At 59.8% G+C, this 904,289-nt stretch carries 836 protein-coding genes, 18 tRNA genes, 3 rRNA genes, 13 pseudogenes and 1 riboswitch (2 of these 871 cut by a window edge); of the genes and pseudogenes, 529 read left to right on the top strand and 341 right to left on the bottom strand.

Features of this window, described 5'->3' with window-relative positions; genetic code table 11:
• Positions 1 to 9, bottom strand: the 5' portion of a protein-coding gene (locus tag NE357_RS22270) for a cold-shock protein (RefSeq protein WP_169431628.1). It extends 594 nt beyond the left edge of the window; only the first 9 of its 603 coding nucleotides appear in the window; the start codon lies at positions 7 to 9; its stop codon lies off the left edge, out of view.
• A gap of 308 nt (positions 10 to 317) precedes the next feature.
• On the opposite strand from NE357_RS22270, the gene NE357_RS22265 reads away from it, so the two are divergent.
• The 18 genes from NE357_RS22265 to NE357_RS22180 all read left to right on the top strand — a co-directional run bounded on the left by NE357_RS22265 (position 318) and on the right by NE357_RS22180 (position 14,081).
• The gene (locus NE357_RS22265; protein WP_065258530.1) at positions 318 to 788 is read left to right on the top strand and encodes a Dps family protein; all 471 of its coding nucleotides are present in this window, start codon (positions 318 to 320) and stop codon (positions 786 to 788) included.
• Positions 789 to 1,029: 241 nt separating this feature from the next.
• Positions 1,030 to 1,374: a ribbon-helix-helix domain-containing protein gene (locus NE357_RS22260; protein WP_169431627.1), complete on the top strand. Its 345-nt coding sequence runs from the start codon at positions 1,030 to 1,032 to the stop codon at positions 1,372 to 1,374.
• Between the two features lie 113 nt (positions 1,375 to 1,487).
• Positions 1,488 to 1,709 carry an FmdB family zinc ribbon protein gene (locus tag NE357_RS22255; protein WP_065258528.1) on the top strand — a complete coding sequence of 74 codons (222 nt, stop codon included), beginning with the start codon at positions 1,488 to 1,490 and terminating at the stop codon, positions 1,707 to 1,709.
• A gap of 100 nt (positions 1,710 to 1,809) precedes the next feature.
• Positions 1,810 to 3,585, top strand: a complete 1,776-nt coding sequence (aspS, locus tag NE357_RS22250) for an aspartate--tRNA ligase (RefSeq protein ID WP_085709621.1) — start codon at positions 1,810 to 1,812, stop codon at positions 3,583 to 3,585.
• A gap of 124 nt (positions 3,586 to 3,709) precedes the next feature.
• On the top strand, positions 3,710 to 4,456 hold the full coding sequence (locus NE357_RS22245) for a YebC/PmpR family DNA-binding transcriptional regulator (protein WP_003227527.1): 747 nt from the start codon (positions 3,710 to 3,712) through the stop codon (positions 4,454 to 4,456).
• Between the two features lie 140 nt (positions 4,457 to 4,596).
• Positions 4,597 to 5,121, top strand: a complete 525-nt coding sequence (gene ruvC, locus NE357_RS22240; RefSeq protein WP_169431626.1) for a crossover junction endodeoxyribonuclease RuvC — start codon at positions 4,597 to 4,599, stop codon at positions 5,119 to 5,121.
• A gap of 114 nt (positions 5,122 to 5,235) precedes the next feature.
• Complete coding sequence (gene ruvA, locus NE357_RS22235) at positions 5,236 to 5,844, top strand: Holliday junction branch migration protein RuvA (RefSeq protein WP_007951205.1); 609 nt, start codon at positions 5,236 to 5,238, stop codon at positions 5,842 to 5,844.
• The gene (gene ruvB, locus NE357_RS22230) at positions 5,845 to 6,906 is read left to right on the top strand and encodes a Holliday junction branch migration DNA helicase RuvB (RefSeq protein WP_085709623.1); all 1,062 of its coding nucleotides are present in this window, start codon (positions 5,845 to 5,847) and stop codon (positions 6,904 to 6,906) included.
• A gap of 127 nt (positions 6,907 to 7,033) precedes the next feature.
• Entirely contained in the window at positions 7,034 to 7,501 is a 468-nt protein-coding gene (gene ybgC, locus NE357_RS22225) for a tol-pal system-associated acyl-CoA thioesterase (protein WP_169431625.1), read from the top strand.
• Positions 7,491 to 8,186: a protein TolQ gene (gene tolQ, locus NE357_RS22220; RefSeq protein ID WP_007912733.1), complete on the top strand. Its 696-nt coding sequence runs from the start codon at positions 7,491 to 7,493 to the stop codon at positions 8,184 to 8,186. The genes ybgC and tolQ overlap by 11 nt, the downstream gene beginning before the upstream one ends.
• 23 nt (positions 8,187 to 8,209) lie before the next feature.
• On the top strand, positions 8,210 to 8,662 hold the full coding sequence (gene tolR / locus NE357_RS22215) for a protein TolR (protein WP_169432690.1): 453 nt from the start codon (positions 8,210 to 8,212) through the stop codon (positions 8,660 to 8,662).
• The gene (gene tolA, locus NE357_RS22210; protein WP_169431624.1) at positions 8,662 to 9,741 is read left to right on the top strand and encodes a cell envelope integrity protein TolA; all 1,080 of its coding nucleotides are present in this window, start codon (positions 8,662 to 8,664) and stop codon (positions 9,739 to 9,741) included. Before tolR ends, tolA begins: the two co-directional genes overlap by 1 nt.
• A gap of 17 nt (positions 9,742 to 9,758) precedes the next feature.
• Positions 9,759 to 11,039, top strand: a complete 1,281-nt coding sequence (tolB, locus tag NE357_RS22205; protein WP_166742344.1) for a Tol-Pal system beta propeller repeat protein TolB — start codon at positions 9,759 to 9,761, stop codon at positions 11,037 to 11,039.
• A gap of 52 nt (positions 11,040 to 11,091) precedes the next feature.
• Positions 11,092 to 11,589 (top strand): peptidoglycan-associated lipoprotein Pal, encoded by a 498-nt coding sequence (pal, locus tag NE357_RS22200; protein ID WP_003178634.1) that lies wholly within the window; start codon positions 11,092 to 11,094, stop codon positions 11,587 to 11,589.
• A 6-nt stretch (positions 11,590 to 11,595) separates the two neighbouring features.
• Positions 11,596 to 12,435, top strand: a complete 840-nt coding sequence (gene ybgF / locus NE357_RS22195; protein ID WP_169431623.1) for a tol-pal system protein YbgF — start codon at positions 11,596 to 11,598, stop codon at positions 12,433 to 12,435.
• Positions 12,436 to 12,600: 165 nt separating this feature from the next.
• Positions 12,601 to 13,248 carry a 7-carboxy-7-deazaguanine synthase QueE gene (queE, locus tag NE357_RS22190; RefSeq protein WP_169431622.1) on the top strand — a complete coding sequence of 216 codons (648 nt, stop codon included), beginning with the start codon at positions 12,601 to 12,603 and terminating at the stop codon, positions 13,246 to 13,248.
• Between the two features lies 1 nt (position 13,249).
• On the top strand, positions 13,250 to 13,942 hold the full coding sequence (queC, locus tag NE357_RS22185) for a 7-cyano-7-deazaguanine synthase QueC (protein WP_169431621.1): 693 nt from the start codon (positions 13,250 to 13,252) through the stop codon (positions 13,940 to 13,942).
• Between the two features lie 63 nt (positions 13,943 to 14,005).
• A tRNA-Lys gene (locus tag NE357_RS22180) sits at positions 14,006 to 14,081 on the top strand.
• An 11-nt stretch (positions 14,082 to 14,092) separates the two neighbouring features.
• On the opposite strand, the gene NE357_RS22175 is transcribed toward NE357_RS22180, so the two are convergent.
• Entirely contained in the window at positions 14,093 to 14,245 is a 153-nt protein-coding gene (locus NE357_RS22175; RefSeq protein ID WP_169431620.1) for a hypothetical protein, read from the bottom strand.
• Between the two features lie 107 nt (positions 14,246 to 14,352).
• Between NE357_RS22175 and nadA the strand changes: the two genes are divergently transcribed.
• Positions 14,353 to 15,411, top strand: coding sequence for a quinolinate synthase NadA (gene nadA, locus NE357_RS22170; protein WP_039766022.1), 1,059 nt, complete (start codon positions 14,353 to 14,355; stop codon positions 15,409 to 15,411).
• A gap of 58 nt (positions 15,412 to 15,469) precedes the next feature.
• On the opposite strand, the gene NE357_RS22165 is transcribed toward nadA, so the two are convergent.
• The 12 genes from NE357_RS22165 to arcD (NE357_RS22110) form a co-directional block, all read right to left on the bottom strand.
• A complete protein-coding gene (locus NE357_RS22165; RefSeq protein ID WP_102621276.1) occupies positions 15,470 to 15,958 on the bottom strand; it encodes an RDD family protein in 489 nt (162 codons plus the stop codon).
• 97 nt (positions 15,959 to 16,055) lie between these two features.
• Complete coding sequence (locus tag NE357_RS22160; protein WP_065258514.1) at positions 16,056 to 16,268, bottom strand: cold-shock protein; 213 nt, start codon at positions 16,266 to 16,268, stop codon at positions 16,056 to 16,058.
• 404 nt (positions 16,269 to 16,672) lie between these two features.
• Positions 16,673 to 17,797, bottom strand: coding sequence for a glycine cleavage system aminomethyltransferase GcvT (gene gcvT / locus NE357_RS22155; protein ID WP_169431619.1), 1,125 nt, complete (start codon positions 17,795 to 17,797; stop codon positions 16,673 to 16,675).
• A 51-nt stretch (positions 17,798 to 17,848) separates the two neighbouring features.
• Positions 17,849 to 19,225, bottom strand: a complete 1,377-nt coding sequence (locus tag NE357_RS22150) for an L-serine ammonia-lyase (RefSeq protein WP_169431618.1) — start codon at positions 19,223 to 19,225, stop codon at positions 17,849 to 17,851.
• Between the two features lie 128 nt (positions 19,226 to 19,353).
• Positions 19,354 to 22,206 carry an aminomethyl-transferring glycine dehydrogenase gene (gene gcvP / locus NE357_RS22145; RefSeq protein ID WP_169431617.1) on the bottom strand — a complete coding sequence of 951 codons (2,853 nt, stop codon included), beginning with the start codon at positions 22,204 to 22,206 and terminating at the stop codon, positions 19,354 to 19,356.
• Between the two features lie 10 nt (positions 22,207 to 22,216).
• On the bottom strand, positions 22,217 to 22,600 hold the full coding sequence (gcvH, locus tag NE357_RS22140) for a glycine cleavage system protein GcvH (RefSeq protein ID WP_085709634.1): 384 nt from the start codon (positions 22,598 to 22,600) through the stop codon (positions 22,217 to 22,219).
• A gap of 345 nt (positions 22,601 to 22,945) precedes the next feature.
• Complete coding sequence (locus NE357_RS22135; RefSeq protein WP_169431616.1) at positions 22,946 to 24,454, bottom strand: sigma-54-dependent transcriptional regulator; 1,509 nt, start codon at positions 24,452 to 24,454, stop codon at positions 22,946 to 22,948.
• Between the two features lie 250 nt (positions 24,455 to 24,704).
• Positions 24,705 to 25,067 carry a DUF5064 family protein gene (locus tag NE357_RS22130; RefSeq protein ID WP_169431615.1) on the bottom strand — a complete coding sequence of 121 codons (363 nt, stop codon included), beginning with the start codon at positions 25,065 to 25,067 and terminating at the stop codon, positions 24,705 to 24,707.
• A 62-nt stretch (positions 25,068 to 25,129) separates the two neighbouring features.
• On the bottom strand, positions 25,130 to 26,059 hold the full coding sequence (gene arcC, locus NE357_RS22125; RefSeq protein WP_169431614.1) for a carbamate kinase: 930 nt from the start codon (positions 26,057 to 26,059) through the stop codon (positions 25,130 to 25,132).
• A 180-nt stretch (positions 26,060 to 26,239) separates the two neighbouring features.
• On the bottom strand, positions 26,240 to 27,250 hold the full coding sequence (locus tag NE357_RS22120) for an ornithine carbamoyltransferase (RefSeq protein ID WP_169431613.1): 1,011 nt from the start codon (positions 27,248 to 27,250) through the stop codon (positions 26,240 to 26,242).
• Positions 27,251 to 27,319: 69 nt separating this feature from the next.
• A complete protein-coding gene (gene arcA / locus NE357_RS22115; protein ID WP_169431612.1) occupies positions 27,320 to 28,576 on the bottom strand; it encodes an arginine deiminase in 1,257 nt (418 codons plus the stop codon).
• Between the two features lie 34 nt (positions 28,577 to 28,610).
• Positions 28,611 to 30,038 carry an arginine-ornithine antiporter gene (gene arcD, locus NE357_RS22110; RefSeq protein WP_169431611.1) on the bottom strand — a complete coding sequence of 476 codons (1,428 nt, stop codon included), beginning with the start codon at positions 30,036 to 30,038 and terminating at the stop codon, positions 28,611 to 28,613.
• A 437-nt stretch (positions 30,039 to 30,475) separates the two neighbouring features.
• Between arcD (NE357_RS22110) and arcD (NE357_RS22105) the strand changes: the two genes are divergently transcribed.
• Entirely contained in the window at positions 30,476 to 31,903 is a 1,428-nt protein-coding gene (arcD, locus tag NE357_RS22105; RefSeq protein ID WP_169431610.1) for an arginine-ornithine antiporter, read from the top strand.
• Positions 31,904 to 31,997: 94 nt separating this feature from the next.
• On the opposite strand, the gene NE357_RS22100 is transcribed toward arcD (NE357_RS22105), so the two are convergent.
• The 9 genes and pseudogenes from NE357_RS22100 to gap form a co-directional block, all read right to left on the bottom strand.
• Positions 31,998 to 33,347, bottom strand: coding sequence for a CoA transferase (locus tag NE357_RS22100; protein WP_169431609.1), 1,350 nt, complete (start codon positions 33,345 to 33,347; stop codon positions 31,998 to 32,000).
• 197 nt (positions 33,348 to 33,544) lie between these two features.
• A pseudogene (locus tag NE357_RS22095) lies at positions 33,545 to 34,072 on the bottom strand (methyl-accepting chemotaxis protein); the annotation flags it as partial.
• A gap of 378 nt (positions 34,073 to 34,450) precedes the next feature.
• A pseudogene (locus NE357_RS22090) lies at positions 34,451 to 35,410 on the bottom strand (PDC sensor domain-containing protein); the annotation flags it as partial.
• Between the two features lie 453 nt (positions 35,411 to 35,863).
• Positions 35,864 to 36,259 carry a YbaN family protein gene (locus NE357_RS22085; RefSeq protein ID WP_169431607.1) on the bottom strand — a complete coding sequence of 132 codons (396 nt, stop codon included), beginning with the start codon at positions 36,257 to 36,259 and terminating at the stop codon, positions 35,864 to 35,866.
• A 169-nt stretch (positions 36,260 to 36,428) separates the two neighbouring features.
• The gene (locus NE357_RS22080; RefSeq protein WP_169431606.1) at positions 36,429 to 37,025 is read right to left on the bottom strand and encodes a biliverdin-producing heme oxygenase; all 597 of its coding nucleotides are present in this window, start codon (positions 37,023 to 37,025) and stop codon (positions 36,429 to 36,431) included.
• 110 nt (positions 37,026 to 37,135) lie between these two features.
• Positions 37,136 to 39,721, bottom strand: coding sequence for a TonB-dependent receptor (locus NE357_RS22075; protein WP_169431605.1), 2,586 nt, complete (start codon positions 39,719 to 39,721; stop codon positions 37,136 to 37,138).
• Positions 39,722 to 39,843: 122 nt separating this feature from the next.
• On the bottom strand, positions 39,844 to 40,809 hold the full coding sequence (locus NE357_RS22070) for a FecR family protein (RefSeq protein WP_169431604.1): 966 nt from the start codon (positions 40,807 to 40,809) through the stop codon (positions 39,844 to 39,846).
• Between the two features lie 121 nt (positions 40,810 to 40,930).
• Entirely contained in the window at positions 40,931 to 41,449 is a 519-nt protein-coding gene (locus tag NE357_RS22065; protein ID WP_169431603.1) for an RNA polymerase sigma factor, read from the bottom strand.
• 189 nt (positions 41,450 to 41,638) lie between these two features.
• Positions 41,639 to 42,640: a type I glyceraldehyde-3-phosphate dehydrogenase gene (gene gap, locus NE357_RS22060; RefSeq protein ID WP_007951174.1), complete on the bottom strand. Its 1,002-nt coding sequence runs from the start codon at positions 42,638 to 42,640 to the stop codon at positions 41,639 to 41,641.
• Positions 42,641 to 42,861: 221 nt separating this feature from the next.
• Between gap and edd the strand changes: the two genes are divergently transcribed.
• The 11 genes from edd to NE357_RS22005 all read left to right on the top strand — a co-directional run bounded on the left by edd (position 42,862) and on the right by NE357_RS22005 (position 56,194).
• Positions 42,862 to 44,688, top strand: coding sequence for a phosphogluconate dehydratase (gene edd / locus NE357_RS22055; protein WP_085606582.1), 1,827 nt, complete (start codon positions 42,862 to 42,864; stop codon positions 44,686 to 44,688).
• On the top strand, positions 44,685 to 45,635 hold the full coding sequence (locus tag NE357_RS22050; protein ID WP_169431602.1) for a glucokinase: 951 nt from the start codon (positions 44,685 to 44,687) through the stop codon (positions 45,633 to 45,635). The genes edd and NE357_RS22050 overlap by 4 nt, the downstream gene beginning before the upstream one ends.
• Positions 45,636 to 45,800: 165 nt before the next feature.
• The gene (locus NE357_RS22045) at positions 45,801 to 46,532 is read left to right on the top strand and encodes a response regulator (RefSeq protein WP_025112821.1); all 732 of its coding nucleotides are present in this window, start codon (positions 45,801 to 45,803) and stop codon (positions 46,530 to 46,532) included.
• Between the two features lie 31 nt (positions 46,533 to 46,563).
• Complete coding sequence (locus tag NE357_RS22040; RefSeq protein WP_169432689.1) at positions 46,564 to 47,991, top strand: ATP-binding protein; 1,428 nt, start codon at positions 46,564 to 46,566, stop codon at positions 47,989 to 47,991.
• Between the two features lie 104 nt (positions 47,992 to 48,095).
• Positions 48,096 to 49,355, top strand: coding sequence for a D-mannose isomerase (locus tag NE357_RS22035; protein WP_169431601.1), 1,260 nt, complete (start codon positions 48,096 to 48,098; stop codon positions 49,353 to 49,355).
• Between the two features lie 118 nt (positions 49,356 to 49,473).
• Positions 49,474 to 50,775 carry an ABC transporter substrate-binding protein gene (locus tag NE357_RS22030; protein ID WP_169431600.1) on the top strand — a complete coding sequence of 434 codons (1,302 nt, stop codon included), beginning with the start codon at positions 49,474 to 49,476 and terminating at the stop codon, positions 50,773 to 50,775.
• A 93-nt stretch (positions 50,776 to 50,868) separates the two neighbouring features.
• Positions 50,869 to 51,777, top strand: a complete 909-nt coding sequence (locus NE357_RS22025) for a carbohydrate ABC transporter permease (protein WP_085697145.1) — start codon at positions 50,869 to 50,871, stop codon at positions 51,775 to 51,777.
• The gene (locus NE357_RS22020) at positions 51,770 to 52,615 is read left to right on the top strand and encodes a carbohydrate ABC transporter permease (protein WP_169431599.1); all 846 of its coding nucleotides are present in this window, start codon (positions 51,770 to 51,772) and stop codon (positions 52,613 to 52,615) included. The genes NE357_RS22025 and NE357_RS22020 overlap by 8 nt, the downstream gene beginning before the upstream one ends.
• A gap of 2 nt (positions 52,616 to 52,617) precedes the next feature.
• Entirely contained in the window at positions 52,618 to 53,778 is a 1,161-nt protein-coding gene (locus NE357_RS22015) for an ABC transporter ATP-binding protein (RefSeq protein ID WP_085709655.1), read from the top strand.
• Between the two features lie 95 nt (positions 53,779 to 53,873).
• Entirely contained in the window at positions 53,874 to 55,223 is a 1,350-nt protein-coding gene (locus NE357_RS22010) for a carbohydrate porin (RefSeq protein WP_169431598.1), read from the top strand.
• Between the two features lie 116 nt (positions 55,224 to 55,339).
• Entirely contained in the window at positions 55,340 to 56,194 is an 855-nt protein-coding gene (locus tag NE357_RS22005; RefSeq protein WP_169431597.1) for a D-hexose-6-phosphate mutarotase, read from the top strand.
• A gap of 136 nt (positions 56,195 to 56,330) precedes the next feature.
• Here NE357_RS22005 and NE357_RS22000 read toward each other — a convergent pair whose 3' ends face one another.
• Positions 56,331 to 57,191: a MurR/RpiR family transcriptional regulator gene (locus NE357_RS22000; RefSeq protein WP_169432688.1), complete on the bottom strand. Its 861-nt coding sequence runs from the start codon at positions 57,189 to 57,191 to the stop codon at positions 56,331 to 56,333.
• Between the two features lie 227 nt (positions 57,192 to 57,418).
• Between NE357_RS22000 and zwf the strand changes: the two genes are divergently transcribed.
• From zwf to NE357_RS21980, 4 genes are all read left to right on the top strand, one after another.
• Positions 57,419 to 58,885: a glucose-6-phosphate dehydrogenase gene (gene zwf, locus NE357_RS21995; protein ID WP_169431596.1), complete on the top strand. Its 1,467-nt coding sequence runs from the start codon at positions 57,419 to 57,421 to the stop codon at positions 58,883 to 58,885.
• Entirely contained in the window at positions 58,872 to 59,585 is a 714-nt protein-coding gene (gene pgl, locus NE357_RS21990) for a 6-phosphogluconolactonase (RefSeq protein WP_169431595.1), read from the top strand. Before zwf ends, pgl begins: the two co-directional genes overlap by 14 nt.
• Positions 59,586 to 59,602: 17 nt before the next feature.
• Positions 59,603 to 60,268: a bifunctional 4-hydroxy-2-oxoglutarate aldolase/2-dehydro-3-deoxy-phosphogluconate aldolase gene (locus tag NE357_RS21985; RefSeq protein WP_011335602.1), complete on the top strand. Its 666-nt coding sequence runs from the start codon at positions 59,603 to 59,605 to the stop codon at positions 60,266 to 60,268.
• A gap of 183 nt (positions 60,269 to 60,451) precedes the next feature.
• Entirely contained in the window at positions 60,452 to 61,168 is a 717-nt protein-coding gene (locus NE357_RS21980; protein ID WP_169431594.1) for an intradiol ring-cleavage dioxygenase, read from the top strand.
• Here the strand turns inward: NE357_RS21980 and NE357_RS21975 are convergent.
• On the bottom strand, positions 61,165 to 62,346 hold the full coding sequence (locus tag NE357_RS21975) for an aminotransferase class V-fold PLP-dependent enzyme (protein WP_169431593.1): 1,182 nt from the start codon (positions 62,344 to 62,346) through the stop codon (positions 61,165 to 61,167). The genes NE357_RS21980 and NE357_RS21975 overlap by 4 nt on opposite strands.
• A gap of 30 nt (positions 62,347 to 62,376) precedes the next feature.
• Positions 62,377 to 62,613 carry a DUF3820 family protein gene (locus tag NE357_RS21970; protein WP_003213031.1) on the bottom strand — a complete coding sequence of 79 codons (237 nt, stop codon included), beginning with the start codon at positions 62,611 to 62,613 and terminating at the stop codon, positions 62,377 to 62,379.
• A 204-nt stretch (positions 62,614 to 62,817) separates the two neighbouring features.
• On the opposite strand from NE357_RS21970, the gene NE357_RS21965 reads away from it, so the two are divergent.
• Complete coding sequence (locus NE357_RS21965; RefSeq protein ID WP_025112834.1) at positions 62,818 to 63,285, top strand: ferritin-like domain-containing protein; 468 nt, start codon at positions 62,818 to 62,820, stop codon at positions 63,283 to 63,285.
• Between the two features lie 140 nt (positions 63,286 to 63,425).
• Here the strand turns inward: NE357_RS21965 and NE357_RS21960 are convergent, their stop codons facing one another.
• Together NE357_RS21960 and NE357_RS21955 are read right to left on the bottom strand one after the other, a co-directional pair.
• On the bottom strand, positions 63,426 to 63,896 hold the full coding sequence (locus NE357_RS21960; protein WP_003227420.1) for a MaoC family dehydratase: 471 nt from the start codon (positions 63,894 to 63,896) through the stop codon (positions 63,426 to 63,428).
• Positions 63,897 to 63,939: 43 nt separating this feature from the next.
• On the bottom strand, positions 63,940 to 64,884 hold the full coding sequence (locus NE357_RS21955) for an alpha/beta hydrolase (protein WP_169431592.1): 945 nt from the start codon (positions 64,882 to 64,884) through the stop codon (positions 63,940 to 63,942).
• A gap of 247 nt (positions 64,885 to 65,131) precedes the next feature.
• Between NE357_RS21955 and fadD2 the strand changes: the two genes are divergently transcribed.
• Together fadD2 and fadD1 are read left to right on the top strand one after the other, a co-directional pair.
• A complete protein-coding gene (gene fadD2, locus NE357_RS21950) occupies positions 65,132 to 66,820 on the top strand; it encodes a long-chain-fatty-acid--CoA ligase FadD2 (protein ID WP_169431591.1) in 1,689 nt (562 codons plus the stop codon).
• Between the two features lie 350 nt (positions 66,821 to 67,170).
• Positions 67,171 to 68,868: a long-chain-fatty-acid--CoA ligase FadD1 gene (gene fadD1, locus NE357_RS21945; protein ID WP_169431590.1), complete on the top strand. Its 1,698-nt coding sequence runs from the start codon at positions 67,171 to 67,173 to the stop codon at positions 68,866 to 68,868.
• Between the two features lie 165 nt (positions 68,869 to 69,033).
• On the opposite strand, the gene NE357_RS21940 is transcribed toward fadD1, so the two are convergent.
• Positions 69,034 to 69,411 carry a hypothetical protein gene (locus tag NE357_RS21940; RefSeq protein WP_007951149.1) on the bottom strand — a complete coding sequence of 126 codons (378 nt, stop codon included), beginning with the start codon at positions 69,409 to 69,411 and terminating at the stop codon, positions 69,034 to 69,036.
• Between the two features lie 198 nt (positions 69,412 to 69,609).
• On the opposite strand from NE357_RS21940, the gene NE357_RS21935 reads away from it, so the two are divergent.
• The 3 genes from NE357_RS21935 to def all read left to right on the top strand — a co-directional run bounded on the left by NE357_RS21935 (position 69,610) and on the right by def (position 71,468).
• Complete coding sequence (locus tag NE357_RS21935; protein WP_065259333.1) at positions 69,610 to 69,801, top strand: CsbD family protein; 192 nt, start codon at positions 69,610 to 69,612, stop codon at positions 69,799 to 69,801.
• Positions 69,802 to 69,975: 174 nt separating this feature from the next.
• Positions 69,976 to 70,926: a YihY/virulence factor BrkB family protein gene (locus tag NE357_RS21930; protein WP_169431589.1), complete on the top strand. Its 951-nt coding sequence runs from the start codon at positions 69,976 to 69,978 to the stop codon at positions 70,924 to 70,926.
• Between the two features lie 2 nt (positions 70,927 to 70,928).
• Positions 70,929 to 71,468, top strand: coding sequence for a peptide deformylase (gene def, locus NE357_RS21925; RefSeq protein WP_169431588.1), 540 nt, complete (start codon positions 70,929 to 70,931; stop codon positions 71,466 to 71,468).
• Here the strand turns inward: def and NE357_RS21920 are convergent, their stop codons facing one another.
• Entirely contained in the window at positions 71,469 to 71,888 is a 420-nt protein-coding gene (locus tag NE357_RS21920; RefSeq protein WP_169431587.1) for a GNAT family N-acetyltransferase, read from the bottom strand.
• Positions 71,889 to 72,225: 337 nt separating this feature from the next.
• Here NE357_RS21920 and NE357_RS21915 point away from each other — a divergent pair, with 337 nt between their 5' ends.
• The 6 genes and pseudogenes from NE357_RS21915 (at position 72,226) to NE357_RS21890 (ending at position 77,486) form a co-directional block, all read left to right on the top strand.
• Positions 72,226 to 73,167 (top strand): fatty acid desaturase, encoded by a 942-nt coding sequence (locus tag NE357_RS21915; RefSeq protein WP_169431586.1) that lies wholly within the window; start codon positions 72,226 to 72,228, stop codon positions 73,165 to 73,167.
• Positions 73,168 to 73,174: 7 nt separating this feature from the next.
• Entirely contained in the window at positions 73,175 to 73,966 is a 792-nt protein-coding gene (locus NE357_RS21910) for a phosphate/phosphite/phosphonate ABC transporter substrate-binding protein (protein ID WP_169431585.1), read from the top strand.
• A gap of 127 nt (positions 73,967 to 74,093) precedes the next feature.
• Positions 74,094 to 74,639, top strand: a complete 546-nt coding sequence (locus NE357_RS21905) for a sigma-70 family RNA polymerase sigma factor (RefSeq protein WP_169431584.1) — start codon at positions 74,094 to 74,096, stop codon at positions 74,637 to 74,639.
• On the top strand, positions 74,636 to 75,649 hold the full coding sequence (locus tag NE357_RS21900; RefSeq protein ID WP_169431583.1) for an ABC transporter substrate-binding protein: 1,014 nt from the start codon (positions 74,636 to 74,638) through the stop codon (positions 75,647 to 75,649). Before NE357_RS21905 ends, NE357_RS21900 begins: the two co-directional genes overlap by 4 nt.
• A gap of 517 nt (positions 75,650 to 76,166) precedes the next feature.
• Positions 76,167 to 76,889: pseudogene (locus NE357_RS21895) on the top strand (PAS domain-containing protein); the annotation flags it as partial.
• 57 nt (positions 76,890 to 76,946) lie between these two features.
• Positions 76,947 to 77,486 carry a methyl-accepting chemotaxis protein gene (locus NE357_RS21890; protein WP_371320920.1) on the top strand — a complete coding sequence of 180 codons (540 nt, stop codon included), beginning with the start codon at positions 76,947 to 76,949 and terminating at the stop codon, positions 77,484 to 77,486.
• A 74-nt stretch (positions 77,487 to 77,560) separates the two neighbouring features.
• On the opposite strand, the gene NE357_RS21885 is transcribed toward NE357_RS21890, so the two are convergent.
• The 3 genes from NE357_RS21885 to NE357_RS21875 all read right to left on the bottom strand — a co-directional run bounded on the left by NE357_RS21885 (position 77,561) and on the right by NE357_RS21875 (position 80,267).
• Positions 77,561 to 78,127 carry a hypothetical protein gene (locus NE357_RS21885; protein ID WP_169431581.1) on the bottom strand — a complete coding sequence of 189 codons (567 nt, stop codon included), beginning with the start codon at positions 78,125 to 78,127 and terminating at the stop codon, positions 77,561 to 77,563.
• 152 nt (positions 78,128 to 78,279) lie between these two features.
• Complete coding sequence (locus NE357_RS21880; protein WP_169431580.1) at positions 78,280 to 79,701, bottom strand: MFS transporter; 1,422 nt, start codon at positions 79,699 to 79,701, stop codon at positions 78,280 to 78,282.
• 125 nt (positions 79,702 to 79,826) lie between these two features.
• Positions 79,827 to 80,267, bottom strand: coding sequence for a PACE efflux transporter (locus NE357_RS21875; RefSeq protein WP_169431579.1), 441 nt, complete (start codon positions 80,265 to 80,267; stop codon positions 79,827 to 79,829).
• 121 nt (positions 80,268 to 80,388) lie between these two features.
• Here NE357_RS21875 and NE357_RS21870 point away from each other — a divergent pair, with 121 nt between their 5' ends.
• Positions 80,389 to 81,261 (top strand): LysR family transcriptional regulator, encoded by an 873-nt coding sequence (locus NE357_RS21870; RefSeq protein WP_169431578.1) that lies wholly within the window; start codon positions 80,389 to 80,391, stop codon positions 81,259 to 81,261.
• A 1-nt stretch (position 81,262) separates the two neighbouring features.
• Here NE357_RS21870 and NE357_RS21865 read toward each other — a convergent pair whose 3' ends face one another.
• A complete protein-coding gene (locus NE357_RS21865; protein ID WP_007951123.1) occupies positions 81,263 to 82,294 on the bottom strand; it encodes a LacI family DNA-binding transcriptional regulator in 1,032 nt (343 codons plus the stop codon).
• 216 nt (positions 82,295 to 82,510) lie between these two features.
• Here NE357_RS21865 and NE357_RS21860 point away from each other — a divergent pair, with 216 nt between their 5' ends.
• Together NE357_RS21860 and NE357_RS21855 are read left to right on the top strand one after the other, a co-directional pair.
• Positions 82,511 to 83,044, top strand: coding sequence for a gluconokinase (locus NE357_RS21860; protein ID WP_064598881.1), 534 nt, complete (start codon positions 82,511 to 82,513; stop codon positions 83,042 to 83,044).
• Positions 83,045 to 83,126: 82 nt separating this feature from the next.
• A complete protein-coding gene (locus tag NE357_RS21855) occupies positions 83,127 to 84,479 on the top strand; it encodes a GntP family permease (protein ID WP_169431577.1) in 1,353 nt (450 codons plus the stop codon).
• A 128-nt stretch (positions 84,480 to 84,607) separates the two neighbouring features.
• Here the strand turns inward: NE357_RS21855 and alaC are convergent, their stop codons facing one another.
• Positions 84,608 to 85,819 (bottom strand): alanine transaminase, encoded by a 1,212-nt coding sequence (gene alaC / locus NE357_RS21850; protein ID WP_102687281.1) that lies wholly within the window; start codon positions 85,817 to 85,819, stop codon positions 84,608 to 84,610.
• 139 nt (positions 85,820 to 85,958) lie between these two features.
• Between alaC and NE357_RS21845 the strand changes: the two genes are divergently transcribed.
• The 3 genes from NE357_RS21845 to NE357_RS21835 all read left to right on the top strand — a co-directional run bounded on the left by NE357_RS21845 (position 85,959) and on the right by NE357_RS21835 (position 87,990).
• Positions 85,959 to 86,621 carry a LysE family translocator gene (locus NE357_RS21845; protein WP_039766147.1) on the top strand — a complete coding sequence of 221 codons (663 nt, stop codon included), beginning with the start codon at positions 85,959 to 85,961 and terminating at the stop codon, positions 86,619 to 86,621.
• Between the two features lie 68 nt (positions 86,622 to 86,689).
• Positions 86,690 to 87,184, top strand: coding sequence for a GyrI-like domain-containing protein (locus NE357_RS21840; RefSeq protein WP_169431576.1), 495 nt, complete (start codon positions 86,690 to 86,692; stop codon positions 87,182 to 87,184).
• A 317-nt stretch (positions 87,185 to 87,501) separates the two neighbouring features.
• Positions 87,502 to 87,990 carry a GNAT family N-acetyltransferase gene (locus tag NE357_RS21835; protein ID WP_169431575.1) on the top strand — a complete coding sequence of 163 codons (489 nt, stop codon included), beginning with the start codon at positions 87,502 to 87,504 and terminating at the stop codon, positions 87,988 to 87,990.
• A 75-nt stretch (positions 87,991 to 88,065) separates the two neighbouring features.
• On the opposite strand, the gene NE357_RS21830 is transcribed toward NE357_RS21835, so the two are convergent.
• From NE357_RS21830 to NE357_RS21810, 5 genes are all read right to left on the bottom strand, one after another.
• Complete coding sequence (locus tag NE357_RS21830) at positions 88,066 to 88,752, bottom strand: dTMP kinase (RefSeq protein ID WP_169431574.1); 687 nt, start codon at positions 88,750 to 88,752, stop codon at positions 88,066 to 88,068.
• On the bottom strand, positions 88,749 to 89,885 hold the full coding sequence (locus NE357_RS21825; protein WP_169431573.1) for a radical SAM protein: 1,137 nt from the start codon (positions 89,883 to 89,885) through the stop codon (positions 88,749 to 88,751). The genes NE357_RS21830 and NE357_RS21825 overlap by 4 nt, the downstream gene beginning before the upstream one ends.
• Before the next feature lie 23 nt (positions 89,886 to 89,908).
• A complete protein-coding gene (locus NE357_RS21820) occupies positions 89,909 to 90,745 on the bottom strand; it encodes an inositol monophosphatase family protein (RefSeq protein WP_169431572.1) in 837 nt (278 codons plus the stop codon).
• Positions 90,742 to 91,593: a hypothetical protein gene (locus tag NE357_RS21815; RefSeq protein ID WP_243433417.1), complete on the bottom strand. Its 852-nt coding sequence runs from the start codon at positions 91,591 to 91,593 to the stop codon at positions 90,742 to 90,744. Before NE357_RS21815 ends, NE357_RS21820 begins: the two co-directional genes overlap by 4 nt.
• Positions 91,594 to 91,871: 278 nt before the next feature.
• Positions 91,872 to 92,492 carry an MATE family efflux transporter gene (locus NE357_RS21810; protein WP_249314449.1) on the bottom strand — a complete coding sequence of 207 codons (621 nt, stop codon included), beginning with the start codon at positions 92,490 to 92,492 and terminating at the stop codon, positions 91,872 to 91,874.
• A 337-nt stretch (positions 92,493 to 92,829) separates the two neighbouring features.
• On the opposite strand from NE357_RS21810, the gene NE357_RS21805 reads away from it, so the two are divergent.
• Positions 92,830 to 93,111 carry a hypothetical protein gene (locus tag NE357_RS21805; protein ID WP_445576633.1) on the top strand — a complete coding sequence of 94 codons (282 nt, stop codon included), beginning with the start codon at positions 92,830 to 92,832 and terminating at the stop codon, positions 93,109 to 93,111.
• 123 nt (positions 93,112 to 93,234) lie between these two features.
• Here NE357_RS21805 and NE357_RS21800 read toward each other — a convergent pair whose 3' ends face one another.
• From NE357_RS21800 to NE357_RS21790, 3 genes are all read right to left on the bottom strand, one after another.
• Positions 93,235 to 94,293 (bottom strand): hypothetical protein, encoded by a 1,059-nt coding sequence (locus tag NE357_RS21800; RefSeq protein WP_169431569.1) that lies wholly within the window; start codon positions 94,291 to 94,293, stop codon positions 93,235 to 93,237.
• Between the two features lie 223 nt (positions 94,294 to 94,516).
• Positions 94,517 to 95,122 carry a pyridoxamine 5'-phosphate oxidase family protein gene (locus NE357_RS21795; protein ID WP_169431568.1) on the bottom strand — a complete coding sequence of 202 codons (606 nt, stop codon included), beginning with the start codon at positions 95,120 to 95,122 and terminating at the stop codon, positions 94,517 to 94,519.
• A gap of 17 nt (positions 95,123 to 95,139) precedes the next feature.
• Entirely contained in the window at positions 95,140 to 95,625 is a 486-nt protein-coding gene (locus NE357_RS21790; RefSeq protein ID WP_169431567.1) for a GNAT family N-acetyltransferase, read from the bottom strand.
• Positions 95,626 to 95,766: 141 nt separating this feature from the next.
• On the opposite strand from NE357_RS21790, the gene NE357_RS21785 reads away from it, so the two are divergent.
• Genes NE357_RS21785 through NE357_RS21775 form a run of 3 tightly spaced genes read left to right on the top strand, consistent with a single transcriptional unit; the run spans position 95,767 to position 97,814 of the window.
• The gene (locus NE357_RS21785) at positions 95,767 to 96,192 is read left to right on the top strand and encodes a YybH family protein (protein WP_169431566.1); all 426 of its coding nucleotides are present in this window, start codon (positions 95,767 to 95,769) and stop codon (positions 96,190 to 96,192) included.
• Positions 96,193 to 96,232: 40 nt separating this feature from the next.
• Positions 96,233 to 96,577, top strand: a complete 345-nt coding sequence (locus NE357_RS21780) for a YciI family protein (RefSeq protein WP_007951101.1) — start codon at positions 96,233 to 96,235, stop codon at positions 96,575 to 96,577.
• Positions 96,570 to 97,814 (top strand): RNA polymerase sigma factor, encoded by a 1,245-nt coding sequence (locus tag NE357_RS21775; RefSeq protein WP_169431565.1) that lies wholly within the window; start codon positions 96,570 to 96,572, stop codon positions 97,812 to 97,814. Before NE357_RS21780 ends, NE357_RS21775 begins: the two co-directional genes overlap by 8 nt.
• A 188-nt stretch (positions 97,815 to 98,002) precedes the next feature.
• On the opposite strand, the gene NE357_RS21770 is transcribed toward NE357_RS21775, so the two are convergent.
• Positions 98,003 to 98,728 (bottom strand): SDR family oxidoreductase, encoded by a 726-nt coding sequence (locus NE357_RS21770; RefSeq protein WP_169431564.1) that lies wholly within the window; start codon positions 98,726 to 98,728, stop codon positions 98,003 to 98,005.
• Positions 98,729 to 98,839: 111 nt separating this feature from the next.
• On the opposite strand from NE357_RS21770, the gene NE357_RS21765 reads away from it, so the two are divergent.
• On the top strand, positions 98,840 to 99,676 hold the full coding sequence (locus NE357_RS21765) for a LysR family transcriptional regulator (RefSeq protein ID WP_169431563.1): 837 nt from the start codon (positions 98,840 to 98,842) through the stop codon (positions 99,674 to 99,676).
• 1 nt (position 99,677) lies between these two features.
• Here the strand turns inward: NE357_RS21765 and NE357_RS21760 are convergent, their stop codons facing one another.
• Positions 99,678 to 100,532, bottom strand: a complete 855-nt coding sequence (locus NE357_RS21760; RefSeq protein ID WP_169431562.1) for a LysR family transcriptional regulator — start codon at positions 100,530 to 100,532, stop codon at positions 99,678 to 99,680.
• Between the two features lie 88 nt (positions 100,533 to 100,620).
• On the opposite strand from NE357_RS21760, the gene NE357_RS21755 reads away from it, so the two are divergent.
• Positions 100,621 to 101,058 carry a multidrug/biocide efflux PACE transporter gene (locus NE357_RS21755; RefSeq protein ID WP_169431561.1) on the top strand — a complete coding sequence of 146 codons (438 nt, stop codon included), beginning with the start codon at positions 100,621 to 100,623 and terminating at the stop codon, positions 101,056 to 101,058.
• Positions 101,059 to 101,117: 59 nt separating this feature from the next.
• Here NE357_RS21755 and NE357_RS21750 read toward each other — a convergent pair whose 3' ends face one another.
• Complete coding sequence (locus NE357_RS21750) at positions 101,118 to 101,873, bottom strand: SDR family NAD(P)-dependent oxidoreductase (RefSeq protein WP_169431560.1); 756 nt, start codon at positions 101,871 to 101,873, stop codon at positions 101,118 to 101,120.
• Between the two features lie 120 nt (positions 101,874 to 101,993).
• Here NE357_RS21750 and NE357_RS21745 point away from each other — a divergent pair, with 120 nt between their 5' ends.
• The gene (locus NE357_RS21745; RefSeq protein WP_169431559.1) at positions 101,994 to 102,890 is read left to right on the top strand and encodes a LysR family transcriptional regulator; all 897 of its coding nucleotides are present in this window, start codon (positions 101,994 to 101,996) and stop codon (positions 102,888 to 102,890) included.
• Between the two features lie 136 nt (positions 102,891 to 103,026).
• Here NE357_RS21745 and NE357_RS21740 read toward each other — a convergent pair whose 3' ends face one another.
• Together NE357_RS21740 and NE357_RS21735 are read right to left on the bottom strand one after the other, a co-directional pair.
• On the bottom strand, positions 103,027 to 104,640 hold the full coding sequence (locus tag NE357_RS21740; protein ID WP_169431558.1) for an inorganic phosphate transporter: 1,614 nt from the start codon (positions 104,638 to 104,640) through the stop codon (positions 103,027 to 103,029).
• Between the two features lie 108 nt (positions 104,641 to 104,748).
• The gene (locus NE357_RS21735) at positions 104,749 to 105,771 is read right to left on the bottom strand and encodes a transporter (protein WP_074688253.1); all 1,023 of its coding nucleotides are present in this window, start codon (positions 105,769 to 105,771) and stop codon (positions 104,749 to 104,751) included.
• Between the two features lie 277 nt (positions 105,772 to 106,048).
• Between NE357_RS21735 and NE357_RS21730 the strand changes: the two genes are divergently transcribed.
• Positions 106,049 to 107,671 carry a methyl-accepting chemotaxis protein gene (locus tag NE357_RS21730; protein ID WP_169431557.1) on the top strand — a complete coding sequence of 541 codons (1,623 nt, stop codon included), beginning with the start codon at positions 106,049 to 106,051 and terminating at the stop codon, positions 107,669 to 107,671.
• A gap of 112 nt (positions 107,672 to 107,783) precedes the next feature.
• Positions 107,784 to 108,227 carry a hypothetical protein gene (locus tag NE357_RS21725; protein WP_169431556.1) on the top strand — a complete coding sequence of 148 codons (444 nt, stop codon included), beginning with the start codon at positions 107,784 to 107,786 and terminating at the stop codon, positions 108,225 to 108,227.
• Between the two features lie 265 nt (positions 108,228 to 108,492).
• Here the strand turns inward: NE357_RS21725 and NE357_RS21720 are convergent, their stop codons facing one another.
• Together NE357_RS21720 and NE357_RS21715 are read right to left on the bottom strand one after the other, a co-directional pair.
• The gene (locus NE357_RS21720; protein ID WP_085745150.1) at positions 108,493 to 108,798 is read right to left on the bottom strand and encodes a PepSY domain-containing protein; all 306 of its coding nucleotides are present in this window, start codon (positions 108,796 to 108,798) and stop codon (positions 108,493 to 108,495) included.
• Between the two features lie 137 nt (positions 108,799 to 108,935).
• Entirely contained in the window at positions 108,936 to 110,063 is a 1,128-nt protein-coding gene (locus NE357_RS21715; protein ID WP_169431555.1) for a glycerophosphodiester phosphodiesterase, read from the bottom strand.
• A gap of 217 nt (positions 110,064 to 110,280) precedes the next feature.
• Here NE357_RS21715 and NE357_RS21710 point away from each other — a divergent pair, with 217 nt between their 5' ends.
• The gene (locus tag NE357_RS21710; RefSeq protein WP_169431554.1) at positions 110,281 to 110,607 is read left to right on the top strand and encodes a DUF2025 family protein; all 327 of its coding nucleotides are present in this window, start codon (positions 110,281 to 110,283) and stop codon (positions 110,605 to 110,607) included.
• Between the two features lie 71 nt (positions 110,608 to 110,678).
• Here NE357_RS21710 and NE357_RS21705 read toward each other — a convergent pair whose 3' ends face one another.
• Both NE357_RS21705 and NE357_RS21700 read right to left on the bottom strand, forming a co-directional pair.
• On the bottom strand, positions 110,679 to 110,993 hold the full coding sequence (locus NE357_RS21705; RefSeq protein WP_169431553.1) for an antibiotic biosynthesis monooxygenase family protein: 315 nt from the start codon (positions 110,991 to 110,993) through the stop codon (positions 110,679 to 110,681).
• Positions 110,990 to 111,697, bottom strand: a complete 708-nt coding sequence (locus NE357_RS21700) for a CTP synthase C-terminal region-related (seleno)protein (protein WP_169431552.1) — start codon at positions 111,695 to 111,697, stop codon at positions 110,990 to 110,992. Before NE357_RS21700 ends, NE357_RS21705 begins: the two co-directional genes overlap by 4 nt.
• 15 nt (positions 111,698 to 111,712) lie before the next feature.
• On the opposite strand from NE357_RS21700, the gene NE357_RS21695 reads away from it, so the two are divergent.
• Positions 111,713 to 112,654 (top strand): LysR family transcriptional regulator, encoded by a 942-nt coding sequence (locus NE357_RS21695; protein ID WP_169431551.1) that lies wholly within the window; start codon positions 111,713 to 111,715, stop codon positions 112,652 to 112,654.
• On the opposite strand, the gene NE357_RS21690 is transcribed toward NE357_RS21695, so the two are convergent.
• From NE357_RS21690 to NE357_RS21670, 5 genes and pseudogenes are all read right to left on the bottom strand, one after another.
• A complete protein-coding gene (locus NE357_RS21690) occupies positions 112,655 to 113,185 on the bottom strand; it encodes a DUF1003 domain-containing protein (RefSeq protein ID WP_169431550.1) in 531 nt (176 codons plus the stop codon).
• Positions 113,186 to 113,245: 60 nt separating this feature from the next.
• Positions 113,246 to 113,683: pseudogene (locus NE357_RS21685) on the bottom strand (methyl-accepting chemotaxis protein); the annotation flags it as partial.
• A 156-nt stretch (positions 113,684 to 113,839) separates the two neighbouring features.
• A pseudogene (locus NE357_RS21680) lies at positions 113,840 to 114,475 on the bottom strand (PAS domain-containing protein); the annotation flags it as partial.
• Between the two features lie 274 nt (positions 114,476 to 114,749).
• A complete protein-coding gene (locus NE357_RS21675; RefSeq protein WP_169432687.1) occupies positions 114,750 to 115,802 on the bottom strand; it encodes a diguanylate cyclase in 1,053 nt (350 codons plus the stop codon).
• A gap of 145 nt (positions 115,803 to 115,947) precedes the next feature.
• Positions 115,948 to 116,556, bottom strand: a complete 609-nt coding sequence (locus NE357_RS21670) for a TetR/AcrR family transcriptional regulator (RefSeq protein WP_169431548.1) — start codon at positions 116,554 to 116,556, stop codon at positions 115,948 to 115,950.
• Between the two features lie 214 nt (positions 116,557 to 116,770).
• On the opposite strand from NE357_RS21670, the gene NE357_RS21665 reads away from it, so the two are divergent.
• Positions 116,771 to 117,823 (top strand): MBL fold metallo-hydrolase, encoded by a 1,053-nt coding sequence (locus NE357_RS21665; RefSeq protein ID WP_169431547.1) that lies wholly within the window; start codon positions 116,771 to 116,773, stop codon positions 117,821 to 117,823.
• Between the two features lie 38 nt (positions 117,824 to 117,861).
• Here NE357_RS21665 and NE357_RS21660 read toward each other — a convergent pair whose 3' ends face one another.
• Positions 117,862 to 118,173 carry an XRE family transcriptional regulator gene (locus tag NE357_RS21660; RefSeq protein ID WP_169431546.1) on the bottom strand — a complete coding sequence of 104 codons (312 nt, stop codon included), beginning with the start codon at positions 118,171 to 118,173 and terminating at the stop codon, positions 117,862 to 117,864.
• Positions 118,174 to 118,266: 93 nt separating this feature from the next.
• Positions 118,267 to 119,034, bottom strand: a complete 768-nt coding sequence (locus NE357_RS21655; RefSeq protein ID WP_169431545.1) for an AraC family transcriptional regulator — start codon at positions 119,032 to 119,034, stop codon at positions 118,267 to 118,269.
• A gap of 112 nt (positions 119,035 to 119,146) precedes the next feature.
• Here NE357_RS21655 and NE357_RS21650 point away from each other — a divergent pair, with 112 nt between their 5' ends.
• Positions 119,147 to 119,962, top strand: coding sequence for a sulfite exporter TauE/SafE family protein (locus NE357_RS21650; protein WP_169431544.1), 816 nt, complete (start codon positions 119,147 to 119,149; stop codon positions 119,960 to 119,962).
• Between the two features lie 63 nt (positions 119,963 to 120,025).
• The gene (locus NE357_RS21645) at positions 120,026 to 121,162 is read left to right on the top strand and encodes a hypothetical protein (protein ID WP_169431543.1); all 1,137 of its coding nucleotides are present in this window, start codon (positions 120,026 to 120,028) and stop codon (positions 121,160 to 121,162) included.
• Positions 121,163 to 121,165: 3 nt separating this feature from the next.
• Here NE357_RS21645 and NE357_RS21640 read toward each other — a convergent pair whose 3' ends face one another.
• The 5 genes from NE357_RS21640 to NE357_RS21620 form a co-directional block, all read right to left on the bottom strand.
• The gene (locus tag NE357_RS21640; RefSeq protein WP_169431542.1) at positions 121,166 to 122,152 is read right to left on the bottom strand and encodes a hypothetical protein; all 987 of its coding nucleotides are present in this window, start codon (positions 122,150 to 122,152) and stop codon (positions 121,166 to 121,168) included.
• 119 nt (positions 122,153 to 122,271) lie between these two features.
• Positions 122,272 to 122,985, bottom strand: coding sequence for an HNH endonuclease (locus NE357_RS21635; protein WP_169431541.1), 714 nt, complete (start codon positions 122,983 to 122,985; stop codon positions 122,272 to 122,274).
• A gap of 114 nt (positions 122,986 to 123,099) precedes the next feature.
• On the bottom strand, positions 123,100 to 123,630 hold the full coding sequence (locus NE357_RS21630; RefSeq protein WP_169432686.1) for a BRO-N domain-containing protein: 531 nt from the start codon (positions 123,628 to 123,630) through the stop codon (positions 123,100 to 123,102).
• 347 nt (positions 123,631 to 123,977) lie between these two features.
• Positions 123,978 to 125,228, bottom strand: a complete 1,251-nt coding sequence (locus NE357_RS21625; RefSeq protein ID WP_007951068.1) for a ribonucleotide-diphosphate reductase subunit beta — start codon at positions 125,226 to 125,228, stop codon at positions 123,978 to 123,980.
• A gap of 553 nt (positions 125,229 to 125,781) precedes the next feature.
• On the bottom strand, positions 125,782 to 126,042 hold the full coding sequence (locus tag NE357_RS21620) for a DUF2790 domain-containing protein (RefSeq protein WP_047599663.1): 261 nt from the start codon (positions 126,040 to 126,042) through the stop codon (positions 125,782 to 125,784).
• 452 nt (positions 126,043 to 126,494) lie between these two features.
• On the opposite strand from NE357_RS21620, the gene acs reads away from it, so the two are divergent.
• From acs to argR, 7 genes are all read left to right on the top strand, one after another.
• A complete protein-coding gene (gene acs / locus NE357_RS21615) occupies positions 126,495 to 128,450 on the top strand; it encodes an acetate--CoA ligase (RefSeq protein ID WP_169431540.1) in 1,956 nt (651 codons plus the stop codon).
• A 698-nt stretch (positions 128,451 to 129,148) separates the two neighbouring features.
• Positions 129,149 to 129,922 carry an ABC transporter substrate-binding protein gene (locus tag NE357_RS21610; protein WP_169431539.1) on the top strand — a complete coding sequence of 258 codons (774 nt, stop codon included), beginning with the start codon at positions 129,149 to 129,151 and terminating at the stop codon, positions 129,920 to 129,922.
• Between the two features lie 91 nt (positions 129,923 to 130,013).
• On the top strand, positions 130,014 to 130,703 hold the full coding sequence (locus tag NE357_RS21605; protein WP_007951063.1) for an ABC transporter permease: 690 nt from the start codon (positions 130,014 to 130,016) through the stop codon (positions 130,701 to 130,703).
• Positions 130,700 to 131,398 (top strand): ABC transporter permease, encoded by a 699-nt coding sequence (locus tag NE357_RS21600; RefSeq protein ID WP_011335540.1) that lies wholly within the window; start codon positions 130,700 to 130,702, stop codon positions 131,396 to 131,398. Before NE357_RS21605 ends, NE357_RS21600 begins: the two co-directional genes overlap by 4 nt.
• 1 nt (position 131,399) lies before the next feature.
• A complete protein-coding gene (locus NE357_RS21595) occupies positions 131,400 to 132,512 on the top strand; it encodes a succinylglutamate desuccinylase/aspartoacylase family protein (RefSeq protein ID WP_169431538.1) in 1,113 nt (370 codons plus the stop codon).
• 23 nt (positions 132,513 to 132,535) lie between these two features.
• Positions 132,536 to 133,300 (top strand): ABC transporter ATP-binding protein, encoded by a 765-nt coding sequence (locus NE357_RS21590; RefSeq protein ID WP_003227281.1) that lies wholly within the window; start codon positions 132,536 to 132,538, stop codon positions 133,298 to 133,300.
• Between the two features lie 111 nt (positions 133,301 to 133,411).
• Positions 133,412 to 134,392 (top strand): transcriptional regulator ArgR, encoded by a 981-nt coding sequence (gene argR / locus NE357_RS21585; RefSeq protein WP_085607460.1) that lies wholly within the window; start codon positions 133,412 to 133,414, stop codon positions 134,390 to 134,392.
• Between the two features lie 58 nt (positions 134,393 to 134,450).
• Here argR and NE357_RS21580 read toward each other — a convergent pair whose 3' ends face one another.
• Positions 134,451 to 142,181, bottom strand: a complete 7,731-nt coding sequence (locus NE357_RS21580) for a dermonecrotic toxin domain-containing protein (RefSeq protein ID WP_169431537.1) — start codon at positions 142,179 to 142,181, stop codon at positions 134,451 to 134,453.
• Positions 142,182 to 142,487: 306 nt separating this feature from the next.
• On the opposite strand from NE357_RS21580, the gene NE357_RS21575 reads away from it, so the two are divergent.
• From NE357_RS21575 to astE, 7 genes are all read left to right on the top strand, one after another.
• Positions 142,488 to 143,708: an aspartate aminotransferase family protein gene (locus NE357_RS21575; RefSeq protein WP_064598809.1), complete on the top strand. Its 1,221-nt coding sequence runs from the start codon at positions 142,488 to 142,490 to the stop codon at positions 143,706 to 143,708.
• Positions 143,709 to 143,931: 223 nt separating this feature from the next.
• Complete coding sequence (gene aruF, locus NE357_RS21570) at positions 143,932 to 144,951, top strand: arginine/ornithine succinyltransferase subunit alpha (RefSeq protein WP_064598807.1); 1,020 nt, start codon at positions 143,932 to 143,934, stop codon at positions 144,949 to 144,951.
• Positions 144,952 to 145,002: 51 nt separating this feature from the next.
• Entirely contained in the window at positions 145,003 to 146,031 is a 1,029-nt protein-coding gene (astA, locus tag NE357_RS21565) for an arginine N-succinyltransferase (RefSeq protein ID WP_169431536.1), read from the top strand.
• Positions 146,028 to 147,494, top strand: a complete 1,467-nt coding sequence (gene astD, locus NE357_RS21560) for a succinylglutamate-semialdehyde dehydrogenase (RefSeq protein ID WP_169431535.1) — start codon at positions 146,028 to 146,030, stop codon at positions 147,492 to 147,494. Before astA ends, astD begins: the two co-directional genes overlap by 4 nt.
• A gap of 137 nt (positions 147,495 to 147,631) precedes the next feature.
• Positions 147,632 to 148,978 (top strand): N-succinylarginine dihydrolase, encoded by a 1,347-nt coding sequence (astB, locus tag NE357_RS21555; RefSeq protein ID WP_169431534.1) that lies wholly within the window; start codon positions 147,632 to 147,634, stop codon positions 148,976 to 148,978.
• A 60-nt stretch (positions 148,979 to 149,038) separates the two neighbouring features.
• On the top strand, positions 149,039 to 149,329 hold the full coding sequence (locus tag NE357_RS21550) for a hypothetical protein (protein WP_011335531.1): 291 nt from the start codon (positions 149,039 to 149,041) through the stop codon (positions 149,327 to 149,329).
• A 12-nt stretch (positions 149,330 to 149,341) separates the two neighbouring features.
• Complete coding sequence (astE, locus tag NE357_RS21545) at positions 149,342 to 150,352, top strand: succinylglutamate desuccinylase (RefSeq protein WP_169431533.1); 1,011 nt, start codon at positions 149,342 to 149,344, stop codon at positions 150,350 to 150,352.
• Between the two features lie 160 nt (positions 150,353 to 150,512).
• On the opposite strand, the gene NE357_RS21540 is transcribed toward astE, so the two are convergent.
• Positions 150,513 to 151,022 (bottom strand): 6,7-dimethyl-8-ribityllumazine synthase, encoded by a 510-nt coding sequence (locus NE357_RS21540; RefSeq protein WP_169431532.1) that lies wholly within the window; start codon positions 151,020 to 151,022, stop codon positions 150,513 to 150,515.
• A 102-nt stretch (positions 151,023 to 151,124) separates the two neighbouring features.
• Positions 151,125 to 151,296: riboswitch (FMN riboswitch) on the bottom strand.
• A gap of 197 nt (positions 151,297 to 151,493) precedes the next feature.
• On the opposite strand from NE357_RS21540, the gene ltaE reads away from it, so the two are divergent.
• The 8 genes from ltaE (at position 151,494) to NE357_RS21500 (ending at position 157,613) form a co-directional block, all read left to right on the top strand.
• The gene (gene ltaE, locus NE357_RS21535; protein WP_169431531.1) at positions 151,494 to 152,498 is read left to right on the top strand and encodes a low-specificity L-threonine aldolase; all 1,005 of its coding nucleotides are present in this window, start codon (positions 151,494 to 151,496) and stop codon (positions 152,496 to 152,498) included.
• A 146-nt stretch (positions 152,499 to 152,644) separates the two neighbouring features.
• Positions 152,645 to 155,269 carry an alanine--tRNA ligase gene (gene alaS, locus NE357_RS21530; protein WP_169431530.1) on the top strand — a complete coding sequence of 875 codons (2,625 nt, stop codon included), beginning with the start codon at positions 152,645 to 152,647 and terminating at the stop codon, positions 155,267 to 155,269.
• A gap of 90 nt (positions 155,270 to 155,359) precedes the next feature.
• Positions 155,360 to 156,601, top strand: a complete 1,242-nt coding sequence (locus NE357_RS21525; RefSeq protein WP_169431529.1) for an aspartate kinase — start codon at positions 155,360 to 155,362, stop codon at positions 156,599 to 156,601.
• Positions 156,602 to 156,789: 188 nt separating this feature from the next.
• Positions 156,790 to 156,978, top strand: coding sequence for a carbon storage regulator CsrA (gene csrA, locus NE357_RS21520; protein WP_002554426.1), 189 nt, complete (start codon positions 156,790 to 156,792; stop codon positions 156,976 to 156,978).
• A gap of 62 nt (positions 156,979 to 157,040) precedes the next feature.
• A tRNA-Ser gene (locus NE357_RS21515) sits at positions 157,041 to 157,131 on the top strand.
• Positions 157,132 to 157,238: 107 nt separating this feature from the next.
• A tRNA-Arg gene (locus NE357_RS21510) sits at positions 157,239 to 157,315 on the top strand.
• Positions 157,316 to 157,387: 72 nt separating this feature from the next.
• A tRNA-Arg gene (locus tag NE357_RS21505) sits at positions 157,388 to 157,464 on the top strand.
• Positions 157,465 to 157,536: 72 nt separating this feature from the next.
• A tRNA-Arg gene (locus tag NE357_RS21500) sits at positions 157,537 to 157,613 on the top strand.
• 19 nt (positions 157,614 to 157,632) lie between these two features.
• On the opposite strand, the gene NE357_RS21495 is transcribed toward NE357_RS21500, so the two are convergent.
• Positions 157,633 to 158,151 carry a cell envelope protein SmpA gene (locus tag NE357_RS21495; RefSeq protein WP_169431528.1) on the bottom strand — a complete coding sequence of 173 codons (519 nt, stop codon included), beginning with the start codon at positions 158,149 to 158,151 and terminating at the stop codon, positions 157,633 to 157,635.
• A 320-nt stretch (positions 158,152 to 158,471) separates the two neighbouring features.
• On the opposite strand from NE357_RS21495, the gene mgtE reads away from it, so the two are divergent.
• Positions 158,472 to 159,914 carry a magnesium transporter gene (mgtE, locus tag NE357_RS21490; RefSeq protein WP_011335525.1) on the top strand — a complete coding sequence of 481 codons (1,443 nt, stop codon included), beginning with the start codon at positions 158,472 to 158,474 and terminating at the stop codon, positions 159,912 to 159,914.
• Positions 159,915 to 160,028: 114 nt separating this feature from the next.
• Here mgtE and NE357_RS21485 read toward each other — a convergent pair whose 3' ends face one another.
• Positions 160,029 to 160,355: an Arc family DNA-binding protein gene (locus NE357_RS21485; protein ID WP_003178899.1), complete on the bottom strand. Its 327-nt coding sequence runs from the start codon at positions 160,353 to 160,355 to the stop codon at positions 160,029 to 160,031.
• A 389-nt stretch (positions 160,356 to 160,744) separates the two neighbouring features.
• Between NE357_RS21485 and phnN the strand changes: the two genes are divergently transcribed.
• Entirely contained in the window at positions 160,745 to 161,314 is a 570-nt protein-coding gene (gene phnN, locus NE357_RS21480; protein WP_169431527.1) for a phosphonate metabolism protein/1,5-bisphosphokinase (PRPP-forming) PhnN, read from the top strand.
• Here the strand turns inward: phnN and NE357_RS21475 are convergent.
• Entirely contained in the window at positions 161,289 to 161,468 is a 180-nt protein-coding gene (locus tag NE357_RS21475; protein WP_169431526.1) for a PA3371 family protein, read from the bottom strand. The two genes, phnN and NE357_RS21475, sit on opposite strands and share 26 nt — an antisense overlap.
• A 20-nt stretch (positions 161,469 to 161,488) precedes the next feature.
• Positions 161,489 to 161,719, bottom strand: a complete 231-nt coding sequence (locus NE357_RS21470; RefSeq protein ID WP_169431525.1) for a hypothetical protein — start codon at positions 161,717 to 161,719, stop codon at positions 161,489 to 161,491.
• A gap of 283 nt (positions 161,720 to 162,002) precedes the next feature.
• Here NE357_RS21470 and NE357_RS21465 point away from each other — a divergent pair.
• A tRNA-Arg gene (locus NE357_RS21465) sits at positions 162,003 to 162,079 on the top strand.
• Positions 162,080 to 162,204: 125 nt separating this feature from the next.
• A complete protein-coding gene (locus tag NE357_RS21460) occupies positions 162,205 to 162,990 on the top strand; it encodes a hypothetical protein (RefSeq protein WP_169431524.1) in 786 nt (261 codons plus the stop codon).
• On the opposite strand, the gene NE357_RS21455 is transcribed toward NE357_RS21460, so the two are convergent.
• Positions 162,987 to 163,598, bottom strand: a complete 612-nt coding sequence (locus NE357_RS21455; RefSeq protein ID WP_169431523.1) for a recombinase family protein — start codon at positions 163,596 to 163,598, stop codon at positions 162,987 to 162,989. The two genes, NE357_RS21460 and NE357_RS21455, sit on opposite strands and share 4 nt — an antisense overlap.
• Positions 163,599 to 163,807: 209 nt before the next feature.
• Here NE357_RS21455 and NE357_RS21450 point away from each other — a divergent pair, with 209 nt between their 5' ends.
• Together NE357_RS21450 and NE357_RS21445 are read left to right on the top strand one after the other, a co-directional pair.
• Positions 163,808 to 164,599, top strand: coding sequence for a hypothetical protein (locus NE357_RS21450; RefSeq protein WP_212633394.1), 792 nt, complete (start codon positions 163,808 to 163,810; stop codon positions 164,597 to 164,599).
• Entirely contained in the window at positions 164,592 to 164,993 is a 402-nt protein-coding gene (locus tag NE357_RS21445) for a hypothetical protein (RefSeq protein WP_169431522.1), read from the top strand. The genes NE357_RS21450 and NE357_RS21445 overlap by 8 nt, the downstream gene beginning before the upstream one ends.
• Before the next feature lie 73 nt (positions 164,994 to 165,066).
• On the opposite strand, the gene NE357_RS21440 is transcribed toward NE357_RS21445, so the two are convergent.
• From NE357_RS21440 to NE357_RS21415, 6 genes are read right to left on the bottom strand one after another with little or no spacing between them, the layout of a single operon-like run.
• The gene (locus NE357_RS21440; protein WP_432760312.1) at positions 165,067 to 165,651 is read right to left on the bottom strand and encodes a tail assembly protein; all 585 of its coding nucleotides are present in this window, start codon (positions 165,649 to 165,651) and stop codon (positions 165,067 to 165,069) included.
• Between the two features lie 3 nt (positions 165,652 to 165,654).
• Positions 165,655 to 166,017 carry a hypothetical protein gene (locus NE357_RS21435; protein ID WP_169431521.1) on the bottom strand — a complete coding sequence of 121 codons (363 nt, stop codon included), beginning with the start codon at positions 166,015 to 166,017 and terminating at the stop codon, positions 165,655 to 165,657.
• 38 nt (positions 166,018 to 166,055) lie between these two features.
• On the bottom strand, positions 166,056 to 166,889 hold the full coding sequence (locus NE357_RS21430) for a hypothetical protein (protein ID WP_169431520.1): 834 nt from the start codon (positions 166,887 to 166,889) through the stop codon (positions 166,056 to 166,058).
• Positions 166,886 to 167,104 carry a hypothetical protein gene (locus tag NE357_RS21425; RefSeq protein ID WP_169431519.1) on the bottom strand — a complete coding sequence of 73 codons (219 nt, stop codon included), beginning with the start codon at positions 167,102 to 167,104 and terminating at the stop codon, positions 166,886 to 166,888. Before NE357_RS21425 ends, NE357_RS21430 begins: the two co-directional genes overlap by 4 nt.
• A complete protein-coding gene (locus tag NE357_RS21420) occupies positions 167,091 to 167,522 on the bottom strand; it encodes a hypothetical protein (RefSeq protein WP_169431518.1) in 432 nt (143 codons plus the stop codon). Before NE357_RS21420 ends, NE357_RS21425 begins: the two co-directional genes overlap by 14 nt.
• On the bottom strand, positions 167,519 to 167,935 hold the full coding sequence (locus NE357_RS21415; protein ID WP_085730375.1) for a DUF5681 domain-containing protein: 417 nt from the start codon (positions 167,933 to 167,935) through the stop codon (positions 167,519 to 167,521). Before NE357_RS21415 ends, NE357_RS21420 begins: the two co-directional genes overlap by 4 nt.
• A gap of 784 nt (positions 167,936 to 168,719) precedes the next feature.
• On the opposite strand from NE357_RS21415, the gene NE357_RS21410 reads away from it, so the two are divergent.
• A complete protein-coding gene (locus NE357_RS21410) occupies positions 168,720 to 169,481 on the top strand; it encodes a hypothetical protein (protein ID WP_169431517.1) in 762 nt (253 codons plus the stop codon).
• 288 nt (positions 169,482 to 169,769) lie between these two features.
• Positions 169,770 to 170,462 carry an AbiV family abortive infection protein gene (locus tag NE357_RS21405; protein WP_169431516.1) on the top strand — a complete coding sequence of 231 codons (693 nt, stop codon included), beginning with the start codon at positions 169,770 to 169,772 and terminating at the stop codon, positions 170,460 to 170,462.
• A gap of 94 nt (positions 170,463 to 170,556) precedes the next feature.
• Here NE357_RS21405 and NE357_RS21400 read toward each other — a convergent pair whose 3' ends face one another.
• The 3 genes from NE357_RS21400 to NE357_RS21390 all read right to left on the bottom strand — a co-directional run bounded on the left by NE357_RS21400 (position 170,557) and on the right by NE357_RS21390 (position 173,421).
• Positions 170,557 to 171,219 (bottom strand): DUF4145 domain-containing protein, encoded by a 663-nt coding sequence (locus NE357_RS21400; protein ID WP_169431515.1) that lies wholly within the window; start codon positions 171,217 to 171,219, stop codon positions 170,557 to 170,559.
• A 590-nt stretch (positions 171,220 to 171,809) separates the two neighbouring features.
• Entirely contained in the window at positions 171,810 to 172,646 is an 837-nt protein-coding gene (locus NE357_RS21395) for a GIY-YIG nuclease family protein (protein WP_169431514.1), read from the bottom strand.
• A gap of 64 nt (positions 172,647 to 172,710) precedes the next feature.
• The gene (locus NE357_RS21390; protein WP_169431513.1) at positions 172,711 to 173,421 is read right to left on the bottom strand and encodes a hypothetical protein; all 711 of its coding nucleotides are present in this window, start codon (positions 173,419 to 173,421) and stop codon (positions 172,711 to 172,713) included.
• A 76-nt stretch (positions 173,422 to 173,497) separates the two neighbouring features.
• Here NE357_RS21390 and NE357_RS21385 point away from each other — a divergent pair, with 76 nt between their 5' ends.
• The 4 genes from NE357_RS21385 to NE357_RS21370 all read left to right on the top strand — a co-directional run bounded on the left by NE357_RS21385 (position 173,498) and on the right by NE357_RS21370 (position 174,580).
• Positions 173,498 to 173,725, top strand: a complete 228-nt coding sequence (locus tag NE357_RS21385) for a hypothetical protein (protein WP_169431512.1) — start codon at positions 173,498 to 173,500, stop codon at positions 173,723 to 173,725.
• Positions 173,726 to 173,829: 104 nt separating this feature from the next.
• On the top strand, positions 173,830 to 174,015 hold the full coding sequence (locus NE357_RS21380) for a hypothetical protein (RefSeq protein ID WP_169431511.1): 186 nt from the start codon (positions 173,830 to 173,832) through the stop codon (positions 174,013 to 174,015).
• Complete coding sequence (locus tag NE357_RS21375; RefSeq protein ID WP_169431510.1) at positions 174,012 to 174,257, top strand: hypothetical protein; 246 nt, start codon at positions 174,012 to 174,014, stop codon at positions 174,255 to 174,257. Before NE357_RS21380 ends, NE357_RS21375 begins: the two co-directional genes overlap by 4 nt.
• A complete protein-coding gene (locus NE357_RS21370) occupies positions 174,254 to 174,580 on the top strand; it encodes a hypothetical protein (RefSeq protein WP_169431509.1) in 327 nt (108 codons plus the stop codon). Before NE357_RS21375 ends, NE357_RS21370 begins: the two co-directional genes overlap by 4 nt.
• Positions 174,581 to 174,678: 98 nt before the next feature.
• Here NE357_RS21370 and NE357_RS21365 read toward each other — a convergent pair whose 3' ends face one another.
• The 3 genes from NE357_RS21365 to NE357_RS21355 form a co-directional block, all read right to left on the bottom strand.
• The gene (locus NE357_RS21365; protein ID WP_169431508.1) at positions 174,679 to 175,479 is read right to left on the bottom strand and encodes a hypothetical protein; all 801 of its coding nucleotides are present in this window, start codon (positions 175,477 to 175,479) and stop codon (positions 174,679 to 174,681) included.
• Positions 175,480 to 175,579: 100 nt separating this feature from the next.
• A complete protein-coding gene (locus NE357_RS21360; RefSeq protein ID WP_231501131.1) occupies positions 175,580 to 175,777 on the bottom strand; it encodes a helix-turn-helix domain-containing protein in 198 nt (65 codons plus the stop codon).
• Between the two features lie 154 nt (positions 175,778 to 175,931).
• On the bottom strand, positions 175,932 to 176,132 hold the full coding sequence (locus NE357_RS21355) for a helix-turn-helix domain-containing protein (RefSeq protein ID WP_134023847.1): 201 nt from the start codon (positions 176,130 to 176,132) through the stop codon (positions 175,932 to 175,934).
• A gap of 179 nt (positions 176,133 to 176,311) precedes the next feature.
• Here NE357_RS21355 and NE357_RS21350 point away from each other — a divergent pair, with 179 nt between their 5' ends.
• Positions 176,312 to 176,806: a hypothetical protein gene (locus NE357_RS21350; RefSeq protein ID WP_169431507.1), complete on the top strand. Its 495-nt coding sequence runs from the start codon at positions 176,312 to 176,314 to the stop codon at positions 176,804 to 176,806.
• On the opposite strand, the gene NE357_RS21345 is transcribed toward NE357_RS21350, so the two are convergent.
• Together NE357_RS21345 and NE357_RS21340 are read right to left on the bottom strand one after the other, a co-directional pair.
• Positions 176,803 to 178,014, bottom strand: coding sequence for a site-specific integrase (locus tag NE357_RS21345; protein WP_169431506.1), 1,212 nt, complete (start codon positions 178,012 to 178,014; stop codon positions 176,803 to 176,805). The genes NE357_RS21350 and NE357_RS21345 overlap by 4 nt on opposite strands.
• A gap of 241 nt (positions 178,015 to 178,255) precedes the next feature.
• Complete coding sequence (locus tag NE357_RS21340) at positions 178,256 to 179,635, bottom strand: lysozyme inhibitor LprI family protein (protein WP_169431505.1); 1,380 nt, start codon at positions 179,633 to 179,635, stop codon at positions 178,256 to 178,258.
• 222 nt (positions 179,636 to 179,857) lie between these two features.
• Here NE357_RS21340 and NE357_RS21335 point away from each other — a divergent pair, with 222 nt between their 5' ends.
• The 4 genes from NE357_RS21335 (at position 179,858) to NE357_RS21320 (ending at position 185,051) form a co-directional block, all read left to right on the top strand.
• A complete protein-coding gene (locus NE357_RS21335; RefSeq protein ID WP_169431504.1) occupies positions 179,858 to 181,462 on the top strand; it encodes a tetratricopeptide repeat-containing response regulator in 1,605 nt (534 codons plus the stop codon).
• On the top strand, positions 181,459 to 182,151 hold the full coding sequence (locus NE357_RS21330) for a sensor histidine kinase (RefSeq protein WP_169431503.1): 693 nt from the start codon (positions 181,459 to 181,461) through the stop codon (positions 182,149 to 182,151). The genes NE357_RS21335 and NE357_RS21330 overlap by 4 nt, the downstream gene beginning before the upstream one ends.
• A 219-nt stretch (positions 182,152 to 182,370) precedes the next feature.
• Positions 182,371 to 183,612: a glutamine synthetase family protein gene (locus NE357_RS21325; RefSeq protein ID WP_169432684.1), complete on the top strand. Its 1,242-nt coding sequence runs from the start codon at positions 182,371 to 182,373 to the stop codon at positions 183,610 to 183,612.
• A 68-nt stretch (positions 183,613 to 183,680) separates the two neighbouring features.
• Entirely contained in the window at positions 183,681 to 185,051 is a 1,371-nt protein-coding gene (locus NE357_RS21320; protein WP_169431502.1) for an MFS transporter, read from the top strand.
• Between the two features lie 76 nt (positions 185,052 to 185,127).
• Here NE357_RS21320 and NE357_RS21315 read toward each other — a convergent pair whose 3' ends face one another.
• From NE357_RS21315 to flgA, 4 genes are all read right to left on the bottom strand, one after another.
• On the bottom strand, positions 185,128 to 185,862 hold the full coding sequence (locus tag NE357_RS21315) for a flagellar brake protein (protein ID WP_169431501.1): 735 nt from the start codon (positions 185,860 to 185,862) through the stop codon (positions 185,128 to 185,130).
• 95 nt (positions 185,863 to 185,957) lie between these two features.
• Positions 185,958 to 186,425 carry a flagella synthesis protein FlgN gene (locus tag NE357_RS21310; protein WP_169431500.1) on the bottom strand — a complete coding sequence of 156 codons (468 nt, stop codon included), beginning with the start codon at positions 186,423 to 186,425 and terminating at the stop codon, positions 185,958 to 185,960.
• Positions 186,426 to 186,473: 48 nt separating this feature from the next.
• Positions 186,474 to 186,800, bottom strand: coding sequence for a flagellar biosynthesis anti-sigma factor FlgM (flgM, locus tag NE357_RS21305; protein WP_085711005.1), 327 nt, complete (start codon positions 186,798 to 186,800; stop codon positions 186,474 to 186,476).
• Positions 186,801 to 186,960: 160 nt separating this feature from the next.
• Positions 186,961 to 187,722, bottom strand: coding sequence for a flagellar basal body P-ring formation chaperone FlgA (gene flgA / locus NE357_RS21300; RefSeq protein WP_169432683.1), 762 nt, complete (start codon positions 187,720 to 187,722; stop codon positions 186,961 to 186,963).
• An 82-nt stretch (positions 187,723 to 187,804) separates the two neighbouring features.
• On the opposite strand from flgA, the gene NE357_RS21295 reads away from it, so the two are divergent.
• The 6 genes from NE357_RS21295 (at position 187,805) to flgE (ending at position 192,816) form a co-directional block, all read left to right on the top strand.
• Entirely contained in the window at positions 187,805 to 188,737 is a 933-nt protein-coding gene (locus NE357_RS21295) for a chemotaxis protein CheV (protein WP_065258844.1), read from the top strand.
• 47 nt (positions 188,738 to 188,784) lie between these two features.
• Positions 188,785 to 189,612, top strand: a complete 828-nt coding sequence (gene cheR, locus NE357_RS21290) for a protein-glutamate O-methyltransferase CheR (RefSeq protein WP_007960327.1) — start codon at positions 188,785 to 188,787, stop codon at positions 189,610 to 189,612.
• A 240-nt stretch (positions 189,613 to 189,852) separates the two neighbouring features.
• Entirely contained in the window at positions 189,853 to 190,260 is a 408-nt protein-coding gene (flgB, locus tag NE357_RS21285; protein WP_169431499.1) for a flagellar basal body rod protein FlgB, read from the top strand.
• A gap of 3 nt (positions 190,261 to 190,263) precedes the next feature.
• Entirely contained in the window at positions 190,264 to 190,707 is a 444-nt protein-coding gene (gene flgC, locus NE357_RS21280) for a flagellar basal body rod protein FlgC (RefSeq protein ID WP_054593596.1), read from the top strand.
• 15 nt (positions 190,708 to 190,722) lie between these two features.
• A complete protein-coding gene (flgD, locus tag NE357_RS21275) occupies positions 190,723 to 191,451 on the top strand; it encodes a flagellar hook assembly protein FlgD (protein ID WP_169431498.1) in 729 nt (242 codons plus the stop codon).
• A gap of 30 nt (positions 191,452 to 191,481) precedes the next feature.
• Positions 191,482 to 192,816: a flagellar hook protein FlgE gene (flgE, locus tag NE357_RS21270; RefSeq protein ID WP_169431497.1), complete on the top strand. Its 1,335-nt coding sequence runs from the start codon at positions 191,482 to 191,484 to the stop codon at positions 192,814 to 192,816.
• A gap of 227 nt (positions 192,817 to 193,043) precedes the next feature.
• On the opposite strand, the gene NE357_RS21265 is transcribed toward flgE, so the two are convergent.
• Complete coding sequence (locus NE357_RS21265; protein ID WP_085730400.1) at positions 193,044 to 195,938, bottom strand: ribonucleoside-diphosphate reductase subunit alpha; 2,895 nt, start codon at positions 195,936 to 195,938, stop codon at positions 193,044 to 193,046.
• A gap of 734 nt (positions 195,939 to 196,672) precedes the next feature.
• Here NE357_RS21265 and NE357_RS21260 point away from each other — a divergent pair.
• Both NE357_RS21260 and NE357_RS21255 read left to right on the top strand, forming a co-directional pair.
• Positions 196,673 to 197,395, top strand: coding sequence for a response regulator (locus tag NE357_RS21260; RefSeq protein WP_169431496.1), 723 nt, complete (start codon positions 196,673 to 196,675; stop codon positions 197,393 to 197,395).
• The gene (locus tag NE357_RS21255) at positions 197,392 to 199,002 is read left to right on the top strand and encodes an ATP-binding protein (protein ID WP_169431495.1); all 1,611 of its coding nucleotides are present in this window, start codon (positions 197,392 to 197,394) and stop codon (positions 199,000 to 199,002) included. The genes NE357_RS21260 and NE357_RS21255 overlap by 4 nt, the downstream gene beginning before the upstream one ends.
• Positions 199,003 to 199,008: 6 nt before the next feature.
• Here NE357_RS21255 and NE357_RS21250 read toward each other — a convergent pair whose 3' ends face one another.
• Both NE357_RS21250 and NE357_RS21245 read right to left on the bottom strand, forming a co-directional pair.
• On the bottom strand, positions 199,009 to 199,734 hold the full coding sequence (locus NE357_RS21250) for a 4'-phosphopantetheinyl transferase family protein (protein WP_212633393.1): 726 nt from the start codon (positions 199,732 to 199,734) through the stop codon (positions 199,009 to 199,011).
• A gap of 84 nt (positions 199,735 to 199,818) precedes the next feature.
• The gene (locus NE357_RS21245) at positions 199,819 to 200,610 is read right to left on the bottom strand and encodes a dienelactone hydrolase family protein (RefSeq protein WP_169431493.1); all 792 of its coding nucleotides are present in this window, start codon (positions 200,608 to 200,610) and stop codon (positions 199,819 to 199,821) included.
• A gap of 206 nt (positions 200,611 to 200,816) precedes the next feature.
• On the opposite strand from NE357_RS21245, the gene NE357_RS21240 reads away from it, so the two are divergent.
• Together NE357_RS21240 and NE357_RS21235 are read left to right on the top strand one after the other, a co-directional pair.
• Complete coding sequence (locus NE357_RS21240; RefSeq protein WP_169431492.1) at positions 200,817 to 201,494, top strand: response regulator transcription factor; 678 nt, start codon at positions 200,817 to 200,819, stop codon at positions 201,492 to 201,494.
• On the top strand, positions 201,491 to 202,837 hold the full coding sequence (locus NE357_RS21235) for an ATP-binding protein (RefSeq protein ID WP_169431491.1): 1,347 nt from the start codon (positions 201,491 to 201,493) through the stop codon (positions 202,835 to 202,837). The genes NE357_RS21240 and NE357_RS21235 overlap by 4 nt, the downstream gene beginning before the upstream one ends.
• A 4-nt stretch (positions 202,838 to 202,841) precedes the next feature.
• Here the strand turns inward: NE357_RS21235 and NE357_RS21230 are convergent, their stop codons facing one another.
• Positions 202,842 to 203,840 carry an AraC family transcriptional regulator gene (locus NE357_RS21230; protein WP_169431490.1) on the bottom strand — a complete coding sequence of 333 codons (999 nt, stop codon included), beginning with the start codon at positions 203,838 to 203,840 and terminating at the stop codon, positions 202,842 to 202,844.
• Positions 203,841 to 204,194: 354 nt separating this feature from the next.
• On the opposite strand from NE357_RS21230, the gene NE357_RS21225 reads away from it, so the two are divergent.
• Positions 204,195 to 205,529 carry a dicarboxylate/amino acid:cation symporter gene (locus NE357_RS21225; RefSeq protein ID WP_169431489.1) on the top strand — a complete coding sequence of 445 codons (1,335 nt, stop codon included), beginning with the start codon at positions 204,195 to 204,197 and terminating at the stop codon, positions 205,527 to 205,529.
• A 145-nt stretch (positions 205,530 to 205,674) separates the two neighbouring features.
• Positions 205,675 to 206,856, top strand: a complete 1,182-nt coding sequence (locus NE357_RS21220; RefSeq protein WP_169431488.1) for a CaiB/BaiF CoA transferase family protein — start codon at positions 205,675 to 205,677, stop codon at positions 206,854 to 206,856.
• Positions 206,857 to 206,892: 36 nt separating this feature from the next.
• Here the strand turns inward: NE357_RS21220 and NE357_RS21215 are convergent, their stop codons facing one another.
• Together NE357_RS21215 and NE357_RS21210 are read right to left on the bottom strand one after the other, a co-directional pair.
• A complete protein-coding gene (locus NE357_RS21215; protein ID WP_169431487.1) occupies positions 206,893 to 207,387 on the bottom strand; it encodes a SprT family zinc-dependent metalloprotease in 495 nt (164 codons plus the stop codon).
• Between the two features lie 158 nt (positions 207,388 to 207,545).
• Positions 207,546 to 208,148 (bottom strand): Yip1 family protein, encoded by a 603-nt coding sequence (locus NE357_RS21210; RefSeq protein WP_007917515.1) that lies wholly within the window; start codon positions 208,146 to 208,148, stop codon positions 207,546 to 207,548.
• Positions 208,149 to 208,437: 289 nt separating this feature from the next.
• On the opposite strand from NE357_RS21210, the gene ttcA reads away from it, so the two are divergent.
• Both ttcA and NE357_RS21200 read left to right on the top strand, forming a co-directional pair.
• Positions 208,438 to 209,262, top strand: coding sequence for a tRNA 2-thiocytidine(32) synthetase TtcA (ttcA, locus tag NE357_RS21205; protein WP_169431486.1), 825 nt, complete (start codon positions 208,438 to 208,440; stop codon positions 209,260 to 209,262).
• A gap of 68 nt (positions 209,263 to 209,330) precedes the next feature.
• Positions 209,331 to 210,005 (top strand): DNA-3-methyladenine glycosylase I, encoded by a 675-nt coding sequence (locus NE357_RS21200; protein ID WP_085683575.1) that lies wholly within the window; start codon positions 209,331 to 209,333, stop codon positions 210,003 to 210,005.
• A 99-nt stretch (positions 210,006 to 210,104) separates the two neighbouring features.
• Here NE357_RS21200 and NE357_RS21195 read toward each other — a convergent pair whose 3' ends face one another.
• Genes NE357_RS21195 through arsC form a run of 3 tightly spaced genes read right to left on the bottom strand, consistent with a single transcriptional unit; the run spans position 210,105 to position 211,478 of the window.
• Complete coding sequence (locus NE357_RS21195) at positions 210,105 to 210,530, bottom strand: DUF2069 domain-containing protein (protein ID WP_011335491.1); 426 nt, start codon at positions 210,528 to 210,530, stop codon at positions 210,105 to 210,107.
• Between the two features lies 1 nt (position 210,531).
• Positions 210,532 to 211,128: an NAD(P)H:quinone oxidoreductase gene (wrbA, locus tag NE357_RS21190; protein ID WP_085683574.1), complete on the bottom strand. Its 597-nt coding sequence runs from the start codon at positions 211,126 to 211,128 to the stop codon at positions 210,532 to 210,534.
• Positions 211,125 to 211,478 (bottom strand): arsenate reductase (glutaredoxin), encoded by a 354-nt coding sequence (gene arsC / locus NE357_RS21185; protein ID WP_115078888.1) that lies wholly within the window; start codon positions 211,476 to 211,478, stop codon positions 211,125 to 211,127. The genes wrbA and arsC overlap by 4 nt, the downstream gene beginning before the upstream one ends.
• A 114-nt stretch (positions 211,479 to 211,592) precedes the next feature.
• Here arsC and NE357_RS21180 point away from each other — a divergent pair, with 114 nt between their 5' ends.
• A complete protein-coding gene (locus NE357_RS21180) occupies positions 211,593 to 212,060 on the top strand; it encodes a TlpA disulfide reductase family protein (RefSeq protein ID WP_102688139.1) in 468 nt (155 codons plus the stop codon).
• Between the two features lie 95 nt (positions 212,061 to 212,155).
• Here the strand turns inward: NE357_RS21180 and NE357_RS21175 are convergent, their stop codons facing one another.
• Both NE357_RS21175 and NE357_RS21170 read right to left on the bottom strand, forming a co-directional pair.
• Complete coding sequence (locus NE357_RS21175; RefSeq protein WP_169432682.1) at positions 212,156 to 212,560, bottom strand: META domain-containing protein; 405 nt, start codon at positions 212,558 to 212,560, stop codon at positions 212,156 to 212,158.
• Positions 212,560 to 212,994, bottom strand: a complete 435-nt coding sequence (locus tag NE357_RS21170) for a hypothetical protein (protein WP_169431485.1) — start codon at positions 212,992 to 212,994, stop codon at positions 212,560 to 212,562. The genes NE357_RS21175 and NE357_RS21170 overlap by 1 nt, the downstream gene beginning before the upstream one ends.
• 133 nt (positions 212,995 to 213,127) lie before the next feature.
• Here NE357_RS21170 and NE357_RS21165 point away from each other — a divergent pair, with 133 nt between their 5' ends.
• Positions 213,128 to 213,586: a hypothetical protein gene (locus NE357_RS21165; protein ID WP_169431484.1), complete on the top strand. Its 459-nt coding sequence runs from the start codon at positions 213,128 to 213,130 to the stop codon at positions 213,584 to 213,586.
• Between the two features lie 11 nt (positions 213,587 to 213,597).
• On the opposite strand, the gene NE357_RS21160 is transcribed toward NE357_RS21165, so the two are convergent.
• On the bottom strand, positions 213,598 to 214,587 hold the full coding sequence (locus tag NE357_RS21160) for a 2-hydroxyacid dehydrogenase (RefSeq protein ID WP_169431483.1): 990 nt from the start codon (positions 214,585 to 214,587) through the stop codon (positions 213,598 to 213,600).
• 83 nt (positions 214,588 to 214,670) lie between these two features.
• Entirely contained in the window at positions 214,671 to 217,424 is a 2,754-nt protein-coding gene (locus NE357_RS21155; protein WP_169431482.1) for a response regulator, read from the bottom strand.
• 217 nt (positions 217,425 to 217,641) lie between these two features.
• Between NE357_RS21155 and NE357_RS21150 the strand changes: the two genes are divergently transcribed.
• The 7 genes from NE357_RS21150 to NE357_RS21120 all read left to right on the top strand — a co-directional run bounded on the left by NE357_RS21150 (position 217,642) and on the right by NE357_RS21120 (position 225,945).
• Positions 217,642 to 218,364, top strand: a complete 723-nt coding sequence (locus NE357_RS21150) for a response regulator transcription factor (protein WP_169431481.1) — start codon at positions 217,642 to 217,644, stop codon at positions 218,362 to 218,364.
• A complete protein-coding gene (locus tag NE357_RS21145) occupies positions 218,351 to 219,775 on the top strand; it encodes a sensor histidine kinase (RefSeq protein WP_169431480.1) in 1,425 nt (474 codons plus the stop codon). Before NE357_RS21150 ends, NE357_RS21145 begins: the two co-directional genes overlap by 14 nt.
• Positions 219,776 to 219,914: 139 nt before the next feature.
• Positions 219,915 to 220,817, top strand: a complete 903-nt coding sequence (cysM, locus tag NE357_RS21140; RefSeq protein ID WP_169432681.1) for a cysteine synthase CysM — start codon at positions 219,915 to 219,917, stop codon at positions 220,815 to 220,817.
• Complete coding sequence (rlmD, locus tag NE357_RS21135; RefSeq protein WP_169431479.1) at positions 220,817 to 222,217, top strand: 23S rRNA (uracil(1939)-C(5))-methyltransferase RlmD; 1,401 nt, start codon at positions 220,817 to 220,819, stop codon at positions 222,215 to 222,217. The genes cysM and rlmD overlap by 1 nt, the downstream gene beginning before the upstream one ends.
• Before the next feature lie 76 nt (positions 222,218 to 222,293).
• Positions 222,294 to 224,537, top strand: coding sequence for a GTP diphosphokinase (gene relA / locus NE357_RS21130; RefSeq protein WP_169431478.1), 2,244 nt, complete (start codon positions 222,294 to 222,296; stop codon positions 224,535 to 224,537).
• Complete coding sequence (mazG, locus tag NE357_RS21125) at positions 224,534 to 225,376, top strand: nucleoside triphosphate pyrophosphohydrolase (protein WP_169431477.1); 843 nt, start codon at positions 224,534 to 224,536, stop codon at positions 225,374 to 225,376. Before relA ends, mazG begins: the two co-directional genes overlap by 4 nt.
• 26 nt (positions 225,377 to 225,402) lie before the next feature.
• Positions 225,403 to 225,945, top strand: coding sequence for a DUF2058 domain-containing protein (locus NE357_RS21120; protein ID WP_011335479.1), 543 nt, complete (start codon positions 225,403 to 225,405; stop codon positions 225,943 to 225,945).
• 96 nt (positions 225,946 to 226,041) lie between these two features.
• On the opposite strand, the gene NE357_RS21115 is transcribed toward NE357_RS21120, so the two are convergent.
• The 6 genes from NE357_RS21115 to NE357_RS21090 form a co-directional block, all read right to left on the bottom strand.
• The gene (locus NE357_RS21115; RefSeq protein ID WP_169431476.1) at positions 226,042 to 226,230 is read right to left on the bottom strand and encodes a hypothetical protein; all 189 of its coding nucleotides are present in this window, start codon (positions 226,228 to 226,230) and stop codon (positions 226,042 to 226,044) included.
• 390 nt (positions 226,231 to 226,620) lie between these two features.
• The gene (gene fabB, locus NE357_RS21110; RefSeq protein WP_169431475.1) at positions 226,621 to 227,841 is read right to left on the bottom strand and encodes a beta-ketoacyl-ACP synthase I; all 1,221 of its coding nucleotides are present in this window, start codon (positions 227,839 to 227,841) and stop codon (positions 226,621 to 226,623) included.
• 11 nt (positions 227,842 to 227,852) lie between these two features.
• Positions 227,853 to 228,368 carry a 3-hydroxyacyl-[acyl-carrier-protein] dehydratase FabA gene (gene fabA / locus NE357_RS21105; protein ID WP_003227150.1) on the bottom strand — a complete coding sequence of 172 codons (516 nt, stop codon included), beginning with the start codon at positions 228,366 to 228,368 and terminating at the stop codon, positions 227,853 to 227,855.
• Positions 228,369 to 228,615: 247 nt separating this feature from the next.
• On the bottom strand, positions 228,616 to 230,517 hold the full coding sequence (locus NE357_RS21100) for an ATP-binding protein (RefSeq protein WP_169431474.1): 1,902 nt from the start codon (positions 230,515 to 230,517) through the stop codon (positions 228,616 to 228,618).
• Complete coding sequence (locus NE357_RS21095) at positions 230,514 to 231,446, bottom strand: ABC transporter substrate-binding protein (RefSeq protein WP_169431473.1); 933 nt, start codon at positions 231,444 to 231,446, stop codon at positions 230,514 to 230,516. Before NE357_RS21095 ends, NE357_RS21100 begins: the two co-directional genes overlap by 4 nt.
• Positions 231,447 to 233,510 carry a TonB-dependent receptor plug domain-containing protein gene (locus NE357_RS21090; RefSeq protein WP_432760333.1) on the bottom strand — a complete coding sequence of 688 codons (2,064 nt, stop codon included), beginning with the start codon at positions 233,508 to 233,510 and terminating at the stop codon, positions 231,447 to 231,449. It lies immediately after the preceding gene.
• Between the two features lie 256 nt (positions 233,511 to 233,766).
• Here NE357_RS21090 and NE357_RS21085 point away from each other — a divergent pair, with 256 nt between their 5' ends.
• The 9 genes from NE357_RS21085 to NE357_RS21045 all read left to right on the top strand — a co-directional run bounded on the left by NE357_RS21085 (position 233,767) and on the right by NE357_RS21045 (position 241,650).
• On the top strand, positions 233,767 to 234,792 hold the full coding sequence (locus NE357_RS21085; RefSeq protein WP_169431471.1) for an NAD(P)H-dependent glycerol-3-phosphate dehydrogenase: 1,026 nt from the start codon (positions 233,767 to 233,769) through the stop codon (positions 234,790 to 234,792).
• A gap of 18 nt (positions 234,793 to 234,810) precedes the next feature.
• Entirely contained in the window at positions 234,811 to 235,158 is a 348-nt protein-coding gene (locus tag NE357_RS21080) for a DUF4389 domain-containing protein (protein ID WP_169431470.1), read from the top strand.
• Entirely contained in the window at positions 235,155 to 235,607 is a 453-nt protein-coding gene (gene sixA, locus NE357_RS21075; RefSeq protein ID WP_085710970.1) for a phosphohistidine phosphatase SixA, read from the top strand. The genes NE357_RS21080 and sixA overlap by 4 nt, the downstream gene beginning before the upstream one ends.
• An 82-nt stretch (positions 235,608 to 235,689) precedes the next feature.
• Positions 235,690 to 237,345, top strand: coding sequence for an AMP-binding protein (locus NE357_RS21070; protein WP_169431469.1), 1,656 nt, complete (start codon positions 235,690 to 235,692; stop codon positions 237,343 to 237,345).
• Positions 237,346 to 237,377: 32 nt separating this feature from the next.
• Positions 237,378 to 237,821, top strand: coding sequence for a hotdog fold thioesterase (locus NE357_RS21065; protein WP_169431468.1), 444 nt, complete (start codon positions 237,378 to 237,380; stop codon positions 237,819 to 237,821).
• A 115-nt stretch (positions 237,822 to 237,936) separates the two neighbouring features.
• Positions 237,937 to 238,743, top strand: coding sequence for an alpha/beta fold hydrolase (locus NE357_RS21060; protein WP_169431467.1), 807 nt, complete (start codon positions 237,937 to 237,939; stop codon positions 238,741 to 238,743).
• Positions 238,740 to 239,594: an alpha/beta hydrolase gene (locus NE357_RS21055; protein ID WP_169431466.1), complete on the top strand. Its 855-nt coding sequence runs from the start codon at positions 238,740 to 238,742 to the stop codon at positions 239,592 to 239,594. The genes NE357_RS21060 and NE357_RS21055 overlap by 4 nt, the downstream gene beginning before the upstream one ends.
• A gap of 127 nt (positions 239,595 to 239,721) precedes the next feature.
• Positions 239,722 to 240,528 carry a DUF4892 domain-containing protein gene (locus tag NE357_RS21050; RefSeq protein ID WP_169431465.1) on the top strand — a complete coding sequence of 269 codons (807 nt, stop codon included), beginning with the start codon at positions 239,722 to 239,724 and terminating at the stop codon, positions 240,526 to 240,528.
• Between the two features lie 69 nt (positions 240,529 to 240,597).
• Positions 240,598 to 241,650, top strand: coding sequence for an AI-2E family transporter (locus tag NE357_RS21045; RefSeq protein ID WP_169431464.1), 1,053 nt, complete (start codon positions 240,598 to 240,600; stop codon positions 241,648 to 241,650).
• Positions 241,651 to 242,269: 619 nt separating this feature from the next.
• Here NE357_RS21045 and xopAW read toward each other — a convergent pair.
• From xopAW to NE357_RS21030, 3 genes are all read right to left on the bottom strand, one after another.
• Positions 242,270 to 242,920 carry an EF-hand domain-containing protein gene (xopAW, locus tag NE357_RS21040; RefSeq protein WP_169431463.1) on the bottom strand — a complete coding sequence of 217 codons (651 nt, stop codon included), beginning with the start codon at positions 242,918 to 242,920 and terminating at the stop codon, positions 242,270 to 242,272.
• A 110-nt stretch (positions 242,921 to 243,030) separates the two neighbouring features.
• Complete coding sequence (locus tag NE357_RS21035; protein WP_169431462.1) at positions 243,031 to 244,080, bottom strand: sensor histidine kinase; 1,050 nt, start codon at positions 244,078 to 244,080, stop codon at positions 243,031 to 243,033.
• The gene (locus tag NE357_RS21030; protein WP_169431461.1) at positions 244,080 to 244,829 is read right to left on the bottom strand and encodes a response regulator; all 750 of its coding nucleotides are present in this window, start codon (positions 244,827 to 244,829) and stop codon (positions 244,080 to 244,082) included. Before NE357_RS21030 ends, NE357_RS21035 begins: the two co-directional genes overlap by 1 nt.
• Before the next feature lie 295 nt (positions 244,830 to 245,124).
• Here NE357_RS21030 and pyrF point away from each other — a divergent pair, with 295 nt between their 5' ends.
• A complete protein-coding gene (gene pyrF / locus NE357_RS21025) occupies positions 245,125 to 245,823 on the top strand; it encodes an orotidine-5'-phosphate decarboxylase (protein ID WP_065258867.1) in 699 nt (232 codons plus the stop codon).
• A 52-nt stretch (positions 245,824 to 245,875) separates the two neighbouring features.
• On the opposite strand, the gene NE357_RS21020 is transcribed toward pyrF, so the two are convergent.
• Positions 245,876 to 246,880 (bottom strand): NADP-dependent oxidoreductase, encoded by a 1,005-nt coding sequence (locus tag NE357_RS21020; protein ID WP_169431460.1) that lies wholly within the window; start codon positions 246,878 to 246,880, stop codon positions 245,876 to 245,878.
• 228 nt (positions 246,881 to 247,108) lie between these two features.
• Here NE357_RS21020 and NE357_RS21015 point away from each other — a divergent pair, with 228 nt between their 5' ends.
• The 4 genes and pseudogenes from NE357_RS21015 (at position 247,109) to NE357_RS21000 (ending at position 251,536) form a co-directional block, all read left to right on the top strand.
• Complete coding sequence (locus NE357_RS21015) at positions 247,109 to 247,870, top strand: SDR family oxidoreductase (protein WP_085710959.1); 762 nt, start codon at positions 247,109 to 247,111, stop codon at positions 247,868 to 247,870.
• 195 nt (positions 247,871 to 248,065) lie between these two features.
• On the top strand, positions 248,066 to 249,466 hold the full coding sequence (locus NE357_RS21010) for an aminotransferase-like domain-containing protein (protein ID WP_169431459.1): 1,401 nt from the start codon (positions 248,066 to 248,068) through the stop codon (positions 249,464 to 249,466).
• Between the two features lie 108 nt (positions 249,467 to 249,574).
• Positions 249,575 to 250,627, top strand: a pseudogene (locus NE357_RS21005) (methyl-accepting chemotaxis protein); the annotation flags it as partial.
• Between the two features lie 27 nt (positions 250,628 to 250,654).
• A complete protein-coding gene (locus NE357_RS21000; RefSeq protein ID WP_423815183.1) occupies positions 250,655 to 251,536 on the top strand; it encodes a methyl-accepting chemotaxis protein in 882 nt (293 codons plus the stop codon).
• Positions 251,537 to 252,118: 582 nt separating this feature from the next.
• Here the strand turns inward: NE357_RS21000 and NE357_RS20995 are convergent.
• Entirely contained in the window at positions 252,119 to 252,877 is a 759-nt protein-coding gene (locus tag NE357_RS20995) for a hypothetical protein (RefSeq protein WP_169431457.1), read from the bottom strand.
• 387 nt (positions 252,878 to 253,264) lie between these two features.
• On the opposite strand from NE357_RS20995, the gene NE357_RS20990 reads away from it, so the two are divergent.
• The 6 genes from NE357_RS20990 to NE357_RS20965 all read left to right on the top strand — a co-directional run bounded on the left by NE357_RS20990 (position 253,265) and on the right by NE357_RS20965 (position 253,889).
• A tRNA-Glu gene (locus tag NE357_RS20990) sits at positions 253,265 to 253,340 on the top strand.
• A gap of 2 nt (positions 253,341 to 253,342) precedes the next feature.
• Positions 253,343 to 253,418 (top strand) — tRNA-Gly (locus NE357_RS20985).
• 104 nt (positions 253,419 to 253,522) lie between these two features.
• A tRNA-Glu gene (locus NE357_RS20980) sits at positions 253,523 to 253,598 on the top strand.
• A 3-nt stretch (positions 253,599 to 253,601) separates the two neighbouring features.
• A tRNA-Gly gene (locus NE357_RS20975) sits at positions 253,602 to 253,677 on the top strand.
• A gap of 58 nt (positions 253,678 to 253,735) precedes the next feature.
• A tRNA-Glu gene (locus tag NE357_RS20970) sits at positions 253,736 to 253,811 on the top strand.
• A gap of 2 nt (positions 253,812 to 253,813) precedes the next feature.
• A tRNA-Gly gene (locus NE357_RS20965) sits at positions 253,814 to 253,889 on the top strand.
• A 126-nt stretch (positions 253,890 to 254,015) separates the two neighbouring features.
• On the opposite strand, the gene NE357_RS20960 is transcribed toward NE357_RS20965, so the two are convergent.
• The 4 genes from NE357_RS20960 to NE357_RS20945 form a co-directional block, all read right to left on the bottom strand.
• Positions 254,016 to 255,755 carry a dipeptidase gene (locus NE357_RS20960; RefSeq protein WP_169431456.1) on the bottom strand — a complete coding sequence of 580 codons (1,740 nt, stop codon included), beginning with the start codon at positions 255,753 to 255,755 and terminating at the stop codon, positions 254,016 to 254,018.
• A 195-nt stretch (positions 255,756 to 255,950) separates the two neighbouring features.
• Positions 255,951 to 256,589 (bottom strand): LysE family translocator, encoded by a 639-nt coding sequence (locus tag NE357_RS20955; RefSeq protein WP_169431455.1) that lies wholly within the window; start codon positions 256,587 to 256,589, stop codon positions 255,951 to 255,953.
• Position 256,590: 1 nt separating this feature from the next.
• Positions 256,591 to 257,361 carry a 2OG-Fe(II) oxygenase gene (locus NE357_RS20950; protein ID WP_169431454.1) on the bottom strand — a complete coding sequence of 257 codons (771 nt, stop codon included), beginning with the start codon at positions 257,359 to 257,361 and terminating at the stop codon, positions 256,591 to 256,593.
• Positions 257,362 to 257,451: 90 nt separating this feature from the next.
• Positions 257,452 to 258,078 carry an alanyl-tRNA editing protein gene (locus NE357_RS20945; protein ID WP_169431453.1) on the bottom strand — a complete coding sequence of 209 codons (627 nt, stop codon included), beginning with the start codon at positions 258,076 to 258,078 and terminating at the stop codon, positions 257,452 to 257,454.
• A gap of 90 nt (positions 258,079 to 258,168) precedes the next feature.
• Here NE357_RS20945 and NE357_RS20940 point away from each other — a divergent pair, with 90 nt between their 5' ends.
• Positions 258,169 to 259,164: a LysR family transcriptional regulator gene (locus NE357_RS20940; RefSeq protein WP_169431452.1), complete on the top strand. Its 996-nt coding sequence runs from the start codon at positions 258,169 to 258,171 to the stop codon at positions 259,162 to 259,164.
• Between the two features lie 57 nt (positions 259,165 to 259,221).
• On the opposite strand, the gene NE357_RS20935 is transcribed toward NE357_RS20940, so the two are convergent.
• Positions 259,222 to 259,629, bottom strand: a complete 408-nt coding sequence (locus tag NE357_RS20935) for a PA2817 family protein (RefSeq protein WP_169431451.1) — start codon at positions 259,627 to 259,629, stop codon at positions 259,222 to 259,224.
• Positions 259,630 to 259,703: 74 nt separating this feature from the next.
• Positions 259,704 to 262,151 carry an acyl-CoA dehydrogenase gene (locus NE357_RS20930; protein ID WP_169431450.1) on the bottom strand — a complete coding sequence of 816 codons (2,448 nt, stop codon included), beginning with the start codon at positions 262,149 to 262,151 and terminating at the stop codon, positions 259,704 to 259,706.
• A 247-nt stretch (positions 262,152 to 262,398) separates the two neighbouring features.
• Here NE357_RS20930 and NE357_RS20925 point away from each other — a divergent pair, with 247 nt between their 5' ends.
• The 4 genes from NE357_RS20925 to NE357_RS20910 all read left to right on the top strand — a co-directional run bounded on the left by NE357_RS20925 (position 262,399) and on the right by NE357_RS20910 (position 265,565).
• The gene (locus NE357_RS20925) at positions 262,399 to 263,058 is read left to right on the top strand and encodes a transglutaminase-like domain-containing protein (protein WP_169431449.1); all 660 of its coding nucleotides are present in this window, start codon (positions 262,399 to 262,401) and stop codon (positions 263,056 to 263,058) included.
• Between the two features lie 43 nt (positions 263,059 to 263,101).
• On the top strand, positions 263,102 to 263,725 hold the full coding sequence (locus tag NE357_RS20920) for a glutathione S-transferase family protein (protein WP_169431448.1): 624 nt from the start codon (positions 263,102 to 263,104) through the stop codon (positions 263,723 to 263,725).
• Positions 263,726 to 263,856: 131 nt separating this feature from the next.
• Complete coding sequence (locus NE357_RS20915) at positions 263,857 to 264,789, top strand: ABC transporter ATP-binding protein (RefSeq protein WP_169431447.1); 933 nt, start codon at positions 263,857 to 263,859, stop codon at positions 264,787 to 264,789.
• Positions 264,786 to 265,565, top strand: a complete 780-nt coding sequence (locus NE357_RS20910; RefSeq protein ID WP_085710947.1) for an ABC transporter permease — start codon at positions 264,786 to 264,788, stop codon at positions 265,563 to 265,565. The genes NE357_RS20915 and NE357_RS20910 overlap by 4 nt, the downstream gene beginning before the upstream one ends.
• Positions 265,566 to 265,617: 52 nt before the next feature.
• Here NE357_RS20910 and NE357_RS20905 read toward each other — a convergent pair whose 3' ends face one another.
• On the bottom strand, positions 265,618 to 266,136 hold the full coding sequence (locus NE357_RS20905; protein WP_169431446.1) for a DUF2062 domain-containing protein: 519 nt from the start codon (positions 266,134 to 266,136) through the stop codon (positions 265,618 to 265,620).
• Positions 266,137 to 266,272: 136 nt separating this feature from the next.
• Between NE357_RS20905 and NE357_RS20900 the strand changes: the two genes are divergently transcribed.
• The 12 genes from NE357_RS20900 (at position 266,273) to NE357_RS20845 (ending at position 277,734) form a co-directional block, all read left to right on the top strand.
• Complete coding sequence (locus NE357_RS20900; protein ID WP_169431445.1) at positions 266,273 to 268,516, top strand: DNA internalization-related competence protein ComEC/Rec2; 2,244 nt, start codon at positions 266,273 to 266,275, stop codon at positions 268,514 to 268,516.
• A gap of 89 nt (positions 268,517 to 268,605) precedes the next feature.
• A complete protein-coding gene (locus tag NE357_RS20895; protein WP_162803506.1) occupies positions 268,606 to 269,241 on the top strand; it encodes a MotA/TolQ/ExbB proton channel family protein in 636 nt (211 codons plus the stop codon).
• The gene (locus tag NE357_RS20890) at positions 269,238 to 269,666 is read left to right on the top strand and encodes an ExbD/TolR family protein (RefSeq protein WP_085745066.1); all 429 of its coding nucleotides are present in this window, start codon (positions 269,238 to 269,240) and stop codon (positions 269,664 to 269,666) included. The genes NE357_RS20895 and NE357_RS20890 overlap by 4 nt, the downstream gene beginning before the upstream one ends.
• Positions 269,666 to 270,676 (top strand): tetraacyldisaccharide 4'-kinase, encoded by a 1,011-nt coding sequence (lpxK, locus tag NE357_RS20885; RefSeq protein ID WP_169431444.1) that lies wholly within the window; start codon positions 269,666 to 269,668, stop codon positions 270,674 to 270,676. Before NE357_RS20890 ends, lpxK begins: the two co-directional genes overlap by 1 nt.
• A gap of 24 nt (positions 270,677 to 270,700) precedes the next feature.
• Positions 270,701 to 270,886, top strand: coding sequence for a Trm112 family protein (locus NE357_RS20880; protein ID WP_003174668.1), 186 nt, complete (start codon positions 270,701 to 270,703; stop codon positions 270,884 to 270,886).
• Positions 270,883 to 271,647 carry a 3-deoxy-manno-octulosonate cytidylyltransferase gene (gene kdsB, locus NE357_RS20875; protein WP_064383500.1) on the top strand — a complete coding sequence of 255 codons (765 nt, stop codon included), beginning with the start codon at positions 270,883 to 270,885 and terminating at the stop codon, positions 271,645 to 271,647. The genes NE357_RS20880 and kdsB overlap by 4 nt, the downstream gene beginning before the upstream one ends.
• Positions 271,647 to 272,111 carry a low molecular weight protein-tyrosine-phosphatase gene (locus NE357_RS20870; RefSeq protein WP_169431443.1) on the top strand — a complete coding sequence of 155 codons (465 nt, stop codon included), beginning with the start codon at positions 271,647 to 271,649 and terminating at the stop codon, positions 272,109 to 272,111. Before kdsB ends, NE357_RS20870 begins: the two co-directional genes overlap by 1 nt.
• Positions 272,108 to 273,127, top strand: coding sequence for a UDP-N-acetylmuramate dehydrogenase (gene murB, locus NE357_RS20865; protein ID WP_169431442.1), 1,020 nt, complete (start codon positions 272,108 to 272,110; stop codon positions 273,125 to 273,127). Before NE357_RS20870 ends, murB begins: the two co-directional genes overlap by 4 nt.
• Before the next feature lie 245 nt (positions 273,128 to 273,372).
• Positions 273,373 to 273,843: a (2Fe-2S)-binding protein gene (locus NE357_RS20860; RefSeq protein ID WP_039770687.1), complete on the top strand. Its 471-nt coding sequence runs from the start codon at positions 273,373 to 273,375 to the stop codon at positions 273,841 to 273,843.
• A complete protein-coding gene (locus NE357_RS20855) occupies positions 273,840 to 276,161 on the top strand; it encodes a xanthine dehydrogenase family protein molybdopterin-binding subunit (protein WP_169431441.1) in 2,322 nt (773 codons plus the stop codon). Before NE357_RS20860 ends, NE357_RS20855 begins: the two co-directional genes overlap by 4 nt.
• Positions 276,161 to 277,141, top strand: coding sequence for an XdhC family protein (locus NE357_RS20850; protein WP_169431440.1), 981 nt, complete (start codon positions 276,161 to 276,163; stop codon positions 277,139 to 277,141). Before NE357_RS20855 ends, NE357_RS20850 begins: the two co-directional genes overlap by 1 nt.
• Positions 277,138 to 277,734 carry a nucleotidyltransferase family protein gene (locus NE357_RS20845; RefSeq protein WP_169431439.1) on the top strand — a complete coding sequence of 199 codons (597 nt, stop codon included), beginning with the start codon at positions 277,138 to 277,140 and terminating at the stop codon, positions 277,732 to 277,734. The genes NE357_RS20850 and NE357_RS20845 overlap by 4 nt, the downstream gene beginning before the upstream one ends.
• A 66-nt stretch (positions 277,735 to 277,800) precedes the next feature.
• On the opposite strand, the gene rne is transcribed toward NE357_RS20845, so the two are convergent.
• On the bottom strand, positions 277,801 to 281,016 hold the full coding sequence (rne, locus tag NE357_RS20840; RefSeq protein WP_169431438.1) for a ribonuclease E: 3,216 nt from the start codon (positions 281,014 to 281,016) through the stop codon (positions 277,801 to 277,803).
• A gap of 697 nt (positions 281,017 to 281,713) precedes the next feature.
• On the opposite strand from rne, the gene rluC reads away from it, so the two are divergent.
• Genes rluC through sppA form a run of 3 tightly spaced genes read left to right on the top strand, consistent with a single transcriptional unit; the run spans position 281,714 to position 284,339 of the window.
• Positions 281,714 to 282,676 (top strand): 23S rRNA pseudouridine(955/2504/2580) synthase RluC, encoded by a 963-nt coding sequence (rluC, locus tag NE357_RS20835; RefSeq protein WP_169431437.1) that lies wholly within the window; start codon positions 281,714 to 281,716, stop codon positions 282,674 to 282,676.
• Positions 282,663 to 283,325, top strand: coding sequence for an HAD-IA family hydrolase (locus NE357_RS20830; RefSeq protein ID WP_169431436.1), 663 nt, complete (start codon positions 282,663 to 282,665; stop codon positions 283,323 to 283,325). The genes rluC and NE357_RS20830 overlap by 14 nt, the downstream gene beginning before the upstream one ends.
• Positions 283,326 to 283,349: 24 nt before the next feature.
• Positions 283,350 to 284,339, top strand: coding sequence for a signal peptide peptidase SppA (sppA, locus tag NE357_RS20825; protein WP_169431435.1), 990 nt, complete (start codon positions 283,350 to 283,352; stop codon positions 284,337 to 284,339).
• A 46-nt stretch (positions 284,340 to 284,385) separates the two neighbouring features.
• Here the strand turns inward: sppA and NE357_RS20820 are convergent, their stop codons facing one another.
• Entirely contained in the window at positions 284,386 to 284,964 is a 579-nt protein-coding gene (locus tag NE357_RS20820) for a Maf family protein (RefSeq protein ID WP_169431434.1), read from the bottom strand.
• Positions 284,965 to 285,070: 106 nt separating this feature from the next.
• Between NE357_RS20820 and NE357_RS20815 the strand changes: the two genes are divergently transcribed.
• From NE357_RS20815 to NE357_RS20685, 27 genes are all read left to right on the top strand, one after another.
• Positions 285,071 to 285,598, top strand: coding sequence for a YceD family protein (locus tag NE357_RS20815; RefSeq protein WP_085710932.1), 528 nt, complete (start codon positions 285,071 to 285,073; stop codon positions 285,596 to 285,598).
• 13 nt (positions 285,599 to 285,611) lie between these two features.
• Positions 285,612 to 285,794, top strand: a complete 183-nt coding sequence (gene rpmF, locus NE357_RS20810) for a 50S ribosomal protein L32 (RefSeq protein WP_003179396.1) — start codon at positions 285,612 to 285,614, stop codon at positions 285,792 to 285,794.
• Positions 285,795 to 285,798: 4 nt separating this feature from the next.
• A complete protein-coding gene (gene plsX / locus NE357_RS20805) occupies positions 285,799 to 286,809 on the top strand; it encodes a phosphate acyltransferase PlsX (protein WP_169431433.1) in 1,011 nt (336 codons plus the stop codon).
• Positions 286,810 to 286,934: 125 nt separating this feature from the next.
• Positions 286,935 to 287,873 carry an ACP S-malonyltransferase gene (gene fabD / locus NE357_RS20800; RefSeq protein WP_007950787.1) on the top strand — a complete coding sequence of 313 codons (939 nt, stop codon included), beginning with the start codon at positions 286,935 to 286,937 and terminating at the stop codon, positions 287,871 to 287,873.
• A gap of 16 nt (positions 287,874 to 287,889) precedes the next feature.
• Complete coding sequence (fabG, locus tag NE357_RS20795; protein WP_007950790.1) at positions 287,890 to 288,633, top strand: 3-oxoacyl-ACP reductase FabG; 744 nt, start codon at positions 287,890 to 287,892, stop codon at positions 288,631 to 288,633.
• A gap of 196 nt (positions 288,634 to 288,829) precedes the next feature.
• Positions 288,830 to 289,066 carry an acyl carrier protein gene (gene acpP / locus NE357_RS20790; RefSeq protein WP_003175607.1) on the top strand — a complete coding sequence of 79 codons (237 nt, stop codon included), beginning with the start codon at positions 288,830 to 288,832 and terminating at the stop codon, positions 289,064 to 289,066.
• A gap of 108 nt (positions 289,067 to 289,174) precedes the next feature.
• Positions 289,175 to 290,419, top strand: a complete 1,245-nt coding sequence (fabF, locus tag NE357_RS20785) for a beta-ketoacyl-ACP synthase II (protein ID WP_007908259.1) — start codon at positions 289,175 to 289,177, stop codon at positions 290,417 to 290,419.
• A complete protein-coding gene (gene pabC, locus NE357_RS20780; RefSeq protein WP_169431432.1) occupies positions 290,419 to 291,234 on the top strand; it encodes an aminodeoxychorismate lyase in 816 nt (271 codons plus the stop codon). The genes fabF (NE357_RS20785) and pabC overlap by 1 nt, the downstream gene beginning before the upstream one ends.
• Positions 291,235 to 291,237: 3 nt before the next feature.
• Complete coding sequence (gene mltG / locus NE357_RS20775) at positions 291,238 to 292,419, top strand: endolytic transglycosylase MltG (RefSeq protein ID WP_169431431.1); 1,182 nt, start codon at positions 291,238 to 291,240, stop codon at positions 292,417 to 292,419.
• A 19-nt stretch (positions 292,420 to 292,438) separates the two neighbouring features.
• On the top strand, positions 292,439 to 293,071 hold the full coding sequence (tmk, locus tag NE357_RS20770; RefSeq protein WP_169431430.1) for a dTMP kinase: 633 nt from the start codon (positions 292,439 to 292,441) through the stop codon (positions 293,069 to 293,071).
• Complete coding sequence (locus tag NE357_RS20765; protein ID WP_169431429.1) at positions 293,064 to 294,047, top strand: DNA polymerase III subunit delta'; 984 nt, start codon at positions 293,064 to 293,066, stop codon at positions 294,045 to 294,047. The genes tmk and NE357_RS20765 overlap by 8 nt, the downstream gene beginning before the upstream one ends.
• 42 nt (positions 294,048 to 294,089) lie before the next feature.
• Positions 294,090 to 294,446 carry a PilZ domain-containing protein gene (locus tag NE357_RS20760; RefSeq protein WP_085710925.1) on the top strand — a complete coding sequence of 119 codons (357 nt, stop codon included), beginning with the start codon at positions 294,090 to 294,092 and terminating at the stop codon, positions 294,444 to 294,446.
• Between the two features lie 15 nt (positions 294,447 to 294,461).
• On the top strand, positions 294,462 to 295,247 hold the full coding sequence (locus NE357_RS20755; protein ID WP_169431428.1) for a TatD family hydrolase: 786 nt from the start codon (positions 294,462 to 294,464) through the stop codon (positions 295,245 to 295,247).
• A gap of 341 nt (positions 295,248 to 295,588) precedes the next feature.
• Positions 295,589 to 296,227, top strand: a complete 639-nt coding sequence (locus tag NE357_RS20750; protein WP_007950805.1) for a TetR/AcrR family transcriptional regulator — start codon at positions 295,589 to 295,591, stop codon at positions 296,225 to 296,227.
• Between the two features lie 138 nt (positions 296,228 to 296,365).
• Positions 296,366 to 297,334 carry a GTP 3',8-cyclase MoaA gene (locus NE357_RS20745; RefSeq protein ID WP_096820964.1) on the top strand — a complete coding sequence of 323 codons (969 nt, stop codon included), beginning with the start codon at positions 296,366 to 296,368 and terminating at the stop codon, positions 297,332 to 297,334.
• A 120-nt stretch (positions 297,335 to 297,454) separates the two neighbouring features.
• Positions 297,455 to 298,060: a DUF4823 domain-containing protein gene (locus NE357_RS20740; protein WP_169431427.1), complete on the top strand. Its 606-nt coding sequence runs from the start codon at positions 297,455 to 297,457 to the stop codon at positions 298,058 to 298,060.
• Positions 298,061 to 298,075: 15 nt separating this feature from the next.
• Complete coding sequence (locus tag NE357_RS20735) at positions 298,076 to 298,636, top strand: DUF1285 domain-containing protein (RefSeq protein WP_169431426.1); 561 nt, start codon at positions 298,076 to 298,078, stop codon at positions 298,634 to 298,636.
• Positions 298,637 to 298,737: 101 nt separating this feature from the next.
• Positions 298,738 to 299,454, top strand: coding sequence for a FadR/GntR family transcriptional regulator (locus NE357_RS20730; protein WP_007950814.1), 717 nt, complete (start codon positions 298,738 to 298,740; stop codon positions 299,452 to 299,454).
• 25 nt (positions 299,455 to 299,479) lie between these two features.
• Positions 299,480 to 300,355 (top strand): SMP-30/gluconolactonase/LRE family protein, encoded by an 876-nt coding sequence (locus NE357_RS20725; protein ID WP_169431425.1) that lies wholly within the window; start codon positions 299,480 to 299,482, stop codon positions 300,353 to 300,355.
• Between the two features lie 270 nt (positions 300,356 to 300,625).
• Complete coding sequence (locus NE357_RS20720) at positions 300,626 to 301,444, top strand: SDR family oxidoreductase (protein WP_011335425.1); 819 nt, start codon at positions 300,626 to 300,628, stop codon at positions 301,442 to 301,444.
• A 144-nt stretch (positions 301,445 to 301,588) separates the two neighbouring features.
• Positions 301,589 to 302,593 carry a substrate-binding domain-containing protein gene (locus NE357_RS20715; protein ID WP_085647456.1) on the top strand — a complete coding sequence of 335 codons (1,005 nt, stop codon included), beginning with the start codon at positions 301,589 to 301,591 and terminating at the stop codon, positions 302,591 to 302,593.
• A 56-nt stretch (positions 302,594 to 302,649) separates the two neighbouring features.
• Positions 302,650 to 304,194, top strand: a complete 1,545-nt coding sequence (gene araG, locus NE357_RS20710; protein WP_169431424.1) for an L-arabinose ABC transporter ATP-binding protein AraG — start codon at positions 302,650 to 302,652, stop codon at positions 304,192 to 304,194.
• 12 nt (positions 304,195 to 304,206) lie between these two features.
• Positions 304,207 to 305,175 carry an L-arabinose ABC transporter permease AraH gene (gene araH, locus NE357_RS20705; protein WP_011335422.1) on the top strand — a complete coding sequence of 323 codons (969 nt, stop codon included), beginning with the start codon at positions 304,207 to 304,209 and terminating at the stop codon, positions 305,173 to 305,175.
• 282 nt (positions 305,176 to 305,457) lie between these two features.
• Positions 305,458 to 306,171 (top strand): GntR family transcriptional regulator, encoded by a 714-nt coding sequence (locus NE357_RS20700; RefSeq protein ID WP_169431423.1) that lies wholly within the window; start codon positions 305,458 to 305,460, stop codon positions 306,169 to 306,171.
• On the top strand, positions 306,168 to 307,166 hold the full coding sequence (locus tag NE357_RS20695; protein ID WP_169431422.1) for an ADP-ribosylglycohydrolase family protein: 999 nt from the start codon (positions 306,168 to 306,170) through the stop codon (positions 307,164 to 307,166). The genes NE357_RS20700 and NE357_RS20695 overlap by 4 nt, the downstream gene beginning before the upstream one ends.
• 148 nt (positions 307,167 to 307,314) lie before the next feature.
• On the top strand, positions 307,315 to 308,781 hold the full coding sequence (locus NE357_RS20690) for a purine-cytosine permease family protein (RefSeq protein ID WP_085683520.1): 1,467 nt from the start codon (positions 307,315 to 307,317) through the stop codon (positions 308,779 to 308,781).
• On the top strand, positions 308,774 to 309,703 hold the full coding sequence (locus tag NE357_RS20685) for a PfkB family carbohydrate kinase (protein WP_169431421.1): 930 nt from the start codon (positions 308,774 to 308,776) through the stop codon (positions 309,701 to 309,703). The genes NE357_RS20690 and NE357_RS20685 overlap by 8 nt, the downstream gene beginning before the upstream one ends.
• A 41-nt stretch (positions 309,704 to 309,744) precedes the next feature.
• Here the strand turns inward: NE357_RS20685 and NE357_RS20680 are convergent, their stop codons facing one another.
• The 4 genes and pseudogenes from NE357_RS20680 to NE357_RS20665 form a co-directional block, all read right to left on the bottom strand.
• Positions 309,745 to 310,125 carry a Rho termination factor N-terminal domain-containing protein gene (locus NE357_RS20680; protein WP_169431420.1) on the bottom strand — a complete coding sequence of 127 codons (381 nt, stop codon included), beginning with the start codon at positions 310,123 to 310,125 and terminating at the stop codon, positions 309,745 to 309,747.
• An 88-nt stretch (positions 310,126 to 310,213) separates the two neighbouring features.
• Positions 310,214 to 310,468 carry a hypothetical protein gene (locus tag NE357_RS20675; RefSeq protein WP_011335416.1) on the bottom strand — a complete coding sequence of 85 codons (255 nt, stop codon included), beginning with the start codon at positions 310,466 to 310,468 and terminating at the stop codon, positions 310,214 to 310,216.
• A 59-nt stretch (positions 310,469 to 310,527) separates the two neighbouring features.
• Positions 310,528 to 310,872 (bottom strand): hypothetical protein, encoded by a 345-nt coding sequence (locus NE357_RS20670; RefSeq protein ID WP_169431419.1) that lies wholly within the window; start codon positions 310,870 to 310,872, stop codon positions 310,528 to 310,530.
• An 82-nt stretch (positions 310,873 to 310,954) separates the two neighbouring features.
• Positions 310,955 to 311,098: pseudogene (locus tag NE357_RS20665) on the bottom strand (HD domain-containing protein); the annotation flags it as partial.
• Between the two features lie 71 nt (positions 311,099 to 311,169).
• Here NE357_RS20665 and NE357_RS20660 point away from each other — a divergent pair.
• The 6 genes from NE357_RS20660 to NE357_RS20635 all read left to right on the top strand — a co-directional run bounded on the left by NE357_RS20660 (position 311,170) and on the right by NE357_RS20635 (position 316,941).
• Positions 311,170 to 311,652, top strand: a complete 483-nt coding sequence (locus tag NE357_RS20660) for a GNAT family N-acetyltransferase (RefSeq protein WP_039770630.1) — start codon at positions 311,170 to 311,172, stop codon at positions 311,650 to 311,652.
• 192 nt (positions 311,653 to 311,844) lie between these two features.
• A complete protein-coding gene (locus tag NE357_RS20655; protein ID WP_169431418.1) occupies positions 311,845 to 312,834 on the top strand; it encodes a 2-dehydro-3-deoxygalactonokinase in 990 nt (329 codons plus the stop codon).
• 19 nt (positions 312,835 to 312,853) lie between these two features.
• The gene (locus tag NE357_RS20650) at positions 312,854 to 313,474 is read left to right on the top strand and encodes a 2-dehydro-3-deoxy-6-phosphogalactonate aldolase (protein WP_169431417.1); all 621 of its coding nucleotides are present in this window, start codon (positions 312,854 to 312,856) and stop codon (positions 313,472 to 313,474) included.
• A 47-nt stretch (positions 313,475 to 313,521) separates the two neighbouring features.
• Positions 313,522 to 314,670 (top strand): galactonate dehydratase, encoded by a 1,149-nt coding sequence (gene dgoD, locus NE357_RS20645; RefSeq protein WP_169431416.1) that lies wholly within the window; start codon positions 313,522 to 313,524, stop codon positions 314,668 to 314,670.
• Positions 314,671 to 314,766: 96 nt separating this feature from the next.
• Positions 314,767 to 316,077, top strand: coding sequence for an MFS transporter (locus NE357_RS20640; protein ID WP_169431415.1), 1,311 nt, complete (start codon positions 314,767 to 314,769; stop codon positions 316,075 to 316,077).
• Between the two features lie 60 nt (positions 316,078 to 316,137).
• Complete coding sequence (locus tag NE357_RS20635; protein WP_169431414.1) at positions 316,138 to 316,941, top strand: IclR family transcriptional regulator; 804 nt, start codon at positions 316,138 to 316,140, stop codon at positions 316,939 to 316,941.
• 4 nt (positions 316,942 to 316,945) lie between these two features.
• Here the strand turns inward: NE357_RS20635 and NE357_RS20630 are convergent, their stop codons facing one another.
• The gene (locus tag NE357_RS20630) at positions 316,946 to 317,998 is read right to left on the bottom strand and encodes an NAD(P)-dependent alcohol dehydrogenase (protein ID WP_169431413.1); all 1,053 of its coding nucleotides are present in this window, start codon (positions 317,996 to 317,998) and stop codon (positions 316,946 to 316,948) included.
• A gap of 191 nt (positions 317,999 to 318,189) precedes the next feature.
• Between NE357_RS20630 and NE357_RS20625 the strand changes: the two genes are divergently transcribed.
• Positions 318,190 to 319,080, top strand: a complete 891-nt coding sequence (locus tag NE357_RS20625) for an AraC family transcriptional regulator (RefSeq protein ID WP_011335404.1) — start codon at positions 318,190 to 318,192, stop codon at positions 319,078 to 319,080.
• Between the two features lie 182 nt (positions 319,081 to 319,262).
• Here the strand turns inward: NE357_RS20625 and NE357_RS20620 are convergent, their stop codons facing one another.
• Positions 319,263 to 320,927 carry an electron transfer flavoprotein-ubiquinone oxidoreductase gene (locus NE357_RS20620; RefSeq protein ID WP_169431412.1) on the bottom strand — a complete coding sequence of 555 codons (1,665 nt, stop codon included), beginning with the start codon at positions 320,925 to 320,927 and terminating at the stop codon, positions 319,263 to 319,265.
• A 525-nt stretch (positions 320,928 to 321,452) separates the two neighbouring features.
• Between NE357_RS20620 and NE357_RS20615 the strand changes: the two genes are divergently transcribed.
• The 10 genes from NE357_RS20615 to NE357_RS20570 all read left to right on the top strand — a co-directional run bounded on the left by NE357_RS20615 (position 321,453) and on the right by NE357_RS20570 (position 330,911).
• Positions 321,453 to 322,202, top strand: a complete 750-nt coding sequence (locus tag NE357_RS20615; RefSeq protein ID WP_007950859.1) for an electron transfer flavoprotein subunit beta/FixA family protein — start codon at positions 321,453 to 321,455, stop codon at positions 322,200 to 322,202.
• A 2-nt stretch (positions 322,203 to 322,204) separates the two neighbouring features.
• Positions 322,205 to 323,149, top strand: coding sequence for an electron transfer flavoprotein subunit alpha/FixB family protein (locus NE357_RS20610; protein ID WP_169431411.1), 945 nt, complete (start codon positions 322,205 to 322,207; stop codon positions 323,147 to 323,149).
• Between the two features lie 80 nt (positions 323,150 to 323,229).
• On the top strand, positions 323,230 to 324,066 hold the full coding sequence (locus tag NE357_RS20605; RefSeq protein ID WP_169431410.1) for a substrate-binding periplasmic protein: 837 nt from the start codon (positions 323,230 to 323,232) through the stop codon (positions 324,064 to 324,066).
• A gap of 9 nt (positions 324,067 to 324,075) precedes the next feature.
• The gene (locus tag NE357_RS20600; RefSeq protein ID WP_169431409.1) at positions 324,076 to 324,432 is read left to right on the top strand and encodes a DUF4398 domain-containing protein; all 357 of its coding nucleotides are present in this window, start codon (positions 324,076 to 324,078) and stop codon (positions 324,430 to 324,432) included.
• A 5-nt stretch (positions 324,433 to 324,437) separates the two neighbouring features.
• Entirely contained in the window at positions 324,438 to 325,241 is an 804-nt protein-coding gene (locus tag NE357_RS20595) for an OmpA family protein (RefSeq protein ID WP_423815196.1), read from the top strand.
• Between the two features lie 201 nt (positions 325,242 to 325,442).
• Complete coding sequence (locus tag NE357_RS20590) at positions 325,443 to 326,882, top strand: aminotransferase-like domain-containing protein (RefSeq protein WP_169431407.1); 1,440 nt, start codon at positions 325,443 to 325,445, stop codon at positions 326,880 to 326,882.
• A gap of 74 nt (positions 326,883 to 326,956) precedes the next feature.
• A complete protein-coding gene (locus NE357_RS20585) occupies positions 326,957 to 327,436 on the top strand; it encodes a translation initiation factor 2 (RefSeq protein ID WP_169431406.1) in 480 nt (159 codons plus the stop codon).
• A 166-nt stretch (positions 327,437 to 327,602) separates the two neighbouring features.
• Entirely contained in the window at positions 327,603 to 327,857 is a 255-nt protein-coding gene (locus tag NE357_RS20580) for a YkgJ family cysteine cluster protein (RefSeq protein WP_085710899.1), read from the top strand.
• Positions 327,858 to 327,898: 41 nt separating this feature from the next.
• Positions 327,899 to 328,504, top strand: coding sequence for an START domain-containing protein (locus NE357_RS20575; RefSeq protein WP_169431405.1), 606 nt, complete (start codon positions 327,899 to 327,901; stop codon positions 328,502 to 328,504).
• A 313-nt stretch (positions 328,505 to 328,817) separates the two neighbouring features.
• Positions 328,818 to 330,911 carry an LTA synthase family protein gene (locus NE357_RS20570; protein WP_169431404.1) on the top strand — a complete coding sequence of 698 codons (2,094 nt, stop codon included), beginning with the start codon at positions 328,818 to 328,820 and terminating at the stop codon, positions 330,909 to 330,911.
• Positions 330,912 to 330,971: 60 nt separating this feature from the next.
• Here the strand turns inward: NE357_RS20570 and NE357_RS20565 are convergent, their stop codons facing one another.
• On the bottom strand, positions 330,972 to 331,130 hold the full coding sequence (locus NE357_RS20565; RefSeq protein WP_169432680.1) for a DUF3309 family protein: 159 nt from the start codon (positions 331,128 to 331,130) through the stop codon (positions 330,972 to 330,974).
• Between the two features lie 256 nt (positions 331,131 to 331,386).
• On the opposite strand from NE357_RS20565, the gene NE357_RS20560 reads away from it, so the two are divergent.
• The 3 genes from NE357_RS20560 to csrA (NE357_RS20550) all read left to right on the top strand — a co-directional run bounded on the left by NE357_RS20560 (position 331,387) and on the right by csrA (NE357_RS20550) (position 332,921).
• Positions 331,387 to 332,202, top strand: coding sequence for an SDR family oxidoreductase (locus NE357_RS20560; protein ID WP_169431403.1), 816 nt, complete (start codon positions 331,387 to 331,389; stop codon positions 332,200 to 332,202).
• A gap of 64 nt (positions 332,203 to 332,266) precedes the next feature.
• On the top strand, positions 332,267 to 332,599 hold the full coding sequence (locus NE357_RS20555) for a YnfA family protein (protein WP_085710895.1): 333 nt from the start codon (positions 332,267 to 332,269) through the stop codon (positions 332,597 to 332,599).
• 136 nt (positions 332,600 to 332,735) lie between these two features.
• Positions 332,736 to 332,921 (top strand): carbon storage regulator CsrA, encoded by a 186-nt coding sequence (gene csrA, locus NE357_RS20550; RefSeq protein ID WP_169431402.1) that lies wholly within the window; start codon positions 332,736 to 332,738, stop codon positions 332,919 to 332,921.
• A gap of 5 nt (positions 332,922 to 332,926) precedes the next feature.
• On the opposite strand, the gene NE357_RS20545 is transcribed toward csrA (NE357_RS20550), so the two are convergent.
• From NE357_RS20545 to NE357_RS20530, 4 genes are all read right to left on the bottom strand, one after another.
• Complete coding sequence (locus tag NE357_RS20545) at positions 332,927 to 333,154, bottom strand: YheU family protein (protein WP_085710893.1); 228 nt, start codon at positions 333,152 to 333,154, stop codon at positions 332,927 to 332,929.
• Between the two features lie 59 nt (positions 333,155 to 333,213).
• Positions 333,214 to 334,404 (bottom strand): osmoprotectant NAGGN system M42 family peptidase, encoded by a 1,191-nt coding sequence (locus tag NE357_RS20540; protein ID WP_007950879.1) that lies wholly within the window; start codon positions 334,402 to 334,404, stop codon positions 333,214 to 333,216.
• A 61-nt stretch (positions 334,405 to 334,465) separates the two neighbouring features.
• Complete coding sequence (gene ngg / locus NE357_RS20535) at positions 334,466 to 336,211, bottom strand: N-acetylglutaminylglutamine synthetase (protein ID WP_169431401.1); 1,746 nt, start codon at positions 336,209 to 336,211, stop codon at positions 334,466 to 334,468.
• A gap of 3 nt (positions 336,212 to 336,214) precedes the next feature.
• The gene (locus tag NE357_RS20530; protein ID WP_169431400.1) at positions 336,215 to 337,987 is read right to left on the bottom strand and encodes an N-acetylglutaminylglutamine amidotransferase; all 1,773 of its coding nucleotides are present in this window, start codon (positions 337,985 to 337,987) and stop codon (positions 336,215 to 336,217) included.
• 296 nt (positions 337,988 to 338,283) lie between these two features.
• Between NE357_RS20530 and NE357_RS20525 the strand changes: the two genes are divergently transcribed.
• Entirely contained in the window at positions 338,284 to 343,119 is a 4,836-nt protein-coding gene (locus tag NE357_RS20525; protein ID WP_169431399.1) for an NEL-type E3 ubiquitin ligase domain-containing protein, read from the top strand.
• 6 nt (positions 343,120 to 343,125) lie between these two features.
• Here the strand turns inward: NE357_RS20525 and mnmC are convergent, their stop codons facing one another.
• Positions 343,126 to 345,105 carry a bifunctional tRNA (5-methylaminomethyl-2-thiouridine)(34)-methyltransferase MnmD/FAD-dependent 5-carboxymethylaminomethyl-2-thiouridine(34) oxidoreductase MnmC gene (mnmC, locus tag NE357_RS20520; RefSeq protein WP_169431398.1) on the bottom strand — a complete coding sequence of 660 codons (1,980 nt, stop codon included), beginning with the start codon at positions 345,103 to 345,105 and terminating at the stop codon, positions 343,126 to 343,128.
• Positions 345,106 to 345,278: 173 nt separating this feature from the next.
• Here mnmC and pap point away from each other — a divergent pair, with 173 nt between their 5' ends.
• Together pap and NE357_RS20510 are read left to right on the top strand one after the other, a co-directional pair.
• On the top strand, positions 345,279 to 346,793 hold the full coding sequence (pap, locus tag NE357_RS20515) for a polyphosphate:AMP phosphotransferase (protein ID WP_169431397.1): 1,515 nt from the start codon (positions 345,279 to 345,281) through the stop codon (positions 346,791 to 346,793).
• A 100-nt stretch (positions 346,794 to 346,893) separates the two neighbouring features.
• Positions 346,894 to 348,078, top strand: a complete 1,185-nt coding sequence (locus NE357_RS20510) for a thiolase family protein (protein WP_169431396.1) — start codon at positions 346,894 to 346,896, stop codon at positions 348,076 to 348,078.
• Here the strand turns inward: NE357_RS20510 and NE357_RS20505 are convergent.
• On the bottom strand, positions 348,075 to 348,275 hold the full coding sequence (locus NE357_RS20505) for a DUF6316 family protein (protein WP_169431395.1): 201 nt from the start codon (positions 348,273 to 348,275) through the stop codon (positions 348,075 to 348,077). The two genes, NE357_RS20510 and NE357_RS20505, sit on opposite strands and share 4 nt — an antisense overlap.
• 209 nt (positions 348,276 to 348,484) lie before the next feature.
• Here NE357_RS20505 and NE357_RS20500 point away from each other — a divergent pair, with 209 nt between their 5' ends.
• On the top strand, positions 348,485 to 349,444 hold the full coding sequence (locus NE357_RS20500; protein WP_169431394.1) for a DMT family transporter: 960 nt from the start codon (positions 348,485 to 348,487) through the stop codon (positions 349,442 to 349,444).
• 122 nt (positions 349,445 to 349,566) lie between these two features.
• Here the strand turns inward: NE357_RS20500 and NE357_RS20495 are convergent, their stop codons facing one another.
• Positions 349,567 to 350,961 carry a class II fumarate hydratase gene (locus tag NE357_RS20495; RefSeq protein WP_169431393.1) on the bottom strand — a complete coding sequence of 465 codons (1,395 nt, stop codon included), beginning with the start codon at positions 350,959 to 350,961 and terminating at the stop codon, positions 349,567 to 349,569.
• 193 nt (positions 350,962 to 351,154) lie between these two features.
• Here NE357_RS20495 and NE357_RS20490 point away from each other — a divergent pair, with 193 nt between their 5' ends.
• From NE357_RS20490 to NE357_RS20470, 5 genes are all read left to right on the top strand, one after another.
• Complete coding sequence (locus tag NE357_RS20490; RefSeq protein ID WP_169431392.1) at positions 351,155 to 351,673, top strand: DUF2059 domain-containing protein; 519 nt, start codon at positions 351,155 to 351,157, stop codon at positions 351,671 to 351,673.
• A 12-nt stretch (positions 351,674 to 351,685) separates the two neighbouring features.
• Positions 351,686 to 351,985, top strand: a complete 300-nt coding sequence (locus NE357_RS20485; RefSeq protein ID WP_169431391.1) for a BolA family protein — start codon at positions 351,686 to 351,688, stop codon at positions 351,983 to 351,985.
• 117 nt (positions 351,986 to 352,102) lie between these two features.
• Positions 352,103 to 353,044: an oxygen-dependent tRNA uridine(34) hydroxylase TrhO gene (gene trhO, locus NE357_RS20480; RefSeq protein ID WP_169431390.1), complete on the top strand. Its 942-nt coding sequence runs from the start codon at positions 352,103 to 352,105 to the stop codon at positions 353,042 to 353,044.
• 35 nt (positions 353,045 to 353,079) lie between these two features.
• Positions 353,080 to 353,682 carry a DsbA family protein gene (locus tag NE357_RS20475; protein WP_169432679.1) on the top strand — a complete coding sequence of 201 codons (603 nt, stop codon included), beginning with the start codon at positions 353,080 to 353,082 and terminating at the stop codon, positions 353,680 to 353,682.
• Entirely contained in the window at positions 353,675 to 355,492 is a 1,818-nt protein-coding gene (locus NE357_RS20470) for an ABC transporter ATP-binding protein (RefSeq protein ID WP_169431389.1), read from the top strand. The genes NE357_RS20475 and NE357_RS20470 overlap by 8 nt, the downstream gene beginning before the upstream one ends.
• 1 nt (position 355,493) lies before the next feature.
• Here the strand turns inward: NE357_RS20470 and NE357_RS20465 are convergent, their stop codons facing one another.
• Positions 355,494 to 359,657 (bottom strand): deaminase domain-containing protein, encoded by a 4,164-nt coding sequence (locus tag NE357_RS20465; protein WP_169431388.1) that lies wholly within the window; start codon positions 359,655 to 359,657, stop codon positions 355,494 to 355,496.
• Between the two features lie 211 nt (positions 359,658 to 359,868).
• On the opposite strand from NE357_RS20465, the gene NE357_RS20460 reads away from it, so the two are divergent.
• Positions 359,869 to 362,331 carry an EAL domain-containing protein gene (locus NE357_RS20460; protein ID WP_169431387.1) on the top strand — a complete coding sequence of 821 codons (2,463 nt, stop codon included), beginning with the start codon at positions 359,869 to 359,871 and terminating at the stop codon, positions 362,329 to 362,331.
• Positions 362,332 to 362,410: 79 nt separating this feature from the next.
• On the top strand, positions 362,411 to 363,172 hold the full coding sequence (locus NE357_RS20455) for a TenA family transcriptional regulator (protein WP_243433291.1): 762 nt from the start codon (positions 362,411 to 362,413) through the stop codon (positions 363,170 to 363,172).
• Positions 363,173 to 363,374: 202 nt separating this feature from the next.
• Here the strand turns inward: NE357_RS20455 and NE357_RS20450 are convergent, their stop codons facing one another.
• The 5 genes from NE357_RS20450 to NE357_RS20430 form a co-directional block, all read right to left on the bottom strand.
• Complete coding sequence (locus NE357_RS20450) at positions 363,375 to 364,301, bottom strand: GGDEF domain-containing protein (protein ID WP_169431385.1); 927 nt, start codon at positions 364,299 to 364,301, stop codon at positions 363,375 to 363,377.
• A gap of 362 nt (positions 364,302 to 364,663) precedes the next feature.
• A complete protein-coding gene (locus tag NE357_RS20445) occupies positions 364,664 to 365,404 on the bottom strand; it encodes a YciK family oxidoreductase (RefSeq protein WP_169431384.1) in 741 nt (246 codons plus the stop codon).
• 91 nt (positions 365,405 to 365,495) lie between these two features.
• The gene (gene mupP, locus NE357_RS20440) at positions 365,496 to 366,167 is read right to left on the bottom strand and encodes an N-acetylmuramic acid 6-phosphate phosphatase MupP (protein ID WP_169431383.1); all 672 of its coding nucleotides are present in this window, start codon (positions 366,165 to 366,167) and stop codon (positions 365,496 to 365,498) included.
• 4 nt (positions 366,168 to 366,171) lie between these two features.
• Positions 366,172 to 366,870: a bifunctional 2-polyprenyl-6-hydroxyphenol methylase/3-demethylubiquinol 3-O-methyltransferase UbiG gene (gene ubiG, locus NE357_RS20435; protein WP_007950906.1), complete on the bottom strand. Its 699-nt coding sequence runs from the start codon at positions 366,868 to 366,870 to the stop codon at positions 366,172 to 366,174.
• 58 nt (positions 366,871 to 366,928) lie between these two features.
• Positions 366,929 to 368,263 (bottom strand): TRZ/ATZ family hydrolase, encoded by a 1,335-nt coding sequence (locus NE357_RS20430; RefSeq protein WP_169431382.1) that lies wholly within the window; start codon positions 368,261 to 368,263, stop codon positions 366,929 to 366,931.
• Positions 368,264 to 368,371: 108 nt separating this feature from the next.
• Between NE357_RS20430 and mtnA the strand changes: the two genes are divergently transcribed.
• From mtnA to NE357_RS20280, 30 genes are all read left to right on the top strand, one after another.
• Positions 368,372 to 369,448, top strand: a complete 1,077-nt coding sequence (gene mtnA, locus NE357_RS20425; protein ID WP_114884665.1) for an S-methyl-5-thioribose-1-phosphate isomerase — start codon at positions 368,372 to 368,374, stop codon at positions 369,446 to 369,448.
• 424 nt (positions 369,449 to 369,872) lie between these two features.
• Positions 369,873 to 372,656, top strand: a complete 2,784-nt coding sequence (gene gyrA, locus NE357_RS20420; RefSeq protein ID WP_169431381.1) for a DNA gyrase subunit A — start codon at positions 369,873 to 369,875, stop codon at positions 372,654 to 372,656.
• A gap of 64 nt (positions 372,657 to 372,720) precedes the next feature.
• Complete coding sequence (gene serC, locus NE357_RS20415) at positions 372,721 to 373,806, top strand: 3-phosphoserine/phosphohydroxythreonine transaminase (protein ID WP_169431380.1); 1,086 nt, start codon at positions 372,721 to 372,723, stop codon at positions 373,804 to 373,806.
• Positions 373,806 to 374,900: a prephenate dehydratase gene (pheA, locus tag NE357_RS20410; protein ID WP_169431379.1), complete on the top strand. Its 1,095-nt coding sequence runs from the start codon at positions 373,806 to 373,808 to the stop codon at positions 374,898 to 374,900. Before serC ends, pheA begins: the two co-directional genes overlap by 1 nt.
• A gap of 13 nt (positions 374,901 to 374,913) precedes the next feature.
• Positions 374,914 to 376,026 (top strand): histidinol-phosphate transaminase, encoded by a 1,113-nt coding sequence (hisC, locus tag NE357_RS20405; protein WP_169431378.1) that lies wholly within the window; start codon positions 374,914 to 374,916, stop codon positions 376,024 to 376,026.
• Positions 376,027 to 376,054: 28 nt separating this feature from the next.
• Positions 376,055 to 378,262 (top strand): bifunctional prephenate dehydrogenase/3-phosphoshikimate 1-carboxyvinyltransferase, encoded by a 2,208-nt coding sequence (locus tag NE357_RS20400; protein WP_249314445.1) that lies wholly within the window; start codon positions 376,055 to 376,057, stop codon positions 378,260 to 378,262.
• Positions 378,259 to 378,948: a (d)CMP kinase gene (gene cmk / locus NE357_RS20395; protein ID WP_011335369.1), complete on the top strand. Its 690-nt coding sequence runs from the start codon at positions 378,259 to 378,261 to the stop codon at positions 378,946 to 378,948. Before NE357_RS20400 ends, cmk begins: the two co-directional genes overlap by 4 nt.
• Before the next feature lie 120 nt (positions 378,949 to 379,068).
• Positions 379,069 to 380,754: a 30S ribosomal protein S1 gene (gene rpsA, locus NE357_RS20390; RefSeq protein WP_007950918.1), complete on the top strand. Its 1,686-nt coding sequence runs from the start codon at positions 379,069 to 379,071 to the stop codon at positions 380,752 to 380,754.
• 204 nt (positions 380,755 to 380,958) lie between these two features.
• A complete protein-coding gene (locus tag NE357_RS20385; RefSeq protein ID WP_169431376.1) occupies positions 380,959 to 381,237 on the top strand; it encodes a hypothetical protein in 279 nt (92 codons plus the stop codon).
• A 154-nt stretch (positions 381,238 to 381,391) separates the two neighbouring features.
• A complete protein-coding gene (ihfB, locus tag NE357_RS20380; protein ID WP_169431375.1) occupies positions 381,392 to 381,688 on the top strand; it encodes an integration host factor subunit beta in 297 nt (98 codons plus the stop codon).
• 27 nt (positions 381,689 to 381,715) lie between these two features.
• The gene (locus NE357_RS20375) at positions 381,716 to 381,955 is read left to right on the top strand and encodes a lipopolysaccharide assembly protein LapA domain-containing protein (RefSeq protein ID WP_169431374.1); all 240 of its coding nucleotides are present in this window, start codon (positions 381,716 to 381,718) and stop codon (positions 381,953 to 381,955) included.
• Positions 381,956 to 382,180: 225 nt separating this feature from the next.
• Positions 382,181 to 383,257, top strand: coding sequence for a dTDP-glucose 4,6-dehydratase (gene rfbB, locus NE357_RS20370; RefSeq protein ID WP_169431373.1), 1,077 nt, complete (start codon positions 382,181 to 382,183; stop codon positions 383,255 to 383,257).
• Positions 383,254 to 384,147 (top strand): dTDP-4-dehydrorhamnose reductase, encoded by an 894-nt coding sequence (gene rfbD / locus NE357_RS20365; RefSeq protein ID WP_169431372.1) that lies wholly within the window; start codon positions 383,254 to 383,256, stop codon positions 384,145 to 384,147. Before rfbB ends, rfbD begins: the two co-directional genes overlap by 4 nt.
• Positions 384,144 to 385,034 (top strand): glucose-1-phosphate thymidylyltransferase RfbA, encoded by an 891-nt coding sequence (gene rfbA / locus NE357_RS20360; protein WP_169431371.1) that lies wholly within the window; start codon positions 384,144 to 384,146, stop codon positions 385,032 to 385,034. Before rfbD ends, rfbA begins: the two co-directional genes overlap by 4 nt.
• Before the next feature lie 55 nt (positions 385,035 to 385,089).
• A complete protein-coding gene (locus NE357_RS20355; RefSeq protein WP_169431370.1) occupies positions 385,090 to 386,010 on the top strand; it encodes a glycosyltransferase in 921 nt (306 codons plus the stop codon).
• Between the two features lie 176 nt (positions 386,011 to 386,186).
• A complete protein-coding gene (locus NE357_RS20350) occupies positions 386,187 to 387,176 on the top strand; it encodes a glycosyltransferase family 2 protein (RefSeq protein ID WP_169431369.1) in 990 nt (329 codons plus the stop codon).
• A 54-nt stretch (positions 387,177 to 387,230) separates the two neighbouring features.
• Complete coding sequence (locus NE357_RS20345; RefSeq protein WP_169431368.1) at positions 387,231 to 388,049, top strand: ABC transporter permease; 819 nt, start codon at positions 387,231 to 387,233, stop codon at positions 388,047 to 388,049.
• Entirely contained in the window at positions 388,039 to 389,364 is a 1,326-nt protein-coding gene (locus tag NE357_RS20340; protein WP_169431367.1) for an ABC transporter ATP-binding protein, read from the top strand. The genes NE357_RS20345 and NE357_RS20340 overlap by 11 nt, the downstream gene beginning before the upstream one ends.
• 160 nt (positions 389,365 to 389,524) lie before the next feature.
• Positions 389,525 to 391,219 carry a sulfotransferase family 2 domain-containing protein gene (locus NE357_RS20335; protein ID WP_169431366.1) on the top strand — a complete coding sequence of 565 codons (1,695 nt, stop codon included), beginning with the start codon at positions 389,525 to 389,527 and terminating at the stop codon, positions 391,217 to 391,219.
• Position 391,220: 1 nt separating this feature from the next.
• The gene (locus NE357_RS20330; protein WP_169431365.1) at positions 391,221 to 392,279 is read left to right on the top strand and encodes a glycosyltransferase; all 1,059 of its coding nucleotides are present in this window, start codon (positions 391,221 to 391,223) and stop codon (positions 392,277 to 392,279) included.
• Between the two features lie 107 nt (positions 392,280 to 392,386).
• Entirely contained in the window at positions 392,387 to 392,842 is a 456-nt protein-coding gene (locus NE357_RS20325; RefSeq protein WP_169431364.1) for a hypothetical protein, read from the top strand.
• A gap of 19 nt (positions 392,843 to 392,861) precedes the next feature.
• Positions 392,862 to 394,010 carry an acyltransferase family protein gene (locus NE357_RS20320; protein WP_169431363.1) on the top strand — a complete coding sequence of 383 codons (1,149 nt, stop codon included), beginning with the start codon at positions 392,862 to 392,864 and terminating at the stop codon, positions 394,008 to 394,010.
• A gap of 8 nt (positions 394,011 to 394,018) precedes the next feature.
• Complete coding sequence (locus NE357_RS20315) at positions 394,019 to 396,226, top strand: glycosyltransferase family 4 protein (protein ID WP_249314328.1); 2,208 nt, start codon at positions 394,019 to 394,021, stop codon at positions 396,224 to 396,226.
• Between the two features lie 94 nt (positions 396,227 to 396,320).
• Positions 396,321 to 397,253 carry an NAD-dependent epimerase/dehydratase family protein gene (locus tag NE357_RS20310; RefSeq protein ID WP_169431362.1) on the top strand — a complete coding sequence of 311 codons (933 nt, stop codon included), beginning with the start codon at positions 396,321 to 396,323 and terminating at the stop codon, positions 397,251 to 397,253.
• A gap of 54 nt (positions 397,254 to 397,307) precedes the next feature.
• Entirely contained in the window at positions 397,308 to 398,654 is a 1,347-nt protein-coding gene (locus NE357_RS20305; RefSeq protein ID WP_169431361.1) for a glycosyltransferase, read from the top strand.
• A gap of 169 nt (positions 398,655 to 398,823) precedes the next feature.
• Positions 398,824 to 399,417, top strand: coding sequence for an adenylyl-sulfate kinase (gene cysC, locus NE357_RS20300; RefSeq protein ID WP_169431360.1), 594 nt, complete (start codon positions 398,824 to 398,826; stop codon positions 399,415 to 399,417).
• Positions 399,414 to 400,793 carry an FAD/NAD(P)-binding protein gene (locus tag NE357_RS20295; protein WP_169431359.1) on the top strand — a complete coding sequence of 460 codons (1,380 nt, stop codon included), beginning with the start codon at positions 399,414 to 399,416 and terminating at the stop codon, positions 400,791 to 400,793. Before cysC ends, NE357_RS20295 begins: the two co-directional genes overlap by 4 nt.
• A 199-nt stretch (positions 400,794 to 400,992) precedes the next feature.
• The gene (locus NE357_RS20290) at positions 400,993 to 401,964 is read left to right on the top strand and encodes a UDP-glucose 4-epimerase family protein (protein WP_169431358.1); all 972 of its coding nucleotides are present in this window, start codon (positions 400,993 to 400,995) and stop codon (positions 401,962 to 401,964) included.
• Positions 401,961 to 402,977 (top strand): MraY family glycosyltransferase, encoded by a 1,017-nt coding sequence (locus NE357_RS20285; RefSeq protein WP_169431357.1) that lies wholly within the window; start codon positions 401,961 to 401,963, stop codon positions 402,975 to 402,977. The genes NE357_RS20290 and NE357_RS20285 overlap by 4 nt, the downstream gene beginning before the upstream one ends.
• A 396-nt stretch (positions 402,978 to 403,373) precedes the next feature.
• Positions 403,374 to 405,113 (top strand): glycosyltransferase, encoded by a 1,740-nt coding sequence (locus NE357_RS20280; protein ID WP_249314326.1) that lies wholly within the window; start codon positions 403,374 to 403,376, stop codon positions 405,111 to 405,113.
• Between the two features lie 8 nt (positions 405,114 to 405,121).
• Here NE357_RS20280 and NE357_RS20275 read toward each other — a convergent pair whose 3' ends face one another.
• A complete protein-coding gene (locus tag NE357_RS20275) occupies positions 405,122 to 405,886 on the bottom strand; it encodes an SGNH/GDSL hydrolase family protein (RefSeq protein WP_169431356.1) in 765 nt (254 codons plus the stop codon).
• Between the two features lie 394 nt (positions 405,887 to 406,280).
• Between NE357_RS20275 and NE357_RS20270 the strand changes: the two genes are divergently transcribed.
• The 4 genes from NE357_RS20270 (at position 406,281) to fabF (NE357_RS20255) (ending at position 411,045) form a co-directional block, all read left to right on the top strand.
• Positions 406,281 to 408,275 (top strand): polysaccharide biosynthesis protein, encoded by a 1,995-nt coding sequence (locus tag NE357_RS20270; protein WP_169431355.1) that lies wholly within the window; start codon positions 406,281 to 406,283, stop codon positions 408,273 to 408,275.
• 112 nt (positions 408,276 to 408,387) lie between these two features.
• Positions 408,388 to 408,726, top strand: a complete 339-nt coding sequence (locus tag NE357_RS20265) for a ComEA family DNA-binding protein (protein ID WP_169431354.1) — start codon at positions 408,388 to 408,390, stop codon at positions 408,724 to 408,726.
• 217 nt (positions 408,727 to 408,943) lie between these two features.
• Complete coding sequence (locus NE357_RS20260; protein WP_169431353.1) at positions 408,944 to 409,738, top strand: SDR family NAD(P)-dependent oxidoreductase; 795 nt, start codon at positions 408,944 to 408,946, stop codon at positions 409,736 to 409,738.
• 32 nt (positions 409,739 to 409,770) lie between these two features.
• Entirely contained in the window at positions 409,771 to 411,045 is a 1,275-nt protein-coding gene (gene fabF, locus NE357_RS20255) for a beta-ketoacyl-ACP synthase II (RefSeq protein ID WP_169431352.1), read from the top strand.
• On the opposite strand, the gene NE357_RS20250 is transcribed toward fabF (NE357_RS20255), so the two are convergent.
• Positions 411,042 to 411,599, bottom strand: a complete 558-nt coding sequence (locus tag NE357_RS20250; protein ID WP_169431351.1) for a TetR/AcrR family transcriptional regulator — start codon at positions 411,597 to 411,599, stop codon at positions 411,042 to 411,044. The two genes, fabF (NE357_RS20255) and NE357_RS20250, sit on opposite strands and share 4 nt — an antisense overlap.
• Before the next feature lie 175 nt (positions 411,600 to 411,774).
• Between NE357_RS20250 and NE357_RS20245 the strand changes: the two genes are divergently transcribed.
• Positions 411,775 to 412,626 (top strand): urea carboxylase-associated family protein, encoded by an 852-nt coding sequence (locus NE357_RS20245; RefSeq protein WP_169431350.1) that lies wholly within the window; start codon positions 411,775 to 411,777, stop codon positions 412,624 to 412,626.
• A gap of 45 nt (positions 412,627 to 412,671) precedes the next feature.
• On the opposite strand, the gene NE357_RS20240 is transcribed toward NE357_RS20245, so the two are convergent.
• Complete coding sequence (locus NE357_RS20240) at positions 412,672 to 412,839, bottom strand: DUF2897 family protein (protein WP_065257130.1); 168 nt, start codon at positions 412,837 to 412,839, stop codon at positions 412,672 to 412,674.
• Between the two features lie 118 nt (positions 412,840 to 412,957).
• The gene (gene eat, locus NE357_RS20235; protein ID WP_169431349.1) at positions 412,958 to 414,322 is read right to left on the bottom strand and encodes an ethanolamine permease; all 1,365 of its coding nucleotides are present in this window, start codon (positions 414,320 to 414,322) and stop codon (positions 412,958 to 412,960) included.
• A gap of 430 nt (positions 414,323 to 414,752) precedes the next feature.
• Between eat and kdpF the strand changes: the two genes are divergently transcribed.
• From kdpF to NE357_RS20205, 6 genes are all read left to right on the top strand, one after another.
• Positions 414,753 to 414,842 (top strand): K(+)-transporting ATPase subunit F, encoded by a 90-nt coding sequence (gene kdpF, locus NE357_RS20230; protein ID WP_007899818.1) that lies wholly within the window; start codon positions 414,753 to 414,755, stop codon positions 414,840 to 414,842.
• Between the two features lie 8 nt (positions 414,843 to 414,850).
• Entirely contained in the window at positions 414,851 to 416,545 is a 1,695-nt protein-coding gene (gene kdpA, locus NE357_RS20225; RefSeq protein ID WP_169431348.1) for a potassium-transporting ATPase subunit KdpA, read from the top strand.
• A gap of 10 nt (positions 416,546 to 416,555) precedes the next feature.
• Positions 416,556 to 418,613, top strand: coding sequence for a potassium-transporting ATPase subunit KdpB (kdpB, locus tag NE357_RS20220; RefSeq protein ID WP_169431347.1), 2,058 nt, complete (start codon positions 416,556 to 416,558; stop codon positions 418,611 to 418,613).
• A 234-nt stretch (positions 418,614 to 418,847) separates the two neighbouring features.
• Positions 418,848 to 419,393 (top strand): potassium-transporting ATPase subunit KdpC, encoded by a 546-nt coding sequence (gene kdpC / locus NE357_RS20215; RefSeq protein WP_169431346.1) that lies wholly within the window; start codon positions 418,848 to 418,850, stop codon positions 419,391 to 419,393.
• A gap of 28 nt (positions 419,394 to 419,421) precedes the next feature.
• Entirely contained in the window at positions 419,422 to 422,073 is a 2,652-nt protein-coding gene (locus NE357_RS20210; RefSeq protein ID WP_169431345.1) for a sensor histidine kinase, read from the top strand.
• A 48-nt stretch (positions 422,074 to 422,121) separates the two neighbouring features.
• A complete protein-coding gene (locus tag NE357_RS20205; protein ID WP_169431344.1) occupies positions 422,122 to 422,820 on the top strand; it encodes a response regulator in 699 nt (232 codons plus the stop codon).
• Here the strand turns inward: NE357_RS20205 and NE357_RS20200 are convergent.
• Positions 422,817 to 423,854, bottom strand: a complete 1,038-nt coding sequence (locus NE357_RS20200) for a patatin-like phospholipase family protein (RefSeq protein ID WP_169431343.1) — start codon at positions 423,852 to 423,854, stop codon at positions 422,817 to 422,819. The two genes, NE357_RS20205 and NE357_RS20200, sit on opposite strands and share 4 nt — an antisense overlap.
• A 219-nt stretch (positions 423,855 to 424,073) precedes the next feature.
• On the opposite strand from NE357_RS20200, the gene NE357_RS20195 reads away from it, so the two are divergent.
• The 3 genes from NE357_RS20195 to NE357_RS20185 all read left to right on the top strand — a co-directional run bounded on the left by NE357_RS20195 (position 424,074) and on the right by NE357_RS20185 (position 426,166).
• Positions 424,074 to 424,352 (top strand): hypothetical protein, encoded by a 279-nt coding sequence (locus NE357_RS20195; RefSeq protein WP_041069470.1) that lies wholly within the window; start codon positions 424,074 to 424,076, stop codon positions 424,350 to 424,352.
• Between the two features lie 77 nt (positions 424,353 to 424,429).
• The gene (locus NE357_RS20190) at positions 424,430 to 425,200 is read left to right on the top strand and encodes a CHAD domain-containing protein (protein WP_169431342.1); all 771 of its coding nucleotides are present in this window, start codon (positions 424,430 to 424,432) and stop codon (positions 425,198 to 425,200) included.
• 171 nt (positions 425,201 to 425,371) lie between these two features.
• Entirely contained in the window at positions 425,372 to 426,166 is a 795-nt protein-coding gene (locus tag NE357_RS20185) for an acyl-CoA thioesterase (protein WP_169431341.1), read from the top strand.
• Position 426,167: 1 nt separating this feature from the next.
• On the opposite strand, the gene NE357_RS20180 is transcribed toward NE357_RS20185, so the two are convergent.
• The 3 genes from NE357_RS20180 to NE357_RS20170 form a co-directional block, all read right to left on the bottom strand.
• A complete protein-coding gene (locus NE357_RS20180; protein ID WP_169431340.1) occupies positions 426,168 to 426,533 on the bottom strand; it encodes an Mpo1-like protein in 366 nt (121 codons plus the stop codon).
• 144 nt (positions 426,534 to 426,677) lie between these two features.
• A complete protein-coding gene (locus tag NE357_RS20175) occupies positions 426,678 to 428,159 on the bottom strand; it encodes a methyl-accepting chemotaxis protein (protein ID WP_169431339.1) in 1,482 nt (493 codons plus the stop codon).
• Between the two features lie 106 nt (positions 428,160 to 428,265).
• Positions 428,266 to 429,072, bottom strand: coding sequence for a TatD family hydrolase (locus NE357_RS20170; RefSeq protein WP_169431338.1), 807 nt, complete (start codon positions 429,070 to 429,072; stop codon positions 428,266 to 428,268).
• A 236-nt stretch (positions 429,073 to 429,308) separates the two neighbouring features.
• Here NE357_RS20170 and NE357_RS20165 point away from each other — a divergent pair, with 236 nt between their 5' ends.
• From NE357_RS20165 to NE357_RS20155, 3 genes are all read left to right on the top strand, one after another.
• Complete coding sequence (locus NE357_RS20165) at positions 429,309 to 430,730, top strand: MltF family protein (RefSeq protein WP_169431337.1); 1,422 nt, start codon at positions 429,309 to 429,311, stop codon at positions 430,728 to 430,730.
• A 107-nt stretch (positions 430,731 to 430,837) separates the two neighbouring features.
• Positions 430,838 to 431,272, top strand: a complete 435-nt coding sequence (locus NE357_RS20160) for a DoxX family protein (RefSeq protein WP_007950955.1) — start codon at positions 430,838 to 430,840, stop codon at positions 431,270 to 431,272.
• A gap of 250 nt (positions 431,273 to 431,522) precedes the next feature.
• A complete protein-coding gene (locus NE357_RS20155; RefSeq protein WP_169431336.1) occupies positions 431,523 to 431,831 on the top strand; it encodes a class I SAM-dependent methyltransferase in 309 nt (102 codons plus the stop codon).
• Between the two features lie 3 nt (positions 431,832 to 431,834).
• Here the strand turns inward: NE357_RS20155 and greB are convergent, their stop codons facing one another.
• The 3 genes from greB to NE357_RS20140 are packed head-to-tail and all read right to left on the bottom strand — an operon-like array spanning position 431,835 to position 435,554.
• Positions 431,835 to 432,332 carry a transcription elongation factor GreB gene (greB, locus tag NE357_RS20150; RefSeq protein ID WP_003226818.1) on the bottom strand — a complete coding sequence of 166 codons (498 nt, stop codon included), beginning with the start codon at positions 432,330 to 432,332 and terminating at the stop codon, positions 431,835 to 431,837.
• 34 nt (positions 432,333 to 432,366) lie between these two features.
• Positions 432,367 to 434,871, bottom strand: a complete 2,505-nt coding sequence (locus NE357_RS20145) for an ABC transporter permease (RefSeq protein ID WP_169431335.1) — start codon at positions 434,869 to 434,871, stop codon at positions 432,367 to 432,369.
• Positions 434,871 to 435,554 carry an ABC transporter ATP-binding protein gene (locus tag NE357_RS20140; protein ID WP_169431334.1) on the bottom strand — a complete coding sequence of 228 codons (684 nt, stop codon included), beginning with the start codon at positions 435,552 to 435,554 and terminating at the stop codon, positions 434,871 to 434,873. Before NE357_RS20140 ends, NE357_RS20145 begins: the two co-directional genes overlap by 1 nt.
• A 10-nt stretch (positions 435,555 to 435,564) precedes the next feature.
• Between NE357_RS20140 and NE357_RS20135 the strand changes: the two genes are divergently transcribed.
• The 3 genes from NE357_RS20135 (at position 435,565) to NE357_RS20125 (ending at position 437,628) form a co-directional block, all read left to right on the top strand.
• A complete protein-coding gene (locus tag NE357_RS20135) occupies positions 435,565 to 436,170 on the top strand; it encodes an arylesterase (RefSeq protein ID WP_169431333.1) in 606 nt (201 codons plus the stop codon).
• Between the two features lie 57 nt (positions 436,171 to 436,227).
• Positions 436,228 to 436,521, top strand: a complete 294-nt coding sequence (locus NE357_RS20130; RefSeq protein ID WP_007908575.1) for a hypothetical protein — start codon at positions 436,228 to 436,230, stop codon at positions 436,519 to 436,521.
• Between the two features lie 135 nt (positions 436,522 to 436,656).
• On the top strand, positions 436,657 to 437,628 hold the full coding sequence (locus NE357_RS20125; protein WP_169431332.1) for a L,D-transpeptidase family protein: 972 nt from the start codon (positions 436,657 to 436,659) through the stop codon (positions 437,626 to 437,628).
• Positions 437,629 to 437,750: 122 nt separating this feature from the next.
• Here the strand turns inward: NE357_RS20125 and oprI are convergent, their stop codons facing one another.
• On the bottom strand, positions 437,751 to 438,002 hold the full coding sequence (gene oprI / locus NE357_RS20120; RefSeq protein WP_003199355.1) for an outer membrane lipoprotei OprI: 252 nt from the start codon (positions 438,000 to 438,002) through the stop codon (positions 437,751 to 437,753).
• A 637-nt stretch (positions 438,003 to 438,639) separates the two neighbouring features.
• On the opposite strand from oprI, the gene NE357_RS20115 reads away from it, so the two are divergent.
• Positions 438,640 to 438,921: a GNAT family N-acetyltransferase gene (locus NE357_RS20115; RefSeq protein WP_007955658.1), complete on the top strand. Its 282-nt coding sequence runs from the start codon at positions 438,640 to 438,642 to the stop codon at positions 438,919 to 438,921.
• Positions 438,922 to 438,987: 66 nt separating this feature from the next.
• Here NE357_RS20115 and NE357_RS20110 read toward each other — a convergent pair whose 3' ends face one another.
• Positions 438,988 to 440,064: a 3-deoxy-7-phosphoheptulonate synthase gene (locus NE357_RS20110; protein ID WP_007908583.1), complete on the bottom strand. Its 1,077-nt coding sequence runs from the start codon at positions 440,062 to 440,064 to the stop codon at positions 438,988 to 438,990.
• 129 nt (positions 440,065 to 440,193) lie between these two features.
• Positions 440,194 to 440,637, bottom strand: coding sequence for a PilZ domain-containing protein (locus tag NE357_RS20105; protein ID WP_169431331.1), 444 nt, complete (start codon positions 440,635 to 440,637; stop codon positions 440,194 to 440,196).
• Here NE357_RS20105 and NE357_RS20100 point away from each other — a divergent pair.
• The 5 genes from NE357_RS20100 (at position 440,636) to cysB (ending at position 444,598) form a co-directional block, all read left to right on the top strand.
• Positions 440,636 to 441,022, top strand: a complete 387-nt coding sequence (locus NE357_RS20100; RefSeq protein ID WP_169431330.1) for a thioredoxin family protein — start codon at positions 440,636 to 440,638, stop codon at positions 441,020 to 441,022. The two genes, NE357_RS20105 and NE357_RS20100, sit on opposite strands and share 2 nt — an antisense overlap.
• Positions 441,022 to 441,978 carry a putative 2-dehydropantoate 2-reductase gene (locus tag NE357_RS20095; RefSeq protein ID WP_169431329.1) on the top strand — a complete coding sequence of 319 codons (957 nt, stop codon included), beginning with the start codon at positions 441,022 to 441,024 and terminating at the stop codon, positions 441,976 to 441,978. Before NE357_RS20100 ends, NE357_RS20095 begins: the two co-directional genes overlap by 1 nt.
• Positions 441,979 to 442,002: 24 nt before the next feature.
• On the top strand, positions 442,003 to 442,908 hold the full coding sequence (locus NE357_RS20090) for a 5'-nucleotidase (RefSeq protein ID WP_169431328.1): 906 nt from the start codon (positions 442,003 to 442,005) through the stop codon (positions 442,906 to 442,908).
• A 98-nt stretch (positions 442,909 to 443,006) separates the two neighbouring features.
• A complete protein-coding gene (locus NE357_RS20085) occupies positions 443,007 to 443,510 on the top strand; it encodes a universal stress protein (RefSeq protein ID WP_169431327.1) in 504 nt (167 codons plus the stop codon).
• Positions 443,511 to 443,623: 113 nt separating this feature from the next.
• Entirely contained in the window at positions 443,624 to 444,598 is a 975-nt protein-coding gene (gene cysB / locus NE357_RS20080; RefSeq protein ID WP_007955684.1) for an HTH-type transcriptional regulator CysB, read from the top strand.
• A gap of 8 nt (positions 444,599 to 444,606) precedes the next feature.
• Here the strand turns inward: cysB and NE357_RS20075 are convergent, their stop codons facing one another.
• Together NE357_RS20075 and NE357_RS20070 are read right to left on the bottom strand one after the other, a co-directional pair.
• Complete coding sequence (locus NE357_RS20075; protein ID WP_169431326.1) at positions 444,607 to 445,089, bottom strand: GreA/GreB family elongation factor; 483 nt, start codon at positions 445,087 to 445,089, stop codon at positions 444,607 to 444,609.
• A 2-nt stretch (positions 445,090 to 445,091) separates the two neighbouring features.
• Positions 445,092 to 445,499, bottom strand: coding sequence for a hypothetical protein (locus NE357_RS20070; protein WP_169431325.1), 408 nt, complete (start codon positions 445,497 to 445,499; stop codon positions 445,092 to 445,094).
• A gap of 124 nt (positions 445,500 to 445,623) precedes the next feature.
• Between NE357_RS20070 and earP the strand changes: the two genes are divergently transcribed.
• Together earP and NE357_RS20060 are read left to right on the top strand one after the other, a co-directional pair.
• Positions 445,624 to 446,766, top strand: coding sequence for an elongation factor P maturation arginine rhamnosyltransferase EarP (gene earP, locus NE357_RS20065; RefSeq protein WP_169431324.1), 1,143 nt, complete (start codon positions 445,624 to 445,626; stop codon positions 446,764 to 446,766).
• A 48-nt stretch (positions 446,767 to 446,814) separates the two neighbouring features.
• Positions 446,815 to 447,384, top strand: a complete 570-nt coding sequence (locus NE357_RS20060) for an elongation factor P (protein WP_003226785.1) — start codon at positions 446,815 to 446,817, stop codon at positions 447,382 to 447,384.
• A gap of 65 nt (positions 447,385 to 447,449) precedes the next feature.
• On the opposite strand, the gene NE357_RS20055 is transcribed toward NE357_RS20060, so the two are convergent.
• The 4 genes from NE357_RS20055 to NE357_RS20040 all read right to left on the bottom strand — a co-directional run bounded on the left by NE357_RS20055 (position 447,450) and on the right by NE357_RS20040 (position 450,693).
• Positions 447,450 to 448,463 (bottom strand): alpha/beta hydrolase, encoded by a 1,014-nt coding sequence (locus tag NE357_RS20055; protein ID WP_169431323.1) that lies wholly within the window; start codon positions 448,461 to 448,463, stop codon positions 447,450 to 447,452.
• Between the two features lie 33 nt (positions 448,464 to 448,496).
• On the bottom strand, positions 448,497 to 448,916 hold the full coding sequence (locus NE357_RS20050) for an organic hydroperoxide resistance protein (protein ID WP_034155242.1): 420 nt from the start codon (positions 448,914 to 448,916) through the stop codon (positions 448,497 to 448,499).
• 272 nt (positions 448,917 to 449,188) lie between these two features.
• Positions 449,189 to 449,653: a MarR family winged helix-turn-helix transcriptional regulator gene (locus NE357_RS20045; protein WP_064383306.1), complete on the bottom strand. Its 465-nt coding sequence runs from the start codon at positions 449,651 to 449,653 to the stop codon at positions 449,189 to 449,191.
• Between the two features lie 83 nt (positions 449,654 to 449,736).
• Complete coding sequence (locus NE357_RS20040; RefSeq protein ID WP_169431322.1) at positions 449,737 to 450,693, bottom strand: LysR family transcriptional regulator; 957 nt, start codon at positions 450,691 to 450,693, stop codon at positions 449,737 to 449,739.
• Between the two features lie 112 nt (positions 450,694 to 450,805).
• On the opposite strand from NE357_RS20040, the gene NE357_RS20035 reads away from it, so the two are divergent.
• The gene (locus NE357_RS20035; protein ID WP_169431321.1) at positions 450,806 to 451,555 is read left to right on the top strand and encodes a sulfite exporter TauE/SafE family protein; all 750 of its coding nucleotides are present in this window, start codon (positions 450,806 to 450,808) and stop codon (positions 451,553 to 451,555) included.
• On the opposite strand, the gene NE357_RS20030 is transcribed toward NE357_RS20035, so the two are convergent.
• Positions 451,545 to 452,399: a LysR substrate-binding domain-containing protein gene (locus tag NE357_RS20030; protein ID WP_007908606.1), complete on the bottom strand. Its 855-nt coding sequence runs from the start codon at positions 452,397 to 452,399 to the stop codon at positions 451,545 to 451,547. The genes NE357_RS20035 and NE357_RS20030 overlap by 11 nt on opposite strands.
• Positions 452,400 to 452,496: 97 nt before the next feature.
• Between NE357_RS20030 and NE357_RS20025 the strand changes: the two genes are divergently transcribed.
• Both NE357_RS20025 and NE357_RS20020 read left to right on the top strand, forming a co-directional pair.
• Positions 452,497 to 452,712 (top strand): DUF1127 domain-containing protein, encoded by a 216-nt coding sequence (locus NE357_RS20025; RefSeq protein ID WP_114884556.1) that lies wholly within the window; start codon positions 452,497 to 452,499, stop codon positions 452,710 to 452,712.
• A 64-nt stretch (positions 452,713 to 452,776) separates the two neighbouring features.
• A complete protein-coding gene (locus tag NE357_RS20020; RefSeq protein WP_169431320.1) occupies positions 452,777 to 454,003 on the top strand; it encodes a winged helix-turn-helix domain-containing protein in 1,227 nt (408 codons plus the stop codon).
• A 131-nt stretch (positions 454,004 to 454,134) separates the two neighbouring features.
• On the opposite strand, the gene NE357_RS20015 is transcribed toward NE357_RS20020, so the two are convergent.
• Positions 454,135 to 455,481, bottom strand: a complete 1,347-nt coding sequence (locus NE357_RS20015; protein ID WP_169431319.1) for a class II 3-deoxy-7-phosphoheptulonate synthase — start codon at positions 455,479 to 455,481, stop codon at positions 454,135 to 454,137.
• Positions 455,482 to 455,631: 150 nt separating this feature from the next.
• On the opposite strand from NE357_RS20015, the gene NE357_RS20010 reads away from it, so the two are divergent.
• Positions 455,632 to 456,387: a spermidine synthase gene (locus tag NE357_RS20010; RefSeq protein ID WP_169431318.1), complete on the top strand. Its 756-nt coding sequence runs from the start codon at positions 455,632 to 455,634 to the stop codon at positions 456,385 to 456,387.
• 3 nt (positions 456,388 to 456,390) lie between these two features.
• On the opposite strand, the gene NE357_RS20005 is transcribed toward NE357_RS20010, so the two are convergent.
• On the bottom strand, positions 456,391 to 457,182 hold the full coding sequence (locus NE357_RS20005; protein WP_169431317.1) for a crotonase/enoyl-CoA hydratase family protein: 792 nt from the start codon (positions 457,180 to 457,182) through the stop codon (positions 456,391 to 456,393).
• Between the two features lie 421 nt (positions 457,183 to 457,603).
• On the opposite strand from NE357_RS20005, the gene NE357_RS20000 reads away from it, so the two are divergent.
• Complete coding sequence (locus NE357_RS20000) at positions 457,604 to 459,277, top strand: DEAD/DEAH box helicase (protein WP_007955707.1); 1,674 nt, start codon at positions 457,604 to 457,606, stop codon at positions 459,275 to 459,277.
• A gap of 89 nt (positions 459,278 to 459,366) precedes the next feature.
• On the opposite strand, the gene NE357_RS19995 is transcribed toward NE357_RS20000, so the two are convergent.
• Positions 459,367 to 460,134: a DODA-type extradiol aromatic ring-opening family dioxygenase gene (locus tag NE357_RS19995; RefSeq protein ID WP_169431316.1), complete on the bottom strand. Its 768-nt coding sequence runs from the start codon at positions 460,132 to 460,134 to the stop codon at positions 459,367 to 459,369.
• 103 nt (positions 460,135 to 460,237) lie between these two features.
• Here NE357_RS19995 and NE357_RS19990 point away from each other — a divergent pair, with 103 nt between their 5' ends.
• Positions 460,238 to 460,894 (top strand): thiopurine S-methyltransferase, encoded by a 657-nt coding sequence (locus tag NE357_RS19990; protein WP_169431315.1) that lies wholly within the window; start codon positions 460,238 to 460,240, stop codon positions 460,892 to 460,894.
• A gap of 54 nt (positions 460,895 to 460,948) precedes the next feature.
• On the opposite strand, the gene htpX is transcribed toward NE357_RS19990, so the two are convergent.
• A complete protein-coding gene (htpX, locus tag NE357_RS19985; RefSeq protein ID WP_169431314.1) occupies positions 460,949 to 461,836 on the bottom strand; it encodes a protease HtpX in 888 nt (295 codons plus the stop codon).
• 304 nt (positions 461,837 to 462,140) lie between these two features.
• The gene (locus tag NE357_RS19980; protein ID WP_169431313.1) at positions 462,141 to 463,352 is read right to left on the bottom strand and encodes a pyridoxal phosphate-dependent aminotransferase; all 1,212 of its coding nucleotides are present in this window, start codon (positions 463,350 to 463,352) and stop codon (positions 462,141 to 462,143) included.
• A 225-nt stretch (positions 463,353 to 463,577) separates the two neighbouring features.
• Here NE357_RS19980 and msrB point away from each other — a divergent pair, with 225 nt between their 5' ends.
• From msrB to NE357_RS19965, 3 genes are all read left to right on the top strand, one after another.
• Positions 463,578 to 463,973 carry a peptide-methionine (R)-S-oxide reductase MsrB gene (gene msrB / locus NE357_RS19975; RefSeq protein WP_085730678.1) on the top strand — a complete coding sequence of 132 codons (396 nt, stop codon included), beginning with the start codon at positions 463,578 to 463,580 and terminating at the stop codon, positions 463,971 to 463,973.
• A 101-nt stretch (positions 463,974 to 464,074) separates the two neighbouring features.
• The gene (locus tag NE357_RS19970; protein WP_085730592.1) at positions 464,075 to 464,560 is read left to right on the top strand and encodes a glutathione peroxidase; all 486 of its coding nucleotides are present in this window, start codon (positions 464,075 to 464,077) and stop codon (positions 464,558 to 464,560) included.
• Complete coding sequence (locus tag NE357_RS19965; protein WP_169431312.1) at positions 464,557 to 465,018, top strand: MarR family winged helix-turn-helix transcriptional regulator; 462 nt, start codon at positions 464,557 to 464,559, stop codon at positions 465,016 to 465,018. Before NE357_RS19970 ends, NE357_RS19965 begins: the two co-directional genes overlap by 4 nt.
• Here NE357_RS19965 and NE357_RS19960 read toward each other — a convergent pair.
• Entirely contained in the window at positions 465,002 to 467,323 is a 2,322-nt protein-coding gene (locus tag NE357_RS19960; RefSeq protein ID WP_169431311.1) for a hybrid sensor histidine kinase/response regulator, read from the bottom strand. The genes NE357_RS19965 and NE357_RS19960 overlap by 17 nt on opposite strands.
• A gap of 166 nt (positions 467,324 to 467,489) precedes the next feature.
• On the opposite strand from NE357_RS19960, the gene NE357_RS19955 reads away from it, so the two are divergent.
• On the top strand, positions 467,490 to 468,380 hold the full coding sequence (locus NE357_RS19955) for an ATP-binding protein (RefSeq protein WP_085710747.1): 891 nt from the start codon (positions 467,490 to 467,492) through the stop codon (positions 468,378 to 468,380).
• A complete protein-coding gene (locus tag NE357_RS19950) occupies positions 468,377 to 468,859 on the top strand; it encodes a GAF domain-containing protein (protein ID WP_169431310.1) in 483 nt (160 codons plus the stop codon). Before NE357_RS19955 ends, NE357_RS19950 begins: the two co-directional genes overlap by 4 nt.
• Here the strand turns inward: NE357_RS19950 and NE357_RS19945 are convergent, their stop codons facing one another.
• From NE357_RS19945 to NE357_RS19910, 8 genes are all read right to left on the bottom strand, one after another.
• Entirely contained in the window at positions 468,860 to 471,805 is a 2,946-nt protein-coding gene (locus NE357_RS19945) for an HD domain-containing phosphohydrolase (protein WP_169431309.1), read from the bottom strand.
• A gap of 48 nt (positions 471,806 to 471,853) precedes the next feature.
• Entirely contained in the window at positions 471,854 to 475,510 is a 3,657-nt protein-coding gene (locus NE357_RS19940; RefSeq protein WP_169431308.1) for a transporter substrate-binding domain-containing protein, read from the bottom strand.
• Between the two features lie 8 nt (positions 475,511 to 475,518).
• A complete protein-coding gene (locus tag NE357_RS19935) occupies positions 475,519 to 476,145 on the bottom strand; it encodes a response regulator transcription factor (RefSeq protein ID WP_169431307.1) in 627 nt (208 codons plus the stop codon).
• 360 nt (positions 476,146 to 476,505) lie between these two features.
• A complete protein-coding gene (locus tag NE357_RS19930; RefSeq protein WP_169431306.1) occupies positions 476,506 to 477,834 on the bottom strand; it encodes a deoxyguanosinetriphosphate triphosphohydrolase in 1,329 nt (442 codons plus the stop codon).
• Between the two features lie 68 nt (positions 477,835 to 477,902).
• Entirely contained in the window at positions 477,903 to 479,066 is a 1,164-nt protein-coding gene (locus NE357_RS19925; protein WP_169431305.1) for an EAL domain-containing protein, read from the bottom strand.
• A gap of 124 nt (positions 479,067 to 479,190) precedes the next feature.
• The gene (locus tag NE357_RS19920) at positions 479,191 to 479,529 is read right to left on the bottom strand and encodes a hypothetical protein (protein ID WP_169431304.1); all 339 of its coding nucleotides are present in this window, start codon (positions 479,527 to 479,529) and stop codon (positions 479,191 to 479,193) included.
• Positions 479,526 to 479,912 carry a phage holin family protein gene (locus NE357_RS19915; protein WP_065257074.1) on the bottom strand — a complete coding sequence of 129 codons (387 nt, stop codon included), beginning with the start codon at positions 479,910 to 479,912 and terminating at the stop codon, positions 479,526 to 479,528. The genes NE357_RS19920 and NE357_RS19915 overlap by 4 nt, the downstream gene beginning before the upstream one ends.
• Positions 479,913 to 479,914: 2 nt before the next feature.
• Positions 479,915 to 480,229, bottom strand: coding sequence for a DUF883 family protein (locus NE357_RS19910; protein ID WP_169431303.1), 315 nt, complete (start codon positions 480,227 to 480,229; stop codon positions 479,915 to 479,917).
• A gap of 316 nt (positions 480,230 to 480,545) precedes the next feature.
• Between NE357_RS19910 and NE357_RS19905 the strand changes: the two genes are divergently transcribed.
• Positions 480,546 to 481,754: an ammonium transporter gene (locus NE357_RS19905; RefSeq protein WP_169431302.1), complete on the top strand. Its 1,209-nt coding sequence runs from the start codon at positions 480,546 to 480,548 to the stop codon at positions 481,752 to 481,754.
• Here the strand turns inward: NE357_RS19905 and NE357_RS19900 are convergent.
• The gene (locus NE357_RS19900; protein ID WP_169431301.1) at positions 481,751 to 483,463 is read right to left on the bottom strand and encodes a cation:proton antiporter; all 1,713 of its coding nucleotides are present in this window, start codon (positions 483,461 to 483,463) and stop codon (positions 481,751 to 481,753) included. The two genes, NE357_RS19905 and NE357_RS19900, sit on opposite strands and share 4 nt — an antisense overlap.
• Positions 483,464 to 483,665: 202 nt before the next feature.
• Here NE357_RS19900 and NE357_RS19895 point away from each other — a divergent pair, with 202 nt between their 5' ends.
• From NE357_RS19895 to NE357_RS19885, 3 genes are all read left to right on the top strand, one after another.
• Positions 483,666 to 483,902, top strand: a complete 237-nt coding sequence (locus tag NE357_RS19895) for a glutaredoxin family protein (protein WP_169431300.1) — start codon at positions 483,666 to 483,668, stop codon at positions 483,900 to 483,902.
• Between the two features lie 155 nt (positions 483,903 to 484,057).
• Entirely contained in the window at positions 484,058 to 484,375 is a 318-nt protein-coding gene (locus NE357_RS19890; RefSeq protein WP_085730606.1) for a transcriptional regulator, read from the top strand.
• Between the two features lie 67 nt (positions 484,376 to 484,442).
• On the top strand, positions 484,443 to 485,336 hold the full coding sequence (locus NE357_RS19885) for a pseudouridine synthase (protein ID WP_169431299.1): 894 nt from the start codon (positions 484,443 to 484,445) through the stop codon (positions 485,334 to 485,336).
• Between the two features lie 70 nt (positions 485,337 to 485,406).
• Here the strand turns inward: NE357_RS19885 and NE357_RS19880 are convergent, their stop codons facing one another.
• A complete protein-coding gene (locus tag NE357_RS19880) occupies positions 485,407 to 485,628 on the bottom strand; it encodes a YgdI/YgdR family lipoprotein (RefSeq protein ID WP_085710733.1) in 222 nt (73 codons plus the stop codon).
• A gap of 78 nt (positions 485,629 to 485,706) precedes the next feature.
• Positions 485,707 to 486,309 (bottom strand): molybdenum cofactor guanylyltransferase MobA, encoded by a 603-nt coding sequence (gene mobA, locus NE357_RS19875; RefSeq protein ID WP_169431298.1) that lies wholly within the window; start codon positions 486,307 to 486,309, stop codon positions 485,707 to 485,709.
• 81 nt (positions 486,310 to 486,390) lie between these two features.
• Between mobA and moaB the strand changes: the two genes are divergently transcribed.
• Both moaB and NE357_RS19865 read left to right on the top strand, forming a co-directional pair.
• Positions 486,391 to 486,930 carry a molybdenum cofactor biosynthesis protein B gene (moaB, locus tag NE357_RS19870; protein ID WP_169431297.1) on the top strand — a complete coding sequence of 180 codons (540 nt, stop codon included), beginning with the start codon at positions 486,391 to 486,393 and terminating at the stop codon, positions 486,928 to 486,930.
• Positions 486,914 to 488,140 carry a molybdopterin molybdotransferase MoeA gene (locus NE357_RS19865; protein ID WP_169431296.1) on the top strand — a complete coding sequence of 409 codons (1,227 nt, stop codon included), beginning with the start codon at positions 486,914 to 486,916 and terminating at the stop codon, positions 488,138 to 488,140. Before moaB ends, NE357_RS19865 begins: the two co-directional genes overlap by 17 nt.
• A gap of 42 nt (positions 488,141 to 488,182) precedes the next feature.
• On the opposite strand, the gene NE357_RS19860 is transcribed toward NE357_RS19865, so the two are convergent.
• Positions 488,183 to 488,491 (bottom strand): hypothetical protein, encoded by a 309-nt coding sequence (locus NE357_RS19860; protein WP_169431295.1) that lies wholly within the window; start codon positions 488,489 to 488,491, stop codon positions 488,183 to 488,185.
• 316 nt (positions 488,492 to 488,807) lie between these two features.
• Here NE357_RS19860 and yegS point away from each other — a divergent pair, with 316 nt between their 5' ends.
• The gene (yegS, locus tag NE357_RS19855; protein WP_169431294.1) at positions 488,808 to 489,725 is read left to right on the top strand and encodes a lipid kinase YegS; all 918 of its coding nucleotides are present in this window, start codon (positions 488,808 to 488,810) and stop codon (positions 489,723 to 489,725) included.
• On the opposite strand, the gene NE357_RS19850 is transcribed toward yegS, so the two are convergent.
• The 3 genes from NE357_RS19850 to NE357_RS19840 all read right to left on the bottom strand — a co-directional run bounded on the left by NE357_RS19850 (position 489,709) and on the right by NE357_RS19840 (position 492,221).
• Positions 489,709 to 490,368: a response regulator gene (locus NE357_RS19850; RefSeq protein WP_096821098.1), complete on the bottom strand. Its 660-nt coding sequence runs from the start codon at positions 490,366 to 490,368 to the stop codon at positions 489,709 to 489,711. The two genes, yegS and NE357_RS19850, sit on opposite strands and share 17 nt — an antisense overlap.
• Positions 490,365 to 491,258 carry a sensor histidine kinase gene (locus NE357_RS19845; RefSeq protein ID WP_169432676.1) on the bottom strand — a complete coding sequence of 298 codons (894 nt, stop codon included), beginning with the start codon at positions 491,256 to 491,258 and terminating at the stop codon, positions 490,365 to 490,367. The genes NE357_RS19850 and NE357_RS19845 overlap by 4 nt, the downstream gene beginning before the upstream one ends.
• A 492-nt stretch (positions 491,259 to 491,750) precedes the next feature.
• The gene (locus tag NE357_RS19840) at positions 491,751 to 492,221 is read right to left on the bottom strand and encodes a hypothetical protein (RefSeq protein WP_169431293.1); all 471 of its coding nucleotides are present in this window, start codon (positions 492,219 to 492,221) and stop codon (positions 491,751 to 491,753) included.
• 457 nt (positions 492,222 to 492,678) lie between these two features.
• Between NE357_RS19840 and NE357_RS19835 the strand changes: the two genes are divergently transcribed.
• Together NE357_RS19835 and NE357_RS19830 are read left to right on the top strand one after the other, a co-directional pair.
• Positions 492,679 to 493,614, top strand: a complete 936-nt coding sequence (locus NE357_RS19835; protein ID WP_085710725.1) for a chemotaxis protein CheV — start codon at positions 492,679 to 492,681, stop codon at positions 493,612 to 493,614.
• 90 nt (positions 493,615 to 493,704) lie between these two features.
• The gene (locus tag NE357_RS19830; protein ID WP_169431292.1) at positions 493,705 to 494,511 is read left to right on the top strand and encodes an MOSC domain-containing protein; all 807 of its coding nucleotides are present in this window, start codon (positions 493,705 to 493,707) and stop codon (positions 494,509 to 494,511) included.
• A gap of 71 nt (positions 494,512 to 494,582) precedes the next feature.
• Here the strand turns inward: NE357_RS19830 and ppnP are convergent, their stop codons facing one another.
• The 8 genes from ppnP to NE357_RS19790 form a co-directional block, all read right to left on the bottom strand.
• On the bottom strand, positions 494,583 to 494,867 hold the full coding sequence (gene ppnP / locus NE357_RS19825; RefSeq protein WP_007940055.1) for a pyrimidine/purine nucleoside phosphorylase: 285 nt from the start codon (positions 494,865 to 494,867) through the stop codon (positions 494,583 to 494,585).
• A gap of 81 nt (positions 494,868 to 494,948) precedes the next feature.
• Positions 494,949 to 495,491, bottom strand: a complete 543-nt coding sequence (locus tag NE357_RS19820) for an exonuclease domain-containing protein (protein WP_169431291.1) — start codon at positions 495,489 to 495,491, stop codon at positions 494,949 to 494,951.
• A 69-nt stretch (positions 495,492 to 495,560) separates the two neighbouring features.
• Positions 495,561 to 497,522 carry an acetyl/propionyl/methylcrotonyl-CoA carboxylase subunit alpha gene (locus NE357_RS19815; protein WP_169431290.1) on the bottom strand — a complete coding sequence of 654 codons (1,962 nt, stop codon included), beginning with the start codon at positions 497,520 to 497,522 and terminating at the stop codon, positions 495,561 to 495,563.
• Between the two features lie 68 nt (positions 497,523 to 497,590).
• Positions 497,591 to 498,388, bottom strand: coding sequence for an enoyl-CoA hydratase/isomerase family protein (locus NE357_RS19810; RefSeq protein WP_169431289.1), 798 nt, complete (start codon positions 498,386 to 498,388; stop codon positions 497,591 to 497,593).
• Positions 498,385 to 499,542: a citronellyl-CoA dehydrogenase gene (atuD, locus tag NE357_RS19805; RefSeq protein ID WP_169431288.1), complete on the bottom strand. Its 1,158-nt coding sequence runs from the start codon at positions 499,540 to 499,542 to the stop codon at positions 498,385 to 498,387. The genes NE357_RS19810 and atuD overlap by 4 nt, the downstream gene beginning before the upstream one ends.
• 28 nt (positions 499,543 to 499,570) lie before the next feature.
• Positions 499,571 to 501,187, bottom strand: a complete 1,617-nt coding sequence (gene atuC, locus NE357_RS19800; protein ID WP_169431287.1) for a geranyl-CoA carboxylase subunit beta — start codon at positions 501,185 to 501,187, stop codon at positions 499,571 to 499,573.
• Between the two features lie 3 nt (positions 501,188 to 501,190).
• The gene (locus NE357_RS19795) at positions 501,191 to 502,060 is read right to left on the bottom strand and encodes an SDR family oxidoreductase (RefSeq protein WP_169431286.1); all 870 of its coding nucleotides are present in this window, start codon (positions 502,058 to 502,060) and stop codon (positions 501,191 to 501,193) included.
• Between the two features lie 12 nt (positions 502,061 to 502,072).
• Positions 502,073 to 503,863, bottom strand: coding sequence for an acyclic terpene utilization AtuA family protein (locus NE357_RS19790; protein ID WP_169431285.1), 1,791 nt, complete (start codon positions 503,861 to 503,863; stop codon positions 502,073 to 502,075).
• A gap of 187 nt (positions 503,864 to 504,050) precedes the next feature.
• Between NE357_RS19790 and NE357_RS19785 the strand changes: the two genes are divergently transcribed.
• The 3 genes from NE357_RS19785 to NE357_RS19775 all read left to right on the top strand — a co-directional run bounded on the left by NE357_RS19785 (position 504,051) and on the right by NE357_RS19775 (position 506,664).
• Entirely contained in the window at positions 504,051 to 504,674 is a 624-nt protein-coding gene (locus NE357_RS19785) for a TetR/AcrR family transcriptional regulator (protein WP_212633392.1), read from the top strand.
• A 91-nt stretch (positions 504,675 to 504,765) separates the two neighbouring features.
• Positions 504,766 to 505,563, top strand: coding sequence for a substrate-binding periplasmic protein (locus NE357_RS19780; protein WP_169431284.1), 798 nt, complete (start codon positions 504,766 to 504,768; stop codon positions 505,561 to 505,563).
• 87 nt (positions 505,564 to 505,650) lie between these two features.
• Positions 505,651 to 506,664, top strand: coding sequence for a GNAT family N-acetyltransferase (locus tag NE357_RS19775; RefSeq protein WP_169431283.1), 1,014 nt, complete (start codon positions 505,651 to 505,653; stop codon positions 506,662 to 506,664).
• A gap of 71 nt (positions 506,665 to 506,735) precedes the next feature.
• On the opposite strand, the gene NE357_RS19770 is transcribed toward NE357_RS19775, so the two are convergent.
• Entirely contained in the window at positions 506,736 to 507,290 is a 555-nt protein-coding gene (locus NE357_RS19770; protein WP_169431282.1) for an RNA polymerase factor sigma-70, read from the bottom strand.
• Between the two features lie 379 nt (positions 507,291 to 507,669).
• Between NE357_RS19770 and NE357_RS19765 the strand changes: the two genes are divergently transcribed.
• The 3 genes from NE357_RS19765 to NE357_RS19755 all read left to right on the top strand — a co-directional run bounded on the left by NE357_RS19765 (position 507,670) and on the right by NE357_RS19755 (position 523,289).
• Positions 507,670 to 520,671, top strand: coding sequence for a non-ribosomal peptide synthetase (locus NE357_RS19765; RefSeq protein ID WP_169431281.1), 13,002 nt, complete (start codon positions 507,670 to 507,672; stop codon positions 520,669 to 520,671).
• 148 nt (positions 520,672 to 520,819) lie between these two features.
• A complete protein-coding gene (locus NE357_RS19760; protein WP_169431280.1) occupies positions 520,820 to 521,644 on the top strand; it encodes an alpha/beta fold hydrolase in 825 nt (274 codons plus the stop codon).
• Positions 521,645 to 521,765: 121 nt separating this feature from the next.
• Positions 521,766 to 523,289 carry a hypothetical protein gene (locus tag NE357_RS19755; protein ID WP_169431279.1) on the top strand — a complete coding sequence of 508 codons (1,524 nt, stop codon included), beginning with the start codon at positions 521,766 to 521,768 and terminating at the stop codon, positions 523,287 to 523,289.
• Between the two features lie 48 nt (positions 523,290 to 523,337).
• Here NE357_RS19755 and dsbG read toward each other — a convergent pair whose 3' ends face one another.
• The 3 genes from dsbG to dsbD are packed head-to-tail and all read right to left on the bottom strand — an operon-like array spanning position 523,338 to position 526,689.
• On the bottom strand, positions 523,338 to 524,108 hold the full coding sequence (gene dsbG / locus NE357_RS19750; protein ID WP_169431278.1) for a thiol:disulfide interchange protein DsbG: 771 nt from the start codon (positions 524,106 to 524,108) through the stop codon (positions 523,338 to 523,340).
• A complete protein-coding gene (locus NE357_RS19745; RefSeq protein ID WP_169431277.1) occupies positions 524,084 to 524,956 on the bottom strand; it encodes a TlpA disulfide reductase family protein in 873 nt (290 codons plus the stop codon). Before NE357_RS19745 ends, dsbG begins: the two co-directional genes overlap by 25 nt.
• Positions 524,956 to 526,689: a protein-disulfide reductase DsbD gene (gene dsbD, locus NE357_RS19740; RefSeq protein WP_169431276.1), complete on the bottom strand. Its 1,734-nt coding sequence runs from the start codon at positions 526,687 to 526,689 to the stop codon at positions 524,956 to 524,958. Before dsbD ends, NE357_RS19745 begins: the two co-directional genes overlap by 1 nt.
• Positions 526,690 to 526,842: 153 nt before the next feature.
• On the opposite strand from dsbD, the gene NE357_RS19735 reads away from it, so the two are divergent.
• From NE357_RS19735 to NE357_RS19715, 5 genes are all read left to right on the top strand, one after another.
• Positions 526,843 to 527,523 carry a response regulator gene (locus tag NE357_RS19735; RefSeq protein WP_114884486.1) on the top strand — a complete coding sequence of 227 codons (681 nt, stop codon included), beginning with the start codon at positions 526,843 to 526,845 and terminating at the stop codon, positions 527,521 to 527,523.
• On the top strand, positions 527,523 to 528,845 hold the full coding sequence (locus NE357_RS19730) for an ATP-binding protein (protein ID WP_169431275.1): 1,323 nt from the start codon (positions 527,523 to 527,525) through the stop codon (positions 528,843 to 528,845). Before NE357_RS19735 ends, NE357_RS19730 begins: the two co-directional genes overlap by 1 nt.
• Positions 528,846 to 528,944: 99 nt before the next feature.
• Complete coding sequence (locus NE357_RS19725) at positions 528,945 to 529,430, top strand: GNAT family N-acetyltransferase (protein WP_169431274.1); 486 nt, start codon at positions 528,945 to 528,947, stop codon at positions 529,428 to 529,430.
• Between the two features lie 143 nt (positions 529,431 to 529,573).
• Positions 529,574 to 530,986 carry an aspartate aminotransferase family protein gene (locus NE357_RS19720; protein ID WP_169431273.1) on the top strand — a complete coding sequence of 471 codons (1,413 nt, stop codon included), beginning with the start codon at positions 529,574 to 529,576 and terminating at the stop codon, positions 530,984 to 530,986.
• An 83-nt stretch (positions 530,987 to 531,069) separates the two neighbouring features.
• Positions 531,070 to 531,294, top strand: coding sequence for an MbtH family protein (locus tag NE357_RS19715; protein ID WP_169431272.1), 225 nt, complete (start codon positions 531,070 to 531,072; stop codon positions 531,292 to 531,294).
• Positions 531,295 to 531,364: 70 nt separating this feature from the next.
• On the opposite strand, the gene NE357_RS19710 is transcribed toward NE357_RS19715, so the two are convergent.
• The 10 genes from NE357_RS19710 to NE357_RS19665 all read right to left on the bottom strand — a co-directional run bounded on the left by NE357_RS19710 (position 531,365) and on the right by NE357_RS19665 (position 539,208).
• Positions 531,365 to 532,264 carry a metal ABC transporter substrate-binding protein gene (locus NE357_RS19710; protein WP_169431271.1) on the bottom strand — a complete coding sequence of 300 codons (900 nt, stop codon included), beginning with the start codon at positions 532,262 to 532,264 and terminating at the stop codon, positions 531,365 to 531,367.
• A complete protein-coding gene (locus NE357_RS19705) occupies positions 532,265 to 533,164 on the bottom strand; it encodes a metal ABC transporter permease (RefSeq protein WP_007906536.1) in 900 nt (299 codons plus the stop codon).
• Positions 533,164 to 533,907, bottom strand: a complete 744-nt coding sequence (locus tag NE357_RS19700) for a metal ABC transporter ATP-binding protein (RefSeq protein ID WP_169431270.1) — start codon at positions 533,905 to 533,907, stop codon at positions 533,164 to 533,166. Before NE357_RS19700 ends, NE357_RS19705 begins: the two co-directional genes overlap by 1 nt.
• A complete protein-coding gene (locus NE357_RS19695; RefSeq protein WP_169431269.1) occupies positions 533,904 to 534,833 on the bottom strand; it encodes a metal ABC transporter substrate-binding protein in 930 nt (309 codons plus the stop codon). Before NE357_RS19695 ends, NE357_RS19700 begins: the two co-directional genes overlap by 4 nt.
• A 35-nt stretch (positions 534,834 to 534,868) precedes the next feature.
• On the bottom strand, positions 534,869 to 535,444 hold the full coding sequence (locus NE357_RS19690; RefSeq protein ID WP_169431268.1) for a DUF6162 family protein: 576 nt from the start codon (positions 535,442 to 535,444) through the stop codon (positions 534,869 to 534,871).
• Complete coding sequence (locus NE357_RS19685) at positions 535,441 to 535,773, bottom strand: hypothetical protein (RefSeq protein WP_169431267.1); 333 nt, start codon at positions 535,771 to 535,773, stop codon at positions 535,441 to 535,443. The genes NE357_RS19690 and NE357_RS19685 overlap by 4 nt, the downstream gene beginning before the upstream one ends.
• Positions 535,770 to 536,270: a thiamine pyrophosphate-binding protein gene (locus NE357_RS19680; protein WP_432760332.1), complete on the bottom strand. Its 501-nt coding sequence runs from the start codon at positions 536,268 to 536,270 to the stop codon at positions 535,770 to 535,772. Before NE357_RS19680 ends, NE357_RS19685 begins: the two co-directional genes overlap by 4 nt.
• A 38-nt stretch (positions 536,271 to 536,308) precedes the next feature.
• The gene (locus NE357_RS19675) at positions 536,309 to 537,508 is read right to left on the bottom strand and encodes a PepSY-associated TM helix domain-containing protein (RefSeq protein WP_169431265.1); all 1,200 of its coding nucleotides are present in this window, start codon (positions 537,506 to 537,508) and stop codon (positions 536,309 to 536,311) included.
• Between the two features lie 223 nt (positions 537,509 to 537,731).
• Complete coding sequence (locus NE357_RS19670; RefSeq protein WP_169431264.1) at positions 537,732 to 538,607, bottom strand: alpha/beta fold hydrolase; 876 nt, start codon at positions 538,605 to 538,607, stop codon at positions 537,732 to 537,734.
• 142 nt (positions 538,608 to 538,749) lie between these two features.
• Positions 538,750 to 539,208, bottom strand: a complete 459-nt coding sequence (locus NE357_RS19665) for a VOC family protein (protein ID WP_169431263.1) — start codon at positions 539,206 to 539,208, stop codon at positions 538,750 to 538,752.
• Between the two features lie 172 nt (positions 539,209 to 539,380).
• Between NE357_RS19665 and NE357_RS19660 the strand changes: the two are divergent.
• Positions 539,381 to 539,461 (top strand): annotated as a pseudogene (locus NE357_RS19660) (MetQ/NlpA family ABC transporter substrate-binding protein); the annotation flags it as partial.
• A gap of 38 nt (positions 539,462 to 539,499) precedes the next feature.
• On the opposite strand, the gene soxR reads toward NE357_RS19660, so the two are convergent.
• Positions 539,500 to 539,961, bottom strand: coding sequence for a redox-sensitive transcriptional activator SoxR (gene soxR / locus NE357_RS19655; protein WP_169431262.1), 462 nt, complete (start codon positions 539,959 to 539,961; stop codon positions 539,500 to 539,502).
• A gap of 90 nt (positions 539,962 to 540,051) precedes the next feature.
• On the opposite strand from soxR, the gene NE357_RS19650 reads away from it, so the two are divergent.
• Positions 540,052 to 540,417, top strand: a complete 366-nt coding sequence (locus NE357_RS19650; RefSeq protein ID WP_169431261.1) for an antibiotic biosynthesis monooxygenase — start codon at positions 540,052 to 540,054, stop codon at positions 540,415 to 540,417.
• Here the strand turns inward: NE357_RS19650 and NE357_RS19645 are convergent.
• Genes NE357_RS19645 through msuE form a run of 4 tightly spaced genes read right to left on the bottom strand, consistent with a single transcriptional unit; the run spans position 540,414 to position 544,458 of the window.
• Positions 540,414 to 541,517, bottom strand: a complete 1,104-nt coding sequence (locus tag NE357_RS19645) for a sigma-54 interaction domain-containing protein (protein WP_085710689.1) — start codon at positions 541,515 to 541,517, stop codon at positions 540,414 to 540,416. The two genes, NE357_RS19650 and NE357_RS19645, sit on opposite strands and share 4 nt — an antisense overlap.
• A gap of 23 nt (positions 541,518 to 541,540) precedes the next feature.
• Positions 541,541 to 542,728, bottom strand: a complete 1,188-nt coding sequence (locus NE357_RS19640; protein ID WP_169431260.1) for an acyl-CoA dehydrogenase family protein — start codon at positions 542,726 to 542,728, stop codon at positions 541,541 to 541,543.
• Positions 542,729 to 542,738: 10 nt separating this feature from the next.
• Positions 542,739 to 543,884 carry an FMNH2-dependent alkanesulfonate monooxygenase gene (gene ssuD / locus NE357_RS19635; RefSeq protein WP_169431259.1) on the bottom strand — a complete coding sequence of 382 codons (1,146 nt, stop codon included), beginning with the start codon at positions 543,882 to 543,884 and terminating at the stop codon, positions 542,739 to 542,741.
• 10 nt (positions 543,885 to 543,894) lie between these two features.
• Positions 543,895 to 544,458, bottom strand: coding sequence for an FMN reductase (gene msuE, locus NE357_RS19630; RefSeq protein ID WP_169431258.1), 564 nt, complete (start codon positions 544,456 to 544,458; stop codon positions 543,895 to 543,897).
• A gap of 390 nt (positions 544,459 to 544,848) precedes the next feature.
• Here msuE and NE357_RS19625 point away from each other — a divergent pair, with 390 nt between their 5' ends.
• The 4 genes from NE357_RS19625 (at position 544,849) to NE357_RS19610 (ending at position 549,073) form a co-directional block, all read left to right on the top strand.
• Entirely contained in the window at positions 544,849 to 545,118 is a 270-nt protein-coding gene (locus NE357_RS19625; protein WP_169431257.1) for a hypothetical protein, read from the top strand.
• 101 nt (positions 545,119 to 545,219) lie between these two features.
• The gene (locus NE357_RS19620; RefSeq protein WP_169431256.1) at positions 545,220 to 545,834 is read left to right on the top strand and encodes a LysE family translocator; all 615 of its coding nucleotides are present in this window, start codon (positions 545,220 to 545,222) and stop codon (positions 545,832 to 545,834) included.
• Between the two features lie 206 nt (positions 545,835 to 546,040).
• The gene (locus NE357_RS19615) at positions 546,041 to 547,207 is read left to right on the top strand and encodes an aminotransferase class V-fold PLP-dependent enzyme (protein ID WP_169431255.1); all 1,167 of its coding nucleotides are present in this window, start codon (positions 546,041 to 546,043) and stop codon (positions 547,205 to 547,207) included.
• Positions 547,208 to 547,264: 57 nt separating this feature from the next.
• Positions 547,265 to 549,073 (top strand): aminopeptidase P family protein, encoded by a 1,809-nt coding sequence (locus NE357_RS19610; RefSeq protein WP_169431254.1) that lies wholly within the window; start codon positions 547,265 to 547,267, stop codon positions 549,071 to 549,073.
• Here NE357_RS19610 and NE357_RS19605 read toward each other — a convergent pair.
• On the bottom strand, positions 549,066 to 549,974 hold the full coding sequence (locus NE357_RS19605) for a LysR family transcriptional regulator (protein ID WP_169431253.1): 909 nt from the start codon (positions 549,972 to 549,974) through the stop codon (positions 549,066 to 549,068). The two genes, NE357_RS19610 and NE357_RS19605, sit on opposite strands and share 8 nt — an antisense overlap.
• Before the next feature lie 112 nt (positions 549,975 to 550,086).
• On the opposite strand from NE357_RS19605, the gene NE357_RS19600 reads away from it, so the two are divergent.
• On the top strand, positions 550,087 to 551,085 hold the full coding sequence (locus NE357_RS19600) for a zinc-dependent alcohol dehydrogenase family protein (protein WP_169431252.1): 999 nt from the start codon (positions 550,087 to 550,089) through the stop codon (positions 551,083 to 551,085).
• Here NE357_RS19600 and NE357_RS19595 read toward each other — a convergent pair.
• Both NE357_RS19595 and NE357_RS19590 read right to left on the bottom strand, forming a co-directional pair.
• Positions 551,082 to 551,672 carry a 2-hydroxychromene-2-carboxylate isomerase gene (locus NE357_RS19595; RefSeq protein WP_169431251.1) on the bottom strand — a complete coding sequence of 197 codons (591 nt, stop codon included), beginning with the start codon at positions 551,670 to 551,672 and terminating at the stop codon, positions 551,082 to 551,084. The genes NE357_RS19600 and NE357_RS19595 overlap by 4 nt on opposite strands.
• A gap of 33 nt (positions 551,673 to 551,705) precedes the next feature.
• The gene (locus NE357_RS19590) at positions 551,706 to 552,434 is read right to left on the bottom strand and encodes an SDR family oxidoreductase (protein WP_169431250.1); all 729 of its coding nucleotides are present in this window, start codon (positions 552,432 to 552,434) and stop codon (positions 551,706 to 551,708) included.
• A 93-nt stretch (positions 552,435 to 552,527) separates the two neighbouring features.
• Between NE357_RS19590 and NE357_RS19585 the strand changes: the two genes are divergently transcribed.
• Positions 552,528 to 553,097, top strand: a complete 570-nt coding sequence (locus tag NE357_RS19585; RefSeq protein ID WP_169431249.1) for a TetR/AcrR family transcriptional regulator — start codon at positions 552,528 to 552,530, stop codon at positions 553,095 to 553,097.
• Between the two features lie 12 nt (positions 553,098 to 553,109).
• On the opposite strand, the gene NE357_RS19580 is transcribed toward NE357_RS19585, so the two are convergent.
• Both NE357_RS19580 and rhtA read right to left on the bottom strand, forming a co-directional pair.
• Positions 553,110 to 553,391: a hypothetical protein gene (locus tag NE357_RS19580; RefSeq protein ID WP_041069802.1), complete on the bottom strand. Its 282-nt coding sequence runs from the start codon at positions 553,389 to 553,391 to the stop codon at positions 553,110 to 553,112.
• A gap of 169 nt (positions 553,392 to 553,560) precedes the next feature.
• On the bottom strand, positions 553,561 to 554,448 hold the full coding sequence (gene rhtA / locus NE357_RS19575) for a threonine/homoserine exporter RhtA (protein WP_169431248.1): 888 nt from the start codon (positions 554,446 to 554,448) through the stop codon (positions 553,561 to 553,563).
• A 674-nt stretch (positions 554,449 to 555,122) separates the two neighbouring features.
• On the opposite strand from rhtA, the gene NE357_RS19570 reads away from it, so the two are divergent.
• From NE357_RS19570 to mrdA, 6 genes are all read left to right on the top strand, one after another.
• Positions 555,123 to 556,659 (top strand): 16S ribosomal RNA (locus NE357_RS19570).
• An 81-nt stretch (positions 556,660 to 556,740) separates the two neighbouring features.
• A tRNA-Ile gene (locus tag NE357_RS19565) sits at positions 556,741 to 556,817 on the top strand.
• 30 nt (positions 556,818 to 556,847) lie between these two features.
• Positions 556,848 to 556,923: transfer RNA gene (locus NE357_RS19560), tRNA-Ala, on the top strand.
• 247 nt (positions 556,924 to 557,170) lie between these two features.
• Positions 557,171 to 560,064, top strand: a 23S ribosomal RNA gene (locus NE357_RS19555).
• A gap of 165 nt (positions 560,065 to 560,229) precedes the next feature.
• Positions 560,230 to 560,345 (top strand): 5S ribosomal RNA (gene rrf / locus NE357_RS19550).
• The 16S, 23S and 5S rRNA genes sit together here with 2 tRNA genes alongside, the layout of an rRNA operon.
• 215 nt (positions 560,346 to 560,560) lie before the next feature.
• A complete protein-coding gene (gene mrdA, locus NE357_RS19545; protein WP_169431247.1) occupies positions 560,561 to 562,453 on the top strand; it encodes a penicillin-binding protein 2 in 1,893 nt (630 codons plus the stop codon).
• A gap of 12 nt (positions 562,454 to 562,465) precedes the next feature.
• Here mrdA and NE357_RS19540 read toward each other — a convergent pair whose 3' ends face one another.
• Complete coding sequence (locus NE357_RS19540) at positions 562,466 to 563,425, bottom strand: LysR family transcriptional regulator (protein ID WP_169431246.1); 960 nt, start codon at positions 563,423 to 563,425, stop codon at positions 562,466 to 562,468.
• Between the two features lie 144 nt (positions 563,426 to 563,569).
• On the opposite strand from NE357_RS19540, the gene NE357_RS19535 reads away from it, so the two are divergent.
• Genes NE357_RS19535 through NE357_RS19525 form a run of 3 tightly spaced genes read left to right on the top strand, consistent with a single transcriptional unit; the run spans position 563,570 to position 566,549 of the window.
• Positions 563,570 to 564,871 (top strand): MFS transporter, encoded by a 1,302-nt coding sequence (locus NE357_RS19535; protein WP_169431245.1) that lies wholly within the window; start codon positions 563,570 to 563,572, stop codon positions 564,869 to 564,871.
• A complete protein-coding gene (locus NE357_RS19530) occupies positions 564,868 to 565,623 on the top strand; it encodes a class II aldolase/adducin family protein (RefSeq protein WP_169431244.1) in 756 nt (251 codons plus the stop codon). Before NE357_RS19535 ends, NE357_RS19530 begins: the two co-directional genes overlap by 4 nt.
• Positions 565,620 to 566,549, top strand: coding sequence for a 2-hydroxyacid dehydrogenase (locus tag NE357_RS19525; protein WP_169431243.1), 930 nt, complete (start codon positions 565,620 to 565,622; stop codon positions 566,547 to 566,549). Before NE357_RS19530 ends, NE357_RS19525 begins: the two co-directional genes overlap by 4 nt.
• Here NE357_RS19525 and NE357_RS19520 read toward each other — a convergent pair.
• On the bottom strand, positions 566,543 to 567,478 hold the full coding sequence (locus NE357_RS19520) for a LysR family transcriptional regulator (RefSeq protein ID WP_007953119.1): 936 nt from the start codon (positions 567,476 to 567,478) through the stop codon (positions 566,543 to 566,545). The two genes, NE357_RS19525 and NE357_RS19520, sit on opposite strands and share 7 nt — an antisense overlap.
• A 162-nt stretch (positions 567,479 to 567,640) precedes the next feature.
• Here NE357_RS19520 and NE357_RS19515 point away from each other — a divergent pair, with 162 nt between their 5' ends.
• From NE357_RS19515 to qhpG, 7 genes are all read left to right on the top strand, one after another.
• Positions 567,641 to 568,951: an MFS transporter gene (locus NE357_RS19515; protein WP_169431242.1), complete on the top strand. Its 1,311-nt coding sequence runs from the start codon at positions 567,641 to 567,643 to the stop codon at positions 568,949 to 568,951.
• Positions 568,952 to 568,973: 22 nt separating this feature from the next.
• Positions 568,974 to 570,212 (top strand): Zn-dependent hydrolase, encoded by a 1,239-nt coding sequence (locus tag NE357_RS19510; protein WP_169431241.1) that lies wholly within the window; start codon positions 568,974 to 568,976, stop codon positions 570,210 to 570,212.
• A gap of 3 nt (positions 570,213 to 570,215) precedes the next feature.
• Entirely contained in the window at positions 570,216 to 571,241 is a 1,026-nt protein-coding gene (locus NE357_RS19505; protein WP_169431240.1) for a histone deacetylase family protein, read from the top strand.
• 117 nt (positions 571,242 to 571,358) lie between these two features.
• Complete coding sequence (locus NE357_RS19500; protein ID WP_169431239.1) at positions 571,359 to 573,263, top strand: sigma-54-dependent Fis family transcriptional regulator; 1,905 nt, start codon at positions 571,359 to 571,361, stop codon at positions 573,261 to 573,263.
• Positions 573,263 to 574,981: an ABC transporter ATP-binding protein gene (locus tag NE357_RS19495; protein ID WP_169431238.1), complete on the top strand. Its 1,719-nt coding sequence runs from the start codon at positions 573,263 to 573,265 to the stop codon at positions 574,979 to 574,981. Before NE357_RS19500 ends, NE357_RS19495 begins: the two co-directional genes overlap by 1 nt.
• The gene (gene qhpE, locus NE357_RS19490; protein WP_169431237.1) at positions 574,971 to 575,648 is read left to right on the top strand and encodes a subtilisin-like serine protease QhpE; all 678 of its coding nucleotides are present in this window, start codon (positions 574,971 to 574,973) and stop codon (positions 575,646 to 575,648) included. Before NE357_RS19495 ends, qhpE begins: the two co-directional genes overlap by 11 nt.
• On the top strand, positions 575,645 to 576,940 hold the full coding sequence (gene qhpG / locus NE357_RS19485; protein WP_169431236.1) for a flavin-dependent monooxygenase QhpG: 1,296 nt from the start codon (positions 575,645 to 575,647) through the stop codon (positions 576,938 to 576,940). The genes qhpE and qhpG overlap by 4 nt, the downstream gene beginning before the upstream one ends.
• A 16-nt stretch (positions 576,941 to 576,956) precedes the next feature.
• Here qhpG and NE357_RS19480 read toward each other — a convergent pair whose 3' ends face one another.
• Positions 576,957 to 578,447: an aldehyde dehydrogenase family protein gene (locus NE357_RS19480; RefSeq protein WP_169431235.1), complete on the bottom strand. Its 1,491-nt coding sequence runs from the start codon at positions 578,445 to 578,447 to the stop codon at positions 576,957 to 576,959.
• 270 nt (positions 578,448 to 578,717) lie between these two features.
• Between NE357_RS19480 and NE357_RS19475 the strand changes: the two genes are divergently transcribed.
• Positions 578,718 to 578,960 carry a DUF1652 domain-containing protein gene (locus NE357_RS19475; RefSeq protein WP_169431234.1) on the top strand — a complete coding sequence of 81 codons (243 nt, stop codon included), beginning with the start codon at positions 578,718 to 578,720 and terminating at the stop codon, positions 578,958 to 578,960.
• 51 nt (positions 578,961 to 579,011) lie between these two features.
• Here the strand turns inward: NE357_RS19475 and NE357_RS19470 are convergent, their stop codons facing one another.
• Entirely contained in the window at positions 579,012 to 579,368 is a 357-nt protein-coding gene (locus NE357_RS19470) for a hypothetical protein (RefSeq protein ID WP_169431233.1), read from the bottom strand.
• Positions 579,369 to 579,731: 363 nt separating this feature from the next.
• Between NE357_RS19470 and peaA the strand changes: the two genes are divergently transcribed.
• From peaA to peaD, 4 genes are all read left to right on the top strand, one after another.
• Positions 579,732 to 581,312 (top strand): quinohemoprotein amine dehydrogenase subunit alpha, encoded by a 1,581-nt coding sequence (gene peaA / locus NE357_RS19465; RefSeq protein ID WP_169431232.1) that lies wholly within the window; start codon positions 579,732 to 579,734, stop codon positions 581,310 to 581,312.
• Between the two features lie 94 nt (positions 581,313 to 581,406).
• Positions 581,407 to 582,837, top strand: a complete 1,431-nt coding sequence (peaB, locus tag NE357_RS19460) for a quinohemoprotein amine dehydrogenase maturation protein (RefSeq protein WP_102621854.1) — start codon at positions 581,407 to 581,409, stop codon at positions 582,835 to 582,837.
• A gap of 1 nt (position 582,838) precedes the next feature.
• Entirely contained in the window at positions 582,839 to 583,162 is a 324-nt protein-coding gene (qhpC, locus tag NE357_RS19455) for a quinohemoprotein amine dehydrogenase subunit gamma (protein WP_007953094.1), read from the top strand.
• Between the two features lie 23 nt (positions 583,163 to 583,185).
• The gene (gene peaD, locus NE357_RS19450) at positions 583,186 to 584,304 is read left to right on the top strand and encodes a quinohemoprotein amine dehydrogenase subunit beta (RefSeq protein ID WP_169431231.1); all 1,119 of its coding nucleotides are present in this window, start codon (positions 583,186 to 583,188) and stop codon (positions 584,302 to 584,304) included.
• A gap of 123 nt (positions 584,305 to 584,427) precedes the next feature.
• On the opposite strand, the gene NE357_RS19445 is transcribed toward peaD, so the two are convergent.
• Together NE357_RS19445 and NE357_RS19440 are read right to left on the bottom strand one after the other, a co-directional pair.
• The gene (locus tag NE357_RS19445) at positions 584,428 to 584,832 is read right to left on the bottom strand and encodes a lysozyme inhibitor LprI family protein (RefSeq protein WP_169431230.1); all 405 of its coding nucleotides are present in this window, start codon (positions 584,830 to 584,832) and stop codon (positions 584,428 to 584,430) included.
• A gap of 55 nt (positions 584,833 to 584,887) precedes the next feature.
• Positions 584,888 to 585,808, bottom strand: coding sequence for an ADP-ribosylglycohydrolase family protein (locus NE357_RS19440; protein WP_169431229.1), 921 nt, complete (start codon positions 585,806 to 585,808; stop codon positions 584,888 to 584,890).
• Positions 585,809 to 586,004: 196 nt separating this feature from the next.
• Between NE357_RS19440 and NE357_RS19435 the strand changes: the two genes are divergently transcribed.
• Both NE357_RS19435 and NE357_RS19430 read left to right on the top strand, forming a co-directional pair.
• Positions 586,005 to 586,493 (top strand): SRPBCC family protein, encoded by a 489-nt coding sequence (locus tag NE357_RS19435; RefSeq protein ID WP_085713126.1) that lies wholly within the window; start codon positions 586,005 to 586,007, stop codon positions 586,491 to 586,493.
• A pseudogene (locus tag NE357_RS19430) lies at positions 586,486 to 586,739 on the top strand (aminoglycoside phosphotransferase family protein); the annotation flags it as partial. The gene NE357_RS19435 and the pseudogene NE357_RS19430, both read left to right, overlap by 8 nt.
• Positions 586,740 to 587,076: 337 nt before the next feature.
• Here the strand turns inward: NE357_RS19430 and acnA are convergent.
• Positions 587,077 to 589,818, bottom strand: a complete 2,742-nt coding sequence (gene acnA / locus NE357_RS19425; RefSeq protein ID WP_169431228.1) for an aconitate hydratase AcnA — start codon at positions 589,816 to 589,818, stop codon at positions 587,077 to 587,079.
• Positions 589,819 to 590,038: 220 nt separating this feature from the next.
• Here acnA and rlmM point away from each other — a divergent pair, with 220 nt between their 5' ends.
• Positions 590,039 to 591,112 carry a 23S rRNA (cytidine(2498)-2'-O)-methyltransferase RlmM gene (gene rlmM / locus NE357_RS19420; protein WP_169431227.1) on the top strand — a complete coding sequence of 358 codons (1,074 nt, stop codon included), beginning with the start codon at positions 590,039 to 590,041 and terminating at the stop codon, positions 591,110 to 591,112.
• A gap of 65 nt (positions 591,113 to 591,177) precedes the next feature.
• Positions 591,178 to 591,429: a sulfurtransferase TusA gene (gene tusA, locus NE357_RS19415; RefSeq protein WP_011335204.1), complete on the top strand. Its 252-nt coding sequence runs from the start codon at positions 591,178 to 591,180 to the stop codon at positions 591,427 to 591,429.
• 50 nt (positions 591,430 to 591,479) lie between these two features.
• On the opposite strand, the gene NE357_RS19410 is transcribed toward tusA, so the two are convergent.
• Positions 591,480 to 592,889 carry an MATE family efflux transporter gene (locus tag NE357_RS19410; RefSeq protein ID WP_169431226.1) on the bottom strand — a complete coding sequence of 470 codons (1,410 nt, stop codon included), beginning with the start codon at positions 592,887 to 592,889 and terminating at the stop codon, positions 591,480 to 591,482.
• 160 nt (positions 592,890 to 593,049) lie between these two features.
• Between NE357_RS19410 and pdxB the strand changes: the two genes are divergently transcribed.
• Complete coding sequence (gene pdxB, locus NE357_RS19405) at positions 593,050 to 594,192, top strand: 4-phosphoerythronate dehydrogenase PdxB (protein WP_169431225.1); 1,143 nt, start codon at positions 593,050 to 593,052, stop codon at positions 594,190 to 594,192.
• A 57-nt stretch (positions 594,193 to 594,249) separates the two neighbouring features.
• Here the strand turns inward: pdxB and NE357_RS19400 are convergent, their stop codons facing one another.
• Positions 594,250 to 594,429: a PA1571 family protein gene (locus tag NE357_RS19400; protein ID WP_065260694.1), complete on the bottom strand. Its 180-nt coding sequence runs from the start codon at positions 594,427 to 594,429 to the stop codon at positions 594,250 to 594,252.
• A 259-nt stretch (positions 594,430 to 594,688) separates the two neighbouring features.
• On the opposite strand from NE357_RS19400, the gene NE357_RS19395 reads away from it, so the two are divergent.
• Complete coding sequence (locus tag NE357_RS19395) at positions 594,689 to 596,482, top strand: ABC transporter transmembrane domain-containing protein (protein ID WP_169431224.1); 1,794 nt, start codon at positions 594,689 to 594,691, stop codon at positions 596,480 to 596,482.
• Positions 596,483 to 596,587: 105 nt separating this feature from the next.
• On the opposite strand, the gene NE357_RS19390 is transcribed toward NE357_RS19395, so the two are convergent.
• Positions 596,588 to 598,516, bottom strand: coding sequence for a transglycosylase SLT domain-containing protein (locus tag NE357_RS19390; RefSeq protein WP_169431223.1), 1,929 nt, complete (start codon positions 598,514 to 598,516; stop codon positions 596,588 to 596,590).
• A gap of 213 nt (positions 598,517 to 598,729) precedes the next feature.
• Between NE357_RS19390 and NE357_RS19385 the strand changes: the two genes are divergently transcribed.
• Positions 598,730 to 600,652, top strand: a complete 1,923-nt coding sequence (locus NE357_RS19385) for an ATP-binding cassette domain-containing protein (protein ID WP_169431222.1) — start codon at positions 598,730 to 598,732, stop codon at positions 600,650 to 600,652.
• 75 nt (positions 600,653 to 600,727) lie between these two features.
• Here NE357_RS19385 and NE357_RS19380 read toward each other — a convergent pair whose 3' ends face one another.
• Complete coding sequence (locus tag NE357_RS19380; RefSeq protein WP_011335197.1) at positions 600,728 to 601,165, bottom strand: universal stress protein; 438 nt, start codon at positions 601,163 to 601,165, stop codon at positions 600,728 to 600,730.
• Between the two features lie 118 nt (positions 601,166 to 601,283).
• Here NE357_RS19380 and NE357_RS19375 point away from each other — a divergent pair, with 118 nt between their 5' ends.
• The 7 genes from NE357_RS19375 to NE357_RS19345 all read left to right on the top strand — a co-directional run bounded on the left by NE357_RS19375 (position 601,284) and on the right by NE357_RS19345 (position 609,731).
• Complete coding sequence (locus NE357_RS19375) at positions 601,284 to 601,721, top strand: hypothetical protein (protein ID WP_169431221.1); 438 nt, start codon at positions 601,284 to 601,286, stop codon at positions 601,719 to 601,721.
• A 540-nt stretch (positions 601,722 to 602,261) separates the two neighbouring features.
• Positions 602,262 to 604,409 (top strand): fatty acid oxidation complex subunit alpha FadB, encoded by a 2,148-nt coding sequence (fadB, locus tag NE357_RS19370; RefSeq protein WP_074689251.1) that lies wholly within the window; start codon positions 602,262 to 602,264, stop codon positions 604,407 to 604,409.
• A gap of 29 nt (positions 604,410 to 604,438) precedes the next feature.
• On the top strand, positions 604,439 to 605,614 hold the full coding sequence (fadA, locus tag NE357_RS19365; protein ID WP_085613118.1) for an acetyl-CoA C-acyltransferase FadA: 1,176 nt from the start codon (positions 604,439 to 604,441) through the stop codon (positions 605,612 to 605,614).
• A 99-nt stretch (positions 605,615 to 605,713) separates the two neighbouring features.
• Positions 605,714 to 605,950: a DUF1653 domain-containing protein gene (locus tag NE357_RS19360; RefSeq protein WP_007953059.1), complete on the top strand. Its 237-nt coding sequence runs from the start codon at positions 605,714 to 605,716 to the stop codon at positions 605,948 to 605,950.
• A 114-nt stretch (positions 605,951 to 606,064) separates the two neighbouring features.
• Positions 606,065 to 608,695 (top strand): type I DNA topoisomerase, encoded by a 2,631-nt coding sequence (topA, locus tag NE357_RS19355; protein WP_169431220.1) that lies wholly within the window; start codon positions 606,065 to 606,067, stop codon positions 608,693 to 608,695.
• Positions 608,696 to 608,866: 171 nt separating this feature from the next.
• Positions 608,867 to 609,391, top strand: coding sequence for a DUF6586 family protein (locus NE357_RS19350; RefSeq protein WP_169431219.1), 525 nt, complete (start codon positions 608,867 to 608,869; stop codon positions 609,389 to 609,391).
• A 106-nt stretch (positions 609,392 to 609,497) separates the two neighbouring features.
• Positions 609,498 to 609,731, top strand: a complete 234-nt coding sequence (locus NE357_RS19345) for a hypothetical protein (protein ID WP_003226592.1) — start codon at positions 609,498 to 609,500, stop codon at positions 609,729 to 609,731.
• A 78-nt stretch (positions 609,732 to 609,809) separates the two neighbouring features.
• On the opposite strand, the gene sulA is transcribed toward NE357_RS19345, so the two are convergent.
• Positions 609,810 to 610,283, bottom strand: a complete 474-nt coding sequence (sulA, locus tag NE357_RS19340) for an SOS-induced cell division inhibitor SulA (protein ID WP_169431218.1) — start codon at positions 610,281 to 610,283, stop codon at positions 609,810 to 609,812.
• Positions 610,284 to 610,293: 10 nt separating this feature from the next.
• Entirely contained in the window at positions 610,294 to 610,902 is a 609-nt protein-coding gene (lexA, locus tag NE357_RS19335) for a transcriptional repressor LexA (RefSeq protein ID WP_007953044.1), read from the bottom strand.
• 230 nt (positions 610,903 to 611,132) lie between these two features.
• Here lexA and NE357_RS19330 point away from each other — a divergent pair, with 230 nt between their 5' ends.
• The 3 genes from NE357_RS19330 to NE357_RS19320 all read left to right on the top strand — a co-directional run bounded on the left by NE357_RS19330 (position 611,133) and on the right by NE357_RS19320 (position 613,759).
• Positions 611,133 to 611,840, top strand: a complete 708-nt coding sequence (locus NE357_RS19330) for a TetR/AcrR family transcriptional regulator (protein WP_007953037.1) — start codon at positions 611,133 to 611,135, stop codon at positions 611,838 to 611,840.
• A gap of 170 nt (positions 611,841 to 612,010) precedes the next feature.
• Positions 612,011 to 613,009 carry a beta-N-acetylhexosaminidase gene (gene nagZ, locus NE357_RS19325; protein ID WP_169432674.1) on the top strand — a complete coding sequence of 333 codons (999 nt, stop codon included), beginning with the start codon at positions 612,011 to 612,013 and terminating at the stop codon, positions 613,007 to 613,009.
• A 12-nt stretch (positions 613,010 to 613,021) separates the two neighbouring features.
• A complete protein-coding gene (locus NE357_RS19320; RefSeq protein WP_169431217.1) occupies positions 613,022 to 613,759 on the top strand; it encodes an S-methyl-5'-thioinosine phosphorylase in 738 nt (245 codons plus the stop codon).
• A gap of 42 nt (positions 613,760 to 613,801) precedes the next feature.
• On the opposite strand, the gene NE357_RS19315 is transcribed toward NE357_RS19320, so the two are convergent.
• The 3 genes from NE357_RS19315 to mfd are packed head-to-tail and all read right to left on the bottom strand — an operon-like array spanning position 613,802 to position 620,545.
• A complete protein-coding gene (locus tag NE357_RS19315; RefSeq protein WP_169431216.1) occupies positions 613,802 to 616,492 on the bottom strand; it encodes a DEAD/DEAH box helicase in 2,691 nt (896 codons plus the stop codon).
• 11 nt (positions 616,493 to 616,503) lie between these two features.
• Positions 616,504 to 617,085: a CsiV family protein gene (locus NE357_RS19310; protein WP_169431215.1), complete on the bottom strand. Its 582-nt coding sequence runs from the start codon at positions 617,083 to 617,085 to the stop codon at positions 616,504 to 616,506.
• A gap of 10 nt (positions 617,086 to 617,095) precedes the next feature.
• Entirely contained in the window at positions 617,096 to 620,545 is a 3,450-nt protein-coding gene (gene mfd / locus NE357_RS19305; protein WP_169431214.1) for a transcription-repair coupling factor, read from the bottom strand.
• Positions 620,546 to 620,899: 354 nt separating this feature from the next.
• Here mfd and NE357_RS19300 point away from each other — a divergent pair, with 354 nt between their 5' ends.
• On the top strand, positions 620,900 to 622,363 hold the full coding sequence (locus NE357_RS19300) for a glyceraldehyde-3-phosphate dehydrogenase (protein WP_169431213.1): 1,464 nt from the start codon (positions 620,900 to 620,902) through the stop codon (positions 622,361 to 622,363).
• 66 nt (positions 622,364 to 622,429) lie between these two features.
• On the opposite strand, the pseudogene NE357_RS19295 reads toward NE357_RS19300, so the two are convergent.
• Positions 622,430 to 623,721: pseudogene (locus NE357_RS19295) on the bottom strand (MFS transporter).
• A 75-nt stretch (positions 623,722 to 623,796) separates the two neighbouring features.
• Between NE357_RS19295 and NE357_RS19290 the strand changes: the two are divergent.
• Positions 623,797 to 624,846 (top strand): FAD:protein FMN transferase, encoded by a 1,050-nt coding sequence (locus tag NE357_RS19290; protein ID WP_169431212.1) that lies wholly within the window; start codon positions 623,797 to 623,799, stop codon positions 624,844 to 624,846.
• Between the two features lie 197 nt (positions 624,847 to 625,043).
• Complete coding sequence (gene sthA / locus NE357_RS19285) at positions 625,044 to 626,438, top strand: Si-specific NAD(P)(+) transhydrogenase (RefSeq protein ID WP_065260713.1); 1,395 nt, start codon at positions 625,044 to 625,046, stop codon at positions 626,436 to 626,438.
• Positions 626,439 to 626,480: 42 nt separating this feature from the next.
• Here the strand turns inward: sthA and NE357_RS19280 are convergent, their stop codons facing one another.
• Both NE357_RS19280 and NE357_RS19275 read right to left on the bottom strand, forming a co-directional pair.
• Positions 626,481 to 627,203 carry a glycerophosphodiester phosphodiesterase gene (locus tag NE357_RS19280; protein ID WP_169431211.1) on the bottom strand — a complete coding sequence of 241 codons (723 nt, stop codon included), beginning with the start codon at positions 627,201 to 627,203 and terminating at the stop codon, positions 626,481 to 626,483.
• Between the two features lie 13 nt (positions 627,204 to 627,216).
• Positions 627,217 to 627,798, bottom strand: coding sequence for a PilZ domain-containing protein (locus NE357_RS19275; protein WP_169431210.1), 582 nt, complete (start codon positions 627,796 to 627,798; stop codon positions 627,217 to 627,219).
• Between the two features lie 94 nt (positions 627,799 to 627,892).
• Here NE357_RS19275 and NE357_RS19270 point away from each other — a divergent pair, with 94 nt between their 5' ends.
• From NE357_RS19270 to NE357_RS19260, 3 genes are all read left to right on the top strand, one after another.
• Positions 627,893 to 629,143 carry a lipoprotein-releasing ABC transporter permease subunit gene (locus tag NE357_RS19270; protein ID WP_169431209.1) on the top strand — a complete coding sequence of 417 codons (1,251 nt, stop codon included), beginning with the start codon at positions 627,893 to 627,895 and terminating at the stop codon, positions 629,141 to 629,143.
• A 7-nt stretch (positions 629,144 to 629,150) separates the two neighbouring features.
• Positions 629,151 to 629,834, top strand: coding sequence for a lipoprotein-releasing ABC transporter ATP-binding protein LolD (gene lolD / locus NE357_RS19265; RefSeq protein ID WP_169431208.1), 684 nt, complete (start codon positions 629,151 to 629,153; stop codon positions 629,832 to 629,834).
• A 63-nt stretch (positions 629,835 to 629,897) separates the two neighbouring features.
• Positions 629,898 to 631,142: a lipoprotein-releasing ABC transporter permease subunit gene (locus tag NE357_RS19260; protein WP_169431207.1), complete on the top strand. Its 1,245-nt coding sequence runs from the start codon at positions 629,898 to 629,900 to the stop codon at positions 631,140 to 631,142.
• A gap of 30 nt (positions 631,143 to 631,172) precedes the next feature.
• On the opposite strand, the gene NE357_RS19255 is transcribed toward NE357_RS19260, so the two are convergent.
• Positions 631,173 to 632,513 carry a heavy metal sensor histidine kinase gene (locus NE357_RS19255; protein ID WP_169431206.1) on the bottom strand — a complete coding sequence of 447 codons (1,341 nt, stop codon included), beginning with the start codon at positions 632,511 to 632,513 and terminating at the stop codon, positions 631,173 to 631,175.
• The gene (locus tag NE357_RS19250; RefSeq protein ID WP_169431205.1) at positions 632,513 to 633,193 is read right to left on the bottom strand and encodes a heavy metal response regulator transcription factor; all 681 of its coding nucleotides are present in this window, start codon (positions 633,191 to 633,193) and stop codon (positions 632,513 to 632,515) included. The genes NE357_RS19255 and NE357_RS19250 overlap by 1 nt, the downstream gene beginning before the upstream one ends.
• Positions 633,194 to 633,348: 155 nt before the next feature.
• Here NE357_RS19250 and copI point away from each other — a divergent pair, with 155 nt between their 5' ends.
• Positions 633,349 to 633,882 (top strand): copper-resistant cuproprotein CopI, encoded by a 534-nt coding sequence (copI, locus tag NE357_RS19245; protein ID WP_169431204.1) that lies wholly within the window; start codon positions 633,349 to 633,351, stop codon positions 633,880 to 633,882.
• Positions 633,883 to 633,943: 61 nt separating this feature from the next.
• On the top strand, positions 633,944 to 634,774 hold the full coding sequence (gene queF, locus NE357_RS19240) for an NADPH-dependent 7-cyano-7-deazaguanine reductase QueF (RefSeq protein ID WP_169431203.1): 831 nt from the start codon (positions 633,944 to 633,946) through the stop codon (positions 634,772 to 634,774).
• Positions 634,775 to 634,837: 63 nt separating this feature from the next.
• On the opposite strand, the gene NE357_RS19235 is transcribed toward queF, so the two are convergent.
• Positions 634,838 to 635,101: a DUF4404 family protein gene (locus NE357_RS19235; RefSeq protein WP_085700493.1), complete on the bottom strand. Its 264-nt coding sequence runs from the start codon at positions 635,099 to 635,101 to the stop codon at positions 634,838 to 634,840.
• Positions 635,102 to 635,209: 108 nt separating this feature from the next.
• Complete coding sequence (locus tag NE357_RS19230) at positions 635,210 to 635,830, bottom strand: HAD family phosphatase (RefSeq protein WP_169431202.1); 621 nt, start codon at positions 635,828 to 635,830, stop codon at positions 635,210 to 635,212.
• 186 nt (positions 635,831 to 636,016) lie between these two features.
• Here NE357_RS19230 and NE357_RS19225 point away from each other — a divergent pair, with 186 nt between their 5' ends.
• The 3 genes from NE357_RS19225 to rssC all read left to right on the top strand — a co-directional run bounded on the left by NE357_RS19225 (position 636,017) and on the right by rssC (position 638,693).
• Positions 636,017 to 636,706 carry an MlaA family lipoprotein gene (locus NE357_RS19225; protein WP_169431201.1) on the top strand — a complete coding sequence of 230 codons (690 nt, stop codon included), beginning with the start codon at positions 636,017 to 636,019 and terminating at the stop codon, positions 636,704 to 636,706.
• A gap of 323 nt (positions 636,707 to 637,029) precedes the next feature.
• Positions 637,030 to 638,211: a two-component system response regulator RssB gene (rssB, locus tag NE357_RS19220; RefSeq protein ID WP_169431200.1), complete on the top strand. Its 1,182-nt coding sequence runs from the start codon at positions 637,030 to 637,032 to the stop codon at positions 638,209 to 638,211.
• Entirely contained in the window at positions 638,211 to 638,693 is a 483-nt protein-coding gene (gene rssC / locus NE357_RS19215) for an anti-sigma factor antagonist RssC (protein WP_042560140.1), read from the top strand. The genes rssB and rssC overlap by 1 nt, the downstream gene beginning before the upstream one ends.
• A 72-nt stretch (positions 638,694 to 638,765) precedes the next feature.
• Here rssC and tal read toward each other — a convergent pair whose 3' ends face one another.
• Positions 638,766 to 639,692, bottom strand: coding sequence for a transaldolase (tal, locus tag NE357_RS19210; RefSeq protein WP_169431199.1), 927 nt, complete (start codon positions 639,690 to 639,692; stop codon positions 638,766 to 638,768).
• 191 nt (positions 639,693 to 639,883) lie between these two features.
• Positions 639,884 to 640,828: a glycosyl hydrolase family 5 gene (locus tag NE357_RS19205; RefSeq protein ID WP_169431198.1), complete on the bottom strand. Its 945-nt coding sequence runs from the start codon at positions 640,826 to 640,828 to the stop codon at positions 639,884 to 639,886.
• Positions 640,829 to 641,119: 291 nt separating this feature from the next.
• On the opposite strand from NE357_RS19205, the gene NE357_RS19200 reads away from it, so the two are divergent.
• Genes NE357_RS19200 through NE357_RS19165 form a run of 8 tightly spaced genes read left to right on the top strand, consistent with a single transcriptional unit; the run spans position 641,120 to position 650,602 of the window.
• Entirely contained in the window at positions 641,120 to 641,560 is a 441-nt protein-coding gene (locus NE357_RS19200; protein WP_169431197.1) for a low molecular weight protein-tyrosine-phosphatase, read from the top strand.
• A 38-nt stretch (positions 641,561 to 641,598) separates the two neighbouring features.
• On the top strand, positions 641,599 to 643,821 hold the full coding sequence (locus NE357_RS19195) for a polysaccharide biosynthesis tyrosine autokinase (RefSeq protein ID WP_169431196.1): 2,223 nt from the start codon (positions 641,599 to 641,601) through the stop codon (positions 643,819 to 643,821).
• A gap of 41 nt (positions 643,822 to 643,862) precedes the next feature.
• Positions 643,863 to 644,939 (top strand): glycosyltransferase, encoded by a 1,077-nt coding sequence (locus tag NE357_RS19190; RefSeq protein WP_169431195.1) that lies wholly within the window; start codon positions 643,863 to 643,865, stop codon positions 644,937 to 644,939.
• Positions 644,940 to 644,953: 14 nt separating this feature from the next.
• A complete protein-coding gene (locus NE357_RS19185; protein ID WP_169431194.1) occupies positions 644,954 to 646,066 on the top strand; it encodes a polysaccharide pyruvyl transferase family protein in 1,113 nt (370 codons plus the stop codon).
• Positions 646,063 to 647,295: a phosphoribosylaminoimidazole carboxylase gene (locus NE357_RS19180; RefSeq protein WP_169431193.1), complete on the top strand. Its 1,233-nt coding sequence runs from the start codon at positions 646,063 to 646,065 to the stop codon at positions 647,293 to 647,295. Before NE357_RS19185 ends, NE357_RS19180 begins: the two co-directional genes overlap by 4 nt.
• The gene (locus NE357_RS19175; protein ID WP_169431192.1) at positions 647,286 to 648,389 is read left to right on the top strand and encodes a hypothetical protein; all 1,104 of its coding nucleotides are present in this window, start codon (positions 647,286 to 647,288) and stop codon (positions 648,387 to 648,389) included. The genes NE357_RS19180 and NE357_RS19175 overlap by 10 nt, the downstream gene beginning before the upstream one ends.
• Before the next feature lie 12 nt (positions 648,390 to 648,401).
• Positions 648,402 to 649,454 (top strand): acyltransferase family protein, encoded by a 1,053-nt coding sequence (locus NE357_RS19170; protein WP_169431191.1) that lies wholly within the window; start codon positions 648,402 to 648,404, stop codon positions 649,452 to 649,454.
• Entirely contained in the window at positions 649,454 to 650,602 is a 1,149-nt protein-coding gene (locus NE357_RS19165; RefSeq protein ID WP_169431190.1) for an SGNH/GDSL hydrolase family protein, read from the top strand. The genes NE357_RS19170 and NE357_RS19165 overlap by 1 nt, the downstream gene beginning before the upstream one ends.
• 3 nt (positions 650,603 to 650,605) lie before the next feature.
• Here NE357_RS19165 and NE357_RS19160 read toward each other — a convergent pair whose 3' ends face one another.
• A complete protein-coding gene (locus NE357_RS19160; protein WP_169431189.1) occupies positions 650,606 to 651,016 on the bottom strand; it encodes a mannose-1-phosphate guanylyltransferase in 411 nt (136 codons plus the stop codon).
• Positions 651,017 to 651,047: 31 nt separating this feature from the next.
• A complete protein-coding gene (galU, locus tag NE357_RS19155; protein WP_169431188.1) occupies positions 651,048 to 651,881 on the bottom strand; it encodes a UTP--glucose-1-phosphate uridylyltransferase GalU in 834 nt (277 codons plus the stop codon).
• Positions 651,882 to 652,260: 379 nt separating this feature from the next.
• Between galU and galE the strand changes: the two genes are divergently transcribed.
• The 6 genes from galE to NE357_RS19125 all read left to right on the top strand — a co-directional run bounded on the left by galE (position 652,261) and on the right by NE357_RS19125 (position 658,461).
• Positions 652,261 to 653,277, top strand: coding sequence for a UDP-glucose 4-epimerase GalE (galE, locus tag NE357_RS19150; protein WP_169431187.1), 1,017 nt, complete (start codon positions 652,261 to 652,263; stop codon positions 653,275 to 653,277).
• Between the two features lie 228 nt (positions 653,278 to 653,505).
• Positions 653,506 to 653,742 (top strand): hypothetical protein, encoded by a 237-nt coding sequence (locus NE357_RS19145; RefSeq protein ID WP_003226528.1) that lies wholly within the window; start codon positions 653,506 to 653,508, stop codon positions 653,740 to 653,742.
• A 143-nt stretch (positions 653,743 to 653,885) separates the two neighbouring features.
• The gene (locus NE357_RS19140; RefSeq protein WP_207866927.1) at positions 653,886 to 654,947 is read left to right on the top strand and encodes a polysaccharide biosynthesis/export family protein; all 1,062 of its coding nucleotides are present in this window, start codon (positions 653,886 to 653,888) and stop codon (positions 654,945 to 654,947) included.
• Between the two features lie 12 nt (positions 654,948 to 654,959).
• Positions 654,960 to 655,625 (top strand): YjbF family lipoprotein, encoded by a 666-nt coding sequence (locus NE357_RS19135; RefSeq protein WP_169431185.1) that lies wholly within the window; start codon positions 654,960 to 654,962, stop codon positions 655,623 to 655,625.
• Positions 655,622 to 656,386, top strand: a complete 765-nt coding sequence (locus NE357_RS19130; RefSeq protein WP_169431184.1) for a capsule biosynthesis GfcC family protein — start codon at positions 655,622 to 655,624, stop codon at positions 656,384 to 656,386. The genes NE357_RS19135 and NE357_RS19130 overlap by 4 nt, the downstream gene beginning before the upstream one ends.
• Positions 656,383 to 658,461: a YjbH domain-containing protein gene (locus NE357_RS19125; RefSeq protein ID WP_169431183.1), complete on the top strand. Its 2,079-nt coding sequence runs from the start codon at positions 656,383 to 656,385 to the stop codon at positions 658,459 to 658,461. Before NE357_RS19130 ends, NE357_RS19125 begins: the two co-directional genes overlap by 4 nt.
• A 178-nt stretch (positions 658,462 to 658,639) precedes the next feature.
• Here NE357_RS19125 and NE357_RS19120 read toward each other — a convergent pair whose 3' ends face one another.
• From NE357_RS19120 to NE357_RS19110, 3 genes are all read right to left on the bottom strand, one after another.
• Positions 658,640 to 660,034, bottom strand: coding sequence for an undecaprenyl-phosphate glucose phosphotransferase (locus NE357_RS19120; protein WP_169431182.1), 1,395 nt, complete (start codon positions 660,032 to 660,034; stop codon positions 658,640 to 658,642).
• 382 nt (positions 660,035 to 660,416) lie between these two features.
• On the bottom strand, positions 660,417 to 661,061 hold the full coding sequence (locus tag NE357_RS19115; protein WP_169431181.1) for a winged helix-turn-helix domain-containing protein: 645 nt from the start codon (positions 661,059 to 661,061) through the stop codon (positions 660,417 to 660,419).
• A gap of 290 nt (positions 661,062 to 661,351) precedes the next feature.
• Positions 661,352 to 662,092: a winged helix-turn-helix domain-containing protein gene (locus NE357_RS19110; RefSeq protein ID WP_169431180.1), complete on the bottom strand. Its 741-nt coding sequence runs from the start codon at positions 662,090 to 662,092 to the stop codon at positions 661,352 to 661,354.
• 507 nt (positions 662,093 to 662,599) lie between these two features.
• On the opposite strand from NE357_RS19110, the gene NE357_RS19105 reads away from it, so the two are divergent.
• Positions 662,600 to 663,430, top strand: a complete 831-nt coding sequence (locus NE357_RS19105; RefSeq protein WP_169431179.1) for an undecaprenyl-diphosphate phosphatase — start codon at positions 662,600 to 662,602, stop codon at positions 663,428 to 663,430.
• On the opposite strand, the gene NE357_RS19100 is transcribed toward NE357_RS19105, so the two are convergent.
• Positions 663,431 to 663,811 (bottom strand): DUF2388 domain-containing protein, encoded by a 381-nt coding sequence (locus NE357_RS19100; RefSeq protein WP_249314323.1) that lies wholly within the window; start codon positions 663,809 to 663,811, stop codon positions 663,431 to 663,433.
• 75 nt (positions 663,812 to 663,886) lie between these two features.
• Positions 663,887 to 664,906: a tRNA dihydrouridine(20/20a) synthase DusA gene (gene dusA / locus NE357_RS19095; RefSeq protein WP_169431177.1), complete on the bottom strand. Its 1,020-nt coding sequence runs from the start codon at positions 664,904 to 664,906 to the stop codon at positions 663,887 to 663,889.
• 102 nt (positions 664,907 to 665,008) lie between these two features.
• Here dusA and NE357_RS19090 point away from each other — a divergent pair, with 102 nt between their 5' ends.
• Both NE357_RS19090 and NE357_RS19085 read left to right on the top strand, forming a co-directional pair.
• Positions 665,009 to 666,103, top strand: coding sequence for a site-specific integrase (locus tag NE357_RS19090; RefSeq protein ID WP_169431176.1), 1,095 nt, complete (start codon positions 665,009 to 665,011; stop codon positions 666,101 to 666,103).
• Positions 666,104 to 666,117: 14 nt separating this feature from the next.
• Positions 666,118 to 666,531, top strand: coding sequence for a hypothetical protein (locus tag NE357_RS19085; protein ID WP_169431175.1), 414 nt, complete (start codon positions 666,118 to 666,120; stop codon positions 666,529 to 666,531).
• Positions 666,532 to 666,565: 34 nt separating this feature from the next.
• Here NE357_RS19085 and NE357_RS19080 read toward each other — a convergent pair whose 3' ends face one another.
• Genes NE357_RS19080 through NE357_RS19050 form a run of 7 tightly spaced genes read right to left on the bottom strand, consistent with a single transcriptional unit; the run spans position 666,566 to position 669,276 of the window.
• Positions 666,566 to 666,835 (bottom strand): pyocin activator PrtN family protein, encoded by a 270-nt coding sequence (locus NE357_RS19080; protein ID WP_169431174.1) that lies wholly within the window; start codon positions 666,833 to 666,835, stop codon positions 666,566 to 666,568.
• Positions 666,832 to 667,428, bottom strand: a complete 597-nt coding sequence (locus tag NE357_RS19075) for a hypothetical protein (protein WP_249314322.1) — start codon at positions 667,426 to 667,428, stop codon at positions 666,832 to 666,834. Before NE357_RS19075 ends, NE357_RS19080 begins: the two co-directional genes overlap by 4 nt.
• Entirely contained in the window at positions 667,425 to 667,856 is a 432-nt protein-coding gene (locus tag NE357_RS19070; RefSeq protein ID WP_169431173.1) for a hypothetical protein, read from the bottom strand. The genes NE357_RS19075 and NE357_RS19070 overlap by 4 nt, the downstream gene beginning before the upstream one ends.
• Positions 667,857 to 667,914: 58 nt before the next feature.
• Positions 667,915 to 668,232: a pyocin activator PrtN family protein gene (locus tag NE357_RS19065; protein WP_169431172.1), complete on the bottom strand. Its 318-nt coding sequence runs from the start codon at positions 668,230 to 668,232 to the stop codon at positions 667,915 to 667,917.
• Positions 668,225 to 668,365 (bottom strand): hypothetical protein, encoded by a 141-nt coding sequence (locus tag NE357_RS19060; protein WP_169431171.1) that lies wholly within the window; start codon positions 668,363 to 668,365, stop codon positions 668,225 to 668,227. Before NE357_RS19060 ends, NE357_RS19065 begins: the two co-directional genes overlap by 8 nt.
• 25 nt (positions 668,366 to 668,390) lie before the next feature.
• Complete coding sequence (locus NE357_RS19055; RefSeq protein ID WP_169431170.1) at positions 668,391 to 668,675, bottom strand: phage antirepressor KilAC domain-containing protein; 285 nt, start codon at positions 668,673 to 668,675, stop codon at positions 668,391 to 668,393.
• 10 nt (positions 668,676 to 668,685) lie between these two features.
• Positions 668,686 to 669,276, bottom strand: coding sequence for a hypothetical protein (locus tag NE357_RS19050; protein WP_103368808.1), 591 nt, complete (start codon positions 669,274 to 669,276; stop codon positions 668,686 to 668,688).
• Positions 669,277 to 669,676: 400 nt separating this feature from the next.
• On the opposite strand from NE357_RS19050, the gene NE357_RS19045 reads away from it, so the two are divergent.
• Together NE357_RS19045 and NE357_RS19040 are read left to right on the top strand one after the other, a co-directional pair.
• Positions 669,677 to 670,237, top strand: coding sequence for a hypothetical protein (locus NE357_RS19045; protein WP_169431169.1), 561 nt, complete (start codon positions 669,677 to 669,679; stop codon positions 670,235 to 670,237).
• Positions 670,203 to 670,895, top strand: a complete 693-nt coding sequence (locus NE357_RS19040) for an HIT domain-containing protein (RefSeq protein ID WP_432760311.1) — start codon at positions 670,203 to 670,205, stop codon at positions 670,893 to 670,895. The genes NE357_RS19045 and NE357_RS19040 overlap by 35 nt, the downstream gene beginning before the upstream one ends.
• Here NE357_RS19040 and NE357_RS19035 read toward each other — a convergent pair.
• Positions 670,882 to 671,613, bottom strand: a complete 732-nt coding sequence (locus tag NE357_RS19035) for a LexA family protein (protein WP_169431167.1) — start codon at positions 671,611 to 671,613, stop codon at positions 670,882 to 670,884. The two genes, NE357_RS19040 and NE357_RS19035, sit on opposite strands and share 14 nt — an antisense overlap.
• Before the next feature lie 79 nt (positions 671,614 to 671,692).
• Here NE357_RS19035 and NE357_RS19030 point away from each other — a divergent pair, with 79 nt between their 5' ends.
• The 5 genes from NE357_RS19030 (at position 671,693) to NE357_RS19010 (ending at position 675,581) form a co-directional block, all read left to right on the top strand.
• Positions 671,693 to 671,953 carry a hypothetical protein gene (locus NE357_RS19030; protein WP_169431166.1) on the top strand — a complete coding sequence of 87 codons (261 nt, stop codon included), beginning with the start codon at positions 671,693 to 671,695 and terminating at the stop codon, positions 671,951 to 671,953.
• A 331-nt stretch (positions 671,954 to 672,284) separates the two neighbouring features.
• A complete protein-coding gene (locus NE357_RS19025; RefSeq protein ID WP_169431165.1) occupies positions 672,285 to 672,803 on the top strand; it encodes a phage regulatory CII family protein in 519 nt (172 codons plus the stop codon).
• Entirely contained in the window at positions 672,796 to 673,023 is a 228-nt protein-coding gene (locus NE357_RS19020; protein ID WP_169431164.1) for a TraR/DksA family transcriptional regulator, read from the top strand. The genes NE357_RS19025 and NE357_RS19020 overlap by 8 nt, the downstream gene beginning before the upstream one ends.
• Positions 673,013 to 675,229 (top strand): VapE domain-containing protein, encoded by a 2,217-nt coding sequence (locus tag NE357_RS19015; protein WP_169431163.1) that lies wholly within the window; start codon positions 673,013 to 673,015, stop codon positions 675,227 to 675,229. Before NE357_RS19020 ends, NE357_RS19015 begins: the two co-directional genes overlap by 11 nt.
• A complete protein-coding gene (locus NE357_RS19010) occupies positions 675,222 to 675,581 on the top strand; it encodes a PA0613 family protein (RefSeq protein WP_103368800.1) in 360 nt (119 codons plus the stop codon). Before NE357_RS19015 ends, NE357_RS19010 begins: the two co-directional genes overlap by 8 nt.
• Before the next feature lie 461 nt (positions 675,582 to 676,042).
• On the opposite strand, the gene NE357_RS19005 is transcribed toward NE357_RS19010, so the two are convergent.
• On the bottom strand, positions 676,043 to 676,456 hold the full coding sequence (locus NE357_RS19005; RefSeq protein ID WP_169431162.1) for a hypothetical protein: 414 nt from the start codon (positions 676,454 to 676,456) through the stop codon (positions 676,043 to 676,045).
• A gap of 12 nt (positions 676,457 to 676,468) precedes the next feature.
• On the opposite strand from NE357_RS19005, the gene NE357_RS19000 reads away from it, so the two are divergent.
• From NE357_RS19000 to NE357_RS18865, 28 genes are all read left to right on the top strand, one after another.
• Positions 676,469 to 676,807, top strand: a complete 339-nt coding sequence (locus NE357_RS19000; protein WP_085701142.1) for a phage holin family protein — start codon at positions 676,469 to 676,471, stop codon at positions 676,805 to 676,807.
• A 132-nt stretch (positions 676,808 to 676,939) separates the two neighbouring features.
• Positions 676,940 to 677,464, top strand: coding sequence for a terminase small subunit (locus tag NE357_RS18995; RefSeq protein WP_169431161.1), 525 nt, complete (start codon positions 676,940 to 676,942; stop codon positions 677,462 to 677,464).
• Positions 677,465 to 677,507: 43 nt separating this feature from the next.
• Positions 677,508 to 679,397 (top strand): phage terminase large subunit family protein, encoded by a 1,890-nt coding sequence (locus NE357_RS18990; RefSeq protein WP_169431160.1) that lies wholly within the window; start codon positions 677,508 to 677,510, stop codon positions 679,395 to 679,397.
• A gap of 10 nt (positions 679,398 to 679,407) precedes the next feature.
• A complete protein-coding gene (locus NE357_RS18985) occupies positions 679,408 to 679,623 on the top strand; it encodes a hypothetical protein (protein ID WP_169431159.1) in 216 nt (71 codons plus the stop codon).
• A gap of 2 nt (positions 679,624 to 679,625) precedes the next feature.
• A complete protein-coding gene (locus NE357_RS18980; protein WP_169431158.1) occupies positions 679,626 to 681,233 on the top strand; it encodes a phage portal protein in 1,608 nt (535 codons plus the stop codon).
• A 3-nt stretch (positions 681,234 to 681,236) separates the two neighbouring features.
• Positions 681,237 to 682,469: a S49 family peptidase gene (locus tag NE357_RS18975; RefSeq protein ID WP_169431157.1), complete on the top strand. Its 1,233-nt coding sequence runs from the start codon at positions 681,237 to 681,239 to the stop codon at positions 682,467 to 682,469.
• Positions 682,470 to 682,481: 12 nt separating this feature from the next.
• Positions 682,482 to 682,832, top strand: coding sequence for a head decoration protein (locus NE357_RS18970; protein ID WP_169431156.1), 351 nt, complete (start codon positions 682,482 to 682,484; stop codon positions 682,830 to 682,832).
• 12 nt (positions 682,833 to 682,844) lie between these two features.
• Positions 682,845 to 683,879, top strand: a complete 1,035-nt coding sequence (locus NE357_RS18965) for a major capsid protein (protein WP_169431155.1) — start codon at positions 682,845 to 682,847, stop codon at positions 683,877 to 683,879.
• A 1-nt stretch (position 683,880) separates the two neighbouring features.
• Positions 683,881 to 684,084 (top strand): hypothetical protein, encoded by a 204-nt coding sequence (locus NE357_RS18960; RefSeq protein WP_169431154.1) that lies wholly within the window; start codon positions 683,881 to 683,883, stop codon positions 684,082 to 684,084.
• A gap of 2 nt (positions 684,085 to 684,086) precedes the next feature.
• A complete protein-coding gene (locus tag NE357_RS18955) occupies positions 684,087 to 684,401 on the top strand; it encodes a head-tail joining protein (protein ID WP_169432673.1) in 315 nt (104 codons plus the stop codon).
• Positions 684,398 to 685,054 (top strand): hypothetical protein, encoded by a 657-nt coding sequence (locus NE357_RS18950; protein ID WP_169431153.1) that lies wholly within the window; start codon positions 684,398 to 684,400, stop codon positions 685,052 to 685,054. Before NE357_RS18955 ends, NE357_RS18950 begins: the two co-directional genes overlap by 4 nt.
• Before the next feature lies 1 nt (position 685,055).
• Positions 685,056 to 685,595 (top strand): hypothetical protein, encoded by a 540-nt coding sequence (locus NE357_RS18945; protein ID WP_169431152.1) that lies wholly within the window; start codon positions 685,056 to 685,058, stop codon positions 685,593 to 685,595.
• Positions 685,592 to 686,161 (top strand): phage baseplate assembly protein V, encoded by a 570-nt coding sequence (locus NE357_RS18940; protein ID WP_249314320.1) that lies wholly within the window; start codon positions 685,592 to 685,594, stop codon positions 686,159 to 686,161. Before NE357_RS18945 ends, NE357_RS18940 begins: the two co-directional genes overlap by 4 nt.
• Before the next feature lie 55 nt (positions 686,162 to 686,216).
• Positions 686,217 to 686,450, top strand: coding sequence for a hypothetical protein (locus tag NE357_RS18935; protein ID WP_169428215.1), 234 nt, complete (start codon positions 686,217 to 686,219; stop codon positions 686,448 to 686,450).
• A gap of 5 nt (positions 686,451 to 686,455) precedes the next feature.
• Positions 686,456 to 686,782 carry a GPW/gp25 family protein gene (locus NE357_RS18930; RefSeq protein WP_169431151.1) on the top strand — a complete coding sequence of 109 codons (327 nt, stop codon included), beginning with the start codon at positions 686,456 to 686,458 and terminating at the stop codon, positions 686,780 to 686,782.
• Positions 686,779 to 687,663, top strand: a complete 885-nt coding sequence (locus tag NE357_RS18925; protein WP_169431150.1) for a baseplate assembly protein — start codon at positions 686,779 to 686,781, stop codon at positions 687,661 to 687,663. The genes NE357_RS18930 and NE357_RS18925 overlap by 4 nt, the downstream gene beginning before the upstream one ends.
• A gap of 1 nt (position 687,664) precedes the next feature.
• A complete protein-coding gene (locus tag NE357_RS18920; RefSeq protein WP_169431149.1) occupies positions 687,665 to 688,270 on the top strand; it encodes a phage tail protein I in 606 nt (201 codons plus the stop codon).
• Complete coding sequence (locus tag NE357_RS18915) at positions 688,267 to 690,225, top strand: phage tail protein (protein WP_169431148.1); 1,959 nt, start codon at positions 688,267 to 688,269, stop codon at positions 690,223 to 690,225. Before NE357_RS18920 ends, NE357_RS18915 begins: the two co-directional genes overlap by 4 nt.
• Before the next feature lie 2 nt (positions 690,226 to 690,227).
• A complete protein-coding gene (locus NE357_RS18910) occupies positions 690,228 to 690,671 on the top strand; it encodes a phage tail assembly chaperone (protein ID WP_169431147.1) in 444 nt (147 codons plus the stop codon).
• Between the two features lie 103 nt (positions 690,672 to 690,774).
• Complete coding sequence (locus NE357_RS18905) at positions 690,775 to 691,941, top strand: phage tail sheath subtilisin-like domain-containing protein (protein ID WP_169431146.1); 1,167 nt, start codon at positions 690,775 to 690,777, stop codon at positions 691,939 to 691,941.
• A gap of 12 nt (positions 691,942 to 691,953) precedes the next feature.
• Positions 691,954 to 692,457 carry a phage major tail tube protein gene (locus tag NE357_RS18900; protein ID WP_169431145.1) on the top strand — a complete coding sequence of 168 codons (504 nt, stop codon included), beginning with the start codon at positions 691,954 to 691,956 and terminating at the stop codon, positions 692,455 to 692,457.
• 12 nt (positions 692,458 to 692,469) lie between these two features.
• A complete protein-coding gene (locus tag NE357_RS18895; RefSeq protein WP_169431144.1) occupies positions 692,470 to 692,790 on the top strand; it encodes a phage tail assembly protein in 321 nt (106 codons plus the stop codon).
• A 148-nt stretch (positions 692,791 to 692,938) separates the two neighbouring features.
• Positions 692,939 to 695,563, top strand: coding sequence for a phage tail tape measure protein (locus NE357_RS18890; RefSeq protein ID WP_169431143.1), 2,625 nt, complete (start codon positions 692,939 to 692,941; stop codon positions 695,561 to 695,563).
• Between the two features lie 12 nt (positions 695,564 to 695,575).
• Positions 695,576 to 696,421 carry a phage tail protein gene (locus NE357_RS18885; protein WP_169431142.1) on the top strand — a complete coding sequence of 282 codons (846 nt, stop codon included), beginning with the start codon at positions 695,576 to 695,578 and terminating at the stop codon, positions 696,419 to 696,421.
• Positions 696,396 to 696,602, top strand: a complete 207-nt coding sequence (locus NE357_RS18880; RefSeq protein WP_169431141.1) for a tail protein X — start codon at positions 696,396 to 696,398, stop codon at positions 696,600 to 696,602. Before NE357_RS18885 ends, NE357_RS18880 begins: the two co-directional genes overlap by 26 nt.
• Positions 696,603 to 696,672: 70 nt before the next feature.
• Positions 696,673 to 697,722 (top strand): phage late control D family protein, encoded by a 1,050-nt coding sequence (locus NE357_RS18875; protein WP_169431140.1) that lies wholly within the window; start codon positions 696,673 to 696,675, stop codon positions 697,720 to 697,722.
• 30 nt (positions 697,723 to 697,752) lie between these two features.
• Positions 697,753 to 698,316 carry a glycoside hydrolase family 19 protein gene (locus NE357_RS18870; protein ID WP_169431139.1) on the top strand — a complete coding sequence of 188 codons (564 nt, stop codon included), beginning with the start codon at positions 697,753 to 697,755 and terminating at the stop codon, positions 698,314 to 698,316.
• Positions 698,298 to 698,846: a lysis system i-spanin subunit Rz gene (locus NE357_RS18865; RefSeq protein ID WP_169431138.1), complete on the top strand. Its 549-nt coding sequence runs from the start codon at positions 698,298 to 698,300 to the stop codon at positions 698,844 to 698,846. Before NE357_RS18870 ends, NE357_RS18865 begins: the two co-directional genes overlap by 19 nt.
• On the opposite strand, the gene NE357_RS18860 is transcribed toward NE357_RS18865, so the two are convergent.
• Positions 698,847 to 699,548 (bottom strand): hypothetical protein, encoded by a 702-nt coding sequence (locus tag NE357_RS18860; RefSeq protein ID WP_169431137.1) that lies wholly within the window; start codon positions 699,546 to 699,548, stop codon positions 698,847 to 698,849.
• A 21-nt stretch (positions 699,549 to 699,569) separates the two neighbouring features.
• Between NE357_RS18860 and NE357_RS18855 the strand changes: the two genes are divergently transcribed.
• From NE357_RS18855 to NE357_RS18840, 4 genes are all read left to right on the top strand, one after another.
• Positions 699,570 to 700,364 (top strand): DNA adenine methylase, encoded by a 795-nt coding sequence (locus NE357_RS18855; protein ID WP_169431136.1) that lies wholly within the window; start codon positions 699,570 to 699,572, stop codon positions 700,362 to 700,364.
• A 124-nt stretch (positions 700,365 to 700,488) separates the two neighbouring features.
• Positions 700,489 to 700,914: a LexA family protein gene (locus tag NE357_RS18850; protein WP_169431135.1), complete on the top strand. Its 426-nt coding sequence runs from the start codon at positions 700,489 to 700,491 to the stop codon at positions 700,912 to 700,914.
• Positions 700,907 to 702,184: a translesion error-prone DNA polymerase V subunit UmuC gene (umuC, locus tag NE357_RS18845; protein WP_169431134.1), complete on the top strand. Its 1,278-nt coding sequence runs from the start codon at positions 700,907 to 700,909 to the stop codon at positions 702,182 to 702,184. Before NE357_RS18850 ends, umuC begins: the two co-directional genes overlap by 8 nt.
• Before the next feature lie 288 nt (positions 702,185 to 702,472).
• Positions 702,473 to 703,093: a hypothetical protein gene (locus NE357_RS18840; RefSeq protein ID WP_169431133.1), complete on the top strand. Its 621-nt coding sequence runs from the start codon at positions 702,473 to 702,475 to the stop codon at positions 703,091 to 703,093.
• A 471-nt stretch (positions 703,094 to 703,564) separates the two neighbouring features.
• On the opposite strand, the gene NE357_RS18835 is transcribed toward NE357_RS18840, so the two are convergent.
• The 4 genes from NE357_RS18835 to NE357_RS18820 all read right to left on the bottom strand — a co-directional run bounded on the left by NE357_RS18835 (position 703,565) and on the right by NE357_RS18820 (position 708,719).
• On the bottom strand, positions 703,565 to 704,194 hold the full coding sequence (locus NE357_RS18835; RefSeq protein ID WP_169431132.1) for a hypothetical protein: 630 nt from the start codon (positions 704,192 to 704,194) through the stop codon (positions 703,565 to 703,567).
• 91 nt (positions 704,195 to 704,285) lie between these two features.
• Entirely contained in the window at positions 704,286 to 707,231 is a 2,946-nt protein-coding gene (locus NE357_RS18830) for an NACHT domain-containing protein (protein WP_169431131.1), read from the bottom strand.
• A gap of 396 nt (positions 707,232 to 707,627) precedes the next feature.
• The gene (locus NE357_RS18825) at positions 707,628 to 708,329 is read right to left on the bottom strand and encodes a hypothetical protein (RefSeq protein WP_169431130.1); all 702 of its coding nucleotides are present in this window, start codon (positions 708,327 to 708,329) and stop codon (positions 707,628 to 707,630) included.
• A 171-nt stretch (positions 708,330 to 708,500) separates the two neighbouring features.
• Complete coding sequence (locus NE357_RS18820; RefSeq protein ID WP_169431129.1) at positions 708,501 to 708,719, bottom strand: hypothetical protein; 219 nt, start codon at positions 708,717 to 708,719, stop codon at positions 708,501 to 708,503.
• 395 nt (positions 708,720 to 709,114) lie between these two features.
• On the opposite strand from NE357_RS18820, the gene NE357_RS18815 reads away from it, so the two are divergent.
• Together NE357_RS18815 and NE357_RS18810 are read left to right on the top strand one after the other, a co-directional pair.
• Positions 709,115 to 709,816: a hypothetical protein gene (locus NE357_RS18815; RefSeq protein ID WP_249314318.1), complete on the top strand. Its 702-nt coding sequence runs from the start codon at positions 709,115 to 709,117 to the stop codon at positions 709,814 to 709,816.
• 171 nt (positions 709,817 to 709,987) lie between these two features.
• Positions 709,988 to 710,566, top strand: coding sequence for a hypothetical protein (locus tag NE357_RS18810; RefSeq protein ID WP_169431128.1), 579 nt, complete (start codon positions 709,988 to 709,990; stop codon positions 710,564 to 710,566).
• Positions 710,567 to 710,676: 110 nt separating this feature from the next.
• Here NE357_RS18810 and NE357_RS18805 read toward each other — a convergent pair whose 3' ends face one another.
• From NE357_RS18805 to NE357_RS18795, 3 genes are all read right to left on the bottom strand, one after another.
• Positions 710,677 to 711,186 (bottom strand): GNAT family N-acetyltransferase, encoded by a 510-nt coding sequence (locus NE357_RS18805; protein ID WP_169431127.1) that lies wholly within the window; start codon positions 711,184 to 711,186, stop codon positions 710,677 to 710,679.
• Between the two features lie 10 nt (positions 711,187 to 711,196).
• Complete coding sequence (locus NE357_RS18800; protein WP_169431126.1) at positions 711,197 to 711,604, bottom strand: DUF2664 domain-containing protein; 408 nt, start codon at positions 711,602 to 711,604, stop codon at positions 711,197 to 711,199.
• A 571-nt stretch (positions 711,605 to 712,175) separates the two neighbouring features.
• Positions 712,176 to 712,898, bottom strand: coding sequence for a hypothetical protein (locus NE357_RS18795; protein WP_169431125.1), 723 nt, complete (start codon positions 712,896 to 712,898; stop codon positions 712,176 to 712,178).
• Positions 712,899 to 713,522: 624 nt separating this feature from the next.
• Between NE357_RS18795 and NE357_RS18790 the strand changes: the two genes are divergently transcribed.
• The 3 genes from NE357_RS18790 to NE357_RS18780 all read left to right on the top strand — a co-directional run bounded on the left by NE357_RS18790 (position 713,523) and on the right by NE357_RS18780 (position 715,019).
• Entirely contained in the window at positions 713,523 to 713,885 is a 363-nt protein-coding gene (locus tag NE357_RS18790; RefSeq protein ID WP_169431124.1) for a DUF6124 family protein, read from the top strand.
• A 108-nt stretch (positions 713,886 to 713,993) separates the two neighbouring features.
• Entirely contained in the window at positions 713,994 to 714,692 is a 699-nt protein-coding gene (locus tag NE357_RS18785; protein WP_169431123.1) for a hypothetical protein, read from the top strand.
• A gap of 111 nt (positions 714,693 to 714,803) precedes the next feature.
• Positions 714,804 to 715,019, top strand: a complete 216-nt coding sequence (locus NE357_RS18780; protein WP_096822039.1) for a hypothetical protein — start codon at positions 714,804 to 714,806, stop codon at positions 715,017 to 715,019.
• Positions 715,020 to 715,067: 48 nt separating this feature from the next.
• Here NE357_RS18780 and NE357_RS18775 read toward each other — a convergent pair whose 3' ends face one another.
• The 6 genes from NE357_RS18775 to NE357_RS18750 form a co-directional block, all read right to left on the bottom strand.
• Positions 715,068 to 715,853: a transporter substrate-binding domain-containing protein gene (locus tag NE357_RS18775; protein ID WP_169431122.1), complete on the bottom strand. Its 786-nt coding sequence runs from the start codon at positions 715,851 to 715,853 to the stop codon at positions 715,068 to 715,070.
• Between the two features lie 59 nt (positions 715,854 to 715,912).
• The gene (gene copD, locus NE357_RS18770) at positions 715,913 to 716,776 is read right to left on the bottom strand and encodes a copper homeostasis membrane protein CopD (protein ID WP_169431121.1); all 864 of its coding nucleotides are present in this window, start codon (positions 716,774 to 716,776) and stop codon (positions 715,913 to 715,915) included.
• Positions 716,777 to 716,779: 3 nt separating this feature from the next.
• Positions 716,780 to 717,154 carry a copper homeostasis periplasmic binding protein CopC gene (copC, locus tag NE357_RS18765; protein ID WP_169431120.1) on the bottom strand — a complete coding sequence of 125 codons (375 nt, stop codon included), beginning with the start codon at positions 717,152 to 717,154 and terminating at the stop codon, positions 716,780 to 716,782.
• Positions 717,155 to 717,185: 31 nt separating this feature from the next.
• Positions 717,186 to 718,043, bottom strand: coding sequence for a copper resistance protein B (locus NE357_RS18760; RefSeq protein WP_169431119.1), 858 nt, complete (start codon positions 718,041 to 718,043; stop codon positions 717,186 to 717,188).
• 11 nt (positions 718,044 to 718,054) lie between these two features.
• On the bottom strand, positions 718,055 to 719,758 hold the full coding sequence (locus NE357_RS18755) for a copper resistance system multicopper oxidase (protein WP_169431118.1): 1,704 nt from the start codon (positions 719,756 to 719,758) through the stop codon (positions 718,055 to 718,057).
• A 95-nt stretch (positions 719,759 to 719,853) separates the two neighbouring features.
• Positions 719,854 to 720,336 (bottom strand): hypothetical protein, encoded by a 483-nt coding sequence (locus NE357_RS18750; RefSeq protein ID WP_169431117.1) that lies wholly within the window; start codon positions 720,334 to 720,336, stop codon positions 719,854 to 719,856.
• Positions 720,337 to 720,501: 165 nt separating this feature from the next.
• Between NE357_RS18750 and NE357_RS18745 the strand changes: the two genes are divergently transcribed.
• Positions 720,502 to 721,167, top strand: coding sequence for a ribonuclease T2 (locus tag NE357_RS18745; protein WP_169431116.1), 666 nt, complete (start codon positions 720,502 to 720,504; stop codon positions 721,165 to 721,167).
• Positions 721,104 to 721,898 carry a hypothetical protein gene (locus NE357_RS18740; RefSeq protein WP_432760334.1) on the top strand — a complete coding sequence of 265 codons (795 nt, stop codon included), beginning with the start codon at positions 721,104 to 721,106 and terminating at the stop codon, positions 721,896 to 721,898. Before NE357_RS18745 ends, NE357_RS18740 begins: the two co-directional genes overlap by 64 nt.
• Before the next feature lie 21 nt (positions 721,899 to 721,919).
• Here NE357_RS18740 and NE357_RS18735 read toward each other — a convergent pair whose 3' ends face one another.
• Positions 721,920 to 722,777 carry a LysR substrate-binding domain-containing protein gene (locus NE357_RS18735; RefSeq protein WP_169431115.1) on the bottom strand — a complete coding sequence of 286 codons (858 nt, stop codon included), beginning with the start codon at positions 722,775 to 722,777 and terminating at the stop codon, positions 721,920 to 721,922.
• 110 nt (positions 722,778 to 722,887) lie between these two features.
• On the opposite strand from NE357_RS18735, the gene NE357_RS18730 reads away from it, so the two are divergent.
• The 3 genes from NE357_RS18730 to NE357_RS18720 all read left to right on the top strand — a co-directional run bounded on the left by NE357_RS18730 (position 722,888) and on the right by NE357_RS18720 (position 726,139).
• Positions 722,888 to 723,595 (top strand): haloacid dehalogenase type II, encoded by a 708-nt coding sequence (locus NE357_RS18730; RefSeq protein WP_169431114.1) that lies wholly within the window; start codon positions 722,888 to 722,890, stop codon positions 723,593 to 723,595.
• Positions 723,596 to 723,607: 12 nt separating this feature from the next.
• Positions 723,608 to 724,381 (top strand): aldolase, encoded by a 774-nt coding sequence (locus tag NE357_RS18725; protein WP_169431113.1) that lies wholly within the window; start codon positions 723,608 to 723,610, stop codon positions 724,379 to 724,381.
• A 186-nt stretch (positions 724,382 to 724,567) separates the two neighbouring features.
• The gene (locus tag NE357_RS18720) at positions 724,568 to 726,139 is read left to right on the top strand and encodes a sensor domain-containing diguanylate cyclase (protein WP_169431112.1); all 1,572 of its coding nucleotides are present in this window, start codon (positions 724,568 to 724,570) and stop codon (positions 726,137 to 726,139) included.
• Positions 726,140 to 726,237: 98 nt separating this feature from the next.
• Here the strand turns inward: NE357_RS18720 and NE357_RS18715 are convergent, their stop codons facing one another.
• The 3 genes from NE357_RS18715 to NE357_RS18705 all read right to left on the bottom strand — a co-directional run bounded on the left by NE357_RS18715 (position 726,238) and on the right by NE357_RS18705 (position 730,232).
• Positions 726,238 to 728,667, bottom strand: a complete 2,430-nt coding sequence (locus NE357_RS18715; RefSeq protein ID WP_169431111.1) for a TonB-dependent receptor — start codon at positions 728,665 to 728,667, stop codon at positions 726,238 to 726,240.
• 99 nt (positions 728,668 to 728,766) lie between these two features.
• Positions 728,767 to 729,726 carry a FecR domain-containing protein gene (locus NE357_RS18710; protein ID WP_169431110.1) on the bottom strand — a complete coding sequence of 320 codons (960 nt, stop codon included), beginning with the start codon at positions 729,724 to 729,726 and terminating at the stop codon, positions 728,767 to 728,769.
• Positions 729,726 to 730,232: a sigma-70 family RNA polymerase sigma factor gene (locus tag NE357_RS18705; RefSeq protein ID WP_169431109.1), complete on the bottom strand. Its 507-nt coding sequence runs from the start codon at positions 730,230 to 730,232 to the stop codon at positions 729,726 to 729,728. The genes NE357_RS18710 and NE357_RS18705 overlap by 1 nt, the downstream gene beginning before the upstream one ends.
• Positions 730,233 to 730,461: 229 nt before the next feature.
• On the opposite strand from NE357_RS18705, the gene NE357_RS18700 reads away from it, so the two are divergent.
• Positions 730,462 to 730,902, top strand: coding sequence for a carboxymuconolactone decarboxylase family protein (locus tag NE357_RS18700; protein WP_169431108.1), 441 nt, complete (start codon positions 730,462 to 730,464; stop codon positions 730,900 to 730,902).
• 4 nt (positions 730,903 to 730,906) lie between these two features.
• Here NE357_RS18700 and NE357_RS18695 read toward each other — a convergent pair whose 3' ends face one another.
• Entirely contained in the window at positions 730,907 to 732,499 is a 1,593-nt protein-coding gene (locus NE357_RS18695) for a DHA2 family efflux MFS transporter permease subunit (protein WP_169431107.1), read from the bottom strand.
• Positions 732,496 to 733,617, bottom strand: coding sequence for an HlyD family secretion protein (locus NE357_RS18690; protein WP_169431106.1), 1,122 nt, complete (start codon positions 733,615 to 733,617; stop codon positions 732,496 to 732,498). The genes NE357_RS18695 and NE357_RS18690 overlap by 4 nt, the downstream gene beginning before the upstream one ends.
• A 236-nt stretch (positions 733,618 to 733,853) precedes the next feature.
• On the opposite strand from NE357_RS18690, the gene NE357_RS18685 reads away from it, so the two are divergent.
• The 4 genes from NE357_RS18685 (at position 733,854) to NE357_RS18670 (ending at position 741,113) form a co-directional block, all read left to right on the top strand.
• Positions 733,854 to 735,581, top strand: a complete 1,728-nt coding sequence (locus NE357_RS18685; RefSeq protein ID WP_169431105.1) for a ShlB/FhaC/HecB family hemolysin secretion/activation protein — start codon at positions 733,854 to 733,856, stop codon at positions 735,579 to 735,581.
• A 94-nt stretch (positions 735,582 to 735,675) separates the two neighbouring features.
• The gene (locus NE357_RS18680; protein WP_169431104.1) at positions 735,676 to 740,145 is read left to right on the top strand and encodes a hemagglutinin repeat-containing protein; all 4,470 of its coding nucleotides are present in this window, start codon (positions 735,676 to 735,678) and stop codon (positions 740,143 to 740,145) included.
• A 127-nt stretch (positions 740,146 to 740,272) separates the two neighbouring features.
• Positions 740,273 to 740,467 carry a hypothetical protein gene (locus tag NE357_RS18675; RefSeq protein ID WP_249314317.1) on the top strand — a complete coding sequence of 65 codons (195 nt, stop codon included), beginning with the start codon at positions 740,273 to 740,275 and terminating at the stop codon, positions 740,465 to 740,467.
• Positions 740,468 to 740,732: 265 nt separating this feature from the next.
• Positions 740,733 to 741,113, top strand: coding sequence for a hypothetical protein (locus NE357_RS18670; RefSeq protein ID WP_169431103.1), 381 nt, complete (start codon positions 740,733 to 740,735; stop codon positions 741,111 to 741,113).
• Here the strand turns inward: NE357_RS18670 and NE357_RS18665 are convergent.
• Complete coding sequence (locus tag NE357_RS18665) at positions 741,075 to 741,380, bottom strand: hypothetical protein (protein ID WP_249314315.1); 306 nt, start codon at positions 741,378 to 741,380, stop codon at positions 741,075 to 741,077. The two genes, NE357_RS18670 and NE357_RS18665, sit on opposite strands and share 39 nt — an antisense overlap.
• 98 nt (positions 741,381 to 741,478) lie before the next feature.
• On the opposite strand from NE357_RS18665, the gene NE357_RS18660 reads away from it, so the two are divergent.
• The 4 genes from NE357_RS18660 (at position 741,479) to NE357_RS18645 (ending at position 746,348) form a co-directional block, all read left to right on the top strand.
• Positions 741,479 to 742,192 (top strand): class I SAM-dependent methyltransferase, encoded by a 714-nt coding sequence (locus NE357_RS18660; RefSeq protein ID WP_169431102.1) that lies wholly within the window; start codon positions 741,479 to 741,481, stop codon positions 742,190 to 742,192.
• A gap of 109 nt (positions 742,193 to 742,301) precedes the next feature.
• Positions 742,302 to 742,802: a sigma-70 family RNA polymerase sigma factor gene (locus NE357_RS18655; RefSeq protein ID WP_169431101.1), complete on the top strand. Its 501-nt coding sequence runs from the start codon at positions 742,302 to 742,304 to the stop codon at positions 742,800 to 742,802.
• Positions 742,803 to 742,842: 40 nt separating this feature from the next.
• Positions 742,843 to 743,826: a FecR family protein gene (locus tag NE357_RS18650; RefSeq protein ID WP_169431100.1), complete on the top strand. Its 984-nt coding sequence runs from the start codon at positions 742,843 to 742,845 to the stop codon at positions 743,824 to 743,826.
• 98 nt (positions 743,827 to 743,924) lie between these two features.
• Complete coding sequence (locus NE357_RS18645; RefSeq protein ID WP_169431099.1) at positions 743,925 to 746,348, top strand: TonB-dependent siderophore receptor; 2,424 nt, start codon at positions 743,925 to 743,927, stop codon at positions 746,346 to 746,348.
• 69 nt (positions 746,349 to 746,417) lie between these two features.
• Here NE357_RS18645 and NE357_RS18640 read toward each other — a convergent pair whose 3' ends face one another.
• Together NE357_RS18640 and NE357_RS18635 are read right to left on the bottom strand one after the other, a co-directional pair.
• Positions 746,418 to 747,941 (bottom strand): trypsin-like serine peptidase, encoded by a 1,524-nt coding sequence (locus NE357_RS18640; protein ID WP_169431098.1) that lies wholly within the window; start codon positions 747,939 to 747,941, stop codon positions 746,418 to 746,420.
• A gap of 101 nt (positions 747,942 to 748,042) precedes the next feature.
• A complete protein-coding gene (locus NE357_RS18635; protein WP_169431097.1) occupies positions 748,043 to 749,194 on the bottom strand; it encodes an MFS transporter in 1,152 nt (383 codons plus the stop codon).
• A 138-nt stretch (positions 749,195 to 749,332) separates the two neighbouring features.
• Between NE357_RS18635 and NE357_RS18630 the strand changes: the two genes are divergently transcribed.
• Positions 749,333 to 750,325, top strand: a complete 993-nt coding sequence (locus tag NE357_RS18630) for a diaminopimelate epimerase (RefSeq protein WP_169431096.1) — start codon at positions 749,333 to 749,335, stop codon at positions 750,323 to 750,325.
• A 148-nt stretch (positions 750,326 to 750,473) separates the two neighbouring features.
• Here the strand turns inward: NE357_RS18630 and NE357_RS18625 are convergent, their stop codons facing one another.
• The 6 genes from NE357_RS18625 to NE357_RS18600 form a co-directional block, all read right to left on the bottom strand.
• Entirely contained in the window at positions 750,474 to 751,130 is a 657-nt protein-coding gene (locus NE357_RS18625; protein WP_169431095.1) for a carboxymuconolactone decarboxylase family protein, read from the bottom strand.
• Between the two features lie 113 nt (positions 751,131 to 751,243).
• Positions 751,244 to 752,479: a cytosine deaminase gene (gene codA, locus NE357_RS18620; RefSeq protein ID WP_085612760.1), complete on the bottom strand. Its 1,236-nt coding sequence runs from the start codon at positions 752,477 to 752,479 to the stop codon at positions 751,244 to 751,246.
• A gap of 13 nt (positions 752,480 to 752,492) precedes the next feature.
• Positions 752,493 to 753,764: a cytosine permease gene (gene codB, locus NE357_RS18615; RefSeq protein ID WP_169431094.1), complete on the bottom strand. Its 1,272-nt coding sequence runs from the start codon at positions 753,762 to 753,764 to the stop codon at positions 752,493 to 752,495.
• Between the two features lie 242 nt (positions 753,765 to 754,006).
• Complete coding sequence (locus NE357_RS18610; RefSeq protein ID WP_169431093.1) at positions 754,007 to 754,819, bottom strand: alpha/beta fold hydrolase; 813 nt, start codon at positions 754,817 to 754,819, stop codon at positions 754,007 to 754,009.
• A gap of 84 nt (positions 754,820 to 754,903) precedes the next feature.
• Complete coding sequence (gene queD, locus NE357_RS18605; protein WP_007955941.1) at positions 754,904 to 755,260, bottom strand: 6-carboxytetrahydropterin synthase QueD; 357 nt, start codon at positions 755,258 to 755,260, stop codon at positions 754,904 to 754,906.
• Between the two features lie 86 nt (positions 755,261 to 755,346).
• Positions 755,347 to 756,426 carry a patatin-like phospholipase family protein gene (locus NE357_RS18600; protein ID WP_169431092.1) on the bottom strand — a complete coding sequence of 360 codons (1,080 nt, stop codon included), beginning with the start codon at positions 756,424 to 756,426 and terminating at the stop codon, positions 755,347 to 755,349.
• Between the two features lie 145 nt (positions 756,427 to 756,571).
• Between NE357_RS18600 and NE357_RS18595 the strand changes: the two genes are divergently transcribed.
• From NE357_RS18595 to NE357_RS18580, 4 genes are read left to right on the top strand one after another with little or no spacing between them, the layout of a single operon-like run.
• On the top strand, positions 756,572 to 756,880 hold the full coding sequence (locus NE357_RS18595) for a PepSY domain-containing protein (protein WP_169431091.1): 309 nt from the start codon (positions 756,572 to 756,574) through the stop codon (positions 756,878 to 756,880).
• Positions 756,880 to 757,191 carry a PepSY domain-containing protein gene (locus NE357_RS18590; RefSeq protein WP_169431090.1) on the top strand — a complete coding sequence of 104 codons (312 nt, stop codon included), beginning with the start codon at positions 756,880 to 756,882 and terminating at the stop codon, positions 757,189 to 757,191. Before NE357_RS18595 ends, NE357_RS18590 begins: the two co-directional genes overlap by 1 nt.
• A gap of 3 nt (positions 757,192 to 757,194) precedes the next feature.
• Positions 757,195 to 757,863 carry a response regulator transcription factor gene (locus tag NE357_RS18585; RefSeq protein WP_169431089.1) on the top strand — a complete coding sequence of 223 codons (669 nt, stop codon included), beginning with the start codon at positions 757,195 to 757,197 and terminating at the stop codon, positions 757,861 to 757,863.
• On the top strand, positions 757,860 to 759,173 hold the full coding sequence (locus NE357_RS18580; RefSeq protein ID WP_169431088.1) for an ATP-binding protein: 1,314 nt from the start codon (positions 757,860 to 757,862) through the stop codon (positions 759,171 to 759,173). The genes NE357_RS18585 and NE357_RS18580 overlap by 4 nt, the downstream gene beginning before the upstream one ends.
• Before the next feature lie 38 nt (positions 759,174 to 759,211).
• On the opposite strand, the gene NE357_RS18575 is transcribed toward NE357_RS18580, so the two are convergent.
• Together NE357_RS18575 and NE357_RS18570 are read right to left on the bottom strand one after the other, a co-directional pair.
• The gene (locus NE357_RS18575) at positions 759,212 to 759,916 is read right to left on the bottom strand and encodes a methyl-accepting chemotaxis protein (protein WP_432760331.1); all 705 of its coding nucleotides are present in this window, start codon (positions 759,914 to 759,916) and stop codon (positions 759,212 to 759,214) included.
• A gap of 201 nt (positions 759,917 to 760,117) precedes the next feature.
• A pseudogene (locus NE357_RS18570) lies at positions 760,118 to 760,174 on the bottom strand (hypothetical protein); the annotation flags it as partial.
• A 1,499-nt stretch (positions 760,175 to 761,673) separates the two neighbouring features.
• Between NE357_RS18570 and NE357_RS18565 the strand changes: the two are divergent.
• The 4 genes and pseudogenes from NE357_RS18565 to NE357_RS18550 all read left to right on the top strand — a co-directional run bounded on the left by NE357_RS18565 (position 761,674) and on the right by NE357_RS18550 (position 766,272).
• A complete protein-coding gene (locus NE357_RS18565) occupies positions 761,674 to 762,990 on the top strand; it encodes a Na+/H+ antiporter family protein (RefSeq protein ID WP_169431086.1) in 1,317 nt (438 codons plus the stop codon).
• A gap of 194 nt (positions 762,991 to 763,184) precedes the next feature.
• A pseudogene (locus NE357_RS18560) lies at positions 763,185 to 763,961 on the top strand (cache domain-containing protein); the annotation flags it as partial.
• An 84-nt stretch (positions 763,962 to 764,045) separates the two neighbouring features.
• A complete protein-coding gene (locus tag NE357_RS18555) occupies positions 764,046 to 764,867 on the top strand; it encodes a methyl-accepting chemotaxis protein (protein ID WP_423815209.1) in 822 nt (273 codons plus the stop codon).
• Between the two features lie 262 nt (positions 764,868 to 765,129).
• Entirely contained in the window at positions 765,130 to 766,272 is a 1,143-nt protein-coding gene (locus tag NE357_RS18550) for an IS481 family transposase (RefSeq protein WP_445576624.1), read from the top strand.
• 86 nt (positions 766,273 to 766,358) lie between these two features.
• Here NE357_RS18550 and NE357_RS18545 read toward each other — a convergent pair whose 3' ends face one another.
• The gene (locus NE357_RS18545; RefSeq protein ID WP_169431084.1) at positions 766,359 to 767,294 is read right to left on the bottom strand and encodes a LysR family transcriptional regulator; all 936 of its coding nucleotides are present in this window, start codon (positions 767,292 to 767,294) and stop codon (positions 766,359 to 766,361) included.
• 112 nt (positions 767,295 to 767,406) lie between these two features.
• Here NE357_RS18545 and NE357_RS18540 point away from each other — a divergent pair, with 112 nt between their 5' ends.
• The 3 genes from NE357_RS18540 to NE357_RS18530 all read left to right on the top strand — a co-directional run bounded on the left by NE357_RS18540 (position 767,407) and on the right by NE357_RS18530 (position 769,003).
• Positions 767,407 to 767,892 (top strand): DMT family transporter, encoded by a 486-nt coding sequence (locus NE357_RS18540; protein ID WP_169431083.1) that lies wholly within the window; start codon positions 767,407 to 767,409, stop codon positions 767,890 to 767,892.
• 4 nt (positions 767,893 to 767,896) lie between these two features.
• Positions 767,897 to 768,352, top strand: coding sequence for a DMT family transporter (locus NE357_RS18535; RefSeq protein WP_169431082.1), 456 nt, complete (start codon positions 767,897 to 767,899; stop codon positions 768,350 to 768,352).
• A gap of 483 nt (positions 768,353 to 768,835) precedes the next feature.
• Positions 768,836 to 769,003 (top strand): metallothionein, encoded by a 168-nt coding sequence (locus NE357_RS18530; RefSeq protein WP_085686659.1) that lies wholly within the window; start codon positions 768,836 to 768,838, stop codon positions 769,001 to 769,003.
• Between the two features lie 23 nt (positions 769,004 to 769,026).
• Here the strand turns inward: NE357_RS18530 and NE357_RS18525 are convergent, their stop codons facing one another.
• Both NE357_RS18525 and NE357_RS18520 read right to left on the bottom strand, forming a co-directional pair.
• Positions 769,027 to 769,299: a hypothetical protein gene (locus tag NE357_RS18525; RefSeq protein ID WP_169431081.1), complete on the bottom strand. Its 273-nt coding sequence runs from the start codon at positions 769,297 to 769,299 to the stop codon at positions 769,027 to 769,029.
• Between the two features lie 38 nt (positions 769,300 to 769,337).
• Positions 769,338 to 769,565 (bottom strand): DUF6555 family protein, encoded by a 228-nt coding sequence (locus NE357_RS18520; protein ID WP_064597962.1) that lies wholly within the window; start codon positions 769,563 to 769,565, stop codon positions 769,338 to 769,340.
• A gap of 146 nt (positions 769,566 to 769,711) precedes the next feature.
• Here NE357_RS18520 and NE357_RS18515 point away from each other — a divergent pair, with 146 nt between their 5' ends.
• From NE357_RS18515 to NE357_RS18505, 3 genes are all read left to right on the top strand, one after another.
• A complete protein-coding gene (locus NE357_RS18515; protein ID WP_169431080.1) occupies positions 769,712 to 770,491 on the top strand; it encodes an AraC family transcriptional regulator in 780 nt (259 codons plus the stop codon).
• 89 nt (positions 770,492 to 770,580) lie between these two features.
• Positions 770,581 to 770,754, top strand: coding sequence for a DUF1427 family protein (locus NE357_RS18510; protein WP_085712525.1), 174 nt, complete (start codon positions 770,581 to 770,583; stop codon positions 770,752 to 770,754).
• A 29-nt stretch (positions 770,755 to 770,783) separates the two neighbouring features.
• A complete protein-coding gene (locus NE357_RS18505; protein WP_169431079.1) occupies positions 770,784 to 771,740 on the top strand; it encodes a quinone oxidoreductase family protein in 957 nt (318 codons plus the stop codon).
• A 67-nt stretch (positions 771,741 to 771,807) separates the two neighbouring features.
• Here NE357_RS18505 and NE357_RS18500 read toward each other — a convergent pair whose 3' ends face one another.
• Positions 771,808 to 772,830, bottom strand: coding sequence for a purine-nucleoside phosphorylase (locus tag NE357_RS18500; protein ID WP_169431078.1), 1,023 nt, complete (start codon positions 772,828 to 772,830; stop codon positions 771,808 to 771,810).
• Positions 772,831 to 772,844: 14 nt separating this feature from the next.
• Entirely contained in the window at positions 772,845 to 773,804 is a 960-nt protein-coding gene (locus NE357_RS18495; RefSeq protein WP_169431077.1) for a nucleoside-specific channel-forming protein Tsx, read from the bottom strand.
• Positions 773,805 to 774,087: 283 nt separating this feature from the next.
• Between NE357_RS18495 and NE357_RS18490 the strand changes: the two genes are divergently transcribed.
• The 4 genes from NE357_RS18490 (at position 774,088) to mnmH (ending at position 792,486) form a co-directional block, all read left to right on the top strand.
• Positions 774,088 to 779,409 (top strand): autotransporter domain-containing protein, encoded by a 5,322-nt coding sequence (locus NE357_RS18490; protein WP_169431076.1) that lies wholly within the window; start codon positions 774,088 to 774,090, stop codon positions 779,407 to 779,409.
• 320 nt (positions 779,410 to 779,729) lie between these two features.
• Positions 779,730 to 790,250 (top strand): autotransporter-associated beta strand repeat-containing protein, encoded by a 10,521-nt coding sequence (locus NE357_RS18485; protein ID WP_169431075.1) that lies wholly within the window; start codon positions 779,730 to 779,732, stop codon positions 790,248 to 790,250.
• A 98-nt stretch (positions 790,251 to 790,348) separates the two neighbouring features.
• Positions 790,349 to 791,383, top strand: coding sequence for a selenide, water dikinase SelD (gene selD, locus NE357_RS18480; RefSeq protein ID WP_169431074.1), 1,035 nt, complete (start codon positions 790,349 to 790,351; stop codon positions 791,381 to 791,383).
• Positions 791,383 to 792,486 (top strand): tRNA 2-selenouridine(34) synthase MnmH, encoded by a 1,104-nt coding sequence (gene mnmH / locus NE357_RS18475; protein ID WP_169431073.1) that lies wholly within the window; start codon positions 791,383 to 791,385, stop codon positions 792,484 to 792,486. The genes selD and mnmH overlap by 1 nt, the downstream gene beginning before the upstream one ends.
• Positions 792,487 to 792,624: 138 nt before the next feature.
• Here mnmH and NE357_RS18470 read toward each other — a convergent pair whose 3' ends face one another.
• Positions 792,625 to 793,299 (bottom strand): histidine phosphatase family protein, encoded by a 675-nt coding sequence (locus NE357_RS18470; RefSeq protein ID WP_169431072.1) that lies wholly within the window; start codon positions 793,297 to 793,299, stop codon positions 792,625 to 792,627.
• Positions 793,300 to 793,593: 294 nt separating this feature from the next.
• Between NE357_RS18470 and NE357_RS18465 the strand changes: the two genes are divergently transcribed.
• Positions 793,594 to 794,292 carry a glutathione binding-like protein gene (locus tag NE357_RS18465; protein WP_169431071.1) on the top strand — a complete coding sequence of 233 codons (699 nt, stop codon included), beginning with the start codon at positions 793,594 to 793,596 and terminating at the stop codon, positions 794,290 to 794,292.
• Positions 794,293 to 794,436: 144 nt separating this feature from the next.
• The gene (hemB, locus tag NE357_RS18460; protein ID WP_169431070.1) at positions 794,437 to 795,411 is read left to right on the top strand and encodes a porphobilinogen synthase; all 975 of its coding nucleotides are present in this window, start codon (positions 794,437 to 794,439) and stop codon (positions 795,409 to 795,411) included.
• 48 nt (positions 795,412 to 795,459) lie between these two features.
• Here hemB and NE357_RS18455 read toward each other — a convergent pair whose 3' ends face one another.
• The 3 genes from NE357_RS18455 to NE357_RS18445 form a co-directional block, all read right to left on the bottom strand.
• Positions 795,460 to 795,966: a GNAT family N-acetyltransferase gene (locus tag NE357_RS18455; RefSeq protein ID WP_169431069.1), complete on the bottom strand. Its 507-nt coding sequence runs from the start codon at positions 795,964 to 795,966 to the stop codon at positions 795,460 to 795,462.
• Positions 795,956 to 796,738 carry a HesA/MoeB/ThiF family protein gene (locus tag NE357_RS18450; RefSeq protein WP_169431068.1) on the bottom strand — a complete coding sequence of 261 codons (783 nt, stop codon included), beginning with the start codon at positions 796,736 to 796,738 and terminating at the stop codon, positions 795,956 to 795,958. The genes NE357_RS18455 and NE357_RS18450 overlap by 11 nt, the downstream gene beginning before the upstream one ends.
• Positions 796,739 to 796,852: 114 nt before the next feature.
• Complete coding sequence (locus tag NE357_RS18445; RefSeq protein ID WP_164872156.1) at positions 796,853 to 797,029, bottom strand: hypothetical protein; 177 nt, start codon at positions 797,027 to 797,029, stop codon at positions 796,853 to 796,855.
• Positions 797,030 to 797,210: 181 nt separating this feature from the next.
• On the opposite strand from NE357_RS18445, the gene NE357_RS18440 reads away from it, so the two are divergent.
• A complete protein-coding gene (locus NE357_RS18440; protein WP_169431067.1) occupies positions 797,211 to 797,468 on the top strand; it encodes a hypothetical protein in 258 nt (85 codons plus the stop codon).
• A gap of 95 nt (positions 797,469 to 797,563) precedes the next feature.
• Entirely contained in the window at positions 797,564 to 799,603 is a 2,040-nt protein-coding gene (locus NE357_RS18435) for a peptidase domain-containing ABC transporter (protein ID WP_445576623.1), read from the top strand.
• Positions 799,604 to 799,606: 3 nt separating this feature from the next.
• On the opposite strand, the gene NE357_RS18430 is transcribed toward NE357_RS18435, so the two are convergent.
• Positions 799,607 to 801,148 carry an FAD-dependent oxidoreductase gene (locus NE357_RS18430; protein WP_169431066.1) on the bottom strand — a complete coding sequence of 514 codons (1,542 nt, stop codon included), beginning with the start codon at positions 801,146 to 801,148 and terminating at the stop codon, positions 799,607 to 799,609.
• A 184-nt stretch (positions 801,149 to 801,332) separates the two neighbouring features.
• On the opposite strand from NE357_RS18430, the gene NE357_RS18425 reads away from it, so the two are divergent.
• On the top strand, positions 801,333 to 802,421 hold the full coding sequence (locus NE357_RS18425) for a DUF1615 domain-containing protein (RefSeq protein ID WP_169431065.1): 1,089 nt from the start codon (positions 801,333 to 801,335) through the stop codon (positions 802,419 to 802,421).
• Positions 802,422 to 802,499: 78 nt separating this feature from the next.
• Here the strand turns inward: NE357_RS18425 and NE357_RS18420 are convergent, their stop codons facing one another.
• From NE357_RS18420 to NE357_RS18365, 12 genes are all read right to left on the bottom strand, one after another.
• Positions 802,500 to 802,862 (bottom strand): hypothetical protein, encoded by a 363-nt coding sequence (locus NE357_RS18420; protein ID WP_169431064.1) that lies wholly within the window; start codon positions 802,860 to 802,862, stop codon positions 802,500 to 802,502.
• Between the two features lie 113 nt (positions 802,863 to 802,975).
• The gene (locus NE357_RS18415) at positions 802,976 to 803,671 is read right to left on the bottom strand and encodes an anti-sigma factor (protein ID WP_169431063.1); all 696 of its coding nucleotides are present in this window, start codon (positions 803,669 to 803,671) and stop codon (positions 802,976 to 802,978) included.
• Positions 803,668 to 804,201 (bottom strand): sigma-70 family RNA polymerase sigma factor, encoded by a 534-nt coding sequence (locus NE357_RS18410; protein ID WP_169431062.1) that lies wholly within the window; start codon positions 804,199 to 804,201, stop codon positions 803,668 to 803,670. Before NE357_RS18410 ends, NE357_RS18415 begins: the two co-directional genes overlap by 4 nt.
• A 42-nt stretch (positions 804,202 to 804,243) precedes the next feature.
• On the bottom strand, positions 804,244 to 804,765 hold the full coding sequence (locus NE357_RS18405; protein WP_169431061.1) for a DUF3455 domain-containing protein: 522 nt from the start codon (positions 804,763 to 804,765) through the stop codon (positions 804,244 to 804,246).
• Between the two features lie 118 nt (positions 804,766 to 804,883).
• A complete protein-coding gene (locus tag NE357_RS18400) occupies positions 804,884 to 806,497 on the bottom strand; it encodes an ABC transporter ATP-binding protein (RefSeq protein ID WP_169431060.1) in 1,614 nt (537 codons plus the stop codon).
• Between the two features lie 14 nt (positions 806,498 to 806,511).
• Positions 806,512 to 807,534: an ABC transporter permease gene (locus tag NE357_RS18395; protein WP_169431059.1), complete on the bottom strand. Its 1,023-nt coding sequence runs from the start codon at positions 807,532 to 807,534 to the stop codon at positions 806,512 to 806,514.
• Positions 807,534 to 808,598 (bottom strand): microcin C ABC transporter permease YejB, encoded by a 1,065-nt coding sequence (locus NE357_RS18390; RefSeq protein WP_169431058.1) that lies wholly within the window; start codon positions 808,596 to 808,598, stop codon positions 807,534 to 807,536. Before NE357_RS18390 ends, NE357_RS18395 begins: the two co-directional genes overlap by 1 nt.
• Position 808,599: 1 nt before the next feature.
• Positions 808,600 to 810,471, bottom strand: a complete 1,872-nt coding sequence (locus NE357_RS18385; protein ID WP_169431057.1) for an extracellular solute-binding protein — start codon at positions 810,469 to 810,471, stop codon at positions 808,600 to 808,602.
• Positions 810,472 to 810,581: 110 nt separating this feature from the next.
• Positions 810,582 to 813,287 (bottom strand): TonB-dependent receptor, encoded by a 2,706-nt coding sequence (locus NE357_RS18380; RefSeq protein ID WP_169431056.1) that lies wholly within the window; start codon positions 813,285 to 813,287, stop codon positions 810,582 to 810,584.
• 208 nt (positions 813,288 to 813,495) lie between these two features.
• On the bottom strand, positions 813,496 to 813,897 hold the full coding sequence (locus tag NE357_RS18375) for an ExbD/TolR family protein (protein WP_011335072.1): 402 nt from the start codon (positions 813,895 to 813,897) through the stop codon (positions 813,496 to 813,498).
• On the bottom strand, positions 813,897 to 814,601 hold the full coding sequence (locus NE357_RS18370) for a MotA/TolQ/ExbB proton channel family protein (RefSeq protein ID WP_085608298.1): 705 nt from the start codon (positions 814,599 to 814,601) through the stop codon (positions 813,897 to 813,899). Before NE357_RS18370 ends, NE357_RS18375 begins: the two co-directional genes overlap by 1 nt.
• A gap of 49 nt (positions 814,602 to 814,650) precedes the next feature.
• Positions 814,651 to 815,469, bottom strand: a complete 819-nt coding sequence (locus NE357_RS18365; protein ID WP_169431055.1) for an energy transducer TonB — start codon at positions 815,467 to 815,469, stop codon at positions 814,651 to 814,653.
• A 1,091-nt stretch (positions 815,470 to 816,560) separates the two neighbouring features.
• Here NE357_RS18365 and NE357_RS18360 point away from each other — a divergent pair.
• The gene (locus tag NE357_RS18360) at positions 816,561 to 817,184 is read left to right on the top strand and encodes a glutathione S-transferase (protein WP_169431054.1); all 624 of its coding nucleotides are present in this window, start codon (positions 816,561 to 816,563) and stop codon (positions 817,182 to 817,184) included.
• Between the two features lie 124 nt (positions 817,185 to 817,308).
• Here the strand turns inward: NE357_RS18360 and NE357_RS18355 are convergent, their stop codons facing one another.
• The gene (locus NE357_RS18355) at positions 817,309 to 817,749 is read right to left on the bottom strand and encodes a CBS domain-containing protein (protein ID WP_085712511.1); all 441 of its coding nucleotides are present in this window, start codon (positions 817,747 to 817,749) and stop codon (positions 817,309 to 817,311) included.
• A 189-nt stretch (positions 817,750 to 817,938) separates the two neighbouring features.
• On the opposite strand from NE357_RS18355, the gene NE357_RS18350 reads away from it, so the two are divergent.
• Entirely contained in the window at positions 817,939 to 820,299 is a 2,361-nt protein-coding gene (locus tag NE357_RS18350; RefSeq protein ID WP_169431053.1) for a DNA polymerase II, read from the top strand.
• Here NE357_RS18350 and NE357_RS18345 read toward each other — a convergent pair.
• On the bottom strand, positions 820,264 to 820,734 hold the full coding sequence (locus tag NE357_RS18345) for a DUF1810 domain-containing protein (RefSeq protein WP_169431052.1): 471 nt from the start codon (positions 820,732 to 820,734) through the stop codon (positions 820,264 to 820,266). The two genes, NE357_RS18350 and NE357_RS18345, sit on opposite strands and share 36 nt — an antisense overlap.
• Before the next feature lie 29 nt (positions 820,735 to 820,763).
• Positions 820,764 to 821,585 (bottom strand): aldo/keto reductase, encoded by an 822-nt coding sequence (locus tag NE357_RS18340; RefSeq protein ID WP_169431051.1) that lies wholly within the window; start codon positions 821,583 to 821,585, stop codon positions 820,764 to 820,766.
• Positions 821,586 to 821,979: 394 nt separating this feature from the next.
• Between NE357_RS18340 and NE357_RS18335 the strand changes: the two genes are divergently transcribed.
• The 12 genes and pseudogenes from NE357_RS18335 to NE357_RS18280 all read left to right on the top strand — a co-directional run bounded on the left by NE357_RS18335 (position 821,980) and on the right by NE357_RS18280 (position 836,126).
• Complete coding sequence (locus NE357_RS18335; protein WP_169430015.1) at positions 821,980 to 822,495, top strand: Hcp family type VI secretion system effector; 516 nt, start codon at positions 821,980 to 821,982, stop codon at positions 822,493 to 822,495.
• 127 nt (positions 822,496 to 822,622) lie between these two features.
• Positions 822,623 to 825,529 carry a type VI secretion system Vgr family protein gene (locus tag NE357_RS18330; RefSeq protein ID WP_169431050.1) on the top strand — a complete coding sequence of 969 codons (2,907 nt, stop codon included), beginning with the start codon at positions 822,623 to 822,625 and terminating at the stop codon, positions 825,527 to 825,529.
• The gene (locus NE357_RS18325) at positions 825,526 to 830,274 is read left to right on the top strand and encodes an RHS repeat-associated core domain-containing protein (protein WP_249314313.1); all 4,749 of its coding nucleotides are present in this window, start codon (positions 825,526 to 825,528) and stop codon (positions 830,272 to 830,274) included. Before NE357_RS18330 ends, NE357_RS18325 begins: the two co-directional genes overlap by 4 nt.
• Positions 830,275 to 830,643, top strand: a complete 369-nt coding sequence (locus NE357_RS18320) for a hypothetical protein (RefSeq protein ID WP_169431049.1) — start codon at positions 830,275 to 830,277, stop codon at positions 830,641 to 830,643.
• A gap of 79 nt (positions 830,644 to 830,722) precedes the next feature.
• Entirely contained in the window at positions 830,723 to 830,986 is a 264-nt protein-coding gene (locus tag NE357_RS18315; RefSeq protein ID WP_169431048.1) for a PAAR domain-containing protein, read from the top strand.
• 308 nt (positions 830,987 to 831,294) lie between these two features.
• Positions 831,295 to 832,749 (top strand): annotated as a pseudogene (locus NE357_RS18310) (RHS repeat-associated core domain-containing protein); the annotation flags it as partial.
• 331 nt (positions 832,750 to 833,080) lie between these two features.
• On the top strand, positions 833,081 to 833,707 hold the full coding sequence (locus NE357_RS18305) for a hypothetical protein (protein ID WP_169431047.1): 627 nt from the start codon (positions 833,081 to 833,083) through the stop codon (positions 833,705 to 833,707).
• A 226-nt stretch (positions 833,708 to 833,933) separates the two neighbouring features.
• Entirely contained in the window at positions 833,934 to 834,335 is a 402-nt protein-coding gene (locus NE357_RS18300) for a hypothetical protein (RefSeq protein ID WP_323160107.1), read from the top strand.
• A gap of 215 nt (positions 834,336 to 834,550) precedes the next feature.
• Positions 834,551 to 835,090, top strand: coding sequence for a hypothetical protein (locus tag NE357_RS18295; protein ID WP_169431045.1), 540 nt, complete (start codon positions 834,551 to 834,553; stop codon positions 835,088 to 835,090).
• A 113-nt stretch (positions 835,091 to 835,203) separates the two neighbouring features.
• The gene (locus NE357_RS18290; RefSeq protein ID WP_169428214.1) at positions 835,204 to 835,458 is read left to right on the top strand and encodes an Imm32 family immunity protein; all 255 of its coding nucleotides are present in this window, start codon (positions 835,204 to 835,206) and stop codon (positions 835,456 to 835,458) included.
• A gap of 10 nt (positions 835,459 to 835,468) precedes the next feature.
• Positions 835,469 to 835,795, top strand: a complete 327-nt coding sequence (locus tag NE357_RS18285) for a hypothetical protein (RefSeq protein ID WP_169431044.1) — start codon at positions 835,469 to 835,471, stop codon at positions 835,793 to 835,795.
• Between the two features lie 67 nt (positions 835,796 to 835,862).
• On the top strand, positions 835,863 to 836,126 hold the full coding sequence (locus NE357_RS18280; RefSeq protein WP_169431043.1) for a PAAR domain-containing protein: 264 nt from the start codon (positions 835,863 to 835,865) through the stop codon (positions 836,124 to 836,126).
• A 161-nt stretch (positions 836,127 to 836,287) separates the two neighbouring features.
• On the opposite strand, the gene NE357_RS18275 is transcribed toward NE357_RS18280, so the two are convergent.
• Positions 836,288 to 837,436 carry an aldose epimerase family protein gene (locus NE357_RS18275; protein ID WP_103386218.1) on the bottom strand — a complete coding sequence of 383 codons (1,149 nt, stop codon included), beginning with the start codon at positions 837,434 to 837,436 and terminating at the stop codon, positions 836,288 to 836,290.
• Positions 837,437 to 837,682: 246 nt separating this feature from the next.
• Between NE357_RS18275 and NE357_RS18270 the strand changes: the two genes are divergently transcribed.
• The 3 genes from NE357_RS18270 (at position 837,683) to NE357_RS18260 (ending at position 839,653) form a co-directional block, all read left to right on the top strand.
• Positions 837,683 to 838,432, top strand: a complete 750-nt coding sequence (locus tag NE357_RS18270) for a hypothetical protein (RefSeq protein ID WP_169431042.1) — start codon at positions 837,683 to 837,685, stop codon at positions 838,430 to 838,432.
• 95 nt (positions 838,433 to 838,527) lie between these two features.
• Positions 838,528 to 839,313, top strand: coding sequence for a sulfite exporter TauE/SafE family protein (locus NE357_RS18265; protein ID WP_169431041.1), 786 nt, complete (start codon positions 838,528 to 838,530; stop codon positions 839,311 to 839,313).
• 13 nt (positions 839,314 to 839,326) lie between these two features.
• Positions 839,327 to 839,653 carry a hypothetical protein gene (locus NE357_RS18260; RefSeq protein WP_169431040.1) on the top strand — a complete coding sequence of 109 codons (327 nt, stop codon included), beginning with the start codon at positions 839,327 to 839,329 and terminating at the stop codon, positions 839,651 to 839,653.
• A gap of 4 nt (positions 839,654 to 839,657) precedes the next feature.
• On the opposite strand, the gene NE357_RS18255 is transcribed toward NE357_RS18260, so the two are convergent.
• Positions 839,658 to 840,122, bottom strand: a complete 465-nt coding sequence (locus NE357_RS18255; RefSeq protein WP_169431039.1) for a GNAT family N-acetyltransferase — start codon at positions 840,120 to 840,122, stop codon at positions 839,658 to 839,660.
• A 210-nt stretch (positions 840,123 to 840,332) separates the two neighbouring features.
• Between NE357_RS18255 and NE357_RS18250 the strand changes: the two genes are divergently transcribed.
• Positions 840,333 to 840,899, top strand: coding sequence for a DUF4174 domain-containing protein (locus NE357_RS18250; RefSeq protein ID WP_169431038.1), 567 nt, complete (start codon positions 840,333 to 840,335; stop codon positions 840,897 to 840,899).
• Positions 840,900 to 840,965: 66 nt separating this feature from the next.
• Here the strand turns inward: NE357_RS18250 and ampC are convergent, their stop codons facing one another.
• Positions 840,966 to 842,132, bottom strand: coding sequence for a class C beta-lactamase (ampC, locus tag NE357_RS18245; protein ID WP_169431037.1), 1,167 nt, complete (start codon positions 842,130 to 842,132; stop codon positions 840,966 to 840,968).
• 161 nt (positions 842,133 to 842,293) lie between these two features.
• Between ampC and NE357_RS18240 the strand changes: the two genes are divergently transcribed.
• Positions 842,294 to 843,169 carry a LysR family transcriptional regulator gene (locus tag NE357_RS18240; RefSeq protein ID WP_011335055.1) on the top strand — a complete coding sequence of 292 codons (876 nt, stop codon included), beginning with the start codon at positions 842,294 to 842,296 and terminating at the stop codon, positions 843,167 to 843,169.
• On the opposite strand, the gene gudD is transcribed toward NE357_RS18240, so the two are convergent.
• Positions 843,166 to 844,509: a glucarate dehydratase gene (gene gudD, locus NE357_RS18235; protein ID WP_169431036.1), complete on the bottom strand. Its 1,344-nt coding sequence runs from the start codon at positions 844,507 to 844,509 to the stop codon at positions 843,166 to 843,168. The genes NE357_RS18240 and gudD overlap by 4 nt on opposite strands.
• Before the next feature lie 24 nt (positions 844,510 to 844,533).
• On the bottom strand, positions 844,534 to 845,880 hold the full coding sequence (locus NE357_RS18230) for an MFS transporter (RefSeq protein ID WP_169431035.1): 1,347 nt from the start codon (positions 845,878 to 845,880) through the stop codon (positions 844,534 to 844,536).
• A gap of 365 nt (positions 845,881 to 846,245) precedes the next feature.
• On the opposite strand from NE357_RS18230, the gene NE357_RS18225 reads away from it, so the two are divergent.
• The gene (locus NE357_RS18225; RefSeq protein ID WP_169431034.1) at positions 846,246 to 846,962 is read left to right on the top strand and encodes a FadR/GntR family transcriptional regulator; all 717 of its coding nucleotides are present in this window, start codon (positions 846,246 to 846,248) and stop codon (positions 846,960 to 846,962) included.
• Positions 846,963 to 846,973: 11 nt separating this feature from the next.
• Here NE357_RS18225 and NE357_RS18220 read toward each other — a convergent pair whose 3' ends face one another.
• Positions 846,974 to 847,867, bottom strand: coding sequence for a DMT family transporter (locus NE357_RS18220; RefSeq protein WP_249314311.1), 894 nt, complete (start codon positions 847,865 to 847,867; stop codon positions 846,974 to 846,976).
• 101 nt (positions 847,868 to 847,968) lie between these two features.
• Here NE357_RS18220 and NE357_RS18215 point away from each other — a divergent pair, with 101 nt between their 5' ends.
• Positions 847,969 to 848,832 carry a LysR family transcriptional regulator gene (locus NE357_RS18215; RefSeq protein WP_169431032.1) on the top strand — a complete coding sequence of 288 codons (864 nt, stop codon included), beginning with the start codon at positions 847,969 to 847,971 and terminating at the stop codon, positions 848,830 to 848,832.
• Positions 848,833 to 848,838: 6 nt separating this feature from the next.
• Here NE357_RS18215 and trhP read toward each other — a convergent pair whose 3' ends face one another.
• Positions 848,839 to 850,167, bottom strand: coding sequence for a prephenate-dependent tRNA uridine(34) hydroxylase TrhP (trhP, locus tag NE357_RS18210; protein ID WP_169431031.1), 1,329 nt, complete (start codon positions 850,165 to 850,167; stop codon positions 848,839 to 848,841).
• A gap of 156 nt (positions 850,168 to 850,323) precedes the next feature.
• Between trhP and NE357_RS18205 the strand changes: the two genes are divergently transcribed.
• Complete coding sequence (locus NE357_RS18205) at positions 850,324 to 851,385, top strand: AI-2E family transporter (RefSeq protein WP_169431030.1); 1,062 nt, start codon at positions 850,324 to 850,326, stop codon at positions 851,383 to 851,385.
• Here the strand turns inward: NE357_RS18205 and NE357_RS18200 are convergent.
• From NE357_RS18200 to NE357_RS18190, 3 genes are all read right to left on the bottom strand, one after another.
• Positions 851,382 to 851,564 (bottom strand): hypothetical protein, encoded by a 183-nt coding sequence (locus tag NE357_RS18200; protein ID WP_169431029.1) that lies wholly within the window; start codon positions 851,562 to 851,564, stop codon positions 851,382 to 851,384. The two genes, NE357_RS18205 and NE357_RS18200, sit on opposite strands and share 4 nt — an antisense overlap.
• A 102-nt stretch (positions 851,565 to 851,666) precedes the next feature.
• On the bottom strand, positions 851,667 to 851,861 hold the full coding sequence (locus NE357_RS18195) for a hypothetical protein (protein WP_065259358.1): 195 nt from the start codon (positions 851,859 to 851,861) through the stop codon (positions 851,667 to 851,669).
• Between the two features lie 245 nt (positions 851,862 to 852,106).
• Positions 852,107 to 852,451: a hypothetical protein gene (locus NE357_RS18190; protein WP_025108898.1), complete on the bottom strand. Its 345-nt coding sequence runs from the start codon at positions 852,449 to 852,451 to the stop codon at positions 852,107 to 852,109.
• 254 nt (positions 852,452 to 852,705) lie between these two features.
• Here NE357_RS18190 and NE357_RS18185 point away from each other — a divergent pair, with 254 nt between their 5' ends.
• Together NE357_RS18185 and NE357_RS18180 are read left to right on the top strand one after the other, a co-directional pair.
• Positions 852,706 to 853,524, top strand: a complete 819-nt coding sequence (locus NE357_RS18185) for a shikimate 5-dehydrogenase (RefSeq protein ID WP_169431028.1) — start codon at positions 852,706 to 852,708, stop codon at positions 853,522 to 853,524.
• 185 nt (positions 853,525 to 853,709) lie between these two features.
• Positions 853,710 to 854,228 carry a cupin domain-containing protein gene (locus NE357_RS18180; protein WP_169431027.1) on the top strand — a complete coding sequence of 173 codons (519 nt, stop codon included), beginning with the start codon at positions 853,710 to 853,712 and terminating at the stop codon, positions 854,226 to 854,228.
• Positions 854,229 to 854,245: 17 nt separating this feature from the next.
• Here the strand turns inward: NE357_RS18180 and NE357_RS18175 are convergent, their stop codons facing one another.
• Positions 854,246 to 854,896, bottom strand: a complete 651-nt coding sequence (locus NE357_RS18175) for a YceH family protein (RefSeq protein ID WP_169431026.1) — start codon at positions 854,894 to 854,896, stop codon at positions 854,246 to 854,248.
• 125 nt (positions 854,897 to 855,021) lie between these two features.
• Here NE357_RS18175 and NE357_RS18170 point away from each other — a divergent pair, with 125 nt between their 5' ends.
• Positions 855,022 to 855,531, top strand: a complete 510-nt coding sequence (locus NE357_RS18170) for a DUF1993 domain-containing protein (RefSeq protein WP_169431025.1) — start codon at positions 855,022 to 855,024, stop codon at positions 855,529 to 855,531.
• A gap of 64 nt (positions 855,532 to 855,595) precedes the next feature.
• Here NE357_RS18170 and sstT read toward each other — a convergent pair whose 3' ends face one another.
• Positions 855,596 to 856,828 (bottom strand): serine/threonine transporter SstT, encoded by a 1,233-nt coding sequence (sstT, locus tag NE357_RS18165; protein WP_169431024.1) that lies wholly within the window; start codon positions 856,826 to 856,828, stop codon positions 855,596 to 855,598.
• A 337-nt stretch (positions 856,829 to 857,165) separates the two neighbouring features.
• On the opposite strand from sstT, the gene NE357_RS18160 reads away from it, so the two are divergent.
• Complete coding sequence (locus NE357_RS18160; protein ID WP_007951570.1) at positions 857,166 to 858,326, top strand: MFS transporter; 1,161 nt, start codon at positions 857,166 to 857,168, stop codon at positions 858,324 to 858,326.
• Here the strand turns inward: NE357_RS18160 and nhaR are convergent.
• Positions 858,323 to 859,222 (bottom strand): transcriptional activator NhaR, encoded by a 900-nt coding sequence (gene nhaR, locus NE357_RS18155; protein ID WP_007951569.1) that lies wholly within the window; start codon positions 859,220 to 859,222, stop codon positions 858,323 to 858,325. The two genes, NE357_RS18160 and nhaR, sit on opposite strands and share 4 nt — an antisense overlap.
• Before the next feature lie 144 nt (positions 859,223 to 859,366).
• On the opposite strand from nhaR, the gene NE357_RS18150 reads away from it, so the two are divergent.
• Both NE357_RS18150 and NE357_RS18145 read left to right on the top strand, forming a co-directional pair.
• Positions 859,367 to 859,609 carry a hypothetical protein gene (locus NE357_RS18150; RefSeq protein ID WP_169431023.1) on the top strand — a complete coding sequence of 81 codons (243 nt, stop codon included), beginning with the start codon at positions 859,367 to 859,369 and terminating at the stop codon, positions 859,607 to 859,609.
• Between the two features lie 28 nt (positions 859,610 to 859,637).
• Positions 859,638 to 860,387: a TerC family protein gene (locus tag NE357_RS18145; protein ID WP_169431022.1), complete on the top strand. Its 750-nt coding sequence runs from the start codon at positions 859,638 to 859,640 to the stop codon at positions 860,385 to 860,387.
• A gap of 73 nt (positions 860,388 to 860,460) precedes the next feature.
• On the opposite strand, the gene NE357_RS18140 is transcribed toward NE357_RS18145, so the two are convergent.
• A complete protein-coding gene (locus tag NE357_RS18140; protein ID WP_169431021.1) occupies positions 860,461 to 860,628 on the bottom strand; it encodes a hypothetical protein in 168 nt (55 codons plus the stop codon).
• A 231-nt stretch (positions 860,629 to 860,859) separates the two neighbouring features.
• On the opposite strand from NE357_RS18140, the gene NE357_RS18135 reads away from it, so the two are divergent.
• Together NE357_RS18135 and NE357_RS18130 are read left to right on the top strand one after the other, a co-directional pair.
• Complete coding sequence (locus NE357_RS18135) at positions 860,860 to 861,531, top strand: peptidase C39 family protein (protein WP_169431020.1); 672 nt, start codon at positions 860,860 to 860,862, stop codon at positions 861,529 to 861,531.
• 96 nt (positions 861,532 to 861,627) lie between these two features.
• Positions 861,628 to 861,834 (top strand): hypothetical protein, encoded by a 207-nt coding sequence (locus tag NE357_RS18130; protein ID WP_169431019.1) that lies wholly within the window; start codon positions 861,628 to 861,630, stop codon positions 861,832 to 861,834.
• A gap of 54 nt (positions 861,835 to 861,888) precedes the next feature.
• Here the strand turns inward: NE357_RS18130 and pbpG are convergent, their stop codons facing one another.
• Both pbpG and folD read right to left on the bottom strand, forming a co-directional pair.
• Positions 861,889 to 862,827: a D-alanyl-D-alanine endopeptidase gene (gene pbpG / locus NE357_RS18125; protein ID WP_119428003.1), complete on the bottom strand. Its 939-nt coding sequence runs from the start codon at positions 862,825 to 862,827 to the stop codon at positions 861,889 to 861,891.
• Between the two features lie 228 nt (positions 862,828 to 863,055).
• A complete protein-coding gene (gene folD, locus NE357_RS18120; RefSeq protein ID WP_085712473.1) occupies positions 863,056 to 863,910 on the bottom strand; it encodes a bifunctional methylenetetrahydrofolate dehydrogenase/methenyltetrahydrofolate cyclohydrolase FolD in 855 nt (284 codons plus the stop codon).
• A 274-nt stretch (positions 863,911 to 864,184) separates the two neighbouring features.
• Between folD and NE357_RS18115 the strand changes: the two genes are divergently transcribed.
• The 11 genes from NE357_RS18115 (at position 864,185) to NE357_RS18065 (ending at position 874,694) form a co-directional block, all read left to right on the top strand.
• Positions 864,185 to 864,261 (top strand) — tRNA-Arg (locus NE357_RS18115).
• Between the two features lie 32 nt (positions 864,262 to 864,293).
• A tRNA-His gene (locus NE357_RS18110) sits at positions 864,294 to 864,369 on the top strand.
• A 58-nt stretch (positions 864,370 to 864,427) separates the two neighbouring features.
• A tRNA-Leu gene (locus NE357_RS18105) sits at positions 864,428 to 864,512 on the top strand.
• Positions 864,513 to 864,588: 76 nt separating this feature from the next.
• Positions 864,589 to 864,664: transfer RNA gene (locus tag NE357_RS18100), tRNA-His, on the top strand.
• A 402-nt stretch (positions 864,665 to 865,066) separates the two neighbouring features.
• The gene (gene tig / locus NE357_RS18095; protein ID WP_169431018.1) at positions 865,067 to 866,377 is read left to right on the top strand and encodes a trigger factor; all 1,311 of its coding nucleotides are present in this window, start codon (positions 865,067 to 865,069) and stop codon (positions 866,375 to 866,377) included.
• 92 nt (positions 866,378 to 866,469) lie between these two features.
• On the top strand, positions 866,470 to 867,105 hold the full coding sequence (gene clpP, locus NE357_RS18090) for an ATP-dependent Clp endopeptidase proteolytic subunit ClpP (protein ID WP_053161532.1): 636 nt from the start codon (positions 866,470 to 866,472) through the stop codon (positions 867,103 to 867,105).
• Positions 867,106 to 867,217: 112 nt separating this feature from the next.
• On the top strand, positions 867,218 to 868,501 hold the full coding sequence (gene clpX, locus NE357_RS18085) for an ATP-dependent Clp protease ATP-binding subunit ClpX (protein ID WP_016775335.1): 1,284 nt from the start codon (positions 867,218 to 867,220) through the stop codon (positions 868,499 to 868,501).
• A 163-nt stretch (positions 868,502 to 868,664) separates the two neighbouring features.
• Complete coding sequence (gene lon, locus NE357_RS18080; RefSeq protein WP_169431017.1) at positions 868,665 to 871,061, top strand: endopeptidase La; 2,397 nt, start codon at positions 868,665 to 868,667, stop codon at positions 871,059 to 871,061.
• 148 nt (positions 871,062 to 871,209) lie between these two features.
• Positions 871,210 to 871,482, top strand: a complete 273-nt coding sequence (locus NE357_RS18075; protein ID WP_002552737.1) for an HU family DNA-binding protein — start codon at positions 871,210 to 871,212, stop codon at positions 871,480 to 871,482.
• Between the two features lie 232 nt (positions 871,483 to 871,714).
• Positions 871,715 to 873,586, top strand: coding sequence for a SurA N-terminal domain-containing protein (locus NE357_RS18070; protein ID WP_169431016.1), 1,872 nt, complete (start codon positions 871,715 to 871,717; stop codon positions 873,584 to 873,586).
• A gap of 226 nt (positions 873,587 to 873,812) precedes the next feature.
• Positions 873,813 to 874,694 carry a DUF2242 domain-containing protein gene (locus NE357_RS18065; RefSeq protein WP_169431015.1) on the top strand — a complete coding sequence of 294 codons (882 nt, stop codon included), beginning with the start codon at positions 873,813 to 873,815 and terminating at the stop codon, positions 874,692 to 874,694.
• A 288-nt stretch (positions 874,695 to 874,982) separates the two neighbouring features.
• On the opposite strand, the gene NE357_RS18060 is transcribed toward NE357_RS18065, so the two are convergent.
• Both NE357_RS18060 and NE357_RS18055 read right to left on the bottom strand, forming a co-directional pair.
• Positions 874,983 to 876,023, bottom strand: coding sequence for an AraC family transcriptional regulator (locus tag NE357_RS18060; protein ID WP_169431014.1), 1,041 nt, complete (start codon positions 876,021 to 876,023; stop codon positions 874,983 to 874,985).
• A gap of 3 nt (positions 876,024 to 876,026) precedes the next feature.
• On the bottom strand, positions 876,027 to 877,157 hold the full coding sequence (locus tag NE357_RS18055; protein ID WP_169431013.1) for a carbon-nitrogen hydrolase family protein: 1,131 nt from the start codon (positions 877,155 to 877,157) through the stop codon (positions 876,027 to 876,029).
• A gap of 205 nt (positions 877,158 to 877,362) precedes the next feature.
• Between NE357_RS18055 and NE357_RS18050 the strand changes: the two genes are divergently transcribed.
• Complete coding sequence (locus tag NE357_RS18050) at positions 877,363 to 879,399, top strand: NADPH-dependent 2,4-dienoyl-CoA reductase (RefSeq protein WP_169431012.1); 2,037 nt, start codon at positions 877,363 to 877,365, stop codon at positions 879,397 to 879,399.
• A gap of 41 nt (positions 879,400 to 879,440) precedes the next feature.
• Positions 879,441 to 880,349 carry a 1-aminocyclopropane-1-carboxylate deaminase/D-cysteine desulfhydrase gene (locus NE357_RS18045; protein WP_169431011.1) on the top strand — a complete coding sequence of 303 codons (909 nt, stop codon included), beginning with the start codon at positions 879,441 to 879,443 and terminating at the stop codon, positions 880,347 to 880,349.
• Here NE357_RS18045 and NE357_RS18040 read toward each other — a convergent pair.
• Positions 880,346 to 880,900: a cytochrome b gene (locus tag NE357_RS18040; protein ID WP_169431010.1), complete on the bottom strand. Its 555-nt coding sequence runs from the start codon at positions 880,898 to 880,900 to the stop codon at positions 880,346 to 880,348. The two genes, NE357_RS18045 and NE357_RS18040, sit on opposite strands and share 4 nt — an antisense overlap.
• Before the next feature lie 270 nt (positions 880,901 to 881,170).
• Entirely contained in the window at positions 881,171 to 881,593 is a 423-nt protein-coding gene (locus tag NE357_RS18035) for a hypothetical protein (protein WP_169431009.1), read from the bottom strand.
• Here NE357_RS18035 and NE357_RS18030 point away from each other — a divergent pair.
• Complete coding sequence (locus tag NE357_RS18030; RefSeq protein ID WP_169431008.1) at positions 881,586 to 881,912, top strand: hypothetical protein; 327 nt, start codon at positions 881,586 to 881,588, stop codon at positions 881,910 to 881,912. The two genes, NE357_RS18035 and NE357_RS18030, sit on opposite strands and share 8 nt — an antisense overlap.
• Positions 881,913 to 882,024: 112 nt before the next feature.
• Here NE357_RS18030 and phnX read toward each other — a convergent pair whose 3' ends face one another.
• Together phnX and NE357_RS18020 are read right to left on the bottom strand one after the other, a co-directional pair.
• Entirely contained in the window at positions 882,025 to 882,852 is an 828-nt protein-coding gene (gene phnX / locus NE357_RS18025) for a phosphonoacetaldehyde hydrolase (protein WP_169431007.1), read from the bottom strand.
• A gap of 152 nt (positions 882,853 to 883,004) precedes the next feature.
• Positions 883,005 to 884,114 carry a 2-aminoethylphosphonate--pyruvate transaminase gene (locus NE357_RS18020; RefSeq protein WP_169431006.1) on the bottom strand — a complete coding sequence of 370 codons (1,110 nt, stop codon included), beginning with the start codon at positions 884,112 to 884,114 and terminating at the stop codon, positions 883,005 to 883,007.
• Between the two features lie 113 nt (positions 884,115 to 884,227).
• Here NE357_RS18020 and NE357_RS18015 point away from each other — a divergent pair, with 113 nt between their 5' ends.
• A complete protein-coding gene (locus tag NE357_RS18015; RefSeq protein ID WP_169431005.1) occupies positions 884,228 to 885,088 on the top strand; it encodes a LysR substrate-binding domain-containing protein in 861 nt (286 codons plus the stop codon).
• On the opposite strand, the gene NE357_RS18010 is transcribed toward NE357_RS18015, so the two are convergent.
• Positions 885,058 to 885,957, bottom strand: coding sequence for a LysR family transcriptional regulator (locus NE357_RS18010; protein WP_007951543.1), 900 nt, complete (start codon positions 885,955 to 885,957; stop codon positions 885,058 to 885,060). The two genes, NE357_RS18015 and NE357_RS18010, sit on opposite strands and share 31 nt — an antisense overlap.
• A gap of 288 nt (positions 885,958 to 886,245) precedes the next feature.
• Between NE357_RS18010 and NE357_RS18005 the strand changes: the two genes are divergently transcribed.
• Positions 886,246 to 887,571: an MFS transporter gene (locus tag NE357_RS18005; protein WP_169431004.1), complete on the top strand. Its 1,326-nt coding sequence runs from the start codon at positions 886,246 to 886,248 to the stop codon at positions 887,569 to 887,571.
• A gap of 67 nt (positions 887,572 to 887,638) precedes the next feature.
• On the top strand, positions 887,639 to 889,036 hold the full coding sequence (locus NE357_RS18000; RefSeq protein WP_169431003.1) for an FAD-dependent oxidoreductase: 1,398 nt from the start codon (positions 887,639 to 887,641) through the stop codon (positions 889,034 to 889,036).
• Between the two features lie 3 nt (positions 889,037 to 889,039).
• On the opposite strand, the gene NE357_RS17995 is transcribed toward NE357_RS18000, so the two are convergent.
• Positions 889,040 to 890,446: a type VI secretion system Vgr family protein gene (locus tag NE357_RS17995; RefSeq protein WP_169431002.1), complete on the bottom strand. Its 1,407-nt coding sequence runs from the start codon at positions 890,444 to 890,446 to the stop codon at positions 889,040 to 889,042.
• A 219-nt stretch (positions 890,447 to 890,665) separates the two neighbouring features.
• Here NE357_RS17995 and NE357_RS17990 point away from each other — a divergent pair, with 219 nt between their 5' ends.
• Positions 890,666 to 891,370 (top strand): YebC/PmpR family DNA-binding transcriptional regulator, encoded by a 705-nt coding sequence (locus NE357_RS17990; protein ID WP_085712455.1) that lies wholly within the window; start codon positions 890,666 to 890,668, stop codon positions 891,368 to 891,370.
• Between the two features lie 65 nt (positions 891,371 to 891,435).
• Here the strand turns inward: NE357_RS17990 and NE357_RS17985 are convergent, their stop codons facing one another.
• Positions 891,436 to 892,749: a leucine-rich repeat-containing protein kinase family protein gene (locus tag NE357_RS17985; protein WP_169431001.1), complete on the bottom strand. Its 1,314-nt coding sequence runs from the start codon at positions 892,747 to 892,749 to the stop codon at positions 891,436 to 891,438.
• A 63-nt stretch (positions 892,750 to 892,812) separates the two neighbouring features.
• The gene (gene zapE, locus NE357_RS17980) at positions 892,813 to 893,943 is read right to left on the bottom strand and encodes a cell division protein ZapE (protein ID WP_169431000.1); all 1,131 of its coding nucleotides are present in this window, start codon (positions 893,941 to 893,943) and stop codon (positions 892,813 to 892,815) included.
• Between the two features lie 286 nt (positions 893,944 to 894,229).
• Between zapE and NE357_RS17975 the strand changes: the two genes are divergently transcribed.
• From NE357_RS17975 to NE357_RS17945, 7 genes are all read left to right on the top strand, one after another.
• Entirely contained in the window at positions 894,230 to 894,751 is a 522-nt protein-coding gene (locus NE357_RS17975; protein ID WP_169430999.1) for a Csu type fimbrial protein, read from the top strand.
• Positions 894,752 to 894,833: 82 nt separating this feature from the next.
• Positions 894,834 to 895,367, top strand: a complete 534-nt coding sequence (locus NE357_RS17970) for a Csu type fimbrial protein (protein WP_169430998.1) — start codon at positions 894,834 to 894,836, stop codon at positions 895,365 to 895,367.
• A gap of 19 nt (positions 895,368 to 895,386) precedes the next feature.
• Complete coding sequence (locus NE357_RS17965) at positions 895,387 to 895,923, top strand: Csu type fimbrial protein (protein ID WP_169430997.1); 537 nt, start codon at positions 895,387 to 895,389, stop codon at positions 895,921 to 895,923.
• Positions 895,924 to 895,927: 4 nt separating this feature from the next.
• On the top strand, positions 895,928 to 896,428 hold the full coding sequence (locus NE357_RS17960; protein ID WP_169430996.1) for a Csu type fimbrial protein: 501 nt from the start codon (positions 895,928 to 895,930) through the stop codon (positions 896,426 to 896,428).
• A gap of 23 nt (positions 896,429 to 896,451) precedes the next feature.
• On the top strand, positions 896,452 to 897,234 hold the full coding sequence (locus NE357_RS17955; protein WP_169430995.1) for a fimbrial biogenesis chaperone: 783 nt from the start codon (positions 896,452 to 896,454) through the stop codon (positions 897,232 to 897,234).
• Between the two features lie 108 nt (positions 897,235 to 897,342).
• Positions 897,343 to 899,700, top strand: coding sequence for a fimbria/pilus outer membrane usher protein (locus NE357_RS17950; RefSeq protein WP_169430994.1), 2,358 nt, complete (start codon positions 897,343 to 897,345; stop codon positions 899,698 to 899,700).
• Positions 899,697 to 900,668: a Csu type fimbrial protein gene (locus tag NE357_RS17945; RefSeq protein WP_169430993.1), complete on the top strand. Its 972-nt coding sequence runs from the start codon at positions 899,697 to 899,699 to the stop codon at positions 900,666 to 900,668. The genes NE357_RS17950 and NE357_RS17945 overlap by 4 nt, the downstream gene beginning before the upstream one ends.
• 5 nt (positions 900,669 to 900,673) lie before the next feature.
• Here NE357_RS17945 and NE357_RS17940 read toward each other — a convergent pair whose 3' ends face one another.
• Together NE357_RS17940 and NE357_RS17935 are read right to left on the bottom strand one after the other, a co-directional pair.
• The gene (locus tag NE357_RS17940) at positions 900,674 to 901,426 is read right to left on the bottom strand and encodes an anti-sigma factor family protein (protein WP_169430992.1); all 753 of its coding nucleotides are present in this window, start codon (positions 901,424 to 901,426) and stop codon (positions 900,674 to 900,676) included.
• Entirely contained in the window at positions 901,423 to 901,929 is a 507-nt protein-coding gene (locus tag NE357_RS17935) for an RNA polymerase sigma factor (protein ID WP_169430991.1), read from the bottom strand. The genes NE357_RS17940 and NE357_RS17935 overlap by 4 nt, the downstream gene beginning before the upstream one ends.
• Positions 901,930 to 902,183: 254 nt before the next feature.
• On the opposite strand from NE357_RS17935, the gene NE357_RS17930 reads away from it, so the two are divergent.
• Together NE357_RS17930 and NE357_RS17925 are read left to right on the top strand one after the other, a co-directional pair.
• Positions 902,184 to 903,761, top strand: coding sequence for an amino acid adenylation domain-containing protein (locus tag NE357_RS17930; protein ID WP_212633389.1), 1,578 nt, complete (start codon positions 902,184 to 902,186; stop codon positions 903,759 to 903,761).
• Positions 903,758 to 904,289: the 5' end (the start) of a hypothetical protein gene (locus tag NE357_RS17925; RefSeq protein ID WP_169430989.1), read on the top strand. Its footprint extends 803 nt past the window's final position; 532 of the gene's 1,335 nt are visible here — the first part of the coding sequence; its start codon is at positions 903,758 to 903,760; the stop codon falls past the right edge of the window. The genes NE357_RS17930 and NE357_RS17925 overlap by 4 nt, the downstream gene beginning before the upstream one ends.

Genomic DNA, 904,289 nt, shown 5'->3' with positions numbered 1-904,289 from the left:
TTTCAACATTTTTATTGACTCACGTTATGACGGCTCACAAGGAAGAGCTGAAGGCGCACGGTTCGCTTCGAAACTATAAGAGGCGTTGGACACGTACCCGGTATCAGCCTATGCGCAACACCCGGAAAACGGGGCGTAGCGACACGCTGTCTATTTAACAGCAAAGCCTGCAGCTACTCAAATCACGCCGGCCAGCGGCATGCGTGGGGCGATTTGTCGCCTCTATCGGGTCGATACGGGGGCTGTCAGGCGAGGGTGGCCTTGCTACAGTGCAGCGACACCTGCTGGATGAATTCAATCGCCGTTAGGGGGTAAACATGGCAATCGATATCGGTATCAGTGAAGAGGATCGCAAGTCCATCGTCGAAGGGTTGTCGCGTCTGCTGTCGGACACCTATGTGCTGTATCTGAAAACCCATAATTTCCACTGGAACGTCACCGGTCCGATGTTCCGCACCCTGCACCTGATGTTCGAAGAGCAATACAACGAACTGGCACTGGCGGTGGACTCGATCGCCGAGCGCATCCGGGCCTTGGGCTTTCCGGCACCGGGTGCCTATGCGACCTATGCGCGCCTTTCTTCCATCAAGGAAGAAGTGGGGGTGCCAAGTGCCGAAGACATGATCAGGCAATTGGTCGAAGGTCAGGAAGCGGTCACCCGTACCGCCCGCGGCATTTTCCCGTTGCTTGATAAAGTCAGTGACGAGCCGACCGCTGACCTTTTGACCCAGCGCATGCAAGTCCACGAGAAAACCGCGTGGATGCTCAGGGCGCTGCTCGAAGCCTGATTGCCGGAGGCGCACGGACACGAATTGTGGGGCGTGCGCCTGTTTTGGCCGGGAAAAGGCATTCGCTAATGTAGGAAATGAAGAGAGCGGCTCGCCGCTCCATGATCCTCCTTGCTGTGTTGGCTTATCCTACGCAGACGGACAAAAAGTCGTCTGGATATACCTTTGCCCCTGCGCTTTTAATGAGGTGACAGGATGTTGCCTTGACAAGAGGCAGCGATGGCAAAGGAGTGTCAACGATATGGAAGGTGGAGACAGGCGAGGTGACATCGCCATCGGCTCACGGCAGGACGGAGCCCTGGCGCCGTTTCTTGAAGAGTTCGACATGGCATTGATCCAGCCGCTGGCCCGTTCGGTGCGTTTGAACGGTTTTGCAACCTGCATGCGGCTGGAGCAGGTCTACTGGAATATTCTGGGTCGCATGGCCGAGAACAACAGTTGTTCGGTCGGTGCGCTGTTATCCCGTGTCGATCGCGAGGTGCATTTGCGCCACGGCGGGGTGAAGAACTTCAGCGGCCTTGTACGGGTGCTGTGTGTCGTACATGGCCTGCGTGATGCCCCGGTGTCGGCCGGGGGTTGCCAATGACGTGGCGGCCTGTGCAGTCTTGCGGCTGCACAGGCCGCATTTAATGGATATAATCCCGCCCTTTCGCCACACCGCCCTGCGGGCGCTGGCAATCTGATCGCCGAGACAACTCCATGCCGATGTACGATTACCAATGTGCTTCCTGTGGTCATCAGTTGGAAGCCATTCAAAAGATCAGTGACGCACCACTGGTCGATTGCCCTGCCTGTCAGGCTCCAGAGCTCAGGAAACAGCTGTCCATGCCGGGCTTTCGCCTCAGCGGCAGCGGTTGGTACGAAACCGATTTCAAGACCGGCGCGAAGAAGAATCTGGCCGGTGGCGACAAATCTGACTAGGGTTCAGGCCCAGGTCGAACGACATGCGTGAGTTTCCGGGGCGCTTGAGTGCGACGGGATCTCCACCGAATTTCGAATTACGAGAAGCGAAACCACTACCATGATGCGCAGCCATTATTGCGGCCAACTGAACGAAAGCCTGGAAGGCCAGGAAATTACCCTTTGCGGATGGGTTCACCGTCGCCGCGACCACGGCGGGGTGATTTTCCTCGATATCCGTGATCGTGACGGTCTGGCCCAGGTGGTATTCGATCCGGATCGCGCCGAGAGCTTCGCCGCCGCCGATCGCGTGCGCAGCGAATACGTCGTGAAGATCACCGGCAAGGTGCGTCTGCGTCCGGCCGGTGCCACCAACGCCAACATGGCGTCGGGCATGATCGAAGTCCTGGGCTACGAACTGGAAGTGCTGAACGAGTCGGAAACCCCGCCGTTCCCGCTGAACGAGTTCTCCGATGTCGGTGAAGAAACCCGCCTGCGCTATCGCTTCCTCGACCTGCGTCGCCCGGAAATGGCCGAGAAGCTGCGTCTGCGTTCGCGCATGACCACCAGCATCCGTCGCTACCTCGACGAAAACGGCTTCCTCGACGTGGAAACGCCGATCCTGACCCGTGCGACTCCGGAAGGCGCGCGCGACTACCTCGTACCGAGCCGTACCCACGCCGGTTCGTTCTTCGCGCTGCCGCAATCGCCACAGCTGTTCAAGCAACTGCTGATGGTTGCCGGTTTCGACCGCTACTACCAGATCGCCAAGTGCTTCCGCGACGAAGACCTGCGTGCCGACCGTCAGCCTGAGTTCACTCAGATCGACATCGAGACCAGCTTCCTCGACGAAAAAGACATCATGGGCCTGACCGAAGGCATGATCCGCAACCTGTTCAAGGAAGTGCTGGATCTTGAATTCGGCGAATTCCCGCACATGACCTTCGAAGAAGCCATGCGCCGCTACGGTTCCGACAAACCAGACCTGCGTAACCCGCTGGAACTGGTAGACGTGGCCGATCAGCTGAAAGAAGTGGATTTCAAAGTCTTCAGCGGCCCTGCCAACGATCCGAAATGCCGTATCGCCGCACTGCGCGTTCCAGGCGGGGCGAGCATGCCGCGCAAGCAGATCGACGATTACACCAAGTTCGTCGGTATCTACGGTGCCAAGGGCCTGGCGTACATCAAGGTCAACGAGCGCGCGGCCGGTGTTGAAGGTCTGCAGTCGCCGATCGTGAAAAACATTCCGGAAGCCAACCTGAACGTGATCCTCGATCGCGTCGGTGCAGTCGACGGCGATATCGTGTTCTTTGGCGCCGACAAGGCCAAGATCGTCAGCGAAGCCCTGGGCGCGCTGCGTATCAAGCTCGGTCACGACCTGAAGCTGCTGACCTGCGAGTGGGCACCGATGTGGGTCGTCGACTTCCCGATGTTCGAAGAGAACGACGACGGCAGCTTCTCTGCTCTGCACCACCCGTTCACCGCGCCGAAGTGCACCCCGGAAGAGCTCGAAGCCAACCCGGCTGGCGCGCTGTCCCGTGCCTACGACATGGTTCTGAACGGCACCGAACTGGGTGGCGGTTCGATCCGTATCCACCGTAAAGAGATGCAACAGGCGGTATTCCGTCTGCTGGGCATCAACGAAGCGGAACAGGAAGAGAAGTTCGGCTTCCTGCTCGACGCGTTGAAGTACGGTGCACCGCCGCACGGTGGCCTGGCCTTCGGTCTGGACCGTCTGGTGATGCTGATGACCGGCGCTCAGTCGATCCGTGAAGTGATCGCTTTCCCGAAAACCCAGAGTGCTGCCGACGTGATGACGCAGGCGCCGGGTGTCGTGGATGCCAAGGCACTGCGCGAACTGCACATTCGTTTGCGTGAAACACCAAAGGCTGAGTAAGACGGGCCTGAAGGCGCATCTTCGGATGCGCCTTTTTTCTTTCTGCAGTGATTGAAAACGAGATTTTTTTGCTGGCCGATGCACCTGCATGGCGGGCATTGTTCAAGAGAATTCGGAGCGAGTTATGGCAGGTCATTCCAAGTGGGCGAACATCAAGCACCGCAAAGAACGCCAGGATGCCAAGAGAGGCAAGATTTTCACCAAGTGGATCCGCGAGCTGACCGTGGCGGCCCGTCAGGGCGGCGGTGATCCGGGCTCCAACCCGCGTCTGCGTCTGGCACTGGACAAGGCGCTGGGCGCCAACATGAGCCGGGACATCATCGATCGTGCCGTGGCTCGTGGCGCCGGCGCTACCGAAGCCGACAACGTTGAAGAACTGACCTACGAAGGTTACGGCCCGGGTGGCGTGGCGGTGATGGTCGAATGCATGACCGATAACCGCAACCGAACCGCAGCAGCTGTTCGCCACGCGTTCAGCAAGTGTGGCGGCAACCTCGGTACCGACGGTTCGGTGGCCTATCTGTTCGAACGCAAGGGCCAGATCAGCTTTGCACCGGGTGTCGACGAAGATGCGCTGACGGAAGCGGCGCTGGAAGCCGATGCAGACGACGTGGTCAGCCACGAAGACGGCTCGATCGATGTGTTCACCTCGTTCACCAGTTTCTACGCGGTACGCAATGCGCTGGAAGCGGCCGGGTTCAAGGGCGATGACGCGGAAATCGTCATGCAGCCGACCACCAGTGCCGAACTGGATCTGGAGGGCGCCGAGAAGGTACTCAAGCTGATCGACATGCTCGAGGACCTGGATGACGTGCAAAACGTCTATTCCAACGCGGATATTCCGGAAGACGTGGCTGCTCAGCTCGGCTGATAACGGCTAGGCTTCAATGTGGGAGCTGGCTTGCCAGCGATGGCGTCGGCACATCAGGTAATGATGGCGCCTGACATTCCGTCATCGCTGGCAAGCCAGCTCCCACATTTGTTTTTGTGTTTTTTCGAACCTGCAGGCTTATGACTTTAATTCTTGGTATCGACCCCGGTTCGCGCATCACCGGATACGGCATTGTTCGCGATACGGGCCGTGGTTGTGTCTACGTGGCTTCCGGCTGCATTCGTACCGGTGCCGGCGAGCTGCATGAACGTCTGCAAATCGTCTATCGCGGTGTACGGGAAATCATCCAGACCTACGGTCCGGTGACCATGGGGATCGAAAAGGTGTTCATGGCGAAGAATGCCGATTCCGCGTTGAAACTGGGGCAGGCCAGGGGGGCCGCTATTGTTGCTGGCGCCGAGGAGAGCCTGGAGATCGCCGAGTACACGGCCACTCAAGTCAAGCAGGCGGTGGTCGGCACCGGCGCCGCGAATAAAGAGCAGGTTCAGATGATGGTCATGCACATGCTGAAACTGACCAGCAAGCCGCAAATCGACGCTTCTGACGCGTTGGCCATTGCCATTTGCCACGCGCACACTCGCTCCAGCCTGTTGCCTCACGGTCTGGGTACCGCACGCAGTCGTGGCGGGCGCCTGCGTCTCTGATAGCATCAGCAGTCAATTTCACGGAATGTGGATTTCGCGCCTGGGTCGTCGGCCGTAAATCCATGTTCTGTTGGTCGCCAGCCCACGGCTGGCCAACGCTCAAGGATCTGAAACGTGATTGGACGCTTGCGCGGCACTCTGGCTGAGAAACAGCCGCCGCACCTGATTCTGGATGTAAACGGCCTCGGGTATGAGTTGGAAGTGCCCATGACCACCTTGTATCGCCTGCCGTCGGTCGGTGAACCACTGACCTTGCACACCCATTTGGTCGTACGCGAAGACGCGCAGTTACTCTATGGTTTTGCCGGCAAGCGCGAGCGAGACTTTTTTCGCGAGTTGATCCGTCTCAATGGTGTGGGGCCGAAACTGGCCCTGGCCCTGATGTCGAGTCTGGAAGTCGATGAGCTGATCCGCTGCGTGCAATCCCAGGACACCTCGGCGCTGACCAAGGTGCCGGGCGTAGGCAAGAAAACCGCCGAGCGTCTGCTGGTGGAGCTCAAGGATCGCTTCAAGGCCTGGGAAACCTCGCCGGCCATGTTTGCACTGGTGCCTAACCAGCCGGACGGCCCGGCGCCGGTCAATACCGCCGAGAATGATGCGGTCAGCGCGCTGATTTCCCTGGGCTACAAGCCACAGGAAGCGAGCAAGGCGATTTCCGCGATCAAGGAGAAAGGCTTGAGCAGTGAAGACATGATCCGACGCGCCCTGAAGGGAATGATTTAAGTGATTGAAGCTGATCGTCTGATCGCCGCCACGCACAGTCCGCGTGAGCGCGAAGAAGTCCAGGATCGGGCTATACGTCCCGTCAGCCTGGCCGAATACATCGGCCAGCCGACCGTCCGCGAGCAGATGGAACTGTTTATCCAGGCCGCCCGTGGCCGTAGCGAATCCCTCGACCACACCCTGATTTTCGGCCCGCCCGGATTGGGCAAGACTACTCTGGCCAACATCATTGCCCAGGAAATGGGTGTGTCGATCAAGAGTACGTCGGGACCGGTGCTCGAGCGCCCCGGGGATCTGGCCGCGCTGTTGACCAACCTTGAGCCGCACGACGTGCTGTTCATCGATGAAATCCATCGTCTGTCGCCAATCGTCGAAGAAGTGCTGTACCCGGCGATGGAGGATTTTCAGCTCGACATCATGATCGGTGAAGGGCCGGCGGCGCGTTCGATCAAGCTTGATCTGCCGCCGTTCACCCTGGTCGGTGCAACGACGCGGGCAGGGATGCTGACCAACCCGCTGCGCGACCGTTTCGGTATCGTCCAGCGCCTGGAGTTCTACAGCACCGCCGATCTGGCGACGATCGTCAGTCGCTCGGCGAATATCCTTGGATTGCCGCTGGATCCGGAAGGCTCTTTCGAGATCGCCCGCCGTGCCCGTGGCACGCCGCGGATCGCCAATCGACTGCTGCGCAGGGTGCGGGATTTTGCCGAAGTCCGGGCCAAGGGGCATATCACCAAGTCCGTCGCTGATCTGGCATTGAACCTGCTGGATGTCGACGAACACGGCTTCGATCATCAGGACCGGCGATTGCTGCTGACCATGATCGAGAAGTTCGATGGCGGTCCGGTCGGCATCGACAGTCTCGCGGCCGCGATCAGCGAAGAGCGTCACACGATCGAAGATGTGCTGGAGCCGTATCTGATCCAGCAGGGCTACATCATGCGCACGCCGCGGGGCAGGGTGGTGACCCGGCATGCGTACCTGCATTTTGGTTTAAACATTCCGTCACGAATGGGCGAAATGCCCGTGGCAGACGAGTTTCTGGATGCTGTGGACGATTGATACACATTTATTGGCGATTTATTCAGCGTTTGTACTGTCTCAGGACGGTACTTTTGCGGTAAAGCCTTTGAACAATGAAAAACAGTTGCCTGGCCGGATTGGCAACCCGAGGAGTAAGCACTAGAGTATGCGCGCGCAAAACGGGCTTGAGCCGTTCACACATCGTTGTCGCGTTTATTACGAGGACACCGATGCGGGCGGCATCGTGTATTACGTTAATTACCTCAAGTTTATGGAACGGGCTCGAACCGAGCGGCTCCGGGAGCTGGGCTTTGCCCAGTCGGCGCTGGCAGGTGAGGACCTGTTGTTCGTCGTGCATTCCAGCGAAGCGCGTTATCACGCGCCGGCGCGACTGGACGACGAGCTGCTGGTAAGCGCTGATGTAATCGAATTGAACCGTGCCAGCCTGCGCTTTCGACAGCAGGTCAGGCGGGCAACGGATAATGTGCTGCTCTGCGAGGGGCAGTTTCTGGTGGCCTGTGTGCGCACTAACAGTTTGAAACCCCGGGCCCTTCCCGAAGACTTGCGTGCGGCTTTCGCCGACGCGGTCGGCACGGGTACACACTTGAAGCAGGAGATAAAGCGTGGAAGCTAACGTCGTCGACCATTCCTCCATGTGGAGCCTGGTCAGCAATGCCAGCATCGTGGTGCAGTTGGTAATGTTGACTCTGGTGGCCGCATCGGTGACCTCATGGATCATGATCTTTCAGCGCAGCAATCTGCTGCGCGCCGGTCGACGTGCCCTGGAGAGCTTCGAGGAGCGCTTCTGGTCGGGTATCGACCTGTCCAAACTATACCGCCAGGCCGGCAGCAACCCGGATCCGGATTCGGGCGTCGAGCAGATCTTCCGTGCCGGCTTCAAGGAATTCTCCCGTCTGCGCCAGCAGCCGGGCGTCGATCCTGAAGCGGTGATGGAAGGTGTGGCCCGTGCCATGCGCGTGGCCATCTCCCGCGAGGAAGAGAAGCTCGAGCAGAGCCTGCCGTTCCTGGCCACCGTCGGTTCGGTCAGCCCGTACATCGGTCTGTTCGGTACTGTCTGGGGGATCATGAACTCCTTCCGTGGTCTGGCCAGCGCCCAGCAGGCCACCCTGGCCACCGTGGCACCCGGCATCGCCGAGGCCTTGATCGCCACCGCGATCGGTCTGTTCGCCGCGATCCCGGCCGTTATCGCTTACAACCGTTTCTCTGCCCGCAGTGAAACCTTGCTGAGCCGCTACTACACCTTCGCCGATGAGTTCCAGGCGATCCTGCACCGCAAAGTGCACACCAGCGAAGAATAAGCAGGTATTTCCCGATGGCTTTAATCACTCGAGCCCGACACAAGCGCAAGCCGGTCGCCGAGATGAACGTAGTGCCTTACATCGACGTGATGCTGGTGCTGCTGGTCATCTTCATGGTGACTGCGCCGATGCTCAATCAGGGCGTGAAGGTGGATCTGCCCAAGGTTTCCAGCGAAGCCTTGCCGCAGGACAACAACACCCAGGTGCTGACCATTTCGATCAAGGCTGACAAGACCTACTACTGGAACCTTGGCAGCGAAGTCGACACCGAGAAGCAACAGGACCGGGCCATGACCCTGCCGCAGATGACCAGCGCGGTGACCAAGATCATCGCGGCCGGTAACGATAACGGCAAGCGTACCCAGGTCTTCATCCGTGGCGACAAGTCCGTCGATTATGGCTCCGTCATGGGTGCCATGGGCGGGTTGCAGAAAGCCGGGGTCGGTAATGTTGGCTTGATCACCGAGGCCCCCTGATGCAGCAACAGCGAGAGCCGTCCGCCTCGGAAAGCTACTTCTGGCCCAGTGTCTGGGCGATTGGCTTGCACGTGCTGGTGTTCGGCATGCTGTTCGTCAGTTTCGCCATGACACCGGAGCTGCCGCCGGCCAAACCGATCGTCCAGGCGACCCTTTACCAGCTGAAATCGAAAAGTCAGGCGACCACCCAGACCAATCAGAAGATTGCGGGTGAGGCGAAGAAATCCGCCGCGCGCCAGACCGAAGTCGAGCAGATGGAGCAGAAAAAGGTCGAGCAGGAAGCGGTGAAGGCTGCGGAACAAAAGAAAGAAGAAGCGGCTCAAAAGGCCGAGGAAGCCAAGAAGGCCGATGAGGCGAAAAAAGCGGACGAGGCGAAGAAGGCTGATGAAGCCAAGAAGGCCGACGACGCGAAGAAAGCCGCCGAAGCCAAGAAGGCAGAAGAGAAACAATTGGCTGATATAGCCAAGAAGAAAGCCGAAGAAGAAGCCAAGAAGGCTGCTGAAGAAGAGGCCAAGAAAGCGGCCGCTGAAGAAGCCAAGAAGAAGATCGTCGAAGACGCGAAGAAGAAAGCTGCCGAAGACGCCAAGAAAAAAGCCGAGGCTGAAGAGGCGAAGAAGAAAGTCGCCGACGAAGCCAAGAAGAAAGCTGCTGCCGATGCTGCGAAGAAGAAAGCGCAGGACGCGGCACGCAAATCGGTCGAGGACAAGAAGGCCCAGGCTCTGGCCGACCTGCTGTCCGACAAGACCGAGCGTCAACAGGCTTTGGCGGACGAACGTGGTGACGAAACCGCGGGCAGCTTCGATGACTTGATTCGTGCGCGGGCAGCGGAAGGTTGGGCTCGTCCTCCTTCGGCACGCAAGGGCATGACGGTTGTGCTGCAGATCGGCATGTTGCCGGACGGCACGGTGACCACGGTCAGCGTGGCCAAGTCCAGTGGCGACGGTCCTTTCGATGCGTCGGCAGTGGCGGCGGTCAAGAATATTGGACGTTTGACGGAAATGCAGGGAATGAAGCCGAGCGATTTCGCTCCGTATCGTTCATTCAAGATGACATTCACACCTGAGGATCTAGCCTTGTGAGAAACCTTCTTCGAGGAATGCTGGTCGTGATCTGCTGCATGGCAGGGATCGCGATGGCGGATGAAAAGAACATTCTGGTCACCAGCGGCAGCGATCGGGCTACCCCGATCGCCGTCGTACCGTTCGGTTTCCAGGGCGGTGCCGTCCTGCCGGACGACATGGCTGAAATCATTGGCAACGATCTGCGGAACTCTGGTTATTACTCGCCGATTCCGAAACAGAACATGATCAGCCAGCCAAGCCAGCCGAGCGAAATCATCTTCCGTGACTGGAAGGCGGTCGGTGCCCAGTACATGATGGTTGGCAGCATCGTTCCAGCGGGCGGTCGCCTGCAAGTGCAGTGGGCGTTGTTCAACGTCGCTACCGAGCAGAAGGTCGCGGACGGCAGTGTTTCCGGTACCACCGAACAGCTGCGTGACATGGCGCACTACATCTCCGACCAGTCGTTCGAGAAACTGACCGGTATCAAGGGTGCATTTTCGACTCGCCTGCTGTACGTGACGGCTGAACGCTTCTCCGAGAAGAACACTCGTTACACGCTGCAGCGTTCGGACTACGACGGTGCCCGTGCCGTGACCCTGTTGCAATCGCGCGAGCCTATCCTGTCGCCGCGTTTTGCACCGGATGGCAAGCGCATTGCCTATGTGTCGTTCGAGCAGAAGCGTCCACGGATCTTCATGCAGAACATCGACACCGGTCGCCGTGAGCAGATTACCAATTTCGAAGGCCTGAACGGCGCGCCAGCCTGGTCGCCGGATGGCAATCGCCTGGCGTTCGTGCTGTCGAAAGACGGTAACCCGGACATCTACGTCATGAACCTCGGTTCGCGTCAGATCACCCGAGTGACTGCAGGTCCGGGCATCAACACCGAACCGTACTGGGGCAAGGATGGCTCGACCATCTACTTCACCTCCGACCGTGGCGGCAAGCCGCAGATCTACAAGACCAGCGCCGGTGGCGGTGGTGCCGAGCGCGTGACGTTCGTGGGCAACTACAACGCCAACCCGAAGCTGTCGGCGGATGAAAAGACCCTGGTGATGATCCATCGTCAGGACGGTTTCACCAATTTCAAAGTAGCGGCTCAGGATTTGCAGCGCGGAAGTGTAAAAATCCTCACTGATAGCACTCTGGACGAGTCGCCTACTGTTGCGCCCAACGGCACCATGGTAATCTACGCCACCCGCCAGCAGGGCCGGGGAGTCTTGATGCTCGTGTCCATTAATGGACGCGTGAGGCTCCCGCTTCCTACCGCTCAAGGCGAAGTCAGAGAACCGTCCTGGTCCCCTTACCTGAACTGACGCGGCGCTTTACGTTTTACTTAACACACTGGGGTTCATTAGGAGTTTCACGATGGAAATGCTGAAGTTTGGTAAATTTGCTGCGCTGGCTCTGGCCATGGCTGTAGCTGTAGGTTGCTCGTCCAAAGGCGGCGACAACGCCGGTGAAGGCGCTGTTGATCCAAACGCTGGTTACGGCGCAAACACTGGTGCAGTTGACGGTTCCCTGAGCGAAGAAGCTGCTCTGCGCGCAATCACCACCTTCTACTTCGAATACGACAGCTCGGACCTGAAGCCAGAAGCCATGCGCGCTCTGGACGTTCACGCCAAAGACCTGAAAGCAAACGGCGCTCGCGTTGTTCTGGAAGGCAACACCGACGAACGTGGTACTCGTGAGTACAACATGGCACTGGGCGAGCGTCGTGCGAAAGCCGTTCAGCGTTACCTGGTACTGCAAGGTGTTTCCCCAGCTCAGCTGGAACTGGTTTCCTACGGCGAAGAGCGTCCAGTTGCTACCGGCAACGACGAGCAGTCCTGGGCTCAAAACCGTCGCGTCGAACTGCGTAAGTAATTCGATATGCGAACGTGCCGTCGTGCTGTAACTGTTCTGGCTCTCAGTCTCGCGCCGCTTGCGGCGTGGGCTGCGGTTCCTGTGGTCGATGACAACTCCGGTTATAACAATAGCGGGAGCAGTTATCCGCCTGCAGGTTACGGTACGAACGGCGCCTATGCCGGGGGAGCGGCTTCGGCCCCTGCCTCGGCACAAGGCATGCTGTTCAACCAACTGCAACAAATGCAGGATCAGATATCGCGCCAGCAAGGCGTGATCGAAGAACTGCAGAATCAGGTTGCGCGCATGAAGCAGGAATCCCTGGAGCGATACCAGGATCTTGATCGGCGCATAGGATCCGGTGCTGCACCTGCCGCGACTCCTGAGAATTCTTCTGCCGGTGGCGATGCAAGTGCTGCTGCCGGTGCTGCCGCTGGAGCCGGGGCCGCTGCTGCTGCCCAGGCACCTGCCGCGGGTGGTGAACCGGCTGACCCGGCCAAGGAAAAGCTGTATTACGATGCCGCCTTCGACTTGATCAAGGCCAAGGATTTCGACAAGGCCAGCCAGGCTTTTTCGGCATTCCTGCGTAAATACCCGAACAGTCAGTACGCGGGCAACGCCCAGTACTGGCTGGGCGAGGTGAACCTGGCCAAAGGTGACCTGCAAGGCGCGGGTCAGGCTTTCGCCAAGGTTTCGCAGCTGTATCCCAAGCACGCCAAGGTGCCGGACTCGCTGTACAAGCTGGCTGACGTAGAACGCCGTCTCGGCCACACCGACAAGGTCAAGGGCATTCTGCAGCAAGTGGTTTCCCAATACCCGGGGACCTCTGCTGCTCAGTTGGCCCAGCGCGATCTGCAGCGCATGTAAGTGTGTTTGACCCGTTTGGAAGAAACCCGCGCTTGTCGCGGGTTTTTTCGTTAGAATTCACGCCCTTTTATGAAACACGCTTCTGGTGATCTACGCGTTGGCGGGGTTGCCTGAAGTGCCTGACGGAGGCGGACAGCCTGTTTAGCTGTTACGCCCGTGGCGACTATGCAAGACACATTGAGAATCACCGAAGTTTTCTACTCGTTGCAGGGGGAAACGCGGACTGCCGGGCTGCCCACGGTTTTTGTGCGCCTGACCGGTTGCCCATTGCGTTGCCAATACTGCGACAGTGCCTATGCGTTCAGCGGCGGCACCATTCGTACGCTCGACGATATCCTCGAACAAGTGGCCGGGTATCGTCCGCGCTACGTCTGCGTCACTGGCGGGGAGCCGCTGGCTCAGCCCAATGCCATTCCCTTGCTCAAGCGGTTGTGTGATGCCGGTTACGAGGTCTCGCTGGAAACCAGTGGTGCCCTCGATATTTCGGCGGTCGATCCTCGGGTCAGCCGGGTTGTCGATTTGAAGACCCCTGACTCGAAGGAAGCCCATCGCAACCGTTACGAGAATATCGAACTGCTGACGCCCAACGATCAGGTGAAGTTTGTCATCTGTTCGCGGGAAGACTATGACTGGGCGGTCTCCAAACTGATCCAGTACGGTCTTGAGCGGCGGGCCGGCGAAGTGCTGTTTTCCCCGAGCCACCATGACCTGAATGCACGGGAACTGGCCGATTGGGTGGTAGCGGACAATTTGCCCGTACGCCTGCAATTGCAGCTGCACAAGTATCTGTGGAATGACGAGCCGGGGCGCTGAGATGACTGAGCAACTGAACACTACTGAAAAACGCGCGGTCATTTTGCTGTCCGGCGGCCTGGACTCGGCCACGGTCGTGGCCATGGCTCGGGCCGAAGGCTATCGCTGCTACACCATGAGCTTCGATTACGGCCAGCGCTCCCATGCCGAGTTGCATGCCGCGGCGCGCGTCGCACGCGATCTGGGAGTGGTCGAACACAAGGTGATCGGGCTGAACCTGAACGGCATGGGCGGTTCGGCCCTGACCGACAGCAGCATCGATATCCCGGAGTCGCTCGGTGACGGCATTCCGGTGACTTATGTTCCGGCGCGCAATACGGTATTCCTGTCGCTTGCCCTGGGCTGGGCTGAAGTACTCGGTGCCCGTGACATCTTCATTGGTGTCAACGCGGTGGATTACTCCGGTTACCCGGATTGTCGCCCGGAGTTCATCGAGTCGTTCGAGCGTATGGCCAATCTGGCGACCAAGGCCGGTGTCGAAGGCAATGGTTTCCGTATCCAGGCACCGTTGCAGAACCTGAGCAAGGCGCAGATTGTCCAGGCGGGTGTGAAGCTTGGGGTCGATTACGGGCTGACTGTTTCCTGCTATCAGGCGGACGATGAAGGCCGCGCCTGTGGCAAATGCGATAGCTGCCGACTGCGTGCAGAAGGCTTCGCAGCGGCCGGAATCAGCGACCCGACACGTTATTTTTGATTTTTTTCAAATTAGGTGTTGAATAGTCCTTAAAAATCAGTATTATACGCGCCACCACACAGCGGGTCGTTAGCTCAGTTGGTAGAGCAGTTGGCTTTTAACCAATTGGTCGTAGGTTCGAATCCCACACGACCCACCATTTTTGCTGTTTTAAAAGTCTGGAAGGCCCACGAAAGTGAGGATTTCCGGATTTTTTTTTGCCTGCGATTCGAGCATCCCTCCCTTCGTTTTTTTCCCGCCGTGACGCAGGTCAGAATCATCTTTTGTATCAACGGGATATTCTGTAGCCTTGCGCAGCTTCAACGCTGTCCGTGCCTGATAACACTCACTCTCCCGGCGGTACCCTCAAGCGGTCCGGAGCCGGGTGTATACTCGACTTTCGCGCGAATGCGCCTGCAGGTCTTGCGAACATGACGCAGATTTCCGAACGCCTTCTGGTACAAGCCCACCTCGACGCCAAACAGCCCAAACCGCTGACGGCCGAGGAAGAGGCTTATTACCGTTCCGCCATCGCCGCCGAGCTCAAGGCTCAGGACGCGGTGCTGGTTGCCCACTTTTATTGCGATCCGATCATCCAGGCCCTCGCCGAAGAAACCGGCGGTTGCGTGTCCGATTCTCTGGAAATGGCCCGCTTCGGCAACGCCCACCCGGCCAAGACCGTGGTGGTCGCCGGTGTGAAGTTCATGGGTGAAACCGCGAAGATTCTTAACCCGGAAAAACGTGTGCTGATGCCGACCCTGGAGGCTACCTGCTCGCTGGACCTGGGTTGCCCGGTGGATGAGTTCTCGGCGTTCTGCGATCAGCATCCGGAGCGCACGGTCGTGGTGTACGCCAACACGTCGGCGGCGGTCAAAGCCCGGGCCGACTGGGTGGTGACATCGAGCTGCGCGCTGGAGATCGTCGAAAGCCTGATGGACAACGGCGAAACCATTATCTGGGGCCCGGACAAGCACCTGGGTACCTACATCCAGCGTCAGACCGGCGCCGACATGCTGCTCTGGGATGGTGCCTGCATCGTCCACGAAGAGTTCAAGTCCAAACAGCTGGAAGACATGAAAGCGCTGTACCCGGACGCCGCCATTCTGGTGCATCCGGAATCGCCGACCTCGGTGATCGAACTGGCGGACGCCGTGGGTTCTACCAGTCAGCTGATTGCCGCCGCTCAATCGCTGCCGAACAAGACCCTGATCGTGGCCACCGACCGCGGCATCTTCTACAAGATGCAGCAGCTGTGCCCGGACAAGGTCTTCATCGAGGCGCCAACCGCCGGTAATGGCGCGGCGTGCCGCAGCTGCGCACATTGCCCGTGGATGGCCATGAACACCCTTGAGCGCACGCTCAAGTGCCTGAAGGAGGGCTCGAATGAGATCTTCGTCGACCCGGCCCTCATTCCTCAGGCGATCCGCCCGCTCAAGCGCATGCTCGATTTCACCCAGGCCGCGCGCATGAAGCTGGCAGGCAACGCCTGACCTTGAGTCGTAAACGAAAACGCCCCGATTTGATCGGGGCGTTTTTGCATCTGCAGGGTTACTTTGCTTTCTTCGGGATCCGCACCAGTTGTGTATCCGAGTAGATGTCATGCCAGGCGCGCTTGCGCTTGTCGAACAGCGACCAGAAGAACCCCACCCCCAGACAGAGCCACGACGCAATCGACACCATGAACCGCAGCAGCGCCTGCCACAGGCTGATGGCGGTACCATCGGCGTTCTGCACACGGATGCCCCATACCTGCATGCCCAGCGTCTGGCCGGCGTGGGTCCAGAACTTGGCAAAGAAGCCGAACAGCACCAGCAGCAGAACGGTTGAGTACAGCGGGTCGCCGTCCAGCTTGCCGGCGTCGGTCAGCACTCGCAGGCGCTCTTCGCCGATGATCGCGGCCTGAATCATCTTGTAGATGCCGCCGGTCACGATCAGCAGGGCGGTGCACAGGAGAAAGTCGTAGAACATCGCTGCCAGGCGGCGGCCAAGGCCGACGGCGGGGAAATCGCCCTGGGGAATGAGCAGGTGTTTCGACATGGCAGCCTCTGGACGGAAAGTGAAGCGCCATTTTACGGATTCACGCGCACAAAAAAGCCCCTGATATCAATATCAGGGGCTTTTTCGTTACAGAAGATCAGGCTTCGGCGATGACTTCATCAGCCTGCATGCCTTTCTGGCCTTGTACGGCAACGAAGGTCACTTTCTGGCCTTCTTTCAGGCTCTTGAAGCCGCTGCCCTGAATGGCGCGGAAATGCACGAACAGATCCGGACCGCTTTCTGGAGTGATAAAACCAAAACCTTTCTCGTCGTTAAACCACTTGACGGTACCGCTCTGACGTGTGGACATTTCTTATTTCCTTTGACGCAAAAATTGATGACAGTCTCTTCCTCATGAAAGAGTACTGGGGCTGGTTGCAGGAGAGTAAGAAGACGTCGAACGGGATGTAGCTAACTTGTAGGCTACTGCCCAGGTCACGATTCCAAGCTGACCCATGCAAACACAGTGGACAAACTCTACGCCAACTACGGGAGGAAAAACAAGCCCTGTGAAGGCCCCGGTTTTCCTGCGCTTGCTGGCACTTAGTCGGTCCACTAGTCCGGCTTATTCGATTGGCTTGTTCAATTGTTTTCGAACGTTATAAGCCAAGTTCATATTCGAATCGAATGTAAACGGAGTGCACTGTTTTATGGCGATTGCGTTACACATTAGTGCACGCATAACGCAATCGCGTTACTTATAGAAACAGTCAATCAACCGCGATAGTAGCGTTGTGGAACAAATGGCATTTTGCTTACAAGCATTTGCACCTTTTTCCCACGAACGATGGCCCAGACTGGCGTGTCCAGTGCGACATAGGCGCTGTCGAGGTAACCCATCGCCAATGGCCCGCCCAGGGTCGGACCGAAACCGCCGCTGCACACGCTGCCGATGATTTCGCCGGCTTCGTTGACGATCTCTGCTCCTTCACGGACCGGCGTGCGCTCCTGAGGCAGCAGGCCGACGCGTTTACGCGCGACGCCGTTCTGCTGCTGGCTGAAAATCTGTTCTGCCCCCGGGAAGCCGCCAGCCCGCGCACCATCGGCACGCCGTGGCTTGGATATTGCCCACAGCAGGCTGGCTTCGATCGGCGTGGTCTCGGAGTTCATGTCGTGGCCGTACAGGCACAGGCCGGCCTCCAGGCGCAGTGAATCCCGGGCGCCGAGGCCGATGGCCGCCACTTCGGGTTCGGCCAGCAGGGCGCGAGCGAGTTTTTCTGCATCGCCTGCCGGTACCGAGATTTCGAAACCGTCTTCACCGGTGTAGCCCGAGCGGCTGATGAAGCAATCCACACCCAGCAGAGTCACTCGGGCGAACTGCATGAAAGTCATCTTCGCCACTTCCGGCGCCAGGCGTGCCAGTACGGTTACGGCCGCCGGACCTTGCAGGGCGAGCAGGGCGCGGGCTTCGAACAGCTCCGTAATGGTGCACTGATCGCCGATGTGTTGTTGCAAATGCGCGAGATCCTGATCCTTGCACGCGGCGTTGACCACCAGGAACAGTTCGTCGTTGCCGAGGTTGGCGACCATCAGGTCATCGAGAATGCCGCCGGTTTTGTTGGTGAACATCGCGTAGCGCTGCATGCCCACCGGCAGGTCAATGATGTCCACCGGCACCAGGGTTTCCAGGGCTTTGGCGGCATTGGCGCCGGTCAGGCGGATCTGGCCCATGTGCGAGACATCGAACAGCCCTGCCTGCTCACGGGTGTGCTGGTGTTCTTTCATCACGCCCAGCGGGTATTGCACCGGCATGTCGTAGCCGGCGAACGGCACCATGCGGGCGCCGAGTTCGATGTGCAGAGCGTGCAGCGGGGTTTTCGACAATTGTTCGGTGGACATGCGGAACTCCTTGATTCACACCAACCCTCTCCCGCAGGGAGAGGGGGCTAATTAACACTCGATAATGTTGACCGCCAGACCGCCACGGGCGGTCTCCTTGTATTTGCTTTTCATGTCGGCGCCGGTCTGGCGCATGGTGCGGATGACCTTGTCGAGGGAGACGAAGTGCTGCCCGTCTCCGCGCATGGCCATGCGCACGGCGTTGATCGCCTTGACCGAGCCCATGGCGTTGCGCTCGATGCACGGCACCTGAACCAGCCCGCCGATCGGATCGCAGGTCAGGCCGAGGTTGTGTTCCATGCCGATTTCGGCGGCGTTTTCCACTTGCTGCACGCTGCCGCCGAGGACTTCGCACAACGCGCCGGCCGCCATCGAGCAGGCCACGCCAACCTCGCCCTGACAGCCGACTTCGGCGCCGGAGATCGAGGCGTTTTCCTTGTACAGAATGCCGATGGCCGCCGCGGTCAGCAGAAAACGCACCACGCCGTCATCGTTTGCGCCGGGAATAAAGCGCATGTAGTAATGCAGCACCGCAGGGATGATCCCCGCCGCGCCATTGGTCGGTGCCGTGACCACGCGCCCGCCGTTGGCGTTTTCTTCGTTGACGGCGAGGGCGTAGAGGTTGACCCAGTCCAGCACCGACAGCGGATCGCGCAGTGACGATTCCGGGTTCTTGCACAGTTGCCGGTGCAGTGCTGCCGCCCGCCGCTTGACCTTCAGGCCACCCGGCAGAATGCCTTCGTTACGACAGCCCGCAGCCACGCAGTCCTGCATCACTTGCCAGATTTTCAGCAGGCCGGCGCGGGTTTCCGCTTCCGGGCGCCAGGCGCTTTCGTTGGTCAGCATCACCTGGCTGATCGACAGACCATAGGTGGCGCAGTGACCGAGCAAGTCCTTGGCACTTTTGAACGGGAAGGTCAGCGGGGTGGCATCTTCGACGATGCGGTCGGCACCGGCCGCGTCTTCGTCGACCACAAAGCCTTCCCCGACCGAGTAGTACTCGCGGCTGCGGATCTGCAATCGCGCCGCATCGAAGGCACGGAAGATCATACCGTTGGGGTGATAGGCCAACGGCTTGCGGATCATTGCCAGGTGTTCTTTCTCATTGAACGCGATGCTGTGTTCGCCGAGCAGGTTCAAACGCCCGCTTCCGCGAATCTGCGTGAGACGTGCGGCGACGGTTTCGGTATCCACGGTGTCCGGGTGTTCACCTTCCAGGCCCAGCAGCACGGCTTTGTCGCTGCCGTGGCCCTTGCCGGTGGCGCCGAGGGATCCATACAACTCGACCCTGATACCGGTGGTGGCCGACAACAGGTTTTCCCGGCGCAGGCCTTCGACGAAGCGCGCAGCAGCACGCATCGGGCCGACGGTGTGGGAGCTGGAGGGGCCGATGCCAATCTTGAACAGGTCGAACACGCTTAACGACATGAGTGGTTCTCCGGTTTCTTGTTATAGGAATTGGCGGAATATCAGGCTTGGTGCATTTCCTTGTGGGAGCTAGCTAGCTCCCACAAGGAGTTCTGGAAGTCGGAGCGGATAAACCGCCCCTCATTCAATCAAGCGTAGCTTTCGATCGACGGGCAGGCGCAGACCAGGTTGCGGTCGCCGAACACGTTGTCGACGCGACCGACCGGCGGCCAGTACTTGCCTTCGATCAACGACGCCACCGGGTACACCGCTTGCTCGCGGCTGTACGGGTGAGTCCACTCGCCGACCAGCTCTGCGGCGGTGTGCGGAGCGTTCTTCAGCGGGTTGTCGTCCTTGTCCAGGGTGCCGTTCTCTACAGCGCGGATTTCTTCGCGGATGCGGATCATGGCGTCGCAGAAGCGGTCCAGCTCTTCCTTGGATTCGCTTTCGGTCGGCTCGATCATCAGTGTGCCGGCTACCGGGAACGACATGGTCGGGGCGTGGAAGCCGAAGTCGATCAGACGCTTGGCGACGTCATCGACGCTGATGCCGCTGCTGTCTTTCAGCGGGCGCAGATCGAGGATGCACTCGTGCGCCACCAGACCGTTGCTGCCGGTGTACAGCACCGGGTAGTGCTCTTCCAGGCGACGGGAAATGTAGTTGGCATTGAGGATCGCCAGTTGCGAAGCGCGCTTGAGACCTGCGCCACCCATCATGCGAATGTACATCCAGGTGATCGGCAGAATGCTCGCGCTGCCGAACGGTGCTGCGCAGACCGCGCCTTCCTTGCGTTCCATGTGGCCGTGGCCCGGCAGGAACGGCGTCAGGTGCGATTTCACGCCGATCGGGCCGACGCCCGGGCCGCCACCGCCATGCGGAATGCAGAAGGTCTTGTGCAGGTTCAGGTGCGAGACGTCGCCGCCGAACTTGCCCGGGGCGCAGAGGCCGACCATCGCGTTCATGTTGGCGCCGTCGATGTACACCTGGCCGCCGTTGTCATGAATGATGCCGCAGATTTCGCGGATGCCTTCTTCGAACACGCCGTGGGTCGACGGGTAGGTGATCATCAGTGCGGCGAGGTGTTCGCGGTGCTCGATGGCCTTGGCGCGCAGGTCTTCGATGTCCACGTTGCCACGGGCGTCGCACGCGGTCACGACCACGCGCATGCCGGCCATGTTGGCGGTCGCCGGGTTGGTGCCGTGGGCGGACGACGGGATCAGGCAGATGTCGCGACGGTCTTCGCCACGGCTCTGGTGGTAGGCGCGAATCGCCAGCAGACCTGCGTACTCACCCTGGGAACCAGCGTTCGGCTGCAGCGAGATCGCGTCGTAACCGGTGGCGGCGCAAAGCATCGCTTCCAGTTCGTCGGTCAGTTGCTGGTAACCGGCGCTTTGCTCGGCCGGGGCGAACGGGTGCAGCGCACCGAATTCGGCCCAGGTCACCGGGATCATTTCGCTGGCGGCGTTGAGCTTCATGGTGCACGAGCCCAGCGGGATCATGGTGCGATCCAGTGCCAGGTCCTTGTCCGCCAGTTTGCGCAGGTAGCGCATCAGCTCGGTTTCCGAGTGATAACGGTTGAACACCGGGTGGCTGAGGATCGGCGACTGACGCACCAGCGTAGCTGGAATGGTGCTTTGTGCGGCAGCGGCCAGCGCAGCGAAATCCGGCAGGCTCTTGCCATCGGCGAACAGGCTCCACAGGGTTTCGATGTCGGCCTGGGTGGTGGTTTCGTCCACCGACAGGCCTAGACGCTGGGCATCGATCACACGCAGGTTGATCTGTTGGGCGCGGGCCTTGTCATGCAGCGCAGCAGTTTGCGCGCCGGTGGCCAGGGTCAGGGTGTCGAAGAAGCTGGCTTGCTCGACGGTCACGCCCAGTGCGCTCAGGCCCTTGGCCAGGATCGCGGTCAGGTGATGCACGCGGTTGGCGATCTGGGTCAGGCCTTTCGGGCCGTGATACACGGCGTACATGCTGGCGATGTTGGCCAGCAGCACTTGTGCGGTGCAGATGTTCGACGTGGCTTTCTCGCGGCGGATGTGTTGCTCGCGGGTCTGCATCGCCAGACGCAGGGCCGGTTTGCCGAAACGGTCAACCGAAACACCGACCAGACGGCCGGGCATGTCGCGCTTGAACGCGTCTTTGGTGGAGAAGTAAGCCGCGTGCGGGCCACCGAAGCCCAGCGGCACGCCGAAGCGTTGCGCACTGCCGATGGCCACGTCGGCGCCGAATTCACCCGGCGGAGTCAGCAGGGTCAGGGCCAGCAGGTCGGCAGCCACGGCGACCAGTGCGTTGGCGGCGTGGAAGCGCTCGGTCATTTCGCGGTAGTCGAACACATCACCGTTGCTCGCCGGGTATTGCAGCAGTGCGCCGAAGAATGGCGTCACGTCGGTCAGTTCACGCTCGTCGCCGACCACCACTTCAATGCCCAGCGGCTCGGCCCGGGTGCGCAGCACGTCGAGGGTTTGCGGGTGGCTGTGGATCGAGGCGAAGAACTGGTGGCTGCCCTTGTTCTTGCTCAGGCGTTTGCAGAAGGTCATGGCTTCGGCAGCGGCGGTGGCTTCGTCGAGCAAGGAGGCGTTGGCGATCGGCAGGCCGGTAAGGTCGCTGATCAGGGTCTGGAAGTTCAGCAGCGCTTCGAGACGGCCCTGGGAAATTTCCGGCTGGTACGGGGTGTAGGCGGTGTACCAGGCCGGGTTTTCCAGCAGGTTGCGCAGGATCGGCGACGGCGTGTGGCAGTTGTAGTAGCCCTGGCCGATGTAGGTCTTGAACAGCTGGTTCTTGCCGGCGATGCCTTTGATCATTGCCAGGGCATCGGCTTCGCTCAGGCCGTCGTCGAGGCCGAGCACGCTGGTGCCCTTGATGCTTTCCGGGATGACGCTGGCACTCAGAGCTTCGAGCGAGTCGAAACCGAGGCTGTTGAGCATGGCTTGCTCGTCACCGGCGCGCGGGCCGATGTGACGGGCGATGAATTCGTTGGCGGTGCCGAGATTTACTTGGGTCATGTCAGGTTCCTCAGGCTTCGGCTTGGGCTTTGATCAGGCGGTCGTAGGCGTCCTGATCCAGCAGCTTGGCGACGGCGGAAGCGTCGGATGGCTTGAAGCGGAAGAACCAGCCTTCGCCCAGCGGATCTTCGTTGACCAGTTCAGGGGCATCTTCCAGCGCCGGGTTCACTGCCAGCACTTCACCGTCCAGTGGCATGTACACGCCGCTGGCGGCTTTCACCGATTCCACGGTGGCGGCTTCGGCGCCTTTCTCGTACGCCTGCAATTCAGGCAGTTGCACGAACACCACGTCGCCCAGGGCGTTCTGCGCGAAAGCGGTGATGCCAACGGTGACAGAACCATCGGCTTCGGCGCGCAGCCATTCGTGATCTTCAGTAAAACGCAACTCGCTCATGGAATCTCCTAGGGGCCAGACTCGTCTGGTGGACGCGGTGGAATGCTCGGGCGGCAATGCCCTGATTTTATGAACGGTTACTTAGCAAGAACGCGGCCAATGTAAAAATATCGTTATAAATCAATGGCTTGATTGATTGGTGGGCGAGCGCAATTACGTTGACTGTAGCGAAATCGCTACACCGTGAGGCGAAGAAAAAAGCTGAACCGGATCAAAGCCTTGCACAGCGGTGATTCGAGGAGGCTGTATCGATATCGTTCCGCTGTAGCGCTTTCAGTACAGATGGAGGTCGCTTTTGAACGGATTTCGAATCCGCCACATACCCTGTGGGAGCGGGGTCTCGCCTCAGGGCTTGTTGGGGATGCCGTATTTGCGCAGTCGATGCGCGATGGCGGTGTGCGAGGTCTGCAGGCGGCTGGCCAGTTGGCGGGTCGAGGGGTAGCTGACGTAGAGTTTTTCCAGCAGCGATTTCTCGAAGGCTTCCACGGCTTCTTCCAGACTGTCGACGTCGGTGTCGGCCTGGCGTGCCACCGAGGTGCCGGCGATGTCGAGATCGCCGATGTCCACCAGGCTGCTTTCGCAGATGGCGGCGGCGCGGAAGATCACGTTCTGCAATTGCCGCACGTTGCCCGGCCAGCGGTTGCCGAGCAGCGCCGGGTAAGTGCCCGGGGCGAGGCGGCAGACCGGGCGCTGGATCTGCGCGCAGGCCTGCTGCATGAAGTAGCGGGCCAGTAGCAGAATGTCCTGACCGCGTTCGCGTAACGGCGGCACTTCGACGTTGAGCACGTTGAGGCGGTAGAACAGGTCTTCGCGAAACAGGCCTTCGCTGACCATTTTTTCCAGATCGCGGTGGGTGGCGCTGAGGATCCGCACGTTGACCTTCACCTCACGATCGCCACCGACCCGACGGAAGCTGCCATCGTTGAGAAAGCGCAGCAGTTTGGCCTGCAAGTACGGCGACATCTCGCCGATCTCGTCGAGGAACACCGTGCCTTGGTTGGCCAACTCCATCAGCCCCGGTTTGCCGCCGCGTTGTGCGCCGGTGAAGGCGCCGGGGGCGTAGCCGAACAGCTCGCTTTCGGCGAGGTTCTCCGGCAGGGCCGCGCAGTTCAGTGCGAGGAATGGCGCACTGTGCCGGGCGCTGATGGCGTGGCAGGCGCGGGCCACCAGTTCCTTGCCCGTGCCGGTTTCGCCCTGGATCAGCAGCGGCGCGTCGAGGGCCGCGACGCGTTGGGCGCGAGCCTTGAGGGTGCGGATTGGCGGCGATTCACCGAGCAGCGCATCAAAGCCTTCGGCATGGTCGTGGTGCAACGCCGAGAGTTGTTCGCCGATGCGGTTCGGTTGATACAGCGTCAGCAGGGCACCGGCGTCGGTGATCGGCGTGGCGTCCAGCAACAGGGTCTGGCCGTTGACGGTGATTTCCCGCAGCGGCAGGCGGAAGCCCTGTTCGAGCAGGGTTTCGAGCAGGCCCGGATCGTTGAACAGTTCCGACACGCTTTCGCCCGCCGGCTCGCGACCGTACAAGGCGATCAGCGCCGGGTTGGCCAGCAGCACCTTGCCGGCGCTGTCGAGCGCCAGCACCGGGTCGGTCATCGCCGCGAGCAATGCATCGAGTTGCAAGTGCCGGCGCTGACCGGGGAGGATGTCGACCACGGTCACTGCTTCTACACCACGCACGCGAAACAGCGCATCCTTCAGTTCTTCGAGCACTTGCGGGCTCAAGGTCGGGGCGTCGATGTAGACGTTGGGTGGGATCATCTCCACCGCATCCAGATTGAGATTACGCCCGCCGAGGATAGCCAGGACTTCCTGGGTGATGCCGACGCGGTCGATGAAGCTGACGTGGATACGCATGGGGCGGTTCTGGGTTCTGGAGTGCGGAGGGGGGCAAGTATGCCTTGATGGGGGACTGGGGTGAAATCTTGAGAATGGCGTCGTGCTCGAAATCCACCCCTCACCCCAGCCCTCTCCCCAGAGGGGCGAGGGGGAAAGGGAGCAGATTGGGGGCTTTTCAAAACTTGAGTTCGGCTCGCTATTTCAGGTCGGTGTACCTTGAGCAAGCAACTCACCCCAGCCCTCTCCCTCCGGGAGGGGGCTTTTGGGGTTACTCGAAATGCTCGGGATTGACCGGATCCCCGGATTGCATATTCAACTGCTTGCGGATGTCTTCAAACATCAGGTCGTAATGTTTGTGCACCGAGCCGATCTGGCTGTGACTCTTGGGGATGCCGTACTTTTCGGCAATTTGCGTCACGTTGCGAGCGAAGTTGTAGGCTTCCTCCTTGGGCAGAAAGAACGGTTCTTTGACCTCTTTTCCCTGCATGCTGCCATGCAGGGTGAACTGTATCCCTTTGCCTTTCTGGGGATCGGTGAACACTTCATAGTCGAGGTGCACGTTGTAATTGACGTCGTCGTCAGTTAACGCGTGGCGCTCGATGTGCAAGCGGCCGGGTTCGAACTGGGCCATGGTTTTCTCCTTTCAAGGCATGGGAGAAGGGCAGACCTGAGATCTGCCCCCGGAGTTTCTTGTTATCGGTAGGTGATGCCTGGCGCTGCCGTGCTGACCCGTGTACCGGCGGTGCCCTGGACGATGGCTTCGATGTCCGAGAGCGAACCGATCACCGCGACCTTGCCAGTATGGCGCGCGAATTCGCAGGCTGCCTGAACCTTTGGTCCCATGGACCCCGCGGCAAAACCCAGTCGTTCGAGTTCATCCGGATGCGCCTCGGCGATGGCTTTCTGGGTTGGTTTTTTGAAGTCGATGTACGCCGCGTTGACGTCGGTGGCGATCACCAGCAAGTCCGCTTCCAGCTGTTCGGCCAGCAGCGCCGAGCACAGGTCCTTGTCGATCACCGCTTCGATGCCTTTGAGATTGCGGTTCTCGTCGTACATGGTCGGAATGCCGCCACCGCCGGCGCAGATCACGATGCTGCCCTTGTCCAGCAGCCACTTGATCGGGCGGATTTCAAAGATGCGTTTCGGCCGTGGGCTGGCCACCACGCGGCGGAACTTGTCGCCGTCCGGGGCAATCGCCCAGCCTTTTTCGGCGGCGAGTTTTTCCGCTTCGGCTTTCTCGTAGACCGGGCCGATGGGTTTACTCGGGTTCTGGAACGCCGGGTCCTTGGCATCGACTTCAACCTGGGTCAGCAGGGTTGCGAACGGCACCTCGAAGTCCAGCAGATTGCCCAGTTCCTGTTCGATGATGTAGCCGATCATGCCTTCGGTTTCGGCACCGAGCACGTCCAGCGGGTAAGGGGTGACGGAGGTGTAGGCCGCTGCCTGCAACGACAGCAGACCGACTTGCGGGCCATTGCCGTGGGCGATGACCAGTTGATTGCCGGGATGAATCTTGGCGATTTGCTCGGTGGCGATGCGGATGTTGGCGCGCTGGTTGTCAGCGGTCATCGGCTCGCCACGGCGGAGCAGGGCGTTACCGCCCAGAGCTACGACGATACGCATGGTGCTTGTCCTTCTTGTACAGAGGAATGGCAAACGACTCGTGTCCATGTTGAAACCAGGATCCCTTGTGGGAGCGGGCTTGCTCGCGAAGGCGTCAGATCAGTCGACATCACTGTTGAATGACACTCCGCTTTCGTGAGCAAGCCCGCTCCCACATGGGGAGGCGGTTCCCTCAGTGGGTTACAGATCAGCCAGGGTCGACACCAGAATCGCCTTGATGGTGTGCATGCGGTTTTCCGCTTGCTCGAAGGCGATGCAGGCAGGCGACTCGAACACGTCGTCGGTCACTTCGATGCCGTTGGCCAGGTGCGGATACTGTTCGGCGATCTGTTTGCCGACCTTGGTATCGCTGTTGTGGAACGCCGGCAGGCAGTGCATGAACTTGGTGCGCGGGTTGCCGGTGGCTTTCATCAGCTCGGCGTTGACCTGATACGGCAGCAGTTGCTGGATACGCTCGGCCCAGGCTTCCACCGGCTCGCCCATCGATACCCAGACGTCGGTGTGGATGAAATCGACGCCCTTGACGGCGGCTTTCGGGTCTTCGGTCAGGGTGATGCGGGCACCGCTTTCTTCCGCGTATTTCTTGCAGCGCTGCACCAGGTCATCGTGGGGCCACAGGGCTTTCGGTGCGCAGATGCGCACGTCCATGCCGAGTTTGGCGCCGACCAGCAGCAGCGAGTTGCCCATGTTGTTGCGCGCATCGCCCAGGTAGGCGTAGCTGATCTCGTGGATCGGCTTGTCGGCATGCTCACGCATGGTCAGCACGTCGGCGATCATCTGGGTCGGGTGATATTCATCGGTCAGGCCGTTGAACACCGGCACACCGGCAAACTTGGCCAGTTCTTCGACGATTTCCTGCTTGAAGCCACGGTACTCGATGGCGTCGTACATGCGACCCAGCACCCGGGCTGTGTCCTTCATGCTTTCCTTGTGGCCGATCTGCGAGGAATTCGGATCGATGTAGGTAACGTTGGCGCCCTGGTCATAAGCGGCGACTTCGAACGCGCAGCGGGTACGGGTCGAGGTTTTTTCGAAGATCAGGGCGATGTTGTTGCCCTTCAGGTGCTGTTGCTCGGTGCCGGTGTACTTGGCGCGTTTAAGGTCGCGGGACAGGTCGAGCAGGTAACGCAGCTCACGTGGGGTGTGGTGCTCCAGGCTGAGCAGGTTACGGTTGTGGATGTTGAACGCCATGATGATTCTCCTTGGATTCGGTAATCGGCCCGGCCGCTACGGGATAGGTGCGGCCGGGGAGATGGTCGTTTAGTAATCGATTGGGTCGCGGATGATCGGGCAGGTCATGCAGTGGCCGCCGCCACGGCCACGGCCCAGTTCGCCGGCGCTGATGGTGATGACCTCGACCCCGGCCTTGCGCAGCAGGGTGTTGGTGTAAGTGTTGCGGTCGTAGCCGATGACCACGCCAGGCTCCACGGCCACCACGTTGTTGCCGTCGTCCCATTGCTCGCGTTCGGCGGCGAAGCTGTTGCCGCCGGTTTCGACGACGCGCAGCTTCGGCAGGTTGAGGGCTTGGGCCACGACGTCGAGGAACGTGCCTTCTTCGCGACGGATGTCGATGCCGCCCTGTTTGCTTTCGTCAGGGCGCAGGGTGAAGGCGACGATCTGGTTGACCACTTCCGGGAAGATCGTGACGAGGTCGCGGTCGCAGAAGCTGAACACGGTATCCAGGTGCATCGCCGCGCGGGATTTTGGCAGGCCGGCGACGATGACTTTTTCCACAGCCTTGTTCTTGAACAGATTCAGCGCCAGTTGGCCGATGGCCTGACGCGACGAGCGCTCGCCCATACCGATCAGCACCACGCCGTTGCCGATCGGCATCACGTCGCCGCCTTCGAGGGTCGAGCTGCCGTGATCCTTGTCCGGGTCGCCGTACCAGATCTCGAAATCGGCGTTGGTGAATTGCGGATGGAATTTGTAGATGGCGGTGGTCAGCAGGGTTTCCTGACGACGGGCCGGCCAGTACATCGGGTTCAGTGTCACGCCACCGTAAATCCAGCAGGTGGTATCGCGGGTGAACTGGGTGTTCGGCAGCGGCGGCAGAATGAAGCTGGAGTGGCCGAGGAAGTCGCGGAACATCTGGATGGTCTTGCCACCGAAGCTGTCCGGCAGGTCATCGGCGGACACGCCGCCGATCAGGAATTCGGCGATGTGTCGCGGCTCCAGGCTTTTCAGCCAGGATTTGACTTCGTTGATCAGGCCCAGGCCCACCGAATCGGCGGTGACCTTGCGATCGAGGATCCAGTCCAGTGCTTCGGGGTTGCCGACGATATCGGTCAGCAGGTTGTGCATTTCCAGCACGTCGATCCCGCGCTCACGCATCTTGGTCACGAAGTCGAAGTGGTCGCGCTTGGCCTGAGCGACCCACAGCACGTCGTCGAACAGCAGTTCATCGCAGTTGTTCGGGGTCAGCCGCTGATGGGCCAGACCTGGGGAGCAGACCATGACTTTGCGCAGTTTGCCGGCTTCGGAATGGACGCCGTACTTAACTTTTTCCGTGGTCATTTCAGTGATCCTCCAGAGATAAAACGTTTGGCAATTACAGAGTCAGGAAGCCGTCGTAGAGACCGTAGGCCGCCACCAGGGCACCCACGATCACTGCGGCGAAAATCAGCTTCTCGACGTTGGTGAAAACCGGTTGTTTGAGTTCGAGCTTGGCCTTGGCGAACAGGATCGCGCCCGGGGCATAGAGCAGGGCCGACAGCAGCAGGTACTTCACGCCACCGGCGTAGAGCAGCCACACGGCGTAGATCAGGGCGATGGCGCCGATGATCAGGTCCTTGCGCCGTTCGGCTGCGAAGCCTTCATAGCTTTCGCCGCGCACCGCCAGCAGCAGGGCGTAGGCCGCCGACCACAGGTACGGCACCAGAATCATCGACGTGGCGAGGTAGATCAGCGACAGGTAAGTGCTGGCCGAGAACAGGGTGATGACCAGGAACAGCTGCACCATCGCGTTGGTCAGCCACAGGGCGTTGGCCGGTACGTGGTTGGCGTTCTCCTTGCGCAGGAACTCCGGCATGGTGTGGTCCTTGGCGGCGGCGAACATGATCTCCGCGCACAGCAGCACCCACGACAGCAGTGCCCCCAGCAGCGAGATGATCAGGCCGACGCTGATCAGCACCGCACCCCAGTGACCGACCACGTGTTCCAGCACGGCGGCCATCGACGGGTTCTGCAGTTTGGCCAGTTCCGGCTGGGTCATGATGCCCAGCGACAGCACGTTCACCAGCACCAGGAACAGCAGCACGGTGATGAAACCGATCACGGTGGCTTTACCGACGTCCGAACGTTTTTCCGCCCGGGCCGAGAAGATGCTCGCGCCTTCGATGCCGATGAACACCCACACGGTGACCAGCATCATGTTGCGCACCTGGTTCATCACGCTGCCCAGGTCCGGGTTTTTCAGGCCCCAGATGTCGGCGGTGAAGATGTCCAGTTTGAAGGCGAAGAGTGCGATCAGTACGAACAGCAACAGTGGCACGACCTTGGCGACGGTGGTCACCAGGTTGATGAACGCCGCTTCCTTGATCCCGCGCAACACCAGGAAGTGCACGCCCCACAGCAGGACCGAGGCGCCGATCACTGCAGCAACAGTGTTGCCTTCCCCAAAAACCGGAAAGAAATACCCGAGGGTGCTGAACAGCAGAACGAAGTACCCCACGTTGCCCAGCCAGGCACTGATCCAGTAGCCCCAGGCCGAAGAGAAACCCATGTAATCGCCGAAACCGGCCTTGGCATAGGCGTAGACACCGCCGTCCAGGTCAGGCTTGCGATTGGCGAGGGTTTGAAAGACGAAAGCGAGGGTGAGCATGCCGACTGCGGTGATGGCCCAGCCAATCAGTACCGCGCCGACGTCGGCACTGGCGGCCATGTTTTGTGGCAAAGAGAATATTCCACCACCGATCATTGAGCCGACTACCAATGCAACCAGTGCACCTAGTCGTAGTTTTCCGGGAGCTTCAGACATTGCATGACTCCATTGCAGGAGAGAAGAGTTCACAGCGTAGATCTGTTGGCTTTTCAAACAGCTGACTTAGATCAGTGCATGCTCACATTCCATTGTTAATGAATGACTTATGAAGCGAGTGAAGGCATAAAGCTATTGTCTGGAAGGCCCGTCATAGAAGCCTTTGGTCGATATTGTTGGGAATGGATCCTATTGCTTTCGAGTTATGACGCTAGTTGCTTTTCGGGTTTTGGCAAATTTTTCACATCTGTTTTCAATACAGAATCGATTTATCAGGATCAGCGCACGGAACTGTCTGAATGTGCTAGGCGTTAGCGTCATCGGCTATATATAAGTGAGCGTTTGTTGGCATTAACTGAAATACGTCAGCGAGTTTTAGCCAGTTAGTTAATAGTTGTCACAAATGAAACCTCGTCCCATCTTTCAAGGAGATTTGAATGTCGCAACCGACGCAAAAACTGCGCCTTGGCGCACTGATCGCCCTGGTGGTGGGGTCGATGATTGGCGGGGGAATTTTCTCTTTGCCGCAGAACATGGCGGCTCGTGCCGATGCCGGCGCAATCCTGATCGGTTGGGGAATCACCGCCATCGGAATGCTGACCCTGGCGTTCGTGTTCCAGACTCTGGCCAATCGCAAGCCGGAACTGGATTCCGGCGTCTACGCCTACGCCAAGGCCGGATTTGGCGACTACATGGGTTTCTCTTCCGCGTGGGGTTACTGGATCAGCGCCTGGCTGGGCAACGTCGGCTATTTCGTATTGCTGTTCAGCACCCTCGGTTACTTCTTTCCGGTGTTCGGCCAGGGCAACACACCGATTGCCATCGGCTGCGCCTCGGTGCTGCTGTGGGCCGTGCACTTTCTGGTGATGCGCGGGATCAAAGAGGCCGCGTTCATTAACCAGCTGACGACAGTGGCCAAGATCGTGCCGCTGATCATGTTCATCGTCATCGCCGCCGTGGCGTTCAAGGCCGACATCTTCACCCGCGACATCTGGGGCCACAGCAACCCGAATTTCGGCGGGGTGATGGATCAGGTGCGCAACATGATGCTGGTGACGGTGTTCGTGTTCATCGGCATCGAAGGCGCCAGCGTGTACTCGGCACGGGCCGAGAAACGGGCTGACGTCGGCCGGGCCACGGTGATCGGGTTCATCGGTGTGCTGGCATTGCTGGTGCTGGTCAATGTGCTGTCGCTGGGGATCATGAGTCAGCCGGAACTGGCGACCCTGCAGAACCCGTCGCTGGCGGCGGTGCTGGAACACATCGTCGGGCCGTGGGGTGCGCTGGCGATCAGCATCGGCCTGGCGATTTCGTTGCTCGGTGCATTGCTGTCGTGGGCGCTGCTGTGCGCCGAAATCCTGTTTGCCACGGCCAAGGACAAGACCATGCCGGCGTTCCTGAAAAAGGAAAACGCCAACCATGTGCCGGTCAATGCGCTGTGGCTGACCAACGTGATGATCCAGATTTTCCTGCTGATCACGCTGTTTTCCGCCGGCACCTACACCAGCCTGATTTACCTGGCCTCGTCGATGATCCTGGTGCCGTACCTGTGGTCGGCGGCCTATGCGGTTTTGCTCAGCGGGCGCGGTGAAACCTATGAACATGCCTCCGCCGAACGCACCAAGGATCTGCTGATCGGCGGCATCGCGCTGTGTTACGCGGTGTGGCTGTTGTATGCCGGCGGGGTGAAATACCTGTTGTTGTCGGCGCTGCTGTATGCGCCGGGGGTGATTCTGTTCGCCAAGGCCAAGCATGAGCAGGGTGAGCCGCTGTTCACCACGTTTGAGAAGGGGATTTTTACCTGCGTCATTGCCGGGGCCGGGCTCGCGGCCTACGGGTTGTACAGCGGCGTGTTGTCCCTGTGAGGTTGTCCTTCATCGGGCGACAGTTTTGGCGAGCGCTGATCTGGCGGCGCTGGGCGTTCCGATGAGGGCAGCGATCTCAAACCACGCACGAATCTCAGAGCCACTGCGGTTGATGCGACCCCAACTCAGTCGCCGGCAAAGCCCACTGCAACGGCGTTCCAGCAATACGCAGCGGCGCTTGTAGCCGATGCGCCGGCCCCCAGGGGGTCTGTTCCACCAGCGAGCTTTGATCCTGTGGATTTTCCGGACGCAACGCTTCGTCAGTCCCAGGCCCATGCTGAACCAACAACTTCGCCGTCCGCGCCAGCGATAACCGTGCCGATCCACCTCGACCACTGCGCAGCCGTTCAGCCAGCAACCGAATCACACTCGCCGCCATCAGATAACCCGTCGCATGGTCCAGCGCCTGCACCGGCAGCGGGGTCGGTTTGTCCGCCTGTCTCCAGCGCTGCCCGGCCTCGGCAATCCCGCTGCTCATCTGCACCAGACTGTCGAAGCCCCGGCGGTTCTGCCACGGGCCGCTCCAGCCGTAGGCGTTGAGGCAGACGTCGATCAGCCCCGGTGCCAGTTGTCGACGACGTTCGGCACCAAAACCGAGGTTTTCAAGCGCATCGGCGCGATAGCCGTGGAGCAGAATGTCGGCATCCTTGAGCAATCCTTCAAGCACCGCACGATCTGCCGGTTGATGCAGATCCAGTCGCGCACAGCGTTTGCCGAGGGTCACTTCCGGCACCACGCCGGGCTCGTTCCAGGTCGGCGGGTCGATGCGCAGGACGTTGGCGCCCAGCCCTGCAAGAAAACGGCTGGCGGTCGGGCCGGCAAGGACGCGGGTCAAATCGAGCACTTTGAGCCCGGCCAATGGCTGCGCCACAGAGCCTTGCCAGAGTTGACGACTTTCGTCTTTCTCATCACTGAAATGCACCAAGGGTTCGGCATTCACCGCCAATCCTTGGGGATGTTTTTGCCACTGTTCCCAACTGCGCATTTCAGCCGCGCAACCCTTGGCCTCGACCACCGCTTGCTCCAGATCGGCACTGGCCCATTGCGCGACTTTCGCCGCCATCGCCGCGCGGTCGGCACAGGCGCCGAGCACCCTTTCAGCGGCGGCGCGGTGATGCGGGGCGTTGGTGTGCAGGCGGATCCAGCCGTCTCGGGTTGCGTAATCGCCGGCGACCGGATCCCACAGCGGCGGCACTTCCCAGCCGATCGGCCGTAGCGAGGTGGCGAACCAGAACGAGGCGAGGCGGCGGTCGACTTCTACGCCGGGCAAGTGGCCGGTTTGCTGCTGAAGGAGTTCGGCGACTGCCTGCCCGGCAGCGGCAATGCTCGCGCAGGCAAGGTCAGTAACGGCAAACGCCGAGGGCAGGGCGCCCTCGGCGGTGAACGGAATCGGCGTGGGGGACAAGCCGAGCGCGGCTTGAATGGACGTGAGCAGATCAGTCATCGAAGGCCCTCCGGAACGAGAGGGCAGAATAGTGCAAAACGCTGTTGGCTTAGATGAAATCCCCGATTTACCGGACATCACCGGTCCCTGTGGGAGCTGGCTTGCCAGCGATTACGAAGTGCCAGTCAACAATGTATCGACTGATCTACCGCCATCGCTGGCAAGCCAGCTCCCACAGGGATTTAGGGCGACTGCGATCACACGCGGAACTGATCCATCAGTTTCATCTGCTGGCTGGCCAGAGCGTTGAGCTGGCTGCTGATCGCCGCCGATTCGGTGGCCTGTTCGGTCAGGGTCTCGGTGACGGTGCGGATCGCCGAGACGTTGCGATTGACCTCTTCGGCCACCGCGCTCTGCTGTTCGGCAGCGCTGGCGATCTGCAGGTTCATGTCGCTGATCACGGTGACCGCGTCGCTGATCTTGCCGAGGGCGTCCACGGCCTGGCGGATCTGCCCGGCGTTGTTGTGGGCCTGGGTCTGGCTCGAATGCATGGTCGCGACCACCCCACGGGTGCCGGTCTGGATGCGTTCGATGACCACGCGGATTTCTTCCACCGAATCCTGAGTGCGCTTGGCGAGGTTACGGACTTCGTCGGCCACCACCGCAAAACCACGACCGCTTTCACCGGCACGGGCCGCTTCGATCGCGGCGTTCAGCGCCAGCAGGTTGGTCTGTTCGGCGATGCTGCGGATCACTTCCAGTACCGAACCGATCTGCTCGCTGTTGACCGCCAGCTCTTCGACTTCGGTCACCGCTTTGCTGACTTCATCGGCCAGTTGATTGATGTCGCGGGTGCTGCGCTCGATGATCGACATCCCGTCCTTGGCCGACTGGTCGGCACCTTTCGCCGCGTTGGCCGCATTCGAGGCGCTGTTGGCGACGTCGTGGGCGGTGGCGCTCATTTCGTTGGAGGCGGTTGCAACCTGATCGATCTCGCGGAACTGCACCTGCATGCCTTCGCTGGTCTGGCGGGCAATTTCCGACGACTGATCGGCGGTGCCACGGGCCTCGGTGATGCTCTGTTTGATCTGGGCGATGGTCGGTTGCAGCTTGTCGAGGAAGCGGTTGAACCAGTTCACCAGTTCGCCCAGTTCATCCTTCTTGCTGTAATTCAGACGCTGGGTCAGGTCGCCTTCACCGCTGGCGATGTTCTTCAGCATTTCGGCGACGCTGTTGATCGGGCGGGTCACACCGGAGGCGGTGAGCCAGATCAGCACAAGACCGATCAGACCGGCGATCACGGCCACCGACAACGCGGTAATCATGCCGGTTTTCTGTGCATCGTCGAGCACCGCCTGCAGCTTGACCGAGTCGGCCAGCAGTACTTGTTTCGGCAGGTCGATGACCACGCCCCAGGCCCGGGAATTGCCGATGGGATCGACCGGGTACACGGCGCGGATCAGATCGCCCTGTTCGAGAATCTTCGGCGTGCCGGCGCTCAGCAGTTGCAGGATGTCCTTGCCTTCGGCACCGAGGGTTTCGGCGATGCCTTTGCCGACCTTGGTCGCGTCGGTGCTGTAGGCGCCGAGTACGCCGCTGCCGGAGACGATCAGCATGTGCCCGGCACCGTTGAACAGGTCACGCTGGGAACCCACGGCCGCCGCTTGCAGCGCATCGAGGGCAATGTCGATGCCGACCACGCCGATGGCCTTGCCGTCCACCAGCAGTGGCACGGAAATGGTGGTCATGAGCATTTCCTTGCCGCCCACGGTATCGGCGTAAGGGTCGAGCAGGCAGGTGCGCTTGTTGTCGCGAGGGCAGGTGTACCAGCTGTTGTAAGGCGTGCCGCTGAGGCTGAGGGTGGTCTTGTTCATGTCGTCTTCGACCATGATCGTGTTCAGCGCCGGACCCGCAGCACGGCTCCAGTAACTGGCGAAGCGTCCCGCCTCGTTGGACTGGCGCGCGGCATCGTTGGCGAATTCGCTGTCCTTGCCGTCCAGGCCGTTGGGTTCGAAGGCCAGCCAGATGCCGAGCACATTGCTGTTGCGCTCGAAGGCGGTTTTCAGGCTCTGGTTCAGTTCTTCACGCAAGGCCCCGGCGTCCAGCGAACGCTTGGCGGCCATGATGCGCATGTCCTTGATCTGGTCGGCCAGGGCGGTGATCACCAGCAGGCTCTCGCCGAAGGTTTTCTGTACCTGTACCGCCTGCTCGGCAGCCTTGGCCTGCAGCAGGTTCTGCACGCTGGCGGTGAGCATCTTGCTGCTCGAGTCGCTGACCAGTTTGTCGTTCTGGTTGGTCTGGTAGAGGTTGATGCCGACGATCAGCGCAACCACGCCGAGCAGGCACAGCCCGGACAGCAGGACGATTTTCAGGCGAATGGACAGGGAGTCGAACATGGGGTGTTCTCGCGAATGAATGAACGGTTGGCTACGGGGCAGGGAGGTGCCCGGTTTGCCAAATCCATTCAGCGCCATTCCATGCTCATCGGCGCGGGGCGAGGGCGCATGAGTCCTATGCCGACGAACGGTCAAGGCAAAACGTTTGCGCGGGCAAATGCCCTGAAAAGAAGGGAAAAATCAGGAAATCTTCGGCAAAGACTCCGGGCGTGACCAGATCCAGAGGTTGCCCATTGTCATGCCGGCGATCGCCAGATAGACCGGCCAGCCATGATCGAGCATCACCAGCATCAGGGTTGCGCACAGCAGCATGCTGACCGTGGCGCTGACCTTGGCCTTGCGGGCGATGATCTTGCCGTTGCGCCAGTTGCTCAGGATCGGCCCGAACAGCCGATGGTTTTCCAGCCAGGCGCTCAGGCGCGGCGAACTGCGGGTGGCCGCCCAGGCGGCGAGCAGGATGAACTCGGTGGTCGGCAGGCCGGGCACGACGATGGCGATCAGGCCGATGCCGAGGCTGACATAGGCGAGCAGGCCGAACAGCAGGCGGGCGAGTCGGGAGGAGGCGGGTTGGGGCATGGGCTCAGCGAGAGGCTTATGTGACAGGGTGGGAATCTTACAGACTTACGCAATTCCTTGTGGGAGCTGGCTTGCCAGCGATAGCGTCCGGTCAGTCGACAGGGATGTTGTCTGACACGCCGTCATCGCTGGCAAGCCAGCTCCCACAGGGTTTACGGTGTGGCTGGGATCAGGCCGGTTCGGCTTCGGTGGCGTAAGCATGTTCCAGCAGCACCGTGAAGCGGTTGAACGCATCGATCGCGCCTTGCTCCACTTCGGCTTCCTCTTCAGCGCTGAATTGCAGCGAATCGAGGGTACGCACAAAACGCTTCCAGCCTTCGGCACGACCGCCTTCAGGTTCGCCCAGGTGACGGGCGCCGAAGGTTTCGCTCAGGTCCAGCGCCACGGCGCGTTTGATCAGAAACGCGGCGCCGAGCTTGGAACCCTCCGACACGAAAATCCAGCCCAGGGCGCGGGCCTTGCTCGGGTTTTTCACCGCACCGGCGACGGGTGCAGGCACTTCGGTGTCCAGAACCGCGAGATCGGCCCTGGCCGCTTCGGCGCGGCAGCGGGCCGGCAGGTCAGGGACGATGGCGGTGAGTTCGGCATCGTTGTACAGCGACACCAGTTCCGACTGGAACAGGTACTGCGCGACCACGAAACGGGCGAAATTGGCACGGGTCTCGAACGGCGCGTGAGCCTTGACCAGCGCATCGAGCTTGCTGTGCGGCTCGTGGGTGATCTGGTTCAGACGTTGCGAACGCAGGGCTTTTTCCGGGGTGCTCATGAGATGTCCTTGAAAAGAAGAGGCGCTTGATAACGAGACGTACGGGCAAGCGCCGGACAGTAAAAAAACTCACGGCGCGGCAATGCACACGCGCCGTGAGGTCATCCGGATCAGATATCCCAGACCAGATTGATCGCGAAGTTGCGACCCGGCTGGGTCAGGCGATCGAGGTTCGCCGGTTGTGTCACCGAGGCTTCGCCGACGCTGTCGTAACCGCGCACGTCATCCCACAGCCAGTACTTCTTGTCGGTCAGGTTGTAGATGCCGCCGCTGACGGTGACGTCGTCGGTGACTTTGTAATAGCCGGTCAGATCGAGAATGCCGAAGCCCGGAGTCTTGAACTGGCTGCTGACGCCGTCCGGCGACTTGAAGTTGCTGTCGTCAACGCGATCCTTCTTCTTGACCACGGTCCAGCTCAGCAAGCCGCCGTAGTTGTCCTGGTCGTAACCGAGGCCGAATACGCCGGTCAGCGGGTTGACGCTGTTCAACGGCTCGCCGTTGTCGTTGTTGCGACCGTAGGCATAGGCAATCGAACCCTGGGTGTACAGGCCTTGCGGTGCGCCGAAGGAATCCAGGTTCAGGCGACCTTTGACTTCAGCACCCTTGATGGTGGCGTGCTTGATGTTGCTGGATTGGAACGTCAGCTCGCTATATCCCGGGGTGACGGCGTCTTCGTTGATGAAATCGCGGTACTGGTTATAGAACACCGCCACGTCGAACGAGCCTTGCTCGAAGTTGCCGCGCAGACCGGTTTCATAGCTTTTGCTTTTTTCCGGTTCCAAGTCCGGGTTCGGCGCCACGTTGTAGCCGGTGGTGCTGTTCTCGAAGCGGCCGTACAGCGCTTTTGCGGTCGGGGTGCGGAAGCCTTCGGCGTACTGGCCGTACCAGGTGTAGTTGTCGGTCAGGGCGTAGGTCAGGCCGAATTTCGGCGAGACTTTATGCCAGGTCTTGTTCTCATCGCTGACCGTACCGTTGCCGTCGGCGGCCACGGTGTTGAGGAACTCCTGGGTGATGTGCGGCTTGAGCTGGGTGTAGTCGTAGCGCAGGCCCGGCAGGAAGGTCCATTTGTTCCAGCTGATCTGATCCTGGGCGAACAGGCTGTAGGTATTGATGGTCGGGTCCGGGAAGTCGCTGGACTTCTTCAGCACGTCGGCCGCACTGGTAGCGCCGATGGCGGTGCAGCCGCGACCGATTGCCAGGCACTTGCCGTCGCCGCTGCGCGAGCCGGTGACCTTCTGCTGTTTGATCGTGGTGACGTAGGTCAGCACGTGATCGGTGTCACCGATGGCGAAGGCCTTGTCCAGTTGCGCATCGAACACCCACTGTTTTTCCTCGTAGATCGTGTCGCGGGTGCGCAGCACTTTACGGGTCATCGGGTAGTAGAACTCGTCGGTGCTCTGGTCAGTCTTGGCGGTCTGGTGGTTGAGGCTCCACTTCACGTTGTCCGCCAGCAGGCTGTTCAACTCGAAGCTGTGCTCCAGGCCGAAGCGCTCGCGGGTGATGGTGTCGTTGCCGGTGCGCCACTGGTACATGCCGCCGGGCAGCACGCTGTTCGGAATGGTCGGGGCACCGTTGAAGTACGGGCCGCCGTAAGCGCTTTTCTGATCGGTGTCGCGATCATCCTTGTACTTTTCGTAGGTCAGGCCCAGGCGCGAACCTTCGTTGTAGTTCCAGCCGAGCTTGGCCAGCACGTTGGTCGCTTTCACGTCCTCCGGGTTGGCGGCGGTGCGCTCCAGGCCCGTGCCGTTGTTGCTGCCGTAGGAGTCGGTTTCATGACCGTCGCGCTGGCTGTAATGCAGCAAACCGTCGAATTGCTCGGCGCGACCGGCGACGGTGGCGGATTTCAGCCAGCTCTCGTCGGCGGAGCTGTAGCCGGTTTTCAGGCGGGCGCCGACGTCTTTGCCGGGCTTGATGATGTCGTCCGGGTCGAGGGTGTAGTAGCTGACGGCGCCGCCGATGGCGTTGCTGCCGTACAGCACCGAGGCCGGGCCGCGAAGGATTTCGACACGTTTGACGATTTCAGGGTCAACGTAATTGCGCTGGGTCTTGGCGTACGGGCCGTTGAAGAAACCGTCCGGCACTTCGACGCCGTCGACCTGAGTCAGGATGCGATCACCGTCGATGCCGCGAATGTTGTAGCCGCTGATCCCGCCGCGCTGGCCGGCGCCGCCGACGGACACGCCCGGCTCGTAGCGCACCAGATCCTTGATGGTGTTGACGTTGTTGCGGTCGAGTTCTTCGCGGGTGTGCACGGTGACGGTGCTGGGCACGCTGTTCACCGACTGTTCCTGACGGGTGGCGCTGATGGTCACTTGATCGAGGTTAAGTGCGCCGCTGCTGGCGCGCTTTTCCAGCACGACGTTGCTGTTGCTCAGTTTGCGGAAGCTCAGGTTGGTCCCCACCAACAGGCGCTCCAGGGCTTTTTCCGGTGGCAGCGAACCGCGCACGCCCGGCGACGACACGTCTTGACCCAGTTCCGCCGGCAAACCGACCTGCCAGCCCGTGACAGCGGTGAACGCATTGAGCGCCGATACCAGCGGCTGCTGGCCGATGGCGAACGAGTAATCGCCCATGTTGCGCGCCGGTTGTTCGGGGGCGGCCATCAGCGGCGCGGTGCCGGCCATCAGGATGGCGGCGGTCAGCAGCGACAGCACGCGGGAAGGGGAAGAAGTCTGGCGGGTAAGGCGTGAGGACATCGATAGCGCTCCGTGTCGCACGAATCTTTATAGGTGCTGATTGATCTCGCGAGATGCGAATCAATTGCATTGGCTATAACGAGACGAACGAGCTTTGGCTATCGAGTAAAAATAATTCTCATTTAGTTCAGGATCACCAGCGCCGGGAATTCCCGAAGCTTGGCCGAGGTGATGTGAGCGAGCGAACGCACCACGTCCAGCGGCTGGTCAAGACGGTAATTGCCGGTGACGGCAACATCGGCCAACTGTTCGTTGGTGTTGATGATGAAGCCCGGATAGTAGCGGCGCAGTTCGGCCAGCACCTGATTCAGCGGGCAGTTCTCGAAGATCAGCCGACCTTGCACCCAGGCCAGATCGGTGGCGGCGTCGACCTTGGCCGGGCGGTCGAAACCGTTTGGACCGATGCGGATGCTTTCCCCGGCGGACAGCCGCACCCGTGCATCGTCACGGGTCGCCCGCAGATCGACATCGCCACGCTGCACCCGCACCTGCGCCACGCCGTCCAGATAACGTACGGCGAATGCGGTATCGCGCACGCTGGCTTTCACCGGGCCGGCGTCGATTTCCAGTGGCTGGTTGCGGCTGGCCGGAATCTCGAAAAACGCTTCGCCCTGATACAGGCGCGCAACCCGCTGCCGATCGTTGATCGTGCTGGAGAACGCGGAATTGGTGTTGAGCAGGACTTTCGAACCGTCCTCGAGCTGCAAGCGCTGACGCTCGCCGACCACGGTCAGGTGATCGGCCTGCAAACGCATCGGCAGGTTGCTGAAGTTGAACAGGCCGAGCAGCAGCACCGCGGCAGTGGCCAGTGGTTTCCAGTGCGGACGCAAACGAGTGAGGATGCTGACTTTCTTCGGTTTGGCCGCAAGGTTCTGCGCGCACTGGGCGATCTGCGGGCCGTCCCAGATTGCCTGGGCCTTGGCGAACGCCTCGGCGTTCAACGGATCGGCCGCCAGCCAGGCATGGAATTGCCGGGTCTGCTCCTCGTCCGGACTGCCGAGCACGATGAGCCAGTCCAGAGCCTGGTCCATTGCGCTGGCGGCGTCCTGCGCCGATGAAGGCGAAGGGGAGCGGTGGATGTCCGTCACGGTGTTTCCTCGGCAGTGTCTGTGCACGGCTGTTTTTTAGTGAAGCGTAAACGTCGGGCAAGGGTAACAAAGCCCGATGATCAGTGCAGTCGATCCTGGCCCTTACAAAAAACCTACAGCATCAGTCGCCATTCAAGCGTTCGGCGACACCGATGCAAATGGTCATGATCAGTTTGAGTTCTTTCTGCACCGTGCTGAGGGACACGCTCAGTTCTTCGGCGATTTCCTGATAACTGTGCCCGTGCAGGCGGCTGAGGATGAAGATTTGCTGTTGGCGGGGGCTGAGTTCAGCGAGGCTCACGTTCAGGCGCTCCAGCAATTGTTCGGCGTGGGCGGCGTCTTCGGCGCTGCTGGCGGGGGCGGCGACGCTGTGCACCACGTCCTGCGGCACGTCGTCGACCATGGTGCGTGAGTGAATCTTGCGCGCACGCAAATGGTCCAGCGCCAGGTTGCGCGCGGTCTGGAAGACAAAGGGTTCAAGGTGATCGATGGCCCGTTCGCTCAGCGCCCGGGTGACGCGCAGGTAGGTTTCCTGCAACAGGTCTTCGGCGGTGCTGGGGTTATTGACCATCCGTTCCAGGGTCCGCAGCAGCGACGTGCGCTGGGCGAGGAAGACGTGGTTGAAGTGTGATTGACTCACGGGAAGACCTGATCCATTTCGAGCGAATGATAATGCTTATCATCCGCTCGAGTGGTCAAGTGTTGATTTCAGATTGAAATCAACTCTGTGGGAGCGGGCTTGCTCGCGAAAGCGTCGTGTCAGGCAATAAATATGTCGACTGACCCACCGCATTCGCGAGCAAGCCCGCTCCCACAGGGGGTAGGCATTTTATTCCGCGTTGCACAGCGCCAGGCAGTTATCGAGCATGCGGTTGGAGAAGCCCCACTCGTTGTCGTACCAGGCCAGCACTTTCAGCAGTTTGCCGCTGGATTTGGTGTGGTTGGCATCGAAGATCGACGACAGCGGGTTGTGGTTGAAGTCGCTCGATACCAGCGGCAGGGTGTTGTAGCCGAGGATCTTCGAATGCTGGCTCGCCGCTTTCATCAGTGCATTGACTTCATCGGCCGAGGCTTCGCGCTTCAACTGCACGGTCAGGTCAACCAGCGACACATTGATCACCGGCACGCGCACGGCCATGCCGGTCAGCTTGCCCGCCAGTTCCGGCAGCACCAGGCCCACGGCTTCGGCGGCGCCGGTCTTGCTCGGGATCATGTTCTGGGTGGCGGAGCGGGCGCGGTACGGGTCGGTGTGATAGACGTCGGTCAGGTTCTGGTCGTTGGTGTAGGCGTGGATGGTGGTCATCAGACCGCTTTCGATGCCCAGTTCGCGGTGCAGCACCTGGGCCACCGGGGCCAGGCAGTTGGTGGTGCACGAGGCGTTGGAAATGATCTGGTGCGACTGGCGCAGAATGTCGTGGTTCACGCCATAAACGACGGTGGCATCGGCGCCTTTGGCCGGGGCCGAGATGATCACTTTGCGTGCGCCGGCGGTAATATGCGCGGCGGCTTTGGCCCGGTCGGTGAACAGACCGGTGCATTCGAACACCACATCGATCTTTTCCGCGGCCCATGGCAGGTCGGCCGGGTTGCGGATGGCGCTGACCGAAATGCGGTCGCCGTTGACGGTCAGGCTCTCGTTGTCATGGGCAACTTCGGCGTCGAACGTGCCATGAACGGTGTCGTACTTGAGCAGATGCGCATTGATCGCGCTGTCGCCCAGATCGTTGATGGCGACGATCTGCAAATCCTGACGATAGCCTTGGGTATACAGTGCGCGCAGGACATTACGGCCGATGCGGCCAAAACCATTGATTGCGATTCGAAGAGTCATTGAACAGCGCCGCCGTCGTTTTGTTGTTGGAATTACAAGATTATTCGCATAAAAATAGAAAACAAGCCTTTTTAGTGGCAATATTTTGTTTTATCTACAACGAGTGACCTGAATCAACTGGTCCGAATGGTCAAGGAAACCGCCCGTCATCCCACACGTGCGGGCGCTTTGGTCAGCATAGACAATCAGGTCGCCACATCCGTTAGCCTGGAGTTCTACACATGCATCCCCGCGTTCTTGAGGTCACCGAACGGCTTATCGCCCGCAGCCGCGCCACGCGTCAGGCTTACCTTGCGCTGATTCGCGGCGCTGCAACCGACGGGCCGATGCGCGGCAAGCTGCAATGCGCAAACTTCGCCCACGGTGTGGCCGGATGCGGCAGCGAAGACAAGCACAGCCTGCGGATGATGAACTCGGCGAACATCGCCATTGTTTCGTCATATAACGACATGCTCTCGGCGCACCAGCCGTACGAAGTCTTCCCTGAACAGATCAAGAACGCCCTGCGCGAAATCGGCTCGGTCGGCCAGTTCGCCGGCGGTACGCCTGCCATGTGCGACGGCGTGACCCAGGGCGAGCCGGGCATGGAGCTGAGCCTGCCGAGCCGCGAAGTGATCGCGATGTCGACGGCAGTGGCGCTGTCGCACAACATGTTCGACGGCGCGCTGATGCTCGGCATCTGCGACAAGATCGTGCCGGGCCTGATGATGGGGTCGCTGCGTTTCGGTCACCTGCCGACGATTTTCGTGCCGGGCGGGCCGATGGTCTCGGGGATTTCCAACAAGGAAAAAGCCGACGTGCGGCAGAAGTACGCCGAAGGCAAGGCGACCCGCGAAGAGCTGCTGGAGTCGGAAATGAAGTCCTACCACAGCCCGGGCACCTGCACGTTCTATGGCACCGCCAACACCAACCAGTTGCTGATGGAAGTCATGGGCCTGCACTTGCCGGGCGCCTCTTTCGTCAACCCGAACACGCCGCTGCGTGACGCCCTGACCCGCGAAGCCGCGCATCAGGTCACGCGCCTGACCAAGCAGAATGGCAACTTCATGCCGATTGGCGAAATCGTCGACGAGAAGGCGCTGGTCAACTCGATCGTCGCGCTGCATGCCACCGGCGGCTCGACCAACCACACCCTGCACATGCCGGCCATCGCCATGGCGGCGGGCATTCAACTGACCTGGCAGGACATGGCCGACCTCTCCGAAGTCGTGCCGACCCTGAGCCACGTTTATCCGAACGGCAAGGCTGACATCAACCACTTCCAGGCGGCGGGCGGCATGTCGTTCCTGATCCGCGAACTGCTCGAAGCCGGCCTGCTGCACGAAGACGTCAACACCGTGCTCGGCCACGGCTTGAGCCAGTACACCAAGGAACCTTTCCTGGATAACGGCAAACTGGTGTGGCGCGAAGGCCCGACCGACAGCCTCGACGAAAACATCCTGCGTCCGGTGGCTCGTGCGTTCTCGGCAGAGGGCGGATTGCGGGTGATGGAAGGCAACCTCGGTCGTGGCGTGATGAAGGTGTCCGCCGTGGCACTGGAAAACCAGATCGTCGAAGCACCGGCCATGGTGTTCCAGGATCAACAGGACCTGGCCGACGCCTTCAAGGCCGGTTTGCTGGAGAAGGATTTCGTTGCGGTGATGCGCTTCCAGGGCCCGCGCTCCAATGGCATGCCGGAACTGCACAAGATGACGCCGTTCCTCGGCGTGCTGCAGGACCGCGGCTTCAAAGTTGCACTGGTGACGGACGGGCGCATGTCCGGCGCCTCGGGGAAAATCCCGGCGGCCATTCATGTCAGCCCGGAAGCTTATGTGGGCGGTGCTTTGGCGCGCGTGCAAGAGGGCGATATCATCCGCGTCGATGGCGTCAAAGGCACTTTGGAACTCAAGGTCGACGCCGCCGAATTCGCAGCGCGCGAACCCGCCAAAGGCCTGTTGGGCAACAACATCGGCAGCGGGCGCGAACTGTTTGGCTTCATGCGTTTGGCCTTCAGCTCGGCGGAGCAGGGCGCCAGCGCCTTCACTTCTGCCCTGGAGACGCTTAATTGAAACTGGCTTTGGTCGGTGATATCGGAGGCACCAACGCGCGGTTCGCGTTGTGGAAAGATCAGCAGCTTGAATCGGTGCAGGTGCTGGCCACGGCCGACCATGCCAGCCCGGAAGAGGCGATCAGCCTCTACCTGAGCGGGCTCGGCCTGGCGCCGGGCGCCATCGGTTCGGTGTGCCTGTCGGTGGCAGGTCCTGTCAGTGGCGACGAATTCAAGTTCACCAACAACCACTGGCGCCTGAATCGCAAGGCGTTCTGCCAGGCGTTGCAGGTCGAGCAGTTGTTGTTGATCAACGACTTCTCCGCCATGGCGCTGGGCATGACCCGTTTGCAGCCCGGTGAATTCCGCGTGGTCTGTGAAGGGACGCCTGAGCCGTTGCGTCCGGCGGTGGTGATCGGCCCGGGCACAGGCCTGGGCGTCGGCACGTTGCTCGATCTGGGCGAAGGCCGGTTTGCTGCGTTGCCGGGGGAGGGGGGACATGTCGATCTGCCGCTGGGCAGTGTGCGTGAAACCCAATTGTGGCAGCACATCCACAACGAAATCGGCCACGTCAGTGCGGAAACCGCATTGAGCGGTGGTGGCTTGCCTCGGGTGTACCGAGCGATCTGCGCCGTGGATGGCCATGAACCCAAGCTGGATACGCCGGAAGCGATCACTGCGGCGGGCCTCGCAGGCGACCCGATTGCCCTGGAAGTGCTGGAGCAGTTTTGCTGCTGGCTCGGTCGCGTGGCCGGCAACAACGTGCTGACCACTGGCGGTCGCGGTGGGGTTTATATCGTTGGCGGCGTGATCCCGCGCTTTGCGGATTTCTTCCTCGAAAGCGGTTTCGCCCGCAGCTTTGCCGACAAGGGCTGCATGAGCGATTACTTCAAGGGGATTCCGGTGTGGCTGGTGACGGCGCCGTATTCCGGTCTCGTCGGTGCAGGCGTGGCGCTCGAACAGGCTTGAAACCGAGTCGCTTTCATCGCTGGCAAGCCAGCTCCCACAGGTTTTGTGAACGGCACATACCCTTGTGGGAGCTGGCTTGCCAGCGATGAGGCCAGAACAGACAACAAATCTCCAAGGTTCATCAGGCATAATCCGCCCAATTCCAACAACAAGGATGCCTTCGAAGTGAGTTCAGTCAACAAGTCGATTTTGTTGGTCGATGACGACCAGGAGATACGCGAGTTGCTGGAAACCTACCTGACCCGCGCGGGTTTTCAGGTACGGGCCACGGCCGACGGCGCCAGTTTCCGCCAGGCGCTGAACGAGGCGCCGAGCGATCTGGTGATTCTTGACGTGATGCTGCCCGATGAAGACGGCTTCAGCCTGTGCCGCTGGGTGCGTCAGCATCCGCGTCAGGCCCAGGTGCCGATCATCATGCTCACCGCCAGTTCCGACGAAGCTGACCGGGTCATCGGTCTGGAGCTCGGCGCCGACGACTACCTCGGCAAACCTTTCAGCCCCCGCGAACTGCAAGCCCGGATCAAGGCCCTGCTGCGCCGCGCCCAGTTCGGCCAGGAACGCAGCGGCAGCGAAGTGTTGGCGTTCGATGAATGGCGGCTGGACATGGTCAGCCATCGGCTGTTTCACACCGACGGCGAGGAAGTGATTCTGTCCGGCGCCGACTTCGCCCTGTTGAAGCTGTTCCTCGATCACCCTCAGGAAATCCTCGACCGCGACACCATCGGCAACGCCACCCGTGGCCGCGACCTGATGCCCCTTGATCGCATCGTTGACATGGCCGTCAGCCGCTTGCGTCAGCGTCTGCGCGACACCGAAAAACCGCCGCGACTGATCCGCACCGTGCGCGGCAGCGGCTACCAGCTGGCAGCCAATGTGGTTGCCGGCAATGGTCACTGAGTTCCTGCGCACCACCGCGCGCAAAGTGCCGATGCCGCGTTCGCTGCTCGGCCGGATGTTGCTGCTGACGTTGCTCGCGGTGTTGTTCGCCCAGACGCTGTCCAGCGTGATCTGGGTGTCCCAATTGCGTGCGACCCAGCTCGAAGGCCTGGTCACCAGCGCCCGCAGCCTTGCCCATTCGATGACGGCCAGCGTCAGTTATTTCCGCTCGTTGCCGGTGGCTTATCGGCCGCTGGTGCTCGACCAATTGCGCAGCATGGGCGGCACGCGTTTTGTGGTGACGCTGAATGACAAACCGCTGGGCATGGAAGTGCTGCCGGTAACGCCGCGCAAGGCAGCGGTGTTGAAAGCGGTGGATGAAGTGTTGCGCCAGTCGCTGGGCCAGGACACCGACATCCTGGTGACCTTCGTCAGCCCCGATGACTTACGGATCTTCAACGCCGGGTTGAAACTCGATGAGCTGCCGCGCTCTTGGGCGCATTACGCGCTGACCCTGGAGCCGGTGAATCCACCGGTGCTGGTGACCCAGATCCAGTTGGCGCCCGGTGAGTGGCTGTACATCGCCTCGCTGCTGCCCGAGCCCTACACCAGTCTTGAAGAACAAGGCCTGCCGACCCAGCAGGTGTGGTTCATCGTCTTCACCAGCGGTTTTCTGTTGTTGTTCATCGGCCTGCTGGTGCACTGGCAGAGCCGGCCGCTCAAGCGTCTGGCGCGTGCTGCGCGGGACTTGTCGCTGGGCGCCGACGTCGAGCCGGTGGCCGAGGGCGGCGGCAGCGAAGTGGTGGAGGTGGGGCGCGCCTTCAACACCATGCGCGAGCGCATCAGCCGTTACCTGACCGAGCGCAGTCAGTTGTTCAGCGCGATTTCCCATGACCTGCGCACGCCGATCACTCGTCTGCGTCTGCGGGTCGAACTGCTGGAAGACGAACAGCTGCAAACCAAGTTCGGCCGCGATCTGGATGAGCTGGAGCTGCTGGTCAAAGGCGCGCTGCAATGCGTGAAGGACACCGATATCCACGAAAACATCGAGCCGGTGGATCTCAATCATGTGCTCGACTGTCTGGTGGAGCCGTATCTGGCGCCCAACGGCAATGGCCGCGTGACCCAGCAGGGGCGGGCGCTGGCGCCGTATCCGGGCAAGCCACTGGCGCTCAAGCGCTGCATCGGCAACTTGATCGACAATGCGCTGAAGTACGGACAGAACGCCCATCTGCATATCGATGATGACGAGAGTGCGTTTGTCCTGCACGTTGATGACGAAGGCCCGGGCGTCCCGGAGCAGCGGCTGGAGCAGGTGTTCGAACCGCACTTCCGGTTGGCGGGGCAGCAGCAAGGATACGGTCTCGGTTTGGGGATCGCCCGCAACATTGCTCATAGCCATGGCGGTGAGGTGACGTTGCAGAATCTTCGTGAAGGCGGATTGCGTGTGACCCTGCAATTGCCGCGTTCGGCGGATTGATCTTAATGTCACCGACTGGTGACAAAAACCGCCTCCTTCGTTACAAGCCGTCCCCGGCCCGTTGTTTAGACTGCCCGCAGTCATAACAACAAAAAAGGCCACCCATGGATCACTTCAATCCGGGCTTCAGCAGTTGGCTGAATGCTCCTGCCCACCAGCAATGGCTCGCCGACGAAGGCCTGCGCCTGCTGGCATTTGCCAAGGCTTCGCGACTGCCCGAAGGCTTTGGCAATCTCGATGAGCGCGGCCAGCTCCAGGCCGGCGCGCAAGCCGAAACCATGAACACTGCGCGCATGACCCACAGCTTCGCCATGGCCCACATTCAGGGTCTGCCAGGATTCGCCGAGCTGGTCGATCACGGCATTGCGGCCCTGCGCGGTCCGTTGCGCGATGCGCTGCACGGCGGCTGGTTCGCTGTCGCCGAACACCGTGACGGCAACACCGGCAAGAACGCTTATCTGCATGCTTTCGTTGCCCTCGCGGCGAGTTCCGCCGTGGTCGCCCAGCGTCCCGGCGCGCAGGCGTTGCTGGATGACGCCATCGACATCATCGACACGTATTTCTGGAGCGAAGAAGAGGGCGCCATGCGCGAATTCTTCAACCGCGACTGGCGCGAAGAAGAAGCCTATCGCGGCGCCAACAGCAACATGCACGCCACCGAAGCGTTCCTTGCGCTGGCCGATGTCACCGAAGACCCGCGCTGGCTGGTGCGTGCGCAACGCATCGTCGAGCGGGTGATCCACGGTCACGCCGCCGCCAACGATTACCTGGTGGTCGAGCATTTCGACCGAAGCTGGCAACCGTTGCGCGAATACAATCATGACAATCCCGCCGACGGTTTCCGCCCGTACGGCACCACGCCGGGCCACGGCTTCGAGTGGGCGCGGCTGTTGCTGCACCTCGAAGCGGCGCGGGTCCAGGCCGGCATGCTCACGCCCGGCTGGCTGGCCACTGATGCGCAAAAGCTGTTCGAACAAAACTGCCGCCATGGCTGGGACGTCGATGGTGCGCCGGGCATCGTCTACACCCTCGACTGGGACAACAAGGCCGTGGTTCGCCATCGCCTGCACTGGACCCACGCAGAGGCCAGCGCTGCCGCCAGTGCCTTGCTCAAACGCACCGGCGATGCGCAATACGAAAGCTGGTATCGCCTGTTCTGGGAATTTTGCGATACGCATTTTATCGACCGCTGCGACGGCAGCTGGCATCACGAACTGGATCCGCAAAACCGTCCAAGTGCCGATATCTGGGCGGGCAAACCGGATCTGTACCACGCCTGGCAGGCCGTGCTGATTCCGCGTCTGCCGCTGGCGCCGAGCATGGCCAGTGCTCTGGCACAACTGTCCCGAAGCGTTCCTGTGTAACCATGTGGTGACATTCGCGCGTCCCTTCGTTACCTGCGGGGGGAAACGCTCTGTTTAAACTCGTGTGCAGCGCAAGCACCAGACTTGCATGCATAACAACAAGAAAGGTACATCTCAGATGAATGCGATTTCTCGCCTCGCTACTGTCATTTCTGTCGCCTCCCTGTTCCCGCTCGCTGTGCTGCCCCTGAGTGTTTCCGCTGCCGAATCCAAAGGTTCGGTGGAAGTCGTGCATTGGTGGACGTCCGGTGGCGAAAAAGCTGCCGTCGATGTGCTCAAGGCACAAGTCGAGAAAGACGGTTTCACCTGGAAAGACGGCGCTGTCGCCGGCGGTGGCGGTGCGACTGCCATGACCGTGTTGAAAAGCCGTGCGGTAGCCGGCAACCCGCCGGGCGTTGCTCAGATCAAAGGCCCGGACATCCAGGAATGGGCGTCGACCGGTCTGCTCGACACTGACGTCCTGAAAGACGTTTCCAAGTCCGAGAAGTGGGACAGCCTGCTCGACAAGAAAGTCTCCGACACCGTGAAGTTCGAAGGTGATTACGTGGCCGTGCCGGTGAACATTCACCGCGTGAACTGGCTGTGGATCAACCCGGAAGTCTTCAAGAAAGCCGGTATCGAAAAAGCCCCGACCACCCTCGCAGAATTCTACGCCGCCGGCGACAAGCTGAAAGCGGCGGGCTTCATCCCGCTGGCCCACGGCGGTCAGCCATGGCAGGACAGCACCGTGTTCGAAGCGGTCGTGCTGTCGGTGATGGGCGTTGATGGTTACAAGAAAGCCCTGGTCGACCTGGACAACGCTGCCCTGACCGGCCCGGAAATGGTCAAGGCCCTGACCGAACTGAAGAAAGTCGCGACCTACATGGACCAGGACGGCAAAGGCCAGGACTGGAATCTGGAAGCGGCCAAGGTCATCAACGGCAAGGCCGGCATGCAGATCATGGGTGACTGGGCCAAGTCCGAATGGACCGCCGCCAAGAAAGTCGCCGGCAAGGATTACGAGTGCGTAGCCTTCCCGGGCACCGACAAGGCGTTCACCTACAACATCGACTCGCTGGCCGTGTTCAAGCAGAAGGACGCGGGCACCGCGGCCGGTCAGCAGGACATCGCCAAAGTCGTGCTGGGTGAAAACTTCCAGAAAGTCTTCAGCATCAACAAGGGCTCGATCCCGGTGCGTAACGACATGCTCGCCGACATGGGCAAGTACGGTTTCGACTCCTGCGCGCAGACCGCTGCCAAGGACTTCCTGGCAGACGCCAAGAACGGCGGTCTGCAACCGAGCATGGCGCACAACATGGCGACCACGCTGGCGGTGCAGGGTGCGTTCTTTGATGTCGTGACCAACTTCATCAACGACCCGAAAGCCGACCCGGCTGACGCTGCGAAGAAACTCGGTACCGCCATCAAGGCTGCCAAGTAACACCAGCGTAGAGCAGCTGCAGGCTTCAAGTCGCGCATCGGCCTGAAGCCTGCAGCTTGCAGCGGTCCCTCATCTTTTTTACTGGATCTTCCCATGAGTTCTGTTGCTGTGTTCAGCAAGGCCTCGCCGTTCGACGCACTGCAGCGCTGGCTACCGAAACTGGTGCTGGCGCCGAGCATGTTCATCGTTCTGGTGGGCTTCTATGGCTATATCCTCTGGACGTTTGTCCTGTCGTTCACTACGTCGACCTTCCTGCCGAACTACAAGTGGGCAGGCCTGGCGCAATACGCGCGGCTGTTCGACAACGACCGCTGGTGGGTGGCGAGCAAGAACCTGGCCGTGTTCGGCGGCATGTTCATCGGCATTACCCTGGTGATCGGCGTGACGCTGGCGATTTTCCTCGACCAGAAAATCCGCCGCGAAGGCTTTATCCGCACCATTTACCTGTACCCGATGGCGCTCTCGATGATCGTCACCGGTACTGCGTGGAAATGGCTGCTCAACCCGGGCATGGGCCTGGACAAATTGCTGCGGGACTGGGGTTGGGAAGGCTTCCGTCTCGACTGGCTGATCGACCCGGATCGCGTGGTGTATTGCCTGGTGATCGCGGCGGTCTGGCAAGCCTCGGGCTTCATCATGGCGATGTTCCTCGCCGGCCTGCGTGGCGTTGATCAGTCGATCATCCGTGCCGCCCAGATCGACGGCGCGAGCATGCCGCGCATTTACTGGAAAGTGGTGCTGCCAAGCCTGCGTCCGGTGTTTTTCAGTGCAGTGATGATCCTGGCGCACATCGCGATCAAGAGCTTCGACCTGGTGGCGGCTATGACGGCCGGCGGCCCGGGTTATTCGTCCGATTTGCCGGCAATGTTCATGTACTCGTTCACGTTCAGTCGTGGGCAGATGGGCATGGGCTCGGCCAGTGCAATCCTGATGCTCGGTGCGATCCTCGCGATCATCGTGCCTTACCTGTACTCCGAGCTGAGGACCAAGCGTCATGACTAGTCTCGCCTCCAAACCGGCCATCAGCCTGAGTCGCATCGCGATCTACGTGGTGCTGATCCTCGCGGTCCTGCTGTATCTGGTACCGCTGGTGGTCATGCTGCTGACCAGCTTCAAGACCCCGGAAGACATCTCCACCGGCAACCTGCTGAGCTGGCCGACCGTGGTCAGCGGCATCGGCTGGGTGAAAGCCTGGGCGACCGTCGATGGCTACTTCTGGAACTCGATCAAGATCACCGTGCCGGCCGTGATCATCTCCACCGCCATCGGTGCGTTGAACGGCTACGTGCTGTCGTTCTGGCGCTTCCGCGGTTCGCAGCTGTTCTTCGGCCTGCTGTTGTTCGGCTGCTTCCTGCCGTTCCAGACCGTGCTGCTGCCGGCGTCGTTCACCCTCGGCAAGATGGGTCTGGCGAGCACCACTACCGGCCTGGTGTTCATCCATGTGGTTTACGGTCTGGCGTTCACCACGCTGTTCTTCCGTAACTACTACGTGAGTATTCCGGATGCGCTGATCAAGGCGGCGCGCCTGGACGGTGCAGGGTTCTTCACCATCTTCCGCCGGATCATCCTGCCGATGTCGACCCCGATCATCATGGTTTGCCTGATCTGGCAGTTCACCCAGATCTGGAACGACTTCCTGTTCGGCGTGGTGTTCTCCAGCGGTGATTCGCAACCGATCACGGTGGCGCTGAACAACCTGGTCAACACCAGCACCGGGGCCAAGGAATACAACGTGGACATGGCGGCGGCGATGATCGCCGGGCTGCCGACCCTGCTGGTCTATGTGGTCGCAGGCAAGTATTTCGTGCGCGGGCTGACGGCCGGCGCAGTCAAGGGGTAATCATGGCTACGCTCGAACTTCGCAATGTAAACAAGACCTACGGTGCCGGCCTGCCGGACACCCTGAAGAACATCGAACTGTCGATCAAGGACGGTGAGTTCCTGATCCTCGTCGGGCCTTCGGGCTGCGGCAAGTCGACCCTGATGAACTGCATCGCCGGCCTGGAAACCATCACCGGCGGCGCGATCATGATCGGTGACCAGGACGTCAGCGGCATGAGCCCGAAAGATCGCGACATCGCCATGGTGTTCCAGTCCTACGCGCTGTACCCGACCATGAGCGTGCGCGAGAACATCGAGTTCGGTCTGAAGATCCGCAAGATGAGCCAGTCGGCCATCGACGAGGAGGTCGCCCGCGTGGCCAAGCTGCTGCAGATCGAGCACCTGCTCAATCGCAAGCCGGGCCAGCTCTCCGGTGGTCAGCAACAGCGCGTGGCGATGGGCCGTGCACTGGCGCGCCGACCGAAGATCTATCTGTTCGACGAACCGCTGTCCAACCTCGACGCCAAGTTGCGCGTCGAGATGCGCACCGAAATGAAACTGATGCACCAGCGCCTGAAAACCACCACGGTCTACGTGACCCACGACCAGATCGAAGCGATGACCCTGGGCGACAAGGTGGCGGTGATGAAGGACGGCATCATCCAGCAGTTCGGTACGCCGAAAGAGATCTACAACGACCCGGCCAACCTGTTCGTGGCGAGCTTCATCGGTTCGCCGCCGATGAACTTCATCCCGCTGCGCCTGCAACGCAAGGACGGCCGTCTGGTCGCGTTGCTCGACAGCGGCCAGGCCCGTTGCGAGCTGCCGATGGCGATGCAGGACGCCGGTCTTGAAGACCGCGAAGTGATCCTCGGCCTGCGCCCTGAGCAGATCGCGCTGGCGAACGGCGAGGGCAACGGCCTGCCGAGCATCAAGGCCGAAGTGCAGGTCACCGAGCCGACCGGTCCGGACACCCTGGTGTTCGTCAACCTCAACGACACCAAGGTCTGCTGCCGACTGGCGCCGGACGTGGCGCCGCAGGTGGGCGAGACCCTGACCCTGCAATTCGATCCGTCGAAAGTGCTGCTGTTCGACGCCAAGAGCGGGGAGCGCCTGGGGGTTGCGGGGCTGCCGAAGACTGAAGCGCACAGCGCCAACGTCGCGCAGTTCAAAGGTCGGTAAGAAATCAATGGGGGAGTGGGCACGCCCATTTCCCCAGGGGATGTAAACCGCGTTGGAAAAAAACAGTTAATAACAATAAAGACGAGGATGTAGGGATGAAAAAGAAACACGTCAATGCCCGGTTGATCTGCCAAATGTCAGCTGCGGCCGCATTGGTACTGGCCGGCAATGCCATGGCCGCCGATGCATTCAGCTCCGATTCCAAGTGGATGACGGGCGACTGGGGGGGGGAGCGGACCAAGCTGATCGAGCAAGGCATCGACATCAAGGCCGACTACGTTGGGGAAATGGGCGCCAACCTGCATGGCGGCTACAACGACGACAAGACCGGCCGCTACAGCGACCAGTTCGGTCTGGGCGTGGCACTGGACCTGCAAAAGCTCTGGGGCTGGGACAACACTCAGGCCAAGATCCAGCTGACCAACCGTAACGGTCAGAACATTTCCAACGACCGCGTTGGCGACCCGCGTGCCGGCACCCTGTCTTCCTCGCAGGAAGTCTACGGTCGTGGCCACATGGTGCGTCTGACCCAGCTGTGGATTCAGCACCAGTTCTTCGACAACAAACTCGACGTCAAGGCCGGTTACTTCGGTGAAGGCGAAGACTTCAACACCTTCCCGTGCGAATTCCAGAACCTGGCGTTCTGCGGCTCGCAGGTGGGTAACTGGGCGACCAACATCTGGTACAACTGGCCCGTCAGCCAGGCCGCGATCCGCGTGAAGTACAACATCAACGACGAGCTCTACGCGCAGATCGGCGCGTACAACCAGAACCCGTCGCAGCTGGAACACGGCAATGGCTTCAAGCTCAGCGGCAGCGGCACCGCCGGTACTGTGCTGCCAGTCGAGCTGGTCTGGTCGCCGAAGGTCAACAGCCTGCCGGGCGAATACCGCGTCGGTTACTACAAGAGCACGGCTGATGCCGCAGACGTCCGTGAGGACATCAACGGCAACGACGCTGCGACCACCGGTAATGCCTACCGCACCCACAGCAGCAAACACGGCTACTGGTTCGTTGCGCAACAGCAACTCACCAGCCACAACGGTGATGCTTCCCGCGGTCTGAACATCGCGGCCAACGCCACGTTCCACGACAAGGACACCAACTTCATCGACAACTACCAGTCGGTGATGTTTGTCTACAAAGGCCCGTTCGACGCCCGTCCGAAGGATGACGTCGGTATCGGTGCCGCGCGTATCCATGTCAACGACGACGTGAAGAAAAACGCCGAGCTGCTGAACGCCTCCAACGGTGTTTCGGACTACGACAATCCGGTGTTCTCGCCGATTCGCGAGACCGAATACAACTACGAGATCAACTACGGCTTCCACGTCACCAACTGGCTGACCGTGCGTCCGAACCTGCAATACATCACTCACCCGGGTGGTGTGGATCAGGTGGACAACGCTTTGGTCGCTGGCCTGAAAATTCAGTCTACGTTCTGACGCGTCTGCGATAAGCTCCTCTCTATGTGCGCATATTTGCGGACAGCCCAGGCTGTCCGCTTTTTTTTGGAAAGGGGTGTCGCAGCCCATGAAAGTTGAATCTGGAACCGTGGCCCATGCATGAGCATCCGCTGCAACGCTTCTTCAAGTCCTTGCGTGAACGACCGGTGTTCGCCTGGGAGCGCTATCAGATGCGCGATGTGCTGGTGATCGACCATCCGCTGTGTCAGGCGGTGTTCAGTCGTCAGGGTGCGCAGTTGCTGCACTTTCAACCGCGCGGGCAAAAACCGTGGTTATGGTGCGCGGCGAAGTGGCCGCACGTCGGGGCGATCCGTGGTGGTGTCCCGGTTTGCTGGCCGTGGTATGGCCGCCATCCGAGCGAAAACGCGTGGCCGTCCCACGGCTGGGCGCGATTGCTGGACTGGAAACTGCTCGACAGCAGCACCGCCGACGACGGCGTGCGCCTGCATTGGCAATTGCAGCTGTGCGACTGGCAGGTGGATCTGCACGCGCACCTCGGTGAACGCATGGAATTGCGCCTGAGTACCGAGCATCAGGACGACATGCCGTGCCAGTTGAGCCAGGCTTTGCATGCTTACTGGCGTATTGGCGACGTCAGTGAGATAGCGCTGTCTGGGCTCGAAGGGGCGCAGGGTTACGACCAGTTGAATCGTGAGGTTTGCCAGCAGGAAGGCGAGTTGCGGGTCGATGGCGGCTGTCAGCGCGTGTTCCAGCACGACGGCGAATTGCAGCTCAAGGATCACGCCTGGCAGCGCGAGCTGTGCATCGATACCGGCGAAAGTGCGGACACGGTGGTCTGGCATCCGGGGGCGCGGCCGTTGCTGGGCGTGACTTGGGATGAGATCTCGGAATTTGTCTGTGTTGAGGCGGCGGCGGGCGGTAAGGACAGCCTGCATCTGGCGCCGGGGGAGAAGGCGCATCTGAGTTTGCAGGCGTGGGCTGCAGCCTAGATTTGCGGTGAGTTGGCTGACGCCTTCGCGAGCAAGCCCGCTCCCACAGGTGACCGCATTCCATCTGGAGAAATACAGTCGAATGTGGGAGCGGGCTTGCCCGCGAAGAGGCTGGACATTCAGCCCAAGATTCGGATCAGTTGAACTCGTCACCCACCGGATACCGGCTCGCATTCAAGCTCTCTTTGATCTTGCGCAGATGGGGCTGGAAATCCACCCCGCGACGCAAGGTCATTCCGGTCGCCAACACATCCAGCACAGTCAGTTGAATGATCCGCGAAGTCATCGGCATGTAAATGTCAGTGTCTTCCGGAAGCGGAATGTTCAGGCTCAGCGTACTGGCCTTGGCCAGGGGCGAGTTCTCGGCGGTCAGGCCCAGTACCGAAGCGCCGTTCTCCCGGGCGATGCGCGCCACTTCCACCAGCTCGCGGGTGCGCCCGGTGTAGGAAATGATCACGAACAACTCACCGGTATGCGCCACCGAAGCAATCATCCGCTGCATCAACACATCAGCATGCGCGGTCACCGCCAGGTTGAAACGGAAGAACTTGTGCTGCGCATCCAGCGCCACCGGCGCCGAAGCGCCGAGGCCGAAGAAGTGGATCTGCCGCGCCTGAATCAACAGGTCGACGGCGCGGCTGATCAGGTTCGGGTCCAGTGCCTGGCAGGCGCTGTCCAACGACGCGATCGCACTGCCGAAAATCTTCTGCGTGTAGGCCTCGGGATTGTCGTCGGCTTCTACTGCACGGCTGACATACGCCGCGCCGCTGGCCAGGCTCTGTGCCAGTTGCAACTTGAGTTCGGGGTAGCCGCTGACGCCGAACGAGCGGCAGAAACGGTTGACTGTCGGTTCACTGACCTTTGCTGCCTGGGCGAGGGCGGCGATGCTGAAGCGGGTGGCCTGCTGTGGGTTGAGCAGGATCACTTCGGCGACTTTGCGTTCGGCCTTGTTCAGCTCTTCAAGGCGACTCTGGATCTGTTCCAGTAAATTTCGCACGCGGTCCATATGGATTTCCTAGATTCACCGGCGCCGATAAGCGCACGGCTATGCAAATTGGGCCTTTGATGTGGCCCGTGACGGTGGCCTATCCTACTGATGGCTCCGACCGACCACCACTCGGAATCTGTATTTTGCGAAAATGTTGTGGTTATTACTACATTTTCCCTTGAGTGATGCCTTGAAAAAAGGTATTTGTAGCTTAACTTGATAAAAGAACAAACATCATGCCTTCGATTACGGTTGAACCGTGCACCTTCGCCTTGTTCGGCGCCTTGGGCGATCTGGCCCTGCGCAAGCTGTTTCCTGCCCTTTATCACCTGGATGGCGCCGGCCTGCTGCACGAGGACACGCGTATTATCGCGCTGGCCCGTGAAGAGGGCTCCGACCAGCAGCACATGGCATTCATTGCCGCCGAACTGCGTCGCTACGTGGGCAAGGAACTGGACGAGGCCGTGGCCGAGCGCTTTCTGGCGCGCCTGACCTACCTGCACGTCGACTTCCTCAAGGCTGAAGACTACGTGGCGCTGGCTGATCTTGCGGGCACAAAGCAACGCATGATTGCCTACTTCGCCACCCCGGCGGCGGTGTACGGCGCGATCTGCGAGAACCTGGCGAACGTTGGTCTGGCAGAAAACACCCGCGTGGTGCTGGAAAAACCGATCGGCTCCGACCTCGAGTCCTCGCGCAAGGTCAACGACGCTGTGGCGCAGTTCTTCCCGGAGAACCGCACCTATCGCATTGACCACTACCTGGGCAAAGAGACCGTACAGAACCTGATCGCCCTGCGTTTCGCCAACAGCCTGTTCGAAACCCAGTGGAACCAGAACTACATCTCCCACGTGGAAATCACCGTGGCTGAGAAGGTCGGTATCGAAGGCCGCTGGGGTTACTTCGACAAGGCCGGTCAGTTGCGGGACATGATCCAGAACCACCTGCTGCAACTGCTCTGCCTTATCGCCATGGACCCGCCGGCCGACCTGTCCGCCGACAGCATCCGCGACGAGAAGGTCAAGGTGCTCAAGGCCCTGGCGCCGATCAGTCCGGAAGGTCTGACCACGCAAGTGGTGCGCGGCCAATACATCGCCGGGCACAGCGAAGGCAAGTCCGTGCCGGGCTACCTCGAAGAGCCGAATTCCAACGCCCAGAGCGACACCGAAACCTTCGTCGCCCTGCGTGCCGACATCCGCAACTGGCGTTGGGCCGGCGTGCCGTTCTACCTGCGCACCGGCAAGCGCATGCCGCAGAAGCTGTCGCAGATCGTCATCCACTTCAAGGAACCGTCGCACTACATCTTCGCCCCCGAGCAGCGCCTGCAGATCAGCAACAAACTGATCATCCGCCTGCAACCGGACGAAGGCATTTCCCTGCGTGTGATGACCAAGGATCAAGGCCTGGACAAGGGCATGCAACTGCGCAGCGGCCCACTGCAACTGAATTTTTCCGACACCTGGCGCAGCGCTCGAATCCCCGATGCCTACGAGCGGTTGTTGCTGGAAGTGATGAACGGCAATCAGAACCTGTTTGTCCGTAAAGATGAAATCGAAGCCGCGTGGAAATGGTGTGACCAGTTGATCGCCGGGTGGAAAAAATCCGGTGACGCGCCCAAGCCGTATGCGGCCGGGTCGTGGGGGCCGATGAGCTCCATTGCACTGATCACGCGGGACGGGAGGTCGTGGTATGGCGATATCTGATGTGAAACTGCCCCAGGGCGTGAATGCCCGTGAATTCAAGAGCCCGGTATTGCTCGCCGAAGGCCTGGCGCTGAATGTCGCCAAGCAGTTGAGCGAGGCATTGGCTGCGCGCGGCAACGCCGTGCTGGTGGTGTCCGGCGGTCGCAGCCCGGTGGCGTTTTTCCAGCACCTGGCCAAGCAGGAGCTGGACTGGTCGAAGGTCGTCGTGACCTTGGCCGACGAGCGTTGGGTACCGGTCGAACATGCCGACAGCAACGCCGGACTGCTCAAGCAGTATCTGCTCAAAGGCCCGGCAGCGAAGGCGCAATTCCTCAGCCTTTACAGCGCGGCGGCCAACGTCGAGCAGGCAGCGGAGCAGGCCGATCGGTTGCTCGCCGAGTTGCCGCCCATCGACGTGCTGGTGTTGGGCATGGGCGATGACGGCCATACCGCGTCGCTGTTCCCGGACAGCCCGAATCTGACTGAAGCCCTGCAAGCCGATGGCACCCGTCGTTGCTGGCCGATGCTGGCGCCGAGCGTGCCGCGTCAACGTCTGACCATGAGCCGGGCGCTGCTGGCATCGGCCAAGCACAAGATTCTGTCGATTTCCGGTCAGTCGAAACTGACCACCCTGAATGCCGCACTGGCATCCAACGACGTCGCCGCCATGCCGGTTCGCGCGTTTCTGCAACCTACGTTAGAGATTTACTGGTGCCCATGAGCCAAGGAACAGCCGCTATGACAACCCCATCCCCGACCGTTTCCATGGCGGACAAAGTTGCCCTGATCGACAGCCTCTGCGCCAAGGCGCGGATCCTGCCGGTGATCACCATCGCCCGTGAACAGGACGTGCTGCCGCTGGCTGACGCCCTGGCTGCCGGCGGTCTGACCGCGCTGGAAGTGACCCTGCGTTCGCAGTTCGGCCTCAAGGCGATCCAGATCCTGCGCGAACAGCGCCCGGAACTGGTAACCGGTGCCGGCACCGTGCTCGACCGCAACATGCTGGCCGCGGCCGAAGCCGCCGGTTCGCAATTCATCGTCACTCCGGGCATCACCCGTGATTTGCTGGAAGCCAGCGTCGAAAGCCCGATCCCGCTGCTGCCGGGCATCAGCAATGCCTCCGGCATCATGGAAGGCTATGGCCTGGGTTATCGCCGCTTCAAGCTGTTCCCGGCTGAAGTCAGCGGCGGCGTGGCAGCCATCAAGGCCCTCGGCGGCCCGTTCGGCGAAGTGAAATTCTGCCCGACCGGCGGCGTGGGTCCTGCCAACATCAAGAGCTACATGGCGCTGAAAAACGTGATGTGCGTGGGCGGTAGCTGGATGCTCGATCCGGAGTGGATCAAGAACGGCGACTGGGCCCGCATTCAGGAATGCACCGCCGAGGCGTTGGCGCTGCTGGACTGATGTTTTTCAAATAGTTGCAACCTTACACTTCGTTGTGTGTTCTACGGCTTTAACGGTGCGCTTGGTCGGTGCACCGTTTTTTTTTGCCCGAAACGCCTTCGTTATGTCGAGATACATAGTTACCGCACCTGGCTTCGCGTGGGGCGTTAACCTGCGTTCATCTTATGGAAGAGAGAACGCCTCATGGACAACCAGCCTTCAGCTCCAGCGGTTTATCAACTGGCTCCCGAGCAAGTCGCCGGGCCCTATTTTCGCAATCCCAGACTGTTGCGTCGCAACATCAGCGAAGGGGCCGAGGGCCTGCCGTTGCTGCTGCGCCTGACCATCGTCGATGCCATGACCGCCGAGCCGGTCAGCGGTGCCTTGGTGGATATCTGGCACTGCAATGCGCGCGGGTCTTACTCGGGCTGGAGTCGGATCAACCCGGATCTGGCAGTCGACGTCGAGGACATCGGTTCGATCCCGCGAACCGACGATGACACCTACCTGCGTGGCGGCCAGTTCAGCGATCACAAGGGCAGGGTGCGCTTCACCACGATCTATCCGGGGTTTTATGCCGGGCGTGCGTTACATATCCATGTGGCGGTGCGCATCGTTGCCGGCAGCGAATACCTGGATGAGCGCAACGTAGCCTGGGTCGGGCAGCTGTACTTTCCCGAAGTCGTGACACGCTCGGTGCTCAATACCAGGGCCTATCGCGGGCGGGTGTCCGCACCGCTGAACAACTGCCAGGATCACTACTACACCCGGATGGGCGGGGAAGCCTCGACGCTGACAGTCTGGCCGATTGGCCGCGACTCTCACGAGGACGGTTACTTCGGTCACCTCACGATCGGCATCGACACCTTTGCGGTGTCGTCGCAGATCAAGCCCGAGGACTTCGACAAGTACACGGTTTAACGCAGTTCATTCAACGCCAGAATCAGTGACTGAATCTCCGCCGCCGTCGTGGTCAACGACGGCGTGATGCGGATGCACGGCCCGCAGGCCGCGCCATTGCGCACCACGGTGAACAGGTTGTAGTCGTTGAGCAGGCGTTCGGCCATCGCCTGCTGGTCGTCGTGTCGGGTAAAACGCATCGAGGTGATGCCGCAATACAGACGCGGATCGTCCGGCGTGGTGACCTCGATGCCCGGCAGGTTGCGCACGGCGGTGACCCACAGGTTGCGCAGGTAGTTCACCCGTGCGCCCTTGGCCGCGGCGCCACCGAGCGCACGATGCTCCTCGAATACCAGCGGCAGGGTCATCAGCGCGGGAATGTTCGGTGTGCTGTAGGGCGTGCGCGAGCGAATGTCGTTGAGCGGGAAATGCATCTCGCCCATGTCCGGGTCGATGTCGGCCAGACGCTGCGGGGCAATGTAGAGAAAGCCCAGAGTCAGTGGCGAGCCGATCCATTTGTGCAGGTTGTACCCGGCGAAGGCGATGCCCAGCGCCTCCAGATCGAACTCGATCTGGCCGAGGGCATGGGCGCCATCAAGGATGATGTCGACGTCATGCTCCCTGGCCAGCGCGGCGATGGCCTGTACCGGCATCACCAGCCCGGTGCGGTGGGTGACGTGGGTCAGCGCCATCAGCTTGAGCTTCGGGTGACGCATGAAGGCTTCGCGGTAAGTGGCCAGCAGGCTTTCGAAACTGGCCGGGTGAGTGTGCTCGATCTCGATCACTTCGACCCCGCGATGGCGTGCCAGCCAGCGCATGGCGCTCTTGACCGTGTCGTATTCCAGGTCGCAGATCAGCACTTGATCGCCAGGCTCGAGCCGTTTGTAGTTGCGGATCAGCGATTGCAGGCTGGCCGTGGCGTTGTGGGTGAAGGCGATGCTTTGTGCACGCACGCCGATCATCTCGGCCAGCTGTGCGCGGATGTCGAGGCTGTCATGCTGTTCGAAACGCTGGCGCACGTACACCGAATTGCTGTTGTTGATCAGCTCGACGTTGCGCTGGTACTCCTCGACCACCGTGCGCGACATGCGTCCGAAGTAGCCGTTTTCCAGGTTCATGGGGCCGGGGTGGCGGTCGTAACGGTCGGCGAAGGTTTGCCAGAAGGCTTCGTCTCGGGCGCGGCGGGTGTTATCGGGCATGGTTGACTCGACTCGGATCAGGGTGACGCCTCAGTGGCGCGGGGCAGGTTTGCCGTGTTTTGCGCGCAACGGTTCAAGCAGCTCCGACAGGCCGTTGTGATCGATTTCCTGCATCAACGCCAGCAGGCCGCCCAGTTCGCCATGGGGAAATCCTTCCCGGGCGAACCAGTTCAGGTACGGGCCGGGCAGGTCGGCGATGATCCGGCCCTTGTACTTGCCAAAGGGCATTTCGCGGGTGATCAGCAACTCGAGTTTTTCAGGATTCATCAAAGGGATCGTCTTGATTCGAAACAGTCTGGAAAATACAGGCATTCTGCATGCAGGCCAAATGACAGATCATGCAAATAACAGGCATACAGTTTTTTGTTTTGTTTGTAAGTTTTTGAAATTAAACAATTAAATTCTTAAGCGAAAGCTGGCACGACCACTGCAACACTCCTTGCATCTTTCACCCACGCAAGGAATTGAAAAATGACTGACATGAATAAAGAAGCCATCTCTGTCCTCAACGACCTGATCGAAACCAGCAAGGACGGTCAGGAAGGGTTCAAGACCTGTGCCGAAGATATCAAGCACCCTGAACTGAAAGCCCTGTTTGCGAAACGCTCCGCCGACTGCGCTACCGCTGCCGCCGAATTGCAGGCGACCGTGCGTTCAATGGGCGGCGATCCGGAAACCTCCACCAGCGTCAGCGGTGATCTGCACCGTCGTTGGGTCGACGTCAAAGCAATGTTCACCGGCAAGGACGAAGAAGCGGTGCTCAACGAAGCCGAGCGCGGTGAAGACCACGCCCTGAAGGCCTATCGTGAAGCGATCGAAAAGATCAACAAGCACAATCTGGTCGGCATTCGTGATCTGGTCGAGCGTCAGTACCACGGCGTGCAACGCAATCACGATCAGGTGAAAGCCCTGCGTAACCAGGCTCGCGCACGCTCGTAAGCCTCACTGAAAAAAACTGTGGGAGCGAGCCTGCTCGCGATGACGGACTGACATTCAACAGTGATGTTGACTGATCTGGCCCTATCGCGAGCAGGCTCGCTCCCACTTTGTTTTTTTGCAGAGTTTTTTTGCAGAAAAGATCAGCCGATGCTGATGGCTGGCAAGGTTGGCAGCGTAACGGTCTGCTGTTTGCGCGGTGCCAGGATCTCGGCTTCGCCATCCACTACCAGCTCATCGCGCTGGTTGAACACGCGAGTAGCAATACGCACGCGGAATTTCGGCAGTTTCTCGAGGATTTCCAGGCGCACGGTCAGGGTGTCGCCGATCTTCACCGGCTTCTGGAAGCTCATCTGCTGGCCGATATAAATGGTGCCCGGCCCAGGCAGCTCGCACGCCACTGCCGCACTGATCAGCGCACCGCTGAACATGCCGTGGGCGATACGCTCCTTGAACATGCTGGCGGCGGCGAACTCGGCGTCCAGGTGCACCGGGTTGTGATCGCCGGACATCGCGGCAAACAGCTGAATGTCGCGTTCCTCGACAGTCTTGCTGTAGCTCGCGGTCTGGCCCACTTCGAGGGCTTCGTAAGGGATGTTGGTAACCTGGGTCATCGGTATCGATTCCTGTGACTGACTAAATGAATCCACAAATAAATTATTCGCTACGGTGCGGACGGGGATGGCTCAGCGCCTGGTCGATCCAGGCCAGCACATCGGCGGTCACTTCGTCGCGGTTGCTCTCGTTGAACAATTCGTGCCGGGCCTGCGGGTAGATCTTCAGTTGCAGGTTCTGACTGCCGGCCGAGCGCAAGACATTGGCCAGATCAGTCAGACGCTTGCCTTCGCTCACCGGATCACATTCGCCGCCAATCACCAGCAACGGCAGGCCCGGGTCGATCTGGGCGAGATTGGACGCTTTGCTGATTTGCTGCAACCCGCCGAGCAGGTCGATCCACAACTGATTGGTGCAGCGAAAGCCGCACAGCGGATCGGTGGCATATTTGTCGACTTCGACCGGGTCGCGACTCAGCCAGTCGAACCGGGTGCGCGCCGGTTTGAATTTATTGTTGAACGAGCCGAACGACAGCCATTCGATCAGCGCGCTGCGTCCCTTGGCGCCCTGACGCAGTTTTTCGAACCGGGCGATCTGCCGTGCCGCGCGGTACAGCGCAACCGGCTGAAAATTCGAGCCGCTGAGAATCGCGCCGTGAAGGCTGGCACTGTGATGCAGCAGATAAGCCTGGGCAATATAGCTGCCCATGCTGTGCCCGAGCAGCACGATCGGCACGCCGGGATGGCGCTGGCCGATGTGTTGGTTGAGGCTCGCCAGATCACCGACCACCTTGCACCAGCCATCGTCGTCGGCGAAATGTCCGAGCGTCCCATGATCGGCTGTTTTGCCATGGCCGCGCTGATCGGGCGCGTACACACCGTAGCCTTCGGCGCAGAACGAGTCTGCCAGTCGCGCATACCGAGCGCTGTGCTCGGCCATGCCGTGGGCCAGCAGAATCACCGCTTTGAGCGGTGCGTTGGGCAGCCACTGGTTGACGAAGAGGCGGCTGCGGTCATTCGCGTCCAGCCAGAAAGTGTCGTGGATCATGGCGATTCCTTTGCGGCATGCTTTTGCTGCAGGGGCTTGCAGAGATTGCATTGTATAGCGCGTCCGATCAGCTCACGCCACGGCAGGAAGATTCACACGATCAATGAGGACGTCGCTCATATTTGCCTGATTGACCATAGCTGCTAGTGTCCGTGAAGCCCCGCTTTTTGCTCTCGGCTTTTTCACGGATGGAAAGAAATGACAGCGAAGCGGCCCCGGATCGGCTCAGGTAAAGAGGACAAGAACAATGCAACCTGATTTCTGGAATGACAAACGCCCGGCGGGCGTACCCCTGGATATCGACGCGAATGAATTCAAGTCGGTGATCGAGGTGTTCGAGCGTTCCTGCAAGAAATTTGCTGACCGCCCAGCGTTCAGCAACATGGGTGTGACACTGACCTACGCCGAACTCGAGCGCCAGAGCGCTGCGTTCGCCGGTTATCTGCAAGCCCACACCGATCTGGCGCCGGGGGATCGCATCGCGGTGCAGATGCCCAACGTCCTGCATTATCCGATTGCCGTGTTCGGTGCGCTGCGTGCCGGGCTGATCGTGGTCAATACCAACCCGCTGTACACCGCGCGGGAGATGCGTCACCAGTTCAAGGACTCCGGTGCCCGGGCGCTGGTGTACCTGAACATGTTCGGCCAGAAGGTCCAGGAAGTGCTGCCGGACACCGACATTCAATATCTCATCGAAGCGAAGATGGGCGACCTGATGCCCACCGCCAAGGGCTGGCTGGTCAACACCGTGGTCAGCAAAGTGAAGAAAATGGTCCCGGCGTATTCGCTGCCCCAGGCGATTTCCTTCAAGCGCGCGTTGCGCATGGGCCGGGGCCTGGGCATCAAGTCGCTGAAGGTCGGCCTGGACGACATCGCCGTGCTGCAATACACCGGCGGCACTACCGGCCTGGCCAAGGGCGCGATGCTGACCCATGGCAACCTGGTGGCGAACATGCAACAGGTGCGCGCCTGCCTCGGTCAGTTCGGCAGCGACGGCCAGCCGCTGTTGCGCGAAGGGCAGGAGGTGATGATCGCGCCGCTGCCGCTTTACCACATCTATGCCTTCACCGCGAATTGCATGTGCATGATGGTGTCCGGCAACCACAACGTATTGATCACCAACCCGCGTGACATCGGCGGCTTCATCAAGGAGCTGAAGAACTGGAAGTTCTCGGCGTTGCTGGGGCTCAACACCCTGTTCGTCGCCCTGATGGACCATCCGGACTTCAAGACCCTGGATTTCTCCACCCTCAAGCTCACCAACTCCGGCGGCACCGCGCTGGTCAAGGCCACCGCCGAGCGCTGGGAGCAGCTCACCGGTTGCCGCATCACCGAAGGCTACGGCCTGACCGAAACCTCGCCGGTGGCCTGCACCAACCCGTATGGTGAGCTGTCGCGAATCGGCACGGTCGGCCTGCCGGTACCCGGTACCTTGTTGAAAGTCATCAACGACGACGGCGCTGAACAGCCTCTGGGCGAGCGCGGCGAACTGTGCATCAAGGGCCCGCAGATCATGAAGGGCTACTGGAACAAACCCGAGGCCACCGCCGAAGTGCTGGATGCCGAGGGCTGGTTCAAGTCCGGCGACATTGCGGTGATCGACCCGGACGGATTCGTGCGCATCGTCGACCGCAAGAAAGACATGATCATCGTCTCGGGTTTCAACGTGTACCCGAACGAGATCGAAGACGTGGTGATGGCCCACCCCAAAGTCGCCAACTGCGCGGTGATCGGCGTCCCGGACGAGCGCTCCGGCGAGGCGGTGAAGTTGTTTGTGGTGGCGCGGGAAACCGGGGTCAGCCTGGAAGAACTGAAGGCCTACTGCAAAGAGAATTTCACCGCGTACAAGGTGCCGAAACACATCGTGCTGCGTGAGTCGTTGCCGATGACGCCTGTCGGGAAAATTCTGCGGCGGGAGTTGCGCGATATCGCATAAACAGACCGCGCCAAGCGAAATCGTCGGATCGCCGCCCGGAGCGGGCTCGCTCCCTGAGGTTCACTGATGACCCTGTGGGAGCGAGCCCGCTCGCGTTTCCAGCCCCGAAAACCGGGACTTTCAAAGCGTTATAGGATTTTTGCTCTAAAATGACTGCTAGTGGTTCTTGAGTCATGAAAATGACTGTAGGGGCCGCTTTTGGCTCTAGTCGACCCTTGGCAAAGCTGCTACTCTCGGCGCGCTTTGTGACTTCTCGGCCTTGTAAAAAGCCAGACTCACCAATAAACAAACACCAATAATAATCGCATCAAATGCGGTGCTGAATTCGCGTTGCTGAGGAGTGGGCTTCCATGATCGAAGACTTTTGGAAGGATAAGTACCCCGCTGGAATTGCTGCCGACATCAATCCAGACGAGTACCCGAATATTCAGGCAGTGTTGAAGCAATCCTGCCAACGCTTCGCCGACAAACCGGCGTTCAGCAACCTGGGCAAGACCATCACCTACGGTGAACTGTACGAATTGTCCGGTGCGTTTGCCGCTTATCTGCAACAGCATACCGACTTGCAGCCCGGTGATCGAATCGCCGTGCAACTGCCCAATGTGTTGCAGTACCCGGTCGCCGTTTTCGGTGCCATCCGCGCCGGCCTGATCGTGGTCAACACCAACCCGCTGTACACCGCGCGGGAAATGGAACACCAGTTCAACGATTCCGGCGCCAAGGCGTTGGTGTGCCTGGCGAACATGGCTCACCTGGCCGAAGCCGTGGTGCCGAAAACCGGGGTCAAACACGTTATCGTCACTGAAGTCGCCGACCTGCTGCCGCCGCTCAAGCGCCTGCTGATCAACAGCGTCATCAAGTACGTGAAGAAAATGGTTCCGGCCTACCACCTGCCCAAAGCCGTCAAGTTCAACGACGTGCTGAGCAAGGGCCAGGGCCAGCCTGTAGCGGAAGCCAATCCGGACAGCGGCGATGTCGCGGTGCTGCAATACACTGGCGGCACCACCGGTGTGGCCAAGGGCGCGATGCTCACCCATCGCAACCTCGTTGCCAACATGCTGCAGTGCAAGGCGCTGATGGGCTCCAACCTCAATGAAGGTTGCGAGATCCTGATCACCCCGCTGCCGCTGTACCACATCTATGCGTTCACCTTTCATTGCATGGCGATGATGCTGATCGGCAACCACAACATCCTGATCAGCAACCCGCGCGACCTGCCGGCGATGGTCAAGGAACTGTCGAAGTGGAAGTTCAGCGGTTTCGTCGGCCTCAACACGCTGTTCGTGGCCCTGTGCAACAACGAAGGTTTCCGCAAGCTGGACTTCTCGGCGTTGAAAGTCACCCTGTCCGGCGGCATGGCTCTGCAACTGGCCGCCGCCGAGCGCTGGAAAGCGGTCACCGGTTGCCCGATCTGCGAAGGTTACGGCATGACCGAAACCAGCCCGGTGGCCACGGTCAACCCGATCCAGAACATCCAGATCGGCACCATCGGCATTCCGGTGCCGTCGACCCTGTGCAAAGTCATCAATGACGCCGGCGTCGAGCAGCCGCTGGGCGAAATCGGCGAGCTGTGCGTCAAGGGCCCGCAAGTGATGAAGGGCTACTGGCAGCGTCAGGAAGCCACCGACGAGATGCTCGACAGCGAAGGCTGGCTGAAGACCGGTGACATCGCGCTGATCCAGCCGGACGGCTACATGCGCATCGTCGATCGCAAGAAAGACATGATCCTGGTCTCCGGTTTCAACGTGTACCCGAACGAACTGGAAGACGTGCTGGCGACCCTGCCGGGCGTGTTGCAGTGTGCGGCCATCGGTATTCCGGACGAGAAGTCGGGCGAGGCGATCAAGATCTTCATCGTCGCCAAGCCAGGCGTCACGCTGACCAAGGAAACGGTGATGGAGCACATGCGCGCCAACGTCACTGGCTACAAGGTGCCACGTTCGGTGGAGTTCCGCGATGCGCTGCCGACCACCAACGTCGGCAAGATCCTGCGTCGCGAACTGCGCGACGAAGAGCTGAAGAAGATCAAGGCGAAGAGCGCCGCATAAAACAAAAAGCCCCGCAGATGCGGGGCTTTTTGTTGGTGCAGGTTGTAGATTTGTAGTGACTGTGAGGTCGCTTTCGCGAGCAAGCCCGCTCCCACATTCGCCTGTATTCCAATTGGAGGAACGCGGTTGAATGTGGGAGCGGGCTTGCTCGCGAAGCTTTTTCTGCTACTGGCGGAACGGCGCGAAGTTCACGTTGGTGCCCGCCGGGCGCATGTCCTGCAGGTAAGAATCCTTGTCGGCACTCAGTTCCAGGCTCAGGGCCGCCTTGCGCTTGCCTTCGTTGCGGATCACCAGGCCTTCGAGCTTTTCGCGCAGAAACACGGTCGGCACTTTCAGGTGCAGCAGTTCGTCGGTGGCCGGGGTGTGCATCAACAGGTGAATCCACTCGTACTGACCGATGGCCAGGCGCGACACCGGCAGATCGAACCACCAGATGTTACGGTTGCGGTTCAGTTCGGCGAAGTGGCAGTTGTTGGTGCCGAGCACGGCACCGCCCAGCTCCTGGTTGCGACGGGCGATGGCCTGCTTTTTATCGAGTTTCATAACATTCCTGCGGGATCGGTTCTGTGGCGCCTGGCGCCCTTATGGTGGGCATTCTCGGGGCTACGCTCGCAAACATAAAGCCCAACCTGCACGCCGCGACGAAATGAAGTTCTGAAAATAAATGAAACTTGGCGCAAACGGGGCCAGTCAATCGTTACGTACTGACTTTTCCCCTTCAATGCACCAAGGAGAAACACCATGAGTAGCACAGGCGATAAAGTAAAAGGCATGGCCAACGAAGCCGTCGGCAACGTCAAGCAAGGCGTCGGTAAAGCTACCGACAACACCAGGCTGCAAGCCGAAGGCAAATTGCAAGAGAAGAAAGGCGAGGCCCAGCAAGCAGTGGGCAAAGCCAAGGACGCGATCAAGAAAGGCGTCGACAAGGCTTGATCCAGCCTTGAACGAAACACCGAAGCGGCCATCCAAGGATGGCCGTTTTTGTGTGTCGTTCACATGCAGTCACGGATCACAGTGTTTCAGAGTCGCCAAGTAGGCTACTTTGATGAGAGAAAACGGCCCCAGTCGCCACGACTTCAACCTGTTTTGCGGCGAAAGGAGACGCGAATGATTTTCCCCGACATGAAAGGCCTGCCCCTGCACCGGGTCATCGTGCGTACCGTCACCGAGTTCATGGACGACGAGATGTCGACCTATGCCTCGGCACTGGCCTACCAGATGCTGTTCTCGCTGTTCCCGTTCATTCTGTTCCTGATTGCCCTGATCGGTTTCCTGCACCTGCCGGACTTCTTTTCCTGGCTGCGTCTGCAATCGGAGTTGGTGTTGCCGCCCCAGGCGCTGGAGCAGGTCAACCCGGTGATCGATCAGTTGCAACAGTCCAAGGGCGGCCTGCTTTCCGTGGGTATCGTCATCGCCCTGTACACCGCGTCCGCCGGTGTGCGCCTGATGATGAGCGCGATGAATGCGGCCTACGACGTGGTCGAAGGCCGGCCGATCTGGAAGCGCTTCCCGCTGTCGATTTTCTACACCGTCGGCATCGCCGGCATGCTGCTGGCCGCCGCGGCGCTGATGGTGCTGGGGCCTCAGGTTATGGGCTGGATTGCCGGTCAGGTCGGGCTGGAAGATTTCATCGTCACGGTGTGGACCATCGCCCGCTGGCCGGTGATCGTGATCCTGATGATGGTGGCCGTCGCCTTGATCTACTACGTGATGCCCGACGTCAAACAGGAGTTCCGCTTCATCACCCCGGGCTCGGTGCTGGCGGTGGTGGTGTGGATCATCGCCTCCCTGGGTTTCGCGTTCTACGTCAAGACCTTCGCCAACTACAACGCCATGTATGGCAGCATCGGTGCGATCATCGTGCTGTTGCTGTATTTCTATATTTCCTCTGCCGTGTTGTTGCTCGGCGCGGAGATGAATGCGGTGATCGAACACATGTCCAGCGAGGGCAAGGATTCGGGCGAGAAAGTCCCCGGCGAACTCGATGAACATCCCAAACAACACGTTTCCGGTCTCGGGCGCGATCACTCGCTCAAGCCGAACACAGACGAAGCCTGATCATGATCCGTGAAATCCTGAAGATGGGCGACGAGCGCCTGCTGCGCATTGCCCCGCCGGTGCCGGCCGAGATGTTCGACAGCCCGCAATTGTGGCAACTGATCGACGACATGTTCCAGACCATGGAAAGCGTCGGTGGTGTTGGCCTGGCCGCACCGCAGATCGGCGTCGACCTGCAACTGGTGATCTTCGGCTTCGAGCACAGCGAGCGTTACCCGGACGCCGAAGCCGTGCCGCAGACGATCCTGATCAATCCGCTGATCACGCCGTTGAGCCCGCTGATGGAAGAGGGCTTTGAAGGCTGTCTGTCAGTGCCCGGCCTGCGTGGCGCGGTGGATCGTTATCAACAGATCCGCTACGAGGGTTTCGATCCCAAGGGCGAGCCGATCGTGCGCGTGGCCTCGGGATTCCATGCGCGGGTGGTGCAGCATGAGTGCGATCACCTGATCGGACGGCTGTACCCGTCGCGCATCACCGATTTCAGCAAGTTCGGTTTTACCGAAGTGATGTTCCCGGATCTCGATCCCGACGCTGACGATTGATCAGCCAGTGCGCGGCGCCAGTTCCATGGCAATCATCGGCTTGCTCCGCGCATAGCGGCTCAAACGTTCGGCCATGGCCTGCGGCAGGGCGGGGTCGAAGGTGAAGCCGCGCCGCTCGTAGAATCCACGCAGGTCCGGATGGCAGAACAGCCACACCGGCGCCTCCACATCTTTCACCGCCGCCGCGATCAATTGCGCAGCGATGCCCTGTTCGCGGCAGGCCGGATCAACGAACAACCCGGTCAGCCAATGCCCGCCGAACACCGGCCGCAGGCACAGCGCCGCCACGATTTCCTCCTGCCGCGCCACCCACAATTGCGCTTCGCGCACCGCTTTCATCGACGATTGATGCTGGCGGTAGAACTTGTTCATCAAGGGCCAGGACAGGTCGTCGAGCTGGCTGTAACGGGTGTCGGTCATGAATCGGACTGCCGGTGCAAAAGTCGCGGATTATAAAACAACGTCCTCGCCGGGATAGGTGTATACCTGATCTCACATCCCCTCTGAGTGGAGTACGCATCATGTCCAAAGGTATGGATTCGAAGAAAGCCGCGAAGAAGAAACCGGCCAAGACCGCGATTGAGAAACGCCACGAGAAAAGAGCGAAAAAAGTCGACATTTTTGGCCATTGATCACGCCTTTCGGGAGCCCGGATCCGGGCTCCCGTCTTGTCCTTGAAAGCAGCCCGCAAAAATAATCTGCAAGATTTCCCGATGGTGTTGCACAGAACGAACAGACCTTCGTTCCGAGCCACGCCATGCCCCATTATTTCGACGACGCCCATCGCCAACAGATCGAAGCCCTGCGCCAACGCTTCACCGCTCGTACCGACTGGCCGACCTGGCTGCTGCTGATTGGCGTGTATGCCGGTTGGTTCTGCGTGATGCTCGGCAGCGAATGGCTCGGTCTCTGGTGGAGCACGCTGCTGCTGATTCCGTTGCTGGTGCTGTGGCTGTCGGTGCAGCACGAATTACTCCATGGCCATCCGACGCGCTGGACCTGGGTGAACAAAGTCCTCGGCTACGCGCCATTCGCCGTGTGGTATCCCTACACGCTCTATCGCGACAGCCATTTGCAGCACCATCGCGACGAAGACCTGACGATCCCCGGTGTCGATCCCGAAAGCCGTTACCTGAGCGCCCAGCGCTGGCAGGGCAGTTCGCTGTTCGAACGCAGCCTGCACTGGCTGAACAAGACTGTGCTTGGTCGATTCGTCCTCGGCGCACCGTTGGCCTTGCTGACGCTGGCCGGTGAAGAACTGCAACGCCTCAAAAGCGGCGAACGGCAGGCCTGGTTGATGTGGCTGACCCACGGTGCCTTGACCGTGCTGATGCTGGTGTTCATTGCCCGCTACAGCGTGTTGCCGGTCTGGCATTACCTGCTGCTGATCAGCATCCCGGCGCTGTCGATTGCGATGGTCCGCTCCTACTATGAGCATCGGCCCCACGCACAACCGCAGCAGCGCACAGTGCTCAATGAAGCCGGATGGCCATGGCGCTGGCTGTTCCTGAACCTTAATTTCCATCTGGTGCACCACGATTTGCCGAAGCTGGCGTGGTACGACTTGCCCAAGGCCTATCGCATGCGCCGGGAGCAATGGGTCGAACGCAGCGGCGGATTTCTGGTACAGGGTTATGGGCAATTGTGGCGCCGGCACGGCATCAAGCCGATCGACAGTCCGCAGCATCCATTCATTTGAGACCACCATGACGTCAGGTTACGCAGAGCTGTTGATGTACATCGCCCCCGAGCCGATCCGCGCGGCGAACGAGCAGTGGCTGGCGCGGCTTCTCGAACACCTCGGCGGTTCGCGGCTCGATGCCGAGGGCTTGTCCTTGCTCGAACTCTGGCGCTCGCCCGAGTTGCTGTTGACCCAGACCTGCGGTTACCCGTTGATGACCGCGTTGCGTGGCCAGGTCAGGATTGTCGGCCGTCCGCGCTACGAGTTGCCGGACGCCAGCGCGGGTCATCATTGCAGCCTGATCCTCAGCCGCGCCGATGATCCGCGCCGCAGTCTGGCGGCGTTCTTCGACAGTCGCGGGGTGATCAACAGCGAAGACTCCAACAGCGGCATGAACCTGTTGCGCCAGCGCCTGGCGCCGTTGCAGCGGGACGGGCGGTTTTTCGCTTCGGTGGGTCTTAGTGGCGGACATCGGGAAAGCCTGCGCTGGTTGCGCGAAGACCGCGCCGATCTGGCGGCCATCGACAGTGTGACCTTCGCGTACCTGGCGCAGCACGCCGCTGAAGAGGTCGGCGGATTGCGGGTGGTGGCGCGCAGTGCGTTCAGCCCGACCTTGCCCTTCATCACCGCAGCCAGTACGACGCACGAGCAGATCGAACACCTGCGCCGGGCCATGAACCGCAGCCTGCAAGACTTGCCCGATGTGGCCCGCATGCTCGGTTTGCCCGATGTCCTGCCCGCCAGCGAAAGCGATTACCTCGTTCTGCTGGATTATCAGCGCGAGGCCGAAGAACTGGGTTATGGCCGCTTGCGTTAGTGGCTTCTTGTAATGCACTAATGGAATATAAGAATTCTTTTTAAGTATTTTTAACGCATAAGGCACCTTGCTAGGATCGCGCCACCGGACGACCGGACATTCAGCGACCCTTGACCAAGGAGCCCCCATGTCCGGCGCCGACTCATCCCATCGCAATCATGTGAACACCTTGTTTCGCGACCATTACCAGTGGTTGTGCACACGTCTGCGTCGGCAATCGAATGATGCGGCCACCGCCGAAGACATCGCCGCCGAAACCTTCGCGCAACTGCTCGAAGCGCCGGGCCTGACCGCCATCCGCGAACCCCGCGCCTTGCTCACCATCATTGCCCAACGCCTGCTGTACGAGCGCTGGCGGCGGGGCGACCTGGAGCGTCGGCATCTGAATCAACTGCAACAAGTGGATCTCGATCACGCGCCATCTCCCGAACAACTCGCCGACCTGTCACAGAGCCTCAAACATCTGGACCGGACACTCCAACGCCTCCCGGGCAAGGTGCGCTCGACCTTTCTGCTGGCCCGCATCGACGGCCTGACCTACCCGCAAATTGCTGCCGAACTGGGCATCTCCCAGCGTTCGGTGAGCCTGTACATGACCCGTTCCCAGGCCCTGTGCAACCGCCACAGCGCCAACCAAACCCTGATTTCCTCCCAGAACAAGAGGTCCGCATGAGATCGATCAAAACCCTGCTCGGCAGTTCGCTGCTGGCCCTGACCCTGACTGCCGGGCACGCCGTGGCAGTGGAAAAAGCCGCGCCGATTCACTTCGGTGACATCACCTGGGAAAGCGGCAGCTTCATCACCGAAGTACTGCGCCTGATCGTTGAAAAAGGTTATGGCTATTCGACCGACACGCTGCCGGGCAGCACCGTCAGTCTGGAAGCGGCGCTGGCGAAAAACGACATCCAAGTGATCGGCGAGGAGTGGGCCGGGCGCAGTCCGGCGTGGGTCAAGGCTGCTGCCGAGGGCAAGGTGTTCGGCCTTGGCGACACGGTGAAGGGCGCTACCGAAGGCTGGTGGGTGCCGGAATACGTGATCAAGGGCGACCCCGAGCGCGGGATCAAACCGCTGGCGCCGGAGCTGAAATCGGTGGCCGACCTGCCGCGCTACAAGGATGTGTTCAAGGATCCGGAAGACCCGAGCCGTGGGCGTTTCCTCAATAGCCCGACCGGCTGGACCTCGGAAATCGTCAACAGCCAGAAGCTCAAGGCCTATGCGCTGAACGACAGTTACGTCAACTTCCGCACCGGTTCCGGCGCGGCGCTGGATGCCGAGGTGGCGTCGTCGATCAAGCGCGGCAAACCGGTGCTGTTCTACTACTGGTCGCCGACGCCGCTGCTCGGTCGCTTCAAACTGGTGAAGCTCGAAGAGCCGCCGTTCGACGCCGACGCCTGGAAAACCCTGGCCGATGCCAACAACCCCCATCCGAAAGGCACCCGCTCGATGCCGGCGAGCCTGGCAATTGGCGTGTCGGCGCCGTTCAAGGCACAGTACCCGGAACTGGTGACATTCTTTGAAAAGGTCGACTTGCCGATCGATCTGCTGAACCAGACCCTGGCCGGGATGAGCGAGAAGCGTCAGCAGCCACGCCAGGTCGCCGAAGCGTTCCTGCGTGATCAACCGCAAGTGTGGAAGCCTTGGGTGCCGGGTGATGTGGCGAATAAAGTCAGCGGGAGTCTGTAGTACTTTTGCGATAATTGTGTCGTTTCAAAAGTTGCCATTGCGAGTCGGTCGCAATGGCAACCAACACCCCCGCCGCTGAACCGTTTCTTGTCCGCTTTTTGTCCTTATTCCCCGTGGTGCTGGCCGACTAGTGGCCTTGCGCAAGGCTTTACGCTGTCTATGCTCAAACCTAACTAACTATGTCGACCGTCATCCAAAGCGCCTCGACGGCATTAGGTTAGCCACGAACAAAGCTGCCAGAGTGCGCAATCCAAGGCACCGGACACTGAACCGACAAGGAAAATTTTTTAAATGGAAGTTCTTCTACACGTTAGGAATGGCCCGCCTGCGGGCTATCAAGAGAAGGATGTCTTGATTAAAGCGTCGCTACATGGACTCTTTGATTAATCATCGTTTATCACCTGACAACTTCCTCCTGTGGAGGAAGGCGTGTGCCTGTTCTCTGGAACGTAGTGGTGGATTCTGAAAGACCCGAACTTTCATCAAATCAAAAGAACGCGCGGAAGGTGATAGAGACATGTTCAACCTACATCACAAGGCTGACCTGCAGGAAATCGAGCGCTTCAGCTGTGCCCTGACCGAAACCAACGCGAAGTTGGCGGCGATCAGCCGTTCGATGGCAATGATCGAATTCACCCCCGAGGGCATCGTGCTGGATGCCAATGAGAACTTCTGCAAGACCATGGGTTACAGCGCCGAAGAAGTGCGTGGCAAACATCACCGGATCTTTTGTGAAGAGGCGTTTTACCGCAGCGAGGAATACGCCAAGTTGTGGCGTGACCTGGCCCGTGGCGAACCCATCAGCGGCACTTTCCTGCGTTTGAACAAAAGCGGTCGGGAGATCTGGCTGGAAGCCAGTTACATGCCGGTGTATGGCCCGGACAAACAAGTCCGAAGTGTGATCAAAGTGGCGGCGGACATCACCGCGCGCGTGAACAAGGAAAAGGAAGAAGAAAGCATGCTGGCCGCCATCGGCCGTTCGATGGCGGTGATCGAGTTCACCCCGCAAGGCAATGTAATCACCGCCAACGACAACTTTCTCAAGACCATGCAGTACTCGCTCAACGAAATCGTCGGCCATCACCACAGTCTGTTCTGTCACCGGGTCGAGGCCGAATCCGCGCAGTACAAAGCGTTCTGGGCTTCGCTCAATCGCGGCGAATATCACTCGCACCGCTTCGAGCGCAAGAACAAGTCCGGGCAAACCGTTTACCTCGAAGCTTCTTACAACCCGCTGTTCGACGCCAAGGGCCGGTTGTACAAAGTGGTGAAGTTCGCCAGCGACATCACCCATCAGATGACCACGCTGCAGACCGCCGCGGAATCGGCCCACAGCACCTCGGTACAAAACGACGCCTGCGCGCAAAAAGGCTCACAGGTCGTGCAGCAAACGGTGCAGATCATTCAGGACATTTCCCGCGACCTCAACGAAGCGGCGCTGAGCATCGATGCGGTCAGCAAACAGTCGGACATCATCGGCACCATCGTCCAGACCATTCGCGGGATTGCCGACCAGACCAACCTGCTGGCGCTCAACGCGGCCATCGAAGCAGCGCGGGCCGGTGAGCACGGGCGTGGTTTTGCGGTGGTGGCGGACGAGGTGCGCAGTCTTGCGGCGCGGACCAGTCAGGCGACCCTGGAGATCGTCGATGTGGTGCGCAAGAACCATGAGCTGTCACTGAGCGCAGTGTCGAGCATGCAGTCGAGCCTGAGCCGCACCGGGCTCGGGGTGGAACTGGCGAACGAGGCGGGCGACGCAATCCGGGAGATCCAGCAGGGTTCGCGGCATGTGGTGGATGCGATCAGCCAGTTCAATGAGACTTTGCAGTTGAACTGACGGTTTCACGGCTGAAAAAAAGGATCCCCGGTGGGGATCCTTTTTTATTGCGCCGCTGCGCAGCGTGATGCGGGTCAGAGTGAAGCGAGGAACTTGTCTGCCGACTGGTCGCTGATCTTGGCCGAGTTGGCGTCCTGTTTGTTCTGTTTCTCGGCTTCGGCCAGCTTCATCTTGTCCTGCAGTCGCTCGGCGATCTCTTTGCCGATGGCCAGTTGTTTCTCCGGCGGCATGGCTTTGATGTCGTCCTCGGTCAGGCCCATTTCCTGAAGGATACTGTCGCGCAGACGCTGTTCCGGCGTTTTGCTCATGTAGTCCTTGAACTCGTCCAGGGCCGATGAGCCTGTGGATTTGCTCGGCGAAGTATCGGAGGTTTGCAGGGCGACACGGGTCTTGGCGAATGCTTCGTCGACGTTGTCGCTGATGCGGGTGGCTTCGCTGACTTGCCGGGTCGCCAGTTGGGTGGCCGATTCCTGCACTTTGGCGGTGGCTTCGGCGGTTTGCGCCTGGGTCTGGTTTTGCAGGGTCTGCAGCATCGCGCCGTGCAGGCCGCCTTGCAGACCGGCCGCTGCCGTGGCGGTTGCATCGTCATTCAGCGGCTTGGGCAGGTGGATGATTTGCTGTTGTTTTGCACTGACCAACATGATGAAAGGACCTGTAGGTAATGACTGTCAGTCCTGGGCAGCAAATACCGTGCCTTTCGAATAAGTCCTTCTATTTCAATTGCTTGTGTCTGGCGTGAACAGGCCAAGCGGTCATCCCTTGCCGGTAGGCGGCAGAGGATGACCGTTGTTCGTCAGCGATGGGCGATGTTTTCCAGTGCGAGGTTTCGGGTGCGGGGGCCGAAGTAGCCGATGGTAAGCATCACGATCAGCATGCTGGCGACGATGAACGCCAACACGCCCGGCGTGCCGAAGTGGTCGAGGAACAAACCGATCAGCAGGCTGCTGAACACCGTCGACAAGCGACTGAACGAATAGCAGAACCCCACGGCCCGGGCGCGGATGTTGGTGGGGAACAATTCGCTCTGATAGGAGTGATAACTGAAGCTCAGCCAGGCGTTGCAGAAGGTGATCATCACCCCGCAGAAGATCAGGCCGAAGGCGCTGGTCTGCAACGCGAACAAGGTGCCGAAGCTCATGGCGCCGAGGGCCGAGCCGACGATCTGCCACTTGTTCTCGAAGCGGTTGGCGAATTTGACGAACAGCAACGGCCCGAGCGGGTAGGCGAGGGTGATGATGAACGCGTACATCAGGCTGTGAGTGACGCTGACACCCTGACCGGAAAGCAGCGCCGGCAGCCAGTTGCCGAAGCCGAAAAAGCCGATGGCCTGGAAGATGTGGAAGACGATCAGCATCAACGCGCGGCGGCGATAGGGCGGTTGCCAGATATCGGCGAAACGGCCCTTGCCCTCGACATCGACTGCCACGGCTTCCGGTGCGTCGAGTGGCTGGCGATGATCTTTCTCACAGCGCGCCTCAATGTCGTCGAGAATCCGGTTCGCCTCATCGAAACGGCCATGCTGGGCCAGCCAGCGCGGCGACTCCGGCAGACGTTTGCGCAGCCACCAGATGAACAGCGCAAACACTGCGCTGGCCAACACCACCCAGCGCCAGCCGGACACCCCGAACGGCGCCTGCGGCACCAGCCACCAGGACATCAACGCCACCGCTGGCACCGACAGGAACTGCACGAAAAACGCGAAAGCGAACGCCGAACTGCGCATGCGCTTGGGCACCAGTTCCGAGAGGTAGGCGTCGATGGTCACCAGTTCGATGCCGAGACCGATGCCCACCAGAAAACGCATGCAGATGATCCCCAGCGCCGAACTCTGCACGCCCATCAAAACTGTGGCCACGGTGTACCAGACCAGCGCGAAGGTGAAGATTGCCCGCCGCCCGAAACGGTCCGCCATCGGGCTCAGCAGGCTGGCACCGAGAAACAGTCCGAGGAACGTCGCCGAGGCGAACGCAGCCTGATCGGAGAACCCGAACACGCCCTGATTGCCGGTGGCGAAAATGCCGTCGCGGATCAGGCCGGGGCTGATGTAGGCGGTCTGGAACAGGTCGTAGAGTTCGAAGAAACCACCGATCGACAGCAGCGCCACCAGCCGCCAGATCGTGGCGACTGCCGGGAGGCGGTCGATGCGGGCGGAAATCTCGGCGGCGCGTATCGGGTCGATGCCGTCGCGTTGCGCGGCGGGGGCGTGTGCAGTCATGGGCTGGTCCATTTTTTATTGATGGAAAAGCTTAGCCTGCTATCGGAAATCAAGGATTGTTTATATCGACGGTTGGCGAGGGAAAACCGCCGATTTCTTGCAATATCCGCTTACCAATTAACGATTTATGTCGCGGGCTGCGGATCCGGCAGCGCAGACGCTGGCAAGCCGAACACCCGGTCAAACAACCAGTTGAACGCGAAGGTGTAGCAAGGGATGAACACGATCAGCGCCAGATCCAGCAAAAAGGCCTGCACCAGACTGATGTTCATCCACCAGGCGATCAGCGGAATCAGGAACACGATCAGCGTCAGCTGGAAGCCGACGGCGTGGGCAATGCGCCGTTTCACCGTGCGGGTGCGCGAGGCCTGGCGGCTTTCCCAGCGTTCGAACAACGAGGTGTAGATGAAGTTCCAGGTCACGGCGATGGTGGTGATGATCAACGCCAGCGGGCCGGTGCTGCCGGGCGAGGTGCCGGACAACAGGGCCAGGCCGAGGGCCGAGAAGGTCATGCCGATCACTTCATAGAGCGACACATAAACCAGTTTGCGTTTGACGCCTTGCATGGGGAATTGCCTCTTTCTTGCGACTTGTGGCCAGTGGGGCTGGCGAAGGCGACGAAAGATAGCTTCAATGGAAGTGACAGAAAAAGTCAGTAGCTTTCAGTTTTATTGATAGGTGTGCGAAGTGAATTTCAACAGTGAAAGCATCGAGCTGTTTCTCGCCGTGATCGAGCGCGGCTCGTTTTCCGCCGCTGCCAGGGCGTTGGGCAAAGTCCCGTCGGCGGTGAGCATGGCCATCGGTAATCTGGAGGCGGAACTCGGTTACTCGCTGTTTGATCGCAGTCACCGAGAACCGCAACCCACGGCCATGGCACTTTCGCTGGTTCCCCATGCGCGATTGATCGCCGATCAGCTCAAGCAATTGCAGGTGCACGCGGTGCAGTTGTCGTTGGGGCTGGAGAGCAAGTTATCGATCGGCGTGGCGGCGGATATCGATCGCCGACGGTTGCTGACGGCGATCAAGGACATCAGCGAGCGCCATCCGCTGCTCGACATTGAAGTGCTGACCGCGCCACAGGACGATGTGCTGGCGATGCTCCACAGTGGCCGGATCAGCGTGTGCCTGGCGTTCGCCGGGTTGAGCGTGAATGTGCTGGAGCGTTTTCAGTTTGTCGGCACTGAGCGGATGATCGCCACGCTGGCGGCGGACAGTCCGCTGTTGCAGGGGCAGGACCTGTTTCTCGAGGATCTGGTGCATGTCCGGCAGATCGTCGTCGGCAGTCGCGACTTGCCGATCAGCGAAACCCGGCCGCTGGTGGCCGAATCCCACTGGCGCACCGACAGCCTGGAAACGGCGCTGGAAATGGTCGAGGCGGGGTTGGGCTGGGGCAATTTTCCGTTGTCGGTGGTACAGCCGTGGCTCGATAGCGGACGCTTGAAACGGCTGAATTTTCGCAACATCGAAAACGGTCTGGTGCTGCCGGTGCACGCGGTGTGGCTCAAGAGCCAGCCGTTGCAGAAGGGCGCGCTGGCTCTGGTGGAGTTGCTGGGAGGTTGAGTCAGGTGCTCTCGCGAATCTTCAGTTCGAAGCCCATGTCCTCCACCGGCCGCGCCACGCTGTTACCGGCCATCAGCGTCAGCATCTGCTCCGCCGCACGCTTGCCGATCGCTTCGCGGGGCGTGTTGATGCTGCTCAGGCGCGGCACCATGTGCTCCGACATCGGCAGGTCGTTGAAACCGAGGATCGCCACTTGTTCGGGGATTTTGATTCCGTTGCGCAGCGCTTCCAGCAGGGCGCCCTGGGCCAGGTCGTCATTGCCGAAGAAGATCGCATCGACATCCGGGTGCGCCGCCAGCAGTTGCAGGAACAACTCGCCACCCAGGCCCACGGACGATGAGCGCGGTGTCAGCACTTCCAGATCCGGGTCATAGCGACCAGCCTTCTGCAACGCCTTGCGAAAGCCTTCACCGCGCAGCAGGGTGCGCTGATCGAGCTGCGCGCCGATGTACGCCAGACGCTTGCGGCCACGGGACAGCAAATGCTCGGCGGCGGTTTCCCCGGCGCTGAGTTGGGAGAAACCGACGCAGTTCACCCCGGCGGCGCTGTCCAGTTCCATCATGTACACGCAGGGAATGTTGCTGGCCTCGATCATCCGTCGCGAACTTTCGGTGCGGTCGAAGCCGGTCAGCAGCAAACCGCGTGGCTGATAGGCCATGTAGTTGCGCAGCAGGTTTTCTTCTTCATCGCGCGAGTAGTGGAAGTTGCCGATCAACACTTCAAAGCCTTTGGGCGTCAGCACCCGATGAATGGCTTCCAGGGTGTCGATGAACAGCAGGTTGGACAGCGAAGGCACCAGCACCACCACCGAATGGCTCTGGGCCGAGGCCAGGGCGCGGGCGGCGGGGTTGACCACGTAGTTGAGTTCCAGCGCGGCTTTTTGCACTTTTTCCACCAGCTCGGTGGCAACCGTGCTGACCCCGCGCAAGGCGCGCGAGGCGGTAATCGGACTGACCCCGGCCAGCCGGGCGACTTCATTGAGGGTGGGACGGCCGGTGGTGCGGGTGTTTTTATCGTTTTTAGGGGTGGTCATCGGGCGGCTTGCCAAACAAAAATCAAGGCACTAAGGTAGCGCTGTCCTTATGCAGCTGCAAATGCGTAAGCGAGGTCCTGCCTGATCCTCGCTTTTTGGCGTACGGACAAAACCTGCTGCAACCCAAAAAAACGACAAGAAGGCGTCGGCAACTTCTGCCTGTGCACTAGAGTCATAGCTAGCAAAGGTAGCGCTGTCTGCGCGCTGAGGTGTTACATGAATCATCCCATCACCGCCCTGGTCATCATGGGCGTTGCCGGTTGCGGCAAGACGTGCGTCAGCGAGGCCCTGTGCCAATTGAGCGGCGCCACTGCCATTGAAGGCGATACTTTCCATCCGGCCGCGAACATCGAAAAGATGAGCGCGGGGATCCCCCTGAACGACGAAGACCGTGCCGGCTGGCTCGACAGCCTGTGCGATGAACTGCGCCGCGTCGACGCCCTGGGCGAACGTCCGGTGCTGACCTGCTCGGCCCTCAAACACAGTTACCGCGAAGTGCTGCGTAGCGCCTTGCCGGGTCTGGGCTTCGTGTTCCTCGAATTGACGCCTGAAGTGGCCGCCGAACGTGTGTCCCACCGTCCGGGTCACTTCATGCCGGCGACCTTGATCGAAAGCCAGTTCGCCACCCTCGAATCGCCCAAGGGCGAGCCGTTGACCCTGGCCCTGAATGCTTCGATCCACAGCGTTGAAGAACTGGCGTCGCAAGCCCACGTCTGGTGGCAGGCCCATGGCCTGAAACAGGCGGTATGAGTGTGATTGCGAAGATAGCGCTGTCCTTTCGACTTCTGATTAACCCGCTTTAATAACAACAACAAACCAGGAGACACCCCCAATGTTTGGCATGTCCCATGACGCCTACCTGCTGCTTGATGCAGTGGTCACGGTGATCGGGCTTATCGTCCTGATCACCAAGTTCAAGCTCCATCCCTTCATTGCCCTGACCATCGCCGCCGCGTTCCTCGGCCTGACGTCCGGCATGCCGATCGGCACCATCATCAAGGCGTTCCAGGACGGCTTCGGTGGTGTGCTCGGTTTCGTCGGCATCATCCTCGCGCTGGGCACCATGCTCGGCAAAATGATGGCGGAATCCGGCGGTGCCGATCAGATCGCCCAGACCCTGATCCGCGCCTTCGGCAAGGACAAGGTTCAGTGGGCGATGATGTTCGCCGCGTTCCTGGTGGGCATTCCGCTGTTCTTCGAAATCGGCTTCGTGCTGCTGATTCCGCTGGTGTTCATCGTCGCTCGCCGCACCGGTGTGTCGATCATCAAGATCGGTATTCCGCTGCTCGCCGGCCTGTCCGCCGTGCACGGTCTGGTGCCGCCGCACCCGGGCCCGCTGCTGGCCATCGGCGTGTTCGGTGCCGACATCGGCAAGACCATTCTCTACGGTCTGATCGTCGCGCTGCCGACCGCCATCATTGCCGGTCCGATCTTCGGTACGTTCATCGCCAAGCACATCCCGGGTCATCCGAACCAGGAACTGGTCGATCAACTGGCCCGTGAAACCGATTCGACCAAACTGCCAAGCTTCGGCATCACCCTGGTCACCGTGCTGCTGCCGGTGTTCCTGATGCTGCTGAAAACCTTCGCTGATGTGGCGCTGCCGGACGGTCATTTCTTCCGCACCTGGATGGACATGATCGGTCACCCGATTTCGGCGCTGCTGCTGGCATTGCTGCTGTCGCTGTACACCTTCGGCGCCAAGCAGGGCATCGGTTCCCAACAGATGCTCAAGTGGCTCGACGCCAGCCTGGCGCCAACCGCCGCGATCATCCTGATCATCGGCGCCGGCGGTGGCTTCAAGCAGATGCTGGTGACCAGCGGTGTGGGCGACGTGATCGGCCACATGGCGGTCAGCGCGCAGATCTCGCCGATCCTGCTGGCGTGGCTGGTGGCGGCGGTGATCCGCATCGCGACCGGTTCGGCCACCGTGGCGACCATCACCGGTGCGGGTATTGTGGTGCCAGTCGTGGGGATGATCCCGGGCGTGAACCGTGAGCTGCTGGTGCTGGCCACCGGTGCCGGCTCCTTGATCCTGTCCCACGTCAACGATGCCGGTTTCTGGCTGGTGAAGCAGTACTTCAACATGACCGTGGCCGAGACCTTCAAGACCTGGACGGCGATGGAAACCATCCTGTCGGTGGTTGGCCTGGGCTTTATTCTGTTGTTGTCGCTGTTCGTTTAAGCAGGCACATCGCAAAACAAATGTGGGAGCGAGCCTGCTCGCGATGAGGGCATAACATTCAATGAAAATGTTGAATGTCAGCCCGCAATCGCGAGCAGGCTCGCTCCCACAGTGTTATGTGCCCAGCGTCAGGATTTGGTCACCAGGCCATCCGCCCGGAACATCCCGCGAATCCCGCGTACGGCCTGGCGAATCCGGTCCTGGTTCTCGATCAGCGCGAAGCGCACATGATCGTCGCCGTACTCACCGAAACCAACGCCCGGCGAGACGCAGACCTTGGCCTCGGCCAGCAGCTTCTTGGCGAACTCCAGCGAACCGAGATGGGCGTAGGCGTCGGGAATCTTCGCCCAGACGTACATCGAGGCTTTCGGGTTTTCGACCATCCAGCCCAGTTCATGCAGGCCTTTGACCAGTACGTTGCGACGCTGGCGATATTGCTCGGCGATGTCGCGCACGCATTGCTGATCGCCTTCAAGCGCAGCAATTGCGGCCACCTGCAGCGGGGTGAAGGTGCCATAGTCGTGGTAGCTCTTGATTCGCGCCAGGGCGCTGACCAGTTCCGGGTTGCCGACCATGAAACCAATGCGCCAGCCCGCCATGTTGTAGCTCTTGGACAGGGTGAAAAACTCCACCGCGATGTCCTTGGCGCCCGGCACCTGCATGATCGACGGGGCTTTCCAGCCGTCGTAGACGATGTCGGCGTAAGCCAGGTCGTGCACCACCAGCACGTCGTACTGTTTGGCGAGGGCGATCACCCGCTCGAAGAAATCCAGCTCCACGCACTGGGCGGTGGGGTTGGACGGGAAGCCGAGGATCATCATCTTCGGTTTCGGGATCGAGCCGCGAATCGCCCGTTCCAGCTCGGCAAAGAAATCCACGCCCGGTACCAGCGGCACCGACCGCACCTGGGCGCCGGCAATCACGGCACCGTAGATGTGAATCGGGTAGCTCGGGTTCGGCACCAGCACGGTGTCGCCCTGATCCAGGGTCGCCAGCATCAGGTGCGCCAGGCCTTCCTTGGAACCGATGGTGACGATGGCTTCGCTTTCCGGGTCGATCTCGACCTCGTAGCGTTCCTTGTACCAGTTGGAAATCGCCCGACGCAGGCGCGGAATGCCCTTGGACGTGGAGTAACCGTGGGTGTCTTCGCGTTGTGCAACCTGCACCAGTTTTTCAACGATGTGCGGCGGCGTGGCGCCGTCGGGGTTGCCCATGCTCAAGTCGATGATGTCTTCGCCACGACGTCGGGCGGCCATCTTCAGCTCGGCAGTGATGTTGAAAACGTAAGGGGGGAGTCGATCTATGCGCGCAAAGCGGCGCGGCGAACCTTGTTCAGCCATTGTTGCCTCGGATAACGTAAGCGCCCGGAACCGTCCGAGCGACGCTGGTCACTGCGGTGACCTGTGGCGGAAGATAAGGGCAGCGATGGCAGGCTGTCCAGCGTGCACGACAACAATTTTTTCCCAAGGAAAACGGTTAATGGAATTCACCAGCGGCTTTTTGTTGAGCCTTTCGCTGTGCCTGGATATCGGCGTGGCCAACATCGCGATGATTACCCTGGCGATGCAGCGCGGTTATTTTCAGGGCTTCGCACTGGGTCTCGGCACCTGCGTCGGCGACCTGATCTACGCGGTGCTGGCGCTGGCCGGAATGACCGTTCTGCTGCAATACGAAACCGTGCGCTGGGTGCTGTGGATCGGCGGTTCGGCGTTGTTGATCTACTTCGCGGCGAAGATGATCTATTCGGCGATCCACCACGAGGCGCAATTGGCGGCGACCGCCGAGGTTGGCCAGAACTCCCATCGCAAGGAATTCTTCCGTGGGATTTTTCTCGCCATGTCGTCGCCGAGCGCCATTCTCTGGTTCGCGGCCGTGGGCGGTACGTTGATCGCCCGCTCCGGCGGCGGCGGTCCTTTGAGCTCGGCGCTGTTCCTTGGCGGCTTCCTGTGCGCCGGGCTGCTGTGGTCGGCGGGGCTGTGTTTCGCCGCGAGCCATGGCGGCAAGTTGCTGGGCGACAAACTGCTGCGCTATTCCTACATGGCATCGGCAGCGATCTTCTGCTATTTCGCGGTCTACGTGATCGTATCGGGCTATAACGAGTTCGTCGGTTCCGGCGCCGCCGAGGCCCTGCATACGCTGTAAATGTGCGAATCGGGTTTGGCTTCTATACTCCCAGCCGAACCCACTTTTTTCGTTCAAGGAGTCGAGTCATGGATGAGCAAAAACGCGTCGAAGTGGCTGAACCTCGCTTCGAACATGGACACTTCCTGCTGATTGCAGGTTTTCGCGATCGCTTCACCAAAGAGACCGTTCAGGACATCCCTGCGCTGTGGGAAAAATTGATCCCGCACATCGGAAACATTCCGGGGCAGAAGGGCGAATTGACCTACGGCGTTTGCAGCAATTTCGACGGCAACGGCGGTTTCGATTACATGGCCGGAGTCGAAATCCGCAAGCTGGACGACTTCCCGCAGGAAAAGTATCCGTGGATCGAAGTCCTGCCGCGCCAGTACGCGGTGTTCGAACACAAGGGTTCGCTGGATCAGCTGCCGCAGACCATTGATTACATCTACAACACCTGGCTGCCGGCGTCCGAGTACAAAGGGCTCAACGCCCCGGAGCTGGAACGCTACAGCGCCGATTTCAATCCCAAAACCAACACCGGCAAGCTGGAAATCTGCGTCCCGGTGGAAAAGAAAACCTGATCTACAACCGGCAGCGCGAACCCGTTTCGCGCTGCCGGTCCAGTCTTACTTGCCCTTGATCCGTCGCGCCCGCAACAGGTCGATGCCCAAGGTGATGAAGCCGAAAAAGCTGATGCCCAACACCATCAACAAACCGATTTCCACGCTGCTCATAAGCTGTTTCCCCTTCGGGTGATCAGAGACAGTGCTCAGGAATAGACCGTCCCGATTGCGAAGAAAAGCGCTTATACGCAGGCTTTACGCTGCCCGTGCGGATCGATATGAACACCTTATTCCTTTATCCTTGGCGGCCTTGTTTTCACTGATTTCGAGCCGCCATGAACACCGTCATCCGCCACGTCACCGCCGCCGACCTGGACCGCTGCTACGCCATCGAAACCCTCGCCTACGAAGGCGACGAAGCCGCGACCCGCGAGAAGATCGCCACGCGCATCGCCACCTGGCCGGACGGTTTCATCGTCGCCGAAGTGGACGGGCAGGTGGCCGGCTTCATCAACTCCGGCGCGGCATTTGATGTGCAGATGTCCGACGAGGCGTTCAAGGAACTGATCGGCCACGACCCGGCCGGGCCGAACGTGGTGATCATGTCGGTGGTGGTGCACCCGGATTATCAGGGCCTGGGGCTGGCCAAGCGCCTGCTGGGCGAGTTCATCGAACGCATGCGCGAGCAGGGCAGGGCAACGATTCACCTGATGTGCAAGGAACGGCACATCCCGCTGTACGCCGGGTTCGGTTTTGCCTACATCAAACCGTCCGAGTCCGACCACGGCGGGATGGCGTGGCACGAGATGATCCTCACTCTGTGAGCCAACACTAAACCCCTGTGGGAGATTGGTTACTCATTTGTACGTGTCATGCACTCACCCGGGTAGGCGGGATTTCTAGTTTTTAATAAGGATTTTTTGTACCGCGCCTACCGCTCTATCAAGTACTGCCTCTTCACTTAAATCGGTGGTGTCAATCACCACCCAATTTGCCAAACCACAGCGCTCATAACTGGATCGGACTCGGTTCTGATATGCAATGAAACTTTTAAGGCGATCCTCATTGCCACCGTCATAAGCTCCGCTCTCGCTTAGACGGAACGATCCCTTTCTTTGTGCCGCGAGAGCTGGGTCAATATCGAGGAAAATCACGAAGTCTGGCTTTCTAATTGTTGAAAATACTGTTAGGGCTTCTTCTGCTAAATCTGTACTTTTAAGCAAGAAGCGCGCTAGGTATTTGTGGTACCAGCCATCTGCGATGCAATTTTCGCCAGAGCTAACTATTGGAGATATAGCAGCATGGTCTGTCGCTTGAAACCATGCAGTTATAAGGCTCATCCAGTGTTTGTCGCCTAATTGCTCAAGAGGGGCGTTGTCCGGATAGTCCCAAAGAACTTCCCGCAGTCGTGACATGTGGTATTCGGTATATCCTGAAGAAACGGGTGGGCGGTTTTTGTCGACGTAGTGCAAATCTATATTAGATTGGGAGAGGATTTCGTATGTTGCTCTTGCGATAGTAGACTTTCCTGCACCATCCGTTCCTTCAAATGCGATAAATATTCCTTGCTCTGAGGTGTAGTTCATGCGAACGCTCCTAGGTAAGCCTCAGTATCTAGAGAGTTTCTACCGCTACCCTCTATCAATGGTCGAAATCCTTCTCTTTGATAAATTTCTGACATCTTTTTACCAATTGAACTCAGAAACTCTACGGAAGGTCGTTTTCTCGCACTGTATTGCGAGCTAGCATCTGGGTGAAATGCTGCCACTGCTGGAACTACGCCCATCTGACCAAAGTATTCGATACCCTCTATGATTGACTCTAATGGCTCCATTCCGGCAACGAATCCGGCATATACGTTGCCGCGCCCGAGAGTTTCTACAGCGGCTTCAAAAGCTTCGAGGAAACGATCCCGAGTGTAGTCACGAGATTTGCCTGGGCATACTTCTGAAAAAAGTCCAGGGTTGAATACCTCCAGGCTCATTGACATATTATTGCCGACAGCCTTGAATTTTTCGAAAAGACGGAAGTCTTTGGGTGGCATAGAAATCAAGTGGTAGTCCAAGTGGTTATGTGCATTCTTTTCTTTTACTCTATTCAGCAAATCGATATGCATCCCATACCCTTTGTCGTAGTTAGGGATTGTACCTCCGTTCAATAAGACTCTTCGGTATCGGCGACTCTCATCTTTGACAGCCATCGCTACTGCTTCTCCAGCGATGTCGCCCTTAATTCGCATTCTATGATCTGACAGGCTTTCTCGAGCTGAACCCAGAGAGCAAAATTTACACTCATGACCGTCATTGAAGTAGTAGCAATGGCCGGGGGAGAAAATTCCAAGCGTAGAATTTCCATATATAGTCAGATGTTTTTCAAATAACTCGCCATTACTTAAGATTTTTCCGTAAGATTTAGGCCTGGCTGGAAAAGTAATGTCAATGATGTTTTTATTGTAGCTTAGTGCGGGAGTGTTTCGCTCTAAGATGATTTTGTATTTTGAGTGTGGGTTGTAGTTGGCGGCAGTAATGATATCGCCATCAAGAACAATTTCTTGTGGGGTTCGGATCGTTGGGTTGATTATGACGCTGTCACCTGTTCCGTATGCACGTCTTTTTTCAATATGATTCACCTCTGTTTGGAAATGCTCTAAGAAATCCCTGCTGAAATTAACGCCGTTAGCCAGTAGGGCGAGTTTCAATTTTACTGTATCGAATAGCATGATTCGGCTTCCAGTTAATTGCACTACAAGAATATTTTTATTAGATCTTCTGAAGATAAGGCAATCAATGTTCCATTATCCTTCAGGGCTTCTACGGATGGCGGTAAGCAATGCCTTGAGTGACCTTTTTCATCGAATAATGCTCCGCCTGACTCTCTCAAAATAAGTTCTGCCGCCGCAATATCACAGCTTCTCTCGTGCCCAGGTGAACCGATATCAATAAACGCATCAAGAACCCCAGCAGCAATCAGGCAGATTTCTAACGAAGAGCAAGAGTAAATACGAACTTTGTCCGCTGACCATAAAAGCCGTTCTATTTTATGTCTTTCTTTACTGCCACGAGGACGGTGAAATGAAAGTCGCATTTGTTCTAATGATTCGGTTTTTCGAGTGGTTAACCGTTTCACAATTATTGCGGACTGAAGATACGCTCCTTCACCAAGCGCAGCGGTATAGACTAAATCTCTAGAGATGTCGTAAATCCATCCAAATACGTACTCGTTACCATGATAGATGGCAACACTAGATGTGTAGTTCGGGAAACCCATAAGCGCATTGTGTGTGCCATCTAGGGGGTCAATCAGAGCGTAAAGGTCACCGTGATCTCCAAGTTTTATTGGTGAAGTGCTTTCTTCTGAGTAAATTGTCATTTTGAGACGAGATTTTGACAGGCAACTAAAGAGTATGTTTTGGCAATTTATGTCGTATTGTGTTTGGTTGAAATGCTGGTCTGTATTGGTTTTGTTAAATTCTGGAAGACTGGACAATGTGCCGGCCCAATAGCGCCGTAACTGCTTTCTGGCTTCATAAAGACTTACTTCCAGTTCTGGAATGTATTCACGCTTGAATAGTGCTCTCATACCGACTTCTCAGATATTAATTGCGTATGCCAGTTTTTCCGATTGAGTTTAGATGCGTAGACTTTTACGTCGAATAGTTTTCCTGCGTAAACGGCGTAGTCTGCACTCATAAAGGCGCTGAAGGTTTTGGGGAAAAGTGCTAGTGTTTTAACTTCGAAATTATAACCAAGTTTCTTTCTGATCATATTCGCCGCTTGCCTGAGGCTTCCGCCGGTATAGGCCTTGTCTATAATCAGCCATGAATCATTCGGCGAAGTTATATGGGGGAATATGTCTAGAAAATTTTCATCTCTAGTTAGAAGGCTCGGGTCATTTTGGCGATGAATTTCAGAAAAGAATATATCTGTATCTTTGGTAGCTGCCAGATATCCAAGTGCAAGTGGTAGGCCGGCTGATAATAAAAAGAGCTTATTTTTTGATATGTTTTTGATTTTTAGCCAGATAGAGTGGTCGTCATAGATGTATCTGGTATTGAGAGCAAGACTGCTATCCCAGTGTTCATAAGAAATGTATTTGCTGTAGAAGGCGCAGAATTTATTGTGGAAATCCAAGGTTTCATTATCAGTATCTATTAGCAGTCTGGTTTTTGTAAGGCCTCTATTCGTTGGCTTTACGCAGGGGAAAGGCTGGTGGGATGTCGCGAGTGCTTCTTTAATCAGGTCGCTCTTGAAATCTAATAATTTGGCTTTGGAAGGTCCTGACACGGCTAGTTCTGGTGAGAGACCATCTCCCTTTATCTTGCAAATGTCAGATGATTGTAATTGGGTTGTCCTTGAGTTTAAGTACTCCCATATTCGTATTATCTCTTCGTCTGACATGCCATCATAAATTGGGTCGAGGTTGCTCAAGTCGCAAACCATGACTTCTGGATGGCGGAGTTCAAAGGAGGCTCTCTGGAGATGGCACCCGTTCATTAGTGCTTTGCGGTAAGCGTAATAATCACTGGTTTGTAAACCGGTCAGAGTTCTCCATGCGTGATGTTCGCTGATAATGGTTGTGGAATTTAAGTGCGAGTTGTAGAGCAAAGGTAACGCGCTAGCATGATTCATGTTTGGAGTCTCACGAAAATGCAATCGGTTAGATGTTTTAACTTGCGTTGTGAATTAGTAAAAGCGGGATCAAGTATCTAAAGTTTACCTATTGGCTGGTTGCTGTGTGTTTTCAATAAAAATGTCAATCGCCAAAACATTGCCAGCATCAGAATGAATGAGCAGATTATTAAGGTTATAAATATAGAATGTATGTTGCGGTAAAAATTTAGAAGAATTGCGCAAAGGGTAATGCCAAAAATGTTCAGCGTCAGAATAGTTAGAAGTGTGGGAACCCAGAAATCGTCCATGCTCCTCAAAATCGTCCTGGTTAAAACATAGATGAATTCAAAAGTTAAAAAAGGAATCGAGTAAAGAGTATTGGTTTCAATTAGTTTCCTGATCGTTGAATCTGACGTATAGGTCATGGAAATGTTTTCTTTCCAAAGGACACTGGCTAGCAAAAAGGGCGTTAGTGCTAATAGGCCTGATTTTAGTCCTTGGATATAAGTTTTTTTAAGCGATCCTAAATCCCTTCTGGTAAATTGACGGGCGGCGATAAGCCCAGTCGCATTCCCTATTCCAATTGATATCATATATATGATGCTTATAAAGTGTAGTGAGGCTTGGTAGGCGGATAAATTGTTTTCACCTAAGTTTTTCGAAATGAATGATAATATGAAAAATAGAAAGCTTTCACCCCCAAAGCATAAGGCCATTGGCAAACCTCGAGCTATATACTTAAGATACTGTTCTTTCGGTATTTGTATGGCTTTCTGGAAGTTTTTTATATACAGGTGGATTTTAGAGTTGAAGTAGAAAAGTGCGAGGGTTGCGAAAGCACATCGTAAGCAAGAATATATGAGTATGAAGTCAGGTAGCGTGATTGCCGAGTTCGTGTTAATCAAGATTATGCAGGCTGAAGTGAGGCAAATGTTAAATGTCCACGTATAAATTACTTCGTAGTGTGTTTTTTGTACTCCGTTAAAAAAATTGAATATTGTAACCTGTAGGTATATGGCTGGAATTGATAGGGATATTAACAGCAGTGCTTGGATGTCTTCCGTGTTGGTTAGGTTTGTCATTGGCGTAAGCGCGATTGTGTGCGCAAAAGAAATCATAGATATGATCAGGGCTCCAAATAAAATCGAGAGCCTTAGTGATATTGTTATTTCGGATTTTATGTTGTTTGTGTTTAGATTATTTGATCCCGCTATCTTGATTAGTGTTGGAGAAAAAAATCCGATACCGATGACAGTAATAAACGATATTGATGCCAAGGCAAATGAAGCGGAATCAAGTGAGTCAACGATAAAGTGGCCAGCGAAGGAAAAGTAGATCAGTGAAGCTGTCATGTCGCCCAATCTAGAGAATATGAGCGGAATTGCTATTTTGTAAATTTCCATAAGCGGGCCGCCAGCGAGTAGCACCAATTAACAAGTGTGGTGTTGTAAAGGCGCTTTATTCCCACTCTTTCAGTAAACTCAAAAGCGGCGGAGTGTCTTTTGCGGCAAAGTATTTTTTTCTGAAATAGTATTCGCACATTGAAACTTTGTGTGTGGTCTGCTTGCGCTCATTGAATTCATTGTCGAGGGCAGCGAGAGACTGTTCTGCAGTTGGATATATTTTTGAGTTGTTTAGAGTTTTTTCAATTTCTAAAAATAGCAGATCCATATATTTGAGGGTTTCTTGAATGTACGATCTGCATTCGTCTCTTGTGCTGGAACCTTGTCTGGCTAGTGCGAAGAATTTATTCTTGATCTCATCAAATCCTTCAATGCGGTACATGTTTGAGTATACCCACTTATAATGTTTGTTTGTTGTACCCGTAAGGTAGGTGAAACTCATTGCGGTTTTAAACATCATGTCTCGAGCTATCTCACAACCCATCCATAGATTTTCTGATTGCCAGCAACCTTGAATATCCTGAAAGGCATAGAAAACTGGAAGCTTTTCGCGATGAGCTAAGTAAATATGTTTCTCTAGGGGAATTCTTGATTTAAGTTGAGAGAATTTTTCATGATTGCTCAGGGCGTGACCAATTATTAGCCTATGGATTACATTGTTTTCTGTGTTTGTCAAAACGGGAGCGTAGAGGAAACGTTGGTCAGAGGTGATTTCTTCAAATGTTTTTTCGATTTTTAAAAAAATATTATCTATTTCTGAATACGTTACATAGTCGGCATCAATGTGAATACTGGTGTCGCCGTAGAAGTTGGTTGTATTATGGACGTCTTCATCTTTGGTAATATGTCGATAGTTACTGTCGGTGACAAACGCGTGCCCGATGTGTTTCATATTTTGTGCTTTGGGGCGTTTTTCGCAAATGATAATGCAGTCGATATCAGAGTGAATCGTTCCGATTCCCTCAATTAAAGAGCCTGATACAATCAGTGTGCTTGTGTGTTCTAGATAAGCTTTTTCGAGTAAATAGCTTTTTGGTAGTGATAAATGCCCATCTAAAATTGTTATGGTGTTTTCCGTAATAGAGGATTTTGATGTTGTTATTAATGTTTCCATTTTTGGATATCCCGTTTATTTAAATTTTCTGTAAGCCTCGCTCATGAAGAAACCCTAGTTTTTACTTAGGTCTTTCGTCAATATTTGGATCCAAAATCAGAAACGCCCTACAAGTTGTTGAAGGGCGAGAGTATTTTTAGTGAAGGAAAATTCTCTTTTAGATAATTAAACTCCTATAGATAGCTTCCGCAGAATCAGTAGGAGCTTTGGCTGAGATTTTTTCTTAATAGAGACTATCGCGCACTCTGATCGGGGCCTCGCGATCATAAGCCTCGGCATCAAACTGCCCATCATTCAGACGCTTGTGAAACGCGCCCGCCGTCGGCAGCGCCGAGCGCGGCAGATGGGTTTGCGGATTCCACGCATCCGAACGCACGAACGCTTTCGAGCAATGAAAGAACGCCGCCTCCACCGTCACCAGCAACACCGTGCGCGCCGGTTTGCCGTTGACCGCGAAGCTTTCCAGTAACTCGGGATCAGCGCTGATGGTCGCGGTGCCATTGACCCGCAACGTCTCGCCAATCCCCGGAATGATGAACAACAGCGACACTCGCGGATCGTGCAGCACGTTGCGCAGGGTATCGATGCGGTTGTTCCCCGGGCGATCCGGCAGGGCCAGGGTGCGCTCGTCGATGATCCGCACAAAACCCGGCGCATCGCCGCGCGGGGAGCCGTCGATGCCGTCGGCGCCAACCGAGCTGACAATCACCAGCGGCGAGACCCGCACCATCGCCTGATAGTCCTCGTTGAGAAAACCGATCTGCTTGCGTACCGCCCGTTCGTGGGGCAATCCGTAAATGGCTTCCAGCGCTTGGATTGAATCGATCATCGTTGATCTCTCGACGATTAGAAGAACAGCCCCATGCGCCGCTCGTAGCCGATGCGGCCCTTGTACGCTTCACCGCTGTCGACGAAACCGTACTTGGCGTACAGCGCAATCGCGGCGTCGTTGTCGGCGTCCACCGACAGTTCCAGTCCTTTGATTTCCGGCCAGGCCTGGCGCGCAACGTCCGGCAACGCCAGCAGGCAAGCCTTGCCATAACCCTTGCCCTGTGCGCGGTGATCGACTTGCAGTGCATGCAGGGTGGCGCTGTGTTCATTGGCCCATTCCGGCAACACCGGCGGGCGCTTGAGCAGCAGGAACGCCACCGGCACTTCTTCGGCTAGCAGCGCAAAACCCTTCACGCCGGGGCCGGGTTTCGACAGCAGGGTGTGCAATGCACCGTGGATGTCGCCGGAGAATTTGATCTGCTCGGCGTGGATTTCAATCGCTTCGACCTGCTGACGCTGCAAGGCGTTAAGGCTCTCGTACGGCACGAGTTTGGCTGACAAGGGAATTTCCTTTTTCCTACAAAGATGAGCCTCGGATTCTAGCGACTTTGCGTTCTCTGGATTTTTTTTGTTTCAGCTGTCGATCCGGCAAATCGCCGAACGACAAAGGGTGTCTTCACAACAAAAAATACGGAGAACACCATGAGCGCACAAAGCGATATCCAGACCCTGATCAACACCTACCGCGAAGCCGTCATGACCAAGGACGTCGAGAAAGTCATGGCGCTGTACGCCGACGACATCCTCTCGTTCGATGCGATCAAGGCCCTGCAATTCAAGGGCAAAGAGGCCTATCGCGCACACTGGGTGGATTGCATGGAAATGTGCCCCGGCCCGCACATCTTCGAGTTCCACGAAATCGCGATCGAAACAGGCGACAACATCGCCTTCGCCCACTGGGTCGCCAATTGCGGCGGGACCAATGACAAGGGCGAAACCCAGAGTTGCTGGATGCGCGCCACCGCCTGCTATCGGCTGGTCGGCGGGGCATGGAAAATTGCCCACGAACACTGGTCGGCACCGTTCGATCCGATGACCGGCTCGACGCTGTTTGATGCGAAACCCTGATCTTCAGCCATAGTTGATCCGTCCGATTCAGGAGAACGCCATGAAGTATTTATGCCTGGTCTACAGCGATGAGCGCCTGCTGCATTCCTCGCCCGACAGCCCGGAAGACGCCGAATGCTGGGCCTACGCCGAGTCGATCCAGGGCAGCGGCCGGATGGTTGCCGCCGAAGCACTGGAGTCGGTGCAGACCGCCACCACGGTGCGCATGCGCAACGGCAAGTTGTCGATCACCGACGGCCCGTTCGCCGAGACCAAGGAGCAACTGGCCGGTTTCTACCTGATCGACGCACGGGACCTCAACGAAGCGATTCAGGTCGCCGGCAACATTCCGGCGGCCCGGGTCGGCAGTGTCGAAGTGCGTCCCGTGCGGCAGTTGAATGTCTGAGGTCGCGGCACGGGTCGCGCAGGTCTACCGCGAAGACTCGCGGCGGATCCTCGCGACCCTGATCCGTCTGCTCGGCGATTTCGACCTCGCCGAAGAAGCCTTGCACGAGGCGTTCTTCGTCGCGGTCGAACGCTGGCAGCGCGATGGTGTGCCGGATAACCCGCGTGCGTGGCTGGTGTCCACCGGGCGCTTCAAGGCCATTGACGTGTTGCGCCGGCGCGCACGGTTCAAGGCCTCGCAGCCGTTGTTGCTGGCGCAACTGGAAGAGCTGGAACAGTCCGAATGGGACGTTGAAGACGTGGAAGACGATCGCCTGCGCCTGATCTTCACCTGCTGCCACCCGGCGCTGGCGGCCGACGCGCAAGTGCCGCTGACCCTGCGTGAAGTCTGCGACCTCACCACTGAAGAAATCGCCCGCGCATTTCTCTCGGCCCCGGCAGCGATTGCCCAGCGCATCGTGCGGGCCAAGGCGAAGATTCGCGATGCGAAAATCCCTTATCAAGTCCCGAGTTTGAGCGAATTGCCCGAACGCCTCGACAGTGTGCTGCGGGTGATTTATCTGGTGTTCAACGAGGGCTATTCGGCGTCCGGCGGCGCCCAGGTGACCCGCGAGGATTTGACCCGCGAGGCGATTCGCCTCGGGCGGTTGCTGCTGGAGTTGTTGCCGGACCCGGAAGTCATGGGGTTGCTGGCGCTGATGTTGCTGCATGAATCGCGGCGGTCGGCGCGCTCATCGCCCGATGGTGAGTTGATTTTGCTGGATGATCAGGATCGCGGATTGTGGAATGCCGAGCTGATTGCCGAAGGCTGCGATCTGGTGGAAAAAGCGCTGACCACCGGACGCTTCGGACCGTATTGCCTGCAAGCGGCGATAGCGGCGGTGCACGCCGAAGCGCCGACGGCGGGGGAGACGGACTGGGCGCAGATCGTCGGGCTGTATGACGTGTTGCTGCGGGCGGTGCCGTCGCCGGTGATCGAGTTGAACCGGGCGGTGGCGGTGGCCAAGCGGGACGGGGCGCTGGCCGGGTTGACCTTGATCGAGGGAATTCTGGACCGTGGGGAGTTGCAGGATTACCACCTGGCGCATTCGGCGCGGGCGGAGTTTTGTCGGCAGTTGGGGCGGGTTGAAGAGGCGCGGGCGGCTTACCGGCGTGCCTTGGAATTGACCCGGCAAGAGCCGGAGCGGCGGTTTATTGAAGGGCGGCTCATGGCTTTGGACCGCTTGCCCTCACCCTAGCCCTCTCCCGGAGGGAGAGGGGACCGATCCGGGTATATTGCAGAAAACCACCGAGCTGAACGAATTTCCGTGAATCCATAATCGGCTCGGTCTTGCAGATCGGCGTATTACGTAAGACACCCCGGTCAGTCCCCTCTCCCTCCGGGAGAGGGTTAGGGTGAGGGCGCTTTTGATTTTGCCTTTCGCCTTTAGGCCTGTTGCCGAGTCGCAGCCATCACAATCTCCCGAATACAAACCCCCTGCGGCTGCCCATACGCATAGGCAATCGCCGTAGCCACATCTTCGGCGCTCAACACCGTCCCACCCATGTCCTGCTTCCAAGCCTGATACCCGGTCTTGATCGCCTCGTCCGTGGTGTGGCTCAACAATTCGGTCTCCACCGCACCCGGCGCAATCGTGGTCACCCGCACGTTATGCGGCGACAACTCTTCACGCAGGTTTTCCGACAATCCATGCACCGCAAACTTGGTGCCGACATACGCCACATGGTTCGGGAACGTCTTGCGCCCGGCCACCGAGCTGACGTTGATGATGGTGCCCTGCTTGCGCTCGATCATCCCGGCGACCACCGCGTGCACGCCGTTGAGCAAACCCTTCACGTTGACGTCGAGCATCTGGTCCCACTGCGCCGGGTCCTGTTTGCTCATCTCGCCCAACAGCATCACCCCGGCGTTGTTGATCAGCGCATCGGCCGGGCCGAACTGCGCTTCCGCTTCGGCCACGGCGGCCAGCAATGCGGCGCGGTCGGTGATGTCGACGCGGCGGCTGAGTGTGTTCGGCAGGGCCAGTGCTTCGAGGCGTTCGATGCGCCGGGCCAGCAACAGCAGCGGATGGCCGGCAGCGCTCAAGCGGCGGGCGGTGGCTTCGCCGATGCCCGAGCTGGCGCCGGTGATGATGATCAATGGCTTGCTCATGGTTGAACTCCTGAGATAAGAAAAACAAATAACCAGATTCGGGACGCAGTATATTTAGCCCGTTGGAGGCTGAAAAATGCCTTATTCCTCTGTCTGCTATCGGAATCTCCTATGGATATCCGCCATCTCAAAGCCTTCCTCGCTGTGTTCGAGGAACGCAATATCACCGCTGCCGCGCAACGGCTGTTCATCAGCCAGCCCACGTTGTCGGTGACCATCAAACAGCTGGAAGAAGAACTCGGCGCGACGCTGTTCGTGCGTCAGCCCCGTGGTGTGGAAGTCAGCGACGAAGCGCGACTGCTGTACCCCCAGGCGCGGCGGATGGTGGCCGAGTCCGAGGCGCTGAGCCGGATGTTTCGCGGCCGCGAAAACCGCACGCCACTGACCCTCGGCATCGAGGGCGATATCGCCGCCAGCCATATCGAAGCCTTTGTGCGCATGGCCCATCAGGCGTTGCCCAATCTGCTGCTGACTCTGGAAGAGGGCTGTCACGGCGATGGTCGATTGGCGGTCGAGGAAATGTGCTGCGAAGACGAACTGTTCCTGCCGCTGTGGGAAGAATCCTATGTGATGGCGCTGCCTCTCGATCACCCGATGGCCAACGCGCAGGCCGGCTGGGCGCCGATCGAGGACTGGATCACCTGCCCGCAGCATCCTTCCCATCAGCGATTGATGGCTCTGTACGGGCGTTCGCCGGAAGCGGTGGCGGGACATGCCGGTTCACTGCAACAGGCGCTGCACATGGTGGCGGCGGGTGTCGGCGTGGCGATGTTGCCGCAGTCCTTGGTCAACGGGCATGCGCACATCGTGGTGCGAGCGCTGCACCTGCCGGCGCCGACCCGGCGGGTGGGATTGTGTTATGCGGCGCAGGCGTTGGAGCTGCCGACAATGCGCGGGTTGCACGAGTACTTTCAGGTCAACCGCCCGGCAGCCATCGAAGCCGCCTGAGCTATTCCAGCATCTTGCTGAGCAACCAGCTCCCCGCCGGCCCCGGCGGGTACAGCCGCGACCACAGCGCATCGACGAACACCGGTTTCGGCCAGCCGCGCACCTTCAGTTCAACCAGCAGATCATTGCCGAAACGCTCCACCAGCCAGCGCGGCAGCGGCGCCCAGCCGAAACCTTTTTCGGCCATTTCCAGCAGCATCAGATAACTCGGCGCCGACCACACCCGACCTTTGCCGCGACTGTCATAAGGATTGACGATGGTGGCCAGGCGCAGCTCGCGATGTTGCTCCAGGACTGTTTGATCGACGGATTCCAGCGCCGCCAACGGATGATTACGGCCAACGAACAAGGCAATTTCAGTACGTTCGGCGACGGTCGCGGTCGCCAGATCCGGCGGGTAATTGTCCTGCATCTCGGCGAATGCCAGGTGCGCTCGACCGCGCTGCACCAGTTCGATCAGGTCTTCACATTCGGCGATCAGGCATTCCAGCTCCAGATCCGGATAGCGCTGCTCGAAACCCACCAGTGCCGCTTCGAAACGGTCGGACTGATAAGTGTCGGAGATCGCCACCGTGAGTTTCGGCTCGACGCCCTGGGCCAATTGCCGGGCGGTCATTTCCAGGCGGCTGGTGGCCGACAGAATCGCTTCGGCCCGCTGCAGCATCACGTGGCCGGCCGGGGTCAGCGTCGGCTTGCGGCTGCTGCGGTCGAACAGGACCAGGTCCAGATCGATTTCCAGGCTGGCCACCGCTGCACTGACGGTGGACTGACTGCGCCCGAGTTTGCGCGCCGCCGCTGAAAAAGAGCCTTGAGTCGCCGCCTGGACGAACGCCAGCAACACTTCCTGAGAAGCCATGAACTATCGCCTCGATCGATGGTTATTGGTTATGAAGTATCGGTGGGGTGCTGGATCATGGCAACCATCTTCACAGAGGACTTCGGCCATGACTGCCAACAAATCCATCACTGAACGTATCTTCCAGGCCATCGGTTTCGAACTGCTGGCGATCCTGATCTGTACCCCTTTGCTGGCGTGGATCATGGGCAAGCCGCTGGTCGAAATGGGCGCCGTCACTATCGCCATTGCACTGCTCGCCCTGGGCTGGAACGTGGTGTTCAACGGTTTCTTCGACCGCCTGCTCAAACGCTGGAACATCGCCCACAACGCCTGGGTGCGGGTGGTGCACGCGCTGCTGTTCGAGGGCGGGTTGATCGTGATGGGCGTGCCGCTGATTGCCTGGTGGTTGTCGGTCAGCCTGTGGCAGGCGTTCCTCCTCGACATCGGTGTGTTGCTGTTCTTCCTGCCGTACACCTACGTCTATCACTGGGGTTATGACGTGGTGCGCGAGCGACTGGTAATGCGCAGCGTCTGCCAGCACTGAAACAAAAAAATCGCAGCCTGTGAGGGCTGCGATTTTTTTGTCCGGGATTTTTGCCGGGTTTAGAGAAACATCCCGCCCGACGCTTCAATCCGCTGACCGTTGATCCATTGCGCCCCCGGCGCCAGCAGCAGTGCCAGCGCACCACCAATGTCATCCGGCTGCCCCGCACGGCCCAGCGCGGTGTTGCTGGCGACCATCGCGTTCAGCGCCGAATTGTCGCGCACCGCGCCGCCGCCGAAGTCGGTTTCGATGGCGCCCGGTGCCAGGATGTTCACGGCGATCTGCCGCGCACCGAGCTCCTTGGCCTGATAACGGGTCAGCACTTCCATCGCGCCTTTCATCGCCGCGTAAGCGGCGTAACCCGGCAGGGTGAAGCGGGCCAGACCGCTGGAGATGTTGATGATCCGCCCGCCATCGTTGATCAGCGGCAGCAGTTGCTGAGTCAGGAAGAACGGCCCTTTCAACTGCACATTCATCAGCAGGTCGAACTGCTCCGGCGTGGTCTCGGCGAAGGATGCATGCACACCAATCCCGGCGTTATTGATCAGGAAGTCGAAGCGTGGTTGTCCAAGCTGTTGCAGCGCTTGCCCGACCCGCACGGCGAAATCGGCAAAGCCTTCGCTGCGGCCGACATCCAGTTGCAGCATCACGGCGTTGGCGCCGAGTGCTTTCAGTTCCTCGACCAGCGCCTGGGCTTCATCGGCGCGGCTGTTATAGGTGCCGATAATGTCCACGCCTTGCGCGGCGAGGTGCAGGGCGGCGTTCTTGCCGAGGCCACGGCTGGCACCGGTGATCAATGCGATTTTGCGGTTCATGGGGTTTCCTCGAGAGCAGTGACGGTTGATGCAGCAAAGTTTATTTATCCGCCATGAGGTGATAAACAGGCCTGAACCGGAATCACTGGTCGGATTGTCCGAACAATCAATGGGTGGCCCATGAACAAACTGGAACTACTGCGCACCTTCGTCCGGGTCAGCGAATTGTCGAGTTTCACGATGGCGGGGGAGAGTCTCGGGCTGCCGCGCTCGACGGTGTCCGAGCAGGTGCAGGCGCTGGAAACCCTGCTCGGCACGCGTCTGCTGCAACGCACCACGCGCAAGGTCCAGGCGACTCAGGACGGCCTGGCGCTGTACGAGCGGAGCAAGGATCTGCTGTCGCACATGGACGAAATCGAGAACCTGTTCCGACAGGACGAAGCGTCGCTGACCGGGCGGATCCGGGTCGACATGCCGAACATTCTGTCGCGGCGACTGATCATGCCGAAGCTGCCGGAATTCATGGCGCGCCATCCGAATCTGGAGCTGGAAATCAGCAGCACCGATCGCCGGGTCGACCTGCTCGCCGAAGGCTTCGATTGCGTGGTGCGCATCGGCGCGCAGCCCGATCAGTCGGTGGTGGCGCGGCACCTGGGGGACTTCAGCATGATCAACTGCGCCAGCCCCGCGTATCTCGAGCGCTACGGCGTGCCGCAAACGCTTGAGGATCTGGCGCAGCATCGGTTGGTGCACTACGTCGGTGTTCTGGGTTCGCGTTCGGAAGGGTTTGTCTACGAGCAGGACGGGCAGGTCCACCGTGTACCGATGGCCGGGAGTGTGACGGTCAACAGCACCGATGCGTACGAGTCGGCGTGCCTGGGCGGGTTCGGTCTGATCCAGGTGCCGCGTACCGGCATGAACACCTATCTGGACAGCGGCGAGATTGTCACCGTGCTGCCGCAGTACACCGCGCCGGCGATGGGCATTTCACTGCTGTACGCGAGGCAGCGGCATCTGCCGTTACGGGTGCGGGTGTTCATGGACTGGCTGGGGGATTTGATTCGTTCGACGCTCTAACAGTCCTGCACAGATCAAAAGTGGGAGCGGGCTTGCTCGCGAAAGGGGAGTGTCAGTCGACATCATCGTGACTGGCAGACCGCATTCGTCGGATCGCCGCCCGGACCAAGCCCGCTCCCACAAGGACCTGAAGTGTTCAGAAGATCTGGGTAAACAGCCAATACAGACTGCCCGACAGCAGAATCGCCGCCGGCAAGGTCAGCACCCACGCCATCAGCAGATTGCGGATGGTCTTCATCTGCAGGCCGCCGCCGTTGGCGACCATGGTCCCGGCCACGCCCGAGGACAACACATGGGTGGTCGACACCGGCAGGCCGAACATGTCGGCGGCGCCGATGGTCAGCATCGCCACGGTTTCCGCCGAGGCGCCCTGGGCGTAGGTCAGGTGGGTCTTGCCGATCTTCTCGCCGACCGTGACCACGATCCGCTTCCAGCCGACCATGGTGCCCAGACCCAACGCAATCGCCACGGCGATCTTCACCCACAGCGGAATGAACCGCGTGGCATTGTCGATCTGTTGCTTGAACAGTTGCAGCTTGCCGCTGGTGTCGGCGTCGAAGCTGCCGACCTTGTTCTTGTCCATCAGGCGAATGGTTTCGCTGGCCAGGTACATGTCGTTGCGCACGTTGCCCATGGCCTGCGCCGGGACTTTCGACAGCGAACCGTAGCCTTTCACTTCCTCACCGATGTGCCCGATCAGCGCGGCGAGGGCGGGGATCAATTGTGGTGCGGCTTCCTTGCTGCGCACGTAATCCGAGAGCACCGGACGCGGATCGGCCGGGGCCGGCTGCGGGGCGCTTTTCACCAGCGCCTGCTGGGTGACTTCGGCCACCGCAGCGAACTGCAACGTTTGATCGGCAGGCATGGTGCGGTTCAGCGCGTAGGCCATCGGCAGGGTGCCGACCAGAATCAGCATGATCAGGCCCATGCCTTTCTGGCCGTCGTTGGATCCGTGGGCGAACGACACGCCGGTGCAGGTCAAAATCAGCAGACCGCGAATCCACCATGGCGGTGGCGTGTTGCCTTTCGGGGCCTTGTACAGCGAACGATTCTTCACGAAGGCGCGCAGGGCCAGCAGCAACAGCGCCGCGCAACCGAACCCCACCAGCGGCGACAGCAGCAGTGCGTAACCGATCTTGGTCGCCTGGGCCCAGTCCACGCCGCTGGTGCCGTCACGACCGTGCATCAAGGCATTGGCCACGCCAACGCCGATGATCGAACCGATCAGCGTGTGCGACGACGAGGCCGGCAGGCCCAGCCACCAGGTGCCGAGGTTCCACAGGATCGCGGCGATCAGCAGGGCGAAGATCATCGCGAAACCGGCGGATGAGCCGACTTGCAGAATCAGCTCCACCGGCAGTAACGCAATGATGCCGAACGCTACCGCGCCACTGGACAGCAACACGCCGAGGAAGTTGAAAAAGCCCGACCAGACCACGGCCACATTCGGCGGCAGCGAGTGTGTGTAGATCACCGTGGCCACGGCGTTTGCGGTGTCGTGGAAACCGTTGACGAACTCGAAGCCCAGCGCAATCAACAGCGCCACGCCGAGCAGCAGGAACGGGGTCCAGGTGGTGACCACCGTGCCGAGTTCGTGCATGTCGTGCATCAGGCTGTAGGCGGTGAACAGCATCCCCATGGCCAGCACGGCGAAGAACACCACGTAAGTGAAGGGGCCGGTTTTTGTGTCGAGCGCCGGCCTGCCGCTGGCAGCGGAGGCCGGGCTGACGGTCAGGGAGGGAGTAGCCATGGGCGGACAATCCTGAGCGAGGGAAGGAGTGTCGCCCATGATCGTTGCTAAATATTACAGAGAGGCTGCGGCAGATCAGTGTTTGGCGGATTAGCCGCGCCGCCGGTCTTAATAATCCCGCCGCTTGCGAAACGCCCAGCGCCCGGCAATCACGGTGAACGTAGCCACCAGCGCCACCAGAATCCAGAACCCTTCCGGATCGGTGGCCAGCGGCACGCCGCCGACGTTCATGCCGAAGAAACCGGCAATGATGTTGATCGGCAGCGCCAGCACCGTGACCACGGTCAGGGTGAACAGCGTGCGGTTGCTCTGTTCGTTGAGGTTGGCGGCGATCTCTTCCTGCAACAGCTTGATCCGCTCGCCGAGGGCCGTGAGGTCGTTAATGATCAGCGCGAACTCCTCGGTGGACTTGCGCAACTCCTTCACGTCTTCCTTCTGCAACCACGGTGGCGGGCGGTTGAGCAGGCGCAGCAGCGAGCCCGGCTCCAGCGCCAGCAGCCGTTGCAGGCGCACCAGCACCCGTCGGTTGGCGCCGAGTTCGGCGCGGTTGGTCGACAACCGCGAGGAGAGCAATTCGTCCTCGACCTGATCGACGCTCATGCTGGTCTTGCGCACGATCTGGGTCAGCACTTCACCCTGGTCGCGCAGCAGGTGCACGAGCAATTCCGACGGCGAACGAAAACACTCGCCGGCCTTCACCGATGAACGCAGCTTGTCCACCGAGTGCAACGGTTGCAGGCGCGCACTGACGATCAGTTTGCTGCGCACACAGACCCACAGCGTCGACACGTCCGACGACACCATGCTGCTGAGGTTGAACACCACGTCGTTGACCACCGCCAGCAGTGCTGAATCGACATGCTCGATGCGGGTCGAGCGCGAGCCTTCGTGCAGCGCTTCGAAAAACTCCTCGGGCAATTGCAGATGACTTTTCATCCAGCGCTCGCACGCGGCGTGGGCCAGGTTCAGGTGCAGCCAGAGGAATTCGTCGCTGTCGCTGTCGTCCTGCAGACAGCGCAGGGCGGTCGCCGAATCCACTTCGCGCCCGCGCTCGCCGGGACGAAAACGGAAGCCGTAAAGCAGGCCAAACAGATCAGGATCGCGATGGCTGATATCCAGGCTGTGGTTCATGAAGTCTCGCTGCAAGGAAGGCGTCTGTTGCGGGATTTGCAGATTCACCTGAGCCGCATCATCGCAACCGTGCATGACGTTTCTGTGACTGCGAAATGACGTAAAAAATCAATGCCTTACCGGCGGTCGGAATTTTCTCAAGAAGCGCTCTGGCACGCCGATCACGCATGCGTTAGGTTGCGCGCCTTCGGCCATGAGCCAAGGTCCGCCGACACGGATGTCCGGCAACAATTCACGTCTTACCGGACGTGCCTCATCCCTGTCCCGAGTACCTGCGATGCTGCAAAAATCCCTGAGAGCGCAAATTCTCGTCCTGCTGAGCGGCAGCCTGCTGGCGATGCTGTTGATCGCGCTGGCCTGCTTTCATTTCCTGTCCAACGGCGTGCAAAACTACAGCCAGTTGATCGCCGGTCCCTTGCACACCTCGCAACTGATCGACGAAGCCAACCTGCAATTCAAGGTGCAGGTGCAGGAATGGAAAAACGTCTTGCTGCGCGGCAAACAACCGGCGGACCTGGCCAAGTACTGGGGCCAGTTCGAAGATCGTCAGCGCGACGTGCAGAACATCCTCGGTGAACTGGCCAATCAGAAAGGCCTCGAGCCTGCGCTGAAAACCCGCATCGAGCGTCTGCGTGAAGAACACCGTGTGCTCGGTGCCGCGTACCAGAAAGGTCGCGATGCCTACGTCGCCGCCGGTGCCGATCCGACGGCGGGCGATGCTGCTGTCAAAGGCGTCGACCGAGCTGCCAGCGAGCAGATGAGCGAGCTGGTGGCCGACTTGCGCAAGCAGGGCATAGAGCAATCGGCGCAGATCAGCGCCAGTGCCGATCGCACCGTATGGCTGGGGCTGCTGGTGATGCTCGCGTCAGGCTTGCTGATCGGTTTGTTGAGCCTGTGGCTGGTCAACCGCAATCTGGTTGAACCGATCCGCAAGCTCATCGACTACGTCACCCAACTGAGCAAAGGGCGTCTGGTCGAGCGTGTGGCAAGCGACCGTCAGGACGAGTTGGGCAATCTCGCCGCTGCGGCCAACACCCTGCGCGATTTCCTCGCCGAAACCTTCAACCATCTGCAGCGCAGCGCCAAGGATCTGGACAGCGCCAGCGGCGAGTTGAACGCCATCGCCACCGTGATGGCCGGCGGCACCAATGAGCAGTTCAACCGCACCGATCAGGTGGCCACGGCGATGAACGAAATGTCCGCCACTGCCCAGGAAGTCGCCCGTCATGCGGCCGACGCGGCGCGCGCCGCCGACGATGCCGACCAGTCCGCGCAACAGGGCGAGAAGGTCATGCAGAGCACCATCCACAGCATCACCCAGATGCGCGGCGAAATCGCCAACACCGCCACGGTGATCCGTCGTCTGGAAGCCGACAGCGGCCGCATCGGCAAGGTGCTGGAAGTGATTCGCGGCATCGCCGAACAGACCAATCTGCTGGCGCTCAACGCCGCCATCGAAGCGGCCCGGGCCGGTGAAGCGGGGCGTGGTTTTGCGGTGGTGGCCGATGAGGTGCGCAACCTGGCGCAGCGCACGGCGGAGTCGATCATCGAGATCAACCAGATCATCCACAGCGTGCAGACCGGCGCGGTGGACGCGGCCCAGGCCATCGACAGCGGCCAGACCCGCAGCGATGAAAGCGTCGAGCAAGTGACCCAGGCCGGGGCCATGCTCGAGCGCATCACCCACGCGGTGGAAGCGATCCGCGACATGAACCGCCAGATCGCCACCGCCGCCGAAGAGCAGACCTCGGTGGCCGAAGACATCTCGCGCAACCTGACCGAGATCACGTCGATTGCCAGCACCAACCTCGACAACGTGCAGCGCACTGAAAGCGCCAGCCAGAACCTGCACGGCCTGTCCGGGCAACTCAACAACGTCACCGCTCGCCTGAGCGTCTGACCGGCCAGTGACTGTGTACCGGTTCGGTTACCGAGTCGGTACACAGTCGATCTCAATTCGTGCAGACCGCCGCCGATGCCCGGTCATCCATAACCGGCATTGGAGATTTCCCATGGTCAGCCTCACGTCAGTTTCGATCAATCAGACCGTCACCACGCCCACCAGCAAAACCTCGATTGCCGACACCGGTGACGACACCTCGACCACCGCGGCGGCCAGCACCGGCGTGAAAGCCGACACCAGCAAAGTGGCGGCGGGCGGTGGCGCGGCGCCGACGGGGGACAGCGGTTCCAGCAGCGAAGAATCGGACACCGTGAAAGAACTGCGCAAGCAGATTGCCGAGCTGCAGAAGCAATTGCAGGAAGAACAACAGGCGCTGCAAGCGGCTCAGGCGAAGCAGGAAAGCCAGGATGCCAAGGCGGCGGATGTTGCGGCGGCGCAGTCGCAGATCGCGACGACGTCGGCTTCGTTGCAGACGGCGACGGCGGCGTTGTTGGCGGCGTTGCAGGGTTCGGATTCGAGTACGTCGGGTTCGCTGGTCAGTACCTCCGCGTGAAGCCTTTTCCCCTCACCCTAGCCCTCTCCCCGAGGGAGAGGGGACTGACGGAGTTGAATGTTCGAGTTACGCCGACCTGAAAATCTTGTGTCGAACTCAGGTTTAGAAACCCATGGAGATCGGCTCCCTTTCCCCCTCGCCCCCTTGGGGGAGAGGGCTGGGGTGAGGGGGTAGGGGCTGACTGACGAAACATGGTTTCAGCCAGACACCAGACACAAAAAAGCCGCACAACCCAAAAGTCGTGCGGCTTTGTTTTATCAGTCAATCAAGTGTCTTGCTTGTCGCTCAGCACTTTGCCGGTGGTCGCATCGAAGTCCACATCGAACTCCTTGCCATCAGCAGTACGCAATTCAACTTCATACTCATAACCATTGAAGTGGTTATCCAGATCCGTGTCAGTAATGGTCGCGCCCGGATGCAGTTTCAGCGCTTGTTCGTTCATCGACTCCAGCGATTTGATCTTGCCGGACTTGACCAGCTCAGGGATCTGATCGACGCGAACGTCAGCCTGGGCCAGGCCGGCGGTGAGGGTCAGGGCGGCAGCGGTAAACAGGGCAGTCAAAGTTTTCATCGGTTATTCCTTTGGGTGATTCGTTCAAGTGAGTTCAGGTTAATCACCGCAACTTAATTCACCCTTAAAACGCAGCGAGCAGGCCGTACTCCCGGTGGGAGTGGGCCTGCTCGCGATACTGACGCCCGATTTACGGATCAGAAACCGTTGTTCTTCAACACCTGATCCACACTGGCGGCGGCCGGGCGTTTGTAGAACTTCAGCAGTTCGCTGGCGCGGTTGGTGAAGATGCCGTCGACGCCGGCGGCCATGACTTTCTCGAAGTCCACCGGCTCATCCACGGTGTAGACGTGCACCAGCAGACCCTGATCGTGGGTGTACTGGTTCATCCATGGCTGCACCAGATCCGAATAGCTCTGATCGCCGCCGTGGGTCAGCTTGGCCGAAGGGCCGGTGCCGATGGCGCCCTGAGCCTTGGCGTAGTCGATCCATTGCTTGAATTCAGCTTCGGATTTCGGCTCTTGCTTGCCGTAGAAAACGTTCTTGTCCTTCTCGCCGGATTCGGCAAAGGTCACTTTGGATTTCGGTTCGATGCTGCCTTCGCCGACCCACAGCAACAGGATTTTCGGCACCTGCGGCATTTCTTTCTGCAGCAGTTCCAGGCTGTTTTTCTCGAAGGTTTGCAGGATCACCTTGCCGTTGCTATCGCCGACGCTGGCGACGTTTTTGGCCGGTTTGGCGCCCGCCGGGATCAACCAGCCGCGAGCCTGGAGTTTTTCCTTCAGGTCATGCTCGATACCGGGGAACAGTTGCGGTTCCTTGGTCTCGATGTACAGGCCCGGTTTGTGCTTCGGGTTGGCCTGGGCGATGTCGATGATTTCGTCCAGGGTCAGAATCTTAAGGCCGGCGTAGGACGGACGCGCGCGATCCGGGTACTGGGCGTTGTACCAGCTGCCGGCGTCGAGGGTTTTCAGTTCGGCCATGGTGAAGGCGTTGGCCGGGCTGTCCTTGCGATCCGGGAACTTGGTGGCGACGTCGGTGGTGCGTTGCAGGTTGTTGTCATGCAGGGCGAACAGCACGCCGTCCTTGCTGCGCTGCAGGTCCATTTCCAGGTAGTCGGCGCCCAGGTCGCGGGCCAGTTTGTAGGAGGCGGCGGTGGATTCCGGGGCATCGAAGGACGCGCCACGGTGGGCGATCACCGCCGGGTGCGGTATGCCCTCGGAGGCGGCAAGCGCAACCGGGCCTGGCTGGGCAGCGGCGTGGGCCTGACCGAGGCCGAGCATCAGGCTCAGCAGCAGAGCGCTTTTGGTAAACGTGGCGGGCATGTCGAGGTCCTTTCGCAGGTATTTTCGAAGATGTCCCTTTTAGCAACTCAAACGAAAACGTGCTATCGCAAGACCGACATAAACGTACTGAAAGCGAAAATTTCCGCACTTTTGTGCGTTTGTTTGCAGTACGCTTGGCCACGACAACCGCCCCGGCAGAGGGCGCGCCACTCATTGCCCTGCGTGTAGACCATCGATCCTTTTCGTGAGGTTTACCATGCGCATCACATCGCAACTCATCTGCCAGGCCGCCGACGACCTCAAGGGCTTTGTCGGCCTCAACCGCAAGACCGGCCAGTACATCGTGCGCTTCAGTGAGGATTCGTTCGGCATGGACGTGGCCGATGACGGCATCATTCCGTGCAGCGAATTCGTCTGGGCGCCGGCCACCGAACAGACCATGACCCTCAAGCGCGAACGGATCCAGTTGCTGCTGGAGCAGAACATCGATGACCGGATCAACATCACCGAGCCGTTGCGTGTTTACATGAATAAGCGCGAAGTGCCGGAGATTGAGGCGGTGCGCAGTCTGGTGAAGGGCTGAGATTCTGCTGCGACTGTTGCGGCCCTTTCGCGGGCAAGCCCGCGAAAGGGCCAGTGAATACACCTCAATACTCACTGGCCGAACCGATATTCCCGCTCCACCCGACATACCCGCGTATGAAACGCCGAATACCACTCGGCCCGCCCTCGCGCCTGGATCACCCGGTGTTCCGGATGCTCGCGCCAGGCCAGAATCGCCGCCTCGCTTTCCCAGTACGAAACCGTAATCCCCACCCCGTCCGCGCCCCGAATCGAATCGATACCGAGAAACCCCGGTTGATCGGCCACCAGTTGCATCATGCGCTCGGAGGCTTCGGTATAGCCGTTATCGCCCTCGGTGCGGGTCGAGGTGAAGATCACGGCGAAACACTCATTGTTCGACTTCATCGAGATTGCTCCACACAGGCTTCAACGAACGCCCGCACCAGTGGCGGCAATTGCCCTTTGAGCGCTGCACGTTCCGGCTGGAACAATGTGGCGACAAAGAACACATGATTTTTCAACTCGATGGCGCGCAGATCGCCTGCCGAATCGTGGCCCACGGCGTGCAGGTCATGGGTCAGCAATTCACGTTCGAACTGCGGATTCACACCAAAACGGCAGCGATAGCCTTCGCGAATCTCCGACGTTTCGTACGCCTTGGCGATCAACGAACCGGGCACCAGATGAATGCTGTCCACCGCTTCCACCAGCGAGCAGGTCAGCGGCGTGAGCACCGCACGGCTCGCGTCGGGCGAGGTTTCGCCATGCTCGGCGTCGGCCCAGCCCAGCACGTAGCGGGAAAACTCCAGCACCGCATGCTGAAAACCGCCGCAGGTGCCAAGGAACGGTCGCTGTTGCTCGCGGGCAAAGCGGATGGCTCGCAGCGCACCGACTTCGCTTTTGTAGGGGCTGGCCGGCACGCACCAGAAGCCGTCGAAATGTTCCAGCGGCGTTTCGGGCAGAATCTGGTCGGTGGCCAACCATTCGAAATCGACCGAATGGCGAAGGTGTTCCACCGCCAGTCCGAGGGCGACCGGGATGGCCTGGTGGGCAGTGACTTGCGGGTCGTAGTCACCGATCAGGGCGATGCGCAGGGCTCTGGGTTCCATGAGGGTTCGCTGTGCTTGTTGAGGGATGACGCTCACTATAGATTGGCGTTCACGCACTCAATATGGGCGTTTACCCAAGTGATTAATGCAGCAACGCACTATCGACTCGACTTCCCGGATCTGGCGCTGATTCTCGCCCTGGTGCGCGGCGGGTCGCTGGCCCGGGCCTCACAGTTGTTGAAGGTCGATGTATCGACGGTGTTTCGCGCCGTGCGCCGACTGGAAGCGTCACTCGGCCAGCAACTGTTCGAAAAAAGCCGCGCCGGTTACCTGCCCACCAGCCTCGCGCAGACCCTGGCCGAGCAGGCCGAGCGTGCAGAACAAGCTCTGGAAGCGGCGCGAATCGGCGTCGAGCAGGGTGGGGAAGTGGTCAGCGGCACTGTGCGCCTGACCTGTACCGACTCGGTGTTGCAAGGTCTGCTACTGCCGGCGCTGGCGCAGTTCATGCCGAACTATCCGGCACTGGCCATCGAGCTGAGCACCTCCAACGATTTCGCCAACCTCAGCCGCCGCGATGCCGACATCGCCCTGCGTCTGACGCGTACACCGCCGGAGCATCTGGTCGGACGGGAGCTGGCGAAGATTTCCTACCGGGTCTGTGGCAGTGAGCGCTATCTGCAAAACACCGATGTATCCGATCTGGCTGCCATGACCTGGATCGCCCCGGACGATTTCCTGCCCGATCATCCGACTGTCGTATGGCGTCGCCAGCACTTGCCGGGAGTCATGCCGGGCTATCGCTGCAACAGCATGCTGTCGGTGACGGAACTGGTGCGTGCCGGGCTCGGCGTGGCGGCGTTGCCGGACTTTCTGATCACCGAAGGTCTGCAAGCCTTGAGCGAACCGCTGCACGGTTATGACACCGCACTGTGGTTGCTGACCCGCCCGGACTGCCGCGCATTGCGCTCGGTGGTCACGTTGTTCGATGAACTGGGGCGGGCGCTGCGTTTGCCGTGATCAGCGCTGCTGGCTTTGGCGCATGTGATCGTGCAGCTCGCGGGTCAATCCTTCGATGCGTTCGGTGAGATTCTTGGTCATTTCGGTGAGCCGGGTGTTCTGCTCCAGCAGCTCCAGCAATTGCGCGGTGTTCTTCGCGGCCTGGACCTGACGTTCGCTGTTGGCGACGGCCAGGGCTTCGCGGTGCTGTGCGTCGGCTTCCGATTGCGCCTTGTCCCGCGCAGCCTGACGGGTCTGGGCCAACAGAATCAGCGGTGCGGCGTAGGCCGATTGCAGGCTGAACGCCAGGTTCAAGAGGATGAACGGGTAGACGTCGAAGGTCGTGATGCCAGACACGTTCAGGCATATCCACAGCACCACGATCAGGGTCTGAGCACCGAGGAAGGTCGGCGTCCCGAAGAACCGTGCAAACGCCTCGGCGCGCAGGGCGAAATTGTCGTTGCCGAAGGTGGTGTTGAGGTGGGCGTGGGGGCGGTGGAAGCGCAGGTGATCGACAGGCGCGCAGGGGGATTCGTTTTTTTCGGTGGTCATGACGGACTCGGCAGGGCTTGGGACGTTGAGTCACTATAGCCCTGCGTCGCCTATGGTGGCTTATCCCGGTGCTCGTTCGCCGGCGAACATGCTGACGGCGTCCACCGCTTCGCTGGCGCCATCGCGAATCTGCAGAATCACCGTGCCCGCCTGATCCGCCAACTCGACGCCTTGCGCGGCGCGCCCACGGGTGCCTTCCATGCTTTTGATCGCCTGACGGGTTTCGCTCTGGATCAGGCCGATCATGTTGGAAATCTCCGTCGTCGAGCCACTGGTGCGCGCCGCCAGTTGTCGCACTTCATCGGCCACCACCGCAAAACCACGACCTTGCTCACCGGCCCGCGCCGCCTCGATTGCCGCGTTGAGTGCCAGCAGATTGGTCTGGTCGGCAATCGCGCGGATGGTGTTGACGATGGCGGTGATCTGCTCGGAGCGCTCGCCAAGTTGCGCGATCAGGGTCGACGACTCGGCGATGTCATCGGCGATTTCGCGCATCTCGCTGGCCGCTTGCTGGATGACTTGTGTGCCTTGCTCGGCGACTTTTCGGGTGGAGACGGAAATGTGATAAGCGGTGCTGGCGCTGCGGGCATCCTGCTCGTGCTGCTCGACCCGGGCGGTGACGTCCGAGGCGAACTTCACCACTTTGCACAAGCGCCCGGCGGCGTCGTAGACCGGGTTGTAATTGGCTTCCAGCCAGACGGTTCGCCCGTGTTTATCGATGCGCTCGAATTGCCCGTGGAAAAACTCGCCCTGATTGAGCCGGCGCCAGAAGTCCTGATACGCGCTGCTGTTGGCCAGATGCGCGGGGCAGAACAAGCGGTGATGTTTGCCCTTGAGTTCGGTTTGGGTATAGCCCATGCGCGTCAGAAAATTCTGATTGGCCGTAAGAATGTTGCCGTCGAGATCGAACTCGATCACTGCCATGGCCCGGTCGATGGCCTGCAATTTGGCGTTGGCTTCGCTTTCGCGCTGCACCTTGGCGGTGACGTCCATGGCGTACTTGACCACTTTCACTACGCGACCCGAGGCATCCTTGATCGGGTTGTAACTGGCTTCGAGCCAGATCGGCCGACCCTGGCTGTCGACGCGCTCGAAAGTACCGGACTGGAACTGCCCGTTTTTCAGTCGCGACCACAACTCGGTGTACTGGCTGCTGCGGGCAAATTCGGGTGGGCAGAACTGGCGGTGGGACTGACCAATCACCTGTTCGGCCTTGTAGCCCGTGGTCTTCAGAAAGTTGTCGTTGGCGCGCAGAACCACTGCGTCGAGATCGAATTCGATCACCGCCATGGAACGGTCGATGGCTTCGAGCAAACCGGATTGTTCGGTGATGGTGTGTTGCAGGTCGTCGATGACCGACTGATGACGATTGAAAAACATGCTGGGTGCGCTCCGGAAATAGGGCTGAAGTGTTATCCCTGTTCCTGCGCTGGCCGGCCGAACGCGCTGACGACATTGGGCGATGACCACTAAAGTGCCAGCATCCAGGCTGGCGACCAGATCTTATACAAACTTATCAATCTTGTACAAGAAATAGCGATGTCACTTTGTTGTACAAATCTTGTCAGGCACTGGAGCGGCTCAGCGCGACGCTGATCGTGTTGCGGCCCGTGTGCTTGGCGGTGTACAGCGCCTTGTCGGCGTCATCCAGCCAGTGCAGCGCATCCGGGTAGGTCGGGTGAAAGCGTGCCAGTCCGATACTCAGGCTGACCCGCAACTCTGGCACATCGGGATGACGGTATTGGTGCAGGGACTGGCGCAGTTGCTCCATCAGCGCTTCGGCTTTGCTCAGTGGCAGGTTTGGCAGGATCACGCAGAATTCGTCGCCGCCGTAACGACCGGCCAGTTCACTTTCAGTCAGCAGGAGTTTGAGTTCTCGACTGAGTTGCTGAAGCACCGCATCGCCGACGATGTGTCCGTAGCTGTCGTTGATCACCTTGAAGTGATCGACGTCGATCAGCGCGAGGGTGGCCTGCCTGTTGTGTTCGCGGCACTGCTGGAACTTCAGATGCAGCAAATCTTTCCAGGCGCCGTGGTTGAGCAGGCCGGTCAGGCTGTCGGTGCGGCTCAGGGCACTCAAGGTGCGCTTGTGTTCTGCGAGCTTGATCGCCAGCCGATAGCAAACCATGCCCAGTGCCAGCGGATAAAGGGTGAGCATCGGCAGGCACGCCCAGACCTGGGTCTGCGATGCCGTCAGGGTGAATTTGACCCCGAACAGCGACCAGCCCAGCAGCACGCCAATCACCTGGGAGAGGGCGCCGAGCAGGAACAGCCGCCGGCCGCCGGCCGCGACATTGTTCATGGTCATCATCGACAGAATGGTCACGGTAACCAATGGATTGAATTGGAAACACGCGGTCCAGAAACCGCCGAACACCGAGTCATAGAGCAGATTGCGGCGCTCGGCGCGGTAGGGGAACGCCGAGCGGGCCGACCATTGATAGGCGACATGGGGCCAGATAAAACCGTTGAACAGCAGGAGCGCCCAGAGCCATGCCGGCACATTCAATGGATACAGCGCAGCCCCGACGCTGAAGAAACCGATTCCCAGTCCAATGGCACGTGGCAAGTAGAGACGTCTGGCGAATGACAAGCCTTTGCCGCGTTGGTTTTCCATGATGTTCTTCGCCAGATTCATTCTGAAACACTTTGCAGGGTAATGCTTCAGAGCGACCGTTCATCGGTCAATGACAGGTATTGTCATTTATTCCAGCGGGAAGATTCAGTGTCCTTGTGAGCCATTTACGCGGCGCAGACGTGATTTAGAGCTGGTAGCAGGCCAGAAACATGTCCAGTGCCGATTCGACCACGGCATTTTGCGTGGCGCTGTCGAGTGAGGGTTGGCCCATGGAAATCTGCGGCCAGAAGGCGAAGGATTTGAGCAGCCCCTGTACCTGATGCGCGGCGAACTCCGGATCGACCGGTTTCAACCGACCATCTGCCTGAGCGGCGCGGATCCACACGGTCACGCTTTCCTCACGTTCGCCCATACGCGCCACCATGTTCTGTGCGCGCTCGGGCGAGTGGATCGCGGCGGCAATGGCGACCCGCGCCAGATCCATGAAATTGTCGTCCGCCATCATCTGCAGTTTGGCCAGCAGCATCGTTCGCAATTGATCACGCAAGGGCTGGTCGGGTTGATACGACACGGCCTGCTCGGTGCTGATTCGTGCCCACAACTGGTTGAGAATTTCGGCGAAAAGCTCTTCCTTGCTCGGGAAATGGTTGTAAACCGTGCGCTTCGACACCCCGGCGGTGGCCGCGATCCTGTCCATGCTGGTGACCTCGAAACCGTTGGCCCGAAACTCGGAAATGGCCGCCAGGATGATGGCTTCGCGTTTGCGGTCGGTGAGGCGCGTTGGAGCTGTCATAAATTCGATTCGGCAAGAAAAAGAGGAAATTACACTCGGCAGTTTACTTGTCATCCGGTTTGATGCAACCTAGAAAGTACACCGATCAGTGTAATGCTGCGTTAATCGGTGCAACCTAAAACCCGATGTCCGGCTGATGCGTGCGTGCCTTGGCCATTTATCGTCCCACCGTGGAAAACCGTGAATTGCGCGGTTTTTCTGGAGTCACTCAGTCATGGCCAAATCAATTTCTTCCGCGGTCAGTCCTGTACCTGAAGCTTCGCGCCAGGCCGAAGGGACATTCCGCAACCATGCGCCTGTGCAGCGCGAAGGTTTGCGCAAGATGCTGCGCATCATGTGGAACATGATCTTCCACAAACCGCGCAACACCCGTCCTGCGTCGTCCATCCCTGTACAGCCATTGACCCGCGCCGACCTGATCGCCGCGCCCAACCATAGTTTCTATCGCCTCGGTCACTCGACCTTGCTGCTCAAACTGCAAGACAAGTTCTGGATCACCGACCCGGTCTTCGCCGAGCGTGCCTCGCCGGTGCAATGGGCCGGGCCGAAACGCTTCCACCAGCCACCGATCAGCATCGACGAGTTGCCACCGATCGAAGCGGTGATCCTGTCGCACAACCACTACGATCACCTCGACTACGAAGCGGTGTTGAAACTGGCGGACAAGGTCAACGTGTTCCTCACCCCGCTGGGCGTCGGCGATACTCTGATCAAATGGGGCATCGATGCCGGCAAGGTTCGCCAGAACGATTGGTGGCAGGGCACCGAAGTCGCCGGCATCCACTTCATCGCCACCCCGTCGCAGCACTTCTCCGGCCGTGGCCTGTTCGACGGCAACCAGACACTGTGGGCGTCCTGGGTGATCATCGACAGCGACAAGCGGATTTTCTTCAGCGGCGACAGCGGTTATTTCGACGGCTTCAAACGCATCGGCGAACAATACGGCCCGTTCGACCTGACCCTGATGGAAACCGGCGCCTACAACGTCGAATGGCCCCACGTGCACATGCAACCGGAAGAAACCCTGCAAGCCCACCTCGACCTCAAGGGCCGCTGGCTGTTCCCGATCCACAACGGCACGTTCGATCTGGCGATGCACGCCTGGCATGAACCGTTCGACCGCATTCTTGCGCTGGCCTGGGAACGCAGTGTTTCCATCACCACGCCGCAAATGGGCGAGGCGTTCAACCTGGCACATCCACAACGCGGGGATGCGTGGTGGTTGGTGGTTGAAGGGGAGAGTGAGGCGGTGGTGCAAGGGGCCTGACTCACTGATGCAGGTTCGCCTCCATGAGGCGAACCGGATCACTCCGCCATCGCATAATCCCCACGCACCGATTCGGCAGTCGAACCATTGCTTGTCGAACGCCCCGGCGCAAACCCCGGAAAGAACACCAGCCCCTGCGCCTCGAACCGATAGGTCAGCGCCAGCCGCGCCGCATCCGCCACGTCCTGCTGCGCTTCGAACCGTTGGATGTCATCGACCGAAACCCCTGTCTCCCGCGACAGTTGCTCCACGCTCCAGCCCAACATCCCTCGGGCCTGGGCGCAATGGGTCGGGGTGAACTGGAAAAGGGCGATACGTTCGAGGATGAGGTTCATCGCTGAAGAGGCCATGGTGTGCTCCGGGCTCGAGAGTGCTGATGGAAAATGTACTGTGTTTTTGTACAGTTGTTTTCGGCCGGGATCAAACGCATTTTTTGATTTGCCCTAGTTCGCCGCCTCCAACCAGACGGACGGTGCCTGACCGAGGATCCGGCGGAACATCGTCGAGAACGCCGCCGGGCTGTCATAGCCGAAATCCAGGGCAATCCGCGTCACCGCCTCACCCGCCGCCAGCCGTGCCAGCGCCAGTACCACGCAGGCGCGCTGGCGCCACTGACTGAAGCTCAGGCCGGTCTGCTGACGAAACAACCTGTTGAAGGTGCGTAAGCTTACGTGCAGCTGGTCGGCCCATTGCTGGGGCGATTGGTGGGCATTCGGCTGATGCAGAAAGGTCTGACACAGCTCGAGCAGTCTTCCGTCAGACGGCAGCGGGATATGCAACGGAAGAGGCGCACTGCGCACCAATTCATGCAGCAACAAATCAATGAGCACGCCGTCACGCCCGCTCAGGTCATACGTCAGCGGCAGCTCCACGGCTTCCATCAGCAAATGCCGCATCAACGGCGACACACTGATCACCTGACAGCGCTCACCCAGATCCACCGCCCCCGGCTCGATATACAAACTGCGCGTGCTGACCCCCAGCATCAACACCTCATGCGCCACACCCGGCGGAATCCACACCGCCCGTTGCGGCGGCACCACCCAGTTGCCGTCATGCGTGCTGACCTGCATCACCCCAGTCGCGCCGTACAACAATTGCGCCCGCCGATGCGTATGACGTGGCAACAGATAGCCGTGGGAATAATCCGTACCGATCGCCACCACCGGGCGCGGCGTGTCATCCAGCAGATTGATCGAAACATTGCGCATCGAGCGGCCCCCGGCGATTGGCGTAAACGCGAACATTATTGGCTGACTTGCTGAGGCGGGCCAAGCACCGCCGCTCTATCGTCGACCGCTCCCCAACAACGGACGACGCAACATGCTCTACCTCCTGCTGACACTCTTCGGCTGCCTGACCGGCGTCACCGCTGTGCTCTTCGGCTTCGGCGGCGGCTTCGTCGTCGTGCCGCTGCTGTACCGCATGCTTACCGCGAGCCACGGCGCCGACGACCCGATCAGCCAATCCGCCATGCACATCGCCGTCGCCACCTCGACCTGCGTGATGATCGTCAACGCCCTGGTCGCCACCGACAAACACCGCCGCGCCGGCAACCTCATCCGTGATTACCTGTGGCCCTTGGGCGGGTTCATCGGATTGGGCGCTATCGTCGGCGCAATCGCCGCAGTGTGGGTAAGCGGCGAAGTCATTCGCTATGCCTTCATCGCCTACCTTGGCGTGACGATTATCGACTGCCTGCTGCGACGCGGATTTCTTACACAATCCCAAGGCGCCGTCCCACGTCGACTGGGAACGGTGGAAACATCTGGCGGCGGTGTAGGCATTGGCGCCATCGCAACCTTTCTCGGCGTAGGAGGAAGCGTCATGACCGTGCCGTTGTTGCGGCGTTGCGGGTTGAGCATGTCGCAGGCGACGTCCATGGCCAATCCGCTGAGCGTGCCCGTGGCGCTGGCGGGGACGCTGACGTACATGATGTTGGCGGGGTTCAGCGAGACAGAACTCGGGCCATGGTTTATCGGGTATGTGGATCTGCTGGCATTTGCGGGGCTGACGCTGGGCTCGATGCTGGGGATTCGACTGGCCACGCCGTGGATCGGGCGGATACCGGATCGGGTGCATGCTTGGGTGTATATCGCGCTACTCATCGTCGTGATGTTGGGCATGACACTGAAGTAGCACCTCGATTCCTGCGCGCATCCTCTTCATACTCCGCAGCCTTACTCACTCAGGGATCGATCCATGCTCAAGGGACTGTTGCGCCTGGCGCCATACGCCGCCGTGCTGTTTTCACTGCTTTCCACCGCTCAGGCTGACGACGGCAGACGTGTGTTCACCGGCACGCTGGGCAAGACGCCGATTGTGGTCGAGCTCAATACCCAGCAGCCGGATGAAGTGACCGGTCGTTACTTCTACGAGAAATACCATCGCGATCTGCCCCTCAGTGGCGCGTTGCAGGACAGCACGCTGACGCTGGTCGAGGGCAACAATCGCTACGGCGATGACAAGCCGCTGTCGACCCTGAAACTTAAATCCACCGTCAATGGTTGGCAGGGCGAATGGCAAAACCCGAAGGGCAAAAAGCTGCCGGTGCAACTGGTCGAGGCCAAACTTCCAACTCCGACTGCAACGACGTTGCCCTTCATTGCCACGTTGCCGAAAGATGATCCCTACGAGTATTTGCGCCTGCAGGGGCTCAAGCTCAAACCGGGGAAGAAAGACAACTTCATGGGCTACGACCTGCAATGGTGGGTGGAGCCTGAGTCGAAGCTTTCGCTGTTCAGTGTCGAGTCCGGCTACACAAAAGAAGAGCAGCAGCGCATCAACAACCACCTGCTCGGACGGCTCTGGACGGAAGTCATCGACTATCACCGCTGCATGATGGATGGCGGTGAATACGCGGAGTTCGAACAAGGCGCTGCCCCAGAGTTTCTCTCGCCCGACGTGGTCAGCCTGGACATCTCAACCGGCTACAGTTGCGGTGGCGCCCACCCGGACTTCGGCAGTTCGCCGATTAACTTGAATGTTCACACGGGCGAGTTGTTGAAACTCAAAGACGTTATGTGGATTGGTAAACCCGATAACGCAGCCAGCGAATACGATCAACAAAAAATCATGGCGCCGTGGCTGGTCAAACAGTTCACCACGTTGTACCCGGATGAAATGAAGAAACCGGCTGAAGACGACGGCAGTTGCGATTACACCGATGAGAGCGTCTGGGGTTATTCCAATTGGCACTTCACGCCGAAGGGTATTTACCTGGGCGCCTACTTCGCCCGTTACCAGCGCAATTGCGATAACCCCGAGTGGTCGGTGCTGCCGTACTCAGTCGTCAACCAACACCCCGGCGCAGTCAAACTGCAACTGCCCCAGGGCTGACCATCACGCCAGACCCGGCGCTTCACGAATGATGAAGTGATCCAGGTTCTCGATATTGGCATTGAAGACCTCGAAAGGCTTTTCGGGGTTCTTCTTGCCCGGCACCTGCTTCAACTCCGGCGTCACGCCATAGAAGAAGCAGAACAACTCCTTGTCGCTGTCGATGGCGTGCTTGATCTCTTCCAGAAACGCCTTGCGCTTGCGGTAGTTGTCGATCAGCTTTTTGTTGAGATAGACACTGACCGGATAAGGCTTCTTCTTGCTGTCATCCGGCTTCTTGAACCAGACCTTGTCCTCGAAATCGATCCGGAAACTGGCGCTGTGGAAGTCCTCGATCTTCTTGATCCGGCCCCAGTAAATCAGCCCCTTGTTGTCCATCAAGTACTCGATCTTCTTGAAGAACGAACTGTACGGCGCCGTATGCTCGCCAATCTTCAACGGCATGCGCTTGAGCAAATCCTTGTCCGCGAAGTTCGACACAAAACACTCCACGGGGTGAGCGAACACACTGGTCTTGTCCGGCGCCGTCTCACGACTCGGCGATTCTTTTGAGGGGGTAGCCGCCACCCGCACCGGATCATCCCGCAACACATCCGCCCCCCCCGCAGGCGCGGCAGGCTTGCGCACGTACTCACGGCGCGTCAGCAACAACTCCGACGGGAAATGCTCCTCACGCCCGTCATCCAATTCCCCATCCGCCGCCTCAACCCCCGACGCCGACGTCTTCAAACTCACATACGGACAACCCGCCACATGCTGCGTACCGGGCAGATTCTTGAAGTGCGGCGTGCGCACGTAATTCACGTTCTTGGCGTTGAACGTGCCCAACTCGTTCGAAGCATCGAACGCCGCACGACAGGCGTCGTTGGGGCACTGGAAGTGTTCCTTCGCGGAATCAAACGCCACCGTCTCATCGAAATTGAGATCGCGAACGTCATAGATCGACAACTTGTCGTCGAGGCTGAGGCAGTAGGCGAGGTCGAATTTCATGGTGGGGCTCGGGTCCTTGAGTGGGGGAGGGAAATTATCCCCGATGGGTTGTAAAGCTGCCCCAAAACGGACAACTGGGTTAATGCGTTCTAACTGGCTGACTGCCAAATACCTTCTAGCTATTCAGCCTCTAACCCCTCGACGCTCCTATAAAACTTAGCAGTGAACTCTTCTTTGTCGCTCGAGTAATGGCAACGTCGATGGCAGTTTGGGCACAGGGCTACTGCGTTGCTCGTACGGTCTGTCCCCCCGTTAACGAGATGTTTCAGATGATGAACTTCAAGAAAAGGTTTGCCATCAGCATCTTGGAATGGCGCTTTTTGGCCACACCCTTCGCAAATGCCTTGAGAACGTTTCAGAACCCATTTTTTCACATTTAATTTGCGCGAAAGCCTAACTACCGTCGCGCTAGTCTGCTTCGGGTTGAGTACACCCGGGGGCGCATCATTCAATTCAGGTGCGGAAGGTTCGATCAGCCGGAGTCGAGTCAGCTGAGTGCCTCTTCGTGAGCCGTTTCGTATCGCTTCCATGTCTTTTTTAGCCAGGATCTCTTTGATACGCGTAATGACACCGGAGCCGAGATTTTTCGCCGAAACATAGCCTGTAATTCTCGGCAGCCCCAATAAATCCATCACAGCAGAGATGTTCTGCATGCGGTACTCGACTGAAGAGGCGCTGCGTTTGCTCAGCGGGCCTTTTCGCAAGAGTCGATTCTCGTCCGCTTTATTGAATGGCTGATTTTGTTGTTCAAGAACCAGCATTTTTAGATAAGCGTCTACAGAAGCTTCTAGCTCCTCATCACTCCAGCCAGTTTTTTCTTTCGAAGTGTCCATACAGTCGCCGAGGGTTGAAAACCCTCGGACGATACTGAGTGGCCACCAAAGCTGTCTACGAAAATTCCTACAGAAAATATCGACGGATCTTGCAAGGTCCTACGACCACCATCACTAGCCCATCGAATGCTTTGAAGCCTGAAACACCTGCGCAACCTTTCGCCACCAAGGCTTCCCCGGTCTCCGCCGTTGCATCTGATCATTCAGCAGATAAGGCATATCCCGCAGCCGGATCCAGCCTTCATCCTGCCAATGCAGCAGGCTCAACGACATCTCCGGCCAATCCAACAAACTCAACATCGGTCGTTCTGAATGTCCTGAGTGCTCTGCATCGCGCAAGGCCGGCACCACCTGCAGAGTTAGCCACTCACGCAACAAACGGTTTCCAGGAACGTAGTGATACACCAGCAGCGCATACACACCGGATTCACTGAGCATCAACTGCTTTTCGGGTTGCCGAAAGTACTCAATCCACAAAACGCGACGTTGATCCTTGTCTAGTTTATTGACCATGCGTTCGCACAGATGGACACCCATCAAACGGCCGACATCGCGAGCACAGAACCACGTTTGGTTTTCGAGCAGGAGGGCATGTAGAGCGAGGTTGTGACGCGAGAAGACAGTTACAGAAAAAGGATCGGGCATATCCATTACCTCTACGTTTAGATTTTTGGAGGGCCTGACCCCAACGTAGAGTGGACTTAAGAAATCCCAACGAGCGATACAGCTCCACCGACGGCATATGCGTCTGTGTGACTGATCTAGCTTTCTACGTTGGGTGTTTCTTAGGCACCTGCAATTGAGCTTAGAGGTGCTTGCAGTTGGCTTCAATGCGAAGCGGCTGTAAGTGCTGTAGGAGATTGAGCGCTGCAACGTAGGGATGGAAAAGGGCTACCAGCCGCCCATAAAAAAGCCCCGATCAAATCGGGGCTTTTTGCTTTCTCAATTCGACGACTCAAGCAGCAATCGTCAAATCTTGTCTCGCGAGACGATTAGTCCCAGCTCAACGCACCACCAGTTTGGTATTCGATCACACGAGTCTCAAAGAAATTCTTCTCTTTCTTCAAGTCCATGATCTCGCTCATCCAAGGGAACGGGTTAGTCGTTCCTGGGTACTCTTCCTTCAAACCGATCTGCGACAAGCGACGGTTAGCGATGAACTTCAGGTAGTCCTCCATCATCGCAGCATTCATACCCAGCACACCGCGAGGCATGGTGTCGCGGGCGTATTCGATTTCCAGTTGGGTGCCCTGCAGGATCATCTGCGAGGCTTCTTCCTTCATTTCGGCATCCCACAGGTGTGGGTTTTCGATTTTGATCTGGTTGATCACGTCGATGCCGAAGTTCAGGTGCATGGATTCGTCGCGCAGGATGTACTGGAACTGCTCGGCGACGCCGGTCATTTTGTTGCGGCGGCCCATGGAGAGGATCTGGGTGAAGCCGCAGTAGAAGAAGATGCCTTCCAGAACGCAGTAGTAGGCGATCAGGTTGCGCAGCAGTTCTTTGTCGGTCTCTACGGTGCCGGTGTTGAATTCCGGGTCGGAGATGGCGCGGGTGTATTTCAGGCCCCAGGCGGCTTTTTTCGCGACCGACGGGATCTCGTGGTACATGTTGAAGATCTCGCCTTCATCCATGCCCAGCGATTCGATGCAGTACTGGTAGGCGTGGGTGTGGATCGCCTCTTCGAACGCCTGGCGCAGGATGTACTGGCGGCATTCCGGGTTGGTGATCAGGCGGTACACGGCCAGGGCCAGGTTGTTGGCAACCAGGGAGTCGGCGGTGGAGAAGAAGCCGAGGTTGCGCATCACGATGCGGCGCTCGTCGTCGGTCAGGCCTTCCGGGTTTTTCCAGAGGGCGATGTCGGCGGTCATGTTGACTTCTTGCGGCATCCAGTGGTTTGCGCAGCCGTCCAGGTATTTCTGCCAGGCCCAGTCGTACTTGAATGGCACGAGCTGGTTGAGGTCGGCGCGGCAGTTGATCATGCGCTTTTCGTCAACGGCGACACGGGCGGCGGAGCCTTCGAGTTCGGCGAGGCCTTCGGCGACGTCGAGGGAATCCAGTGCAGCCTTGGCGCGGGCCACGGCGGCCGAGTCTTCGGCGGTCACGGCGCGGGCTTCGAGGGCGGCGGCACCGCCGGCGCTGTCGAGGCGGTCCATGTTGGCTTCGCTAGCGTGGCCGGCGTTGGCGCCTTTCACTGCTGCTACTTCACTGTCTTCTTTGTCGAATTCGTCCCAGCTCAGCATGACGTGTCGTCTCCTGCGTGAGGGCCTGTGCCCGTGTGAAAACTGATTGTTGGTTTTTCACACGGCCGTACAGGCCGCGTTGGATGTCGTTTTTTGCAGCGGTGCTACGCAGGCAATAAACAGAAAATTTTTTCGGGTTTCCGAGAGCCTCTGACGGGCGCAGGTCAGCGTTGTCGCTGCTGCGGGGCTTCAGAATGGCTTTGATCCCTGTAAGGGAATATTGCTGACCCGATTGGGCGGCATTATAGGGAAAAAAACACGGGCGTGGGGGAGGGCGAAACAGCGCAGGGCGGTCGAGCGCTGGGGTGATTTCGATCGGAGCGAGGGTTTACAGGGCTTTCGCCGGGATTGGCCCCGGAGAATTTTTTTTCATTAATTTTTTGGCGTGTGATTGATTGCTCAAAAAACGAGCAAAAAACCGCGTTTTTCACTATATCTTGTGTTTTGCAACCCTTTTACGTCGCTTCAAACACAACTGAGCCCGACCGAAGTCGGGCTGGAATCGACCCTCGATGTTGCGCGGAGTGATCCGATTCGGTGCAGTCTCAACGCATCAATTGGTGCAGCCGTTACCCATCACGCTGTAACGCAGGATGTGACGCTGACCTTTGGAGTCGTCGTACTCCATTTTCGCCGGAACAACTTCGCAGACATTTGGAACTTCGCTCATCGATACAACTTTGGCGATGTCCAGGTGAGTGGAGTAAGTGTATTCCTCGATAGCCGGTTGTTGCTGTGCGACATCAGTCGGAACCTCGTCTGCCATGGCGGTTGCGCACAGACTGCTGAGGGCCAGAACCAATAAAGCTTTCATCTGAAATTTACCTTCTTGAGGTCGAGTGGGGTCACGCAACCTTTTTGGGGTTGCGTGTGGAGCTTCATCGTTTTGCTTTGTTACTTCGGAGCTGGATTAACGGCCTTCGTGGGGGCTGTAACGTTGTTAATCACTTTGCCTTGTCGGCGAGGCAGATTTTAGGGAGGCGGGGTGGGTGTAAACAGATGTGGTTTTGATAAACACCTTTGGCAGATTTGGTAACAATCGCTGGATATCGTGTTATCAGCGCTGCGGTTTTCCCGGGAAACCGAGTCGTCTGAATCGCTGGCAAGCCAGCTCCAGCAAGGGTTGCGTGCTTTGCTTCAGAGGCGCTTGGGTCATTTCTGGATGTTTTGTAGGGGCTTGTTACTACCATCGTCGAATGGTTCTATACGGGCGCCCCGGCTACAACAGGGTCATACAAAAACAACTATTACACCGAGGTAGGAAAGATGAGTGCGGCTTCCCTGTATCCCGTTCGTCCCGAGGTTCTGGCCAATACGCTGACCGACGAGGCGACCTACAAAGCCATGTACCAACAGTCGGTCGTCAACCCTGACGGCTTCTGGCGCGAACAAGCCAAGCGCCTCGACTGGATCAAGCCTTTCACCACGGTGAAACAGACGTCGTTCGACGATCACCACGTCGACATCAAGTGGTTTGCCGACGGCACCCTGAACGTTTCCTACAACTGCCTCGACCGTCATCTGGCCGAGCGCGGCGATCAGGTCGCCATCATCTGGGAAGGCGACGATCCTTCCGAAAGCCGCAACATCACCTACCGCGAACTGCACGAACAAGTGTGCAAATTCGCCAACGCCCTGCGTGGTCAGGATGTGCACCGCGGCGACGTGGTGACCATTTATATGCCGATGATCCCCGAAGCCGTGGTCGCCATGCTGGCCTGCACCCGGATCGGCGCGATTCACTCGGTGGTGTTCGGCGGTTTCTCGCCGGAGGCCCTGGCCGGTCGCATCATCGACTGCCGCTCGAAAGTGGTGATCACCGCTGACGAAGGCATTCGTGCCGGCAAGAAGATTTCCCTCAAGGCCAACGTCGATGACGCGCTGACCAACCCGGAAACCAGCAGCATCCAGAAAGTCATCGTGTGCAAGCGCACCGGCGGCGACATCAAGTGGAACCAGCATCGCGACATCTGGTACGAGGACCTGATGAAAGTGGCGGGCACCGTCTGTGCGCCGAAAGAGATGGGCGCCGAAGAAGCGCTGTTCATCCTTTATACCTCCGGCTCCACCGGCAAGCCGAAGGGCGTGCAGCACACCACCGGCGGTTACCTGTTGTACGCGGCGATGACTCACGAGCGCGTGTTCGACTACCGTCCGGGCGAAATCTACTGGTGCACCGCTGACGTGGGCTGGGTCACCGGTCACTCCTACATCGTCTACGGCCCGCTGGCCAACGGCGCGACCACGCTGCTGTTCGAAGGCGTGCCGAACTACCCGGACATCACCCGGGTGGCGAAGATCGTCGACAAGCACAAGGTCAACATCCTTTACACCGCGCCGACCGCGATCCGCGCGATGATGGCCTCCGGCACCGCCGCTGTTGAAGGCGCGGACGGCAGCAGCCTGCGTCTGCTCGGTTCGGTGGGCGAGCCGATCAACCCGGAAGCCTGGGACTGGTACTACAAGAACGTCGGCAAGTCCCGTTGCCCGATCGTCGACACCTGGTGGCAGACCGAAACCGGCGGCAACATGATGAGCCCGCTGCCAGGCGCCCATGCGCTGAAGCCAGGTTCGGCTGCACGTCCGTTCTTCGGTGTGGTGCCGGCGCTGGTGGACAACCTCGGCAACATCATCGAGGGCGAGGCTGAAGGCAATCTGGTGATTCTCGATTCGTGGCCAGGTCAGGCCCGTACTCTGTACGGCGACCACGACCGTTTCGTCGACACCTACTTCAAGACCTTCCGTGGCATGTACTTCACCGGTGACGGCGCCCGTCGCGACGCCGACGGTTACTACTGGATCACCGGTCGTGTGGACGACGTGCTCAACGTCTCCGGCCACCGCATGGGGACCGCCGAGATCGAAAGCGCGATGGTCGCTCACCCGAAAGTCGCCGAAGCGGCGGTGGTCGGTGTGCCGCACGACATCAAGGGGCAGGGCATTTATGTCTACGTCACCCTGAAAAATGGCGAAGAGCCGAGCGAGCAACTGCGTCTGGAACTGAAAAACTGGGTGCGCAAGGAGATCGGCCCGATTGCTTCACCGGACGTGATCCAGTGGGCGCCGGGGCTGCCGAAGACCCGTTCGGGCAAGATCATGCGCCGCATCCTGCGCAAGATCGCTACCGCCGAATATGAAGGGTTGGGCGACATCTCCACCCTGGCCGATCCGAGTGTGGTGCAGCACCTGATCGATACGCACAAGACCATGAACGTCGCGTAAGCGTTAGAGCCATAGAAGGCCCTGCCCGGTAATGCCGGGCAGGGCTTTTTTATGCCTGCAGGGTTTGTAGTGGGCTTGCTGACCTCTTCGCGAGCAGGCTCGCTCCCACAGGGGGTTGCATTTCAATGTGGGAGCGAGCCTGCTCGCGAAGGCAATTTGTACGGCACCGGTGTTGTCCGCTGTCGGAACTCAAAACCATCCAACCAATAATTATCGATTTCAGGCGTAAGACATTTCCCGTTGTTACCCAGGGAGCTTCACGTAACCGAATGTGTAACCGCCCGCTCCGCAACGGGGCATCCGGAAACGCATTGCCCTGTTTAAGGGCCTCAAAACCCCCGGTGAAAAATAAGACATCACCCCGCGCTTGCCGGATTAGAAGGGTTTGCGAATAATAGGCCCGCAATTTGCAGCATAGATCGGTTCACTGTCTTTCGCTCTTGCATGAAATTGCGGAGCTGTCAATGTGCTCAAGCGGGTTTCTCGGTGCATCTGTAATTAGTTGTCGCATTGAAGAAATATCGGCTTCGGGCCTGTCGTTAGAATGCCGATCACTCGCTCGTCGTGGCTCGCGTTGAAGCCTTTAGGGTTTGTTCGGAAATATCCCACGCACGCAGCAACCGCTTTCGTTCCACCCATTCGCATATTGGGCTGTCGCTCACTCTGCCGTTTTTGCCCTTTACCGATGGAGTCCCAAGATGAAGAAACTTGTGCTGCTTGGCGCCCTGGCACTGTCCGTGCTGTCCCTGCCGACATTCGCCGATGAAAAGCCTCTGAAAATCGGTATCGAAGCGGCTTACCCTCCATTCGCCTCCAAAGCGCCGGACGGCAGCATCGTCGGTTTCGACTACGACATCGGCAACGCGCTGTGCGAAGAAATGAAGGTCAAGTGCCAGTGGGTCGAGCAAGAGTTCGACGGTCTGATCCCGGCACTCAAAGTGCGCAAGATCGACGCGATCCTGTCGTCCATGTCGATCACTGAAGATCGCAAGAAGTCCGTGGACTTCACCAACAAGTACTACAACACCCCGGCCCGCCTGGTCATGAAAGAAGGCACTCAGGTCAGCGAAGGTCTGACTGAGCTCAAGGGCAAGAACATCGGCGTGCAGCGTGGTTCGATCCACGAGCGTTTCGCCCGCGAAGTCCTGGCCCCGCTGGGTGCCGAGATCAAGCCGTACGGTTCGCAGAACGAAATCTACCTCGACGTGGCCGCCGGCCGCCTCGACGGCACCGTGGCGGACGCTACGCTGTTGAATGACGGCTTCCTGAAAACCGACGCCGGCAAAGGCTTCGCGTTCGTCGGCCCGGCGTTCACCGACGTCAAATACTTCGGCGACGGCGTAGGCATCGCGGTACGCAAGGGCGACGCCCTGAAAGACAAGATCAACACCGCCATCGCGGCCATCCGCGAGAACGGCAAGTACAAGGCAATCCAGGACAAGTACTTCGACTTCGACATTTACGGCAAGTAAAGACGTCGCTCGACCCGTCCGAAATGGCGCAAGCAACAGGATCTCTGCGGTTTGCGCCATTTTTTCATCCCAACTTTCGAGGACCTGAATCATGTTGAAAGGCTACGGGGCTGTCATCCTCGATGGCGCTTGGCTGACGCTTCAGCTCGCCTTGTCGTCCATGGCCCTGGCCATCGTTCTCGGGCTGATCGGTGTCGCATTGCGCCTGTCGCCGGTGCGCTGGCTGGCGTGGCTGGGCGATCTGTATTCCACGGTGATCCGCGGGATTCCCGACCTGGTGCTGATCCTGCTGATCTTCTACGGCGGCCAGGACCTGCTCAATCGCGTCGCACCGATGCTCGGCTATGACGACTATATCGACCTGAATCCGCTGGCCGCCGGTATCGGTACCCTCGGTTTCATCTTCGGTGCGTACCTGTCGGAAACCTTCCGCGGCGCGTTCATGGCAATCCCCAAAGGTCAGGCCGAAGCCGGCATGGCATACGGCATGAGCAGCTTCCAGGTGTTCTTCCGGGTGCTGGTGCCGCAGATGATTCGTCTGGCGATTCCGGGATTCACCAACAACTGGCTGGTGTTGACCAAGGCCACCGCGCTGATTTCCGTGGTCGGTCTGCAAGACATGATGTTCAAGGCCAAGCAGGCGGCCGACGCCACCCGCGAGCCTTTCACCTTCTTCCTCGCAGTGGCGGCGATGTACCTGGTGATCACCAGTGTTTCGTTGCTGGCGCTGCGTCACCTTGAGAAGCGCTACTCGGTAGGCGTAAGGGCGGCTGATCTATGATCTTCGACTACAACGTCATTTGGGAGGCCCTGCCGCTGTACTTCGGCGGTCTGGTCACCACCCTCAAGTTGCTCGCGCTGTCGTTGTTCTTCGGTCTGCTCGCGGCCCTGCCGCTGGGGCTGATGCGTGTGTCCAAGAACGCCGTGGTCAACGGTGCGGCGTGGCTTTACACCTACGTGATCCGCGGCACGCCGATGCTGGTTCAGCTGTTCCTGATCTACTACGGTCTGGCCCAGTTCGAAGCGGTGCGTGAAAGCTTCCTCTGGCCGTGGCTGTCCAGCGCGACGTTCTGTGCGTGCCTGGCGTTCGCGATCAACACCAGCGCCTACACCGCCGAAATCATCGCCGGCAGCCTCAAGGCCACGCCGAACGGCGAGATCGAAGCGGCCAAGGCCATGGGCATGTCGCGGGTCAAGATGTACAAGCGCATCCTGCTGCCATCGGCCCTGCGTCGGGCGCTGCCGCAGTACAGCAACGAAGTGATCATGATGCTGCAGACCACCAGTCTGGCGTCCATCGTGACCCTGATCGACATCACCGGCGCGGCCCGTACCGTCAACGCGCAGTTCTATCTGCCGTTCGAGGCGTACATTACCGCCGGCGTGTTCTACCTGTGCCTGACCTTCATTCTGGTGCGCCTGTTCAAGCTGGCCGAACGTCGCTGGCTGAGCTACCTGGCCCCGAGGAAGCACTGATATGGAACGCATCGACCACATTCTGCCGTGGAGCCACCTGGGCAGCGAGCGCCGGATTTCGGTGTTTCGCTTCGGCAGCGGCGAGCGCAAGGCCTACATCCAGGCCAGCCTCCACGCTGACGAACTGCCCGGCATGCGCACCGCCTGGGAACTGAAAAAACGCCTCGGCGAACTCGAAGCCAAGGGCTTGCTCAACGGCGTCATCGAGCTTGTGCCGGTGGCCAACCCGCTGGGCCTTGGCCAGTTGCTGCAAGGCAACCATCAGGGGCGTTTCGAGGCTGGCAGCGGCAAGAATTTCAACCGTGATTTCGTCGAGCTCAGCGGCCCCGTGGCCACTGCGCTGGAAGGACAACTCGGTGATGATCCGCACGCCAACATCCGTCTGATCCGTCAGGCGATGGCTGATCATCTGGCGGCATTGCCCGAGGCCGGCAGCCAGTTGCAAGGCATGCAGCGCATCCTGCTGCAGCATGCCGCCACCGCCGATGTGGTGCTGGATCTGCATTGTGACTGCGAAGCCGCACTGCACATGTACGCCTTGCCGCAACACTGGCCGCAGTGGCGTTCGCTCGCTGCACACCTGGACGTGAAGGTCGGCCTGCTGGCGGAAGACTCCGGCGGCAGCTCGTTCGATGAAGCCTGTTCGTTGCCGTGGCTGCGTCTGTCGCGCCTGTTTCCGGACGCGCAGATTCCTCTGGCGTGCCTGGCGACGACCGTTGAACTCGGCGGTCAGGCTGACACCACGCCGGCACAGGCCGAAGCCTGGGCCGAAGGCATTCTGGCGTTCCTCGCCGAGCAGGGCCTGATCCGTGGGGAGTGGCCGAACGCAGGGCGCGAACCGTGTGAAGGCATGCCGTTCGAGGGCACTGAATTGCTCCTGCCGCCGCATCCCGGTGTGGTGAGTTTTCTGCGCAAGCCCGGCGAGTGGGTTGAAGCCGGTGACAAGATTTTCGAAGTGATCGATCCGCTGTCGGATCGGGTCAGCACGGTGTGTGCTGGTACGTCCGGGGTGCTGTTTGCCATTGAGCGGCTGCGTTACGCCCAACCCGGTTTCTGGCTGGCCAAAGTGGCGGGGCGCGATGCGCTGCGCGACGGCCCTTTGCTCAACGACTGACTGTTTTTGTGAGAACCGACCGCATGTACAAACTTGAAGTCCAAGACCTGCATAAACGCTATGGCAGTCACGAAGTGCTCAAGGGCGTTTCCCTGAAAGCGGCCGCCGGCGATGTGATCAGCATCATCGGCTCCAGTGGCTCCGGCAAAAGTACTTTCCTGCGCTGCATCAACCTGCTTGAGCAGCCGCACGCGGGCAAGATCCTGCTCAACAACGAAGAGCTGAAACTGGTGGCGAACAAGGACGGCGCGCTGAAAGCGGCTGATCCGAAACAGCTGCAACGCATGCGTTCGCGCCTGTCGATGGTGTTCCAGCACTTCAACCTGTGGTCGCACATGACCGCGCTGGAAAACATCATGGAAGCGCCGGTTCACGTGCTGGGCGTGTCCAAGGCCGAAGCCCGCGAGAAAGCCGAGCACTACTTGAACAAGGTTGGCGTGGCCCATCGTAAAGACGCGTTCCCGGGGCACATGTCCGGTGGCGAGCAACAGCGTGTGGCGATCGCCCGCGCGCTGGCGATGGAACCGGAAGTGATGCTGTTCGACGAACCGACTTCTGCCCTCGACCCGGAACTGGTCGGTGACGTGCTGAAAGTCATGCAGGCCCTCGCTCAGGAAGGCCGGACCATGGTGGTGGTGACCCACGAAATGGGCTTCGCCCGTGAAGTGTCGAACCAGTTGGTGTTCCTGCACAAAGGCGTCGTCGAAGAAAGCGGCAACCCGCGTGAAGTGCTGGTCAATCCGCAATCGGAACGTTTGCAACAATTCCTCTCGGGCAGCCTCAAGTAATCGCTCCCGTTATGCACCAGATTAGGTCATGCTGCGCAGCGCGCCAGATGGTCTAATTTGGTTGCAGCCGATTTCGGTTTTTCCCTCTGTTTACGTTTCGGATCGCCCGCCATGACTGCCCATCGAATTGGTTTCCTGATTTGGCCCAGCACTAAAGCTCTGACTTTGGCGCTGGCAGAGGAGGCCTTGCGTGTTGCCCAGCGTGTGCATCCGGACGTGGTTTACGAGCTGTCGTTCCTGCAGGCCGAAGCACCGACCGACGGTGAATGGCAACTGCCCGGCGAACCCTGGGCCGGCAAACTCGAAAATTTCCAGAAACTGTTCCTGCTCGCCGATGAGCCACCGACGACGTTGGCGCCGGCGCTCAGCAGCGCGCTGAAACAACTGGTGCGTGCCGGTTGTGTGATTGGCGGTCTGTCGGCCGGTGTGTACCCGCTGGCGCAACTCGGCCTGCTCGACGGCTACCGCGCGGCGGTGCACTGGCGCTGGCAGGACGATTTCGCCGAGCGTTTTCCGAAAGTCATCGCCACCAGCCATCTGTTCGACTGGGATCGCGATCGCCTGACCGCGTGCGGCGGCATGTCGGTACTCGATTTGCTGCTGGCCGTCCTGGCCCGCGATCACGGTGCGGAACTGGCCGGTGCGGTTTCCGAAGAACTGGTGGTCGAACGCATCCGTGAAGGTGGCGAGCGTCAGCGCATTCCATTGCAGAACCGTCTCGGCTCCAGCCATCCAAAGCTCACCCAGGCGGTGCTGCTGATGGAAGCCAACATCGAAGAGCCGCTGACCACCGACGAGATCGCCCAGCATGTGTGCGTGTCCCGTCGCCAACTGGAGCGGATCTTCAAGCAGTACCTCAACCGCGTGCCGAGCCAGTATTACCTGGAGCTGCGCCTGAACAAGGCCCGGCAGATGTTGATGCAAACCAGCAAGTCGATCATCCAGATCGGCCTGTCGTGCGGTTTCTCTTCGGGGCCGCATTTCTCCAGCGCCTACCGCAACTTCTTCGGCGCCACGCCGCGGGAGGACCGCAACCAGCGGCGCAGCAGCAGCCCGTTCGAATTATCGTCAGTGCCGCCAGAGCGCGGTTGATTGATCTGCAGCAGCGCCATGGAGGCAACGTCCATGGCGCTGTTGTTTCAGGCGTTCGTCAATCTTCGATTTCGACCCCGGCGCGCGTTCGCACCGGCGGATGTACCATTACGCCGTCGACGTTCAGTGTCATTCCCGTTTGCTGGTAGTAGGCCCGGATTCGCTGCATGGCCCGGGCGGAGAATGGATTGCCGCGCAAGTCGTAGCGATCGCCGACATGCGCAGGCACCTCCATGAGCTCGTCGGGCATTTCAGTGATTTCATTGCCCGACAGATCCACTTCCATCCAGTTGAAATTCTCCAGTACGCCGTGGGGGATTTCCCTGATGCCGGTGGTGCTCAGGTCCAGATCGGTCAGCCCCTGCAGGTTGCTGAGGTCAGGTGTCAGACCGAGGGGGTTGTCGTGCAGATGCAGCAGATCAAGACCGTCCAGCGTGTTCAGCCCGGCCACGTCGCTCGGCGACAGCGTGATTCTGCAGGAGGGCAGGCTCAACGTGTTGAGTCGCCTCATGTGGAAGATGGCTTGAGGGATGCCAGCCAGGTCGTAGCCTCGAATATCGATGCTTTCCAGACTGGGAAATGCCTCGAGAAACCGGCCGATTCGCGGCCAGTGATCGCTGATGCTGGTCAGGTACAGGTCCGACACATGGCTGAAGCTTACGCTCAGCGTGGGCAATTGACCCATGACCGACAACCGGGAAGTGAAATGGTGGCCAGCCGTGCTTGCCCCTTCCACCGGCGTTTTGCGCCAGCACCTCAGCAGTGCTTCGCGAAGTGCCGACCGGATCTGTTCTTCCGCCAGGCGCTCGCGCGGGCTGAGCGGCAGCCCGGTCAAGGGATCAACCGGTATATCGGACTCCCAGGCTGTAAGGTCGCCCAGCAGTCTGTCCAGTTCGGCTTCCCGGCGCGTCAGTTCAACTCGACCGTCGACCAGCGTGCCTTCGAGGTGATAAATGAAATCGCTGGCCTGTTTATCGTTCAGGGTTGGGTAGAGTGTCCGGGTCCGTGCGATGTCTGACGGCTCGGCCAGTACGCCAAGGTCTTCTCCGGTCCGACGGAAGTAGTCCTTGATGCGCTCGCGGGTGGCCGCGTTCAGCGGATTGTCGCCCAAGTCATAGCCGTTGCTGGCGGAGGCAGGCAGGTCGAAGATCTCCGCGGGCAGTTCGGTAAGGCGATTGCCGCTCAGCAATGCCGTCTCCAGCCAGGGCGGATCGAGCAAGCCCGGTGGCAGCCCGGTAATCCCGGTGTTCGAAAGATCGAGGAATTCCAGTGCCGGCCAGTTGCGGATATCCGGCAGCCGGCCCAACGGATTGTTGTAAAGGTCGAGCCTGACCAGGTGCCTCAGCGAGTACAGTGTGGCGCTGCCCCTGTCATCCAGTACGATCGCGCAGTTGCTCAGAACCAGTTGCTGGAGGTCCGGCATCCCGGTCAGTGCCGGCGGAACCTCTGCCAATGCCAGGTCGCGCAGCTCAAGCGAATCGAGGCCGGTGAACCCTCGCAGGAAACCGGTGCCGGCACGCAGTTGGGGATTGCCGGTGATCGCGAGTACCGTGACGTGAGCAAAGTCTGCACTCAAGGTCGGCAGATCACCGATGAAAGCCGGATTCAGGTTGAGCACCGTGGTCCTTTTTTCGGGGCTCTCCGGGGACCGGTCGCGCCAGAATGATTCGATCTCCAGTCGAAACATCATGCGGCTGGAGCGTTCGTCGGAGCGATCGTTGTCGGTCAGCGCCAGGTCGGTGGCCGGATAGCGTTCAGGAATCGCGGTCACCCAGCTTTCAAGGTCATCTTCCAGTTGCCGCAATTCGGCTTCCCAGCGATGGATCTGTAACCGGCCGTCATCAAGCGTTCCCGGCAGCAGGTACAACACTCGATTGGCACCTTCGTCGTCCAGGGACGGGAACAGAGCGCGGATCCGCTGGATTTCTTCCCATGGCATTGAAACGCCGAAACTCTGCCTGAACTGCCGATAACAGACCTTGATGCGTTCACGCATGGCGGGCGACAGCGGGTTGCCGGCAAGGTTGAGTTGTCTGGGCGGGCGGGCGGAGATATCGAAGAGGAGGTCGGGCAGTTCGCGGATCAGGTTGCGTTCGAAGGTGGCGAAGACCAGTCGTTGATGTTCGAACAGGCCATCCGGCAGGCTCGATATGCCGGTGTCGGCCAGGCGCAGTTGAACCAGGGCCGGCAATGTTTCGAGGGTGGGAGGTGTCCCCAGCGGGTTTCGGCTCAGGTTCAGGTACTGCAGGTTGCCAAGGGATGACAGGGTTGCCCGGGTTTGCGGAGTCAGCGTCAATCCGCAGTTCTCAATGATCAGTCGTTCCAGCGAAGGCATGCGCAGGGCTGTCAGCGGGCCCTGACCCAGCCTGAAATCATGCAGTTCCAGATGACGCAACGTGGAGAAGGGTTGAAGGAACCCGTCAATGTTGCTCAGCGCTCCGTGTCCCACGAGTGACACTTCGCGAATATGGCTGAAGTCGGTGGTCAGCGTGGGCAGGTCGCCGATGAATGCCAGATGGGCTACCAGGGAGTCGCCCCTGCGCCTGGGGTTTTCCGGCATTCGCGTACGCCACAGGGTTTGCAGTTGCTCGGCAAACTCAGTTCGTGCCGAGTGCTCCGTCAGAAATTCCCCAGGTGTCAGTGGCTGATGACTGGAAGGATGAGTCTGGGGAATTGCCATTTTCCATTGCGCCAGATCGGCGGTGAGTTGCTCGAACTCCGCTTTCCAGTGCCTGAGTTGACGGCGCCCGTGCTCGAGGTCGCCGGGCAATCCATAGAAGACATCGCTGGCCTCTTCGCCGTCCAGGGTAGGAAACAGCGCCTGGGTGGCATCGATGTCGGCCTGTTCGGCGAGCACCCCGAAGTCCTGACCGGTTTTTCCGGAGTAACGCTTGATCCTCTCAAGCGTATCGGCGGTCAACGGGTTGCCGGAGAAGTCGAATCCTTCGCTGGCTGCCGCCGGCAGCTCAAAGAACGCCTCGGGCAGTTCGCTGATCCGGTTGTCGCTGATAATGGCCGTTCGCAATGTCGGGTGTCCGATCAATCCGGCAGGAACATCGCTGATACCGGTGCGTGAGAGATCCAGATAGACGAGCGCTGGCAGGCTGCTTGCATCGGGCGCGCTGCCCAGGGGGTTGTTGGGCAGTTCGAGTGATTCAAGCTCGCGCATCGCCGCCAGAGCAATCTGCAGCTCGCCGGTAAATGTCACACCGCAATTGCTGAGAAGCAGTATCTCGAGTGAGGGCAGGGCCGTGAGTGACTGTGGCAGTTGCTCCAGTGCAAAGTCATGCAGGATCAAACGCTTGAGTCGGGGGAAGCTTTGCAGAAATGGCGAGGTGGCTTGAATGTGTTTGTTTCCCTTCAGCGACAGTGCGGTGATATGACTGAAATCTGCCGACAGCTCGGGCATGTCGCCGATGAATGTGGCTTGCGCCGAGAACACGTCCGCTCTGGTCAGCGGATGTGCAGTCGAGCGGTGGCGCCACAGCCTTTCAATTCTTCCGGCGAATATTTCACGCTCGTAAAACTGATTGAAGTGTTCGTTGGGATTGAGCCTTTCACCGGTGGACGGATCACGGTCTGGCGTGTCCCGCGCCCATGTGGCCAGGTCGGCGGTCAGCCGGGTGATTTCGCTCTCCCAGCGATCCAGTTGCAGCCGACCCTGTAACAGCGAGCCAGGCAGGCCGTAGATCAGTTCGCTGGATTGGCGTTCATTCAAGTCGGTAAACAGCGCCTTGACCCGGTTTATATCCGCTTGCTCGGGGCGAACGCCCAGATCGCTGCCGGTCCGGTTGAAATAGATCTTCACCTTTTCACGGGTCGCGGCGGAAAGCGGATTGCCGAAAAAATCGTACCCGGCGGTGGACGCGGCCGGTTGTTCGAACAGGGCGTCCGGCAGCGTGGTGATCTGGTTGTCGGTAAGCCATGCGCTGATGAGGCGCGGATGATCCAGTATGCCTGTGGGGACTTGGGAGATGCCTGTACTGGAAAGGTTCAGATGAGTCAGGTCCGGCATGAGGCCGAAATCGAACGTGGCACCCAGTGGATTGCCCTCCAGATCCAGTGTGCTCAGGGCATTGAGGGTCGACAGGATCGACTGGTTTTGCGGTGTAAGGACGACGCGGCAGTTTTGCAGCGTCAACTGTTTAAGACCCGGAAAATTCGTCAGGCGTGGCGGGAGATTGTGCAGATCGAAGTCGCGCAGTTCCATTCGCACCAGCCCCGAAAAGCTTTCGAGAAAGTCGCTCACCGCGCCTGGCTCGCCACTGCCGATCAGCTCCAGGCTGCTGACGTGGGAGAAGTCGGCCGTCAAGGCGGGGAGGTCACCTGCCAGCGGCTCCGAAAAGCGCATCTGGTAACCGTTCGGGCCTCGAATTTCTCTGCGCCAGCAGCTGCGCAGGTCGCTGGCGAATGTCTGGCGATCACGGATGGCGGCCATCTGCTGCTCCTGTGAGCGTCGGGTGCCGTTTGCCGGGTTGATCTCCGGGAAGTCGAACAGCCATTGATTGAGATGGCTATCAAGTTGGGCGTATTCCAGTTGCAGCCGGGACAGCTCGGCGAGTGCGCCGTCCGGGTGGCTTTCAAGGCGCTGGGCCATGATCAGTCGTTCGTCTTCGGACATTCCCGGATAGACCTGCCTGATCCGGTTGTCCAGGGTGCGGGGCGTTTGCGAGGTCGTTGGCGGGTTGCGGGAGTAGCCGTCCGTGCCGAGCAATCGCAGCGTATCGATGGTGGGAGGCGGCACAGGGTCGGGCATGATCGCCAGTCGCAGTTCGCTGCGTGCCATTGGATTGTCACGGATGGCCTGCCTGAGCTTTTCACCTTCGCCGATCTGCAGCTTCAAGGCTTTTCTCTGCATGTCCGGCAGGGCTTGCAGGACGGCAGTGTAGAAATCGGTGTAGCCGTGCAGTTCCAGACCCTGTTCGTCGTACGGTTGCCAGAGCCCCCCGGATTTGAGAACCAGCACTTTCTGAATGGGGGCCTCGACGGGGCCGGTGCTGTCGATCAATTGCCCTTCCCGGGATTGGGCGCGGACTTCAAGGCGTACGTCAGCCGACCAGCCCGGCAATAGTTGAAGGCTGTGCAGCGCCAGGGTGTCGGTGTCCGGATTGTGCACCGAATCCAGTACCAGCCCTTCGAAGGCACGAGTGACGCGCAGTTCCTGTCTGGCGTGTTCTGTCAGGGCCTGCTGCCGTTCTGGCCATTGTCCTTTGTTGATCGCCACCAGTTCCGAACCGGTGGCCGTGTTCAACAGTTCTTCGGTAATTCTGGCGGGCAATTGCGGTTCATGCAGGGCCGCACGCCTGAACAGGGGCTCCTCGCGATGTTGAAGCGCTTGATAGCGTGCCTCGAACAGTGAGCTGCGCTGCTGCCGGGCGATCTGCGCAAGCCTGGCTCTGAGTTTGCGCGCACGCGCATCAAGGGCGAGCCTCTCACCGAAATCTTCCCCGAGCAGCGTATTGATTTCCGATTCACTGAGGGTCTGGATCAGGGTCTTGAGCAAATCGCCACTGGACAGGCTGTCCTGGCGAATCTCGGTCAGCGCAAGCTCTTGATCGGTTGAGGATTGCCACGCGATCTCGCCTTGCAGATTGATAAAACGCAGTCTTTTAGTGTCGGGCCATAAGTTCTGTTCTTTGAGAATCTGCAGCTGGGTCAAGGGATCTGCGGTCAGATAGACCTCGGGTCTGTCACTGGAGATACGTTCAATGAAGTCTTGCAGGTCCTGATCGATCCTGAAGCGATGAATACTGTCGGCCAGCAGCGGCGGCAAGCGCTCCTGGTTGACGTGCATTTTGCGCAGCGCATCTTCCGGATACCCGCTGACCTTGAGGATCTGCTCGCGTCGGGCGGGGGATATCGATTCGACGTTGTGACCGATCCGTTGCAATGCGGTTGTGGTGTCCCATTCAAGCGGTTGCTCTAACTCGGTGTGGAAGGCGCCTTCGCCGTTATGGCGTACGAAGGGGCGATAGGCATCTGCCCGGCTCGGATGCTCGATGTAAAGCTTGTCGGGATGTTCATGCGGGCTGACGGCGTAATGCGTCTGATCGAGAGTGAGCAGGTTTTCTCCCTGGTGTCGGTACAGTCCCTGCCGGTCGGGCCCGGATCCTTCGGGCGGCTGGACCTGACGCTCGTAAGGTTTCAGATCGGGTTTCCAGTAGAGGGTTTTGCCGTTGCGCAGCTTGACCGGCTGAAAGCGGTCGATGAATGACACGACGCTTGCCGGCAGGACCCCGGGAAGCTCGGCCATCGCGATGCTGCCGCCAATGCCGAACGCCCCCAGCTGAATCAATGACTCAAGCGCCGCGAACAGGTGTTCGCCGGCTTCGGCGGCCGAGCCTTGCGCCCAGTCGACGACCCCCTCGAACACTTCATCAACGAACTGATAGGCCATGTACGCCATCATCATTTCACCCAAAAACGGCACGAACGGCAGCACGACAAACGAAGCGATTTCCAGCAGCGACGACGCGACGTTGACCAACGAGTCCCACAACGCCCAACGGGCATTGCGGTCCACGGTGGCGGTGGCAACGGCGATGACGGCAGCGTCATTGAGGATCTTGTCCAGTTTGCGTTGGTAGAGGTGCTGCCACAGATCACCGGCGATCGGGGAGACGGCCAGCTGCAGATCGGGGCGATCGAGCGGCGTGTCACGCCAGGCAGGCTGCTGGCTACCCCGTTCAGGTTGATGCCACTGCACCCGGCTGAGGCGGTGATTGAGCTGTGAAAAAAAGTAGCCTCGCTGCTCGTGCAGTACGAATCGGCTGAAATAGCGCTGGTAGTCCGGCGAGCGCAATTGCCGGGTCAGTTCTACTGCCATTTCAACCGACGAGGCGTACTGCTTGACGGGGTGCTCGGGATCGTCAGGCAGGTAGGCCACCAATCCCGCCGGCGCGTTGGCCTGTTCGAGATCAGGGGCAAAAATGACAACTCCCGTCAGGGTGGCGGACATCATCGTCAAGTCCTGACATTGCAGCGCCTGACGGTTCATTCGCACTCCCTGCACGCCGTCGATCAGGGCCTCGATCATGCGAAACCAGACCTCGTCGATGTCTCCGTTCATCCGCGCCAGTTGCAGGGCGGCCTTGAGCGCTGATCGCTGACTGGCCTTGATTCTGGGGTGCAGGGTGGTTGCGACGACCTGGTCGGTGACGCCCAGTCTCTGTTCAAGAAAGTTCTTGTAGCCCGCGCCAATATCCAGCTCTCGGCACAGATGGGTGAATGCAGTGATGCTGAGCTTTTCGTTGACGTGCGGCAGCGTCTCGAACTGACCTTGGGAGGACGGTCGGGAGATGAAACATGAACCGCTTTCGTGGGGTTCCTCTTCTTCGAAATTGTGCAGTGCGGCTTCCAGCAGGGAAACGGTCCAGACTCTGGAGCCTGTCCGGATGGAAAGGCCTGGGGGGGTGATCGGGATGTAGAGGCGCAGAAATGTTTCCTGGGTGTCCAGATCCAGGCCAAATCGTGATTTCAGCGCACTTTTGAGCAACGGTTCGGCAAACGCCTTGATGTCTTGCAGGTGCATCAGGTCCCGGTCGATGGCGTTCTGCGTATTCATGTGTTCGGCAATGGCGGTTCGCAGATCGTCGTGCCGGGCTCGCGGTGCAGCCTTGATCCGGTCACTGACCGGCCGCTGAGGGTTGCTCAGTGCCTTGCGTCTGGCCGGGGACGCGAGGGGCAGCCATTCAGGAATGCCCTTGATGAGGGGTTGATAGTGAGCGGGTGGGTTGAGCGGGACAGCGGCTGGGGTTGCCGGCGATTGCCCTTCGTTCAGTGACTGCATGTCGAGTGCGCCTTGATGTTCGGAAAGGGCTCAAGCAAATCAGAATGCTTTCGACGAAGTGCGGTACATAGTTATGACATTGGCCGCTGCGGCAATTGATATCTTCCTGGGCCTGCTGCAATTGCTGTCGACGGTTTAAACTGCGCCTTTGCGACGCTATATGTCGCATTGCCGTAAACCCGGGAAAATCCGGGGTTTGCGCTATAAGAAGTTGTCGCTTGGCGACAAGGCCGGGCTGAAAACTGTCCTTACAATCCCCCCATCGCTCGCCAGTTTCAGGCGGGTGGCCCTCATCAGGAGACTCCGATGTCCGTTGAGCACGCTGCGGTACAACGCGCCGATTTCGACCAGGTTATGGTTCCCAACTACGCGCCTGCCGCTTTCATTCCGGTGCGTGGCGCCGGTTCCCGTGTCTGGGATCAGGCCGGCCGCGAGCTGATCGACTTCGCCGGCGGCATCGCCGTCAACGTATTGGGCCATGCGCACCCGGCGCTGGTCGGTGCCTTGACCGAGCAAGCGAACAAGCTGTGGCACGTGTCCAACGTGTTCACCAACGAGCCGGCCCTGCGCCTGGCGCACAAGCTGATCGACGCCACCTTTGCCGAGCGCGTGTTCTTCTGCAACTCCGGCGCCGAAGCCAACGAGGCCGCTTTCAAGCTGGCCCGTCGCGTCGCGTTCGATCGCTTCGGCACCGAGAAGTACGAAATCATCGCCGCGCTCAACAGCTTCCACGGCCGCACCCTGTTCACCGTGAACGTCGGTGGCCAGTCGAAGTACTCCGACGGTTTCGGTCCGAAAATCACTGGCATCACCCACGTGCCGTACAACGATCTGGCGGCGCTGAAAGCCGCTGTTTCCGACAAGACCTGCGCGGTCGTTCTGGAACCTATCCAGGGTGAGGGCGGCGTGCTGCCGGCCGAGCTGGCTTACCTGCAAGGCGCCCGTGAACTGTGCGACGCGAACAACGCGTTGCTGGTGTTCGACGAAGTGCAGACTGGCATGGGCCGTACCGGCAACCTGTTCGCCTACCAGCATTTCGGTGTGGTTCCGGACATCCTGACCAGCGCCAAGAGCCTGGGTGGCGGTTTCCCGATCGCCGCGATGCTGACCACCGAAGCACTGGCCAAGCATCTGGTCGTCGGCACTCACGGCACCACTTACGGCGGCAACCCGCTGGCGTGCGCCGTGGCTGAAGCGGTGATCGACGTGATCAACACCCCTGAGGTGCTGAACGGCGTCAACGCCAAGCACGACAAGTTCAAGACCCGCCTGCAACAGATCGGCGAGAAGTACGGCCTGTTCACCCAGGTGCGTGGTCTCGGTCTGCTGATCGGTTGCGTGCTGAGCGACGCCTGGAAAGGCAAGGCCAAGGACATCTTCAACGCCGCTGAACAAGAAGGCCTGATGATTCTGCAGGCCGGCCCGGATGTGATCCGTTTCGCCCCGAGCCTGGTGGTTGAAGACGCGGACATCGACGCCGGTCTGGACCGCTTTGAACGTGCTGCCGCGAAACTGACGCAAGCCTGATAGACCCTTCGGCGCCTGACTTGATCAGGCGCTGACCCCAATTTTGATGCCGGGCAAAATCAAATGTGGGAGCGGGCTTGCTCGCGAAAGCGGTGGGTCAGACAGCGAAAATGTTGACTGACAATCCGCTTTCGCGAGCAGGCCCGCTCCCACACTGATCTCTGTGTATGCAGTAGCTGCCCGGTTATTTTTCTGTGAATGAATAAGAGAAAGGAGTGACACCATGCTGGTGATGCGCCCCGCGCAAATGGCTGATCTGGGCGAGGTACAGCGTCTGGCTGCGGACAGCCCGATTGGTGTCACTTCCTTGCCGGATGACGTTGAACGCCTGAGCGACAAGATCGCCGCGAGCGAAGCCTCGTTTGCCGCCGAAGTGAGCTTCAACGGCGAGGAGAGTTACTTCTTCGTCCTGGAAGACACCGCCACCGGCAAACTGGTGGGCTGCTCGGCGATCGTTGCGTCGGCCGGTTATTCCGAGCCGTTCTACAGCTTTCGCAACGAGACCTTCGTGCATGCTTCCCGCGAACTGAAGATCCACAACAAGATCCACGTGCTCTCGCAATGTCACGACCTGACCGGCAACAGCTTGCTGACCAGTTTCTACGTGCAGCGCGAGCTGGTGGGTTCGCCTTGGGCCGAACTCAACTCCCGTGGCCGTCTGCTGTTCGTCGCCAGCCACCCGGAGCGGTTTGCCGATTCGGTGGTGACCGAGATCGTCGGTTACAGCGATGAAAACGGTGACTCGCCATTCTGGGACGCCATCGGTCGCAACTTCTTCGACCTGAACTACGCCGAGGCCGAGCGTCTGTGTGGCCTGAAAAGCCGTACGTTCCTCGCCGAACTGATGCCGCATTACCCGATCTACGTGCCGCTGCTGCCGGATTCCGCCCAGGAAGCGATGGGCCAGGTACACCCGCGTGCGCAGATCACCTTCGACATCCTGATGCGCGAAGGCTTCGAGACCGATCACTACATCGACATTTTCGACGGTGGCCCGACCCTGCATGCGCGCGTTTCGGGGATCCGCTCGATCGCCCAGAGCCGTGTGGTACCGGTGAAGCTCGGCGAGCCGGTCAAAGGTGCCGGTCGCCAGTATCTGGTGGCCAATGCCCAGTTGCAGGATTACCGCGCGGTATTGCTCGAGCTGGATTACGCGCCGGGCAAACCGGTGACCCTGGATCTGGAAGCGGCCGAAGCCCTGGGCGTCGGTGAAGGTGCCAGCGTGCGCCTGGTGGCGGTTTAACGCCTTAGCGAGTTTCACGGGTGGCCACGGCGGCCCGTTTGAGGAGGTAGCATGATTGTTCGTCCCGTACGCAGCAGCGATTTGTCCGCTCTGATCGACCTGGCCCGCAGCACCGGCACCGGCCTGACCACCTTGCCGGCCAACGAAGAGCGCCTGACCCACCGGGTCGGCTGGGCCGAGAAGACCTTTCGCGGTGAAGCCGGCCGTGGCGACGCGGACTACCTGTTCGTGCTCGAAGACGACAACGGTCGCGTGGTGGGGATTTCCGCCATTGCCGGCGCCGTCGGTCTGCGCGAGCCGTGGTACAACTTCCGCGTCGGCCTGACCGTCAGCGCCTCGCAGGAACTGAACATCTATCGCGAGATTCCGACGTTGTTCCTGGCCAACGACCTGACCGGCAACTCCGAGCTGTGCTCGCTGTTCCTGCACGCCGACTACCGCACCGGCCTCAATGGCCGCATGCTGTCCAAGGCGCGGATGCTGTTCATCGCCGAATTCCCGGAGCTGTTCGGCAACAAGATCATTGCCGAGATGCGCGGCGTATCCGATGAAGCCGGTCGTTCGCCGTTCTGGGAAAGTCTGGGCCGTCACTTCTTCAAGATGGAATTCAGCCAGGCCGATTACCTGACGGGTGTGGGCAACAAGGCATTCATTGCCGAACTGATGCCGAAATTCCCGCTGTACACCTGCTTCCTGTCGCCGGACGCGCGCAACGTCATCGGCCAGGTGCACCCGGACACTGAGCCTGCGCTGGCGATGCTCAAGAGCGAAGGCTTCAGTTATCAGGGTTACGTCGACATCTTCGACGCCGGCCCGGCCATCGAGTGCGAGACCAGCAAGATCCGCGCGGTGCGTGACAGCGAAGCGCTGGTGCTGGCCATCGGCACCCCGGGCGACGACGCCACGCCGTTCATCATCCATAACCGCAAACGCGAAGACTGCCGCATCACGGCGGCGCCAGCCCGACTGGCCGCCGGTACGCTGGTGGTCGATCCGCTGACCGCCAAACGTCTTCAACTCAACGCTGGCGATCAGGTTCGCGCCGTGGCGTTGTCCGCTGCCCGGGAGTCCAAACAATGAATTCGCTATACATCGCAGGTGAGTGGCTGGCCGGTCAGGGCGAGGCCTTTCAATCGCTGAACCCGGTGACCCAGCAAGTGCTGTGGTCGGGGGAGGGTGCCACTGCCGCTCAGGTCGAGTCGGCCGTGCAGGCTGCGCGTCAGGCGTTCCCGAGCTGGGCCCGTCGCACCTTGGAAGAACGCATCAGCGTGCTCGAAGCGTTCGCCGCTGCGCTGAAAAAACACGCCGACGAACTGGCCCGCACCATCGGTGAGGAAACCGGTAAACCGTTGTGGGAAGCCGCGACCGAAGTCACCAGCATGGTCAACAAGATTGCGATTTCGGTGCAAAGCTATCGCGAACGCACAGGTGAGAAGAGCGGCCCGCTGGGCGACGCCACCGCCGTGTTGCGCCACAAGCCCCATGGCGTGGTGGCGGTGTTCGGCCCTTACAACTTCCCTGGCCACTTGCCGAACGGCCACATCGTGCCGGCGCTGCTGGCGGGTAACAGCGTGCTGTTCAAACCGAGCGAGCTGACCCCGAAAGTCGCCGAGCTGACGGTCAAGTGCTGGATCGAAGCCGGTCTGCCGGCCGGCGTTCTGAACCTGCTGCAAGGCGCCCGTGAAACCGGGATCGCGCTGGCGGCGAATCCGGGCATCGACGGTCTGTTCTTCACCGGTTCGAGCCGCACCGGTAATCACCTGCACCAGCAGTTCGCCGGGCGTCCGGACAAGATCCTCGCGCTGGAAATGGGCGGCAACAACCCGCTGGTGGTCGATCAGGTCGCGGACCTCGACGCTGCGGTGTACACGATCATTCAATCGGCATTCATTTCCGCCGGTCAGCGTTGCACCTGCGCCCGTCGTCTGCTGGTGCCGCAAGGCGCGTGGGGCGACAGCCTGCTCAAGCGTCTGGTGGAAGTCAGCTCGACCATCGAGGTCGGCGCGTTCGATCAGCAGCCGGCGCCGTTCATGGGCTCGGTGATTTCCCTCGGCGCGGCAAAAGCCTTGATGGATGCCCAGGCACATTTGCTGGCCAACGGCGCAGTGTCGCTGCTGGCAATGACTCAACCGCAGGCGCAGTCGGCGCTGCTGACTCCGGGCATCGTGGATGTGACGGCGGTTGCCGATCGTTCCGACGAAGAACTGTTCGGTCCGTTGCTGCAGGTGATCCGCTACGCCGATTTCGAAGCCGCGATTGCTGAAGCCAACAACACCGCGTTTGGCCTGGCCGCTGGCCTGCTGTCGGATTCCGAAGAGCGCTACCAGCAGTTCTGGCTGGAAAGCCGTGCCGGGATCGTCAACTGGAACAAGCAACTGACGGGGGCTGCGAGCAGCGCGCCGTTCGGCGGTGTCGGCGCCTCGGGCAACCACCGCGCCAGCGCCTATTACGCGGCGGATTACTGCGCGTACCCGGTGGCCTCGCTGGAAACCCCGAGCCTGGTGTTGCCGGCGGCCCTGACGCCTGGCGTGAAGATGGCGTGATGCCCATCGCTGGCAAGCCAGCTCCCACAAGGGCGATGAGGTCCCTGTGGGAGCTGGCTTGCCAGCGATGACCGCGCCGCGGTCTCAAAGAATAGTTACTGAAGCCTATAACAACAGATTCTCGTGGAGCCTCGCTGATGAAATCCTATGAAGTCAATTTTGACGGTCTAGTGGGGCCGACCCATAACTACGGTGGTCTGTCCTACGGCAACGTTGCGTCCCAGAGCAACAGCCAGCAGTCTTCGAACCCGAAGGAAGCGGCGCTGCAAGGCCTGGCGAAAATGAAAGCGCTGATGGAAATGGGCTTTCAGCAGGGCGTTCTCGCTCCACAGGAACGTCCGGACGTGGCTGCTCTGCGCCGTCTGGGTTTCAGCGGTACCGACGCTCAGGTGATCGAGCGCGCTGCGAAAGAAGCGATGCCGCTGCTGGTCGCCAGTTGCTCGGCGTCGAGCATGTGGGTGGCCAATGCCGCCACGGTCAGCCCGAGTGCCGACACCGCTGACGGTCGCGTGCACTTCACCGCCGCCAACCTGAACTGCAAATACCACCGCAGCATCGAGCACCCGACCACCAGTCGCGTGCTGGGTGCGATGTTCGCCAATCAGCAGCACTTCGCTCACCACGCCGCGTTGCCGGCGGTGGCGCAGTTCGGTGATGAGGGCGCCGCGAACCACACGCGTTTCTGCCGTGAGTATGGCGAGGCTGGGGTCGAGTTCTTCGTGTTCGGTCGCAGTGCGTTCGACACCCGTTACCCGGCGCCGCAGAAATACCCGGCGCGCCAGACCCTCGAAGCGTCGCAAGCGGTCGCCCGTCTGCATGGTCTGCGTGAAGACGGCGTGGTCTACGCGCAGCAGAATCCGGCGGTGATCGATCAGGGCGTGTTCCATAACGACGTGATCGCGGTGGGCAACGGCGAGGTGCTGTTCTATCACGAGGACGCGTTCCTCGACACCGATCAGATGCTGGCCGAACTGCAAGTCAAACTGGCCAAGGTCGGCGGCAAGTTCCAGTCGGTCTGCGTGCCGCGTTCGGCGGTCACCGTAGACGACGCAGTGCGTTCCTACCTGTTCAACAGCCAGCTGCTGTCGCGTCCTGACGGTTCGATGCTGTTGATCGTGCCGGAAGAGTGTCGTGGTAACGATCGCGTGTGGAACTACCTGCAAGGCCTGACCGGTTCCGGCGGCGTGATCCGTGAAGTGAAAGTCTTCGATCTCAAGCAAAGCATGCAGAACGGCGGTGGCCCGGCGTGCCTGCGTCTGCGCGTCGCGCTCAACGAAACCGAGCTGGCGGCCGTCAACCCAGGGGTTATCATGACCGCCCCGTTGTACGGTTCGTTGACCGCGTGGGTTGAAAAGCACTACCGCGACCGTCTGAGCGAAAGCGACCTGGCGGATCCGCAATTGCTGCTTGAATGCCGGACGGCACTGGATGAACTGACGCAAATCCTTAAACTGGGCGCGGTTTATCCATTCCAGATCAATTGATGACCGATGCGCCGCTTCGGCGCGGCGCACGGTTCCATCTCCCCAAGAGAGCGTTAAAACATGAGCGATTCCCTGCAGCTGATCCTTGAAGACACCGACGGCACGCAACTGCAAACGTCCTGCACCCGCGTCGCGGTCATGTGGCAAGGCAAAGAGCTGTGGATCCAGCAGGATGGCCGCGGCCAACTGTTGATCGGCGTGGACGTCGAAGAGGGCGACGAAGAGTACGCCAACCTGCTGTTGCGCCCATTGGCGACTAATCTGGTAAGTCTGCAACTGGAGATGGAACCGGCTGACCTCGGCGACGATGATGGCCACGTGCACGGCCCGGATTGCAACCACGACCACTAAGGAAACCGCTCTATGCTCGCCCTCGGCAAACTGCTTGAACTGACCCTCGCCGGCCGCGAACCGGCGGAGAAGACTCAACTGACTGTCGAAGGCGTGCGCATGCGCTGGTTGAGCGAGGGTGCGCTGGAAGTCCGGCCACCCGAAGCGCGCGACAATGGCCTGGACCTGCTGCTGTCGGCAGGCATCCACGGCAACGAAACGGCACCGATCGAATTGCTCGACCGGTTGCTGCATGACATCGCCCGCGGCGACTTGAAGCCGCGTGCACGCATTCTGTTCCTGTTCGGCAACCCGGAAGCGATTCGCAAGGGCGAGCGTTTCGTCGAGCAGGACGTCAATCGGCTGTTCAACGGCCGTCACGAACAAAGCAGCGGTTCCGAAGCCCTGCGTGCCTGTGAGCTGGAACGTCTGGCCGCGAGTTTCTTCAGCGTGCCGGATCGTCAGCGTCTGCACTACGACCTGCACACCGCGATTCGCGGTTCGAAGATTGAGCAGTTCGCCCTGTATCCGTGGAAGGAAGGTCGCCAGCATTCGCGTCTTGAACTGGCCCGTCTGCGCGCCGCCGGCATGGAAGCGGTGCTGTTGCAGAACAAACCGTCGATCGTCTTCAGCTCCTACACCTACGACAAGCTGGGGGCCGAGTCCTTCACTCTGGAACTGGGCAAGGCGCGGCCATTCGGGCAGAACGCCGGGGTCAACGTGTCACTGCTGGAAACCCGCCTCAAGCAGATCATCGAAGGCACCGAGCCGGAGATGGCCGAGCAGGGCCTGGACGGTCTGCAGTTGTTCAGTGTGGCGCGGGAAATCATCAAGCACAGCGACTCGTTCCGCCTGAACCTGCCGGCGGACATCGAAAACTTCTCGGAACTGGATGTGGGTTATGTGCTGGCCGAAGACCTGGCCAATACCCGCTGGATCATCGAAGAGCAGGGCGCGCGGATTATCTTCCCCAACCCCAAGGTCAAGAACGGCCTGCGGGCGGGCATTCTGATCGTGCCGACCACTGACGAAAATCTTGCCTGACTCTATTTTCGGTTCGACATAAACCACTGTGGGAGCGGGCTTGCTCGCGAATGCGGTGTGTCAGTGAAACATCTATTACTGACACACCGCATTCGCGAGCAAGCCCGCTCCCACATTTGGATTTGAGTGAGGCTGAGACCTCACTCAGTTCCGGATCGGTTTACACCGCGACAGCACGCGGCTCCGTGCGGCGCAATGCACGCACTTTCTGCAACGTATCGGCGCAGGTCTTCGCCGCTTCCTGACCCTTGTGCACGAAGTGCTCGAAGAAGAACTTCTGGTGTTCTTCGCCGGCATGGAAGTGGTGCGGGGTCAGGGACACCGAGAACACCGGCACTTCGGTTTCCAGCTGAACCTGCATCAGGCCGCTGACCACTGACTGGGCGACGAACTCGTGACGGTAGATCCCGCCGTCCACCACCAGGGCGGCCGCGACGATACCGGCATAACGGCCGGTCTTGGCCAGCAGCTTGGCGTGCAGAGGCATTTCGAAGGCGCCGCCGACTTCGAAGAAGTCGATGTCCGATTCCTGATAGCCCTGAGCGATCATTTCAGCGAGGAAGCCTTTACGGCTCTGGTCGACGATTTCCTTGTGCCAGCAGGCCTGAATGAACGCGACGCGCTCGCCGTGGCTGTGTTTGCTTTTGCTGTCGATAGCGGTGGGTTGCATGTTCTGACTCCTGTTTGTGTGAAAAACAGGGCGTTATGAATCGAAAGGGATTCAAGGGTACGCACGCTCGCGCAAACACGGCGGACGGCCCTTTGGCGTCAATCCCGTTCTCTCTTCATCCGGACTGTGACCGTCGGCCCCGGAATCACACCGGGTCTGCTGACCTTGCCGCCGCTCACGGCTTTTGCCGTGCCCGTCACCAAGCGCTCGCGGGCTATGCGCATTGCGCGCAATTACCGCCGGTGGGGAATTGCACCCCGCCCTGAGAACGTTTCGCCGCCCTTTATCGGGCGGCGCAGCGTTTTTAACACAGATTGCCGGGCTGTGCATTGCGCCTTTGTGATGATTGCCATCGGATTTTTCGAAGCACGAAAACGACTTTTCCTTGCCCGAGGGTTGATTAATCTGCGCCATGCCCGCAGTAATTCGTCTTCGTAAAGGGATTTCCCCTGCTGACCAGAGGCCAGGTTCATGAGCGTTATCGATCTTCGCAGCGACACCGTCACTCAACCGACTCCCGCCATGCTCGATGCGATGACCCGCGCCGACACCGGCGATGATGTGTATGGCGAAGATCCGACGGTCAATCGTCTGGAAGCCGAACTGGCAAAACGGCTGGGTTTTGCTGCCGCGCTGTTCGTCCCGACCGGGACCATGAGCAATTTGCTGGGCCTGATGGCGCACTGCGAGCGCGGTGACGAATACATCGTCGGTCAACAGGCGCACACCTATAAGTACGAGGGCGGTGGCGCAGCGGTGCTCGGTTCGATTCAGCCGCAGCCGCTGGAAGTGCAGGCCGATGGTTCGCTGGACCTGGATCAGGTGGCAGCGGCGATCAAGCCTGATGATTTCCACTTTGCCCGCACCCGTCTGCTGGCGCTGGAAAACACCATGCAAGGCAAAGTGCTGCCGCTGGACTATCTGGCCCGGGCCCGCCAGTTCACACAGAACAACGGCCTGCAACTGCATCTGGACGGCGCGCGGCTTTACAACGCGGCGGTCAAGCTCGGGGTCGATGCCCGGGAAATCACCCAATATTTCGATTCGGTCTCGGTGTGCCTGTCCAAAGGTCTCGGCGCGCCGGTCGGCTCGGTGCTGTGCGGTTCGTCGGCGTTGATTGCAAAGGCCCGGCGCCTGCGCAAAATGGTCGGTGGCGGCATGCGACAGGCCGGATTGCTGGCGGCGGCGGGGCTGTATGCGCTGGATCACAACGTCGAGCGTCTGGCGGATGACCATGCCAACGCGCAGTTTCTTGCCGAAGGCCTGCGCGAGGCCGGTTTCAGTGTCGAGCCGGTGCAGACCAACATGGTTTACGTGCAGATGGGCGACCGTGCCGAGGTAATCAAGGCATTTGCCGCCGAACGCGGGATCAAGTTGAGCGCTGCCGCCCGGTTGCGGATGGTCACGCACATGGACGTCAATCGCTCGCAAATCGAGCAAGTGGTCGCGACATTCGTCGAGTTTTCGCGCAAGTGACAGCGTTAGCGGCCCAATTGACCGTTTCTATCGTATAAACACGCTGTACCCCGCGCGCAGGGCCGATATAATGCGGCCCTTTGCCGTCGTTTCGTCTGTTGACGTTTCGTACAGGCCTTTGGCCGCAGCCTCCGTGGAAGAACCTAATGAAAAGCGCAGAAATCCGTGAAGCCTTCCTTCGCTTCTTCGAAGAGCAAGGCCACACCCGTGTAGCCTCCAGCTCTTTGATTCCGGGCAACGACCCAACCCTGCTGTTCACCAACGCGGGGATGAACCAGTTCAAGGACTGCTTCCTGGGCCAGGAAAAGCGCGCCTACACCCGCGCCGTCTCCAGCCAGAAATGCGTGCGCGCCGGCGGCAAGCACAACGACCTGGAAAACGTCGGTTATACCGCCCGTCACCACACCTTCTTCGAAATGCTGGGCAACTTCAGCTTCGGTGATTACTTCAAGCGTGATGCCATCACCTACGCCTGGAACTTCCTGACCTCCGAGAAGTGGCTGAACCTGCCAAAGGAAAAGCTGTGGGTCACCGTCTACGCCAGCGATGACGAGGCCTACGACATCTGGACCAAGGAAGTCGGTGTGCCGGCCGAGCGCATGGTGCGCATCGGCGACAACAAGGGCGCGCCTTACGCGTCCGACAACTTCTGGACCATGGGCGATACCGGTCCGTGCGGTCCTTGCACCGAGATCTTCTACGATCACGGCGCCGATATCTGGGGTGGCCCACCGGGCTCGCCGGAAGAAGACGGCGACCGTTACATCGAAATCTGGAACAACGTGTTCATGCAGTTCAACCGCACCGCCGATGGCGTGTTGCATCCGCTGCCAGCCCCGTCGGTGGACACCGGCATGGGTCTTGAGCGGATCAGTGCCGTGCTGCAGCACGTTCACTCGAACTATGAAATCGATCTGTTCCAGAGCCTGCTGGCCGCTTCGGCCAAGGCCATCGGTTGCAGCAACGACAATCAGGCGTCCCTGAAAGTCGTGGCTGACCACATCCGTTCCTGCGGCTTCCTGATTGCCGACGGTGTGCTGCCGTCCAACGAAGGCCGCGGTTATGTGCTGCGCCGGATCATTCGCCGCGCTTGCCGTCACGGCAACAAGCTGGGCGCCAAAGGCAGCTTCTTCTACCAGATCGTTGCCGCTCTCGTGGCCGAGATGGGCGAAGCCTTCCCTGAGCTGAAATCCCAGCAGGCGCACATCGAGCGCGTACTGAAAGCCGAAGAAGAGCAATTCGCCAAGACCCTGGAGCAGGGCCTGAAAATCCTTGAGCAGGATCTGGCCGAGCTCAAGGGCGACGTAGTCCCGGGCGACGTGGTGTTCAAACTCTACGACACCTACGGTTTCCCGATGGACCTGACCGCGGACATCGCTCGCGAGCGCAGCCTGACCATCGACGAAGCCGGGTTCGAGCGTGAGATGGAAGCCCAGCGCGTCCGTGCACGTTCCGCCAGCTCGTTCGGTCTGGATTACAACAGCCTGGTCAAGGTCGACGTCGACACCGAGTTCACCGGTTATCACGCCACCAGCGGTTCGGCGAAAGTCGTTGCTCTCTATAAAGATGGCCAGTCTGTGGACGTCTTGAGTGAAGGGCAGGAAGGCGTTGTGGTTCTGAACCAGACCCCGTTCTACGCCGAATCCGGCGGCCAGGTCGGCGATTGCGGTTACCTGCAGGCCGGCAACAGCCGTTTCGACGTGCGCGACACCACCAAGACCGGCGGCGCATTCCTGCACCACGGTGTATTGGCGTCGGGTAGCCTGATCGTTGGCGCGCCAGTAGAAACCCACGTCGAAGCCGACGTGCGTCACGCCACTTCGCTGAACCACTCGGCCACTCACTTGCTGCACGCTGCATTGCGCAAAGTGCTGGGCGACCACGTTCAACAGAAAGGCTCGCTGGTCGACAGTCAGCGCCTGCGTTTCGACTTCAGCCACTTTGAAGCGATCAAGCCTGAGCAGATCAAGGCGCTGGAAGACATCGTCAACGCCGAGATCCGCAAGAACTCGGCGGTGGAAACCGAAGAAACCGACATCGAAACCGCCAAGCAGAAAGGCGCGATGGCGCTGTTCGGCGAGAAGTACGGTGACAACGTGCGCGTGCTGAGCATGGGCGGTGATTTCTCCGTCGAGCTGTGCGGCGGTATCCACGCCAACCGTACCGGCGACATCGGCCTGCTGAAAATCATCAGCGAAGGCGGTGTGGCATCGGGCGTGCGTCGTATCGAAGCAGTCACCGGCGCTGCGGCGCTGGCTTACTTGAACGCTGCTGAAGAACAACTCAAGGAAGCGGCCAGCCTGGTCAAGGGCAGCCGCGACAACCTGATCGACAAGCTGTCGGCTGTGCTGGAGCGCAATCGTGCGCTTGAAAAGCAGCTCGAGCAGTTGCAGGCCAAGGCTGCCGCCGCTGCGGGAGACGATCTGTCGGCTTCGGCTGTGGACGTCAAGGGCGTGAAGGTGCTGGCCGTGCGTCTGGATGGTCAGGACGGCAAGGCGCTGCTGGCGCTGGTCGATCAGCTGAAAAACAAACTCGGCCGCGCAGTGATCCTGCTCGGCAGTGTCCATGAGGAAAAGGTCGTACTGGTTGCAGGCGTGACCAAGGACCTGACTGGCCAACTCAAAGCCGGTGATTTGATGAAGCAGGCTGCTGCGGCAGTGGGCGGGAAGGGCGGTGGTCGTCCGGACATGGCGCAGGGCGGCGGTGTCGACGCCGGCGCACTGGATAGCGCACTGGCGCTGACCGTTCCATTCGTCGAGCAGGGTTTATAAGGCAGCCCGTCGGGTCCGCAGTCTAGTGGCGGGCCCGGCGGCTGTTCGAGTGATTATTGGGCGCCCTTCATGGGCAGAGGCGGCTTTGAAATGGCTTTGATCGTACAGAAATTTGGAGGCACCTCGGTCGGCACTGTCGAGAGAATCGAGCAGGTCGCCGACAAGGTTAAGAAATTCCGCGATGCCGGCGATGACCTGGTGGTTGTGCTGTCTGCAATGAGCGGCGAGACCAACCGTCTGATCGATCTGGCCAAGCAAATCAGTGGTGACGATCAACCGGTTCCGCGCGAGCTGGACGTGATCGTTTCCACCGGTGAGCAGGTGACGATCGCCCTGTTGGCCATGGCGCTGATCAAGCGCGGTGTGCCGGCGGTGTCGTACACCGGCAATCAGGTGCGGATCCTGACGGACAGTGCGCACAATAAAGCGCGTATCTTGCAGATTGATGACCAGAAGATTCGTGGTGACCTGAAAGCCGGTCGCGTGGTTGTGGTCGCCGGTTTCCAGGGCGTCGACGAGCACGGCAACATCACGACCCTGGGGCGTGGCGGTTCCGACACTACTGGCGTAGCGCTGGCCGCTGCGTTGAAGGCTGACGAATGCCAGATCTACACCGACGTCGATGGTGTCTACACCACTGACCCGCGTGTGGTGTCGGTCGCTCAGCGTCTGGACAAGATCACCTTCGAAGAGATGCTGGAAATGGCCAGTCTCGGCTCCAAGGTGCTGCAGATCCGCGCCGTGGAGTTCGCCGGCAAGTACAACGTTCCGCTGCGCGTACTGCACAGCTTCAAGGAGGGTCCGGGCACCCTCATTACTATTGATGAAGAGGAAACCATGGAACAGCCGATCATTTCCGGCATCGCTTTCAACCGCGATGAAGCCAAGCTGACCATCCGTGGCGTGCCAGACACCCCGGGCGTGGCGTTCAAGATTCTCGGCCCGATCAGTGCCGCGAACATCGAAGTCGACATGATCGTGCAGAACGTCGCGCACGATAACACCACCGACTTCACCTTCACCGTGCACCGCAACGACTACCAGTCCGCGCAGACCGTGCTGGAAAACACCGCTCGCGAGATCGGTGCCCGTGAAGTCGTCGGCGACACCAAGATCGCCAAAGTCTCGATCGTCGGCGTCGGCATGCGCTCTCACGCAGGCGTGGCCAGCCGTATGTTCGAATCCCTGGCGAAAGAAAGCATCAACATCCAGATGATCTCGACTTCGGAAATCAAGGTTTCCGTAGTGATCGAGGAGAAATACCTGGAACTGGCCGTGCGCGCCCTGCACACGGCTTTCGAACTGGATGCTCCGGCCCGTCAGGGCGAGTAATCCTGGTCAGTGAAGGGCGCGGTCTGACCGCGCCCTTTATTTTTTGAATGGCGCGAGCCCCTGAACTGTTCTTTTGCTCGCGCTGGTCAATACTCAGGCATGTAGGGCTACGATCGCTCCGGTTGTAGGTCGGGTGCCTTTTTTTTGCAGACTGTTGTCCCTGAAATGATTCGCGTGAGGAGAAAGGTATGCTGATTCTGACTCGTCGGTGCGCAGAAAGCCTGATTATCGGTGATGGCGAAATCACCGTGACCGTGCTCGGCGTCAAAGGAAATCAAGTGCGTATCGGCGTCAACGCCCCGAAAGAGGTGGCCGTGCACCGTGAGGAAATTTACCTGCGTATAAAGAAAGAGAAGGACGAAGAACCAAGCCATTAATTTTTATCGATTTTTATGTTTGCAAACGGGGAAGAAGGTGGTTAATATACGCCCCGTGTTGCGGAGAGCTGGCCGAGTGGCCGAAGGCGCTCCCCTGCTAAGGGAGTACACCTCACAAGGGTGTCGGGGGTTCGAATCCCCCGTTCTCCGCCATTATTTGCTTAGTACGTTGTAATCTGGCTTTTTCTGTAAGTTGTTGAAATTAATAGAAAAAGTGGTTGGAATAGAGATTAGACGGGCTATAATGCGGCGCAACAAATGCACTCGTAGCTCAGCTGGATAGAGTACTCGGCTACGAACCGAGCGGTCACAGGTTCGAATCCTGTCGAGTGCACCATTTAAGAGTTGGTTACAGCAATGTAAATGACTCGGCTTCAACCAGGTGTGATCTGGTCTAACAAACACAAATGCACTCGTAGCTCAGCTGGATAGAGTACTCGGCTACGAACCGAGCGGTCACAGGTTCGAATCCTGTCGAGTGCACCATTTAAGAGTTAGTTGCAGCAATGCAAATAACTTGGTTTCAGTCAGTTGTGGTCTGGCCTAAAAACACAAAATGCACTCGTAGCTCAGCTGGATAGAGTACTCGGCTACGAACCGAGCGGTCACAGGTTCGAATCCTGTCGAGTGCACCATATACCAAAAAGCCCGCGTTTAACGCGGGCTTTTTGCTGTCCGGGATTTGGCTTTTCCCGTCACACATCCTTTCTCATCAAAATCGACTTGAGCACTGCGGCCTCGCTTGAGGTCGTAACGATAGCTCGTTACCGAATTGCGAATGCTGATCTTGTCGGGTTTGCCCAAGGCACTTTCAACATCCTGTTGGCTCATGCCGGCGATGATTCGTTGATTGATGATTGCTTCGCGTTTCTGTCGCGCGTCGATCAGGTCTCCGCATTTGTCCTGGGTGCGCCCGACGACGGCCATTTCTCGTTTTCTGATATTCATACCGGATATTTCTTCGTGTCGGGCTTCGGGTATCAGTGTCACGGTCGAGCCAGGCGAGTAGGGGCGAACTTCCTGCAGTGAAAGGTGCTCATCGTTCGCACAACTCAATGTCGTGAACGTGACGCGACCATCAGAAGCTTCGCAGCGATGAAGTGTCGTTGCGTTCCCGATGGCGGGCAGGCAGAGCAGGGTGGTCAGCATGAATCGAGATGTTTTCGATGGCATTCGGCGTCCTCCTTGACGATCCTCATCAAGCGTAGCCGGCAGTTTTTTCATCGCCGGTGTGTTTTCTTTTCAGGATGAGTCGTCGCAGTGTGGAGAATCAGGACAGCGCTCAGGTTTGTCTCGCAAGCGCTTGTTTCAGGCTGGATTTTTTAACGTTTAAAACCGTCAGGCGGTGTATCATTGCGCCCGTCAGCCCCGCCGGGGCTTATGGAAAACCTCCATGGACTTACCCAGTAGTTACTCAGTACCCCGTTTCACCAATCATGAATTGACTGATTGATCCTTCCGGCGTGCCCCGCTGCTGGGAGTGGAGTTCGCCTATGTCCGAAATCGAAGTAAAGAAAACACAGGAAAGCCTGCAGGATCGCCTGGCTCAGGTCGTTGAGCTGCTGCAGCGCCAGCGGGTCGTCGAGGATCTGACGCACCGCCAGGAAGGCCCGCATCATGACCGGGTCGAGAACCTGGTCCACCGGCAAAATCTCGTCGAGCTGCAACGCAAGCTCGATGATCTGCACTCCGCCGACGTCGCCTATATTCTTGAAGCCCTGCCGCTGGACGACCGTCTGACGCTCTGGCAACTGGTCAAGGCTGATCGCGACGGCGACATTCTTCTTGAAGTATCCGATTCCGTCCGTGAAACGCTGATCGCGGACATGGATGACCACGAGCTCCTGGCTGCGGCCAAGGACATGGATGCCGACGAACTTGCTGACCTGGCCTCCGAGCTGCCGCGAGACGTCGTCCATGAGCTGATGGAGACTCTGGATCAGCAGCAACGCGAGCGTGTGCGTTCGGCTCTCTCCTACGACGAGGAGCAGGTCGGTGCGCTGATGGACTTCGAGATGGTGACCATCCGTGAGGACGTCAGTCTTGAAGTGGTTCTGCGCTACCTGCGTCGCCTGAAAGAGCTGCCGGGCCACACCGACAAACTGTTCGTGGTCGATTACGACGGTGTGCTCAAGGGTGTACTGCCGATCAAGCGTTTGCTGGTCAACGATCCGGAGAAACAGGTTTCCGAGGTGATGGCCAGCGATCCGGTGAGTTTCCACCCGGATGAAGACGCCTACGACGCCGCGCAGGCGTTCGAGCGTTACGACTTGATCTCGGCCCCGGTGGTCGACAAGAACGGCAAGCTGATCGGCCGTCTGACCATCGACGAAATGGTCGACCTGATTCGTGAGGAGAGCGAAAGCGAAGTCCTCAACATGGCGGGTCTGCGTGAAGAGGAAGACATCTTCGCGTCTGTCTGGAAGTCCCTGCGCAACCGTTGGGCGTGGCTGGCGATCAACCTGATCACGGCATTCGTCGCATCCCGGGTGATCGGCCTGTTCGAGGGCTCGATCGAGAAGCTGGTGGCTCTGGCGGCGCTGATGCCGATCGTGGCAGGCATCGGCGGCAACTCCGGCAACCAGACGATCACCATGATCGTTCGCGCCATGGCGCTCGATCAGGTCAGCACCGGTAATACTTCGCGCCTGATGCGCAAAGAGCTGGCTGTGGCGTTGATCAACGGCCTGGTCTGGGGCGGAGTGATTGGTGTGGTGGCTTACATGCTCTATGGCAGCTGGTCACTGGGGGTAGTGATGACTGCCGCCATGACGTTGAACCTGCTGCTGGCAGCGTTGATGGGGGTGTTGATTCCGATGACCCTGGCCAAGATGGGCCGCGATCCGGCGATGGGCGCCAGTGTGATGATCACGGCCATGACCGACAGTGGTGGCTTCTTCATCTTCCTGGGGCTGGCGACGATTTTCCTGCTCTGATTGCCTGTATCGAAACAGCCCGCCAATTGGCGGGCTTTTTTTCGTCCCTGAAAAACTCAAATTGCGGGCAAAAAAAAGCCAGCATTCATGCTGGCTTGAGATGTTCGGCTTGACTCAGGATGCGTCTGCGGCCATTTCGGCGTCGTGGGCGATCAGAGACACCAGCGCGTTCTGCTGGCGATGGGAGAGTTGACGGAAGCGTTGCAGCAACTCGCGTTCGTGCAGCGAAAGCTCCGGGCTGTCGAGGCGCATGCTCAGCTCTTCGCCCAGTGCGCCTTCCTGAATAAGACTCTGCTCAAGGCGCGCAATGATCTCGGAGTTCATGCTGCGATGATGATTGCGAGCCACCTCGGCAATGCGTTCACGCATTCCGTCTGGCAGACGTACGACGAACTTGTCAGCCGTACGGCTGGAATAAATTGCCTGTTTCAATGGGCGCATATATTTAACCGGTTAGTTCAGGGGAGCGGTTCTCGGGATTGGCCGCAGGATGAGTTGTAGGACATGCATCCGGGCCAAATGGTTCAACCTGAATTGTTAAGAGGCTCGCATCATGCCTCAAAATTGCCAGATCATTGGCGTCAATTCTGTGACAAATATTGATCCGGGTAAAGGCGTAATGCCAGCACCAATTATCAGAAATGCGGACTGGTTTGAAAAGAATGCATCGGCCCGTATCGCTGACCGCGTCCTGAAGCGCACGAACTGATGTCTGAAGACTTCGGACCGTGCATGCTATGCGGCTAAAATCCTTGTTCCTTACCTTGTACAGGATAGTGGCAAATGGCCGATTTACTAGGGGCAAATGCCCGTCGGAGGGCGTTTTCAGGATGGATGGCAGGCTGATTTATCTCATGGGGCCTTCCGGCTCCGGCAAGGACAGTCTGATTGAGGCTGCACGCGTGCCACTGCATGCGTTGAGCTGCGAAGTAATACGTCGGGTGATCACGCGTTCGGCTGAATCGGTGGGGGAAGATGCGATCGGTGTGGCGCCGCAAGAGTTCGAACGGCGGCAGCGTGCAGGTGAGTTTTCTCTGGCATGGGAGGCCAATGGCCTGGCCTACGGGATCCCGGTGGAAATGGACCAATGGTTGAAAGCCGGGAAGCATGTGCTGGTGAACGGCTCGCGTGCGAACCTTCGACAAGCGCTGGAAAGCTACCCCACACTGGTGCCAGTGTTGTTGACGGTTCGGGATGATGTCCTGCGCGAGCGCCTGCTTCGGCGCGGTCGGGAGACCCTTGAACAGATCGATGCACGGCTCGCCCGCAATGCGCTGTTCAAGGAAAGGCGTTCAATCGACAGGCCTGTGCACCTGATCGACAACTCGGGCGACCTGGCGGATGCCGTCGGTCATTTGCTGGAACTGGTCAGGCTCAGCGCAGTACCGGATCAAACTTGATTTTGCGCCCGGCAACCAGGGCCAGTACAAACAGGACAGCGAAAACGCCGCAGCCAATCAGGGGCAAAGAGATTTCTGTCTCTTCGAATAGCGAGAAATGCAGAACACCGCTCAAGAAAGCGAGGATCAACAACCCCAGGGCGGATTTGGACATGCGGTACTCCGGAAAATGATTCAAAACACCAGGCGTTCAGGCATCTGTGTCGTCGGTGCCTGATCTGGCTCGCTGACGTCTTGCGCGGTAAAACCATGCTGGTCGTTCAACACCGCCCATTGCGGCGCCTTCTGCACCTGCAGGTAATGGGGCATACGCTGGGCCACGTCCTCGTTGTGCTGGGGGATGAAATGAAAACCCACCAGAACCGTCAGGGCAACTGCGTTTGCGAGCAAGAGGAAGCGGTTCATGAGGCAATGCTCCGTTTGTTCTTTTGCAAGAACCTGAAGCAGCCGTCGTGCCAATAGTCTAACCGCTGTTAAGTCCTTTAAAAACAAGCATTTGGAAGGGTTTCCAGAGAGGCGTGGGTTGCATTCTGCAATGATGGCTTTTTTGCGGTGATGCAAATTGCACGACAAAACGTCCCACGGCTTTGCGAGGCGCCTGCCTACACTTAAAAAGCCCTGCGGACGACATGACAAATCAGGGCCCGGCCGTTAACATGCACGCCGTCTGTCGCACCGGCAGTCCTGTGTCCCAGTAGCTCAATTGGATAGAGCATCCCCCTCCTAAGGGGAAGGTTGGCAGTTCGAACCTGCCCTGGGACACCATATTTTAAAAGGCTTTCAGGCTTTTTCCTCAACCAGGTTTCTGTCGTATGGGTGCAGGGTGGGTGCAGAAAGCTGGAAATGCTACCCGATAACCATTGCTCGAACTGAATGCAAAGGATTGTGTCGTGATTGATTTCTTAATCAGCAACTGGATATCGATCGCTTCCATTTTTATCGGCTTCGGCGGCTCTTACCTTTTTTACCGACTTCAGCAGAACAATTCGGTTTCAGCCTCTTCTGAGAGGACCAAGCACGCGACGGTCGAGCTTCTAGACGTTGTTGAGAGCTACATCATCAACAAGCAAGATCTGTCTCGATCTCTGATAGATAACCTAATCCAAGCTTCAGAGCGCTTCCACACCGTGCTCCTGCGCCCCTCTTGCACACCCGTCACTCTTCTTCAAGACGTGGCTTTGCGGCTCCAGAGAAGCCGTCATCTTAATATTCCTCAAAAAACTGAGTATTCGACCAAGATTGATGAGCTGATCACTAAGGTCAAATCAGAGCTAGAGCCATTAACTTGGGAAAAGATGAAGGCTGATACCGCTCAAATCATCAGTGGTGTTCTCGAGGTTGTGCCGGAAGAGCACAAAGAACAAGTGGAAAAAAGCCTTCATGTCCTTGGTATGATTGGGGAGATTGCCAAGAATGAGGGGCTGTTAGTAAGCATGGCAGATAAGGTAGGACCGTCCAGTTGGATGTCTGTTACGGCCATGGGAGTCGCTGCCTCACTGGCCGTATCTGTAGTTGCCAGCCGTGTATTTTTCGGATCGGGAGATCTGCTGAGCTCGGAGGAGGGGCGCCTTATACTCATTCTGGCGACCGGAACAATTGCCGTTCTTTCCGCCGCTGTCGGTGTTCAAGCGTTCCGCAGCTACTTCCGATATCGCGAAGTAATTAAGGATTTTTAGAGGCTGTCTCTAATCCTTAGCACAGTAGTTGTGGAGCAATTTGCATGGCGCGCTGTCGCGCGAATGCCTATGCCGGCATTAAGTAGCTCCCTGACCCGTTTGTGTAGATCCATATCGACCGGCCGCCCTTGGTATTTGCCGGCTAGTTTAGCCTTTTCGATCCCCTGGGCTTGGCGTTCGCGACGCTGCTCGTAATCCTTTCGAGCGATCGCCGCCATCATCTCTACCAACATCGAATTGATTGCGCCCAACATCCGGCCGGTGAATTCGTCCCCCTTCGTGTCCTGCATTCCCTGGTGACTAGTCGGTAGGTCGAGCGCGACAATGCGCAAACCCTTTGAGTCGATCGCAGCCTTAAGTTTCTGCCAATCCTCTACAGGAAGACGTGAGAGGCGGTCTATCGACTCCACCAGCAACACGTCACCCTTGCGCGAATCTTTGAGCAGGCGCAATAGCTCAGGCCGATCTGCCGAGGCCCCGCTGGCGTTCTCCAGGTAAATGCTCGCGATCACCTTGTTGTGGTCGGTGGCGAATTGCTCAAGTGAGGCCCGGGCTCGGCCGGCGTCCTGCTCTTCGGTCGATGCTCGGAGGTATGCGCGGATGAACATGATGTGCTGCCCGTATCAGTTAAGGTGTTCTACTAATACTGTTGCACTATGAGTGTCACTTATCAAGCCGAATGCGCAAATAAACGTGAATTTGCGCGTATCAGCTCGGGCATGGCTTTATGCTACGATGAGCCTCGCCCCGTTTTTCAGCTAGATAATGCCAAACGGGTTAAATGTAAAAGGTGTTTCGTTATTATAGGGAGTTAATGATGTATGCCGGTTTTGATTTGAGCGTCGATCTAGGTTTTTGCCAAGATTTTTATACAGACGGAAAAATTTTGCACGATGCGCACAAGAGATTGGTAAAAAATAAGCTAGACTCTTTTAAGAAGCCTGATGGCGGACTTTGGGCTGAAAAAATTGTTGCTGAATGGTTTCCTCCAGTCAAAGCTGATGTTTTTCTTTCTCATTCACATAAGGATGAACCAGCTATTATAGCTTTGTCAGGCTGGCTTCATAAGCAATTTGGATTGAGCTGCTTTATTGACTCGTCAATATGGGGGTATTCGGCTGATCTTTTAAAGATGATTGATGACGAGTATTGCTACGATAAAGAGCGAAAAATCTATAATTACGATGATCGCAATAAATCTACTAGTCACGTCCATATGATGCTGTCCACTGCACTGACAAAGACAATGGACTCTTGCGAGTGCGTGTTCTTCGTTAATACTCCAAACTCAATAAAGATTGATGAGTCTATAAAAGGTTCAGGCACAACTGAGTCGCCTTGGATTTTTTCTGAAATTGCAATGACTAAGCTTCTGAGAAAGAAGGAGCTTCGTGAGCATCGCCGTATGATTGGCGAAGCAATGGATAGCGCCGGTTTGGAGAGCTTCGAGAAGAGCTTGCGCATCCACTATGATGTTGATTTATCTCATTTGCAGCATATAAATAATTCAACACTCTCAAGCTGGCTTGAATATCAACGGCGCGAAGCTCCAAAGTATCCTCTTGATTTCCTTTACGGAGTTAAAAAAGAGGGGGCTATTTATGGATGAGAAAATTGCACACCTCACATTTATACAAGGTGTGGTCAATCGAATGGCTGCAAATTCATTTCTTGTAAAGGGATGGACGATCGCCCTTATTGCGGCGCTATTAGCTATCGCTGCTGATAAAATAACCTTTGCATATATGTTGGTTGTTTTGGTGCCGGTTATGTTGTTCTGGTGGTTGGATAGTTATTATTTGATGCAGGAACGGCTTTATCGTGAGCTTTATAAAGAAGTTTCGCAGAAGGCCTCTGGTTCTATAGATTTTAATATGGATTCTTCAATTTATAAGGGAAGGGTAGAATCTTTTTTTAAAATTGCGAGAAGCTCTTCGGTGGGCCCCTTCTATCTTGTTATCGTAGCTTTGCTGGTAGTGATGTATTTTAGATCGTGCCATTGATTTTTCTATTTAGCCCGCCATTTGGTGGGCTTTTAGGTCATTAATAGTCATTTTTTGGTTGGTATCAGGTTGGCTAGAACCTGTCTTCAGCATGGATCGACGCCGAAATGATGATGCCGCCCCATCGGCGCACGCCGATGCAAATCGGCACCGGGTTGCCGCTGGCCGTGGTGTTCTTGGCGCTGCCGAAGGCGTATGACGGCGCGTTTTCCGGGGATGCGCTCTGCTTCAGGCCGGTGGCTTGTGGGCTGAGCATCTGAATGACGCCGCCGGCGGCGAGTGCAATACCTGGTGCTAAGGTCGCGCCGTTCGTTACAGAGCTCATGGCGATCAGAACCACGCCAAGTACAGTTTGAAATAGACCTGCACGCTTGCTCCCAGCGATTACCGGGACGATCCGGATCTCCTGAGCGCCACCCATCTTCAGCTCGCGCTCGCCGATGTTCTTGCGGTTCCGAAACACTGCGAATTCGAGACCTTTCCGTTTGGCATCTGCGAGGTACTTCGCAAACCCAGGGTGATTGACGTCGATCGCTTTCACAGCTTCCCGCGTGTCGCCGGTGGAGAGTTCGTAAATGTGTTCACGCCCGAACAGCTTGCCGGCCGATCCGCTCAGCAGGATTCGGGTTTTGGTTCCGTAGTTGGTGGTCATAGCCATGGTTTACTCCTTGGCGCCCTGGGCGCTGTTGTTGGGTACCGAAACACCCAGTCGGATGGCGAGCAGCGAGCGCGACATATGTGCCTGGTCGACAGTCACCAGTTCGTGGCGTGGGTCGTAGTTCCAGATCCGGTCATAGATCCCCTGGTAGGCCCTTGCACCGCGGTAGGTGCCGCGCAGAAGATCGGCCGATACCCGGGCTTCATCCTCGGTGAAGAACGGCCCGTCAATGGTCACCTTCTGGCCGTCGCGGACGTGCTGGACATCCCACACCACGTAGCCGGAGTCAGGACCTTGTTTGAGTGGGTAGGACGCAAAGCAAGTTGTCTTGCACGCCTCGGCGAAGCACTGTTGGTAGGTGGTCAAGGTATTTGCTCCTGTTTGACGGCCGCACGCCGAACCGATTACGCGGCTTCGGTTTCTTCTTCTGCGGCTTTTGGCTTGCCTCGAGCTGGGATCTTTTCCAGCCAAGCGCGCAACGCTTCCGAGCCGTCACACCCCGATCGCCATTTTTCGAATCGACCTGCGTAGCCTGTCGAGTTGGCAATCATCCCGCTGAGCGACACCCCGACCTGCGAAGTGGTGGCGAGCACATCGTCGTAGACGGCTAGCATTTGGCGAAGAGCGTCAATATCGTCTGCGCGAGAGGCGGCGATGCCCGCCCGGGAAAGGCTCGCTGCTGCTTCAGAGTTGAGGCCAGAGAGCATCGGATTTGCTCTTAGCACTGCTTCGACGATATCGGGGTGACCACCCTGGCGCGCTTCTGACATGAGGTTGCGGCGTTCTTCCGGACTGAGGCTTCGCACAAGGGCTCTCAGTTCTTGGTCTGCGAGAAAGCCTGCGATATCGCTACTCGCGCGCGGAGTGACAGGAGAGAAGCCTTGGGTGACGGTTTGGGCCAGGGTGAGCATATCCTTCGCGACCGACTGCATCGCGGGAAGGAGGGTGTCTGTCACGCCTGCGATTTTTTCTTTGCTCAAGCGCTCGATCGCGGACGAGTTGAAATCTTTGTTTTCTCGGATCGAGACGATCTCTTCGCCGAAGTCTTTGAAGGTCTCCAGCGCCAGTGTTTGAAGCTGGCGAGCGGACTTCATCAAGCCGCCGGCTTGCCATACTCCTTTGGTCCCGTCCGGACGCTGGATAGAGAACGTGTGAGACTCAATGCGGGAGTGCTCGTATTCGGAGTAGTGGAGGTTGGCCAAGCCGACCTTGAGAACTGAGCGTTTGCCGATTTTCATTGCGTTACCTTTGGATTGTTTGGGATTGGAGTCGGGCGGTAGGAGCACGTAGAGGCGTTGAGAATTTCGAGGAGAGACGTTTCCCCAACAGCGGCGCCGCCGACGGCTTCGGCGCTCAACTCGTCCATCAGCTGACTGATCTGCCGAACGTCGCTACTAAACTGGGAGTCGCCGGCGGTCTGCTTCAGGCGGGCGATTTGGTTACGGATGTTCATTGCGTGCCTCCACGATCCGCTGGTATTGCTCTGCAGCGTGTTGCTCAACAGTGACCCCTTCAGGAGGCCACGTAACGATCCAAGCCCCTTCCTCGGGGGCGACGCGCATATCGAGAATGCCCACTTGAGCTGTCCGGCCGGCGCGCTCAATTTGTCGAGTGTGAAGAATGATGGCTTTCGCCATTTGCTCACCCTGGTCGCTATCCATCTCTGCGAAGGGGAAAAAAAGCGATACGTTCCGCCCCTGAATTCGATAGTCGACTTGGTGCCCAGCGGTTTTCGGGAAGTCTTCTTCCGCTTGGATCTCTCTGGTATTTGCTCGGATCACCGCGAGCACAATCAGCAGCACTGTTTCATCTGCGGCACCGATCTTTTGGGCGATCCTTTGCAGTTCTGCTTTCAATGACTTGATGCTCATTGCTGCATTCCCTCCATTTGCGTTCGGAGTTCTTCGACGGCCTTTTGAAGCTCGGCAACCTCGATCACTCGGGCGACGGCGCCCAAGCCTTCAATGAGTGACTTGCCTTGGTCGGGCGCGAGTTGTCCGCCGGCAACTGCACGCATGATTGATTTGGCTGCGCTCGGTAGGTCCGTATCGTCCAGTTCAAATTGCACCGGCTCGGAGGTCGGTTTGATTGGAGGGACAAGGCGTTCAAGGATCAGTCGGCAGGCTTGCATATCGCCCTTCTTAGCAGCCGCGAGCACCTTCTTTGTAACTGCGTCCGCACCCTCGGCAAGTCGAGCGCGAAGTTCCTGTGTTTGCCCGGAGCGCCCACCTGGGTTGCCTGACTGCCCGGGCTTCCATTTCCCGCTCTTGTCGCGCTCAGTCATGCGGCGGGCGATTCCATGGCTATGACCGGTTTGTTTTCCGCAAGCGCGATGAGTAGGGCGGATGCCTGGATGCTTCCTTCGCTGGCAGCGTCGCGCAGGCGACCCCACGCCGCGGCTACCTCTGAGCGAGTCGGTTTGTGTTGTCGACCTCGAGCGGTCTTGGCTGTGTTCATGGGATGGCCTCGAGTGGATTTGAATAGCTTCAAACCCACATTAGGCATGATCTGATCTTATATCCAGTATTTTTTGGGTGCACCTCAGGTGATACACGGAATGGGACTGAATGGGACTGAAATAGTGGTTTTGCCGGGCGAGAAGGGGAGGGATTTTGTTGCAGTAAGTAGCCGGAATCCAAAGTGATACGCGGCTGAGTTTTCAGCCCAGTCATTCATCCTGCAATGCAGGTTGGGAAATTAGAGTGATGGGACTTTTCCTCAATTTGAGGAACTCTCCCCAATGGGGGGAGTTGACGTATCCAGCCCCCAGTGGGGGCTGGACCTGCCATCCCATTTCGGAATGGCAGGTGTCGCGACACGTTTTGCGAATTATGAAAACGTGTCGCGTACTCGATGCGCTCAGTTTTGAGCACATCTTCCCCCGGCGGGGTTTCGAACTACCGAGAAATCCTCAGCGCTTCATCGCAAAGCGAAGTGAGGCAAAATCACTTCGGCCTGGAGGCTCAAAGGTGAGCTAGGATCACCATTAAATAGGCCTGTTCCGGCCTGCTGTCAGGCGTAGCTTCAGCCATACTTGCAAACTGAATTTGACCACTTTCCGAGTGCCTATGAAGCCTTCCGATAAAGCACAGATTTCGAATGGTGATGATTGGAGACTCCAGCTAATCACCCATCTAACGCAGGATTTCACCTCGCCATGGACCGGTACCTTTTCACCCGCGGGGACACGAGTCACTCTCTCGTCAGTGATTCAAATGACGAAGAAGAAACAACTGACAATCCCTCTACCCAATGCCTCAGCTCTGCTACTCAATTCGGCGGCCACAGCGTTTATTGCCGCACGCGAAATTCGTGAGCGAAGTGGCATTGATAAAACCCTTCATTCAGAGGTCAGTTTCCCCTCAGATGAGGAGGCCTTTGATTACATTGAGAAAATGATTGAGTCGATTGTCTTGTCCTTCACGGCGCTTGAGGCGTTCGTTAACGAAACTATTCCTGCAGATTATTTCTATGCACGTCACCGTCGAAGTGAGGTTGTGCTTGAAGCGGTAAATAAGAAAACTGTTGAGCGTCACACACCCATTGATGAAAAGCTGACTATAGTTTTGCCTGAGGTCCTGAAGTGCTCTTCACCCAAGGGGGCTCGGTGCTGGCAGGGATACAAGCAACTAAAGAGTGTTCGAGATCGCATTATTCACATGAAAACCGAAGATCGACGCTCTTCGGGAGTTGAGATAGACAGCATTTGGAAAGCAATTATCCTAGCTCCTGCGCCTCATTTTGCAGCCAAAGCGGTCATTGATCATTTTGTAAGCACTATGAAAGAGAAACCGGCTTGGCATAGAAGATTTCCTCATTCCACCCCATGAAATTCTAATATCGGTGAAGGGTGGGTTTTCCACTTTCGGATTTGAAATCCAGAAGGGTCAAATTTGAGATCTGAGCAAAGCAGGTTGGCTAGCACTGTGGCGACTCCCTCGAACCTGACCGCGTTAGCCGGATGTGAGCAATTCTGCTCGTATCGCGTTTACGCGCGGTGTGTTCAGATTTGAGGTATGAGGACAGACCCTTAGTCATGGTGTACGGCCTGAGAGTATTGGTTAAACTCCACTACTTTTCGCGCGATGAGTTTTTTGGACAAGGAGCATATGGTAGAAATGGCGATTACATCTGAGCAGGAAGCTTTTGCAGTTATTCTTATTGATGGCACTTTGAGCGTATTTGAGAATGCTGACCGGCTGTTTTATGAGGCAGGCGTTTTGGCTGATGTAAAGGCATTTTCTCGAGGGTATTTGTTACATCAGATATCACTTGAAGAGTGCGGAAAAATAGAGATGTTGTGTGCTGCAGTTTGCTCGTGTTTAGTTGGTAATAGGGTGAATATAAAATCGCTTTCTAAGGCGTTTCGGCGGCACGAGGGGAAAAATAAAATGAATGCGTACTTTCTTCCTCGTTCGGAGGCTGAGAAAGTTGCAGAAGAAAATAATGATGTTGCCGCAGCAGTTGGCGCATTTAAGGTGGTTCAGGAAGAGTTTCATCAAGAGTCAAATCGCTTGAAGAACTCATCTTTGTATGTTGATTTTGATGAGGTGTTTACCTCCCCTCAGGATGTTATATCTAAGGATGACTACGAAAAAATTCGCGCGCAAAATGCTGATTTTATGGCACTGACCAATCATAAGGTGCAGACACTATCCAGGTGGAAAAGCGATCTCGCTTCAGCTGCCGGTGAGATTCAAGAGGTTTATGCATTGGTAACGGAAGATCGGCCGGAGGAAAAGTCGCTAACTGAAGCTCGTGAAGCACTGTGGGAGCGTATAAAGACGACTGTGACGCGGCGTAATGGGTGAGCTAGTACGTCAGACTGACACCCACTCGTCACGCAGAGCTCTAACCTGGGCTTTAATGCACTCAAAGCAGAGTGCATCAAAGCTCAGTTGTTGATCACTGAAGGGTCGTCGCGAGGAAGCGCTCCACGTCATCAATCATGCCCCTCACGTCCGCGGCCGTGAACTCCTCCGGTTTACCATGGGCGGCACTGTTGCGGATTGCAGCCAAAGCGGTGATCCGCTTTTTCTGACTGGCGTTGTATGCGCCGGCCTTTGCCAGATCATCGTTCATTTTGTTAAGGCTACCGTGCTCTAGCTCATGGTTAGTACACAGGTCGCGTAAAGTGGTTTCGAGCACAACTCCAGCAATGACTGCCGCGGCTGTTGCGTAGCCCGACTTGAGGAGTTCCTCCGCTTGCTCAAGCTCATTCGTGAAGACATCTGCCTGCACCAGATTCCGGAGTGAGTTGAGGTAACCGCCTTCATAGTCCTCTTTAGCCGCAAGGAAAACCGCGCTCATACGAGTGAGGCGATCGACATTGGAGTCATAAGAGCTGTGCTCTTCTGCTTTGTTGAATGTCTGGAGATGGCTTGAGTTCTCACCACAGGTGCGCTCTATGAGGGATCTTGCTTTAACGCCCCAATTGAGAACCACGTCCGGGGAGAGGTAAGGCTCCATCCTGTCCGTAAAACCATTTCTCCTCATGACGGTATTTTTTTTGAGCTCAATCCATTGTTGCTCAAGTTCGTTGAAGCGCTTCCCGAACAATGCCGTCATTTGGTTTTCCTTCCGTGAGAGATTGCCGATCTTGGCGCGTGGCCAGTAGAGAGGCAAGACTCAGATCGTCAATCCTGCTCCAGCCGTTTGATCGGTCTGTATCAGCAGGGTCAGTCCGCGTCAGATTGCCAAGCAGATGCGCCTGTAACTCCCACCAGTGGTGGACGTCTGGGCGTTACACCAACGGTGGGGCATCGAGGTTTCCACCATTGGAGTAAACCTCCCATGCTTTTTATGACCGCCTCACGAAAGTGTCGGCGAGCCCGGCAGATAAGGCAAAGCGGGAATTCCCAATTTCAGATCTGTAACGCAGATGTGAGCAGCTTTGCGCGCATCTGCCTGACCAATTGTGGCCACGTGGTGATGCGATATAACGGAAGTTCTCCCGGCATCGCTGATGTGCTCAGTTTTGAGCACACCTACGGTGGTTCAGATCTAGATCACACTCACTTTTTGGATTTTAAACCCAGAAGTGTCCTATTTGAGATAGGACGCTCGACTAGTGCTCAGTCGACAGCTTTTGCACACGGTTCAAATAGTATGTCGCGCGAAAGCGGTTTAACGGATTTACGCTTGCATTAAGTTTTTTGTTAGGCAATTTGGTTTGCGCGCTTTACCACGACCAAGGGTTTTGGTTTTAACTCGTACGACTGCAATAATCGCTTAGCCGACTTTCTATTGAAATGTTTTAATTCTGCTTCGGCTAGTACTTCAGTCGTAGGTGAGGTGGAGCGGTGTAGCAATAATGCAAAAGCCTCCTGTTTCAGATCGTCGCTGGCGATCTCAATCTCATCAATTGTAAGGTAGGATTTTGTTATCTGCTCCCAGATACATATCTCTCGCTCTGGGTCGAGGTCTCGAGTGAAATCTTCAAGCCATTCCTCTACCTTGGATGGGAAGATCTTGGAGAGTAACATTGCAATTATTTTTATTCTGTCTGCTTGCTCTGGAGATATACTGCTTGTTCCAATAGGACTGCTTTTGATTTTTTTTAGTTCGATGCCAATTGTTTCTTGATTGTCTTCAGGGACGGAAATTCGCCGTTCAATCGCATCTATTTCATGCTTTTTGTTTTTAGGTGATCTTACTTTGATAACATATGGCTTTGGAGATGTTAGGCCAAGCGAGTCATTAATCTTCGCACACGTCTCATAGGCTAGCGAGGCCGCCACTGATGGGCTTGTTCGGAAGAATTCACGCCTTCCATTTACTCGAAAAGCTCTAAGCCGCTTGTGAATTTGTGTTTCGGCTTGTTTGCAATCACCGACAGAATAAGCAGTGAGAACATCAAATGGGGTGGGTACTCCTGATGAGCCATTGTAAAGCTGTAACGCTCTAGCATCAGGCTCCAATGTAGTGAGACCAATTTTTACGACGTAAGGTCCAAAGAGCTCGTTTTGAAGAACATATATGTAGCCTGGTGTCATTATTTTCTTCCCTGATGTAGATGAGCGTGAGCTGCAGTAAGTATTTTCTAAATATTCAGTTAGCTTAGAATATTCTCTGGGCTTTCAAGTGCTCTTTGTCGCTTGCCTTGATGTGATCCAAGGATGTGAAGAAAGCTGGATGGGTATCCAGTTTTCCATCAACGATTTTATGGCAATGAATTTGTGCTTTCTTGCCATGAGCTTCAAGATACTGGTGGGCTGCTTTGTGGCCTTCGAGTAGAAGCGAGTCGATATCTATGCCTTCTGTGGTTTTGAGCAATAGACGGATCACTACGGAGGTGTCGATATCTTCAAAGTAAACTATATCTCGGTATTCCAAGTATGCATGATCTGGTAGCTTTACGTTTTTTATTATTGTGTCCACCATCACGCCGACCGGGCGCTTTAGTAGGCGGTCATAGAATTCGTCAAAAATTTTTTTTGCAAAGCAGGTGCCAAGAAATAATATTACCGTACCAGCAACTTCAAGTCCACCGAATGCCTTTGGTCTAAGGTCCAATCTTAGAGAAGGTATGGTTTGAAAAGACTTACTAGAGTATTCCCACTCTTCACCTTCAAGCAGAGGTTCTAATAAGTTTTCGCGGATTGTTGTTACTTCCGAGATAAATCGGCTGTGCCCTTCCAGCGCGAATGTATAAGTGGTTTTCATATCATCCCATTCTTCGTTGTTCTCACGCTCAATGTGCCATATGGCTTCAACAGGCATAAGGCCATCATCGTAGCGCTCGATCCAATGGTTCGCAAATGAGGACATTTTTGCACCCTATCTATTGCGTGACTGCTAACGATGGTCCATTATTGGTTCATTGTGACTGCTAACGGAGGTTTTTATGAAGAAAGAGGAGCCGAAAGGCCCGCTATCTGCGGCCGATCGCCAGAGGATCTACAAAGAACGTCAGCGCGAAGCTGGTTTTAGGCAAACAACGGTATGGATTCACGGTGAAACCGAGGAGGAGGGCAGGCAGGCAGCGCGGGATGGCAAACCACTCAAGCCGATCGGCACAAAAGACCCACTGAGCTGGGCGGCGGGCTGGATCAGCGAGAAGAGCAAGCAGTAACGGGTGAAGCGGTGGCTCAGATTTGAGCCATCAGAGAAGAGGTGCCAAGCCGCTGCGTCAACAGCGGCCTGGCGATCACACGACGTAACTTAAAGGGACACGTCATGCAATTTAAACAGAATACCATCCAAATCCTCGATGCACGTGGGGAAGTCATAGGCTCGATGAATTTGCCGGCCAGCATCAAACTCACTGATCTGGCCTCGCTGAAAATGCTCGGCGCCGTCAGCGTGAGGGTAGTGCCTTGCGTCGGTTCATTCAGCGGGATCGTCGCCGGGGGTGTGCAATGAGTCAGCCAACCGCTCGCATCGCCGACGAAGCCCTAGAGCTTCTGCGCGCCACTCACGAACGCATCAGCAATATGCGGGTGCTGTTCAACGCGATCACGAAGGACCTGAAACACGGCAAGTCGCACGATATCGAAGAGTTGGCCAGCCTCGGCAGCTTTTTAGGGTATGACTGGGCGAATTACGTCGACAGCGAAGTTGAGCAGATGCAGAAGGCGCTCGACGCGGCGGAGGTGGCTCAATGAGTGCTGCTATTCGATCACGGGACGACCTGAGCTTCACACAGCGCGATGATGCCGGTCGACTCATCAATTGGCCGCGGTACAACTATGGCGTGCCTGGAGACTGGGAAAAGGGCATCGCGTGCTTCGATGCCGAGATTGCCGAGCTGGCCACCTACGACGAGACAGAGGCGTTTCATGCGATCCAATTCGCGATCGTGGGAATGGGAGGGCGCTGCACAAGTCTGGAGACGGGATTCATCGATCGCGTAGCCCGGGCGGCGGTGATTGGTCTCCGTTCGCTGCGGGCTGGTGCTGAGCAGTTCGCTCCCACAGACATTGACTGACAAATTACGAAACCTTCGCAGTATCAAGGGCACTACCCCGAAACAGGGTGGTGCCCTTTTTCATTGGCGGGCGGTTGGTGCCATCTTGGCAAAGTAGATCAGGTGGAGCTATATGCCTCCAGCCACTCATCCACACTCTGCTCTTGGGGAGGCTTAGGGGAAGGTAAATCAGTTATGGGGGCTGTCTTGTTATCATCCCTTCTTGTTAACTTGCTTTCGTAGTTTGAAGAACACGTAGTTGAAATTGGCTGTGGCCCACGTTTTTCATGGTCTGCAGCCGTTTCCTTGTGCCCTGACCTTGTGCCCTCCTTGTGACCTAGTTGTGCCCAAGTTGTGCCCAAGTTGTTCCCTAAAAATGCTCGGTGTGCCTGGTCTGCGGTGATGGTCAAAGGCTGAAGCGACTGCACATTAAGTCGATCCTTGCTCAACTCTCCAGCCAGCAAGATGCTGGAGAGCTTTCCCATGCATTTGTGGAATCGCTGCATCCGCTCGGGTAGTGGTAGGCCAGTGCCCCGCCAGAACTTGTAAAAATGGCTTCGCTCGCCGACACGGAACTCACCGGCCGGAAGAGGTGCACCAGCTTTGCCTCCTACCGTTGTGCGTTTGCGGGTCAGGTCAACATTGAAAATGGCGTAGGCAGTTTTGCCAGTCACTACCGATGTGAAGCGCAGGGTGACGCCGGCCGATTTATGCTCTCCGTATCGGCCCGTGCTATAGCCTTCATATCTGAATGCATCGACTCCAATTGCCGCCAGTACCGATCGGCAAATCTCCAGTGCTTTTTGATCCATCCACTCAGGCGGTACGGGCTTGCCGCTCGCCGGTTGAATGGCGAGCTGCCCAAGCTCGATGCTAACCGTGTCCCCACGGCTAAGTAGTTTTGTGGCTAGGCATTCCACTGAATCGACCTCAGCGTAATCCGGCTGGGTAACCAAACCAGTAGTTCACAGGCAGGCGCGGGGGTGTCCTCAAAACTGAGGACACCCCCGCTTTTCTGGTTTACGACGCTTCGCGCATGAGGATGTACTTGGCGACGCGGTGAGGCGGGCGACCAGGCTCAGTGGACTGGTGCGTCCAGTAGGTGCGAATCTCGTGCCCCTTTTTCCTGAGGCGGCGGATGGTGTTGGGTGGCTGGACGATATCCAGATCCTTGGCGGCTTCGATGGTCGATACCGGCCCGTTTCGAAGGGCCTCCATCATTTTGCGATCTTGCTCAGTTGAAGAATGGCGTGTCATAGTTTGCCCCTCACGTTGGTGCTAGCCAGTGTGTTTTCGCTAAGGCGGTGCTCCAACACCGCCTTGGCAATCTGCAGCGCAATCGTGCGCAAAACCTCTCCCTCATTTTTGAGCCTCACCGTGCGCCGGCCTTAGCTGCGCGTTCAATCCAAGCCTTCAGTTCGGCCACAAGAATCAATCGGCGTTTGCCAAGCTTGAACGCCTTCAGATCTCCATTAGCCATGACTTCATAAATTCCGGACCGCGAGTAGCCGGTCATACGTGCTGCTTCCTCAACGCTGACTGAGAGAGGTGGCAGTGCGGCTAGTTGTGACATAACGACTCCTTCTGGCAGGGTTAGGTTGGTGCCAGTTGTTGCTAGTCTATATTCATAAATTATAAATGATCAAGCAATTGCTAAATTCATTCGTACTCAGTCGGATTGACGAGAGAATGCGAGTGCAGCAAGCTATGCACCTGGGGTCGGTTGGGCCGATCTATTGAGGTGGCAGCTATATGGCGACGAAAACGAGCAAGCGGACCGGCGAGACCAGCACTACGGTTGCCGTTGGGATCAGGATTGATCCGAAAATTAAATTCGCATTGGACATAATGGGGAGGCTGCAGAAGCGATCGCTGACGGCTGTGATTGAGTGGGCGATATCTAACGCAATCGCCCAGCAATCTTTGGACTTTGACGGAGGTACGCTGTCGAGTGTGCTCGATAAAGTTTGGTCGACCGATGAATCCGCGCGCTTAGCAAAGCTGGCGATTCATATGCCGGAGGCGCTGACTTATGATGAGCTCAGGATATGGGAAACCATCAAGGCCACTTCATATTTTTGGCTTGAGTACAGTGACGGCTCTTTTGACAATGACCCGAATAGGTTGATGTTAGATCGGGTGAGACGGGCGTGGAAGGAAACCATTGATCACGTTGAAAAGCATAAAATGTCTCCGACAATAGTCCCTATGACTGCCGATGATCTTATGCCGGATATTCCTTTCTAAATCAGCTCCACCGCAGCTGCTTTCGTACCTGGCGCTAGGTGCGCATAGCGAAGCGTCATCTTGATATCGGCGTGCCCCAGCAGATCCCGTACTGTGTTGAGCGGTACGCCGGCCATCACCAGGCGTGACGCGAAGTCGTGCCGCATATCGTGCCAGCGGAAGCCTTCAATCTCGGCGCGCTCTAGCAGCCTGAGCCAGGCGCTTTTAACGTCCTCCAGACGGCCGCCTTCCTGACTCGGGAACACGTATCGAGATTTGCCGGCCAGCTTTTTCCAGTCTTCCAGCACGCGCACCGTTTCCTTGTTCATCGGGATGTGTCGTGTGTCGCTGGTTTTGGTGGTGGCGCCGGCGGCGGTGATCGTCTTCGTATGGAAGTTCACCGCCGACCATTTCAGGTCGAACAGCTCTCCACGTCTCATGCCTGTATTCAGCGATACCAGGATCATAGGCTTTAGGTGGTCGGTGAATGGGACCTGCAGCAAGCTCGGCATCAGTTCCTTGCCGCGATCCGCTCTCCACTTGTTAGCACTCTCGCGCTCCACCCGCGCCTCGTCTTGACGGGCGTCGAGTGCTTCCCGAAGTCGTTTCGTCTCTTCAGCATCTAAGTAGCGGACCAGTCCCATCGAGTCGACCTTTAAGGCTTTGAGCCTGTCCATCGGGTGGGCATCGATGTACTCCCATTCAACGGCTCTGCTGAATACGCCGCTGATAGAGCCCATTTTCCTGTTGACCGTCGACGGCTTATTGCCTGACTGCATCCATCCCGTACGGATCTGGTCCAGGTCGCGGCCAGTGATCGCATCGAGACGCTGGGGCATAATTGCTTCGAAGTTGTGGTCGAGCGTGTGTAGGGTTTTCTCATGCCCTTTGTGGTGCGTCATGAACCAAGGCATGTATATGTCATCGATGAACTCGCGTAAGGTGGGGAGGGTAGCGCCTTTACGTCCTTGGGTAACGGCTAGCGGTTCCCCCAGGGTTCTTGCCTCCGCGAGATATTGAGTAGCCTCCGCTCGCGCTTGCTCCAACGTCAGTATGCCAATGCGACCCAATGTCTTCTTGCGGCCCCTGGCCCAGGTCACTACATAGGACTTGGCGCCAGCGGCAGTGACGCGCACGAACAGACCGCCGACGGTGGTATCGTGGACCTCATATTCCTGGCCGGTTATCTGCAGGGACGCCAGCAGCTTGGCGGTGAGCTTCTCTTTCAATTTGTTCCCATGGGTGCATGGTGGGTGCAAAAAGAACTATACGGCGTCGTTTTCACGGACACAACCGGACTAAAATCCCAATAAATGCGGGGTTTGGCCGCTGTTTGCTGGGGTTTGAATAGCCCTCCTAAGGGGAAGGTTGGCAGTTCGAACCTGCCCTGGGACACCATCTATTAAAAAGCCCCGCGCAGAGTGATCTGGCGGGGCTTTTTTGTGGCTCTCGGCGGCGCAGAATCAACTGCTAGAAAAGCTCGGCTCCGCGAGTACTGATCTCGGAACTGACCTGCGTCACATGTCGACGTCCTTTGACCGAGTAACTCTGCTCCGGATCCGTCGACCCAGGCTTGCGCAACATCAACTTTGCATACAGCCCGTCTTTATCGCCGTAACGCCCATACCAATTGATCAATCTTGCGATGTAGCACTCTTTGCCGATGATCACCGGCATATCGGTCACAGGTTCGTCTACGTAGTAGCCGGCACCATAGCTGTAGTAGGTATCGTCGCCTTCTCCCGATGCAGGAATGGGGCAGAGAGGGCTTTTATGCTCGCTCGGCTGCTGTGGTTTGCCAGCGTTCGATTTGGTCAACGCTTGGCTGAGCGTCTTTTGCAAACCTGGTTGAAGCTTGTAGGCGGTATTGTCGTTCTCGCGGTTTTGGTTGTGGGGCACGGTCAGTTGGTAGTCGTACCGAACCGTAATTGTTGGTATCTGACGATTGATCTTCAGGGGATTGATCAAGTACAGCTCATCAACACCGTATGAGCCATTGCGGAAGGCGAGATACGTTCTCCCGTGAGACTTGATCCAGCTTGCCGATTGTTCGGCTCCGCGTTCACTAACGGAAAACAACGAGCTGCCAGCGCCTGATTCAGGATCATAAGGCGTCAATCGGCGAGTAAACCGCTTTCCATCACGGCGAAAGGTTTCATAGAACGTGAACAGGCCGGTGCCGCCGGTGTAGGTTGCAATGAGTAAGTCGCGTTGACCGTCACCGTCCAGATCCACAAGTGTGTAACTGGCCCGACCTTGCTCTGCATCTGCTTCGAGTCCTGATGCGGTCAGCGCCTTCCATTCATCCTGTGTGACACCCTTGGGAATGGTTTTGGGAAACAGTGTGTGATCCTCGGACGGGTCATCATTTGGATCGCCATCGAATGAGGTTTGACCCTTGCTGATCGTGAGAGAACCCAGCGCCCGTTCCAGGGCGAACTCCGGTTTGACCTTGGTCGCGGCGCGAATGCGTTGTTGCAGATCTTGCATGACCTGTTTGTCGGTGTCGTCAGGTTGATAGGCGACGGCGTCGATCCACTGCGCATGCAATCCTTCTATGCGATGTGAATAGCTCCGATTCAGGCAATCCACATCTTCGCCGCACGCTTCCCTTGTCTTCAGCCACTCGCGCTGGGCAGTCTTGATCCCGGCCTGTCCCGGCGCAATAGCCCTGATTAACCGTCCATAAATCGAGGCCATCTGCGCATCCAGCTCATACAGAGGCTTGTTCGCACAAATGGTGGTTTCCACAACACTCACAGCCTTTGTGCAGTCCATTCCACTCGCCAGTGCCTGCTGGAAAAACAGCAGTGCGCAGGCCGACACGATGTAGCGTCCTTTGATGTACACGATGAAAACCTTGAAGTAGGAGGGTGGGAGCAGGCGCGCAGGGTAATCGCTGTACAACGAATCTTGAACCCCCGCTTCAAGAGAACCATTGATCCGGCCGATAACCCGTTCGGTGCCTTCAGAGTCGCACGAAATTGCTTGATAGCATTTGGCCGCCAGCTATCATCTGCGCGCCTGAAATGTGCCCTCGGTCCATTCTCTTCAATTGCCTGGAAATCCTCGATGTTGTCGTATCACCAAAAGAGTTTTCTGATCGTCGATGATTTCTCGGATTTCCGCAGTTCCGTTCGCTCGATGTTGCGCGAGTTGGGCGTCAAGGACGTGGACACCGCCGACACCGGTGAGCAGGCGCTGAAAATGTGTGCGCAGAAGTCCTACGATTTCATCCTTCAGGACTTTCACCTCGGTGACGGCAAGAAAAACGGCCAGCAGGTGCTGGAAGACCTGATGATGGAGAAGCTGATCAGTCACGAAGCGGTGTTCGTGATGGTCACTGCCGAAACCAGTCAGGCGATGGTGCTCAGTGCTCTTGAGCACGAGCCGGACGCATATCTGACCAAGCCGTTCAACCGGATCGGTCTGGCCCAGCGCCTGGAGCGTCTGGAGCAGCGCAAGACCCTGCTCAAGCCGATTCTGCAAGCCCTTGACCGTGGCAAGCCGGTGGAGGTGCTTAACGCCTGTATCGCCCTGTGCAAGCAGGACATCCGCTATTCGCCGTTGTGCCTGCGTTACCGCGCCGATGCCCTGCGCGACATGAATCAGAACGAAGCGCTGGAGCGGCTGTATGACAGCATCATCGCTGACCGGCCGTTGCCGTGGGCTTTTGCCGGGCTGGGCAAGTTGTTGTTCAAGCGTGGTCAGGTGGCCCAGGCCAAAGGCGTGTATGAAAAAGCCCTGAAAGTATTCCCGATGATGCCGGCGCTGTACGACGGCATGGCCGATGTGTTGGTGGCCGAGGGTGATACCAAGGGAGCGCAGAAGGTGCTGGAAGAAGCGATTCGCCTGTCGCCGCTGGCGGTGCGCCGGCAGGCGCTGCTTGGCAAGCTGGCAATGACCAACGAAGATTTTGACACGGCCTCGAAGGCTTACCGTCAGGCGGTGGCGCAGGGTGCGCAGTCGCGATTCAAGGATCCGGAAAGTAACCTGGGTCTGGCCCACGCTCTGATCAGCAAGGGCAGCGAGAAGGGCCTCGATACTCGCACGCGGCTGGAGATCAACACCACCCTCAGTGCCGTGGCCAAGGAAAACCCGAGCGATCCGGGTCTGCAGATTCGCGCGCGTCTGATGAAGGCCACCAGTCTGCTGCTCAACGACGCCGAGACCGCCGAGAAGCTCACTGAGCAAGCACTGTTGCGCCTCGACGGCATGGAGCAGTTCATGAGTCCCGAGGCCGCGTTGCTCGTTGCCAAGCAATTGCAGATGCTCGGCCAGGCCGAAGCGGGCACGTCGATGCTCAAGAGTTGCGCGGAAATCTACGGCGATGACCCGACGGTGATGAAAGACATCGCCAAGCTCACCGACGACCCGACTATTCTCAGTTCCAGCAACGCTGCCGCCGACCTCAACCGTCAGGGCGTGCGCGTGTACAAGACCGGCAACCTGGTGGAGGCCCGCGAGGTGTTCCGCAAGGCGCTGAAGATGCAACCGAAGAACATCAGCATCGCGCTGAACATGGCGCAGTCGCTGCTGCATGGCACCGATACCAGTGTGCCGTCGGCGGAGCTGGAAGAATGTCGGGCCTGCCTGAAAATGGTCGGCCTGATGCCCGACACCGACGCGCGTTATCCGCGTTATCAGAAGCTGAAAAGCAAGGCGTTTGGCGAATGAATGAAGACGATCAGGCACTGGATTTTTCTACGGTGATTGCCTCCACCGTGCACGATATGAAGAACTCCCTGGCCATGCTGATGCAGGCCCACAGCCGATGGCTGGCGCATCTGCCCGAGGACCAGCGCAAGGTGCCGGAGCAGGGCGTGATCGACTTCGAGTTCGCACACCTCAACGGCATGCTGGTGCAGTTGCTCGGGCTGTACAAGCTTGGGGTCAACCAGATGCCGTTGCAGCCGGCGTATCACGAGCTGGACGATTTCATCGAGGCGCAACTGGCGGCTCATCAAGAGGTTTTCGCCAGTCGCGGCATCATCGCCACTTACGAAGTCGATCCGCTGAGCCCTCTGGGTTTCTTCGACCGTGAGCTGATCGCCTCGGTGCTGGGCAACTGCATCAACAACGCGATCCGCCATGCCCGTGAATCGCTGTTGATCACGGTCAGCGACGAGGCCGGGCAACTGGTGTTGAGCATCAACGATGACGGCGATGGTTACCCGGTCGAGATGCTCGAGCGCCAGGCCGATTATGTGCAGGGCATCAATCACAGCAGTGGCAGTACCGGGCTGGGTCTGTACTTCGCCGGACGCATTGCCGCGCTGCACCAGCGCAACGGTGTCGGTGGTCGAACCGAGCTTCGCAATGGCGGGCCGTTGGGCGGTGGCGTGTTCAGTATTTACTTGCCCTGAAGCACAGATTCGCCGTACTGACGTCTTTTTGTTGGCCGCTGCTTGAAATTCCGAACAGGCGAAGCCTATTTTGTCCGGGTCGCCGTTCGCGGCTCGCACAATAACAAGGATTGCGTCATGACAACCGATGGCCAGCGTTCACTCGCGCAGCGATTGACGGGCATTGATGAGATTGAATGTGTCACGCCGGATTTGAACGGCGTACCACGAGGCAAGGTAATGACCGCCGAGGGTTTCCTCGAAGGGCGGCGTTTGCAGATGGCCCGGGGGGTGCTGCTGCAATGCATCATGGGCGGTTATCCCGCTGCGCGGTTCTACGGCAGCGATGACGGCGACCTGGCGCTGGTGGCCGATCCGGCGCAGATCCATCCCCTGCCGTGGAGTCAGGAGCCGCGCGCTCTGGCCATCTGTGATGCCGACGAGCTGAGCGGCGAGAGCTCCAACCTGTCGACCCGTGGCCAGCTCAAGAAAGTCATCGCCCGTTATGCGGCCCGTGGCCTGGCTCCGGTGGTGGCGACCGAGCTTGAGTTCTTCGTGTTCGCACCGAACACCGATCCGAACCAGCCGTTCCAGCCGCCAGTCGGTCTCGACGGTCGTCGCGAGGACGGTCACTCGGCGTTCAGCGTCAGCTCCAACAACGGTCTGCGACCGTTCTTCAGTGAAGTCTACAAATGCATGGCGGCCCTCGGCCTGCCTCGCGATACCTTCATGCACGAAATGGGCGTCAGCCAGTTCGAGATCAACTTGCTGCACGGCGATCCGCTGTTGCTGGCCGACCAGACCTTCCTGTTCAAGCACCTGCTCAAGGAAGTTGCGCTCAAGCATGGCCTGACCGTGGTCTGCATGGCCAAGCCGCTGGCGCACACGCCGGGCAGTTCGATGCACATTCACCAGAGCATCGTCGAGATTGGCAGTGGCAAGAATGTGTTCAGCGACGCCGACGGTCAGCCGACCGCGATGTTCCGCCATTTCATCGGCGGGCAGCAGGCAGGCATGGCTGACTTCACCGCACTGTTTGCGCCGAACGTCAATTCGTACCAGCGTCTTTGCCATCCGTTTGCATCGCCGAACAATGCCTGCTGGTCCCACGACAACCGCGCTGCCGGCCTGCGTATTCCGGCCAGTTCGCCGGTTGCGCGTCGGGTCGAGAACCGTTTGCCGGGTGCCGATGCCAACCCTTATCTGGCGATTGCCGCGAGTCTGGCGGCCGGTCTGCACGGTATCGAGCATGAGCTGGAACCGAGCGCGCCGATTCAGGGTGAATTCGAAGTGCCGGACAATCTTTCGCTGCCGTGCACCCTGCACGCTGCGCTCGAGCGTTTGAAGCGCAGCCAGTTGGCCCGGGAACTGTTCGGCAACGAGTTCATCGAAGGCTACATCGCTTCGAAGACCATGGAGCTGACCAGTTTCTTTGATGAGATCACTCCCTGGGAACGGCGCGTTCTGGCAGCCCAGGCCTGACGAAATGTCGTCATCGGGCTATCGTTCGATAGCCCGACACTCACCGCAAGGAGCCGCTCGGAACGCCGATGCGCCAAATCTGGAAATCCTTTCGAGCGCTGTATTTCGCCTCGCTGATGATGTTGATCGGCTCGGGCCTTCTTTCTACTTATCTGGCCTTGCGCCTGGCAGCCGACCATGTCGACGGACTGTGGGTCGGTGCGCTGATGGCGGCCAACTATTTCGGTCTGGTGCTGGGTGGCAAGATCGGTCACCGCCTGATCGCCCGGGTCGGACATATTCGTGCGTACTCCGCGTGTGCAGGGATCGTCGGCGCGGCGGTGCTCGGTCATGGTCTGGTGGACTGGCTGCCGGCCTGGCTGGTGCTGCGGACGATCGTCGGCCTCGGCATGATGTGCCAATACATGGTGATCGAGAGCTGGCTGAACGAGCAGGCCGACGCGAACCAGCGCGGGGTGGTGTTCAGCGGCTACATGATTGCTTCGTATCTGGGGCTGGTGCTTGGTCAGCTGATTCTGGTCATGCACCCGGGGCTGGGTCTGGAACTGCTGATGCTGGTCGCCCTGTGTTTTGCCCTGTGTCTGGTGCCGGTGGCACTGACCCGGCGGATTCACCCGGCGCCGTTGCACCCGGCACCGATGGAGCCGCGCTTCTTCATCAAGCGTGTGCCGCAGTCATTGAGTACGGTGCTCGGTGCCGGTCTGATCATCGGCTCGTTCTACGGTCTGGCACCGCTGTATGCGTCGCAGCAGGGGCTATCGACCGAGCAGGTCGGTCTGTTCATGGGTACGTGCATTTTTGCCGGGTTGTTGGTGCAGTGGCCACTGGGCTGGCTCTCTGATCGTTATGACCGGGCCTTGCTGATTCGCTGCTTTGCCGGGTTTCTGGCGGTGGCTTCTCTGCCGTTGGCGATCATGCCGCAGGTGCCGCTGGAGATCTTGTTCGTCGTCGGCTTCCTGTGCTCGCTGGTGCAGTTCTGCCTGTACCCGCTGGCCGTGGCGTTTTCCAACGACCATGTCGAAGGGGATCGACGCGTGTCGCTGACGGCGATGCTGCTGGTGACCTACGGGGTTGGCGCCAGTATCGGGCCGTTGCTCGCCGGGGTGCTGATGAAAATGTTCGGTAGTCAGAGCCTGTATGCGTTCTTCACCTTTTTCGCGCTGGTGCTGGTATGGCGCATCCGGCCGAAAGCCGTGACCAATCTGCATCAGGTCGACGACGCACCGCTGCATCATGTGGCGATGCCGGACAGTATGTCCAGTTCGCCGCTGGTGGCGGCGCTCGATCCACGGGTCGACGAGCAAGTGGTGCAGGAGCAGATGCAGACTACGGTTGCGCCGGAGCCAGCACCTGAGCCCGTCACCGAGCCTGAATCGCCTGTGGCGCCCGAGACCGGCAACGACAGCCCGGCCCCGGACATCAGTGGTGCCAGGCCTTGATGCTGAAAAAACATCGGGCATAAAAAAACGGGCAGTCGCTGCAAGCGACTGCCCGTTTTTTTATGGCGCGTACGAATCAGAGATCGTCTTTGTCGAAGCGCCGTGCTTCACGTTGTAACTGATAGACGAAACGCTCGACGTTGCGCGCTGCCGGGCCGCTGATGTTGTGAAAGCGCAGGCCGGCGAAGGTGATGTTGAGTTTTTCTTCGAAGTGCAGGTAACGCAGCTCGACCGAGGTCGGTTGGTTGCCGAACAGCGGCGCGGCGATCAGGCGATCGTAGACCTGGCCCAGTTGCAGGCGGTCGGTGATGTCGCCTTCGAAGCGCAGCTTGCAGCCGGTGGCAGAGATATCCAGCAGTTTGCCGCCGATCGGTGCCTTGAGCTTTTCGCCACCCAGTTCGACGCTAACCAGATCGGTCAGCTTCAGGGCTGCGCGGAAGGCATTGCGGCGCTGGTGATAAACCACTTCGGTGGGCAGGTCGCCGGTGTAGAAGCGATCGCCACTGGATTCTTCGATGTTCAGCGTGCCGTTGCATTCCCAGGCAATGCGCACGCCGTCATGAAAGCCTTCGACCTTGAACGGCTCGCCGGCGAGCAGGAAGCGCTCGCCATCGCGCGGGATCATTTCGTCCAGGGCAATGCTGGCGTTTTCCCGGTCGACCTTGATCAGGTAGCTCTGGAAGCGCTGGCTGCGTTCGTGGAAGGTGATGATCAGCGGATCGTGGCTCTCTTGCAGCTGGCGCAGATTGCTGGAGATCTCCAGGGGCGTGGTAAGCACCTTTGGGGGCTGCGGAGCGTCATCATTGGACACGTTAAATCAATCTCCAGACAAAATTTGACTACGGCTGGCCAGTATTTTGCCAGCATGTATCGCGCGTTGATAGGGCGCAAGAATAGAAGAAAGAATCACGCCTGACTGAGCGCGCGCGGTTTCTGCAGTTTGGAGAAGGTGCCGCTGGCGTCGTAGAGCGCAGGAGGCTCGCCGCCGGTAAGGATTTTCAGCTGATTGGCCGTGGCGGCCTGCTGCATCACGATCGATTGGCCGTTTCTGGCGTTGGCCGCCTGGCACTGGGCGATCAGGTCGGTCAGTACATCGCTCTGGCTCAGCAATTGCTCGCCGATGCTCGACTGGCTGGCCAGTTGTTCGAGACCCTGGCGGTCGAGCGACAGGTTGAGACTGGCGAGGATTTCGCTGCGTTTGCGGCCATGCTGTTCGAGCAGAATGATCAATGCCTGTTTGCGTGCCAGAATTTCTTCCAGCAGTGGCATGTCGCGACCGTGCAAGGCGAGGGACTCGGTATGCAGTAACTCCAGCAGTTGTTGAGCTGGAGCAAAGTCGTCGGTGATCAGTTGCAATAAATTAGTGTCGTGCATGGCTGGCCTTGGGTTTTAAGCGTCCAAAAGCCTGGCGCAGGCCGAGGCCTAGCGCTGGGCTTCGAAGTTGAGCAGTTTGCTGGCTACACGGTTGCTGTCGACTTTATAGCTGCCATCGGCAATCGCTGCTTTCAACTCGGCCACGCGGGCTTTGTCGACTGCAGGCTGATCGCGCAGCTTGTCAGTGACCTTCTGCAACTGTTGAGCCTCATTGCTGAGGTGTACCGATTCCCCGCTTTTTGCGGTACTGGCCTGTTCGGCCGGGGTATTCAGCGGCGCGGAAGTGCCGGTTTCGGCGGTTTCCTTGGGCGCGCTGGTACGTGTACTGCCCGTAAGTGACGAGGAGCTGTTCAAACGGCTGAAATCGATGACCATGTTAAAAACCTCTGGGAATTTGGACGCTTGCCATGTTCTCGGCCATCCCCTGGAAAACTTTAGGCTCTTTTACCAATGAGCCTGCATGCGCCGCACAGATCCTGCTGCGGCACAGTTTAGGGAACAGCCGGGGTCGGCGCCAGTTTTCTCCTTGCCTGTTTTACATGGCCACTTCCACCTGGCCCGGCGCCATGACCTGCGCCTTGATGACCCGCTGGGAGTTGAGGTTTTTCACGCGAATCTGTTCTTTCAGGCCGCCGTTGGACAGGGCTTCTCCGGGCATGCGCACGGCGAGCGTGCCGCTGCGGGCAGTAATCACCACCTGATCGCCTTTGCGAACGACTTCTGCCTGTTCCATGTGCACCAGGGTCAGCACCTGGTCGGCGACCGTTGGTCGGGTCAGTTTTTGCCCGATGGCTTCGTCTACCGACGTCAGGAAACCCTGATTGATCTGGCTGACGTCATGCTCGCGCAGCGTCACGTCCTGAGGCTCGATTATCCCCGCGCGCTTGAGGGGGCGAGTGGTGGTCACGACCTCGCGAAACAGGCGGACTTGAGCGGGCACGAACACTGTCCAGGGAGACGCGCCTTCACAGCGGACCTTGACGGTCACACGACCCAAAGGACGCCCCGGACTCTCCAGGGAGGCTGTCAATTCCTTGTCGCACATAGGCATGCGCATGCGCGGATCGAGCTGCTTGACCTCGATTTCGTAACGGCCTTCCGTTTGACTGGTAGCCAGATAGTCTTCTACGGTGAATTCAAGAAAGCCCTGAGTGACGCCGATAAGCATGTCAGGCAAGGTAACCGCATCAGCACTGGCAGGGCTGCCCGCAAAAAACAGGCAAACGGCGGACGCCGCGCAAAGTCCTCTGCGGATAGGGGATGTCAGGCGTCGGAAAAATGTCGTTTGAATGTTCATACGAGTTAAAAAGCAAGCGCCGTGCCGTTTAGCAATGAATGTGCGTCGCAACAACACTTGGCGTTGGTGTAGGAGTCTGGGCATGGCTGGTGTAATGGATTCGGTGAACCAGCGCACGCAACTGGTAGGGCAGAATCGCCTGGAGCTGCTGTTGTTCCGTCTCGACGGCCAGCAGCTCTACGGGATCAACGTGTTCAAGGTTCGGGAAGTGCTGCAATGCCCGCAACTGACGCTGATGCCCAAGTCCAGTCCTGTCGTGTGCGGGGTGGCGAATATCCGGGGGGCGACCATTCCGATCCTTGATCTGGCAATGGCGACCGGCTCCGGGGCGTTGAAAGACAAGAACAGTCCGTTCGTGATCATCACGGAATACAACACCAAGACCCAGGGTTTCCTGGTGCGCTCGGTGGAACGTATCGTCAACATGAACTGGGAAGAGATCCATCCGCCACCCAAGGGGACCGGTCGCGATCATTACCTGACCGCTGTGACTCGGGTGGACAATCAGTTAGTCGAAATCATCGACGTCGAAAAGGTGCTGGCGGAAGTCGCACCGACACCGGAAGCGATTTCGGTCGGCGTGGTGGATGTCGAGACCCAGAGCAAGGCGCTGTCGCTGCGGGTACTGACGGTCGATGACTCGTCGGTGGCGCGCAAGCAGGTGACGCGTTGCCTGCAGACGGTCGGTGTCGAAGTGGTGGCGTTGAACGACGGCAAGCAGGCGCTGGATTACCTGCGCAAGCTGGTCGATGAGGGCAAGAAGCCGGAAGAAGAGTTCCTGATGATGATTTCCGACATCGAAATGCCGGAGATGGACGGGTACACCCTGACGGCGGAAATCCGCGGCGATCCTCGCATGCAAAAGCTTCATATCATCCTGCATACTTCGTTGTCGGGTGTGTTCAACCAGGCGATGGTCAAGAAGGTCGGTGCCGATGACTTCCTGGCCAAATTCCGTCCTGATGACCTGGCATCCCGGGTAGTCGACCGGATCAAAGCAGCAGATATCAGCTAGGGGCCTTTTGCCCCTGGCGTTCAACACGATTTAAGAGGCGGCATCATTTGTCTACGGGTAATTTGGATTTCGAACAGTTCCGGGTCTTCCTGGAAAAAGCCTGTGGCATTTTGCTCGGTGAAAACAAGCAGTACCTGGTGTCGAGCCGTCTCAACAAACTGATGGAGCAGCAAGGCATCAAGTCCCTGGGTGAGCTGGTACAGCGCATCCAGACACAGCCGCGCAGCGGTTTGCGCGAGCAGGTGGTCGATGCCATGACGACCAACGAAACCCTGTGGTTTCGCGACACCTATCCGTTTGAAGTCTTGAAGAACAAGGTGCTGCCCGAGGCAATCAAGGCGGCTCCCAACCAGCGTCTGCGGATCTGGTCGGCGGCCTGCTCGTCGGGTCAGGAACCCTATTCGCTGTCGATGTCGATCGACGAGTTCGAGCGGACCAACATCGGTCAGTTGAAGATGGGCGTGCAGATCGTCGCCACCGATCTGTCCGGCAGCATGCTGACCAACTGCAAGACCGGCGAGTACGACAGCCTGGCGATCGGTCGCGGCTTGTCCGCCGATCGTCTGCAGCGCTACTTCGACCCGAAAGGGCCCGGACGCTGGGTGATCAAGGCGCCGATCAAGAACCGGGTGGAATTCCGCTCGTTCAACCTGCTCGACAGCTACGCAAGCCTGGGCAAGTTCGACATCGTGTTCTGCCGCAACGTGCTGATCTACTTCTCCGCCGAGGTGAAGAAAGACATCCTGTTGCGCATTCACAGCACGCTGAAGCCGGGCGGCTATCTGTTCCTTGGCGCTTCCGAAGCGCTGAACGGTTTGCCGGATCATTACCAGATGGTCCAGTGCAGCCCGGGAATCATCTACCAGGCGAAGTGATCAAGACCGGCAACACAAGAAACGGGAGTCCTCAGGGCTTCCGTTTTTTTATGCCTGAAGGTTTTGCCGGTGGCGGCAGGCGGCAGAAAAGCGGCAGCCGGCGGAAACCGGTTGCCGCTTTTCTGGCATTGCCGCGTCGTCTGTTCAGTGCAAAGCCCCGTAATCCGGGGCTTTCTAAAGCTGGCACGACGCTTGCTATAACCCTGTTACGAAAAATCCGGTCACCTGAAGGTTCCCGACATGAGCATCAGCTTCGATAAAGCGCTCGGCATTCACGAAAAGGCTCTGGGCTTCCGCGCCCAGCGTGCCGAAGTGCTGGCCAACAACATCGCCAACGCCGACACCCCGAACTACAAGGCTCGGGATCTGGACTTCTCCAAAGTGCTCGAAGCACAGAGCCAGAAGAACGCCAATGGCACCATCGCCCTGAACATGACCAACAGCCGTCACATTGAGGCTGAGGGCCTGGGCAATGGCGACGAGTCGCTGATGTATCGCACGCCGATGCAGCCGTCGATCGACCAGAACACCGTGGATGCCCAACTGGAACAGTCGAACTACGCGCAAAACGCCGTCGGCTTCCAGGCCAGCTTCACGCTGCTCAACAGCAAATTCAAAGGGCTGGTGTCAGCCCTGCGCGGAGAGTAATCCATGTCCCTGTCCAGCGTTTTCAACATTGCCGGCAGCGGCATGAGCGCCCAGACCACGCGTTTGAACACCGTGGCCTCGAACATCGCCAACGCCGAGACCGTCTCGTCGAGCATCGACCAGACCTACCGTGCCCGTCACCCGGTATTCGCCACCATGTTCCAGGGTGGTCAGAGCGGTGGCAGCAATTCGCTGTTCCAGAACCAGGACGCGGCAGGTCAAGGCGTGCAGGTCCTGGGCGTGGTCGAAGACCAGAGCAACCTCGAAGCGCGCTACGAGCCGAATCATCCGGCAGCCGACGCCAAGGGCTACGTCTACTACCCGAACGTCAACGTGGTGGAAGAAATGGCTGACATGATTTCCGCGAGCCGGTCGTTCCAGACCAACGCCGAAATGATGAACACCGCCAAAACCATGATGCAGAAGGTACTGACCCTCGGTCAGTAATAAGGGGCGACTGCCATGAGCGTTACCGATACCACCAGCAGCCTGACGATGAAGGACATACTGGCCAACTCTTCGAAGAAGACCAGTAGCACCACCACCGGCGGCATTGCTTCGGCCACCAACAGTGCGACCGGCGGCCAGGCCCTGGGCAAGGATGCGTTTCTGCAACTGCTGGTGACCCAGCTGAAGAACCAGAACCCGCTCGACCCGCAGGACAACAGTGCATTCGTTGCGCAGTTGGCGCAGTTCAGCAGCCTCGAGGGCATCACTACCCTCAACAGTACCGTCAGTTCGCTGGCCGGCAACTACAACTCCTCGCAAGCGTTGCAGGCGTCGTCGCTGGTCGGCCGTAATGTGATCGTGCAGACCAACACGGTTCAACTGGACGATCCGAGCAAAGGCATGACCGGTTCGGTCACCGTCCCGTCGTCGATTGCCGGCGGCACCGTCACCATCACCGACAGCAGTGGCACGGCGATTCGCACCATCGATCTGGGCAGTCGCGCCGCAGGTGCCGCGAGCTTCACATGGGACGGCAAGGACAAGGACGGCAACCTGGTGAAAACCGGTAACTACACCGTCAAGGCCAACGCCTCGATCAATGGCACCGCGACCGACCTGGCGACCTACCTGCCAGCCACGGTCACCAGCGTGACCATCAGCCAGACCGGCGGTGAGCTGATGCTCAACCTGTCCGGCAAGGGCACCGTTGCTCTGTCCAAAGTACAAACCATTGGTATATAGAGCCGACTAACCGGCACAAAGGAGTGGAATATGTCTTTCAATATCGGCCTTAGCGGTCTCTATGCAGCCAACAAACAACTGGACGTGACCGGCAACAACATCGCCAACGTCGCGACCGCCGGTTTCAAATCCTCCCGCGCGGAATTCGAAGACGTATATTCGTCGACTCGTCTGGGCAGCGGCAGCAAGGTCATCGGTAACGGTGTGCGCCTGGCCAACGTTTCCCAGCAGTTCACCCAGGGTGACATCAACAACACCGGCAACGTGCTGGACATGGGCATCAACGGCTCCGGCTTCTTCACCATGAGCAACAACGGCTCGATTTCCTACACCCGTGCCGGTACGTTCAAAGTTGATAACAACGGCTACATCACCAACACCGACTACACCTCGCGCCTGCAAGGTTACGGTGTGGATTCCAACGGCAAGATCCTCAACGGCGTACTGACCGACCTCAAGATCGACACCTCGAACCTGGCGCCGAAGTCCACTTCGCTGGTGACGTCGACGATCAACCTGGACTCGTCCGCGCCGAAGATCATTGATACCGGCGCCAGTGCTGTCGTGTTCGATCCGACCAAGATCGAGACTTACACCAAGCAATTCAGCACCCCGATCTATGACAGCCAGGGCAACTCGCACGTCATGGATCAGTACGTGGTGAAAACCGGTGACAACATCTGGAAGGTATACACCCTGGTGGACGGTCGTAACCCGGATGCTACCGGCAGCGATCCGAAAACCACCCCGCCAGTCGCATCCACCATGACGTTTGACTCGAGTGGCAAACTGACTCAGATCAGCACGCCTGACCCGGCGAACCCGGGGACCCCGATCATCAGCAGTGATCTGGTCCTGAGAAACTGGAAGCCAGGCACCGTGACCAACGGCACCTTTACGCCGAACGGCGCGGCCGCCAACCCGAATGGCGTGACCATTTCCATGGCCAAGACCACTCAGTACAACGCTGACACCGCCCGTTCGATCCCGACTCAGGATGGCTACGCCACCGGCCAGATCACCAACCTGACCATCGACGGTACCGGCACGCTGTTCGCCAACTTCAGCAACAACCAGAGCAAGGCCATCGGCCAGGTCGCACTGGCCAGTTTCACCAACGAGCAGGGCCTTCAGGCGATCGGCGGCACCAGTTGGAAAGAAACCTACGCTTCGGGTATCCCGGGCTACGACGCGCCGAAAACCGGTACGTTGGGTGAGGTGGTATCCAACTCGCTGGAAGAGTCGAACGTCAACCTGACCAACGAGCTGGTGGACCTGATCAAGGGCCAGAGCAACTATCAGGCGAACGCCAAGACCATTTCCACCCAGAGCACCATCATGCAGACCATCATTCAGATGACCTGATTCCGGTTTCTGGCTGTACAAGGAGCCCCTCTTTGAGGGGCTTTTTTGTGTCCGGGTATCGGGTGGCTATCGGTATCACTTGAACGGGCGACTCGGTCGTTCCTCGTTCTCCCTGGCAGGGCCGGGCTGGGGCTTTTTCTTGCGGGCAAAAGAAAACCCCCGACAAACCGGAGGTCTGTCGGGGGCTTCTCGAATCGGGCGTTTCGCAACGCCCGATTCAGCTCAGCTTACTGGCAAGCTTCGCAATCCGGCTCGTCGATGGCGCACGCCTTCGGCACTGGAGCAGGGCCGGCAGGCGCTGCCAGGACCGAATCGTCACCGTGGTTGCCGCCGCTGGAAACAGCGTTCAGCTTGCCGGTGTTGATGGTCGACTTCTCGGTGCTGGTCGCGGCCAGGGCACGGAGGTAGTAGGTGGTTTTCAGACCACGGTACCAGGCCATGCGGTAGGTCACATCGAGTTTCTTGCCCGATGCACCAGCGATGTACAGGTTCAGCGACTGGGCCTGGTCGATCCACTTCTGACGACGGCTGGCGGCGTCAACGATCCACTTGGTGTCCACTTCGAACGCGGTCGCGTAGAGCTCTTTGAGTTCCTGCGGGATGCGCTCGATCTGCTGAACCGAACCGTCGTAGTACTTCAGGTCGTTGATCATGACCGAGTCCCACAGACCGCGAGCCTTCAGGTCGCGAACCAGGTACGGGTTGATCACGGTGAATTCGCCCGACAGGTTCGATTTCACATACAGGTTCTGGTAGGTCGGTTCGATCGACTGCGAGACGCCGGTGATGTTGGCGATGGTCGCGGTCGGTGCGATGGCCATGATGTTCGAGTTACGGATGCCTTTCTGTACACGGGCGCGAACCGGTGCCCAGTCCAGGGACTCGGTCAGGTCGACGTCGATGTACTTCTGGCCACGTGCTTCGATCAGGATCTGTTGCGAATCCAGCGGCAGAACGCCTTTGGACCACAGCGAACCCTGGAACGTCTCGTACGAGCCGCGCTCGTCAGCCAGGTCGCAGGAAGCCTGGATCGCGTAGTAGCTGACCGCTTCCATCGACTTGTCGGCGAACTCGACAGCAGCGTCGGAACCGTAAGGGATGTGCTGCAGGTACAGCGCGTCCTGGAAGCCCATGATGCCCAGGCCGACCGGACGGTGGCGGAAGTTGGAGTTCTTCGCCTGCGGTACCGAGTAGTAGTTGATGTCGATCACGTTGTCGAGCATGCGCACGGCGACGTCGATGGTGCGCTTGAGCTTGGCGGTGTCCAGCTTGCCGTCGACGATGTGGTTCGGCAGGTTGATCGAGCCCAGGTTGCAGACCGCGATCTCGTCCTTGTTGGTGTTCAAGGTGATCTCGGTGCACAGGTTCGAGCTGTGAACGACGCCGACGTGCTGCTGCGGGCTGCGCAGGTTGCACGGGTCCTTGAAGGTCAGCCATGGGTGGCCGGTTTCGAACAGCATCGACAGCATCTTGCGCCACAGGTCTTTGGCCTGGATGGTCTTGAACAGCTTGATCTTGCCCGGGTACTCGGTCAGGGCTTCGTAGTACTCGTAGCGCTCTTCGAAGGCCTTGCCGGTCAGGTCGTGCAGGTCCGGTACTTCGGATGGCGAGAACAGGGTCCACTTGCCGTCATCGAAGACACGCTTCATGAACAGGTCAGGGATCCAGTTGGCGGTGTTCATGTCGTGGGTACGACGACGATCATCACCGGTGTTCTTGCGCAGCTCGATGAACTCTTCGATGTCCATGTGCCAGGTTTCCAGGTAGGCACACACAGCGCCTTTGCGCTTGCCACCCTGGTTGACGGCGACGGCGGTGTCGTTCACCACTTTCAGGAACGGAACCACGCCTTGCGACTTGCCGTTGGTGCCCTTGATGTACGAACCCAGTGCACGAACCGGCGTCCAGTCGTTGCCCAGGCCGCCGGCGAATTTCGACAGCATGGCGTTGTCGTGGATCGCGTGGTAGATGCCCGACAGGTCATCCGGCACGGTGGTCAGGTAGCAGCTCGACAGCTGTGGACGCAGGGTACCGGCGTTGAACAGGGTCGGAGTCGATGCCATGTAGTCGAAGGACGACAGCAGGTTGTAGAACTCGATCGCACGGTCTTCTTTCTGCTTCTCTTCGATCGCCAGGCCCATGGCCACGCGCATGAAGAAGATCTGCGGCAGTTCGAAGCGCACGCCATCCTTGTGGATGAAGTAACGGTCGTACAGGGTCTGCAGGCCCAGGTAGGTGAATTGCTGGTCGCGCTCGTGGTTGATCGCCTTGCCCAGTTTTTCCAGGTCGAAGGAGGCCAGCACAGGGTTCAGCAGTTCGAATTCGATACCTTTGGCAACGTAGGCCGGCAGCGCCTTGGCGTAGAGGTCGGCCATCTCGTGGTGAGTGGCGCTCTCGGCCACGCCCAGGAAGCCCAGGCCTTCGGCGCGCAGGGTGTCCATCAGCAGACGGGCGGTCACGAACGAGTAGTTCGGCTCGCGCTCGACCAGGGTGCGCGCGGTCATTACCAGCGCAGTGTTGACGTCGTTCAGGGCCACGCCGTCGTACAGGTTCTTCAGGGTTTCGCGCTGGATCAGGTCGCCGTCGACTTCGGCCAGACCTTCGCAGGCCTCGGTCACGATGGTGTTCAGGCGGCCCATGTCCAGTGGCGCGAGGCTGCCGTCGGCGCGGGTGATGCGGATCGACGGGTGCGCCTGAACCGGAGCATCGGCGGTGGTGCGGGTGGCGCGCTCTTTGGAGCGGGCATCGCGGTAGATCACGTAGTCGCGAGCCACTTTCTGCTCGCCGGCACGCATCAGGGCCAGTTCGACCTGGTCCTGGATTTCTTCGATGTGGATGGTGCCGCCCGACGGCATGCGACGCTTGAAGGTCGCGGTGACCTGTTCGGTCAGGCGGGCAACGGTGTCGTGGATTCGCGACGAAGCGGCAGCGGTGCCGCCCTCAACTGCGAGAAACGCTTTGGTGATAGCGACGGTGATCTTGTCATCGGTGTAAGGAACGACAGTGCCATTACGCTTGATCACGCGCAGTTGACCAGGCGCGGTGGCAGCCAGATCCGAATTCGAATCGGCGGCCTGCGGCAAGGTGCCCTGCGGGTTCTCGCGAGTTGTGTCGGTTTGCATGGGTGTCTCCACGTTCTCTATGTTTGTTTGGGCACCATCACGGTGCCCACCGTTCCGTCCTGAAGCACTACGACCGGCCAGCGCCGGGTAACGACTTCGGGACAGTTCAGGAAGGGGGCCTTGTGGGCGCCGCTTCCATGCCGAAGTCTTCGGTTCGCGCGATACGCGTGAAACCGCATTCCTTTCGGGGAGCAGTTTGGAACTGCAACACCCGTACCGTTTACGCCGTGATCGGCTGAAAAACGGTAGCCATCCGCAGGCGCGGTTTGGGCTTCTCAAAATACGTTTGGTTCAACCCGACAATGGCAATAAAAAGCCTTGAATTCACTGTCCGGTTTGTGTTTGGTTTTTTGCGTCAAACCCTATATGTAGGGTTTTTTTGAGCGCGGGCTACAAGATAATGCGTTTTGGGGGGCGATTGCAATGGACAGCCTGTGGATAACCCTGTGCGTAAATTGTGTGCGAAACAGGGAAAACCTTTGTAGGCCGTGAACCTGCTGAGCTAGACCGTTTGTCACTGTTTTTCAGTCGGGAAAAACGCTTCAGCGGATTTTTAAGGGCGCGAACCCTATCACAAAAATCCGCCTTGTCCGAACGCATTTACCGACTTGTGTTCTGGCTGTACGCCGTTTATACAATCGGCCCGTGCGCACGCATTCTTATCCTCCTTAAAGATGACAAAAAGACGGGAGGATCCTTCCTTTATAAGCAGCATCGGCAAGCAGAGGTCACCCGTGGAGCATGAAGCCTGGCAGGTATTGATAGTCGAGGACGACCAGCGTCTGGCCGAACTGACCCGCGAATACCTGCAAGCCAACGGATTGCATGTGGAGATCGAGGGCAACGGAGCCCACGCGGCGGCGCGGATCATCAAGGAACAGCCGGATCTGGTGATCCTCGACCTGATGCTCCCCGGCGAAGACGGCCTGAGCATCTGCCGCAAGGTGCGCGACCAGTACGACGGACCGATCCTCATGCTGACCGCGCGCACCGACGATGCCGACCAGATCCTCGGCCTCGACATCGGCGCCGATGATTATGTGTGCAAACCGGTGCGTCCGCGGCTGTTGCTGGCGCGTATCCAGGCGTTGTTGCGACGCAGTGACGCACCGGAGCCGGCGTCGGGCAAACCTCGTCGTCTGCAGTTCGGCCCTTTGGTGGTCGACAACGCCTTGCGCGAAGCCTGGCTGAGCGACAGCGGCATCGAGTTGACCAGCGCCGAATTCGACCTGTTGTGGCTGCTGGTATCCAACGCCGGAAGGATTCTGTCGCGGGAAGAAATCTTCACCGCGCTGCGCGGCATCGGTTACGACGGCCAGGACCGCTCGATCGATGTGCGCATCTCGCGCATCCGCCCGAAGATCGGCGACGACCCCGATCACCCGCGCCTGATCAAGACCGTGCGCAGCAAAGGCTATCTGTTCGTGCCTGAAGCCTGCGTAGAACTGCCACTGTGAACTCGATCTTCCTGCGCATCTACGGCGGCATGTGCGCGGCGCTGATTCTGGTGGCGGTGCTCGGCGTACTGGCGCTGCACCTGCTCAATCAGGTGCGCAGCGAGCAATACCGCGAGCGCCTGGCCCACGGCACGTTTTCCCTGATGGCGGACAACCTGCAGCCGATGAACGAGACCGAGCGTCACCGTGCCTTGCTGGTCTGGGAGCGGCTGCTGGGAATTCCGCTGGCATTGAAAACCTTTGCCCAGACCGATCTCGATCTCACCCAGCGCACCCGCGTGCAGCGCGGCCAGGCACTGGTCGAACAGACCGGGCCGCACGCGGCAAAGGTCTACCGGATGGTCAGCGACAAGGAGCAGCTTGTGCTGGTGGGCGAGGTGCAGCAGATCAGCGAGCAACTGGCCCGGGCGACGATCTACCTGCTGGCCGATGAACTGGTGCGGGTGCCGGTGGGTGAACAACCCAGACGCCTGGCGCAATTAAAGGAAGAGAAAGGGTTCGGCTTCGACCTGCGACTGGTCACCGTGGACGAAGCCGACATGGACGAAGACCAGAGCCGTCGTGTATCGGAGGGCGATACGGTGATGGCGCTGGGCAAGGGCGGTGATTCGATCCGTGTGTTCGCCGGGATGGTCGGCACGCCGTGGGTGCTGGAAATCGGCCCGCTCTATCAGATGAATCCGTACCCGCCGCAATGGCTGGTGCTGATTGCGGCATTGGGTCTGACCCTGATCGGTCTCATCGTCTATTTACTGGTGCGTCAGCTCGAACGGCGCTTGCGTGGTCTCGAAGCGGCGGCCACGCGTATCGCCAAGGGCAGCCTGGAAACTCGCGTGCCGGCGCGCGGTGCCGACTCGGTGGGAAAACTGGCGGCCGCGTTCAACGGCATGGCCGAGCATCTGCAGCAATTGCTGGCGATCCAGCGTGAGCTGGTGCGCGCGGTGTCCCATGAGTTGCGCACGCCGGTGGCGCGCCTGCGGTTCGGTCTGGAAATGATCGGCTCGGCCACCACCCCGCAGGCCCTGGAGAAATACCGTGAAGGCATGGACCACGATATCGAGGACCTCGATAAGCTGGTGGACGAAATGCTCACCTATGCGCGGCTGGAGCAGGGCTCGCCGGCCTTGACGTTCCAGCGTCTGGACCTCGATGCGCTGGTCAATCAGGTGATCGAGGAACTGGCGCCGTTACGTGCGGATGTCATCGTGCAGCGCGGTCTGTGCCTGTCGGCGGCCGATTGTGATGGCGCCTGGGTCGAGGCCGAACCGCGCTTCCTGCACCGTGCCTTGCAGAATCTGGTGAGCAACGCCATGCGCCATGCGCGCTCGAAGGTCACGGTGAGTTATCAGGTCGGACAGATGCGTTGCCGGGTGGATGTCGAGGACGACGGTCCCGGTGTGCCGGAAAGTGCCTGGGAGAAAATCTTCACGCCGTTTCTGCGGCTGGACGACAGCCGTACCCGGGCGTCCGGTGGGCACGGGTTGGGGCTGTCGATCGTGCGGCGGATCATCCACTGGCATGACGGCCGGGCGCTGATCGGCAAGAGCAAGAGTCTGGGCGGGGCGTGTTTCAGCCTGAGCTGGCCGCGAAATCAGGAGCGACGCTGAAGGTGCTCAAGCCTGGATGCTGACCAGACTCAACAACTGCCCGTCGTGTACCCCGAACTGTGCGTCCAGTTCGGTCCCGTTGCACCATTCGCTAGACAGGTCCGTCAGCAGTCGCAGCCGTACCTGACCCTGTTCGGTCCATTCGAGCATTTCGGCGTGCTCGAAATAGAAACGCTTCTGGACAATCGGGTACAGCGCCTTGAAGAGGCTTTCCTTCACCGAAAACGTCAGGGTCACCCACAGCGCCAGTTGATCGCGGGCGCCGGCGGCCATGCGCTGCATTTCTGGCGGGGTGAGAATTTCTCCGGCCAGCCGCTCGGCCCGTTCGGCGTTGAGCAGGTTTTCCAGGTCCATGCCCAGCCCGCGCCAGTGTTGCTTGTTGGCGACAATCGCCGCCGCCCGGCCGGTGCTGTGGGTGATCGAGCCGCAGATGTGTGCCGGCCACACCGGTGCGCGATCCTCGCCAATCGCCGGAACATTGCTTGAACCTTCCAGTTGTTGCAGCGCGGCCCGGGCGCAAATCCGCCCTGCCAGAAACTCCGCCTGACGCTTGGCCACCGAACGCTGGATACTCGGCGGCGGTTCGATGGCACTGCGGCGGAAGTCATCGCCGAGCAGTTGTGACGGGTCGAAGTGGGTGCTCAGCAGCACGGTGTCCGGCAGCACGATCGGCAATGGCCAGTGGGCATCGAGCGGGGTGCAGCAAGCGGGGAGGAGAGGGCTGGAATTCATGGCGGGCATTTTGCCGGGTTGCTTTGAGGCTGGATAGTGCGCAGGTGTGGAACGTTCCCGCGCAGGGCGCGGGAACGAGTGGGCTCAGCCAAAGATTTTCTTGAAGAAGGCCTGCATGTCCGCCCAGGACTTTTCATCCGCGGCCTTGTTGTAACCGATATCCGGGCCACCGTGATCGCCATGGCTCAGGCGATCCGCGTCGGGGTTGGTGAAGCCATGCTTGGCGCCGTCGAGGCTGACGAATTGATAGTCGGCGCCGGCCTTGTCCATTTCAGACTTGAACGCCGTGACGTTGTCGGCAGTCACCATGCTGTCCAGTGCGCCGTGCTCGACGAGGATCTTCGACTTAACGCTGCCCGGTGTCGCCGGGGTCTTGGTGGCCAGTGCGCCGTGGAAACTCACTACGCCGGCCAATGGCACCCCCTGGCGCGCCGCATTCAACACCACGCCTCCACCGAAGCAGTAACCGATGGCGGCCAGCTTGCCGGTGTCGGTCTGTGGCTGCTTCTTCAGCAGGTCGAGGCCGGCCTCGAAGCGTTTGCTGGCAGCATCGGCGTTCTGCGTGGCCGCCTGCATGAACGCCATCGCATCTTTCGGGTGCTCGGTGTTCTTGCCGTCACCGTACATGTCGATAGCCAGCGCGCTGTAGCCGAGCCCGGCGAGATCCCGGGCGCGGCGCTTGGCGTAGTCATTCAGCCCCCACCATTCATGGACCACTACCACGCCGGGACGAGGGCCCTTGATCGCGTCGTCATAGGCGTAATAACCGATCAGTTTCGTGCCATCGGCGCTCTGATAAGGTATTTCCTGAGTCTTGATCGCCGCCGCGCTGAGGCTGCTGAAGGCGAGCAGGGTGAGGGCAAGGAACAGGCGCATGATCGGGTCTCCTGACAGTAAAAGGTCAAGACAGCCTAGTTCATTTGATTGCGCCCGGGTTCAGGGTGCGTTCAGGGCAGGTACAGGCCGGGTTCAGTAATCTTGAGCCACGTGCGAGGGATGAAATGAACAGAACCCTCAAAAGCGGCAGTACACCGTTGTCGCAGGTATGCTGTTGCAGATGCTGATTGGCCCGGGAGAGTGTCATGAAACTGTTGGTCGTCGAAGATGAAGCGCTGTTGCGCCATCACCTGCAAACCCGCCTGACGGAAAGCGGTCACGTGGTCGAGTCCGTGGCCAATGCCGAAGAGGCGCTGTATCAGACCGGGCAATTCAATTTTGACCTGGCGGTGATCGACCTTGGCCTGCCGGGCATGGGCGGGCTCGATCTGATCCGCCAGCTGCGCCAGGACGGCAAAAGCTTTCCGATCCTGATCCTCACCGCCCGTGGCAACTGGCAGGACAAGGTCGAAGGCCTGGCTGCCGGTGCCGACGATTACCTGGTCAAGCCGTTTCAGTTCGAAGAGCTGGAAGCGCGGCTCAATGCGCTGTTGCGTCGTTCCAGCGGCTTTACCCAGTCGACCATTGTCGCCGGTCCGTTGTTGCTCGACCTCAATCGCAAGCAGGCGACCCTCGATGAGCAGCCATTGGCCCTGACCGCCTACGAATACCGGATTCTGGAATACCTGATGCGCCATCACCAGCAAGTGGTGCCCAAGGATCGCCTGATGGAGCAGCTCTACCCGGACGACGACGAGCGTGATCCGAACGTGATCGAAGTGCTGGTCGGGCGTCTGCGGCGCAAGCTCGAAGGCACGGCCGGGTTCAAGCCGATCGACACGGTGCGCGGGCTCGGCTATCTGTTCAATGAGCGCTGCACTTGATCCGTTCGCTTCGCGTTCGCTTGATGCTGGCCGCCACGACGTTGGCGGTGTTGTTCATGCTCGCCCTGCTTCCGGCGATGCAAGGGGCGTTCAGTCTGGCGCTGCAGGATTCCATCGAGCAGCGCCTGGCATCGGACGTCACCACACTGATTTCCGCGGCACGGATTGAAAACGGTCGGCTGGTGATGCCGATGCAGTTGCCGGACGAGCGATTCAACCTCGCCGACTTCCGTCTGCTCGGCTACATCTACGACCGCGAAGGTCATCTGGTCTGGCGCTCGAAAGCGACCCAGGAAGAGCAGATCAACTACAAACCGCGTTACGACGGGATGGGCAGCGAGTTTGCGCGGATTCGCGAAGCCAGCGGTCAGGAGTTCTTCGTCTACGACGTCGAGGTCAAACTGCTCGGTGGCAAGAATGCGGCGTTCAGCATCGTCGCGCTGCAACCGGTGCGTGAGTACGAAACCACCCTCGAAGGCCTGCGGGAAAACCTCTACCTCGGTTTCGGCGCGGCGCTGCTGGTCTTGCTTTCGTTGCTGTGGATCGGCCTGACCTGGGGCCTCAAGGCGTTGCGCCGGCTCAGCCAGGAGCTGGACGAAATCGAAAGCGGCACCCGCGAAAGCCTCACCGAACAGCACCCCCGTGAGCTGTTGCGTCTGACCGGCTCGCTCAACCGCTTGCTGCACAGCGAGCGCCAGCAACGCAGCCGTTACCGCGACTCCCTCGACGATCTGGCCCACAGCCTGAAAACCCCGCTGGCGGTCTTGCAGGGGGTCAGTGAAGACATGGCCCAGCGTCCCGAAGATCGCGATCAGGCCTGGGTGCTGCAAACCCAGATTGAACGCATGAGTCAGCAAATCAGCTACCAGTTGCAGCGCGCGAGCCTGCGCAAAAGTGGTCTGGTGCGCCATCAGGTACGCTTGCGCCCGGTACTCAAAAGCCTGTGCGATACCCTGGACAAGGTCTACCGCGATAAACACGTACGGGTGGCGTTCGACCTGCCGGAGCACTGCTATGTGCCGATCGAGCAGGGCGCCTTGCTGGAGATGATGGGCAACCTGCTGGAAAATGCCTATCGCCTGTGCCTGGGCGAAGTGCGTATCAGCGTGCGCGAAACCCTGGCCGGGATCGAGTTGTGCATCGAAGACGACGGCCCCGGTGTTCCGCAGCATCAGCGGGCGCGGATACTTGAGCGGGGAGAGCGTCTGGATCGCCAGCACCCGGGGCAGGGGATCGGCCTGGCGGTGGTCAAGGACATCATCGAGAGCTACAACGCGAAACTGACATTGGGCGATTCGCCGATGGGCGGGGCGGCGTTCAGGATTCATTTCCCGGCGATGTGACCGCCTACTGTTCCTGCGCCCGATAAGCCCCCGGCGTCAGCCCCGTCCACTTCTTGAACGCCCGATGAAACGCCGACGGTTCGGAAAACCCGAGCTGTTCGGCGATCTGTTGCAACGACAGATCGGCCCGCCCCAGGTGATAAATCGCGATGTCCCGCCGCAGTTGATCCTTCAATTCCTGAAAACTGGTGCCTTCCTCGCGCAAATGCCGGCGCAGGGTTTGCGGGCTGATGTGCAGGTGCGCGGCCACCGCTTCGAGGTCCGGCCAGCGTGCGCTGTCATGGCTGAGCAGGCGGCGCAATCGGCTGCTCAGGCTATTGCCGTCATCCGGGCGGGACAGCAGGTCGGCGGGGGAGCGTTCGAGGAAATGCTTGAGGGTGCGTTCGTCCTGCAGCAGCGGCATGTGCAGATAGCGACTGTGAAACACCAGGCTGCTCTGGGAGGCGGAAAACGCCAGCGGGCAGGAGAACAGCAAATCGTATTCAGCCCCGTGCGCCGGTTTCGGGTAGCTGAAACCGGCCTGTTCCAGGCGAATCCGCTGGCCGATCAGCCAGCTGCCGAGGCGGTGCCAGATCACCAGCAGGCTCTCGCTGAGAAAGTGATCCGGGTCCCACCATTGCGCATCGTCGAGGCTCAGGCGTACCCATTCGTCTTCATGGGTCAGCGTCAGGCGCGGGGCTTCGGGGAATAGGCTATAAAACAATAAGCCGCGTTGCAGAGCCTTTTCCAGGCTGCGGCAATGAATGATGGCGTGGCACATCATGGCGAAGCTGCCGGGTTTGCTCGGCGCGTTGCCGAAGCCCAGGTATTCGTCGTCCAGGGCCAGCCACAGGTTCTGGATCAGTTGAGTGAATTGCTCCGGGGCGATCCGCGCGCGCGGTTCGTCGAGCAGTTCGGGGCTGATGCCCAGTTGCTGCAGCAGGTCCGAATAGTCGTAACCCGAGCGCCGCGCGCCACCGAGGGCGGCGCGGGCAAAGTGACTGGCGATGGTGCGTTCGCGCATGGGCGGCAGATCCTTCCTCTGGCCGATCGATGGTAGCGGCTGCCTTTGATCGGTAACAAGGCGGATTTCCGCCAAATTGTAGGACGAGGTCGGGCGAGTTGGCGGAAATCCGCCACACTTGAGTAACCGAACGGTGACACAGAAAAACCCGTATCCCCTGATATCAAAAGGCTTGCAGCGATTTGCACCAAAGTGGCACGACGTTTGCGATAAGAGCAACAGAAGCGTGCGCCGAGCCGGTCCGGAACAGCGCCGTTCGACACAACAAATCCCTCCAGTGCAGGAGGGTTCGCAATTCAAGTGTCGCGTACAACAGATGGATGTTGCCGCGCGGGACTCTTGAGGAACTTTGCAATGACGACTCGTCAGCCACTGTACAAATCCCTGTATTTTCAGGTGATCGTCGCAATTTGTATCGGTATCGCGCTCGGTCACTACTACCCGCAGTTCGGTGTGGCCGTAAAGCCGCTGGGTGACGGGTTCATCAAACTGATCAAAATGATCATCGCCCCGATCATCTTCTGCACCGTAGTCAGCGGCATCGCCGGCATGCAGAACATGAAATCGGTCGGCAAGACCGGCGGTTACGCACTCCTGTACTTCGAAATCGTTTCGACCATTGCCCTGCTGGTCGGCCTGATCGTGGTCAACATCGTGCAACCGGGCAACGGCATGCACATCGACGTCAGCACCCTCGACGCCTCGAAAGTCGCCACCTACGTACAGCAAGGTGCTGACCAGAGCGTCGTCGGCTTCCTGCTCAACGTGATCCCGACCACCATCGTCGGCGCGTTCGCCACCGGTGACATCCTGCAAGTGCTGATGTTCTCGGTGATCTTCGGTTTCGCCCTGCACCGCCTGGGTGCCTACGGCAAGCCGATCCTGGACTTCATCGATCGCTTCGCCCACGTGATGTTCAACATCATCAACATGATCATGAAGCTCGCGCCAATCGGTGCCTTCGGTGCGATGGCCTTCACCATCGGTGCCTACGGCGTCGGCTCGCTGGTGCAACTGGGTCAACTGATGGCGTGCTTCTACATTACTTGCCTGGCGTTCATCCTGATCGTGCTCGGCGGTATCGCCCGCATGCACGGCTTCAGCGTGCTGAAGATGATCCGCTACATCCGTGAAGAACTGCTGATCGTGCTGGGTACTTCCTCGTCGGAATCGGTACTGCCACGCATGCTGATCAAGATGGAGCGTCTGGGCGCGAAGAAATCGGTAGTGGGTCTGGTGATTCCGACCGGTTACTCGTTCAACCTTGACGGTACCGCGATCTACCTGACCATGGCGGCCGTGTTCATCGCTCAGGCGACCGATACCCACATGGACATCACTCACCAGATCACTCTGTTGGTGGTGTTGCTGCTGTCCTCCAAAGGCGCCGCCGGTGTGACCGGTTCGGGCTTCATCGTGCTGGCCGCCACCCTGTCGGCGGTAGGTCACCTGCCGGTGGCCGGTCTGGCGCTGATCCTGGGTATCGACCGCTTCATGTCCGAAGCCCGCGCCCTGACCAACCTGGTCGGCAACGCCGTTGCCACCATCGTTGTGGCCAAGTGGGTCAAGGAACTGGATACCGACGTGCTGCAAACCGAGCTGGCCTCGGGCGGTCGCGGTATCGTTGACCAGCGTCACGAAGATGACCTGGGTGTGGCCGAAGGCCCAACCCCGAGCAATGTGAAGTAAGCATCGCTTGAATGGAAAAACCCGCTTCGGCGGGTTTTTTCTTGCCTGCGATTTGAGCGCAACGGTCAGTGCAACTGATGCATCCGGTAATTGCCCCATCGCCGACGGCTGCCTAGGCTGCATGCATCGTTGATGGAGATCGCCCATGTCTGCACCGCTGGCCTCACTGAAGATTCTCGATTTCTCGACCCTGCTGCCGGGACCGTTCGCCTCACTGCTGCTGGCGGACATGGGCGCCGAAGTGCTGCGCATCGAATCGCCGACCCGACTCGATCTGCTGAGGGTGTTGCCGCCCCACGATCACGGGATCTCGGCCAGCCACGCTTATCTCAACCGCAACAAGCGCAGTCTGGCACTGGACCTCAAACAGCCCGAGGCGCAGGAGCTGGTCAAGCGGTTGCTGGCGGACTACGACATCGTGCTGGAGCAGTTTCGTCCCGGCGTGATGGAGCGGCTGGGGCTGGGTTACGAGGCGCTGAAGGCGATCAATCCGAAGCTGATTTATGTCTCGATCACCGGTTACGGCCAGACCGGGCCGTTCAGGGACCGCGCCGGCCACGACATCAACTATCTGGCGCTGGCCGGGCTCTCCAGCTACACCGGGCGCGCCGACAGCGGGCCGTTGCCGCTGGGCATGCAGGTGGCGGATATCGCGGGTGGCTCGCTGCACGGGGTGATCGGTCTGCTGGCAGCGGTAATCTCTCGCCAACAGACCGGGCAGGGCACGCACCTGGACGTGAGCATGACCGACTGTGCGTTCAGCCTGAACGCCATGGCCGGCGCCGGGTATCTGGCCTGCGGCGAGGAACCGGGCCGGGAGGATCAGATGCTCAATGGCGGCAGTTTCTATGACTATTACCGTTCCCGGGACGGGCGCTGGATGTCGGTGGGCAGTCTGGAACCGGCCTTCATGCAGCCATTGTGTGCGGCGCTGGGCCGGCCGGAACTGGCGGCGCAGGGTTTGTCACCCAAGCCCGAGCAACAGCGCGCGCTCAAGGACGCCTTGAAGATCGAGTTCGAGAAGCACGACTTTGCTGAACTGTGCGAGCTGTTCGCCGGGATCGACGCCTGTGTCGAACCGGTGTTGAACCTGGGCGAGGCGGTGCAGCATCCGCAATTGCAGGCCCGGGAACTGGTGACGCAGGTGCCCCGTGGCGATGGCTCTGTGCAGGCGCAGATGGCGTGTCCGCTGAAGTTTTCCCAAGCGTTGCCGGCGCCTCGATATGTCGGTGCGGCGCTGGGGCAGCATACGGATCAGGTGTTGGGGGAGTTGGGTTTAAGTCCTGAGCGGATTGCCGAACTGCGTGCCGCGAAAGTGGTTTTATAGATCGTTCCCACGCTCTGCGTGGGAACGAGGTGGGGCTTACTCGACCCGCGTTTCGCCACTGAACACCAGCGTGTTGCGACAGCGTCGGCACAAATACCGCCGCCCCTGTCTGACGAGGCTATGGCGCTGCGCCGAAAACGGAAAATCGCTGTCCGCACACGGGCATTTGTAGATGTAGCGGGTCACGCTTCGGCGTTTGATTTCATAGGTGTGGCAGCGGTCCGGCGGCAGCTCGTAAACGCCGCGCATGATCAGTTGCCACTCCTCGCCGTGGGGCTGGACGCGATCGCCGAACAGTTGATGGGCGATCAGGTGCGCGACTTCATGGGCCACGGTCTGCTTGAGGAAGTGTTCGGCGTTTTCCCGGTACAGCTGCGGATTGAAGCGCAGCAGGTTCTCGTGCAGATGCGCGACCCCGGCTTTTTGCCCGCGCAGCTTGAGGCTCACCACGGGGCGTTTGAAAGGACGTTTGAAAAAGGATTCAGCGAGTTGGAAACAGTCTTCGACGCGGGTATTGAGTTGCTCGGGCATGCTTGATGGATCTCCAGAGGTTTGGAGTATGCCGCAACCGTCCATTCTTGCGAATCACCCGTCTGCCGAATGGTCGCGACGTCTGTTTCAGGCATGAGAAGGCCGCCTTGCGGCGGCCTGTGTTGGCGGATCTTGTTCTTCTCGGAAGGAGCCGGTTGCTAATTGGTGTAGACGGGCCCCACGCCCAGTCCCCAGACAATCACGGTAAACGCCATGATGGCCACCAGCACCACCAGACCCACCGCCAGCACCGAACTGGAGAACAGGAAACCCTCATCGGACGGAATGTTCATGAAGGTCGGCAGCCCCACGTACAACAGGTACACCGTGTAGCAAATGGCCGCCGTGCCGACGATCATCCCCAGCCACATGTGCGGATAGAGCGCCGCCAGGCCGCCGACGAACAACGGCGTCGCGGTGTAGGTGGCAAACGCGACGCAACGGGCCAGGCTCGGGTTGGCGTCATAGGTGCGGGCCATCCAGTGCACGAAGGCACCCATGACCGCGACCCCGCCGAGCATTGCCAGGTACGACATGACCGTCATCCAGATTGCGCTTTCGACGGTGAGCATGACCGGCGCGCGGTTGCCGATCACCCAGCCGACCTGGGTGGTGCCGATAAACGCCGAAACAGCGGGGATCGCCGCCAGAATCAGCGTGTGCGTCAGGTACATGTGGCTGATGCTTTCTTCCTGGTCGCCACGGATTTCCTTCCATTCCTGATCGGGGTGGGTAAAAAGTCCCACTACGTGATGGATCATGCCAGTCACTCCTCTCGTTATTGCCATCGCCCCCCAGCGGAGCGCCTACGGGCCAATGTGGCCGAGCAAATACAGGTCTTCAGATTGTGTGCGACCTTATGTCGCAGTATAGAAAGGTCTTAACCGCACAGGTATTAGGGTCTTAGAGCAAATCGCGCTGTAAACCGGCGGGGTAATCGCGTCGGGGTCTGTGCAAGCGGGCATTCGAGGGGGCGACAACCTGTGGCCACAAGCCAGGTGTTTTTGCGTAAAATGCCCGCCTTTCGTCACACCTCACGGATTTCGCGTCATGGGCACTCTTACGGTCAACCAGAACAAACTGCAAAAGCGCCTGCGCCGCCTGGCCGGCGAAGCGGTCGCCGACTTCAACATGATCGAAGACGGCGACAAGGTCATGGTCTGCCTGTCCGGGGGCAAGGACAGCTACACCATGCTCGACGTGCTGATGCACCTGCAGAAGGTTGCGCCGATCAAGTTCGATATCGTCGCCGTGAACATGGACCAGAAGCAGCCGGGTTTCCCCGAGCACGTGCTGCCGGCCTACCTCAAAGAGCTGGGCATCGAGTACCACATCGTCGAGAAGGACACCTACTCGGTGGTCAAGGAGCTGATCCCGGAAGGCAAGACCACCTGCTCGCTGTGCTCGCGCCTGCGTCGCGGCACGCTGTACACCTTCGCCGACGAAATCGGTGCGACCAAAATGGCCCTCGGTCATCACCGCGACGACATCGTCGAGACGTTTTTCCTCAACATGTTCTTCAACGGCAGCCTCAAGGCCATGCCGCCGAAGCTGCGCGCCGATGACGGGCGCAACGTGGTGATCCGTCCACTGGCCTACTGCAACGAGAAAGACATTCAGGCCTACTCGGACTTCAAGCAATTCCCGATCATTCCGTGCAACCTCTGCGGTTCTCAGGAAAATCTGCAACGTCAGGTGGTCAAGGAAATGCTCCAGGACTGGGAGCGCAAGACCCCGGGCCGTACCGAGAGCATTTTCCGCAGCCTGCAGAACGTGATCCCGTCGCAACTGGCTGACCGTAACCTGTTTGACTTCACCAGCCTGAAGATCGACGAGACGGCGGCTTCGCGATTCGTCAACGTGGTGAACCTGTAAGCGATCTGATCGCTCGAAAGAAACGGCGCTCGCGGGCGCCGTTTTCAATTCATTTTTTAGGAGAGGGCATGCGCGACTACAAGTGGCTGCACGAATACTGTCTGAACCGCTTCGGTTCGGCGGCTGAACTGGAAGCCCATCTGCCCGTTCCCAAGACCCCGGCGCAATTGCGCAAGATCAGCGACGACCGTTACCTCTCGACCATGGCCCTGCGGGTGTTTCGCGCCGGCCTCAAGCACAGTCTGGTGGACGCCAAGTGGCCAGCCTTTGAAGAAGTGTTCTTCAAGTTCGACCCGGAAAAGGTCGTGCTGATGAGCGCCGAACACCTTGAGCGGTTGATGCAGGATGCGCGGATCATCCGTCACCTGGGCAAGCTCAAAAGCGTGCCGCGCAATGCGCAGTTCATTCTGGACGTCGAGAAAGAGAAGGGCAGCTTCGGCGCGTTGCTGGCCGACTGGCCGGTGACCGACATCGTCGGTTTGTGGACGTACCTGAAAAAGCACGGCCATCAATTGGGCGGGCTGTCGGCGCCACGCTTCTTGCGCATGGTCGGCAAGGATACGTTTGTGCCGAGCTACGACGTGGTCGCGGCGCTGAATGCGCAAAAGATTGTCGACAAGGTGCCGAGCAGTCTGCGGGATCTGGCGACGGTGCAGAATGCGTTCAACCAGTGGCATGAAGAGAGCGGTGGACGGCCGATGAGCCAGATATCGATGATGTTGGCCTATACCGTCAACCATTGAGACTGAGTCGCCCGCATCGCTAGCAGGCTAGCTCCCACAGAAGATTTGTGAATGACGCAAATCCAGTGTGGGAGCCAGCCTGCTGGCGATAGCGGTCTGTCAGGCGACGGAGACTTCGCCTTCGCCGGCCAGCTTGCGATTCAACTGATACCGCCACCGCACATACAGCAGCGCCGAGCAGAACACCGCCAGACTGGCGATCATCTCCAGCACGCCAAACAGCTGACGGCTCGGGTCATACGCCGCCAGCGCGCCCTTGATGAAATACAGATTCACCACAAAGCACATCCACGAATGCCCGCGTGCGCTGCCCATGATCATGCCCGGTGCGAGCACAATCCACGGGATCAGTTCGATCAGCAGAATCACCCACGGCCGCGCGCCATGCAGGTCGGCGAACACCAGGTAATAAGCGGCGAGCAATCCGGCCAGGCCGAAAAAGCACAGCAGACTGATCACCCGCATCGCCCGTACCCGTGGCTCCAGCCATTCGACGGCGGGCAGGACTTTCGGCTTTCTGGCCATCTCAGTTCCCCAGCTTCTGGGCCGTCTTGGCCAGACGTGCGCCGAGGGCGCGGCACAGCGCCACTTCGTGCTGATCGAGACCGCTTTTGCCGTCGGCTCCGGCGTGATGGCTGGCGCCGTAAGGGGTGCCGCCACCCTGGGTTTCCAGCAGCGCCGATTCGCTGTAGGGCAGGCCGGTGATCAGCATGCCGTGGTGCAACAGCGGCAGCATCATCGACAGCAGCGTGGTTTCCTGACCGCCGTGCAGGCTGGCGGTGGAGGTGAATACCCCGGCCGGTTTGCCGACCAGCGCGCCGGTCAGCCACAGGTTGCTGGTGCCGTCGAGGAAATACTTGAGCGGCGCGGCCATGTTGCCGAAACGGGTCGGGCTGCCGAGGGCCAGGCCGGCGCAGTTTTTCAGGTCATCCAGCGTGGCGTACAGCGCGCCTTCATCCGGAATGTCCGGCGATACGGCTTCGCACTCGGTGGAGATCGCCGGCACGGTGCGCAGACGCGCTTCGAGGCCGGCTTGCTCGACACCGCGGGCAATCTGCCGGGCCATCTCGTTGGTCGAGCCGCTGCGGCTGTAATACAGAACCAGAATGTACGGCGCACTCACGGCAGCAGCTCCAGGATCTGCTCCGGCGGACGGCCGATGACGGCTTTGTCGCCGGCTTCGAGAATCGGTCGCTCCATCAGCTTGGGATGCGCCGCGATGGCGTCGATCAATTGTTTCTCGGTGAGACTGGCATCGGCCAGGTTCAGGGTCTTGTATTCGTCTTCGCCGGTGCGCAGCAGTTGCCGGGCGCTGATTCCCAGCTTGCCGAGCAAGGCCTTGATCTGCGCGGCGTCCAGCGGGGTTTCGAGGTAGCGCACCACGTTCGGCGTCAGGCCACGGGCTTCGAGCAGTTCGAGCGCACCGCGGGATTTCGAGCAGCGCGGGTTGTGATAAAGCGTCAGATCGGTCATGGGCGGGTCGCTTCTTGCGTAGAGTGGCGGCTATTCTAACTGTGCAGCGCGCAATCCAGAACCTTGGGAGGCGATGGGTCGCAGGCGCATTCAATTTTTCACAAGGAACACGACATGACACGGGCACTGGCAGCGGCATTGACGATCATCGGGGCGTTGATGCTGGGGGGCTGCGGTAACGACTACGGCATCGATCAGAACGGGCAGAAAGTCGCGTCCGAGCGCCTGGACAAGCAATGGGTGGTACTCAATTACTGGGCCGAATGGTGCGGTCCGTGCCGCACGGAAATCCCGGAACTCAATCATCTGGCCGACGAGCTCAAGGGCAAGAAGATCGGTGTGTTCGGGGTCAATTTCGACAACGTGCAGGGTGAAGAGCTGAAGAGCGCCAGCGAAAAACTGGGCATCAAGTTCACCGTGCTGGCGCAGGATCCGGCGGAACTGTTCGAGCTGCCGCGCAGTGAAGCCTTGCCGGTGACCTACATCATCGACAACAAGGGCAAGGTGCGGGAACAGCTGATGGGCGAGCAGACGGCGGCGGGGGTGATGGCGAAGCTTGAGGCGTTGCAGGCGACCAACTGAGGGATCGTTCCCACGCTCCGCGTGGTAACGCCGCCCCGGACGCTCCGCGTCCGCTGTGACGCAGAGCGTGGGAACGATCATTCAGTGCAGCAGGCTCAGCCTTCTTCCAGCCACCAGCGCAACGGCTTGCCTTCAGCCGGCCAGAAACGCATCTGCTCGATGGGCGAAACGTCCCAGCGCTCCACTTTCTCCAGAGCCTGGAGGAAGCGTTGCTCTTGCTCCATCAGCGCCGGAGCACACAGTTTGCGGGTCTTGCCGATCTTGCCGAAGCTGAGCTTGTCGCCATCGAGGGTGTAGGGCGCAAACCAGTGGTTGCAGCCGCCGTTGCCGTATGCCCGGCCATCATCGCCGAGGGTCACGGTCAGGTGGCTGTAGTCCATCAGCGGCCGTTCACCGATCCATTCCAGAATGTAGCTGCGGTCCTGTTGCAGTTGCACAGGCTCCGCGGCGCAGCCCATCAGGCCGGCGCCGACAGCGGCGGTCAGGGCCAGGTGTTTCATCATGCAGGCTCCTGGCAGTTCGGGCACAGGTGCTTGTCACCGACGGCTTTCCAGCCCAATTCGGCAATGCGTGCCGTGGCGGCCGGTTTCTCTGCCGATTTGCCGAGCTTGGCGTCTACTGCGAATTCGAAGCTCAGTTCCTTGGCGCAACTGTCACAGTTGACCTGCCAGGTATGGATCGCCAGCTCGCCGAACACCGGGCCGGTGGTCATCGCGGTCCATTGTCCCGGCGGGTTGATCAGGTGACGCACGGTGTCGACGGTCAGGCGCATGGACAAGTCCTTGCTGCCCTTGAGGGTCACGACCAGCACGTCACCGATACGGATCGAGCCACCGTTGCCAGTGACCTGATAACGGCCCGGCACGAGGGCGCGGCATTCGGTGAGGGTGTGTTGCGGGTTCATCAGGGTGTAGCGGAAATCGTGTTCGACCATGGGTCCTCCAAATATGCGCGACATGCTAGCACGGGCTTGATTGCAGAATGACGCGGGCGTGCGACCTTCGATCAGGTTCAAATCGACAGCACAGTCGTGGCAAACTGCCGCCTTCATCTCTAAGGAACGGAACATGGCGCTGATCGAATGTTATGAATGCAAGCGGAGCATCAGTTCCGAAGCCAGGACGTGCATTCATTGCGGGGCTCCGATAGCGGAGGGACAGGCACAGGCTGCACGACCGGCCAGCGCCGCATCGACGATTTCCTTCGGCAGTCTGCCCCGCAACAGGGCTGTCCCCGAAGCCTTCGTCGCTACGCCTGCCGCGCAGCCTGAACCGAAAGTGCTGCCGGCCGCCGCCGGCCGCAGGCGCCGTGCGCAGGCGGCCCGGCCGGTTGAGCCCGCGTGGGATCAGCAGGGCGTGCGCCCGGTGGAAGGCTGGCTGAAGATCATGGCGTTTCTGATGCCGATGGTTTTTGTCTGGTTCCTGCTGCGCCGGGGTCACTCTTTCCAACAGCGACTGATCGGCTTCGGCTGGCTCGGTCTGTTGATTCTGTGTGTGGCGATTTCTCCAGAGTCGCCACCTGCCTGACGCCTGATCGTTCAGCCTTGGACCTGGTTCTGCGGTGATCCCGCCGCCCAGGTCGCGATGTTGTGCAGGGTGGTCGCGGCAATCGCCCCCAGCGCCTCGCGGGTCAGGAATGCCTGGTGCGCCGTGACGATCACGTTGGGAAAGGTCAGTAATCGCGCCAGCACATCGTCCTGCAACGGCAGGTCGGAACGGTCTTCGAAAAACAGCTGCGCCTCTTCTTCGTAGACATCGAGCCCCAGATAACCCAGCTGACCGTCCTTCAGGGCATCGATCAGTGCCGGTGTGTCCACCAGACCGCCGCGGCCGGTGTTGATCAACATCGCCCCCGGCCGCATGTGCGCCAGCGAATCACGATTGATCAGGTGTTTACTCTGTTCGTTGAGCGGGCAGTGCAGGCTGATGATCTGCGATTGTTCGAGCAGTTGCGCCAGGCTCAGGTAGCGTGCGCCCAGCGCTTCGACCGCCGGGTTCGGATACGGATCGAAGGCCAGCAGCTCACAGCCGAAACCGTGCATGATTTTGGCGAATGTCGCGCCGATCTGGCCGGTGCCGACAATCCCGACGGTCTTGCCCACCAGATCGAAACCGGTGAGGCCGTGCAGGCTGAAATCGCCTTCGCGGGTGCGGTTGTAGGCGCGGTGCAGGCGCCTGTTGAGCGCGAGAATCAATGCCACGGCATGCTCGGCCACCGCGTGGGGCGAGTAGGCCGGAACACGCACGACCATCAGCCCCAGGCGTTTGGCCGCGTTCAGGTCGACATGGTTGTAACCGGCCGAGCGCAGGGCGATCAGTCGGGTGCCGCCGGCCGCCAGGCGCTCCAGCACGGGAGCGCTGAGGTCGTCATTGATGAAGGCGCAGACCACCTCGTGCCGCTCGGCCAGTGGTGCCGTGTCGAGACTGAGCCGGGCCGGCTGAAAATGCAGTTCGATGCCGGCCGGGCAATCGGCTGCTAGGAAACTGTCGCGGTCGTAGGTCTGGCTGCTGAAAACGATCGTGCGCATGCAATCCTCCTGAAGCATCGACGCGGGCGCAAATCACCCGCGCCCACTTTAGCCGTGTCGGCACGGGTCGGCATTGCCGTGGATCAGGCGCTGATCTTCGCCTGCGCCGCCAGACGATTGATCGCCCGCTCCAGTTCATCAAGGGCGGTGGCAGCCTTGGGGTCTTCCTGTTTGAGCAGGGTTTCGCTGCGCTGGCAGGCTGCGCGCAATTGTGGAACGCCACAGTAGCGGGTCGCGCCGTGCAAGCGATGGACCCGTTCGAGCAGACCGTTCTGGTCCTGGTTGTCACGGGCTGTGCGAATGGCTTCGCGGTCGGCCTCGAGCGAGGCCAGCAGCATCGCGAGCATGTCCGCCGCCAGATCGGCCTTGCCGGCAGCCAGACGCAAGCCTTCTTCATGATCGAGTACCGGCAGGTCCTGATGCCCCGTCGCGTTTTCACCACCACGGTCCGGTGCCTGATTGCGCAGCGCAAGGCCGGTCCACTTCAGCACCACTTGCGCCAGTTGCCGCTCACTGATCGGCTTGGTCAGGTAGTCGTCCATGCCGCTTTGCAGCAGTGCACGTTTTTCGTTGGCCATGGCGTGGGCGGTGAGGGCGACGATCGGCAGCGGCGTGCAATGGCGCTCGCTTTCCCACTGGCGGATGGTCTCGGTGCTTTGACGTCCGTCCATGCCAGGCATCTGCACGTCCATCAGCACCAGGTCGAAGGATTCGTTCTGTACGGCCTTGACCGCCGCATACCCGCTTTCCACGGCCAGCACCTTGGCGCCCATGTCTTCAAGCAGCGTCTGTACCAGCAGCAGGTTGGCCGGGTTGTCGTCGACACACAGCACTTTCGGTGCACGGCTCGACAGCGGTTCACCGGGCTCGCTGCGTATTTGCCGCGGGTTGACCATGTCCGACAATGCCCGGCGCAACTTGCGGGTACAGGCCGGTTTGGACTGGAGCTGGCTGTGGGGGTTGGGCACCGAAAGATGGAACAGCGTCAGTTCGGTGGTCGGGCACAGCACCAGTACCCGGCAACCGAGGTGTTCGAGATCCCAGATGTGCTGGTTGAGTCGTTCCGGCGGCATGTCGTTGCTGGTGATGCCGAGCACCGCGAGGTCGATTGCCTGATCGGTCTGATGGGCGCCGGTGATGCCATTGGTCAGGCTTTCCAGGGTATTGAACGGGGTGACGTCCAGACCGCAGTCTTCCAGTTGATGCTGCAATGCCTGACGCGCCAGTTCGTGGTTTTCCAGTACCGCGACCCGGCGCCCGAGCAATGGTGCGACGGGCAGGTCTTCGGCATCGTCGCGGGTCTTGGGCAGGCTCAGGCTGATCCAGAATTCCGAGCCTTCGCCCGGGGTGCTGTCGACGCCGATTTCGCCGCCCATCTGTTCGATCAGGCGCTTGGAAATCACCAGCCCCAGACCGGTGCCGCCAGGCTGGCGCGACAGCGAATTGTCGGCCTGGCTGAACGCCTGGAACAACGCCCGCACGTCCTGGTTCGACAGACCGATGCCGGTGTCCTGAATGCTGATGCGCAGTTGCACGCTGTCTTCGTGTTCTTCTTCGAGCATGGCGCGGGCGACGATGGTGCCCTCGCGGGTGAACTTGATGGCGTTGCTCACCAGATTGGTGAGGATCTGCTTGAGTCGCAGCGGATCTCCGACCAGCGACAGCGGCGTGTCGCGGTACACCAGACTCACCAGTTCCAGCTGCTTGGCATGGGCAGCGGGGGCGAGGATGGTCAGGGTGTCCTGCAACAGGTCGCGCAGATTGAACGGGATGTGATCAAGCACCAGTTTGCCGGCCTCGATCTTCGAGAAGTCGAGGATTTCGTTGATGATCCCCAGCAGGCTGTCGGCGGACTTTTCGATGGTACCCAGGTAGTCGAGCTGGCGCGGGGTCAGCTCGCTTTTCTGCAGCAGGTGGGTGAAGCCGAGAATGCCGTTGAGCGGTGTGCGGATCTCATGGCTCATGTTGGCGAGGAACTCGGACTTGATCCGGCTCGCTTCCAGGGCTTCCTTGCGGGCCAGGTCCAGTTCGATGTTCTGGATCTCGATGGTCTCCAGGTTCTGGCGCACGTCTTCGGTGGCCTGGTCGACGCTGTGCTGCAGTTCTTCCCGGGCGTTCTGCAGGGTGCCGGCCATGCGGTTGATGCCGGACGCCAGTTCATCCAGCTCCTGACTGCCGAGGGGTGGCAGGCGGGTTTCCAGATGACCGTCCTTGAGCTGCGCGACCGCTTGTTTGATCTGGCTGATCGGGCGGTTGATCGTGCGCCCCATGCGCAGGGCCAGCAATGCGGCGCCGGCCAGTCCTGCGGCAATCAGCAACAGGCTGGCGAACAGGCTGCGGTAACCGCGCAGCAACATGCCGTTGTGCGAGAGTTCCAGCTCGACCCAGCCGAGCAACCGTTCGGACTCGTCAGGGATCATCTCGCCGGCCAGATTGCGGTGCTTGCCGAATACCGGCAGCAGATAGCGAGTGGCATCGTTGCCGCTGCGACGCAGCAAATGCGTACTGTCGCCGCTCGGCGCCTGATTGAGCATGGTCGGGCCGGCGTGGGCCAGTGGCGAACGGTCCGGGCCGAGGAAGGTCACCGCACGGACATCCGGTTGTTCAAGCGACTGGGTGGCGATGCGTTCGAGCAGCTCGGCATCGCCGTGGCCCATGGCTCGCGCCACCAATGGGGCCAGTTGTTCGGCGATCATTTCGCCGCGCTGCATGAGTTGGGCCTGCAGGTCCGATTGCTGCGTCCAGGTGAAATAGCCGCCCAGCACCAGTGCCATCAGGCTGGTCGGCAACAGGGTCAGCAACAATACGCGACCTTTGATCCCCAGTTTCTTGAGCACGCCTTTCTCCTGCATCCCGCCGATCGTTGACTCACACGTGCTTCCAGCACGCGACATGGGCGCAGTGTAGCGATTTGCTTGCGGGCATTCCCGGGAAAAATGATGTCGTGGTTCGTCCTTCCTGACATCGGTCATTTGTCCGACGGGTCAACCTGGGGTTGCCCGGCAGCGGGCAATCTTGAATAATCGCTCAACTGAGAATTATTTGCAGATAGTCATGACTCCTGTCTCTGTTGGCCAGCCACGCATTCTTTCCATCGAAGACGATCCTGTGCTCGGTGCCTATGTTCACGAACAACTGGGACGCAGCGGTTTTCAGGTCACCTGGTGCCAGAACGGCAGCGAAGGCCTGAGCATCGCCCGTCGCCAGCCGTTCGATGTGGTGTTGATGGACATTCTGCTGCCGGGCCTCGACGGTCTGAACGTGCTGACTCAACTGCGCCAGAGCCATTCGACGCCGGTGCTGCTGATGTCGGCGCTGGGGGCCGAGGCCGATCGCATCAGCGGATTTCGCCTCGGTGCCGACGACTACCTGCCCAAACCCTTCAGCATGGCCGAGCTGCATGTGCGGATCGAAGCGATCCTGCGCCGGGTCGCCCTCGACCGTCGTCCGACGGCCGTCGCCCCGGTGGTGCCGGTCGGCGGGCTGCGTTTCGACGACGAGCAGTGCGACGTTTTCTACCTCGACCAGCCCGCCGGCCTGACCCGCAGCGAATTCCGTCTGCTGGAAACCCTCAATCGCAATGATGAAGAGGTGCTGAGCAAGGCTTTCCTTTATCAGCACGTTCTCCAGCGTGGCTACGCGGCTCACGACCGCAGCCTCGACATGCACATCAGCCAGATCCGGCGCAAACTCAAATCGATCGGCTACACCGAACGGGAAGTGCGCACGGTGTGGGGCAAGGGCTACGTGCTGAGCGCCGTCGATGAAGGTGTCTGACCTGCCGGGACGGCATTCACTGTTCTGGAAACTGGCGTGTCTGCTGGTGGCGTTCTGTCTGCTGATGATCTGGCTGAGCTGGTCCTGGGGCCGGTACATGGAGGAGCGCAACCAGTTCCTCTCCGACGAGGCGCGGGGCACGCTGACGCGTTATGCCGCCGAAGCCGAGCGCGCCTGGCAGCAGAACGAGCGCGATGGCATCGATAGCTGGTTGCAAAGCATGGAGCTGCGCGAAGCCGGCTGGGTCGGGGTGATCGGTGGCAATCTGCAGTCGCTGGGCAGCCAGCCGTTGAACGCTCAAGAGCTTCAGCGCCTGACCTTCCTGCGCGGCCTTGAGTGGCCGATTCACAAAAAGGGCCGGCCGTGGCTGCGGGTTCCATTTCCCACTGACCCGACCGCCGGCAGTCTGGTCATCGAGTTGCCGGAGCGATTTCTGCCGGGCAAATACCGGGTGTTCTGGCGGGTCATCACCAACGGTGTGATTCCCGGTCTGTTCACCCTGCTGCTGTGCGTCGGCCTGTATCGCCTGCTGGTGGTGCCGCTGAACAATCTGCGCGAGCAGGCCAATGCGTGGCGCGCCGATCAACTGAATGTGCGGTTGTCGAGCGGCATCACCGAGCGCCAGGATGAGCTTGGCGAACTGGCCCGTGCTTTCGACTCGATGTCCGAACGCCTGCAATCCACCGTGGCCCTGCAACAGCAACTGTTGCGCGACCTGTCCCACGAGCTGCGCACACCCCTGAGCCGGTTGCGAGTCGCCAGCGAAAGCGAGCAGCAGTTGCAATCGTTGCGCGAACGTATCGGTCGTGAAGTTGACGTGATGCAGCGACTGGTGGAGGACACCCTGCAACTGGCCTGGCTCGACACCGAACGCGCACCGTTGCCGGACGAAGCGATCCAGATCCAGGCACTGTGGGAAATGCTCACCGAAAACGCCTGCTACGAAAGCTGCTGTCCGGTGGGGCAGTTGCAGTGTGGGGTAGAAGCTTGCTGCTGGGTGCGCGGCAATCTCAACACCCTGGCCCAGGCCTTGGAAAACATCCTGCGCAACGCCATTCGTCATTCGCCACCGGGCGGTATCGTGCGGCTCGACGGGCGACGGGACGGCGATTACTGGCACTTGTGGCTGGAGGACGAGGGTGGCGGTGTGGCGGAAGCGGATCTGGAGCGGATCTTCTCGCCGTTCATCCGACTCGACGGCTCGCGGCCGGGGGACGGTGGATTTGGTCTGGGGCTGAGCATCGCGAGGAACGCGGTGCAACGCCAGGGCGGAACTCTTTGGGCCGAGAACGGCCCGTCGGGATTGCGCTTGAATCTGCGCTTGGTGGCGGATGACAGTGCTGTCAGTCCCGAAGCGTTTGCTGGTACACCGGTGCCCGCTGTGGACATGGGGCGCCCGCAGATTGTGTGAGCGGCACAACAGTCGCACCACTGGCGCGACTTTTACTGCTTATTCCAAGAAACCATAAGCACCACACTTTGCGTGATATGGCCTGCGCAGGTTTGCCGGTATGATAGGCGCCCCCGCTGTCCGGATTGCGAAAAACGCCATGACCTTGCAGTACCCAACCATCGCCGATTGCGTCGGCAACACGCCGCTGGTGCGTTTGCAGCGCCTGCCCGGTGTCACCAGCAACACCCTATTGCTCAAGCTCGAAGGGAACAATCCTGCGGGTTCGGTGAAGGATCGTCCGGCGCTGTCGATGATCACCCGTGCCGAGTTGCGCGGGCAGATCCACGCCGGCGATACGCTGATCGAAGCGACCTCGGGCAATACGGGGATCGCGCTGGCCATGGCTGCCGCGATCAAGGGTTACAAGATGATCCTGATCATGCCGGACAACTCCAGCGCCGAGCGCAAGGCGGCGATGACCGCTTATGGCGCGCAGCTGATTCTGGTCAGCCAGGAAGAGGGCATGGAAGGTGCTCGCGATCTGGCTCAGCGAATGGAAGCCGAAGGCCGTGGCAAGGTGCTGGATCAGTTCGCCAACGGGGACAACCCCGAAGCGCACTACACCACCACCGGCCCGGAAATCTGGCGTCAGACCCAGGGCTCCATCACCCATTTCGTCAGCTCCATGGGGACCACCGGGACCATCATGGGCGTGTCGCGCTACCTGAAAGAGCAGAACGACAACGTACAGATCATCGGCCTGCAACCGATGGAAGGCTCGGCCATTCCCGGCATTCGCCGCTGGCCGCAGGAATACCTGCCGAAGATCTATCAGGCCGACCGCGTCGACCGCATCGTCGACATGGCGCAAAGCGAAGCCGAGGACGTCACCCGGCGTCTGGCCCGCGAAGAAGGCATCTTTTGTGGCGTGTCCTCGGGCGGTGCAGTGGCAGCAATGCTGCGCCTGTCCAAAGAAGTTGAAAACGCGGTGATCGTCGCGATCATTTGCGACCGTGGCGACCGTTACCTGTCGACCGGCATTTTCGACGCGCCCAACTGATGGCCAAGCATGAGAGAGGCCTGCGCTTTCAGCCCACCGGTGGCAGCAAGGCCCCGCAAATCCCGACCGGCAAAAAGCAGCGCCTGAGCATCGAGCGCCTGGCCAATGACGGTCGCGGTATCGCGTTTTTTGAAGGCAAAACCTGGTTCGTCCTCGGCGCTCTCGCCGGCGAAGAGGTCGAAGCGCGGGTGCTCGGCGCCCACGGCAAAGTGGTCGAGGCGCGTACCGAACGCGTGTTCAGCGCCAGTGAGTTGCGTCGTCCCGCACCGTGCCAGCACGCCGGCCGCTGTGGCGGTTGCAGTGTTCAGCATCTGCCCCACAACGAACAGCTTGCCCTGAAACAGCGCATGCTCGCCGAGCAGTTGTCGCGAGTCGCCGGTGTTGAACCCGAGGAATGGGCCGCACCCTTGACCGGTCCGGAATTCGGCTACCGTCGTCGCGCCCGGATCGCTGTGCGCTGGGACAGCAAAGCCAGGAAGCTCGAAGTGGGTTTCCGTGCCGCCGGGAGCCAGGACATCGTCGCGATCAACGAATGCCCGGTGCTGGTACAGCCCTTGCAGCCGATCATGACCCGCTTGCCGGAGATGCTCCGTCGCCTGAGCAAACCGCAGGCGCTGGGGCATGTGGAATTATTCAGTGGCTCGTCCCTGGCCGTTCTGCTGCGTCACATGGCGCCGTTGTCCGAGGCCGACCTGACGATCCTCAAGGATTTCTGCGTGTTCCATGAAGCGCAGTTGTGGCTGCACGGCGAAAACGGGCCGCAACCAGTTGATGCCACGCAGTCGCTGGGCTATCGCCTGGAACAGTGGGATCTGGAGCTGGCCTGGCGACCGGGGGATTTCATCCAGGTCAATGCCGGCGTCAACGAAGGCATGGTTGCCCAGGCGCTGCAGTGGTTGAAACCAACCGCCGATGAGCGCGTGCTCGATCTGTTCTGTGGTCTGGGCAACTTTGCCCTGCCGCTGGCCAAAATCGTGCGCGAAGTGGTGGCGGTCGAGGGCGTGCAGACGATGGTCGATCGCGCCGCAGCCAATGCCGCTAGTAACAATTTGCATAACACAAAGTTTTTTCAAGCCGATTTATCCCAGCCTTTGACCGATGCCGAGTGGATCGGAAACGGCTTTTCTGCGGTACTCTTGGACCCACCGCGTGACGGTGCTTTCGAGGTGGTGCGCAAGCTAGCGACACTGGGTGCCGAGCGGTTGGTGTATGTGTCGTGCAACCCTGCAACTCTGGCGCGCGATACGGTCGAATTGATCAAGCAGGGCTACCGGTTAAAACGTGCCGGGATTCTCGATATGTTTCCTCAGACGGCACATGTCGAGGCCATGGCGTTATTTGAAGCGAGCCAGGATGGCTCGTCTGATCCGACTGATCGGCCCGTGCAGCACTTGTCTTAGCCCCACGAGTGCGAACGGGCAATCAAGGTCAGTGATTTGACGCATTGAGTCTGCGTCGTAGGGAAGGTAAAGCAAGATGGTACAGGTGAGAGCACACCAGCCGATCAACACCGACGGCAGTATCAATCTCGAGGCTTGGCTCGATCATGCGGTCAGTGTCGATCTGGCACTGGATCGCGAAGCCTTGAAGGAGGCCTGCGAGTACGCTCGCCAGGCCGAGCAACAGTCCAACGCGGCGAAGAATCTCTGGTCCGAAGGCAGCGGCAGTTTCAGCACCGGCCTCGAGATCGCAGAGATTCTCGCCGACCTCAAGCTCGATCAGGATTCGCTGGTCGCGGCGGTGCTTTACCGTGGCGTACGCGAAGGTCAGATCGAACTGTCGGCGGTCAGCCAGCGCTTCGGGCCGGTGGTTGCCAAGCTGATTGACGGCGTGCAGCGCATGGCCGCCATCAGCGCCAGTCTCAGCCCGCGCCAGTCGATGGTGATGGGCACTCAGGGGCAGGTGGAAAACCTGCGCAAGATGCTGGTGGCGATGGTCGACGACGTGCGCGTCGCGCTGATCAAGCTTGCCGAACGTACCTGTGCGATCCGTGCGGTGAAGACCGCCGATGACGAAAAGCGCAACCGGGTCGCCCGGGAGGTCTTCGACATTTATGCGCCACTGGCCCACCGTCTCGGCATCGGCCATATCAAATGGGAACTGGAGGACCTGTCCTTCCGTTACCTTGAGCCCGATCAATACAAACAGATCGCCAAGCTGCTGCACGAGCGGCGGCTCGACCGTGAGCGTTTCATCGCCGACGTGATGACCCAGCTCAAGGACGAATTGCAGGCTACCGGCGTCGACGCCGACATCAGCGGCCGGGCCAAACACATCTATTCGATCTGGCGCAAAATGCAGCGCAAGGGACTGGAGTTCAGCCAGATCTACGACGTGCGTGCGGTGCGCGTGCTGGTGCCGGAAATGCGCGACTGCTACACCGCGCTCGGTATCGTCCACACCCTGTGGCGGCACATTCCGAAAGAGTTCGACGACTACATCGCCAACCCGAAAGAGAACGGCTACCGCTCGTTGCACACGGCGGTGATCGGCCCCGAAGGCAAGGTGCTGGAAGTCCAGATCCGTACGCATTCGATGCACGAAGAGGCCGAACTCGGCGTCTGCGCGCACTGGCGCTACAAGGGTACCGACGTCAAATCCGGCTCGAATCACTACGAAGAGAAAATCTCCTGGCTGCGTCAGGTGCTCGAGTGGCACGAAGAGCTGGGCGACATCGGTGGTCTCGCCGAACAGCTGCGGGTCGACATCGAACCGGACCGGGTCTACATCTTCACCCCGGACGGTCACGCCATCGACTTGCCGAAGGGCGCGACGCCGCTGGACTTCGCCTACCGCGTGCACACCGAAATCGGTCACAACTGCCGCGGCGCGAAGATCAACGGGCGCATCGTGCCGCTCAACTACAGCCTGCAGACCGGCGAGCAGGTCGAGATCATCACCAGCAAGCACGGTACGCCGAGCCGTGACTGGCTGAACCCGAACCTGGGGTACGTCACCACGTCCCGGGCGCGGGCGAAGATCGTTCACTGGTTCAAGCTGCAGGCTCGCGACCAGAACGTCGCAGCGGGCAAGACCCTGATCGAGCGCGAGCTCAATCGCCTCGGTCTGCCGGCGGTGGATTTCGACAAGCTGGCCGACAAGGCCAATATGAAAACCGCCGAAGACATGTTCGCCGCCCTCGGGGCCGGCGACCTGCGTCTGGCGCAACTGGTCAATCTGGCCCAGCAACTGGTCGAGCCGGAGCGCGGCAACGAACAACTGGAGCTGATTCCACGCAAGGCCACCGGCTACAAGCCGGGCAAGCGCGGCGACATCCAGATCCAGGGCGTCGGCAACCTGATGACCCAGATGGCCGGCTGCTGCCAGCCGTTGCCGGGCGACGCGATTGTCGGTTACATCACCCAGGGCCGCGGCGTGAGCATTCACCGTCAGGACTGCGCCTCGGTGCTGCAATTGGCCGGGCGCGAGCCGGAGCGAATCATCCAGGTCAGCTGGGGGCCGGTTCCGGTGCTCACCTATCCGGTGGACATCGTCATTCGCGCCTATGACCGTTCCGGTCTGCTGCGTGATGTCTCGCAGGTGCTGCTCAACGAGCGGATCAACGTGCTGGCGGTCAACACCCGCTCGAACAAGGAGGACAACACGGCGCTGATGTCCCTGACCATCGAGATTCCGGGGCTGGACGCGCTGGGCCGGTTGCTGGGGCGGATTTCCCAGTTGCCGAACATCATCGAGACACGGCGTAACCGGACTCCATGAAACCGACCTACAGCCTTGAAGACCTGCTGCACCTGATGAACCGTCTGCGCGACCCGCAGTTCGGCTGCCCATGGGACATCAAGCAGACTTACGCGACCATCGTCCCGCACACCCTTGAAGAGGCCTACGAAGTCGCCGATGCCATCGAGCGCGGCGATTTCGACCACTTGCAGGGCGAGTTGGGCGATCTGCTGTTTCAGGTGGTGTATTACAGTCAGCTGGCGCGGGAGGAGGGACGGTTCGAATTCGCCGGAGTGGTCGACAGCATCACCCGCAAGCTGATCCGTCGCCATCCGCACGTGTTTCCCACTGGCGATCTGTATGCGCCGCTGGACGTGCCGCGTCTGAACGAAGAGCAGGTCAAGCAGCGCTGGGAGGAGATCAAGGCCGAAGAACGCGCCGAGAAATCCGCCGAGCCGCAGCAACTGTCACTGCTCGACGATGTGCCGGCCGCATTGCCGGCACTGTCCCGCTCGGCCAAGTTGCAGAAGCGCGCGGGGCAGGTCGGTTTCGATTGGCCGGATGCCTTGCCGGTGCTGGACAAGGTGCGCGAAGAGCTCGATGAAGTGCTCGAAGCCATGTCCGAGAATGACCCGCAAGCGGTGGCGGACGAGATCGGCGATCTGCTGTTTTCCGTGGTCAATCTGGCCCGGCATCTGAAGGTCGATCCGGAAACCGCATTGCGTGGCGCCAACGGCAAGTTCGAGCGGCGCTTCCGTTTTATTGAACAGGCATTGCGCGACACCCACCGACCCATGGAAGATTGCACCCTCGAAGAGTTGGACGCCCTGTGGGGCGAAGCCAAACGTCAGGAAAAGAATTTGCCCAGCTGCGGCTGAGCCGTTGCCCAAGTGAGTAAGCATCAATGAGCCTTTCCCTTCGCGACCAGTTGCTCAAGGCAGGACTGGTCAACCAAAAGCAGGCCAAGCAGGTCAGCAAAGACAAACAGAAGCAACAGCGCCTGGCCCACAAAGGCCAGATCGAACTGGATGACTCCCAGCAGCGCGCCGCCCAGGAAGCCATGGCCGAGAAGGTCAAGCGCGATCAGGAACTGAACCGTCAGCAGCAGGAGAAGGCGGAAGCCAAGGCCCGCGCTGCCCAGGTCAAGCAGTTGATCGAAGTCTCGCGGTTGCCGAAGCTGACCACCGAGGACTACTACAACTTCGTTGACGACAAGAAGGTCAAGCGCATCTCCGTCAACACGCTGATGCGCAACAAGCTCAGCAGCGGCTCGCTGGCGATCGTGCACCATGCCGGCGGCTACGAAGTGATTCCTCGTGAGGCGGCCCTGAAGATTCAGGAACGCGATCCACAGCGCATCGTGCAGCTCAACGAGAAGGTCGAAGAGGTCAATGCCGAGGACGATCCGTACGCGGCCTATGTGATCCCTGATGATCTGATGTGGTAAGCGGCTTGCGGCCAGCTGCGAAGCGGCCCTGAAACCCGAAAACGACAAACCCCGCTCATGGCGGGGTTTGTCGTTTTCAATGCTGTGGTTTTCGGTTCAAGCGGATTTCAGATCCCGCTGCCGCTCTTGCAGTTCCAGTTCGGCCTTGTAGTTGTGGGCGTCTGTCTCGTTGTGGAACATGCCGACCAGCAAGTCTTGTTGATGCACATCCCAGATCCGTACACCGGCGGCTACGCCTTCATGGGACATGTGTGAATCGTCGCGTTCAGTTACTTTTACAGTCATCTGCTAGCTCCAATCTCTGTTATCTGCAGCAAGGCGTGTGCAGGGCTCTTTTATAGAATTTGTTAGCCTGCTAAGTAAACGCTTGATTTGTGCAACGTATCCTTGCGAAATCTGCAACAGTCCTGGAGCCCGCAGAAACCGCGACATTCAGTCGCAGGGCATTGAGTTCCATGACAAAAGCTTCATCTTTGTCGCGCACCGAATCCCTTGTGGGAGCGAGCCTGCTCGCGATAGCGGTATTCCGGTTAGCGTCTCGGGCGGCTGACACTCCGCCATCGCGAGCAGGCTCGCTCCCACAGGTTTTGCGTTTGTCCGGAGAGTTTTGTGCAGGTGAAAAAAAACGCCCCGAACCAGTCGGGGCGTTTTCATGTGCGGCTCAACGGAAGGGAATTACTTGCCTTCCCAGCGTTTCAGCACGAGGGTGGCGTTGGTGCCACCGAAGCCGAAGCTGTTGCTCATCACGGTGTTGATGGTGGCGTTTTCGCGGGTCTTGGTCAGCACCGGCAGATCGGCCACTTCAGGGTCCAGTTCGTCGATGTTGGCGGAACCGGCAATGAAGTTGCCTTCCATCATCAGCATGCAGTAGATCGCTTCGTGAACGCCGGCAGCGCCCAGGGAGTGACCCGACAGGCTCTTGGTGGAGCTGATGGCCGGCGCCTTGTCGCCGAACACTTCACGCACACCTTTCATTTCCGCGACGTCGCCGACCGGAGTCGAAGTGCCGTGGGTGTTGAGGTAGTCGATCGGGGTGTCGACGGTGGACATTGCCATCTGCATGCAGCGGATGGCGCCTTCGCCGCTTGGGGCCACCATGTCGTAGCCGTCGGAGGTCGCGCCGTAGCCAACGATTTCCGCGTAGATCTTCGCGCCACGGGCCAGAGCGTGCTCCAGCTCCTCGACCACGACCATGCCGCCACCGCCTGCGATGACGAAACCGTCACGGTCGGCGTCGTAGGCACGGGAGGCTTTTTCCGGGGTGTCGTTGCGCTTGCTGGACAAGGCGCCCATTGCGTCGAACAGGAACGACTGGCTCCAGTGCTCCTCTTCACCGCCACCGGCGAACACGATGTCCTGCTTGCCCATCTGGATCTGTTCCATGGCGGTACCGATGCAGTGAGCACTGGTGGCGCAGGCAGAAGCGATGGAGTAGTTCAGGCCCTTGATCTTGAACGGAGTGGCCAGGCATGCCGAAACGGTGCTGCTCATGGTCCGCGTTACACGGTATGGGCCGACGCGCTTGACGCCTTTCTCGCGCAGGACATCCAGCGCTTCCATCTGGTTCAGGGTCGACGCACCACCGGAACCTGCGATCAGGCCGGTACGCGGGTTGGACACCTGCTCTTCGGTCAGACCGGAGTCGGCGATGGCGTCTTTCATGGCCAGGTAGGCGTAAGCCGCTGCGTGGCCGACGAAACGATAGATCTTGCGATCGATCAGTTCTTCAAGGTTGAGGTCGATGGAGCCGGAAACCTGGCTACGCAGACCCATTTCGGCATATTCCGGGTTGAACCGGATGCCAGGGCGGCTTGCACGCAGGTTAGCGGAGACGGTCTCTTTGTCATTGCCCAGGCAAGAAACAATGCCCAGACCAGTGATAACGACGCGGCGCATGCGGATAACCCTTAGAAGTTGTCAGTGGAGGTGAACACGCCGACCCGGAGGCCTTCGGCGGTGTAGATTTCGCGACCGTCGACAGTCACCGAACCGTCGGCGATGGCCAGGTTCAGCTTGCCCTTGAGGACGCGTTTGATATGAATGTTGTAGGTGACTTTCTTGGCGGTCGGCAGGACCTGGCCGAAGAATTTCACTTCGCCCGAACCCAGCGCACGGCCACGGCCCGGCAGGCCTTGCCAGCCCAGGAAGAAGCCGACCAGTTGCCACATGGCATCCAGACCCAGGCAGCCCGGCATCACCGGATCGCCTTCGAAGTGACAGGCGAAGAACCACAGGTCAGGGTTGATATCCAGCTCGGCGACCAATTCACCTTTGCCGTACTTGCCGCCTTCTTCGCTGATCAGGGTGATGCGATCCACCATCAGCATGTTCGGGGCGGGCAGTTGCGCGTTACCTGGGCCGAACAGCTCACCGCGACTGCAGCGCAGCAGGTCTTCCCGAGTAAAGGCGTTTTGTTTGGTCATGCGAGCTCCTCAATAATCCCATGCGGCAGGTGGGGCAAATCTTCCCGACCGATCGACGCGTTCATGCCTCGAACCGGCAGCCTACTCATAGACTATTGCGTTGTGGTGAAAGTCACAGCACCAAGGACATGAATGTACACTTGTGCACTGAAATTTTTATTCAAGCCCCTTTTGAGGCCCGATTGGGTGCCTAAGACTGCCGCACTTTCGCTTTTCACGCCAGTCGCAGATGCTCGAAAGGGCCTTCCTACTGCACCCAGCGCTGCAGAATCTGCTGCAGGTCATTACGTTTGAACGGCTTGGCCAGGTAATCGTTCATGCCTGCCGACAGGCAGTTTTCCCGGTCGCCCTGCAAGGCGTTGGCGGTCAGGGCGATGATCGGAACCTGGCCGCAGCCGGGCAGACGACGAATCTGTCGGGTCGCCTCGTAACCGTCGATGATCGGCAAACGGCAGTCCATCAGGATCGCCTCGAACCGATTGCCCCCGGCGCTGTGCACGGCCTGCATGCCATCGGTGGCAACGCTGACAGTAAAGCCCAGGCTGCGCAGCATGGCTTCGATCACAGTCTGGTTGACCGGGTTGTCTTCCACCAACAGCACGTTGCGACCTTCGCCGTGACCGTCGCCATTCGCCGCTCGTGGCGCGGCCAGTGTCGGCAAGGCCTGTTTATATAGAGCCAGCGGAATTTCCAGGGTAAACACCGAGCCGCGACCTTCTTCGCTTTGCGCGCGCAAGGTGCCGCCCATGCGTTCGGCCAGGGTACGGGCGATCGGCAGGCCCAGGCCGGTGCCGCCATAACGGCGCGAAATCGAGCTGTCGGCCTGCTGGAACGCGTTGAACATCAATTCCAGGCTTTGCGAAGAAATCCCGATGCCGCTGTCGCGCACCGAGCAGGTGAACCACAGCAACTCGTGATCCAGAGACTGCCACTGCGCCTCGATGCTGACGCGACCCTGTTCGGTGAACTTCAACGCGTTGCCCACCAGATTGACCAGAATCTGTCGGATCCGCGTCGGGTCGCCCTGCACCTGCAAGCCGCGCAGGTCTTCGGGAATCCGCAGTTGCAGGGCCAGGCCACGCTGTGCCGCGCTGTGCTGGAAAGACTGAGCGCAGGCGCCGATCAGGTCGGCGAGGTTGAACGGAATATGTTCCAGCTCCAGCTCCGAACGCTCGATACGCGAGAAATCCAGAATGTCGTTGATCACTTTGAGCAAATGCTCGGTGGACTCGGAAGCCAGCGCCGCGTATTCGATCTGCTCCTCGGTCATGTCGGTGGTTTCGAGCAGTTGCAGCATGCCCAGGACACCGTTCATCGGGGTGCGCAGTTCATGGCTCATCATTGCCAGGAAATCCGATTTGGCGTTGTTGGCCTTCTCCGCCTCTTCGCGGGTCTGGATCAGTTGCGCCATGGCTTGATGCTGTTCACGACTGGCCTGTTCCAGCGCCTGGGCCAGATTGTTGATGTGCTGCGACAAGGCCCCCAATTCGGTGTCATCGACAATCGGCAACGGGGTCTTGTAGTCGCCGTCCTGAATCGCCTTGACCGCATCGCCGATATCGCGGATCGGCTGCGACAGGCTGCCGGCCAGACGTCGTGCGAGGACAAAGGTGAAGAGCAGGGCGAACAGTGCCAGGATCCCGGCCTTGAGCAGGATCTCCTGTTGGCGCTGACTGAACGCATCGTTGGACAGGCCGACGATCACCCGCCCCAGATAATCCTCGGCGGCACCGCCGTTGGTGCTTTTGCCGTCCTGAAAGAAATCATTGTGCAAGGCAATCCGTTGCAGCCGCACCGGCGCCTGGAACACTTCGACCTGATGCGGGCGCTTGTGGGTGTCCGACGGTTGTTCGACATACGCCAGAATCCGGTTGGCGCTGTCCTGGATTTCGAGGAACCGCACATTGGGCGTGGCCAGTGTGGCTTTGAGCAGGCCTTCCAATACTTCGTTGTTGCCGGAAATCACCCCGTACTCGGTAGCGGGCGCGAGCTGGTTGGCGATCAGTTGGCCAGTATGGTTCAGCTCCTGGCGCAAATCCTGGATGCGCACGAAGGTGAAAAAGCTGATCAGTAGCAAGGTCAGCAATAGCGCAGGGCCCAGGCTGATCAACTGGGTGCGGGTATTGATGTCCCAACGGCGGAAAATCATGGGCGGCGCTCTCCTTCGGCCAGCTCTGCGGCGACAGACGCTTCATTTATCGGCTCTATCCCTAATGAACGAGCCACCTGCGCATTGCTTGAGACTTTGAAGCGCCCGGGGTAGAGCGATCGCGGCCAGGCGGTCGGTGGGCGGTCGAGCAGTTCGTCGAGTACTGCCAGCCAATCGCTCTGATCGCTGTAGGTACTGGCGAGGCTGCCGGCGCGCACGAACGAGACGTTGGGGCCGACCAGCGCCAGTTGCCGTGAATAGCTGCTCAGCAGCAGGTTCTTTGCTGTTTTCGGGTTGTACAGGTCAGGGTCGTCCAGGCCCAGCAGCACATCACTGTTTTTCAGCACGGTCTGCAAGGGACGGTTGTCGTGGGTGTTGTCCCAGCGTTGCGGGACCACGTGCAGGTTCATTGGTTGTGCAGCGGCGAGCAGCTCCTTGAGCAGGAACTCGCTGTGCTGGTCGAACAGCACACCGACACGCCGGGCCTGAGGCAGGATCCGTCGGATCAGCTGCAACTGGCGACTCAGCGGCGGATCGCTCCACAGCAGGCTCAAGTGCGGCGGTTGCGCGGTACCAAAGCGTTGCCGGGCCTGCAATCGGCTGATGCGCAGAACCAGAGTCGCCGGGCCCTGGCTTTCCTGCATGCGCCAGTCGAGGCTCGGCAGGTCGAGCAGAATCAGGCGCAGGCTGGACGGCAACTTGCCCGGCGCCGGCAGGCTCGCCAGCGGCTGGAAATGCACGCGGTCGGTGGGGCGCAGTTCGCTCAGGGCCTGGACGAAGGACTGCACGCCGGGGCTTTCCTCGGCGCCGGTCAGCAGAATGTCGGCCGCCTGCACCGCCACGCCGTGCAGCCAGGCCGTCACGAACAGACACAGCCCGGCCAGCCATTGGCCGGCCGTTGGCATCTTCCGTGACAGGGCGTAACGCATCTAGAACTCCAGCTCTGCGCTGAAATACATCACCCGGCGTTCGTCGTAATTGTTGTCGACGAAGGTGGTCGGCTCATTGTCCAGACGCTGTTGCAGCACCCCGGCCAGTTGCAGTTGGGCCTTGCCCAACGGGATGCGTTTGGCGATGCGCGTGTCGACCCGCTCGAAGCGATAGCCATTGAGTGCGTTGTCGCCGTAATAGAAGAGGGCACTGTTCCAGCCGTGGCCCCAATCGCGCAGCCAACCGGCCGATCCGCTGTTGCGCGCGGTGAATTGCTGGTCCAGCGGGTTGCTTGCTTCGGCGTCGACGTAGGCGTAAGTCAGGCGCAGTCGATCGGCTGCACTCACGCGCCAGTCAACCTGGGTTTCGGTGCCGCGAAAGCGCGAGTCGTTGGCGTTGCTGGCGATGTACTGATTGTTGCGCAGCGGCTCACTGATCATCCCGGTGATTTCGTCGTAGAACAGCTTCACGTCCAGCGCCAGGCCCCATTCCGGAAAAAAGCCGTTGTAGCCCAGTTCTCGCGAGCGCATGTGTTCCTGGTCCAGATCGCCGGGGCCCCGGGTCTTGACGAAGTAGCGGGCCGATGTCTGGCCATAGGCGGAGGGGCGCAGGTTGGTTACCTGATAACTCCAGTTGACGTTGTTTTCGAACATGTCCGGAGAACGGATGGCTTCCGAGTACACCGCGCGCAGGCTGTGTCGCGGGTTGATCAGGTAATTGACGGCAAACCTGGGCGTCAGCGAGCTGCCGATCAGTTGAGTGTTTTCAAACATGGCGCCGCCCTGCAACAGCCAGTGTTCGCTGGCGCGCCACTCCAGTTGGCCGAATGCGCGCCATGTGGTGTCGTCCAGCATTCCGTTGAAATAGGTCTCGGAGTCGGCCCGGTCGTAACGATAGTTCAAACCGCTGACCAGACGCAGGCTGTCGGACAGGCTGAGAGTGTCCTGTAATTCCAGGTCATAGCGCGATTCCCGGGTGCTCTGGTCGATGTCCCCGCACAGGGTACGGCTGGCGCCATTGCGCCATTGATCGAGCACCTGATTGGCCAGGGCCATTTCCGCGGGTGTGCCGGGCGCAGCACCGGGTCCGGTGAAGCGGGTGATGTTGCGCGCCAGTTGCTCGGTGTAATTGGGGTTGAGTTGCCACAGCTCCGTCAGTTGCGGGCTGAACGAGACCTCGGCGTCGCAGGCGCGCCAGGTCTGCTGACGATCCCAGTGTTGCGCCGAGCCTTGTACATAAAGGCTGTGATCGGGGTTGATGTCCAGGTTCCAGCGCACCGAGCCGGCGTAGTCCTTGGCGATCACGTCGGAATTGTTTCCGGCAGCGGTAATCCCGGAGAACACCGGGCGGTAGGTGTAGGGCCGCTGGTTGGTCCCGTCCTTGGCATTGAGCTGCCAGTCCACGCTCTGGTTGTCGCTCAGCGTCTGGCTGACTGCAAGGCTGAAGCGGTTCAAACGGCGGCTGTCGCGGTAATCGGCGCCGGTGCGATCGCTGTCGAAGCCGTCGTCCTCCTGGCCCGACAGCGACAGGCGCAGGTCGCCGCCATTCCAGCCTGTTCCCTGACTGGCATAGAAATCGTTGATGCCACGCTGGCCACGGGTGATTTTCAGCCGTGTGCCGTGGCTGTCGGCGGGGTTGCGGGTGATGATGTTGACCACCGCCATCAGCGCGTTGGCGCCATAGCTGACGGTGTTCGGGCCGCGAAAGACTTCGATGCGCTCGATGTCTTCCATGGCCACCGGGATGTCGCTCCAGTCCACCGTGGCCAGGCCGGCGCGGTACACCGAGCGGCCATCGATCAGCACTTGCATGCGCCGCGCTTCGGTGGCGTTGGTGCCGTGATAGTTCACCACCGCCTGATTGCCGCTGATGTTGCCGACCATCATCCCCGGCACCAGGCGCAGCAGTTCGCTGATGTCCCTGGCGCCGCTGGCGTTGATCAGTTCGCTGTCGAGTACGGTCATGCTGCCGGGGACCTCCGCCGGCGATTGTTTCAGGCGCGTGGCCGTGAGGATCTGGGGCAAGGCCTCGCTGTCGACAAACAGGTCGTCCGCCAGCAGCATCGGGCTGAACACCAGCGCCAGCAGCAGGGACGAACGCGGGGAGGGAATGCCAGAAAACACGACGCAGCCTTGATAGCAAAGAATTGGCGCGCATGTTAACCGAGGACAGTGACTTTTCCAGTCACGTTGCGGGCATTTTCCTCGGTTTTATTGGTCTTCTTCCTACAAGTGCGGGTAATTGACGCCGGGGCTGTCCGAGAAGGGGCCGCTCCGTATAATGCCCGCATCGCCACTGGTATGGATTAACGGATTACATATGACTGAACAGCGCCCGATTGCGGTCCTGGGAGGCGGAAGTTTCGGTACCGCCGTGGCCAATCTGTTGGCCGAGAACGGCCATCAAGTCCGGCAGTGGATGCGTGACCCCGAGCAGGCCGAGGCCATCCGGGTCAATCGCGAGAACCCGCGTTATCTCAAGGGCATCAAGATTCTGCCGGGCGTGACTGCCGTCACCGACCTGCAGGAAACCCTCGATGCCTGCGATTTGTGTTTCGTGGCGTTGCCGTCCAGCGCGCTGCGCACGGTTTTGGCGCCTCATGCCGAGCGCCTGAGCGGCAAGATGTTGGTCAGCCTGACCAAGGGCATCGAAGCCCATACCTTCAAACTGATGAGCCAGATTCTCGAAGAGATCGCCCCCCAGGCGCGCATCGGCGTGCTTTCCGGGCCGAACCTGGCACGGGAAATCGCCGAGCACGCGCTGACCGCCACGGTGGTTGCCAGCGAAGACGAAGAACTCTGCAAGGCCGTGCAGGCCGCGCTGCATGGCCGTACCTTCCGCGTTTACGCCAGCGCCGACCGCTTCGGCGTGGAGCTGGGCGGCGCACTGAAAAACGTTTACGCGATCATCGCCGGCATGGCGGTGGCACTGAATATGGGCGAAAACACCAAGAGCATGCTGATCACCCGCGCCCTGGCCGAGATGACCCGGTTTGCGGTGAATCAGGGTGCCAACCCGATGACGTTCCTCGGTCTGGCCGGTGTCGGCGATCTGATCGTCACCTGCTCGTCGCCCAAGAGCCGCAACTACCAGGTCGGTTTCGCCCTCGGTCAGGGCTTGAGTCTCGACGAAGCGGTGTCGCGCCTGGGTGAAGTGGCCGAAGGCGTCAACACCCTGAAAGTGCTCAAGGCCAAGGCTCAGGAGGTTGGCGTGTACATGCCGCTGGTCGCCGGACTGCATGCGATCCTGTTCGAAGGGCGCACGCTTGAGCAGGTGATCGGTCTGCTGATGCGTGCCGAGCCGAAAACCGATGTCGACTTTATTTCCACCAGTGGTTTCAACTGATTCAGCAGGGAACAGGCCATGAACGATCCGAAAACCGAAGCCAAATATGAATCCATCCTCCTGCGGGTGTTGTGGATGATTGTCTACATCCTGGTCTGGCAGGTGGCGCAGTTCATCCTCGGCGCGTTGGTGCTGGTGCAGTTGATCTATCGTTTGATCTATGGCGCCCCGAGCGCCGGTCTGATGAATTTCGGCGACAGCCTGAGCCAGTTCCTGGCCCAGATCGGCCGGTTCGGCAGTTTCCACAGCGACCAGAAGCCTTGGCCGTTCGCCGACTGGCCGGCGCCGCGTACCCCGGAAGGTGAAGCGCCACACGTTGTCGCGCCAGCACCGCATCCGGCCCGCGATGAGGAACCCAAGCTATGAAACTCTGGGTATTGCGTCACGGCGAGGCCGAGCCCTATGGCTCACGACCCGATTCGGAGCGGGAACTGACCGCTCACGGTCGCAAGGAAGTGCTCAGCAGCGCCGCCCGGTTGATGGGCCAGCCACTGACGGCGATCTACGCCAGCCCGTACTTGCGGGCGCAGCAGACCGCACAGCTGGTGCGCGAGGCGCTGGGCTTCGAACCGGAGATCCGCACGGTCGAATGGCTGACACCGGAAGTCGATCCGGACCGCGTCGCCGAGCAACTGGTGTCGGTAAGCAATGTGCTGCTGGTCAGCCACAATCCGCTGGTCGGGCATCTGCTCAGCTACCTGCAACACGGCGCCGGCTATCCGCCGGAAAAGGTCAGCACCGCCGGGCTCGCCGAGCTCGAACACAGCGAGTTGCTGATCGGGTCGATGACGCTCAACAGCCTCAAGCATCCGTGAAATTTTTTGTATGAAATAGTCAACCAAGCACTTGCTTGGTTGACTACGCTTGCTCCATCCCAAAAAGAAAGGAGCGAGTCGCATGTCTGCTGCTTTTCGATTGCCGCTGGACGTGTTCTACGAACGCGAGGCCCGGCACCCGCGCCAACGCTTTCTGGTGCAACCCGTCGGCGGCGGGCAGGTCGAGACGCTGACCTGGGCCGACGTCGGTCATCAGGCCCGTTGTGCCGCACACTGGCTGCGCTCCCGGGAGTTGCCACAGGGCAGCCACATCGCGCTGATCTCGAAAAACTGCGCCCACTGGATCATCGCCGACCTGGCCATCTGGATGGCCGGGCATGTTTCGGTGCCGCTCTATCCCAATCTCACGGCCGACTCGGTCAATCAGGTACTCACTCACTCGCAAAGCGTACTGGCGTTTATCGGCAAACTGGATGACTGGCCGGGGATGTCGACCGGTGTTCCGGCTGATCTGCCGACCATCAGCCTGCCGCTGCACCCGCCGGGCGACTTCGATTTCAACTGGGGCGACCTGCAACGCTATTCCCCGATCCAGGACGATCCACGTCCCGCCGCCGATCAACTGGCGACGATCATCTACACCTCCGGCACCACCGGCCTGCCTAAAGGCGTGATGCACAGCTTCGCCAATCTCGGTTTCGCCACCACCCGCGGCACGCAGTTGTTCGGCCTCAATGAAAACGACCGGCTGCTGTCCTATCTGCCGTTGTGTCATGTCGCCGAGCGCATGTTCGTCGAACTGGCGTCGATCTATACCGGGCAGACGGTGTTCTTTGCCGAGAGCCTCGATACCTTTCTCACCGATCTGAAGCGCGCGCGGCCCACGGCGATGTTTGGCGTGCCGCGGATCTGGACCAAATTCCAGATGGGCGTCTACAGCAAGATCCCGGCGAAACGTCTGGATTTCCTCCTGGGTCTGCCCTTTATCGGCAAACGGATCGGCCACAAAGTGTTGGTCGGATTGGGGCTGGATGCCTTGCGCGTGGCGTTGTCCGGTGCCGCGCCGGTGCCGCTGACCTTGTTGCGCTGGTATCAGAAGCTCGGGCTCGACGTGCTGGAGGTCTACGGCATGACCGAGAGCTGCGGCTATTCGCATATCTGCCTGCCGGGGCAATACAAGGAAGGCTGGATCGGCCGGCCATGTCCTGACGTCGAGGTGCGAATCGACGAATCCGGCGAAGTGCAGGTGCGCAGCCAGGCCAACATGCTTGGCTATTTCAAGGAACCGCAGAAAACCGCCGAAACCCTGACCGCCGACGGTTTCCTGCGCACGGGTGACAAGGGCGAGCAGGACGCCGAAGGCCGTTTGCGCCTGACCGGGCGGCTCAAGGAAATCTTCAAGACCAGCAAAGGCAAGTACGTCGCCCCGGCGCCGATCGAAAACCGCCTCGCCGTACACACCCGGATCGAGCAGGTCTGTGTGGTCGGCGATGGTCTGAGTGCACCGCTGGGGCTGTGTGTGATCTCGGCAGCCGGGCATGAAGACGCACGACCGCAACTGCATTCGAGCCTGGAAAAGCTGCTGGAGGAGGTCAACGCCGCGCTCGACAAGCATGAGCGGCTGCGCCGTCTGGTGGTGGTCAAGGACAGTTGGGCGGTGGAGAACGGTTTCCTCACGCCGACCCTGAAAATCAAGCGCAACGTCATCGAAGACACCTACGGCGCGCGCTTCGAAGAATGGAGCGAGCGCAGCGAGGCGGTGCTGTGGCAGGATTGAGTGACGATCAAAACAACAAAGGAAAGCCTGCGATGACCTTGTGGCGCACCACTCCCGACATCGAGCAGTTGAACGCAATCCAGAAAAACACCATCGGCGAAGTGCTGGACATCCGTTTCGAGTCCTTCGACGAAGAGTCCCTGACGGCCAGCATGGTGATCGACCATCGCACCCACCAGCCTTATGGCTTGCTGCACGGCGGCGCCTCGGTGGTGCTGGCCGAGACGGTCGGCTCGATGGCCAGTTACCTGTGCATCGACGCCAGCAAGTTCTATTGCGTGGGTCTGGAGATCAACGCCAACCACCTGCGGGGCCTGCGCAGTGGGCGGGTGACGGCGGTGGCCAAGCCGATTCACATCGGCCGCACCACTCACGTCTGGGACATCCGCCTGACCAGCGATGAAGGCAAGGCCAGTTGCGTGTCGCGGCTGACCATGGCGGTGGTGCCGTTGGGCGAACAGCCACCCGCACGCTGACCGATCCGTCATGGCCCTGACCGGACTGTCATCATTCCTGGCAGTTACGGTCATTGCTGTGCAACGCGGTCTTGCGGACAATCAACGCCTGTTTACCGCTCATGGATTTACCGGTATGTCGCAACCGATCTTTTTCGCTCATGCCAACGGTTTCCCGTCGGGCACCTACGGCAAGCTGTTCTCGGCGCTGGCGCCCGAGTTCCGGGTGACGCATCTGGAGCAACATGCCCACGATCCGCGTTTCCCGGCGGGTGACAACTGGTACCACCTGGTCGACGAGCTGATTCATCACCTGCAGCAGCAGGAGGAGCCGGTGTGGGGCGTTGGCCATTCCTTCGGCGGGATGCTGCATCTGCACGCCGCACTGCGTTGCCCGGAGCTGTATCGCGGGGTGGTGATGCTCGATTCGCCAGTGCTGACCCGCACCGATCAATGGGTGATCCGCGCTGCCAAACGCTTTGGTTTCATCGACAAACTCACCCCGGCCGGTCGCACCCTGGGGCGGCGTGAAGAGTTCGCCGACCTTGACAGTGCCCGCAGCTACTTTGCCGGCAAGACCCTGTTCCGCGGCTTCGATCCCGAGTGCTTCGACGCCTACCTGCAACACGGTTTGCACAAGGTCGGTGACAAGTTGCGCCTGCGCTTCGATCCGGCCACCGAGATCAGCATCTATCGAGGCGTGCCGCACACCAGTCCCGGGCGTACCCGGCAGCTTAAGGTGCCGCTGGCGGTGGTGCGCGGGCACAAGAGTCGTGTGGTGATGAACCATCACACCCGGTTCGTCGGCCGTCTGCCTCAGGGCGAGTCGCTCACAGTGCCGGGCGGTCACATGTTTCCCCTTGAACGTCCGCAGGACACCGCGCAGCTGCTGAAAAAACTGTTCAGTCGCTGGGAAAACCGCCAGCAAAAGGATTGTGCATGAGCCCTGTGGTCGAGGAAGTGCGCCTGAGCCTGCCGCATATCGAACTGGCGGCGCATATTTTCGGCCCGGAAGACGGGTTGCCGGTGATCGCCCTGCACGGCTGGCTGGACAATGCCAACAGCTTCGCCCGCCTTGCGCCCAAACTTGAAGGCTTGCGCATTGTTGCGCTGGACATGGCCGGCCACGGTCATTCGGGGCATCGTCCGGTCGGCGCAGGTTACGCGTTGTGGGACTACGCCTATGACGTGCTGCAAGTGGCCGAACAATTGGGCTGGAAGCGCTTCGGCCTGCTCGGCCATTCGCTGGGGGCGATAGTTTCACTGGTGCTGGCGGGGTCGTTGCCGGAGCGCATCACCCATCTGGCATTGATCGACGGGGTGATTCCTCCCACGGATAAAGGCGAAAACGCCGCCGAACGCATGGGCATGGCCCTGCAGGCGCAGCTTGATTTGCGAGAAAAACGCAAACCGGTCTACGCCACCCTCGACCGGGCCATCGAAGTGCGCATGAAAGGCCTGGTGGCGGTCAGCCGGGAGGCCGCCGAACTGCTGGCGCAACGAGGCCTGATGCCAGTGCCCGGCGGTTACACCTGGCGCACCGACAGCCGGCTGACCCTGCCATCGCCATTGCGTCTGACCCAGGAGCAGGCGATGGCCTTCATCCAGCGGATCGCCTGTCCTGCACAATTGGTGGTGGCGGCCGACGGCATGCTGGCCAAGCATCCAGAGCTGCTGGAACGTCTACCCTTTAGCCGGGAACAGCTGCCCGGCGGGCACCATTTGCACCTGAACGACGAGTCGGGTGCGGTCCTTGTCGCAGACTGTTTCAATCGGTTCTTCGCCATTCCTTGACTTGCCCCGGGCAACTGTCGAGGCTGGGCGGGTTGAAATGGGAGACAACCACAATGGATTTCTACACCGCTGCGAACCCGAATAGCCAGAAAGACGCTCCGGCCATGCCGATCCGATGAGCCTGTCCATGCGATCTTTCAGTCTGCTGGCGCTGTGCTGTTTCAGTCCCGTGTTGCTCGCTGCCGACCTGCCGGGCAGTCAGGATCTGCCGATCGTGCCGCGTCTGGCCGATGCGCAGATCGTTGACTATCGCCCGGCCGCGACGCTGGAGCGGATCTACCCGATGGGCTCGATCCGCAAGATCAGCGGCCAGTTGCGTTTCGACGGTCAGGTCGGCGCCCGGGGGCAGACCACCTCGGTCACCTACGAACTGCCACCCGAACACTCCGCCAACGAAGCCTTCACCGTCGCCCGCGAGGCCCTGCAAAAACAGGACGCTGAACTGTTGTTCTGGTGTCAGGCCAGGGATTGCGGCGAAAGCAGCCTGTGGGCCAACGAGGTATTCGGCAATGCCAAGCTGTACGGCGCCGACGAGCAGCAGGCCTATCTGCTGCTGAGGCTGGCGGCACCTCGCGACAACACGCTGGTGGCGCTGTACAGCATCACTCGCGGCAATCGCAAAGCCTATCTGCACGTCGAGCAATTCGAGGCCGCCACGCCGTTGGGTGAGCTGCTGCCGACATCCGCGACCCTGTTGCGCCAGTTGAAAGACACCGGTGAGCTGAAATTGCCGAAACTGGCCGGTGATCCGGATGACACCTGGCTGCGTCTGCTGTCTCGTGGCCTGAACCTCGACACCACTTTGCGGGTGACGGTTTCCGGGCTCAAAGCCGAAGCCTGGCGTCAGGCGCTGATCGCGCAGGGTGTGCGCGCGGCACGCATGGAGACCGGCAATGTCGAAGGTGCCGGCCTGCGCATCGATCTGTTGCGATAAGGTGTCTCTGGCGGACACGCCCGGCGTGTTCGCCTACTCTTTGCCTGACTGACTTTTTCGAGATTTCACATGCCCAATAATGATCGTCTGCTGGTGCAGATCCTGTTGCTGGTGTTGTTCGGTGCCAGTTTCTGGGTGATGGCGCCGTTCTGGTCGGCGCTGTTCTGGGGCGCGGTGCTGGCGTTCGCCAGTTGGCCGTTGATGCTTCTGCTGACGCGCTGGCTCGGTGGCCGCGAATCACTGGCGGCAGGCATCCTGACCCTGGGCTGGATGTTGCTGGTGGCGGCACCGCTGGTATGGCTGGGGTTCAACCTGGCCGATCACGTGCGCGATGCCACAGTGTTCATCAAGGATGTGCAGGTTGATGGCCTGCCGGAGGCGCCGGCCTGGCTCGGCACGATTCCGCTGGTGGGGGAGCGGCTGGTCGGGTTCTGGAACAGCGTCGATCAGCAGGGGGCGGCGCTGATGGTATCGCTCAAGCCTTATCTGGGGCAGGTCGGCAACTGGCTGCTGGCGCGCAGTGCGCAGATCGGCGGCGGGATTCTCGAGCTGACCCTGAGCATTGTCTTCGTGTTCTTTTTCTACCGTGACGGGCCGCGGCTGGCGGCGTTCGTGCACGGTCTGCTGGAGCGCTTGATCGGTGATCGTGCCGGGTATTACATCGAGTTGGTGGCCGGTACGGTGCAGCGGGTGGTCAACGGGGTGATCGGTACGGCGGCGGCGCAAGCGGTGCTGGCGCTGATCGGTTTCTTGATTGCCGGGGTGCCGGGGGCTTTAGTGCTGGGGATCGTGACGTTCCTGCTCAGTCTGATTCCGATGGGGCCGCCGCTGGTGTGGATTCCGGCCACGGCCTGGCTGGCCTGGAAGGGCGAGTACGGGATGGCGGTATTTCTCGGAATCTGGGGGACGTTCATCATCAGTGGTGTGGATAACGTGCTCAAGCCGTATCTGATCAGCCGTGGCGGGAATCTGCCGCTGGTGATTGTGTTGCTCGGGGTGTTTGGCGGGTTGATTGCGTTTGGGTTTATCGGGTTGTTTATCGGGCCTACGCTTTTGGCGGTTGCTTATAGTTTGTTGACGGATTGGAGCAAGAGTCAGGCTCGGGTTGAGGATCGGCGTTGAAGGTTAGCCTTGGCGGCCTTCGGGCCGGCCAGGCTTTGGGTTGTTTTGGGTGAATATCCGTTTCTTCGGGTGTTGCGGCTGGCGGTTTCGCCCTTACGGCGAGTCCCTTTTTCAGACGCCAAAAAGGAACCAAAAGGCTTGGCCCCAACGTTCGGCGCCTCGCTGTGGCTCGGCGTCCCTTCGCTCCGGGATTCATCCGGGGGCATCGCCTACGGTTTGCTTCGCTGCACCTCCTCTCGATGTGTTTGGCTTCGCCAAACGGCGCTTCGCGCCCACCCCCGGATAAATCCCTCCACTCAGCCTCTCAACGGGGCCGGTACGTCAAAAGCGGTACTTGAGCTAACGCTCATCGTGTTGAGTGGTGGGAAGCCAAAGCCAAGGCAGAAGCAGAGGTAGAGGTAGAGGTAGAGGAGGCCGGTGCGGGATGTGTGCTTTTAAAGACCCGAGTTCACCTCGGTATGTCACGTCGGCGTACCTCTCCCAAACAACTCGGTCAGTCCCCTCTCCCTATGGGAGAGGGCTAGGGTGGGGGGTGGCTTTCATTGACACCCCGCAAAACGAAGGCAAACGACTAACCTGGCAAGCTCTGATCGCCCAGCGATCACTTCACCGCATTACTTCAAGTCGCCACATTCAAATACTTGCCCACCGACGCCGTTCCACCGAGCGAATACTGCTTGCTCAGATTGGCAATCATCCGGTTCAGTGCTTCGGTCGTGGTTTGAGTAGTACTGGCAGTCTGTTCATCGCCCGGACGCTGGCGCCCCGCCTGTAACGCCACCTTCAACTCGTCACTGCTCACGCCACCACTGCTGTCGCTATCCAGTACCTTGAGCAGCGCCGCACTGCTATCGCTGCTGGAGGACGAGGTGCTTTCGCTGGCCTGCAACGCGCTGCTCAGTTCGTCGCCGCTGATGGCGCCGTCGCCGTCGGTGTCGAGGGCTTTGATCAGGGCGTCGGCCAGGTCGGTATTGGGGGCCTGGTTGTGGTCGGGTGGTGGCGGTGGGGCCATGGCGGCCATTTCTTCGGCGCTGAGGCTGCCGTTGCTGTCGCTGTCCAGGTCGCCGAATTGTTTGCTCAGGTTGACCAGCAAACCGTCATTGGATTTTTGCGACAGGGCGCTGCTCAGTTCGTCCTGATCCACCGCGCTGTCGCCGTTGCTGTCGAGTTTGGCGAACAGTTCTTTTTGCAGTTGCTGGCTGCGGGCGTTTTGCGTGGTGGTGCTGCTGGTGCTGGTGTAGCTCGTGTAGTTGCTCACGCTACCGATCATCGGGCTCTCTCCTTGGGCTGGAAAACCGGTTTGTGTACCGGCTTATGCAGCGTCAAGGCGGGAGGTGTCGTGGGTATGTGGATTTTGTACCGGGCGGTACACAGTCGGCTTCAGTGGCGGGGCAGGCGAATTACGGCGGTGAGGCCGCCGCCGGGGGTGTCTTCGAGGTTCAGTTGTCCGCCCTGGCGTTGCGCGGCTTCCCGGGCGATGGTCATGCCCAGGCCCACGCCGCCGGAGTTGCGGTTGCGCGAGCCTTCCAGGCGGAAGAACGGTTCGAACACCGCTTCACGCTTGTCCGCAGCGATGCCCGGGCCGTGGTCGATGACGCGGATCAGCAGGTGTTCGCGCTGATCCTGCAGTTCGATGTGAGCTTGGCCGGCGTAGCGCAGGGCGTTGTCCATCAGGTTGTTGATGCACGAGCGCAGTGCCATCGGCTGCACCTGCAAGGGCGCGCAGTGGCCGCTGACCTGTACGTCGGCGCCTTGATCCTGGGCGTTTTCGCACAGTGATTCGACCAGCGCCTGCACGTCCATCATCTGCAGCGCTTCGCTGGTGCGCTGTTCGTGCAGGTAGGTGAGGGTGGCGTCGAGCATGCCGATCATGTCGTTCAGGTCCTGACGCATCTGGCCCTGGAGCTTGTCGTCGTCGATCTTTTCCAGGCGCAGTTTCAGCCGCGACAGTGGCGTGCGCAGGTCGTGGGAGACGGCGCCGAGCATTCGTGCGCGTTGCTGAACCTGTTCGCGAATCCGCTGTTGCATCAGGTTGAAGGTGTGAGCGGCCTGTCGGGCTTCTCGCGGGCCTGATTCATCCAGCGGCGGGCTGTCGAGGTTTTCGCTGAGGCGTTCGGCGGCGTCGCTCAGACGCTGGATCGGCCGGCTCAAGAGTTTGGCGCCGTACCACGCAGCGATCATCAGTGAGATGAACTGAAAGGTCAGTGGCACCAGCGGCCCGCCGAACCAGGGGCGCGGCGGTCGATGGGAGAAGCGCGGATCTGGTGTCGGACGTTGTCCTTCGACGCCTTGGGAAAATTCCGGCGGCGGAGGGGGCGGAGGCGGGCCGTAATGGTGGAACCAGGCGAAGGCCAACAGGTGCGCCAGGACGATCGCCACGAACAGCACGCCAAACAGGCGGCCGAACAGCGTGTCGAAGCGCGCCCGCATCAGCCGATGTCCCGTGCGTCGAACAGGTAACCTTCACCGCGTACGGTCTTGATCAGTTGGGGGGCTTTCGGGTCGTCGCCGAGTTTTTGCCGCAGGCGCGAGACCAGCAGGTCGATGCTGCGGTCGAAGGCTTCGATCGAACGGCCACGGGCGGCGTCCAGCAGTTGTTCGCGGCTGAGCACCCGGCGCGGACGTTCGATGAACACCCAGAGCAGGCGGAATTCGGCGTTGGACAGCGGCACCACCAGACCATCGTCGGCGATCAACTGGCGCAGGACGCTGTTCAGGCGCCAGTTGTCGAAGCGAATGTTCGCACGCTGTTCGGTGCGGTCGTCGCGCACCCGACGCAGGATCGTCTGGATCCGCGCCACCAGCTCGCGGGGTTCGAACGGTTTGGCCATATAGTCATCGGCGCCGAGTTCCAGGCCGATGATGCGGTCGGTCGGTTCGCAGCGCGCAGTGAGCATCAGGATCGGGATGTCAGACTCTGCGCGCAGCCAGCGGCACAGCGACAGGCCGTCTTCGCCGGGCAGCATCAGGTCGAGTACCACCACGTCGAAATGTTCGGCCTGCATCGCCTGGCGCATGGCTGCGCCGTCGGTGACGCCGCTGGCGTGAATGTTGAAACGCGCCAGGTAGTCGATCATCAGTTCGCGGATCGGCACGTCATCGTCGACGATCAGGGCCCGGATGCTCCAGCGCTTGTCGTCTTTCTGCTCTTCATTCACGGAGGCTTGGGAATTGTGCATGAGGCTGTTCATCTGCCAGTAGGCCGCCAACCACAAAGATAGGCTGCGAGGTTGTGGTTTCAGCATAGGCGTCCGGCCGTGAGGCGGGAAGGGCTGCTGTAAGGACATGTTGCGGCTGGCGAGGCTAGCGCGGACGCATGTTGTCGGCGTGTCGGTTGTGTATCGGCTTCGACACAATACCCGGCAAGGCTATGCTGATCACGTCCGGCGCGACGATTTACCGATCATCGGGTGCCGCGCCGCCGCCGGTTCCGCTACAATGCGCGCCGATTTCGACTTGCCTGAGAGCCCATCCATGTCCGCCTGCCAGACTCCTATCATCGTCGCCCTGGATTTCCCCACCCGTGACGCCGCACTGAAGCTGGCCGACCAGTTGGACCCGAAACTGTGCCGGGTCAAAGTGGGCAAGGAACTGTTCACCAGCTGTGCCTCGGAAATCGTCGGCACCCTGCGTGACAAGGGTTTTGAAGTGTTTCTCGACCTGAAATTCCACGACATTCCCAACACCACCGCGATGGCGGTCAAGGCCGCTGCCGAGATGGGGGTGTGGATGGTCAACGTTCACTGCTCCGGCGGCCTGCGCATGATGGCGGCCTGCCGTGAAGAGCTGGACAAGCGCAGCGGCCCGCAACCCCTGCTGATCGGCGTGACCGTGCTGACCAGCATGGAGCGTGAGGATCTGGCGGGTATCGGTCTGGACATCGAGCCGCAGGAGCAGGTGCTGCGTCTGGCGGCACTGGCCGAGAAGGCCGGGATGGACGGTCTGGTGTGCTCGGCGCTGGAAGCCACTGCGCTGAAAACCGCACACCCGTCGCTGCAACTGGTGACCCCGGGGATTCGTCCGGCCGGCAGCGCCCAGGACGACCAGCGTCGCATCCTGACCCCGCGTCAGGCGCTGGATGCCGGTTCCGACTATCTGGTGATCGGCCGTCCGATCAGCCAGGCGGCGGATCCGGCCAAGGCGCTGGCCTCGGTGGTTGCCGAACTGGCCTGAGCGAACAGCTGAAGCATCAAGGAAGGGAGCCCGATGGCTCCCTTCCTTGTTTTCAGACTTTCAATACCAGCTTGCCGAAGTTCTCTCCGCTGAACAGTTTGCCCAGGGTTTCCGGAAAGGTTTCCAGGCCTTCGACGATGTCTTCCTTGCTCTTGAGCTGACCTTTGGCCATCCACCCGGCCATTTCCTGGGCGGCGCTGGCGTACTGCGCGGCGTAATCCATCACCACGAAACCTTCCATCCGCGCGCGGTTGACCAGCAGCGACAGGTAGTTGGCCGGGCCTTTGACCGCTTCCTTGTTGTTGTACTGGCTGATGGCGCCGCAGATCACCACGCGTGCTTTCAGGTTGATACGACTGAGTACGGCGTCGAGGATGTCGCCGCCGACGTTGTCGAAATACACGTCCACGCCTTTCGGGCATTCGCGCTTGAGTCCGGCGAGTACGTCTTCGCTCTTGTAGTCGATGGCGCCGTCAAAACCCAGTTCATCAATCAGGAACTTGCACTTGTCTGCGCCGCCGGCGATGCCGATCACCCGGCAACCTTTGATCTTGGCAATCTGCCCGGCAATGCTGCCGACCGCGCCCGCAGCGCCGGACAACACCACGGTGTCGCCGGCCTTCGGTGCGCCGACATCGAGCAGGGCGAAGTAGGCTGTCATGCCGGTCATGCCCAGTGCGGACAGATAAACCGGCAGCGGTGCCAGTTTCGGATCGACCTTGTAGAAACCTCTTGGCTCACCGAGGAAATAATCCTGCACGCCCAGGGCACCGTTGACGTAGTCCCCGACCGCGAACCCCGGATTGTTTGACGCGATGACTTTGCCTACGCCCAGCGCGCGCATGACTTCACCCAGACCCACCGGCGGGATGTAGGATTTGCCTTCGTTCATCCAGCCGCGCATGGCCGGATCGAGGGACAGGTATTCGTTCTTGACCAGAATCTGCCCCGCCGCCGGCTCGCCGACCGGTACTTCCTGATAGGTGAAGGTCTCGCGGGTGGCGGCGCCTACCGGGCGTTTGGCGAGCAGGAACTGGCGATTGGTCTGGTTGGTCATGACAGGCACTCGAATTGAATGAAGCCTTGTTGATAGACCTTCATGGACGATGCCGCAAGGTTGGCTCACGGGGCGAATGCAGGTTGATCCAGTACGGTGATAGTCCCCTGCGGGGTTTCATCACTGCGATTCATGAAAGGCTAACCGGCCTTTTGATAGTGCTGACGTCACTCAGGCCCCTGTGGCTATGCTGCCTTCATCAATTCCCCCGCATTCGAGGACATAACAATGAGCATGACGTTTTCCGGTCAGGTAGCCGTCGTCACCGGCGCGGCCAACGGCATCGGCCGCGCGACGGCCCAGGCTTTCGCCGCCGAAGGTCTGAAAGTGGTGGTGGCCGATCTGGATGCGGCCGGGGGCGAGGGCACCGTGGCGCTGATTCGTACAGCCGGAGGGGAAGCGACCTTCGTGCGTTGTAATGTGACCGTCGAGAGCGAAGTGAAAAATCTGATGGACGAGGTGATCAAGACCTACGGCCGTCTCGACTATGCCTTCAACAACGCCGGCATCGAAATCGAGAAAGGCAAGCTGGCCGAGGGCTCGATGGATGAGTTCGACGCAATCATGGGCGTCAACGTCAAAGGCGTATGGCTGTGCATGAAGTACCAGTTGCCGTTGCTGCTGGCCCAGGGTGGCGGGGCGATCGTCAACACCGCGTCGGTGGCCGGACTGGGCGCTGCGCCGAAGATGAGCATCTACGCCGCCTCCAAGCATGCGGTGATCGGCCTGACCAAATCGGCTGCTATCGAATATGCCAAGAAGAAAATCCGCGTCAACGCCGTATGCCCGGCAGTGATCGATACCGACATGTTCCGTCGCGCCTATGAGGCCGACCCGAAGAAAGGCGAATTCGCCAACGCCATGCACCCCGTCGGCCGTATCGGCAAGGTCGAGGAAATCGCCAGTGCCGTGCTGTACCTGTGCAGCGATGGTGCAGCGTTCACCACCGGCCATTCACTGGCCGTGGACGGGGGTGTGACCGCGTTCTGAAAAGGCATCCGTTGTTGCAGGAAAAAGACCCGCCCGCTCGCGGGTTTTTTTTCGCCTGCGCCCGGCTCCATGTGATTGATAAACATTGTGTTTCAAATGGTTAGAACGGTGGCTTTTGACGGCGTTGTCGCACAGCCTGACCGACGCGGCTGTGATTTACTGCCGCGAGTAAAACGGACAGGAGTTTGGCCACTCATGGAATTGAGAATTGACCGACAGGCAATGGTGCCGGTCGTACAGCAGATTGTTGATGGATTGACCGAGTGGATCGTGCGGGGTCAGGTACCGCCGACGACGCGCCTGCCTTCAGTACGGCAAATCGCGCGATCGAATCTGCTCAGCCAGTCGAATGTCGTGGAAGCCTGCGAGCGTCTGGTAGCGCAGGGCGTTCTCGCCTCACGGCAGGGTGCCGGTTTCATGGTCGCAAGCGCGTTGCCAGTGTGTTGCAAGGCCTTTGACAGTCCGGCTTTCGCGGGCGAACACCGCGGCTGTGATACGGATCCGCAATGGCGTGCAGGCCTGAAACTGGGTGATGGTGTCTTGCCGCAGAGCTGGCGAGAACCTGACGATCTCAGCTACGCGATCCGTCAGGTGGCCCGCGCCGACATGTTCAGTCTGTTCAACTACAACACGCCCCTGGGGCTCCCCGCGTTGCGCGAACAAATCGTCAAACGCCTCGGGTTGCTGGAAATCAAGGCTGATGACGATCGCGTGCTGACCACGACCGGTGCCAGCCACGCGCTTGACCTGATCGTGCGGACCCTGTTTCGGGCCGGCGATTGTGTGGTGGTCGAGACACCGGGCTACGCACCGCTGTTCGATCTCCTGCGGCTGCACGGCGTGCGCATGCTGGAGGTCAGCCGCACACCCGGCGGGCCGGACATCGAAGCGCTCGAGATTCTGCTGCGGCAATTCCGGCCGGCGGCGATGTTCATCAACAGTCATCACCACAATCCCACCGGAAGTTGTCTGACGCCGGCGGTCGCGCGTCGCATTCTGCAATTGAGCAAAACCTACGACCTGCGGCTGATCGAAGATGACGTCTTTGCCGATCTGCACAATGGCAGCGGCACGCGACTGGCGGCGCTGGACGATGAAGGGCGGGTGATCTATGTCGGCAGTTTTTCCAAGACACTCAGCAGCTCGTTACGGGTAGGCTTCGTGCTGGCCGGTTTCGAGGTGATCGAGCAACTGGCACGGGTCAAGATGATCAGTTGCATGGGCACCTCGAGGTTCAGCGAGGCAGTACTGGCAACGCTGCTGGCCAGTGGCGCCTATCGCAAGCTGGTGCAGCGCCAGCGTCAGCGGCTCAATACCGATCGTGCCGCAGCCCTTCAGGCGCTGGAGGATGCCGATTGGGAAGTGTTCGGCAAGCCGACGGGCGGCCTGTTCATCTGGGCCCGTTCGCCGTTGGCAAATGAAGAGCACTTGCGCAGGCAGGCCTTGCACTTTGGCGTGCAATTGTCCTGCGGAGCATCGTTCAGGCCCGGTGGCGAAGCCTGCGACTGGCAGCGGATCAATATCGCCTATGCCTGTGATCCGAGGGCACGGCAGTTCTTTCGCAGTACAGTCGTGGATCGACCTCAAGTGTTCTGAAAACGACGCGGACCTAGCTTTTTGCCATTATTCCGACGCCAGAGTCTTGTGCTGGTTCATGGCCATTGCGACTCTTCGGCAACAGACTTTGGCAGAGGACTACGCGCAATGATTTCGGCCGTGCAAGGACGTTTTGCCAACCTCGGTATGGCGAAAAAACTGGGTATCGGGTTTGTGCTGGTTTTGCTTTTGACCGCGCTGGTGGCGGCCATTGGCGTCTGGTCCCTGCAAACCATCAGCCAGCGCTTCGGCGGGCTCAAGCAGATGTCCTCGCTCAATAGCGGTCTGCTCAATGTGCGCTTGCTGGAGCGGGACTACGCCCTGCACGGCAACCCGAAAACGGTCGATGCCCTGCATGAAGGTGTGGATGGCCTGATCGCCATGGCCGACCAACTCAAGGCTTTGTCGCCGGGCAATGAATCGGGCATGAACGACGTCCAGCAGTCGTTGGGCGCGTACCGCAAGGCGTTCGATGAATTTGTTTCGCTGACCCAGGCCAAGGATCTGGCGCTGGAAATGGCCAGTTGGTCGGTTTCCAGCGTCGCCAACAACCTTGACGTCCTGCAGGCCGGGCTCGCCGATGATGGCGCCTATACCCTGAAAGACAGCGAAGGCAAGGATGGGGCGCAGTTCATCGAGCAGGCCAGCCAGGTCAGCCAGGTTTCGCGTCTGATGCTCCAGGCCATGAATGAAGCCCGGGTGCGCCTGGATCAGAGCCGCAAGGGCGACGACAGCGCCAAGGGCAATATCGAACAGGCCGCCCAGGCCCAGACGCAAGCCGAACAGTTGAAATCCACGGTCAAGGATGAGGGCTATCTGACGGTCCTCAATGAGGTGTCAGGCCACATCGCCGGTTTCAATGACAAGCTCGCCGAGTACACCGGACTGCTCGCTCAAGAAAAAACCGTGTCCGAACAATTGCACCAGCGTGCTGCGCAGGTGGTGGAGCGAGTCGATCAGGCGTATGTCGCCCAAGATGTCGCGATGCAGGCCGAGTTGAAAAAGAACTCGGTGCTGATCATCGGCTCGTCGGCGCTGGCGCTGCTGGTCGGGCTGATTGCGGCCTGGTTGATCACCCGGCTGATCGTCGCGCCGTTGCGCAGCGTGATGCGGGTCGCTCAGCGGATTGCTGACGGCGACTTGAGTGCGACGGTGGAAGTCACCCGTCGTGACGAAATCGGTCAATTGATGCTGTCCATGCAGCAGATGGGCGCGGGCCTGAGCCGCATTGTCAGCGGGTTGCAGGCGGGCATTGAGCAGTTGGCCAGCTCGGCCCAATCGCTGTCGGCTGTGACCGAGCAGACCAACCTCGAAGTCAGCAGCCAGAAAGAGGAGACCGAGCAGGTCGCCACGGCCATGAACCAGATGACCGCCACCGTCCACGACGTGGCACGCAATGCCGAGGAAGCGGCGCTTGCGGCGCAGACCGCCGACGGCAAGGTCGAGAGCGGTCAGCAGGTGGTGCGTCAGAGCATGGCGCGGATCGAGCAGTTGGCGGATTCGGCGACGTCGGCCAGCTCGAGCATCGAAAGCCTGAGTGCGGAAATCCAGAACATCGGCACGGTGCTCGAAGTGATCAAGAGCGTCGCCGAACAGACCAATCTGCTGGCACTCAACGCTGCGATTGAAGCGGCGCGGGCGGGCGAGCAGGGCAGGGGGTTTGCGGTGGTTGCCGACGAGGTACGGGCGCTGGCACGGCGTACGCAGCAGTCGACCGAAGAGATTGAGCGGCTGGTCAGTGCCTTGCGTTCGGCAGCCCATTCGTCGGTGCAGCAGATCCAGAGCAGTGGCGAGCTGGTGAAGCTGGCGGTGAGCGATGCGCTGCAGACCGAAAGTGCGCTGGGGAGTATTGCGGCGGCGGTTTCGTTGATTCAGCAGATGAACCAGCAAATTGCGGCGGCGGCCGAGGAGCAGAGTTCGGTGGCCGAGGAGATCAATCGCAGTGTGACCAGTATTCGGGCGAGTGCGGATCAGTCGTCGATTGCGATGCGCGGGAATGCGGCTTCGAGTGTTGAGCTGGCGCAGTTGGGGAGTGAGCTCAAGGGGATGGTGGGGCACTTTCGGCTTTGATTTGGATTTGACCTTGGCGGCCTTTGGGCCGACCAGGTTGCTGGTTGTTTGGTGTGAATATCCGTTGCTTCGGGTGCTGCGGCTGACGGTTTCGCCCTTACGGCGAGTCCCTTTGGCAAACGCCCCAAAGGAACCAAAGGTCTGGGCCCCGGCGTTCGGCACCTCGCTTTGGCTCGGCGTTCCTTCGTTCCGGGATTCATCCGGGGGCATCGCCTACGGTTTGCTTCGCTGCACCTCCTCTCGATGCATGCGGCTTCGCCGCACGGTCGCTGCGCTCCCACCCCCGGATAAATCCCTCCACTCAGCCTTCCGATGGGGCCGGCACGTCAAAAGCGGTACTCGAGCTAACGCTCATCGTGTTGAGTGGTGAAAGCCAAAGCTAAAGCCAAAGCAGGAGTCGAGTTGCATGCGTTTCAAAAACCGAGTTCGACTCGGTATCTCACGTCGGCGTACCTCTCCCAAACACCTCGGTCAGTCCCCTCTCCCTCCGGGAGAGGGTTAGGGTGAGGGCGCTTTTGATTTGGATCTTTCCAGCGGCCAATAAAAAAGCCACCTCTCGGTGGCTTCTCTCAACATCTGCACTCAGTCGTAAATCACTTTCTTCTTCCAGTCCGCATCAGCCTCGACATCTTTGAGGCCGGCAGTCAGTTGGTTTTCTTCGCCTTCGACCGGGGCAATCTTGTCCATGACCTGCGCGTTGGCGCGGACCAGCAGTTTTTCCAGGTATTGCAGTTGTTCGGCGTAGATCTGCGGGTCCTGCTGTTTGCGCAGGTACTGCACGCCGCGTTCGAAGGCAAGGCGGGCCTGGCCTGGCTGGTTTTGTTGCAGGGCGTGCTGGCCGAGGTTGTTGAAGAACTCGATGTGCAGCAGCACCAGGATATGGCGGACTTCGCGAATCCAGTGCTTGGCTTCGTTCGGTGGCAGGAAACCGTCCTGGGCGGCGCGGGTGATCTGGCCGTGCAGGGCTTCGAGCAGGAAGCGGACGTCCTTGGCCTTGGCTTCGGTCTGGATCGGCGCCGGCGGGTTGTTGACCGGGATCGATTCGCCCTGGGCGACCAGAGCGCTCAGTTCGGTGATGCGGGCCTTGACGGTAGCGCTGGTTTTTTCCAGGTTCAGCAGGCGCTGGCAGACGTTCAGTTCCAGGCGGGTCATCAAAAGCTTGAGGGCCGGGGTCATGAACTGGCCGGGGAAGGTTTCGGTCAGCTCGCCACAACGGCGCAGGCGGTCGTTGAGTTCGACCTTGGTGCGGGCCTTCTCCAGTTTGGTGTTTTCCACCACATGGTTCATGTAGCCAATGGCGATCAAGATTGCAATCCCGGCTATGACTAGCAGGGTGATCATGAGTGGTGTCACCGGTAAGACCTCTTTATAGGGTTCACGTGCGAGTGTAGTGGCTTGGCATATAGGAGCCTAGCGCCGCTCGACGGGTTGGATCAGCGAAGCTTCATCTGTATCGGCCGCAGGCCTGCTTATATAAATGCTGGCCCTTGGGGTGCAGATTGCCATCACCTGTGCCGTGGACTATAGCGCCTTGGCGAGTGTCGGAATATAGGCGTCAATCGTCGGGCAGCGGAAAAGTCCGATTCGGCCTGCAAAGCGGTTCGAAGTCATTGATTTAAATAAATTTATATCAGGGGGTTGACGACCTTCCAATCCATCCATAGAATGCGCGCCACTTGCAGCGTAAAGCTCACAGCGAAACGCGGCAGGGAGTGAATGTTGTAGTGTGTCCCCTTCGTCTAGTGGCCTAGGACACCGCCCTTTCACGGCGGTAACAGGGGTTCGAGTCCCCTAGGGGACGCCAATGCGGGAATAGCTCAGTTGGTAGAGCACGACCTTGCCAAGGTCGGGGTCGCGAGTTCGAGTCTCGTTTCCCGCTCCAATTTTAAACGGCAGTGCTTTCGGGCGGTGCTGAGTGAAACCAGAACCAAGTCTTCGGATGCGGATCTGGACACCGAAACACACACCATGTGTTCCGGGTAGCGTGTCCCCTTCGTCTAGTGGCCTAGGACACCGCCCTTTCACGGCGGTAACAGGGGTTCGAGTCCCCTAGGGGACGCCATTTGCGGGAATAGCTCAGTTGGTAGAGCACGACCTTGCCAAGGTCGGGGTCGCGAGTTCGAGTCTCGTTTCCCGCTCCAAATTCAAAAAGCGCCGCTTTGCAAAGAGCGGCGTTTTTATTAGTGAAAGTTGTAGCCTGTCCCCTTCGTCTAGTGGCCTAGGACACCGCCCTTTCACGGCGGTAACAGGGGTTCGAGTCCCCTAGGGGACGCCATTGCGGGAATAGCTCAGTTGGTAGAGCACGACCTTGCCAAGGTCGGGGTCGCGAGTTCGAGTCTCGTTTCCCGCTCCATATTCAACAAAAACGCCGCTCAGTGATGAGCGGCGTTTTTGTTTGTGCGTTTTTTGTCAGGCAATAGAAAAGGACCTCGCGGTCCTTTTTTTGTGGGCCCGCCCATGTGGCGGACCCGATACGCGATCAGAGCTTCGGCAGTTGCCCGATCCGTCCCATCATTTCCGTAACGATCTGCAGGTCCAGCAAGAACTGGTCAACGGTCTTGAATTCGCCATCGGTGTGGCCGGTGTACTTGACCTCAGGTCGTGCCAGGCCGAATTGCACGCCGTTAGGCAGTTCATGCACCGAGGTGGCGCCGGCCGACGTACCGAATTCGTGTTTCATGCCCAGGTTTTCGGTGGCCACGGCCAGCAGCGCCTTGACCCACTCGCCTTCAGGGTTGCGGTACATCGGCTCGGCGATTGAGTAATCGAAGTTGACCGCGACGTGGGTTTTCTTGCTCCAGGCCGCCAGTTTGTCGGCGATTTCGGTCTTGAGCACTTCCGGCGACTTGCCCTTCGGCACACGCAGGTTGACCGCAAGTTTGAAGGTCTTGTCATCCATGCCGACGTACGTCAGCGAGGTGGTCAACGGGCCCATGAAGTCATCGGCGAAACCGACGCCCAGCTTGCTACCCTTGTAGTCCAGACCCCAGTTGTCGGCGGCGTAACGGGCAGCATCGGTGATGTGGTTGTGTTTGAACGCGATTTTGCCATCCACGCTGTGGATGAAGTCCAGCATGCGGGCGACCGGGTTGACACCGGATTCAGGCTCGGAGGAGTGCGCAGAAACGCCGGTTACGCTGAGTTTCACGTCTTTGCCATCGACCTTGGCATTCACTTCGAAATCGCCGCCATGTTGTTTGGCGTATTCAGTGCCAGCCTTTTGCAAGCTGGCGGCCAGTTCGGCAGGTTTGTCTGTCACCAGGGTGATGAGCGAAACCGATGGAATCTGGTTGGTCGCCATACCGCCAGTCATCGAGATGATTTCCGCGCCTTTGCCCTCGGCCTTGCGTTTTGCGAACTTGGCCATGACCGTGCCGTAACCTTTTTCGGCAATCACCACCGGGTAGCCGCCATCCAGTGCAAGGTTGTACTCCGGCGTTGGGTTGCGCTCGAAGTAGTAAGGAATCGCGTCGCCGGTGGTTTCTTCGGTGGTGTCTACCAGCAGTTTGAAATTGCGCGCCAGTGGCAGCTTCTCTTCCTTGATCACCTTCATGGCATACAGCGTCACGACGATGCCGTTTTTATCGTCCTCGGTGCCGCGGCCGTACATGCGGTCGCCGATCAGCGTGACCTTGAACGGGTCGAGCTTGGTGCCGTCCTTCAGAACCCAGTTTTCCGGTGTCACCGGTACAACGTCGGCGTGCGCGTGAATGCCCACGACTTCTTTGCCGCTGCCGTCGAGGGAGATTTCGTAGACGCGGTTGTCGATGTTGCGGTAGTTCAGGCCGAAAGACTCGGCGAGGCTTTTGATCTTGGCGGCGATCTTGATGAATTCAGGATTTTCGTGCTGGGCAACACCCTCTTTGCGATCCGTCGGGATCTCCACCAGTTCGCGCAGGGTTTCCAGAGCGGCTTTGCCGTATTTCGCTCGAGTGTAGAGGCCGAGCAGGCGATAGATTTCGTTTTGCTGTTCGGCGGTCAGGGGCTTGTTGTCGAGAAAGGCGCTGATGGAGGGGCGCAGGTCGTCGGTCTTGCTCAGATCGCTCTTGGCCAATTCGCCGAGGAACTGGCGGAAATCGCTGACCTTGGTATCACTGAATGTCTTGAGGATGGTCGCGCTTTGCTGCGGTGTGATGTTGGCGTGTGCGGGCAGTGTCACGCACGAAAGGCTGGCCAGAATCAGGGTCGATGCGGCCAGTTGCTTGAGCGAAAAGTCCATTGCTAAGGGCATTCCTTTGCAGGTGGTGAGTAGGAAGTATCTGATCGATGTGTCAGACGGTTTCGCAAACTAACACCACAAGCAAGTGATAGGGGAGCCCCCGAAGTGGGACGCGTCGCACAGAAATGCAAAAGCGGCGCAGAATCGTAAAAGCCCGTCCGATCTGTCTGGGCCGGGCTTCTTCGAGCTGCGTATTTACATCGACAACACCAGTCGCCCGGCGAACAGGATCAGGATCACCCCCATGCTGCGCTCGAACCAATGCCCCATGCGCATGAACAGCACCCGCACTTTGCTGCTTGAAAAGAACAGCGCGACGATCACAAACCACAACGCGTTCACGCCGCACATCCACAATCCGTACAGGGCCTGGATCTCCAACGGTGTGCTGGCGCTGATGATCGTGGTGAAGATCGCCAGGAAAAACAGTGTGGCCTTGGGGTTGGTGGCGTTGGTCAGGAAACCGGTGGAGAACGCCTTGAACAGCGATTGCTCGACCAGCGGTTCATCGGTTGTCTTTTCGCCTTCGAGTGTTGTCTTGGGTTTGCTGCGGATCAGGCTGATGCCGAGGTAAAAAATGTAGGCACCGCCCACGACCTTGGCCACCGTCAGCAGCCAGGGCGTGGTGTGCATCAAGGCACCGACACCCAGCAGGGTGTACAGCACGTGCACGGAAATCCCTGCGCCGATGCCCAGTGCCGTGCAGATGCCGACCAGTCGACCGAAACGCACACTCTGGCGGATGGTCACGGCGAAGTCCGGGCCGGGAGCGACCACGGCCAGAAAGTGAATGGTAGCCAGTGCCAGAAATTCGCCCAGATAATTCGATGTCATTTCAGCTCCAGAAAGTCAGGGGTGATGCATTACCGCGATAGCCGACAAAAAAAGAAAGGCTCAAGCGCGGGTCTGCCACACCCGGTGTTACCGAGTGCATGCGACGCGAATTGAACATGATGAAATCCCCCGGCTCCGGGCGTACTTCGAGGGCTGGCGGGCCAAGCAGCATCGGGTCGATGCCATAGCTGTCGCCGCGCATTTCGTCGAAGCGGTCCGGTGAAATGTCGTCTTCCCACATCTGCAACGCGCCACCCTCGGTCGGCATGTTCAGGTAGACGTTGCAGGCGAATTGCGCCTCCAGGCTACGGGCCTGGAAACTCTCCGGCGCATCCTTGGCGAAGATGTCGTGGTGGGCGAGGAAGCAGACGCCAGGTTTGACCACCCGTGACAGGCCGACATACATCTTGCGCCCGTACAGGTTTTCCAGATGGGCGCCCGCCGGCCAGGATTCGTCGAGCATGCAGCGCAGGGTGTCGATCGGCGAGGAGTAGGGTGCGCAGCGGTTGCGCAGTTCGGCAATGTTGCTGGTGGCGCGCTCGAAGTAGTCCTCGATCAGCAGCGGCTGGTTTTCCGCCTCGTAGAACGCCATGCCGATGCGGCCGATGCTGGGGGCGTTGATATACCCTTCGAAGCCGGGGGCGAGGATCTTGTCGCCAATCCGGATCGCCTGGTCTTCAGGCAAGAAGCCTTTGACGCGGATGGCGAGGACTTCTTCGTTGGCCAGTTTTTTTATGCACGTCTCATCGAGACGCTCGACGTCAAGCATCATGGTTTCAGGTCCATCTAACGAGTAGTCAACGGAACCGGCGAGCGCGGTTCCCCCGGCGTCGGACGCTGCATCTGGCAGCGCCCGAAATCCTCAATCCACGTTGTAGTGGACGGACAACGTGCCCTTCTTCTGCGAAAGGGACGCGATCGTGACTGTGCCCAGATCCTTCAGGCTGCGTACATGGGTGCCACCGCAACCATAGGCGGGCAGTTCACCGAAGCCGATTTCCCGCGCGCCTTCGCGCAGGGACGTCAGGCGTGGCAGATCGTGTTCGATCCATTGCCCGATGCCGTATTGGACGGTTTGCGCGTCGACTTCCTGAGCCGAATCCCCGGGCTTGAATTGCACACGCCCTTCGTCAGGCCAATGGTGCCCTTTGATCGGCATCCAGCCCATGGCTTGAACGAAATGGCCGATCAGATGACCGGCGGAATGCATACGGGTGTTGAAGCGACGACGCTCTTCATCGATGCGGATCTGGGTCATGCCCAGTGGCACCGGCTGGTCGACGAAGTGAATGATCCGGTCCGGTTCCTGTACGACTCGCAGGACTTGTGCATCGCCAATCCAGCCGGTATCGCAAGGCTGCCCGCCCCCTTGCGGATGAAACAACGTGGCGCGCAGCACCACGGCGAATTCGTTCTCGTGGGGCGTGCAGTCGAGGACTTCCACATTGGCCTTGAGGTCATCACTATGGAAAAAGAGGCGGAGCGTCATATTCCATGCCCTTATTAAAGTTTCTTTTTTAATTATATGAATCGTGCAATAACGTGATAATCCGTTCAAACATCAAAGGACTGTTGCGCTGTGAGCATAAATCTCCCTCTGCCGTTGCTCGGTGAAATGGCGATCTTCGTCAAGGTCGTGGAGACCGGCAGCTTCTCTGAAGCCGCTCGCCAATTGGGCTCGTCGCCCTCGGCGGTCAGTCGCAGCATTTCCCGGCTGGAGAAGGCATTGGCCACACGGTTGCTGCAACGCACCACACGCAAATTGCGCTTGAGCGATGGTGGAGAAGAAGTGTTCAAGCGCTGTCAGGAAATGGTCAGTGCGGCCCGGTCAGTAATGGAAATCAGCGGTCAGTTCACCCACGAAGCCGAGGGACTGGTGCGGGTCAGCGTGCCGAAAGCGGTCGGGCGCTTCGTGATTCATCCGCACATGCCGGAGTTTCTTCGTCGCTATCCAAAGGTCGATGTGGAATTGCTGCTGGAAGACCGACAAGTGGACCTGATCGACGATCATGTCGATCTGGCGATTCGGATTACGGAGCGGCCGCCGGCAGGGCTGGTCGGGCGACAGTTGCTGACCATCGACCATTTGCTCTGCGCGACCCCGCAATACCTGGCCGAACATGGCACACCGACTCATCCCCATGACTTGCTCAATCACAGCTGCATCTATCTGGGCGAAACCCCGAGCGATGCGCGCTGGAAATTCAAGAAGGGCAGCAAAGCCGTGACGGTCGGCGTGCGTGGCCGGTATGCCGCCAATCACACCGGCGTGCGCCTTGGGGCTGTTCTGCAGCACATCGGTATCGGCAGCCTGCCGTATTTCACGGCTCGTTATGCCCTGGAACAGGGGCTGGTCGTGCAAGTCCTGCCGGACTGGACATTCCTGGCGTCTTATCACGGTGGGTTATGGTTGCTGCACTCGCCGACACGCTATCTGCCACCGAAGCTGCGGGTGTTCATTGATTATCTGGTGGAGTGTCTGGAGAAAGAGCCGACATTGAGCAAACCGGGAAAATCCACTGTTTCAAAAGCCTTGGCCGAGTACGAACTGCCTGAAAGTGAAGGGCTGCTTTGACTACATGAAAAAGGCCCGCATGGATCACCATGCGGGCCTTTTTTTATCGGGCGAAAATCAGTGCTTGCTGTCCTGGGCGGACATCGCCAGCAGCTGTTTTTCCTGGTTCCAGTCGAACGGTTCGTCGTTCTGTTCGGCTTCGTAACGGCGCTCTTCCAGCGTCTGATACAGGTCGATTTCTTCGTCGGACAGGTAGTGCAGGCAGTCGCCGGCGAAGAACCACAACAGATCCCGCGGGATCAGGTGGGCAATTTGCGGATAGCGGGTAATCACTTGAGTCAGGATGTCCTGGCCCAGGTATTGGCTTTCGATCGGCTCGATCGGCAGTGACGCCAGCAGTTCGTCGAAACGCTCCAGGAACAGGGCATGGCTTTCTTCGGGAACCTGATCGGCCTCACCTACGGCGACCAGGATACTGCGCAGGTGGTCGAGCAAAACCAGATGATCGGCAACGACATTGGACACGAGATAAGTCCTCAAGAGCAAAACGGGCGCGGGAGTATAAAGCCCCTGCGCCCGTTTTTCACTGATTGAAGGAATCAGCGGACTTTCCCCAGCGCCGGTTTCAGTTCCTCTTTGTCAAAGTCATCGACATCGATCACCTTGCGCCGCGCCGCTTCGGCATCACGCAGGGTCTGGGCTTCCACGGCTTGCAGCACGCCGGCTTCCAGTGCCGCATCGATGGCGTGTTCGCCGGCGACCGGTTTGACCTGGCCACTTTTGAGCGACGTATGCAGCTTTTTGTGCAGCGGTTGCGCAGCGTTCAACTGATCGCAGGCATGTTGCAGAGCACCGACTGCGTCATCCGCCGATTGTGGGCGATAGCAGCCGGCAAGCAGTTCTTCCAGCGCCGGATCGCCCTTGGCCCGACCGATGACGGCGGCCACTTCGGCACCGAGTCTGTCTGACGGGCCTTTGTGGCGGCGACCGAACGGGAACACGATCACCCGCAACAGGCAACCGAAGACCCGGTTCGGGAAGTTGGTCAGCAGTTCATCGAGTGCCTTTTCCGACTGGCCGAGGCTTTCTTCCATGGCCCAGGTGAACAGCGGTTCCATGTACGCCGGGGAATCAAGGTCGTGATAACGCTTGAGCGCTGCGGAGGCGAGATACAGGTTGCTCAGCACATCGCCCAGACGGGCCGACAGCCGTTCGCGGCGCTTCAGCTCGCCACCCAGCAGCATCATGCTCAGGTCGGCGAGCATGGCAAACGCGGCAGCCTGACGGTTGAGCGCGCGGAAATAACCCTGGCTGAGCTTGTCTCCCGGTGCGTGTTCGAAGTGGCCGAAACCAAGGTTCAATACCAGCGTGCTGGCAGCGTTGCTCACGGCAAATCCGATGTGCTTGAGCAGCAGGCCGTCGAACTCCTTGAGTGCCTGATCCTTGTCTTCACGCCCGGCGAGGGCCATTTCCTTGAGCACGAACGGATGGCAGCGGATCGCGCCCTGGCCGAAGATCATCAGGTTGCGCGAAAGAATGTTCGCGCCCTCCACCGTGATGAAGATCGGTGCGCCGTTCCAGCTGCGACCCAGGTAGTTGTTCGGACCCATGATGATCGCCTTGCCACCGTGCACATCCATGGCGTGGCTGATGCACTCGCGACCGCGTTCGGTGAGGTGGTACTTGAGGATTGCCGACAGCACCGAAGGCTTCTCGCCCAGATCCACTGCGTTGGCGGTCAGCATCCTTGCGGCGTCCATCATCCAGGCGTTGCCACCGATGCGCGCCATGGCTTCCTGAATGCCTTCGAACGCGGACAGTGGAACGTTGAATTGCTCACGAATCTGCGCGTACTGCCCGGTCACCAGACTGGTGAACTTGGCCGCGCCGGTGCCCACCGCCGGCAGCGAGATCGAACGCCCGACCGACAGGCAGTTCATCAGCATCATCCAGCCTTTGCCGAGCATGTCCTGGCCGCCGATGAGGAAATCCAGCGGGATGAACACGTCCTTGCCGGAATTTGGGCCGTTCATGAACGCCGCACCCAGCGGCAAGTGGCGACGACCGATTTCCACGCCGGGAGTATCGGTCGGAATCAATGCCAGGCTGATGCCCAGGTCTTCCTTGTCGCCAAGCAAGTGATCCGGGTCATAGGCCTTGAAGGCGAGGCCAAGCAAGGTCGCGACCGGGCCGAGGGTGATGTAGCGTTTTTCCCAGTTCAGGCGCAGGCCGAGGGTTTCCTGGCCTTCCCACTGGCCTTTGCAGATGATCCCGGTGTCAGGCATGGCGCCGGCATCGGAGCCGGCGAGTGGACCGGTCAGCGCGAAGCACGGAATATCGTCGCCCCGGGCCAGTCGCGGCAGGTAATGATTACGTTGTTCGTCGGTGCCGTAATGCAGCAGCAGTTCGGCCGGGCCGAGGGAGTTGGGCACCATCACGGTGGAGGCGAGGTCGCCGCTGCGGGTCGCCAGTTTCATCGCCACCTGGGAGTGGGCGTAGGCAGAGAATCCCTTGCCGCCGAACTCCTTGGGAATGATCAGGGCGAAGAAACCGTGTTCCTTGATGTGAGTCCACGCTTCGGGTGGAAGGTCCATCGATTGGCCGATCTGCCAGTCGGTAACCATCGCGCAGAGCTCTTCGGTCGGGCCGTCGATGAACGCCTGTTCCTCGTCGCTCAACTGCGCCTTGGGATAGGACAGCAGCTTGTCCCAGTCCGGACGGCCGCTGAACAGTTCGCCGTCCCACCACACCGTGCCGGCGTCGATCGCGTCGCGTTCGGTCTGCGACATCGGTGGCAGGGTTTTCTGGAACCAACTGAACAGCGGCGCGGTGAAGTGTTTGCGGCGCAGGTCAGGTAAGAGCAGCGGGGCGGCCACGAGGGCCAGCACGACCCAGAAGATCAGCAGCAACCAGCCCGGTGCGTGGCTGAAAATCCCCATCGCTAACAGGTAAGCGGCAACGATGCCCAGTGCAGGCAGCGGGGCGATGCGTCGGTGGGCCAGATACGCCACGCCGACGATCAGAACCAGTATCCACAACAACAGCATATTTAATCCTCCGTGAACCAGGGCGAACGACCCTCCAGAGCTTAGACGGCATCTGCAAATCAGGGTGGTCAGAGCAAGGTGATTGAGTTCGTGGGAAACCTTGGACGGCTTTTGTAGTTTCGGTGGGCAACACCCGTGGGAAATCGTTCGCTGACTCCGCGGCTTTGCGTCCATGTTTGGCCGAAACGTCGTTATCTCTGTGCTGATCCTCTCGCTAGACTCCGGGTTCACCCAGGAGAATGTCGTCATGCGCGAATATCTGAGTCCCGGCCGCTTCATCGATAGTGACCACCCCTCGGTGGTGGAGTTCGCAGAACAGCACCGTGGTACCAGTCGCGATCCGCTGGCGCAGGCGATCAGTCTTTATTACGCCGTGCGCGAGGCGGTGCGTTACAACATGTACACCTTCAGCCGCGACCCGCAGACCTTGCGCGGCAGCTACGCGCTGGCGGCGGGTGAAAGTTATTGCGTGCCCAAGGCCACGTTGCTCGCCGGTTGTGCGCGTCATTGCGGGATCCCCGCACGCATTGGTCTGGCGGATGTGAAAAATCATCTGTCGACGCCGCGTCTGCTTGAACTGCTGAGAAGCGAAGTGTTCGCCATGCATGGTTATACCGAACTGTTTCTCAATGAGCGCTGGGTGAAAGCCACACCCGCGTTCAACCAGAAGCTCTGCGAAATGTTCAACGTTGCGCCGCTGGAATTCGACGGTATGAACGACAGCGTTTTCCATCCGTACAACAGCGATGGCGCGCTGCTGATGGAGTACCTGGTCGACCACGGCCAGTTCGCCGATGTACCGGAATCCTTTTTTTTCGAACATCTGCACAAATGCTATCCGCACCTGTTCAACGATCAGCAGACGCCACTGTCCAGTGACATGCGCGGTAATGTCGGCAGCCGCTGATCCGGCGTATGCTGCTCGCCCACTCAATGGAAAAGAGGCGGTCATGCTGAAGATCTGGGGTCGCAAGAATTCGTCGAATGTCAGAAAGCCGTTGTGGGCTGCCGAAGAGCTCGGGCTGGCCTACGAGGCCATCGATGCCGGTGGCGCGTTTGGTGTGGTCGACACGCCGGAGTACCGGGCGATGAACCCGAACGGGCGGGTGCCGGTGATTCAGGACGATGGTTTCGTGTTGTGGGAATCGAATGCCATCGTGCGTTACCTGCTGGCAAAACATGCGGCCGACACTGCGTGGTATCCGACGGATCCACAGACCCGCGCCACCGCTGACAAATGGATGGACTGGACCACGTCCAGTTTCGCCGGGCCATTTCGCACGGTGTTCTGGGGCGTTTTGCGCACGCCGGCGGACAAGCAGGACTGGCCGGCGATTCATGCCGCGATCAAGGAATGTGAAGGCTTGCTGGCGATGGCCGATCAGGCCCTGAAAAACCAGCCGTACCTGTCCGGCAGTGAAATCGGCATGGGCGACATTCCCCTCGGCAGTTTCATTTATGCCTGGTTCGAGATGCCGATCGAGCGTGCGCCGATGCCGCATCTGGAGGCCTGGTACGCGCGACTGAAGCAGCGTCCGGCGTATCGCAAAGCCGTCATGACCGCGTTGACTTAATACCTACTATCGACACACTTGACTGTACTTGTGCGGCGGCGGCAAGCACCATTGCGCTTGTGCGCCGCGGTTGTCTCCCTCGCCGCCCGCCGTCATTCAGTCCTTTTTCTCTTCTTGGTGCGTAATCCGATATGAGTTCCGCTCTGTCCATCCGGCAGCTAACCAAAACCTACGGCAACGGGTTCCAGGCCTTGAGTGGTATCGATCTGGACGTCGCCGAAGGTGACTTCTTCGCGTTGCTCGGCCCCAACGGCGCCGGCAAATCCACGACCATCGGCATTCTTTCGACCCTGGTGAACAAGACCAGTGGCACGGTGAATATTTTCGGCCACGATCTGGACAAGAACCCCGCAGCGCTCAAGCGCTCGATCGGCGTGGTCCCCCAGGAATTCAACTTCAACCAGTTCGAAAAAACCTTCGACATCGTCGTGACCCAGGCCGGGTACTACGGCATTCCGGCGAAAATCGCCAAGGAACGCGCCGAGCAGTACCTGACCCAGCTCGGCCTGTGGGACAAGCGCGATGTGCCTTCGCGTTCGTTGTCCGGCGGCATGAAACGCCGCTTGATGATTGCCCGGGCACTGGTGCATGAACCGCGCCTGCTGATCCTCGACGAACCGACGGCCGGGGTGGATATCGAGCTGCGCCGTTCGATGTGGACGTTCCTCACCGAACTGAATCAGAAAGGCATCACCATCATCCTCACCACGCACTATCTGGAAGAGGCTGAACAACTGTGCCGCAACATCGGCATCATCGACCACGGCACCATCGTCGAGAACACCAGCATGCGTCAGTTGCTCGGGCAACTGCATGTGGAGACCTTCCTGCTCGACCTCAAGAACGATCTGGCGGTTGCGCCGCAACTGGTCGGTTATCCGTCCCGTTTGGTGGATGCGCATACCCTGGAAGTCCAGGTCGACAAGTCCATGGGCATCACTGCGTTGTTCGGCCAACTGGCCCTGCAGAACATCGAAGTGCTGAGCCTGCGCAATAAAACCAATCGCCTCGAGGAGTTGTTCGTGTCCCTGGTGGAGAAAAATCTGTCGAAGGTGGCGGTATGAGTTCCGAACTGCGCCCCAACCTCGTCGCCCTCAACACCATCGTTTACCGCGAGGTCCGGCGCTTCACGCGGATCTGGCCGCAGACCCTGCTGCCGCCGGCGATCACCATGGTTCTGTACTTCGTGATCTTCGGTAACCTGATCGGCAAACAGATCGGCGGCATGGGTGGTTTCTCCTACATGGAATACATCGTGCCGGGGCTGATCATGATGTCGGTGATCACCAACTCCTACGGCAACGTGGTGTCGAGTTTCTTCGGCAGCAAGTTCCAGCGTTCCATCGAAGAACTGATGGTGTCGCCGGTATCGCCGCACACGATCCTGATCGGCTACACCCTCGGCGGCGTGCTGCGCGGCCTGATGGTGGGCGTCATCGTGACGATCCTGTCGCTGTTTTTCACCAGCCTGCAGGTGCATCACCTGGGTGTCACCGTGCTGGTGGTGGTGCTGACGGCCACGATCTTCTCGCTGCTGGGTTTCATCAACGCCGTGTTTGCGCGCAACTTCGATGACATTTCGATTATCCCGACGTTTGTGCTGACCCCGCTGACCTACCTCGGTGGTGTGTTCTACTCGATCACCTTGCTGCCGCCGTTCTGGCAGACCGTGTCGCTGGCCAACCCGGTGCTGCATATGGTCAACGCCTTCCGTTACGGCATCCTGGGCGTGTCGGATATCCGCATCGGTATCGCGATCACCTTCATGCTGGTGGCAACCGTGGTGCTGTATTTCGGTTGCGCGCGGCTGCTGGTGAGCGGGCGCGGCATGCGTACCTGATTCGATCAGTGCTGCAACAAAAACGGCCTCCTGCACGGAGGCCGTTTTGCATTCAGGACCGGCGACTTTTCTTTCGTCGCGCCCATTGCCGGGCCACCCACCAGCGCCAGTACATCATCACCAGGCAATAGGCGAGGGCGCCCAGCACCAGCCCGACCACCACCGAGCCGAGCAGGAACGGTTGCCACAGTGTCGAGAGTTCGCCGCTGATCCATTCCCAGGTCAACTCGTCGGGGAGCGTGCGGGCGGGGACATCCATCAGCCAGGCCCCGGCCTGATACGTACAGAAGAACACCGCCGGCATGGTGATCGGATTGGTCAGCCAAACCAGGCTGACGGCAATCGGCATGTTGCCGCGCACCATGATCGCGAGGACGGCGGCCACCAGCATTTGCGCCGGAATCGGCAGGAACGCGGCGAACAGGCCAACGGCCATGGCACGGGCCACGGAATGTCGGTTGAGGTGCCAGAGGTTCGGGTCATGCAGCAACGTGCCGAGAAAGCGTAAGGATTTATGTTCCCTGATGCTCGTCGGGTCGGGCATGTAACGTTTGAATAAGCGCCGGGGCATAAGGCTTCTCGGTCGGTTAAGGCGGCAAGTATGTCTGGATTCTACGAACCGCCCATTCAGACTTTGTGACAATTGTTGACGACGCCTGCGCTCCACAGGGGCTATGCCTGAAGAGGGGACTCTCAAGGACGGGCATATGCGCACAGGGATGATGGCGCTGGCAGTCGGTCTGCTGGCCCCGGTTTTTTTGCCGGCGTTGCCGCCGGTCGGATGGGTGCTGTTGCTGCCGGTGGTGGCACTGATGCTGTTGCCGTTTCGCAGCTATCCGCTGGCATTTTTGCTGTTCGGCTTCGTCTGGTCGTGCATCGGTGCGCAGTGGGCGCTGGATGATCGGCTGCCGCTGGAGCTGGATGGTGAAACGCGCTGGGTGGAGGGGCGGGTGGTCGGCCTGCCGCAGAGCGGCGACGGGGTCGTGCGGTTTGAACTGGCCGATGCCCGTTCGCGTCACGGGAAACTGCCATCGCTGATGCGCCTGGCCTGGTACGCCGGGCCACCGGTCAACAGTGGCGAGCGCTGGAGGCTGGCCGTGAAACTCAAGCGTCCCGGCGGGCTGCTCAATCCCGATGCCTTCGATTACGAAGCCTGGCTGTTGGCGCAACGCATCGGCGCCACCGGCACGGTGAAGGACGGCAACCGGCTGGCGGCGGCGCAGTGGGCCTGGCGGGACGGCATCCGACAGCGCCTGCTGGAAGTGGACACTCAGGGGCGGGGCGCAGCGCTGACGGCGTTGGTGCTGGGTGACGGCTCGGGACTCGGTCGCGAGGACTGGCAGATCCTGCAGGACACCGGCACCGTGCACCTGTTGGTGATTTCCGGACAGCACATCGGTCTGCTGGCGGCGGTGATGTATGGGCTGATCGCCGGGCTGGCGCGATTCGGTCTGTGGCCATTGCGTTGGCCATGGCTGCCGTGGGCGTGTGGTCTCGCATTCTCGGCGGCGCTGGGTTACGGCTTGCTGGCAGGATTCGATGTGCCGGTACGGCGGGCCTGTGTGATGGTTGCGCTGGTGTTGCTGTGGCGATTGCGATTTCGCCATCTGGGTGCCTGGTGGCCGTTGTTGCTGGCCTTCAACGGGGTGTTGTTGATGGACCCGCTGGCCAGTCTGCGTCCAGGATTATGGCTGTCCTTCACGGCGGTGGCGGTGCTGATTTTTACCTTCGGCGGTCGTCTGGGGCCGTGGCGCTGGTGGCAGACCTGGACGCGAGCCCAATGGCTGATCGCAATCGGTTTGTGCCCGGTGTTGCTGATCCAGGGCCTGCCGATCAGCCTCAGCGGACCATTGGCCAATCTGCTGGCGGTACCGTGGATCAGTTTTGCGGTGCTCCCGCCGGCGTTGCTTGGCACTTTGTTGTTGCCGATTCCCTATATCGGCGAAGGTCTGTTATGGCTGGCCGGCGGGCTGGTCGATGGATTGTTCCGGGCTCTGGCCTTGATTGCCGGGCGCTGGCCGGCATGGGTTGCAGTCTCGATGCCGGGATGGATCCTGGCTCTGGGCTGCATCGGTGCCGTGCTGTTGTTGCTGCCCCGAGGTGTTCCATTGCGTCCCTTGGGCTGGCCCTTGCTGCTGGTGCTGGCATTGCCGCCCCGGGAGCGACTGGCCGAAGGTGTGGCGGATGTCTGGCAACTCGACGTCGGCCAGGGATTGGCGATTCTGATCCGCACCCGTCACCACACATTGCTGTACGACACTGGCCCGCGTTTCGGCGATTTCGACGTCGGTGAGCGCGTAGTGTTGCCGGCCTTGCACAAACTGGGTGTGGCGCGACTGGACCTGATGCTGCTCAGTCATGCCGACGCCGACCATGCCGGTGGGGCACTGGCCGTGGCAAACGGCTTGCCGGTCAGCCGGGTGATCAGCGGCGATCCGCCAGGGCTGCCCGAAGCGCTGAGCGCTGAAACCTGTGAAAGCGGTCGGCAATGGCAGTGGGACGGCGTTGCCTTCCATCTATGGCAGTGGGCCGGCGCACAAGACAGCAACCAGCGCTCCTGCGTCCTGCAGATCGAAGCCAACGGCGAGCGGTTGCTGCTGACCGGCGATATCGACACCGCTGCCGAACGGGACTTGCTCAATAGCGTGCTGGCGGTTCCGACTCAATGGCTGCAGGCCCCGCACCATGGCAGCCGCAGTTCCTCATCAATGGCGTTGCTCAAGGTTTTGCAGCCGCGGGACGTGCTGATCTCCCGGGGGCACGGCAACTCGTTCGGGCATCCGCATCCGACGGTCATCGCCCGTTACCGCAAGCTGGGCCTGCGCATCCATGACAGCGCGGAGCAGGGTGCCATTCATCTGCAACTGGGCAGATTCCAGCCGGCCCGGTCTATGCGTCAGCAGCGCCGGTTCTGGCGAGAGCCGCCGCTGCCGGGGGCCGAGTACCGTTGAGCACGGGTCGCGCACGGTCGTCGGGGCGACGGGTCTTTATCGCGAACCGGTATGTTAAAGTGGCGCACTTTTTCGAGGGGGCTGTCACTGTGTGGGAATTGGTCAAATCCGGCGGCTGGATGATGTTGCCGATCATTCTGAGTTCCATCGCTGCCATGGCGATCGTCGCGGAGCGCCTGTGGACGCTGCGCGCCAGTCGCGTCACCCCCGAGCATCTGCTGGGTCAGGTCTGGGTCTGGATCAAGGACAAGCAGCTCAACAAGGAAAAACTCAAGGAATTGCGCGCCAACTCGCCGCTGGGTGAAATCCTCGCCGCGGGCCTGGCCAACTCCAAGCATGGTCGCGAGATCATGAAAGAGTGCATTGAAGAAGCCGCCGCCCGGGTCATCCACGAGCTGGAGCGTTACGTCAATGCGCTGGGCACCATCGCCGCCATGTCGCCGTTGCTGGGTCTGCTGGGTACGGTGCTGGGCATGATCGATATTTTCAGTGCCTTCACCGGTTCCGGCATGACCACCAATGCTTCGGTGCTGGCCGGTGGTATCTCCAAGGCGCTGATCACCACGGCAGCGGGTCTGATGGTCGGTATCCCGTCGGTATTCTTCCACCGTTTCCTGCAACGCCGCATCGATGAGCTGGTGGTGGGCATGGAACAGGAAGCGATCAAACTGGTGGAAGTGGTGCAGGGCGACCGTGACGTCGATCTGGCCGGGGGCAAAGCGTGAAATTCCGTCGCAAACCCCGGGAAACCATCGATATCAACCTCGCGTCGCTGATCGACGTGGTGTTCATTTTGTTGCTGTTTTTCGTCGTGACCACTACGTTCACCCGCGAAACCCAGTTGCGCGTCGACCTGCCGGAAGCCGTGAGCGGCTCGCCGGCCGAGGATCAGCAGGTCAAGCAACTGGACGTGGCCATCAGCGCTGAAGGCGTGTTCTCGGTGAACAACAGGATTCTGCCGAAAAACGATCTGGCCACCCTGATGGAAGCCATGCAGAAAGAATCCAACGGCGACACCAACATGCCGTTGTCGATCAGTGCTGACGGCAAGACTCAGCACCAATCCGTGATTACCGCCATGGATGCGGCCGGCAAGCTCGGTTTCAGCCATTTGCGCATGACCACGGTCGAGGCGGCGCCCAAATCCTGATGGCCATGTCCGATCGTCTGCTCGCCGCGTGGTACGAGGGGCACCCGGCCCTGACGCTGTTGCGGCCGCTGGAGTGGCTGTACCGCCGCGTCGTGGCCGGCAAGCGTCAGCGTTTTCTCGACGGCGAAGGCGAGATCTATCAATCGCCGGTGCCGGTGATCGTGGTCGGCAACATCACCGTTGGCGGCACCGGCAAGACGCCGATGATCCTGTGGCTGATCGAACACTGTCGACGCAGCGGGCTGCGGGTCGGTGTGGTCAGTCGCGGTTACGGCGCCAAGCCGCCGCAATTGCCGTGGCGGGTCGAAGCCGATCAAGACGCCGACATCGCCGGCGACGAACCGTTGCTGATCGTGCAGCGTACCGGTGTGCCGCTGATGATCGACCCGAATCGCGGCGCTGCCGTCAAAGCCTTGCTGGCCAGCGAGCCGCTGGACTTGATCCTGTCCGACGACGGCATGCAGCATTATCGTCTGGCGCGTGACCTTGAGCTGGTGCTGATCGATGCCGCCCGTGGGCTCGGTAACAAGCGCTGTCTGCCCGCCGGCCCCCTGCGCGAACCCATTGAGCGTCTGCAAAGCGTCGATGGCGTACTGTTCAATGGCGCCCCCGAGGATCGCGACGGCGGTTTCGCCTTCCGTCTGCAACCCACGGCGCTGGTCAATCTGCTCAGCGGCGAACGCCAGCCCCTCGATCATTTTCCAGCCGGACAGTCGCTGCATGCGGTGGCCGGGATCGGTAATCCGCAACGTTTCTTCAATACCCTCGAAGCGCTAGACTGGCGACCTGTGCCCCACGCATTTGCCGATCACGCCGAATACAGCGTGCAGGCCTTGAGTTTCACGCCGTCATTGCCGCTGGTGATGACCGAAAAGGACGCGGTGAAGTGCCGCACCTTCGCTGCCGCCGACTGGTGGTACCTGGCGGTCGATGCCGTGCCGTCGCCGGCCTTCGTGGCCTGGTTCGACACGCAACTGATGCGCCTGTTGCCGGATCGTCTTTTGCCTTAAACCGTTTTTATCCAGGGAATGTTCATGGACACCAAATTGCTCGACATCCTCGCCTGCCCGATCTGCAAAGGCCCACTCAAGCTCAGCGCCGACAAGACCGAACTGATCAGCAAGGGCGCCGGCCTGGCCTACCCGATCCGTGATGGCATCCCGGTCATGCTGGAAAGCGAAGCCCGCACCCTGACCACCGACGAGCGTCTGGATAAATGACCACAGCCTTCACCGTTGTCATCCCGTCGCGCTACGCCTCGACCCGCCTGCCGGGCAAACCGCTGCTGGACATCGCCGGCAAGCCGATGATCCAGCACGTCTGGGAGCAGGCGAGCAAAAGCAGCGCCAGCCGCGTGGTCGTGGCGACTGACGATGCGCGCATCGTCGAAGCCTGCAAGGCTTTCGGCGCCGAAGTGGTGCTGACCCGTGAAGATCACAACTCCGGCACCGATCGTCTGGCCGAAGTGGCCGCGAAGCTGGGTCTGGAACCGGATGCCATCGTGGTCAACGTGCAGGGTGACGAACCGCTGATCCCGCCGAGCGTGATCGATCAGGTCGCTGCCAACCTCGCGGCCCATACCGAAGCGCGCATGGCCACCCTGGCCGAGCCGATCGAAGACGTCGAAACCCTGTTCAACCCGAATGTGGTCAAGGTCGTCAGCGACCTCAACGGTCTGGCGCTGACCTTCAGTCGCGCGACTCTGCCATGGGCCCGCGACGCGTTCGCCAAAAGCCGTGACGTGCTGCCGGAAGGCGTGCCGTATCGCCGTCACATCGGCATCTATGCCTACCGCGCCGGCTTCCTTCAGGACTTCGTGAGCTGGGGGCCGTGCTGGCTGGAAAATACCGAATCTCTCGAACAACTGCGTGCCTTGTGGCACGGCGTGCGGATTCATGTGGCTGACGCCTTGATCGCACCGCCGACCGGGGTCGACACCGCCGAAGACCTCGAGCGCGTCCGTCGCCTGCTGGAGGCCTGATGCGCGTTCTGTTCGTGTGCCTGGGCAATATCTGCCGTTCGCCCACCGCCGAAGGCGTTTTGCGCCATAAATTGCGCGAAGCGGGGCTGGCGGATCAGGTCGAAGTGGCCTCCGCCGGCACCGGCGACTGGCACGTCGGCAATCCGCCGGACAAGCGCAGCCAGGCTGCGGCCAGACTGCGTGGCTATGACCTTTCGGCGCAACGCGCTCAGCAGGTCAGCCGCGCCGATTTCGCCAGCTACGACCTGATCCTCGCCATGGACAACAGCAACCTGCGCAACCTCAAGGCCTTGCGACCGTCCACCGGCAAGGCCGAGCTGGACTTGTTCCTGCGCCGTTACGAAGGTGAAGTCGACGAGGTGCCGGATCCGTATTACGACGGCGATCAGGGGTTCGAGCAGGTATTGGATCTGATCGAGCGCGCCTGCGACCGGTTGCTGGTTGAAGTGAAGGGCCGGTTATGAGTTTGCAGGTACACCCTCAGGTTTCCTTGAAACCGTTCAACACTTTTGGCGTGGACGTTCGCGCGCAGCTGTTTGCCGAGGCCCACAGTGATGCGGATGTGCGTGAAGCCCTGGCTTACGCGATCGCTCACGATGTGCCATTGCTGGTGATCGGCGGCGGCAGCAATCTGTTGCTCACGGCGGACATCCCGGCGCTGGTGCTGCGCATGGCCACTCGTGGCATCCGCGTCCTCAGCGACGATGGCAATCGCGTGGTCATCGAAGCCGAGGCGGGTGAGCCGTGGCATCCGTTTGTCCAGCACACGCTGGCGCTGGGTTTTTCGGGTCTGGAAAACCTCAGCCTGATCCCCGGCACCGTCGGCGCCGCGCCGATGCAGAACATCGGTGCCTACGGTGTCGAGATCAAGGATGTGTTCGCCGGCCTGACGGCGCTGGATCGCCAGACCGGCGAGCTGCGCGACTTCAGTCTGGAAGAGTGCAACTTCGCCTACCGCGATAGCGTGTTCAAGCAGCAGCCGGGTCGTTGGCTGATCCTGCGGGTGCGCTTCGCACTGGATCGAGTCGCCCATCTACACCTGGAATACGGCCCGGTGCGTCAGCGCCTGACCGAGCAGGGTATCGAACAACCAACGCCGACAGACGTCAGCCGCGCCATTTGCAGCATCCGCAGCGAAAAACTGCCGGACCCGGCGGTGCTCGGCAATGCCGGCAGCTTCTTCAAGAACCCGCTTGTGTCGGCGGCCGTGGTCGCACAGATCAAGCAACAGCACCCGGATCTGGTGGCCTACGCGCAACCGGACGGGCAGATGAAACTGGCGGCCGGCTGGCTGATCGAGCGCGCGGGCTGGAAAGGTTTCCGTGAGGCCGATGCCGGCGTGCATAAATTGCAGGCGCTGGTGCTGGTCAACTACGGCGCGGCGACCGGGCTGCAATTGCTCGATCTGGCGCAGCGTATCCAGAAAGACATTGCAGAACGTTTCAATGTCGAGCTGGAAATGGAGCCCAACCGTTATTGAGGCTACGCTTTCAAGGCTCAATCCAAAGCCCTGCATTATTTAAAAAGTGCAGGGCTTTTTTGTTAATCCCGGGTTAACTTAGCCAGCTAACGATACAACCATTTGCTCCACCAAAGGCCCGGTGCAGACGTTTGCGTCTGCACAAGAGAGCCTCATTAGCCTGAGTCGATCTGCGTGAACCCACCGCTGATTTCCGGCGGCAGATTGCTCGACCCCATAACCTCCATGAATATGCGGGCGTGCCCATGATTACCCTGAAACTCAATGGTCAAGACCATCCACTCGATGTCACCGAGGACATGCCGCTGTTGTGGGCGATCCGTGACGTCGCCGGTTACAACGGCACCAAGTTCGGCTGCGGCATGGGCCTGTGCGGTGCGTGCACCATTCATATCGACGGCGCGCCGGCGCGCAGTTGCATCACGCCGATCGGTTCGGTGGTCGGGCAGAACGTGACCACCATCGACAATCTGCATGCCGACCCGGTTGGCCAGATCGTCCAGCAAGCCTGGCTCGACACGGCTGTGGCCCAATGCGGTTACTGCCAGGGCGGGCAAATCATGTCCGCCACCGCGTTGCTCAAGACCAACCCGAACCCAAGCGACGAGCAGATTGAAGAGGCGATGGTCGGCAACATCTGCCGCTGCGGTACCTACAACCGGATCAAGACTGCGATCCGTCAGGCATCCACTCACTTGAAGGAGGCCAAGGCATGAGCCGTCTACCGAACGATTTTGCCCTGAGTAACCTGAGTCGCCGGGGCTTCCTCAAAGGTGTCGGCGCTACCGGTGCGCTGGTGCTGGCGGCGAGCTGGGGCTGGCAGGATGCGCTGGCCGAAGACAAACCGAAGAAGTTCGGTGCCGATGGCATGCCCAACGGCTGGATCGATGATCCGAAGGTCTACGTCAGCATTGCCGCCGACGGTACGGTGACTGTGGTCTGCAACCGCTCGGAAATGGGCCAGGGCGTGCGCACCAGCCTGACCATGGTGGTCGCTGATGAGCTGGAAGCCGACTGGGCCCACGTCAAGGTTCAGCAGGCGCCGGGTGATGAGGTGCGCTTCGGCAATCAGGACACCGATGGCTCGCGCAGCATGCGTCACTGGTACGAACCGATGCGTCGTTGCGGCGCCGCTGCCCGGACCATGCTGGAGCAGGCAGCCGCCGCGCAGTGGAAGGTTCCGGTCAGTGAGTGCCACGCGCAACTGCACAAAGTCATTCACACACCGTCCGGGCGCGAGCTGGGTTACGGTGAGCTGGCCGCTGCGGCCAGTGCGCTGCCGGTTCCGGGCCGAGACAGCCTGCGGCTCAAGCAGCCGTCGGAGTTCCGTTACATCGGCAAGGAAGGCACCAAAGCCATCGACGGTGCCGACATCGTCAATGGCCGTGCGGTTTACGGGGCCGACGTGCATTTCGACGATATGCTGTTTGCGGTGATTGCGCGTCCGGCGGTGTACGGTGGCAAGGTCAAATCGGTGGATGACAGCGCCGCGCTGAAAGTGCCGGGCGTACTCAAAGTCATCCAGATCGAACCGCGGCCTTTGCCTTCGGAATTTCAGCCGTTGGGCGGCGTGGCCGTGGTGGCCAGCAATACCTGGGCGGCATTGAAGGGCCGTGAAGCGCTGAAAATCGAGTGGGACGATGGCCCGAATGCCAGTTACGACTCCGTTGCCTATCGCAAGGAGATCGAAGCCGCTTCGCTGAAACCGGGCAAAGTGGTGCGCAATACCGGCGACATCGATAAAGCCATCGGCAGTGCCGCCAGTACCCTCGAAGCCTCTTATTACTTGCCGCATCTGGCCCAGGCACCGATGGAGCCGATGGTCGCCATCGCTCGCTATAAAGAAGGCGTGTGCGAGGCCTGGGCGCCGAGTCAGGCACCGCAGGTCACCCGTGAGCGGATCGCTGAACGCCTCGGTTTGCCGTTCGATAACGTGACCTTCAACGTGACGCTGCTCGGCGGTGGTTTCGGTCGCAAGTCCAAGCCGGATTTCGTTGTTGAAGCTGCCATTCTGGCGAAGGAATTTCCCGGCAAGGCTGTACGGGTCCAGTGGACGCGCGAAGACGACATCCACAATTCCTATTTCCACACCGTGTCGGCCGAATACCTCAAGGCCGGTGTGGGCAAGGACGGTTTGCCGTCCGCCTGGCTGCACCGCACGGTGGCGCCGAGCATCACCGCGCTGTTTGCGCCGGGCATGAATCACGAAGCCGCGTTTGAGCTGGGCATGGGCTTCACCAACATGGCCTACGCGATTCCCAACGTGCGCCTGGAAAACCCTGAGGCCACGGTGCATACGCGGGTGGGCTGGTATCGCTCGGTGTCGAACATTCCCCATGGTTTTGCGATCCAGAGCTTCGTCGACGAACTGGCGCACAAGGCCAAGGAAGACCCGCTCAAGTACCAGATCAAATTGCTCGGCCCGGATCGGCAGATCGACCCGCGCACGCTCAGTGAAGAATGGAACTACGGCGAATCCCCCGAGCGTTATCCGATCGACACCGGGCGCATGCGCACCGTGCTGGAAACCGCGGCCAAGGCCGCCGGTTGGGGGCGCAAATTGCCCAAAGGGCGCGGCCTCGGGCTGGCAGTGCATTACAGCTTCGTGACTTATGTGGCGGCGGTGATTGAGGTCGAGGTCAAGGACGATGGCACGCTGATCGTGCACAAGGCCGATATCGCCGTGGATTGCGGGCCGCAAATCAACCCTGAGCGGATCCGTTCGCAGTTCGAAGGCGCTTGTGTGATGGGCCTGGGCAATGCCGTGTGGGGCGAAATCAGCTTCAAGGACGGCAAGGTGCAACAGGACAACTTCCATATGTATGAAGTGGCGCGCATGTCGCTGGCGCCGAAGGAAGTGGCGGTGCATCTGGTGTCGCCGCCGGGCGAGGTGCCGCTGGGTGGTGTCGGTGAGCCGGGCGTACCGCCGATTGCGCCGGCACTGTGCAACGCGATCTTCGCTGCCACTGGCCAACGCATTCGCAACCTGCCGGTGCGCTACCAGTTGCAGGGCTGGCAGAAGGCGCAAGCGTGATGGACAGCGCCGATCTGAATGTCCTGCGTAGCGTGCTCGAATGGCGTCGTGCCGGGCAGCGGGTGGTGTTGTTCACCGTGGTGCAGACCTGGGGCACCGCGCCCCGGGCACCCGGCGCGATGCTGGCGCTGCGCGAAGATGGCGTGGTGATCGGCTCGGTGTCCGGCGGTTGCGTCGAAGACGATCTGATTGCCCGGCTGCACGATGGGCGAATCAGCACCGACGGACCGCCGGTGCAGTTGATCACCTACGGCGTGACGCAGGAAGAAGCCGCGCGCTTCGGCCTGCCTTGCGGCGGCACCCTGCGCCTGACCGAGGAACGGGTCGGTGATCCGGCGTGGGTCGCCGAGTTGCTGGCCCGCTGCGAGGCCCACGAAATTGTCGCTCGCGAGCTGAGCATCGGCACTGGTGAGGTGGTGTTGCGCCCGGCCGGCAAGACTGACACCTTGAGCTTCGACGGCCAGACCCTGCGCGCCATTTACGGTCCGCGCTGGCGCCTGCTGTTGATCGGCGCCGGGCAGTTGTCGCGGTATGTGGCCGAGATGGCGCGACTGCTGGATTTCGAAGTGCTGATCTGTGATCCACGTACCGAGTTCGTCTATGGCTGGGAAGAGCAGCATGGGCGGTTTGTGCCCGGCATGCCGGACGAGGCGGTGCTGAATATCCAGACCGATGAGCGCACGGCGATTGTCGCGCTGACTCACGATCCACGGCTGGATGACATGGCGCTGCTCACGGCGCTCGACTCCAAAGCATTCTATGTCGGTGCGCTTGGCTCACGGGTCAACAGCCGCAAACGTCGGGAAAATCTGGCTGAGCTAGGCTTGTCGGAAGCGGCCATCGCCCGTTTGCACGGGCCGATCGGTTTGCATATCGGCAGCCATTCCCCGGCGGAAATCGCCCTGTCGCTGTTGGCGGAAATCGTCGCGATCAAGAATGGTGTCGAGCTCAAGCAGAAGAAGACCGTGGAGAGTGTATGAGCCGATCCATCGGAGTGATTGTGCTGGCGGCGGGCGAGGGCAGCCGCTTTCGCGAAGTGGCGGGTGCCGACAAGGACAAGCTGCTGGCCGATTGCACCGGGCGTGACGGCGCGGTGCGTTCGGTGATCGAGCAGGTGTTGGTGAATCTGCCGGCCAGCCTCGACAAGCGAGTGCTGGTGACGACCGAGGCGCGGCCGCAAGCGATGCGCATGGCGCAGGCTTACGGGTGCGACATTGTCTCGATCGAGTCCACGGGAATGGGCGACAGCATCGCGGCGGGTGTGGCAGCTTGCCCGGATGCCGATGGCTGGTTGATTGTGCTGGGCGACATGCCGTTCATCCTGCCGTCGAGTATTGAGCGAGTCGTGGCGGCGATTGCCGAGGATACGGTCAGCGTACCGACGTTGAACGGTGACTATGGGCATCCGGTCGGGTTTGGTTGCTCGTTCGCCGCAGGGCTGATGGCCTTGTCCGGTGACCGGGGCGCCAGGCCGTTGTTCGCCCAAGGGCGGGTGATTGAAGTCGCGGTGGATGATCCGGGGGTGTTGTGGGATATCGACGTGCCGGATGCGCTGGTTTTCCCGCCATCCTGATAAAACCTTGAGGCAAAAAAAGCCCCGCCTGGATCACCAGGCGGGGCTTTTTAGTGGCGGTCGGAATCAGACGAGAGGTTTAGGCTCGTGTTCTTTTTCCTGGGCCTGTTCGTGGTGCTCGACCGCGTCCTGAACGGAACGTGGCGCTTCGGCAATCACGGCTTCAACGGCAACTTCTTCAGCGACCGGGGCAGGGGCTGCCTCGACCACTTCGGCAGCTGGAGCAGCAGCGGTGGCAGCGGCAGCCAGTTCGGCTTCCTTCTGCAGACGCTCTTCTTCACGCTTGCGACGACGCACTTCACGCGGGTCGTTCGGCGCACGGCCGCTTGGGGTCAGGGCGCTGACCGGAGCAGGCGCAGCAACTGGCGCTGGCGCTTCGGCTGCGACTGGCGCTTCTACGACCGGCGCTGGTTCTGTAACAACCACTGGCTCGGCGGCCTTGGCTTCTTCCACGGCAGGCGCTTCAACCACTGGCGCTGGTGTTTCAGCGACAGCCGGCTCGGCCACCCAGTTGAAAGCGGTCTGCTCTTCGCGAACTTCACGCACGGTTTCGGTCACGGTTTCAGCGACGGTTTCGACAACCGACTCTTCAACTACGGCTGGTGCTTCGAAGGTCACCGCGGGTTCGGCAGCCGCTTCAGCCTGAGGCTGAGCTTCGCGAACCGGCGCCACTTCGACTTCCGGAGCAGCAGCTACTTCGACCGGAGTGGTTGCTTCAACAACCGGCGCTTCTACTGGAGCAGTTTCCAGGGTTGCAGCGGTGGCGCGTTCAGCTTGCTCGTGGGCCTGAGCTTCGGCCGGAGCGCTGATCACGGTGCTGGCAACAGCGGCAGTAACAGCCAGGCCGGCAGCCAGATCGGCAGTGCTTGGCTCGGCGGCTTCAGCGTTTTCGGTGGATTCTTCCGAACCTTCGATCACGTTGCCATTGGCGTCACGCTGACGCTCGCGACGGTTGCTGCGACGACGCTGACCACGGGAGCGGCGGCGTGGACGATCGCCTTCGGCGTTCTCCGAACCATCTTCCGGCAGTTGCTCTTCACTGGTGGTGATTTCTTCTTCGGCTACGGCAGCAGCGGCCTGTTCGGCACGCGGTTGACGCTCTTCACGCGGAGGACGTGGCGCACGTTCTTCACGCGGCTGACGGGCCGGACGCTCTTCAGCGGTGGCGGCGGCAGCAACGGCCGGAGCGGCATCCAGAGGTTCGCGCAGTTCACGTACGCGCTCTTCACGCTCGCCACGCGGCTTGCGATCTTCACGCGGAGCACGCGGTGCACGTTCTTCACGAGGGGCGCGTGGTGCGCGTTCTTCACGGGCTACCGGTGCTTCGTCACGGGATTCGCGTGGCTCGCGGACTTCACGTGGCTCTCGCGGTTGACGCTCTTCACGCGGCTCACGTGGTGCGCGTTCTTCACGCGGTGCACGTTCTTCGCGAGGCTTGCGTTCTTCATCGCGGCGACCGTTACGGTTGCGGCTCTGCTGACGACCGTTGCGACGCTCTTCGTTGCGGGCCGGACGCTCGGCGGCAGGTTTTTCAACCACAACCGGAGCAACAGGCTCTTCTTTAGTGGCGAACAGGCTGACCAGCGACTTCACCAGGCCTTTGAACAGGCTTGGCTCTGGCGCGGCAACCGGAGCAGGTGCCGGGGCCGGCGCTGCGACTTCGGTCGGAACCGGAGCGTTGGCGCGGGCCGGAGCGGTCTTGACGGCGGCTTCCTGGCGAACCAGGGTGCGGGTCGCGGCGGCTGGCTGGACGTCTTCGACATCGGCGGCAGCGGCAGCGATTTCGTAGCTGGACTGGTTGGTCGCGGCTTCCGGGCTGTCGTCACGCAGACGCTGAACTTCGAAATGCGGGGTTTCGAGGTGATCGTTCGGCAGGATGACGATGCGGGCGCGGGTGCGCAGTTCGATCTTGGTGATCGAGTTGCGTTTTTCGTTGAGCAGGAACGCGGCCACCGGGATCGGCACTTGAGCGCGAACTTCGGCGGTGCGGTCTTTCAGGGCTTCTTCTTCGATCAGGCGCAGGATCGCCAGGGACAGCGATTCGACGTCACGGATGATGCCGGTACCGCTGCAGCGCGGGCAGACGATGCCGCTGCTTTCGCCAAGCGAAGGACGCAGGCGCTGACGGGACATTTCCAGCAGGCCGAAGCGCGAGATGCGGCCGATCTGCACGCGGGCGCGGTCGGCTTCCAGGCATTCGCGGACTTTCTCTTCCACGGCGCGCTGGTTCTTGGCAGGGGTCATGTCGATGAAGTCGATGACGATCAGGCCGCCGATGTCGCGCAGGCGCAACTGACGGGCGATTTCTTCAGCCGCTTCAAGGTTGGTCTGCAGGGCGGTTTCTTCGATGTCGCTGCCTTTGGTGGCGCGCGCCGAGTTGATGTCGATGGACACCAGGGCTTCGGTCGGATCGATGACGATGGAGCCGCCGGACGGCAGTTCGACGACGCGCTGGAAAGCGGTCTCGATCTGGCTTTCGATCTGGAAACGGTTGAACAGCGGAACGCTGTCTTCGTACAGCTTGATCTTGCTGGCGTACTGCGGCATCACCTGGCGGATGAAGGTCAGGGCTTCGTCCTGGGCTTCAACGCTGTCGATCAGCACTTCGCCGATGTCCTGGCGCAGGTAATCGCGGATGGCGCGGATGATGACGTTGCTTTCCTGGTAGATCAGGAACGGCGCGGAACGATCCAGCGAGGCTTCCTTGATCGCGGTCCAGAGTTGCAGCAGGTAGTCGAGGTCCCACTGCATTTCTTCGCTGCTGCGGCCAAGGCCGGCAGTGCGCACGATCAGGCCCATGTCGGCTGGAGCGACCAGGCCGTTCAGCGCTTCACGCAGTTCGTTGCGTTCTTCGCCTTCGATGCGACGGGAGATGCCGCCGGCACGCGGGTTGTTCGGCATCAGGACCAGATAACGACCGGCCAGGCTGATGAAGGTGGTCAGGGCTGCGCCCTTGTTGCCACGTTCTTCTTTTTCGACCTGAACGATGACTTCCTGGCCTTCGCTCAGGACGTCCTTGATGTTGACGCGGCCTTCGGGGGCTTTCTTGAAGTATTCGCGGGAGATTTCTTTGAGGGGCAGGAAGCCGTGGCGCTCGGAGCCGAAATCGACAAAGGCAGCCTCAAGGCTTGGTTCGATGCGAGTGATACGGCCTTTATAGATGTTGGCCTTTTTCTGCTCGCGTGCACCGGATTCGATGTCCAGGTCGTAGAGGCGCTGGCCATCTACCAGTGCAACACGCAACTCTTCGGGTTGAGTTGCGTTAATCAGCATTCTTTTCATGTAGTACCGTCGGTTTCCGGGCTGCCGGAAACGGCGTTCGGCACACACGACTTCTCACGGTCGGTGTCAGGTGCGTCGGGAGTGGTTGGCCATTCCCGTGTCCAGCGATGTCCGGCCAATTGGGCCGTTATCGCGACGTACGCGTCCTGCTTGCTGTGGCTACTTAAGCACTCAGTCAGGAGGAGGAATCAACCGTGGCTGTGGACGAGATGAAGCGTCTTGATAAAACCTGTTGCTACACAGTCCAGCGGTTGTGCATCTCCACCCTACACGTATCCCTGATAATTCGGGTGCTGCCGCGCGCAGAATCCGCAGCGGGTTGGCATTTACCGTGAGCTCCGAAAGGGGAGGTCACGCATCATGGCTAATTCAGGCGGTGTTTCCGGCGTCTTCGCTCGGGGTCATCCGCGGCTGACTGCACTTTGTGAACTGGCCGTGAATATGGCTCGCGTGGCGAGTCAGAACTCTGCTTTGCGGCGTGATTCAGGCCTCATGTCACCTGCGCTTGTTACAGCTGCAAACTCCACCGTTACGTAGCGAAAGCCCCGTAGGACGGCCTCGCGTCCTGGTGAATTGCGTTGGTCAGGGCCGGTTTTTGACCGTGGTTCCGCTGTCCAGGCCGCTTTTGGCGGCGTTCGCGACTATAGCAGCAATGATTAAGTGCTTCAATTCCATAAAAATTGTTATCATCCGCGCCATGACGACTACTGCCCCTTCGACTCCAGGCGTTCAATTGCTTGAGGTCTCGCCGGAATATGCCGGCCAACGAATCGACAATTTTCTCCTCGCCCGGCTAAAAGGCGTGCCCAAGACCTTGATTTACCGCATTTTGCGCAAAGGCGAAGTGCGCGTGAACAAAGGTCGGATCAAGCCCGAATACAAGCTGCAGGCCGGCGACATCGTGCGCGTGCCGCCCGTTCGCGTGCCTGAGCGCGACGAGCCAGTGCCTTTGGCCCAGGGTCTGTTGCAGCGCCTGGAAGCCTCGATTGTCTACGAAGACAAGGCCCTGATCGTGATCAACAAGCCCGCCGGCATTGCGGTTCACGGTGGCAGTGGCTTGAATTACGGCGTTATCGAAGCCTTTCGTCAGTTGCGTCCCGATGCCAAGGAGCTCGAGCTGGTTCACCGTCTCGACCGTGATACCTCCGGCCTGCTGATGATCGCCAAGAAACGCAGCATGTTGCGTCACTTGCATGCCGCGTTGCGCGGTGATGGCGTCGATAAGCGCTACATGGCACTGGTTCGCGGCAACTGGGCGACCTCGATCAAGCAAGTCCGTGCATCGCTCGGCAAGAGCAATCTGCGCTCCGGTGAGCGCATGGTCGAGGTTGACGAGGAGGAGGGCAAGGAGTCTGTGACCGTGTTCAAGGTCCTGCGTCGCTTTGGCGATTTTGCCACTCTGATTGAAGCCAAGCCGATCACCGGTCGCACGCACCAGATCCGCGTCCACACATTGCACGCCGGGCACTGCATTGCCGGTGACACCAAATACGGCGATGACAGTTTCAGTAAGGAAATTCGTGATCTGGGCGGCAAGCGCCTGTTCCTGCACGCTTACATGCTGACCGTGCCGCTGCCCGATGGCGGTGAACTCAAGTTGCAGGCGCCGGTCGATGAAATGTGGGCCAAGACTGTGGAGCGATTGAGTGCGCCCATCTGATTACAAGCTGCTGATTTTCGATTGGGACGGCACGCTGGCTGATTCCATTCATCGGATTGTCGAGGCAATGCACTCGGCGTCCGGGCGCTCCGGTTTCGAGCTGCGTGATGACTTTGCCGTCAAAGGCATTATCGGTCTGGGATTGCCCGAGGCGATCCGTACGCTGTATCCCGAAATCAGCGATGCTGAAATGACCTCGTTTCGCGAGTATTACGCCGATCACTACATCGCCGCGGAAGCCGAGCCTTCGCCGTTGTTCGAGGGCGTAGTCGAGTCGATGGCGTCTTTTCGCGAACAGGGTTACCACCTGGCGGTCGCGACCGGCAAGAATCGTCGCGGGCTGGATCGGGTGCTCAAGGCCAATGGCTGGGAAGATTATTTCGATATCACCCGGGCTGCCGATGAAACTGCAAGCAAACCGCACCCTCTGATGCTGGAGCAGATCCTTGCGCATTGCGGTGTGCGTGCCGAACAGGCGCTGATGGTCGGCGATTCGTCCTTTGATCTGTTGATGGCGCGCAATGCGGGGATGGATTCGGTGGCGGTCAGCTACGGCGCGCAGTCGATCGAATCGCTGCAGCAGTTCGAGCCGCGACTGTCGATCGACCATTTTTCCGAATTGCATGCCTGGCTGGGGAAGCAGGCTTAATACGTTTTTGCTGGGGTGGATGGCATGACCGACGAATGGAAAGCACCGGCCAAGGCAACCGCCGACGACGGTGACGCGAAAAGCTGGAAGCTGCTGGAAAAGACTCTGCTGGCCAGCGTGCAGGAGCAGCGTCGTTCGCGCCGCTGGGGTATCTTCTTCAAGCTGTTGACCTTTGTTTATCTGTTCGTTGCGCTGATCCTGTTTACGCCGTTGATGGATATGGAGAAAAGCGCCACGCGCAGTGGCAATTACACCGCGTTGATCGACGTCACCGGCATGATCGCCGATAAAGAACCTGCCAGTGCCGACAATATCGTCGGCAGTCTGCGCGCGGCGTTCGAGGACAAGAAGGTCAAGGGCGTAATCCTGCGCATCAACAGTCCGGGCGGCAGCCCAGTGCAGTCGGGTTATGTTTATGACGAGATCAAGCGCCTGCGCGGCCTGCATCCTGATATCAAGCTGTATGCGGTGATTTCTGATCTGGGCGCCTCCGGTGCTTATTACATTGCCAGCGCGGCGGATCAAATTTATGCCGACAAGGCCAGTCTGGTGGGCTCAATTGGCGTGACGGCAGCCGGCTACGGGTTTGTCGGTACGATGGAGAAGCTTGGCGTCGAGCGTCGCACTTACACCTCTGGCGAGCACAAGGCGTTCCTGGATCCGTTCCAGCCGCAAAAGCCGGAAGAGACAGCGTTCTGGCAGAGCGTGCTGGATACCACGCACAAGCAGTTCATCAACAGCGTCAAGCAGGGGCGTGGTGATCGCCTGAAGGACAAGGATCATCCGGAGCTGTTCTCCGGTCTGGTCTGGTCGGGTGAGCAGGCGCTGCCGCTGGGTTTGATCGACGGCCTGGGTAATGCCAGTTCGGTGGCGCGTGATGTGATTGGCGAAAAAGAGCTGGTGGATTTCACCGTTCAGGAATCGCCGTTCGATCGCTTCTCGAAGAAGCTCGGAGCCAGCGTTGCCGAGAAACTGGCAATGTGGATGGGTTTTAACGGCCCGTCTTTACGCTGATCGAATGCTGCAAGAAAAACCGGCCTGAGGGCCGGTTTTTTGTGGGTCAGGGAATCTGTACGCCTTCGGCCAGCAGCATGTCGATCAGGCGAATCAGTGGCAGGCCGATCAGGCTGGTGGCGTCCGGGCCTTCGGTGGACTGGAACAGGCTCACGCCCAGCCCCTCGGCCTTGAAGCTGCCGGCGCAGTCGTAGGGCTGCTCGGCGCGCAGGTAGCGCTCGACGCGGGCCTGATCCAGTGTGCGCATGTGCACAGTGAAGGGCACGCAGTCGACCTGGCACTGGCCGGTCTGGCTATTGAGCAGTGCCAGGCCGGTGAGGAAGGTCACGCTGGCGCCGCTGGCGGCCAGCAGTTGTTGGCGAGCGTTTTCGAAAGTGTGGGGCTTGCCGATAATGCGCTCGCCGAGTACGGCGACCTGGTCGGAGCCGATGATCAGGTGAGCAGGGTGGCTGTCGGCCAGTGCCCGTGCTTTCTGTTCGGCGAGGCGTTTGACCAGTTCGATTGCCGATTCTCCCGGGCGATGACTTTCGTCGATGTCCGGCGAGCTGCAGACGAACGGCAAGCGCAGGCGATTGAGCAATTCCCGACGATAGGTCGAGCTTGAAGCGAGTAATAAAGGCAGCATTCGCGTCTCCAGAGGCAGGTTGCAGATTCTAGCGGAGGCTCGCAAGTGACGGACAGGGCACAATTTCCTTTGACATGGGTGGGGGCATCCCTATAATGCTGCGCCTATGTTGAATGACCCGATTCCACCTCACGTTGACCCGCGCAAATTGGCTGACCGTGGCACCACCCTTCAAGGTGAACTGCTGCTGGCCGATTTGAAGAGACTCTGCGACCCGCTTTCCGACGATGTCGGTACGGTGCAGGCCAAACTCGTTTTTGAACGAGATGAACGTAAATCTGTGGTGATCCACAGCTTTATCGACACCGAAGTCAAAATGGTTTGCCAGCGTTGTCTTGAGCTGGTCACCCTGCCGATCCACAGCGAGTGCAGTTACGCTGTAGTGAAGGAGGGTGCGAATACCCAGTCGTTACCGAAAGGTTATGACGTGCTGGAACTGGGCGAAGATCCATTGGATCTGCAGTCACTGATCGAGGAGGAGCTTCTGCTCGCCTTGCCCATTGTGCCTGCTCATCATCCGGAAGAATGCCAGCAGCCGGCGGGAGCAGATGAGCCCGAACCGAGCGAGGACGAGGTAACGCGGTCCAACCCGTTCAGTGTATTGGCGCAGTTAAAGCGTGACCCAAACGTTTAGGAGTTAATCAATTATGGCTGTTCAGCAGAACAAAAAATCCCGCTCTGCCCGTGACATGCGCCGTTCGCACGACGCTCTCGAGGCTAGCACCCTGTCTGTAGAAAAAACCACTGGTGAAGTTCACCTGCGTCACCACGTATCGCCAGAAGGCGTATACCGTGGCCGTAAAGTGATCGACAAGGGCGCTGACGAGTAATCACTTGTCCGCTCAAGTCATCGCGATTGACGCAATGGGCGGGGACTTCGGTCCCCGCAGCATTGTTCAGGCCAGCCTTGCTTGCCTTTCTGCTACGCCCTCGCTGCACCTGACCCTCGTCGGTCAACCCTCCCTTCTTGAAGAATTGATCACCGGCCAATCGGCTGCCGATCGCGCGCGCCTGACGATTGTTCCGGCGTCCGAAGTCATCACCATGGACGAAAAACCTGCCCAGGCTCTGCGTGGCAAGCCGGATTCGTCGATGCGTGTCGCCCTCGAATTGCTGCGTGACGGCAAGGTCCAGGCCTGTGTCAGTGCCGGTAATACCGGTGCGCTGATGGCTCTGTCGCGCTTTGTGCTCAAGACTCTGCCGGGGATTGATCGTCCGGCCATGGTGGCCGCGATTCCTACGCAGAAGGGCTACTGCCAGTTGCTCGATCTGGGCGCCAACGTCGATTGCAGTGCCGAGCATCTGCTGCAATTCGCTGTGATGGGTTCCGTGGCCGCGCAAACCCTGGGCATTGCCCGTCCGCGCGTCGCGCTGCTCAATATCGGCACCGAAGACATCAAGGGCAATCAGCAGGTCAAGCTGGCGGCGACTTTGTTGCAGGCCGCCAGAGGCATCAATTACATCGGTTTCATCGAAGGCGACGGCCTGTATCGTGGCGAGGCGGACGTGGTGGTGTGCGACGGTTTCGTCGGCAATATCCTGCTCAAGTCCAGCGAAGGCCTGGCGACGATGATCGCCGCTCGCATCGAGGCCCTGTTCAAGAAAAACCTCCCTTCGCGCATCGTGGGTGCCTTGGCGTTGCCATTGATGAAGCGTCTGCAGGCTGATCTGGCGCCTGCGCGACATAACGGCGCAAGCTTTCTCGGCTTGCAGGGGATCGTGGTGAAAAGTCACGGTTCCGCCGGGGTTCAGGGCTTTCAGAGTGCCATTCAGCGGGCGTTGATCGAGATTCAGGAGAATCTTCCGGAGCGCCTGCACGGTCGTCTGGAGGATTTGTTGTCTTAGGCGTTTTCGTCGGACAATGCTTAAATGTGACCGCCCGGTTCAAAGGGCCATCCAACTGTCAGTTTCTTGCGTCCCTCTAGCGGGATGCCATTTTTCCGACGACAAGATCATTAGGGGCTTGTTACATGTCTGCTTCCCTCGCATTCGTCTTTCCAGGACAGGGTTCGCAGTCCCTCGGCATGCTGGCCGAGCTGGGCGCGCAACATCCGCTGATCCTCGAAACTTTCAAAGAAGCATCCGATGCTCTGGGCTACGACCTGTGGGCACTGACCCAGCAGGGCCCGGAAGAGCTGCTCAATCAAACCGACAAAACCCAACCGGCCATTCTGACCGCTTCGATCGCCCTGTGGCGTCTGTGGCTGGCTGAAGGTGGTGCGCGTCCGGCCTTCGTTGCCGGTCACAGCCTGGGTGAATACAGCGCACTGGTCGCTGCCGGCAGCCTGAGCCTGGCGGACGCGGTAAAACTCGTCGAGCGCCGTGGCCAACTGATGCAGGAAGCCGTTCCAGCCGGGCAGGGCGGCATGGCTGCCATCCTCGGTCTGGAAGATGCTGACGTGCTGGCAGCTTGTGCCGAAGCGGCTCAAGGCGAAGTGGTCAGCGCGGTGAATTTCAATTCCCCGGGTCAGGTGGTGATCGCTGGCGCCAAGGCGGCTGTCGAGCGCGCCATTGAAGGCTGCAAGGCTCGTGGCGCCAAGCGAGCCATGCCGCTGCCGGTCAGCGTGCCATCGCACTGTGAGCTGATGCGCCCGGCTGCCGAGCGCTTTGCCGAGTCCATCGCCGCCATCGACTGGCAGGCGCCGCAGATCCCTGTGGTGCAGAACGTCAGCGCTCAGGTGCCGGCGGATCTGGAAACCCTCAAGCGCGACCTGCTGGAGCAACTCTACAAGCCGGTTCGCTGGGTCGAGTCCGTACAGACTCTGGCAGCGAAAGGCGCGACCAATCTGGTCGAGTGCGGCCCTGGCAAAGTGCTGGCCGGCCTGAACAAGCGTTGCGCCGAAGGCGTTTCGACTTCCAACCTCAATACCCCAGACGCTTTCGCTGCTGCTCGCGCAGCGGCTGTCTGAATCAGGAGAAGCTTGCATGAGTCTGCAAGGTAAAGTTGCACTGGTCACCGGCGCAAGCCGTGGTATCGGCCAGGCTATCGCACTGGAACTGGGTCGTCAGGGCGCCATCGTTGTTGGCACCGCGACTTCCGCTTCGGGCGCTGAGCGTATTGCTGCGACCCTGAAGGAAAACGGCATTCAGGGCGCAGGTTTCGAACTGAACGTCACCAGCGATGAGTCGGTCACCAAGGTGCTCGCGAGCATCCAGGAGCAGTTCGGTGCTCCGGTGGCGATCCTGGTCAACAATGCCGGCATCACTCGCGATAACCTGATGATGCGCATGAAAGACGACGAGTGGTACGACGTGATCGATACCAACCTGAACAGTCTGTATCGCCTGTCCAAGGGCGTTCTGCGCGGCATGACCAAGGCGCGTTGGGGTCGAATTATCAGTATTGGCTCGGTGGTGGGTGCCATGGGCAACGCTGGCCAAGTAAACTATGCAGCCGCCAAGGCCGGTCTGGAAGGTTTCAGCCGTGCCATGGCGCGTGAAGTCGGTTCGCGTTCGATTACGGTCAACTCGGTAACCCCAGGGTTCATCGACACCGATATGACTCGCGAGCTGCCTGAAGCACAGCGTGAAGCCTTGCAGACGCAGATTCCGCTGGGCCGTCTGGGACAAGCTCAAGAGATCGCTTCCGTGGTCGCTTTTCTTGCATCCGACGGTGCGGCATACGTGACCGGGGCTACAATCCCGGTGAACGGCGGGATGTACATGTAATTCAAATGTGACGGATTGCTTCAAAAAAATGTCATACGAGCTGTCTAAAATCCGTTATAAAGCTGCAATCTATTTATAGGCAGAGGGCCGCAGGGTTTGAGGAGTGAAGCTTTCAGTTGAAAAGCTGAAAAGTCTTTCTATACACTTACCCACTGGCCAGCTGCCTGAATTTGTCCATTAGGAGTGAAAACAAGGTATGAGCACCATCGAAGAGCGCGTCAAGAAAATCGTTGCCGAGCAACTGGGTGTTAAAGAAGAAGAAGTGGTAAACACCGCTTCCTTCGTAGAAGACCTGGGTGCCGACTCCCTTGACACCGTTGAGCTGGTGATGGCTCTGGAAGAGGAATTCGAGACCGAAATCCCTGACGAAGAAGCTGAGAAGATCACTACTGTACAAGCTGCAATCGACTACGTTACTAGCCACCAGGCGTAATAGTTTGTAATCGTTGCTTGCTGTCATGGAAAAACCGCACTGCCATCATGGCGTGCGGTTTTTTCTTTAGGCCTGATGCAAAGTCGTCATTTGAAAAAGGAGAGTGCTGTGTCGCGTAGACGCGTCGTAGTCACCGGTATGGGTATGTTGTCGCCACTGGGCACGGATGTGCCGAGCAGTTGGCAGGGCATTCTGGCTGGCCGCAGTGGCATTGGTCTGATCGAACACACCGACCTTTCTGCCTATTCCACCCGCTTTGGCGGCTCGGTAAAGGGCTTCAATGTCGAGGAATACCTGTCGGTCAAGGAAGCGCGCAAGCTCGACCTGTTCATTCAGTATGGTCTGGCGGCCGGCTTTCAAGCCGTACGCAATGCCGGTCTGGAAGTCACCGATGCCAACCGTGAACGCATTGGCGTGGCCATGGGTTCGGGTATCGGCGGTCTGACCAACATCGAAGAAACCAGCCGCACCTTGCACGAGACCGGTCCGCGCCGGATTTCTCCGTTCTTTGTGCCTGGCTCGATCATCAATATGATTTCCGGTTTCCTGTCCATCCACCTGGGTGCACAGGGGCCTAACTACGCTATCGCCACGGCGTGTACCACCGGTACGCACTGCATCGGCATGGCAGCCCGTAACATCATGTACGACGAAGCCGACGTGATGATTGCCGGCGGCGCCGAAATGGCCGCGTGCGGTCTGGGCATGGGCGGCTTTGGCGCTTCTCGCGCACTGTCGACCCGCAACGATGAACCGACCCGCGCCAGCCGTCCATGGGACAAGGGCCGTGACGGCTTCGTACTGTCCGACGGTGCCGGTGCGCTGGTGCTCGAAGAGCTCGAGCACGCCAAGGCCCGTGGCGCGACCATCTACGCCGAGCTGATCGGTTTCGGCACCAGTGGCGATGCGTTCCACATGACGTCGCCACCTGCCGACGGCGCCGGTGCCGCACGCTGCATCACCAATGCGCTGCGTGACGCGAAGATCAATGTCGATCAAGTGCAATACATCAACGCCCACGGTACTTCGACGCCGGCCGGCGACCTCGCCGAAGCCAATGCGATCAAGTCGGTGTTCGGTGATCACGCCTACAAACTGGCGGTCAGCTCCACCAAGTCCATGACCGGTCACCTGTTGGGTGCAGCGGGCGCGGTCGAGGCGATCTTCAGTGTGCTGGCGATCAACAGCCAGGTGGCGCCACCGACCATCAACCTCGATGAGCCGGATGAAGGCTGCGATCTCGACTTTGTGCCGCACACCGCACGCAACATGGACATCGATGTCGTACTGTCCAACTCGTTCGGGTTTGGCGGCACCAACGGCACGTTGGCGTTCCGTCGGTTCGCCGGCTGATGGACTGCTGGGTCGACGGTCAACCGGCTGACGCTCTGTCGCTGAAAGATCGCGGCCTGGCTTACGGCGACGGTCTGTTCGAGACCATCGCCGTATGTGGCGGCCAGCCTTTGCTGCTGGAACGTCACCTGACTCGGCTGGCCGAGGGCTGTTCACGCCTGGCCATCGCGGCCGATATCGAGCTGATCCGTAGCGAGCTGCAAGCCTATGCAGCGGCCATGGGCGAGGGGGTGCTCAAACTCATCCTCACCCGCGGCGACGGTTTGCGCGGTTATGCGCCGGATCCTTCGGCGCAGGGCCGACGGATTCTGCAAGGCAATCCTCCTGCGGCGTATCCTGCTGTCCATGGCGAGCAAGGCGTTCGCCTGTTCCCGTGTACGACGCGTTTATCTGTTCAGCCCTTGCTGGCAGGTCTCAAGCACCTCAATCGTCTGGAACAGGTCCTCGCTCGCGCCGAATGGCAGGACAGCGAGCACGCGGAAGGCCTGATGCTCGACCAGGCGGGGCGTGTGATCGAAGGTGTGTTCAGCAACCTGTTTCTGGTACGTGACGGCGTGTTGGTCACGGCGGATCTGAAACGTTGCGGCGTGGCTGGCGTGATGCGCGCCGAATTATTGTTTCAGGCAGCGTCATCGGGTATCCCCGTGCAAATCACCGATATCAGCCTTGAACAGCTGCAATGGGCCGATGAAGTCTTTGTCTGCAACAGCGTGTATGGCGTCTGGCCGGTACGCGCGTACGCTGCACTGAGCTGGCCGGTTGGGCCGCTCACCCGTAAACTGCAAACCATTGCCCGCACGCTACTGGATGCCTGATTCGTGAGACGTAAACTTTTGCTGCTGCTGGAAACCGGACTGGTTCTGGCAGGGCTGCTGCTGGGCGCCAGCGCCTGGAAGATTCATTCGGCGCTGGAACAGCCCCTGAACATCACGCAGGAAGAATTGCTGGATGTGCCGAAGGGTTCCACGCCGACCCGTACTATTCTCGGCCTTGAAGCGGATGGTGTGATCAAGGACGCATTCTGGCTGCGCATTTACTGGCGCTTCAATCTGTCCGGCACCCCGATCCATACGGGCGAGTACCGCATGCAGCCGGGCATGACCGTCAAGGGCCTGATCGAACTGTGGAAGCGTGGCGAAGTGGTTCAATACAGCCTGACACTCGTCGAGGGCTGGAATTTCCATCAGGTGCGCGCCGCACTGGCGAAAGATGAAAAGATCGAACAGACCCTGACCGGCCTGAGCGACAGTGATGTGATGAGCAAGATCGGCCACAAGGGCGTGTTTCCCGAAGGTCGATTCTTCCCCGATACCTACCGCTTTGTGCGCGGGGTTTCCGATACCGAGCTGCTGAAAAAGGCGTTCGACCGCCTTGACGAAGTGCTGGCCAAGGAATGGGAAAGTCGTTCCGCCGATGCGCCGTATACCGAACCGTATCAGGCACTGATCATGGCCTCGCTGGTGGAGAAGGAAACCGGCGTTCCCCAGGAGCGTGGCCAGATTGCCGGTGTGTTCGTGCGCCGCATGGCCCTGGGCATGCAGCTGCAGACCGACCCGACGGTGATCTACGGTCTGGGTGATCGCTACAACGGCAAGCTGACCCGTGCTCATCTCAAGGAAGCCACGCCGTACAACACCTATGTGATTCCCGGGTTGCCGCCGACGCCGATTGCGATGGTCGGCCGCGAGGCGATTCACGCGGCGTTGAACCCGGTGGAAGGAACCAGCCTCTACTTTGTCGCCCGTGGCGACGGCAGCCACGTATTCTCCGACGACCTCGATGCACACAACAGTGCGGTGCGTGAGTTCCAGCTCAAACGGCGCTCGGATTACCGCTCGAGCCCGGCGCCGGCCTCGACGCCGGAAGCCACTCCGGCCACTGGCGAGGCCGTTCCTGCCGCATCCCCCGACACGGCGCCCGAGTCGTTGCCGCAAGTTCCTGCGCAGGAACCCGCGCCGACGCCGGAAACTGGAGCGGTCTCACCGCAAAACGCGCAATGACTTTGATTAAGGACTGCCTGTGACTGGCTTGTTTATTACCCTGGAAGGCCCGGAAGGCGCCGGCAAAAGCACCAACCGCGAATACCTCGCCGAGCGCCTGCGCGCCGCCGGTATCGAAGTGGTGCTGACCCGTGAGCCAGGCGGTACGCCGCTGGCCGAGCGCATTCGAGAGGTGTTGCTGGCACCGGTCGACGAAGTGATGAACCCGGACACCGAGCTGCTGCTGGTGTTCGCCTCCCGTGCCCAGCATCTGGCTGAAGTCATCCGACCGGCGCTCGCCCGTGGCGCGGTAGTGTTGTGTGACCGTTTCACTGATTCGACTTACGCCTATCAGGGTGGCGGCCGCGGCTTGTCGCTGGAACGCATCGCGGCGCTGGAGACTTTCGTTCAGGGTGATCTGCGCCCCGATCTGACATTGATTTTCGATCTGCCGGTGGAAATCGGCCTGGCCCGTGCCAGCGCTCGGGGTCGTCTGGATCGCTTCGAGCTGGAAGGCCGTGAGTTTTTCGAGGCTGTGCGCAGTGCGTTCCTCAAGCGTGCCGAGGCCGATCCTGCACGTTACGTGCGGATCGACGCCGGTCAGCCGTTGGTCAAGGTTCAACAATCGCTGGATACCCTGATTCCGAACTTGCTGGAGCTTTGCCGTGGCTGAGGCCTATCCATGGCAGGACAGCCTCTGGCAGCAACTGGCCGGGCGTACTCAACACGCCCACGCGTATCTGCTGCACGGGCCGGCCGGGATCGGCAAGCGTGCGCTGGCCGAGCGGCTGATGGCCAGCCTGTTGTGCCAGCGTCCGACGCCTGAAGCCTGCGGCGAGTGCAAGTCCTGCCTGCTGCTCAAGGCGGGCAGCCATCCGGACAATTACATTTTGGAGCCGGAAGAGGCGGACAAGGCGATCAAGGTCGACCAGGTGCGCGATCTGGTCAGTTTCGTGGTGCAGACCGCGCAACTGGGCGGGCGCAAGGTGGTGCTGATCGAGCCGGTGGAGTCGATGAACATCAACGCCGCCAACGCCTTGCTCAAGAGCCTTGAAGAGCCGTCCGGCGACACCGTGCTGTTGCTGGTCAGTCACCAGCCGAGCCGTCTGCTGCCGACCATCAAGAGTCGTTGTGTGCAGCAGGCCTGTCCGCTGCCGAGCGAGGCCATGAGCCTGCAATGGCTGGCTCGGGCGCTGCCGGAATGTTCCGAAGACGAACGTGTCGAACTCTTGACCCTGGCCGCTGGTTCGCCGCTGGCGGCCGTGACGTTGCAGGGACAGGGCGTGCGCGAACAGCGCGCGCAAGTTGTGGAAGGCGTGAAGAAGCTGCTCAAGCAGCAGCAATCGCCGACGCAGCTGGCCGAGGAGTGGAAAAACATTCCGATGCTGCGTCTGTTCGACTGGTTCTGCGACTGGTCGAGCCTGATCCTGCGTTATCAATTGACCCAGGATGAAGCGGGCCTGGGCCTGACCGACATGCGCAAGGTTGTGCAGTATCTGGCGCAGAAAAGCGCTCAGGCTAAAGTGCTCGATATCCAGGACTGGATTCTCGCCCAGCGCCAGAAAGTCCTGAGCAAGGCCAACCTCAACGCGGCATTGCTGCTGGAAGCGTTGTTGGTGCAATGGGCGAGTCTGCCTGGCCAAAGATAAGAATGTGTACCTAGACTCTGAACATCAGCAGTGGAGGTCAACATGAATGAACCCGTCAGCCCGGGGCCGCGCAACGGCATTTTGTCCCTGACCATCAAGGACAAATCCGTGCTTTATGCCGCTTACATGCCGTTCATCAGGAACGGTGGCCTGTTCATCCCCACCAACAAGAGCTACAAGTTGGGCGACGAGGTGTTCATGCTGTTGCATCTGATGGATGAAGCGGAAAAGATTCCGGTGGCCGGCAAAGTCGCCTGGATCACCCCCAAAGGCGCCCAGGGCAATCGCGCGGCCGGCGTCGGCGTGCAATTCAACGATGGCGACAACACCGCCCGCAGTCGCATCGAAACCCATCTGGCCGGAGCCCTGAAGTCCGACCGTCCCACTCATACGATGTAAGTTGCAGTCCTTTTTATGCTCGTAGATTCCCATTGTCACCTTGATCGCCTCGACCTTGCCGTCCACGACGGCTCTCTGGATGCCGCACTGGATGCGGCTCGTCAGCGCGGAGTCGGTCACTTTCTGTGCATCGGCGTCAGTGCCGACAACGCCGCCGATGTCAAAGCGCTGGCCGAGCGCTATGAAGACGTCGATTGTTCGGTCGGCGTGCATCCGCTGGATGTGCAGCCCGGCGCGGCACCGGCACTGGACTGGCTGCTGCACGAGCTCAATCACCCGAAAGTGGTGGCGATCGGTGAAACCGGTCTGGACTACCACTACGAGCCGGAAGCCGCCCAGCTGCAGCAGGAATCGTTCCGTCTGCACCTGCAGGCCGCCCGGCAGACCGGCAAGCCAGTGATCATCCATACCCGTGGCGCCCGCGCCGACACGCTTGAGCTGTTGCGCGAAGCCGCGCTGCCCCAGGCCGGCGTGCTGCATTGCTTCACTGAAGACTGGGACATGGCCAAGGCAGCGCTGGACATGGGTTATTACATTTCCCTGTCGGGCATCGTCACCTTCCGCAATGCCGATGCGCTGCGCGATGTGGCGAGCAAGGTTCCGGCTGATCGCCTGCTGGTGGAAACCGATTCGCCATACCTGGCGCCGATCCCCTATCGCGGCAAGCCGAACCTGCCGCAATACGTGCGGGAAGTGGCAGAGTTTCTGGCGATGCTGCGGGGTGAAAACTACGAGCGTTTTGCCGAGCAGACCACGCAGAACTTCAAGCGGCTGTTTCCGCTGGCCCACGTAAAAGCCTGAATCGCAGGCAAAAAAAACCCGGGTTCTGGGGGGTGAATCCGGGTTAAGACCATTAGGAGTAAAACAAAGGCACGCGGTCCTTTGGTACCTTTACCGGCGCGACACTTGGGGGAGATGTCGCCCGACAGTTCAAGTATTGATCAGTCTGGCGTTCAGTCCAGTGGGGCAGTCGGGGTTTTTAAACAAATTTGGAATACGTTCGCTTCGGTTATGTTCTCATTGCCGTGCAAACGTTCGTGAAATGAACAAGAAACACAGATATGGTCGGATGATCCGTGCATTTTTGCGCAAGTTAGGCATAATACGCGGCTTCGAATTTTGACCCCTACAGACCTTTTCTTATGCACAAAGAACCTCGTAAGGTCCGTGAGTTTCGTCGCCGCGAGCAAGAAATTCTCGATACCGCGCTCAAGCTGTTCCTCGAACAAGGTGAAGACAGTGTCACCGTCGAGATGATTGCTGATGCCGTGGGTATCGGCAAAGGCACGATCTACAAGCACTTCAAGTCCAAGGCCGAGATCTACCTGCGCCTGATGCTCGATTACGAGCGCGACTTGAACGAGCTGTTGCATTCGGCCGATGTCGACAAGGACAAGGAAGCCCTGTCCCGTGCCTACTTTGAATTCCGCATGCGTGACCCGCAGCGCTATCGCCTGTTCGATCGCCTGGAAGAGAAGGTGGTCAAGGGCAATCAGGTGCCGGAGATGGTCGAGGAGCTGCACAAGATCCGTGCCTCGAACTTCGAACGTCTGACGCTGCTCATCAAGGGCCGCATCAGCGAAGGCAAGCTCGAAGACGTGCCGCCGTACTTCCACTACTGCGCATCCTGGGCGCTGGTGCACGGCGCGGTGGCGCTGTATCACTCGCCGTTCTGGAGCAATGTGCTGGAAGATCAGGAAGGTTTCTTCCAGTTCCTGATGGATATCGGCGTGCGCATGGGCAACAAGCGCAAGCGCGACCCTGAAACGCCGAGCAGCTGAATCATTCAGTTGCCTTATGCGCCGTGTTTTTCGCTACATGGCGCAGTACCTCAGGAATATACTCAGGCATAGGGCTTGCTAAAACTTGAATTGTGAGTCAAGTTTTAGCCGCTCGATTTTCCATCGCCGGAGTGCTTCATGATCGTTGACCGTCAAGGCAGGCGTTTTCGCAATTTGCGGATCAGTCTGACTTCAGCCTGCAATTACGCCTGTACCTACTGCGTGCCCAACGGCAAGCGGCTGGTGGCTGCGCAGGATGAACTGTCGGCCGAGGCCATGGCACGTGGCGTGGCTTATCTGATCGAAGCCGCCGGCATCGAGCGCCTGCGCATCACCGGTGGCGAGCCGCTGGTCAGCCCCAAACTCGAATCGTTCATGAGCGCCGTCGGCAAGATGGGCCTGGAAGACATCAGCCTGACCACCAACGGCCAGCTCCTGGCGAAAAAACTTCCGTTGCTGGTCGATGCCGGCCTGCGACGCATCAACGTTTCCCTCGATACGCTGGACGCCGGCGCGTTCCGCAGCATCGCCCGTGGTGGCGATCTGGCCACTGTGCTGGATGGCATGGATCAGGCGGCAGCGGCGGGAATGAAGATCAAGGTCAACATGGTGCCGCTGCGCGGGCAGAACCTCGACCAGGTGATGCCGTTGCTCGATTACTGCCTTGAACGCGGCTTTGAACTGCGTTTCATCGAGTTGATGCGAATGGGTCACCTGGCCACCGACTCCAATGCCTTCCTGCAACAGTTTGTCAGCCTGCAACAGCTGCTGAGTCTGATCGGCGAGCATTACGAGTATGCGCAAACCGACGCGCCGGTGGACGCCACGGCTGTTCGCTATGCGATTCCCGGTCTGGGCAATTTCGGCGTGATCGCCAACGAAAGCGTGCCGTTCTGCCGAACCTGCTCGCGCTTGCGCCTGTCGTCCACCGGATGGCTGCATGGCTGCCTGTCGTCGAGCAACCGCCACTATGTCGGTGACCTGCTCGACAAACCGCGCCACGAGGCGCTGCCGGCGTTGCAACGACTACTGGTCAAGGCGTTGGGCGACAAGCAGGAAGTCGCATTCTCCGGTGGCGCCACCGTCATGAAGATCATCGGCGGCTAAGTCTCTCGCCACAGAAACTCTATTTCAAAGCGGATACCTGCACATTTCCAAGGACTGGCGCAAAAGCTGCATCCTACGGCCATTCGCCGGTTTTCCGTCACCGGCTTCTGGAGGATTAGGATGCGTAGCCTGGTTTTGCTGCTGGCCGTTTTGGCGCTGGGCGGCTGTATGACTGTCAGTGACATGGCCGAAGGGACTCGCTACCAGATGAGCGACGCGGGTCTGCTGGATCACAGCGACAGCCGCCGCGTTAACAATTTCCGTATTCAGCCCGATTCGTTCATCTACATCGCGCAAGGCTCGTTCGCGCCGCCGGGTGGTTCCTACCCGCGCCCCAACGTAGTCGCTGAAGAGGCCTTCAAAGGCTTCGTCGAATACTTCCCGATGGTCCGCCGCGCCCGCGTGCCGGAAGGCCTCGACCAGGCGATGGGCGAAGCCCGCGACGCCGGTGCTCATTACTTACTTTACACCCGTTTCGCCAAGGCCGACGACCGCATCGGCAACTCCGATGAGTGGCTCGATCAGGAAGCCGTGGATCGCCTCGGTATCGACGGCGGCGTGATTCAGATCATGTTGATCGAGACCAGCACCCAGTATTTGATTGATACTGCACGGATCAAGAGTCGTGGCGGTTTACTGACGTTCCACGATAACAAGCCCGAAGACCTGATCGGCCCACCGCTCGCGCAATATGCGCGCAGCCTGCTGGGCGTCGGGGACCAGTAATTCAAGGAGTACGCCATGAGTGGCCCGCAAAAAGCCAATGACCTGCTGGGGCAAATCCCCAAAACCAAAGGCTTGCCGCCGGTGCACTTGTGGAACCCGGACTTCTGCGGCGACATCGACATGCGCATCGCCCGCGACGGCACCTGGTATTACCTGGGTACGCCGATCGGGCGCAAGCCGATGGTCAAGCTGTTCTCCACCATCATCCGCCGCGATGGCGATGATTACTTCCTGATCACGCCGGTTGAGAAAGTCGGGATCAAGGTCGATGACGCGCCCTTCGTGGCGATTGCCGTCGAGGTGGAAGGCGAGGGCGAGTCGCAAGTGCTGCGCTTTACCACCAATGTCGATGAAACCACCGAGGCCGGCGCGCAACATCCGCTCCGCGTCGAGATCGACCCGGTCACTCAAGAACCAGCCCCTTATGTGCATGTACGCACCAACCTCGAAGCGCTGATCCATCGCAACGTGTTCTACCAATTGGTTGAACTGGCAGTCAGCCGGGAAATCGATGGCCAGCGCTGGCTCGGCGTCTGGAGTAGCGGCGAATTCTTCCGCATCGGCCTCGAACCCTAAGAAACCGCAGTCTGTGAAAGCAGGCTGCGGTTTTTTGTCGTTGACTCCCAATCGTATGATGATTAGCGTAGACACTCACAGCGAACGGCTTCGGGGTGTCCATGTCGAGCAGTTTTCACGCATCAACGGTTGACTGGCTGGGCGCCTGGATCGCCGCCGGCCAGGTAAAACCGGGGCAGGCGATCAAGGTCGAGGCCGATCTGGGCGAGCAGCTCGGGGTCAGCCGCACCGTCATCCGCGAAGCCATCAAGACCCTCGTCGCCAAAGGCATGCTTGAAGTCGGGCCGAAAGTCGGCACGCGGGTGCTGCCGATCAAGCGTTGGAACCTGTTCGATCCGCAAGTCGTGGGCTGGTTGTCACGTAGCGGCCTGCCGGAAAACTTCGTCGATGACCTGCTCGACCTGCGCCGCACCATCGAACCGATGGCGGTGCGCTGGGCCTGCGAGCGGGCGACCGTGGAACAGGTGCAAGCCGTGCAGCAGGCCTACAACGCGCTTGAGCGGGCAGTGGACAGCGGCATCGATTACAACCGTGCCGACCAGTTCTTCCACGAATGCATACTCGCCGCCAGCCATAATCAATTCATCGAGCAAATGGTGCCGGCCCTCGGCGCGCTGCTCGCCGTGTCTTTCGAAGTTTCCGCAGCCGACCCCGACGAATTGCGCCGGACACTGCCCATCCACAAAGACATGGCCGACGCCATCGCCGCCCGGGATGCCGCGCGCGGGGTGTGGGCCTGCATGACCCTGATCGACAATGCCGACCTGGCCATCAAGCGGTTTTACCCGCAGGTGATGGCCGACAAGAAAGCCAGCTGACAAAAACAACAAGACAGGAGGTTGCATGACGTGGACTGCGGTGACAGAGCATCGGGCGCAACTGGGCGAAGGCCCGTTCTGGGACGCACCGACTCAGGCGCTGTACTGGGTGGACATCGCTGGCAGGCAGGCGCTGCGGCTGATCGGGCAGAACGTGCAGATCTGGCAGATGCCGGAACACGTCTCGGCGTTCATTCCCTGCGCCAGCGGCGATGCGCTGGTGACCCTGAGCAGCGGCGTCTACCGACTTGATCTGGATTCTCCCGGACTTGAACCGCGACTGTCGCTGTTCTGCGTCGCCGATCCGCAACCGGGCAATCGTGCCAACGAAGCGCGCTGCGATGGTCAGGGCCGCTTGTGGCTAGGCACCATGCAAAACAACATCGGCGAACACGGCGAGGATCTGCCGATCACCCGTCGTTCCGGCGGGCTGTTCCGGATTGATCCGGACAAAAGAGTCACGCCGTTGCTACGGGGTCTTGGCATTCCCAACACGCTGCTCTGGAGTGACGACGGCACCACGTTGCTGTTCGGCGACAGCCTCGACAGCACGCTGTACCGCTACTTCATTCACACCGACGGCAACCTCGACACCGCCCAGCCTTGGTACAGCGCCGATCAGAACGGCGGCCCGGACGGTTCGGCGATGGACGCCGAAGGCTACGTGTGGAATGCCCGTTGGGACGGCAGTTGCCTGCTGCGCCTGACACCGAATGGCCAGATCGACCGCAAGATCGACCTGCCGATCAGCCGCCCGACCAGTTGTGTATTTGGCGGCGCAGACCTGAAAACGCTGTACATCACCAGCGCCAAAAGTCCGCTGAACCACTCGCTGGACGGCGCCGTGCTGTCGATGCGGGTTGATGTTGCCGGAAAGCTCTGTACGCGATTTGCCAGTTAAATCCCAAAATATGGGATGCAAAATTATATATTGAGATTATTTGGCGGTCGGGTTTATAGTCGGCTCCAGCAGTAACACGCACTCACACTTAAAAAGAACAAAACAGGTGAAGTGATGCAGCGAATTTTCATCGCACTCCACAGCGGAGTCAGCGCTTCGGGCCGTTTCGGTTCCGTGGCGTGCGCTCGCCTGTTTTGTTCCACAAGCCTTCCAGACCGGACATCGTCAGATGCCCGGTTTTTTTATGCTTTCGAACAGGAGTCCTGATCCATGGCTGAACCTCTGTCCCTGCCGCCCGTGCCCGAGCCACCGAAAGGCGAGCGCCTGAAAAACAAGGTCGTGCTGCTGACCGGCGCCGCCCAAGGCATCGGTGAAGCAATCGTCGCGACCTTTGCCTCGCAACAGGCCAAACTGGTGATCAGCGATATCCAGGCCGAAAAGGTCGAGAAAGTCGCCGCGCACTGGCGCGAGCAGGGCGCCGACGTGCAAGCGATCAAGGCCGATGTATCGCGTCAGCAGGATCTGCACGCCATGGCCAAACTGGCCATCGAACTGCACGGTCGCATCGATGTGCTGGTCAATTGCGCCGGGGTCAACGTGTTCCGTGATCCGCTGGAAATGACCGAAGAAGACTGGAAACGCTGCTTCGCCATTGATCTCGACGGCGCCTGGTACGGCTGCAAAGCCGTGCTGCCGCAGATGATCGAGCAGGGCATCGGCAGCATCATCAACATTGCCTCGACCCATTCGACAAACATCATTCCCGGCTGCTTCCCCTACCCGGTGGCCAAGCACGGCCTGCTCGGGCTGACCCGCGCGCTGGGTATCGAGTACGCGCCGAAGGGCATTCGTGTCAACGCCATCGCCCCGGGCTACATCGAAACCCAGCTCAACGTCGATTACTGGAACGGCTTCGCCGACCCGCACGCCGAACGCCAGCGCGCTTTCGATCTGCATCCGCCGAAACGCATCGGCCAGCCGATTGAAGTGGCGATGACCGCCGTGTTCCTGGCCAGTGATGAAGCGCCGTTCATCAATGCCTCGTGCATCACCATCGATGGTGGCCGCTCGGTGATGTACCACGACTGAGAAAAGCGGATTTCAGGTGGAAAGGTCCGCCTGAAATCCAATCATCATACGATATGACTATTTTCGTCATGATGCGCAGGAAACGCTTCGACCGCTTTAACGTTTTTCAAATAACGCTCAAGAAAAATAACAAGGAGTCTGCTTATGAAACGTCGTTTCGGGATTCGTACCCTGTGCAGTACCGCGTTGGCGGTCACTGCGTTCAGCCTGAGCAGTTCGCTGCTGGCCGCCGATCCGGTGAAGATCGGTTTTCTGGTCAAGCAGGCTGAAGAGCCGTGGTTCCAGACTGAATGGGCCTTCGCCGAGAAAGCCGCCAAGGACAAGGGCTTCGAACTGATCAAGATCGCCGTGCCGGACGGCGAGAAAACCCTCTCGGCCATCGACAGCCTCGCAGCCAATGGCGCCAAGGGCTTCGTCATCTGCCCGCCGGACGTGTCCCTCGGCCCAGCGATCATGGCCAAGGCCAAACTCAATGATCTGAAAGTGATTGCCGTCGACGACCGCTTCGTCGACGCCAATGGCAAGTTCATGGAAGACGTGCCGTACCTCGGCATGGCCGCGTTCGAAGTCGGCCAGAAGCAGGGCGCCGCGATGGCCGCCGAAGCGAAAAAGCGTAACTGGGACTGGAAAGACACCTACGCGGTGGTCAACACCTACAACGAACTCGACACCGGCAAGAAGCGCACCGACGGCTCGATGAAGGCGCTCGAAGACGCGGGCATGCCGAAAGATCACATTTTGACAGCCGCTCTGAAAACCCTCGACGTACCGGGCAGCATGGACGCCACCAACTCGGCGCTGGTCAAGCTGCCGGGCGCGGCGAAGAACCTGATCATCGGCGGCATGAACGACAACACCGTGCTGGGCGGCGTGCGCGCCACCGAAGCCGCCGGGTTTGCTGCGGCCAACGTGATCGGCATCGGCATCAACGGCACCGACGCCATCGGCGAGTTGAAAAAGCCCAACAGTGGCTTCTACGGTTCGATGCTGCCGAGCCCGCACATCGAAGGCTACAAGACCGCCGAGATGATGTACGAGTGGGTCACCACCGGCAAAGAACCGCCGAAGTACACCGCGATGGACGACGTGACCCTGATCACCCGCGACAACTTCAAGCAGGAGCTGGAAAAGATCGGCCTGTGGAACTGACGGCAGCGACGGCCCGGGCAGCCGGGCCGTTTGAACGGTGTGATGAGGTGGCTTAAATGCACGCGCAAGTACAAACACAAGAACACAGCGCCAGCGGCAGCCTGCGTTTCAACGGGATCGGCAAGACCTTCCCGGGCGTGAAGGCGCTGGACGGCATCAGTTTCGTCGCTCACCCCGGGCAGGTTCACGCCTTGATGGGCGAGAACGGCGCCGGCAAATCGACCCTGCTGAAAATCCTCGGCGGTGCCTACATCCCGAGCAGCGGCGAGTTGCAGATCGGTGAGCGGGCAATGGCCTTCAAGTCCACCGCCGACAGCATCGGCAGCGGCGTGGCGGTGATTCACCAGGAGTTGCATCTGGTGCCGGAAATGACCGTGGCCGAGAACCTGTTCCTCGGTCACCTGCCGGCCAGCTTCGGCCTGATCAATCGTGGCGCGCTGCGTCAGCAAGCCTTGGCTTGCCTCAAGGGCCTGGCCGATGAAATCGACCCGCAGACCAAGGTCGGACGCCTGTCCCTCGGCCAGCGGCAACTGGTGGAGATCGCCAAGGCGTTGTCCCGTGGCGCCCATGTGATTGCCTTCGACGAACCGACCAGCAGCCTCTCGGCGCGGGAAATCGACCGCTTGATGGCAATCATCGGCCGGCTGCGCGACGAGGGCAAAGTGGTGCTCTACGTCTCCCATCGCATGGAGGAAGTGTTCCGCATCTGCGACGCGGTGACGGTGTTCAAGGACGGTCGCTACGTGCGCACCTTCGACGACATGAGCCAGCTGACCCACGATCAACTGGTGACTTGCATGGTCGGGCGCGACATTCAGGACATCTACGATTATCGCGGTCGCCCCCGTGGCGCAGTGGCATTGAGAGTCGATGGATTGCTCGGCCCGGGCCTGCGCGAGCCGATCAGTTTCGATGCGCACAAAGGCGAGATTCTGGGGCTGTTCGGACTGGTCGGGGCAGGGCGCACCGAGCTGTTCCGGCTGCTCAGTGGTCTGGAGCGCAACACTGCCGGACGCCTGGAATTGCGCGGCCATGAACTGAAACTGCGTTCGCCCCGCGATGCGATTGCCGCCGGGATTCTGCTGTGCCCGGAGGATCGCAAGAAGGAAGGCATCATCCCGCTCGCCAGCGTCGCCGAGAACATCAACATCAGTGCACGCGGCGCGCATTCCGGGCTCGGTTGCCTGCTGCGCGGGATCTGGGAAAAGGGCAATGCCGAGAAACAGATCAAGGCCCTGAAAGTGAAAACGCCCCACGCCGGGCAACAGATCAAGTTCCTGTCCGGTGGCAATCAGCAGAAAGCCATTCTCGGCCGCTGGCTGTCGATGCCGATGAAAGTCCTGCTGCTCGACGAGCCGACCCGCGGCATCGACATCGGTGCCAAGGCCGAGATCTATCAGATCATCCATAACCTGGCCGCCGACGGTATTTCGGTGATCGTGGTGTCCAGCGATCTGATGGAAGTGATGGGTATTTCCGACCGCATTCTGGTGCTGTGCGAGGGCGCCCTGCGTGGCGAAGTCAGCCGCGACCAGGCCAACGAATCCAACCTGCTGCAACTGGCTTTGCCGCGCCACCGCGCTGACGGCGTGGCGAACTGAGAGGTGACTATGATGACAACCCAAAACGAAACCCTGCCGACCGAGCGCAAACCCCTGGATATGCGGCGCTTTCTCGATGACTGGGTGATGCTGCTGGCGGCGGTGGGCATTTTTGTCGCCTGCACCTTGCTGATCGACAACTTCCTCTCGCCGCTGAACATGCGTGGCCTGGGCCTGGCGATTTCCACCACCGGGATCGCCGCGTGCACCATGTTGTATTGCCTGGCGTCGGGGCACTTCGACTTGTCGGTGGGGTCGGTGATTGCCTGCGCCGGGGTGGTCGCAGCGGTGGTGATGCGCGACACCAACAGCGTGTTTCTCGGCGTCAGCGCGGCGCTGGTGATGGGCCTGATCGTCGGCCTGATCAACGGCATCGTGATCGCCAAGTTGCGGGTCAATGCGCTGATCACGACGCTGGCGACCATGCAGATCGTCCGTGGCCTGGCTTACATCTTTGCCAATGGCAAAGCGGTGGGCGTATCGCAGGAATCGTTTTTCGTGTTCGGCAACGGCCAGTTGTTCGGCGTACCGGTGCCGATTCTGATTACCATCGTCTGCTTCCTGTTTTTTGGCTGGTTGCTGAACTACACGACCTACGGGCGCAACACCATGGCCATCGGCGGCAACCAGGAAGCGGCGTTGCTGGCGGGGGTGAATGTTGATCGAACCAAGATCATCATCTTCGCCGTGCATGGGGTGATTGGTGCGTTGGCCGGGGTGATTCTGGCGTCGCGGATGACTTCGGGTCAGCCGATGATCGGCCAGGGTTTTGAGCTGACGGTGATTTCGGCCTGCGTGCTGGGCGGAGTGTCGCTGAGTGGCGGGATCGGGATGATCCGGCATGTGATTGCCGGGGTCTTGATTCTGGCGATTATCGAGAATGCGATGAACCTGAAGAATATCGACACGTTCTACCAGTACGTGATTCGAGGGTCGATTCTGCTGCTGGCTGTGGTTATCGACCGTCTCAAGCAACGCTAAGATCAAAAGCTCCCTCACCCCAGCCCTTTCCCGGAGGGAGAGGGAGCCGACCGAGGTGTCTTGCACTCTACATTGACCTGAAGAATCCAGTCGATTAAGGATTCGGCAAAGCCTTTTCAGGTCGGCGTACCTCCCGAATATCCCCCATTCAGTCCCCTCTCCCTCGGGAGAGGGCTAGGCGGGCGGCGTTCCGATGAGGGCGCTCTTGATCTTCCCGCCTTCCGTCACCCCACCCAAAATTTCCCTTGCCCGTCCCAACCCGTTTCGGTTATCACTTTGTACATGATTAGACAGGTACGATTTGACAAGAAACAACGGGTGGTCGACGAGCTCGTCCGACGCATCGAAAGCGGCCTCATGGAGGACGGCTTTCTGTTGCCCGGCGAGCATCAGTTGGCTCAGGAATTCAACGTCAGCCGTGGCACGTTGCGCGAAGCGTTGGCCGAACTGAAGCGGCGCAATTACATCGCCACGCAAAGCGGGGTCGGTTCCATCGTCACGTTTGACGGGGTGGCGCTGGATCAGCGCAGTGGCTGGGCTCAGGCCTTGGCCGACAGCGGGGCGATGATCAATACCGACGTGTTGCGCCTGGAAGCCGTGACCCGCGAGGATCTGCTGCCGCGTTTCGGCTCCGATCAATTCATTCTTCTCGAACGTCGCCGCCGTTCCAACGATGGCACGGCGGTGTCCCTTGAACGCTCTCTGATGCCCGCCAGCGGAGGCCTGGAAAGCCTGCCGCGAGTCGGCCTGATCGATAACTCCCTGACCATCACCCTGGCCGCCTACGGTTACATCGGCGAGCGCGGCGACCAGTGGATCGGCGCCGAGCCGCTCAACGCTGTCGATGCCGAACTGCTCGGGCGCCCTGAAGGCACGGTGTTTCTGAAAGCGCTGCGCACCACTTACGACCGGCAAAACCGCTTCATGGAGCAAGTTGAAAGCCTGCTCGACCCGGTGCATTTCCGTCTGCACCTGCAATTTGGAGAATCGAAATGACCGCCCTCGACCGTGCCCTGGGCGCGTTTTATGGCCTGGCCCTGGGCGACGCGCTGGGCATGCCGACGCAATCGCTGAACCGCGAAGCCATCAAGCAGCGCTTCGGCCAGATCACCGATCTGCAAGATGCCGGCCCCTTGCAACCGATTGCCGCGAACATGCCCAAAGGCTCGATCACTGACGACACCGAACAGGCGATTCTGGTCGGCGAGTTGCTGATCGAAGGCAAGGGCCGGATCGAGCCGGCGGTGCTCGCGCAACGGTTGATCGAATGGGAAGCCGAGATGCAGGCCAAGGGCTCGCAGGACTTGCTCGGTCCGTCGACCAAACGTGCAATCGAAATGATCCTCGCCGGCCATTCGCCGGAAGAGGCCGGGCGCTACGGCACCACCAACGGCGCAGCGATGCGCATCACCCCGGTGGGGATCGCGGCGGATGTCGCCGATCCGGAGCGCTTCATCGCGGCGGTGGTGCAGGCCTGTCAGGTCACTCACAACACCACGCTGGGGATTTCCAGCGCGGCAGCGGTGGCGGCGGTGGTTTCGGCCGGCATCAACGGCCTCGATCTGGGCGCGGCGCTGAACCTCGGCCAACAGATCGCTCAGCAAGCGGAAACCCACGGGCACTGGGTGGCCGGTGGGCGCATCGCTTCGCGGATCAGTTGGGCGCGCAGCATCAGTGTCGAGAGCGACCCGGTGTTGCTCGCGGATCTGCTGTACGACGTGATCGGCACCTCGGTGGCCTCGCAGGAATCGGTGGTGGTGTCGTTCGCCCTCGCGCAGCAAGTCGCGGTCGGTGAAATGACGCCGTTCGATGCGCTGTGCATGGCCGCGAGCCTGGGTGGCGACACCGATACCATCGCCGCGATTCTCGGCGCCATGCTCGGGGCCTGCCTGGGCCTGCAGAGCTGGCCGGCACCGATGATCGAGACGGTGAAGGCCGTCAACGATCTGGAGCTGGAACCGTTGGTGCAGGGGCTGTTGGCCTTGCGCTGATTGAACTGGCGTCATCGCGAAATGGCGCACCACAAATCTCGAATTTTCACCCGCAATGGATCGCGCAGACAGGCCCAGGAAGGGCGGGATGTCTGGTCGTTCTGCGTCATTGCCACAACCACAATAAAGGCAAACAGGAGCATTTTTCATGAGTTCATCGAACGCCGGGCAAAGCGCCGGGCAACTGGAAACCCGGGGCATCGAACCGGTGCCGGAAGGCGAGTGCAACGGCCATCCGCTGCAACTGTTCTGGGTCTGGTTCGCGGCCAACATTTCCATCCTCGGCCTGCCGCTGGGCGCCACGCTGGTTGCGTTTCGCGGCCTGGCGATCTGGCAGGCGATTATCGTCGCCATTCTCGGTGCTGCCGGTTCGTTCGCGGTGGTGGGGATCATCTCGATTGCCGGCCGCCGCGGTCGTGCGCCGAGCCTGACGTTGTCCCGGGCGATCTTCGGTGTGCGCGGCAATATCGGCCCGACGCTGGTGTCGCTGATGTCGCGCCTGGGCTGGGAAACGGTCAATACCACCACCGCGGCGTTCGTGCTGTTGTCGTTGTGCTCGATCCTGTTTGGCTCGCCGGTTGAAGCCAAAAGCGCGCCGGTGTTGACCCTGATTTTCATCGCGATTTTCGTGTTGCTGACCTTGTCGGTTTCCGGCCTCGGCCACGCCACCTTGCTGGTGATCCAGAAATGGGCGACCTACGTGTTCGGCGCGCTGAACATTCTGGTCGGCGGCTTCCTCTGCGCGACCATCGACTGGAGCGCGGTGTTCAATGCCACGCCAGCGCCGATGAGCGCGATGATCATCGGCATCGGCACCATGGCCGCCGGCACCGGGATCGGCTGGGCCAACGCCGGCGCCGACATGTCGCGCTATCAGCATCGCAGCGTCAAAGCCGTGCGCCTGGTTGCATCTGCAGCATTCGGTGCGGGTATTCCGCTGGTACTGCTGATCACCCTCGGCGGCCTGCTCTCGGTGGGCAACAACGACCTGGCGTCGGCGACTGACCCGATCGTGGCGATCCGCGACATGCTGCCCACCTGGATGGCTGTGCCGTATCTGATCACCGCGTTCGGTGGTCTGTTGCTGTCGAACAACCTGTCGGTGTATTCCGCCGGCCTGACCACGCTGACCCTCGGCCTGAAGGTCAAACGCGTGTACGCGGTGGTGGTCGACATCGTCGCGATCTTCGCCGGTTCGATCTACTTCATGCTGATCGCCGACAGTTTCTACGGCCCGTTCATCACTTTCATTTCGCTGCTGGCGGTACCGATCACCGCGTGGGTCGGGATCTTCGTGGTCGACCTGATTCACCGTCACTACTACAGCCCCAAAGATCTGCTCGACGTCAGCCCGAGCAGCGCCTACTGGTACAGCGGCGGCATCGAGTGGCGCGCATTCGGCGCGTGGGCGATTGCCATCGTGCTGGGCTTCAGTTTCACCACCATCGGCACCACGGCTGAAAATGTCTGGTTCAAGGGTTTCCTGTCCGACTCGTGGCTGGGCCACAACGGCCTCGGCTGGATCGTGACCTTCGTGGTCGCCGGCGGCATTTACTTCGTACTCGGCGGGGCGAGAGATCGCCGCGCTGCGCAATCCGAGAATGCTCATGCCTAAGATGTTGCACACCGGCCAGGTCATCATTGACCTGGTCATGGCCGTGGATGCGCTGCCGCAAATTGGCGGTGACGTGCTGGCGCAGTCCGCCAGTTTCGAAGCCGGCGGCGGCTTCAATGTGATGGCCGCCGCCGCGCGCAATGGCTTGCCGGTGGTCTATCTCGGCCGCCACGGCAACGGTCGGTTCGGCGATCTGGCGCGGCAGGCGATGAACGCCGAAGGCATCCGCATGGGCATCGACCAGCCTGCAGAGCGTGACACCGGGATCTGCGTGGCGCTGACCGATGCGTCCGCCGAGCGCAGTTTCATTTCCTACATCGGCGCTGAAGGCGAGGTCACGGCGGCGGAGCTGAACAGCGTTGCAGCCGAGGCGGGGGACTACGTCTACGTCAGCGGCTACAGCCTGCTGCACAGCGGCAAGGCCCAGGCGTTGCTGGACTGGACGCTGGCGCTGCCGAGGACGATCAACGTGGTGTTCGATCCGGGCCCGCTGGTGGAATCGCCGGACTCACCGATGATGCAGGCGTTGCTGCCGCGCATCGATGTGTGGACCAGCAACAGCGTCGAGGCGCTGCGTTTCACAGGCGCGGCGGACATCGAAACAGCGCTGGACCGCTTGGCCGTGCACCTGCCACAGGATGTGCTGATGGTGGTGCGCGACGGCCCGCAGGGTTGCTGGACTCACCAGCGCGGCGAACGCCGGCATGTACCGGGTTTCAAAGTGCAAGCCGTGGACAGCAACGGCGCGGGTGACGCGCATGCAGGCGTATTCGTCGCTGGACTGGCGCGAGGGCTGTCCGCTCACGAAGCCGCAAGGCGCGCCAACGCCGCGGCTGCGTTGGCCGTCACCCGCTGGGGCCCGGCGACCGCACCGGGGACTGCCCAAGTCGATGCGCTGATCCGTGAGACTTGCGATCACTGATCGATCGCGAAAAGGCCAGAATATTCAGCGCAAAGCCTGATTCAACTCGCCTTGCGCAATGCCGCAATCAACTCATCCTTGCGCATCGACGAGCGCCCGGGAATCTTCCGTTCGCGGGCCTCCTTTCGCAGGCTGTCGACCGTCTGCACTTCGCGCGAAGCCTTGCTGTCGCGCGAATGCCCTTCACGACTCACCGCCGCGCGCCGCGCCGATTCCTTGCGATCCTCGGCCTTGGCGCCGGCAGGTTTGCGGCGCCCGGAACCTCCGGCCTTCTCACCGCCTCCGGACTGTTTGTTCACCGTTGCCCAGGCGCGGGCTTCAGCTTCGTCCTTGGACATCCCTTTGTTCTGATAGCTGTCTTCGATGTGTTTGGCTTTGCGCTTTTGCTCTTCAGTGTATTTGGCTTTGCTTCCACGAGGCATGACGATTCTCCTTGTATCCGGATAAATCTCTGCATGAACTGGCGCAGGCAGTGCATTCGACCATTGCCTGCGCCAGCGACTGGAGGCGTCAGGTATCGAGTTTACGGGCCGCTTCCACACCCGCAGCGCTGAGCTTGATCGGCAGATTCAGCGAATGTTCTCCCGCTTCATTGCAAGTGATGTGTCCGTGGTGAATCAGTCCACGCTCCTGCAAGGCGGCGAGGGCGCTGGCCACGACTTTCTCGCCGCGATAATTGTCCAGCACCTCTTTGCCGAGGCCGCTTGGATGTGCATGCAACAGGCGGGTGAGGACTTCTTTTTCCAGGTTTTTATCGACGTTCATGGTTACCTCTTCAGGGAAGTGGATAAGACATGTTGCGTGTTGCGTGGATCACGCACGGATCACTGGCCTGCGCCTTCAGAGCCCGAACCACCCGTGGTGGTTTTCGAGCCGACGCCTGGACCGGCGTTATCCGGGGTAGCCGGAGCGTTGGGTGTGTTCATCCCGCCCTGGCGACCGGGATCGCTGCCCTGGGTGCGAGGATCGGTTCCCGTGGCGGGTGGCTGATTGATCAGCGGTACACCCGAACCGTCGGTATTCATACCGGGGGCGCTGTTGATGGCGGGGGCTCTTGGCTGGGTAACCGGATCGGTCGGCCCGGTTCCGGCAGCGGTAGTCGAGGCGGCAAATACCGCCGGGCTGAGGAGGGTAGCGAATACGAGCGCAGTCAACCTTGACGAGATCATAGGGGGTCTCCAGTGATTGAAATCCTTACCTCCTGTTGGTCTGCCCTCGTGAAAGATTGGTGCCTGATGATCGACGAACGGTTCAGAAAGGCTGAGCGCTTTCGAGGCCGATCTCTTCCTTGAATTGCTCCATGAAACCTTTCAAGCGTCGATGACGGAGCTGCGCCAGGCGCTGACCGGCAACGGTCTGGAAACCGTCGGCAAGGTGCAGCAGTCTGGTCTGGAAAGGATTGCCATGTGACGAGCGCCGCGCGCCGCCTTAGTATGGCGTTTTCTTTTTTCCGACAAGGCCCGTCCATGACGATCGAAATCCGCCCGGCGACCCCCAGCGATGCTCCGCAAATCCTCGCGTTCATCACTGAACTTGCAGACTTCGAAAAGGCCCGTCACGAAGTCATCGCCAGCGTCGCCGACATCGAGCGCAGCCTGTTCAGCGAAGGCGCCACTGCTCATGGCCTGATCTGCCTGCGCGACGGTCTGCCGATCGGTTTTGCGGTGTTTTTCTTCAGCTATTCGACCTGGCTGGGCAGCAACTGCCTGTACCTCGAAGACCTGTACATCACCCCCGAACAGCGTGGCGGCGGCGCCGGCAAAACCCTGCTGCGCCACCTCGCGAAAATCGCCTGCGCCAATGACTGCGGCCGCTTCGAATGGAGCGTGCTGGACTGGAACACCCCGGCCATCGAATTCTACAAATCCCTTGGCGCCCAACCGCAGGAAGAGTGGGTGCGTTACCGCATGGATGGCAAGGTGTTGCGGGAGTTTGCCGAGGGCAACTGAGCCCGGCGTAAAAGATCGCAGCTGTCGGCAGCTACTGCAGGGAAATTGTTATTCCCGCAAGCACTGCCGACGGCTGCGATCTTTTTTTGTCTTCGTCCCATAATGTGGGAATGATATTTATATATTGAGATTTTGCTTTACTCAGGTTTATAGTCCGGCTCACTCACTGCCAATAACAAAACAGGTGAAGCGATGCTGGCGCAATTGATCGCGCTCGATTGGGGGACGACCTCACTACGTGCTTACAAACTCGCGGCGGGCGGGCAGGTGCTGGCGCAGCGGTCGCTGTCGTTCGGGATCATGCAGTTGCCGAAGACGCCGCGGCTCATCAACGGTTGCGAATGCGCCGAGGGTTTTGAACTGGCGTTCGACGAGGCGTGCGGCGACTGGCTCGATGCGCAACCCGGCTTGCCGGTGATCGCGTGCGGCATGGTCGGCAGCGCTCAGGGCTGGCGCGAAGCGTCCTACCGCGATACGCCGGCCAACGTGGCCGATCTCGGAAAATCCCTGCAAACCGTTCGCAGTCTTCGCGGTGTCGACGTGCATATCGTGCCGGGTGTGATTCAGCGTTCGGCACTGCCGAACGTGATGCGCGGCGAGGAAACCCAGGTCCTCGGCGTCCTGCAGAACCTGCCGATCGAGGCGGGCAATGATCTGCTGATCGGCCTGCCGGGCAGTCATTCGAAATGGGTGGAAGTGGCCGATGGCTGCATCACTCGTTTCGACACCTTCATGACCGGCGAAGTGTTCGCCGTGCTCAGCGAACACAGCATTCTCGGCCGTACCCAACAGCACAGCGCAACGTTCAATGCCGAGGCGTTTGATCGCGGCGTGCAGGTGGCGTTGTCGGCGGAGGGCGAGATCGGCGTGCTGTCGACCTTGTTCAGCGCCCGCAGCCTGGGCCTGACCGGTGAACTCAGCGCCACCGCGCAACCGGACTATCTGTCCGGCCTGCTGATTGGCCACGAACTGACGGCGCTGGCCAACGTGCAACGACGCCGGCGCAACAGCGCACAGCTTCCTTCGATCGTCCTCATCGGCAACGCACAGTTGTGCGCCCGTTACAGCCGGGCCCTCGACGCCTGCGGTTTTGCCCGGGTGACGCTGGCCGAGCAAGCCACCGAGCGTGGGCTGTGGCAACTGGCGCTCGCCGCCGGACTGATCGATTCCTCATCCCGTTAACCCTGACTGGAGGCCTGACATGCTCAAGCAAGCACTGGCGCAAAACGGTCTGATCGCGATCCTGCGCGGCCTGCATCCGCAGGAAGCCGCCGCTGTCGGAGAAGTCCTGTATGCGGCCGGATTTCGCGTCATCGAAGTACCGCTCAATTCCCCCGAACCGTACGAAAGCATTCGCATCCTGCGTGAGACCCTGCCCGCCGATTGCCTGATCGGTGCCGGCACGGTGCTGACCCCGGAACAGGTCGAACGGGTGAAGGAGGCTGGCGGCCAGGTGATCGTCATGCCCCACAGCGATGCCAAGGTATTGCGGGCCGCGAAAGCGGCGGGGCTGTACCTGTCGCCGGGCGTCGCCACGCCGACCGAAGCCTTCGCGGCGCTGGAGGAGGGGGCCGACATTCTCAAGCTGTTCCCGGCCGAACAGATGGGGCCTGCGGTGGTGAAAGCCTGGCTGGCGGTGCTGCCGGTGGGGACGATCCTGGCGCCCGTCGGCGGCATTACACCGGACAACATGCAGGTGTTCATCGACGCTGGCGTCAAAGGCTTCGGCCTCGGTTCCGGGCTGTTCAAGCCAGGCATGACGACTGAGCAAGTAGCGGCCAATGCCAAGGCCTACGTGGCGGCCTGGAAAGCCCTTCGCTGAGACTTTTTGGCGCTGCGTGCGCTGCATCTAACAAGAGAGATAAAAAGATGAAAATCACCAAACTGACCACCTTCATCGTCCCGCCGCGCTGGTGCTTCCTGAAAGTCGAAACCGACGAGGGCGTGACCGGTTGGGGCGAGCCCGTGGTCGAGGGCCGCGCCCACACCGTCGCCGCTGCGGTCGAGGAATTGTCCGACTACCTGATCGGCAAAGACCCACGCAATATCGAGGACATCTGGACCGTGCTGTATCGCGGCGGCTTCTACCGGGGCGGCGCGATCCACATGAGCGCACTGGCCGGCATCGACCAGGCGCTGTGGGACATCAAGGGCAAGGCGCTGGGCGTGTCGGTCAGTGACCTGCTCGGCGGTCAGGTGCGGGACAAGATCCGTGTGTATTCGTGGATCGGCGGCGACCGTCCGGCGGACACTGCGCGGGCCGCGAAAGAGGCGGTGGGCCGTGGTTTTACGGCGGTGAAAATGAACGGCACCGAAGAGCTGCAATTTCTCGATACCTTCGAAAAGGTCGACCTGGCGCTGGCCAACGTTGCCGCCGTGCGTGATGCGGTGGGGCCGAACGTCGGCATCGGCGTCGACTTCCATGGCCGGGTGCACAAGCCCATGGCCAAGGTGCTGATGAAGGAGCTCGACCCGTACAAACTGATGTTCATCGAAGAGCCGGTGCTCAGCGAAAACTACGAAGCGTTGAAAGAACTGGCTCCGCTGACCAGCACCCCGATTGCCCTCGGCGAGCGACTGTTTTCGCGCTGGGACTTTAAACGGGTGTTGAGCGAAGGTTACGTCGACATCATCCAGCCCGATGCCTCCCACGCCGGCGGCATCACCGAGACCCGCAAGATCGCCAACATGGCCGAAGCCTACGACGTGGCGCTGGCGCTGCACTGCCCGCTGGGGCCGATTGCACTGGCGGCGTGTCTGCAACTGGACGCCGCTTGTTACAACGCGTTTATCCAGGAACAGAGCCTGGGCATCCATTACAACGAGAGCAATGACCTGCTCGATTATGTGAAGGATCCACGGGTGTTCGACTACGACAAGGGCTTCGTGAAAATTCCGAACGGCCCGGGGCTGGGGATCGAGATCAACGAGGAATACGTGATCGAACGCGCGTCGGTCGGCCACCGCTGGCGCAACCCGATCTGGCGTCATGCCGATGGCAGTTTTGCCGAGTGGTGAGTCGCTGATTTCCTGCCGTATCCAGTAAGTCAGATCTCCAGGGAGCGGAGATCTGCATCCCCCCGACCTCAATAAACATAAAAAGAGGCGCTTCCCATGCAACCGCAAACCCTCACCGGGCAAGCGACGTTAGTCACGCCCAGCCGCAAGCGGTTTTTCATCATGGTGTTGCTGTTCATCACCGTGGTCATCAACTACCTCGATCGTAGCAATCTGTCGATTGCCGCCCCGGCGCTCACTTCCGAGCTGGGCATCGACCCGGTGCATGTCGGGCTGATCTTTTCCGCATTCGGCTGGACCTACGCTGCCATGCAGATCCCCGGCGGTTGGCTGGTGGATCGCGTGCCGCCGCGCATTCTTTACAGCGTTGCGCTGTTGTTGTGGTCGCTGGCCACCGTGATGCTCGGGTTCGCCGCCAGTTTCATCGCGCTGTTCGTGCTGCGCATGGCGGTCGGTGCGCTGGAAGCGCCGGCGTACCCGATCAACAGCCGTGTGGTGACGACCTGGTTCCCCGAGCGTGAGCGGGCCACGGCCATCGGTTTCTATACCTCCGGGCAGTTTGTCGGGCTGGCGTTTCTGACCCCGGTGCTCGCGTGGCTGCAACACGAGTTCGGCTGGCACATGGTGTTTGTCGTGACCGGCGCGGTGGGCATCATCTGGGCGGCGATCTGGTACGCGGTGTATCGCGAGCCGCGTGATTTCAAAGGCGCCAACGAAGCGGAAATCGACCTGATCCGCGAGGGCGGCGGCCTGGTGGATATCGCCGCTGAAACTGCAAAAGTGAAGGCGAAATTCAGCTGGACCGATCTCGGCATCGTCCTGAGCAAACGCAAGTTGTGGGGGATCTACCTCGGCCAGTTCTGCCTCAACTCGACGCTGTGGTTTTTCCTGACGTGGTTCCCGACCTACCTGGTGAAATACCGCGGCATGGACTTCATCAAGTCCGGTCTGCTGGCTTCGCTGCCGTTTCTCGCCGCGTTCATCGGCGTGCTGTGCTCCGGGTTCTTTTCCGATTTCCTGATCCGCCGTGGCTGCACCGTCGGGTTTGCGCGCAAGCTGCCGATCATTGGCGGGTTGCTGATTTCTACCTCGATCATCGGGGCCAACTTCGTCGAGTCGACGCCGCTGGTGATTGCCTTCCTGGCCCTGGCGTTTTTCGGCAACGGGCTGGCGTCGATCACCTGGTCGCTGGTCTCGACGCTGGCGCCGGCGCGGTTGCTGGGCTTGACCGGTGGGGTGTTCAACTTCATCGGCAATCTGTCGGCGATTGCCACGCCGATTGTCATCGGCTTTCTCGCCAGCGGCGATTCGTTCGCGCCGGCGATCACCTACATCGCGGTTCTGGCATTGATCGGTGCTTTGTCCTACGTGCTGCTGGTGGGCAAGGTCGAGCGCATCGAGTTGTAGTCGTCCCTGTCGGGCGACCATAATGCCGCCCGTTCCCTCGCTCAACGCTAAAGGCTGGATATGCAGGAAGACGCCCCGAAAAATGCCAAGGACGCCGCGCCGACCGGCACCCAGACCCTGCTTCGCGGGTTGGGTGTGGTGCAGGCGGTTGCCAGTGGCGCCCGCGATCTCAAAGAGATTGCCCGCCTGATCGGCACCACCCGCAGCACCACTCATCGTCTGGCCAGTTGTCTGGTGGACGAGCGTTACCTGCGCGTCGTGCCGCAAGTCGGTTACCTGCTGGGGCCGAAGCTGATCGAACTGGGTTTTCAGGCGCGTGAAGAGTTGCCGTTGGCGACATTGGCCGGGCCGTATCTGGACGAGTTGTCGGCGCTGACCGGCGACACCGTTCACCTGGGGATTCGTGAAGGCGACGAAGTGCTTTACCTGCTGAAGAATCCGGGACGCAACGGCCCGGAAATGCGTTCGCGGGTTGGCCATCGCATGCCGTTGGCACGAACCGGAATCGGTAAGGCGCTAATGCTGGATGATTCGCCGCAGGATTGGCAGCGGCTGTACGAAATCAGCCTGCCGGCGGGCGGGAAAAGTCAGTTCTGGCCGCAGCATCCCCAGCAGTCGTGGGAGCAAATGGCGCAACGGATGACCGAGTACGTGGCCGGTGGCTATGCGTTCGATCTGGAAGACAACGAGCCGGCGATCCGCTGCGTGGCGGCGCCGATCCGCGACGCGAGCAAGCGCATCGTCGCAGCGATCAGCATCGCCAGCACCGTGCCGTACATGCCGCTGGAAAAAATGGCCGAGCTGATTCCCCTGATCAAAGGAGTCACAACCCGGCTCTCGGCGGAGCTTGGCTTGAAGGTCTGAGGAATCAGAGCTTCAGAGTCGCCATGTCGATGACGAAGCGATACTTCACATCACCGGCGATCATGCGGGTGTAGGCCTCGTTGATCTGGCGGATGTCGAGCATTTCGATGTCGCAGCTAATGTTGTGCTCGGCGCAGAAATCCAGCACTTCCTGGGTTTCGGCGACGCCACCGATCAGCGAACCGGCCAATACACGACGACCCAGTACCAGTTTGGCGGCGTGGACCGGCGGATCGATCGGTTCGATCAGACCCACCAGAATGTGCACGCCGTCGAAGCGCAGAGTGTCGAGGTACGGGTTGAGGTCGTGCTGCACCGGAATGGTGTCCAGCAGGAAGTCGAAACGACCGGCTGCGGCTTTCATCTGTTCTTCGTCGGTGGAGACGATCACGTGATCGGCGCCCTGACGACGACCTTCCTCGGCCTTGCTTGCCGAACGGGTGAACAGCGTCACTTCGGCACCCATGGCCTTGGCGAACTTGATGCCCATGTGGCCGAGGCCGCCCATGCCGAGAATCCCGACCTTGTCGCCAGCCTTCACGCCGTAGTGCTTGAGTGGCGAGTAGGTGGTGATGCCGGCGCAGAGAATCGGCGCGGCAGCCGCCAGATCCAGCTTCTCGGGGATGCGCACCACGAAGTGCTCGCTGACCACGATGCTGTCCGAATAACCGCCCATGGTGTTGCTGCCATCGACCCGGTCCGGGGTGGCGTAGGTCATGGTCGGGCCTTCGAGGCAGTATTGCTCGAGGTTCGACTGGCAGGCTTCGCAGGTGCGGCAGGAATCGACCATGCAGCCGACGCCGACCAGATCGCCGACCTTGTGCTTGGTGACATTCGCACCGACGGCGGTGACTTTTCCGACGATCTCATGGCCGGGCATCAACGGGTAAACGGCGATGCCCCATTCGTTGCGCGCCTGGTGGATGTCGGAATGGCAGACGCCGCAGTACAGGATTTCGATGGCGACGTCGTCGGCACGAGGGCTGCGGCGTTCGAATTTCATCGGGGCGAGGGGCGTGGTGGCCGTTTGAGCGGCATAGCCGATGGCGGTGTACATGTGAAACCTCGCAAAAGCAGTGACAAGTGAGGTGGCGCATTCTGGGCGCCATCTGGTCGCCCGGCCATGGCGATTCCTCCGGGTGTCATGCCTAATCCTCCGGCATGCGGGGTTGATCGGTCGCATTGGCAAAAGGATCTGCGATGATGCTTTTATCCCTTTTTCCGTGATTTTTTCTGAAGAGCCAGCCGATGCAATTGACTCGTCACCTTGATGCCAACGCCACCCTGGTTTCGCTGATCGAACCCCTGGCGCTGCGCGATGGTTACAGCCAGACCGGGCTGCCGGGCGTGCAGGTGTTGCGCGCCAGTTGCGACGTCGCCCGTGGCCCGCACATTTATGAACCGAGCCTGATGATCATTGCTCAGGGCAGCAAACTGGCGTATCTCGGCCCTCGCACCATGGAATATGGCGCGGGGCATTATCTGATCCAGGCGCTGCCGGTGCCGTTCGAGTGCGAGACCTATGCGTTGCCGGACGCGCCGTTGCTCGGCGTGTCGGTGGCGATCGACCGGGTGCTGCTCGGTGAGCTGGTGCTGGCAATGGGGCTGGCACCGGGGCGGCATATTCCGGCGCAGACACCGGAGTCGATGACCTCGGTGGTGCTCGACGATGACATGCGCGGTTGTGTCGAACGCTTGCTGCGCTGTCTGCACGATCCGCTGGAATGCCAGATTCTCGGACCGGCGCGGGTGCGTGAATTGTTGTTCGTCGCGTTGCGCGGGCCTCAGGCGGACGTGCTGCGGGCATTGGTGGAACAGCAGGGGCAATTTGCCCGGGTGGCGGCTTCGATCAGTCATCTGCATGCGCATTACACCGAGCCGTTGAACGTCGAGACGCTGGCCAGTTGCGCGAACATGAGCGTTTCGACCTTTCACGAACACTTCAAGCGCAGCACGCTGCTGTCGCCGGTGCAGTATCTGAAGCGTTTGCGCTTGTTGAAGGCGCAGACGTTGTTGATCGCCGAGGGGCTGGGTGTCGCCCAGGTTGCGCATCGGGTGGGGTATCAGAGCACGTCGCAGTTCAGTCGCGAGTACAAGCGCTATTTCGAACGCAGCCCCGGGGATGAGCGCGCTGCCTGAGTTGCCACAGTACCTGTGGGAGCGGGCTTGCTCGCGAATGCAGTGTGTCAGTTGACAGATATGCTGCCTGACACGACGCCTTCGCGAGCAAGCCCGCTCCCACATTGGTTTTGTGGCGTTGCAGGAATAGTGGGCAACAAAAAGGCCCCCATACAGGGAGCCTTGATGTTCAGCGATTCGACTTACATGTTCGGGTAAGTAGGGCCGCCAGCGCCTTCCGGCGTCACCCAGGTGATGTTCTGCGAAGGGTCCTTGATGTCGCAGGTCTTGCAGTGCACGCAGTTCTGGGCGTTGATCTGGAAGCGCTTCTCGCCGTCTTCCTTGGTGATCACCTCATACACGCCGGCCGGGCAGTAACGCTGCGCCGGTTCGTCGTACATCGGAAGGTTGCGGCTCAACGGGATGGTCGGGTCGGTCAGTTTCAAGTGGCACGGCTGTTCTTCTTCATGGTTGGTACCGGAGATGAACACCGAGCTCAGTTTGTCGAAACTGATCTTGCCGTCGGGTTTCGGGTAGTCGATCTTCTTGCAGTCGGCCGCGAGCTTGAGGCAGGCGTAGTCCGGCTTGGTGTCGTGCAGGGTGAACGGCAGTTTGCCGCCGAAGATGTTCTGGTCCAGCCAGTTGAAACCACCGCCAACGATGGCGCCGAACTTGTGGATCGCCGGGCCGAAGTTGCGGCTGGCGAACAGTTCTTCGTAGAGCCAGCTCTTCTTGAACGCGTCGACGTAGGTGGTCAGCTCTTCAGTGCCGTCTTTCTCGGCGAACAGCGCGTCAGCCACGGATTCAGCGGCGAGCATGCCGGACTTCATCGCAGTGTGGCTGCCTTTGATCTTGGCGAAGTTCAGGGTGCCAAGGTCGCAACCGATCAGCGCGCCACCCTTGAACACCATTTTCGGCAGCGAGTTCAGGCCGCCCTTGCAGATTGCACGTGCGCCGTAGCTGATTCGCTTGCCGCCTTCCAGGTACTGCTTGAGTACCGGGTGATGCTTGAGGCGCTGGAACTCGTCGAACGGCGACAGGTAGGTGTTGCTGTAGGACAGATCGACGATCAGACCGACCACCACCTGATTGTTTTCCAGGTGATAAAGGAAGGAGCCACCGGTGTTCTCGGTGCCCATGATGTCCATCGGCCAACCGGCGGTGTGTACTACCAGGCCTGGCTGGTGTTTGGCCGGGTCGACTTCCCAGATTTCCTTCAGGCCGATGCCGTAGTGCTGGGCGTCGGCATCGCTGTCGAGGTTGTAGCGCTTGATCAGCTGCTTGCCGATGTGGCCACGGCAGCCTTCGGCGAACAGCGTGTATTTGCCACGCAGTTCCATGCCCGGGGTGTACAGGCCGTCTTTCGGATGACCTTCGCGGTCGACACCGAGGTCGCCGGTGATGATCCCGCGCACCACACCGTTTTCATCGATCAGCGCTTCCTGAGCGGCGAAGCCCGGGTAGATTTCCACGCCCAGGTTCTCGGCCTGCTGAGCGAGCCAGCGGCACAGGTTGCCGAGGGAAATAATGTAGTTGCCTTCGTTGTGCATGGTCTTGGGCACAAAGAAGTCAGGAATTTTCTGCGCGCTTTCGGCGTTTTTCAGCACGAAGATGTCATCGCGGGTGACAGGCGTGTTCAGCGGAGCGCCGAGTTCTTTCCAGTCCGGGAACAGTTCGTTCAGGGCCCGTGGTTCAAATACGGCACCGGACAGGATATGCGCGCCGACTTCGGAGCCTTTTTCGACCACGCAGACGCTGATTTCCTTACCGGCTTCGGCGGCCTTCTGCTTCAGACGGCAGGCGGCGGACAGGCCAGCGGGGCCGGCACCGACGATGACCACGTCGAATTCCATGTATTCGCGTTCCACAGGCTATCTCCTACTCAAGGCTCAACAGTTTTTTTTCTAATTTGGAGGTTCGGTGTCGTATCCGTTATTGCCTTTACGTTAACGTCAAGGGTAATAATGGGCAAACCACCTTTCTCTCTAGGCGGCGCATTATATCTACACCACTCTTAGCGTCCAATACAAACGTTTGTTTGAATCGGCTCCAGCCCAGAGAAATCAAAGAAGCGCGGCTTATGACAGGGCATTTTGGCGTATTGACCAGAATGGGCGTTCCGGTCAAGATACGGGCGGTTTTGCGCTCGCCGTAGGCTGAATGGTGGTTTCAAGAGCACCTCTAAAGACAGGGCGTAGGCGGTAACCGGTGATGCGCAGCGCAGGTTCGGCGCGCAGTTTACACACCGCGAAGCGGCATGACTCGTCGGTCACGACTGACGAACGGTCATCCCGCTCAGCCGGCGTTTTTAGAGGTGCCCTTGTGCCCGATGAGCATCAACCGCCAGGTTCGCCTAGGCGACTTTCTTTTCACCGGAGAGTAACGAGGAATCCATGAAGGTTCTTGTAGCTGTCAAACGCGTTGTGGATTACAACGTCAAGGTTCGCGTCAAGGCGGACAATTCCGGCGTAGACCTCGCCAACGTCAAGATGTCGATGAACCCGTTCTGCGAAATCGCAGTGGAAGAAGCCGTACGCCTGAAAGAGAAAGGCGTTGCGACTGAAATCGTCGTCGTCTCCATCGGCCCGTCCACCGCTCAGGAACAGCTGCGTACCGCACTGGCTCTGGGTGCCGACCGCGCCATCCTCGTCGAATCCGCTGAAGACCTGACTTCCCTGGCCGTGGCCAAGCTGCTCAAGGCCGTGGTCGACAAGGAACAGCCTCAGCTGGTGATCCTGGGCAAACAGGCCATCGACAGCGACAACAACCAGACCGGCCAGATGCTCGCTGCACTGAGCGGCTACGGTCAGGGCACTTTCGCCTCGAAAGTCGAAGTCTCCGGCGACAGCGTTGCCGTGACCCGCGAAATCGACGGCGGCGCGCAGACCGTTTCCCTGAAACTGCCGGCCATCGTCACCACCGACCTGCGTTTGAACGAGCCGCGCTACGCGTCCCTGCCAAACATCATGAAAGCCAAGAAGAAGCCTCTCGAGACGCTGACTCCGGACGCTTTGGGCGTTTCCACCGCCTCCACCAACAAGACCCTGAAAGTCGAAGCGCCAGCTGCACGCAGCGCGGGTATCAAGGTCAAGTCGGTGGCTGAACTGGTCGAGAAACTGAAAAACGAAGCGAAGGTAATCTGATCATGACTATCTTGGTAATCGCCGAACACGACAACAAGGTGCTGGCTCCGGCCACCCTGAACACCGTGGCTGCCGCTGCCAAAATCGGCGGCGACATCCACGTTCTGGTTGCTGGTCAAGGCGCTGGCGCCGTGGCTGAAGCCGCCGCGAAAATCGCTGGCGTGAGCAAAGTCCTGAACGCTGACAATGCCGCTTACGCGCATCAGTTGCCGGAAAACGTTGCTCCGCTGGTTGCTGCTCTTGCCCATGAAGGCGGGGGCGCGGGTTACAGCCACATCCTGGCTGCCGCCACTTCCAACGGCAAAAACATCCTGCCGCGCGTTGCCGCCCAGCTGGACGTTGACCAGATCTCCGAGATCATCTCGGTAGAAAGCGCTGACACCTTCAAGCGTCCGATCTACGCTGGTAACGCCATCGCTACCGTGCAATCGACCGCTGCGATCAAAGTGATCACCGTGCGTGCCACCGGTTTCGACCCGGTTGCCGCTGAAGGTGGTTCGGCTGCCGTTGAAGCGGTTGCTGCTGCCCATAACGCCGGCACTTCCAGCTTCGTCAGCGAAGAGTTGGCCAAGTCTGATCGTCCTGAGCTGACCGCTGCCAAGATCGTCGTTTCCGGCGGCCGTGGCATGCAAAACGGCGACAACTTCAAACACCTGTACGCCCTGGCCGACAAGCTGGGCGCTGCCGTCGGTGCTTCCCGCGCTGCGGTCGACGCAGGTTTCGTCCCGAACGACATGCAGGTCGGTCAGACCGGCAAGATCGTTGCACCTCAGCTGTACATCGCCGTCGGTATTTCCGGCGCGATCCAGCACCTGGCCGGCATGAAAGACTCCAAAGTGATCGTTGCGATCAACAAGGATGAAGAAGCGCCGATCTTCCAGGTGGCCGACTACGGCCTGGTGGCGGATCTGTTCGAAGCCGTACCTGAGCTGGAGAAGCTGGTCTAATCCGGCGGCTTCACTTATAAAGAGCCCGGCCTGTTGGTCGGGCTTTTTTTTGTCTCGGATTTGAGTGGGAGCGTTTCGCCATGGATCTGCATCGCCGGTTAGGCTTCTCGTTATTGCTGTTCTCCAGTCTGTTGCCGGGGTTGTCCAATGCAGCGGGCAAATGCGAGCGACTGGTCGTCACTGGCAGCCCTGACGCTCCGCCCTATCTGTGGCAGGACCCGCAAAACCCGAAACAACTGATCGGTGCCAGCGCTGACCTGCTGCAGCAGGTTGCGAAGGACCTGGGGATCAAGGTCGAGTTGCTCTATGCCGGTAAACGCGCCCAGGCCCTCGACGAAGTTCGCAGTGGTCGCATGGATGTGCTGGCGGACGCTCCCCTGAACTTCAACGAGCTGGAAAATCTCGACTACATCCATCCTCCGCTACTGGAAAACGATTACCTGGTGTGGACGCGCAAGGGCTCGACGCTCGTCTATAACGAAGCCAAAGACCTGCATGGACATACCGGAGGCTTGTCGGAAAAGTCTCGAATGACCCAGGCATTCAGCACTTTTGCCGAGCAGCAATTGACCCTGACCCGGACGGCAAACCTGACCCAGGCGTTTCAGAAACTTCTGCTGGGGGAGGTTGAATATGTACTCGCCGGCCGCTACTCGGGGATGGCAGCCGCGCAGGCACTGGGCATGGCCAATGATCTGCTGGCTTTCGAGCAACCGATTGACCGGCCCGGTCTGTTCCTTGCGCTTTCCCACAACTCGGCTTGCAACGATCCGTGGTTGCGCGGACAGCTGGCCAAAAAGATGACAGAATTGCCCGCGTCCGGCCTGACGGAAGCCGCGCTGCAACGCAACATCGAGCGCTGGAAGGCGCAGCAGCAACAATCGCCGCAGCAACCTGTCAGCGCCCCAAAACAGTAGGGATTCTTAGTGAGTAATCGACTTCTTTTCGCGGCTCTGGCCGTTCTGGCCCTGGCCGGTTGCGCCAGTGATCCGGCACCCCACGAACAAATGCGGCTGACCGAGCAGGCGCTCGAGCAAGCCAAGGCTGTCGGCGCCACTGCCGATGAAGTGCCCGAGATGAAACTGGCCGAAGACAAATTCAATCGGGCCAAGGGCAGCATGGCTGGCGAATCCTTCAAGAATGCACGGATGCGCGCCGAACAGGCCGAGCTGGACGCCCGTCTGGCTGAAGCCAAGGTGCTGACCCAGAAAAGCGAGGAGCAACTGAACGTGCTCAATACCCGCATCGTCCGTCTGCGCAAGCAACTGGGGGATGCCCGATGAATTCGATGTCCAAATTGTTCGGCGGGCTGGTGCTCGTCGGTTGTACCAGCCTCTTTGGCTGCGCCGGTCAACACAGCGAGGGCGCCTTGCAGGAGGCCAGCGCTGACTTTCAGAAGGTCAAGGAAGATTCCAATGTGCTGCGTATCGCGCCGAAAGACGTGATTCGGGCCGGTGAGTCCCTGGCCCGTGCCGACCGTCTCTCCACCTATTGGGGAAGCGGTGCGGACGTGGTGCATTATTCCTACTTGAGCCAGCGTTACAGCCAGATCGCCCGAGAGCATACCAATCTGGTACTCAACGAGGAACGCGCGGCCAAGCTTGAGCTCGAGCGCCAACGCCTGCAGTTGGCATTGCGCGAATCCAAACTGTTGAGCGTGCAGCAGCAGGGCAAGTGGCTGGAGGAGCAGATCGTTGCACTGGCCACTACCCAGACCGATCGCGGACTGGTGATGACCCTCGGTGACGTGCTGTTCGATACCGGCGAAGCCGAACTGAAGAACTCGGCCAATCGTGTGGTGTTGAAGATCGTGCAATTCCTGCAGCTCAATCCCAAGCGCGTAGTGCGAATCGAGGGCTATACCGACAGCACCGGTGGCAAGCAGGAAAATCTCAAATTGTCTCGTGATCGCGCACAATCCGTAGCTGACGTACTGACGGATCTGGGCATCGACGAAAAACGTATTCAGGTCGAAGGCTACGGCGACGAGTACCCGGTAGACGCCAACGCTTCCGAACGTGGGCGTGCGCAGAACCGTCGGGTGGAAATCGTGTTCTCCGACGAAAAAGGCCAGCTCGGCGCCGCCCGCTGAGGGTGGCGTTACTGGAAAGCCCGGCCTGTCATGCAGCGCCGGGCTTTTTCACGTCTGTCGATTACCTCACAAAGCAGTACAGATTTAACCGACACTGCACTGTATGGTTGACTAATATGGCAACTGTCCCAGTACACTTCAGAACTGTTCCGGTATTGTTTCGCACAAGAATAAAACGCCCGTGAAATCGAGTGCTGCGTCATGACCAATCTTTTGCTCTACCAACGTATTGCTCAACAGCTGGCCGAAGACATCCGTCGTGGTGTCTATCAACCCGGCGAGCGCGTGCCCTCGGTGCGCAAGATGAGTTCGCAGCTCAATGTCAGCCACGCGACGGTGTTGCAGGCTTACGCCAATCTTGAAGATCAGGGGTTGATCCGGGCGCGACCGCAGTCCGGTTATTACGTACACCAGACGCCGGCGCTGACGGCGCCGACCCCGGACATCGCCCGGGTCGAACGGCCCGGCCTGGTCACCCGTGCCAGCATCATTCAGCAAGTGTTGGTCGAGTCGCGTCGAGAAGGCGTGTTCCCGCTGGGGGCAGCGGTGCCAAGTGTTGATTATTTACCGGTGCGCGCACTGCATCAGCAATTGGCCAAAGTCACCCGATTCCATAGCCCGCGGGCCTTCAGCTACATGTTCAGCCCGGGTTTCGAACCGTTGCGTCGGCAAGTGGCGATCCGTATGCGCGATGCCGGGGTGGTGGTTGACCCTTCGGAAGTAGTGATCACCCATGGCTGTGTCGATGCCCTGCAGATGTCATTGCGGGTGCTGACCCGTCCGGGCGATCTGATTGCCGCCGAGTCACCGACTTATTACGGCCTCTTGCAGTTGGCCGACCTGCTGGGCCTGAAAGTCATCGAAATCCCCAGCGACCCGGCCACCGGCATGAGCCTTGAAGCCTTGCAACTGGCGGCCAATCAATGGTCGATCAAAGCCCTCGTGCTGACGACTCGGCTGAGCAATCCGCTGGGTGGCACCATGCCCGAGGATCGGCAAAAACAATTGCTGCGTCTGGCCTCGGACTTCGATATCCAGATCGTCGAAGACGACATCTACGGCGAACTGATGTTCGAGCAGGGTCGCACCAAGGCGCTCAAGGCCTATGATCGGCTGGATCGGGTCATTTACTGTTCGAGTTTCTCCAAGACGCTGTCGCCGGGTGTGCGCGTCGGCTGGATGATTGCCGGTAAATATCAGCAGGAAATCCAGCGTCTGCAGACCTTCACCACCCATTCGGCTTGCAGCGTCACGCAAATGGCGATTGCCGCTTATCTGGAAAATGGCGGTTATGACCGGCATTTACGGTACATCCGCCAGGAATACCGAAAAAACCTCAGTGCGTTCCAGCTGGCGGTGCAGCAGTACTTTCCTGAAGGCACGCAAATGACCCGGCCCACTGGCGGTTTCATCCTGTGGGTGAGCCTGCCCGGGCGGGTCAACACGCAGGAGTTGCATGTCCGCGCGCTGCAGCAGGGCATCAGCATCGCCCCCGGACTGATCTTCAGTAATACCGAGCAGTTCAATCACTGTATCCGCCTGAACTGCGGTACCCCGTGGAATCGTGAGGCGGAACGCGCCCTCATGACACTCGGCCTGCTGGCGACCCAGCTCTGTCAAGAGATGGCTGCGGGCTTCTGAGATTTCGGCGGAGCTTGTCATGCCGCGCCCAACAGGCGAGCATATGGCCCTCTGCCGTTAGTTTTGTTGGGTTCATGAAAGCGAATTTTCCTGCCGCCTGGGTTGTTCTTTGCCTGTTGCTGTCGGGCCACGTGTCCGGGGTCATGGCGGCCTCCGTTCAGGAAAAGGCGCCAGCCACGACGACGGCCAGACAACCGGCCTCCGCGAAAAAGACCGCAGCAACGCCAAAGGTTACGCAGAAGAAAGCGGCTCCCGTAAAGAAGCGGCCTCCCATCGCCTCCAAGTCGAAACCTGCCAGCGAAGTGGTTAAAACGCAGTTGCCACCGGCCAGACTCGACCTGAGCCTGCCAAGGGAAATGGTTCAGCAGTTGAAACCTGCCGGTACCGTGCCGTTGCCCAGGCACGATACGGTCCTGCCGCAGATGTTCGGTGAAAAGAACAGCGGGTTCCAGCTCAACGGTCGCCTGTTGAGCAATGAAATGCAGTTGCAGCTGCGCAATGAAGAGCGCAGAGACGTCGAAGGCGCGGCGCTGGATTTCGAATTCAAGCAGTAAATTCAAATGATCCGTGACCCGCAGACCAGACGCTTTGTCGGAGACTGGTCAGTCACTTTCATTTCTGCGTAAAAACCCGGGTTCAGGGAATTTAACACAGCCGTTTTAGCGGTTACTCTGTTCCGCGTCCCTTTAACACATTGCTCGTCGCGAGGAGCTCGTCGTCATGAAATGCCGTGAAGGCTGTGGCGCCTGTTGCATTGCCCCTTCAATCAGCTCGCCGATCCCGGGCATGCCCGATGGCAAACCTGCCGGCGAACGTTGCGTTCAGCTGTCGGTCGAAAACCTGTGCAGCATTTTCGGCCGACCGGAACGTCCAGCGGTCTGTTCAGGGTTCAGCGCCGATGTCGAAGTCTGCGGAAGCAGTCAGGAAGAGGCGATCAGATTGCTCGGTTGGTGGGAGCAGATGACGGCGGCGTGATGTGTCAAACGTACGGAACTTCAACAATAAGGAATAAGACTATGGGTTCGCTGCATCGTATCGCTGTGTTGTGTGGTTTGACTGCCGTGCTGGCCACTTCGGCTGCCCAGGCTGAAGACTGGAAAGTGGTCAAGAACGAAGACGGCATCAAGGTCTCCCTGAGCGAAGTGCCGGGTTCGGACTACAAGTCTTACCAGGGCGTGACCTTGATGAAGACTACCGTCGCCAAACTGCGCGCACTGCAGGAAGACGTCCCCGGTGCCTGTGCCTGGATTCACGAGTGCAAGACCCAGAAACTGCTCAAGCATGAAGGCGACCAGAGCTGGACCTATACCCAGTTCAATACGCCATGGCCGGTGACCCCGCGCGATTCGATCCTGCATGTCACCACCGTTGAGGGGGCCGATGGCAGCCTGACCCGCAACCTGGAAGGCGTGCCGAAGTATCTTCCGGAAGAAAAAGGCTTTGTCCGGGTCGCTCAGATCAAAGGCTTCTGGAAGTTCGTGCCGAAGGGCGATCAGGTCGAAGTGACCTATCAGGTCCACACCGAGCCGGGTGGCAGCGTGCCGTCGATGATTGCCAACAAGTTCGTGGTCGACGCACCGTTCAATACCCTGAAAGCCCTGAAAGAACGCGCCGAGAAGTAAGCGTCGCGTGCTCCGCAAACGCCCCGAAGAACTCGGGGCGTTTTGCTTTGTAGCGATATTGTGTTTCCGGATATGCGTTGAACGAAATTTTCACAAAGTCTTCAAGACAATTCGCCCGCGCAGTTTTTATCTGTCCGGGTATGCCGTGCCTTTAATGAAAGAGTCCGGCAGCCGGGCAGTAATCAATGGCAATGCCGCCGGTGATCGTGCAACATTTGCGCACCGCGCAAGCCCCGGGGCCTGGAATGGCCAACAGAGGGCAGGGCGCAGCTGTATTTTTGCAACTTCAACTTTCAATGGGTCCTAAAACGACATGGCAAACCCGGACGCCCTGAATCAGCAGCGATCTTCCAGTCGCCTGCTGCAACCGACCGTCAAATCGCATCTGGCCTACACGCTCTTGTGCGCGCTGGTCATGATGGTGATGTTTTCCGTGCTGCGCCTCGCGCTGCTGGTCTACAACCGCGAGATGATCCTCGACACCCCGGCTTCGACCTTCTTCGAAGCTTTCGCCAACGGCCTGCGTTTCGACCTGCGCCTGGTGGTCTACCTCTGCGTTCCGATGGTGCTGGCGCTGTTCAGTGCCCGGGCCATGGCTGCGCGCGGGTTCTTCCGCCTGTGGCTGACCGTGACCTCCAGCATCGCGCTGTTCCTCGGCCTGATGGAGATGGACTTCTACCGCGAGTTCCACCAGCGCCTCAACGGCCTGGTGTTCCAGTATGTGAAGGAAGACCCGAAAACCGTGATGAGCATGCTCTGGTACGGTTTCCCGGTGGTGCGTTACCTGCTGGCCTGGGCCGTGGGCACGGTGATCCTGACCCTGGCGTTCAAGGCCGCCGACCGTCTGACCCGTCCGCGTGGCCCGTTCAGCGGTGGCAACGTCGGCACCCGTCAGGTGGCGCCATGGTATGCGCGTCTGGCGGTGTTCGTGGTGTGCCTGCTGATCTGTGTGGTCGCCGTGCGCGGCACCCTGCGTCAGGGCCCGCCGCTGCGTTGGGGTGATGTGTACACCACCGAATCGAACTTCGCCAACCAGCTCGGCCTCAATGGCACCCTGTCGCTGATCGCGGCCGCCAAGGACCGCATGGGCGAAGACCGCAACAACATCTGGAAAGCCACGCTGCCGCAGGATCAGGCGCAGAAAGTGGTGCGCGAAATGCTGGTGATGCCGGACGACAAACTGGTCGATGCCGACATCGCCGCCGTACGTCGCGACTACACCCCGCCAGCCGACAAGACCCTGCCGATCAAGAATGTCGTCGTGATCCTGATGGAAAGCATGGCCGGTCACTCGGTGGGCGCTCTGGGCGCGCCGGGCAACATCACGCCGTACCTCGACAAACTGTCGAAGGAAGGCCTGCTGTTCGACCGTTTCTTCTCCAACGGCACCCACACCCACCAGGGTATGTTCGCCACCATGGCGTGCTTTCCGAACCTGCCGGGTTTCGAGTACCTGATGCAGACCCCGGAAGGCAGCCACAAACTGTCCGGCCTGCCGCAGCTGCTTAGTGCGCGCAAGTATGACGACGTCTACGTCTACAACGGTGACTTCGCCTGGGATAACCAGTCCGGTTTCTTCAGCAACCAGGGCATGACCAACTTCGTTGGCCGCAACGACTTCGTCAATCCGGTGTTCTCCGATCCGACCTGGGGCGTGTCCGACCAGGACATGTTCGACCGTGGTCTGGTGGAGCTCAAGGCGCGGGAAAACGGCAAGCCGTTCTATGCACTGCTGCAGACCCTGTCCAACCACACGCCGTACGCCTTGCCGACGCCATTGCCGGTCGAGCGCGTGACCGATCGTGGCACGCTCAACGAACACCTGACCGCCATGCGTTATGCGGATTGGGCGCTGGGCCAGTTCTTCGAGAAGGCCCGCAAGGAGCCGTACTTCAAGGAAACCCTGTTCGTCATCGTCGGCGATCACGGTTTTGGCAACGAGCGTCAGATTACCGAAATGGACCTGGGCCGCTTCAACGTACCGATGCTGATGATCGCACCGGGCATCCAGGAAAAATTCGGTACCCGTGACCACACCGTAGGGACGCAGATCGACATCGTGCCGACCATCATGGGTCGTCTGGGCGGCGAAGTGCGCCATCAGTGCTGGGGTCGTGACCTGCTCAACCTGCCGGCAGGCGACACCGGTTTCGGTGTGATCAAGCCGTCGGGCAGCGAGCAGACCACGGCGATCGTGACCGCTGACCAGATCCTGGTTCTGCCAAAGGAAAAGGAAATGGCGCCGAAGATCTACCAGTACCAACTGGGCGCGAACCCTTCTGCCGAAATCATTCCGGACGCACCGCGTACCGCCGAACTGAAACTCAAGCTCGAAGCGTTCCTGCAGACGGCCACCAAGAGCCTGATCGACAACACCGCCGGTGTGATTAACGGCAAGCCGGACTGATCATTCGGCGCAATAAAAAAGAGGCCCTTTGAAGGGCCTCTTTTTTTGTCGGTCAAATAGTCATATCCGACCGAGTAACAGCAGCACCAACAGGACTACCAGCACCACACCGATAATGCCCGAAGGGCCATAACCCCAACTTCTGGAGTGCGGGAAGACCGGCAGACCACCGATCAGCAACAGGATCAGGATAATGATAAGAATTGTGCCCATGTCGATTTCCTTGTTGATAGTGTCTGAAAAGTCTTGGTGTTCAAGGGCGGCTGGAAGTTGAACTAAATCCAGACGGCTTACAAATTCCGACTGCTGCGCATGAAAGAAAATTCAATGTTTTTTCAGTGTATTTGGCTAACACTCTTATTTCGTTTGATGCCGCAGTTTGCTCCTGCCATTCAGCAATCTGATGGAGCGTGGGTCGCTCCGGTTCCTTCGCTACACTGCGCGCATCTTCCCCGGAACAACAAGGCTGTCTGCTATGCAAAATCGCATGATGATCACTGGCGCGGGCTCCGGCCTGGGTCGCGAAATCGCGCTGCGCTGGGCGCGTGAAGGCTGGCAACTGGCGTTGTCCGATGTCAGCGAGCCCGGCTTGCAGGAGACTCTGAAACTGGTTCGCGAGGCGGGTGGCGACGGTTTCATCCAGCGCTGCGATGTGCGCGATTACAGCCAGCTCACTGCGTTCGCTCAGGCCTGTGAAGAGAAGTTCGGCGGCATCGACATCATCGTCAACAACGCCGGTGTGGCCTCGGGTGGATTCTTCAGCGAGCTGTCGCTGGAAGACTGGGACTGGCAGATCGCGATCAACCTGATGGGCGTGGTCAAGGGCTGCAAGGCGTTCCTGCCGTTGCTGGAGCAAAGCAAGGGCAAGATCATCAACATCGCCTCGATGGCGGCACTGATGCAAGGTCCGGCGATGAGCAACTACAACGTCGCCAAGGCCGGCGTGGTGGCGTTGTCCGAAAGCCTGTTGATCGAACTGGCCCAGCAGGAAGTCGGTGTCCATGTGGTCTGCCCGTCGTTCTTCCAGACCAATCTGCTGGACTCGTTCCGTGGTCCGACACCGGCCATGAAAGCCCAGGTTGGCAAGTTGCTGGAGAGTTCGCCGATCACCGCCGCCGATATTGCCGATTACATCTACAAGCAGGTTGCGGCCGGCGAGTTCATGATCCTGCCCCATGAGCAAGGGCGAATGGCCTGGGCGATCAAGCAGAAGAACCCGCAGCTGCTGTACAACGAAATGACCGCGATGGCCGAAAAGATGCGCGCCAAGGCCAAGCAGAACAACGGCTGAACTTGCCCGGGGTTCGTCGCATCGTTAGGGTGGCCGCAACAGTCACCCTGACGAGATGTCTTGCATGCTCAATTACCTGTGGTTTTTCCTCGCCGCGCTGTTTGAAATCGCCGGCTGTTTCGCGTTCTGGATGTGGCTGCGCCAGGGCAAGAGCGCCTTGTGGGTTATCCCGGCGCTGCTCAGCCTGACCCTGTTTGCGCTGCTGTTGACGCGTGTTGAAGCAACCTACGCCGGCCGCGCCTACGCTGCTTACGGCGGCATCTACATCATTGCCTCGATTGGCTGGCTGGCCGTGGTCGAGCGTATCCGTCCGCTGGGATCAGACTGGATCGGTGTCGCCTTGTGTGTAATCGGGGCCAGCGTGATTCTGTTCGGGCCTCGGTTTTCGGCGACCTGAAGCATCGGCTTGAAGGAAACATCTGAAGGCCAAGGCGCCCGGGCCTGTAGGGTTTGACTGATTTGCCCGCAGCGCATTGTAGGGTGCTCGAAAGCCGCGCATCTTCAAGGCTCGAAAACCTTGAAGGACACCCCCCATGCTTGTACTCAGCCGTGTTGTCGGTGAACTGATTTCCATCGGCGACAACATCACTTTGCGCGTTCTGGCGGTCAACGGCTCCAGCGTGCGGTTCGGCGTCGAGGCGCCAAAGCAGGTCAATGTGCACCGCGCCGAAGTCTACGAGCGGATCCAGCGCAAACAGGCCAGCGGCAAGGGCCGCTGACCGTTTCAGTCGAACAGGTGCTTGGGCACGTCGTGCTTGAGCATCAACTGGCATTGCTCGCTTTCCGGATCGAAAACGATCAGCGCCTGGCCTTTGATCAGGGCCTGGCGAACCCGCAGAACGCGGGTTTCCAATGGCGTGTCGTCACCGTTGTCGGTGCCGTCGCGGGTGACGAAATCCTCGATCAGGCGGGTCAGGGTGTCGACTTCGAGCGCGTCGTAGGGAATCAGCATGGGCACCTCGGCTAAATCAATCTCGGGATGCTACGGCGAATGATCGCCGAGGGCCAGACTCAACTGTCCGAGCGTTGCCCCACCAGGCTGTCCACCGATGGCACACGGGTGTCGCTCTCCATTTGCGTTTCGTGTTCGATCTGATGACTGAAACGGTCCAGTGACCCGGTGGCCGGTTGGGCATCGCTGGCGAACACTGGCGGGCTCAGAATGTACGCCCCCAGCAAGCGACTGAGCGCGGCCAGGCTGTCGATGTGCGTGCGTTCGTAGCCGTGGGTTGCGTCGCAGCCGAAGGCGAGCAGGGCGGTGCGGATGTCGTGACCGGCGGTGACCGCCGAGTGGGCATCGCTGAAGTAGTAGCGGAACAGGTCACGGCGCACCGGCAGTTCGTGTTCGCCGGCCAGGCGCAACAAGTGCCGCGACAGGTGATAGTCGTACGGTCCACCGGAATCCTGCATCGCCACGCTCACGGCATGTTCGCTGGAGTGCTGGCCGGGCGCGACCGGGGCGATGTCGATACCGACGAATTCGCTGACGTCCCACGGCAACGCCGCGGCTGCACCGCTGCCGGTTTCCTCGGTGATGGTGAACAGCGGATGGCAATCGATCATCAACTCCTGACCGCTGTCGACGATGGCTTTCAATGCTGCCAGCAGTGCGGCGACGCCGGCCTTGTCATCCAGGTGACGAGCGCTGATGTGACCACTTTCGGTGAATTCCGGCAGCGGGTCGAAGGCGACGACATCGCCGACGCTGATGCCCAGCGAATCGCAATCGGCGCGGGTCGCACAATAGGCGTCCAGCCGCAGCTCGACGTGATCCCAGCTGATCGGCATCTCGTCCACGGCCGTGTTGAAGGCATGCCCGGACGCCATCAGCGGCAACACGCTGCCGCGGATCACGCCGTTGTCGGTGAACAGGCTGACGCGGCTGCCTTCGGCGAAGCGGCTCGACCAGCAGCCCACCGGCGCCAGGGTGAGACGGCCGTTGTCTTTCACCGCGCGCACGGCGGCGCCGATGGTGTCCAGGTGCGCCGAGACAGCGCGGTCAGGGCTGTTTTTCTTGCCCTTGAGGGTGGCGCGAATCGTGCCGCGACGGGTCATTTCGAAGGGAATGCCAAGTTCCTCCAGACGTTCGGCGACGTAACGCACGATGGTGTCGGTAAACCCGGTAGGGCTGGGAATGGCGAGCATTTCCAGCAGGACTTTCTGCAGGTAATTCAGATCCGGTTCGGGAATTTGGGTGGTCATGGAAACTCCTGTTGCGGGGCGTCATTCGCGCGTTCAACGCGGGAATGACGCTGAAGAGGGATCAAGCGGCCGGCTGACTGTGCGGAAACAACAGATCGACAAAGCGCTCGGCCGTCGGTTGAGGCTCATGGTTGGCAAGACCCGCCCGCTCGTTGGCTTCGATGAACACGTAAGCCGGTTGATCTGCCGCCGGTACCATCAGGTCGAGTCCGACCATGGGGATTTCCAGTGCCCGGGCCGCACGCACGGCAGCGTCGGCCAGGGTCGGGTGCAGGATCGCGGTGACGTCTTCCAGCGTGCCACCGGTGTGGAGGTTCGCCGTGCGTCGCACGAACAGATGCTCACCCGCCGGCAGAATGCTGCTGTAGTCGTAACCGGCCGCGTGCAGAGTGCGCTGGGTTTCATGATCCAGCGGGATCTTGCTTTCGCCACTGGTGGCCGCTTGCCGTCGCCGACTCTGCGCTTCGATCAGCGCGCCGATGGAATGATGGCCGTCGCCGACCACTTCCGCCGGCCGGCGGATCGCTGCGGCCACGACCTCGAAACCGATCACCAGAATCCGCAGGTCGAAGCCTTCGTGGAAGCTCTCGAGCAGCACGCGAGTGTCGAACTGCCTGGCTGCTTCGATGGCTTGCTGCACGTCCTCGATGGTCTGCAGATCCACCGCCACGCCTTGGCCCTGTTCGCCATCCAGCGGTTTGACCACCACTCGCTGGTGTTCATCGAGGAAGGCCAGGTTGTCGTCCGCGTTCCCTGCCAACTGCTGCGACGGCACATTCAACCCGGCGGCTTTCAACACTTTGTGGGTCAGGCTTTTGTCCTGGCACAGGTTCATGCTGATGGCGCTGGTCAGGTCGCTCAGGGATTCGCGGCAACGCACCCGGCGCCCGCCATGACTGAGGGTGAACAGCCCGGCATCGGCGTCATCCACTTGCACATCGATGCCGCGCCGATGGGCTTCCTCGACGATGATCCGCGCATAAGGGTTGAATTGCGCCTCCGGCCCCGGGCCGAGGAACAGCGGCTGGTTGATGCCGTTCTTGCGCTTGATGGCAAACGTCGGCAGGTTGCGAAAACCGAGTTTGGCGTAGAGGTTTTTCGCCTGCCGGTTGTCATGCAGCACCGACAGATCGAGGTAGCTCAGACCCCGACTCATGAAATGCTCGATCAGATGGCGCACCAGCACTTCACCGACCCCGGGACGCGAGCACTGCGGATCGACTGCCAGGCACCACAGGCTGCTGCCGTTTTCCGGGTCGTTGTAAGCCTTCTGGTGATTGAGGCCCATGACGCTGCCGATCACCGCGCCACTGTCGTCGTCTTCCGCCAGCCAGTACACCGGGCCGCCCTGATGATGCGGAGTGAGCAGGGAGGCGTCGATCGGCAACATGCCGCGTGCCTGATACAGCTGATTGATCGACTGCCAGTCCTCTTCGCTTTGCGCACGACGGATGCGGAAACCGCGAAACACCCGCGTTGCCTGACGGTAATCGCTGAACCATAGGCGCAAGGTATCGGACGGATCGAGAAACAGTTGAGTCGGTTCCAGGCCGAGAACCTGCTGTGGCGCAGCCACGTACAACGCGATATCGCGCTCACCCGGATGCTCGTTGAGCAATTCCCGGGCGAGGCTCGCCGGGTCGGGAAAGGTGTGGCCGATCAGCAACCGGCCCCAGCCGCAATGCACGGCAATCGGCTCGGCGCTCGGTTGATTGCCATCTTCGGCCAGGCGCGCCTGCAATCGTTCGTAGGAGGGTGTCTGACCGCGCAGCAGCCGTTGGCTGTAAGCCGTGGCGTGAGGTTTCATCAATCAGATTCCTTGTTCGCTGAGCCACAGGTTCAAAGCCGCCAGTTGCCACAGCTTGGAGCCGCGCAGCGGGGTCAACTGGCTTTGTGGATCAGTCAGCAGCTTGTCGAGCATGGCGGGGTTGAACAGGCCGCGATCCTGACTCGGATCCAGCAGCAGTTCGCGCACCCAGTTCAGGGTGTCGCCTTGCAAATGTTTGAGGCCCGGCACCGGGAAGTAACCTTTTTTGCGGTCGATCACTTCACTTGGGATGACCCGTCGCGCGGCTTCTTTCAAGACCTGCTTGCCGCCGTCGGGGAGTTTGAATTTGCCGGGAATACGGGCCGACAATTCCACCAGGCGATAGTCGAGAAACGGCGTGCGCGCCTCCAGGCCCCAGGCCATGGTCATGTTGTCGACGCGTTTGACCGGGTCGTCCACCAGCATCACCGTGCTGTCCAGACGCAGGGCCTTGTCGACTGCGGCATCGGCGCCGGGTTGTGCGAAATGCTCCTTCACGAAGTCGCCGGCAGCGTCATTGGCGGTCAGCCATTTCGGCTGCACCGTGGCCGCATAGTCGTCGTAGCTGCGGTCGAAAAACGCCTCGCGATAGGCCGCATACGGATCGGCCGCGCCGTCCACTTGCGGATACCAGTGATAACCGGCGAACAACTCGTCGGCGCCCTGGCCGCTCTGTACAACCTTGCAATGCTTGGCCACTTCTCGAGACAGCAGATAGAAGGCGATGCAGTCGTGGCTGACCATCGGCTCGCTCATGGCGCGGAACGCGGCGGGCAGTTGCTCGATGATTTCTCTTTCGTCGATGCGCAGTTGGTGGTGATGGGTGCCGTAGTGTTGGGCGATCAGATCGGAGTACTGAAACTCGTCGCCGCGTTCACCGCCGGCATCCTGGAAACCGATGGAAAAGGTCGACAGGTTCTCCACGCCCACTTCGCGCAGCAGGCCAACGAGCATGCTTGAATCGACGCCGCCGGAAAGCAGCACGCCGACATCCACCGCCGCCCGTTGGCGGATCGCTACCGCCTCACGGGTGCTGTCGAGCACGCGGTCGCGCCAGTCTTCCAAAGTCAGGTTTTTCTCGTCTTCGCGTGGGCCGTAGGGCAGCGTCCACCAGGTTTTCTGCTCAGTGGTGCCGTCTGCCTCAATCCGCATCCAGCTCGCCGGCGGCAGCTTTTCGATGCCTGCCAGCAAGGTGCGCGGCGCAGGCACCACGGCGTGGAAATTCAGGTAATGGTTGAGCGCCACCGGATCGAGGATCGGGTTGATATCGCCGCCCTTGAGCAACGCCGGCAGGGCCGAGGCGAAGCGCAGGCGCTGGCCGGTGCGCGACAGGTACAGCGGTTTGACGCCGAGGCGGTCGCGGGCGATGAACAGGCGCTGGGCATCGCGCTCCCAGATGGCGAAGGCAAACATGCCGTTGAGTTTCGGCAGCAGCGCTTCGCCCCAGGCGTGATAACCCTTGAGCAGCACTTCGGTGTCGCCGCCGGAGTAGAACGCATAACCGAGCGCTTCAAGTTCGGCGCGCAGTTCCGGGAAGTTGTAGATCGCGCCATTGAAGGCCAGGGACAGGCCCAGTCGACTGTCGATCATCGGCTGCGCCGAGCCGTCCGACAGGTCCATGATTTTCAGGCGTCGATGGCCCAGGGCAATCGGCCCCTGAGCGTGAAAGCCCCAGGCGTCGGGGCCGCGAGGCGCCAGGTGATGGGTGATTCGCTCGATGGCTGCAAGGTCTGCAGGTTGTTGATCAAAACGTAACTCGCCAGCTAATCCGCACATAAAGTCCTTACCGGTTTTTCCGTTGGGGAGGGCATTTCTGAACCGCGCCGAAATGGACGGTACCCAGAAACTGACCCGGCTCGGATGTGGGAGTTTTAGAACGATCAGTTATAAGTGGGCTGAGCTGACCGATGGGCCTTTAGCATCCCGGAGGATGCCGCGGGTGGTAAATATGTATTCGAAACATGCGGATTACTGCTGGTTTGCGGGCCCGAACGGGCAGTTATTCGTGTTTTTTATTCGCTTTCGGGATCGCTAGGGTGGGAGGACTGCACAGCAATAAAGGAATATTGCCCATGTCCACTCCACCGCTATCCGTGACACCGGTCACCCTCTCGGAAGAACAGAAACTGAGCTTTTTGCTGGAAGCCACAGGCGATCTGGACACGGCCCAGGCCTTGCAGAAGAACCTGCCTGCGGCGCTGCTCAACGCCACTGCCGACACACTGGCAGCGCTGGACAAGGCTGCGCGTGATCTGCAAGCCATTCAGTCGACAGTCGAGACACATCTTGGCCGGCTGCAACCTTTGAACAATTTTTGCATTGATCTGTTGAACCGCACGCTGAGCGCCCGATGGTCCGCAGTGTTCGATGTCGAGAAAGACCACCTGCAATTGCCCGGGAGCTATTGTGGATGTGAGCCTGTGGTCCCGCCGGGGGGCGGCCCGGCGGTTATTCCGTTCGCCACTCCGACGTTGCTCGAGGCTGCCATGCAGAACTTCACGGAGGACGAGGCACAGCCCGATTACTTCCCCGAGGGAAGTGTGGTTCGGATAACCAGCATGCCGGAGGGGGTTCCCGGTCTGACGCCCACAGCGTTCGCTGCTTTTTGTCGTGAGCTGAACCTGGGGCAGCAGTATCAGCAACATTTCCAGCAGGTGTTCGGTGTCAAGACGGTGGATGGAAACCGGACAGCCACCGGTCCTCTGGTTCTCGACATCACCACCATGAAAAAACACCTGCTGCAACTGGACCTGCTTCTGGCGCTGGTGAGGGAGCACGTCTCTCAGGAGGGTTTTCAGACGGTTCAGCGCTTGATTGATGCCGGTGGCGTTGTCGACACCCAAAGCCTGCGGTTTCAGGGGCGGCCGTTGATCATGCAAGGGATCGAATTGCTCGAGAGTTGTATCTGGGGGGTTGTGGTGTTCTCCGAACGTTCGGTCGAGTCGGACCCGGATCAATGGTGCCTGGTGTACATGCCGGGAGAGCCTGATCAACCCCTGTACGAGTACGCCAGTTTCACGGCGTTCACGACGTATCTTGAATTCAAGTTGGGGGTGGACAGCTACAAAAGCTATTTCACTCACTGCATCGGCGAAGGCGACAAGATCGACTTTTTCAAGACCTTCGCCGATACCGGCAGCCTGGGGCGCGTCAGACAATTGGAAATGCCCGGTCCGCTGTTCGACTTCATGTTCAAGAGTCATGTCGGCAAGCTGCAACTCGATGCCCGTGTGCTCGCCGTGCCGACCGAGGATGTCGATGAGGAGGCGCGCAGGACGCGTCTGCTGCATTACCTGGAAACCGGTATGACGGTCGCTAACGCAGCGGGATTTGTCGTACCGGTGTTGGGGCAGTTGATGATGGGGGTCGCCATCGGACAGATGCTCGCAGAGATATATGAAGGGATCGAGGACTGGAGCCAGGGAGATCGTCAGGAAGCGTTTTCACACCTGCTCAGCGTCGCTGAGAACATTGTCCTGATGGCCGTCGTGGGGGCCGGCGTCAAAGGCCTGAAATCCCTGGCGATCAGAACGATTCGAAAACATCCTGATTTTTTCCACGCATTCACGGCCATTCTGGACAATAAGGGGCAGCCACGCTTGTGGAAGCCACAGTTGGACGGTTATGAACAGCCTTTGCCAGTGGGGGCCGATCCCGATCCCGAGGTGACGGGTTTGTACCGGGGGGAAGGCAGGTTCTTTGCCCGTATTGACCACCATTTCTATGAAGTGGTGCTGGAGCCGGCTTCCGACACCTGGCGTATCCGGCATCCTGTCCGTCCGGATGCCTACGCTCCGCCACTCAAGCCCCACCGGCATGGTGGCTGGCGTCACCCCGGGGAGGCGAGCGAGCAGTGGAACGGCGCCTACACCCTCAGACGCATAGACCCGAATCTGGGCAGGTTCGAGGACAGTCGCCTGGAGATGATCCGGCGATTGACCGACACTCGATTCGACGAATTGCATCGTCTGAGTGATGACAATCTGTCGTTGCCCCCACGGTTGCGCGACATGATCGAGCGATTTGGAATCGAACGCAGATTGCGTGATTTCGTTCGCGCCATGGAGCGTGGCGAGGCGACCGACGCCCGTCATGTCCAGGAGCAGTTGCACGTGTTGCCCGAACTCGCGAACTGGCCGGCCGATCGCTACATCAAGGTCGTGGATGAAAGCGACCGTATCACCGCGACCTATCCTCCTGCATCGATTGACGATGACACGGTGAGCATTATCGTGAGTCATGAGCAACTGGAAAAAGGAGAGCTGCTGCAAACTGTTCTGGACGGCATGTACCCCTGGGAGGTCGAGGCACTTGTGGGGGCGAACGTTGCCCCGGCTGATGCCAGCGTGCAGCTGGCGAAAGTGATCGGGGCTGCGGTCAAGGCCGATTGCAGGTCGGTCTTCGATCACCTTTACCACCAATTCGACCGCGGCGTCTTCGGTGAGTCGGTCAGGCTGCGCAGCGCTTTTCCCGGTTTGCCGAGGAGGTATGCTCGGGAGCTGCTCAGGCGTACGCCAAGCGTCGAACGGACACGTTTGCGCAGGACCGGGCGAGTGCCCATGGGGTTGGCACAGAGGGCCCGTCAGGCCTTGAGCGATGTGCGTGTGGATCGGGCATTGGCAGGTTTTTACCTGGCGGATATCGCCAGTGCCGATACCAGGACACTGGCGATACGGTTGTTACCCCGGCTAGGTGGCTGGGATCCTGAGTTCTATCTGGAACTGCGGGCGAAAACACTGAACGGTGATGTGCTGGAAACGTTGGGCGAGAAACCGCTCGTTATTTCAAGTTCATGTACGTTGGTCGAACTCGACAATGGCTACGAAGTGTTTGGCCGTGACAGGAAGTCGCTCGGCAAAGTCGTGTCCGGCCCGGAAGACCTTTATCACGCGATTCTCAAAGGGCTGTCAAAGGAGCAGCGCAAGGCCATCGGATTTGCGCAGCCGAAGCCGGAAGATGGCGCACGCCTGCGCAGTATGCTGCTGGAAGGCGCCCTGGATGAGCGCGAGGGGTGCGCTCGGGTGTTGGCGGGGGGGAAGTTGCAAGCGGCGATCGCCGAACCTGTGTGTATGTCTGCCGACTCCCCCGTCGGTTCGAAAACGCATTCGCGTCGTTTATTGCGTCAGGTGAAAAAGCTTTACCCCTTGTTTTCCGACGTGCAAGCCAATGAGTTTCTGGATCAGTCGGGGAGTGATCATCTGTCCAGGGCGATCAGGGTCCGGCAGTTGCGAGAGGACTTGAGCCGGCTGCGGGAAGTGATGGATACCTGGGTCGAGGATGAAGCTGCCATGAAGGCCCTGGGCGGTGATCTGAATGAAATACACGAGTGCCGGCAAATCGTGGCGTTCGAAATCGAGGACTGTTTTCGACGTTTGATCTTCCTGCCCGATGAGGCCGGGCGACTTGTCTACGGTCTGAAGCTCGATGGCATGCGCTTCGGTAAATTTCCGACCTTGCCGGTGGGTTTGACGTTTGACCATGTCAGGCAATTGTCCATGCAGGACATGTTGCTGGACAACGATGCCGTTTATTTCCTCAAAGCCTTCACGAAAATCGAGTCCCTCGAGCTGGATCGCAATCAAATCACCCGATTGCCCGAGATCATTTCGCATATGCCGAATCTCAAGCGGCTGAGCCTGGCCGACAACAGGATTCAGCTGACCGAGCACTCGCTGGTGACGTTAGCCAGGTTACGCACCCTGCAAAGCCTGAATCTCAGCGGGAACTTCCTCGGCGCTACGGTGGATGTCGGTAATCTGTTCGATTTGACGTACCTCTCCTTGCGTAATACCCGCGCCACCGAGTTTCCGAAGGGTCTGCAATTGCTGCCCAATCTGGATCGGGTGGATCTGCGGGACAACGAAATCCGTGATCTGCCTGCCTGGCTGTTTGAAACGCCCCGATGCTTCAGTGAAACGATCAATTTGCGCCATAACCCGATTTCCGATGTCAGCAGAACTTATCTTTATGACTACCGCAGGGCGGTCGGAATCGGTATGGGTTATCTGGATAACGATATCGCGCGACTGGACGAAAACCAGGCGCGTTCGATCTGGTTGACCGAGACGGGAGGAGAAGAGGGCTCCCGGCATCTGCAGATGTGGAACGCGATCAAGGATGATCCGAGGGCCGAAGGTCTGTTCGCTCTGCTGGCGGAGCTGGGCAATTCCGCCGAGTCCGCCAATGTGCGCGAGGATATGTACCGGCGGGTCTGGACGGTTCTGGACGCGACGCAGAGCGATGCCGAACTGCGGGAGCAGATTTTCGATCTGGCGGCCAACCCGATCAATTGCACGGACAATGCGGCGTTGAACTTCAGCCACCTGGAAGTTGCAGTGCAGGTCCACCATGTGACACGTGCCAGCAAGGGGCAACGCCCTTCGACGAAGGCGCTGCTGAAACTGGCGAGGGGCCTGTTCCGGCTTGAGCAGATTGACCGGATCGCCGCGCAACACGCGCAGGCCCAAGCGGCACCTGACCCGCTGGAAGTGACTCTTGCCTACCGCTCGGGTCTGGCGCAGGCACTCGAATTGCCCGGACAACCTTCGCACATGCGTTACGCCTCACTCGCGAAGGTGACAGGGGCGGATCTGGTGGAGGCCATCAATCGAATCCAGACGGCAGAACTGTCTCCCGAGTGGCTGGCGTTTCTGGTTCGCCAGCCCTTCTGGGTCGAATACGTGAAAAGCAGTTTTGCCCGGCAGTTCGACGATGCCCGCGCACTTCATCAGGAGCAAGCCCTGGCGTTATTCGAGAAAGCTGAAGAACTCAGCTCAGCCGACTATCTGAGCGAAATGAACCTGTGTGCCGCCCGGCAGGAGCAAACGGAAAGCGCCTTGCTCGAGCAATTGACCGAGCAGGTGCTGCGGCGGGTGGAGGGCAATATCTGCCTGCTGTCCGGTGGCTGAGCATTATCATTTGCCCCGGATCAGCCGCCGCAAGGCAAACCGGTTCGGATGACACGCCTCTGCGACACCTCTGGGCAGGGGCAGCGGTTCGTTTTCCAGCCAGGCTGCCAGCAGCTCACCGGACAGTGGTGCCGTGATCAGCCCCCGGGAACCGTGGCCACTGTTGACGTACAGACCGTCCAGCCAGGGGCAGGGCATGTCCGGCACCTGTCGGGCATCCTTGCTCAAGGCGCGATAGGCCTCGGTGAAGGCTTCGCGATCGGCGAGCGGGCCGACGATCGGCAGGTAGTCGGGGCTGGTACAACGGAAGGCTGCGCGGCCCTGAAGGCTGTCGGCGTCGAGTTCACTGATGTGCAGGCGTGCGACCAGATCCGTGGAGATCTCTTCGAGCATCGCCAGATTGCCCAGGTGTTCGGCGGTGGTCGGGGTCAGGTCGTCGCTGTTGAAATCGAAACTGGCACCGAGGGTGTGCTCTCCCAGCCGTGCCGGTGCGACGTAACCTTCGGCGCACACGACGGTGGTCAGCGCCTGGCTTTGTGTGGTCTGCGCCAGGCGGGTGATCTGCCCGCGAATGCGCTTGAGGGGCAGGTCGGCGCTCTGGGCAAAACGTTTGATTTCAGCGGCACCGGCCAGCACCACGACGGGTGCTGTTGCGATCAACCGTTCCCCGTCGAAGGCGTGCCACTGACCGTCGGCCTTGCGCAGTTCAAGGGCCTGCTGATGAGTCAGCAGCGTGACGCCCGGTTGTGCCGATTGCGCCTGACACAACGCCGGCGGATGCACCCAGCCGCCCTCGGGATAATACAAACCACCGTGTTCCAGACCGACCCCGGCGCGGGCCTGTGCCTCGGGTTGATCGAGCCATTGCACAAGGTCTTCGGGGAACGCGGCTGCCAGTTGCGCCTGACGTTCGCGTTCCTTTTCATTGAACGCCAGTTGCAGCACCCCGCAGTCATCCCAGTCGGTGCCGCGTTGCAGGTTTTCGAGCAGGCGTCGGGTGTAGCCGAAACCGCTGACGATCAACTGCGACAGTGCCGTGCCGTGGGCGGACAGTTTCAGATACAGCACGCCTTGTGGGTTACCCGATGCTTCCTGTGCAACCGCGTCATGCCGTTCCAGCAGACTGACCTGCCAGCCCCGCGCCGCGAGGCTGGCCGCCGTGGCACAGCCGGCCAGACCGGCACCGATCACCAGCGCCCGTCGCTCTCCGGTGACGGGAGCCGGGCGGGCGAACCACGGTTTTTCAACGGCGGGAGGTGCAACGCCCTCGGGCCAGCCGAGAAATTCGCCGCGCAGGATTTCCCATTTGTGTCCAATGCCCGGCGTGCGCTTCATCTTGAAGCCGGCAGCGTTGAGCAGGCGCCGTACCCAGCCGGTGCTGGTAAACGTGCTGATGGTCGAACCGGGCGCCGCCAGCCGCGCCAGTTCGGCGAACAGTTCGGCGGTCCACATTTCGGGATTTTTCGCCGGAGCAAAACCGTCGAGAAACCAGGCGTCGATCTGTGCGTCGAGTTGCGGCAACTGCTCCAGCGCATCACCGATCAACAGCGTCAGGGTGACTCGACCGTTGTCCAGAACAATGCGCTGAAATCCCTGATGGATTGCCACGTAATGCTTGAGCAACTGATCGGAGAATTGCTTCAGGTCGGGCCACAACGCCAGCGCCCGTTGCAGGTCGGCAGGGCTCAACGGAAATTTTTCGACGCTGACAAAATGCAGTCGCGCACCGGCCACCGCGTGCTGTTCGAACCACTGCCAGGCGCAGAGAAAATTCAGCCCGGTGCCGAAGCCGGTTTCGCCGATCACCAGTCGCCCACCCGACGGCAGCGCGGCAAAGCGCTCGGCCAGACGGTTCTGTTCGAGGAACACGTAGCGGGTTTCATCCAGCCCCGACTGATCGGAAAAATACACATCGTCGAACACTCGCGAACGCGGGCGTCCCTGGTCATCCCAGTCGAGTTGGGCGTGGGGCATTACAGGTTTCATGGCAGGCTCGGCAACGACAAGGCGGCCATTCTAGCCGATCACGCGGGCGCCGCTTGATCCATGGCAAGCCTGGTTGCGCACGACTCATGGACAATCCGCCGCCAGCGGGAATTTCTGTGCCGCCCCCATGCCCAATCCGCTAGTCTTGCTGAATCCTGGAAGGAGCCGTCCCTATGTTCGAATCCGCTGAAATCGGTCACGCCATCGACAAAGACACCTACGAAGCCGCCGTTCCCGCCCTGCGTGAAGCCTTGCTTGAAGCCCAGTTCGAGTTGCAGCAGCAGAAGCGTTTCCCGGTGATCATTCTGATCAACGGCATCGAAGGCGCCGGCAAGGGCGAGACGGTGAAGTTGCTCAACGAATGGATGGACCCGCGCCTGATCGAAGTGCGTACCTTCGACCAGCAGACCGACGAAGAACTGGCACGGCCACCGGCCTGGCGTTACTGGCGGATGCTGCCGGCCAAGGGGCGCATGGGGGTCTTCTTCGGCAACTGGTACAGCCAGATGCTGCAGGGCAGGGTGCACGGGTTGTTCAAGGACCCACGACTGGACCAGGCCATTGCCGGCGCCGAGCGCCTGGAAAAAATGCTGTGCGATGAAGGCGCGCTGATCTTCAAGTTCTGGTTCCATCTGTCCAAGAAGCAGATGAAGGCGCGGCTCAAGGCACTCGCCGATGATCCGTTGCACAGTTGGCGGATCAGTCCGCTGGACTGGCAGCAATCGGAGACCTACGACAAGTTCGTCAAGTATGGCGAGAGGGTTCTGCGTCGCACCAGTCGCGACTACGCACCCTGGCATGTCATCGAAGGGGTGGACGTGCATTACCGTAGCCTGACGGTGGGCAAGCTCCTGCTCGAAGGCCTGCAAAATGCGCTGAAACGTCCGGACGTGCATTCGAACGCTGTCAGTGCCCAGCCGCTGGGCACATCGGTGGATCAGTTGAACCTGCTCGACAGCCTCAACCTGAGCCAGAACCTGGACAAGAAGGATTACGAAGAGCAACTGATCACCGAGCAGGCGCGACTGTCCGGGTTGATGCGTGACAAGCGCATGCGCCGTCATGCGTTGGTGGCGGTCTTCGAAGGCAACGATGCGGCGGGCAAGGGCGGGGCGATCCGGCGGGTCGCGGCGGCGCTCGATCCACGTCAGTACAACATCGTGCCGATTGCCGCGCCGACCGAAGAGGAACGGGCGCAGCCGTACCTGTGGCGTTTCTGGCGACACATTCCGGCCCGGGGCAAGTTCACCGTGTTCGACCGTTCGTGGTACGGCCGGGTGCTGGTGGAGCGGATCGAAGGCTTTTGCAGCACGGCGGACTGGATGCGTGCCTACGGCGAAATCAACGACTTCGAAGAGCAACTGGCCGATGCCGGGGTGATCGTGGTCAAGTTCTGGCTGGCCATCGACAAGGATACGCAGATGGAGCGTTTCCAGGCCCGTGAGGAAATCCCCTTCAAGCGTTTCAAGATCACCGAGGACGACTGGCGCAACCGCGACAAGTGGGACGCCTATCGTGCGGCGGTGGGCGACATGGTCGACCGCACCAGTACCGAAATTTCACCGTGGACACTGGTCGAGGCCAACGACAAGCGCTGGGCCCGGGTCAAGGTGCTGCGCACGATCAACCGGGCGCTGGAAGAAGCCTTCGAGAAATCCGACAAGAAGGAAAAGAAGCACAAGGACTGACCGATGGGCACGCATACGCGAGGTGAATGATTGTCGCGGTCGGTGAGGGGGGGACTTATGCTCGGTTCACTCTCAACCGACTACAACAATGAGGTATGCCATGCGTGAAGTGGTGATCGTCGACAGTGTACGGACCGGCCTGGCGAAGTCCTTTCGCGGCAAGTTCAACCAGACCCGCCCCGATGACATGGCGGCTCATTGTGTCAACGCCTTGCTGTCGCGCAACGACGTCGATCCCGCCAGCGTCGAGGACTGCATCGTCGGTGCCGGCTCCAACGAAGGCGCCCAGGGCTACAACATCGGGCGCAACGTGGCGGTGCTCTCGCAACTGGGCACCGGCACGGCGGGCATGACCCTCAACCGTTTCTGCTCTTCGGGTTTGCAGGCGATTGCGATTGCCGCCAACCAGATCGCCTCGGGTTGCAGCGACATCATTGTCGCCGGCGGTGTCGAGTCGATCAGCCTGACCCTCAAAAGCGTCAACACCGATCACCTGATCAACCCGTTGCTCAAGCAGCAGACCCCGGGCATCTACTACACCATGGGCCAGACCGCCGAGGTGGTGGCGCGCCGTTATGGCGTCAGCCGCGAGGCTCAGGATCGCTACTCGCTGCAAAGTCAGATCCGCACCGCTCAGGCGCAGGCAGCCGGCCTGTTCAATGATGAGATCGTGCCGATGGCGGTGAAGTACCGGGTCGAAGACAAGCACAGTGGTGAAGTGCAGATCCTCGACGGCGTCGTCGATCGTGATGATTGCAACCGCCCGGACACCACCTATGAAAGCCTTGCCGGATTGAAACCGGTGTTCGCCGAAGACGGTTCGGTGACCGCAGGCAACTCGTCGCAGTTGTCCGACGGCGCCTCGATGACGCTGGTGATGAGCCTGGAAAAAGCCCTGCAACTGGGGCTCAAGCCAAAGGCGTTTTTCCGCGGTTTCACCGTGGCCGGTTGCGAGCCGGACGAAATGGGCATCGGTCCGGTGTTCTCGGTGCCGAAGCTGCTCAAGGCCAAGGGTTTGCAGGTAGCGGACATCGACCTGTGGGAGTTGAACGAAGCGTTTGCCTCGCAGTGCCTGTACGCCCGTGACCGGCTGGAAATCGATAACGAGAAGTACAACGTCAACGGCGGCTCGATTTCCATCGGTCATCCGTTCGGCATGACCGGTTCACGGCAGGTCGGGCATCTGGTGCGCGAGTTGCAGCGGCGCAACCTGCGCTACGGGATCGTGACCATGTGCGTAGGCGGCGGGATGGGCGCGACCGGCTTGTTTGAAGCAGTGCGCTAGGCCTGACTGCCGGCATCCATCCATTGCATCCGCGCGATGTACGCGCGGATTTCCTGCTCGGCTTTCTCGGGGCTGTCGAACGGCCCTTCGAGCGTGTTCTCACGGGTGCTGAAAAACAGTTCGCCGTTGACCCGGCACACCCGGTCGCTGCGAAAGTGCGTGGCGGGGGCGGTGTCCTGGGCACGCATTCCGAACATGATCGATCTCCTTGAGCGCTGCGCGGATGGGGTCCAAAGAGCTTATGCCTGAACCACTTGCAGTGGTTCGCCAGCCGATCAACGGCAGCACGTCAATTTAATGCTGCGACCTGCACAGTTTCATTTGCGGCTGGAGCGCAACTGTCCCTGTGTCGGCCGAGGCTCTGCGCCTAGAATGAGCGCTCCTGTCTCTGGCGCTTGGGGTTCTCATGCACGTTTCATCGGGTCGTTGGGTGTACGGCATGTTCCTGGCGTTGTTGACGGCGTTTCTGTGGGGAATCCTGCCGATCAAGCTCAAGCAGGTGCTGGTGGTGATGGACCCGGTCACGGTGACCTGGTTTCGCCTGCTGGTGTCCGGCGGTTGTCTGTTCATTTATCTGGCGGCGACCAAACGATTGCCGAGCCGCAAGGTGCTCGGGCCGAAGGGCGGCTGGCTGGTGCTGATGGCGGTGCTGGGGCTGGTGGGCAACTACGTGCTGTACCTGATGGGCCTGAACCTGCTCAGCCCCGGCACCGCGCAACTGGTGGTGCAGATGGGGCCGATCATGTTGCTGATCGCCAGCCTGTTCGTGTTCAAGGAACGCTTCAGTATCGGCCAGGGCATTGGGCTGGCGGTGCTGTTGGTCGGCTTTGCGTTGTTCTTCAATCAGCGTCTGGCTGAATTGCTCACGTCTTTATCCGACTACACCGCCGGCGTGTTGCTGGTGCTGCTGGCGTCGACGGTCTGGACGTTTTATGCACTGGGTCAGAAGCAATTGCTGACGGTGTGGAATTCGCTGCAGGTGATGATGGTGATCTACCTGTTCTGCGCCTTGCTGCTGACGCCTTGGGTGCATCCGCTCGAAGCACTGTCGCTGAACCCGTTGCAGGGCTGGCTGCTGCTGGCGTGCTGCATGAACACCCTGATCGCCTACGGCGCGTTTGCCGAGGCGCTTGCGCATTGGGAAGCTTCGCGGGTCAGTGCGACGCTGGCGATCACGCCGTTGGTGACGTTCGGTGCGGTGGCCGTGGCAGCCGGGGTGTGGCCGGAATATGTGCATGCCGAGCAAATCAATCTGCTGGGGTATGGCGGGGCGGTGCTGGTGGTGCTGGGGTCGGCGCTGGTAGCGCTGGGGCCTTCGCTGATTGCCGGACTCAAGGCCCGGCGGATGCGCATGGCAGCAGGTTAATCGAGTCATCGTTCCTCGCGAGCAAGCCCGCTCCCACTTTTAACCGCATTCCTCACATGGGATTGCGGTCAAAAGTGGGAGCGGGCTTGCTCGCGAAGACTGACTTACAGACGCTGATGATTTCAGCCCTTTGCACCGGCCTCGATCATGTTCTCCGGCCGCACCCAGGCATCGAATTCTTCATCGGTCAGATAGCCCAGCTCCAGCGCCGCTTCGCGCAAAGTCTTGCCTTCGCTGTAGGCCTTCTTGGCGATTTCCGCCGATTTGTCGTAGCCGATGTGCGGATTCAGCGCCGTCACCAGCATCAGGCCGCGTTCCAGATGTTTCGCCATGACTTCGGCATCCGGTTCAAGCCCGGCGATGCAGTGCTGCTGGAAGTTGCTGCAGCCATCGGCCAGCAGGCGAATCGATTGCAGCAGGTTGTGGATGATCACCGGTTTGAACACGTTCAGTTGCAGGTGACCCTGGCTGGCGGCAAAGCCGATCGCGACGTCGTTGCCCAGCACCTGACAGGCGAGCATCGACAGCGCCTCGCACTGGGTCGGGTTGACCTTGCCAGGCATGATCGAGCTGCCCGGTTCGTTGGCCGGCAGACGTACTTCGGCAAAACCTGCACGAGGGCCGGAGCCCAGCAGACGCAGGTCATTGGCGATCTTCATCAGTGCCACGGCGAGGGTTTTCAGGGCGCCGGAGAGGGTGGTCAGTGGTTCATGGCCGGCGAGGGCGGCGAACTTGTTCGGCGCGGTGACGAACGGCAGACCGGAAAGTGCAGCCAGCTCGGCGGCAATCGCTTCGCCGAAACCGTGGGGCGAATTGAGCCCGGTGCCGACGGCTGTACCGCCCTGGGCCAGTTCGCACACGGCCGGCAACGCTGAGCGAATTGCCCGTTCGGCGTAATCCAGCTGCGCTATGAAACCGGAGAGTTCCTGGCCGAAGGTGATCGGCGTGGCGTCCATCATGTGGGTGCGACCGGTCTTCACCAGCTGCATGTGCCGCGCCGACAGCTCGGCCAGGCCCCCCGACAGCTCGGCGATGGCCGGCAGCAGTTGGGTTTGTACAGCCTGCGCGGTGGCGATGCTCATCGCAGTGGGGAAGCAGTCGTTGGAGCTCTGCGAGCGGTTGACGTGATCGTTCGGGTGTACGGGCGTTTTGCCGCCGCGTGGGTTGCCGGCCAGTTCGTTGGCGCGACCGGCAATCACTTCATTGACGTTCATGTTGCTTTGCGTGCCGCTGCCGGTCTGCCAGACCACCAGCGGAAACTGGTCGTCGTGCTGGCCGTCGAGCACTTCGTCGGCGGCCTGTTCGATCAGGCGGGCGATGTCGGCCGGCAAGTCGCCGTTGCGGTCGTTGACCCGGGCGGCGGCTTTCTTGATCAGGGCCAGGGCGTGCAGTACCGGCAATGGCATGCGTTCCTGGCCGATGGCGAAGTTGATCAGCGAGCGTTGCGTCTGAGCGCCCCAGTAAGCGTCGTCCGGGACCTCGATCTGGCCCAGGCTGTCGGTTTCGATACGGCTCATCGTGCACACTCCTGTTGGTCTGTTTGCGCAGTTTAGGCCGGTGTCGGCCCGGGTGGTTCCCTCCGGCCGATTGTTGACCGGCAAATCCCCGCCAATCAAGCGCGGCAAGGGCCGGGGGTTGAGCCGCAGCGTTATTCAGGCGCAGAATGGTCGCCCTTGGGGTTTTACCTCGCCTAGCTGAAAAGGAAACTCGATGACTCGTCTTCGTGCCATCTGCACCGCGGTTGCCCTGGTTTGCGCCAGCGGCCAGGTGCTTGCCGATACCGCCAGCCACAACGCCAGTGCCGAAGCTTTCCTGACCCTGGCGCACGCTGACAAGCTGGGCACTCCGGTGTACATGCAGGTGCAGCAGATGTTCGCCCAGCGTTTTGAACAGACCAAGGCTCCGGAATCCAAGAAAGCCGTACTGGATACCTACCAGGCCAAGGCCAACGCCGCCCTGGATCAGGCCATTGGCTGGAACAAGCTGAAACCGGACATGGTCAAGCTCTACACCAGCACCTTCAGTGAGCAGGAGCTCAAAGACCTGGTCGCGTTCTACCAGTCGCCACTGGGCAAGAAAGTCCTGGAAAAAATGCCGCAGCTGACCCAGCAATCGGCCCAGATGACCCAGGCCAAACTGGAGCCCGCCGTTCCTGTGGTCAACAAGCTGCTGGATGACATGACCAACGAGCTGGCACCCAAAGGCGCGGCTGCGGCCAAGAAGAAGTAAGCGGAGTTCGTGATGACCATGCAACAACGCATCGAATCGACGCTGGCGCTGCTTCAGCCTGAGCATCTGCAAGTGCTGGACGAAAGCCACATGCACAGTCGCGGGTTGCAGACCCACTTCAAGGCAGTGGTGGTCAGTGCACAGTTCGAAGGCCTGAACCGCGTCAAGCGCCACCAGAAAGTCTATGGCACGCTCGGCGAGCTGATGGGCGAGTTCCATGCGTTGGCGCTGCACACCTACACCCCGCAGGAATGGGCAGAAGTGGGCGTCGCTCCAGCGTCGCCGACCTGTGCCGGCGGCAGCAAGCATTGAGCCTTGCAGCAATGAACTGAGGTTTTTTGCTAGAATCCGTAACGCGCCGCTGACCCGGCGCGTTTTTTTTCGCATCCGGTTCACCCTTTACGAGGGTAGCCACCTGGAGAAATACCCATGACACAACCGATTGTCGTGGCGGCACTGTACAAGTTCGTCACCCTCGAAGATTACGTCAACCTGCGCGAGCCGCTGCTGCAAGCGATGGTCGACAACGGCATCAAAGGCACCCTGCTGATCGCCGAAGAAGGCATCAACGGCACGGTTTCCGGCAGCCGTGAAGGCATCGACGGCCTGCTGGCCTGGCTGCGCAACGATCCGCGCATGGTCGATATCGATCACAAGGAATCGTACTGCGACGAGCAGCCGTTCTATCGCACCAAGGTCAAGCTCAAGAAAGAGATCGTGACCCTGGGCGTGCAAGGCGTCGACCCGAACAAGAAGGTCGGCACCTACGTCGAGCCCAAGGACTGGAACGCGCTGATCAGCGATCCGGAAGTGCTGCTGATCGACACCCGCAACGATTACGAAGTCTCGATCGGCACTTTCGAAGGCGCCATCGATCCGAAAACCACCAGTTTTCGTGAATTCCCTGACTACATCAAAGAGCACTTCGACCCGGCCGTGCACAAGAAGGTCGCAATGTTCTGCACCGGCGGCATCCGCTGCGAGAAGGCGTCGAGCTACATGCTGGGCGAAGGCTTCGAAGAGGTTTACCACCTCAAGGGCGGCATCCTGAAGTACCTCGAAGAAGTGCCGCAGGAAGAAACCAAATGGCAGGGCGACTGCTTCGTCTTCGACAACCGCGTGACCGTTCGTCATGACCTGAGCGAGGGCGACTACGATCAGTGCCATGCCTGCCGCACCCCGGTCAGCGTCGAGGATCGCGCCTCCGAGCATTATGTGGCCGGCATCAGTTGCCCGCACTGCTGGAACAGCCTGAGCGAAAAGACCCGCCGCAGCGCCATCGATCGGCAGAAGCAGATCGAGCTGGCCAAAGCGCGCAACATGCCGCACCCGATCGGCTACAACTATAAGCAAGCATCCACCGAGGCTTAATCATGTCTGCACGCCTGCTCTATGTGATGGATCCGATGTGTTCGTGGTGCTGGGGATTTGCCCCGGTGGCCAAGGCATTGGTGGAGCAGGCGCAGGCGGCCGGGGTGGAACTGCACCTGGTGGTCGGCGGGTTGCGCACCGGCAGCGGTGCGGCGCTGGAGCCGACCACTCGGCGCTACATTCTCGAACACTGGCAGGCGGTCACCGAGGCCACCGGCCAGCCGTTCAAGTTCGAAGGCGCGCTGCCGGACGGCTTTGTCTACGACACCGAGCCAGCTTGTCGGGCCATCGTCACCGCGCGCAGCCTGGCGCCGGATTGCGCGTGGAAACTGGTGGGGTTGATCCAGCACGCGTTTTACGCCGAAGGTCGCGATGTCACCCAGGCCAGCGTTCTGGTGGAACTGGCAGAGAAGGCCGGCGTCCCCCGTATCGAATTTGCTGCCCTGTTTGATCATGCCGATCAACACAAGGCGACCCAGGCCGATTTCACTTGGGTGCAGGATCTGGGCATCGCCGGCTTCCCGACCCTGCTCGCCGAACGCAACGGTCAACTGGCGTTGCTGACCAACGGCTACCAGCCGCTCAGTGAACTGTCGCCGTTGCTCGGCCGATGGCTGGAGCGCGCCGCCTGTGTCTGACCCGGCCGATGACACGCCAGCCGTCAAGCGTGTCGACCGGCTGAGCTGGGCTGAAGTCCGGCGTCTGGCACTTCATCACAAAAAATCCCTGTGGATCGCCAACGGCGTGGCCGTACTGGCGACGCTGTGCAGCGTGCCGATTCCGTTGCTGCTGCCGTTGCTGGTGGACGAAGTCCTGCTCGGCCACGGCGATGCCGCGCTGAAAGTCATGAACCATGTGCTGCCTTCGATGTGGCAGCAAGCGGCGGGCTACATCGGCCTGATGCTGGTGGTGACGCTGACCCTGCGCTGCAGCGCCCTGTGTTTTGGCGTGTTGCAGGCCCGTCTGTTTGCGCGGTTGGCCAAGGACATCGTGTATCGCATCCGCGTGCGCCTGATCGAACGTCTGAAACGGATCTCCCTCGGCGAATACGAAAGCCTGGGCAGCGGCACGGTCACCACGCACCTGGTCACCGACCTCGACACCCTCGACAAGTTTGTCGGCGAAACCCTCAGCCGTTTCCTCGTGGCGATGCTGACCCTGGTCGGCACCGCCAGCATCCTGATGTGGATGCACTGGAAACTGGCACTGCTGATCCTGCTGTTCAACCCGTTGGTGATCTACGCCACGGTGCAGTTGGGCAAACGGGTCAAACACCTGAAGAAACTGGAGAACGACAGTACCTCGCGCTTCACCCAGGCGCTGAGCGAAACCCTCGATGCGATCCAGGAAGTGCGCGCCGGCAACCGTCAGGGCTTCTTCCTCGGACGGCTGGGTCTACGGGCTCAGGAAGTGCGCAACTACGCGGTCAACTCGCAGTGGAAGACCGACGCTTCGAATCGTGCCAGTGGCCTGCTGTTCCAGTTCGGCATCGACATCTTCCGCGCGGCGGCGATGCTCACGGTGCTGTTCTCCGATCTTTCGATCGGCCAGATGCTCGCGGTGTTCAGTTACCTGTGGTTCATGATCGGCCCGGTCGAACAATTGCTGAACCTGCAATACGCCTATTACGCGGCGGGCGGTGCGCTGTCGCGGATCAACGAACTGCTGGCCCGCGCCGACGAGCCGCAATACCCCGGCGGCGTCGATCCGTTCAAGGGCCGCGATACCGTCGGGATTCAGGTGCAGGGTCTGAGCTTCGGTTACGGTGACGAACTGGTGCTGGATCAGTTGGACCTGTCCATCGCCCCCGGCGAGAAAGTGGCGATTGTCGGCGCCAGCGGCGGCGGCAAAAGTACCTTGGTGCAATTGCTGCTGGGCCTGTACACGCCACTGGCCGGGACGATCCGTTTCGGTGGATCGTCCCAGCAGGAAATCGGCCTGGAAACGGTTCGGGACAATGTCGCGGTGGTGCTGCAGCATCCGGCGCTGTTCAACGACACCGTACGCGCCAATCTGACCATGGGCCGTACCCGCAGCGATGAGGCCTGCTGGCAGGCGCTGGAAATCGCCCAGCTCGAACCCGCCATCCGCGCATTGCCGGACGGTCTGGACAGCATCGTCGGCCGCTCCGGCGTGCGCCTGTCCGGTGGTCAGCGGCAACGTTTGGCCATCGCCCGGATGATCCTCGCCGAACCCAAAGTGGTGATCCTCGACGAAGCCACATCAGCCCTTGACGCCGCCACCGAATACAACCTGCACCAGGCCATGGCGCGGTTCCTCCATGGCCGCACCACGCTGATCATCGCTCACCGTCTGTCGGCGGTTAAGCAGGCAGACCGGGTGCTGGTGTTCGACGGCGGACAAGTGGCCGAGGATGGCGACCATCAGCAACTGATTGCCGATGGTGGGTTGTACGCCAAGCTTTATGGGCATTTGCAGCGCTTGTAGGTCAGCCCCACAAGACCTTCAGTGCATCCGCTCCAGCGTTGTGGCCGAACGCCTTCATGACGACTGAACAGCTGGTGCATGGAGGCATGGTGGTCGCCACATCCACCGATGTGATCATCGAGTTGTCCGGGTACTTTTGCCGAAGCACACTGATCAGCTTGGATTCACTGTCCAGCGAGGTCGGTCGACTGGTCATCTCCGGCTTGTAGTTGTGTACGTCCTTGATCGTACGGGGAATAGCCAATATTTTCCCCTCGGGGGAGACGTTCAAAGAAGTTCTGGTAAATGTCTGGCCGAAGTCGATGTTGAAGTAGGTCGTATCGCCTACGATGACCTTGTCCGGGGCGAATGGATGTTTGAACAGTGGCAGTTCCCCTGTAAGTCCCTTTGCGCCGGAGATACTGACGTAAACCTCCCGCTTGCCGGTCGAGGTTACGATGTCGGCGTAAGCGATGTTTCTCGCGTTCTCGGTTTGCAGGTGGCTCGGGAGCAGCTTCTGGAATTTTTTCATCGTTTTATTGATCCGCAAGTCGGCGCCTGCCACGACATTGATGGTTTTCTTGACAAACAGTGTGTCGAATATGTCCGCAGCCCTTTGGCGCAGGGCGGCTGGTGCGGTGCCGCTGCGAGACCAGGACGCTGCTCCGGTCTGGAGTTGGCTGACAATCATCCGCGTGGAGTGGTCGAACAGCACCGCCTCGCCGGGACTTGTGTCGACCTTGAGCAGATTGAGGGTATTGGGTGGATGATTGTGGCCACCAATCGGAATGGCAATTTCCTCCATGGTTTTCAGAGCGCGCTCCACCGCCGGCACACCATAGATCCTCGCCGTGTTGTTGGCGTTGAGTGAGCCGGTATAAACAGTCATCAGTTCTTTTCGCAAATTGTTGGGCAGGGTTTTGGCCTGGCGCAGTTTCAGGGGGCCGGAAATGTTTTGCCCCTTGGGGAGTTCGGCAACGTAGAAGGCTCCGGCATCCAGCCGGGTAAACACATAGCGCTTCGATTCGTCCATGGCGGGAACGATGATGGCACCGGCCTGGAAGGTGTCGAATTCACCTCGGGTTCCATAGGGCGTTTTTACGTTGATTCTGCCGTATATCCCTTTCTGAAATTCCATCGTCGCGTCGAGCCGGTTCTTCCTTTTCAGGTGTTTGAACAGCTTCGCTCGCCCTTCAACTGCTGGCGTATAGATGCTGTCTCCGAACCAGGGGGCCCAGCCTTTGCTTTCGTCGAAACTGCCGATATCCGGGTGCGGGGCGAGATCACCGGTGACAAAACGTGTCTTGCAGGCTATGGGACCCTTGCGCCGTACCCGACAGGGCAGCGTTTTTAAAAGCGATGCATCATCGATCAGATCGGCGCGACGCAATTGATCGCCGTCCAGACGATAGGGGATGTCATCAATCAACATCGTGGTTCGACCATCAACCTCCAGGAATTCTCGTACATGGGCGTGTTCCGGGAGTTCGGACAGGGCATGGGATTCGGTTGGCGGCAACTTCTTGAAAGTGGACCTGCCCTGGATGAGATTCCTGGTGTTGTTGTGCAGGCGCGGGCCGTAAGGCAGGGATGTGACCGGGTCGACCAGGTGCAGTTGTTTCAGATCCAACGCATTGGTGTGACGCACAATGATGTCATCAATGCCGTTGACCGTTGCCAGCTCGTCGGTATTGGTCAGCGGCTTCCAGCTCCCGGGATCGATGGCCTGGGGCAGGTTTTGAACCAGTCGGTAGCTGTCTGCATGTCCCGTGAGTCTTCTGATGCCGCCGATACTCGCCCGACCGATGAAGAGCAGTCCTCTGCCGGCACCGCTCCCCAGACCTCTGAGTAGTGAGGGGATACCGTCCAGCGGATTGAGGTTTGCCAGTGAAGCGGTCAGAAGCTTGCGAGTCAGCGTCGAGAAGGGCGGAAGACTCGCTTTGACGGCCATGCGAGTAGTGCCGGCAGCGGCACGGAGCAGGCGCACCGAGCCCGAGATAAATTTGCCGATAGGGAGAAGGAATGACGCCAGGTCAAACAGGAGTCCGACCCCGCCCAGGACTTTGCTGGTGGTGCTGTCCGACAGAAGATCATCGATGCTGCCCCAGAAAGGCACAAATCCTTTGACGATGGACAGGAACGTCTCCAGTCGCTTCTCGGTTTTCGCCCGAGCGGTGTCGAAGGTCGTGATGCCTCGGGCCTGCTGGCGCAAATGCTGCTCATCGACGAAGAGGAAGTTCGTTGAAATATAGCGAGCCACCTCATTCAGTCGGGATGCCGTCAGGCTGGTTTCCTCCTCGGTAACGGTTTGAACGGGCGATACCGCTGCCGGCATGAACCCCATGATATCGAGGAATCCAGGACACGATGCTCGCTCTGCGGGCGCTCTGCCGTGGAGGTGGGCGGACCAGTCGAGCAGAAGGGAAGTACTCAGATTGCGCTCGGGGGAATAGCTTTGTCCCGGAATCGAGGCATGCAGTGGAAACTCGGTGCGAACGCCATTGATGGTGGAAAACCTCAAACCGGTCCGCTGACGAATGACGCCCGCACTCGGAATGAGCTCGTAGTAGGTGATGTCTGTGCCGTGGATCACTTTCAGAACAAAGCCCTTCCTTGCGCGGACCTGCTCCGAATTGGCATTCGGCCCGGGTTTCTGCCGCAGGCTCAGCACCTGGACTTCACCTTGAACCAGCGCCCGGCGATCAGCCGCTGGCAGTGATATCAGTAAACTGGCAATCAGCGATTGATATGCCTGTCTGATGGTTGTCAGGTAGTCGTTGAAGGCGGTTTCGAACCGGGCGTTGATGTCAGGCAAAAAATAGCCTGCCCAACTGTAGACATCGTCGTCCACCCGGTCATAACCGCCACGCCGGTTTTCCCGCTCGGCATAGAGCATTCGCTGTCCATCGAGCCTTAGTGCTGTCGTCGAGCGCGTGGTGCCATCGGGCATGGAGACGATCCATCGCTTCCCGCCATCAAGCTGACCGTCTGCATAGACATCCAGAAAGTCGTGGCCTTGCTGTTTATTCAGGTCCAGTGGTGCTCTGGAATGACTATGACTCGGATCCGCAGACATCAATTTGCGCCCGTCCCGTTCGAACGTGACGCCTCTGAACAAGTCAGTCATGACCTGCCTGGCCATCTGCAATCGTTCAGGAGGACGCAAGTCCAGTGTCGTCACGGCTTTGTTCAGGCGCTCGGTTTGTTCTTCCAGTGCTGTCAGCGCGCGCCTGATATCTTCCGGGTCGTAATCGGTTGTCGTTCGCTGCGCAATGGCTCCGGTGCAGACGGCCCATTCCAGGGCAGGGCCTGTACGCAATCGTGCAATCGCCTCAAGTTGTTCGGCCGACGCGCCGGTGCTGCGCTCCAGAGGCAGATCGACAAGTTGCTGGAAGGACAATGGCTGCGACGGATCCAGGCCCAGATCCTCGGCCAGCAATACGCCGTGCATGAAGTTCACCCATACCACCGAGGTCTTGTAGCGAAGCTCCGGTGGTACATCGCGTACCCTGAAGTCTTTCGAAAGGCGGGTCTGGAATACCTGAGCCAGCAGGATCGCCTCTTTGGTAGTGGCCACCCGGCCGGTGCGCAGCAAATGCTGTTCGAAATCGTGGCGCAAGGTTTGGTAGCTCTTGCCCCGGTGATTCGGGTCCTGCCAGTGGAAACCGGCGAGCTCTTGCGGCTCGTCAGCTGAAGGGGCGTGCAGATAGAGGCAGATGGCTTTGCAGATCAATTGATAACGCACCGATGCCGGCGTCTGTTCGCCGGGGGATGCGCCGTACCATTTGAGCTTTTTCAGCAGCCGTTCTGTCAGATCCAGTGATTCGGGGGTATCCAGTATTCGCTGGAGGAAAACCGAAGGTGTCGCGCGCAGTTCTTCCGGGTCCGCGAGGCGCAATATACTGCCGCTCAAATGACGGATCAGCGAGGGCTTGCCGATCAGAAAGGATCTGACCGTTTCGATTATTTGCTCATTGATGCGTTTCGCCTTGTACTGCTCAAGGGTCATGGAGGGCGCAAGGGGCGGTGTCGCAAGCTGCGCGGTCTTGAACCTTTTGCGGTCCCTGGCGGTCGGCCGGGGAATCAGGGATTCGATATCCGGGCTGGCATCCAGACCCAGAGTCTTGCGAGCGTTCGATTCTGCGGTTGCTGATGGATCGATTGAAGCTGGAGACGTCGAGGACATATCACACTCCTTGTGAAAGCATTCCCGCCACAGAGGGGGATGCCTGGAGCGCACAGTTAATCGGTCCCGCCCACAATGGTGGCCGTACATATGTCTATCGAGCTTCTGTCCTGAACTGAGGCTGATCCGCCGCTTGCCGGAACCGTGAAGGCCTCCTAGTCTTGGGGGGATGTTCGCAGGACGATCAGGCAGTGCTCATGCAAGGAATACCATGAAGCAAAAGCGGACTCTCGGAACGCCTCGGTTGCTGGGCATCGTCTGGCCATTCATCGCCGTCGTGTTGTTTCAGGCATTGCTGGGGGGCGTGAGTCTTTACGTCCTGTCGGCCGTTCGCGGCTATGTCGCGGGCGAGAGCCTGTGGTCCAAGGGCCAGAAAGACGCCATCTATTACCTCAACCTCTATGCCGACAGCCGTGACGAGGCGATTTACCTCAAATACCAGAGCGCAATCGCCGTGCCCCAGGGCGGCCACCAGTTGCGCCTGGCACTGGACAGGCAACCGCCCGACCTGCAATCGGCGCGCGAGGGCATTCTCAAGGGGGGCAACCACCCTGACGATGTCTCCAGCCTGATCTGGCTGTACCTGAATTTCCGTCACTTCAGCTATCTGGAAACCGCCATCGACCGCTGGACGCTGGGGGACGCCTACCTGGTGGAGCTCGACGGCGTGGCGCGAGAGATGCATCAGCGCATCATTGCCAATGCCGCCACCGAGGCCGATATCCACCGCTGGAAGGACCGGATCTTTGCGATCAACGACGGCGTGACGCCGGCCGCCAAGGCGTTCAGCGATGCCTTGGGTGAAGGCTCGCGGATGATCATGCGCCTGCTGCTGTTCACCAACCTCGCCACCGCGCTGGGCCTGATCGTGCTGGCGCTGCTGCGCACCCACAAATTGCTCAAGCAGCGGCACGCCTTTGCCGAAGCGCTGCAGATGGAAAAGGATCGGGCTCATGTCACCCTGCATTCCATTGGCGACGGGGTGATCACTACCGATGTGAGCGGGGCGATCGACTACATGAACCCGGCCGCCGAAGCATTGACTCACTGGAAGGCTGAACAGGCTTCCGGTCTGCCGCTGGCGGCGTTGTTCAATCTGCTGGATGACAACGCCCAGACCGAAGGGCTGACCCTGATCGAGCACATTCTCAGCGGCCAGCTCACCGGCGGCAGTGAACACTCGAAGCTGATCCAGCGACTGGACGGCAGCACCGTGTCGGTGACCCTGGTCGGCGCGCCGATCCGCAACGCCGGCAAGGTCAGCGGCACGGTGCTGGTGCTGCATGACATGACCCAGGAGCGGCAATACATCGCCAATCTGTCGTGGCAGGCCACCCACGATGCACTGACCGGCCTGGCCAACCGTCGCGAGTTCGAATACCGCCTCGAACAGGCCCTGCACAACCTGACCCGGCAGCCGGGGCGGCATGCATTGATGTTCCTCGATCTCGATCAATTCAAACTGGTCAACGACACCTGCGGTCACGCGGCCGGCGACGAGTTGCTGCGGCATATCTGCGCGTTGCTGCAGTCAGGTCTGCGCGAGGGCGACACCCTGGCTCGGCTGGGCGGCGATGAGTTCGGCATCCTGCTGGAGAACTGCGCGCCGGAGGCGGCCGAGAAGATCGCCGAAAGCTTGCGTCAGACCGTGCAGAATCTGCATTTCGTCTGGAAGGGACGCCCGTTCCTGACCACTGTCAGCATCGGTCTGGTGCATGTTTCCCAGACTCCGACCACCCTCGAGACCTCGTTGCGGGCCGCCGACATGGCCTGCTACATGGCCAAGGAAAAGGGCCGCAACCGGGTGCAGGTCTACCATGCCGACGACTCGGAATTGTCCCTGCGTTTTGGCGAGATGGCGTGGGTGCAACGCCTGCACATGGCCCTGGAGGAAAACCGTTTTTGTCTCTACGCCCAGGAAATCGCCCCGTTGGGTTCGGTCGCTGGTGGCGACCGCGGGCACATCGAGATTCTGTTGCGCCTGCATGACGAGGCAGGCCGGATGATTCTGCCGGACAGTTTCATACCGGCAGCGGAACGTTACGGTTTGATGACCTCGCTGGATCGCTGGGTTGTGGAGAATGTATTTAAGGTTATCGCCCAATGTATTAACGAAGAGTGCGAAGGCCCTCTGGCAATGTGTGCGATTAATCTTTCAGGCATTACTATCGGAGATGACGCTTTCTTGCACTTTCTACGGGAACAGTTTGATATCTATTGCGTACCGCCTGAAATGATTTGTTTTGAAATTACGGAAACCAGTGCTATTGCAAATCTCGGCAGTGCAATCAGATTTATTAATGAACTCAAAGGCTTAGGTTGTTACTTCTCCCTTGATGATTTTTGTGCCGGAATGTCTTCATTCGCTTATCTGAAACATTTGCCTGTAGACTTCCTGAAGATCGACGGGAGTTTCGTAAAGGATATGCTGGACGACCCGATTAACCGCGCTATGGTCGAAGTGATCAACCACATCGGGCATGTCATGGGTAAGCAGACAATTGCCGAGTTTGTTGAAACAGTGCAAATCGAGCAGGCGTTGCTTGAAATTGGTGTGGATTACGCTCAGGGTTATGTAGTCGAGCGCCCGCAATTGTTTACCTGCGACAGTTTGCAAAGCCGGCCCGCCAGACCGCAGCCGCTGTTATTCAAAGCGCCTGGCACGTTCCGTTGAAGACTCTTGCCGATCCTTACAATCACAAATCAAAAGGAGCCGAACAGTGATCGACACATTCAACCGAACCGGACCACTCATGGAAGCTGCAAGTTATCCCGCCTGGGCGCAACAGTTGATCCAGGATTGCAGCGAGAGCAAACGCCGGGTTGTCGAACATGAACTTTATCTGCGCATGCGTGATAACAAGCTCAGCGCCAAGACCATGCGCCAGTACCTGATCGGGGGCTGGCCCGTCGTTGAGCAGTTCGCGTTGTACATGGCGCAGAATCTCACCAAAACCAAATTTGCCCGTCACCCCGGGGAAGACATGGCGCGGCGCTGGCTGATGCGCAACATCCGCGTCGAACTCAATCACGCCGATTACTGGTTGAACTGGAGTCGGGCCCACGGTGTAAGTCTGGAAGACTTGCAGGCGCAGCAAGTGCCGCCGGAGTTGCACGCCCTGAGTCACTGGTGCTGGCACACCAGTTCGGCGGATTCGCTGATCGTGGCCATTGCCGCCACCAACTATGCGATCGAAGGCGCGACCGGGGAGTGGTCGGCGCTGGTTTGCTCGACCGGTGTGTATGCCGCCGCATTCCCTGAAGAGGATCGCAAACGGGCAATGAAGTGGCTGAAGATGCACGCCCAGTACGATGACGCTCACCCCTGGGAGGCGCTGGAAATCATCTGCACCCTGGCCGGGACAAATCCGAGTCGTGCGTTGCAAACGGAGCTGCGCCAGGCCGTGTGCAAGAGTTATGACTACATGTATCTGTTCCTCGAGCGCTGCATGCAGCTGGAGTTGACGGAGCGGGTGCTGGCCGGTCGCGAGCGACGGGCACTGGTCGAGAGCTAGTTCCGACAGCGCCCATAAAAACGGGAGCCCACACAGACCGTGTGAAAACCTGGCAATCTGCTGGCCGGTTAAAGAAAATGCCCGTATCGCAAGATACGGGCATTTTTCTTATGCGCTATATCCAAGGTGAAAACCGGACCTTGGCAGGCTGTGTTTTCACACGGTCCGCCACAGGCTCCTGTTTTTTATTGCCGGTAGCTGTCTAGCCGGCCATCGTCAGGCGATTGCGTCCCTCGCGCTTGGCCACATAGAGCGCGCTGTCGGCGCGGCGCAGCAGGCTGTCGGACGATTCGCCGGGCAGCAGGGTGGCGCAGCCAAGGCTCACGGTCAGCTCGATCAGCTGGCCATCGGCATAGTAGTCCTGGGCTTGCGTTGCATGGCGCAGACGTTCACCGACCATTGCGGCGGCTTCGCGACTGGTGTTGGACAGCAGAATCAGAAACTCTTCCCCGCCATAACGAAAAACCATGTCGACATTGCGCAACTGATTCTTGATCGACGCCGCCACGGCTTTGAGCACTTCATCGCCAGCACTGTGACCATGACTGTCATTGACCTGTTTGAAGTGGTCGATGTCCAGCATCAGCAACGACAAGGGTTGCAAATGCCGCCGGGACATCTCGATCTCCCGCTGCAGGGTCTGCTCCATGGCGATGCGATTGCCGGTGCCGGTCAGCGCATCGCGCAGGGCTGTTTGCGTGGCGACGCGATAGAGCAGCGCGTTGCGCATCGGGTACAGCAGCGAAGACAGGAGCGACTCGAAGTTGCCCAACTCGACTTCGCTGAACCGCTGATTGCGCCGCAATACCAGTTCACCCATGTGCTCGCCTTCGTGGCTGAGGCTGTAGCTGACCGAGTGGTGGCCGCGGGCGCCGAACTCCAGGCGTAAATCGCTGCCGCTGTGCACATAGGTCATGGCGTCCAAGGGCACCAGGCGTTGAGCTTCGCGGAAAAACAGGCCGAGGATGCGCTGGGGCTCAAGGCTGGTTTGCAGTTGCAGGCTCAGTTGCTGGCGCAATTGCGCCGCGCTGACAGGTCGCTGCAGAAGCGGAGGCAACTGACCAAAGCCCAGGCGTTGCAATTTGGCACTGTCGAAGTCAATTGCAGTGGTCTGGGAGGGTGATTTCATACGGCGTGAGCCCCTAAGCAGTAAGTCTGTCTTACAGGCTGGGTGAGAGCGGCTATGGGCTGCGCGTCATACTGATCCATCAGTCCCGTAGGACGTTTGGCGTAAGTTTAGTCTGCCCGATGACGATTAGTCAGCTATCGAATCAGGCCTTGCCCGACTGCCTTCACTCGGCGTGCTTTGAGGAAATGTAGAGCGAAAGTCGTGCCATTCAGTTCAGGTTTTATTAAAACCTTTATGAATCAACGATTTGAATTTTTAACGTTGAGCGGGATGGTGGTTATTTGACTGAAACGGGTCTGCGCAAAGCGGCAAATGTATGCCATGACGGGAAACCGCCACGGCCACAAATGCGACGTATGGCATTACTGGGCGTTGAATGCCTGGCCATTGATGCCCGTGCTGTCCGGGCCCATCAGGTACAGATAGACCGGCATGATCTCTTCCGGCGTCGGGTTGTTCAGCGGGTTTTCCCCCGGGTACGCCTGGGCGCGCATGCTGGTGCGGGTGCCGCCCGGGTTGATGCTGTTGGAACGCACCGGGGCCACGCCGTCGACTTCGTCGGCCAGGGTCTGCATCAGACCTTCGGTGGCGAACTTGGACACGCCATAGGCACCCCAGTAAGCGCGTCCCTTGCGCCCGACACTGCTGGAAGTGAACACCACCGAGGCGTCCCGGGACAGTTTGAGCAGTGGCAACAAGGTGCTGGTCAGCATGAACATCGCGTTGACGTTGACCTGCATGACGCGCATGAAGTTTTCACCGGACAACTGCTCGATCGGCGTGCGCGGGCCAATGATCGAGGCGTTGTGCAGCAAGCCGTCGAGGTGACCGAATTCGGTCTCGATCATCGCCGCCAGCTCATCGTATTGATGGGGCAGGGCGGTTTCGAGGTTGAAAGGGATCACGGCCGGCTGAGGATGCCCGGCCGCCTCGATCTCGTCATAGACCTGGGTCAGATTGGCTTCCGTCTTGCCCAGCAGCAGAACGGTGGCACCGTGGGCTGCGTAGGTTTTCGCGGCAGCGGCGCCGATGCCGCGACCGGCACCGGTGACCAGAATGACCCGATCCTTGAGCAATTCGGGGCGAGCGGTGTAATCAAACATAAAAAACCTCATCAAGAGTCAGATCGTTCCCACGTCGAGGCGTCGAACGCGACCGCGTGGGAATGCAGCCAATGACGCTCAGCGTCAGGTCTCAGCAACTGCAGAGTGCGTTGTCGAGCACCTTGCGCAACTCCAGCGGGTGATCCACCACGACATCCGCCCCCCAGTGCCGAGGGTTGTCGTCCGGGTGAATGTAGCCATAGGTCACGGCGGCGGTCCTGGTGCCGGCATCGCGGCCGGATTCGATGTCACGCAAATCATCGCCGATAAACAGAACGCTCGACGGATCCAGGTCAAGCATCTTGCAGGCAAGGATCAGCATCTCGGGATCCGGTTTGCTGTTCTTGACGTGATCCGGGCAGATCAGCAACGCCGAGCGCTCGGCCAGCCCCAGCTGCTGCATGATCGGCTCGGCGAAGCGCAGCGGCTTGTTGGTGACCACGCCCCAGACCAGATTGGCTTTTTCGATGTCGGCCAGCAATTCGCCCATGCCGTCGAACAGCTTGCTGTGCACGGCGCAACCGGCGAGGTAGCGCTCGAGGAACTCCAGGCGCAGCTCCTCGAAGCCCGGCGACTCCGGATCCATCGAGAATGTCACCGCGACCATGGCTTTGGCGCCGCCGGAGATTTCGTCGCGGATGTGCTTGTCGTTCATCGGCGGCAAGCCGCGATCCGCGCGCATCGCCTGGCAGATGGCGATGAAGTCCGGCGCGGTGTCGAGCAGCGTGCCGTCCATGTCGAAAAGGACTGCTCTGATGGCCATCGGCTTATTCCTCGCGCAGGGTCTGGATCATGTAGTTGACGTCAACGTCCGCCGCCAGCTTGTAGTGCTTGGTCAGCGGGTTGTAGGTCAGGCCGATGATGTCCTTGACGGTCAGGCCGGCCATGCGGCTCCAGGCGCCCAGCTCGGAGGGGCGGATGAATTTCTTGAAGTCGTGGGTGCCGCGCGGCAGCAGTTTCATGATGTATTCGGCGCCGACGATGGCGAACAGGTACGCCTTCGGGTTGCGGTTGATGGTGGAGAAGAACACCTGGCCACCGGGCTTGACCATGCGGAAACAGGCGCGGATCACCGAGGAGGGGTCCGGCACGTGCTCGAGCATTTCCAGGCAGGTGACGACATCGAACTGCTCGGGCATTTCTTCGGCCAGGGCTTCGGCGGTGATCTGGCGGTATTCGACGTTCACGCCGGATTCCAGCTGATGCAGCTGTGCAACCGCCAGCGGCGCTTCACCCATGTCGATGCCAGTGACGGTCGCGCCGCGCTGGGCCATGGCTTCGCTGAGGATGCCGCCGCCGCAGCCGACGTCGAGCACCTTCTTGCCGGCCAGATTGACGCGCTCGTCAATCCAGTTGACCCGCAGCGGGTTGATGTCATGCAGCGGTTTGAACTCGCTTTCGCGGTCCCACCAGCGATGGGCCAGGGCTTCGAATTTGGCGATTTCGGCGTGGTCGACGTTGCTCATGATTCAATCCTCTAAAACTTGAAAAAGGGTTGTAGTCCCGAAGTCTGCTCCGGGGTGTTTACGATTCGGTGTGGCCGCTGATGCGTCGGCCCCAGGCCCGGGCGGTTTCGCCGAGCTGCTGTTCGTCCAGGCGCGTCAGGCGGCGGTCGTCGAGCAACTGCTTGCCGGCGACCCACAGGTGTTTTACGCAGTCGCGGCCGGTGGCGTAAATGAGTTGCGAAACCGGGTCATAGACCGGTTGTTGCGCAAGGCCGGACAGGTCGAAAGCGACAATGTCCGCAGCCTTGCCGAGTTCCAGGGAGCCGGTCTCGGCTTCAATCCCCAATGCCCGTGCACCGTTCAGCGTGGCCATGCGCAGCGCCCGGTGGGCGTCCAGCGCGGTGGCCGAGCCGGCGACGGCTTTGGCCAGCAGGGCGGCGGTGCGGGTTTCACCCAGCAGGTCCAGATCATTGTTGCTCGCCGCGCCATCGGTGCCGACCGCGACGTTGACCCCGGCCTGCCACAGACGCTCTACCGGGCAGAAGCCGCTGGCCAGTTTCAGGTTCGACTCCGGGCAATGGATCACGCTGGTGTTGCTTTCTACCAGTAACGCCAGGTCGTCATCGCTGATCTGGGTCATGTGCACGGCCTGGAAGCGCGGTCCGAGCAGGCCCAGTCGGCCGAGGCGGGCCAATGGGCGTTCACCGCGTTGTTCGACCGCTTGCTGCACTTCGAAGGCGGTTTCGTGGACGTGCATGTGAACCGAAGCATCCAGTTCTTCGGCGATCACGCGGATTTTTTCCAGGTTCTCGTCACCAACGGTGTAGGGTGCATGAGGTCCGAAGGTAATCTTGATGCGCTCGTGATGCTTCAGGTCGCCGAACAATTCGACACCCTGACGAATGGCTTCATCGGCGCTGGCGGCGCCCGGAATCGGGAAGTCGAGGATCGGAATCGCGATCTGCGCGCGAATTCCGCTGTTGTGTACGCGCTCACTGGCAACCTTCGGGAAGAAGTACATGTCCGAGAAACAGGTGATGCCGCCTTTTATCTGCTCGGCGATGGCCAGGTCGGTGCCGTCACGCACGAAATCTTCATCGACCCACTTGCCCTCGGCCGGCCAGATATGGTTTTCCAGCCAGGTCATCAACGGCAGATCGTCGGCGAGGCCGCGGAACAGGGTCATGGCGGCATGGCCATGAGCATTGATCAGGCCGGGGGCGAGCAGAACGTCCGGCAATTCGCGGACTTCAGCGGCGTTACACTTCAAGGCTTCGGCGCGCGGGCCGATGAAAACGATGCGACCGTCGCGGATGCCCAGGCCATGCTCCTTGAGCACAACGCCTGCGGGTTCGACGGGTACCAGCCAGGTCGGCAGCAATAATAAGTCGAGCGCAATGGCAGGTTTCGGCATCGAGGGTCGGTTCCAGTGCTTTTGTAAAGGATGGCGAAGTATACCCGAGCGTCTTCACGGGGGGATCGCTATAATCGGCGGCTTTTGTTCATGAGTGCGGGGTGAGGGATGCGCGATCGACTGTTGGCTGCGGAGAAAGTGAAGGCCATCGATTGGCGTGATGGCGCGCTCCACCTGCTGGATCAGCGCGTTTTGCCGTTCGAGGAAAACTGGATCGCCTACACCAGCGCTGCCGGCGTGGCCGAGGCGATTCGCTCGATGGTGGTGCGCGGTGCGCCGGCCATCGGCATCAGTGCCGCGTACGGCATCGTGTTGGCCGCCCGTGCCCGAATTGCCGAGGGTGGCGATTGGTATGCCGCGCTGGAAGAGGATTTCATGCTGCTGGCCGATTCCCGTCCAACGGCGGTCAACCTGTTCTGGGCACTGAACCGCATGCATGACCGGCTGGATCGCCTGAAGGACAACGCCGATCCGCTGGAGGCGCTCGAAGCCGAGGCCATTGCCATTCATGAAAGCGATCGCGAAGCCAACCTGACCATGGCCCAGCTCGGCGTCGACCTGATCCGCAAGCATCAGGGCAACGCCCAGGCGATCCTGACCCACTGCAACACCGGCGCCCTGGCCACCGGCGGTTTTGGTACCGCGCTCGGGGTGATTCGCGCAGCGTTCATCGAAGGCATGGTGGAGCGCGTCTACGCCGACGAAACCCGTCCCTGGCTGCAAGGCTCGCGCCTGACCGCGTGGGAACTGGCCAACGAAGGCATTCCGGTAACCCTCAACGCCGACTCCGCCGCCGCGCACATCATGAAAACCAAAGGTGTGACCTGGGTGATCGTCGGCGCCGACCGGATCACCGCCAACGGCGACGTGGCGAACAAGATCGGCACCTACCAACTGGCGGTCAACGCCATGCACCACGGCGTGCGTTTCATGGTCGTGGCGCCGAGTTCGACCATCGACATGAACCTGGCCAGCGGTGATGACATTCCGATCGAGGAGCGCGACGGCGCCGAGTTGCTGGAAGTTGGCGGCAAGCGTGTCGGGGCGGATGTCGAGGCGTTCAATCCGGTGTTCGACGTGACGCCGGCGGACCTGATTGATGCGATCGTTACCGAGAAAGGCATCGTCGAACGTCCCGATACCGCGAAAATGGCGCAGTTGATGTGCCGCAAGCGCTTGCATTGATTGGCTTGATGTTTGCGTTGTCCTCTTCGCGAGCAGGCTCGCTCCCACAGGTTTTGTGATCGCCACAGAACCTTGTGGGAGCGAGCCTGCTCGCGATGGTGCCTTGAAAGTCAATAAACATCCGCAATTTCGTCCCGAAATTTGCATTCAGGGAAGCTCTGAGCCTCTCTCGTCCCCTTTAAGCCTGTCATCGGTCATCTAACTATGCTCCATGCGCATCTGGGGGATAGGTGCGTGGCGGCTCTTGTGATAACATCCGGCGTTTTCCGAGGCAGTCCCACGGGGTTGTCTTCACTGCGCAAATCCAGGGTCAACTTGTCGATTTGTCGTAAGTCGGCGCATGGCACTCGGCCTGCATCGACGAGCTTCGTGCGTCCCCTATGGATATGGCGAAGTTTCACCAGAAAAAGGAATCAGGCTTCTCATGGGCGAACTGGCCAAAGAAATCCTCCCGGTCAATATCGAAGACGAGCTGAAACAGTCCTATCTCGACTACGCGATGAGCGTGATCGTCGGCCGTGCACTGCCGGATGCGCGCGATGGCTTGAAGCCCGTGCACCGTCGCGTGCTGTTCGCGATGAGCGAGCTGGGCAACGACTTCAACAAGCCGTACAAGAAATCTGCCCGTGTCGTCGGTGACGTGATCGGTAAGTATCACCCGCACGGTGATACCGCGGTGTACGACACCATCGTCCGCATGGCGCAGCCTTTCTCCCTCCGTTACCTGCTGGTCGACGGCCAGGGCAACTTCGGTTCGGTGGACGGCGACAACGCCGCGGCCATGCGATACACCGAAGTGCGCATGACCAAGCTGGCGCACGAGCTGCTGGCCGACCTGCACAAGGAAACCGTGGACTGGGTGCCGAACTACGACGGCACCGAACTGATCCCGGCGGTCATGCCGACCCGCGTTCCGAACCTGCTGGTCAACGGTTCCAGCGGTATTGCCGTGGGCATGGCGACCAACATTCCGCCGCACAACCTCGGTGAAGTCATCGACGGTTGCCTGGCTCTCATCGACAATCCCGAACTGACCGTCGATGAGCTGATGCAATACATCCCCGGTCCGGACTTCCCGACCGCCGCGATCATCAATGGTCGCGCCGGCATCATTGAAGCCTACCGCACCGGCCGTGGCCGCATTTACATGCGCGCCCGTTCGATCATCGAAGACATCGACAAGGTCGGTGGCCGTCAGCAGATCGTCATCACCGAGCTGCCTTACCAGCTGAACAAGGCGCGTCTGATCGAGAAGATCGCCGAGCTGGTAAAAGAGAAGAAACTCGAAGGCATCACCGAACTGCGCGACGAGTCCGACAAGGACGGTATGCGTGTCGTGATCGAACTGCGTCGCGGCGAAGTGCCTGAGGTGATCCTCAACAACCTCTATGCCCAGACCCAGCTGCAATCGGTATTCGGCATCAACATCGTTGCGCTGATCGACGGCCGTCCGCGGATCCTCAACCTCAAGGATCTGCTGGAAGCCTTCGTCCGTCACCGTCGCGAAGTCGTTACCCGCCGTACCGTGTTCGAACTGCGCAAGGCTCGTGAGCGTGGCCACATCCTCGAAGGTCAGGCCGTTGCCCTGTCGAACATCGACCCGGTCATCGCCCTGATCAAGGCTTCGCCGACGCCGTCGGAAGCCAAGGAAGCGCTGGTCAGCACGCCGTGGGAGTCCTCGGCTGTGGTCGCGATGGTGGAGCGTGCCGGTGCCGATTCGTGCCGTCCGGAAAACCTTGATCCGCAATACGGTCTGCGTGAAGGCAAGTACTTCCTCTCGCCGGAACAGGCGCAAGCCATTCTGGAGCTGCGTCTGCACCGTCTGACCGGTCTGGAACACGAGAAACTGCTGGCCGAGTATCAAGAGATCCTCAACCAGATCGGCGAGCTGATCCGCATCCTCAACAGCGCCACGCGCCTGATGGAAGTGATCCGCGAAGAGCTGGAAGTGATTCGCGCCGAATACGGCGACGTGCGCCGCACCGAGATCCTCGATGCCCGTCTCGACCTGACCCTGGGTGACATGATCCCGGAAGAAGAGCGCGTCGTGACCATCTCCCACGGTGGCTATGCCAAGACCCAGCCACTGGCTGCGTACCAGGCTCAGCGTCGTGGCGGTAAAGGCAAATCGGCTACCGGCGTGAAGGATGAGGACTACATCGCTCACCTGCTGGTCGCCAACAGTCACACCACGCTGCTGCTGTTCTCCAGCAAGGGCAAGGTGTACTGGCTCAAGACCTACGAGATTCCGGAAGCGTCCCGCGCTGCCCGTGGCCGTCCACTGGTCAACCTGCTGCCGCTCGATGACGGTGAATACATCACCACCATGCTGCCGGTCGATCTCGAAGCCATGAAGCGTCAGGCTGATGAGGAAGAAGCCGAAGGCGCCGAGACCGATGTAGAAGACATCGAAAACAGCAACGAGACCGAAGAGGAGCGCCGCGCGCGCATCAGGGCTGCCGACCGCAAGAAGGCACCGTTCATCTTCATGTCGACCGCCAATGGTACCGTCAAGAAGACCCCGCTGGTGGCCTTCAGCCGTCAGCGCAGCGTCGGTCTGATCGCGCTGGAGCTGGACGAAGGCGACATCCTGATCTCCGCTGCCATCACCGATGGCGAGCAGGAAATCATGCTGTTCTCCGACGGTGGCAAGGTGACACGCTTCAAGGAATCCGAAGTCCGCGCCATGGGCCGTACCGCTCGCGGTGTGCGTGGCATGCGTCTGCCGGAAGGGCAGAAACTGATTTCGATGCTGATCCCGGAAGAGGGCAGCCAGATCCTGACGGCTTCCGAGCGTGGCTACGGCAAGCGCACGGCAATCACCGAGTTCCCTGAATACAAGCGTGGCGGTCAGGGCGTTATCGCCATGGTCAGCAACGAGCGTAACGGCCGTCTGGTCGGCGCGGTTCAGGTGCAGGATGGCGAAGAAATCATGCTGATTTCCGACCAGGGCACGCTGGTGCGTACCCGTGTCGACGAAGTCTCCAGTCTGGGTCGTAACACCCAGGGCGTGACCCTGATCAAGCTGGCCAAGGATGAAACCCTGGTCGGTCTGGAGCGGGTTCAGGAGCCGTCGGAAGTCGAGGGTGAAGAGCTTGAAGGTGAAGAAGGTGTCGAACTGGAAGAGGGCGTGATCGGCGCCGAACCGGACGATGCAGTCGACAACCTGCAGGCGGATGCCGCAGACGAAGAAGAGTCGCAAGACTAACCAAATCGTAGCAGGGCAGAGTGTTTGCTCTGTCCGCTACCGTGATTGCATAGCGAGAGTGGATGTGAGCAAACGAGCCTTTAACTTCTGCGCAGGTCCCGCTGCGCTGCCTGAAGCTGTCCTGTTGCGTGCCCAGTCTGAGATGCTCGACTGGCACGGCAAGGGTCTGTCGGTCATGGAAATGAGCCATCGTAGCGACGACTATGTGGCCATTGCCGAGAAAGCCGAGCAGGACCTGCGCGACCTGCTGTCCATCCCCTCCAACTACAAAGTGCTGTTCCTGCAGGGCGGCGCGAGCCAGCAGTTCGCCGAGATTCCGCTGAACCTGTTGCCCGAGAACGGCACTGCCGACTATGTCGAAACCGGCATCTGGTCGAAGAAAGCCATCGAAGAAGCGCGTCGCTTTGGCAATATCAACGTTGCCGCCAGCGCCAAGCCTTATGACTACCTGGCCATTCCCGGTCAGAACGAGTGGAAACTGACCCCGGGTGCGTCCTATCTGCACTATGCGTCCAACGAAACCATCGGCGGCCTGCAGTTCGACTGGGTTCCCGAGGCCGGTGACGTTCCGCTGGTGGTCGACATGTCCTCCGATATCCTCTCGCGTCCGATCGATGTGTCGCAGTACGGCCTGATCTACGCCGGTGCGCAGAAGAACATCGGCCCGAGCGGTCTGGTGGTGGTGATCGTCCGTGAAGACCTGCTGGGCCGCGCCCGCAGTTCGTGCCCGACCATGCTCGATTACAAGATCTCGGCCGACAACGGTTCGATGTACAACACGCCGGCCACCTATTCCTGGTACCTCTCGGGCCTGGTCTTCGAGTGGCTGAAGGAGCAGGGCGGCGTCGCCGCGATGGAGCAGCGCAACAAGGCGAAGAAAGATCGCCTGTACGGCTTCATCGACAACAGCGACTTCTATACCAACCCGATCAGCACCAATGCCCGTTCCTGGATGAACGTACCGTTCCGCCTGGCGGATGAGCGTCTGGACAAGGCGTTCCTGGCCGGCGCTGACGCCCGCGGCCTGCTCAATCTCAAGGGGCATCGCTCGGTCGGCGGCATGCGCGCCTCGATCTACAACGCCCTGGGTCTGGACGCCGTCGAGGCTCTGGTCGGCTACATGGCTGAATTCGAGAAGGAGCATTCCTGATGTCCGAGCAGGAACTCAAGGCGCTGCGCGTTCGCATCGACAGCCTCGATGAGAAGATCCTCCAGCTGATCAGCGATCGCGCTCGCTGCGCCGAGGAGGTTGCCCGGGTCAAGATGGCCAGTCTGGCCGAAGGCGAGCAGCCGGTGTTCTATCGTCCCGAGCGCGAGGCGCAAGTCCTCAAGCGCGTGATGGAACGCAACAAGGGGCCGTTGGGCAACGAAGAGATGGCGCGGCTGTTCCGTGAAATCATGTCCTCGTGCCTGGCCCTGGAGAATCCGCTGAAAGTGGCCTATCTCGGTCCGGAAGGCACCTTTACCCAAGCGGCGGCCATGAAGCACTTCGGTCACGCGGTGATCAGCAAGCCGATGGCCGCGATCGACGAAGTGTTCCGTGAAGTGGCGGCCGGTGCGGTGAATTTTGGCGTGGTGCCGGTGGAGAACTCCACCGAAGGCGCGGTCAACCATACCCTCGACAGCTTCCTTGAGCACGACATGGTGATCTGCGGCGAAGTGGAACTGCGGATTCACCACCACCTGTTGGTCGGTGAAAACACCAAGACTGACAGCATCAGTCGTATCTATTCTCACGCCCAGTCGCTGGCCCAGTGCCGCAAGTGGCTAGATGCCCATTACCCGAATGTCGAGCGCGTGGCGGTTGCCAGCAACGCCGAAGCGGCCAAGCGGGTCAAGGGCGAATGGAATTCGGCGGCGATCGCCGGTGACATGGCGGCCGGGCTGTATGGCCTGACCCGTCTGGCGGAGAAGATCGAGGATCGCCCGGACAACTCCACGCGCTTCCTGATGATCGGTAACCAGGAAGTGCCGCCGACCGGCGACGACAAGACCTCGATCATCGTGTCCATGAGCAACAAGCCCGGCGCGCTCCACGAGCTGCTGGTGCCGTTCCATGACAACGGGATTGACCTGACCCGGATCGAAACCCGTCCGTCGCGCAGTGGCAAATGGACCTACGTGTTCTTCATCGACTTCGTCGGCCATCACCGTGATCCGCTGATCAAGGGTGTACTGGAAAAGATCAGTCAGGAAGCAGTAGCACTCAAGGTGCTGGGTTCCTACCCGAAAGCAGTTCTTTAAGGGGCGGTAGCAAATGAGTGGCAACTTCCTCGCTCTGGCACAGCCGGGCGTGCAACAACTTTCGCCATACGTGCCGGGCAAGCCCGTGGACGAACTGGCACGCGAGCTGGATCTGGATCCGGCGAGCATCGTCAAACTGGCGAGCAACGAAAACCCGTTGGGCGCCAGCCCGAAAGCGCTGGCCGCCATCCGCGAAGCGCTGGACGAACTGACCCGCTATCCGGACGGCAACGGTTTCGCGCTCAAATCCCTGCTGGCCGAGCAGTGCCGCGTCGAGCTGAACCAGGTGACTCTGGGTAACGGCTCCAACGACATTCTCGAACTGGTAGCGCGTGCCTATCTGGCGCCGGGCCTGAATGCGGTGTTCAGCGAGCACGCGTTCGCGGTCTATCCGATTGCGACCCAGGCAGTCGGTGCTCAGGCCAAGGTCGTGCCGGCCAAGGACTGGGGCCATGACTTGCCGGCGATGCTGGCCGCCATCGATGCCAACACGCGCGTGGTGTTCATTGCCAACCCGAACAATCCAACTGGTACCTGGTTCGGCGCCGAGGCGCTGGACGAGTTCCTGCAGGACGTGCCGGAGCACGTGCTGGTGGTGCTGGACGAGGCCTACATCGAATACGCCGAAGGCAGCGATCTGCCGGATGGCCTGGATTTCCTCGCGGCTTATCCGAACCTGCTGGTCTCGCGCACCTTCTCCAAGGCTTATGGCCTGGCGGCACTGCGCGTTGGCTATGGGCTGTCCACCCCGGTGGTGGCAGACGTGCTGAATCGTGTACGCCAGCCGTTCAACGTCAACAGCCTGGCCTTGGCTGCGGCCTGTGCGGCACTGAAGGACGAGGAATACCTGGCGCAGAGCCGTCAGCTCAACGAATCCGGCATGCAACAGCTGGAAGCGGGTTTTCGCGAGCTGGGTCTGAGCTGGATTCCGTCCAAGGGCAACTTTATCTGTGTCGATCTCGGTCACGTGGCGGCTCCGGTGTTCCAGGGCCTGCTGCGCGAAGGCGTGATCGTGCGTCCGGTGGCCAACTACGGCATGCCGAACCATCTGCGGGTGACCATCGGTCTGCCGGCGGAAAACAGCCGCTTCCTCGAAGCGCTGCGCAAGGTTTTGGCTCGTGGGTGATGTCACTGCGCTGCAATCTGCTGCACCTATGATCGGGCGCCTGGTGGTGGTCGGTCTGGGGTTGATCGGTGGATCGTTTGCCAAGGGCTTGCGTGAGAGCGGCGTGTGCCGCGAAGTGGTCGGGGTCGATCTCGACCCGCAATCGCGCAAGCTGGCGGTCGAGTTGGGCGTGGTGGATCGTTGCGAAGATGACCTGGTGGCGGCTTGCCAGGGCGCGGACGTGATTCAGTTGGCGGTGCCGATCCTGGCCATGGAAAAAGTGCTGGCCCGCCTGGCCGGCATGGATCTGGGTCAGGCGATCCTCACGGATGTCGGCAGCGCCAAGGGCAATGTGGTGCGCGCGGCGACCGAAGCGTTCGGCGGCATGCCGGCGCGTTTCGTGCCGGGCCATCCGATTGCCGGCTCCGAGCAGAGCGGGGTGGAAGCCTCCAACTCGGAGCTGTTTCGTCGTCACAAGGTGATTCTGACCCCGCTGGAGCAGACCGATCCGGCTGCCCTGGCGGTGGTTGATCGCTTGTGGCGCGAGCTGGGCGCCGACGTCGAGCACATGCAGGTCGAGCGTCACGATGAAGTGCTGGCCGCGACCAGTCATCTGCCGCACCTGCTGGCCTTCGGTCTGGTCGATTCGCTGGCCAAGCGCAATGAAAACCTTGAGATCTTCCGTTACGCTGCGGGTGGTTTTCGCGATTTCACAAGAATCGCCGGAAGCGACCCGGTCATGTGGCATGACATCTTTCTCGCCAACCGCGAGGCTGTCCTGCGCACACTCGATACATTTCGCAGCGACCTCGACGCCTTGCGCGACGCGGTCGATGCAGAGGATGGGCACCAATTGTTGGGCGTCTTCACGCGCGCCCGGGTTGCCCGCGAGCATTTCAGTAAAATCCTGGCCCGCAGGGCCTATGTGGACGCTATGAATTCCAACGATCTGATTTTCCTGGCTCAACCTGGTGGCCGCCTGTCCGGTCGGATTCGCGTACCGGGTGACAAATCGATTTCCCACCGTTCGATCATGCTCGGCTCCCTGGCTGATGGCGTCACCGAAGTCGAAGGCTTCCTTGAGGGCGAAGATGCCCTGGCGACCTTGCAGGCGTTTCGCGACATGGGTGTGGTCATCGAAGGCCCGCATCATGGTCGCGTGACCATCCATGGTGTCGGCCTGCATGGCCTGAAACCTGCGCCGGGCCCGATCTATCTGGGCAACTCCGGCACTTCGATGCGCCTGCTGTCCGGCCTGCTGGCCGCGCAGGACTTCGACAGCACCCTGACCGGTGATGCTTCGCTGTCCAAGCGTCCGATGAATCGCGTGGCCAACCCGCTGCGGGAAATGGGCGCCGTGATCGAAACCGCTGCCGACGGTCGTCCGCCGATGACCATTCGCGGCGGTCACAAGCTCAAAGGCCTGACCTACACCATGCCGATGGCCAGTGCTCAGGTGAAATCCTGCCTGCTGCTGGCGGGTCTGTACGCCGAAGGCAAGACCACTGTTACCGAGCCGGCACCTACCCGTGATCATACCGAGCGCATGTTGCGCGGCTTCGGCTATTCGGTGAGCGTCGACGGTGCGACGGCATCGGTCGAGTCCGGCGGCAAGCTGGCCGCGACCCAAATCGAAGTGCCAGGCGACATCTCGTCGTCGGCATTCTTCCTGGTGGCGGCGTCGATCGCCGAAGGTTCCGAGCTGGTGCTCGAGCACGTCGGCATCAACCCGACCCGCACCGGTGTGATCGACATCCTGCGTCTGATGGGCGCCGATATCACCCTGGAAAACCAGCGTGAGGTGGGTGGCGAGCCAGTAGCGGATCTTCGCGTGCGAGCAGCTAAACTCAAGGGTATCGAGATTCCGGAAGCGCTGGTTCCGCTGGCCATCGACGAATTCCCGGTACTGTTCGTGGCTGCAGCCTGTGCCGAAGGGCGCACCGTGCTGACTGGCGCCGAAGAGCTGCGGGTCAAGGAATCGGATCGTATCCAGGTCATGGCGGACGGTTTGCTGGCGCTGGGCGTCAAGTGCGAACCGACCCCGGACGGCATCATTATCGACGGCGGCCAGATCGGCGGCGGCGAAGTGCATGGTCATGGCGATCACCGTATCGCGATGGCTTTCAGCGTGGCCTCGCTGCGTGCCTCTGCACCGATCCGCATCCATGATTGCGCCAACGTCGCGACATCGTTCCCGAACTTCCTGGCGCTGTGCGCGCAGGTCGGCATTCGTGTGGCGCAAGAGGCTCAGTCGTGAACAACATTGCTCCGGTCATCACCATCGATGGGCCAAGCGGCTCGGGCAAAGGCACCGTAGCCGGGATTTTGGCCAAGCGTCTGGGCTGGAATCTGCTGGATTCCGGAGCGCTGTATCGCCTGTTGGCGTTTGCTGCGCACAACCATGGTGTCGACCTGACCAATGAAGAACTGCTGAAAAAACTCGCCGCTCATCTGGATGTGCAGTTTATTGCAGCGACCGACGGTCAGTTGCAGCGCATCATTCTGGAAGGTGATGAAGTCAGCGATGTCATCCGCACCGAGAGCGTCGGTTCCGGCGCTTCCCAGGTGGCTGCATTGCCGGCCGTGCGCGAGGCGCTGCTTCAACGCCAGCGTGCTTTCCAGGAAGCACCGGGTCTGGTGGCCGATGGTCGCGACATGGGAACGGTGGTGTTTCCGAATGCGCCTTTGAAGATTTTCCTGACCGCCAGTGCCGAGGAGCGGGCGCGCCGTCGATATTTGCAGTTGAAGGGCAAAGTCGAGGGTGTTAGTCTGTCGAGTCTGCTAGATGAGATCCGTGCGCGCGACGAGCGTGATACCCAGCGAGCGGTGGCCCCGCTCAAGCCGGCGGCCGACGCCATACAGCTGGATTCCACGGAGTTGTCCATCGATCAGGTGCTTGAACGCATCATGAGCGAGATCGCCATTCGCGATATCGCCGGGTGACCAAGAAGGCCACAGGGGACCAGTCATAGTCCTGCGGTGCTTCTTTTTAATGAAACTAACCCACATTGTCTGGGATGTGGAGATGGGCGTACTTTTTCGCCCTAATCAACAGGAATTAAAATGAGCGAAAGCTTTGCGGAACTCTTTGAAGAAAGCCTAAAGACCCTGAACCTTCAGGCAGGCTCCATCATCACCGGTGTTATCGTTGATATCGATTACCAGGCTCGCTGGGTAACCGTTCACGCTGGCTTGAAGTCCGAAGCACTGATCCCTCTGGAGCAGTTCTACAACGACGCTGGCGAACTGAACATCAACGTCGGTGACGAAGTTCACGTTGCTCTGGACTCGGTTGAAGACGGTTTCGGTGAAACCAAGCTGTCCCGTGAAAAAGCCAAGCGCGCTGAATGCTGGATCGTTCTGGAAGCAGCCTTCGCAGCTGAGGAAGTGGTCAAGGGCGTTATCAACGGTAAGGTTAAAGGCGGCTTCACTGTCGACGTTAACGGCATCCGTGCGTTCCTGCCAGGTTCCCTGGTTGACGTCCGTCCAGTGCGCGACACCACGCATCTGGAAGGCAAAGAGCTGGAATTCAAGGTCATCAAGCTGGACCAGAAGCGCAACAACGTTGTCGTTTCCCGTCGCAGCGTCCTGGAAGCCGAGAACTCCGCCGAGCGTGAAGCTCTGCTGGAATCCCTGCAGGAAGGCCAGCAAGTCAAAGGTATCGTCAAAAACCTCACCGATTACGGCGCATTCGTCGATCTGGGTGGCGTGGACGGCCTGCTGCACATCACCGACATGGCGTGGAAGCGTATCAAGCACCCTTCCGAAATCGTCAATGTTGGCGACGAGATCGACGTCAAGGTTCTGAAGTACGATCGCGAGCGCAATCGTGTTTCCCTGGGCCTGAAGCAACTGGGCGAAGATCCATGGGTTGCTATCAAAGCCCGTTACCCAGAAAGCACTCGCGTTACCGCTCGTGTAACCAACCTGACCGACTACGGCTGCTTCGCTGAGCTGGAAGAAGGCGTTGAAGGTCTGGTACACGTTTCGGAAATGGACTGGACCAACAAGAACATCCACCCTTCGAAAGTCGTACAAGTCGGCGACGAAGTGGAAGTTATGGTTCTGGACATCGACGAAGAGCGTCGTCGTATCTCCCTGGGCATCAAGCAGTGCAAGTCGAACCCATGGGAAGACTTCTCTGGCCAGTTCAACAAGGGCGACAAGATCTCCGGCACCATCAAGTCGATCACCGATTTCGGTATCTTCATTGGTCTGGACGGCGGCATCGACGGTCTGGTTCACCTGTCCGACATCTCCTGGAACGAAGTGGGCGAAGAAGCCGTACGTCGTTTCAAGAAGGGCGACGAGCTGGACACCGTTATCCTGTCGGTTGACCCGGAGCGTGAGCGTATCTCCCTGGGTATCAAGCAGCTGGAAAGCGATCCGTTCTCCGAGTACGTCTCGGTTAACGACAAAGGCGCAATCGTTACTGGCACCGTGAAAGAAGTTGACGCCAAAGGCGCCATCATCGTTCTGGCCGACGATATCGAAGCGACTCTGAAAGCCTCCGAAATCAGCCGTGACCGCGTTGAAGACGCGCGCAACGTTCTGAAAGAAGGCCAGCAAGTAGAAGCCAAGATCATCAGCGTTGATCGCAAGAGCCGCGTAATCCAGCTCTCGATCAAGTCGAAAGATGATGCTGAAGAGAAAGAAGCCATCCAGAGCCTGAAAGCAGCTCCGGAAGGTGAAGCAGCTGACACCACCATGGCGGCACTGCTGCGTCAAGCAATGGCCAAACAGAACTGAGTTCTGTCTGATCATTAAAAAGGGCGACTTCGGTCGCCCTTTTTTGTGCCTGCGATTCAGTGGTCGGTCAGGGGTGTGGTGCGCCAGCGAAACCAATCGAGTTTCTAAGTGGTCTGTTTCTTTATTGGGATCAATCGCCTGTTAGCAGCTAGGCTTGGTTTGAGATCGCAGTAGTCGGGCTGCCGGCCTGGCATAAGGAAATGAATGAACAAGCTGATTGTCTTGATGGGTGCACTGGCATTGGCCGGTTGCGTCACAAATGCAAAGACTCACGCGGCGCGTGGAGTCAGCGGTATCGAAGTTGATTGCTCCGGTCTGGGGTCTGGCTGGGAGAAGTGTCAAAAGCGCGCGGCAAAGGAGTGTAAGGGGGCGGGCTATAAGGTTGTTACTCGATCCGATGATGCGAAGGATGAGGATGGGTTTCCGTTCGGCTTCAATCCTGCAGGGTTCGTGACTCGAACCATGCTGGTGATTTGTCGTTAGGTTCGGGCTGATCTGTCCGGAGTGGTTGGGTGTCCGGAAAACAGGCCTTTCGATGCGGTGAAAGATATGTCAACCCCTGGGCTGTTCAAATTCTTCCGGGCGTGCTAAAACCTTTCAAGCGCTGATCTAGCTGCTTGAAAAAGAAGGGAAAAATATGACGAAGTCGGAGTTGATCGAACGAATTGTCACCCATCAAGGGCTGCTCTCATCGAAGGATGTGGAGTTGGCCATCAAGACTATGCTTGAGCAAATGTCCCAATGTCTGGCCACTGGCGATCGCATCGAGATCCGTGGTTTTGGCAGCTTTTCCCTGCACTATCGCGCACCGCGCGTGGGGCGTAATCCAAAGACAGGTCAGTCTGTCAGTCTCGACGGCAAGTTCGTTCCGCATTTCAAGCCTGGAAAAGAGCTGCGTGATCGAGTGAATGACGAAGAGGAGGAGGGGGTTTGACGGCCGCTATCAAACCGGGAGTTGCTTATGCGTAACTTCAAGCGCCTGTTTCTGGGTATTTTCATTCTTTTACTTGTGTTGGTGATTCTGGCTTTTGTCCTTGAGAATCAGCAATCGGTTTCCCTGTTGTTTCTCGGGTGGTCGGGGCCTGCACTTCCAGTGTCCTTGATAGTCGTCACGGCGTTGCTCGTCGGTATGCTGATCGGGCCGATCCTGGGGTGGCTTCTTGGACGTTCGTCCAGAATTCTGAGAAAGCCTCTGGTATAGAGCTGATTGCAGCGGGGCGTTTGTCGAATTGCTCCGTCGCATGGCTTTATCCATTAGTAAAACGTTAATTAAGCTGTAAAATGCATCCCTTGTTCGATAGTGGCTTGACCCCGCATCGATTCAGACTGACTTTGACAGAGGCCGTATCTTTGACGGCTTTTGCATTCATGGATTAGACAGCGCTCGTTTGGGAGCGCAGTCCGCAGCTCAAGGGTATGGTTTCGCGTGAAAATTCTAGTTACCGGCGGCGCCGGGTTTATCGGCTCGGCTGTCATCCGTCACATCATTTCCAACACTAACGACGCTGTCGTCAACGTCGATAAGCTGACTTACGCCGGTAACCTGGAGTCGCTGGCCGAGGTGAGTCAGAACTCGCGTTATGCGTTTGAGCGCGTCGATATCTGCGATCGCGAGCAGATCGACCGTGTTCTGCGTGAGCATCAGCCGGATGCCATCATGCATCTCGCGGCCGAGTCCCACGTTGATCGCTCGATTTCCGGCCCTTCGGAGTTCATCCAGACCAATATCATCGGTACTTACACGTTGCTTGAGGCTGCGCGCCACTATTGGGCAGCGTTGGATGATGCGCGCAAGGCTGCTTTCCGTTTTCATCATATTTCTACGGATGAGGTTTACGGCGACCTGGAAGGTCCAGAGGATCTCTTTACCGAAACTACCCCGTATCAGCCAAGTTCGCCGTACTCGGCCAGCAAGGCCAGCTCTGATCACCTGGTTCGTGCCTGGGCCCGTACGTACGGTCTGCCGACCCTGGTTACCAACTGCTCGAACAACTATGGCCCTTGCCACTTCCCGGAGAAACTGATCCCGCTGATCATTCTCAATGCGCTGGAAGGCAAGCCTTTGCCGGTTTATGGCAAGGGTAATCAGGTTCGAGACTGGCTGTATGTCGAGGATCATGCCCGCGCCCTGTACAAGGTCGTGACTGAAGGCGTTATCGGCGAGACCTATAACATCGGCGGTCATAACGAAAAGCAAAACATCGAAGTGGTGAACACTTTGTGTGCTCTGCTCGACGAGTTGCGTCCTGATTCCCTGCATCGTCCTCATGCCAAGCTGATCACTTACGTTCAGGATCGTCCGGGCCATGACCAGCGCTACGCGATCGATGCGAGCAAAATCCAGCGGGAGCTGGGCTGGACCCCGGAAGAAACCTTTGATTCCGGCATCCGCAAGACCGTTGAGTGGTACTTGAACAACTCTGAGTGGGTGGAGCACGTCAAGAGCGGCAGCTATCAGCAGTGGATCGATCAGAATTATTCGGATCGCTCGAATCAGGCATGAAGATTCTTCTGCTGGGTAAGAATGGGCAGGTGGGGTGGGAGCTGCAACGCTCACTTGCTCCGCTTGGCGAGCTGATTGCGCTGGATCGGCAGACGATTGACGGCTTGTGCGGTGATCTGGCAAACCTGTCGGCCTTGCGTGACACCATCGATCAGGTCCGGCCGGATGTGATCGTCAATGCAGCCGCCTACAATGCGGTTGACAAGGCGGAGTCGGAATCCGAGCTGGCTCTGCGGGTCAACGGTCAGGCGATCCAGGTGATGGCCGAAGAGGCTGTGCGCCTGGGGGCCTGGCTCGTTCACTATTCCACGGACTATGTGTTTGACGGCAAGGGTCAGACGCCATGGCAGGAAAGCGATGTTCCCGCGCCGTTGAATCGCTATGGCGAAAGCAAGCTTGCTGGAGAGATGGCGATCCAGGCGTCGGGGTGCAAGCACCTGATTTTTCGCACCAGTTGGGTTTTTGCAGCGCGAGGCCAGAACTTTGCCAAGACCATGTTGCGTCTGGCAAGGGAGCGTCAAGAGCTGAATGTCATCAATGACCAGGTGGGGGCGCCGACCGGTGCTGAACTGATCGCTGATGTCACCGCCCTTGCGCTGCAGCAAGCGTTGACCCGGCCTGAGCTGGCGGGTTTGTATCATCTGGCCGCCGCAGGGGAGGTTTCCTGGCACGGTTACGCCCGGCATGTGCTTGATTTTGCCAAGGCCAGCGGTGAAGAGCTGGCTGTTCAGGTGATCAATCCGATCGATGCCGTCGCCTACCCGACTCCCGCTCGTCGTCCGCTGAATTCGCGATTGAATACTCAGAAACTGCGCACCAATTTTTCTCTACACTTGCCGGACTGGCAAAGTGGTGTAACTCGAATGCTTAGGGAAGTTCTAAACAAATGATAACGACAAATCGTAAAGGCATCATCCTCGCCGGCGGATCGGGCACTCGCCTGCACCCGCTTACTCTGGGTGTGTCCAAGCAGATGCTGCCGATTTACGACAAGCCGATGATCTTCTATCCGCTGTCGGTGCTGATGCTTGCGGGCATGCGCGAAATCCTGATCATTTCCACTCCGGAAGATCTGCCGAACTTCAAAAAATTGCTCGGTGACGGCAGCTTGTACGGCATCAAGCTGACCTATGCGGAACAACCTAGCCCGGATGGTCTGGCGCAAGCGTTCATCATCGGCGAAGAGTTCATCGGCAAGGACCCTTGCTGCCTGATTCTGGGTGACAACATCTTCTACGGCCAGCATTTCTCGGACAACCTGCGCTCTGCCAGTTCGCAGCAGTCCGGTGCTACCGTGTTCGGTTACCACGTATCCGATCCAGAGCGCTTCGGTGTGGTCGAATTCGATGAAACGGGTCGGGCGCTGAGCATTGAAGAGAAACCGTTGAAGCCGAAGTCCAACTACGCGGTGACGGGGCTGTATTTCTACGACAATCAGGTTGTCGAGATCGCCAAGAATATCAAGCCGTCCGAGCGTGGCGAGCTGGAAATTACCGATGTGAACAGCGCCTATCTCAATCAGAAGTCGCTCAACGTCGAGATGCTTGGTCGTGGATTCGCCTGGCTTGATACCGGTACTCACGACTCGTTGCTGGAAGCCAGTCACTTCGTGCATACCATCGAGCAGCGTCAGGGCTTGAAAGTGGCGTGCCTGGAAGAGATTGCCTACAACAACAAATGGATCACTGCCGAGCAGTTGAAGGCTCAGGCGGATGCACTGAAGAAAACAGGTTACGGCCAGTATTTGCAGAAACTGCTGGACTCGCCTTCTCGCTGATTTGAAAGCGAAGAGCTTTCAATCGATGCGTACAAATGCTGCAAGCAGGAATGGCATGCCAGTAAAACATCCGAAGATCGCGGTTTTGCTGGCAGCCTATAATGGCATGCAGTGGATCGAGGAGCAGTTGGCCTCGATCCTTGACCAGTCTGGCGTCGATGTCACTGTATATATCAGTGTTGACTTGTCCGATGACGGTACCGAAGCGTGGTGCGAGGCATTCGCAGCTCTCGACGATCGTGTGATTCTCTTGCCGCCCGCCGGTCGTTTTGGTGGGGCTGCACGCAACTTTTTTCGCTTGATTCGCGATGTCGATCCGCACGGTTACGATGCGGTAGCCTTTGCCGATCAGGATGATATCTGGCAACCCGACAAGCTTTTGCGTGCGACTCAGCAGATCGCTTCTCGCGGTGTCGATGCTTATTCAAGCAATGTCACGGCTTTCTGGCCGGATGGAAAAACGGTCCTTCTTGACAAGAGCCAGCCGCAAGTTGCCTGGGATTTTCTGTTCGAGGCAGCGGGGCCGGGCTGTACCTACGTGTTCAGCCCGGCGCTCGCGGGTTCGCTGCGCCAGCAGGTCGTTTGCGACTGGGAGTCGTTGCAGCAGGTCACGCTGCATGACTGGTACAGCTATGCGTTTGCCCGAAGTCATGGGTTCGAATGGTTTATCGATTCCCACTCCAGCATGCTTTATCGGCAGCACGAGAATAATCAGGTCGGGGCCAATACGGGGTTGGCATCGTTGTTTCAGCGCTATGTCACTATTCATGAAGGGTGGTGGTTCAAGCAGGTCAGAACAATCGCGCAGCTTGTCGGAGTAGGTAATGCGCCATTTGTCAGAAGCTGGTTGAAGTTGAGGCGGCGCGATCTGCTATTGCTTTCGGTCCGGGGAGGGCAGTGCCGGCGCCGCTTTCGGGACAAGGTTTTATTCTTTTTTGTGTGCTGTCTTACGGCTGTGATCGGTACGAAATCCTGATCGGGCCTTGAATGCCTTTTGTGTTTTTAACGGGCGTGCTTGAAGCCTAACAATCGATGATGAAAGTTCTCTATAATCGCGCGCTTCGTGAAAGGATCGGATGGAGCAGGTGTGGCGTGAGGCACTGGAGATGATTCGGGGCCCGTGGCCGGCGTTTAATTGAAATGGAGCATACAGTGTCAAGCCCAATATCAGCGGATGCGGCGAATTCCAGTCCGGATTTTGGCGCAGTCGAAGTGCCATCGAAGGATGAGTCTGTCGCGATCCTGATGTGCTCTTACAATGGTGATCGATTCCTTGCTGAGCAATTGGCGTCTATTGAGCATCAGGATCACACGCGGTGGCACTTGTTTGTTTCCGATGACGGTTCGACCGATTCGACACTGGATGTTCTCAAGGCTTTTCAGGCGCGCCATGGAAAAGAAAAAGTCTCTTTGCTTTCCGGGCCTCAAACAGGGTTCGCCGATAATTTCATGTCGGTCACCTGTCTGGAAACGGTCAGTGCTGATTTCTACGCCTGGTCGGATCAGGATGATATCTGGTCTCGCGACAAGCTGAGTTCCGCTTTGGCGTGGTTGCGCCAGGTGCCGGTTGAGGTGCCTGCGCTGTACGCCTCTCGGACAACGGTGGTCAATGAGTCCGGTGCGGATGTTGGCAGTACGCCAGCGTTCTCCCGCGCTTTCGGCTTTCCCAATGCGCTTGTGCAGAACGTCGCTGCCGGAAATACCATGGTCTTCAACCGGGCGACGCATGAGCTGCTGAAGGCTGGACCGTCTCAGGGCATTGTGGCTCATGACTGGTGGGCCTATCTGCTTGTGACTGGAGCGGGGGGGCGGTTCTATTTCGATCAGGTTCCGCGTCTTTTCTACCGTCAGCATCAGTCAAACTCTATTGGTGCCAATGCTGGTTTCATGGCGGCATTGATGCGTATTCACAAGCTGTTTCAAGGGCGTCTCAGAGGCTGGATCGATCAGAACATCTGCGCTCTGGATGCTGTCGAATTTCTTCTTACAGAAAAAAATCGCGAGGTGCTTCGTCGATTCAAGGCGGCTCGTAGTCAAAGCATGCCTGGTCGTTTGATCAAGATGTGGCGCTCGGGCGTTTATCGACAGACGCTCCTCGGTAATCTGGGACTGATAGTGGCAACCATTTTCAAAGGAATTTGAGAATGAGTGCTTTCAAAAGGGGTTGAAGATGAGTTTTTTTGAGGTCGCGGGTTAATGCAGAAATTTTCGGCGGCACCTGGCGCCATGTTTACCGGCGTCTGGCAAAATCGCGCACTTATTGTTGCGCTTATCAAGCGGGAGGTCATCGGTCGTTATCGAGGCTCCTTCATGGGCATTCTCTGGTCGTTCTTCAATCCGATCGTGATGCTTGCCATCTATACGTTCGTATTCAGCTACGTTTTCAATTCTCGCTGGGCCGGTGCTAGTGGTTCAAAAGCGGAATTCGCTCTAATACTGTTTGCGGGTTTGATGGTTTTCAACCTGTTTTCCGAGTGCGTGACCAGAGCGCCAAACCTGATCATTTCGAATGCCAATTACGTAAAAAAGGTAGTGTTTCCATTGGAGATATTGCCCTGCGTGATTGCAGGATCCTCCGTGTTTCACGCGTTCGTCAGCTTGATAGTCTGGCTGCTTGCCTACGCGGTGTTTTTTGGCTTGCCGCCGGTTACGGCCCTTTACCTGCCACTGGTTGTTGCGCCTTTGCTGTTGATCATCCTTGGACTTTCCTGGGGATTGGCCTCCATAGGCGTTTACATGCGGGATGTCGCGCATTTCATCGCACTGGTGACAAGCGGCCTGATGTTTCTTGCACCGATCTTTTATCCTGCGACGGCTGTACCGGAGGACTATCGAGGTCTTCTGGCGCTCAATCCGTTGACCATTGTTGTCGAAAATGTCAGGGCCGTTCTGTTTTTTGGACAGGAGCCCGACTGGCAGGCGCTCGGCATCTACGCAGGCGTGGCTATTGCGGTGGCTTACCTCGGGTTCGCCTTCTTCCAGAAGACCAGAAAGGGGTTTGCCGATGTCCTCTGAAATTGCGATTAATCTTCAGAATGTCAGTAAGTGTTATCACATTTATGACAAGCCGCGTGATCGGCTCCTGCAAATGTTCGCCGGTCAGCGCAAGCAGTATTACCGTGAGTTCTGGGCGCTCAAAAACGTTTCCTTCGATATCAAGAAAGGCGAAACCGTCGGTATCGTCGGCCGTAACGGAAGCGGCAAGTCGACATTGCTTCAGGTCATTTGTGGAACGTTGAACCAGAGTGTCGGCGATGTTCAGACCCAGGGCCGGATCGGTGCCCTGCTTGAGCTTGGGTCGGGGTTCAATCCGGAGTTCACCGGGCATGAGAACGTCTACATGAATGCCGCGATTCTCGGATTGAGCCGCGCAGAAGTGGATGAGCGCTATGATGACATTGCCGCTTTTGCCGACATTGGCGAGTTCATTCATCAACCGGTCAAGACTTACTCGAGTGGCATGATCGTACGCTTGGCATTTGCCGTTCAGGCGATGGTTGACCCGGACATCCTGATTGTCGATGAGGCGTTGGCTGTCGGAGATGAGCGCTTTCAGCGCAAGTGCTTTGCGAGACTCGATGAGTTGAAGGCCAAGGGCACTTCAATTTTGTTTGTGTCCCACTCGGGGCCTCAAGTTGTCGAGCTGTGTGATCGGGCGATCTTGATGGAGCGCGGCGAGCGGATCTGCACGGGATCGCCGATGGAAGTCGTACGGGCTTATCAGAAGCTCATCTACGCTCCAGTCGAAGAGCAGCCGCGCTTGATTGAAGAGTTCAAGTCGATTGGCTCCGACAAGATAGTCGCCGAGACCCGGGAGGTGGAGGTGACGCAGGACGCTCCCCCGGAAGATCAGTTCTTCGATGCGGGAATGGTGCCTGAATCGACTACCGTTTATCCGGAGCAGGGTGCCCGGATCGACGCCTTCGAAATTTTCGACAAGCAGGGGCGACGCTGCAATGTGCTTAAGGCTGGTGGGGAATACGATATCGTCATGCGTGGTGTCATCACCGAAAACGTATCACGGATTTTCTTCGCCATGCATGTTCGTACAGTGTCGGGTGTGGTGATTACGGGTCAGCGTTTTCCCGAGGAAGGAAAATATTTTGAATGTGAAGGTGCCGAGCGGGCATTCAGAATCACTTTCAGCTTTCAGATGGTGATGCTGCCCGGCGTATACTTTGTCGGTGGTGGAGTTTGGTCGGAGACTGAGCCCACGTTGTGCCACAGAATTCTGGATGCGATCATGTTCCGGCTCGTATCGGATCAAGGTGCGAGATCTTTCGGTTATATGGATGCGTCTATCGATGAGCCAGCGCTTGAGCTGTTCTGAAGGCAAAGCGTTTGCTCAGCCCCGGAATGTTGGATTGTTTCAAACGCCAGCTGACAGCATGCCTGAATTTGAGGGTTGTCAGGCGGATACGCAGATAACGTGCATTAATGCCGCTAAAATTTCCATTCCCAAGAAAAAAAACAAGCCTGAGTAGACGGTAATGACGAGCAGTGATCACCAGCGCTTGCTGGACTATTTTTCTTGGAATAGCTGTGTTTCGGATGAGCGCAAGTTGCTCTACATCGCTACGCCGAAGGTGGCCTGCACCTCGTTGAAGTGGTGGTTCGCGGAGCTTGAGGGGGTTGCTGAGGCTGTCAAGCAATTGAAGATCAGCTCCGAGACGGATCCCGAACTGGTGATTCATGACACGTTGCTGGCCGTTGCTCCTCAATTGCTCGTGCGTTCTCCCGAGCAGCTTGAGCGTGCCAGGGCAGAGGGATATTTCAGTTTTGCCCTGGTGAGAAATCCCTACAAGCGAATATTTTCTGCATGGCAGTCGAAGATCCTTTTGCGCGAGCCTTTGCAAGTCGAGCCGTATGAAGGCCAGGCGTTTGTGGATTTTCCGGTCGAGACCATGTCGGATGTGACCGCGTCTTTCGAGTGTTTTCTTGAGTTTCTGTTCGCCAATGAACGAAACGACTTCAAGGACGCCCACTGGACACCGCAATATGATTTGCTACAGCCGGATATATTTTCCTACAGTGCCGTTTCCAAAATCGAGGACACCGCAGCGCTCAATGCTGCGCTGCGCAGCCATCTCGGTGACGGGTACATCAGTCCGTTCAGTAAGGCCAGAGCAAACGAAAGCCTGATCCCTTATCTTCCGCAGTTCATCAGTCCGCGATCCAAGGCAGTGATCGATGAGCTCTATGCGAAAGACTTCGAATTCTATAACTACTCAACTTCCATCCCTCCTGCGAAAGAAGCGTTCTCGCAAGAGCAGTTGACGGTAGCGCTCAAGGGGATTGAATTGCTGCGTGGGCGGCATCAGCGCATTGGAGAAATGCGCCGGTATTTCATTGAGCAAATTTCCGGGTTGTTGAAAGATAAGGAGTGGCTCGCAGAGCAGCGTCTGACATGGATGGATTTCGGCAAGAGCAAGGAAGATCAGCTATTTGCGCTCCAGGCTGCCTTTAGCGAACAGGCAGGGCAGGTCGAGGCGGATCGAAGCCAGCAACTCAGGATAGAGCTGGAGCGCTCGAAGGCAGAGACTGAGTTCTCAAAAAAGGAACTCGATCAGTCCAGGATTGAACTTGACGAGTTGAAATTCGTAATTGAGCAGGCGAGGGACGAGCGCGAACGGACGAAAGCAGAGTACGAGCAGGCAAGAGTCGAGCACGAACGGACGAAAGTTGAGTACGAGCAGGCAAGAGCCGAGCACGAACGGACGAAAGTTGTGTGCGAGCAGGCAAAAGCCGAACTGGAAAATTTGAGAACTGATTTTCTTCAGTTGAAGTTACTGCACGAACAGGCGCAGGTCGACCACGAACAGACGAAAGCCGAGCACGAGCAGACTAAAGTTGCGCACGAGCAGACAAGAGGCGAGCTGGCACAATTGAGGACTGATTTTAGTCAGTTGAAATCACTCCTCGATCAGTCTCAGGTCGACCATGGACACACGAAGGGCGAGCACGAGCGGACGAAAGTTGCACACGAGCAGACTAAGGCCGAGTCAGCACAGTTGAGGGCTGATCTTGAGCGGTCGCGGTTGGAGGTGGCCTCACTTGTTTCTGAGCGTGAAGCGTTTGCTCTTAAGCACAAGCGCTATCTAACCTCCTACAAATATATTGATGCAAAAATCGTCGCTCGATTGCGCAGGACGGTGCATATTATGAAAAGGCGCAAGGGAGATTAAGGTGGCAAAGGTTTCGGTTGTACTGACTTCCTATAATCACGATAAGTATATTGGGCAGGCGATTGATACTGTTCTCAATCAAACCTATAGTGACTGGGAACTGATTGTCGTTGATGATGTTTCGCCAGATGCTTCCTGGGAAGTTATCGAGCGCTATGATGATCCGCGGATTATCAAGGTTCGAAATGATCGAACTCGCCGTTATATTTACAATATTAATCGCGCTATCCAATCGCAGAGCACCGGTGACTACATCGCTATTCATCATTCGGATGATGCCTGGGCATTGGACAAGCTGGAGAAGCAAGTCGCTGTGCTGGATGCCAATCCGCACATCGGTGCTGTGTTCTCCCATGTGCAATGTATTGACGAAAACAATCAGCCATTGTCTATCGATTGGTTCAACCAGCCAAACAAGTCACGAGCGGCCTGGCTGCGTGCGCTGTTTTTCAACGAGAACAGATTGTGCCATCCGAGTGCCCTGGTCAGGCGCAGTGCCTACGAGCAAAGCGAACTGTACAAGTGTGCGCATGCTCAGATCGATGACGCGGAGCTTTGGACCCGTTTGTTGAAGGTGTCCGATATCCATGTCGTTCAGGAAAAGCTGACATTGCACCGGATCTTCTCTGATCAGTCCAATGCCAGTGGTGATCGTCCGGATAGACGAGCCCGCTTGAAGCTGGAATGGCATCTGCAGAAACAACACTATGTCGATTTGCCACAAGCGGATATTCTTGAGATCTTTCCGGAAGCTGCGCAATGGGTAACGCCTCAGGGTGCAAATACCCAGTTTCTATTGGCAATGGTTGCAATTCATGCAGGCACCTGTTCAGGTACGAGGCTCTTCGGTATCGAATTGCTTTATCGATTGATGACGAACGCCGAATCCCAGGTGCAGATTGAAGCGCTGCATGGCTTCAATTACCTGGACTTCATCGGGCTTACGGGTAAAGAAGATTTTTTTAGCCCGGCAGTGATCACCGAGCAGCCTGCGGTTGCTGTTGCTACTGGATGGCGAGCTCTGGTGGGTAAGTTTCTTCGTAAGCTAGGCGCCGTCTGACGCGGCGCACCGAATTTTCCAGCGCTGCGGCGCCGTAACCAGTGACTCTCTTTGATATGGAACCGAGGGTGTCGCTGGTTTTATTGTTTGTGAAGTAGAGGCACTGAGTGAAGATTGACCTGAAGATTCTGAGTTCTGTTTCTTTTTTTATCTGTTTGGCGGCCGGCGTTTTGTATTTTACCCGTTGGGGAGATACCGAGGCGCCTGTTGAACGTGCTGCGTCGATAGCGGTTTCGGATCACGTGACGCTGGATGTCGTCAGCAATGCCCTCAAGCTGGAGCTCAAAGGCTGCGATGTTGCTCAGGTTCCGGATAACTTTTTTCTCCATATTTATCCACGAGACACCTCAAAGGCGGGGGCAGAAGGCTTTATCAACAAGGATTTCAACCTGAATTCCCTCAAGCCTACGTCCACGGAGACGCGATCGGGGATTGCTTACTGTCGCTATGAGGTTGCGTACGGGCTTTCAACCGTTGATCGGGTTGCGGTTGGCCAGTTCCGTTCGCCGCAGGGCAACTGCTGCGAAATCCTCTGGGACAAGCAGGTCTCCTTTAACAAATAGTCTTCGGTAGTGAATTGATATGAGCACAGCTGTTGCGGATCCCAATCGTTCTTTCGGACTTGATGTCTGTCGGACGCTTGCATGCCTGCTTGTCGTATTCGGGCATATGCTGGGGCACTCTCTTCCCAGCCCAATTCTGTCAAATTTCGCATTTCTGGCCATTTTTGGTGTGGATTTGTTTTTTTGCCTGAGTGGTTTCCTGATCGGTCGAATTCTGCTTAAAGAGGCCGCGCGTTGGGGTGAAACGAAAACGGCAGGGCTCACGAACTTCTGGTATCGCCGATGGATGAGAACATTGCCGCTTTACGTGTTCTTTTTCTTTGTTTCGTTGAAGTTTGACTGGCAAGGTGCAACGACCTTCGGCGAGCAATTTCGATACTTGGTGTTTGCTCAGAATTTCGCCTGGACCATGACAGACTTTTATCGATTGTCGTGGAGCTTGGCTGTAGAAGAATGGTTTTACTATACGTTCCCTTTGCTCATATTGCTGATGATCGGTTTTGGCGCCAGCGTAAAACGGGCGGCGATGATAACGATCGCGGTTTTTATCGTGGTTCCGTTTCTTGCCCGTGTTGGCATGCCAATCCAGCCGGTCAGGTATGACGATGCCCGCTATGTGGTTCTCTATCGTCTGGATGCCATTGGGTTCGGTGTGCTGGTGGCTTATCTCTATACGTGGCATAAACCGTTGTTTGATCGGATTATCCGCTTTTGGTATATCCCTTTGGCATTTGTAGTCGGCATCATTGTTCTGACAAAGCAGGGAGTGCCTTGGACGTTAAATGACAAAGTTTTGCAGTCAGTGTTTTTCTCCTGTTCCGCGATTTTTTTTGCTGCTCTGATTCCCGCATTCTTCCATTTGCGTCCTTCGCGTTCGCAATTACTCAACCGTTTTGTCAAGTTTACGAGCCTGGTCTCCTACTCGATCTACCTTGGGCATATTTTTGCCTTCACCCTGGTGATTTCGGTGTTGAACAGATTTGGGTTGCATGAGGCTATATATAATAATCCCTGGATCGTTTATCCAATATTCACTCTGTGTGTTTACCTGCTCGCTTATTTGACTTATCGCTTGGTTGAGAAGCCGTTCCTGAAGCTTCGAGATGTCGATGGGTTTTCATTCGTAAAATTTCTGAAGAGCCTCCAGCGTCTTGGCGCAGGGAAGTAGGTCTTGTTATGCAAAACTCAACACCGCCGGATTTCTCCAGCTATTGTGGTACGGTCGCACTGGCTAATGATTACGTAGCTGCTCAAGCCGAAGGGGGGCAGGCTGCGCCTGTTCTTGTTGTCAGTTTGGCAAGTGAGCGCGCATGTGATTTGTCAGGTGTTTACAAGTCACTGCGGGTGCAGACCTTTCAAAGTTGGCAGTGGCTAGTTTGTTACGACGGCAACTCGGATGAACAGTTGAGTGCGGCGTTTATTGCTGAAGTTGCGAAAGATGAGCGCGTTCTTTTACGCCCACGTGCCGAGTGTGCATCCACAAGTGCGGTTTGGTCTGCATTTGATTACGTGGTGCTGGTGGATGCCAAAACTCAACTGAAATCAACGTTTATCGAAAAGGCCATCTGGTCCTTGGTATCGAATCCGGAATTTGCTTTTTGCAACTCCTTGGGAATGATTCCGGGCGAGCATAGGTGGTTGATCAACCATCATTTGAGTGAGGGTAAACATTACCTTGCCAGTGCTCAATTGAGGGTCAGAGCGGCGGTATTCCGCAGTTCGGTGTTGTTGGAGACTTTCTCCGATATCGCGATTTTGTCTGACGGTCGAGATCCGCTCGCGATGCTTTCTTGCCTGGCTGACAAGGGGTATTGGGGATACACGATTCCCGAGTATCTGCAGTGGTGCGCTTTCTCGGAGGTGGGGCATGATGTTGATTCTGACCAGATAAAGGCCGGTAAGGCAATTCCACAGGTCAATCGGCGTTTTCCTTCAGCCTATGAAACGTTGCCGGTTGCGTTTCCTTTCCGCAACCCGCTCAAGCGCAATGCAAGTGGCCGGCGGGTCATGTTTCTCTTGCCGTGGATGGTTGAAGGGGGGGCTGATCGGGTCAATATTGACCTTATCGAAGGCCTGGTTGCTGGTGGCGCTGATGTCACTGTGTGCGCGACCCTGGAAGCAGATCATCGCTGGCTCGGAAAGTTTGCCGAATTGACTCGTGATGTTTTCGTGCTGCCGAATTTTCTGTCTTTGTCGGATTTTCCACGCTTTATTTTGTATCTGATTGAATCCCGGAGCATCGACACGGTACTGATCGCCGGCAGTACATTGGGCTATCAGCTTTTGCCTTACTTGCGCACCATGGCGCCTGAAACGGCGTTTGTGGATTTGTGCCATACCGAAGAGATGCATTGGCTCAATGGTGGGCACCCGCGATTCGCGGTTGGTTACCAGGACGCGCTTGATCTGAATGTGGTGAGCACGCGTCACTTGTCCGATTGGATGGAGAGGCTCGGCGCCGATCCGGAAAAGATTCGAGTGATGTATACGGGAATCAAATCTCATCCGGTGTCCCTGTCCGAAGGCGAGCGCGGTGCTGTATTGCGCGGTTTTGCTTTGGATGAGCAGGCTCTCACCATTATTTTTGCCGGTCGTATGTGTGATCAGAAGCGGCCACTGAAGCTTGCCGAGATTTTAAGCGTGGCGAAGCAGAAGGGGGTTCGCTTCAATGCCTTGGTCATTGGCGAGGGGGAGCTGCGCCCTGCGTTTGAAAGTCTGATCGCGCAGTATGACCTGGGCACAGAGGTACGGGTGCTGGGGGCGAAGGCTCATGCTGACTGGCTTTCCCTGCTGGCAGTGTCCGACGTCTTGTTGATGCCATCCGAATATGAAGGCATTTCGGTTGCGCTTATCGAATCCATGGCGGCGGGTGTGGTTCCGGTTGTGGCTGATGTGGGTGGCCAGGACGAGTTGGTGGGTGTGGAAACCGGATACCTGGTCCAGCATGGCGAGGATGAAGTCGCTCGTTATGTGCAGGTGCTTCAAGAGTTGGCGGCGGACGCCGAGACACGTCGTCGCAAGGCGCTGGCCTGTCGGCAGTTGATTGAGGCGAACTATACTGCCGCTGCAACCAGTCGTCAGTGGCTGGAAATCATGGATGAGGCACGAGCCAACAGAAAGCATTCGTCTCAACCATTTTTGCCGCTGGGGTTGGCCAGAGAAATAGCGACGAATGCGTTGGAAAACAGACGAGTCACTTCCTATCTCGATCATCTGTACTCAACGCACTGTCTGACGAATGAAGCACAGACCGCTGCTCCATTCAATCAAGGTATTCTTGCTTTCCTGATAGCGAAGGTGCGTCGAAATCGCTGGGCCAAGTTCATTTTCAACAGGCCTTTAATCAGGAGGGTTGCGCGAAGGTTGAAAGTGTCTGTTTCTTGACGCGTTTCTGCTTGTGTGGTAGGTTTTTCGTCTTTTTTATTGCAGATTAACGTCAATGTTTTTTCGACAGTTTCGATGTTAGTCGAGAGTTTTTATGAAAATCACAGTGTTTGGCGGCGGCGGCTTTATCGGATCGACTATCGTTGATCGTTTGTTACAGGATAAGCATTCGATCCGCGTTTTCGAACGCCCGAGAGTGCCTGCCTATCGTGCGTTTCTGCCTGATGAGCAAGTCGAGTGGATGACGGGTGATCTGTCGGATATCAGTAGTATCAAAGAGGCAATCGACGGCGTTGATGTTGTTTTGCATCTTGTTTCGACGACCTTGCCAAAAAGCTCGAATGAAAACCCGATCTATGATGTGCAAAGCAACGTAATTGCAACTTTGCAATTGCTTGATGCCATGGTTGAAAAAAAGGTCGGTCGAATTGTTTTCATTTCGTCGGGCGGGACTGTTTACGGCGCTCCGAAGTACATTCCTATTGATGAGAAACATCCGACTGATCCAGAGGTTTCTTATGGCATAACCAAGTTGGCCATCGAGAAATATTTGCATCTATACAGCCACCTTCATGGCATTAAACAAGTGTCTCTGCGGGTTGCCAATCCGTATGGCGAGCGCCAGCGCGTGGAAACAGCCCAAGGTGCTGTGGGTGTGTTCATTCATAATGTATTGAAGGGCACGCCGATCGAAATCTGGGGAGACGGCAACGTCCAGCGCGATTTTCTTCATGTCAGCGACGTGGCGGAGGCATTTGCAAAAGCGGTGACCTACACCGGCGAAACCAGTGTTTTCAATATCAGTTCGGGTATCGGTACAAGTTTGAACAGCCTCATGTCGATGATCGAAGAGGTCAGCGGCGCCCCGGTTGCCAGAAACTACAAGCCTGGGCGTTCTTTCGATGTACCCGTGAGTGTGTTGTGCAATAAATTGGCGCAGGATGATCTCGGATGGTCGCCCAGGATTTCCATGAAAGACGGTATCTTCAGAACGTTTGAATGGGCCAAGAAAGAATCGCAGAAGTGAGGGTTATCGGGTGAGCTGCCTTTTGCTCTCCAGCAATGCTGGCTGCAACCTCGAATGAAGGTACTGCTCACCGTACATCAGTTTTTTCCGGAATTTTCTGCAGGCACCGAAGTTCTGACTCTGTCCGTCGCTCGCGAGCTGAAGGGGCGGGGGCATGAGGTAAGGATCTTCACAGGTTTTCCGGCCACTGAAGCGCTGACGGATCAAGAGCGATTCGACCAATATCATTACGACGGGCTTCTGGTGGACCGATTTCGGCACGCATATGTGCCGATGGGTGATCAGACGTCGAAAATCGAAATTGGCTATGATAACCATCTGGCTGCGGACTTTTTTCAGCAATTGCTGAAAGAGTTCCAGCCGGACGTTGTGCACTTCTTTCACCTTAACCGCCTCGGCACCGGACTGATTGAAAAGGCCGTGATGGCAGGTGTGCCTGCTTATTACACGCCGACCGACTTCTGGAGTATTTGTCCCACTGGGCAGTTGCTGCGCTGCGGCGGGCAGACCTGTGCCGGGCCGAGTCCGGACGCGGGAAATTGTGCGGTGCATTTCGCGGCCAATCTGCTGCCCGGTCGAATCGCGACTCTGGTCAGTGCAATTCCCGACAGTGTCAGCGATAGTTTGGTGCGTCTGGCTCGTTCTCCTCGGATTCCAACGGTTTCGTTCGTGGGTGAGGTGCGTGCTCTCGATAAGCGTCTTGACCGCAACATTCGTCGGTTGAATCTTCTGCAGGCTGTCATTGCGCCCAATCGGATGATTGAGTCACTGCTTCTGCGTAACGGCGTGCGATCCGAAATAATGGTCAGGTCGTCGTATGGCATCAACCTGGCCCAGCCTGTCGTGGTGCGCGAGCGGACGTTGAATGATAGGCCGCTGGTATTGGGTTTCATCGGTACGCTCGCCTCGCATAAAGGCTGCCATGTGTTGCTGGAGGCGCTGCAGCAGTTCTCTTCCCGCGAGGTGCATCTCAAGATATACGGCAAACAAACCGAATTTCCGGAATATGTAGCCAAACTGCATCGTCTGTCGGATGGGAATGAGTCGGTGACGTTCTGCGGCACATTTTCGAATGATGACATTTTCAACGTGTTGGGTGGCCTGGATGCACTGGTAGTGCCATCTGTCTGGAATGAAAATACCCCGCTTGTTGTCTACTCGGCTCAGGCTGCCGGTTGTCCCGTTGTGGCGTCCGATGTACCCGGAATCGCCGAGGCGGTTACTCATGATGTCAACGGATTGCTATTTGCGCCAGGCAGCGTTATTGGGCTCCAACACGCTCTCGCACGCCTGATCGGCGAAGAGAGGTTGCTGGAGGAGTTGTCTGCGAATTCCATGCCTCCAAAATCTGTTTCTGTCTATGTGGATGAGTTGTTTCAGATTTGGAACTCATCCATGTAGAAATAGTCGGTTCTTTTCGGCTCGTAGAGGTTTTTCTTGGCGCGGGCAATGGCCCGGTCTATCCTTCACGCTTATTTCAGGACTTGGGCTTTTACGTCAGAGATTAATCATCTTCAAGCGTTAAATACCTGATTCAAGTCAATGTATATATATCAGCGGTGTGTTTGCGATGGCGGAAAATCTTGTCGCTCATAAAATGGTCGTCGATCGGGAGCAGCGTAGTGCTCTCAAGTCTCAACGACCTGTGGTTTTGTGGTTTACCGGGCTAAGCGGTGCCGGTAAGTCGACGATTGCCAACGCTCTTGAGCAGGCGTTACTGGAGGAACATCGTCACACCTACCTGCTGGATGGAGACAACATTCGTCTCGGTCTGTGTCGTGATCTGAAATTTAGCGATCAGGACCGTACGGAAAATATCCGGCGAGTTGCAGAAGTTGCCAAGTTGTTCGTCGATGCCGGGCTGATTGTGGTGAGTGCGTTCATCTCGCCGTTTCGGCGTGACCGGGCATTGGCTCGGCAGGTGATCGGTGATGCTTTTTTTATTGAAGTCCATATCGACACATCCTTGGAAGAGTGCGAGCGCCGCGATACAAAGGGGCTCTACGCCAAGGCGCGCTCGGGCGAGCTGAAAAACTTCACCGGTATCGATTCTTCCTATGAGCCGCCGGAAGCGCCGGATGTTCACATCAATACACTCAAGGATGATGTGCCAGAGGCTGTAAGAAAAATCATGCAATTTATGGAAGGGCGGAAGGATCATTGAAGACCCTGGTCATTATCGGTGCGGGATTCAGTGGTGCGGTGACGGCCGTGCAGTTCTTGCAAGTCTGCGAGCCTGGTACACATGTGGTGCTGCTCAACCGGTCCGGTGAAATGGCTCGAGGTTTGGCGTATGGCACCAGTAGTTCAAGGCATTTGCTGAATGTGCCGGCCGGCAACATGTCGGCATTGGTCGATCAGCCAGATCACTTTCTGCACTTTTGCGAAGGTCGCCTGCCGGGTACGACGTCATCTACTTTTGTGCCGCGAAAGCTCTATGGCGACTACCTCTCATGGTTATTGGCCGATGCCGGGCACAATTGTCGAGAGGGGGTGACTTTCGAGCGGATCACTTGCGAGGCCAACAGTCTTGAGTATCAAGATGGAAAGGCCCGGATCAGCTTGGTTGATGGGCGCAATCTGATTGCCGATCATGTGATCCTGGCATTCGGAAATTTTTCACCGTTCAACCCATCCATCACCTCGGTTGCCCGAGACGCAGGTCGTTATCTGGCTGATCCCTGGTCGGGGGCCATCGAAGAACCGATCGATCCGCAAGCTCCGATTCTGCTGTTGGGAGCCGGATTGACTGCGTTGGATGTGGCGTTGACTTTGGATCAACAGGGGCATCGGGGGGGGGTGTACATGCTCTCCCGGCGTGGTGTCCGGCCATTGCCACACCGTGCCTCTCGCCATGTCGAGTCCATTGCAGGCGAGGTCGTTCAGAGCCTTCAGTCCGCTTCTCCGACTGCTTTGGGTTACCTTCGCCGCATACGCGAGCTGGTTCGCCTGGCGGCCGAGAGAGAAATCGACTGGCGCGATATTGTCGGCGCCTTGCGACCGATTACAGCGCACTTGTGGGGCCGCTTGAATGAAGTGGAGCGGCGGCGTTTTCTGCGTCATCTGCAAGTCTACTGGGATGCTCATCGCCACAGAGTCGCACCTGAGTCTTTCAAAGCATTTTCAGCGCAGATCGAACAGGGCCGACTTCGGCCAATGGCAGGAAGAATCCAGAGTATCGAGCGGTTGGCAAAAGGCTTGCGTGTTCATGTTGAACAGCGAGGAAAGTCCACGGTCGAGACCGTTGACGTTTCGCATGTCATCAATTGCACCGGACCGAACTCAAACCTTGCCCGCGTCGATGATCGTCTGATCGTTCAGTTGCGTCAGGCAGGTCTGATAAAGCTGGACAGCCTGGGATTGGGTATCCGTGTTGATGAATCGCTTTGCGTATTGGATGCGCACGGCAACACGGTGCCTTGGTTGAGTTATGTTGGCCCGATGCTCAAGGCGCAATTCTGGGAGGCCACTGCCGTCCCGGAATTGAGAAAATATGCGAAGGATCTGGCCTTGCGGGTCGCTACAAGCATCAGTCGGTAGTGGGAGCATTCGCCCGGTCTTCAGGTCGGGCGACTTCTCTCGTTTTTGGACAGTGATCAAACAATCAACAACGCCTGAGTGAATAATAAATGGTGCCGGTTAGCAGGTCTGATCTCGATGACGTTGTCGTGAGTTATTCGTCCCCGTTCACCTGTCGTTTGATTTCAAAGGTTCGGCGTCCTCGGGTTGAGCCTTTTCAATGAGTGTTCAATCCGTGCTTGTGACGGGCGGGTCGGGATTTCTGGGTGGGGCCTTGCTGCGACATCTGGCAACTTCCAAAAGTTATCTGCCAGTTGCCGCGTTGAGACGGGAGTGTCTCGATCTGCCTCGGGAAATTCGTCGTTTCATGCTTGCAGACATGACGGCCAATGCTGATTGGCGAGATGCGTTAACCGGGATTGATGTCGTAGTGCATTGCGGTGCGCGAGTGCACGTCATGGATGAGACGGCAACGGATCCGCTGGCGGAGTTTCGGCGGGTGAATGTCGATGCCACTCTGAATCTCGCCCGACAGGCAGCAAACGCCGGTGTGAAACGTTTTATCTTCATCAGCTCAATCAAGGTAAATGGTGAGTTCACCGAGCCGGGTAGCGTATTTACTGCCGATGACACACCGGCTCCCGTCGATCCTTACGGTATCTCCAAGCTCGAAGCAGAAATTGGATTGAAACAACTCTCAACAACCACTGAAATGGAAGTTGTGATCATCCGGCCCGTTCTGGTTTATGGGGCGGGTGTAAAAGCCAATTTCTTGAGTATGATCCGCTGGTTGCAGCGCGGAATTCCTCTGCCATTGGGCGCGGTACACAACCGACGAAGCCTGGTAAGCCTTGATAACCTGATTGATCTGATCGTGACGTGCTTTGTACACCCCGCTGCGGCTGGTCAGGTCTTTTTGGCCAGTGACGGGCATGATGTATCAACCACTGAGTTGTTGCGTAGTATCGCCGCCGCCCTGAAAAAGCGCGCTGTACTGCTCCCATTGCCAGTCAGTCTGGTGAGTGCCATGGCAAGACTGGTGGGGCGAGGTGCGGTTGCCCAGCGAGTTTTCGGTTCGCTCCAGGTTGATATCGGTAAGAACCAGCGTTTGCTGGGTTGGGTTCCGCCATTCAGCTTTGAGCAGGGTCTGGCCGCCACCGTGAAACCATTTCTGGAAAACCGAAAACCATGAATCATTGGTGGCTCATCCCGGCGGTGGCCGGGCTATCTTTCGTCCTGACCGCCTGTCTGCGCCGTTACGCGCTGTCGCGAAGTCTGATGGATATACCCAATCAGCGCAGTTCCCATTCGGTTCCCACTCCGCGAGGAGGAGGGGTCGCCATCGTGCTGGTGTTCATCCTTGCATTGTTGGTGCTGTTCCAGGTCGGGCTTATTGGCCAAGGAGCATTGATTGCATTAATGGGGGCAGGCGGTATCACCGCTGTTGTAGGTTTTTTGGACGACCATGGTCATGTCGCTGCGCGCTGGCGCCTTCTGGCTCATTTTTTTGCAGCAGCATGGGGTGTTTACTGGATTGGTGGGCTGCCACCCGTGATGATCGGCGGCTTCAGTATTCAACTGGGCTGGTTGGGGCATCTTGTGGCAGTCATCTACCTGGTCTGGATGCTTAATCTGTACAACTTCATGGACGGCATTGACGGTATTGCCGGTGTCGAAGCCGTTACGATCGGCTTGGGTGCGGGGTTGTTGTATTGGGTGATCGGCTTGCCCGAACTGGCGTGGCCACCCATCTTGCTCGCAATTTGCGCAGGTGGTTTTCTGTGCTGGAACTTCCCGCCGGCAAAAATTTTCATGGGGGATGCGGGCAGCGGATTTCTGGGAATCATCCTGGGTGTCCTGTCACTCCAGGCTGCCTGGGTGGAGCCAGGATTGCTGTGGGCCTGGCTGATATTGTTAGGTGTGTTCATTGTCGATGCGACATTTACCCTGTTACGTCGGTTGTTGCGCGGGGATAAGGTCTACGAGGCGCATCGCAGTCACGCCTATCAGTTTGCGTCCCGTCGGGTCGGCAGTCATTTGCCGGTGACTTCCGTGGTCGGACTGATCAATCTCCTGTGGTTGCTGCCGATTGCACTCTGTGTCGTCTGCTTCAAGGTTGATGGCGTACTCGCGTTGGTGATGGCATACGTGCCTCTTGTTTGGCTGGCGGTAAAGTATCAAGCAGGCCAGCTGGAAACCAGTTGAGAAACCTTGGTGCGCATGGCATTTGCTGTGCAGGCGTGCGTCCCACCTGCCAGAGCGGGGCAGGTGGGACGAGTTGCACGCAACATCCTCATTGCGATCTGAAACGCCAATACGCTCTGTCACCGCAGAAAAGCGAGTGCCTATGGCCAAGACTGATCCGTAAATTGTAAAAAGTGTGTATCCCTGCGCGTACAACGGCAACCGCAATGCCGCCTCGAGGCCTGAAGTCCTCGAAATTAATACTGAATTCGTCGATGGAACGTTTGGTGTCTACGTCGGGTCGGAATCAACACTGGAGCTGGCTTTGTCCGGTAAGTGATTTGACTCATCAGGTGTATAACAGTATTTCTAATGATGCTTTGTTCTTGGAATAAAGCGATCGGAGAGGAGCAGATTTTGTCTCGCAGTATCTTCCTGTCAAAACTTCTAGGGTTTGTGAATGCTGCACGGTTAAGGCTGGCGAATCCCAATCTTCCTCCGAAGCTGCAAAAGAATAATTCGCCGTTGGCTGTGGGGGTGATGTCACCGGCTGGCATCGGAGAAACTCACGATGCGAGCCTGCTTCCTGAGAATTTTGATCCGGAATTCTATTTACGAATGAACCCTGACCTGGGCGCCGTTGACCCTGTCGATCATTACTTGAACCACGGTCGGCATGATGCCTGGCGGGTCGTGACGTTGCCGCTAGTGCATCGTTCCGAGACGCATGCCTTTAATCCTGAGCTGGACACCATCCTGGTTGTCAGTCATGAGGCATCGCGTTCGGGAGCCCCCATTCTGGCGCTCAATCTCGTCGAGCGCTTGTCGGTTCGATATAACGTGGTTGTATTACTGCTTGGAAATGGCCCGCTCCTGGGGGCGTTTAAGGATGCCGCTGTTGCAACCGTGAGCAGTCCCGCACTCAGACATAATGCTGAGTATGCGCAACTTGCAATACAACAGTTGAGTGTCGAGTTCAGTTTCCAGTTTGCACTGGTCAATAGTATGGAGTGCAACCTCGTTCTCGAACCGCTTGCCAGGAACTTTATTCCATCTGTTTATCTGATTCATGAGTTTGCCTCTGCCTACCCCAATTCACAGGCTTTGTTGTCGGATACATTATTGTGGAGTAGTGAAGTTGTGTTTTCTGCGGGGTTGACGCAGGAGAACGCACAGGATTCATTTCCGGCATTTAAGCACTTCCCCACGCACATCCTTCCACAAGGGCGGTGCGTTCTTACCGAGCAAAAAGGCAGTGAAGATCAAGCACGGATGGAGGCGGATAAGCTTCGGGAACAAATTCGACCGAAAAGTGACACTGACAGAAAGTTTGTTGTATTTGGCGCCGGGTATGTCAATTTTCGTAAGGGCGTAGATCTTTTTATCCAATGTGCGATCAAGGCCATGAATAGCCCCGGGGGAGAGCGGTTTCGTTTCGTCTGGATTGGTCAGGGCTACATGCAGGGTGCCGAAGATGGGTATTCGGTCTATCTCGCTGATCAGATCAAACGATCGGGTTTGCGAGACCGGTTCGTGATACTGGGGGAGACCTCCGCAATCAGCACCGCATATGAAGAAGCGGATGTGCTGTTCATTTCCTCAAGGCTGGATCCATTGCCTAACGTCGCCATTGATGCCATTGCGGAGCGGCTGCCGGTAGTCTGTTTCGACAAGGCGAGCGGGATTTCAGATTTTCTTTCGTCCTGCGGATTGCGGGATGTGTGTGTTGCCAATTATCTGGATGTCACCAGTGCCGCCGAGAAGATATTCGCGCTGGCTGATTCGAGTTCGTTGTATGAGCAAGCAGTCAATCTGAGTTATGACGCGGCGGCGACCTATTTCGACATGGATTCCTATGTCAGAAAAATCGAAGGGTTGGGTGTAAGTGCATCCAGACGAACCCGACAGGAAAAGCAGGATGTCGATACCATCGTCGAGTCGGGCCTGTTGGTCGGAGGCAATGGAGCAACCGTCGTTCAAGATGTCTTGAGCAATATACGGGGAAGGGCGCGGGGTATGAGTGTTCCGCCACTCGTTGCGGGTTTTCAGCCTGACGCCTACGTGTCCGAACGCGGTCTGGCGGTCGCCGGATCCGATCCCTTTGCCGACTACCTTCGTGCGGGAAGCCCTCGAGGCGTTTGGGACAGGTGTGGGTAGCCGCTGACTTATTTTTTACTCGACATTGCTCGCCACAGTCTGCTGAGAAGATTACAACGGTCAGGTCTATCGGCGGCATTGGCGTCCAGGCTGTCAATGCCTTCGTGCTCCATGCGCCGGCAGTGTTCAAGCAGGGGCGCCAAGCAGGGCGCGATCATGAGAGCGTGGGCCGATGGGTCATAGTGATGGTCACTGGGATCAGGGTTGCGCAAGGATTCCTTGAGGCGTCCGGATGCATCTATCGAGTGACTGTCGAGATTCAAGTAACTGAAGCGTTCACGGCGGCAGAACTCTTCCATGCGGTTGTTGAACTCAATGGTCAATCGAGTTCTGTCAGCCAGTGACGCTTTTACTTCTTTTCGCAGGTTTGCAACTTCACCCCATTCCATTTCATCCTGAATCGTCGGCAAGGGCGTACTGAGGGCGATTACTTGATGCGTCCGAGCAATGTCTTTCAGAAGCTTTTGATAGTTATCAAGGGCCAACTGCAGCATTTGCTCAACTGAGCTATCGTGTTTCTGTGCTCTATACCAAATCACAAATCCGGTATCGACCTCGCCGAGCATGACGATGACTGTCTTGGCGTGCGTTGCATCCAGTGCGGCCGTGAATTGTGGCATCGCCTGAGTGACGGCATTTGGATTTTTCAATCCCGATACAGTTGCTCCTCCGACGGAAATGACCTCGAACGAATACTCGGACAGCAGCGTTCTCATTTCATCCGAACTGAAAACTGACGCGTGAGAGTCGCCGAGTACTAGTACTGGGGTCATTGTCTGAGAGCTTCCTGATTTCAGTGATTTGAGGTGGTGCATTGACCAGAGCGAAATTCTATAGGGTCAGGGCATGTGCGCCTAGTTGAGTCACAAGTCTGCTCAGCGAGCACCTTGAGCAGGCTGTCGATGTCTGGAGGTGACTGTCTGAAGTCATTGATCCGGGACTCTTGTCGAATCATGCCGACAGTACAATTCACGGGCTCGCTTTTGGGGGATCAAATCCGCTTTTTGTCGACTGTAAAGCGCTTGAACCGTTCGAAATGCTGATGTCGAAATGCCGTACCAATTCACGGGCTGTAGCCGGTCAATATTCAGATAGTGCCTCCTGCATTGAGGTTACAATGCGGGTCGTCGACTGTCGAAGGAGGGAGCCAAGTGCTCGAACGAGTGAATGGATAAAGTGCGTACTGTTCTGTTGGGTTTGCCTCGCAAACAGAAACGTTTGCTTCAGGTGGCTACCGACATTGTTCTGGTATGGGTCGCCCTGTGGTTGTCGTTCATCGTGCGTCTGGGTATCGATGATATGTATAACCCGTTCAAGGCACACATCTGGCTCTTCGCCTGCGCTCCCGTTATCGCCATTCCGCTGTTCATACGCTTCGGCATGTATCGAGCGGTCATGCGTTACTTCGGCAATGACGCGCTGATTGCCATCGTCAAGGCAGTCAGTCTGTCCTCGCTGATTCTGGCGGTGGTCGTTTACTGGTACAGCAATCACGAATCCGTGGTTCCGCGCTCGATCATCTTCAACTACTGGTGGTTAAGCATGATGATCATTGGCGGCTTGCGACTTTGCATGCGTCAGTTTTTCATGGGGGACTGGTTCACCGCCGCTCAACATGTGCCGTTCACCAGTCGTGATGATGGATTGATCAAGGTAGCGGTTTACGGGGCGGGTGTTGCTGGCAATCAACTTGTCGCTGCCCTTCGAATGGGTCGGGTCATGCGTCCGGTGGCCTTCATTGACGATGATCCCGACATCTCGGATCGCTCGATTTCAGGGCTCCAGGTTTACAAGCCCAGAAACATTCAACAGATGATCGACGTGACCGGCGCTCAGGAAATGCTCCTGGCATTGCCGTCTTCGACCCGAGCCCGGCGTCGGGAGATTCTCAATCTGCTGGAAGGTTTTCCTCTTCACGTGCGCAGTGTCCCGAACTTCACGGATCTGGCCAGTGGCCGGGTCAAGGTCGAAGACATTCAGGAAGTCGATATTGCCGACTTGCTGGGCAGGGACTCGGTACCGGCTCAGCCGGATCTGCTGGCGCGTTGCATCAATGGCAAGGTTGTGATGGTCACGGGAGCTGGTGGCTCTATCGGTGCCGAACTGTGCCGGCAGATTTTCACCCTGGGTCCGACGACCCTGGTGCTCTACGAACACAGCGAGTTCAACCTGTACAGCATTCTCTCGGAACTCGAACATCGTGGTTGCAGGGAGTCGACACCCGTTCGCCTGTTGCCGATCCTCGGCTCCATCCGTAACGAGGACAAGCTGCTCGATGTGATGAAAACCTGGAAGGTGGACACCGTCTATCACGCGGCAGCCTACAAGCATGTGCCAATGGTTGAGCACAATATCGCGGAGGGTGTGCTCAACAATGTGATCGGCACACTCAACACGGCACAGGCTGCACTTCAGTCCGGTGTCTCGAATTTTGTGCTCATTTCCACTGACAAGGCGGTGCGCCCCACCAACATCATGGGCAGTACAAAGCGTCTTGCGGAACTGACGCTGCAGGCTTTGAGCCGCGAGACCGCGCCGGTATTGTTCGGAGACAACGCCAACGTATCCCGGGTCAATAAAACCCGCTTTACCATGGTGCGTTTCGGCAATGTGCTGGGCTCCTCCGGCTCAGTGATTCCACTGTTTCACAGCCAGATCAAATCGGGCGGTCCGCTGACTGTCACTCATCCGAAAATAACCCGCTATTTCATGACCATCCCTGAGGCCGCACAACTCGTCATTCAGGCGGGGTCGATGGGACAAGGTGGCGATGTATTCGTACTCGATATGGGGGAGCCGGTCAGAATCGTCGAACTCGCCGAGAAAATGATTCATCTCTCCGGTCTGAGCATTCGCTCCGAGCGCAATCCGCAGGGTGACATTTCGATTGAATTCACTGGACTGCGCCCTGGTGAAAAACTCTATGAAGAGCTTTTGATAGGCGACAACGTAGCTGCCACGCCGCATCCGATGATCATGACCGCCAATGAAGATCATTTGCCGTGGGACCTATTGAAGTCACGATTGACTGAATTGCTTGCAGCCCTTGATCGCGATGATTATTCCCGGGTTCGTCAATTACTGCGCGAAACCGTGAGCGGCTACGCACCTGACGGCGAGATCGTCGACTGGATTTATCAGCAGCGCAGGCTTGAACCCTGATTGTTTCATATCCTGTAATAGACACACTTTTGACTCTCGCCAGACATGACCTAAGTTTGGGAGGCAGCTTGGGAAAAGCTGCTCTCTCAATCGATGTCATGGAGCGTCATTTATGCGTAACGGTTTTTTCTACTCTCTGTTTTTTGCACTGCTTGCCAGCGCCTCAATAGCCACTGTTGCTGCCCCTCTTGCCGTCTCTCAAACGGAGAAGACGACAGTGGTCGCGGAAGTGACCGACAGGTTGGCGTCGACTGAAAAGGTCGATCTCAACGGCGCCGATGCCGCTACCTTGCAAAAGCAGTTATCCGGTGTAGGGGAAGCGAAAGCCAAGGCGATTGTTGCCTACCGTGATGCTAATGGGCCATTTGCCTCGGTAGAAGAATTGCTGGAAGTGAAGGGCATCGGCAAAGCGATCCTGGATCGCAATCGCGACAAGCTGGAAGTGAACTAAGCTGATTGTTAGACGCCAAGGGGCCGGTCATTGACCGGCCCTTTTCATTCTCGCCCGAAAGATGAAGTGCGGTGGATGGTCGTAGCCCTCCTGTCGGGCGGTAGAAAATTATGGCTATCATATAAGCTTGAGATTATGCCTATAATATATTCGTCGACACTGAGGCACAGGCTCGCCTTCAGATGCGACCCTTCCCATTTGCTTCAGGAGTATTGCCATGAATTCCTCGAAATCCCAGGGCACCGCGCTTGTCACCGGTGCGTCCTCCGGCATCGGTGCCGTGTATGCGGAACGATTGGCTGCGCGTGGTTTTGATCTGTTGCTGGTCGCCCGAGATCAGGAGCGCCTGGAAGCGGCGGCCAGCAAGTTGCGGGACGCTCATGGTGTCCGGGTCGACGTGCTGAAGGCCGATCTCACGCAAAAGGCTGAAGTGCTCAAACTCGAGCAACGCCTGCGCAGCGACTCCAGCATCAATCTGTTGGTCAACAATGCCGGGGTTGCAGTGAACGGATTGCTGGCCAATGCCGACCCGGACCAACTGGAAAACCTGATTCAACTGAACGTCACGACCCTTACCCGGCTGGCCTCGGCAGCCGCAGCCGCGTTCACCAAGGCCGGGCGCGGCACGATCATCAATATCGCGTCGGTCGTCGCCTTGTTCCCGGAACGTTTCAATGCGACCTACAGTGCCAGCAAGGCTTATGTTTTGAGTCTCACTCAGTCGCTCAATACGGAACTGGAAGGCACCGGGGTCAAGGTGCAAGCGGTGTTGCCTGGAGTGACCCGTACCGAGATCTGGGAGCGTTCAGGCTTTGACGCCAGTGGTATTCCGGCGGAAATGGTCATGGAGGCGGGTGAGATGGTCGATGCAGCGCTGTCCGGTCTGGATCAGGGCGAGCTCGTCACGATTCCTTCGCTGCCCGACGCCGGGGAATGGCAAGCCTTCGTGGCTGCGCGTCACGTGATGGCTCCCAACCTGTCCCACAGTTCGGCGGCCAGCCGATACAAATAAAAAACTTCTGAGTCGTGAGAGGTCAACCCGATATGGATCAGCGTCGAATAGTTGTCACGGGTATGGGCCTGGTGTCGCCCTTGGGCAGCGTTGTCGAAGTCGTCTGGCAGCGTTTGTTGGCCGGGCGTTCGGGATTGCGAAACCTGCCGGAAGCGGTCATTGCCGATCTGCCGACGCGGGTCGGCGGTGTAGTGCCGACGATGGAAGAGGATGCCGAAGCCGGTTTCGATCCGGATCGGGCGACGCCGCCGAAGGAGCAGAAGAAAATGGATCGTTTCATTCTGTTCGCCATGGAGGCTGCCCGTCAGGCGCTTGAGCAGGCCGGTTGGCATCCGTCCGATTCTCACGCTCAGGAGCGCACTGCGACCATTATCGGCTCGGGTGTCGGTGGGTTCGGTGCAATCGCCGATGCCGTGCGCACCACCGACAGCCGTGGTCCGCGTCGCTTGTCGCCCTTCACCATCCCATCGTTTCTGGTCAATCTCGCGGCGGGTAATGTCTCGATCCAGCACGGGCTCAAGGGACCGCTTGGTGCGCCAGTCACCGCGTGTGCGGCCGGCGTGCAGGCGATCGGTGACGCCGCTCGGCTGATTCGCGCCGGCGAGGCCGACATCGCGTTGTGCGGCGGTGCGGAAGCCTGCATCGACCGCGTCAGCCTTGCCGGTTTTGCGGCAGCGCGTGCTTTATCCAGCGGCTACAACGACACGCCCGAACGCGCTTCGCGGCCGTTTGACAGTGGCAGGGACGGGTTTGTGATGGGCGAGGGCGCCGGGCTGCTGGTGATCGAATCTTTGGAGCATGCGCTGGCGCGCGGTGCACAACCGTTGGTCGAACTGGTCGGCTACGGCACCAGCGCCGACGCTTATCACCTGACTGCCGGGCCGGAAGACGGCAGCGGTGCCCGGCGAGCCATGACGCTGGCGCTGGCTCAGGCGGGTATCGCGCCGGATCAGGTGCAGCATCTCAATGCGCACGCAACCTCGACGCCGGTAGGTGATCTTGGCGAACTGGCGGCCATCAAGTCGGTGTTCGGGAGGCAGAACAAGATCGCCGTGACCTCGACCAAATCCGCCACCGGGCATTTGTTGGGCGCTGCCGGCGGTCTTGAAGCGATCTTCACGCTGTTGGCGATCCGCGATCAGGTCGTTCCGCCCACTCTCAATCTGGACAATCCCGATCCGGCCAGCGAAGGCGTGGACATTGTCCACGGTCCGGCGCGGTCGATGCCGATCGAGTACGCGCTGTCCAACGGGTTCGGATTCGGTGGGGTCAATGCCAGTGTGCTGTTCAAGCGTTGGCAGGATTAGTCTTCGGAACGCTTGAGGTGTTCGCGGGTGACGTCGAGGATCTGCTGCGCCAACCCGGCATCCGCGACGCTGCGTGAGAGCAGGAGCGCGCCGGCCAGTGTCGCCATGATGACGATACTGCGCTCGGCCGCGTTTTCGCCTTCGAGGGTGTTCTGGATCTGATCCAGGCGAGCCTTGAGCACGAGATCGCTGGTCGGACTCGGCTGGCCGCGCAATCCCAGTTCCGAAGAGATGGTCAACAGCGGGCAGCCTTCATGTGGAGAGGTCTGATGCCATTCGGAGAGGTACGTATCGACGAAGGCTTCCAGCGGTTTTTCCTGGGCGAACAGTTCTTCGCACAGGCCTGCCACCTGATCGCCGGCAGCTTGCAGGGCTTTTTCGACCAGGTCGTCCTTGGATTTGAAATGCGAATAAAAGCCGCCGTGGGTCAGTCCCAGTGCCTTCATCAAGGGCTGCAGGCCGGTCGCACCAATGCCGTCCTTGCGAAACCGCTCGGACGCCTCCTTGATGATGCGCTGATGGGTCTGGGCTTTATGATCTTGCGAGTAACGCATTTAAACTCTCCGCAACGTGACCACCATCTTAACCAATGAAAATTGAATGGTGACTGTACTTCTACTTCTAAAAAGCCTGCGTGTGAATCCAAGATGATCCTGTCAGCGGATGTCGGTTGGCACGGATAGTGGTTGCAGCTCACAAAGTTGCCATCACCCAAGGAGCAGGAGAACCATGTACAAAGACTATCCGGCCGCCTATCAAGTCAGTAAAGGCTCGGCCTTGCAGGTCAATGCACCGTTCTACGAGCGGATTCGCGACGAAAAGGGCGCGCGAACCCTGATCGAGCAATTCGAAGTGCCGATCCGCACCGGTCGCGCCTGGCATGTTCCGGCGGGACATGTGTTTCGTGTCACCACACCGGTGGGGCCGCAGGTGGGCGACTTCAATGTGTGGAATGCCCACGATCCACGCGAGCGGATGTGGGCGGCCCGGACCCGGCAACTTCAGGGCGCCCATGTCAGCACACATGATCGCCTCTGGTCGAACTTGCCTTTTCTGCGGCCGCTGATCACCATCACTGATGACAGCCTGGCCGGTTACGGCATCGACGAGCACGGCGGTCGCCTGCATGATTTGCTCGGTACGCGCTGTGATCCCTATGTGAACAAGATGCTCACCGGCGAAGACTTTCATCATCATTGCCATTCCAACCTGACCCGCGCTGTGCTGCCCCATGGTCTGACCGAATTCGACGTGCACGACGTGCTGAATATCTTTCAGTGCACGGGCCTGAATCACGATGACTTGTATTTCATGAAGGCCTGCCCGGCGCAGAAGGGCGATTATCTGGAATTCTTCGCGGAAATCGACTTGCTGTGTGCGTTGTCGACGTGCCCCGGCGGTGATCTGTCGTTGGCGATGTGGGGGCCGGATGCGCAGGATCCGCTGAGTGTGTGCCGTCCGCTGGGGGTGGAAATCTATCGGCTGGACGAATCGCTACTCGAAGGCTGGAGTTCGCCGGAACGCGCCGCGTACAAAGGCCTGCATGGTTTGCACATCGCCAAGGCCGAGTGGGAAAAATAACCGCCGTCAAAAACAAACCCCGCCGATTCAGGCGGGGTTTTTCGTTCAACGATCCTGAGCGTCCTTGATGTCCGCTTCGGCATTGCGCTCGGCAACGCGTTGACGTTGTTCTTCGGTCAGTTCGACCTTGTTGGCGGTGTCGCGCAGCATCATCAGACCCCCCACGATCGAGCCGATTGCAACGACCAGAATCAACCAGGCATACCAGGGCATAGCGGCTCTCCTTAATGGCAGGTCGCCGGGCGAGGATTTCGCCGGCGATGCTGCTTACCACGTTTGAGCGATGGGAAATCGCAGTGGTTCCATTCTAGGCCGCTTATGCCCGGGGCGGTTAAAGCCCGGTCAGCATGGCGTCCGCCGGAGCATTCGCGCGCAATTGTCCGGTGAGCAAAAAGTAGCCGAAGCCGACAGCCATGAAACCCAGGAAAATCAGGCCGATCAGCGCATTGAACCAGGCCATCGCCACCAGGCAGACGATCGCCAGCACCAGCGCAATGAACGGGACCAATGGGTAGCACGGCGCGCGGAAAGTCCGCTCCAGATTCGGCTCGCTTTTGCGCAGCTTGAACAGACTGAGCATGCTCATGATGTACATCACGATGGCGCCGAACACGGCCATGGTGATCATTGCGGCCGTGAGCGTCATGCCGCCGAGATTGATCAGTCCGTCGCTGTAAATGGCGGCAATGCCGATGATGCCGCCGGCGATGATCGCCCGGTGCGGGGTCTGGAAGCGCGACAGCTTCGCCAGCGAGGCGGGCAGGTAACCGGCGCGGGCGAGGGCGAAGAATTGGCGCGAGTAGCCGAGAATGATCCCGTGAAAACTCGCCACCAGACCGAAAAGACCGATCCACACCAGCATGTGCAACCAGCCGGAATTGTCGCCGACCACCGCTTTCATTGCCTGTGGCAACGGATCGTTGATGTTCGACAGGGTACGCCAGTCGCCGACGCCTCCCGCGAAGAACATCACGCCCATCGCCAGCAGCACCAGGGTCAGGATGCCGCTGATGTAAGCCTTGGGAATCGTGCGTTTCGGATCCTTGGCCTCTTCGGCCGCCATGGCCGCGCCTTCGATGGCGAGGAAGAACCAGATCGCAAACGGAATCGCCGCGAACATCCCGGCAATCGCCGGTGCGCCAAATACGTCCGCGCCGGCCCAGCCATTGAGCGCGAAGTTGCTGAAACTGAAGGCCGGGGCGACCACCCCCATGAACACCAACAGCTCGGCGACGGCCAGCACGCAGACGATCAATTCGAAGGTCGCCGCCAGTTTCACGCCGAGGATGTTCAGCCCCATGAAGACGATGTACGCACCGACTGCTGCGTGTTTCGGATCGAGGGCAGGAAACTGCACGTTCAGATAGGCGCCAATCGCCAGCGCAATCGCCGGCGGGGCAAAGACAAACTCGATCAGTGTTGCCAGTCCTGCGATCAATCCGCCTTTTTCACCGAACGCCCGACGACTGTAGGCAAACGGCCCGCCCGCGTGCGGGATCGCCGTGGTCAGTTCGGTAAAGCTGAAAATGAAGCAGGTGTACATGGTTGCGACCATGAATGAGGTCACCAGAAAGCCCAGGGTTCCCGCGACGCCCCAGCCGTAACTCCAGCCGAAATACTCCCCGGAAATCACCAGCCCCACCGCGATGCCCCACAGGTGCAACGTGCCCAGCGTGGGTTTGAGTTGTGTGTTCATGCGTTTGCTCCCTGAACGGTTTGGAAAGCCCGGGGAGGGCGTGTGCAGTGGGCGTGCCATTTTGTATTGGCGAGTCGTAATGGGCTGAAATGCGTCGTATCGGGGATGTTCGCGACGCAATGCCCACAAAGTTGTGCGCCAGTCGGGTGCGATGTTGTCTGTGCTGCCGTCTTCGCGGGCAAGCCCGCTTCCACATTTTGAAATGCGCTCGTCCAAACAACGCATCCCCCTGCGGGAGCGGGCTTGGTCCGGGCGGCGATCCGACGAAGAGGCCCGCCCAGGCAACGCGAAACTCTGCTGTAACGCCCGCGTAAACCCACTCTTTACGCTTTCTTTATGCCCCGCCCGCACCCTCGGCCTCGTTCCTTTACAGCCACTTTTCCGACAATGCCTCCACACGCGGCAATACGCCGTAACACGGAGATCTTCCATGAGCGTTCTGGACGGGGTGTCCCTGCTGCTGGCAGTGGGGCTGTTCATTTATCTGTTGGTTGCGCTGTTGCGCGCGGACCGGAACTAGGAGCGGCTATGCACAGTTATGACTATTGGCAGATCCTCGCGTTTTTCGCGTTGGTGTTGCTGCCCGCGCCGTTCCTCGGGCGCTTCTACTACAAGGTGATGGAAGGTCAGCGCACCTGGCTGACGCCTATTCTCGGCCCGGTCGAGCGCGGCTGTTACCGCCTCGCGGGGGTCAATCCGCAGGACGAACAGAGCTGGCAGAAGTACACGCTGGCGCTGTTGGCGTTCAACCTCGCAGGTTTCCTGTTGCTGTTCGCGATCCTGTTGTTCCAGGACCACCTGCCGCTGAACCCGCAAAACCTGCCGGGCCAGGAATGGACGCAAGCGTTCAACACTGCGGTCAGTTTCATGACCAACACCAACTGGCAGTCCTACAGCGGTGAAGCGACCCTCAGTTACCTGAGCCAGATGGTCGGCCTGACCGTGCAGAACTTCGTCAGCGCCGCCACCGGCCTCGCCGTGCTGGTCGCGTTGTGCCGTGGTATCGGTCGCAAATCCACCAAGACCTTGGGCAACTTCTGGGCCGACATGACCCGTGCCACCCTTTACGGTCTGCTGCCGCTGTGCCTGCTGCTGGCGCTGTACCTGGTGTGGCAGGGCGTGCCGCAGACCTTCGCGCAATATGTGAATGCGGTGACCCTGCAAGGCGTCGACCAGGTGATTCCGCTCGGTCCTGCGGCCAGCCAGATTGCGATCAAGCAACTGGGCACCAACGGCGGCGGCTTCTTCGGGGTCAACTCGGCGCATCCGTTCGAGAACCCAACCGCGTGGAGCAATCTGTTCGAAGTGTCGTCGATCATCCTGATCCCGGTGGCGCTGGTGTTCACCTTTGGGCACTACGTGAAGGACCTGCGTCAGAGCCGCGCCATCATCGGCTGCATGCTGGCGCTGTTCCTGATCGGCGGCGCTACCTCGATGTGGGCCGAGTATCAGCCGAACCCTGCGCTGAACAATGTCGCTGTCGAACAGACCGCGCCGCTGGAAGGCAAGGAATCTCGTTTTGGCACCACCGCCACGGTGCTGTGGTCGGTGACCACCACCGCTGCATCGAACGGTTCGGTCAACGGCATGCATGACAGCCTCAACCCGCTCAGCGGCATGGTGGCGCTGGTCAACATGATGGTCGGCGAAGTGATCTTCGGCGGCGTCGGTGCCGGGCTCTACGGCATGTTGCTGAACGTGCTGATTGCGGTGTTCCTCGCCGGCCTGATGATCGGCCGTACCCCGGAATACCTCGGCAAGAAACTCCAGGCCCGCGAAGTGCAACTGCTGGTCGTGACCCTGCTGGTGATGCCGGTCGGCGTGCTGGTGCTGGGCGCGATTGCCGCTGCCTTGCCAGGCCCGGCGGCGACCATCAGCAACCCCGGTCCCCATGGTTTCAGCCAGTTGCTGTACGCCTACACCTCGGCCAGTGCCAACAACGGTTCGGCGTTTGGTGGCCTGAGTGCCAACACCCCGTTCCACAACCTGATGCTCGGCCTGGGCATGTTGATCGGTCGCTTCGGTTACATCCTCCCGGTACTGGCCCTGGCCGGCAGCCTGGCGATGAAGAAAACCGCACCGATCGGCCAGAACAGCTTCCCGACCCACGGCCCGCTGTTCGTGACCCTGTTGACCGTGACCATTTTGCTGGTAGGCGGCCTGACCTTCTTGCCAACCCTGGCGCTCGGCCCGATCGCCGAACATTTGAGCATGGGTTTCTAAGGAGCTGATGATGAATATGCCCGCAATCAAACCCGTCGTCGCCAAGGCGCCGGAACACGCGAAAACCACGATCAGCGCTCTGTGGCGCCCGGCGCTGGTGCAAGCGTTCGTCAAGCTTGACCCTCGTCAGCTGGTGCGCTCACCGGTAATGCTGGTGGTCGAACTGACCGCGATTTTCACCACCGTGCTGTGCTTCATTCCGGACAACATCGTGCCGACCTTCGTCGCGGCGCAAATCGCGCTGTGGCTGTGGTTCACCGTGCTGTTCGCCAACTTTGCCGAGGCGCTGGCCGAAGGTCGCGGCAAGGCCCGCGCCGACAGCCTCAAGGCCGGCAGCGAAGGCCTCAGCGCCCGACGTAAACTGGCCAACGGCAGCTTTCAGGTGGTGCCCGCCGCCAGCCTGCGCAAGGGTGACGTGGTGCGGGTCGAAGCCGGGGAAATGATCCCTGGCGACGGCGAAGTCATCGAAGGCATCGCGGCCGTTAACGAAGCGGCAATTACCGGTGAGTCCGCTCCGGTAATCCGTGAATCCGGCGGCGACCGTTCCGCCGTTACCGGTAACACGCGACTGGTGTCCGACTGGCTGCTGGTGAAAATCACCGCCAACCCCGGTGAATCGACTCTTGACCGCATGATCGCGCTGGTCGAAGGCGCCAAACGCCAGAAGACCCCGAACGAAGTGGCGCTGGATATTCTGCTGATCGGTCTGACCCTGATCTTTCTGCTGGTGGTCGTGACGCTGCAGCCGTTCGCCCACTTCGCTAACGGCAGCCTGCCGCTGGTGTTCCTGGTGGCGTTATTGGTCACGCTGATTCCGACCACCATCGGCGGTCTGCTGTCGGCCATTGGTATCGCCGGGATGGATCGTCTGGTGCGCCTGAACGTGATTGCCAAGTCCGGTCGTGCGGTGGAAGCGGCGGGTGACGTGCATGTGTTGCTGCTGGATAAGACCGGCACCATCACTTTCGGTAACCGTCGTTGCAGCGCCGTGTATGCGGCGCCCGGTGTGAACGCCCGTGAACTGGCCGAAGGTGCGCTGTTCGCTTCGCTGGCCGATGAAACTGCCGAAGGCAAGTCCATCGTCGAGTACCTGCGCGGTTCCAATCCGCAGCCGGAACCTTCGCCGGAAACCCTGATCGCCGTGCCGTTCAGCGCCGAAACCCGCTTGTCCGGTGTCGACTATCAGGGCCGTGTGTTCCGCAAGGGCGCGGTGGATTCGTTGCTGGCGTTTCTCGGTCAACAACGCAAGGATCTGGCCCCGGCGCTCTCCCGGGAAATCGACAAGATCGCCCAGAGCGGTGGTACGCCATTGCTGGTCTGCGCCGACGGCAAACTGCTCGGTGTGATCCACCTGAAGGACGTGGTCAAGCCGGGCATCCGCGAGCGTTTCGCCGAGCTGCGCAAACTGGGGATTCGCACCGTGATGGTCACCGGCGACAACCCGCTGACCGCTGCCGCGATTGCCGCTGAAGCAGGCGTCGACGATGTGCTGGCCGAAGCCACACCGGAGAAAAAACTGGCGCGCATCCGTCACGAGCAGAACGACGGTCGCCTGGTCGCCATGTGCGGTGACGGTGCCAACGATGCTCCGGCGCTGGCTCAGGCTGACGTCGGCATGGCAATGAACGACGGCACTCAGGCAGCGCGTGAAGCGGCCAACATGGTCGACCTCGACAGCGACCCGACCAAGCTGCTGGATGTGGTGCAGATCGGCAAGGAATTGCTGGTGACTCGTGGCGCGCTGACGACCTTTTCCATCGCCAACGACGTGGCCAAGTACTTCGCGATCCTGCCGGCACTGTTCGCCGCGATCTACCCGCAGCTGGGCGTGCTGAACATCATGCACTTGAGCAGTCCGCAGAGCGCGATCCTGTCGGCCATCGTCTTCAACGCCTTGATCATCGTCGTGCTGATCCCGCTGGCCCTGCGCGGCGTGCGGGTGCAGGCCGCGAGTGCGGCGGCGTTGCTGCGTCGCAATCTGCTGATCTATGGCCTGGGCGGGATTCTGGTGCCGTTTGTGGGGATCAAGGCAATCGACATGTTGCTGACGGCGTTGCATCTGGTGTGAGGCTGATATCGCAGCCCCTCACCCTAACCCTCCCGAAACGTCGGACCGCCCGGAGGGAGAGGGGACTGACCGAGGTGTTTTCTGGAGATACATCGACCTGAGATATCGAGTCGGACTCCGGTTTTGAAAAGCATAGAGATCGGCTCCCTCTCCCTCCGGGAGAGGGCTGGGGTGAGGGGAAAGATGTCCCTGACACCCCAAGTCTGTAAGCCCAATGAATTCGAGGATTTTGAAATGTCCACAATGTTACGTCCGGCCCTGAGCCTGCTGGTGTTGATGACCCTGGTCACCGGCGTTGCCTATCCACTGGTCGTCACCGGCGTCGCACAGGTCGCCTTTCCCGAGCAGGCCAACGGCAGCTTGGTGCGCGATGCCGAAGGCAAGGTGCGCGGCTCGTCGCTGATCGCGCAGGATTTTGTCGGCGATGCCTGGTTCCATCCACGTCCTTCAGCCGGTGCCTTTGCCACCGTTTCGAGCAGCGCGAGCAACCTGGCGCCGAGCAATCCGGCGCTGGCCACTCGAGTGATCGATGACGCCAACAAGCTGCTGGTGCCCGGGCAAGGGCCCGTGCCGCTGGCGCTGCTGACTACGTCCGGCAGCGGTCTCGATCCGCACTTGCCACCGGCCGCGATTGCCTATCAACTGGCGCGTGTCGCGGCAGCGCGTAATGTGCCGGTGGCGACCTTGCAGCAGTTGCTCGACGCGCATATCGAACAGCCACTGGTGGGCCCGCCGGTGGTAAATGTGCTGGCGTTGAACATGGCGCTGGAAAAGCTGTAATGAATCCTTCAGGAAGAGATCTTCAAGCATGAGTGACTCCGGCCGCGCCGACGCGCTGTTAGCAGAACTGCCCCGCGACGGACGCGGCCGGCTCAAGGTTTTTCTTGGCGCGGCGCCGGGCGTGGGCAAGACCTACGCGATGTTGCAGGCAGCTCACAGCCAACTGCGTCAGGGCGTGAAAGTCATTGCAGGCGTGGTCGAAACCCACGGCCGCGCCGAAACCGAAGCGCTGCTCGGCGGCTTGCCGCAACTGCCGCTGGTGCGATCGGAATACCGTGGCGTGACGCTCGAAGAAATGGACCTCGACGGCCTTCTCGCCGCCAAACCGAAGCTTGTGCTGGTGGATGAACTCGCCCACAGCAACGCCCCCGGCAGTCGCCATGCCAAACGCTGGCAGGATATTCAGGAACTGCTCGCCGCCGGCATCGACGTCTACACCACGGTCAACGTCCAGCACCTGGAAAGTCTCAACGATCAGGTGCGCGGCATCACCGGTGTGCAGGTGCGCGAAACCCTGCCGGACTGGGTGCTGCAGGAAGCCTACGAACTGCTGCTGATCGACCTGCCGCCCCGGGAATTGCTCGAGCGCTTGCGCGAAGGCAAGGTCTACGTGCCGGAGCAGGCCCGGGCCGCGATCGATGCGTTTTTCACCCAGACCAATCTCACCGCGTTGCGGGAACTGGCGATGCAGACTGCGGCGGCGCAGGTCGACAACGATCTGGCACAGGGCTACCGCAAGCTCGGTCAAGCTGCGCCGGCAGTACGCGGACGCTTGCTGGTCGGCGTCGATGGCAATGCCGATGCCGAACGTCTGGTGCGTCACGCCAGCCGTGTCGCCCAGCGTCGGCATTTGCCGTGGAGCCTGGTGCACGTCGACAACGGCAGTGTGCGCGATGAGCAATCGCGGCTGCGCCTGCAAAGCGCCCAGCAACTGGCCGAACGGCTTGGCGGGGAAGTGGTGCTGTTGCGGGCCGGAGAGGTGGCGAAGACCCTGATCCAGCATGCCACCGAGCGCCGGGCCAGTCTGGTGCTGGTCGGCCAGTCGCGCCCGAGTCTGCGACGGCGCCTGTTCGGTGGTGGTCTGGCGGCGCGTTTGCTGCGTCAGTCCCACGGACTGGAAATCAACGTGCTGGACAGCGATCACGAACAGCATCCACCGCGCCTGCGGACGGCGCCAACGCTGGTGTGGTTCGACTATGCACTGGCGCTGGTGGCCACGGTGTTGGCCAGTGCGCTGGCGTGGGCGGTGTCCAGCGTATTGCCGCTGCCGAACATTTCGCTGGTGTTCCTCGCGGCGGTGTTGCTGGTGGCGGTGCGCAGCAGCCTGGGACCTGCGCTGGCCTGTGCGGCGCTGTCGTTCCTGACTTACGACTTTCTGTTCATCCCGCCGAATTTTTCCTTCGCCATCCAGCGTGAAGAAGACGTACTGACTTTGCTGTTCTTCCTGTTGATGGCAGCGCTCACCGGCAATCTGGCGGCGCGTCAGCGGCGGCAATTGCAGGCGTTGCGCGATACCCAGGAAGAGACCACCGAGTTGCTCGACCTGTCGCGCAAACTCACTGCAGCCACCGACCGTCAGGCCGTGGTCAGTGCCGCCGCGCAGCACCTCAATGGCTGGAGCGATCTGCAATTGTGCCTGCTCAATCGTGATGGGCAGGGCGGCTGGAAAGTCGAAACCGGCGGGCCGTTGCAGTTCACTGAATCCGAACGCGCCGCTGCCGACTGGGCCTGGCAACACGACCAACCGGCGGGCATGGGTACCGGCACGTTGCCATTCGGGCGCTGGTGGTGGTGGCCGCTGTCGGTGGAAGACGGGCCGCTGGCACTGCTTGGGGTGTGTGCCAAAGAAGGTCAGACATTGAGCGGCCAGCGTCGTCGCTTGCTGACCGCGCTGAGCCAGCCGCTGGCGCAGGCACTGGCCCGTGCGCAACTGGCCGATGACCTGGAGGCCGCGCGTCTGCATGGCGAAACCGAGCAACTGCGCAGCGCCTTGCTGGCCTCGGTGTCTCACGATCTGCGCACGCCGCTGACCTCGATGCGCGGCAGCATCGACAGCCTGCTGGCACTCGGCGAAGCGATCCCGCTGGAGGATCGTCGTGAATTGCTCGAAGGCACTCGCGATGAGGCCGAGCGTCTGGACCGTTACATCCAGAACCTGCTGGACATGACCCGACTCGGCCACGGCGCCCTGAAACTGGCGCGGGACTGGGTATCGCCGGCGGACATCGTCGGCAGTGCGCTCAATCGTCTGCGCGCCGTGCTGTCGTCGTTGCAAGTCAGCACCGATGTGCCGGCCGAGTTGCCGCTGTTGTACGTGCATGCCGCGTTGATCGAGCAGGCGCTGGTGAACGTGCTGGAAAACGCCGCGCGGTTTTCGCCGTCCCATGGCCGTCTGCAATTGCGTGCCGGAGCGGATGACAGCGAAGTGTTTTTCTCGGTGAGCGATGAAGGGCCGGGGATTCCGGTCGATGAGCGGGCGAAGATTTTCGACATGTTCTACACCGCTGCCCGGGGTGATCGTGGTGGTCAGGGCACGGGCCTGGGGCTGGCAATCTGTCAGGGCATGGTCGGCGCCCATGGCGGGCGGATCAGTGTCGGTGACGGCATCGACGGACGCGGCACCTGCATCACTCTGCACCTGCCCTTGCAGACGCAACCGGGGATGGACGGTGAAGCCTGAATCCGCCTGCGCTACTCTCTTGCCAATCTTTTGTATTGATGTGAACCCATGAGCCAGACCGCGACCATTTTGGTTATCGACGATGAACCGCAGATCCGCAAGTTCCTGCGTATCAGCCTCGCCTCACAAGGCTACAAAGTGCTGGAGGCCGGCACCGGAGCCGAGGGCCTGGCCCAGGCGGCGCTGAACAAACCCGATCTGCTGGTGCTCGACCTCGGCCTGCCGGACATGGATGGCCAGCAAGTGCTGCGCGAGTTTCGCGAGTGGGCCACGGCGCCGGTGCTGGTCCTGTCGGTGCGCGCCAGCGAAGGACAGAAAGTCCAGGCGCTGGATGGCGGCGCCAATGACTACGTGACCAAACCGTTTGGCATTCAGGAGTTTCTCGCTCGGGTCCGTGCATTGTTGCGCCAGGCCCCGGTCGGAGAGGCGCAACAAGCGGCGCTGGCCTTCGGCCCGCTGACGGTGGATCTCGCCTATCGCCGAGTGCTGCTCGACGGCGTCGAAGTGGCCCTGACCCGCAAGGAATACGCTGTGCTGGCGCAACTGGCGCGGCATCCGGGGCGGGTGATCACCCAGCAGCAATTGCTCAAGGACATCTGGGGCCCGACTCACACCGAGGACAGCCACTACCTGCGGATCGTGGTCGGCCATCTGCGACAGAAACTGGCGGACGATCCGACCCGGCCCCGGTTTATCGTGACCGAGGCGGGCGTCGGTTATCGCTTGTTGAGCGAGAGCAGCCTTTAGTTCTGTTCGCTCTCGTAGCGATCCAGCGTATCCCGGGCAATCTCGCGACCCAGCGCGATCAGCTCCGGCGCCTTGTAGAACTCGAAGAACCGGCAGACGCGTTTCGGCACGTTGATCAGGATGTCCGGCGGATACCCGGCGATCTTGTACTGGGCCAGCGAGGTCTGCATCACCTCGAAACTCTGGTTGATCAGGTCGAGCAATGACGCCGGCCCGACATTATCGATGATGAACGAACCGGTGGCGGATTTCGGCGCGCCATCGTGTTCAGGGGCGGCGGCCGGTTGCTGGGCTTGCGGCTCGGCGCCTTCGACCCACGGATTGATGTCTGCGGCTTCGGCGCGCAGCGCTTCCTGTTCCAATAACAGAAGTTGCTCGGCCTGTTTGCGGCGGAACGGCATCTTCGAGCCCAGTGAACTGATCAGGCTGTCAAAGCGCGTACGGAACGCGGCGGGGCGCTGGATCACCGGCAATTTGTAATGGCGCTGGTTGGTCGAGTTGAGATTGACCGCGATGATCAGATCGCAGTGGCTCGACACCACCGGCACGATCGGCAACGGATTGAGAATGCCGCCGTCCACCAGCATCCGGTTGCCCTGCATCACTGGCGTGAACAGGCTGGGAATCGCGGCCGAGGCGCGCATCGCCTGGTGCAGGCAGCCTTCCTGAAACCAGATTTCCTGCTGGTTGGTAAGGTCGGCGGCGACCGCCGTGTAAGGGATGCGCAGCTCTTCGATATTGATTTCGCCGACGATCTTGCGGATCTGGCCAAAGACCTTTTCGCCACGGATCGCCCCGAGGCGAAAACTCACGTCCACCAGTCGCAACACATCGAGGTAATCCAGGCTTTCGATCCAGCGTCGGTACTCGTCCAGCTTCCCTGCGGCGTAGATTCCGCCGACCACTGCGCCCATCGAACAACCGGCGATGCAGGCAATGTCGTAACCCCGCCGTTCGAGCTCTTCGATGACCCCGATATGGGCATAGCCCCGGGCGCCACCGGAACCCAGTACCAGTGCGACACGCTTTTTCATCAGACTTCCTCCCCCGACAGGTTTCCACAATGCACCCATCGAGGGCCGGGCTACAATCGCCGGGGTCGTTCGGGGCGGCACTGGCGTCGTTTTTTCGATACTTCTTGACCCGCTGGCGTTATCTTTTGCCGTGCGTTGGATTCATGGGGCACAAGGCACTTTTTCACCGCCCCAACGTCTTAATTGCACGACTGTTGACCTATCTTTGAGGTGTAAGTGATGAAAGCCTGGATCTGTGTGCCCTTGATTGCCCTGGCATTGGCCGGTTGCGCCGGCAAGACCGCCTACCGCGACAGCTGCGGCAGCCAGCTCGATGCGGCGTGGCATGAGCTGGATCTGGCCAAGGCCGAGGGTTTTGCCGGTACGGTGAGCTACTCCAAGGCCCTGTCGTTGCTGACGGCGGCCAAGACCCAGCAGCAATTCGAAGGCTTCGAGGGTTGCAGCAAAAAAGCCGAGAAAGCGCGTTTCTACATTCGCGAATCCCGCGCCGGACGCTAAGCTGCTGACTTAGCGCAACGGCGGATCAGCCACACCGGTGCACCCTCATGCAATGGGATTGAAGTCAGGAGCAAGCGATGTCTGCGTTGGTTGACCGGTTGGTGGCTCATGTCCTGAGCCTGGAGGTCAGGCTGCTGGCCTGTCAGGCACGTCTGACCGCACGTACCGACCCGGAGGCGCTGCACGATCTGCGGACCACGGTGCGTCGCTTGCGCAGTCTGCTGAGGCCGCTGCGTGGCTTGCCTGGCGTCGAGCAACTGGAAGACGCGGCGGCCGCGGTGGGGCAACTGACCACGCCGTGGCGTGACCGCGAGGTGCTGGCGGCCTGGCTGACCGAACATGGCCAGCCTGAGGCCGCGCAGCGGCGCATGGCGCAGATGGCCGAGGCCTATCCGGCATTGGCGGCCAGTGCGCAGGTGGCCTCGCTGCTGATGATCCTCGATGCGTTTCCACGTTTCCTGCGCGCGTCCCAGCGTCAGGGCTTGCTCGATGACCTGGACAAGCGCATCGAAAAGCGTCTGGGCAAGCAATGGAAGAACCTCGACGTGGCGCTGCACGATCCGGCACACGATCGTCATCGTCTGCGCCTGTTGATCAAACGGGTGCGCTACGGGATCGAAGCCTACCCCGAGCTTGATCGTCTGCCGAAGGTCGCGTTGCCACGTCTGAAGTCCGCACAAGGCGCACTGGGTGACTGGCACGATTGCTGGCAATGGCTGGCGAAGGCCGAACAGGAAGCGGATCTGCAACCCTGCGTCGCCACCTGGCAGGCGACCATGGTCGAGGCCGAAATCAAGGCTGACCGGGTGCTGGAAAAACTCAGCACGACTTGTTTTAAAAAGTCCTGAAACGCACTTCAAAACCTGTAGAAGCCAGCAGTCTGACTTCCACAGGTTTTTTATTGTGTCTTAAACCGGCGCAAGGCCTATCTGTCAGCCTGTTTGACCGGAATGGACGCTGCGCCGCTCTGCCGCGCTGGTTAAGATCCGGTCATTCCCTTTTTCGTGTCCGAGGTTCCCATGCGCTTTTGCGATCTGATCGATGCAGTCCGTCGTCAACCGGAGGTCGTCATTCCGGCCGAGTGGGGCCAGGGGCGCGCCAGCTTCGGCGGGCTGGTGGCGGCGTTGCAATACGAATTGATGCGAGCGCGGGTGCCGTCGGAGCGTCCGGTGCGTTCGCTGGCAATCACCTTCGTCGGTCCGGTCGAGCCCGAAGTGCCGGTGAGCTTTGAGGTGCAAATCCTGCGCGAAGGCAAAGCGGTGATTCAGGTGCTGGGGCGCGCCGTACAGAACGGTCAGGTGGTGACGATGGTGCAAGGCAGCTTCGGTGCTTCACGTCCGTCGGAAGTGGCCGTTGAAGCATACCCGGCGCCGGAGATGAAACACTGGGACGACTGCCAGGAGCTGCCGTACATCAAAGGTGTGACCCCGGAATTCATGCGTCATCTGGCGATGCGCTGGAGTGTCGGCGGCATGCCATTCACCGGCATTCAATCACGGTTGATGGGCGGCTGGGTGCGCTTGCGTGGGGATGTGAAAGAGGAACCGGTCAACGAAGCGCATCTGCTGGCGCTGGTCGATGCCTGGCCGCCTGCGCTGTTGCCGTATCTGAAGAAGCCGGCGCCGGGCAGCACGCTGACCTGGACCATCGAATTCGTTCAGCCGTTACGGGCGCTGAGCACGCTGGATTGGTGCCAATATCTGGCGGACATCGAGTACGCCGCCGACGGTTATGGTCATGTTGCCGCCAAACTGTGGAGCGCCGAGGGCGAACTGATCGCCATGAGCCGGCAGACGGTGACGATCTTCGCCTGACTCAATGACGGCGGTGGCGTTCACGCCAGGCACGATACCAGCCGCCGCTGAGCAGAAAGCGCGGGAAGGTCAGAAACTGCTCGACCAGCAGACGCGAAACGGCGTCCATGCGATCACTGAACGGCTCGGAGGCTTGCGCCTCCAGACGGTGGCCGTGACGCTGCAGACCCAGCGCTGCGACAATCCCGATCACGCCGATGGCCACGCTCGCCAGGCTCAGGCTGAACACCCCCGAGACGATCACCAGAAACGCAACGATGAACAGCGGTACGGCAATCAGATGCAGCACCAGATTGGTCGGATGCTGGTGATTATTCGGGTAGGCGCGCCATTGCCAGGCGGGAAGGTTGGGGTGACGTTTGCCCATGTTGCTGCTCCTCATTCCATGTTTGGTTCATGGTTGAAGAATAGGCCCGGGCAGGGAGGGCGGCGAATCAAGGTTGGCTATTGCCGCGATAGGCGTCATCGCCGGATTCGATGTTCCCGGCCTGACGCCATCGCCAGCAGTCCCTCAAAGTTTAAGCTGACCAATTGCCTTGTTGAGTTCGCCGGCCAGCGTCGCCAGCTCATTGCTGGTGGTCGCTGAGTCCACCGTCTGCTGCACGGTGTTCTCGGTCACGTCGCGAATGCTCACCACCGCGCGGTTCATCTCTTCGGCAACCTGACTCTGCTGTTCTGCCGCCACCGCAATCTGCGTGTTGCTCTCGCGCATCTGCGCCACCGCGCCGGTGATTTCTGCCAGCGCTTCACCGGCCTCCTGGGCCTGCTGCACGCAATCGTCAGCCTTGTACGAACTCTCCTGCATGAAGTCCACCGCATCGCGGGTCCCGGCCTGCAGCGCCGACACCATGGTGGTGATTTCGTCGGTGGACGTCTGCACGCGTTTGGCGAGGTTGCGCACTTCATCGGCGACCACCGCGAACCCGCGGCCCATTTCCCCGGCGCGCGCTGCTTCGATGGCTGCATTGAGGGCCAGCAGATTGGTCTGCTCGGCGATGCTGTGGATCACGCTGACCACGCCGTTGATCTTCTGGCTGTCTTCGGCCAGGCGCTGGATCATCTCGGCAGTCTGCTGTACGCCGCTGGACAGGCCGGCGATCGAATGCTGGACGCGGGTGACCACTTGTTGGCCGCTGCCGGCCAGGCCGTCGGCAGTCTGCGACAGATCGCGAGTGGCACCAGCGTGCTGGGCGATGTGGTAGACGGTGGCGGTCATTTCGTTGATCGCCGTGGCGGCCTGATCGGTTTCACTTTGCTGGCCAAGCATGCCGTGACGCACCTCGTTCATGCTCGATGCCAGCCGTGCCGCGCCGACGTCCAGTTGTCGTGCAGTGTTGGCCACGGTAGTGACCACGCGCTGGTAGCCGGCCTGCATCGCGTTGAAGGCATTGGCCATCTGCCCGACTTCGTCTTTGCAGGCCAGTGGCACCCGGGCGGAAAGATCGCCGGTTTTTTCGACGTGCAGCATTACGTCCTTGAGCGTGTTGAGCTGGCTGAGCAAGAAGCGGATCAGCAACTGCGAGGCACCGAGCATCGCCAGCATCAGGATGAACACCGCTACCGCGTAGTTGGCGAACCGTTCGCTGAACACTTGACTGAGGCTGGGGGCGTAGGCGATCACGGCGACCTGCTGGCCATCGGCACGGCTGAATACCTCGGCGCCGAGCAGCGGGTTTTCGCCGAAAAACGGCAAGTGACTGATGTCGATCCAGCCGTTGCTGTCGGTGATTTCCAGCAGCGGTTGATCGTTGAGGCGAGGCGCTTCACCGCGTTTGAACGTCAGCACCTGATCACTCTTGGGCAGGGCCTGACCTGCGGGCCAGGCTTTGAGCAATTGCGCTTGCGCCTGTGCCGACGCCTGTGCGGCGTGGCTGCGTGCCTGCTGTTCGAGCTGCACCGCGTACAGCACTAACAGCAAGGTGGTGACGAAGGCGACCGCGTTGACCGCCCAGAATTTGTATTTCAGCGAGATATTGCTAAGCCAGGCACCCATGGAGGTCTTCTCTGATAGCGGAAACAGTTTTGGCAAGGTGCCATTATTGTGCCGCTACGCAGGTGCCCGGATCTTGATGTGCATCAACAAGTAATGAGTTCCCGGCTCAGGGCAGGGCAGGCAAACCGTAGAACGCCCGGGCGCAACCGGTGGTGTGGCTCGCCAGATCTTCCTCGGTCTCACCTCGATGCAGCGCCACTTCACGCAACACTTCGGTTAAATAGGCCGGCTCGTTTCGTCCGTTCTTCGGCTTCGGTCGTAGTGTGCGCGGCAGCAGATACGGTGCATCGCTTTCCAGCATCAGACGCCCGCGTTTGATCTCCTTCACCAACGGATGCAAATGGGTGCCGCGACGCTCGTCGCAGATCCAGCCGGTGATGCCGATGTGCAGATCCAGGTCGAGGTAACTGAACAACGCTTTCTGCTCGCCGGTGAAACAATGCACTACGGCGGCCGGCAACTGGTCGCGAAAGTCACGGAGAATCTCCAGCAGACGCGGGCTCGCGTCGCGCTCATGGAGGAACACCGGCAGTTGCAGCTCCACGGCCAGGGCCAGATGTTCTTCGAGGACTTTTTCCTGTTGCGGTCGTGGCGAGAAATCACGGTTGAAATCCAGCCCGCATTCGCCCACCGCCACCACGTTCGATTCCTTCAGCAGACTGCGCAGACGCCGTGCGCTGTCGGCGTTCCAGTCACTGGCCGAATGCGGGTGAATGCCGGCGGTGGCGAACAGTCGCTGGCCGTCCGCATCCAGTTGCTGGCACAACTCCAGCGCCTGTTCGCTTCCCTCGATGCTGGTGCCGGTCAGCACCAGTTGGCAGACCCCGGCAGCGTAGGCGCGATCGAGCACGACCTGATGTTTGTCGGCGAAACTGGGGTTGGTCAGGTTGACGCCGATATCGATGAGTTGCATGGTGCTACCTCGGGCCGAAGGCCGGAAAGCATATCAGAGCTGTAGATTTATCAGAAAAGCCAAGAACTACAACGGCTTATGACTGTCTGTTGAGGCCGCGAGGCAACACGGGTTGGCAGAATTGCCATCACTGTGCCAGTCTCTCGCACTTTATCAGCGCTCCTGGCGCTCTGTTTTCGTCGGTGTTTTGCGACCGTTCAGCGGTGAAAACGCCCCGTATTCTTTCCGGAGAGTGGATGGTTCGTCCCTCGGTTTTGCTCCTGCTGTGTGGTTCGCTGCTGCTGCCGATGACGGCGGTTGCGCGCTTGCCCGGGCCGCTGCAAGCCGTGCCGGCTGCCAAGGTTCGCGACCTGACCGAGATCCGCAGCAGCCGTGTGTTGCGGGTGCTCGTCAATCAGAGCCGCAACAGCTCCGGCGAAGTCCAGGGCCAGACCATTGGCGTCGAATATCACCGTTTGCGCGCCTTCGAGCAGTACCTCAATGGCCATGCCCGCGACGGTCAGGAAATCACCCTCAAGATCATTCCCAAAGCCAAGGATCAATTGCTCGGCGCGCTACAGCGTGGCGAGGGCGATCTGGTGGCGCCGGGCGAATTGCTCGATCTGCAACCGGGCCATGCGGTCGCCAGCAGCGAACCGATCGCCAGTAATGTGCCGCTGGTGCTGGTCGGCATCAAGGGCGAGAAGCGCTACACCAAAGTCGAGCAGCTGGCCGGCAAAACCCTGGCACTGCCCACCGGCAGTGCGGCGGGGGAGGCGGTCAGTCAACTCAACCAGAAACTGGCGCTGCACAAACTGGCGCCAATCAAGATCGAATGGGTCGATCCTACGCTGGCCGTCGAGGACGTGCTGGAGATGGTCCAGGGCGGCATCTTCCACCTGACCATCGTCGAGCAACCGATTGCCGAGCGCTGGGGCAAGATCCTGCCGAAGTTGCGTGTTGACCGGCAGTTGATGATCAGCGAGCCGGGCGAGGAGTACTGGTTCGTGCGGCGAGATGCTTCGATGCTGCGAGCGAGCATCGACCGTTTCCTGACCGGCTACAAGACGCCGTCGAACGAAGACGCAGCGTTTCTGCGGATCTACCGTCGCCTCTATCAAGTCCACTATCCATTGGCCAAGGCTGACCGCCAGCGTCTGGAAAAACTGCGTCCAACCCTGCAAAAGCATGCCGAAGCGCAGAACATGGACTGGCTCAATCTGGCCGCGCTGGCGTTCAAGGAATCGGCGTTGCAACCCGCTGCGCGCAGCGGTGGCGGGCCTACCGGGCTGATGCAGATCACGCCGTCCGCCGCGCAGCGGGTCGGCGTCAATAACATCCAGAATCTCGATGCGAATGTGCAGGCCGGGGCCAAGTATCTGGCGATGATCCGCCGCAAGTTCTTCAACAGTCCGAAGCTCAATGAGCGCGAGCGCATGGCGTTTACCCTGGCCGCCTACAACATCGGCCCGGAGCGCGTGCAGGGCATGCGCGCCGAGGCCCGGCGTCGTGGTCTGAACCCTAATCAGTGGTTCTTCCAGGTCGAGCGCATTGCCATGGAGCAGGTCGGGATGGGCGCCGTCAGCTATGTTAATAGTGTGAACAAGTATTACTTGGCGTTCGACCGGGAGCGGGAGTCGTTGGAGCCCGGGGGACAGAAAGTTGTCTCACGCAAATGATCTAATAAATTGATTGTTATGGCGGAATATTTGCGCTTTTAACATAAATTTAACTGATTAATATGGCGACCAACCAACAAGCCCTTCTGACAACAAGGAAACGCAACATGAGCTCTCTGATCAACAAAGTCCTGTTCACCCGCGCCGGCTACGGTCTGACCATTCTGCGCATTGCTGTCGGCGTGATCTTCGCCGCCCACGGCTCGCAGAAACTCTTCGGTCTGTTCGGTGGCTACGGCCTGGCCGGCACCGCGCAATACATGGAAAGCATCGGTCTGACGCCTGGTTATCTGATGGCGACCCTGGCAGGCGGCACTGAGTTTTTCGCTGGTCTGGCGCTGATCATCGGTCTGCTGGTACGGCCGGCGGCACTGGGTCTGACCTTCCTGTCGCTGGTGGCCATCTTCACCGTGCACATCAGCAACGGTCTGTTCATGGCCAACAACGGTTATGAGTTCGCCCTGGCCCTGCTCGGTGGCAGCCTTGCGGTGCTGATCGAAGGTGCCGGCAAGCTTTCGGTGGATCGCGCCATCGCCGGCTGACCGCTCTGGCTCAAGCAAAAGGCCCGCATTGTGCGGGCCTTTTTTGTTGTGGCTGATTCTTGACACTGGCCGGTCACGTTCTCTAGGATGCCGCTCATGCGCCGATTTAAACAGCTACTTGCGGGGCGCCAGGTGACTATTCTTCAGTTGCCGTCAGAAGCCGGAACAGGGCTTCGAAATACCGCTAAAGCGCTGGTTCGGTGTTGCCTCTCACCTGCCATGCAGACTTTTGAGGCAGAGACACGACACGATGAATGCACTTCGCCCTCCAGCACGCCCCGCGCCAATCACGGCACATGTCACTCAGCGCAACCCAAAAATCCTGCTTGGCGGTAAACATCAGCCGACGCTGTTGCGTTATCTCGATGGCTGGCCACGTCGCAGCGGCGGTCCTGCCGCATTCCTGATCCAGTTTGTCGAAGACGGCGAGTCGCTGGCGCGTTTTGCCAATGACAGTTTCGACCTCGCAGTGATCCAGTCGCCCAGCGCTGAAGACGCTCCGGAAATGATCCGTCAACTGACCCGCGTTGCCCGCCAGGGTCTGATTGCACGGCGTTGAGCGTCAGGGATAGTCGATTGCCACGATGTAAACGAATTGCTCGCCGGTTGGCGTCTGGACCCGTACTTCGGCGTCCAGCGCCTTGCCGATCAGGGCGCGGGCCAGCGGTGAGTCGATGCTGATCAGGCCCAGTTTCAGGTCCAGTTCGTCCGGGCCGACGATGCGGTAGCGCGACTGTTTGCCGTCCTCATCCTCGATGGTCACCCAGGCGCCGAAGTAGACTTTGTTCGGATCGCTCGGTTTTTCGCTGACGACTTTCAACGCCTCCAGTCGCTTGGTGAGAAAGCGCACGCGGCTGTCGATCTCGCGCAGCATCTTTTTGCCGTAGGTGTACTCGGCATTTTCCGACCGATCGCCCTGAGCCGCGGCTTCGCTGACCGATTGCGTCACCTGCGGACGGCGTACGTGCCACAACTCATGGAATTCGGCGCGCATCCGCGCTTCACCTTCGGGGGTGATCAGCGCGGTGCCGGCAGTGCGGGGAGGGCGATAACGGCTCATGGCTACTTCTTGTGGTATTGAGGGCTGGAGTCTATCAACCCTCGCGCAGCACTGTCAGCGGGCTCGCGTTCAGTGCCCGACGGGTGCCGAATACGCCGGCGCCACCGATCAGCGCCGCGCCGATCAACGGCAACAACAGCAACCAAGGGTGCGGGTGCCAGGGCAGGTCGAACGCAAAGCGATACAACACCAGACTCACCACTTCCGAACCGAGGGCCGCCAGCAACCCGCTGACTGCGCCCAGCAGGCCGAACTCGATCCTCCGCGCCTTGACCAGCAACTGCCGTTCCGCCCCCAGCGCACGCAACAGCGCGCCCTGACGGATGCGTTCATCCAGCGTCGCCTGCAACCCGGAAAACAGCACCGCCATTCCGGCCGCCAACACAAACAACAATACGTACTCCACCGCCAGGGTGACCTGGGCGAGGATGCTGCGCAGCTGTTCGAGCAAGGCTTCGACCTGCAGGATGGTCACCGCCGGGAATGCTCGCGACAACTCGACGATCTGCTGGTCGTGACCGGGCGCCAGATAGAAGCTGGTCAGGTAGGTCGCCGGCAGATCCTTCAGGGTGCCGGGCTGGAAGATCATGAAGAAGTTTGGTTGGAAGTTGTCCCAGTTGATCTCCCGCAGGCTGGTGACTTTCGCTTCGCGGTTCACTCCGCCAACGGTAAACACCAGGTGATCGCCAAGTTTGAGCTTGAGGCTTTCGGCGACCTTACCCTCCACCGACACACCCGGAACCTCGTCCGAGGGTTGCCCGCTCCACCACGAACCTGCGGTGATCTTGTTGCCCGCCGGCAAGTCGGCAGCCCAGGTCAGGCTCAGGTCGCGCTGGATCGCCCGATCGCCGGCCGAATCCTTGCTGACGATTTGCTGCACTGCTTCACCGTTGATGCTGATCAGCCGTCCCGGCACCACCGGATACAACGGCGCGGCCTGGGCCGAGACATTGATCAGGTGATCGGTGAAGGCCTGTTTGTCCGCCGGCAGGATGTTCAGGGCGAAATAGTTCGGAGCATTCTTCGGCAACTGGTTTTGCCAGGTGTCGAGCAGTTCGCCGCGCAGCAAAGCGATCAGTGCCATGGACAGCAGGATCAGACCGAATGCCAGGGACTGTCCTGCTGCTGCGAGCGGATGACGCAGCAACTGACCCAGGCCGAGGCGCCATGGCAGCGAGGCGCGAGCCAGCAGGCGACGCAGGCTGTTGAGCAGTAGCAACAGCAAACCACCGAGCACCAGGGCGGCGACCACACCACCGCCGAGCAAAGCAAAGGTCAGCAGCAGATCCAGGCTCAGGCGCCACATGATCAATCCGAGTGCACCGAGTGCAGCGCCGTAGACCATCCAGGTGCTCGACGGAATCGGCAGCATGTCCCGGCGCAAAACCCGTAGCGGCGGCACGCGGCCCAGCGCAGCGAGCGGTGGCAGGGCGAAACCGGCCAGTGCCACGAGTCCGGTGCCGATCCCCGCCAGCGCCGGCAGCAAGCCACCCGGCGGTACGTCGGTCGGTAACAGATCATGCAGCAGCGCGAACAAACCCAATTGAGCAAGCCAGCCAAGCAGGGCACCGCCGAGGCTGGCAAGCAGACCCAGTACCGCCAGTTGCAGGCTGAACAGCACCATGGTTTCCCGGCGTGACAGTCCCAGGCAACGGAGCAGGGCGCTGGCATCGAAACGACGGCTGGCGAAGCGGTTTGCCGACAGCGCCACGGCCACACCGGCCAACAGCACGGCGACCAGACTGGCCATGTTCAGATAGCGCTCGGCCTTGCCCAAGGCGCCACCGATCTGCCGGTTGCCGTCCCGGGCATCCTGAATCCGCTGGTTGGCGGCAAGTCCCGGCTTGATCAGTTGGCGATAGGTTTCCAGCGCTTTGGGTTCGCCGCGCCACAGCTCGCGATAGCTCACCCGGCTGCCGGGCTGGACGACGCCGGTCGCGGCGAGGTCGTCGAGGTTGATCAGCACGCGTGGCGTCAGGCTGTAAAAGTTGCCGGCGCGATCCGGTTCGTAAGTCAGCACTCGCGTCAGTTTCAACGTTTTCATGCCGACGTCGATGCTGTCGCCGATCTTCAGGTCCAGTGCGGTGAGCAGGCGCGATTCGACCCAGGCTTCGCCCGGCTGCGGTTCGCCACCGGCTTCTTCGGCAGCGAAAGGGGAGGGGGCGCTTTTCAGCTCGCCGCGCAGCGGATAGGCACGGTCGACGGCCTTGATGCTCGATAACTGAATGCCGTTGTCGGTGGCGATGACGCTGGAGAATTCGACGATCTGCGCGTGGTCGAGGCGCAGATCGGTACCGCTCCTGATTTGTTCCGGTCGCGCCGGTGAACTGCCTTCGAGTACCAGATCCGCGCCGAGAAACTCGGTGGCGCGCAACGTCATTGCGCCATTCAGGCGGGCGCCGAAGTAGCCGATGGCGGTACTTGCCGCCACGGCCACCAGCAAGGCGAAGAACAACACCCGCAACTCCCCGGCGCGGGCATCGCGCAGGAGCTGGCGCAGGGCAAGGCTGAACAGGCGCAACAGCGGCAGACGTGCCATCAAGGCTCCAGGGGGGCGACCAGCAGGCCGGCTTCAAGTCGGATCAGGCGCCGGCACCGATGGGCCAGGCGTTCGTCGTGGGTCACCAGCACCAGCGTGGTGCCGCGTTCCTTGTTCAGTTCGAACAGCAAGTCGCTGATGCGCTCGCCGGTATGGCTGTCAAGGTTGCCGGTGGGCTCGTCGGCGAACAGTACATCCGGCTCGGCGGCAAAAGCCCGGGCAATCGCCACCCGTTGTTGCTCGCCGCCGGACAGCTGGCGCGGCGAGTGGGTCAGGCGCTGGCCGAGGCCGACCCGTTGCAGCAATTCGGTGGCGCGACCGCGAGCGTCTTTACGGCCGTCGAGCTCCAGCGGCAGCATGACGTTTTCCAGGGCATTGAGGCTGTCGAGCAGCTGGAAGGATTGAAAGACAAAACCCACGTGTTCGGCACGGATGCGCGCGCGCTGGTCTTCGTCGAGATTGCTCAGGGACTGGCCGGCGAGAACAACTTCGCCGCCGCTCGGCAGATCGAGGCCGGCAAGCAGGCCGAGCAGGGTGGATTTTCCGGAGCCGGACGCGCCGACGATGGCCAGGCTGTCGCCCTTGTTCAGTTCCAGGCTGAGTTCGTGCAGGATGGTCAGTTCACCTTCCGCGCTGGGAACCACTTTGCTAAGGTTCTTCGCGGTGAGAATGCTTGCGCCCATGGAGAATCCGATGCGTGTGTGGTTTTTGAGTGCTGGCCTGGCCTTGATGTGCATGGCCCAGAACGCAGCGGCGGGTACAGTCCTGATCGTTGGCGATAGTATCAGCGCCGGTTTCGGGCTGGATACCCGGTTGGGGTGGGTGTCGCTGCTCGAGCAGCGGCTCAAGGCCGAAGGTTTTGACGATAAAGTGGTCAACGCCTCCATCAGCGGCGACACCAGTGCCGGAGGCCAGGCGCGGCTGCCGGCGCTGCTTGCAGAGCACAAGCCGGAGCTCGTGATCCTCGAACTGGGCGGTAATGACGGCCTGCGCGGAATGCCTCCAACGCAATTGCAACAAAATCTTGCGTCGATGATCGACAGCTCCCGTGAACAGGGGGCCAAGGTGCTATTGCTCGGCATGCAGTTGCCACCCAACTACGGCAAGCGCTACACCGATGCCTTTGCCCGGGTTTACGGCAAGCTCGCCGAGGAGAAGAAAATCCCGCTGGTGCCGTTTTTCCTCGAAGGCGTGGGCGGGCATCCGGACTTGATGCAGGCCGACGGTCTGCACCCGGCAGCCGGGGCTCAGGGCAAGTTGCTGGAAAATGTCTGGCCGACGCTAAAACCGCTGCTATGAGGCTTTTCTAGCGGCAGGCTTTCGGCTAATGTGGCGCCCCCCTAAATGGAGCCCCCGATGTCGCGTTCTGCCTGGTCCCTGTTTGCCTACCAACTGATCGAGCCTGACGAACAGCTGGATCTGTTCGCCTGCCAGGAAGTGCGGGTGCATCTGGTGACCCGTCAACTGGAGCTCGGTGGCTCGGCGGACCGAACCCTGTGCGGCAGTCTGCTGCCGGCGCAACCGCGCTGGTCGAGTGTGGATCGCCGGGTGTTCCAGGATCAGCGCCTGTGCTCGCTGTGCCGGGCGATCCTCGAATCGCAGAAGCGTGGGACGTCGCCGATCTGGCCTGAGCTGCGTTTCGAACTGTAGGTCCACCCGTTTCCAGTTGGCGGCAGGTCGAACATGAAGAGTTCTGTCTGCCCATCGGCGGATCTCCCCGAATTCCCGAGGCGCGGTGTACAATCGCGCTCCTATACCCTTGTCGATCTGCGAAGGATTCTCCGGATGTTGCCGCGTTTTCCTGCCGTCACCCGCTGCCTGTCTCTTGCCGCCCTGTGTGTGGCCGGTCCCGTTGCCGCATTGGAGTTTCCCCTGCCACCGCCTGGCGAAGACATCATCGGCCAGGTGCAGGTGATCAAGGCCAAGTACGAAGATACTTTTGCCGATCTGGGCACCACCTACGATCTGGGCTATTCGGAGATGGTCGCGGCCAACCCGGGCGTCGATGCCTGGTTGCCGGGCGCCGGCACTGAAGTGGTCCTGCCGACCCGCTTCATCCTGCCGCCGGGCCCGCGCGAAGGCATTGTGATCAACCTGGCCGAGTATCGCCTCTACTACTTCCCGAAAGGCAAGAACGTGGTGTACACCTTCCCGCTGGGTATCGGTCGTGAAGGCTGGGGTTCACCGATCGCCCACACCACGATCACCGCCAAAACGCCGAATCCGACCTGGACGCCGCCAGCCTCGATCAAGGCCGAGCACGCCGCCGATGGCGATCCGTTGCCGAACGTGGTGCCGGCCGGTCCGGACAACCCGCTGGGGCCGTTCAAGTTCACCCTGGGCACACCGGGCTACCTGATTCACGGTTCGAACAAGAAATTCGGCATCGGCATGCGCACCAGTCACGGCTGCTTCCGCATGTTCAACAATAACGTGCTGGAAATGGCCGGCATGGTGCCGGTGGGGACTTCGGTACGGATCATCAACGATGCGTACAAGTTCGGTCGCAGCGGCGGCAAGGTCTATCTGGAGGCGCACACACCGATCGACGACAAAGGCAACCCGTCGGTGGTCGACAAGCACACTGCCGTGATCAACGCGATGCTCAAGCGTGAAGACATCACCAACAACCTGCGCATGAACTGGGACGTGGTGCGTGATGTGGTCGCAGCCGAAGATGGACTGCCAACCGAAATCGGCACGCCCAATACCTCGGCGCCGATCGTGTCGAGCGCACCGATCGACCTGCAGCAGTAAGCTGAAAGACAAACCCGCCGACGCTTGCGTGTCGGCGGGTTTTTTATTGCATGAAGAAAATTTCAGGCAAAAAAAAGCCGACCCGAAAAACGGGTCGGCTTGATAACAATCCCGAAGGACTATTACTTGCGGCTAGCTTTGTCCAGCATGCGCAGAGCACGCTCGTTAGCTTCGTCAGCAGTCTGTTGTGCTTTTTGAGCAGCAGCCAGAGCTTCATCAGCTTTACGGTAAGCTTCGTCTGCACGAGCCTGGGAGCGAGCAGCTGCGTCTTCAGTAGCGGTCAGACGTGCTTCGGTTTCTTTCGATGCGCTGCTGCAACCGGTAGCCAGAACTGCGGCCAGAGCCAGAGCAGAGAATTTCAGAACGTTGTTCATCGTGTTCCCCTTCAAGGACTTTCAATTAAGTGGCTGTCTCCTCCGATTGAGGAAATAGCCGGCGTACATACTACCCATTACTTGTAGTAAGTAAACTGACGTAAGGCAAGAAGCAAAAAAAATTGTAGGCGTTGATTCTTTTTCGAGCAACTTTTAGCGGTGCTGTATAAAAAATACTCAGCTGTAAGGCCCACCGTGAGCGAGTTATTGAGAAAAAGTTCCCGTTGTCGGCTGCTGTTTTGCCGATCTTGGCTAAAGGACGTGTATATGGATTCGTCCACACTTTTGTTGCGATTTTGCGTGGCGGCTCGCATATCTTTGTCCATGTTCAGGTGACTTTAAAAAAGGCGGCACGTCTTAAGTCTCAACATCCGGCGATGTTCAGCCTTACGGTGCGGGAGAAGCTTCTTCCGAGCCGGCCCTGAGTCCACCGGAGCCGCCCCGCCAATCAGCCTGATGACGAGTGTGCCTTGAGCATTTTCGCCATTGGTGCCTACTATTTGATACGTGCTCGTCTTGCGCGAGATCGGTGCGGTTGTTCTCGGTGTCCATCAGGCACGGGGTGGCGTAGATGTTCCTTCGCCGGGAAAACATCGGTAAGGTAGGGGTCAGAATTCGAGACCCGCGAGGAGAAGTGATGAGCGAGGCGTTGTCCATCCACCATGACCAGGCTGGTCATCAGTTCGAGACCAATGTGGACGGTCATCGTGCCTACCTGACCTATATGGATCTGGGGAAACAGACCCTGGATATCTACCGCACCTTTGTGCCCAACGCACTGCGTGGCCGAGGCATCGCGGCAGCCCTGACCGAACGGGCGCTGCAGTACGCCGACGAGATGGGTTACACGGTCATTCCTTCGTGCTCCTACGTGGAGCGCTACATGGAGCGGCATCAGCGGCGCACCGCGAAGATCTGATTGGCCTCACATCACACACAAAAACGCCGGGCAATGCCCGGCGTTTTTATGCCTGCGAAAACGCGATCAGCTGCGCTGACGTTTCGGCAGAACATCCTTGAGCTTGGCGTGCATGCTGCGCAAGGTGTTCTCGGTGGCCGACCAGTCGATGCAGGCATCGGTGATCGACACGCCGTATTGCAGGTCGGCGAGGTCTTTCGGGATCGCCTGGCAGCCCCAGTTCAGGTGACTCTCGACCATCAGGCCGATGATCGACTGGTTGCCTTCGAGGATCTGGTTGGCGACGTTCTCCATCACCAGCGGTTGCAGGGCCGGATCCTTGTTGGAGTTGGCGTGGCTGCAGTCGACCATGATGTTCGGCTTGATCTTCGCCTTGTTCAGCGCCTGTTCGCACAGGGCGACGCTGACCGAGTCGTAGTTCGGCTTGCCATTACCGCCGCGCAGCACCACGTGACCGTAGGCGTTGCCTTTGGTGGTGACGATCGACACACCACCTTCCTGGTTGATCCCCAGGAAACGGTGCGGGCTGGAAACCGACTGCAAGGCGTTGATCGCCACGGTCAGGCCGCCGTCGGTGCCGTTCTTGAAGCCGACGGCCGAAGACAGGCCGGAAGCCATTTCGCGGTGGGTCTGGGATTCGGTGGTGCGGGCGCCGATGGCCGACCAGCTGATCAGATCCTGCAGATACTGCGGGGAGATCGGATCGAGGGCTTCGGTCGCCGTCGGCAGGCCTTTCTCGGCCAGGTCCAGCAACAACTGGCGACCGATGTGCAGACCGTCCTGGATCTTGAACGAGTCGTCCAGATACGGGTCGTTGATCAGGCCCTTCCAGCCGACGGTGGTGCGCGGTTTTTCGAAATACACGCGCATGACCAGGTACAGGGTGTCCGAAACTTCCGCCGCCAGCACTTTCAGGCGATCGGCGTATTCGTGGGCAGCCTTGATGTCGTGAATCGAGCAGGGGCCGATCACCACGAACAGACGATGGTCGGTGCCATCGAGAATGTTGCGGATGACTTCGCGACCCTTGGTGACGGTGCGCAGGGCAGCGTCGCTCAGAGGGATATCACGCTTGAGCTGATCGGGAGTGATCAGGGTCTCGTTGGAGGCGACGTTTAGGTCGTTGATCGGTAAATCAGCCATCGTTTACTCGTCAGGTCACGGATGCCGGCCGCCAGCGATCCCCGCGCGGCGGAGCACAGCAGATTTAAGCGCGTCGGGGAGCCGAACCTTAGCGCGTCGGGCGCCTGTCGACAATGGGCATGTAACCGTTCAGTCCAGCACGGGTTGCGCAAATGCCTTGCGAACGGTGTCGTGGGAAAACTCTTCGGCGTGCTGTTCGACCCATTGCAGCGCTCGTGCCTGGATATCCTGCAGGTCATCGTGGGCATCGTTGATTCGGCAATAACGCTCGATCTGACACACCTGCTCACCCATTCTCGCGCTGAAAAGAGTTTGTTCATCGGTGAACGCAATCCCCACCAGATAACCCTTTTTACGGCGCAGGCACCAGGCTACATAGCCCGGGCAGGCGAAGTCGGCATTGAGTGTGGGCATGCGCACTTGCAGTGCGGTGCCATGACGCCAGGCACGGTGGTAATTGCAAGCGATGCCGCCGAGGCTGATAGTGTGCAGCTGTTGCCGCGAAATGCACTCAGGTTTGAGCAACGTCAGTTCGACGGGCACATCATCCGGATGAGGAATAAACCGTCCCATGAGCACAGACTCCCTGTGTCGGCCATTTGACATTGTTTCCCCCAGTATAGTGTTCGAATCGGAACTGACTGATTTCGACGCCGACCAACGGCTGCTGGCGATGAGTGGCGTTTCGCTGGTGATTTTCACCAGTGTCGGCTGCGCCAGTTGCAGGTATGCCCGCGAGGTATTGCCCGGGCTGGAACTGGCAGTCGATCGCGTGTGCTGGATCGACGCCGGCGACAACGGTGGTCTTGTCGAGCGTTATCAGGTCTTTCATTTGCCGGCGTTGTTCGTGGTGCGCGACGGCGAGTTCTTCGGGGCAGTACACACGCGCCTGAATGCCACTGAGTTGAATGCAGCCGTGGCGCAGGCGCTGGGTCGAGTTGCAGAGGAGTTGCCGTGATGGGGGCAGTAGTCGATAAACCGGTGGTAGGGATTATCGGTACCGGTGCAATCGGAGGGTTTTACGGCTTGATGCTGGCGCGGGCCGGGTTCGATGTGCATTTTTTGCTGCGCAGCGAATTTACTGCGGTTGCCGAGCGTGGCTTGCAGGTGAACAGCGCGGTGCACGGCGCACTGACGCTGAACCCGGTGCAGGCCTATTCGTCGGCAGAAGACATGCCGCCCTGCGACTGGCTGCTGGTCGGCGCCAAGACCACCAGCAATGCGGGGCTTGCACCGTCGATCATTCAGGCGGCGAAACCCGACGCGAAAGTGCTGGTACTGCAAAACGGTCTCGATGTCGAAGACAGCTTGCGGGCGTTGCTGCCCGATACCCTGCATTTGCTCGGCGGCTTGTGCCTGATCTGCGTCCACCGCGAAGGGCCGGGGCAGATCACCCATCAGGCGCTGGGGGCAGTGAACGTCGGCTATCACAGCGGCCCTGCACCGGATGATGCGGCGCGCATGGCAATCGTCGAGGCGGGCGCCGGCCTGTTCCGGGCCGCCGGTCTCGATTCCCAGGCGATGCCGAACCTGCATCAGGCGCGCTGGCAGAAACTGGTGTGGAACATTCCCTATAACGGGCTCTCGGTGTTGCTCGGTGCCAGCACCACGCCATTGATGGCCGACACTGACAGCCGCGCGTTGATTCAGGCGCTGATGGCTGAAGTGGTGCTGGGCGCCAAGGCCTGCGGTCATGACATGCCACCGGGTTACGCCCAGTACCTGTTCATGATGACCGAGAAAATGCCCGACTATTGGCCGAGCATGTACCACGACTTTCTGCACAAGCGACCGCTGGAACTGGACGCCATCTACGCTCGACCCTTGGCGGCGGCAAAAGCGGCGGGCTGCGAGTTGCCGCGAATCGAATCGTTGTACCGCACATTGAGCTTTATCGACCGGCGCAACGTTTAAACCGGTCGCACTGGGGGGGAAGGCATGGCCAAGAACATCGATGACAAACTGGTGCTGGCGATTTCGTCCCGTGCCCTGTTCGACCTGAGCGAAAGCCACAAGGTCTACCTGTCGAGCGGCGTCGAAGCCTATCGGCAATATCAGATCGAGCATGAAGACGAAATCCTGGCGCCGGGCGATGCCTTTGCGCTGGTGGAAAAACTGCTCAACCTCAACACTCGCCTCGGTCGCGCGCGGGTCGAGGTGATTCTGGTATCGCGCAACAGTGCCGACACGGGGCTGCGGGTGTTCCACTCGATCGATCACTACGGCCTGGCGATTTCCCGTGCGGCGTTTGTCGGCGGGCGCAGCCCCTATCCTTATCTCAAAGCCTTCGGTTGCGACCTGTTTCTTTCCACCCACGCCGAAGACGTGCGCTCGGCACTGGACAACGGCTTTGCGGCGGCCACCATTCTTTCCGGTGGCGCCAGCCGTGCAGCCAGCGATGAATTGCGCATTGCCTTCGACGGTGACGCGGTGCTGTTTTCCGACGAATCGGAGCGGATCTATCAGTCCGGCGGCCTCGAAGCCTTCCAGGCCAAGGAGCGTGAATCCGCGCGCGAGCCATTGCGCGGTGGGCCGTTCAAAGGCTTTCTGGCGGCGCTCAATCTGTTGCAGCGCGAGTTCCCTGACGATGCCTGCCCGATCCGTACTGCCCTGGTCACGGCACGTTCGGCCCCGGCCCACGAGCGGGTGATCCGCACCTTGCGCGAATGGGACATCCGCCTGGACGAGTCGCTGTTTCTGGGTGGACTGACCAAGTCGGCGTTTCTCGAAGCGTTCGCCGCCGACGTGTTCTTCGATGATCAGGCCGGTCACTGCGAGCTGGCCCGCGAGGTGGTCGCCACCGGCCATGTCCCCCATGGCATCAGCAACGAACCGGCGGTCTAAAGCCCACGTGGTTCAAGACGTTGCGTCGCACGTCGTACTCGCCAAGGCACTGCTAAGCTGAATCAAATCTCCGCCATGTTGGCTTGCGAGGAGGTCATATGATTCGTTCGATGCTGTATGCCACTGACCTCGGTCTGTACGCACCGTTAGTGATGCAGCATGCCCTGACGATGGCTCGAACGTTCAATGCCGACTTGTATGTGGTGCATGCGGTGGAGCCCATGGGGCTGTTTGCCGAATCGGTGTTGCAGAGCTATCTCGACGAACAGGCATTGAACGAGTTCCATAGCCAGGGTCTGAAAACCGTGATTGCCAATATCGAGCAACGGGTGCTCGACAGCTTTCGCGAAGAGTTGGGGGACGAGGGTGAGCAGGACCTGCTGCGGATTCGTGCGGTACGGGTGCTGCAGGGCGATCCGTCACAGGTGATTCTCGATCAGGTGCAGAAACTCTCTGTCGATTTGCTGATCGTAGGAAGTCACAGCCACGGGGTCGGGGCGGAAACACCGTTGGGACGCACGGCGACCCGCGTGCTGCAGTTGTCCAAGGTGCCGGTTTACATGGTGCCGCTGGTTGAGCGTCGGCGTCGGGGGGATCGCTGAAGCAGGAATAATGGCCTTTTGATGAAAAAGTTCTAGATTTATTCTCCAAACCATTAATATAGTTATATACCGTCGCTGATGCCCGTGGCGTCTACCTGCTTTGAGGGATTCATATGAAGCTTCAACAATTGCGCTACATCTGGGAAGTGGCGCACCACGACCTCAACGTTTCCGCTACCGCCCAAAGCCTTTACACCTCGCAACCGGGCATCAGTAAACAGATCCGCCTGCTGGAAGACGAACTGGGTGTCGAAGTGTTCGCCCGCAGCGGCAAACACCTGACCCGCGTCACCCCGGCCGGCGAGCGCATCATCACCACCGCTGGTGAGATTCTGCGCAAGGTCGAAAGCATCAAGCAGATCGCTCAAGAGTTCTCCAACGAGAAGAAAGGCACCCTGTCGATCGCCACCACTCACACCCAGGCACGTTACGCACTGCCGCCGGTGATCAGCAATTTCATCAAGCAATACCCGGACGTGGCGCTGCACATGCACCAGGGTTCGCCGATGCAGATCGCCGAAATGGCCGCTGACGGCACTGTGGATTTCGCCATCGCCACCGAAGCGCTGGAACTGTTCGGCGATCTGGTGATGATGCCGTGCTACCGCTGGAACCGCTGCGTGGTCGTGCCTCAGGGCCACCCGCTGACCAAGCTGCCGAAGCTGACCCTCGAGGCACTGGCCGAATACCCGATCGTGACTTACGTGTTCGGTTTCACCGGCCGTTCGAAACTCGACGAAGCCTTCAGCCATCGCGGCCTGACGCCGAAAGTGGTGTTCACCGCCGCCGACGCCGACGTCATCAAAACCTACGTACGTCTGGGGCTGGGTGTCGGCATCGTGGCCAAAATGGCCGTCGATACCAAGCTCGATAATGACCTGGTTGTGCTCGATGCCAGCGAGCTGTTCGAGTCCAGCGTGACCAAGATCGGTTTCCGTCGTGGCACCTTCCTGCGTGGCTTCATGTGCGACTTCATCGAGAAATTCGCACCGCATCTGACTCGCGAAGTCATGGCCAAGGCCATCCAGTGTCACAACAAGCAGGAACTGGAAGAGCTGTTCGAAGGCGTCGAACTGCCCGTCCACTGAGTCCCTCTCTACAGCACCTCGGTGACAGCGAACTGTTGCCGGGTGCCTGCCACCAGAATCTCCACTTCATCGCCCTCGCACTTTCCCAGCAGGCTTTTGCCCAGCGGCGAGCGTGGGGTGATGACGGTGATCGGCTGACCCACCACGTCGACCTTCAGGCCCGCCGCATCGGGCGCCAGAAACAGCCATTGCTCGCGACCCTTTTCGTCTTCCAGACCGAGCAGGGCGCCGATTTCGATTCCGCGCTGATCGTCGTAGGCCCGAAGCGTCAGGTTCTGGCAAACCGCCAGTGACTGGCGGATTTCCTCGACCCGTTTCGCTTGCCCGGCCGCCAGGTACGACGCCTCGAGCCCCAGAGTGTCGTACTTGTTTTCAGCGATGTTCTCTTCGTGAGTCGCGGTTTCGTATGCGGTTTGCGCGGCACGTTCAGCGATGTCGAGGTCGACGCGCAGTTTGTCGAGAATCAGTTGGTGGACAGTGTGTTTGTTCATGATCAATCGCAGAATTGCAGGACATTGGCGCGGCTCTTTTCGCTCGGAGCGGTCTGATCCTGCTGGAGCCAGAACTGGCATTTAGGGTTCGACTGGTTGCGCGTGCTGCTGCGGGCCTGATCCAGGCGATTGTGCTGCTCGTTCTTGCGCAGGTTTTCTTCGTATTGTTCGAACAGGCGGTTCTGCGGCTGCGGATCTTCCTGAGGCTGCGTGACTACCGCCGGTTTGCTCAGTTGCTGAACGGCTTCCGTCACTGGTTGCAATTGACGGCTGAAGAGCAGCGAGGCGAGCCAGCAAGTCAGCGCAATGGCCAGGAAACCCAGCCACAATCCCAGGGCAATGCTGCCGGTCAATTGCAGCGCGCTAAGCTGAACAGGCAAGGGGCGACGCGGGGTTGGGCGGTAGGGCATGGCTGCCTCCTGGCGGATGATTGCGGGCAAGTGGCGATTGTCGCACGAAGATTAATCGTCGTCGGCTCTTCTGCACGCGGACATTTATGCGGACAATCGCCGCTTTTGCCAACGGGAGTCTTGAATGCCGCAACCGAAAACCCGCTGGGACATCTTTTGCACCGTGGTCGACAACTACGGCGATATCGGGGTGACCTGGCGTCTGGCCAGGCAACTGGTGGCCGAGCATGCGCTGGCGGTGCGACTGTGGGTCGATGACCTGCGTGCGTTCGAGCGGATTTGCCCGGCGCTCGACATCCGCCTCGAAGCTCAGTGGCAAGAGGGCGTCGAGGTCCGGCACTGGTCGGGCGAGTGGCTGGAAACGGACGCCGCCGACGTGGTGATCGCTGCATTCGCCTGTCAGTTGCCGAGTGCCTGCATGGATGTCATGGCGGCACGGGAAACACCACCGTTGTGGATTAACCTCGACTATCTCAGCGCCGAAGACTGGGTGGTTGGCTGCCACGGCCTGCCTTCGGTGAAATACAAAACGGTGCAGAAGTACTTTTTCTTTCCGGGATTTCAGCCCGGCACTGGCGGCTTGTTGCGTGAAAGCGGTTTGCTGGAGCGTCGTCGTCTGTTTCAGCAGGATCGCGAAGCGCAGCGACAATTCCTGCAGGGGCTGGGTGTGGAGCCTGCGGGCGATGCCCGGTTGATCTCACTGTTCGCCTACGAAAATGCCGGCCTTGCCAGTTGGCTGGATGTACTGGCCGCGGACTCGACGCCCACTCATCTGCTGGTACCGGAAGGGCGAATCCTTGGCGACGTCGCCCGCTGGCTCGGGGTCGAGTCGCTGGCGATCGGCGAGGTGAATGTGCGCCAGGCGCTGACCGTGCAGGTGTTGCCGTTCGTCCGGCAGGATCAATACGATCAATTGCTCTGGTGCTGCGATTTCAACGCGGTGCGCGGCGAGGATTCGTTTGTCCGCGCGCAGTGGGCCGGTCGTCCGATGCTGTGGCACATCTATCAGCAGGACGAAGATATCCATCTGGACAAGCTGGATGCCTTCCTTGCGCTCTATACGAAAGGCCTTTCGCCGGATGCTGCCGAGGCGATGAACGGTCTCTGGCACGCCTGGAGTTCCGGGCAGCCGATCGGCGATCACTGGCTGGCGGCCCGTAAACACTGGCCAGAACTGCAGGAACATGCCGAAGCATGGTGTCTGGAACAGGCCTTGCAGGCCGATCTTGCGACGGCGCTGGTACAGTTTTACCGAAATTGGATATGATACGCGGCCTAGATTTTTGTAAATCCCATCCAAATTCGGATATTCGCAATGAAAACTGGTAAAGAACTCAAACCCGGTACCGTGATTCGTATCGACAACGATCCTTGGCTGGTTCAGAAAGCTGAATTCACCAAATCGGGTCGTAACAGCGCGATCATGAAGACCAAGCTGAAGAACCTGCTGACCGGTTACAAGACCGAAACCGTTTACGGTGCGGACGACAAGCTGGACGACGTGATCCTCGACCGCAAAGAAGCGACCCTGTCCTTCATCAGCGGCGACACCTACACGTTCATGGACACCACCGACTACACCATGTACGAGCTGAACGCCGAAGACATCGAAAGCGTTCTGCCTTTCGTTGAAGAAGGCATGACCGACGTTTGCGAAGCCGTGTTCTTCGAAGAGCGTCTGGTATCCGTAGAGCTGCCGACCACCATCGTGCGTCAGGTTGACTACACCGAAGGTTCCGCTCGCGGCGACACTTCCGGCAAGGTGATGAAGCCTGCCAAACTGAAGAACGGTACCGAGCTGTCGGTTGCTGACTTCATCGAAATCGGCGACATGATCGAGATCGATACCCGCGAAGGCGGTTCCTACAAAGGCCGTGCCAAATAAGCACTGGTTTTTGCGCAAAGAAAAAGCCCGACCATTGAGTCGGGCTTTTTTGTGCCTGATGAAAATTACTGCTTCAGGTGCTGCTTCAGTTCTTCCGAGGCCTGCAGCATCGCCGAACGCACTGCCGGTACCTGGCTGACTACGTTGAGCAAACCGTAGTCGTGGATCATGCCGTTGTAGCGCACCGAGGTCACCGGCACGCCGGCTTCGTCGAGTTTGCGGGCATAGGCTTCACCTTCGTCACGCAGCACATCGGCCCCCGCGGTCTGCACCAGTGCAGGCGGCAGACCTTTCAATTGCGCGGTCGTTGCCCGCAGCGGCGAGGCGTAGATCTCGTTCCGCTGGTTGGCGTCGGTGGTGTAGTTGTCCCAGAACCACTTCATCATGTTGCGGGTGAGGAAGTGCCCCTCGGCATACTGGTTGTACGAACCGGTGTCGAAACTGGCATCGGTCACCGGCCACAGCAGCAGCTGGAATTTGATCGCCGGGGTGCCTTTGTCTTTGGCCATCAGGGCGACAACTGCCGCCATGTTGCCGCCGACGCTGTTGCCCGCCACCGCCAGACGCTTGCCGTCGACGTTGATCTCTTTGCCGTGTTCGGCCACCCATTTGGTCGCGGCGTAAGCCTGGTTGATCGCCACCGGATAATGCGCCTCCGGCGACGGGGTGTAGTTGACGAACACTGCCGCCGCACCCGAGCCGACCACCAGATCCCGCACCAGACGTTCGTGGGTCGGGAAATCCCCCAGCACCCAGCCGCCGCCGTGGAAGAACATAAACACCGGCAGCTCGCCCTTGACCCCGGCCGGCCGGACGATGGTCAGGCTCAACGGTTGGCCATCGACCTGGATGGTCTTCTCGCTGACGTCCGCTTTGGGCAGCGTCAGTTTGACCCCGGACTGCGCGCCCGCCAGCACGGCGCGGGCATCCTTGGGTGTCAGCTGTTCCATCGGTTTGCCGGTGCTGGCGTTCAGCACATCGAGGAATGCCTGGGTGTTGTGTTCAACCTCCCCGGCGAATGCGCTGTGGATGGACAGGGCGAGAAGGGTACCGGTCAAGACTTTGCTGAAAGTGTTCATGTTCATTTCCTGTACGGGCCTGGTTGTCAGTGATTACACGGTGACGTGCAGACGCACATCGACGTTGCCGCGAGTGGCGTTGGAGTACGGGCAAACCTGGTGGGCTGCGTCGACCAGGCTTTGTGCATCAGCCTGTTCCAGGCCCGGCAGGCTGATATGCAGGTCGATGTCCAGACCGAAGCCGCCAGGAATCTGGCCGATGCCGACGTGAGCGGTGATCGACGCGTCGTCCGGGATTTTGCGTTTGGTCTGGCTGGCAACAAATTTCAGGGCGCCGATGAAGCAGGCCGAGTAACCGGCGGCGAACAGTTGCTCAGGGTTGGTGGCCGCGCCGCCAGCACCGCCGAGTTCTTTCGGAGTGGCCAGTTTGACGTCGAGGATGTTGTCGCTGGAGATCGCACGACCGTCACGGCCGCCAGTGGAGGTTGCGATTGCGGTGTAGAGAGTTTGCATGGTGTGAGCCTCATTCAGTGTGGTTTGTTGCGCTAATTGTTTGCGCGCTAACTAGGTGCGAAGTAAATGTACTTCGCTAATATTTAGTGCGCAAGATAAATTTTTGAAGAAAGCTCGAACCCGTACTGGGATCAGGGTGAGTCGTGATCTCAAGCTTTTGATATGGAAGGTTTTTTTGAATGTGAATCGAGAGGAAAATTTTTTCGGTGATAAGCCGGGAAGGGGGGACGCCTGCAGGCGCAAGGCTGCGCCCACAGGAAAGGGGGGGAGTCTTAAGTGAGGCTGTCCTGCAAATGACCACGCAAGGCCTGCAACTCGGCTTGCAGGTTTTGCAGGCGCTCCAGCGTGAAGCCGCTGGCCCCGAGGATGCATTGCGGCACGGTTCGGGCCTTGTCTTTCAAGGCGCGTCCCTGGGCAGTCAGTTCAACGATCACCACACGCTCATCTTCCCGGCTGCGGGTTCGGCTGAGCAAACCTTCACCTTCCAGCCGCTTGAGCAACGGAGTCAGCGAGCCCGGATCGGTCAGCAGGCGCGTGCTGATTTCCCCGACGGTCAGACCATCCTTCTCCCACAGCACCATCATCGCCAGATACTGCGGATACGTCAGGCCAAGCGCTTGCAGGAGTGGCTTGTAGACCTTGGTCATCATCAGCGAGGTGGAATGCAGGGCGAAGCAGGCCTGATTGTCGAGCAGCAGGTCTTCGCAGTGGTCGGTGGTGTTGCGGTCGGTGGTCATGTCGGTGCCTTGAACGGTGATGCAGATGAATCTAGCGCTCGAATCTTTAATGCGCCAGACAATTGTGCCCGGTGGCGACTCGGTTAGTGCCGGCCCAGTTCTCGTTGCAGTGCCAGATCCCACGGCGGCACGGGGCTGAACCGGGTCTTGAGATATTCCAGCAGCAGGCGGCTGCGGGAACTGGCCTGTTGCTGCAGTCGCAGCGCATAGATGCCAGCACTTTCCGGTTGCGGCAGACCGTTTTCGCAGAACAGCGGCAACAACTCGCCACGCAACAGGTATTCGCTGGCCAGCCAGGTCGGCAGATGTGCGATCCCGAGTCCCGCGAGCGCACCGCAAACCAGCGCTTCGGCGTTGTTGGCGCTCATGCGCACCCGCGCCGGGCGGTGCAATTGCATCTGCCCGTCCTGTTCGAAACGCCAGGCGAAGGGCGGGGCAAGGCCGTCCCAATCGAGGCCATCATGCTCGCTCAATTGCGCGGGCTCACTCGGCACGCCCCGGCGCTTGAGATAGTCGGGGCTGGCGCAGGCGATGCGCACCATGCTCGCCAGCGGTGTGGCGACCAGCCGGGTGTCGGCCATTTGCCCGGCGCGCAACACCAGATCGACCTTGCCCAGGTTCGAACCGTCCATGTCGACGAAGCTGTCGATCAGATGCAATTGCACATCCAGTCCCGGGTACAGCACCAGAAAATCGGCAATCACCGGTGCCAGATGCCGCCGTCCGAACGCCGCCGGCGCATCCACCCGGATCAGACCCTCCGGCGCGCTGCTCAGGGACACCGCTTCGGCCCGGGCCAATTGCAACTCGGCCACAATGCGTCGCGCTCGCTCGGCAAACGCCAGGCCGGCCGGCGTGGCGCGCACTGCGTGAGTGCTGCGAATAAACAACTGACTGCCGACAGCGCTTTCCAGACTGTCGATGCGCCGGGCGACAGCAGATGGTGTCAGCGGATGTCGGCGCGAGGCAGCAGAAAAACTGCCACTCTCCAGCACATCGAGAAACAGCCCGAGTTGTTCGGTCAATTGATTGGGGTTCATGAATCAGCTCATTGCCTATGCGGATTTGGCACAGCCATTGTGCGTTGCTGTGCGTTTCCGTGCCAGCGCCGACTGCGTAGGATGAACCGCCTGACGTATGAGGAATTACGCTGTGATCGAGTTTTTGTTGTACCTGTTGTTTGGCGCTGCCCTCGGCACACTGGGCGGAATATTCGGCATCGGCGGCGGTTTGATCGCCATCCCCTTGCTGGGCGTGTGGTTCGGGCTTGATCAGCAGATCGCCCAAGGCACAGCGCTGGTGATGGTGGTGCCGAATGTGATGCTGGCGCTGTGGCGTTATCACCAGCGCAATCGCATCGAACTCAGGCATGCGTTGCCGCTGGCGGTCATGGGGTTCTTTTTCGCGTGGATCGGTTCGATCTGGGCCGTGGGCATCGACGCGCAAACCATGCGCATCGGTTTTGTCGCGTTCCTCGTGGCATTGTCGGCCTACAACCTCGTGCGCATGTTTGGCGCGCGTCCGGCGGCGACCTCCGAGATGCGTTATTCATGGCCATGGCTGGGCGTGCTCGGCGCGGCGTCGGGCACCATGGGCGGGTTGTTCGGTGTCGGCGGGGCTGTGGTGGCGACGCCGGTGCTGACCAGCCTGTTCGGCACGACTCAGGTGGTTGCTCAAGGCCTGTCGCTGGCGCTGGCATTGCCGAGCACCGGTGTCACGCTGGTGACGTACGCCGTGCACCACGAGGTGGACTGGATGATCGGGCTACCGCTGGCCATCGGCGGTCTGGCCAGTATCAGTTGGGGCGTGAAGGTTGCCCACGCAATGCCGGAAAAACTCCTGCGCGGGCTGTTCTGCGGGTTCCTGGTGCTGTGCGCGGTGATGCTCGCCTTTAAAGTTTGAAGCCTTCGACGATGTGCTCGGCCAGGCATTCGGTGATCGGCGACGGATTGTTGAGGTTGCGGATCAGCATGATACTGGCCTCGGGCAGCAGCGGCAGATCCTCGGCGGCACCGAGAATGCGCATGTCCGGGGTGATCAGGCTTTCCAGTTGCGCGGTAATCGCCAGACCCGCGCTCACCACTGCCATCAACGCTGAAAGACTGGTGCTGTTATACGCGATCCGGTATTCGCGGCCCATGGCGTCCAGCGCATTGCAGGCCCACAGGCGACAGAAGCAATCACTGTTGAACATCGCCAGCGGCAACGGCGTCTGTTCGTGGGCGCTGAAGTTCTGCGCTTCAGCCCAGACAAAACGCTCCTTGCGCAGCAGCTGGCCAATCTCGTTGCCCGGCTCGCGGGTGACGATTGAAAGGTCCAGATCCGTGCGTTGCAGCAGTTGTTTGGTCGATTCGCAATGCACTTCGATCTGGATCAGCGGATAGAACTGCGCGAAGCGCGACAGGATCCCCGGCAGAAACCGCATCACGTAATCGTCCGGCGTGCCGATGCGTACCGTGCCGACCATGTGCGGCTCGCGCAGGGTGTTGAACACTTCGCTGTGCAATTTCAGGATGCGCCGTGCGTAGCCGAGCAGTACCTGTCCTTCAGCGGTCAGGCGCACCTGACGCCCGTCACGCTCGAACAACTGGCGCTGCAACACGTCCTCTTCCAGACGCTTCATCTGCATGCTCACTGCTGACTGCGTGCGGTTGACCATTTCGCCAGCGCGGGTGAACCCGCCCTGATCGGCAATGGCGACAAAGGTACGCAGGACATCGGTATCGATACTGGGGTACGCCGACAATTGATGAATCTCCGTGATGCATGCCATCAGAAACATTCGTTGGATTGATCGTAGCGCCAGCGCGAGACTTGAGCCATCCCAAAAAGGAGGCAACACGATGAAAGGTCAAAGAGAGTATGCAGGCGAAGAAAAATTTTCCGGCCATATCGTTTCCGATCTGTTGCACAAGTTTAGCCGGTGGTACGAATTGCACCGCGAACGTGAGCTGCTTGCCAGTCTGAGCGACGAAGCGTTGAAGGACATCGGGGTCAGCCGTGCCGATGTCGAACATGAGGCGATTCGGCCGTTCTGGGACGATCCGATGCATAAATGATGAGGCCATCGCTACACAAACCACTTTCAAGTGAGGTAGGTTGCGAGCAGACATGGAGGTACACATGCCCGCGACTCTGTCCTTCTCCCTTAAACAGGCTCGACGTCTGGCACTGGCTGCCCAAGGGTTTCACGGGCGCCAGCCGCCGGCTGTCAAGGCCATGCACCTCAACCGGCTGATCGAACGTCTCGGCCTGCTGCAGATCGACTCCGTCAACGCTGTGGTGCGCTCGCACTACCTGCCGCTGTTTTCCCGTCTCGGTTCCTATTCTGCTGACTTGCTCGACCAGGCTGCCTGGAGTTCGGGGCGACGCCGTTCGCTGTTCGAATACTGGGGCCATGAAGCTTCTTTGCTGCCGCTGTCGATGTACCCGTTGATGGGCTGGCGCATGCAGCGGGCCAGGCGCGGCGAAGACATTTATCAGCAATTGGCGCGCTTCGGCCGCGAGCAACAAGACACCATTCGCCGGGTGCTGGCGTCGGTCGAAGAGCAGGGGGCACTGGGCGCCGGCAGCCTGTCGACCCGTCAGGAAAAGGCCGGGCCGTGGTGGGACTGGAGTGCGGAAAAGCATGCGCTGGAATGGCTGTTCGCCGCGGGCGAAGTCACCGTCGCCGGGCGCCGAGGCTTCGAGCGGTTGTATGACTTGCCGGAGCGGGTGATTCCGGCTTCTGTGTTGCAACAGCCGTTGCCCGATGAGGCCGAGGCGCAGCGCGGTTTGCTGTTGCACGCGGCCGAGGCACTGGGCGCGGCGACGGAAAAAGACCTGCGCGATTACTTCCGCCTGAACCCTGCCGATGCCCGCCCGCGTCTGGCGGAACTGGTGGAAGACGGGAAGTTGCTGACCTGCGAAGTCGCTGGCTGGCGCCAGATTGCCTACTGCCTGCCCGAGCCGAAAATCCCGCGAAAAGTCGAAGCCAGTGCGCTGCTGTCGCCGTTTGACTCACTGATCTGGGAGCGCAGTCGCACCGAGCGGCTGTTCGATTTCCGCTACCGGCTGGAGATTTACACGCCGCAGGACAAACGCGTTTACGGCTATTACGTATTGCCGTTCCTGCACAACGAGCGGATTGCCGCGCGGGTTGACCTGCGCGCCGAACGGGCGGCGGGGCGCCTGGCAGTGCATGCGGTGCACGAGGAAGCAACCGGACTGGATGACGCGGGGATGCAGGCACTGGCGCTGAACCTGCGGCGCATGGCGGACTGGTTGGGACTTGAGCGGGTGCAGCTCAATTGTCAGCGTGAAAGTGCGGGGCGATTGCGAGTGGCGTTGGCTCGGTTCGGCGGTGACTGAACTGGCGCCATCGCTGGCAAGCCAGGCTCCCACAAGTAATGCGTCGTATACATAAATTGCGTACGACACAAATCCTGTGGGAGCGGGCTTGCCCGCGAAGAGGCCAGTTCAGACGCTAAAGATATCGAACCTTAGCGCCGAACCTGCTTCAGGGTTTCGGCGATCAGGAACGCCAGTTCCAGCGACTGATCGGCATTCATCCGTGGGTCGCAGTGGGTGTGATAGCGATCCGACAAACCATCTTCAGTGATCGGCCGCGCGCCACCGATGCACTCGGTGACGTTCTGCCCGGTCATTTCGATGTGGATGCCACCGGCGTAGCTGCCTTCGGCTTCGTGAACCTGGAAGAACTGCTTTACCTCGCCAAGAATCTGCGCGAAGTCGCGGGTCTTGTAGCCGCTGCTGGCCTTGATGGTGTTGCCGTGCATCGGGTCGCAACTCCACAGCACCTGCTTGCCTTCGCGCTGCACCGCACGGATCAGCGCCGGCAGGTGATCGCCGACCTTGTTCGCACCCATTCGCGCAATCAGGTTGAGGCGGCCCGGATCGTTGTCCGGGTTGAGCACATCAATCAGGCGGATCAGATCGTCGGGGTTCATGCTCGGGCCGACTTTCACCCCGATCGGGTTGTTCACCCCGCGCAGGAATTCGACGTGGGCGCCGTCGAGCTGACGGGTGCGGTCGCCGATCCACAGCATGTGCGCCGAGCAATCGTAGTAATCGTTGGTCAGGCTGTCGCGACGCACGAAGGCTTCTTCGTAGTTCAGCAGCAGGGCTTCGTGGGCGGTGAAGAAACTGGTCTCGCGCAGTTGCGGCGAGCTGTCCATGCCGCAGGCGCGCATGAACGCCAGGGTCTCATCGATGCGATCGGCGAGGTGGCTGTACTTTTCGGCCAGCGCCGAGTTGGCGATGAAATCGAGGTTCCACTTGTGCACCTGATGCAGGTCGGCAAAACCGCCCTGGGCGAAGGCGCGCAGCAGGTTGAGGGTGGCGGTGGACTGGTGATACGACTGCAGCAGACGCTCCGGATCCGGCACGCGGCTGGCGGAATCGAAACCGATGCCGTTGACGATGTCGCCACGGTAGGCCGGCAGGGTCACACCGTCGATGGTCTCGTCGTTGGCCGAACGCGGCTTGGCGAACTGACCGGCCATGCGCCCGACCTTGACCACCGGGCAACCGGCAGCGAAGGTCATGACGATCGCCATTTGCAGCAACACTTTGAAAGTGTCGCGAATCTTCGCGGCGGAGAACTCGGCGAAGCTTTCCGCGCAGTCGCCACCCTGCAGCAAGAAGGCCCGACCCTGGGTGACTTCGGCAAACTGACGACGCAGCTCGCGCGCTTCGCCGGCAAACACCAGCGGCGGGTAGCTGGCCAGCGTCTGCTCGACCTGGCGCAAGTGCGCGGCGTCGGGGTATCGGGGTTGTTGCTGGATCGGCAAGGCGCGCCAGCTGTCAGGGCTCCAGGGTTGGCTCATCACGGTCTCTAAGGTTCTACGCACGGACGGCCATGTTAGCAGCAATTAGTGCGTGACCTGCTCCCGCCGCTTCGCCGACAATCGCCGTTTTGCCACGGCACCACAGCGGTGCCATCGCGTCACCGCGCCCGGTGACCACCAGGAGACGAAATGACTGAGGAGCGCGTCGAGCGGTTGCTCGCCGAGGTACAGGATGAGTTCGGCGTGATTCGCGTGCTGGAAGTGGCCGACTACCGCTTTCTGGAGTTCGGCGATGCCATCGAGCAAAGCTGCGTGTTTACCGCCGACCCGAGCTGGCTGGAGTACGACTACACCCGGGCGATGCTGATTGGCGCGTTGTGCCATGAGCAACCGGAGAGTGCGTTGTTTCTCGGGCTGGGTGCGGGGACGTTGACCCAGGCCTGCCTCAAGTTCCTGCCGCTGGAAGACGTTGAAGCCATCGAGCTGCGCCCCGATGTGCCGCGCCTGGCCATCGAATATCTCGGGCTGGACGACGATCCTCGGTTGTACATCCGCGTTGGCGATGCAATCGAACTGCTGCCGACGGCGGAACCTGCGGATCTGATCTTCGTCGACCTTTACACCGATGTCGGCCCGGGCGCCGCGCACCTCGCGTGGAATTTCCTCGGTGATTGTCAGAAACGTCTGAATCCCGGTGGCTGGCTGGTGATCAACCAGTGGGCCACCGATGACGGCAAGCCGTTGGGGGCGGCACTGTTGCGCGGGCTCTATCACCGGCATTACTGGGAGCTGCCGGTGAAGGAGGGCAACGTCATTCTGATCGTGCCGGCAGATCTCGATCAGGTGCTGGACATGCAGGCGCTGACTGCACGGGCTGAAGCGCTGGCACCGAAGCTGGGTTACTCGTTGCAGTCGTTGATCAACTGCATCCGTCCGGCGACCTGATCTTCAAAGGCCTTTGAAAACGCCGGGCCTGCGCTCCACCAGCGAGCGCACTCCTTCCTTGGCATCTTCAGTGGCCAGCAACTTCTTCACCAACGGCGGCAAGCTCTTAGCCGCCGCAGTTTCGCCTTCATAGCGCGCCTGACGTGCCGACATCAGCGTCGCCTGCACGCCTAGCGGCGCCTGTCGGGCAATCCGTTCGGCCAGTTCGAGGGCGCGAGGCAGCAAGTCTTCGCTGGCCATGACTTCCTGCACCAGGCCCAGGTGCAAGGCGTCATGGGCATCGAACTCATCGCCGGTCAGCAACCAGCGCATCGCATTGCCCCAGCCGGCGACCTGATGAAAGCGTAAAGTCGCACCGCCGAACGGAAAGATCCCGCGCTGCACTTCCATCTGGGCGAACCGGGTGTTGCTGGCGCACAGGTTGATGTCGGCCGCGAGCATCAGCTCGATACCGATGGTCAGGCAATAGCCCTGCGCGGCGACGATCACCGGTTTACTGACTCTCGGTCCGACGAACACGCCCCATGGATCGCAACCACCGGGCGGCACCTGCCAGCCTTGGGCGAGGGCGGAACTGGCGTTGACCAGATCGAGCCCGGCGGTGAAATGCTCGCCATGCCCGAACACCACGGCCACCCGCGCATCGCTGTCGGCTTCGAATTCGCCGTAGGCCAGGGCCAGGTCGTTGAGCAGGTCAAGGTCGAAGGCATTGCGCTTGGTTGCTCGGTCCAGGCCGATCAAATGCACGTGACCATGGCGCTCGCGGCTGACGCGGCCGGGGCAGGGCTGATTCATGGGTGTTTCCTCGGAGGGGAAGAAAGGGTGCAGCGACCACATGCCGCACATCGGTGAATCGTTTAAGCGCCATCGCCCGCAGGGCCGGGCCTTTGAAAAATAGACCGTCGCACGATTATCCGCAAAACCCCGTTACACAGCGGTGACAACTGTTTTTTCTCGATAAAAAAAGCTCCCTTTTCGGGCAAATTCCGGTATAGTGCGCGCCGGCCTTTAACCGGGCCGCGTTTAGGTAGCGCAATTCCCCGAAGTCAGCTTCGGCTGCACGTCCGCACTGCGGGCTCTTCCTTGACGATTCTTTTTCATTCATTCGTTTTCGCAAATCCCCGCCGACAAAGCTGCCAGGGCGACTCTTGAGTCTCAACACGGCATGTGCAGCTTTGGAGCATGGGTCTTTGCGGATGCACTTAGAGGCAGACCCATGACCCAGGAAATCGGCGGCTTCGCCGCTCTTGAACTTCATCCCAATATTGTCGCTGCAGTAGTCGCTACCGGCTATGAAGAGCCTTCGGCCATTCAGCAGCAGTCGATCCCGATCATCCTCGCCGGTCACGATATGATTGGTCAGGCGCAAACCGGTACCGGTAAAACCGCTGCCTTTGCCCTGCCTATCCTGCACCGCATTGATCCGTCCAAGCGCGAGCCGCAAGCTCTGATCCTGGCCCCAACTCGTGAGTTGGCGCTACAAGTTGCAACCGCTTTCGAAACCTACGCCAAGCAAATGCCGGGCGTAACTGTTGTGGCTGTCTACGGCGGCGCGCCGATGGGCCCACAATTGAAAGCAATCCGTAATGGCGCACAGATCGTTGTCGCCACTCCGGGCCGTCTGTGCGACCACCTGCGTCGCGACGAAAAAGTACTGCAGACCGTGAACCACCTGGTTCTCGACGAAGCAGACGAAATGCTCAAACTGGGCTTCATGGACGACCTCGAAGTCATCTTCAAGGCCATGCCGGAAACCCGTCAGACCGTATTGTTCTCGGCGACCCTGCCGCAATCGATCCGTGCCATCGCCGAGCGTCACCTGCGCGATCCAAAGCACGTGAAGATCCAGAGCAAGACCCAGACTGTTACCGCGATCGAACAGGCTCACCTGTTGGTTCACGCTGACCAGAAGACCTCTGCCGTTCTCAGCTTGCTGGAAGTGGAAGACTTCGACGCTCTGATCATGTTCGTGCGCACCAAGCAAGCGACCCTGGATCTGGCCAGCGCCCTCGACGCCAAAGGCTACAAAGCCGCAGCGTTGAACGGCGACATCGCCCAGAACCAGCGTGAGCGCGTGATCGACTCGCTCAAGGATGGCCGTCTGGACATCGTTGTGGCGACCGACGTAGCCGCCCGTGGTCTGGACGTACCGCGCATCACCCACGTATTCAACGTGGACATGCCGTACGATCCGGAATCCTACGTGCACCGTATCGGCCGTACCGGCCGTGCCGGTCGCGAAGGCCGCGCGCTGCTGCTGGTGACTCCGCGTGAGCGCCGCATGCTGCAGGTTATCGAGCGTGTAACCGGTCAGAAAGTTGCCGAAGTGCGTCTGCCGGACGCCCAGGCCGTTCTCGATGCCCGCATCAAGAAACTGACCAACAGCCTGTCGCCGCTGGTGGCTGACGCCGAATCGACTCACGGTGATCTGCTGGATCGCCTGACCGCCGACATCGGTTGCACCCCGCGTGCCCTGGCTGCCGCTCTGCTGCGCAAGGCCACCAATGGTCAGGCGCTGAATCTGGCAGCGATCGAGAAGGAACGCCCACTGGTGCCGAACAGCGCGCCACGTGGCGACCGTCCTGAGCGTTCCGGTGATCGTCCGGACCGTGGTGATCGCGAGCGTCGTGCACCGATGCCGCTGGGCGAAGGCCGTGCCCGTTGCCGTACCGCGCTGGGCGCGCGTGACGGTATCGCGGCGAAAAACCTGCTGGGCGCCATCCTCAACGAAGGTGGTCTGGCGCGTGAAGCCATCGGTCGCATCCAGGTGCGTGACAGCTTCAGCCTCGTCGAGCTGCCGGAAGATGGTCTGGACAAACTCCTGACCAAACTGAAGGACACTCGCGTTGCCGGCAAGCAGTTGAAGCTGCGTCGCTACCGCGAAGATTGATCCGCCTCTGGGCTGATTGATCGAACAAAAAAATCCCCGACTGGTTCGGGGATTTTTTTTGCCTGCGATTCGAGCCGGGACCGAGCTCGTCAGCCGAAGCGGTAGATGTCCATGCCCAGCGCGCCCATGGTGAACCCTTGGTGCGCAATGCCGAAATCACCACCAGCGCCACGAACGAAGTAGAGCGGTAACAGGTGCTCGTCACTCGGATGGGCGCGCACGGCGCTCGGCGCTTGCTGGCGGTAGTCGTGCAGGGCGGCTTCATCGTTGGCGGCGAGCTTGTCGACCATCCAGTCGCGGAAATCCCGTGCCCACGGCTCTACGCTTTCCGGGCCGGCATGCCAGTCCAGTTCACGCAGGTTGTGGGTGATGCTGCCGGAGCCGATCAGGAGAATGCCTTGTTCGCGCAGGCCTGCCAGCGCCTGGCCGACACGTGTCTGCAGTGCCGGGCCGCCACGGCTGGGCAGGGAGACCTGAACCACCGGGATATCGGCTTGCGGATACATCAGCGACAGTGGCACCCATACGCCATGGTCGAAGGGCCGTTGCGGATCGAGGCGCGCGGGCAGGTTGTTGGCGGTCAGCCGTTCAGCGACCGCTTGGGCCAGTTGCGGATTACCCGGTGCCGGATACTGCACTTCGAACAGCGCGCGGGGGAAACCGCCGAAATCATGCCAGGTTTCCGGTTGCGGATGGCTGCTGACCAGCAGCTCATGGCTTTCCCAGTGGGCGGAAACGATGACGATGGCTTTCGGGCGTGGCAGTTCGGCGGCCAGACGCGCCAGGGCCGGGCCGCTGGCGCCGGGCTCCAGCGCCAACATGGGCGAGCCGTGGGAGATAAACAGGCTGGGAAACATGGAAGGGTTCCTGAGCGTTAAGATGGTTCATCTTCAGTCAGTTCATTGATCTAATTCCAATATAAGTTTTAATGCTTTTTGATCGAATTCTTAGGGGGGAAGCATGCAGCCGGAGTTTTGGCACAAGAAGTGGGAGTCGAACCAGATCGGCTTTCATCAGCCCGAAGTGAACCCTTATTTGCAGCGACATTGGTCCGGTCTGGCAATCCCGCCTCAGTCGCGGGTGCTGGTGCCGTTGTGCGGGAAAAGCCTGGATCTGTTGTGGCTGGCCGGTCAGGGGCATCGGGTTCTCGGTGTCGAGTTGTCCGAGAAGGCTGTCGAGGATTTCTTCCGCGAGCAGCAACTACAGCCGCAAATCAGCGAAGAGGGTGGCTTCAAGGTTTATCGGGCCGGGGCGATCGAGTTGTGGTGTGGGGACTTCTTTGCCTTGTCCGCGAGCGATGTGGCTGATTGCACGGCGCTGTATGACCGGGCCGCGCTGATTGCCTTGCCGGCGCCGATGCGCGAGCGCTATGCCGCGCATTTGCTGAGCATCCTGCCGACGGGCTTGCGTGGTTTGCTGATCACGCTGGATTACGATCAGGCTCAGATGCCTGGGCCACCGTTTGCGGTGACAGATGGCGAGGTGCAGCAGCTGTTCGGTGGCGACTGGGCGGTGGAGGCGCTGGAGGGACAGGATGTGTTGAGCGAAAGCGGGAAGTTCCTGCAGGCGGGAGTGACAAGGCTGGAGGAGCGGGTGTACCGGCTGGCCGCTCAGTAACAGGCACAAAAAAGGCCCGCATCACTGCGGGCCTTTTGTTTGTAGCCGGGCTGATCAGCCGCGACGACGCAGGGCGTCGATACGCTCCTCCAGCGGCGGGTGGCTCATGAACATGCGGGCGAACCCCTGTTTGATGCCACCATTGATGCCGAAGGCGTTCAGGGTGTCAGGCATGTGCACCGGCAGGCCCTGTTCGGCACGCAGGCGTTGCAGAGCGCCGATCATCGCGCTGGTGCCGGCCAAGCGGGCACCGGCTTCGTCGGCACGGAATTCCCGTTTGCGCGAGAACCACATCACGATCGCGCTGGCCAGGATACCCAGAACCAGTTCGGCGAAAATGGTCGCGATGTAGTACGCGATACCCTGGCCTTCCTCGTTCTTGAAGATCACCTTGTCAACGAAGTTGCCGATGATCCGCGCAAAGAACATCACGAAGGTGTTCACCACGCCCTGGATCAGCGCCAGGGTGACCATGTCGCCATTGGCGACGTGGCCGATTTCGTGGGCCAGCACCGCTTTCACTTCATCGGGCGAGAAACGCTCCAGCAAACCCTGGCTGACGGCAACCAGTGCGTCGTTCTTGTTCCAGCCGGTGGCGAAGGCGTTTGCTTCGTAGGCCGGGAAGATCCCGACTTCGGGCATCTTGATCCCGGCTTCCCGGGACAGTTGCTCGACGGTTTGCAGCAGCCATTGTTCGTGGCGGGTGCGCGGCTGGGTGATGATCTGGGTGCTGGTGCTCATCTTCGCCATCCACTTGGAGATGAATAGCGAGAAAAGCGAACCGGCGAAACCAAAGACTGCACAGAAAACCAGCAGCTGACTGAGGTTGAGGTCAACCCCGTTGGCCGCCATGAACCCGTTGAAGCCGAAGAGGCTCAGGGTGATGCTGGCTATCAGCACGACCGCCAGGTTAGTGGCCAAAAACAGCAGGATGCGCATCATGGTTGTAGAAATCTCCTCAAGCTAAAGATGTAGCGTACTGCGGGGTATATAAGGTGCGGCACCGGGCGATTCAACCGGGTGACTATTTCAAACTGTGTCCTACATCGGGTTCTGCAGTGTGCGGGACATTTCCCACCCCCTGAGCCGACATGGACGACAGCCATGCGCGGCCCACGGCCATTGCGTCGAGCTCGCGTGATCGATACGAATCGAAAGTGTAGAAGGCGTACGGAAGGGGGCAGGGCAGAAGTGTTGCTGAATCAGACAGTGCGCAACGAAAGGCTCGTTACGCACCGATGTCCGGTTACTGGCGGTAGGACTTGAGGAAGTTGCCGATGCGCCCGATGGCCATGTCCAGGTCATCAACACGGGGCAGGGTCACGACACGGAAGTGATCCGGCCACGGCCAGTTGAACGCCGTACCCTGCACCACCAGCAGCTTCTCGGAGAGCAGCAGGTCGAGCACGAATTTCTCGTCGTTGTGGATCGGACAGACTTTCGGGTCGATCTTCGGGAATGCATACAGGGCGCCCATCGGCTTCACGCAGCTCACGCCGGGAATGTCGTTGAGCAACTCCCAGGTGCGGTTGCGCTGTTCCAGCAGGCGGCCTTGCGGCAGCACCAGGTCGTTGATGCTCTGGTAGCCGCCGAGTGCGGTCTGGATCGCGTGCTGGCTCGGCACGTTGGCGCACAGGCGCATGTTGGCCAGCATGTCGATGCCTTCGATGTAGCTATGGGCGTTGTGTTTCGGTCCGGAGATGGCGATCCAGCCGGAACGGAAACCCGCCACGCGATACGACTTCGACAGACCGTTGAAGGTCAGGCACAGCAGATCGGGTGCCAGGGACGCGGTGCAGATGTGTACGGCATCGTCGTAAAGGATCTTGTCGTAGATCTCGTCGGAGAACACCACCAGGTTGTGCTGACGGGCCAGTTCCAGCATGCCCAGCAACACTTCCTTCGAATACACCGCGCCGGTCGGGTTGTTCGGGTTGATGATCACCATGGCCTTGGTGTTCGGGGTGATCTTGGCCTTCATGTCGGCCAGGTCCGGGAACCAGTCGGCGCCTTCGTCACACAGGTAATGCACCGCGTTACCGCCGGCCAGGCTCACGGCAGCGGTCCACAGCGGATAGTCCGGCGCCGGCACCAGCACTTCATCGCCGTTGTTGAGCAGCGCCTGCAACGACATCACGATCAGCTCGGACACGCCGTTGCCCAGGTAGATGTCTTCGATGCCGACACCTTCGACCTGCTTCTGCTGGTAGTACTGCATCACGGCCTTGCGCGCGCTGAACAGGCCTTTGGAGTCGCTGTAGCCCTGGGCGGTCGGCAGGTTGCGGATCACATCCTGGAGAATTTCGTCCGGCGCTTCGAAACCAAAGGGCGCCGGGTTGCCGATGTTCAGCTTGAGGATGCGATGGCCTTCCTCCTCCAGGCGTTTGGCGTGCTTGAGCACCGGGCCGCGAATGTCGTAGCAGACGTTGGCGAGCTTGTTCGATTTGCTGAACTGCATGGCGATGTGATCCCGAAAATGAACGATCCAGGCGGCGAATGGACAACCGTGCTGGGAATCCTGCGTCTTCACACAGGCAGGCGTCTTGAGCGGCGGTTTCCAACAATCCGTTTGAATGCGCAGGATCCCGCTGCCAGACTGGCGTGTGACGAGGCGCAATCATACGTGCCGCCCGATCCGTGGAAAAGGTACAGATCGGGCTTTTTCAGCCGCTGAGGTGTGATGATGGAAAAGATAGAAAAGACCCTGGAAGAATGGCGCGCGATGCTCGACCCGGAGCAATACAACGTGTGTCGTCTCAGTGCCACCGAGCGACCGTTCTCGGGCAAATACAACGCCACCAAGACCGACGGTGTCTATCACTGCGTGTGCTGCAATGAGCCGCTGTTCGATTCCAAGACCAAATTCGACTCCGGTTGCGGCTGGCCGAGCTTCTACGCACCGATCGGCGAGAGCGCGATGACCGAAATTCGTGACACCAGCCACGGCATGATCCGCACCGAAGTCAAGTGCGCCCGATGCGATGCGCACCTGGGCCACGTATTCCCCGACGGCCCGCCGCCGACCGGGCTGCGTTACTGCATCAACTCGGTGTGCCTGGATCTGGTGCCGCGCGAGTAACCGATGCGGGCGATCCACGGATCGCCTGTCGGATAATTGAATTGCACACAATTCAATTGCTCGCTATTTTTGCAGCTTCTCAACTTTCCAGAGTGCGCACCATGAGCGATAACCTGCTGACCATCCCGTGCACCACCATCAAGGGCGAGCAAAAGACCCTGGCCGATTTCGCCGGCAAGGCTGTGCTGGTGGTCAACACCGCCAGCAAGTGCGGTTTTACCCCACAGTACAAGGGCCTTGAGGAGCTGTGGCAGACCTACAAGGATCAGGGCCTGGTGGTACTGGGCTTCCCGTGCAATCAGTTTGGCAAGCAGGAACCGGGCAACGAGGGGGCGATCAGCGAGTTCTGCGAGTTGAATTACGGCGTCAGCTTCCCGCTGTTCAAGAAGATCGAAGTCAACGGTAACGGTGCGCATCCGCTGTTCGTGCAACTGAAAAAACGCGCGCCGGGCGTGCTGGGCTCCCAGGGCATCAAGTGGAACTTCACCAAATTCCTGATCGGCAAGGACGGCCAGTTGGTCAAGCGCTTCGCCCCGGCCACCAAGCCGCAGGACTTGAGCCGCGAGATCGAAGCCCTGCTCAAATGAATGAACTGTCCACCGATGCCCTGAAGCTCGACAGTCAGCTGTGCTTCAAGTTGTATGCCGCCTCCCGAGCGGTGATCCGTGCCTACAAGCCGATGCTCGACCAGCTCGGCCTGACCTACCCGCAATACCTGGCGATGCTGGTGCTGTGGGAGTGGCAGGAAGCGGCACCGGAGCAACCGACCGTCAAGGCGCTGGGCGAGCGCCTGGCGCTGGATTCCGGGACACTGACGCCGCTGCTCAAGCGTCTGGAGCAGTTGCAACTGGTGCAGCGACAGCGTTCGGCGCGGGACGAGCGTGAGGTTCACTTGAGCCTCACGCCTGAGGGCCAGGCGCTGCGCGAGCAGGTCGGGCCGCTGAAGGACCGGTTGCTGTGCGACAGCGGTGTGGACCTGGATCGACTCAACGAACTGCGCACCGGGCTTGACCATCTGTTAGGGCAAATCAAAGCGCTGTCGTAGTCGGTATCCACTGATCCAGCAGCGCTGCCAGTTCCTCGCGGCGAAACGGCTTGGCCAGGTAGTCGCTCATGCCTGCCGCCCGGCAGCGTTCACGCTCTTCGGACATGGCGTTGGCGGTCAGCGCCACGATCGGCAAGTGGGGCCAGCGGCCGCTCTGGCGGATCTGCCGGCTTGCTTCGTAGCCGTCCATCACCGGCATGTTGCAGTCCATCAGCACCAGGTCGAATTCGTGGTGTTCCAGTTGATCCAGCGCTTCTGCACCATGGGCCGCGACGATGACCTCGCAGCCGAGTTTGCCGAGCATGCCCTTGGCCACCAGTTGGTTGACCGGGTTGTCCTCCACCAGCAGCACCCGCCCGCGGCGTTGTGACGGCGTACTTTCGAACCGCGCACGATCGATGGTGATGATGTCCGGTTGCAGGGTTCTGCGCAGATTCTGGTACAGCGCGTTGCGTGCCAGTGGGCGGGCCTGCTGTTGCAGTGGAGCGAGGGCGGCAGCTTCTTCGCCGGGCATGAAGCTGCCGTAGGCTGTTACCAGCAGGATCGGCGCCGTCATGGTCGGCCGCAGACCGAACAGGCATTCGGGGCAGTCGGTGATGATGATGTCCGGCTTCAGGCCAATCAGCGAGTCGTCCATCGTGCGCTGTTCGTACGTCAGGCCCCAGACCGGCAGCAGGCTGCGAAGCAGTTCCGAGAGGCCGCTGGCCGCTGTGGAGATGGCAAGAACGTTGCCATGCAGCGGTGCCGGAATGACGGCGCGGGTATGACAGGGCAGCGGCAGTTCGGCACAGAACTGGCTGCCGAAACCGACTTCGGAGCTGATCGTCAGGCGTCCCTCCATGGCTTCGCACAGGTTGTAGGTCAGTGCCAGGCCCAGACCGGTGCCGCCGTACTGGCGGGTGATACCGGCCCCGGCCTGGGTGAAGGGCTGGAATATCTTCACCTGGGCTTCCTGGGCGATGCCGATACCGGTATCGCATACCTCGATGCGCACGCCGTCCTTCCAGGTCGACAGACGCACATCCACCCGGCCGAAGCGGGTGAATTTCAGTGCGTTGGACAGCAGGTTGCTGACGATTTGCCTGACCCGGGTCGGGTCGCCGAGTACCAGCGCCGGAAAGTGCGGATCGATCAGACACGTCAGCTCGACGCTGGGCGCGGCGTTCTGCGACAGCAGGTTGGCCGTGTCTTCGATCAGCGAGCCCAGATCGAACGGGATGTGTTCGAGCTCCAGTTGCCCGGCATCGAATTTCGATAGATCAAGAATATCGTTGAGCAACTCCACCAGCACCTTGCCCGAGTCGTGGGCGATGGACAGTTGCTGCTGCTGTTCGCCGGTCAGCGGACCGTCGAGGGACAGCGCGATCATCCCCAGCAGCCCATTGAGCGGGGTGCGGATCTCGTGGCTCATGTTGGCCAGGAACGCCGAGCGCGCTTCGGCCATGTCCAGCGCCGTGCTGCGGGCCACTTCCAGTTCCTCGTTGGACTGACTGAGGCGGGCATTGATGGCCTTCAGTTCGGCGGTGCGGGCCGACACGATGTCTTCGAGTTGAGCGAGGTAGTCGGTGAGGCGGTTTTCCGCGGTGCGCCGTTGCTGGATTTCCGTGGCGATGTTCTCGAACTGCTGGTTGGCGACCTTCACCAGCACGCCGATCTCGTCGTTGGCGTGGCCACCCGGACATTCCAGCGTGGTCGGTTCGGCACTGCGCGGATCGCGCCCGCTGAGTTCGCGGATCACCCGCACCAGCGGCTTGGTCAGCATCACATAGAACAATGCCAGCAGGATGCCGGTCAGGATCAGGCTGCGGGCGAAACCGTTGAGCAGCGTGACTTCGGCCCGGCGCAGGAAGCGGCTGCCGAAGGCGTAGGTATCCACTTCCAGACTCAGGGTGCCGAGAGACTCATTGGGCAAGTGGTCGAGATAGAGCCGGTCTTCGAACTCGCGTTTGGCGCCGAACAGGAAGTCGCTGATGACCCGGTAACCGCTTTGCAGCTCCGGCCGCTTGACGCTGGCCAGCACCGTCTGGTTGTTGTCGGTCAGTTGCGCGGAAATGATCGCCGGTGAACGCAACAGGCCCAATGTGAGTTCCTGGGCGAGCTCGGCGTCAATGTTGTAGGCGATGCGTGACGCCGGGTTGTGGCTGATTTCCAGCAGAGAAAGGATTTCACGGTTGATGGAGGCGTCTTCACTGGCATAATCGATGCCAATTTGCAGCAGACTGAGCAGCGTGCCCAGAATGAACCCGACCAGCACGGTAAGCCTGGCTTGCTTGTAAGACAGCCGGTGGGTGAATTTGATATCCATGGGGTGTTGAACCACTTACGTTTCCCTTCGCTGCTCAAGCATAGTCGATCATGCATGGATACCGGAGTTCCCGCATCGCCTTGTAACAAGGGCCGGGACGGGTGTCGAACGCTATCGGTTGTCGCTGTATCGCCATCATCACTGTGAACCAGCCCGAGGAGAAGACGTGGATTCCCGATTGAATGCTTTTCTTGAGCGCGCCGAGTCGGTTCTGGCGCGGATCGAACCGCTGCTGCCGGCACCACGCCCGGTCATCGACTGGGGCACTTGCCTGGCCGCCCGCTGGCAACGCGATGGACGCAGCGGCTACCTGCTGCCACTGGAAGTCAGTCTCGACATGCGCCTGTCGGACCTGATCGGTGTCGATCGGCAACTGGAACAGCTGGGGCGCAATACCCAGCAGTTCCTCGACGGCATGCCGGCCAACCATGCGCTGCTCTGGGGTTCGCGCGGTACCGGCAAATCCTCGCTGGTGCGGGCATTGCTGGCTGAGCACGCCAAGGCAGGCCTGCGTCTGATCGAGATCGAGCGCGATCACCTGGCCGACCTGCCACGTGTGGTGGAGCAGATCGCCAAACTGCCGCAACGTTTCGTGCTGTTTTGCGATGACCTGTCGTTCGAGTCCGGTGAGGGTGATTACCGGGTACTGAAAAGCGTGCTGGATGGCTCGCTGGAGCAGGCACCGGACAACGTGTTGCTGTACGCCACTTCCAACCGTCGCCACCTGGTGCCGGAAAAGGAAAGCGACAACGAAAACTGGAAACGCGTCGACGGCGAGCTGCATCCAAGCGAAGCGGTGGAAGACAAGATCGCCCTGTCGGATCGCTTTGGCCTGTGGCTGTCGTTCTATCCGTTCACCCAGGAACATTTCCTCAATGTCGTCGAACACTGGATCGGCCAGTTGGCCGCCAAGGCCGGGCTGACCTGGCAGCGCGACGAACAACTGGACATTCTCGCCGTGCGCTGGGCAACCGGCCGTGGCAACCGCAACGGACGTTGCGCGTACCAATTCGCCCGCTACTGGGTGGGACTCAAATTGCTGGAGCACAAGGCATGATTGATTTGCAACAAAGCGGCCAGGGCCTCGAAGGCTATGGCATGTTGGCCGCGCAACTGGAGTCGCTGCTGGCGGACGAGCGCGATTTCATCGCCAACGCCGCACAGTTTTCGGCGTTCCTGTTCAACCAGCTCGATGATCTGAACTGGGCCGGTTTCTACCTCAATCGTAATGAAGAGCTGGTGCTCGGCCCGTTTCAGGGCCAGATTGCCTGCGTACGCATACCGTTCGGTCGCGGCGTGTGTGGCGCTGCAGCGGCCAGCCTGCAGACCCAACGGGTCGAGGATGTTCACGCGTTTCCCGGTCACATCGCCTGTGACAGCGCATCGAACAGCGAGCTGGTGGTGCCGCTGGTCAAGGAAGGTCGCCTGATCGGTGTGCTCGACCTCGACAGCCCGAAGCTTTCGCGTTTCGGTGCAGACGATCAGGCCGGTATCGAACGGCTGGCGGCGATTTTCCTGCGCCTGACCGACTGCTGATCACGCCGCAAGCCCCGCCTTGTGCAACACGCCAGCGGGGTCGACCGCATCGATCTGTTGCGGGTCGAGGAAACGGCTGGCGTACTGCAGGTACAGGCCCTCGCGGATGAACAGGCCGAACAGCTCGGCATCGATGTGCGCCTCGCGGCACATGGTGGCCATGATTCCCAGCGCTTCGCTGAGAGTCTTGGCCTTTTTGTAGGGGCGGTCGGCGGCGGTCAGTGCTTCGAAAATATCGGCGATCGCCATCATCCGTGCCGGCAGGCTCATTTCTTCGCGCTTCAAACGTTTCGGGTAACCGGTGCCGTCCATTTTCTCATGGTGGCCGCCGGCAATTTCCGCCACGTTGTTCAGATGCCCGGGGAAGGGCAGATGGCTGAGCATCAGGATCGTCTGCACTATGTGGTGATTGATGATGTAACGCTCCTCGCGGGTCAGGGTGCCACGGGGGATGCTCAGGTTGTACAGTTCGCCGCGATTGTATTTGTAGCGCGGGACGTCGAGTTTGAATCCCCACCGATTGTCTTCCGGAATCAGCTCGCTGTCGGCGCGTTCGAGCAAGTGCTCGGGCTTGTCCGCCAATAACCTTTCGCTGACCGGCAGCGTCGGCGTCGACGTGCGTGCCTGGCGTCGGTTTTCCTCCCATGAAACGCCCAGGCGATCATCCAGCGTGCGTGTCCAGGTGCGTTGTGCAATACCTTCAAGACGCTGCAGGTCGGCATCGGCCATGGTCTCACTGCCCAGGTTGCAGCGGGCGACAAAACTGAAATCGTCATCCAGAGCCGTCAATGTCGCGTCGCGCAGGCGGGCCAATTGTCCTTCGTCACCCCCCGACGCCAGCGCTTGCCAGTAGCTGATCCACGCATCGCGTTTGAGCACTTCGAAGCGGGTGCGGATTTCATGGATGCGATCGTTCAGGGTTTCCAGTTTGGTGGCTTTGTCGACGACGTATTCCGGGGTCGTGACTTTGCCGCAGTCGTGCAGCCACGCGGCGATATGCAGGGCTTCCCATTCATCTTCGGTGGGCTGGTAGTCGCTGAAGGCCGGGGCCTCGCTGGCCGCCGCGGCATGGGCGAGCATCAGCGTCAGTTCCGGTACGCGCTGACAGTGGCCGCCGGTGTAAGGGCTCTTGGCATCGATGGCGCCGGCCAGCAGTTGAATGAACGCATCGAGCAGCTGTTTTTGCCGGGCTTGCAGGCGCTGGCTCTCGATGCACACCGCTGCGGCACCGGACACCGCCTGCAGAAAAGCGATGCGGTCGGGCCGCAGCTTTTCCAGGTCGAGGGTGGTGCCGCTGTCGTTGAGCAGCAACAGCAGCAGGCCGACCGTCTCGTTGTGTCGGTTGTGCAGGCGCAGACCGATCAGATGGACCCGTGGCGTGGCCATGGCCAGCAGGACCTTTTGCAGGTCGGCGGCCTGTTCGAAGCCCAGGCTGCTCACGGCGTTGTCGGCACGCCCCAGTTGCTCGAACCACTCGGGGCTTTGCGTGGCATCAAGGTTGTAGCCTTGAACATCGAACTCGGCCAGTGTCCGGGAACTGCCATCGATCACCAGACCGTAAGGCTCCATGCGATTGCCATCGTTTTCGCGCAGATAAATCAGGCCTGCCTGGGCCTGGGCAATCTGTACCGTTTCGAACAGAACCCTTTGCAGCAAAGGGGCGAAGCGGGTTTCGGCGGTCAGGCTGTCGGTGATGCGAAAGAAGCTGGCCAGGGTGTCTTTCATGCGTGCCATCGACAGGCTCAACTGATCGATCTCCAGCACCAGCGAGCGCCGGGTCACCGGGAAGTTGAAATCGAAACTGCGGATTGCGTCGGCCTCCCTGACCAGTGCATGCAGAGGTTTGACCAGAATCCGCGAGATCAGCCAGCCCAGTGGCAGGCACAGCAACAACGTGGCCAGGGTGATCAGTGCGCCTTGCCAGCGCATGCGATAGGCATCGACCAGTAACTCATCCTCCGGGACCAACAAGGCCAACTGCAGGCCTGTCGGTCCGCCTTCCTGCAAGTGGCTGCGGGCGACGATCCAGCGTCGCCCGTCGGCTTTCAGTCGATTGCTCTGGTGTTCACTGGACAACAGGGCATGCAGGCTCGGGCTCAGGTCGGCCGCCCGGGCCAGGCGGGCGGTCCGGTCGTCGACGATCAGCCGGCTGCTGTCGGGATACGCCACGGCGTTGCCATCGGCATCGAAGAGGACAATTTCGGTCGCCGGCGTCACCACATGCTTGGTCAGGGTCGCCGACAGCGCGTCGAGGGTCAGGTCGGCAGCAATCACCGCGTGTTCGCCGCTGCGTCGGGCGAGAGTAGTGCCGACATTGCGGGTGGAAAAAAATACGTAGGGCTCGGTGGTGACTTGCTCGTCCTGCTGCTGCGCGAGTGTGTACCAGGCCCGGCCGCGCGGGTCGTAGGCGTCGTCCTGATTGTCGGTGCGACCGAGCGCGGTCAACGCCCGGTCGAAGAACAGCGATTGCGAGCGGGCCTTGCCGCTGGCGTCATGCTCGATGCTCCAGACCTGATACGCCGCTGCATCCGGCGCCTTGAGCAAGGCTTTCAGTGAGGCGGTGCGCAATGGCCGCACCATGAAGAAGTCACCGTTGTCGTAACCCAGATACAGCGAAGCCAGGTCCGGATTGTCCGCCAGTGACTGGCTGAACGGCTTGAGCAAGGTCAGGCGTTGTTCGAGGGTGGTTGCCCGGGATCCCGGAGTGTCTGCAAGCAGACTCAACAAGTGCCGGATCGGTGCATAGGTCGATTGCAGATCGACGCGTACATCCTGTTCGATGCGTTCGAAGAGCTTTTCGCCGCTCGACAGAATGATCTGCGTGGTCTGCCGGTAGTTGAACAATCCCAGCACCACGCCGGTGAGCAACAGCAGAAAGGTGAACATGACGCTGATGTGCACGTGCAATGGGAACCGGCGTTGTTCCGGGCGCAGTGGGCTGGGCATTGCGGACTCTCCGTGTTGATAAACACACTGCTCAGCGTTCAAGCATAGTTAAGGCCCGCTCACTCTGCTCTGGTCGGATGTCATCTGTCGTTGCTCAAGTGCTTTCTCCAACGCATTTTCCAGTTCGAGGATGGCGTCATGGCTGTCTTCGCAACGGCGTGCGATCTCGCTCTGCGGCAATGTCTGCAGACAGGCCTGTTCAAGTGCATCGCAACTGTCGATCAGGCGGGTGGCCTGAGCAATGCGTGCGGCGCCTTTGATCCTGTGCGCAATCTCGGCCAGTGCCTGGTGGTTTCCTCCTCGGGACAGGGCTTGCAGGTCCTGGCGGTCCAGGCGACTGCTGTTGAGCAGTTCGGTCAGCAGTCGCCGGACCTGTGCCGGGTTTCCACCCGTCAGCGAGTGCATTCCCTGCAGGTTGAACGCGGGTGTGCGGAACAGTGGCCGTACGCTGTCGACCCACTGGCTCAAGACGCTCAGGCTCAGGGGTTTGAACAGGCACTCATTCATGCCGGCCTGTCTGCAGCGAAGGATCTCTTCCGGCTGGGCATTGGCGGTAAACCCGAGCACCGCGCAGGCCGGACGCTGCGTGAGCCTTTCGTGACGGCGGATCGCACGGGTCAGTTCGTAGCCGTTCATGACAGGCATGTTGCAATCGGCAATGACCAGGTCGAATTCGTTGTCTTTCCATAATTCCAGTGCGCTGCGCCCCTCTTCGGCGATGCTGAAGCGATGGCCGAGGTACTCCAGTTGCTGGCACATCAGCAGGCGATTGGCTGGATGATCGTCGACCACCAGAACATTGAGTGGCGTCAGGGCGGTCTCGATCTGCGGTTCCTGTTTCGGGTTCGTCACTTCGGCGGGCAGGATTGTCAGTGGCAACGACACACTCACCTGTGTGCCGATCCCCGACTGGCTGCTCAGTTGCAATGTTCCGCCCATCATTTCGCAGAGGTTGCGACTGATGACCAGCCCCAGGCCGGCACCACTGATTGCCCGGCACTTTCCATGGCGAGCCTGGGCGAAAGGCTCGAAGAGACGCCGTTGATCCTCGGCAGTGATACCGATACCGCTGTCCTGTACGGTCAACTGCACCCGTGAACATTCAGGGGGCTCGCCGGCCACAAGCTCCAGCGTGATCCTCACTTGCCCTTGTTCGGTGAACTTGATCGCATTGCTGATCAGGTTCGACAACACCTGCTTGAAGCGCAGCGGATCCAGATGCACGTCGACGTCCAGTTCGGGAGGGGAGAGGTTCAGCACCAGGCTCAGATGCTTCTGGCGAGCCAGGCCTTCGAATATCCTGATCACCGAGCCGATGGTTGCAACGAGGTTGACCCGCTCGGGGCTCAGGCTCAGGCGCCCGGATTCGATTCTGGCGATATCCAGAATGTCGCCGATCAGCCCCAGCAGGTCCTTGGCCGAACTGTAGGCGGTTTCGATGCTGGAGCGGTCCGGATGTGTCTTGTCCAGGCGTTTGAGGGTCAGTTCGAGCATGCCGATCACCGCGTTCATCGGCGTGCGGATTTCGTGGCTCATGGTCGCCAGGAACGTACTCTTGGCCCGGTTGGCTTCATCCGCCCGTTCCTTGGCGGCGCGAAGTTCGTCGAACAGTTCATGTCGCTCGCTGATGTCGATCCAGCCGCCGATGATGCCCTGAACTTCACCGCTGGAGTCGCGGTACGGCAGGATCCAGTGGTAGATCGTCAGGCGCCGGTTACCGATGTGCAGGGGCCGGTCGAGCACGAGCGGCTTGCCCTCACTCACCACTCGCTGGTAATCGGCCTGAAAGACCCGTGCTTCGAAGGCGTTGTTCAGTGCGCCCTCCATGACGCTTTTGCCAATGACGTCCTCGCGCCGGGCATTGAAGGCTTCGAGGTAACTGTCGTTGCAGCTTTGCAGCAGTCCCTGTCGATCACGTACGTAGATCGGGTGTGGCGTACCGTTGAGCAAGGAGCGCATGAACTCCAGTTGATCGTTCAGGGCGCGTTCGGCTGCTTTGCGCTGCCTGATCTGGCGGCGCATGTAGGCATTCCACAGCAGTGACAGCAGCAGGAGCAGGCCGGCTCCGCCGATGACCTGGTAGAACAGACGCCGATACTGGTGCCAGGCGCCCTGGGAAAGACTTGAATAGCCGCGCCAGCGACCATTGATGATGCCCAGTTCCTCGGGCGTGATGCTCATCAACGTCTTGTCGATGATCGAACTCAGCTCCGGGTTGTCACGGGCTGTTGCGACGGAAAATGCCGCCTGACTCGTGCCGATGGTGGTGGTGATCTGCAGTGGCTGTTCGAAAATGTGTGAGGCGATGAAATAGTTGGCGATCACCAGCGAGTTCACCGCCCCGTCGACCTGGCCTTCGTCGAGCAATGCCACCGCACTGAAGGTGTCCGGCGTTTCGATCAACTGGATGCGCGGAAACTCGCGGCGCAAGTAGCCGATCATCGGATTGCCCTGGGCTATGGCAAGGCGCTTGCGCTTGAGCTGCCCGAGATGCGTCGGGCTGTCGGCAGCTTTGCGGGTCAGCAGGACGTAGGAGTTTTCAAGGTAAGGACGACTGAACCTGAGGGTTTCCTCCCGTTGGGGCGTGGGCAGCAGGGCGGCGATCAGGTCGACCTGATGATTTTCGATCTGTTTGATCATCTCGGCGTCACTGCGGCTGCGGTGGACTTCGAAGCGCAGCCCGGTGCGCAGGCGGATGAGTTCGAACAGGTCGGCGCTGATGCCGCGAAAATTGCCGTCGGTGTCGAAGAACGTCAGGGGGGCGAAGGCCTCGTTGACGACCACGCTTACCACCGGATGTCTTTTCAACCATTGTTCTTCACGGTGGGTCAGTTGCAGTTTCTGGTCAGTCAGCAAGGTGTCGCTGCCGGCGCTCCAGCGTTTGGCGATGTTTTCCCGCTCGCTGGCCGGGACGGCCTTGAGCACGGCATCGATGATGCCCAGCAATTGAGGGTTGTCGCGACGCACGGCAAAACTGAAACCATGGGCTTCGTGCTTGCCGAAGTTGGCCATGCGGATGTTGTTCAGGTATCCCTTGCTGATCATGTAGTGAGTGGAAATGGTGTCGCCGAGAAACACATCGGCCTGATCGAATGCCACTGCGTTGATTGCATTCTGGTACGACGGGTAGGCCGTGATAAGGGCTTTGGGGTACAAGGCCTTGACCTCGTCCAGCGGCAGATAGTGATACAGCATGCTCAGCCGCAGACCGGCCAGTCCCTCGCTCAGTGAGCGGGTTTCGCCTTCGCGGGTCACCAGTACCGGTTGATCGATGGCGTAGGGTCTGGACAGGACGAGGCTGGCGTTTTCCGCTTCCAGCCCATTGGACGTCCCGAGCATGTCGATGCTGCCATCGATCAGTGCCTGTATCGCGGCATCTCGTGTGGCAAAACGCTTTACCCTGACAGGCAGACCGGTTGCCTGGCCGACCAGGCCTGCGTAATCGGCCGTGAAACCTTCGTAGTCGCGGCCGCTGGAGGTCATGTCAAAAGGCGGATAGTCCGGAGCGGATGTGCCCAGAATCAACTCGTTGCGCTTGTGCAACCAGCCTCGTTGCGAAGGTTCAAGCACGTCCGGCAGCAGCCTTTCGGTCGCACGGCTGATCAGGGTCAGGTCTTGTGAAGTGACGGACATGGCGCTTGCAGGCGTGATTAGCCCCAGACATGCACTCACTACAATCAGACAGTTCTTTAGACGGCTGGGCATGTTGGCTCTCACACGAGTGCGTTACGTTTGGCCATTTCGATAAGTTCTACAAGGGACTTGGCCTTGAGTTTCTGCATCAGCCGTTTTTTATAAGTGCTGACGGTCTTGTTGCTGAGGAACATGCCTTTGGCGATTTCCTTGTTAGTGCGACCTTGGGCAAATAGTTGCAATACCATTAATTCCCGGTCATTAACGGCTTTGAACAGTTCCAGCTCCGTGTAGCGCACATCATCGCTGCGCACCGGGTTCAGGGCCTGACTGGGGAAGTAGTTGTAACCGGAAAGAACAGCCTTGATGGCGCTGACCAGTTCACTCAGGTCTTCCTGCTTGCACACATAACCCGATGCGCCGGACTGCATGCAGCGAATGCCGAACAGTGTGGGGCACTGCGCGGTCAGTATCAGTGTCTTGAACGGAGAGCTCATGGCATTGAAACGGGCCAGAACTTCCAGACCGTCCAGCTTCGGAATGCTGATGTCGAGAATGATCAGGTCGGGGGCGCATTCACGAACCATTTGCATGGCATCGACCCCGTTATCGGTTTCACCGACGACTTTGTAACCTTCATGTTCCAACAACATTCGAACGGCAAGACGAATAACGGGATGATCGTCGACGATAAAAACGGAGTTCATATAAAGTTCCATGCGGGCGCGAATAAAGGGCGCACCTTAGCTCAGTTGGATGAGCGGTCGCATGAAGCCCCAGTGCTTCAGTGGCAATCTAGGATTGTTCCTACAAGTAAAGAGGAATAAGACTACGCGTGAACTAGTTTTGGCTTAGGTAGAGAGTAGGGTTTCAAGTTCGGCTTTCATATTGCAAGACAGTGCCATTTTGAAGAAGCAGCTTGTTTAATGTTTGTCGTCCATCCGTGGATTGTTGTTTCGGGTTTTGACGGCGACATAGAGCGCAACTGTCAACTTGAAGCAGGAAGCTTGTTGCGCTCCCGCAATTCGCGCCCGACCGGTCAAGGCTTTGAACGGTCGGGCAGCGACTCAATGACTGGAACGCCCCGTCATTTCCAGAGCCATGTCACTGGCGTAGCTGTCGGTCATGCCGGCGATGAAGTCGATCATGCGCAGGAACGATGCGTGCAACGGGCCGTGTGGATCTGGTGCGTTGTTGCCCAGCAAATCGAGAATCCTGCGGCTCTTGAAGGACGGTGTACGGCCGTTGTGCTGTTCCAGGGCGGCGCCGCAAAACGCGTTGAGCAGAATTTCCAGTGTTGTGTAGGCACCGATCTCATGCAGGGTCTTGCGTTTGTCCTGAAAGATTTTCTTTCGGGCGATGTCCTTGGCATTCAGCACGCAACGTTTGGCCGGACCATGCATGTGCTCCACAAGATCACCATGCAGCGTCCCGGCCAGCAGTGCGTCCTGTTGCTCGACGAAGGCCCGGGCGGCGGCGTTGGTCAGGTGCTCGATGGCCTTGCCCCGCAGGATCGCCAGTTTGCGCCGGCGTGAATCCAGCGGACCCAGTTGCCGATAGGTTTCCGGCAGATCATCGCCGACCAGACCGAGCAGCAGCGACTCGACCTCGGCGTATTCCAGCAACTCCATCTCCAGGCCATCTTCCAGATCGATCAGCGCATAGCAGATATCGTCCGCCGCCTCCATCAGATAGACCAGCGGATGACGGGCCCAGCGTTGCTCCTCAAGTTGCGGCAGGCCGAGCTTGTGGGCTATTTGCTCCAGCAGAGGCAGCTCGCTCTGATAGCAGCCGAACTTGTGTTTCTTGTAACCCAGAGAGTCGGCGTGACGGGCGGTCCACGGGTACTTGAGGTAAGTGCCGAGGGTCGCGTAGGTCAACCGGGTGCCCCCGTCGAACTGGTGATATTCCAGTTGCGTGAGAACCCGGAACCCTTGGGCATTGCCTTCGAAATTCAGGAAGTCCCCGCGCTCGGCATCACTCATCGCATCCAGCCAGCCGCGTCCGGCGGCCTGCTGGAACCAATGGCGAATGGCGTCTTCGCCGGAATGGCCGAAAGGCGGATTGCCGATGTCATGGGCCAGGCAGGCGGACTGCACGACCATGCCCAGGTCGCTCGGTTCGCACCATTCGGGCAGTGCGCGACGCAGGGTTTCACCGACGCGCATGCCCAATGAACGACCGACGCAACTGACTTCCAGCGAGTGGGTCAGGCGTGTGTGGATGTGGTCGTTGCTCGACACGGGATGCACCTGAGTCTTGCGGCCCAGGCGGCGAAAGGCGCCGGAGAAAATGATGCGGTCATGATCTTTGTGGAACGGGCTGCGGCCGAGTTCCTGCGGGCTGTGCAGCGGCTTGCCGAGACGTTCGCGGTTGAGCAGGGTTTGCCAATCCAAGGCTGATTCTCTCCGTCGGGTGACTGGTGCCCTAGCTTCCCGGTTCGGGCGAGTGTCTGCAAGCGCAACTACAACCCGGCGGCGTCGATGTCGATCAACAGCAGGCGCTCGCCATTGTCGAAAAACTGTCCGGCGGTCAGGCAGTACTGGTTGCTGGTGGCATCGCGGTAGGTGTTGGAAAGCGTCAGCCGGCGTTCTTCCCAGCCTTCGGCCAGAAGATGGTAGAAGTAGGGGCGCCAGGACCAGTTGTGGCCCAGATAACGGTTGTCGGCGACCCAACCACTTTGGCGCCATTCCAGATTCGGTGTCAGTTGCGTGCCCTGGCGATCGCACTGATAAAACCGCAGCAACCACGGAAAGGCATCCAGTTGCGGCAACGCACTGAGCGGTGCATGGGTCTGGGCCCAGGTCTGCAGGATCGTCATCAATTCGCTGAGCTGTTGACGCATGGTCATCAACTTGCCGCGCTCGACGAGTTTTTGCTTTACATAGGCCTGGCGCAGTTCGGCGAAGCGCTGGACGAAAGCGTCCGTCGCGAAAAATGCCTCCTGTGCCCGGGCGAACAGAAAACCCTGCACATAGCGTGAACCACATTCCAGCGCGAAATTCAGCTGCGCTGCGGTCTCCACGCCTTCGGCGATGATCCGGCAACCGGTCTTTTCCGCCATCTGCGCCAGTGCCTTGACCACATCGCTGCTGGGTCCGCCGAGAGCTGCGGCCTGAAACAGACGCATGTCGAGCTTGAGGATGTCCGGCTGCAACGCCAGCACGCGATCGAGCTGTGAATACCCGGCGCCGAAATCGTCGATAGCGATCCGCGCCCCGGCATCCCGATAGCGCGCGACCACTTCGGACAGGCGCTGACTGTTGCCGCCCAGCTCGGTGATCTCGAAGACAATCCGCTGCGGATCGACGCCATGCCGGGCGAGTTGTTTGAGACTGGGCAGCGCCTGGTCTGCGCGCAAGCGGCTGATCCAGCGCGGAGACATGTTGAGGCTGAGAAACCAGTCCGGCGGTGCTTCGTGAAATCGGCTCAACGCATTGTCACGAATCTGCCGGTCTAGGCGGCGCAAAGCGGTAGCGGGGGTTCGCGGGTCGGCGAACAGCGGCCCGACCGATGTCAGTTGCCCGTGCGTCTGGCGCAATCGACCCAATGCCTCGACGCCTGCAATGCGTCCGGTAGCGGTATCGATGAAAGGCTGAAAGCAGGCGAGCGGTTGCCCGTCGATCACGGGGCCTCCTTGGTCATTGTTGTTCTGGTCGAGTCCTGCCCGCCAGAAAGGCGAACGGGATTGAATCTCCGGGTGAAGAGATTCAATCCCGCCAGCAGTGCAAGAATGCAGCCAGATGTGGAGCTCAGCGTTTGCCCGAGTTCTGCATCACCAGTTTGATCAGCGGCGCAAGGCTGGTGCCGAGGCGGATCAACCGACTCAGACCGCCGACGCCACCGCTTTTCGCACCCTTGCCGGTGAGAAAGCCCAGCAGCGTCACCGCCGCCACGCCCCATAAAGGCGCGTGCTTGATGCCGAAACCGTCCTGCAGGTTTTGCGTCATGCCACGCATGCGATGCAGGGGCTGCAGCACCTGGCCGGTTTCGTGGCGGATTTCCTGACGATGCATCTCCATGCGCAGGCGGATCAGGGCCTTGCGCATTTCCCGGCGTGAGCTGTTGTGCGGAAGTTCAGGCAGGCTCATGGCAGCAGGCGCTCCCGGTCGTTGGCCAGCTCTTCCAGGGTGCCGTGGAAGGGCGAGGATTCATCGAAGATCGCAGCCTTCAGACGCAGCCCGCAGAAGATCGCTGCCAGGGTGTAGAACACACACAGGCCGATGATGGCGGCGAGTCGATACGTGTCCCAGAACACGATCAGGACGAGGGTCGACAGGCCCACCAGCAACAGCAGTGCAAACACCAGCGCCAGGCCGGCGAACAGCAACAGGCTGACGGTTCGTGCCTTCTGTTCCTGCAGCTCGATGCCGAACAATTCGACGTGACTGTGCAAAAGACCGAGTACGGCTGCACCCAGGCGCCGTGTGGAAGAGGCAGTGCCCGCAGTCGGGCCCGATTCACCGATCGACATGATCAGCGCCGCGTGGCCAGCAGGCCGATCAGAAAGCCTACCCCGGCGGCGATGCCCACCGATTGCCATGGATTGGCCGACACGTAATCTTCAGTGGCGGTGACCGCAGCCTTTCCACGCTGGCGCAGGGTGTCTTCGGTCAGCTTCAGGGTTTCCCGCGCGCGCAGCAGACTTTCATGGATCTGTTCACGCAACTCATCAGCCTGGTCACCGGCCAGCGTGGCGGTGTGTTCCAGCAACCGTTCGGTGTCGCTGACCAGGGTCTGGAAGTCGTTCATCAGGATTTCTTGAGCAGTCTTTGCCTTGGTGCTGGCCATTGGGGATCTCCGTAAGTGGCGGTCTGAAGCGGCTTCTGAAACTTTCGAGTATGAGCCTTGCGTGAAGGTTCAGTACAAATGACTGGTACATCTTTTGCTGTGTCGTGGTGCGTCATACGGCATCAGTGCGCTGTTGCCGGGCGCGACACCGGGAAATCATAGCCCGGATGATACGGGTTCAGCTCAGGACATCGACCTCGTGCGCCAAAGCGGTTCAGCGGCCCCTTGGGTTCGTGACTGCGCGGTCGCAACTTGGTGCATGAAATGTCTGCATGAACCGATTTGGTGCCTTTTTCAGCCTTGGGTCTGCCTCTTCATGGAAAATCTGCAAAGCGCGGTGGATACGCTCGTTCACAGTTCCAACACGTTGTTCATTCTTATCGGCGCGGTCATGGTGCTGGCCATGCACGCCGGTTTCGCCTTTCTGGAGGTCGGAACGGTTCGACAGAAGAATCAGGTCAACGCCCTGTCGAAGATTCTCAGCGACTTCGCAGTGTCGACGCTGGCCTATTTCTTTATAGGCTATTGGATTTCGTACGGGGTGACGTTCCTGCAACCGGCGGCGGTGCTCAGCGCCGATCATGGTTACGGGTTGGTGAAGTTTTTCTTCCTGCTGACGTTCGCCGCGGCGATTCCGGCAATCATTTCCGGCGGCATTGCCGAGCGGGCACGGTTCGTTCCGCAGTTGTGCGCGACGGCGCTGATCGTTGCATTCATCTATCCGTTTTTCGAGGGGATGATCTGGAACGGCAACTATGGTCTGCAAGCCTGGCTGGCCGCGCGATTCGGCGCCGCGTTTCATGATTTCGCCGGCTCCGTGGTGGTTCACGCCATGGGCGGCTGGCTGGCGCTGGCGGCGGTGCTGTTGCTGGGCCCGCGCAACGGCCGCTATCGCGATGGCCGGTTGGTGGCCTTCGCGCCTTCGAGCATTCCGTTTCTGGCGCTGGGCTCGTGGATCCTGATTGTCGGCTGGTTCGGCTTCAACGTGATGAGCGCGCAAACCCTGCAAGGCGTTAGCGGGCTGGTGGCGGTCAATTCGTTGATGGCGATGGTGGGCGGCACGGTGGCGGCGCTGATCGTCGGGCGCAATGACCCGGGCTTTCTGCACAACGGCCCGTTGGCCGGTCTGGTGGCGGTGTGTGCCGGCTCTGACCTGATGCATCCGGTGGGCGCGCTGGTGACCGGTGTGATTGCTGGCGCCCTGTTTGTCTGGTGCTTCACGGCGGCGCAGGTCAAATGGCGGATCGACGACGTGCTGGGTGTCTGGCCGTTGCACGGCTTGTGTGGCGTGTGGGGTGGCATCGCCTGCGGGATCTTCGGCTCGACCGCGTTGGGCGGGCTTGGCGGCGTCAGCCTGATCAGCCAGTTGATCGGCACGGCGTTGGGCGTGCTGGTCGCGCTGGTCGGCGGTTTCGCCGTGTATGGTTCGATCAAGGCGATGCATGGTCTGCGCCTCAGCCAGGAGCAGGAGTATTACGGCGCTGATCTTTCGCTGCACAAGATCGGCGCGGTGAGCCAGGACTAGATCTCTTCATCTTCGGCACCCGGGTAAAAACCATGCAGCAGGCGATAGCGGTCGATGCGCACCCGATCGACTTTCTCCTGCACCTGGTGTGCCGGCAGACCAAGCAGAATCAAGGCATGAGAGGCAAGCATCAGGCTTGATTCCAACAACTCCGGCACCACTTCGCTGGCGCCGGCGGCTTTCAGTTCGGCCCACTGGCTGTCATCGCGGGTGCGTACCAGAATCGGCACTTTCGGGTTGAGTCGCCGGGCTTCCTTGAGCACCCGCAAGGCGACATCGCTCTGATCCACGGCAATCACCAGCAATCTGGCGCGGAGCAAGCCGACCGCGGTCAGCAGGTCGGCGCGGGAGGAGTCGCCGTAATGCACGTCTCGTTCGACGGTTGCCGCTTCCTGTATGCGCACCGGGTCATTGTCCAGCGCGACATAAGGCTGCCCGGCATTGCGCATGAAGCGTCCGATCGACTGACCGACACGGCCGTAACCGCAGATCACCACATGCTGGTCGAGGCCGGCATTAAGGGCGCTGATTTCCTCGATCTGTGCTTCCTGATTGGGTTTGCGGTGCAGTGCGGCGGCGATGCGCGGTGCAGCGCGGAGCATCAGCGGCGTCAGCAGCATCGAGCAAAATGTCGCGGCCAGCAGAAGGGCACCGAGGTCGGCGGGCATCAGTTGATTCTGCTGCATCTGCGCCATCAGGGCGAAACAGAACTCGCCTCCCTGAGCCAGTGCCAGGCCGCTGCGCCAGGCGGTTTCATTGTCGTTGCCACGCCATTTCACCAGCAGCGCCACCACTGAGCCCTTGATCACCAGCAGACCCAGAGTCATGGCGAGAATCAGCAGACTGTGGCTGGCGAACAGTTGCAGGTCGATCAGCATGCCGATGCTGACGAAGAACAGGCCGAGCAGGATGTCGCGGAACGGCCGGAGATCGGCTTCGATCTGGTGCCGGTAATGACTCTCCCCCAGCAGCATGCCAGCGAGGAACGCGCCGAGGGCTGGCGACAGACCGAGCAGGTGAGTCAGCCATGCCGTGAGCAATACGATCACCAGCGCCAACAGCACAAACAGCTCGGCCGAACGTGATGCCGCCACTTCCTGGAACAAGCGCGGCAACAGCCAGCGACTGGCCAGCAGCAAACCGAAAAACAGCACCACGGTCTTGATCAGTGTCAGGGGTAATGCCCAATACCAGGCCTGATCGCTGCTTCCGGCAAATACGGGCACCAGTGTCAGCAACAACACGGCCACCACATCCTGAAACAACAGGACGCCCACTGCGTTCTGGCCGTGGCTGCTGAAGATTTCTCCGAGGCTGCCCAGTTCCTTGGTGACGATGGCCGTCGATGACAACGAAAGGCCCGCGCCAAGTAACAACGCCGGCGTGAAGGGCATGCCCAGCAGCATCAGCACGCCTCCCAGCAAGGCCGTGCTGATCAGTACTTGCTGACTGCCCAGGCGAAACACCACCTGGCGCAGGGCAATCATTTTCGACAGGGAGAATTCCAGTCCCAGGGAAAACAACAGAAACACCACACCCAGTTCGGCAAGGTCAGGCAGATGCTCGCTTTCGTTGATCCAGTCGAACGCCTGCGGGCCGACCATCAATCCCACACACAGATATCCCAGCACTGGCGGCAGACGCAGGCGTCGGAACAGGGCAATCACTACCAGGGACGAGGCGAGAATGATCAACAGGTTGGCGAACACAAGACACTCCGGCAATGGTGGCGAGCTAAACAAGCGTAGAGGCAAAAAACACTGGAGCATCATGCAATTCGCCTTTTCCCGGGCTGATTTGCGTCAGGGTTTTACGAGGATGATTCTGCTCGAAGGTTTGAAGCTTCCGATCGCTCGACGGGTCTGCGGGTCGGGCCTAGAATGACCACTCAAATTTCTGGATACAGCGCACATGCTTCCTGAATGCCAGTTGTTCGGCACCCTGGGGTGCCATCTGTGTGAAGTCGCCGAAGCCGAGTTGATGCCATTTGTCGAGCATGGCCTGCTGGTGGAACTGGTGGACATCGCTGAGGATGAGTCCTGGTTCGAGGCCTACAGTCTGCGAATTCCGGTTCTGCGACGAACCGATACCGGCGCGGAACTGGGGTGGCCATTCAGCGCCGATCAGGTGGTGGCATTCCTGCGTTGATCCTCTTGCGCCCATTCATCGCGGCGATCATCCATCCTTGGCACTGGCCGGATTATTCGGTTACTGTATGCGCATACAGTAATTGAGTGTGACTGGTCATGCTGTGTCCTCTCTGGACAATGTGCAGGGCAGTCGGTACGCCAGAGGGATGAATCGTGGTCAATGTCGAACAGTTGAAAAGCAGCGTGAACCGGATGTCGGTCGACGTGGTGCGCGAGGCGGTCCACGAGTTGCGTCTGGACGGTCTGGTCACGGAAGGCAAGACGCCGTTCAACAAGCTCCATTTCAATACCTGCTTTGCCGAGATCGAGGCGTTGTTTCAGCGCGCCGGCTACCACAAGCAACTGGATGTGGTCGGCTATCAGGGATTGCTGTACGCGTTGTATGACCCGGGTCGCTGGGAGGCCGTCGATGTGCTGCGTTGGTTGAAGGAATTCACTGAAGCGGCGGCTCTCAAGTCGATCCCGGCCTGATTCCGCTAGGCCCGTCGTGTGCTGTGCTGGATAATGCCGCTCTGTTTTGAGGGTTCGAGTTTTCCGTATGTCCAGCGCACCAACATTTTCCGCCGCACAGAATCAGGCCAGCACGCTTTATCTGCCCCCCGGTGACTGGCGGACGGTGTTCGATTGTCTCTGCGATCATTTCAGTGCCATCGGGCGTGAGCAATGGCTCGACAGGATTGCCCGGGGGCGTGTACTGGACGGTCAGGGGCAACCGATAGCAGTGGACTTGCCCTACAAAGAAGGCATGCGTATCCACTATTTTCGTGAAGTCCCGGATGAAAAACCGATTCCGGTGATCGAGTCGATTCTGTATACGGACGAGCATCTGGTCGTGGCGGACAAGCCGCACTTTCTCCCCGTGACTCCGGCGGGTGAATATGTAGAGCAGACGTTACTGCGCAGGTTGATTCGCCGTCTGGACAATCCGCATCTGGTGCCGCTGCACCGAATTGACCGGCACACCGCCGGTTTGGTGATTTTCTCGGCCAATCCCCAGAGTCGTTCGGCCTATCAGTCATTGTTCCCGACACGGCAAATCGAAAAGCGTTATGAGGCGATTGCAGCCGCGCTTCCGGGACTGGACTTTCCTTTGGTGCACAAAAGCCGGCTGGTTGATGGAGAGCCTTTTTTCCGCATGCAGGAGGTTCCGGGCGTCAGTAATACCGAGACTGCAGTGGAGGTTCGAGAACGCAACGGCGAACTCTGGCGCTATGGCCTGTTTCCAGTGACCGGAAAAAAACATCAGTTGCGGGTGCATATGACGGCGCTGGGCGCGAGCATCTGCAATGATCCGTTCTATCCCGAGGTGCTCAAGGATGTTGAGGATGACTACTCAAAACCACTCAAGCTTCTGGCGCAGGGTTTGCGGTTCATCGATCCGGTCACGGGGCAGGTACGTGAATTTGAAAGCCGGATCACTCTGGACTGGTGATCTGTAGAGCAACATTCTACCGCCCACGAAAAAGCCCGCATCATGCGGGCTTTTTCGTGTCAGGGGGCGCTTACAGCTCTTTAACGGTGCGAACCTGATCCTTGTTGATGCGAGTCTGCTTGCCGTCCAGTTGCTCGAACTCGTAGAAGCCCGAATCCTTGTCGTATTTAGGCGAGTCGACGGCCTGGATTTCGCGACCGTCATTCAAGGTGATCACCGTTGGCGAAGCGCAACCGGCGAGGGTGGCCAGGCCCAGTGCGAGCATGAAAGTGGCGAGAGTCCGTTGAGTCATGTGTTTGTCTCCGAAGGGAATTCTTTTGGTTACTGAACTTGTAGACGTATGCAAGGCGTGAGAGTTCCTTGAATGCGGTCAGTCTGACACAGTGTTATGAGAGCTTAACAGTTCCGGGGTATTGAGATTGGCCAGTCGCGGGTCGTTGTCCGGGCAGATCAGAGCCTGGGCGCCAAGGCTGCGCATGAGCCGGCCCGGGCTGCGTTCTCCTTCGTGCCAGGCGTCTTCGAACGCTGGCAGCAGCGCCACCGGGATGACGCAAAGCAAGGGTTCCCAGTGGTCATCATGACGCAGCATCAACGGATTTTCAGGGTACAGGCTGGCGGTCTCGCGCATTTCCTGGAGCAAGGGGAGGTCGATTCGCGGTACATCACAAGGCAGGACCAGCAAGTGGGTGTGGCGGGCAGCGCGCAAACCTGCGCGAATACCGGCCAGCGGCCCCGGAAAGTCCTCCACGTCATCGCTCACCAGTTGATCTGCGAAAGATGCGTAACGTTCATGATTGCGGTTGCAGGAGATGATCAGGTCATCCGTCATGGGGCGTACCTTGCGCTGCAGATGAGCGATCAGCGGTTCGCCCTGCCACTCGACGAGTCCCTTGTCCTGGCCGCCCATGCGCTGGCCGCGTCCGCCGGCCAGCAAGAGGACGGAGCAGGGTGGCAATAGCGTATTCGAAGTCATGGCGACTCTCCGCAGGTTCGGCGAAAAAATGGAGCGCTGTGATATAACACCGGGCTGTTTCCCCTACAACTGGACGAGCCTATGAAAGCCAAGGCTGATGTACCTTTCGCACCGCTCAATATCGCGGTACTCACAGTCAGTGACACCCGTACGCTGGAAACCGATACCTCCGGCCAGATTTTCGTCGACCGTTTGACCGCTGCCGGCCATAACCTGGCTGAGCGGGTATTGCTCAAAGATGACCTCTACAAAATCCGTGCACAAGTCGCCCATTGGATCGCCGAAGACGTCGTGCAAGTGGTGCTGATCACTGGAGGCACCGGGTTTACCGGTCGAGACAGCACGCCGGAAGCCGTTGCATGCCTGCTCGACAAACAAGTCGATGGTTTTGGTGAGCTGTTCCGCCAGATTTCGGTGGCCGATATCGGCACTTCCACTGTGCAATCCCGGGCATTGGCGGGGCTGGCCAACGGTACGCTAGTCTGCTGCCTGCCGGGCTCGACCAACGCGGTACGCACCGGTTGGGACGGCATCCTGGCCGAGCAACTGGATTCACGGCACCGCCCGTGCAATTTCGTCCCTCATCTGAAACAGGCGGCTCCCTGTGAATCCCGCGGGTAAGCCTGGCAAGACCGGCAGCCTGATGCCGGTCGAGGAAGCATTGGCGCGTCTGCTGGAAATGGCGGACGCCTCGCGGATTGTCGAATCCGAGTATCTGCCACTGGCGCAGGTCGAGGGCCGGGTGCTGGCACAGGATCTGGTTTCGACACTGGATCTGCCGCCATGGCCCAACAGTGCCATGGACGGTTATGCCCTGAACCTGGCCGACCGGACCGGTGAGACGATGCCTGTCAGTCAGAAGATTTTTGCCGGTCAGGCGCCTGAACCGCTGGAGCCGGGCACCTGTGCCCGTATCTTTACAGGGGCACCCGTTCCGCCGGGCGCCGATTGCGTCGAGATGCAGGAAAACGCCGTGATCGAGTCCGACGGACGAGTGCGGTTTATCGAGCCCATGGTGTCCGGTCAGAACATCCGTCCGCAGGGACAGGAAACCACCGTCGGCGAGTTGATCCTGTCTGCCGGAACCCGTCTCGGTCCGATCGAGCAAGGGTTGGCGGCGTCTTTGGGCTGCGCCGGCCTTGATGTGGTCCGCAAGATCCGCGTGGCAGTATTGTCCACTGGTGATGAGCTGGTTGAACCGGGAACGGCACTGGGTCCGGGGCAGATTTACAACAGCAACCGGGTGGTGCTGTGCAGCTGGCTGCAGCGATTGGGCTGTGAAGTGCTGGATGCCGGGATTCTTCCGGATGACTTGCCCACCACCCGCGCACGTCTTGGGGAGCTCAAGGAGGCCGATCTGATTCTGTCGACCGGAGGCGTATCGGTTGGGGAAGCGGATTTCCTTGGCGTTGCGCTGAGGGAAGAGGGAGAGCTGACACTCTGGAAGCTGGCAATCAAACCCGGGAAACCTTTGACTGTCGGTCACTTTCGAAGTGTTCCGGTCATCGGCCTGCCTGGTAATCCGGCATCCACCCTGGTGACCTTTGCGCTGTTGACCAAGCCCTATCTGCTGCGTCGCCAGGGTGTGCAGGATGTAGAACCTCTCAAGTTTCCAGTACCGGCTGGATTCGTCTGGCCCCAGGCCGGCAATCGGCGTGAGTTCCTGCGGGGACGCATGGAACAGGGGCACGCAACCATCTACCGAAACCAGAGTTCAGGTGTTCTGCGTAGCGCCGCCTGGGCTGATGGGTTGGTAGAAGTGCAGGAGGGGCGCACCCTGATCCAGGGAGAGATGGTGCCCTTTATTCCTCTGAGTGACCTTCTCGGCTGAACATTGAAATGCAGGCCCGGCGGGGGCCTGCATTTCTGTAAGTCATCGGCTGATCAGTGTCACGAGCTGGTCGAAGCGGCTATTGGCAACCCAGCCCAACAATCCAAGGACCACTGCTGTGGCGCCCGCAGAGTAGGCGAGACGGTGTTTGATGGCTTTGACGTCTCCTTTTACTTCGTCCATGTCACGGCGGATATATTTGAGGTGGGTTTCCAGCTCGGTGACACGAGGGTCCATGATTTTTTCTCCAGTGTTTTTGGCGCTGCTCTTGAATTCGGATTGATGGCAGGCGCGACTGCCGGAGAGGGGGGCAACCGGACTTGCTGTCATTCTTGCTTCATGACTGTGCATGGAAAATTCCGCCTGCCGCCATGAGTTTCTGCCGGCAGAAACTGATTCTCGAATGATCTAAAGTCCGGGTGATGTTTTGACTCATTACCTGCACGTCCTTGTGTGTTATCGGGTTAAAGATTACTGCCTCAGAACCACAGTGTACGAATGGTCAGGACGGGTCAATTGAGCCGATTCCTTACATTTCGTACGAAAAAATACCGCCTTGTAGGACGAGGAAGCCGCGCCGCTGGAAATACTTGGGATTGCGGCGGCTCTTTTACGTGCTGTGAAGGTCAAGATGTCCCGAACTGATTTAATAACGGGAGTGGCCAAGATGGATGAGCGCAGGGCATTGCTGATTCTGCATGGCAAGCAGGCACTTAACGAAGCGGTTCGCGCCGCCGTTGAACACAAACGCAAGCAGGGCTGGGAATTGGCGGTACGTCTGACCTGGGAGGCCGGTGATGCCCAGCGTCTGGTGGAAGAGGCGCTGGCGGCCGGATACAGGCAGATCATCGCTGGCGGCGGTGATGGCACTTTGCGCGATATCGCCGAGGCGTTGGCGGCTCATTCACACAAGGCCAGTCTGGTATTGTTGCCGCTGGGAACCGCCAACGATTTTTCCCGCGCGGCCGGTATTCCTCTGGAGCCGGCCGAAGCGCTCGAGTTGCTCGATAGACCTCCACGTGAAATCGATCTTGGCGAAGTGGGCGGGCAGATATTCCTGAACATGGCCACCGGTGGATTTGGCAGCCAGGTCACTGCCAACACCTCGGAGGATCTGAAAAAAGTGCTGGGGGGCGCGGCCTATCTGTTTACGGGACTGTCGCGATTCAGTGAACTGCGTACCGCCTATGGCGAATTACAGGGACCGGGCTTCCACTGGAGCGGTGAAATGCTCGCGCTGGGCATCGGTAACGGTCGCCAGGCGGGTGGAGGGCATGTCTTGTGTCCGGAGGCGCTGGTGAACGACGGTCTGCTGGATATCAGTATCCTGCCGGCACCGCAGGAGTTGGTCGGGACACTGAAAAGCCTGCTCAGCGACGGTTTCGGCATCGACAACATGTTTGTGCGCGCGCGTTTGCCCTGGGTTGAAATCAAGGCCGCCGAAGGGCTCTGCATCAATCTCGATGGCGAGCCGCTGGAAGGTGACAATCTGCGGTTTGCCGCGCGCCCGGCGGCGTTGCGTATGCATTTGCCGGAGAACTCACCGCTGTTGAGCGGTACGCGGCGGGTCAGTCGTCCAGGCTGATGATCTGTTCCCGCACGGCAAACAGCACCAGTCCTGCCACGTCGTAGATCTGCAGGCGTTTCATGATTTGCGAGCGGTGGGTTTCCACGGTCTTGATGCTCAGGCCCAGGCCATTGGCGATCTCGCGTGTGGACTTGCCGCGCACGATCAGGCGCAAAATTTCCAGTTGGCGGGCCGTGAGGTTATGCGAGTCGGCGACTTCCGGTTGCAGCTTCTGGTTGCGGGTCAGCGCCTGATTGATCACCGTGTGGGCGATGGCGGGGCTCAGGTAGCGTTCGTTGTTGCGCAGCGCTTCCAGTGCATGCTCCAGTTCGGTGGCGGTGGTGTCCTTGAGCAGATAGCCATGGGCACCGGACTCCAGCGCCTGCATGATCAGGGCAGGGTCGGTATGCATCGAAAGGATCAGCACTTTGCTGTGCGGGCGGACTCGTCTGAGTCGCTGCAAGGCTTCGAGGCCGCCGGTTTCTTTCATGGAAATGTCCAGAAGGACGATATCGGGATTCAGTTGCTCGACCATTTCAAGCAACTGCGAGCCGTCATTGGCCTCGCCGATTACCGCATAGCCCGGAATATCCAGCACCAGAGCGCGCACGCCGGCTCTGATCAGCGAGTGGTCATCCACCAGAAGTAAGTTACAAGTCAACGCATAACCTTATTCGTACTGGCCCGCTCGAGTGCCCTTGGCGCCCAGGGGAATAGTGCTTCGATTTGAGTGCCTTTGTCCGGCTCGCTCGTCACGTTCAGGGTGCCGCCCAGTTGCTCGATTCTTTCGGCCATCCCGGCCATCCCTCGTTGCCCTTCACGACCGGGATCGGCAGCCGGGGCAAAACCCAGACCGTCATCGCTGATCAGCAGGGTCAGGCCTTGCTGAAGACGCTGTACGCGGATCAGCAGGTTTTTGGCCTGCGCATGACGCAGGATGTTGGTCACCGCTTCCTGAGTGATTCGAAAGGCCGCGACCGCCATTTCTTCAGGAATGCCATTGAGTCGCTGCTGGCAGTCGAGACTCCAGTGAATCGAGGTATTGGCCAGGGTCTTGAGCAAGTGCGCGCGCAGGCTGGCTTCCAGGCCGAGGCTAGTCAGTTGCCGCGGGTTGAGAATGGCCGAAACGTCGCGGACTTTGTCGAGGGTTTCCTCAAGGGTGTCACAGAGTGCCGAGCACTGTTCCTGGAGATCGTCCGGCAGGCGTCGCCTGAGCCATTCGCTCTGCAGTTTGGCGGCGGTCAGCAGCTGACCGATGTCGTCATGCAGTTCGCGACTGAGACGATGACGTTCGTTTTCCTGCACTTCGAGCAAGCGGTCGGCCAGCTCCTGGGGCTGGAACTTGATCGATTTTCGCGACAGGCGATGCTGTGTCCAGACGCAACCTGCGGCTGCGACATTGATCAGCAGCAAACCAATCGACACCGGCGCGGCCAAGCCATAAGTCAACAGGCTGCCGGCCGCCGCGCCAATGCAGAGCATGAGCGTGAACCGGCGTGCGTTTTCTCGGGAGGGAGGCCATGTGATGATTGACTTGAGGCTGGCGTACATAGCGGATGGAGCCAATGGATGTTCGCTGCGGGCAGACCGGTCTGAGTGACTGGCGGTCTCTGTCTGAAAATACTGTGGTTCAGGCTGTTGATTCAACAAGGTTCAGTGATCGGTAATTGACTGCCAACTTTGCTGCAGACCGGTCATTGAAGTCACTGTGCCATTAAGTGAAAGCAACTAACGGGCGGCATAATACCACTTAACATACCGTTGGTCGCGTTCACCCTATATGTCCGAAGAGTCAGGAAATACGCCATGTTGGACGCGAGTTCCATAATGGAAAAAGTTGATTTGCCGAACCCGATAATTATCCATGTAATCCGAAGTTTTCATTTCTCATACACGGGTAAACCCTGACTTCAGTGGTGGTGAGTCTGGATGTGTGAAACATGATTATTTGTTTGGAGGTGTCGCGGGCAGGCATGAGTTAATCAATTGCGACATTCGATGCTTCAAACTAACGGTGTTGCAAAGGACGCCAGGTGCTCGCGTTTAAGCTTGTCGCTCCGAGTAAGACACGAGGGACAGGGGTTTGCCTTTGAGTGGTGGCTGAAACTGGCTCTGTCCGACCTGAAAGGCGAACGCTTCGATGAGGGACGTCTGCTCGCTGTCGTCCAGGCTCAACTGGCCGGTGCTCGGGTCGATCAGTTCAAGCTGCCAGGCCATCAAGGTGAAGCAGTCCTTCAGGGCATCCAGAGCCTCGGCATGCAGGTCGACACGGTCCTGTGCCTGGCTGAGCAGGCCATGCAGGTGCAGAGAGAATTCGGAGACCGCCTCCAGCGCCAGGGCATCGGCCTTGTTCGCCAGCTTGAGGAGGGTGCTGAGCATGCAGTCGATGGCGTCCCTGTCATTGCTGATCAGTTGCAAGTGACTCAGGCACTCTTCGGACTTGGCCAGGAGCATTTCAGCCTCGACGAGAAATTCGGGGAACCGCTGTGCCCACTCTTTACGGTCGTTCGGCATGCTTATCTCCACAACGTCATGTCTGATGAGCGAATGTCGTGTGTGTCGACGATCATGAACCGTCGTGAGATCGCGCCCTGCAGAGCCGAGGAGGCTGGTGCCGGGGGTTTCGAGAGGAGAGGGTTCCACTGACCTGCGATCGCACACAAAAGCCTGACTCCGTTCATGCAATGAGAATGGCGTCACATTAATGGCTATTGGATATTGCGAACATCAGGTTGGGCCTGATTGTTCCTAGGGGAATCCCTTAGGCACGGGAACCTGCCGCGCAAACCGTGGTCGCGCCGCAGAGAATGTAGCAGATGAAGTCACGGGGCCAGTAAAGCATGATGTTAATGTGACATCAATGCTTCCTCATGGCATTTTGTAGGTGATTTGTATGGGGATCAAGATCGGCTGGAGTCAGCCGATAACCCTCTTTAATGAATTCACCAGTACAAGCCCCAGGAGTCATTTGATGGCCGGCATTCTCGATACGGTAGACCAACGCACGCAACTGGTGGGTGAGAATCGCCTGGAAATTCTCATGTTTCGACTGGCCGGGCGCCAATTGTTCGCGATCAACGTGTTCAAGGTCCAGGAAGTCCTGCAACTGCCCAAGCTGACCCTGATGCCCCAGCGTCATCCGTTTGTCTGCGGTGTGGTCAACCTGCGCGGTCAGACCCTGCCGGTGATCGACCTGTCGCAGGCCATCGGCATGCGTCCTCTGGTGCCGGGCCCCAACAGCACGATCATCGTCACCGAGTACAACCGCTCGGTGCAGGCGTTCCTCGTCGGTGGCGTGGATCGCATCGTCAACATGAACTGGGAAGCCATCCTGCCGCCACCGACCAGTGCCGGCCGACAGCACTACCTGACCGCCATCAGCAAGGTCGACGATCAACTGGTGGAAATCATCGACGTCGAGAAAGTCCTCGCTGAAATCGTTCCCTATAACGCCAAGGTGTCCCGCGACAAGCTCGAAGACCCGGTTCTGGAGCGGGCTCGCGGTCGTGAGGTGCTGTTGGTGGACGACTCCAATGTGGCCCTGTCGCAACTGCGCGACACCCTCGGCCAGTTGGGCGTGAAAATGCACATTGCCAGTGACGGTCTGAAAGCCCTGAACATGCTCAAGGCGTGGGCGGATACAGGGGTCAACATGACTGACAAGCTGTTGATGATCTTCACCGACGCGGAAATGCCGGAAATGGACGGCTATCGCCTGACCACCGAAATCCGCAACGACCCGCGTCTGCGTGGCCTGTATGTGGTGCTGCATACCTCGCTGTCCGGCAGCTTCAACGATTCGATGGTGAAGAAGGTCGGTTGCGACAACTTCCTCTCCAAGTTCCAGCCGGACAAACTGGTCGATGTGGTGCGCCAGCGTCTGATGCTCGACGAAGTACCGGCCTGATCAACTTGTCGAGGCTGATCCGGCGTCAGACTTTGATTCGGCGACAAAGCTCATATAGGGTGGCGTTTTTCACCCACCAGGGAGCTGGCCATGCTGCGTCTGAGCGCGCTTTATCGTTACCCGTTGAAATCCGCCAAGGGCGAGGTCCTGCAAGGGATTGGTCTGGACAAACTGGGGCTTGAGGGCGACCGACGCTGGATGCTGGTAGACGAGGCCAGCGGGCGCTTCCTGACTCAGCGTGCCGAAGCGAAGATGAGCCAATTGTCGGCGCTGTGGAATGCCGACGGTGGCCTGAACCTCGAGGCGCCGGGGCATTCGGCGATTGATATCGCGCTGCCTGGCAACGAAGCCGAACTGCGCGGCGTGACCATCTGGCGCGACACCCTGCGTGTGCCGGATGCCGGCGAAGAAGCGGCCCGTTGGGTCAGCGAGTTCATTGGCAAACCGACCCGGCTGGTGCAAGTGCCGCTGGACCGCGCCCGGACGACTCAGGCCGGGTATGGCAACGATGACGACCAGGTGGCCTTCGCCGACGGTTTCCCGCTGCTGCTGATTGGCGAGGCATCGCTGCAGCATTTGTCGCAGGAAGTCGGACGTCCGCTGGAAATGCTGCGGTTCCGGCCGAATCTGGTGATCGAGGGCAGCGAGGCGTATGCCGAGGATGGCTGGAAGCGCATCCGCATCGGTGATGTCGAGTTCCGCGTGGTCAAGTCGTGTTCACGCTGCATTCTCACCACCATCGACCCGCAGACAGGCGAGCGCAGCGCCGATCGCGAGCCATTGGCGACGCTGCAGAAGACCCGCGCCCAGGCCGACGGTGCAATGTTCGGTCAAAACCTGGTCAATGACAGCAATGGCCGACTCGAAGTCGGCATGCCTGTGGAAATCCTCGAGTAATCTGCCCCGAAACGAAAAATGCCCGTGTCCTTGGACACGGGCATTTTTCATGGCCGCAGAAAACCGGGATCTCAGCCGCGGTATTCGCACAGGTAAGCGGTGTCGACGGCCACTTTCAGCTGGAACTTGCTGTTGGCTGGCACGTTGAACTGGCTGCCGGCGGCGAAAGTTTCCCAGTCGCTGCTGTCCGGCAGTTTGACGGTCAGTGCACCCGAAACCACGTGCATGATTTCACGCTGGCTGGTGCCGAATTCGTATTCGCCCGGGGCCATGACGCCGATGGTCGCAGGGCCTTCAGCAGTGCCGAAAGCGATCGACTTGACGGTGCCGTCGAAGTACTCGTTGACTTTAAACATGGGCGATTCCTCTCGAAAAGGGCTTAAAAGGGTCAAAAAGGTCGGCCAGTATGCACAAGGCTCATGGCGCCGTCACCTGCGCTAGAGCGGCAGCACCAGCGGCAATAATCGGGCGGTATTGCGCGCATCTTCCAGCGCCCGGTGCTGCTGACCGGTGAACTGCATACCCGCCAGTTGCAGCGCGCCATTGAGTCCCAGGGGCCGTTCGAGGCGTCGGGCCTTGGCAAAACGCTGTTTGAGGTTCATGTGCGGCACACGGTTCAGCGCACTGTCGAGTTGCAGGCGCTGCCATTCCTGAAGCAATTGCCTGCGGTCGTAGTCGCCCCAACTGGCCCAGCCTTCAAGACGAGTCTGGTGCTGACCGAGCCAGCGCTCGAACGCCGGCCAGACTTCGGTCAGCGGTTGCGCGGCGTCAATGTTGGCCTGGGTGATGTGGGTGAGTTCGCGACAGAACGGCGTCAGCAGGGGCCGACGCACCGGTTTGACGAAGCGCTGAAAGTGGTCCTGCTCGCGACCGGCGCGATCCACCAGGGTGGCGCCGATCTCGATGATTTCCATTTCCGTAACCGGCCAGCCACCCTCATCGGTGGTGGCTTCCAGATCAATGACCAGCCAATGGGGCATCGCAGGGTTCCTGATTTCCGCGTCCTGATAGTCAGAGCGTAGTCAAACCTTGCGGATGCGTTTGACCACTCACTCGACCTGCAACAGAACCTGACGATTTTTGACCTGATCGCCGACCTTGACCTGCACCCGCTTGAGCACGCCGTCGATGCCGGCCTTGAGCGGGTGCTCCATTTTCATCGCCTCCAGCACCACCAGCAACTGACCTTTGCTGACCGGGCTGCCTTCGCTGACAAGCACGTCGATGATTGCGCCATCCATCGGAGCTTTCAAGGTGCCGGAGCTGACGCTGGTCTGACTGTCGATCACCGCATGAGTTCGATCCACCAGGCGCAGGCTGCCGGGGCGGGTGAATAGCCAGAGCTGGTCGTCGTGCAGGCGATAGGCGTGGCGCTGGCGCAGGCCTTCGATTTCCAGGGATATCGAGCGTTCGCTGTATTCGATGAGCTTCAGTTCGAAGGCTCGTTCAGCCACCTGAACCCGAACGATGCCATCCGGGGCGGCAAGCAATTGCACACTCCACGCCTGATCGTCGAGACCCAGCCGATAGTGCAATGGCGCCCCGGCATTGTTGCGCCAACCGGCCAAGGGTGAACGATGCGCCCCGGCGCAGGATTGATAAAACAGCAACGCCGCAACCGCGAGTTCTTCGGCACTCGGTTTATGGGGATGCAGACAAGGATGGTCGGCGAAATGCTGCGGGATAAACCCGGTGCCGAATTCGCCGCTGATGAACTGCGGATGCTGCAACAGACTGGCCAGCAGTCGCTGATTGCTCTGCACACCCAGCAACACGCTGTCCTGTACCGCACGCAGCAATTTGCGCCGGGCTTCTTCGCGGGTTGCGCCGTGGGCGATCAGTTTCCCGAGCAACGGGTCGTAGAACGGTGAGATCGACTGCCCTTCGATCAGGCCGTGATCAATCCGCGCACCGCGATCCAGTGCCGGCGCCCAGACTTCGACACGCCCGGTCTGCGGCAGAAAATCCTGGGCCGGATCTTCGGCGTAGAGGCGCACTTCCATGGCATGGCCATCGAGCTTCACCTGCGCTTGGGTCAGCGGCAGCGGCTGGCCTTCGGCGACCGACAGTTGCCAAGCCACCAGATCCAGCCCGGTAATCAATTCAGTCACCGGGTGCTCGACCTGCAACCGGGTGTTCATCTCCAGAAAGTAGAACCGGCCATCGGCATCAAGCAAAAACTCCACGGTGCCGGCGCCGACATAGTTCACCGCACGCCCGGCCTTGAGCGCCGCTTCGCCCATCGCCTGACGCAGTTTTTCGGTCATCACCGGACAAGGCGCTTCTTCGATCACTTTCTGGTGGCGGCGCTGAATCGAACAGTCGCGCTCGCCGAGGTAGATCAGGTTGCCGTGGTGGTCGCCGAACAACTGCACCTCGACGTGACGCGGTTCGATCAGCGCCTGTTCGAGAATCAGTTCGTCGCTGCCGAAGCCGTTCAAGGCTTCCGAGCGGGCCGTGCGCAACTGCGCCGGCAGTTCCTCGGCGCTGTGCACCAGACGCATGCCGCGCCCGCCACCGCCGGCGCTGGCCTTGATCATCAACGGGTAACCGATGCGTTCGGCTTCGCGGGTCAGCGTTGCGTCATCCTGCTCGGCGCCCTGATAGCCGGCGATGCACGGCACACCGGCGGCGAGCATGGCGATTTTCGACTGGCGTTTGCTGCCCATCAGTTTGATGGCTTCGACGCTGGGGCCGATGAACGTCAGGCCGGCCTGTTCGCAGGCACGGGCGAACTCGGCGTTTTCCGAGAGAAAACCATAGCCGGGATGGATCGCGTCGGCACCGCTGCGCCGGGCGGCGTCGAGGATGGCCGGGATGTTCAGGTAGGACTGCTGCACGGACGCCGGGCCGATGTTCACCGCCTCATCCGCCATTTGGACATGCAGCGCATTGGCGTCGGCGTCGCTGAACACCGCAACCGTGCGATAGCCCAGAGCCTGGGCGGTGAGCTGGATGCGGCAGGCGATTTCACCGCGGTTGGCGATCAGGATTTTGTGGATGACGGGCATGGTGGTTTTTCCTGAATGTTGGCGGTGGATTGAAGGGCCTCATCGCGGGCAAGCCCGCTCCCACAGAGTCAGGTGCTCCATCCGGGTTTGCGCTTTTGCACGAACGCCATCGTGCCTTCTATGCCTTCGGCACCGGTCACCGCTTCGCTGAACCACTGCGCCGCTTCATCCAGCAATTCGTTCGATGGCTGGCCGGCGCTGGCCAGCAAGAGTTTCTTGGTGGTGGCATTCGCTTCGGGAGCACAGCACAGGACATGCTGCAACACCTCGTCCAGCCGCTCGGCCAACGCCTGTGGATCCTCTTCGACAAAATGCACCAGCCCCAGACGCCGTGCCTGATGACCGTCGAATCGTGCAGCGGTCAGCGCCAGGCGCCGGGCTTCGGTGAGGCCGATGCGTTGCACTACAAACGGCGCGATCTGTGCCGGCAACAGACCGAGACTGGTTTCCGGCAGGCCGAATTGCGCCTGATGATCGGCCATCGCGATATCGCTCACGCACGCCAGTCCGAAACCGCCCCCGAGCACCGCGCCCTGCAGCACGGTGATCAACACTTGTGGCGCGTGCTGGGCTTCTTCCAGCATCGACCCGAAGGCACGGTTCAACTCGCGATAGGCATCGCTGCCCTGAGCGCGGGCGTTGGCCATGTCCTTGATGTCGCCGCCGGCACAGAAATGCCCGCCGGCGCCGCTGAGCACCAACGCGCGCACGCTGCGGTCATCGCGCACGGCGGCGAAAATCGAACGCAGCTCGGCGACCATCTGCAGGCTCATGGCGTTGCGGTTTTCCGGGCGATTGAGGGTGATGTGCAGCACGCCGTTATGGGGTTCCAGCAACAGCGTCTGGCAAACGGGCAGGGTGGTCATTTCTTTTTCCCCGGCAGGATGCCCATCAGTTTGCAGATGATCCCCAGCATGATTTCGTCGGCGCCCCCGCCAATCGATACCAGACGCACGTCGCGGTAGGCGCGGGCCACCGGGTTGTCCCACATGAAGCCCATGCCGCCCCAGTATTGCAGGCAACTGTCGCTGACTTCGCGGCCGAGGCGCCCGGCCTTGAGTTTGGCCATCGAGGCCAGTCGGGTGACATCCTGGCCTTTCACGTATTGCTCGGTGGCCTGATAGACCAGCGCTCGCAGGCATTCGATTTCGGTCTGCAATTCGGCGAGGCGGAAGTGGATCACCTGATTGTCGATCAGCGCGTTGCCGAAGGTCTTGCGTTCCTTGCAGTACTCGATGGTGCTGTCGATGCAATATTCCAGGCCCTTGATCATGTTGGCCGCGCCGAACAGGCGTTCTTCCTGGAATTGCAGCATTTGCATCATGAACCCGGCGCCTTCATGGCCGATGCGATTGCGCTGGGGCACGCGCACGTTGTCGAAAAACACCTGGGCGGTTTCCGAGCTGCGCATGCCGAGCTTGTCGAGGTGCGAACTGAGGCTGATGCCCGGCGTGTTCATCGGCACCATGATCAGCGACTTGTTGATGTGCGGTTTGTCGTCCGAGGTGTTGGCCAGCAGGCAGATGAAGTCGGCGCTCGGCGAGTTGGTGATCCACATCTTGCTGCCGTTGATCACATAGTCGTCCCCGTCCTTGCGTGCGGTGGTCTTGAGCCCGGCGACATCGGAACCGGCACCGACTTCCGACACGCCGATGCAACCGACCTGTTCACCGGTGATCGCCGGGCGCAGGAATTCCTCGCGCAACTCATCGGAACCGAAGCGGGCGAGGGCGGGAGTGCACATGTCGGTCTGCACGCCGATCGACATCGGAATGCCGCCGCAATGGATGGTGCCGAACTCTTCGGCCGCGACGATCGAATAGCTGTAATCCAGGCCCATGCCGCCGAATTTCTCCGGCTTGGAAATCCCCAACAGGCCGAGGTCGCCGGCCTTGCGGAAAATCTCGTGGATCGGAAAACGTCCGGCCTTTTCCCATTCATCGACGTGGGGGTTGATCTCGTGCTCGACGAACTGGCGGACGGTACGGCGCAGGGCTTCGTGTTCCGGGGTGAAGATCATTTTATTGTTCTCCTTGAGTCCGTGGCGATCAGAACCGGCTGACGCCGAAGCTGTTGGGTTGCAACGTGCGGATGCCGGCTTCGTGGCAGATGTCCAGCAAGTAACCGAGCAGGGTGCGGGTGTCGCGTGGATCGATCAGCCCGTCGTCCCACAGGTTGGCGCTGCCATAGAGGGCGGTGGACTGGCTGTCGAGTTTCTGTGCGGTGACCTGCTCCAGCATGTCGAGCATTTTCGGGTCGGGCGCCAGGCCGTCCTTCAACTGCTTGGCTTCGGTGACGATACGCAACACCTTGCCGGCCTGGGCGCCACCCATCACGGCGGTACGGCTGTTGGGCCAGGCGAAAATGAAGCGCGGATCAAGCCCGCGTCCGCACATTGCGTAGTTGCCCGCGCCATAGGAACCGCCGACCACAATGGTCAGTTTCGGCACCCGCGCATTGGCCACGGCCTGGATCAGTTTCGAGCCGTGCTTGATCACGCCGTGCTGTTCCGATTCGGTGCCGACCATGAACCCGGTGGTGTTATGGAAAAACAGCAGCGGCGTCTGGCTCTGGTCACACAGTTGAATGAACTGCGCGGCCTTGCTCGCGCCGTTGGGCGTGATCGGGCCGTTGTTGCCGATGAAACCGCAGGCGCGGCCCTGAATTTTCAGGTGGCCGCAAACGGTCTGCTGATCGAACTCGCCCTTGAACTCCATGAAGCGCGATTCGTCGGCGATCCGCGCAATGATTTCGCGCACGTCGTAAGGTTTTTTCGGGTCGTCCGGGATCAGGCCGAGCAGCTCGTCGATGGGGTACAACGGTTCCTTGAATTGCGGCTCAGGCAGCCACGGCAGTTGCTCGTTCCAGTTCAGCAGGCTGACGATTTCCCGCACCTGACGCACGCCGTCGGCATCGTTTTCGGCCAGGTATTCGGCGGTGCCGGCGACTTGTGCGTGCATCTCGGCGCCGCCCAGTTCTTCGTCCGTGGCAACTTCACCGGTCGCTGCTTTTAGCAATGGAGGACCTGCGAGAAACAGCTTGGCCTTGCCGCGCACCACCACCACGTAATCCGACAGCCCCGGCTGATAGGCGCCGCCGGCGGTGGCCGAACCGTGCACCACGGTGATCTGCGGCAAACCCATGGCGGACATGCGCGCCTGATTGGCAAAACTGCGCGCACCTTCGACGAAAATCTCCGCCGCATAATTGAGGTTGGCGCCGCCGCTTTCGGCGAGGGTGATGACCGGCAGTTTGTTTTCCTGGGCAATCTGTTGCAGACGCAGGGATTTTTTCAGGCCCGACGGGGAAATCGTCCCGCCCTTGATCGCGCTGTTGTTCGCCACGATCAAGGCGCGAACGCCGGACACGTAACCGATGCCGGCGATCAAGCCGCCACCGGCCGAGCTGCCGTCCTTGTCGTCGTGCAGCTTGTAGCCGGCCAGGCTCGCCAGTTCGAGGAAGGGCGCGCCGGGGTCGAGCAACAGATTCAGGCGCTCACGGGGCAGCAATTGTCCGCGTTTGTCGAATTTGGGCTTGGCTTCGGCAGCCTTGTTCAGCAGGTTCTGTTCCAGCTGCTGGACTTGCTCGATGGCCGCAAGCATCGCTGCGCGGTTGCGGGCGAAGGCTTCGCTGTGCGGATCGAGCTGGGATTGAATGACCGGCATGGCTTACTCCTTGTCCTTCAAGACATCCGGTATATAGGCCCGGTGAAAACCGTTGAAGGATTTGCTGTGGGTCGCCTTGTGCAGCGGCCAGGCGCGACTGCCCAGGCTGGCGGCGCCGTCGATGCGCAAGGTGCTGCCGCTGACGAACGCGGCAGCCGGGCTGAGCAGAAACACGATCGCCGCGCTGACTTCCGATTCCGTGCCGATGCGCTTGAGCGGCACGTGTTCGCGCAAGGTCGGGATCACGGCCTTGAACGCGCCTTCGTAAGTGTCCATGCCGCTGGAAGCGATCCAGCCCGGTGCCACCGCATTCACCCGAACGCCGGCATAACCCCATTCGAACGCCGCGGTTTTGGTGAAGTTGTCCATGCCCGACCGCGCGGCACCGGAGTGGCCCATGCCGGGCATGCCGCCCCACATGTCGGCGAGCATGTTGACGATGTTGCCGCCGTGTTTGCTCATCGACTGATTGAACACTTCCCGGGCCATCAGGAAACCGCCGACCAGATTGGTGCGCAGCACGGTTTCGAAACCTTTCTGGTTGATCGAGGCCAGGGGCGAGGGGTACTGGCCGCCGGCATTGTTGACCAGCCCGTGGATCGGCCCGTGTTCGCGGATCAGTTCGCTGACCAGTGCCTTCACGGCTTCTTCATCGCGGATATCACACGCTTTCCAGTGCGCACGACCACCGTCCTCGGCAATTTCGGCGGCAACGGCTTGCAGCTTTTCCGGTTTGCGTCCGACCAGCACCACGTTGGCCCCGAGCGCCGCCAGTTCATGGGCGGTGCATCGCCCGATGCCGCTGCCGCCACCGGTGACGATCACGGTCTGACCGCTGAACAGATCAGCCCGGAAAATCGATTCATACGCCATGGTGCCAATCCTCTAGTCGAACTGTTCGGCGATGCTCTGCGGCACCGGGATCTGGATTTCCAGTAGTTGTTGGGCGAAAGCCTTGCCTTGCGGGTCGATGCGCAGACTCGCCACGCCGCCACCACCGAGGGCGTTTTCCAGCAGGAAATTCAGGCTGTGAGTACCCGGCAGATACCAGCGCTCGACCCGGCCTTGAATCGGGTCGAGGACATGACTCATCCAGTCGACAACCACCGCCGGGGTCAGCGCTTCGGCAATCCACGGCAGGTATTCGGGGCGGCGCGGCAGTACGCCGATGTTGCTGTGATTGCCTTTGTCGCCGGAGCGCGCCACCGCCAGTTTCACCAACGCTACGCTGGCGTCGGCGCGGCCCTGGGGGCCAGGCGTTTCGTGGGGCAGGGGCAGATCCTGGCTGTCGAGTGGGGTGGGGGCGGGCAGGGCGAACGGATGAGAATGGCCGTCGATGTCGATCTGCAATGTGCAGGCGCTTTTGTCGATCAGGAACGAGAACAGCCGGATCAGCGGATACACCGTCGGACGCCCGCCGACGATGCCGGTCAGCCCCGGTGCCATGCCGGTCGCGGCCTGGGCGATTTCCCGGGAGAACAGGATCAGCGCCTGTTTGTTCGGGTGGCGCACGGCGAGTTTGATCACCACTTCGCGGCTGTCCCGGCGCTGGCCGTGAGGGCCGTAGGTGGCTTCGCTGCCAAGCAGCTCGATATGGGTTTCGGTGTAAGGGCCCCAGCCGCGTTGCTCGAGCATTTCCGAAGTCTTGTCGATGATCGCCTGACTGACGCGCCGAGCCTTTTCCACCGCATCGATGCCGGCGATCAGGCAACTGGCGGTACAGCGGAAACCGTCCGGGTATGTCGCGCTGACCTTGTATTTGTCGCTGGGTGGCAGGCCTTTGGCGCCGTGGACCCGAACCGCGTTCTTGCCTTGTTGCTGAAGTTTGACCTGACTGAAATCGCAGACCACATCGGGCAACAGATAGGCCTGTGGATCGCCGATCTCGTAAAGCATCTGTTCGCCGACGGTCAGCGGCGTGACCAATCCGCCGGAGCCTTCGGGTTTGCTGACGATGAACTGGCCGTCGGCGCTGACTTCGACGATCGGAAAGCCGATGTGTTCGTAATCCGGCACGTCGCGCCAATCGGTGAAGTTGCCGCCGGTGCACTGCGCGCCGCATTCGATGATGTGCCCGGCCAGGGCGGCTTGCGCGAGTTTGTCGTAGTCGTGCCACGACCAGCCGAATTCATGCGCCAGTGCGGCGCTGACCACTGCGCTGTCGACCACCCGGCCTGTAATCACAATATCGGCGCCCAGGCGCAGCGCTTCGACAATGCCCGGCGCGCCGAGGTAGGCGTTGATCGACACGCACGTCGGCGGCAGCGGGGCGCCGCTGAACATTTCCGTGATGCCTTGGGAGGCGAGGTGTTTGAAGTGAGGTTGCAGGTCATCGCCCGACAGCACGGCGATTTTCAGTGCCACGCCGGCCTTGTCGCAGGCCGCTTGCAGGGCGGCGGCACAGGCCTGGGGATTGACCCCGCCGGCATTGCTGATGACGCGTATCTTCTGTTCGGCCAGTTGCGGCAGCAGGGGCGCCAGGACTTCGATGAAGTCCCCGGCGAACCCAGCCTGCGGGTCCTTCATTCGCGCGCCGGCCATGATCGACATCGTGATCTCGGCCAGGTAGTCGAACACCAGATAATCCAGCTTTCCACCGGCTACAAGCTGCGCGGCGGCGGTCGAGGTGTCTCCCCAGAATGCGCTGGCGCATCCGATGCGAACCGTGGTGGGCATTTTCATCTCCGACTCAGCAACCTGTGACAGAAGTGCATCGAGGCTACCAAGCAAGCGCTTGGTTTGTAAACAGGCGAAATTATCTTCTGCCCAAGCGCTTGCTTGGTCGCGGCCGGCGGCTTAAATTGCCCGCGCAACCCTGCGGTTTCAGGGCGGCAGACGACTGAACGACTGTAGGAGAGAACGGGTGGACGAGCAAAAAGCCCTGAAGGTCATGCGCGAACTGGTCGACGAAGGCCAGTTGACCGACCCGGACAGCGCTCGCGGCAAACTGCTGCAAGTGGCGGCCCACCTGTTTCGCAACAAGGGCTACGAACGCACCACGGTGCGCGACCTGGCGGGCGCCGTGGGCATTCAGTCAGGCAGCATCTTTCATCACTTCAAAAGCAAGGATGAAATCCTGCGTGCAGTGATGGAAGAAACCATCCGCTACAACACGGCGCTGATGCGGGCGGCCCTGGCCGATGCGGCCAATGTCCGCGAGCGGGTGCTGGCGCTGATCCGCTGCGAATTGCAGTCGATCATGGGCGGCAGCGGCGAAGCGATGGCGGTGCTGGTGTATGAATGGCGCTCGCTGTCCGAAGACGGTCAGGCCAAAGTGCTGGCGCTGCGGGACATCTACGAAGAACTCTGGCTGCAAGTGCTGGGCGAGGCCAAGGCGGCGGGGTTCATCCGAGGTGACGTGTTCATTACCCGACGTTTTCTCACGGGCGCGCTGTCCTGGACCACCACCTGGTTCCGCGCCGGCGGCAGTCTGAGCCTCGATCAACTGGCCGAAGAAGCGCTGATTCTGGTGCTTGAAGAAGGCTGATCACTTTCTATCGGCCCGGGAAACTGGCTAACTGGGCGAAACCGCCTAGCTTGAATGCATGGAACGGTACTTTTTCGGGGAGTGGGGTGTTTTGAAGTCTTCGTCAAATCGGACGGCCGCCGGGCTGATGCTCGCAGCGCTGGCTGCATCCTGGGTTTTGCCTGCTCAGGCGGTGCAAGTGGTTCGGGTGGGGGCTGCGCATTTCCCGCCTTACACCATTCGCCCGGAAAACGGCGCCGACACGGGGCTGCTGCCGGAATTGGTCGCTGCATTGAACAGTGCTCAGAGCGACTTCCGTTTTGAGCTTGTCCCCACCTCGATTCCACGACGGTTCGGCGATTTCAAGGAGGGCCGCACGGACATGGCGATCTTCGAGAATCCGGACTGGGGCTGGAAAGACATTCCCCACACCACGGTCGACATGGGGCTGGAGGACGCAGAGATTTTCGTCGCGGAAAACGAACCCGGTCGCCAGCAGAATTACTTCGCCGATCTCAAGGGCAAGCGCCTGGCGTTGTACAGCGGCTATCACTACGAGTTCGCCAACTTCAATGCCGACCCCAAATACCTCGCGGAAACCTACAACGCCACGCTGACCTATTCCCACGACAGCAACCTGTTGATGGTGCTGCGCGGTCGGGCGGACATTGCGCTGGTCACTCGCTCGTATCTGTTCGATTACCTGCTGCGCAACGCAAAAGTGCGTGATGAATTGCTGGTGTCTCAGCGCATCGACCAGATCTACCACCACTACGCGATTCTCAGGCCAGAGGCACCGATTACCGGCGAAGCGTTCAGCAAACTGCTGCAAGGCCTGCGTGACAGCGGGCAGATGCTGAAGATCTTCGATCCGTACAAGATCGCCGTGGTGCCGGTGCGTCGTCCATGAGTTGCGGTTTTTACCGTCCGGCCTAAATTTCCCGCCCCGGCTCACGTCCCATCGTTGAACTGTCGACGATTATCGTGAGCCCGACCCATGTCCAATCTGAATGACCTGACTGCCCTGGCCTTGCCTTCGGGCAGTCAACTGATAGCCGATGCCACTGAAAGCCGTCTGAGCCTGAGCCTGGACGGGCAACCGCTGATTCGCCTGCGCCTTGATCGTGAAGGCCAGGGGCCGATCCAGATCGATGAACGTTATGCATTGCCACCGGGCCAGGCGCTGTGGGCGGCCTGTTATTGGCTGTTTGCCCGGGATTCGGCGCGTCAGCAATTGATCTGGCAACTGGATCAGGCGCCGACCGAAGCCTTGCTCAGCGGTTTGCTGGTGAGCACGGACGTGGCGGGCGAGTATCGCTGTGAACGCACGCTCTTCTGGCAACTGCCGCAACCGTGGCTGGGTACTTCGCTGACCGGCAGCTACCCGCAGCAAATGGTCATCAGCAACGGCAAGCGTCATCCGCTGCGTCCGGTGAAGCCGCGAGGTGAAGTCTATCGGCGTTTCGATGCGCGTCTCGGTGCGTGGATTTCTCTGCGGACCGTGGAGATCGAGCAGGATCTGGCGCGTTTCAACCGCTGGCAGAACAGTCCGCGAGTCGCCAGTTTCTGGCAGGAAGAGGGCAGCCTGGAACAGCATCGCGAGTACCTGAGCAAGCTCGACGCCGATCCGCATACGCTGACTCTGATCGGCTGTTTCAACGACCAGCCGTTCGCTTACTTCGAAGCCTACTGGGCCAAGGAAGATCGCATCGCGCCGTTCTACGATGCCGACAATTACGACCGTGGCATTCACATGCTGGTCGGGGAAGAAGACCATCGCGGCCCGCACAAGGTGGCGAGCTGGTTGTCGGCATTGGTGCACTATCTGTTTCTGGATGATCCGCGTACTCAGCGCGTCGTCGCCGAGCCGCGTGCCGACAACGCGAAGATGATCGGCCACATGCACAACCAGTGCTTCCACTGCGAAAAGGAGTTCGACTTCCCGCACAAGCGTGCGGCGTTGATGATCCTGGGGCGCGAGCGGTTTTTTGATCGCTGCAAACTGGCGTGACGTTTCGCTGAAACAAAAAAAGATCGCAGCCCTTCGACGAAGGCTGCGATCTTTTTTTGGGTGGCCTGCTGTCAGCGACGGTTTGCGGTCATGACATCTGCACGGCTGCCCGACACCTTGCGGCAATGCACCAGCGCATCGCGAATCATGAAATTGACCAGGGTCGGCGAAACGCCGAGTTCCTTGGCGATGTCCTTTTGCGGTACGCCGTGCAGACGGTACATCTCGAAGGCGTAGCGCGTGCGGACCGGCAGCTCGGTCAATGCATCGGCAATGTGTTCCAGGGTCGAGAAGTTGATGTGCGAGGTTTCCGGCGAAGCGCCCTGAATGACCACGTTCAACCCTTCCTCCTCGGGGCCGGCGTACTTCTGCTCCAGCGCCTGTTTGCGGTAGTGATCGATGGCCAGATTGCGCACGATCTGGAACAGATAACTCAGCTGGGCCTTGATCGACGACGTGATCGGCGGCGCCGATTGCAGTCGGAAGAACGCATCCTGCACCACATCTTCGGCGCGTGACCGGCAGCCGGTAATGCGAGCTGCAATCTTGACCAGAATCAGTCGATTGTCGACGAATGCCTGAAGTAGCGGTGAATCGCACCTGCTTGTGGATACTTGTTCCGTCATGGAAATCACCTTGCTGCCAATAGGTTAGTGGGACGTCTGGGGGACGGGCCGTCCTACACATCGAGCGACAAATTATGTTGAATGATAATGATTGTCAATTGAGAAAGAGAACTAATGATCCATAACGGTGCGAACTGAGAACTGCGACACGCCGCCGCACTCGTCCACGCGCCCAGCCCCATTGGCGATCCTGCCCGCCGACTAATTATTTCAAGACGTCATCCGTTCTCATTGGTGAATGGATCCGGGTACGCAGCCCCGGACCTACCGCATTCCAATGCCTTGCACGGTCGGCGAAGACCGTGTCCCGCATGCCTTGCACGGGCATGCCGCAGCCAACCCGATTCCACCAGCAAGCCGAATTCAGGCAGGAAACCTCATGACCGACGCGTTCGAACTCCCCAGCACCCTGGTCCAAGCCCTTCAGCGCCGCGCGGCCCTGACGCCGGATCGGCTGGCCTTGCGCTTTCTCGCCGAAACCGAGGAGCAGGCTGTGGTGCTCAGTTATCGCGAACTCGATCAGCGCGCCCGCACCATCGCCGCGGCGTTGCAGGCCGAGGCCGGATTCGGTGATCGCGCGGTGCTGCTGTTTCCCAGCGGCCCGGATTACGTCGCGGCGTTCTTCGGTTGCCTGTACGCGGGTGTGATCGCGGTGCCGGCCTATCCGCCGGAATCGGCCAAGCGTCACCATCAGGAGCGCCTGCTGTCGATCATCGCCGACGCCGAACCGCGTCTGCTGCTGACCAGCGCCGGCCTGCGCGATGCCTTGCAGCAAATCGAAGGCGCGCCGCCGCTGTTGTGCGTCGACACCCTCGAAAACGCGCTGGCCGAGCGTTGGGTCGAGCCGACCTTGCCGCAAGACCACATCGCTTTCCTGCAATACACCTCCGGCTCCACCGCGCTGCCCAAAGGCGTGCAGGTCAGCCACGGTAATCTGGTGGCCAATGAACTGCTGATTCGCCACGGTTTCGGCATCGACGTGAACCCGGACGACGTGATCGTCAGCTGGCTGCCGCTGTACCACGACATGGGCCTGATCGGCGGTCTGCTGCAACCGATCTTCAGCGGCGTACCGTGCATCCTGATGTCGCCGGCATACTTCCTCGGCCGGCCGTTGCGCTGGCTCGAAGCGATCAGCCAATACGGCGGCACCATCAGCGGCGGACCTGACTTTGCCTATCGACTGTGCAGCGAACGGGTCAGCGAATCGGCGCTGGAACGCCTCGACCTGAGTCGCTGGCGCGTCGCCTATTCGGGTTCCGAACCCATCCGTCTCGACACCCTCGAACGCTTCGCCGAGAAATTCACCGCGTGCGGTTTCAGCGAAGACAGCTTCATGGCGTCCTACGGTCTGGCCGAAGCGACCCTGTTCGTCGCCGGCACACCGCGCGGCACAGGGATTCCTGCATTGCGCGTCGACGATCAGGCTCTCGCGCAGAACCGCGCCGAAGCGGGCGAGGGCAGCCCGATCATGAGTTGTGGCATCAGCCAGCCCGATCATGCGGTGCTGATCGTTGAGCCGAGCACGCTTGAAGCGCTGGCCGACAACGCCGTCGGCGAAGTCTGGGCAACCGGCCCGAGTATCGCCCTCGGCTACTGGCGCAACCCCGAGGCGACTGCCAAGACCTTCGTCCAGCACGCCGGCCAGACCTGGCTGCGTACCGGTGACCTGGGCTTCATTCGCGGCGGCGAACTGTTCATCACCGGTCGCCTGAAAGACATGCTGATCGTGCGCGGTCACAACCTCTATCCGCAGGACATCGAGAAGACGGTCGAGAACGAAGTGGAGGTGGTGCGCAAGGGCCGTGTCGCAGCATTCGCGGTCAATCAGAATGGCGAAGAAGGTATCGGCATCGCGGCGGAAATCAGCCGCAGCGTGCAGAAAATCCTCCCGCCCGAAGCGCTGATCAAAGCCATTCGCCAGGCCGTGGCCGAGACGTATCAGGAAGCACCGAGCGTGGTGGTGCTGCTGAACCCGGGCGCGCTGCCGAAGACTTCCAGCGGCAAGCTGCAACGTTCGGCCTGCCGCAATCGCCTGGCGGACGGCAGCCTCGACAGCTACGCCGTATTCCCATCAGGCACTGCTGAAACCGCTCATGAGTCGACCGCGTCCGCCTCCGAACTGGAAACGCTGATCGGCAAAATCTGGGCTGAGCAACTGAACGTCCAGCAAGTCAACGCCGACGATCACTTCTTCCTGCTCGGCGGTAACTCAATCGCCGCCACCCAAGTGATCGCCAAGGTTCGCGAAGAGCTGAGCCTGGAGCTGAACCTGCGCATGTTGTTCGAAGCGCCGACCCTGTCCGCTTTCGCCGTTGCCGTGGCGCAGCAGCAACAGGACGGCGGCAGCGCCCAGGGGGAAATCACTGCGTTGTCGCGCAACGAAGCACTGCCGCAATCCCTTGCGCAAAACCGTCTGTGGATCACCTGGCAGCTCGATCCGCAAAGCAGCGCCTACAACATTCCCGGCGCCCTGCGCCTGCGTGGCGAACTGGACGAGGATGCCCTGCGCGCCAGTTTCCAACAACTGATCGAGCGCCACGAATCCCTGCGCACGCGCTTCTTCGAACGCGACGGTGTGGCCCTGCAACAGGTCGAAGCGGCGGGCGAGTTCAACCTGCAACTGATTGACATCAGCGGCCTGCCGGCCAGCGAACGTGAAGCCCGCGCACAACAGATCCGCGAAGACGAAGCCCGCACCCGGTTCGATCTGGAGAAAGGCCCGCTGCTGCGGGTGACGCTGGTTCGCTTCGACGACGAAGATCACCAACTGCTGGTGACGATGCACCACATCATCGCCGACGGCTGGTCGCTGAATGTGCTGATCGACGAGTTCTCGCGTCTGTACGCCGCCGCTTCCCAAGGCCAGCGTGTCGAGCTGGCGCCGCTGCCGACCCAATACGCCGATTACGGCAGCTGGCAGCGCCAATGGCTGGCGCAAGGCGAGGGCGGGCGACAACTGGCGTACTGGAAAGCGCAGTTGGGTGATGAGCATCCAACGCTGGAACTGGCGACTGACCATCCGCGTTCTGCCAAACAGATTCACAGCGCTGCACGCCACAGCGTTCGACTGGGGACCAGCCTCAGCGATGCAATCCGCCAGACTGCCCAGGCCCATCAATCCACGCCGTTCATGTTGTTGCTCTCGGCGTTCCAGAGTCTTTTGCATCGCTACAGCGGCCAACGCGACATCCGCATCGGCGTACCCAACGCCAACCGTCCGCGTCTGGAAACCCAAGGCCTGATCGGCTTCTTCATCAACACCCAGGTGCTGCGCGCCGACGTCGATTCGCGACTGCCGTTCACCGAACTGCTGGCGCAAACCCGTCAGGCTGCGCTTGATGCTCAGGCGAATCAGGACCTGCCGTTCGAACAACTGCTCGAAGCCTTCCCGCAGGCCCGCGAACAAGGTCTGTTTCAGGTCATGTTCAACCATCAGCAACGCGACCTGAGTGCGCTCAAACGTCTGCCGGGCCTGCTCGCCGAAGAACTGCCGTGGCACAGCCGCGAGGCCAAGTTCGATCTGCAATTGCACAGCGAAGAAGACCGTAATGGTCGCCTGAGCCTGTCGTTCGACTATGCCGATGAACTGTTCGACGCGACGACCATCGAGCGCCTTGCCGAACATTTCAGCAACCTGTTGCGTGCTGTCTGCGAACGCCCGGAGCAGGCCATCGGTGACCTGCCGCTGCTGACCGGCGGCGAATATTCTCAGCAAGACGCGTGGAGCGTCGCCCCGTGCACCCCGGCGCAACAATGGCTGCCGGAGCTGCTGAATGATCAAGCGCGTCAGACGCCTGATCGCACCGCGCTGGTGTGGGACGGCGGCAGCCTCGACTTCGCTGAACTGCACGCCCAGGCCAACCGTCTCGCCCATTACCTGCGCGACAAAGGCGTCGGCCCGGACGTCTGCGTGGCGATCGCCGCCGAGCGTTCGCCGCAACTGTTGATCGGTCTGCTGGCGATCATCAAGGCTGGTGGCGCCTACGTGCCGCTGGACCCGGATTACCCGGCCGAGCGCCTGGCCTACATGCTCAGCGACAGCGGTGTCGAACTGCTGCTGACCCAGACTGCATTGCTCGACCGCTTGCCGGCCAGGGAAGGCGTCAGCATGATCGCCATGGACACCCTGCACCTGGAAAACTGGCCGAGCCAGGCGCCGGGCCTGCACCTGCACGGCGACAACCTCGCCTACGTGATTTACACCTCCGGTTCCACCGGCCAGCCGAAAGGCGTGGGCAACACTCACGCGGCGCTGGCCGAACGGCTGCAATGGATGCAGAACACGTATCGTCTGGACCATACCGACGTGCTGATGCAAAAGGCGCCGATCAGTTTTGATGTGTCGGTGTGGGAATGCTTCTGGCCGCTGATCACCGGCGCGCGCCTGCTGATCGCCGGCTCCGGCGAACACCGCGATCCGCATCGCATTGCGCAGCTGGTTCAACAGTACGGCGTGACCACGCTGCACTTCGTGCCGCCGCTGCTTTCGCTGTTCATCGATGAACCGTTGAGCGCCGAATGCACCAGCCTGCGTCGCGTATTCTCCGGCGGTGAAGCGCTGCCGGCGGAATTGCGCAACCGCGTGCTGGCGCAACTGCCGGCGGTGCAACTGCACAACCGTTATGGCCCGACCGAAACCGCGATCAACGTCACCCATTGGCATTGCAGTGTGGCCGATGGCGAGCGTTCGCCGATTGGCCGTCCGCTGGGCAACGTGGTCTGCCGCGTGCTCGACAGCGATCTCAATCCAGTGCCGTCCGGTGTGCCGGGTGAACTGTGCATCAGCGGCATCGGTCTGGCCCGTGGTTACCTCGGTCGCCCGGCGCTGACCGCCGAGCGTTTCGTGGTCGATCCGCTGGGCGAGCAGGGCGCACGCCTATACCGCACCGGTGACCGCGCACGCTGGACCCACGATGGCGTGATCGAATACCTCGGCCGTCTCGATCAGCAGGTCAAACTGCGCGGCTTCCGCGTCGAACCGGAAGAAATCGAAGCCCGTCTGCTCGTTCAGGATGGTGTGGCCCAGGCCGCCGTGCTGGTGCGTGAAACCGTCGCCGGCCCGCAACTGATCGGCTACTTCACAGCCGCGGACGCCAATGAAGATCAGGACGCGCAAATCGCTCGCCTGAAAACCGCACTGGCCGCCGAACTGCCGGAATACATGGTCCCGGCACAACTGATGCGTCTGGACGAAATGCCCCTGAGCCCGAGCGGCAAACTCGACCGCCGCGCCTTGCCCGAGCCGCAATGGCAGGTGCGCGAACACGTCGAGCCGGTCACCGAGCTGGAACAACAGATCGCCGCGATCTGGCGCGAAGTGCTGGGCCTGAAACAGGTCGGACTGCGCGACGACTTCTTCGCCCTCGGCGGTCACTCGCTGCTGGCCACGCAGATCATTTCCCGCACCCGTCAGGCCTGCGACGTCGAATTGCCGCTGCGTGCCTTGTTCGAACACAGCGAACTGGGTGATTTCGCCGAACAGATCCGCCAGATCCAGGCCAGCGGCCGTACCAACAAACAGCCGCCGATCGCCAAGGTTGATCGCAGCAAACCGGTGCCGCTCTCCTATTCCCAACAGCGCATGTGGTTCCTCTGGCAGATGGAGCCGGACAGCCCTGCGTACAACGTCGGCGGCATGGCGCGGCTGCGTGGCGTCTTGCATGTCGAGCGTTTCGAAGCGGCGCTGCAAGCGCTGATCCTGCGCCACGAAACCCTGCGCACCACGTTCCCGAGCATCGACGGCGTGGCCCGTCAGCAGGTGCATGCCGAGACCGGCGTGCGCATGGACTGGAAGGATTTCTCGACACTCGCCGCCGATGTGCGCGAACAGAAAGTCCAGCAACTGGCCGACGACGAAGCGCACCTGCCGTTCGATCTGGAGACCGGCCCGCTGCTGCGCGCCTGCCTGGTCAAGACCGCCGAGCACGAGCATTACTTCGTCCTGACCCTGCACCACATCGTCACCGAAGGCTGGGCGATGGACATCTTCGCCCGGGAACTCAGCGGGCTGTATGAAGCGTTCGTCGATGACCGCGAATCGCCGCTGGAACCGCTGCCGGTGCAGTACCTCGACTACAGCGTGTGGCAGCGCAACTGGCTGGAGTCCGGCGAGCGTCAGCGTCAGCTCGACTACTGGACCGCGCAACTGGGCCGCGTACATCCACTGCTGGAACTGCCGGGCGACCGTCCGCGTCCGCCGGTGCAAAGTCACCGGGGCGAGCTGTTCCGTTTTGACCTCAACGACGACCTCGCTGCCCGCGTCCGGACATTCAACGCGCAGAACGGCCTGACCCTGTTCATGACCATGACCGCCGCACTCGCGACCCTGCTTTACCGCTACAGCGGCCAGACCGACCTGCGCATCGGCGCGCCGGTCGCCAACCGTATCCGCCCGGAAAGCGAAGGGCTGATCGGTGCGTTCCTCAACACTCAAGTGCTGCGTTGCCAGCTCGACGGCCAGATGTCGGTCGGCGAATTGTTCGAGCAAGTGCGCCATACCGTGATCGAAGGTCAGTCCCATCAGGACCTGCCGTTCGACCATCTGGTAGAGGCGTTGCAGCCACCGCGCAGCGCCGCCTACAACCCGTTGTTCCAGGTGATGTGCAACGTGCAGCGCTGGGAATTCCAGCAGAGCCGCATGCTCGCCGGCATGACTGTCGAGTACCTGGCCAACGATGCGCGGGCGACCAAGTTCGACCTCAACCTGGAAGTCACCGACCTCGACCATCGCCTCGGTTGCTGCCTGACTTACAGCACCGACCTGTTCGACGAACCGACGATTGCACGCATGGCCAGGCACTGGCGCAACCTGCTGGAAGCGCTGATCGCCGACCCGCAGCAGCGCCTCAGCGAATTGCCATTGCTCGATGCACCTGAGCAACAACAGTTGCTCGACAGCCTTGGCGTCGAGCCGGGCGAGCATCGTCTCGACCAGTGCATCCATCACCTGTTCGCCGAACAGGCGCTGGCGCGCAAAGATGCGCCGGCCCTGACCTTCGCCGGGCGAACCCTGAGCTACGCCGAACTCGACGCCCGTGCCAATCGTCTGGCCTGGGCCCTGCGTGAGCGTGGCGTCGGCCCGCAAGTGCGGGTCGGTCTGGCGCTGGAGCGTTCGCTGGAAATGGTCGTCGGCCTGCTGGCGATCCTCAAGGCCGGCGGCGCCTATGTGCCGCTGGATCCGGAATACCCGCTCGACCGTTTGCATTACATGATCGAAGACAGCGGCGTCGGCCTGTTACTCAGTGACCGGGCGATGTTCAAGGCCCTCGGTGAATTGCCGCCGAACGTGGCGCGCTGGTGCCTGGAAGATGACAGCGCCGCGCTGGCCGATTACCCGGCTACCGAACTTCCGTTCATCAGCCTGCCGCAGCATCAGGCGTACCTGATTTACACCTCGGGTTCCACCGGCAAGCCGAAAGGCGTGGTGGTGTCCCACGGTGAAATCGCCATGCACTGCCAGGCGGTGATCGAGCGTTTCGGCATGCGCCCGGACGACTGCGAACTGCACTTCTATTCGATCAACTTCGACGCCGCCACCGAGCGTCTGCTGGTGCCGCTGCTCAGCGGCGCGCAGGTGGTGCTGCGTGCGCAAGGTCAGTGGGACGCGGAAGAAATCTGCGGCCTGATCCGCGAACACCGGATCAATATTCTCGGCTTCACCCCGAGTTACGGCAGCCAGTTGGCGCAGTTCCTCGCCACGCAAAACGACATCCTCCCTGTGCGGATGATCATCACCGGCGGCGAAGCGCTGACCGGCGAACACCTGCAACGGATTCGTGCAGTATTCAAGCCGAGCCTGTTCTTCAACGCCTACGGCCCGACCGAAACCGTGGTCATGCCGCTCGCCAGTCTCGCGCCAGAAGTGCTGGAAGAGGGCGCCGGCAGCGTGCCGATCGGCAGTGTGATCGGTGATCGCGTGGCCTACATTCTCGACGCCGATCTGGCGTTGGTGCCGCAAGGCGCGACCGGTGAATTGTTCGTCGGCGGCGCCGGCCTGGCCCAGGGTTATCACGACCGTGCGGGCATCAGCGCCGAGCGTTTTGTCGCCGACCCGTTTGCCGCCAATGGCGGGCGCATGTACCGCACCGGCGACCTGGTGCGCCAGCGCGCCGACGGTCTGGTGGAGTATCTGGGGCGGATCGACCATCAGGTGAAGATCCGTGGTTTCCGGATCGAACTGGGCGAGATCGAAACGCGCCTGCTCGATCACGACTCGATCCGCGAAGCGGTGGTGCTGGCGCTGGAGGCACCGAGTGGCAAGCAACTGGTCGGCTATCTCGTGACCGAGGTCGCTTCGCGAAGCGAAGCCGAGCAAGCCGAACTGCGCGAAGCCCTGAAGGCGCACCTGAAGACGCAACTGCCGGACTACATGGTGCCGACGCATCTGATTCTGCTGGCGAGCATGCCGCTGACCGCCAACGGCAAACTCGATCGCCGCGCCTTGCCGGCACCGGACCCGGAGCTCAACCGTCAGGATTACGTGGCGCCAAGCAACGAGCTGGAGCAGACCCTGGCGCAGATCTGGTGCGAAGTGCTCAACGTCGAGCAGGTCGGTCTGAACGACAATTTCTTCGAACTGGGCGGCGACTCGATCCTGTCGATTCAAGTGGTCAGCCGGGCACGGCAGCAGGGCATTCACTTCAGCCCTCGCGACCTGTTCCAGCACCAGACCGTGCAGACGTTGGCGGCTGTCGCCAGCCGCAGTGAAACCGTGACCGCCGAGCAAGGTCTGGTGACTGGCGAATCGCGTCTGACGCCGATCCAGCACTGGTTCTTCGACACCGAAATTCCCGAGCGTCAGCACTGGAACCAAGCGTTGCTGCTGGAGCCGACGGTTGCGCTGGAACCGCATCGTCTGGAGCAAGCGCTGTTGGCGGTAATCGAGCAGCATGACGCCCTGCGTCTGCGCTTCAGCGAGGTCAACGGCGCATGGCAGGCAACCCATCAACCGGTGAACGATGCCGCCGTACTGTGGCAAGTCCGCGTGCCGTCGATGGACAAGTGCACCGAGCTGTTCGCCGATGCTCAGCGCAGTCTCGACCTCACCCAGGGCCCGCTGCTGCGCGCAGTGCTGGTCGAGGGGCTGGACGCTCAGCAACGGCTGTTCATTGCGATTCATCACCTGGTGGTCGACGGTGTGTCGTGGCGCGTTCTGCTCGACGATCTGCAAACTGTGTATCACCAACTCGACGCCGATCAGTCGGTGAAACTGCCGGCGAAAACCAGCGCCTTCAAGGACTGGTCGGCGCGCTTGCAGGCTTACGCCGGCAGCGAATCCCTGCGTGAAGAACTGAGCTGGTGGCAGGCGCAACTGGCCGGTCCGAACGCCGATTTGCCGTGCGAACGTCCCGAGGGCGGTCGCGAGAATCGTCACGCGCAAACCGTCAGCGTGCGTCTGGATGCCGAGCGCACCAAGCAGCTATTGCAACAGGCACCGAGCGCCTACCGCACGCAGGTCAACGACCTGTTGCTGACCGCGCTGGCCCGCGTGCTGTGCCGCTGGAGCGGGCAGCCATCGGCGCTGATTCAACTGGAAGGCCACGGCCGCGAAACCCTGTTCGACGAGATCGACCTGACCCGCACCGTCGGCTGGTTCACCAGCGCTTATCCGTTGCGCCTGACCCCGCACAACATCGAAGAAGCGGCCGGGCAGGGCGCTTCGATCAAGGCGATCAAGGAACAACTGCGTGCCGTGCCGCACAAAGGTCTGGGTTACGGCGTGCTGCGTTATCTCGCCGATGACGTCAGTCGTCAGAGCATGGCGGCGTTGCCGAACGCGCCGATCACCTTCAACTACCTCGGCCAGTTCGACCAGAGCTTCGGCAGCGACGCGCTGTTCCGTCCGCTGGATGAATCGGTCGGCGCGGCCCACGATCCACACGCACCGTTGCCGAACGAGTTGAGCGTCGACAGTCAGGTGTATGGCGGTGAGCTGCTGCTGCGCTGGACGTTCAGCGCCGAACGCTACGACGCGCAGACCATCAACGAGCTGGCCGATGCCTACGTCGGCGAGTTGCAGAGCCTGATCGAACATTGCCTGCAGGACGAGGCCGGTGGCCTGACGCCGTCGGACTTCCCGCTGGCGAAACTGACCCAGGCTCAACTTGACGCACTGCCGGTGCCGGCGGCGCACATCGAAGACGTGTACCCGCTGACGCCGATGCAGGAAGGCATGCTGCTGCACACCTTGCTAGAACCGGGCACCGGTCTGTACTACATGCAGGATCGCTACCGCATCAACAGCGAACTCGACCCCGAGCGTTTCGCCCAGGCGTGGCAGGCGGTGGTCGCTCGTCACGAAGCGTTGCGTGCATCGTTCTGCTGGAACGTCGGCGAAGACATGTTGCAAGTGATCCACACTCCGGGTCGCACGCCGATCGAGTACCTGGACTGGAGCGCCATTGCTGACGTGGAGCAGGAACCGAAACTGCAAGCGCTGCTCAAGGCCGAGCGCGAAGCCGGGTTCGATCTGCTCAATCAGGCACCGTTCCACCTGCGCCTGATCAAGGTCGGCGCGGCGCGCTACTGGTTCATGATGAGCAACCACCACATCCTGATCGATGCCTGGTGCCGTTCGCTGCTGATGAACGACTTCTTCGAGATCTACACCGCGCTGGGCGAAGGTCGCCAAGCGCAACTGGCAGTGCCGCCGCGCTACCGCGATTACATCGGCTGGCTGCAACGCCAGAGCCTGGCCGAAGCGCGGCAGTGGTGGCAGCAGAACCTGCAAGGCTTCGAGCGCACCACGCCGATCCCGAGCGACCGTCCGTTCCTGCGTGAACACGCCGGCGAAAGCGGCGGCATGATCGTTGGCGACCGCTACACCCGACTCAAAGTCGAGGACGGCGCTCGTCTGCGCGAACTGGCTCAGGCTCATCAGCTGACCATCAACACCTTCGCCCAGGCGGCTTGGGCGCTGGTGCTGCGCCGCATGAGCGGTGATCGCGACGTGCTGTTCGGCGTGACCGTGGCCGGGCGTCCGGTGGAGATGCCGGAGATGCAATGCACCGTCGGACTGTTCATCAACAGCATCGCGCTGCGGGTGCAGATCCCGGCGGACGACCAGCGCGCCAGCGTGCGTCAGTGGTTGAGCGGTCTGCTCGACAGCAACATGCAATTGCGCGAGTACGAATACCTGCCGCTGGTGAACATCCAGGAACAAAGCGAACTGCCGAAAGGCCAGCCGCTGTTCGACAGCCTGTTCGTGTTCGAAAACGCCCCGGTAGAAGTCTCGGTACTGGACCGTGCGCAGAGCCTCAACGCGACCTCGGACTCGGGCCGTACCCACACCAACTTCCCGCTGACCGCCGTTTGCTATCCGGGCGACGACCTGGGTCTGCATCTGTCTTACGACCAGCGTTATTTCGACGAGTCGACCATCGAACGCATGCTCGGCGAGTTCAAGCGTCTGTTGCTGGCGCTGGTCGACGGCTTCCATGGCGACATGGCTGACCTGCCGCTGCTGGGCCATGAGGAACAGGACTTCCTGCTCCACGGCTGCAACCAGAGCGAGCACGACTATCCGCTGGAACAAAGCTACGTCGAGTTGTTCGAAGCGCGGGTCGCGCAACATCCGCAACGCACCGCCGCCAGTTGCCTCGATCAGCAACTGAGCTATGCCGAGCTGAACCAGAACGCCAACCGTCTCGGCCATGCACTGGTCGCGGCCGGGGTGCAGATGGATCAACCGGTGGCGCTGTTGGGTGAACGTAACCTGGATCTGCTGGGCATGATCATCGGCAGCTTCAAGGCCGGTGCCGGTTACCTGCCGCTGGATCCGGGTCTGCCGAGCCAGCGTCTGCAACGCATCATCGAACTCAGTCGCACGCCAGTGCTGGTGTGCACCGAGGCTTGCCGTGAACAGGCGACGACCTTGCTGGATGAGTTCAGCTGCGCCAACCGCCCACGTCTGCTGGTGTGGGAAGAGGTTCAGGCCGGCGCGGTTTCGTCGGCGAATCCGGGCCTCTTCAGCGGCCCGGACAACCTGGCCTACGTGATTTACACCTCGGGCTCCACCGGATTGCCGAAAGGCGTGATGGTCGAGCAGCGCGGCATGCTCAACAACCAGTTGAGCAAGGTGCCGTACCTGAACCTGAGCGACGCCGATGTGATTGCCCAGACCGCTTCGCAAAGCTTCGACATTTCGGTCTGGCAGTTCCTCGCCGCGCCGCTGTTCGGGGCGCGGGTAGACATCGTGCCGAACACCATCGCCCACGATCCGCAAGGCTTACTGGTGCATGTTCAGCAGCAGGGCATCACCGTGCTGGAAAGTGTGCCGTCGCTGATTCAGGGCATGCTCGCTTCGGATCGCTTGAGCCTGGACGGCCTGCGCTGGATGTTGCCGACCGGTGAAGCAATGCCACCGGAGCTGGCGCATCAGTGGCTGTTGCGTTATCCGGAGATTGGTCTGGTCAACGCCTATGGCCCGGCGGAGTGCTCGGACGACGTGGCGTTCTTCCGCGTCGACATGGCCTCGACTCGCGGCAGCTACCTGCCGATCGGTACGCCGACCGACAACAACTTGCTGTACCTGCTCGATGGCGCACTGGATCTGGTGCCGTTGGGTGCGGTGGGTGAGTTGTGCGTCGCCGGTACCGGGGTCGGTCGTGGATATGTCAGCGATCCGCTGCGCACTGCGCCGGTGTTCGTGCCGAATCCGTTCGGAGCGCCGGGTGAGCGGCTGTACCGCACCGGTGACCTGGCGCGCCGCCGCAGTGACGGCGTGCTGGAGTACGTCGGTCGGGTCGACCATCAGGTGAAGATTCGCGGATACCGGATCGAGCTGGGGGAAATCGAGGCGCGCCTGCATGAGCAACCGGAAGTTCGCGACGGCGCGGTGGGTGTGCAGGAGGGCGTGAACGGTAAGCATCTGGTCGGCTACCTTGTGGCCGCAGATTGCGCACTGAATCAGAGCGAACGCCTGGAGCGGATCAAGCAGCGCCTGCGCGCCGAACTGCCGGAATACATGGTGCCGCTGCACTGGTTGTGGCTCGACCGGTTGCCGCTCAACGCCAACGGCAAACTCGACCGCAAGGCCCTGCCGGCGCTGGAAATCGGCCAGTTGCAGAGCCAGGATTACCTGGCACCGCGCAGCGATCTGGAGCAGACCCTGGCCGATATCTGGGCCGAGGTGCTGAAGGTCGAGAAGGTCGGGGTACGCGACAACTTCTTCGAACTTGGCGGCCATTCGCTGCTCGCCACGCAGATCGCTTCGCGGGTGCAGAAAGCCCTGCAACGGGACGTGCCGCTGCGCGCCATGTTCGAGTGCAGCACGGTGGAGGAACTGGCCGAATACATCGAAGGGCTGGCGGCCAGTGACATTACCGAGGAGAAGGTGGATCGGCTCAATGACCTGATGGCGGCGCTGGAAGGGCTGTAAAGCACAGCCTGCGACAATGGCTATAGAAACCTGCGTTTCGTTGTGGCCGTTGTCGCAGATCGGGCTTTGTAATCCTTTCATATCATTGACGGCCGAGGCCGGTCCGCTCAGTCTTCGGGCTCCAGTTTCTTTGCCACGGGGGTTATCGATGCCTTTTTTCACGGTTGACGGACAGGCGCTTCACTACATTGATCAAGGCACGGGCCCGGCGGTATTGCTGGCCGGCAGCTACCTGTGGGACCAGGCGATGTGGGCGCCGCAGATCGCAGCGCTGTCGCCTCACTATCGGGTGATTGCGCTGGACCTCTGGGGCCATGGTGAATCGGGGCGTTTGCCTGAAGGCACCACATCACTGGATGACATCGCACGCCAGGCGCTGGCCTTGCTCGATCATCTGGACATCGACCGGGTGACGCTGGTCGGGCTGTCGGTCGGCGGCATGTGGGGCGTGCGCCTGGCGTTGTCGGCGCCGCAGCGGCTCAACGGTCTGGTGCTGATGGACACTTACGTCGGCGTCGAGCCGGAGCCGACTCGCCAGTACTACTTCTCGCTGTTCAAACAGATCGAGGAAAGCGGCGGGATCTCCGAGCCACTGCTGGATATCGTGGTGCCGATTTTCTTCCGCCCGGGCATCGATAAAGAGTCGGCGCTGTATCAGGATTTCCGCGCAAAACTCGCCGGCTATTCAGCTGAACGCCTGCGCGAGAGCATCGTGCCGATGGGGCGCATCACCTTTGGCCGTGATGACCTGTTGCCGCGTCTGGGAGAGCTGAATGCGGCGACCACACTGGTGGTCTGCGGCGACCAGGACAAGCCACGCCCGCCGTCGGAAGCACGGGAAATGGCTGAGTTGATTGGCTGTTCGTGTGTGCTGGTGCCGGAAGCGGGGCATATCTCCAATCTGGAGAATCCCGGGTTTGTGACGGAGGTGTTGTTTACCTTTTTGTCTGAACAGAACCCTTCCGTCGACTGAATCACCTTTCTGCGTCCCGCGCTACTGTCAACTCTGACAGTAGCGCGCTCTTCTTGAGCAGGCATTAAATGGTTTTGCCCATTGTGGGCTGAATCGTGTGATCGCCGACAGGAGAGTCGTCATGTCCAGCCAATCAGCAAATGTTCCTGAGCTTCCGGTTCCATTGGTATCTGATGCTTCGCACAACTCAACATTACAACCTGCCAAGGTTCTGGGCGGTACAACCGTAAAAATCGTTTTTCCAGGGCTCACTACGGAACATAGTGTCGGGCTCTTCTGGGCAAGGTCCGGCCATATCGAGAAATTTACCACTCAGTCGAAGGAGGCTTCGCTTCCCGCTGAGGTTTTGATCCCTGCGTCGGTTATCGGTAAGTCTGTCGGTCAAACCGTGAAAATCTGGTACGAGGCAAGCTTGAATGAAGAAGTGCAGCTTTCCCATACACTTGAGCTGACGGTAGAACAAATTTCTCCCGAGGAGTTGCCGAAACCGCAGTTACCCGATGTCGTCAAGACCGAAGGTACTGAATTTCTGGACATGCGCAGGTTTTCAGGCAACGCGCGTGTTCGGCTTTTACCTTGGTTGTTCATCGCGCCGGGGCAGCTCATCTGGATCAACGTTGTCGGACAGCGCAATTATCCAACCCACGAAACGCTTGAATTGGTCAAGGCGCTGGAAGTGACATCCGAGCAGGTGAGCAACGGTCTGGAATTGACTATTGATCGAAACTTTTTGACTCAGCTTGACGATAAATCGGCACTGACGCTACATGTGTTTGTCACGTTCGACAACAATCCGGATATTGGCACCGCGCATGAATTTCCGCGCTGGACAGCACTTTTGCTGCAATCCGACACCGATTTACTGGCACCGACTGTCAAACAGACACAGCATCAGGTGCTGAATCCGGAACTGGTCCTGGACGAGGCGATGATGGTCATCAAGTACAAGGACATGCGCCCTACCGACAGTATCATGCCGTTGTGGCGTGGCACTGCGGGCGAGGGGTCACCTGAACTGAAAGCGATAGATGGCAATTCATCAGGCGAGGTTACAGTCACCGTGAGTGCATCGGCAGTGGCTGCCAGTGAAGGTAAAACGGTTGACGCGAGCTACATCGTCTCGCGGGAGGGTATCGATCGGCCATCACCCATCACTCGAGTAACGGTGCAGAAGCAGCGCTATGTTCATGAGGAAAATTTTGATAATCACGAAATAAAACTTGTCAGCGCCGCTGACAATTACACTTTCACCTTGCCCACCATGTCGATCACGCTGCTGGACGGGGCGGGATCGGCAGGCATCATGCGTTTTGGCTACAACACTATCGGGTTCATTGAAGAACTCTCTTTTGGCATGTGTATCAACTCGGCCAACACATCGCCGCCTCAACAGATTCAGTTTGAATTCAAGGCGGACTACGATCGAATTTCGTTCACTTGGGCCCACCTGCATCTTAAAGGCACCGTCGAATACTTTGATGTCAGTGGTGTATCCCTGGGAAGCAAGGATTACCACGGCCTGAACCAGGGCGGCGCCTTGCATCAATTGATCGACTTTGTGGCGCCACCGCAAACACGCATCAAGTCCATGAAAGTGACATGCGAGGACTATAGCTTTCTCGACCACTTCATAAAGTGCGGTTGATTGTTCGAGCCACAATCAATGCCCGCTCCTGAGAGTGGGCTTTTTTCATTATTTCGGGCCGAGAATCTTCGCCAGTTTGTCCGGCGTCGGCGCGCCTTGCTGTTGTTGCAGTTCACCCTTGTCGTCCATGTAGAAGATCGCCGGGGTGGCCTGCAATTCCAGGTCTTCCATCAACTGCATGTTCGCTGCAAGTTTGGTCTGCACGGCGGCCGGAATGTTTTTCAAGGCCTTGAGTGTGCTGGCCTTGCCGGCCTTCTCGTGATCTTCAAGGGCCTTGGCCGGGTCTTTGGCAGCCAGCAGCGCAGCGGATTTGGCCGGGCTGTCTTCGCGGATGATGCCGACCATGATGTGCCGCAACTGCACCTTGCCGGCCTTGACCCAGGGGCGGGCCTGTTCCCAGAACATGTTGCAGTACGGGCAGTTCGGGTCGCTGAACAGGTACACGGTGCGCGGGGCATCCTTGTTGCCGTCCTGAATCCAGTTGCTCGCCTCGAACTTGGCCCAGACTTCCTTGGCCATCGGTGCATAGACCAGTTTTTGCAGCGGCGCGCTGCTCAGGTCGTTGCCGTCGGCGTCGTACAGGTTGCCCAGCAGCACGTGCTTGCCGTCCGGCGTCAGGTACAGCGCCATCCCGCGGTTCTGGTATTGCGCGGCGTAACCACGCAGGCCGTCGGGCGCGTCGAACTGACCGACGATCCTGGCGCCCTTGGCTTCGATCTTCTTGATCGCTTCAGGCAGTTCTTCAGCGGCCTGGACCGACGGCAAGTGCAGCAGGGCGGCGCCCAGAGACAGCGTCAGCAGGTGGCGGAGGCGGGGCATGGCAGTTTCCTTGAAGAAGTGGTGGCCGGATTCGGGCTGGAGGCCGGGGTGTCGAAGCTTTCCAGGGCGCGGGCCAGGCTGGCGTTCGACAACTCGCCCAGATGGCTGCCCAGCAGACGACCGTCCGGGCTATAGAACAGGGTAGTCGGCAGGGCCATGGAGCCCACGGCCTGGCCGAGGCGTCCGCTGCGGTCGAACAGCACGTTGTTCAGGCTCAGGCCCTGGGTTTCGAGAAACGTGGCGACGCTTTGCATGCTTTCGGCCTGGTTGACGAACAGGAACGTCAGGTCCGGGCGTTGTTGCTGGGCGTTCTCCAGCACCGGCATTTCCCGGCGGCACGGCGGGCACCAGGTGGCCCACAGGTTGATCACCAGCGGTCCGCCCTGATAATCGGTGAGTTTCACGGTTTCCCCGGCGGCGTTGCGCAAGGTGATGTCCGGCAGGCGCGTGCCTTGCTCGTAGATGTTCAGCGACAGGGTCGCCATCACCCAGAACGCCACACCGCTGACCACACCGAAACCCAGCGGTCGACGCAAGCCCGGCCGGCGCCAGCCGCGATACAGCGCCGCCAGCAAGAGCACGATCACCCCCGGCCAGGCGAGGAAACCGCCGTCGCGCAGATCGATGATCTGCCAGAGATCGTTGCGATAGTGGCCCCAGTACACAGCGACAAACGCAATGCGCGCCGCGAGCATGCCCAGCAGGAACAGGCTGAACAGCGCCGACTCGGGATTATCGCCGCCGCGTTTGGCCACCCGCCAGCCGACGAACGTCGCCAGCGCCAGGGCACTGATCAGCAGCAGGTGGTTAAGCGCGATGGCAAAGGTGCCGAGGGTGAAAGTCAGCATTAACGGGCATCTCGGGTGGTGGTCCAGCGTTGCAGGAAGGTGTCGGCATCGACCTCGCCGGTGATGCGCTGGCTGCGGCGCTCTTCACCGTCGGCACCGATCCACACAAAACTCGGTGGCCCCGGCACTTTGTAGCGGCCGAGCAGTTCGCGGCTGGCGGCATTGTCGGCGGTGACGTCGAGCCGCAGCAGACGCACGTCGTTCAAGGCCTGCATGACTCGCGCCTGGCCGAACACCTGTTTTTCCATGATTTTGCAAGACACACACCAGTCGGCGTAATAGTCGATGAGCACCCACTGGCCCTGGGCCTTGGCGGTATCGAGTTCACGTTGCAGGGCCGCGGGGTCCTTGATCGTGGTGAACGCCTCGTGGCCGTCCGGTATCGCGGCACCGGTGCGCCCGGCGCTGTAGATCTGCAGCGGCTGATACGGATCGTCGCCACCGCCCGCCGCGCCCACCAGCAGCAAGCTGCCCCATATGCCCAGCAACAGCGAACTGGCTCCAAACAACTGTGCGACCCGGCCGAAGCCTTCGGACTGTTTCCAGGCGCAATATGCCGCAATCAGCAACAGGGCCCCGCACAGCGCGAGCCACAGCGAAGGATCCAGCACCGGCCGCAACATCAGCACCGCCGTACCCAGGAACAGGAAGCCGAATACACCTTTGAGCAGGTTCATCCACGCGCCGGGTTTTGGCAGGAAGCGATTGCCGACGGTCACCAGCAACAGCAGGGGCACGCCGATGCCAATCCCCAGAGCAAACAGAATCAGCCCACCGTGCAACGCATTGCCGCTTTGCGCGATGTAGAGCAGAGCACCGGCCAGCGGCGCGGTCATGCACGGGCCGACCAACAGGCCCGACAGGGCCCCCAGAACACCTGCACCGATCAGGCTGCCGCCGCTGCGACTGCGCGAGGCATGCTCCAGCCGGTCACGCAGGGCCACCGGCAGTTGCAGTTCGAAAAAGCCGAACATCGGCAGTGCCAGGATCACGAAGATGGCCGCGAAAGCACCCAGCAGCCACGGATTCTGCAACCACGCCTGCAGGTTCGCCCCCAGCAGCGCCGCGATCACGCCCATCGATGCATAGACCAGTGCCATACAGATCACGTAACTGCTGGCGAGCGCGAAACCGCGACGCGGCGTGGCACCGCTGCCGACCACCATGCCGGCCAGAATCGGCAACATCGGCAACGAGCACGGCGCAAAAGCCAGGAGCAGGCCGAGCCCGAAGAACACCAGCAAACTCCACCCCAGTGTGTGTTGTTGCAGGCCGCTGGCCAGCGCTTGATCCTGTGCCTCATCCGCCACCGCAGCGGCCGCTTTGCCTCCGAGGTCGATCACACGGGTCTGCGGTGGATAGCACAGGCCGGCATCGGCGCAGCCCTGATAACTGACCTTGATCTGGCCTTTGGCTGCTGCCGGGATTTTCAGTTCAAGACCCTGGCGATAGACCGGTTGCTCGCCGAAATACTCGTCACTGTGGGATTCGCCTTCGGGCAGGGTCGGGGCATTCTCCGCCGCCAGTCCATCGAATTTCAGGCGTTTCTGATACAGGTAGTAACCGTCGGTGATCTGCCAGAACAGTTGGGTTTCGCCGGAATCCAGACGTTCGGACGTCAGGACGAAGGCCTTGTCGACCGGGAGAAATTCCGGTTTTGTCGAAAAAGGATCGTTCCCTGCCTGGGCCAGACCCGAAATCAAAAATGCTAACAACAAAAAAATATGACGCATGGAGGAGCCTTGTCCCTGTGCAAGTGATGAGCACAATGGGCGGCGGCGATTAACCGATGATTAACCGCGGCACCCTTGTCGCTGTGGCGTTCGGGGCATAATGTCAGCTTAATCGGCCAACCGCCTAATCGGCATTTTTCTACGGGACTCACCATGCACGTACTGGTTTGCGAAGACGATGAGTTGATCGCCAGCGGCATCGTCGCCGGGCTGACGGCCCAGGGCTTGACGGTCGAACACGTCAATACGGCCTCCAAGGCCCGGGCGATCCTCAAGGTCGCCGAATTCGACGTGATGGTGCTCGACCTCGGTCTGCCGGATGAAGATGGCCTCAAACTGTTGCAGCAACTGCGCCAGCAAGGTCTGGAAATTCCTGTACTGATCCTTACCGCGCGGGACTCGGTGACTGACCGGGTCGACGGTTTGCAGTCCGGCGCTGATGATTACCTGCTCAAGCCTTTCGATTTGCGGGAACTGTTCGCCCGTCTGCAAACCCTGTTGCGCCGGGTGGCCGGGCGTAGCGTCAACCTGATCGAGCACGGCGCGCTGACCTACGATCCGAGCAGTCGCGAAACCACTCTTGCGGGCCGTTCGGTGGACCTGTCCCGCCGCGAACAGTCCCTGCTGCAAGCCCTGCTGCACAACCGTGGTCGGGTGCTGTCCACCGAGCAATTGAAGGACAGCGTCTACGGTTTCAGCGATGAACTGGAAAGCAACGCGCTCAACGTGCACATCCATCACCTGCGCAGCAAACTCGGCAAAGGCATCGTCGAAACCGTGCGTGGTCTCGGTTATCGCCTGGGCCCGGCCGATGGTGGAGAACCTGACAAGTGATGAGTCTGCGCCTGCGCCTGAGCCTGACCCTCGGCGCCGCGTTCGCGCTGATCTGGGCCCTGGCGGCTGCCTGGATGCTCAGCGACCTGCGCAATCAGATGATGTTTTCCCTCGACCAGCGGCTGGTGGCGTCGGCGCGGATGGTTGCCGGGCTGCTGGAGCAGTTGCCGGCGATACCGAGCAAGGGCGACGGAACGCACTTCAGTGCAGAACAACTGAACATTCCCGGCGGTATGGCCTGTCAGGTCAGTTCGCTGCGTGGCGAAATCCTCGCCCGCAGCCACAACAACCCGGAACAGGCACTAGAGGCGCAGAAAATGGGCTTCCACGACCAGATGATCGATGGCGCGCCATGGCGCACGTTCACCCTGGCCCGTGGCGATGTGCGCATCACCACCGCCGACCGGGTGATCGAGCGCGAAGCCCTGAACATGTCGATCCTGCTGGCGGCCTCGGTGCCGGTGGGGGTGGCGCTGCTCGGCTGCCTGTGCCTGCTGTGGCTGGGGATCGGCCAGGGGCTGGCGCCACTCAATCGCTTGCGCGAAGCCTTGATGCGCCGCAACGCCGATTCGCTCGAACCGTTGCAGTTGCAGTCATTCCCCAGCGAGCTGAAACCACTGCTTGAAACCCAGAACCAACTGTTCCAGCGCATCGGCAAAACCATCGAGCGCGAACGTCGCCTGACCGGTGACGCGGCCCATGAACTGCGCAGTCCGCTGACGGCGATCAAGACCCACCTGCAAGTGGCGCGGATGACCGATGGCAGTGCCCGCGACCAGTCTCTGGCCCGGGCCGAGGAGGGCGCCGACCGCCTGCACCGGACCCTGGAGCAATTGTTGTTGCTGGCGCGGGTCGAGGGCAGTCTGTCGTTCGACGACGGCGTGCAGTGCAGTGCCGAGCAGGTCGCGAAACTGGCGATTCAGGACTCGGCCGGCGACCAGCGCCAGCGCATCAGGCTGCACCTGCCTGAACACTTGTCCGCTGCGCCCCTGCAAATGCCGGCGGTGCTGTCGATCGCGGCTCTGCGCAACCTGCTGGATAACGCTTTGCGTCACACGCCGACGGATGGCGCGGTGGACCTGAGCCTGGAAACCACCGCCAATCGCGTGCGTTTCGTGGTCCGCGATCATGGGCCGGGGATCGCCCCGGATGATCTGCAACACCTGACCCAACGTTTTTGGCGCAACGGTCAGAGCACCGGTTGCGGGCTCGGACTCGCGATTGTCCAGGCGATTGTCCAGCGCTGTGCCTGCACCCTGCATTTCGACAGCCGCCCGGACGGTTTGCGGGTCGAGCTGACCATGCCGCTGCAACCGGCCTGAGCCCGGCACATCAAATGTAACCTCTCTGCATTGGTCATCGGCCGGTCGCAACGCTATTGTCGCCCGGCCTTTGACTCAATGGACTGAGGGAACTGCGCCATGGATGCACCCATCTACATTTGCCCGGCCTCTGCGGCCGATGCCGGCATCATCAGCCGTATCGTCGAGCGTTCGATCCGCGTCGGCTGCGCGCTCGATCATCGAAATGACCCACTCCTCGTCGAGGCCTGGATTCGCCAGCAATCTCAGGAACACATCAGCGCCTGGCTCGCCGATCCGCAGCATTATCTGAACATTGCCCTGTTGCAGGACAAACCGGTCGGCGTCGGCATGGCCACTGTCGATGGCGATGTCACGCTGTGTCATGTGCAGCCGGAGTGGTTTCGCCGTGGCGCCGGCCGAGCATTGATGGCGGATCTCGAAGGCTGGCTGCGGACCCGCGGCAGCGACCGCTCGATGCTCAGAAGTACCCGCACCGGAGAGGCTTTTTATCGGCGTCTGGGCTACCGCGAGTCGGCGCCGCCGTTCATCCGCCACGGCATGCGCAGCCTGCCGATGCACAAGTCGCTGCCGCTGTCGGCATGACAACTGGCTCAAGGGTGTAAATCCTCGAGCGGCTGGTGCGTTTCCAGAACAGGAAAACCTGCATGTGCGCCCCGCGACCGGAACGCGCACCTGTGCGGTGTGCAGTTTTGGTCACTATCCATAGCGTATTGAGGGGTCGAGAGATGTCAGTCGCCACCAGCCTTATCGAAGAGTCGTCGGCCCGGATCGCCTCCGCGCCGGCTGAAACGCTGTATCAGTTCAGTGAATCGCCGTTGCTGGCCCGTCAGAGCCAGCAGGAGTCCAATGCCCGCAGCTACCCGAGGCGCATTCCCCTGGCGCTCAAACGTGCCAAGGGTCTGTATGTCGAGGACGTTGAAGGGCGCACGTTCATCGATTGCCTCGCCGGTGCCGGCACACTGGCCTTGGGGCACAACCACCCGGTGGTGATCGAGGCGATCCAGCAGGTGCTGGCCGATGAGCTGCCGCTGCATACCCTGGACCTGACCACGCCGGTGAAGGATCAATTCGTTCAGGACCTGTTCGGCCTGTTGCCCCCAGCGCTGGCTTCCCAGGCGAAGATCCAGTTCTGCGGCCCGACCGGCACCGACGCCGTGGAAGCCGCGCTGAAACTGGTGCGCACCGCCACCGGGCGCAGCACCGTGCTGTCGTTCTCCGGCGGTTACCACGGCATGAGCCAGGGCGCGTTGAGCCTGATGGGCAGCCTGGGACCGAAAAAACCGTTGGGCGCGCTGCTCAGCAATGGCGTGCAATTCATGCCGTTCCCGTACGACTACCGTTGCCCGTTCGGCCTCGGCGGCGCGGCGGGCGTGAAGGCCAACCTGAGTTACCTGGAAAACCTGCTCAATGATCCCGAGGCCGGTGTGCAATTGCCGGCGGCGGTGATCGTCGAGGCGGTGCAGGGTGAGGGCGGTGTGATTCCGGCCGACATCGAGTGGCTGCGCGGTCTGCGCCGCATCACCGAAAAGGCCGGCGTTGCACTGATCGTCGACGAGATCCAGAGCGGTTTTGCCCGTACCGGCAAGATGTTTGCCTTCGAGCACGCCGACATCATCCCGGACGTGGTGGTGCTGTCCAAAGCCATCGGCGGCAGCCTGCCGCTGGCGGTGGTGGTCTATCGCGACTGGCTCGATACCTGGCAGCCCGGCGCCCACGCCGGTACCTTCCGTGGCAACCAGATGGCGATGGCCGCCGGTTGCGCGGTGATGCGTTACCTGGTCGAGCACAAGGTCTGCGATCACGCCGCCGCCATGGGCGAACGCCTGAGCGAGCATCTGCACATCCTGCAACGTGACTTCCCGCAACTGGGCGATATTCGCGGTCGAGGCCTGATGCTCGGCGTCGAGCTGGTTGATCCGGACGGTACGCCGGATGCATTGGGCCACCCACCGGTCTTCGCACGTCTGGCGCCGCTGGTACAGCGCGAGTGCCTCAAGCGCGGGCTGATCCTGGAATTGGGCGGCCGTCATGGTGCGGTGGTGCGTTTCCTGCCGCCGCTGGTGATCACCGCCGCTGAAATCGATCGCGTCGCCGAGATCTTCGGCCGTGCGCTGAGTGCGGCGACCGCGGCCCTGTAAATTTTTCGCCGCGCCGAACGTTCCTTCTACATACCCGGCTGCACCCGCCGTGCAGCCCACCCTTACAACGATGGAGACACAGCATGACGTCAGTATTCGACCGCGAGGACATCCTCTTTCAGGTCGTGGTCAACCACGAAGAACAGTACTCGATCTGGCCGGATTACAAGGCCATTCCGCAAGGCTGGCGCGCCGTGGGCAAGAGCGGCATGAAGAAAGAGTGCCTGGCCTACATCGAGGAAGTCTGGACCGACATGCGTCCACTGAGCCTGCGTCAGAAGATGGAAGCGCAAGCGACAGCACAGTAAGTCTTCAGCCAAAAAGAAACCCGCTGGACTGGAAACAGTCAGCGGGTTTTATCATGTCCAGAGGACTGGCTTACGTGCCGCTCAGGCCCTTGAGCAGCGCATCCACATTCCCTTCCAGTTCAGCCACCGGATCCACCGCATCGGTGCTCAGCACCAACAGATGACTGCCCGACTCGGCAATCGCCGCTTTCACCGCATCCGACGGCTGGCGATGGTGCAGCACCACTGCCACGTCGTTGTCCTTGAGCGTTGCCGTCAATTTTTTCAGGTCTTGCGGCGTCCATTCGGTGTCCGGTCGCGGATCCTGTCCGATCAGCTCCAGATTCAGGCTGCCGATCAGATAGCCGAAGTGATCGCTCAGGCTCATCACGCTCAAATTATCGGCACTGGCCAGACGTGCCTCGCTGTCGGCGCTGAGTTTCAACAGACGCTGTTTCAGCGCCGCCAGATTGGCTTCTATCTTCGGTTTGTCCTTCGGCGCCAGGCGCACCAGATCCGCGGCCATCACGTCCGCCATGCGCCCCATGTTGTTGCTCGCGAGCCACGGCTGGCTGTTCAGACCGTCGACCTTGAGCCCCGGTTGCACGGCAATGCCGGGCAGGGCACCGTCCACCGGGCGGGCGGCGTCGACTTCGACGATGCGGATGTTGCTGCGGCGGGCGATCGGGTACAGCGGATCATCGGCCCACAGCGAGCGCACGCCGATCACCGCATCGGCGCCGGTGGCCAGTTTGCTCAGCGCCGGGGCGCCGCGACCGGTGAAGTAGGCCGTCTGGCGACTGCCCGGCAGATTCGCCGGCGCTGCGCGTTCGAGGCTGATGTCGGTGCCTTTGAGCAGGACTTCGCCCAGGCCATAAGTGATGGGCAACGAGGCCAGCACCCGCAACGGTTTCTCGGCAGCCAGCAGAGGGCTCGAAAACGCGCCGCTGAGGGCGATGACCAAGGTCAGTTGTCGCAATGAAAAAGCCATTTATCCAAGGTTCCCTTTCAGACTGGGGACGATGCCCCGGGCAATCGCGGCGAGGGCGAAGGCGATACCGGCGACCAGAATGATCGCGGCGCCGGACGGAATCGGCAGATCGAACACAATGGGCGCGAGAATCCCGCACAGCGTGCTGACCGTGGCAATCAGCACCGAACACCAGAAAAAGCCCTTGAGCGACTGGCTGAGCAACCGGGCGGCGGCTGCCGGAATCACCAGCAGCGCGCCGACCAGAATCGCGCCAATGACTTTCACTGCCGCGACGGTGATCAGCGTCACCAGAATCACGAACAGGTAATCCAGGGTCTTCACCGCGACGCCACGCACCGCCGCCAGCTGCGGGTTGAAGCTGGCCAGCATGATCCGGTTGTACAGCGGCAGGGCCAGCGCCATCACCAGTGAGCCGACAATCGCCAGCACCAGCAGATCGTTGCCGTTCACGGTCAGTACCGAGCCGAACAACACGTTTTCCAGGATGTGCACGTTGATCTTGCCCGCCAGGATCAGCAGCAGGCTGGCACCCAGAGCGAGAGACACCGACAGGAACACGCCGATCAAAGTGTCGGGTGCCAGGCCGGTACGGTTGCGCAGGTAATTGAGCAGAATGCCGAACAGCAGGCAGTAACCAAACAGGCTGCCGTACGGGCCGGTGTAGGGTTCGCCGAGCAGAATACCGATGGCCACGCCGGTCAGCGCCGCATGCCCCACCGCCTCGGAGAAAAACGCGAAGCGCTTGACCACCACCAGCGTGCCGAGGCCACCCAGCACCGGGCCGATCAACAGGCCGGCGAGCAGCGCATTGACCACAAAGCCGTAGGCCAGGGCTTCCGGCAGGTAACCGGAAGAGGCCCAGCCTTGCACCATCAAACGAAAGGCTTCGTAACTCATCAGGCAGCGCTCCGTGGATGGGTGGAGAACAGGGTCAGCAGGCGTTCCGGGGTCAGGGCCTGTTGCGGCGTGGCGTCGAACAGCACCCGGCGGTTGAGGCCGGTGACGCGATTGGCCAGACGCCCGACCGCTTCCAGATCGTGCTCGATCCACAGCACGGTGATGCCCGCCGCACGCCAGTCGCCGAGCAAACGTTCGAACACCTGGATCCCGGCTTCGTCGAGGGCCGACATCGGTTCATCCAGCACCAGCAATTGCGGCGCAGGAATCAGGCCTTGGGCGAGCAGCACCCGCTGGCGTTCACCGCCGGACAGCGCGCCCATCCGGCGCTTGCGTTTATCCTGCATGCCGACCCGCTCCAGCGCATCGCCGATGGCGCCGGCGTAGCGTTTGCTCAGGCCGAGAAAGGCCGGGCGACGCTGACACATCGCAGCCATGAAGTCGTCGACGGTCATCGGCAGTCCCCGGTCGAACTCCAGCGCCTGCGGCACGTAGCCGATGGTGCCGGGCTCGCCGGGCCATTGCAGGCTGAGCCGGCCCTGATGGGGCATCTGTCCGAGCAGGGTCTTGATCAGCGAGCTCTTGCCGCCGCCGTTGGGGCCGACCAGCGCATGTACGTGGCCGGGCTGCACCTGGAAGGTCACCTTGTCCAGGATCGTGGTGCGACCCAGCGTCAGGCTGACCTCGGCAAATTCCAGGGTCGGGCCACTGCTGATGATTGAGAGGTTTTCCTGAGCCGTCATGCACCGGACTCCTGAATCGCCCGAACCACGGTGTTGAGGTTGCCGGTCATTTCCTTTTCATACTTGTCGGCGGTGTATTCGCCGTAGGAAATGTGCGACAGCGGGTACAGCTTCACACCGGATTCACGCTGGATGGTTTCGACGTAAGTGGAGGGGAAGTCCATCTCGGAGAAGATCACTTTCACGTCCAGTTCCCGCAATTGATCGATGGTTTTCTTCAACTGGCTTGGGCTTGGCTCGATGCCGTGGGCCGGCTCGACCACCGCCGTCACTTCCAGACCGAATTCGCGCAGCAGGTAGTCATAAGCGGCGTGCACCGTGGCCACTCGCAGTTCCGCGTTCGGCGCCTGGGTCAGTTTGGCCAGGGCGTCGGCGCGCATCTGCCGCAGGCGTTTGCCGTAGGCGCGGGCGTTCTGGGTGTAGGTCTTGGCGTTGTCCGGGTCGAGCTTGCCCAGTTCCCGGGCGATGTTGTTGACCTGGGCAATCGAGGCGCTGATCGACAGGAACGTGTGCGGGTTCACCACTTTGCCGGCACCGCGCGCGGCCACTCCGGTGGCGGCCAGCAGCGGTACGTTTTCGTTGGCTTCGATGGTCTTGATGTCCGGTGTTTCGCTGGCGGCGATCATGCGGTCGGCGAAGTCGTCATGGCCGACGCCGTTGAGCACGATCACGTCGAGCCCGCTGATGCGCTTGATGTCTTCGGCGCGAGGCTCGTAGGCGTGGGGGTTGAAACCGGCGGGAATCAGCGGCACGACCTCGGCCTTGTCGCCGACGATGTTCGCCACATAGCTGTAATAAGGGTGCAGGGTGATGCCGATGCGCAGGCGCTTGGCCGGATCGGCGCTGGCCAGCGGGCTCAGCAGGCAGGCGCACAGGCCGATCAGCAGCAGGCGCAGGAAGGGGCGGCGTTGAGATGAACTAGGCATGGGCAAGCGGTCTTCTCTCGAATGAAGGCGTGGGTTCAATGACGATGTTCGCGGGTCACCCCGGCATCGAATTGCGCGACGATCTGTTTCCATCCGGCAGCGGTCAGTGCCGCGTCGGACAGGTCTGACGGGGCTTGCAGATCGGCGGCGCGGTTGAGCCAGATGTCCGGCGCGGCGTCATTCGCAGCGTTCAGGCGCATCAGAAACGAGCCGGCCACGGCCGGTGCCTGGCTGTGGCCGAAGTAGGCGGCATTGGCCAGCAATTGCCAGACATGGCCGCCACGACTCACAGAGCTGGCGTCCTGGGCGAACGGTGCGAAACCTTCATTCGCCAGGTTCTGCGGGGTTGGCAGTGTTTGCTGTTCTTCACGCAACAGGTGGATTTCGTCGAGGGTTACCCGCAGGTCGGCGTAGATGCCTTGCTCGCTGGCGCCGAGGTCGCGACGGGCATCGAGCTGATGGCTGGAAACCGGCTCAGGCTCGTGGGAAACCCCGCGCCACGCCACCACGGAACCGGCGACTGTGAGGATCAGCAGGCACATCAGCAGCACATTGAGGGTTTCATGGCCGGCGCCGGCGGGGCGAACAACTTGAGTGGTCGGCGTGGTCATGGGGATTCGATATCCGCTTGGTCGATTTCGACCACATGGCCGGGGCCCGCGTCGAACAGCACGTAGAACTCGGCGCCGGGTTTCTTGAAGGTCAGGGTCGAATCGGCGCCGAGCTTGCCCGGCACCAGGATGGTTTCGTCGTAGCCGATCACATCGAGGGTCACCCCCGGCGCGCCGCTGCCGTCGGAGAAACCGCCGGTGCATTTGATCTGTTCGGCATCGATGGCCTTGCACTCACACATCGGGTTGTGGGCCAGGGCGCTGGTACTGAAAACGGCACACAGCGCCAGCCATGCGGCGCTCATGCCAAGACGGAAAGGACGGCTCATGGTTTGGCTCCTTGTTTGTTCAGCCAGGCAACGGTGGCGGGTGAGGCCTGGCTCAGCGAAATCGAGGCTTGATGCATGCTGCCGTCCCAGCCTTCCATGGTGATCCACAGTTCGGCGTCGGCTCTGGTTTTTTCCGGCACCGGCAACTGGATGCCCATGCGGTACGGCGTGCCGAAGAAGATTGAACCGGCGGCGCGCAGGCTGCGCGGCTTGCCGATGCGCAGGTAGGTGGCCTTGACCGGCTCGATACAGGCATCGCACAGGGCGGCATTGAAACCTTTCAGATAGCCTGCCGGGCCGTCGGAACGCGGCGCTTCGTCACGCAGTTCGGCCAGGCGCAGGCTCCACGGCCCGACCTGGATCTCGCCAATTTCGCGTTCGCCCAGGCCGCTGTCGCCACGGAACAACGCGGCGTCGGCAAAGTATTTGGGCATGAAGCCCAAGGGGATCAGCAGCAACAGCACATTGATGTGGAAGCGCCATTTGTGCCAGATCATGCTCAGCCGTGAAGGCTGAGCCACGCTAGTGGACTTGCTCACAGGTTGGCCTCCGACGTTTCACGGCGCAGGGCCGGTTGCGCCTGAACGCGCTGTTTCTTGTGCTCGCGCTTGAGGGCGTTGGCGGTGGCCAGCGCGGTGCGTTTGGTCCAGATCAGCAGGCCGCTGAGGACCATCATGCTCAGCAGCAGGCCGAAGAAGAACCAGATCAGCTTGATCCACAGGCCGCCGAAATCCCCGGTGTGCAGCGGGCGCATGGATTCGGTAACGAATTCCAGCGACGTGCGATCGGACAGCAGCCGTGAAGCCGCCACGTCGCCGCTGTACGGGTTGAGCGTGGCGGTCTGGTACATCAGCGGATACCAGCCGCGGCCGCCGATATCCATATGCGCGTAGGCATTGCCCGGCAGGCTGATGAAGCTGGCTTCGAGGCCGGGGATTTTCGTCTGGGCGATTTCGATGGCGCGGTCGAGGCTGATCCGCGGCGGTGGTGAACCGTCGCTCGACAGCGGCACGGCTTCACGGGACATGGCCGGGATGATCGGCTCGCTGGAAATGGAGATCTGGTTGTCCGACAGCAGCGCCTGGATCAGGAACCAGGTACCGGTGATCGAAATCACCGCGATGAACCAGATCGACCAGATGCCGCTCAAGCGGTGAAAGTCGCCCCAGAAAATCCGTGCGCCGTGATTGAAGCGCAGGGTCGGGCGGAAAAAGCCTTTCCAGAAGCGCTTGTATACCACCAGCCCGGTCACCAGCGAAGCCAGCATCGGCAGGCCGAGGAAGGACACCAGATACCAGCCCCAGCTGAAACCGTTGGTGAACGGCACCAGCCACCAGCCGTGCAGCGCACGGGTGAAGGCCTTGAAGTTGAAGTTTGGTGCCGTGCCCTGGATCACGCCGGTGTACGGGTTGACGTAGACCGTCAGCGAGCGGCCGTCTGGGTAGCTGACGTCGACGTCGAGGGCAAAGTGCGATTCGTCCGGCCGGTTGATGCTCTGCACCAGGGTCTGCGGTTCGGCCTTTTTGATTTCGGCGAGGATCTGGTCATAGCTCAGGCGGGGCGCATCGTCCGAGGGTGCGCTGGCGCGCATTTGCGGGTTGGCCAGCCAGACGATTTCCTGGCTGACGACCGCCAGGGTGCCGGTGACGCAGACAATCAGGACAAAAAACCAGATCGGCAACGCGAGCCAGCTGTGTACCAGGAACCACAGTTTCGAGCGGGATTTCTTCGACATGATGACCGGTCTTGATTCGGTGAGAGGACTGGACGCTACGGGCTTCGCAGCGTGGGAGTCCCTGAAGGGCCGGTCGTGGCTTTTGCCTACGCGACCGGCCCGCATCTCTATAAGACGGATGACCGAAGCAAATCCCGATGAAAGATATGAAAGTAAATGTTTCGCGATCGCAATCTCACCACGCCGCCGGTCGGCGTTGTGGTGAGCGGGAGGAAGGGATGGCTCAGCGCAGGAACGCCAGCGCTTCGGCGAGCAACAGTTGCGGGACTTCTTCGGCGAGATAGTGGCCGGCTGGCAAAGACTTGCCGCGCACGTCGGTGGCCACCTGCTGCCATTCGCTGAGCGGGTCGAAGCAACGACCGACCGTACCTTCGGCACCCCACAGCACCAGCAGTGGCAAGCTCAGATAATGGCCGGCCTCGAGGTCGGCGCGGTCGTGTTCCAGATCGATGCCGGCACTGGCGCGGTAGTCCTCGCAGATGCCGCGTGCGCTGCCGGGCAGCTTGAGGCAGCGCAGGTATTCGCCGAAAGCCTCGTCGGTAAATGGCTTGAGCCCGGCGCTGCGACTGCCCATGACGCTGCGCAGATAGCCTTCAGGGTCGGCTTCGATCAGGGTTTCCGGCAGTGGTGCCGGGCGGATCAGGAAAAACCAGTGCCAATAGGCCCGTGCAAAAGCTTCGTTGGTCTGGCTGTACATCGCCAGCGTCGGCGCGATGTCCAGCAGGACCATGCGCTGCACGGCTTCGGGATGATCGAGGGCCAGGCGATGGGCAACCCGCGCACCACGATCATGGGCAAGGATCGAGAATTGCTCGAAGCCCAACGCGTTCATCAATTCCACGCCGTCGCGGGCCATCTCGCGCTTGGAATAATTGAGATGAGCTTCATCCGCCGGCGGACGACTGCTGTCGCCGTAACCACGCAGGTCGGCGGCGACCACAGTGAAGTGCTCGGCCAGTTGCTCGGCGACCTTGTGCCAGATGACGTGGGTCTGCGGGTGCCCGTGCAACAACAGCAGGCCAGGCCCGGTGCCTTTGATGCGGTAGGTGATGTCCACGCCATTGACGTGGCGCTGATCTTTGACGAATCCGGCAAACATCGGGGGAGATCCTTTATTCAGGCGGGTGGCCTGCATCGTGGAATTGCCGGGCGTTCATGACAAGACGTGAAGCGTGGTTCGACGGTTCATGAATCGTGTAGGCCCATCCCGCGCGCTGCGCGGGAATGGACTCTCGCCGTTGCTAACCCTGCTGAAACATTTCCTTTGCCCGTTGCTCGATCTGCTCCTGGGTCAGATCTTCCTTGCGGGTGGCCAGGAACCACAGATGCCCGTACGGATCTTTCAACGTACCGCTGCGATCCCCGTAGAACTGATCCTTGACCTGGGACACGGCCGTCGCCCCGGCATCCAGTGCGCGCTGGAACGACTTGTCGACATCGGTCACGTACAGATGCAAACCGACGGACACGGCGTTGTCCGGATTGCTCAATGGCCCTTGGTCACAGGGTGTGCCAAGCATAATGGCGCTGTCGCCGATGCGCAGTTCGCAATGGCCGACGCGACCGTCAGGCATGCTCAGGCGCATGACTTCGGTGGCACCGAATGCTTTTTTGTAGAAGTCGATGGCTTCGGCAGCTTTGTGAATGCCGAGATACGGGGTAATGCTGTGATACCCCTCGGGAATAGGTTGAACGCTCATGGCGTACTCCTTTTTTTGTCGCCCTGTTTTTATGGGTGGTTGAAGGTGTGGCTTCGCCGGGGTTACCGGTCGCTCAACTATAGGCGTGTGTCGCCGGCCCGACCGAGTACCCGACGAGCAGTGTTCAGCCATCGACAGTGAAGCCACAGAATGCGCGGGTTTTTATCGCCCATTCGTCAAACCGACCCTGGCCAGGGAAGGCGTGGATCTGGACATCAAGGTCTTCACCGACTTCATCCGAGAAGGGCAAGAGCCTGTACATCGAGTTTCTGGTCGCCCGTCCCGACCACATCAACGACCCGGGACATCGAGAAAGTGCGCCCCCGGTCCTTGCTCGCCCAGCACATCACCCTGATTGCGCAGCGGACAGGCTTGCATCGACAGACACCCACAACCGATGCAACCGGTCAGTCGATCCCGCAGCAGCGTCAACTGATTGATCCGTTCGTCCAGCTCCCGCCGCCACTGCTCCGACAGCACCTTCCAGTCCGACGCCGTCGGCGCGCGGTTGTCCGGTAGCTGTTTCAACGCCTCGCCGATTTCCGCCAGTGGAATCCCCAGCCGTTGCGCCACTTTGATCAGCGCCACTCGCCGCAGCACTTCCCGTGGATAACGCCGCTGGTTGCCGGCATTGCGCTGGCTCTTGATCAATCCCTTGGATTCATAAAAGTGCAGGGCGGTCACCGCCACGCCGCTGCGTGCCGCGACTTCGCCGACGCTGAGTTGTCTGTGCAGATTTTCCGCAGTGACCATTTGAAAATTGCTCCTTGACCTCAAGTTAACTCGAGGTTTTACCCTGCAGGCCTTCGAACCGCAAGATTCACCTGACAGAGTGGGGATCTCATGCAAGCACCCGCAAAAAACCGCAGCTTCACCCAATTGATCGAATTCGAAATCGAGCCCGGCCAGCAACTGGCGCTGGTCTCGGCGCTGGCGGTGCAGACCGAACGTCTGGCCCAGCGTTATGCCGGCTTCGTCAGCGCCAGTGTCCAGGCCAGTGACGACGGTCGGCGAGTCTTGAGCTTTCTGCAATGGCAATCCCGCGAGGCGGGGGAGGCAGCGTTCCAGAGTTTCGAAACCGGCGAGCAGGACTTCTGGCAACTGATCCGCACCCATCAGGCGCGCACCGTGACCTTCGGTTCATTCCAGGTGCTGAGCAGCATCGCCCGCAGTCACGACGACGGCTTGCACTGCCAACTGGTCGGCTAGATCGACAACTGGATCAAGCGCTCGCCTTGCAGGTTTTCCGTGGGCCGCCGCTTGTTCACCGCCAGTTCGCCGATCTTGATCAGCCGCGTGCGGGTCACGTTGCGGCTCAAGCCGAGCAGTGCGGCGGTGTGTACCTGGTTGTAGTGGCAGAAGCGATAGGCCGAACGCAGCAACGCGTCCTCGACCTTTTCATGCAGGGCGCCGGCCTGTTGTTCGAAGAGTTTCTGGAAGGCACGTTCGAGCAGCGCTTCCGGTGAGTCGTCGACACTGCCGTGCTGATCGTCCGGACGGTCAATGCGCAGGTTCGACAGGCGCAGATCATCGCGCTCGATCACGCCGTTGCGGCAAATCAGCAGCGTGTGGTGGATGACGTTTTCCAGTTCGCGGATGTTGCCCGGCCAACTGTAGCCGCGCAGCTTGTGTTCGGCGCCGGGGCTGATGGTGATGCGCCCGTAACCCAGACGCTGACTGTAGGCCTCGATGAAATGCCGGGTCAGCGGCAGGATGTCGCCGGGCCGTTCGCGCAACGGGCTCAGCTCCAGATTGACCACGTTCAGCCGGTAATACAGATCCTCGCGAAAATGCCCGGCGTTGATGGCTTTCTCCAGTTGCACGTTGGTCGCGGCGAGCACTCGGACATCGATGGGAATACTCTTGCGCGAACCGAGTCGCACCACTTCGCGTTCCTGCAACACCCGCAGCAATTTGACCTGGATGGCCATCGGCAGATCGCCGATTTCATCGAGGAACAATGTGCCGCCATCCGCCTCTTCAAACCACCCGGCCTTGGCGCTGAGAGCGCCGGTGAAGGCGCCTTTTTCATGGCCGAACAGTTCGGCTTCCACCAGCGATTCGGAAAACGCCCCGCAGTTCACCGCAATGAACGGCCGGTTGCGCCGGTTGCTGAGGTTATGGATGTGCCGTGCCACCAACTCCTTGCCGGTGCCGGTTTCGCCGATGATCAGCACGCTGGCTTCGCTCGGCGCGACTTGTTGCAGATGCGCGAGCAGGGCCTGGGATTTCGGGTCTTCGAAGACCTGAGCGGTGGCGCGAATCGAAGTGGCCAGGGCGGGTGAGGGCGGCAGGGTCAGCAGTTGCATGGGTCTCGCTCCACGAAAGGAAATCAGGAATAGAACGTCGGCACCGGCAGGGCCTGATTCAGCGCCCAGTCGCCCAGCTCATGGAGTTTGTAATCCAGAGGGTCGTGCAGGGTTTGCGTGCGCAGGTTGCGCCAGTGGCGGTCGAGGCGCAGCGATGCGTGGGTCGAACGGGCGCCGGTGACTTCGAACAACCGGCTGCAAATCTCCAGGCCCTGGCGGCTGGCGGCGACCTTGGCCGTGGCAATCGCCGTGGCCAGATGACCGCGTTCTTCGGCGCTGAGGTTCGGGCCTTTGGCCCAGGCCTCGTCGAGCAACGCAGCGGCGCGTTCCACCAGCAGGCGGATGCCCTCGAGGGCGACCCAGAACTCGCCGTAATGGGCCAGCACATAAGGATCTTCACGCACCTCGCGCACCGAGGATTTGTGCCAGACACGGGTTTCGCTGAGGGTGTATTGCCGCGCCTCTTCAAAGGCACCTTCGGCGATGCCGAGAAACATGTGGGTGAACGTCAGTTGCGCGATCAACGGGCGCAAACAGGCGAACGGTGTGCTTAACGGGCCCGGATCCAGCAGCAGTTCCGATTCCTCGACCCGCACCCGTTCGAACGTGGCGCTGCCGCTGTCGGTCTGGCGCTGGCCGATGTTGTTCCAGTCGTTGTGTAGAGTGATCCCGCTGCGGCCGCTGGGAATCGCCGCGATCAGCAGTTTGCCGCCGTTGCTTTCATCCACCGCCGAGGCGATCAGCATCTGTGAATCGCTGGCGCCGGAGCAGAAGCTTTTCTTGCCGGAAAACTCGCGCCAGCCACCCAGGTCCTTGACCACGGTGCGGGTGTCCAGCGGATTGAGGGCGTTGCCCCAGAACCAGTTCTGCCGCGCGGTCTGTTCGAACCACGGTTGCCATTGTTCCGGGCGCGAAAACAGGCGCACGGTGGCGAGCATCAAATGATGAAAGCCGAAGACGTGGGCGATCGAGCTGTCGACCTTGGCGAACTCGCGCACGACTTCCAGGGTTTCGCTCCAGCGCGCACCGAGACCGCCGTAACGGGTGGGAATGCTCAGGGCCAGCAGACCGCTGTCGCGCAGGGCGTCACGTTCGGCTTTCGGCGTGCCGCCGCGTTCGTCGCGTTCGACGGCGGTCAGGGCGAATCCGGCGGCCAGTTGGCGGGCGGTCTGCAACGGGGAGAGCAGGGTGCTTTGCGGTTTGGCAGTCACTCGGTCTTCCTCAGGCGTTGGCTTTGGCGGGCAGTACATCGTTGGCGATCATTTCGCCGAACGGCCCGGTGAGGTTGGTCACGCCGCGTCCGGCCAGGCTTGCATAGGGCTCGGGCAACAACGGGAAGACCAGTTCGGCAAAGCGGTAGGCCTCTTCCAGATGCGGGTAGCCGGAGAAAATGAAACTCTCGATGCCCAGGTCCGCGTATTCCTTGATCCGCGCCGCAACCTGCTGAGGGTCGCCGACCAGCGCGGTGCCGGCACCGCCGCGCACCAGGCCGACGCCGGCCCACAGGTTGGGGGCGATTTCCAGGTTGTCGCGGCGCCCGTCGTGCAGGGCGGCCATGCGCCGCTGGCCTTCGGAGTCGAAGCGCGAAAAGGATTTCTGCGCGGCCTCGATGGTTTCGTCGCTGATGTGCTCGATCAGTTTGTCGGCGGCTTTCCAGGCTTCTTCGGCGGTCTCGCGCACGATCACGTGCAGGCGGATGCCGAACTTCACCTTGCGCCCGTGGCGGGCAGCGCGTTCACGCACATCGGCGAGTTTTTCGGCCACGGCTGCCGGTGGTTCGCCCCAGGTCAGGTGCACGTCGACCTGCTCGGCGGCCAGATCATGGGCTGCGTCGGAGGAGCCGCCGAAATACAGCGGCGGATAGGGTTTCTGTACCGGCGGATACAAGGCTTTGGCGTTCTGCACCTTCAGGTGTTTGCCTTCGAAATCCACTGCTTCGCCTTGCAACACGCGGCGCCAGATCTTGAGGAACTCGTCGGTGACTTCGTAGCGTTCGCTGTGGCTGAGGAAACTGCCGTCGCCACGGTTTTCGTCCGGGTCACCGCCGGTCACGACGTTGATCAGCAAGCGGCCGTTGGACAGGCGATCCAGGGTGGCGGCCATGCGCGCCGAGACGGTCGGCGAAATGATTCCCGGACGGATCGCCACCAGATAACGCAGGCGTTCGGTCAGAGGCACCAGCGCCGAGGCGATCACCCACGAATCCTCGCAGGAACGCCCGGTGGGAATCAGCACGCCGTGGTAGCCGAGGCTGTCGGCGGCTTGCGCCACCTGCTTCAGGTAATTGAGGGTAACCGGGCGCGCGCCTTGGGTGGTGCCCAGATAGTGACCGTCGCCGTGGGTCGGCAGGAACCAGAAAACATCCATGAACAGCTCCTCAGGCGATTTTCAGCAAAGGTTTGATAGGTGTGCCGAACAGCGGCGCGGCGCGTTCGGCGGCCAGGCGAATGCGCGCCTTGAGCGGTTCGCTGGTGATCTGGTAGTCGGTGAAATCGGCTTCGGTGGCGTACACGCCGATCGGCAGGGTCACTGCCTGGAAGAAACTGAACAGCGGGCGCAATTGGTGATCGAGGACCAACGCATGGCGTTCGCTGCCACCGGTGGCGGCGAGCAGCACAGGGGTGTCGATCAGCGCATTGAGATCGATCAGGTCGAACAGGTGCTTGAGCAGGCCCGGATAGGAACCGCGATACACCGGCGCGGCGACGATCAACAGGTCAGCCTGTTCGATGGCTTGCAGCTCGGCTTCGATCTCGGCCGGCAGTTCCTGACGCGACAGTGCGGCGCCGAGAGGACGGGCGATGTCACCGAGTTCGATCAGGTGACTCTCGACCGGCAAGTGCCCGGACAATTCGGCCAGCAGGGCCTGGGTCAGCACCAGGGTGCGGGACGGACGCCAGGTTCCGCCGGACAGGGCGACGACTTTCAGTGGACGCGACATGGTCAGTTCCTTTTTCAACAGTTGCTCGGCGAGCAGTGAGTAGTCACCGGAGCAGAGCAAGCGCTGTACCAATTCCTTTGAGGCCCGTATTGCGGGGCTTTGAGCGTTGTCGGTGGCTGTACTTTTGTGATTTTCAGGCCGGTTTGTTGAACCGCTGTTGCCTGGGAAACAGTTGCTGGAGCAACAGTGCCGAACGCGATGAAGGATTTATAAGGGCTGACTGTTATTCCGCAAAAGACTGTTAATTGATATTGATAGAACGTTTGTGAATATTTGAACCTGACCTGTCGGAAACCTGATAGCCACTATTGAGAGCGTTGATTTCTGCCACGGCCAGCTCGGGCGTAGCCTTTGCTCATCGACCAACACCCGCCACGGCAGGACGCTCCCATGAATCGTTTACTGACTGTTTCCCTGATGCTCGCTGTCTCCGTTCTCGCCGGTTGTGCGAGCCACGTTTCCCCGGAACTGCGCCCTTACACGGCGGAAGAAACCCGCGAACTGGCGCTGGAAACCCTGAATCGCAGCGGCTTGTCGTTCGAGGAATACCACGCGAAGAAAGCCCAGCTGCTCGGCCAGCCACAGAAGCCTTTCGGGTTTGATAACAAGGGTGAAATGAGCGCAGAGCGGGCGGTACAGCTGCACGGTCGTCCTAGCTGATCCGTAACTGTACTGCTCGAAGTTTTACCCAACTGTCTGTGGGTTTGCGCGGCGCCGTGGGATAGGGTCAACACCTGAATGACCCTGACGGACTGCCTGCCATGACCCTTTCGCTCGACCTGCTGCTGGGCTTTGCCCTGTTTGCCCTTGTCACCTCGATCACACCGGGGCCGAACAACACCATGTTGCTGGCATCGGGCGTGAATTTCGGCTTTAACCGCACCATCCCCCATATGCTCGGCATTACCTGCGGCTTCTTCGTGCTGGTAGTGGCGGTGGGTTTTGGCCTGGGCGCAGTGTTCCAGACCTATCCGTTGCTCTATACGGTCCTGCGTTACGTCGGCGCGGCGTACTTGCTGTACCTGGCGTGGAAAATCGCGCATTCGGGCCCGGTCAGCGATAGCGAGCAGGGTGATGCGAAGCCGATCAGCTACTTCGGCGCGGCGGCTTTTCAGTGGGTCAATCCCAAGGCGTGGATCATGGCCATCGGTGCCATCAGCACCTACACGCCGATGCAGGGCTATTTCACCAACGTGATCGTGATTGCGGCGGTGTTCGCCATCATCAACCTGCCGAGCGTCGGCGTCTGGGCGGCGTGCGGGACTTTGCTGCGCAATGTGCTCAAGGAGCGCCGCTGGTTGCGGGTGTTCAACTGGGGCATGGCGGCGCTGCTGGTGATTTCGCTGTATCCGTTACTCCTTGAAAGCATTAGCTGACGCAGTGCTACAACCGCCGGCCCGATGCCTGTTAAAGTCGCGTTCAGGAGCGTTCCTACGCACTTTTAAATGAAGTTGTTCTTCTTTAACGGCATCCGATCAGGTATTGATGACGCTCTCGAACCCGGGCGCAGCTCACAAGGCTGCGCCGTGCCGTTTGTAGACACGAGCTTCCTGATCCCGGAACACGCTCTGCGAGTCTTTTTATGAACACACGTGCGCTGTATTTCGATTACGCCGCCACCACCCCGGTGGACGAGCGGGTCATCCAGGTGATGATCGAGTGTCTGGGTTTCAATGGTAACTTCGGCAACCCGGCTTCCAGTTCCCACGCCTTTGGCCAGCAGGCCCGGCAAACGGTCGAGCACGCTCGCCGGCAAGTCGCCGAACTGGTCGGTGCCCAGGCGCAGCAGATCGTCTGGACCTCCGGCGCCACCGAATCCAACAACCTCGCGCTTAAAGGTGTGGCCCAGGCCCGTGGAGTGTCCGGCGGGCACATCATCACCAGTCAGATCGAACACAAGGCCATCCTCGACACCGCCCGGCAATTGCAGGACGCCGGTGTCGCCGTGACCTATCTGGTACCGGACGCCGAAGGCCTGATCACCCCGCAAGCGGTCAGCGAAGCGATGCGTGATGACACCTTTCTGGTGTCGCTGATGCTGGTCAACAACGAACTCGGCACCGTCAACGACATCCCGGCCATCGGCGAAGTGGTGCGTGGGCGCGGGGCGTTGTTCCACGTCGATGCGGCCCAGGGTGCCGGCAAGGTCGCGATCGATCTGGCGCAGTGGCCGGTGGACCTGATGTCGTTCTCGGCGCACAAGCTTTACGGCCCCAAAGGCATTGGCGCGCTGTACGTCGGCCCGCGTGCGCAGCAGCGCTTGCAGGCGCAGATTCACGGCGGTGGCCACGAGGGCGGCTTGCGCTCCGGTACATTGGCGACTCACCAGATTGCTGCCATGGGCTCGGCCTTTGCCCTGGCCGCCGAAGCTTTCGATGACGAGAAGAAAATCATCGTCGCGTTGCGCGAGCGATTGCTCGAACAACTCTTGAGCCTGCCCGGCGTACGCCTCAACGGCAGCTCCACCCAACGTATTCCGCACACCTTGAGCCTGACTTTCAGCGAAGGCGAGTTCAACCCGGCGGCGCTGAGCCATTCGATCGCGTTTTCCGCGACCTCGGCCTGCAATTCCGCGAGCAACGCACCGTCCCATGTTTTGCTGGCATTGGGGTATGACGCGCATCTGGCGGGGCGCACGATTCGCCTGAGCCTCGGCCGTTTCACCACCGCCGAAGACATCGACAAGGCTGTAGAACTGATCAAGGCCGCCTGCGCCAGTGCTCCGGCATTCTGGGCGACAGGGCTTTAACGAGCCGGCTTCGAACGGCACCAAACAATAACGATGAAGTGATTGGCAGGAGACATGATGAGTACCCAGACCTTGACCGAAGGAACGGTTCCCCAGCGCCTCGCGCACACCCGTGAACTGATGCGTCGCGAGGGTATCCACGCATTGCTGGTACCGTCCGCCGACCCGCATCTGTCGGAATACCTGCCGGGTTACTGGCAGGGCCGGCAATGGCTGTCGGGTTTCCATGGCTCGGTCGGCACATTGATTGTCACCACCGATTTCGCCGGGGTCTGGGCCGACAGTCGCTACTGGGAACAGGCGAGCAAGGAACTCAAGGGCAGCGGCATCGAACTGGTGAAACTGCAACCAGGTCAGCCGAGCCCGCTGGACTGGCTGGCCGAGCAGACGCCGGAAGGTGGCGTGGTCGCGGTCGACGGCGCAGTGATGGCCGTCGCGTCAGCGCGTACGCTGGGCAGCAAGCTCGAAGCGCGGGGTGCCCGTCTGCGTACCGACATCGACTTGTTGAAAGAAGTCTGGAGCGACCGCCCGGCGCTGCCGAATGCGCCGATCTATCAGCACCTGCCACCGCAGGCGACTGTCAGCCGTGGCGAGAAACTCGCCAAACTGCGTGAAACCCTGCAGGAACGTGGTGCCGATTGGCACTTCATCGCAACTCTCGACGACATCGCCTGGCTGTTCAACCTGCGCGGCGGCGATGTGTCGTTCAACCCCGTATTCGTTTCCTTCGCGCTGATCAGTCAGCAACAAGCCACGCTGTTTGTGGCCTTGAGCAAGGTTGATGCTGAGCTGCGTGCCGTGCTGGAAAAAGACGGCGTGACCCTGCGTGACTACAGTGAAGTCGCTGACGCCTTGCGTGCGATTCCGAGTGGCGCGAGCCTGCTGGTGGATCCGGCACGGGTCACCAGTGGTTTGCTGGATAACCTCGACAGTGGCGTGAAACTGGTCGAAGGCCTGAACCCGACCACACTGGCCAAGTCGCAGAAGAGCCTGGCGGACGCCGGGCATATTCGTCAGGCAATGGAGCAGGATGGCGCGGCGCTGTGCGAGTTTTTCACCTGGCTGGAATCGGCCTGGGGTCGTGAACGCATTACAGAGCTGACCATTGACGAGAAGCTCACTGCTGCTCGTGAGCGTCGTCCGGATTACGTGTCGCTGAGTTTCAACACCATCGCTGCATTCAATGCCAACGGCGCGATGCCGCATTACCACGCCACCCCGGAAGAACACGCGGTGATCGAGGGTAATGGCTTGTTGCTGATCGACTCCGGTGGACAGTACCTGGGTGGTACTACCGATATCACGCGCATGGTGGCCGTCGGTACGCCGAGCGAAGAGCAGAAGCGTGACTGCACCCGAGTGTTGAAAGGCGTGATTGCCTTGTCCCGCGCACATTTCCCGAAAGGCATTCTGTCGCCGCTGCTGGACGCGATTGCCCGTGCGCCGATCTGGGCTGAGAACGTGGATTACGGCCATGGCACCGGACACGGCGTGGGTTACTTCCTCAACGTTCACGAAGGTCCGCAGGTGATCGCCTATCAGGCAGCGCCGGCGCCACAAACCGCCATGCAACCGGGGATGATCACCTCCATCGAACCGGGTACTTATCGTCCGGGCCGCTGGGGTGTGCGGATCGAGAACCTGGCGATGAACGTTGAAGCGGGAAGCAGCGAGTTCGGCCAATTCCTCAAGTTCGAAACCCTGACCCTGTGCCCGATCGACACCCGTTGCCTGGAGCCGTCGCTGCTGACGCAGGAAGAGAAGCAATGGTTCAATGCCTATCACGCCGAAGTGCGCGAGCGTCTGAGTCCGCTGCTTGATGGCGCGGCACTGGAATGGCTGAACACGCGTACTGCCGCTATTTAAACGGTTGAAGCTCGGGCGCTGCTGCCAGCGCCCGGGTCATGAAATCGACAAACGCGTTGACCCTGGCGGACTGGCGACGGTTCGCCGGGAACACGGCGTGAATCGGCAATGATCGGGTCTGGTAGTCCTGCAACAGGGCGACCACTCGCCCCGCCTTCAAATCCTCGCTGAACAGCCAGACCGGTGACAGCGAAATCCCCAGTCCTCCCAAAACCATTTCGCGGATCGCTTCGGAGTTGTTGCTCTGTGCATTGCCTTTGATGCGCACCTCGTGATGTTGGCCGGCCTTTTCGTAGGTCCACAGGTTTTGCGATTCGAGCAGGTTGAATTGCAGGCAGTTGTGCTGTGCAAGATCCTGCGGCGATTGTGGGTGACCGTGGCGTTGCAGGTAATCCGGCGTCGCCACCGTGAGCCGGTGGGTAGTGCCGATGCGTCGGGCGATCATGCCGCTGTCGTTCAATTCGCCGATGCGCAGGCTGACATCCAGGCCTTCGTTGACCAGATCCAGGTTTTGGTCGTTCAGCTGCAGGTTGATCTGAATCTGTGGGTATTGCTTGAGAAAGTCGGGCAGTCTTGGAGCGATCTGCAGGCGGCCGAAGCTGACTGATGAACCGATTCGTAACGCCCCGGCGACTGTTTCCCGCCCCGACTGGAAACTGTGTTCGGCAGCATCCACCGCAGCAAGGATTTTTCGGCACTCGTTGTAGTACCGCTGACCTTCATCGGTCAGCGACAGCCTGCGCGTACTGCGGGCAATCAGCTTGCCACCCAGCTGGATTTCAAGGGCGCGCAGGACTTTGCTGATGGTCGGCTGGGTGGTCTGCAGTTCCCGGGCAACGGCGGAGAAACTGCCGCGTTCGACCACCCGGACGAAGATCGCCATTGCGTTGAGTTTGTCCATGAAGCGCCTCATTCATGCTGTTTTGGCATGCTCACTATAGTCATTTGGTGTCTTATCGGCATGGGTCTGCTGCGGGAACATGGCTTCACTTTCTCCCACAGGAATGACCGAAATGACCGACTCACTGCATATGCGCGCGCTGATGGTAGACACCGCTGACGGTCCGCTACGCCTGGTTTCCCTTGAACGCCCGGTGGCGGGCGCCGGACAGGTATTGGTGCGGATCAAGGCCAGCGGTGTGAATCCACTGGATCTGAAAATCCGTGCGGGGCAGGCTGCTCATGCCCGACAGCCGTTGCCGGCGGTGTTGGGGCTGGATCTGGCGGGGGTGATCGAGATGGTGGGTGAGGGCGTGCAGGGCTGGGCGCCGGGCGATGAAGTTTATGCGTTGGCAACCGGCATTGGCGGCGTGCAGGGTTCGCTGGCCGAATTTGCGGTGGTTGATGCGCGGCTTCTGGCGCGTAAACCGGTCAACCTGAGCATGCGTGAGGCCGCAGGTTTACCGCTGGTGCTGATTACTGCCTGGGAAGGCCTGGTGGATCGGGCTCGGGTGAGTGCCGGGCAAAAAGTATTGATTCACGGCGGTGCGGGTGGCGTTGGGCATGTGGCGGTGCAAATTGCCCGCGCGTTCGGTGCCGAGGTTTTTGCGACGGGGTCTGCGGGGACGCGCGGAATTATTGAGGGTTATGGCGCGACGTTCATTGATTACCGTGAAATGTCGGTCGAGGACTATGTCAGCCAATACACGGCGGGGGAGGGGTTCGATATCGTTTATGACACGGTTGGCGGTGAAACGCTGGATGCGTCCTTCAAGGCTGCGCGGATCTATCACGGCCATGTCTTGAGTTGCTTGGGCTGGGGGCAGCATAGTCTGGCGCCGCTGTCCTTTCGGGGGGCGACCTACTCTGGCGTGTTTACCTTATTGCCGCTGCTGACTGGAAAGGGTGGCGAGCACCATGGCGAGATCCTGCGCCAGGTTGCCTTGTTGATCGAAGCTGGAGAGGTGAAGCCACTGCTCGATGCGCGTCGGTTCACGCTTGAGTCAGCTGGCGAGGCCCATGAGCTGCTTTCATCGAAAGCAGCCCGGGGACGTCTTGTAGTAGAGATCTAACGCAGGGCTTCTTCAACGAAGTCGAGCCGATCCTGACCGAAGAACAACTGGTTGCCGATGAACATGCTCGGCGCGCCGAAGACGCCACGCTTTACGGCCGTCTCGGTGTTGTCCTTGAGGGCGGCCTTGACCGCTTCATCATTGGTCAGTGCCTGTATCTGTTCAGGATTGAAGCCGTGTTCGGTCAGCACGGCTACGACTGTTGCCGGTTCGTCGAGGCTGCGTCCTTCAACCCACAGCGCTTTGAACAGGCAGTCGATGAACGCCAGGAAGCGCTCCGGGTGCCGTAATTGAATGCCGGTCACCGCTCGCATCAACATCAACGTATTGATCGGGAAGTGCGGGTTGAACTTCAGGGGGACGCCGTAACGTTTGGCGTAGCGGTCGAGATCCTGAAACATGTAACGGCCCTTGGCCGGGATCATCGCCGGTGAAGCATTTCCGGTGGCTTTGAACACGCCGCCCAGCAACATCGGGATATAGATCAACCGGCTACCGGTCTCGGCGCAGATTCTCGGCAGTTGGGTGTACGCCAGATAGGTGGCGGGGCTGCCGAGGTCGAAGTAGAACTCCACGGTTTTGCTCATGGTCGCTGCACTCGTTGTTGTTATTGGAAGGGATTACCAGCGTTCGTTCCAGGGGCGCAGATCCAGCTCGAAGGTCCAGGCGTCCCTTGGCTGGCTGTGCAGGTACCAATAGTTCTCGGCGATGTGCTCTGGATCGAGAATACCGTCCTGATCCCTGGTTGCGTATTTGTCGGGGAAGTTGCTGCGGATGAAGTCGGTGTCGATGGCACCGTCGACTACTATGTGGGCAACGTGAATGTTCATCGGGCCGAGTTCCCGGGCCATGCTTTGCGCCAGTGCGCGGATGCCGTGCTTGGCGCCGGCGAATGCGGCAAAACCGGAGGCTCCGCGCAGTCCGGCAGTGGCACCGGTGAACAGAATGGTGCCGCGCTGGCGGGTGACCATGCGCTTTGCCACCTCGCGAGCGTTGAGAAAACCCGAGAAGCAGGCCATTTCCCAGATCTTGAAATACTTGCGTGCGGTTTCTTCGAGAATGCTGCAAGGCACGTTGGCGCCGATGTTGAAAACGAATGCTTCGATCGGACCGAGGCGGGTTTCGATATCTTCGATCAGCGCAATCACGTCTTCTTCTTTGCGCGCGTCACAGGCAAATCCATGGGCTTGGCCGCCGTCCGCCTGAATCGCTTCCACCAACGGCTGCAGTTTTTCGGCGCTGCGCCGTGTGACGCAAGCGATGAAACCTTCTTTGGCAAACCGCTTGGCGATGGCACCGCCCGTGGCATCACCTGCACCGACAATCAATACGATCTTCTTGTTATTCATGGGTGGATCCCTTTGGTAAACGATCGTTAAGTGAACGAACGTTATGCTAGGATTCGGTCAGCGTCAAGACAGCTCACCCCCGAGGAAAAAACCATGCGTTACTCCGCCAGCCACAAATTGGAAACCCGAGAAAAACTGCTGCAAAGCAGCGCGCTGTCGGCGAAAAGCTCTGGTTTCTCGACGGTTGGGGTTGATGCTCTGATGAAGGCAATCGGATTGAGTGGAGCTGCGTTCTATAGTCACTTTTCATCGAAGAGTGAGTTGTTCGCGGCGATCGTTGAACGTGAGTTGAGTCAAAGTCTGGAGCGGCTGGGCGGGAAGGAAACGCAGGACAGGCAGCGCTTGCAGCGCTGTCTCAAGCAATATCTGAGCATGGCTCATGTCGAGCAGCCCGAGTCGGGCTGTGCGTTACCGGCATTGGGCGCCGAGATAGCCCGTTCGGATGAGTCGGTTCGTGAGCAGGCTGAACTGTGGATCTGCCGACTTCAGGAGAGCTGGGCACTGATACTGGAGAGCGACAGCCTGGCGTGGGCCATTCTGTCGCAATGTGTCGGGGCATTGGTGGTGGCGCGAATGCTTGCTACGCCCGAGATTCAGCGCAGGGTGCTGGACGCGAGCCATCAGGAAATTCAACGCCAGCTCGATGAGCAATGCGCCGAGTGAAATGGCGTCGGACTATTTACAGATGACGATCATGCTGCGGCTGGTATAACCGGCCGGATTCAATCCGAACGGATAATCACCCGGTTCTTCCACGGCGTCGCCAGACTTGGCGATGACTTTGTAACCCTTCGGTGCACAGGAATTGGCAGCGCTGGTATAGCACTTGTCCCAGGAAGACGAGAGACCAGAGCAGTTGATATGCAGCCCTTTCTTGCCGTGCTTCACCTGGGTTTTCGATGTCGCTGCACAGCCCGCAACTGCGAGTACGGCGATCAGTATCAAAATTCGTTTCATTACCATCCTTAATGGCAGCCTCGAGTCTGGCGCTCGGGTCTGCCCGTATTCGCTCGCGCTGTAGGCGTTCTGATGTCCCTATCCGAAAAAGTCCATGTCTGGCACTGAGTTACGAGGCTAAACATGGCCTAAATGAGCGCCAATTGCCAGACCTAAGTCAAATCCTGTCTCAATCTGCCGCAACCGCTGGCTTGGCGGCCGCGCCCATTGTCATGGTTGCACCCACGGAGGCCAGAATAATGCACAGGATTGCCATCCATTGCGCAAACGTCAGGTACTCCTGCAGGAACAGCAGACCCGACAAGGCGCCGAATGCGGGTTCGATACTCATCAGCGTGCCGAAGGTGCGGGCCGGCATACGGGTGAGGGCAACCATTTCCAGGGTGTAGGGCAGGGCGGTGGAAAGAATGGCCACGCCAATTGCGACGGGAATCAGCGATGGTGTCAGTAGCGCCGCACCCGCATGGACGATGCCGATGGGGGCGACAAACAGAGCCGCGATCATGACGCCCAGCGCCGCTGTAGTTACACCGTTGTCGGCACCGGCCTTCTGCCCGAACAGAATATACAGCGCCCAACAGGCACCAGCCCCAAGTGCATAGCCGGCACCAACAAGATCCAGACCGGTACTGGTCGCTCCTGTCGGTATCAGCAGAAGCAGTCCAACAGCGGCAAGGGCGATCCAGAGGAAGTCGATGGCACGACGGGAAGCATAAATGGCAACGGCCAGTGGGCCGGTGAACTCCAGAGCGACGGCAATCCCTAGCGGCACGGTACGCAGCGACATATAAAAGAGGAAGTTCATCCCGCCCAAGGCCATTCCGTAGACGATGACTGTTCGCAGTGACCTGCCGGTCAGCTTCGCTCTCCATGGGCGCAACAGCAACAGCATGATTACGCTGGCAAATATCAGACGCAATGTTGTCGTTCCTTGGGCGCCGACCACGGGAAACATGCTCTTGGCCAGCGATGCTCCGGATTGGATGGACGCCATGGCTATTAATAGCAGGCCAACCGGGAACAGGATTGAGGCCAGGCTGCGGGGTTGCTCATTCATTGCGCTGAGTCGTCCAAAAGAGTAGCGGAGGTGTGTTTTGTTTTTGATATTGGGCAATATATTGCGCACTGATTTCCTGCTCGTCTATATAGCAGGGGGCTTTTCGCATCGCTTGATAGAAAAACGAAATTAAGTGTTGACGGCAGATTCTGGAGGTCTATAATTCGCCCCACTTCCGGCGCAGTCGAAACGGAAAACTCCTTGAAATTCAATGAGTTGCACGGTTTTCGATAGCGGTTTGCTTCAGATCATCGAGGCCTGGAGGGAGTTGAAAATGCCGGTTTTTCTGGCGCTTTCAACGGTTCGATCTTCTCGGTCGAAAGCGGAGAAAAAGAGGTGTTGACAGCAGCGTGTAACGCTGTAGAATTCGCCTCCCGCTGACGAGAGATCGGAAGCGCAAGTGGTTGAAGTTGTTGAGGAAATCTTCGAAAACTTCTGAAAATAATCACTTGACAGTAAATGAGGCTGCTGTAGAATGCGCGCCTCGGTTGAGATGAAAGATCTTAACCAACCGCTCTTTAACAACTGAATCAAGCAATTCGTGTGGGTGCTTGTGGAGTCAGACTGATAGTCAACAAGATTATCAGCATCACAAGTTACTCCGCGAGAAATCAAAGATGTAACCAACGATTGCTGAGCCAAGTTTAGGGTTTCTTAAAAACCCAAAGATGTTTGAACTGAAGAGTTTGATCATGGCTCAGATTGAACGCTGGCGGCAGGCCTAACACATGCAAGTCGAGCGGATGAAGGGAGCTTGCTCCCGGATTCAGCGGCGGACGGGTGAGTAATGCCTAGGAATCTGCCTGGTAGTGGGGGACAACGTTTCGAAAGGAACGCTAATACCGCATACGTCCTACGGGAGAAAGCAGGGGACCTTCGGGCCTTGCGCTATCAGATGAGCCTAGGTCGGATTAGCTAGTTGGTGAGGTAATGGCTCACCAAGGCGACGATCCGTAACTGGTCTGAGAGGATGATCAGTCACACTGGAACTGAGACACGGTCCAGACTCCTACGGGAGGCAGCAGTGGGGAATATTGGACAATGGGCGAAAGCCTGATCCAGCCATGCCGCGTGTGTGAAGAAGGTCTTCGGATTGTAAAGCACTTTAAGTTGGGAGGAAGGGTTGTAGATTAATACTCTGCAATTTTGACGTTACCGACAGAATAAGCACCGGCTAACTCTGTGCCAGCAGCCGCGGTAATACAGAGGGTGCAAGCGTTAATCGGAATTACTGGGCGTAAAGCGCGCGTAGGTGGTTCGTTAAGTTGGATGTGAAATCCCCGGGCTCAACCTGGGAACTGCATCCAAAACTGGCGAGCTAGAGTATGGTAGAGGGTGGTGGAATTTCCTGTGTAGCGGTGAAATGCGTAGATATAGGAAGGAACACCAGTGGCGAAGGCGACCACCTGGACTGATACTGACACTGAGGTGCGAAAGCGTGGGGAGCAAACAGGATTAGATACCCTGGTAGTCCACGCCGTAAACGATGTCAACTAGCCGTTGGGAGCCTTGAGCTCTTAGTGGCGCAGCTAACGCATTAAGTTGACCGCCTGGGGAGTACGGCCGCAAGGTTAAAACTCAAATGAATTGACGGGGGCCCGCACAAGCGGTGGAGCATGTGGTTTAATTCGAAGCAACGCGAAGAACCTTACCAGGCCTTGACATCCAATGAACTTTCCAGAGATGGATTGGTGCCTTCGGGAACATTGAGACAGGTGCTGCATGGCTGTCGTCAGCTCGTGTCGTGAGATGTTGGGTTAAGTCCCGTAACGAGCGCAACCCTTGTCCTTAGTTACCAGCACGTAATGGTGGGCACTCTAAGGAGACTGCCGGTGACAAACCGGAGGAAGGTGGGGATGACGTCAAGTCATCATGGCCCTTACGGCCTGGGCTACACACGTGCTACAATGGTCGGTACAAAGGGTTGCCAAGCCGCGAGGTGGAGCTAATCCCATAAAACCGATCGTAGTCCGGATCGCAGTCTGCAACTCGACTGCGTGAAGTCGGAATCGCTAGTAATCGCGAATCAGAATGTCGCGGTGAATACGTTCCCGGGCCTTGTACACACCGCCCGTCACACCATGGGAGTGGGTTGCACCAGAAGTAGCTAGTCTAACCTTCGGGAGGACGGTTACCACGGTGTGATTCATGACTGGGGTGAAGTCGTAACAAGGTAGCCGTAGGGGAACCTGCGGCTGGATCACCTCCTTAATCGACGACATCAGCTGCTCCATAAGTTCCCACACGAATTGCTTGATTCATTGAAGAAGACGATAGAAGCAGCCCGAAATTGGGTCTGTAGCTCAGTTGGTTAGAGCGCACCCCTGATAAGGGTGAGGTCGGCAGTTCGAATCTGCCCAGACCCACCAATTTTGTGTGGGAAACGCCTGTAGAAATACGGGGCCATAGCTCAGCTGGGAGAGCGCCTGCCTTGCACGCAGGAGGTCAGCGGTTCGATCCCGCTTGGCTCCACCACTACTGCTTCTGAAGTTTGAAAGCTTAGAAATGAGCATTCCATCAGTGTGATGATGAATGTTGATTTCTAGTCTTTGACTGGATCGTTCTTTAAAAATTTGGGTATGTGATAGAAAGATAGACTGAACGTTACTTTCACTGGTAACGGATCAGGCTAAGGTAAAATTTGTGAGTTCTCTTAATTGAGAAATTCGAATTTTCGGCGAATGTCGTCTTCACAGTATAACCAGATTGCTTGGGGTTATATGGTCAAGTGAAGAAGCGCATACGGTGGATGCCTTGGCAGTCAGAGGCGATGAAAGACGTGGTAGCCTGCGAAAAGCTTCGGGGAGTCGGCAAACAGACTTTGATCCGGAGATGTCTGAATGGGGGGAACCCAGCCATCACAAGATGGTTATCTTGTACTGAATACATAGGTGCAAGAGGCGAACCAGGGGAACTGAAACATCTAAGTACCCTGAGGAAAAGAAATCAACCGAGATTCCCTTAGTAGTGGCGAGCGAACGGGGACTAGCCCTTAAGTGGCTTTGAGATTAGCGGAACGCTCTGGAAAGTGCGGCCATAGTGGGTGATAGCCCTGTACGCGAAAATCTCTTGGTCATGAAATCGAGTAGGACGGAGCACGAGAAACTTTGTCTGAATATGGGGGGACCATCCTCCAAGGCTAAATACTACTGACTGACCGATAGTGAACTAGTACCGTGAGGGAAAGGCGAAAAGAACCCCGGAGAGGGGAGTGAAATAGATCCTGAAACCGTATGCGTACAAGCAGTGGGAGCAGACTTTGTTCTGTGACTGCGTACCTTTTGTATAATGGGTCAGCGACTTATTTTCAGTGGCGAGCTTAACCGAATAGGGGAGGCGTAGCGAAAGCGAGTCTTAATAGGGCGTCTAGTCGCTGGGAATAGACCCGAAACCGGGCGATCTATCCATGGGCAGGTTGAAGGTTAGGTAACACTGACTGGAGGACCGAACCGACTACCGTTGAAAAGTTAGCGGATGACCTGTGGATCGGAGTGAAAGGCTAATCAAGCTCGGAGATAGCTGGTTCTCCTCGAAAGCTATTTAGGTAGCGCCTCATGTATCACTGTAGGGGGTAGAGCACTGTTTCGGCTAGGGGGGTCATCCCGACTTACCAAACCGATGCAAACTCCGAATACCTACAAGTGCCGAGCATGGGAGACACACGGCGGGTGCTAACGTCCGTCGTGAAAAGGGAAACAACCCAGACCGTCAGCTAAGGTCCCAAAGTTATGGTTAAGTGGGAAACGATGTGGGAAGGCTTAGACAGCTAGGAGGTTGGCTTAGAAGCAGCCACCCTTTAAAGAAAGCGTAATAGCTCACTAGTCGAGTCGGCCTGCGCGGAAGATGTAACGGGGCTCAAACCATACACCGAAGCTACGGGTATCACGTAAGTGATGCGGTAGAGGAGCGTTCTGTAAGCCTGTGAAGGTGAGTTGAGAAGCTTGCTGGAGGTATCAGAAGTGCGAATGCTGACATGAGTAACGACAATGGGTGTGAAAAACACCCACGCCGAAAGACCAAGGTTTCCTGCGCAACGTTAATCGACGCAGGGTTAGTCGGTCCCTAAGGCGAGGCTGAAAAGCGTAGTCGATGGAAAACAGGTTAATATTCCTGTACTTCTGGTTATTGCGATGGAGGGACGGAGAAGGCTAGGCCAGCTTGGCGTTGGTTGTCCAAGTTTAAGGTGGTAGGCTGAGATCTTAGGTAAATCCGGGATCTTAAGGCCGAGAGCTGATGACGAGTGTTCTTTTAGAACACGAAGTGGTTGATGCCATGCTTCCAAGAAAAGCTTCTAAGCTTCAGATAACCAGGAACCGTACCCCAAACCGACACAGGTGGTTGGGTAGAGAATACCAAGGCGCTTGAGAGAACTCGGGTGAAGGAACTAGGCAAAATGGCACCGTAACTTCGGGAGAAGGTGCGCCGGTGAGGGTGAAGGACTTGCTCCGTAAGCTCATGCCGGTCGAAGATACCAGGCCGCTGCGACTGTTTATTAAAAACACAGCACTCTGCAAACACGAAAGTGGACGTATAGGGTGTGACGCCTGCCCGGTGCCGGAAGGTTAATTGATGGGGTTAGCTAACGCGAAGCTCTTGATCGAAGCCCCGGTAAACGGCGGCCGTAACTATAACGGTCCTAAGGTAGCGAAATTCCTTGTCGGGTAAGTTCCGACCTGCACGAATGGCGTAACGATGGCGGCGCTGTCTCCACCCGAGACTCAGTGAAATTGAAATCGCTGTGAAGATGCAGTGTATCCGCGGCTAGACGGAAAGACCCCGTGAACCTTTACTATAGCTTTGCACTGGACTTTGAATTTGCTTGTGTAGGATAGGTGGGAGGCTTTGAAGCGTGGACGCCAGTTCGCGTGGAGCCATCCTTGAAATACCACCCTGGCAACTTTGAGGTTCTAACTCAGGTCCGTTATCCGGATCGAGGACAGTGTATGGTGGGTAGTTTGACTGGGGCGGTCTCCTCCTAAAGAGTAACGGAGGAGTACGAAGGTGCGCTCAGACCGGTCGGAAATCGGTCGTAGAGTATAAAGGCAAAAGCGCGCTTGACTGCGAGACAGACACGTCGAGCAGGTACGAAAGTAGGTCTTAGTGATCCGGTGGTTCTGTATGGAAGGGCCATCGCTCAACGGATAAAAGGTACTCCGGGGATAACAGGCTGATACCGCCCAAGAGTTCATATCGACGGCGGTGTTTGGCACCTCGATGTCGGCTCATCACATCCTGGGGCTGAAGCCGGTCCCAAGGGTATGGCTGTTCGCCATTTAAAGTGGTACGCGAGCTGGGTTTAGAACGTCGTGAGACAGTTCGGTCCCTATCTGCCGTGGACGTTTGAGATTTGAGAGGGGCTGCTCCTAGTACGAGAGGACCGGAGTGGACGAACCTCTGGTGTTCCGGTTGTCACGCCAGTGGCATTGCCGGGTAGCTATGTTCGGAAAAGATAACCGCTGAAAGCATCTAAGCGGGAAACTTGCCTCAAGATGAGATCTCACTGGAACCTTGAGTTCCCTGAAGGGCCGTCGAAGACTACGACGTTGATAGGTTGGGTGTGTAAGCGCTGTGAGGCGTTGAGCTAACCAATACTAATTGCCCGTGAGGCTTGACCATATAACACCCAAGCAATTTGCGTCGGCTCTCTAAACCAGAGCAACCAGATTGCGGTGTGTGAAGACGAAACGAACCGAAAGTTCGACGATCACAAAGCACCGAAAACTATCCCATACCCAATTTGCTGAAGCGAGGCCGTCCGGTCACGAGTCAGTACCCGAATTTCTTGACGACCATAGAGCGTTGGAACCACCTGATCCCATCCCGAACTCAGAAGTGAAACGATGCATCGCCGATGGTAGTGTGGGGTTTCCCCATGTGAGAGTAGGTCATCGTCAAGATTAAATTCCGAAACCCCAATTGCGAAAGCAGTTGGGGTTTTGTTTTGCCCGCAGGAAAGTGCTCGATGCGAGGGGGCGAGTGTCGCGATGGTAACCATTGGGGAAATCCCTCTGAAATGGCCGGCCGGTTTTTGGTATGGTGCAGCTCGTTTTTTAACGGACTGATGTCACGCTCAAGGATCGGCGCTCATTTTTGTCAAAGAGTTGCTGCAGAAATGCCTGAACCCATACCCATCAAGGATCACGAAAAAGAGACGCGCCTGGTCAACAAGCGGTTGATCGCCTGTGCTTTGTTCGTCTTTGCGATCAGCTGTGCGCTGGTGGTTCGCCTGTACATCCTGCAAGTGGTGGAGTTCGACTACCACTCGACTATCTCTGAAAACAACCGCGTCCATGTCTTGCCGATCCCGCCCACGAGAGGGCTGATCTACGACCGCAACGGCGTGCTGCTGGCTGATAACCGCCCGAGCTACAACCTGACGATCACCCGCGAACGTGCTACCAACGTCAATGAGGAGCTGGACGAGGTCATCAGCCTCCTGCATCTGCCCGCAGAGGACCGCACGGTTTTCGACAAGGCGATGAAGCAGTCGCGCCATCCGTTTACGCCGGTAACGCTGTTCTATGAGCTGACGGAAGAACAGATCGCCGTACTCGCCGTCAACGAGTTCCGTTTGCCGGGCCTTGATGTCGAACCGCAGTTCATCCGCAACTATCCGCTTGGTGCGCACTTCGCACACTCCATCGGCTATGTCGGTCGCATCAACGAAAAAGAATCCAAGACGCTCGACTCCGTCGAGTACCGGGGCACGCAATCCATCGGCAAGACGGGCGTGGAGCGTTTCTACGAAGCGCAACTGCACGGCCATGTCGGTTACGAGGAAGTGGAGACCAATGCTCAGGGCCGCGTACTGCGCGTGCTGAAACACACCGATCCGATACCAGGCAAAAACATCGTCCTGAGCCTCGACGTCAAGCTCCAGGAAGCCGCCGAAGCCGCATTGGGCGACCGTCGCGGCTCAGTGGTTGCACTGGATCCTTCGACCGGTGAAGTGCTGGCCATGGTCAGCAATCCGAGCTTCGACCCCAACCTGTTTGTGACTGGTATCAGTTCCAAGGAATATTCCGCGCTGCGTGATTCCATCGACCGCCCGCTGTTCAACCGCGTATTGCGCGGCCTATACGCGCCCGGTTCGACGATCAAGCCGGAAGTGGCCATCGCTGGCCTCGACACCGGTGTGGTCACGCCACAAACCCGAGTCTTCGACCCCGGCTACTACCAACTGCCTGACTTCGACCACAAGTATCGCAACTGGAACCACAGCGGCGACGGCTGGGTGGACATGGACGCGGCGATCATGCGCTCCAACGACACCTACTTCTACGACCTGGCGCACAAGCTTGGCATCGATCGTCTGCACGATTACATGGCGATGTTCGGTCTTGGCGAGAAAGTCTCGCTCGACATGTTCGAAGAGTCTCCGGGCCTGATGCCGTCCCAGGCCTGGAAGCGCGCCACCCGGCGTCAGGCCTGGTTCCCCGGTGAGACGGTGATCCTCGGTATCGGTCAGGGCTACATGCAGGTCACGCCGCTGCAACTGGCTCAGGCCACTGCGCTGATTGCCAACAAGGGTGTCTGGAACCGTCCGCACCTGGCCAAGACCGTCGACGGTGTTGCCCCGGTGGACGAACACCCGATGCCGAATATCCTGCTCAAGGATCCGCGGGACTGGGATCAGGTCAACCACGGCATGCAGATGGTGATGCACGACGCCCGTGGTATCGCCCGTGCCGCTGCCGCCGGCGCGCAATACCGTATCGCCGGCAAGAGTGGTACGGCGCAGGTGGTGGCGATCAAGCAGGGTGAGCGCTACAACCGCGAGAAAACCCTCGAACGCCATCGTGACAACGCCTTGTTCGTCGGGTTTGCCCCGGCCGAGCATCCGAAGATCGCAATCTCTGTGATGATCGAGAACGGTGAAGCGGGTGGTCGAGTCGCAGGTCCGGTGGTTCGGCAGATCATGGACGCCTGGTTACTCGATCAGGACGGCCACCTCAAACCACAGTATGCCGCGCCAACCAAGCCGCCGGGCGATCCCCACGTGTAAGCCACAGCAGCTTCACAGCACAGGCTCACGCAAGCTGAGCATGTGCTGGAAGCTGTCGAGGAACACGGTTTCCGCCTGAGTCATCTTCTGTTCGCGATTCCACAACAACTGGATATCGAAATCCACCACCCCGTCCTCCGGCGGCAAGCGCCACAGCAGACCCTGCTCGACATCCCGTCTTACCAGGTGAGTCGGCAGACAGCCAATGCCGAACCCTGCACAGATCAGACGATAAATTTCCTCGAAGCTGGTGGAGGAGGCGACGATCTTTCCGGTAAAGCCCTGCTGGTCACGAAACAGGGTCAACGGCGAAAGATTGCCGCCAAGCTGATCGCTGGTGAAGCTGACAAAGTTCTCCGCGGCAAGCTGTTCCAGCGTCAGATTCTGCTGCCCGAACAGTCGATGCCGCTGCCCGCAAAAGTACGCATAGCGCTCACGAAACAATACCCGTTGCTCCAGCCTCGGCTGCGGTAGACGACACAATCCCACTCCCACAGTGGCGGTCTTTTGCAGCAATGAACTGATGATGTTCGAGCTGCCCATCACTTCGACTTCCAGCTCGATTTTTGGATGAGTCTCGTGGAAGTCCGCAAGAAACTCATCGTAATGCCGCGCCTGGACGCCACTGACAGTGAGGATGCGAATCTTGCCCACCACGTCGTCATGACGGTTCTCGACCACGGTGCTCAAACGGGAAATATCGCCGTAGATATCCGCCGCAATCCGCAGGACTTCTTCCCCGGTTTCCGTCAGATCAAAGCGCCGCCCGCTGCGGGCAATCAACACACAATCCAGTTGTTCCTCGAGACGTTTCAACGCCTGACTGACCGCCGACTGCGTGATGTGCAATCGCGCAGCAGCACGGCTCATGCTGCCTTCCTGCCCGATCACCAGATAAGTGCGCAGCAGGTTCCAGTCGAGACGGTCGTTGAGAAAACGCCGGCCGATCCAGGGATTCGCGGAGGAAGTCATGTAGTAGCCACGCTAATAGTAAAGATAAGTTTTTGAAAATTGACTAATCCTGTCATGGAAGCGATAAAGCCCACAAGCGCCACAGAGCGCGACCGTCAGCCGCCTCGACACCTGCCCAAAACTATAAATACACAGGGTTCTTGCATGCACACCACCGCTCAGCCGCGTCGCGCCGCGGCCGCTGCCTTCATTGGCACGACCATCGAGTTCTACGATTTCTACATCTACGCCACCGCCGCCGCGCTGGTGCTCGGGCAAGTGTTCTTTCCCAGCAGCGATCCGGTGACCAGCACACTCGCCGCGTTCGGCAGTTTCGCTGTCGGCTTCATCGCCCGCCCGATGGCCGGGATGGTGTTCGGTCATTTGGGCGATCGTCTCGGTCGCAAGAAAATGCTGCTGGTGACCATGGTGCTGATGGGCCTGGCCACGGCGGGTATTGGTCTATTGCCGAGCTACGCCAGCGTCGGCATCTGGGCGCCCATCGGGTTGATCGTGTTGCGCTTGATCCAGGGCATCTCCGTCGGTGGCGAGTGGGGCGGGGCGGTGTTGATGGCCAGCGAACACGCGCCGGTCAAGCGCAAAACCTTCTATGCCTCGTTTGCGCAACTTGGCAGTCCGGCGGGTTTGCTGCTGGCATTGATCGCGTTCCGTCTGGTCACTTCACTGTCGCCAGAAGACTTCCTCGCCTGGGGTTGGCGTCTGCCTTTTCTTGCCAGTGGCGTGCTGATGATGGTTGGGCTGATGATCCGTTCCGGTGTGCACGAATCGCCTGAGTTCGCCAAGGCCAGGGACAACCATGAAACCGCCAGATACCCGGTGAAAGACGTGATCCGTCAGTGCTGGCGGCAGATTCTGTTCGCGGCCGCCGCCGTCACTATCGGCTCGGCCGGATTCTTCTTCACCAACACTTTCATGATCACCTACGTCACCCAATATCAGGGCATTGCGCGGTCGACCATTCTCGACTGCCTGTTCCTGGTGACGGTCATTCAATTGCTCTCGCAACCGTTGTCGGCGCTGCTGGCCGAGCGCATTGGCGAAGGACGGTTCCTGATGCTGGTCGCCTTGCTGTGCATGGTCACGCCGTATCCGATGTTCCTGCTGGTCGGTACCCAGAACATCTTGTTGATGACACTTGGCATCGCCGTCGCGGTGGTGATTCTCTCGGCGCTGTACGCGGTAATCGCCGGGTACATGACCCAGGCCTTCCCGGTACACCTGCGCTATTCGGGTATTTCCATCGCCTACCAGTTGAGCTGCGCGCTGGCCGGCGGCACCACGCCGCTGATCGGCACGCTGCTGGCCAGCAAGTTTTCCGGGCAATGGCTGCCGCTGGCGGTGTTCTTCACGCTGCTGTCGGCCCTGTCGTTGATCGGTGTCTGCGGCCTCGCGCGTCTGCGGGCCAACCCGGTCGTCCTTCATACCAACAAAGAGGTGTATTCGTGAGTAAGCCCGCCCACATTGACCCGATCGAATGGCAAGCCCGTTGCGAGCTCGCCGCGCTGTATCGCTTGATCGCGCACTTTCGCATGACCGACCTGATCGACACCCACATCACCCTGCGAATTCCCGGGCCTGAGCATCATTTCCTGATCAACCGCTATGGCGTGATTTTCGACCGCATGCGCGCTTCCGATCTGGTGCGCATTGATCAGGACGGGCGCATCGTCGACCCTGAATACGCCGGGCATCGGGTCAATGCTGCCGGGTTCGTGATCCACTCGGCGGTCCACATGGCGCGCCCGGATCTGAACTGCGTGATCCACACCCACACCGCTGCCGGCATGGCCGTCGCCGCGCAGAAACAGGGCCTGCTGCCGATCAGTCAACACGCGCTGAAGTTCTATGGAAAACTCGCTTACCACACCTATGAAGGCATCGCGCTGTCGCTGGATGAGCGCGAGCGTTTAATCGCCGACCTTGGCCCGCACCGGGCGATGATCCTGCGCAATCACGGCTTGCTGGTTGGCGGTTCCGGCGTGGCCCAGGCATTCCAGGAAATCCACTTCCTGGAGCGCGCCTGCCAGGCGCAAGTGCAGGCGCTGGCAGGCGGTTGCGAGCTGCATTTCCCGTCGCCGGAAGTCTGCGCCCACACCGCCGAACAGTTCGACCGCGATGAACAGGACAACATCATCGACCTGGCCTGGGAGGCCGCACTGACCCTGATCGAATCCCAGCGCGAGTCTTATCTCTCATGAACACCGTTGCACTGATGTCCCGCGACATGCTGTTGCTCAAACAATTGCAGGAAGCGTTCGCCCGTTGTGCGCCGCAGCTCTCGGCGGTACTGGCCGACGATCCCCGGGCGGCGGATGCGCAGATCGCGGCGTGCTGGTTTCCGCTGCCGGGCAGCCTTGCCGCGTTGCCCAATCTGCAGGTGGTTCACTCGGTGGCCGCCGGGATCGATCATCTGGAACACGATCCTTCATGCCCGGATCTGCCGGTGTGCCGCGTGGTCGATCCCGGCCACCGTCAAGGCATGAACGAGTACGTGCGCTGGGCGGTGATTCACTTTCATCGCGGCTTCGATCAAGTGTTTGAGCAACAGCGCCAACAGCATTGGGAGCGGCCTCTGCAACGCCCTGCACATGAATTCAGGATCGGTGTGATGGGCCTCGGCTCGCTCGGCAGCGCGATTGCCCAGGACCTGGCCAGCGCCGGTTACGAGGTGCGGGGTTGGGCGCGCAGCAGCAAAGATCTGCCAGGTGTGCAGGCCTTCGCCGGCTCTGACGCCTTCGACCCCTTCCTCGACGGCGTGGAATTGCTGATCAATCTGTTGCCGCTGACTCACGAGACTCGTGGCATCCTCAATCGCCAGACCTTCGAACGTCTGGCCAACGGCGCGGCACTGGTCAACGTCGGTCGCGGCGGGCATCTGAATATCGAGGATCTGCAGCAGGCACTGGCCCGTGGAAAACTGCGCGGGGCACTGCTCGATGTTTTCGAACAGGAGCCGCTGCCCGCCAGCCATTCTCTGTGGAAAACCCCGGGCGTGACCATCACCCCACATATGGCTTCGGCGGCCTCCCACGATTGCATCGCCGAGCAGATCGCCGAGAACTTTCGCCGTCTGAATGCCGGTGAACCGCTGCTCAACAGCGCGGATCGACTGCTCGGTTACTGATCCGCCAGACAGGCCTGCAAACGTTCGATGAACAGCGTCTCGGCGCGGCTCATGCGCTGGTCGCGGTTCCACAACAGATGAATGTCGACATCGGCAATTCCTTCGTGGGGCGGCAGGCGCCAGAGCAATCCGGCCTCGACGTCCGCCGCCACAACGTGTTCCGGCAAACAACCAATTCCAAATCCGGCGATCACCAGGCGGCGCACTTCTTCCAGGCTCGGCGATGACGCAACGATGCGTCCGCTGAAACCCTGTTGATCGCGAAAAATCGTCAGTGGCGAGAGCATCCCGCCAATCTGGTCGCTGGTGAAACTGACGAAGTTTTCCCGCTGCAAATCGCCTTCGCCGATGTCCTGCCGGCCGAACAGCGCGTGGTGTTTGCCACAGAAGAACGCATAGCGTTGACGCAGGAACAGACGCTGTTCCAGACGCGGTTGCGGGCGGCGATTGAGACTCAGACCGAGGGTCGCGGTTTTCTCCTGAAGGGCGCTGACGATGTCCGAACTGCGCATCACATCGACCTCCAGATCAACCCTTGGATATTGGCGATGGAAGTCTGCAAGGAAGTCATCGAAACGCTCGGAAAAGATCCGGCTGATGATCAGCAACCTGACCTTGCCGATCACTTCGTCGGCCGGTTGTTCCAGCAGACTGCTGACCTGGGACATCTGCCCATAGATCTCGCCGGCCAGTTCGAAGATCTGCTCGCCAACTTCGGTGAGGGCAAAGCGCGGGCCGCGTCGGGCGATCAACTGGCGGCCCAGTTGTTCTTCAAGACGCTTGAGCGCCTGGCTCACCGCCGGTTGCGTCAGGTGCAGACGCGCGGCGGCGCGGCTGATGCTCAGCTCCTGGCCGATTACCCGGAAGGTGCGCAACAGGTTCCAGTCGAGGCGGTCGTTGAGCAGGCGTTGCACATCGCGTTCGGCCATGGCGGCTCTCGATTATAAGGTGAAGTAATACTCGGAATAATAAATAGAAAATTGACTGATCATAGCCCCGGAACGATAAATCACCCCACGACAGGCGCCGCCAGAGCGCCTCGGATTTACGTTTTCCTCCTGCCAGAAAAACAATCAAAGGAGCCCGACCCCATGAAGCCCCACGCTTCGAACCAGCCGCGCCGTGCGGCGGCCGCAGCCTTCATCGGCACGATGATCGAGTGGTACGACTTTTACATCTACGCCACCGCCGCCGCGCTGGTGTTCGGCGCGCTGTTCTTTCCCTCCGACGATCCGTTGTTCAGCACCATGGCCGCGTTCGGCACCTTCGCCGTGGGCTTCTTTGCCCGGCCATTGGGCGGGATCATCTTCGGCCACATCGGCGATCGTATCGGCCGCAAGAAATCGCTGGTCATCACGCTGTTGATGATGGGCGTGGTCACGGTGTGCATCGGTCTGTTGCCAACCTACGCGCAGATCGGCGTGGCGGCACCGGTGCTGCTGATTGTGCTGCGCATCGTCCAGGGCATCGCCGTCGGTGGCGAGTGGGGCGGGGCGGTGTTGATGGCCGGTGAGCATGCGCCGAAGGGCCAGCGCAATTTCTTCGCTTCGTTCGCGCAACTGGGCAGCCCGGCGGGTTTGATCCTGTCGCTGTTGGCCTTCAGCGCGGTGACCCGTCTGCCGGAAGAAGATTTGATGAGCTGGGGCTGGCGCCTGCCGTTCCTCGCCAGTGCGCTGTTGCTGCTGGTGGGCCTGGCGATTCGCTTGGGCGTGAACGAGTCGCCGGAATTCCTCGCCAGCCGCGAGCAGGCCAGCAAGCAAATCAAGAAAGAGCAGGCGCCGGTAATGGAGGTTCTGCGCACCGCGTGGCGGCCGCTGTTGCTGTGCATCGGCGCCAACACCCTGGGCATCGCCGGGGTGTATTTCACCAACACCTTCATGATCGCCTACACCACTCAGCAACTGGCGCTGCCGCGTTCGCTGATTCTCGAATGCCTGTTCTTCGTCGCGATCATCCAGTTCTGCATTCAGCCGCTGGCTGCGTGGACGGCACAGAAGATCGGCGCGACGCGTTTCCTGTGCCTGGTGTCGCTGCTGGCGATGGCCTCACCGTATCCGATGTTCGTGCTGGTGAGTTCGGCCCAGGCGCCGCTGATCATCCTCGGCATCGCGCTGGCGGTGGTGTGCATGGCCTCGTTCTACGCGGTGATTGCCGGCTACGTCAGCGGCATGTTCGAGACCCGCGTGCGCTACACCGCGATCTCCCTGACCTATCAGATCTGCGGCGCGGTGGCCGGTGGGCTGACGCCGCTGATCGGCACGATGCTCGCACACAAGTTCACCGGGCAGTGGTGGCCGATGGCGGTTTTCTACAGCCTGATCGCCGGCATTTCGCTGGTTTGCGTGCTGTCCCTCGCCCGTCGTCATGCCAGCGCCCATCGTGCGGAAATGGCCAATGCCTAACCCGGAATGTCAGGAGAACCTCATGTTGAAAATCAATGGCCAGCGCCTGTGGGCGAGCCTGATGGCCATGGCCGAAATCGGTGCGACAGCCCGAGGCGGCAGCTGCCGTCTGGCTTTGAGCGACGAAGACAAGGCCGGTCGCGAACTGTTTGCGCACTGGTGCCGCGAAGCCGGCATGACCCTGAGCGTGGACGCCATCGGCAACCTGTTCGCCCGTCGCGCCGGCACCGATCCGGACGCTGCGCCGGTGATGATGGGCAGCCACCTCGACACCCAGCCCGAGGGCGGGCGATTCGATGGTGTCTACGGTGTGCTCGCCGGACTGGAAGTGGTGCGTTGCCTCAATGACCAGAACATCCAGACCCGCAAACCGCTGGAGGTGGCGGTGTGGACCAACGAAGAAGGTGCGCGCTTCACCCCGGCCATGTTCGGTTCGGCGGTGTTCACCGGGATCATGGAACTGAACGCCGCGCTGGCGGTGCGCGATATCGATGGCGTGAGCGTTGCCGAGGCTTTGCAGCGTACCGGTTACGCCGGTGAACGTCCGTTGGGCGGTGCGGTGGATGCGTATTTTGAGGCGCATATCGAGCAAGGCCCGATCCTCGAAGACAACGCCAAAAGCATCGGCGTAGTCACGGGCGGTCAGGCGATCCGCTGGCTCGATGTGCGCGTGGAAGGCATGGCCGCCCACGCCGGCACCACGCCGATGCCGCTGCGCAAAGACGCCTTGTACGGCGTGGCGCGGATGATTCAGGCGATTGAAGGTCTGGCCGCAGATTTTGCCCCCGAAGGCCTGACCACGGTTGGCGAATTGAACATCAACAAGTCCTCGCGCAACACCATTCCGGGGCTGGTGAATTTCACCGTCGATCTGCGTCATCACCGCGACGACGCCATTGCCGCCATGGAGCAACAAGTCCGCGCCCGGTTGCAGGCGATTGCCGATGGGCGAGGCCTGAACCTGACGATCACTCCGCACTGGATCAGCCCGGCCACACCGTTCGACGCCGAATGCGTGGCGGCGGTGCAAGAGGCGGTGGATGCGCTGGGCTACGCTCAGCAGTCGATTGTCAGCGGCGCCGGGCATGACGCGATCCACTTGGCGCGTTACTGCCCGACGGCGATGGTGTTCATTCCGTGCGTTGGCGGCCTGAGCCACAACGAAGCCGAAGACGTGCTGCCCGAAGATGTGAAGCAGGGCACCGATGTATTGCTTAACGCCGTGCTGGCTCGCGCCGGTCGAATCGAACAGGGAGCCTGAACCATGCGCAGTTTTTTCCACCCCGAACAGTTGCTCCACCATCCACGCAGCTATTACTCGCGCGGGCAGATGCGTACGCCGCAGGAAGTCCCCGAGCGTGCGCAGCGTCTGGTGCAGGCCGCCCACGGTTTGGGCTTCAGTGTCGAGCAACCCGTCGATGCCGGCCTCGCGCCGTTGCTGGCGGTACACGGTGCGCCGTATCTGACGTTCCTTCAGGAAGCCCACGCGCGCTGGAAGGAAATCCCCGAAGACTGGGGCGACGAGGTGATGTCGAACATTTTCGTCCGCGAGCCCAACGCCTTGCGCGGCATTCTTGCCCAGGCGGCGCGCTATCTGGCGGACGGCAGTTGCCCGGTCGGCGAGCAGACCTGGCGCTCGGCCTACTGGTCGGCGCAAAGCGCAGTGGCCGGGGCTCAGGCGCTGATCGATGGCGAGCCGGCCGCCTACGCCTTGTGCCGTCCGCCGGGGCATCACGCCCGGGCCGAGGCGGCAGGCGGTTTCTGCTACGTGAACAACGCAGCGGTGGCGGCGCAGGTATTGCGCGACAAGTTTGAAAAAGTCGCCGTGCTCGACACCGACATGCACCACGGGCAGGGCATCCAGGAAATTTTCTACGACCGCGATGATGTGCTCTACGTCTCGGTGCATGGCGATCCGACCAACTTCTATCCGGGCGTCGCCGGGTTCGCCGACGAACGCGGCAGCGGCGCGGGGGAGGGCTTCAACCTCAACCTGCCGATGGCCCATGGTTCAAGCGAAGCGGATTTCCTCGGGCAACTGGACGTCGCATTGAACGCGGTGCGCGAATTCGGCGCCGAGGTGCTGGTGCTGTCGCTGGGGTTCGACATTTACGAGCTGGACCCGCAAAGCAAAGTCGCCGTGACCCGTGAAGGCTTTGCGGTTTTGGGCGAACGGATCCGTCGCCTGGGCCTGCCATGCCTGATCGTGCAGGAGGGCGGTTATCACCTGGAAAGTCTCGAAGACAACGCCCGGGCATTTTTCGTGAATGCCGAGGTGTGGCAGCGCTGAGGCAATCCACCTGCCGAAGCGCCCTGTGGTGCTTGCCATCGCCCTGACGTTAACGTAAACATTGGCGTCAGGGCGCTGAAGTAAAGAAGCGCAAAGCGGACCGCTCCGGAGCGCTTGATGACTCTTATAAAAACAACCGATCCCAAGTCTCACCACGAAGCCCGGCTGGCCAGGGAAAAACTCCATCTCGAAGGGCAAGTCCCGGATGGCGTGTTGCGTGCCGAGATCGATGCTTCGTGGCGGCGCAGCCTGAGCCACGGCGTGCATTTCAATGGCAAACATGAGCTGACGCTGGAGTCGAGCGCGAGTCTCGAGGTGTTGCTGGCGAGCAACCGCCTGCTGATCGATGCGGCGATACCGACCATCGATTACCTGGCCGAACGTCAGGGCAAGGAAGGCCTGATCATCCTCGCCAATTCCGACGCCACTATCCTCGCCGTCGAAGGGCGTGCCGACCGGCTCAAGGGCAGCGGCCTGCAGGACATTACCCTCGGTGCCTGCTGGAGCGAAGCCGCCCGTGGCACCAACGCCCTCGGCACGGCGCTGGTGGAAGCGCGGCCGACCCTGATCGATTGCGGCGAACACTACCTCGACCGCCTCACCGATTTTTCCTGCACCTCGGTGCCGATTCATTGCCCGCAGGGCGAAATTCTCGGCGTCCTCGACCTGACCCGCGAAGGCCCGCTCGGCCGCGTCCACGACAGCACCGCGCTGCTGAGCATGGCGGTCAGCCAGATCGAGAGCCGGGTGTTCAACAACAGTTTTCCCGATCAGATTGTCCTCGCCTTCCACAGTCGCCGGCAGTATCTGGAATCACCGTGGCAAGGCTTGTTGGCGGTCAGTCTCGGCGGGCAAATTCTGGCGGTCAGCGCCCAGGCCTGTCAGTTGCTGCGGGCCGAGCGTTCGGCATTGGTCGGCAAGCGCTGTGAGGAATTCCTCGGGGTCGATGGCGTGCAGTTGCTGACCCGTCTGCAACAGGGTGGCGTCGGCAGTGTGCAAACCGCCAAGGGCGAGTTTTTCTACAAGACCCTGCGAGCCCCGGCGCGCTCGGTCAACCTCGGCGGCCCGCCGCGCAGCGTGGCGAAAACCGCCAAGGCGCAACCGGATCTGGAAGCACTGGCCGGCAACAACGCCCGCTACGCCCGAGCCCTGCGCATGGCCCGCCAAGGCCTGGCCAATGAACTGCCGGTGCTGCTGCTCGGCGAAACCGGCACCGGTAAAGAAGTGATCGCCCGCGCTCTGCACCTGGCCGGCAGTCGCAGCGACAAACCGTTTGTGGCCGTGAACTGTGCAGCGATTCCCGAAGGCCTGATCGAGTCGGAGCTGTTCGGCTACCGTGAAGGCGCGTTCACCGGATCGCGTCGGGGCGGCATGATCGGGCGGCTGCAGCAGGCCCATGGCGGCACGTTGTTCCTTGATGAAATCGGCGACATGCCGCTGGCCCTGCAGGCGCGTTTGCTTCGCGTTTTGCAGGATCGCAAGGTTGCGCCGCTGGGGGCGGGGGAAGAGCAAGACATCGACGTCGCGCTGATCTGCGCCACCCACCGCGATCTCAAGCGTCAGGTCGAGGACAAGCAATTTCGCGAAGACCTGTTCTACCGGGTCAACGGCATCAGCGTGATGCTCCCGGCCCTTCGCGAGCGCGAGGACTTCAGCGCGCTGGTCGCTCGGCTGCTGGGCAAACTCGACGCCCCGAACGCCGTGCTGCACGACGACCTCAATCGCCTGCTCGCGGGTTACCACTGGCCGGGCAACATCCGCCAACTGGAAATGGTCCTGCGCACCGCGCTGGCCATGCGCGAGCCCGGTGAAACCGTGCTGACCCTCGATCACCTGCCCGACAGCATGCTTGACGAACTCTCCGCCACCGAGAAACCCCAGACCGGCAGCATTCGCGAGCACGAACTGGAGATGATCCGCCAGTCCCTCGACACCCATCAGGGCAACGTCTCGGCCGCCGCCGACGCCCTTGGCATCAGTCGTGCGACCCTGTACCGCAAACTCAAACAGTTGCGCTCGTGATGCAGCGCCTGTTCGTGCGGCTGATCGACAGCCAGAACCCCGCCGCGCTGCAAGCGGCGCTGCGCTGGTTGTACGGTTTCGTGCGGCCGCAGCGGCTGGCGATTGCCGGCCTGCTTGGTCTGTCGGTGTGCGCGTCGCTGCTGGTGCTGGTGCAGCCGTGGCTGGTCAAACTGCTGATCGACGACGGGTTGCTGGCGCGCAATTTCCCGATGCTGGTGCTGATCGCGGTGCTGATGATCATCGCCGGGCTGCTCGGCACCGCATTGTCGGGGATCAACCGCTATCTGCACACGCGGCTGTCCGGGCGGATTCTGTTTGCCCTGCGCGACGACCTTTATCGGCATTTGCAGAAACTGTCGCCAAGCTTCTATGGGCAGCGGCGGATCGGCGATCTGATGTCGCGGCTCGACGGCGATGTGGCCGAGATTCAGCGCTTCGCCGTGGACTCGTTGTTCTCGGCGGTATCGAGCGTGATCGGCCTGGTGGTTGCGATTGCGATGTTGTTCACCTTGTCGTGGAAACTGTCGTTGCTGGCGCTGGTGCTGATCCCGCTCGACGTGCTGTGGCTGCGCTGGATGCGGCGTAAGGTCGAGCGCGATGTGCGACAGTTGCGCGAGCGTTCGGCGGACATGTCGTCGTTCATGGTCGAGACCCTGCCGGTGATGAAGTTCATCCAGTCCGCCGGCCAGCAGCAGCGTGAAGCGCGGCGTCTGGAAAGCCTCGGGCAGGGTTACATGAACCAGTTGCTGCGACTGCAGGTCACCGAATTTTTCACCCAGGCCGTGCCGGGCACGTTGACCTCGCTGTCCCGCGCCTGCGCGTTTCTGATTGGCGGTTATTGGGTGGTGCAGGGCACCTGGCAACTCGGCGCCCTGATCGCGTTTTCCACCTACCTGGGGATGGCGGTCGGGCCTGTGCAGAGCCTGTTGGGTTTGTACGTGGCGATCCAGCGCATGACCGTCAGCCTAGGTCGGGTCATGGAGTTGCGCGGCGAAGAACCCACGGTGTTTTCACCGGCCACGCCGAAACCGTTTCCGACTTCGGGCGAGCTGCGTTTCGACGCGGTGCATTTCAGCCATCCGGGCCGCCCAAGTACGTTGAGCGGCATCGAGGCGACGATTCCCCACGGTTTGAAAGTCGCCTTGAGCGGCGGCTCCGGCGTCGGCAAATCGACGCTGATCGATCTGCTGCAACGGCATCACGATCCGCAGTCCGGGCGGGTGCTGCTTGGCGAAGTGGATTTGCGCGAACTGGAACTGTTCGAACTGCGTCGACGCATCGCCGTGGTCAGTCAGGACATCGTGCTGTTTCGCGGCAGCCTCGCCGACAACCTGGCTTACGCGGTGCCGGACGCCAGCCGCGAAGCTATCGCCGAAGTCGCACGGCTGGCGCAACTCGACAGCCTGATCACGTCGTTGCCCGAAGGCCTCGACAGCCCGTTGGGAGAGCGCGGTCAGCAATTGTCCGGCGGGCAGAAACAGCGCATCGCGATTGCCCGGGCGCTGTTGCAGGACCCGCTGATTCTGGTGCTCGACGAAGCCACCTCGGCAGTGGACGAGGCGACCGAACGCGAAGTGATCGAAGCCATCGACCGCTTGTTTGCCGGGCGCACACGGATCCTCATCAGCCACCGGCCGTCGACCCTGGCCGATGCCGATCTGCGTTTCGAGTTGCTCGACGGTGTGCTCATTTCGAAAACGGTGCTGCATGAAGCCTGAATTGCGTATCGGCGTGGTCGACAGCGGACACTCGGCGGCGCAACGGGTGCAGGTGATTGCCGGGCGACGGTTCTCGTTGCTGGAGGACGGCTTGGCCGAATCGGATTTGCGCGACGATCCGCTCGGGCATGGCAGTGCGGTGATCGAAGCGATCAGCCGACGGGCACCGGCCGCTCGGATTTGCGTGGCTCAGGTGTTCGATCAGCGCGGCGTCACCAGCGCCTTACAGATTTCTGCGGCCATTGACTGGCTGGTGGCGCAGGACGTGCGGCTGATCAATCTGAGTCTGGGCCTGCATCAGGATCGCAGTCTGTTGCGCGAAGCCTGCGTAGCGGCGGTAGCCCGTGGGGTTCTGTTGTGTGCGTCGAGTCCGGCGCAAGGTGCGGCGGTGTTTCCGGCCAGTTATCCGCAGGTGCTGCGGGTGACCGGCGATGCGCGTTGTACCGATGAACAGTGGTCATGGCTCGACAGTGCGCAGGCGGATTTTGCCGCGTGTGTTCGCGGTACTTATCCGGGGCAGTCCGGGGCCAGTCTGGGGTGTGCCGCGTTGAGCGGGCATATCGCCGGCTATCTGCTGGCGCATCCACAGGCGAGCAACGCTGAAGTGCTCGATTGGCTGAAACAGCACGCTCGTTATCGCGGCCCTGAACGGCGTTTCGGCCCATGACGTCGATCCTTATTCTCGGTGCCGGACCGGCTGGCGCGGCGGTGGCATTGGGATTGCGACGACTGGGTCACGCCGTGACGCTGGTCAGCGAGTGGCGCCGGTTTGCGGCGCTCGAAGGCGTGTCGCAACGGGTGCTGGAGGCGCTGCGAAGTGCCGGGTTGAATCATGCTTTGGCGAATGCCACGTTGCCGTCCCAAAGGCAGGTTGCGTGGAACGGTCAGCAGCATGCGCAGAACATCGAGTTCCTGCTGGATCGTCCCACTTTTGATCGCGGCTTGCGCGAAGATCTGCGGTTGGCCGGGGTCGAGGTGATTGAAGGGCGAGTCCTGAATGTTCACTCCTCAGCGGACGGTCATCGGGTGGAACTCGACGGCGGCCAGAGGCTGACGGCGGATTTTCTGGTGGAAGCCCGTGGGCGGCAAGCACCGGCGTCCGGCAGAGGTCTGCGCGGGCCGGAGGCGGTCAGCCTGCTCAATCGCTGGCAAGGCACGCCGGGCGTGACTGCCAGCGCCGTGGAGAGTCTTGAAGACGGTTGGGCGTGGATGGCTCGACGGGACGATGGCCAATGTTATTGGCAATGGACGGTGGACGTGGCCAGCGCCCAATTACCGGGCAAGGCGCAGTTGCTCGATTACTGCCGTGCGCGGCGTCAGGCCTCGGATTTTGCTCAAGCGTTTTTTGCCGGTGGACAGGAGTCGGAGTTGCAACTGCACGCTCGCAGCAGCACCGCGATTCTTGCGCCACAGGTCTGCGGTGATAACTGGATTCGCGTGGGCGATGCGGCGATGGCGGTGGACCCGCTGTCGGGCAACGGGATTTTTCAGTCGTTGTCCTCGGCGTTACAGGCGCCGCTGGTGATCAACACGCTGTTGCGCAAACCCGAGCGGGCGGCGCTGGCGCAACGGTTTCACCAGCAGCGTGTGGAGCAGTTGTTCCTGCGCTTTGCGCGGATCGGCCGGGACTTTTATGCCGATGAACAGCGCTGGCTCGATCAGCCGTTCTGGCAGGCACGACGACAATGGCCGGACGCGGAAGTGGCCCATGCGTCAGCGGATTTTGCCGCGCTGCGCATCGAGCGGATGCCGGTGCTGCGTGATGGTTTTGTCGATGAAGCCGAGGTGGTGATCACGGCGGATCAGCCGCTGGGGATCTGGCATGTGCAAGGTATAGAGCTGGCGCCGCTGGTGCGGCGGTTAAGCGATGAGCCGGCGGATCAGGTGTTGGCGGGGTTGACGCTTGAGCAGGGGCGAGCCGTTCGCGGGTGGCTGTTGGCCCAGGGTTTCAAACCCTGAGCCGTGAGCCCAGTCATTACAACTTGATCAACACCGACTTCAACTCGGTGTAATGCTCGATCGCCGCATACCCCATCTCGCGCCCGACGCCGGACATCTTGTAGCCGCCAAACGGCAGCGCCGGGTCCAGCGCACTGTGGCAGTTGACCCACACCGACCCTGACTTGATCCGCGGAATCATCCGGTGCACCGCCGCCAGGTCGTTCGACCAGATGCTCGCGCCCAAACCGTAAGGGCTTTCATTGGCCATGCGCAGCGCATCGGCCTCGTCATCGAACGGAATCGCCACCAGCACCGGCCCGAAGATTTCTTCCTGCACCAGCGCATGCTGTTGATCGACATCGACAATCACCGTCGGCTTGACGAAGAACCCCGGCCCGAACTGCTCGCCACCGCAGGCGATGGTCGCGCCGCTTTCCCGGCCCATTTCGATGTAGTTGTAGACCCGCTCCTGCTGACGCGCGGAAATCAGTGGGCCCATCTCCACGCTCGGGTCGAGACCGTTGCCGAGTTTCATGGCGTTGGCGATGTCGCTGATATCCGCCACCACATTGTCGAAATGCTTGCGCTGCACGTACAGGCGCGAGCCGGCGCAGCAGACCTGGCCCTGATTGAAGAAAATCGCACTGGCCGCACCTGCTGCAGCGGTTTTCAGGTCGGCGTCGGCCATGACGATGGTCGGTGATTTGCCGCCCAGTTCCAGGGTGACCCGGGTCATCGAGTCCATGGCGATCTTGCCGATCTGCTTGCCGACGGCGGTGGAGCCGGTGAAGGTCAGCTTGTCGACCAGCGGGTTGTGAGTCAGGGCGGAACCGGCCGTGATGCCGGTGCCGGTAACCACGTTGAACACGCCTTCCGGGTAACCCGCTTCCAGCACCAGCTCCGCCAGTTTCAGCGCGGTCAGCGGGGTTTCGTCGGCCGGTTTGAGCACCACGGTGCAACCGGTGGCCAGCGCCGGGCCGAGTTTCCAGCAGGCCAGCAGCAGGGGGAAGTTCCAGGCGACGATGGCGCCAACCACGCCCACGGCTTCGCGGCGGATGAAACTGTGGAACTGATCGCCGGGCATCAGCGGCAACGAAACGTCGACACTGGAACCTTCGATCTTGGTCGCCCAGCCAGCCATGTAACGCAGAAAGTCGATCGCCAGTTGTACATCCATCACCTGCGCCACTGCGGCGCTCTTGCCGTTGTTCAGGCATTCCAGTTGCGCCAGCAGCTCGGCGTCGCGCTGCATCAGGTCGGCGAGTTTCCACAACAGGTTCTGTCGTTCGCGCGGACGGGTACGACTCCAGGCGGAGTCATCGAAAGCCTGACGAGCGGCGAGCACTGCACGGTCGACATCTTCCGGGGTGGCGCGAGGCACCACACACAGCACCTCGCCAGTGGCCGGGTTGTGCAGCGGCATGGTCTGGCCGTCGGCGGCTTCGATCCAGTCGCCGCCGATCAGCATGCGCGGCGGGCGCTGGATGAAGGCCGAGGTGGCAGGGAGCAGATAGGGCAGGGGCATGGTGAAAACCTCTTGTTGTTCGTAGACGTGAAGAGGGCTTCGCAATGGCTGTGCCAAAGGCGTGAAGTGGCCGTGCAGGTCCCGTCGCGCCGGGTTTGCGACGGTGCAGCGATAACGCGGCGGGAAGGTTTTATTCTCAAAAAGCGACAACCGGTGAGACGTCGTGCCACCGGTCGGCGGCTCCGCCACTTGCGCTCGTTGCGGATAAACTTTCCCGTTGGGAGGATGCAGGCATTCAGGTCTGGAACACTCGACCGGGAGGTAGCGACGATGCTTTCAACCCTGGAAATCCAAAACATCATCGAACACAGCTTTCAACCGCTGGTCTGCACCTGCAGCGTGGCAGCGGATCAGTCGCTGACGATCCGTGTCTGCGATTGCATGACCGGCAGGGTCGAACTGCTGGCCAGCCATGTGCCGCTGTGGACGCTGGACAGCACCCATGCGCTGGCCACGCTGATTGCCGACATGCGTCTGGAAATCGAGACGCACAAGAGCCGGCAACCCCTGTAGCACATCTGATCCATCCCGCCCGCGAGCGACGGGCGGGATGGTCCGAAAACTTCAGCAGGCGACCTTGCGGGATATTTCCTGAAAAGTGTGGCTGTCGGCGGCAATCAGCATCCGGCGCTGATCCTTGAGGGTGGCCAGGAACGTCACTTCGGTCTCGTGACCGGCCAGCATGAATCCGGCAATGGCGCCGATGGGCCCCAGCAGCATCGCACCGGCCACGCCATAGCCGATGGCATCCTTGAAGTTATTGATCGACTCTTCGTTGGCCACTTCCAGTGTCTTGATCGATGACAGCGGGAGGGTAAGACCCGGCCAGGGGTGCAACGATGTTCTCAGCGTAAAGTTGCCGTCCCTGTACTCTCCGTCACCTTGCAGAAAGTCTCCCGCCAGGACTGTGATGTTGGCCATTACAGATCTCCTTTTCGGCATTCGGTGAACAACCATTTCGCGCCTGTATCCGGGTGTCGTCAATCGTCGGGCGATGAGTTGCGATGTGGCACAACGCCGCTGCTGTCGCCCGTGACTATGCTTGTCTCACACTGCAACACCTGTCGCGAAATTGGACGCCGGGCCACACCCCGGACGCTGGCAAAACGCAGTGATCTTCACGTAACTGCTTGATTGAACAGCTTATCGGCAAGCTGGCACGCTCCGTGTATTGCTCATGGCAGACGTTTCGCTTGCCTCCGTTCGTGCATCACCCCGAACGGCTGAAACCCTAAAAACGATAAGCCACAAAAATAAGAAAGCACCGTGCGAGGTTCGACGTTGATGAAGAGAAAACTCCGATCAGGCATGAGCGCCAGCCTGCTGGCCGTGGCTGCATGCGTAGCCCTGCATTCGCCCCACAGCCTGGCAGCCCGCGACGCCCAGACCATCCTCAAGGAAACCTGCCAGGGCTGTCACATCCCTGAGGCCGGCGACCGGTTGAGCCGCATCAGCCACCAGCGCAAGACCCCCGAAGGCTGGCTGATGAGCATCGCCCGGATGCAGACCATGCACGGTTTGCAGATCAGCGATGAAGACCGCCGCACGCTGGTCAAATACCTGGCCGACACCCAGGGCCTGGCGCCCAGCGAAACCGATGGCGTGCGTTATGCGCTGGAACGGCGGCTGAACACCGTCGAGCAGTTCGATGAGAAAACCAGCCAGATGTGCGGCCGCTGCCACTCCGGTGCACGGGTCGCCCTGCAGCGGCGTCCGGCCCAGGAATGGGAGCGTCTGGTGAATTTCCACCTCGGCCAATGGCCGTCGCTGGAGTATCAGGCGCTGGCCCGCGACCGTGACTGGTTCGATATCGCCCGCAAGGAAATGGTCCCGCTGCTGGCCAAGCGTTACCCGCTGGACAACCCGGCGTGGCAGGCCTGGCTGAAAACCGCGCCGAAAGCCCAAGCACTGGTCGGCGACTGGAGCTTCAGCGGTCACCTGCCGGGCAAGGGTGAACTGGCCGGCACCATGAGTGTCACCGCCGATGGCAGTGACACCTTCAAAGTCGTCGTCAAAGGTCAGTACGCCGATGGCAGCCCGTTCAACGGCGACGGCAGCGCAATTCTTTACAGCGGTTACGAGTGGCGCGGCAACGTGACCGTCGATGGCGTGACCATGCGTCAGGTGTTCGCCGCACAAGGCAACGCTATGCAGGGCCGGATGTTCGAGGCCGAGCACGATGAGCGCGGTTTGGACTTTGTCGCCGCCAAACAGGGTTCGCAGCGCTTGCTGGCGGTGCAGCCGGGTTACGTGAAGGCCGGCAGCGAAACCGAAGTGACCCTGATCGGCAGCGGTCTGAGCGGCAAGCCGAACTTCGGCAAAGGCGTAGACGTGGTCGAAGTGGTCGAGCAGAGCGCCGACCGGATCAAGGTCAAAGTCAAAGCCGCATCCGATGCCCAGCCGGGTCTGCGCACCGTCAGCGTTGGCAGCCTGAAAGGCCCTGGCCTGTCGGTGTACAGCAAGATTGCCTCGGTCAAAGTGGTGCCGGAGTTCTCGGTGGCACGGATCGGTGAGGGTGGCGGTTCGACGCCGAAAGTCCAGGGCCGTTTCGACGCCGAAGCCTGGGGCAAGGGCGCCGACGGCAAGCCGTATCGCATCGGCGTGTTCCCGGCGCAATGGAAAATCGAAGCGTTCGACGAGCGCGCCAAAGAGGACGAGGACGTCAAGTTCGCCGGCACCATGCAGGCCGACGCAGGCGTGTTCACCCCGGGTGATGCCGGGCCGAATCCGGCACGCAAGATGTCCACCAACAACGCCGGCAACCTCAAGGTGATCGCCGCCGTCGACGACGCCGGGAAATCCCTGACCGGCGAAGGCCACCTGATCGTCACCGTGCAACGCTGGAACAATCCACCCATTCCCTGATGTTGAAACGTGAGTTGTCCTGGGCCACCGCGATTCAGACACTTTTCGGAATGACCGCAAGTCCCCCAAGCGGGGCTTGCACAGGAGGTTTGCAATGGGCGCTATCTTGAATCTGGTCGAACGCAACCTGCACGAAGTGCACGTCGACGCCGACCGCATGCTGTTCCACATCCCCAGCAGTTCGCTGTTCGCCAGTGATGAACTGACCGGCACCATCATCGATGCGTTGCGCGGCCCCGGTTGCTCTTCGGAAGACCTGATCCAGCGCCTCGGTGCGCGGTTCAACGGCGAGGAAATCAACGAGACCCTGCGCGAGCTGATCTCGCTGGAACTGGTCAGCGATGGCTCGCCGCTGACCCCGGACATCGCGGTCAAACGCGTCGAGCGCACCGCGATCAACACCGTGGTGCTCAACGTCAACACCGGCTGCAACCTGAGCTGCACCTACTGCTACAAGGAAGACCTCGACAAGCCGTCCGCCGGCAAGAAAATGGACGTTGAAACCGCCATCGCCTCAGTGGAAATGCTACTGCGTGAATCCCCCGATGAAGAGCGCTTCACCGTGGTGTTTTTCGGCGGCGAACCGCTGAGCAATCGCAAGCTGATCGAGTACATGGTCGATTACTGCGAGAAGCGTTTTGCCGAGGCCGGCAAGTTCGTCGAATTCGTGATGACCACCAACGCCACGCTGCTCACCGAAGAAACCGTGGACTACCTGAATGCCCACCGCTTCGGGCTGTCAGTGAGCATCGACGGACCGAAAACCGTGCACGACCGCAACCGCATCACCGTGGGCGGGCAGGGCACCTATGACGTGGTGCGGCGCAAGGCCGAAATGCTGCTGTCGCGCTACAACAGCCGCCCGGTCGGCGCGCGGGTGACCCTGACTACCGGCGTCACCGACGTCGAAACCATCTGGGATCACCTGTTCAACGAACTGGGTTTTGCCGAGGTCGGATTTGCTCCGGTGACCTCCGGCGACATCAGCAGTTTCAACCTGACCAACGCTGAGTTGATCGAAGTCTTCGCCAGCATGAAACGCCTCGGTCGGCGTTATCTGGAGGCTGCGCTGGAGCACCGCAATATCGGTTTCTCCAACCTGCATCAGTTGATCACCGACATCCACGAAGGCCACAAAAAGGCCCTGCCCTGCGGTGCCGGGCTGAAGATGCTGGCGGTCGATCACAAGGGCGAACTGAACCTGTGCCATCGCTTCACCGGCTCGTCGCTGCCGACCTTCGGCAACGTCCACAGTGGCGTTAAACAGGTTGAGTTGAACGACTTTCTGTCCCAGCGTCTGGATCGCACCAACACCGGTTGCCATGACTGTCAGATCCGTAACCTGTGCTCCGGCGGCTGCTACCACGAGAGCTACGCCCGCTACGGCGATCCGGCCCACCCGACCTATCACTACTGCGAACTGATGCGTGACTGGGTCGACTTCGGCATCGAGGTCTACACCCGGATCATGGCCAACAACCCTGCGTTCATCAGCAGCTACATCACTCCGCGCAAGGCTCACTGATATGAAACATCTCAAGGCAATCAATAACAAAGCGTTGAAGCTGGATCAGGCCGCGATTGATAACCGCATCGAAGAAGTGGTGGCGATGAGCTCGGTCGCGGGCTGCGCCTCGACCACCGACCCGGGTTGGGAAATCGATGCGTTCGGCGGGGTGTCGTCGCTGTGCCAGCCGATGGAAGCCGACCTGTATGGCTGCTCCGACCCATGCTGGTGGCCGGCCCAGGTGCCGGACATGATGAGCACTTACCCGGACTGGAACAAGGATGCCCAGGCGTCCAATGACAACTGGCGCAACCTCGGCACTGTCTTCCCGAAAGACAAGTGATCCACAAGAAGAAGGATTCCAGCATGCACAACATCAAAGCCTGCGGCCTTGCCGCACTCGCGGTTCTGAGCGCCTGTTCGCTCTCGGTTCTGGCCGATGAAAACACCGCGCTGCAAGACGGTCACGAGTACATGTTGACCACCAACTACCCGAACAACCTGCACGTCATCGACCTGGCGACCGACAGTTTGTACAAGACCTGCAAGATGCCCGATGCCTTTGGCCCAGGCACCGTGCAGCTGTCGCCGGATCGCAAGACCGCGTACGTGCTGAACAACCATTACGCCGATGTTTACGGTGTCGAGCTGGACAGCTGCAAGCAGGTATTCCACGCCAGCATCACCCAGCAGCCGGGCGAGAAGGCGCGGTCGATGTTCGCCTTCACCGTCAGCCATGACGGCAAGGAGCTGTACACCATCGCCAACCCGACCCAGATGCTCAACGACCGCTACGAGGTCAAACAACCGCGTCTGGACGTGTACGCCACCGATGCCGGGATGGACGCCAAACCGATACGCAGCTTTCCGGCGCCACGGCAGTTGACGATCATGCAGAGCGGCGATGACGGCACACTCTATGTGGCTGGCGCCGATGTGTACAAGGTCGATGTGAAGAGCGGCAAGTTCGACGTGCTGATCCCCAGCCGTCACTGGAAACGCCCGAACTACAGCGCGCCGGACGTGCTTTACGTGTGGAACCAGCAGACGTATCGGCATGACTTTTCGCTGCTGTACACGGCGGCGAAGTTCAAGGACAAGAAGCAGGATCCGGCCACCGCTGAATACCTGTACGGCTTGTTCAGCGTCGATCTGAAAACCGGCAAGACCGAAACCACCGATTTTGGTCCGCTGACCGAGATCTACTTCAGCGGCATGCGCTCACCGAAGGATCCGAATCTGATGTTCGGTGTGCTCAATCGTCTGGCCAAATACGACATCAAGCAGAAAAAGCTGATCCAGGCGGCGACACTGGACCATTCCTACTACTGCATTTCGTTCAACAAGGACGGCAGCAAGATCTACCTGGCCGGGACGTTCAACGACGTGGCGATTTTTGATGCCGAAACCATGAAGCAGACCGGCAGCATCAAGTTGCCGGGTGGGGATATGGCGATTACCACGGCGCAGATCTTCGTCCGTTGATTGGCGGCGTCAGGGATGACGCCATCGCGAGCAGGCTCGCTCCCACAGGGGATTGGTGAACGACATAAAACCAATGTGGGAGCTAGCCTGCTAGCGATAGGGGCTTGGAGGACACAGCCAAACTCAGGCCCCGGGTACCGGGCAGCTCATGTCACCTTCCTCACATTTCAAATACTGCTTGAGCGCCTCGGTTCGCGTCTTGGTCACCGATGCGATGCAATTGTTGTAGATCAACGGATAAACACTCCCGCCTGCCACGCCGGATGCCGAAAACTTGCACTCGGCATCGCGAAACCCGATCCGCGCCCGTTGCGCGCTCACCAGCAGTTTCTTGCCTTCAGGGTTGTCCTTCAACCGAGCGGTAATCTGCTGATAAACCGTGTTCAACTCCTTGTCCGCCGCCTTGTTTTCCTGCGCGGCGCACTGATTCATCGTCGCCTGATCGCTGGCATTGGCGCAGTCCACGGCGGCGTGGGCAGTGGAGGTCAAAAACAATGGCGCCAGGGCCAGGAGCAGGCGTGGGTACATGGGGGTTCTCGCTGTAGTCATTGAAGATGCCGAGCAGTTTAGCGATTTCGTGGCGTTAACAAGGCTCGCGGTGCCTTGATGCGTTCAGCAACCGTTCTGCAGTTGCTGCAATTTCTTCTCCGTCATGCAGCTTCTCCAGCCACCCGGACGGGATTCCCTGGACGCCGTAATGGGCGCCGGCCAACTGGCCGACGATAGCGGCCGTGGTGTCCGCGTCATCGCCCAGATTTGCCGCTTGCAGAACGGCTGCGGCGAAGCTGTCGGTGTGCTGGAAGCACCATAATGCTGCTTCCAGGGATTCGATGCAGTAGCCACTGCCGCGAATGTCGCGTTCTGTCTTGTGCAGGTACTCGCCCCGGGCAATCGCCGCCACCCTGGTCTCGCTGAAGGCTGTTGGCGGCAGGGTGCGCAGTTGCGCTTTCGATGCGCCTTCCAGGGCTTTGCCGAGCAGTTCGGCGAGCAGTTGGCAGCACTCGATGGCCTCGGGCGCCGCGTGCGTAGTGCGTGAACTGTCGGCGGCGAATCGCCTGGTTTTCCGGGCATCGGGGAAATAAAACAGCACCACGGGCACCAGACGCATCAATGAGCCATTGCCGGCACTGTAGGGATCGGTGGAACCGGCAAACGGCTCTCCGGAGTGTTGATAGCGATCCAGCGCCTGACTCACGGTCATGCCGATATCGAAACATTCGCCGGTCGAACTCAGATAACCCCACTGCCACCAGTTCAGATAGCGGCCCATCTGGTCAGCAGCATCGAAGCCGTTTTTGTTCAGCAGACTTTCCGCCAGGCACAACGCCATCGAGGTGTCGTCGGTCCATTGACCGGGCTTCAGGCGAAACGGCCCGCCACCGACCATGTCGGTCAGGGGCGGGAAGCTGCCGCGAGGCTGGAATTCGACGGCGGTTCCCACTGCATCGCCGCAGGCCATACCGAGGAGGGCGCCGTGGTAACGTTCGGGGAGGGAGGGCTGCATGATGACGTCCTTGTGTCGTTCGGTTCGCTGCAAACGTTATCAGTTTCGCCGCGCTGATCCGCTCGTATTCTGATGAACCGGCACCCCAAAATACTGCCGGATATTTCCATCAGCCCTGACGACTGCACTGGATTGATACAACTTCGCATTGGACATGTGGTCATACAAGCCTACTGTTCAAAACAGGAGGTGACGTATGAAACCAGTACCCAACAGCTTTGAACGTAAAATCATGCTCCGGTCGCCGCGCTCCCATGTCTGGCGCGCGCTGGTCGATGCCGAGGCGTTTGGCCAGTGGTTTGGCGTGGCCCTGGAGGGGCGGCGGTTTATCGCCGGCGAGTGGACCCAGGGGCAGGTCACGTACCCCGGTTATGAACATGTGCTCTGGAACGTGCTGGTGGAGCGGGTCGAGCCCCAGCAGTTGTTTTCCTTCCGCTGGCATCCCTATGCCGTGAACCCGAAAATCGACTACTCCCAAGAACCGACCACACTGGTCAAATTCGAGCTGCAGGACTATGAAAACGGCACGCTGCTGAAGGTTTCCGAGTCAGGTTTCGCGCATATTCCCGATGTCCGTCAGAAAGAGGCGTACTACATGGACAGCCGTGGCTGGGAAGAACAATTGAGCCGACTCGAACACTTTCTCGCCGAGACCGACCGGGCACGCGAGCGTGAAGGTGGCTGACCGCGACTGGTTTGATCCGTGGTTGAAGCGTTGGGCACTGGTGCCCGACGGTGTTCCGATCATCACGCCGGGCAGCAGGCTGTTGCCGGTGCGTCAGGGTGATTTACCGGTGATGCTGAAAGTCGCGGTGGACGATGAGGAAAGTACGGCAACCTGCTGATGACCTGGTGGGACGGTGAGGCTACCCGGATCATGTGCCGAGCCTTGGGCCGGCTGCACGCACCGCGACCGACGCCGCCACCGCCGGACAGCTGAAAGTCGCGGATCTGGCGGCTTCTGCACTCAACGCCCGACACGCCTAAGGGTTTTCGGAAGGGGCGCTATAGCGAATGTCTTACACGCGCTGGTAGCTTTATCGACTATTGCCAATTGGATCCACAGCGTAATCTAGCCTCATCAACTGAAGCACAGGGAGTGTTTCAGGATCATGGATGATCGACCATATGCAAGGATCGCTGCCGACAGGGAGTCGATAATGGTCTTGGGAAAAACCCGCTTCGGCGGGTTTTTTTTCGCGTGTGGAAAAGTGCCGTGCCCAAACAGAAACACCGCCGATCTGGCGGTGTTTCTGCATCTGCCGATATTACGAGGCGATCAACTGCCGCAGCACGTAATGCAGGATCCCACCGGACTTGAAGTACTCCACCTCGTTCAGGGTGTCGATGCGGCACAGCACTTCGATTTTCTCCTGATGCCCGTTTTCGCGGGTGATGACCAGGGTCAGGTTCATCCGTGGCGTCAGCTCGACACCGCTCAGACCCTGAATATCCAGGGTTTCCTTGCCGGTGAGGTTCAGGCTCTTGCGATTCTGATCGAGCTTGAACTGTAACGGCAGCACGCCCATGCCCACCAGGTTGGAACGGTGGATCCGCTCGAAGCTTTCGGCGATCACCGCTTTCACGCCCAGCAGGTTGGTGCCCTTGGCCGCCCAGTCGCGGCTGGAGCCGGTGCCGTATTCTTGCCCGGCAATGACCACCAGCGGGGTGCCCGAGGCCTGATAACGCATGGCCGCGTCGTAGATCGCCAGTTTTTCGCCGGTCGGAATGTAGATCGTGTTGCCACCTTCTTCGCCGCCGAGCATTTCGTTGCGGATACGGATGTTGGCGAAGGTGCCGCGCATCATCACTTCGTGGTTGCCCCGGCGTGAACCGTAGGAGTTGAAGTCCCTTGGTTCGACACCTTGCTCGCGCAAGTACCGCCCGGCCGGGCTGTCGGCCTTGATGTTGCCGGCGGGGGAGATGTGGTCAGTGGTCACCGAATCGCCCAACAGTGCCAGCACCCGCGCGCCTTCCACATCGGCGATCACCGGCAAAGGCCCGGCAATGTCGTCGAAGAACGGCGGGTGCTGGATGTAAGTCGAATCCGCCTGCCAGACGTAGGTTGCGGCTTGTGGCACTTCGATGGCTTGCCACTGCTCGTCACCGGCAAACACTTCGGCATATTCCTTGTGGAACATCGCTGTGTTGACCTGATTCACCGCGTCGGCGATTTCCTTGCTGCTCGGCCAGATGTCACGCAGGTAAACCGGATTGCCCTGCTGGTCATTGCCCAGCGGTTCGCTGCTGATGTCGGTGCGCACACTGCCCGCCAGGGCGTAAGCGACCACCAGCGGCGGCGAGGCCAACCAGTTGGTTTTTACCAGCGGATGCACCCGGCCTTCGAAATTGCGGTTGCCGGACAGCACCGACGCCACGGTCAGATCGGCTTTCTGGATGGCTTTTTCGATCGGTTCCGGCAGCGGTCCGGAGTTGCCGATGCAGGTGGTGCAACCATAACCGACCAGTGAAAACCCGAGCTGATCGAGGTACTGCGTCAACCCGGCGGCTTTGTAGTAATCGGTGACAACCTTCGAACCCGGTGCCAATGAACTCTTCACCCACGGCTTGCGTGTCAGGCCTTTCTCCACGGCTTTTTTCGCCAGCAGACCGGCAGCCATCATCACGCTCGGGTTGGAGGTATTGGTGCAGGACGTGATCGCGGCAATCACCACCGCACCGTTTTTCAGGCGATAGGTGTGGCCATCATCCTCGTAATCGGTTTCACCGACCAGATCGGCATTGCCCACCGCGACACCGCCACCGCCCTCGCTTTCCAGGCGTCCTTCTTCCTTGCTGGTGGGTTTGAATTGCAAATCGAGGAAGTCACTGAACGCCTGGCCGACATTCGGCAGCGAGACGCGATCCTGCGGGCGTTTCGGCCCGGCGAGGCTGGCTTCGACGCTGCCCATGTCCAGCGCCAGGCTGTCGGTGAACACCGGTTCCTGACCGGGCAGGCGCCACAGGCCCTGAGCTTTGGTGTACGCCTCGACCAGTTTCACCACTTCCGGCGGACGGCCGGACAGGCGCAGGTAGTCCAGCGTCACGTCATCCACCGGGAAGAAGCCGCAAGTCGCGCCATATTCTGGGGCCATGTTGGCGATGGTCGCGCGGTCGGCCAGCGGCAGGTCGGCGAGGCCGTCGCCGTAGAACTCGACGAATTTGCCGACCACGCCTTTCTTGCGCAGCATCTGTGTCACCGTCAGCACCAGGTCGGTGGCGGTAATGCCTTCCTTGAGCTTGCCGGTGAGTTTGAAACCGATCACCTCGGGAATCAGCATCGACACCGGTTGCCCGAGCATCGCCGCTTCCGCCTCGATCCCGCCGACACCCCAGCCGAGTACGCCCAGACCGTTGATCATGGTGGTGTGAGAGTCGGTGCCGACCAGCGTGTCGGGGAAGGCATAAGTGCGGCCGTCTTCGTCCTTGGTCCACACGGTGCGCCCGAGGTATTCGAGGTTGACCTGGTGGCAGATCCCGGTGCCCGGCGGCACCACGCTGAAGTTGTCGAAGGCGCTCTGGCCCCAGCGCAGGAAGGCGTAGCGTTCGCCGTTGCGCTGCATTTCGATGTCGACGTTCTGTTCGAAAGCGCTGGCGCTGGCGAATTTATCGACCATCACCGAGTGGTCGATCACCAGATCTACCGGTGACAGCGGGTTGATTCGCTGCGGATCACCGCCGGCCTTGGCCATGGCGGCGCGCATCGCGGCCAGATCGACGACGGCGGGGACGCCGGTAAAATCCTGCATCAGCACCCGGGCAGGGCGATACTGGATTTCCCGGTCGGAGCGACGCTCCTTGAGCCACGCGGCAAGCGCCTTGAGGTCGGCGCCGGTGACGGTTTTTTCATCTTCCCAGCGCAGCAGGTTTTCCAGCAGGACTTTCAGCGACATGGGCAGCCTGTCGAGATCGCCCAAGGTCTTGGCGGCATCCGGCAGGCTGAAATAGTGGTAAGTCTTGTCATCGACTTTCAGGGTTTTCAGAGAATTCAGACTATCGAGGGACGGCATTACGATCACTCCTTTGAGTCCGCACGGCTACGGACTGAGGGGACGGGCAGAGCTATCAACGTAGCCCTGTTTTCAGTAGCTGGCTAATAACTGGACTCTATGGGCAAGTCCAAGGTTCCGACATGGGCTATCATGCGCCGGTTTTCGTGACAGGCTTTGCTTTTACGCAAGCCTGGACATCGCGCAGGGGATGAATGACCGCCCCCGCCCAGGAGTAAGAATGAACACCCTATTCATGCATTGCCGGCCGGGCTTCGAAGGCGAAGTCTGCTCGGAGATTTCCGATCTCGCCGCCCGACTGAACGTGGCCGGCTACGCCAAGGCCAAACCGGCGACCGCTTGCGCCGAGTTCGTCTGCACCGAAGAAGACGGCGCCGAGCGCCTGATGCGCGGTCAGCGTTTCGCCGAGCTGATCTTCCCGCGCCAGTGGGCTCGCGGGTTTTTCATCGATCTGCCGGAAAACGACCGCATCAGCGTGATCCTCGCGCACATGGCCGAATTCCCGGTGTGCGGCAGTCTGTGGCTGGAAGTCGTCGACACCAACGACGGCAAGGAACTGTCGAATTTCTGCAAGAAGTTCGAAGGCCCGCTGCGCAAGGCCCTGACCGGCGCCGGCAAACTGGTGGACGACGCCAGCAAGCCGCGTTTGCTGCTGACCTTCAAGAGCGGTCGTGAAGTGTTTCTCGGTCTGGCCGATGCCGGTAACTCGGCGATGTGGCCGATGGGCATTCCCCGTTTGAAGTTTCCGCGTGAGGCGCCGAGCCGTTCCACGTTGAAACTGGAAGAGGCCTGGCACCACTTCATCCCCCGCGATCAGTGGGAAGATCGCCTGCACAGCGACATGACGGGCGTCGACCTAGGCGCGGCGCCGGGGGGCTGGACCTGGCAACTGGTCAATCGCGGCATGCTGGTGACGGCCATCGACAACGGCCCGATGGCCGAAAGCCTGATGGACACCGGTCTGGTGCAGCACTTGATGGCTGACGGTTTCACATTCAAACCGAAGCAACCGGTGGACTGGATGGTCTGCGACATCGTCGAAAAACCGGCACGCAATGCGGCGATGCTCGAAGAATGGATCGGCGAGGGCCATTGCCGGGAAGCGGTGGTCAACCTGAAGTTGCCGATGAAACAGCGTTACGCCGAAGTGAAGCGTCTGCTGGAGCGCATTGCCGATGGTTTCAAGGCCCGCGGGATCAAGGTCGATATCGGCTGCAAGCAGCTGTACCACGACCGCGAGGAAGTGACCTGCCATTTGCGCCGCCATGACGTGAAGAAAGCCAAAGCCCGCTGAGCGCGCGACAGGTGACCGAACACCCGGCATTGGGCGACAATGCCGGCCAGTTTCAGGAGTGAATCATGAGTGAAATGATCAATACGCCGGTCGACGGCACCCTCGACGCTACGGGCCTAAACTGCCCGGAGCCGGTGATGATGCTGCACCAGCACATCCGTGACCTGGTGCCCGGCGGCCTGCTGAAGGTGATCGCCACCGACCCGTCGACCCGCCGCGACATCCCCAAGTTCTGCGTGTTTCTTGACCATGAACTGGTAGGTCAGCACGAAGAGGCCGGGACCTATCTGTACTGGATCCGCAAGAAGTCCGGTTGATCGAAAGGCAAAAAAAAGACCTGCAAATGCAGGTCTTTTTTTATGGCCGGTCAGCCCATCGAGCGGCTGATGCGAATGCGTTTGCGCGCACTGCGCGTCAGGCGGATCGACAGCATCAGCGCCGCGCAGCTGAGTCCGACGATCAGGCCTTCCCACAAACCGCTCGGGCCGCGAGGTTCGCCGAACCAGTCGGTCAGGCCGAGGGCGTAACCCACCGGCAGGCCGATGCCCCAATAGGCGAACAAGGTCAGGATCATCGTCACCCGCGTGTCCTGATAACCGCGCAGGGCGCCAGCGGCGGTGACCTGGATCGCATCGGAGAACTGGAACAGCGCCGAATACACGATCAGCATCGCCGCGATGTGAATCACCATCGGATCAGAGGTATAGATCGCCGCGATGTGCTCGCGCATCAGCAACATCATGCTCGCCGACAGGCAGGCGTAGGCCAGCGCGGTGCCCATGCCGACACCCGCGGCGAAACGCGCTTCGCGGGGTTCTTCACGGCCCAGAGCCTGGCCGACACGCACGGTCACGGCCATGCCCAGCGAGTACGGAATCATGAACACCAGCGAGCTGACGTTCAGCGCGATCTGGTGTCCGGCCACTACCGTGGCGCCAAGGCTGCCGATCAGCAGCGCGATCACCGCGAAGATGCTCGACTCGGCAAACACCGCGATGCCGATCGGCAGACCGATGGCCAGCAAACGCTTGATCACCGCCCATTGCGGCCAGTCGAAACGGCTGAACAGTTCGCTCGACTTGTAGGCCGGGGCCCAGCGCTCGTAACCAGCCAGGCCTAGTGCCATTACCCACATCACGATCGCCGTGGCCCAGCCGCAACCGACGCCGCCCATGGCCGGCACGCCGAAGTGGCCATAAATGAACACGTAGTTCAGTGGAATGTTCAGCGCCAGACCGCACAGGCCCAGCACCATCGCCGGGCGGGTGCGACCGAGGCCGTCACTGGTGCAGCGCAGCACATGGTAGAAGGCCACGGCCGGCAGACCGCTGGCGATGCCGTGCAGGTATTGCATGCATGGGCCGATCAGTTCCGGATCGACTTTCATCAGGTGCAGAACCGGTTCGGCGCAGAACAGCAGGGTGGTCGCCATCAGTCCGACCACCAGAGCCAGCCACAAGGCCTGACGCACGATCGGGCCGATCTCGCTGTGAGTACCCGCGCCGAAGCGCTGGGCGACTTTCGGCGTGGTGGCCAGCAGGGTGCCGGTCATCAGCAGAAACACCGGCACCCAGATCGAGTTGCCCAGCGCCACGGCCGCCAGATCCTTGGGCCCTACGCGCCCGGCCATCACCGCATCGACGAAGCCCATGGCGGTGGTTGCCAGTTGCGCGATCATGATCGGCAGGGCCAGACCGAGCAGATTCTTCAGCTCCAGGCGAACCCGGGCAGGGCGGTTAAGGGAAACGGCGTCAGGGCGTTCGGTTACGGAGTTCACAGGCAAAGCGTCCACAGGGGGTTGATGCGCAAGGCCGGGCATTCTACGCCGCTGACACAATGGTCAGGAAAATTCCTCTGTTGCGGATTTGTAAACAACAGCCTGCTGGCTCATCGCAGTCCCAGCGCCTACACTGCCGATCCGCCCAAGGAGCCCCGCCATGCTGATTGTTGCCGACGAAAATATCCCGTTGCTCGATGCCTTTTTTGCCGGTTTTGGAGAAATCCGCCGGGTGCCGGGCCGTTCCATTGACCGGGCCACGGTCGAACAGGCCGACGTGCTGCTGGTGCGCTCAGTGACTAACGTCAACCGTGCGTTGCTGGAAGGCAGCAAGGTGCGTTTTGTCGGCACCTGCACCATCGGCACCGATCATCTGGACCTCGATTATTTCAACGAGGCTGGCATCACCTGGTCCAGCGCGCCCGGCTGCAACGCCCGGGGCGTGGTGGATTACGTGCTGGGCAGCCTGATGACGCTCGCCGAAATCGAAGGCGTCGACCTGACGCAGCGCACCTATGGCGTGATCGGCGCCGGTGAAGTCGGCGGTCGCCTGATCAAGGTACTCAAGGGGCTGGGCTGGCAGGTGAAAGTCTGCGATCCGCCGCGTCAGGCGGCCGAGGGCGGCGACTATGTCAGCCTGGAACAGATCATCGAGCAATGCGACGTGATCAGCTTGCACACGCCGCTGACCCGCAGCGGTGAAGGTGCGACCTGGCACTTGTTTGACGAGCCACGTTTGCAACAACTCAAACCCGGTACCTGGCTGATCAACGCCGCCCGTGGCCCGGTGGTGGATAACGTCGCATTACGCAAAGTGCTGCTGGAGCGAGAAGACCTGCAAGCGGTGCTTGACGTCTGGGAAGCCGAGCCGCAAGTCGATGTGGCGCTGGCCGAACTCTGTGTGCTGGCCACTCCGCACATCGCCGGTTACAGCCTCGATGGCAAACAGCGCGGCACGGCGCAGATCTATCAGGCTTACTGCGAATTCATCGGTCAGCCGGCCAGCATTCAGCTCGGCGATCTGTTGCCGGCACCGTGGTTGTCGGAAGTTTCCCTGCATGCCGACAGCGATCCGGCCTGGGCGCTGGCGATGTTGTGCCGAGGCGTGTACGACCCGCGCCGGGACGATGCGGATTTTCGCAGCACCCTGTTGGGCAGCGTCGGCGAGCAACGCGCGGCGTTCGATGTGTTGCGCAAGCAGTATCCGGTGCGTCGCGAAATCGAAGGGTTGAAAGTAAGAATTGAGGGGGATTCACCAGCCCTGCGGCAGATCGTGTCGGCATTGGGGGCGGTGGCCGTTTAAACACCGGACAGAAAAAAACCGGCCTGCAAGGGCCGGGTCAGGAAGACGGTGGCTATATCACTTTTGTTCGGCAGGCTTGACCAATCGCTTCTCCAGTTCGCGGCAGGCGTTCTGGATCATGTCTTCAGTGATTGGCACTTCGCGCCCATCCTTATCGATAATCGAGCAACCCAGAGGTTGGCCGGGCTTGGTGCGGATCACTTGAATCTTGTCGTCGCTGCTGTGTTGCAAGGACATGGCCTGTCTCCTCATCAGGTTGTGTAAGCACAATAAAACCGTCAGGTGACCAGGCTGTGACAACTCCCTTCGATCTTTCCGGAACGGTATCTCCACTCAAGCAGAAATGACCGTTCGTCTCAACCCGGGCATTAGACCGATAGCATCTAGGAGGTAGTCTGGCCGGTCATAATTAACCTGACTCATTGTGATTTGCAGAGTTCCACCCCATTTGACTCTGTAGGCTGGCCCTATCCATCAGCACACGACGTGAACCTGAATGATCCCGATGCTTTCCTCGCGCCACCGCCGGGCCCTGCGCCTGACCAGTCATTTTCTTGCGCCCTATCGCTGGCAGGCCTTCGGTGCGCTACTCGCATTGATCGTCACGGCCGGTATTACGCTGTCGATGGGGCAGGGCATCAAGCTGCTGGTCGATCAGGGCTTCATGACCCAGTCGCCGCACCTGCTCAATCAGTCCATTGGCCTGTTCATGCTCCTGGTGCTGGGGCTCGCGGTCGGCACCTTTGCCCGGTTTTATCTGGTGTCATGGATTGGCGAACGGGTGGTGGCGGACATTCGTCGGCAGGTGTTCAACCATCTGGTTTACCTGCATCCCGGGTTTTATGAGGACAACCGCAGTTCGGAAATCCAGTCGCGCCTGACCGCTGACACGACATTGCTGCAATCGGTGATCGGCTCGTCGCTGTCGTTGTTCCTGCGCAATTTACTGATGGTCATTGGCGGTGTCGTGTTGCTGTTCATCACCAATGCCAAGCTCACCAGCATCGTGGTGATTGCGCTGCCGCTGGTGATTGCGCCGATCCTGATTTTCGGGCGACGGGTACGTAATCTCTCGCGATTGAGCCAGGACCGGATCGCCGACATTGGCAGTTACGTGTCGGAAACCCTCGGCCAGATCAAGACTGTTCAGGCCTACAACCATCAGGTGCAGGACGAACAGCGTTTCGCCTCCACTGTCGAGCAGGCATTCGAAACGGCGCGCAAACGGATTTTCCAGCGGGCCTGGCTTATTACGCTGGTGATTGTGCTGGTGCTCGGCGCCGTGGCGGTGATGTTGTGGGTCGGTGGCATGGACGTGATCGCCGGGCGAATATCTGCCGGTGAACTGGCGGCGTTCGTGTTCTACAGCCTGATCGTCGGCAGTGCGTTCGGCACGTTGAGCGAAGTGATCGGCGAATTGCAGCGCGCAGCGGGCGCCGCCGAGCGCATCGCCGAATTGTTGCGTTCGCAGAACATTATCCAACCGCCCAAAGATGGACTTGTGACCTTGCCGGAGCGGATCAAGGGCGAACTGGCGTTGCAGGACGTGCGCTTTTCCTACCCTTCGCGTCCCGAAAGCTATGCCGTTGACGGCTTGAGTCTGACGGTCAATGCGGGCGAAACCCTCGCGCTGGTCGGGCCGTCCGGTGCGGGCAAGTCCACGGTGTATGACTTGCTGTTGCGCTTTTATGATCCCCGCGAAGGGCAAATCCTGATCGATGGTGTGCCGTTGAAGAGTCTTGATCCGCTGGACCTGCGCCGCTGTTTTGCACTGGTTTCGCAGACCCCGGCGCTGTTCTTCGGCAGTGTCGAAGAAAACATTCGCTACGGTTGCCCGACCGCCACGCCGGAGCAAGTCCGGGAAGCCGCGAAAATCGCCCACGCCCACGACTTCATCGAGCAAATGCCCGACGGCTACCAGACCCACCTGGGCGACGGCGGCCTCGGCCTGTCAGGCGGGCAACGCCAGCGTCTGGCCATTGCCCGGGCGTTGCTGGTCGACGCGCCGATCCTGCTGCTCGACGAAGCCACCAGCGCCCTTGACGCACAGAGCGAACATCTGATCCAGCAAGCGTTGCCGAGCCTGATGCAAAACCGCACCACGCTGGTCATCGCCCACCGGTTGGCGACGGTGAAAAACGCCGACCGGATCGCGGTGATGGATCAGGGCAAACTGGTGGCGATTGGCACGCATCAGGAGCTGATCGCCAGCAATCCGCTGTATGCGCGGTTGGCGGCGTTGCAGTTCAGTGATGGACATCAGGCTTCGACCGAGCCAGTAACCGACTGAGTAACCGACCCTGTAGCCGACCCGGTCGAGCGCCATAAAAAATGCCCGCATCGATCGATGCGGGCATTTTTGTTTACGCTGATCTTTCAGCCAGGCGCTGAACGATCACTGATCGTCAAAGTACCGCTCATGCCAATCCACCAGCGGTTGCGGCGAGTTGAGTTTCTGGCCGTAGATCACCGAGTAGGACAGCACGTTCTGCACGTACTGGCGGGTTTCGTCGAACGGGATGCTTTCCACCCACACGTCGAAGCTCAGGTGGTCGGCGCCACGCAGCCACTGGCGCACGCGGCCGGGGCCGGCGTTGTAGGCGGCGGAGGCAAGTACGCGGTTGCCGTTGAACTGGCTGTGCACCTGACTCAGGTAGGCGGCGCCGAGCTGGATGTTCTTGTCCGGATCGAGCACCTGCTGTGGCGAAGCCATCGGAATGCTGAACTTGCGCGCGGTTTCCTTGGCGGTGCCGGGCATCAGTTGCATCAGGCCGCTGGCGCCGACGCCGGAGCGGGCGTCGTCCATGAAGGCGCTTTCCTGACGGGTGATGGCGAACACCCAGCTCGAGTGCAGGCCACGGACCTTGGCTTCACGCACGAGGGTGTCGCGGTGGGCCATCGGGAAGCGGATGTCCAGGTCGTCCCAGTATTGCGCCTGGCTGATGGTGCGGATCGCCGGGAAGTACCACTTCAGGTCATAAGCCAGTTTGGCCTGGGCGACCATTTCGTCGCGATTGAAGTGACGGCTGACGTGATACCACTCGCGACGGCCGTCGACGATCTGCCCGCGGGCATGGAATTCCAGTGCACGGCGAACACCGGGGGTGTTGCGCACCTTGTTGATGATGGCCTGGCTGAGCACCAGCGGTTTGTTGACCAGCGAATAGGGCTGCTGCGAACGGTCGGCGGCGAGGAAACCGTAGAAGTCCCGCTCCCGCGCCAGACCTTTGTACAGCGTTTGTGCTTCGGGGTTCTGCGGTTGCGCCAGTTCCAGGCTGCGGGCCTGCCAGTAGCGCCAGCGGTTGGTGGTCGCCAGATCCTGCGGCAGGCGACGGGTCAACTGATAGGCATCGTCCCAGCGTGCCAGACGCAGCAGCAGACGCAGGCGCCATTCGGACACGGTGTTATCGCGCAGTTCCGGGTCATATTTGGTCATCACGTCCAGGGCGCGGCTGTCGAAGCGACGGGCCAGGGTCAGACCGATTTCACGGGCGATGGCGACTTTTTCATCCCGGGAGAAATGCATGCTGCTGGCGTAGCCATCGAGCAGATCCATGGCCTTGTCCGGATCCTGACGGGCCAGGCGGCGCAGGCCGAGGCTGACGATGTCCGACATCGGTTCGTCGGCCGGGGTGAAGCGCGACGGCTGGTTGAGCAGTTCAGGTTTTTGCGCCACATCCACCAACAGGCGCCCGCGAGGGGCAAGGGTGGTCAGGCCATTGACCAGGCTGTTGGCCAGCGGATAGTTGCGTGTCTGTGCGGCGAGTTTGGTGCGCTCCCAGCGTTTTTGCTCGGTCAGTTGACCGTCGGCGGCCCAGATCCCGAACAGCGCATCACACGCGGCAGGCTGCGATTTGCCGGTCAGCCACAGTTTGTCGGCGTTGGCGTAGCCCTCGGCCTTGTGGCCGCTGCTGATCTGGTACTGCGCGTTCAGACAGTCCAGTTCGGTGAAGTTGAGCTTCGGGTCGTAATACTTGACGAACGTCGCCCAGTCGCCACGATCGGCCAGCCAGCGCAGCCAGCGCAACTTCATCCAGTTGGCCTGAGGCAGATCACCGTGTTCGGCGAGGAACTTTTCGATTTCCGCGTTGCTGGCAGTCTTGAGGCGGGCGGTCAGCTCGTCGTAGGCCAGGTACGGCTCAAGCGGGTAGTCGGCGAGGGCCTGGCTGTAACGGAAGTACGGGCCGGTGTCGCCCTTGGCCAGGGCGCGCTTGGCCTCATCGTAATACTGACGCTGGGTGGACAGGTCCACCGCCTGGGCGGATTGAGCAGCAGCGGCGGTGAGTAGCAAACAGGACAAAACACTGAGAAGGCGACTGCGCATGAGACATCCGGGCAGAGAAATCATGACAAGTGCCAGCGTGGGCGGCACTGAATTGTCTGTAGCTTAGCCTTTTGCCAGCAGACGGCGAAAGCTTTGCCGGCCTTGCGGCACAAGATCGCAACAAATGTTGTGCAGAGTACGTCAGCGGTGAAATTGCCGGCCTGTTCGGCCCTCGATTCAGGTAGAATGCGCGCCCGGTTTTTGGAGAAGCTCATGACCCTGCTCAAATTCAGCGATGTGTCCCTTGCATTCGGCGCGATGCCGTTGTTGGACAAGGTGTCCTGGCAGATCGCCCGTGGTGAGCGGGTGTGCATCATCGGTCGCAACGGCACTGGCAAGTCCAGCATGATGAAACTGGTCAAGGGCGACCAGAAGCCTGATGACGGCTCGGTGTGGCGTGCCCCCGGTCTGAAAATCGGTGAATTGCCGCAGGAATTGCCGGTGGCCGACGAGCGGACGGTGTTCGACGTGGTCGCCGAAGGCCTCGACGGTGTGGGCGCCTTGCTCGCCGAATACCATCACCTGAGCCAGAACATCGTCACCGACGCCGACCTGGAAAAGCTGATGCACGTCCAGCACGACCTTGAAGCCCGTGACGGCTGGCGCTTGCAGACTCTGGTCGACAGCACCTTGAGCCGCCTGCAACTGCCGGCCGACAAGACCCTCGCCGAGTTGTCCGGCGGCTGGCGTCGTCGTGTGCTGCTGGCGCAGGCGCTGGTATCCGAGCCGGATCTGCTGCTGCTCGACGAGCCAACCAACCACCTGGACATTGGTGCAATTGCCTGGCTTGAAGAAGCCTTGAAGGATTTCCAGGGCGCCGTGTTGTTCATCACGCACGACCGTTCCTTCCTGCAAAACCTCGCCACCCGCATCCTCGAACTGGATCGCGGCGGCCTGATCGACTGGAACGGCGACTACGCCAGTTTCCTGGTTCACAAGGAAGCCGCACTGGCTGCCGAAGAAACGGCCAACGCGCTGTTCGACAAGCGTCTGGCGCAGGAAGAGGTGTGGATCCGTCAGGGCATCAAGGCCCGGCGTACCCGTAACGAAGGCCGGGTTCGCGCACTGAAAGCGTTGCGCGTCGAGCGTAGCGAGCGTCGTGAGCGTACCGGCAAAGCCAACATCCAGCTGGAAACTGCCGAGAAGTCTGGCAAGCAGGTGATGGTGCTGGATAACGTGAGCTTCGCGCATCCGGGCGGCCCGTTCCTGATTCGCGATTTCTCGATGGTGCTGCAGCGCGGCGACCGGATCGGCCTGCTTGGTGCCAACGGCACCGGCAAAACCACCCTGCTGAAACTGATGCTCAGCGGCCTGCAACCGACCAGCGGCAAAGTGGAAGAGGGCACCCGGATCGATGTGGCCTACTTCGATCAGCTGCGTCATCAACTGGATCTGGAAAAGACCGTGATCGACAACGTCGCCGAGGGGCGCGACTTCATCGACATCGACGGCCAGAGCCGCCACGTGCTCAGCTACCTCGGCGACTTCCTGTTCAGCCCGCAGCGTGCCCGCACACCGGTGAAAGCGTTGTCCGGTGGTGAGCGCGCACGTCTGCTGCTGGCCAAACTGTTCAGCAAGCCTGCGAACCTGCTGGTGCTCGACGAACCGACCAACGATCTGGACGTGGAAACCCTCGAGCTGCTCGAAGAAGTGTTGCTGACTTTCAACGGCACCGTACTGATGGTCAGCCACGACCGGGCATTCCTCGACAACGTGGTCACCAGCACTCTGGTCTTCGAAGGTGAAGGCAAGGTTCGCGAGTACGTTGGCGGCTATCAGGACTGGATCCGCCAGGGCGGTTCGCCGCGTCTGTTGGGCGTGACCGAAAGCAAATCCGGCAAGGCCGACCTGAATTCGGCGGTGGTCACTGCCGAACCGGCTCCGGTTGCCGCACCAGTCGCGGCGGCCCCGGCGGCGAAGAAAAAGCTGAGCTACAAGCTTCAGCGCGAGCTGGAAGCGCTGCCGGGCGACATCGATGCCAAGGAACAGCAGATCGCTGCTGTCGAGGCTGAAATGGCTGAGGCTGGTTTCTATCAGCGTCCGCCGGCCGAGACGGCCAAGGTGATTGCTTCACTGGAGCAATTGCAGGCTGAGCTGGATGCGCTGGTGGAGCGTTGGGCCGAGCTGGACGCCTGATTGTTTCAAGGCATGAAAAAGCCCGGCATCCAGTAATGGGTGCCGGGCTTTTCAGCTTTTCACAAGCGAGTGGGATCAGCGTTTGACCAGGTGCACCGCCAGCACATCGCAAGGCGCGCCGTGCAGGACATCGTTGGCGGTCGAGCCCAATAGCAGCGCCAAACCGTGTCGGCCATGGCTGCCGACCACGATCAGGTCGCACTGCTGTTCCTTGGCGAAATGGTGGATTTCCTGACGGGGCTGGCCGTAGGTCAGGTGGCAGTTGGCGCCTTCGAGTTCGGTGTACTTGTGCTTCAGGCGTTCCAGACGTTCCTTGGCCTGATCGAACTGCTGTTGTTGCAGTTGTGACAGATCCATCGGCACGTCACCGCCGAAGGCCATGGCCATCGGTTCGACGATATGCACCAGCGACAGCTTGGCGCCATTGCTCACCGACAGCTCTCGGGCGCGGTGGATCACAGGGTCGCACTCTTCGGTCAGATCTACGGCGACCAGGATATGGTGGTAGGGCATGAGGTGCTCCTCGTGAGGGATCAATATTGGTAAGTATGGCTGGTTTCAAGCGCATTGGTTCCAGCGTCACGCAATGGGCTCATTCAAAATCGGCGCATTTAAAAACGGGAGTAGAGATATGACGGTCTGGCTGGTGGTGTCAATCCTGCTGGTGGTGTTGAGTCCGCTGGCATGGTTGCGTCCGTCCCGCGCACAGAGTGGCCGGATAGCCTTGCGCACGGAGGCCCGGCGCATCGGGCTGGCCATGCAGCTGGCGCCTCAGGAGTGGCCGCACTGGTTGAGCCAGGAGCCGCCAAACCCGTGTGCGCAATACCACCGGCCGCGACGCAGCAGGCAGCCAGCGTGCTGGACGTATTGGCAGAAATCCCCGGGTGTGTGGGTCAATCAGTGGCAGGAAGCCTGTGACGATCCGCTTTTGCTGAATCATTTCGAAAAATTGCCGGGCAACGTGTTCAAGGTTGAGGCCGACAAACAGATGATTGCGCTCTATTGGGGCGAGAAGGGTGACGCTTCGGTTCTGCTGGAAATTGATGCAACGCTGAAAGCGCTGGCATGATTCGCTGAAGTTTCGCGCTGCAACGGTGCGAAACGTCTGGCAGACGAGCAATAAAAAGCCCGACATGATTCATCGGGCGGGGTTGGCCAGGCAGGCCGGAAATTCTTTTCAGTGCTGATTCCGAGTGATCCGGTCAGCAGACGTGCGTCTGTTTTCCTTCGTAGTCCCGCCAGCGTAGCCTGTTAAACAAGGCTTGCAGCGAATTAGGGCGACTTTTCTAACTATTAATCTTATGAATGCCCTGACATGCAGGCATGTGTGGCCGGGCTGCGTCTTACAGAAATGACCGCAAAGTCGCATTTCAACCCGTATTTAGGGCGATTGACAATTGTCGGAAATTCCGTGAAGGTGGCGTACCCAAATCAAACGGGCGTATGAATTGAGCGTTTGTATTGCAGACTGCTCCTACAGAATCCCGACTATCGCGTTGGCGGGTGTGCCGGGTGGATTGGTGTCAGCATTGACGAAAAAGCGTCCTGCCGAGCCATTCGCCTGCGTCCGACGTGTACTGTTCAGCTTCCATATCGTGGAGATCAGTTGATGATTTACGAAGGTAAAGCCATCACGGTTAAAGCTCTTGAAAGTGGCATCGTCGAATTGAAATTCGACCTCAAGGGTGAGTCCGTCAACAAGTTCAACCGTCTTACCCTGAACGAACTGCGTCAGGCCGTAGACACCATCAAGGCAGATGCTTCGATCAAGGGCGTGATCGTCAGCAGTGGCAAGGACGTGTTCATCGTCGGCGCCGACATCACCGAATTTGTCGACAACTTCAAGCTGCCGGATGCCGAGCTGGTTGCAGGCAATCTCGAAGCCAACAAGATCTTCAGCGATTTCGAAGACCTCAACGTTCCGACCGTGGCCGCGATCAACGGCATCGCCCTGGGTGGCGGTCTGGAAATGTGCCTGGCAGCGGACTACCGCGTCATGTCCACCAAGGCCAAGATCGGTCTGCCGGAAGTCAAGCTGGGCATCTACCCGGGCTTCGGCGGTACCGTGCGTCTGCCGCGCCTGATCGGTGCCGACAACGCCATCGAGTGGATTGCCGCCGGCAAGGAAAACCGTCCTGAAGACGCGCTCAAAGTCGGCGCCGTCGATGCGGTGGTTGCTCCCGAGAAGCTGCAGGATGCTGCCCTTGAACTGATCAAGCGCGCCATCTCCGGCGAGTTTGACTACAAGGCCAAGCGTCAGCCGAAGCTGGAAAAGCTCAAGCTGAACGCCATTGAACAAATGATGGCTTTCGAAACCGCCAAGGGTTTTGTGGCTGGCCAGGCCGGCCCGAACTACCCGGCCCCGGTTGAAGCGATCAAGACTATCCAGAAAGCCGCGAACTTCGGTCGCGACAAGGCGCTGGAAGTCGAAGCCGCAGGTTTCGTGAAACTGGCCAAGACCTCTGCCGCGCAGAGCTTGATCGGTCTGTTCCTGAACGATCAGGAACTGAAGAAAAAGGCCAAGGCCTACGACGAAATCGCCAAGGACGTGAAGCAGGCTGCCGTACTGGGCGCCGGCATCATGGGTGGCGGTATCGCCTATCAGTCGGCTTCCAAAGGCACGCCGATCCTGATGAAGGACATCAACGAGCACGGCATCGAGCAAGGTCTGGCTGAAGCCGCCAAGCTGCTGGTCGGTCGCGTTGATAAAGGCCGCATGACCGCTGCGAAAATGGCTGAAGTGCTCAACGGCATTCGTCCTACGCTGTCCTACGGCGATTTCGGTCACGTCGACCTGGTCGTGGAAGCCGTGGTCGAGAACCCGAAGGTCAAGCAAGCCGTTCTGGCGGAAGTCGAAGACAAGGTCAAAGAGGACACCATCCTCGCGTCCAACACCTCGACCATTTCCATCAGCCTGCTGGCCAAGGCTCTCAAACGTCCGGAAAACTTCGTCGGCATGCACTTCTTCAACCCGGTGCACATGATGCCGCTGGTGGAAGTGATTCGTGGCGAGAAATCCAGCGAACAGGCGATTGCCACCACCGTTGCCTACGCCAAGAAAATGGGCAAGAACCCGATCGTCGTCAACGACTGCCCGGGCTTCCTGGTCAACCGCGTACTGTTCCCGTACTTCGGCGGTTTCGCCAAGCTGGTCAGCGCCGGTGTGGACTTCGTCCGTATCGACAAGATCATGGAAAAATTCGGCTGGCCGATGGGCCCGGCGTACCTGATGGACGTGGTCGGCATCGACACCGGCCACCACGGTCGTGACGTGATGGCTGAAGGCTTCCCGGACCGCATGAAGGACGACCGTCGTTCGGCCATCGACGTGCTTTACGAAGCCAAGCGTCTGGGGCAGAAGAACGGCAAGGGCTTCTACGCCTACGAGGCCGACAAGAAAGGCAAGCAGAAGAAGGTTGCTGATCCGTCGGTACTGGAAGTGCTCAAGCCGATCGTCTACGAGCAGCGTGAAGTCACTGACGAAGACATCATCAACTGGATGATGATCCCGCTGTGCCTGGAAACCGTGCGTTGCCTGGAAGACGGCATCGTCGAAACTGCTGCCGAAGCCGACATGGGTCTGGTCTACGGTATTGGTTTCCCTCCATTCCGTGGCGGTGCGCTGCGCTACATCGATTCGATCGGTGTTGCCGAGTTCGTTGCCCTGGCCGACCAGTACGCTGATTTGGGCGCGCTGTACCACCCGACCGCGAAGCTGCGCGAAATGGCCAAGAACGGCCAGAGCTTCTTCGGTTAAGCGCCCCCAACTAGAGTGAGAGTGAACTTATGAGCTTGAATCCTAGAGACGTCGTGATTGTCGACTTCGGTCGTACTCCGATGGGCCGCTCCAAGGGCGGCATGCACCGCAACACCCGCGCCGAAGACATGTCGGCGCACCTGATCAGCAAACTGCTGGAACGCAACACCAAGGTCGATCCTGCCGAAGTCGAGGACGTGATCTGGGGCTGCGTCAACCAGACCCTGGAGCAGGGCTGGAACATCGCGCGGATGGCGTCGCTGATGACCCAGATCCCGCACACCTCGGCCGGCCAGACCGTCAGCCGTCTGTGTGGCTCGTCGATGAGCGCCCTGCACACCGCTGCGCAAGCGATTATGACCGGTAACGGTGACGTATTCGTGGTTGGTGGCGTCGAGCATATGGGCCACGTGAGCATGATGCACGGTGTCGATCCGAACCCGCACATGTCCCTGTACGCGGCGAAAGCCTCGGGCATGATGGGCCTGACCGCTGAAATGCTGGGCAAAATGCACGGCATCACTCGCGAACAGCAGGACGCCTTTGGCGTGCGTTCCCACCAGTTGGCCCACAAGGCGACTGTGGAAGGCAAGTTCAAGGACGAAATCATCCCGATGCAGGGTTACGACGAGAACGGTTTCCTGAAAACCTTCGACTACGACGAAACCATTCGTCCGGAAACCACCCTGGAAAGTCTGGCGGCTCTGAAGCCGGCGTTCAATCCAAAGGGCGGTACCGTGACTGCCGGTACTTCGTCGCAGATCACCGATGGTGCTTCGTGCATGATCGTGATGTCGGCGCAGCGTGCGCAGGACCTGGGCATCCAGCCAATGGCGGTGATTCGTTCGATGGCGGTGGCGGGTGTGGATCCGGCGATCATGGGTTATGGTCCGGTACCGGCGACTCAGAAAGCACTCAAGCGTGCGGGCCTGGGTATCAACGATATCGACTTCTTCGAGCTCAACGAAGCGTTCGCCGCACAGGCCCTACCAGTGCTGAAAGACCTGAAAGTGCTCGACAAGATGAATGAGAAGGTTAACCTGCACGGCGGCGCGATCGCCCTGGGTCACCCGTTCGGTTGCTCCGGTGCCCGTATTTCCGGCACTTTGCTGAACGTGATGAAGCAGAATGGCGGTACCTTCGGGGTGGCCACCATGTGCATTGGCCTCGGCCAAGGCATCTCCACCGTCTTCGAACGCGTTTAAGCGTCTCGTCGATGGAAGCCGGGGCCAAGTGCCCCGGTTTTTGTTTTTGCGGATTTATTTTTGTTTTTATTTTGAAAAAATTTGAGTGAGGGCCGAAGCATGCCGATACAACCTGGGCTCTACCAACATTACAAAGGTCCGCAGTACCGCGTATTCAGTGTCGCGCGGCATTCCGAGACCGAAGAAGAAGTGGTCTTTTACCAAGCCCTGTATGGCGATTACGGCTTCTGGGTACGTCCCTTGAGCATGTTCCTGGAGTCCGTCGAGGTTGACGGCGAGCAGGTCCCACGCTTTGCTTTGGTGCAAGCCGAACCGAGCCTTTTTTCGAAGCCGTAAGGCGAGTGCGCGCAAAACCCTGCGCTTGACCTCACCTTGTAGCCACTATATATAGCGGTGCCGCGTCAGGCGCCAACCGCCTTTCACTTCTAGAATTCAGGAATTTTCTGATCCATGGGCAAATCGCTGGTCATTGTGGAATCCCCGGCTAAGGCCAAGACCATCAACAAGTATCTGGGCAACCAATACGTGGTGAAGTCGAGTATCGGCCATATCCGAGACCTGCCCACCAGCGGTTCGGCTAGCGCCAGCAAGGAGCCAGCCGCCAAGCGCGGCAAGGCAGCTGCAGGCGAAGCGCCAGCGCTGTCGCCGAAAGAGAAGGCGCGCAAGCAGCTGGTCTCGCGCATGGGTGTCGATCCCGATCATGGCTGGAAAGCCAAGTACGAGATCCTCCCGGGCAAGGAAAAGGTCATCGAAGAGCTGCGCCGGCTCGCCAAGGATGCTGACACCATCTATCTCGCAACCGACTTGGATCGCGAGGGGGAAGCCATTGCCTGGCACCTGCGCGAAGCCATCGGCGGTGACGACAGCCGCTACAAGCGTGTGGTGTTCAACGAAATCACCAAGAAGGCGATCCAGGAAGCCTTCTCGGAGCCGGGCGAACTCGACATCGATCGAGTGAACGCGCAGCAGGCCCGTCGTTTCCTCGATCGCGTCGTCGGCTACATGGTCTCGCCGCTGCTGTGGGCGAAGATCGCTCGCGGTTTGTCCGCCGGTCGCGTGCAATCGGTGGCCGTGAAGCTGGTGGTCGAGCGTGAGCGTGAAATTCGCGCGTTCATCCCGGAAGAATACTGGGAAGTGCATGCCGATCTCGGCACTGCAAAAGGCTCGACCGTGCGTTTCGAAGTGGCGCGTGAAAAGGGCGAAGCTTTCAAGCCCCTCAACGAAGCTCAGGCCATGGCGGCGCTGGAGAAGCTGAAGTCCTCCAGCTACAGCATCGTCAAGCGTGAAGACAAGCCGACCAGCAGCAAGCCGTCGGCACCGTTCATCACCTCCACGCTGCAACAGGCCGCGAGCAACCGCCTCGGCTTCGGCGTGAAGAAAACCATGATGATGGCCCAGCGTCTGTACGAAGCCGGCTACATCACTTATATGCGTACCGACTCGACCAACCTCTCGGCGGATGCCGTGACGATGGCGCGTACCTACATCGAAGACGAATTCGGCAAGAAGTACCTGCCGGAAACGCCGAACGTCTACAGCAGCAAGGAAGGCGCACAAGAGGCTCACGAAGCGATTCGTCCTTCCGACGCCAACACCACGCCAAGCAAGCTGGCTGGCATGGAGCGTGACGCTGAGCGCCTCTACGAGCTGATCTGGCGCCAGTTTCTGGCTTGCCAGATGCTGCCGGCCCAATATCTGTCGACCACCGTCAGCGTGGCCGCTGGCGACTTCGAGCTGCGTGCCAAGGGCCGTATCCTGAAGTTTGACGGCTACACCCGTGTCCTGCCGCAAATCACCAAGCCGGGCGACGACGATGTCCTGCCCGACATGGCTCAGGGCGACGTGATGAAGCTGATCAAGCTTGATCCGACCCAGCATTTCACCAAGCCGCCGGCCCGTTACTCGGAAGCCAGCCTGGTGAAGGAAATGGAAAAGCGCGGCATCGGCCGTCCTTCGACCTACGCGGCAATCATCTCGACCATTCAGGATCGCGGTTATGTGACCCTGCATAACCGTCGTTTCTATTCGGAAAAAATGGGCGACATCGTCACCGAGCGTCTGTCCGAGAGCTTCTCGAACCTCATGGACTACGGCTTTACCGCCGGCATGGAAGAGAACCTCGATGACGTGGCTCAGGGCGAGCGCGACTGGAAAAACGTGCTGGACGAGTTCTACGGCGACTTCAAGAAAAAACTCGAAGTGGCGGAGAATCCGGAAGCCGGCATGCGTGCCAACCAGCCGGTGATGACCGATATTCCGTGCACCACCTGCGGCCGCCCGATGCAGATCCGTACTGCGTCGACTGGCGTGTTCCTCGGCTGCTCGGGCTACAGCCTGCCGCCGAAAGAACGCTGCAAGGCCACCGTCAACCTGGTGCCGGGTGATGAAATCGCGGCGGACGACGAGGGCGAATCGGAATCCCTGGTACTGCGCGGCAAGCACCGCTGCCCGATCTGCAGCACGGCGATGGACGCCTACCTGCTCGACGAAAAGCGCAAGCTGCACATCTGCGGTAACAACCCGGATTGCGCCGGCTACGAGATCGAAGAAGGCAGCTACCGCATCAAGGGCTACGAAGGTCCGAGCCTGGAATGCGATAAGTGCGGCAGCGAGATGCAGCTCAAGACCGGCCGTTTCGGCAAGTTCTTCGGTTGCACCAACCCGACGTGCAAGAACACCCGCAAGCTGCTGAAGAGCGGGGACGCGGCGCCGCCGAAGATGGATCCGGTGAAGATGCCTGAGCTGAAATGCGAAAAGGTCAATGACACCTACATCCTGCGCGACGGTGCTTCCGGCCTGTTCCTGGCGGCAAGCCAATTCCCGAAAAACCGCGAGACCCGTGCTCCGCTGGTGATCGAGATTCTGCCGCACAAGGATGAGATCGATCCGAAGTACCACTTCCTGTGCGAAGCGCCGCAGAAGGATCCGGATGGCCTGCCAGCCGTGATCCGCTATAGCCGCAAGACCAAGGAGCAATACGTTCAGACCGAAGTCGACGGCAAGCCGACTGGCTGGAAGGCGTTCTATGACGGTGGCAAGTGGACGGTCGAAGACAAGCGTCCGGCGAAAGCCAAGGCTTGAGCTGGTGCTGATCTGAGGTTGCCCTGATAAGGTGGCTTCAACACAAAAGGCCGCATGACAACCTTCTGGTTTTCATGTGGCCTTTTTGTTTAAAGCTTGCGGTCGGATTGGTTGATCCATGACACTGTCCGACCTGTATGAAGAAATTGTTTCGCTGCGGAGAGTGCCGATATGGCCCACGAGCTCTATACCCGTACCAATCAGAAGATCTATTTCGCGGGTCTGTCGCTGGAAGCGCTGGCCAGGGCTGAAGAGGGGCGGGCGATGAATTCGCTGGCATTGATTCAGGCCGGGCGTGAATCGGCGCTGTTTCATCTCTACGGCGCATTGCTGGGGCTGTGTCACGAAATTGCAGGGTTCTATCGGCTGCCACAGGCTAACGCGCCCCGGGCGGAAACGCTGTTGACCCCTGAAGTGATCGAGTCGATTGCGATCCCCGAGTTGGCCGAGATGGTCGAGTTGGCGGGTAATCCGCAAACCTGGCTGGCTAAATTGCTGTCTGCGCATTCCGCGTTGTTTCAGCCACCACGAGTGCCACACAAGCCAAAAGGTGATGTGACCCAGCCACTGATTCAGGCGGTCAATCTGGATGAAGAGCAGGCGCCCGAAGAGTTGAGTCGTGAAGAGCTGGAGCGCTGGCGGCAGAACCTGAAGGGTCTGGCTATCCGTTTCCGTGAAGGCTTGAACGAGTGCTGATGGCGTCTTGGCTGGCAGCGGCGAGATGCATGCTGCTGGTCAAGATCCTGAGCGAATCCCGAATGATCTCTATATAATCCCTGCCTTTCGTGGAGAACAGACCTTTATGCCAACATCCTTTCTAGAAATTGTCGAGCTACCAGACGGCCGGATCGAACTGCGCAGGGCTGAGGACGAGGGTTCTCTGGTGACTCTGGATTTCTCCGAGGATGCCAAGGCGTTTCTGCAGGGCCAGCATGTTGAAATTGCCAAAGCGATGCTGAGCGTCGGCGTGCAGATGGCCGGTCGAATGGTTGAAGGCGAGTTTGACAAGGAAGAGGGGCCACGGGTTCTTCATTGAGCACCGCCCGTCGAGTATTGCTTCGGTCGGCTTCTCTATCCCTTGAGAAGCCCCGCGCTTCAGACAGTGCGTATCAAGTCAGCCCAATCTAATATTCAGACTTTGAGCGTCCCCGGTGCGGGCGGCGCTGATCAGTTGTTGGCGTGAACCTGAATTGAGCGGGTTCAACCATGTCACCACCGTATGGCTACGACCCAGGCGCAAGGCTTCGCAAGCCAGTTGCTGAGCGCTCTGTGCGCCGCGCGGTTGCAACAACAGGATGCGTTCACGATTCAATCCGGCATCCCGCAACCAGGTTTGGGTCAGGCTCGCAGGTGGCGCAATCAGGGTCAGCCATCGTGCGTCCTGATCATCACTCAATTCACGAAGAATGGGTGCCAGCAGGTTCAGGCAGTTCCCGGCTGCGCCGCGCAGTGACAGCTCGCTGAACGCTTCGGGTTCGGTATTCCACGGACGCTCGACAACATCCTTGAGGATGGGGGCGAGAGGTTGCGCGAGAAACGCTTCGAACAACGGCAGTTGTGTTTGCTGGGGTGCGTGTGGGAACTGCATAAAGCCTCCTTTAGCGGCGGATGACGCCGACACTCAAGCCTTCGATCACCAGTTCCTGATCTTTCAGGTTGACTTCGATGGGGGCAAACTCGGGGTTCTCTGCGATCAACCAGACCTTGCTGCCATCGCGCTTGAAGCGTTTGACCGTCACTTCATCGCCAATCCGGGCGACTACGATCTGGCCGTTACGTGCTTCCCGGGTCGTGTGAACTGCCAGAAGATCACCGTCGAAAATACCGATGTCCTTCATGCTCATCCCGTGGACCCGCAACAGGTAATCTGCGCGAGGGTGGAAGAAGGCCGGGTTGATGTTGCAGGACTCTTCGATGTGCTGCTGGGCGAGAATCGGCGCACCGGCGGCCACTCGACCGATAATCGGGAGGGTCGATTCGTCGACTTTGGCTTCAAAGCCGGGGATTCGAATGCCGCGAGAGGCCCCTGGGGTCATTTCGATCGCGCCTTTGCGAGCGAGCGCCTTGAGATGCTCTTCGGCAGCGTTGGGCGATTTGAAACCCAGTTCCTGAGCGATTTCCGCACGGGTCGGCGGGTAGCCGTTGTCTTCGAGGCAGCGTTTGATGAAGGCCAGAATCTCGGCTTGGCGTGGCGTCAGCTTAAGCATATTGATCGCTCTGTCTTTTTATACAGTGACTGGGATTATATACAGTGAAGTGATCTTGGCAATGATCGTTTTTTGCCAGGCCGCCGGACGGTCAGTGACGGCATCGATTAATGTGGCGTCCTTGTTGTGGTTAAATATCTGACCGACCATTCCCAAAACGAACCGGCAGGCTTGACAAGGCATAGGCTGAAACGTATGTTTCAAACAAGTGTTTGTCAGGCGGAGTAGCCATGGCCCAGTCGGAAACCGTTGAACGCATTCTTGATGCTGCAGAACAGCTGTTCGCGGAAAAAGGTTTCGCTGAAACCTCATTGCGTCTGATCACCAGCAAGGCCGGGGTCAACCTCGCAGCGGTGAATTATCACTTCGGCTCGAAGAAGGCGCTGATCCAGGCGGTGTTCTCGCGCTTCCTCGGCCCATTCTGCATCAGCCTCGACAAAGAGCTGGAGCGCCGCCAGGCCAAACCAGAAAACAAGCCTTCGCTCGAAGAACTGCTGGAAATCCTCGTCGAACAAGCTCTTGTCGTGCAGCCTCGCAGTGGTAACGACTTGTCGATTTTCATGCGCCTGCTGGGGCTGGCCTTCAGTCAGAGCCAGGGCCACCTGCGTCGTTACCTGGAAGACATGTACGGCAAGGTATTCCGCCGCTACATGTTGCTGGTTAACGAAGCCGCACCGCGCATTCCCCCCATCGAACTGTTCTGGCGCGTGCACTTCATGCTCGGCGCTGCGGCGTTCAGCATGTCGGGCATCAAGGCCTTGCGTGCGATTGCCGAGACCGACTTCGGCGTCAACACCTCCATCGAGCAGGTGATGCGTCTGATGGTGCCGTTCCTGGCGGCCGGCATGCGTGCCGAAACCGGTGTCACCGATACCGCGATGGCGACGGCACAACTGCGGCCGCGCAGCAAATCAGCGCCGGCACCGGCCAAGGTTTAACGGTCCATGGGTGGGCGCGGCTGCGGACATCCGCTAAGCTAGCCGCCCATGCCGACTCTCGTTCTGAACCCGTTTCTCATTGAAATCACCAACCTGCCGGGCAATGCCCCTGGTGGTGGTTTCGTGGGCGACGGGTTTTTCGTTTTCAAGGAATTTCTATGACTGCTGGCCTGCAAGGCTCGTTGATGGTGGACGTCGCCGGTACCTGGCTGACGGCCGAAGATCGCCAATTGTTGCGTCAGCCCGAAGTGGGTGGCCTGATCATTTTTGCCCGCAATATCGAGCATCCGCGCCAGGTTCGCGAGCTGAGTGCTGCGATCCGGGCCATCCGTCCGGATCTGCTGCTGGCGGTGGACCAGGAGGGCGGTCGTGTCCAGCGCCTGCGTCAGGGCTTTGTACGCCTGCCAGCCATGCGCGCCATCGCTGACAATCCGAACGCCGAATATCTGGCCGAGCAATGCGGCTGGATAATGGCCACTGAAGTACTGGCGGTCGGTCTCGACCTGAGCTTTGCCCCTGTGCTGGATCTGGATTACCAGCGTAGCGCCGTGGTCGGGACCCGTTCGTTCGAAGGCGATCCGGAGCGTGCCGCATTGCTGGCCGGCGCTTTCATCAAAGGCATGAACAGCGCCGGTATGGCTGCCACTGGCAAGCATTTCCCCGGCCACGGCTGGGCGGAAGCCGACTCTCACGTTGCAATCCCCAACGACGAGCGCAGCCTCGAAGAGATCCGCGCCAACGATCTCGTGCCATTCGCCAGACTGAGCAAACAATTGGCTGCCGTGATGCCCGCCCACGTGATTTATCCGCAAGTCGATGCGCAGCCCGCCGGTTTTTCACGGCGCTGGTTGCAGGATATCCTGCGCGGCGAGTTGCAGTTCGATGGCGTGATTTTCAGTGACGACCTCTCCATGGCTGGCGCGCACGTGGTCGGCGATGCGGCGAGCCGTATCGAGGCGGCACTCAGCGCCGGTTGCGACATGGGCCTGGTGTGCAACGACCGTGCAGCCGCCGAGCTGGCCCTGAGCGCCGCCCAGCGCATGAAGGTCAAGCCGTCGCCGCGCATCGCACGCATGCGCGGTCAGGCGTTCGCCAACACCGAATACCGTCAGGATCCGCGCTGGCTGACCGCTGTCGGCGCGCTCAAAGACGCTCAACTGATCGATTAAGGATTTTTCGCTATGACGGTTTACGCAATCATCGGTGGCACCGGCCTGACCCAGCTGGAAGGCCTGAGCATTCGTCAGTCGCTGGCGGTGGATACGCCTTATGGTGCGCCTTCGGCTGAAGTCCAGATTGGTGAATATGCCGGCAAGGAAGTGCTGTTCCTCGCTCGTCACGGCCACCCGCATCGTTTTCCGCCACACAAGGTCAACTATCGCGCCAATCTGTGGGCGTTGCAGCAGGCCGGGGCAGAAGCAATCATCGCGGTCAACGCCGTGGGCGGGATCCATCCGGCAATGGGCACCGGACATTTCTGCGTGCCGCATCAGATCGTGGACTACACCAGTGGGCGCGAACACACCTATTTCGCCGATGATCTGGAACATGTCACACATATCGACTTCAGCTTTCCCTACAGCGAGCCGCTGCGTCAGCAACTGATTGCAGCGTTGGCTGCCGAAGGTTGCGAATACAGCGATCAAGGCGTTTACGCCTGTACCCAGGGGCCGCGACTGGAAACCGTGGCCGAGATCGTACGTCTGGAGCGAGACGGTTGCGACATCGTCGGCATGACCGGCATGCCGGAAGCGGCGCTGGCTCGTGAGCTGGGTCTGGATTACGCCTGTCTGTCGCTGGTGGTGAACCCGGCGGCGGGCAAGACCACGGAAGTGATCACCATGGCTGAGATTGAGCAGGCGTTGCACGATGGCATGGGCAAGGTGAAATCGACACTGGCGCGCGTACTCAAGGGTTGATTCGGGCTCTGCAATGACTTGAATGAACAGGCGCTGAGAATCTCAGCGCTTTTCAAACTTGTCCGGCAGCGGCGCAAACAGCGCCTCGATATCATCGCTCTGCAACTTCCAGTCCCCGGCCTTGCGCCCATCCAGCACGCCGGCCGCCAGGTCGGATTTCTCCCGCTGCAAGTGCTGAATCTTTTCCTCGACTGTGCCTCGGGCAATCATCTTGTAGACGAACACCGGTTTTTCCTGGCCAATACGATACGCACGGTCGGTAGCCTGATTCTCGGTCGCCGGGTTCCACCACGGATCGTAGTGAATCACCGTGTCCGCTTCCGTCAGGTTCAGACCCACACCACCAGCCTTCAGGCTGATGAGAAAGATCTGACGCTTGCCGCTCTGGAATTCCTTCACCGGGGTACGTCGATCACGGGTCTGCCCCGTCAGCAATGCATAGGCGACATTGCGTTTTTTCAGCTCGTCCTCTATCAGTGACAACATCGAGGTGAACTGCGAAAACAGCAGAATCCGCCGTCCTTCCTCGAACAGCTCTTCGAGCATTTCCATCAGGCTGTCGAGTTTGCCCGAGGTGCTGCCGCGGGCCGGCAGTGTGGCGTCGTTGACCAGGCGCAGGTCGCAGCAGACCTGGCGCAGTTTAAGTAGCGCTTCAAGAATGATGATCTGGCTGCGTGCCACGCCTTTGCGGGTGATCTCGTCGCGCACCTTCTTGTCCATGGCCAGACGCATGGTTTCGTACACGTCACGCTGCGCTTCATTGAGCTCGACCCAGTGGATGATCTCGGTTTTCGGCGGCAGCTCGGTGGCGACCTGTTCCTTGGTGCGGCGCAGCAGGAACGGTTTGATCCGACCGTTGAGGTGCTGAAGTCTGACTTCGCTGGCGCGCTTTTCGATCGGCACGCGGTAATCGGCGTTGAAGCTTTTGACGTCGCCGAGCCAGCCGGGCAGCAGAAAGTGGAACAGCGACCACAGCTCACCCAGGTGGTTTTCCAGAGGGGTGCCGCTCAGGCACAGACGCTGGCGTGCATTGAGTTCGCGGGCAGCCTGAGCGGCTTTGCTGTTCGGGTTCTTGATGTATTGCGCCTCATCCAGCACCAATACATGCAGTGGCTGCTGCGCCAGACGCTCGACATCCTTGGGCAGCAGCGCATAAGTCGTGAGGATCAGGTCGTAATCGGCCAGATGCTCGAAATGCTTTTTGCGGCTGGCACCGTACAGGGCAACCACTTTGAGTTGCGGCGTGAAGTGCGCTGCCTCGTCCAGCCAGTTGGGAATCAGGCTGGTGGGCATCACCACCATGCAGGGGCGATCCAGGCGTCCGGCGTTTTTTTCGCTGAGAATGTGCGCCAGTGTCTGTAGGGTTTTGCCCAGTCCCATGTCGTCCGCGAGAATCCCGCCCACCTCAAGCTGTCGCAGCGACTGCATCCAGCTCAACCCTTCGAGCTGGTAGGGACGCAGTGTCGCGTTCAGTCCTTCCGGTGCTTCGGCGCTGTAATCGCGGATATCACGCAAGCGTTGGGCGAAACTGCGGATCTGCTCCCCGCCTTCCCAAAGCAGGGGAATGCCCTCCAGCGAATTGAGGCGGGTGGCGTCAGCCTTGCTCAGGCGTAGGGTGGTTTCACCCGGCTCTTGCAAATAAAACTCGCCCAGCGTTGCCAGTACCGGTTTCAACCGGCCAAGGGGCAGGGCGACTTGCAGCGGGCCATGCTCGCTGTTGCGCTGCGGGATGTTCACCAGAATCAGCTCATCGTCCCGTCGCCGGGCAAGGCGTTCGGGGTTGAGGATTTCCGTGTGCGAGCGCATCAGATTGAGCAGGATCGGCAGCAGACTCAGGCGTTCGCCGTTGACGATGATGCCCAGTTCCAGGTCAAACCAGTCCCGTTCCGGGGTCTGCTCGACCGTGGCATACCAGTCATCGACGGCCGTCAGATCGAAGCCGAACTCATCGTCGACCAGCAGTTCCCAGCCCTGGGTTCGCAGCTTAGGCAGATCGTTCAGGGTGAAGGTCAGCCACGCACTGTCGTTGACCATTTCATAGAGTTCGCCGGCGCTTTCCGGCAGCGCCTTGCTCTGTCTTGTGGCAATGCGAAAACCGAGAATCCGCAGTTGTTCGCGGTAGCTTTGCTCGACGTCCGGATGACGTTTGACCCGCAGGGTCTGGGTTTCCTGGCGTATCAGGATGTCACTGTTTTTTTGCCCGCTGACGTATTCGTCCAGATAACTGAAGGACAGCGCCGCACGATGCTGGATGTAGCGCTGCATCTTGCCGTTGCGCGGTTCGAACGCGCTGAATTCGACGCTGGCCAGCCACAGGCGTGGCACCGGTTGCACATTGTCCACCAGTACTTGCGGCGGCGCCTTGGGGCTGCGGTTTTCGAGGACGGCCTGGAGCTTTTCCAGCAGTTCGGCGTCTTTGGCGGCGGCGGGGTATTCCAGGGTTTCCTGCACTTGCAGCAATACCGCTGCGCAATGTTTGCAGTTGCTGTGAACCGGGCAGGTGCAGGTGGCATCGACCATCAGCAGGGTGCCCTTGGCTGACTCGCGCAAATGGATCGTCTGGCGATAGATGTTGCCGCCCGAGCCTTCGCAGCTGGCGGTAATGGTCGCATCGCCGACCTGCACGATCCGCACCCGGTTTTCCAGAGCGTAGCGGCGGCCACGCTCCAGGCTTTGTTCCTTGAACCGGCTGACCCAGGAGGAGGCCAGCGGTTTACTCAGAGGCGGGGACATAAGGACTTCGATCAGTCCGGAATGGATTCAGGCGCTTCCCGAGGCGCAGGCGCCGTCAGTGAAGTGATCTTGATCAGCAGGGCCAGGTGGCCGTTGTCCAGGTAGTTGAGCTGGCCATTTTTGGTGTGGCTGTCCTGCTTCAGGCGTTCGCTGGCGCTGACCATGCCATTGGCGTCGATCTGGTTGACCCAGAAATCGGCGTTTACATCGGTGAAACGCCCGAGTTTCATTTCAAGCGTGCCCTCGATGGGGAACTGGCCGAACTGTTCCTTGCCGTCGCTGATCGCGACTTTCGTCGGCACCTCGCCAAGGGTCTGTTGCCAGGCCTTGTGCATCAGCACGCTGTATTCGCCGCTGGCAGTGAGTTTGCTGGCGACTTCGCCCAGTGCCGGTGTGCGCTGGCTGGCATCGTCCAGACGCTGGGCACCGGCGGCCCAATCTTCCGGCGCGGCGCGGCTGACGATCGCCGGAACAGCGTTCTGGCGTACCAGAATCATTTCAACCTGATACAGGTCATCGGCAAACGCCGAGGGTGCCGCCATCGTTATCAAGAACGGGGTCAGCAGCAAGGTCAGAGAGCGAAACAGGCGCATGCGGCGTCCTTCAAGCAGTTTTCGGGAGGAGGCGCTCGAACAGCGCTTCCACAGTATTAAAGCGCTCTTCCGGGCGCTCCATCGGCACCTGGAACTTGAACATCGTGGCGCCTTCGAATTTGTAGCGTTTTGGCTGACTCTGGATCAGTTTGATCAGGGTCATCGGGTCGACTGGCGTCTGCGCGGCGAACTCGATGCGTCCACCCTGCGGGCCGCCGTCGACCTTTTTGATGCCGAGCTGCTCGGCCTGCAATTTCAACGCAGTGATGCGCACCAGATTCTTGGTCGGTTCCGGCAGCAGGCCGAAGCGGTCGATCATCTCCACTTGCAGATCCTTCAGGCCTTCCTCGTCGGTGGCCGAAGCGATGCGCTTGTACAGGATCAGGCGTGCGTGCACATCCGGCAGGTAATCTTCCGGAATCAGCGCCGGCACCCGCAGGTTGACTTCCGAGCCGCCGCCGAGCGGCTGATCGAGGTTCGGCTGTTCGCCCTTGCGGATCGATTTCACCGCGCGCTCAAGCATTTCCATGTACAGCGTGAAACCGACCGCCTGGATCTGCCCGCTCTGGCCGTCGCCCAGCAGTTCGCCGGCGCCACGGATTTCCAGGTCGTTGGTGGCCAGCACGAAGCCCGCCCCCAGATCCTGAGTGTTGGCAATCGCCTCCAGACGTTTTTCCGCATCGCCGGTAATCTGTTGGCGTGGCGGTGTCAGCAGGTAGGCGTAGGCCTGGTGGTGACTGCGGCCAACACGGCCGCGCAACTGGTGCAATTGCGCCAGGCCGAACTTGTCGGCGCGCTCGATGATGATGGTATTGGCGCTCGGCACGTCGATGCCGGTCTCGATGATGGTCGAAGCGATCAGCACGTTGAAGCGCTTGTGGTAGAAGTCGCTCATCACCTGTTCGAGTTCGCGTTCGCGCATCTGCCCGTGGCCGATGCCGATCCGCGCTTCCGGCACCAGTTCGGCCAGTTCGGCGGCGCATTTCTCGATGGTCTTCACGTCGTTGTGCAGGTAGTAAACCTGACCGCCGCGCAGCAGTTCACGCAGCAAGGCTTCCTTGACCGTGCTCTTGTTCTGTTCCATGACGAAGGTGCGCACCGACAGGCGTCGCGCCGGCGGCGTGGCGATGATTGACAGGTCGCGCATGCCCGACACCGCCATGTTCAGCGTGCGCGGAATCGGCGTGGCGGTCAGCGTAAGAATGTCGACTTCGCTGCGCAGGGCCTTGAGCTGTTCCTTCTGACGGACACCGAAACGGTGCTCTTCGTCGATGATTACCAGCCCGAGGTTTTTGATCTTGACGTCGTCCTGCAGCAGCTTGTGGGTGCCGATGACGATGTCGATATTGCCTTCGGCCAGTTGGGCCACCGCTGCGTTCACTTCCTTGGCCGACTTGAAGCGGCTCATCACTTCCACGGTCACCGGCCAGTCGGCGAAACGATCGCGGAAGCTGTTGTAGTGCTGCTGGGCGAGCAGGGTGGTCGGTACCAGAATCGCCACTTGTTTGCCGCCATGCACCGCGATAAACGCGGCGCGCATGGCCACTTCGGTCTTGCCGAAACCGACGTCGCCACAGACCAGTCGATCCATCGGCTTCGGCGCAAGCATGTCTTCGCGCACGGCTTCGATGGTGGATTGCTGGTCCGGGGTTTCTTCGAACGGGAAGCCGGCACTGAAGGTTGCGTAATCGGCCTTCGGATCGGCAAACGCATAACCTTCGCGAGCCGCGCGGCGGGCATAGATGTCGAGCAATTCGGCAGCAACGTCGCGCACCTGTTCGGCAGCCTTGCGCTTGGCTTTCTGCCAGGTCTCGGAGCCGAGGCGATGCAGCGGGGCCAGTGCGTCGTCGCTGCCGGTGTAGCGGGCGATCAGATGCAGGTTGGCCACGGGTACGTAGAGCTTGGCGTTCTCGGCGTATTCCAGGGTCAGGAATTCGGCAGCCTGGCTGTCGATTTCCAGAATCGTCAGACCGAGATAGCGGCCGACACCGTGATCGATGTGCACCACCGGCGCGCCTTCGCGCAGCTCGGTGAGGTTCTTGATCACTGCATCGTTGTTGGCGTCGGCGCGTTTTTCGCGGCGGCGACGCTGCATCACGCGCTGGCCGAACAGTGGACTTTCCGCAACCAGTGCCAGCGCCGGGTCGTCCAGCATCAGGCCTTCGTCGAGCGGAGCGATGGTGATCGCCAGGCGATCCTTGCTCGCGACGAAGTCCGGCCAGCTGTCGACGGTTTTCGGTCGCAGCTTCAGACGGTCCAGCAGTTCCAGCAGCACTTCGCGGCGGCCTGCCGATTCGGCGGTGAACAACACGCGCCCCGGGAATTCGTCGAGGAAGGCGGACAGCGCGGCCAGCGGTTGCGTGGCCTTGGCTTCAATCGCCAGATTCGGCAATGCCTGCGCCGGGAAGCGCTCGCGGCCGACGCCGGTCTCCACGTCCTGCTGGCTGGCAACCACGCGCGGCCAGTTCTTCAGGCGGGCGAAGCAGTCTTCGACCGGCAGGAACAGTTCGGCGGGCGGCAATAAAGGACGCGATGGATCGACGCGGCGCTCTTCATAGCGATTGCGTACGTCGTTCCAGAAGTTTTCCGCCGCTTGCTCGATACCCGGCAGCGAGAACACCTGAGTGTCCTGGGGCAGGTAATCGAAGAGAGTCGAGGTTTCTTCGAAGAACAGCGGCAGGTAGTACTCGATGCCGGCAGGCGTGATACCGCTGCTCAGGTCCTGAAAGATCGGGCAACGCCGGAAGTCGACGTCGAAACGCTCGCGAAAGCGTGCCTTGAAGCGGGTGACCGCTTCTTTCTGTAGCGGGAACTCCTTGGCCGGCAGCAGCTTGACCGAGTCGACCTTTTCGATGGAGCGCTGGTTTTCCGGATCGAAGGTGCGCAGGGTTTCGATTTCGTCGTCGAACAAGTCAATGCGATAAGGCAGTTTGCTGCCCATCGGGAACAGGTCGATCAGGGCGCCACGTACGGTGAACTCGCCGTGTTCGTAGACCGTGTCGACGTAGCGATAGCCGCTGGCTTCGAGCCGCGTGCGCATCTGTTCGACGTCGAGTTTCTGCCCGACATCCAGCACCAGGCTGCTGCCGAGCAGGAAACTGGTCGGTGCCAGGCGATGCAGGGCCGTGGTGATCGGCACCACCAGCACGCCATGTTCCAGCTCCGGCAGCCTGTAAAGGCTGGCGATGCGCTGGGAGATGATGTCCTGGTGCGGCGAGAACAGGTCGTAGGGCAGGGTTTCCCAGTCCGGGAAATGCAGCACCGGCAAATCCGGGGCGAAGAAGCTCAGCTCCTGCTCCAGCCGTTCGGCACTCTGGCTGTCGGCGGTCAGCAGTAACGTGAAGCGCTTGGCAGCGCTGGCAGCCTCGGCAATCGCCAGGCTCAGTGCGGCACCGGGCAGATTGCCCCAGTGCTGTTTACCTGCCGCGGCAGGGAGAAGCGGTAGACGCAGAACAGGCACGGAAGGTTGAGCTCCAGGCGTTGCGACAAAGTCGGTAATTGTAGCGGCGTCCGGTGCCGCCTGTCAGTTGCAGACTGCGTCTATCTGCGCTGTTTGAGCAAAATGTAGTGGTAACCATAAAAACCAGCACTTTTTTGACGGTTATGTAGTGCCGAAAGTGGGTGGTGTTACGGAGGGTTACAGACATCGTCTAACAGTCGTCGAAAAACTGACTGCGCTGAAAGCCCCGGTTTTACTGGGCTGGCGGAGGGCGTTATTTTTTTGGACGGAATTTTGTTACCGATTGCGCGACAAGCGCGCATTGCTACAAGAGGTTCTCGGCGGCATAATGTAGCCCCTTTTTTCTGCCCCTACATGTGGAAGGTTCCCGTGACTCAGAAGCCCGACCAGTGTCTTGGTGAATGGATCGACCGTGAAGCACTCGCAGAAGCGATGATTCCGCTTATCGGTCAGCTCTACCGCAATAACAACGTGGTGAGCTCGATCTATGGCCGCAGCCTGATCAACCAGTCTGTCATCGCGATTCTCAAAGCTCACCGCTTTGCTCGCCATCGTTCTTCCGACGATAGCGAACTCTCCGTCCACGAAACATTCCCTCTGCTCAAGGCCATGAGCGAGCTCAAGCTCGGCGCGGCTTCGGTGGATCTGGGCAAGTTGGCGTTCAAATTCCGCAATGAAGGCAACGGCCGTACCGCCGAGCAGTTCGTGCGTGAAGAAATGGCTGACGTGGTTGGCCAGCAAAACGCTTCGGCCCGCAAAGGCACTGACGTTGTGCTTTACGGCTTCGGTCGTATCGGCCGTCTGCTGGCGCGCATCCTGATCGAGAAAACCGGTGGCGGCGACGGTCTGCGTCTGCGTGCCATCGTGGTGCGCAAGGGCGCCGAAAACGACCTGACCAAACGCGCCAGCCTGCTGCGTCGCGATTCGGTACACGGTTCGTTCAACGGCACCATCACCATCGACGAAGAAAACAACACTATCACCGCCAACGGCAACCTGATCCAGGTTATCTACGCGAAAAACCCTACCGAAGTGGATTACACCCAGTACGGCATCAAAGATGCGCTGCTGGTGGACAACACCGGTGTATGGCGTGATGCCGACGGCCTGGGTCAGCACCTGGCCTGCCCGGGTATCGACCGCGTTGTTCTGACCGCGCCTGGCAAGGGCAAGCTGAAGAACATCGTTCACGGTATCAACCACAACGAAATCACCGCTGACGACAAGATCGTGTCCGCCGCTTCCTGCACCACCAACGCCATCGTGCCGGTGCTGAAAGCCGTGAATGACAAGTTCGGCATCATCAACGGTCACGTCGAAACCGTTCACTCGTACACCAACGACCAGAACCTGATCGACAACTTCCACAAGGGTGATCGCCGTGGTCGTAGCGCCGCGCTGAACATGGTGATCACCGAGACCGGTGCTGCTACCGCTGCTGCCAAGGCCCTGCCTGAGCTGGCTGGCAAGCTGACCGGTAACGCGATCCGTGTTCCAACGCCGAACGTGTCGATGGCCATTCTCAACCTGAACCTCGAGAAAGCCGCCACCCGTGAAGAGATGAACGAGTACCTGCGCTACATGGCGCTGCACTCGGATCTGCACAAGCAGATCGACTTCGTCAATTCCCAGGAAGTGGTTTCCACCGACTTCGTGGGCTCGCGCCACGCCGGTGTGGTCGACGCTGAGGCGACCATCGTTCAGGATAACCGCGTTGTTCTGTACGTCTGGTACGACAACGAGTTCGGTTATAGCTGCCAGGTCGTTCGCGTGATGGAAGACATGGCCGGTGTAAACCCGCCAGCATTCCCGCGCTAAGCCTTAGCTGCAAATGAAAAACGCCCCGACTCTGGTCGGGGCGTTTTTGTTTGTGTGCGATTTGCCTCAGCGGGGGATGGCGGCTTGTGCCGTGCGCAGTTCGTGCCTGTTGCCACGGAACAGCACCAGCGTGGCGATCAGGCCCAGCACGGCTGCTCCACTTAGCCAGATCCCCGGCGCTGCCTTGTTGTCCAGCACATGGATCAGGTAAGTGCAGGCCGCCGGGGTAAAACCACCGAAGGTTGCGGTCGCCAGACTGTAGGCCAGCGAGAAACCCGTGGTGCGAACTTCCACCGGCATAATCTCGGTGAGTGCCACCACCATAGCCCCGTTATACGAGCCGTACAGGAACGACAGCCACAACTCGACGATCAGCAGATGGCTGAAGCTCGGGTTCGCCACCAGCCACGACAACGCAGGGTAAGCGGTCAGAATCGCCAGAATCGTCGCCGCCAACAGTAGGGGTTTGCGTCCGACCTTGTCAGACACCGCGCCCATCACCGGCAGCCAGAAGAAGTTCGACAGGCCGATGCACACCGTCACCAGCAACGCATCGAAGTCCGACAGGTGCAATTCCGCCTTGCCGAACGTCGGGGTGTAGGCGGTGATCAGGTAGAACGACACCGTCGTCATGACCACCAGCGCCATGCCGGCGATGACGATGCCAAAGTTCTGACCGATCGAGCGGACGATTTCCTGCAGGGTAGGGCGATGTTTGCGCGCCTGGAATTCCGGGGTTTCCTCCAGCGAGCGACGGATGACGAAAATCACCGGGACGATCATGCAGCCGATCAGGAACGGCACGCGCCAGCCCCATTCGCCCATCTGTTCCGGGCTCAGCCAGTGGTTGAGGCCAACGCCAAGCAGGCCGGCGAATACCACCGCTGCTTGCTGACTGGCGGACTGCCAGCTGACGAAAAAGCCCTTGCGGCCGGGCGTGGCGATTTCCGCCAGATACACCGATACACCGCCCAATTCGACGCCGGCCGAGAATCCTTGCAGCAAGCGGCCGAACAGCACGATCAGCGGCGCGGCAACGCCGAGCGTGGCATAACCCGGAACGCAGGCAATCAGCACGGTACCGGCAGCCATCAGTGCGAGGGTAATGATCAGGCCCTGACGACGACCGTGTCGGTCAATGTAGGCTCCGAGGAAGATCGCCCCCAGTGGACGCATCAGAAGCCTGCGCCGAAGGTGGCAAGCGAAAGCATCAAGGATGCGAAAGCACTGTCGGTAGGGAAGAACGTCTTGGCGATGGCCGTGGCATAGAAGCCGTAGACCATGAAGTCGAACATTTCGAGAAAGTTGCCGCTGACAACGCGAAAAATCGCTTTGCCTTTGCCCGTGGAGGAGGACATGTTCAGGTACTCACTTTTTAGATTTTGTATGAAAGCGGTGCATCCGTTTGGGAGCGAGCGGGCTCTGTGGCCATAATGGCCGCCGCGGTTTTGCTCGGAGATGAAGAATTGTTAACTGGACGGTTTGTGGTTTTCGTGCTGCTGATCGGCGTTTTGTCCGGGTGCGGCAACGGCGACTCCATGGAGAGCTTCGGCGGCCCGACCATGGGCAGCACCTATTCGATCAAGTACGTGCGCCACGCCAATCTGCCTGCGTCTGAGGATGTCCGTGTCGAAGTCAAGAAGATCCTTGCCGATGTCGATCAGCAGATGTCCACCTACCGCGCGAACTCTGATATTTCACGTTTCAACGCGTTGCCAGCCGATCGTTGTCAGGCCATGCCGGCGGCGATTCTTGAATTGGTCCGTGTGGGCGAACAGCTGTCACAGCAGAGCGAAGGTTCCTACGACCTGACGGTGGAGCCGTTGCTCAATCTTTGGGGCTTCGGCCCGCAAGGGCGCGAGGAGAAAGTTCCGAGCGCTTCGGCGCTGGCCGAGGTGCAGAAGCGCGTGGGTTACCGCCATCTGCGCGTTGAAGGCGACCAACTGTGCAAGGATGCGGCGGTCGAGGTCGACTTCAACAGCATTGCCGCCGGTTATGCGGTCGATACCATTGCGGCGCGGCTCGATGCCATGGGCATTCATGATTACCTCGCCGAAGCCACGGGGGAACTCAAGGCGTCCGGCAAGAAGCTCGACGGCTCCCCCTGGCGCATCGCGCTGGAGGCGCCTCGTGACGATCGGCAAGTGGCCGAGCGGATCATCGACGTTGATGGCTATGGCCTCTCCACGTCCGGCGACTACCGCAACTATTTTCAGCAGGACGGAAGGCGCTATTCCCACACCTTCGATGCCCGCACCGGAGCGCCCGTCCTACACGACCTGGCGTCAGTCACGGTGATTCATCCTTCAGCCTTGATGGCCGATGGACTATCGACACTGTTGCTGATTCTCGGCCCGGAAAGGGCCTGGGACTATGCCGAAAAACACGACATTGGTGCATTCTTTGTGATTCGTGCCGATAAAGGTTTCGTCACACGCACCAGTCACGCTTTCCAACGGCTCAGTGGCGCAAAAGTTGACTGAGAACAGTACGAAAGCTGGCGTTGTAGTGCAGGCAAAAGTAGCCTACGACGCGACCAAGGGTTAATGTGCGCGGCGTTGACGCTTCTATAGACTGTGTCCGGGTTTTCAACTGGCCCCCAATTGTTCCTTCGCGCCGTCGTTCGGCGTGATTTAGCCGCCGGTGCTGCTGGCACCGCGGCCTGTTCTGAGGAGTACGCATGGCTGTCTACAACTACGACGTGGTGGTGCTGGGTTCCGGCCCGGCGGGAGAAGGCGCGGCAATGAACGCCGCCAAAGCAGGGCGCAAGGTGGCGATGGTCGACAGCCGTCGCCAGGTCGGCGGTAACTGCACCCACCTGGGCACCATCCCGTCCAAGGCCTTGCGTCACTCGGTGCGGCAGATCATGCAGTTCAACACCAACCCGATGTTCCGTGCGATCGGTGAACCGCGCTGGTTCTCCTTCCCGGACGTGTTGAAGAGCGCCGAAAAAGTCATCTCCAAGCAAGTCGCTTCGCGTACCGGCTACTACGCCCGTAATCGCGTCGACGTGTTCTTCGGCACCGGCAGCTTCGCCGACGAGCAGACCATCGAAGTGGTCTGCGCCAATGGTGTGGTCGAGAAGCTGGTAGCCAAACACATCATCATTGCCACCGGTTCGCGTCCTTATCGCCCGGCGGACATCGATTTCCACCACCCGCGTATCTACGATAGCGACACCATCCTCAGCCTCGGCCACACCCCGCGCAAACTGATCGTTTACGGCGCCGGCGTGATCGGTTGCGAATACGCTTCGATCTTCAGCGGTTTGGGCGTGCTGGTCGAGCTGGTGGACAACCGCGGGCAGTTGCTGAGCTTCCTCGACTCGGAAATCTCCCAGGCGTTGAGCTACCACTTCAGCAACAACAACATCACCGTGCGTCACAACGAAGAGTATGACCGCGTCGAAGGCGTGGACAACGGCGTAATCCTGCACCTGAAGTCCGGCAAGAAGATCAAGGCCGACGCCTTGCTCTGGTGCAACGGCCGGACCGGCAACACCGATCAGTTGGGTCTGGAAAACATTGGCGTCAAGGTCAACAGCCGCGGCCAGATCGAAGTCGACGAGAATTACCGCACTTGCGTACAGAACATCTACGGCGCCGGTGACGTGATCGGCTGGCCGAGCCTGGCCAGTGCCGCCCACGACCAGGGTCGCTCGGCTGCTGGCAGCATTGTCGACAATGGCAGCTGGCGCTTCGTGAATGACGTGCCGACCGGCATCTACACCATTCCGGAGATCAGCTCGATCGGCAAGAACGAGCAGGAACTGACCCAGGCCAAGGTGCCGTACGAAGTGGGCAAGGCGTTCTTCAAGAGCATGGCGCGGGCGCAGATCGCCGGCGAGCCGCAAGGCATGCTGAAGATCCTGTTCCACCGTGAAACCCTGCAGGTGCTGGGCGTTCACTGCTTCGGTTATCAGGCATCGGAGATCGTGCACATCGGTCAGGCGATCATGAACCAGCCGGGTGAGCTCAATACCCTGAAGTATTTCGTCAACACCACGTTCAACTACCCGACCATGGCCGAAGCCTATCGGGTAGCGGCGTACGACGGCCTCAACCGGCTTTTTTGAGCGGCTCCGGCCGGTGGCCTGAGCCGGCCGGGGAGACCGATTTCAGCTATTCCCGAGGGTGGCAGTGGCCAAACCGGGAAAGTCTGTAATCAGGCTGTCAACGCCGAAGTCGGCGAGTCTGCGCATCAGCGCAGGCTCGTTGACGGTCCACACCGACACATGCAGCCCCTGACGCTGCGCCTTTTGCAGGCGTTCCGGCGTACACAGCGTCCAGTTCAAGGCCAGTATCTCGCAGCCGTAGCTTGCCGCGACCTTCAGCGGGTCGAGCCAGGCGTACTCGGCCACCAGGCCCCGTGACACGTCCGGTACCAGATCCAGTGCAGCCTTCAATACTTCCCGCGAACTTGAGGTGATCGTCACCTTGTCGAGCAGCCCGTGTCTGACCGCCATTTCACGGATGGCCAGAACGGTCGTCGCAGCGCGGGTGCGCGAGGCGCTTTTGACTTCGAGCTGCCAGTGCTCGAAATCACATTTCTCGAACAGTTCTTCCAGGGTCGGAATCGGGCAGGGCTTGATCCAGCCCGGCCCACCCTTGCGGGCGTCGTAGGTCACCAGTTCGGCGGCGGAGTGCTCGACCACCTTGCCACGGCGCTCGGTGGTGCGCTTGAGGGTCGGGTCGTGGATGACCATCAGCTCGCCGTCCTTGGACAGGTGCAGATCCAGTTCGCAGCGGCGAACGCCGTGCTTGAGACATTCCTGAAAACTGGTCAGGGTGTTTTCCGGTGCTTCGCCCTTGGCGCCGCGGTGGCCGTAGATAAGGGTCACGGTTTTTCCTTAATTAAATGCCTGATTCGTTCTGTTCGCGGGCCAGACGTCGTTCCTGGGCCTGCTTTTGCAAGATATAGCGGGCGAGCAGCTGGCGCTGGGCTTCGGTCAGGTGTTCGAACTCGGTGCCGACATCGTAGCCGTCACCCTTGCGGTCGCAATGGGTGACCCGGGCGCGCAGCAACAGGCCAAGCGCCTGGGGCATCAGCACCAGTTTCACCGACAGGTGGGCGCCGGTGGCGATCGGGGTCGGGTGCTGAAAGTCGATGCCGCCCTCGGAGATGATCACCGGTTGCGGTTCGCCGATATGGCCGAGCACGGTCAGGGCGACCACCTGGCTGAGCAGGTCGATGCGTTTGTTCTGGGATTTCAGGAACGCCGCGATGGCGCGGTCGCGTTCACTGATCTGGCGCAGCAGGTGCTGCGACTCGAATTCGCTCAGGTGCAGTTCGCTGAGCAGGTTGAATAGCGGGGAAGCATCCTGCAACACTTCCTGGCCGGCGGCTTCGGGAGCGGACAGGGGCCGAATTTCCAGTGCGATCGTGTCCTCGATACGGTAGTATTCGCGGCGATCTTCTTCATCTAATGTCGACATGGCGAACCCATGGTAGCGGCGGTGGTCTGAGTGTAAAGCTGGTTATCGACCCCCGCCACAAGGACGTTCCTTTTCCCTCCGAACAAGCCCCGACATGTTCAGACCTCTCTTCGTATTTATCGGCACGCGTTATACCCGTGCAAAGCGTCGCAATCATTTTGTGTCATTCATTTCCCTGACTTCGATGATCGGGCTCGCCCTTGGCGTGGTCGTGATGATCGTGGTGCTGTCGGTGATGAACGGCTTCGATCATGAGATGCGCACCCGCGTGCTGGGCATGGTGCCTCACGCGACCATCGAGTCCGGTGAAGCCATCAGCGACTGGCAGAGCCTGGCCGCCAAGGTCAAGCAGAACCCGCAGGTGGCGGCCGTCGCGCCGTTCACCCAGATGCAGGGATTGCTGACCAACAACGGCCAGGTGTCCAAGGTGTTGCTCAATGCCATTGATCCGGCGCTGGAACGCAACGTCTCGATCATCGACAACTTCATGCAGCAGGGCAAACTCGACGACCTGACGCCGGGCAGCTTCGGCATCGTGATCGGCGACAAGGCCGCGACCAAGCTCGGCGTGGGCATCGGTGACAAGATCACCTTCGTCGCCCCGGAGGTCAGTGTGACCCCCGCCGGGATGTTCCCGCGCATGAAGCGTTTCACCGTGGTCGGCATCTTCCATGTCGGCGCCGGCGAGCTGGACGGCTACCTGGGCGTCACCAATCTGCAGGATCTGGCGAAGATGCACCGCTGGAAGCCTGATCAGGTGCAGGGCCTGCGCCTGAAGTTCGACGATCTGTTCCAGGCGCCGCGTGAGGCGTGGAACATCGCCCAGCGGCTCGGCGAAGACCATTACTACGCCCGCGACTGGACCCGCACCCACGGCAACCTGTATCAGGCGATCCGCATGGAAAAAGCCATGATCGGCCTGCTGTTGCTGCTGATCGTCGCGGTTGCCGCGTTCAACATCATCTCCACACTGGTGATGGTGGTGAACGACAAGAAGGGCGACATCGCCATTCTGCGCACGCTCGGCGCCACGCCGGGCACGATCATGCGCACGTTCATGGTGCAGGGCACGGTGATCGGCGTGGTCGGTACGGCCATCGGCGCCGTGGTCGGAATCCTGGCGGCGCTCAATGTCAGCGCGGCGATTTCGGCACTCGAAGGCTTGATCGGGCACAAGTTCCTCAACGCCGACGTGTATTTCATCGATTACCTGCCATCGCAGGTGCAGAGCCAGGACGTAGTCATGGTCTGCGCGGCTGCGTTGGTCCTGAGTTTCCTCGCCACCCTGTATCCAGCCTGGCGTGCCGCACGCACCCAGCCGGCGGAGGCGCTACGTTATGAGTGAGTCGGGCATGAGTGAAAAAGCAATCCTGAGCTGCCGCAACCTGGGCAAGTCCTACGAGGAAGGCCCGGAGTCGGTGCAAGTGCTGGCCAACCTGCAACTGGAGCTGCACCCGGGCGAGCGCGTGGCGATCGTCGGCAAATCCGGTTCGGGCAAAAGTACCTTGCTCAACCTGTTGGGCGGTCTCGATACGCCGACCAAGGGCGGTGTCTGGCTCGACGGTGAAGAGCTGTCGGCGCTGAGCGAGAAGAAGCGCGGCCTGCTGCGTAACCGTGCCCTCGGGTTCGTGTACCAGTTCCACCACCTGCTGCCGGAATTCACCGCGCTGGAAAACGTCTGCATGCCGTTGCTGATCGGCAAGACTGCGATCCCGGAAGCGCGTCAGCGGGCCACGGCGTTGCTGGAACGAGTCGGTCTCGGCCATCGTCTGGAACACAAACCGGCCGAGCTGTCCGGTGGTGAACGCCAGCGTGTGGCCATCGCCCGCGCTCTGGTGAACAATCCGGGCCTGGTGATGCTCGACGAGCCGACCGGCAACCTCGACTCCCACACCGCCGAAGGCATTCAGGACCTGATGCTGGAACTCAGCACGTCGATGCGCACGGCGTTTCTGGTGGTGACTCACGACATGAACCTGGCTCGCCAGATGGACCGCGTCCTGCAGTTGCAGGAAGGTTGCCTGACCCCCATCTGACGGCTTGAAACCCGATGCCTGAAAAGGCGTCGGGTCTTTTATTTTTATACGGTGCCCCAGCGAATGTTCAGACCGTTATCGATCTTTATCGGCACGCGCTATACCCGCGCCAAGCGCCGCAATCGCTTTGTTTCATTCATCTCGATGACCTCGATGATCGGTCTCGCCCTCGGCGTGTTGGCGATGATTGTGGTGTTGTCGGTGATGAACGGCTTTCAGCGCGAAATGAGCTCGCGCATCCTCGGCATGGTGCCCCACGCGACCATCGTGGGCGTCAAGCCGATCGACGACTGGCAACCCGTGGCTGCCGCCGCGATGAAGAACCCCGAAGTCACTGCCGCTGTGCCGTTCACCGAGATGGAAGGCATGCTGTCCTACAAAGGCATGATGCAGCCGATCCAGATCAGCGGTGTCGATCCGGCCCAGGAAGGCAAGGTGTCGATCGTTGCCCAGCACATTGTTCAGGGTCGTCTCGATGCCTTGAAGCCGGGCGAGTTCGGCGTGGTGCTGGGTGAAATCACGGCCCGGCGCTTCCGCCTGAACGTCGGCGACAAAATCACCCTGATCGTGCCGGAAGTCAGTACTGCACCCGGCGGCATCACCCCGCGCATGCAGCGTCTGAATGTGGTCGGCATCTTCAAGGTCGGTGCCGAACTGGATGGTTCCATGGGCCTGATCCATGTGGCCGACGCCGCAACGATGCAGCACTGGGAGCCGAATCAGGTACAGAGCGTGCGTCTGGCAGTGAAAGACCTGTACGCGGCGCCTAAAGTCTCCTCCGATATCGCCACCGGCCTCGGCGTTGATTTCAAGGCTGACGACTGGACCCACACCCAGGGCAGCCTGTTCAGTGCGATGAAAATGGAAAAGACCATGATCGGTCTGTTGCTGCTGATGATCGTCGCGGTGGCGGCGTTCAACATCATTGCGACTTTGATCATGGTGGTGAACGACAAGGGCGCGGACATCGCGATCCTGCGCACCATCGGCGCCACGCCACGGCAGATCATGGCGATCTTCATGGTGCAGGGCACGGTGATCGGCATCGTCGGCACCATCATCGGTGGCGTGCTCGGCGTAATTGCCGCACTCAATGTCAGTGAGATGGTGGGCTGGGTCGAGCGAGTGACCGGGCAGCACATCTTCAGTTCGGACGTGTACTTCGTCAGCAACCTGCCCTCGGAATTGCAGGGCGGCGATGTGCTGCTGATCTGCTCGGCGGGCTTCATTCTCAGCTTCCTGGCCACGGTTTACCCGGCCTGGCGAGCGGCGAAGATCGAGCCGGCGCACGCGTTGCGCTATTCGTAAGCTCTCCTGTTGAGGCCGGCATTGCCGGCCTCAATCTTTTTTCGGCAACTCAATTACAAACCGCGTCCAGCCCTGAGCCGATTCACAATGAATCTGCCCGCCATGGGCCTTGATGATCGACTGAGTGATCGCCAGCCCCAATCCCGCATGCTCGCTGCTGCCTTCCTGGCGCGCCGGATCGGCCCGGTAGAACCGGTCGAACAAGCGCGGCAACAACTCAGCAGAAATCCCCTCGCCACTGTTTTCCACGGTCACCCTCAAGGATTTCGCCTGCTCGGCTATCCTCACACGCACTTCGCCCGCTGCCGGCGTGAAGCGCAACGCGTTATCCAGCAGATTCGACAGCGCCCGGCGCAACATCGCGCGATCACCCTCGAACCGCCCCGCACCGTCACGGCTCAGGCTGACCTGAGCGTCTTCGGCCAGCGGTGCGAAAAACTCCAGCAATGCATCGGCTTCTTTCGCCAGTTCCAGCGGTTCGCGCTTGGGCACCAGCAATCCGTGGTCGGCCTTGGCCAGATAAAGCATGTCGTTGACCAGTTGTGCCATCCATTGCAGCTCTTCGAGGTTGCTGTGCAATGCCTCGCGGTAGTCCTCAAGCTGGCGAGGCCGGGTGAGGGTGACCTGCGTGTGGGTCAGCAGGTTCGACAATGGGGTGCGCAGTTCATGGGCGATGTCGGCAGAGAACGCGGAAAGGCGCTGAAACGAGTCATCGAGGCGTCCGAGCATGGCGTTGAAACTGTGGGCCAGTTCCGTGAGTTCTGCGGGCATCTGCGCTTCCGGGAGTCGGGCATTCAGCGATTGGGCCGAAATCCCACGGGCCACCGCACTCATACGGCGTAACGGACGAAGGCCGCTGCGGGCCGCCCAGGCGCCGAGCAACGCAGTAGCCAGCGCCGAAAGGCCGACGGTCAGCCAGATCAGATGCTGCATGCGTTGCAGGAAGTGCTGGTGGTGGGTGATGTCCAGCAGCAAGGTCAATTGCGGGGAGTCGGGTTGTTCCGGGGAGAGCGGGGCGTTGAGCAGGCGATAGTCCGTACCGTTGTCGGTGATGGTGGCCAGGCCGGGCTGTTTCGGCAGATTCGCCGGGGTATGCAACGAGCGGCCGAACCAGCGTTGTCCCTCAGGGGTGCTGATGCGCAACGAAACATCGCCCTGTTGGCTCAATTCATCGGTGATGTGCGCGGCGTCGCTGCCGCTCAGCAGCGTCTGACGCACACTGAGCAGTTTTCCTTCTAGCAGTTGCTGGTCGAGCTCGATGAAGTGGCCTTCGCTGGCCCGATTGAAAACGACCCCGGCCACCAGCGAAACCACTGCGGTGCAGCCGGCGAACAACAATGCCAGCCGGCTGCTCAAGGACAGTCGGCGCATCAGTCGGCACGCTCTTCAAGCACGTAACCCATGCCACGCACGGTGTGGATCAGTTTGTCGGGAAAGTCATCATCGATCTTCAGCCGCAATCGCCGGATCGCCACTTCGATCACATTGGTGTCGCTGTCGAAGTTCATGTCCCAGACCTGGGATGCGATCAGGGATTTGGGCAGCACTTCACCCTGGCGGCGCAGGAGCATTTCCAGCAAGGCGAACTCCTTTGCAGTGAGGTCGATGCGCTGGCCGCTGCGTTCGACGCGGCGGCGAATCAGGTCCAGACGCAGATCGGCCAATTGCAGGCAGGTTTCCTGCGGTGTGGCGCTGCCGCGGCGCAACAGGCTGCGTACCCGGGCCAGCAGTTCGGAGAAAGCGAACGGCTTGACCAGGTAGTCGTCGGCGCCCAGTTCGAGACCGTGAACCCGGTCTTCCACGGTGTCCTTGGCCGTCAGAAACAGGATCGGCGTTTCCAGCCCGGCGCTGCGCACTGCTTGCAGAATCTGCCAGCCACTGCGCCCGGGCAGCATCACGTCGAGGATCAGCAAGGCGTAGTCACCGCTCAACGCCAGTTGTTGCCCGGTGTTGCCGTCGGCCACCAGCTCGGTATTGAAACCGGCCTCGGTCAGCCCCTGGCGCAGGTATTGGCCGGTTTTCGGTTGGTCTTCGACGATCAGCAGTTTCATGGGCGGCTCGGGTTTGTAGGATCGAAGGCTTTATACCGTGGGACGTTGTCACAAGCGCCAACCTGACAAAGTTGTAATCTCTCTGTCAGGTAGCTGCCAGCGCGGGCGGGCTAGAGTTTCCCACAGGCTGAACCTTTTCTTGTTGGAGTATGACTATGTTTTTGCGCAACCCTCTGGCCGTCGTCGCTTGTCTATTGGCGCTGAGTTCATCCGTCCGGGCCGATCCTGCGCACACGTACGACTTCGGCCAGCCGGCCCCGGCCGCCAAGGCCAGCCGCAGCATTGAAGTGGTGATGGGCGACATGTCGTTCGATCCGAAGGCCATCGACATCAAGGCCGGTGAGACCATTCGCTTTGTATTGGTGAATAAAGGCCAGTTGCTGCACGAATTCAACCTCGGGGATGCAGCGATGCATGCCAAACACCAGCAGGAAATGTTGCAGATGCAGCAAAGTGGCATGCTGACGCCGACCGGCATGAAGGAAATGTCCCACGATATGGCGGGCATGGATCATGGCTCGATGGGGCACGTAATGAAGCATGACGACCCCAACAGCGTGCTGGTCGAGCCCGGCAAGACTGCCGAGTTGACCTGGACGTTCAGCAAGGCGACCAGCCTGGAATTCGCCTGCAACATTCCAGGGCATTACCAGGCCGGGATGGTCGGCAAACTGACTGTCAGTCAGTAAGCACTCAAAGGCGGGAGCAAAGGCTGATAGAATCCGCTGATTCTTCAGTCAGGTTTCCGCCATGCATCCCGCAGCCGAACATTCGCCGCTGGGCAAATCCAGCGAATACATCGCCACTTACACGCCGTCCCTGCTGTTCCCGATTCCGCGCACCGCGAAATGGGCCGAGCTGGGCCTGACCGCCGAAACCCTGCCGTATAAAGGCGTGGATTTCTGGAACTGCTTCGAACTGTCGTGGCTGCTGCCGTCGGGCAAACCGGTGGTGGCAATCGGCGAATTCAGCATTCCGGCGGATTCGCCGAACATCATCGAATCCAAGTCGTTCAAGCTGTACCTGAACTCGCTGAACCAGACGCCGTTCGCCGACATCGCAAGCCTCGAAGCGACGCTGGTCAAAGATCTGTCCGCTGCTGCCGGCAAACCGGTGGGCGTACGGGTTCGCAGCCTGAAAGAGGTTGAAGCCGAAGGCGTGGTTGCGCTACCGGGCGTGTGCATCGACGATCTGGATATCAGCGTCAGCAACTACGAGCATCCGCGTCCCGAGCTGCTGCGCTGCGACGATTCGCGGGTGGTGGAGGAGAGCGTGCACAGCCATCTGCTTAAGTCCAACTGCCCGGTGACCAGTCAGCCGGACTGGGGCAGCGTGGTGGTGGAATATCGCGGCGCGGCGCTGGATCACGCCAGTCTGCTGGAATACATCGTCAGCTTCCGCCAGCACTCGGACTTCCACGAGCAATGTGTGGAGCGGATCTTCCTTGACCTGCAGCGCCTGCTGAAGCCGGAAAAACTCACGGTGTTCGCGCGTTACGTACGTCGGGGCGGGCTGGACATCAACCCGTACCGCAGCACTGAAAGCGTGCAACTGCCGAACCACCGTCTGGTTCGTCAGTAACCCGCATCGCGGACATGAAAAAGCCCTGCCAGTGATGGCAGGGCTTTTTTGCATTCGCGGGTTTCAGATACCCATGCTGACCAGGGAGTTCATGATGTTGCGCAATGTGCCGGCGATGGCGGGGTGTTCGAGTTCGAAGCGATCAACTGCCAGATTGACGCCATCGGCGATGCTGGAATCTTGAGTCGCGGTCTCCAGTTTTATTTCGGATTCAATCTGCGCCATCAGCGCATGTAGATCAGCGCGCTCGGCTTCGGTCAGCGGAGGATTTTGATCCAGTTGCTCGCGCAGGGCATTGAGCTGTTTTTGCAGTTCTTGAGCGGGCATGGTTGTTTCCTTTTATCGAGAGGCACTGGCATAGACCGCAGCCGTGCGCCAAAGGTCTATGGCTCTCTCTAAGACTAATCCACTCTGCTGCAACCTGCATGATCCCGGTCAGGGCTTTTCGCCTTTGAGGCGGCGCAGGCTGATGTCCGCCAGACAAGTGTCGAGTTCGCCCAGATGATCGATCACCGAGTGCACGCCCAGCCCGAACAGCTGCACCGTCGCCTTGCCGCGCAACTGCTCGCGCTCTTTCTGGCTCAGTGCTTGCCATTCGTGAGGCGCGAGGCCGCAGAGTGAACCACAGGACGCCAGGCCAATCGTCCACAACCCGGCATTGAGGCCGGATTGCAGCAGGCGCGGTTCACCGCTGACCAGCACGCAACCCTCGAGGCGGCAGACCCGTAATGCCATCAACGCCTGCCAGCAGGCATCGGGCGCCGGCCACGGATTGATTGTTGCAGGATGTTGCGAAGATTTGACCCAGTCGGGCAGCGTTGCTGAAAGCATTCGGGTGAGGGCAGGGGGGAGTTCGTCCAGCCACGCGCACGGAATCTGTTGCTGTTGCAGGCTGCGGAGGCTGTCGAGGGCTCCGGGAGTGGCCTCGGCGTGATCCGTTGTGGCGTCAGCGTGATTGTGGACGCGGGCACCGAAATCCACCAGGCAGCCGCTGAGTCCGAACAGCACGGCCGTCAGGTTGGGTGCCGCAGGGTGCAGTACTTCGGCGTGTGGCATGAAAAACGTCCCTGAAATAGGGATCAGGCTAAGCAATCCCGGTGACAGTTGGATGACAGATGCATTACGAAGCGTCCTACAGAGCCGATGATGCAGGAAATGCCTAAACAGGTGTTTCCGTCTTATACTGAGCGTCTTATAACCGTGGCCCGCATGCCGCGTATGTACAATCCAAGGAGTTTTTCTATGCGCTGGAGCAACCCTCTCGCTCAGCTTTGTGTATGCGCCAGCGTGATGCTGGTTCCGTTCGTTGCCCAGGCGGCAACGGAAGAAGACCCTTGGGAAAGCGTCAACCGTCCGATTTTCCAGTTCAACGACTTCGTCGATACCTACGCATTGAAGCCTCTGGCGCAGGGCTACGAATTTGTAACGCCGCAATTCCTGGAAGACGGCATCCACAACATGTTCCGTAACGTCGGTGACATCACCAACCTGGCGAACAACATTCTCCAGGCCAAACCGGCCGCTGCCGGTGTCGACACCGCGCGTTTGATCTTCAACACCACCTTCGGCCTGCTGGGCTTCTTCGATGTAGGCACCAAGATGGGCCTGCAGCGCAGCGACGAAGATTTCGGCCAGACCCTCGGTTACTGGGGCGTGAGCAGCGGTCCGTACGTGATGCTGCCGTTGCTGGGCCCGAGCACCCTGCGTGACGCGCCGTCGAAATACGTCGACACCTACACCGCACCGTATCGCTACATGAACGACATTCCGGCGCGCAACACTATTTACGGCCTGAACATCGTCGACACCCGCGCCAGCCTGTTGTCCAGCGAGAAGCTGATCAGCGGCGACAAGTACACCTTCATCCGCAATGCCTACCTGCAGAACCGCGAGTTCAAGGTCAAGGACGGTCACGTCGAAGACGATTTCTGATTTCGGCCCGTGAACCCCGAAAGGCGACCGAAAGGTCGCCTTTTTTTGTCCGTGCGTCCTTCCATTGAGTTACGGTTTCGAACGTTCTTATAACTCTCTGTGATTTGACAAACAAAGTCGTCAAGTGACGATCCGCGCATGCTTGAAACGCTCGAAGGATGGGAGTACCGTCTGCGCCTTAGAAGGGCACCTCTGGTGCATCCGTGTGCGGGGCAAACGCTCCGAAGCGGTGCAGCAGAGAGGCTAGAAAGCGAATCCAGTAGTCTGCGCCGGGCCGTTGCCCCGCCTGCTACGCCAACCTAATTCTGGCGCCGTTTGCCCACATGCCAAAAACCAGTGCCACGCTGCTGATAATCGATGATGACGAAGTAGTGCGCGCGAGCCTCGCGGCCTATTTGGAAGACAGTGGTTTCAGCGTCTTGCAGGCCAGTAACGGTCAGCAGGGTCTTCAGGTATTCGAGCAAGACAAGCCCGACCTCGTCATCTGCGATCTGCGCATGCCGCAGATGGGCGGTCTCGAACTTATCCGTCAGGTCACCGAGCGATCCCCGCAGACACCGGTGATCGTGGTTTCCGGTGCCGGCGTGATGAACGACGCGGTCGAGGCTCTGCGCCTGGGCGCGGCGGATTACCTGATCAAGCCTCTCGAAGATCTGGCCGTGCTCGAGCACTCCGTACGCCGGGCTCTGGATCGTGCGCGCCTGCTGCTGGAAAACCAGCGCTACCGCGAGAAGCTGGAGAAGGCCAATCGCGAGCTCGAAGCCAGCCTGAACCTGCTTCAGGAAGACCAGAACGCCGGTCGCCAGGTGCAGATGAACATGCTGCCGGAAAGCCCCTGGACCATCGACACGTTCAAGTTCGCCCACCAGATCATTCCGTCGTTGTACCTGTCGGGTGATTTTGTCGACTATTTCCGGGTGGACGAACGCCGGGTCGCGTTCTATCTGGCGGACGTTTCAGGCCATGGCGCCTCTTCGGCGTTCGTCACCGTGCTGCTGAAGTTCATGACCACGCGCTTGCTGTTCGAGTCCAGGCGCAGCGGCACCTTGCCGGAATTCAAGCCTTCGGAAGTCCTTGGTCATATCAACCGGGGGCTGATCAGTTGTAAGCTGGGTAAACACGTCACAATGGTCGGTGGAGTCATCGACGAGGAGACCGGTTTGTTGACCTATAGCATCGGCGGCCATCTGCCGTTGCCTGTGTTGTACACGCCTGACAGTGTTCGCTACCTCGAGGGGCGCGGTCTGCCCGTGGGGCTTTTCAACGAAGCCACCTACGAAGACCACGTGCTCGAGCTGCCACCGACGTTCAGCCTGACGCTGATGTCTGATGGCATTCTGGATCTTTTGCCAGAACCCACACTCAAAGAAAAAGAAGCCGCCTTGCCCGAACGGGTCAAGTCGGCGGGCGGCAGCCTGGATGGCCTGCGGCAGGTTTTTGGATTGGCCACGCTAGGGGAGATGCCGGATGATATCGCCCTGTTGGTGTTGAGCAGGAATCTTTAATGAGTACCGGTAGAATCCAGTTCGCCGAGCAGGACGGCACCTTTGTCCTGAAGTTCGTCGGTGAAGTTCGCCTGACCCTGTGTTCGGCGTTGGATGCGACTATTGAAAAAATCTTCACCGCGCTGAATTTCAACGCGATCGTGATCGATTTGACCGAAACCCGCAGCATCGACAGCACCACGCTGGGCCTGCTGGCCAAGCTGTCGATCCTGTCGCGGCAGAAGGTCGGCCTGCTGCCGACCGTGGTCACCACCCATGACGACATCACCCGTCTGCTTCAATCGATGGGTTTCGAGCAGGTGTTCAATATCGTCAACCATCCCGTGCCTTGCCCGGAATGCCTCGATGACCTGCCGGATCAGGATCAGTCGGAGGAAGTCGTGCGGATCAAGGTGCTCGAAGCGCACAAGATCCTCATGGGCCTGAACGACTCCAATCGCGAAGCTTTCCATGATCTGGTGAATGCCCTCGAAAGGCATTGATTCCCCAGCCATCAGGCACAAAAAAGGGCGAACCTGTGAGGGTTCGCCCTTTTTGCGTTTGCCGTCAGCCCATTACAGCTTGGCTTGCAACAACGCCTCGAGCTTTTCCTGGTCACGGGCAAACTGACGGATGCCTTCAGCCAGTTTCTCGGTGGCCATCGCGTCTTCGTTGGACAACCAGCGGAATTGCGATTCGTTGAGGCTCAGACGAGCTTCGCCAGCGTGGCCCGGGGCCAGTTTGCGCTCCAGTTTGCCGGTGTCTGCCGCCAGTTTGTCGATCAGGTCCGGGCTGATGGTCAGGCGGTCGCAGCCGGCCAGTTGCTCGATCTGATTGAGGTTGCGGAAGCTCGCACCCATGACCACGGTCTTGTAGTCATTGGCCTTGTAGTAGTTGTAGATGCGCGTCACGGACTGCACGCCCGGATCGTCGGCGCCGGTGTAGTCGTTGCCGTTGGCTTTCTTGTACCAGTCGTAGATACGGCCCACGAACGGCGAGATCAGGAACACGCCGGCGTCGGCGCAAGCAGCGGCCTGAGCGAAGGAGAACAGCAGGGTCAGGTTGGTCTGGATGCCTTCCTTCTCGAGCACTTCGGCGGCGCGGATGCCTTCCCAGGTCGAAGCGATCTTGATCAGCACGCGGTCGCGACCGACGCCGGCCTTGTCGTACAGCTCGATCAGACGGTGCGCACGCTTGAGCATCGCGTCCTTGTCGAACGACAGGCGTGCATCCACCTCAGTGGAGATACGGCCCGGGATCACCTTGAGGATTTCCTGGCCGACCGCGACGCCGAAACGGTCGCTGGCCAGGCCGACATCGCCCTTGCAGTCGCTAACGGCGGCGTTCAGCAGCTCGGCGTAGGCCGGAATGGCCGCCGCCTTGAGCAGCAGGGAAGGGTTGGTGGTGGCGTCGACCGGCTTGACCCGGGCAATCGCTTCGAAGTCGCCGGTGTCGGCAACCACGGTGGTGAACTGTTTGAGTTGTTCCAGCTTGGAAGTCATGAGCGTGCTCTGTCCTATGGGTCTGAAGACATTACCCGAGCGCTGACAGCCACTCAAGGGCATGTGGGTGTATCGATAGCCCCGCGAGCAACAACCTGAAAACGGCTGTTTGAATGGGCGGGGCGCGGTATCGATCAATACGATGCCAAAAAGGACCACAGGTTCAAAGCAACTGACCCGTTGCGCAGCGGCTATTCGGCGTTGAGCTGGGTCGAGGCCGCCGTTTGTGCCGGTTTCGACTGTCCGTCGGAGGTCAGCAGGCCGAAATTCTTCTCCCGGTCGTTACTGCCCGACTCGCTGTTCTTCCATTCGTAAATCGACGTCAGCTGAATGCTGAGTTTTTTAACATCGGCGATGAACGCGCCGATTTTACTCGCTTGCCCTTCCGGCCCGCCGTTGGAGGCGAGTGCCGAAATGCCCCATTCACTGATGACGCCCGGCAAATGGAAGTTTTGCTGGATGAAGGTTTGCGCGTTACTGATCTGCGTCGCGGTCATGCCGTAAGGGTGATAGGAAATCGCATCCAGGCACTGCGGATAAGTGCCGAGAATGCTGTTGAGTGCCACGGTCGAAGCGGAGCCTGCCGTCGGCGGGCGGGCGAAACCGAATCCCACCAGGGGCGTCGATTGCGGTTTGCCCTGCAGCGTCTTGCACATGGCCGTCATGAACGGCACGAAGGTGTTTTTGAAGTCTCCGGTGGGCCAGTAGGTGTCGAGATCCGGCTCATTCCAGATTTCGATCCCCACCAGTTGCCCGCTCCAGGCTTGCTCAAGACCGGTCACCGCGTTGGCGAAGGCTTCACCGGCGGTTGCCAGGTCTCCGGTCAACGGTTTAGTGGCGCGCACGGTCATCAAGACCGGCAAGCCGGCGGATCGCGCCGCCGCGAACGCATCGCTGATCTGTTTCTGATAGGCCTTGGCGCCGAGGCTGTCGCTCCAGACGCCGAAGCGCACGAAACTGAATCCGGCCGCTTTGATCTGCTCGGCGTCGGTCGGGGTGAAGTTCTGGATCTTGACCTGAACGCCGATGGTTCTGGCGGGCAGTGACGGGAACAGCGCGCTGGCGTGAACCTGCGCGGTAGCACTGAGCATCAACAGGGCGGCGGCACCAAGATGTTTGAAATGTGCTGATTTCATGTCTGCTCTCCTGATGAGAATGACATCTAGCCAATAGTTATCTCGTTGCCTGTATTTCGATGACGAATAGGGCGCGAAGTGCACGAATGTTATTTTTTGTCGGAAAACGTTCGCCTGAAAATCACAGTTATTTTTAGTCCGGTAATTCTAGTTGGGGGACTTTTAGAGGCCGTGGTACTTAATGCATCGGTATTAACGGGTGAATCTATTTCCGAGTGAAGGAAGGTCTTGCGGGTTCATTCGAATTTGCAGGGCATGTTGGCCGATTGACATTACACGGGAAAGTAAACCTTGTTCAAAAAGATTCTTGTCGTTTGCGTAGGCAATATCTGCCGAAGTCCGACAGCGGAACTTCTGTTGCGCAATGCACTGACACCCTCGGCAATCAGCGTGACCTCCGCAGGCCTGTCTGCGCGGGTCGGCGAAGGCATGGAGTCGACCGCGCGCCAGGTTCTGGAAGACCGTGGGCACAGTGCCGAAGGGTTCAAGGCCCGGCAACTGACCGCCGACATCGTCAATGAGTCGGATCTGATTCTGGTCATGGAAAAAGAGCATGTAAAACAAGTACTGAAGATTGCCTCTCACGCCAGGGGCAAAGTGTTTCTTCTTGGCAAATGGCAAAGCGAGCGAGAAATACAGGATCCGTATCGTCAAGGGCAGGCCGCGTTTATTCATGCCCATGCATTGATTGAAGCTGCTGTCAGCTCATGGGCGCAACGCTTGGCGCGTTGATGAATATTCTTCAGATCAGTGAATGGTAAGAAAGACTTATGCAGTTACCGTCAGTAATCGGCACCCGTGAAAACGATCAAGACAGTATTGATCTACTCGGCATATTCGGCAGCCTGATCGATCAGAAATGGCTGATCGGCGCATTGACCGGTGCGTTCATGATGACCGGCGTTGCCTATGCGATTTTGGCCACGCCGGTGTATCTGGCCAACGCGTTGGTGCAGGTCGAACCGAAAAAGAACGACATGCTTGGCTTCTCCGATCTCAACAGCATGCTCGGCGGCCAGTCGCCGTCGGTGACCGAGATCGGCATCATCAAATCCCGCGCAGTGATCGGCAAGACCGTCGATGATCTGCGGCTGGACATCGACGTCACCCCCAACACCTTTCCGCTGATTGGCGGCTTTCTCTCCCGCCGCTATCGCGGTGAAACCGAACTCAGCGTCGCGCCGCCACGTTTCGGGCTGAGCAGCTACGCGTGGGGCGGGGAGCGCCTGGAGTTTGCCCGGCTCGATCTTCCTAAAGAACTGCTGGGCAAGAAACTCAGCCTGATCGCCGGCGAGCAACAGCACTTCCAGTTGTTCGACGACAACGACAACCTGCTGATCGAAGGCGTGGCCGGCGAACCCTTCGCGCAGGATGGGGTAGAAGGGCAGATCACGCATTTGCAGGCCAACTCCGGCACCCGTTTCGAAGTGGTGCGCTACCCACGAATCGTGACCATTCAGGGTTATCAGGACGCGCTGGATATTTCCGAGCAAGGCAAGGAGTCGGGGATCATCCGTCTGGCCCTGGCCAGCAGCGATGCCGCCGAGGCGGTGAAGATCCTCAACAAGATCGCCTCGCTGTACGTGGACCAGAACGTACGCCGTACCTCGGCCGAAGCGGCGCAGAGCCTGGCCTTCCTGCAAAGTCAGTTGCCCCAGGTCAAACGCGATCTGGCCAAGGCCAGTGATGCGCTCAATGCCTACCAGACCCACGGTAAAACCGTGAACATCTCCCTGGAAACCCAATCGGTGCTCGGTCAGTCCGTCGCGCTCGAAACGCGGATTTCCGAGCTGAAACTGCAACAGGCGGAGATGGATCGCAAGTTCACCAAGCAGCATCCCGCCTATCGCGCGTTGATGACTCAGATCGGTGAATTGACCCAGCAACAGCGGTCGCTGGAGGGCAAGGTCCAGGACCTGCCGGCCACGCAACAGGAATTGCTGAACCTGACCCGCGATGTCGAGGTCGCTTCGCAGATCTACACCCAGTTGCTGAACAAATCCCAGGAGCTGGACATCATCCGCGCCGGCGCCGTGGGTAACGTGCGTCTGGTGGATACGGCGGATGTCGATCTGACCAGCCCGGTCAAACCGAAAAAAGCCCTGATCGTGCTGATCGCGACCTTCCTCGGCGCCTTTGTCGGCGTGGCCCTGGTGCTGTTGCGCAAGTCGCTGAGCAAGGGCCTGGAAGGTCCGGAAGCCATCGAGCAGCTCGGCTTGCCGGTCTACGCGTCGATTCCCTACAGCGCCCTGCAACAGGAAGAGGACACCAAGAAAGTCCGCGCCAAAGTCACGACGGATACACCGGCCTATCTGCTGGCTCTGCGCAACCCGACGGACCTGTCCATCGAGTCGATCCGCAGCCTGCGCACCTGCCTGCATTTCGCGGCGCTGGATTCGACCAACAACCGCATCATGATTTCCGGCCCGAGCCCGCAGGTCGGCAAAACGTTCGTGTCTTCCAACCTCGCGGCGGTCATGGCCCAGAGCGGCCAGCGTGTGGTGCTGATCGATGCCGACATGCGCAAGGGGCATCTGCACAAGAGCCTGAACACGCCGATCACCAACGGCCTGTCGGATCTGCTGGTCAAGCGCTGCACCCTGGAGCAGGCGATCAACAAGGTCGAGGTCGACAACCTGCACTTCATCAGCCGTGGCCAGGTTCCGCCCAACCCTTCCGAGCTGCTGATGCACGCGAACTTCCGCGAACTGCTGGCAGAACTCAGCGAGCGCTACGACGTGGTGATCATCGACACGCCGCCGCTGTTGGCGGTGACCGATGCGGCGATTGTCGGCCGCGAGGCGGGCATCAGCCTGATCGTCGCGCGCTTCGGGGTGAACCCGGCCAAAGAGATCGAACTGACCATTCGCCGCTTCGCCCAGAACGGCATCGAGTTGAAGGGCGCGGTGTTCAACGGCGTCGAGAAGCGTGCGGCCAGCTATTACGGCAACGGCAGCTATTACAACTACGAATACGCGTCCGACCAGTCCTGAATCTCAGCGACGGTCCTTACAGGCATGAAAGTGGGTGGGTTGTGAAAAAAATACTGCACGTGGCGGAAACGATCAAAGGCGGGGTGGCGACGGTCATCCGCACGATTTCGGCGGCTCCGGAAGACGGGCGCTATGAGCTGGTGTATCTGGTCCCGCTCGACCAGAAGAAAGAACTGCACGGCATCGATGAACAGCAGATCCGCACCTTCGCCCGAAGCGGGCGGAATGTGCCGTCGCTGCTGCGTTTTGCCTGGCAACTGGCGCGGGTCCTGCTCAAGGAAAAACCCGATGTGGTGCATCTGCACAGCACCTTTTCCGGGGTCATCGGCCGTTGCGTCTGCGTGCTCCTGCGACCGTGGCGCAAGCCGAAAATCGTCTACTGCCCCCATGCGTTTTCGTTCCTGATGGAAAGCTCGCCGATCAAGCAGAAAGCTTATGCGTGGATCGAGCGGGTGCTGCAGAAGGTCACGGACAAGATCATCTGCGTCAGCCAGTTCGAATTGGACAAGGCCGCGAAGTTTGGCATCGAGCGCCAGCGCATGACGCTGATCTACAACGGCATCGATCACAAGGATGACGAACGCAAGATCGACAATCCGGCACCGATTCATCTGCTGTTCGTCGGTCGCCTCGACTACCAGAAAGGCTTCGACGTGTTGCTCAAGGCGTACACCGAAGCAAAGCGCAGCGACCTGAAACTGACGGTGGTGGGCAGCGCGGTGAACGAGGATGTCGTCGAGTGTCCGCCGCTGGATGGGGTGGAATACCTGCCCTGGGTGACGCCGACCGAGGTACACGCGCTGTATCAGAAAGCCGATGCGCTGATCGTCCCCAGTCGCTGGGAAGGCTTTGCCATGGTGCCGCTGGAAGGCATGGCGCTGGGCCTGCCGGTGATCGCCAGCGACTGCACGTCGTTGCCCGAACTGGTCACCCATGGCGTGTCCGGCTACGTGTTCCCCGCCGGTGACCACCAGGCGCTGGCCGATCGCCTGAAGAAAATCCAGAAGCCTGCGTTGTCGGCCCTGGGCATCGAAGGTCGGCGCATCGTCCGCGAGCGTTTCAGCGCCGCGTTGATGATCCGCCAGACCTACGACCTGTATTCCGCTCCCTCTTGTTAAGTAGAACTCCGCTCATGAACGTAACGATTTTGCATGGCTACAGTGCGTCCAATTCCGGTGATGGTCTGCTGGTCGATCTGGCCATCGCGCTGGTGCAGCGTAATTTTGGCGAGGACACCAGGATCAATGTCGTGGCCTCCGATCCGGACTCTTTCAAATACCTGCCGCACCCGCGCTTCGATGCGCCGGTCATGGCCGCGAAGGGGCTGGGCCGGGTCAAGCAGGCGGTGTTTCTCAACCGCTCCTACGCCGGCCTGGCGGATCTGCTGAAGAAAACCGATCTGATCGTCGGCGTCGGTGGCGGCTACATGCGCTCCAAAAGCGCCTTTGAGCACATCAAGCTGAAACTGGGGCATGCCAAGCAGCTGGAAACCGCGATTCTCAGCAAGATCCCCTCGGTGTATCTGCCGCAAAGCATCGGCCCGTTCCATGGCGACAGCGACAAGATCGTCGGCCACTACGCCAGCGCCGATGCGGTGTTCGTGCGCGATAACCGTTCCTCGGCGCTGTTCGATGCCTGTGAAAATGTCTACCGCGCACCGGACCTTGCGGTGCAGGCCCTGGCCGGCAAAATCCTGCAGCAACCCAAGTTCACCCGCTGCGCTTCGACACCGGCCACCGTGTGCGTGGTGCTGCGCAAGCCACCGGCGTGGAGCAAGGAAAAGAAGCTCGCCTACGTGGCCAATTTGAAGGTGCTGCTGCAGCGTTTGAAGAACAAAAGCAAAGTGGTCTGCGCGGTGCAGAGCGCTGTACGCGGCAACGATGACGGCGCGTTCTATCGCGAGCTGGGCATCACCGAAGACCTGCTGCCGTTGAAAGCGACGCTGGCCAAATACCAACCGGACCTGGTGATTTCCGTGCGCCTGCACGGGGCGATCGAATCGCTGCTGTCCGGCGTGCCGGCGTACCACATCAGCTACGAACGCAAAGGCTTCGGCGCCTATCAGGACATGGGCGTCGAGGACTGGGTCATCAACGGGGGTGACATCAATGTCGACACCATCATCGACACGGTCTACGCACCGAACGCACTGTCGAATTTCGGCAAGCGCCTGACCGATACCTGCCGCGAGATCGAAGCGAAAACCGTGGCCATGGACGACATCATCAAGGGCGTCATTCGATGATATTCCGCTTGTTGCTGCGGGGCGGAGCACTGGGCGCGAAGTTTCTGCTGGTGCTCGCCATCACCCATTACCTCGGGTACGAGGCGCTGGGTTTTTATGGCGTGGTAGTCGCCGCATCGTTGATCGCGTCGAAGTTCTACAGCGTCGGTTTCAGTTCCGAAATCAACCGGCTGATCAGCGTCGGCGGCAGTTCGAAGCGAGTCGTCGACAAGGTTCTGCTGCTGTACCTGGCCGTGGGTCTGGTGCTGTCGGTGGTGACGGTGCTGATCTACTCACTGTTCCAGCAGGTCGAAGCGACGGCGGCATTGATCGCCTGCGTGACGCTGGTACTGCTGACCGAGCACCTGTCGTTCGAGATCAACTCGTTCGTGTTTTCCGCGCAGAAAGCCACGGCGGGGGCGCTGCTGTTCTTCGTCAAGACCGGCCTCTGGGCACTGCTGGCCGTGGGCGGAATGATGCTCGGCCGGGTGTCCGCAATTGCCAGCGTGCTGTGGTTGTGGGTCATCGCCAACGTGCTGGTGATCGTCGCCGGTTACCTGATCATGGTGAGCGTCCATCGTGGGCGCGAAGAGGGCACGCTGGCGACGGCGGCCGTGTGGAAAGCCGGATTGCCGTTCTACCTGGGCACCGGCCTGATCGCGCTGAGTCAGTACGCCGAGCGCTTTCTGATCATCGACCTCGAACCCTACGCCAGTCTCGGTAAATACGTGTACGCGTGGTCGGCGGCCAACACCTTGCAGGCGTTGTCCTATGCGGTGGTGGCGGTGGTCGGTATTCCGGTGCTCGCCAAGCGTTACCAGGCCGATCAGCAACCGTTCACCGTCAAGCAGTTGTTCGTGAACAAATGGGTCGCGCGTTCGCTGGTGGTGTCGGCGGCGGTCGCGGTGGCGATTTATCTGTTCTTCAATATCGTGCTCGATTATGTCGGCGCAGCGGTGCCGCGTCCGGACAACGGGATTCTTGGCGTGCTGATCTTTTCCTTCGCCCTGCGTGCCATCGGCGACATCGTCTGGGGCGGGTTGATCGCGTCGAAAAACAGCCGGGTATCCCTCGCCAGCTCGGCCATTTGCCTGCTGATTTCGGTGCCGGTCAGCTATGTGTTGATCAAGCACTGGTCCATCTACGGCGCAGCCTGGGGCAACGTCTTCGCAATCATCGTGCAGCTCGCCGTGATCGCGCTGCTGACTCGTGCGACGCGAGCAAAAAAGGCTGTCGTGTCATGGGCCTGAAACTGCCGTGCATCGAGTTTCGCGGCAAGAAACTCGACTCGTCACTGTCGTTCCTGATCCTGTTCACCGGGCTGTTTCTGTCAGTGGCCATGCCGCTGCTGGTCCCCCGGGATCCGGGGCCGGATGCGATGACCCTGTGGTCGTCCTATGCCCGGGCCGACAATTGCAATTTCTGGAATCCGTTCTCGCCGGATCGCTCGTCCTACGAGTGTTCGGCGTTCCTGCTGCGGCCCACCGGGATCAACCTGACCAACGCCTGGGCCTACGGAATGTTCTGCAATTTTTTCCTCACGGCGATTCCGGTGGTGGTGTTCCGGCGCATGCCGCTGGCGATTTTCGGGACTCTGTGTCTGTGGGGTGTGGTGCGCTCGTTCTTCCTGGAGAACCTGACCAAGGAAATCATCGTGTCGGTGGCGGTGCTGAGCATTCTGTTCAGCTCGCTGTCGCGCAAGTATCGCGGCGGATTTTTCCTGTCGGCGGTGATCTATGGCGTGCTGATCCGGCCCTACTGGATTCTGTTTTCCCTGTCCTGGGTCGGCGTCTGCGTGATGAAGAAGTATGTGTCGCGCACGACCTTCTTTCTGATGCTGTTCCTGTTTTATCTGGCGGTGGCCATGGCGATTCAACTGGCGTTGGGCTTTCCGGTGTCGTCGATTCGCGCCAGCAACAACGAACTGCGCACCGCGGGCGAAGAGGGGTCCAAATCGCTGATCGTCTCGTGGCTCAGCGGCAGCGACTTTGTTTCGCAGGCACTGGACTCGATGATCATCTTCTTCCGCTTGTCGTTCCCCGTGGAGCTGATCCTGCTGTCCGGGCCGGGTCAGGTGATCTTCGTGGCGTTGATGATCATGACCGCGTTGCTGCTGTTCAAAGTGATCACCTCGACCGATTACAAAGGCGCGCCGATCCAGACCAAACCCAAGGAGCTGATCGCGATTCCCTTGGCGTTTCTGCTGGTTCAAGGCTTGTTCGAACCCGACTTCGGCTCGTTCGCCCGGCACTTTTCCATGGTGGTGCCGGTGTTGTTCGTGGGCCTGGGGTTGATGTTGCGGGCGAACAAACCGGTGCGGGTCGAATCCAGAATTCTGAATTGAGGCAGGTGCTTTATGTCGAGCAAGAAAAAGTCCCTGGAGATCGAAACCCTGCGCGGCCTGGCGTGCCTGCTGCTGGTGCTCTATCACGTGATCGGTCCGCTGGGCGGCGGTTTGAAGATCGATATCGGCTCACCGTTCCGGGTGATCGCCGATTCGATGGTGTACGTGCGCATGCCGCTGTTCACCTTCATCTCGGGCTACATCTATTCCATCTACAAGATTCGCGGCAATGACTTTTCGGCGTTCTTCACCGGCAAGGTGCGGCGCTTGATCGTGCCGCTGTTTTGCGTGGGTGTGCCGTTCTCGGTGTTGCAGGCGGTAGGCCCCGGTGTGAACAAGGACGTCAGCGTGATCGATGCCTTGCTGGCGTTTTATGTGCCGGTGAACCACTTCTGGTTCCTGCAGGCGGTGTTCATCATCTTCATGTTTGTCGGCCTGCTGGAATGGCGTGGTTGGCTGCGTTCGGCGACGCGTCTGTACCTGCTGTTCGCGTTCTCCGCCGCGGTGTTTCTGCTGCCGCCGTTCAAGTTCGATGCGTTCGGCATCAACGGTGCGACTTATCTGTTGCCGTTCTTTGTGGCCGGGATGATCGGCCAGGAAAATGTCAGCACGCTGAAGCAGCGGTTCAAAGTGCTCGGCCCGTTAGTGTTCGTGCTGATTTCCGTGACGCTGTTGTACATCGCGGCGCTGGATCGCGAGCTGATCATCGATCGTCGCAGCCTGATCGGCCTGACGGTGGGTTGTGTGTCCTGCTTTGCGCTGCTGTCGAGCGACATGCGCTCGAAGGCGCTGACCTGGCTCGGTGGTTACTCTTACGCGATTTTCCTGTTTCATGTGTTGTTCGCCGCGACATCGCGCTCGGTGCTCGGACGTCTGGGCATCAAGGACGAAAGCGTGCTGGTGTTCTGTGGCGTGGCGTGCGGCTTGCTCGGGCCGGTGCTGCTGTCGACGATCTTCAGCCGGTTCAACTTCACTTCGGTGCTGTTTTTGGGCGAGCGCGCAGCGGCGAAAAAACCGCTGGCGGATGTCTCCCCGGTGCAGGTCTCGGCTAAAGGAAGCGCTTGATGGTTGCAGTAGATGACGCAGCGCCGGTCGCGGTGTCGGTGGTCGAAGTCGGTGACGCCCGCCAGCGGTTTGCCCAGTGGCGCGAAGGCAAGGCCGGGAAGGTGTTGTCGGTCTCGGTGATCGGCGACAGCTACAGCGCCGGGCAGGATTTCTATCTGAACAAACTGGTGCAGCGGCTGGTCGGGGAGGTCGGTTTTGCCGGTCCCGGTTACGTCGGTTTCAACCACGGCGCGGCGTTGGGCGGCAGCCATTTCAAATACACCCGCAGCAGCGAAAAATACTTCGGCGGCGACTGGCGGGTGTCCGGCCTCGGACAGCCTAGTCCCGACAGCCGCACGGAGACGGGACGGCCCGGTGCATGGCTGCAGGTCGATGCGCATCCGAGCGAAGCGATAAACACTGCCGTCACCCAGGCAAAGTTACTTTATCTGGGGGATGGCGAATCCAGTGAACTTCGCTATCGCTGGTCGCCCTCGGCGAACTGGCAGCCGCTGAATCTCACCGGCGCGGGCGTTCAGGAAGTCCCGTTACCGGGCACGTCCGCTGCCACGGACTGGTCGTTCAGGCTGGAAGTGGTGAAAGGTGCGCCCACCCTGTTCGGCCTGTGGATGAGCAACGACCAGGCCGGTTTGCGGGTGTCGAAACTGGCCGCGTCGGGGGCAGCGTCCGGTGATTTCTATCATGCCGACGGTCAGTGGCAGGCGCAGTGGAAAGCGGTGGTGTCGAAGATTCCGGCGGATATCTACCTGATCATGCTCGGTGGCAACGACCAGGGTTTTGGTGTGAAGCCCGAGCAGTACCTGAAGAATGTCCAGGGGCTGGTCGCAATGATCCGCGAGATTCAGCCGGCAGCGAGCGTCAACCTGATCATGCGCCAGGACACCACGCGTTCCAGTGCCTATCCGATGTCGGCGTATGCGCAAGTGCTGGAGCCCTGGGCCCGCGAGCAGCATCTGGGTTACGCCAACCTGCAATGCGCGTTCGGTACGGACGTCAAACGTTATGCGGCGGCGATGATCGGCCCGGACAGAATTCATCCGGTGCCGGCCACGGGCGGGAAGGTGATTGCCGATTACTTCTATCGGATGATCGTCGGCGGCAACCACGGGGCAACGCCGCAGGAGGCTTGCGGCGCTGCCTCACAGTAGGTCTCAGTCCTTGTCGAAACCTTCGAGCTGACCCAAAAGCTCCGCTGTCTTTTGCGGCATCAATTGCGTCAGGCAACGGGTTTCCACATTGATGATGATCGCCGGTTCGTTGCAGCAGATGCGCACGCGGAATCGCCAGTCGCTGAAAATCACTTTCAGGCCGTCGCGGTCATCGACCTCCAGCGCCTGTTCGCTGTAAATCCGTTTCAGATGGGCGAGCAGGGGATAGGGATCGCGCAGCGGTCGGCGAATGTCCCCGGACGATGGAAACATGCCGATCCGCTCCACCAGCAGAATGGTCCCCAGCCAGGATTCATTGGCGCTGGGCAACGGCTGGTGACGAGACAGCCAGCTCATCACCCCGAGGCTGTCCACCTCCCGTTCAATGTCTGTCGAATGTTGTGCAATGTTCATGGTTGCCTCGTCGGAGATGCGCGGGCGCCTGTCAGCGGCCTTTGAGGTAGACGTTTTCGTAGCAGAAGTTGGTCGCCTGCAGGTAACCCTCGGCGTCACCGCAGTCAAAGCGCAGGCCCTTGAATTTGTAGGCCAGCACGCAACCGTTCTGCGCCTGTTTCATCAGGGCGTCGGTGATCTGGATTTCCCCGCCCTTGCCGGGCTCGGTGTCGGCGATCAGGTCGAAGATGTCGGGCGTCAGGATGTAGCGGCCAATGATCGCCAGGTTGGACGGAGCGTCCTGCGGCGCGGGTTTTTCCACCATGTGGTTGACCCGGTAGATGCCCTCGGAAATCGCCTCGCCGGCAATCACACCGTACTTGTGGGTCTGGTCCCGCGGGACTTCCTGGATGGCCACGATCGAGCAGCGGAATTTCTTGTAGAGCTGGATCATCTGCGTGAGTACGCCGTCACCTTCCAGGTTCAGGCACAGGTCGTCGGCCAGGACCACGGCGAAGGGCTCGTCGCCGATCAACGGGCGGCCGCTGAGAATCGCGTGGCCCAGACCTTTCATTTCCACCTGACGGGTGTAGGAGAAGGTGCAGGTGTCGATCAGTTCGCGAGTGCCGGCCAGGAACTTCTCTTTTTCGGTGCCGCGAATCTGGTGTTCGAGTTCGTAGCTGATGTCGAAATGGTCTTCCAGTGCACGCTTGCCCCGGCCAGTGACGATTGCCATGTGCTGCAGGCCGGCGTCCCGTGCTTCTTCAACGGCGTATTCGATCAACGGCTTGTTGACGATCGGCAGCATCTCTTTTGGCATGGCTTTGGTGGCCGGCAAGAAACGCGTGCCGTAGCCGGCCGCGGGGAACAAACATTTACGAATCATAGAAGTTTCCTGGACATTCATGGCATACAGCCATCGGTTACATTGCAATAAAGAAAGTTGCAAGTTGATGAAGCTGTACTTTAATACCTGAGTCAGGTTGTCAGTGACAATGTTAGCTTAGTGTAAAAGAGGATAATGTTATTAGATGTCGACTTGATAAATAACAGTTATTTTTAGTCGGTATCTGTCGATAGTGGTGAAAGTGCGGGAGTGCTAATAAGTACCGGGCAATACAGTTTGGCCTTTAAAAATATTGTTGGCCAGCGATGGAACTGTTTTTGTCCTGGATTGTTGTCGCCTTGTTTGTGTGAAGCAAGACACACATTAAACAAATGAGGCTTGACACGTTGGCAGGCATTCTCCCACTACGGACCGCGCTATGAAGATTCTGGTAACCGGTGGCGCCGGATATATTGGCTCGCACACCACACTCGCATTGCTTGAAGCAGGTCATGAAGTTGTCGTTCTGGATAATCTTTGCAACAGCAGCGATGCGGCATTGCATGCGATAGAAGCCATTTGCGGTAAAAGTGCGCTGATGATTCGCGGCGATGTGTGTGACCGGGCGTTGCTGGACCGGATATTCCAGCAGCACTCGATCGACGCCGTGCTGCACTTTGCCGGGCTCAAGGCCGTGGGCGAAAGCGTACGCAAGCCGCTCGAGTATTACGAAACCAACGTCAGTGGCAGCATCACGCTGTGCCAGGCAATGGCAGCGGCGGGGGTTTTCCGTCTGGTGTTCAGCTCTTCGGCCACGGTCTATGGCGAGCCTGAGCAGATGCCGATCCGCGAGGATTTCCCCACCGGCATCCCCACCAACCCCTATGGCCAGTCCAAGCTGATCGTCGAAAACGTGCTGCGCGACCTGGCCCTGGCCGAGCCGCGCTGGAGCATCGCGCTGCTGCGCTACTTCAACCCGATCGGCGCCCACGACAGCGGCCACATGGGCGAAGACCCGAGTGGCATCCCCAATAACCTGGTGCCTTACATCAGTCGCGTAGCGGTCGGCAGCCTGCAAGAGTTATCGATCTTCGGCAACGACTACCCCACGGTCGACGGCACCGGCGTGCGTGATTACATCCATGTCGTGGATCTGGCAGACGGGCACCTGAAAGCGTTGCAGGCCATCGACGGGCGTACCGGCATTCACACCTGGAACCTCGGCACCGGCGCCGGTTACAGCGTGATGCAAGTGCTGCGGGCCTTCGAGCAGGCATGTGGAAAACCCGTGCCTTTTCGGGTGATGCCACGGCGTTCGGGGGATATTGCCGAGAGTTGGGCCGACGCTTCCAAAGCGGAAAAAGAACTGGGCTGGAAAGCCACCCGCAACTTGCAGGACATGGTCACCGATAGCTGGCGATGGCAATCGAATCACCCCAGAGGCTATCTGGAGTGATGGCCTTTTAGTCCGATGTTATTTTCGGTCAGGTTGTTAGATATCGTCGGGAAATTACACTGGCAATGCCTTTTGCAAGTCCGTAGATATAAACCTGCCGTTCGACTTTTATCAGTTGCGTATGACTGTGAAAGAACGACGGATCTTGTTCGCGCTTTTTGCGACTTGAACTCTACCACCTCTAACGGAACACCCGATGTACCGGTGCAATGTTAGAAAGGAGTTGATATGAAAAAAGTGATGGCGATTGCCTTGTTGACGATGTTGAGCAACTGGGCATCCGCAGCTGAAGCACCGCTTACTGCGGTGACCAATGTATCTGGCAGTGTCGCGGCTTCTACAGCGCCTGCTGCCAGTACTGCAATGGTTGCCAGTGCCGTAGCGGCGTCCAACAGTGGTGGAAGTGCCAACGGCGGTACAACGGGTACCACCGGTACCACGGGTACAACCGGCACGCACAACTAACTGAAGTAACTGTTGGTGCAGTACAGGGTCGCCCGACGAAAGTCGGGTGACTTTGTTTTGGATTCGCCCTTGAATAGCGTAGTGCCATTATGACTCGTAGTTTTTCTCTTTTAATGCTGGCAAGTCTCGCTCTGCAAGGTTGCATGTTTTCCCCCGGTCAACACCTGAACACCTTTGGCATCACCCGCCAGGGTGCCAGTGAAAGCAGCCGGGTCGAGTTGATTCCGATCACACCCAAGCTGATTTCCATGAACCGGGCCACGCAGAAGCGCGAGTCGGTTCCAACGGAACTGCTGGCGACGCCGGCCGAGTACCGCATCGGCAACAACGACGTGCTGTACATCACCGTGTGGGATCACCCCGAGCTGACCGCGCCGTCGGGCGCGCAGCAGCAGATCGACGCCAACGGCCGTCTGGTGCGCTCCGACGGCACGCTGTATTACCCGTACATCAAGGAAGTCCAGGCCGCCGGCCGGACCATCCAGCAACTGCGCGACGACATCGAACAACGGCTGTCGGCGTTCATCGCCGAGCCGCAAGTGGATGTCGCCGTGCTGCGTTTCGCCAGCCAGAAAGTCGTGGTCACCGGTGCGGTCGCCAAGGCTGGCCCGCAGGCGATTTCCACCAACCCGCTGAGCGTGGTCGAAGCCCTCGGTTCGGCGGGCATCGACACCAACAATGCCGACCTGTCCGGGTTGTTGCTGACGCGCAACGGGCGGGTCTATCCGCTGAATCTGGATACCCTCAATCAACAGGATTCCGAGTTGCAGAACGTCTACCTCCAGGGTGGCGACAAGCTGTATCTGCCGTACAACGACAACAAGCGCATCTACGTGATGGGCGAGGTCAACCAGCCGCGCGCGCTGAGCTTCAAGACGGCGACGATGAATCTCTCCGACGTGCTTGGATCGGTCGGCGGCTTGAGCCAGACCACCGCCAATGGCAACGCCGTGTACGTCATTCGCGGGGTGGAAAACCTCGATGTGGAGCCGGCCAAAATCTATCAACTGGAAGCTGAATCGCCCACCGCCATGGTCCTTGCCACGCACTTCGAAGTGCGCCCCCAGGACGTCGTTTATGTAGGGCCTGCCAACGTGACTCGCTGGAACCGTCTGATCAGCCAGTTGGTGCCGTCGGCATCGATTGTCGGTACCGGTGCTTCCGCTGCGAAGAACTGGAGCGAATTCACCAACAACAGCAAATAAGGCCCGCCGACTTTGAAAATCCTGAATGTTGGCGTCTGCCTGATGGCGGCCTTGTTGCTGTGTGGCTGTAATCCGCTGATGGTTGCCTCGGTGACCAACCTCAAGTCGGCGATGGTCGGTCCGGATGACATCGACGTAACGCCGGCCCAGGTGGCCGACGTCAATTATCCGCAACTCAAACTCACCACGCCGTCCGGTTCCGGTGTGCTGGCGCTAGTGCGCAAGCGCGATGACCTGCAGTTCTGGGTGGCGTCCGGCAAGCAGGTCCTGCTGCTGCGCGACGGTCTTGCGGTGCGCAGCATCGGCCTGGGCGTGGAGGGCGATCTGGACGGCACGCGGTTGTCCGATGCGTCGCCGTTCAAGCGCGGCCTGCAAAACGTTACCGATGGCCAGACCAGCCAGCGCTGGATCGATCTCTACAAAGGCCAGGAAGTCGGCTTGATCGTCAACAGCCGCTTCACCCGAAAATCCATGGAAACCCTGAATATCCTGAACAAGGACTACGCCGTGCTGCGTGTCGATGAACGTATCGACGTCCCGGCCATCGGCCTGCGGGCGACCAATCGTTATTGGGTCGATCCGGTGGACGGTTTCATTGTGCAGAGCGAGCAGCAACTGACCTCGCAACTGCGGGTGAAGATCGTGCAGCTGACCCCTGATCGCAGGCATCTGCCATGAAGCGCTTGAGGGTTCTGTCGGCGTGTTTGATGTTGTTCGCCGGCGCAAGTCAGGCGGCGGTCACCGTCAGCGGCGATGTCGCCAACCCCGGGCCGGTGGAGTTGCCGCCCGGTGGCCGATTGACCGATGTCATCAGCGAGGCTGTGCCCAACGCCGAGGGTTACTGGCTGGCGGGTGCGCTGCTGCGACAGTCGTTGCTGGAAGAGCAGACCCGGCTCAAGGTCGGCGTGCTGTTTGACCTGGACGTGTTGCAGCGCATGGCCGATCTGTTCGATCGACCGAGCCGAAAAGCGTTGGCGGTGCGCATGGCGGAGGACGTGCGGCAGATGCCGGTCACCGGGCGCCAGATCGCGGATCTGGACCCGGTGGCGCTGGAAGTCGGCTTCGCCCGCAACATTCGCCTGGATGACGGCGATCGCCTGATCTACCCGCGACGGGTCGATGAAGTCGAAGTGCTCGGCGCGGTCGCCGGCACCTGCCGACTGCCTTATCAGCCGTTGCTCGAGGCCCGTGAATACCTCAGCCGCTGCGTGCTGCTGGAGGACGATGCCGACGCTGATTACCTGTGGCTGATCCAGCCCAACGGTGTTACGCGGCGCGTCGGCATTGCTCACTGGAATCGTGAGAGCGGGCAGTTCCCCGTCGCCGGCAGCAAGATTCTGGTGCCGTTGAAAAGCGATGATCTGGATCCGCCTGTCCCTGAACTGAATCAGCAGTTGGCCGAATTTATTGCCACGCAGTTGGCTGAGGTGGTTCGTTGAATTTGCGTTTTGCAGCTGTGTTGTTATTGCCGTGCGGCCTGGTCCATGCCGAGCCGCGTATTACCCAGGGCGATTTCGGTGGCACCGGTCTGTTGCAGACGCCCACCGCACGCATGTCTCCGGCCGGTGAGTTGAGCGTCAACGCCAACCGCACCGAGCCTTACAGCCGCTACAGCGTTTCGTTGCAACCGCTGGACTGGCTCGAAGGTTCGTTTCGCTACACCGCCATCACCAACCGCCCGTACGGCCCTGAGTCGATGAGCGGCAACCAGAGCTACAAGGACAAGGCGGTCGACGTCAAAGTCCGGCTCTGGGAGGAATCACACTGGGCGCCCGACATCGCTCTGGGCTTCCGAGACGTCGGCGGTACGGGTTTGTTCGCCAGTGAATTCCTGGTGGCCAACAAGCGCTTCGACAACCTGGATTTCAGTGCCGGCATTGCCTGGGGCTACATCGGCAATCGCGGCGATATCGACAACCCGCTTGGCTATCTCGATGATCGCTTCAAGACCCGGCCGGCGATGGAAGGCACCGGTGACGTCAACGCCGGTTCGTACTTTCGCGGCCAGCCCTCGTTCTTCGGCGGCGTGAGTTACCAGACGCCCTGGGACCGGCTGAGCCTGAAACTCGAATACGAAGGCAACGATTACAAGCACGAACCCAAGGACAACGTGATCAAGCAGGACTCGCCGATCAACCTTGGCGCGGTGTTCAAGGTGACGGACTCCCTCGACGTGAGCGCCGCGTGGGAGCGGGGCAACACGGCGATGTTCGGCGTTACCTTCCACACCAACTTTGTCAGCCGCAAGGCGCCGGCCAAGAATTTCGATCCGCTTCCGGAGCCGCTGCCGGCGAAGGCGCCGACCACCTCGATGGATCAGGTCGATTGGGCCAACGTGTCGCAGCGCCTGCAACAGAATGCGGGCTACCGGGTCGAGCGCATCGCCCAGCGTGATTCCGAGCTGATCGTGTACGGCGAGCAGCAGCGCTACTTTCATTCGGCCAAAGCGGTGGGCCGTGCGAGCCGGGTGCTGGACAACAGCGTCAACGCCGACATCGACTGGTTCACCCTGGTGAACAAGCGCTACGACCTGCCGCTGGAAGAAACCAGCGTGCCGCGCCAGACCTTCCGCGAAGTGATCAACAACGAGGAACCGCTGCAAGCGTTGCACCGCACCACCGAGGTCAACCCGGCGATGCCGCACAATGAGAAGACGCTCTACACCCAGCCGCTGCAGCACTTCAGTTATGGCGCCGGTCTGGGCTTCAAGCAGAACGTCGGCGGTCCGGATGGTTTGCTCTATCAGTTCAGTGCAGACCTGGACGCCGAGTTCCGCTTCAACCGCAACACCTGGTGGAGCGGCATGCTCAGCCAGAACCTGACGAACAACTTCGACAAGTTCAAATACGACGCCCCCAGCGGCTTGCCGCGTGTGCGTACGGACCTGCGTCAGTACCTGACCACGTCCGACACCACCATGCCGTTGTTTCAGGTCAGCCACGCCGAGCAACTGGACAAGGATCTGTATGGCATGGTCTACGGCGGTTATCTGGAGTCGATGTTCGCCGGTGTCGGCGGCGAGGTGCTGTTCCGTCCGACCGGCGAGCGCTGGGCGATCGGTGCGGACCTGAACTACGTGCGTCAGCGCGAATTCGACCAGGGTTTCGGCCTGCGGGACTACTCGGTGCTGACCGGCCACATCACCGGTTACACCGACCTGCCTTATGAAACGCTGGCGGCGGTCAGCGTCGGCCGTTATCTGGCGGGCGACTTCGGTGGCACGCTGGATATCTCCCGGGAGTTTTCCAACGGCGTGCGTTTCGGTGCCTGGGCGACCATCACCACGGCGGGCAGTACGGAATACGGCGAGGGTAGCTTCGACAAGGGCATCTATCTGTCGATTCCGTTCGACGAAATGATGAGCATGTCGACCATGCGCCGGGCCAACCTGGTCTGGGCGCCGCTGACCCGTGACGGTGGTGCGCGGCTCAGTCGCAGCTTCCAGCTGCACTCCATGACCGATAGCCGTGAAGACGACATGTTCTATCGCAACTTCGGGAAGATTACCGAGTAAGTCCGCGAGCCTGCGGCAACAAGCAGGCTCCGGGCGGTGATCAGGCGAAGGCGTCGGCCCTGTCGACATCCATATTGACCGATTCACCGAAATCCCCAGCCAGTCCAACCCCCAAATCCGGCCCACAAAAAAGGGGACTTTCGTCCCCTTGCGGTCTTGCCTTGTGAAGCTCTGCGTCTCAGTAAATATCCTTCGACAGCAGGGTAAACGGCGTCTTCACCAGAATCTTCACATCCAGCCACAGCGACCAGTTGTTGATGTACTTGAGGTCGATCTCGACACGCTTTTCCATCTTGTCGAGGGTGTCGGTCTCGCCACGGCAACCGCTGATCTGTGCCAGGCCAGTAATGCCCGGTTTGATTCGGTGGCGGGCCATGTAGGCGAGGATTTTCCCCGAGTAGTAGTTGTTGTGCGCCACGGCATGCGGGCGCGGGCCGACGAGCGCCATATGACCTTGCAACACGTTGAACAGTTGCGGCAGTTCATCCAGCGACGTGCGGCGGATAAAGCGCCCGACGGCGGTGATGCGCGAGTCGTTACGGCTGGCCTGCTTGACGTCGCGATCATCGTGGACGCGCATCGAGCGGAACTTCCAGACCTGAATCACCTTGCCGTTCCAGCCATGGCGATCCTGCTTGAAGAACACCGGGCCTGGCGAGCTGAGCTTCACCGCCAACGAGATCAGCAGCAGCACCGGGCTCAACAGGATGATGGCCAGCAGCGCGACACTTTTCTCCATCAGGCTCTTGCTCAGGGCGGCGGTCGGGCGGCTGGTCAGCGGACTTTCATTGAGGTAGATCGCCGGCAGGCCGTCCACGACTTTTACCGAGTGATTGAGCAGCGTCAGGCTGTTCAGGTCCGGCACCCAGACCACGTCGACGTTGGCATCCAGCAGATCGACATACATCGCCTCGATCTTCGCCGCTTCGGACAGCGACAGCGTGATGTAGAGACGACGGATGTCGTGGCGTTTGATCAGCTCCAGAAGGTTTTCCTGATCGCCGACCACGCGTGGAGCGTCTGCGTCCAGAGCGGGCAGGGTGCCGTTGCTGACCAGACCTACCAACGGCAGGTTTTCGTGTTCGCTGAGCTTCTTCGCCAGGCCCAGGGCCAGTTCGCCGGTGCCGACGATCAGGGTCTTGTGCTCGCTTTTGCGTGAGCGCTGGTAGTACTTCGAAAACGCGTGCAGCGGGGCATACAGCAGCGCCTGACCGAGGAAACCGTACACCGCCCAGTCAAGGATCACCTGACGGGAAAACAGCTCGTCGGCCTTGCAGATAAACGCGATGAACGTCAGTCCGGCCATGGTCATCGACCAGCCCATCAGCAGCCGTCCCAGTCCGGTCAGGTAGTTGTCGCGTTTTCGGTAGGCGCCGCTGAAGGTGTAGGCCGGAACCGAAGCCAACACGGCCAGCATGGTGCACATCCGGTAATAGAACTCGACCGTTCCCGTGTGCTGCTCAGCCAATATAAACAACAGTGAAACAATAAAGCACTGTGCCAGTGCCCATTGGCCCCAGAAGGTAAGTCCCTTGAGGCCGGTGTTTCGGTTGATACGTAGAGTGAGATCCATATGCGATATCCCCAAAAGACTTCCATTCAGGTTTCGACAGTTGAAATCCGAGTTGTCAAACAGACTTGTTTTTGTTGTAGGTGCCGGTGTCTTGAGGGAACAACATCGGTATGCCGAACTGTCGTCAGTGAATAGACTAAGTTATTGGAGAAGATGCTGTCTGACGAGTTCTAACAAGATGGCAAAGTGCCAATCAATTGTATTGGGAAATAATCGAACGTTAGAAAAGGTCAAAGGGCAAAGGGTGAACAAACAATAATGTGTTTGCTATCGTAGGAAGGGTGAGGAGGGAGGCATTAGCGAAAAGGAGGTTCAAACAAGCAAAGTGCTTTTTTATTTTTGTTATTGCACTTGCTTCGATTTCTGGATGTGCAGGCTGTGCTTAGGCAACCACTTCCTGGATCAGGCAATAACCACGATTGCGCACGGCACGAAACAGTCGTTCACCATTGCTGGCACTTTTGAACTTGTCTTGAAGACGGCTCAGGCACATTTCCAGTCCGCGATATTGTTCCGGTTCCCGGCCGATGCTGAGGATCAGTTCGTCACGACTGACGACGCGTTCTTCATGGTGCAGCATCTTTCTGACCAGTGCGGTTTCAAGGCCGGTAAGGCTGATCTCGACACCTTCTTTGACGAGTGCGCCCTGATCATTGTCCAGATGCCAGGCTTCTGTGCAGGGAACATTGCCTTCAATGGAACCGGTATCTTCTATTACCGGCGAGTTCTGGGATGAGTTCACCGATTGTGCTGCCAGCCACTCGGATTCGAGTGTGGCCAATATGCGCTGTGTATCATGTTCAATACTGCGAGCGACGCTTTTCCTTGTGCCGCGTGGGTAAGTGAACTCCATGAGCGTGGGAGTGGAAGAGGGCGAAGCAACACCTTCAACAAACATTTGTGCCCGGGACGTACCGAACGAATTGAAACGTTCACTGGAGAGGATGCTCTCGAGTTCACGTTGCGACGCTGAGTTATTGGTCACGACAACAAAATATTTTCTTGGGAGGGTTGTACTGGTTTCCATGTCTCTCTCCTGAATAACGCACCAAATTTGGCTAAAAGGTAATCGGCAGACGAGTTATAACGCGCTCGGAATAATCGACAGGCAGGGTCTGGGCCCAATTATGGCCCGCGACAAGTTCCACTGGGTCTGCTTTTAGAGTAATGATTTATTGTTATGTTTAAGTGTTGCAGCGCTCATTCAATTGACAGCTTTTTATTGGATGGATATTGCAAATAAAGCGGTGAGACCGTGGATTGTTGAAGCGTTGCATCAGACGTTCCCTCGTATGCTGCAATGGTGATTTCCCTGATTCAGGCGGTTGAGATCAACCCCCTCATCAGACGGTAGCCATACCCGCGAATGCTCTGTATGGCGTTCGTACCGTACACGTCCTTGATTTTCCCACGCAAGCGGCTGATGGATTTTTCCAGCGCGCGAGGGTCGTAGAAATGCGTGTTGAGCCCCATGATGCCGGCAATTTCGTCATGGCTGAGAATGTGATTGCTGGTTTGCGAGAACGCTTCCAGGATCTTCATCTCGGCAAAGGAAATGTCCAGTTTCTTGCTGGTGTCGGAGAGGCAGATACGGGTCGGGTCCAGTATCAGATCAATATCACGCAGCCATTCTTCACTGCTGAAGAAATCCCCCAGCAACTCGCCACCTTCTTCGGAAAGGGTATTGAGCTTGATACAGAAGTCTGCGCCGGCAAGATGGTATTTGATCTTGTTATGGGCGCCGCGACCGGTAATCACCGCACAAATGATTGGCTTCAAGTTCTCGGTGCGCAGGTTCTCCACCAGCGCCAGATTGTCTTCCAGTGCTTGCGGAGTATCGATGACGATGAAAATGGCGCGATAGGCGCCTTGATATTCGTTTGGCTGATATGAACTAGTGAAAGAGTCGGCTTCCAGTGCCAGACCGGACTGCACATGCTGGGCGATTAGCGTTTTGAAGTGTTCGGCCACAGCACGGGTACGCGCCAGGGCAAGAACACCTGGCGCGTCGTTTGTCTGGTGCGAGCTTCTAGTCGCTAAGTTCCCTGTAAGCATCATGCCTTGACTCGAAAAAGTGCGGACATCGGGATGTTAAAGCACCGGTTCTCATCTGTGACTGACAATTGGTAACATTCGCGCGATTTTTAGACGTGGCTCCCGAGTTTTTTAACAATAATTAAGCTTTTCAAGCTTTTAGTTGATTTTCTCGGAGTGCTGAACTAACGAAACGAACGTCGTTAGATAGTGGCGATGTGCAATGGTGCCACTATTTTGTAATTATGGCGACCGATTTTTATGTCCTATGGCCAGTATGGTTCGTCGCCAGAATCATGGGGAGTGTGAGGTGGGTCACATTTTAAGGGGTGAAGGTTATTTTTGCCACTAAGTGAACAAGTTCACAGACGGACGATTATTAACATGGCTTGAGTGTGTCTTTTGATAAGACCTATTCTCCGTCACCGAATCGGGCAAGGGGCGTTGATCTGCCAATTGTTTAATTTCAGATACCCAATGCCTGAGTGCAGTTGACCGGGCGCTCTTCAAGAGCGTTCTGACGGAGGATTAATGGATTTACTGACCTTGTTCAAGGTGTTGGTTTTAGGGGCGGTAGAAGGTCTCACCGAGTTCTTGCCCATCTCCAGTACGGGCCACCAGATTATCGTTGCCGACTTGCTCGATTTCGGTGGCGAACGCGCCATGGCGTTCAACATTATTATTCAACTGGGTGCCATTCTGGCCGTGGTCTGGGAGTTCCGTCCGAAGATCTTCGAGATCGTCAAAGGCCTGCCGACCCAACGCACTGCACAACGATTCACCGTTAATCTGCTGATCGCATTCTTTCCGGCAGTGATTCTCGGCGTGTTATTCGCCGACGCCATTCATCATTACCTGTTCAACCCGATCACCGTGGCGGTCGCACTGGTGGTGGGCGGTATCGTGATGTTGTGGGCCGAACGGCGCAAACACGTGGTGAGCGTCGAACATGTCGACGACATGGTCTGGTCCGACGCGCTGAAGATCGGTTGCGTACAGTGCCTGGCGATGATTCCCGGCACCTCGCGCTCCGGCTCCACCATTATCGGCGGCTTGCTGTTCGGCCTGTCGCGCAAGGCTGCCACGGAGTTCTCGTTCTTCCTGGCAATGCCGACCATGGTCGGTGCGGCGGTGTATTCCGGCTACAAGTACCGCGACCTGTTTCAGGCAGGCGACCTGCCGGTCTTCGCCCTGGGCTTCGTCACCGCATTCGTGTTCGCGATGATCGCCGTACGCGGCTTGCTCAAGTTCATCGCGAACCACAGCTACGCCGCGTTCGCCTGGTACCGGATCGCGTTTGGTTTGCTGATCCTGGCGACGTGGATGTTTGGCTGGGTGAACTGGACAGAAGCGGCGGCCTGATCACTGACTGCTGATCAGCGCGGCGATGGCGAGGTCACTCAACTCCGTATCAGGCAATTCCTGACGAAAACGCTGCAAGGCCGAGCTGAAATACGCGGCTTGCAGCATGCCGTCGCTGGCGAGGAAATAACGTGCCGCTTCTCTTTCCTCTACCGAATACACACGTTTTTTCAGTCCGGAAATGTCCGACATCCCGTCGACCGTGACCATCGTCGTCGTGAAAACCAGAAAACCAGACATCTGGGTCGATTGAAAAGGGCCATCTCCCCCCTCACCGCATCCCTTCGCGAAATCGCAGGAGGCGTAGGCGTTGGCATAGAGAGTCGAGAGTAAAGCGAGGAGGGTGAAACGCTTGAATAAAACGCGGCTGAAGGCGGGCATAACCAAAAGACATCCTGTCAGTACAACAAAACACCGGGCAACGCTCATTCGTTGCCCGCACGCTCAACGCATCGATCAACGACCCGCCAGCAACTCCGCCGCCTGATCCAGCAACGCCAGCGGATCCTTGGCCTTGTGAATATCCACCGACAACAACTGCCGAAACTTGCGCGCCCCCGGGAACCCGGTGCCCAGGCCCAGCACATGGCGCGTGATGTGATGCATCGCCCCGCCTGCGGCTAGATGCGCGGCAATATAAGGTCGCAACTGCGCCAAGGCCTCGGCCCGGGTGATCACCGGCGCCGAACTGCCGAACAACTGCTGATCCACCTCGGCCAGCAAGTAAGGATTGTGATAAGCCTCACGGCCCAGCATCACACCGTCAAAGGTCTGCAAATGCTCATGGCAGGCCTCCATCGTCTTGATCCCGCCGTTCAGAATGAACTCCAGCTCCGGAAAATCCGCCTTCAACCGCGCCGCCACGTCATAACGCAGCGGCGGAATGTCACGGTTCTCCTTCGGCGACAACCCCTCCAGAATCGCAATCCGCGCATGCACCGTAAAACTGGTGCACCCGGCATCCCGTACCGTGCCGACGAAATCACACAGCTCTTCGTAGCTGTCCCGCCCATTGATCCCGATCCGATGCTTCACCGTCACCGGAATCGACACCGCATCACGCATCGCCTTCACACAATCCGCCACCAACTGCGGATGCCCCATCAGGCACGCACCGATCATATTGTTCTGCACCCGATCACTCGGGCAGCCAACGTTCAGATTCACCTCGTCGTAACCGTGCTCCTGCGCCATGCGTGCGCACGCGCCCAGGTCCAGCGGAACACTACCGCCCAGTTGCAGAGCCAACGGGTGCTCGGCTTCGTTGTGACGGAGGAAACGTTCGTGATCGCCGTTGAGCAGCGCGCCGGTGGTGACCATTTCGGTGTAGAGCAGGGCGTTTTTCGACAGCAGGCGTAGGAAGTACCGGCAGTGACGGTCAGTCCAATCCATCATCGGTGCCACACTGAAGCGGCGAGACGGCTCGGAATGGGTATGGCTAGTGTTTACAGGCGCTTCAGGTTTTTCGAAATTCATTGATACTGATCTTTTATACAGCGGTTTTTACCCATTTTTCCTTGTTTTCTGAAGTCGGTTGCTACAATGTAGCAAGCGAATTCGGCAATGTAGCAACTGGAAATGGGCACGATCACATCACGCAAGCGCAAGGACAACTCGACGGCCTACACGGCGCAGATACGGATCAATCGGGACGGGCGCACAGTTTATCAGGAAAGCCAAACCTTCGACCGAAAGCAGGTCGCGCAGGCTTGGATCAAACGGCGTGAGACGGAACTGGCAGAGCCGGGTGCGATTGAGCGTGCAAACCGTAAGGGTGTGACGATCAGGAAGATGATCGAGCAGTACCTAGACGAGTACGAGAAGATCCGGCCGCTGGGCAAAACCAAGAACGCGACGTTGAAGGCGATCAAGGATACCTGGTTGGGCGACCTCGACGACTCGGGTCTCACCAGTCAGAAGCTCGTGGAGTTCGCACAGTGGCGGATGAGTAAAGAGGGTGGCGGTGTTCAGGCGCAGACGGTCGGTAATGATCTATCACACCTGGGCGCGGTTCTGTCCGTGGCGCGACCGGCGTGGGGCTACGAGGTAGATCCGCTGGCCATGCCGGACGCACGTAAGGTTCTGCGAAAGCTAGGTATGGTGAGCAAGAGCAGGGAGCGTAACCGTCGTCCAACGCTGGAAGAGCTAGACAAGCTAATGACGCATTTCTTCGAGATGCAGACGCGTCAAAAAGCCCAGATCGACATGCCGAAGTTGATTGCGTTTGCTCTCTTCTCGACGCGCCGGCAGGAGGAGATCACGCGGATCCGCTGGGATGATCTCGACGAGTCCCGACAGGCCGTCCTGGTGCGAGACATGAAGAACCCTGGACAGAAGATCGGCAACGATGTGTGGTGCCATTTGCCGGATGAAGCTTGGGCGATCCTGCAGAGCATGCCGAGGGCCGAGCGAGAGATCTTCCCGTACAACTCCAGGTCTGTATCTGCATCGTTCACGCGGGCGTGCCCGCTGTTGGGGATTGAGGACCTCCACTTCCATGATCTAAGGCACGAAGGGGTGAGCCGCCTGTTCGAGATGGACTGGGACATTCCTAGGGTATCGAGTGTTTCAGGTCATCGTGACTGGAACTCGCTGCGTCGATATACGCATTTGCGAGGAAGAGGCGATATCTATAAGAATTGGCAGTGGTTGAGCAAAGTTTGCGCTAAATAACAGAAGGGACTTGAATGAAAAACATATTGGATGTGAAGCGAAGTGTTCTATTGTTGTGGGGTGTGGCGGTTAGTTTGTTTCTCTGGTACTTCGTGATGATTTCGCAAAATGAGTTCAGTGTGTTCCAGTATCTGATCTTCTCTACCATTCTGTTTGGCGGTGGATTGGCATATCATGTGATGTCAGAATTGGCAGCTTGCCCCTATACTGAAGATAACTCACCACTATGGAGAAAGATTCGACGCATATTGTGCATCGTTTTCGTTGGCTATTTGATCGCGGGGTCTGCGCTGTGGGCGGGTATCGGCTGGGGCGGGGCGAAAGGCATTCTGTTTGCGATGGTTGGTCTTGTGGCTGGAATGTTTTGGGCGATGCATTTCTTGATGAGGCTGAAAGCGCCGGTTCTTGAACTGCTCGCCTCAAAATGATTTGCGGGGTCGCTTAGACCCCGCTATAACCAGCTTATGCGGCTCTGCCCATCAACTGATTCTGTTCTTTTAGTGCTTTCTCCCGTTGTCGATCAATGTAATCCGCTAAATCTTTTAAGTGAATTCCAAGCGAAGCTTTTTGTGAGTTTGCCCCCAATCTTACGACGGGAATGTCAATCTCTCCATCTAGTTGTTTCCGCTTGAACTTCTCTACTGTTAAGTGCATATAGTCCGCACATACCCGATCAAGCGTAATTACAGCTTGCCCATCGTACTGGGCCATAAGTAAGAACAAGGTGTTCATAGCACCACCTGCTTGATCAATTCGACCTGCTTCCACGCTCTGCGATTCCAAGCTGCGAAGCCAGCGCGATACGCGTAATGCTCACGGGCGAACGAGTCGGATGTCTTCGCACCTGGTACGGTGATGTAGGTGCCCCGCTGGGCGCAGTACTGCAGGCCCTCGGGGACAGGGAACTCTTTCTCGAACTCGACGCGTTCGTCGATCTGCGCTTCGTCGACGGCTTCTTGTGATGGACTTTCAGAGTTGCTGTCAGGGTGCGTATACCCCACAGCAAGCTGCGCGGGCGGGCGATTCTGAGCGGTTAGCGTTGCATTGGGTGTGGCTGCCTCGCGCAGCCTTTCGTGGGGTATGAGCGCCTCGGTGGTGCTGCTGGAAGGGGCAATAATGCCTGCTGCTGCGCAGCAGAGGCTGTTTGTTTCTAGTGTGTTGACGCTGGCTTCCTCGCGGAGCAAAGCGGTCGGGGATTGGGTGTTGTGCTGGTCCTTTTGCATGCCGCTTTCCTCCGAGGTTCGATTGCGCGTTGGTTCATCAGCCGTTGGTGAGACGTGAGCCGTGTTGCGGTATGTGTGGGATTGGGAGTAGGCCTGGCTCATGCGGCGCTCTCCTGATCTGCCGGCTCCAGCAGGGCAGCCATGGCGAGTGCTTGGTCGCGGAGGAGGCGGGTTTCGCGTTCGAGTTTTTTACCCGTGCGGAAGGCGGCGAATGTCTCGGCTGCGATCCGCAGTTTCTCGGCAATCTCCAGCAGGGTGATCCGTTCAGGTTCTCCAAGCTGTGAGGCCTCTACGGCGCGTTTGTAGAAGTCGTAGAGTTGCTCGTGTTTGTTTTGAACCTGCTTGAGCGATAGCGTGAGGTTGCGGATCTCTTCAGATTTGTCAGCGCTCTGAACGGCTATGCCTTCGCTGTAGCCTTCTGCATAACCCTCGGTGAGGCCGTTGCTGAATCCGTTCCGGTAGGCGAGCCAGTAAATGCCGGCGGTCATGAGGACGATTGCTATCAGCGCGCAGATTTGAATTGCAGTCATGTGGTGTGCTCCTGGTGATGTCATCGGCCGGTGGTGGCAGCCGCTTGGTTTGTGGTTGTTACTCGTTGGTGTCGTCCTTTTGTCGCTGCATGTCTTCGTCGGCCTTGTAGGCGCGGATGTCGATCAGTGAGGCGACGTGGCGGATGTGGGCGTACTTCGGTGCCTTGCGGCTCGTGTCCAGCGTCGTGATGGGGAGCTGGATGCGGCCACTGCTGATTTCGGCCGCGAACGATTGCTCGTTGAGGTTGCGAAAGTAGCGTTCGCGAACTCTGTCTAGCGGGATCAGAACGTCGCCGAAGGTGCGAAAGAGCAGCTCGACGGTGGCTGACTCCGGTGCCGGGTGTAGGCGCAGCGGATTTTGGGCTGTGTTACTCATGGCTCTGTTGGGCCTCCTTGCGTTGTTTTCGGGCCGGGTGGTTCCAGGCGTTCAGGCAGTGGGTTCTGGTCAGCTCGCGCAGATGTTCGGGCACTTCGAGGAGCGCGGCGTTGCGCTCCTCTCGTGTCCGCATGGCGATGATCTGGCGGGCGTATTCCCTAGGCCACGTCACGGTTGTCTGCCGGAATGGCAGGCAGGTCGATGCCCAGCTGTTCGGCCAGCCAGCGGATTCCGGGTTGTTTCACCCTGGTCGACTGGCTGTACTGCATGCCGAACTGGTCGTGGTACCACTGACCGTTATTGATTCGTAGGTAGTCGCGGTCACGGTTGGGGTAGGCCGGTAGGTTCTTCTCGTTGAGCAGGCCTTTTTCCCGCATGCGAGCGATGAGCTTTGGCCGAGTAAGGCCGAGTTTAATTGCGGCTTGGGCGAGGGTGCGTTCCATGGCGCCCCCCTTATGCCGCGTGCGCGGCTGGGGTGGCCGCTGCAGCGAGGTGGTTGATGGACTCGGTGACCTTGCCGTAGATCTCGACATCGGTGCCGTACGCGGTGAAGCAGCGGGTGTGCGGGCTTTTGTTGCCGATGCTCAGGATGGTGGTGACACCTGAGCGCGATTGGGTGCGATGCACCGCGACTTGCAAGGGGTAATCGAAGCCCATGTCGAGGCTCAGCACGCCGCCGGTGCGTACCAGCTCGAACACGCGTTGCTTGTCGGAGACCTCGAAGCGGCCGTATTCACGGCTGGCATGCGGGCGGTGCACCAGGTCGCTGGTGTTGCTTGCGTCGAACGGGCCATTGGCAATCTCTTCGATAAAGTCGGCCAGCTTGAGGTGCGTTTTCTTGTCGTTCGGCAAAGTCAGCGTGTGGCGTTCGCTGCCCAGCTCGACGACGAAGGTGCTCTCTGTTGTGCCGCGTTCGACCTTGAGCCGGAACGCCAGGCACTCACGCTTGGGGGCTGTCCGGAGAACGTGGTTAAAGGTCTCGGTCAGGTTGACCTGGGCGTTGAGCAACTGCAGGGTACGGTTGTCGATTTTGTACTTGATCATGCGGCGTGCCCTCCGCCGTTCGGGTCGAATGGGGTGGGGGCAGTGCGAGCTTGCTGCTTCGGTTTGCTGGTGACAAACGAGCAGCCGCTCTCGCGGGCCAAGCGTCGGAGTTCGAAGATTCGGAAGGGATCAGCAGCGGCCGGATGGACGTGCAGGGTTGCGGTGGTGTGCATGGTTTTGCCTCGCTCTGTGGTGGAAGAGTGAGGCGAATATCAACTCTCGGTTGTTAAATGTCAACCTTTGGTTGATTTTGTCTGCGCGAACGCAGCCCGGTGCAATTCGGGCGTTTCTCTTTAGAAATCTTTACAGATTTAGAAAATTCTGATTGATATCTGCCACAAGAGTATTCGAAGATGCGCGATCAAATTCTCATACCTGACGTGAAGCAAGGGATACCGCCATGTCAAAAGAAGTGACAGATGATAGAGACAAAGGGATTAGTGGTAGAGAATGCGTTCCATACTTTGACACTCATAAGGGTCAAATAATTTTCGAGTTTTGGTATTTAGTGGTATTGCTTGCCGCTGCTACTACAATTATGTTTTTGGTCCAGTTCAAATGTATAAGCATGGAGTACAACAATAAAACGTTTGTCTATGCATTGTTTGGTGGCTTTTTGGGCGGCTGGGTCTACGATGCGAAGTGGTTTTATAGGGTCACTGCAAGAGGCAAGGATGATCAATACAAGTATCTATGGCAATGTCATAAGTTTTATTGGCGGGTCCTAACACCGTTCCTCTCGTGCTTAGTGGCATTTGTGACCTATATTATTATTTCTTCAGGAATGTTTCCTGTTGTTTTGAAAAACTCAACTTCTGCTGGTGCTGCTTTTTCAATTTGTTTTATTTTTGGATATTTTTCTGATTTGGTTTTAAGTCGACTAGCAGCTTGGGCGGAGGAGCTTTTGCCTAAGATAAAGAAAAAAAATGCGAATAGTAGTGAGAGCGATGAAGAAGTGTAATGTTTGCCAAGAACTGCATTCTGCAACTATAGAGGGCTGTGATCCTCGGTATCAGGCTCTGGTCGATAGTCGCCAAAACATAATTCACGAAAGTCCAGATTTCGTTGTTCTACCTAGCTTGGGGCCACTCAACGATTCGCACGTGATGATAGTTCCGAAAGCTCATATAAATAATTTTTCTGTAATTCCTGATGCGAAATTAGTGCAGGTTCGCATGATCGCACAGGCCTTATCGTCCTATGTTGAGTTGAGGCATGGTAAAAGTTTGGTTTTCTTCGAAAGTGGGGCTGGGGTTCGGTCTAACCATTCGGGGGGGTGTATAGTTCATGCCCATATTCATTGTGTGTATGAGCATGAGGAATTTGAGCGCCGTTTGTTTCAAGAGATAGATTTTCAGGAAAGTGGTCTAAGTTGGTACAATGGTGCAGATGGTGATCTCGGATATGTATGGTATAAGAGCGGCAAGGGTAAAGCTGTTCTATGCAATAATCCACAGTTGCCGTCTCAGTTTTTGCGATACGTGTACTCTATGAGCGCTGGAGATATCCGATTTTGGAACTGGAGGCGCCATAATAATATCGAGGGCGTACTCAAGGTTGTTGAATGCTACAAAGGTTTTCAGAAATATATAGAAACTTCTCAATCTATTCCGGAATAAATGAACCAACAACTTTTCCGCATATGTGCGTTTCTTCTGTGATTTCTATTATCGGATATTGGGGGTTGATCGGCCTTAAGAACTGTCGACCAGCATCAGCCACTAATATTTTGAAAGTTGCCTCATTGGTTCGCGGTACCCTTGCAATGACCCGATCCCCGGTCTTGGTTTCTGCTTCTGGATCAACAAAAATTATGCATCCAGTCGGATAGCTGCGACCTGGTCCTGGATTCGTCATTGAATCGCCGAGTACCTTCAATGCATATCCTTGATTACTGATTGGGACAGGACAAGACAGCCAAGAGTCGGCATCGTAAGCTTCAAAATTCGAAACTGCTTCGCACCATGCGCCGGCCTGCACCCATGATATTAGCGGTACTTTGCCAAATCGTTGATTGATTTCGCTTACATTACTCCCGCTGGCAATGACGAGCTGATGAACATTGCTTTCACCGCTCTGTATTTTTGGCAAAACGCCATATTCAAGCCATTCGCGTCTAACCTTCAGCCACGAGCAGAGCGCAACCATACTGTCCGCCTCCGCAATCGCTTCACCATTCAGCCACTTGCTTATGGCCTGCGTTGTTTTATCGACCCCCAATTTTTTCAGCTGACGATGGATGTCGACGCCTCGACCCCTGCTGCGTACACCTGCATCGTCGAGGGCTTCATGTAAGCGCTCGCTGAAAGCTGCGCGGAGAGAATTTTTATCAACCATGAGTTGAGAGTCTCATAAAGGTTGCGCAATAGTCAGTTGATCTATAACATCAACCACGAGTTGATAAATGGAGGTTGTCATGCTGGACCCCGCAGATTTTCCGAGCGCGATTGCATTCGCGTTTGAAGCCGTAGGCGGCATCGGGGCCGCCGCGAAGGTATGCAATAGAAGCTATCAGGCGTTGAACAAATGGCGTCAGGCCGCATGCCTGCCGCGAACGGATTACACAGGTGAAACCAAATACGCCGAGCTGCTGGCGACCGCTGCAAATCAGAAAGGCAACGCCTTCCAAGCAGCTTGGCTGCTGAACGCTTCGGCCCCTAACAAAGCTGCAGCGTAGCAAGAAAAAAGGCGACCTAATGGCCGCCCAGTTCCTCCCGGCACGCACCACCACAGCGCTGCCGGGACGCGATGAAGGTAGGAGGGCACACCACATGCAACCACCTCTCTTTATCGCGCTTTTCCAAGGCTCGGAAGCCTTGGTGTTGCTGCCTCTTCCACCACAGATTAGGCAGCTGTTGCGCCAAGGGTGAACAACGGATTGTTCGCCCCGGCACGGTGCCGGTATCGATCCCGAAGATCTAGCCGGCGTTTGGGCCCTTTCAAGCCACGCGGCAAATGTATCACCACTGCATGTCGCGCGGCACTGGCAACTTACAAGGATTAATGCCATGAGCCGAATTGTTCTGAGCTCTCTAGACCGGGCGCAGCGGGAAGTTTTGCCGCTCGATCTTGCGCTTTACCATGCCGCACGGGACTACCCCGGCGGCGCCGCTGCTATCGCCGCCACCACCGGCCGAAATGCGACCACGCTGCAGCACAAGCTTTCCCCAACCCACCCAAGCCACACGGTGAACATCCAAGAGTTCGGCGAGATTCTGGAGCTGACCAAGGATCGCCGCATTCTGGATGCGGTGCATGCGCTGGTCGGTGACACGACCTGGCAGGAGCTGGCCGAGGCGTACACCAATGACATGCCCGAGACGTTGACCACCGGTATCGCGGAATACTTCCGCAAGGTGGCGGATCTCGCAGACACCTGGGCCAAGAGCATTGGCGACGGTGTCGTTACTGATGAGGAACTGGCCGCGATTCGCCTGCAGGTGTTTCGTGGGATTCAGGGGCTGCTGGGGATGTTCAACCGCGCCACGTATGTCAATCAGACGACGCGGGGTGTTGATCGTGGCTGATATCGCTGACTTCGCTAATGATCTGGTGCAAGAGCGCCTCGATCAAGCGCTCGCTGCTCGCAACGCCGCCAAGCCCGCTTTGGCGGCGCATTCGTTTCTGTTCTGCGAAACGTGTGATGACCCGATCCCTGAGGCCCGTCGTTTGGCGCAGCCCGGCTGTACGCAATGCGTGGGATGCCTTTCTGTCGACGAACTGAAGGGGGGTCGCCATGCTGGATGAGGTACTGGGGCAATTCGCGGATTATGGTCTTGAGCCTGCGCAGCCGCTGGTCTTTGGCAAGCTGACCCGGTGCAAAACAGCACAGGACAAGGGCAAGGAAAAGAACGGCTGGTACATCGCCCATGAGCATCGCACCGAGAAGGGTGAGACGCTGATTTTCGGCGCGTTTGGTGACTGGCGTTCGGGTGAGTCGCAGAAGATCAAGGTCAAGGCCGGGCGGATGTCGCCGGAAGAGCGTGAGGTCATGCGCGCTCGACAGGAGGAGGCCAAGCGCCGCGCTGCAGAGATTGCGGCCAGTGCGGCACGTCGTGCAGCCAAGCGAGCGGCGGGCATGTTCAAGCGCATGCCGGAGAAGGGCCGTAGCGACTATCTGGATCGTAAGCAGATCGTCGGTATCGGTGTTCGGTATGCGCCGCGCACCGGTGCGTTCCTGGTGCCGATGTGCAACGTGCGTGACGAGATTGTCGGCCTGCAGGTGGTTTTTCCAACCAAGCAGGAAGACACCGGCCGCGACAAGACGTATTGGCCCTATGGGATGTCGAAGGAGGGCGCTTTTCACCTGATCGGTCCGCATCCGGATCCCGGTGAGCCGGTGTTGGTGTGTGAGGGCTATGCCACGGGCGCAAGCCTGCATATGGCGACGTCGCTGACCGTGGCCATCGCATTTGACGCCGGCAATTTGCTGGTGGTGTGCAAGGCAATGCGTGAGCGCTTCGCCGGCTGCCCGCTGATCATTTGCCGGGACGATGACTGGAAGACCACGAAGCCTAACGGTGATGCCTGGAACCCTGGTGAAGAGAAGGCCAACAATGCGGCGCTGATCGTCGGTGGCCAGGTGGTTGCGCCGATCTTTTCCGGTGAGCGGGAGATCAAGTGGACCGACTTCAACGACCTGCATGTTGCCGAAGGTTTGGAGGCTGTGCGCCGTCAGGTGCTGGCGGTGGTCAAGCCGCCGGCCGCTGGTGGCTGGAAAGACATGTTGGCTCGGAGCGAAAGCGGCGCGCTGATCGCGCACATGCAGAATGTCGAGTTGATCCTGGCCAACGATGAACGTTGGGCCGGGGTGATCAGTTACAGCGCGTTCAGTTCGAAGATCGTGAAGCTGCGTGCGGCGCCGTACGGCGGCGGCACGGGCGATTGGGCGGACATCGATGATGTGCGGGTGATGAAGTGGCTCGCGCAGCAGTACAACTTGCGGGTCAAGGCGTCGCATGTGATCGAGGCGGTGAGTGTGGTTGCGCATGACCATGCGTTTCATCCGGTGCGGCAGTACCTGCGCAAGCTTGAGTGGGATCGCGTGCCGCGCCTGGAAAGCTGGCTCACGGATGTCATGGGCGTGAAGGCCACCGATTACTCGTCCAAGGTGGGTAAGCGCTGGATGTTGTCGGCGGTGGCCCGGGTGATGAAGCCGGGCTGCAAGGCTGATTCGGTGATGATCCTTGAGGGTGCGCAGGGCGCCGGTAAGTCTACGGCAATGAGCATTCTCGGCGGCGAGTGGTTCATGGATACGCCGTTCGCCCTCGGCGACAAGGACGGCTTTCAGGCGATCCGGGGCAAGTGGATCGTCGAGCTGGGCGAGTTGGACAGTTTCAACAAGGCCGAGAGCACCAAGGCCAAGCAGTTTTTCTCGGCGTCCACCGATACCTACCGTGAGAGTTACGGCCGGCGCACGATGGACGTGCCGCGTCAGTGCGTGTTCGTGGGGACGACGAACCAGGACGAGTACCTGAAGGACGCGACCGGTAACCGCCGTTATTGGCCGGTGGCGTGTACGAAGGTGGATCTGGAGCTGTTGCGCTCGATCCGCGATCAGCTATGGGCCGAGGCGGTGTTCTGTTACGACGCGGGCGACCTTTGGTGGGTGACGCTGGATGAAGCGGCGATGTTCGGCGAAGAGCAGGACGAGCGTTTTGTGGTGGACGAGTGGGAAGGGCCGATTCTGACCTGGTTGGAAGAATCCCAGATCGGCGAGACCACCACCGGCAGTGAAGTGCTGAGCAGTGCGTTGAAGTTGGACTTCGGGCATTGGGGCAAGCCGGAGCAGATGCGGGTCGGGGCGATCATGCATCGGTTGGGATGGCGTCGTGTTCGGATGCCGCCGCTGGTGAAGAGTGGTCAGCGGCCCTGGGCTTACAAGAAACCTGCAGGGTGGGGCGGTGCTTCGGCGTTGAAGCGGGAACCGATTGAGGAGCCTTGCTTTGATTAAGGAGATCGATTCGCTGCTTCGATTGTGGGCGCAGGAACTGCATTCCGAACATTCGAAAGGGGGGCTTGCTGGGGGGAACATGGTTGCCATGATGATGGAGAGCAATGGGCAACTGATTCGTGGGCGGCGGGCCTTCCGTGCGCCGCTGGAGAGTTCTCTCGACATCGAGCTGATTGTGACCAAGCATCTGGCGCCCGAGCTGGTGACGGTTGTACGGGAGCATTACTGCACGCTCGACGTTGATATGCGCTTGCGGTATGCACACTGCGGTTGTGGTCGCGACACGTACTACCAGCGTTTGCATGAGGCACACCTGCAGATCTACTGGGTGCTGATGGGGGCGGCTGCGTGACCCCAGGCATTCGTCCGGCTGTTGCTGTCCCACTGGCCCGTCTTGTCCCGCTGCGTTTTGATGCAGTGGGACAGGTGCGGGCCTTGTCGTTGTTGGGCTGTCCCACCGTCCCGCTAAAAAGTGCCTCCCGCCCGTGTAAGCGTAGCGGGCAGCAATACGCGCGTTTCACGCGCACGCGTGTTCTTTAAGATTCTTCCTTTACACGAGAAAGGAGAGAAATGAGTAGGACAGTGGGGCGAAGCCCCGAATTTAGGCGCTCTCAGGCGTCCCACTTCGATTCTGAATGGTGGGACAGATGGGACGCCGCCGAAACAGCAGAATGCCGGGGTGGGATATTCGCCGACATTCGCTAGGCGTTCACCCGGTGTTACCCACATATTCGCCGGGTGGCATTAAACCGGGGTTGCTGCCACCGGAATCGACCTGTAAAAAGTAGTCATCTTCGATAGGTGCGACCAGAGCTACTGACGGTTTCGAGGCGTTGGATTTATCCAGATCATCAATAGCGCCATGCCTGATAGCAGGTACACAAAGAAATTGAGCATGTAGAAAAACAGGCCAACAATTTCTAGCCTTTGGATAGGCGCTTCCGAGTAAGCAAAACTGTAGAACTCGAACGCACAACTGATGACCATTGCGACGGCGCCGACTAGCCCCAGAACCTTATACAAAATGCTCCCCATGATTTTCAGGCGGCGTAAGGCTCTGAGATTCGCATCTGCTGGACCATACAACCATGTGACAAAAGCCCCTCCGATAACGGTAGTGATAAGGCCCACGGTTACGCTCGAAATATCCATGTAACATCCTGTTTTTACTTGAGTTGAAAGCACGACGATATCAATAAACCCGGCCATCGCGCCGGGTTTTTGCATTGGGAGCAAGCGATGACAAACGAGCAACAAGCGCTGGCAGAGATGCCGATCTGGTTAGTGATCGTCCTGGCCCTGGTCGGCGGCGTATCGGGAGAGATGTGGCGGGCTGACAAGGATGGTGCGCGGGGCTGGGCATTGTTGCGCCGCCTCGCGCTTCGATCCGGTGCCTGCATAGTCTGCGGGGTGTCGGCGATGATGCTGATGATCGCGGCCGGCATGACGATCTGGACGGCGGGCGCCTTGGGTTGCCTGACGGCAATGGCCGGTGCCGATGTTGCCATCGGTTTGTATGAACGGTGGGCTGCCAAGCGGTTGGGCGTTTCGGAGTCGGCATCGACCGACCGAAGTTAGGTCGGTGGCCCGGTGGGGGCGCCATTTTTCCGGGTCCTCCCTGAGGGCCGCCCCCTACACGGGTTAGCGAACTCGCGGGATCTCTGCAGCTGAGAATTTTGCAGTGATGTCCGTCTTTTCAAAGGGTTAGATATGGGCAGGACAGTTAGCAAGGCCGACTTAAGCGAGATCGTCGGTCGTGATGAACGCACCCTGACCCGTTGGCAGAACGACGGCATGCCAGTGACCGAGTTCGGCCTCGGTCGGGGCAACGAAAACCAATATGACACTGAAGCAGTGATTCAGTGGCTGATGCACCAGGCCTCGCTCAACGGCAAGAAAGAATCTTCCCGCGACCGCCTCGACCGGATCCGCGCTGATCGCGAAGAACTCGCGATGGCCAAGGATCTGGGAGAGGTTGTCATCGCCGATGATTTGGTCGAGCGCTTTGAAGCAATGATCACCGCCGCAAAGGTGGAGCTACTCAACACATTTCCCGACGCCTTGGCCGCCGAACTTTCGGCGCGCTACGGGGTGGAGGTTGACGACCAACTGATCAGGGATCCCATTGAAGCCATCCTGAGGAGGCTTTCTGACTATGACAAGGATGATGCCCCGTCAGATGGATATTCTGACGAACCGGACGATCCGGAGGGCTTTGAAGAAAACAGCGACTAAGGCGCTGCGCGGCGCCTGCCGCAAGTGGGCGCCACCGCCTCGCATGAGCATCATCGAGTGGGCGGACAAGTACCGTTGGCTCGCTCCCGAGGAAGCGGCACGCCCCGGCAAATATCGCTTCGACGTGACGCCGCACCTGACCTGGCCCGGTGGACCGTTGGAAGCGTTGGACGATCCAGCCGTCAGCGAGATTGTCGGCCGCAAGTCGGCACAGGTGGCCTGGACCTCTGGCGTACTGGGCAACGCCTTGGGCAAGTGGATCGACATCGACCCATCGCCCATCCTGGTGCTGTTCCCCAAGGCGGAAGCGGCCAAGCAGTACGTCGGCGAAAAGCTCGAACCGATGATCGAAGCCACGCCACGCCTGCGCAAGAAAGTCGACTTGCGAAGTCGCAAGCTGCAGCAGCGTCAGGACTTCAAACGCTTCCCTGGCGGCTTTCTGAAGATGGTCGGCTCCAATAGTCCGGCCAGCGTGAAATCCACGCCGGTGCCACGAGTGGCCATTGAGGAGCCTGATGACTGCAACCTCAACCTGCGCGGACAGGGCGACAGCATCAAGCTGGCCAAAGAGCGACTGAAAACCTTCCGTCGCTCGAAGATCATCATCGGTGGGACACCGACCATCAAAGGCCTGTCGGCGATTGATGCAGAGCTGGAACTGTCGGATAAGCGTGTCGGTTTGGTGCCCTGCCATGAATGTGGCCAGGAACACGCGCTGAGCTTTGACAACCTGCATTGCGATGAGGATCCGGATTACCTGCACGAGGTGTACGGTAAGAAGCGTCCGGAGAAAGCGTTTTATTCCTGCCCGCACTGCGGTGGGATCTGGGACGACAACCAGAAAAACGCCAACCTCAAACACGGGCGCTGGTCGGCAACGGCAGAATTTCGCGGGATTGCGGGTTACATCCTGAACGAGCTGTACGCGACGTTCTGGGGATCGCGCTTTCAGGTGCTGATGGAGAAGAAACTTCAAGCCGAACACGCGGCTTCGCAGGGCAACATCGGACCGATGATCGCCTTCGTCAACAGCTCCAAAGGTGAAAGCTACGAGTACCAGAATGACGCGCCGAAGACCGACGAACTGGAGAAGCGCGCCGAGCCGTACGCGGAGCTGACAGCACCGAAAGGTGTGTTGTTGGTCACCGTGGGTGTCGATGTGCAGGGTGATCGCCTAGCTCTGGTTATCACCGGTTGGGGGCGTGGTGAGGAGTCATGGCGGCTGTATTGGGGCGAACTTCATGGCAACCCCATCGACCCGCATGATGCTGTATGGCAGGAACTGGACCGGGTGATCTCCCGGCCGATTCCCACCGAGGGCGGCGCCCAACTGGCGGTGTCGGCGGTAAGTATCGACAGCTCCGACGGCAACACCAGCGATGCGGTTTATGCCTACGTTCGGGATCGCCAGCGCTACAACGTCATGGCGATCAAAGGGGCTTCCGTCGATAGCCGTGACAAGGAAATTTTCACCAAACCACCACAGTCAGTGGACACCTCGCAAGACAACACCAAGGCTGCGAAATACGGCCTGCGGGTACACATCGTCGGCACGCACAAAGCCAAAACGTTGATCGACGGCCGACTCCGACTTAAGGGCAGTGGTCCAGGTCGTATGCACTGGTACAGCGAGATTCGCTCGGACTACTACGAGCAACTCACCAACGAAGTGCTGGCCCCACACGCACGCAACCCCAGCAAGATGGTGTGGCAGAAAAAAGCGGGTCGCCGCAACGAAGCGCTCGACTGCGAAGTGTATTCACTGCACGCCGCTCGCAGTTTGAAAACTCACCTGCTGCGTGATCACGAATGGGACCAATTGGAGCAGCAACTGCTACAGCCAACCCTGTTCACCACTGAACAACCGGTCGCACCGGTACCGCGCCGAGCAGTCGCTCGCGGGCGGGGCACCCGCAGTCGAGCGGGCTACTAAGGAAAACATCATGACAGACGCACAACAGCGCCTCGCGGAAGTCCGGGCGGCGATCTCTGACGTCCTGAAAAAAGGCCAGCGCCTGCGCCGTGCGGACCGTGAACTGTATCGCGCCGAACTGAACAGCCTGCGCCTTCTTGAGCAGCAATATGCCAAGGAGGTCGCGTTAGAACAGGCCCAACAACAGGGACGTGGCCGCAACCGCGTCTCCTACCTGGCGATCTGATTATGGGCTTCTTTCGAAAGGATCCGGCCGAGTTGCTGATGCGCGAGGCCATCAGACTGGCCAAGTCGGCAACGGGAGCCAAGCCCATCGTCGCCCAAGGTGGTGGAGGTGGGGTTGAGACTCGCTGGCGTGGTGCCTCACGCGTGCTGCGCAGTATGGCCAGCTGGATACCCGGTCTCGGCAGTCCTCGACGCGACCTCGACCAAAACGAGCGGCGCATGCTGGTGGCCCGTTCGCGGGATGCCATGCGCAATCATCTGATCGCAAGAGCGGCAATCACCCGTCTGCGCACCAATGTGGTCGGAACCGGCCTGGTCTGCCGCTCGCAGATTGATCACGCGGCGCTCGGGTTGAGTGAAGAGCAGGCCGAAGACCTCAATGCTCAGCTCGACCGCCTCTGGTCACTGTATGCCGATGATCCACGCGAGTGCGACGCGGAGGCGACGCTCAATCATTACCAGCTACAGGCGCTCGTGATGGTCTCGTCGATGGTCGGTGGTGATGTATTGATTGCCAGCCCTGACGACGAACGTCCGGGTTGCGTCTTCAGTACACGGCTGCAGTTGATCGAGTCCGATCGGGTGTGCAATCCGGCTGGACAACTGGATAGCACGAACCTGGTGGACGGCGTCGAATTCGACAGACTCGGCGCACCGTTGGCTTATCACGTCTGCACCGGTTACCCGAACGAGTTCACCGCCGGCCAAGCCCTCAAATGGGAGCGATTGCCAGCCTTCGGTGAAGCCACCGGCAGACGCCGAGTCATGCATGTGATGGCAGACAAGGAGCGTCCAGGTCAGAGGCGAGGCGCGCCGTACCTGGCCCCAGTGCTGGAACCACTGCAGAAATTGGAGCGGTACAGCAGCGCCGAACTGATGGCGGCGGTGATCTCGGCCATGTTCACTGTGTTCATCAAGAAGACCAACGACTTTCAGGTTGGGAATCTACCGCTGACAGCGCTGGCCAACGAAGGCGATGGCCCTGGTGGGGACACCACCGGGGATGGCGAACTGGCGCTGGGCGAGGGCGCAATTGTCGACTTGGGGCAGGGCGAAGAACCGGTCATTGCCAACCCGGCTCGGCCCAATGCGCAGTTCGATCCATTCTTTACTGCCGTGGTCAAGGAGATCGGCGCGGCCCTGGAGCAGCCGATGGAGGAACTGCTGCTGCACTACAGCAGCAGTTACAGCGCGGCCCGCGCAGCGATGTTGCAGGCTTGGCGCTTCTACAGCCTGCGCCGCTGGTGGCTGATCTGCGATTTCTGCCAGCCCAGTCGCGAACTGCTGATCGACGAAGCCGTAGCCCGAGGTCTGATCAGGTTGCCCGGCTATGCGGATCCGGCCAAGCGCAAGGCTTACTGCCAGGCGATCTGGATCGGTCCGGCCCGAGGCGCCATCGATGAATTGAAGGAGGCCAACGCCGCCGGCAAACGCATCGAAATCGGCGTCAGCAACGAGACGCTCGAAACCGCAGCGATGACCGGCGAGCCGTGGCAGCAGGTGTACCGGCAGCGCGTGCGCGAAGTCGAGCAGCGCCGCAAGGACGGTTTGCACGTCTTGCCCAAAGGGCGCGAGCAGGAGACCCCACCCAACAACCCCAACGAGGAGTAACCCATGCCCCGCGCATTTGAGCTGGCTGCCTCGCAGCCTTGGCTGATGCTGCCCGGCGCCCTGGAAAACCTGCTGACCATCGCAGACCGAATGGGCGACCCGGCGGCGCTGGAGACACGCTCCGGCATGCGGCTGGACAACAGCCGTACCGTCAGCGTGCGCAACGGGGTGGCGATCATCCCGGTGGTCGGCCCCGTGTTCCGCTACGCCAATCTCTTCACTGAGATCAGTGGAGCGACCAGTACCCAGGTGCTGGCGACCGACCTGCAAAAAGCGCTGGACGACCCCAAGGTCAGCGCAATCATCCTGAACATCGACAGCCCAGGCGGTGTGGCCGCCGGCATCAACGAGCTGGCCGACCACATCCATGCAGCCCGAGATCGTAAACGCATTGTTGCTTACATCGGCGGCACCGGTGCCAGCGCGGCCTACTGGATCGCCTCGGCGGCTGGCGAGATCGTCATCGACGAGACCGCGCTCGCCGGCAGCATTGGCGTCGTGGTCGAGGCGGTGGTGGAAGGCGAGGCCGCCACTGGGCGCAAGCGTTACCAGATCGTCAGCCGCAACGCACCCAACAAGCGGGTGGATCTGTCCACCGAAGAGGGCCGGGCCAAAGTTGGCGAAACCGTTGACGCCATGGGCGACGTGTTCGTAGCCAAGGTGGCCCGCAACCTTGGTGTGGATCCGGAGCGCGTTCCGGAGATGGGCGACTTCGGCGGACTGCGTGTCGGCGCTGCCGCTGTCGAGTCCGGCTTGGCCCATCGTCTGGGCTCGCTTGAAGCATTGATTACTGAACTGGCCAAAACGGCCGTAACCCAACCGAGGAAATTCAACATGACCACTGTCAGCAGCACGGCGGAGTTGCGTGAGGCGCTAGCCGCCGGCACGGATCCGCAAACCATACAGATCGCACAGGCGAGTCAGCCGGATCTGGAGAGCATCCGCACCCAGAGCCGCCAGGAGGGCGCAACCGCTGAACGGCAGCGCATCACCGGCATCAACGCCATGGCCAGCAAGGGATTCGAGACTGAGATCGCTGCCGCCATCGATGCCGGCACCTCGGTCGAGGCCACCGCCCTGCAACTGTTCAAGGCGGCGCAGGATCGCGGCATTTCACTGAACGCGATCAAGTCCGATGCCACCGGCGCCTCGACCTCGACTCCAACCGATAACGATGACCAAGGCGAACGCAAGACCGTGGTCAACGCCATCGTCGTGGGCGCCTCGCGCCGCTGACAGGAGAAAAATATGAGCAATCCAGAGCGCCAAACTTATGTGCCCGAGCAGCTTTCAGCGGGCGCCTTCCCGGTGATGATTGATATTGCTGTGATCGCCGCCGGCCAGAACCTTCCGCGAGGTGCTGTTCTAGGCCAGATCCATGCGAGCGGCGAATACGTTTTGTGCAAGACCGCCGCCACCGACGGCTCAGAGGTGCCTTCAGCGATCCTCGATCAAGCCACGGATGCCAGTAAAGGTGCACAAGCGGCGCCGATCCGACTGACCGGTGAAGTGCTGGCCACCCAACTCACTCTCGGCGAAGGGCTCACCGCAGCGAAGGCGAAAGCCGCGCTACGAGCCTTGTGCCTGTTCGTTCGTTAACCGGAGTTTCCGATGGATATTTTTGATACCCGCACCATGCTGGAAGCGGTCGAGCAGATGCCGACCGCACGCCGCTTTCTTCTGAACACTTTTTTCAATGGCGGCAGTCCGGTGACGTTCCCGACCAAGACCGTTGACATCGACATCATCAAGGGCAAACGCAAGATGGCGCCGTTCGTCAATCCGCGTCTGCCGGGCAGTCTGTCGTTGCGCGAGGGGTACACCACCAGCACCTACGCGCCGCCGTACATTCAGCCCAAGCGCGAGACCACTGCCGAGCTTGTGCTTAAGCGTGCGGCCGGCGACAACCCTTACTCTACGCGCACCCCGCTGGAGCGTGCCGGCCAGTTGCTGGGCAAGGATCTGCGTGACCTGGACGACGAGATCGTCCGTCGCGAAGAGTGGATGTGCGCCCAGGCGCTGACCACCGGCAAGGTTCGCGTGATCGGCGAGGGCGTGGACGACACCATCGACTTTCTGATGGCAAGCGACCACCGGATCAGCCTCGGCAGCGGGCAATGGGGCACGGCCGACAGCGACCCCATCGGCAACCTGCGCAGTTGGAAACGCAAGATCGCCAAGGACTCCGGCCGCACGGCCAATACTGTGGCCATGAGCGGCGAAGCTCTGGACGCCTTCCAATCCAATGCGACGGTGATGAAGCAACTCAATACCCGCCGCGTCGACATGGGCATGATCAAGCCAGAGGAGTTGCCCGACGGCGTGACCTACTTGGGTTACCTGAATGATCCAGGCGTCGACCTGTACGGCTATGACGAGTGGTATCTGGCCGATGACGACGAAGATGAAGAACTGCCGATGATCCCGGCCGGCGGTTTGATCCTCGGCTCAACTTCTACGCGCAACGCCATGCTCTACGGCGCGATTCAGGATCTGGAAGCCGTCGAAAGCGGTCTGGTTGAAGCGGCCCGCTTTCCGAAAAGCTGGCTCACCCAAGAACCGAGCGCCCGCTGGCTGAAGCTGCAGAGTGCCGCCTTGGCCGGCCTGCTGGAGCCGGACGCTTTCATCTACGCCAAGGTGGTGTGACATGGCCAAAAAAGCTGAATACCTGGTGATCGATGGCTGCGTGCAGGACGGCCGCAGCGTGGTGGTCAAAGGCGAGCCCTATAGCCCACCCAGCAAAGAGGTGGCGGATGCGCTGTTGGCTGAGGGGCGCATTGCCGCCATCAAGGACCCGCGTGCGCAGCAATTGCTGCGAGACAACCCAGCTACAGTCGACGACGGTGAATGACTGTGGGCTTTCGCGAGTTGAGCGAAGACATGGATGCCCTGGTGCTGGATGGGCTGGGCGACATGGGGACGGTCGGCGGTCGCGAGATCGCCGGTTTCTTTTCAGCACCCTGGTTACAACCGCGCATGGGCCGGATCAACACCGCACTACGAGAGCCGCAGTTCGAGATCCGCGTCAGCGATGCTTCAGGAATTGAGCCGGGCCAACTGGTTCTTATTGATCTACCGGTGCAAGACGGCGGCGGACAGTACGACCTGGTGAAACTTGAACCGGATGGCACCGGGTGGGTCGCGTTGTTATTGAGGGCTAAACCATGAGCGTCGGCAGCTACTTCAAGCCCTCGGCCGGCGGCGGGATGATCTCGCTGCAGACCTCGGCGGCAGACCTGAAAGCTTTTCAGGATTTCGCCGCCCTGGTACCCAAGGCCGCCGCCGCTGCCCAGCGGCGAGCAATCAACAAAACCCTGCGTTGGCTCGCCACACACATCGCCCGCGCTGTCGGCCGTCAGGAGCGTATCGCCGTGGCGGCCGTGCGTCAGCGTTTGCGGGCGTACCCGGTCAACGGGGGAGCCAACAGCGGCAAACTCTGGTTCGGCCTCAACGCCATGGAAGCCAGCCGCATCGGTCGTCCTCGGCAGAGTCGGTCCGGTGTATCGGTGGCCGGTCGACGCTTTCAGGGCGCGTTCTTCAAGAAGGTCTACGGCAACAGCGCGGACGTCTGGATCCGTACAGCCAGCAAGCATTTCGACGCCAGTGACTACCCCGACAGCGATGTCAGCGGGGCAGGCGGAGCCAGTTCGGGCTGGATCGCCGAACACGGCAGCCGCTTTCCACTGGCGAAAGCCAAGGTATCGCTTGAGCAGGCGCGGCCACACTTCGAAAGCTGGATCCGCAAGGCCGACGAACAGTTGCTGCACGTCCTGCAGCAGGAACTCAATTTTGAACTGCAGAAGCATCTGAAGGGGACATGACATGACGGATCAAGTCGACGAGCCTTTCAGCCTGGAGCAGTTATATCAAGCCATTGAACGGCATATTCAGGATCACCTGCCAGGTATTCAGACAGTTGCAGTCTGGCCGAACATTGATGATCGCATCGCATTGCCGGCAGTTCTGGTCGAATTAGGAGAGATGGAGCCGGGACTGGATCCGGGAACCGGCGAAACGGGTCTGTCCTGCAAGTTCGAGGCGCGTGTTATTACCGACCCGATCCAGCCCGATCACCATCAGCAAGCGGTGTTCATAGCCGGTCAGTTGGCCGTGCTGCTGCGAATGCAGTCGTGGGGTGTGGAAGTTGAACCGGCGGAGTTTGTTCAGGCCATGCAGGACTGGACCAAGCCGGAATTGGACGGCTACACCGTCTGGGTTGTGGAATGGACGCAGCAGATCTACCTCGGCGAAACGCAATGGCCGTGGCCCGATCAGCCACCGGGTACGTTGCTGTTCGGCATGGAGCCGGACACCGGCCTGGCCAACAAGGACAAGTACTTTGCGCCGGAGAATCTACCATGAGCGGCGGCTACGTGAGCGCCCAGCATGACCGCATGCTCGCCGGCCTGGTTAAGGACTGCTACGTGGTGGCGGTGGATCTTACGGCGTCACCACCGGTGTGCCGCGTTTCGGACGGTGAATGGGTCAGCGGTTGGGTGCGCTGGCACAGCGTTGCCGCCGGCAAGGCACGACACTGGCGAGCGCCAAGCCTGAATGAGCAGGGCACCTTGATCAGTGCCAGTGGCGAAGTGGCACAAGGCACGTTCATTCCCGGCTTATACGGTAACGGCGGGCCACCGCCTGACAACCGTGGCCACGTCGAAGTCTGGCGCTTTGAGGACGGCGGGTCCCTGATCTACGACTGGGAAGCCAAGAGCTACACCATCAGCCTGCCAACCGGCACCGTCATCATCAAGGTCGGGTCAACTCAAGCCGAGGTGACCGACAGCGCTGTCACTGTGAGGTCGGGAACGATCGATCTCGAAGCCAAGGTGAACATCAAGGGACCGCTGCACGTCACCGGAGACATCACCAGCGATGGTGCAATCCTGGACACTACCGGCAACAGCAACCACCACAAACATTAGTGAAACTATCCAACTCGGCCCGCCTTGTGCGGGCTTTTTCATGCCCGGAGCAATCATGGCCAAACCTCAAGACGATACATCGGGGCAGGATCCTGTCGCCGTAACCCCACCGGTTCCGATCACATCCGCAGTGAAATTTCGCGACACCCTCTACACCTCACGTACGGTGATCCTTCCGGACGGTCGCACCCTTCCTGTGGCCAAGAGCCTGGTCTCGGTCGAGGCGGGCGATGACATCGCGCTGAAATACCTCAAGGCTCACCCTGAATACGAGCAGCTCAAGGAGTAGACCCGATGATCGGAATGGATCGCCACACCGGGCAGCCCATCTCCGGTATCGAGCATCTACGTCAGTCGGTTGCGGACATCCTCGGCACACCTTTGCTGAGCCGTCGTGAACGGCCGGAGTACGGCAGCAAGCTACGGCGCATGGTCGACCTGCCCATCAACGAAGGCTGGAAAAGCGCGGCGCAGGCTGAGGCCGTGCGGGCGCTCAACCAATGGGAGCCACGGCTCAAGCTTGAGCGCGTGGTGGTTGTCTCCGTCCTCGGCGGGAAAATCAATTTCAAGATCAGCGGCGAATACCTCGGTGAGCGCGGCACGTTGGAGGTGTGGGTATGAGTACCCTGGTGGATCTGTCGGAGCTACCGGCACCGGACGTGCTGGAACCGCTGGACTTTGAAGACACGTACAGCGAAGCGCTGGGCGTGTTCCGAGGGCATATGGGGCAGAACTGGACCGCCTCGCTGGAAAGCGATCCGGTGACCAAGCTGCTGGAGCTCGGCAGCTATATCAAGCTCGGTAATCGGGCACGTGTGAACGACGCGGCCAAGGCTCAGTTACTGGCCTACGCCACCGGCGCCGATCTGGATCACCTGGCCGCCAACGTCAACCTCAAGCGCCTGGTGATCCAGGCGGCGGATCCTCTGGCTGTGCCGCCGATTGCAGCGGTCATGGAGTCTCATGATGCGTTACGTGAGCGCGTGCAACTGGCCTATGAGGGGCTGACAACGGCCGGCCCCCGCAATAGCTACATTCTCCATGCACGGAACGCTTCGGCGCTGGTCGCCGATGCCACGGCGGAAAGCCCAGCGCCGGCCTGCGTGGATGTCACGGTGCTGGGACTTGAGGGGGACGGTACGGCCGAGCCGGAACTGCTGGCCTTGGTCGCGGAGGCGGTGAACGATGACGACGTGCGCCCGGTTGGCGACCGCGTCACTGTGCGCGGTGCGGAGATCCTTCGTTACCGGGTCGACGCCGTGCTGCACATGAAGGGCGCCGGCCCCGAGAACGACGCGGCGCTTACCGAGGCGATCCGTCGATTGGAAGCCTGGATTAATCCAAGGCGCCGACTGGGCGTCGAGGTGGCCCGGTCTGGGGTCGATGCGCAATTACACGTTGCCGGTGTTGCGCGGGTGGAACTGAAGGATTGGCAGGATCTGAAACCCACCAAGGGGCAGGCCGCTTACTGCACGGGTTACACCGTTGTGTTAGGAGGCTGACATGCGCAGTCTTTTGCCGCTCAACAGCACTCCATTGGAACGGGGTATCGAGGCGACATTCGCCGAAACCACGTTGATTCCGTTGCGCACGCTTTACAACCCCGACACCTGTCCGGAGCACCTGCTGCCGCACTTGGCCTGGGCTTGGTCGGTCGACCGTTGGGATCCGTCCTGGTCGGAGCCGGTCAAGCGCGCCGCAATCAAGGCGTCGTTCTTCATCCACAAACACAAGGGCACCATCGGTGCCTTGCGCAGAGTCGTCGAACCGCTGGGCTACCTGATTGAGATCGTCGAATGGTTCAACACGGTGCCACAAGGGGTGCCGGGCACCTTCGCCTTGAAGGTCGGGGTGCTGGATACCGGCATCACCGAGGAAATGTACCTCGAACTTGAACGCCTGATTGATGACGCCAAACCGGTTAGCCGCAAGTTGACGGGGCTGGCCATCAGCCTTGAAACGCAAGGCAACCTGAATGTTGGTGCATGCCTCTACGACGGCGACGAGCTCGACATCTACCCGCCTGAAATGCAGGACATCAACCTCACCGGCAACTTCGGTGTGGTTGGGCGGGAACACTCCATTGACACCTTGGACATTTATTCATGATTGATGAGAATTCGAAATTCTTCGCGATCCTCACGGACGTGGGTGCCGCCAAGCTGGCGAATGCCAACGTGCTTGGGGTTCCCTGGAACATTACACAGATGGGCCTGGGCGATGCGAATGGCACTGACCCGCAACCCAGCGCCAAGCAAACAAAACTGATCAACGAGTGGCGTCGGCGGCCGCTGAATCAGCTACGAATTGATCCGGTCAATGCGGCGGTAATCATCGCCGAGCAGGTGATTCCAGCCGATGAGGGGGGGCGCTGGATTCGTGAGGTCGGACTGTACGACGCGGACGGCGACCTGGTAGCGGTGGCCAACTGTGCGCCGAGCTTCAAACCAATTCTGTCGCAGGGCTCGGGACGTACGCAGGTAGTGCGGATGAACCTTATTGTTTCCAGTACCGCGCAGATCAGTCTCAAGATCGATCCGGCGGTGGTGCTGGCAACGCGTGAGTGGGTCGATTCACGCATTCTTGAGGAACTGAGCAAGCTCGACATCAAACAGTCGGTGCGAGCAGCCACCACGGCCAATATCAACCTGGTCGGTTTGCAGGTGGTGGACGGGGTTTCGCTGAACGCCGGTGACCGGGTACTGGTGAAGAACCAGACGTTGGCCAAGGACAATGGTCCATGGGTGGCGGCGGTAGGTGCTTGGGTGCGGGCCAAGGATGCGGACAACAACACCAAGGTGACGCCGAATCTGACGGTGGCGGTCGAGGTTGGCGCAACTCAGGCCGACACGATCTGGCAGCTGGTAACGGATGGCCCGATTGTCGTGGGCACCACCGCGCTGACGTTCAAGGACATCACAGACGGTTTTGCCCGGTTGTTCTCGCCGACGTTTTCCGGCAACCCCACGGCTCCCACGCCGGCGCAGTTCGACAGCAGCAAGTCGCTGGCGACGACTGAATTTCTCAAGCGGCGCGGTATCGAGTTCTCGGGGTTCACGACCAACGATGCGAGCCTGGTGCTGTCGGCGGCGCACGTCGGCGGCCTTCACAGTTTCTCCGCCGCAGCACAGCTCACGGCGACCTTGCCACCGACAGCAGGTGTTGCGCAGGGAGCTACGATCACGCTGGTCAGCGCCGGCGCGGGCGGGTTGAAAATCGTGGGTTCGGGGACTGACGTTATCTATACGTCGACCGGCGTGGCCGGCCCGTTGGTGCTGGCCTTGGGCGACACGGCCGAATTCATCCGCCTGCAAGATCAATGGCGATTGGTTGGCGGCTCGGTGATGTTTCGCTTTGCGGGCACGATGGGCGGCGCGCACTTCATCACGCAACCGCAGTTTGACAGCAGCAAGGCGCTGGCCACGACGGAATTTGCGCAGCGGGCGCAGGGGAATTTTGCCGGGCGTGTGGATATCGGAGCATTGCCCGCGACGCTCAGTGCCTCGGCTGCTGGCTATCGTATTGTGCTAGCGGCATCAGGGACACTGACCTTGCCGCCTGTTGCTTCAGTACCCACCGGCACTAATTTTTTTCTATTCAACACGACGCCGGGGGTGGTCACTATTGCTCGGCAGGGTACGGACATTATCAGCGCGATGTCCGTTAACTCTATGACTTCTGTGTCTCTCCAATCGCTTTCTACCATCGTGATAACGGCGGGGAACGGGCAATGGGTCGTTGAAAGCGGTATGTCTGCTTTGAAGTATGCGCCCGAGTTCGGCAGCTTTTGGGGGGGCAGCGGTTATCACCGACTGCCATCGGGGGCGATCGAGCAATGGGGGTCAGGCGTTACGGATGCTAACGGGTACGTTTATGTCACGTTCCCTATTCCGTTCCCTAACGCGCCGCGCAACATTACGCCAATGCACGTCGGGTCATTGTGTTTGATGCACGCAGTTATGGGGGCGGGGCTGGGTGCGGCCGGCTGTACGTTGCGCGTACAAAATCAGTCGGGTGCGTCTCAGGCTGGATGGACGGTTTGGTGGCGAGCAGTGGGGAACTAAATATGAGCAAGATTGTTTTTTTCAGTCCGTCCATCTGTGGGGCTTATCGCCCCGAGGTTCACGGCGCCGACATGCCGGCGGACGTGGTCGAGGTGTCGGAAAGTGTTTGGCAGGCGCTGCTCGATGAGTTGTCGGTCAGCCCCAAGAAAATGTCGTCACGACCCGATGGTCAGCCGGTGCTGATCGATCCGCCGCCGCTGAATGCTGATGAGCTGACGTCTGTCGAGCGATCTTGGCGTGATGCGCAACTGGCGCTGACTGATCCGTTGGTGTCTCGCCACCGCGACGAGCTCGAGGAGGGTGGCGAGACTTCGCTCGCGGTCGATCAGTACGCGGAGTTGCAGGCCTACCGCCGGACGTTGCGCGGCTGGCCGCAAGGCGAGCAATTTCCTCTTTCGGAACACCGTCCGCCAGCGCCGATCTGGCTGGCAACGCAAATCACCTGAACGCCCCGCACTGACGGGGCGTTTTTCATTCCGCCTCATGCAATACCAACACCTCAAGCCTCGCAGACACGCGGGGCTTTTTCGTTTCTGGAGAACGAGCCTTATGAGTTTCTTTCACGGCGTCACGACCACAGCGGTCGACACCGGCGCGCGCACCATCACGCTGCCGTCTTCCTCGATCATCGGTTTGTGCGACACCTTCACGCCGGGTGTGTTGGGCGGCGGCACTGCCAAGGCAGGGGAACTGAAGCTGATCACCACTGAGCGCGAAGCCATAGCAGCATTCGGCGCTGAATCGGCAATGACCCGAGCCTGCCAGGCGATTTACAAAAAAGCCAAGGCGGTAATCGTCGCCATCGGCGTGCCGAAGATGGATGATCCGGCGCTGCAGACATCGGCCATTATCGGCGGCGTGTTGGCTTCGGGTCAGCGTACTGGCCTGCAGGCACTGCTCGATGGCAAAAGCCTGTTCAACGCCCAACCGCGTTTGCTGATCGCACCTGGTCATTCGGCCACCAAGGCGGTGGCCACCGCCATCGATGGTCTGGCGCAGAAGCTGCGCGCCATTGGCATCATCGACGGGCCATGCACCACCGACGAGGAAGCCATGGCCTACGCCGACAATTTCGGCAGTCGCAACCTGTTCATGGTCGACCCCGGTGTGCAGTTCTGGGATACCGGCGAAAGCAAGACCGTAGATGCGCCGGGTTCTGCATGGACCGCCGGCCTGTTTGCCTGGACGGATGCGACCTACGGCTTCTGGGCTTCGCCGTCGAACAAAGAGTTCACCGGCATCACCGGCACCACCCGCGCAGTCGAGTACCTGGACGGCGACGAGACCTGTCGGGCAAACCTGCTCAACAACGCCAATATCACCACGATCATTCGCGACGACGGCTACCGCCTTTGGGGTAACCGCACGCTGTCGAGCGATCCGAAGTGGGCGTTCGTCACCCGCGTACGCACGCTGTTCATCCTCATGGATGCGGTGCAGGCCGGCCACAAGTGGGCGGTCGACCGCTCGATCACCAAGACCTACGTCAAGGATGTCACTGACGGCCTGGAAGCGTTCATGCGTGACCTGAAAAACCAAGGTGCGGTGATCAACTTCGAGGTGTTTCCGGATCACGAATTGAACACCGCCAGCCAGATCGAGCAGGGCAAGGTGTACTGGCGCATCCGCTTCACCGACGTACCGCCGGCCGAAAACCCGAACTTCCTTTTTGAGGTCACCAACGAGTGGATGACCGAAGTGCTTGAGCCCGCCTAAGGAGGCACCCTGATGATTCCTGAAGTTCTCTCCAACTGCGCCGGGTTTATCGACGGCGTCAGTTTTGCCGGCGAAATGCCGAGCCTGACCCTGCCTAAGGTGGTGCTGAAAACCGAAGCCTATCGAGGCGGCGGTATGGCCGGCGAGGTCGAGATCCCGACCGGCGTGGAAAAACTGGAGGCCGGCTTTACCACCAACGGTGTGCGGCGCGAAGCGCTCAAATTCTTCGGTTTGTCCGACCGCACCGCCTGCAGCGCTGTGTTCCGAGGTTCGTTCAAGGGGCTCAAGGGCAAGGTCACCCCGGTGATCGTCACCATGCGTGGCGGTATCAAGGAGGTCGACATGGGCGACTGGAAGGCCGGTGAGAAGGCCGAGACCAAACACAACATGGCATTGACCTACTACAAGCTCGAAGTCGCCGGCCGGGTGATTTACGAGATCGACATGCTGGGCATGGTGCTGGTCGTCGATGGCGTCGACCAACTCGCTGACGAACGTTCGGCCCTGGGCCTTTAAGGACACAATGAAATGACGCAAACCAATCAAGCCACTCAAGAAAAACCACTGCCAAGCTGGCTGCAACTGACCGAGGAAGGCTTTCGCATCTCCCTGCGACACCCCACCGAGCTGTCGGGTGTGCTGGTCGACACGCTGACTATTCGTACACCTTGCGTGCGAGACATTCGGGCCGCGCAAGCAGCCTGCAACGGCGATGAAGAAAAGCGCGAAATGTCGCTGTTCTCCTCGCTGACTCAGACCCCGGAACAGGATCTGATGGCCCTCAAGTTGGTCGACTACATGCGCCTGCAGAAAGGCTATTTTCGTCTGGTCCAAGACGACGAGATTTGACGGGCCGACATTGAAAGGACTGGCCAAGCGACTCGCCAAGGAGACTGGTTTCTCGGCAGCCGAGATCATGGCCATGCCCTTCAACGACATCGTGTGGTGGCTCACGGACTGAGCCATTTCCAATCATCCTCGACCCAAGGACACGCACATGGCGAAGAACCTCGCACTCGGCTTTGTCATCGGCGGCGCCGTCGATCCGACGGTGGGCAAAGCGTTCAAGGACGTCGAAAGCAAGATCAAGCACCTGGGTACGGTCGGCAGTAAAGCCCGGGTGCTGCAGAACACCATCGGCGACACCATGCGTCTGCGCGAGGAATGGCGCAAGGCGCACGCAACCGGCGCCGCCGGTGCCGACAAGCTGTTGTCCAAATACGAAAAGAACCTCGACCTTCTCAAGAAACAGGGCGTCGAGGTCGGACGTTTGAGCAAGGCCTACGCCACGATGGGTCGTGTCGCGGCCGGTGCGGAACTCAAAGCGCTCGGTTACCGACAACTGGACGAAGGTCGGCAGGGGATGAAAAGCACCCTCGGCCAGGCCGGCGCACTGACTGCTGCCGTGGCCATTCCGACAAAGGTCAGTGCGGACTACGGCGCGATCATTCGTGACATCGCGATCAAGGCCAACATTGCCAACACGCCAGAAGAAACGCAGCTCTCCAAAACCGTGATCGACACGTCGCGTGATACGGGCATGGCGCGCAACCAGGTCGCCGAGTTGGTCAACGCCCTGGTCGGCGCCGGCATGGAGCTGGATAAGGCACTGGCCTATGCACCGACGGCGGCCAAGTTCGCTGTGGGGCAGGGTTCGGACGGCTCTGAAACCGCCAAGATGATCAATGCCTTGGGCCAGAACGCCAAGATCACCGATCCGGCTGTGATGCAAAAGGCGCTGGAGGCCATCGCCTACCAGGGACAGGCAGGCAGTTTTGAAGCGGTCGACATGGCCAAGTGGTTTCCTGAACTGTTGGCTGGTATGGGCAAGCTGGGCATCACCGGTATGGACTCGGTGTCGCAGTTGGGCGCGATGTTGCAAGTGCAGATGAAGACGGCCGGCGGCTCGGACGAAGCGGCCAATAATCTAAAAAACTGGATGGAGAAAATCGGTTCCGGCGAAACGGTCAAGGCCTATGAAAAGGCGGGTATCGACTACAAGAAGTCGCTGCAAACCGGACTGCAGAACGGCAAGTCTACGCTGGAGTCGAGTTTTGCCTTGGCCCAGAAATACATCGAGGCGACCGATCCTAAACGGGCGGCCGAAATGGCCAAGGCCACAGCTGCGATCAGTAAAGAGGCCGATCCCGAGAAAGCCAAGGCTATGATGAAGTCCTTGGAGGAGGCTTTGCGTACCGGTGATCTGTTCGCCGACATGCAGGTCAAGGCCGCTTTGACCGCGTACATGCAGAACAAGGATCTGTATGAGCAACTGAAGAAAGACTCGGCCAATGCCACCGGGATCCTCGACAAGAACCTGGCTGAACGCCGGCAGACTTCCGCGCAAAAATGGTCCGAGATGGCCCAGAGCATGGACGATGCCATGCGCAGCATCGGTGATGCGATTCGGCCGGTCACTGATGCGGTCGCGGACGGCATCACCAACGTCAGCCGACAGCTCGCGGGCCTGTCCGACGAATCACCGCGTTTGGTTACCGCCATCGGTACAGCCGTGGCGGGTCTGGTCGCGCTCAAGGGCGCCGTCAGTGCGTTCAAGATGGGTAAGGGCCTGATGAATATCGGGCGCGGCACCTTGATGGGTAACCCGAACATTCCGCAAAAAGTCATCGTCACTAACCTGCCGGCCATGGGCGGTGGACTGGATGCCGGCGACTTCGATAGCGGTCGTGATGGGAAAAAAGGTAAGGGCGGCAAGGGCGGTGGGGGCGGCGGCAAAGAGCGTGTTACCCGTGGAGGCGGGGGCGGTCCTAGCGTTGGTTCTGTGGTGAAAGGAACCGCCGTGGTCGCCATCGTTGAGGCGGGATACAAGGCCTGGGACACCTATCAGAATGCCGAAACTCAAGATGAAAAAGCCGAAGGGTACGGGCAAGCGGCGGGTGGGTTGGCCGGCACTCTCGCCGGCGCTGCTGCGGGGGCCGCTATCGGATCGGCCATTCCCATCATTGGCACCATGGTCGGCGGATTGATTGGCGGTTATCTCGGTTACATGGGCGGCGACGCACTCGGCGGCTTTGCGGGTAAAGAGTTGTTCGGAACCCCTGAAGCGCTCAAGAAAGTGCCGGATGCCGGGCCGCTGATGATGGTCAATGCAGGGCAGAACATCCCGCCAGTGATGGGCGATATCGCCCGTTCATTCGCGCCGGTACCGGTCGTCAAAGACATGGTCCAGCCGCAACCGAAAATGTTGCCGCTGCTGACCGGCGCGGCGCCCGTTCCTCAAGCGACTCTCGACCGTCCCAAGCCAATATCGGCTCCGACGCAAGCGTTGCCGGCACAGGTTCCAACACTGCCTGTTTCCAAGCCATTGTTGCCTGAACGGGAGTCGACTGCAACAGCAATGGGGGATGTCACGCGTGCATTGAATCAGCCGGCATCCCCGGCGGTACCGGCGATGCTCGCACCGCCTGTTGCTGCGAAACCCCAGTCGACTAAGGTTGAGCAGCGGTTCGATATTCAGGCGCCTCTGCATGTCACCGTACAGGGCGACGTAAAGGATCCGGCGCAACTGGCGCGAGAGCTTCAACCCTACATCGATCAGCAGTGGCGTCAGTCCACACAGCAGTTGCAAAACCGCTCGCTGTTCGACGAACCGCATGTGTAACGAGGAGGGCCAATGGCCTACATGGAACAGCTGCAGTCGGGACTGAAAAATCTGGCGGCAGCAGGAGAGAGTGGCCGGCGCAGCCTCGACGGCATGATGGGGCCAGTCAACGGCGCGATCAGCGAGATCAGCGGCGCGGCTTCGGAGCTGGAAGGCATTCCGATTGTCGGTCCGGCAGTCGGTGAAAAACTGCAGCGCGTCATGCGCGGGGTGAACGCCGCCCAGGCCAAGGTCGGTCAGGTGGTGGCCACCTACAACAAGGCCACGCGTGCCTTGTCGCAGATTGATGAGCGCATGGGCCAACTCAAGGAGCAAGCCGCCCGGGCGTCGACCGCCATCAACAAAATCGCTGGCAAAGTCAGCCCATCGCTGGGGAACATCCTGCCAACCGGATCGCTGGCCGGTGACGCGACACCGGTACCGGAAGCTGTGAAGCCATTCCCACACCTGCTGATCGTGCAGCCACTGGATCCCAAGGCTGTCCCGTATTACTTCAACCTGGATACCGCCGCCTTCGAGGAACTGCGGCGCTCAACGGAATACCGCTGGGCCTCGCAGGAACGCCTGACCCGGCGACCGGCGCAGCAAGCGGTGGGCATCGGCGAGGACAAGATCACCCTCAAGGGCGCGATCTTTCCCGGATTCAAAGGCGGCATCAAGCAGTTGGACACCCTGCGCAGCTTGGGCGCCCAGCTCTTGCCCCTGACGCTGACCACCGGCTATGGCGACGTGCTCGGCACCTGGTGCCTGAAGAACGTCGAAGAAGAACAGAGCGCGCTGCTGCAGGGTGGTATCCCGCGTAAACAGGCGTTCACCTTGGAGTTTGTGCGCTATGGCGATGACTTGCAGAACGTCTGACGGGGATCTGCTCGACACCCTGTGTTACCACGCCTACGGGCATCTGAACGGAACGGTCGAGGCGGTGCTGGATACTAATCAGGGCCTGGCCGATGAGCCGCAACCGTACCGCGCCGGCATAGTGATCGAGCTGCCAGATTTGCCGGCACCCGATGACAGCGAGGTGATGTTGTGGGGCTGAATTGTCTTTCTGCATCCCGAGTAAGCACTCAATCAGCCCGCCCTGTGCGGGCTTTCTTTTGGACAGAACAATGACCCCCATCTTTCGCGTCGTGGCCGATGGCGCCGATATCACCCAGCGGATCAATGACCGACTCCTGCAGCTGAAAACCACAGATAAACCCGGCATGGAGTCCGACGAGTTCGAACTGCGTATCGATGACCGCGATGGTGCGGTGGTTCTGCCCTCGCGTGGGGCCAACATCGAGATCTACCTGGGCTACGCAGAAACCAGACTGACTCGCATCGGCCGCTACGTCGTTGATGAGATCGAGCTGTCCGGCCCGCCGGACACACTGGTGATCACCGGCAAGGCCAGCGACATGCGTGGCAGCGGCAAGACCACTCGCAGCGGCAGCTGGGAAAACGTGCCGTTGTCGCGGATCGTCGCCGACGTCGCCGCTCGCAACGGCTGGCAGGCGGTCTGCCCGGTGCAGACCAAGGTGCCCCGCGCCGATCAGCTCAACGAGTCGGACTTCAATTTCATTACGCGCCTGGCCAAGCAATACGACTGCACGGCCAAGGTGGCCGACGGCAAGCTGCTGGTGATGCAGCGTCAGGGCGGGGAGAGTGCTTCGGGAAAGGCGCTAGGCACTGTGAATATCTATCGCCGAGACGTCAGCCGTTTTCAGTTCCGGCTCGGTGACCGCAACACCCACAAGGCTGTGTCGACCAAACACCAGGACAAGAAGACCGGCAAGCTCGCCGTGGTCACTCTCGACAACGACGAATCACCGGACGGCTTGCCGACGGTGCACACCGACCGGCACATATACCCGAACAAGTCAGCCGCCGAAGCTGCTGCCCAAGCCCGCCTCACTGCATTCAATCGATCTACGGCCGGCGTCCGACTGGAGATGGCAGGGCGCACCGACCTGTTTGCCGAACGATCGATCAACGCCCAAGACTTTAAGGTCGGACTCGACGGCGAGTACCTGGTCGACTCCGTGGAGCAGGTATTCACCCAGGCCGGCTGGAGCACGACGGTCGAGTGCAACGGCGGCAAGAAGGGCAAGGCGAAAGCCAAAGGCAAAAAGAAAAAGCCGGCGAAGGATCTGAAGGTTGTTCAGATCAAGCAGTAGCGCCGAAGTCTCACAACCAAGGAGAACTCCATGTCACTGACAGAGCAACAACTGCAACGCATCATGCCCAACGCCCGCCGCCAAGCGGGCGTTTTTGTTTCTGCGCTCAATGCCGCGATGATCCGCCGGCAGATCAACACACCGCAACGCCAAGCTGCATTTCTCGCCCAGGTCGGACACGAATCCGGCGAGCTGAATTACGTGCGCGAACTGGGCGGCGACCAGTACCTGAGCAAGTATGACACCGGGACTCTGGCCGCACGGCTGGGCAACACGCCCGAGGCCGACGGCGATGGCCAGCGCTACCGTGGCCGGGGGCTGATTCAGATCACCGGCCACAACAACTACCTGCGCTGCAGCTTGGCGCTGTTCGGCGACGAGCGTTTGTTGCGCACGCCTGAGCTGCTGGAGCTGCCGCAGTGGGCCGCCGAGTCGGCCGCGTGGTTCTGGTGGGTTCGTGAGCTGAACGCTCTGGCGGATCGAAACGAATTCGAAGCGATCACCCGCAAGATCAACGGCGGCCTGAATGGTCTGCAGGATCGCTTGCAGTTGTGGGAGCGGGCGAGGGCGGTGCTATGCGCCTCGGCGAAATAATCCCGGCGCCGTATCGGTTGTTGGTCAGCGCGGCGCTGCTGGCCACCCTGGCCGGCGGATCCGCTGCCATCGCCTGGCAAGTGCAGGATTGGCGCTACGGCAAACAGCTCGCCGAGCAGGCTCGCCTCCACACCGAAACGCTCAATCAACTGGCCCTGGCCTCCGCCGCGCAGCAGCGCGCCGAACAAGACAAACGCCTCGCGCTCGAGCAGCGCCTGGCTACCAGTGAACAAACCCATTACCGAGCCTTGACCGATGTCCAACGTAATCAAGATCGCCTGCGCGACCGTCTTGCCACTGCTGATCTGCGCCTGTCAGTCCTACTCGATGCCACCACCGATGCCGGCAACGGATCGGTGCCAACCTCCGCCACCACCAGCGGCATGGTTCATGGTTCCAAAAGAGCCGAACTTGACCCAGCGCATGCTCAACGAATTGTTGGAATCACCGACGACGGTGACCGAGGACTAATAGCGCTTAGAGCGTGTCAAGCTTACGTGTCTGCAATAAATTTACAGAGCGAAAAATGATTACTTAAGTCTAGGGTCGAACTTTAACGGGTTGCTACTAGCAGCTCTATTCGTATGTTCGATAAGCGTATCTTTTCCAAGGGCAAGTGCGCAGTTAGCTATGGTGAGTGAAAATATCATAACCAACAAAGACGTAATTTGCTGAGTTGAGATTGTGATGATGTTTGAGCTCAATCCTATTATTAATATTCCGAAAACTGCACCCAGTCCCGTTCGCGTGATGGTTAGAAAGCCGGTTCCAATCTCTGCAATGACTTTGTGGGTGAACTCAAATATCCACATGCTCTTGTCTGATCTGAATCGTATCCCATATTTAATAAGAAATACTAAGCCATAAGGGGCAATTAAGTAAGCGGAGTAATCAATAAGTGGACCGATAGCAAGTAGTCCTTGAACAATGTCGTCCACATCTTTTTGAGTGTGGCTGAAAAGCCAAAGCGGCACAGCACCTAACAAAAAGGCTATAGCCCATTCGCTTGGTAGGTTTCTTAAAAGCGCAATCGTATCTTTTTTGAAATTACTGCTTTTTTTTTCCATTGGCTTTCCTTGAGGACACAATGAGTTGATCTTCAAAAAAGAGCGGCCGATCTGGATGCGCCAACATCCGGATCGACCGCCGTCCCTGCAGATTGTCCCTGCAAGTCCAGCCAAGGCTCTTGCTCCGTGCACAAAGCGCGGCGAGCCTAACACCTGTTTATCCATACAGTAAAGGTCTTGCTCTCAATGTATTCACCCATCATCCCTTGGATGGGCGGCAAACGCCGCCTGGCCGACCGCCTCCTTCCGCTTTTTCCGCCACACGAATGCTACGTCGAAGTCTTTGCCGGCGGTGCTGCGCTGTACTTCATGAAGCCCCAGCCATCACCAGTCGAAGTCCTCAACGACATCAACGGCGACCTGGTCACGCTATACCGCGTCGTGCAGAACCACCTCGAAGAATTCGTGCGCCAGTTCAAATGGGCGCTCAGTTCTCGGCAAGTGTTCGAATGGCAGAAAATGACCCGCCCTGAAACCCTCACCGACATCCAGCGCGCCGCCCGATTCTTCTACCTGCAGCACCATGCCTTCGCCGGCAAGGTCTCGGGTCAGACATTCGGCACGGCGACCACTGCCCCGGCCATCAACCTGCTACGCATCGAGGAAAACCTCTCGGCCGCGTGGCAGCGCCTGTCCGGCACCTACGTCGAAAACCTCCCCTGGCTTGAGTGCGCTGAACGCTACGACCGTGCCCACACCTTCCATTACATGGACCCGCCTTACTGGCAGACCGCCGGCTACGGCGTCGACTTTCCGTTCGAGAACTATGAACGGATGGCCGACTTCATGCGCCGGTGCAAAGGCAAAGTGATGGTCAGCATCAACGATCATCCGGACATCCGCCGTGTGTTCGAAGGCTTCCACTTCGAGACTCTGGACATCCGCTACACCACAGCCAATCAGCGGCAGGGGAAGGCTGAAGTCAGTGGCGAGCTGGTAATCATGAACTGGGAACCGGTAGCGTTGGGCGGGTTGTTCTGACGGATTCCGATAATCATTTCGTTAATTCCCAGCCTCCCGTTTATCCGATATTTCCTACAGAAATTGACCGAGTGCCGTTCTGAACGTTAACTGTATATTTGTACAGTATCGGAAGTCGTGCGTCATGAGCTTTTCAATCCTAGGCCCTATTGCTGTGGCCGGTCGGAAATTACCTCTTTGTCTTTTTCGGGTGCCGGCAGGTTTTCCTTCGCCAGCAGCGGATCACATCGAAACCCACATATCACTCGACGAAGTGCTCAACATCCGGGCTCCGCATGTTTACTTGGTGAAAATTGCCGGAGAGAGCATGCAGGGGGCTGGAATCTTTGACGGCGATTTGGCGGTAGTGGATCGTTCACTGGAGCCGGCTCACGGGCATATTGTTGTTGCGCTGCTTAACAATGATCCGCTTTGCAAGCGACTGTGCATCCGTGGAAATGAGGTGATCCTCCTGTCCGAAAATCCCAAGTATCCACCGCGCTACGTGCTGGAAGGCGATGAGCTGGCGATCTGGGGCGTGATCATTGGTAGTGTGCGCAGTCATGTCTAAGCGGGTGCCGGTGTTCGGCCTGATCGATTGCAACAGTTTTTACGCCAGTTGCGAGCGAGTGTTCCGTCCTGACCTGGCAAAGGTCCCCATCGTTGTCTTATCGAATAATGACGGGTGCGTCATCGCCCGCAGCTACGATGCCAAGCCATACGTGAAAATGGGCGAGCCGTACTTCCAGATCAAACACAAGCTCAAGCAGCACGGCATCGTCCCGTTCTCCTCGAATTACGCGCTGTACGGTGACATGAGTGAGCGCGTCATGACGCTGATCGAGTCCATGGTTCCCGCAGTCGAGGTCTACAGCATCGACGAAGCCTTCGTCGATTTCGCCGGAATCACCAATTTGGACGGCCTCGGTAGACAGATCCGTAGTCAGGTGCTGAGGTGCGCCGGCATTCCGGTGGGCGTGGGGATCGCTCACACCAAGACCTTGGCCAAGCTAGCCAACCATACGGCCAAACGCCTGCAGGCGCAGACGGGTGGCGTCGTCAATATTTGCGACCCAACTAAGCGTGACTGGGTGCTGCGTAACACTGACGTTTCAGAGGTGTGGGGTGTAGGGCGTCGAATGAAAGCGCACCTGGATACATTGGGCATCAAGAGTGCGATGGATCTGGCAAAAGCAGATCCTTGGACGCTACGCAAAAACTTCAGTGTGGTGATCGAAAAGACGGCGCGCGAACTGGCCGGCACCCCCTGTCTGGAACTAGAGGAACCCGATCCTCCGAAGCAGGAGATCTGCTGCAGTCGAATGTTCGGCACCCGGCTGACGGAACTGGCACCGATCAAGGAGGCGGTGGCCACGTACATGATGCGCGCCTCAGAAAAGCTCAGGGCGCAAAAGTCGCTGTGCAAGAAAGTGCGCGTGAGCATCCGTACTGGGATGTTCAATCCTGAGGAAGCGAAGTACGCCAATGGTGTGGTGATCGATATGCCTTACCCCACGGATGATGTCCGGCTACTGACCAAAGCCGCAGTTGCTGCGGTGGATCGGGTATATCGCCCTGGCTTCAAGTACAGCAAGGCGGAGGTATTGCTGATGAGCCTGTGTCAGCCAGGCGAATACACGGATGATCTGTTTGCGGCTTCTCAACCGACCGAATCTACCAAGGTGATGGCCGTACTGGATCAGATCAACGAACGGTGGGGAAGGGGGACGCTGCGAGCGGCGAGTGTCCCTAGTAGCCCAGCGTGGGCCATGCGGCGTGAAATGATGAGTCAGAGCTACACGACTCGCTTGGACCAATTGTGGACGATCAACTGTAGGTAGTAAATCGTCCGCTATCGGCCATAAGCGGACAGTAACGATGAAGCTTTAAGATTGTTGGTGGCAAAAGTTGTTGGAGTTCGAACCTCTCCTGAACCGCCAAATTTGGTAAGCGCAGGCCATTGATTTTCCGAAAGTATCTTGGATTTGTGGGTTTTGGCGTTAGGAGAATGCCGATATGGTGCTGATAAGGGACTGGCGTGGATACTGTCACAAGAATAAGCCTCTGCGCGCTATTGATCGAAATGCCTACAATCAGCGCTTACACATTTAATTCGCGGAGAGGCATTAATGGATCCAGGGAACGTTTCAGCAATAATCTCGGCTGTGGCGGGTATCAGCGGCGTCTTGCTTGGCAACGCATTTGTCCTGATTAAAGAGTGGAGGATCAAGCGGAAAACGATTAACCAAGCCACCACTTATCTAGGAATTATTGTTGTTTCCCATTTGGATCGATTCGCCACCGAATGCTTCGACTGCTGCAAAGACGATGGCACCTGGCATGGGCAGCCAGCGGGCCAAGATGGTTATTGCCAGACCACGACCGCGGACCCAGTATTTCGGCCGCTGGAGCTTGATGTTGATTGGCGACTACTACCTAGAGATTTGATGTATTTGATTCTTCGAATTCCCGATCAACAAGATCAGCTCCATGGAAAGCTTCGAGGCATCCAAGACTTTGATTGCGATCCGCCGGATCACCCCGAATTTTTCTGGGTAAGGAGACGGGGGTATGCCTTACTAGGGCTGCAGGCATCTGCCATCGTAAAAAAACTTCGTTTACATGCAGGGCTACCTGCTGAAGATCCTCTACCCGGAGAATGGGACCGGGATAAGAGTATGAACGAGGTGATTGCCTGGCTCGATGAGCTGGAAAGGAAAAGTCGTTCCGCTCCAGACGCAGGCGAATAGCTTCTAATAACGAACGCGAGGGAACTCGTTATGCCTATCGCATCCTGCCGAAGCGGTCGGCGTGCAGATCCAAATTACCGCTTACGACGCATCAGGTTCTCCGGTAGCAACCGACGAAGTGTGGCCAGCGAGTGTTCGTAATATCCCGTCTGGCAGCTACACCTTATCGCTGAAACAATACCTACTATATGACCCGTCGATTACCTTTTTCGGCCTAAAGCCGATTGATGTCAACCATTGGAAACCGTGACCAGCCGACTGTTAATAATACCGCCCTACGTTCAATCGGCTCCCACACCTCACCCCGGTGCGGGGGCCTTTTCTTACCCGCCTGGCAATCCTACCCCCTTGGTTGCCCTTGATCTACCACCAGAAGTGAAGGCGCAGCGGAGCACATGGGGTTAACCAATGGGTATATTACTCGCAGACATTTAAATCCTTGAAACGAAGAATGAAGGAGGCTTGCACAATTTATTTTTTCGCGGCCTCTTTGTAATAGTCGCCAGGTTCTATTGCAGGATAAAGTACACTTAAACGCTCAACACACCTGCGCTCAAACTCTGCGTTCACTGACATTTTTCCTTGAAATTTTCTCCCTTTACCGGTGGCCGCTTCGACAGTCATCTCACTAGTGATAAGATTGAGAACCTTCTGCCTACATAAAGCCTCGTAAGCTACTACAGCTTGTAGGAAGCAAACGCTAAAAAGCGTTTTCAAAACTTCAACGCTGTCCTTCTCTCCCAGAAAAGTCTTAGGAACCACCGGGCGCGGATGGGAAAGCAATAGGCCTTTTGCCTTAACTACATCCTTGTCCTGGAAGGTTGCATATGGATTGTGCGCGAACGTATTCCTTATACTATTACAATAGTCAAAAAACTTACGAACATCTCTGCTTAAGACGTTTAAGGCAGATAGAAAATCAAATTTCAATAAAAAAGAAACCCTTCTTAGCTCCATAGCGTTAGCCATAGGTAGAGCCTCATAAAGAGCTCTATCTAGTACCTTATCTATCGAGAAGTGGAACTTCACGACCAAATTCAACAAATCGGCCTCACCTTCGACTAAAGCCTTAAAATCTTTCTCAATGTGCTCAACGTCCATCCCTCACCCCGTACAGCGTCTCAAAGCGGATAAACATTGTCTAAAATCATTCATAGAGATGCCATAGACTAAAAAGTAAGCAATAGCCAACTTATTTAAACAGGCTAAGCACGCGATCCAGCTCAATACATGGCGTACCCTGATCGATAAATTTAAGTATGTTTCGATATTCGTTACTTACTCTATATTGTCGCAAAGTCGGTTTTTTATCATCCGTATAATCCTCGATTACACCGTTCTTAAGAAGGATTGGTAGCAAATTATTAGTGACAATCTTGGACTTGATGTATTGCTGCTTTTGAGGGTAAAAATTACCGCGCTCCTTGAATAGTTCGAAAACTTTTTTTAGATTCTCGGTAATTCGTTCACTCTGCTCGTTTTCTTCCTCTATTCTTTTGTTAATGACGTGCTGAATGTCTATAGTGTCGCAATCTTCAAAACTAGGAATCACTGTAGGACGAAGTCCCTTTCGAGGCTCCAACTGATAAAAATTTGAAGTAACGAAATGTGTATTTTCGTCCATCGCACAATCCCAAAAGAAATCATAGCGTTCAAAATGTGATTTTCTTATGGTTTTTGACTTAAGATCAAACGTTAGTTTCTTCGAGTCGCCAGCTAAAATATTTATTAATGCAACGCCAGAAATCTCGCCTCCACCAGAGTCGCCAAAAATTGTAGTAAGAAGATCTGTAGCTGAAGAACTATCGAATTTTTTGTCACCCGACTCGATCAACAAAGTTATTGCCATAACAAAACACGACGAAATTGCTGACAAGTATTTGCCTTTCTCGGACGGCTCTGCGTAATCAACCAGCTTGTTAAGCTGTTCAACTGTTTCCATTGTAAAATAGACAAGGCTGTCGCTATATTCTAGCTTCCGGCTGAGAGTGCTACACAGTTGATTGCCATAGCGCAGATATGAACCAATTAACTCGATAAGTTTATCATCCAGCTTTAATACATTTAAGTCGAGATAATAGCTATAAATATACAATCCCTTGAAGTATTCATAGAAAAAATCATACCTAAAATTAATTTTTCCGTGACTATACCTAAGCAGAGGATGTGCTTTTAACTTTTCAACGGTTAGGTCATCTATATCGCAATTAGACAGATTTTTTATATTGTAATCAGTTACGTAACCGCTTTCTTGTATCGCTAGATTTATCAGAAATCCTACCTGATCATCTATGCTGAAGTTGCCAAGCTTAGTTACCTCGCGCTCGCAAACACTAAGCACTAAGAAATCATTGGACATTGCCGGAGAGAGCAATCTTGCCTTGGCCTTGACATTGTTATGGCCTCCAAACTCAGAATGCTGCTTAATCAAGTATCCGATCATGTCTAACACATAAGGGATGTAAATTAAGTCGCTATCCTTTTTGTCGCTACTCAGTCTGAACTCCGAAGCCATTTTCAAAGCTTTTGAGATTTTAGCCTGATCTCCAGCGAAATATTTCTGAAAAAACACGGCAGCGAGATCTTCACTAAACGGCTCGAGAGTAATTTCTTCAACCTTTGTTTTATACTCCAAGGTATCCCAAAAATAATCTCGGCAAGTAATGATGATCTTTGTCTTCTCTAAATTCGTTGTATAGCTTTCCGAGATTGAAGTAATAAAAGAAGAAACATCGAATCCCGTCCCAAGTTTGGCAATAACTTCGTCTATACCGTCTAAAACTATGAGCAAATTCCCGTTATCTACAGAAAGTTTTAAAAGCTCTTTACTAAACCCTTTGCCATCAAAATCCTTTTTCTTCATTTGAGCCAGGTAGAAATCATAAATATCGTCAATATTATGATCCGACCTGGCAATCTTTATCAGTTCGTCAACAATTTCATTTGAGTCGATAAATAGAATCCCCACGTCATCATGATGATCGTGCACGTGGTCGAGAAACTGTTTTACTAAGGTGGTTTTACCAATCCCGCCATATCCCTTTATTACCATCAACGGATTCGACACTGCGCCGTACCAATCCTTCAATTGGTCAAGTGCTTTTTTCTTTTCGTCACTGCCGATATCGGCAACCCCCTCAACGTAGTTCTCCAATCGATAAGGTTGGTAATCTAACATGTATTCGGAATAGAGATTTTTGTAACCGAACTCGTCAATAAAAAAAACATGCTCAGTTTGAAAGCGCGCCTTCAAGTTGCTTTTTCTTCTGCCAAGGTCTTTTAGTTCACTTGGGCGCTCAGTCAATATAATTAAGGTATCATTAGCACTTGTTAGCTTTTCGCGCTTGATATGTTCGAATGTTTTATTTTGCGCGGCATTTTCGTGTATGTATAAGAAAACGGTTGGATTTGAGAATTTTTGGTTTAGCCTGTAAAGTTCAAAAAGAACATTTTCGCTCCAATCTCTTTTTGATACAGGAAAATCTTTCTCAATACTCAGGCTTCTGTTCTTATCTATATACAGCTCAACAGTACTCTTAATGCTTCTATCGCGTTTTTGATCTGGCTTTGGCTTTTTGTCGAGCGAATCTTTGAATTTCGAAAAATCAGAAACTAGAAGGGATATTTCTTCTGTTGAGGCTGCGCGCACAGAATCATTGTCCTGTCCCTTTCGAACGAGAACAACTCCAGCCATCACGGTCAGAGTTTTGGTGTCTAGATTATTTTTTATTTCGGTAATAGACGTTGGGCTGGGGACTTTAAATGCTAGAAGTGTGTGTCCATCTATCAGCACTGTTTCAATTTCAATGTTAAGTGGCGGAGTGTTAACTATCTTCTCCAGCCGCGCTAATAGATCTTTTTTAAAAAGCTTGAGATCTCTAAGCTTTTTTATACTGGATATATCTATGGGATATACTTTTTTATCTACTTCGCTAAACCCAATTATCAGATATCGATCAATTCCGCAATACCCGACGTAAGAGTTGCAAAGTGAAATTATGTCTTTGAGGAACTCACCCCATTGCCTTGAGATTTCTACCGGCGATGAAGCATCGGTCCAATACCAATCACGTTTAAACTCTAGGACAGGCGACTCTTCTTCCTGGAGGCAGGCATAAATTTCATCTACGGTTATCATGACCATGTCCCTATGTATTAGAAGCAATTTTCTAACACTAGGCGATTCGAATGGCTGATGTCAATTTGACACCCCTTCAGGCTTTGTACTGAGGTGGATTTTTAGGCTCCCGCCTCTGCAGCGCCCCTCCAAGTCACAGAGATTTATTGGGGATTCCGTTGAGTTAGGCTGCACCACTGCTAAAAGGTAGTTTTGCCTTGGAACGCCGGCTTCTGGCCGTTAGCGGCCAGTTGTGAACGTCCGTTTTTGGCCGGTAGCGGTCGCGTACGAACGTCCGCTTCTGGCCGGGAGCTGCCGTTCCCAGCAATCCTCTTTGGTCGACTGTCGTCGCTGACGAGGGGCGCTAAGGGCCAATAGCTTCCAGGTGGGCGTCCGGGAAATCCGGGGCGATCCAATTCATGAATCATGTTTTTTTGATCGGTTGGTAATGTAGATGATAGATGTTGCAGCGAACTCAAGAAAAAACTCTGCTTCTGCTTTTGAAAGAGCTGACTCGACTGTACCGCCGTGCCTAACGAAATCTTTGTTACTCGCATACCCATAGGCTTGGGTGATCAAGCGCTCAATATCTGCATCGAGATTTGCTTTCTTGATGACCTTGCCGAGCGTTCCGTTGGGCTCGTTCATCAACACCATGAGGCTTGACTCAATAGAGCTGATTGACTCCTTTATAGAGTTTTCGAAGTCAGGCGTTGCTGAGTAAATGAAGTTCTTCGCCTTTAGCCATTGGGCACGAATTGGCGTCAATTCATCAGCCAAGGCTTCATTTGCCTTATTCCAGTTCCTAGATGATGGGGCGTGTCGTTGTCTCCGTTTGAGGTCGAGCAAAATGTCGGCATAGAGCTCCTGCACGTAAACGCGTCTGCTCGCATAAGTGCTCATTTCCTGGAGCTTGCAAAATGCCATGAAGACTTCGAGCGATTTGTGCGGGTTGGGGTTCGCATATTTCGCATCTTCCAGATCAATTGTTACCTCTGGATAAAGCTCTCGATATTCGGCAGGCTGAGCAGAGGTTCGTCCATCGGTAGCGTACGCGATCATTAATGTTTGTATCTCAATGATTTTTGCACCCAGTTCAATCGCTCGCTTGCTGTCCACAGATTACTCCTGGCTTCCTGATGAACGCGTTTCACCTAGTTTAGTCATGGGAAAGTGAGGGAGTAAGGAAGCTTACCTGTATTGATTGACGCATCCGAGCGGCTGCTTTTGGCTGAAAGCTGCCGCTCACGGAATGCCGCTTTTGGCCGATTGCTGCCTGCAAAGACGATATTAGGATTGCCGTATCCGCATAATCGCATCTGTGATCGCTCTTGCATTTGTGTCTAAGGTCTCCATAGCCATCACAGCGTTATCTGCAACCACTGCCGCGCCACTGGCTGCAAGCCAAACGGCAACCTCCTCGATTGCTGCCGCCAGTGCGTGCTGGTTGTGCAGGAGCAATGTCAGGGCGTCAGCAGTGGCGATATTAGAAGCTGAGTTATTTGGCATACGATCCATCCTGGAAATGAGGGGTTCGCGAAGCCTAGCTCATGCGGCCGCCGCAGAGAGGCTTAGCTACCGCATGCTTAAAAATTGCTACACCGCGCAGATGATTTGAGACTTTAGCCAATCAGTTGGGAGGGGAGGCGGGCTACTGCATCCAATCCATCATGGGCGCGACGGAGAAACGGCGGGAGAGTGGGGCGGGTGTAGCGGTGATTGGGGGCATTGGGGGTACGGAATCGGTGTGGCTGGGAGGTGGGGGAGTTTATCAGGAATGGGAGGAGGGGGCTTGGCGGAGGGAATGGCAGAGTGGTTTCACAGCGTCCGAATTCTGGATCTGCTGAGCTCGCTCAGCTTGCACTGGATTGAATGAGACAAATCCGCCGCAGGATTGATAGCATGTGGCTATCAATCTCCACATCCTTGCAGGAACGGAATCCATGTCGAACAAAATCCATGCGTTAGTGCTTTGCCTGGCCGGTCTCGTTGGTGCTATGCAAAATGCCGTTGCAGCGGACAACCTGTTCAAGAGCTATGCCTACGACACGCCAATCACGAAATACACCGAGGCTGGCGGTTACTATGATTGCTCGGCAGAGGTGGGCGCGCCCGCCCGGTGTATTGATGACGTGGATTTCATTGATCAGAAATTCACCGCAGGCTTGGTGTTCAGCAGTGACAAGCTGATTATGGTTTCACTGTTCGCGCCCTATGAGCGTGAACTGTTCGGGCGTGCCATCGGTGCGCTGGCCAAGTCGTTCGGTCTGGTCGCACTGGCTGACGGCAAGTCCATGCTGGATCTCGTCGATCTGGCGGCTAAAGCTAAAAGCAAGGATGAGTACTACGCTAAGCTCAACAACTATGAAAGTGTTGCTCTAAACGCCGATAATTTGACTTACTCGTTTATTGAGGGCGCTGCCTCGATCAAAGGGACACCTAGCGTTTCTGGTTTAATGGCAGCCGCCCCTGCGAACGTTAGGGGGGCTGATCTGATTGTCACGGGTAAGGGTGAGGAATCGATCATTATGATCAAGTTTTCTTTCCCGAAGCTTGACGAGAGTAAACTTGTAGAACAGACCAAAAAACCGGTGGAATCTTTCTAAGTTTGATGCTTTGGCGTGTAACGCGCTTCATCAGCAATAGAAAAGGGACAGATTTTTTTGGATCATTTTTTGCGAAAAATAAATCTGTCCCCATTGCCCATAAAGCGTCGCGGAAAAGAGAAACTAGATCACCCGCTAGGTACGCTATGGCTCTCAAATATGGGGAATGGGATGGATAATTTTTGGGGATCAGACGTTGGTAAAGTCGCCTTAGGCGGTGCCATCGCCATCGCGGGACAGCTAATGGTCTTTCTTCTCAGTTGGGGGAAAGAACACATCGTGGCCTGGAGAAAGAGTGAGCTCGAAGCACAGCACCTAGGTATTCAGCTGGTCTATGTCTTCGAGAAACTCGCTGGTGACTGCTACTCAGCGGTGAACGACCACACATTCACAGATCAGTCTGGTAGGACCTTTAATGCTGTCGATAATCCAGAACTTACGCTTCCGCCAAATGGCGATTACCGAGTTCTGCCCACAGCGATTATGTACGACGTAATGTCGATCCCAAGCCGCCTCGAAGCAATCAGGGAGGGATTGGCAGCGATGCATGAATTCGCTTCTCCACCTGACTACTCAGAGTATTACGAATACCGACGCGAAACATTATCGAGGCTCGGTTTGAAAGCTTTGGAGCTTGTAGACGCGCTCTGTAATAAATACAAATTTCCGCGCCCCGAACGCATCGAGCACTACGACCCTAAAGAGGTATTTCTGCATTACGTGCGTAAGAGCGCCGAAGTCCCCATCTGACAAGATGCGGAACAGGCGGTAGCTTCGGGCTAACAGCTTCCCAGCTAACCAGATCCGTCCGGTAAAAGGTTCAAGCTTCCGGCAACGCAGGGGGGAAGTACACAAGCTGGCTAACTTTGTGAGCTGAGGGCGCGAATCAATGTTGCCGTGGAAAGCACCAAACGAAGCGGATTATTTGTCGAGGGTATAAAGCCCAGCTTATTCCGGTAGTAATCAGCAGCGTCATCATCTTTGGCGTCGACGACGATAAAGGCCACGCCGGACTGCTTCGAAATCGCATACACGCGGCGGAAGAAATCAGACATCAGGCGCTGACCAAGTCCCTGCCCCCGTACAGCTTTGTCCACCGCCAAGCGACTCAATAATACGGCAGGCATAGGGTAGCGAGGCATTCTCTTGGTGTGCTCTTCACTAAGTTCACTGAGAGCAACGGAGGTATTTGCTAAGGTGTAATAACCCAGCAACGATTCGTTTTCGACGTACAAAAATGTTCGAGATACATTGCGTTTTTGATCTTGACTGGCGTGTTCGGCAATATAGAGATTCAATGCCGGGTGTACCCCACAATCAAACACAGAGCGATCAATCGATTTGTCGAAATCGACAGTAATAAAATCCATTTAATAGCTCTTATCGCAAGGTAAGCAGATTAAGAAGTGCCTCAGTAGGCTCCGGTGGGGTGTCAAGCAGCTGGTACGCTGCCTCAGCATCAAGAACGGTTACACCCTCAACGTCGAAGTCGGTTGCCTTTTCTTCATGCACAACAGAACGCACGGCCAACGCCGCGACGACCTTTTTAAGTTCGGCCATATCGCGCTCAAGATCCGACAGGTGGGGAGCACGTACAGGCTTAGCTCTGACGCTAACCTTTTGGCTCAGCACGCTGCCTGCGAGACTCTTCGTTACATGTCTCTCCACGACATCATCCGCTTTCAACAGGAAAGCTTTGATGCTGCCATCCTCCCTGTGAACGGTAATCTCACCCTTTTTGCCGAATGTGATACGGGTATGTTTTTTACGTTGCTCTGCTCTATCCACGTTGTTCCCCTCTCGATTCCACATACTACCCCATTTCAGCTTGACATCTAAGAGCCAACCGTCGTAGGAGCTTCCCTTAGGCTAGCTTCCTAATGTGATGATTCCTACATCTCAAACCGTCAACTCGTCGGCCTGTGAAGCATGGAACTGGCTATTTTTCCGTCCAAATGAGGGAGATTTCATTGCTGCACATATGCACAGAAAATCCTTGAAGCTATTGGTTTTTCTGGTTCCCCCACCTAAAGCGGCCATCCTAACTCGGGCTCAGAATCCCTTGCTCATACCGGCCGCGAACCGCGATTTCATCCAAGGACGCGTACACCTGCGAATCAGATGCTAAAACACCACGCCACGCAGGTCTGAGAGGATCCAGCTTCTTGAGGTTCTTTTTGATCAAGAATGCGGACAGCCCCGATCTCCTGACTATCGGCTTGAGAAAAAAGGGGACTGAGAAAAAAGGGGACAGATTTATTTGTTTTTGTTTTGGATTTCTAGGTGGTAAATAAATCTGTCCCCATTATTCGATTGTTTCCCGCGCTGTGAAGTAGCGTGAGTTCCAAGAACTTGCCAGTCAAACCGTCACGTCGACCTTATTGGCGCCTACGGGCATCTGGGTGACTGTTTCATGCGTCATTCGCGCGCCCTTGCTCCACAACTGGGAGGAGAAGAAACCGTTCAGGGTATCAGTGTTTGGGGTTGTCCCTTTTTTAAGGAATAGGGCACCCAGATCGATTGTGTTGGCGAAGTTGTCCTTGTTCAGAATATACCCGCCCGTAAAGTTACCACCCCACGTAGCGTCGGCGGCCACCAGGGCGATGGAGGCGTCGCGGTAGCTGCTCGCTGCCGATTTCAATTCACTGGAAGCATTCAACAGCTCGTTCAGCCGATCCATGTCGGAAGCGCTGAGCTGGCGTGAACTGTCGAGAACCTTGAGGCTGCCATCCGCTTCGATGGTGAAGCCAAATTTCTTGTCGGCGAGATCCGGATCGCTGTGAGCCAACGCTGATTGGAACTCCTCGAAAGAGAGTTTCAGCGATTGATGGGCGCTTTTGTGCCCTTCGGCAATTTGCGGGTAATCCGGCGACTGGGTGCGCGCGATCATGCTCTCGATCGATTCCGTTTCCGGGCTCGGCGCGGGGAGGTCATTGTTTGGATGGTAAATTGCAGCCGGATTGATGTTGACCGTGGTTTTCAGCAAGTTTTCACTGAGGGATTTGGTGGTCAATGGCTGGCTGGTTTGGCTCAACTGAGCGGTTGATGGCCGGATAAATACAGAATTGATTGAAAGGGGCATGTCGTCATTCCTTGAACGTCTGAATTAGCAGGGTATCGACGGCCTATGAAAAAACATGAGGGTGGAAGGGAAGGTCCAGACGGATTGCATACGTGAAGCCTTTTTTAAACGGTCAGCTCCAGCACGGCGTTTTGTCCGGACAAAAGGGACGACAAACGGGATGTACGACAAAAGGGACGGATTGGTTTGTTTTTGACTTCTATGTGGTAAATAAATCTGTCCCCATTGTTTTCCAAACCAAAAAAACTGTGACTGTTTTAAGCCTAAAAAACCACTCGTTTAAATGACTCATTCTCTCGTAATCCAAACCCTACACATCCTTGCGCCACCCCCTACACCTAAGACAGAATCCGCCGGCTTGTACGTCTAGACCGGGGCTTTTATCGTTCTCGGATCACTGAAAACCAGTGATCGGGTTTGGTAGCCCGCTTCGTGTCTAGATTCATGGCGTCACCGTGTGCAGTCCTTTTCAGGGCTCGGATTTCATGGTGGTCATGCGTGGGGCCCATTCGTGGGCGCCGGGTTCTAGTGCGACCGGTCTACCAACCCGCGTATGGCCGCCACCCAACGTTTGGTAGCGAAGGGTGATGGTTCCTTTTGGTAATCGCGCTAGAGGATTCATCCATGTTCAAACCAACACCCAACCCACCCGAAACCGATCCGGTTTCACCTTATCAATTCCCAGATTCCAAAAAGCTCAACGAAGCCGCCGAACGCGCCCTCGACCATTACCTCACCCCGCAACAACGCATCATGGGCAGCCACACCGAACACGACCCCATGTTCCTGGCCAACCCCGCCTACACCAGCGAATCGCTGTTGGCCAACGCCAGCGAGTCCCTCGATTCCGCCAGTGAAATGCTCAGCAACTTCGCCGCCATCCTGGAACCCTCGCACCGCAAAACGGCGCTGGGCATCGCGCAGGTGGTGATGGTTGCGGGGCTGGCGGTGAATCAGGCGCTGGATCACGTCGAGCCGAAGTCGTAAGTGCAAACCCCTTCCGTGGCGAATGCCGCCACGGGAGAGCCATGTATCTTCAGATTTCCCCAACATGGACGACAACTTACGCATTCCATTCCGCGTTTTGAGTCGTTTATGAAAAAACTAGTTGTCGTGATGTTCGCCGTCCTGTTGCTCGCAGGCTGTGCCAATCAGAAGTTCAAACCCGAATACCGCACGCAGATCCACACGGTGAAGATTCTCCCGGTGACCTGGAGTAACAAGGAAATGACCTACATGGGCCGAGAGCAGGCCTGGGGTGCGGCGTTGGGTGCCGGTGTCGGCGCGGGTGTTGGCATGGCGTCCCATGCCGGGAAGCTCGGGACGGCGGCGCTCAGTGGGGCCGGGTTTGCGGCGGGGTTGAAGGCTGGAGATCTGGCGTCGATGTCCACGGTCGAGGCGATTCAGTACAACATGGCGACGGCCGATATCGATCTGGGCAAGTTGGTGAAGAAGGGTTTCGAGGATCAACTGGCGGCGACCGGTCGTTTCAAGGTGGTTGCCGAGAATGAGCCGGCCGATGCGGAGATCAAGTTGACCGTGGTCAATTGGGGTTTTGCGCTGACGCAGGGTTTCAGCAGCGTGGTGTACCCGACGATTGTGGTGAACGGTTCGTTGAAGCGCGGCGAAGAGTTAATCTGGCAGCGCAATGAGCCGATTACCGCGTTCAACGGTGCCAACACCTATGGCTACGAGCCGCTGCGTTATCGCACCGAACCGGAGCTGGTCCGTGAAGCGTTGACCGGTGTTTCGCAGATTGTGGGGACCTATCTGGTCAAGGATCTGAACGAGTAATCACCGTTCTTCCTGAACCCGCGCTGTCGATGGCGAAAGTTTCATGTTGTCGGCACGCGGGGGCGCCTAGGATGCAGCGATAAGATCGTTTCATCCAAGGGGAGCCCGACCATGCGTGCCAATGTCGTCAAAGTGCTGTTGATCGCTGCGGCTGTCTCGGTATTGAGTGCCTGTTCGGGCTCCGGTGGGTTGACCACCACCAGTTGTTTTTCTTCCGATTGCCAGTCGCCGGAAGGGCGCGCCAGCGCCAATACGCTGAAGTTCGGCGGCACCGGTATTGGTGCCAGTCTCAACCAGTACAGCTCTGGCATGTTGCATGACGATTGAATAGAAAAGGGCGCCCATCGGGGCGCCCTTTTTTCGTCTTGAAGCGTTTTACTGCGGTCCTGCCAGCCACTCGCCAATGACCTTCTGATATTTCCCGGTCACCTTGCTCAGGTGCAGCCACTGATCGACATACAGCTTCCAGCTCATGTCATCACGCGGCAGCAAGTAGGCCTTTTCCCCGTACTGCATGAACTGCTCCGGGTTGACCGCGCACAAACCGGGTTTCTGTTTCTGCTGATACCGCGCTTCGGAGGCGTCGGTGATCATCACGTCGGCCTTGTTGTCGAGCAGTTGTTCGAAGATCGTCACGTTGTCATGCAAGGCCAGTTGCGCCTTGGGCAGGAAGGCGTGGACGAAGGCTTCGTTGGTGCCGCCGGCGGGTTCGACCAGGCGCACGTTCGGCTGGTTGATCTGCTCGATGGTCTGGTATTTGGACTGGTCGGCGCAGCGCACCAGCGGGATCTTGCCGTCGACGTCGAGGGTGTTGCTGAAGTAGGCCTTTTTCTGCCGTTCCAGCGTCACCGAGATCCCGCCCATGCCGATGTCGCACTTGCCGGCCTGCATGTCCGGCATCAGGGTTTTCCAGGTGGTCTGCACCCACTCGATCTTGACGCCGAGGCTGTCGGCCAGGGATTGGGCCATGGCGATGTCGATGCCTTCGAACCCGCCGTCCGTGCGCTTGAAGGTGTAGGGTTTGTAGTCGCCGGTGGTGCAGACGCGCAACTGGCCTTGTTGCTGGATGGTGTCCAGGTGCGAAACCGGCTCTTGTGCCTGAGCAGCGCTCGCCATGGCCAGCAGGCTGCAAAAGATCATCGTGCTTTTTTGAATTGTCATGGAGATCGGGCTTGTGCAGTGGGAGTGGGGGCCAGTGTAGTGAAAGGGTTTGCCGGGTGTCATCCCGCGTCCGGCCCGAGTGTGCCCAGCCACGCCACCAGCACCACGATCAACAGCGCGATGCCCAACTCCACTGCAACACTGCGCCGCAGAGCATTGGCCGCCACTGGGTGTTGACCGTCGCGCAACGATTGCTCCAGCAGCGGGCCGAGGTGAAAGCGGTTCAACGCCGCTAAAACCAGCATGCCGGCGAACAGCACAACCTTGATCGCCAGCAGCATCCCGTAGCTGCGGAGCAAGACCTCGTCCAGTGTCGGGCCGACGATGAACAGGTAGTTCAGCACGCCGGTCACCGAGAGGACGATCACGATCGCCGCGCCCACGCCTTCGAAACGTTTGACGGCACCGGCCAGCGAACGAATACGCGCTTCGCAGAACAGCGCATCGAGCCGCGACATCAAGATCAGCGCCAACATCGCGCCCATCCATGCACCCGCCGCGAGCAGGTGCAGGATGTCGCTGAGCAGGTGCCAGGCGCCATCCATCGCGCCGTGCCCGCTCCAGGCCAGAGAGGCGAGGGCGAGAGCACCGGCGGTCGACGCCAGCCACAACCCCGGCCAGAGCATCACGATGCTCAGCGCAACCATCCGCACCGCCCATGCCGTCCCGACATCGGTTTCAAACAGCATCATTTGCAGATGCGGCCACAGCGCGGCGAATTCCGTTTCGCCACTCATGGTGCGGGTCATCAGCACCAGTCCCGCCACTGACAGCAATGCCCCGATCAACGCCGTCCCGCGCAACATCGGCCGAAACCGCAGCGTCGCGTCAGTGTTGTACAACCCAAACAACGCCACCCCGAACAACAGCAGCAAATCCACGTACAACGCCATCCGCAGCAGGATGTTGATCAGGTCGGTCATCGATCACTTCACTTTGAACGTGACGTTGCCGGTGATCGGGTGCGTGTCCGACGACACCGCGCGCCATTCGACCTTGTAGGTGCCGGCCGGCAGAGGTGCGAGCGGGGTGACGAGCATGGTTTTCGGGTCGCTGCCGGCGCTGACCCTGGCCTTCATCGGCATCGGCGAGTGAGCCATGCCGGGCATTTCGGTCATCACCAGTTTGGCGCCGGAGAACTGGGTCAGCAGATCCTCCGAAAAACGCAGTTCGATCTTGCCGGGCGCCGCACCGTCGGCACCTTCGGCCGGGGTCGACGACAGCAGTTTCGGATGAGCCTGGGCCAGGGTGCTCAAGAGCAGACCGCCGGCGAGAACAAGGGTGAATTTCAATGTGCGCATGCAAGACCTCTGTGTTGTTTTTTGAAGGGATTCAGAACCACATCCGCACGCCGAGGACGAGTCGCGCTTCGCTGCGATCCGCGCCTTCTTCCCGTGCGTAATCGGCGGTGTTGCCGTAGGTGCGGTTCCAGGTCACGCCGATGTACGGCGCAAATTCACGGCGGATTTCATAGCGCAGGCGCAATCCGGCTTCGGTGTTCGCGAGGCCCGAGCCGATCCCGCGTTGCGGATCGTTTTTGCCGTAGACGTTGAGTTCGGCGGTCGGCTGCAGGATCAGGCGGTTGGTCAGCAGGATGTCGTAGTCGCCCTCCAGCCGCACCGCGCTCTGGCCGTTTTCGCCGAGGAACGCCGTGGCTTCGGCTTCGAAGTTGTACAGCGCCATGCCCTGCAAACCGAACGCGGCCCAGGTTTGCGGGGCGCCGGGCTTGAAGTCCTGACGCACGCCGCTGACCACGTCCCACCACGGCGAAATCGCGTGGCCCCACAGCGCCTGGATTTCCGCGTCTTCGGTCTTGCCGTTGCTGCGTTCGCCCTCGGAGCGCAGCCACAGGCGATCGGTGTCACCGCCGATCCAGCCGGACAAATCCCAGGCCAGCGTGCTGGCGTCGTCGGCGTTCTGCCATTCGAGTTTGTCGGCGAGCAAGTAAGTGTTGATCGCGCTGTCGTGCACCTGGTGGCCACCGTGGCTGGTGAACACGGCGGCACGGTCGGCGTCGGTCAGAACCGGGATCGGCGTGCGGCTTTTGGTCGGCGCGGCGGGCTGCATCATGCCGTCGTCCATGCTTTGCATATCGCCCATCTGGCTGTGGTCCATGCCCTGCATATCGCTGGCGGCGAACGCCGAAGACATCGACAGAAGTGACAACGAAAACACGGCAAATCGAGTCATGGTCGGCGTCCTCATTCTTCCACCCGCACTTCGCGGAACATGCCCATTTCCATGTGGTACAGGAGATGGCAGTGATAGGCCCAACGGCCGAGCGCATCGGCGGTAACGCGGTAAGTGCGGCGTGTGCCGGGCGGCATGTCGATAGTGTGTTTGCGTACCTGGAAATTGCCGTTTTCGTCTTCCAGATCGCTCCACATACCGTGCAGGTGGATGGGGTGGGTCATCATTGTGTCGTTGACCAGCACCAGGCGGATCCGCTCGCCGTACTTCAAGCGCAGCGGCTCGGCGTCGGAGAACTTGATGCCGTTGAACGACCAGGCGAATTTCTCCATGTGGCCGGTCAGGTGCAGTTCGACGGTGCGGCCCGGGTCGCGGCCGTCTGGGTCTTCGAAAGTGCTGCGCAGGTCGGCGTAGGTCAGCACGCGGCGCCCGTTGTTGCGCAGGCCGAGGCCGGGGTCGTCGAGTTTCGGCGCGGTGGTCATGGCTTGCATGTCCACCAATGGATTGTCCTTTTCGCTGTCGGGGTGCGACTGCATCGGGCCCATGTTCATGCTGGAGTGATCCATGCCACTCATGTCCATCGAACCATGATTCATTCCACCCATGCCCATGTCGTCCATGGTCACCAGCGGGCGCGGGTCCAGCGCCGGCACCGGGGCCGACAAACCGGCGCGGGCGGCGAGGGTGCCTCGGGCGTAACCGGTGCGGTCCATGGCCTGGGCGAACAGGGTGTAGGCATCGGCGGCGGGCTCCACGATCACGTCATAGGTTTCCGCCACGGCGATGCGCAGTTCATCGACGGTCACCGGTTTGACGTGCAGGCCATCGGCGGCGACCACGGTCATTTTCAATCCCGGGATGCGCACGTCGAAGTAGGTCATGGCCGAGCCGTTGATCAGCCGCAGCCGCAGCTTTTCGCCGGGCCGGAACAGCCCCGTCCAATTGGAATCGGGTGCGTGGCCGTTCATCAGGAAGGTGTACGTGGCGCCGCTGACATCGGCGATGTCGGTGGGATTCATCTTCATCTGCGCCCACATCGTGCGATCGGCAACGGTGGCGCCCCAGCCTTTTTCGCCGACGTCATGGATGAAATCGCCGACGGTGCGCTTGTGGAAGTTGTAGTAGTCGGACTGTTTTTTCAGGGTCTTCATCAGGCTGGCCGGGTCTTCGTCGGACCAGTCGCTGAGCATCACCACATGTTCGCGGTCGTACTGGAACGGCTCCGGCTCCCGGGCGTCGATCACCAGCGGTCCGTAGACGCCGGCCTGTTCCTGCAACCCGGAATGGCTGTGATACCAGTAGGTGCCGTGCTGGCGAACCTTGAACTGGTAAACGTACACGCCACCCGGCTCGATGCCCTTGAAACTCAGGCCGGGCACGCCGTCCATGTTGGCCGGCAGCAGAATGCCGTGCCAGTGGATCGACGTGCTGTCCTTGAGCCGGTTGCGCACCCGCAGCGTCACCGTATCGCCCTCGCGCCAGCGCAGCAGCGGGCCGGGCAGGCTGCCGTTGATGGTCATGGCGGTGCGGGGCCGGCCGGTGAAGTTGACTGGAGTTTCGCCGATGAACAGCTCGAAGTCTTTGCCGCTTAACTCGTTCACCTGGCCGGGGCTGTTCAAGGCCCAGACCGGCGTGCGCCACAGGCCGAGGCCGCCGAGCAGACTGCCGGCGGCGAGGCCTTTGACGAAGGTGCGTCTTGAGGTGGTGGAAGGCATGCGCTGGAAGTCCCCGTTTGACCAATGACGGGGAGGCTAACCAGCGGCAGCTTTCAGCTGGCTGAGGCGCGGATTACAGTTGTGTCAGGTTCGACCTACAAACCTAATCCTTCCTGGACCACCGACAACAAGTTGTTTTCCGTCAGCGCAATGGCATCCAGCTGTTGCCCGGTCTCAAGGGTCTGCAACCACCAATGGCTTTCGCCGTGTTCGTCGACCGTACGCAGCAGCGACGCTTCCCGGCCCGGCAGGTTGATCTGCACACGCCCGGCGCCGTCTTCGGTGAAACGGGCGATGGGATCGAACGTAAGACTGTGGTGGTTGGCTTCGATGATCAACTGGTCGATGGCGTAGTCGTGGGTCTCGCCATCCGGCGAACTTTCGCAAACATGGGTAGGATTGCGCCGAATCTTCAGGCCGACCTCGGTGACCGGTTGCAACCAGCCTTCGATTCGGTGATACAAGGCGTAGACCTGAGCCGGCCAGCAATCGATTTCCAGTTCGGCGCAGGTGATTTCGTCAGCATGGGTGTGCCGTGTCTGTTTGAGTTTCGCGGCGAGTTCGTCTGCTTTACTCATGTCGGTTCCCTGTGGTGATTTCACTGTCATCGTAGTCCTTTCAAAGTAATGCAGGTTTTGCCCTGCGTCATGTGCTTGCAACACGGGCATGACTCAATCAGCGTCTGGCCAAGTGATGGTCGGACCACAGAAACCACGGACGCACGCGTCCCAAGGAACGGGAACATGAAAAAGCTTTTTACAATTATGGCGCTGATTGCGCTGACGGTCGGTAGCATCGGCCTGAGTTCGGCGCGCCAGCCACACGCCAACAAGGCACCGACGGAATCGGTGGCGGGAGTGTTCGATTACTACCTGCTGACACTGTCCTGGTCGCCAACGTTTTGCCTGACCCACAAGGGCGACCCTCAGTGCACCGGCAAGGGTTACGGTTTTGTCCTGCATGGCCTGTGGCCGCAATACACCAAGGGCGGCTGGCCGCAATCCTGCCCGCCCTTGACCAACCTGTCGGCCGCCGAAACGGCCAAAGGCCTGACGCTGTTCCCGACCAAAAAACTCCTCGATCACGAATGGAGCAAGCACGGCACCTGCAGCGGCCTCGGCGCGATGGGCTATCTGGACGAAGCGGACAAAGCCGTGGCCGCGGTGAACATCCCGCAAGAGCTGCAACCGTTCAGCAGCTCGTATTACTTCGAAGCACAGGAAATTGCCGACCTGTTCCGCAGGAGCAATCCGGGCATCCCGTCAGACGGCATCGCCGTCATCTGCAACGGCCCGGAACTCTCGGAAGTACGGGTGTGCATGGGCAAGGACCTGCAATTCGGTGCATGCGGCAAGGGCGTGAAAACCCAGTGCCGGGCGGGGGATATTCGAGTACCGCCATCGCGTTGACCGGAGCGGATACCGTCCCTAGAAAACAGGCGCCTTTTCAGGCGCCTGTTTTTTTGCATGCGGGTTTGAACAACGCCGCGACTTTGTTCATGCTTGCGCGCCAATGGATGATGACGCGACACCGCAAGGAGCTTTTCATGAGCGGAAAACCCGCTGCCCGAGTGACCGACCCGACGGCTTGCCCGTTGCCGGGGCATGGCACCAGCGGTAAGAAAACCTTATTGCTTCTTCTATTGACCATCTTGTGTTCAGCCTGCGCTAAAAACCATACGGTCCAGCCTGCAAATCTCAATTTTCTGACGATAGAGAGAAAACCCAGCAGCCTGTATTACGAAATTTACTACGCCTCTGATGTAAACCTTTTGGATCTGTTTGGGAGAGGAATGAGGGAAGGCGCCGCTTCGACAATGTTGGAGTGTGCGCTGGGTGACGATCAGGACTTCTCTATCACTAACCGATTCAGGTATTCGGCGTACGGGCTGATTGATGTAGATGAGGCCAACAAAGCCGGCGGGAAATACAACTACGTGACCAGTGCAACTTTAAGGCAGACCGTGAATAACGGTTCAACTCAGGAATTTCTTTCAACTCAGGAATTGAATGGCCTGTTGTCCGGAAAGCTCCAGGTCCCCTGCAAAGTCGTCATTACCGCCTGGGGCTACAAACCCTACTACTCAAACACCATGAACCTCCCGGTCGCAGACCTGTTGCGCGAAGTCAACAAGCCCTGAGCTCAGCGCCCATCGGGGGGATCAAGCCAATCCCCCCGCATCCACCCCCAGTTCCCCCCTCAGAAACTCCACCAACCCTCGCTGCAACCCACTCAACACCCCCTCGCGGCTGACCAGCGCCAGCTCTGTCGGTGGAAGCGGCGGCAAGTCTGTGCACACCTGATGCTCCGGCAATACCGCTGATGCCGGCAGCACCGAAACCCCAAGCCCTGAGGCGACCGCCGCTTGAATGCCGGTCAGACTGTGGCTGCCGAAGGCTACACGCCATGGGCGTTGCGCCACGTCGAGCAGGCGAATCGCTCGTTGTCGGTACAGGCAGCCTTGGGGAAACAGCGCCAGCGGCAATACACCATTGGAAGAATCGAACTCAGCACCCTTGACCCACACCAGTCGCTCCGGCCAGGTCGCCCAGGCGGGGCCGCTGTCGGGTTCGCGTTTGATCAGGGCGATGTCGATTTCGCCGCTGTCGAGGCGTTGCCTCAGATCGAGGCTCATGCCGCTGACGGTTTCCAGCCGCGCTTGCGGGTGGCTGCGGGTGAAGCCGGCGAGGATCAGCGCCATGCGTCGGGCGTCGAAGTCTTCCGGCATGCCGATGCGCAGGATTTCCAGATCCAGATCGCTGGCAAGGGCTTCGCTGGCCTCGGCGGACAAGGCCAGCAGGCGGCGGGCGTAGTGGATCAGCAGTTCGCCGTGCTCGGTGACGCTGACGTTCAGCCCGGTGCGGTCGCGCAACAGCAAGGCGTGGCCGACCAGGTCCTCAAGTTTGCGCACTTGTTGGCTGACCGTGGATTGGGTGCGGTGGACGCGTTCGGCGGCGCGGGTGAAGCTGCCTTCATCGACCACGCAGACGAAGGTTTTCAGCAGTTCCAGATCCAGCATGGCAGCGGTCTCGATATTTGTTTGGCAACTGAGGGTTGGCTATTTATTTAATTTCACACTATCACCCCGAGTTCATAAGCTGAAGCCCTCACTTGCAGAGGAATGCCCCCATGACGTTGATCAATACACCACGCCCGCAATGGCTGACCTTCGATTGCTACGGCACCTTGATTCAATGGGACGAAGGCCTGCGCGCCGTGGCCGAGCAGATCCTGAGCGAGAAGGGCGAACACCGGGTCGATGCCGGGCGCCTGATCGAGGTCTATGACCGCCACGAACATCGCCTGGAACAGACGCCGCCGCACCGCTCGTTTCGCGAGCTGAGCACCCTCGGCCTGCAACTGGCCCTGGAGGAACTGGGGCTGGCGAGTGCCAGCCAAGACAGCAAGCGCCTGGCCGCCGCGATCCCGCAGATGCCGCCGTTTGCCGAAGTCGTCGAGACCCTCGGGCAGCTCAAGGCCAAGGGCTTCAAGCTGTGCATCGTCTCCAACACCGATGACGACATCATCGCCGGCAACGTCGCTCAACTCGGTGGCCATATCGACCGGGTGATCACCGCGCAACAGGCCGGCGCCTACAAACCGGCGCCGAGGCTGTTCGACTACGCTCATGAGCAATTGGGCGTCAGCCGTGATCAGGTGGTGCACATCTGCGCCAGCCCGATGCTCGACCACACGGCGGCCCGCGACCTGCATTTTCGCTGCGTATGGATCGACCGCAGGACCGGTCGTCAGTTACTGCCGGACTATCGGCCCGACGCGATCCTCAACACGCTGGACGAAGTGCTGCCGATGTTCGCGTCCCTTGGCTGGGAATAAAGGAGTTTCGCCATGGCCCACACCCTGACTGGCTGCGCCCGACCTGCGCGTTCCGGCTCGTTGAACCTCGACAGCGAAGCCATTACCACCGCCCGCCACGAACTGGCAGCGTGCTTTCAACTGGCGGCGCTGCACGGGCTGGAGGAGGGGATCTGCAATCATTTTTCGGCGATGTTGCCGGGGCACGATGACCTGTTTCTGGTCAATCCCTACGGTTATGCGTTTTCCGAAGTGACGGCGCACAACCTGCTGGTCTGCGACTTCGAAGGGAACGTGGTGGACGGCGAGGGCCAGCCAGAGGCAACGGCGTTCTATATCCATGCACGCCTGCACCAGCGACTGCCAAGGGTGAAGGTTGCGTTCCACACTCACATGCCGAACGCGACGGCGTTGTGCCTGTTGGAGGGGCCGCCGCTGTTGTGGCTGAGTCAGACCGCGCTGAAGTTCTACGGGCGCACGGCGGTGGACGAGCACTACAACGGGTTGGCGCTGGACGAGCGCGAAGGCGACCGGATTGCCGGGGTGATGGGTGATGCCGACATTCTGTTCCTGAAAAATCACGGGGTGATTGTCGCGGCGCCGACCATCGCCGAAGCCTGGGACGATCTGTATTACCTGGAGCGCGCCGCGCAGGTGCAACTATTGGCGATGGCCACGCAACGGGTGCTGGAACCGGTGCCGCATGCGGTTGCGCAACGGGCGTACGCGCAGATGCGCGAAGGCGATCCGCAAAGTGCGCGGGCGCATCTGCGCAGTGCGATGCGGCGTTTGGCCCGTCAGGGCTGATGCGGGCAAAAACGGACAGGCAAAAATAATTTGCGTCGCAGGTCATCCAATTGCCCTGCGCGCCGATAGTAACTGGGTCGGGATGTCTCGAAGGCACTTGGTTGCCCCGTACAACCCGGTGGGCTACGCTCACAAAAACAAGGGTTTCGGGCTTTTGCCCCTGTCGTACCTGCCCAGGACACGCTTTTGCCTATCCCCATTCACGATCCGAACCAAGCCCCCGGCGGCACCCTCAAGCGTTTGCCCCTGCGCAAGGCGGCGGTACTGTTCATCGTTGCCGTGTGTCTGTGCCTGTCCGGCTTGCTGTATCTGCAGATCGAGCAGTCGCGGCGCCAGGATCTGGCGAATGCTCAAGTGGCCTCGGCCAACCTGACCCGGGCGATGGCGCAGCAGGCCGAGGACACCTTTCTGGCGGCGGATCTGGTGATGACCAGTCTGGTCGACTGGATTCAGGAAGACGGCTATGGCGCAGCGCAGAGACCGCGCCTGCAGAGGACTTTCGCGCGCCGGGTGCAGCAGCTGGAACAGTTGGACGGCATGTTTCTGTTCGATCGCGAAGGGCAGTGGGTGATTACTTCGTTCCCGGATCTGCCGCGCGGCAATGGCGTGGCCGATCGCGAGTACTTCAGGTTTCACCAGCAGAACGTCTCGATCGTGGCACACATCGGGCCGGCGATCCGCAGCCGCGAGAACGGCGAGTGGATTATCCCGATCTCGAAACGGGTGAACGACCACGCCGGCCATTTCCAGGGCGTATTGCTGGCCGGGATCAAGATGTCGTACTTCGACAAGTTCTTCAAAAGCTTCAGCCTGGATGACAACGGCACGATGTTCCTCGGCCTGACTGACGGCACGTTGCTCGCCCGTCGGCCATTCGATGAGGCTTTGATCGGCACCTCGATGGCCAAGGGCGAGATCTATCAGAAGCTGTTGCCCAATGCCCCCGCCGGCACCGCGATGATCGATTCGGTGGTTGACGGTGTGACGCGGCTTTACGGTTACCGGCAGCTGGAAAGTTATCCGCTGGTGGTGTCCTCCTCTTCGTCCCGGGACACGATTTTGCAGGGCTGGCATGACCGGGCGTTCCAGTCCAGCGTCATCGTGGCGCTGGTGGTGCTGGGCGTGGGGTTGTTTGGTTGGGTGTTCATCCGTCAGGTGCGCGACGGCGAACGGATCGAGAAAAACCTGCGCAAGGCCCAGCAGGCGCTGGAGGAGATCGCTACCCACGACAGCCTGACCGGGCTGGCCAACCGGCGTCTGTTCGAGCGCTCGCTGGAGGTGGAATTTGCCCGGGGGGCGCGGCAGTCGAGCCCGGTCAGCCTGATCATGCTCGATATCGATTTCTTCAAACGCTACAACGATGCCTACGGCCATGTGGCTGGCGACCATTGCCTGACGCAGGTCGCGCAGGTGGTGAAGAACTGCTGCCAGCGCCAGTCCGATCTGGCGGTGCGCTATGGCGGTGAAGAGTTCGCGGTGTTGCTGCCGGACACCGACATCAACGGCGCGCTGACAATTGCCGGGCAGATCCGCCGCAGCGTCATGGACAAACACATCACCCACAGCGGCTCGCCCACCGGGTATCTCACGGTGAGCCTGGGCTGCTATGCGTTTATTCCGACTGGCAACGACAGCCCGGAACTGTTCATTCAACGGGCGGATGCGGCGCTGTATCAGGCCAAGAACTCCGGTCGCAACCGCGCGGCGGTGTTGTCCATGGACGTTGGCGTTGGCGAATTGATGCGTTCGGATCGCTGATTAAACCGAATCGGTTCAGACACAGGCCATGGCCTTCACCATGACCTGCTCTTGTCCGTCCAGCCGCCCGCACCACTGCCGGGCCGGATGACGAGCGGTCAGAAGTCCACGGTGGCCGACACCTTCAGGGTGCGCGGCGTGCCCTGAGTCAGGTAACCGCCGTTGGCCGAGGCCCAATAGGCTTCGTTGGCGACGTTCTCCAGGTTGGCCCGCAGGGTGATCTGCTTCTCATCCAGCTTGAAGGCATAGCGCGTGCCCAGGTCGAAACGGTTCCACGCCGGAATGCTTTGAGTATTCGCCGCGTTCAGGTACTGGCCGCCGGTGCGCAACATTCGCGCGCTGAGAGCGGCGCCTTCGAGGCCCGGAATGTCCCAGTCGGCGCCGAGGTTGAACTGGAAGCGCGGCACCCCGACGGCGCGGTGGCCGTCATTCACGCCGTTGCTGCTGCCTTCCAGTTCAGTCTTCATCAGCGTCGCGCCGCTGAGCAGGCGCAGGCCGTCGAGCGGTTCGCCGTAGACGTTGAGTTCCACGCCTTTGTTGGTCTGCTGGCCGTCAACCCGGAAGATCCCGTCCTGGGTGTAGCTCGACGGTTGCTCGATGCGATAGACGCCGAGGCTGGCGCCGTAGCTGCCCATGTCCAGGCGCACACCGGCTTCGACCTGCTTGCTGCGCACCGGGGCGAAGGTTTCGTCGCGGTTGATCGCCGTGGTCGGCGGCGTCGGGCCTTTGGCCAGGCCTTCGATACGGTTGGCGTAGAACGACACGTGTTCCCAGGGCTTGATCACCAGGCCGTAGACCGGGGTGGTGATCGACTCTTCGTAACTCGAGGTGCGGGCGCCGGTGGCCGTGGCCCAGCCATCGACTTTCATCTGCTGGCGACGCACGCCGAGGGTCAGCAGGATGCGGTCATCGACGAAGCCGAGAGTGTCGGAAATCGCCTCGCTGCGCAGGATGTTCTTGCCGGTGATGCGCGGGTCGTTGATGTCGCTGGCGAACGAGGTGGGTGCCGGGCGCGGCTTGTCGGTGACGTTGTACAGGTTGGTGCTGTAGCGCCCGGCCGCGCCGACGGTTTCGAACGCCGAGCGCTGCTCGCCCCAGATGCCCGCCCAGCCGAGGTTCAATTGATGGGTGACGGGGCCGGTGTCGAAGCGGCCGTTGAGCCCGGCCATGGCGCTCTGGTTATCTTCATCGTGGGGCGAATAGAGCATGCCGCCACGGGCGTTGCCGTTGAGGTCGGTAACGGTCAGCGACGAGTACACGCCGTTTTCCCGGGTGTGCTTGGCGCCACCGGAAATGTAGGCGGTCCAGTTGTCGTTCAGATCATATTCGGCGCGGGCCATGCCGAAGGTGTCTTCGAGCTGCGAATAGCTCCAGCTCTGGGCGTAGCTGGCATTGGCGTGCGGCACCTTGGGGGCTTTGGTCAGGCTCGAATCGACATAGACCACCGAGCGCCCTTGATTGATCACCTGCTTCTGATAGCCGCAGTCGCTCGAGACCCGCAGGCGCTCACCGCGATAGTCCAGGCCGAGGCTGAACAGCGACGAGCGCTGGTCTTCGTCATCGACGGCGGTGTCGCCTTCGCGCTGCATCAGGTTGACCCGGGCGCCGAAGCGGTTGTCTTCGCCAAAACGCTGGCCGAGGTCCAGATGCGTGCCGACCCGGCCGTCGGCGCTGTAGTCGAGAGTGACGCTGCGCGTTGGCGTGTCCATGGCGCGTTTGGGTTGCAGGTTGATCCCGCCGCCGATGCCGCTGCCGCTCGGGGTCACGCCGTTGACGAAGGCGTTCGGGCCTTTGAACAGTTCCACCCGGTCCAGCGCTTCGACGGCGATGATCTGCCGCGGCAGCACGCCATAGAGGCCGTTATAGGAAATGTCATCGGAGGCCAGCGGCAGGCCGCGGATCATGAACATTTGCGAGAAGTTGCCGAAGCCGTTGGACTGGCGCACCGAGGCATCGTTGAGCAACACATCGCCAATGGTTTGCGCCTGCTGATCGGCCATGGTCCTGGCGGTGTAGCTGGTGACGCTGAAGGGCAGGTCGTTGACCGCTTGATCACCGAGCATGCCGACCTGCGCGCGACGGGCGACCTGTTCGCCACCGTAGGTTTCATCGCTGCTGTCGTGCAGGGCGCTGACGGTGGTGGCGCCGAGTTCCAGCGCACCGTCCGCCGCGACTTTCGGCGCCACGGTGTAACCATTGTTGCCGGTGCTGATCAGTTCGAAGCCGCTGCCTTCCAGCAATCGGGCGAAACCGCTTTGCGCGGTGTAATTGCCTTGCAGGCCCGGGCTCTGGCGATTGCCCAGTTGTGCCGGGTCGAACGACAACGGCACGCCGACGCTCACCGCAAATTGCGCCAGTACATGGCTGAGCAGGCCGGGGCCGATGCTGACACTTTGGCTGGCGCTTTCGCGGGTGCTGTCGGCGGCCTGGCCGAGGGTCGGCAGCAGCGCGCCGAAGGCCAAGGCAAGACTCAGGTTTAGGGCCTTGAGCGGTAAAGTGGCAGGGCGGGGCGTGGGCAATGCGGTCATTCGGCGATCCTGTCGGGCGCGTGGAATTGAAAGGTCTATCCACTCACCGAACGTGGCGCGAAAAGGTATCAGTGAACATTGAAAATATTTTCCGAAGGCTCAGACGCGGGGCTCCACCGACAGCCAATAGCGGGTCAGGCTGTTGATGTTCAGCGGCAGGGTGTCGCTGAGCAGGCGCAGGCTGGCGTCGGTGTCGCGCAGGGAAAACGCCCCGGACACACGCATCGCCGCGACGTCCGGATGACAGCGCAAGACGCCGCGACGATAACGGCTGAGTTCGCCGAGCAATTCGTCCAGACGCATGTTGCTGGCCAGCAGCATGCCCTTGTCCCAGGCCAGGCTGGCGGTGTCGAAGGTTTCAGCGCTGTCTAAGCCGTTCAGCTTGAAGCGCTGGCGTTCGCCGGCCTTGATGATCGTATTTTGCTTGAGCAATTGCGGGGTGATTTGGACTTGCCCCTCCAGCACCGACACCAGGCTGCGCGAACCTTCGGTGCGCACGCAGAACCGCGTGCCGAGCGCACGAGCGAGACCTTGTGGGGTTTGGACCATGAACGGGCGGGCGGCGGCATCGCTGGCAGTGGTGATCAGCACCTCGCCGTTGAGCAGCAGCACCCGGCGCTCGACCGGGCTGTAAGCGATGTTCACGGCGCTGTCGGTGTTGAGCAGCAATTGGGTGCCGTCCGGCAGTTGCAGGTTCTTCTGTTCGCCGACGGCGGTGCGCTGATCGGCCGTCCACTGCTGCCACGGAACATGTTGCGAGGCGATGCCCACCGGCCCGGCCATCAACAGCAGACCGAGGCGGGTAAGGGTCTGGCGACGGCTGAGGCCTTCTTTGCGCGAAGCCCGTTGCAGGGTCTGGATGGCGACGTTGGCCGGCACGCTGCGCAAGTCCCCCAGCAGCGCTTCGGCCCGTTGCCAGGCAATGGCGTGTTCGGCGCTGCGGTTGCGCCACTGCGCGATGGCCTGATGATCGGACGGCGAGGCGGTGCCCGAATGCAATTGCACCAGCCAGTCGGCGGCTTCACCGAGAATCTGCGGATTGATCATCGATGAATTCATCAGGCGACACTCAGGCAGGCAATGAACGCGGCGCGCATGTGGCGTTTCACGGTGATCAGCGAAACCCTCAGCCGCGTGGCGATCTGCGCATAGGTCAGGCCTTCGATCTGCGACAGCAGGAAGGTGTCGCGGGTCTGCGCAGGCAGCTCGCGCAGCAACGCTTCTATGCGCCACAGGGTTTCAAGAATCAGATAGCGGGTCTCCGGCGACGGCACTTCGGCAGGCGGCAGATGGGCGATGGTTTCCAGGTAGGCGCGCTCCAGGTCCTGGCGCCGCCAGCGGTCGATCACCAGACCTTTGGCGATGTGCGTCAGCAGTGCCCGGGGTTCGCTGCCCAGAGGCTTGAGCACCTGACGGCTGAGCAGGCGCAAAAACGTATCGTGAGCCAGGTCGGCCGCATCGCAGCGATTACCCAGCTTGCGTTGCAGCCAGCCTTGCAGCCACCCGTGGTGTTCGCTGTAGAGCGTCTGGACTTGCTGATTCAATGGCGGATCGAGAGACGACATGAGCGGCAGATACTCGTTGCGGGCATCCGATGCCTGGCTGCAATTAGAGTGCAATTAAGAATTGATCGCATTCTAGTGGCACCGAACGAGCGCTGGCAATTGCCCCTTTGCACTTTCTTTTCTGGCGCCAGAAAGGAGTGGCCTACACGTCTTCCGGGAGATTGGCTATTTGTTTGGCCCGGCCCCGGGACTAACGTAGCCACACATTCACTTGCCCCGGAGAACCACCATGAAACCTCGTGCCGATTTCTATACCGCTTCCCCAGACGCCCTGAAAGCGATGATCGCCCTGGAAACCGCCGTCTCGAAACTGCCGCTGGAAAAGACCCTGATCGAACTGGTCAAACTGCGCGCTTCGCAAATCAACGGCTGTGCGTTCTGCATCGACATGCACACCGCTGACGCGATCAAGGGCGGCGAAACCCCACGCCGGTTGTTCGCCGTGACCGCCTGGCGTGAAGCGCCGTTCTTCACCGACCGCGAACGCGCCGCGCTGCTGTGGACCGAGTCCCTGACCCAACTGAGCCTGACCCATGCCCCGGACGAAGATTACGAAGCGGTCGCTGCCCAGTTCTCGCCAAAAGAAATGGTCGACCTGACCGTGGCGATCAGCACCATCAACAGCTGGAACCGTCTGGCCGTGGGCTTTCGCAAAATCCCGCAAGCCTGATCGCTCAATGTGCATCGGCACTCGGCGCCGCCGGTGGTTGCACCTTGCGCATCAAGGGCACCATCGCCGTGGCGATGACGAAGCACACCATGATCATCAGGAACGTGTCGCCGTAGGTCTGTGTCTGTGCCTCGCGGTAGGTCAGCAGCCATAGCTGACGCAGGCTGGCGGTAAGGCCTGCATCGCCGCTCTGACCCAGTGCGGCGAAGTTGCCGCCGACCTGGGCCAGCCACTGATTCACTGCTTCGTTGCTGCTGTTCAGATGCTCCGCCAACCGCGTGAAGTGCAGGTTGGTGCGGTCGTTGAGAATGGTCGCGCACGCCGCAATCCCGATTGCACCGCCCAGATTACGCATCAGGTTGAACAGGCCCGAGGCGTGCTTAAGCCGCGCTGGCGCCAGACCACCCAACGTCAATGTCACCGCCGGCGGTACCGCCAGTTGCTGGGCAATCCCGCGCAGGGCTTGCGGCAACATCAATTGCCCGGCACCCCAGTCGTGGGTGATCGGACTGAATTCCCACATCGACAAGGCGAACAACGCCAGGCCCGCCATCATGATCCAGCGCAGATCGAGGCGATTGGCCAGAAAGGCGTACAGCGGAATCGCCATGATCTGGAACACCCCGGTAGAGAAAACCGCCAGACCAATGTCCAGCGCGCCGTAACCACGCACCCGGCCGAGAAACAGCGGCGTCAGGTAAATCGTCGCGAACAGGCCGATGCCGGTGACGAAGGAAAAGAAGCAGCCCAGGGCGAAGTTGCGATCCTTGAGGGCGCGCAGGTCGACGATCGGATTGGCCACGTGCAGCGTGCGGCCGACAAACGCCACGCCGGCCAGGGCGCTGATCCACGCGGTGGTCAGGATGGTCTGATCGCTGAACCAGTTCCAGCGCGGGCCTTCTTCGAGGGTGTATTCCAGGCAGCCGAGAAACAGCGCCAGCAACACCATGCTCAGATAATCCGCGCCCTTGAGCAGCGACAGTTCCGGCTGATCAATCTTGACCAGCATCGGCACCGCCACGGCAACGAAAATCCCCGGCACCAGGTTGATGTAGAACAGCCAGTGCCAGGACGAAATGTCGGTGATCCAGCCGCCGATCACCGGACCCAATGTCGGTGCCAGCGAAGCCACGGCGCCAATGGTCGCAGCGGCAATCACCCGTTGCTTGCCGGTAAAGAAAAAGAATGCGGTGGTGAACACCAGCGGAATCATCGAGCCGCCGAGAAAGCCTTGCAGCGCGCGAAAGGCGATCATGCTCTGGATGTTCCAGGCGATGCCGCACAACAGGCTGGCGAGGGTGAAACCGACTGCCGAAGCGCAGAACAGCCAGCGCGTGGAAAACACTCGCGACAGCCAGCCCGACAGCGGAATCACGATGATTTCGGCGATCAGGTAACTGGTCTGCACCCACGCCGTTTCATCGGTGCCGGCGGACAACCCGCCGCCAATATCGCGCAGCGAGGCCGAGACGATCTGGATGTCCAGCAGCGCGATGAACATGCCGATGCACATCGTGGCGAAGGCGAACACTTTGGTCGCCGTCGCCATCTCGGCGGCATTGAATGGCTGCGCGGAGGCGGTGAGGGCGGTGCTCATGGCGCGCTGGCCACGGCGGTGGTTTCAGGTTGGGCGCGGGTGTCGACTTCGGCCGTCACCGACAGGCCCGGACGCAGGTGACCGAGTACGCCGTCGGCGGGGTCGAGCAGGATTCGCACCGGCACACGCTGGACGATCTTGGTGAAGTTGCCGGTGGCGTTTTCCGGCGGCAGCACGCTGAACTGCGAACCGGTGGCCGGGGCGAGGCTGTCGAGGCGGCCGTGGAATTCCTGGCCGGACAACACGTCGGCGCGGATGCTCACGCGCTGGCCGGGTTTCATCCGCGCCAGTTGGTCTTCCTTGAAATTGGCATCGACCCACAGACCGCTGGCCGGCACCACCGACAACTGTTGCGAGCCGGCCTGGGCATAAGCGCCGACCCGCGCGCGGCGGTTGCCGATCACGCCGTCGACCGGGGCGCGCAATTCGGTGTAGCCGAGGTTGAGTTGCGCCAGATCACGCTCGGCCCGGGCTTGCTGGAGGGCGGCGCGGGCCTGCTGTTTCTGGGTTTCGATCACGTTGAGCTGGCGTTGCGCGGCCAGCAGTTCGGCCTGGGCCTTGGCGCTCAAGGCTTGGGCGGTTTTGAAGGTGGCGTCGGCCCGTTGTGCGGCTTCCACCGAAACCGCATTGGTCGTTACCAGACGTTTGTAGCGTGCGTTGTCGTCCCGGGAACGGGCGGTTTCGGCGCTGGCGGCATCGATGCCGGCGCGGGCCTGACCGATTACCGCCTGTTGCAGTTGTTCGGTGGCATCGAGGTTGGCCAGCAGCGCTTCCTCGGCGGCAACGGCGCCTTCAGCCTTGGCCAGATTGGCGCGGTAGTCGCGGGCGTCGAGGCGAATCAGCACGTCGCCGGCCTTCACCTTCTGGTTGTCGCTGACCAGCACTTCCTCGATGTATCCGGCCACCTTCGGCCCGATGACCGTGACGTCGCCGCCGATGTAGGCATCGTCGGTTTCTTCGAGAAATCGCCCGGCGCCCCACCAATGCACGGCATACAACCCGGCGAACACCAGCGCGGCCAGGCCCGCAGTGGGCAACAGCAAGCGTTTGAACAGGGGAGGTCGGGGGGCGCTGACCGGAACGGCGAGATCGGGTTCTACGGTGGGCATGCTGGTCATGGCGTAATACCTGAGGAAGCGGAATGGCTATTACGACCGTAATATGACGCGAGTAATATTTTGTGGCAATTGGTTTTTATCGCCGGTCGTCAGATGGGGGGTGTTGAAAGAAAAGCTGATCATTTGTTTAAGAAATGTAAGCGCTGTAGGAAGCGTCTTGCAATTGCGTAGGAACGCTCTGACTATCACCGCTATTGATGGGGTGGCATTAAGCCAGTTGATTGCAAGGATGTTGAGTGCCGTATTCGCTTTGCGCTGTTTCTCGTAGTCGTTTCCTGCCTCGCCCGCTGTTGTCGGCCTTGTTGTTGAGTGTGTGTGCGCCCAGCATTTTGGCCGCCGAATCGTCGAACCCGGGCCAGGAAGTGCTGCGCCAGCAGCAACAGCAGCAGCGCGATCTGCAACAACTGCAAATCGAACAGCGCAAGCGGCAACTGGAGCGTGGCGCGTTCGGCGCGCCGCCTGCCGCTCCGGCCATCCCCGAATCGATCAAACCCGACGAACGCTGCTGGCCCCTGAGCGGCACGCGCATCGGCGGCGTCACGCTGATCGATAAGGACAAGCTCAACGCCCGGCTCAAGCCGCTGCTGGCGCCGTGCATGGGCGTCGGTCAGATCAACCATCTGCTGGCGACCATCACCGCGCTTTATGTGGAGAAGGGCTACATCGCCAGTCGCCCGTACCTGAGCAGTGCGCCGGCGGCGGGACAGTCGCTGGATATTCTGGTCGACGAAGGCTACATCGAGTCCATCGAACTGGCCGACCAGAGCCTGCCGGTGTCGCTCGGCGGCGCGTTCCCGGGCATGCTCGGCAAACCCTTGAACCTGCGGGATCTGGAGCAGGGGCTGGATCAGTTGAACCGCCTGCGCTCGCTCGATCTGACCGCCGACATCGCTCCCGGCAGCCAGCCCGGCGCGTCGAAAATCATCCTGCGTTCGCGGACCTCGGGGCAGTCGCGCTGGGCCCTCGGTGCCGGTTTCGACAACCTCGGCAGTGCCAGCACCGGTCGTGACCGTGACACGCTGAGCCTGACCCTCGACAGCCCGCTCGAACTCAACGACCTGTTGAGCCTCAGCGCCAGCGACACCCTCAATCAGGGCGACCGCTACAGCCGCAACGCCAGCCTCTATTACGCGATTCCCTACGGTTACTGGACGTTCAGCACATTCGCCAGCCATGCCGAATATCGTGCGCCGTTCAAACTCAGCGCGGCGACCCTGCACAGCACCGGCATCACCAATCAACTCAGCCTGCGCGCCGACCGGGTGTTGTGGCGCGACCAGAGTCATCAGCTCAGCGCCAACCTGCAGCTGGCGCACAAGGACGTCGACAGCTATCTGCAAAACGTCCGCCTCGGCATCCAGAGCCCGACCCTGACCGTGGCCGAGGCCGGGCTCAATCTGTTCTGGCTCGATCGCGCGGTGTGGAACCTTGACTTCAATTACGCGCAGGGGCTGCGCTGGCTCGGCGCCGACGACGATGCCGATCATCAGGTCAGGAACCTGCCCAAAGCGCAGTTTCGCAAGTACCGCGCCGGCCTCAGCCAATGGCGCAACGGCCAGCTCGGCACGCAAGCCTGGCAATGGCAGAGCCAACTCAATCTGCAATACAGCCCCGATCCACTACCCGCCATCGAACAACTGCTCGGCACCGACGATTCCGCCGTGCGCGGTTACCGGGTCAGCAGCGCGTCCGGGGCCAGCGGTGCGATCTGGCGCAACACCTTGCGCCTGCCGCTACGCACCGATTTGCCGGTGCAGCTCACCCCGCGTGTCGGACTCGACCACGGCTGGATCAAGGCCGACCACGGCGCCTCGGTTCAACGCCTGAGCGGCGCCAGCATCGGCCTCAACCTGGGCTGGAAAAACCTGCAAGTGGATGTCGATTACCAACGCAGCCTGAACACTCCGACCGGCCTGCACCGCGAGCCTGAAACCTGGCTGATGCGCGTCGGACTGCAGATATGAACGTCAGTGAACAACAGCCATCGGATCTGAGCGCGACAGCCGTGGCCTTTAACTCAACGCGCAACGTGATGCCGCACTACATGGAGAGTTTTTTATGCCAATGAACACCTTTGCGTTTCACCTTTCCCCACGGGGCAAACTGCGCTGGGCCATCGCCAGCCTGTTCCTGGTCGCTCACCTGCCGGGCGCCATGGCCGGCGGTGTGGTGGTCGCGCCCGGCCCCGGCGGCACCGCGCAATTGCAGACCCAGGGCGGCGTCCCGATCGTCAACATCGTCGCGCCCAACGGCTCGGGCCTGTCGCACAACCAGTTCCTCGACTACAACGTCGACCGTCAGGGCCTGGTGTTGAACAATGCCTTGCAGGCCGGCCAATCACAGCTTGCCGGGCAACTGGCGGCCAACCCGCAATTGCAGGGCCAGGCCGCAAGCGTGATCCTCAACGAAGTGATCAGCCGCAACCCGTCGGCCATCAACGGCGCCCAGGAAATCTTCGGTCGCGCCGCCGACTACGTACTCGCCAACCCGAACGGCATTTCGGTGAACGGCGGCAGTTTCATCAACACGCCGAACGCCAACCTGGTGGTCGGCCGTCCCGAGCTGAATGACGGCAAGCTGCAAGCCCTGAGCACCCGCGATGCCACCGGTCAGTTGCAGATTCAGAGCGGTGGCCTGCGCAATGGCGAAGGCTCGATCAACCTGATCGCACCGCGCATCGACAGCCTGGGTGCGATCACTGCGCGTGACCAACTGAACCTCACGGTCGGGCGCAATCAGATCGACTACGCCAGCGGCCAGGTGAAAGCCGTGGACCCGGCGGGCGGCACCACCGATCAGCGGATCGACGCCAGCCTTTTCGGCGCGATGCAGGCCGGACGCATCAACATCGTCAGCACCGCTGAAGGCGCGGGCGTGAAGGTCGGCGCGGTGCAAGTCGCCGGGCGCGACGGCGTGCAGATTGGTTCGGCGGGCGACTTAAGCGTCAGCGGTCAGGCGATTCCGGACAGTCTCGATGTGACCCGTGCCGGCATTCGCAGCAGCCAGGGCGACGTCGCCCTGCACAGCGGCAAGGACCTGACGCTGGCCGCCACCGACCTCAGCGGTCGTGATGTGAAGGTCGATGCCAAGCGCAATCTGACCCTGACCACCGTCGAGAGCCGCAAGCTCCAGGAACAACGCGAGAACTGGAACAACAGCACCATCGGCATCACCTGGGAAACCTACGAACGCACCAAGACCGACAGCGATTCGCGCCAGCACGGCAGCCAGATCGTCGCCAGCCGCGACGCGCAACTGTCGTCCGGCAAAGACACCGAACTGAAAGCCGCCAAGGTCGACGCGAAGAACAATCTCAGCGTGCAAAGCGGCGGCGACCTGCGCCTGACCGCCGCCACTGAAAGCCACACCCAGACCGATCAGGGCAAGCATCGCAAGCACCTGTGGAAAGCCGATTGGGACAGCAGCAGCGAAGAGCAGCGCAGCGTCACCAGCCAGTTGAAGGCCGGCAACATTGCCCTGCAAACCGCTGCGCTGCTGCGCTCCGAAGGTGCCGAACTGAACAGCACCGGCGATCTGCGACTGGCCGGCAAACAAGTGGAAGTCACCACCGCGACCCGCACCAACCGCAGCAGCGACAACCGCTATTCCGGTGATCTGGTCGGTGGCGGTTTCTTCGGCAAGACCGGCGACGCCGACAAGGGCCAGACCCAGCATCAGGGCAGCAAGATCAACGCGGCCGGCAAACTGCTGGTCAAGGCGGACGATGTGCGCATCAGCGGCAGCCAGGTGCGTGGCGGCAAGGATGCCAGCGTGATCAGCGACAACGGTTCACTGACCATCGATGGCGTGCAGGACACCTCGCACAGCAACAACCACGACAAGGACAGCAAGTTCTTCGGCATCACCAAGGACGAGTCCCGGCAGAACAGCAAGGACAGCACCACGGTGCGCAGCGAGCTGGCTTCCGACAGCAACCTCAAGCTGAAAAGCGCCAAGGACATCGAAGTCGCCGGCTCCACGGTCAAGGCCGGCGGTTCGCTGACGGCGGATGCGGCCGGTGATGTGAATGTGCATTCGACGCAGAACACCCACGACAGCAACAACAGCACGCAGACCCGTGGCTTCGACGCCTACGCCAAGGAGCAAACGGCGGAGCAGTATCGCGCCGGCGTGCATTACGAAGACAAGGCGCAAACCGTCACCGCCAACGACGTCACGCAGCAGGGTTCCAGCCTCAGCGGCGGCACTGTGCAAGTGAAGGCGGGCGGCGATGTGACGCTCAAGGGCACCGAGGTGAAATCCACCGCCGGCGACACCACCCTGAGTGGCAAGAACGTCTCGTTGCTGGCCGAGCAAGACAGCCACAGCACCTCGACCGAAACTCGCAGCACTGGCGGTGGTTTCTACTACACCGGCGGCCTCGACCGCGCGGGCAGCGGCGTGGATTTCTCGCACAGCACCTCGCAAGACACCACCGCTAAAACCACCGCGCAAACCACGGGTGTGCAGAGCAGCGGCAGCCTGAACATCAACGCGGACAGACTCGCCACCGAAGGCGCGCAACTCAAGTCCGGCAACGGTCTGAACGTCGCCGCCAACGAAGTCGACAACCGTGCTGCCAGCAACACCGAGAGCAGCACCCACAAGGAGAGCAACTGGTCGGCGGACATCGGCGCCAACGTCGAGTACAAAGACATCGCCCGGCCGATTGCCGTCGCGGTGAAAGACGTGCTCGACGGCAAGGTGCCGGACAAGGACGCACTGGCCAATCTCGGCCAGCCGAACGTCGGTATCGACGTGGCGGTCGGTCATGCCAGCGCCGATAAAACCGAGCAGAGCAGCAACGCCGTGGTCAGCCGGTTCGACGGCCAGACCGTGGACGTGAAGGTCGGCGGCACGCTGCACGACCAGGGCACCCAGTACAACGCCAGCGCCGGCAAAGTGAACATCAGCGCTGACAAACTGGTGGCCGACGCCGCGAACAACACCCGCAGCAGCACCGACAACGCGGTGGATGCCAAGGTCGATGTGCGCGTCTACACCAAGACCGGTGAAGACGTGAACGTGGCCGGCAGCGGCGCGGGTGGCAGCAGCCAGTCGAGCAAGAACAGCGCCACGGCGGTGGTCGGCGGTTACGCCGGTAGCCAGGGCGTGAATATCAATGTCGGCGGCGACGCACAGTTCGAAGGCAGCCGTTTCGACGGCGGGCAGGGCGGTGTCAGCGTCAAGACCGGCGGTGACCTGGCCCTGAATCAGGCCAACGACCGCCAGAGCAGCGACAGCTCCAGCCTGCGCGGCAACGGCTCGCTGACTGTCGGCACCTTGCCGGGTACCGATGGCACCAACGTCGATCTCGGCGCTGGCTTCCAGCTCGATCACAAAGGCAACCAGACCACCGACAGCCAGGCGCACGTTGCCAGCCTCAGCGGCAATGGCCCGGTGCAATTGAGCAGCGGTGGCAATCAGGTTCAGCAGGGCACGAAGATCGACAGCGCTGGCGCTATCGACCTGAAGGCTGGCGGCAAGCTCGACCTGCAAGCAGCCATCGATTCGCACATCGCCACCGGCAGCAATCTCGGCGGCGGCCTGAAGGCCGGCGGCAGCAAGACCGGCAGCGAGAAGAGCCGCGATCAGGGCGGTAACCTCAGCGGCAACTTCAACATCGGTCGGGTCAACGAGAACACTCAGCCCCTCACCGGTGGCCAGCTCAACAGCCAGAACGGCATCGCGTTGAGCGGCGATTCGGTGCACCTGCAAGGCACCCAGGTCAGCGCGCCAAACGTCACCATCGACGCGCAGAAGGGCGGCTTCGTTCAGGAGTCCGCGCAGTCCACCGACAACCGCAACAACTGGAATGTGGCGTTGAGCGCCGGTGGCAATCTGAGCAAAAGCACACCGACCGCCGCCGATGAAAAAGTCAGCAGCGATCACGGCTTCAATGCCGGGGCCAAAGTCGGCGTGGATTACCTGCAAGGCACCACCCAGCAGAACAGCCAGATCAAGGCTGACACGGTGGTGTTGAACAGCGGCGGTGATGCGAGCCTGAACGGTGCGCGGATTGATGCGCGCAATGTCAGCGGCAAAGTGTCGGGTGATCTCTCGGTTGAAAGCCGTCAGGACTCCAGCACTCACGCCAAGGTTGACGTGGATCTGGGCCTGACCGCCAAGAAGACCCCAGCCGACGACAAAGGCAAACTCGCGGGCACCGACTACAAGCCAACGCTGAAAGTCGATGGCGAATACGCACACAAGGACAGCGTGAAACAGGCCTCCGGCATCAGCGGTAGCCAGGGTGTGAATCTCACGGTCGGCGGCGCTACCCAACTGACCGGCGCGCGGATTTCCACGACTGAAGGCAAGGTCGATCTGGGCGGTTCGAAGGTCAGCAGCAGCGACCTGAGCAACCTCGACTACGGCGTTAAAGCCGGTCTGGACCTGCCACACAAAACCGAAGAAAACGCACCGAAGGTGTCCCTTGAAAACGGCAATCTGAAAGTTGGTCCGGTGACCCTGAGCGGTCATCTGGACAGTCAGCCCCTGCAAGCGGGGATCGACGAAAAAGGTTGATTCACCGTTAGTGAAACCGGCGGGGGCGAGCCTGCTCGCTCCCGCTTCTAAGAGGTACCCCGCTCAAAACGGCAGCCACTGTCGTTTCACGTCAAGTCGAAAAAAGCATGGTGACGGATTCGATGGCATGGGACTGGGTGAAGAAGCGGAGCGCGTGAACAGGCTGCTCGGTGACAAGCCGATCCTGCTGATGGGCAATCAGGGCTTGCTGGTCGCGGCACCGAACGTGAATTGCGCGTGGCCCGTGATGAAGTGGCGCGCAAGACCTGTCGGCAATGGCTGGATTATCCGGGGTTTGCGGAAAAGCATTTCAACTCGTTGATGGGCATCCTCGACGAAGAGGAACCCGTCTACCGCCAGCAAAATGAGTGCTGCGTTTTCGGATGGTCGATCCAGAACCGCGCGGGTTTGTGCCCAGTGAAATCGAGTTTGGCTGGAAAGAACAAATTGTTATAGCGAATGGTTCTTGCTGGACTGTCAGTTCTGACAGTGTGCAAACAGCTGCCAAGGGGAGACGATTGGCTTGCGGTGTGTGGTTCCGATTGAACCTGCGCTGACATCAAACCGATCAATTCAGGGAGCTGAAAATGAGCGACATTACTTTTCCAGGCGCAATTAACGGTGTGATCACTTGCCTTTCTGACCCAATGAACGGCATCAGGGTAAAAATTGGACCACTTACCGGTGCGCAAATCGGTGGTGTTTTGAAAATCACATGGCAGGGATACAGTGATCCAAGTGGCACGGTGCCCATCCCCGGCACTCAGACCTCGCGGAATCATTTTATTACCCAGAATGACGTCGACAACGGGTTGGAAAAAACCATCGGTGACTGGCACGCACATATCAAACCCATTCAAACCGGCTCGGCTCGCGTTGGCTACACGATCAATGGCGGTGGTGAGAAAAATGCGTTGGCAGCGGTCCGGTTATTGAACCCAATTGGCCAATCGTGCGACGAGGTCTGAACGCACAACTGAACGTTCGAGTTTCAACAGTGCCTGCCTGTTGCGGGCATTTTTTTGCCGAAAGCCGGCCCCGGGGAACAGATCCCGCAGCGACAGTGCATTCGGGTCGAGGTTGAAGTAGATGAAGCCGCCGAGTTCTTCGGTGTGCACTTGGGAAATGTTGAACTGTGCCAGCTCGAAACTCTTTATCCACTTGCAACGCGGCGTACCGTGCGGAACGGGTGTGGGGTTGATGGATTGCGACCAGTCGATGGGCGGAATGATCAATCGCCTGCTTCACGCGAGAGCCTTGACAGCCCTGCGATAATGAGACTTCACCGCGATCTGCGCGGTGCACTCGATCATGATGCAGAGGAAGGTTTTCCATGGACAATCAAGCACTCAAGGCCCTGTTCGACCAGCAGTCCGCCGTCTATGACAAACAGTGGAGCGGAATGGCGCCCCTGCGTGATGCCCTGTATTTGCTGCTGAATTCAGTATTCGCGGGCCTGCCGGAGAATGCCCGGATACTCTGCGTCGGCGTGGGCACGGGTGTGGAAATGGCCCATCTGGCGCAGCAGTTTCCCGGCTGGCAATTCACCGCAGTCGACCCTTCGGGCGCCATGCTCGACGTGTGCCGTCAGCGAGCGACAGAGGGCGGTTTTCTCTCCCGCTGCCGTTTTCACGAAGGCTACCTCGATACGCTGACGGATGAATCCGGTTACGACGGTGCGACCTGTTTTCTGGTGTCGCAGTTTTTGCTCGACCCCCAGACCCGTATCGATTTTTTCCATGAGATTGCCCGTCGTCTGGTACCGGGCGGGGTTCTGGCGAATGCTGATTTGGCCTCTGACACCGAATCTCCGGCCTACGAAGCATTGCTGCGTCACTGGATGACGCTGATGGCGTCGGCCCAGGTGCCGGCGCAGATGCTTGAGCGAGCGCGTTTGGCCTATGCCCGGGATGTGGCGATTCTGCCAGCGCCGCAGGTCGCCGGTCTGATCGAGTCGGCCGGGTTCGAGGCGCCGGTGCAGTTCTTTCAGGCGGGTTTGATGCACGGGTGGTTCTGTCCGCGCAAGGCAGAGATTGCCGCGGGTTAGAGCGCTGGGTTGATAGGGGGAAACAGCTTCGTCGGCATTCCCGAGGAATCCATTGCCTCGGCTTAATGGGAAGTATTACCATTCGCTCCCCTTTCCTCAGCACACCGCAATGATCCCCATGCTGCCCCGCAGACCCGGCTTTCTCGAGCATTACGAAGAGTTGATCGGCACCTGGACCCGCCGCCTGCGCAATCGCTCGCAGGCCGAGGATCTGGCGCACGACACCTTTGTACGGGTGCTCGAATCCGATTCGTCGGCGGTGCAGCAGCCCCGGGCGTATTTGCACCAGACGGCGCGCAATATCGCGGTGGACGGCTATCGGCGTGAGGACCGGCGGGGTGCCATGGAGTCGGAGGCGATCGATCTCAGTGAGTCGCCGACCGGCGATCCGGAGCATTACATGCATGCGATCCAGCTGGCCGATTCCATCGAACGGGCGCTCTGCGAATTGCCGGTCAATTGCCGGCGAATCTTCGTCTGGCAGAAGATCGAAGGCCTGACCCAGGCCGAAATCGCCGAGCGCCTGGGCCTGTCCAGGAACATGGTGGAAAAGTATATGATCCGCACCCTGCGGCATCTGCGTGATCGCCTGGACGGGGCGCAATCATGAGCCGCGGCGTCTTTTCATCCCCAGCCAGACAGGACATTCCATGATGGATACTCGTGATTGCGCGTGCGGGCAAACAACGGTGCGTGATGAGGCGGCACGCTGGTTTGTGCGTTTGCAGGAGCCTGCTGTCGACGCTGAACAATATCGCAGCTTCGAAGCCTGGCTGAACGAACATCCCCAGCACCATGACGAATTCCAGTTGCTGCAAGGCCTGTGGACGGCGGCGGATCTGCTGCCGGCGCCGCGGCTCAAGGCCCTGTGCGAAACTCCGCCAGCACGGCGCGAACGCCGTCCGTTGTTGCGTTATGCCGTGGCGGCCAGCGTGGTCGCGGTGGCGCTGGGGCTCGGTCTGTTCAGTGGCTTGAATCATCCGCAAGGTTACAGCGCCGAATTCGCCACCGCGCTGGGTGAGCGCAAGCATGTGGCGCTGCCGGACGGTTCGGTGATCGACCTCAACAGCCGCAGTCGCTTGCAGGTGCGTTTCGAGAAGGATCGGCGACTGATCCAGTTGACTGAAGGCGAAGCGATGTTCAGCGTCGAGCACGATACTTCGCGTCCGTTCGTGGTCGAGGCCGGCAGCGGCAAGGTGACGGTCACCGGGACTCGTTTCGATGTGCGCCGCGACGTGACGCAGACCCGGGTCGCGGTGGAGCAGGGGACGGTCAAGGTGCAGGGGCGTGATGCGGCCGATGCCGATTTCATCAGCCTCACTGCCGGCCTCGGCACGCGGATCAATGCCCAGGGCAAAGTGGCACCGGCCTACGCGGTCAATCCGGCAGAGCTGACGGCCTGGCGCAGCGGCAAACTGGTGTTCAACAACGCCAGCCTCAGCGAAGTCGTCGAAGAGGTTTCCCGTTATCGCGACAAGCCGTTGACCGTCGCCAACCCGACCGTGGCCAACCTGCGCCTGACCAGTGTGTTCAAATCCGACAACACCGATGCCTTGCTCAAGGCCTTGCCGAACATCCTTCCGGTGGCCGTGCGAACACTCGCCGACGGCAGTCAGGAAATAATTTCAAAATAAAATTCAGGTTTTTTTCGAGTTCGTCGTCTTCCTGTTCAACTGCAACTGGTTTGCATTAACAGCCGCACACTCTTGCGATCCACAGGACTCCGTTCGACGTGAAAAACTCCACCGCCAAAAACAATAAATCCCCTTGGTTACCGCTGGCGCTCGCGCTGGCGGTCAACGCTGCGATGCCGCTGGCCTTCGCCGCCGACCCCATTCATATCCGCGCGCAGCCACTGGGCCAGGCGCTGAGCGAACTGGGACAGCAAACCTCGCTGCAGGTGTTTTTCAGCCCTGATCTGGTGGCCGGCAAGCAGGCCCCGGCGGTCGATGGCAACCTCTCTCCCGAGGACGCGTTGCGCCGGTTGCTGCAAGGCAGCGGCCTGGACTATCAGATCAATGAAGGTTCGGTGACTCTGTCGCCAGCGCCGAGCGCAGCCGCCAACGGCCCGCTGGAACTGGGCGTGACCGACATCAAGATGGTCGGTGACTGGCTCGGCGACGCCGATGCCGCGGTGGTGCAGAACCACCCCGGCGCACGCACGGTGATCCGCCGCGAAGCCATGGTCGAACAGGGCGCGATGAATGTCAGTGACGTCCTCAAGCGTGTGCCGGGTGTGCAGGTGCAGGACTCCAACGGCACCGGCGGCAGTGATATTTCGCTGAACGTCGGCGTGCGTGGCCTGACTTCTCGTCTGTCGCCGCGCTCCACCGTGCTGATCGACGGCGTGCCGGCGGCGTTCGCGCCGTATGGTCAGCCGCAACTGTCGATGGCACCGATTTCCTCCGGCAACCTCGACAGCATCGACGTGGTGCGCGGCGCAGGTTCCGTGCGTTACGGGCCACAGAACGTGGGTGGCGTGATCAACTTTGTGACCCGTGCCATCCCGGAAAACCCCACCGGTGAAATCGGCACCACCCTGGAAACCACGCGCTATGGCGGCTGGAAACACATCGACACCGCGTTCCTCGGTGGCACCGCCGACAACGGGATGGGTGTGGCGCTCTTGTATTCCGGGGTTAACGGAAACGGTTACCGCGAGCGCAACAACGGCAACGACATCGACGACGTGCTGCTCAAGACCCACTGGGCGCCGACCGATCAGGACGACTTCAGCCTCAACTTCCACTACTACGATGCCAGCGCCGACATGCCGGGCGGGCTGACGCAGAAACAGTACGACGACAAACCGTACGACTCGGTGCGCGACTACGACAACTTCAGTGGCCGTCGCAAGGACGTGTCGTTCAAGTGGATCCGCCAGATCGACGAACGCACCCAGGCCGAAGTGCTGACCTATTACACCGACAGCTTCCGTGGCAGCACCATCGCCGCCCGCGACCAGAAAACCCTGAGCTCGTACCCGCGTTCCTACTACACCCTGGGCATCGAACCACGTGTGTCCCGGGTGTTTGATGTGGGCTCGACCACTCAGGAGGTCAGCGTCGGTTATCGCTACCTGAAAGAAGCGATGCACGAGCAGTCGAGCCGCCTGGCGCTGATCAACAATGAGCCGGTGGTCACCAAGACTTCAGACGGCCATGTGTTCCAGGACCGTACCGGCGGCACTGAAGCCAACTCGGTCTACGTCGACAACAAGATTGACGTCGGCAAATGGACCATCACCCCGGGTATTCGCTTCGAGCACATCAACACCGACTGGCACGATCGCGCCGTGCTCGACACCGCCGGCAAACGCGTGCCGGAAAAAAACCGCAGCATCGAGAGCAACGAACCGCTGCCGGCGCTGAGCGTGATGTATCACCTGTCGGATGCATGGAAGCTGTTCGCCAACTACGAAACCTCCTTCGGCAGCCTGCAGTATTTCCAGCTCGGTCAGGGCGGCTCGGGTGACCAGACCGCCAATGGCCTGGAGCCGGAGAAGGCCAAGACCTACGAAATCGGCACCCGCTACAACGATGACGTGTGGGGCGGTGAAGTGACGTTGTTCTACATCGACTTCGATGACGAGCTGCAATACATCAGCAACGACGTGGGCTGGACCAACCTCGGTGCGACCAAGCACCAAGGCATCGAGGCTTCGGTGCACTACGACATGGCGGCGCTTGATCCGCGCCTCGATGGCCTGACCGCCAACGCCGGTTTCACTTACACCCGCGCTACATACGAAGGCGAGATCCCGGGCTTCAAGGGTCGCGACCTGCCGTTCTATTCGCGTCAGGTGGCAACCGTCGGCCTGCGTTACGACATCAACCGCTGGACCTACAACATCGACGGTTTCGCCCAGTCCAAACAGCGCTCGCCGGGCACCGGCGTGAATGCCGATGGCAGCTTCAACGGCAATTACATCACCGAAGGCACGGCGGACGGTCAGTACGGCGACATCCCGGGCTACATGACCTGGAACGTGCGCGGCGGCTATGACTTCGGTGCGCAGCTGTCGAACCTGAAGCTAGGCGCCGGGGTGAAAAACATCTTCGACAAGCAGTACTTCACCCGCTCCAGCGACAACAACTCGGGGATGTATGTCGGCGCGCCGCGGACGTTCTTCGTGCAGGCCAGCGTAGGCTTCTGATCGGCTGAGCAGGCGGCCGGCAACAGCCGCCTGTTATTCATTCGGTTTGAACGGGCCAGTTGCCGAGCATCACTGATCGGGCAATGCAAAATCAGTAATTGGAGAGGGATTGCCTGCCATGTCTGTGGTCTTGAGGCAGACTTTCTTCGGGCCGTCCTCCACCGAAACCTGAAAGTCCAGTAGCGGTGGCCTGACTAACGTGTAACCGTCACTGTCCTGGCAGTCGACCGCTCCTGGTTCACCACTTTTGTATTGGTAGTGACTGACGTCCAGATCCGGCGTTATCCCGATCGGTTTTACGGTGAACTCATCCTTTGTACTTTCAAGTACACGATAGGTAGGCGGCGTCTTGACGGGTTCTGCCAGAGCCCAGCGGTAATAGATCCTTGCATTGCGGCCGTCCCACCTCTGCGCAGGGCCTGCATTGTGTGGCTGCCCCACCACGCACATGAAATACAGGCCCGGCCCTTCACGTAATTCCTGACTTGAACTGTCTGATCCGTCTCCACGGCTTGGCTGAACCGGACCATAACCGACGTCGAGCGCACAGTCAGCCAGTGTACGTACGAGTTTCACGCGATAGAACGGTTGATCGCTGGTAAACGACTGCGTCCATTGCACCGGAATGAGCTCGCCATTTGCGTCACGGATCAACCTTGTGTAGACGTCACCAAATGCATGCTCGAAATTGGTCGCGCGACCCAGCTGGCACGCAGAGTTTTTCGGTTCGAAACGGGTAGCTGCAAAGCACTGCTCCAATTGCACTGCGCTTGTCGCGTAGTTGGTCTCAGGTATTTTTATCGAGTCACCGTTTCTGACTTCGCAGGGGGCGTTGCGAGTGCAACGTGAAAGCCCGCTGCCTTGCGTCGTGGTACCGACGATCGCCACGATTTCATTGCTGTAGCGATTCAAGACCGGTGAACCCGAGATGCCGGGGCGTACATCCCGACAACGATTGCTGAGCTGCCCGAGCCATGCCCAACCCGCTTCGAAAACATCCGCACTATGTTCCTGGAGGCAGGCGGCGCGTTGCACATGGCCATCCATGGGCGCGCCCACCACCAGCACATCGCTGTCGACGGCAAGGGGCCGAGTTGCAAGCTTGAGCGGTGTGATGCCATCGCTCATCAATTGGCCCAGGGAGCGGTCGAGTTTGAGAATCGCAATGTCGATGCCGCGCATGGTGCTCCACGCGATTTCTGTAATCGGGTAGGGCTTCTGCCGGTGCTGAGTGTCCTGGAAATAATTGAAAGTCACGACGCCGGAAGCCGGGGCGTTTTCGATGTACCGGTCAGCGTCACCTTTGGCGCAATGTCCCGAAGTCAGGACATAGGCCGGGCCGCTGCGGTCATCGTTTGCGCTTCGGGTGTCAATCAGGCTGCCCGAGCAGTCAGCCCCGTCTTCAACCTGGACACGAGCGATGGCTTGCCAGTGATCGTAACGCCCGGCTGCATTGTTCAGAGGTTGCGCTGGAGAGAGGTTTGCTGCGCCTTCTCCCCAATCCTGAGTGGCCGTTCGGTCAGGCGTAACGCAACCGCTCGTACTGATGAGAAGCGTCAAGGCGATGGACTTTTGCAGGCTGGAACACTTCATGGCTTCAGCACCCGAGAAGATTTCTCTGATGCTGGAGCCTCAGACGGTTGGCGTCTACTGTCAGATCTGACAGTCAACTGCGCCGCTGGTCGTTCTTTGATTCACACCTTCAGCGCTTTCCCGCCAATCGCCACCGCCACCAGCAGCGTCGCCATCAATCCGAAGGCGAAACTCAGGCTGCTGGCATGGGCGACAAACCCGATCACCGCCGGCCCCGCGAGAATCCCCGCATAACCCAGCGTGGTGATCGCCGGCACCGCGATACTTTCCGGCATCACCGTCTGCTTGCCCACTGCGGTGTACAGCACCGGCACGATGTTCGAGCAGCCGGCCCCGACCAGCGCATAGCCGACCAGCGCGGCTTCCCAGCCCGGCGCGAACGTTGCCAGAAACAGTCCCGCCGCTGCCAGCAGGCCGCCAAACAGAATGATCCGGGTCGCGCCCAAGGCGCGGACGATCCGGTCACCGGTCAATCGACCTGCGGTCATCGTCAGTGCGAATGCTGCGTAGCCCAGGCCTGCATAGGCGGTGTCGATCCCGCGTTCCTGCGCCAGGAACACCGCACTCCAGTCCAGCGCCGCGCCTTCGGTGAGGAACACGATAAAGCACATCCCGCCGATGAACAGCACGACGCCGTGAGGCACGGCAAACGCCGGCCCCGAGCTTTCACTGCCGTAAGGCAGCATGTGCGGCACAGCTTTGAACAGCGCCGCGATCAGCACCACGACCACCACCAGCATTGCCGCCAATGGCGACAAGCCGAGACCGAGCAGAGCGCTCACGCCCGCTGCGCCGACGATCCCGCCGAGGCTGAACAGACCGTGAAACCCCGACATCATGTTCTTGCCGCTGGCCCGCTCGACGATCACCGCTTGCAGATTCACTGTCGAATCCACCGTGCCCAGTCCGGCGCCGAACATGAACAGTGTGGCGATCAACGCGGGTATCGACGACACCGTCGCCAACAACGGCAATGCCGCACAAATCAGCAGCGTCCCGCCGGTGGCCACGCGCCGGCAGCCAAATCGCGTGGCCAGAATCCCCGCCAGCGGCATCGCCAGAATCGAGCCGACGCCCAGGCACAGCAGCAACAACCCCAGCGTGCCTTCATCGAGCCCGGCCCGTGCCTTGGCGTAGGGCACCAGTGGCGCCCACGCAGCGATGCCGAGCCCGGCGATGAAGAAGGCGATACGCGTGGACATCTGTTCGAGGCGTCCGGGAACGAACGTGTCTTGAGGGGTGAGGCTGGTCATAACGATCCTTGGCAAAAAAAACGTTTCCGCAGCGGGCATCCTTGCACAGCCCTTTCGCTGGAGCGAGCCTGCTCGCCTCTGCATGGCGTTGCGATTTACAGTGACGCTTCTGTCGACAGGAAAAACAAGGGCGGGTTCATGACGCAGTTCTACGATGCACGGGGCAATATCTACGGGGTCGTTTCGCCGCGAGTGCTACGCGATGCGGGAATCGATTTGCCGACCAGCGCCGCGCAGTGCGCGTTGTCGCGCCAGACGTGGAGTACCGCAGCCATCGCGCAGTGTTGCGATTGGCCCGACGGTCAACGTCCCGTCGGCAGCAAGTCCCATCGCAGCGATGGTTTGCTGATCGGCCCGTTTCAGGCCTCGCCACCCTTTGACCTGCTGATCGTCAACACCGACGGCACGCTGGCCGAGCGCAGCGGCAACGGCCTGACGATTTTTTCCCGGGCACTCTTTGAACAAGGGCTGATGCCGCAGGAGGGCGCGACGCTGCGGGTGCATCACGACAAACAGGATGCACAATCGCCAGTGTCGACCTCGGTGAAACCGGCGCAGCTGGCAAGCGTGCAGGGCTTCTGGCTGGACCTCGGCCAGCCCGGTTTCGGCCCGGCGGCCGTCGATGCGCTCGGCGTTGAACCGGTGCCGTTCAACGGTGTGGAGCTCAGCCGTGTTCGGCCGTTGGCACAACTCGATCCCGCCTGGGCCCACAGCCAGTTCGTGCGTATCGGCAATCCGCATTGCGTGACTCTGGTGCAGGATGAAGCCGCATTGCCGAGCAACGCACAGATGCTTGAATCGCCGCTGACGGACTGTCTGACCGCCATCGCCTACGCCATGCCCACCGGCGCCGGTCAGCCGTGCCGTGCCGGGGTCAACCTGCAATGGGCGACGCGCGCCGGCGATCAACGCATTGTGGCGCGGGTGTTCGAACGGGGCGAGGGGCCGACGGCGTCTTCCGGCACCAGCGCCAGTGCGGTGGCCAGCGCTGCGTGGCGAGTGGGTTGGGTGTCGGCGGGAGAAGTTCAGGTGGTGATGCCGGGCGGTACGGCGCCGATTTTACTGGAGGAGTGCGATGGCGAGTTGGCGTGCGTGCGTCTGTTCGGTACCGCGCAGCGGACAAAGAGGTGAAGTCCCTTTCATGATCGTCCCCCCGGGAACGATGGATCCCTTGGGGCTTACTGTGAGCCGGATCACAGCGCTTGTCGCCTGTCAGATCTGACAGGTCGGCTCTATCGTTTTGCGATAAAGCCGCCCCGATCCATAACCATGGAATCGTTCATTGGGCCTTGAACAATTTCACGGCGACAACAATGTCATCGACCACCGTCACATACAGCAGGGCTTTCGGCTGCGTCTCGGGGCTTTGAAAGCACTCGACGATCACAGCCTGCGCTGCGCAGGCTTGCAGCGCCAAACGGTCCGCCTGGCGTAACTGGCGTTTCACGGCGGCACTCAGTGGAATCGGTGAATGGCCCGCGCGAACGTCTGCGCAAAATCTTGAAGTGACGTCTCTCGGGGTGGGGGGCGGTGGTGATTCAAGGCCCGCGTCTGCAAACAGATGATTGAGTTGCTCTGCCGCACTGACGGCCCGCGGGAAACCGGCGAAGGCCGAAGCCTGCAGCAGTATTTCAGTCAGTTCACCCGGTGCGAGGCCCGATGCCAGGCCGGTTTTGAGGTGCACGCTCAGCGGAGGCCCGACCATGCCCGAGGCGATAATGGCGGCAAATGACACCGCTTCGCGCAATCGCGGATCAAGGCCGGGGCGCGAGTGCAGATGTCCGTACACCACGCCAACGGCAAGTTCGCGCAGTGCGGGAACGGTATGGAACAAGGTATCGAGCCTGGCCTCGCCATCGGGTACGAGTTCGACAAACGTATGGCGGCCTTCCTGGTAAAGCGTGGCCATCGGATCGGAAGTGGTCTTTTGATTCATGTCGCGTCCTCACGGATCAATGAGGATGGCAGCGGAGCAACAGCGCGCGAACTACGGCATGACAGGCTTCCATCGGAAGAAGTCGGCGCCGTTGCGACGCCGACTTCTACACCTTAGACGAACTCCACCACCGGCATCTGCCGCTTCATCAACACCTTGCCGTTGCGGATTGAATATAGCGGCAGGCCCTGGCTGCGGATCACTTCGTAATCGCTGTCCGCCGACAGGATTAGCAGGTTCGCCGGGCGGCCCTGTTCCAGGCCGTAGCGTTCACCGAGGTGCATGGCCTTGGCGCTGTTGTCGGTGACCAGATCCAGCGCGCTCTGCAGGTTGCGGTAACCGAGCATGTGGCAGATGTGCAGGCCGGCTTCGAGCACCCGCAGGATGTTGCCGTTGCCCAGCGGATACCACGGATCGACGATCGAGTCCTGGCCGAAGCAGACGTTCATGCCGGCTTCGAGCAACTCGTTCACGCGAGTCACGCCACGGCGTTTCGGGAAGTTGTCGAAGCGGCCTTGCAGGTGAATGCTTTCGGTCGGGCAGGAGACAAAACTGATCCCCGAATGCCCGAGCAGGCGGAACAGTTTGGCGCAGTAGGCGTTGTCGTAAGAGCCCATCGCGGTGGTGTGGCTGGCGGTCACGAGGGCGCCCATGTCGCGGCTGCGGGCCTCTTCGGCCAGCACCTCGAGGAAGCGCGAATGCGGGTCGTCGGTTTCGTCGCAGTGCACGTCCACCAGGCAACCGGTGCGTTCGGCCAGGTCCATCAGGAACTTCACCGAGCTGACGCCCTGATCGCGGGTGTATTCGAAGTGCGGGATCCCGCCGACTACATCGGCGCCCATGCGGATCGCTTCTTCCATCAGTTCGCGACCGTTGCGGAACGACTCGATGCCTTCCTGGGGGAACGCGACGATTTGCAGGTCGATCAGGTGACGGCTTTCTTCGCGCACTTCGAGCATGGCCTTGAGCGCGGTGAGTTGCGGATCGGTGACATCGACGTGAGTGCGCACGTGCTGGATGCCGTGGGCGGCGAGGGTCTGAATGGTTTTCCTGGCCCGGGTCTTGGTGTCTTCCTGGGTGATGGTGACCTTGCGCTCGCCCCAGCACTCGATGCCTTCGAACAGCGTACCGCTCATGTTCCAGCGCGGCTCGCCGGCGGTCAGGGTGGCGTCGAGGTGAATGTGCGGCTCGACGAAGGGCGGCACCACCAGATTGCCGCCGGCGTCGAGGTCGTCGGGCCCCAGGGTCGGCGCTTCGGTCTGGCGTGCGATGCTGCGGATCAGGCCGTCTTCGAGGTGCAATTCGTGCAGACCTTCCTGGTTGCGCAGTCGGGCGTTGATGATGTGCATCGGGCGAATCCTTTTATAGATCTTGTAGAGGGGCGGCCGCGTTGCGGGCGCCGAGCAGGCCGGTCACTGCGATATACGTTAACGCGGCAACGGCGATGCCCACCAGCGGCGCGACCCATGGCGAGCCGAACGCCGCGACGGTTCCGGCCGCGTAAGCCGCGAGCCCCGGCCAGTTGAACGCCGGTAACCGTGCGTCGGCCAGACGCGGATAGCGCCCGCGCCAGCGGAAGAAAAAGTCCGCCATGATCACCCCGCCAATCGGTGGGATCACCGTGCCGAGCAGGATCAGATAAGGCACCAGCATGTCGTACATGCCCAACAGTGCGAGCACCGTGCCGATCACGGCACCGGCCAGGGTCACGGTCTTGCGGCGCCCGGTGCGCAGCAGGTTGCAACCGGCGACGGCGAAGTTGTAGATGGTGTTGTCCTGGGTGCTCCAGATGTTCAGCAACAGCATCGCCATCGCTGCCATGGCGAAGCCCTGCAACAGCAATACTTCGACCACGTCGGGCTGTTGATAAACGATCGCGCCATAGGCGCCGATCAGTACCATCAGGCCGTTGCCGATGAAGAAACCGATCAGGCTGGCCAGCACCGCGACCCGCGCCGAACGGGAAAAACGCGTCCAGTTGGTGGCTTGGGTCGCGCCGCTGACGAAGGTGCCGAACACCAGTGTGATGGCGGTCGACCAGTCCAGCGAACCCGTCGGTACGACGCTGAGCAAACCATCGAGGCCGCCGACTTTCACGGTGGCGACCCACATCGACAGCATCAGCAGCAACATCATCGCCGGTACCGCGATGTACGACAGAATCTCCAGCCCGCGATAACCGACATACGCCGTGGCGCAGAACACCAGGCCGAACAGCACCATCAGCCCCAGCACCGTGGCTTCGTTCAAGTCGAAATACTTGCCGAGCACCACCGCCGCCGTCGCGGTGCCCCAGGCGTACCAGCCGATCTGGGTGAACCCGAGGATCAGGTCGCTGAGCTTGCTGCCGACTTCGCCAAAACAGAAGCGCCCCATCAGCACCGAATTCAGCCCGCTCTTGAAAGCGATGTAACCGAGACCGGCGGCGTACACGCCGAGCAGCAGGTTGCCGATGACGATGACGGCGAGCATCTCACCGAAGTTGAACGCCACACCGAGCTTGCCGCCGGCGAACATGGTCGCGGTGAAAAAGGTAAACCCCAGCAGCACCATCGCCGTGGAGGCCAGGCCTTTGCGCGCGTGCATCGGGACTTCGCTGAGGGGGTAATCGTTGCCGGGATCGTTTTGCGTCATGGGGGCGTTCCTTGCTGGAAAGGGGGAGGACGCGAAGAGGTTGCAGTGGTCGTGCCAGTCACGGATTGACGGGGTTATGTATAGACGAGGTGGCGGATTTGGCGCGAAAGCGGTGCGCCTGCATCCACCAAAGCACAATGTGGGAGCCAGCCTGCTGGCGAAGCCGGTGTGTCAAACAGCGCAAGCGTTGAATGTGCCGGCCCTATCGCCAGCAGGCTGGCTCCCACGAGTTATGTTTCGGCTCACAGGAACCGCAGCAGCGCAGCGACAATGGCTTCAGGCGCATCTTCCTGCACCAGGTGCCCGGCATTCGGGACCGGATGAAACTGCGATCCCGGAATCATCTTGTGCAACTCGCGTCCGCGTTCGATGGGAATCCACTGATCGTCTTCACCCCAGAGAATCTGCACCGGGCAGCGGATCGTCGGGTACAGCGGCTGCGCTTCCAGCGTGTAGCGCTGGTCCATCTGCGCGATCTGCCGGTAGAACGCCGCTTGCCCCGGATCGCCGAGCCACGGCTGCACATAGGGCGCCAGTTCATCATCCGGAATGTTGCGATGAATCGCCCCACGAATGTAGGCCGGCACGATGGCACGCTGGATGTAGTCCGGCAGACCACTGAACGCCGCCTCATGCTGGCGCACGTGCTGCACGAACGGCGAACCCCATGGCGTCAGCGCCACCGGATCGATCAGGGTCAGGCTGCGGTAGTCCTTGCCATTGAGCAGATGCGCGCGCAGGGCGGTGGCGCCGCCGAAGTCGTGGGCAACCACGTCCGGGCGTTGCAGGCCCCAGTGATCCAACAGTTGCGCGAGCAATTCGTTTTGCACGCCGAGGGAGACATCGGCGTCCGGTTGCTCGGATCGTCCGTAGCCCAGCAGGTCGAAGTAATGCACCCGATGCGTGGCGAAAAAGTGCGGCGCGATGCGGTGCCACACGTAGGAAGAGAAGGGCGTGCCGTGCACGAACACCAGCGGCGGGCCGTCGCCGCGCACCCCGTGGCGAATCTGTCGCCCGTTGAATTCAAAGACCTGATCCAGCAGCCAGTCCGTCATGGGGCCTGTCCTCTTGGCGGGTTCGAGCCAAAAAGCATAGGCGTAAAAAAACCACCGGTCTCGGTGGTTTTTTTGTCGCGGGATTCACTCGCCGCGATAGATGCAACCGCTGGTGCAGGTCTCGTGGATGCGGATCGCACTGAGTTCCGGCAGCAGGGGTTTCAATTCATTCCAGATGAATTTGGCCAGCACTTCGCTGGTCGGGTTTTCGAGGCCCGGAATGTCGTTCAGGTAGTTGTGGTCCAGACGCTCGTACAGTGGCTTGAAAATCGCCTTGATCTCGGAAAAATCACGGATCCAGCCCGTGTGCGGGTCGAGGTCGCCGCTCAGGTGAATCGCCACTTTGAACGAGTGACCGTGCAGGCGTCCGCACTTGTGGCCGTCCGGTACGTGGGGCAGGCGGTGGGCGGATTCGAACGTAAATTCCTTGAAGATTTCCACAGTGATTTCAGCTCTGTTCAGATGGCGTTCGCCGCAGCGAATTCGGGCAGGCGGCGAGTTTACCAGCTTGTCCAGGGCTGTGCTGACTAAAGGGTCAGCAAGCGCTCGGCGAGGCGACCATTGGCAGTCAGTTCGAGAAACTCGTCGCCCAATCGGCGGCTCTCGTCCATTGCCGCCCGCCAGTATTTCTGCCGGCTCGGTGCATCGCCCATGAAGCGCTTGAAGTCGTTGCGGTCGGGGAGTTTGCCGTAGGGCAGGCGCGCCAGGTATTCCTTCGACGGTGCGAGCAACAGCACGTCCTGCAAGCGCTCGGTCGAGGCTTTGCGCCACGGCAGGGTCTTGTCGAACCAGCCCGGGATCACCCGGTCGGTGAAGTGCGGATAGAGCACGATGCCGTCGCCGCTGTAGGGCAGGTCGAGGTGATAGTCCAGCAGGCCGCCGTCGCGGAATGTGCCGGCGCCGGCGCCCGGCAGGTCGCGCACGCCTTCCATGACCATCGGGATCGAGCCGGAAGCCAGCAGCGCCTGACGCAGATTGCCGGCATTGAGGGCGACGAAGCGCGACGGGAAATCGTTCAGCGCATGCACCGGCGGCGCCAGGCGCGGGTCGTGGATGATCAGCCTTTCGAAGTGCCGCGACAGCCGTGCGCGACCCCGCAGGTTGTCGGCGATCACCGAACCCAGTGCCAATCCGAGCCGGGCACGATGGTCGTCGGCCAGCCCGCCGTGGCTTTTGACCACCATGATGTTCAAGCGGTAATGGGCGTTGTCGAGCAGTACCGCATCGCGCCCCTCGAGCAGGTCATCGAGCATGCGCTGCGAACTGCGGCTGACGTCGCTGATGGTCACGCCTTTGTTGAAGTTCTGCTCGGTGTACAGATGACCGAGGCGGCGAATGCCTTCAGCGGCGTCCGGCAGACAGGCGCTGGCGAAGCGCCAGGAGCCCACCGACGCACCGATCAGCGAACGTTCACGGGGAGCCGCCGGTAGCCACTCGCCGAACAACGCCAGATCCAGCCCCTGAATCCCCAGCGCCTTCGGCCCGCCGGCCGCACCGGGCAGCGTGCCGACGTCGGCAGCATTCAGACCCTGGGCGCGAATGCGTGCCATCGCCCGTGGGCCGGCCTTGAGGGTCAGGGAAGGGAACTTGATGTGGATGGCTGTCATACCGGTCTCGATCGTTAGCAAGCGAAAGATTATAAGCACATGTTGCCGGCCCTGCTGAAGCTGGCCCAGTGATGGCCATTCAGTTTCAGTTAAGTTCGCACCGTTATGGTGCTGTCCGTAGCGGCACTGAAAACACGGAGACCCCATGAAAACCCTGACTGCTCTGAGCCTCGCCTCGTTCATCGGTCTGGGCGCAAGCCTGGCTCACGCTCGGGATCTTGGCCCGGATGAAGCCCAACGTTTGCACGACGCTGGTACTATCGTGCCCTTCGAGCAGCTCAATGCCACGGCGCTGGCCCGGCATCCCGGCTCCACCATTACCGACGCCGAACTGAAAGAGAAGTACGGCAAGTACCTTTACCAGGTCGATCTGCGGGACCCGCAGGGGGTGGAGTGGGATGTGGAACTGGACGCGGTCAGCGGGCAAGTGCTCAAGGATCATCAGGATACGTAATGAAGGTGAATGCTCGCGCCACCGGTCGAACCGCGTTGGCGCTTTTGATTTTCTGCTCAGTGGCCGGGGCTCGTGATCTCGATCAGGACGAAGCCCTGCGCCTGCGCCAGCAGGGGGTGATTCTGCCGCTGGAGCAAGTGCTGCATAACGCGCTGGATCGCTACCCCGGCGCGAAACTGCTGGAAGTCGAGCTGGAAGAAAAGCACGACGTCTACATTTACGAAGTCGAGTTGCTGACCGTCGACGGGGTGGCCCGCGAACTCCATCTCGAAGCCGCCACCGGCCGTTTACTGAAAGACAAGGAAGATTGATCGATGCGTTTGCTTCTGGTGGAAGACCACGTCCCTCTGGCCGATGAACTGATCGCCGGCCTGCAACGCCAGGGTTATGCCGTGGACTGGCTGGCGGACGGGCGCGACGCGGTCTATCAGGGTCGTAGCGAGCCGTACGACCTGATCGTTCTCGACCTCGGTCTGCCGGGCGTGCCCGGCCTTGAAGTGCTGGCGCAATGGCGCGCCAGCGGGCTGGCAACGCCGGTGCTGATCCTTACGGCCCGGGATTCCTGGGCCGAGCGCATCGAAGGCCTGAAGGCCGGCGCCGATGATTACCTGACCAAACCCTTTCACCCGGAAGAACTGCACTTGCGCATCCAGTCGCTGCTGCGCCGCTCCAAGGGGCAGGCCAACCAGCCGACGCTCAAGGCGGCAGGGCTGCACCTGGACGAGGGCCGACAGTGTGTCGTGCGTGACGGCGCCGATATTCAACTGACCGCCGCCGAGTTCCGCCTGCTGCGCTATTTCATGCTGCACCCGGAGCAGATCCTTTCCAAAAGCCACCTCGCCGAACACCTCTACGACGGCGAGACCGAACGCGATTCCAATGTGCTTGAAGTCCACGTCAACCACCTGCGGCGCAAGCTTGGCAAAAGCGTGATCGAAACCCGGCGCGGCCAGGGTTATCTGTTCGGCGGGCAGGCTTCGTGAGATCGATCCAGCGCCGCTTGAGTCTTGGCCTGATCAGCGTGATGGTGGTTGTCGGCGTGGTACTGGCGCAAACCAGCCTGTGGTTGTTCGAAGTGGGTTTGCAGCGCTACCTCGAAGCCGGCCTGCGCAATGACAGTGAGAGCCTGCTGGTGGCGCTGGTGCGTGGCCCGCAAGGCCTGCAACTGGATGAGCGACACCTGTCGCCGGCCTACCAACGGCCATTTTCCGGCCATTATTTCCGTATCGACTTTGCCGACAGTCACTGGCGTTCGCGTTCGCTGTGGGATCAGGACCTGCCGCTGCTGCCGCAGCCGGGCCTGCACAGCAACCTGCAACTGGGGCCGGACGGGCAGCAACTGCTGGTGCTGCGCTCGGATTACCGACGGCTCGGCCAGTCGATCTCCATCAGCGTGGCCCAGGATTACACCCCGGTGCGCGAGAGCTTCCAGCGCATGCGCCAGATCGGTCTGGGTCTTGGTTTGGCCGGGTTGCTGCTGATCCTGATCCTGCAACGACTGACCGTGCATCGCGCCTTGCGTCCACTGGAAAAGGCTCGCGAACAGATCGCCCAATTGCAGCAGGGCCAGCGCTCGCAGCTTGATGAGCAGGTGCCGGCGGAGCTGGAGCCGCTGGTGGCGCAGATCAATCATCTGCTGGCCCACACCGAAGACAGCCTCAAGCGCTCGCGCAATGCCTTGGGCAATCTCGGGCATGCGCTGAAAACCCCGCTGGCGGTGCTGCTGAGTCTGGCGTCGAACGAAAAGCTCGATGCCCATCCCGAGTTGCGCAAGATCCTCAAGGAACAACTGGAGCAGGTTCAGCAACGGCTGAATCGCGAGCTCAACCGTGCGCGGCTTTCCGGCGATGCGCTGCCGGGGGCGCTGTTCGATTGCGATACGGAACTGCCGGGGTTGTTGGCGACGTTGAACATGATCCACGGCGAACATCTGGCGCTGAGCTACGTTGCGCCATCGGGACTGCAATTGCCGTGGGATCGTGAAGACCTGCTGGAACTGCTCGGCAACCTGCTGGACAACGCCTGCAAATGGGCGGATGCCGAGGTGCGACTGAGCGTGGTCGAAACCGCCGAAGGCTTCGCATTGAGCGTGGAAGACGACGGGCCGGGGATTCCCGAGGCGCAACGCGATCAGGTGTTCAGTCGGGGCACGCGGCTGGATGAACAGACCGACGGGCATGGCTTGGGGCTGGGGATTGTGCGGGATATTGTCGAGACGTGGGGCGGGGTGCTGGTGTTGGGCGAAAGCGAGTGGGGCGGGTTGAAGGTGGAGATTCAGTTGCCTCGGCGATGAGCCCGCCCCCACAAGGCTGTGGTGAGCGGGCTTGAGCGTCAGACCCGGAACTGGTCCATCAAACTCTGCTGCTGATTCGCCAGACTATTGAGCGACTGACTCACCCGCGCCGATTCGTTCGCCTGTCCCGACAACGACTCCGTCACATCACGAATCGTCGCCACGTTGTTGTTGATCTCTTCGGCCACTGCGCTTTGCTCTTCGGCAGCGCTGGCAATCTGCAGGTTCATGTCGCTGATCACCGTTACCGCATCGCCGATCTGGCGCAGTGCGGTCACGGCCTGGCCGACCTGTTCGACGCTGCCCTGAGCCTGACGATGGCTGTTGCCCATCGAGCCGACCACGTCCTGGGTGCCGCTTTGCAGCTGCTCGATCACCTGGCGGGTTTCTTCCACCGATTCCTGGGTGCGGCGGGCGAGGTTGCGGACCTCGTCGGCGACCACCGCAAAGCCACGACCGGCCTCACCGGCGCGGGCGGCTTCGATGGCGGCGTTCAGAGCCAGCAGGTTGGTCTGCTCGGCGATGGCGCGGATGGTTTCCAGCACGGTGCCGATCTTCTCGCTGTTGGCGGCCAGGCCTTCGACTTGCACCATCGCTGCACTCATGTCGGCGGCGAGGTGGTCGATGCTGGTGGTGGTGCGGTCGATCACGGTCAATCCTTGGCGGGTGGCGCGGTCGGCATCCTTGGCCGCTTCGGCGGCTTGTGCGGCGCTGCGGGCCACGTCCTGGGCGGTGGCGCTCATTTCGTGGGACGCGGTGGCCACCTGATCGACCTGACGGTATTGCTGTTCCATGCCGGCGCTGGTCTGGGTGGCGATGGCCGAGGACTGGTCGGCGGTGTTGCGCGCATCCTGCACCGAGCGTTTCACCTCGGCGATGATCGGTTGCAACTTGTCGAGGAAACGGTTGAACCAGCCGGCCAGTTGGCCGAGCTCGTCCTTCTTGTCGTAGGCCAGACGACGGGTCAGGTCGCCTTCACCGCTGGCGATGTCTTCCAGCATGTGGGCCACACCGAGGATCGGTCTGGTCACGCTGCGCGCCATCAGCCACACCAGCAGCAGGCCGACCAGCGCGGCGAGCACGCCCAGGCTCAGTTCGATCAGGGTGCCCGAGGTGTTGCTGGCATCCAGTTGTTGCTTGAGTGCTTCGGCGCGACTCACCAGCACTTTCTCCGGCACATCGAGCAGCACGCCCCACGACGGGCCGCCGGGAATCGGCTGGAACGGCGACAGCACTTTCAGTTGCGCGTTGCTGTGCAGGCTGCTGACGGTGTGGCTCGAAGCGAGCAGACGCAGCAGCTCGGCGCCGCTGGCGGTGTCCACCGCGTCGAGGCGCTGACTGAGTTTGCCAGCGTCCGGGCTGTAACCGGCGAGCAGGCCGGCGGGGCTGACGATGCTCACGGCGGTCTGGCCGTCGTAGAGCTTTTTGCTGGCGCTCTGGCTGATCGCTTGCAGGCTGTTGAGGTTGATGTCCACCGACAGCGAGGCGATGACTTTGCCGTTGACCATCAGCGGGAACACGATGCTGGTCATCAGCACCTTTTGCCCGTCGATCACATAGAAGTAGGGTTCGATCACGCACGGCTTGAGCGTGGTGCGCGGGCAGGTGAACCAGGCGTTGGCAGCCTGGCCGCTGGGCCCGGTGCTGGTGTCGGCCATGTCGCTTTCCGGCAGGGCCATCGAGGTCACTTTGCCCGGGGTCGGCTGCGACCAGTACAGGGCGAAGCGGCCCTTGTCGTTGCTGCCTAATTCATTTTGCCCGGCGAATAGTTCGTCCTTGCCGTCCAGTGCGTTGGCTTCGAACACCAGCGACAGGCCGAGCAGTTCCGGGTTGGCCTGCAACGCGGATTTCACCTGACGGGTCATGTCTTCGCGCAAGTCGAAGGCATCGAGGAAGCGCTTCTCGGCCTGTTCGCGCAGGAACAGCACCTGACGCGAGAAGCCGTGGCCATATTGATAGGCGTCCATGAACTGCTGGCGAATGCCCGCTGCCTGAACTTCGCCCTGGGATTCGATGCGAGCCTGGGCCGATTCGGTGAGCATTTCCATGCTCGAAGCTTTCACCAGTTCGGAACTGTGCTCCATGCGATACAGTGAAAGACCCACCAACAGGGTCACGATACCGGCCAGGCAGAGCCCGGCGAGCAGGGTGATTTTCCATTGGATGGAAAGTTGTCTGAGCGACATGGAAACGTCCTTATTCGATAAATATCTGAGACTTTGCACTGTAACGGCCGCGTTTCGGCTTTCTTTATGGCGCAAATGCAATATGGCGAATTGACGCATGTTGTGGCGGATATGCCCTGTTCAGCGGCTTGATCATGGAAAGTTACACAGTGTTACGACCAGTCGCTTTGACACTGCGCCCGCGCTGCGGCACAGTGCGCGCCCTTCTAATAAGACCCTCTATGCAAATCCGCTGGCGACCCTCGTGGCTTGCCGGCCGGACTCATCCTGTCTGGCGGTGAATGGCTTTACCGTCGTGTTTTCGAGGTAGTGAAATGAATGCAGTGATTGCTGCGGTCGGCGTCATGCTGATCCTCAGCCTGTCCCGGGTGCATGTGGTGATCGCGTTGATCGTCGGTGCGCTGGTCGGTGGCCTGACCGGTGGTCTGGGTATCGACGCCACGCTCAAGGCTTTCAACAGTGGCCTGGGTGGCGGGGCGACGGTGGCGTTGTCCTACGCGTTGCTCGGCGCTTTCGCCGTGGCGATTGCCAAGTCCGGTCTGGCCCATGCGCTGGCCGACAAGGCCCTGGCGATGGTCGACCGTCAGCATGCGACCGGTGGCGGCAGCGTCAAATGGCTGCTGATCGGTCTGCTGTGGGTGGTGGCGATTGCTTCGCAGAACATCCTGCCGATTCACATTGCGTTCATTCCATTGCTGGTGCCGCCGCTTTTATATGTGCTGACCAAGCTGCAACTGGATCGTCGGCTGATCGCCTGCGTCATGACCTTCGGCCTGATTACGCCGTACATGTTCCTGCCAGTGGGCTTCGGCAATATTTTCCTCAACGAGATCCTGCTGGCCAACGTTGCCCGCAGTGGCGTTGACATCAGCGGCATCAACGTCACCCATGCCATGGGCATTCCGGCGCTGGGCATGCTGGTGGGGCTGGGCATTGCTTTTATCAGTTATCGCAAGAAGCGCGTCTATGACCTGGGGAAAATCGAGCAGGTCGAGCAGGTGGCGGTGCAGTACAACCCGCGAAGCCTGGTGATCGCCGGTGTCGCCATTGCCGCAGCCTTCATTATTCAGTTGCTGCTGGACTCGATGATTATCGGGGCGCTGGCCGGTTTCCTGATCTTCTCGGCGTCGGGCATCGTCAAATGGCGCGAGACGGATGACCTGTTCACCGAGGGCATGAAGATGATGGCGATGATCGGTTTCATCATGATCGCCGCCTCCGGTTTCGCCGAAGTGATGAAGGCCACCGGCGAGGTGCAGACGCTGGTCGAGTCTTCGGCGTCGTGGATCAATCACAGCAAGGGCATCGGTGCCTTGCTGATGCTGCTGGTCGGTCTTCTGGTGACCATGGGCATCGGCTCGTCGTTTTCCACGGTGCCGATCCTGGCGGCGATTTTCGTGCCGCTGTGCGTGCAACTGGGCTTCAGTCCGATTGCCATTGTCTGCATCGTCGGGACGGCCGGCGCGTTGGGCGATGCCGGTTCGCCCGCGTCTGACTCGACCCTGGGCCCGACCTCCGGCCTGAACATCGACGGTCAGCACCATCATATCTGGGACACCGTGGTCCCGACCTTCCTGCACTACAACCTGCCGTTGCTGGCGTTTGGCTGGGTGGCCGCGATGGTCCTGTAACACTACAAATCCCCCTGTGGGAGCCAGCCTGCTGGCGATGACGCCGGATCAGTCAGCACATTGGGCGGCTGATACATCGCTATCGCCAGCAGGCTGGCTCCCACAAGGTGCGGGTTAATCCGAAGCTCAACTTTTGCTTTCGCGTGCCGTTAACGCCTTTAACCACGCCAATAAAACCAAAAGAGTGAGCCCCCATGCGCCTGAGTCTCAAGGCTAAAGTCCTGTCCCTTGCCGTCCTTCCGGTCTTGCTCTTTGCGCTGGTCATCAGCCTGACCACGCTGTTCATCCTTCAGGAGCAGGCGCACAAGGAAGTCGAACAGACCCGCGAACGCCTGCTCGGTGACGCCAAGGCCACGCTGGCCAGCTATGTCGCCGTGGCCATGACCACCATCAAACCGCTCTACGCCGCCGCCGCCCCCGGTGACACCGACGCACGGGCGCAAGTCATCAAACTGCTGTCGGGCATCAAGTACGGCAAGGACGGCTACTTCTTCGGCTACGACTCCGAGACCGTGCGCCTGTTCAAGTCCACCGATCCCGAAGGCGTGGGCAAAAGCTTCAAGGACAACCGCGACCCGAACGGCGTCTACGTCAACCGCGACCTGGTGAAAGTGGCGAAGGACGGCACTCATTACCTGCAATACAGCTCGCCGCTGCCAGGCAATGCGCAAGTGTTGGTACCGAAACTCGGCTACACCGAATACCTGGCGAAGTGGGACATGGCGGTTGGTACGTCGGTCAACCTCGACGGCATCGAGGCGCAAGTGGCGCTGGTGCAGGCTCAGGTTCAGGAACGCATGCAAGGCGTGGTGCTGAGCATCGTTGGTGTGGCGGTGGTGGTGCTGCTGGTGATCGCGGCAGCGGGGCTGCTGCTGGCCAACACCATTCTGCGCCCGCTGACCCTGATGAAAGCCAACCTCGATGACATCGCGGCCGGCGAGGGCGACCTGACCCGGCGCCTGAGCATCACCAGCCAGGACGAACTCGGCGAACTGGCCGGCTCGTTCAACCGTTTCGTCGACAAGATCCACGGCCTGGTGCGGCAAATTACCGAGATGACCACACAACTGACCGGGCTGGTGACGCAGGTCTCGGATCAGGCTCACCGTTCCGATCAGGCCATGGAGCGTCAGCGCCATGAGACCGATCAGGTCGCCACGGCGATCAACGAGATGTCCGCTGCCGCCCAGGAAGTCGCCAAGAGCGCACAGAACGCCGCCGTCGCCGCGCAGCAGACCGACGAAGAAGGCCAGACCGCCAAGCGTGTGGTGGCCGGCAGCATCAAGCAGATTCATGCGCTGGTGGACGACATCCGCAGCAGTGGCGTGTCCCTCGATAGTCTGCAGCAGGATGTGTCGTCGATTGTCGGCGTGCTCGGGGTGATCCGCTCGATTGCCGAGCAGACCAACCTGCTGGCGCTCAACGCCGCAATTGAAGCGGCCCGGGCCGGCGAGGCCGGGCGCGGGTTTGCGGTGGTGGCGGACGAGGTGCGGGCGCTGGCGTCGCGCACGCAGATCAGCACTCAGGAAATTCAGGGGATGATTGATCGCTTGCAGGCGGGGACACAGTCGGCGGTGGAAGCGATGCGCCGTTCCAGCGAAGCGGGTGACGGTACATCGGCGCAGGCCAACCAGGCGGGGGCGTCGCTGGATGCGATGGCGGATCTGATTGCGACCATCAACTCGATGAACGCGCAGATTGCCAGTGCTGCCGAGGAGCAGACGGCGGTGGCCGAAGAGATCAACCGCAGCGTGCATCAGATTGCGGTGGCGGTGGATAACGTGGCGGATGAGACACAGTTGGGGGCGCAGACTTCGCGCAGTCTCGCGGAGTTGGGGCAGCGGCTTGGGAAGTTGGTGGGGCAGTTCCGGATCTGACCCCCAAAGGCCCCCTCACCCTAACCCTCTCCCGGAGGGAGAGGGGACTGACCGCAGTGTCTTGCGTCATACATCGACCTGAAAAATCGTGTCGATTATGGATTCACAGCCGATCGCTCATGTCGGCGTATCTCTCGAATTTCCCCCGTTCGGTTCCCTCTCCCTCCGGGAGTGTATGTACCGGAGACATGGTGGACAGGTGTTCGGAGACATGGTGGACACTTTTAAATAGACACATTGCTCATCGCGAAGGAGATGGCCTGTGTCTTGGGAAGAGGTGTCTACCGTGCAGCTACGTACAGAATTCGTGCTTTTGGCTCGGCAAGAAGGGGCCAATGTTCGGCAGCTTTGCCGTCGATTCAACATCAGCCCAAGCACTGCCTACAAATGGCTCAGCAGGTTTGAAAAATCAGGGGCCGAGGGGCTGAACAATCAGTCACGACGACCGAAGACGTCCCCCAAACGTTGTGCTGACGAGGTGGAGAAGCAGATTCTGACCGTGAGTCAGGAGTACGCGGCTTGGGGCGCTCGCAAGCTCAAACGCGTGCTGGAAGACAAAGGTTTAGCGATGCCTTCCGTCAGTACTGTGCATGCAGTTTTACAGCGTCATTCGCGCGTTGATCCAAAGGCTGCTGAGATCAAACCGTTTATCCGGTTCGAGCATGAAGCGCCCAACGATCTCTGGCAGATGGACTTCAAGGGCCATTTCAGCCTGAGTCAGGGGCGTTGCCATCCATTGACGATACTGGACGATCACTCGCGGTTTTCGATGTGTATCGCCGCGTGCGCCAATGAGCAGCGCGACACCGTCCAGGAGCATCTAATCCGGGTCTTTCGGCGTTACGGCTTGCCTTTGCGCATAACGATGGACAACGGTTCGCCCTGGGGTGACCAGACTGGGGTTTATACCGCGCTGGAAGTCTGGCTGATGGGTCAGGGCATCAAGGTAGGTCACTCCCGGCCTTATCATCCGCAGACCCAGGGAAAACTGGAGCGTTTCCACCGCAGCCTGAAGAGTGAAGTGCTGCAAGGTCGGCACTTCACGGACCTCAACAGCGCACAACAGGCATTTGATATCTGGCGTGATGTCTACAACCAGAAACGTCCTCATCAAGCGCTGGATATGCAGGTGCCGGCGACTCGCTACAGCAGCAGCCCTCGGGAGTATCAGGAGCAGCAAATGGCGCCGGAATACGCCGACGGAGATGTGGTCAGAAAGGTCCAGGTGAAGGGCGAGATTTACTGGAGGAACCGTGAATACTCAATCGGAAAAGCATTTCACGGGCTGTCGATAGCGATCAGGGAAACAGCGGAGGATGGCATCCACGATGTCTACTGGAGTAGACATCGTATCGCCCGAATCGACTTGAACTTGCAGATTGTTACGGCAGGTAAGAGGATCTAAAAACCGTCCACCATGTCTCCGAACATGTGTTCACCATGTCTCCGGTACATACAGGGAGAGGGCTAGGGTGAGGGGGCTTTTGATCTTCAGGGACGATCCCAATAAGGAACCTCCCCAAAACACTCAACAAAGAAATCAATCACCGTCCGCACCTTCACCGACAACCGCCGGCTCCCCGGCCACAGCACCGCAATCTGCTGCGGCTCCACACTGTTCGACACCTGATACTCCCCCAGCACCGGCACCAGCGTGCCTTCGCGCACGGCTTCACCAATCAGCCATGACGGAAACATCACCAGCCCCAGGCCTTGTTCGGCGGCCTGGGTCAGGGTGTCCGCATGGTTGCCAGTGATTGGACCTTTGACCGAATAGGGTGTCCATTCGCCCTGATCCTGCCGGAAGAACCAGCGCTGCTGGCCGGCCGCACCCTTGTAGGCCAGGCACTGGTGGTGGGCGAGGTCAGCGGGCTGCTGTGGCGTACCGAAACGCTCGAGATACGCCGGGCTGGCTGCGACCTGAAAGCGATGTGGCGCGAGGATCCGCGCCTGCATGCTCGAGTCGTGCAACGGGCCGATGCGAAACAGCAGGTCGGCGCCTTCCTGCAGCGGGTCGATGTAGTGGTCGGTTTGCTGGATGTCCAGTTGCAGCTTCGGATAGCGCTCGCACAAGCGGCCCAGCCATGGCGTCAGATGGCGCTGGCCGAACACCACCGGGGCGTTGATCCGCACCAGTCCGGTCGGTTCGCTTTGCTGTTCCTGCAGCGCCTGCTCGGCTTCCTCCAGTTGCACCAGCACCAGCCGCGCGTGGTGGCCGAGCATGCGCCCGGCCTCGGTCGGCGTGACCGCGCGGGTGTGGCGGTAGAGCAATTGCTGGTTCAGCGCCTGCTCCATCAACTGGATCTGCCGGGAAATCGAGGAGGGCGCCACGCCCTCGCGGCGGGCGACTTCGGAAAAACTGCCGTGATCGAGCACCGCCACAAACAGCCTGAGTGCCTTGAATCCCAGTTCGTTAAGCCCGTGCATTGTGTGTCCTGCTGTGCGAGTTGCGCAAAAGTGTTGTCCGGATGCTCCCATTTATCGCACAGCTGCACCAGCCGATAATCCGCGCCATCGTTTACTTGTACGGGTTTGGGTTATGCAGACGTTGGATGAGGTCAGTGTGGCGGCGCCGGTGAGCAAGCCGGGGTTGCGCCTGTTGTTGCTGCCGCTGGTGATTCTGGCCGGCATGGGCTTGTCGGTGGAGGCCGGGTTGCTTGGGCCGTTGGGTGAGCAGGTCGGTCACTTGTGGGCGACCTTGAGCATCTTCGGGGTCGGTTCGGCGATTCTGTTTTTGCTGTTGCTGTTTGCGGGACCACAGAAGGGCCCGGCACTGACCGATCTGCCGCGCTGGCAGTTGATCGGCGGATTTCTGGGGCCGATGTATGTGGTGGTGCTGACCCTGGCCACACCGCATATCGGGATTGCCATGACGATGATTGCGATTCTGTCGGGGCAGGTTGGCAAGAGTGTGCTGATCGACCATTTCGGCTGGTTCGGGGCTACGCGCAAGAAGGTCAACGGCGAACGCTGGCTGGCGTTGGGGTTGATTGTGGCGGCACTGGTTTTGATTGCGCGGGGTTGATGCGATGAGTCTGGTTATTTTGTTGGCGGTGGTGGTGTTGGCCGGTGCGGTGTTGAGTGTGCAGGCGGCGATCAATGGGCGTCTGGGTGAAACCGTTGGGGTGTTGCGCAGTAGTTTGTTGACGTTCGTGGTGGGGGCGGTTTCTACGGGGTTGTTGATTTTGTTTTTTGAGCCTGCTCAGGCGGTGAGTCTGCTTGAGGTGCCGAAGTGGCAGCTCAGTGGCGCTTTGTTTGGTGTGGTTTACATGATGGTGATGGTGGGGGCGGTGCCTCGGGTGGGGACTGCTGTGGCGACGGTGGCGGTGATTGTCGGGCAGTTGGGGATGGGGATGTTGATTGATAATTTTGGGTGGTTGGGGAATCCCGCTATTGAGTTGTCTTCGAGTCGGGTTTGGGCGATGGTTTGTTTGGGGCTGGCGCTGGTTTTCATGTATCGCAGTAGCGTGCGTCAGGCTGTTTGAACTTGGCGGCCTTTGGGCCGACCAGGCTCTTGTTCGTTTTGCGTGTATATCCGTTTCTTCGGGGGTTGCGGCTGGCGGTTTCGCTCTTACAGCGAGTCACTTTGGCAAACGCCCCAAAGTAACCAAAGGTCTTGGGCCCTGACGTACGGCCCTCGCTGTGGCTCGGGTTCCTTCGCTCCGGGATTGATCTGGGGGCATCGCCTACGGTTTGCTTCGCTGCACCTCCTCTCGATGCATGCGGCTGCGCCGCACGGTCGCTGCGCTCCCACCCCCGGATCAATCCCTCCACTCAGCCTGCCGACGGGCCTTGAGATCAAAAGCTTTACTCGAGCTAACGCTCATCGTGGTGAGTGGTGGGGGGATGGTTGAAGGGGGAGTGGTGAGTTGTGAGTGGTTTGGTTGTTGGGTTGTTTTCACCTTCTACACTGGTAGCACGGCTTGTTCCTTCAGCCTCAGACAACCACCACCAAAGGAGTCTGTTCCATGGCCGATAGAAAATGCGATTGCCCGGGATGTAGCTGCAAGATCAAGGAAGGTGAGCATTCCTATGTGGCGCACGGCAAGCACTATTGCTGTGAGGCCTGCGCTCATCACCACAAGGGCGGTGAGGAGTGCTCTGGCAAGGGTTGCCATTGCGCGCACCCGAAATAACGCACTGCATGAAAAAGTGGAGCCTAGTCAGGCTCCACTTCCAGTTTCAGGCTGTCGTCGTCCAGGCGTTCGGTGTGGCGGACGTTGCCTTGCAGGCGGCGGCCTTCGACGTTGACGACGATGGTCTTGGCCTTTTCAAGGTCTTCCGGCAAGGGGGCCGGGACGCGCAGGGCGAAGCGGAAGGGATCGTTTTCGACCGGTTCCAGGCCAACCGGGCAGTCGACGCTTTTGGTGATGCGGCCGAAGAGGGTGTCCAGGCCGTAGTCCAGGTGCGCCGGGCTGTTGATGGTTGTCATGTGTGTTCCCCCGAAATAGTCCCCACCTGCGCCAAAGCTTAGCTTGCCGGTCGCCAGGTGACGTTTTCCACGCCGAATTTTTCCGCCATCGGCTTGCTGGTCTTTTGCACTTTCTCCCGGCCGAAACGCGGGATGCGACCCACCCCTGCGTCGCAGCTTGCCCAGTGCCACGCCTCGGTGTTGTCCATTTTGTCCGAGCGGATAATGAACGACTTTGGCGTGCCGTGAAGGGTGTAATCGATGACGTACAGTTTTGCGTTGTTCATAAAGCCCATCTTCCTCCCTGTGGTAATAGAAGGATCGCTGGGCTGCGGGAAAATTCACTCGGATTGTCCGACGGTATCTATCAATGGCGAGCGAGGGGGCGCACTGGTTACCATGGCGCTCTCGTCAATCCCGATGAATGTTCGCCATGGCCCTCGCTGCGCCCCCCGATCTGAGTGATACCGATGTGCCGGTGCAGCCGCTGGCGCGTACGTATCCGCGTGGGTTGTTCATCGAGCCCCATGAGCACGTCTGGGGGCAGTTGCTGTATGCGATGAGCGGGGTGATGTGGGTCGAGACGCCGCACGAGGCGTTGGTGGTGCCGCCGCAGCGGGCGGTGTGGTTGCCGCCGGGCGTACCCCACGGGATTCGCGTGGTGTCGGATTTGCAGATGCGCAATATCTACCTGCGCCCGGCGCTGGCGGCGACGCTGGATGAGACGGTGCAGGTGATCGAGGTCGGTGGGCTGCTGCGCGAGTTGATTGTCGGGCTGGTGGCGCAGGGCGACAGCGGTGATGCCGAGTATTACGAGGCGCTGGTCGGGCTGGCGTTGCTGGAACTGAAACGCGCAAGGCGTTCACAGTTGAAGATTCCGCTGCCGGACGATGCCGACCGGCGGCTGATGAGTCTGTGCCAGGCGGTGATGGCGGCGCCGTCGCTGGATATTCCCTTTGAGCAGCACGCCGAAAACGCCGGGGCCAGTGTGCGTACCCTCGCACGTCTGTTCAAGGAAGGCCTGGGCATGGGCTTCGCCGAGTGGCGGCGTCAGGTGCAATTGGCGACGGCGGTGGCGGAGTTGATTCAGGGCGTGCCGGTCAGCGCGATAGCCCGTGAGCTGGGTTATTCGCCGAGCAGTTTCAGCGACATGTTCCGTCGTGAACTGGGCGTGGCGCCTTCGCAGTTCAGTGCCGGTCAGCTTCCAGGCTGATTTGGCCGAAATTCAGAAGTCCTTGGCCGGTATCGGTCTTAGCCTTTCCCTAGACTTTGCCCATTCTCTTTATGTGGCGGAGTGATCCCATGAACTACCTGATTTCCCTGGGCATCGGGCTGGGCGTCGGCCTGTTGTATGGCGCGCTGGATTTCCGTTCCCCGGCACCACCGGCCATCGCGCTGGTCGGCCTGTTGGGCATGCTGGCGGGCGAGCAGTTGTGGCCGTTGGGCCGGCAACTGGTCAGCGGCTGGTTGTCCTGAGAATCCCTTTTCATTCGGTGGAGATATCCATGAAAGCACTGCAATTCGATAAGACCGGCGATCTTTCCTCCCTGCGCTTCGTCGAGGTGCCGACGCCGATGCCGGGCGCCGGCGAGGTGCTGGTGCAGATCAAGGCTGCGGGCCTCAATCCCAGCGACGTGAAGAACGTGCTCGGGCGTTTTCCGTACACCACGCTGCCGCGTATTCCCGGTCGGGACTTTGCCGGGGTGGTGGTCGAAGGTCCGCAGGCGCTGATCGGTCAGGAGGTCTGGGGCACCGGGCGCGAGCTGGGCTTTTTCGCCGATGGCTCCCATGCGCAGTTCGTCAAACTGCCGGCCAACGGCGTGGCGCACAAACCTTCGCATTTGAGTTTCACCCAGGCCGCGAGCCTCGGGGTGCCTTACACCACGGCGTGGGATGCGCTGGAACGCAGTCTGGTCAGCGCTGAAACCCGTTTGCTGGTGATCGGCGGCGGGGCGGTGGCGACGGCGGCACTGGCGCTGGCCAAAGTGCGCGGCGCGCAGTTGCTGGCAGCGGCGCGGCGGCCGGAGCAGGTCAAGGATTTGCAGGCGCAGGGTTATCAGACAATTCAGCTGGATAAACCCGAGGATCTGGGCGCGCAGGTCAACGCGGTGTATCGCGGCGGCGCCGATGTGATTTTCGACACCACTGGCTTCTGGCTGCCGGCCTCGGTCGCGGCGCTGGCGACCTTCGGGCGGATCGCGATCATCGCTGCGCCGGTGGACGGGCATGTTCAACTGCCAGCGCTGGCCCTGTATCGCAAGGGCGGCTCCGTGGTCGGCATCAACTCGTTGCTGTACGGCGTTGAAGCCTGCGCGGCGATGCTCGAGCAGTTCGGCCGGTTCTTCGACGAAGACCTGCTGCCGCTGCCGCAAGGGCTTGTCGAAGCGCCGCTGGCCGAAGGGCTGGCGCGGTATGCCGATGTGAATCAGGGCAGTGGCGACAAATTTATTCTTATCCCCTGACGGTCTCTGTTCTTCATGACATCCCAAAACCGTGGGAGCGAGTTCGCTCCCACGGTTTTTTGGGGTCTCAGGATTGCGGGACGCCGTTCTCCCATGCCGACCAGTTTTTCAGGATGTCCTGCACCAGCGGATGACCCGCGCGGTAGAGGTTTTCCAGTGCCGGCACGAATCCGCCCTGATCGGCGTACTTGAGCAGGTTGTCCACTTCGCTGCCGCCCGGCGCCGGGCGGTCGAAGTCGGAGCCGGCGCGCACCACGGCCAGGCGCTGCACGTCCACCAGGCCCTCGCGGCTGGCGCGCAGCAAGGCTTCGTAGGTGGAGTTGTCTTCCTGTTGGGTGGTGCAGTATTCGCCCTTGTTATCGGTCAGCAGTTTGGTCCAGACCTCGGCGCGTTCGCTCAGACGCGTGCCGGAGAACCAGGTGTTGCCCGCCAGCGTGTCGCAACGGGTGACCACGGGGGGCTGATTGGCCGGCGCTGCCGGGTATTTCTGGCGCCACGCGGCCGATTCCTTGCTCTCGCTCAGTTCGACCTTGTGGCTCAGGGCGAAGGCCTTGGCCTGCAGTTTCGGGTTGAGTTCGAAGACTTCGGTCTTGTAGTCCAGCGGCGGTTTTTCGTTCGGGCCTTTCGTGTTGATGCCGAGGTAACCGGTCGGCCAACTTGAGGGCGCATCGCGCGAATCCAGCTCCCACTGGGTGCCGAACTCGACCAGGTAATGGGCCCAGGCGGCGGTGCCGATGGTCCCGTGTTTGGGGCTGATGCCGGCAATCCCGGCAATCAGGAAGTAGCTTTTGCGCAGGTCGAATTTCGGCGACAGCGCCAGTGCCAGGGTCGAGGCGGCGGCGTTGGTCTGGCCCATGCCGGTGGTCATCAGGCACACCTGCTGCGTGTTGCAGCGAATGGTCGGGTATTCGGCCGACAGGCCCGGCACGCGGATTTCCTGCTTGAGCTCGAGGCGATCGATCCAGTGCTGCGCCTCCGGGGCGAACATGGTGATCAGCACCACTTTCGGTTGAATCGGCGCCTCGCCCGACCAAGCGTTGGAAGAGAGCAGGGCCGCAGCGGCCAGTGATACACGCGTCATTGCTTTCATGATGGCTCCTGGATTCAGAACTGATAACCGATGCCGGCGTAGTAACCCCAGCCATTGGAACGTGCGCGGAAATTGCCGTCGCCAAAATTCAGCTCGCTGCCGTCCTCCCAGTTGCCGCCGTTGTGGAAGTAGCGGCCGACCAGGGTGAAACGCAGGTGGGTGAACGAGTACAGCAACACATTGGTCGCCACCGTGGCATTGGCGGTGCGCGCCGGGTTGTCCTTGTGCAGGTCCGAACCGAAATCGAAGTTGGTGAAGCCGATGTAGGTCAGCGAGGCGCCGTTGCTGAATTTGTCGATCGGCACGATGTACTTCAGCTGCGCGCGGTAGCCGTCCCACGAATATTCGTTGCTGGCGCCGTAGTTTTCCCACTGGTAGCGCCCGTACAGGTTGGCCGACAGGTTGACCCGCGAGTGGGTGTCGATGTCGGTACCCAAACCGCTGTACAGCGTGTTGGCGCGGTTTTCCTTGCGGCTGCCGTGGTCGTAGATCCAGTCGAACGCCACGTACCATTCCTTGAACGGCCCGATGGCCAGGCTGCGGCCGGCGAGGTAGTCGATGGAGATGCGCGGTTCGTGCTCCATGAACACCGGCGAGCCGTGATCCCACACGCCTTTGTCGTGGCTGTTGCCGATGTTGAAGATCTTCGGAATGTCGATGTAGCCGTACAGCTCGAACGGACCCTTGCGCCCGAAGTACTCGTATTCCAGGTAAATATCATCGGCCGGCTGCGGGCCGAAGCTGATGTCCTTGCTGCCGATCAGCATCAGGTCCTGGTTGTACCAGTCCGACAGGTACGCGCCTTTTTTCGGCGGACTGGCTTCGGGGCTGAGGGCTTCGCCCTGGGCGGATTCCTCAGGCAGGGCAGGCTGCGCCAGCGTGGTCTGACTGAGAACTCCGGTAACGCCGGTCAGTAGCAGGGAAACAGCAAAGGTGCGCACACCGCGACGGCGGTGGCAGGAAGAAACGTGCATTCAAAGTCCTTTTTGCGGATCAAGGCCCGGAGCGGCGGGCCTGTACGGGTGTGTTACGAAAGTGGCGGCATTGACGCTTCGCAAACGTTTGCACAAGCCGTACCAATTATCAAAGTTGAAAACTGAAAAAGTTCGCAATGGCTTTGATTTTTGAAAGTGGGGTATCGCTTGGATTCGGATGGGAAACTGTTGCTGAATGTTAGAGATCTGCTTGATTAGTCTGTCGAATCTGCCTACTTTCGCACGCCTCGAAGGACGAAATTGACCACATAGGGAGTTGTTTGTGGAAGCAAGGTTTGGTGTTGGCCTCGGATCACGTATTTCCCCCCTTTCTCTTGCTGTTCACCTGAGCGTCGTCGGACTCCTGTTTGGCGGTTTCAGCGCACCGGCGTTCGCCAGTTGCGCAACCGTCGGCTCGTCCGTGACGTGCACCGGTGTGCCGACCTTGCCGCTGCTCCTCAACACCTACGCCAGTGCTGCCAACGGTCTGACGGTAAATGTCGATGCTGGCGCAGCGATGAATGCCGTTCCGGGAGGCTCCGCGATAGCCCTGACGGGAAGCAACGTCACGCTGAACAACTCCGGCACCATCGACCCGGCGTACACCGGCCCCATGTCGCAATTGAGCGGTGCTCTGTTGCTGGGGGCGAGTGGCGCGCCAGGCGTGATCAACGTGCTCAACAATGCCGGCGGTATCCTCCGTGGCACCGGCATGGTGCAGGGGCCGAACCTGACTGATCTCGGTGGCCTGGCGATCAATGTCGTCAACCCGGCGGGCGGCGTCACCCGAATTATCAATAACGGCACCATTACCTCAACCGGAGTCCAGCCCGGCATTCCTCTGGCCGATACTCCCGTGGTCGCGGTACACGGTGGTGGTTCCCAGGTGAACATGGTCAACGGCGCCACAGGCCAGATTACCGGGCGGGTGGCGTTCGAATCGTCGGCGGGTGGCAACGCATTCACCAACGCCGGCAGCATCAATGGCAGTGTTTCGCTGGGTGCGAACAGTCACAACACCTTCACTGCGGTGACCGGCTCCAGCGTTGGAATCGGTGATGGCGTGCAGAGTGGTGCCGGGCTCGGCGGCATGGCAGGCGTCAATCTGACCTTTGCCCCCACCGGGCAGATCGACGGCGGCGCAGGTGGCACCAACAACCTGATTCTGCAGAACACGGCCGGTGTCGGCGGCGGCACCAGCGGTGTCGGCACGGCATCGAGCGCCACCTACGTCAACTTCGACAACCTGACCGTCAACAGCGGCAACTGGACCTTGGAGGGGGCATTGGTCAGCGGCAGCACCACCCTCAATGGCGGTATTGCCCGGTTCAATGACAACGCCACGTTCGGTAACGGTGTCCTGACTTCCAACGGCGGAACTATCGAGGCCGGCAATGCCGGGTTGACACTGACCAACGAGATCAGCCTCGGGGCCGACGGCCTGACCGTGCAGGGCAGCAACGACATAATCTTGAGCGGGATGATATCCGGCAGCGGCGGTCTGACCAAGACCGGCTCTGGCAATCTGACGCTCGGGGCTCTGTACAACATCTTCAAAGGTCCTTTGAATATCGTTTCCGGCAACGTCTACACGCATGACGGCGGCGCGGTCGGCAGCTATCCCATCGTCAACCTCAGTGCCGGCACCAATCTCTACGTTGAACGCAATCTCTCTCTCGGCGGGCTGAATGGCGCCGGTAACGTGTACGTGTCGGGCTACGGCAGCCTTTACGTGGGCAATGACGTCAGCAATACCTTTGACGGCGAGATCCATACGTCTCGCTTGATCAAAGATGGCACCGGTACCCTGACGCTCACCGGTAACAACGACTTTCATAATGGTTCAAGCATTGTCGATGGCGGTACCTTGAACGTCGGCGGATTGCTGAACAGCTCGGTTGACGTCAAAAGCGGCGCCATCCTGACCGGCAGTGGTTCGATTCAGCAACAGGTGCACATCGACGACGGCGGACACCTGGCATTGTCCTCAGGCACCACGATGTCCGTAGGCCGACTGATCCTCGATTCCGACAGTAATGTCGATGTGCGCCTTGCAACTCCATCGAGCACGCCGGTGTTGAACATCGGCGGCAACCTGACCCTCGACGGCAACCTCAATGTCAGAGACGCCGGTGGTTTCGGCGTCGGTGTCTATCGCTTGTTCAACTACACCGGCACGCTGACCGACAATGGCCTGACCGTGACCGACGTACCCTTGGGTTACCGTCTCGGCGACATGGTGGTGCAGGCGCTGAGTAACCAGATCAATCTGGTGGTCGCGGCACCGAACAGCAACCTGCGCTTCTGGGACGGCAGCCAGACCATCGCCAATGGAACGGTGGACGGTGGCAGTGGCACGTGGAGCGCCGGCGGCACGAACTGGACCCGTTCCAACGGCACGCTCAATCAGTCCTGGGGTGACGACTTCGGCATCTTTCAGGGCGCGGCCGGCACGGTGTCCGTCAATGGCACACAACCGTTCGCCGGTCTGCAATTTCTCACCGATGGCTACAACCTGGTGAACGGCACAGCGGGGCAACTGACCGCTGTCAACGGCTTCAGTGGCACTACGGTGATGCGGGTCGATCCGGGGGTGACCGCAACGATTGGTGTGAACATCAACGGCAGTGGCATTCTCAATAAAGTCGACAGCGGTACGCTGGTACTCAACGGCGACAACAGTTATTCCGGTGGAACCCGACTGGATGGCGGCACGCTGGTGGTCGGCAGCAACACGGCGCTGGGCAGCGGCGCACTGGTCGCCAATGCGGACACGCAACTGGAGAGCAACAAGGCCGTCGCGCTGGACAACGCGATCACTCTCAACAGCAACCTCACAGTGGGCGGCAATCACGACCTTGCGCTCAACGGCGTTATCAGTGGCACAGGCGGGCTGACCAAGAATGGCGCCTCCGTCCTGACGCTCGCCGGCAATAACAACTTCCTTGGGCCGGTGACGTTGAATGCCGGTGGCCTGCTTCTGGCCTCGAACACGGCGCTGGGTTCCGGCGCCCTGAAAGTGGCGAATGACGCCACGCTGGAAACGACGGGTGGCTTGAATATCGGCAATACGATGTACCTCACAGGCGACCTGCACCTGCTTGGCAATAACGATCTGACGTTGAGCGGTATGATCCTTGGCGAGGGTGGCCTGATCAAGGACGGTACAGGCAACCTGACGTTGATCGGAAGTAACAGCTCCTTCCGTGGAACGGTGTTGAATGGCGGGACACTGACTCTGCAAGACTATCGCTCTACGGGCCCAGGGCCTATCGTTGTCAACGGCGCATCGGTTCTCACCGCTATTGATCGGGTCGAGCTTACCAACCGCCTGGTGCTCAACGCTGACCTGACGCTCCCCGGCGACGTACCGACATTTCTGCGCGACGTCAGCGGCAGCGGTCGGCTGATCAAAAACGGTTCGTCCAGACTGAGCATCGTTGAGGCCAGAAACTGGACCGGTGGCCTCACGTTGAATGGCGGCTCGCTGAGCGCATTTTCCGGTGCTTTGGGCACTGGCAAGCTGATCGTAGGCGGTGATTCGAGTCTTGAATCGGGTAATCCGACGACTTTTGACAACGACATCGACCTCAACGCCAACCTGACGGTGACTCGCAGTCAATATCTGACCTACGGTATGGTCTTCAACGGAGTGATTGCCGGCACCGGCACGTTGACCCATCTGAGCAAAGTTGATCTGAAACTGACGGGCGCCAACACGTTCAGTGGTCTCCTGGATTTCCGGGCCGGCAGCCTGACAACCGTCGGCGACTCGGCACTGGGCAACGGCGCCAGTCTCAACCTTGAAGCGCCTGCGACGCTCAATCTGGGTGGCTCGGCGAATCTGGCCAGACTGACCGGCTCCGGCACTGCATTGATCGGCGCTGGCCACACCTTGAGCATCGGCAGCAACGACGCCAGCAGCGCCTTCAACGGTCGCCTCGGCGGAGCCGGTGCGCTGGCCAAACGCGGTACCGGGACCTTCCTGTTGACCGGCGATCAGCCGTTCAACGGCGCGGTCTCGGTGGATCAAGGCATGCTGCAGGTCGGCAGCCGCGCGGCGCGGGGCTCCCTGGGCGGGCAAGTGAGCGTGGCCAATGGCGCAATCTTGAGCGGTAACGGCAGTGTCGGTTCGGTGGTCAACCACGGTGTGCTGGTTTCGGGTGCCGAGGCCGGCACCCTGAGCGTGGCCGGCAACCTGACCAACGCCGCCGACGGCGTGTTGGCCCTGACCGTCAGTTCGCCGACCGCTACACCTCTGGCCGTTGGTGGTACAGCGGCGCTGGGTGGAAGCCTGCAAGTGAACAGCCTGACGCCGTTCACCGGCAACACGGTGTATTCGCTGATCACTGCCGGCGGTGGAGTGACTGGCACCTTTAGCGCGGCCGATCTGCCGCAGTACACGTTCCTCAATACAGCGCTGGTGTATGACGCCAACGCAGTGAATCTGGTGGTCAGCCGTAACGACACCTCGTTCGCTGACGCTGCGACTACCGGGAACCAGCGCAACACGGCCTCGGCGTTGACGCGCAATGGCCCGGCGGGCGCGGCGTTGCAGAACGAAATCGCCAACCTCAACGTGGCAGGTGCTCGGCAGGCCTTCGACAATCTGTCCGGGGAGATCCATGCGAGCACCGCCAGTGCGGTTCTCGAGGATTCGCGTTTCCTGCGTGAAGCGGTCAATGACCGTATGCGCCAGCCAACCTGCAGCGCTGCGGATGATCCACGCCGTACGCTGGCCCCGAGCGATACCCAATTGAGCAGCAACGGCTGTCACGGTGAAATGGTCGGCTGGGCCCGTGCCATTGGCGCATGGGGCGATATGGGCGGCGACAGCAACACGGCCAGTGTCGATCGTAGCCTCAGCGGTTTCATGCTCGGCACCGACAAGCAACTGGACGAGCAATGGCGCGCCGGTATGGCGGCCGGCTACACCCGCAGCAATCTCAATGCCCATGATCGAAACTCCGATGCCAAGGTCGACAGCTACCACCTGGCGACTTACCTGAATTCGCAGTTCGATGCCCTGGCAGTGCGACTTGGCGCCGCCTACAGCTGGCACCGTCTCGACACCAAACGTGAAGTCAACGTCGGCAGTTACAATGACCGCTTGAAGGCTCGCTACGATGCCCGCAGTGCCCAGGTGTTCGGTGAAGTGGGTTACGCCATCAATGCGGCAGGTGTGGCCATCGAACCGTTCGCCGGTCTGGCTTACGTCAACTACGACAGCGACACCGCCAGGGAAAAAGGTGGAATGGGGCGGCTGAAGGGCGATGCCGATCAGGACATCACCTATTCGACCCTCGGTGTGCGTATCGGCAAGTTGGTGACACTGGCCAACGGCAGTCAACTGACCCCGCGAGCGGCCATCGGCTGGCGGCATGCCTATGGCGATACCCAGCCTGATGCCGACCTGACCTTCATCGACGGCGGCGCTTCGTTCAGCACCCAGGGCGCGCCGATTGCCAGAGACAGCGCGCTGCTCGAGGCCGGTGTGGACTTCCAGATCACCCCGACCGGCAAACTCGGCATCGGCTACTCGGGCCAGGTGTCCAGCGACAGCCACGACAGCGCGATGAGCATCAGCTTCAGCCAAAGCTTCTGATCGTTGCCGAAGCACTCAGACCGCCCGCCAGGGCGGTTTTTTGTTTCCGGGGGCAGAACGCGAAAGCGTTGAAGATCCCTCTGTCTGGCGCCTGAAAAAGCCCCCAACCCCTTGCTCAGAACGGCTGGAAGTATCCAAGCAGGGCCTTATCGCACAAAAGTATTAACACTATTTAACCGGTGCCCCATCGCAGGGCATCAACTAGCGTGTGTCTGGAATAGACGGTTTATCTGATGACCGTCATACGCTTGATACGTGTGCGGTATCTCGCCGCCGTTGCACGCCTTCAAGGACGAAATCGGCCACGAAAGGAGTAGCCCGTGGAATCAAGGTTTGGTGTCGCCCTCGTTTCGCGCTTTTCCCCACTGTCCCTTGCCGTGCATCTGAGTGTCGCCGGGCTACTGTTCGGTGGTGTCAGCGAGCAGGCGTTCGCCACCTGCTCGGCGGCAGGCTCCACGATTACCTGTTCGGGTGTTCCGACGCTGCCGCTGTTTCTCAACGACTACAGCAGTGCGACCAGCGGGCTGACGGTCAACGTCAGCTCCGGGGCGCAGATGAACGCGACCCTGGGCGGCAAGGTGATCAACCTGACCGGGGCCAACATCAACCTGAACAACTCCGGCACCCTCGATCCTGCCTTGCTGGGCCTGGTTTCTATCCTCAGTGGCGGTGCGTTCATCGGCACCGGCGCGACCAGCACGGTAAGCATCGTCAACAACACCACCGGGATCATTCGCGGCACCGGCATGTTGCTCGGCCTCAACCTGACCAGCATCGACGGTCTGGGGATTGGCGTGAACAACTCCGTGTCGGGCACTACGACCATCACCAACGACGGCACGATTACCTCGACCGGGCTGTCGGTCGGCGGCATCACCCTGGCCGATACGCCAGTGGTCGGGGTGTATGGCGGTTCGCAAGTCAACATGACCAACAGTGCCAGCGGCACGATCAACGGCCGGATCGCGTTCGAGACGTCGGTGGCGGGCAACACCTTCACCAACGCCGGTAACATCACTGGCGGCGTGTCGATGGGGGCGGGCAGTACCAACACCTTCTACGCGATCACAGGTTCCAGCGTTAACGTCGGCGACGGTGTGCAAGTGTCCGTCGGCCTCGGTGGCCTGATCGGCATCAACCTGACCTTCGCTCCGACCGGGACGATCGATGGCGGCGCGGCCGGTACCAACACGCTGATCCTGCAAAACCCGATCGGCCTCGGCGGCGGCACCACCGGGACCGGCACGGCGTCCAGCGCGACGTACGTCAACTTCAACAACCTGACCCTCAACAGCGGCACCTGGACCTTGCAAGGGCCGTTGGTCAGTGGTGCGACCACGCTCAATGGCGGTGTCGCGCAGTTCAACGACAACGCGGCATTCGGCAGTGGCGTGCTGACGTCCAACGGCGGGATCCTGCAGCCGAGCAATGCCGGTTTGTCGCTGGCCAACCAGATCAATCTAGGCGCCGGTGGCCTGACCCTGCAGGGCATCAACGGCACGACCCTGAACGGCGTGATTTCCGGTACTGGCGGCTTGACCAAGATTGGCAGCGGTCAGCTCAACCTCAACGGCATCAACACTTACACCGGCAACACCGTGCTCAACGGCGGCACAGTGCTTGTGGGTAACAACTCGGCATTCAGCACTGGCGGCATTACGGTCGGCGGCGCTTCGAGCATCTCGGCAACGACGCCGATTTCGCTGGCCAACGCGATCACGCTCAACAGCACCCTGACCGCGACCGGCACCGGTGCGCTGACTCTGGGCGGGGTGATCAGCGGCGCCAGCAACCTGACCAAAACCGGCAGCGGCAGCCTGACCCTCAACGGCATCAACACCTACACCGGGACCACCAGCCTCAGTGCCGGCACCTTGCGCGTCGGCAACAACAACGCCTTGGGCACCGGTGTACTCAACACCAGCAACGGCACCAGCCTCGACAGCACCGGCAACGTGACCCTGGCCAACAACGTCGGTATCACCGGTACGTTGAACGTGCTCGGCAGCAATGCCCTGACCCTGGCCGGCGTCGTGTCCGGCACCGGGGCGATCACCAAGAGCGGCAGCGCCAGCCTGACCCTGACCGGCAACAACACCAACAGCGGCGCCACCGCGCTCAACGGCGGCAGTTTGCTCGTCGGCAGCAACACCGCCCTCGGCACGGGCGCACTGAATGCGGCGGCCGGCACCACGCTGGATGCGACCACGGCGGTGACTTTGGCCAACGCCGTGGCGCTGGCGGGCGGGCTGACCATCGGCGGTACTCAGGCGCTGGGCTTGAGTGGCGTCATCAGTGGCGCCGGCAACCTGATCAAGAACGGCACCGCGAACCTGACCCTCAGCGGCAACAACACCTTCTCCGGCGGCACCGCGCTGAACAACGGGACGCTGATCGTCGGCTCCAACACTGCGCTCGGTACCGGCGCACTGACCACGGCAGCGGGCACCACCCTCGACGCCAGCACCAGCGTGGCGCTGAGCAACGCCGTCGCCCTCGGCGGCAATCTGAACATCGCCGGCAATGCCAACCTGACCCTTGGCGGTGTGGTCAGCGGCAGCGGCGGGTTGACCAAGAACGGCGTGGCGAACCTGATTCTCAACGGCGCCAACACCTTCAGCGGTGGCACCACCCTGAACGCCGGCACCCTGACCGTCGGCAATGCCGCCGCGCTGGGCAGCGGCGACCTGACCGTCGCCAATGCCGCGACTCTCGACAGCAACACCTCGGTCATCCTGAACAACAACGTTGCACTCAACGGCAACCTGGCCATCGGCGGCAGCAACGGCATGATTCTGGGTGGCGTGCTCAGCGGCGCCAGTCAGTTGATCAAGAACGGCACGGCCAACCTGACCCTCAACGGCGCCAACACCTTCACCGGCGGCACCGCGCTCAACGACGGCAGCCTGACCGTCGGCAACGGCGCGGCACTCGGCACCGGCACGCTGACCGTAGGCGGGGCGGGCGCAACGCTCAACAGTAGCGCCAACGTGACACTGAACAACGCGATTGCGCTGAACGCCAACCTTACTGCCGGCGGCGCCAACCCGCTAACCCTCGGTGGAGTGATCAGCGGTGGTAGCAGCCTGATCAAGACAGGCGCCTCGACCCTGACTCTCAACGGTAACAACACCTACAGCGGCGCTACATCGCTAAACGCCGGGACGCTGATCGTCGGCTCCAACACCGCCCTCGGCAGCGGCGTACTCAACGCCGCCAACGGCACCACGCTGGATGCCGGCACCGCGACCAGCCTCGCCAACAACGTCAACCTCGGCGGCAACGTGACGGTCGGTGGCAGCAACGCGCTGACCCTTACCGGCGTGGTTGCCGGGGTTGGCGGCCTGATCAAGAGCGGCCCGGCCGACCTGATCCTCAACGGCGCCAATACCTACTTCGGCAACACCGCACTCAACGTCGGCAAGTTGATTGTCGGCAGCAACACCGCGATCGGCAGCGGCGCATTGAACGCAGCGGCTGGCACCACGCTGGACACCAACACCGCCGTAACCCTGGGCAACCAGGTCAACCTGGCCGGTGCGATGAACATCGGCGGCAGCGCGGATCTGACCCTCACCGGGACCGTCGCCGGAGCCGGCAGCCTGGTGAAAAACGGCGCGGAAAATCTGAACCTCAACGGCACCAACACCTACGTCGGTGGCACCACGCTAAACGCCGGTACAGTGACCGTCGGCAACAGCTCCGCACTGGGCACCGGTGCCTTGACCGTCGGCGGTGCGGCAACGCTCGACAGCAGTTCGCCGCTGGTCAGCCTGGCCAACGCGGTGGTGCTCAATGCGGCGCTGAGCGTCGGCGGTACCCAGGACCTGACCCTCGGTGGCGTGGTCAGCGGCGCAGGCCAGTTGATCAAGAACGGCGCGGCCAACCTGACCGTCAACGGCACCAACACCTACAGCGGCGGCACCACTCTCAATGCCGGTACGCTGACACTGGGCTCGGCCGCTGCCTTGGGCAGTGGCGGTCTGACCGTCGGTGGTGCGTCGACGCTGGACACCAGCACCGGCATGAGCGTCGGCAACAACATCACCCTCAACGCCGGCCTGACCCTGGCCGGCAGCAACACCCTGAACCTCAGCGGTGTGATCGATGGTGCAGGTAGCCTGACCAAGGACGGCTTTGGCGACCTGACGCTCAGCGGCAACAACACCTTCACCGGTGCACTGAACATCGCCTCCGGCAGCGTCACCACCGTGAGCAGCGGGGCACTCGGCAACACCTCCGGCGCCAATATCAGCGCCGGTGCCAATCTCTATCTCAACAGCAGCACCAGCCTCAACGGGCTGAGCGGCAGCGGCAGTGTGCAGATCGCTGGTGGCAACACCCTGACGGTGGGTGGCGTGAGCAGCACCAGCACGTTCGACGGCGACCTCGGTGGCAGCGGTGCGCTGACCAAAGTCGGTACCGGCACGCTGAATCTGACCGGCAGCAGCGGCCTCACCGGCAACACCAACGTCAACGCCGGTACGTTGAATCTCACCGGATCGCTGGCCAGCACCCAGCTCAACATCAACAACGGCGCGACCCTCACGGGCACCGGTTCGGCGCTGGGCGTCATCACCGTCAACAGCGGCGGTCATCTGGCGTTGTCCTCGGGCAATACCTTGTCCGCCTCGTCACTGATTCTCACCGCTAACAGCAATGTTGACGCGAGCCTCGCCACGCCATCGACCACGTCGCTGATGAACATCGGCGGCAACCTGACCCTGGACGGCAATCTCAACGTCACCGATGCCGGCGGTTTCGGTGTCGGTGTCTATCGCTTGTTCAACTACATCGGCGCACTGACCGACAACGGCCTGACCGTGGCCGGTGTACCGGTGGGTTACGGCCTCGGCGACATCCTGGTGCAGACCCTGGGTAATCAGGTGAATCTGGTCGTGTCGGCGCCGAACACCAACCTGCGCTTCTGGGACGGCAGCCAGACGATCCCCAACGGCACAGTGGATGGCGGCAGCGGCACCTGGAATGCCGGGGGGACCAACTGGACCAATTCCAACGGCACGTTGAACCAGACCTGGGCCGGCGACTTCGCTGTGTTCCAGGGTACGGCCGGTACCGTTTCGGTCAACGGCACGCAACTGTTCACCGGGATGCAGTTCCTCACCGATGGCTACAACGTGGTGAATGGTTCCTCGGGGCTGTTGACCGCGGTCAACGGCACAGGCGGCACCACCGCGATGCGGGTCGATCCGGGCGTGACCGCCACGGTCGGGGTGAACATCGACGGCAGCGGTATCCTCAACAAACTCGACGCCGGCACCCTGGTGCTCAACGGCGCCAACAGCTACACCGGTGGCACACAACTGGACGGCGGCACCCTGGTGGTCGGCAGCAACACCGCACTGGGCACTGGCGCGTTGATCGCCAACGCCGGCACGCAACTGGACAGCAACACCGCCGTGACCCTGGCCAACGCGGCCACGCTGAATGGCAACCTCACCGTGCTCGGCAGCAATGCGCTGACCCTCAACGGTGTCATTTCCGGCACTGGCGGCTTGATCAAGAACGGCTCGGCCAGCCTGACCCTCGGCGGCAACAACGCCTTCCTCGGGCCAGTGGCGTTGAATGCGGGCGGACTGGTTCTGGCGTCGAACAGCGCGCTGGGTTCGGCCACCCTGAACGCGGCGAACGGCACCACCCTGGATGCCAGCGGTGCTTTCACGGCGGGGAATGCAATCAATCTGGCGGGCAACCTCGGCATCGTCGGCAGCAACGATCTGACGCTGAGCGGGGCCATCAATGGCGCCGGCAGCCTGACCAAAAACGGCGCGGCCAACCTGATCCTGAGCGGTGCCAACAACTTCCTCGGCGGCGTTACCCTCAATGCCGGCACCCTGACCGCCGGCAGCAACGGCGCTCTGGGCCTGGGCAACCTGACCGTGGCCGGTGCGTCCTCGCTGGACAGCAACACGTCGGCGTCGCTCGGCAACAACGTAGTGCTCAACGCCAATCTGACCAACACCGGCAGCAGCGACGTAGCGCTCGGCGGCGTGGTCAGCGGCACCGGCGGTCTGATCAAGAACGGCGCGTCCAACCTGACCCTCAACGGCATCAACACCTACAGCGGCGGCACCACGCTGAACGCCGGTACCGTGACCCTCGGCACCTCGTCGGGCCTGGGCTCCGGCGCGGTGACCGTGGCGGGCGCTTCGACCCTCGACACCACGGCGCCACTGGTGCTGGCCAACAACATCAACGTCAATGCCAACCTGAGCGTGGCCGGCAACAACAACCTGACGTTGGGCGGCGTGATTGCGGGGGCGGGCACCTTGACCAAGAACGGTCTGGCCGACCTGACGCTGTCCGGCAACAACAGCTTCAGCGGCACATTCGACGTGCAGTCCGGCAGCCTGACCACCCTGGGCAACTCGGCGCTGGGCAGCAACGCCGGGGTCAATCTCGGCAATGCCGCGACGCTGAACCTCGGCGGTTCGGGCAGCCTCGCCAGCCTGACCGGCAGCGGTACCGCACTGATCGGTGGCGGAAACACACTGAGCATCGGCGGCAACAACGCCAGCAGCATTTTCGGTGGTGTGCTCACCGGCACCGGCGAGTTGAGCAAACTCGGCACCGGCACGCTGACCCTGACCGGCCTCAACAGCCTGACCGGTAACACCACGGTCAACGCCGGGACCTTGAACGTCAGCGGCTCGCTGGACAGTGCCAGTGTGCTGGTCAACAGCGGCGGCACCCTGACCGGCGGCGGCTCGCTCGGCGGGGCCGTGACCGTGGCGGACGGCGGTCATCTGGCGGGCGCCACCGGCAGCACGCTTTCGGTGAATTCGCTGGTGTTCAACGCCAACGCCAACTTCGATGTCGGCCTCGGCACACCGGTCTCCGGTGGCGGCAACGCGCTGGTCAACGTCGGCGGCAACCTGACCCTGGACGGTACCCTCAACGTCAGCGACATCGGCGGTTTCGGCAGCGGCGTGTACCGGTTGATCAACTACACCGGTGGCCTGACCGACAACGGCATGCTGATCGGCACCGTGCCGGGCAGCGTCACGCCGGGCGACCTGACCCTGCAAACCGCGCTGGCCAACCAGATTAACCTGCTGGTCACCGCACCGGGCGTCACCGTGCAGTTCTGGGACGGCAACCAACTGGTCGCCAACGGTTCGGTCGATGGCGGCAGCGGCACCTGGGGCACCGGCACCACCAACTGGACCGACGTCAACGGCACCACCAATCAGGCCTGGACCAACAACTTCGCGGTGTTCCAGGGCACAGCGGGCACCGTCACGGTGAACGGCGCGCAAACCCTCACCGGCATGCAGTTCGTCACCGATGGCTACAGCCTGCAGAACGGCACGGCCGGTTCGCTGAATCTGGTCAACGGATCGCTGGGCAATGCCACCGTGCGGGTCGATCCGAACGTCACCGCGACCGTGGGCGTGGCGCTCAACGGTGCCGGCACACTGGGCAAATACGACACCGGCACCCTGGTGCTCAACGCCGCCAACGGCTACACCGGTGGCACCGCACTCAATGGCGGCAAGATTGTGGTCGGCAACAACGCCGCCCTCGGCACTGGCGTGTTGACCGCTGCCAACGGCACCGCGCTGGACAGCAACACCGCCGTCAGCCTGGCCAACGCGGTGGTGCTCGACGGCGGACTCACCGTCGCCGGCTCCAATGCATTGACTCTCGGTGGGGTGGTCAGCGGCAGCGGCAGTCTGATCAAGACCGGCGCATCGAGCCTGACCCTCAATGGCAGCAACACTTACAGCGGCGGTACTCAACTGTCCGGCGGCTCGCTGATCCTGGGCAACAACAGTGCGATCAGCAGCGGCGCGCTGAATGTGTCGGGTAACGGAACGCTCGACAGCACCTCTGCGCTGCAACTGGCCAACACCATCAACCTGGGGGCGCAACTGACCTTGGCCGGCAACCAGAACACCACGCTGATCGGTGCGATCACCGGCAGCGGCAGTCTGGTGAAAAACGGCAGTGGCGACCTGCTGCTCAGCGGCGCCAACACCTACAGCGGCGGCACCACGTTGAACGGCGGCAACACCCGTGGCGACACCAGCAGCCTGCAGGGCGCCATCGTCAACAACGCGGCGCTGACCTTCGAGCAGAACAGCGATGGCAGCTACACCGGCAATCTGACGGGCGCCGGCACCCTCAACAAAACCGGCGCCGGCGCCTTGCTGCTGACCGGCAACAACACCTTCACCGGCAACACCGCGGTGCAGGCTGGTGCGCTGAACGTCAACGGTGTGCTCAACAGTGCCAACGTCAACGTTGCCAGCGGGGCGGCCATCGGCGGCAGCGGCGTGATCGCCGGCACCGTGCAACTGGCCAACGGTGCGACGCTGACCGGCGGCGGCATTGCAACGCCGTTGTCCGTCGGTTCGCTGGCGTTGTCGTCGGGGACCAACCTGGATTTCAGCCTTGGCTCGGCCGCCAGCTCCACCACCGTGGTCAACGTCGCCGGCAACCTGACCCTCGACGGTACGTTGAACATCAGCAATGCCGGCGGCTTCGGCACCGGTGTCTACCAGCTGTTTACCTACGGCGGCAGCCTGACCAACAACGGCCTGGTCTTCGGCAGCCTGCCGGTTTCAGCGTCAAACCTGACCCTGCAAACCGCCTTGGCCAATCAGATCAATCTGCTGGTGCAGGGTACGCCGGGTGAGGTGCAGTTCTGGAACGGTGGCAAAACCAATCCGGATGGCAGCATCGGTGGTGGCAGCGGCGTATGGGGACCCGGCACCAACTGGACCGACGCGACCGGCACTCAGGCGCAAGGCTCCAGTGGACAGTTCGCGGTGTTCGGCGGGCAGGGCGGTACGGTCACCGTGCAAGGCAATCAGAACTTCACCGGGCTGCAGTTCCTCGTCAACGGCTACAGCCTGGTGCCGGATGCCGGCGACACGCTGACGCCGGTCAATGGCGCGGGCGGTACACCGGCGCCGATCCGCGTCAATGCCGGTGCCAGCGCGCAAATCGATGTGCCGTTGATCGGCGCTGGTGGTATCGAGAAACTCGACGCCGGCACGTTGATTCTCACTGGTGCCAACACCTACAGCGGTGGCACCACCGTCAGCGGCGGTACGCTGATCGGTAACAGCACCAGCCTGCAAGGCAACATCCTCGACAACGCGGCGCTGGTGTTCCAGCAGAATGCCGATGGCAGGTTCAACGGTCGCCTCAGCGGTACCGGTGCGCTGGCCAAACGCGGTAGCGGAACCTTGCTGTTGACCGGTGATCAGCCGTTCAGTGGCACTGTTTCGGTGGATCAAGGCGTGCTGCAGGTCGGCAGCCGTGCGGCGCGGGCTTCTCTGGGCGGGCAAGTGACCGTGGCCAACGGCGCCGGTTTGAGCGGTAACGGCAGCGTCGGTTCGGTGGTCAACCACGGGGTAGTGGCCTCCGGTGGTGGTGACGGAAACCTGAGCGTGGCCGGCAACCTGACCAACGCCGCCGATGGCGTGTTGGCTCTGACCGTCAGTTCGCCGACCGCTACGCCACTGACCGTCGGTGGTACAGCCAACCTGAGCGGTGGCCTGCAAGTGAACAGCCTGGCGCCGTTCACCGGCAACACCGTGTATTCGCTGATCACTGCCGGCGGTGGAGTGACTGGCACCTTCAGCGCGGCCGATCTGCCGCAGTACGCGTTCCTCTCCTCAACGCTGGTGTACAGCCCTGATGCGGTAAACCTGCTGGTCAGTCGCAACGGCAACTCGTTCACCGACGTCGCCGCCACCGGTAACCAGCGCAGCACCGCCTCGGCGTTGACGCGCAACGGCCCGGCGGGCGCGGCACTGCAGAACGAAATCGTCAACCTCAGTGTGGCGGGTGCGCGGCAGGCCTTCGACAACCTGTCCGGGGAAATCCACGCCAGCACCGCCAGCGCGGTTCTGGAGGATTCACGCTTTGTGCGCGAAGCGGTCAATGACCGTATGCGTCAACCTACCTGCGGTGCTGCGGATGATCCGCGTCGCACGCTGGCGCCGAGCGACACGCAACTGAGCAGCAACGGCTGTCACGGTGAAATGGTCGGCTGGGCCCGCGCCATCGGTGCCTGGGGTGACATGGGCGGCGACAGCAACACGGCGAAAGTCGATCGCAGCCTCGGCGGTTTCATGCTCGGCACCGACAAGCAACTCGACGATCAATGGCGCGCCGGGATGGCGGCGGGCTACACCCGCAGCAACCTCAACGCGCATGACCGCAACTCCGATGCCAAAGTCGACAGCTACCACCTGGCGGCCTACCTGAGCTCGCAGTTCGATGCCCTGGCCGTGCGCCTCGGTGCGGCCTACAGCTGGCACAGCATCGAGACCAAGCGCGACGTCAGCGTCGGCAGCTACAACGACCGCCTGAAGGCTGATTACGATGCCCGCAGTGCCCAGGTGTTCGGTGAAGTGGGTTATGCGATCAATGCAGCAGGCGTGGCCATCGAACCCTTCGCCGGCCTGGCCTACGTCAACTACGACAGCGACACCGCCAAGGAAAAAGGCGGAGTGGGGCGCCTGAAGGGCGATGCCGATCAGGACATCACCTACTCGACCCTCGGTGTGCGCATCGGCAAGTTGGTGACCCTGGCCAATGGCAGCCAACTCACCCCACGGGCAGCGATCGGCTGGCGGCATGCCTACGGCGACACCAAGCCTGACGCCGACCTGACCTTCATCGACGGTGGCGCGTCGTTCAGCACCCAAGGCGTGCCGATTGCCAAGGACAGTGCGCTGCTCGAAGCCGGCGTGGACTTCCAGATCAGCCCGACCGGCAAGCTCGGGATCGGCTATTCGGGCCAGGTGTCCAGCGACAACAACGACAGCGCGATGACCATCAGCTTCAGCCAAAGCTTCTGATCATGGTCGAAGCACTTTAGCCGCCCGCAAGGGCGGTTTTTTTTGCTCGACAATCGCCTCTGCTAGAATCCGCCCCATTCCCTGCCAGAGGTTGCCCCATGAGCGAACCCATCCGTCTGACCCAATACAGCCACGGTGCCGGTTGCGGCTGCAAGATTTCGCCGCAGGTGCTGGAAGTGATCCTTGCCGGCAGCGGCGCACAGAACCTCGACCCGAAACTGTGGGTCGGCAACGCCTCGCGCGATGACGCGGCGGTGTATGAAATCGATGCCGAGCGCGGTGTGGTGTCGACCACCGATTTTTTCATGCCGATTGTCGACGACCCGTTCGACTTCGGCCGAATCGCCGCGACTAACGCGATCAGTGATATCTACGCCATGGGCGGTGACCCGTTGATGGCCATTGCCATTCTTGGCTGGCCGGTGAACGTGCTGGCGCCGGAAGTGGCGCGGGAAGTGATTCGCGGTGGTCGCGCAGTGTGCGACGCGGCGGGTATTCCATTGGCCGGTGGCCATTCGATCGATGCGCCGGAGCCGATTTTCGGCCTCGCCGTCACCGGCCTGGTCGAAAAGCGCTTCATGAAGCGCAACGACACCGCCACCGCCGGTTGCCTGCTGTACCTGACCAAACCGCTGGGTATCGGCATCCTCACCACCGCAGAAAAGAAGGGCAAGTTGCGTAACGCCGACATCGGCGTGGCCCGGGACTGGATGTGCACGCTGAACAAACCCGGCAGCCGCTTCGGCAAACTGGCCGGCGTCACTGCGATGACCGACGTCACCGGTTTCGGCCTGCTCGGGCATCTGGTGGAAATGGCCGATGGCAGCCACCTCACCGCGCGTATCGCCTATGACCGCGTGCCGCGTCTGGACAGCGTCGAGTATTACCTCGAACAAGGCTGCGTACCCGGCGGCACCTTGCGCAATTTCGACAGTTATTCAAGCAAGCTCGGACGCGTGCAGGAACTGCACAAGCGCGTGCTGTGCGATCCGCAGACCAGCGGCGGCCTGCTGTTGGCCGTAACCCCGGACGGCAACGCCGAATTCCTCGCCGTGGCCGCAGAGCTGGGCCTGAATCTGGAGCCGATCGGTGAACTGGTCGAGCGACAGACCCACGCAGTCGAGGTGATTTGATGCTCCGCGACTGCACCGATTACCGCGACATTTTCCTCAACGACCGGCCGCTGATGGATGCCCGCGCGCCGGTGGAGTTTCACAAGGGGGCGTTCCCCGGGGCAGTCAATCTGCCGCTGATGAATGACCTGGAGCGGCAAAAGGTCGGCACCTGCTACAAACAGCATGGTCAGCAGGCGGCCATCGAACTGGGCCACCGTCTGGTGTCCGGCGCGGTGAAGGCCGAACGCATCGAGGCCTGGGCTGAATTCGCCCGGGCCCATCCCGACGGCTATCTCTATTGCTTTCGTGGTGGCCTGCGCTCGCAGATCACCCAGCAGTGGCTCAAGAGCGAGGCCGGGATCGACTATCCGCGAGTCGGCGGCGGCTACAAGGCACTGCGCAACTTCCTGATCGACACCCTCGAACAAGCGGTGACCCAATGTGATTTTGTGCTGCTGGGCGGCATGACCGGCACCGGCAAGACCGAACTGCTGGTACAGCTGGATAATGGTCTGGATCTTGAGGGGCACGCCAATCATCGCGGTTCCAGTTTCGGCAAGCGCGCCACCGGGCAACCGTCGAACATCGATTTCGAGAACCGACTGGCCATCGACATCCTCAAGAAGCGTGACGCCGGTATCGGCCAGTTTGTGCTCGAAGACGAGAGCCGGGTGGTGGGCAGTTGCGCGTTGCCGCTGCCGTTGTATCAGGGCATGCAGCATTACCCGATGGTCTGGCTGGAGGACCGCTTCGAGGACCGTGTGCAGCGCATCCTGCGTGATTACGTGGTGGACCTGTCGGCCGAGTTTTCGACGGTGCATGGCGAGCAGGGTTTTGCGCTGTTCTCTGAACGCTTGCTCGAAAGCCTGAACAATGTGCAGAAACGCTTGGGCGGTGAACGCCATCGACGGATGCTGCTGTTGATGGAGGACGCACTGGCCGAGCAGGGGCGCAGCGGCTCGGTGGATTTGCACCGGGGCTGGATCGAAGGGTTGCTGCGCGAGTATTACGACCCGATGTATGTGTTTCAGCGCGAGAAGAAGGGGGCGCGAATCGAGTTTGCGGGCGAGCAGAAAGCAGTCATTGAATATCTGCACGATCGCGTGAATCAGAAGGCTTGATGCGCTATTCAGCGGCCTCTTCGCGGGCAAGCCCGCTCCCACACTGGAAATCCGCTGAACCCGTCATTTGAGTTCGGCGCAAGCTTGAATGTGGGAGCGGGCTTGCTCGCGAAAAGGTTAAGGCTGGCAGCGCAAAACTCAGGTCGGGCAAGTGACCTTGCCGTTATCCAGCCCCTGCTTGTAGCTGTGGCTCTGCAGGCTGGCCTTGCCGTTGTGCCAGGTGAGGGTCAGCACGTACAGCGAGTCATAGTCGCCGGATGCCCAGTCTTCGGTGATGGTCTGTTTCTCGCCCACGGCCTTGCCCGCGACCTTGTTGATCAGCTCGGGCAGATAGCCGTGGGACCACGCGGTGTAGATGGTCGAGTTGTGATATTTGTCGGCGGTCAGCTCCCGGGCCAGGTCGTTGGTGTCGTTGGCCGAAAACTCGATGTTCACCGGCAGGCCGAGTTTGATGGCGGCGGGGCTGATGGTCATCAGGGGGCGGATGTAGCTGTAGGAATTGTCCAGCTCGCCTTCCTCGACATTGCGCGTGGGGTTGGCGGCGAATACGTAGTCGGCCTTGCCGAATTTTTCCGGTAGCAGGGTCGACAGCTCGATGGCCCGGTTCAGGCCCTGGCAGTTGAGCTGGCCGAGGCCGCCGTCGGGTTTTTCACCGTGGCGCAGGAAGATCAGGGTCTGGGTGCCATCCACCGGTTGCGCGCGGCTTTCGCTGGACTCAAGGGACAGGAACAGTGCGCTCATCGCCAGCAGCGAGGGCAGGGCCACATAGGCGCGATGTTTGAAGCGTTTGGCGACTTTCATCAGGTTCGTCATCAAATGAGGCGTCTTCAGTCTGTTCGGTTAAGGCTGACAAACCTCTGCACCGCAGGCAGTCGGGGCCGGGTGTTTTCCCTGTCTTGAATGGTTTCCTTGGAGCCCTCGGAAGGCCTTTGGTTCGATCCGCCTGGCGGGGCACACCTTAAAGGCGTCGCCGGATGGCTGGAGGCAGGTTAGCGACAGGATGTTGCGGATTTAAGTAAGTCCGGCTGCCAGGACAAAAAGAACCCGAGCCAGCGCGGAAAACGTGGATTATGCTCGGGGCTTTCATTTTGTGACTGGATGCTACCCATGACCGATCTGTCCGCGTTCCCGATCACCCAGAAGTGGCCGGCGCAGTACCCCGACTGGATTCAGCTCTATTCCCTGCCGACCCCCAACGGCGTCAAGGTCTCGATCATGCTCGAAGAGATCGGTCTGCCCTACGAGCCGCACCGTGTGGGGTTCGACATTAATGACCAGATGTCCCCGGAATTCCTGTCGCTGAACCCGAACAACAAGATCCCGGCGATCCTCGACCCCCATGGCCCCGAGGACAAACCGCTGCCCTTGTTCGAGTCCGGCGCAATCCTGATTTACCTCGCCGACAAAAGCGGTCAGTTGCTGGCCCAGGAAGGCGCACTGCGCTACGAAACCATTCAGTGGCTGATGTTCCAGATGGGCGGCATCGGCCCGATGTTCGGCCAGCTCGGTTTCTTCAACAAATTCGCCGGCAAGGATTACGAAGACAAACGTCCCCGTAACCGTTACGTCGACGAAAGCAAACGCCTGCTCAAAGTCCTCGACGGCCGCCTCCAGGGACGCGACTGGATCATGGGCGAGCGCTACACCATCGCCGACATCGCCACGTTCCCGTGGGTGCGCAACCTGATCGGTTTCTATGAGGCGGGCGATCTGGTGGGCATCAAGGACTTCCCGAACGTTACCCGGGTGCTGGAGCGTTTTCTGGCGCGACCGGCGGTGGTGCGTGGTCTGACCATTCCTTCCTGACCCTGTGTCTGCCGGGTGCGCAGATTGTTGCGTCCCCGGTAATGCACTCTTGATTGATCCAGGTTTGTACCTCATCCCCCGCAAGGCATAAGCTTCGCCCCCTACGACTTTCGTCTCATCTGCCCGTTTTTCAGGAAAGGCCCCATGTCCAGTCAGTTCCCCGAAGCACGTCCACGCCGTCTGCGTCGCAATGCGAGCCTGCGCAGCCTGTTCCAGGAAACCGAGTTTTCCCTCAACGATCTGGTGCTGCCGATTTTCGTCGAGGAAGAAATCGATGACTTCGTGCCGATCAAGAGCATGCCCGGCGTGATGCGTATTCCGGAGCGCAAACTGGCCAGCGAGATCGAGCGTTACGCCCGTGCCGGGATCAAGTCGGTGATGACCTTCGGCGTGTCCCATCACCTGGACGCCAACGGCAGCGACACCTGGCGCGAAAACGGGCTGGTGTCGCGCATGTCGCGGATCGCCAAGGACGCGGTGCCGGACATGATCGTAATGTCCGATACTTGCTTCTGCGAATACACCGATCACGGCCATTGCGGTGTGATGCACAATCATGAAGTCGACAACGACCAGACCCTGATCAATCTCGGCAAACAAGCCGTGGCGGCGGCCCGTGCCGGCGCCGATGTGATTGCGCCGTCGGCGGCAATGGACGGCCAGGTGCGGGCAATTCGCCGGGCGCTGGACGACGCCGGGTTCACGCAAATCCCGATCATGGCCTACTCGACCAAATTCGCCTCGGCACTCTACGGCCCGTTCCGCGAGGCCGGCGGCAGCGCGCTGAAAGGCGATCGCAAAAGCTATCAGATGAACCCGATGAACCGCCGCGAAGCCCTGCGTGAATCGTTGCTCGACGAACAGGAAGGTGCCGATGCACTGATGGTCAAACCGGCCGGCGCATACCTGGACATCATCCGCGAGATCCGCGAAGCCTCGAACCTGCCGCTGGCGGCGTATCAGGTCAGCGGCGAGTACGCGATGATCAAGTTCGGCGCCCAGGCCGGGGCTATCGACGAAGATCGCGTGGTGCGCGAAAGCCTCGGTGCGATCAAACGCGCCGGTGCGGATCTGATCTTCACCTACTTTGCGATGGACCTGGCCTTGGCCGGAATTTGAAGACGTTGCCCGGCCATCGGTAGCGATGGCCGGGCATTGCTTATACTTTCAAATGATTTTCTTGCTATAGAAAACCCGGTCCACATAGCCATCCGCTTTTTTGTAGTAATGCCCCAGTGTGCCAGCGAGCTCAAAGCCACAAGCGCGGACAATATCGATGCCCTGACGCTGTGTTGCCAAATGGAAGTAATACAGCAGTTCGATACCGATAGCGCGGGCTCGTTCTTCGAGTTGTTTGACCAATTCAATGCCTTCGTCCAGATGATCAGGCAGAAGCCCGAACCGGATCTCTGCAACATGGCGCTCGATCCAGCGGGGCCGACGTTCGATCTCGCCCAGACCGATGATCGCCGTGTCCTTCAAAATGCACAGGGTCACGGCATTCTGCTGTTTTTCCTTTTCTAACAAAGACTCAATCCAGAGAACTTCCTTTTCATGATCGATCGATCGGACATCCTCGGGCCTTTCCACCCGTTCCGGATCCTGTTGGACGAGCGTGTTGAAGTAATGCAATAGATCATCTGCATCCGAAGTTTGAGGTTGTCTAAATTGCATGAAGGTATTCTTTCTCGTAATAGGTCGCACAGCATTTGCAAAGGGGATTTCTAGGGATGTCATCAACTTGAAATTTGCCGCTCAGCAACAGTGATGAGAATGTCAGCCTGCGGTTAACGTACATGTTGGCTTTGTGTCCGAGAAACCATTTGAACACTTCGGCTGCACCCAGGGTTCCGGCGATGGAAGTTGATAAAACATTTACCGGGACGGGGCCGGTATGTTCCTTTCGGGAGTGGTCAGTTGGAAATAAACAAGCGAAACAGGCACTTTTCAGTTCCGGGATCATGGTGAATACATAACCATAGGAAAACTGAGCAGAGGCGTGAATCATGGGTTTGTTTGTGCGCAGGCAATATTCATTGATGGTGTTTCTACCATCGGGGGAGTCGCCGCCTTCGACAATGACTTCATATTGATCGAGCAGTCGGTCGACATTGTGTCGCGTTATTTTTTCTTCAAATAACCGGATATCAATATCCGGGTTGAGGTCGACCAGCGTTCTAAACGCTGCGACACCCTTGGTACTGCCTATGTCCGGAGTGCGATACAGCAACTGACGATTCAAGTTGGATAACTCGACCGTGTCGAACTCTACGATCCCGACTTTTCCGATCCCTCCGGCAACCAATGCCATCAGCAGCGTGGACTTGACGCCACCGGCGCCGATTACAGCAACAGAGCCTTGCGAAACCCTCTGTTGACCGGTCTTTCCCCACTCCGGCATGTTCTCCTGACGATTGTATCGCTCATCCTTGAAATCAAAGTGCATGGGCATCGGCCTCGAAGCGGGTTAGACAAGAAAGTGAAACAGACTCCCCACGGATTCTGTTTCGAATCCGCAGGGCTGGCGTTCAGGCCAGGAGGATTGCCTGTCGTTCAACAATCAACCATCGCATGCCCGAAAACTTCTTGCAGTGCAGGCGCCGCCACTGACTTCTTCAAGTTCTTCCTGAAAGAGTTCCAGAACGGGATAGTCCTGAAGGGCGGCTTCAAGAGACTCAGCTTCTATTTCCGACTTTCCTATAAGACCTTCTGGTAAACCACGCAGAAAAATTTTCATTGATATCCTATCTAATGAGTTGTTTTGGATTTGTGTTAGTTGAAGATCTCTTTCGATAGCCGCAGTCTCGGGCTGTCTAAGGGGTGTTGACTATAAAAATTGGATTCCAGTAGTGTCAATGTGAGCTTTAGATTGTATTGGTGTGGTGCGGAAGACTTTGGTTATATAGGAGGTGTGTCAGGTGGGTATTGAAAAATTAGATAGGGAAAGGCCTTCTCTTTTTCGCAAGGAGGCGATAGCGTTCGCCTCCGAAAGATTTTATGGAAACTATCTCGATATAAAAATCGATAAGTCTCTCGACGGCCTGGCATTATGTTTGGGTGTGTTTGTTTTCTTCCTGCTTGGAGTGGGCGCAAGCTATATGCAAGGACGCAATATTGAACCTGTTGCCATTACACAGCGCGTCGGTGATGTTTCTCACCTGCACCTGGTCAAATGACCAGACAAGGAAACACCCCTTTGCGCTGGGGTAACAGAAAGTTGCCGGTCTTACTGCAGACAGAAGCCAGTGAATGTGGTCTCGCGTGTCTCGCCATGATTGCCCGCTATTGGGGGCGTGCAACTGACCTGATTCTGCTTCGTCAGCGTTTCAGCGTTTCACTCAAGGGCTCTACCCTTAAAAGCCTGATATCGATGGCGCAACGGCTCGGGTTCCAGTCCCGCCCATTACGCGTGGAGTTACCGCAACTTTCGAGTCTGAAATTGCCGTGTATTTTGCATTGGGACATGAACCATTTCGTGGTGCTTGAGAAAGTGACGCGCAACGAGTTGCTGATTCACGACCCGGCAAGCGGCAAACGGAGCATTTCCTGGTCTCGGGCATCCAGTCATTTCACAGGCGTGGTACTGGAATTGACGCCCGGGGAACTGTTTGAACGCCTGCCGTCCCAAAAGAAGATTTCCTGGCAATCCATGCTCGGCAAAGTCGATGGGCTCTACGCAGGACTGGCAAGATTGTTGTTGATGGGCGCGCTGTTGCAAGCGCTTGCATTGGCGCTCCCGTTCTACTTGCAATGGGTCGTGGACGACGTGCTGACCACGGGTGATCACCGGTTGATGACTGTTCTGGGCAGCGGATTCTTGTTGCTGGTACTGCTTCAGACCGGATTGGGGTGGTTGCGATCATGGATGGCCGCGTCGTTGTCCGCCTATTTGGGGTATCAATGGTTGGGCAATGCCTTTGCCCATTTGCTGCGCTTGCCGGTTGCCTGGTTCGAGAAGCGGCATCTGGGTGATATCGCGTCGAGATTTCAGGCTATACAGGTCATTCAGAAAACACTGACCACGCAATTGATTGAAGGACTCATCGACGGTTTATGGGTGTTTTCCACGCTGGTCGTCATGTTTTTCTACAGTGCCACGCTCGCATTTGTCAGTCTGTCGGCCGTGGTGCTTTATGCAGCTTTGCGCTGGGGTGTTTTTCAAAAGCAGCGTGAAGCTACAGCGGTGCATATCGCCTGCGCGGCCAGGCAAGGCACGCTGTTTATCGAGTCTGCCCGGGGTATTCAAAGCATTCGGTTATATGGTCGCGAGCAGGAGCGACGGTGCGCTTGGAGTAACGCCCTGACGGATCAGCTCAATGCTGAGTTACGGATCGCGCGCATAGCGATATCGTTCCAGTCAGCCAGCACCCTTGTTTTTAACGGGGAGCGGATTGTCGTGGTCTGGTTGGCAGCAATGGCCGTTATGGATAGCCACTTTTCCGTCGGTATGCTGTTTGCGTTTCTGAGCTACAAGGATCAGTTCAGCCAGCGTATTGCTGCGTTGCTGGATAAGTCGTTCGAACTGCGGATGTTGCGTCTGCACAGTGAGCGCATCGCGGATATTTTGCTGACGGCACCGGAAGAGGGGGCTGACGACGCTGAAATCGACATTCGGGAGATAGAAACGGATATTGAGTTACGCAATGTCTCCTTTCGATACGCGGAACATGAGCCCAATGTCATCGACAATTTGAGTTTGCGCATCCCGGCGGGCGAGTGCATTGCGATTGCGGGGGTGTCGGGTTGTGGCAAGACCACTTTGCTCAAATTGATACTGGGGCTGTTGACACCAACCGAGGGGGAGATTTTTCTGGGCGGGGTTGAGCTGACGCGTCTTGGGTTGAGGAACTATCGCCAGATGACTGGAACAGTGATGCAGGACGATCAACTGTTCACCGGAACGCTTTCGGACAATATCTGTTTTTTCGACGCTCAGCCGGACCCGGGGCAAGTGATCAGGTGCTCGGAACAAGCGGCGGTGCATGATGAAATCATGGCGCTGCCGATGAAGTACAACACGCTTGTCGGTGATCTTGGATCAGGCCTGTCAGGCGGCCAGAGACAACGCATACTGCTGGCTCGCGCATTGTACCGATCGCCGAGGTTGCTGGTGCTGGACGAAGCCACCAGTCATCTGGATGTCTGGAACGAGCAACGGGTCAATGCCGCCATCACACAGGAGGCAATGACCCGAATACTGGTTGCCCATCGTCCGCAAACCCTTGCAATGGCGCAACGGGTAGTGACTTTGGATCAAGGGCGAATCATCGCGGATCTCACGCATAGGGTCGATGATTGCCCTGGTCGCTAGCGTTCACTGGACGGGTTGCTGCAAATAACATCTGATCCCGTGATCACGAAAGTACCGTTCGATCACCTTCGGATCCGCGCTGTTGTCGGCAATCGCCACGTAGGTATCCGGGCGCAGCAGGTAAAAACCGTTGCGCCCCAGGCCCGCCGTTTCAAACGCCGGGCGCCAGTCGAACACGTGCAGCGGCAAGTGGTGTTCATTGCACCAGGCGATCATTTCGTCGCTGGTGTCACCGTATACATGCACCTGCCAACACGGGTTGCGCAACGGTTCGTAATTGTCCCCCTCGCCATCATGGGCCCACGGCAAGCGGTCGCCGCCGTGCACATGCCCGGCCACTCCCTCGCTCAACGCCATGCCCCGATAATTGACGGTAATCTGCGAGACGGTGCGAAACAGGAATTCGCGACTGGTTTCGAATGACGCCATTTTCGGGATCAGGAACGGTGCCAGCCGCGTGCGCAACAGATCGGCCATGCGGCCTTCGGCGGTGACGAAGCTGAAGACCTTGTCGGTGGTCGACACCAGCCGCCGGGCGAAGGCGATGCGTTCGGTTTCGTAGCTGTCGAGCAGCTTCGCCGTGGCGCCGCCGCTGAGCACTGCCGCGAGTTTCCACGCCAGATTGATCGCATCGCCGATGCCAGTATTCATGCCCTGACCGCCGGCCGGGCTGTGTACGTGCGCCGCATCGCCGAGCAGAAACGCCCGGCCCTGGCGAAAGTGGTCTGCCACTCGATGATGCACACGGTAGGTGGAGAACCAGTTGACGTCCTCGATGTGCACGTTCAGATGTTCGATGGCGCGACTGCTGACATCGGAAAATTCCAGGGTTTCGGCGCGATCCGCACGTTCGTCGCGCACGGTGCCGATCAGCCGTGCGCGACCTTCGCCGGCCAGCGGGAACACCGCGAGAAAATCCGCCTCATCCAGATCCAGATGCAACTCGCCGTTGAGCGCCGGGCCGCTGGCCTGCACGTCGGCGACATAGAAAATCTGCTGATAGGTGCCACCGGGGAAACCGGTGTCGAGGGTCTTGCGCACCACCGAACGGGCGCCGTCACATCCGGCCAGGTAACAGGCCTGGCAGATCTCCTGTTCGCCATCCGGCAGACGCAAATGGGCGGTGAGACCGTCGCCGTTTTCCGTGAAGCTTTCGAGGGTGGTATTGCGCTCGACGAACACGTCGTAGTCTTCGAGGCGGTCGATCAGCAGTCGCTCGTGTTCGTCCTGCGGATAGATTTTCAGAAAGGCATAGGGCGTCAGGCCTTCGCCGATCCGGTTGAGCGGCAACTGTGCCACGGGTTTGCCCTTGACCCAGAAATTCGCCGCTGCCACCCGATGCCCGTTGCGCACCACGGCTTCGGCGAGATCCAGTTGCCGGTACAACTCCAGCGTGCGCGCCTGCACCGCCAGCGCCCGCGAGGTGGTGCCCAGCGCGGAGGTCTTGTCGATGATGCGCACGCGCACGCCCAGTTTGCTCAGCCACAGGGCCAGTACCAGTCCGGTGGGACCCGCGCCGATGATCAGAACGTCACTGCGGTTCATGGTCTGTCCTCCTCGCGTGCCCTTTGCCACTGAGTGTGCAGCACCAAGTATGGATCAGCGGGCGGGCACGGCCAGTTCGCCTGCCAAACGGGGGGATGGAACAGTGTCGCCGGCCCGCAGTCCTATCCTGCACCCTGCGATAGAGCGTAGGGTTAACCCGGCTCAACGGACTGGATGAAGCGTTATGCACACCCCTCGATTATTCGTCAGCCTTGCCGCACTGCTGGTACTGGCCGGTTGCGCCGGGCAGCGCAGCCAGGAACCGGCGCCGCGCGCACCGGCCGAGGTCAAGGCGCAGATCGTGCGCCTGCTGCCGGCGAAAACCGCCGACCGCCAGGGCTGGGCCACGGACATCTACACCGCGTTCGCCGCCCAGGGCATCAGCCCGACGACGCAAAACCTGTGTTCGGTGCTGGCCGTCGCCGAGCAGGAATCCACTTTCCAGGTCGATCCGCCGGTGCCCGGACTGGGCAAGATCGCCCGTGACGAAATCGACCGCCGCGCCGCCAAGGTGCATATCCCGAGCCTGTTGGTCAGCGGTGCCTTGCAGGTGCGCTCGCCGAACGGCAAGACCTACAGCGAACGCCTGAGCGCCGCCCGCAGCGAAAAGGAATTGAGCGCGATCTTCGACGACTTCATCGGCTCGGTGCCGATGGGCCGCACGCTGTTCAGCGGTTTCAACCCGGTGCACACCGGCGGGCCGATGCAGGTCAGCATCGAATTCGCCGAACAGCATGCCAAAGACTATCCGTACCCGGTGGACGGGACGATTCGTCGCGAGGTGTTCAGTCGTCGGGGCGGCATGTACTTCGGCATCGCCCATCTGCTGGGTTATCCGGTGAGTTATCGCGAGCCGCTGTACCGTTTTGCGGACTTCAATGCCGGGTGGTACGCCAGTCGCAACGCAGCGTTTCAGAATGCAGTCAGTCGGGCCTCGGGCGTTCCGCTGGCGCTGGATGGCGACCTGATTCGCTATGACTCGATCATGCCGGGCACCACCGAGCTGGCGGTACGCAGACTTGGCAAATCACTGGGCATGCGTAATCCACAGATCCGCGATCAACTGGAGAAGGGCAATACGCTGGGGTTCGAGGAGACCAGGCTCTATCAGCGGGTCTTCGAACTGGCGGATAAGGCAGAAGGCAAATCATTGCCCCGGGCGGTGCTGCCGGGGATTGTCCTGCAAAGCCCGAAGATCACTCGCAAACTGACCACTGCGTGGTTCGCCAAACGGGTCGATGAGCGCTATCGGCGCTGCATGGCCAGGGACTGACGAGGTAAAAAAAAGACGTTAAAAACCCGGCTGACGGGAGCCGGGTTTTTTCCGGGTTGCTGCGATGAAGCCCTTCATTCAGGCAACGCGGCGTTCGATCAGACGATCCGAACCGCCTTCGGCCACACGACGTTCGATCAGACGATCGGAGCCACCTTCGGCCACACGACGTTCCAGCAGACGATCGGAGCCACCTTCGGCCACACGACGTTCCAGCAGACGATCGGAGCCACCTTCGGCAACACGACGTTCCAGCAGACGATCGGAGCCACCTTCGGCCACACGGCGTTCTTGCAGGCGATCCGAGCCGCCTTCGGCGACGCGCTGTTCGATCAACCGATCCGAACCGCCTTCAGCGATCATGGTGTGGGCCGGTTTGGCGGCAAATGCGTTGAAGGCCAGAACCGAAAGGGCAATGCTGAGGATGACTTGGCGTTTCATGATTTTGTGCTCCGGGGGTTTTGTTTGTTGGGTATGGAGCCGATGTTACGCCCGGGATTTTTTAAGAGAACTTCATTGACGTGATGGTGAACATCGACGTCGATGATGGTTTGTCACAGCACCTTCACCGCGCGGCCAATCGCCTGGATCGGCCCGGTGGGTTTGCCGATCGGCGAGCCGTTGGCGCCTTCCAGCGTCAGCTCGAACAACTGGTTCGGTTGCAGCGGCGGCAGCTTGTCCAGCGGGATCGACAGCGCCTGGCCCGGTTTGACCAGCCCCAGCGACACCGGACCCTGCCAGCCGTCGGCCTTGGTCCAGAATTCCAGCGCCTTATCCGTCGGCACCTCGACCACGCCCAGCGGAATCAACTGAATCTCCCGTGGGTTGCTGGCCTGGATCACCCAGCCCGGCGCCTTGTCCTGCGGGGCGACAAGCACCACCAGAAAGCTTGGTTTCGGCGTGGTCTGGGTCAACAGGATCGAGCCCAATAACAAGGTTGCAGCCAGTCCGGCAGCGCTCAAGCCGCGCCACAGCGACAGGCGGTTCCACCATGAAATCTCTGGCGCCCTCTTATGGGTAAGTTGCCCGACACTGCGTTCGATGCGTTGCCACAGCTGCGACGAGGGTTGATGCGCCGGGGCGAGGTCGGTCAGCTCCAGCAGACGTCGCTCCCAGGCGTCCACGGCCGCTTGCAGCTCGGGATCGTTGGGCAAGCGCCGTTGCAGTTCGGCGCGCACTTCGGCCGAAAGAGTGCCGAGCACGTATTCGCTGGCCAGTTCATCGCGTTCCTGCGCCGATTCGGTGGTCATCCCATGCACTCCCGCAACGCATTGAGGCTGCGTTTGATCCAGGCTTTGACGGTGCCCAGTGGCGTGTCGAGGCGCTGGGCGATCTGCGCGTGGCTGTAACCGTCGACGTAGGCGTGAAGGATGCAGCGGCGGCGTTGCGGTTCCAGTTGATGCAGGCAGCGGTGGATGCGGGTCGATTGCGCCAGTGCGTCGAAACCGTCATCACTCGCCGGAAATTCGTTGCTGTCGTTGAGCGGCGTTTCCCGGTCGTGATTGCGCAACACATTCAGCGCCAGATGCCGGGTCACGCTGAACATCCAGCCCCGGGCCGAACCGCGCGCCGGATCGAAACCCGCCGCGCCGGCCCAGATCTTGATGAATGCGTCGTGAACGATGTCTTCGGCCAGCGCCGTGTCGCGCACCAGACGTCGGGCCACACCGAGCAGCCGCGGACTTTCCTGCACATACAATTCGCGCAGGGCCCCGCGCTCGCCGCGGGCACAGGCGGCGAGGCGGGCTTCGTAATCGAACGCGGTTTCGGGCAAGGGCATGTCCTGCAATCTAGCAAGCATCGGCCAAACGTCCAGCCAGGCTCAGTTCGCCGCCCAGAAAATGTAGTCGGCCTGGTACTTCACCACTTCCTGTTTGCCCTTGTTCGCCGCCGTGCATTCGCTGCCCGGCGCCACGCCGCCCTTGAGCGCGACGCGCTGGATGTAGCTCACGCCGCTCATGGCGCCTTTGCCCTCGGCGGGGTTGGCCTTGACCAGTTGATAGGGCAGGTTGCCCGGACTCGATGGCGCTACGGCCAGTTGCGTGCCGGTGACTTTCGAACCGTCCTGCGCCTGCCAAGTGGCGGGCGGGCCGAAGTAGGTGCCGACCTGTTTGCCGCTGCGATCGTTGAGCACTGCTTTCGGGCCGACGAACACCCACTCGGTCTGGCCGGCGACATTGGCCTTGTCACGGCATTCGTAGGTGATCTCGCCGACCCCGGTGGTTTCCATCGCGATCTTGTGGCCGTCCGGCACCTTGATCGCGTCGGGATAACTGCTTTGGGCGAAGCTTGTCGAGGCGACGGCGAGCAAACCGGTGAAGCCGATCAGTTGGGTGATGTTCATCAGTGTTTCTCCGAAAAGGGTAAACCGCTGACAGCCGAAAGAGGGCTGTTACAGGGACTACCCGTGACGGAGGGGTTTGGATGCAGTGGCCGGAAAATAAATCTGAAAGCACTGACGGTCAGATTGCTGTAACCCGCTCACCCCCGGTTTTTGCCAATGCCAGGCCGGAGGCTTTCAGGAGTTCCTGGGTATAGGCATGCTGCGGCGCCGCAAAAATCTGGCGCGACGCTCCCTGTTCCACCACCTTGCCGTCCTTGATCACCATCAAATCGTGCGCCAGCGCATGCACCACCGCCAGGTCATGGCTGATGAACAGGTACGTCAGCCCGTGGCGGATCTGCAACTGCCGCAGCAATTCCACTATCTGTTTCTGCACCGTGCGGTCCAGCGCCGAGGTCGGTTCGTCGAGCAGAATCAGCGCCGGTTCCAGCACCAGCGCCCGGGCGATGGAAATGCGCTGGCGCTGGCCGCCGGAGAACTCGTGGGGATAGCGATGGCGGCTCTGCGGGTCGAGGCCGACTTCCTCCAGCACGCGGATCACCGCCGCCTCGCGTTCTTCGGGCGTGCCGATGCCGTGGGTCAGCAGGCCTTCGGCGATGATCTGTTGCACCGACATCCGTGGGCTGAGACTGCCGAACGGGTCCTGGAACACCACCTGAATCTGCCGGCGCAACGGGCGCATCAAACGCTGATTGAGCAGGCTCAACTGCTTGTTGCCAAAACGAATATCGCCCTCGGATTCCACCAGCCGCAGAATCGCCTGGCCCAGCGTCGATTTGCCCGAGCCGGACTCGCCGACAATCCCCAGAGTCTTGCCCCGCTGCAGACGGAAACTCACGCCGTCCACGGCCTTGATGTATTCCTGAGTGCGGCTGAACAACGCCTTGGGCAGCGGGAACCAGACTTTCAGGTCATCCACCTCCAGCAGGTTGTGATCGTAGCGACTCGGCACCGGCGCGCCCGACGGTTCTGCCTCGATCAGCAGGCGGCTGTAAGGATGCTGCGGGGTGCGGAACAGCGTTGCGCAATCGGCCTGTTCGACGATTTCCCCGTGGCGCATCACGCACACCCGTTGGGCGATGCGCCGCACCAGGTTGAGGTCATGGCTGATCAGCAGCAGCGACATGCCGAGGCGTTGCTGCAACTCGATCAACAGCTCGAGAATCTTCTGTTGCACGGTCACGTCCAGCGCCGTGGTCGGTTCGTCGGCGATCAGCAATTCCGGTTCGTTGGCCAGCGCCATGGCGATCATCACTCGCTGTCGCTGGCCGCCGGAGAGCTGGTGCGGATAGGCCTTCAAACGCTGCAACGGTTGGCGAATGCCCACCAGTTCCAGCAACTCCAGCGTGCGCTGGCGCGCGGCGCGGCCCTTGAGCCCCTTGTGGATCTCCAGCACTTCGCTGATCTGTTTTTCAACCGTGTGTAGCGGGTTCAGCGAGGTCATCGGCTCCTGGAAAATCATCGCGATGCGGTTGCCGCGCAAGCCGCGCAGCTGCTGTTCGCTGGCGTGCAGCAAGTCCACGCCGTTGTAGCGGATGCTGCCCGTGCTGCTGACGGTTTTGCCCGGCAGCAAACGCAGGATCGAGTGCGCCGTCACCGACTTGCCCGAGCCGGATTCGCCGACCAGTGCCAGGCACTCGCCGCGGCGGATGTCGAGGTTCACGCCGTGCACCACTTCGTGCCCGGCGAAGGCGACGCGCAGGTCGCGGATTTCAATCAGGTTGTCGGTCATTTCAGCTCCGGGGATCAGGATCGCGGATCGAACGCGTCACGGCAGGCTTCGCCGATGAACACCAGCAAGGACAGAATCAGCGCCAGGGCAAAAAACGCCGTCAGCCCCAGCCACGGCGCTTGCAGATTGCGCTTGGCCTGGCCGATCAGTTCGCCCAGCGACGCGGTGCCGGCGGGCATGCCGAAGCCGAGAAAATCCAGCGCGGTGAGGGTGGCAATGGCGCCGGTCAGGATGAACGGCAGGTAGGTGAGGGTGGAGGTCATGGCGTTGGGCAGAATGTGCCGGCGCATCAGCTCGCTGTCCGTCAGGCCCAGGGCCCGCGCGGCCTTGACGTACTCCAGGCTGCGCCCGCGCAGGAACTCGGCGCGCACCACGTCCACCAGTGCCAGCCAGGAAAACAGCGCCATGATCCCCAGCAGCCACCAGAAACTCGGCGAGACGAACCCGGACAAAATAATCAGCAGGTACAGCACCGGCAGTCCCGACCAGATCTCCAGCACCCGCTGCCCGAGCAAGTCGACCCAGCCGCCGTAATAACCCTGCAACGCCCCGGCGACGATACCGACCAACGCACTGACGGCGGTGAGGATCAGCGCAAACAGGATCGAAACCCGCGTGCCGAAAATCACCCGCGCCAATACGTCCCGCGCCTGATCGTCGGTGCCCAGCCAGTTGCTGGAGGACGGCGGGCTCGGCGCCGGTTCCGTGAGGTCGTAATTGACCGTGTCGTAGCTGAACGGGATCGGCGGGAACAGCATCCAGCCGCCCTGATCCTCAATCAGTTTGTGTACGTAACTGCTGGCGTAATCCGGCTGGAACGGCAGTTCGCCGCCGAAATCGGTTTCCAGGTAGTCGCTGAGGATCGGGAAGTAGAAGGCGTTGTGGTAGCGAATCACCAGCGGCTTGTCGTTGGCGATCAGCTCGCCGCCGAGGCAGATCAGGCACAGCCCGATGAACAGCCACAGCGACCAGCGCCCGCGACGATTGGCCTTGAATTGCGCGATGCGCCGCCGGCCCAGAGGGGAAAGTGTGAACATCAGGCAGTCCTCGCCGAGAAGTCGATGCGCGGGTCGAGCAGGGTGTAGCAGAGGTCGCCGATCAGCTTGATCAACAGGCCGAACAGGGTGAACAGGAACAGCGTGCCGAACACCACCGGGTAGTCCCGCGACACCGCCGCTTCGTAGCTCATGCGCCCGAGGCCGTCGAGGTTGAAGAGGGTTTCGATCAGCAGCGAGCCGGCGAAAAACACCTCGATCAACGCCGACGGCACACCGGCCACCACCAGCAGCATCGCGTTGCGAAACACATGGCCGTAGAGCACGCGTCTTTCGGTCAGGCCCTTGGCGCGTGCGGTGATCACGTACTGGCGGCTGATCTCGTTGAGGAAGCTGTTTTTGGTCAGGATCGTCAGCGTCGCAAAACCACCGATCACCAGCGCCGTCACTGGCAGCACCAGGTGCCAGAGGTAGTCGCCGGCCTTGCCCCACAGGCTCAGGCTGTCGAAGTTGTCCGAGACCAGCCCCTGTACCGGAAACCAGTTGACGTAGCTGCCCCCGGCGAACACCACGATCAACAGGATCGCGAACAGAAACGCCGGCATCGCGTAGCCGACGATGATTGCCGTGCTGCTCCAGACATCGAATGCGCTGCCGTTTTTGATTGCCTTGCGAATGCCCAGCGGGATCGAAATCAGGTAGGTGATCAAGGTCGCCCACAGGCCGAGGGACAGCGACACCGGCAGCTTCTGCACGATCAGGTCCGTCACCTTCGCACCGCGAAAGAAGCTGCTGCCCAGGTCCAGTTGCGCGTAGTTCTTGAGCATCAGCCACAGGCGTTCGTGCATCGGTCGGTCGAAACCGTAGTGGTGTTTGATCTCTTCGATCAGCGCCGGATCCAGACCACGGCTGCTGCGCCCGGCACCGCCGATCGCGGTCACCTCGCTGGCGCCGCCCATGCTGTGCCCGCCGAAGCCTTGCAGGCGGGCGATGGCCTGTTCCACCGGGCCGCCGGGCGCGGCCTGCACGATGACGAAGTTGACCACCAGAATGCACAGCAGCGTCGGGATGATCAGCAACAGACGTCGACTCAGATAACGCCACATGTCACTGGCCCCCCGCGAGCTGATGCAAGGCGCTCATCTGCTGATTGGTCAGCGGCTTGGCCGAGACCTCCCACCAGGTATCGAGGCCTTCGCTGTAAATCGGCTGCACCGGTGGCCTGCCGAAGCGGTTCTGAAACACCGTCGGCGTGCCTTTGGAGTAGTAGTTGGGAATCATGTAGTCACCCCATTGCAGCACCCGGTCGAGGGCGCGGGCGTAACGCACCATGGCGTCGCGGGTATTGGCCTGCACCAGGCCGTCGATCAGCCGGTCCACCGCCGGGTCCGCCAGCACCATCGAATTGGAGCTGCCGACCTGGGTCGCGCTCTGCGAGGCATACAGGCTGTATAACTCGCGGCCCGGCGAGACGATCGGATCGCCGCTGCGGGGGAAACTGGTAACGATCATGTCGTAGTCCCGGGCGTTGAGCCGGTTGATGTATTGCGCCGAATCGATGCGCCGCAGACTCAGCGTGATGCCGATCTGCGCCAGGGTGCGTTTGTACGGCAGCAACATGCGGTCGAAACCGCCCTGGCCGTCGAGGAAGGTGAATTCGAGTGGCTCGCCGGCAGCGTTCACCAGCCGATTGTTTTTCGGCGTCCACCCGGCCTCGGCCAACAGCTTCAGGGCCTGCAACTGCTTGTCGCGGATGTAGCCGCTGCCATCGGTTTTCGGCGCCTGATAGACCTGGGTGAACACCTCGTCCGGAATCTGTCCGCGCAGCGGTTCGAGGATCGCCAGCTCCCTGGCGTCGGGCAGGGCGGTGGCGGCCATTTCACTCTTCGGCCAGTAGCTGTTCTGGCGCACGTAGAAGCCGCGCATCATCTGCTTGTTGGTCCACTCGAAATCCCACAGCAGGCTCAGCGCCTGCCGCACGCGGCGATCCTTGAACAGCGGGTTCTGCAGGTTGAACACAAACCCCTGGGCGCTGGTCGGTTTGTCCGGGGCGAGAATCGCTTGTTGCAGGCGACCGTCGCGCAGCGCCGGGCTGTCGTAGCCGACCACGTAGCCGGATGAGGAAAACTCGCGGTTGTAGTCGAACGCCCCGGCCTGCAGCAGTTGCCGGGCGACGTCGGTGTCGCCGTAGAAATTCACGGTCAGGCTGTCAAAGTTGTACATCCCGCGACTGACCGGCAGGTCCTTGCCCCACCAATTCGGATCGCGCTGGAAACCGATGCTGCGCCCCGCATCGACCTTGCTCACCCGGTACGGGCCGCTGCCCAGCGGGGGTTCGAAGCCGCCGCCGTTGGCAAAGTCGCGGGTCTTCCACCAGTGCTCGGGCACCGGTCGCAGCGACGCCAGATCCAGCGCGAGGGTGCGGTTGAGGTTGTTCTTGAAGGTGAAGCGAATCTGCCGCGGGCCTTCGATCAGCACATCCTGCACGTCGGCGTACTGCTGGCGATAACTCAGGCTGCCCTTGGTCATCAACAGCTCGAAGGTGTAGCGCACGTCCTCGGCGGTGATCGGCGTGCCGTCGGCGAAACGCGCCTCGGGATTCAGGTTGAAACGCACCCACAGACCGACTGGGTCACGCTCCATGGATTGCGCCACCAGACCGTAGACGGTGTAGGGCTCGTCCAGCGAGCGGAACGCCAGCGGCGAATACACCCAGTCGTTGACCTGGACCACGGAAATGCCCTGATCGGCATAGGGGGTGATGTAGTTGTACTGACCGATCTCCATCGATGCGCGGCTGAGCGAGCCGCCCTTCGGGGCGTCGGGATTGACGAAATCGAAGTGCTGGAAACCGGCGGGGTATTTCGGCGCCTCGCCGTACACCGTCATCGCGTAGCTGCCGCCGGCCAGCGCAGCTGCCGCGTTGCACAGCAGCGCGCTGCCGAGCAGCAGGCCGGCCATGTTGCGCATGAATGTCATGAAGTCGTTCCTCTGAGCCGGAAAAACCCGAAGCGGCGGTTGGCCGCTGCGGGATGCGAATTCGCAAGGGGAAGGGGCCGGCCGGAGTCTTGCGCGGCCCCGACCTGTACTCAGAAGTGGTACGTCATGCGCGCAAACAGCGTGCGGCCCAGCGGGTCGGTGTAACGTGGGTCATAGCCGCTCTGGAAGTTGTAGGCCTGGTTGGAGAACGGCGGATCGCGGTCGAACAGGTTCTTCACCCCGGCGTCCACGTCCAGCACCTTGTCGAAGGTGTAGCCGGCCGACAGGTCCCACACCGAATACGACGCGACCCGTGCGTTGGTTTCGCGGTCGTAGTCGTTGTAGCCGGTGGTAAAGCGGTTGGTCAGCGCTGCACGGGCGGCGCCGAAGGTCCAGGAACCGGTCAGGTTGTGTTTCCAGCGGGCAATCACCCCGTCACCCTTGAAGTCGCCGACCTTATCGGTGAACGGGCCCTTGATGGTGCTCTGGAAGTCGTACTCGTCGACATAGGTGCCTTGCAGGCCCAGGCCGAACTGGCCGTAAGGCGTGTTCGGGAAGCGATAGTCCAGCGACACATCGACGCCGTTGGTTTCGACGATGCCGAGGTTGGCGTTGCCGGTGACGATGTAATTGAGCGTGCCGTCGGCGTTGCGCACGAAACGGTCAGGGTAGCTGCCGGCCTGATCGAACACGGTGGATTCCGGGAACGGCTGGATCTGGTTGGAGATGTGAATCCACCAGAAATCCAGGCCCACGGACAGGTTGCTGACCGGCTGATAAACGAAGCCGAGCGTCACGTTGCGCGCTTTCTCCGGGGCCAGGTCTTCGTTGCCGCCGATCTGGTTGAGGAACTGCTGACCGCAATCGCGTCCGCCGTTGCCGCCCGGTTGCACCACGCCGCCGGTACACAGCACCGGGTCGTTGTAGTAGCCCTGGGTGTAGGTGATGCTGCGTGGCGAATACAACTCGTACAGTGACGGCGCGCGGAAACCTTCGCTGTAGGCGCCGCGCACCACCAGCTCCTTGAGTGGCTGATAACGGAACGAATATTTCGGGTTGGTGGTGCTGCCGAAGTCGCTGTATTTGTCGTGACGCACGGCGGCCGACAATTCCAGGCTGTCGAGCACCGGCACGTTGATTTCCGCGTAGGCGGCTTTCACGCTGCGGTCGCCCTCGACGCTGCCGGCGGGGTCGATGCCCAGGCTCTGGATGTCGCCGGCGAAAGCTTCGAAGTCCTGGTGGAATTTCTCTTTGCGGTACTCGCCGCCCAACGCCAGCCCCGACGGGCCGGCACCGAACCAGTCACCGATCTCGCGGCTGATCCGCCCGTCGAAACCGGCGACCCGACCGACCGCCGTGGAATAGGCGCCGTGGTACATGGCCTGATCGATGTACTGCTGACCGGCGCTGGTCTGCGGACCGAACGGGTTGAGCAGGCCGCTGGCCAGACCGTTGATCATTGCCTGATCGCTGACATAGCCGCTGGTGACGCTGGAGACAATCTTGTTCTGGTTGTACGAGGCGCCGACGTTGTAGTCCCAGCCGCCGACCAGACCGTCGAAACTCAGCAAAAAGCGCTGGCTGGTGTTCTGGTCTTTCGATTCACGCGGGCCGGCGGCGGTTTCGCGCCAGTTCACGTCCACCGGTTGCGTCGGGTCGAGGGCGAAGCCGGTGGGCGCCGGGGTGATGCCGTTGCCGGGGTAGTAGGGCGAGGACGAATCCAGGCTCAGGCCGGTCAATGGCGCCGGGCCGACGGCGGTGGCGTTGTTGTTGCGTGACCAGAAATATTCGAGGTTGATGTTGTGGTCGTCGGCCAGTTTGCCGGTGGTCTTGCCGAAGAACGAAGTCTTCTCGGTCTGTGGCACCAGGTCGATGAATTCCCGGGTACTGAAGCGGCAGAGGCCGTCGCGGGCCACCAGGTTGGGGCCGTTGCAATTGCTGTTGGCCAGCGGGTTGGTGGCGTTGCCGTTCTGGCTGTAGTTGCCGGGGAACGCGGTGCCTGAGGTCTGGTCCAGGCCACGGCCGGGCACGTAGTCGCGGGCGAAGGAGCGGTCGTTGGCGTCGAGGTTCTGCTGCTTGTTGTAGTTGAACACGCCGAGCACGTTGAAGCGGTCCTGTTCCAGGTCGCCGTAGCCCCAGCTGGCGCTCATGTCCTTGGTCGCACCGCCGCCGCTGTGGGTCGGGGTTTCGCCACCAAGGGTGAGCTGGCCGTCGGTCATGGATTTTTTGGTGATGAAGTTGATCACGCCACCGATGGCGTCGGTGCCGTACAGGGCCGAGGCGCCGTCGCGCAGCACTTCCACGCGCTCGATCGCGGCAAACGGGATCATGTTCAGATCCACCGCGCCGCCGGCCGAGTTGGTGCCCGACAGGGCGTTGTTGGCCAGCCGGCGACCGTTGAGCAGCACCAGTGTCTTGTTCGCGCCAATGCCGCGCATGTCGGCAAACGATGCGCCGCCGGTGGCCGCGCCGACCGAGCCTGCGCTGTTGTTGATCGACTGGCTGCCGGTGATGCGCTGCACCAGTTCGGCGGTGGTGGTCACGCCCTGTTTGCGCAGTTCATCGGCCTTGAGCACGGTGATCGGCACCGCCGTTTCCGCATCGACCCGGCGAATCGCCGAACCGGTCACTTCGACCCGTTGCAGTTGCGTGGTCGGCGCAACCACCGCAGCGGCGGCCGGGACGCCGTTGTCGTCCTCGGCAGCCTGAACCCCGGCACCCATCCCCATGGCCACCAGGTACAACGGAACGAAACGGTGGCGGGAAATCGTTGCCACCAAGGGTTTGAGCGTGAAGCGTGGAGTGTTCATCAGCATGGTTGTTTCCGACTTTGTTAGACGTTTATCGAAATGGCCTTGTGAGCCCTCTTTGCACGGAGCACGGTGGTGCCGCGCCGCGAAAACCACTTTCTTCAAGCAAGCCGATCCCCTCCGAAGACGCGCTGCGTTTTTTCGGTCGGCCGATTGCGACGGGATTCAACGAACGGTGCCGGGCGCGTCCCTCACTGCGCGCCCGGCACCGCCGTCAGCGGGTGGTCATCACCGATATTTTGGTAATGCCCGAGCGCTCGATGGACGCCATGGCTTTGGCCACCTGGCCGTAATTCACGGCGGAGTCGGCCTGCAGCTGCACGCGGACGTCGGCATCTTTGGCCTTGACCTCCTTGAGGCTGGCCTCCAGTGATTCCGGTGCCAGCTCGGTCTTGGCCAGGAAGAACTTGCCGTCCTGATCGACGCTGACCACCACCGGATCCTTCTTTTCGGCGGGGGCGACGGCGTCGGTTTTCGGCAGGTTGACCTTGATCGCGTTGGTCATCAGCGGCGCGGTGACGATGAACACCACCAGCAGCACGAGCATCACGTCCACCAGCGGCGTGACGTTCATTTCGCTGAGCACTTCATCGCTGTCTTGAGTGGAAAAGGACATCAGCTGGCCTCCCGCACGGCGGCCGTGGATTTGGCGATGGCCTGGCGGCTGATGGAAAACGCGCTGCGCGAGGCGAGGGCGTCGAAGTCGTGGGCGAAGTCATCCATGTCGGCGGAGGCCAGTTTCAGGCGTCGCAGGAAGAAGTTGTAAATCAGCACCGCCGGCACCGCGACGGCAATGCCCACACCGGTGGCGATCAGCGCGTGGCCGATGGGCCCGGCCACGGTTTCCAGGCTGGCCGAACCGCTGGCGCCGATGCTTTGCAGGGCTTCCATGATTCCCCACACGGTGCCGAACAGGCCAATGAACGGCGCGGTGCTGCCGATACTGGCGAGGATCGCCTGGCCGTTTTCCAGCGAGCGACGTTCCTTCTGGATCTGCTGGCGCAGGTTGCGTTCCAGTCGGTCGGAACGGTTGATGGTGTGCGCCAGTTGCTGGGTGGTGCGCGGGGACTCTTCCACCAGCAAGGCTTCGAAACCGCTGCTGGCGATCCGCGCCAGCGAGCCCGGATATTGACTGGCGTGTTCGGCGGCGGTCAGCAGATCCGGCGCGCCCCAGAAGGCTTTGCTGAACTGCTTGTTCTGGGTTTTCTGACGCAGGTATTGCGCCGACTTGACCAGCAGGATCGCCCAGCTGACCACGGAAAACAGCACCAGCCCCCAGAGCACGCCGGGGACAATCATCGAAGACAGAGAATCGTTCATGGCTACACCTCGCTTGCGTTAATCGGTTGTGAGTTCGGTTGTCGCGCCGTCATTGCGGCAATTTGAAATCGATGGTCTGGGTGGCGAAGCCGTCGATCGGTGTGTCGCCGCGCTTGGCCGGAATGAACTTCCAGGCCTTCACCGCCGCGACCGCCGCGTCATCCAGTTGCGGCTTGCCGCTGGACTTGGTCACGGTCACCGAGCCGGCGCGACCGTTGGCCAGCACCTGAATCCGCAGCACCACGCTGCCTTCCCAGTTGCGCCGCAGAGCCAGCGACGGGTATTCCGGCGGCGGGTTGCCGAGGCTGGCGAGACCGGAAATCGCCGCCGACTCTTTCACCGGGCCCGGTGCCGCCGCAGGTGCCGGTGGCGCGCTCGGGGTGGCCGGAGCAGCAGGCGCCGCCGGTTGCGCAGGGGCGGGCGGTGCTTTTGGCGGCTCGGCCTTTTTCACCGGTTTGGGTTTCTCGACCGGTTTCGGTTTTTCGATCGGCTTGGGTTTCTCCACCGGTTTGGGCGGCGGCTTGACCGCGTCCTCGTCTTCCACCGGTTGTTCCGGTTCGGGAGGGGGCGGCGGTGGGGGCGGCGGCTCCGGTGTCGGCGGTGCCGGAGGTGTCGGGCTGGTCAGCTCGACGGTCATTTCCGGGATTTCCGGTGGCGTGGGCAGCGGTTCGGCCCGCGCCTGCTGGAAAGACCACCAGGCGCCGCCGTGTATCAGCGCCGATACCGCCACCAGCAACAGCATCTGCTGTTTGTTCAGGCCGCCGGGCTGAGAAGTGTTGGCCTTGTAGACGGGCCGACCCGCTCCCGACGCAAGCGCTGCGTTCGGTACTGGCCCCGGCGGCGTTCTGTGCTTTACCGCATCGTTCATTAAAGCTCCCTCGGGTGGATGAAGGGCAATAAGGTGCCGTTCGAACAACAAGGCGTTGTTCGAGTGAGTGGTCGCAACTTTCATACAGGTGTGCAGAAGCCGATAGTTGAACTATCTATTGAACAGGGCTTGTGCAGCTTGTTGCTTCAGTAATGCCGACTTCGATGGTTCATTGATCCGGTCCGTGGCTGTTCTTTTATAAGTGGGTGTGCAATTGAGTGGCTAACATCATTCTTGCCCTCATGGTTGATGCAATAGCAACCGCTGTGCCAAAGAGTGATCAATTGTGTAGCGGTTATTTCACGGATGATACGTATGTCGCATTTATATAAGTTTCATCAAACATGCCGGTTTTCATGGGCGCACAACCTCCCGAAGGCCCTCTTTGCAGGACTTTTTTCAGGGCGAGACAGGCCGGGCGCGGTATCGCGCTGTTCAGCGAGATAGAGCGGCTGTTCTCGTGTCGGCCAGGACGCGTGATGGTGCGTGGCGGACTGAATTGGTGCGGGTCAGTGTTTTAGCGGGTCACAGGCGATATTCCTTGTTCTTGTTTAAGTAAAGTCGGTCGTTCCACTGGAACGGTGTATTGGCTGCAAGTGCAGTTTTGGTGCGCTTCGGACATTAACGCCAAACAGCGAAAGTTGTAGCGGTGTGCTGTCTGGAAGTTATTGTCGAACAATGTTTTCTTGCATTCATTAAAGCAGCGCGCACGCAATGACTTCTTGCGTGCTATTTAAAAAATAAATAGTGCAGACGTTCAGGTAATAAAAGGCATGCACGCACTGTTCGCAGGACGAACACGGCGCAGGTACAGGGGCACGGAGAGAAGAGTGTGGCGCAGCAGATGAAGATTCACGCGGTGAACTCCTTGTTGCCAGCTCGGATACGCGAACTTTTGGTTCGGTATCGCACCTTACAAGAACGCGGATAGCGTTCGCTGATTGCTCTTGGTGCGGGATGGGCACCGCCAGCGCTGTTTTGCGAGATCAGGGATTCGCAAGCTGCCGATGAATGCGCAATCCGTGCCAAATTCGATACAACAGCTATAAATAGGGCCAGGGCAGGATGCCTTTCGCAGTGGAGGAGGGGATATGTATCAGCTCTACGGACATCGCAATTCAGGGGCGGCGGCCATCGAGGCGGCACTCGAGCTGTGCCAGGTGGCTTACCGCTTCATCGATATCGAGGCCGGTGCGGAAGCGGCGCAGGAGCTGGCGCGGCTCAATCCGCTCAAACAGATCCCGACCCTGCAACTGCCGGACGGCAGTGTAATCACCGAAAGTGCGGCGATCCTGATTCATCTGGGGCTGAGTTTTCCGCAATCCGGCCTGTTGCCCGCCGCGGGCGCTGACCGTGACCAAGCGATTCGCGGCCTGGTGTACATCGTCAGCAATTGCTATGCGGCCATCGGCATCATTGATTACCCCGAGCGCTGGCTGGTGATGCCGGACGAGGCCTCGCGGCAGAATCTGATGACGGGTGCGCGGGAACGATTGCACTGGACCTGGGAGGTGTTTGCCGACCAGTTCTCCGCCGAGCTGTACCTGGACGATGAAACACCGGGGGCGCTGGATGTATTGGCAGCGGTGGTCTCGCGCTGGGCCGGTGCCCGTGAACACCTGCGTCAGGCCCGGCCCGGTTTCCATGCGTGGCTGCAACGCATCGACCGACACCCGGTGCTGGCGCCGGTCTTCGCGCGGCATTGGCCTGCCTGAACAAAAAACAAACCTGTGGGAGCGAGCCTGCTCGCGATTGCGGTCTGTCAGCAGATACTTTTACCTGATACACCGCTATCGCGAGCAGGCTCGCTCCCACAAAGGACAGTAGTGGCTGTAAGAGTCACTCCCCGCGAATGTACTGCTCCAGCTGTTTGATCAGCTCGGCCTGTTCGGCAATCGCTTCCTTGACCAGGTCGCCGATCGACAGCAGGCCCAGCAGTTTGCCGTTTTCTACCACCGGCAAGTGGCGCAGACGCTTGTCGGACATGATGCTCAGGCAGGTATCGACGGTCTGGTGGGTATCCACCGTGATCACGTTCGCCACCATGATGTCGCGTACCGGCGTGCCTACCGAGGAGCGCCCGTGCAGCACCAGCTTGCGTGCGTAATCGCGCTCGCTGATGATGCCCACCACTTTTTCGTCCTCCACCACGAGCAAGGCGCCGACGTTTTTCTCGGCCATCTTCATCAGCGCTTCGAGCACCATGTGATCGGGCTTGATCTGATGCACTTCCTGATTTTTCTGATCTTTGAGCTTGAGCAGCTGGGCGACGGTTTTCATGGCGGTTACTCAGGTGTTGTCGTTGTTCTCCAAGCATCGTAGACCGTGGCGCGCAGAGCAAGGCCGCAAAACGGCAGATAACACGCAAAAAACGTCATTTGACGGGTTTTTTCATTGCCAGACCTGTGCCACCGGTTGTGGCAATGCCGCGTAGAATGCCTTTCTGAATCAATTCTTGAGGTCGCAGTGGTGGATTTACAGCAGGGCTTCGTCCTGACCCGGCATTGGCGCGACACCCCGGCCGGCACCGAAGTCGAGTTCTGGCTGGCGACCGACGCCGGGCCGCGCCGTGTGCGCCTGCCGCATCAGCCGTCGGTGGCGTTCATTCCGGCGGCGCAGCGCGAGCAGGCCGAGCGGGTGCTGGCGGACGAAAAGAACGTCGAGCTGCGCCCTTTGGCTTTGCAGGATTTCGAGCATCGCCCGGTGCTCGGGCTGTATTGCCAGCAACACGGTCAGTTGATGCGTCTGGAAACGGCGCTCAACCGTCACAGTGTCGATGTCTTCGAAGCCGATGTGCGACCGCCCGAGCGCTACCTGATGGAGCGTTTCATCACCGCGCCGGTGTGGTTCAGCGGCACGCCCGATGCCGACGGCGTGCTGCTCGACGCCCACCTCAAGCCTGCGCCCGACTATCGACCGCAACTGCGACTGGTCTCGCTGGACATCGAAACCACCGAGCAGGGCGAGTTGTATTCCATTGCGCTGGAAGGCTGCGGTGAACGTCAGGTGTACATGCTCGGCGCGCCAAACGGCGATGACAGCCTTGTCGATTTCGACCTTGAGTACTGCGAATCGCGCACCTTGATCCTGAAGAAGCTCAACGAATGGTTCGCCCGCCATGACCCTGACGCGATCATCGGCTGGAACCTCGTGCAGTTCGATCTGCGCATCCTCCACGAACACGCCCGGCGCCTCGGCGTGCCGCTCAAGCTAGGGCGTGGCGGCGAGGAAATGCAGTGGCGCGAACACGGCAGCCGCAATCATTACTTCGCGGCAGCGGCAGGAAGGCTGATCATCGATGGCATCGAATCCCTGCGTTCGGCAACCTGGAGCTTCCCCTCGTTCAGCCTGGAAAACGTCGCCCAGACCTTGCTCGGTGAGGGCAAGTCCATCGACAACCCGTACCAGCGCATGGACGAAATCAACCGTATGTTCGCCGAGGACAAACCGGCGCTGGCCAAGTACAACCTCAAGGACTGCGAACTGGTCACGCGGATTTTCGCCAAGACCGAGTTGCTGAAGTTTTTACTGGAGCGTGCCAGCGTCACCGGTCTGCCGGCGGATCGCAGCGGCGGTTCGGTGGCGGCGTTCACTCATTTGTACATGCCGTTGATGCACCGTCAGGGTTTTGTGGCGCCGAATCTCGGCACCAATCCCCCGCAGGCCAGCCCCGGCGGGTTTGTCATGGACTCGCAGCCGGGGCTGTACGAGTCGGTGCTGGTGCTCGACTACAAGAGCCTTTATCCGTCGATCATTCGCACCTTCCTGATTGATCCGGTGGGGTTGATCGAAGGCTTGCAGCATCCCGACGACAGCGATTCGGTGCCGGGCTTTCGCGGCGCTCGTTTCTCTCGCACGCGGCATTGCCTGCCGTCCATCGTCGCCCGTGTCGCCGAGGGTCGCGAGACCGCCAAGCGCGAACACAATGCGCCGTTGTCCCAGGCGCTGAAGATCATCATGAACGCCTTTTACGGCGTGCTCGGTTCCAGCGGTTGCCGGTTCTTCGATACGCGGCTGGCATCGTCGATCACCCTGCGTGGCCACGAAATCATGCTGCGCACCCGTCAGTTGATCGAGGCCCAGGGGCATGCGGTGATTTATGGCGACACCGACTCGACGTTCGTCTGGCTGCGTCGCCCTCACGGTCAGGAAGAGGCGGCGACCATCGGCCGGGCGCTGGTTGCGCACGTCAACGACTGGTGGCGCGAGCATGTACGCGAGCAGTACGGGCTGGAAAGCGCCCTCGAATTGCAGTTCGAAACCCACTACAAACGCTTCCTGATGCCGACCATTCGCGGCGCCGAGGAGGGCAGCAAAAAGCGCTACGCCGGCCTGGTGACCCGCGCCGACGGCAGCGAAGAAATGGTCTATAAAGGCCTGGAAACCGTGCGCACCGACTGGTCGCTGCTGGCCCGGCAATTCCAGCAGGAACTGTACGAACGGATCTTCCAGCGCAAGCCTTATCAGGATTACGTGCGCGAGTACGTGCGCAAGACCCTGGCCGGCGAGTTCGACGAGCGACTGGTCTACCGCAAGCGCCTGCGCCGCACTCTCGACGACTATGAGCGCAACGTTCCGCCGCATGTGCGTGCGGCGCGTCTGGCGGACGATTACAACGCGCAGCATGGCCGCCCGCGGCAATACCAGAACGGCGGCTGGATCAGCTACGTCATCACCCTGGCCGGGCCCGAACCGCTGGAAGTGCGTCGCGCCGCCATCGACTACGACCACTACATCACCCGCCAGCTGCAACCGGTGGCGGATGCGATCCTGCCGTTTGTCGACGACGATTTCTCAACCCTGATCGGGGGGCAACTGGGCCTGTTTTGAGTCCAGCAGTTGCAGGGTCCATTCGTCCTGGATGCCGTGGAAGTAACGCTCGAGCGCCTGATGCCAGAGGCTGTCGTCGTCGGCGAACTGGGCGAACAGGGTCATCGATGAGTGGAATTTCAGGTCGTCCGGATGGCCGAAAATCTCGGCAATCGAACGCTGCTGCACGTTCAGCACCAGCTGCGTGCAGGTCCGCAAACGGGCGCCGAGCAACGGGTGGGCGAGGAAGGCACGGGTTTCCGGGGCCGAGTTGATCGCGAACCGCCGCGACATCTCGCTGCCACCCAGCCCGGCGAACTGCGGGAATACGAACCACATCCAGTGGCTGCGCTTGCGGCCCTCGCCGAGTTCGCGCTGGACCCGATCAAACACCGGGTCCTGGGCAAGCACGAAGCGTTGCAGATCGTACGGGTCTTCCTGATCAGTGCTTCTCATGGCGAAGCCCTCTGTCAGTCGGCGGTGGCTCAGACCATGGCCAGCCGCTGCTTGCGTTGTGGCGCGTGAAACGCCTGGTCCAGCGCCGCCAGATCCCCGGCCTCGAGTTGCAGCTGCGCCGCTTGTGCATTGAGCTGCACGTGTTCCGGGCGCACGGCCTTGGGAATCGCAATCACCCCATCCTGACGCAGAATCCACGCCAGCGAAACCTGTGCCGGGGTCACGCCGTGACGAGCGGCAATCTGTTTCAGCACCGGCTCGACAAGCATCGCCCCGCCCTGGCCGATCGGGCAGTACGCCATCAGCGGCATGCGCTGCTGTTGGCACCACGGCAGCAGGTCGAATTCGATGCCGCGTTCTTCCAGGTTGTACAGCACCTGATTGGTCGCGCAGGCGGAATTCGACAGTTCCTCAAGATCGCCGACGTCGAAGTTTGACACGCCCCAGCGGCCGATCTTGCCGTCCTCGCGCAGACGCTCGAAGGCCTCGACGGTTTCTTCCAGCGGATACTGGCCGCGCCAATGCAGCAGATAGAGATCGATGTAATCGGTGTCGAGTCGGCGCAGACTGCGCTCGCAGGCCTGGGGAATGCCTTTGCGGCTGGCGTTGTGCGGGTAGACCTTGCTCACCAGGAACACTTGATCGCGCAGGCCGGCAATGGCTTCGCCGACCACGCTTTCGGCACCGCCCTCGGCGTACATTTCGGCGGTGTCGATCAAGGTCATGCCCAGTTCGATGCCGCTGCGCAGGGCCGCGACTTCACGCTTGTGCGCCGAGCGGTCTTCGCCCATGCGCCAGGTGCCCTGGCCAATCACCGGCACCTGCACGCCAGCCAATTCGAGGGTACGCATTCCAACCTCCTATCTGAAAACGGTCGATACCTAGAGTGGGCAGCAGGATAGCCCACGGGTTCCAAATGAGGTGTGTCGGCTAGTGAGCGGGAGTTTGGGAAGTGCGCAAGAAGTTGCGCAGTTATACGTAATAAAACCATGGTCAAAAACGCTACAGTCCTTGCCGATCAAGGTCTCCAGCCAAGTGCGCAAGAAGTTGCACAGCACTGCGCAACTTCTTGCGCACTTTTCGACGGAATCAGTGGGAATTTTCGCCGCATCTGCGAAGAAAACTTACCGAACCCCCGGTTTATAAGGGTTTGAAAAAGTTGGCATGCTAATTGATGGCCATTGGCCGCCTCTTGGGTGATATCACCTATCGGCGCACCCAATGATTCAGCAAGGAGAGCATCCCATGGCAACACCCGCGTACATGTCGGTTACCGGCGAAAAACAAGGCTTGATCACTGCCGGCGCCTTCACCGCCGACTCCGTTGGCAACACCTACCAGGAAGGCCACGAAGACCAGGTCATGGTTCAGGCGTTCACCCACGACGTGATCATCCCGCGTGACCCGCAATCCGGTCAGCCAACCGGTCAGCGCGTGCACAAGCCAGTTGTGATCACCAAGGTCTACGACAAGGCTTCGCCGCTGCTGCAAGCAGCTCTGACTTCCGGCGAGCGCATGAGCGAAATCGTCATCCAGTGGTACCGCACCTCGGCGCAAGGCACCCAGGAGCACTACTACACCACCAAACTGGAAGACGCGATCATCGTCGCCATCAACAACAAAATGCACAACTGCCAGGACCCGGCGAACGCCCACTTCACTCATCTGGAAGAAGTGCAGTTCACCTACCGCAAAATCACCTGGACCCACGAAGTCTCCGGTACTTCGGGTTCCGATGACTGGCGTGCTCCGGTCGTTTAATTACGGCTGATCGTTTTACTGTCTCGGCCAGCGCTGCTGGCCGAGATCATGAATTTCAAAAGAATTTTTTGCCGCCAGATCCTTATCGATCTGGCGCGCATCGCAGCACTGTGCGAGGGACAAGGGAATGTTCTCACCGGCCAACCAGCCCCATTTCAATCTGACCATCGATGGCGCGGACAGCGATTTTCAGGTGCTGTCGTTCACCGGTCGGGAAGCCCTCAATACGCCCTTCGAATTCGAGCTGGAACTGGTCAGTGAAAAGGCCTCGATCAACCTCGAAAGCCTGCTGCACAAACTGGCGTTTCTGCAGCTGTCGCCGAGCGGAAGCGGGATTCACGGGCTGATCTACAGCATCGCCCAGGGCGAGGCGGGCAAGCGCCTGACCCGTTATAAAATCTCCCTGCGGCCACAGCTTTCCTATCTGGCGCACCGCTTCAACCAGCGCATTTTTCAGCAGATGACGGTGCAGCAGATCATCAGTCAGGTGCTGGAAGAACACGGCATTCTGGCCAGCGATTACCACTTTCAGTTGAGTGCGGTGTATCCCGAGCGGATCTACTGCACGCAGTACGACGAATCGGACCTGCATTTCGTCCAGCGCCTGTGCGAAGAGGAGGGGATTCACTACCACTTTCAGCACACGTCCAGCGGCCACAAACTGACCTTCGGCGATGACCAGACGGTGTTCCCGAAACTCGCGCCCGTGGCCTATCAGCAGGACTCCGGGCTGGTGGCGGACAAGCCGGTGGTCAAGCGTTTCGGCCTGCGCCTGGCCACCCGTACCAGCCGCACCACGCGGCGCGATTACGACTTCGTCAAACCGAAGATCGAGCTGGAAAGCGACGCCAAAAGCAGCGCCCAACCGGACCTGGAAGACTACGATTACCCGGGCCGTTTCGTGGACCGTGAGCGCGGCAAGCACCTGGCCAACCGCAACCTCGAACGCCACCGCAGCGACTATCGCCTGGCTGAGGGCAACAGCGATCAGCCGATCCTGGTCACCGGGCATTTTCTGGCCCTGACCGACCACGCCAACCCGACGTGGAACGACCTGTGGCTGCTCACGGAAATCTTCCACGAAGGCAAACAACCGCAAGTGCTGGAAGAGTCGGTGACCAGCGACACCACCGACAACAAAGACGATTTCCATCAGGGTTACCGCAACCGCTTTAGCGCGATTCCGTGGGACGTGCCATACCGTCCGCCGCTGGACCACCCGAAACCCAAAGTCCTCGGTTCGCAAAGCGCCGTGGTCACCGGTCCCGAAGGCGAAGAAATCTTCTGCGACCAATACGGCCGGGTGAAGGTCCAGTTCTTCTGGGACCGCGAAGGCCAGCACGATGACAAGACCACCTGCTGGATGCGCGTGGCCTCCAGCTGGGCGGCGGAAACCTTTGGCTCGATCAACATTCCGCGGGTCGGCATGGAAGTGCTGATCACCTTCCTCGAAGGCGATCCCGACCAGCCGCTGATCACCGGTTGCCTGTACCACGGCGCCAACCTGCCGCCGTACAAACTGCCGGATTTCAAGACCCTGGCCACGGTCAAGAGCAAGGAATACAAGGGCAGCCGCGCCAACGAACTGCGCATCGACGACACCACCAGCGAGATCAGCATCGCGCTGCGCAGTGATCACGGTGCGAGCGCGATCAACCTGGGTTACCTGACCCATCCGCGTCCAAGCGGCGGCCAGCCGCGCGGCGAAGGTTTCGAACTACGCACCGACCGCCACGGCGCCGTGCGTGCTGGCGCCGGTCTGTTGATCACCACCGAACCGCGTCCGAACGAATCCAAGCACCACAAGGACTTGCCGGAAACCGCCGAACGCCTGGCCACCGCCAGCGATCAACAGGACGGTTTCGCCACGCAGGCCAAAGAGCTTCAGGCCCAGGAAGCCGGCGATCAGGACGACGTGGCCAAGGCCTTGCACGCGCAGCATCAGGGCGTGCTCGGCAGCGGCCCGGCAAACCTCACCGCCAATGAATTTCCCGAGTTCACCGAGCCGCATCTGGTGTTGGCGAGCCCGGCCGGCATCGCCCTGACTACGCCGCGCTCCAGCCACATCGCCACCGGCGAACACCTGGCGCTGAGCAGTACCGGTCACACCAGTTTTTCCATCGGCAACCGCCTGCTGGCCAGCGCCAGTCGCGGCATGCGCCTGTTCGTGCAGAGCATGGGCTGGCGGCTGGTGGCGGCGTCCGGCGACATCGACGTCAAGGCACTCAAGGACAGCATCAACCTGCTGGCCAAGCTCAACATCACCGCCAACGCCGACCGCATCACCATCACCGCCAAGACCGAACTGGTGATCCAGGGCGGCGGCAGCGCCACGACCTACAACGCCGGCGGCATCACCCACGCCACCAGCGGCCCGTACACCGCCCACGCGGCGAACTTTGCTTACACCGGTGCCAAGAGCCTCGCGGGCGTGTTCCCGGAACCGCCGAAACCGGGCAAGGGCAACCTCGAACTGTTCAACCAGTACGCCGGTCGCCAGGGCATCAAGGACGGCGATTACGAAGTCATCGATGCGCTGGGCAAAAGCATCAAGGGCAAGCTCGACGCCAAAGGTTTTGCCAGCGTCGCCGGCGCCGCACCGGGGCCGGCGCGGGTGCTGTTCGGCAAGGATCCTGCGGACACCTGGAGTGAAGGCAGCTACATCGGCAAGCCGGAATGGCCGTTGAATCCGCCGGGTGCGGATGACGTGCCGAGCCAGGTGCAGGCGATGGTAGCGCAGGCGCTGCCGAGCAAGAACTGGGACATGTTGGAGAAGGGCAAGGAATTGGCACAGACAGGGATGGGTGCGATGCAGACCGCGCAAGGTGCGATGCAAACGGCACAGCAGGTGAAAGGCGTGATGCAGGGCGGGGTGGCCGGGTTGCCGAAACTGGCGAGTGCGGCGATGCCGAGTGCGTCGGGGATTCTCGGGGCGGCGAGCAAGGCTGGCAAGTTGCCGAGTCTGCCGGCGCCGACGCTTCCAAAAACTTCCTTGAAAACCCCGGGCCTGCTGGCGGGTGAGAAGCTGTCATGACCACTGAAAATGCTGTTGTAAAACGTGAACCTCAGGTTGCCATTGTTCCCCTGAGTGCCATCGACATTCAGGATGTCGCCAGCGGTGCGGCGACCTTCGATGCCTGGCTTCAATCCGCCAGCGGCGGGGTGGTCACCCTCGACCGGATCAAGAACGTTGCCGGCTCCTTGCCGGTGGTCGGCAACATCATGGCGCTGGTCGATGCGCTGGGTGACATCGTCACCCTGTCGAACGCCAAGCAGCGCGACTTGCTCGCGTGGGCCAGCCTTGGCATCAACCTGATCGGCGTATTGCCTTTACCACCGGCGATGGCAGCTGCACGGATGACCCTTCGTCCGACTCTGTTTCTGGTGCGCCAGGAGATGAGGGCCAGCAGCAAGTTGTTGCTCAGCACTTCCGTGATCGAGGTGCTGGTCGGTCACCTGAACGCCTCGATTATCGGCACGCTGGATGATTTTGTTGAACAGGCCAAAGGCAAGTTGCCCGGTATTTTGGCGGACGCTGGCAAGCTCGGCGAAGAAGTCGTTAACGAAATTGCCAAGGGCATCGAAGCGGTGGCGTTTGGCAATCTGGATGCCAAAGGTGATCTGAATGCAGCCAGCGCCCAGGCAAGCGCTGCGGCCGACCAATTCAAGAATGATCCGCTGGCGTCTTTCAGCAATATTTTTGGGGCTGCCAACAGCGCGCTGAAGTCAGCAGGCAAAGGCCTGGCCAACAGCGTGGCGCAAAATCTCGTTCCTGATGACCTCAAAAAAACCGTTTCCGACGAAACCAAAAAACTGCGGGCGATGGGTCCGGAACTTCGCACCCAATTGAGCAAGCTGGACGACGAGTCCGTTCAGAACTCCATCGGTTGGTTGCTGCTGATTCTTTCCAGCGCCGTGACGTTGTGGCGCAAGCGCAATGCCCATGGCCAGAACGCCGCCGTCCATCCGGAGAAGACCGGACAGGCGAAGCGTACGGCATCTGAGGGGCAGTTGGCCGCCCACGGCCAACAGGCACCGGCGAAAGGCGCGCCCAACCCGAAGAAAGGTCCCTGCGAATGCGCCACGGACTTCAGCATCAATTTCGCCTTGGGTTCGGAAAGTCTCAGCCATACCGATTTCAGCCTGCCCGGACCCTTTCCGATCGAGTGGACCCGCACTTACAACTCACGCCTCGACGCCTACGATCAGAGCGATCTCGGTGCACGCTGGATCAGCGAGTTCACCACGCGTTTCGACTGCGTGGATGATGGCCTGACCTTCTACGGCGCCGACGGCCGCGATCACAGCTATCCGTTGCCCAAAGTCGGTCTGTTCCACTACGACGCCATCGAAAACATCACCCTCGTTCGTGCCAGCGAAGATCAGTTGCTGGTGTGTCACGGTTTCGAACGCAAGGAAACCTACGTCCGCCGTGGCCAGCGTTATGTACTGACCAACATTTCTCTGCGCAACGGCGCCGGGATCATGCTGCATTACGAGCATCGTCACGGCGAACAGTCGGTGCTTTCGGACCTGATCACCTATCAGGAAAACGACTTCACCAAAGTCCACCTGCACCTCGGCACGATGATCGACGATCACGGCCGGTTTATCGGCCTCTGGCAAATCGTTGACGGCGAACCGCTGCGCCAGCTCTGCGCCTATCAATACGACGCCTATGGCGACCTGATTCAAGCGCAGGACGAGAACGGTGCAGTCTGGTCGTATCAGTTCCAGCATCACCTGATCACTCGCTACACCGACCGCACCGGACGCGGCATGAACCTGCAGTGGGACGGCCCCGGCGCCAAGGCCAAAGCCATCCGCGAATGGGCCGATGACGGCAGCTTCGACACGCGCCTGGAATGGGACGACAACATCCGTCTGACCTACGTCACCGACGCCCTTGGCAACGAGACCTGGCACTACTACGACATCCTTGGCTACACCTACCGCATCCGTTACGCGGATGAGCGTTCGGAATGGTTCTTCCGCGACGAGGCCAAGAACATCGTTCGCCGCGTGAATGCCGACGGCAGCACCGATCGCTACAGCTACGATGAACGCAGCAACCTGCTCGAACACATCCGTGCCGATCACACGGTGATTCATTACGCCTACGACGATCAGGATTTGCTGATCAAGATCAGCGACGCCGAGGGTGGTCAGTGGCAACGCGCCTATGACGACCAAGGCAACCTGGTCGAAGCGCTCGATCCGCTGGGCAACAAAACCCAATACGCCTACAACAAATCCGGTCAGCCCACGGCGATCAAGGACGCCAACGGCAACGAGAAGACGTTGGACTACAACGACGCCGGGCAACTGGTCGAGTACGTCGACTGCTCAGGCAAGACCAGCACCTGGGAATACAACGAACTGGGGCAGATGATCTGCTTCACCGACGCCGCCGGTAACGCCACCGAATACGAATACAAGGCTGGCCAACTGGTGCTGATCAAGCACCCGGACAAGACTGAAGAGCGCTTCGAACGCGACGCCGAAGGCCGGCTGTTGACGCATGTCGACGGTCTCGATCGCTGCACCACCTGGAGTTATAGCGCGGCCGGTTTGATCGCCGAACGTGTCGATGCCGCCGAGCAAACCCTGCGCTATCGCTGGGACCGTCTCGGACGGTTAACCGCCCTGGAAAACGAAAACGAACAACGCGCTCACTTCCACTACGACCCGGTCGGTCGTCTGCTCGAAGAGCGCGGTTTCGATGGGCGCAGCACACGCTATCAGTACGACCCGCTCACCGGTCGCCTCGCCCAATCGATCAATGGCCAACGCATCATTTCGGTGAGCTTTGACCCGATGGGTCGCTTGACCGAGCGTCGCGCCACTCTGGGTGACCAATCGCAAAGCGAAACCTTTGCCTATGACGGCAACGGCAATATGGTGCTGGCCGACAACGCCGACAGCCGTCTGCAATGGTTCCACGACCCGGCCGGCAATCTGCTGCGCGAACACCAACATTACCTCGGACTGGAAAAGCCCACCGTCGCGATCTGGCAGCACGAGTACGACGTGCTCAATCAACGTGTTGCCACCGTTCGCCCGGACGGTCACCGCGTCAGTTGGCTCACTTACGGTAGCGGCCACCTGCTGGGCATGCGTCTGGATGAGCATGAACTGATCGGCTACGAACGCGACGACCTGCACCGCGAAATCGCCCGCCATCAAGGCAATCATCTGCTGCAAACTCAAAGCTGGGACCCGGCCGGACGCTTGCAGGAGCAACTGCTGGGGCGCAGCGATGACAAAAGCATCCTGCTCAAGCGCGAATACAAATACGACGCTGCCGGCCAACTGACTGACATCAATGACAGTCGCCGCGGCCCGCTCGCCTATCGTTACGATCCCGTCGGTCGACTGCTCAGCGCCGTGACGCGTCAAGGCGTTGAAACGTTCGCCTTCGACCCGGCCGGTAACCTGCTGGATGACAAGACCGCCGAAATCCGTCGTCCACTGGATCTGACGCCACCGCGCAGCAAACTGGTCGACAACCTGCTGCGCGAATACGCCGGCACCCACTACGACTACGACGAGCGCGGTAACCAGATCCAGCGCTGGCACAACGGTCAGCGTAGCGATCTGCGTTGGGACCTGTTTGATCGACTGGTGCATTTCGAGGACACGCGCCTGAGCGTGGATTTCGCCTACGACGCGTTGGGACGACGTCTGCACAAAAACTCCCGCGCCCACTACAAACAGCGCCCGGAAGCCGGTTCCCTCTGGAACAGAAACGAGCACGCCCGCAAACAGCGTGAACTGGGCTGCGGTTTTACGCTTTACGGTTGGGATGGCGACAATCTTGCGTGGGAAAGCAGTCTGGCGCAGGGCGATGGCGAACCGGGTCGCACGGTGCATTACGTCTTTGAACCGGGCACTTTTGTACCCGTTGCACAGGCTGTACGGCATGCGCCGATCAAGCTGATGGGGCTGCCGGATTACAGCGGTGAATACAGCCTTGATGAAGACCCAGTGTGGAATCACAAGGCAACGGCGTTACCGTTTGATGCGTTGGCCTGGTATCAATGTGATCACCTCGGTACACCGCAGGAACTGACGGATTCACAAGGCAATATGGCTTGGACCGCGCAGTACAAGGCGTGGGGGCAGGTGAAGGAACAGCGCTCGGACTGGGCGCGGCAGCATGGCGTGACGAACCCTATACGGTTCCAAGGGCAGTATCACGATCATGAGACGGGGCTGCATTACAATCGACACCGGTACTATGACCCAAGTGTTGGCCGTTTCATTAGCAAAGACCCGATCGGTTACATGGGAGGGCTAAATCTTTATGCATATGCACCAAATCCGACAGGCTGGGTCGATAGCCTTGGTTTGAGTGCAACATGCCCATGTGAATGTAATAAAGTACTTGAAGCTGAAGGTGTAGTGACAGGTCGCCATGGCGACCTTCGAAAAATAGGGGGGCTCCAAGACTCCCACCACATCTATCAGGATGCGTCGATGAATGGAATTTCAGGTTATAAATACAATGATGCGCCAGCGATAAGCCTTCAAGGAAGAAACCCAGACGGAACCACACGAGGAACTCCGCATTATAATGCTAATCGAGCCCAAGATAAGGCATCAACTGCCGGCCTGCTAGGAAGTGAGACTGTCGTAGCCTTCAAGTCGCTACGTGCTGCGGGACTTAGTCCGAAGGCAGCGAAGTGTGCGACACTCCAGGCTCGTGGCTACTTCACCGGTATTAAAGCCAACGCGGGTACCAGCACCGCAACACCTTCCAAGAGACGGAGTCGATAAATGAGTACACCCACCAATCACGAAGCTTATGCCAAGACCCAATTGCTCGTAGAGGCCATCGATCGACGTGACACGTCTACACTTGAGCAAGATTTTGGAATATCCAGCGCGGTTGCTGATGAGATTTTTGAGTGTATTGATGATTATTTCGCTAAAGGCACCAAGATATCCATCGCGCCTGAAGAAAAGGCTTTTGACTCAAGCAAGCAAGGCCGGCCTTACATTGATGTATATGAAACTAATGAAAAAGCGCTCGGCTTAGAATGTGTTCTTTTTGCTGATGGTGCACCTGGTGAAGCGATCCTTCACCTCGAGATTTCCGGAGTTAATGGGGGGCTGAGGGTTTATTACAAGTACATTGGTTCCTAATGGCTCGCAGAAATGCTAAAGTTATCGCGGTCATTGAATGCAATTGATTACTAATACACCGGTTTAGGAGAGTTGCCCTATGAAAGACGTTATCCGACTGGGCGACTCCACAACTCACGGTGGCAAAGTTCTTGAAGCATTCACCCAAGCCGACTTCAACGGCAAACCTATAGCTGGGGTGGGTCACAAGGTGAGTTGCCCTCTGTGTAAAGGGATTTTTCCAATCGCCGAGGGCAGCAGCACCTATACCGTCGATGGCACGCCAATCGCCTTGCACGGCATGAAAACCGTTTGTGGGGCCGCATTGATTGCTAGTGGTCCTAAAGGGACGGTTATCTGCTGAGTCTTGTGGGTGTGAACTATCCATTTTGAATCGCACTAATTTCGAAGGCTCTGATCGGCCGCACTTTGCCGATACTTCAATCAAGGCTGCTTACGACCCAGAGTGTGTAAAAACGCTTCGCCAAAACTGAAGTATGGGCATCTACGTTAAATCTGATATTTAACGGCACGTTAGAAGATGTGGATTTCTCGTAGAAGCGAGATTTTTAGTTCGGTTTTGAGTACCTGTCGCGCTCAAAAACAATTTTATACAGCTTTGGCCATTTGTAGTGGTTCCTCTGCACTATATGACTCTGTCACCTTTAACGCTTGGTGCTGGCCAAAAACGCCGACAGCCGTCTGCAATGGTTCCACGACCCGGCCGGCAATCTGCTGCGCGAACACCAACATTACCTCGGACTGGAAAAGCCCACCGTCGCGATCTGGCAGCACGAGTACGACGTGCTCAATCAACGTGTTGCCACCGTTCGCCCGGACGGTCACCGCGTCAGTTGGCTCACTTACGGTAGCGGCCACCTGCTGGGCATGCGTCTGGATCAGCATGAACTGATCGGCTACGAACGCGACGACCTGCACCGCGAAATCGCCCGCCATCAAGGCAATCACCTGCTGCAAACTCAAAGCTGGGACCCGGCCGGACGCTTGCAGGAGCAACTGCTGGGGCGCAGCGATGACAAAAGCACTCTGCTCAAGCGCGAATACAAATATGACGCTGCCGGCCAACTGACTGACATCAACGACAGTCGTCGCGGCCCGCTCGCCTATCGTTACGATCCTGTCGGCCGACTGCTCAGCGCCGTGACGCGTCAAGGCGTGGAAACGTTCGCCTTCGACCCGGCCGGTAACCTGCTGGATGACAAGACTGCTGAAATCCGCCGCCCACTGGATCTGACGCCGCCGCGCAGCAAACTGGTCGACAACCTGCTGCGCGAATACGCCGGCACCCACTACGACTACGACGAACGCGGCAACCAGATCCAGCGCTGGCACAACGGCCAACGCAGCGATATGCGTTGGGACCTGTTTGATCGACTGGTGCATTTCGAAGACTCGCGCCTGAGCGTGGATTTCGCCTACGACGCACTGGGACGCCGCCTGCACAAGAACTCCCGCGCCCACTACAAACAGCGCCCGGAAGCCGGTTCCCTCTGGAACAGAAACGAGCACGCCCGCAAACAGCGTGAACTGGGCTGCGGTTTTACGCTTTACGGTTGGGATGGCGACAATCTTGCGTGGGAAAGCAGTCTGGCGCAGGGCGATGGCGAGCCGGGACGCACGGTGCATTACGTCTTCGAACCGGGCACTTTTGTCCCGATCGCTCAAGCTGTGCGCCATGCGCCGATCAAGCTCATGGGGCAGCCGGATTACAGCGGTGAATACAGCCTTGATGAAGACCCGGTGTGGAATCACAAGGCAATGGCATTGCCTTTCGATGCGCTGGCCTGGTACCAGTGCGATCACCTGGGAACACCGCAGGAACTGACGGATTCACAAGGAAACATGGCCTGGACCGCGCAGTACAAGGCGTGGGGGCAGGTGACGGAGCAGCGCTCGGAATGGGCGCGGCAGCATGGCGTGACGAACCCGATACGGTTTCAGGGGCAGTATCACGATCATGAGACGGGGCTGCATTACAACCGGTATCGGTACTATGATCCGGGGGTTGGGCGGTTCATTTCTCAGGATCCTATACGCTACGAGGGAGGCTTAAACCTTTACAAGTATGCGCCAAACCCGGTTGAGTGGATTGACCCATTGGGGTTGGAGACTGTTGTTGCTACCAAAAGCCGCGCAAGCGCAATGAGGAAGGCACAACAACACGCACAGGTTCCAAGAGTAGGAAGAGGTGGAAAAGATATCCCCACACAAGAGTTGAACGGTGAAAGTGACGGGCGATTTTGTGCATGTTTGAAAAAGCGTGGAGTTACAACGCTGGGAAGGCGTGGACACGATAATTCTGAGGTCTTTGATCACCCGGATGGTCACCCTCATATGGTCGGAGAGGGGCACCCGGAGCATCACAGCTCCCCACATGTTCATGCAATGAACAAAAAAGGCGAGTCAAAAATATTCACTTATCCGGGAGAGATGTAGCGTGAACGACTACAAAATTATATGCTATCGGGCTAAATTTGATGATTTCAAAAAAACCTCAAGTGCTCGCATTAAAAATATTCCTGCGGAAGTTAATGATGATTTTGCACTTTTGGCTTCTGTTGATCAAAAAGGCACTATCGGTTTCAATAAAACCATCCAGGGCTCCGCTGCGATCAAAGCTTTGATTGCTAGTTGCTACTACATTGATATCGATGGAAGGCTTCAGTCGCCTTCAAATAATGAACTTTGCTATATGCCGTTCTTTATGTTTAGGGATAAAGATGGGGAGTTTGAGCTCGCAGTTCGCGCGCACAGGCAATACGAAATAGATATCAAAAAATATGAAGTGCTCTCACGGCATCGAAGCGTAGATAAACCCATTGCCCCTATGCTGACTACTTTTTTGCAAAATGATGAGTTATCCATAAGTCATGATGTATATGAACTTCTCAAAAGGTCCTGCCACTATGTCGCTATTGCGAAAATTTCTGGCGAATATGGGCATGGTGCGTTCGATGTGTTTTCTAACGATTTGACTTATTTTTTTGAAGAGTTTGGCAGTATTACCGCGGGAACAGCTGAATGGGTGATGGTTGATGCTTCGTCGCAACTTCCAATAAATTAGTTGGCGAGTGTTCTTAACCTCATGGAGGCAGGTCGCGTTTTTAATAGTGTTTAAATGTGGTCTGTCTCTGATAAAACCCCACAAGGCCGAACGCAATGGTGGGGGCGGGTTTGTTTTTTAATTAGGGGGGGGCGTCCGTGATGTGAATGGCACTAACAAGCCGCCTGGTTCAGTTTGTAGTCCCTTAGTAAAGAAGTTTGACTTTAGGGTGCGGAGGAAATTCTTGATGTCAGAGTTTTCGAACAGGCTTTTAAAACTTTCTCCGATAGATTTGCAACTCTATGCATCGAAATCTTTAAATGCTTATTGCGCAGCAAAGTCTATTCAGCACGTGACGGTCGATGAGTTGATAGCCCACCTTAATAGTCGTCCTGAAGGCCGTGACTTGGCTGAGTGGGAGAGAAGGGGGGCGCTATTGCCGCTCAATGGAAGGGGGGATGATATGCCTCAAGAACTTAGGCAATCGATTCCATCTCAAGATATTGACGATTTTTGTCATATTGTGGATAGCGCGGTCGAGGTCGGAATAGTAGATGTCTATGGAACTCCAAGCGAGCTGCCGGCCATGTTCTTAGAGAAAATAACTTCAATTCTTCGCAAAAATAACATTGATATTCCTCAGTTGTAATTTGTGGAGTAATGGGGGATTTATTTTTGTATGATTTTTGCATTATATAAATCTGTCACCTTTGTTCAGGTCGGTACCTTTCTGAGTGGGCACTATGCCGCAGGAAAGAACCCGATGGCGCGTAAATAAGGAGATATAAGATTTTTACTGATTTTTATAAGCTGATTGCGCTGTTTTTAGAAGGAGCGGGTAATCTTCAACCAAATATTTTTGAATTGAAGGGTTTCTCTGAGTCTGAGTTTTTAAATGCCGATTTTGAGTTGGTCGGGGATCTGGATGATTTTCATTTTTTCGAGAAGGAATACAGCGTTTCTTATTTGTGTCGAAAAGTATCGATTGTATTTAAGCAATATTTTTTTGTAAGTGAGGCGTTAGGGTGCGGCCTTGGTGTTGCATGTGGGGTGAGGCTGACTTCTCTTTTGAAAAAGCAGCCATTTGCTGCAGCGTTGAGGCAGATAGGCGATAATCGGATTTCGTTCTATTTTTCCGAAGATGAAAGTGAAGGGGCACTGATTTTTGATGAAAGCATTGTAATAAGATTTGGTCGGCGATCCAAAAGAAGCTCGTACATGATTTCAACTGTTGAATGCGATTTTGATAATGAGCGTTTTGGTGACATAGCAAGGAAAGCAGTGCATGAAACGTTCGAGTGCCTTACTCCCGAATCGATGATAAGCGAAGCCAGTTCAAAAGGCTGCTCAAATGCTTTCAAACGGCTGGTTCGACAGATTTATTTGGGCAGTACTATGCAATGAATAGTGCCATCCGCTCACAACTAAAAGAGTGATAGCATGACTTTTGCTTTTTATAAATTTGTCACCTTTAAAGGTTGTAATTTTTAAAGCTTTCGGGATAAAGGTCTCAATCTATGAAAAGGCTGACTGAGTTTACTGTGCACGGGACCGCTGTCGGTAGTGATGCGAGTATTCAGCTGGATGAGGTTTCGATTCTTGCTGATCCACAAACGATTAGAGAGCTTGGTGTTTTTCTTATTAATGCATCGTATGAGATGTCAACGAATGGTCTTGAGCATAAGCACCTTCAAGATATAGTTGAAGACTTCGACTATGACGCGAATGTGGACTTCATCGCGTTGAATAACAGCTTGGTGAAGCCTGTGTAAGTATCGGATCATGAGTCATGAATACAAGCTGGTGTTCGGCGACACAACCTCTGCCAGCAAAGTAATGAAGAAAATAAAGGGCAGCGATGCATGTATTCGCGCACAACAACCTGGCGACCTCTACCTGAAAGATCAGTCGCTCAACAGTAGCGCCGATTATGACGCTCGATTGATCTATGAAAGTGGGAGCGTTTTGTGGCTTCAGGTCAATTTCAAGTCATTGAACCTATACCAAACCTTGCTCTCGGCGTTGGGTGACAGCGACTATAGATGTCTTGAGGAAGGTGATGATGAGGTGCCGCTTAAGGATGCATTTCGCATCAAGGGCAATGTTTGAAGAACGCTTGAATGTCTGCATCGTGCATTAGTGCGAATAAACAGGCCTTGGTCAAAGGAGTGACAACATGAAAGACGCAATCCGCCTCGGCGACTCCACCACTCACGGTGGCAAAGTCCTCGAAGCCTTTTCCCATACCGACCTCAACGGCAAACCGATTGCCGGAGTCGGTCACAAGGTCAGTTGCCCATTGTGCAAAGGGGTTTTCCCGATCGCCGAGGGCAGTAGCACCTACACCGTCGATGGCGTGCCCATCGCGCTGGACGGCATGAAAACCGCCTGTGGAGCCGCGTTGATTTCCAGTGGCCCGAAAGGCGCCGTAATCAGCTGAGTCCCTGAATTTCGGTTACTTCTGTCTGCCTTGGTCGATATTTAGAGTGGGCAGGGCCAGTCCAGGGGTTCAAAAAGCAAAAAGATCGCAACCTGCAACAGCTCCTACATCAGGATCAATTTTCCCCTATAGACGCTGCCACAGCCTGCGATCTTCTGCTCTTACTTCGCAGAAAACTTCAACACCACGCTCTGGGTGTAGGTCTGTCCCGGATCCAGCCGGGTGCTCGGGAAGTTCGGCTGGTTCGGCGAGTCTGGATAGTGCTGAGTCTCCAGGGTGAACGCGCCCCAGTGCGGATAGACCTTGCCACCTTTGCCCTTGACCGTGCCGTCGAGGAAGTTGCTGGTGTAGAACTGCACGCCCGGTTCGTTGGTGAACAGCTGCAAGTGGCGACCGGATTGCGGGTCGCTGACTTCGGCGGCGAGTTTGCTGACGTCACCCTTGGTGTCCAGCGCCCAGTTGAAATCGAAGCCGCCTTGTTTCTCTTCAGCGAATTTCAACTGCGGATGGTCGGCCTTAATGTGCTGGCCGATGGCGGTGGGTTTGGTGAAGTCCATCGGTGTGCCGGCCACGGGCGCCAGTTCGCCGGTCGGGATCAGTTTGGCGGTGACCGGGGTGTAATGGCTGGCGTGCAGGGTGGCGACCTGTTTGAGGATGTCGCCGTTGCCGGCGCCGGCGAGGTTGAAGTAGCTGTGGTTGGTCAGGTTGAGCACCGTCGGTTTGTCGGTGCTGGCCTTGTAGTCGATGCGCAGTTCGTTGCTGTCGGTGAGGCGGTAGGTCACTTCGGTGGTGAGGTTGCCGGGGAAACCCATTTCGCCATCCGCCGACAGGTAGGTCAGGGTCACGCCGACCGAATCCTTGTCCTTGGTTTCCTTCGCCTTCCAGACCTTTTTGTCGAAGCCCTGCGTGCCGCCGTGCAAGGCGTTGGTCTTGTCGTTCTGCGGCACTTGATAACGCTTGCCGTCGAGTTCGAAAGCGCCATCGGCCAGACGATTGCCGAAGCGGCCGATGGTCGCGCCAAAGTACGCGGTGCCTTTCTGGTAGCCCTGCACATCGTCGAAACCGAGGACGATGTCGTCGAGCTTGCCGTGTTTGTCCGGCACTTGCAGCGCCTGCAAGGTCGCGCCGTAGGTGATGACCGTGGCCTGCATGCCGTGGCTGTTGCGCAGGATGTATTGCTCGACGGGGGTGCCGTCATTGGTTTTACCGAAGGCTTTGTGTTCGCTGGACAGGCCGGCGGCCTGGGCGGAGAGGGTGGCGATCATCAGGGACAGTCCGAGGCCGCAGAGTGAGTGTCTGGATTGAAGCATGGTTGACCTTCCATTTTGTTGTTGTTTTGAAAATCGTTAAATAGTCATGCTAATTATCGTGTGAATGAAGATTTATAGCGGATTTAGCGTTTATTGCAAAAATAAAGTCCGACTAAATGAAAAAGGCAACCAGCACCGAAGGTCGGGAATCCACCCTGGCACCGCACTTTTGCGAAATCCCCGGCTCTATCCATGGCCAGGTTGCGGTGACTCCCGCCGCACAGGAATGTGTCCTTCAAAGAATTCATGCCGAGAGTTTTGCCTCACATCGCTGCATTCATTCACCGCCCGTGCCTGCTGCTGGCCTGCCTGTCGACGCTGCTGTTCGGCGGTTGCAGCCATCAGGACGGCAACAATTTCATCAGCCAGATGCGCGAGGGCAGGCCTCAGGAATTTCTCCAGACCAGCGTCGACCGCATGGCTACGCTGGCGATGCGCGACAACCTCGACAGCCTCTATCGCTTGATGGGCAAGTTGTACCTGCGCAACCCGGACGAGCTGCGCAAATCCGGCTACCTCGACATCCGCACGGCGGTCAAACAGGTGCGACTGGCCATCGAACAGCAGCAACCTCTGCCAACTCTCGGCGGCAAGAAAGATCTGGCGGCACTGAGCTATGCGATGAGCCCCGAGTTTCTCGGTGACCGGGTCGGCGCCTTCATCTATGCGATCGGCAGCATGCTGGTCACTGCCCACGGCAACCGCACCGAGTTCTACATGACCGATGCGATCAACCCGACCTTCGTCAACAACGCCGCACGCAACATTGAAAAAGCCACATGGATCCTTGCCCAGCGGCAGAACAAGGAAGGCCAGCCGCTGCTGTTCTCCAACGAAATTTCAGAAGAGGGCAGCAACCTGAGCTTTGCCACGGAGTTCGGCAAAGTCGTGGCGCGCCTGGATCTGCTGACCCAGATGCTCGATGAGCGCTATCGGCGCATCGGTTTGAATTACGCCCAGAGCCTGCTGTTTTTGAATTTTTTGCCAGTGCAGTGAAATGGCATAACGATAGATCGGATCGATATAGGAGGTTATAAGAAAAATCGCTATGCTGCGGGCCAGATTTTTCCTGTCGTCTTCTGGATGTCTTAATGGAATTGGCAAATTTCGGTCTGGTGATTGCCGGGCTGGTCGTGGGGTTCATCGTCGGCATGACCGGTGTCGGCGGCGGTTCGTTGATGACGCCGATCCTGCTGTGGTTCGGCATCAATCCGGCCACGGCGGTGGGCACGGATCTGCTGTACGCGGCCATCACCAAATCCAGCGGCGTGCTGGTTCACAGGAAGAACAAGAACATCGACTGGGCCATCACCGGCTGGCTGACCCTGGGCAGTGTCCCGGCGGTGGCGATGACCTTGTGGTTCCTGAGCACCCTGCACACCGCGCCGGACGCGATGAACGCCATCATCAAGCAGGCGCTGGGCTTCGTGCTGTTCGCCACGGCGCTGGCGATTCTGTTCAAGAAGCGCCTGCTGGAATTCGCCCACAAACGCGCCGGCGGCAACTACAACCCCAGCGGCACGCGCTTGAATATCATGACGGTGATTACCGGTCTGATCCTCGGCACCATGGTCGCCCTGACCTCCATCGGTGCCGGCGCCCTCGGCACCGTCGCGCTGTTCATCCTCTATCCGCTGCTGCCGACCCGCCGCCTGGTCGGCACCGAAATCGCCCACGCCGTACCGCTGACGCTGGTGGCCGGCCTCGGCCACGCGAGCATGGGCAACATGGACTGGGGCGTGCTGGGCTTTCTGCTGGTCGGCTCGCTGCCGGGCATCTGGCTCGGCAGCCACCTGACCGGCCGCGTCTCCGATGAACTGCTGCGTCCGTGCCTGGCGACGATGCTGGTGTTGATCGGTTACAAGCTGGCGTTCTGATCGGCACGCAGCCATGAGCGAAACCACATTCCATTGCAATGGCCGTCTCGCCATCACGGTCGAGCCCCGGGAAATGCGCATGAGCCACTGGCTCTACGCGCCATTGGTGGTTGACCAGCATCGTCAACAGACGCTGCTGGACTTGAGTGGCAGCCAGTGGGACCTGATTTCCACTACCAATGAAACCGCTGGTGCTATTGATCTACTGCTGCGCAAATATCCGGGCGACAAGCCAACTTTGATCTTGAACGTCAGCCTCGATGACGGAAGGCTTCGCCTTGACGGCCGATGCGTTGATCCATCGGGGCTGGAAGCGGCGCTCGATTTGGCGCTGAGCTAAGTGCTTAATGGCTGAGCGAGCGCTTCATCACCGTCACCGGCAAACCGTCGTATTCCGTTTCTTCCAGCACCTCCCAACCCAGCCGCGCATACAGCGACTGCGCGGCATCGGTGTACAGGTACAGCTGCGGGACGCCCAGGGCGGCGGCTTCCTCGACGATGCGGTTGACCAGTTGCGAGGCGATGCCGCGGCCACGCTGTTCGGCCTTCACGTAGACCCCGGCCAGCCACGGCGTCAGTTGCGGGCGCGTGTCCATGTCGCTGTCGATCAGCAGCGCACCGCCGAGCAGTTTTCCGTCTTCGATCGCCACCACCACGCTGGGAATCGCACCTTTGCCGCAGGCGGCGCGCATACGTTCAGTGCGGCTGGCGAGGGTGTCTTTGGGGCTGTACTGGCCCCATTCCTTGAAGTTCAGTTCAGCCAGTTCCTCGATCAGTTGCGGGTGATGGCAGAGATAGTCGATGTGCATGCGCGTTGAACTCCATTTCACAGGTTGAACAGCCACCCTAATGCGCTCATAAAAGGTAATCAAATGCGCGAGAGGATCGTGCGTATCCGGTTGCGCAAAATCGGTGCTGACCTAAGCTTTGGGCAAGGCGAAACACTTTTGCCGGGCAGCCCCCGGAACAATCGCCGCGATGCGCAATCATTAGAGCGTGGATATCAAAAGGAGATGCGCATGCTCATCAGGTCACTGACCCTGACACTCTTGCTGGCGATTGCCGGCCCCCTGTTCGCCGCCGACGGCGATTCCCCTCTGGACGTCGACAAGGGCATCAACCGCCCGGTGATCGTGATCGCTTCCAGTACGGTCGATTCTTATTGGGTCAGCCTGAAAAAAGCGCTGGACGACCCGGCCAACAAACAAGGCATCGCCGACCGCAAGATCAAGGTTTACACCATCCTGAGCATGAGCGGTCAGGTCGATGGCAAAAGCCTGGAGCAGCAGCAGACCATGGCGTTGCTGCGCTCGCTGAAGCTTGGCGCCGGGGCGTATCCGAAGGTCTTTCTGGTGGGCAAGGATGGCGAGACCAAGCTCTCGGCTTCGGGGGATGAAGCGGCGGCGGTCGATTTGAAGAAGATTTTCGACACCATTGATGCGCTGCCTGCCGCCGAGAAAGAAGCCACTTCCACTGTGGTGACTGCCCCGGCTGCTGCTGAACCGGCGCCGGCCAAGGGTGCGAAAGGGACAAAACCGACGAAGCCAACCAAACCGGCCAAGCCGCCGGAAATGCCGGATGATTGATGTTCCGATTCAGCGGTTATCAAAAAACGGGCGACCTTCTCAGGTCGCCCGTTTTTTATGCCGTGATTACCGGGTCAACTCACCCAGAATCCTGTGCGCAATCTTCACCCGCTCTCCATTCGGATAGTTGCGGTTCGCCAGAATCACGATCCCGACTTTCTTCGACGGCACGAACGCGACGTAGGCGCCGTAGCCTGCTGTAGAGCCGGTCTTGTTCAGCAGCACGTTCGCCGGTTCCGCCTGTGGCGGGTTGAGCCATTTGACCTTGTGCGGTTCCATGGCCATCGGCGTCGAGTTGCCGTCCAGCAGGCGGTCGAGGCTGATCGGGTAGGTATAGCGTTCCCAGCCCAGGCCTTGAGTCATGTCGCCGACGGTGTAGTAGCCGGTGTGGGTGAGGGCGATGGCTTTTTGCAGGGGTGTTTCGAGTTTGGCGGTGTCGAGGTTGGCCTCGACGTATTGCAGCAGGTCGGCGGCGCTGGTTTTCACGCCGTAGGCTTCGGAGTCGAGGGCACCGGGGCTGACTCGAACCGGCTTGTTGTTCTTGTCATAGCCCTGGGCGTAGAGCTTTTCCTCAGAAGCCGGCACGGACAGGAAGGTGTGCTTGAGCCCGAGTTTCGGCAGCAGGGTTTCGGTCATGACCTGATTGAACGGCTGGCCGAGGTTTTTCGCCGCCAGAAAACCGAACAGGCCGATGCTCGGGTTGGAATACAGGCGATGGCTCCCGGCCGGAAAGGTCGGTTTCCACTGTTGGTAATAGCCGAGCATCTTGTCGGCAGAGTCCGCGGCATCCGGGAATTGCAGCGGCAGGCCTCCCGCGCTGTAGGTGCCCAGTTGCAGCAGGCTGATGTGGTCGAAAGCGCTGCCTTTCAGTTCGGGCCAGTGCTGGCTGGCCTTGTCGGAGAATTGCAGTTTGCCGCTGGCCTGGGCGTAGGCGGCGAGGGTTGCGGTGAAGGTTTTGCTCACCGAGCCGATTTCGAACAGGGTGTTTTCATTCACCGCTTGCCCGGTGCTTTTGTCAGCGACACCGTAGTTAAAGTAATGCGCCTTGCCATCGACAGTCACGGCCACCGCCAGACCCGCGATGTCCTGTTGCTGCATGACCGGGGGCACGGTGGCCTTGACCAGCGCCTGTAATTGATCGTCGGTTTGTGGGGCGGCCAGGCAGGTGGCGGCGCTGAAGAAAAGTCCGAAAGCGCTGAAAGACTTGAGTTTGTTCAGGTTGATCGAAGACATGCTTGAATCACTCTCCATGAGTGCTAATGGTGTTATCCCGCTACACTGCGAGTGTTTTTTTCATTGGGCTGCTGATCGGCGCCGCCAAATCTAGGCAGTCCGGCGTCGTTCGACAAACGATGAAAACTCGGACGAGCCATTAGAAAAATTTGGGACTTGGCATGATTCGACCTCAATTGCCGTTGAATGCATTGCGCGCCTTTGAAGCTTCTGCGCGCCACCTGAGCTTCACACGTGCGGCGGTGGAGTTGTGCGTGACTCAGGCGGCCGTCAGCCATCAGGTCAAAAGTCTGGAGGCGCAACTCGGCGTGATCCTGTTCAAACGCCTGCCCCGTGGGCTGATGCTGACCGGCGAGGGCGAAACTCTGCTGCCGGTGCTGACCACCTCGTTCGATCATATCGCGCAGATGCTCGAGCGTCTGGCGGGCGGGCAATATCGGGAAATGCTCACCGTCGGCGCGGTCGGGACTTTCGCCGTGGGTTGGTTGTTGCCGAGGCTGGCAGACTTTCAGGCGAAACATCCGCTCATAGATTTGCGACTGTCGACCAACAACAATCGAGTGGACGTCGCCGCCGAAGGGCTGGATTACGCAATCCGGTTTGGCGCCGGGGCGTGGCACGGTATCGAGGCGACCCGTTTGCTGGAGGCGCCGTTGTCGGTGCTCTGCGTGCCGGAAATCGCCCGACAGTTGCACACGCCGGGGGATCTTCTGCAGCAGCGTTTGTTGCGCTCCTATCGCACCGATGAGTGGCCTGAATGGTTTCACGCGGCCGGTCTGGCGACCCATGCCGCGCCGCCCCAGAGCATCGTGTTCGACTCGTCGCTGGCGATGATGGAGGCGGCATTGCAAGGCGGCGGGGTGGCACTGGCGCCGCCGTTGATGTTTGCCCGGCAACTGGCGGCGGATCTGATCCGCCAACCCTTTGCCATCGAAATCACCACCGGCAGCTATTGGCTGACGCGGTTGCAGTCACGGCCGGAGACGTCGGCGATGGCGGCGTTCAGACACTGGTTACTGGAGGTTGCGCAGGCTTAGCGCACCAGGCACGGCTTCTTGTTATCGAACGTCCAGCCCGGAATCAGAAACTGCATCGCCACGCTGTCATCCCGCGCGCCCAGTCCCATGCTTTTATAGAGTTCATGGGCCTTGGCCACCTGGTCCATGTCCAACTCCACGCCCAGCCCCGGTTTCTTCGGCACCTGCACGCAGCCGTCGACGATTTGCAGCGGTGCCTTGGTCAGGCGCTGGCCGTCCTGCCAGATCCAGTGGGTGTCGATGGCGGTGATGTCGCCCGGCGCGGCGGCCGCGACGTGGGTGAACATCGCCAGGGAAATGTCAAAGTGGTTGTTGGAGTGTGAGCCCCAGGTCAGGCCCCATTCGTGGCACATCTGCGCCACGCGCACCGAACCCTGCATGGTCCAGAAATGTGGGTCGGCCAGCGGAATGTCCACCGACTGCAACTGAATCGCGTGGCCCATTTCACGCCAGTCGGTGGCGATCATGTTGGTAGCGGTTTTCAGGCCGGTGGCGCGACGAAATTCCGCCATCACTTCACGGCCCGAATAACCGTTTTCCGCACCGCACGGGTCTTCGGCGTAGGCCAGCACATGATGTTGGTCGCGGCACAGTCGGATCGCTTCTTTCAGTGACCACGCACCGTTCGGATCGAGAGTAATGCGTGCGTCGGGAAAGCGCTCGGCCAGTGCGGTCACCGCTTCGATTTCGGCATCGCCACTGAGCACGCCGCCCTTGAGTTTGAAGTCCTTGAAGCCGTAACGCGCATGGGCCGCCTCTGCCAGACGCACTACGGCGTCGGCGGTCATGGCTTTCTCGTGACGCACGCGGAACCAGTCGTTGTCGGCATCCGGTTCGCTGCGATAGGCGAGGTCGGTTTCCCGGCGATCACCGACGTAGAACAGATAACCGAGCATCTTCACTTCATCGCGCTGCTGGCCTTCGCCGAGCAACGCAGCCACCGGCACGTCGAGGTGCTGGCCGAGCAGGTCGAGCAGGGCGGCTTCGAGCCCGGTGACCGCGTGAATGGTAATGCGCAGGTCGAAGGTCTGCAGACCACGGCCGCCGGCATCGCGGTCGGCGAAGGTCTGGCGCACCTGGTTGAGGATCTTCTGATACGTGCCGATCGGGCTGCCGACCACCAGGCTGCGGGCGTCTTCGAGGGTCTGGCGGATGCGTTCGCCGCCGGGCACTTCACCGACGCCGGTGTGGCCGGCGTTGTCCTTGAGGATGACGATGTTACGGGTGAAAAACGGCCCGTGGGCGCCGCTCAGGTTGAGCAGCATACCGTCGTGGCCGGCCACCGGGATGACTTGCATCTCGGTGATGATCGGGGCTTTGGCGATGTCGTGTGCGGTCATGTCTTGTTGTCCTTTCAAACGGATTCAGGCGTGTTTCGGCGCGGCATCGGCTACGGCGATGTCAGGAGCGGATTTGGGTGTCATGCGGGCGGCGAACACGATGATTGCGGCGATGATCGAGGTTGCGGCCAGACCATAGAGGCCGCCCTGAATCGAACCGGTGTGTTGTTCCAGCAGGCCGAAAGTGGTGGGGGCGACGAAGCCGCCGAGGTTGCCCACCGAGTTGATCAGCGCGATGACGGCAGCGGCGATCCGTGCGTCAAGGTAAGCCTGCGGAATCGGCCAGAACAGTGACGACGCAGATTTGAAACCCAGCGCAGCAAAGCAGATCGCGACGAAGGCAAAAATCGGTCCGCCAGTGGTGGACATGAACATCCCCGCGGCGGCGATCAACAGCGCCGTGGCCACCCACGCCTGCTGGTGTTTCCACTTCGCCGAGAACGAGGCGAACGCGTACATGCCGATGATCGACAGCAGCCACGGAATCGAGTTGAACAGGCCGACCTGGAAGTCGCTCATCTCGCCCATCTTCTTGATGATGCTCGGCAGCCAGAACGTCGCGGCGTAGATCGTCAATTGAATGAAGAAGTAGATCAGGCAGAACAGGATGATCTGGCGATCCTTGAGCAGCTTGCCCAGCGACGGCCGGATCGGCGTTGCGGCTTCGCGGGCCTTCTGTTCATCGTCGATGGCTATGACCAGCGCATCCTGCTCGGCGCGGGTCAGCCACTTCGCATCGTGGGGTTTAGCGTCGAGCCAGAACCAGACGAACACGCACAGGCCGACCGAGAACATCCCTTCAATGAAATACATCCACTGCCAGCCGTGCAGGCCCAGGCCTTCGATCTGCAACAGCAGGCCGGACAGCGGACCGGAAATCAGCGAGGCCACGGCCGAACCGCTCAAGAAAATCGCAATCGCCTTGCCGCGCTCGGCCCCCGGCAACCAGCGGGTGAAGTAGTAGATCACTCCGGGAAAGAACCCGGCTTCGGCCACGCCGAGCAAAAAACGCAGGATGTAGAAGTGGGTTTCGTTCTGGATGAACGCCATCCCGGCGGCCACCAGACCCCAGGTGAGCATGATGCGGGTCAGCCAGATTCGTGCGCCGACCTTTTGCAGCAGCATGTTGGAGGGGACTTCGAACAGCGCGTAACCGATGAAGAACAGTCCGGCACCGAAACCGTAGGCCGCGGCACCGATGCCGAGGTCATGTTCCATGTGAGTGCGGACGAAGCCGATGTTCACCCGGTCAATGTAATTGACGATGAACATGATCACGAACAGCGGCAGGACGTGGCGTTTGACTTTGGCAATGGCGGAGGACAGCACCGAATCGGCGCCCTCGTTCATCCCGGCAATGGATGATTTCACTTGGTTTTCTCCCACTCGTTATTTTTATGCGGGGTGTGGCTGGGTGTTGTGTTGTTGATAGACATCATACAACTAGATTTTTTTGTCCTACAAGCGGGAGAGGTCAATCAAATTTGTCTACGGCGATCGGTTTTTATGCTCTTTTAGGTTTTCAGTGCCGTTTTTGTTGGCTTTCATAGGGATTTTGACAGGCGTGGCAAAGCATTCCATGCCAGTGGTTGTGGTGCGACTGCTCGGCGCAACGGGAGATTTTCTAGCTGAAATCTAGTGTTGTCATACAAGTTGATCCCCGGAGTTCATAGGAGCTCATACAAGTCATCGCACCCAGTGCTACGATCGGTGTGCCCTGATCACCGGAACCGACCATGCAAGAAGACCTCGACGCACCTGCTCGCAAACGCGCGCACAACCTGGCCCACGACCTGGTGGAAAAACTCACCCAGAGCATCCTGCTCGGCCAGATGCTGCCCGGTGACAAGCTGCCGTCAGAAAACTCGATCGTTCAGGAACACGGCGTCAGTCGCACCGTGGTGCGTGAGGCGATTTCCAAGTTGCAGGCGTCTGGGCTGGTGGAGACGCGGCACGGCATCGGCACCTTCGTGATCGAACGCGCACCGGAGCAGGGGTTGCGGCTGAATGTCGACACCGCACTGGGCGTGCGCAGCATTCTCGAGTTGCGCATGGGGCTGGAGACACAAGCTGCGGCGCTGGCCGCGCAGCGTCGCACCGAGCAACAACTGGTGCAGATGCGTCAGGCGCTGGATGACTATCAGCGTCTATTGGCCAACAACGACAGCTGCGTTGAAGCCGACCGGCGCTTTCATCTGCTGATTGCCGAAGCCACCGGCAATGTCTGCTTCACCGAAATCATGCAGCACCTGGGCAGCGCGATGATTCCGCGCACGCGGGTCAATGCGGCCGAGCGCGGAGCGGTGGATTTGAGCAAGCTCGGGCAACTGGCGAATCTTGAGCATGAGGCGATTTTCAACGCGATCAAACGTCAGGATCCGGACGCGGCGCGGGCGGCGATGTGGCTGCACCTGAGCAACAGTCGTGACCGGTTTTCGGCAGGCGGAGCCTGAAGCGCAGCGGCTCACATCTCAATGGCCCGCACCACCGCCGGCCGCTCCAGATTCAACGCCAGCACGCTGATCAACACCACCGCCGACCCCACCAGCACCAGCAGCGTCGGGCGTTCACCCAGGCCCACCGAAGCAATCCCCATCGCAGTCGGTGGAATCAGGTACAGCGTCATCGTCGCCCGGCTCAGGTCCACATGCTTTAGCACGAATGCCCACGCCAGGTAGGCGAGGGCGCTGGGAAACACCCCCAGACCAAGCACCGCCCATTGCACCCGCAGCGGCGCATTGATCACGCTGTCGACCAGCCCCGGCAAGTAGATCAACAGCAACAGCGTGCCGGACCACACCGTGTAGCAAACCAGCGTCAGTCCGTCGTAGCGCCGGGCGTAGTGTTTTTGCAGGGCGAAGTAAACGCTCCACGACACCGCCGCCAGCAGGATCAGCAAACCATGGGCGTCGATGCTGCCGAGACCGCGATCGCCGCTCACCACAATCACCACGCCGACCAATCCCAGCAACACGCAACCCCAGCGCCAGACGCTGACCCGATCCTTGAACAGAAACCGCGCCAGCAGCGTGCTGAACAGCGGCGTCGATTGCGCCAGCACACTCGACGCGCCGGCGCTGACGCTTTGCTGGCCGATGTTCAACACGACGTGATGCAGGCTGACGGCAAAAAAGCCCAGGGCCAATAACAGTGGCAGGTCTTGAAAGCGCGGTAGGTGAATGCCTTTGAAGCCTGCAATCACTGCCATGAACAGCGACGCCAGCAGAAACCGCAGCAACGCCAGATGACCGGGATCGTAAGCTTGCAGGCCGATGTGGATGCCGGTCGGCGAATAGGCCCAGCAGCCGACGACGAAGGCCATGGCCAACAGGATTTTCAAGGGCGAAGTGGAAGGCATGAGCGAGGCACCAAGAGGGTTGATGCGTCGAGTATCCGGGTCGCCAATCATTCGTCACAACTGACTTATACTGCGCAAACCGTTCACTCAGAGTGATGATTATGGAGCTGGCACAGATCCGCATGTTCAAGACCGTGGCCGAGGTCGGCAGCATCGCCAAAGCCGCCGAAAGGCTGTTTTGCGTGCCGTCGAACATCACGGCGCGGATCAAATCCCTGGAAGCGGAGCTGGGTGTGGCGCTGTTTCTGCGTGAAGGGCGGGGGTTGCGGATCAGTCCTGCGGGGCAGACTTTTCTCGCCTATGCAGAAAGGATTCTGGCACTGACGGCCGAAGCCAAGCGCGCAGTCGATCCCGGCGCCGAACCGTCCGGGCCGCTGCGCATCGGCGCCATTGAATCCTCGGCCACCGGGCGACTGCCGCGCCTGCTGGCGAAATTTCACAAACGCTATCCGAACGTGGCGCTGGAACTGACCACCGGTACCTGGGGGCAATTGCTCGACGATACGGTCAGTCATCGCCTGGACGGCGCGATCGTTGCGGTGGACGTCGAACGCTCCCGGCTCAAGCGCACGCCGATGTATCGCGAAGAATTGCTGTTGATCGCATCGACCTCGTTCGGGCCGGTGCGCAACCTCGCCGATTTGCAGGACAAGACCGTGTTCATGTGGCCGCAGGGTTGTCCGTATCGCGCCGCGCTGGAGCACTGGCTGTTGCGCCAGGGGCTGTCGCTGCCGATTGTCAGCCTGGCCAGTTACGGGGCGATTGTCGGTTGTGTGAGTGCCGGGGCGGGTGTGGCGCTGGTGCCCAAGGGCGTGTTCGAGCAATACGCCAAAGGTGCGGGGTGTACGGGTTTCGAGTTTCCCGAACTGACGGCCATCGACAATTTGTTCTACTGGCATGAAAACGCCGGGGTGCACCCGGCGCGTGAGGCGTTTGTGGCGATGTTGCGTGAGGAGTTTGCCTGAGCCGGATCAGGCTCCGCTCACGTCGCGCATCAACAGCCCGAAGTGCAGATCAACGGCGTCCGGAATCGGCAAGTACACGGTGTGCCCATCTCCCGGTGCCACGTCGATGGCTTCGCCCTTGAGGTTCTGCAGTTCCTGCAGATCAAAATGGAAATTGCCCTTGGGTGTCATCAGTTCCAGATGATCGCCCAGGGCAAATCGGTTCTTCACCTTGACCTCGGCGAGCCTGTCCCGGCGTTCGCCGGTCAACTCACCTACAAACTGCTGACGCTCTGACACCGAGCTGCCGTTCTGGTAGTTCTGGTATTCGTCATGGACGTGCCGACGCAGGAAACCTTCGGTGTAGCCGCGCTGGGCCAATGACTCCAGATCGGTCATCAGGCTGCGGTCGAATTCACGGCCGGCCACTGCATCGTCGATGGCCCGGCGGTACACCTGGGTAGTGCGTGCGCAATAAAAGTGGGATTTGGTCCGGCCTTCGATCTTCAGCGAGTGTACGCCCATGCGGGTCAGGCGCTCGACGTGCTGCACCGCGCGCAGGTCCTTGGCGTTCATGATGTAGGTGCCGTGCTCGTCTTCGAAGGCCGGCATCATCTCGCCGGGACGATTGGCTTCCTGCAACAGGAACACCTGATCGGTGGGGGCGCCGAGGCCGAGGGTCGGTTGCGGTTCGAAGCTCTGCACGATTTCGCCGAGCGGGTTCTCGGTGGCTTCCTGGGCCGAGTATTTCCAGCGGCAGGCGTTGGTGCAGGTGCCTTGATTGGCGTCGCGTTTGTTCATGTAGCCCGAGAGCAGGCAGCGGCCGGAATAGGCCATGCACAGCGCGCCGTGGACGAATACTTCCAGCTCCATGCCCGGCACTTGCTCGCGGATTTCGCCGATCTCTTCCAGCGACAACTCACGGGACAGGATGATCCGGCTCAACCCCTGCTGTTGCCAGAACTCGACACTCGCCCAATTCACCGTGTTGGCCTGCACCGAGAGGTGGATCGGCATCTGCGGGAAGTGCCGGCGCACCAGCATGATCAGGCCGGGGTCGGACATGATCAGCGCGTCCGGTGCCATTTCGATCACCGGCGCCAAGTCCTTGAGGAAGGTCTTCAGTTTGGCATTGTGTGGCGCGATGTTGACCACCACGTAGAAGCGCTTGCCCTGGGCCTGGGCTTCACGAATGCCGAGCGCCAGATTGGCGTGATCGAACTCGTTGTTGCGCACCCGCAGGCTGTAGCGCGGCTGGCCGGCATACACCGCATCGGCCCCATAGGCGAAGGCATAACGCATGTTTTTCAGGGTGCCGGCGGGGGCGAGCAGTTCGGGGGTGAAGGAGGTCGTCATGGCGGCGTCGGTCGCAAAAGCGCGGCAGGGTAGAGCAGTTGCGCCGAGGGTTTATTGATCTGGATCTATGCTCCATGAAGAAACACGGCACTCGCGCTGATGCTGGCTGACTAAACGGGACGGGCGCGGGTGGCGCCTGACTGACCTGGACCGGACATGAACCAAAAGAGTCTGCAATTCAAATCCCTCACCGTGCTGCTGTTTCTGGTGACGGTCGCCTTCATCTGGATCCTGCTGCCGTTCTACGGCGCGGTGTTCTGGGCAGTGATCCTTGGCATCCTGTTCGCACCGATGCAACGTCAGTTGCAGCTGAAATTCGGCTGGCAACGCAACCTGACCTCACTGTGTACCTTGAGCATCTGCCTGGTGATCGCGATCTTGCCGGTGATCGTCCTCAGTGTGCTGCTGGTGCAGGAAGGCGCGACGCTTTACGACAATATCGAAAGCGGCAAGCTCGATATCGGCGCCTATCTGGCGCAGTTCAAGCACAGTCTGCCGCCTTACTTTCAGCACCTGCTTGATCGCTTCGGCATGGGCGAGCTCAATGCCTTGCGCGAGAAGATCGTCAAGGCTGCCATGCAGGGCAGTCAGGCGCTGGCGAGCCAGGCATTCAGTTTCGGCCAAGGGACTTTCGAGTTCGTGGTGAGTTTTTTCATCATGTTGTATTTGCTGTTTTTCTTCCTGCGCGACGGCGCCGAACTGGCGCGCAAAGTCCGCACGGCGGTGCCGCTGGAAGAGCATCACAAGCGGCGTCTGCAACTGAAATTCAATCGGGTGGTGCGGGCCACGGTCAAAGGCAACCTGCTGGTGGCCATTACGCAAGGTGCGTTGGGCGGGGCGATTTTCTGGTTTCTCGACATTCCCAGTGCCTTGCTCTGGGCGGTGCTGATGGCGTTTCTGTCGCTGCTGCCGGCGGTGGGGGCAGGGATCGTCTGGGCGCCGGTGGCGGTTTACTTCCTGCTCAGCGGGATGATCTGGCAGGGCGTGGTGCTGGGGCTGTTCGGGGTGTTCGTGATCGGTCTGGTGGATAACGTGCTGCGCCCGATCCTGGTGGGCAAGGACACCCGGATGCCGGACTACATGATTCTGATCTCGACCCTGGGCGGACTGGCCGTGTTCGGTCTCAGCGGTTTCGTGATCGGGCCGCTGATCGCTGCATTGTTCATGTCGAGCTGGGCGTTGTTCATCGAGTCCAAACCGAAAGTGCAGCTGCCTTAAGCCTTGAACGGTCCGTCGATCAGTCGTTGCGACAGCGCCTGAGCGGCTGGCAAGGAGGTGAGCGGACCGCTGACCGGCTCGCCGTCGCGCACCAGATACCAGCAGGCGAGCAGGCCCAGCTCTCTGAGCGATGCGGGAACCGCGCTGCCGACAACGGACATGATTTGAACCTGAGCCATGACAAGTACCTCCATCAATCGATGGAGCTACCTTAGGGACTCGGCCGTTTCAGGGACAATCAACGCTTTCGATAGTGGTCATTGATGCCGTTGAGGGCTGGGTCAATCGACCACCTGGTCAAGCATGTGCACGATCTCGTGCTCGTTGAGCAGGCCCTTGCGCACCAGGTTTTCCGCCAGCAGCGAGAGAAATTTCGCCGTGCGGTGGCCTTCCAGGTGCTTGAGCTCGGTCAGGGCGTTGTAGACCTTGCCCGACGTGCATAAACCGACGATGCGGTGCGGATTCTGTGTTGGCATTCCAGTCGTCCTTGTTTTTATCAACCTGTTGTATGCGGACGGATTCAGATTGCGGTTCCGTCATGACAAATAGATGACCGTTGTGTGTTTCGGCCCAACGGTCGAGTCCATCATGCCGACTTTAACGGGTGGAACTGTCTCCACAGCGACCTTGGCGAGATTTTTTCAGACGTTGGCCGACGGACGGTCGGCTTTCTCAAGGCCAAAAAAAGCCCCGCTGTAAAAGCGGGGCTTTGTCTGTGTGCTTACCAGCGACCACCATAGTAGTGCGGGTGGCCGTAATAACCACGGGGTGGACCGTAGTAGACCGGACCCGGAACATAAACCGGTTGCTGCACATAAACCGGGGCCGGCTGGTAGTAGACCGGTGGCGGCGGTTGCTGCACGTAGACCGGTGCCGGTTGAGCGTAAACAGGCTGTTGGACGTACACCGGCCGATCCTGGTTGATGAGCGCCGAGCCGATGATGGCCGAGCCGACGATCGCACCAAATACCGCCGGACCCTGCCAGCCACCGCCGTGGGCTTCTGCCTGACCCGTGATCGCGAATGCACCAATCAACAAGGCCACGATGGGGAGTTTACGAATCATGATTAATCCTCGGTTCTTCGACCCGGCGTCCGGGCCTGCATCAGGCTCGGGATAGCGCGGGGATACTTCTAAGACAGCAACATTTGGAAAAACAGCACGGCGGCTGGGTAAATTTTGTGTAAGGTCTGTACCGGTTTGCTTACCGGGTTTCGTGCGTCGGCTGCGATGCCCGGAACAGACCGCCTTATGATCGTTCAGAACCCGATGGCCTGGCTAATCCCGTCCATCCGAAAGTGCATTCAAAGGAGCCTCCCATGCAGATGAACCCCAACAAAGACACCCAATTGTGCATGTCCCTGTCTGGGCGTCCCGGGAATTTCGGTCTGCGTTTTCATAACCATTTGTATGAGCAATTGGGCCTGAATTTTTATTACAAGGCTTTCAGCAGCCAGGATCTGCCGGGGGCTGTCGGCGGGATTCGGGCGCTGGGCATCCGCGGTTGCGGGGTGTCGATGCCGTTCAAGGAAGCGAGCATTGCGCTGGTCGATGAGCTGGATGCCTCGGCGGCAGCGATCCAGTCGATCAACACCATCGTCAACACCAACGGCCATCTCAAGGCCTACAACACCGATTACATTGCGATTGCCCAGTTGCTGGAAACCCACGCGGTGCCGAAGGACTCGACTTTCGCCCTGCGTGGCAGCGGTGGCATGGCCAAGGCTGTGGCCAGTGCCTTGCGCGATGGTGGTTACAAAAACGGTTTGATCGTGGCCCGCAACGAGCGCGCCGGGCGTGCACTGGCGGACTCCCTGGGCTATCGCTGGCAGGCGGAATTGGGTGACGAGCGCCCGCAGATGCTGATCAACGTGACGCCGGTCGGGATGGACGGCGGCCCGGAAGCGGGACAGCTTTCTTTTGACGTGGATGTGATCAAGTCTGCCGACACTGTGTTCGATGTGGTGGCGATCCCGTCGGAAACCCCGCTGATCGTGCGTGGGCGTGCCGAAGGTAAAAAAGTGATCACCGGGCTGGAAGTGATCGCGATCCAGGCGCTGGAGCAGTTTGTGCTGTACACCGGTGTGCGGCCGACGGTGGAGCAGTTCGATGCGGCGGTGGCGTTTGCCCGCAGCTGAGTCCTTCGTTTTTGTGTTGGCTTGGCGGGCCTCATCGCTAGCAGGCTAGCTCCCACAGTGGAAATGCATACCTCCCGTGGGAGCTAGCCTGCTAGCGATTGCCGCGACGCGGTTTCTTGCCTTGCTTTGTTTATACTGCCGGATCAGCAAGCACAGACTTGCCCTTCACAAAAGCCGAGGTTTGCATGCATCCGCCCATTCTCAACCTGAATGACGTCGAACTCGAACCGCTGCCCGAAGCCCTGGCCCCCGATGGCGAAACCGCCGGGCGTTATCAGCAACGATTCGCCCGGGTCGGCCAGCAACTGGGCGCGCAGAAGCTCGGTTATCGGCTGTATGCGCTGCCGCCGGGCATGCGTGGCAGCCCGTTTCACAGTCATCGGGTCAATGAGGAAATGTTTTACGTGGTGGCCGGGGAAGGGGAGGTGCGCCTCGGCGCCGAACGTTTCCCGATCCGCGCCGGCGACGTGATCGCCTGCCCGCCGGGCGGCCCGGAAGCGGCGCACCAGATTATCAATACCAGCTCGCAGGAACTGCGCTATCTGGCGGTCAGCACTCAGCAGCAACCGGAAATCTGCGAGTACCCGGATTCGAACAAATACGCGGTGATGGACAACTTTAATATCGATGCCGAAGGCAATGCCTCGGGCTTCGTGGCGGTGGCGCGGCAGGCGGACGGGGTGGATTACTGGGACGGCGAATAACGCCGTCCCCGGTGTGCTTATTCCTCGAGGCGGGCCAGACGCTCTTCCAGTGCCGCAATGCGCGCTTCCAGCTCTTCGATGCGCTCCACTGACACACCGCTGGCAGCCCCGCGATCACTCGGGTTCTGCCGCGCCGCGATAATCGCCTCGATGTCCGCCGGATCGCCCAGTGCGTGGGTGTAGCGATCCTCGCGCTGGCCGGCCTGGCGTGGAATCAACACCGCCAGATCGCGAGCGATCAGGCGTTCCAGCTGATGCACCACTTGTTCGGCGTCTTCGAACTCATGCATGCGACCGCTGCGGGTCAGCAGCTCGTTGACGGTCTGCGGGCCGCGAAGAAACATCAAACCGGTCAGGATCAATTGCGCCGGCACGAGTTCCAGCGCCTTGTCGACCTTGTGCTCCCAGCGGTCGGCGCGACTGCCCATCACCAGTTTGGCAAAGCCGCGACCTTCGAGGGCGCGCAGGCTCTGGCCGACCTGGCCCTGGGTCAGGTTCATCACCGGTTCCCGGCTGGTCTTCTGATTGCAGGCCAGCACCAGCGCGTTGAGGGTCAGCGGATAGGTTTCCGGGCTGGTGGCCTGTTTCTCGATCAGCGAACCCAGAATGCGGATTTCCGTGGCGTTGAGCCGTGGTTCGTCGGAGCGGGTTTCAAATTCTGTGGTCATCGCGCGTTCCCTCTGCAGTCGAAGGCGCCTAGCCTAATCCTTGCTGGATAAAAGACAAGCCGCGCCGCCATGCGAGCATGGCTATAATCGCCCCACGATTCACCCAGCCACCACGTGAGACTGCCATGACCATTTCCTTGTACGCCGCATCCGTTCCGGTTTTCCAACAAATGCTCAACGCCCTGAGCGATGTGCTGAAAAAGGCTGAAACCCACGCCACCGAGAAAAACATCGACCCGAACGCCTTCCTGCAGGCCCGCCTGTACCCGGACATGTTCCCGCTGGTGCGCCAGGTGCAGATCGCGGTGGACTTCGCCAAAGGCGTTTCCTCGCGTCTGGCTGAAGTCGAAATCCCGAAATACGACGACACAGAAACCACCTTCGCCGAGCTGCAAGCGCTGATCGCCAAGGTCCTGGCCTTCATCGGCGAGTTCAAGCCTGAGCAAATCAACGGCAAGGAAGGCATCGAGATCGTGACCCGTCCGGGCACGCCGAAAGAGAAGCGCTTCAGTGGCCAGGCTTACCTGCTGAGCTACGGCCTGCCGCAGTTCTTCTTCCACGTCACCACCGCTTACGACCTGCTGCGCCACAACGGTGTGGAAGTGGGCAAGCGCGATTACATGGGCGCGTACTAAGCCCGGCGCATGAAAAAGCCCGCCAAGGTTTGCGCCTTGGCGGGCTTTTTGTTGCGCTGGATTTTTACGCCGGACGCTGGGTTTTCTGTTCTTCGCCCAGGCACGCGGCGGCGGTGAACAGTACGTCGGTGGAGGAGTTCAGCGCCGTCTCGGCCGAGTCCTGCAGCACGCCGATGATGAAACCGACTGCGACCACTTGCATGGCAATCTCGCTCGGAATGCCGAACAGGCTGCACGCCAGCGGGATCAACAGCAGCGAACCGCCAGCTACACCGGATGCGCCACAAGCGCAGATCGCAGCAACAACACTGAGCAGGATCGCGGTCGGGATGTCCACGGCGATGCCCAAGGTGTGCACGGCGGCGAGGGTCAGCACGGTGATGGTGATCGACGCGCCGGCCATGTTGATGGTCGCGCCCAGCGGAATCGAGACCGAATAGGTGTCTTCGTGCAGGCCCAGACGCTTGCTCAGCTCCAGGTTGACCGGAATGTTCGCTGCCGAGCTGCGGGTGAAGAACGCGGTGATGCCGCTTTCACGCAGGCACTGGAGCGTCAGCGGGTACGGGTTGCGGCGCAGCTTCCAGAACACGATCAGCGGGTTCATCACCAGCGCCACGAACAGCATGCAGCCCAGCAATACCGCCAGCAGGTGCGCGTAACCGACCAGCGCGCCGAAACCGGAGGTGGCCAGGGTCGAGGCCACCAGGCCGAAAATCCCCAGCGGTGCGAAGCGAATTACCACGCGCACGATCAGGGTCACGCCGTTGGACAGGTCACTGACGACTTCGCGGGTGGTGTCGCCGGCGTGGCGGATGGCCACGCCCATGCCGATGGCCCAGGCCAGAATGCCGATGAAGTTGGCGTTCATCAGTGCGCTTACCGGGTTATCGACCACGCTCAGCAGCAGGCTTTGCAGCACTTCGCCGATGCCGCCCGGGGCGGTCACGGCAATGTTGTCGGTGGACAGCACCAGATGCGACGGGAACATCGTGCTGGCGATCACCGCGACTACGGCGGCGGCGAAGGTGCCCAGCAGATAGAGGAACAGGATCGGCCGGATATGGGTTTCCTGGCCGTGCTTGTGGTTGGCGATCGACGCCATGACCAGCACGAACACCAGGATCGGGGCCACGGCTTTCAGCGCCGAGACGAACACCTTGCCGATGAATGCGGTGCCCTTGGCGGCCTCCGGCGCGAACAGTGCCAGGGCGATGCCGGCAATCAGGCCAATCAGGATCTGCGTGACCAGGCTGAGGCTTTTAAGGCGTTGCAATAGAGAAGGGGATGAAACGGTCATGACGGCATCTCTGGTTTTTTATAGGGTGCAAGGTCGCGTGATCCGGGCGTTGAATCGGGGGCAGGCCACAGACACGAACCGAAAGGGCTGGCGCGACAGTCACACCGTTAAACGGGTGGCTGAACAGGGTGTACGTTTTGCAGGGCGCGGACTTTATCACAGCGTAGGCCTTGTCCTTCAGGCCTGTGACGATCTGCCACCGAAACGTTCGGCCACATAGACAGGTTTGTGCAAGTCACCCGGGAAACACTCTGTTAAGATTGCGCATCCTTATTTTCAAGTTCTGCCGGCGGGCCTTCGGGTCAGCGCTGGTGTCGTCGTTTTGCTGGAGTTCCTCATGCTGTTGCCCATCCTTCTGTTGTCCGCCGCCGGGTTTACGGTGCTGACCACAGAGTTCGTCATCGTCGGCCTGTTGCCGGCAATTGCCCGCGACCTGGCCGTCACCATCCCGCAAGCCGGGCTGCTGGTGACGCTATTCGCTTTCACCGTGGCCATGTTCGGCCCGTTCTTGACGGCATATTTCGCCCGTTTCGAACGGCGCAAACTGTTTATCACCATCCTGATCATGTTCGGCCTGGCCAACACCGTGGCAGCACTGGCGCCGAACATCTGGGTCATGGCGATTGCCCGGTTGATTCCGGCGTTGGGGCTGCCGGTATTCTGGGCCCTGGCCAGTGAAACGGCGGTAGACATCGTCGGCCCGGACTTCGCTGGTCGCGCCATCGCCAAGATCGGCTTCGGGATCGTCTGCGCCACGGTGTTCGGCATCCCCGTCGGCACGCTGATTTCCGATGCATTCGGCTGGCGCAGTGCGTTCGCCATTCTGGCGGTGATCGCGTTCGCCAAGGCCTTGTTGCTGTTTGTCTACTTGCCGAAAACCAGCCTGCACCAGCATCAGGTCAGTTTCGCTTCGCAGTTCAAGATCCTGCGCAGCCCGCTGATGCTGGGTCATGTGCTGCTGTCGATCCTGGTGTTCAGCGGCATGTTCACCGCTTACACCTATCTGGCGGACATCCTTGAGCGTCTGGCCGGCTTCAATGGCACCGTGGTCGGCTGGTGCCTGATGGGCTTTGGCGCGGTCGGTCTGATCGGCAACTCGCTGGGCGGTCGCGCGGTGGATCGCCATCCGCTGATGGCCTCGGTGATGTTCTGCGCGTTCATGATTCCCGGGATGGTGGCATTGGTGCCGAACATCAATTCGTCGCTGGGTCTGGCGGCGGCGATGGGCATCTGGGGCGTGACTCAGGCAGCGCTGTTTCTGGTCAGTCATGTGCGCTTGATGAAAGCCGCACCGGAAGCGCCGGCCTTCGCCGCGTCGCTGAACATCGCCGGGGCCAACCTGGGGATTGGTCTGGGCGCGATCATTGGCGGTCGGGTGATCGACAGCGCCGGTCTGGGCTTCGTGGGTTTCGCCGCCGCCGGGTTCATTCTGCTGTCGATTTTCCTCGCCATGGTGCTGATGGTGCTCAAGCCGCGTGACGTCTGTGCGCCGGCTTAAAAGGCTGTAAACAGCTCGCGTCGGGCACCTTCGGTAATCGCTTTGATGCCGGGGTGCTTGACCTTGCGCTCCACCGAGATCGCGTAGAACGACTCGCTCACCGCATCGGTCTGGCCGATCAACTCGACGCCATACTGGCGTTTCACCTCATCGGCAATCACGCTCGGGCCAATGAAAATCCCGCTGCCGGACTGGCCGAACGCCTGCATCAAGGCGCTGTCATCGAACTCCCCGACAATCCTCGGCTGAATCTGCTGCTCCGCGAACCAGCGCTGTAAACGGCTGCGCACCACGGTTTCTGCGCCGGGGATCAACAGTGGCGCACCGTGCAGGCTGCGCGGGAAATCCTGACCGTATTGCGCCGCCAGTTCGGCGGTGGCGAAGAAGCTGATCCCGCATTCGCCGAGCTTCTGGCTGTAACCCTTGATGTCCAGATGCGAGGGCATCGGGCTGTCGGAGATCACCAGGTCCAGGCGCTGGATCGCCAGATCCGCCAGTAATCGCTCGAGTTTGTCTTCGCGGCAGGTGATTCGCAGCGGTTCGCTCAACTCCATGGTCGGCGCGATCAGTCGATAGACGATGGATTTGGGCACCACGTCCGCCACTCCCACGCGGAACAGGATCTGTTGCTCATTGGGCTGGGCGCGCAGCATCAGTTCCAGCTCGCCGCCGAGCTGAAACATCTGCTCGGCGTAGGGCAGGGCCTGGCGTCCGGCTTCTGTGAGTTCGAGTTGCCGGCCGACCCGTTGAAACAACTCGATGCCATAGGTCTGTTCGAGCAGTGAAATCTGACCGCTGATGGTCTGTGGCGTCAGGTTCAGTTGCTCGCACGCGCGTACGATGCTGCCGGTCTTGGCCACCACCCAGAAGTAATGCAGTTGTCGGTAATTGAGCATGGGGTTGGGTCCGCCAGATACAGTTCGTATAAATCGAAGTATAGCCGCTAAAAATACGAATTTTCCTGAAGTGTTTGTCTCCCTAGAATGCCCAGCCATCGACGGGCGGTCTGTGACCCTGTCTGTTCATACGAAGGAAACCTCATGAAATACACGATCCCGGCACTGATGTTTACGTCTTTACTGCTTATGGCGGGTTGCGACCAGGCGGAAAAAAGCGCCCAGCAACTGATGGGCAAGGCCGCCGAGAGCGCCAAGCAGGCGATCGACGATACGCACAAAGCCGCCGAGCAGGCGCTCAGTGAGGCCACTGGCGGTCTGATCGAGAAAAAAGAAGCGCCGGAAAAAGATGCGGACAAATCCGAATCTTCCTCCAAGACCATCTAAATCGTCTTACAAGAGTCAGGACTGACCCATGGAATACCTGTTAGAACTCGCTTCCAGCCCGACGGCCTGGATTGCTTTGGCCACACTGGTGGTGATGGAAATCGTGCTCGGCATCGATAACCTGATCTTCATCTCGATCCTGACCAACAAGCTGCCCGAACAGTACCGGCAGAAAGCCCGCCGTCTGGGTATCGGCATGGCGCTGATCATGCGTCTGGCCCTGTTGAGCACCATCGCGTTCATCGTGCAGTTGACCGAGCCTGTCATCGAGATCCTTGGTCAGGCGTTCTCCTGGAAGGACATGATCCTGATCGCCGGTGGCCTGTTCCTGGTGTGGAAAGCGACGACCGAGATCCATCACAGCATGGACCCGGTGCCTGACGATCCGAAGTCGGCGACCTCGACAGTGACCCTGGGTTTTGCCGCCGCCATCGGGCAGATCCTGATGCTGGACATGGTGTTCTCGATCGACAGCATCATTACCGCTGTCGGCATGACCGAACACTTGCCGATCATGGTGATCGCGGTGGTGGTTTCGGTACTGGTGATGCTGTTTGCGGCTGACCCGCTGGCGAAGTTCATCAACGATAACCCGTCGGTGGTGATGCTGGCCCTGGGCTTCCTGATCATGATCGGCATGACGCTGATCGCCGAAGGCTTCGGTGCCCACGTGCCGAAAGGTTATGTGTATGCCGCCATGGTGTTCTCGGCCGCGATTGAGGTGTTGAACATGATGTCCCGTCGGGCGAAGCAGAAGAAGCTGGCTGCCCAGGCGTAACCGCTGAAAAATCGAAGGCCGCGTGACTGGCAAGAGTCGCGCGGCCTTTTTTGTTTGAATCGATTGAAAGAAGTCAGTGCGCAGTGGCGTGACGGGCGTTGTGTTTTTCGATCTTCCTGGTCGGTGCAGGCTGCACAGGGTGGTGATGGCGGCGGGAAATACGCAGCACACCCCACAGCATGGCGGCGGCTACGGCCAGCCAGCCGGCAATCAACATCACAATGGTCATGGTCAGGCTCATCGGTGCCTCCTCTTTGCCCTGCGTCGGGCGCTTACTCTTTTGCTGTCTATCGAGTGACAGTCTAGTCGCTGGCGTGTTTCAGCCTATTGACCAAAGGTCGGTGGTGACCAATCACTTCGCTCTATGCAATCGATGCATCTGCCTCTTTGGGCTATACCGCAGCGTTGCGCCGTCCTATGATCCTCGACCACGCCGGAACACGATGACCGGTAACTGATCAAGAGAGTGACGATGGTGCAGCTATTTTCCCGGATTCGCGCGGCCCTGCTGGTGGCCGGTTGTGTGACAGCGTTGGTGGGGTGTGCAGGCAGTGTGGCGCCGGAAGTCCAGCGTCTGCCGGAACGGGTCGAGCTCAGCGGCACCTTCTATAGGGGCGAAGCCAATCAGAGCGGGCCACAGGTGCTGGCCAGCCTGCTGTCGCAGCAAGGCATCGTGATCACCCCCGGGCTGTTGGAAAAACCTCTGCACCTGCCGGGTGCCGAGGACAAGCTTCAGCAGAACATGCAGAACCTTGCCCGCGAATACGGCATGGTCGTATACCCGGTAGATGCCCGCTTGCCGGCGCTGCTGACCCAGGTGGCGGCGGGGTATCCGGTGATGGTGCGTTTCAGTGAAGGATCGGCGTTCTGGGCAGAACCGCGTTACGCGATCCTTTCCGGCTATGACCGCAAGAAGCAGAAGGTTCTCCTGCGCGCGGGGATGAACCGCCGTGAACTGATGAGTTTCAGTGCTTTTGAATCAGCGCTCGAGAAGTCGGGGGGCTGGGCGGTATTGATTCAGAAACCGACCCAGATCCCGGCGTCCGTCGATCGGCAGCGCTGGTTGAAAGCCGCCGACGAACTGGCGCAGGCCGGCCAGGAGCGTGAAGCCGCGCAAGCGCGCAAGGCATTGGGAGCGCAGTGAGAGTCCGTTCGTCCCCTGCCGGGCACCCGGGAACGGGGCTGCGCTCTTAAAGGTAACGCCCGATTATTCGGGTGATTACCCGAATGAGAGGTGCGTATGAGTACGGATTCGAGCTTTGACGACCATAAACCGGACAGTGTGCCGACCACGCCGGAGCCTGACGTGGATCCGGTGCTCGATCCGGACAGTCCCCTGCGTGATCCGCTGGCGCGTCCTGCGGTAGTGACCCCGGAGCATCGCCCCGACCCCTGTGCTGGTGACGGCATTCCCGATGATGATCAGATGCCGCTGCCCAACGACTGAACCGGCAGACGTAAAAAAGCCCCGAATGTTCGGGGCTTTTTCTTGTGTCGCGGGTTACTTGGAGGCTTCGACCACGCCGCTCTGGCGACCCTTGAGGTTCTTCTCGGCCTTGTACTGCTGGGCCACCGCCGGAACGTTGGTGCTCCGGCCGGTTTCCATCCAGCTGCGGATACGGCTGGCATCGGCGAAGTGGGTGTATTTGCCGAATGCATCGAGAATCACCAACGCAACCGGGCGATTGCTCATTCGCGTCACGAGCACCAGGCAGTGGCCGGCGGGATTGGTGAAGCCGGTCTTGGTGATCTTGATGTCCCAGTCAGCCTTGTTCACCAAGTGGTCGGTGTTGCGGAAACCCAGGGTGTAATTGGGTTTGCGGAACGAGACGGTCTTTTCCTTGGTGGTGGTGAGTTCGGTCAGGATCGGATGCTTTTGCGCAGCCATCAGCAATTTGCTCAGGTCGCGGGCGGTGGAAACGTTGCGCTCCGACAGACCGGTCGGTTCCACAAAGTGGGTGCTGGTCATGCCCAGCGCCTTGGCCTTGGCGTTCATCGCTGCGATGAAGGCTGCATAACCGCCGGGATAGTGATGGGCGAGGCTCGCGGCGGCGCGGTTCTCCGAGGACATCAGGGCGATCAGCAGCATCTCGCGGCGCGGCAGTTCGCTGCGCAGTTTGACCCGGGAAAACACGCCTTTCATTTCCGGGGTGTGGCTGATGTCGACGTCAATCCATTCGTCCATGTTCTGGTGGGCTTCAACCACGACCAGACCGGTCATCAACTTGCTGACGGAAGCGATCGGTACGATCACGTCCGGATTGCTGGAGTAGATGACTTTGTTGGTCTGCAGATCCATCAGCAGAGCGCTGCCGGAGGCAATCTTCAACTGTGAAGCGTCTCGGGGAGCAGCGGTGGTTTCGGCGGCGTTGACCGTTGGCGTGAGGAGCGTGCCTGAAAATGCAAAAACCAGGCTCAGGATGGACAGACGAATATTCACGCGGGCGAACTCATGAAGGTTGGATATGCCGTTTTTTGTAACGGACTGTGTCGTAAAACGACGCATTCTAGGAGTATGGCTGAAGATCTGTCGATGGTTGTTTGAAGGGCATGAAAAAGTCGTGAAAAGCCCTGTAAAAATAGGGGTTTCCGGCGAACGGTAAAGGTTTATTCGAGGATATGAAAAACCCCGCACTGGGCGGGGTTCTCGGAGTGCGGAAAACGCGACTCAGGCGTGCAGGGTTTCTGCTGCGTAGAGGGTGTTTTCCAGCAGGCAGGCACGGGTCATCGGGCCGACGCCGCCCGGGACCGGAGTTATCCAGCCAGCGCGAGGCAGGGCGGTTTCGTACACGACGTCACCGACCAGTTTGCCGTCGTCCTGACGGTTGATGCCGACGTCGATCACGATCGCGCCTTCCTTGATCCACTCGCCCTTGACAAGGCCCGGCTTGCCGGCGGCCACCACCACCAGATCGGCGCGGCCGACGTGGCCGGCCAGGTCCTTGGTGAAGCGGTGGGTCACGGTCACGGTGCAGCCGGCCAACAGCAGTTCCATGGCCATCGGGCGACCGACGATGTTGGAAGCGCCGACGACCACTGCGTCCATACCGTAAAGATCGACACCGGTGCTTTCCAGCAGGGTCATGATGCCTTTCGGGGTGCAGGGGCGCAGCAGCGGAATGCGCTGGGCCAGGCGACCGACGTTATAAGGATGGAAACCGTCGACGTCCTTGTCGGGGCGGATGCGCTCCAACAGCTTGGACGCGTCCAGGTGCTCAGGCAGAGGAAGTTGAAGCAGAACGCCGTCGATTGCCGGGTCGTCGTTCAGTCGATCGATCAGATCGGTCAGTGCTTCCTGAGTGGTTTCGGAAGGCAGGTCATAGGCTTGGGAGAGGAAGCCGACCTCTTCACAGTCTTTACGCTTGTGCGAGACATAAACCTGAGAGGCAGGATCGCTGCCGACCAGGATCACCGCGAGGCCAGGAGTGCGCAAGCCTTGCTCGCGACGTTCGGCTACCCGTTGAGCGATCTGCTGGCGCAGGCTGGCGGCGATTGATTTGCCGTCGATTAGTTGTGCAGTCATTGCGCGTGATTAACCATCGAGAGGGGAAAAAAAGAGAACGCATTCTCGCATGTCAGACGGTGAGGGCAAAGGCGCTTGGTCAGCAAATTCCCCTAAGCCCTTTAATTAAATGAATTTTTTTCAAAAAGGATTTGACGACCTTCAGGGCTCTCTATACTATTCGTCGCACTTGTCGGGCACAGCCTAGCACTGGTTAAGAAGGTCGAGCGAAATCAACGTTTTGCGAGACTGGAAAGCACTTAGTTTGTAGTCCTCCAAGGGTACAGCTAACAAGGCGCCCGTAGCTCAGCTGGATAGAGCATCCGCCTTCTAAGCGGATGGTCGCAGGTTCGAGTCCTGCCGGGTGCGCCATTAGGCAGCATTGGCACAAGTAGCGCGATATGGTGGGCGTAGCTCAGTTGGTAGAGCACGGGATTGTGACTCCCGTTGTCGTGGGTTCGATCCCCATCGTCCACCCCATATTTCGAAAGGCGCCAGATGTAACAGTCTGGCGCCTTTGCTTTAAAAAGCTTCATCCGCGGATGTGGTGGAATTGGTAGACACACTGGATTTAGGTTCCAGCGCCGCGAGGCGTAAGAGTTCGAGTCTCTTCATCCGCACCAATCAAAGCTTCATTCATGCCGTTGGCCAGGTGAAGTTCTACAAAGAAGTTGTTTGGCTTCTTTGGCACGCAATATGGTGGGCGTAGCTCAGTTGGTAGAGCACGGGATTGTGACTCCCGTTGTCGTGGGTTCGATCCCCATCGTCCACCCCATATTTCGAAAAGGCGCCAGACTTAACAGTCTGGCGCCTTTTTTTGTTTTACGGTTTCGGGTTTTCGGCGACTGCCGGTTTCGGGTCGCAGGGCAGGGCGCTTCGTCGTATCAATGTTGCTCGATGATGCCGCGCTGCCCGCCAGCCTTGTTTGCAGGGCTGGCTGTCAGGGAGATGATTCAATCGCCTCTATATATAGAAGAGGTTGGTGCAGGGCCCTGGCTTGATTGGCTGTATTTGCTAACAGGGCGAGGCGCAACCGTTTGTCCCCGTCTTCAATTTGCCTGCTGTTTTTTTACCCGTTTTCAGTAGGGTGACTTCTTGAGTTTGACCTACTAGAATGCTTGCCCTTGATTCTTGGGTCGGAAACGGCCGGCTAACGTCTGTGCAACGAGGAATATCCATGCAAGTTTCTGTTGAAAATACTACTGCTCTTGAGCGCCGCATGAGCATCACCGTGCCGGCTGAGCGCATCGAGACTCAGGTCAACAAGCGTCTGCAGCAGACTGCCCAGAAGGCCAAGATTGCTGGCTTCCGTCCAGGCAAAGTGCCAATGAGCGAAATCAAGCGTCGTTTCGGTGCTGATGCGCGTCAGGAAGCGATCGGCGACGTGATCCAGTCCTCCTTCTACGAAGCTGTGGTTGAGCAGAAGCTGAACCCGGCCGGTTCGCCGTCGATCGAGCCTAAGTCGCTCGAAGCTGGCAAGGACCTGGAATACGTAGCCGTATTCGAAGTGTTCCCTGAGTTCACCGTTGCCGGCTTCGAAGGCATCACCGTTGAGCGTCTGAGCGCTGACGTGGCTGACGCCGATCTGGACAAGATGCTGGACATCCTGCGCAAGCAGAACACCCGTTTTGAAGTGGCCGATCGCGCTGCTCAGAACGAAGACCAACTGAACATCGATTTCGTTGGCAAGGTTGACGGCGAAGTATTCGCTGGCGGTTCCGCCAAGGGTACTCAGCTGGTGCTGGGTTCCGGCCGCATGATCCCTGGCTTCGAAGAAGGCCTGGTTGGCGCCAAGGCCGGCGAAGAGCGCGTTCTGAACCTGACCTTCCCAGAGGACTATCAGAATCTGGACCTGGCTGGCAAAGTCGCCGAGTTCACCGTGACCGTCAACACCGTTTCCGAGCCAAAACTGCCTGAGCTGAACGAAGAGTTCTTCGCTCAATTCGGCATCAAGGAAAGCGGCATCGACGGCTTCCGCACCGAAGTTCGCAAGAACATGGAGCGTGAACTGCGTCAGGCGATCAAATCCAAGGTCAAGAATCAGGTAATGGACGGTCTGCTGGCCACCAACCCGATCGAAGTGCCTAAGGCTCTGCTGTCCAACGAAGTCGACCGTCTGCGCGTTCAGGCTGTTCAGCAGTTTGGTGGCAACATCAAGCCTGACCAGCTGCCGGCCGAGCTGTTCGAAGAACAAGCCAAGCGTCGCGTTGTCCTGGGTCTGATCGTGGCTGAAGTGGTCAAGCAATTCGACCTGAAGCCAGACGAAGCCCGCGTTCGCGAAATGATCCAGGAAATGGCTTCGGCTTACCAAGAGCCTGAGCAGGTTGTGTCCTGGTACTACAAGAACGAGCAGCAACTGAACGAAGTCCGTTCGGTTGTGCTGGAAGAACAAGTTGTGGATACTGTTCTGCAGAAAGCTAGCGTGACCGACAAATCGGTCTCTTACGAAGAAGCGGTCAAGCCGGTAGAAGCTCCAAAAGCCGACTGATTGTTTCTGCGTTAGAAGCACACACCATAAGCCAGCCTTCGAGCTGGCTTATGCGTATTCAAGACATGACTATTTGGGAGTGACTGCAGAGCATGTTCCGTAATTCCTATATTCAGCAGAACTCTGATATCCAGGCCGCAGGCGGCCTGGTCCCGATGGTTGTCGAGCAGTCTGCTCGTGGCGAGCGCGCCTACGACATTTACTCGCGCCTGCTCAAGGAGCGAGTGATCTTTCTGGTGGGTCCGGTAGAGGACTACATGGCCAACCTGATCTGTGCGCAATTGCTGTTCCTTGAAGCGGAAAACCCGGACAAGGACATCCATCTTTATATCAACTCCCCGGGCGGCTCGGTGACAGCGGGTATGTCGATCTACGACACCATGCAGTTCATCAAGCCAAACGTATCGACTACCTGTATCGGTCAGGCGTGCAGCATGGGCGCGTTCCTGCTGACCGCAGGGGCTCCAGGCAAGCGTTACTGCCTGCCGAACTCGCGTGTGATGATTCACCAGCCACTGGGCGGTTTCCAGGGCCAGGCGTCGGACATCGAAATCCATGCCAAGGAAATCCTCTTCATTCGCGAGCGTCTGAACACGCTGATGGCCAAGCATAGCGGTCGCACGCTTGAAGAAATCGAGCGCGACACCAACCGCGACAACTTCATGAGTGCTGAAGCTGCGAAGGAATATGGCTTGATCGATGAAGTGATCAACCAGCGTCCAGCTTAAAATAAGCAGCTCAAAACAGGCCTGATCGGCTGGTCCGATCAGTGGCGGGCTTGAAAAAGCCCGCAATAGCCTTCATCTTGTGTTGCAAGCCTATCGGATTTGGATCGAACGAATGACTGACACCCGCAACGGCGAGGACAACGGCAAGCTGCTCTATTGCTCCTTCTGTGGCAAAAGCCAGCATGAAGTGCGCAAATTGATTGCCGGCCCCTCGGTCTTTATCTGCGACGAGTGCGTCGACCTGTGCAATGACATCATCCGTGAGGAGGTGCAGGAAGCACAGGCCGAAAGCAGCGCGCATAAATTGCCTTCGCCTAAAGAAATCAGCGGCATCCTTGACCAGTACGTCATTGGTCAGGAACGTGCCAAGAAGGTTCTCGCGGTAGCGGTGTACAACCACTACAAGCGCTTGAACCAGCGTGACAAAAAGGCTGACGACGTCGAACTCGGCAAGAGCAACATCCTGCTGATCGGCCCGACAGGCTCCGGTAAAACCCTGCTGGCCGAAACACTGGCCCGCCTCCTGAACGTTCCGTTCACCATCGCCGACGCAACCACCCTCACCGAGGCGGGTTATGTAGGTGAAGACGTCGAGAACATCATTCAGAAGCTGTTGCAGAAGTGCGATTACGACGTAGAGAAAGCCCAGATGGGCATTGTCTACATCGATGAAATCGACAAGATTTCGCGCAAGTCCGACAACCCGTCGATCACCCGGGACGTTTCCGGTGAAGGCGTGCAGCAGGCCTTGCTGAAGTTGATCGAAGGCACGGTCGCTTCCGTTCCGCCGCAAGGTGGCCGCAAGCATCCGCAGCAGGAATTCCTGCAGGTCGACACCCGTAACATCCTGTTCATCTGCGGTGGTGCGTTCTCCGGTCTGGAGAAAGTGATTCAGAACCGTTCCACCAAAGGTGGCATCGGTTTCAACGCGGAAGTGCGCAGCAAGGAAGAAGGCAAGAAAGTCGGTGAGTCCCTGCGTGAAGTCGAGCCTGACGATCTGGTCAAGTTCGGTCTGATCCCGGAATTCGTCGGTCGTCTGCCGGTCCTTGCGACGCTGGACGAGCTGGATGAGGCTGCATTGATGCAGATTCTCACCGAGCCGAAAAATGCCCTGACCAAACAGTACGCCAAGCTGTTCGAGATGGAAGGCGTGGATCTGGAATTCCGTTCAGACGCGCTGAAATCGGTCGCAAAACGTGCCCTGGAACGTAAAACCGGTGCCCGTGGCCTGCGTTCGATTCTCGAAGGTGTTCTGCTCGACACGATGTATGAAATCCCCTCGCAGTCCGAGGTGAGCAAAGTCGTGATCGATGAAAGCGTAATCGAAGGCAAGTCCAAGCCACTGTATATCTACGAAAACAGTGAGCCGACGGCCAAGGCAGCGCCGGACGCGTAAGTGTCCACCCTGCCGGAACAAAGAAGGGGCCTTCGGGCCTCTTTTTTTTTATGTCGTTTTTTACATCCGCTTTGCGCTTGTTTTTTTTCAAGGCAGCCCCCATCTTGGTTTCAAGCTTAATTCCATCTGATTACGGCCGTATGGCCGCCGTAGAGGCGAAATCATGAAGACCACCATCGAATTGCCTCTCCTGCCATTGCGTGATGTCGTTGTGTATCCGCACATGGTTATCCCGCTGTTCGTGGGGCGCGAGAAGTCCATCGAAGCCCTCGAGGCCGCGATGACGGGTGACAAGCAGATCCTGCTGCTGGCCCAGAGAAACCCGGCTGACGATGATCCCGGAGAAGATGCCCTCTATCGCGTAGGCACCATTGCCACGGTTCTGCAGCTTCTCAAGCTGCCCGATGGCACCGTCAAGGTTCTGGTCGAAGGCGAGCAGCGTGGCGCGGTCGAGCGCTTCAGCGAAGTCGACGGCCACTGTCGTGCCGAAGTGGCGTTGATCGACGAAGTCGATGCCGCCGAGCGCGAGTCCGAAGTGTTCGTGCGCACGCTGCTGTCGCAGTTCGAGCAATATGTCCAGTTGGGCAAGAAGGTCCCGGCTGAAGTCCTGTCGTCACTCAACAGCATCGATGAGCCAGGCCGTCTGGTAGACACCATGGCTGCGCACATGGCGCTGAAAATCGAGCAGAAGCAGGAAATCCTCGAAATCATCGATCTGGCTGCCCGGGTCGAGCACGTTCTGGCACTGCTGGATGCCGAAATCGACCTGCTGCAGGTCGAAAAACGCATCCGCGGCCGCGTCAAGAAACAAATGGAGCGCAGTCAGCGCGAGTACTACCTGAATGAGCAGATGAAGGCCATTCAGAAAGAGCTCGGTGACAGCGACGAAGGCCACAACGAAATCGAAGACCTGAAAAAGCGTATCGACGCTGCCGGTCTGCCGAAAGATGCCCTGGCCAAGGCCACCGCCGAGCTGAACAAGCTCAAGCAGATGTCACCGATGTCGGCCGAAGCCACCGTCGTGCGTTCTTACATCGACTGGCTGGTGCAGGTGCCGTGGAAGGCCCAGAGCAAGGTGCGTCTGGACCTGGCCCGTGCCGAAGACATTCTCGATGCCGATCACTACGGTCTGGAAGAGGTCAAGGAACGCATCCTTGAGTACCTCGCCGTGCAGAAACGTGTGAAAAAGATTCGTGGTCCGGTGTTGTGCCTGGTTGGTCCTCCGGGTGTGGGTAAAACCTCGCTGGCGGAGTCGATTGCCCACGCCACCAACCGTAAATTCGTGCGCATGGCCCTCGGTGGGGTGCGTGACGAAGCGGAAATCCGTGGTCACCGTCGGACTTACATCGGTTCGATGCCAGGAAGATTGATTCAAAAGATGACAAAGGTGGGCGTCCGTAACCCGCTGTTCCTGCTCGATGAAATCGACAAGATGGGCAGCGACATGCGTGGCGATCCGGCGTCGGCGTTGCTGGAAGTGCTCGATCCGGAGCAGAACCACAACTTCAACGATCACTATCTGGAAGTCGATTACGACCTGTCGGATGTGATGTTCCTGTGTACCTCGAACTCGATGAACATTCCGCCGGCGTTGCTCGACCGGATGGAAGTGATCCGTCTGCCGGGTTATACCGAAGACGAAAAGATCAACATCGCCGTCAAGTACCTGTCGCCAAAGCAGATTGCCGCCAACGGCCTGAAGAAGGGCGAGCTGGAATTCGACGAAGAAGCGATCCGTGACATCATCCGTTACTACACCCGCGAAGCTGGTGTGCGTGGCCTCGAGCGGCAGATTGCCAAGGTCTGCCGCAAGGCGGTCAAAGAGCATGCGCTGGAAAAACGCTTCTCGGTGAAAGTGACAGCTGATCTGCTGGAGCACTTCCTCGGCGTGCGCAAGTTCCGCTACGGTCTGGCCGAGCAGCAGGATCAGATCGGTCAGGTGACCGGCCTGGCCTGGACTCAGGTTGGTGGTGAATTGCTCACCATCGAAGCGGCCGTTGTGCCGGGCAAAGGGCAACTGATCAAGACCGGTTCGCTGGGTGATGTAATGGTCGAATCGATCACTGCCGCCCTGACCGTGGTGCGCAGCCGTGCCAAGAGCCTGGGCATTCCCCTGGACTTCCATGAGAAGCGCGACACGCACATCCACATGCCGGAAGGTGCTACGCCGAAAGACGGCCCTAGCGCCGGTGTAGGCATGTGTACCGCATTGGTGTCGGCGTTGACGGGTATTCCTGTGCGCGCCGACGTCGCCATGACCGGCGAGATCACCCTGCGTGGTCAAGTCCTCGCCATTGGCGGCCTGAAGGAAAAACTCCTGGCTGCACACCGTGGCGGAATCAAGGTCGTGATTATTCCGGAAGAGAACGTGCGTGATCTGAAGGAGATTCCTGACAATATCAAGCAGGATCTGCAGATTAAACCGGTTAAATGGATTGACGAGGTCCTGCAAATTGCGCTGCAATACGCGCCGGAGCCCTTGCCGGATGTGGCTCCGGAGATAGTTGCCAAGGACGAAAAACGTGAGTCTGACTCTAAGGAAAGAATTAGCACGCATTAGTACGCATTTGCCTGGGGGGCTTCCTTGACAGCTTTTTAGAGCCCTTGTTATAAAGCGGCTCTTAAGTGTCTGTAGGCCATTCAGCACTCGTTTTTGCTTTCACCAAAAAACTTAGAATCATACTCAAATAGATATAAGGGGACTTAGAGTGAACAAGTCGGAACTGATTGATGCTATCGCTGCATCCGCTGATATCCCGAAAGCTGCTGCTGGCCGTGCGCTGGACGCTGTAATCGAATCCGTCACTGGCGCTCTGAAGGCTGGCGACTCCGTAGTTCTGGTAGGTTTCGGTACGTTCTCGGTAACCGATCGTCCAGCTCGTATCGGTCGTAACCCACAGACCGGCAAGACTCTGGAAATCGCGGCTGCCAAGAAGCCAGGTTTCAAAGCCGGTAAAGCCCTGAAAGAAGCTGTCAACTAAGTTTGATTCAGGTTTTTACCCATCCGGGTCGGGGTCAAGCCTGACTTGGCAGCGGAGCGGTAGAGCAGGCAGTTTGGAATAATTGTCTGCTACGCCGGGATCGAGGGTTCGAGCCCTGTCCGCTCCGCCAGTTACGAGAAGGCGCATCCTCGGATGCGCCTTTCTTCTATCCGGATTCTACCCACGCTCCACGGTTGCCTAATTTTGAAGTTCAACCGTTTCTGGGGGACGCATGCTGCAGAATATCAGGGACAATTCACAAGGCTGGATTGCCAAGACCATTATCGGGGTCATCGTTGCACTGATGGCCCTGACCGGTTTCGATGCCATTTTCAAGGCCACGACTCACACCAACGAGGCGGCCAAGGTCAATGGTGAAGAAATCAGCCAGAACGAGCTGAGCCAGGCCGTTGACATGCAACGCCGTCAGCTGATGCAACAGCTGGGCAAGGACTTCGATGCTTCCTTGCTCGACGAAAAAATGCTGCGCGAATCGGCCCTCAAGGGTCTGATCGATCGCAAGCTGCTGCTGCAAGGCGCAGAAAAATCGAAGTTCGCTTTCTCCGAAGCGGCGCTGGATCAAGTGATCCTGCAAACGCCTGAGTTTCAGGTCGATGGCAAGTTCAGTTCCGACCGCTTTGACCAGGTGATCCGTCAACTGGGCTACAGCCGGATGCAATTTCGCCAGATGCTGGCTCAGGAAATGCTGATCGGTCAGCTGCGCGCCGGTGTGGCAGGCAGCGGCTTCGTCACCGACGCCCAGGTCCTGGCTTTCGCCCGCCTGGAAAAGCAGACCCGCGATTTCGCCTCGCTGAACATCAAGGCTGACCCGGCCGCCGTCAAGCTGACCGACGATGAGGTCAAGGCTTACTACGACGAGCACGCGAAGGAATTCATGACCCCGGATCAAGTGGTCATCGATTACCTCGAGCTGAAGAAGTCCTCGTTCTTCGATCAAGTTGCCGTCAAGGACGAAGACCTGCAGGCGGCATATCAGAAAGAAATTGCCAACCTGTCGGAACAGCGTCGTGCGGCGCACATTCTGATCGAAGTGAACGACAAGACCACCGAGGCCCAGGCCAAGGCGAAGATCGAGGAAGTTCAGGCACGTCTGGCCAAGGGCGAGAAATTCGAAGCGCTGGCCAAGGAGTTCTCGCAGGATCCGGGCTCGGCCAACAATGGCGGCGACCTGGGTTATGCCGGCCCTGGCGTGTACGATCCGGCCTTCGAGAAAGCCCTGTATTCGCTCTCCAAGGATCAAGTATCCGAGCCGGTTCGCACCGACTTCGGTTTCCACCTGATCAAGCTGCTGGGTATCGAAGCACCTGAGGTGCCGACCCTGGCCAGCCTGAAAGACAAGCTGACTCGCGAACTGAAAGCCCAGCAGGTCGAGCAGCGTTTCGTCGAGGCGACCAAGCAGCTGGAAGACTCCTCGTTCGAGGCGTCTGACCTGGCTCAGCCGGCGCAGGATCTGAAACTGACCGTGCACACCTCCAAGCCGTTCGGCCGTGAAGGTGGCGAAGGTGTTGCCGCCAACCGCGCCGTGGTCACGGCCGCGTTCAGCAACGAAGTGCTGGATGATGGTGCCAACAGCACCGCCATCGAACTGGATCCGGAAACCGTGATCGTGCTGCGCGCCAAGGAACACCTCAAGCCTGCACAACTGCCGCTGGAGGCTGTGGCGACTGCCATTCGCACCCAGTTGGCCAAAGAGCACGCCAGTGCGGCCGCCAAGACCAAGGCTGATGAGCTGATCACCAGCCTGCGTGAGGGCAAGACCCCGCTGGACAAGGCAATTGACAGTCAGAACTGGAAAGTCACCCAGGCCGCCACTCGCGCTCAGGAAGGTGTGGATCCTGTGGTGCTGCAAGCGCTGTTCCGCATGCCGAAGCCGGCCGCCAAGGACAAGCCGACTTTCAGCAGCGTGACACTGCCTGATGGCAGCCTGACCATCGTGCGTCTGAACGCTGTGAACGAAGCCGCTGCGCCGACCGATGAAGAGAAAGCGCAATACCGTCGCTTCCTCGCTTCTCGTGAAGGCCAGCAGGACTTCGCTGCATACCGCAAGCAGCTGGAAAGCGAAGCTGACATCAAGCGTTTCTGATGTCTGACTGAGCGACAAAAAATGAGCCCCGGATGAACATTCGGGGCTTTTTTTTGCCTATCAATCACTGGGTGACAGGATTTTCATCGACCATTGACCAGTTTGCCTTTTTCCCTGCACCCATGACCGGTAGAGTTGTAACTGTTTTAAGACACTAATCGGTAAGCCGCGGGGCAGCGATATGTTGCACAATACGCCCCGGACCGTTTTTCCCTCAGGATGTTTAATGTTGAATTCTATTTCCGTGCGTTTTTTCGGGTTGGCGTTGTTGCTGACCGCCGCTGCCGGCTGCTCCAAGGACAAACCTATCTACGAGCATGAGAACTTCGACGACTCCGGCACCTTCTCGCGCAACTATCCAGTCACCGATGCCGCCAGCTGCGAAGCGGCGCGCCGTGCGTTGCTCAGCCAGGGCTACATCATCACCAGCAGCGACCCGAAACTGGTCAGCGGACACAAGAGCTTCCAGCAGACCGGTGAAACCCACATGGAGATCAGCTTCAACGTGGTGTGCACCGATGACGGCAGCGCCGCGCACCACGCGACGGTGTTCGCCAACGCCCTGCAGGACCGTTACGCGCTGAAGAAGACCAACAACTCGGCCAGCCTCGGGGTTGGCGTGCTGGGCTCGGTATCGATGCCGATCGGCTCCTCTGACGACTCGATGGTGAAGGTGGCCAGCGAAACCGTGTCTTCGCAGAAGTTCTACGAGCGCTTCTTCACCCTGGTCGAGCTGTTCCTGCCGGCCGAAGCCAAGAAAGCCGCACACATCACCGAAAAGCCTAAAACCGACCTCGGCATGCCTGAAGCCAAGGCAACACCGGCAGCGCTGACTCCGACGCCGGCTGCTGAACCGACACCTGTCGCCGCACCTGCGGTGCCTGCCACACCTGCCGCGACTCCAGCCCCTGCCGCTGCGGAGCCGACTCCAGTCAGCTCGGAGCCGGTCGTTCCGCCAGCTGAAGCGGCACCGATCACTCCGGCACCGGGTTCAGAGCTGGTTCCAACACCTGGGCCGGCAACTGAAGTCATTACGCCACCGGCCAACCCGACCGACCTGCCGCCACCTTCCGAGCCGATCCCGGCCATGCCCGCCTCCGGGCAGTGATCTTCACGCCATGGATTCGACAACTGTCGGATCCATGGCGTTTTCATCGAAAAATCCCGCGATAAATTCCTGACTGCCTGCTACGTTTGTTGCATGAAGGCCGTGTTTCATTTTTCCTTCATGCGGGCACTTTATGCTCGGGGCACTGGTCGATTGTTTCAGGCCATTTTCAAGTTTGCGGTCAGGGGGATTACACGATGGATGACTATCAAGAAGAACTGCTTGAATTCCAGGCCTACGAGCTGGATTCACCGGAGCCTGCGGAAGACGCCACCGAGCTCTGACGCTTCAACCGGTCTTGCGGTGACTGCGGCGAAATTCGCCCGGTGTCTGGCCGTTCCAGCGCTTGAAGGCACGCTGGAAAGCTTCGGCCGAGGCAAAACCCAGCAGGTAGGCGATTTCACCGAACGCCAGTTCAGTGTCGCGGATGTAGGTCATCGCCAGATCACGGCGAGTATCGTTGAGGATGGCGCGGAACTGTGTGCCTTCCTCGGCCAGTTTTCGCCGTAACGTCCAGGTCGGCAGCTTCAGGCGCGCCGCCACTTCTTCCAGGTCCGGTTCGCGACCCCCATTGAGCAACGGCCCGAGCAATTGCGTGATGCGTTCACGCAGGCTGCGGGTGCGGGTCAGTTGTTCCAGTTCCCGTTCACACAGTTGCAGCAGATGTTTCCAGGTGCTGGGGCAGTGCTGTGGGTTGCGTTGGGCCAGGCTGGCGAGGCTCAGACGCAGTTGGTTGTGTTCGGCGCCGAACTGGATCGGGCACTCGCCGAGCACGGCGTAGGCGTCGCGGTAGTCAGGTGTGTCGAATTCGATCTCTATCCGTTCGGCGCGCAGCGGTTCGGGGCTGAGGCTGGACAACTGATGCAGCCAGCCGGCGATGATCGAGTCCACGACAAAGCGGTTGTAGGCGTTGTATGGGCTGATTGAGTAGAAGCGCAGCCAGGCTCCGCTGGCATCCTCGTGGAAACTCGACTGGCCGCGATAATTAGAGCCATACAACGGCTCGAAGCGCGTCAGGCAGCGGGCGGCTTCGCGCACGGTCGGGGCCTGCGCTGCCGTGACGCCGGCCAACCCCGCTTGGCTCAGACGACTGAGCTGGCCCATGCGCAGGCCGAGGGCCGGATCGCCAGTCAACTGGATCGCACCATGACCCAGGCGCATATAGCGCGGGATCGACAGGCGTGCGCCGGCCTCGGCCAGCCGCGCGGTGTCGAGCCCATATTGTTCAAGCAGCGGCTGCGGGTCGGCGTCATGGCTGCGCACGGCATCGGCCAGGCTATGGACGAAGCCCACTGACAGATCCCCGAGACGCATCGGCAGCGGTTTCATGGTTTACAGCCAGAGGTTCAGCAGACGTGCACCACGGGCTTCGCCGTCGGCGAACTGCTGGCCATTGCTGCTGAGGAAGCTCTGCCCGGAACTCGGTTTGTCCCAGAACTGCCCGCGCAAAAACACGCTCATGCCGGCAATCGCCCGGCTGCCCGGCGGTTGTGCCGTCAGGGTCAGGCGATGCCAGGCCTGGCCTTCGCTGACCTCTCCCGGTTTGAGGCTGACCGAGTCCGGCACGTTCAAGCCTCTATAGCCCTGCCAGGGTTGATCCCACACACCATGGCCGATGACGAACGCAGGCACCGCGATCAGTTGCGCGCCTTGCGCGTCGAGCTTGCGATAGTTGTCTGGATACCAGCTGTCGTTGCCGATCAGCACGCCGAGGCGTCCAGCGGGGGTGTCGACCACATTGATCTGTGAAGCCTCGCCAGTGCCGGTCGCGTCATCCTGATCGAAGATCGGGCGCATCTGCCGCTGAGGCTGGCCGAGCGGGGCACCGTCACGACCGAACACCACACTGGTGTTGTACAGCGCGCCGCTGCCGGTCTTGAGTCGCCCGTCGATAATGTTCGGCTCGGGCAGCACGATCGAACCGGCCACCAGGGTGATATGAAATTCTTTGGCCAGACCGCCGAACAGCAGTTGATAGTCCTTGGCCATGTCTCGGGATTTCATCCGCAGGTGGGCGTCATCCAGACGGTTGCTGCCCCTGGCGGTGAGCCAGGCGCGGGCAAACTGCAACGGGTTGCTGGCGGCCAGCCAGTTCATCGCTTCCTCGAGGGTGGGGGCCTGGTACAACTCGTCTTTTTCGCCGCTGATCATCAGCCAGGTGCCGACATGCTCGGGCAACACCACGATGGTTTTGTCATTGAGCAAACCCTGATCCTGCGCTTGCTGCAGATAGGCCGCGAGTTTGCGGTGCAGGCGTTCGGAACTTTGATAATCGGTGGGGAACAGTTCCGGCTGAATGCCCAGCAGGTTGCCACGATCGGCGCGGGTGCCCTGATCGACCGCCAGTTTGATCCGCAGGTCCGACAGGTAATGACCGGCCGGGCGGTCAGCCGCCCACATGGCGTAGAAGGTGAGCGCGGCGACGAGCGCCATGGAAAGGGTCAGGTACAAAAGTTTGCGCATGAAATCCAACAACAGCCGGGTACAGGGTGTGCGGACAGGGTAGGGCGCCAGCCCCGGCTTGCCAAGGGGCGCTGCGCATTTGGATCAATAACTTGTCAGTTCCGGTCATTGAGTGACAGCGATGCGACTCCTAATCTGTCGAACATGACTGACGGGGGACACAGAGCTCCCGCATTTTCCGTGATCGCTCGCTGTGGAGTTACCGATGACCGCCACTTACCCGCACCTGCTGGCCCCGCTGGACCTGGGATTCACCACGTTGCGCAACCGCACCCTGATGGGCTCGATGCACACCGGCCTTGAAGAGAAACCGGGTGGCTTCGAACGGATGGCGGCGTACTTCGCCGAACGCGCCCGTGGCGGCGTCGGCCTGATGGTGACGGGCGGTATCGGCCCGAACGACGAGGGTGGCGTGTACTCAGGCGCGGCCAAGCTGACCACCGAGGAAGAAGCGCTCAAGCACCGCATCGTCACCCGCGCCGTGCATGAAGCGGGCGGCAAGATCTGCATGCAGATCCTCCACGCCGGCCGTTATGCCTACAGCCCGAAACAGGTCGCACCGAGCGCGATCCAGGCGCCGATCAACCCGTTCAAGCCCAAAGAGCTGGACGAGGAAGGCATTGAAAAGCAGATCCGCGATTTCGTCACCTGCTCGGTACTGGCCCAGACTGCCGAGTACGACGGTGTGGAAATCATGGGCTCGGAAGGTTATTTCATTAACCAGTTCCTCGCGGCCCACACCAACCACCGCACCGACCGTTGGGGCGGCAGTTACGAAAACCGCATGCGCCTGCCGGTGGAAATCGTTCGCCGCGTACGTGAAGCGGTTGGCCCGAACTTCATCATCATCTTCCGCCTGTCGATGCTCGATCTGGTGGAAGGCGGCAGCACCTGGGAAGAAATCGTCACCCTGGCCAAAGCCATCGAGCAGGCTGGCGCAACCCTCATCAACACCGGTATCGGCTGGCACGAGGCGCGGATCCCGACCATCGCCACCAAAGTGCCGCGTGCGGCGTTCAGCAAGGTCACGGCCAAGCTGCGCGGATCGGTGAACATTCCGCTGATCACCACCAACCGCATCAACACCCCGGAAGTCGCCGAGCAGATTCTCGCTGAAGGCGATGCCGACATGGTTTCGATGGCGCGGCCGTTTCTCGCCGACCCGGATTTCGTCCGCAAAGCCGCTGAAGGCCGCGCCGACGAAATCAATACCTGCATCGGTTGCAACCAGGCCTGTCTCGATCACACCTTTGGCGGCAAGCTCACCAGCTGCCTGGTCAATCCGCGTGCCTGCCACGAGACCGAGCTCAACTACCTGCCGGTCCAGCAGATCAAGAAGATTGCCGTGGTCGGTGCCGGCCCTGCCGGTCTGTCCGCCGCAACCGTGGCCGCCGAGCGTGGGCATCAGGTGACGCTGTTCGATTCGGCCAGCGAGATCGGTGGTCAGTTCAACGTCGCCAAGCGTGTGCCGGGCAAGGAAGAGTTCTACGAAACCCTGCGTTACTTCAAACGCAAACTGCAGACCACCAACGTCGAGGTGTGCCTGAACACTCGCGTTGATGTGGCAAAACTGGTGGAAGGCGGTTACGACGAAGTCATTTTGGCCACCGGCATTGCGCCGCGCCTGCCGGCAATTCCGGGTGTCGAGAACGCCAAAGTGCTGAGCTATCTGGATGTGCTGCTCGAGCGCAAACCGGTAGGCAAGCGTGTGGCAGTGATCGGCGCCGGCGGTATCGGTTTTGACGTGTCGGAATTCCTCGTGCATGAAGGTGTGGCCACCAGTCAGGATCGCGCTGCGTTCTGGAAAGAGTGGGGCATCGACACGAATCTGGAAGCCCGTGGTGGCGTGGCCGGGATCAAGGCTGCCCCGCACGCGCCGGCCCGTGAGGTGTTCCTGCTGCAACGCAAGAAGTCCAAGGTCGGCGACGGTCTGGGCAAGACCACCGGCTGGATTCACCGCACCGGTCTGAAGAACAAGCAGGTGCAGATGCTCAACAGCGTCGAATACCTGAAGATCGACGACGAAGGCCTGCACATCCGCATCGGCGAAACCGGCGAGCCGCAAGTGTTGCCGGTGGACAACATCGTCATCTGCGCCGGCCAGGATCCGCTGCGCGAGCTGCACGACGGTCTGGTTGAAGCCGGGCAGAACGTGCACCTGATCGGCGGCGCCGATGTGGCGGCCGAGCTGGATGCCAAACGCGCGATCAATCAGGGTTCGCGTCTGGCCGCCGAGCTCTGATCCACCCTAGAATGCCGGCTCTTTTTACAGAGCCGGCATTCATGTTTCCGCCTCCCACCGACTGGCTGGCCCCAGCCCCTCTCGAACCGCTTCATCTGGACTGGCTCACTGCCGCCGGGGTTGAAGTGGCCATCCTGCGTCTGGACCGGATCGACCCGCTGATCAGCGGCAACAAGTGGTTCAAACTCGTTGAACACCTGAAAGCCGCCGACCGTGCGGGCGCCGAAGGCATCATCAGCCTGGGCGGCGCGCACTCCAATCACCTGCATGCACTGGCCGCGGCGGGTAAACGCTTGGGATTCACGACAGTCGGGCTGTTGCGCGGTCATCCGCAGGACACGCCGACGGTCAGGGATCTGCAGGATTTCGGCATGCAACTGCACTGGCTCGGTTACGGCGGTTATCGGGCGCGGTACGCGCCAGGGTTCTGGCAGCCGTGGCGGGCGCAATACCCGACGCTGCATCCGGTGCCTGAAGGGGGCGGCGGGTTGCCGGGTGCGCAGGGTTGCGCATCGTTGAAGGATCAGGTCAGTCAACAACTCGGCAAGCTCGGCTGGGACAACCATGACGGTTGGTGGCTGGCCTGTGGCACCGGCACGACGCTCGCGGGACTGGTGCTGGCAGAGGCGGGTGAACACTCGGTGTATGGCGCAATGGCCGTGCCCGACGATCACGGTGTCGCGGCCAACGTTGAAGCGATCGTCGGAGATCTCGGAGGCTACGAACTGATCGACGCCAGCCGTGGCGGCTTCGCCAAAATCGATGCGCCGTTGCTTGAATTCATCGCGCAGACCGAACAGGCCAGCGGCGTTCCCCTCGAACCGCTGTACACCGGCAAGGCCTTGCTCGCGCTCAAACAACACATCGAGGCGGGCCGTTTCAAGAGTGGAACGCGCCTGATCTTCATCCACACCGGCGGCTTGCAGGGCCGGCGTGGATTCGAAGGCTAGGTTTCGTTGCGCTTGGGCATCATCCGCAGCAACGTGTTATCGCCCACCACGTAATGGTGATACAGCCCCGCCAATGCATGCAGGCCGATCAGCCAGTAGCCGGCGTTGCCGATCAACACATGCCAGTGTTCGACCTGTTTGGCGAGGGCTTTATCTTCGTGCACCAGCAACGGCAGGTCGAAGCCGTAGAACATCACCTGATGGCCCTCGGCGCTGGTAATCAGCCAGCCAAGAATCGGCATGCTGATCATGAACAGGTACAGCGCCCAGTGCATCAGACGGGCCAGTACGGTCTGCCATTGCGGGGAAGCGGGGAAAATCTTCGGCGCCGGGCCGATGCTGCGGGCCAGCAGGCGAAACCACACCAGGACGAACACGGTCAGGCCGAGCATGTAATGCACTTCGCGGATCAGCGAGCGGCCGCCGCTGCCCTTGGGGAAGATGCCACGCAACTCCATGCTGGCGTACACCAGCACCAACAACACCAGCATCAACCAGTGCAACAGGACTGACACGGTGCTGTAGCGTGATTCGGAACTTGTCCACGGCATACGGTGTTTCCTCACGGATCAGGGTCGAAACGTGCCGTTCTTGAGCGACGGCATGCTGTAACTGTAATCGCGTTTAAGTATTTTTGCCCGGCGTCGAACAGTTTTTTTCCAGTCGTCCAGTAGTTGAATTACATCAAGCGTATCGGATGTATTTTTTGCTGAGTATTGGTCAGGTGTAAGGTTTTATTGTTTATGTTTTGTATTGGTGTGGGTTTGAGTGGTTTTAGCGAAGTGGTTAATGTCGTTGAGCAGCAGTCAGTATCGTTTGTGTCAGGTATTGAGTTGCGATAAAAATTTCAGGTTATTTAAAAAGGATTTGAATATGGCAGTCAGTATTATTCTGGATAAAAAGCAACAGCAACAAATGACCCGCAAGGCCATGGCAAAACGTCCGGTCTCGCGGCCATCGGTAAAGCCACCTGTCAAACCTCCTGTTACTCCGGTCAAGCCACCCGTGAAACCCCCGGTGACTCCAGTCAAGCCACCCGTGAAACCCCCGGTGACTCCGGTCAAGCCACCCGTGAAACCACCCGTGAAACCAGTCACTCCACCCGCCAAACCTTCATCGCCAAACAAGCCTGCTCCAGCCAAACCACCGGTAAAGCCTGCGCCACCGACCGGCAAACCGCCGGTAACGCCGGTCAAGCCACCTGTCAGTGTAAGGCCGCCCATGCCGTGGCCGACCTTGAACATCAATGTCGATCCTGTGGCATTGATCAATTTGCTCAGTGCAATGGGCGTGGCGAAAAATCCCGATGGTTCGATTTCGCTGAGCGATGGCAGCCTCGTCAATCCCGGGCAAACGGCAGTCACACGTCCCGACGGGATCATCCAGCACGTTGATGGCAGGGTGGAGCACCCTGACGGGCGCATCGTCTGGCCGGACGATACTGTTGAATACCCGGACGGGCGTATTGTCTGGGCCGATGGAACCGAGCAACTTGCCGATGGTTCTATCAAGTATCCGGACGGTCTTGCTTACGATGCGCAAGGTAACTTGCAGGAGCTGTAATCAGTAATAATTCGAAAGGGATTTTTGATATTTGTGCTTGTTGTCGGCAGGCATAAATAAATGCCGCCAACTTTTTAAAAAAGTTGGCGGCGTTCTTTTATATCAAATGAAATTATCCGTTCTGCGGCATCTCGCCATTGGCCAGACGCTTGTTGATGTCAGCGATCACTTCCGGCAGATCGCTGATGGTGTCGATCATGTAGTGCGGACGCGAGCCTTCGAACAGGGCGTGAATGCGCTTGCGTTCGCTGGCCAGGGCATCGCTGCCCAGTGCGCGATAGCCTTCGTAATCCAGGCCCAGCGCATTGCCGGAGCAGGTCAGTGCCACGGTCCACATCCCGGCGCGTCGGCCTTCGAGAATACCCGGCACGGTGTCGTCGATCTTCACGCAGGCGGCGACATCGTCGATGCCCAGCGCAATCACGTTGGCCAGCGCCTGGGCCGGCCATGGACGGCCGTTCGGCACTTCGTCGGTGGCCACGACGTGGTCGGCGATGTAGCCGTTGGTGGCGGCCAGTGCCACGACCTTGTCCATCACTTGCTTCGGATAGCCCGAGCAGGAACCGATCTTGATGCCTTGCTGGCGCAGGTTGGCGATGGTCTCCAGTGCGCCGGGAATCAGCGCCGAATGCTCGGCGATTTTCTCGATCTGCAACGGCATGAAGCGGTTGTAGATCGCGGTTACGTCATCGTCGGTCGGGGTGCGGCCGAACGCCTTGCGATAGCGCTCGGCAACCTGCGGCTGATCGCACAGGGTGCGGATGTGATCCCACTTGCCCATGCCCATCGGGCCACGGGCCTCCTCGATGGACACCTGGACGTCGAACTCGGCGAAGGCTTCGACAAAGATCTGGGTCGGCGCGAAGGAACCGAAGTCGACCACGGTGCCGGCCCAGTCGAGGATGGCGGCTTGCAGCTGGGTTGGGTTGTTGTAGTTCATGGAGAAATCCTGCAGGAATGAGTTGTTTTGGCGTTCGGTGTACCTGTGGGAGCGGGCTTGCCCGCGATGGCGGTCTGACATTCACCATGGATGTCGACTGCCAAGGCCTCATCGCGGGCAAGCCCGCTCCCACAGGGGATTTGTGGTGTCGCTCAAATTTCCAGAACTTCCATCTCGCGCAGCACTTCACCCACCGCCGCGACGGCTTCGCGCATCTGCGCCGGGGTGACGTGGCCGATGCAGCCGACGCGGAAGGTTTCGACCTGGGTCAGCTTGCCGGGGTAGAGGATGTAACCCTTGGCCTTGACCCGTTCGTAGAAGTCCTTGAACTGGTAGCGCGGATCTTTCGGTGCGTGGAACGTCGCGATGATCGGCGCCTGGATCGCAGCGGGCAGGAAACTGCGCAAGCCGAGTTTGCCCATCTCTTCCATCAGCGCCTGGCAGTTGGCGGCGTAACGCGCATGCCGTGCGGGCAGGCCACCTTCTTCGTTGTATTGCAGCAGCGCTTCGTGCAGCGCGGCGACGACATGGGTCGGCGGGGTGAAGCGCCACTGACCGGTCTTCTTCATGTAGCTGTGCTGGTCGAACAGGTCCATCGCCAGCGAATGCGAATTGCCGGCGGCAGCGGCCAGAGATTCCTTGCGGGCAAACACGAAGCCCATGCCCGGTACGCCTTCCAGGCATTTGCCGGAGGCGGCGATCAGTGCATCGAACGGGACTTTTTGCGCATCCACCGGCAAGGCGCCGAAGGAGCTCATGGCGTCGATGATCAGGCGTTTGCCGTGTTGCTCGACAACCTGAGCGATTTCCGGCAGCGGATTGAGGATGCCGGTGCTGGTTTCGCAGTGGATCAGCGCGACGTGGGTAACGGCGTTGTCGGCGCGCAGCAGGCGGTCGACGTCGGCGGCGGTGGTCGGTTCGTCTTCAGCGGTTTCGAAGGTGCTGAACGAGCGGCCGAGCACTTCGCAGATTTTCGCCAGACGCTTGCCGTAAGCACCGTTGATCAGCACCAGCACCTTGCCGTCGCGGGGGACGAGGGTGCCGATCGCGGCTTCGACGGCGAAGGTGCCGCTGCCCTGCAAAGGCACGCAATGGTGGCTGGCGGCGCCGTTGAGGATCGCCAGCAGTTGCTCGCAGAGGCTGGCGGTCAATTGGTTGAAGCGGTCATCCCATGAACCCCAGTCGACCATCATCGCCTGACGGGTGCGGGCCGAGGTGGTCAACGGGCCGGGAGTGAGCAGGATGGGTGCGGCAGTACTCATTCATGTGTCCTCGCGATAGCGCTGTGGGATGAAGCTACGGGGCCTACGTTGCAATTCGGCGGGTCATCAATCAAATTGTTTGTTGTTATGCCAGCCATCAGTGAGGGTTATCCATGAACCTGTTCCAGCTCCGCGCCTTCGACGCCGTGGCCCGGGAAGGCAGCTTCACCCGTGCCGCCGCGCGGTTGTTCATCAGCCAGCCGGCAGTCACCGGGCACATAAAGGCGCTGGAGGAGCACTACCAGATCACGCTGTTGCGACGCACGGCGCGCCGGGTCGAGCTGACGGAGGAGGGCACCAAACTGGCGGCGATCACCCGGGCGATGTTCGGCATGGCCGAAGAGGCGCAGGCGCTGCTGGAAGCCAATCGGCAGTTGCTGACCGGGCGTCTCGAGGTGGCGGCGGACGGTCCGCACATGGTCATGCCGATGCTGGCCAGCTTGCGGGCGCGGTATCCGGGGATCACGGTGAATCTGCGGTTGGGCAACGCTCAGGAAACGTTGGCGGCGTTGTTGTCCGAGCATGCTGACGTGGCGGTGCTGACCGAGGTCGAACCGCGCAAAGGGCTGCATCTGCAAGCGTTGAGTGAATCGCGGATCTGCGCGCTGGTGCCGGCGGGGCATCCGTGGGCGACACGTGCCGGCGAGGTCAGGCTCAAGGAGCTGGATCAGGTGATCATGGTCTTGCGCGAGCCGAGTTCGATTACCCGGCGCACGTTTGATCAGGCCTGTGCGCAAGCGTCAGTCAGCCCGCGGGTGCTGCTGGAACTGGACAGCCGCGAGGCGGTGACAGAGGCGGTGGCGGCTGAGTTGGGGGTTGGGGTGGTGTCATCGGTGGAGGTCAGCCATGACCCCCGCGTCGTCGCGATTCCCATTGCCGGAGAAGGGTTGGTGAACCGGCACATGATCGGCTGCGTGGAGCGGCGGCGGGAGTTGCGCTTGATTCAGGCGTTTTTCGGATTGGCCCCGGTCTGAACAAGACTCTCGCGAACCATCTCGAGAAACGTCGCCACCACCCGCCGCGAACTTTGCTCGCGCAGGCACACCAGCGTTTCGGTCAACCTCCGGGTGCAATCGGTGATCGGCAACGCGCAAACCCGTGAGTCCGCACCAAACTCCGCCGCCGACACCACGCCCACGCCAATCCCCACCACCACTGCCTCCCGCGCCGCTTCCCGGCCCTCGACCTGGATCGCCGGGCGGATGCGGAAGCCGGCGCGGGCCATTTCCTCTTCCAGGGTCTGGCGGGTCACCGAGCCGTGTTCGCGCAGCACCAGCGGCGTGTCGTCCAGATCCTCCAGGCAGATCGATTCACGCTCGGCCCATGGGTGATGGCGCGAGACGAACGCCACCATCGGGTCGTTGCGCAGCGGCACGCACAACAGACGTTCATCGCTGACATCGCGCCCAAGCAACGCCAGATCAGCCTGATAGTTGAACAACCGAAACAGCGATTCATCGGTGTTACCGGTCTCGATCTTCACGCTGATCCCCGGGTAACGCTCGCAGAACCGAGCGATCTGCGGCAACACGTGCACCGGCGCGTCCACTGCCAGAATCAGGCTGCCGGTCTGCAAGGCCTGGGATTCCTGCAGCAACTCCTGGGCTTCGGCCTCGACCACGAACAGGCGCTGGGTGATTGCCAGCAAGCGTTCGCCGAGATCCGTCAGGCGCACCGAGCGCTTGTTGCGATGGAACAGCAACACGCCGAAGCGTTCTTCGAGTTTGCGCACCTGGTCGGAAATCGCCGGTTGCGTCAGATAAAGCCGCTCGGCGGCCTTGGTGAAGCTTCCGTGCACGGCCACGGCGTGAAAGGCTTTGAGCTGGGCGTGTGAAACCGACATGGCTGATTCCTCGTTTACAGGGGCAGTCCAGTAACAAGCTGAGCTTATGTGTGAAATACGATAAATCGATTTTATTTATTAAACAGTAATTGCTTTGATCCGCTCACGCCAACGCTGACTGCCCGGTCGGGCAGCGACGCTGGCCATGAGCCTGTGCGTGCAATACCAGGACTCATCTGACCGGTATCGCCGTAGGGACGGGGTGATATCGCAGTGCTCAACAATAAAAACACAGGCGTTTACTCATCGATTCTGCCGGCACACTCACACCCTGAGGTCAGAACCACAATGAACAAGCACATCGGCACCCTTGCGCGTTGGCGCATGCAGATCTTCGCTGTCACCTGGCTCGCTTACGCCGCGTTCTATTTCACCCGCAAAGCCTTTTCGGTGGCCAAACTGGGCATCGCCGAAGACCCAAGCTTCACCCTCGACAAAATGGCCATGGCCAACCTCGACGCGATTTACCTGGCGGCCTACGCCATCGGCCAGTTCACCTGGGGCATGCTCGCCGATCGCTTCGGCCCGCGGGTCGTGGTGCTCGGCGGCTTGCTGATTTCCGCTGCGGCAGCGCTGGTGATGGGCAGCTTCGCCACCTTGCCGATCTTCGCCACCTGCATGCTGATTCAGGGGCTGGCACAGTCCACCGGCTGGTCGGGTCTGTGCAAGAACCTCGGCAGTTTCTTCCCCTCCGAACAGCGCGGGCGAGTGCTCGGGTTGTGGAGTTCCTGCTACGCCTTCGGCGGATTGGTGGCCTCGCCGTTCGCCGGTTGGTGGGCGTACACGCTGATCGGTACCTGGCACGCGGCGTTCATTTCCAGTGCGGCGGTGGTCGCGGTGGTGGCGGTGTTGTTCTTCATCTTTCAGCGCAACAAACCGCAAGACGTCGGCCTGCCCGCCGTGGAGCCGGAGCCGCTCATCAGCGCCGAAGAGGCCGAAGCCAACAGCAAGCTCAGCGTGTGGGAACCGCTCAAGGAAATCCTGCGCAACCGCACGGTGCTGGTGCTGGGTCTGGCGTACTTTCTGTTGAAGCCGGCGCGTTACGCGATTCTGTTGTGGGGCCCGGTGATCGTGTTCGAACAGATGCCCTCGGTCGGCAAGGTCGGGGCGGCGATCATTCCGACGGCATTCGAACTGGCCGGGCTGCTGGGGCCGATCATGATCGGCCTGGCCTCGGACAAACTGTTCGGCGCCCGACGCATGCCGGCCTGCGTGTTGAGCCTGCTGGCGCTGACTGTGACCCTCGCGCTGTTCATGGGCGCCCTGCACACCGGCAGCGTGATGCTGGTGGTCGCACTGTTGTTCGTGATGGGCCTGACCCTGTATGGCCCGGACTCGATGATCAGCGGCGCGGCCGCCATCGATTTCGGCAAGGCCAAGGCCGGCGCCACGGCGGCGGGATTCGTCAACGGCTGCGGCTCGGTCGGTGCGGTGCTCGGCGGGTTGCTGCCGGGCTACTTCGATTCGGTGACGGTATTCATTGTGTTCGCCGGTTGCGCGCTGTTTTCGGCGCTGGTGCTGATTCCGCACTGGAACAGCCGTCCGGTCGGCGTCATGGAACCGCGTGCCTCTGTGCCCAATCGGGCCCTGACCATCAAACCTTTGCGTAACTGAATAAACCCTGCCTCGCGGCCTGCTGCGGCATTCGCGGCAGGCTGTACCGTGGCTGACTGACTGGAGAATGTTCATGAGACCGTTTTGGCTGGAGCAGGCCTTGCAGCTCGATTCGTCCGAACCGTGCCCGCCGCTGCAAGGCGACGTGCGCACCGATGTGTGCATCGTTGGCGGTGGTTACACCGGATTGTGGACGGCGATCATGCTCAAGCAGCAGAACCCCGAACTCGATGTACTGTTGATCGAGGCCGACATCTGCGGCGCCGGCGCCAGTGGGCGCAACGGCGGTTGCGCGCTGTCGTGGTCGGCGAAGTACTTCACCCTCGAGCGGCTGTTCGGCGTCGAAGAGGCGGTGCGGCTGGTCAAGGAATCCGAGCGCAGTATCCACGCCATCGGCGAGTTCTGCGAGCAGTACGGCGTCGATGCCGATTACCGCCTCGACGGTACGCTTTACACCGCCACCAACCGGGCGCAATGCGGTTCGACCGATGCGGTGATTGCGGCGCTGGAGGGCAACGGCATCAATTCGTTCACCCAACGGCCGGTCGCCGATGTACAGCGCATGGCCGGTTCGGAAAAACACTTGGAGGGCTGGTTCTCGCCGGCCGCCGCCAGCGTGCAGCCGGGCAAACTGGTGCGTGGCTTGCGCCGGGTGGCGTTGCAGCTGGGTGTGCGGATTCATGAAGGCACGGCGATGACCGGGCTGGAAGAGGGCCGTCCGGCGCGCCTGCACACGGCGAACGGCTGCGTGACCGCCGACCGCGTGGTACTGGCGATGAACGCGTGGATGGCCCGTGCCTTTCCGCAGTTCGAGCGCAGCGTAGCGATCGTGTCCAGCGACATGTTGATCACCGAACCCCGCCCGGAGCTGTTGCAGGAAATCGGTTTGACCAGCGGCGTGACCGTGCTCGATTCGCGGATTTTCGTGCACTACTACCACAACACCCCGGACGGCCGGATCATGCTCGGCAAGGGCGGCAACACTTTCGCTTATGGCGGACGGATGCTGCCAGTGTTTGACCAGCCATCGCCTTACGCCGGGTTGCTCAAGCGCAGCCTCGACGATTTTTTCCCGGCCTTCGCCGATGTGAAGGTCGACGCAACGTGGAACGGCCCGTCGGATCGCTCGGTCACCGGCCTGCCGTTTTTCGGCCAGATGAGTGCCAGCGGAAATGTGTTCTACGGGTTCGGTTATTCCGGCAGCGGTGTGGGGCCATGTCACATGGGTGGGCAGATCCTTGCCTCGCTGGTGCAGGGTCTCGACAACCCCTGGACACGCTCGCCGCTGGTCAACGGGCCGCTGGGCTATTTTCCGCCGGAACCGATCCGCTATCTCGGCTCGTTGATGGTGCGCAACGCCATTCGCCGCAAGGAGCGCGCCGAGGATCACGGACGGCGTCCTCGGCATCTGGATGTACGCCTGGCGAAATTCGCCGCTGCTGCGGGCAAGGCCGACAAGGCCTGAACGTCATGCTGACGGCGGGGTGTGCTTGAGCAGCCAGTCGAGCAACAGGCCGTCATCGTGTTGTTCCGGCGCTTGCCTTGTCTTGCGGGTGTGGCTGACATCCAGGCACAGAATCGGTCGGTCCGGATCGCTGTCGAGAAAACTCACCCAAACTTCACTGCCGGCGCGAGGCAGGGTTTCCCTGGCGATCGGTCCGTCACCACCGACCATGGCTATCGTCAGCCATAACCTGTCACTGTCGGCATCCAGACCCCGTCCAGGCCATAGCCGGACGGCGATACGTCCCTGGTCATCCAACTGAGGCGGCTGTCCGGGCGGGCCGAGCACTTTTGCCGGATGATACCCCGGAATGCTCGGGCGCGGCTGCGTGAGCGGCGGGCGAAACTCGGTCGACCACGGCAGCGCAGTGAAGTCGTTGTGATAGCGGCGAGGCGCAGGTACCGGGTCGAGAATCGAAGGTTGCTGGCCCTGATGGTGCAACTCGGTGATCAACCACTGATCGTTGAACGCGCCCACCGGGTGATCCGTGACCTGCAGCAAGCGGCCACTGAGCAGTTGAGTACAGTCGCTGCGTCCCTGAATGCATCGATACTGGCAACGCTGGCGCTCCAGTTGGCGGCGGCTGCGCTGATCGGCGTAGCGTTGCCCGCTCGGCAGGAAACCACGCTCGGGCCAGATATTGGCCAGGGGATGGTTGGCCGCCTCATCCTCGTTGCTCGGTTGTCCACGATCACGGACGTTGGGTGATACCCGCGCCATGACAGCGTCGTGACGCTGGTAAAGGGCGCTGAGGGCGGGCGATGGCGGCTCGATTTCTGTGCTGAAGGGCACGGGCAGTGGCGGCTGCGGCAGGCCAAGGCTGTCATCGGCGAACACCACGACATGGCCGTCCGGCCGGTGTTCGAAGTGGTAGTGAATGCCTTCTTCTTCACACAGTCGCTGCAACAGTGCCAGGTCGGACTCGTCGTACTGGATGCAGAAGGGGCGCGGCGGATAGTGCCCTGTCGTCAGGTCGAACCGATATCCGTGCGCAGGCCACCGATGTTCGACAAGCAATTGTTCGAGAATGTCAGGCACGCTCGATCGGGTGAATACCCGGCGTCGGGTCTGCTGTTCCAGTTGTTGCAGGTGTGGCACCAGTACCAGCCGATAATCGATCCGATGGGCGCCGCGATGCTCGCAACTGGCGCTGTGCAGGGTGCCGTGAATGCCATGGTCGTCATTCAATTGCAGGTAAGCCGACCGATGCAACAAGGTGGCGGGAGCCAGTGCCGGGGCCAGACCAATGACGTCGATCTCGAAGCGATAGGGCCGGTTCAGCGCTTCATGACCGCGAAAACGCAGTACCGGCAGACTCAGGCCACCCTCGATGAGGGTCAGCGTGAAGGGACTTTCCTTGTCATTGAGCATTCGTAAGGGGCTCTGTCGGGTAATACGGACGACAGAGGGTACGAAACCGCAGCAGGAAATGGTCATGACAAACCGGTTTTTCAGAATCGCCCTACAAAGTGTGTAGAAGATGTCGACGGGCAACGGATTTTTTGGTCGATTGCCGACTTTAGGCCGTATAAACTTGCGCCACGCGTCGGCCAATAGATGTCTCGGCGCCACAGATCAAGAGAGTGAGTAATGGGCGCACAGTGGAAGGTTAAACACAAAGAAGCGGCAGCCAACGCCAAGGGCAAGATCTTCGGCAAACTGGTGAAAGAGATCACCATCGCTGCCCGCAACGGTGCCGATACCGCCACCAACGCACACCTGCGTCTGGTGGTCGAACAGGCCAAGAAAGCCTCGATGCCCAAGGAAACCCTGGACCGCGCCATCAAGAAGGGTGCAGGTCTGCTGGGCGAGACCGTTCAGTACCATCGCGTGACTTACGAAGGTTTCGCACCGCATCAGGTTCCGTTGATCGTCGAGTGCGTTACCGACAACATCAACCGCACCGTGGCGGAAATCCGCGTGGCGTTCCGCAAGGGCCAACTGGGCGCTTCCGGCTCGGTGGCCTGGGACTTCAACCACGTCGGCATGATCGAAGCCTCGCCGGACACCCCTGACGCCGATCCGGAAATGGCCGCGATCGAAGCCGGTGCCCAGGATTTCGAGCCGGGCGAAGAGGGCGCGACCCTGTTCCTGACCGACCCGACTGACCTGGACGCCGTTCAGAAAGCCCTGCCGGAGCAAGGTTTCACCGTGCTGTCGGCCAAACTGGGCTATCAGCCAAAGAACCCGGTCAGCGGCCTGAGCGACGAGCAGATGGCTGAAGTCGAAGCGTTCCTCGAAGGCCTCGACAACCATGACGACGTGCAGGAAATGTTCGTCGGCCTGGCGGGCTGATTCATCGCGTCAGCGATCGACCCGGTGGTGGCGCAGCAGGCGTCATCACCACCGGGTCATTGCGGTCAAATCCTGTTGATCTGCCCGACCACCTCATCGAACCCCGGCCGCGCCAGCACATCCGGCTGACAGCAGCGCTGTTCAAGCGCTTCCAGCGCCTCCCGTTGCCCGTCACTCAACCCCGAGTCGATGCGCGCCAGCAATTCCCCCAGCAAGATCCCGAACGCCCGCACTTCGATGCGTTGCAGTGCGCGGGTTTCCAGGTTGTCCGTCGTGGCATGGAATGACGCCGCGCCGAAGTCACCCAACAGGCAGTCGCCTTCCTCGTTCAACAATATGTTGTGGCCATACAGATCGCCATGGGTGATGCCCTGCCGATGCAGATGCTCGGCGACCGACGCGATGCCGCGGGCAATGCGCAACGCGACATCTGCGCTGAAACGGCAGTCATCGGTGTAGATATCCCGCGAACAGGAGGCCAGGCTCGGCAGCGCGGCGAGGTTGCGATAGCTCGGGTCGATCAGTTGCATCACCAGCCCTTGCTGGCCATCTGGGTGATTGCCGATGCGCCCCTCGACCCGGATCAGATTCGAGTGCAGGCCGGCGGTGATGCAGGCGTTCATCTCGTGCAGCGGCGAGCCGTCGCTGGTCATCTCGCCCTTGTAGAGTTTGACTGCCACTGAACGCTCAGGCTGGTCTGCCGATTGCCACACGGCACGGGAAATCACCCCGGAAGCTCCTTCGCCGAGCCGCTGCTGCAGACGCAGGCTCGACCAGTCGATCAGCGGCGTGGCTTCCAGCGCAGCGGCGTCGGCCTCGGTTTCCAGCGGGTTGCCGGCGTAGGCCAGCCAGGTCAGGCTCGGCAGGGTCAGCAACCACTGTGGCAGCTCCGTCAGCTGGTTGGCGGCGATGCGGATCAGTTCCAGCCGATGGCACTGGCTCAGCGATGGCGGCAAGGCACGCAGGCGATTGCCGGCGAGCATCAGCTTTTGCAGGAGCGGGCGTTCGCCCAGTTCGGCTGGCAGGGCTTCAATCAGGTTGTCGGTCAGGATCAGCCAGCGCAACTGCGGTGGCAGCGCTGCGCCGGATACCCGGGCAATCCGGTTGGCCTTGAAGCCGATCATGCTCAGGGCCTCGCACTGGCCGAGGCACTCGGGCAGCTCGGTGAACCGGTTGTCGGAGCAGAACAGCACGCGCAGACGGGGCAGGCGATGCAGGTCGTGCGGCAGGCTGCTCAAGGCATTGCCGCTGAGGTTGAGCACCTCCAGCGTGTCGGCCAGGTCGAATATCTCACGGGGGAACTCGGTCAGGCCTTCGACCAGGTCCAGCCGGGTGATGCCCGACAGTTCGCCGGCGCGCAATTGAGCAAGGGTGTGCATGTCATGAATCGCTATCAAATAGGGCGCAGTGACGCCGGGAATGGGCGGCATGATAACGGCAAATCAGGCCGGCTCGCGCACTTCCGGCAATTGCCCCAGCCGGCTGCGGGTACGCGCCAGATCGATGGCGTTGCCGGCCAGGCTTTCGCGCAGGGGCAGGTGCCCGAGCAGCGTCAGGCGTTTGTCCTGATCGTAGAGCACGTCAATCAGGTTGATGAAGCGCTGCTGGACGGCTATCGAGCACTCCTCCAGTTCCGGCAGCTCATCGATGATCCAGTGGTCGAAGCGGCGGCACAGTTCCAGATAATCCATCACGGCCGTGGGCTGTTCACACAGGTCATTGAAGGTAAAGGCGACGCGGCGGCCCTCACACAGACGGGCCTGTAAAACCCGGTTGCCCACCGCCAGCGGCTGCGGCGCGGCGTGCCGTGGCGGCAAATCAAGGGTCAAGCGTTGCGCCGGCGTGGCTGGCCACACGTAATGACCCTGAGTGAACATTTGATGGGCGTGATTGCGCGCCTGGCTGCGGTAGTCGTGGGGGCCGCCGACTTCCATGACCTGCATGCGGGCATGGATCAGGTCGATCACCGGTTTGAACCGTGCGTGATACAGCGGGTTGGGCAGCAGGCCTTCGGGCGGGTAATTGGAGGTCACAAGCAGCAGGATTGCGCGCTGGAACAGGGCCTTGTACAACCGGGTGATGAGCATCGCGTCGCCGATGTCATGCACGTGGAACTCGTCGAAACACAGCACCCGGCAGTCCAGCAGCAGTTCGTCGAGCGAGGCAGCGAGGGCGTCTTCCTGCTCGCGATGCCGGAACATGGCCTGGTGCAGGTCGGCGAAGAACTGATGGAAATGCAGACGTTGTTTCTGCGACGTCGGCAGGGCCTGGAAGAAACCGTCGAGCAGCCAGCTCTTGCCGCGTCCGACGGCACCGTGCAGGTACAGACCGGGCGGGGTTTGCGCCGCAGGCCCGAACAACATGGCGGCCTGTTGCGCCATGTAGTCGATCACGCGCAGCTGGCTGTGGCTGAGGGTGTAGCCCTGGTCATGGGCCTTTTGCCTGAAGTAGTCGCGGATCGCCTGGGCGCTGGCGCAATGGCCGGCACTGGCAAGGTTTCGGTGGCCGAACAAACGGCGTAACCCTGAAAGACGCTGGGACAGGCGCGAACGTTCGGGCGGTCGGGCGGGCACGGTGGAGTCACTCCGTCAGGGTCGGGCCGGCTCCCCCCGAGCGCGGCAGCGTAGTGTAACCAGACGGATAGTTTTCCATCCACTGCGCTTTGTCGGCCGACGGTCTTGCTGGACAGCAATCTGCGGCGCGTACAGGTTTTTGCAGCGTGATGGGGGTGGTAGATCGACAACTTTTCGAAACATATCCCGCACGATCAATGGATCCAATCGACTGGCGCATTCGGCGTCCGTTGCTAACCTGAAACACTGTAACGGCAGAGATGCTGTCGCCATCAAGGATCGGACGGTGAATGCAGGAGTGGTCTGGGCACTGCTGGGCGGGCTCGCGGCACCGGCGCATGGCGCCGATCTGCAGGTTGAAGTGCGGGTCGACGTGCAGCGTGGCTGTCAGTTGATCGGTCAGCAGCGTGACGCGGGTATCGGGCAATTGGGTGTGCTCGATTTCGGCAGTACGGCGCGGCTCGATGATCCGGCCGGACCGCTCGGGGCGGCGTTGACCCCTTCGCGCCTGCCACGCCTGGAGTGCAACCCGGACACGCCGTACCAGCTGCGTGTCGATGGCGGACTGCACGGCGGGACCGGCGAGGTGCGTTACATGGCGGGCGAGGCGGGGGGCAAGGCGATTCCCTACCGTCTGTATCAGGATGCCGCGCGGCAGGTGCCGCTGGTGGTGGATGTACCGGTCAGCGGACGTGTACCGGACAGCGGTTCGGTGACGTTGCCGCTGTACGGGCGGATCGAGCGGATGGCCGAGGTGCCACGGGTCAGTCGGTACTCGGATCTGGTCAAGGTGACCGTCACCTGGTGATCAACCGGAGTGATGCGGCAATGGTGCGTTCAATGACGAGCGCGGTGGACGATCTTCAGGGACCGGAAGGAGTAGGGATGCAATGACGGGCAAGCACTGGCTGGTCATCACCGCAGGCGCATTGCTGTTGCTCACCGAAGGTGCGCAGGCGTCGGTCAACGGACAGATCCACGCCCGCCTGACCCTGATCGCAGGCTGCGAAGTGACCAACACCTCCACGTCCGCCAGCCCGGTGGGGGATTTCGGCAAGCTCGACTTCGGCCAGCAGGGCCCCACCTGGAATACTCCCATCAAGGCCAGTCTGGCCAATGACAGCAGCGGCAGGCTCAACGTCGCCTGCAATCCGTCGGTGACCGGTTTCACCGTGAGTATCGACGGCGGCACCCATGGCGACGGCAATACCCGCCGCCTGAGCAACGGTCGTCAGACCATCCCCTATCAACTGTTTCTCGATGCCTCGGGCAGCCAGAGCTACAGCATCGGCCAGCAACACAATTTCGCGGTCACCAGCGGCGCACAGATTCCGATTCCGGTATTTGGCACGGTGGTGGCGAACACCCGCGCGGTACCGGCCGGTGTCTATACCGACACCCTGACGGTGACGCTCGACTGGTAAATCGTAGAGGAAGGACACCATGGGTACGATTGCATCAAGGATAGGTCTGTCGCTGCTCGGTCTGACGCTGGCTTCCAGCGTCAACGCCGCCACCACGGTCACCGGCCAGATCACCTCCAGCCTGATCCTGATCAGCAGTTGCCAGGTCAACGGCTCTGGCGGATCCACCGGACTGAACTTCGGCGCCCTGAATTTCGGCACGGCCGACAGTCTGTTCACCACCGCGACCGGGCAGGTGCTGGGTGGCGGTGGCGGGGCCTTGTCGATTCTCTGTTCTGCCGGCACCACGCCGACGGTCAAGGTGCGGGCCGGTGCCCATGACGGCCAGTCGCCCGGTGGCAGTCGCGCGTTGTACGACGGGGTTGCCAACTATGTGCCCTATGACTTGTACACCGATGCCGGGCACTCGCAGCTGCTGGCCATCGACGGGGTGATCAGCCTTGCCGCCAGCACAGGGGTGGCGCAAACCGTGAATATCTATGGTCAGGCGGTGGGCAAGGCCGGCCTGCCGGCGGGCACCTACACCGACACCATTGCCGTTGAACTGACGTTCTAGTGCCATGGGCCGGCATGGCTGTGCGGCACTGCTGGTGCTGTGCGCGGGGGCGGCGCCGTTACCGCTGGCAGCAGTGACCAGCCAGAGCTTTCAGGTCAGCGCGACAATCACACCTGGCTGCCTGGTGGTGGGAGGGGTGTCGAACTATGGCGGACTGAATTTCGGTTCGAGTTCGGCCCTGGCCACCGGCACGGTGCAAGTGGCGTTGACCGGCGGCGTGCAGTTGCAATGCACGCCGGGCGTGACATTGAACATGACGGTCGATGGCGGCCAGTACAACAGCAGCGGTCGACACATGCAGCTCAACAGCGGCAGCGCGCGGGTGGCTTATGCGCTGTTTCGCGATGCGGCCTACAGCCAGAGCCTGGGAGTCGGTCAGACCGTGGCGGTGGCCTACAGCGACGCCAACAACATCAGCCTGCCGATCTACGGTCAGGTGCAGTTGCCGGGCACGGTGCCCGGGGGGACGTACAGCGACGTGTTGCAGGTGCAACTGTCGTGGTGATGAATGGCACAAGGAGCGGGGTTATGGGGGTTGTCTCGTCGCGGCTGTTGCGGGCGGGTTGCGCAATGTTGATGTTGGCTTCACTCGGGGCGATCAAGGCTCAGGCGGCCAGTTCGGTGCTGATCTGGCCCATCGATCCGGTGCTTGAGGCCGATCAGCAGGCCAGTGCGTTATGGCTGGAGAACCGTGGCAGCGAGACCGCCAACCTGCAGATCCGTGTGTTTGGCTGGAGCCAGAACGGTTATCAAGAGCAGTACCAGAACCAGCGTGACGTGATTGGCAGTCCGCCGGTGGCGAAGATTGAACCGGGGCAGAAACAACTGGTGCGCCTGACCCGGACCAAAGACGTGCCGCCCGGTCAGGAACTGGCCTACCGGATCATCATCGACGAAATTCCTTCGGCTCAGCCTCCCGTCGCCGATGCGGGGAAAACCGCTGCGGCGATCCGTTTCCAGATGCGTTATTCGGTGCCGCTGTTCGCCTACGGAGCAGGGCTCTGGAGCAAGGAAGACAGCACCCGGCAGCGCGATCCCAAGGGGATCGGCCTGCCGCAATTGAGCTGGCGCACGGTCTCGGTCGACGGCAAACCCTATGTGGAAGTGCGCAACCAGGGCGCGGTGCATGCGCGACTGACGGATGTCGCGCTCAAACAGGGCGGGCAGAGCCAACCTTTGGCGCAGGGGCTGCTGGGTTATGTGCTGCCTGGCGCGGTCATGCGCTGGCCGGCGCCGGGATCTGTGACGGGGGAGCTGGTGGGCCGGATCAATGGCGCGACGCAGGTGCAAGGCATCGCCCCGGCGAAGTAGGGACTTCAACCTGCGGGTCTGGTAGTGCGCGGCCGCCGGGCAAGCGACAGGTTGGCGGGCAACAGCGGTTTCAGGAGGAACCAGTCCATTGACGGACGAAGCACGCTAATGAGTCCGGGATGGGCTCGCCGTATTCAGCGTCCGTTGTGGCTTGTCACCGGCGCGTGTTGCCTGATGTTCATTCATCCATCCGGGGCCGGCGATCTGCCGCCGCCTCCCAGCGGCATGGAGGCCGTCAGCGATGCACAGTTGTTTCTGGAACTGGTGGTCAACCAGATGAATACCGGTCGCGTGGTGGCGGTGGATCAGCGCGGCGGGCGGTTGTTCCTGCCGGCCAGTGTGTTGCATGACACCGGCATGACGCTGCCCGAAAGTGCCGGTGCCGAAGTCGATCTCGACGGCCTGCCGGGGCTGCACAGCGACTACGACAGCGTGGGCCAGCGGCTGTTGCTCGATGTGCCACCGGACTGGCTGCCGGAGCAGTTCATCGGTAACCGTCAGGTCTATCCACGCACCCCGGCGCTGAGCAGTTTCGGCGCGTTGTTCAACTATGACCTGTACCTCAACGACACCGATGATGCCGGCACTTATCTGGCGGCGTGGAACGAGATACGGGTATTCGACAGTTGGGGCACGCTGTCCAGCACCGGTCAGTACCGGCAGACCTTGTCCGGGGATTCGGCCAGTACGCTGAACAACGGCTATTTGCGCTACGACACCACCTGGCGGTACTCCGACGACGAGCGGATGCTGACGTACGAGGCAGGGGATGTGGTCAGCGGCGCCTTGCCCTGGAGCAGTTCGGTGCGTCTGGGGGGCGTGCAGTTTTCGCGGGATTTCGCCGTGCGCCCGGATCTTGTGACCTATCCGCTGCCGCAATTCGCCGGTGAAGCGGCGGTACCGTCCTCGGTGGATTTGTTCATCAACGGCTACAAGTCCAGCAGCACCGATTTGCAACCGGGTCCGTACACACTGACCAACATCCCGTTCATCAACGGCGCGGGCGAGGCTGTGGTGGTGACCACCGATGCGCTGGGCCGGCAGGTGTCCACCACCGTACCGTTTTATGTCACCAGCAGTCTGTTGCAAAAGGGCCTGAGCGACTTCTCGGTGGCGGCCGGTACGCTGCGCCGGGATTACGGGCTGAAGGATTTCAGCTACGGGTCGGGTATGACGTCGGGCAGCCTGCGTTATGGCATCAGCGACAGCTTCACGCTGGAAAGTCACGCCGAAGCCGCCGAGTCGCTGACCCTCGGCGGCCTCGGTGGCAACCTGCGTCTGGGCAATTTCGGGGTGCTCAACAGTGCGATCAGTCAAAGCCGTTTCGACGGAGATGGCGGTCAGCAATACAGTCTCGGTTACCAGTACAGCGCCCAGCGTTTCAGCTTTTCCTGGCAACGGTTACAGCGCCGCGACCAGTACGCCGACCTCACGGTCGTCGACAGTCCTTACACCAGCCTCAGCAAGCGCAGCGAACAGGCGACCCTGAGCCTCAACCTTGAGCGCTGGGGCAGTCTGGGTGTCGGTTACTTCGATATCCGGGCGGCGGACGATAGCCGCACGCGGCTGCTCAACCTGAGCTGGAACAAGCCGTTGTGGCGCAACAGCAGTTTCTACCTCTCCGCCAACCGCGAAATAGGCGACGCCAACTGGGCGGTGCAGGCGCAACTGGTGATCCCGTTCGACCTGCACGGCAGTCTGGCCATCAGCAGCGAGCGCAACAAGAACGGGCAAAGCCAACAGCGGGTCAACTACAGCCGTGCCGTGCCTTCCGAGGGCGGGGTGGGTTTCAACCTGGGTTATGCCAAGGGTGACGGCGCCGATTACCGTCAGGCTGACGTCACCTGGCGCTTGCAGTCGGTGCAATTGCAGGCTGGTGTCTACGGCACCTCGGACGCCGAAACGCGTTGGGCCGATGCCAGCGGTTCGCTGGTGTGGATGGACCATCAAGTGTTTGCCGCCAACCGCATCGACGATGCGTTTGTGGTGGTCAGTACCGACGGTTACGCGGATGTCCCGGTGCGTTACGAGAACCAGCAGATCGGCCAGACCGACCGCAACGGCCACTTGCTGGTGCCGTGGAGCAGCGCCTACTACCGTGGCAAATACGAAATCGATCCGTTGAACCTGCCGGCCAACGTACGCAGCCCGAATGTCGAACAGCGCATTGCCGTGCGCCGTGGCAGTGGCTATCTGTTGGAGTTTGCGCTGAGCCGGGTGATTGCCGCGAGCATCGTGCTGGTGGACGCGCAACAGCAGCAATTGCCGCTGGGCAGCGGCGTGTTGCATGAAGAGAGCGGCACGCGCACGGTGGTGGGCTGGGACGGTCTGGTCTATCTGGAAAACCTTCAGGTGCAAAATTCGCTGAGGGTGACGCTGGCCGATGGCAAGACCTGTCAGGCGCAATTCAACGTCGATCTGCAGCAGGATCAGGTGCCGCTGATCGGGCCGTTGGTATGTCAATGAAGGCGATGCGGCTGTGCCTGTGGCTGGTGCTGATGCTGCCCGGTGCAGTACAGGCGTTGTGCTCGGTGGTCACCACCACACCGGCCGCGTTCGGAACCATCAGTTCGATTGCGGTGCGCACCACATCGCAACCCAGTTCCACGCTGAACGGCGGTCTGAGCTGTACCGGATCGCTGTTGTCGCTGCTGACCAGCAACGACCATTTCTGGGCTACGGTCACCTCGACCCAGAGCGGTCTGCTCGGGCCGAGCGGCGATGTCATCAGCTATACGATCTATGCCAACAACAGCACCAGTTACCCGCTGACTCGCGGCACGGCCTACGATTTCGCCCGAAATGGCATCATCGACGCGCTGGGATTGCTCAACGGTACCGTGCCGAAAACCGTGCCGTTGTATCTCGGCACCACGATTGGCAGCAACGTGGCGGCCGGGGTTTATACCGAAACCCTGAGCATTTTCTGGAACTGGAATTACTGTTCGGGCATCGGGGTCGGCGGACTCTGCCTGGGGCGCGATATCAATAGCGGTACTACGACGCTGACGGTCAACCTGACCGTGGCCAACGATTGCACCATCACCGCGCCCAACATCGCCTTCGGCAGCGCTCCGGTGATCAGCGCGTTTACCCCGGTGACCGGGCAGACCATCAACCTGGCCTGCACCAAGGGCAGCGCCTATACCGTGGGTTTGAGCGACGGACAGAACGCGCTCAGTGTCGGCGGTCGACGGCAAATGATCTCGGGCAGCAATTACCTGGCCTACGACATTTTCAAAAGCGCCGGCACTACCCGCTGGGGCAGTGTCGGCGCTGCACGTCGGGCGAGCACCGATGCCGAGGTCAATCCCGGCAATGGCCTGGGCACCGGCAGCCAGATCTTCAACTACAACGCGAAGATCTACACCGACCAGACCACGCCGCCCGCCGGTACCTATCTGGACAACGTGGTGCTGGATGTCGGCTTCTGAACCGGCTAGAAGCGCTCGGTGTGCTGGAGCAATGGCGCCGCCGGAGTGTCGGTCGGGCTGACCATTGCATAGTTGTAACCTTCGCCGGACCAGTACTCGGCCTGCAGATCACCGTCGCGACGGCTACCCCGTGGCAGGAAGGTGTTTTTCGGCCCCGGCGGGCGCACGTAGAAACTGACCTTGTGCCCGTCTCGATCCTCATACATCACCATCGCCGCCGGACCTTCGTCAGTGCTCAGCAAGCGCCCGCTGACCGGTCGGAAACCCGCTGCGGTCAGGTCCGGCAGTCGATTGGCCTGCATGAAGTAGCGGTCGAGCCAGCCCTGCATGTCGCCGGCGCCGCCGACCTTGTAGTCCGCCGGCAGAATCCCTTGCTGAGCGATCAAGCGGTACGCCTGCAGGGCATCGCTCATGGGCGCTACCGAACGCACCAAGGTCATTTCCCGGGCCTGCCAGCCACTGACACCGCCGAGGCTGACCGCGATCAGCAACACCGCCGCGCTGGCCCAGTGTCGACGTGATCGATGCTTGAGCCGCTGGCGGATCAACACGGGGTCCAGGTCCGGATTGGCCGGTTGTTGCAAGGCGCCACCGAGGGCGGCGCGAAGGTGCTGGGCGTCCTGTTGCCAGGCGCGGATCAACGCGGCCTCGTCGGGGTGGCTGGCCAGCCAGTTTTCCAGTACACGCCGGTCGGCGTCGCTGAGCTGGTGGTCGATGTACGCGTGCAAATCACGCTCGCTGGGGGGCAGGCTGATCATTTGAGTATCCGCAAGGAAGGGCTGCTGATTTCGCCGTCACTGAGCTGGCGCAAAGCCTGGCGGGCGCGGGACAGGCGCGACATCACGGTGCCGGTGGGGACGTCGAGGATCTCGGCGACCTCCTTATAGGTCAGGCCTTCCACCGAGACCATCAGCAGCAGGGCGCGCTGTTCGGTGGGCAGGCGATCGAAGGCTTGCAGGGTCGACTGGGCAATGACGGTGCGCTCCACCGAGGGTTCGGTGTCATCGCGGCCGGTAAAGAATTCGAGCATCCGGGCGTAGCGCCGGGAGCGCCGGTGCGCATCGAGGAACTGGCGGTACAGGATCGAAAACAGCCAGGCGCGCAGATCGCCCTCGGCGCGCTTGTCGCCCCAACTGGACAGGGCACGCTCCAGGCTGGCCTGGACCAGATCGTCGGCGCTGCTGGCGTTGCGCGTCAACGACACGGCAAAGCGTCGCAATCGGGGGATCACTTCGCGAAGTTGTTCGTCGAGTGTGTTCATGGCAGGGGCATGCTCTGGCTCAGAAGCGCGGTAGTCATAAGGAGAGACGCCTCTCGACACAGCTTATTCCATCCTGTGGGCTGAAAGATTTCATAACCTGCTACGTAGGAAAGCTCACCGCATCTTGCAGTCCATGTAATGGATTCAAATTTCCCGGCTCAACCCGTCCGACAAGCGCAAACAACCACCGAAGCAGTCTGCCGTCGGTGGCTGATCTGGCTGAAACGATAATTTGAGCAATAGGGATGTTAGAGATGCATGCAATCGCAAGGGATACCCGGTTCTCCTCGTGCGTCGAACAAGACGCATGGCGTCAGTTCGGTTGCGGTCCGGTGGTCGAGCCTGGATTCTCGTTGATCCATCGCGCAATCGAAGAGCAGGCTGCAGCTCATCCGCAGAATCTGGCCGCGTGTTTTCAGGGGCAAACCCTCACCTATGGTGAACTGAATCGCCAGGCCAACCGGCTGGCCACAGCGCTGAAGGCTCATGGTGTAGTGCCGGGTGATCATGTCGCCTTGTTTGTCGAGCGTTCCATCCCGATGCTGGTGGGCATGCTTGCCGCATTGAAGGTAGGGGCTGCCTATATTCCACAACATGTTGGCATTACACCTGCGACTCAATTGCGCCACATCATGGAAGTCGCTTCGACGCGGGTGGTGCTGACGCTTTCAACGCTGGCGCATGCCATTCCCCTGACGGCGGAACAGCACTGCATCTTTCTGGACGCGTTCATCGATTCGCCAGGCTCGATTGCCGATGACTTGAACGTGGGGAGTGATGCGTCGTCACCGGATGCGCTGTGCTTTGTGTTGTTCACTTCCGGCACGACCGGGCAACCCAATGGCGTCAGGGTTACCCAACGCAATGTCTGCAATATTCTGCTCACCGCTCCCGGCAATCTCGGTATGCGGCCAGGTTTGAAAGTCGGCCAGATCCTCAACATCGCTTTCGACATGGCGGCCTGGGAAATTCTGGGCTGCCTGGCCCATGGCGCAACGCTGATGATTCGCGGCAAGGACATCGCCGCGACGGCCGAGCAATGTGATGTGCTGATCGCAACGCCGTCGATTCTCGCCACGCTGGACCCCGCGTGCTGCAGTCAGGTGAAGGTGGTAGCCCTTGCAGGCGAACCCTGCCCGCAGCCGTTGGCCGATCGTTGGGCGTCCTTTTGCACTTTTTACAACGCCTGTGGGCCCACCGAAACCACCATCATCAACACCTTGCAGCACTACAAGGGGACGGGCCGATTGACGATCGGCAGGCCGACGCCGAACAACACGGTTTATGTGCTGGATGAAACGGGGCAATTGTGTGGGCCGGGCGAACAGGGCGAGATGTGGGCCGGTGGTGATTGCGTGACGGTTGGCTATCTGGGTAACCCTGCACTGACTGCCGAACGTTATCGTCTCGATCCGTTTCTGGGGCAGGGGCGGATGATGTTTCGTACCCGGGATCTGGGGCGCTGGACGGATGAGGGCGAACTGGAGCACCTGGGCCGTGTGGATGATCAGGTGAAAGTCAGGGGCTTTCGAGTCGAGCTGGATTCGGTGTCAGCAGCGCTGGAATCGTCACCGGGATGTGAGCGCGCCGTCACATTGAAATTCGATAACCGCAATCTGGTGGCTTTCGTCTACCCCGTTTCCACGGACATCGATGCGGCACGACGCCGTTGTGAAGAGCGCCTGGCCTATTACTGCATCCCCTCAATGATTCTGCCGGTGGATGAAATTCCGCTGACCTCGCGGGGCAAAGTCGACAAACGCCTGTTGCTTGAGCGAGCCCAGGCGTACCACGCACAACGTACCGCCGCCGAACAGGAGGCGGGGCAATGAGCGGGTTGGACACAGGCGTCACTTTGCCCGAGCCGCGTGCGTTATGGCGACGTCTGGGGGCGCTGCCGCTGTTTTCTCATTACAACCGGCTGGTCGCGCTGGTGTTGATCTGCAATTTCGCTGCGCTCGGGCATGGACTGACCGCCGGACAGTGGTGGTCAGCTTCGGGACACGATCTGGAAGCGTTGTCGCAACTGGTGTTGATCAACCTGTCGATGGCGATCCTGATTCGTCAGCAATATCTGATCAACGTGTTGTTCTGGCTGGCCACGCGTGCGCCTGCGACCTGGCCGTTGGCGATTCGCCGGTCACTGGCCAAGGTCTATCACTTTGGTGGTTTGCACAGTGGTGGCGCGATGGCGGCGATTGCCTGGTTTTTCGCGTTGTTCGGCTCGCTGGTCTGGCAACGGATCGAAGGCGTAGGTGGGGTTTCGCTGACGCTGTTGGCGATCAGCGGCACGTTGCTGGGGTTGTTGTTGCTGATGGCGATCATGGCGATGCCAGGGATTCGTTCGCGGTTTCATAACG

Source organism: Pseudomonas sp. G7(2022) (assembly GCF_052660475.1).
Note: the sequence above shows the minus strand (reverse complement) of the source record. Positions and strands in the feature narration are given on the sequence as shown.

What these genes read in the sequence shown, in the direction of transcription:
- NE357_RS22265 (WP_065258530.1), top strand. Translation starts at nt 318, where the DNA reads ATGGCAATCGATATCGGTATCAGTGAAGAGGATCGCAAGTCCATCGTC.
- NE357_RS22260 (WP_169431627.1), top strand. Translation starts at nt 1,030, where the DNA reads ATGGAAGGTGGAGACAGGCGAGGTGACATCGCCATCGGCTCACGGCAG.
- NE357_RS22255 (WP_065258528.1), top strand. Translation starts at nt 1,488, where the DNA reads ATGCCGATGTACGATTACCAATGTGCTTCCTGTGGTCATCAGTTGGAA.
- aspS (WP_085709621.1), top strand. Translation starts at nt 1,810, where the DNA reads ATGATGCGCAGCCATTATTGCGGCCAACTGAACGAAAGCCTGGAAGGC.
- NE357_RS22245 (WP_003227527.1), top strand. Translation starts at nt 3,710, where the DNA reads ATGGCAGGTCATTCCAAGTGGGCGAACATCAAGCACCGCAAAGAACGC.
- ruvC (WP_169431626.1), top strand. Translation starts at nt 4,597, where the DNA reads ATGACTTTAATTCTTGGTATCGACCCCGGTTCGCGCATCACCGGATAC.
- ybgC (WP_169431625.1), top strand. Translation starts at nt 7,034, where the DNA reads ATGCGCGCGCAAAACGGGCTTGAGCCGTTCACACATCGTTGTCGCGTT.
- tolA (WP_169431624.1), top strand. Translation starts at nt 8,662, where the DNA reads ATGCAGCAACAGCGAGAGCCGTCCGCCTCGGAAAGCTACTTCTGGCCC.
- tolB (WP_166742344.1), top strand. Translation starts at nt 9,759, where the DNA reads ATGCTGGTCGTGATCTGCTGCATGGCAGGGATCGCGATGGCGGATGAA.
- pal (WP_003178634.1), top strand. Translation starts at nt 11,092, where the DNA reads ATGGAAATGCTGAAGTTTGGTAAATTTGCTGCGCTGGCTCTGGCCATG.
- ybgF (WP_169431623.1), top strand. Translation starts at nt 11,596, where the DNA reads ATGCGAACGTGCCGTCGTGCTGTAACTGTTCTGGCTCTCAGTCTCGCG.
- queE (WP_169431622.1), top strand. Translation starts at nt 12,601, where the DNA reads ATGCAAGACACATTGAGAATCACCGAAGTTTTCTACTCGTTGCAGGGG.
- queC (WP_169431621.1), top strand. Translation starts at nt 13,250, where the DNA reads ATGACTGAGCAACTGAACACTACTGAAAAACGCGCGGTCATTTTGCTG.
- nadA (WP_039766022.1), top strand. Translation starts at nt 14,353, where the DNA reads ATGACGCAGATTTCCGAACGCCTTCTGGTACAAGCCCACCTCGACGCC.
- NE357_RS22165 (WP_102621276.1), bottom strand. Translation starts at nt 15,958, where the DNA reads ATGTCGAAACACCTGCTCATTCCCCAGGGCGATTTCCCCGCCGTCGGC.
- NE357_RS22160 (WP_065258514.1), bottom strand. Translation starts at nt 16,268, where the DNA reads ATGTCCACACGTCAGAGCGGTACCGTCAAGTGGTTTAACGACGAGAAA.
- gcvT (WP_169431619.1), bottom strand. Translation starts at nt 17,797, where the DNA reads ATGTCCACCGAACAATTGTCGAAAACCCCGCTGCACGCTCTGCACATC.
- NE357_RS22150 (WP_169431618.1), bottom strand. Translation starts at nt 19,225, where the DNA reads ATGTCGTTAAGCGTGTTCGACCTGTTCAAGATTGGCATCGGCCCCTCC.
- gcvP (WP_169431617.1), bottom strand. Translation starts at nt 22,206, where the DNA reads ATGACCCAAGTAAATCTCGGCACCGCCAACGAATTCATCGCCCGTCAC.
- gcvH (WP_085709634.1), bottom strand. Translation starts at nt 22,600, where the DNA reads ATGAGCGAGTTGCGTTTTACTGAAGATCACGAATGGCTGCGCGCCGAA.
- NE357_RS22135 (WP_169431616.1), bottom strand. Translation starts at nt 24,454, where the DNA reads ATGCGTATCCACGTCAGCTTCATCGACCGCGTCGGCATCACCCAGGAA.
- NE357_RS22130 (WP_169431615.1), bottom strand. Translation starts at nt 25,067, where the DNA reads ATGGCCCAGTTCGAACCCGGCCGCTTGCACATCGAGCGCCACGCGTTA.
- arcC (WP_169431614.1), bottom strand. Translation starts at nt 26,059, where the DNA reads ATGCGTATCGTCGTAGCTCTGGGCGGTAACGCCCTGCTCCGCCGTGGC.
- NE357_RS22120 (WP_169431613.1), bottom strand. Translation starts at nt 27,250, where the DNA reads ATGGCGTTCAACATCCACAACCGTAACCTGCTCAGCCTGGAGCACCAC.
- arcA (WP_169431612.1), bottom strand. Translation starts at nt 28,576, where the DNA reads ATGACCACGGAAAAAGTTAAGTACGGCGTCCATTCCGAAGCCGGCAAA.
- arcD (WP_169431611.1), bottom strand. Translation starts at nt 30,038, where the DNA reads ATGTCTGAAGCTCCCGGAAAACTACGACTAGGTGCACTGGTTGCATTG.
- arcD (WP_169431610.1), top strand. Translation starts at nt 30,476, where the DNA reads ATGTCGCAACCGACGCAAAAACTGCGCCTTGGCGCACTGATCGCCCTG.
- NE357_RS22100 (WP_169431609.1), bottom strand. Translation starts at nt 33,347, where the DNA reads ATGACTGATCTGCTCACGTCCATTCAAGCCGCGCTCGGCTTGTCCCCC.
- NE357_RS22085 (WP_169431607.1), bottom strand. Translation starts at nt 36,259, where the DNA reads ATGCCCCAACCCGCCTCCTCCCGACTCGCCCGCCTGCTGTTCGGCCTG.
- NE357_RS22080 (WP_169431606.1), bottom strand. Translation starts at nt 37,025, where the DNA reads ATGAGCACCCCGGAAAAAGCCCTGCGTTCGCAACGTCTGAACCAGATC.
- NE357_RS22075 (WP_169431605.1), bottom strand. Translation starts at nt 39,721, where the DNA reads ATGTCCTCACGCCTTACCCGCCAGACTTCTTCCCCTTCCCGCGTGCTG.
- gap (WP_007951174.1), bottom strand. Translation starts at nt 42,640, where the DNA reads ATGACTCTTCGAATCGCAATCAATGGTTTTGGCCGCATCGGCCGTAAT.
- edd (WP_085606582.1), top strand. Translation starts at nt 42,862, where the DNA reads ATGCATCCCCGCGTTCTTGAGGTCACCGAACGGCTTATCGCCCGCAGC.
- NE357_RS22040 (WP_169432689.1), top strand. Translation starts at nt 46,564, where the DNA reads ATGCCGCGTTCGCTGCTCGGCCGGATGTTGCTGCTGACGTTGCTCGCG.
- NE357_RS22035 (WP_169431601.1), top strand. Translation starts at nt 48,096, where the DNA reads ATGGATCACTTCAATCCGGGCTTCAGCAGTTGGCTGAATGCTCCTGCC.
- NE357_RS22030 (WP_169431600.1), top strand. Translation starts at nt 49,474, where the DNA reads ATGAATGCGATTTCTCGCCTCGCTACTGTCATTTCTGTCGCCTCCCTG.
- NE357_RS22025 (WP_085697145.1), top strand. Translation starts at nt 50,869, where the DNA reads ATGAGTTCTGTTGCTGTGTTCAGCAAGGCCTCGCCGTTCGACGCACTG.
- NE357_RS22020 (WP_169431599.1), top strand. Translation starts at nt 51,770, where the DNA reads ATGACTAGTCTCGCCTCCAAACCGGCCATCAGCCTGAGTCGCATCGCG.
- NE357_RS22015 (WP_085709655.1), top strand. Translation starts at nt 52,618, where the DNA reads ATGGCTACGCTCGAACTTCGCAATGTAAACAAGACCTACGGTGCCGGC.
- NE357_RS22010 (WP_169431598.1), top strand. Translation starts at nt 53,874, where the DNA reads ATGAAAAAGAAACACGTCAATGCCCGGTTGATCTGCCAAATGTCAGCT.
- NE357_RS22005 (WP_169431597.1), top strand. Translation starts at nt 55,340, where the DNA reads ATGCATGAGCATCCGCTGCAACGCTTCTTCAAGTCCTTGCGTGAACGA.
- zwf (WP_169431596.1), top strand. Translation starts at nt 57,419, where the DNA reads ATGCCTTCGATTACGGTTGAACCGTGCACCTTCGCCTTGTTCGGCGCC.
- pgl (WP_169431595.1), top strand. Translation starts at nt 58,872, where the DNA reads ATGGCGATATCTGATGTGAAACTGCCCCAGGGCGTGAATGCCCGTGAA.
- NE357_RS21985 (WP_011335602.1), top strand. Translation starts at nt 59,603, where the DNA reads ATGACAACCCCATCCCCGACCGTTTCCATGGCGGACAAAGTTGCCCTG.
- NE357_RS21980 (WP_169431594.1), top strand. Translation starts at nt 60,452, where the DNA reads ATGGACAACCAGCCTTCAGCTCCAGCGGTTTATCAACTGGCTCCCGAG.
- NE357_RS21975 (WP_169431593.1), bottom strand. Translation starts at nt 62,346, where the DNA reads ATGCCCGATAACACCCGCCGCGCCCGAGACGAAGCCTTCTGGCAAACC.
- NE357_RS21970 (WP_003213031.1), bottom strand. Translation starts at nt 62,613, where the DNA reads ATGAATCCTGAAAAACTCGAGTTGCTGATCACCCGCGAAATGCCCTTT.
- NE357_RS21965 (WP_025112834.1), top strand. Translation starts at nt 62,818, where the DNA reads ATGACTGACATGAATAAAGAAGCCATCTCTGTCCTCAACGACCTGATC.
- NE357_RS21960 (WP_003227420.1), bottom strand. Translation starts at nt 63,896, where the DNA reads ATGACCCAGGTTACCAACATCCCTTACGAAGCCCTCGAAGTGGGCCAG.
- NE357_RS21955 (WP_169431592.1), bottom strand. Translation starts at nt 64,884, where the DNA reads ATGATCCACGACACTTTCTGGCTGGACGCGAATGACCGCAGCCGCCTC.
- fadD2 (WP_169431591.1), top strand. Translation starts at nt 65,132, where the DNA reads ATGCAACCTGATTTCTGGAATGACAAACGCCCGGCGGGCGTACCCCTG.
- fadD1 (WP_169431590.1), top strand. Translation starts at nt 67,171, where the DNA reads ATGATCGAAGACTTTTGGAAGGATAAGTACCCCGCTGGAATTGCTGCC.
- NE357_RS21940 (WP_007951149.1), bottom strand. Translation starts at nt 69,411, where the DNA reads ATGAAACTCGATAAAAAGCAGGCCATCGCCCGTCGCAACCAGGAGCTG.
- NE357_RS21935 (WP_065259333.1), top strand. Translation starts at nt 69,610, where the DNA reads ATGAGTAGCACAGGCGATAAAGTAAAAGGCATGGCCAACGAAGCCGTC.
- NE357_RS21930 (WP_169431589.1), top strand. Translation starts at nt 69,976, where the DNA reads ATGATTTTCCCCGACATGAAAGGCCTGCCCCTGCACCGGGTCATCGTG.
- def (WP_169431588.1), top strand. Translation starts at nt 70,929, where the DNA reads ATGATCCGTGAAATCCTGAAGATGGGCGACGAGCGCCTGCTGCGCATT.
- NE357_RS21920 (WP_169431587.1), bottom strand. Translation starts at nt 71,888, where the DNA reads ATGACCGACACCCGTTACAGCCAGCTCGACGACCTGTCCTGGCCCTTG.
- NE357_RS21915 (WP_169431586.1), top strand. Translation starts at nt 72,226, where the DNA reads ATGCCCCATTATTTCGACGACGCCCATCGCCAACAGATCGAAGCCCTG.
- NE357_RS21910 (WP_169431585.1), top strand. Translation starts at nt 73,175, where the DNA reads ATGACGTCAGGTTACGCAGAGCTGTTGATGTACATCGCCCCCGAGCCG.
- NE357_RS21905 (WP_169431584.1), top strand. Translation starts at nt 74,094, where the DNA reads ATGTCCGGCGCCGACTCATCCCATCGCAATCATGTGAACACCTTGTTT.
- NE357_RS21900 (WP_169431583.1), top strand. Translation starts at nt 74,636, where the DNA reads ATGAGATCGATCAAAACCCTGCTCGGCAGTTCGCTGCTGGCCCTGACC.
- NE357_RS21890 (WP_371320920.1), top strand. Translation starts at nt 76,947, where the DNA reads ATGACCACGCTGCAGACCGCCGCGGAATCGGCCCACAGCACCTCGGTA.
- NE357_RS21885 (WP_169431581.1), bottom strand. Translation starts at nt 78,127, where the DNA reads ATGTTGGTCAGTGCAAAACAACAGCAAATCATCCACCTGCCCAAGCCG.
- NE357_RS21880 (WP_169431580.1), bottom strand. Translation starts at nt 79,701, where the DNA reads ATGACTGCACACGCCCCCGCCGCGCAACGCGACGGCATCGACCCGATA.
- NE357_RS21875 (WP_169431579.1), bottom strand. Translation starts at nt 80,267, where the DNA reads ATGCAAGGCGTCAAACGCAAACTGGTTTATGTGTCGCTCTATGAAGTG.
- NE357_RS21865 (WP_007951123.1), bottom strand. Translation starts at nt 82,294, where the DNA reads ATGACCACCCCTAAAAACGATAAAAACACCCGCACCACCGGCCGTCCC.
- NE357_RS21860 (WP_064598881.1), top strand. Translation starts at nt 82,511, where the DNA reads ATGAATCATCCCATCACCGCCCTGGTCATCATGGGCGTTGCCGGTTGC.
- NE357_RS21855 (WP_169431577.1), top strand. Translation starts at nt 83,127, where the DNA reads ATGTTTGGCATGTCCCATGACGCCTACCTGCTGCTTGATGCAGTGGTC.
- alaC (WP_102687281.1), bottom strand. Translation starts at nt 85,819, where the DNA reads ATGGCTGAACAAGGTTCGCCGCGCCGCTTTGCGCGCATAGATCGACTC.
- NE357_RS21845 (WP_039766147.1), top strand. Translation starts at nt 85,959, where the DNA reads ATGGAATTCACCAGCGGCTTTTTGTTGAGCCTTTCGCTGTGCCTGGAT.
- NE357_RS21840 (WP_169431576.1), top strand. Translation starts at nt 86,690, where the DNA reads ATGGATGAGCAAAAACGCGTCGAAGTGGCTGAACCTCGCTTCGAACAT.
- NE357_RS21835 (WP_169431575.1), top strand. Translation starts at nt 87,502, where the DNA reads ATGAACACCGTCATCCGCCACGTCACCGCCGCCGACCTGGACCGCTGC.
- NE357_RS21830 (WP_169431574.1), bottom strand. Translation starts at nt 88,752, where the DNA reads ATGAACTACACCTCAGAGCAAGGAATATTTATCGCATTTGAAGGAACG.
- NE357_RS21825 (WP_169431573.1), bottom strand. Translation starts at nt 89,885, where the DNA reads ATGCTATTCGATACAGTAAAATTGAAACTCGCCCTACTGGCTAACGGC.
- NE357_RS21820 (WP_169431572.1), bottom strand. Translation starts at nt 90,745, where the DNA reads ATGAGAGCACTATTCAAGCGTGAATACATTCCAGAACTGGAAGTAAGT.
- NE357_RS21810 (WP_249314449.1), bottom strand. Translation starts at nt 92,492, where the DNA reads ATGGCCTTATGCTTTGGGGGTGAAAGCTTTCTATTTTTCATATTATCA.
- NE357_RS21805 (WP_445576633.1), top strand. Translation starts at nt 92,830, where the DNA reads ATGTCTTCCGTGTTGGTTAGGTTTGTCATTGGCGTAAGCGCGATTGTG.
- NE357_RS21800 (WP_169431569.1), bottom strand. Translation starts at nt 94,293, where the DNA reads ATGGAAACATTAATAACAACATCAAAATCCTCTATTACGGAAAACACC.
- NE357_RS21795 (WP_169431568.1), bottom strand. Translation starts at nt 95,122, where the DNA reads ATGATCGATTCAATCCAAGCGCTGGAAGCCATTTACGGATTGCCCCAC.
- NE357_RS21785 (WP_169431566.1), top strand. Translation starts at nt 95,767, where the DNA reads ATGAGCGCACAAAGCGATATCCAGACCCTGATCAACACCTACCGCGAA.
- NE357_RS21780 (WP_007951101.1), top strand. Translation starts at nt 96,233, where the DNA reads ATGAAGTATTTATGCCTGGTCTACAGCGATGAGCGCCTGCTGCATTCC.
- NE357_RS21775 (WP_169431565.1), top strand. Translation starts at nt 96,570, where the DNA reads ATGTCTGAGGTCGCGGCACGGGTCGCGCAGGTCTACCGCGAAGACTCG.
- NE357_RS21770 (WP_169431564.1), bottom strand. Translation starts at nt 98,728, where the DNA reads ATGAGCAAGCCATTGATCATCATCACCGGCGCCAGCTCGGGCATCGGC.
- NE357_RS21765 (WP_169431563.1), top strand. Translation starts at nt 98,840, where the DNA reads ATGGATATCCGCCATCTCAAAGCCTTCCTCGCTGTGTTCGAGGAACGC.
- NE357_RS21760 (WP_169431562.1), bottom strand. Translation starts at nt 100,532, where the DNA reads ATGGCTTCTCAGGAAGTGTTGCTGGCGTTCGTCCAGGCGGCGACTCAA.
- NE357_RS21755 (WP_169431561.1), top strand. Translation starts at nt 100,621, where the DNA reads ATGACTGCCAACAAATCCATCACTGAACGTATCTTCCAGGCCATCGGT.
- NE357_RS21750 (WP_169431560.1), bottom strand. Translation starts at nt 101,873, where the DNA reads ATGAACCGCAAAATCGCATTGATCACCGGTGCCAGCCGTGGCCTCGGC.
- NE357_RS21745 (WP_169431559.1), top strand. Translation starts at nt 101,994, where the DNA reads ATGAACAAACTGGAACTACTGCGCACCTTCGTCCGGGTCAGCGAATTG.
- NE357_RS21740 (WP_169431558.1), bottom strand. Translation starts at nt 104,640, where the DNA reads ATGGCTACTCCCTCCCTGACCGTCAGCCCGGCCTCCGCTGCCAGCGGC.
- NE357_RS21735 (WP_074688253.1), bottom strand. Translation starts at nt 105,771, where the DNA reads ATGAACCACAGCCTGGATATCAGCCATCGCGATCCTGATCTGTTTGGC.
- NE357_RS21730 (WP_169431557.1), top strand. Translation starts at nt 106,049, where the DNA reads ATGCTGCAAAAATCCCTGAGAGCGCAAATTCTCGTCCTGCTGAGCGGC.
- NE357_RS21725 (WP_169431556.1), top strand. Translation starts at nt 107,784, where the DNA reads ATGGTCAGCCTCACGTCAGTTTCGATCAATCAGACCGTCACCACGCCC.
- NE357_RS21720 (WP_085745150.1), bottom strand. Translation starts at nt 108,798, where the DNA reads ATGAAAACTTTGACTGCCCTGTTTACCGCTGCCGCCCTGACCCTCACC.
- NE357_RS21715 (WP_169431555.1), bottom strand. Translation starts at nt 110,063, where the DNA reads ATGCCCGCCACGTTTACCAAAAGCGCTCTGCTGCTGAGCCTGATGCTC.
- NE357_RS21710 (WP_169431554.1), top strand. Translation starts at nt 110,281, where the DNA reads ATGCGCATCACATCGCAACTCATCTGCCAGGCCGCCGACGACCTCAAG.
- NE357_RS21705 (WP_169431553.1), bottom strand. Translation starts at nt 110,993, where the DNA reads ATGAAGTCGAACAATGAGTGTTTCGCCGTGATCTTCACCTCGACCCGC.
- NE357_RS21700 (WP_169431552.1), bottom strand. Translation starts at nt 111,697, where the DNA reads ATGGAACCCAGAGCCCTGCGCATCGCCCTGATCGGTGACTACGACCCG.
- NE357_RS21690 (WP_169431550.1), bottom strand. Translation starts at nt 113,185, where the DNA reads ATGACCACCGAAAAAAACGAATCCCCCTGCGCGCCTGTCGATCACCTG.
- NE357_RS21675 (WP_169432687.1), bottom strand. Translation starts at nt 115,802, where the DNA reads ATGGAAAACCAACGCGGCAAAGGCTTGTCATTCGCCAGACGTCTCTAC.
- NE357_RS21670 (WP_169431548.1), bottom strand. Translation starts at nt 116,556, where the DNA reads ATGACAGCTCCAACGCGCCTCACCGACCGCAAACGCGAAGCCATCATC.
- NE357_RS21665 (WP_169431547.1), top strand. Translation starts at nt 116,771, where the DNA reads ATGGCCAAATCAATTTCTTCCGCGGTCAGTCCTGTACCTGAAGCTTCG.
- NE357_RS21660 (WP_169431546.1), bottom strand. Translation starts at nt 118,173, where the DNA reads ATGGCCTCTTCAGCGATGAACCTCATCCTCGAACGTATCGCCCTTTTC.
- NE357_RS21655 (WP_169431545.1), bottom strand. Translation starts at nt 119,034, where the DNA reads ATGCGCAATGTTTCGATCAATCTGCTGGATGACACGCCGCGCCCGGTG.
- NE357_RS21650 (WP_169431544.1), top strand. Translation starts at nt 119,147, where the DNA reads ATGCTCTACCTCCTGCTGACACTCTTCGGCTGCCTGACCGGCGTCACC.
- NE357_RS21645 (WP_169431543.1), top strand. Translation starts at nt 120,026, where the DNA reads ATGCTCAAGGGACTGTTGCGCCTGGCGCCATACGCCGCCGTGCTGTTT.
- NE357_RS21640 (WP_169431542.1), bottom strand. Translation starts at nt 122,152, where the DNA reads ATGAAATTCGACCTCGCCTACTGCCTCAGCCTCGACGACAAGTTGTCG.
- NE357_RS21635 (WP_169431541.1), bottom strand. Translation starts at nt 122,985, where the DNA reads ATGGACACTTCGAAAGAAAAAACTGGCTGGAGTGATGAGGAGCTAGAA.
- NE357_RS21630 (WP_169432686.1), bottom strand. Translation starts at nt 123,630, where the DNA reads ATGCCCGATCCTTTTTCTGTAACTGTCTTCTCGCGTCACAACCTCGCT.
- NE357_RS21625 (WP_007951068.1), bottom strand. Translation starts at nt 125,228, where the DNA reads ATGCTGAGCTGGGACGAATTCGACAAAGAAGACAGTGAAGTAGCAGCA.
- NE357_RS21620 (WP_047599663.1), bottom strand. Translation starts at nt 126,042, where the DNA reads ATGAAAGCTTTATTGGTTCTGGCCCTCAGCAGTCTGTGCGCAACCGCC.
- acs (WP_169431540.1), top strand. Translation starts at nt 126,495, where the DNA reads ATGAGTGCGGCTTCCCTGTATCCCGTTCGTCCCGAGGTTCTGGCCAAT.
- NE357_RS21610 (WP_169431539.1), top strand. Translation starts at nt 129,149, where the DNA reads ATGAAGAAACTTGTGCTGCTTGGCGCCCTGGCACTGTCCGTGCTGTCC.
- NE357_RS21605 (WP_007951063.1), top strand. Translation starts at nt 130,014, where the DNA reads ATGTTGAAAGGCTACGGGGCTGTCATCCTCGATGGCGCTTGGCTGACG.
- NE357_RS21600 (WP_011335540.1), top strand. Translation starts at nt 130,700, where the DNA reads ATGATCTTCGACTACAACGTCATTTGGGAGGCCCTGCCGCTGTACTTC.
- NE357_RS21595 (WP_169431538.1), top strand. Translation starts at nt 131,400, where the DNA reads ATGGAACGCATCGACCACATTCTGCCGTGGAGCCACCTGGGCAGCGAG.
- NE357_RS21590 (WP_003227281.1), top strand. Translation starts at nt 132,536, where the DNA reads ATGTACAAACTTGAAGTCCAAGACCTGCATAAACGCTATGGCAGTCAC.
- argR (WP_085607460.1), top strand. Translation starts at nt 133,412, where the DNA reads ATGACTGCCCATCGAATTGGTTTCCTGATTTGGCCCAGCACTAAAGCT.
- NE357_RS21580 (WP_169431537.1), bottom strand. Translation starts at nt 142,181, where the DNA reads ATGCAGTCACTGAACGAAGGGCAATCGCCGGCAACCCCAGCCGCTGTC.
- NE357_RS21575 (WP_064598809.1), top strand. Translation starts at nt 142,488, where the DNA reads ATGTCCGTTGAGCACGCTGCGGTACAACGCGCCGATTTCGACCAGGTT.
- aruF (WP_064598807.1), top strand. Translation starts at nt 143,932, where the DNA reads ATGCTGGTGATGCGCCCCGCGCAAATGGCTGATCTGGGCGAGGTACAG.
- astA (WP_169431536.1), top strand. Translation starts at nt 145,003, where the DNA reads ATGATTGTTCGTCCCGTACGCAGCAGCGATTTGTCCGCTCTGATCGAC.
- astD (WP_169431535.1), top strand. Translation starts at nt 146,028, where the DNA reads ATGAATTCGCTATACATCGCAGGTGAGTGGCTGGCCGGTCAGGGCGAG.
- astB (WP_169431534.1), top strand. Translation starts at nt 147,632, where the DNA reads ATGAAATCCTATGAAGTCAATTTTGACGGTCTAGTGGGGCCGACCCAT.
- NE357_RS21550 (WP_011335531.1), top strand. Translation starts at nt 149,039, where the DNA reads ATGAGCGATTCCCTGCAGCTGATCCTTGAAGACACCGACGGCACGCAA.
- astE (WP_169431533.1), top strand. Translation starts at nt 149,342, where the DNA reads ATGCTCGCCCTCGGCAAACTGCTTGAACTGACCCTCGCCGGCCGCGAA.
- NE357_RS21540 (WP_169431532.1), bottom strand. Translation starts at nt 151,022, where the DNA reads ATGCAACCCACCGCTATCGACAGCAAAAGCAAACACAGCCACGGCGAG.
- ltaE (WP_169431531.1), top strand. Translation starts at nt 151,494, where the DNA reads ATGAGCGTTATCGATCTTCGCAGCGACACCGTCACTCAACCGACTCCC.
- alaS (WP_169431530.1), top strand. Translation starts at nt 152,645, where the DNA reads ATGAAAAGCGCAGAAATCCGTGAAGCCTTCCTTCGCTTCTTCGAAGAG.
- NE357_RS21525 (WP_169431529.1), top strand. Translation starts at nt 155,360, where the DNA reads ATGGCTTTGATCGTACAGAAATTTGGAGGCACCTCGGTCGGCACTGTC.
- csrA (WP_002554426.1), top strand. Translation starts at nt 156,790, where the DNA reads ATGCTGATTCTGACTCGTCGGTGCGCAGAAAGCCTGATTATCGGTGAT.
- NE357_RS21495 (WP_169431528.1), bottom strand. Translation starts at nt 158,151, where the DNA reads ATGCCATCGAAAACATCTCGATTCATGCTGACCACCCTGCTCTGCCTG.
- mgtE (WP_011335525.1), top strand. Translation starts at nt 158,472, where the DNA reads ATGTCCGAAATCGAAGTAAAGAAAACACAGGAAAGCCTGCAGGATCGC.
- NE357_RS21485 (WP_003178899.1), bottom strand. Translation starts at nt 160,355, where the DNA reads ATGCGCCCATTGAAACAGGCAATTTATTCCAGCCGTACGGCTGACAAG.
- phnN (WP_169431527.1), top strand. Translation starts at nt 160,745, where the DNA reads ATGGATGGCAGGCTGATTTATCTCATGGGGCCTTCCGGCTCCGGCAAG.
- NE357_RS21475 (WP_169431526.1), bottom strand. Translation starts at nt 161,468, where the DNA reads ATGTCCAAATCCGCCCTGGGGTTGTTGATCCTCGCTTTCTTGAGCGGT.
- NE357_RS21470 (WP_169431525.1), bottom strand. Translation starts at nt 161,719, where the DNA reads ATGAACCGCTTCCTCTTGCTCGCAAACGCAGTTGCCCTGACGGTTCTG.
- NE357_RS21455 (WP_169431523.1), bottom strand. Translation starts at nt 163,598, where the DNA reads ATGTTCATCCGCGCATACCTCCGAGCATCGACCGAAGAGCAGGACGCC.
- NE357_RS21450 (WP_212633394.1), top strand. Translation starts at nt 163,808, where the DNA reads ATGTATGCCGGTTTTGATTTGAGCGTCGATCTAGGTTTTTGCCAAGAT.
- NE357_RS21445 (WP_169431522.1), top strand. Translation starts at nt 164,592, where the DNA reads ATGGATGAGAAAATTGCACACCTCACATTTATACAAGGTGTGGTCAAT.
- NE357_RS21440 (WP_432760312.1), bottom strand. Translation starts at nt 165,651, where the DNA reads ATGGCTATGACCACCAACTACGGAACCAAAACCCGAATCCTGCTGAGC.
- NE357_RS21430 (WP_169431520.1), bottom strand. Translation starts at nt 166,889, where the DNA reads ATGAAAATCGGCAAACGCTCAGTTCTCAAGGTCGGCTTGGCCAACCTC.
- NE357_RS21425 (WP_169431519.1), bottom strand. Translation starts at nt 167,104, where the DNA reads ATGAACATCCGTAACCAAATCGCCCGCCTGAAGCAGACCGCCGGCGAC.
- NE357_RS21420 (WP_169431518.1), bottom strand. Translation starts at nt 167,522, where the DNA reads ATGAGCATCAAGTCATTGAAAGCAGAACTGCAAAGGATCGCCCAAAAG.
- NE357_RS21415 (WP_085730375.1), bottom strand. Translation starts at nt 167,935, where the DNA reads ATGACTGAGCGCGACAAGAGCGGGAAATGGAAGCCCGGGCAGTCAGGC.
- NE357_RS21410 (WP_169431517.1), top strand. Translation starts at nt 168,720, where the DNA reads ATGAAGCCTTCCGATAAAGCACAGATTTCGAATGGTGATGATTGGAGA.
- NE357_RS21405 (WP_169431516.1), top strand. Translation starts at nt 169,770, where the DNA reads ATGGCGATTACATCTGAGCAGGAAGCTTTTGCAGTTATTCTTATTGAT.
- NE357_RS21400 (WP_169431515.1), bottom strand. Translation starts at nt 171,219, where the DNA reads ATGACGGCATTGTTCGGGAAGCGCTTCAACGAACTTGAGCAACAATGG.
- NE357_RS21395 (WP_169431514.1), bottom strand. Translation starts at nt 172,646, where the DNA reads ATGACACCAGGCTACATATATGTTCTTCAAAACGAGCTCTTTGGACCT.
- NE357_RS21390 (WP_169431513.1), bottom strand. Translation starts at nt 173,421, where the DNA reads ATGTCCTCATTTGCGAACCATTGGATCGAGCGCTACGATGATGGCCTT.
- NE357_RS21385 (WP_169431512.1), top strand. Translation starts at nt 173,498, where the DNA reads ATGAAGAAAGAGGAGCCGAAAGGCCCGCTATCTGCGGCCGATCGCCAG.
- NE357_RS21380 (WP_169431511.1), top strand. Translation starts at nt 173,830, where the DNA reads ATGCAATTTAAACAGAATACCATCCAAATCCTCGATGCACGTGGGGAA.
- NE357_RS21375 (WP_169431510.1), top strand. Translation starts at nt 174,012, where the DNA reads ATGAGTCAGCCAACCGCTCGCATCGCCGACGAAGCCCTAGAGCTTCTG.
- NE357_RS21370 (WP_169431509.1), top strand. Translation starts at nt 174,254, where the DNA reads ATGAGTGCTGCTATTCGATCACGGGACGACCTGAGCTTCACACAGCGC.
- NE357_RS21360 (WP_231501131.1), bottom strand. Translation starts at nt 175,777, where the DNA reads ATGGAGGCCCTTCGAAACGGGCCGGTATCGACCATCGAAGCCGCCAAG.
- NE357_RS21355 (WP_134023847.1), bottom strand. Translation starts at nt 176,132, where the DNA reads ATGTCACAACTAGCCGCACTGCCACCTCTCTCAGTCAGCGTTGAGGAA.
- NE357_RS21350 (WP_169431507.1), top strand. Translation starts at nt 176,312, where the DNA reads ATGGCGACGAAAACGAGCAAGCGGACCGGCGAGACCAGCACTACGGTT.
- NE357_RS21335 (WP_169431504.1), top strand. Translation starts at nt 179,858, where the DNA reads ATGTTGTCGTATCACCAAAAGAGTTTTCTGATCGTCGATGATTTCTCG.
- NE357_RS21330 (WP_169431503.1), top strand. Translation starts at nt 181,459, where the DNA reads ATGAATGAAGACGATCAGGCACTGGATTTTTCTACGGTGATTGCCTCC.
- NE357_RS21325 (WP_169432684.1), top strand. Translation starts at nt 182,371, where the DNA reads ATGACCGCCGAGGGTTTCCTCGAAGGGCGGCGTTTGCAGATGGCCCGG.
- NE357_RS21320 (WP_169431502.1), top strand. Translation starts at nt 183,681, where the DNA reads ATGCGCCAAATCTGGAAATCCTTTCGAGCGCTGTATTTCGCCTCGCTG.
- NE357_RS21310 (WP_169431500.1), bottom strand. Translation starts at nt 186,425, where the DNA reads ATGCACGACACTAATTTATTGCAACTGATCACCGACGACTTTGCTCCA.
- flgM (WP_085711005.1), bottom strand. Translation starts at nt 186,800, where the DNA reads ATGGTCATCGATTTCAGCCGTTTGAACAGCTCCTCGTCACTTACGGGC.
- flgA (WP_169432683.1), bottom strand. Translation starts at nt 187,722, where the DNA reads ATGAACATTCAAACGACATTTTTCCGACGCCTGACATCCCCTATCCGC.
- NE357_RS21295 (WP_065258844.1), top strand. Translation starts at nt 187,805, where the DNA reads ATGGCTGGTGTAATGGATTCGGTGAACCAGCGCACGCAACTGGTAGGG.
- flgB (WP_169431499.1), top strand. Translation starts at nt 189,853, where the DNA reads ATGAGCATCAGCTTCGATAAAGCGCTCGGCATTCACGAAAAGGCTCTG.
- flgC (WP_054593596.1), top strand. Translation starts at nt 190,264, where the DNA reads ATGTCCCTGTCCAGCGTTTTCAACATTGCCGGCAGCGGCATGAGCGCC.
- flgD (WP_169431498.1), top strand. Translation starts at nt 190,723, where the DNA reads ATGAGCGTTACCGATACCACCAGCAGCCTGACGATGAAGGACATACTG.
- flgE (WP_169431497.1), top strand. Translation starts at nt 191,482, where the DNA reads ATGTCTTTCAATATCGGCCTTAGCGGTCTCTATGCAGCCAACAAACAA.
- NE357_RS21265 (WP_085730400.1), bottom strand. Translation starts at nt 195,938, where the DNA reads ATGCAAACCGACACAACTCGCGAGAACCCGCAGGGCACCTTGCCGCAG.
- NE357_RS21250 (WP_212633393.1), bottom strand. Translation starts at nt 199,734, where the DNA reads ATGAATTCCAGCCCTCTCCTCCCCGCTTGCTGCACCCCGCTCGATGCC.
- NE357_RS21245 (WP_169431493.1), bottom strand. Translation starts at nt 200,610, where the DNA reads ATGCGCCTGTTCCTTGCCCTCACCCTGCTCGCCTTCAGCAGCCTCAGC.
- NE357_RS21240 (WP_169431492.1), top strand. Translation starts at nt 200,817, where the DNA reads ATGAAACTGTTGGTCGTCGAAGATGAAGCGCTGTTGCGCCATCACCTG.
- NE357_RS21230 (WP_169431490.1), bottom strand. Translation starts at nt 203,840, where the DNA reads ATGCGCGAACGCACCATCGCCAGTCACTTTGCCCGCGCCGCCCTCGGT.
- NE357_RS21225 (WP_169431489.1), top strand. Translation starts at nt 204,195, where the DNA reads ATGACGACTCGTCAGCCACTGTACAAATCCCTGTATTTTCAGGTGATC.
- NE357_RS21220 (WP_169431488.1), top strand. Translation starts at nt 205,675, where the DNA reads ATGTCTGCACCGCTGGCCTCACTGAAGATTCTCGATTTCTCGACCCTG.
- NE357_RS21215 (WP_169431487.1), bottom strand. Translation starts at nt 207,387, where the DNA reads ATGCCCGAGCAACTCAATACCCGCGTCGAAGACTGTTTCCAACTCGCT.
- NE357_RS21210 (WP_007917515.1), bottom strand. Translation starts at nt 208,148, where the DNA reads ATGATCCATCACGTAGTGGGACTTTTTACCCACCCCGATCAGGAATGG.
- ttcA (WP_169431486.1), top strand. Translation starts at nt 208,438, where the DNA reads ATGGGCACTCTTACGGTCAACCAGAACAAACTGCAAAAGCGCCTGCGC.
- NE357_RS21200 (WP_085683575.1), top strand. Translation starts at nt 209,331, where the DNA reads ATGCGCGACTACAAGTGGCTGCACGAATACTGTCTGAACCGCTTCGGT.
- NE357_RS21195 (WP_011335491.1), bottom strand. Translation starts at nt 210,530, where the DNA reads ATGGCCAGAAAGCCGAAAGTCCTGCCCGCCGTCGAATGGCTGGAGCCA.
- arsC (WP_115078888.1), bottom strand. Translation starts at nt 211,478, where the DNA reads ATGACCGATCTGACGCTTTATCACAACCCGCGCTGCTCGAAATCCCGC.
- NE357_RS21180 (WP_102688139.1), top strand. Translation starts at nt 211,593, where the DNA reads ATGACACGGGCACTGGCAGCGGCATTGACGATCATCGGGGCGTTGATG.
- NE357_RS21175 (WP_169432682.1), bottom strand. Translation starts at nt 212,560, where the DNA reads ATGAAACACCTGGCCCTGACCGCCGCTGTCGGCGCCGGCCTGATGGGC.
- NE357_RS21170 (WP_169431485.1), bottom strand. Translation starts at nt 212,994, where the DNA reads ATGGTCGAACACGATTTCCGCTACACCCTGATGAACCCGCAACACACC.
- NE357_RS21165 (WP_169431484.1), top strand. Translation starts at nt 213,128, where the DNA reads ATGGCGCTGATCGAATGTTATGAATGCAAGCGGAGCATCAGTTCCGAA.
- NE357_RS21160 (WP_169431483.1), bottom strand. Translation starts at nt 214,587, where the DNA reads ATGCGCACGATCGTTTTCAGCAGCCAGACCTACGACCGCGACAGTTTC.
- NE357_RS21150 (WP_169431481.1), top strand. Translation starts at nt 217,642, where the DNA reads ATGACTCCTGTCTCTGTTGGCCAGCCACGCATTCTTTCCATCGAAGAC.
- NE357_RS21145 (WP_169431480.1), top strand. Translation starts at nt 218,351, where the DNA reads ATGAAGGTGTCTGACCTGCCGGGACGGCATTCACTGTTCTGGAAACTG.
- cysM (WP_169432681.1), top strand. Translation starts at nt 219,915, where the DNA reads ATGACCTTGCAGTACCCAACCATCGCCGATTGCGTCGGCAACACGCCG.
- rlmD (WP_169431479.1), top strand. Translation starts at nt 220,817, where the DNA reads ATGGCCAAGCATGAGAGAGGCCTGCGCTTTCAGCCCACCGGTGGCAGC.
- relA (WP_169431478.1), top strand. Translation starts at nt 222,294, where the DNA reads ATGGTACAGGTGAGAGCACACCAGCCGATCAACACCGACGGCAGTATC.
- mazG (WP_169431477.1), top strand. Translation starts at nt 224,534, where the DNA reads ATGAAACCGACCTACAGCCTTGAAGACCTGCTGCACCTGATGAACCGT.
- NE357_RS21120 (WP_011335479.1), top strand. Translation starts at nt 225,403, where the DNA reads ATGAGCCTTTCCCTTCGCGACCAGTTGCTCAAGGCAGGACTGGTCAAC.
- NE357_RS21115 (WP_169431476.1), bottom strand. Translation starts at nt 226,230, where the DNA reads ATGACTGTAAAAGTAACTGAACGCGACGATTCACACATGTCCCATGAA.
- fabB (WP_169431475.1), bottom strand. Translation starts at nt 227,841, where the DNA reads ATGCGCCGCGTCGTTATCACTGGTCTGGGCATTGTTTCTTGCCTGGGC.
- fabA (WP_003227150.1), bottom strand. Translation starts at nt 228,368, where the DNA reads ATGACCAAACAAAACGCCTTTACTCGGGAAGACCTGCTGCGCTGCAGT.
- NE357_RS21100 (WP_169431474.1), bottom strand. Translation starts at nt 230,517, where the DNA reads ATGATTTTCCGCCGTTGGGACATCAATACCCGCACCCAGTTGATCAGC.
- NE357_RS21095 (WP_169431473.1), bottom strand. Translation starts at nt 231,446, where the DNA reads ATGCGTTACGCCCTGTCACGGAAGATGCCAACGGCCGGCCAATGGCTG.
- NE357_RS21090 (WP_432760333.1), bottom strand. Translation starts at nt 233,510, where the DNA reads ATGCTGCTGGCGGACGACCTGTTTGTCGACAGCGAGGCCTTGCCCCAG.
- NE357_RS21085 (WP_169431471.1), top strand. Translation starts at nt 233,767, where the DNA reads ATGACTGAACAGCGCCCGATTGCGGTCCTGGGAGGCGGAAGTTTCGGT.
- NE357_RS21080 (WP_169431470.1), top strand. Translation starts at nt 234,811, where the DNA reads ATGAACGATCCGAAAACCGAAGCCAAATATGAATCCATCCTCCTGCGG.
- sixA (WP_085710970.1), top strand. Translation starts at nt 235,155, where the DNA reads ATGAAACTCTGGGTATTGCGTCACGGCGAGGCCGAGCCCTATGGCTCA.
- NE357_RS21070 (WP_169431469.1), top strand. Translation starts at nt 235,690, where the DNA reads ATGTCTGCTGCTTTTCGATTGCCGCTGGACGTGTTCTACGAACGCGAG.
- NE357_RS21065 (WP_169431468.1), top strand. Translation starts at nt 237,378, where the DNA reads ATGACCTTGTGGCGCACCACTCCCGACATCGAGCAGTTGAACGCAATC.
- NE357_RS21060 (WP_169431467.1), top strand. Translation starts at nt 237,937, where the DNA reads ATGTCGCAACCGATCTTTTTCGCTCATGCCAACGGTTTCCCGTCGGGC.
- NE357_RS21055 (WP_169431466.1), top strand. Translation starts at nt 238,740, where the DNA reads ATGAGCCCTGTGGTCGAGGAAGTGCGCCTGAGCCTGCCGCATATCGAA.
- NE357_RS21050 (WP_169431465.1), top strand. Translation starts at nt 239,722, where the DNA reads ATGCGATCTTTCAGTCTGCTGGCGCTGTGCTGTTTCAGTCCCGTGTTG.
- NE357_RS21045 (WP_169431464.1), top strand. Translation starts at nt 240,598, where the DNA reads ATGCCCAATAATGATCGTCTGCTGGTGCAGATCCTGTTGCTGGTGTTG.
- xopAW (WP_169431463.1), bottom strand. Translation starts at nt 242,920, where the DNA reads ATGATCGGTAGCGTGAGCAACTACACGAGCTACACCAGCACCAGCAGC.
- NE357_RS21035 (WP_169431462.1), bottom strand. Translation starts at nt 244,080, where the DNA reads ATGCGGGCGCGCTTCGACACGCTGTTCGGCCGCCTGTTTGGCGTGCTG.
- NE357_RS21030 (WP_169431461.1), bottom strand. Translation starts at nt 244,829, where the DNA reads ATGCACAATTCCCAAGCCTCCGTGAATGAAGAGCAGAAAGACGACAAG.
- pyrF (WP_065258867.1), top strand. Translation starts at nt 245,125, where the DNA reads ATGTCCGCCTGCCAGACTCCTATCATCGTCGCCCTGGATTTCCCCACC.
- NE357_RS21020 (WP_169431460.1), bottom strand. Translation starts at nt 246,880, where the DNA reads ATGACCAACCAGACCAATCGCCAGTTCCTGCTCGCCAAACGCCCGGTA.
- NE357_RS21015 (WP_085710959.1), top strand. Translation starts at nt 247,109, where the DNA reads ATGAGCATGACGTTTTCCGGTCAGGTAGCCGTCGTCACCGGCGCGGCC.
- NE357_RS21010 (WP_169431459.1), top strand. Translation starts at nt 248,066, where the DNA reads ATGGAATTGAGAATTGACCGACAGGCAATGGTGCCGGTCGTACAGCAG.
- NE357_RS21000 (WP_423815183.1), top strand. Translation starts at nt 250,655, where the DNA reads ATGCTGTCCATGCAGCAGATGGGCGCGGGCCTGAGCCGCATTGTCAGC.
- NE357_RS20995 (WP_169431457.1), bottom strand. Translation starts at nt 252,877, where the DNA reads ATGATCACCCTGCTAGTCATAGCCGGGATTGCAATCTTGATCGCCATT.
- NE357_RS20960 (WP_169431456.1), bottom strand. Translation starts at nt 255,755, where the DNA reads ATGGACTTTTCGCTCAAGCAACTGGCCGCATCGACCCTGATTCTGGCC.
- NE357_RS20955 (WP_169431455.1), bottom strand. Translation starts at nt 256,589, where the DNA reads ATGACATCGAATTATCTGGGCGAATTTCTGGCACTGGCTACCATTCAC.
- NE357_RS20950 (WP_169431454.1), bottom strand. Translation starts at nt 257,361, where the DNA reads ATGATGCTTGACGTCGAGCGTCTCGATGAGACGTGCATAAAAAAACTG.
- NE357_RS20945 (WP_169431453.1), bottom strand. Translation starts at nt 258,078, where the DNA reads ATGACGCTCCGCCTCTTTTTCCATAGTGATGACCTCAAGGCCAATGTG.
- NE357_RS20930 (WP_169431450.1), bottom strand. Translation starts at nt 262,151, where the DNA reads ATGCTGTTGTTGTGGATACTGGTTCTGATCGTCGGCGTGGCGTATCTG.
- NE357_RS20925 (WP_169431449.1), top strand. Translation starts at nt 262,399, where the DNA reads ATGCGCGAATATCTGAGTCCCGGCCGCTTCATCGATAGTGACCACCCC.
- NE357_RS20920 (WP_169431448.1), top strand. Translation starts at nt 263,102, where the DNA reads ATGCTGAAGATCTGGGGTCGCAAGAATTCGTCGAATGTCAGAAAGCCG.
- NE357_RS20915 (WP_169431447.1), top strand. Translation starts at nt 263,857, where the DNA reads ATGAGTTCCGCTCTGTCCATCCGGCAGCTAACCAAAACCTACGGCAAC.
- NE357_RS20910 (WP_085710947.1), top strand. Translation starts at nt 264,786, where the DNA reads ATGAGTTCCGAACTGCGCCCCAACCTCGTCGCCCTCAACACCATCGTT.
- NE357_RS20905 (WP_169431446.1), bottom strand. Translation starts at nt 266,136, where the DNA reads ATGCCCCGGCGCTTATTCAAACGTTACATGCCCGACCCGACGAGCATC.
- NE357_RS20900 (WP_169431445.1), top strand. Translation starts at nt 266,273, where the DNA reads ATGCGCACAGGGATGATGGCGCTGGCAGTCGGTCTGCTGGCCCCGGTT.
- lpxK (WP_169431444.1), top strand. Translation starts at nt 269,666, where the DNA reads ATGGCCATGTCCGATCGTCTGCTCGCCGCGTGGTACGAGGGGCACCCG.
- NE357_RS20880 (WP_003174668.1), top strand. Translation starts at nt 270,701, where the DNA reads ATGGACACCAAATTGCTCGACATCCTCGCCTGCCCGATCTGCAAAGGC.
- kdsB (WP_064383500.1), top strand. Translation starts at nt 270,883, where the DNA reads ATGACCACAGCCTTCACCGTTGTCATCCCGTCGCGCTACGCCTCGACC.
- NE357_RS20870 (WP_169431443.1), top strand. Translation starts at nt 271,647, where the DNA reads ATGCGCGTTCTGTTCGTGTGCCTGGGCAATATCTGCCGTTCGCCCACC.
- murB (WP_169431442.1), top strand. Translation starts at nt 272,108, where the DNA reads ATGAGTTTGCAGGTACACCCTCAGGTTTCCTTGAAACCGTTCAACACT.
- NE357_RS20860 (WP_039770687.1), top strand. Translation starts at nt 273,373, where the DNA reads ATGATTACCCTGAAACTCAATGGTCAAGACCATCCACTCGATGTCACC.
- NE357_RS20855 (WP_169431441.1), top strand. Translation starts at nt 273,840, where the DNA reads ATGAGCCGTCTACCGAACGATTTTGCCCTGAGTAACCTGAGTCGCCGG.
- NE357_RS20850 (WP_169431440.1), top strand. Translation starts at nt 276,161, where the DNA reads ATGGACAGCGCCGATCTGAATGTCCTGCGTAGCGTGCTCGAATGGCGT.
- NE357_RS20845 (WP_169431439.1), top strand. Translation starts at nt 277,138, where the DNA reads ATGAGCCGATCCATCGGAGTGATTGTGCTGGCGGCGGGCGAGGGCAGC.
- rne (WP_169431438.1), bottom strand. Translation starts at nt 281,016, where the DNA reads ATGAAAAGAATGCTGATTAACGCAACTCAACCCGAAGAGTTGCGTGTT.
- rluC (WP_169431437.1), top strand. Translation starts at nt 281,714, where the DNA reads ATGACGACTACTGCCCCTTCGACTCCAGGCGTTCAATTGCTTGAGGTC.
- sppA (WP_169431435.1), top strand. Translation starts at nt 283,350, where the DNA reads ATGACCGACGAATGGAAAGCACCGGCCAAGGCAACCGCCGACGACGGT.
- NE357_RS20820 (WP_169431434.1), bottom strand. Translation starts at nt 284,964, where the DNA reads ATGCTGCCTTTATTACTCGCTTCAAGCTCGACCTATCGTCGGGAATTG.
- NE357_RS20815 (WP_085710932.1), top strand. Translation starts at nt 285,071, where the DNA reads ATGTTGAATGACCCGATTCCACCTCACGTTGACCCGCGCAAATTGGCT.
- rpmF (WP_003179396.1), top strand. Translation starts at nt 285,612, where the DNA reads ATGGCTGTTCAGCAGAACAAAAAATCCCGCTCTGCCCGTGACATGCGC.
- fabD (WP_007950787.1), top strand. Translation starts at nt 286,935, where the DNA reads ATGTCTGCTTCCCTCGCATTCGTCTTTCCAGGACAGGGTTCGCAGTCC.
- fabG (WP_007950790.1), top strand. Translation starts at nt 287,890, where the DNA reads ATGAGTCTGCAAGGTAAAGTTGCACTGGTCACCGGCGCAAGCCGTGGT.
- acpP (WP_003175607.1), top strand. Translation starts at nt 288,830, where the DNA reads ATGAGCACCATCGAAGAGCGCGTCAAGAAAATCGTTGCCGAGCAACTG.
- pabC (WP_169431432.1), top strand. Translation starts at nt 290,419, where the DNA reads ATGGACTGCTGGGTCGACGGTCAACCGGCTGACGCTCTGTCGCTGAAA.
- NE357_RS20760 (WP_085710925.1), top strand. Translation starts at nt 294,090, where the DNA reads ATGAATGAACCCGTCAGCCCGGGGCCGCGCAACGGCATTTTGTCCCTG.
- NE357_RS20755 (WP_169431428.1), top strand. Translation starts at nt 294,462, where the DNA reads ATGCTCGTAGATTCCCATTGTCACCTTGATCGCCTCGACCTTGCCGTC.
- NE357_RS20750 (WP_007950805.1), top strand. Translation starts at nt 295,589, where the DNA reads ATGCACAAAGAACCTCGTAAGGTCCGTGAGTTTCGTCGCCGCGAGCAA.
- NE357_RS20745 (WP_096820964.1), top strand. Translation starts at nt 296,366, where the DNA reads ATGATCGTTGACCGTCAAGGCAGGCGTTTTCGCAATTTGCGGATCAGT.
- NE357_RS20740 (WP_169431427.1), top strand. Translation starts at nt 297,455, where the DNA reads ATGCGTAGCCTGGTTTTGCTGCTGGCCGTTTTGGCGCTGGGCGGCTGT.
- NE357_RS20735 (WP_169431426.1), top strand. Translation starts at nt 298,076, where the DNA reads ATGAGTGGCCCGCAAAAAGCCAATGACCTGCTGGGGCAAATCCCCAAA.
- NE357_RS20730 (WP_007950814.1), top strand. Translation starts at nt 298,738, where the DNA reads ATGTCGAGCAGTTTTCACGCATCAACGGTTGACTGGCTGGGCGCCTGG.
- NE357_RS20725 (WP_169431425.1), top strand. Translation starts at nt 299,480, where the DNA reads ATGACGTGGACTGCGGTGACAGAGCATCGGGCGCAACTGGGCGAAGGC.
- NE357_RS20720 (WP_011335425.1), top strand. Translation starts at nt 300,626, where the DNA reads ATGGCTGAACCTCTGTCCCTGCCGCCCGTGCCCGAGCCACCGAAAGGC.
- NE357_RS20715 (WP_085647456.1), top strand. Translation starts at nt 301,589, where the DNA reads ATGAAACGTCGTTTCGGGATTCGTACCCTGTGCAGTACCGCGTTGGCG.
- araG (WP_169431424.1), top strand. Translation starts at nt 302,650, where the DNA reads ATGCACGCGCAAGTACAAACACAAGAACACAGCGCCAGCGGCAGCCTG.
- araH (WP_011335422.1), top strand. Translation starts at nt 304,207, where the DNA reads ATGACAACCCAAAACGAAACCCTGCCGACCGAGCGCAAACCCCTGGAT.
- NE357_RS20700 (WP_169431423.1), top strand. Translation starts at nt 305,458, where the DNA reads ATGATTAGACAGGTACGATTTGACAAGAAACAACGGGTGGTCGACGAG.
- NE357_RS20695 (WP_169431422.1), top strand. Translation starts at nt 306,168, where the DNA reads ATGACCGCCCTCGACCGTGCCCTGGGCGCGTTTTATGGCCTGGCCCTG.
- NE357_RS20690 (WP_085683520.1), top strand. Translation starts at nt 307,315, where the DNA reads ATGAGTTCATCGAACGCCGGGCAAAGCGCCGGGCAACTGGAAACCCGG.
- NE357_RS20685 (WP_169431421.1), top strand. Translation starts at nt 308,774, where the DNA reads ATGCCTAAGATGTTGCACACCGGCCAGGTCATCATTGACCTGGTCATG.
- NE357_RS20680 (WP_169431420.1), bottom strand. Translation starts at nt 310,125, where the DNA reads ATGCCTCGTGGAAGCAAAGCCAAATACACTGAAGAGCAAAAGCGCAAA.
- NE357_RS20675 (WP_011335416.1), bottom strand. Translation starts at nt 310,468, where the DNA reads ATGAACGTCGATAAAAACCTGGAAAAAGAAGTCCTCACCCGCCTGTTG.
- NE357_RS20670 (WP_169431419.1), bottom strand. Translation starts at nt 310,872, where the DNA reads ATGATCTCGTCAAGGTTGACTGCGCTCGTATTCGCTACCCTCCTCAGC.
- NE357_RS20660 (WP_039770630.1), top strand. Translation starts at nt 311,170, where the DNA reads ATGACGATCGAAATCCGCCCGGCGACCCCCAGCGATGCTCCGCAAATC.
- NE357_RS20655 (WP_169431418.1), top strand. Translation starts at nt 311,845, where the DNA reads ATGCTGGCGCAATTGATCGCGCTCGATTGGGGGACGACCTCACTACGT.
- NE357_RS20650 (WP_169431417.1), top strand. Translation starts at nt 312,854, where the DNA reads ATGCTCAAGCAAGCACTGGCGCAAAACGGTCTGATCGCGATCCTGCGC.
- dgoD (WP_169431416.1), top strand. Translation starts at nt 313,522, where the DNA reads ATGAAAATCACCAAACTGACCACCTTCATCGTCCCGCCGCGCTGGTGC.
- NE357_RS20640 (WP_169431415.1), top strand. Translation starts at nt 314,767, where the DNA reads ATGCAACCGCAAACCCTCACCGGGCAAGCGACGTTAGTCACGCCCAGC.
- NE357_RS20635 (WP_169431414.1), top strand. Translation starts at nt 316,138, where the DNA reads ATGCAGGAAGACGCCCCGAAAAATGCCAAGGACGCCGCGCCGACCGGC.
- NE357_RS20630 (WP_169431413.1), bottom strand. Translation starts at nt 317,998, where the DNA reads ATGTACACCGCCATCGGCTATGCCGCTCAAACGGCCACCACGCCCCTC.
- NE357_RS20625 (WP_011335404.1), top strand. Translation starts at nt 318,190, where the DNA reads ATGCAATTGACTCGTCACCTTGATGCCAACGCCACCCTGGTTTCGCTG.
- NE357_RS20615 (WP_007950859.1), top strand. Translation starts at nt 321,453, where the DNA reads ATGAAGGTTCTTGTAGCTGTCAAACGCGTTGTGGATTACAACGTCAAG.
- NE357_RS20610 (WP_169431411.1), top strand. Translation starts at nt 322,205, where the DNA reads ATGACTATCTTGGTAATCGCCGAACACGACAACAAGGTGCTGGCTCCG.
- NE357_RS20605 (WP_169431410.1), top strand. Translation starts at nt 323,230, where the DNA reads ATGGATCTGCATCGCCGGTTAGGCTTCTCGTTATTGCTGTTCTCCAGT.
- NE357_RS20595 (WP_423815196.1), top strand. Translation starts at nt 324,438, where the DNA reads ATGTCCAAATTGTTCGGCGGGCTGGTGCTCGTCGGTTGTACCAGCCTC.
- NE357_RS20590 (WP_169431407.1), top strand. Translation starts at nt 325,443, where the DNA reads ATGACCAATCTTTTGCTCTACCAACGTATTGCTCAACAGCTGGCCGAA.
- NE357_RS20585 (WP_169431406.1), top strand. Translation starts at nt 326,957, where the DNA reads ATGAAAGCGAATTTTCCTGCCGCCTGGGTTGTTCTTTGCCTGTTGCTG.
- NE357_RS20580 (WP_085710899.1), top strand. Translation starts at nt 327,603, where the DNA reads ATGAAATGCCGTGAAGGCTGTGGCGCCTGTTGCATTGCCCCTTCAATC.
- NE357_RS20575 (WP_169431405.1), top strand. Translation starts at nt 327,899, where the DNA reads ATGGGTTCGCTGCATCGTATCGCTGTGTTGTGTGGTTTGACTGCCGTG.
- NE357_RS20570 (WP_169431404.1), top strand. Translation starts at nt 328,818, where the DNA reads ATGGCAAACCCGGACGCCCTGAATCAGCAGCGATCTTCCAGTCGCCTG.
- NE357_RS20560 (WP_169431403.1), top strand. Translation starts at nt 331,387, where the DNA reads ATGCAAAATCGCATGATGATCACTGGCGCGGGCTCCGGCCTGGGTCGC.
- NE357_RS20555 (WP_085710895.1), top strand. Translation starts at nt 332,267, where the DNA reads ATGCTCAATTACCTGTGGTTTTTCCTCGCCGCGCTGTTTGAAATCGCC.
- csrA (WP_169431402.1), top strand. Translation starts at nt 332,736, where the DNA reads ATGCTTGTACTCAGCCGTGTTGTCGGTGAACTGATTTCCATCGGCGAC.
- NE357_RS20545 (WP_085710893.1), bottom strand. Translation starts at nt 333,154, where the DNA reads ATGCTGATTCCCTACGACGCGCTCGAAGTCGACACCCTGACCCGCCTG.
- NE357_RS20540 (WP_007950879.1), bottom strand. Translation starts at nt 334,404, where the DNA reads ATGACCACCCAAATTCCCGAACCGGATCTGAATTACCTGCAGAAAGTC.
- ngg (WP_169431401.1), bottom strand. Translation starts at nt 336,211, where the DNA reads ATGAAACCTCACGCCACGGCTTACAGCCAACGGCTGCTGCGCGGTCAG.
- NE357_RS20530 (WP_169431400.1), bottom strand. Translation starts at nt 337,987, where the DNA reads ATGTGCGGATTAGCTGGCGAGTTACGTTTTGATCAACAACCTGCAGAC.
- NE357_RS20525 (WP_169431399.1), top strand. Translation starts at nt 338,284, where the DNA reads ATGTCCACTCCACCGCTATCCGTGACACCGGTCACCCTCTCGGAAGAA.
- mnmC (WP_169431398.1), bottom strand. Translation starts at nt 345,105, where the DNA reads ATGAAACCTGTAATGCCCCACGCCCAACTCGACTGGGATGACCAGGGA.
- pap (WP_169431397.1), top strand. Translation starts at nt 345,279, where the DNA reads ATGTTCGAATCCGCTGAAATCGGTCACGCCATCGACAAAGACACCTAC.
- NE357_RS20510 (WP_169431396.1), top strand. Translation starts at nt 346,894, where the DNA reads ATGCGTGAAGTGGTGATCGTCGACAGTGTACGGACCGGCCTGGCGAAG.
- NE357_RS20505 (WP_169431395.1), bottom strand. Translation starts at nt 348,275, where the DNA reads ATGTTCGGAATGCGTGCCCAGGACACCGCCCCCGCCACGCACTTTCGC.
- NE357_RS20500 (WP_169431394.1), top strand. Translation starts at nt 348,485, where the DNA reads ATGCACGTTTCATCGGGTCGTTGGGTGTACGGCATGTTCCTGGCGTTG.
- NE357_RS20495 (WP_169431393.1), bottom strand. Translation starts at nt 350,961, where the DNA reads ATGAGCCGTATCGAAACCGACAGCCTGGGCCAGATCGAGGTCCCGGAC.
- NE357_RS20490 (WP_169431392.1), top strand. Translation starts at nt 351,155, where the DNA reads ATGACTCGTCTTCGTGCCATCTGCACCGCGGTTGCCCTGGTTTGCGCC.
- NE357_RS20485 (WP_169431391.1), top strand. Translation starts at nt 351,686, where the DNA reads ATGACCATGCAACAACGCATCGAATCGACGCTGGCGCTGCTTCAGCCT.
- trhO (WP_169431390.1), top strand. Translation starts at nt 352,103, where the DNA reads ATGACACAACCGATTGTCGTGGCGGCACTGTACAAGTTCGTCACCCTC.
- NE357_RS20475 (WP_169432679.1), top strand. Translation starts at nt 353,080, where the DNA reads ATGTGTTCGTGGTGCTGGGGATTTGCCCCGGTGGCCAAGGCATTGGTG.
- NE357_RS20465 (WP_169431388.1), bottom strand. Translation starts at nt 359,657, where the DNA reads ATGTCCTCGACGTCTCCAGCTTCAATCGATCCATCAGCAACCGCAGAA.
- NE357_RS20460 (WP_169431387.1), top strand. Translation starts at nt 359,869, where the DNA reads ATGAAGCAAAAGCGGACTCTCGGAACGCCTCGGTTGCTGGGCATCGTC.
- NE357_RS20455 (WP_243433291.1), top strand. Translation starts at nt 362,411, where the DNA reads ATGGAAGCTGCAAGTTATCCCGCCTGGGCGCAACAGTTGATCCAGGAT.
- NE357_RS20450 (WP_169431385.1), bottom strand. Translation starts at nt 364,301, where the DNA reads ATGAAATCACCCTCCCAGACCACTGCAATTGACTTCGACAGTGCCAAA.
- NE357_RS20445 (WP_169431384.1), bottom strand. Translation starts at nt 365,404, where the DNA reads ATGTTTGATTACACCGCTCGCCCCGAATTGCTCAAGGATCGGGTCATT.
- mupP (WP_169431383.1), bottom strand. Translation starts at nt 366,167, where the DNA reads ATGGCCATCAGAGCAGTCCTTTTCGACATGGACGGCACGCTGCTCGAC.
- ubiG (WP_007950906.1), bottom strand. Translation starts at nt 366,870, where the DNA reads ATGAGCAACGTCGACCACGCCGAAATCGCCAAATTCGAAGCCCTGGCC.
- NE357_RS20430 (WP_169431382.1), bottom strand. Translation starts at nt 368,263, where the DNA reads ATGCCGAAACCTGCCATTGCGCTCGACTTATTATTGCTGCCGACCTGG.
- mtnA (WP_114884665.1), top strand. Translation starts at nt 368,372, where the DNA reads ATGCGCGATCGACTGTTGGCTGCGGAGAAAGTGAAGGCCATCGATTGG.
- gyrA (WP_169431381.1), top strand. Translation starts at nt 369,873, where the DNA reads ATGGGCGAACTGGCCAAAGAAATCCTCCCGGTCAATATCGAAGACGAG.
- pheA (WP_169431379.1), top strand. Translation starts at nt 373,806, where the DNA reads ATGTCCGAGCAGGAACTCAAGGCGCTGCGCGTTCGCATCGACAGCCTC.
- hisC (WP_169431378.1), top strand. Translation starts at nt 374,914, where the DNA reads ATGAGTGGCAACTTCCTCGCTCTGGCACAGCCGGGCGTGCAACAACTT.
- NE357_RS20400 (WP_249314445.1), top strand. Translation starts at nt 376,055, where the DNA reads ATGATCGGGCGCCTGGTGGTGGTCGGTCTGGGGTTGATCGGTGGATCG.
- rpsA (WP_007950918.1), top strand. Translation starts at nt 379,069, where the DNA reads ATGAGCGAAAGCTTTGCGGAACTCTTTGAAGAAAGCCTAAAGACCCTG.
- NE357_RS20385 (WP_169431376.1), top strand. Translation starts at nt 380,959, where the DNA reads ATGAACAAGCTGATTGTCTTGATGGGTGCACTGGCATTGGCCGGTTGC.
- ihfB (WP_169431375.1), top strand. Translation starts at nt 381,392, where the DNA reads ATGACGAAGTCGGAGTTGATCGAACGAATTGTCACCCATCAAGGGCTG.
- NE357_RS20375 (WP_169431374.1), top strand. Translation starts at nt 381,716, where the DNA reads ATGCGTAACTTCAAGCGCCTGTTTCTGGGTATTTTCATTCTTTTACTT.
- rfbD (WP_169431372.1), top strand. Translation starts at nt 383,254, where the DNA reads ATGAAGATTCTTCTGCTGGGTAAGAATGGGCAGGTGGGGTGGGAGCTG.
- rfbA (WP_169431371.1), top strand. Translation starts at nt 384,144, where the DNA reads ATGATAACGACAAATCGTAAAGGCATCATCCTCGCCGGCGGATCGGGC.
- NE357_RS20355 (WP_169431370.1), top strand. Translation starts at nt 385,090, where the DNA reads ATGCCAGTAAAACATCCGAAGATCGCGGTTTTGCTGGCAGCCTATAAT.
- NE357_RS20345 (WP_169431368.1), top strand. Translation starts at nt 387,231, where the DNA reads ATGCAGAAATTTTCGGCGGCACCTGGCGCCATGTTTACCGGCGTCTGG.
- NE357_RS20340 (WP_169431367.1), top strand. Translation starts at nt 388,039, where the DNA reads ATGTCCTCTGAAATTGCGATTAATCTTCAGAATGTCAGTAAGTGTTAT.
- NE357_RS20335 (WP_169431366.1), top strand. Translation starts at nt 389,525, where the DNA reads ATGACGAGCAGTGATCACCAGCGCTTGCTGGACTATTTTTCTTGGAAT.
- NE357_RS20320 (WP_169431363.1), top strand. Translation starts at nt 392,862, where the DNA reads ATGAGCACAGCTGTTGCGGATCCCAATCGTTCTTTCGGACTTGATGTC.
- NE357_RS20315 (WP_249314328.1), top strand. Translation starts at nt 394,019, where the DNA reads ATGCAAAACTCAACACCGCCGGATTTCTCCAGCTATTGTGGTACGGTC.
- NE357_RS20310 (WP_169431362.1), top strand. Translation starts at nt 396,321, where the DNA reads ATGAAAATCACAGTGTTTGGCGGCGGCGGCTTTATCGGATCGACTATC.
- NE357_RS20305 (WP_169431361.1), top strand. Translation starts at nt 397,308, where the DNA reads ATGAAGGTACTGCTCACCGTACATCAGTTTTTTCCGGAATTTTCTGCA.
- cysC (WP_169431360.1), top strand. Translation starts at nt 398,824, where the DNA reads ATGGCGGAAAATCTTGTCGCTCATAAAATGGTCGTCGATCGGGAGCAG.
- NE357_RS20290 (WP_169431358.1), top strand. Translation starts at nt 400,993, where the DNA reads ATGAGTGTTCAATCCGTGCTTGTGACGGGCGGGTCGGGATTTCTGGGT.
- NE357_RS20285 (WP_169431357.1), top strand. Translation starts at nt 401,961, where the DNA reads ATGAATCATTGGTGGCTCATCCCGGCGGTGGCCGGGCTATCTTTCGTC.
- NE357_RS20275 (WP_169431356.1), bottom strand. Translation starts at nt 405,886, where the DNA reads ATGACCCCAGTACTAGTACTCGGCGACTCTCACGCGTCAGTTTTCAGT.
- NE357_RS20270 (WP_169431355.1), top strand. Translation starts at nt 406,281, where the DNA reads ATGGATAAAGTGCGTACTGTTCTGTTGGGTTTGCCTCGCAAACAGAAA.
- NE357_RS20265 (WP_169431354.1), top strand. Translation starts at nt 408,388, where the DNA reads ATGCGTAACGGTTTTTTCTACTCTCTGTTTTTTGCACTGCTTGCCAGC.
- NE357_RS20260 (WP_169431353.1), top strand. Translation starts at nt 408,944, where the DNA reads ATGAATTCCTCGAAATCCCAGGGCACCGCGCTTGTCACCGGTGCGTCC.
- fabF (WP_169431352.1), top strand. Translation starts at nt 409,771, where the DNA reads ATGGATCAGCGTCGAATAGTTGTCACGGGTATGGGCCTGGTGTCGCCC.
- NE357_RS20250 (WP_169431351.1), bottom strand. Translation starts at nt 411,599, where the DNA reads ATGCGTTACTCGCAAGATCATAAAGCCCAGACCCATCAGCGCATCATC.
- NE357_RS20245 (WP_169431350.1), top strand. Translation starts at nt 411,775, where the DNA reads ATGTACAAAGACTATCCGGCCGCCTATCAAGTCAGTAAAGGCTCGGCC.
- NE357_RS20240 (WP_065257130.1), bottom strand. Translation starts at nt 412,839, where the DNA reads ATGCCCTGGTATGCCTGGTTGATTCTGGTCGTTGCAATCGGCTCGATC.
- eat (WP_169431349.1), bottom strand. Translation starts at nt 414,322, where the DNA reads ATGAACACACAACTCAAACCCACGCTGGGCACGTTGCACCTGTGGGGC.
- kdpF (WP_007899818.1), top strand. Translation starts at nt 414,753, where the DNA reads ATGAGCGTTCTGGACGGGGTGTCCCTGCTGCTGGCAGTGGGGCTGTTC.
- kdpA (WP_169431348.1), top strand. Translation starts at nt 414,851, where the DNA reads ATGCACAGTTATGACTATTGGCAGATCCTCGCGTTTTTCGCGTTGGTG.
- kdpB (WP_169431347.1), top strand. Translation starts at nt 416,556, where the DNA reads ATGAATATGCCCGCAATCAAACCCGTCGTCGCCAAGGCGCCGGAACAC.
- kdpC (WP_169431346.1), top strand. Translation starts at nt 418,848, where the DNA reads ATGTCCACAATGTTACGTCCGGCCCTGAGCCTGCTGGTGTTGATGACC.
- NE357_RS20210 (WP_169431345.1), top strand. Translation starts at nt 419,422, where the DNA reads ATGAGTGACTCCGGCCGCGCCGACGCGCTGTTAGCAGAACTGCCCCGC.
- NE357_RS20205 (WP_169431344.1), top strand. Translation starts at nt 422,122, where the DNA reads ATGAGCCAGACCGCGACCATTTTGGTTATCGACGATGAACCGCAGATC.
- NE357_RS20200 (WP_169431343.1), bottom strand. Translation starts at nt 423,854, where the DNA reads ATGAAAAAGCGTGTCGCACTGGTACTGGGTTCCGGTGGCGCCCGGGGC.
- NE357_RS20195 (WP_041069470.1), top strand. Translation starts at nt 424,074, where the DNA reads ATGAAAGCCTGGATCTGTGTGCCCTTGATTGCCCTGGCATTGGCCGGT.
- NE357_RS20190 (WP_169431342.1), top strand. Translation starts at nt 424,430, where the DNA reads ATGTCTGCGTTGGTTGACCGGTTGGTGGCTCATGTCCTGAGCCTGGAG.
- NE357_RS20185 (WP_169431341.1), top strand. Translation starts at nt 425,372, where the DNA reads ATGCGCTTTTGCGATCTGATCGATGCAGTCCGTCGTCAACCGGAGGTC.
- NE357_RS20180 (WP_169431340.1), bottom strand. Translation starts at nt 426,533, where the DNA reads ATGGGCAAACGTCACCCCAACCTTCCCGCCTGGCAATGGCGCGCCTAC.
- NE357_RS20175 (WP_169431339.1), bottom strand. Translation starts at nt 428,159, where the DNA reads ATGGGTGCCTGGCTTAGCAATATCTCGCTGAAATACAAATTCTGGGCG.
- NE357_RS20170 (WP_169431338.1), bottom strand. Translation starts at nt 429,072, where the DNA reads ATGCAACTCATCGATATCGGCGTCAACCTGACCAACCCCAGTTTCGCC.
- NE357_RS20165 (WP_169431337.1), top strand. Translation starts at nt 429,309, where the DNA reads ATGGTTCGTCCCTCGGTTTTGCTCCTGCTGTGTGGTTCGCTGCTGCTG.
- NE357_RS20160 (WP_007950955.1), top strand. Translation starts at nt 430,838, where the DNA reads ATGAGCTCTCTGATCAACAAAGTCCTGTTCACCCGCGCCGGCTACGGT.
- NE357_RS20155 (WP_169431336.1), top strand. Translation starts at nt 431,523, where the DNA reads ATGAATGCACTTCGCCCTCCAGCACGCCCCGCGCCAATCACGGCACAT.
- greB (WP_003226818.1), bottom strand. Translation starts at nt 432,332, where the DNA reads ATGAGCCGTTATCGCCCTCCCCGCACTGCCGGCACCGCGCTGATCACC.
- NE357_RS20145 (WP_169431335.1), bottom strand. Translation starts at nt 434,871, where the DNA reads ATGGCACGTCTGCCGCTGTTGCGCCTGTTCAGCCTTGCCCTGCGCCAG.
- NE357_RS20140 (WP_169431334.1), bottom strand. Translation starts at nt 435,554, where the DNA reads ATGGGCGCAAGCATTCTCACCGCGAAGAACCTTAGCAAAGTGGTTCCC.
- NE357_RS20135 (WP_169431333.1), top strand. Translation starts at nt 435,565, where the DNA reads ATGCGTGTGTGGTTTTTGAGTGCTGGCCTGGCCTTGATGTGCATGGCC.
- NE357_RS20130 (WP_007908575.1), top strand. Translation starts at nt 436,228, where the DNA reads ATGTCGCGTTCTGCCTGGTCCCTGTTTGCCTACCAACTGATCGAGCCT.
- NE357_RS20125 (WP_169431332.1), top strand. Translation starts at nt 436,657, where the DNA reads ATGTTGCCGCGTTTTCCTGCCGTCACCCGCTGCCTGTCTCTTGCCGCC.
- oprI (WP_003199355.1), bottom strand. Translation starts at nt 438,002, where the DNA reads ATGAACAACGTTCTGAAATTCTCTGCTCTGGCTCTGGCCGCAGTTCTG.
- NE357_RS20115 (WP_007955658.1), top strand. Translation starts at nt 438,640, where the DNA reads ATGAGCGAGGCGTTGTCCATCCACCATGACCAGGCTGGTCATCAGTTC.
- NE357_RS20110 (WP_007908583.1), bottom strand. Translation starts at nt 440,064, where the DNA reads ATGGCTGATTTACCGATCAACGACCTAAACGTCGCCTCCAACGAGACC.
- NE357_RS20100 (WP_169431330.1), top strand. Translation starts at nt 440,636, where the DNA reads ATGAGCACAGACTCCCTGTGTCGGCCATTTGACATTGTTTCCCCCAGT.
- NE357_RS20105 (WP_169431331.1), bottom strand. Translation starts at nt 440,637, where the DNA reads ATGGGACGGTTTATTCCTCATCCGGATGATGTGCCCGTCGAACTGACG.
- NE357_RS20095 (WP_169431329.1), top strand. Translation starts at nt 441,022, where the DNA reads ATGGGGGCAGTAGTCGATAAACCGGTGGTAGGGATTATCGGTACCGGT.
- NE357_RS20090 (WP_169431328.1), top strand. Translation starts at nt 442,003, where the DNA reads ATGGCCAAGAACATCGATGACAAACTGGTGCTGGCGATTTCGTCCCGT.
- NE357_RS20085 (WP_169431327.1), top strand. Translation starts at nt 443,007, where the DNA reads ATGATTCGTTCGATGCTGTATGCCACTGACCTCGGTCTGTACGCACCG.
- cysB (WP_007955684.1), top strand. Translation starts at nt 443,624, where the DNA reads ATGAAGCTTCAACAATTGCGCTACATCTGGGAAGTGGCGCACCACGAC.
- NE357_RS20075 (WP_169431326.1), bottom strand. Translation starts at nt 445,089, where the DNA reads ATGAACAAACACACTGTCCACCAACTGATTCTCGACAAACTGCGCGTC.
- NE357_RS20070 (WP_169431325.1), bottom strand. Translation starts at nt 445,499, where the DNA reads ATGCCCTACCGCCCAACCCCGCGTCGCCCCTTGCCTGTTCAGCTTAGC.
- earP (WP_169431324.1), top strand. Translation starts at nt 445,624, where the DNA reads ATGCCGCAACCGAAAACCCGCTGGGACATCTTTTGCACCGTGGTCGAC.
- NE357_RS20060 (WP_003226785.1), top strand. Translation starts at nt 446,815, where the DNA reads ATGAAAACTGGTAAAGAACTCAAACCCGGTACCGTGATTCGTATCGAC.
- NE357_RS20055 (WP_169431323.1), bottom strand. Translation starts at nt 448,463, where the DNA reads ATGAACACTTTCAGCAAAGTCTTGACCGGTACCCTTCTCGCCCTGTCC.
- NE357_RS20050 (WP_034155242.1), bottom strand. Translation starts at nt 448,916, where the DNA reads ATGCAAACTCTCTACACCGCAATCGCAACCTCCACTGGCGGCCGTGAC.
- NE357_RS20045 (WP_064383306.1), bottom strand. Translation starts at nt 449,653, where the DNA reads ATGACCACCGACCGCAACACCACCGACCACTGCGAAGACCTGCTGCTC.
- NE357_RS20040 (WP_169431322.1), bottom strand. Translation starts at nt 450,693, where the DNA reads ATGAACCCCAATCAATTGACCGAACAACTCGGGCTGTTTCTCGATGTG.
- NE357_RS20025 (WP_114884556.1), top strand. Translation starts at nt 452,497, where the DNA reads ATGAAAGGTCAAAGAGAGTATGCAGGCGAAGAAAAATTTTCCGGCCAT.
- NE357_RS20020 (WP_169431320.1), top strand. Translation starts at nt 452,777, where the DNA reads ATGCCCGCGACTCTGTCCTTCTCCCTTAAACAGGCTCGACGTCTGGCA.
- NE357_RS20015 (WP_169431319.1), bottom strand. Translation starts at nt 455,481, where the DNA reads ATGAGCCAACCCTGGAGCCCTGACAGCTGGCGCGCCTTGCCGATCCAG.
- NE357_RS20010 (WP_169431318.1), top strand. Translation starts at nt 455,632, where the DNA reads ATGACTGAGGAGCGCGTCGAGCGGTTGCTCGCCGAGGTACAGGATGAG.
- NE357_RS20005 (WP_169431317.1), bottom strand. Translation starts at nt 457,182, where the DNA reads ATGAATCAGCCCTGCCCCGGCCGCGTCAGCCGCGAGCGCCATGGTCAC.
- NE357_RS20000 (WP_007955707.1), top strand. Translation starts at nt 457,604, where the DNA reads ATGACCCAGGAAATCGGCGGCTTCGCCGCTCTTGAACTTCATCCCAAT.
- NE357_RS19995 (WP_169431316.1), bottom strand. Translation starts at nt 460,134, where the DNA reads ATGTTTCCCAGCCTGTTTATCTCCCACGGCTCGCCCATGTTGGCGCTG.
- NE357_RS19990 (WP_169431315.1), top strand. Translation starts at nt 460,238, where the DNA reads ATGCAGCCGGAGTTTTGGCACAAGAAGTGGGAGTCGAACCAGATCGGC.
- htpX (WP_169431314.1), bottom strand. Translation starts at nt 461,836, where the DNA reads ATGATGCGCATCCTGCTGTTTTTGGCCACTAACCTGGCGGTCGTGCTG.
- NE357_RS19980 (WP_169431313.1), bottom strand. Translation starts at nt 463,352, where the DNA reads ATGCAGTTCAGCAAATCGAACAAGCTCGCCAACGTCTGCTACGACATT.
- msrB (WP_085730678.1), top strand. Translation starts at nt 463,578, where the DNA reads ATGGAAAAGATAGAAAAGACCCTGGAAGAATGGCGCGCGATGCTCGAC.
- NE357_RS19970 (WP_085730592.1), top strand. Translation starts at nt 464,075, where the DNA reads ATGAGCGATAACCTGCTGACCATCCCGTGCACCACCATCAAGGGCGAG.
- NE357_RS19965 (WP_169431312.1), top strand. Translation starts at nt 464,557, where the DNA reads ATGAATGAACTGTCCACCGATGCCCTGAAGCTCGACAGTCAGCTGTGC.
- NE357_RS19960 (WP_169431311.1), bottom strand. Translation starts at nt 467,323, where the DNA reads ATGGATATCAAATTCACCCACCGGCTGTCTTACAAGCAAGCCAGGCTT.
- NE357_RS19950 (WP_169431310.1), top strand. Translation starts at nt 468,377, where the DNA reads ATGATTGATTTGCAACAAAGCGGCCAGGGCCTCGAAGGCTATGGCATG.
- NE357_RS19945 (WP_169431309.1), bottom strand. Translation starts at nt 471,805, where the DNA reads ATGCCCAGCCCACTGCGCCCGGAACAACGCCGGTTCCCATTGCACGTG.
- NE357_RS19940 (WP_169431308.1), bottom strand. Translation starts at nt 475,510, where the DNA reads ATGCCCAGCCGTCTAAAGAACTGTCTGATTGTAGTGAGTGCATGTCTG.
- NE357_RS19935 (WP_169431307.1), bottom strand. Translation starts at nt 476,145, where the DNA reads ATGAACTCCGTTTTTATCGTCGACGATCATCCCGTTATTCGTCTTGCC.
- NE357_RS19920 (WP_169431304.1), bottom strand. Translation starts at nt 479,529, where the DNA reads ATGAGCCTGCCTGAACTTCCGCACAACAGCTCACGCCGGGAAATGCGC.
- NE357_RS19915 (WP_065257074.1), bottom strand. Translation starts at nt 479,912, where the DNA reads ATGTCGATCGGTGAATCGGGCCCGACTGCGGGCACTGCCTCTTCCACA.
- NE357_RS19910 (WP_169431303.1), bottom strand. Translation starts at nt 480,229, where the DNA reads ATGGCCAGCACCAAGGCAAAGACTGCTCAAGAAATCCTGATGAACGAC.
- NE357_RS19905 (WP_169431302.1), top strand. Translation starts at nt 480,546, where the DNA reads ATGGAAAATCTGCAAAGCGCGGTGGATACGCTCGTTCACAGTTCCAAC.
- NE357_RS19895 (WP_169431300.1), top strand. Translation starts at nt 483,666, where the DNA reads ATGCTTCCTGAATGCCAGTTGTTCGGCACCCTGGGGTGCCATCTGTGT.
- NE357_RS19885 (WP_169431299.1), top strand. Translation starts at nt 484,443, where the DNA reads ATGTCCAGCGCACCAACATTTTCCGCCGCACAGAATCAGGCCAGCACG.
- NE357_RS19880 (WP_085710733.1), bottom strand. Translation starts at nt 485,628, where the DNA reads ATGACTCAACGGACTCTCGCCACTTTCATGCTCGCACTGGGCCTGGCC.
- mobA (WP_169431298.1), bottom strand. Translation starts at nt 486,309, where the DNA reads ATGACTTCGAATACGCTATTGCCACCCTGCTCCGTCCTCTTGCTGGCC.
- moaB (WP_169431297.1), top strand. Translation starts at nt 486,391, where the DNA reads ATGAAAGCCAAGGCTGATGTACCTTTCGCACCGCTCAATATCGCGGTA.
- NE357_RS19860 (WP_169431295.1), bottom strand. Translation starts at nt 488,491, where the DNA reads ATGCACAGTCATGAAGCAAGAATGACAGCAAGTCCGGTTGCCCCCCTC.
- yegS (WP_169431294.1), top strand. Translation starts at nt 488,808, where the DNA reads ATGGATGAGCGCAGGGCATTGCTGATTCTGCATGGCAAGCAGGCACTT.
- NE357_RS19845 (WP_169432676.1), bottom strand. Translation starts at nt 491,258, where the DNA reads ATGTACGCCAGCCTCAAGTCAATCATCACATGGCCTCCCTCCCGAGAA.
- NE357_RS19840 (WP_169431293.1), bottom strand. Translation starts at nt 492,221, where the DNA reads ATGCCGAACGACCGTAAAGAGTGGGCACAGCGGTTCCCCGAATTTCTC.
- NE357_RS19835 (WP_085710725.1), top strand. Translation starts at nt 492,679, where the DNA reads ATGGCCGGCATTCTCGATACGGTAGACCAACGCACGCAACTGGTGGGT.
- NE357_RS19830 (WP_169431292.1), top strand. Translation starts at nt 493,705, where the DNA reads ATGCTGCGTCTGAGCGCGCTTTATCGTTACCCGTTGAAATCCGCCAAG.
- ppnP (WP_007940055.1), bottom strand. Translation starts at nt 494,867, where the DNA reads ATGTTTAAAGTCAACGAGTACTTCGACGGCACCGTCAAGTCGATCGCT.
- NE357_RS19820 (WP_169431291.1), bottom strand. Translation starts at nt 495,491, where the DNA reads ATGCCCCATTGGCTGGTCATTGATCTGGAAGCCACCACCGATGAGGGT.
- NE357_RS19815 (WP_169431290.1), bottom strand. Translation starts at nt 497,522, where the DNA reads ATGCCCGTCATCCACAAAATCCTGATCGCCAACCGCGGTGAAATCGCC.
- NE357_RS19810 (WP_169431289.1), bottom strand. Translation starts at nt 498,388, where the DNA reads ATGACCACCCTGCCCGTTTGCCAGACGCTGTTGCTGGAACCCCATAAC.
- atuD (WP_169431288.1), bottom strand. Translation starts at nt 499,542, where the DNA reads ATGATCTTCACCCCGGAACACGAAGCCCTGCGCCGTACCGTCCGCCAG.
- atuC (WP_169431287.1), bottom strand. Translation starts at nt 501,187, where the DNA reads ATGCCGGTCATTCAATCCCAGCTCGATCCGCACAGCGAAGCCTTCGCC.
- NE357_RS19795 (WP_169431286.1), bottom strand. Translation starts at nt 502,060, where the DNA reads ATGGCGTATGAATCGATTTTCCGGGCTGATCTGTTCAGCGGTCAGACC.
- NE357_RS19790 (WP_169431285.1), bottom strand. Translation starts at nt 503,863, where the DNA reads ATGCCCACCACGGTTCGCATCGGATGCGCCAGCGCATTCTGGGGAGAC.
- NE357_RS19775 (WP_169431283.1), top strand. Translation starts at nt 505,651, where the DNA reads ATGTCCAATCTGAATGACCTGACTGCCCTGGCCTTGCCTTCGGGCAGT.
- NE357_RS19770 (WP_169431282.1), bottom strand. Translation starts at nt 507,290, where the DNA reads ATGACGGAACAAGTATCCACAAGCAGGTGCGATTCACCGCTACTTCAG.
- NE357_RS19765 (WP_169431281.1), top strand. Translation starts at nt 507,670, where the DNA reads ATGACCGACGCGTTCGAACTCCCCAGCACCCTGGTCCAAGCCCTTCAG.
- NE357_RS19760 (WP_169431280.1), top strand. Translation starts at nt 520,820, where the DNA reads ATGCCTTTTTTCACGGTTGACGGACAGGCGCTTCACTACATTGATCAA.
- NE357_RS19755 (WP_169431279.1), top strand. Translation starts at nt 521,766, where the DNA reads ATGTCCAGCCAATCAGCAAATGTTCCTGAGCTTCCGGTTCCATTGGTA.
- dsbG (WP_169431278.1), bottom strand. Translation starts at nt 524,108, where the DNA reads ATGCCCCGCCTCCGCCACCTGCTGACGCTGTCTCTGGGCGCCGCCCTG.
- NE357_RS19745 (WP_169431277.1), bottom strand. Translation starts at nt 524,956, where the DNA reads ATGCTGACTTTCACCCTCGGCACCTTTGCCATCGCGCTTAACCACCTG.
- dsbD (WP_169431276.1), bottom strand. Translation starts at nt 526,689, where the DNA reads ATGCGTCATATTTTTTTGTTGTTAGCATTTTTGATTTCGGGTCTGGCC.
- NE357_RS19735 (WP_114884486.1), top strand. Translation starts at nt 526,843, where the DNA reads ATGCACGTACTGGTTTGCGAAGACGATGAGTTGATCGCCAGCGGCATC.
- NE357_RS19730 (WP_169431275.1), top strand. Translation starts at nt 527,523, where the DNA reads ATGAGTCTGCGCCTGCGCCTGAGCCTGACCCTCGGCGCCGCGTTCGCG.
- NE357_RS19725 (WP_169431274.1), top strand. Translation starts at nt 528,945, where the DNA reads ATGGATGCACCCATCTACATTTGCCCGGCCTCTGCGGCCGATGCCGGC.
- NE357_RS19720 (WP_169431273.1), top strand. Translation starts at nt 529,574, where the DNA reads ATGTCAGTCGCCACCAGCCTTATCGAAGAGTCGTCGGCCCGGATCGCC.
- NE357_RS19715 (WP_169431272.1), top strand. Translation starts at nt 531,070, where the DNA reads ATGACGTCAGTATTCGACCGCGAGGACATCCTCTTTCAGGTCGTGGTC.
- NE357_RS19710 (WP_169431271.1), bottom strand. Translation starts at nt 532,264, where the DNA reads ATGGCTTTTTCATTGCGACAACTGACCTTGGTCATCGCCCTCAGCGGC.
- NE357_RS19705 (WP_007906536.1), bottom strand. Translation starts at nt 533,164, where the DNA reads ATGAGTTACGAAGCCTTTCGTTTGATGGTGCAAGGCTGGGCCTCTTCC.
- NE357_RS19700 (WP_169431270.1), bottom strand. Translation starts at nt 533,907, where the DNA reads ATGACGGCTCAGGAAAACCTCTCAATCATCAGCAGTGGCCCGACCCTG.
- NE357_RS19695 (WP_169431269.1), bottom strand. Translation starts at nt 534,833, where the DNA reads ATGCCTAGTTCATCTCAACGCCGCCCCTTCCTGCGCCTGCTGCTGATC.
- NE357_RS19690 (WP_169431268.1), bottom strand. Translation starts at nt 535,444, where the DNA reads ATGACCACGCCGACCACTCAAGTTGTTCGCCCCGCCGGCGCCGGCCAT.
- NE357_RS19685 (WP_169431267.1), bottom strand. Translation starts at nt 535,773, where the DNA reads ATGAGCCGTCCTTTCCGTCTTGGCATGAGCGCCGCATGGCTGGCGCTG.
- NE357_RS19680 (WP_432760332.1), bottom strand. Translation starts at nt 536,270, where the DNA reads ATGATCTGGCACAAATGGCGCTTCCACATCAATGTGCTGTTGCTGCTG.
- NE357_RS19675 (WP_169431265.1), bottom strand. Translation starts at nt 537,508, where the DNA reads ATGTCGAAGAAATCCCGCTCGAAACTGTGGTTCCTGGTACACAGCTGG.
- NE357_RS19670 (WP_169431264.1), bottom strand. Translation starts at nt 538,607, where the DNA reads ATGTTTGCCGGATTCGTCAAAGATCAGCGCCACGTCAATGGCGTGGAC.
- NE357_RS19665 (WP_169431263.1), bottom strand. Translation starts at nt 539,208, where the DNA reads ATGAGCGTTCAACCTATTCCCGAGGGGTATCACAGCATTACCCCGTAT.
- soxR (WP_169431262.1), bottom strand. Translation starts at nt 539,961, where the DNA reads ATGGTCACTGCGGAAAATCTGCACAGACAACTCAGCGTCGGCGAAGTC.
- NE357_RS19650 (WP_169431261.1), top strand. Translation starts at nt 540,052, where the DNA reads ATGCAAGCACCCGCAAAAAACCGCAGCTTCACCCAATTGATCGAATTC.
- NE357_RS19645 (WP_085710689.1), bottom strand. Translation starts at nt 541,517, where the DNA reads ATGCAACTGCTGACCCTGCCGCCCTCACCCGCCCTGGCCACTTCGATT.
- ssuD (WP_169431259.1), bottom strand. Translation starts at nt 543,884, where the DNA reads ATGGATGTTTTCTGGTTCCTGCCGACCCACGGCGACGGTCACTATCTG.
- msuE (WP_169431258.1), bottom strand. Translation starts at nt 544,458, where the DNA reads ATGTCGCGTCCACTGAAAGTCGTCGCCCTGTCCGGCGGAACCTGGCGT.
- NE357_RS19625 (WP_169431257.1), top strand. Translation starts at nt 544,849, where the DNA reads ATGAATCGTTTACTGACTGTTTCCCTGATGCTCGCTGTCTCCGTTCTC.
- NE357_RS19620 (WP_169431256.1), top strand. Translation starts at nt 545,220, where the DNA reads ATGACCCTTTCGCTCGACCTGCTGCTGGGCTTTGCCCTGTTTGCCCTT.
- NE357_RS19615 (WP_169431255.1), top strand. Translation starts at nt 546,041, where the DNA reads ATGAACACACGTGCGCTGTATTTCGATTACGCCGCCACCACCCCGGTG.
- NE357_RS19610 (WP_169431254.1), top strand. Translation starts at nt 547,265, where the DNA reads ATGAGTACCCAGACCTTGACCGAAGGAACGGTTCCCCAGCGCCTCGCG.
- NE357_RS19605 (WP_169431253.1), bottom strand. Translation starts at nt 549,974, where the DNA reads ATGGACAAACTCAACGCAATGGCGATCTTCGTCCGGGTGGTCGAACGC.
- NE357_RS19600 (WP_169431252.1), top strand. Translation starts at nt 550,087, where the DNA reads ATGACCGACTCACTGCATATGCGCGCGCTGATGGTAGACACCGCTGAC.
- NE357_RS19595 (WP_169431251.1), bottom strand. Translation starts at nt 551,672, where the DNA reads ATGAGCAAAACCGTGGAGTTCTACTTCGACCTCGGCAGCCCCGCCACC.
- NE357_RS19590 (WP_169431250.1), bottom strand. Translation starts at nt 552,434, where the DNA reads ATGAATAACAAGAAGATCGTATTGATTGTCGGTGCAGGTGATGCCACG.
- NE357_RS19585 (WP_169431249.1), top strand. Translation starts at nt 552,528, where the DNA reads ATGCGTTACTCCGCCAGCCACAAATTGGAAACCCGAGAAAAACTGCTG.
- NE357_RS19580 (WP_041069802.1), bottom strand. Translation starts at nt 553,391, where the DNA reads ATGAAACGAATTTTGATACTGATCGCCGTACTCGCAGTTGCGGGCTGT.
- rhtA (WP_169431248.1), bottom strand. Translation starts at nt 554,448, where the DNA reads ATGAATGAGCAACCCCGCAGCCTGGCCTCAATCCTGTTCCCGGTTGGC.
- mrdA (WP_169431247.1), top strand. Translation starts at nt 560,561, where the DNA reads ATGCCTGAACCCATACCCATCAAGGATCACGAAAAAGAGACGCGCCTG.
- NE357_RS19540 (WP_169431246.1), bottom strand. Translation starts at nt 563,425, where the DNA reads ATGACTTCCTCCGCGAATCCCTGGATCGGCCGGCGTTTTCTCAACGAC.
- NE357_RS19535 (WP_169431245.1), top strand. Translation starts at nt 563,570, where the DNA reads ATGCACACCACCGCTCAGCCGCGTCGCGCCGCGGCCGCTGCCTTCATT.
- NE357_RS19525 (WP_169431243.1), top strand. Translation starts at nt 565,620, where the DNA reads ATGAACACCGTTGCACTGATGTCCCGCGACATGCTGTTGCTCAAACAA.
- NE357_RS19520 (WP_007953119.1), bottom strand. Translation starts at nt 567,478, where the DNA reads ATGGCCGAACGCGATGTGCAACGCCTGCTCAACGACCGCCTCGACTGG.
- NE357_RS19515 (WP_169431242.1), top strand. Translation starts at nt 567,641, where the DNA reads ATGAAGCCCCACGCTTCGAACCAGCCGCGCCGTGCGGCGGCCGCAGCC.
- NE357_RS19510 (WP_169431241.1), top strand. Translation starts at nt 568,974, where the DNA reads ATGTTGAAAATCAATGGCCAGCGCCTGTGGGCGAGCCTGATGGCCATG.
- NE357_RS19505 (WP_169431240.1), top strand. Translation starts at nt 570,216, where the DNA reads ATGCGCAGTTTTTTCCACCCCGAACAGTTGCTCCACCATCCACGCAGC.
- NE357_RS19500 (WP_169431239.1), top strand. Translation starts at nt 571,359, where the DNA reads ATGACTCTTATAAAAACAACCGATCCCAAGTCTCACCACGAAGCCCGG.
- NE357_RS19495 (WP_169431238.1), top strand. Translation starts at nt 573,263, where the DNA reads ATGCAGCGCCTGTTCGTGCGGCTGATCGACAGCCAGAACCCCGCCGCG.
- qhpE (WP_169431237.1), top strand. Translation starts at nt 574,971, where the DNA reads ATGAAGCCTGAATTGCGTATCGGCGTGGTCGACAGCGGACACTCGGCG.
- qhpG (WP_169431236.1), top strand. Translation starts at nt 575,645, where the DNA reads ATGACGTCGATCCTTATTCTCGGTGCCGGACCGGCTGGCGCGGCGGTG.
- NE357_RS19480 (WP_169431235.1), bottom strand. Translation starts at nt 578,447, where the DNA reads ATGCCCCTGCCCTATCTGCTCCCTGCCACCTCGGCCTTCATCCAGCGC.
- NE357_RS19475 (WP_169431234.1), top strand. Translation starts at nt 578,718, where the DNA reads ATGCTTTCAACCCTGGAAATCCAAAACATCATCGAACACAGCTTTCAA.
- NE357_RS19470 (WP_169431233.1), bottom strand. Translation starts at nt 579,368, where the DNA reads ATGGCCAACATCACAGTCCTGGCGGGAGACTTTCTGCAAGGTGACGGA.
- peaA (WP_169431232.1), top strand. Translation starts at nt 579,732, where the DNA reads ATGAAGAGAAAACTCCGATCAGGCATGAGCGCCAGCCTGCTGGCCGTG.
- peaB (WP_102621854.1), top strand. Translation starts at nt 581,407, where the DNA reads ATGGGCGCTATCTTGAATCTGGTCGAACGCAACCTGCACGAAGTGCAC.
- qhpC (WP_007953094.1), top strand. Translation starts at nt 582,839, where the DNA reads ATGAAACATCTCAAGGCAATCAATAACAAAGCGTTGAAGCTGGATCAG.
- peaD (WP_169431231.1), top strand. Translation starts at nt 583,186, where the DNA reads ATGCACAACATCAAAGCCTGCGGCCTTGCCGCACTCGCGGTTCTGAGC.
- NE357_RS19445 (WP_169431230.1), bottom strand. Translation starts at nt 584,832, where the DNA reads ATGTACCCACGCCTGCTCCTGGCCCTGGCGCCATTGTTTTTGACCTCC.
- NE357_RS19440 (WP_169431229.1), bottom strand. Translation starts at nt 585,808, where the DNA reads ATGCAGCCCTCCCTCCCCGAACGTTACCACGGCGCCCTCCTCGGTATG.
- NE357_RS19435 (WP_085713126.1), top strand. Translation starts at nt 586,005, where the DNA reads ATGAAACCAGTACCCAACAGCTTTGAACGTAAAATCATGCTCCGGTCG.
- acnA (WP_169431228.1), bottom strand. Translation starts at nt 589,818, where the DNA reads ATGCCGTCCCTCGATAGTCTGAATTCTCTGAAAACCCTGAAAGTCGAT.
- rlmM (WP_169431227.1), top strand. Translation starts at nt 590,039, where the DNA reads ATGAACACCCTATTCATGCATTGCCGGCCGGGCTTCGAAGGCGAAGTC.
- tusA (WP_011335204.1), top strand. Translation starts at nt 591,178, where the DNA reads ATGAGTGAAATGATCAATACGCCGGTCGACGGCACCCTCGACGCTACG.
- pdxB (WP_169431225.1), top strand. Translation starts at nt 593,050, where the DNA reads ATGCTGATTGTTGCCGACGAAAATATCCCGTTGCTCGATGCCTTTTTT.
- NE357_RS19400 (WP_065260694.1), bottom strand. Translation starts at nt 594,429, where the DNA reads ATGTCCTTGCAACACAGCAGCGACGACAAGATTCAAGTGATCCGCACC.
- NE357_RS19395 (WP_169431224.1), top strand. Translation starts at nt 594,689, where the DNA reads ATGATCCCGATGCTTTCCTCGCGCCACCGCCGGGCCCTGCGCCTGACC.
- NE357_RS19390 (WP_169431223.1), bottom strand. Translation starts at nt 598,516, where the DNA reads ATGCGCAGTCGCCTTCTCAGTGTTTTGTCCTGTTTGCTACTCACCGCC.
- NE357_RS19385 (WP_169431222.1), top strand. Translation starts at nt 598,730, where the DNA reads ATGACCCTGCTCAAATTCAGCGATGTGTCCCTTGCATTCGGCGCGATG.
- NE357_RS19380 (WP_011335197.1), bottom strand. Translation starts at nt 601,165, where the DNA reads ATGCCCTACCACCATATCCTGGTCGCCGTAGATCTGACCGAAGAGTGC.
- NE357_RS19375 (WP_169431221.1), top strand. Translation starts at nt 601,284, where the DNA reads ATGACGGTCTGGCTGGTGGTGTCAATCCTGCTGGTGGTGTTGAGTCCG.
- fadB (WP_074689251.1), top strand. Translation starts at nt 602,262, where the DNA reads ATGATTTACGAAGGTAAAGCCATCACGGTTAAAGCTCTTGAAAGTGGC.
- fadA (WP_085613118.1), top strand. Translation starts at nt 604,439, where the DNA reads ATGAGCTTGAATCCTAGAGACGTCGTGATTGTCGACTTCGGTCGTACT.
- NE357_RS19360 (WP_007953059.1), top strand. Translation starts at nt 605,714, where the DNA reads ATGCCGATACAACCTGGGCTCTACCAACATTACAAAGGTCCGCAGTAC.
- topA (WP_169431220.1), top strand. Translation starts at nt 606,065, where the DNA reads ATGGGCAAATCGCTGGTCATTGTGGAATCCCCGGCTAAGGCCAAGACC.
- NE357_RS19350 (WP_169431219.1), top strand. Translation starts at nt 608,867, where the DNA reads ATGGCCCACGAGCTCTATACCCGTACCAATCAGAAGATCTATTTCGCG.
- NE357_RS19345 (WP_003226592.1), top strand. Translation starts at nt 609,498, where the DNA reads ATGCCAACATCCTTTCTAGAAATTGTCGAGCTACCAGACGGCCGGATC.
- sulA (WP_169431218.1), bottom strand. Translation starts at nt 610,283, where the DNA reads ATGCAGTTCCCACACGCACCCCAGCAAACACAACTGCCGTTGTTCGAA.
- lexA (WP_007953044.1), bottom strand. Translation starts at nt 610,902, where the DNA reads ATGCTTAAGCTGACGCCACGCCAAGCCGAGATTCTGGCCTTCATCAAA.
- NE357_RS19330 (WP_007953037.1), top strand. Translation starts at nt 611,133, where the DNA reads ATGGCCCAGTCGGAAACCGTTGAACGCATTCTTGATGCTGCAGAACAG.
- NE357_RS19320 (WP_169431217.1), top strand. Translation starts at nt 613,022, where the DNA reads ATGACGGTTTACGCAATCATCGGTGGCACCGGCCTGACCCAGCTGGAA.
- NE357_RS19315 (WP_169431216.1), bottom strand. Translation starts at nt 616,492, where the DNA reads ATGTCCCCGCCTCTGAGTAAACCGCTGGCCTCCTCCTGGGTCAGCCGG.
- NE357_RS19310 (WP_169431215.1), bottom strand. Translation starts at nt 617,085, where the DNA reads ATGCGCCTGTTTCGCTCTCTGACCTTGCTGCTGACCCCGTTCTTGATA.
- NE357_RS19300 (WP_169431213.1), top strand. Translation starts at nt 620,900, where the DNA reads ATGTGGAAGGTTCCCGTGACTCAGAAGCCCGACCAGTGTCTTGGTGAA.
- NE357_RS19290 (WP_169431212.1), top strand. Translation starts at nt 623,797, where the DNA reads ATGGCCGCCGCGGTTTTGCTCGGAGATGAAGAATTGTTAACTGGACGG.
- sthA (WP_065260713.1), top strand. Translation starts at nt 625,044, where the DNA reads ATGGCTGTCTACAACTACGACGTGGTGGTGCTGGGTTCCGGCCCGGCG.
- NE357_RS19275 (WP_169431210.1), bottom strand. Translation starts at nt 627,798, where the DNA reads ATGTCGACATTAGATGAAGAAGATCGCCGCGAATACTACCGTATCGAG.
- NE357_RS19270 (WP_169431209.1), top strand. Translation starts at nt 627,893, where the DNA reads ATGTTCAGACCTCTCTTCGTATTTATCGGCACGCGTTATACCCGTGCA.
- lolD (WP_169431208.1), top strand. Translation starts at nt 629,151, where the DNA reads ATGAGTGAAAAAGCAATCCTGAGCTGCCGCAACCTGGGCAAGTCCTAC.
- NE357_RS19260 (WP_169431207.1), top strand. Translation starts at nt 629,898, where the DNA reads ATGTTCAGACCGTTATCGATCTTTATCGGCACGCGCTATACCCGCGCC.
- NE357_RS19255 (WP_169431206.1), bottom strand. Translation starts at nt 632,513, where the DNA reads ATGCGCCGACTGTCCTTGAGCAGCCGGCTGGCATTGTTGTTCGCCGGC.
- NE357_RS19250 (WP_169431205.1), bottom strand. Translation starts at nt 633,193, where the DNA reads ATGAAACTGCTGATCGTCGAAGACCAACCGAAAACCGGCCAATACCTG.
- copI (WP_169431204.1), top strand. Translation starts at nt 633,349, where the DNA reads ATGTTTTTGCGCAACCCTCTGGCCGTCGTCGCTTGTCTATTGGCGCTG.
- queF (WP_169431203.1), top strand. Translation starts at nt 633,944, where the DNA reads ATGCATCCCGCAGCCGAACATTCGCCGCTGGGCAAATCCAGCGAATAC.
- NE357_RS19235 (WP_085700493.1), bottom strand. Translation starts at nt 635,101, where the DNA reads ATGCCCGCTCAAGAACTGCAAAAACAGCTCAATGCCCTGCGCGAGCAA.
- NE357_RS19230 (WP_169431202.1), bottom strand. Translation starts at nt 635,830, where the DNA reads ATGCCACACGCCGAAGTACTGCACCCTGCGGCACCCAACCTGACGGCC.
- NE357_RS19225 (WP_169431201.1), top strand. Translation starts at nt 636,017, where the DNA reads ATGCGCTGGAGCAACCCTCTCGCTCAGCTTTGTGTATGCGCCAGCGTG.
- rssB (WP_169431200.1), top strand. Translation starts at nt 637,030, where the DNA reads ATGCCAAAAACCAGTGCCACGCTGCTGATAATCGATGATGACGAAGTA.
- rssC (WP_042560140.1), top strand. Translation starts at nt 638,211, where the DNA reads ATGAGTACCGGTAGAATCCAGTTCGCCGAGCAGGACGGCACCTTTGTC.
- tal (WP_169431199.1), bottom strand. Translation starts at nt 639,692, where the DNA reads ATGACTTCCAAGCTGGAACAACTCAAACAGTTCACCACCGTGGTTGCC.
- NE357_RS19205 (WP_169431198.1), bottom strand. Translation starts at nt 640,828, where the DNA reads ATGAAATCAGCACATTTCAAACATCTTGGTGCCGCCGCCCTGTTGATG.
- NE357_RS19195 (WP_169431196.1), top strand. Translation starts at nt 641,599, where the DNA reads ATGCAGTTACCGTCAGTAATCGGCACCCGTGAAAACGATCAAGACAGT.
- NE357_RS19185 (WP_169431194.1), top strand. Translation starts at nt 644,954, where the DNA reads ATGAACGTAACGATTTTGCATGGCTACAGTGCGTCCAATTCCGGTGAT.
- NE357_RS19180 (WP_169431193.1), top strand. Translation starts at nt 646,063, where the DNA reads ATGATATTCCGCTTGTTGCTGCGGGGCGGAGCACTGGGCGCGAAGTTT.
- NE357_RS19175 (WP_169431192.1), top strand. Translation starts at nt 647,286, where the DNA reads ATGGGCCTGAAACTGCCGTGCATCGAGTTTCGCGGCAAGAAACTCGAC.
- NE357_RS19170 (WP_169431191.1), top strand. Translation starts at nt 648,402, where the DNA reads ATGTCGAGCAAGAAAAAGTCCCTGGAGATCGAAACCCTGCGCGGCCTG.
- NE357_RS19165 (WP_169431190.1), top strand. Translation starts at nt 649,454, where the DNA reads ATGGTTGCAGTAGATGACGCAGCGCCGGTCGCGGTGTCGGTGGTCGAA.
- NE357_RS19160 (WP_169431189.1), bottom strand. Translation starts at nt 651,016, where the DNA reads ATGAACATTGCACAACATTCGACAGACATTGAACGGGAGGTGGACAGC.
- galU (WP_169431188.1), bottom strand. Translation starts at nt 651,881, where the DNA reads ATGATTCGTAAATGTTTGTTCCCCGCGGCCGGCTACGGCACGCGTTTC.
- galE (WP_169431187.1), top strand. Translation starts at nt 652,261, where the DNA reads ATGAAGATTCTGGTAACCGGTGGCGCCGGATATATTGGCTCGCACACC.
- NE357_RS19145 (WP_003226528.1), top strand. Translation starts at nt 653,506, where the DNA reads ATGAAAAAAGTGATGGCGATTGCCTTGTTGACGATGTTGAGCAACTGG.
- NE357_RS19140 (WP_207866927.1), top strand. Translation starts at nt 653,886, where the DNA reads ATGTTTTCCCCCGGTCAACACCTGAACACCTTTGGCATCACCCGCCAG.
- NE357_RS19130 (WP_169431184.1), top strand. Translation starts at nt 655,622, where the DNA reads ATGAAGCGCTTGAGGGTTCTGTCGGCGTGTTTGATGTTGTTCGCCGGC.
- NE357_RS19120 (WP_169431182.1), bottom strand. Translation starts at nt 660,034, where the DNA reads ATGGATCTCACTCTACGTATCAACCGAAACACCGGCCTCAAGGGACTT.
- NE357_RS19115 (WP_169431181.1), bottom strand. Translation starts at nt 661,061, where the DNA reads ATGGAAACCAGTACAACCCTCCCAAGAAAATATTTTGTTGTCGTGACC.
- NE357_RS19110 (WP_169431180.1), bottom strand. Translation starts at nt 662,092, where the DNA reads ATGATGCTTACAGGGAACTTAGCGACTAGAAGCTCGCACCAGACAAAC.
- NE357_RS19105 (WP_169431179.1), top strand. Translation starts at nt 662,600, where the DNA reads ATGGATTTACTGACCTTGTTCAAGGTGTTGGTTTTAGGGGCGGTAGAA.
- NE357_RS19100 (WP_249314323.1), bottom strand. Translation starts at nt 663,811, where the DNA reads ATGCCCGCCTTCAGCCGCGTTTTATTCAAGCGTTTCACCCTCCTCGCT.
- dusA (WP_169431177.1), bottom strand. Translation starts at nt 664,906, where the DNA reads ATGAATTTCGAAAAACCTGAAGCGCCTGTAAACACTAGCCATACCCAT.
- NE357_RS19090 (WP_169431176.1), top strand. Translation starts at nt 665,009, where the DNA reads ATGGGCACGATCACATCACGCAAGCGCAAGGACAACTCGACGGCCTAC.
- NE357_RS19085 (WP_169431175.1), top strand. Translation starts at nt 666,118, where the DNA reads ATGAAAAACATATTGGATGTGAAGCGAAGTGTTCTATTGTTGTGGGGT.
- NE357_RS19080 (WP_169431174.1), bottom strand. Translation starts at nt 666,835, where the DNA reads ATGAACACCTTGTTCTTACTTATGGCCCAGTACGATGGGCAAGCTGTA.
- NE357_RS19075 (WP_249314322.1), bottom strand. Translation starts at nt 667,428, where the DNA reads ATGAGCCAGGCCTACTCCCAATCCCACACATACCGCAACACGGCTCAC.
- NE357_RS19070 (WP_169431173.1), bottom strand. Translation starts at nt 667,856, where the DNA reads ATGACTGCAATTCAAATCTGCGCGCTGATAGCAATCGTCCTCATGACC.
- NE357_RS19065 (WP_169431172.1), bottom strand. Translation starts at nt 668,232, where the DNA reads ATGAGTAACACAGCCCAAAATCCGCTGCGCCTACACCCGGCACCGGAG.
- NE357_RS19060 (WP_169431171.1), bottom strand. Translation starts at nt 668,365, where the DNA reads ATGCGGACACGAGAGGAGCGCAACGCCGCGCTCCTCGAAGTGCCCGAA.
- NE357_RS19055 (WP_169431170.1), bottom strand. Translation starts at nt 668,675, where the DNA reads ATGGAACGCACCCTCGCCCAAGCCGCAATTAAACTCGGCCTTACTCGG.
- NE357_RS19050 (WP_103368808.1), bottom strand. Translation starts at nt 669,276, where the DNA reads ATGATCAAGTACAAAATCGACAACCGTACCCTGCAGTTGCTCAACGCC.
- NE357_RS19045 (WP_169431169.1), top strand. Translation starts at nt 669,677, where the DNA reads ATGTCAAAAGAAGTGACAGATGATAGAGACAAAGGGATTAGTGGTAGA.
- NE357_RS19040 (WP_432760311.1), top strand. Translation starts at nt 670,203, where the DNA reads ATGCGAATAGTAGTGAGAGCGATGAAGAAGTGTAATGTTTGCCAAGAA.
- NE357_RS19035 (WP_169431167.1), bottom strand. Translation starts at nt 671,613, where the DNA reads ATGGTTGATAAAAATTCTCTCCGCGCAGCTTTCAGCGAGCGCTTACAT.
- NE357_RS19030 (WP_169431166.1), top strand. Translation starts at nt 671,693, where the DNA reads ATGCTGGACCCCGCAGATTTTCCGAGCGCGATTGCATTCGCGTTTGAA.
- NE357_RS19025 (WP_169431165.1), top strand. Translation starts at nt 672,285, where the DNA reads ATGAGCCGAATTGTTCTGAGCTCTCTAGACCGGGCGCAGCGGGAAGTT.
- NE357_RS19015 (WP_169431163.1), top strand. Translation starts at nt 673,013, where the DNA reads ATGCTGGATGAGGTACTGGGGCAATTCGCGGATTATGGTCTTGAGCCT.
- NE357_RS19005 (WP_169431162.1), bottom strand. Translation starts at nt 676,456, where the DNA reads ATGCAAAAACCCGGCGCGATGGCCGGGTTTATTGATATCGTCGTGCTT.
- NE357_RS19000 (WP_085701142.1), top strand. Translation starts at nt 676,469, where the DNA reads ATGACAAACGAGCAACAAGCGCTGGCAGAGATGCCGATCTGGTTAGTG.
- NE357_RS18995 (WP_169431161.1), top strand. Translation starts at nt 676,940, where the DNA reads ATGGGCAGGACAGTTAGCAAGGCCGACTTAAGCGAGATCGTCGGTCGT.
- NE357_RS18990 (WP_169431160.1), top strand. Translation starts at nt 677,508, where the DNA reads ATGAGCATCATCGAGTGGGCGGACAAGTACCGTTGGCTCGCTCCCGAG.
- NE357_RS18985 (WP_169431159.1), top strand. Translation starts at nt 679,408, where the DNA reads ATGACAGACGCACAACAGCGCCTCGCGGAAGTCCGGGCGGCGATCTCT.
- NE357_RS18980 (WP_169431158.1), top strand. Translation starts at nt 679,626, where the DNA reads ATGGGCTTCTTTCGAAAGGATCCGGCCGAGTTGCTGATGCGCGAGGCC.
- NE357_RS18975 (WP_169431157.1), top strand. Translation starts at nt 681,237, where the DNA reads ATGCCCCGCGCATTTGAGCTGGCTGCCTCGCAGCCTTGGCTGATGCTG.
- NE357_RS18970 (WP_169431156.1), top strand. Translation starts at nt 682,482, where the DNA reads ATGAGCAATCCAGAGCGCCAAACTTATGTGCCCGAGCAGCTTTCAGCG.
- NE357_RS18965 (WP_169431155.1), top strand. Translation starts at nt 682,845, where the DNA reads ATGGATATTTTTGATACCCGCACCATGCTGGAAGCGGTCGAGCAGATG.
- NE357_RS18960 (WP_169431154.1), top strand. Translation starts at nt 683,881, where the DNA reads ATGGCCAAAAAAGCTGAATACCTGGTGATCGATGGCTGCGTGCAGGAC.
- NE357_RS18950 (WP_169431153.1), top strand. Translation starts at nt 684,398, where the DNA reads ATGAGCGTCGGCAGCTACTTCAAGCCCTCGGCCGGCGGCGGGATGATC.
- NE357_RS18945 (WP_169431152.1), top strand. Translation starts at nt 685,056, where the DNA reads ATGACGGATCAAGTCGACGAGCCTTTCAGCCTGGAGCAGTTATATCAA.
- NE357_RS18940 (WP_249314320.1), top strand. Translation starts at nt 685,592, where the DNA reads ATGAGCGGCGGCTACGTGAGCGCCCAGCATGACCGCATGCTCGCCGGC.
- NE357_RS18935 (WP_169428215.1), top strand. Translation starts at nt 686,217, where the DNA reads ATGGCCAAACCTCAAGACGATACATCGGGGCAGGATCCTGTCGCCGTA.
- NE357_RS18930 (WP_169431151.1), top strand. Translation starts at nt 686,456, where the DNA reads ATGATCGGAATGGATCGCCACACCGGGCAGCCCATCTCCGGTATCGAG.
- NE357_RS18925 (WP_169431150.1), top strand. Translation starts at nt 686,779, where the DNA reads ATGAGTACCCTGGTGGATCTGTCGGAGCTACCGGCACCGGACGTGCTG.
- NE357_RS18920 (WP_169431149.1), top strand. Translation starts at nt 687,665, where the DNA reads ATGCGCAGTCTTTTGCCGCTCAACAGCACTCCATTGGAACGGGGTATC.
- NE357_RS18915 (WP_169431148.1), top strand. Translation starts at nt 688,267, where the DNA reads ATGATTGATGAGAATTCGAAATTCTTCGCGATCCTCACGGACGTGGGT.
- NE357_RS18910 (WP_169431147.1), top strand. Translation starts at nt 690,228, where the DNA reads ATGAGCAAGATTGTTTTTTTCAGTCCGTCCATCTGTGGGGCTTATCGC.
- NE357_RS18905 (WP_169431146.1), top strand. Translation starts at nt 690,775, where the DNA reads ATGAGTTTCTTTCACGGCGTCACGACCACAGCGGTCGACACCGGCGCG.
- NE357_RS18900 (WP_169431145.1), top strand. Translation starts at nt 691,954, where the DNA reads ATGATTCCTGAAGTTCTCTCCAACTGCGCCGGGTTTATCGACGGCGTC.
- NE357_RS18895 (WP_169431144.1), top strand. Translation starts at nt 692,470, where the DNA reads ATGACGCAAACCAATCAAGCCACTCAAGAAAAACCACTGCCAAGCTGG.
- NE357_RS18890 (WP_169431143.1), top strand. Translation starts at nt 692,939, where the DNA reads ATGGCGAAGAACCTCGCACTCGGCTTTGTCATCGGCGGCGCCGTCGAT.
- NE357_RS18885 (WP_169431142.1), top strand. Translation starts at nt 695,576, where the DNA reads ATGGCCTACATGGAACAGCTGCAGTCGGGACTGAAAAATCTGGCGGCA.
- NE357_RS18880 (WP_169431141.1), top strand. Translation starts at nt 696,396, where the DNA reads ATGGCGATGACTTGCAGAACGTCTGACGGGGATCTGCTCGACACCCTG.
- NE357_RS18875 (WP_169431140.1), top strand. Translation starts at nt 696,673, where the DNA reads ATGACCCCCATCTTTCGCGTCGTGGCCGATGGCGCCGATATCACCCAG.
- NE357_RS18870 (WP_169431139.1), top strand. Translation starts at nt 697,753, where the DNA reads ATGTCACTGACAGAGCAACAACTGCAACGCATCATGCCCAACGCCCGC.
- NE357_RS18865 (WP_169431138.1), top strand. Translation starts at nt 698,298, where the DNA reads ATGCGCCTCGGCGAAATAATCCCGGCGCCGTATCGGTTGTTGGTCAGC.
- NE357_RS18860 (WP_169431137.1), bottom strand. Translation starts at nt 699,548, where the DNA reads ATGGATAAACAGGTGTTAGGCTCGCCGCGCTTTGTGCACGGAGCAAGA.
- NE357_RS18855 (WP_169431136.1), top strand. Translation starts at nt 699,570, where the DNA reads ATGTATTCACCCATCATCCCTTGGATGGGCGGCAAACGCCGCCTGGCC.
- NE357_RS18850 (WP_169431135.1), top strand. Translation starts at nt 700,489, where the DNA reads ATGAGCTTTTCAATCCTAGGCCCTATTGCTGTGGCCGGTCGGAAATTA.
- umuC (WP_169431134.1), top strand. Translation starts at nt 700,907, where the DNA reads ATGTCTAAGCGGGTGCCGGTGTTCGGCCTGATCGATTGCAACAGTTTT.
- NE357_RS18840 (WP_169431133.1), top strand. Translation starts at nt 702,473, where the DNA reads ATGGATCCAGGGAACGTTTCAGCAATAATCTCGGCTGTGGCGGGTATC.
- NE357_RS18835 (WP_169431132.1), bottom strand. Translation starts at nt 704,194, where the DNA reads ATGGACGTTGAGCACATTGAGAAAGATTTTAAGGCTTTAGTCGAAGGT.
- NE357_RS18830 (WP_169431131.1), bottom strand. Translation starts at nt 707,231, where the DNA reads ATGATAACCGTAGATGAAATTTATGCCTGCCTCCAGGAAGAAGAGTCG.
- NE357_RS18820 (WP_169431129.1), bottom strand. Translation starts at nt 708,719, where the DNA reads ATGCCAAATAACTCAGCTTCTAATATCGCCACTGCTGACGCCCTGACA.
- NE357_RS18810 (WP_169431128.1), top strand. Translation starts at nt 709,988, where the DNA reads ATGGATAATTTTTGGGGATCAGACGTTGGTAAAGTCGCCTTAGGCGGT.
- NE357_RS18805 (WP_169431127.1), bottom strand. Translation starts at nt 711,186, where the DNA reads ATGGATTTTATTACTGTCGATTTCGACAAATCGATTGATCGCTCTGTG.
- NE357_RS18795 (WP_169431125.1), bottom strand. Translation starts at nt 712,898, where the DNA reads ATGCCCCTTTCAATCAATTCTGTATTTATCCGGCCATCAACCGCTCAG.
- NE357_RS18790 (WP_169431124.1), top strand. Translation starts at nt 713,523, where the DNA reads ATGTTCAAACCAACACCCAACCCACCCGAAACCGATCCGGTTTCACCT.
- NE357_RS18785 (WP_169431123.1), top strand. Translation starts at nt 713,994, where the DNA reads ATGAAAAAACTAGTTGTCGTGATGTTCGCCGTCCTGTTGCTCGCAGGC.
- NE357_RS18780 (WP_096822039.1), top strand. Translation starts at nt 714,804, where the DNA reads ATGCGTGCCAATGTCGTCAAAGTGCTGTTGATCGCTGCGGCTGTCTCG.
- NE357_RS18775 (WP_169431122.1), bottom strand. Translation starts at nt 715,853, where the DNA reads ATGACAATTCAAAAAAGCACGATGATCTTTTGCAGCCTGCTGGCCATG.
- copD (WP_169431121.1), bottom strand. Translation starts at nt 716,776, where the DNA reads ATGACCGACCTGATCAACATCCTGCTGCGGATGGCGTTGTACGTGGAT.
- copC (WP_169431120.1), bottom strand. Translation starts at nt 717,154, where the DNA reads ATGCGCACATTGAAATTCACCCTTGTTCTCGCCGGCGGTCTGCTCTTG.
- NE357_RS18760 (WP_169431119.1), bottom strand. Translation starts at nt 718,043, where the DNA reads ATGACTCGATTTGCCGTGTTTTCGTTGTCACTTCTGTCGATGTCTTCG.
- NE357_RS18755 (WP_169431118.1), bottom strand. Translation starts at nt 719,758, where the DNA reads ATGCCTTCCACCACCTCAAGACGCACCTTCGTCAAAGGCCTCGCCGCC.
- NE357_RS18750 (WP_169431117.1), bottom strand. Translation starts at nt 720,336, where the DNA reads ATGAGTAAAGCAGACGAACTCGCCGCGAAACTCAAACAGACACGGCAC.
- NE357_RS18745 (WP_169431116.1), top strand. Translation starts at nt 720,502, where the DNA reads ATGAAAAAGCTTTTTACAATTATGGCGCTGATTGCGCTGACGGTCGGT.
- NE357_RS18740 (WP_432760334.1), top strand. Translation starts at nt 721,104, where the DNA reads ATGCGGCAAGGGCGTGAAAACCCAGTGCCGGGCGGGGGATATTCGAGT.
- NE357_RS18735 (WP_169431115.1), bottom strand. Translation starts at nt 722,777, where the DNA reads ATGCTGGATCTGGAACTGCTGAAAACCTTCGTCTGCGTGGTCGATGAA.
- NE357_RS18730 (WP_169431114.1), top strand. Translation starts at nt 722,888, where the DNA reads ATGACGTTGATCAATACACCACGCCCGCAATGGCTGACCTTCGATTGC.
- NE357_RS18725 (WP_169431113.1), top strand. Translation starts at nt 723,608, where the DNA reads ATGGCCCACACCCTGACTGGCTGCGCCCGACCTGCGCGTTCCGGCTCG.
- NE357_RS18715 (WP_169431111.1), bottom strand. Translation starts at nt 728,667, where the DNA reads ATGACCGCATTGCCCACGCCCCGCCCTGCCACTTTACCGCTCAAGGCC.
- NE357_RS18710 (WP_169431110.1), bottom strand. Translation starts at nt 729,726, where the DNA reads ATGAATTCATCGATGATCAATCCGCAGATTCTCGGTGAAGCCGCCGAC.
- NE357_RS18705 (WP_169431109.1), bottom strand. Translation starts at nt 730,232, where the DNA reads ATGTCGTCTCTCGATCCGCCATTGAATCAGCAAGTCCAGACGCTCTAC.
- NE357_RS18700 (WP_169431108.1), top strand. Translation starts at nt 730,462, where the DNA reads ATGAAACCTCGTGCCGATTTCTATACCGCTTCCCCAGACGCCCTGAAA.
- NE357_RS18695 (WP_169431107.1), bottom strand. Translation starts at nt 732,499, where the DNA reads ATGAGCACCGCCCTCACCGCCTCCGCGCAGCCATTCAATGCCGCCGAG.
- NE357_RS18690 (WP_169431106.1), bottom strand. Translation starts at nt 733,617, where the DNA reads ATGACCAGCATGCCCACCGTAGAACCCGATCTCGCCGTTCCGGTCAGC.
- NE357_RS18680 (WP_169431104.1), top strand. Translation starts at nt 735,676, where the DNA reads ATGCCAATGAACACCTTTGCGTTTCACCTTTCCCCACGGGGCAAACTG.
- NE357_RS18675 (WP_249314317.1), top strand. Translation starts at nt 740,273, where the DNA reads ATGGGACTGGGTGAAGAAGCGGAGCGCGTGAACAGGCTGCTCGGTGAC.
- NE357_RS18670 (WP_169431103.1), top strand. Translation starts at nt 740,733, where the DNA reads ATGAGCGACATTACTTTTCCAGGCGCAATTAACGGTGTGATCACTTGC.
- NE357_RS18660 (WP_169431102.1), top strand. Translation starts at nt 741,479, where the DNA reads ATGGACAATCAAGCACTCAAGGCCCTGTTCGACCAGCAGTCCGCCGTC.
- NE357_RS18655 (WP_169431101.1), top strand. Translation starts at nt 742,302, where the DNA reads ATGATCCCCATGCTGCCCCGCAGACCCGGCTTTCTCGAGCATTACGAA.
- NE357_RS18650 (WP_169431100.1), top strand. Translation starts at nt 742,843, where the DNA reads ATGATGGATACTCGTGATTGCGCGTGCGGGCAAACAACGGTGCGTGAT.
- NE357_RS18640 (WP_169431098.1), bottom strand. Translation starts at nt 747,941, where the DNA reads ATGAAGTGTTCCAGCCTGCAAAAGTCCATCGCCTTGACGCTTCTCATC.
- NE357_RS18635 (WP_169431097.1), bottom strand. Translation starts at nt 749,194, where the DNA reads ATGACCAGCCTCACCCCTCAAGACACGTTCGTTCCCGGACGCCTCGAA.
- NE357_RS18630 (WP_169431096.1), top strand. Translation starts at nt 749,333, where the DNA reads ATGACGCAGTTCTACGATGCACGGGGCAATATCTACGGGGTCGTTTCG.
- NE357_RS18625 (WP_169431095.1), bottom strand. Translation starts at nt 751,130, where the DNA reads ATGAATCAAAAGACCACTTCCGATCCGATGGCCACGCTTTACCAGGAA.
- codA (WP_085612760.1), bottom strand. Translation starts at nt 752,479, where the DNA reads ATGCACATCATCAACGCCCGACTGCGCAACCAGGAAGGTCTGCACGAA.
- codB (WP_169431094.1), bottom strand. Translation starts at nt 753,764, where the DNA reads ATGACGCAAAACGATCCCGGCAACGATTACCCCCTCAGCGAAGTCCCG.
- NE357_RS18610 (WP_169431093.1), bottom strand. Translation starts at nt 754,819, where the DNA reads ATGACGGACTGGCTGCTGGATCAGGTCTTTGAATTCAACGGGCGACAG.
- NE357_RS18600 (WP_169431092.1), bottom strand. Translation starts at nt 756,426, where the DNA reads ATGACAGCCATCCACATCAAGTTCCCTTCCCTGACCCTCAAGGCCGGC.
- NE357_RS18595 (WP_169431091.1), top strand. Translation starts at nt 756,572, where the DNA reads ATGAAAACCCTGACTGCTCTGAGCCTCGCCTCGTTCATCGGTCTGGGC.
- NE357_RS18590 (WP_169431090.1), top strand. Translation starts at nt 756,880, where the DNA reads ATGAAGGTGAATGCTCGCGCCACCGGTCGAACCGCGTTGGCGCTTTTG.
- NE357_RS18585 (WP_169431089.1), top strand. Translation starts at nt 757,195, where the DNA reads ATGCGTTTGCTTCTGGTGGAAGACCACGTCCCTCTGGCCGATGAACTG.
- NE357_RS18575 (WP_432760331.1), bottom strand. Translation starts at nt 759,916, where the DNA reads ATGAGCGCCACCGCCCAGGACGTGGCCCGCAGCGCCGCACAAGCCGCC.
- NE357_RS18565 (WP_169431086.1), top strand. Translation starts at nt 761,674, where the DNA reads ATGAATGCAGTGATTGCTGCGGTCGGCGTCATGCTGATCCTCAGCCTG.
- NE357_RS18555 (WP_423815209.1), top strand. Translation starts at nt 764,046, where the DNA reads ATGACCACACAACTGACCGGGCTGGTGACGCAGGTCTCGGATCAGGCT.
- NE357_RS18545 (WP_169431084.1), bottom strand. Translation starts at nt 767,294, where the DNA reads ATGCACGGGCTTAACGAACTGGGATTCAAGGCACTCAGGCTGTTTGTG.
- NE357_RS18540 (WP_169431083.1), top strand. Translation starts at nt 767,407, where the DNA reads ATGCAGACGTTGGATGAGGTCAGTGTGGCGGCGCCGGTGAGCAAGCCG.
- NE357_RS18535 (WP_169431082.1), top strand. Translation starts at nt 767,897, where the DNA reads ATGAGTCTGGTTATTTTGTTGGCGGTGGTGGTGTTGGCCGGTGCGGTG.
- NE357_RS18530 (WP_085686659.1), top strand. Translation starts at nt 768,836, where the DNA reads ATGGCCGATAGAAAATGCGATTGCCCGGGATGTAGCTGCAAGATCAAG.
- NE357_RS18525 (WP_169431081.1), bottom strand. Translation starts at nt 769,299, where the DNA reads ATGACAACCATCAACAGCCCGGCGCACCTGGACTACGGCCTGGACACC.
- NE357_RS18520 (WP_064597962.1), bottom strand. Translation starts at nt 769,565, where the DNA reads ATGAACAACGCAAAACTGTACGTCATCGATTACACCCTTCACGGCACG.
- NE357_RS18515 (WP_169431080.1), top strand. Translation starts at nt 769,712, where the DNA reads ATGGCCCTCGCTGCGCCCCCCGATCTGAGTGATACCGATGTGCCGGTG.
- NE357_RS18510 (WP_085712525.1), top strand. Translation starts at nt 770,581, where the DNA reads ATGAACTACCTGATTTCCCTGGGCATCGGGCTGGGCGTCGGCCTGTTG.
- NE357_RS18505 (WP_169431079.1), top strand. Translation starts at nt 770,784, where the DNA reads ATGAAAGCACTGCAATTCGATAAGACCGGCGATCTTTCCTCCCTGCGC.
- NE357_RS18500 (WP_169431078.1), bottom strand. Translation starts at nt 772,830, where the DNA reads ATGAAAGCAATGACGCGTGTATCACTGGCCGCTGCGGCCCTGCTCTCT.
- NE357_RS18495 (WP_169431077.1), bottom strand. Translation starts at nt 773,804, where the DNA reads ATGCACGTTTCTTCCTGCCACCGCCGTCGCGGTGTGCGCACCTTTGCT.
- selD (WP_169431074.1), top strand. Translation starts at nt 790,349, where the DNA reads ATGAGCGAACCCATCCGTCTGACCCAATACAGCCACGGTGCCGGTTGC.
- mnmH (WP_169431073.1), top strand. Translation starts at nt 791,383, where the DNA reads ATGCTCCGCGACTGCACCGATTACCGCGACATTTTCCTCAACGACCGG.
- NE357_RS18470 (WP_169431072.1), bottom strand. Translation starts at nt 793,299, where the DNA reads ATGACGAACCTGATGAAAGTCGCCAAACGCTTCAAACATCGCGCCTAT.
- NE357_RS18465 (WP_169431071.1), top strand. Translation starts at nt 793,594, where the DNA reads ATGACCGATCTGTCCGCGTTCCCGATCACCCAGAAGTGGCCGGCGCAG.
- hemB (WP_169431070.1), top strand. Translation starts at nt 794,437, where the DNA reads ATGTCCAGTCAGTTCCCCGAAGCACGTCCACGCCGTCTGCGTCGCAAT.
- NE357_RS18455 (WP_169431069.1), bottom strand. Translation starts at nt 795,966, where the DNA reads ATGCAATTTAGACAACCTCAAACTTCGGATGCAGATGATCTATTGCAT.
- NE357_RS18450 (WP_169431068.1), bottom strand. Translation starts at nt 796,738, where the DNA reads ATGCACTTTGATTTCAAGGATGAGCGATACAATCGTCAGGAGAACATG.
- NE357_RS18445 (WP_164872156.1), bottom strand. Translation starts at nt 797,029, where the DNA reads ATGAAAATTTTTCTGCGTGGTTTACCAGAAGGTCTTATAGGAAAGTCG.
- NE357_RS18435 (WP_445576623.1), top strand. Translation starts at nt 797,564, where the DNA reads ATGATTGCCCGCTATTGGGGGCGTGCAACTGACCTGATTCTGCTTCGT.
- NE357_RS18430 (WP_169431066.1), bottom strand. Translation starts at nt 801,148, where the DNA reads ATGAACCGCAGTGACGTTCTGATCATCGGCGCGGGTCCCACCGGACTG.
- NE357_RS18425 (WP_169431065.1), top strand. Translation starts at nt 801,333, where the DNA reads ATGCACACCCCTCGATTATTCGTCAGCCTTGCCGCACTGCTGGTACTG.
- NE357_RS18420 (WP_169431064.1), bottom strand. Translation starts at nt 802,862, where the DNA reads ATGAAACGCCAAGTCATCCTCAGCATTGCCCTTTCGGTTCTGGCCTTC.
- NE357_RS18415 (WP_169431063.1), bottom strand. Translation starts at nt 803,671, where the DNA reads ATGACCACCGAATCGGCGCAGGAACGCGATGAACTGGCCAGCGAATAC.
- NE357_RS18410 (WP_169431062.1), bottom strand. Translation starts at nt 804,201, where the DNA reads ATGCCCTTGCCCGAAACCGCGTTCGATTACGAAGCCCGCCTCGCCGCC.
- NE357_RS18405 (WP_169431061.1), bottom strand. Translation starts at nt 804,765, where the DNA reads ATGAACATCACCCAACTGATCGGCTTCACCGGTTTGCTCGCCGTCGCC.
- NE357_RS18400 (WP_169431060.1), bottom strand. Translation starts at nt 806,497, where the DNA reads ATGACCGACAACCTGATTGAAATCCGCGACCTGCGCGTCGCCTTCGCC.
- NE357_RS18395 (WP_169431059.1), bottom strand. Translation starts at nt 807,534, where the DNA reads ATGTTCACACTTTCCCCTCTGGGCCGGCGGCGCATCGCGCAATTCAAG.
- NE357_RS18390 (WP_169431058.1), bottom strand. Translation starts at nt 808,598, where the DNA reads ATGTGGCGTTATCTGAGTCGACGTCTGTTGCTGATCATCCCGACGCTG.
- NE357_RS18385 (WP_169431057.1), bottom strand. Translation starts at nt 810,471, where the DNA reads ATGACATTCATGCGCAACATGGCCGGCCTGCTGCTCGGCAGCGCGCTG.
- NE357_RS18380 (WP_169431056.1), bottom strand. Translation starts at nt 813,287, where the DNA reads ATGCTGATGAACACTCCACGCTTCACGCTCAAACCCTTGGTGGCAACG.
- NE357_RS18375 (WP_011335072.1), bottom strand. Translation starts at nt 813,897, where the DNA reads ATGTCCTTTTCCACTCAAGACAGCGATGAAGTGCTCAGCGAAATGAAC.
- NE357_RS18370 (WP_085608298.1), bottom strand. Translation starts at nt 814,601, where the DNA reads ATGAACGATTCTCTGTCTTCGATGATTGTCCCCGGCGTGCTCTGGGGG.
- NE357_RS18365 (WP_169431055.1), bottom strand. Translation starts at nt 815,469, where the DNA reads ATGAACGATGCGGTAAAGCACAGAACGCCGCCGGGGCCAGTACCGAAC.
- NE357_RS18360 (WP_169431054.1), top strand. Translation starts at nt 816,561, where the DNA reads ATGTATCAGCTCTACGGACATCGCAATTCAGGGGCGGCGGCCATCGAG.
- NE357_RS18355 (WP_085712511.1), bottom strand. Translation starts at nt 817,749, where the DNA reads ATGAAAACCGTCGCCCAGCTGCTCAAGCTCAAAGATCAGAAAAATCAG.
- NE357_RS18345 (WP_169431052.1), bottom strand. Translation starts at nt 820,734, where the DNA reads ATGAGAAGCACTGATCAGGAAGACCCGTACGATCTGCAACGCTTCGTG.
- NE357_RS18340 (WP_169431051.1), bottom strand. Translation starts at nt 821,585, where the DNA reads ATGCGTACCCTCGAATTGGCTGGCGTGCAGGTGCCGGTGATTGGCCAG.
- NE357_RS18335 (WP_169430015.1), top strand. Translation starts at nt 821,980, where the DNA reads ATGGCAACACCCGCGTACATGTCGGTTACCGGCGAAAAACAAGGCTTG.
- NE357_RS18330 (WP_169431050.1), top strand. Translation starts at nt 822,623, where the DNA reads ATGTTCTCACCGGCCAACCAGCCCCATTTCAATCTGACCATCGATGGC.
- NE357_RS18325 (WP_249314313.1), top strand. Translation starts at nt 825,526, where the DNA reads ATGACCACTGAAAATGCTGTTGTAAAACGTGAACCTCAGGTTGCCATT.
- NE357_RS18320 (WP_169431049.1), top strand. Translation starts at nt 830,275, where the DNA reads ATGAGTACACCCACCAATCACGAAGCTTATGCCAAGACCCAATTGCTC.
- NE357_RS18315 (WP_169431048.1), top strand. Translation starts at nt 830,723, where the DNA reads ATGAAAGACGTTATCCGACTGGGCGACTCCACAACTCACGGTGGCAAA.
- NE357_RS18300 (WP_323160107.1), top strand. Translation starts at nt 833,934, where the DNA reads ATGTCAGAGTTTTCGAACAGGCTTTTAAAACTTTCTCCGATAGATTTG.
- NE357_RS18290 (WP_169428214.1), top strand. Translation starts at nt 835,204, where the DNA reads ATGAAAAGGCTGACTGAGTTTACTGTGCACGGGACCGCTGTCGGTAGT.
- NE357_RS18285 (WP_169431044.1), top strand. Translation starts at nt 835,469, where the DNA reads ATGAGTCATGAATACAAGCTGGTGTTCGGCGACACAACCTCTGCCAGC.
- NE357_RS18280 (WP_169431043.1), top strand. Translation starts at nt 835,863, where the DNA reads ATGAAAGACGCAATCCGCCTCGGCGACTCCACCACTCACGGTGGCAAA.
- NE357_RS18275 (WP_103386218.1), bottom strand. Translation starts at nt 837,436, where the DNA reads ATGCTTCAATCCAGACACTCACTCTGCGGCCTCGGACTGTCCCTGATG.
- NE357_RS18270 (WP_169431042.1), top strand. Translation starts at nt 837,683, where the DNA reads ATGCCGAGAGTTTTGCCTCACATCGCTGCATTCATTCACCGCCCGTGC.
- NE357_RS18265 (WP_169431041.1), top strand. Translation starts at nt 838,528, where the DNA reads ATGGAATTGGCAAATTTCGGTCTGGTGATTGCCGGGCTGGTCGTGGGG.
- NE357_RS18260 (WP_169431040.1), top strand. Translation starts at nt 839,327, where the DNA reads ATGAGCGAAACCACATTCCATTGCAATGGCCGTCTCGCCATCACGGTC.
- NE357_RS18255 (WP_169431039.1), bottom strand. Translation starts at nt 840,122, where the DNA reads ATGCACATCGACTATCTCTGCCATCACCCGCAACTGATCGAGGAACTG.
- NE357_RS18250 (WP_169431038.1), top strand. Translation starts at nt 840,333, where the DNA reads ATGCTCATCAGGTCACTGACCCTGACACTCTTGCTGGCGATTGCCGGC.
- ampC (WP_169431037.1), bottom strand. Translation starts at nt 842,132, where the DNA reads ATGTCTTCGATCAACCTGAACAAACTCAAGTCTTTCAGCGCTTTCGGA.
- NE357_RS18240 (WP_011335055.1), top strand. Translation starts at nt 842,294, where the DNA reads ATGATTCGACCTCAATTGCCGTTGAATGCATTGCGCGCCTTTGAAGCT.
- gudD (WP_169431036.1), bottom strand. Translation starts at nt 844,509, where the DNA reads ATGACCGCACACGACATCGCCAAAGCCCCGATCATCACCGAGATGCAA.
- NE357_RS18225 (WP_169431034.1), top strand. Translation starts at nt 846,246, where the DNA reads ATGCAAGAAGACCTCGACGCACCTGCTCGCAAACGCGCGCACAACCTG.
- NE357_RS18220 (WP_249314311.1), bottom strand. Translation starts at nt 847,867, where the DNA reads ATGCCTTCCACTTCGCCCTTGAAAATCCTGTTGGCCATGGCCTTCGTC.
- NE357_RS18215 (WP_169431032.1), top strand. Translation starts at nt 847,969, where the DNA reads ATGGAGCTGGCACAGATCCGCATGTTCAAGACCGTGGCCGAGGTCGGC.
- trhP (WP_169431031.1), bottom strand. Translation starts at nt 850,167, where the DNA reads ATGACGACCTCCTTCACCCCCGAACTGCTCGCCCCCGCCGGCACCCTG.
- NE357_RS18205 (WP_169431030.1), top strand. Translation starts at nt 850,324, where the DNA reads ATGAACCAAAAGAGTCTGCAATTCAAATCCCTCACCGTGCTGCTGTTT.
- NE357_RS18200 (WP_169431029.1), bottom strand. Translation starts at nt 851,564, where the DNA reads ATGGCTCAGGTTCAAATCATGTCCGTTGTCGGCAGCGCGGTTCCCGCA.
- NE357_RS18195 (WP_065259358.1), bottom strand. Translation starts at nt 851,861, where the DNA reads ATGCCAACACAGAATCCGCACCGCATCGTCGGTTTATGCACGTCGGGC.
- NE357_RS18190 (WP_025108898.1), bottom strand. Translation starts at nt 852,451, where the DNA reads ATGATTCGTAAACTCCCCATCGTGGCCTTGTTGATTGGTGCATTCGCG.
- NE357_RS18185 (WP_169431028.1), top strand. Translation starts at nt 852,706, where the DNA reads ATGCAGATGAACCCCAACAAAGACACCCAATTGTGCATGTCCCTGTCT.
- NE357_RS18180 (WP_169431027.1), top strand. Translation starts at nt 853,710, where the DNA reads ATGCATCCGCCCATTCTCAACCTGAATGACGTCGAACTCGAACCGCTG.
- NE357_RS18175 (WP_169431026.1), bottom strand. Translation starts at nt 854,896, where the DNA reads ATGACCACAGAATTTGAAACCCGCTCCGACGAACCACGGCTCAACGCC.
- NE357_RS18170 (WP_169431025.1), top strand. Translation starts at nt 855,022, where the DNA reads ATGACCATTTCCTTGTACGCCGCATCCGTTCCGGTTTTCCAACAAATG.
- sstT (WP_169431024.1), bottom strand. Translation starts at nt 856,828, where the DNA reads ATGACCGTTTCATCCCCTTCTCTATTGCAACGCCTTAAAAGCCTCAGC.
- NE357_RS18160 (WP_007951570.1), top strand. Translation starts at nt 857,166, where the DNA reads ATGCTGTTGCCCATCCTTCTGTTGTCCGCCGCCGGGTTTACGGTGCTG.
- nhaR (WP_007951569.1), bottom strand. Translation starts at nt 859,222, where the DNA reads ATGCTCAATTACCGACAACTGCATTACTTCTGGGTGGTGGCCAAGACC.
- NE357_RS18150 (WP_169431023.1), top strand. Translation starts at nt 859,367, where the DNA reads ATGAAATACACGATCCCGGCACTGATGTTTACGTCTTTACTGCTTATG.
- NE357_RS18145 (WP_169431022.1), top strand. Translation starts at nt 859,638, where the DNA reads ATGGAATACCTGTTAGAACTCGCTTCCAGCCCGACGGCCTGGATTGCT.
- NE357_RS18140 (WP_169431021.1), bottom strand. Translation starts at nt 860,628, where the DNA reads ATGAGCCTGACCATGACCATTGTGATGTTGATTGCCGGCTGGCTGGCC.
- NE357_RS18135 (WP_169431020.1), top strand. Translation starts at nt 860,860, where the DNA reads ATGGTGCAGCTATTTTCCCGGATTCGCGCGGCCCTGCTGGTGGCCGGT.
- NE357_RS18130 (WP_169431019.1), top strand. Translation starts at nt 861,628, where the DNA reads ATGAGTACGGATTCGAGCTTTGACGACCATAAACCGGACAGTGTGCCG.
- folD (WP_085712473.1), bottom strand. Translation starts at nt 863,910, where the DNA reads ATGACTGCACAACTAATCGACGGCAAATCAATCGCCGCCAGCCTGCGC.
- tig (WP_169431018.1), top strand. Translation starts at nt 865,067, where the DNA reads ATGCAAGTTTCTGTTGAAAATACTACTGCTCTTGAGCGCCGCATGAGC.
- clpP (WP_053161532.1), top strand. Translation starts at nt 866,470, where the DNA reads ATGTTCCGTAATTCCTATATTCAGCAGAACTCTGATATCCAGGCCGCA.
- clpX (WP_016775335.1), top strand. Translation starts at nt 867,218, where the DNA reads ATGACTGACACCCGCAACGGCGAGGACAACGGCAAGCTGCTCTATTGC.
- lon (WP_169431017.1), top strand. Translation starts at nt 868,665, where the DNA reads ATGAAGACCACCATCGAATTGCCTCTCCTGCCATTGCGTGATGTCGTT.
- NE357_RS18070 (WP_169431016.1), top strand. Translation starts at nt 871,715, where the DNA reads ATGCTGCAGAATATCAGGGACAATTCACAAGGCTGGATTGCCAAGACC.
- NE357_RS18065 (WP_169431015.1), top strand. Translation starts at nt 873,813, where the DNA reads ATGTTGAATTCTATTTCCGTGCGTTTTTTCGGGTTGGCGTTGTTGCTG.
- NE357_RS18060 (WP_169431014.1), bottom strand. Translation starts at nt 876,023, where the DNA reads ATGAAACCGCTGCCGATGCGTCTCGGGGATCTGTCAGTGGGCTTCGTC.
- NE357_RS18055 (WP_169431013.1), bottom strand. Translation starts at nt 877,157, where the DNA reads ATGCGCAAACTTTTGTACCTGACCCTTTCCATGGCGCTCGTCGCCGCG.
- NE357_RS18050 (WP_169431012.1), top strand. Translation starts at nt 877,363, where the DNA reads ATGACCGCCACTTACCCGCACCTGCTGGCCCCGCTGGACCTGGGATTC.
- NE357_RS18045 (WP_169431011.1), top strand. Translation starts at nt 879,441, where the DNA reads ATGTTTCCGCCTCCCACCGACTGGCTGGCCCCAGCCCCTCTCGAACCG.
- NE357_RS18040 (WP_169431010.1), bottom strand. Translation starts at nt 880,900, where the DNA reads ATGCCGTGGACAAGTTCCGAATCACGCTACAGCACCGTGTCAGTCCTG.
- NE357_RS18035 (WP_169431009.1), bottom strand. Translation starts at nt 881,593, where the DNA reads ATGTTCAAGGTCGGCCACGGCATGGGCGGCCTTACACTGACAGGTGGC.
- phnX (WP_169431007.1), bottom strand. Translation starts at nt 882,852, where the DNA reads ATGAACTACAACAACCCAACCCAGCTGCAAGCCGCCATCCTCGACTGG.
- NE357_RS18020 (WP_169431006.1), bottom strand. Translation starts at nt 884,114, where the DNA reads ATGAGTACTGCCGCACCCATCCTGCTCACTCCCGGCCCGTTGACCACC.
- NE357_RS18015 (WP_169431005.1), top strand. Translation starts at nt 884,228, where the DNA reads ATGAACCTGTTCCAGCTCCGCGCCTTCGACGCCGTGGCCCGGGAAGGC.
- NE357_RS18010 (WP_007951543.1), bottom strand. Translation starts at nt 885,957, where the DNA reads ATGTCGGTTTCACACGCCCAGCTCAAAGCCTTTCACGCCGTGGCCGTG.
- NE357_RS18005 (WP_169431004.1), top strand. Translation starts at nt 886,246, where the DNA reads ATGAACAAGCACATCGGCACCCTTGCGCGTTGGCGCATGCAGATCTTC.
- NE357_RS18000 (WP_169431003.1), top strand. Translation starts at nt 887,639, where the DNA reads ATGTTCATGAGACCGTTTTGGCTGGAGCAGGCCTTGCAGCTCGATTCG.
- NE357_RS17995 (WP_169431002.1), bottom strand. Translation starts at nt 890,446, where the DNA reads ATGCTCAATGACAAGGAAAGTCCCTTCACGCTGACCCTCATCGAGGGT.
- NE357_RS17990 (WP_085712455.1), top strand. Translation starts at nt 890,666, where the DNA reads ATGGGCGCACAGTGGAAGGTTAAACACAAAGAAGCGGCAGCCAACGCC.
- NE357_RS17985 (WP_169431001.1), bottom strand. Translation starts at nt 892,749, where the DNA reads ATGCACACCCTTGCTCAATTGCGCGCCGGCGAACTGTCGGGCATCACC.
- NE357_RS17970 (WP_169430998.1), top strand. Translation starts at nt 894,834, where the DNA reads ATGACGGGCAAGCACTGGCTGGTCATCACCGCAGGCGCATTGCTGTTG.
- NE357_RS17965 (WP_169430997.1), top strand. Translation starts at nt 895,387, where the DNA reads ATGGGTACGATTGCATCAAGGATAGGTCTGTCGCTGCTCGGTCTGACG.
- NE357_RS17960 (WP_169430996.1), top strand. Translation starts at nt 895,928, where the DNA reads ATGGGCCGGCATGGCTGTGCGGCACTGCTGGTGCTGTGCGCGGGGGCG.
- NE357_RS17955 (WP_169430995.1), top strand. Translation starts at nt 896,452, where the DNA reads ATGGGGGTTGTCTCGTCGCGGCTGTTGCGGGCGGGTTGCGCAATGTTG.
- NE357_RS17950 (WP_169430994.1), top strand. Translation starts at nt 897,343, where the DNA reads ATGAGTCCGGGATGGGCTCGCCGTATTCAGCGTCCGTTGTGGCTTGTC.
- NE357_RS17945 (WP_169430993.1), top strand. Translation starts at nt 899,697, where the DNA reads ATGAAGGCGATGCGGCTGTGCCTGTGGCTGGTGCTGATGCTGCCCGGT.
- NE357_RS17940 (WP_169430992.1), bottom strand. Translation starts at nt 901,426, where the DNA reads ATGATCAGCCTGCCCCCCAGCGAGCGTGATTTGCACGCGTACATCGAC.
- NE357_RS17935 (WP_169430991.1), bottom strand. Translation starts at nt 901,929, where the DNA reads ATGAACACACTCGACGAACAACTTCGCGAAGTGATCCCCCGATTGCGA.
- NE357_RS17930 (WP_212633389.1), top strand. Translation starts at nt 902,184, where the DNA reads ATGCATGCAATCGCAAGGGATACCCGGTTCTCCTCGTGCGTCGAACAA.